We start from the raw sequence: 922,746 nt of genomic DNA, 5'->3' as shown, positions 1-922,746 counted from the left end.
TGTCTGCCATTGCTATCCGCCTCTTTAAAACGTTTTGCATTGTACGCTGTGTAAGGCCTGCGATCTACCTGTGGATAATATGGGTATTACATTTAGCTATCAGGGCTTGATCGTCCGCATAATCGGGTTCTGCAGGGAGATCAGAGTTTCGGTGGACTGAATTTCATCGATTGTTTGGATCTTGTTGATAAGTACCTGCTGCAGGGCGTCGATGGATCGGCACATCACTTTAATAAAGATGCTGTAGTGGCCGGTGGTGTAGTAGGCCTCGGTCACCTCTTCCAGGCTTTCGAGTCTTGCCAGCGCGGAAGGGTAATCTTTAGCGCTCTTCAGGATAATGCCGATAAAGCAGCAGACGTCGTAGCCGAGCTGTTTCGGGCTGATGTCGATACGTGCACCGGTGATAATCCCGGCCTGCTTCATCTTCTCTACGCGGACGTGAATGGTGCCGGGACTTACCCCGAACTGCTTGGCCAGTTCGGCATACGCGGTACGCGCATTTGCCATTAACGCCTCGAGGATGCCGCGATCCAGATTATCGATCTGATAATTATCCATCAGTTTTTCCTATGATTAATGTCGATTGTTTATTTTTAACCCCCTTATTTTAATCAATTAAAATGGCTAACGCCTTTTTTATTGTTGATTATTGAATGTTGGGTGCTTTCTGTTGCTTAATCGCTGTTACTGAAACAACACAACAAAGAGAAAAACCATGAAAACGGCCTACATCGCTAAGCAACGCCAGATCAGTTTTGTGAAATCTCATTTCTCTCGTCAGCTGGAAGAAAAGCTTGGTCTGATTGAAGTCCAGGCTCCGATTCTTAGCCGCGTGGGTGATGGCACACAGGACAATCTCTCTGGCTGCGAAAAAGCGGTACAGGTGAAGGTGAAGACCTTGCCTGAGGCGCAGTTTGAAGTGGTGCATTCGCTGGCCAAATGGAAAAGAAAAACGCTCGGCCAGCACGACTTCAGCGCGGGCGAAGGGCTTTACACGCACATGAAAGCCCTTCGCCCCGATGAAGACCGCCTCACGCCAATCCACTCGGTCTATGTCGATCAGTGGGACTGGGAGCGCGTGATGGGCGACGGTGAACGTCATCTGGGTACGCTTAAGCAGACCGTAGAAAGCATCTGGGCCGCCATGAAGGCCACGGAAGCCGCGGTTAGCGAGCAATACGGCCTGACGGCGTTCCTGCCGGAACAAATTCACTTCGTCCACAGTGAAGAGCTCCAGCTGCGCTTCCCGGAGCTGGATGCCAAAGGCCGTGAGCGCGCCATCGCAAAAGAGAAAGGCGCGGTGTTCCTGATTGGTATCGGCGGCAAGCTGGGAGACGGCAAACGTCACGACGTACGCGCCCCGGATTATGATGACTGGTCAACCCGCAGCGATGCCGGTTTTGCTGGTCTGAACGGTGACATTCTGGTGTGGAACCCGGTGCTGGAAGACGCCTTCGAGCTCTCTTCAATGGGGATCCGTGTGGATGCTGAAACGCTGAAGCGCCAGCTGGCGGTAACCGGAGATGAAGATCGCTTAGCGCTGGAGTGGCACCAGTCGCTGCTGAAAGGTGAAATGCCGCAGACCATCGGCGGCGGTATCGGGCTGTCCCGCCTGACCATGCTTTTATTACAGCAGCCGCATATCGGTCAGGTGCAGTGCGGCGTGTGGCCTGTCGAAGTGCAGAGCAAAGTAGACGCTCTGCTGTAAGCCTTAGCGCTGCCAGCGTCTCAGCAGGCGGCTTCGCATCCCGGTATCAAAGCGCCAGATATGATCGAATATGCGCATGATGCCGGGCTTGCCGTGTCCTGACATCGCCACCGCGTGAAACCTGTGCTGGTGGGCCTGCTGTAACCCCTTCACCTTAGTGACCAGCTCGTCCGGCAGCCGCTGGGCGATAAAGTCAGAGATCACTACCGCGTCGGCGTCAAACCATTCGCTGCCCTGCATTTTCTCAACAATCGAACGAAAACAGCTGGCCAGATCCGTGCCGCCACGGAAGCGCTGGCTGAGGAAGCGGATTGCCTGCTCGATGCCGTCCGGGCCGCAGACTTCATAGCGCACTACTTCGCTTGAAAACAGCATGATAAAACAGCGGCGGTTGTCAGCCAGCGCAACGCGCATCAGCGCCAGACAGAACGCCTTCGCACACTGCTCATTAAAGCCGCCCATCGAGCCGGAAGTATCTACGCAGACAATAAACGGCCCGCGCGGCTGTTCGTCAAAATCCTGATGCACGACAGGACGTTCCACCAGTTTCTCACGCCAGGCATCGCCGTGCAGGCGATAGGTGAGCAGCTGCTTCTCCACCAGCCGCCGGTAAAATTCGAACTCCAGTTCGGTAATGCCGAGCGTGGCGAGCTCCGGGGGTAACAGACGAAGAATGTCGTCACTGCGATGTAGCCCGTCGACCTGCTCCGGCACCGTTGCGGGTTCCCGGACCATCATGCGCCACTTTTCTGAAGGGGCGTCTTTTCTCGGAACTGATTTCGCCTCTTTCGAACGCCCAAGCTGTTCTGCAAGCTTAAGCAGTTCGGGCTGGCCTGCCAGAAACTCCCCGTACTGCACGATGAGCTGATAGTCACCGTGCGTCAGCGTTCCGGCGCTCATATCCCACAGCCGTCCGGCGGCGTTGTCGTTCTCCGATAGCACCGGGGCCAGCTGCCCGCTCATCGCCAGCCGCGCCTGAACTTCTGCCACCAACGCGTCACGCTCTTCCTCCAGCAACTGCTGGTTTAACGAAGTCGCCTGCACAACCAGGCTAAGCCTCCAGCGTTGCAGAAAGAGAGTGTGCTGGGCTGGAGTAAAATGAGGATGTTCCGCCACCAGTGCCTGCGCCTGGCCATAAAAAGGCGACTCAAGGCTCTTCAGCTGCGCCAGAAACTCCATTAGCCTGGCATTGAGCTGGCTGGTGGTCAGCACCTGCGCTTGCTGAAAGCTGGCTACTTCATCGGCAAGCTCTGGCGGGACGTTAGCGTCATGTATTCTGGCCCTGAGCAGCTCCCGCCAGCGAGGAATATCCTTCGTCATGGCGTTTTTCAGCCGGGGGAATTTCTCAAAGAAGACGGCCAGCTGCGGCGCAGCCAGCAGGCCCAGAATGATCTCCTCAATAAGTTCGGCTTCGCTTATCGCCAGAATAATATCGAGGGTTTCTAGGCTGAGCATTACTGGCGAGCCTGTTTAATCTGCGCGGCGACGTCCTGCAGGCTTGCTTCGATCTTCGCCAGCCAGTCGCTGTGGATAAACAGGCATTTTTGCTGATCGTTAAAGCGTTCGTGCTGCTGGTGGAGGGTGGCCTCCAGATCGTCAAACTGCTTTTTGATTTCGTCCGGCACGCCCTGCTGTTGTTTGCCCGGCATCACCAGGCGAGTGCCCTGCAGGCTGACATCCCGGATAATCAGATGCTGCGTACTGTCCACTTCCATATTCAGCGACTGAGCGAAACCGATGCCGTTAAGTTTGCCGCGTATCTCTCCGCCTTTATCCAGCCAGTGCTCAAGCGCCTCGCGGGTAATGGCGACGTGGATAACTTCGATATCGTGCAGTCTCAGCGGCTGCTGCAGCAGCAGCGTCAGCGTTTCACCGGCCAGTGATTCCGGCAGCTCGTAGTGCGGACGACGGCTGAACATCCCGCCCTGTTTATTGACGGTTATCGCCTCGCGGTCGCTGTGCTGCTGCTGAAGCTGAATGCGGCGCTGCACGATTGCGCCCAGCTTGCCGATCATTGCATGCTGCTGCCAGGCCTGCCCGGTCATCAATATTTCGAGCTGCTGCTGCATCAGGTTCATGGCGGCGGTATCGTGCCACAGGCAGTCTTTTAACAGGATAAGGTCGATAGGGGCGACGGCGGAACGCCCGCTGAAAAAGGCGCTGGCCTGCAACAAACGGATAGCTTTTTTCCAGCGGCGGTCGGAAACGTAAGGCGCGCCGGAAATCTCATCGAGCTGCTGGCGCAGGCTGAAGATCAGTTCGAAGACATGATCGGGCAGCTGAACGCCGCCAATCTCTTTCTGCCAGCTGAAATATTCTTCGTCGGTAACCTGCAGGCTCTCGGCCACCGGATTATCGTTTTCATCATGCTGGCTGGTGAGCATCGAGCGGAAATTGCCTTTTTCCTGTACTTTATCGAGCCACAGGCGGATCAGCATACGGTCGTACAGGGCTTCCAGGCTGCTGTCCGCTTCCGGAAGCTCGTTGGAGGCCGCTACCAGCAGACGCATGGGGATTTTCTCTTCGCTGGCACCGTTGCGGAACCGCCGTTCGTTTATCGCGGTAAGCAGGGTATTCAGAATCGCCGGGCCAGCCTTCCAGATTTCATCCAGAAACACGATTTCAGCTTCCGGCAAATAGCCTGCAGTGAGGCGTTCATAACGTCCCTCATCTTTCAGCGCCTGAATGGACAGCGGCCCGAAGACTTCCTCCGGCGTAGAGAAACGCGTCATCAGATACTCAAACGCGCGGGCATGCTTAAAAGCAAACTTCATACGGCGGGCAATCAGGCTTTTGGCGATACCAGGCGGCCCCAGCAGAAAAACGCTTTCGCCGCTCAGCGCCGCGAGCAGGCAAAGGCGGATGGCATGCTGGCGCTCAAACAACCCTTTCTCCAGCGCCTGGCTAAGCCTGGAAATTCTTTCAGCCAATAAATGTGATTGAGCCATAATTACGTTTGGATCCTTACGCGGTCATCGCTATGCGGGTAGGCGAGTATATCGTTTCTGGATAATCTCGTTAATGGGTTGATGAGCGGCTCTTTTTTCGCTGACCTGAGATAAGCCAATTGCATTTAGGGGTACGATTTCCTTGATTATCGTGCATACTGTGCGCCTTTTTGTGGGCCAAGGGACTAAGCACACGTTTTCGGGATTCCAACAAAAGATTAGTCTATGAGCGCTGATAATAAACAATCATTGCCCGCGATTACGCTGGCGGCAATTGGGGTAGTGTACGGCGATATCGGTACCAGCCCGCTTTATACCCTTCGTGAATGTCTCTCCGGACAGTTTGGTTTTGGCGTGGAACGCGACGCCGTGTTCGGTTTTTTGTCCTTAATTTTTTGGCTTTTAGTCTTAGTCGTCTCCGTGAAATATCTGACCTTCGTCATGCGTGCGGATAACGCGGGCGAGGGGGGGATCCTGACGTTGATGTCGCTGGCGGGGCGAAACACCTCAGCAAAAATGACCTCGGTACTGGTGATCATGGGATTGATCGGCGGTAGCTTCTTCTATGGCGAGGTGGTGATAACCCCGGCGATATCCGTGATGTCAGCAATAGAGGGGCTAGAGATAGCCGCGCCGTCGCTTGATGCCTATATCGTCCCGCTGTCGATAGTCGTCCTGACACTGCTGTTTATGATCCAGAAGCACGGGACCGGCATGGTGGGCAAACTCTTTGCTCCGGTCATGCTGCTGTGGTTCCTGGTGCTGGCGGTGCTTGGCGCGCGCAGTATTATCGCCAACCCGGAAGTGCTGCAGGCGCTGAACCCGGCCTGGGCCATCCACTTCTTCCTGGAATATAAAACCGTTTCCTTCTTCGCGCTCGGTGCCGTCGTGCTCTCTATTACCGGAGTGGAAGCGCTGTATGCGGACATGGGGCACTTTGGTAAATTCCCGATTCGTATCGCGTGGTTCATCGTAGTGCTGCCGTCGCTGGTGTTGAATTACTTCGGCCAGGGAGCGCTGCTGCTGACAACCCCGGAAGCGATCAAAAACCCGTTCTTCCTGCTGGCCCCGGACTGGGCGCTAATCCCACTGATGATTCTGGCGACGCTCGCCACGGTTATTGCCTCCCAGGCGGTGATCTCCGGTGTTTTCTCGCTGACTCGTCAGGCGGTGCGTCTGGGCTACCTGTCGCCGATGCGCATTATTCATACTTCAGAAATGGAATCCGGGCAGATTTACGTTCCGGCGATTAACTGGATCCTCTATATCTCCGTGGTCATCGTGATTGTCAGCTTTGAGCACTCCAGCAACCTGGCCGCGGCTTACGGGATTGCGGTCACCGGCACGATGGTGCTGACCTCGATTCTTTTGTGTACCGTGGCGCGAAAAAACTGGGACTGGAGCCGAATTGGCGTACTGCTGATGGGCGTTGGATTCCTGTGCATCGACATCCCGCTCTTTTCTGCCAACGCGGTGAAAATATTCTCCGGCGGCTGGCTGCCGCTAACCCTGGCGCTGGTGATGTTTGTCATCATGACGACATGGAAAAGCGAACGCTTCCGCCTGCTGCGTCGCATGCATGAACACGGTAATTCTCTGGAAGCGATGATTGCCTCGCTGGAAAAATCTCCGCCGGTACGCGTGCCGGGGACCGCGGTCTATATGTCCCGCGCACTGAACGTGATTCCGTTTGCGATGCTACATAACCTCAAGCACAACAAAGTGCTGCACGAGCGGGTTGTGCTGCTGACGCTACGCACGGAAGATGCGCCTTACGTGCATAACGTGAAGCGAGTCTCCATCGAACAGCTGTCACCAACGTTCTGGCGAGTGGTGGCGAGCTACGGCTGGCGTGAAACGCCAAACGTGGAAGAGGTGTTCCGCCGCTGTGGTCTGGAAGGCCTGAGCTGCCGGATGATGGAAACCTCGTTCTTCATGTCTCACGAGTCGCTGATCATTGGCAAACGCCCATGGTATCTGCGTCTGCGCGGCAAGCTGTTCCTGGCCCTGCAACGAAATGCGCTGCGGGCGCCGGACCAGTTTGAAATCCCGCCGAACAGGGTTATCGAACTGGGTACCCAAGTAGAAATTTAAACCTTTCTCACTTTTTGTAGGGCGGATAAGCGCCTGCGCCCTCCACCACGCAGGCTTTCCGGTGGGTGGCGCTGATGCTTACCCGCCTTACAGCTTCCTCCTCAAATGTCCGTGCGCGAAACGTTTCGATAGCGATCACATTTTCATAACCTCGCGGTTGTTTTCTCATCAGCTTCTTTCTTACACTCTTGTTAGCGAAACGTTTCGCTAGTGGAGTATAAAAATGAAGAAAGGCACTGTTCTTAACGCTGATATCTCGTCCGTGATCTCCCGCCTTGGCCACACCGACGCGCTGGTGGTCGCCGATGCCGGGTTGCCGATTCCGCGCAGCACAACGCGCATTGATTTGGCACTGACGCAGGGCGTACCGGGCTTTATGCAGGTGGTCGACGTCGTCACGCAGGAGATGCAGGTTGAAGCAGCGATCCTTGCTCAGGAAATTCAACAGCATAATCCGCAGCTCCACGAAACGTTGCTCAGACACATCGAGCAACTGCAGCAACACCAGGGAAATACCATTTCAATTCGCTATATCAGTCATGAGCAGTTCAAGCAGCACACCGCCGACGCACAGGCGGTCATTCGCAGCGGGGAGTGTTCCCCGTATGCGAATATCATTCTCTGTGCTGGCGTAACTTTCTGAGGCCGGTATGGAAACGTTACTGCAGTTAAAAGGGATTGATAAATCATTCCCCGGCGTAAAAGCCCTTTCTGGCGCCGCGCTGAACGTTTACCCGGGACGCGTGATGGCGCTGGTGGGGGAAAACGGCGCGGGCAAATCGACCATGATGAAAGTCCTGACCGGGATTTATCAGCGCGACGCTGGTTCACTGGTCTGGCTGGGGCAGGAAACCACCTTCAGCGGGCCGAAAGCCTCCCAGGAAGCGGGTATCGGCATCATCCACCAGGAACTGAACCTGATCCCGCAGCTCAGCATCGCGGAGAACATCTTCCTCGGGCGCGAGTTTGTTGGCCGCTTCGGCAAAATCGACTGGAAAAAAATGTACGCCGAGGCGGATAAGTTGCTGGCGAAGCTCAACCTGCGCTTTAACAGCCAGAAGCTGGTAGGTGACCTCTCCATTGGCGATCAGCAAATGGTGGAAATTGCCAAAGTGCTGAGCTTCGAATCAAAAGTCATCGTCATGGATGAGCCAACGGATGCTTTAACCGATACCGAAACCGACTCGCTGTTTCGCGTTATCCGCGAACTCAAATCCCAGGGACGCGGCATCGTTTACATCTCCCACCGTATGAAAGAAATCTTTGAGATCTGCGACGACGTTACCGTCTTCCGCGACGGGCAGTTTATAGCCGAACGCGAAGTGGCGACGCTCACCGAAGACTCGCTTATCGAAATGATGGTTGGCCGCAAACTGGAAGATCAGTATCCGCGCCTGAAAAAAGAGCCTGGCGAGGTTCGTCTGCGTGTCGATAACCTTTCCGGGCCGGGCGTGCATGACGTCAGCTTCACGCTCCGCAAAGGGGAAATCCTCGGCGTGGCGGGGTTGATGGGGGCCGGGCGCACAGAATTAATGAAGGTACTCTACGGCGCGCTGCCGCGTACCGGCGGCTATGTGGCGCTGGATGGTCGTGAAGTGGTGGCTCGTTCACCGCAGGACGGCCTGGCAAACGGCATCGTTTATATCTCGGAAGACCGCAAGCGCGACGGGCTGGTGCTCGGTATGTCGGTCAAAGAGAACATGTCGCTGACCGCGCTGCGCTACTTCAGCCATAACGTCGGTAGCCTGAAGCATAAAGATGAGGTGCAGGCGGTGCAGGACTTTGTGCGCCTGTTCAACGTCAAAACGCCTTCAATCGAACAGCCGATTGGCCTGCTCTCCGGCGGTAATCAGCAAAAGGTTGCGATTGCCCGCGGGCTGATGACGCGTCCGAAAGTCTTAATCCTCGATGAGCCAACGCGCGGCGTTGACGTTGGGGCAAAAAAAGAGATCTACCAGTTAATCAACCAGTTCAAGGCCGATGGGCTAAGCATCATCCTCGTGTCGTCGGAAATGCCGGAAGTGCTGGGCATGAGCGACCGCATTATGGTGATGCATGAAGGACATCTGGGCGGGGAGTTCACCCGTGAAGAGGCCACCCAGGAGGCGCTGATGGCCGCGGCCGTCGGTAAGCTAAATCGTGTGAATCAGGAGTCTGCTAAATGAGTACCCAGTCTGTAACGTCCCGTCGCTGGTTCACAAAAGAGTGGCTGCTGGATCAAAAGTCGCTGATCGCCCTGCTGGTGCTGATCGCCATCGTGTCGAGCCTCAGCCCGAATTTCTTTACCGTCAATAACCTGTTTAACATCCTGCAGCAAACCTCCGTGAACGCCATTATGGCGGTGGGGATGACGCTGGTCATTCTCACCTCCGGGATCGATCTGTCCGTCGGTTCATTGCTGGCGCTGACCGGGGCGGTGGCCGCCTCGATTGTTGGCCTGGAAGTGAACGCGCTGGTGGCGGTTGCCGCGGCGCTGGCGCTCGGGGCCGCAATCGGGGCCGTGACCGGTGTGATTGTCGCAAAAGGCCGCGTGCAGGCGTTTATCGCCACCCTGGTGATGATGCTGCTGCTGCGCGGGGTGACCATGGTGTACACCAACGGCAGCCCGGTGAACACGGGCTTCTCGGATAACGCCGACGTCTTCGGCTGGTTCGGTATCGGCCGCCCGCTGGGTATCCCGACGCCGGTATGGATCATGGGTATCGTCTTCCTCGCGGCCTGGTACATGCTGCACCACACGCGCCTGGGCCGTTATATCTATGCGCTTGGCGGTAACGAAGCGGCGACGCGCCTGTCCGGCATCAGCGTCAACAAAGTTAAAATCATCGTTTATTCACTCTGCGGCCTGCTGGCTTCACTGGCGGGAATCATCGAGGTGGCACGTCTCTCCTCCGCACAGCCAACGGCGGGTACGGGTTACGAGCTGGATGCTATTGCGGCGGTCGTGCTGGGTGGTACCAGCCTGGCCGGCGGCAAAGGACGTATTGTCGGGACGCTGATCGGTGCGCTGATCCTCGGCTTCCTCAACAACGGTTTGAATTTATTAGGTGTTTCTTCCTATTACCAGATGATCGTCAAAGCAGTGGTGATACTACTGGCGGTGCTGGTGGACAACAAAAAGCAGTAACAATCATAACCCTACAGGACATCTGACTATGAATATGAAAAAACTGGCTACCCTGGTTTCCGCTGTTGCGCTGAGCGCCACCGTGAGCGCCAACGCGATGGCGAAAGACACCATCGCGCTGGTTGTTTCAACGCTTAACAACCCGTTCTTCGTTTCCCTGAAAGACGGCGCGCAGAAAGAAGCCGATAAGCTGGGCTACAACCTGGTGGTGCTGGATTCACAGAACAACCCGGCTAAAGAGCTGGCGAACGTGCAGGATCTGACCGTCCGCGGAACCAAACTGATGCTGATCAACCCAACCGACTCTGATGCGGTGGGTAACGCGGTTAAAATGGCTAACCAGGCTAAAATTCCGGTCATTACCCTGGACCGTATGGCGAACCAGGGCACCGTGGTCAGCCACATCGCTTCTGACAACGTCGCCGGTGGCAAAATGGCGGGTGACTTCATCGCTAAGAAAGTGGGTGACGGCGCGAAAGTTATTGAGCTGCAGGGGATCGCCGGGGCATCAGCCGCCCGTGAACGTGGCGAAGGCTTTAAACAGGCTACCGCTGCGCACAAATTCACCGTGCTGGCGAGCCAGCCCGCAGATTTCGACCGTACTAAGGGTCTGAACGTTATGCAGAACCTGCTGACCGCGCATCCAGATGTGCAGGCGGTGTTTGCGCAAAACGATGAAATGGCGCTGGGCGCACTGCGTGCGCTGCAAACCGCAGGTAAAACCGACGTGTTGGTTGTCGGCTTTGACGGCACCGCTGACGGCGTTAAGGCCGTTGAAGGGGGCAAACTCGGCGCTACCGTGGCACAAATGGCTGACCAGATTGGCGTGATCGGCGTGCAAACCGCTGATAAAGTGCTGAAGGGCGAAAAAGTTGAGTCTAAAATCCCGGTCGACCTGAAGCTGGTCACCAAATAAGAAAAAAAGATAAGCAGGGCATCGCGTCACCCCATAGCAGCGTTGGGGTGGCGCCTTAAACCGGACATCAGAATATGAAAAGCAAAGGCAGTCTCGTCGTGCTGGGCAGCATCAACGCCGACCATATCCTCAACCTTGAACATTTCCCGACGCCGGGTGAAACCGTTACCGGGCAGGAGTATCAGGTCGCGTTTGGAGGCAAAGGGGCGAATCAGGCCGTCGCCGCCGGGCGCAGCGGTGCCAATATTGCCTTTATTGCCTGCGTTGGCGATGACGATACCGGCAGCCGGGTTTGCAGGCAGCTGGCAAGCGACAAAATCGATATCTCCCCAATCAGCACGATTAAAGAAGCCTCAACCGGCGTTGCGCTAATCTTCGTGAACGGTGCCGGGGAAAACGTCATCGGCATCCACGCGGGGGCGAACGGGGCGTTGACGCCTGAGCTGGTTGCCAAAGAGCAGCAGAAAATTGCCGATGCTTGCGCATTGCTGATGCAGCTGGAGTCACCGCTGGAAAGCGTGCTGGCAGCGGCTAAAATTGCTAAACAGCATCAGACCAAAGTGATTCTTAACCCGGCGCCCGCCTGCACATTATCAGACGAGCTGCTGGGGCTGGTGGATATGATCACCCCGAACGAAACCGAGGCCGAAAAGCTTACCGGGATTCGGGTCGAAAACGATGAAGATGCCGTCAGGGCGGCTCAGGCGCTGCACGATAAAGGTATCGAAACCGTCATTATTACGTTAGGCAGCCGGGGCGTCTGGCTCAGTGAAAACGGTAAGGGGCAGCGCGTGCCGGGTTTCAGAGTGAAAGCCGTGGACACCATCGCTGCCGGGGATACTTTTAACGGTGCGCTGGTTACCGCGCTGCTGGAAGAAACACCTATGGCGCAGGCGATCCGCTTTGCCCATGCCGCCGCCGCTATTGCCGTGACCCGTAAAGGTGCTCAGCCTTCCGTGCCGTGGCGGCACGAAATCGATGAGTTCTTACAGCAGCAGGGATCATTGTGGCCACAATGAAAGATGTCGCCCGCGTCGCGGGCGTTTCAACCTCTACTGTTTCGCACGTCATCAATAACGACAGGTTCGTGAGCGAGGCGATTCGCGAAAAGGTTAATGCCGCTATTAAAACGCTTAACTACGCGCCCTCCGCTATTGCCCGTAGCCTGAAGCTCAACCAGACTCACACCATCGGCATGTTAATCACCGCCAGCAGCAACCCGTTCTACTCTGAGCTCGTGCGTGGCGTTGAGCGCAGCTGCTTCGAGCGGGGATACAGTCTGGTGCTGTGTAATACCGAAGGCGACGAGCAGCGCATGAACCGCAATCTGGAAACGCTGCTGCAAAAGCGTGTCGATGGCCTGCTGCTGCTGTGCACCGAAACGCATCTTCCTTCCGCCGAGATAATCAATCGCTATCCTTCTATACCGACGGTGATGATGGACTGGGCGCCCTTTGACGGCAAAAGCGACGTTATTCAGGACAATTCGCTGCTGGGCGGTGACATGGCTACCCGACATCTGATCGACAACGGCTATACCCGCATCGCCTGTATAGCCGGGCCACAGGATAAGACTCCGGCGCGGCTGCGTCTCGAAGGCTACCGCAACGCGATGAGCCGTGCAGGGCTTGCGATCCATGTGGGCTATGAAATCATCGGCGACTTTGAGTTTCAGGGCGGTTTCACGGCGATGAACTCGCTGCTGGCGTTGGACAACCCGCCTCACGCGGTCTTCACTGGCAACGATGCAATGGCCGTCGGGGCCTATCATGCGCTGTATCAGGCGGGGTTGAGCGTACCGAAAGATATGGCAGTCGTGGGCTACGATGACATCGAACTGGCGCGCTACATGACCCCGCCGCTGACCACCATTCACCAGCCGAAAGATGAGCTGGGCGAGCTGGCGGTCGATGTATTAATCCATCGCATGGCGCAGCCCACCCTGGAGCAGCAGCGTCTGCTGCTGACGCCGGAGCTGGTGGAGCGCGGTTCCGTCTAACTCTTGTGGCGTTCTTTTATCATGTTGCGGCCATCTTTCGGGCGCAGCAGCAGGAAGACCAGCGCTGAAACCAGCGTGACGGCCCCCATGGTCAGGAACGTAGAGTGGAACTGCTCGACAGTATTAAAGTTATCAATCCCTTCATACATACGCAGCACCGCCGCACTAACCGCAACGCCAAGGCTGATTGAAAGCTGCTGAGTGACCGCCAGCACGCTGTTACCACTGCTGGCGTTCTCATCGGAAAGATCGGCGAGGGATATAGTGTTCATTGCGGTGAACTGCGTGGACATCGCCATGCCCAGGATAAACAGCGGCAGGATTAGCATCCAGACTTCCATTCCCGGCGACTGTAACGAGAACTGCGCAATCAGCAGACCGATAACCATGGTCACGCCGACCAGCGTTTTTCTGTAGCCAAACCAGCGCAGCACCTGAGTCACGGTCGATTTCGCCAGCAGGGAGCCAATCGCGGTCGGGGCCATCATGCAGCCCGCGATTAATGCCGTGTAGCCGAAGCCGACCTGAAGCATTAATGGCATAAGGAAGGGAACGCAGCCAGTGCCCAGCCGCGAAGCAAGGTTGCCAATGATGCCGACCGAGAAGGTTCGCGTCTTAAACATGGGCAGGGCGATTAGCGGCATTGGGTGGCGACGGGCGTGCCATATATATGTCATCAGCAGGAGCAGCCCGCCGAGGATAATCAGAATACCTATATAGCTTGCGACAATGCGCTCGCCAAACAGCTCCATGCCACTGGAAATGAGTACCAGGCTCAGACCAAACAGGAGAAAGCCGGTCATATCGAAACTGCGGCGCGGCGTGGTGAAGTTCGGCATGTACTTGCGGGCGTAGAGCAAACCGAGCAGGCCGATGGGGATATTTATAAGGAAGATCCAGTGCCAGCTTGCCCAGGTTACCAGTACGCCGCCGAGCAGCGGGCCTAAAATCGGCCCCACCAGGCCGGGCATTGTGACGAAGTTCAGCACCGGTAGCAGTTCGCTACGCGGGTAGGCGCGTATTAATGCAAGGCGCGCAACGGGCATCATCATCGCCCCGCCAATCCCCTGAACCACGCGGAAAACAACCAGCTGGGATAGCGACCCCGACATCGCGCAGGCAAACGAGCCGAGCGTAAACAGGCTTACCGCAATCATAAATACCCGGCGGGTCCCGAAGCGATCGGCAAGCCAGCCGCTCACGGGTATAAGCATAGCGACGGTCAGGGTGTAACTGATGATGGTCGACTGCATAGCCAGCGGCGACCGGTCCAGGCTGTGGGCGATGGCGGGCAGGGCGGTGTTGAGGATGGTGGCATCCAGTGCCTGCATAAAAAAGGCCATCGCCGCAATCCACGGCAGCCCGGCCATACTGCGAGCAGATTTGGTCATTAGTATCCTGATCTGTAGTGGGTCAGGCGTTAACCACGAGCGAAGGGTTCTTTTAACAACGTCTGGCCGGCAACGAGCGCGGCCAGGCTGTCTCCCTGACAAATGGCATCAACTATCGCCTGATGTAAATCGAGCTTCACGACCTGATTATCGGTTATAGCCGTGAAGTAATTGTAATAAATAGAACGGAACAAGTTAGCGAAAGAGCAAAGGAAAGGGTTAGCACTCATTTCGTAGATCTTTTCGTGGTAGGCCATATCCACTTCTATCCATCGTTCGCGGTTAAAGGCCGCTTTAAGGCTCACCATTTCTGCCATCATTATCTTCAGCTGTGCTTTCTGCTCGCTGGTGCCGTGGAGAGCTGCAAGTGAACAAGCCTGTGGTTCGAGGCTATTACGCATAACAAGGAAGTATTCCACCACCTCGTTAAAGTTTTCCTCTGTCATCCACCAGGTGAGGAGTTCCTTATCCAGAAAATTCCAGTGGCTGCGGGGCATGATGCGGGTACCAATGCGCGGGCGAGGCAAAACCATGCCTTTAGCAGTTAATGTCTTTACGGCTTCCCTCACGGCGGTGCGGCTCACGCCGAACAGGTCTCCCAGCTCCATCTCGCCCGGCAGGATACTGCCTGCCGGGTATTCACCTTTCAGGATCCTTCGGGCCAGCTTCTCGGCAAGAACATAAGAAAGGTTCTTTTGTGCCGCGAGTTGTTGTGCGGATAAAGACATGGGTGCAATTCCTTAGGCTATGTTTCTCTTTGTAGTATGCCACCAGGCATCTTTTTCTGATGCTAAAAACAGCAAATATGCCGAGCCATGTGCCTTTTGTAACCTGATTGTAGAAAAAAGAGGCGCTTGGTAATAATTTTGCAATTAACCCTTGTCAGCCTCCGAAAAATCCCTATACTGCGCCTCCACTGACACGGCACAACGGCTTACAAACCGGCCCGTCAGTCAGACGAAAGCGAAAATAAACGCTTGACTCTGAAAGAGGAAAGCGTAATATACGCCACCTCGAGTTAGCAAGCGAAAGCGCGTAACTCACTGCTCTTTAACAATTTATCAGACAATCTGTGTGGGCACTCGCAGGATTGATATCTCAGCATCTTCGGATGCAAAAAAAATATCAAGTCTTGAAGAGTGACCAAGCAGTAATTCATTTAGTTGAATTATTACGAAAGTTAATTTTTGAGCACCGCTTCACGAGTTGAAGCAAATCAAGCTTTTAATTGAAGAGTTTGATCATGGCTCAGATTGAACGCTGGCGGCAGGCCTAACACATGCAAGTCGAGCGGTAGCACAGGGAGCTTGCTCCTGGGTGACGAGCGGCGGACGGGTGAGTAATGTCTGGGAAACTGCCTGATGGAGGGGGATAACTACTGGAAACGGTAGCTAATACCGCATAACGTCGCAAGACCAAAGAGGGGGACCTTCGGGCCTCTTGCCATCAGATGTGCCCAGATGGGATTAGCTAGTAGGTGGGGTAATGGCTCACCTAGGCGACGATCCCTAGCTGGTCTGAGAGGATGACCAGCCACACTGGAACTGAGACACGGTCCAGACTCCTACGGGAGGCAGCAGTGGGGAATATTGCACAATGGGCGCAAGCCTGATGCAGCCATGCCGCGTGTATGAAGAAGGCCTTCGGGTTGTAAAGTACTTTCAGCGAGGAGGAAGGCATAAAGCTTAATACGCTTTGTGATTGACGTTACTCGCAGAAGAAGCACCGGCTAACTCCGTGCCAGCAGCCGCGGTAATACGGAGGGTGCAAGCGTTAATCGGAATTACTGGGCGTAAAGCGCACGCAGGCGGTTTGTTAAGTCAGATGTGAAATCCCCGGGCTCAACCTGGGAACTGCATTTGAAACTGGCAAGCTTGAGTCTTGTAGAGGGGGGTAGAATTCCAGGTGTAGCGGTGAAATGCGTAGAGATCTGGAGGAATACCGGTGGCGAAGGCGGCCCCCTGGACAAAGACTGACGCTCAGGTGCGAAAGCGTGGGGAGCAAACAGGATTAGATACCCTGGTAGTCCACGCCGTAAACGATGTCGACTTGGAGGTTGTTCCCTTGAGGAGTGGCTTCCGGAGCTAACGCGTTAAGTCGACCGCCTGGGGAGTACGGCCGCAAGGTTAAAACTCAAATGAATTGACGGGGGCCCGCACAAGCGGTGGAGCATGTGGTTTAATTCGATGCAACGCGAAGAACCTTACCTACTCTTGACATCCAGAGAACTTTCCAGAGATGGATTGGTGCCTTCGGGAACTCTGAGACAGGTGCTGCATGGCTGTCGTCAGCTCGTGTTGTGAAATGTTGGGTTAAGTCCCGCAACGAGCGCAACCCTTATCCTTTGTTGCCAGCGGTTCGGCCGGGAACTCAAAGGAGACTGCCAGTGATAAACTGGAGGAAGGTGGGGATGACGTCAAGTCATCATGGCCCTTACGAGTAGGGCTACACACGTGCTACAATGGCGCATACAAAGAGAAGCGACCTCGCGAGAGCAAGCGGACCTCATAAAGTGCGTCGTAGTCCGGATCGGAGTCTGCAACTCGACTCCGTGAAGTCGGAATCGCTAGTAATCGTAGATCAGAATGCTACGGTGAATACGTTCCCGGGCCTTGTACACACCGCCCGTCACACCATGGGAGTGGGTTGCAAAAGAAGTAGGTAGCTTAACCTTCGGGAGGGCGCTTACCACTTTGTGATTCATGACTGGGGTGAAGTCGTAACAAGGTAACCGTAGGGGAACCTGCGGTTGGATCACCTCCTTACCTGAAAGATACGAACTTGCGTAGTGCTCACACAGATTGTCTGATGAAAGTAAAGAAGCAAGGCGTCTTGCGATTGAGACTTCAGTGTCCCCTTCGTCTAGAGGCCCAGGACACCGCCCTTTCACGGCGGTAACAGGGGTTCGAATCCCCTAGGGGACGCCACTTGCTGGTTTGTGAGTGAAAGTCGCCGACCTCAATATCTCAAAACTGACTCTCTGAGTTATGTTTGAGATATTTGCTCTTTAAAAATCCGGAACAAGCTGAAAATTGAAACGACATGTCGTCTCATTCCTCCGTAATAAGGAATGGGAATACGATATGTTCGAGTCTCTCAAATTTTCACAACATACGATTGTGTCTTACGAGACACCTTCGGGTTGTGAGGTTAAGCGACTAAGCGTACACGGTGGATGCCCTGGCAGTCAGAGGCGATGAAGGACGTGCTAATCTGCGATAAGCGTCGGTAAGGTGATATGAACCGTTATAACCGGCGATTTCCGAATGGGGAAACCCAGTGTGTTTCGACACACTATCGTTAAGTGAATACATAGCTTAACGAAGCGAACCGGGGGAACTGAAACATCTAAGTACCCCGAGGAAAAGAAATCAACCGAGATTCCCCCAGTAGCGGCGAGCGAACGGGGAACAGCCCAGAACCTGAATCAGTTTGTGTGTTAGTGGAAGCGTCTGGAAAGTCGCAGGGTACAGGGTGATACTCCCGTACACTAAAATGCACATACTGTGAGTTCGAAGAGTAGGGCGGGACACGTGGTATCCTGTCTGAATATGGGGGGACCATCCTCCAAGGCTAAATACTCCTGACTGACCGATAGTGAACCAGTACCGTGAGGGAAAGGCGAAAAGAACCCCGGCGAGGGGAGTGAAACAGAACCTGAAACCGTGTACGTACAAGCAGTGGGAGCCCCATCACCAAAGCGTTTCGCTTTGTGTGATGCACAAAAGCTTCACATCAGCACTGATGGACGGTTAACGGAGCGAAAGCGACGTTCAACTCAAAAATCAAGCAGTGAAGCGTTTTGGGATGGGGTGACTGCGTACCTTTTGTATAATGGGTCAGCGACTTATATTCTGTAGCAAGGTTAACCGTATAGGGGAGCCGCAGGGAAACCGAGTCTTAACTGGGCGTTAAGTTGCAGGGTATAGACCCGAAACCCGGTGATCTAGCCATGGGCAGGTTGAAGGTTGGGTAACACTAACTGGAGGACCGAACCGACTAATGTTGAAAAATTAGCGGATGACTTGTGGCTGGGGGTGAAAGGCCAATCAAACCGGGAGATAGCTGGTTCTCCCCGAAAGCTATTTAGGTAGCGCCTCGTGAACTCATCTTCGGGGGTAGAGCACTGTTTCGGCTAGGGGGCCATCCCGGCTTACCAACCCGATGCAAACTACGAATACCGAAGAATGTTATCACGGGAGACACACGGCGGGTGCTAACGTCCGTCGTGAAGAGGGAAACAACCCAGACCGCCAGCTAAGGTCCCAAAGTCATGGTTAAGTGGGAAACGATGTGGGAAGGCACAGACAGCCAGGATGTTGGCTTAGAAGCAGCCATCATTTAAAGAAAGCGTAATAGCTCACTGGTCGAGTCGGCCTGCGCGGAAGATGTAACGGGGCTAAACCATGCACCGAAGCTGCGGCAGCGACGCTTATGCGTTGTTGGGTAGGGGAGCGTTCTGTAAGCCGTCGAAGGTGGACTGTGAGGTCTGCTGGAGGTATCAGAAGTGCGAATGCTGACATAAGTAACGATAAAGCGGGTGAAAAACCCGCTCGCCGGAAGACCAAGGGTTCCTGTCCAACGTTAATCGGGGCAGGGTGAGTCGACCCCTAAGGCGAGGCCGAAAGGCGTAGTCGATGGGAAACAGGTTAATATTCCTGTACTCGGTGTTACTGCGAAGGGGGGACGGAGAGGGCTATGTTAGCCGGGCGACGGTTGTCCCGGTTTAAGCATGTAGGCGGGAGTTTTAGGTAAATCCGGAACTCTATCTAACGCTGAGGTGTGATGACGAGGCACTACGGTGCTGAAGTAACAAATGCCGCACTTCCAGGAAAAGCCTCTAAGCATCAGGTAACATCAAATCGTACCCCAAACCGACACAGGTGGTCAGGTAGAGAATACCAAGGCGCTTGAGAGAACTCGGGTGAAGGAACTAGGCAAAATGGTGCCGTAACTTCGGGAGAAGGCACGCTGCTGGTAGGTGAAGGGACTTGCTCCTGGAGCTGAAGGCAGTCGAAGATACCAGCTGGCTGCAACTGTTTATTAAAAACACAGCACTGTGCAAACACGAAAGTGGACGTATACGGTGTGACGCCTGCCCGGTGCCGGAAGGTTAATTGATGGGGTTAAGCGCAAGCTGAAGCTCTTGATCGAAGCCCCGGTAAACGGCGGCCGTAACTATAACGGTCCTAAGGTAGCGAAATTCCTTGTCGGGTAAGTTCCGACCTGCACGAATGGCGTAATGATGGCCAGGCTGTCTCCACCCGAGACTCAGTGAAATTGAACTCGCTGTGAAGATGCAGTGTACCCGCGGCAAGACGGAAAGACCCCGTGAACCTTTACTATAGCTTGACACTGAACACTGGTCCTTGATGTGTAGGATAGGTGGGAGGCTTTGAAGCGAGGACGCCAGTTCTTGTGGAGCCAACCTTGAAATACCACCCTTTAATGGCTGGTGTTCTAACGTAGACCCGTAATCCGGGTTGCGGACAGTGTCTGGTGGGTAGTTTGACTGGGGCGGTCTCCTCCTAAAGCGTAACGGAGGAGCACGAAGGTTAGCTAATCACGGTCGGACATCGTGAGGTTAGTGCAAAGGCATAAGCTAGCTTGACTGCGAGAGTGACGGCTCGAGCAGGTGCGAAAGCAGGTCTTAGTGATCCGGTGGTTCTGAATGGAAGGGCCATCGCTCAACGGATAAAAGGTACTCCGGGGATAACAGGCTGATACCGCCCAAGAGTTCATATCGACGGCGGTGTTTGGCACCTCGATGTCGGCTCATCACATCCTGGGGCTGAAGTAGGTCCCAAGGGTATGGCTGTTCGCCATTTAAAGTGGTACGCGAGCTGGGTTTAGAACGTCGTGAGACAGTTCGGTCCCTATCTGCCGTGGGCGCTGGAGAATTGAGGGGGGCTGCTCCTAGTACGAGAGGACCGGAGTGGACGCATCACTGGTGTTCGGGTTGTCATGCCAATGGCATTGCCCGGTAGCTAAATGCGGAAAAGATAAGCGCTGAAAGCATCTAAGCGCGAAACTTGCCCCGAGATGAATTCTCCCTGACTCCTTGAGAGTCCTGAAGGAACGTTGAAGACTACGACGTTGATAGGCTGGGTGTGTAAGCGTAGCGATACGTTGAGCTAACCAGTACTAATGATCCGTGAGGCTTAACCTTACAACACCGAAGGTGTTTTGGTGAGAGATTTGATTTTCAGCTGAATGTTCCAGATTTAAGTTGATGGTTATACGGAAGTATAACGGTCAATACACAGAATATGCCTGGCGGCACTAGCGCGGTGGTCCCACCTGACCCCATGCCGAACTCAGAAGTGAAACGCCGTAGCGCCGATGGTAGTGTGGGGTCTCCCCATGCGAGAGTAGGGAACTGCCAGGCTCCAAACAAGTAAAAAGCCCTGTACTCTGTACAGGGCTTTTTGCCGTCTGCAATTTATAAAAATGCCCGCTAAAGAGCAGGCGATACTCATTTATTAAGCCATTCGGCAACAAAATCAGCAATTTCTTCCGGTGAATTAATATTCAGAACCGGTAGCTCTGTTTCAGGGATCGCTATATCACTGGCAATGGCAATCACGTTGCTGTCGATCAACAGCTCATCCAGACCGCGCCCAACCTGGGCTCTGTACAGTAAAATCTTCGGTATAGCTTCATGCTTAAAGCCTTCCACCAGTATCACATCCAGTGATGTAGAATCCATACGGCTGGCTAACCTGCATAAATCCAATTCTTCCTGTTCTGGTGTTTCCGTCATTAAGGCCCAACGATTTTGATTGGCGACAATCGTCTGCGCAGCGCCTGCCTTACGCAGCTCATAGCTGTCTTTTCCTGGTCTATCGACATCGACATCATGATGGGTATGTTTGATAAGTCCCGGACGTATCCCTTTCTTATTAAGTAATGAGATCAATAGCTTAAGCAGCGTTGTTTTTCCCGTACCGCTCCATGCGGCAAAGGCCAACAGAGGCACCATCTATTTGTTCTCCCATTGGGCTAAATCTACTGGCGAATTTACATTGGCGAAGCTTAATTGTTGTCCAGAAAAGAGTACCGGATGGCCGTCAGCCTCTCTCAGGAAGACCATTACACGGCGTTCGCCTGAAGCAAGGTAGTTTTCAAGCGCTGGAGTAAGCTTGCGATGAACAAGTGCGAGTGTTGGATGATCCCGATCCCCGTCGTTTACCCATACCGCAGGAAACTGTCCGCGTGCCCCCCAAAGCCGGGCTGCGAGATCGTCTGGAATATTAGGCGTATCGCAGGGGCAAAACAGAAACCATTCGGCATCCAGCTGCTGCATTACGGACAGCATACCCGCCAGTGGTCCTGGATAATCAGGTAAAGTATCGCTTAGCACAGGATAACCAAGGGACTGATATTTTTCTCTATTCCTGTTAGCACTGATCGCCAGTTTGCCAACCTGTGGAGCGAGCTTATTGACGATATGTTCATACAGCGGCTTACCTTTCAGGCTGATAAGCCCTTTATCCTGACCACCCATTCTTGTGGCCCGCCCACCAGCCAGAATAACCCCGGTTACTTCCGTTAAACGTGTCACTAATATCGCCTCTTTTAATGTGGGATTGAGCCTGCTAACGTGTGATATCTCGCAAGTGAAAGGAGCACCATCATGAAATGTAAGCGTCTTAACGAACTGCTTGAGCTGTTACAACCCGCGTGGCAGAAAGAGCCCGACCTGAACCTGATCCAATTTTTGCAGAAACTTACTCAAGAGTCAGGCTATACCGGTGAAATGAGCGATCTCACTGACGATGTGCTGATCTACCATCTTAAAATGCGCGATTCTTCAAAAGATGCTGTTATTCCGGGTATTAAAAAAGACTATGAAGAAGATTTCAAAACGGCGCTGTTGCGCGCGCGCGGGGTAATTAAAGAGTAAAAGCTTGTAAGCCGGGCCACCTAAGCCGCTGCGAAATGGTATCCTGAACTATTCGTATTAACTGCCGGTTGCCTGGATGACGGACAGCGCTTTCAATTTTCAGACTCTACATCCGGATACCATCATGGATGCCCTTTTTGAGCAGGGCATACGGGTGGATTCCGGGCTGACCCCATTAAATAGCTTTGAGAACCGCGTTTACCAGTTTCAGGATGAGGATCGCAAACGCTACGTGGTGAAGTTTTATCGCCCTAAGCGCTGGTCTGCTGAACAAATTCAGGAAGAGCATCAGTTTGCTGCTGAACTGTTGGCAGATGAAGTGCCGGTTGCAGCACCGCTCTCCTATGCGGGCAATACTTTACTGCGCCATCAGGGTTTTATGTATACGGTCTTCCCGAGCCTCGGTGGACGACAATATGAAACCGATAACATCGATCAGATGGAGTGGGTTGGACGCTATTTAGGGCGGATCCACCAGACTGGACGGCGTAATCTGTTTGCGAAGCGGCCCACTATTGGCCTCGAGGAGTATCTCCTGGAGCCAAGGGCTCTATTTGAACAAACAAAGCTGGTGCCCGTCGCGTTAAAGGCTGCTTTTCTGAAGGCCACCGATGCCCTCATTAATGAAGTTAAGCTCCGCTGGCATGATGAATTCGACGCTTTGCGTTTACACGGTGACTGCCATCCGGGGAACATACTCTGGCGTGACGGACCGTTCTTTGTCGATCTTGATGATGCCCGTAACGGCCCCGCCGTTCAGGATATCTGGATGTTGCTGAATGGTGATAAAGCCGAGCAGCGTATGCAGCTCGAAACCATCATTGAAGCCTATGAAGAGTTTACCCCCTTCAATTCAGACGAAATCGCCCTTATCGAACCTTTACGCGCCATGCGTATGGTTTATTATCTCGCGTGGATAATTCGTCGCTGGGATGACCCTGCTTTTCCCAGGAATTTCCCTTGGCTCAAGGAGGAGGATTACTGGCGCAGTCAGACTGCAACGTTCACCGAGCAAGTCCGGGTTCTGCGTGAACCTCCACTACAATTAACACCAATGTATTAGTCAGTACTATTCAGGAGAGAAAGGAATATGAAAAAAATTTGGCTGGCACTCGCGGGTATGATTCTGGCATTCAGTGCCTCTGCTGCCCAGTTCACCGATGGTAAAGAGTACGTCACCATCGACAAACCCGTTGCAGGTGAACCGCAGGTATTAGAGTTCTTCTCTTTCTACTGCCCGCACTGCTACGAGTTTGAAGAAGTGCTACACGTTTCCGATAACGTGAGAAAAAAACTGCCGGAAGGCACCAAAATGACCAAGTATCACGTTGAGTTCTTGGGCCCATTGGGTAAAGACCTGACTCAGGCGTGGGCTGTGGCGATGGCGCTGGGTGTGGAAGATAAAATTACTGCCCCAATGTTTGAAGCCGTGCAGAAAACTCAGACCATACATAACGTTGCGGATATCCGTAAAGTCTTCCTTGATGCTGGCGTAAAACCGGAGGAGTATGATGCAGCGTGGAACAGCTTCGTCGTGAAGTCTCTGGTGGCACAGCAGGAAAAAGCAGCCTCTGACCTGCAGCTGCAGGGCGTACCGGCGATTTTCGTTAACGGCAAATACCAGCTGAATCCTCAGGGTATGGATACCAGCAATATGGATGCGTTTGTTAAGCAATACGCTGAGGTAACGAAATTCCTGGTCGAGAAAAAGTAAGTAAAAAGCCGGTCATTGACCGGCTTTCTTCTTTTGCATTATGCTGTTAAGCAGCGCGTCTTTCTCATGCCATAACTCATTGAGCCATCCCTGAAAGTGGCGTTTAAACACCTTATCATTCACATAATCTCCGTGCAGCTCTTCCTCAATGGGAATCAGTGAAACCCGCACCACTATTCTTGTCATTTTCCCTGTCAGCATGTCGTAAAACGGCGAGCGTCTGTTTTCCGGATAGCAAAGCGTTACGTTGAGGATCTTATCGAACTGTGGCCCTAATACGCTCAGAGCCATCGCAATACCTGCAGCTTTTGGCGGCAACAAATTCTGGAATACGGAGCGTGTTTCCAGGCGTTTATCCAGCGTAAAGCGCGAGCCTTCAACAAAATTGACGATACTCGTCGGATGGATGCGGAATTTTTCACAGGATTTGCGAGTTGTCTCAATGTCTTTGCCACGACGTTCCGGGTGGCGTAACAAGTAACCGCGCGTGTAGCGCTTCATGAACGGCATATCCAGGGCCCAGCATGCAAATCCAATAAAGGGTACCCAGGCCAGTTGCTGTTTAAGAAAGTACTTATTCATTGGGATGCGTTTGCGAAACAGCACGCATAAAATCACGATGTCCGCCCAGCTGCGGTGATTACAGATAAGCAAATACCAGTTTTTCTTATTCAGCCCTTCAAGCCCTTCAACGTCCCATTTCAAATGCGGGTTCAGGCGAAGCAGAAAAGCCAGCCCCTCGCACCAGCAGTACATCATAAAATCGGCAAATTTCGAGATGGAGCGCCAGATCGCAGGCACGGGCAGCAGTAGCTTAGTGATGCCAGCAATGATGATCGGCACGGAGCATAAGACCGTAACCAGAATGGTAAGGGCGACACTGATTACTAAAGTGATCGCAGCCAACAATCTCGACATAATTATTTATTTCAGAAGGTTAGGATGATAGGGATGATAAAATCAGGGATCGTAAGCCGCGAATTTTATCAGATTTCTACCCCCTGCGATTATTCAAAAAGCCGCATCTGGCGGCGGTCTTCTTACGTTCGCAAGCGATTCAGCTGCGTTTTCGTAAAAAAATAGTTTTATATCCACATTCATCCATTATGTGAAAAATGAAGAGCAAGGATTTCATATTATTATAACTATTTGATTTTAATCATAATATAGAGTTGTGGGACTTTGTATTCCTTCAGGATATTAGATAGTTATAAAACTATGCACAAAGTTATCCACAATTTCGATCCTGCGTAAGATCCCGCAGATCGACAAAACTTTTTCGCTAATCGCCGCCAAAAGTTCATGTTTTTGGCCAGGCTATGGCATCCTTTAGCAATATTCTAAAAACCAGGCATGGAACGGAACATTATGGTTCAGATCGCGCAAAACCCGCTTATCCTCGTTGATGGCTCTTCCTATCTTTATCGGGCTTACCACGCCTTTCCTCCTCTGACCAACAGTGCAGGCGAGCCAACCGGCGCGATGTATGGCGTACTGAATATGCTGCGCAGCCTCATCATGCAGTATCAGCCGACACATGCCGCCGTGGTGTTTGACGCAAAAGGAAAAACCTTCCGCGACGAGCTATTTGAGCATTACAAATCGCATCGCCCGCCGATGCCGGACGACCTGCGCGCTCAGATTGAACCTTTACATGCCATGGTTAAAGCGATGGGGCTGCCACTGCTGGCCGTTTCCGGCGTAGAAGCGGACGATGTGATCGGTACGCTGGCGCTGGAGGCTGAAAAAATGGGCCGCCCGGTGCTTATCAGCACCGGCGATAAAGACATGGCCCAGCTGGTGACGCCGGGCGTGACGCTAATCAATACCATGACCAACACCATCCTCGGGCCGGAAGAGGTGCAGACCAAATATGGCGTGCCGCCAGAGCTGATTATTGATTTCCTCGCCCTGATGGGCGACTCGTCGGATAACATTCCAGGCGTGCCGGGCGTAGGGGAGAAAACCGCACAGGCACTTCTGCAGGGGCTGGGTGGCCTTGATGCGCTTTACGCCAACCCAGAAAAGATCGCCGAGCTGAGTTTCCGCGGCGCGAAAACGATGGCGGCCAAACTTGAGCAGAACAAGGAGGTAGCTTATCTCTCTTACCAGCTGGCAACCATCAAAACTGATGTGGAGCTGGAGCTGAGCTGCGAACAGCTGGAAGTACAGCAGCCAGCCGCGGAAGAACTGCTTGGCATGTTTAAGCAGTACGAGTTCAAACGCTGGATCACGGACGTCGAAGCCGGCAAGTGGCTACAGACTAAAAGTACGAAGCCTGCCGCGAAACCTCAAAAAACCATCGAAATCGATGCTGAGCCAGAAGAGCCAGCCAGCACGCTTTCTTATGACAACTACGTCACCATCCTTGACGAAAAAGTCCTCGTTGAGTGGATTGAGCACCTGAAGAAAGCCCCGTTCTTTGCCTTTGATACGGAAACCGACAGCCTTGATAACGTCAGTGCCCGCCTGGTTGGCCTCTCGTTTGCCACCGAACCGGGCGTGGCCTGCTATATCCCGGTCGGGCATGATTACATCGATGCGCCGGACCAGCTTCCACTTGAGCGTGTTCTGGAACTCCTCAAACCAATCCTTGAAGATGAAAATGCGCTGAAGGTTGGCCAGAACCTCAAGTACGACCGCGGTATCGTGGGTAACTATGGTATTGAACTGCGCGGTATCGCTTTTGATACCATGCTCGAATCCTACATTCTGGATAGCGTGGCCGGGCGTCACGATATGGACAGCCTGGCCGACCGCTGGCTTGGCCACAAAACTATCACCTTCGAAGAGATTGCCGGTAAGGGTAAAAAGCAGCTTACCTTCAACCAAATCGATCTTGAACAGGCCGGGCGCTACGCCGCCGAAGATGCGGATGTCACCCTGCAGCTGCATCTGAAAATGTGGCCGAAGCTTGAGAAGTGCGAAGGTCCGCTGAACATTTTTAATCATGTCGAGATGCCGCTGGTCCCCGTGCTGTCCCGCATCGAACGTAACGGCGTGAAGATCGACCCGGCACTGCTGCACATCCACTCAGAGCAGCTGACCAAGCGCCTGGGCGAGCTGGAAATCAAAGCGCATGACATTGCCGGCGAAGCTTTTAACCTCTCCTCCACTAAGCAGCTGCAAACTATCCTGTTCGAAAAGCAGGGTATCAAGCCGCTGAAGAAAACGCCTGGCGGCGCGCCGTCCACGTCGGAGGAGGTGCTTGAAGAGCTGGCGCTGGATTATCCGCTGCCAAAAGTGATTCTGGAGTATCGCGGTCTGGCGAAGCTGAAATCTACCTACACGGACAAGCTGCCGCTGATGATCAATGAGAAAACGGGCCGCGTGCATACTTCTTATCACCAGGCCGTGGCGGCGACGGGGCGTTTATCCTCCACCGATCCTAACCTGCAAAATATTCCGGTTCGTAACGAAGAAGGGCGACGTATTCGTCAGGCGTTTATCGCCCCTGACGATTATGTCATTGTTTCTGCGGACTATTCACAGATTGAGTTACGCATCATGGCGCATCTGTCGCGCGATAAAGGCCTGCTTACCGCGTTTGCGGAAGGTAAGGATATTCACCGGGCCACGGCGGCGGAGGTCTTTGGCCAGCCGCTGGACAGCGTTACCGGCGAACAGCGCCGCAGCGCGAAAGCGATTAACTTCGGCCTGATCTACGGCATGAGCGCGTTTGGCCTCTCCCGGCAGCTCAACATCCCGCGTAAAGAGTCCCAGAAGTACATGGATCTCTATTTTGAGCGCTACCCGGGCGTGCTGGAATACATGGAGCGCACCCGCCAGCAGGCGAAAGACAAAGGCTATGTCGAAACGCTGGACGGACGCCGCCTGTACCTTCCGGACATCAATTCAAGCAACGGTGCGCGCCGTGCGGGCGCTGAACGTGCCGCAATCAACGCCCCAATGCAGGGAACTGCTGCGGACATCATCAAGCGCGCAATGATTGCCGTGGACGCCTGGCTGGAAAAAGATAAGCCGCGCGTGAAGATGATCATGCAGGTGCACGATGAGCTGGTGTTTGAAGTGCATAAGGACGATGTAAAAGCCGTTTCTGTAAAAATCCACGAGCTGATGGAAGGCAGTATGAAGCTGGATGTACCGCTTCTGGTGGAGGTGGGCAGCGGCGCGAACTGGGATGAAGCGCATTAATGCAGCAGATTTAGTGGCGGCTTTTTGTAACTAAGCAACATAAGTCATAGCTTTTTGTGATGACCGTTGAAGAATGGTGTGCAAATAGTGAAAAAAAACTACAAAAAATGCTTTTTCGCGCGAATAAAAAGGAGTAGAGTTACTCGCGTAGGGTACAGAGGTAAGATGTTCTATCTTTCAGACCTTTTACTTCACGTAATCGGATTTGGCTGAATATTTTAGCCGCCCCAGTCAGTAATGACTGGGGCGTTTTTTATTGCGCGAAGCCCAAAAAAAGACGGGATAACCCGTCTGATTTTTACTCTTCCGGCGCTTCTTCTTCCACCGCTGGTGGGATGTCGTTATACCAGCTGTCCAGCTTCTGACGCAGCTTATCAACACCGATCTTCTTCAGCGAAGAAAACGCTTCGATTTCAATATTACCACCGAACGCCGCGGCCGCTTCACGAACCATGTTCAGCTGTGCTTTACGAGCTCCCGAGGCGAGTTTGTCCGCCTTGGTCAGCAAAATCATCACTTCAATATTGCTTGCTACCGCCCAGTTCACCATCTGCTGATCGAGATCTTTAAGCGGATGGCGAATATCCATCAGCACGACCAGGCCCTTGAGGCTGTTACGCTTTTGCAGGTATTCGCCCAGTGCGCGCTGCCACTTCAGTTTTACTTCTTCCGGTACTTCGGCATAACCGTAGCCCGGTAAATCCACCAGACGTTTGCCGTCCGCAACTTCAAACAGGTTGATGAGCTGGGTGCGCCCAGGGGTTTTACTGGTACGCGCCAGGCCTTTCTGGTTGGTCAGCGTATTTAACGCGCTCGATTTACCCGCGTTAGAGCGCCCCGCGAAAGCAACCTCAATCCCGGTATCAGATGGCAGATGGCGAATGTCCGGTGCGCTAAGCACGAAATAGGTCTGGTGATAGTTCCAGTTTGTCAAAAGGTTGTCTCCCTCAGGATGAGCATTGCGGGGGATTATACCTGAACGGGCAGAAAAGACCGTTTTTCTCGCGCTTTGGCTGAGGCTTACAGGCTTATCCCTGGATTTTGTAAGACATCGGCTATCTAACGTGGCAGAAAATACGGAAAGCTTCACGGGGGAAAACGAATAAAAATCATATTTAACAGCATGTTATTCTTTTTTCGCTTTTGCGCGAACAACCTATATCCTGAATTATACCCTTGTCGTATTTAGGGTTAAGCGTAAAGTACATCTCAAGGGCAGGAAGCCTTAAAGGAAAATAACTCAGGACGAGGGTTCAGGAGCGTCAGGATGACGGCGAACGAGCAATAGCAGGAGGCGAACGTCCGGAGACGTAGAAAAAGGACAGGGAACCCAACAGGAAATGTTGTTGGCAACGGAATGACAGGGTGTTGAACGCTAACAGGGAATGTGTGGCCCAAAAGGGCCGAGAGACAAGAAAAAAGGCGACGGGTTAATCTGTCGCCTTTTTTCTTTGCTTGCTTTCTGCTAGATTCCGCCGCAATTCTATACTGAATAAAACGGCTTAAGATAACTCACCATGAAGCAACAAAACTCAGCAGCACCAGGCAGCAAACCGGCGAAAGCTCGTCGCAAATCGCGTGAAGAAGTCGATCAGGAAGCACGCGACCGTAAGCGCCAGAAAAAACACCGTGGCCATTCTTCGGGTAGCCGTGCAAACGGTAGCAGCCAGCCGCAGGGCGGTAAAGGCTCTTCCCAGCCTAAAGATCCGCGTATTGGCAGCAAAAAACCAATTGCTCTGGGTGTGACCGAAGCCCCGGCGGCGAAACCTAAACAGCACAAACCAAAAAGCGAGAAACCTATGCTAACACCACAGGCCGAGCTGGATTTGCTGGAGAATGATGAGCGCCTGGACGCGCTGCTGGAACGCCTTGAAGAGGGTGAAACACTGAGCGCCGAGGAGCAATCCTGGGTTAACGCCAAACTCGATCGCATTGACGCGCTGATGGAAGAGCTTGGCATTGCTTACGAAGACGATGAAGAAGAAGAGGAAAAAGGCGACGATTTAATGCGTCTGCTGAAGGGCGGTAACTAGCGCTTACTCCTATGGGATTACCTGTTTTTCTCATGGTTATTCCGCTGGTGTGTTATCTGCTGTGGTTATTCGTTAAACTACGGCGGCTGTCGCGATTGCAGAATTCGTTGCGCCGCAGGCTCAATGCCCGAGGAGTGGGCGGGTCGCGAGCGCTGCGAAAACGCGGGCGGCATCATCGGAAGGAGTGAGTATGTCTGAGCAGTTAATCGACTGGGATCTGGCCCTGATCCAGAAATACAATTATTCAGGGCCGCGTTACACCTCTTACCCAACCGCGCTGGAGTTCTCAGAGGACTTTGGCGAGGGGGCATTTTTGCAGGCGGTTGCTCGCTATCCTGAGCGTCCGCTTTCGCTGTATATTCATATCCCGTTCTGCCATAAGCTTTGCTACTTCTGCGGCTGCAACAAGATTGTCACCCGCCAGACCCACAAAGCGGATCAGTATCTCGACGCGCTGGAACAAGAGATAGCCCATCGCGCACCGCTGTTTAAGGGCCGTCACGTCAGCCAGATGCACTGGGGCGGCGGTACCCCTACCTACCTTAGCAAAGCGCAGATAAGTCGCCTGATGGGGCTGCTACGTGCCCATTTCGCCTTTAATGACGATGCTGAGTTGTCCATTGAAGTGGATCCCCGCGAAATCGAGCTGGATGTGCTCGATCACCTGCGCAAAGAAGGCTTTACTCGCCTGAGCATGGGCGTGCAGGATTTCAATAAAGAAGTGCAGAAGCTGGTGAACCGCGAGCAGGACGAAGAGTTTATCTTTGCCCTGATTAACCGCGCCCGCGAGCTGGGCTTCACTTCCACCAATATCGATCTGATTTACGGTCTGCCAAAGCAGACGCCGGAGAGCTTCGCCTTCACCCTGAAGCGCGTGGCTGAACTGAGCCCGCATCGTCTGAGCGTCTTCAACTACGCGCACCTGCCAACCCTGTTTGCCGCGCAGCGCAAAATTAAAGATGCGGATTTGCCGAGCGCCCAGCAGAAGCTGGATATTCTGCAAGAAACCATCGACTCGCTGACCTCGTCGGGCTACCAGTTTATCGGCATGGACCACTTTGCCCGCCCGGACAACGAGCTGGCAGTGGCCCAGCGTGAAGGTAAGCTCCATCGCAACTTCCAGGGCTACACCACGCAGGGCGATACAGACCTGCTCGGCATGGGGGTCTCAGCGATTAGTATGATCGGGGATTGTTACGCGCAGAACCAGAAAGAGCTTAAGACTTATTATCAGCAGGTCGATGAGCGTGGTGATGCGCTGTGGCGCGGCCTGGCCCTGACCCGTGATGACTGCATCCGCCGTGACGTGATTAAATTGCTTATCTGTAACTTCCAGCTTAGCTTTGCCGACGTAGAAAAACTGTGGGATGTGGATTTTGCGGAGTACTTCGCAGAAGATCTGAAGCTGTTAGCCCCGCTGGCCAAAGACCAGCTGGTGGAGGTTGACGAGCGCCACATTCAGGTCACGCCGAAAGGCCGCCTGCTGATCCGTAACATCTGCATGTGCTTCGATGTTTACCTGCGGCAGAAAGCGCGGTTGCAGCAGTTCTCACGGGTTATCTGATTCATGAAATTTTAGGATGGATAAGCGGCAGCGGCATCCACCAACAAAAAAGGCGAATAGCTAAAGCTATCCGCCTTTTTGTTACTCCATTCCCAGCTCTTTCAGCTTACGCGTCAGGGTATTACGGCCCCAGCCCAGCAAACGAGCTGCTTCCTGCTTGTGACCCTGGGTATGGCGCAGCGCCGTAGTGAGCAAAGTACGCTCCATTTCTGGCTGTGCTTCTGAAAGCAGGTTTTGATGACCGGAACGCAGAGCCCGGTCTGCCCACTGTGCGAGGAGCGTAGCCCAGTTATCCGGCAGGCCCTGCGTGGTGCTGCTTTCGGCTACCGTCGTTTCAAACAGCTCGCTCGGAAGATCCTGGATCAGCACTTCCTGGCCTGCGGCCATCACGGTCAGCCAGCGGCAGGTATTTTCCAGCTGGCGGACGTTACCCGGCCAGGCGAGGCGCGTTAAAGCATTTTCCGTTTCCGGATGCAGCAGCTTAGCCTCAACGCCAAGCTCACGAGCTGCTACCTGCAGGAAGTGACGGGCCAGGCGAGGAATATCCTCACGGCGCTCGCGCAGCGGCGGCAGGTGGACACGAATAACGTTCAGGCGGTGGAACAAGTCCTCCCGGAACTTACCCTCCTGCACACGTAGCTCAAGGTTCTGGTGGGTTGCGGCGATAATGCGCACATCCACTTTCACCGGCGCATAGCCGCCAACGCGGTAGAACTGCCCGTCTGCCAGCACGCGCAGAAGACGCGTTTGCACATCCAGCGGCATATCTCCGATTTCGTCGAGGAACAGCGTGCCGCCGTCGGCCTGCTCAAAACGCCCCTGACGGATCTGATTAGCGCCGGTAAAGGCGCCTTTTTCGTGGCCGAACAGTTCTGATTCAATCAGATCTTTCGGGATGGCCGCCATGTTAAGCGCGATGAAAGGAGACTTAACGCGTGGACTGTGGCGATGCAGCGCATGCGCGACGAGCTCTTTCCCCGTACCTGATTCTCCGTTAATCAGCACGCTGATAGAAGAGCGGGACAAGCGGCCGATTATGCGGAACACATCCTGCATTGCGGGCGCTTCTCCGATAATATCTGTCGTCGGGCCGAACACCTGCACGTTGCGTGGCTGCTGCTGTTCCTGATAGTGGCTGATGGCGCGCTCAACGAGAGCGACCGCTTCGTCGATATCAAAAGGCTTCGGCAGATAATCAAACGCGCCCTGCTGGTAAGCGCTGACGGCAGCATCCAGATCCGAATGCGCTGTCATTATGATGACCGGAAGCATCGGGTGCCGCTGTTTGATCTGTTTTAGCAGCGCCAGCCCGTCCATGCCCGGCATGCGAATATCCGACAGCAGCACGTCCGGTGTTTTCGACGCCAGCGCGTCCAGAACTTCATTGCCATTCTCAAACGTTGTGCAGATTAAACCTGCTCCAGTCAGCGCGCGTTCCAGCACCCAACGGATGGAGCTATCGTCATCAACGATCCAGACTATCCCTTGTTGCATAAAAACCTCACTGGCGAATAGGCAGATAAACGGAAAATTCGGTATGACCTGGCCAACTGTTAAATTCTATTTTCCCGGAGTGCTGATCGATAAGGCTGCGCGCGATGGACAGGCCAAGACCTGTGCCACCCTCACGTCCGCTGACCATCGGGTAAAACAGCGTGTCCTGGAGCGCGGCCGGAATGCCCGGACCGTTATCTTCGATATCAATTCGGGCCGCCAGGCGGTAGCGCGTCCCGTGCAGCGTCAGCTGGAAAGCTGTGCGGGTACGCAGGACAATTTGGCCGCCATCGCGGCCCAGTGCCTGTAACGCGTTACGTACTATATTCAACAAAACCTGCTCAATCTGATCCGGGTCATGCGGGAACTCAGGCAGGCTTGGGTCGTAATCGCGTACCAGGATGACGTTTTCCGGCAGCTCCATCGACACGAGTTTCATCACGCGCTCGGTCACTTTATGAATGCTTTCGGTGACATGCATGCCGGGCTGCTGGGGGCCTAATAACCTGTCCACCAGGTTACGCAGGCGGTCTGCCTGCTCAATAATAACGTTGGTGTATTCCTTCAGCGACGGGTCCGGCAATGCTTTTGCCAGCAGCTGTGCTGCCCCGCGCAGTCCGCCCAGCGGATTTTTGATTTCGTGTGCAAGCCCACGCACTAAGTCACGTGCGGCTATCTGCTGGGCGTGCTGTAACTGCTCCTGACTTAAGCGACGCTGGTTATCCATCGGCGCCATTTCCATCAGGATCAGCCCTTCTGGCAGACGCTGTGCCGTCAGAGAAAGAATATGGGAGCGCCCGTCAATCACCAGGGTCACTTCGTTATCGGTAAACCCTTGGCCGGCGATCAGGCTCTCCTGCATCAGGCCAATATTTAATGAGAAGTAGCTCAGCAGGTCCGGTAGCGGCGTGCCGTAAAGTTTACGTGAACTTTGGGCCAGCAACTGTTGTGCGGCAGGGTTCGCGTAATGAACCGCCAGCTCGTCATCGACCAGCAGGATGCTGTTAATCAGGGAGTTCAGGATCTGCCCAGCATCGGGCAGCGTGCCAGTTGCCATACAGCCGTCTCCGGGTTATGCACCATGTTGGTGCATTATAGTTGTCCGCTGGTAAAAATCCCTGTTTAACCAGTTATTTTGTGGAGAAAAAAGCCCATCCGAAGATGGGCTGAAAGTTTCCACGGCAACAAAAAACGTTTAATCCGACGATGTACTTTTTCTTAAGCGCTGCTTTTCTTAAACGCTATAGTACAACTCGAACTCTACCGGGTGCGGCGTCATGCGCACGCGGTCATTTTCCTCGATACGCAGGGCGATGTAGGCATCGATAGCGTCGTCAGTGAACACGCCGCCCGCGGTCAGGAACTCGCGGTCTTCGTTCAGGCAGTTCAGTGCTTCTTCCAGAGAGCCTGCAACCTGTGGGATCTCTTTCGCTTCTTCCGGCGGCAGGTCATACAGGTTTTTGTCCATCGCTTCGCCCGGATGGATTTTGTTTTTGATACCGTCAAGGCCAGCCATCAGCAGCGCGGCGAAGCACAGGTATGGGTTAGCCGCCGGGTCCGGGAAGCGCACTTCGATACGACGTGCTTTAGGGGACGCAACCACTGGGATACGGATAGAAGCTGAACGGTTACGGGCAGAGTAAGCCAGCATAACAGGAGCTTCGTAACCCGGGACCAGACGCTTGTAGGAGTTAGTTGTCGGGTTAGACAGGGCGTTGATCGCTTTAGCGTGCTTGATAACGCCGCCGATGTAGTACAGCGCTTGCTCAGACAGGCCCGCATATTTGTCGCCAGCGAACAGGTTTACGCCGTTCTTGGACAGGGACATGTGGCAGTGCATACCGGAACCGTTGTCGCCAAACATTGGTTTTGGCATGAAGGTCGCAGTTTTGCCGTAAGCGTGAGCAACGTTGTGCACGACGTATTTGTAGATCTGAATTTCATCAGCTTTTTTGGTCATGGTGTTGAAGCGGGTTGCCACTTCGTTCTGACCAGCCGTTGCCACTTCGTGGTGGTGAGCTTCAACAACCAGGCCCATCTGCTCCATGGTCAGACACATTGCAGAACGCAGGTCCTGTGCGGAGTCGACTGGTGGAACCGGGAAGTAACCGCCTTTCACTGCAGGACGGTGGCCTTTGTTGCCGCCTTCGTATTTGGTGCCGGTGTTCCATGCGCCTTCGATATCATCGATAGCAACGTGGGAGCCGGAGATGGAGCTGCCGAAACGGATGTCGTCGAACAGGAAGAACTCTGGTTCTGGCCCGAACAGGACGGTATCAGCCAGACCGGTAGAACGCAGGTAGTCTTCCGCGCGTTTCGCGATGGAGCGCGGGTCGCGGTCATAACCCTGCAGGGTACCTGGCTCAAGAATGTCACAACGAATGATCAGGGTAGAATCGGCGAAGAACGGGTCGATGACTGCGGTAGACGCGTCTGGCATCAGCACCATGTCGGATTCATTGATGCCTTTCCAGCCGCCAATCGAGGAGCCGTCAAACATTTTGCCTTCTTCGAAGAATTCAGCATTCACCTGGTGAGCAGGGATTGTAACGTGCTGTTCTTTACCCTTGGTGTCAGTGAAGCGCAAATCAACAAATTTCACTTCATGCTCATTCAGCATCGTCAAAACGTGTTCAGCGGACATACTTAACTCTCCCGGATTGGTCATTGTCGTCGTGGTAACGAGGTCTGATAATTTTATTAAAAGTGGCTTTTCGCCCTGAAACTTATAAAGCGAAATCTGTGCCAACTTTTAAATTACCCCAAAAAGGCGTTATCATGCGCACTATAGTGCAAAAGGGCTGCACCATGATGGATAACTTGCACCAATATAGTGCTCCAGTGTGAAAAATGGGCACCATATTGGTGCAATTTACGTTTTAGCTCCCTTTTTAGCTCCGTGAAAGCGATCACAATCCCTTACTTTCAACATTGTTTGTAAAGGTTCTTTGTGATCCTGTTCTGTCCTTCGATTAATACGTGTACAATAACGCGCTATTTCTAATGCCTGAGGCAAAGTTGTGATCGAAAATCTGCGTAACATCGCCATCATCGCGCACGTTGACCATGGTAAAACTACCCTGGTTGATAAGCTGCTGCAGCAATCTGGTACTTTCAGTAACGAACGTGCTGAAGCTACCGAACGCGTGATGGACTCCAACGATTTGGAGAAAGAGCGTGGGATTACCATCCTCGCTAAAAACACCGCTATCAAATGGAATGACTACCGTATCAACATCGTTGATACCCCTGGGCACGCCGACTTCGGTGGTGAAGTTGAACGTGTAATGTCCATGGTAGACTCCGTTCTGCTGGTCGTTGACGCAATGGATGGCCCAATGCCGCAGACGCGCTTTGTGACCAAAAAGGCCTTTGCACATGGTCTGAAGCCAATCGTGGTTATCAACAAAGTTGACCGTCCTGGCGCGCGTCCTGACTGGGTTGTGGATCAGGTCTTCGACCTGTTCGTTAACCTCGACGCAAGCGACGAGCAGCTCGACTTCCCAATCATCTATGCATCTGCACTGATGGGTATCGCGGGTAACGATCACACTGATATGGCGGAAGACATGACTCCGCTGTACCAGGCGATTGTTGACCACGTTAAAGCGCCAAGCGTTGACCTTGATGGTCCGTTCCAGATGCAAATCTCCCAGCTCGACTACAACAACTACGTTGGTGTTATCGGCATCGGTCGCATCAAGCGCGGTAAAGTGAAGCCTAACCAGCAGATCACCATCATCGACAGCGAAGGCAAAACTCGTAACGGTAAAGTCGGTAAAGTCCTGACTCACCTCGGTCTGGAGCGTATTGAATCCACCGAAGCCGAAGCGGGCGATATCATCGCTATCACCGGTCTGGGCGAACTGAACATCTCCGACACCCTTTGCGACACGCAAAACGTTGAAGCGCTGCCAGCGCTGTCCGTAGATGAACCAACGGTGACCATGTTCTTCAACGTCAACACCTCTCCGTTCTGTGGTAAAGAAGGTAAGTACGTTACCTCCCGTCAGATCCTTGACCGCCTGAACAAAGAGCTGGTGCACAACGTTGCGCTGCGCGTTGAAGAAACCGAAGACGCGGACGCGTTCCGTGTATCCGGCCGTGGTGAACTGCACCTGTCTGTACTGATCGAAAACATGCGTCGTGAAGGCTTCGAACTGGCCGTGTCCCGTCCGAAAGTTATCAACCGTATGATCGATGGCCGCATGCAGGAGCCGTTCGAAAACGTGACGCTGGATATCGAAGAACAGCACCAGGGTTCTGTGATGCAGGCGATGGGTGAGCGTAAGGGCGATGTTAAAGACATGATCCCTGACGGCAAAGGTCGTATCCGTCTGGATTACCTGATCCCGGCACGTGGCCTGATCGGCTTCCGTACCGAGTTCATGACCATGACTTCCGGTACCGGTCTGCTGTACTCCACCTTCAGCCACTACGACGACGTGAAGCCTGGCGAAATCGGCCAGCGTCAGAACGGCGTACTGATCTCTAACGGTCAGGGTAAAGCCGTTGCGTTTGCGCTGTTCAGCCTGCAGGACCGCGGTAAGCTGTTCCTGGGCCACGGTGCGGAAGTTTATGAAGGTCAGATCATCGGTATTCACAGTCGTTCTAACGACCTGACCGTAAACTGCCTGACCGGTAAGAAACTGACCAACATGCGTGCGTCCGGTACTGACGAAGCGACTACCCTGGTTCCGGCACAGAAAATGTCCCTGGAGCAGGCGCTGGAGTTCATCGATGACGACGAACTGGTAGAAGTTACCCCTACCTCCGTCCGTATTCGTAAGCGTCACCTGACTGAAAACGACCGCAAACGCGCGGGTCGTGGCGGCAAAGAAGCGTAAGTTTCTTTTCTGCACAGTATCAGAGCCCTGTCTGCAAAGACGGGGCTTTTTTTTGCGTGTACCTCCCAGATCCCTAAACAGGTCATACGCACCCATAGTCAAAGCCTTCCTTTACCGCTACAGTTATTTGTCCATGCGCAAAGGAGAGGCTTATGCTGTATATCTTTGATTTAGGTAACGTCATTGTTGATATCGACTTCAACCGCGTCATGGGGGTGTGGAGCGATCTCAGCCGGGTCCCGCTGGCGAACTTAAAAAACAGCTTTGTGATGGGGGAAGCTTTCCATCGCCACGAGCGGGGGGAGATAACGGATGAAGAGTTTGCTGCCGCCGTTTGCGATGAGATGGGAATGGCGCTGAGCTTTGATCAGTTTGCGGCAGGCTGGCAGGCGGTGTTTGTCGCCCTGCGCCCGGAAGTCATTGCCGTGATGAAGCAGCTTCGCGAGAAAGGGCATCGCGTGGTAGTCCTGTCCAATACCAACCGTTTACACACGAACTTCTGGCCGGGGGAATACCCGGAAATTGCCGAGGCAGCGGATAAAATCTATCTCTCACAGGAGATGGGGACGCGCAAACCGGAGCCTGACATCTACCTTAAACTCCTTCAGGAAGAGGGAATGCCTGCGGATCGGGCAATCTTTTTTGACGATAACGCCGATAATATAAAAGGGGCTCAACAGGTGGGTATCACCAGCGTTCTTGTGACCGGTAAAGAGACCGTGCCTGATTATTTCGCGAAGAATCCATGCTAAAAGACGTTCGTCGCACCACCGTTACATGCCTCAGGCCATGCGTTGCCTGGGGCAAACTGCTCTGGCAGCGTATAGACCAGGACAACATGACGACCCTCGCGGGTAACCTGGCCTACGTGTCGCTACTGTCGCTGGTGCCGTTTATCGCCGTCGTTTTTGCGCTGTTTGCCGCATTTCCAATGTTCTCAGACGTCAGCGTTCAGCTGCGGCACTTTATATTTTCGAACTTTATCCCTTCCACCGGCGACATTATCCAGCGCTATATCGAGCAGTTCGTCGCTAACTCCAGCAAAATGACGGCAGTAGGCGCCTGCGGGCTTATCGTCACGGCTTTGCTGCTGATGTATGCCGTGGACAGCGCGCTGAATACCATCTGGCGCAGCAAAAAGACCCGGCCAAAAATTTACTCCTTTGCCGTGTACTGGATGATCCTCACGCTTGGGCCGCTGCTGGCCGGGGCAAGCCTGGCCCTGAGTTCCTACTTGCTTTCCATGTACTGGATAACGGGCTTTAACAGCATGATTGACCAGGTGTTGCGCATCTTCCCGCTGCTGCTCTCCTGGCTGTCGTTCTGGATGCTTTACAGCATCGTGCCTATTGCCCGCGTGCCGGTGAAAGACGCCATGATTGGCTCATTAGTTGCTGCTCTGCTCTTCGAATTAGGTAAGAAAGGCTTCGCGCTCTACATCACTATGTTCCCTTCTTATCAGCTGATTTACGGCGTGCTGGCGGTGATCCCGATTTTGTTTGTTTGGGTCTACTGGACGTGGTGTATCGTGTTGCTCGGGGCGGAAATTACTGTCACTCTCGGGGAGTATCGTAAGCTTCGCATTGAAGCACAGCAGGAAATTCAGGAAGAACCATGATTGCATTAATTCAGCGCGTCACCCACGCCAGCGTTACCGTAGAGGGTGAAACCACCGGTGAAATTGGTCCGGGACTTTTAGTGTTATTGGGTGTCGAAAAAGAAGACAACGAACAGAAAGCTAACCGCCTGTGCGAACGTGTTTTAGGCTACCGAATTTTCAGCGACGAAAACGGCAAGATGAACCTCAACGTGCAGCAGGCCGGCGGCAGCGTGCTGGTGGTTTCCCAGTTTACGCTTGCGGCAGATACCGAGCGTGGCAGGCGCCCGAGCTTTTCGGGAGGTGCTGCGCCAGAGCAGGCAGAAGCGTTGTACGAGTATTTCGTCACCCGCTGTCGAAGCCAGGGAGTCGTAGCTGAAACAGGACGCTTTGCTGCGGATATGCACGTATCGCTGACTAACGACGGCCCGGTGACGTTCTGGCTGCAGGTCTGATTACGCCGCTATTTTTGACGGTTCCGCGCAACAAGAGAGAGTGCATGTATGTATCACCTTCGCGTACCAGAAACCGAAGAAGAACTTGAGCGCTACTACCAGTTCCGCTGGGAAATGCTGCGCAAGCCCCTGCACCAGCCGAAGGGCTCAGAGCGCGATGCCTGGGATGCCATGGCCCATCACCAGATGGTGGTGGACGAAGAAGGCAATACGGTTGCTATTGGCCGTCTGTATATCAATGCCGATAACGAAGCGGCCATTCGCTTTATGGCTGTCCATCCATCCGTGCAGGACAAAGGGCTGGGGACGCTGATGGCGATGACCCTCGAGTCCGTCGCGCGGCAGGAAGGGGTGAAGCGCGTCGTGTGCAGCGCCCGCGAAGACGCGGTGGAGTTCTTTGCCAAGCTGGGCTTTGAGAACCAGGGGGAGATCACTACCCCGCAAACGACGCCCGTACGCCACTTCCTGATGATAAAACCGGTGGCCTCTCTGGACGATATCCTGCATCGCGCCGACTGGTGTGGACAGCTGCAGCAGGCCTGGTACGAACATATCCCACTCAGCGAAAAGATGGGCGTACGCATCCAGCAGTACACCGGCCAGAAATTCATTACTACCATGCCGGAAGCGGGCAATCAAAATCCACATCAGACGCTGTTTGCTGGCAGTCTGTTCTCGCTGGCCACGCTAACTGGCTGGGGGCTTATCTGGTTGATGCTGCGCGAACGCCATCTGGGCGGCACGATAATACTCGCGGATGCGCATATCCGTTACAGCAGCCCGATTACCGGAAGGCCGGGCGCGATAGCGGATCTGGGGTCACTGAGCGGCGATCTGGACCGCCTGGCACGGGGCCGTAAAGCTCGCGTTGCCCTGCAGGTTGAGCTTTACGGCGACGACACCATGGGTGCCGTTTTTGAAGGCGTTTATCTGGTGCTTCCTGCTAAGCCGTTCGGGCCGCTGGAAGAGGGCGGCAACGAAGAGGAGTAGCTGTCCAGAGCCGCTGTCGGCTCCGTTGGCACGTCCCCGTTCTGCATTCTCTGCTCAATCAGCTTACCGTCTGCCCCTGTGGCGCGTAATGTGCCATTAACCGTTGGTTTCAAGGGCATTTTCGCGGCTAGATTACCCGTCACCGAAAGCTGCAGGTTGCCGTCGCCGGAGAGCGGCACCTCAGGCCATCCCCACTGCTGCAAAGTGTTTACCGGCACGGAGCGCCCGCGCAGATTGATGGCGGCGTTCCGCTGCGGTGATTGTGAAATCGCCCCCGTCGCCTCCAGCATCCCTTTACCTGCAAATGCGCTCAGCTCGGAAATCGTAATCTGATTTGTGTTTGCCACGAGCGATATAGATGGACGGCGTACGTCTACCCGGTTGAACGTGGCTGACGCTGCGTTCAGCATTAGATTTCCATCCCACATCCCCCATTGCCTGTCGCGCACCACCGTTAAGTTATTACCCATGCCATCCAGCGAGGTGAGCTGGAACGGGAAGTCCGGATTGATGTCGATGATCAGGTTGCGGTTTGCGGAAAATTTTTTAACCGTCACGCTGTTAAGCCATTCCGGCAGCGGCTCCAGCCACAGCGCCTGCCAGTTCGCAGGCAGCGTATACTCCAGTCCCGACAGCGCCACCTCATCCAGTTCCAGCCTCCTGTCCCCACGAAGCCACTGGCCTGAGGCACGCACGATGCCTCTTTCCCATCGGGAGGTGAACTGGCGCAGCACGGCGGCCTGCGGCGTGAAATCTATGTTCACAATGGGATCGTTAAGCTGCATTGAGCCATTGATAAAGCTGCTGGCATTCAGCGACAGCCTGCCGTCCTCTGTCTGCCAGCCGCCGTTGGCCAGCGTCAGGTTGCGCAGGCTCAGATCTAAATCGGTCACCGCCCAGTCTTTGCCTTCCAGGCGCGCATCCGTTATCTCCAGGCTGCCTATTTTCAGCGAGGGAACGGTGGTAACCGGCGCAATGAAATCGGTAATCGATTTGTCCGTTTGCAGGCGGATATCGTTCATACGCAGGCTGCCGACCTGCCACGAGCCGTCCGGGCTGCGGCTGGCATTGCCGGTAAGTGAACCACGAGCCATATCCGCGCCGATGTTAGAGAGAGTCACCCGGTCGTTATTGATTGCCCCCTGCAGCAGGACATTGCTCGCCGGAACGCCGTTAAGCGTCATGGAGCCCGCGCTGAACTGAATATCGGCGGTCTTGCCCAGCACTTTCCCTGCTTCGGGGTGCCACGGCGAAATACCGCCGTTCACGCGCTGGGCGCGTAAATCCCACTCGGAGCCCGGGCTGTTCAGCGCCATATCGCTCAGCTGTAGCTGGTCGGCTTTGAAAGGTAAAGGGGCCGCCGTTGGGGTCAGGTTCAGGGTGCCATCTTTCAGCAAAATGGTATCAACGTGGAGCGGCTCCGAGAACTGACGCGTGCTCAGGCCGATATCAACGACCTGCGCAACCAGCGTTGCGGGCTGACCTTTTCGCCCGAACGTGACTTTATTAAGCGTAACGTGGGTGGGGGAAGCCCAGCGGTTATCCATGTTTTCAAACGAGAACTGGTAACCGGTATTTTCATTTACCCAGCCGCTGAGCTGGCTCGCTCCCCAGCGAGTCTGCAGTAAAAGCCAGGCGGCAACGAGCAGTACCAGTAAGGCAACAAGGATAACTACGATTAGCTTTCCGAGAAATTTCATTGTCTTCCATCCCATGAAGTTTCGGTAATGGGTGTTATGCCCCATTTACCGTTATAGCTCAAGGATGAGATTGTCAGGGCAGGTTTCACGCGCCGGTTTAAATAATTCCCAGGCGCGTGAGGGGCATCAATCTTTCTCTGGCGGGAAAATCAGGTTCAGCACGATAGCGGTTATGCCACCGGCGGCAATGCCGGAAGAAAGAAGCGTCTTTAGCCAGTCAGGCGCGAACTGCAGAATCAGCGGCTGCTGGGATACACCCATGCCGACGGCGAGCGACAGCGCTATAATCATTATGGCGCGGCGGTTAAGCGGTTCGCGGGAGACGATGCGCACGCCGGACGCGGCAATAGTACCGAACATCACGATAGTTGCGCCGCCCAACACCGGCTCGGGAATATGCTGAACAAAACCGCTCACTGCGGGGAACAGGCCGAGCACGATCAGCATCAGTGCCACAACGAAACCAACGTAGCGGCTGGCGACGCCGGTCAGCTGGATAACACCGTTATTCTGACCGAAGCAGGAGTTCGGGAAGGTGTTGAAGACTGCGGAGACACAGGAGTTGAGGCCGTTCGCCAGCACGCCGCCCTTCAGGCGCTTCATGTATACCGGGCCTGAAACGGGCTGCTCGGACACGTCAGAGGTGGCGGTAATATCACCGATAGTTTCCAGCGAGGTTACCATAAACACCAGCATCAGCGGGATCAGCAGGTTCCAGTCAATCCCCAGCCCGTAATAGAGCGGCGTTGGCACCATAATCAAATCGGTGTTCGTCGGCGCGGTGACCTGCGGCAGCATATCCATCGCCCAGGCAAGCGCGTAGCCAACGGCCATAGCGATAACCAGCGAGGCCACGCGCAGATAAGGGTTGCGTTGGCGGTTAAGAAGAATGATGACCAGTAACACGGCACCGGCCAGCATCAGGTTTTTTGGCGCGCCGAAGGTGTGGTCGCTCATGGCGGCATAGCCACCGCCGATGGAGTTCAGGCCAACCTGAATCAGCGACAGGCCGATAATCATTACTACGACCCCGGAAACCAGCGGCGTGATAATGCGCCGGGCAAGGTGCAGCACGCGGGACAGCGCCATCTCGGTACAGCTTGCCAGCATCAGCGTGCCGAACAGCGCCGCCATCATGGTGGGCACGTCGGCACCGCCATTCTTCAGCGCCATGCCGCCCATAATCAGCGGAGAGACAAAGTTAAAACTGGTCCCCTGAATCGACAGCAGGCCGGAGCCAACCGGCCCCCAGGCTTTGATCTGAATAATAGAGGCCACACCGGATGCGAACAGCGACATGCTGATAATATGCTGGGTGTCCGTTGCCGGTAATCCCAACGCCTGACAGATCAGCAGCGCCGGTGTGATAACCGCAACGAACATCGCCAGCAGGTGCTGGCAGGCGGCGAAAAGGGTTTGCGGCAGGGGAGGTCTGTCTTCAAGGCGGTAGATGAGCTCACTGGGAGGAGTCGATGCAATCGGTTGCGCATTTTCTGACTCAACGGCGTTTACGGACATCAGAGGAATCTCTTGCTGGAAAAGCGAAGATTTTAGCGGACTGAAGTGTAAAAGCAAACGATTGCATAGTGATGGTCTTAATATTTAAAACTCATATAACGACGTTTTTATATAACGAATGACTGTTTTTTGGGTAAAATCCAGCTGCTGATTTTTCCAGACCCTGCGTATAAGTGAAGGAATGACTAAGCGCTGATCTATAAACGCGCAAAAAGGAGTACTCTTATGATTCATCTCGACACCCTCTCGACCCTGGTTGCGGCAACGCTTGTGCTGCTGCTGGGCAGGAAAATGGTCCACTCCGTACCGCTTCTTAAAAAGTATACGATCCCCGAGCCGGTAGCAGGTGGACTATTGGTTGCCTTCGCCCTGCTGGTGCTGAAAAAAAGTATGGATTGGGAAATCGATTTTGATATGACCCTGAAAGATCCGCTGATGCTCGCCTTCTTCGCCACCATTGGCCTGAATGCCAATCTCGCCAGTCTGCGTGCCGGCGGTAAAATCGTCGGCATCTTCCTGATCGTGGTGGTTGGCCTACTGGTGATGCAGAATGCCATCGGCATTGGTATGGCGAGCCTGTTAGGGCTGGATCCATTAATGGGTTTACTGGCGGGTTCGATTACTCTTTCGGGCGGTCACGGTACCGGTGCGGCATGGAGCAAGCTCTTCACCGAGCGCTACGGCTTCCAGAACGCAACTGAAGTCGCCTTGGCGTGCGCCACCTTCGGGCTGGTACTCGGCGGGCTGATTGGTGGGCCGGTTGCGCGCTATTTGGTTAAACACTCCTCCAATCCGGAAGGGACACCGGAAGACAGCGAAATCCCAACGGCGTTTGAAAAGCCAGAGGTAGGGCGTGTGATCACTTCACTGGTGCTGGTGGAAACCATCGCCATGATCGCCATCTGTTTGACTGTAGGAAAGCTGGCTGCACAGGCGATTCAGGGCACTGCGTTTGAACTGCCAACCTTCGTCTGCGTGCTGTTTGTTGGGGTAATCCTCAGCAATACCATGTCACTGCTGGGTTTCTACCGCGTATTTGAGCGGGCGGTGTCGGTGCTGGGCAACCTCTGCCTGTCGCTGTTCCTGGCGATGGCGCTGATGAGCCTTAAGCTGTGGGAACTGGCTTCCCTTGCGCTGCCGATGCTGGCCATTTTAACCGTGCAGGCCGTCTTTATGGCGCTGTATGCCATCTTCGTGACCTATCGTCTGATGGGGAAAAATTACGATGCAGCGGTACTGGCGGCTGGCCACTGTGGATTCGGGCTTGGGGCTACACCGACGGCCATTGCCAATATGCAGGCGATTACAGAGCGCTTCGGGCCTTCGCATATGGCCTTCCTGGTCGTGCCGATGGTAGGGGCGTTCTTTATCGACATTGTTAACGCGCTGGTAATTAAGCTCTACCTGCTTCTGCCGCTGTTTGGCTAATCAGGCGTTTGAATAGCGTTCCGTTTCGGGCATCCAGCGTTCAATTAATGCGGCTGCCTGATGCGGATAGCGCTCATGGATATGGCGGGCAAGCCGCTGCACTTCCGGGATCATCGCCTGATCGCGCAGTAAATCAGCCACTTTAAACTCGGCGCTCCCCGTCTGGCGAGTGCCGAGCAGCTCACCTGGCCCACGAATCTCCAGATCTTTTTGCGCTATCACAAAGCCATCGTTGCTGTCCCGCAGCACCTGCAGGCGTAACTGCGCCGTTTTGGACAATGGTGATTTATAAAGCAGCACGCAGTGTGATGCCACGGCGCCTCGCCCTACGCGGCCACGCAGCTGGTGGAGTTGCGCAAGGCCCAGACGCTCGGGGTTTTCAATAATCATCAGGCTGGCGTTTGGCACATCCACACCGACTTCAATGACCGTTGTGGCGATAAGCAGATGAATGCTGCCCTCTTTAAACGCCTTCATCACCGCCTGCTTTTCCACCGGCTTCATGCGCCCGTGAACCAGCCCTACGTTAAGATCGGGCAGAGCAGCTTTCAGCTCTTCCCAGGTGACTTCCGCCGCCTGGGCTTCCAGAAGTTCCGATTCCTCGATTAACGTACAAACCCAGTAGACCTGGCGCTTTTCTGTTGTGCAGGCGCCGCGCACGCGTTCGATAATCTCACTGCGACGCGTATCCGCGATGGCGACGGTGGTGACCGGCGTACGGCCCGGAGGCAGTTCGTCTATTACTGAAGTATCCAGATCGGCATAGGCAGTCATCGCCAGCGTGCGTGGGATTGGCGTGGCGGTCATGATCAGCTGATGCGGGTGGAAGCCCTGGACCTGACCTTTCTCCCACAGGGCGAGCCGCTGGTGGACGCCAAAGCGGTGCTGCTCATCGATGATCACCAGTGCCAGCCCGGCAAACTGCACCTGCTCCTGGAAAATAGCGTGGGTGCCGACAACCATCGATACCTGACCGCTGGCAATGGCCTCCTGCTGGGCGATACGCGCTTTGCCTTTTTGCTTCCCGGCAAGCCAGCCAACCTCAATGCCCAGCGGCTCAAACCACTGGCGGAAATTATTGGCGTGCTGTTCGGCGAGTAGCTCCGTCGGGGCCATCAGGCCAACCTGTTTGCCGTGGGCAATAGCACGAAGCGCGGTGAGCGCGGCAACCAGCGTTTTACCCGAACCAACGTCGCCCTGCACCAGGCGCATCATCGGTACGTCTAATGCCATATCCCGTTCGATTTCGCCAACCACTCTTTCCTGCGCTCCGGTAGGCTTAAACGGTAGCGCGGCCAGCAGGCGGTTTTTCAGCTCATCGTGGTTTACCAACGGCAGTGCATGATAGCGCTGGGCACCGGCACGCAGTGCCAGCATGCTCAGGTTATGGGCGAGCAGCTCTTCAAGGATTAAACGCTGCTGGGCCGGATGTTTGCCGGTTTCCAGATCGCTAAGCTTCATGTCCGGCGGCGGGCGGTGCAGCGTGCGCAGCGCCTGGGGCAGGCTCATCATCCCCTGGCTTAGCTCCGGCGGCAGCAGCTCCGTAATGGCGCAGGTATCAAGCAGCTCCAGCGCCTGGTCCGTCAGTTTGCGCAGCGTGGCCTGGCGGATGCCTTCGGTTGTGGGATAAACGGGCGTCAGCGTCTCCTGCAGCTCAGGCGTGCTGAGATCGCCCTGAATGCGGTATTCGGGGTGAATCATCTCTGCGCCGTGCGTCCCGCGCTTTGCCTCGCCGTACGCAAGCACACGCTTCCCTGCCGAAAGGCTGTTTTTCATTGCCGCATTGAAATTAAAGAAGCGCATCGTCAGGATGCCGGTGCCGTCGCTGATTTGGCAGGTCATCATACGGCGGCGACCAAAGCTAATGTTTGAGTTCAGCACTTCGCCTTCTACCGTGGCGTGAACGCCAGGCACAAGGTCATTGATAGGGTAGAGATGCGTGCGGTCTTCGTAGCGCAGCGGGAGATGCAACAGGAGATCCTGAATGGTGTGCAGGCCAATTTTGGCCAGCTTGCCGCTCTGACTGGCGCCGACCCCGGCAAGCGTGCTTAACGGTATGGCATCCAGCAAACGGCCTTTCATGGGATCACTCCGCGGATTGCATTGTGGCCCACCATGCGGCATCAGCTTCGATCTCACCTTGCTGATTGACATGGGGGTAGGGCAGACCTTTACGACGAGAGACGCGTGCCAGCACAGGGTAACCGCCCTCAAACAGCAGGCGCTGCTGTTCAGGTTCCGGCAGAGTGCTGTTTTCGCGCTGGTACATGCCAGCGTTCTGACGCTGGCGCTGCGCTTCGTAGAGAATAAGCGCGGAGGCCACGGAGACGTTAAGCGACTGCACCATGCCGATCATCGGAATAATGATATCCTGGTCAGCCAGTGCTAAGGCTTCAGCCGTAATGCCAGTTTTCTCCTGGCCCATCAGGATGCAGGTCGGGCGCGTGTAATCTATCTCGCGGAAGTCGACGGCCTTATCGGACAGGTTGGTGGCGAGGATCTGCATGCCGCAGCTTTTGAGCTGAGCGACCGCATCGCCAATCGTACGGTGGGTTTTCACTTCGACCCAGGCGTTGCTGCCCGCCGCAGAAGAGGCCATGGTCCGCATGCGGTTCCCCGGCCAGACGGCGTGGACTTCATGCACGCCCACCGCGTCCGCCGTACGGATAATCGCCGAGACGTTATGGGGCTTATGAACCTGCTCCATGCAGACGGTCAGGTCAGGCTGGCGCCTGGCGAGCATTTCGCAGATACGCGCATAACGTTGAGGATTCATAGCTAGTTTCTGTTGCGGGTGACTTTAATCACGTCCGGCATCACGCGGATTTTACGCATGAGGTTTGCCAGATGGATACGATCGCGGGCGGTCAGGCGAATGAACGCGCTATAGACGCGGCCATCTTTCTCTTCGGTATTCAGGCTTTGAATATTGGAGCCCGCGTTGTTTAGCGCCGCCGTCAGGTTTGCCAGCGCACCCTGGTGGTTGAACATATCCACCTTGATTTCGGTGACGAACTCCTGCTCTGCCTCTTTATCCCACTCCACCGCCATAAACTTCTCCGGCTCTTTCTGGTAGCCACGGATGTTGCGGCAGGACTCATGGTGGATAACCAGCCCTTTGCCCGGGCTGACATGCGCGACAATCGGGTCGCCGGGAATCGGGCGGCAGCATTTCGCAAAGGTGATTAGCACGCCGTCCGCGCCTTTGATAGGCAGATGGCTGTGCGGCATTGTGCCGGGTTGCAACGCGGTTGGGGAATCACCCTGCAGGTTCTTCGCTACCACAACGCTCATGGCGTTGCCCAGGCCAATCTCCGCCAGTAAGTCATCAAGCGAGGCGAGCTTCATGCGCTCAAGCTCACGCTGGATGCTTTCCGGTGGGATCTCGGCAAGCTTGCGGCTGCCGCCTAAAGCATGATTCAGCAAACGGCGGCCCAGGCTCACCGAGTCGTCGCGCTTGAGGTTTTTTAGCATCTGGCGGATTTTGGCGCGCGCTTTAGAGCTGACGACAAAGTTAAGCCAGGCCGCGTTCGGACGTGCGCCCGGTGCGGTAATAATTTCGATAGTCTGACCACTGGTCAGCGGCTGGGACAGCGGATAGGGCTGGCGGTCTACGCGGGCACCCACGCAGGCGTGGCCGATATCGGTATGCACCGCGTAGGCGAAGTCGACCGGGGTTGCGCCCGCCGGCAGTTCGACAATGCGTCCTTCCGGGGTGAAAACGTAAATCTCATCCGGGAAAAGATCGGATTTAACGCTCTCGATAAATTCAAATGAGCTACCGGCGCTCTGCTGGAGTTCCAGCAGGCTTTGCATCCAGCGCTGGGCACGGATTTGCGCAGTAGTGCTGCTCTCACCCTGCTCTTTATAAGCCCAGTGTGCCGCAACTCCCATCTCTGCCATCTGGTCCATATCTTCGGTACGGATCTGCACTTCAACCGGCACGCCGTGCGGGCCAATCATGGAGGTGTGTAACGACTGATAGCCGTTCGCCTTTGGAATGGCGATATAGTCTTTCACCCGGCCAGGACGCGGCTTATAGAGGCTGTGCATCTGGCCAAGGACGCGGTAGCAGGTGTCCATGTCATGAACGATAACGCGGAAGGCGTAGATGTCCATGATCGAGTGGAAACGCTGCTCTTTAAGCGTCATTTTGCAGTAGATGGAGTAGAGGTGTTTTTCCCGACCGCTGACGCGGCAAGGGATGCCGGCTTCCTGCAAACGCCCATCGATTTCCGAGAGGATTTTCTGAATCATCTCTTTACGGTTGCCGCGCGCCGCTTTGACCACTTCTTTAATAACGCGGTAACGGTTCGGGTAGAGCGCTTCAAAGCCCAGTTCTTCCAGCTCGGTTTTCAGGTGATGAATACCAAGACGGTGAGCCAGCGGGCTGTAGATTTCGAGGGTTTCGCGGGCGATGCGGCGGCGCTTGTCCGGACGCAAAGAGCCCAAGGTGCGCATATTGTGCGTGCGATCAGCGAGTTTGATCAGAATGACGCGGATATCCTGCACCATCGCCATGATCATTTTGCGGAAGTTTTCGGCCTGCGCCTCTTTCTTATCGCGGAATTTCAGTTTGTCGAGCTTAGAAACCCCTTCCACCAGTTCGGCAACGCTTTTGCCAAACAGCTGTTCCATATCCTGATAGGTGGCGGGGGTGTCTTCGATCACATCATGCAGCAGGGCCGCCATCAGCGTTTCATAGTCGAGTTTCATCTCGGCCAGAATGCAGGCAACCGCTACGGGATGGGTGATATAGGGTTCACCGCTTGAACGTGCTTGTCCCTCGTGAGCATCACGTGCGACAAGATAAGCTTGCCGAAGGCGCTTAATCTGCTCCTCGGGCAAGTATTGTTGAATCAGCTGATTCAGGCTTTCAAACAGATACAAGGGCTACCCGCAGGGCTAGTTAACGACGACCTTCAGCAATAGCGGTAACGGCCTGCAGTTCTGCGGCTTCCTGCTCTTGCTGCTCCTGACGATCACGCACATCGAGAATCTGGTTGGTGATCAACCCTTCTTCGATTTCGCGCAGTGCGATAACGGTCGTTTTATCGTTTTCTTCAGGTACCAGTGGATCTTTACCACCCGTCTGCATCTGACGAGCGCGACGTGCGGCGACCAGTACCAGGTCAAAACGGTTACCAATTTTCTCTACTGCGTCCTGAACGGTTACGCGTGCCATATTTTAAAGCTCCAACAGATGAAGAAATGACTGGGCATGATACTGAAACTGGGCTCAGTCTGCCAATAGTTTGCTGATTAAAGCGTCATGTCGTGCTTTTTGGCGGCCCATTCGCAGACGCTCGGCACGGATAATAATCTTTAAATCTGACAGCGCGGTGTCGAAATCATCGTTGACGATAAGATAATCATATTCAGCGTAGTGGCTCATTTCGGCAACGGCCTGTTCCATACGCTTTGCGATGACCTCTTCGCTGTCCTGCCCGCGGCCACGCAGGCGGCGGTCTAACTCATCTTTCGACGGCGGCAATACAAAGATGCTACGCGCCTGCGGCATTTTCTGGCGAATTTGCTGCGCGCCCTGCCAGTCGATATCCAGAAACACATCAACACCCGTTGCCAGAACCTGCTCAATAGCATGGCGCGAAGTGCCGTAATAATTACCGAATACTTCCGCGTGTTCGAGGAAGGCATCTTCGGCAATCATCTGCCTGAACTCTTCCTTGCTAACGAAGAAATAGTGTTCACCATGGTTCTCACCAGGGCGTACGCCACGAGTGGTATGGGAAATGGAAACCTGCGTGTCATACAGCGGTTGCGTTTTTAACAAAGCCTGAATGAGGCTGGATTTCCCCGCGCCACTTGGAGCGGAAACTATATAAAGCGTGCCTTGAGCCATGAGTTCTAACTTATTCGGTAAGGATAAAAGAAGAGCATTTACCGGCCTATTATACACGGCGACGCCGCAGCAAGGAGAATTTGTCATGCTCCCCGGGCGGTTTGGCAGAAAAATGCGCAGTATTTTCCAGTTTTTTTGTTCAGTTTATGCAACGCGAACACTTTCTCTGAAAACGCTCCGCATTGTTTATACCTCGCTCTCGCTGTGAAAATAACAACGCGCTATATCTCTCTTCGTCTTGATACGGAGGTCGCTATGGTGTGGTTAAAAGCTCTGCTCTTAATAACTTGTTTCAGCTCGGGCGGTGTATGGGCTTCATGCCCGGCCTGGTCACCGGGTCAGGCCAGTCAGGAAATGGAGAGATTAAAAACCCAGCTGACCCAGTGGGATACCGCCTACTACCGTGATGGTTCCAGCACGACGAGCGATGCTGTCTACGATCAGTTGCGGGCCAGGCTCAACGGCTGGCAGCATTGTTATCAGCCAGGCGCGGCGCAAGCGCTCCCCGAACTCACCACATACGGAAAAGCCCGGCATCCTGTTGCGCATACCGGCGTGAAAAAGCTTTCTGACAGCGCAGCGGTGGCTAAATGGATCGGGAATAAGGCAGATTTGTGGGTACAGCCGAAGGTGGATGGCGTAGCTATCACCCTTGTTTATCAACACGGAAAGCTCATCAGGATGCTCAGCCGTGGGGATGGCGTGAAAGGAGAGGACTGGACAGCGAAAGCCGAAAAAATCAATGCGATACCCCTAAAAGTCACCGGGCCGCTGGCAAATAGCATTTTGCAGGGCGAGTTGTTCTGGAAGCGCGCTGGGCATATGCAAAAAGTTATGGGCGGTCTCAACGCCAGGGGGAAAGTCGCGGGCGCTATGATGCGTAATGCCGCGCCGGGTTTCCTGAATCAGTTCGACGTGTTTGTCTGGGCATGGCCGGACGGCCCGGCCGATTTTGGGATGAAGCTTGATGCATTAGCCGAAGCCGGTTTTGTGCTCGCCAAAACCTGGTCAAAACCTGTTTCTACGCTTGAGGAGATATCAGCCTTACGAAAACGCTGGTATAGCTCGCCGCTGCCGTTTGTGACCGACGGTATCGTTATCCATCAGGGAAAAGAACCTGGCGGTAAATTCTGGCAGCCCGGTCAGTCAACCTGGCTTGCGGCATGGAAGTATCCGCCCGCACAGCAGCTCGCCGATGTGAAGGGTATAAGCTTCGCTGTAGGCCGTACGGGCAAGATCTCAGTGGTGCTGGACCTGGAGCCGCTTCAGCTTGACGATAAACAGATTAAGCGCGTGAACGTCGGTTCGGTAAAACGCTGGCAGGCGCTGGATATCGCGCCGGGGGACCAGGTGATGATAAGCCTTGCGGGGCAGGGTATTCCCCGTATAGACGAGGTGGTCTGGCGGGTCACTCAGCGTGATAAGCCAGAGCCGCCCAATCCTCTCAGACTGACCCCACTGAGCTGTCTTTACAGCGCATCGGCGTGTCGGGAGCAGTTTCTTTCACGCCTGGTCTGGCTTAGCACACCCGCAGTATTGAATATCAGCGGCGTTAAAGCGAGCACGTGGCAGCAGCTGCATCTTGCCGTCGGCCTTGAGCATCTCTTTTCATGGCTGCAGTTAAGCGTGGACGATATCAGCCAGGTCAGCGGTATCTCACCTGCCAGGGCGGCACAAATCTGGCATCAGTTCTCCCTGGCGCGCCAGCAACCGTTTCGTCGCTGGCTGCTGGCGTTTGGATTACCCATCCCAAAAGCTGCGCTAAATGTGATGACCGATTCGCACTGGCGTGAGCTGCTGGCCCGCGATGAAGTCAGCTGGCAATTACTCCCGGGCATAGGGGCAACGCGCGCTAAAAAGCTGGTTGAATTTGTGAACTATCCAACCGTCAGCACGCTGGCAGCTTACCTGGCCCGGCAGGGGATTAAGGGTTTTGTGGATCAGTGATCGGCATGCTTGTAATGAAAGACTGGCAGGCCAAGGCGCAGGCGCAGTGCCAGCAGCCGTGCGGTAAAACCGAAGATTAATGTCGCGATTATCACAACATCCTGGCTGGAGACGTAGTGTTGCAGAACGACATACAAAACGGCGGAGGCAAAGGCGATACCGGCGTAAAGCTCTTTCTGAAAGACCAGCGGAATGCGTTTGCAGAACATGTCCCGCAGCACGCCACCGAACACCCCGGTAACGACGGCGGCAATGATGGCGATGACTGGGCCTTCGCCCATATCCAGGGCTATCTGTGCGCCAATGATGGAAAAGACCACCAGACCCAAAGCATCAAGCACCAGAAACAGGCGGCGCAGATGCGGCATTACGGGGGCAAAAATAGTCGTCAGAATGGCGGCTATAGCCACGATAACCACGTACTCGGGGTGTTTAACCCAGCCGAGCGGGTAATGTCCCAGCAGGATATCGCGCACCGAGCCGCCGCCTAACGCGGTGGCCGTAGCAATAATAATGACGCCAAAAGTGTCCATACGACGGCGGCCAGCCGCCAGCGCGCCGGTCATCGCCTCGGCGGTAATTCCAATCAGATAAAGAATATGTAGCAGCATGAACCCCTCCAGGACTATCAGCAGAGGGTACCGTTTTGTGCAGTGTGTCGCGATTGAGATTTTCTAAGCTGATATAAAATAGATTAGATTTACTTATGCAATATTATTGATTTATCCAGTATCTATGGCATTTGCTGATGACTATTTATGATTTTTGGATTAGTAATTTTATAGAAGGATGACGGAGCGTATGGATATGAATATTTGTGCGATGCGAAGGACATTAGCTAATGGGATCAACCCTGAAACAGGAGAAATGATGGCCCCTGGGTCATTGGCAAATAAACCAGAAGCGATAAGGATGCTGTTTGCGCTGGCTGATGAGCTAAGTGCAGAGCCTGAAAAACAAAAAAAAGCGAAGCTTACGCCAGAGGAGAGACAGCAGAGGAATATTGCAGAGGGAAGGCCAGCAAAATCACACTTTCCGTGGACAGAAGAGGAAAAATCCACGCTGGAGCAAGAGCACTTATCGGGGAGCAACATAGAAGAGCTGAGTATGAAATTTGAGCGTTCTTCGCGGGCTGTTGCTATACAACTGGAAAAAATGGGTCTGATAACGGCAGAGCAGCTACTGTCTTATGGCTTATAGCCGAAAAAAAGCCCGCTTGCGGCGGGCCTCATTCAGACGATGACAATTACTCGATATTCTGGATCTGCTCACGCATCTGCTCGATTAGTACTTTCAGCTCGATGGCTGAATTCGTGATATCGGCATTGATGGATTTTGACGCCAGGGTGTTCGATTCGCGGTTGAACTCCTGCATCATAAAGTCGAGGCGTCGGCCAACGGCCTCTTTCTTCTTCAGGATGTTATAGGTTTCCTTGACGTGCGCTTCCAGGCGGTCCAGCTCTTCGGCAACGTCAATGCGCTGCGCCATGAGCACCAGCTCCTGCTCAAGACGGGTGTTCTCAAGCTGAACCTGTGCCTCTTCCAGCTTGCCCACCAGGCGGTCGCGCTGCCACTTCATCACTTCCGGCATTTGCGCGCGGACTTTGGTGACTTCGGTGCTGACGCCTTCAAGACGCAGCTCGATAAGCGCCTTCAGGGCCTGACCTTCTGTTTCGCGGGCGACGATAAAGTCATCCAGCGCGCCGTCTAGCGCCGCCAGAATTTCGGCGGTGATAGCATCCAGATCCTGCTCCTGAGCGGACATCACGCCCGGCCAGCGCAGAATATCAACCGGGTTTATTTCACCTTCGTCGCTTTGCATTTTCACCCAGTTTGCTGCTTCAACGAGCTGTTTTGCCAGCTTTTCGTTCAGAAGGAGCGAGCTTTGCGCGCTGGCGTCGGGTTCAAAACGCAGATTGCATTCAATCTTGCCGCGCGTCAGGCGGGTACGAATGCGTTCGCGCGCCACGGGCTCCAGACTGCGGAACTGCTCCGGCATGCGAATATAAGTTTCGAGATAACGCTGGTTGACTGAACGTAACTCCCAAGAGGCGCTGCCCCATTCGCCTTTTACTTCACGCCGGGCATAGGCGGTCATACTGCGGATCATAATTCGTAACCGTGTTGTGCAATCGATGGGAGGATTATAGCCATGCCTGACCGGGCATGATAGGAATAAGCGCGCGAAGCCCGTATAATGCGCAGCCACATTCGTTTTAGCCGGAGAATACCCATGCGTCCATCAGGTCGTAGCGCCGAACAAGTGCGCCCAGTCACCCTGACCCGTAATTACACCAAACACGCTGAAGGTTCCGTGCTGGTCGAGTTTGGCGATACCAAAGTACTGTGCACCGCCACCGTCGAAGAAGGCGTACCGCGCTTCCTGAAAGGTCAGGGCCAGGGCTGGATCACCGCAGAATACGGTATGCTGCCGCGTTCTACTCATACCCGTAACGCCCGTGAAGCGGCGAAAGGCAAGCAGGGCGGCCGTACTCTGGAAATCCAGCGCCTGATCGCCCGTTCGCTGCGCGCGGCCGTCGACCTTAAAGTGCTTGGTGAATATACCATTACCCTGGACTGCGATGTGCTCCAGGCCGACGGGGGCACCCGCACCGCCTCCATCACTGGCGCATGCGTAGCGCTGGCAGATGCGCTGAACAAGCTGGTGGCGATCGGTAAGCTTAAGACCAACCCGATGAAGGGCATGGTTGCCGCAGTTTCTGTCGGAATTGTGAAAGGCGAAGCGGTTTGCGATCTGGAATACGTTGAAGATTCCGCGGCTGAAACCGATATGAACGTTGTGATGATGGAAGACGGTCGTATGATTGAGATCCAGGGCACCGCCGAAGGTGAGCCGTTCTCCCATGAAGAGCTGTTGGCGCTGCTGGCGCTGGCGCGAGGGGGAATTGAATCGATTGTCGCGTCGCAGAAGGCGGCGCTGGTAAACTGATTTATAAGGCGACTTAAGCAGTCGCCTTTTTTATGTCCGTACATTACAGGAGCGAATCCATGAAACCGTATCAGCGCCAGTTTATTGAGTTTGCGCTTAGCAGGCAGGTACTTAAGTTTGGCGAGTTTACGCTTAAATCCGGACGTACCAGTCCCTATTTCTTCAATGCCGGGCTGTTCAATACCGGGCGCGATCTGGCACTGCTTGGCCGCTTTTATGCCGCCGCGCTGATGGATTCCGGCATTGAGTTTGATTTGCTGTTTGGGCCTGCTTACAAAGGGATCCCTATCGCCACCACCACGGCGGTTGCGCTGGCGGAGCATCATGAACGTGATGTGCCTTACTGCTTTAACCGCAAAGAAGCCAAAGATCATGGCGAAGGTGGCAATCTGGTAGGAAGCGCATTAGAAGGCCGCGTTATGCTGGTGGATGACGTTATTACGGCAGGCACGGCAATTCGTGAGTCGATGGAAATTATCGCGGCAAACGATGCGACACTGGCCGGTGTGCTGATTTCCCTGGACCGCCAGGAGCGGGGACGCGGAGAAATATCTGCGATTCAGGAAGTGGAAAACGATTATCAGTGTCAGGTGATCTCGATCATCACGCTTAAAGATCTGATTGCCTATCTGGAAGAGAAGCCGGAGATGGCAGAAAGCCTGCAGGCCGTGAAGGAATACCGTACGCAATACGGCGTGTAGTCAGTAGTAAACAGGGCCTGTAAACAGGCCCTTTTTTCAGCGAAGCTGTGCGGCGATAAGCGGCCAGCGGGTATCAAAATCATCCGTTGGTGAGTAACGGAACTCGCTTCGCACGAAGCGAGAAAGCATGCCTTCGCAGAAAGCCAGCAGTTGGCTGGCAAGCAGCGCCTCATCGGTGCTGAAACCTTCACCATCGCGCATTTTCTTCTCACGCATGACCTGACGCAGCTGGACCTCAATGCGCTCAAACAGCTGATTGATACGCCCCTGCAGCTTATCCTGTTCAAACATCAGCGCGTGTCCTGTCAGAATGCGGGTCAGCCCCGGGTTCTTTTCCCCAAAACCCAGAATCAGCAGCACCATCAGCCGCAGACGGGCAAAAGTGTCTTTCTCGTCTTTGAGAATGAGATTGATGCGGGTGATCAGGCTGTCTTCTATAAATTCGATCAGGCTATCGAACATTTTCGTTTTGCTGGGAAAATGACGATAGAGTGCCGCTTCAGAAACGCCCACGGTGGCTGCAAGCTTTGCGGTGGTAATGCGCTGGCTTCCATCGCTGGATTCAAGCATCTGGGCCAGCGACTGAAGTATTTCTTCGCGACGATTCCGTTTCGCTGTCTGTTTTTCTGCCATGTTCTAAAATACCCCTGAAATAAAGCACTTGTCAGGCAAGCAGCCACACGGCGCCCGCAGGCATACCGCTTGCGGTCTGTTTTAACGTTATAACGCTATGTGGTTACGTTTATAAAGTGAGCTTACTGACGACCGGAGTGACCAAAACCGCCTTCACCGCGTACGCTTACATCAAAATCTTCGACCAGATTAAATTCGGCCTGCACAACCGGCACAAACACCATTTGGGCGATGCGCTCGCCTGGTTGGATCGTGAAGCTATCTTGCCCGCGATTCCAGACGGATACCATAAGCTGGCCCTGATAATCAGAATCTATCAGCCCGACCAGGTTACCCAGCACTACACCATGTTTATGGCCAAGGCCGGAGCGCGGGAGAATAACGGCAGCAAGACCAGGATCGCCGATATGAATCGCCAGACCCGTTGGCACCAGGGTGGTGGCTCCAGGCGCAAGTTCAACGGCATCGTCCAGGCAAGCACGCAGGTCGAGGCCGGCGGAGCCAGAGGTGGCATAGGTCGGCAGCGGGAATTGCTGGCCTACACGCGGGTCCAGAATCTTAACGTCGATTTTTTTCATCATAACGGGTAACGATCTCGTCTAATAAGAGATGGCCAAGGAGTGACTTACGCTCGAGCGGTAAGACTTTGTCTCCTTCCTGCCAGAAAAGGTGCAATGCGTTGTTATCACTGTTAAATCCCTGCTCTGCATGTGAAACATCGTTTGCACAAATCAGGTCGAGGTTCTTCTTGATACGCTTTTGCCGGGCGTATTCTTCCACATTAGTTGTTTCGGCGGCAAACCCAACGACGTAGGGTCTGTTGACCGAAAGTGCGGCGACCCCGGCGACAATATCCGGGTTTTTCACCATTTTTAGAGTGATTTCATCACCTTGCTTTTTGATTTTTTCATCAGCAACGCTTGCTGCCCGGTAATCTGCCACGGCCGCACAGCCGATAAAAATATGCTGGCCTGCCACATTTTGCCCAACGGCAGCTTCCATCTCGAGCGCGGAGGTCACATCAATTCGTTTTACCCACGGTGGGGTAGGTAAAGAGACCGGGCCGGAAACCAGAGTGACGCTCGCACCGCGAGCCGCAGCAGCTTCGGCAATGGCATAACCCATTTTCCCGGAGCTGTCGTTGGTAATGTAGCGTACCGGGTCAAGGCGTTCGCGTGTCGGCCCGGCGGTGATCATGACGTTAAGATGTTGCAGATCTTTGACTACGCTAAAATGCTGCAAGGCCATTTCGACGATGGTTAATGGGTCAAGCATACGGCCAGGCCCAACGTCGCCACAGGCCTGACTGCCGCTGTCTGGACCCCATATCAGCAGGCCACGAGAAGACAGGACATCAAGATTATGCTGGGTTGCTGCTGCGCGATACATCTGCTGATTCATGGCCGGAACAACCGCAATCGGGGAAGGGGTGGCAAGGCAAATCGTACTGACCAGATCGTTGGCCATACCCGTCGCCACCCGCGCGATGAGATCGGCAGTGGCTGGGGCTAACATCACTAAATCGGCCCATTTACCCAGTTCAATATGGCCCATTGCGGCTTCTGCTGCGGGGTCGAGCAGGCTGTCCGACACCGGGTAACCAGACACGGCCTGCAGGCTCAATGGCGTAATGAAGGCTTTTGCCGCCTCGGTCATCGCCACGCGTACGTCTGCTCCGCGATCGCGCAGGCGACGTACCAGTTCAGGCGTTTTATAAGCTGCGATGCCGCCGCTCACACACAGAACAATTTTTTTGCCGGAAAGCCCCATCATGATTTTCCCATTCGAAGTCTTAATCTTGCGTCTATTTTATCACACTCCTCAGAGAAGGACTTTTTGCAGTTTGCGAGGCGCGCCGCAGCGTGAGTATCTCTCTGTCGCAGGTGGCGAAAGACTGGGGCAGAATGGGCAGCGCAAGGGAGTGGAGGGTATGATGGAAGCAATGATTAGCCTTAATAACAAAAGCTTACCAAGAGAAAAGTTGCTTGAGTTCGGCGTGGGTTCTCTCACCGATGTTGAACTGCTGGCGCTCTTCTTAAGGACAGGAACAAGAGAAATGAACGTGCTGACGCTGGCGAAACTGTTGATAGACAAGTTCGGCTCGCTAAGTCGTTTGTTGTCCGCCGACTATTCACAATTTAAAGAGATTAAAGGTATCGGCAAGGCAAAATATACGCAGCTGAATGCTGTGGCTGAGCTCGCCAGACGTTATTACATCTCTCGCGGTGTAGAAGAGTTGACGCTCAAAAATCCGGATGCCGTGCGTGAGTTTATTCAAAGCCAGCTGACGACCGAAGAGCGTGAGATCTTCATGGTTATCTTTCTTGATAACCAGCATCGCATTATCAAATGCATCCCCATGTTTTCCGGAACCCTTAACCATGTTGAGGTGCATCCGAGAGAAATTGTTCGTGAAGCAATGAAATCTAATGCAGCGGCGGTCATTCTTGCGCATAATCACCCGTCGGGCAGGGCCGAACCCAGTAAAGCTGACCGGGCGATTACCGAGCGTATCGTGAGTGCCTGCCTTTTTATGGAAATTCGCGTGCTTGACCATCTGGTTATCGGTCGCGGAGAGTACGTTTCTTTTGCAGAGCGTGGGTGGATTTAGGCCGAATTGCGCGATCCTTGGGGATCTTTGTCTGTTCGGGACTTGAGCACATGCGTTATGCAGCGTATACTACGCCACCTTTGAGAATCTCGGGTTTGGCATTATGCGCCTGGCACTGTGGTTCACATTGAACCGCCAGGGACCAGGCTTGCAGCCTGACGAGGCGCCATAACCCTATACGAAGCTCGAGCTAATTTGATTTTTGGAGAATAGACATGTCCCGAGTCTGCCAAGTTACTGGCAAGCGTCCGGTGACCGGTAACAACCGTTCCCACGCAATGAACGCGACCAAACGCCGTTTCCTGCCGAACCTGCACTCTCACCGTTTCTGGGTTGAGAGCGAGAAGCGTTTTGTCACACTGCGTGTATCTGCTAAAGGTATGCGTGTAATTGATAAGAAGGGTATCGAAACGGTTCTTGCCGATCTTCGTACCCGTGGCGAGAAGTACTAAGAGGAACTAAGTCATGGCTAAAGGTGTTCGCGAGAAGATCAAGCTGGTTTCTTCTGCTGGTACTGGTCACTTCTATACCACCACGAAGAACAAGCGTACTAAGCCGGAAAAACTGGAACTGAAAAAGTTCGATCCAGTTGTCCGTCAACACGTACTGTACAAAGAAGCTAAAATTAAATAATTTTAGTGACTTTGATGAAAAACCTCGCTTCGGCGGGGTTTTTTTGTTTTAAGTCTGCCTGGAGGAGAAATGCCAGAGTTACCTGAAGTAGAAACCAGCCGCCGCGGCATTGAACCGCATCTGGTTGGTGAAACTATTCTGCACGCTATTGTTCGTAACGGTCGTTTGCGCTGGCCGGTTTCTGACGAAATCCATGCCCTGAGCGACAAGCCGGTGATCAGCGTGCAGCGCCGCGCCAAATACCTGCTGCTGGAACTTCCTGACGGCTGGATAATTATCCATCTGGGGATGTCGGGCAGTTTACGGATACTCAGCGAAGAAACCCCGCCTCAGAAGCATGATCACGTCGATCTGGTAATGAGCAACGGCAAAGTGCTGCGCTATACGGACCCGCGCCGCTTTGGTGCCTGGCTATGGGCTAAAGAGCTTGAGGGCAGCAACGTGCTTGCGCATCTGGGACCGGAGCCGCTTAGCGAAGAATTTAACGCCGTCTACCTGCGTGAAAAGTCCGCGAAAAAGAAGATCGCGATTAAGCCATGGCTGATGGATAACAAGCTGGTGGTGGGCGTGGGAAATATCTATGCGAGTGAATCTTTGTTCGCCGCTGGGATCCATCCCGATCGCGCAGCGAATTCGCTTTCCAGTGCGGAATACGCGCTGCTGGTAAAGGCGATCAAAGCGGTACTGATTCGATCGATTGAGCAGGGTGGCACAACGTTGAAAGACTTTTTGCAGTCGGACGGGAAGCCGGGCTACTTCGCTCAGGAGCTACAGGTTTATGGCCGCGAAGGAGAACCGTGTCGGGTGTGCGGTGCGCCGATCGTTGCCGGTAAGCATGCCCAGCGCAGCACGTTTTATTGCCGGAAGTGCCAGCATTAAGCGTTGAGCTTTTCGAGCAGGGCCTTACAAACTTTTTGCGGCAGAAAATGCTCGACGTCGCCGTGGTGGCGCGCGACTTCTTTCACTAACGAGGAGGAGACGAAAGACCACTCTTTTGACGGCATCAGAAACACGCTTTCCAGCTCCGGCATCAGGTGGCGGTTCATATGCGCAAGCTGCATTTCATATTCGAAATCTGCCGCCGTACGCAGGCCGCGCACCAGCACATTAGCCTGCTGCGCCTTTGCAAAGTTAGCCATCAGATCGCTAAATCCTACCACTTCAATGTTCGGCAGATGTGCCGTTACCTCTTCTGCCAGCGCCACTCGCTCGTCCAGAGAGAACATGGTTTTCTTATGCGGGCTGTTGGCAATGGCCAGAATGACGGTATCGAACATCAAGGCGCCGCGCGTCACGATATCCAGATGGCCGTTGGTGATCGGATCAAAAGTACCAGGGTAAATCGCTCGGGTGCTCATAGCTGCTCTTTTTCCGTGTAACCGTGGTTTAAGGCCCAGAGTTCAGTGTACTTGTTGAATGTATACTGTGCGTTAACGACTGCCAGCAGCCAGCCTTGTTTACCGTCCAGAAAGCCTGCGCGTAGCAGCAGCGTTTTGCAGAAGGCTCCAAAAGTGTGGCCGAAAACACCCGCCAGCGAGACTTTTTTGCCGCGAAGATGCCGCTCCTGCGCCCAGGCCGTCGCGTAGCTCAGCTGCTTGCGCTGGAAGCCTGAGAAGTCCCGGCAGGTTAAGTGCAGCAGGTCTCCGTTGAGTTGGATCACTTTCGCCCCTGGGGCATCAAGTGACTCATGCACAAGGTTGTCATTATAGCGATAGCTGGTGCGTGCATAGAGACGCGTTACGCGATCCGGGTACCAGCCGCTGTGTCGCATAAAGCGGCCAAGGAACAGGTTGCGGCGGGCAATGCTGTAGACGGTATCTGGCAGTGGATTAGCGAGTATTGCTTTAACCGATGCGGCCAGCTCCGAGGAAACGCGCTCATCGGTATCGATCATCAAAACGTAATCACCGGTAGCGTAGCTCTGCGCACGCTGACGCTGCTTGCCAAACCCCGGCCAGTTTTCATCAGTGAAGACCTTCACGCCGGCCTGCTGTGCAATGGCAACGGTAGCATCGGTACTGCCCGAGTCGAGCAGCACCACTTCATCCGCCCAGGCAACCGATGCCAGACAATCCGGCAGGATGTCAGCCGCATTTTTGGCAATCATCACCACGGATAAACGATTGGGCATTAGTGGCTCCGCTGGGGCAGATAGGGTTGCAGTAACTGTAGCAAACGCTGGAGTGCACCCTGATTCTGGTGCAGAACTTCCACGGCGTGACGACCATAATAAAGACGATAGTCTTCATCCGTCAGCAAGGTGGTGATTTCGCTGACCAGTGATTCAGCGTCGGTGACAGTGATTAGCCCGTCCGCCTGCTGAAGCCTGGCGCAGATATCTTTGAAGTTGAAGATGTGCGGGCCCATCAGCACCGGAATGGCGTGAGCCGCTGGCTCAAGCGGATTATGGCCGCCGCGTTCAACAAGGCTGCCGCCAACGAAGGCCAGATCGGCAATGCCGTAGAGCAGCATCAGTTCGCCCATCGAATCACCAATGACGACCTGAGTGCTGTTAGAGGGGATCTCGCCGCTGCTGCGCAGGGTGAAGCTAAAGCCACCTTTCTGCACCAGAACTTTGGCATCTTTAAAGCGTTCCGGATGGCGCGGCACCAGGATCAACAGTAAATCCGGGAACTTCGCCAGCAGCTGGCGATGTGCGTCGAGAATAATGCTTTCTTCACCGTCATGAGTGCTGGTTGCAATCCAGACCTTACGACGAGGAGCCCACTGGCGGCGCAGGGTAATCGCACGGGCGGCAAGCTCTGGTGTCACGGAGATATCAAACTTCAGGCTACCGGTGACAGTAAGCTGCGAGCGTTTAAGTCCCAGCTCCAGGAATCGCCCCGCATCTTCTTCGTTCTGTGCGGCAATCAGCGTGATACGGCTCATCAGGCGGCGCGTGAAATCACCGAGCTTCTTGTAGCCTTTTGCCGAGCGTTCGGACAGGCGAGCGTTGGCGATGACCAGCGGGATTTTTCGTTCGTGCAGTGCGGCGATCATGTTTGGCCACAGCTCTGTTTCCATGACGATCACAAGCTTAGGCCGCACGGTGTCCAGGAAACGGTTCATTGAGCCGGGTAGATCGTAAGGCAGATAGACGTGATGGACGTTTTTACCAAAGGCTGACTGAACTCGCTCGGAGCCGGTTGGCGTCATCGTAGTAACGATAATTGGGATCGTCGGATAACGATGGCGCAGGGCCCGAACCAGCGGAATAGCCGCAAGCGTTTCCCCGACGGATACGGAGTGCAGCATGATACCGTCCGGCGCTACTTTCCCACGACAAAAGCCATAACGTTCCGCCCAGCGTTTACGATACGCAGGAGCTTTGCGGCTACGGAGCAAAAGTCGCAGCCACACAAAGGGCTGAATGAGATAGAGCAGGGCGGTATACAACGATTCCAAGCGAATTTTCCGTATTTTTTTATCGGCGGGCAAATTCTAAGCATTCGCAGGGCGTAAAGCTATTGTTTTGGTGAGTTTAGACGGTCTTTAACGCGGGTTCGGGTAAGCAGACAACGAATTCAGCTGATTGCGGGCAGACCGGATGTCGCCCGCATGAGATCTGCTTAACCAGGCACACGCGTCGCTTTTTTAAGCTTAAAGTACCTTCTGCCTAATCGCCAGCGCAGACGGAAGCCGCGTGCGTTTTTCCAGATCAGCCGCCAGATGCCGTGGTCGAAGAACTCCTGAATAATCATCTTTTTTTTCTTAGGGTCTTTCATGGTATTGAAAGTGTGCAGAATACCCAGCCCTTCTTTAGCTATCTGCCACTGGCAGGCCGGAATATTTTTTACCTGTTCCGGATAGCGCTGGTTTATCTCTTCAAGCATTTCGAGGATGCGGATGTAGTGGCGCGCTGAGCGAATAAGCGTGTCGTCGGTATCCGGCTTGTGTGAAACCGAAGCCGAATGGATATAGTAATCGTAAAATTTTTCGCTGGTGTACTGGACGCGTCTGGCCGCCAGCAGCACTTCTGTGGTCCAGGGGATATCCTGATGACGCAGGCCGGGTTCGAAGGAGAAGCCGTGCTCGCGAATGAAATCGTGGCGGTACAGGTTCAGCCAGGTGACATGCAAAAATTTGCGGGAATCGAGCGCCATTTTCAGCCATACCGGGCCGCTCAGCACGCCGGTTGAGCGCAGTTTATCTTCCGGGAAGATGGAGCGAGTGGGCTTTTTGTTATTCTCGTAGACGTAGTTACCATTGCAGGTCACTACATCCAGATCGCCAGCCAGCGCCAGATCGAGCAGCCGACGGTACATGCCGGGTTTGAAATCGTCGTCAATGTCCGGGAAAGAGAGGTATTTGCCGGTCGCTACGGCTAGCCCTGTGTTGCGGGCAACGGATACACCCTGGTTTTCCTGCTCAATCACGCACATCTCTGGAAACGTCGCGCGCCAGTTTTCAATGATTGCCATCGAACCGTCGGTTGAACCGTCGTTCACCATGATGATTTCCATTTCATCAATGGCCTGGGCCTGCAGGCAGGCGAAGAATTTCTCCAGGAAGAGTTCGCCGTTATAAACGGCAACGACGACGCTAAGCAAAGGTGTCTGGGTCTGGGGCATAAAGTTACCTAAAATCGCTGTTATTTTTTTTCTGTTGCCAGGGACAAGTACTGCTGACAAATGGCGCTGATACTGTAGGACTCAATTGTGCCGGCATCAATATGCGGAGGATTTTGATAAATCTCCTTCATCTTGTCCGCCAGATCTTTATCGCTCATGCCGGAAAGACCACGGGCCAGGGGGCCGGTGAGGATCTCTTCCGGGCCGCCTGGGCAGTGCGTGCTAACGGCAGGAGTCTGACAAATTAAGGCCTCAACCAGTACGTTACCAAATCCTTCGCAATCGGAGCTCAACAGAAGCATGCGTGCGTTAGCAATCCAGGGATAAGGATTTGGTACGAAGGATTTCAGAATCACCCGCTCCGCAACTCCGGCGGCAAGAGCCATCGCTTTTATCTCAGCGATTCGCTCTTCAGAACCATTACCCATAAGCACCAGCGGTGCCTGTATACCGCTTAGCGCGTAGGCCTTTATCAAACGGTCATGGCGTTTGTGCTCGTGGAAGCGACCCACATGGATCAGATAATCCTGGCCTGCCATTTCGCACGGCTCTTTAGCGCGAAGCTGGATGCCCGCAATATCGAAAGGATTATGAATGACCGCGCTTTTGGCCAGGGAGATATCAAAGCGGCCGGTAATATCGCGCAGCACGGCCTTAGAGACGGCCACAACGTTGCTGCCCTGATACAGGTGTTTGATTTTCTGCCTTTTTATCCAGCGTGAGACGCCGTGGCGGTGCAGCAGATAAGAAAATGAGAACATACCATGAACGCAATACCAGAGCTTTTCGCGCGGTATGGTGCGGGTATGGGCGACGATGCGGTCAGTTTTGTGCAGGTGGGAGAAGATGAGATCGTAGTGCCCATTTTTCTGCGCCTGTTCGATGGCCTTATCGAGCAATGCGGCACGACGCGAAAGCTCGGTGAGCTTGCGCCAGGGTTTTTTACAGCGATCCTGAATGATTTGATAATCGACCCCCTCGGGGATCTCATAGTCGCAAACGCGCCTCAGCGAGAATACGGATACCTGATGGCCCATACCGACTAACCCTTTAGAAAGGGTCAGTACGGTTTTTTCAGCCCCGCCACCGGGGAGTCCATCAATAATCATCAGGATGCGCATTATCTAATCCAGTATGTTTTGATACAGCGAAATAAGTTGCTGCGAAAGTTTTTCCGGTGTGGCATCCCTGACTCGTTCACGTGCATTCACTCCCATGGCGTCGTTCAGGTGAAGGGCGGGGACAGCCATCACCGCCTCCGCCAACGCCTTGATATCCAGCGCATCGCAAACATATCCGTTTTGTCCGGTTGTTATAAATTCTGACCCGCCGCAGGTCGGTGACGTAATAACCGGTAAACCACAGGCCATGGCTTCAAGGATCACATTCGGAAAGGGATCATAGAGCGTTGGCAGCAATAGTCCATCAGCGGCCTGATAAAATGGCAGCGTATTTTTCTGCATTCCCGTGAAAACCACCCGGTCCTGACACCCCAGAGTTTGCGCCAGCGCCCGGTAGTTCTTTTCTGCTTTATCCTGGCCAACTACAATCAGGTAGCGATCTGTGCTGGCTATGGCGCGAATAGCGCTGGCCAGACCCTTACGCTCAAAACCTGACCCCACATAGACCATCGCTACGGCCTGTTGGGGGATATTAATCTCGTTGCGCCATTTCGCACGTTGCTCCGGCGTCGCCGGAACGAAGCGGGAAGAATCAATTGCATTATAGATGACATGTATCTTATTAGCAGGTATAGCAAAATCTTCGATTATTTCACGCTTCACCATTTCGGCGTTGCAGATAACGGCTTTCAGCTCGGGCGCCTGGTACATGGCCCGCTCGGCTTCCATAACATAGCGGTGATAGCGATCGCGAAGCAACCACTGTTGACGCCATGCCGGAAGAATGCGGGCACGCTGCAACAGCCAGCGGCGATGGACGCCGTCCCCGGCTCGATAGATATCGCAGCCTGCGATACGCTCGTGACTTTGAACCAGATCGAACTGCTCGCGTTGCCACAGCGAGCGGGCCGCGTCGGCAAACCCTTTTTCACGGCTAATGCGGCCCCACTTCATGGGATCGCAGAGATGAATGTGCCAGTTTTCCTGCTTTTCACCCTGCCACTGGCGGGTAATGACATTTAGCTCCAGATCGTGGGCGCTAAGCGCCTCCAGCGCACGGGAGACAAAACGTTCAGCCCCGCCATCGGGGCGGTATTTTTGGCGAACGATAGCCAGACGGCAACGTTTCATAATAATTGTCTCCGGGCTGCGGCAACCACATCATCCACAGGTATCGCGTTGAGGTAGCGTTCACTGGTATTGGTGTCAATTTGGTCGGGGTCCGGAAGCGGGCCGTAGTTGCCAGCCCAGATAACTTCGCCCTTGACCTGCCACGGACTCCAAAATGTCAGCTTAGACGGGCCAAACAGAGCAATGCATGGGGTTTGCAGCGCGGCTGCCATATGCATGGGGACGGAATCAACGCCGATAAAAAGTTTCGCATGATCGATTAGCGCGGCAAGCTGCCGCAGGCTGAGTTCGCCGGCCAGGGAATGAATGTGTTCAGACGGGCATAAGGCACGGATTTTGTCGATCATCGCTTTTTCATTTTTATCCGGCCCGGAGGTTAATATCAGGGTATGCCCGTCCTGCTGAAGTGCGGTTAATGTCGCAGCCATTTTACTCTCATCCCAGCATTTGAAGAACCAGCGAGAGGTTGGCTGAACGACGATAAACGCTGCATCAACATTTTTACTTTGCAATTTCTCCTGCACCTTCTGCCAGTCTTCCGAACGATAGCTCATGGTAACTTCGTTCATCGGGGCAACAGCCAGGGGGGAGAGAACGGAAAGATTTTGCTCAACGGTATGCAGTTTTTGATGATCGGCAACCGAGGCAAGCTGGGTGTGGCAGTGATTCCAGAACCATCCCCGGCGTTTATTGAAATCAAAACCGATGCGCACTGGCGCGCCCGTAAAACGGGTGACTATAGCGCTGCGCCACTGATCGGCAAGGTTGACCACCAGGGTATAATTCTGCTGGCGTAACGCTTTAAGCAACTGCCACTCTTTGCATAGATGCTGTCGGGTGCCCAGTTTGCGCCATTTTCGGTCAATACCATAAATGTGATGAATGAAAGGGTGTGCGGACAGCATGTCGCGGGTTTCTTCATAAAGCAGGACGTCGATCTGCGCGTCTGGCCAGGCCTGATGCAGGGCATTGATGACCGGCGTGGTAAGCAACATGTCGCCGTGATGGCGCAACTTGATGACCAGTATGCGGGTTTTCTGCCCGGCTGCGGGCGTGTTCAAGGCGTTATTCATTATCATCTTTAGGTGATTAGCCAATGTCTGATTCTAATAGACCTTGAGTATGGTTGCTACCGTTCGCCAGCGGAGTCGGCGTTTTCCTGGAATCACGTTTGCCCTTCAGTAACGGGCTGCGTAACATGGCGTAAACATTATGAACGCAGAGACGGTAATGACTACTCCCGCATTTATCATCACCATTGATACCGAAGGCGATAATCTGTGGCAAAACCACAAGCAGATCAAGACGGAAAATGCACGCTTTCTGCCCCGTTTTCAGACCTTATGTGAGAAGTATGCTTTCAAACCCGTCTGGTTGGCCAACTATGAGATGGCGACAGACCCCACGTTTATTGCTTTCGCTCAAGATGTTATTGCGCGGGGGAAGGGTGAGGTGGGGATGCATCTTCATGCGTGGAACAGCCCACCTGATTATGATTTAACCGGGGATGACTGGCGCTGGCAGCCTTATCTTATCGAATACCCTGATGAGATCCTTCGTGAGAAGGTTGTCTTTATGACAAAGTTGCTTGAGGAGACCTTCCACACCAAAATGCTGAGCCACCGGGCAGGGCGCTGGGCTTTCGACAGTCGCTACGCGCGTTTGCTGGTGGAACTGGGCTATAAAGTTGATTGTTCGGTGACGCCGCGGGTGAACTGGCGCAATGCGAAAGGATCGCCAACGGGAACCGGCGGAACGAATTATCAGCATTTTCCGTCGCAGTCTTATTTTATGGATCTGGACAATATTAGTCAGCCCGGTATTTCTCCGCTGCTGGAGGTGCCTATGAGCATCCAGTACAAACACGGCGCGCTAATGAATGGCTTCAAGCAAGGCTACGACAGGTTGCGGGGTAAATACCGTAGCCCTTCAGTCAACTGGTTACGCCCATCCGGGGGCAATGCTGCACAAATGATTGCCGTCGCAGAAAAAACGCTGGCGCAGGGCAATGATTACGTCGAATTTATGCTTCACTCTTCGGAGTTTATGCCCGGCGGCAGCCCAACGTTTAAGAACGAGGGCGATATTGAGCTTCTTTATGAAGATCTGGAGAAGCTGTTTACATGGCTTGCGGGTCGAACGGTGGGTATGACGCTGGCGGAATATTGCGAACGTAAAAGTAATCAGCCGGGTTTTTAAGCCCGGCTTTACCAATTAGTCTGCAAGTTTTTTTACTGGCGTGCTAAGGATTACCGCCAGAGGGAACCAGAATAAGAACCAAAATTCCTGTGGGTTCCCAATAATAAACATCCCCTGAGACATATAATAAATCAGAGAGAATATAAATATGGAGACTTCAGTTTTTTGGCCAGCGAGGAGATGTTTACGAATCTGGAAAAGCCCTAATACAACGACAGACAGCATTAGTAATAAACCAACAATGCCGCCTTTTAAGAATGATGCCAGATAAATAGTGTGCGTAGTGGTTATATTCTGCCCAATGCTATTTACAAAAACTAAACCTTTATCATAACCCCAACCAAAGAAAGGTTTATCTTTGGCGATTTCAATCGCATTTTGCCAAATGCCAAATCGGATAAAGCTTTGTTTATATAAATTTTCGATGCGAAAAATTAATATATCTGAGAATTTAGTAAGATATATTAACAACGCGACGATAAAAATTATAAGAAACGCGTAGAGAATATTTTTTAAAGAATATCTTGGGTTAACAATAAATAATAAAGAAAAAGCGGCAATAAAGGCAATAAGTGGCCCTCTGCTTTGTGTTAAAAGTAGAGATATAAAAAGTATAGGTAATAATGCATATAGCCAATTCTTCCCTGATTCGCGAATGAATATCATCCCACAGAAAATGCCTATCACCATATATCCTCCCAGATCTATAACGTTATCTGGTGCCCATGGGAAAGCATCCTCTAGCCTGTGGGTTGTAAGAGTTGTTTTATCAACCATAGTCAATGTTAAGATAGCTAGTACCGTCATGCCAAGAAAAGCAGCGCAGATTACATACTTTTTTAATCCCATAAGCTCGACTTGTCGATAAATACAAATAAAGGCTATTAAGTAGATGGAGTGTTTAACCGTGGAGCTAATGTTGCCTGGGTGACCGGACCATATATTAGAAAGTGTAAAATAAGCAAGAAACACCATGGGTATCGCAAGCCGTTTTAAAAAATCTTTATCTGCGAGAACGGCATCTCTTATTTTAGAAGAGAAAACAGCTCCTCCAATGAGCAGTATTAACGAACTATGAAATAGTAAATTAACCTTGGATACATTACAAAATATTGAACTCATAAAAATGAAAGCCACGAAAAGAATGGCGTAAGCATTTTCAATGCGTGAACGATTATTTGAATACATCACGATAATCCATTTTAGGAAAAATATGCGCAGGAATTGCACTCTTGGTTGATAAGTTGATGACTTCTGTATTAACTTGTTTAAGTGAATCACTTGCAAGTTTAAAGGCTGGGATGATGATATCTTGCAATTTATTTTCCAAAAACGATGGCAACATACTATTTGGGTTTTCGTAAAAACGAGGGCTCGAAAAATTATTCATATCGAGACCAGCAACATATATTTTTTTAAATCCAAGAAATGCTAGTATCTGGAGTGTCCAGTAAACCACGGTACCCGCATCAAATATTCCGGTGCGAATATCATGACTGAAAGCGATATTTTTATTTTCACTTGAGAAGTCAATATTTTTGTGTGCATGTAGCTTATTATATACTTCATCTCTGTTAATGGTTGGCTGATAAATGGGGAAGCATTTATCTTCAATTACGGCTACGCAGCAGCAAATATTTTCTGGTGAGAATTTATTTGCTAATCTCACTATGCCATGCATAGTCGTAAATAGAATTATATTTTGGTTAGCGATAATTTCTTCAAGTAATTCATGTTGATTATCAATAAAAATCATGTCAACTATGACATAAAGTTTAAAATCCAGCCATTTAGACAGGTGCCATGCACCATTAACACCAGCCGCAGGCAAATCTGGAATCAAAGAAAAATCAATATTATTTATTGATGGCCCTGTAGCAATCAGCAATGCTTCACCGGAAAAGGAGTTTTTCAGCTCACTCAGATTTACCAAAGGGAAACGTTGACCTTTATAGAAAAGATCAGTTATTGCACCTGTTCCATCACGCTTTATTTTGACATAGGGCCAAAGATTTTCATTATGCCGCATGTTTCGGGGGTGTGTATACCTATAGATCTGTTTTGTAAGCGTTCCCATTGGTTTCTCGCTATCACTAATTACTTATATGTAGATTATTAATGATGAAGTCATGGATTTTAATAATACTGTTTTCATCCAGCTCAAATAACTCTTCCTTAGGTTTATCAAAGTAGTACCTTGTCTCAAAGACAAAAGAGTTAATATTTGCATCGTCCCCAATTAGCAAAACGTTTCCTAATGGACGCTGCTCTTTCACACAGCATGGGCCGTAAATCAGGATGATTGGCACGCCCATGGCATCGGCTATATAAATATTTCCTGAATCGGATGCGATATAAAAATCCATTTTACTGATGGCGTGGGGCAAATCTTCAAGGGAAAGCTTACCGATCATATCTACCAAGTCATCACGTTGTCCCGTGATCTTAAGTAAATCATCCAGCCAGACCTGTTCGTTCTTTGAGCCGAAGATATAATACAGGCAGGGCAAATCCTGCAGTGAGTCGAAAAGCCGCTGCCATATTACCGGTGGGATGGTTTTTGCTTTATTTCCAGCAGAGATGCTTAAGCCAATTTTGATAACATCTTTTTTATCAAGTGCCTGGGGATAGTTAACTGGTACTTTTAATGGTCTGGTGGCGTGTTTAGGATGGTCTCGCCATGTCAGGTTCCGATCCGCCAGCTTAAGGTAATTATCGACACTTAACGTGTCCTTCCCATGTTCTACCACGCCCGTCGCTGTCTGATAAAACAGATATTGATACCAGCGACGATTATAGGTCGACAGGAACTGTTTATTGGCTGCGTTGCAGGCGGCGGCAAAGAAGAGATTGGTACTGTTTGGCTGCAGGAGGTAGACATTTTCGTAGCGGTTCATCAGCATGAACGCAAAACGCATCTTGCTCCAGAGGTTCTTCTTGTGCTCTTCAACAAGATAAATCTTTTCGATGGTTTCATCGTGGCGGGCCAAGGGCAGCACAGACTTGCTGATTAAAACATCGCTTTTCTTGAGGTGGGCCAGCAGCGGCGTGACGTTAACAAAATCGCCAATCTTTGCCGTCTGGATCAGCAGGTTACGACCATTTTTCTTATAGAACAGTTTCCCCACAAGCTTGCAGGGTAAAAATAGTATAAAAAGAAGTAGATAGCTCATTAATCGTTATTCTGTGGCCAGGTGATTAATTTTCTGAAGCGCGGAAAACACGTCCGCTGCGCTGATGTTTGCCATATTGTTTCCTGCACCAGTGATTTCATGCTGATTTTGTCCATAGCCACCAATCAGGCCCGGGTCGGTTGGGCCATACAGCGTGATATTTGGCCGATCCAGTGCGGCGGTGAGATGACTTAATCCGGTATCGACTGAGATAACAGCCCGAGCGCCAGCAAGCTGCTCTGCCACTTCTTCCAGAGATAAACGTGGCAACACGTCAACAAAGTCAAATCCTGCAGCCAGGCGAACGGCACGATCCTGCTCGTGCTGGGCACCCCATGGGAGTTTAATACGTAAGCCAGAATTATGCATCAGGTGAATAAGGTCTCGCCAGTGCGCTTCCGGCCAGTGCTTCTCGTCCCGCGTGGTGGCGTGAAGAAAAACGATATACTGATTTGCATCGGCAGGCGCAAGCGCGAGAAAATGCCGGGCGATAGCATAATCGCCCTGCTGATTTGGCTTTAGGTATCCAATGCTTTTCGCGAAAAGTTCTCGGGTTCGTTCAACGGCGTGTTGCCGCTTTGCGATGGCATGGTGCTTGTTATAAAACAGGCTGGCCAGCGGCTCGCGCGCGCTGCCCCAGTTCATGCCATGCTTAATGCCCCGGGCCTTTCGCGTCACCAGCGCTGCGCTTTTTATCAGCCCCTGGGCGTCAATAACAAGGTCATACTGCTGGGACCGTAGCGCCTGATAAAAGGATTTACGTTCGGCTTTTATCGGTGCAGAAAACCAGTTTTTACGCCAGCGGCGTATCGCCACGGGCAGGACTTTGCCGACTGCCGGATGCCACGTGGGGACCTGGGCAAAACCCTCTTCAACCACCCAGTCAAAGCGGATGCCTGGGATCGCCTGCATCGCATCTGTTAACGCAGGCAAAGTATGAAGCACATCGCCCATTGAGGAGGTTTTGACGATCAGCACCCGCATTATGCTTCCGTCCCGGCTTGCAGAAGTTCATTCAATTCAGCCATAACCCGCTCCGGTGCAATATCAATCAAACTCTGGTGATATCCCTCCGCAGCGTCGCCCTTACGGACTTTGTGATAGCCACTAATCAGGCGAATGACTTTGGCTTTGTGTGACAGAGGAGGCGTGAAGTCAGGGCTGCTAGGGCCGTAGAGGGCGACCAGCGGCCTGTCCAGCGCGGCAGCAACGTGCATCAGGCCAGAATCATTGCTCACTACCGCTTTACATGCGGCGATAAGAATTACGGCCTGTTCCAGTGCGGTGTCGCCCGCCAGATTCCGGCAATACGCCTGCTGTACGGCAGTTAACGCGGCGAGAATATCACTCCCGGCCTCTTTATCCTTTGCGGAGCCAAACAGGACGACCTGGTAACCTTTGTCGATAAGTTTTCCGGCAAGCGTAGCGTAGTGATAGTGCGGCCAGCGTTTAGCCGGGCCGAATTCAGCGCCGGGACAGAAACCGATAATCGGCCGTTCGGTATCCAGGTTAAACGCCATGCAGGCCTGTGCTTTTTCGCTCTCGTTGACCTGCAGCTTTGGCCACATCAGCGGCTGGGGTAGATCTTTCGCTGATGCTATGACGCCTTTGTCATACGCCAGGGCGACATAGCGCTCGACCATCAGTGGCCAGGCCTGTTTATCAAGTAGGCGGGCATCGTTAAGCAGGCCGTAGCGCATCTCGCCGCGCCAGCCGGTTCGCTGGGGCACATTGGCAAAGAAAGGCACTAAAGCGGATTTAAAAGAGTTGGGCAAAACATAGGCCCTGTCGTAGCGCCTTTCCCGCAGGCTGTGGCCAAGGCGGCGGCGTTCGCCGATTTGCAGAGCGCCATGGCCCAGCGGCATAGAGAGCGCTTCGTTGACTTCGGGCATGCGCGACAATAATGGACGACACCAGGCCGGTGCCATCACATCAATACTCGCCTGGGGATAGCGCGCCTTGAGCGTGCGGTAGAGACTTTGCGACATCATCATGTCGCCCACCCATGACGGGCCAATCACCAGTATTTTCATGCGTCAGTCTACCTGCTTATGCGTCACGGTTAAGCCAGGCCATATATTCCGTTACGCCTTCGGCAACGGTTTTAAATGGCTTGTCGTAGCCGGCAGCACGCAGGTTGGTCATATCGGCCTGGGTGAATGCCTGATAGCGGCCTTTGAGTTTTTCCGGGAAGGGAATGTACTCAATGCTGCCTTTTTTGTGGAACGCCAGCGTTGCATCGGCAACGGCCTGGAAAGACTCCGCGCGACCCGTACCGCAGTTGTAGATGCCGGAAACGCCGTTTTGCCAGAACCACAGGTTTACCGCCGCCACGTCGCCTACGTAGATAAAGTCGCGCTTAAAGCCGTCGCTGCCTTCAAACAGTTTTGGGCTCTCGCCGTTGTTCAATTGGGTATTCAGATGGAAGGCCACGCTCGCCATGCTGCCCTTGTGGCCTTCACGAGGCCCATAAACGTTGAAATAGCGGAACCCGGTAATCTGAGAGTTTGCTTCAGGCAGGATCTGACGCACGTATTCGTCAAACAGGAATTTGGAGTAGCCATAAACATTCAGCGGCTGCTCGTATTCGCGGGATTCGATAAAGTTATTATTACGGCCGCCGTAGGTGGCGGCGGAAGAGGCATACAGGAACGGAATTTCACGCTCCAGACAGTAGTGAAGCACCTCTTTGGAGTACTGATAGTTGTTATCCATCATGTACTTGCCGTCCCACTCGGTGGTGGAAGAACACGCACCCTCGTGGAAGATGGCTTCGACTTCGCCGAATTCTTCGCCTGCCATCAGCTGGATTAAGAAATCTTCTTTATCCATATAATCGGCGATATTCAGGTCAACCAGGTTTACGAACTTGGTACCGTCTTTCAGATTGTCTACCACTAAGATATCTGTATAGCCGTTATCATTCAGTGACTTGATAATATTGCTGCCGATAAAACCGGCACCACCGGTGACAATAATCATAAGCGTAACCTTCATAATTTAGGGGGCTGCGGGGCAGACTACCCCGCGCGCTAATGGCTCTTATCATACCATTACAATCAAAGACCCGCCTAATCAGACGAAGTTTCTGCCTTCGTGATTTATCCTGCAAAAATCATAATCCCTGAAGCGTAATCTCGTCTCAACGTATAGGTTTGGGTAATATGTGCCGAAATTTGCCCTGCCTGGAGAATCGCGATGCGCGAAGATTTTTACCAACAGTTAACTTCACAGCTTGAAACCGCTCGCTCTGAAGGCCTCTTCAAAGAAGAACGGATTATCACATCTGCCCAGCAGGCGGACATCACCGTCGCTGACGGCAGCCGTGTGATTAACTTCTGCGCCAATAATTATCTGGGGCTGGCTAACCACCCGCAGCTGATCGAAGCGGCGAAGCAGGGGATGGATAAACATGGCTTCGGTATGGCCTCCGTACGCTTCATCTGTGGCACGCAGGACAGTCATAAAGAGCTTGAAGGCAAGCTTGCCCGTTTCCTGGGAATGGACGACGCTATCCTGTATTCCTCCTGCTTTGACGCCAACGGCGGGCTGTTTGAAACCCTACTTGGCCCTGAAGACGCGATTATCTCCGACGCGCTGAACCACGCTTCTATCATCGACGGCGTTCGTCTGTGTAAAGCGCAACGCTACCGTTATGCCAACAACGATATGCAGGAGCTGGAAGCTCGTCTGAAAGAGGCGCGTGCGGCGGGCGCTCGCCATGTGATGATCGCTACCGACGGCGTATTTTCTATGGATGGCGTTATTGCCAACCTGCAGGGCGTTTGCGATCTGGCGGATAAATACGATGCTCTGGTGATGGTGGATGATTCCCACGCTGTCGGTTTTGTCGGCGAAAACGGCCGTGGCACGCACGAATACTGCGAAGTAATGGATCGCGTGGACATTATCACCGGCACGCTGGGCAAAGCGCTTGGTGGGGCTTCCGGTGGCTATACCGCCGGGCGTAAAGAGGTGATTGAGTGGCTGCGCCAGCGCTCCCGCCCTTATCTTTTCTCTAACTCTCTGGCTCCAGCCATCGTTTCTGCATCAATTAAAGTGCTGGAGATGCTTGAAACGGGTGCTGAACTGCGCGAGCGCCTGTGGGCTAACGCCAGCCTGTTCCGTGAAAAAATGTCGGCGGCTGGCTTTACGCTTGCCGGTGCCGATCACGCCATCATCCCTGTGATGCTTGGCGAAGCGACCGTGGCACAGAACTTTGCCCGCGAGCTGCAAAAAGAAGGAATTTACGTTACCGGGTTCTTCTATCCGGTCGTACCAAAAGGTCAGGCGCGCATTCGTACGCAAATGTCAGCGGCGCATACCCCTGAGCAAATCGAGCGTGCGGTTGATGCGTTTACGCGTATCGGTAAACAGTTGGGCGTTATCGCCTGAGGGAGCGGTCATGAAAGCATTAGCAAAACTGAAGGCGGAAGAAGGCATCTGGATGACGGATACCCCGAAACCGGAAATGGGTCATAACGATCTGCTGATCAAAATCCGTAAGACCGCTATCTGCGGTACCGATGTCCATATCTATAACTGGGATGAATGGTCTCAGAAGACGATTCCTGTGCCGATGGTAGTGGGACATGAATACGTTGGCGAAGTGGTGGGTATTGGCCAGGAAGTGAAAGGCTTCAAAATCGGCGACCGCGTCTCTGGCGAAGGCCATATCACCTGCGGCCACTGCCGCAACTGCCGTGCAGGGCGCACTCACCTGTGCCGCAATACCACCGGTGTGGGCGTAAACCGTCCCGGCTGCTTTGCGGAATACCTTGTGCTGCCAGCTTTTAACGCCTTCAAAATTCCGGATAATATTTCCGACGATCTGGCGTCCATCTTCGACCCGTTTGGTAACGCGGTGCACACAGCGCTCTCTTTCGATCTGGTCGGTGAAGATGTGCTGGTGTCTGGCGCAGGCCCAATTGGCATTATGGCGGCAGCTGTCGCTAAACACGTTGGTGCCCGCAATGTCGTCATTACGGACGTTAACGATTATCGTCTTGAGCTGGCCCGTGAAATGGGCGTGACCCGCGCGGTAAACGTCAGCAAAGAGAGCCTGACCGACGTCATGCATGAGCTGGGTATGACCGAAGGTTTCGACGTAGGGCTGGAAATGTCCGGCGCGCCACCAGCGTTCCGCACTATGCTCGACACCATGAACCACGGTGGCCGCATCGCTATGCTTGGGATCCCTCCTTCAGATATGTCCATCGACTGGACAAAAGTCATCTTCAAGGGCTTGTTCATCAAGGGGATTTACGGGCGTGAAATGTTCGAAACCTGGTACAAAATGGCCGCGCTGATCCAGTCAGGCCTGGATCTGTCGCCGATTATCACCCACCGTTTCGGCATCGATGATTTCCAGAAAGGCTTTGATGCTATGCGCTCCGGGCAGTCCGGCAAGGTTATTCTTAGCTGGGATTAACGGCGTCTGAATGAACAAAAGGCCGGGAAACCGGCCTTTTTGCTATCTGCACAAGAAAAATTACTCGCTGGCTTCTTTCTTCTCGGCGTCAGTCAGATAACGCACCTTGCGCGTGTAATCCTGCCCCTTGAACAGCAGCTCGCTGTCCGGCGACGCGAGATATTTCTGCCATTCCGACAATGGGAAGCCGCCGTGGGCGCCGATCACTTCTTTAGGGATAACGGACGGTGTGCCGCCGATGCGTTTGGATACGGGCCAGTTCACCCAGTCACCTAAATTGACCGTTCTGAAGTCCAGCATATCAAGCAGCGCGGCTAAAGGAAGCTGATCCGTTGGCGGCTGGTCATCGGGCATCAGTTCCCATGTGTCCTGGAAAAGGGCCAGCCAAAGCGGGCACAGACGGTGCCAGGTGCTGCGTGTAGCCGCAAGAAAGGCGCTATTTACATGATCTTCAAGGGTGGGGCGAATCGTATCCTGATACCAGGCTGGCGCTTTTCCCTGCGGGGCGTTTGCCAGTTTGGCGATCATTTTTCCCTGACGGAAGCTTGAATAGAGCGTATTTTCCTCCACCTCAAGCCGCGGCATTTGCAGCAGGTTGAGATCGGAATCAATGATCAGGGCAGCCTCGGTTCTGGCGTGCAGCGGTGCCTGAATTTTAATCAGGCGGCTGCGATAAATTTGCTTAAAGCGGTAGCTGTCGTCTCTTTCAGGTACGTTAAGCGTCACGACGCGGGTTTTGGCCGGTATGCCGATAAAGGCTTCAGCAGGCTGATCGGAGACAATAACAATCTCTTCTAACTGCGGAGCGAAACGGTTGGCAAAAATAGCTGATAACGTTCCTTCTTCGACGAAGTCTTTTCCCACGCAAGGAATGACAGCGGAGGTCACAGGAACCGATTTTGCGCCAGTTGCAGCCTGCGCCAATGGAATATTATGTCGCGCCGTAATATGGCGATACTTTGCATTGAGGAATTTAAACATGATGGGTCCGTGTAGTATTTACGGCATAAAGAACGGCTTCGACGCCGGCGACATAATGTTCGATAGCGTACCGATCGACGACTTGCTGCCATGCCCGTTGGGTCATGGCCTCGCGCAGCGTGCTGTCCTGCCAGACGGTTTGCAGGTGGGCAGCCAGAGTAACCGTATCACCATAAGGGTAGAGCAAGCCGGTACGGCCGGAATCAATCAGCTCACCCGTTCCGGTCACATCTGAACCTATCACCACTGTTTTTAGCAGCATGGATTCCAGCACCACGCGCGGCAGCCCTTCGCTTTTAGAAGCGAGTATAAACGCGTCAAAAGCGGCCAGGTAATCCAGTGGATTGTTACGAAAGCCAGTAAAAACTACCCGATCCGCAAATCCGTAGGCGTTTGCCTGCTGCTGCAGCTTCTGGTGCTCCGGCCCCTCACCGACGAGGATCAGTTTCCATTTAGCATCAGGATTTTGCTGTGAAAATTGTTGTAAAGCTTCAAGCGTATGGTGACTGGATTTTCGCGGGATAAGCGAACCAATGCTGCCGAAAACAAATGTATCTTCAGCAATACCCATTTCTTGTCTTATGGTTTTGTCGTCGGGTAAAGGCTGGTGGATATCAATCGCGTTAGAAACCGTTGTACAAAGTGATTTCTCTACGCCGTTGCGAAGCAGAACCCTTTCAACGGCGTGGGAAACGGCGATGACTTTGCTGGCGATGCGGTTAACCATCCCGGTAATCTGCGACGTCATGACCGGCTCAATGCGGCAATGCTGCACCACGGCAACGTTCAGGGGCTCGGCTGCCAGGTACCCTTCCTGATTTGAACCAGGCTGATTGTTCATATAGAGGATTTCGTAGCCGTCACGCTGGAGGAGTTCTCGAATACGTTTAGCGTTGGGCTGGATGCGCCATTTATTATCAATCAGTTCCGCTACTTTCTTGCGTCCGGGGCGGCTAAAGAATACCAGTGAGCGCCCCAGCTCTTTAGCGATTTTGGCCCACAGCGGCTGAGCGGACTGCGGCAGAAAGATAACCGGGATCCCGATGCTGTTGAGCACCTGCCCGATAGTTTCACCTTCGCCGCGCGCATAGTTGTAATAGAAGCAGCAGGTGATATCAAACCGCTGGCGGTCGATGCGTTTAAGCAGCTCCAGCATACTGTTGGTGCCGCCTCCCCACTCTTTACCGTTATCTAACAGCAGAATTTTACGCCGTTGTTGCGTCATCGATGCGTGAGTCCCTGAGGCCAAATTTGCCCGGCAGTATAATATGATTGCCGGGCCGATCCATATGAATTATCAGGATTGCGGCGAGCCAGAATCCCAGCCCTGCCATTGATTCTTCATGTATTTCACCAGCGTACTTTCACCAATGCTATCGCTAAGCACTGCGAAGTAGGTCGTGGCATACACAGGTTCCAGCGGTTTCTTTGGCTTGCAAAGTTTCGCGCCTTTGAAAGGGTTACGCAACTGCTCTGCAGGTTTAACCGGGACGGCATTATTTGGCCTGGAGGTATCCATCTGCGGCTCGTTCAGCAGGCTGCTGGGGCGCACAAGCGTGATGTCCGCCGGCAGGTTATAAATCATCTGCTGCAGTACGCGCACAGTAGAGGGATGCGGGTGGCCGATAGCAATAGCCGAGCCGTTACGGCGGGCCAGCGCGACAGCGCGATTGAACTGAACGCGAATATCCGCTTCGTTCTGCGTGTCGTCGAGGAACACTTTGCGCTTAATCACTTTAACCTTGGTTCCCGCAGCGGCGCGCATCGCCTGGCTATTGCCGATGGTCATGCTGTCGAGAAAATAGAGGTTGTACTGATCGAGCGACTGCATCACCTTCTGCATGCCAAACAGGCTTGAGGTCATGGCGCTGCCCATGTGGTTGTTGAGGCCCACGGCATACGGCACCTTGTTCACCGCATCCCGAATAATCCGCTCTATTTCAGCGCTGCTCATATCCGGGCGCAGGGTATCTATTTCCAGCGGCTGCTTGCTCAGCGGCGCCATCGGCAGGTGGATCAACACTTCATGCCCGGCATTGTGCGCTTTGGTCGCCATTTCATGGGAGTGTGGGGCGTTGGGCAAAACGGCGACGGAGATTTCGGGAGGCAGGGCGATGACCTGATTTTCCTGATGGGGGCGGTAACCGAAATCATCTATCACAATCGCCAGCTTGCCGGCATAAGCGGGTGCCGCCAGCGCAAGCGCGCAGGCGAGAGAGGAAACAACGTGACGAAACTGAGGCAAAACTTATCTTCCCAACCACGGTTGTGGATTGACTGCCTGGCCCTGGCGACGAATTTCGAAATAGAGTGACGGGCGGCCCTGACCACCACTGTTGCCCACCAGCGCGATGGGCTGGCCGGCGCGAACCTGAGTCCCCACGCTGACAAGCGCGCTCTGGTTGTAGCCGTACAAACTCATATCGCCTTTACCGTGTTCAACCACCACAACCAGCCCGTAACCCTGCAGCCAGTCGGCAAGAATCACACGTCCATCAGCGATGGCCTTCACTTCCTTGCCTTCACTCGCTGCGATAACGATACCTTTCCAACGTAGTTCACCTTGCAGCTGTTCGCCATAGCGATGCAGCAGAGAGCCACGAACCGGCCAGTACGCCTGGCCGCGTGGTGCACCAAGACCGCCGGTACGAGAAATTAGCGAGCGTTCTGATTCGGTTGGTTTATAGGTGCTGCCTTTGCTGGTGGCGGCTTTTTGACGTGATTTAACCGCTTCTGCTTCGCGCGCTTCTTTTTCCGCATGCGCTTTGGCTGCGGCGGCGGCACGGGCAATCTGGTTTTGCAGACGGGATTCGTTCTGACGCATTTCGCCAAGCTTCTGCTGATCCTGTTGAATGGATGATTCAAGCGTGGCGAGGGTTTTCTTACGCTGATTGCGGGCGTCTTCCAGCTTTGCCTGCTGAGCCTGCCGATCGTAAAGCAGCGTTTGCTGCTCGGTTTGTTTTGTTTCAAGCGTCGCTTTTTGCTCGTCGACTTCCGCTTTGGTCTGCTTTAACTCGGCGATAGTTTCCTGACGCGCTGCGTTCAGATAACCAAAATAGGCCTGTAGACGCTGGCCACGCTGGCTCTCTTCACCACTCAGGATGAGCTGGATCCCGGTGTGCTGACCCTGACGAAATGCCGCATCAAGCTGGGCGGCCAGGTTACGCTCCTGAACAGCCTGTTGTTTTTGCAGCTTCATCAGCGAAGCGTTCATGGTGTCAATCTGTCGATTCAGCGTGGTGAGGGTATTTTGCGTATCGCGTAACTTGCGGCTGGCTTGGGCTATCGCCTGTTCCTGCGTTTTTAACTGGGTAAGAAGCGTTGCACGCTGTTGCTGCTGCTGGCGAACCGCGCGCTCTTTTGCGGCGATATCCTGTCGAATGGATTTCAGCTGTGCGCTGTCGTCAGCGTGGCTGGATAAAGGGCATAACAATACGCCAGCGCTAAGCACGCTGGCGTAGAAAATGGGCCTGACGGAAAACCGCTTCGGTTTCGTGGCCCATGTCATTGAAAAAATCGCCTTTCCCCTCATGGGGAGGGATTATTCCACGATGAACAGCGGCTTGCCAGTCATCTCTTGCGGGATTTCCATGCCCATCAGGCTCAGCATGGTCGGCGCGATATCAGAAAGTTTGCCGCCCTCTACTGCTTTGACGCTGCGCTCGCCAATGTAAATCAGCGGAACCGGCAGGCTGGTGTGTGCGGTGTGCGCCTGTCCTGTTGCCGGGTCACGCATTTGCTCCGCATTGCCGTGGTCCGCGGTGATCAGCAGCTGGCCGCCAATATTTTCCACTGCGGAAACGACCTGCGCGATGCAATTATCCAACGCTTCAACCGCCGAAATTGCTGCTTCATAAACGCCGGTATGACCAACCATATCGCCATTCGGATAGTTACAAATGATGGTGTCGTACTTGCCGCTGTTGATGGCAGACAGTAATTTTTCAGTCAATTCTGCCGAACTCATTTCCGGCTGTAGGTCATAAGTCGCTACTTTTGGCGAATTGATCAGCACGCGGTCTTCGCCAGCAAATGGCTCTTCAACGCCGCCGTTATAAAAGAAGGTCACGTGGGCGTATTTTTCAGTTTCGGAAATACGCAGCTGGGTTTTGTCATGCTTCGCCATCCACTCACCGAAGGTGTTAGTCAGAGAAGCAGGTGGGTATGCGCAGGCAGTTTTGATATCCGCTGCGTATTCGGTCAGCATGATGAAGTCGCCGAAGTTAACCACTTTCTTACGTGCAAAGCCGTCGAAATCTGCATTAACGAACGCGCGGGTAATTTGACGGGCACGGTCGGCACGGAAGTTCATGAAGATCAGCGCGTCGCCGTCATTCATTACCGCTTCAGCTTCGCCTTCTGCACGGATGACGGTAGGCTTCACGAATTCGTCGTTTTCATCGCGAGCGTAAGCCGCTTCCAGACCCGCAGCTGCCGTTGCCGCCTGATATTCGCCTTTAGCCTGAGTCATCAGGTCATACGCCAGCTCCACGCGGTCCCAGCGGTTATCGCGGTCCATCGCGAAATAACGGCCAATTATGGATGCCACGCGGCCTTTGCCAAGCGCCGCAAACTTGTCGGCGAATTTCTTCAGGGAGGACTCTGCGCTACGCGGTGGTGTATCGCGACCGTCGAGGAAAGCGTGCAGGTAGATAGCTTCTGCGCCGCGTTCAGCCGCCAGTTCAATCATCGCGAGGATATGTTCTTCGTGGCTGTGAACGCCACCAGCAGAAGCCAGACCCATGATATGAACCGCTTTGCCGGCCGCAACGGCTTTATCTACCGCCGCAGTCAGCACCGGGTTAGCAAAGAAAGTACGTTCTTTAATTTCAACATCCAGACGAGTCAGATCCTGATAAACAATACGGCCTGCGCCGAGATTGACGTGACCGACTTCTGAGTTACCCATCTGTCCGTCTGGCAGACCCACTTCCAGGCCGGATGCGTTGATCAGGGTGTGTGGGCGCTGGTTCCACAGGTTATCCATAACCGGGGTTTTAGCATTCAGAATGGCGTTATCCTGCTGCTCTTCACGATGGCCATAGCCATCCAGAATCACCAGAACCATAGGTTTTTTAGTAGCCGACATTGCGAGAACCTCTAAGTCAAAGACAAAAAATTTGCGTAATTTTACTACAGCCGTCACAGAAAAATAGCCGCAGAAGATCAAAGAAACAGACGGGATCGTGACAGGTTTTTTACCGGGGAGGGCATTTTTTTCGTAACAGCACGCAGAATCCACAATACATCATGCTGACTGGCTGTAATTGCCGCAATGCGAAGGTATACTCCTTGCTTGGTTTTTTTCATCTTTACTCAGCCGGGAGTTATTACCCCCCATGCAAGAAATTATGCAATTCGTTGGTCGTCATCCCATACTTAGTCTGGCGTGGGTTGGTTTGCTGGCCGCTGTGCTTGTCATGACCTTCAAAGGCTTAACCTCAAAGGTGAAAGTGATCACCCGGGGTGAAGCAACGCGCTTAATCAATAAAGAAGATGCCGTTGTGGTCGATGTGCGTCAGCGCGACGACTATCGTAAAGGCCATATCGCGAGTTCCCTGAACGTACCGCAAAGCGATATCAAAAGCGGTAACTTCGGCGAGCTGGAAAAGCACAAGGCTAAACCCGTTATCGTGGTCTGTGGCAACGGCGTTTCTTCTCAGGAATCCGCGCAGCTGCTGATAAAAGCTGGTTTTGAGCAGGTGACCTTGCTCAAAGAAGGCATTGCAGGCTGGAGCGGTGAAAACCTGCCGCTGGTTCGCGGTAAATAATCTGTATAATTCTGAGGTAAGCCATGGCGAACATTGAGATCTATACCAAAGCAACCTGCCCGTTTTGCCACCGTGCAAAAGACCTGCTTAACAGCAAAGGGGTGGCTTTCCAGGAGTTGCCGATTGATGGTGATGCCATCAAGCGTGAAGAGATGATCAAGCGCAGTGGACGTACCACGGTGCCGCAGATTTTTATTGACGCACAGCACATTGGTGGCTGTGATGACTTGTACGCGCTTGATGCACGTGGTGGACTCGATTCCCTGCTGCGATAGCGAGATTTGTCTGCCGTTAGAAACGGATTAAGGACGCATTAATTTTTAAGGGTTTATAAACATGTCAGAACAAAACAACACAGAAATGGCTTTCCAGATTCAGCGCGTTTACACCAAGGATATCTCTTTCGAAGCGCCAAATGCGCCTCACGTCTTCCAGAAAGACTGGCAGCCAGAAGTTAAACTGGATCTGGACACCGCTTCCAGCCAGCTGGCAGACGACGTGTATGAAGTAGTGCTGCGTGTCACCGTGACCGCAACCCTGGGCGAAGACACTGCATTCCTGTGTGAAGTTCAGCAGGCAGGTATCTTCTCTATCGGCGGTATCGAAGGCACGCAAATGGCACACTGCCTGGGTGCGTACTGCCCGAACATTCTGTTCCCGTATGCACGCGAAGCAATCACTAGCCTGGTTTCACGTGGTACCTTCCCGCAGCTTAACCTTGCACCGGTTAACTTCGATGCGCTGTTCATGAGCTATCTGCAGCAGCAATCTGGCGAAGGTACTGAAAACCATCAGGATGCCTGATGAACAGCGTTAATGCTTCAATGACTGTCATCGGTGCCGGTTCTTACGGCACCGCTCTTGCCATCACACTGGCGAGAAATGGCCACCACGTCGTGCTGTGGGGTCATGACCCAAAACATATCGCGACCTTGCAGGCCGACCGCTGTAATGCTGCGTTCCTTCCCGACGTTCCCTTTCCGGACACGCTCCATCTTGAAACCGATTTGGCCACCGCGCTCTCTGCCAGCCGTAATATTCTGGTGGTGGTGCCAAGCCATGTCTTCGGTCAGGTGCTGCGCCAGATAAAACCTCTGATGCGTGCGGATGCACGTGTGGTCTGGGCAACCAAAGGTCTGGAAGCAGAAACCGGGCGATTACTGCAGGACGTGGCTCGTGAAGCGCTGGGCGACAGCGTGCCGCTGGCCGTTATCTCCGGCCCGACTTTTGCTAAAGAGCTGGCGGCCGGGTTACCGACGGCGATTTCCCTGGCGGCTACAGACGACACTTTTGCTGACGACCTTCAGCACTTGCTGCACTGCGGCAAAAGCTTCCGCGTTTACAGCAATCCGGATTTTATCGGCGTGCAGCTCGGTGGCGCGGTGAAAAACGTCATTGCGATTGGCGCGGGGATGTCTGACGGTATCGGCTTCGGGGCTAACGCCCGTACTGCGCTGATCACGCGTGGTCTGGCGGAGATGACCCGTCTTGGCAGTGCGCTGGGTGCCTCACCGGAAACCTTCATGGGTATGGCTGGTCTGGGCGATCTGGTGCTCACCTGTACCGATAACCAGTCACGTAACCGTCGTTTCGGCATGATGCTGGGGCAGGGGGCGGACGTGGACTCGGCGCAGGAAAAAATCGGCCAGGTGGTTGAAGGCTATCGCAACACTAAAGAAGTGCGCGAGCTTGCTGCGCGGGTGGGTGTCGAAATGCCAATAACCGAGGAAATTTATCAGGTATTATATTGCGGAAAAAACGCTCGCGAGGCAGCATTAACGCTGCTTGGTAGAACACGCAAGGATGAACGAAGCGGCAACTGACTCAGTTGCGCCTGAGGGAACATGCAACCGCAAAACTGAAGCGTCCCGGCCAGCCTGTGCCGGGCGCTGTTTTCTGTCTGGAGAGAGCAATGTCGTCTGAAGAACTGGATCTGGTGTGGAACAACATTAAAGCCGAAGCGCGAGCGCTTGCCGATTGTGAACCAATGTTGGCCAGTTTTTATCACGCGACTCTCCTCAAGCACGAAAATCTGGGCAGCGCCCTGAGCTATATGCTCGCAAATAAGCTGGCCTCCTCAATCATGCCCGCGATCGCCATTCGTGAAGTGGTGGAAGAAGCCTATGCGGCAGAGCCGCAGTTAGTTGCTTCTGCCGCCTGCGATATTCAGGCCGTCCGCACCCGTGACCCGGCGGTGGACAAATATTCCACCCCCTTGCTTTACCTGAAGGGTTTTCATGCGCTTCAGGCTTATCGTATCGGCCATTGGCTTTGGAACGAGGGGCGTCGGGCGCTGGCTATTTTCCTGCAAAATCAGGTGTCCGTCTCCTTTCAGGTCGATATCCACCCGGCAGCAAAAATCGGCTGCGGGATTATGCTCGACCACGCCACGGGCATCGTGATTGGTGAAACGGCTATCGTCGAAAACGACGTATCGATTCTGCAGTCGGTCACCCTGGGCGGTACCGGCAAAACCAGCGGCGACCGCCATCCGAAGATCCGTGAAGGGGTGATGATTGGCGCCGGGGCGAAAATTCTCGGCAACATCGAGGTCGGGCGGGGGGCGAAGATTGGCGCAGGCTCCGTGGTGCTACAGCCGGTACCGCCGCATACTACCGCTGCTGGCGTGCCTGCTCGCATCGTCGGTAAACCTGAGAGCGACAAGCCCGCCATCGACATGAATCAGCACTTCAACGGTGCCAACGGCGGCTTTGAGTACGGCGACGGAATTTAGCTTCTCAACACAGCGCCTGGATAACCAAGCTGGCGCCACGCTTCATACACCACCACCGACACCGCATTTGACAGGTTCATGCTGCGGCTGTCCGGCATCATCGGAATTCGAATTTTTTGTCCCGGCGGCAGCACGTCCAAAATGGCTGCGGGCAGCCCGCGAGTTTCTGGTCCAAAGACCAGATAGTCCCCGTCCTGATAGCTCACCGCGCTATGGGCCGGCGTGCCTTTGGTGGTTAGAGCAAACAGACGCTGAGGGTTTTCAGCTTCCAGGAAACGGGTGTAGTTCGCATGCCGGTTAACGGCTGCAAACTCGTGGTAATCCAGGCCCGCACGACGCAGCCGCTTATCGTCCCAGCCAAACCCCGTTGGCTCGATGATATGCAGCCGGAAGCCGGTATTGGCACAAAGACGGATGATGTTGCCGGTGTTCGGCGGGATTTCAGGTTCAAACAAGACGATATTCAGCATACAACCCCCACAGGATGAGGCGCGCAGAATAGCAATTTGTGGCGGATGAAAACAGGCCCGAACGGGCCTGTTCGACACGTTACTTACTGCGGTGGTACAGCGGCAGCCAGATGACCAGCCTAAGACCGCCCAGCGGGCTGTCTTCGGCCTTCACCCAGCCACGATGCTGCTGAACAGCGGTTTCCACGATGGCGAGCCCTAAACCGGTACCACCGGACTCACGGTCCCTTGCCTCATCCGTACGGTAGAACGGGCGGAAAATCTGCTCGCGGTCTTCCGGACTCACGCCTGGGCCATCATCATCCACGGTTGCGGTAATCCCTTGATTATCGACTGAGAAATTCACGGCAATTTTCGTATGCGAGTAGCGCAGCGCATTGCGAACGATGTTTTCCAGCGCGCTTTCCAGCGAGTTAGGGTTGCCGTACAGCAGCCACGGTCCTGGCGGATAGGTGACCTCAAGCGATTTGCCCATCTGTTCGGCCTCGAAGGCTGCGTTATCCAGCACTTCTGACCAGATTTGATTCGCTTTCATCGTCTCGCTTGCCAGCGCGTTTTTCTGCTGGTTGCGGGACATGACCAGCAGATCGTTAATCATGCCGTCCAGTCGCTGCGCTTCAGTTTCGATACGCTCAAGCTCTTTGCTTTCCCCGGCTTTACGACGCAGCAGGGCGGTGCCCAGCTGCAGGCGGGTCAGCGGCGTACGCAGCTCGTGAGAGATATCCGACAACAGCCGCTGCTGGGTGGTCATCATTCTTTCGAGGGCCATCACCATCTGGTTAAAGCTCGCCCCCGCGGCAAGAAATTCCTGCGGCCCGGATTCCAGTTCCGGATGCTGGCGTAAATTCCCCTGAGCAACTTCGTCAGCGGCGTTTTTCAGCTTACGAGCGGGTTTTGCCAGGCTCCAGGCGAGCCAGAGCAGCAGCGGAGAGCTGACCAACATGGTGACAATCAGCAGCAGGAGCGGTCTGTCAAACAGCAGGTTGATAAAGTCAGACTGGGAGCTGCTTGCCGGGCGAATCAGATACAACTGGTAGTTGTCCTCCCCGTCACGCACGGAAAACGGCCCCACAAGCTCAACGCGACCATACTTTTTCTTTTGCGGATGATCGGAATTATCAGACTGGCCAATAAAGTTACGGATAATCTGCATTTCGTTGCGCTGGGCGCCAATGACTCGCCCTTCGCTGGTGACCAGCAGCAGACGCTGGCCAGGAGGTGCCCACTTGTCGATGGCCCGGAACAGACGGCGCCACCACATCAGGTCATTCGGCGGGTCGTTTTCGAGTTCCGCCTCGACGTGCTGTTCGATCATCGTGCCTTGACGTTGCTCATTTTCCATCAGCTCGGTCATCTGACGCGAATCCAGCTTCGGCAGCATCAGTACCAGCATCAGCACTAACGCCAGCGTCAACCAGAAGATGGCAAAAATACGCGCGGTAAGGCTACTTATCATGAAGCGGAGACCATCAGATAGCCACGGCCACGCAGGGTTTTGAACCACGGATGCCCGTCTTTACGGTCAGGCAATTTGCGGCGCAGGTTGGAAATATGCATATCGATGGCACGGTCAAACGGCGTCAGACGTTTCCCTAAAACTTCCTGACTCAGATGTTCGCGGGAAACAACCTGTCCTAAATGTTGGGCCAGTAGATACAACAGGGTGAATTCGGTACCGGTTAAATCCAGCGCCATGCCGTCAAAGCTGGCTTCCTGGCGGCCAGGGTTCAGGCTCAGTCCGTCAACTTCAACCGTTGGCGAGCCGTTGTCGCTATTTTGTTGCTGCTCGCTCCAGTGGGAACGGCGCAAAATAGCGCGTATACGAGCCACCAGCTCACGATCGTTAAAAGGTTTAGGAAGATAGTCATCTGCGCCCAGTTCAAGGCCCAGAACGCGGTCCAGCTCGCTTCCGCGGGCGGTCAGCATAATGACTGGTGTCTGGTGTGTCTGGCGAAGCTCTTTCAAAGTATCGATGCCATTCTTCTTCGGCATCATCACGTCGAGCAATAACAGGTCGATGCTGTCGTCCAAAAGCTCCAACGCTTGTTCGCCGTCGTGGGCGACCGTTACGTTAAAACCTTCCATGTCGAGCAATTCCTTCAATAGGGAAGTAAGCTCTCGGTCATCATCAACTAGCAGAATTTTATTCATTGTTAAATTACCTCCGAGGCAGAAATTACGTCATCAAGGCGCGCTAATCCATGACTTTACGTTGTTTTACACCCCCTGACGCTTGTTTGCAGCGGGAATCGTAGACTGGCTCTCGTTGAATCGCAGCACACAAGATTTCGGGAGCAAGTGATGCGTAATGTTACCGCTGCTGTCATGGCCTCGACACTGGCATTCGTTACCCTGTCCAGCCAGGCCGCAGGATTAACGACCAGCGATAACTGGCATAACGGCGAAGAGCTAGTAAAGCGTAATGGTATTCAAAGTAGCAATATGTTTGACGGCATTAATCTGACCGAGCAGCAACGTCAGCAAATGCGCGACCTTATGCAACGGGCAAGGCATGATAGCCCACCAGTGAACGTTAACGAAATGGAGACCATGCATAATCTGGTCACCGCTGAAAATTTTGACGAAACGGCCGTACGTGCTCAGGCAGAAAAAATGGCACAAGAACAGGTTACTCGCCAGGTAGAAATGGCGAAAGTGCGCAACCAAATGTACCGCCTGTTAACGCCTGAACAGCAGGCAGTTTTGAACGACAAACACCAGCAGCGCATGAATCAGTTTCGTGAGCTTGCGGATCTGCAGCGGAGTTCCTCGTTGCAGACACTGAGTAGTAGCAGTACCCGTAGTAACCAGTAACAACCCTGTTTTCCTTGCCATAGACACCATCCCTGTCTTCCCCGCCCACAAAGCGGGGTTTTTTTTGCCTTAACGTTCAGATGAATCCGCTATACTAGCCAGCATTAATTTGTTGGAGCCCCTATGAATCAACAGTATGGGCAGCTGGTCAGCCGTGCGGCGATCGCTGCAACGGTAATGGCATCGCTGTTACTTTTGATCAAAATTTTCGCGTGGTGGTATACCGGCTCGGTCAGTATTCTGGCGGCTCTGGTGGACTCGCTGGTTGATATTGCTGCCTCGCTGACCAACCTTCTGGTTGTCCGTTATTCTCTGCAGCCCGCAGACGATGAGCACACGTTCGGCCATGGTAAAGCGGAATCTCTGGCGGCGCTGGCACAAAGCATGTTTGTTTCGGGGTCTGCGCTGTTTCTGTTTCTGACGGGGATTCAACATCTGGCCGAACCGTCGCCGATGAAACAACCTGTAGTGGGCATCGTAGTGACGGTTATTGCGCTGGTAAGCACGCTGATTCTGGTCACCTTTCAGCGCTGGGTGGTAAGAAAAACCCAAAGCCAGGCGGTACGGGCCGACATGCTTCATTATCAGTCTGATGTTATGATGAACGGTGCGATTCTGGTGGCGCTGGCGTTATCCTGGTATGGCTGGCATCGGGCTGATTCATTGTTTGCATTAGGGATCGGCGTCTATATTTTGTATAACGCGATCCGCATGGGCCACGAGGCTGTTCAGTCACTGTTAGATCGCGCTCTGCCCGAGTCGGAGCACCAGGCCATTATCGATATTGTCACGTCGTGGCCGGGGGTACGTGGGGCGCACGATTTACGAACGCGGCAGTCAGGGCCGACCCGCTTTATTCAGATTCATATCGAAATGGAAGACAATTTACCGCTTGTTCAGGCACACGTGATTGCCGAACAGGTGGAACAGGCGATCCTGCATCGCTTCCCTGGTTCGGATGTGATTATTCACCAGGATCCCTGCTCGGTCGTCCCGACAGGGCAGCAAGGGCAGTTTGAGCGGTAATTAACGTTGTAGAAAAGCAGACATCAGCGGCATTTTTTGGATACATTTACCGCTAATTGGCCTGACCTGAATCAATTCAGCTGGAAGCGGTTGTTATACTATTTGCAGCAGAGTCGATGCCTCGGTTTGCCCGTAGGCTGTTTCCGGCAACAGGATTAATTTTGCATTCAAAGTTTAGAGGTAGTCATGATCAAAAAAATTGGTGTGTTGACGAGTGGCGGTGATGCGCCGGGCATGAACGCGGCGATTCGCGGTGTGGTTCGTGCAGCATTGTCAGAAGGTCTGGAAGTTGCGGGTGTTTATGATGGCTACCTGGGCCTGTACGAAGACCGTATGGTTAACCTGGACCGCTACAGCGTCTCCGACATGATTAACCGTGGCGGTACGTTCCTGGGCTCTGCTCGTTTCCCAGAGTTCCGCGATGAGAAAATCCGCGCGGTTGCTATCGAAAACCTCAAAAAACGCGGGATTGATGCGCTGGTTGTTATCGGCGGCGACGGCTCTTACATGGGTGCCAAGCGCCTGACCGAGATGGGCTTCCCGTGCATCGGCCTGCCGGGCACCATTGATAACGACATCAAAGGCACCGACTACACCATTGGTTTCTTCACCGCGCTGGAGACAGTGGTCGAAGCCATCGACCGCCTGCGTGACACCTCTTCATCCCACCAGCGTATCTCTATCGTAGAAGTCATGGGCCGCTACTGTGGCGATCTGACTCTGGCTGCATCCATTGCAGGTGGCTGTGAATTTGTTGTCCTGCCGGAAGTGGAGTTCAACCGCGAAGACCTGGTTGCTGAAATCAAAGCGGGTATCGCGAAGGGTAAAAAACACGCCATCGTGGCGATTACCGAACACATCTGCGACATCGATGAACTGGCTCAGTACATCGAGACAGAAACCAAGCGCGAAACCCGCGCAACCGTCCTGGGCCATATCCAGCGCGGTGGTTCCCCGGTTGCTTACGACCGCATCCTGGCTTCCCGCATGGGCGCCTATTCCATTGAGCTTCTGCTGGAAGGTCACGGCGGTCGCTGTGTCGGCATCCAGAACGAGAAGCTGGTTCACCACGACATTATCGACGCTATCGAAAGTATGAAGCGTCCGTTCAAAGGCGACTGGCTGGACTGCGCCAAGAAGCTGTACTAATTCAGCTTTCCGGTCGGGCCGGGGAAACCCGGCCTTTTTTATGCGTCTCTATATTCCCCGTGGTTATAGCCAATCTTTTTTTATTCTTTAATGAATGGATAACTTTCTGGCAGGCTGAGTTCATTAAAGTTGATAAGAGAGCGTGCGATGAACAAGTGGGGAGTGGGACTTACATTACTTTTGGCGTCTGGCAGCGTATTAGCGAAAGACATTCAGCTACTTAACGTTTCCTACGACCCAACGCGCGAGTTGTATGAAGAGTATAACAAGGCCTTCAGCGCACACTGGAAGCAGCAAACCGGCGACGACGTGGTGATTCGCCAGTCCCATGGTGGCTCAGGCAAACAGGCAACGTCGGTTATTAACGGCATTGAAGCGGACGTGGTAACCCTCGCGCTGGCCTATGACGTTGACGCCATTGCCGAACGCGGGCGCATCGATAAAAACTGGATCAAGCGTCTGCCGGATAACTCCGCGCCGTACACGTCCACTATTGTTTTCCTGGTGCGTAAAGGTAACCCGAAACAGATTCATGACTGGAACGATTTGATTAAGCCGGGCGTATCCGTCATCACGCCGAACCCGAAAAGCTCCGGTGGCGCACGCTGGAACTATCTTGCCGCGTGGGGTTATGCTCTGCATCACAATAATAATGACCAGGCGAAAGCTCAGGACTTTGTGAAGGCGCTCTATAAGAACGTAGAGGTGCTTGATTCCGGTGCGCGTGGTTCAACGAACACCTTTGTGGAACGCGGGATTGGCGACGTGCTGATTGCGTGGGAAAACGAAGCGCTGCTGGCAACCAACGAGCTGGGTAAAGACAAATTTGAAATCGTCACGCCGAGCGAGTCGATTCTGGCGGAGCCAACCGTCTCTGTCGTCGACAAAGTTGTCGATAAGAAAGGGACCCAGAAAGTTGCCGAAGAGTACCTGAAATACCTGTATTCGCCGCAGGGCCAGGAGATCGCCGCGAAGAACTTCTATCGTCCGCGTGATGCAGAAGTCGCGAAGAAATACGACAATGCCTTCCCGAAACTGAAGTTGTTTACCATCGACCAGGAATTCGGCGGCTGGACCAAAGCCCAGAAAAAGCACTTCTCTAACGGCGGAACGTTCGACCAGATCAGTAAACGCTAACTTCCTGTATCACAAACAAAAAAGGCTCCGTAAGGGAGCCTTTTTTCATTCCAGCGAAACTTATGCTTTTTTCGCTTCTGCTGCTGCTTTAACGATGACCGCGAAAGCGTCAGCCTTCAGGGATGCACCGCCAACCAGCGCGCCGTCAATGTCCGGCTGGGCAAACAGTTCCGCCGCGTTCTTATCGTTAACGGAACCGCCATACTGGATGATGACCTGTTCAGCCACTTTCGCGTCGGCTTTAGCGATGTGATCGCGGATGAATTTGTGCACGGCCTGAGCCTGAGCTGGGGTAGCTGATTTGCCAGTGCCGATTGCCCATACTGGTTCGTAAGCGATGACAGCGCCTTCGAATGCTGCTGCGCCCTGAGTTTTCAGAACCGCGTCAATCTGGCGTGCGCAAACTTCTTCAGTTTTACCCGCTTCGTTTTCCGCGTCGGTTTCGCCGATGCACAGAACAGGGGTCAGGCCGACCTGTTTCAGAATTGCGAACTGCTTCGCAATCAGCTCGTCAGATTCAGCGTGATAGGTACGGCGCTCGGAGTGACCGATGATGATATATTTAGCACCAATATCTTTCAGCATGTCAGCGGAGATTTCACCGGTGAATGCGCCAGACAGGTTCACGTCAACGTTCTGAGCACCAAGAATGATGTGGCTACCGGAAGCGGCGTGTTTTGCCAGGTCCAGATAGACGGTAGGAGGAGCGATCGCTACGCCACAACCATCAACGCCAGCCAGCTCTTTGCGCAGGCCCGCGATCAGCTCGTGAACCATGTGCTTGCTGCCGTTGAGTTTCCAGTTACCCATCACTAAAGGATGTCGCATTTTAATTCTCCACAAGGTCATGCAAATTAAAAAATGGCTGCCCTCAGGGCAGCATGGTCTGTGAAACAGTATAGAGACTCAAAGGGCGAAAGGCTTTGCTTTTTGTCATTTATTCGCCGTTGTTCAGGCTTTCTGAAAGCGCCAGCTTAATCGGTTCAACAGCTACGGTTAGCCCTTTTTCGCCGTTATCTGACACCACATAGCGCAAAGCCCCTTCGTTCTGGGCCAGATAGCGTTTGTTTTTCCCCGCGCTCAGCAGTTTGCTCAATCTTTCCTGGCTTTGCTGCTTTGAGTAGGTTGGCGCAAAGCTTCTGAGTAGGGCGGCCATATACTCCATTGCTTTCGCGCGCGCGGCTTTTTGCTCCGGTCCCTGAATCGGCAGCCAGGTCATCTGCATGGATTTGATTTTAAGCGTGCCGCGCTCCAGGGCAGTTGAGGCATAGAGGTTTTCGTTAATCTTACTCGCCGCGCGGGTCAGGTTAGCTTTGTCGCGGCTGGAGTCGATGGAGCGAAACTCGCTAATCTGCAGCGTCGGGTTATCGATATTAAACTTCTCCCGAAACTGGGCGATAGTCAGGTCGAACGTGGGGGACCCGGGCAGTAAATAAGGGGCCGCTGGCAGCTCGGGTGGCGTATCGGAGGGGGGATCTGCACGACTCACAGCAACGGGTAGCGTAAAGAGCGCGAGGGCACAGAGCAGATATTTCATCAACAGCTTCTCCTGTTATTTGTCACCCGATTAAATCGGCATTCCGTTGGCTTGTCAAAAACCTGCGCCTCCAGGGTACACTACGCGGCATAAATGTATAAAGGACCTCACCATGACCATACAGCAGTGGTTGTTCAACTTTAATGGCCGCATCGGGCGTCGCGACTTCTGGATCTGGATAGGCGTGTGGATTGTCGCGCTGGCGATAATTTTTACCTTCGCCGGTGCCGAGCTTATCTCATATTCCATTGCCGGGCTGGCGCTGTCTGGCTCATTAATTCCAACGGCGGCGGTTATTGTTAAGCGGCTGCACGATCGCAACAAGAAAGGTTGGTGGGCGCTGATGTTTATCCCGGCCTGGCTGCTGCTGGCGGGGAACTGGGAAGTATTCGGTTCGCTGGCGCAGTGGGGGTTAGGTCGTTTCATCCCCACGCTGATTTTTGTCATGATGCTTATCGACCTGGGCGCGTTTGTCGGTACCCAGGGCGAGAACCGCTTTGGTAAAGATACCAGCGACGTGAACTACCGGTAATTTACCAGTAGTGCTCGGCGGTCATATGGCCCGGACGGCGACGCAAATGTTTGGTCATCTGCCGGGTCTCTTTCAGCAGCTGCTGGGTATCACGCACCATCTGCGGGTTACCGCACAGCATCACATGGCTGGTTTCCGTGTCCATCGGCAGGCCTACCGCCGCTTCCAGCTCGCCGCTTTCAATCAGCGCAGGTACGCGCCCGGTGAGTGAACCCGCAATCGTTTCGCGACTGACCACGGTCTGAATGCGTAATTTCCCTTCATAGCGCTGTTGCAACTCCTGCATCAAAGGCAAGTAGCTCAGATCGTTGGCATAGCGCACGGCATGAAGCAGAACGATATTTTCGAAGCGCTCAAGTCCTTTGCCTTCCTGAAGGATGGAAAGATAAGGGCCTAGCGCGGTGCCGGTTGCCAGCATCCACAGCGTTTTGCAGTCGGGGACCTCATCCAGCACGAAGAACCCGGCGGCCTCGCTAACCAGCATAATCTCGTCACCCGACTGCATCACGTGCAGGCGAGGGCTGAGCTTTCCTTCCGGCACGTTAACCAGGTAGAACTCTAAATCAGGATTTCCGGGTGCGTTGACGTACGAATAGGCGCGCTGCACGCGCTCGCCGTCAATTTCCATCCCCAGCTTGGTGAACTGCCCGGCGGTAAACGGCGCAACGGGGGCCTGTACCGTCAGGCTGAAAAGAGAATCGGTCCAGTGCTGAACCTGAGTGACTTTACCTTTAACCCAATCCGCCATGCTGCGCTCCTGTGCTTGCTGTTACCTTATCTTTACCAGAAAAGTGAGCAATATCAAGCCCTGGCGGGCCGGAAAGCTCAATCAGACAAACGGCAGATTTACAGAATATGGCTCTGCACGTCCGGGTCTTTACGGTCGAGGAAGTGGATGGATTTGATGCGGCGGATGGTTCGTGACTTACCGCGAATCAGCAGCGTTTCCGTCGTCGCCATATTGCCTTTGCGGGTGATCCCCTCAAGCAGGTCGCCCTTGGTGATGCCGGTGGCAGAGAAAATGACATTATCGTTGTGCGCCATGTCATCCAGCTTTAACACCTTGCCCGCCTCAATGCCCATCGCCTTGCAGCGCTCCAGCTCCTGTTCGCCGAGAAAGCGGTTCTCTTCGCTGTCGCCTTTAACGTGATGGCGGGCCAGCAGTCGGCCCTGCATATCGCCGTCCAGCGCACGAATCACCGCTGCTGAAATGACGCCCTCCGGTGCGCCGCCGATGCCGTACATGACGTCCACTTCGCTGTCTGGCATACAGGTCAGAATAGATGCGGCGACGTCGCCGTCAGGGATAGCAAACACGCGCACGCCGAGCTTTTGCATTTCGGCGATGGTGGCGTCGTGGCGTGGTTTGGCAAGAATAGTCACGGTCAGCTCGCTCAGCGGTTTGTTTAGCGCGACGGCGATATTGTGAAGATTCTGCGCCAGCGGCAGGTTCAGGTCGATGATGCCCTTTGCTCCGGGACCGACAATCAGCTTTTCCATGTACATATCCGGTGCGTTCAGGAACGTGCCTTTATCACCAACGGCCAGCACGGCCAGCGCGTTGGCCTGGCCCATTGCTGTCATGCGGGTGCCTTCGATAGGATCGACGGCGATGTCTACCGCATCGCCTTTCCCGGTCCCGACTTTTTCGCCGATATAGAGCATGGGCGCTTCATCGATTTCCCCTTCGCCAATCACAATCTGGCCGTCGATATTCACCTGGTTAAGGACGATACGCATGGCGTGTACGGCAGCGCCGTCGGCGATATTTTTGTCGCCGCGGCCCAGCCATTTGTAGCCGGCAAGGGCGGCCGCTTCGGTCACGCGGGAGAATTCAATCGCAAGTTCACGTTTCATAGAAGGCTCTTTTAACAAAACAGAATTGCGGCGAAGTGTAGCATAGAAAGCCCCCTCTCCCTTGAGGGAGAGGGGGAGGTTGAGGGGGAAAAGTTGTGCTTAAGACTCGTCGTGCTCTTCCCAGGCCAGAGCGCGTTTAACGGCTTTTTTCCAGCCGGCGTAGCGGAAGTTACGCTCGGTGGTTTCAATGCCCGGACGGAACTCTTTTTCGATAACTGCTTTTTCGCTGACCTCGTTCAGATCCTGCCAGAAGCCAACGGCGAGGCCTGCCAGATAGGCTGCGCCTAACGCGGTGACTTCGCGCACTTCAGGACGCTCTACGCGGGTGCCAAGAATATCGGCCTGGAACTGCATCAGGAAGTTGTTGGCAACTGCACCACCGTCCACACGCAGCGCGTGAAGACGAATACCCGAATCAGCCTGCATTGCTTCCAGCACATCGCGAGTCTGGTAGGCGATAGATTCCAGCGTGGCACGAATGATGTGGTTAGAATTCACCCCACGGGTCAGGCCGAAGATAGCGCCACGGGCATACGGGTCCCAATAGGGCGCGCCAAGGCCGGTAAACGCGGGTACGACGTACACCCCGTTGGTGTCCTTCACCTTGGTAGCGAAATACTCTGAGTCGAACGCATCGCTGATGAGCTTCATCTCGTCGCGCAGCCACTGGATGGAAGCCCCAGCCATAAACACCGCGCCTTCCAGAGCGTAGTTCACTTCGCCGCGTGGCCCGCAGGCTATCGTAGTCAGCAGCCCGTGGCTGGACGTGACCGCTTTCTCGCCGGTGTTCATCAGCATAAAGCAGCCGGTGCCGTAGGTATTTTTCGCCATGCCCTCTTTCACGCACAGCTGGCCGAACAGCGCCGCCTGCTGGTCACCTGCGATACCCGCGATAGGGATACGCGTGCCGCCTTTACCGCCGATGTTAGTCTGGCCGTAAACTTCAGAAGATTTGCGAACTTCCGGCAGCATGGCGCGCGGTATATCCAGCGCTTCCAGCATGCGGTCATCCCAGTCCAGCTCGTGAATGTTGAACAGCATAGTACGCGACGCGTTGGTGTAGTCCGTGACGTGTACGCGTCCCTGAGTCATTTTCCAGATAAGCCAGGTGTCGATGGTCCCGAACAGCAGTTCACCGCGGCGGGCGCGCTCACGGGAGCCCTCAACGTGGTCGAGGATCCACTTCACTTTGGTGCCGGAGAAATACGGGTCGATGACCAGACCGGTGTTGTGGCGGATATACTCTTCCATGCCGTCACGCTTGAGCTTCTCGCAGATTTCAGCGGTACGACGGCACTGCCAGACGATAGCGTTATAAATCGGCTTGCCGGTTTCGCGTTCCCATACCACGGTGGTTTCACGCTGGTTGGTAATACCGATGGCGGCAATCTGGTCGGAATTGATATCTGCCTTAGCCAGCACTTCTACCAGCGTAGAGCTTTGCGTAGCCCAGATTTCCATCGGGTCGTGCTCAACCCAGCCGGGCTTAGGATAGATCTGCTCAAATTCACGCTGCGAGACGCTGATAATATTGGCGTCATGATCCAGGACGACGGCGCGGGAGCTGGTGGTGCCCTGGTCGAGCGCGACAATATACTTTTTTTCTGTGGTCATAATTTTGTCCTGAAGTCAGTGGAGCTTAAGAAGCATTTTGCTGCGTCGAGGAGGCCTGCGTTTTCTCTTCAGCATCCTCGCAGACGTCGCACGGCAAATGGCGACCAATCAGTTTACGATACCCGAATGCGCCTAATATCGCGCCCGCCAGCGGGCCAAAAACAGGTACCAGGAAGTAAGGAATATCTTTGCCGCCGGTAAAGGCGACTTCACCCCAGCCCGCAAGCCAGGCGAACAGTTTTGGTCCAAAGTCACGGGCCGGGTTCATGGCGAAGCCGGTTAATGGGCCCATAGATGCGCCAATAACCGCAATCAGCAGGCCAATCAGCAGCGGTGCCAGCGGCCCGCGTGGAATGCCATTACCGTCGTCGGTCAGCGCCAGAATCAAGCCCATCAGAATCGCGGTAATCACCATCTCGACGGCAAACGCCTGCACCAGGTTGATATGCGGGTTTGGATAGGTTGAGAAGATCCCGGCTAATTCCAGGCTCTCTACGCTGCCGCGCACCATGTGATGGGTTTGTTCATAATCGAGGAAAAGATTGTAATACAGGCCGTAGACCAGCGCCGCTGAGCAGAACGCCCCTGCGACCTGGGACACAATAAACGGCAAAACTTTGCGGCGGTCAAAGCAGGCGAACAGCCACAGTGCAACGGTAACGGCAGGGTTGAGGTGCGCACCAGATACCCCGGCGGTTAAGTAGATAGCCATCGCTACCCCTAAACCCCAGATGATGCTGATCTCCCATTGCCCGAAGCTTGCACCTGCCACTTTTAATGCTGCCACGCACCCGACACCGAAGAAAATCAATAACGCGGTGCCCATGAATTCTGCGATGCACTGGCCTTTTAAGGTTGGAGAAGCTGTCTGACTCATAGTAGGGTCCTGAAGGCAAAATTAGTGATTATTGTAAGTTGAGCGTCCATGCCACTATTATGCCGTGTAGGCATAGTGTTAATTTATCGTTAACGAACATAAACGAGAAATATCGAACTTAAATTTTGCGTGTCACGTCAAGAAAATGCGCGTTTACGCGCTAAAAGATGCGCATATCACTCAGGATTGGCAGGGAGACGTCGGCGAATTGTTAATCATGCTGTTAACAACCAGAGGTTAACAAGGCGGCTGTCTTTCAGCATATGCTTAAAAACGTCCTGTAACGCATTGAGCACGGGAAGCCGCTGGACACGCCGTGCTGCGCTACTTACAATCGGGTAACGCTGCGTGGTGCGCATATGTTCATTAAGGCGTCGCCGGTCAGGCCGGGACGAGGATAGTCATCCATCAACGCCTTGCAATTCAGGAGAGATTGGCATGTCATTTGAAGTGTTTGAAAAACTAGAATCGAAAGTACAGCAGGCAATTGACACTATCACATTGTTGCAGATGGAAATCGAAGAGCTGAAAGAGAAAAACAACAGCCTGGCTCAGGAAGTACAGCAGGCGCAGGGTAATCACGAAGAGCTGATCCGTGAGAACAGTTCTCTGAAAGAACAACAGCATGTCTGGCAGGAGCGCTTACACGCTCTGCTGGGCAAAATGGAAGAAGTTTAAGCTCAGGCTTAAAATAAAACGGGCGCCCTGGGGCGCCCGTTTTGCTATGCGAAATCGATTTATTCGATATCTAGCGGATCTTCTGAAAGAATAATGCCGGTATTATCGGCATACAGATGATCGCCAGAGAAGAAGGTGACGCCGCCAAAGTTAACGCGCACATCGCTCTCGCCGATGCCTTCACCCGCAGAACCTACTGGAATGGCCGCAATGGCCTGAATGCCAATGTCGAGCTCTTCCAGGTCGTCTACCTGACGCACGGCACCGTAGATCACAATGCCTTCCCACTCGTTCTGCGCCGCAAGGCGAGCCAGCTCTGCATCAACCAGCGCGCGGCGTACAGAGCCACCGCCGTCGACCAGCAAAATGCGGCCACGGCCATTCTGTTCGAGCAGATCGTAAAGCAACCCGTTGTCCTCGAAACATTTCACCGTAATGATTTGCCCGCCAAAGGACGACCGCCCACCAAAGTTGGAAAACAGCGGTTCAACGACGTTGACATCTTCCTGGTAGATGTCGCAAAGCTCGGAAGTATCATATTTCATAGGATTAAGGTCCATCTGCTGCCGGAGTTGTCAGTATATCGCTTAATGTTAACTGTTGGCAAAACCATCAATTGTTAATTGATATTTATCAGCTAAAAATGGACCGTACTGAGTACAACGCCCAGCGCAAACAGCAGATTAATTAACAGCGCCGCTTTTACCGTCCGCTCGAGCATCGGGCGCATGGCTGCAGGGGTTGTTTCACGTGCGACATAGCGCGCCTGCTTGATAAGCAACGGTGCCGCCAGCACGAACAGCCAACCCCAAATGCTTTGTAAACAGACAAGATTAAAGAGTGCGAGGCTCAGCAGCGCCCCCATTAGCAGGCAGGCGTGATAACGACGTGCCAAAAGGGGGCCCAGACGTACTGCAAGGGTATTTTTGCCGTTTTCACGATCGCTGTCGATATCGCGTAAGTTATTAATGTTCAGCACGGCCGTAGCCAGCAGGCCACATGCTGTTGCAGGCAGGAACACAAGAGGTGCCAGCGTATGCGCCTGCAAATACCAGCTTCCCGCCACGCTCAGCCAGCCAAAGAAGACCAGCACGGAGATATCTCCCAGCCCCATATAGCCGTATGGGCGGGTGCCCACGGTATAGGTAATTGCCGCGATAATGGCCAGTAGCCCCAGGACAAGGAAGCCGACAAAATCAGCCCAGGTCCGGCAGGCCAGCGCCACCAGCGCCAGGCCTGAGATGCAAATCAGCACGACGGTGATGATTAACGCGCGCTTCATCTGCGCCTGGGTAATCACACCTTTTTGCATGCCGCGCAGCGGCCCAATACGGTCCTCTTTATCGCTGCCTTTGACCGCATCACCGTAGTCGTTAGCGAGGTTAGAAAGAATCTGCAGCAGACCTGCGGTCAGAAGAGCAAGCAGAGCCACGGCGAAATCAAAGACGCCTTGCCAGTAAGCCAGTGCAGAGCCACAAACGATAGAGGCAAAGGCCAGAGGAAGGGTTTTAGGGCGTAAGCTTTCCAGCCAGGCCTGGGTGGTGCTTACTGAGTGTGAATCGTTCATTGTTATGGATGCCAGTAATAAAAATGGAGGGCATAAGCCCTCCATTTTCGCATGGATTAGAGATGTTGTGCGCAATTATAGAATAAAACGGCTCAAATCTTCATCCGCTACCAGTTCATCCAGATGTTTACTGACGTATTCGGCGTCAATAATGATGGATTGTCCGCTCAGGTCGCTGGCTTCATAAGAGATATCCTCCACCAGTCGCTCAAGTACGGTGTGCAGACGACGGGCACCGATGTTTTCAGTAGATTCGTTCACCTGCCATGCCGCCTGGGCGATACGACGAATACCATCATCGGTAAAGTCGATGTTCACGCCTTCGGTACCCATCAGCGCTTTGTACTGCACGGTGATGGAGGCGTTTGGCTCGGTCAGGATGCGTTCGAAATCTTCAACGGTCAGCGCCTGAAGCTCCACGCGAATCGGCAGACGACCCTGCAATTCCGGGATGAGATCGGACGGGCTTGCCACCTGGAACGCACCGGATGCGATAAACAGGATATGGTCAGTTTTGACCATGCCGTGTTTTGTTGAAACGGTGCAGCCTTCCACCAGCGGCAGCAGGTCACGCTGTACGCCTTCACGGGATACGTCTGGGCCGGAGCTGTTGCCGCCGCGCTTACAGATTTTATCGATCTCGTCGATAAATACGATGCCGTGCTGCTCTACCGCGTCGATGGCGTCCTGCTTCAGCTCTTCCGGATTCACCAGCTTCGCCGCTTCTTCTTCAATCAGCAGTTTCATCGCGTCTTTGATTTTCAGCTTACGGGGCTTCTGCTTCTGGCCTCCCAGGTTCTGGAACATGGACTGCAGCTGGCTGGTCATCTCTTCCATGCCGGGAGGTGCCATGATTTCAACGCCCATTGGGGCTGCGGCCAGATCGATTTCGATCTCTTTATCGTCCAGCTCCCCTTCACGCAGCTTCTTGCGGAATGCCTGGCGCGCCGCAGAAGGCTCGGGTGCCGTTTCGTTCTGGCCCCAGTTGTTTTTGGCCGGTGGCAGTAAAGCATCAAGAATACGTTCTTCCGCCATCTCTTCCGCGCGATAGCGGTTTTTCTCGATGGACTGCAAGCGCACCATTTTCATCGCTGAATCGGTCAGATCGCGGATGATAGAATCCACTTCTTTACCGACATAGCCTACTTCGGTGAACTTGGTAGCTTCAACCTTGATAAACGGTGCGTTAGCAAGCTTCGCCAGACGGCGCGCGATTTCGGTTTTACCGACGCCGGTCGGGCCGATCATCAGAATATTTTTCGGCGTCACTTCATGGCGCAGCTCTTCATCCAGCTGCATGCGGCGCCAGCGGTTACGCAGCGCAATGGCCACGGAGCGCTTGGCGTTATCCTGGCCAATGATGTGTTTGTTCAGTTCGCTGACAATTTCGCGTGGAGTCATTTCAGACATGGGGGATCCTTACGCCTTAGACGCTAATTCTTCGATAGTATGGAAATGGTTGGTGTAGATGCAGATATCACCGGCGATCCCCAGCGATTTCTCAACGATGTCGCGTGCACCCAGTTCGCTGTTCTCCAGCAGGGCGCGCGCCGCAGCCTGGGCATACGGGCCACCAGAGCCGATGGCGATCAGGTCGTCCTCCGGCTGAATCACGTCACCGTTACCGGTGATAATCAGCGAGGCGTTTTCATCGGCTACCGCCAGCAGCGCTTCAAGCTTGCGCAGCATGCGGTCGGTACGCCAGTCTTTTGCCAGCTCAACGGCGGCTTTCACCAGGTGGCCCTGATGCATTTCAAGTTTGCGTTCGAAGAGTTCGAAGAGGGTAAAGGCATCGGCCGTGCCGCCCGCAAAGCCTGCGATGACTTTGTCGTTATACAGGCGGCGAACTTTCTTCACGTTGCCTTTCATTACGGTGTTGCCGAGCGTGGCCTGGCCATCACCACCGATTACGACATGGCCGTTACGGCGCACACTAACTATTGTTGTCACGAGCAGACCCCTTATTGCATCAGCTGAATATGTGCCCTGAAGGGAATTCAGGGCTGAATGCAATTATAGATGGGGGGGAATTTGGGGGTTTCAACCCCCGCCCAGGCGAATGCAGTTTCCGTGACCAGCAATCTTCAGACGGTTCAGAGTACCGTCTGCATTTTCTTTGCCTTTGATTGGGCCAATCACCACGCGGTTCCAGCCGTTGTTGGTGGTAATACGCGAATCAAACCCTTCAAAGGCCAGCTGTGCACGGACAGTTTCGGCCTGCTCGCTGCCTTTGAATGAGCCGCACTGAACCATCCAGCGTTTCTCATCCTTCGGTTTTTCCTGTGGAGCTGCCGCAGTCTGTTTTGGTACTTCTGGCTCACGGGTTACCGGGGCCGGTTTAGGCTGTGACTGCGTCGCACGCTGCTGGGTGTTATGCGGCGGCGTCTGCAGTAAATCCTGATACGGCTGCTGAGCCGTGGACGTTGTACGCGGCTGTTGCTGAACAGGACGAGGCTGCTGAGTTTGCTGCACGGTACGCGGTTGCTGGTAAGGCTGTTCCGTTACATGAGGCTGTGCACGCTGCTGATGAGCTTGCTGCTGTACCTGCTGGATCTGCTTCTGGCGCTGCAACGTTTGCTGGCGCTGCGCCGGCGTCTGCTCGTTCCAGGGTACCTCATTCAGCTGGGTAGGCTGCTGGCGCATATCCGCCTGCATCTGCTCTAAAAGCTGACGCTGCTCGCTGGTGAGCTGGTCCGTGTTGCGGACTTCCCCACCGGCGGTAGGTTCGGTTGGGCTGAGCACGCCCGGCTGACGGTTTTCCAGCTCTTTAATATAGCGCCAGCGCTCTTCGGGCTTAGGCGGCAGGCCGTTGCCGGTGACTTTATGGCCCGGAAGGACCTCACTTTCATCTTTTTTATGATGGGTAATGAAGTACAGAGCACCAATAAAGGCCACCAACACGGCGGCGGCGATGGCTACCATAGTCGGTGAGACGGATGGCAGGTTACGTTGCTTTTTGCGGGAAGTACTCTTTTTGCGCCGTGTCCCTGTCGATTGCCCGCGGCGTACATAATCTTTTTGTGCCACTATTGATTCGCTGTAATTATTCGTTTATCAGCCCGCCATGTTACTGAAGGGATGCCCCTTTGACCAGACGAGGGCGTCCTAAAGCGGTTCATTTTCTCATGCCTGGTGCGCTGGTGGTGCCTCGTTCGATAAGGTCACAGTCCAGCAGTCGCGATCCGCTGCTCACTATTTCACCGTTTAACTGATCCAGTAACAGCAGCATACCCTCCCGCCCGATATCGAAGCGCGGCTGTTGTACGGTGGTTAGCGGTGGGTCACAGAATTGCGACAGGGCAATATCATCGAAGCCCATGATCGATAAATCTTCGGGAATACGCAAGCCGCTGCGTTTAGCCTGCGACAGCGCCCCTAGCGCCATCACGTCACTGTGACAGAAGACAGCCGTGGGTGGGACGGGGAGCGACAGGAGTTGCGCAAGCGCCTGGGCACCAGCCTCAAAAGTAAAATCGCCCCGTGCGATGTAATGAGGATCGACCGTCATGCCCGTCCGGCGCAGCGCCTGAACATACCCTTGCAGGCGGTAATGGCAAAGCGGCATCTCCTCCGGCCCGGCAATACACGCGATTCGCTCGTGACCTAACTGCTGCAAATAGTAAACGGCATTAAAAGCTGCGGTAAGATTGTCGATATGCACCGTCGGCAGCTCAAGCTCGGGGGCGAACTCGTTTGCCATGACCATCGGCGGCAGGTTGCGTTGTTCTTCCAGGCTGGCATCAAAAGGCAGTCTGGAGCCGAGCAGCAGCATGCCATCGATTTGCTTGGTGATAATCAGATCAATAAACGTCTTTTCCTGCTGATTCTGATGGGCGCAGTCGCCAATCAGCACCAGGTAGCCCTGGTCCGCCGCGGTGACTTCGATGCCGCGGATAATCTCGCTGAAAAAGGGATCGCAGATGTCCGGCACAATCACCAGAATCGTGCGCGACTCGTTGCGTTTAGCGTTGCGGCCTAACGAATGCGGTAGGTAACCAACTTCTATTGCTGCCTGTTCTACCCGGTTGCGTGTGCTTTGCGACACCTTATCGGGATTCATTAATGCACGGGATACCGTTGCGGTAGAGACTTTCGCCTGGACGGCAACATCTTTCATGGTTGCATTGGCAACCTGCTTCTTCGGCTTCAACTTCTTCTCCTCGCATGCCTTCCGCAGACTTCGACTCTTCCCTGATGTCTGATCGTGTTCACATTCTTAGCAGAATATTGATGTCGCCGGTTACAGAAATTTCATTAAAAGTGTGACGGGTAATAAATTTTTCGATCCGCTTCGCATTACGGGCCCGCCTTGTGCTAGCCCTCAATCGGATCGACATCCAACATCCACTTCACTTTGCGGGATTCTGGCAGCGTGTTGACCAGGGCCAGCGAGTGGCTTATCAGGTGCTGCAAACGAGCGCGAGAAGGGTGCTGGAGGAGGATTTGCCAGCGGAAGCGACCACCGCGTTTGGGCTGTAAAGACGGTACCGGCCCCATGATCCACAGCTGTTCATCGCGCAGAGGGCTGGACTCGAGGAGATTGCGCAGCTGTTGAAGGAAAAGCGGCGCCTGCTGATTATTATGGTCTTCCGCACGGAAGATCACGTGGCTGGTGAACGGCGGTAGGAATACCGTCTGGCGTTCGACCTGTGCCTGAGCGGCAAACGCATCGTAGCCCTGAGTCAGCAGGGTTTGCAGTAGTGGATGTTCAGGATGGTGTGTTTGCAACACCACTTCGCCCGGCTTGCCAGCGCGTCCGGCGCGGCCTGAAACCTGCACGTAGAGCTGCGCAAAGCGTTCGGCGGCTCGGAAGTCAGCAGAGAACAGCGCGCCGTCTACATCCAGGAGGGCAACGAGCGTAACGTCAGGGAAATGGTGACCTTTCGCCAGCATCTGCGTGCCGATGAGAATACGCGCGCCGCCGCGATGCACTTCCGCTAGCTGTTGCTCCAGAGCACCTTTCCGGCTGGTAGTATCACGATCGATTCGCGAAAGCGGCACGTTGGGGAACATCGGCGCCAGGCTTTGCTCAAGCTGTTCAGTGCCCATCCCCACCGGCACCAGGTTGGTAGATCCGCAGCCCGGGCACTGGTGGGGAATGGGACGCTGGCTGTCGCAGTGGTGGCAGCGCAGCTGGCGGCTGCCCTGATGCAGCGTAAAATAGCGATCGCAGCGCGGGCATTCTGCTATCCATCCGCATTCGTGGCAGAGCAGGGCCGGGGCGAATCCCCGGCGGTTTAGAAACAGAATCACCTGGTTGTCGGCCTGTAAATGCTGGCCAATTTTCTTGATGAGCGCCGGGGCAAGGCCCGACTTCAGCGGCTGCCCCTTCAGGTCCACTACCTGCTGGGTGGCCGGACGCGCATTCCCGGCGCGTTTTGTCAGGCGCAGCTGGCGATACTTGCCAAGCTGCACGTTATGCAGCGTCTCCAGCGCGGGAGTCGCCGAGCCCAGAATAATCGGGATGTTTTCCGCGTGCGCCCGGTACACCGCCAGGTCTCGGGCGTGGTAGCGCCAGCCCTCCTGCTGCTTGTAAGAACTGTCGTGCTCTTCATCTATGACGATGACGCCAAGACGACAGAAAGGCGTGAAGAGAGAGGAGCGTGTACCGATGACGATTGCCGCCTCGCCGCTGCGAGCTTTTAACCATACGGCAAGACGTTCACTGTCGTTCAGACCGGAGTGCAGCACTTCGACTGGTGCATTAAATCGTTCACGGAAGCGGGCGATGGTCTGCGGCGTCAGGCCGATTTCCGGTACCAGCACCAGCGCCTGCTTGCCCTGCGCGAGCACGTTTTCCAGCACGCTGAGATAGACTTCGGTTTTGCCCGACCCGGTGATCCCCGCCAGCAGCCAGGCGGAAAATTCTTTATCCGCACTGTGGATTGCCCCTACCGCCGTGGCCTGTTCGGTATTCAGGCGTAAGCGCTCACCCGCCACGGAATAATTCTCGCGCCAGTCGGTGGTAGCCGGGGCTGCGCTTTTGAGGTCGCACAGGCCTTTGGTGCGCAGCGCCTGTAAACCCTGCTCGCTGATGTCCATTTCGCCGACCTGATGACGCCAGATGTTTTTCTGCCGCACCGCCGCCAGCGCCTGCTGCTGTTTAGGCGCACGTTTCAGGCTATTAATATCAACCGCCTTGCCCTCTTCGGTGGCGAACCAGTACCACAGCGGCGCGTGATGAGCGGGTTTGCCCTGGCGCAGCAGGATGGGCAGCGCGTGAAACAGTACGTCGCCAATTGGGTGATGGTAATAATCTTTTGCCCATAACAAAACGCGCCACAGCGAGGCCGGAAATAGCGACTCGCCGTCCAGCACATCTGCGACAGGTTTCAGGTCGCTTAAGGGCAGTTCGCTCTTTTCACTCACGGAAACTACAATGCCTACCGCTTTGCGTTTACCGAACGGCACCATAACGCGACAGCCAGCCGCCACCTGCATTCTCAGGGGGATCAGATAATCAAAAGTTCGGGCAAGTGGAACCGGCAGGGCAACGTGAGCAACAGGCATGAAAGCATCCGGGGTGATAAAAAAGACGAGATAGTGTACACTGTGTGTTCGCGAAATTGCGGATCAGTTTGCAAGCACCTGCGGGATTCTGTATGATTCGCCGCCTTTGATGCGCAGTTTTGGCTTCGAATAAACCTACTTTATTAACATCGCGTGGTGTCTGGCGTTAGGGCTGGAAGAGCGACGCGGCCTTAGACCTGAGGTTTTCCATGAAAAAAGATATCCACCCTAAATATGACGTAATTACTGCCAACTGTTCTTGCGGTAATTCTATCAAAATCCGCTCTACTGCGGGTCACGATCTGAACCTGGACGTTTGTGGCGAATGCCACCCGTTCTACACTGGTAAACAGCGTGACGTTGCTACCGGTGGCCGTGTTGACCGCTTCAACAAGCGTTTCAGCATCCCAGGCGCGAAATAATTTTTCGCCGTCCGGAAATGAGAAAGGCGCCTTACGGCGCCTTTTTTGTATCTGAAATCCGGGATGGTATTTAGTATTCCCAGGTGTCCGGATCTATCCCCAGCTCGCGCATAATCACCTTTGCAGCTTCCGGGATTTCATCGCTGCGTTCTTTACGCAGGTCTTCATCGTTCGGCAGAGGCTGGCCTGTGAAGGCGTGAAGGAATGCTTCACACAGCAATTCACTGTTCGTTGCGTGTCGCAGGTTGTTCACCTGGCGACGGGTGCGCTCATCGGTGAGGATTTTTAACACCTTCAGAGGAATGGACACCGTAATTTTCTTTACTTGTTCACTCTTCTTACCGTGCTCAGCGTAAGGGCTGATATATTCGCCGCTCCATTCAGCCATGAGATACCTTTAATCCTCTTATCAATTAAACATGCTCAAAACGGGCGTGGCACGATTTGGGCGATTATCTGTCTAGTGTACCGCGTTGAACAGGGCGCAGTCTGCGACGCTGTCGCGCTAAAGCATATAATTTTAACGGCTATTTCGCGTTTGCTCAATCTATACGCAAAGAAGTTTAGATGTCCAGATGTATTGACGTCTATCTTTTCAATGTTTACTCTGATGCCTGACCTTTATTCCACCAGCAAGGATCGGGCAGACAATGACGCGCAAACAGGCAACCATCGCAGTACGCAGCGGTTTAAATGATGACGAGCAATACGGCTGTGTTGTTCCACCCATCCACCTCTCCAGCACCTATAACTTCACCGGCTTTAATGAACCTCGTGCCCATGACTATTCGCGACGCGGCAACCCGACGCGTGACGTAGTCCAGCGCGCGCTGGCTGAACTGGAAGGCGGGGCAGGTGCCGTGATGACCAACACCGGCATGTCTGCCATTCACCTGGTGACTACGGTCTTCCTGAAGCCTGGCGATCTGCTGGTGGCACCGCACGACTGCTACGGTGGCAGCTATCGCCTGTTTGACAGCCTGGCAAAACGCGGCGCATACCGCGTTTTATTTGTCGATCAGGGCGATGAAGCAGCCCTGAAGGCGGCACTTGCCGAAAAACCGAAGCTGGTACTGGTAGAAAGCCCGAGCAACCCATTGTTACGCGTGGTAGATATTGCGAAAATATGTGCCGCGGCGCGCGAAGCCGGGGCGATCAGCGTAGTGGATAACACCTTCCTGAGCCCGGCCCTGCAAAATCCGCTGGCGCTGGGGGCGGATCTGGTTCTGCACTCCTGTACCAAATATCTGAACGGCCACTCTGATGTGGTGGCTGGTGTAGTGATAGCGAAAGACCCTGAGCTGGTCACCGAGCTTGCCTGGTGGGCAAATAACATCGGCGTGACCGGCAGCGCGTTTGACAGCTATCTGCTGCTGCGCGGTCTGCGCACGCTGTCGCCGCGTATGGACGTTGCCCAGCGCAACGCGCAGGCCATCGTTGAGTATCTGAAAACGCAGCCGCTGGTGAAAAAGCTGTATCATCCGTCGCTGCCGGAAAACCAGGGACACGAGATCGCGGCCCGTCAGCAGAAAGGGTTTGGCGCGATGCTGAGTTTTGAATTTGACGGAGACGAGCAGACCCTGCGCCGTTTCCTGAGCGGGCTGTCGCTCTTCACCCTTGCGGAATCGCTGGGTGGCGTTGAAAGCCTGATTTCCCACGCGGCAACCATGACCCACGCGGGCATGGCGCCGGAAGCGCGAGCCGCGGCTGGCATTTCCGAAACGCTGCTGCGTATCTCTACCGGTATTGAAGATGGCGATGATTTAATTGCCGACCTGGAAAATGCCTTCCGGGTGGCAAGAGAGGGGTAAGCATGAGTGTTTCAGCACCAGCAGGGACGCCGGTTCGTCAACTGCACAAGTTTGGCGGCAGTAGTCTTGCAGATGTGAAGTGTTACCTGCGTGTGGCGGGTATCATGACCGAATATTCCAGGCCTGGCGACCTGATGGTGGTCTCTGCCGCTGGCAGCACCACCAACCAGCTAATCAGCTGGCTTAAGCTGAGCCAGAGCGACCGGCTATCTGCACACCAGGTTCAGCAGGCGCTGCGCCGCTATCAGAGCGAGCTAATCAGCGGCCTGCTGCCGCCCGAGGTGGCAGACGGTCTGATCGGTGAGTTTATTCACGATCTGGAACGTCTGGCCGGTCTGCTGGACGGCAAAATCACCGATGCGGTGTATGCCGAAGTGGTTGGTCACGGCGAAATCTGGTCTGCACGCCTGATGTCTGCGGTGCTGAATCTTCAGGGGATTGAGGCCGCCTGGCTTGATGCGCGCGAATTCATGCGCGCCGAGCGTGCGGCCCAGCCTCAGGTTAACGAAGGGCTCTCCTGGCCGCTGCTGCAGGAGCTGATGGCACAGCATCCTCATAAGCGTTTGGTCGTGACCGGCTTTATCTGCCGCAACGACGCGGGCGAAACCGTGCTGTTAGGCCGTAACGGCTCAGACTACTCGGCAACCCAAATCGGTGCGCTGGCGGGCGTTTCCCGAGTGACCATCTGGAGCGACGTGGCCGGGGTATACAGCGCCGACCCTCGTAAAGTTAAAGATGCATGCTTGCTGCCGCTGCTGCGTCTGGACGAAGCCAGCGAGCTGGCCCGTCTTGCGGCTCCGGTACTGCATGCTCGTACATTACAGCCCGTGTCCGGTAGCGATATCGACTTACAGCTGCGCTGCAGCTACTCTCCGGAACAAGGTTCTACACGCATTGAACGCGTGCTGGCATCCGGTACGAGCGCGCGCATCGTCACCAGCCATGATGACGTCTGCCTGATCGAGTTCCAGATCTCTGCGGGCCAGGACTTTAAGCTGGCACAAAAAGAGCTGGATACCCTTCTCAAGCGTATTCAGATCCGCCCACTCTCCGTTGGCGTACATCCCGACCGTAATTTGCTGCAACTTTGCTACACCTCCGAAGTGGTTAATAGCGCGCTGGAGCAGCTTCAGGCTGCTGGTCTGCCGGGCGAGTTACGCCTGCGTGAAGGGCTGGCGCTGGTGGCGATGGTCGGCGCGGGCGTTTGTCGTAACCCGCTGCACAGCCACCGCTTCTGGCAGCAGCTGAAAGACCAGCCTGTGGAATACATCTGGCAGTCCGAAGATGGCATCAGCATTGTGGCCGTGCTGCGCGGTGGCCCAACGGAGAACCTGATTCAGGGCCTGCACAAGTCGCTGTTCCGCGCCGAAAAACGCATCGGGCTGATGCTGTTCGGCAAGGGGAACATTGGCTCCCGCTGGCTGGAACTGTTTGCCCGCGAGCAGGAAACGCTCTCTGCCCGTACCGGGTTTGAATTTGTACTGGCAGGCGTGGTAGACAGCCGTCGCAGCCTGCTGAACTACGAAGGGCTGGATGCGAGCCGTGCGCTGGCGTTCTTCAACGACGAAGCGGTAGAGCAGGATGAGGAGTCCCTCTTCCTGTGGATGCGCGCCCACCCGTACGACGATTTGGTGGTGCTGGACGTCACCGCCAGTGAACAGCTGGCCGATCAGTATCTCGACTTCGCAAGCCACGGTTTCCACGTTATCAGCGCCAATAAACTGGCCGGTGCTGGTAACGGACAAAAGTACCGCCAGATCCGCGACGCGTTTGAAAAGACAGGTCGTCACTGGCTGTACAACGCCACCGTCGGCGCTGGCTTGCCGGTAAACCACACGGTGCGCGACCTGCGTGACAGCGGCGATGCGATTCTGGCTATCAGCGGTATCTTCTCCGGCACGCTCTCCTGGCTCTTCCTGCAATTTGACGGCACCGTGCCGTTTACCGAGCTGGTAGATCAGGCCTGGCAGCAGGGGCTGACGGAGCCGGATCCGCGTGTTGATTTGTCCGGTAAAGACGTGATGCGCAAGCTGGTGATCCTTGCCCGTGAAGCGGGCTATGACATCGAACCTGATCAGGTGCGAGTAGAATCTCTCGTGCCAAACGGCTGTGAAGAAGGGTCGGTCGATCACTTCTTCGAGAATGGCGAGGCGCTGAACGACCAAATGGTTCAACGCCTGGAGGCAGCCCAGGAGATGGGGCTGGTGCTGCGCTATGTGGCGCGCTTTGACGCCAACGGTAAAGCACGTGTTGGCGTGGAGGCCGTTCGCCCTGAACATCCTCTGGCCGCGCTGCTGCCGTGCGATAACGTCTTTGCCATCGAAAGCCGCTGGTACCGCGATAACCCGCTGGTGATCCGTGGGCCGGGTGCAGGCCGCGATGTCACCGCTGGTGCTATCCAGTCCGATCTTAACCGCCTGGCGCAGCTGCTGTAGCCCCTGGCGGATGACGCAGGCTTATCCGCCCTACAAAGACTTCTCTGTCGTAGGGTGGATATGCGCCAGCGTCATCCACCACTCAACATCCTCCTTTCTCGCATCATGAACAAAATTCACCTTCCGTGAGAATTCCTCAGATCCTGTAGTGATTTTTCAGTTGACGGCCTTCGCCTTTTCCTTCATCTTGCTATCTGGACGTCTAAACGTCTGGACAGCAGTAAAACACAACATTACATAATAAAATGCGATTGATGAGGTAAGGGTATGAGCTTTTTTCACGCCAACCAGCGGGAAGCACTGAATCAGAGTCTGGCCGAAGTTGCCGGGCAAATTAACGTTTCCTTCGAGTTTTTCCCGCCGCGCACCAGTGAAATGGAACAGACCCTGTGGAGCTCCATCGACAGGCTCAGCAGCCTGAAGCCGAAGTTTGTCTCCGTGACCTACGGTGCCAACTCCGGCGAGCGCGACCGTACGCACAGCATTATCAAAGGCATTAAAGATCGCACCGGTCTGGAAGCCGCGCCCCACCTGACCTGTATCGATGCATCACGCGACGAATTGCGCACCATTGCCCAGGATTACTGGAACAACGGTATCCGCCACATCGTTGCCCTGCGTGGCGATTTACCACCGGGCGGCGGCAAGCCGGATATGTATGCCTCAGATCTGGTCACCCTGCTCAAGGACGTAGGCGATTTTGATATCTCCGTCGCCGCTTACCCAGAAGTTCATCCGGAAGCGAAGAGCGCGCAGGCCGACCTTATCAACCTGAAGCGTAAAATTGACGCGGGTGCGAATCGCGCGATCACCCAATTCTTCTTCGACGTTGAAAGCTATCTTCGCTTCCGCGACCGCTGCGTGGCGACGGGCATTGACGTTGAAATCGTGCCGGGGATCCTGCCGGTCAGTAACTACAAGCAGGCCCACAAGTTTGCCACCATGACCAACGTGCGAGTGCCGCACTGGATGGCGAAAATGTTCGAAGGGCTGGATGACGACGCGGAAACTCGCAAAATGGTCGGCGCAAATATCGCCATGGACATGGTGAAGATTTTAAGCCGCGAAGGTGTGAAGGATTTCCACTTCTATACGCTGAACCGCGCCGAAATGAGCTACGCGATTTGCCATACGTTAGGCGTTCGTCCCGGTTTGTAATATTATTTTCCGGTCAGAATAAACCCCGCCACGCAGCGGGGTTTTTCATTTAACGTCACAGCAAAAACACTAAACCCCGCATGCGCGGGGTTTAGGAACGAAGGTTTTCAGGTTAGCCTGTGTTACGCATCCCGGCAGCAACGCCTGCGATGGTGACCATCAGCGCCTGCTCAACCTGCGCGTTTGGCTCTTCACCTTTCTCTTCAAGCTGGCGTGAACGGTGCAGCAGCTCTGCCTGCAGGACGTTCAGCGGGTCAGTGTAGATGTTACGCAGCATGATGGACTCGGCGATCCATGGCAGGTCTTCCATCAGATGTGAGTCGTTGGCGATATCCAGCACCACTTTGATATCCGCTTCCAGCTGATCGCGCAGCTGTTTGCCCAGCTTCCACAGCTCCGGCTTCACCAGGCGCTGATCGTAGTATTCCGCCAGCCACAGGTCGGCTTTGGCGAACACCATCTCCAGCATGCCCAGACGTGTAGAGAAGAACGGCCAGTCGCGGCACATGGTTTCCAGTTCGTCCTGCTTGCCGTCCTCGACAACTTTTTGCAGCGCGGCACCGGCGCCCAGCCAGGCGGGCAGCATCAGACGGTTCTGCGTCCACGCGAAAATCCACGGAATGGCGCGCAGGGACTCAACGCCGCCATTTGGCTTGCGTTTTGCCGGACGTGAGCCGAGCGGTAATTTACCCAGCTCCAGTTCAGGCGTTGCGGATCGGAAATACGGCACGAAATCTTTGTTTTCGCGAATATAGCCACGGTACATATCGCAGGAGGTAACGGACAACTCCTCCATGATAGTTTTCCACTCTTTCTTCGGCTCCGGCGGCGGCAGCAGGTTCGCTTCCAGAATCGCGCTGGTATAGAGCGACAGGCTGCTGATGGTGATTTCCGGCAGGCCGTACTTGAAGCGGATCATTTCGCCCTGTTCGGTCACGCGCAGGCCACCCTTCAGGCTGCCCGGAGGCTGAGACAGCAGCGCCGCGTGGGCAGGTGCGCCGCCGCGGCCAATGGAGCCGCCGCGTCCGTGGAACAGCGTCAGGATGATGCCTGCTTTTTCGCAAGTTTTGATCAGCGCATCCTGTGCCTGATACTGCGCCCAGGAGGCCGCCATCACGCCTGCATCTTTTGCGGAGTCAGAGTAGCCAATCATGACCATCTGTTTGCCCTGGATAAAGCCACGGTACCAGTCGATGTTCAGCAGCTGGGTCATCACGTCATCGGCGTTGTTCAGGTCATCCAGCGTTTCAAACAGCGGTGCGACCGGCAGCGCGAAGGTGCAACCAGCTTCTTTCAGGAGCAGGTGTACGGCCAGCACGTCAGAAGGCGTTTTGGCCATGGAGATAACGTAAGCGGCGATCGAACCGCGCGGCGCTTCGGCAACCACTTTGCAGGTTTCCAGCACTTCACGCGTATCTTCGCTCGGCTCCCACTGGCGTGGAAGAAGAGGGCGCTTGGAGTTCAGTTCACGAATCAGGAAGGCCTGTTTATCTGCCTCAGACCAGCTTTCATAGTCGCCAATGCCAAGATAGCGGGTCATTTCGCCCAGCGCTTCGGTGTGGCGAGTACTTTCCTGGCGAACGTCGATACGCACCAGCGGCACGCCAAAGCTTTTCACGCGGCGCAGGGTATCAAGCAGCTGGCCGTTGGCGATGATGCCCATGCCACAGGCTTGCAGAGACTGATAACAAGCATAAAGCGGATCCCACAGCTGTTCGTTCTGGGTCAGCAGGCCTTCCGGCTTCGGCAGACGCTGGCCCTTCAGGCGGGCTTCAAGCCAGGCCTGGGTTGCCAGCAGCTGCTGGCGAACGCCTTTCATGATGCAGCGGTATGGTTCCTGAGCAGCATCCGGACCTGCCAGCTCGCTCAGCTCCGGGGTGCATTCCACCATCGACAACTCGGAAATCAGAACCTGGATATCGCGCAGGAAAAGGTCGGTAGCTTTCCAGCGGCTCAGCAGCAGCACGTGGCGGGTGATGTCAGCGGTGACGTTCGGGTTACCGTCACGGTCGCCGCCCATCCATGAGGTAAAGCGCACCGGTACGAAATCGACTGGCAGCTTATAGTGCAGATGCTCTTCGAGCTGTTCATTCAGCTCGCGCAGGTAATTTGGCACGCCTTCCCAGAGGCTGTTTTCAACGACCGCAAAGCCCCATTTGGCTTCGTCTACCGGGGAAGGGCGATGCTTACGTATTTCATCGGTATGCCATGCCTGAGCAACCAGCTGGCGCAGACGGCGCATAATCTGGTTACGCTCGTAATCGGCGATGTCGGAGTGGTCCAGCTGTTTCAGGCAGCCATTCACTTCCACCAGCTTATGGATCAGGGTGCGACGGGTAATTTCTGTTGGGTGTGCGGTCAGCACTAATTCCAGGGAGAGGGACTCCACAGCTTCACGAATGGACGCCTCGCTGATATCCGGCTGTTCTTTTAATTTTTGGATAGTTTTTGCGATGACTTCAGGATTGCTTGCGGCTTCGCCGTTGGCGGAAATGCTGTGGAACTGCTCGGCGGTGTTGGCCAGATTCAGGAACTGGCTGAACGCTCGGGCTACGGGGAGCAGCTCGTCGTTAGACAGGTTCTGTAACGTGGTGAGCAACTCCTGACGGTTGGCTTCGTTGCCCGCCCGTGAGGATTTTGACAACTTACGGATTGTTTCAACGCGATCAAGGATGTTTTCACCTAATGCATCTTTGATGGTATCGCCGAGCAACTTGCCGAGCATACTGACATTACTTCGCAAAGCGGAATACTGTTCGTTCATTATGACCCCAGACACCCAATCTTTATGTAATTAAATTTCACCCGTGAAGGTTCAACACCGTCTTTATAAAGCCACGTCTGAAAGTGTTCGTCAATTGCTACGAAATCGTTTCAGCAAACGAGTAAATGCCGCGAATTCATGAAATTTAATTACCAGGTTTGCTCATAAGCAATTCTTATAGGAATCGCAAAAAAACCAGCGGAAAAAGAGGCGAAACGCTCTTTCTCCGCTATTTTTTAATGCCAGCAAAAATGATGCACGACCTGCGTAATGAGTTTGCGCGTCGGCTCGATAAATTTCGTTTCGAGGTACTCATCCGGCTGGTGAGCCTGGTTTATTGAGCCAGGACCAAGCACCAGCGTCGGGCAAATCGTCTGGATAAACGGTGCTTCGGTGCAGTAGTTCACGACCTCGGTTTGTGCGCCAAGAAGGTCTTCTACAACCTTGACCAGCTGGTGGTCTTTGGCGCATTCGTAGCCCGGAATCGGTGGATGAAGTTCAGATACGGTCAGACGACCGGGCCAGCGCTGGCTCACCGGCTCCAGCGCTTCATTTAGCAGGCCGTTGAGATCGCTTAACGTCAGCCCAGGCAGCGGGCGGATATCCATATGCAACTCGCAGCAGGCGCAGATACGGTTAGCCGCATCACCGCCGCTGATATGGCCCAGGTTAAGGGTCGGGTAAGGCACGGTGAAGGCATCGTGGTGATAGCGATCTTTCAGCGTGTTTTTTAGCGACATGATATGGCCGATGGCATCGTGCATCAGCTCGATGGCATTAACGCCGCGGGCCGGATCGCTTGAATGGCCGGACTGACCAAGAATGCGGATGGCGTTAGAAATGTGCCCTTTGTGCGCACGAACCGGCTGCAAAGACGTCGGTTCGCCGATGATCGCGCAATCCGGACGCAGGCTGGTGGTTTCAGAGAAATACCGCGCGCCCGCCATTGTGGTTTCTTCGTCGGCGGTCGCCAGAATATAAAGTGGTTTTTTAAGCACTGACACATCGACATCGCGTAACGCGTCAAGAATGAAAGCGAAGAAGCCTTTCATGTCGGCGGTACCGAGGCCGTAGAGTTTATTTTCATGTTCGGTCAGGGCGAAAGGATCGCGGGTCCAGCGGCCATCGTCGAACGGCACGGTATCCGTATGACCTGCCAGCAGCAAACCGCCAGCACCCGTACCTGTGCTGGCCAACATATTGAATTTATTGCGTGTTCCTGGGACCGGCTGCACTTCGACGTTAAAGCCTAAATCGCGGAACCAGCCCGCCAGTAAATTGATTAAAGACTCATTGCTCTGATCCAGCGCGCTGTCGGTGGCGCTGATGGAGGGGGTCGCGATCAATGCGCGGTAAATCTCGATAAAAGGAGGTAATTTCATCTTCACTGTTGACAGGCCTTAGCTTGGAATAGTATACATAATCATGCATTAATATTGAATAAAAATACAATAATGCGCGCCGTAATGAAACCACGAATTCTCGTCATTTATAGTAATCACGACCAAGAAGGTGAACAGCCCAGATGTTGAATACGCTGATTGTTGGTGCTAGCGGTTATGCAGGCGCAGAGCTTGTAACCTATTTGAATCGTCATCCTCATATGAACATAACCGCTTTGACGGTTTCAGCGCAAAGTAATGACGCAGGAAAATTGCTTTCCGATCTGCATCCGCAGCTCAAAGGCATAGTCGACATGCCGTTACAGGCTATGTCGGATATCAGCGAATTTACCGATGGCGTCGATGTGGTGTTCCTGGCAACAGCCCATGAGGTCAGCCACGATTTGGTTCCCCAGTGTTTAGCTGCGGGCTGCGTGGTCATCGATTTATCTGGCGCGTTTCGGGTGAATGATGCGGAGTTTTATCAGCGCTATTACGGCTTCACCCATCAGCATCCCGGTCTCCTTGAACAGGCGGTTTATGGCCTCGCCGAATGGCAGAGCGATAAGCTCAAAAAGAGTAATTTAATTTCCGTGCCGGGCTGCTATCCGACTGCCTCCCAGCTGGCGCTCAAGCCGCTGATTGACGCGGGCCTGCTGGATCTGAACCAGTGGCCGGTGATCAACGCCACCAGCGGCGTCAGCGGAGCAGGGCGCAAAGCGGCTATTTCCAATAGCTTCTGTGAAGTTAGCCTGCAACCCTACGGCATCTTCAACCATCGCCATCAGCCGGAGATAGCCACTCATCTCGGCACGCAGGTCATTTTCACTCCACATCTGGGTAATTTCCCACGCGGTATTCTGGCGACGATAACCTGCCGCCTTAATAAAGGCGTGACCGCGCAGCAGGTGAGCGAGGTCTTCCAGCAGGCTTATAAAGATAAGCCGATGGTGCGCCTGTATGACAAAGGCGTCCCGGCGCTGAAAAACGTGGTGGGGCAGCCGTTCTGCGATATTGGCTTTGCGGTGCAGGATGAACATCTGATCGTCGTGGCGACGGAAGATAATCTTCTTAAAGGTGCTTCGGCCCAGGCCGTACAGTGCCTGAATATTCGTTTTGGCTTCGCCGAAACGCAGTCTCTTATTTAACCGACAGCCGGGTGACACGATGAATCCGTTAATTATCAAATTAGGTGGCGTACTGCTGGATAGCGAAGAGGCGCTGGAGCGTCTGTTTACCGCGCTGGTCAACTATCGTCAGTCCCACGAGCGCCCGCTGGTTATTGTTCACGGCGGCGGCTGCCTGGTGGATGATCTAATGAAAAAGCTCTCCCTGCCGGTGACCAAGAAAAACGGCCTGCGCGTGACGCCTGCTGACCAGATCGACATCATTACCGGTGCGCTGGCGGGAACAGCTAATAAAACTTTACTGGCGTGGGCGAAGAAACACGCTATTAACGCCGTAGGCCTCTGCCTGGGTGATGGAGACAGCGTGACCGTCACTAAGCTGGATGAAGATCTGGGCCACGTCGGTCTGGCGAAGCCCGGCTCAGCTAAGCTGATTAACGCCCTGCTGGACGGCGGTTTCCTGCCGATTGTCAGTTCAATTGGCGTGACTGCCGAAGGTGAACTGATGAATGTAAACGCCGATCAGGCGGCGACCGCGCTGGCGGCAACGTTGGGGGCGGATCTGATACTGCTCTCTGACGTCAGCGGCATTCTGGACGGTAAAGGGCAGCGCATCGCCGAAATGACGGCGGCGAAGGCGGAGCAGCTGATCGCTCAGGGCATCATTACCGACGGCATGATTGTAAAAGTTAACGCGGCGCTGGATGCAGCCCGCACGCTGGGTCGTCCGGTGGATATCGCCTCATGGCGCCATGCGGATCAGCTCCCCTCTTTGTTTAACGGCGTCGCCATTGGCACCCGGATTCTGGCCTAGTTTAAAATATGTTTTTGAAGGATAAGACAATGCAAAATCACGGCATCAAAAAAATTGTTCTCGCCTACTCCGGCGGCCTCGACACCTCAGCGATCATTCCTTGGCTGAAAGAAAACTACGGTGGCTGCGAAGTGGTCGCCTGCGTGGTGGATATCGGCCAGGATCGTGACGATCTGAAAGGCGTTGAGCAAAAAGCACTGCGCTCAGGCGCAACGGAATGCTACGTAGTGGATGCACGTGAAGAGTTCATCAGCGACTATGTTTACCCGGTGCTGCAAACTGGCGCGCTGTATGAAGGCAGCTACCTGCTGGGCACCTCTATGGCTCGTCCTCTGATTGCTAAGGCGCTGGTGGATGTGGCTAATAAAGTTGGCGCAGATGCGCTGTGCCACGGCGCGACCGGTAAAGGTAACGACCAGGTGCGCTTCGAATCGACCTGGGCTGCCCTGGCTCCGCACCTGAAAGTCGTTGCGCCATGGCGTGAGTGGAACCTGCGTTCCCGTGAAGCGCTGCTGGATTACCTGAAAGAGCGTGATATTCCGACTACCGCATCGCTGGAAAAAATTTACAGCCGCGACGAGAACGCCTGGCACATTTCTACCGAAGGCGGCGTGCTGGAAAGCCCGTGGAACGCACCGAACAAAGATTGCTGGGTGTGGACCGTCGATCCTAAAGAAGCACCGGACCAGGCGGAGCAGGTGACTGTTACCGTTAAGCAGGGCAAAGTGGTTGCCGTGAACGGCGAAACGATGAGCCCGTTCAAATGTCTGGAAACCCTGAACGCCATTGGTTCTAAGCACGGCATCGGTCGTATCGATATCGTTGAAAACCGTCTGGTGGGTATCAAGTCCCGTGGCTGCTACGAAACCCCAGGAGGCACCATCATGATGGCGGCCCTGCGTGGCGTTGAGCAGCTGGTGCTGGATCGCGATAGCTTCAAATGGCGTGAGCAGTTGGGTCTGGAAATGTCCTATGTCGTTTACGACGGTCGCTGGTTCGCGCCGCTGCGTAAATCTCTGCAGGCGTCTGCTGAATCCCTGGCTGAAGAAGTGAACGGCGAAGTGGTGCTTGAGCTGTACAAAGGGCAGGTTACCGCGCTGCAGAAGAAATCCCCGAACAGCCTGTACAGCGAAGAGTTCGCAACGTTTGGCGAAGACGAAGTGTATGACCACAGCCACGCGGGCGGCTTTATCCGTCTGTTCTCGCTGTCATCCCGTATTCGTGCGCTGAACGAGCTGAAGAAGTAATAAAATCGTAGGGTGGATAAGCCTGCGTCATCCACCGCTTGATGGCGGATGGCGCAGGCTTATCCGCCCTACAAAGTAATGAAGAATATTTAATGGAGCATGACTATGGCACTTTGGGGTGGACGTTTTACACAGGCAGCTGACCAGCGGTTCAAACAGTTCAATGACTCATTGCGCTTTGATTACCGCCTGGCTGAACAGGACATCGTTGGCTCTGTCGCCTGGTCCAAAGCGCTGGTCACCGTTGGCGTGCTGACTCAGGCCGAGCAGGTTGAGCTTGAGCAGGCGCTGAACGTACTGCTTGAAGAAGTGCAGGCTAATCCGCAGGCCATTCTGGCAAGCGATGCGGAAGATATTCACAGCTGGGTGGAAGGTAAACTCATCGACAAGGCGGGCGCGCTGGGTAAGAAGCTTCACACTGGCCGTAGCCGTAACGATCAGGTCGCCACCGACCTGAAGCTGTGGTGCAAAATGCAGATCGGCGAACTGCTGATGGCAACCCGCCAGCTGCAGCAGGCGCTGGTGGAAACCGCAGAAAATAACCAGGATGCCGTCATGCCTGGCTATACCCACCTGCAGCGCGCACAGCCGGTCACTTTTGCCCACTGGTGCCTGGCGTACGTTGAGATGCTGGCGCGTGATGAAAGCCGCCTGCAAAGCACACTGGAGCGTCTGGACGTCAGCCCGCTGGGCTGCGGCGCGCTGGCGGGTACCGCTTATGAAATTGACCGTGAACAGCTGGCCGGCTGGTTGGGCTTTGCCTCGGCAACCCGCAACAGCCTGGACAGCGTCTCCGACCGTGACCATGTCCTCGAGCTGCTCTCCGATGCCTCTATCGGCATGGTTCATCTCTCCCGCTTTGCAGAAGACCTGATCTTCTTTAATACCGGTGAAGCTGGTTTTGTTGAGCTGTCCGACCGCGTGACTTCCGGCTCTTCCCTGATGCCGCAGAAGAAAAACCCGGACGCGCTGGAGCTGATTCGCGGCAAGTGCGGCCGCGTACAGGGCGCGCTGACCGGCATGATGATGACGCTGAAAGGTTTACCGCTGGCCTACAACAAAGACATGCAGGAAGATAAAGAAGGGCTGTTCGACGCGTTGGATACCTGGCTCGACTGTCTGCACATGTCCGTGCTGGTGCTGGATGGAATTCAGGTGAAGCGTCCGCGCTGTAAAGAAGCGGCAGAGCAGGGCTATGCGAATGCTACCGAACTGGCGGACTATCTGGTCGCCAAAGGCGTGCCATTCCGCGAAGCGCACCACATCGTAGGTGAAGCGGTCGTTGAGGCGATTCGTCAGGGTAAAGCGCTTGAGGCGCTCTTCCTTAAGGATCTGCAAAAGTTCAGCGCGACCATCGGCGATGACGTCTACTCAATCCTCTCGCTGCAGTCCTGCCTGGATAAACGTGCTGCCAAAGGCGGCGTGTCGCCAGCCCAGGTTGCCCAGGCTATTGCGGATGCGAAACAGCGTCTGGTTTAAGCTTGTTATGGTGAAAGAATCCACCCTGCATATCTCTCTTTCAGCCAGATCCAGGGCAAAAAAAAGCGGACATCACGTCCGCTAAAAATTCACGTTGGCTTTCAAGGTCAGAGAACAGAGAGTTTCTCCTCAGCCGAACGTTCGCTTAATGGGTAAGTGAAGCCGTTCGTGCTGTTGATTTGTATTATTCACATTCACTCTTGATAGGGATAATCGTTCGTTGCTATGCTATCTATCGCCATGGGCTATCATGGCGCCGGAGGATGGACAATGAATATTCGCGATCTTGAATACCTGGTGGCGTTAGCAGAACATCGCCATTTTCGTCGGGCAGCGGATGCCTGCCATGTCAGCCAGCCAACCCTTAGCGGCCAAATCCGTAAGCTGGAAGATGAGCTGGGCGTCATGCTGCTGGAGCGTACCAGCCGCAAAGTTTTATTCACACAGGCGGGCCTGCTGCTGGTCGATCAGGCTCGTACCGTGCTGCGTGAAGTCAAAGTACTCAAAGAGATGGCCAGCCAGCAGGGCGAGGCGATGTCCGGGCCGTTGCATATCGGTCTGATCCCAACCGTTGGGCCCTATCTGCTGCCGCAAATCATCCCGATGCTGCACAAAACCTTCCCAAAACTGGAAATGTATCTCCACGAAGCGCAGACCCATCAGCTGTTAGCGCAGCTGGACAGCGGGAAACTCGACTGTGCCATTCTGGCACTGGTTAAAGAGAGTGAGGCCTTTATTGAGGTGCCGCTGTTCGACGAGCCGATGGTGCTGGCGATTTATCAGGACCACCCGTGGGCGAACCGCGACCGCGTGCCGCTGTCAGACCTGGCGGGCGAAAAGCTGCTGATGCTGGAAGACGGGCACTGCCTGCGCGATCAGGCGCTGGGCTTCTGCTTTGAGGCGGGCGCTGAAGAAGACACGCATTTCCGCGCAACCAGCCTGGAGACGTTACGTAACATGGTCGCTGCGGGCAGCGGTATTACTCTGCTTCCGGCTCTGGCCGTTCCGAACGAGCGTGAACGCGATGGCGTGGTTTATCTGCCATGTTATAAACCAGAGCCGCGCCGTACGGTGGGCCTGGTATATCGTCCGGGTTCGCCGCTGCGCAGCCGCTATGAGCAGCTGGCAGAGGCCGTCCGTACGCAGATGGACGGCCATTTCGACTCGGCGTTAAAAGAGGCGGTTTAAGCCATTAAGCGCCGCTACCCGATAGGCTTCCGCCATCGTCGGGTAGTTAAAGGTGGTGTTAACGAAGTACTCGATGGTGTTACCGCCACCTTTCTGCTCCATTATCGCCTGGCCGATATGGATAATTTCCGCAGCGCGTTCACCGAAACAGTGGATCCCCAGAATCTCTTTCGTCTCGCGATGGAAGAGAATCTTCAGCGTACCCACGTTCATACCTACGATTTGCGCGCGCGCCAGGTGTTTAAACTGGGCACGACCCACTTCATAAGGCACTTTCATCGCGGTCAGCTGCTGCTCGGTTTTACCGACGGAGCTGATTTCAGGAATGGTGTAAATCCCTGTCGGGATATCCTCAATCAGATGCGCCGTCGCTTCGCCCTTAACGAGCGCTTGTGCTGCAATACGGCCCTGATCGTAGGCTGCCGAAGCCAGGCTCGGGTAACCAATCACATCGCCTACCGCGTAGATATGCGGCAGGGCAGTCTGATACATGCTGTTGACCTTTAGCAGGCCGCGGCTGTCTGCCTCCAGACCAACATTTTCAAGCGAGAGCGAGTCCGTATTGCCCGTACGGCCATTGGCGTACAGCAGGCAATCGGCTTTCACTTTCTTGCCGGATTTCAGCGAAACAATGACGCCATCTTCCACGCCTTCGATACTTTCAAACTCTTCGTTATGGCGGATAACAACGCCGCTGTTCCAGAAGTGGTAAGAAAGTGAGTCCGACATTTCCTGATCCAGGAAAGCCAGCAGACGATCGCGCGTGTTAATTAAATCTACTTTCACGTTCATGCCGCGGAAGATCGACGCGTATTCGCAGCCGATGACGCCTGCGCCATAAATAATGACGTGGCGCGGCTCGTGGTGCAGATTAAGAATAGAGTCGCTGTCGTAAACGCGTGGATGGGAGAAATCCACCTCCGGCGGGCGATAAGGCCTGGAGCCGCAGGCAATCACGAACTTCTCTGCGGTAATCATTTCTACCGAGCCGTCGTGGCATTCCAGCGCAATGGTGTGCTCATCCACAAATCTTGCGTCACCCTGCAGCATCTCGCAGCGGTTGCGCTCATAGAAGCTCTGGCGCATGCGGGTTTGCTGGTTAATCACGCTGTCTGCATGGTTAAGAATGTCGGCGAAAGAGGAGCGGAGGAGATGGGTGTGGTCGCTGTATAACGGGTTTTGGTTGAATTCGATAATACGGCTAACTGCGTGGCGAAGAGCTTTTGATGGGATGGTGCCCCAGTGGGTGCAACCGCCGCCGACGTTATGGTAGCGCTCGATAACGGCTACCCTGGCGCCAAGCTTCACCAGCCCCATAGCAGCGCCTTCGCCGCCCGGGCCGGAACCAATTACTACTGCATCATAATCGTAGGTGTGTGGCATGGTAAGGCTTACCTGTTCTTATACATAAAAGCAACATGATGGTAACATCATCAGCGGTATAACCCAATTATCCCTGTGCTTTTTCATTTGTAACGCGAAGTCGCTCGCGTAAACAATCATTCACAATCCTGTTTAAAAGCGGTAGCGTTAGTATCTGGTATAGTGCCATTTCGGTTTGAAGGAATCAGGCAACGTGATGGGTGTAAGAGCACAACAAAAAGAACGAACCAGACGTTCTCTGATTGAAGCCGCATTTAGTCAGTTAAGCGCTGAGCGAAGCTTTGCAAGCCTCAGCCTGCGTGAAGTTGCCCGCGAGGCAGGGATCGCACCCACGTCGTTTTATCGCCATTTTCGCGACGTGGATGAACTTGGCCTGACCATGGTAGATGAAAGCGGCCTGATGCTGCGCCAGCTGATGCGTCAGGCCCGACAACGAATTGCTAAAGGCGGGAGTGTGATCCGCACTTCCGTTTCCACATTCATGGAGTTTATCGGCAATAACCCTAACGCATTCCGTCTGCTGCTGCGTGAGCGTTCCGGGACTTCCGCAGCTTTTCGTGCCGCCGTAGCGCGCGAAATACAGCACTTTATTGCGGAACTTGCCGACTATTTAGAACTCGAAAATCGCATGCCGCGCAGCTTTACTGAAGCGCAGGCGGAAGCGATGGTGACGATTGTATTTAGTGCCGGTGCCGAGGCGCTGGACGTTGATATCGACCAGCGGCGCCAGCTCGAAGAACGCCTGGTGTTACAGCTGCGCATGATCTCCAAAGGCGCGTATTACTGGTATCGTCGGGAACAAGAGAAAATGTCGCTGATGCAAACAGCCGAAGAATGAAGGACGAGTAATGAAACAGTTACAAGAGAAAGGTACCCTGGTGCTGGCATTTATTGCTGGCCTGTCAATCAACGGAACCTGTGCCGCGCTGTTTAGCTCGGTCGTGCCGTTTACTATATTCCCGCTTATTGCTCTGGTGCTGACGGTGTACTGTCTGCACCAACGCTACCAGAATCGCACCATGCCCGTGGGCCTGCCAGGCTTAGCCGCGGCTTGTTTTATCCTCGGCGTCCTGCTGTATAGCGCAGTAGTGCGGGCAGAATATCCGGCGATTGGCTCTAACTTCGTGCCGGCCGTGCTCTCTGTAGCGCTACTGTTCTGGATCGGTCTGAAGATCCGTGCCCGTAAAGCGCAGATGACCGAGTAAGGTCAGCCACAAACAAAAACGGACGCCGAGGCGTCCGTTTTGCTATTTGCGCGTCAGCCACACGCCACATTCCATATGGTGGGTATAGGGGAACTGGTCAAACAGGGCGAGGCGTGAAACAACATGCGTTTCGCTCAGCGTTTCCAGATTTTCACACAGGGTCTGCGGGTTGCAGGATATATAAAGAATTTGTGGGTAAGCCTGCACCATCTTCACCGTATCGGCATCCAGCCCGCTGCGCGGTGGATCAACGAAAATCGTCTCGCACTGATAGCTCTTCAGATCTATGCCCTTCAAACGATTGAACTCACGCACGCCGTTCATCGCCTGAGTAAACTCTTCCGCAGCCATGCGGATAATCTGTACGTTTTCAATTTCGTTGGCTGCAATATTGTATTGCGCGGCGGCAACGGAAGGCTTCGCAATTTCAGTAGCCAGCACACGGTTGAAGTTGCGCGCCAGCGCCAGAGAAAAGTTACCGTTACCGCAGTACAGCTCCAGCAGGTCGCCGCTGGCATTTTTCGTCGCGTCCAGCGCCCACTCCAGCATTTGAATATTCATCGCCGCATTCGGCTGGGTGAAGCTGTTTTCCACCTGGCGGTAGATCATCTCTTTTCCCGCTACCGGCAGACATTCGTCGATGTAATCCTGATCCAGTTCGATCTTCGTTTTCGTCGCCCGGCCAATCAGGTGAACGTTCAATCCTCGGGCACGCAGTGAATCGCGCAGCGCTTCGGCATGTTCGCGCCATTCGTCGTCCAGCTTGCGGTGATAAAGTAAAGAAACAACGGCCTGGTTGCTGAGCGTGGTCAGGTAATCGATCTGGAAAAGCTTGTGGCGCAGAGAGGGAATGTCCCGCACACCGTCTAACATGGCCGGCATCAATTCATTTATCAGCGAGCTTGCCGCCGGGAAGCTGTTGACCCGGATGCGCTGTTTGGTCTGCTGGTCGAACATAATATGGTAGAGATCGTCTTCATCATGCCAGATGCGGAACTCAGCGCGCATACGGTAGTGGCTGACAGGCGAACGGAACACCTCCGGCGCGGGTGCGGCAAACGGCACCATCATGCTTTGCAGACGGGCAACTTTTTCTGCCAGCTGCGCGTCGTATTGGTCTGTCGGGAGTTGTTCGGGTGTCATGGCGGCTACCTGTTAATGAAGTCAAACTACGCGGCGATTTTAGGGAATACCCTCGGGATGTCCAGTCTCTTTGTCAGCATTGGGATAACTGGAAGTCTGGACATCTATACGGTGGTGCAGGTAGCATGCGCTCTCCGGCCTCCTGAGAGTTAAAAGGGAACCCAGTGCAATTCTGGGGCTGACGCGCAGCGGTAAGGAAGAGTGGGATGAACGCAAATGCAGACACTGCTTATTAATAAGTGGGAAGTCCTCATCTATAAAACACCTCCAAGCCCGAAGACCTGCCGGTTAACGTCGCAATCTGCATAACTATCGCGTGCTATCTGTTATGCCTGCGGCATCCTTATTAGAAGTGGATGCTTAAATAAATGATGATACAAAAAGTTTCGCTGCTTACGGCGTTATCCGTAACGGCGTTTTCTGGCTGGGCGCAAGACAGCAATTCTGACGATACTCTGATGGTTACCGCCAGTCGATTCCAGCAGCCGGTGAATACCGTGCTTGCGCCGACGGATATTATTACCCGTCAGGACATCGACAAGTGGCAGGCAAAATCTCTTAACGACGTAATGCGTCGTTTGCCGGGCGTGGATATCGCGCAGTACGGTGGCATGGGGCAGGCGTCCTCCATGTTCATTCGCGGTACTAATCCAAGCCACGTTCTGGTGCTGATTGACGGTGTTCCCGTTGCGCGCACCGGTATTTCCAATACTGCCGACTTCAACCAAATCCCAATTTCGCTGGTCCAGCGCGTTGAGTATATCCGTGGGCCTCGCTCTGCTGTTTATGGCTCCGGTGCGATTGGCGGCGTCATCAACGTGATCACCCACTCCGACGAAGAGAAATCGCAAATCACCGCGGGCATGGGGTCGAAGGGCTACCAGCAGTATGATGGAACGCTGCGTCATCGTTTTGGTGATACCATGGCGACTATTGCCGGCTCGTACGACACCACGAAAGGCTTTAACGCCCAGCCGAATTCTACTTACAGCGGCGACAACGACCGCGACGGCTCCCGTAATAAAACGTTCTGGGGCAGCGTAGAGCATAAATTCAACGAAGAGTTTGACGGTTTCTTCCGTGGCCACAGCTATACCAATAACAATGACTACGATTTAGGTAGCCCGCCATTCTCTCCTTCTTATAGCGCGAATGAAGAACAGCTCTATAACCAGGGCTACGACGCTGGCCTGCGCTTTAACTCCGGGATCTACTCTTCCCAACTGATTGCCAGCTACCAGAAAGTGAAGGATTACAATTACAGCAGCGAGTACGGGCGCTATAACGACGGTACTACGCTCGACAATATGTCTCAGCGTAATCTTCAGTGGGGCAATAACTTTGTCGTTGCCAACGGCTCGATCAGTGCTGGGGTGGACTGGCAGCAGCAGCGCCTGACCTCTTCTGACACCGTGCTTTCCGACACTTATAAGCGTGACAACACCGGGATTTACCTGAGTGGGCAGCAGCAATATGGCGATGTGACATTAGAAGCATCCGGCCGTGAAGATCATGACGAGCAGTTTGGCTGGCACGGCACCTGGCAAACCGCTGCGGGCTGGGAATTTGTTGAGGGGTATCGTGCGACCGTTTCTTACGGCACCGGCTTCCTTGCACCATCCCTTGGTCAGCAGTTTGGCTCAACGCGATTTGGCATTGACGCCAACCCGAACCTGAAGCCTGAAGAGTCTAAACAGTGGGAGGCCGGGCTTGAGGGTCTGACCGGCCCTTTGGACTGGCGTCTGTCGGCGTACCGTTACAAAATCCAGAATCTGATCACCTACTATTCCGATCCTGTGTCCTATGCCGGCTCTTATGACAACATCGACTCAGCAACAATTAAAGGTGTGGAATGGACGGGCAGCATTGATACCGGCATCTTCAGTCATAAAGTCACGCTGCAGTATATGGATCCGCGTAATGACCAGAATGACGAAGTGTTAGCGCGACGTGCGAAGCGTCAGGCGAAGTACCAGCTCGACTGGACAATGTTTAATGTCGATATGGACGTGGCCTGGCAGTACTACGGCAAGCGCTATGACAACAACACTTCTGCTTACAGCTCTACGCAGACTATATTGCCAAGCTACACCACAGTTGACGTATCTGCTTCATATCCAGTCACCTCTCAGCTAACCGTTCGTGGTAGAATCGCCAACCTGTTCGATAAAGATTACGAGACGGTTTATGGCTATCAAACCCCAGGACGGGAATACTACCTCACTGGCAGCTATACCTTCTGATGCACGCCCCACGGTACTGGTCTTTGATTCCGGTGTCGGGGGGCTTTCAGTGTATAACGAGGTTCGGCAGCTCCTGCCGGACCTGCATTACATCTATGCCTTCGATAACGTAGCGTTTCCCTACGGCGAAAAAAGCGAAGAGTTCATTGTTGAACGAGTGGTCGACATTGTCACTGCCGTTCAGGAACGTTATCCGCTCGCGCTTGCTATTATTGCGTGCAACACCGCAAGTACGGTTTCCCTTCCTGCTCTTCGTGAAAAATTTGCTTTCCCAGTCGTAGGCGTCGTCCCAGCCATCAAACCTGCCGCCCGCATGACGGCTAATGGCATTGTTGGTCTGCTTGCCACGCGAGGCACGGTTCGCCGTCCTTATACCCATGAGCTGGTGGCTCGCTTCGCTACTGAGTGCAAAATTGAAATGCTGGGATCGGCTGAGCTGGTGGAACTGGCCGAAGCGAAACTGCACGGTGAACCGGTATCCCTTGAGGAGCTACGCAAAATCCTCCGTCCGTGGTTACGCATGAAGGAGCCGCCGGATACGGTTGTGCTGGGCTGTACTCACTTCCCTCTATTACAGGAAGAACTGCTTGAGGTGCTTCCGGAAGGCACGCGCCTGATTGATTCCGGTGCAGCTATCGCGCGGCGTGCGGCATGGTTGTTAGAACACGAAGCCCCGGAAGCTTTATCAAAGGATCTGAACATGGCCTTTTGCATGGCGTTTACGCCAGAAACCGCACAGTTAATGCCTGTGCTGCATCGCTATGGCTTCACAACGCTCGAAAAACTGGCGGTTTGCAGCGGTTTAGCGCAAAAAAACGACGCTTGGTAAAAAATTGCAAATTAGGGGTTGTCAGCTTCCGAAAAATCCCTATACTGCGCCTCCACTGACACGGCACAACGGCTTACAAACCGGCCCGTCAGTCAGACGAAAGCGAAAATAAACGCTTGACTCTGAAAGAGGAAAGCGTAATATACGCCACCTCGAGTTAGCAAGCGAAAGCGCGTAACTCACTGCTCTTTAACAATTTATCAGACAATCTGTGTGGGCACTCGCAGGATTGATATCTCAGCATCTTCGGATGCAAAAAAAATATCAAGTCTTGAAGAGTGACCAAGCAGTAATTCATTTAGTTGAATTATTACGAAAGTTAATTTTTGAGCACCGCTTCACGAGTTGAAGCAAATCAAGCTTTTAATTGAAGAGTTTGATCATGGCTCAGATTGAACGCTGGCGGCAGGCCTAACACATGCAAGTCGAGCGGTAGCACAGGGAGCTTGCTCCTGGGTGACGAGCGGCGGACGGGTGAGTAATGTCTGGGAAACTGCCTGATGGAGGGGGATAACTACTGGAAACGGTAGCTAATACCGCATAACGTCGCAAGACCAAAGAGGGGGACCTTCGGGCCTCTTGCCATCAGATGTGCCCAGATGGGATTAGCTAGTAGGTGGGGTAATGGCTCACCTAGGCGACGATCCCTAGCTGGTCTGAGAGGATGACCAGCCACACTGGAACTGAGACACGGTCCAGACTCCTACGGGAGGCAGCAGTGGGGAATATTGCACAATGGGCGCAAGCCTGATGCAGCCATGCCGCGTGTATGAAGAAGGCCTTCGGGTTGTAAAGTACTTTCAGCGAGGAGGAAGGCATAAAGCTTAATACGCTTTGTGATTGACGTTACTCGCAGAAGAAGCACCGGCTAACTCCGTGCCAGCAGCCGCGGTAATACGGAGGGTGCAAGCGTTAATCGGAATTACTGGGCGTAAAGCGCACGCAGGCGGTTTGTTAAGTCAGATGTGAAATCCCCGGGCTCAACCTGGGAACTGCATTTGAAACTGGCAAGCTTGAGTCTTGTAGAGGGGGGTAGAATTCCAGGTGTAGCGGTGAAATGCGTAGAGATCTGGAGGAATACCGGTGGCGAAGGCGGCCCCCTGGACAAAGACTGACGCTCAGGTGCGAAAGCGTGGGGAGCAAACAGGATTAGATACCCTGGTAGTCCACGCCGTAAACGATGTCGACTTGGAGGTTGTTCCCTTGAGGAGTGGCTTCCGGAGCTAACGCGTTAAGTCGACCGCCTGGGGAGTACGGCCGCAAGGTTAAAACTCAAATGAATTGACGGGGGCCCGCACAAGCGGTGGAGCATGTGGTTTAATTCGATGCAACGCGAAGAACCTTACCTACTCTTGACATCCAGAGAACTTTCCAGAGATGGATTGGTGCCTTCGGGAACTCTGAGACAGGTGCTGCATGGCTGTCGTCAGCTCGTGTTGTGAAATGTTGGGTTAAGTCCCGCAACGAGCGCAACCCTTATCCTTTGTTGCCAGCGGTTCGGCCGGGAACTCAAAGGAGACTGCCAGTGATAAACTGGAGGAAGGTGGGGATGACGTCAAGTCATCATGGCCCTTACGAGTAGGGCTACACACGTGCTACAATGGCGCATACAAAGAGAAGCGACCTCGCGAGAGCAAGCGGACCTCATAAAGTGCGTCGTAGTCCGGATCGGAGTCTGCAACTCGACTCCGTGAAGTCGGAATCGCTAGTAATCGTAGATCAGAATGCTACGGTGAATACGTTCCCGGGCCTTGTACACACCGCCCGTCACACCATGGGAGTGGGTTGCAAAAGAAGTAGGTAGCTTAACCTTCGGGAGGGCGCTTACCACTTTGTGATTCATGACTGGGGTGAAGTCGTAACAAGGTAACCGTAGGGGAACCTGCGGTTGGATCACCTCCTTACCTGAAAGATACGAACTTGCGTAGTGCTCACACAGATTGTCTGATGAAAGTAAAGAAGCAAGGCGTCTTGCGATTGAGACTTCAGTGTCCCCTTCGTCTAGAGGCCCAGGACACCGCCCTTTCACGGCGGTAACAGGGGTTCGAATCCCCTAGGGGACGCCACTTGCTGGTTTGTGAGTGAAAGTCGCCGACCTCAATATCTCAAAACTGACTCTCTGAGTTATGTTTGAGATATTTGCTCTTTAAAAATCCGGAACAAGCTGAAAATTGAAACGACATGTCGTCTCATTCCTCCGTAATAAGGAATGGGAATACGATATGTTCGAGTCTCTCAAATTTTCACAACATACGATTGTGTCTTACGAGACACCTTCGGGTTGTGAGGTTAAGCGACTAAGCGTACACGGTGGATGCCCTGGCAGTCAGAGGCGATGAAGGACGTGCTAATCTGCGATAAGCGTCGGTAAGGTGATATGAACCGTTATAACCGGCGATTTCCGAATGGGGAAACCCAGTGTGTTTCGACACACTATCGTTAAGTGAATACATAGCTTAACGAAGCGAACCGGGGGAACTGAAACATCTAAGTACCCCGAGGAAAAGAAATCAACCGAGATTCCCCCAGTAGCGGCGAGCGAACGGGGAACAGCCCAGAACCTGAATCAGTTTGTGTGTTAGTGGAAGCGTCTGGAAAGTCGCAGGGTACAGGGTGATACTCCCGTACACTAAAATGCACATACTGTGAGTTCGAAGAGTAGGGCGGGACACGTGGTATCCTGTCTGAATATGGGGGGACCATCCTCCAAGGCTAAATACTCCTGACTGACCGATAGTGAACCAGTACCGTGAGGGAAAGGCGAAAAGAACCCCGGCGAGGGGAGTGAAACAGAACCTGAAACCGTGTACGTACAAGCAGTGGGAGCCTCTTTTATGGGGTGACTGCGTACCTTTTGTATAATGGGTCAGCGACTTATATTCTGTAGCAAGGTTAACCGTATAGGGGAGCCGCAGGGAAACCGAGTCTTAACTGGGCGTTAAGTTGCAGGGTATAGACCCGAAACCCGGTGATCTAGCCATGGGCAGGTTGAAGGTTGGGTAACACTAACTGGAGGACCGAACCGACTAATGTTGAAAAATTAGCGGATGACTTGTGGCTGGGGGTGAAAGGCCAATCAAACCGGGAGATAGCTGGTTCTCCCCGAAAGCTATTTAGGTAGCGCCTCGTGAACTCATCTTCGGGGGTAGAGCACTGTTTCGGCTAGGGGGCCATCCCGGCTTACCAACCCGATGCAAACTACGAATACCGAAGAATGTTATCACGGGAGACACACGGCGGGTGCTAACGTCCGTCGTGAAGAGGGAAACAACCCAGACCGCCAGCTAAGGTCCCAAAGTCATGGTTAAGTGGGAAACGATGTGGGAAGGCACAGACAGCCAGGATGTTGGCTTAGAAGCAGCCATCATTTAAAGAAAGCGTAATAGCTCACTGGTCGAGTCGGCCTGCGCGGAAGATGTAACGGGGCTAAACCATGCACCGAAGCTGCGGCAGCGACGCTTATGCGTTGTTGGGTAGGGGAGCGTTCTGTAAGCCGTCGAAGGTGGACTGTGAGGTCTGCTGGAGGTATCAGAAGTGCGAATGCTGACATAAGTAACGATAAAGCGGGTGAAAAACCCGCTCGCCGGAAGACCAAGGGTTCCTGTCCAACGTTAATCGGGGCAGGGTGAGTCGACCCCTAAGGCGAGGCCGAAAGGCGTAGTCGATGGGAAACAGGTTAATATTCCTGTACTCGGTGTTACTGCGAAGGGGGGACGGAGAGGGCTATGTTAGCCGGGCGACGGTTGTCCCGGTTTAAGCATGTAGGCGGGAGTTTTAGGTAAATCCGGAACTCTATCTAACGCTGAGGTGTGATGACGAGGCACTACGGTGCTGAAGTAACAAATGCCGCACTTCCAGGAAAAGCCTCTAAGCATCAGGTAACATCAAATCGTACCCCAAACCGACACAGGTGGTCAGGTAGAGAATACCAAGGCGCTTGAGAGAACTCGGGTGAAGGAACTAGGCAAAATGGTGCCGTAACTTCGGGAGAAGGCACGCTGCTGGTAGGTGAAGGGACTTGCTCCTGGAGCTGAAGGCAGTCGAAGATACCAGCTGGCTGCAACTGTTTATTAAAAACACAGCACTGTGCAAACACGAAAGTGGACGTATACGGTGTGACGCCTGCCCGGTGCCGGAAGGTTAATTGATGGGGTTAAGCGCAAGCTGAAGCTCTTGATCGAAGCCCCGGTAAACGGCGGCCGTAACTATAACGGTCCTAAGGTAGCGAAATTCCTTGTCGGGTAAGTTCCGACCTGCACGAATGGCGTAATGATGGCCAGGCTGTCTCCACCCGAGACTCAGTGAAATTGAACTCGCTGTGAAGATGCAGTGTACCCGCGGCAAGACGGAAAGACCCCGTGAACCTTTACTATAGCTTGACACTGAACACTGGTCCTTGATGTGTAGGATAGGTGGGAGGCTTTGAAGCGAGGACGCCAGTTCTTGTGGAGCCAACCTTGAAATACCACCCTTTAATGGCTGGTGTTCTAACGTAGACCCGTAATCCGGGTTGCGGACAGTGTCTGGTGGGTAGTTTGACTGGGGCGGTCTCCTCCTAAAGCGTAACGGAGGAGCACGAAGGTTAGCTAATCACGGTCGGACATCGTGAGGTTAGTGCAAAGGCATAAGCTAGCTTGACTGCGAGAGTGACGGCTCGAGCAGGTGCGAAAGCAGGTCTTAGTGATCCGGTGGTTCTGAATGGAAGGGCCATCGCTCAACGGATAAAAGGTACTCCGGGGATAACAGGCTGATACCGCCCAAGAGTTCATATCGACGGCGGTGTTTGGCACCTCGATGTCGGCTCATCACATCCTGGGGCTGAAGTAGGTCCCAAGGGTATGGCTGTTCGCCATTTAAAGTGGTACGCGAGCTGGGTTTAGAACGTCGTGAGACAGTTCGGTCCCTATCTGCCGTGGGCGCTGGAGAATTGAGGGGGGCTGCTCCTAGTACGAGAGGACCGGAGTGGACGCATCACTGGTGTTCGGGTTGTCATGCCAATGGCATTGCCCGGTAGCTAAATGCGGAAAAGATAAGCGCTGAAAGCATCTAAGCGCGAAACTTGCCCCGAGATGAATTCTCCCTGACTCCTTGAGAGTCCTGAAGGAACGTTGAAGACTACGACGTTGATAGGCTGGGTGTGTAAGCGTAGCGATACGTTGAGCTAACCAGTACTAATGATCCGTGAGGCTTAACCTTACAACACCGAAGGTGTTTTGGTGAGAGATTTGATTTTCAGCTGAATGTTCCAGATTTAAGTTGATGGTTATACGGAAGTATAACGGTCAATACACAGAATATGCCTGGCGGCACTAGCGCGGTGGTCCCACCTGACCCCATGCCGAACTCAGAAGTGAAACGCCGTAGCGCCGATGGTAGTGTGGGGTCTCCCCATGCGAGAGTAGGGAACTGCCAGGCTCCAAATTCAAAGCAGTAAAAGCCAGAGTGACACCTGGTGGTTGTAAGAAATTCGGTGGAGCGGTAGTTCAGTCGGTTAGAATACCTGCCTGTCACGCAGGGGGTCGCGGGTTCGAGTCCCGTCCGTTCCGCCACTTAATAAAAAAATTATGCCTGCTTAATCAGCGGGCTTAATAATAAGCGTCATTTAGGGGCGTAGCTCAGTTGGTAGAGCACCGGTCTCCAAAACCGGGTGTCGCGAGTTCGAGTCTCTCCGCCCCTGCCATATAATGATCCTTTGCTTAGGCAAAGGATTTTTTTTGCCTGAAATTCAGTAAATTCCTTCCTTTAAAAACAAAAGCGCATTACTGCGCTACAAGTTGTGTTTTGAGTAACTCTTTGATTATGCTCTGTTTATCACTGTTCTGTAACCAAATGGCATACAGCGGTCGGGATAGCAGTTTCGTTTCTTCCATCTGATAAATTCCATCCTGTCCTCTAGCCCATTCGACGGGTAAAAACGCATATCCATTAAGCGATTTGAGCATGTTACTGACTATCTTCGCTGAACTTGTCGTCAGGATTGGAATGTCATCATTGCTGATCAGCCCTGCCTCATGCTGTTGGAAATCTGGACCCCACTCCAGTCGTACGTAAGTGAGATCTTCTTTTTTCTGCTGCTGCGATGCAGCGAAAAGGGCCAGGTCGAAGTGACCTAATAACTGGCTGGCGAACTCGTCCATTTTTGGCGCTTCGGTGGTGACGAGCAAATCCAGCTGGCGTTCATGGAGCTGTTTAACCAGCGACTGACGCTGTGCAATTCGTGCTTCGAACTGAAACCCACTATGTTGCTGATAAAGTGAAGTTAACCACTCAGAAAGCAGGCATTCCCATAACGAGGCGCTGGCACCAATGGTAATCTGATTGTGCTGGGAGGTATGAGAAACCTCTTTCTTGGCCGCAAGCCAGATGCTCATCAGGTTTTCAGCGTAGGGCAACAGACGCTCGCCAGCGGTGGTTAGCCGTATGTTGTTGCGATGTCTGGTAAAAAGATTCACACCCAGTTGATTTTCGAGCTGGCGAATACGAAAACTCACGGCGGACTGCGTTAGATAGAGTGCTTCAGCAGCACGCCCAAAATGACGGGTGCGGCTCACTTCCAGGAAGGTTTTCAGTAATTCGGTATCCACAACTCGCTCCCAAAAATAATTTGTCGTTATGATTTAAATGTTTTGTTTGACGCTCTGTCAAGCGTAACTAATACTCCGCGCCATAAATAGCTCGGCCAAGAGAATTAGGAGCGTGTAGGATGGCGGAAAGCTTTACGACGACTAATCGGTTTTTCGACAATAAACATTATCCACGCGGGTTCGCTCGCCATGGTGATTTCACCATTAAAGAGGCACAGTTGCTTGAACGTCATGGTTTTGCGTTCAATGAGCTGGATCTCGGCAAGCGTGAACCAGATACAGAAGAAGAAGTGTTATTCGTTGCAGTATGCCGTGGGCAGCGTGAGCCGGTCACGGAAGCAGAGCGCGTGTGGAGCAAGTATATGTCACGCATCAAGCGCCCTAAGCGTTTCCATACCCTGTCTGGCGGCAAGCCGCAGATGGATACGGTGGAAGATTTCACCGACAGCGACGATTAACAAAAATGGGGCTTCGGCCCCATTTTTTTATCCCACCAGCTGTTGCAGATGAATTAGCATGCGGTCTATTGCCCGGTAGCTAAGCGCCTCAAGAAGATGTTCCCGCCTGATTTTTTCTACCTCCTGCAGATCCGCAATGGTCCTTGCAACTTTTAGTAGCCGTTGCCACGCCCGTATTGATAACCCTAACTTCACCAACGTCTCTTCCAACCATACCGCATCATCCTGAGCTATATCACAATGCTTCCGTATTTCACGGTTACTTAACCGTGCATTCAGCTTGTTCTGCCGCAGGTATTGCCGCTGCTGTGTCCTTACTACTCTGGTTTTGACCTCACTGCTGCTTTCACTTTTATTTCCCGGGTTACTCAGCATTCCGGATGGTGGCAGGGGAATTTCTACGGAAAGATCGAAGCGGTCAAGAAAAGGCCCGGACAGACGGCTCAGGTAACGCAATGTCTGGTCTGGTGAGGAACGGTTGTGTCTTCCTTGATAGTGGCCGGTAGGGCTGGGATTCATCGCCGCCAGAAGCTGGAAACGCGCGGGATAGGTGATTTTCGCTCGGGTTCGCGAAATATGAATCTCCCCGGACTCTATGGGTTCACGTAACGCATCCAGTACGCGTCTTTCAAACTCGGGCAGCTCATCAAGGAACAGGATGCCATTATGAGCGAGAGATATCTCCCCCGGCGCAGGGATCCCGCCTCCGCCGACCATAGCTGTCAACGAAGCGCTGTGGTGGGGCGCTCTGAAAGGGCGCTGACGCCATTTCTTTTGCAGGTCATGGGGATGGACCAGGCTCAGGATCGCCGCACTGTCGAGGGCTTCCACATCGTTGAGGGAAGGCATGATTGTCGTCAGGCGGCTGGCAAGCATGGTTTTTCCCGTACCCGGCGGCCCGATTAGCAGTAAGTTATGCCCACCGGCGGCCGTAATCTCTAAGGCTCGCTTTCCCTGTGACTGGCCATAAATTTCGTTTATATCCTCCGTATTATCTGACTGCCATTCTCGCTGCGGCTCTGGGCGGTTCAGTTCCCCTTTTTTTTCAAGAAAGGCGCATACCTGCGTAAGATGATTTGCTGTAAGGCAGCCAGGTTGTTTAATTAAGCCAAGCTCGCCAGCATTTTCTTCTGCGACAATGATGCTCCTCCCGGCTTTCAGGGCTTCCATTGCAGCGGAAATAGTACCAGGAACGCCCCGTAAAGCGCCTGTAAGCGCTAACTCCCCTACGAACTCATATCGATCCAGATTGTCCATGGAAAGCTGCTCAGAGGCTGCGAGCAGCGCGAGAGCAATTGGAAGGTCATATCTTCCCCCCTCTTTTGGCAGGTCGGCTGGCGCCAGATTGATGGTTATTTTTCTTGCCGGAAATGTGTAGCCACTGTTAATCAAAGCGCTACGTACGCGGTCACGAGCTTCCCTTACGGTTGTTTCCGGTAAGCCAACCAGCGTTAAGCCCGGCAACCCCTGGCTCAGGTGAACCTCAACGGTGACCAGTGGAGCGGTAATGCCGAGTGCGGCTCGTGTGTTGATGACTGCCAGTGACATACTCCCTCCTTAGAAGATGTCTTACCCTGCCAGTTCATCTGTATATCGCCAAACCGGGAAGATTTTTCTCTGGAAGCCTGTTCCAGCATTTTTGGGGCCGTTTCAGCATTGCAGGAATTTTTGTGAAAGGATTCGCAGTATAATTTTATTATTAGTATGCGAAGTAAAATGGCTTCAAATCGGAGAAGAGTGAATTTTTTTCACTATCGCCTTATGCCATGAAAAATAATGATTTTTAGTTTTCATTATTTTAAACATGTCGATGGTGTCATAAAAAAATCTTGTGCTTACCTTTGTCTCTGTGATAACTCTGTAGGCATTACTTCGAACTAGATGTCAGAACATACAGAATATGAAAGCCCTTCTACGAGTGATTAGCCTGGTCGTGATTAGCGTGGTGGTGATTATTATCCCACCGTGCGGGGCTGCACTTGGAGAAGGAAAGGCTTAAAAATCAAGCCTGAATCGAAAAGAACCCCCGCACCGAAAGGTCCGGGGGTTTTTTATTGGGCATAGAATTCCTAAAGAAAACAGAAGAAGTGTTTCAGCATAATATGCTGTTTATGCGGAATTGAGGCGGGGAACAAACTATGAATGGTGCACAGTGGGTGGTACATGCTTTGCGAGCGCAGGGTGTTGAGACTGTTTTCGGTTATCCTGGCGGCGCGATCATGCCTGTCTACGATGCGTTGTACGACGGCGGGGTAGAGCATTTACTCTGTCGTCATGAGCAGGGCGCGGCGATGGCGGCAATAGGCTACGCGCGTTCTACAGGGAAAACTGGCGTTTGCATTGCAACTTCCGGGCCTGGAGCAACGAACCTGATCACCGGCCTTGCTGATGCGCTATTAGACTCCGTTCCCGTTGTTGCTATCACCGGCCAGGTTGCTGCTCCTTACATCGGTACCGATGCCTTTCAGGAAGTTGACGTTTTAGGTCTGTCGCTGGCCTGTACCAAACACAGTTTCCTCGTCGAGTCGCTGGATGATTTACCTCGCGTTCTCGCTGAAGCCTTCGAAATCGCTAACTCCGGCCGCCCTGGCCCTGTACTGGTTGATATCCCTAAAGATATTCAGTTAGCACAAGGAGAACTGGAACCCTGGCTGTCCACCATCGAAGAAGAGTTTACCCTGCCTTATAGTGAACTGAATCAGGCTCGCGAATTATTAGCCAGCGCCAGCAAACCGATGCTGTATGTAGGCGGCGGCGTTGGGATGGCACAGGCAGTACCTGCCCTGCGCGAATTTATCGCGGTAACGAATATGCCTTCTGCCGTGACCCTGAAAGGACTGGGTGCTGTACCTGCCGGGCATCCATTTTATACAGGCATGCTGGGGATGCACGGTACGAAAGCAGCTAATCTGGCCGTACAGGAATGCGACTTGTTGATTGCGGTAGGCGCCAGATTTGACGACCGCGTGACCGGCAAGCTGAACACCTTCGCACCGCATGCCAAAGTCATCCATATGGATATCGACCCCGCCGAACTGGGAAAATTACGCCAGGCACACGTTGGCCTGCAGGGAGATTTAACTCAGTTATTGCAGGCGCTGCAGCAGCCGCTGGATATCAGCGAATGGCAGCAGGAAGTCGTGGCATTACGGGAAACTAACCCATGGCGGTACGATCATCCGGGCGAGGCCATTTTTGCTCCGCTGTTGCTCAAGCAGATCTCCGACCGTAAACAGCAGGATTGCGTGGTTACCACGGATGTAGGCCAGCACCAGATGTGGACGGCTCAGCACATGACCTTCACCCGTCCGGAAAACTTTATTACCTCCAGCGGCCTGGGCACGATGGGCTTTGGTTTGCCCGCAGCCGTTGGCGCACAAGTTGCACGACCGAACGATACGGTTATCTGTATCTCAGGTGACGGCTCGTTCATGATGAATGTTCAGGAGTTGGGCACCGTCAAACGAAAACAGCTGCCGCTGAAGATCGTTTTGCTGGATAACCAGCGGTTAGGCATGGTTCGCCAGTGGCAGCAGATGTTTTTCTCAGAACGTTATAGCGAAACTAACCTCTCCGATAATCCCGATTTCCTCATGCTGGCCCGCGCCTTCGGCATCCCAGGCCAGCACATCACCCGTAAAGACCAGGTAGAAGATGCCATCGATGCGCTGTTGAACAGCGAAGGTCCCTACATGCTGCATGTTTCAATCGATGAGTACGAAAACGTCTGGCCGTTGGTACCACCCGGTGCCAGTAACTCGCAAATGCTGGAGAAATTATCATGATGCAACATCAGCTCGCCGTGCAGGCCCGTTTTCGCCCTGAAACCCTTGAGCGCGTATTGCGTGTGGTTCGCCACCGTGGTTTTCAGCTCTGCTCGATGAACATGGTGACTCTGGGGAGTTCGGACAACATTAATATCGAATTGACCGTTGCAAGCCTGCGCCCGGTCGAATTACTGTTTAGTCAATTAAGCAAGCTGGTCGACGTCGCCTGCGTAGAAATCCAGCAACCAACAACACAACAAATCCGCGCCTGAGCGCAAAGGAAGCAACATGACAACGAAGAAAGCTGATTACATCTGGTTCAATGGTGAAATGACCCCGTGGGGCGAGGCGAAAGTCCACGTTATGTCCCACGCGTTGCACTACGGCACCTCCGTATTTGAAGGCATCCGTTGCTACGAATCACACCTTGGCCCAGTGGTGTTCCGCCATCGCGAACACATGCAGCGTCTGCGTGACTCCGCCAAAATCTACCGTTTCCCGGTTTCGCAAAGTGTTGATGAGTTAATGGAAGCCTGTCGTGCCGTTATCCGTAAAAACAACCTGAGCAGCGCGTACATCCGGCCTCTGGTCTTTGTGGGTGATGTGGGTATGGGCGTTAACCCGCCGGACGGTTATACCACTGATGTGATCATCGCAGCCTTCCCATGGGGTGCTTATCTCGGCGCAGAAGCGCTGGATCAAGGGATCGACGCAATGGTTTCCTCCTGGAACCGTGCCGCACCAAATACTATTCCAACCGCGGCGAAAGCCGGTGGTAACTATCTCTCTTCTTTGCTGGTTGGCAGTGAAGCTCGTCGCCATGGTTATCAGGAAGGGATCGCGCTGGACGTGCAGGGCTTCCTGTCAGAAGGCGCTGGTGAAAACCTCTTTGAAGTGAAGGATGGCGTGCTGTTTACTCCACCGTTTACCTCTTCCGCGCTGCCTGGCATTACCCGCGACGCCATTATCAAGCTGGCAAAAGATCTGGGTATCGAGGTGCGCGAGCAGGTGCTTTCCCGCGAATCGCTCTATCTGTCGGATGAAGTCTTCATGTCCGGTACCGCCGCGGAAATTACGCCGGTACGCAGCGTTGATGGTATTCAGGTGGGCGAAGGCCGCTGTGGGCCAGTAACCAAGCGTATTCAGCAGGCGTTCTTTGGCCTGTTCACGGGTGAAACCGAAGATAAATGGGGCTGGTTAGATCCGGTAAACCCACAGTAAAAATAATAATCAGGCGGAGGGTAACAAACCGTCCGCACCCTGACAGACTGGAGTAAATCAGCATGCCAAAGTACCGTTCAGCTACCACCACCCATGGCCGTAATATGGCGGGTGCCCGCGCACTGTGGCGCGCAACCGGAATGACCGATGACGATTTCGGCAAGCCAATTATTGCGGTAGTTAACTCCTTTACCCAATTCGTACCGGGCCACGTTCACCTGCGCGATCTGGGCAAATTAGTCGCCGAACAAATCGAAGCCTCCGGCGGTGTGGCGAAAGAGTTTAACACCATTGCCGTGGATGACGGCATCGCGATGGGCCATGGCGGTATGCTTTATTCCCTGCCGTCCCGCGAGCTGATTGCCGATTCCGTGGAGTACATGGTTAATGCACACTGTGCCGATGCCATGGTGTGTATCTCTAACTGTGACAAAATCACCCCGGGAATGTTAATGGCGTCACTTCGCCTGAACATCCCGGTCATCTTCGTTTCCGGCGGCCCGATGGAGGCCGGGAAAACCAAACTGTCAGACCAAATCATTAAGCTGGATTTGGTGGACGCGATGATTCAGGGCGCGGACCCGAAAGTGAGCGACGAGCAAAGCGAGCAGGTCGAACGTTCCGCTTGCCCAACCTGCGGCTCCTGTTCCGGTATGTTCACGGCTAACTCGATGAACTGCCTGACTGAAGCTCTGGGCCTTTCTCAGCCGGGTAACGGTTCTCTGCTGGCCACGCACTCCGATCGTAAAGAGTTGTTCCTGAATGCCGGTAAACGCATCGTCGCTCTGACCAAACGTTATTACGAGCAGGATGATGAAAGTGCGTTGCCACGTAGCATCGCCAGCAAAGAAGCGTTTGAGAACGCTATGACGCTGGATGTCGCGATGGGCGGTTCAACGAATACAGTTCTGCATTTACTGGCGGCAGCCCAGGAAGCAGAACTCGATTTCACCATGACGGATATCGACCAGCTTTCCCGCAAAGTGCCTCAGCTGTGTAAAGTTGCGCCGAGCACCCAGAAATACCATATGGAAGACGTTCACCGTGCGGGTGGCGTAATCGGTATTTTGGGCGAACTGGATCGCGGTGGCTTACTGCATCGCAATGTGAAAAACGTTCTTGGTCTGACCCTGACGCAAACGCTGGAACAGTACGATGTCATGCTGACCAAAGACGAAAGCGTGAAAAGCATGTTCTCCGCAGGTCCGGCGGGCATTCGTACCACAAAAGCTTTCTCGCAGTCCTGCCGTTGGGATTCTCTGGATGTTGATCGCCAAAACGGCTGTATCCGTTCCAAAGAAAATGCCTATAGCCAGGAAGGTGGACTGGCGGTGCTTTACGGCAACTTTGCTGAAAATGGCTGCATTGTGAAAACAGCGGGTGTGGACGACGAAAGCCTGGTATTCCGTGGCCCTGCAAAAGTCTACGAAAGCCAGGATGATGCGGTTGAGGCAATCCTGGGTGGCAAAGTCGTCGCGGGCGACGTGGTCGTTATTCGCTACGAAGGGCCAAAAGGTGGGCCGGGCATGCAGGAAATGCTCTACCCAACGACCTTCCTGAAATCTATGGGGCTGGGCAAGGCCTGCGCGCTGGTCACTGATGGACGTTTCTCTGGTGGTACCTCTGGACTTTCTATCGGTCACGTTTCGCCTGAAGCGGCAAGCGGCGGCAATATTGCGCTGATTGAAGATGGCGACATGATTGCGATTGATATCCCGAACCGCGGGATCCAACTGCAATTGAGCGATCAGGAAATGGCTGCTCGTCGTGAAGCGCAGGAAGCTCGCGGTGCACAAGCCTGGACTCCTCGTAACCGTGAACGCCAGGTTTCCTTCGCTCTGCGCGCTTATGCCATGCTTGCCACCAGCGCCGATAAAGGCGCGGTGCGCGATAAAAGTAAGCTTGGAGGCTAAACATGGCTGAGTCACAACCGTTACCGGACGCCCCCTGTGGGGCGGAATACCTGCGTGCCGTGCTGCGCTCACCCGTATACGAGGTAGCTCAGGTTACCCCGCTGCAGAAGATGGAAAAGCTTTCATCCCGTCTGGATAACGTCATTCTGGTGAAGCGTGAAGATCGTCAGCCGGTGCACAGCTTTAAGCTGCGCGGCGCGTACGCCATGATTGCCGGGCTCAGCAGCGAGCAAAAAGCCAGCGGCGTGATTACGGCTTCGGCTGGAAACCATGCTCAGGGCGTGGCGCTCTCTTCCACTCGTCTGGGTATCAAGTCGCTGATCGTGATGCCAGTTGCTACCGCGGATATCAAAGTGGATGCGGTAAGAGCATTTGGTGGCGAAGTGCTGCTGCACGGTGCCAACTTTGATGAAGCTAAAGCGCGGGCAATCGAGCTTTCGCAGCAGCAGGGCTTCACCTATGTGCCACCGTTCGACCACCCGGCAGTGATTGCCGGGCAGGGCACGTTGGCGCTGGAGCTGCTGCAGCAGGACGCCCACATCGACCGGGTGTTCGTCCCGGTCGGCGGTGGCGGTCTGGCGGCGGGCGTAGCGGTTCTGATTAAGCAGCTCATGCCGCAAATCAAAGTGATTGCGGTTGAGGCCGAAGATTCGGCCTGTCTTAAAGCCGCGCTGGATGCGGGCAAGCCCGTCGATTTGGCGCGAGTTGGTTTATTTGCTGAAGGCGTGGCGGTTAAGCGCATCGGCGATGAGACTTTCCGTGTCTGTCAGGAATATCTCGACGACATCATTACCGTCGACAGTGATGCAATCTGCGCGGCAATGAAAGATCTCTTCGAGGATGTGCGTGCCGTGGCAGAACCTTCCGGCGCACTGGCCCTGGCGGGTATGAAGAAGTATATCCAGCAGCATCAGATTAGCGGCGAGCGCCTGGCGCACGTTCTGTCTGGCGCGAACGTTAACTTCCACGGGCTGCGCTATGTTTCTGAAAGGTGTGAACTGGGGGAGCAACGCGAAGCCTTGCTTGCGGTCACTATTCCGGAAGAAAAAGGCAGCTTCCTGAAGTTCTGCCAGCTGCTGGGCGGCCGCTCCGTCACCGAATTTAACTATCGGTATTCAAGCTCGGCGGAGGCCTGCATTTTCGTTGGCGTGCGTTTGACTCGCGGTCTGGAAGAGCGGCAAGAGATCCTTGCCCTGCTGAAAGGAGGGGGCTACGGCGTAGTCGATTTGTCTGACGATGAAATGGCGAAGCTTCACGTGCGGTATATGGTGGGTGGACGACCTTCCAAGCCCCTGCGCGAGCGCCTCTACAGCTTCGAATTCCCGGAGTCGCCGGGAGCGCTGCTGAAGTTCCTGCAAACGCTGGGCACGCACTGGAACATTTCCCTGTTCCACTACCGCAGCCACGGTACTGACTATGGCCGCGTGCTGGCGGCGTTCGAGCTTGGTGATAACGAGCCAGATTTCGAAACGCGCCTGAACGAGCTTGGCTACGACTGCCACGATGAAACCAATAATCCGGCGTTCCGCTTTTTCCTTGCGGGCTAGTAGCTGCCGGGCAGTAATTTCCAGAACGCATTCACAAGCGGCTCATTGAGCCGCTTTTTTTGTGCGCAAACGCCAAGTTCGAACGGCGCATCTTCTTCGCTCCGCTCGAGGATTTGTACGCGGTTGCGGACAGGTTCCGGGCTGTTTTCCAGCACGATTTCCGGCAGCAGCGCCACGCCACAGCCCAGCGCGACCATCGACACCATTGCTTCATGCCCGGCCACGGTTGCGTAGATAAACGGGTTGCTGATTTTCTGCCTGCGGAACCACAGTTCGATGCGGCGGCGCACCGGCCCCTGGTCCGCCATGATAAAGGGCACTTTGTTCCAGTCTGGCTCGGGCGTGCTGACCAGGCTGCGAACCGGGCAGGGCAGAGCGGGGGCAATAAGCACCACGGCCAGGTTTTCCAGCATTGAGAAAGCAATGCCCGGCGGCAGTGATTCCGGCTTGCCGGCAATCGCAAGATCGGCCTCGTCTGAATCTACTTTTTCCACCGCATCCGCCGCGTCGCCGGTTGTCAGTTTGATTTCCACATTTGGGTGTTCGGCGCGGAACCGATCCAGAATCGGCGGCAAATGGCTGTAGGCCGCGGTAACCGAGCAGAAGAGATGGAGCTCCCCGGAAAGCGAAGGGCCTTCCTGGCCGATGGTATGGCGCATCTGCTGATACTGCAAAAGCGTGTGCTGCGCGAATTGCCTGAGCTGCTCGCCTGCTTCGGTTAGGGTGACGGTGCGGTTATCGCGTAAAAAGAGCGGCTGGCCAAGATCGTCTTCAAGGCGCTGGATCTGGCGTGAAAGCGTTGACGGGCTGACATGCATCGCCCTTGCGCTACGGCCAAAGTGGCGGCTTTCTGCAAGGTGGAGAAACGTTTTGAGATCGCGTAAATCCATGGTCATCAACCCTTCTTTTTATGTTGCAGTTTTTGCAACGTCACGTTGTTAATATATCAATTTCAGCAACGCATTTCCTGTCATATAGTGGTTTCATTCTCGCAAACATGACACGGCTTGCGACCCTTACAAGAAACACAACACGACAATCACGGAGTCCTACGATGGCTAATTATTTCAACACCTTGAACCTGCGTCAGCAGCTGGCGCAACTGGGTAAATGTCGTTTCATGGCGCGTAACGAATTTGCCGATGAAGCAAGCTACCTCAAAGGTAAAAAAGTCGTCATCGTCGGCTGCGGCGCGCAGGGTCTGAACCAGGGCCTGAACATGCGTGACTCCGGTCTGGATGTTGCTTACGCTCTGCGCTCAGAAGCGATTGCAGAGAAGCGCGCTTCCTGGCGTAAAGCGACCGAAAACGGCTTTAAAGTTGGTACATACGAAGAGCTGATCCCACAGGCTGACCTGGTTGTTAACCTGACGCCAGACAAACAGCACTCTGCGGTAGTTAAAGCCGTTCAGCCAATGATGAAAGACGGCGCGGCGCTGGGTTACTCCCACGGCTTTAACGTGGTTGAAGTTGGCGAGCAAATCCGTAAGGACATCACCGTAGTGATGGTGGCACCTAAGTGCCCGGGTACCGAAGTTCGTGAAGAGTACAAACGTGGCTTTGGTGTTCCAACGCTGATTGCGGTTCACCCGGAAAACGATCCGAAGGGCGAAGGCATGGCTATCGCTAAGGCATGGGCTGCTGCAACTGGTGGTCACCGTGCGGGCGTACTGGAATCTTCTTTCGTTGCAGAAGTGAAATCTGACCTGATGGGCGAGCAAACTATTCTGTGCGGCATGCTGCAGGCGGGTTCTCTGCTGTGCTTCGATAAGCTGGTGGAAGAAGGCACCGACCCGGCATACGCAGAAAAACTGATCCAGTTCGGCTGGGAAACCATCACCGAAGCCCTGAAGCAGGGCGGCATTACGCTGATGATGGACCGTCTGTCCAACCCGGCTAAAATCCGTGCTTACGCGCTGTCCGAGCAGCTGAAAACCATTATGGCACCGCTGTTCCAGAAGCATATGGACGACATCATCTCCGGTGAATTCTCCTCCGGCATGATGGCTGACTGGGCGAACGACGATAAAAACCTGCTCACCTGGCGTGAAGAGACCGGCAAAACCGCGTTCGAAACCGCACCGCAGTTTGAAGGTAAAATTTCTGAGCAGGAGTACTTCGATAAAGGCGTTCTGATGATTGCCATGGTGAAAGCGGGCGTTGAGCTGGCCTTCGAAACCATGGTTGATGCGGGCATCATCGAAGAGTCTGCTTACTACGAGTCACTGCACGAGCTGCCGCTGATTGCGAACACTATCGCTCGTAAGCGCCTTTATGAAATGAACGTGGTTATCTCGGATACCGCGGAGTACGGTAACTACCTGTTCTCTTACGCTGCGGTACCGCTGCTGAAAGAGTTCATGACAACGATTCAGGCAGGCGATTTGGGTAAAGAAATCCCGGCCGCGGCGGTAGATAACGCACAGCTGCGTGACGTGAACGAAGCCATCCGCAATCACGAAATCGAAAAAGTGGGCCAGAAACTGCGTGGCTACATGACCGATATGAAACGCATTGCTGTCGCGGGTTAACCTTCAGTAAGATGCAAAAAAGGCCGGGAAATTTCCCGGCCTTTCTTTTAGTTACGGTACAACACCTTGATGATGTGGTAACCGAACTGGGTATGCAGCGGGCCATAAGGCTCCAGCAGCGGGCAGGAGAACACAACTTTATCAAACGCCGGAACCATTTGGCCCTGGCGGAACTCGCCCAAATGACCGCCTTTTTTGCCTGACGGGCAGGTGGAGTGCTTCTTAGCCAGCTTTTCGAAGTCGCCACCGTTTTTCAGCTGTTCGAGAATTTCCTGGGCCTGTTTTTCTTCCTTAACAAGGATATGCAGTGCTGCCGCGGTTTTTGCCATGATAGTGCCTTGAGTCGTATGGATTACGCTCGCTATACTACCACGCTGTTTTTCTTCCCTCCTGACTTTCATTGAGTGACCTTATGCGTTTGAACCCTGGCCAACAACAAGCCGTCGAATTTGTCACCGGACCCTGCCTGGTCCTGGCGGGCGCGGGCTCCGGCAAAACGCGAGTGATCACCAATAAAATAGCGCATTTGATCCGTGAATGTGGCTATCAGGCGCGTCATATTGCCGCAGTCACCTTTACTAACAAGGCGGCCCGCGAGATGAAAGAGCGTGTGGCGCAAACGCTGGGTCGCAAAGAAGCCCGGGGTCTACTGATCTCAACGTTCCATACGCTGGGACTAGAAATTATCAAGCGTGAATACGCGGCGCTCGGCATGAAGTCTAACTTCTCGCTGTTTGACGATACCGATCAGGTTGCGCTGCTCAAAGAGCTGACGGAAGGGCTGCTCGAGGACGATAAAACGCTGCTCCAGCAGCTGATCTCAACGATCTCCAACTGGAAAAACGATCTACTGACGCCTTCCCAGGCGGCGGCGCAGGCGAAAGGCGAGCGGGACCGCATCTTTGCCCACTGCTACGGGCTGTACGATACGCATCTGAAATCCTGCAACGTGCTGGATTTTGACGATTTGATTGCGTTGCCAACAATGCTTTTGCAGCGCAACGAGGAAGTTCGAGAGCGCTGGCAAAACCGCATTCGCTATCTGCTGGTGGATGAATATCAGGATACCAACACCAGCCAGTACGAGCTGGTGAAACTGCTGGTTGGCGCGCGCGCGCGCTTTACCGTGGTGGGGGATGACGACCAGTCAATCTATTCCTGGCGCGGTGCCCGCCCGCAAAACCTCGTACTGCTGAGTCAGGATTTTCCGGCTTTGCAGGTCATCAAGCTTGAGCAGAACTATCGTTCTTCCGGGCGCATCCTTAAAGCTGCGAACATTCTCATCGCCAACAACCCGCACGTTTTCGAAAAACGTCTTTTTTCTGAGTTGGGTTACGGCGCTGAACTAAAAGTGGTCACCGCCAACAGCGAAGACCACGAGGCGGAGCGCGTTATCGGCGAGCTTATCGCACACCACTTTGTTAATAAAACCGGCTATAAAGATTACGCGATCCTCTATCGTGGCAATTTCCAGTCGCGGGTGTTCGAGAAGATGCTGATGCAGAACCGTATTCCGTATCGTATCTCCGGCGGTACGTCGTTCTTCTCCCGCCCTGAAATCAAGGATCTGCTTGCCTATCTGCGCGTGCTTACTAACCCGGACGACGACAGCGCTTTCCTGCGCATCGTCAACACGCCTAAACGTGAAATCGGGCCTGCTACGCTGCAAAAGCTGGGCGAGTGGGCAATGCAGCGTAATAAAAGCCTGTTTACCGCCAGCTTCGATTTCGGACTGAGCCAGACGCTTAGCGGACGCGGCCTGGAGTCGCTTCAGCGGTTTACCCACTGGCTGCGCGATGTGGCAACCCTCGCCGAGCGTGAACCGGTTGCGGCAGTGCGCGATCTTATTCATGGCGTGGACTACGAGAGCTGGCTTTACGAAACGTCCCCAAGCCCGAAAGCGGCGGAAATGCGCATGAAAAACGTCAATCAGCTCTTCAGCTGGATGACGGAAATGCTGGAAGGTTCGGATATCGACGAGGCAATGACGCTGACCCAGGTCGTCACAAGATTCACGCTGCGCGACATGATGGAACGGGGTGAAAGCGACGAAGAGGCGGACCAGGTTCAACTGATGACGCTCCATGCTTCTAAAGGGCTGGAGTTTCCCTATGTCTTTTTAGTCGGCATGGAGGAGGGGCTGTTACCGCATCAGAGCAGTATCGATGAAGATAATATCGATGAAGAGCGCCGTCTGGCCTATGTTGGCATTACCCGCGCTCAGAAAGAGCTGACCTTTACGCTGTGCAAAGAACGCAGACAATATGGTGAGCTTGTGCGCCCGGAACCAAGCAGATTTCTGCTGGAGCTGCCGCAGGATGACCTAAAGTGGGAGCAGGAGCGTAAAGTAGTTTCTGCTGAAGAGCGGATGCATAAAGGCCAAAGTAATGTTGCCAACATCCGGGAGATGCTGGCAAAAGCACGGAAAAACTGAGTTATTTAACGGTAAGCGCCCAGTGAACGTAGCTTTGCCACAGGCTTTCCTGCTCCAGCAGCTCGGCTCCCAGCGGGTGGCAGGCAAGCCAGTTTGGCGGTAGCTTAAGATGCAGCGCTTCACCTTCAGCCTGCAGTTCAATAGCTGGCAGGATGTCATCGCGGCGGCGGCTGGCGAAGATAATTGCTAAACGCAGAAGCCGGCAAAGACGCTCTGCAATACGAGGCGGCACGGCGTTCTGCTGGTGGAGTGACGAGAGGTCGACCGGGTTGGTCTGGTTCAGTAGCAACGTTGCCAGAAGCTTCTTTTGTGCAGGCGTGTAGCCCGGTAAATCCAGATTTCTTACCAGATAAGCCGCATGCACCGGTGCCTGTCTGAAATCCACGCTTAGCCCAATCTCATGAAGCAACGCCGCGCTGCGCAGCATATCTTTGCTCAGCGTATCCAGATCCCACTCATCCGCGACGCCGTCGGCAAATGCCTGCGCCAGCTGCTGTACGCGCTCGGCCTGGGGAATATCCACCATAAACCGTCGCTGCACGTTGCGAATGGTGCGGCTGCGAATTTCCTGATCGACGGTCAGATGCAGCATGCCATAGACCAGACCTTCACGCAGCGCCCCGCCCGCAAGTGTCATGCAGTCGATGTTGAGCTGTTCGAAGATAGCGATAAGAATGGCCAGCCCGCTTGGGAAAACCAACGCCCGCTCAAGGGTAAGTCCTTCAATTTCTAACTCTTCAAGCCGACCGCACTGGATGGCGCGCTGTTTGAGCTGCTGCAGTTTGGCAAGCGTGATGCGTTCGTCCATGCCCTGCGCCATCATGATTTCCTGCAGAGCCTGAACCGTGCCCGAGGCGCCGACGCAAACTTTCCAGCCATGATGCTTTAACTCATCAAGTACCGGCTTAAGTACTTCGCTGGCGGCCGCTTCGGCGGCGGTAAAATTCTCTTTCGCCAGATTACGATCGCTGAAAAAACGCTCAAGCCAGGTGACGCAGCCCATCGACAGGCTAAACAACGCCGTAGTTTGCGCGCCGGTGCCGGTCACTAACTCGGTGCTGGCACCGCCAATGTCGACAACGAGGCGCTGGTCGGCTCCGCCGGTGGTATGGGCGACGCCTTGATAAATGAGGCGGGCTTCTTCCTCGCCACGAATAATTTGTACAGGACAGCCCAGAATCTTCTCGGCTTTCTCAATGAATTCGTTGGCGTTGGTTGCAAGACGCAGCGTTGCTGTAGCAACAACGCGGATTTGCGTTTGAGGGATATCCTGGAGACGTTCAGCAAACAAACGCAGGCACTGCCAGCCGCGCTCCATCGCTTCAGGCGAAAGGGTATTGTCTCCGCTTAAGCCCGCGGCAAGGCGAACTTTTCGCTTGATGCGGGCCAGGGTCTGTATCGTCCCAGCCACCTCACGCACAACTAACATATGGAAACTGTTAGAACCTAAATCAATAGCGGCATACAGTGAGGAGGAGCTGAGCATAGATTCTTAACCTGCGCGACGACGGTTACCACGGGGCGCACCGCCACCACGGCGAGGACCGTTACCGGAACGGGTACGGGTCAGGCGTTTCGGTGGTGGAAGCTCGCTTAACAGTGCTTCTGGTTTGTATTTGCTGACTGGGATCGAGTGGCCGATATAGGTTTCGATAGCAGAAAGATTCAGCGCGTAATCTTCACAGGCCAGGCTGATAGAGTGACCGCTTGCGCCAGCACGGCCAGTACGGCCAATGCGGTGAACGTAATCTTCACAGTCATCCGGCAGGTCGTAGTTAAAGACGTGCGTTACGGCCGGGATATGCAGACCACGAGCGGCAACGTCGGTTGCTACCAGAATATCCAGATCGCCACGGGTGAACTCATCCAAAATACGCAGACGTTTTTTCTGCGCCACGTCACCGGTCAGCAAACCAACGCGGTGTCCGTCTGCGGCCAGGTGACCCCAGATATCTTCACAGCGGTGCTTAGTGTTTGCAAAGATGATGGCACGGTCTGGCCACTCTTCTTCGATCAGCGTCTGCAGCAGGCGCATTTTTTCGTCGTTAGAAGGGTAGAATAGCTCTTCTTTAATACGGTGGCCGGTTTTCTGCTCCGGTTCAACTTCCACGTATTCGGCGTTGTTCATCTGCTCAAACGCCAGTTCGCGAACGCGATACGAAAGCGTGGCGGAAAACAGCATATTGAGACGCTGAGTGACCGGCGGCATGCGGCGGAACAGCCAGCGAATATCTTTAATGAAGCCCAGATCGTACATGCGGTCCGCTTCGTCCAGCACAACAACCTGAATAGAACCTAAATTAATGTGATTTTGCTTGGCGTAGTCGATTAAACGACCGGTTGTGCCAACCAAAATATCGACGCCACTTTCCAGCACCTTAAGCTGTTTATCGTAGCCATCGCCACCGTATGCCAGGCCAATCTTCAGGCCCGTGGCCTGCGCCAACGGCTCTGCATCGGAGTGGATCTGCACTGCCAGTTCACGAGTCGGTGCCATAATTAAGGCACGCGGCTGGTTCACCTGACGGTTCTCCGGAACAGGGTGAGAGAGTAAATAATGGAACGTTGACGTTAAGAACGCCATCGTTTTGCCAGTACCGGTTTGCGCCTGACCTGCAACGTCACGATTCGCCAGCGTCAGCGGTAGTGCCAGTGCCTGAATGGGGGTGCAGTAATGAAATCCTTTAGTTTCAAGGGCTTCAATCACCTTCGGGTGCAGGGCGAAGTCGGAAAACTTCTGTTCGGTCAAATGTGTTTTGCTCATAGTGTGGTAGAATATCAGTTTACTATTGCTTTACGAAAGCACATCCGTTGAAATAAACGGGGTGAAATAAAGTCACCCTGTGTTGGTTAATGCTACACCAACAAGGTAGACATAATCCTGTGGAGTAGAACATGAGCGATAAAATTATTCACCTGACTGACGACAGTTTCGACACGGACGTACTAAAAGCTGACGGGTTGATCCTCGTTGATTTCTGGGCAGAGTGGTGTGGTCCTTGCAAAATGATCGCCCCGATTCTTGATGAGATCGCTGATGAATTTCAGGGCAAACTGACCGTTGCTAAACTGAACATCGATGAGAACCCGGGGACTGCGCCGCGCTACGGCATTCGCGGTATCCCAACGCTGCTGCTGTTTAAGAACGGTGAAGTGGCCGCCACCAAAGTTGGTGCGCTGTCAAAAGGCCAGTTAAAAGAGTTCCTGGAAAGCAATCTGGCTTAATGGAAACTCAGCCGGCGCGGTACCGGGTTTGCAATTTTTTGCGAGCCGCTGGACGCCCGGCTTCAGTCATGCTAAGTTACTTTTACTGCACCTTAGAACTTGTCTTAAAGTTTGAACCTAAGTAATACCTAATGCTTCCCATTCGTTATCGCTAAGACACCAATTTCACAGTGAGCACAGGGTTGCATAATCGATTTCGGGCGATCACCCATTCCGTCGTATCGTTTCAGTTCTGCGTTTATCCTATGACCAGGCAGCGATAAGACATGTGGTGCTGGCCATTAAACAGGCATGGATTTCCTGCCATACCATTCACGAAACATGTTCGAGATTTACCCCGAGTTTAAGAACCCACCATTATGAATCTTACCGAATTAAAGAATACGCCGGTTTCTGAGCTGATTACTCTCGGCGAAAATATGGGGCTTGAGAACCAGGCCCGCATGCGCAAACAGGACATCATCTTCTCCATCCTGAAGCAACATGCGAAGAGTGGCGAAGATATCTTTGGCGACGGTGTGCTGGAGATACTGCAGGACGGATTTGGCTTCCTCCGCTCCGCAGACAGCTCCTACCTCGCCGGTCCCGACGATATCTACGTTTCTCCCAGCCAAATCCGCCGTTTCAACCTCCGCACAGGAGATACCATCTCCGGTAAGATTCGTCCGCCGAAAGAAGGCGAGCGTTACTTTGCCCTGCTGAAAGTAAACGAAGTTAACTACGACAAACCGGAAAACGCGCGTAACAAAATCCTGTTTGAAAACCTGACTCCATTACATGCTAACTCTCGTTTACGCATGGAACGTGGCAATGGTTCTACCGAAGATTTAACGGCTCGCGTACTGGATCTGGCATCGCCAATCGGTCGTGGCCAGCGTGGCCTGATTGTGGCACCGCCAAAAGCCGGTAAAACCATGCTGCTGCAAAACATCGCGCAGAGCATCGCTTATAACCACCCGGATTGCGTACTGATGGTTCTGCTCATCGACGAACGTCCGGAAGAAGTGACCGAGATGCAGCGTCTGGTTAAAGGTGAAGTTGTTGCTTCTACCTTTGATGAGCCGGCATCCCGCCACGTTCAGGTAGCCGAAATGGTTATCGAAAAAGCGAAGCGCCTGGTTGAGCACAAGAAAGACGTTATTATCCTGCTCGATTCCATCACCCGTCTGGCCCGTGCCTACAACACCGTTGTACCTGCATCCGGTAAAGTTCTGACAGGTGGTGTGGATGCGAATGCCCTGCATCGTCCAAAACGCTTCTTCGGCGCTGCGCGTAACGTAGAAGAGGGCGGCAGCCTGACCATCATCGCGACCGCGCTGGTTGATACCGGTTCTAAAATGGATGAAGTTATCTACGAAGAATTTAAGGGTACCGGCAACATGGAACTGCATCTGGCGCGTAAAATCGCCGAGAAGCGCGTGTTCCCTGCTATCGATTACAACCGTTCAGGTACGCGTAAAGAAGAGCTGCTTACCACTCAGGAAGAGCTGCAGAAAATGTGGATCCTGCGTAAAATCATCCATCCTATGGGTGAAATCGACGCGATGGAATTCCTCATCAACAAGTTGGCAATGACGAAAACCAACGACGAATTCTTCGACATGATGAAGCGCTCGTAAGCAAGAAAAACTCGGGGAACGCCACGCTTAGACGTGGCGTTTTTCTTTTGTGCTATATACGCTATATCTGGCCTAAAGAACGTATAACGTCATACTGATGCGAGTGAAAAAGTCATGAAAAAAACAGCGATCATTCTTAAAATAAGGTCTAACTAACCCAATATTTTTGTTTTGGTATGTTTTTTGCTTTAATAACTGCATGATTTAGCAGAGAGCCGTATATTGTGAACTTACTCAGTCTGAGTACAGACCTCATTCTTGTCTTTATTTTCACCCTGGTCTTTTTATTTTTTGCACGCAAGTCTGCAAAAAAATTAGGCCTTGTTGATAGACCTAATTATCGCAAGCGGCACCAGGGATTGATCCCGCTGGTCGGGGGGATCTCTGTCTACGCTGGTGTATGCTTCGCATTTTTCTTTTCCTGGCTCTCCTCTAGCTACTACATCCCTCATGCACGCTTATATCTAATCTGTGCGGGAGCACTGGTTCTGGTGGGTGCGCTGGACGATCGGTTTGATATCAGCGTTAAATTCCGCGCGATTACTCAGGCGGTCGTTGCCGTGGTAATGATGGCCTATGGCGGCCTGTATCTCAGTAATCTGGGGTATATCCTCGGTAACTGGGAGTTCCTGTTAGGCCCATTCGGTTATATTGTCACCCTTTTCGCCGTTTGGGCCGCAATAAACGCCTTTAATATGGTGGACGGCATCGATGGGTTGCTTGGTGGATTGTCCAGCGTTTCGTTTGCCGCGCTCGGGATAATTCTCTTTTTCGATGGCCAGACTAGTCTTGCGATGTGGTGTTTCGCCATGATCGCCGCCATTCTCCCCTATATATTGCTCAACCTCGGCGCGCTTGGCCGTCGATATAAAGTTTTTATGGGGGATGCGGGAAGTACTTTTATCGGCTTTACGTTGATATGGATACTGTTACAGACGACCCAAGGTCCGGCAAATCCTATAAGTCCAGTGACAGCGCTGTGGATCATCGCTATCCCCTTGATGGATATGATAGCCATCATGTATCGTCGTCTGAGGAAAGGGCAAAGCCCGTTCTCAGCAGATCGTCAGCACATTCATCATCTTATCATGCGGGCAGGTTTTACCTCCCGTCAGGCGTTTGCACTGATTACGCTTGCTGCCGCCCTGCTGGCAACAGTCGGCGTAATAGGTGAATATTTTGTTATTGTTCCAGAATGGGCGATGTTGGCATTGTTCTTGCTAGCTTTTATGCTCTATGGGTATTGTATAAAACGAGCATGGAAAGTGGCCCGCTTTATCAAACGCGTTAAAAGGCGTATGCGCCGAAGCCATAATAAAAAACCAACCCTTACAAAATAGATCTTGGGGAAGTGATGAGACAAAACGTGCCAGGAAGTAACCCGGGAATGGTAGACAACGAGCTGGACATTCGTGGTTTGTTCCGGACACTGTGGAAAGGAAAGTTCTGGATAATCGGTATCGCGGTTGCGTTCGCCCTTATCGCGCTGATCTACACCTTTTTTGCACGTCAGGAATGGAGCGCCAATGCGATAACCGATCGTCCTACGGTCAACATGCTGGGGGGGTTTTACTCTCAGCAGCAATTCCTTCGCAATCTGGATATCCGCGCTAATTCGGCACCGGTGGATCAGCCTTCAGTGATGGACGAAGCCTACAAAGAGTTCGTTATGCAGCTCTCCGCTTACGATACCCGCCGCGACTTCTGGCTGCAGACTGATTATTACAAGCAACGCCAGGTTGGGAACAGTAAAGCAGACGCTGCCCTGCTTGACGAGATGGTGGATAACATACAGTTCACCGCTGGTGATATCACCCGCAACCTCAACGACAGCGTCAAGCTCATCGCTGAAACTGCCCCGGATGCGAATAACCTGCTTCGTCAGTATGTTGCTTTCGCCAGCCAGCGTGCCGCAAGCCACCTGAATGAAGAGCTGACCGGAGCGTGGAACGCACGTACCGGTCAGATGAAAGCGCAGGTAAAGCGCCAGGAAATGGTGGCGAAATCCATTTACGACCGCAAAGTGAAAAGCATCGAGCAAGCACTGAAAATCGCCGAGCAGCAGAATATTGTGAAAAGCGAAACGGAAGTGCCGGCAGACGAACTGCCGGATTCGGAAATGTTCATGCTGGGCCGACCAATGCTGCAGGCAAGGCTTGAAAATCTTCAGGCGGTAGGGCCTGACTATGACATCGACTACGATCAAAATCGTGCCATGCTTTCCACGCTGAACGTTGGCCCGACCCTCGATCCTCGTTTCCAGACATACCGTTATTTACGTACCCCGGAAGAGCCTGTAAAACGCGACAGCCCGCGCCGTGCGTTCTTGCTGGTGATGTGGGGTGCGGTAGGGGCCCTGATAGGTGCAGGTGTGGCATTAGCCCGTCGCCCTAAAGCGTTATAACCCCCTCAGGTACAGGTCCTACGGATGGGCCTTTACCTTTCAAACAAAAGAGAATCGCTGTGAAAGTGTTAACAGTTTTTGGCACGCGACCAGAAGCCATTAAAATGGCCCCGCTGGTCCACGCGTTGGCAAAAGACGCGTTTTTTGACGCAAAGGTTTGTGTGACGGCCCAGCATCGCGAGATGCTGGATCAGGTTTTAAATTTATTCTCCATCAAGCCTGATTACGATCTCAACATTATGAGTCCGGGGCAGGGGTTAACGGAAATAACCTGTCGCATTCTGGAAGGGCTGAAACCGATCCTTGAGTCGTTCAAACCGGATGTTGTGCTGGTGCATGGCGATACCACTACCACGATGGCAACCAGCCTGGCCGCATTTTACCAGCGCATCCCCGTTGGCCACGTTGAAGCTGGCCTGCGCACGGGCGATCTCTACTCCCCGTGGCCGGAAGAGGCAAACCGGACGTTAACCGGGCATCTTGCCATGTACCATTTCGCCCCAACCGAAAATTCACGCCAGAACCTGCTGCGCGAGAACATCGACGATAACAAAATCTTTGTCACCGGCAACACGGTGATCGATGCGCTGATATCCGTGCGTGACCGCGTAATGGCGGACGACGAACTGCGCAGCAGCCTCGCCCAGTGCCATCCGTTCCTGGATGCCTCAAAGAAGCTGATTCTGGTTACCGGCCATCGCCGGGAAAGCTTCGGTGATGGTTTTGAGCGTATCTGTCTTGCGCTTGCGGAGATTGCGAAAGAAAACAGCGACGTTCAGATTGTCTATCCGGTTCACCTCAATCCAAATGTGAGCGAGCCGGTTGAGCGCATCCTTGGCGAGGTCGACAACATTGTGCTGATCAAACCGCAGGAGTATCTGCCGTTCGTCTACCTGATGAACCATGCGTATCTGATTCTGACGGACTCAGGCGGCATTCAGGAAGAGGCCCCATCCCTCGGCAAACCTGTGCTGGTCATGCGCGACACCACAGAACGTCCGGAAGCCGTAAAAGCGGGCACCGTTCGTCTGGTCGGCACCGACACTTCGGTTATTGTCCGCGAAGTTACGCGTCTGCTGCGTGATGAAAATGAATATCAAGTGATGAGTCGTGCGCACAACCCTTACGGGAACGGCAGCGCATGCGAGTATATTTTGGCTGCACTGAAGAAAAATCAGGTGAAACAATGAGTTTTTCAACCATCTCCGTTATTGGCCTCGGCTATATAGGTTTACCTACGGCGGCGGCATTTGCCTCACGTCAGAAAACCGTAGTCGGAATCGATATTAACCAGCATGCGGTAGATACCATCAACGGTGGCGCTATCCATATCGTTGAACCGGACTTGGATAAGGTTGTGAAAACAGCCGTTGAAGCCGGTTTTTTGCGTGCTAGCACGCAGCCCGTTGAAGCGGACGCCTACCTGATCGCCGTACCTACACCGTTTCAGGGCGATCACGAACCAGATATGGCTTTCGTGAAGTCCGCTGCTGAATCTATCGCGCCCGTGCTTAAGAAAGGCGCGCTGGTGATTCTCGAGTCCACGTCTCCAGTTGGTTCAACAGAACAAATGGCCGAATGGCTGGCGACGCTGCGTCCGGATCTGACCTTCCCGCAGCACGCAGGTGAGGCGGCAGATATCAACGTTGCTTATTGCCCTGAGCGTGTCCTGCCGGGCCAGGTGATGATCGAGCTTATCAAGAACGACCGCGTGATTGGCGGCATGACCCCAGTTTGTTCGGCGCGCGCCAGCGAACTGTACAAAATCTTCCTGGAAGGCGAGTGCGTTGTTACTAACTCTCGCACGGCGGAAATGTGTAAACTGACCGAAAATAGCTTCCGCGACGTCAATATTGCTTTTGCCAACGAACTGTCGCTGATTTGTGCCGATCAGGGTATTAACGTGTGGGAACTGATTCGCCTGGCGAACCGCCACCCTCGCGTCAACATTCTCCAGCCTGGCCCAGGGGTAGGCGGGCATTGTATCGCGGTCGATCCCTGGTTCATCGTGGCTCAGAACCCGGCGCAGGCACGCCTGATTCGCACCGCCCGTGATGTTAACGACGGCAAGCCGCACTGGGTCATTAATCAGGTTAAAGCCGCCGTGGCCGACAGCCTTGCTGAAAGCGGCGGTCGTGCAAGCGAGCTTAACATCGCCTGCTTCGGTCTCGCCTTTAAACCTAATATCGACGATCTGCGTGAAAGCCCGGCGATGGAAATCACCCGCATGATTGCCGACTGGCACAGCGGTGAAACACTGGTCGTCGAGCCAAATATCCATCAGCTGCCGAAAAAGCTGGAAGAAAATTGCCAGCTGGTAACCCTGGACGCCGCGCTGCAACAGGCAGATGTGCTGGTCATGCTTGTTGACCATAACGAGTTTAAAGCCATTGCGGCGGATAAAGTCCAGCAGCGCTGGGTTGTCGATACTAAAGGCGTCTGGCGCTAGCTCGCCGCGCTGAGGCCAAATCATGATTGCTCAGCTACGCGCCCGGCTTGAAAACCTGAACTGGGAAAATCAATTCTTTAGCATTAACAGCGGCATCGTTCGCTTTGCGGATGATGCCCCGGCGCTTACGCTGGAACAGTTGGCTGAGTACGGAAGGGTGCAGGCTAAAATCCCTGCCCATCGCACCGACTGGCTCGACGGCCTTCAGCAGCTCGGCTTTCAGCTGGTAGAGGGGGAAGTCGATTTGGTGATGGATGTTGGCATGAATCATGCTCATTCTTCAGTAATAAAGGCGCAATCCGCTGACATTCCCTGGCTGCGCGCTATGGCCGCTCAAATCTTTACCCAGAGCCGCTTTCGCGCCCCATGGTATCAGCCCGACGACAGCGGACGCTTTTATGCGCAGTGGATTGAAAACGCCGTGCTCGGCACGTTTGACCATGAGTGTCTGCTGCTTAAAACGGGCGATGAGATAAACGGTTTTGTCAGCCTGCGCCAGCTAAACGATAAAGAAGCTCGCGTAGGGCTACTGGCAGGGCGTGGCGCAGGAGAGAAACTGATGAATGCCGCTGAGCAGTGGTGCCAGCATCGTAATATCTCCACTTTGCATATCGCCACTCAGATTAGCAATACCGCCGCGCTGCGACGCTACATTCAAAGCGGTGCCACAGTAGAAAGCACCGCCTTCTGGTTATACAGGTGAAAAAATGATCCCATTTAATGCTCCGCCGGTTGTAGGTACGGAAATCGAATACATGCAGGCCGCGATGGGTAGCGGTAAGCTCTGCGGCGACGGCGGCTTTACGCGCCGCTGCCAGCAGTGGATGGAACAGCGTTTTGGCAGCAAGAAAGTGCTGCTCACTCCGTCCTGTACCGCCTCCCTGGAGATGGCCGCCATTCTGCTGAACATCAAGCCCGGCGATGAGGTCATCATGCCGAGCTACACCTTCGTTTCGACCGCGAACGCCTTCGTGCTGCGCGGCGCGACCATCGTCTTTGTCGATATCCGCCCGGATACCATGAACATCGACGAAACGCTAATTGAAGCGGCCATTACCGAAAAAACCCGCGTTATCGTTCCGGTCCACTATGCGGGCGTTGCCTGTGAGATGGATACCATTATGGCGCTGGCGAAGAAGCACAACCTGTTTGTTGTGGAAGATGCCGCGCAGGGCGTGATGTCTACCTATAAAGGCCGTGCGCTGGGTTCAATTGGCCATATCGGTTGCTTCAGCTTCCACGAAACCAAAAACTATACTGCCGGCGGTGAAGGTGGCGCGACGCTGATTAACGACCCTTCGTTGATTGAACGTGCTGAGATCGTCCGCGAAAAAGGCACCAACCGTAGCCAGTTCTTCCGTGGCCAGGTCGATAAGTACACCTGGCGCGATATCGGCTCCAGCTATCTGATGGCGGATCTCCAGGCTGCCTATCTCTGGGCGCAGTTAGAAGTCGCGGAGAAGATTAACCAGCAGCGCCTGAAGCTCTGGCAAACCTACCACGACGCGTTGGCCCCGCTTGCACGTGCCGGTCGTATCGAACTGCCTTCGGTGCCGGAAAACTGCGTACAGAACGCCCACATGTTCTACATCAAGCTGCGCGACGTGGAAGACCGTACGGCCTTGATCTCATATCTGAAAGAAGCTGAAATTCTTGCGGTGTTCCACTACATCCCGCTGCACTCCTGCCCTGCAGGTGAGAAGTTCGGTTACTTCCACGGTGAAGATCGTTTCACCACTAAAGAGAGCGAACGCCTGGTGCGCCTGCCGCTGTTCTACAACCTCGCCCCGGCTAACCAGCGTACCGTTATCAATACGCTGTTAAGCTACCTCTCCTGAGATGTCTTTAGCGAAAGCTTCGGTGTGGACCGCAGGGTCCACGCTGGTAAAAATTGCCGTTGGTTTGCTAGTGGTGAAGCTGCTGGCGGTGGCCTATGGGCCAGGTGGCGTAGGCCAGGCGGGTAACTTCCGGCAGCTGGTTACGGTACTGGGCGTGCTGGCCGGTGCCGGTATTTTCAACGGCGTAACCAAATACGTTGCCCAACATCATGACGACCCGCAGGAACTGCGCAAAGTCCTCGGCACCTCGTCTGCCATGGTGCTCGGTTTTTCGACCCTGCTGGCGATTATTTTCGTGGTGGCGGCTAAGCCCATCAGCATCGGTCTGTTCGGTCACGAGCAGTATCAGAACTTAGTTCGTCTGGTGGCGCTTGTACAGATGGGCATCGCGTGGGCGAACCTGTCGCTGGCCATCATGAAAGGCTTCCGGGATGCAGCGGGTAACGCGCTGGCGCTGATTGGCGGGAGCCTTATCGGTGTGGTTGCCTACTATCTTTGTTACCGCCTGGGCGGCTACCAGGGGGCGCTGCTTGGCCTGGCCCTGGTGCCTGCGCTGGTGCTTATTCCGGCGGGATTCATGCTGGTGCGCCGCGAGCATATCCCGTTAAGCTACCTGAAGCCGCAGTGGAATAAAGTCTACGCCAGCAGCCTGGGCAAATTCACGATTATGGCGGTCATCACCTCCATCACGCTGCCCGTCGCATACGTGATGATGCGAAACCTGCTTGCGGAACATTACAGCTGGAACGATGTGGGTATCTGGCAGGGCGTAAGCAGCATTTCAGATGCTTACCTGCAGTTCATCACCGCATCTTTCAGCGTTTATTTGCTGCCAACGCTCTCAAGACTGACGGCAAAACAAGACATCTCGCGCGAGATTGTGCGTTCGCTGAAGTTTGTGCTGCCAGCGGTGGCCGCCGCGAGCTTCACCGTGTGGCTGCTGCGTGATTTTGCTATCTGGCTGCTCTTCTCCCATAAGTTTATTGCCATGCGCGATCTCTTTGCCTGGCAGCTCGTGGGCGATGTGCTGAAGGTTGGCGCCTATGTTTTCGGTTATTTAGTCATCGCAAAGGCGTCGCTGCGCTTTTATATTTTGACTGAAATCAGCCAGTTTGCTTTATTAACCGGCTTTTCACGCTGGTTGATCCCGGCCCACGGCGCTCTTGGCGCCGCGCAGGCCTATATGGCGACGTACATTGTGTACTTCACCCTGTGCTGCGGCGTGTTTCTTATTTATCGTAGACGACCATGACGACACTGATTCACGTTCTGGGATCGGATATCCCTCATCATAACCAGACGGTTCTGCGCTTCTTTAATGACGCTTTAGCCGCCTCCACGCCGCACGCCCGCCAGTTTATGGTGGTCGCGACGGACAGTACCCTGGCTTCGGCATTTCCGGAGCTTGCGATTGAGCTGTTTCCGACGAAGAAAGCGCTGTCGCAGGCGGTAGTGGCTAAAGCTCGTGCGGACCGCCAGCAGCGCTTCTTCTTTCACGGCCAGTTCAACAGCCCGCTGTGGATTGCGCTGCTGACCGGCGGTTTAAAACCCGCGCAGGTTAGCTGGCACATCTGGGGGGCGGATTTGTATGAAGCCTCCCCCAGCCTCAAGTTCCGCCTGTTTTATATCCTGCGCCGTATTGCGCAGGGGCGCGTCGGGCGTGTCTTTGCGACGCGGGGTGACCTCACGCATTTCCACCAGAGCCATCCGCGCGTGCCGGGCGAACTGCTCTACTTCCCGACCCGCATGGATCCTTCGCTCAATACCCTGAGCGTTGAGGGAAAAACGGATGGCAAGCTAACGCTGTTGGTGGGTAACTCGGGCGACCGCAGCAACCAGCACATAGCCGCGCTTCAGGCGATTCATAGCCAGTTCGGTGATACCGTGCGGGTTGTCGTCCCGATGGGCTATCCGGCCAATAACAGTGCCTATATCGGGGAAGTGCAGCAGGCGGGAAGCGCCTTGTTCAGCAACGACAATTTGCAGTTGCTGACCGAGAAAATCGAATTTGACGCCTATCTGGCGCTGCTTCGCCAGTGTGATTTAGGCTATTTTATCTTTGACCGACAGCAGGGGATCGGCACGCTTTGCCTGCTGATTCAGGCGGGAATCCCGTGCGTGCTGAGCCGCAAAAATCCATTCTGGCAGGATATGGTCGAACAGCATGTTCCCGTGCTGTTTACCGGCGACCCGCTCAATGAAACGGTAGTCCGTGAGGCGCAGCGTCAGCTACGGCTGGTTGATAAGCAGCAGATCGCCTTCTTCAGCCCCAACTATCTTGACGGCTGGCATCAGGCGTTAGCGATTGCATCAGGAGAGACCGCATGAGTTTGCCCGAATTTGGCGGTCTGTTTGTCGTGTGGTTTGTCTCGGTGATGTTCATCGGGCTGCTGACGTACCAGGAGTTTCGCCGGGTGCGTTTTAACTTCAACGTCTTCTTCTCGCTGCTGTATTTACTGACATTCTTCTTCGGCTTCCCGTTTACCTGCACGTTGGTATTCAGGTTCGGGGTAAGCGTGGTGCCGGCAGATGTTTTGTTGCAGGCCCAGCTGGCGGCGACGTGTTTTTACGCCATTTATTACGTTGCCTATAAAACCCGGCTGCGTGCGAAGCGAGAAGCCGCCGTTCCGCGCCGCCCGGTCTTCACCATGAACCGGGTCGAAACCCACCTTTTGTGGGTGATGCTGGCGACGGTTGCGCTGGTGAGCGTTGCCATCTTCTTCATGCACAACGGCTTCCTGCTGTTTAAGCTGCATTCGTACAGTCAAATATTCTCAAGCGAAGTCTCCGGCGTGGCGCTGAAGCGCTTCTTCTACTTCTTCATTCCGGCAATGCTGGTGATTTACTTCATTAAGCAGGATGGGCGGGCGTGGATGTTCTTCCTCATCAGCACCGTGGCGTTTGGCCTGCTGACCTACATGATTGTTGGCGGCACCCGCGCCAATATCATCATCGCCTTCGCCATCTTCCTCTTTATCGGCATTATCCGCGGCTGGATTTCACTGTGGATGCTGGCGGCTGCGGGGGTGTTTGGTATTGTGGGCATGTTCTGGCTGGCGCTGAAACGCTACGGCCTTAACGTCAGCGGCGATGAAGCGTTCTACACCTTCCTGTACCTGACGCGAGATACCTTCTCGCCGTGGGAAAACCTGGCGCTGCTACTGCAAAATTACGACAAAATTGATTTTCAGGGGCTCGCGCCGATTGTGCGTGATTTCTACGTCTTTATCCCGACCTGGCTGTGGCCGGACCGTCCGGGCATCGTGCTGAATAGCGCAAACTACTTTACCTGGGAAATCCTCAACAACCATTCAGGACTGGCGATATCGCCAACGCTGATTGGCTCGCTGGTGGTGATGGGCGGCGTCTGGTTTATCCCGCTGGGTGCGGTAGTCGTGGGCCTTATCATCAAGTGGTTCGACTGGCTGTACGAGCTGGGCAATAAAGAATCTAACCGCTACAAGGCAGCGGTTCTGCACAGCTTCTGCTTCGGAGCGATTTTCAACATGATAGTGCTGGCCCGTGAAGGCGTGGACTCGTTTGTGTCCCGCGTTGTTTTCTTCCTGATGGTGTTCGGCATCTGTCTTCTGTTGGCTAAGCTTCTGTATTGGTTATTTGAAAGCGCGGGGCTAATCCACCAAAGAATGCGGCGCGCACCGCGAGTGGAGGCGGAAACGCAAAACGCATGACAAGGGAAATAATGAACGAATCGGTTACCGCGCCTGAATACAGCATCCGCGGCCTGAAGCTGCTGGGCTGGCGTGATATGCAACACGCGCTGGATTATCTTTATGACGGCGGAGCGCTAAGAACAGGCACGCTGGTGGCGATCAACGCTGAAAAAGTGCTGACGGCAGAACGCGAGCCGGAAGTGCGCAAGCTCATTGAGGCTGCTGAATTTAAATATGCCGACGGCATCAGCGTCGTACGCTCTATCCGTAAAAAATTCCCGCAGGCTAAAGTCTCCCGCGTACCGGGCGCCGATCTGTGGGAAGCCTTAATGGAGAGGGCTGGCCGCGAAGGTACGCCGGTCTTCCTCGTTGGCGGCAAGCCTGAAATCCTGGCCCAGACGGAGGCAAAGCTCCGCAAACAGTGGAACGTCAACATCGTTGGTAGCCAGGACGGCTATTTTAATGACGGGCAGCGGCAGGCGATGTTTGAACGTATTCGCGACAGCGGTGCGGCGATAGTTACCGTGGCGATGGGCTCCCCTCGTCAGGAAATCCTGATGCGTGACTGTCGCGTGGTTTATCCGCAGGCGTTATACATGGGCGTAGGCGGTACCTACGATGTGTTTACAGGCCACGTTAAACGGGCGCCAAAGATCTGGCAGAAACTTGGCCTGGAGTGGCTTTACCGGCTGCTTTCCCAGCCAAGCCGCCTTGGACGACAGCTCAAACTCTTGCGGTATCTGGCCTGGCACTATACTGGCCAACTCTGAACTTCCGAACGCGCTCAAATGAGCGCGTTTTTATTTTCCTCCCCCGTGAATCTGACTAACACTGTAATAGCGGATTTGTAATTTCCTGGAAAATGCGAAACCATTGCGCCCCTTTGAGGCTATGCATACGAATATCCTCGGCAATCAAATGGTTAATGTCATGGCATGAGCCGGTTTAAACCGGACAGTTTGCGAAGACACTCAGAGGAACTATGGCAGAGAAAGAAGCAGAGCTGCAGCGTGGGCTGGAGGCTCGACATATCGAACTGATCGCACTGGGTGGCACTATCGGTGTGGGATTATTTATGGGGGCGGCCAGCACGCTCAAATGGGCAGGCCCTTCAGTTTTACTGGCCTACATCATCGCCGGCGTGTTCGTCTTCTTTATCATGCGCTCCATGGGCGAGATGCTCTTCCTCGAACCTGTAGCCGGTTCGTTCGCCGTTTATGCGCATCGTTACATGAGCCCCTTCTTTGGCTACTTCACCGCCTGGTCCTACTGGTTTATGTGGATGGCGGTGGGCATATCAGAAATCACCGCCATCGGCGTCTACGTTCAGTACTGGTTCCCGGACTTACCCCAATGGTTGCCCGCTTTACTTGCCGTAGGGCTGGTGGCGCTGGCGAATCTGGCCGCGGTGCGTCTGTACGGCGAGATTGAGTTCTGGTTTGCGATGATCAAGGTCACCACCATTATCGTGATGATTGTGGTTGGTCTGGGCGTTATCTTCTTCGGCTTTGGCAATCAGGGACAGGCGATTGGGTTTGGCAACCTGACCGACCACGGCGGATTTTTTGCCGGGGGCTGGAAAGGATTTTTAACCGCGTTATGTATTGTGGTGGCATCTTACCAGGGCGTAGAGCTGATCGGTATCACTGCGGGTGAAGCGAAGAATCCGCAGGTCACGTTGCGCAGTGCGGTAGGAAAAGTGCTCTGGCGAATTCTGATTTTCTATGTCGGAGCCATCTTCGTGATTGTGACGATCTTCCCGTGGAACCAGATTGGCAGCAGCGGCAGCCCGTTCGTCATGACCTTTGCGAAGGTGGGTATTACGGCTGCGGCGGGGATCATTAACTTTGTGGTGCTGACGGCTGCGCTGTCGGGCTGCAACAGCGGGATGTATAGCTGCGGGCGGATGCTTTATGCCCTGGCGAAGAACCGACAGCTTCCGGCCAGGATGGCTAAAGTGTCCCGGGGTGGCGTGCCGGTGGCGGGTGTTGCGGTCTCCATTGTTATTCTGCTGGTAGGTTCATGCCTGAACTACATCATTCCAGACCCACAGCGGGTGTTTGTCTACGTCTATAGCGCCAGCGTGCTGCCGGGAATGGTGCCCTGGTTTGTGATTCTGATTAGCCAGCTGCGCTTCCGTAAAGCCCACCGTGAAGCCATCGCCAGCCATCCTTTTAAATCTATTATGTTCCCCTGGGCGAACTATCTGACGATAGCCTTCTTAATTTGTGTTCTCGTCGGTATGGGCTTTAACGAAGACACGCGACTATCGCTGCTGGTAGGGATGGGCTTTATGCTGATGGTGACCTTGGTTTACAAGGTTTTTGGCCTGAATAAACAGTATTCTCGGGAAAATCCGGACGGATAAACGGCATTATGCGCAAAGCGTAACCAAACGCGCATTTTATTTAAATAACCACTAGACAGCTGAGCATGAAGGCCGTAATATCCGACCCCGCAACGGCGCTACGCGCCCGTAGCTCAGCTGGATAGAGCGCTGCCCTCCGGAGGCAGAGGTCTCAGGTTCGAATCCTGTCGGGCGCACCATTTCAAGAATGGCGCTAGAGCTGCGGTGGTAATTAACATACCGCGTGAAAGATTTTACAGTGGTGGCTATAGCTCAGTTGGTAGAGCCCTGGATTGTGATTCCAGTTGTCGTGGGTTCGAGTCCCATTAGCCACCCCATTAATTTAGTGGTTATGATGCGAAGGTGGCGGAATTGGTAGACGCGCTAGCTTCAGGTGTTAGTGTTCTTACGGACGTGAGGGTTCAAGTCCCTCTCTTCGCACCAATCATCTAAATTAAGTAAAATGGGTAGTAAGCAGTAAAGCAGTATTTCGGCGAGTAGCGCAGCTTGGTAGCGCAACTGGTTTGGGACCAGTGGGTCGGAGGTTCGAATCCTCTCTCGCCGACCACATTTAGAAAAAGCCAACCTTCGGGTTGGCTTTTTTGCGTCTGTATCCCCGGGTAAAGCGGCGGATGGCACTTCGTTTATCCATCCTACCTTAATCGTGATGTTGGGTGAATAACTGCTGGATATAGCCTTCTTCCCTGTCTTACGCCCCCGGCGTCGCTAATCGACAACAATCCTGTAAACCCTGTCTCTGTTTGGCGACGCATAATATACTGATAATTAGTGATAAATAATTTAACGGTATTTACTGTCTCCAGCTGGAGACAGACGAGGCGGGGCAGGGCAGATAGCATGTACGAAACACCGAAATGCTGGGATTGAAGGCGTGATAACTGCCTGAATTAGCAGGTAACGGATGAATAAGCCAATTCTTGTTTAAAAACTGGCATGCATCGTGCAATAATAATCGTGTAGATGCTCATTCCACTTCTTATGTTTGCTTCGGCTTCATAAACCCAGGAATGACGCAGAGCCAATTACGGTGCTTATCGTCCACCGACAGATGTCGCCTCAGGCCTCATCCGACACCATGGACATAACGTTGAGTGAAGCACCACTTAGTTGTCAAAAGGCCTGTTTTAACACCTGCCAATCGGCAGGTGTTTTTTTTTGTTTCGGCGTAGAGCATAAGGGCGAAAGGACTTCGCCCTGAAGGTTTAAGCGTTGGGATTGTTTTGCAGGGTTAGCAGCAGGCCGTCGCGGCGCATCAGAGCAGCCTCTTCCGGCTGGTGAAGCCTGTCCAACGAATCTGCAAGCCATGCGTAATCGAAGGCGTCCGGGCGTTGTTTGATCGCTTCACGGAATGCTTCGCTCGCCTGCTGCCATTCACCGTGCTTCATCAATAGCTGACCAAGCGTGCTGTACAGCAGAGGACGATCGCCCTGAGTTTTAATCTGCTGGCGCAGCGCTTTCTCAAGCTGTTCCGGATTGCCCGACTTCAGGCGAGGCATCAATAGCACCAGACGTTCATCATACTGGCGCTTCAAACCATCCAGCACGATTTCCTGCGCCGCTTCATGATCGTCACACTCAATTAAATGCTCCGCCATCGCTACCTGTAGCGTGGTTTCCTGACGCGTTTTACGGCTCTGGTTACGCCACCAGTTTTTCAGCCCATCATTACCCTGATCGGCCATCGCGCCATTCATCAGGCCAATCCATGCCTGCTCCTGAAGCGCCGCGCGGTGTGCAGGGTCAGCAACCTGTACTTTTTCCATTGCCGGCAGGATATCCAGCACTGAACTCCAGGCGCCGGTCCGGACGTAGGCTTGCTCTGCCAGACGCAGCACTTCCGGATGACGAGGAGCGATCTCAAGCAGCTTATCCACGCCATGACGTGCGGCGTGGTTTTCGTTGCGGGCGAGCTGCAAACGAACGCGCGTGATCTCAACGGGTAGCTGGTCACCATCCGCCAGCTCCGCAGCGCGTTCAAGATGCTGGTTGGCACGAATTTCATCGCCACGCTGCTGCGCCGCTTCGGCTGCCAGCAGATAGTTCACCACCGGCTGTTCCGCATGATCGGCATTCTTCGCCATTAGCTTCTCAACCTGCTGGTAATCCCCCTCTGCCAGCTTCAGTAGCGCGGCTTTCGTTTGCTTGCGGGCACGGCTACTTTTGCGGCCGACAAACCAGCCACGAGTGCGGGCACCGGTATGAAAGACGCGGCGCAGGAGCCACTCAATGGCAAACAGCACGAACATGGCGAGGATCAAAACGATCGCAAGGCCCGTCACGCTGGTTTCCACGTTATAGTTGTCGGTCTGGATCAGGACGTAGCCCTGATGACCTGCCAGCATTGGCCCGAGAACGATCCCGGCGATCAGCAGCAGGAAAAGCAATAAGACTTTAACCATGCCTATTCTCCCTGGCTTTCGGCTGGAGCCGGTGCGGGCGCCGCTTCAGCTGGTGCAGCGTCTGCGGTAGCAGGCTGAGCGAGTAAATTGCGAACGCGCGTCTGCATCAGTTTCTCCAGCAGCGGCTGGCTCTGCAGGCTGTCCGGGACATCCATATTGATGCTCTGCTGGCTCAGCGAGTCCAGCTGATCCAGGAAGACTTTGGAAGTTGCATCATCGGTATCGTAATAAGCGCGAACCCATGTAGAAACGCTCTCCAGAGACTGTTTGTAAATCTCTTCCTGATGACGCGGTACGGCCTGAGCGGCAATCAGCAGGCGCGAACGTATATTTTCACGCAGATAGATGTCCTGGTTCGGTGCCAGCAGCGGCACCGCGGTTTCATCACGGCGGCGGATAGTAATAAAGCTGTCCATAAAGCTGTGCCAGCTCTTCACCAGGTTCTGGCGCCATTCGGCCACGGTGCTTGAGAGCTCGCTGCCGTCGGAGTCCATCGGCGTATCGTCATTGTCGTTATCGGCCAGGCGCAGGTTATCTACCTGATTCGCCAGCTGATTTACCTTCAGAATAATGCCGTCGTAATCGACCTGTGAAACACCGGACAGCGCGCTGATATCGTCGGTGATGGCACGACGAGCGGCAATCAGGCTTGAATCATTCATATCAGCCAGGCTGGCGTCGGCACTTTTCAGCAGCGCGGCGGCCGTAGTGACATCCCGATCGCTCCATAGCTTGCGTCCGGCTAATTTGACGAGGAAGTCCGCCTGGGCCAGCAGCCAGGTTTTGGCATCGCTGCCGGAAATGGTTGCGACTTTTTGCTGTACTTCATCAAGCTGGCGAGTCAGGTTTGCCTGCTGGCGACTGGCTTCATCCAGGGCGGTAGCCTGCTGTTTGATGGTCTTTTCGAGCTCGGCTTTCTGCTCATCTTGCTGCTTTTGCAGGGCGGTGAGCTGGGTTGCCAGCGCATCGTTAGTCGCCGTTTGTGCGGAAGCCTGGTGTTTACCATAGCTGTAGAGGCCACCACCTAACGCCAGCGCGATAGCTATGGCGATTGCACCCAGCGCAATACCTGCCACGCCACTGCGATTCTTCTGTGGAGGCTGCTCTGGAAGCGGTGTGCTTTCCACCGCGGGTTTGGTCTCTTCAACCATGGCGGAGGAAGTATTTTGTTCCGTCATTGTGGCGTCCCATATTGTTAGGTTTATTGTAACGCGCGGAGCAGCGCGTCATTGTCTGCGTTATCGGCGACCCGAATATCCTGCCAGCCTAAATCACGGGCAACGATCGCCAAACGCTCACTGACTACCACCAGCCGGCAGTGCAGTAACCAGTCAGTGCGATACCACTCTGGTATCAATGTATAAAGCTGATGAAGCATTTCGCCGCTGGTGACAACGAGGGTGTTAATGCCGCGATCGCGCCAGCGAAAGGCCTCTTCAGTGCCGTCATAAATTTTTGCGCAGCGTTGATAGCATTCACAAAATTCTACTTTAACACCACGGGAAGCAAGATTGTTCCCGATAAGCTCCCGGCCGCCGTTACCACGCAGAATGAGCGCGCGCTTCCCGGCAACATTCTGTAATTGAGGTAATTGTAGCAAGACTTCGCTGGTTTCCCGATCTAACGGGTAGCGAACCGGCAAATGGCTGACGGTGTGCAACGCCAGCGCCGTTGTGCGTCCGATGGCGAACCAGGACAGGTTTTCACGCCATTTAATACGGTTGCGTTGCATAACCGGCTGCGCGTAATGTACCACGTGCTGTGAGAGCACAAAGACAAGGTCGCCCGGCGACAGGGCCGCAAGGCGCTCCGACAGCTGCTCCAGCTGCCGGCCTGGGGAGAATTCGATGAGGGGAAAACTGTACGCCACCTGCCCGAGTGCGCGCAGACGGCTCACTAACTCTTCCCCGGCGGGAGAGGGGCGGGTGACAAGAATCGTCATGCGGGCGCGTCCCCGTCATAAATGTCGGCCAGTACTTCACGTGCGCCGTTATTGAGAAGCTCTTCCGCCAGATTGATCCCCATTGGGACCGCATCTTCTGCTTTACCGCGACGCTCACCGCGCACCATAAAGGAGCCGTCCGGCGCGCCAACCAGCGCACGGAGCCAGAGTTCGCCGTCTTTCAGTTCAGCGTAGCTACCGATAGGGACCTGGCAGCCCCCTTCCAGACGCATGTTCATCGCGCGTTCAGCGCTAACGCGAATGGCGGTTTCTTCATGGTTCAGGGGGGCGAGCAGGGCGCGGGTGCAGTCATCGGCCAGGCGACATTCAATGCCGACTGCACCCTGGCCAACGGCCGGTAAGGAGATTTCAGCTGGCATCGCGGAGCGAATTCGAGACTGCAGGCCCAGACGATTGAGCCCGGCGACGGCAAGAATAATCGCGTCGTATTCGCCACTATCGAGCTTGCTTAGGCGAGTGCCAACGTTGCCACGCAGGGAACGGATAATCAGGTCCGGGCGACGTTCGGCGAGCTGGCACTGACGGCGCAGGCTTGAAGTACCCACCACGCTGCCCTGAGGCAGGTCGTCGAGGCTGGCATACTGGTTTGAAACGAAGGCGTCACGCGGATCGTCGCGCTCGCAAATCGTCACCAGACCCAGACCTTCCGGAAACTCGACCGGCACGTCCTTCATGGAGTGGACGGCAATGTCAGCACGGCCTTCCAGCAACGCAAGCTCCAGCTCTTTGACGAACAGACCCTTACCGCCGACTTTGGCCAGCGGCGTATCCAGGATCACATCGCCACGGGTGACCATCGGCACCAGCTCTACGGTGAGCTGCGGATGATTCGCTTCCAGGCGCTGTTTAACATATTGTGCTTGCCAGAGGGCTAGCGGACTCTGGCGAGTGGCAATTCTTAATACATTGTCTAACATGCTTGTTACCGTAATTGTCGTCCTGCTGCCATCCTACCACTCTTCGCGGAAGGCTGTCAGTTTCAACGGTTTTTGCGGAAAAGAGGGACGTGACTCGTATTATGGAATATAAAACGGCTTCCTGGCGTGGAAGGTTGTGCGTAGTGCAACTTTCTTTACGGTCAACCAGCAAGGTGTTAAATTGATCACGTTTCCAGCAGTCGCTTGCCCGTTCGTTTATAATCATAAGGGCAACGACCGGGAAACGGGTTTTTTCGAAATACTGAAACCATCAGGCGATATGTCTTGTACCTCTATATTGAGACGCTTAAACAGAGACTGGATGCCATCAACCAACTGCGTGTAGATCGCGCGCTTGCTGCAATGGGCCCTGCTTTCCAGCAGGTCTACAGTCTTCTGCCAACATTGTTACATTATCATCACCCGCTGATGCCGGGTTACCTCGACGGTAACGTTCCCCATGGCATCTGCATTTACACGCCTGATGAAACCCAACGCCACTATTTGAACGAGCTGGAACTGATGCGCGGCATGCCGCCGCAGGCGACCGTCAAGGGCGAGTTGCCCATCACCGGCCTCTATACCATGGGCAGTACCTCCTCCGTCGGCCAGAGCTGTTCTTCAGACCTGGATATCTGGGTGTGCCACCAGGCATGGCTCGATAATGACGAACGCCAGCTGTTACAGCGCAAATGCAGCCTGCTGGAAAGCTGGGCGGCGTCGCTGGGCGTAGAGGTTAGCTTCTTCCTGATCGACGAAAACCGTTTCCGTCATAACGAAAGCGGCAGCCTCGGCGGCGAAGACTGCGGCTCAACCCAGCACATCCTGCTGTTAGACGAATTTTATCGCACTGCCGTGCGCCTGGCGGGCAAACGTATTCTGTGGAGTATGGTGCCGGGCGATGAAGAAGAGCATTACGACGATTATGTCATGTCTCTTTATTCACAGGGCGTGCTGACACCAAACGAATGGCTGGATCTCGGTGGATTGAGCACGCTCTCCGCCGAAGAGTACTTCGGTGCCAGCCTGTGGCAGCTCTATAAAAGCATCGACTCCCCCTATAAGGCAGTGCTGAAAACCCTGCTGCTGGAAGCCTATTCCTGGGAGTACCCGAACGCCCGCCTGCTGGCGAAAGACATTAAACAGCGCCTGCATGACGGCGAGATCGTTTCATTTGGTCTCGATCCGTACTGCATGATGCTGGAACGCGTTACCCATTATCTGACGCAAATCGAAGATACTGCCCGCCTGGACCTGGTGCGCCGCTGCTTCTACCTGAAAGTGTGCGAAAAGCTCTCGCGTGAACGCGCCTGCGTAGGCTGGCGGCGTGAAGTGCTGAGCCAACTGGTCAAGGAGTGGGGCTGGGACGAAGAGCGTCTGGCGATGCTGGATAACCGTGCGAACTGGAAAATTGACCAGGTCCGCGACGCCCATAACGAACTGCTTGATGCCATGATGCAGAGCTATCGCAACCTGATTCGCTTTGCTCGCCGTAACAACCTCAGCGTCTCCGCAAGCCCACAGGATATCGGTGTGCTGACCCGTAAACTATACGCGGCCTTTGAAGCGCTGCCGGGTAAAGTGACGCTGGTTAACCCGCAGATCTCCCCGGACCTGTCCGAATCGCACCTGACGTTCATTCATGTGCCGCCGGGCCGCGCCAACCGTTCAGGCTGGTATTTGTATAACCGCGCGCCAAACATGAATTCCATCATCAGCCATCAGCCGCTGGAATATAACCGTTATCTTAATAAGCTGGTGGCATGGGCCTACTTCAACGGCCTGCTGACCTCTCGCACCCGCCTGTTTATTAAGGGCAACGGCATTTGCGATCTGCCTAAGCTACAGGAAATGGTTGCCGATGTTTCGCACCACTTCCCGCTTCGCCTGCCCGCGCCAACACCGAAGGCGCTTTACAGCCCGTGCGAAATTCGCCATCTGGCGATTATAATCAATCTTGAATATGACCCGACGGCAGCCTTCCGCAATCAGGTCGTGCATTTCGATTTCCGCAAGCTTGACGTCTTCAGCTTCGGGCAGCAGCAGCAGTGTCTGATAGGCAGCGTCGACCTGCTGTATCGCAACTCGTGGAACGAAGTGCGAACCCTGCATTTCAACGGCGAGCAGGCGATGATCGAGGCGCTGAAGACCATTCTGGGCAAAATGCACCAGGACGCCGCGCCGCCGGACAGCGTGGAAGTGTTCTGCTACAGCCAGCATCTGCGCGGGCTGATCCGCACCCGCGTGCAGCAGCTGGTTTCCGAATGTATCGATTTCCGCCTTTCCAGCACGCGCCAGGAGCCGGGCCGCTTCAAAGCGCTGCGCGTCTCCGGGCAAACCTGGGGGCTGTTCTTCGAGCGCCTGAGCGTGTCGGTACAAAAACTGGAAAATGCGGTGGAGTTCTATGGGGCAATTTCCCATAACAAACTGCATGGCTTATCGGTACAGGTCGAAACGAATCACGTCGAGCTGCCGCCGGTGGTGGACGGGTTTGCCAGCGAAGGGATAATTCAGTTCTTCTTCGAGCAGTCCAGCGAAGATCAGGGCTTTAATATCTACATTCTGGATGAGAGCAACCGGGCGGAAGTTTACCACCACTGCGAGGGCAGCAAAGAGGAACTGGTGCGTGACGTCAGCCGCTTCTACTCGTCATCCCACGACCGCTTTACCTACGGCTCAAGCTTCATCAACTTCAACCTGCCGCAGTTCTACCAGATTGTGAAGGTTGATGGCCGCATGCAGGTCATTCCGTTCCGCACCCAGACCATCGTACCAGCGGCACCCGCCAATCAGGACGATAGCGATACGCCGCTGCTGCAGCAGTATTAATCCTGGCGGAAGCTGACCGGCTCGCCAGCCTGCGCCGTGCAGGCCTCTTCCAGCAGCTGCCAGAACTCCGCGCCGCTACGGTCGCAAATCCACTGCTCGCCTTTTAAATTAAAGTGATAGCCACCGCTTTTGGTTGCCAGCCACACCTGATGCAGCGGCTCCTGGCGGTTAATAATGATCTTGCTGCCGTTCTCAAAGCTCAGCGTCAGCACGCCGCCGTTAATCTCACAGTCGATATCGCTTTCGCCATCCCAGTCGTCCAGGCTTTCTTCAATCGTCATCCACAGGCCGTCGCATATGCGATGAAATTCGCTGTCGTTCATCTCTTCTTCTCGGTTGTTCGGGTTCAGGGCAGTATAAAAGCAACCCTGCGGAATAGAAAAGAGTATTGCTTTTCGGGGTTCACCTGCGATGATAGACGACAGCATAATGAATCACAGGCAACTCAATAATGAAGAAAATTTTCTGCCCGCTGGCTGTCGCTCTTGCGCTGTTTAGCCTGACCGGCTGTGGCCTGAAAGGCCCTCTCTATTTCCCACCGGCTGACGGTAAAACCAAACCGGCGACGCAAAACACCGCGCCTGCTCCACAGACGCAGTCACCTACCCCGGTCCGCAACGATCGCGGAATGGACGACGCGCCGACCCAGACTGTTTACTAGTCGCCAAGAGATAAGTAACCGCGGAAATGGAGCAGAAGATGCAGTTCTCAAAAATGCATGGCCTCGGTAATGACTTTATGGTCGTCGACGCGGTGACACAAAACGTTTACTTCTCGCCAGAGCTGATCCGTCGCTTGTCGGATCGCCATCTCGGCGTCGGGTTCGATCAGCTGCTGGTGGTTGAACCGCCGTACGATCCGGATCTCGATTTTCACTATCGCATCTTCAACGCCGACGGCAGCGAAGTCTCGCAGTGCGGCAACGGCGCGCGCTGCTTTGCCCGCTTTGTGCGCCTGAAAGGGCTGACCAACAAGCGTGATATTCGCGTCAGTACCGCCAATGGCCGTATGGTGCTTAGCGTGACGGATGATGAGCTGGTACGCGTGAATATGGGCGAGCCCAACTTCGAACCTTCCGAAGTGCCGTTCCGCGCAAACAAAGCGGAAAAGACCTATATTATGCGTGCCGCGGAACAGACCATCATGTGCGGCGTGGTGTCGATGGGTAACCCACACTGCGTGATTCAGGTTGATGATGTCACCACCGCAGCCGTTGAAACCTTAGGTCCGGTAATGGAAAGCCACGAACGTTTTCCTGAGCGGGCAAACATCGGATTCATGCAGGTCGTTACTCGTGAACACATCCGCCTGCGCGTCTTTGAACGCGGAGCCGGGGAAACGCAAGCTTGCGGCAGCGGTGCCTGTGGTGCCGTTGCCGTGGGTATACAGCAAGGCCTACTGGCCGAACAGGTACGCGTTGAGCTGCCCGGCGGTCGCCTTGATATCGCCTGGAAAGGGCCGGGTTCTCCGCTGTATATGACCGGCCCGGCGGCCCATGTCTATGATGGATTCATACATCTATGAAGAACGCCGAGGAACAGCAAGAAGCCGTACTGGAGCTCACCGATAACGCCGTGGCGGAATACCTGCAGCGCAATCCGGACTTCTTTATTCGCAATGCCCACCGGGTAGAACAGATGCAGGTGCCGCACCCTGTTCGTGGCACGGTGTCGCTGGTGGAGTGGCATATGGCGCGCAGCCGTAACCACATCAACCGCCTCGAAGAGAACATGAACCTGCTGATGGAAGAGGCCAGTACTAACGAGGGCCTGTTCTATCGCCTGCTCAAACTCCAGGGCCGTCTGGCTTCGGCCACAAGCCTGCAGGATATGCTCAACCGCCTGCACCGCTGGGCGCGCGAGATGGGGCTGGCGGGGGCGAATGTCCGTCTTTTTGCTGACCGCTGGCGTATCGGCGCACCTTCTGACTTCGTGCAGCTCTCCCTGAGCCGCCAGGCGTTTGAGCCCCTGCGCATTCAGCGCCTGGGCGACAGCCAGCACTATCTTGGGACGCTCAACGGACCGGAGCTGCTGGTGATCCTGCCGCAGGCGAAAGCCATCGGTTCGGTGGCCATGTCGCTGATGGGCAGCGATGCCGATCTCGGCGTGCTGCTGTTCAGCAGCCGCGACCCGCAGCATTATCATGAGGGCCAGGGGACGCAGCTGCTGCATGAACTGGCGCTGATGCTGCCCGATTTGCTGGAGCGCTGGATTGAGCGCGTATGACCATCTCACCGCTTCAGGCAGCCGTTGATGGTTTCCTGCGTTATCTGAAGGTTGAGCGCCAGCTCAGCCCGCTTACCCTGCTAAACTATGGCCGCCAGCTCGAAACCATTGTCCACCTGCTGGGTGAGATGGGGGTGAAAAACTGGCAGCAGTGCGATGCCGCAGGCGTGCGATCTCTTGCCGTCCGCAGCCGTAGAGCAGGCCTCGGGCCTTCCAGCCTCGCGCTTCGTCTCTCCGCGCTGCGCAGCTTCTTCGACTGGCAGGTCAGCCAGGGTGAACTCAAAGCCAACCCCGCAAAAGGGATCTCCGCGCCAAAATCAGGCCGCCATCTGCCGAAAAATATTGAAGTAGATGACGTTAACCGCCTGCTGGATATCGATCTGAACGATCCGCTGGCGGTACGCGATCGTGCCATGCTGGAAGTCATGTACGGCGCGGGCCTGCGTCTCTCCGAGCTGGTCAACATGGATTACGGGCACATCGACCTCAGCACGGGCGAGATCTGGGTGATGGGCAAAGGCAGCAAAGAGCGTCGTGTACCGGTGGGGAAATCCGCCGTGACCTGGGTTGAGCACTGGCTCGATCTGCGTGAGCTGTTTGGCCCGGACGACGACGCGCTGTTTCTGTCGAAGCAGGGGAAACGTATCTCTGCCCGCAACGTCCAGAAGCGCTTTAGCGAGTGGGGGATCAAGCAGGGGCTGAACAGCCATGTTCATCCCCACAAGCTTCGCCACTCTTTTGCCACGCATATGCTGGAGTCGAGCGGCGATCTGCGCGGCGTGCAGGAGCTGCTGGGCCACGCGAATCTCTCCACCACGCAAATCTATACCCATTTAGATTTTCAACATTTAGCCACGGTGTACGATGCCGCGCATCCACGCGCCAAACGGGGGAAATCGTAATGCATTTTTACCGCCCACTTGGGCCAGTTGCCGCGCTCACTTTTGATCTGGACGACACCCTGTATGACAATCGTCCGGTGATCGAACGTACCGAGCTTGAGTCCTTAAGTTTTGTGCAGAACTACCATCCGAGCCTGAGCGCGTTAAAAAAGCCTGATTTCATGCGCCTGCGCCATGCGATTCGCCTTGCCGAGCCTGATATCTATCACGACGTGACCGAATGGCGTCGTCGTGCCGTTGAGCAAGCAATGCTCGACGCGGGCTTGAGCGCAGAAGAAGCTTCGGCGGGTGCTACGGCTTCCATGGCGAATTTTGCAGCGTGGCGCAGCCGTATTGACGTGCCGGAAGAAACTCACGACACGCTCGCGAAGCTCGCCGAAAAATGGCCGCTGGTGGCGATCACCAACGGCAACGCGGAGCCGCATCTTTTCGGGCTTGATAAATACTTTAAGTTCGTTCTGCGGGCTGGCCCGCACGGACGTTCAAAACCGTTTAATGATATGTACCATCTGGCGGCGCAAAAGCTCGACGTGCCGCTTGCGCAAATCCTTCACGTGGGTGACGACCTGACCACGGACGTTGCCGGAGCCGTCCGCTGCGGCATGCAGGCCTGCTGGATAAACCTGCACGACGGCGACCTGATGCAGATCGACGACAGCCGCCTGTTACCTCATCTCGAAATTTCGCGGTTGGCATCCCTCACCGCGCTGATATAATCACCACAACTCTGTATAAAATTCCAGGTGTTGATACTCGTCATACTTCAAGCTACAGGTGCGTTGGCTGCACTCGCTCACCCCAGTTACTTACTTTATGTAAGCTCCTGGGGATTCCCGAGCTTGCCGCCTTCCTGTAACTCGAATTATTTAGAGTATCCCATACTCCTTTAACGGCGGTGCCAATGGACGTTTCTTACCTGCTAGACAGCCTGAATGATAAACAACGTGAAGCCGTCGCGGCCTCGCGCAGCAATATGCTGGTGCTGGCAGGGGCGGGCAGCGGTAAAACACGCGTACTGGTACACCGTATCGCCTGGCTGATGATGGTCGAGAACTGCTCTCCGTACTCTATTATGGCGGTGACCTTCACCAACAAAGCGGCGGCTGAAATGCGTCACCGTATCGGCCAGCTGATGGGCACCAGCCAGGGCGGCATGTGGGTCGGTACGTTCCACGGCCTGGCGCACCGCCTGCTGCGCGCGCACCACATGGACGCCAGCCTGCCGCAGGACTTCCAGATTCTGGACAGCGAAGACCAGCTGCGTCTGCTAAAGCGCCTGATCAAAGCGCTGAACCTCGACGACAAGCAGTGGCCCGCACGTCAGGCAATGTGGTACATCAACGGCAAAAAAGACGAAGGGCTGCGCCCGCACCACATAGAAAGCTACGGCAATCCGGTGGAGCAGACCTGGCAGAAGGTTTATCAGGCCTATCAGGAAGCCTGCGACCGCGCAGGCCTGGTGGATTTCGCCGAACTGCTGCTGCGCGCGCACGAGCTTTGGCTCAACAAGCCGCACATTCTTAACCACTACCGTGAACGCTTCACCAACATTCTGGTGGACGAATTCCAGGACACCAACAGCATCCAGTACGCGTGGATCCGCATGCTGGCGGGCGACACCGGCAAGGTGATGATCGTCGGCGATGATGACCAGTCAATCTACGGCTGGCGTGGGGCGCAGGTGGAAAACATCCAGCGCTTCCTGAAGGATTTTCCCGGCGCGGAAACCATTCGTCTGGAGCAAAACTACCGCTCGACCAACAACATTCTGAATGCCGCCAACGCCCTGATCGCTAACAACTCTGGCCGCTTAGGCAAAGAGCTGTGGACCGACGGCAGCGACGGCGAGCCGATTTCCCTCTACTGCGCTTTCAATGAACTGGACGAAGCCCGCTTCGTGGTTAACCGTATCAAAACCTGGCAGGAGAACGGCGGAGCGCTGGAGCAGTGCGCCATTCTCTATCGCAGCAACGCCCAGTCGCGCGTGCTGGAAGAGGCATTACTGCAGGTCAGTATGCCGTACCGCATCTACGGCGGCATGCGCTTCTTCGAACGTCAGGAAATCAAAGATGCGCTGTCGTACCTGCGCCTGATTGCTAACCGTAACGACGACGCGGCGTTTGAGCGCGTGGTGAACACCCCAACGCGGGGGATTGGCGATCGTACGCTGGACGTGGTGCGCCAGACCTCCCGCGACAAACAGCTTACGCTCTGGCAGTCCTGCCGCCTGTTGTTGCAGGAAAAGGCGCTTGCTGGCCGTGCGGCCTCCGCCCTGCAACGCTTTATGGAGCTTATCGACGCGCTGGCTCATGAGACCATCGACATGCCGCTGCACGTCCAGACTGACCGCGTGATTAAAGACTCTGGCCTGATGATGATGTACGAGCAGGAGAAGGGTGAAAAAGGCCAGACGCGTATCGAAAACTTAGAGGAGCTGGTGACGGCAACGCGCCAGTTCAGCTATCAGGACGAAGACGAGGATTTGATGCCGCTGCAGGCATTCCTCTCCCACGCCGCGCTGGAAGCGGGTGAAGGGCAGGCGGACACCTGGCAGGATGCGGTTCAGCTGATGACGCTGCACTCCGCCAAAGGCCTGGAGTTCCCACAGGTCTTTATTGTTGGTATGGAAGAGGGCATGTTCCCGAGCCAGATGTCGCTGGATGAAGGCGGTCGTCTGGAAGAAGAGCGCCGACTGGCCTACGTCGGTGTGACGCGGGCCATGCAAAAGCTGACGCTGACCTACGCGGAAACCCGTCGTCTGTACGGCAAGGAGGTTTATCACCGCCCGTCGCGCTTCGTCGGTGAGCTGCCGGAAAATACCGTTGAAGAGGTGCGTTTACGCGCCAGCATCAGCCGTCCGGTCAGCCATCAGCGTATGGGTACGCCGATTTCCGAAAATGACACCGGCTACAAGCTCGGGCAGCGCGTGCGCCATGCAAAATTTGGCGAAGGCACCATTGTTAACCTGGAAGGCAGCGGCGATCACAGCCGCGTGCAGGTCGCTTTTCCGGGGCAGGGAATTAAGTGGCTGGTGGCCGCTTATGCGAAGCTGGAAACGGTGTAACATCCAGATTTATCGCGCAATTTTCTGAAACGCTGCTACCCTTAAAACATCGCGGGTATTTATTCGCAAGCGGTGCCCCGTTGCGTGTTGACGCCATATTTATGGTGGCGTAACATGCGCGCACGAATACGACTTAAGAGGACACTCGCCTTGGACACACCCAGTAGATACTGGCTCAATTACCTGTTATCCAGGTACAACTTCTAAGGCTATCCTCGAATGCTGATAGCCTTAGTGGTTGTCGGCGACTGCTCGTCTACCGTTCCCGTCGCAATGAGTCAGGCTGTTTAATGGTCTGAAACCTCAAGAGTTTCTGTCTGTGTGCCAACCGAACTGTCCCTGATATTTTTTGCATTGGGAGTCCCGGTCATGCTGAGCGCATTTCAACTGGAAAACAATCGCCTGTCCCGCCTTGAAGGGGATGAAACCGACGACCTGACGAACTCCGTCTGGGTCGATCTGGTGGAGCCCGAAGAGAGCGAGCGGCAGCGTGTGCAAACGGAACTTGGTCAGAGCCTGGCAACCCGACCAGAGCTGGAAGACATCGAAGCCTCGGCGCGTTTCTTTGAGGACGAAGACGGGCTGCACATCCACTCATTCTTCTTCTTTGAAGATGCTGACGATCACGCCGGTAACAGCACCGTTGCCTTCACCATTCGTGAAGGCCGCCTGTACACCCTGCGCGAACGTGAACTGCCTGCGTTTCGTCTGTACCGCATGCGCGCCCGCAGCCAGGCGATGGTGGACGGCAACGCCTACGAGCTGCTGCTGGACCTGTTCGAAACCAAAATCGAACAGCTGGCGGACGAAATCGAAAATATCTACAGCGACCTGGAAAAGCTCAGTCGTGTGATTATGGAAGGGCACCAGGGCGACGAATACGACGCCGCGTTGTCAACGCTTGCGGAGCTGGAAGATATCGGCTGGAAGGTTCGCCTGTGTCTGATGGATACCCAGCGAGCGCTGAACTTCCTGGTGCGCAAGGCGCGCTTGCCGGGCGGCCAGCTGGAGCAGGCCCGTGAGATCCTGCGGGATATCGAATCCCTGCTGCCGCACAACGAATCCCTGTTCCAGAAGGTGAACTTCCTGATGCAGGCGGCAATGGGCTTTATCAACATCGAGCAGAACCGCATCATCAAGATCTTCTCGGTTGTGTCAGTCGTCTTCCTGCCGCCTACGCTTGTAGCATCCAGCTACGGGATGAACTTCGAATTTATGCCCGAGCTGAAGCTGAGCTTCGGCTATCCGGCGGCGATTATCGTGATGATCCTCGCCGGGCTTGCGCCTTACCTTTACTTCAAGCGTAAGAACTGGCTGTAACGCTTTTTCTCCCTCCCCCTTTGGGGAGAGGGAGAAATTCAGCTGCCGTTAAGCGATTTTACGCAGCCGACGTTGCGTATACACCGCATCCAGAATAAACAGCGCAAGCGCCGCCCAGATAAAGCCGAAGGTCACCATCTTGTCTTTGCCCACGACCTCACCGTAGAAGGTGACGGCCAGCAGGAACATCAGCGTCGGGCCAAGATACTGGAAGAACCCCAGCGTGGAGAGGCGCAGGCGCGTTGCGGCGGCGGTAAAGCACAGCAGTGGGATCGTGGTCACTACGCCTGCGGCAATCAGCAGGAGATTCAGTGACCAGGGATTCTGCCCCATATGGCTGGTTGCGCTGTCGGCGATGCCGAACAGATAAATTGCCGCAATCGGCAGCAGCCAGAGCGTCTCGACTAACATCCCGGTTTGCGCATCCACGGCGATCTTCTTACGGACCAGCCCGTAGAAAGCAAAGCTGAATGCCAGACCGAGCGCAATGACCGGCAGCGAGCCAAACGTCCACAGCTGCACCAGCACCCCACAACAGGCCAGCGCCACGGCCAGCCACTGCATGCGGCGGAAGCGTTCCCCCAGGAAAACCATCCCCAGCACGACGTTGACCAGCGGATTAATAAAGTAGCCGAGGCTGGCTTCAAGCATATGGTTATTATTCACCGCCCAGATAAACAGCAGCCAGTTCCCGCCGATAAGCACCGCAGACCCGGCCATCGCCAGCACTTTGCTGCGGTTCCGGCAGGCTTTTTTCACCTGCGGCCACTGACGGCTCAGGCTAATCAGCGCGATCATAAAGAAGAAAGACCAGATAACGCGGTGGGTCAGGATTTCATCTGCCGGAACGTAGTTGATCAGTTTGAAATAAGCAGGCGCGATGCCCCACATTAAATACGCCGCGAGGGCAAACAACACGCCCTGGCGGGTCTGTTTCGCATCCATGAAGAAAACTCGTCGAAGAATAGTGCGCAAATAGTAACAGGATTTACAGATCGGTGACAAAATTCACACGTTTGAATGTTGGAAAAATATTAAAGAAAATCAATTTATTGATTTTCACCAACTCAACCAAAGATAAGGAAAAACCACGTTATTTCCTTATCTTTTAGCAGTCTCAGTATTTATCTTCTTACCCCACCATATAGGTGGCCGTGGCGCTGGCGATGTGCAACTGATCTTCGTTATGTAATTCCACGCGGGCCACCGCCACTTTGTTACCTGCGCGCAATAAGCTGCTGCTGGCGGTGAAGCGCTGCCCACGGCCAGGACGCAGGTAATCGACGCGCAGATCGATAGTGCCCATCTTCGACAGGCGCTGGCGCAGCTCCTCTTCGCTGATGGTATCGTGGCGCGTCAGCGTACTCCCCACGCATACCAGGCCCGCCGCCACGTCCAGCGCCGAGGCAATCACGCCGCCGTGCAGAATGCTTTGTGCCCAGTTGCCGACCATCATCGGCTGGTTGTTAAACCCAAGCTGGGCAAAGGCTTTTTCATAGCGCTCAAGCTCAAGGCCGAGGGCGCGGTTAAAGGGCATGTGATAAACGAAAATTTCACCAACCAGCTGGAGCGCAGCTTCAGTTGTCAGAACATTGCCGGACATAGATCGTTCCTCGATCGCAAAGCGTGAATAAGTAACCTGGATGTGTATTTTATGCTTCTGATTTGTTGCTTTCCACTTTAGGACAGTCAGACGAGCGGGACGAATAATAACTCTGTAGAATGTCCGCCAGCTAACAATTCGAAACTAATTATTACGTTCAGGAGAACCTCGTCGATGCGCAAGTTTTTGGGATGCTTGATGGCTGTATGCTTGCTGCCTCTTACGGCATACGCTCAGGAAGCAACAGTTAAAGAAGTGCATGATAAGCCTGCCGTACGCGGCAGCATCATTGCTAACATGCTGCAGGAGCATGACAACCCGTTCACGCTCTATCCCTATGAATCTAACTATGTGGTTTACTCGGTAACGGACGACCTGAACAAAGAAGCCATCAGCTCATACAACTGGTCTGATAATGCCCGCAAAGACGAAGTGAAGTTTCAGCTAAGCCTCGCCTTCCCGCTCTGGCGCGGTATCCTGGGCCAGAACTCGGTGCTGGGCGCGTCTTATACGCAGAAATCCTGGTGGCAGCTGTCCAACAGCGGCGAATCCTCACCGTTCCGCGAAACGAACTACGAACCGCAGGTATTCCTCGGCTTTGCGACGGATGACTCGTTTGCCGGATGGACGCTGCGCGACGTCGAGTTTGGTTACAACCACCAGTCTAACGGTCGCTCCGACCCAACCTCCCGCAGCTGGAACCGCATGTATGCGCGCCTGATGGCGGAGCACGGAAACTGGCTGGTGGAAGTGAAGCCGTGGTACGTGATTGGCTCAACTGACGATAATCCGGATATCACCAAATATATGGGTTACTACCAGCTGAAGGTGGGTTACGCCCTCGGCGACGCGATCCTGAGCATGAAGGGCCAGTACAACTGGAACACCGGCTACGGCGGCGCGGAGCTTGGCTTCAGCTACCCGGTCGGCAAGCACGTTCGCCTGTACACCCAGCTGTACAGCGGCTACGGCGAGTCATTAATTGATTACAACTTTAACCAGACGCGCTTCGGTGTTGGCGTTATGCTTAACGACCTGTTCTAAAAAGTTGCAGTTTTTAACGCAGGCGCTGAAAATAGCGCCTGTTTTTTTTGGTGGTGGAGAGAGCGTGACAGAGGCGGAAGTAATTAATCAGACAGCGCTGGCAAGACAGGTCCTGCAAGAGACCTTCGGCTATCAGCAGTTCCGTCCCGGTCAGGAAACCATCATTGAAACGGTGCTTGCCGGTCGCGACAGCCTGGTCGTGATGCCAACAGGCGGCGGCAAATCCCTCTGCTATCAAATTCCCGCGCTGGTGTTTGGCGGCCTGACGGTGGTGGTTTCGCCGCTGATCTCGCTGATGAAAGATCAGGTGGATCAGCTGCTCGCCAACGGGGTTTCTGCGGCCTGCCTGAACTCCACCCAGAGCCGGGATCAGCAGCAGGAAGTGATGGCTGGCTGCCGGACCGGGCAAATTCGCCTGCTCTATATCGCCCCTGAGCGGCTGATGATGGACAACTTCATCGATCAGATCTCCCAGTGGCACCTGTCGATGGTGGCGGTGGATGAAGCGCACTGTATTTCACAGTGGGGGCACGACTTCCGCCCTGAATACGCAGCACTTGGCCAGCTGCGCCAGCGTCTGCCGGACGTTCCGTTTATCGCCCTTACGGCGACGGCCGACGACACCACGCGACTGGATATCGTGCGCCTGCTCGGCCTGCAGGATCCGTTTATCCAGATCAGCAGCTTCGACCGCCCGAACATTCGCTACATGCTAATGGAGAAGTTCAAACCCCTCGATCAGCTGATGCGCTATGTGCAGGAGCAGAAGGGTAAATCCGGCATTATTTACTGTGGCAGCCGCGCGAAGGTTGAAGACACCGCCGCGCGCCTGCAAAGCAAAGGTATCTCAGCCGGGGCCTATCACGCCGGGCTTGAGCATGATGTCCGGGCGGACGTGCAGGAAAAATTCCAGCGCGACGACCTGCAGATTGTCGTCGCCACCGTCGCCTTCGGCATGGGTATCAACAAGCCTAACGTCCGCTTCGTGGCGCACTTTGATATTCCGCGCAATATTGAATCCTATTACCAGGAAACGGGCCGCGCCGGGCGCGATGGCCTGCCTGCGGAAGCCATGCTGTTTTACGATCCGGCGGACATGGCCTGGCTGCGAAAATGCCTCGAAGAGAAGCCCATGGGGGCGTTGCAGGACATCGAACGCCATAAGCTCAATGCGATGGGTGCCTTTGCAGAGGCGCAAACCTGCCGCCGTCTGGTGCTGCTGAACTACTTCGGGGAAGGCCGACAGCAGCCATGCGGCAACTGCGACGTTTGTCTGGATCCGCCGCGCAGGTATGACGGGCTGATGGACGCGCAAAAAGCGCTGTCCTGTATTTATCGCGTCGGCCAGCGTTTCGGTATGGGCTACGTTGTGGAAGTGCTGCGTGGCTCAAACAACCAGCGTATTCGCGAGTTCGGCCACGACAAGCTGAAGGTTTATGGGGAAGGGCGCGAGCACACCACCGAACATTGGGTGAGCGTGATCCGCCAACTCATTCACCTTGGCGTGGTGACGCAAAATATCGCCCAGCATTCAGCTTTGCAGCTTACTGAAGCAGCCCGCCCTTATCTGCGCGCGGAAGTTCCGCTGATGCTCGCCGTTCCCCGGGTTGTGGCGATTAAATCTAAAGCGAGCCAGAAGTTTGCCTCCGGCAACTACGACCGCAAGCTGTTCGCCAAGCTCCGTAAACTTCGCAAAGCCATCGCTGACGAAGAGAACATCCCGCCTTACGTGGTGTTCAACGACGCGACGCTTATCGAAATGGCGGAGCAGATGCCGTTATCCCCAGGCGAAATGCTGGGCGTGAACGGCGTAGGAACCCGCAAGCTGGAGCGTTTTGGCCGTGAATTCATGTCACTCATTCGCAGCCACGTTGACGGCGAAGATGAGTAGTAGCCAGTCCTGCCCGAACGTGGCAGGATGGTTGTTCATCGACTGATTGTCCCGCGAGTAACTTCCTATGCTGATGCTCTTTCTGACCGTAGCGGTATTGCATATCGTTGCCCTGGTCACCCCAGGCCCTGACTTTTTCTTCGTTTCCCAGACAGCCGTTAGCCGCTCCCGCAAAGAGGCGATGATGGGCGTGCTGGGGATTACCGGCGGCGTTATGGTGTGGTCCGGCGTGGCGTTACTGGGCCTGAACCTGATCCTGGAAAAAATGGCGTGGCTGCACAGCATTATTATGGTTGGTGGTGGCCTGTACCTGTGCTGGATGGGTTACCAGATGCTGCGCGGCGCGTTTAAGAAAGAAGTGGCAACCGAAGAGGTGCCAGCGGTTGAGCTTGCTCACGGCGGACGCAGCTTCCTGAAAGGGCTGCTCACCAACCTTTCGAACCCGAAAGCGATTATTTACTTCGGCAGCGTCTTCTCTCTGTTCGTTGGCGATAGCGTGGGCGGGGCCGAGCGCTGGGGCTTATTTGTGATGATCGCCCTGGAGACCTTTGCCTGGTTTACCCTCGTGGCGAGCCTGTTCGCCCTGCCGAAAATGCGTCGCGGCTATCAGCGCCTCGCCAGATGGATCGACGGCATGGCGGGCGCTCTCTTTACCGGCTTCGGCATCCACCTGATTATTTCCCGCTAATTCTCAGGCCTGGCGTGCTCCGGCAAGGAGCGCGCCTACCAGCATAAACAGCGAACCAAACACCCGGTTCAGCGCTTTCATCTGACGCGGCCCTTTTATCCAGCCCGCAATGCGCGTGGCTAACGTCGCGTAGCCAATCATTACGATGATATCCACCACTACGGTAGTCACGCCCAGAATCACGTACTGCATCGCCTGCGGCTGATGCGGAGCGATAAACTGTGGGAACAGGGCCGCCAGAAACACAATACTTTTGGGGTTGGTGAGATTCACAAACACCGCGCGTTTAAACAGGCGGCTGCGCGGCTGGCTAGCCGCCAGGGTATTGAGATCGATAGAGCCTGCCGCCCGCCACTGCTGGATGCCTAGCCAAATGAGATAAGCAACACCTGCCCATTTCAATACTTCAAATGCCATTAGCGAACGTGAAAACAACGCACCCAGCCCCACGCCAACCAGCATAATATGAATCGCCAGCCCGGTTTGTAATCCTGCAATAGATGCTGCGGCTCCACGGTAGCCGTGGCTCATCGCGGTGGACATCGTATTAATCGCGCCGGAGCCTGGGGAAAGGCTTAAAATGATTGTCGTTAGAAGATAGGTAAACCACCATTCGAAAGTCATAGGAAATTCCCGATTGAACACTTTTGTGCCACAATACGCTATTGTTTATGGGCGTGCTATGGGTCACAAATATTCAGACAGACGGTGCAAAAACAGCTTATGTGTCAGCATAAAAATGGATGGTTAACACGTGAGAGCGCATTTGCTGCTTTCACACAGGGTCCATTGACGGACTTCTGGCGCGAGCGCGAAGAGCGTGAATTTCTGGGCGTAGACGATGTGCCGGTTCGGTATGTTCGCTTTTGTGCCGAGGAGCACGACCGCGTCATTGTCGTTTGTCCGGGCCGTATCGAAAGCTACGTGAAGTATGCGGAGCTTGCCTACGATCTGTTCCACTGTGGCTACGATGTGCTAATCCTCGACCATCGCGGACAGGGGCGCTCGGGCCGCATGCTTTCCGATACGCACCGTGGCCACGTCGTGAAATTCAGCGACTACGTCGAAGATTTTGACCGCTTTTATCAGCAGGAAGTTGCTACCGGCCCGTGGCGTAAGCGTTACGTGCTGGCCCACTCGATGGGCGGGGCTATCACCACGCTCTGGCTGGAAAAAAATTCTCAGGCCTTTGATGCCGTGGCGCTTACCGCGCCGATGTTCGGTATTACGTTGCGCTGGCCGGACTGGATGGTGCGCCACCTGCTCGACTGGGCGGAGGGCCACCAGCGCATTCGTGAAGGTTACGCAATAGGAACAGGCCGCTGGCGCGCCTTGCCGTTTAGCGTTAATGTCCTGACTCATAGCCGTGAACGCTACCGTCGCAACCTGCGTTTTTATGCTGACGAGCCAGCATTGCGGGTAGGCGGGCCGACATGGCACTGGGTACGCGAAGGGATACTCGCAGGAGAAGAAGTGATAGCGGGAGCCACCGCTATCACTACGCCGATGTTATTACTCCAGGCAGAAGAGGAGCGGGTGGTGGATAACCGCGCGCACCAGCGATTCTGCGAACTTCGTGCCGCGGCGGGCCATCCCTGTGAGGGGGAAACACCTTACGTCATCAACGGCGCGTATCATGAGATCCTGTTTGAAAAGGACGATATGCGGGCCAGCGCGTTGAATGCCATCCTCGATTTTTTCGACCGGCATCATTAATTTTCTTCACCAGAGGTTTACTAATCTTATGTACCAGGTCGTTGCGTCTGACTTAGATGGCACGTTGCTGTCCCCCGATCACCTGCTTTCCCCTTACGCGAAAGAAACGCTGAAGCTGCTTACCGCGCACGGCGTGCATTTCGTGTTTGCGACAGGGCGTCACCACATCGACGTTGCGCAGATCCGCGACAACCTCGAAATCAAAGCCTACATGATCACCTCCAACGGTGCCCGCGTGCACGACACCGACGGTAACCTGGTGTTCACTCACGATCTGGATCGTGATATTGCAGCCGATCTGTACGGCGTGATGCATGCCAACACGGATATCGTGACCAACGTCTATCGCGGCGACGAGTGGTTTATGAACCGCCACCGCCCGGAAGAGATGAAATACTTTAAAGAAGCGGTGTTTAACTACTCGCTCTTCGAGCCGGGCCTGCTGGAAACGGACGGCGTGAGCAAAGTGTTCTTCACCTGCGACGACCACGAAAAGCTGCTGCCGCTTGAGCAGGCAATCAACGCCCGCTGGGGCGACCGCGTTAACGTCAGCTTCTCCACGCTGACCTGTCTTGAAGTGATGGCGGGTGGCGTATCTAAAGGGCACGCGCTGGAAGCCGTCGCCAAAGCGATGGGCTACAGCTTGAAAGAGTGCATCTCCTTTGGCGACGGCATGAACGACGCCGAAATGCTCTCCATGGCGGGGAAAGGCTGCATTATGGGCAACGCCCACCAGCGCCTGAAGGACCTGCTACCGGAACTGGAAGTGATCGGCACCAACGCTGACAACGCCGTCCCGCACTATCTGCGCAGGATGTTCCTCGGCGCGGAGTAATCTCTATCAGGGCGGGTTACCGTTCACCCGCCAGCCGCGTCTGGCCATTCAGGTAGCGCTCATGACGAATGCGGGCGTAAAACGCGCCCGACTTCGGTGCCGGATTACGGTCTCAGGTACTGCCCGGTGTCAGATAGCTAACCAGGGGATTTGTGCTCATAGCGTCTTTCCTTCAACGGCCATTAACATGCACTGTTCCCACTGTTAATACCTGCTTCTGGCTTCCATTTCCCGGATTTCAGCCATCTCTTCCGGGCTAATCCCGCCGGCGCTCTCGGCACAGACCTCTGCTGGCCGCGTGTATTTCGGATGAACACCGGTCCGGAAATAACTGTCGCTGAGCTGCCAGTCGGCCATCCACCGTAGCTTCTCAAGAAAACTCTTATCGTCTGAACTCTCGCAGATCCACGGCGACCAGGTTGGTGCCCGCTCTTTTTCAGGCACATCCGGCAGAGACCATCCCATCAGCTAACCTCCATATCCTGCAGGCTTGCAATGACACGCGCGCTGCACTGCGTTTTACAACCATGCAATACGATTCCACGACCGTTTTCTTCATATGCAGAAACATCGCACTCAATGATTTTGTTTGTGCCGTGCTTCGGGCATGAAACAGTATCGTTTAAAAGCGCAGCATTCGTCCCTGAGATATCGAAGCTGGACGAGGCTGAAGTGACTTTGCCACCATGCGTAGTGACATCCCCTAAAACAATGGCAAATTTTCCCATATTTCATTCCTTAAAAATAAAATACACGCGTTATCACACCGTTGGTGCTATTTTTTGAGATGAAGTCGCTCTATTTCATGAGTTCTTTTTTCTACAGCATCGCTTGCCACGTCCATTCTTATAATTGCAGGCATGGCAGGGAGTGTCTGCTTACCTGTCCAGTAATAGTCATCACTTTCCAGCCAGTCAGCCTGGTAGCGTAATTCAGCAAGGCTTTCTCTGTCCCATGAATGCCAGCAATAACCTATCGGCAAATCGTAGGCAACAACCCTGCTCATAAAGCGTTCATCCATTGGCAATGTGCTGTGGTCTGTTGGTCGCTGAACATAGGTACGAACATCTTCCAGCATTTCTGCTCTGGACTGCTTTTCATACCTGTTGCGCTCTTCTTTGGATCCCGGCCCCGGCAAATTAATCCCGGGACGATCTTTGAGCTTCATTTTCTGATCAAAATAGCCGTAAAGAGAGATATAATATCGGTAATCAGAATCTACAGGTTTACCAGAAGAAATATCTCCGTTCTGCACGGTATCTTTATCTATCTGTCCATAGCCATATCCTATTCTATCGGTTTGTTTTTCTTTACTCCGGTAGTCTTTATCAAAATCTTTTAACTCTTCTGCTGACAGAGGTTCAGGAACCATTGGTCCATTGATAGTCAGTTTTTGCCCCTTTGCGGGATCTGGCCAGGTCATTTTCTGCATTATTGATATCGTACTGTCCCAGAATGGATGACCATCGCCCAGCTCGCTAAAGTTCGTTTGTGAGGCAGGTTTACCCCCACAGGGAGTATTTCGCCCAAGCATACGAACATAGAGTGTCTCACTCGCAGCTTTAAATAAGGGATGAGGTTCACTAAAACGACTGGCTTCCGTATTGGGTAATCCCTGCCAGCCAATGCTGCGCAAAGGTGCAGATCCCATTACTCGATCATGAGGATTGCAGTAGATCCAGGTTGTTCCATGGTTATCGCGCTCTGGCACATCTCGATAGGTTTTACCTTCCGGTGTCCAGCTTTCACCCCCACTGCTGACCCCTGCCAGTAATCTTTCACACCCCTGTTGCTTCAGACGCGTTTTGTTTTCAGCAATTTTGTTAACAATATCGGCGAAAGTCGCCTCCCTGGCCTCCTTACTGATAATTTCATCCATGGGATATGAAATATAGGTTGTCATTTCATTATCCAGTGCATAGGGCGAGTTCATCACGAACAGCGCGTCCGGGGCTTCAATTGCAGCAGCGGCCAGGGCAATCATGGTTCCCTGGCTGTGTGACAGTACCGTCACCGTATCTTCAGGATGTTTGTCACGAATCGTTTTGATTAACTTAGCCAGACGGCCTGCCGCATGAGCATAATAGTGCCGTGGCGGAGCGGCTGTAAGAAGCCTGTCGCGCTCCCCATTCAGTAACTGCGTGCTAAATGGTACAGGAATACCCAGCGCTGAAGGCCAGTTATTAAACCCTTTATCACTCCATAAGCTGACCAGTTGGTTACAGCCATTCTGGAACGGACCACCTCCCCAGTAAAAGGGTCCTTTGCTTTTTCGTTGTTCAGGCGTCAGGTCATAATAATTATCGCCCTGTTTATTTTTTAGTGGAATAGCGTATTTATCAGTTTCATTCTCGGCGGCGCGATAGCCCCAGTAAAAACGGATGACAGGGGAGCGGCCTTCTACTTTTATCCTTCTGGGAGGAACAATCCATTTTTGTTTATTATCGCTTTTATCGCCATAACACCCTTGCCATTCAGTTTTATTTTCATCACATGGTTCAAAATGACCTTTTTCATATTCATGCTCAATCAATTCAAACTCACGCTCAAGACCTAAACGCTTGTTCAATCCTTTGCATAACGCTACTTCAGCAGAATCATACCATTCACCCTCTGAGTTTACCCCATGTACAAATATAATTAATCCAGGTAACTGTAGTGGTGGCTGAACTTCCGCATTGACTTTTATATTACTATGTGAGGTCATTGAATATGAAAAAGGAGAACCATTATCAGTAATATGCATTTCAACTTTACGTGTAGGTGAATTCATCATTTTAGCTCCCCGGTCCGCACTGGTTCTAAGGAACGATCACACTGCATTTTCTGCATCCCATCTTTTGGGTAAAATTTTGAGAGCGACATTTTATAAAAGCCACCAACAGGAACCTGCTCACCTGGCCTGAACAATTCATATTCATTCCCAGCAACATCCACTCGACTTGCATTTCTTGGATTAAAAGTCCATCTATCTACTACTGGATAACCTCTGTTACTCCCTCTGTAATAGATTAAATAAAATCCGTCATTCATCACCAGTATATCGTACTTTTCTGTATCTCCATTGGGATCTTGAGTATAGCTCCCGTATGGTAAGGAGCTGAGGGTCTTCCCCCCATCCGTAGTTACCGCGATTATATTAATACATCCTTTATCAGATCCCTTACATGCTGCCTTATTATCATTTGCTGTTGTTGGAAAAGCTAAATAGTCATCCCGGCTTGATAACCAGAACAGTCGTCCTTTAAATAAATAACCTGAAGAGGGGGATATCTGGGTATGAATTCCTTTCGCTTTGTTGTTATAGAATGTTTTTCCATTTTCACAATGCGTGTACTCTTCCAGCGTAAAGTAACGCTCTTTATCAATGCGGTAAATCACCTGCGGCGGGCCATACACCTTCGGTTGCTGTTTTTCCATTTCCACCTCTGTCTGCCTGTCATTTATTGCAGAAACAGGATTCACAAAGGCAACACCTCCCCCGTAGGGACCAGCTACACAACCACTCAGAACAAACACACCGTATATAAAGCAGATCCGCATAATCAGATTCATCATAACTCTATTCATTTCTATTTTTTCAGGACGATTTTCAGCCCATCAACGGCTTTTGAAGATATTAGGGATGAATGCCCAAGGCTGTCCGTTATTCCGGACATCACACTCCCATCCGGCATATGAATGTCATAGTTCTGATTTGCCAGTGGTTTACCTGAAACGGGATGAGTGATGACAAATTTCTCATCAAACGTTGATGGCTCAAACGATTTCATCACACTTTGCATACTGCCGGAGCCAGCCTTTTTAATACCCGTATTCTTAATCAGCAGTTTGCCCGGCCCGCCAATCTCAACGTTCCCGCCTTTGATTTTGATATACCCCCCGCCGCAGACCAGCGTAAGTTCATCCTGGGCCGTGACAACAAGCTTCCTGCCACTCGAAATGTGCGTGTCCTGCGTCGACCAGGTGGTGATATTCCCCCCCTGCGCCTGAATATCAATATCGTTATGCGAGCTGAACAGCTTTGCCCCTTCACGGCTGTACAGGCTGAGCTGTTTTCCTGCCGCAAGGGTGAAGTCCTTCTGCACGCCAATATCCAGCTGCCTGCCCGCCGTCAGCGTCAGATTTTCGCTGGCTGACAGCTGCATATCTTCACCGCTCACCAGCGCCATGCCTTTCGGTGCGCTCGCCAGAATCACTTCCTCATGCAGCTGCGCTATTTTTTGCTTCAGGAGTTTTTGCTGACGGCCAACATCGGCAGCCAGCGACTGCGCCTGTTGCGCGCTGGCGGCAAGGGATTCCATTTCCGCTAATGCTGCTGAAAGCTGTGCGAGCGCCGGCTGCATCTCCAGCACCTGGCCCTGTGCTTTCGTCTGGCCATCAGCGCTGATGAACAGCCCCTTCTGCGCCCGTATCGCGCCCCAGCCGTCGGTTCTGAGCTCAAAACCTTCACCGCGCTTCTGCTTTTCAGCATCCACTAAATGGCCGAGGTTCAGCTGGCTCTTGCCGCCGTACTCCGTGCTGACCTTGATATGCTCCTGGCCGCGGCTGTCATCGAGGCGGATTTTGTTGTTCGCAGGCGTCCGCAGGACGTTACGTTTGTAGTTGCGGATGGTGACGTGGTCGCCGTGCGCCGAGTCGTGCAGCACGCCTGCGATGTACGGCCTGTCCGGGTTACCGTCCTCAAAGCCAATCGCCACTTCGGTGCCTGCCAGCAGCGGCAGGTGCAGGCCGAAGGTATCGCCGGCATACGGGCGGGACTGACGGACCCACAGGCTCTCGAACCCGCTCTCCCAGTTATCACGGTCAAACAGCATGTTGACGCGATAGCGGCCGTCTTTATCGATGTGGCCGTAGGTGTCGTTTTCCGTGGTGCTGGTCACGCGGGCCGGTAAGGTGCCTGCCATCACCGGACGTGAGCCCGGCTGCGGGCGGAAACTAAAATCAGGGCTGTCCGGGATACCGTCAAACCTGACGCCAAAATCTTCATCACGCCGCGCATGGCTGTGCATCGCCGTAATGACCACACCACGGGCAAATACGTCGGCCACTTCGTACCCGCCGGTGACTTTCAGCACCTGCCCCGGAAAGAGCGTCGGGCAGCTGGTGATGGCACGGGTCTGCGTCTGGCCGTTCAGGTAGCGCTCATGGCGAATGCGGGCGTAAAACGCCCCGGACTCCGGGGCCGGATGGCGGTCATACGCACTTCCCGGTGTCAGATAATTATCGCCGTAGTGATAGGCCTCCCCACAGGTGGTGGCGTCTCCGCGCGTCACATCCACCTGCGTATTCATATCTTCGGTGGCCTGCCGGTAGTTGTAATCCCGGGTGCTGACCTGCTTCTGCACCACGTTATGATGGCTCTCCATCCCCCACACCGAGTCCACACCGTCCGAATGCTGGCCCGACGGCGGCACCGACGGCAGCGTCAGGCCTTTTTCATACCCCTGCTGACCGTCGTAAAACTCCACCACGTCGATGTTCAGGCGCGTGTCGGTGGTAAAGCGGAACCAGATGCCGACCTCACCCAGCAGGTGGGTAATAAAGTGCAGGTCGTCCTCACCGTACTGCATCACCTGCTCACGGCGCGGGTACTCTTTTGAGAGCGAGAACAGAAAATCCTGACCGCGCATGTTGTGGCGCTCGCGCAGGATTTTTTCCACAATCTGCGGGACCGACATATCCTGATAAATGGCGTTCTGGTGCGAACGGTCAAGCAGCGCCAGGCGCGGCTGGAGTGTCAGGGCATAGTGGGTTTCATCCTTTGAGGTGCTGAGGCGTTCAAAGCCGCTCACCACCCCCTGGAGGGTACGCACGGCCTGCTGCATTTTGATGCCGTAGCCCTGGTCCACCGGGGCCTGCAGCGTCAGAGAGGCTGCTTTCATCAGCATCATTTCTTTACTGATGGCATGGTCAGCGCTGGTGAATTCAATCCGGTAGCTGAACGGCGCGCTGAGGGCCTCATCGCCTTCAAACGCCAGCACGTCCAGATCCGAGCCGCACCCTTTTACCGCCAGCAGGTGGTGGCTGTGGCTAAAGTATGGTTGAACAGCCTTGTTCATATATTCACTTCCGTTATGTGATTTATTTAATTTATTGATATTTAATATGTTATTCGGTTTACTTGCCCCTATCTTATCTTTATGACCCATCTGGTCAATAGTTGAACCATTAATGCACGGATCCAACTCAGGTATGTATTCATAACCGGTGGCGTACAGATGACTTGCAGTGCGGTCATAATTTAGTCACTCGTCAACCAAATAATTTCCCTCCCGGCAACAAGCTTCGCTACAATGCGGTAAATTTCCTGCTGCGAAGATGCCACCGTGCCGTTACTGATCATCACTACTATCCTGTGGGCCTTCTCCTTTAGCCTGATTGGCGAATACCTTGCCGGCCACGTCGACAGCTACTTTTCAGTGCTGATGCGCGTGGGCCTGGCGGCAGTCGTGTTCCTGCCATTCCTGCGATTTAAGGGCTACAGCGCGAAAACGCTGCTGTTGTACATGCTGGTGGGCGCGCTACAGCTCGGCGTGATGTACCTGTTCAGCTTCCAGGCCTATCTCTATCTCACCGTGTCGGAATTCCTGCTGTTCACGGTGCTGACGCCGCTCTATATCACGCTAATTTATGATTTGCTCAGCCGCAGGCCGCTGCGCTGGGGCTATGCGCTAAGCGCCGGGCTGGCCGTTGTCGGCGCGGCCATCATCCGCTACGACAAAGTGAGCGAACACTTCTGGACTGGTTTACTGCTGGTGCAGGCGGCGAACATCTGCTTTGCCATCGGGATGGTGGGGTACAAGCGGCTGATGGAAACGCGGCCTATGCCGCAAAAATGTGCTTTTTCATGGTTCTATCTCGGGGCGGCCATGGTGGCGGTAAGCGCCTGGTTTGTGATGGGCAATCCACAGAAGCTGCCAACCACTAACCTGCAATGGGGCATTCTGGTGTGGCTGGGCGTGGTCGCTTCCGGACTGGGCTATTTCATGTGGAACTACGGTGCAACTCAGGTCGATGCGGGGACGCTCGGCATCATGAACAATGTGCATGTGCCCGCGGGGCTGCTGGTTAACCTTGCCATCTGGCAGGAACAGCCCCACTGGCCGAGCTTTATTATTGGGGGGACGGTGATAATGGCTTCGCTATGGGTGCATCGCCATTGGGTCGCTCCGCGTTCCGCACAAACGGAAGATGCTCACAGGCGTGCGAGCGCGTCGAGCGAATAAATGCTTCCGTTACCGGCTGGCGCTGCTCTCCGTCGCGTACGGCGGCGTACAGTCGGCTCCACAATCCTTCGCCCAGGGTCCTGGTCACCACCAGCCCCTGGCGCTCAAAACTCTCCACCACCCAGTGCGGCAGCGCGGCAATCCCCATGCGGGCCGACACCATCTGAATCAGCAGCAGCGTGTTATCCACGCTCTTCAGCGATGGGCTAACGCCTGCCGGCTGCAGGAAGTGACGCCAGACATCCAGCCGCTGGCGCTGCACCGGGTAAATCATCAGCGTTTCGCTGCTTAAATCTTCCGGCTCGATGCGCGCCTTGCCCGCCAGCGGGTGATCCGTCGCCAGCACCAGGCGCACTTCATAATCAAACATGGGCGAATAGTGCAGGCCGCTGCGCGGCAGGATGTCGGACGTCAGAACGATATCCAGCTCGCTTTGCTGCAGCGCGGGCTGCGGGTCGAACGTCACGCCTGATTTGAAATCCAGATCCACCTGCGGCCACTGTTTGTGGAAATTCTCCAGCGCCGGGGTCAGCCACTGGATGCAGCTATGGCATTCAATAGCAATGCGCAGTGTGGTCTGATGCGGCTCATTGCAGGCCTGAAGCGCGCGGCCGATCTGCGGCAGCACCTGTTCGGCAAGCTGAAGCAAAATTTCACCCTGCGGCGTAAAGCGCAGCGGCTGACTTTTACGAACAAACAGGCGGAACCCGAGCCGCTGCTCCAGATCGCTGAACTGATGGGAGAGGGCTGACTGGGTCTGATGCAGCGAGGCGCTCGCGGCGGCCAGCGAGCCGCAGTTTCGTAACGCCTGGAGCGTCCGCAGATGTTTAATTTCGATCATGAAAGTCCTTCACTTCGCGATGAAGATTTTGCGCTTGAGGAAGATACAGTACCTGCGGATTATAGATGTGTAAACATCTGGACGTCTAAATCCAGCGTCTTTCGAATTTATGGTGCGTTGGTTTCACTCACTTACTCCGGTCACTTACTTAAGTAAGCTCACGGAGATAAGCGAGCTTACCGCCTTCCCTAAATCCGAAATCCATCTGGATTAATCATATAAAGAGGCGATAACATGACAATCCATAATCACACCCTCGGTTTTCCTCGTGTCGGCCTGCGTCGCGAATTGAAAAAAGCCCAGGAAAGCTACTGGGCAGGCAACTCCACCCAGCAAGAGTTACTGGCAGTGGGCCGCGAGCTGCGCGCCCGTCACTGGGATCAGCAGAAACAGGCGGGCGTAGAACTGCTGCCAGTGGGCGACTTCGCATGGTACGACCACGTTCTGACCACCAGCCTGCTGCTCGGTAACGTGCCGGCTCGTCATCAGAATGCGGACGGCAGCGTCGACCTGGATACCTTGTTCCGCATTGGCCGTGGCCGTGCGCCAACCGGCGAGCCAGCCGCCGCTGCTGAAATGACCAAATGGTTTAACACCAACTACCACTACATGGTGCCAGAATTCACAAAAGGCCAGCAGTTCAGACTGAAATGGACGCAGCTGCTGGACGAAGTAGACGAAGCGCTGGCTCTGGGCCATAGCGTGAAACCGGTCTTGCTCGGGCCGGTCACTTACCTGTGGCTGGGCAAGGTGAAGGGCGAGCAGTTCGACCGCCTGAGCCTGCTGAAAGACATTCTGCAGGTTTACCAGCAGGTGCTCGCCGAGCTGGCGAAACGCGGGATTGAATGGGTGCAAATCGATGAGCCTGCGCTGGTGCTGGAGCTGCCGCAGGCATGGCTGGACGCCTTCAAACCAGCTTACGACGCGCTGGCTGGTAAGCCTAAACTCCTGCTGACCACTTACTTTGAAGGCGTCACACCAAATCTGGACACCATTACCGCGCTGCCGGTACAGGGTCTGCACGTTGATTTCGTTCACGGTAAAGACGATATCAACGAGATCCATCAGCAGCTGCCTGCCGACTGGCTGCTGTCTGCGGGCGTCATCAACGGTCGTAACGTCTGGCGTGCAGACCTGACTGAGAAATATGCTCAGCTGAAAGCGCTGGTCGGCAAGCGCGACCTGTGGGTGGCTTCTTCCTGCTCCCTGCTGCACAGCCCAATCGATCTGAGCGTGGAAACCCGTCTGGATGAAGAGGTGAAAAGCTGGTTTGCTTTTGCCCTGCAAAAATGCGCCGAGCTGTCACTGCTGACCGAAGCCCTGAACAGCGGCAACACGGACAAAATCGCCGAGTGGAGCGCGCCGATTCAGGCCCGCCGTAACTCCAGCCGAGTGCATAACGCGGCGGTAGAAAAACGCCTGGCGGCCATTACCGCTCAGGACAGCCAGCGCCAGAGCGACTATGTTTCCCGTGCTAAGGCGCAGCGTCAGCGCTTTAATCTGCCGGCATGGCCGACGACGACTATCGGCTCGTTCCCGCAAACCACAGAAATTCGCGGGCTGCGTCTGGATTTCAAAAAAGGCAATCTGGACGCGGGCAACTACCGCACCGGTATCGCTGAACATATCAAGCAGGCGATTGTTGAGCAGGAGCGCCTGGGGCTGGACGTGCTGGTACACGGCGAAGCTGAGCGTAACGATATGGTGGAATACTTTGGCGAAAACCTCGACGGCTTCGTATTTACTCAGAATGGCTGGGTGCAGAGCTACGGCTCCCGCTGCGTGAAGCCTCCGGTGGTCATTGGTGACATCAGCCGTCCGAAAGCCATCACCGTTGAGTGGGCGAAGTACGCGCAGTCTCTGACCGATAAGCCGGTAAAAGGTATGCTGACCGGGCCTGTAACCATCCTCTGCTGGTCATTCCCACGCGAGGACGTGAGCCGCGAAACCATCGCGAAACAAATCGCCCTGGCGCTGCGTGACGAAGTGGCGGATCTGGAAGACGCGGGCATTGGTATTATCCAGATTGATGAGCCAGCGCTGCGCGAAGGCTTACCGCTGCGCCAGTCTGACTGGCAGGCGTATTTAGAGTGGGGCGTGGAAGCCTTCCGCCTGAACGCCGCCGTCGTGCGCGACGACACGCAGATCCACACTCACATGTGTTACTGCGAGTTTAACGACATCATGGATTCCATCGCGGCTCTGGATGCGGACGTGATCACCATCGAAACGTCCCGTTCCGACATGGATCTGCTGGAGTCGTTCAAAGAGTTCGAATACCCGAATGAAATCGGGCCGGGCGTCTACGACATCCACTCCCCGAACGTGCCAAGCGTGGAATGGATTGAAGCCCTGCTGAAGAAAGCCGCAGAGTCCGTGCCGGCAGAACGCCTGTGGGTGAACCCGGACTGCGGCCTGAAAACCCGCGGCTGGCCTGAAACCCGCCAGGCGCTGGCAAATATGGTGAAGGCTGCTCAGAACCTGCGTAGCGCTTAAGGCCTGACCCTCACGCCATGCCTTCTCCCTCGTCCCTTTGGGGAGGGGGCTGGGTGAGGGGGACGTATTACTCAGATTCTTTTATTTCTTGCCGTCAAAACGAGCAAACCACGCCAGCATCCTTTCCCAGCCGTCTTTCGCCGACTCTTCATGGTAGCTCGGGCGATAGTCCGCGTTGAACGCGTGGCCCGCATCGGGATAAACGATAATCTCCGAGTTTGCATTAGCGGCACGTAGCGCCTGACGCATGGTTTCCACCGTATCCTGCGGGATCCCCGTATCCTGCCCGCCATACAGGCCCAGCACCGGAGCGTTAAGGTTGATGGCTATATCCACCGGATGATTCGGTGAATTCAGCGTCTTTTCTCCTGTCAGCTTGCCATACCAGGCCACTGCTGCTTTAAGCTGTGGGTTGTGCGCGGCGTAAAGCCAGGCAATACGCCCGCCCCAGCAAAATCCGGTGATCGTCAGGCGATGAGCATCACCGCCGTTACGGGCCGCCCAGCTGGCAACGTGATCGAGATCTGCAAGCACCTGCGCATCCGGCACCTTTGATACCAGACCGCTAAACAGGGTTGGAATATCTGCATAATCGTTTGGATCGCCCTGGCGGAAATAGAGTTCCGGCGCCACGGCCAGATAGCCTTCAAGCGCCAGGCGGCGGCAGACGTCGCGAATATGTTCATGCACGCCGAAAATTTCCTGGACCACAATCACCACGGGTAAAGGACCTTCGGCGTTTTTAGGCCGTGCATGGTAAGCAGGCATGTTCTCGCCCTGAGAGGGGACCGACGTTTCGCCGGCCAGAATGGCATCCTCCGGGGTGGTTACAACGGTTGTCGCGAGGGGTTCTGCCGCAGGTGCGAAATTACCGCCCGGCGTGTTCTTTGTTGTGTGCTCTTCTTTCATTGGCATTCTCCGTACCAGCATTAGCGCAGTGAGGTAACTATAGCTAACATCTCTGGTTTAAAAAAAACGCTCTCGCGGAGCGATAAGCGCACAATTCGCTTCTCATGCGTGATCTTCATCACCAAACGAATTGTAAATGATGTAATTTGTTTCATTCATAGTGAAACGCGTCACGAAATTATTCGCGCGGGTTCTGTAAAGTACCGCTTTATGGCACAAGCCAACCCTACTCAACAGAGGAGTCTGTTATGTCCAAGTCTGATGTTTTTCACCTCGGCCTCACGAAGAGCGACCTGCAGGGGGCAACGCTTGCTATCGTCCCGGGCGATCCGGAGCGAGTTGAAAAAATCGCCGCGCTGATGGACAAGCCGGTCAAACTGGCGGCCCATCGTGAATTCACTACCTGGCGCGCTGAACTCGACGGCAAGGCCGTAATCGTCTGCTCAACCGGTATTGGCGGTCCGTCTACTTCTATTGCCGTGGAAGAGCTGGCACAGCTGGGCATTCGTACCTTCCTGCGTATCGGCACCACCGGTGCTATCCAGCCGCATATCAGCGTTGGAGACGTGCTGGTCACCACCGCGTCCGTGCGTCTTGACGGTGCCAGCCTGCACTTTGCGCCTATGGAGTTCCCGGCGGTTGCTGACTTCGCCTGTACGACGGCGCTGGTTGAAGCAGCCAAATCCATTGGTGCGACGACTCACGTTGGCGTGACAGCATCCTCCGACACCTTCTACCCGGGTCAGGAGCGTTACGACACCTTCTCCGGTCGCGTCGTCAGCCGCTTCAAAGGCTCCATGGAAGAGTGGCAGCAGATGGGCGTGATGAACTACGAAATGGAATCGGCCACGTTGCTGACCATGTGTGCAAGCCAGGGCCTGCGCGCCGGGATGGTAGCCGGTGTTATCGTGAACCGCACCCAGCAAGAAATTCCTAATGCCGAAACCATGAAGAAGACGGAAAGCCACGCGGTGAAAATCGTCGTTGAAGCGGCTCGCCGCCTGATCTAGTTCAGTTAAACGTCCGGTGGAAAATCGGTAGCGGAATCCACGCTAACCAGACAGGCGGGTGAAAACGTTTCATCCGCCTTTTTTATAGCCAGACGTTCTTTAAATTTACGCTTTGCGTAACGCCTCGCAGTAAACTCCTTTTCATCTGGACATTTATACAGCACAATTTTAGCTTGCTGGTGTTTGGCTTGGATTGCGGGAGGCGCAATGGATATTTCAGTTCTCTTCGGGGTGGGTATTGCCCTGGTAGGAGTATTAACAGGATGGCTGATCGCGAGCCTGCGGGCAGCGCAAAAGCAGACGCTCCTGCTTGAAGAACAGCGGGAAGTTTATGGCGAGCTTAAGGCGACCCGGCAGGAGCTTGTCCAGAATCAGCACTGGAAAGAAGAGTGCGAACAGCTTAACCGCGAACTGCGCACCCAGCTTGAAATCAACAGCACGCAGGAAGCTGACCTGCGCGAGCTCACCACGCTTCTTGAGCAAACCCGGCTGAACGCCGAAGACAAACACCGCCAGATGATCAACAGCGAACAGCGCCTGAGCGAGCAGTTTGAAAACCTCGCCAACCGGATTTTTGAGCAAAGCGGACGCAAAGTTGAAGAACAAAACCGCCAGAGCCTGAACGGCCTGCTTACGCCGCTGCGTGAGCAGCTCGATGGCTTCCGCCGTCAGGTGCAGGACAGCTTCGGGCAGGAAGCTCGCGAGCGTCATACGCTCACCCACGAAATTCGCAGCCTTCAACAGCTCAATGCGCAAATGGCGCAGGAAGCCCTCAATCTCACCAAAGCGCTGAAAGGCGACAATAAAACTCAGGGTAACTGGGGTGAAGTGGTGCTGACTCGCGTGCTGGAAGCCTCTGGCCTGCGGGAAGGCCATGAATACCAGACTCAGGTAAATATCCAGTTGGAAAACAACAGCCGCATGCAGCCGGATGTTATCGTCCGTCTGCCGCAGGGCAAAGATGTGGTCATCGATGCGAAAATGACGCTGGTGGCCTACGAGCGCTACTTTAACGGCGACGATGAATTTACGCGGGAAGGGGCTTTGAACGAGCATATTGCCGCCGTCCGCAATCATATCCGGCTGCTCAGCCGCAAAGACTACCAGCAGCTACCCGGCCTGCGCTCACTCGATTACGTGCTGATGTTTATCCCGGTCGAACCTGCCTTTCTGCTCGCCATCGATCGCCAGCCGGAGCTGATAAGCGAAGCGCTGAAGAACAATATTATGCTGGTCAGCCCGACAACGTTGCTGGTGGCGCTGCGCACCATTACCAATTTGTGGCGTTATGAGCATCAGAGCCGCAATGCGCAGCAAATTGCAGAACGTGCGGGTCGACTGTATGACAAAATGCGCCTGTTCGTTGATGACATGTCCGCCATCGGGCAGAGCCTGGACAAGGCGCAGGACAACTACCGGCAGGCGATGAAAAAGCTCGCCTCCGGACGCGGAAATATTCTTGCTCAGGCCGATGCGTTCCGCGGGCTGGGCGTTGAGGTTAAGCGCGAGATTAATCCGGATTTAGTCGACCAGGCGCGGCAGGAAGATGAAGACAATACGGCGAGAGTCGGACATGCACACAGCGAAGAGATACGCCAGGACAGTGGCTTAGAGGACCGGCAAAGCGTCGGGTAAAGCTAAGCAAAGGTTGCGTCAGCAGGCTTGAAGCATAGGGCTTTAGCGGCCATTCTGTTACACTTCACGAACCTTTTTTTGATAAGCAGGCATTGAGATGGTCGACGAATCCCAGGAAACAACACACTTTGGCTTCCGCACCGTAGCGAAAGAGCAGAAGGCCGATATGGTGGCGCATGTATTCCACTCTGTGGCCGCCAAATACGACGTGATGAATGACCTGATGTCGTTCGGCGTCCATCGTATCTGGAAGCGCTTCACCATTGACTGCAGCGGCGTGCGTCGCGGGCAGCGGGTGCTGGATCTTGCTGGCGGAACGGGCGATTTGACCGCGAAGTTTTCTCGTCTGGTGGGTGAAACGGGCGAAGTGGTTCTGGCAGATATCAACGACTCGATGCTGAAAATGGGCCGTGAAAAGCTGCGCAACATCGGCATTGTCGGCAACGTGAACTACGTGCAGGCAAATGCGGAAGCGCTGCCGTTCCCGGACAATTTCTTCGACTGCATCACCATCTCTTTCGGCCTGCGTAACGTTACCGATAAAGAAAAAGCGCTGCGCTCCATGTATCGCGTGCTCAAGCCGGGCGGTCGCCTGCTGGTGCTGGAATTCTCCAAGCCGATCATTGAACCGCTGAGCAAAGCCTACGACGCGTATTCTTTCCACATTCTGCCGCGCATTGGTGAAGTCGTTGCGCAGGACGCAGAGAGCTACCGCTATCTGGCCGAGTCTATCCGCATGCATCCCGACCAGGAGACCCTGAAGGCGATGATGGAAGGCGCAGGTTTTGAAAATACCACCTATTACAACCTGACCGCCGGGATCGTTGCCCTGCATCGTGGCTACAAATTCTGATCGGGGGTTGCTGATGCCATTTACACCGCTTGTCACCGCCGGGCTGGAAACCGTCCTCAACACCTTTCTGTGGCGCGACCGTGGCCTGAAGGCCGCTCGTCAGCGTTTGCTGGGAAAAGTGCTGCGCGTTGAGCTCAAGGAATTTACCGCGCCGCTGGTTCTCTCATTCAGTGAACAGCAGATTGACGTGCTGGGCGAGTGGGAAGGTGAGGCTGACTGCGTTGTTATCACACGCATGGCGGTACTGCCGAAACTGCGCGACAGGCAGCAGCTGACGGCGCTAATCCGCAGCGGTGACCTTGAAGTGCAGGGCGATCTCCAGGTCGTCCAGAACTGGGTGGCGTTAATGGACCTGGCGGAGTTCGATCCCGCAGAGCTGTTCGCACCTTATATCGGCGACGTGGCGGCAGAGGGCATCAGCAAATTTTTCCGCGGCGGCAGCAAGCTGCTGAAAAAAGGCTTCTCCCGCAATCAGCAGTATCTGGCTGAGGCAATTACCGAAGAGTGGCGCATGGCGCCTGGCCCGCTGGAAGTGGCATGGTTTGCCGAGGAAACGGCTGCCGTTGAACGCGCGGTCGACGCATTAAGCGCGCGGCTGGACAGGCTGGAGGGCAAATGACGCCAGGAGAAATTCATCGTCTCTATTTCATCATTCGTACTTTCCTTAGCTATGGTCTGGATGAGCTAATCCCTAAGCTTCGTATCACGCTGCCGCTGCGCATCTGGCGGCGATCGCTGTTCTGGATGCCAAACCGTCATAAAGAGAAAGAGCTGGGAGAACGCCTACGCCTGGCGTTGCAGGAGCTGGGGCCGGTGTGGATTAAATTTGGGCAGATGCTCTCCACGCGCCGGGATCTTTTCCCGCCAATGATTGCCGATCAGTTGGCTATGCTGCAGGACAGGGTCGCCCCCTTTGATGGCGAGCTGGCTAAAAAGCAGATTGAGCAGGCTATGGGCGGCATCCCGGTAGAAACCTGGTTCGATGAATTTGAAATTAAGCCTCTGGCTTCGGCCTCTATCGCTCAGGTCCATACTGCGCGGCTGAAAGAGAATGGCCGCGAGGTGGTGATAAAAGTTATTCGCCCGGACATTCTTCCTGTCATCAAGGCCGACATGAAGCTTATCTATCGTTTGGCGCGATGGGTGCCGCGCCTGCTGCCAGATGGCCGCCGCCTGCGTCCGCTTGAAGTCGTGCGGGAATACGAGAAAACGCTGATCGATGAGCTGAACCTGCTGCGCGAATCCGCAAATGCTATCCAGCTGCGCCGCAATTTCGAAGGCAGCCCGATGCTCTACATTCCTGAAGTGTTTCCTGACTATTGCAGCGAAGACATGATGGTCATGGAGCGTATCTACGGGATCCCGGTTTCGGATATTCCCACGCTCGAAAGCCAGGGCACCAACATGAAATTGCTGGCCGAACGCGGCGTGCAGGTGTTCTTCACGCAGGTCTTCCGCGACAGCTTCTTCCATGCCGACATGCACCCGGGCAATATTTTTGTCAGCTTTGAGCACCCGGAAGATCCTCAGTATATCGGCATCGACTGCGGTATTGTCGGGTCGCTGAACAAAGAAGATAAACGTTACCTGGCAGAGAACTTCATCGCCTTCTTCAACCGTGACTATCGTAAGGTTGCTGAACTGCATGTAGATTCCGGCTGGGTTCCGCCCGACACCAACGTAGAAGAGTTCGAGTTTGCCATCCGTACAGTTTGCGAACCGATTTTTGAAAAGCCGCTGGCGGAGATCTCTTTCGGTCACGTACTGCTTAACCTCTTCAATACGGCACGCCGTTTTAATATGGAAGTTCAGCCGCAGCTGGTGTTACTGCAAAAAACGCTTTTGTACGTTGAAGGAGTCGGAAGGCAGCTTTATCCGCAGCTGGATTTGTGGAAAACCGCCAAGCCGTTCCTTGAAAGCTGGATCAAGGATCAGGTTGGTATTCCTGCTCTGGTGCGTGCTTTTAAAGAAAAAGCGCCTTTCTGGATTGAAAAAATGCCGGAACTCCCTGAACTGGTGTACGACAGTTTGCGCCAGGGCAAGCATTTACAGCACAGCATTGATAAAATCCAACGCGAGCTGCATCAACATCATGTGCGGCAGGGACAGTCGCGCTATCTGTTCGGCATCGGAGCCACGTTGATTCTGAGTGGGACTTTGCTGCTGATAAACAAACCGGAGTGGGAGCTCATGCCCGCCTGGTTGATGGCTGGCGGCATCGTGGCCTGGCTAATAGGCTGGCGTCGCTCTGCCTGAATTTTAATCGTCATTAACAGGCAACGTGCCGTATAATATCGGCCGTTACACAAACATCTTAGTGATTTGAGGCAATATTATGGGTGGTATCAGTATCTGGCAATTAGTGATCATTGCCGTCATCGTCGTTCTGCTGTTCGGTACTAAGAAGCTGGGTTCCATTGGTTCCGACCTGGGCGCTTCTATTAAAGGCTTCAAAAAAGCCATGAACGATGACGAACCTAAAGAGAAAGACACCTCTGTTCAGGACGCGGACTTTACCGCGAAGAACCTGGCAGAAAAACCTGCTGGCGACGTGAAAAAAGACGAAGCAAAGAGCAACGATAAAGAGCAGGTGTAAACCGTGTTCGATATTGGTTTCAGCGAACTGTTATTAGTCTTCGTGATCGGCCTCGTAGTTCTGGGGCCGCAACGTCTGCCGGTAGCGGTAAAAACGGTTGTGGGTTGGATCAGGGCGTTGCGTTCTCTGGCCTCAACGGTGCAGAACGAGCTTGCTCAAGAGCTGAAAATCCAGGAGCTGCAGGACAGTCTGAAAAAGGTTGAAAAAGCGAGCCTGGACCACCTGACGCCGGAGCTAAAGGCCTCAATGGATGAATTGCGTCAGGCAGCAGAATCCATGAAGCGTTCCTATACCCAGGATCCTGAACAAAGCAGCGATGAGGCGCACACCATCCATAATCCGCTGGTGAAAGATGCGCAGGACAGCCACGAAGGCGTTACGCCCGCTGCGGCCGCTCATCAGGCCAGCGCACCAGACCAGGCGCCTGAGGTTGAAGCAACCCCAGTCACCGAGCCCTCTGTTGTACCGTCAGAAGAACACGTCCAGCCCCAGGTAAAACCTGTACCGGAGCCTGTTGCCGCCCCAGTTTCACCTCAACCTTCGAGTGATAAAAAGTAAACATGGCCGTTGAAGATACCCAACCGCTCATCACCCACCTGATTGAGCTGCGCAAGCGACTGTTAAACAGCATTATCGCTGTGCTGGTGATTTTTCTGGCGCTGGTTTATTTCGCTAATGACATTTATCAGATTGTCTCCGCTCCGCTGATAAGCCAGATGCCCGTCGGCTCCACGATGATCGCAACAGACGTAGCGTCACCGTTCTTTACGCCGATTAAACTTACGATCTACGTTTCGTTGATTCTCTCCGCGCCGGTCATTCTCTATCAGCTGTGGGCGTTTATTGCCCCAGCGCTGTACAAACACGAGCGCAAGCTGGTGATGCCGCTGCTGTTCTCCAGCTCGCTGCTGTTCTATATCGGTATCGCTTTTGCTTACTTCGTGGTGTTCCCGCTGGCGTTTGGTTTTTTGACCAAAACTGCCCCGGTCGGCGTAGTCGTCTCGACGGACATCAGTAAATACCTCGATTTCGTCATGACGCTGTTTATGGCCTTCGGTGCGGCCTTTGAAGTGCCGGTTGCCATCGTACTGCTGTGCTGGATGGGCGTAACAACTCCGGAAGCACTGAAGAAAAAGCGCCCTTATATCTTCGTGGGTGCCTTTATTGTCGGCATGCTGCTGACGCCGCCGGATATCTTCTCCCAGACGCTGCTGGCGATACCGATGTACTGCCTGTTTGAAGTGGGCGTATTCTTCTCTCGTTACTATGTCGGCAAAGGTCGCCGGGATGGGGTCGAGGATGAAGAGGCGGAAGCGGAAGCCGAAGCAGAAGACAAGCACTCAGAAAAAGAGTCCTGATTGCAAAACAGACCGCCCGTCAGGGCGGTCGTCGTTTGGAACGCTATATGTTTGATATCGGTGTAAACCTTACCAGCTCACAATTTGCCAAAGATCACGCGGAAGTCGTACAGCGTGCGCATCAGGCGGGCGTCAGCGGCATGCTGCTGACCGGGACCAGCCTGCATGAAAGCCAGCAGGCATTAGCGATGGCGCAGCAGTATGAAAGCTGCTGGTCCACCGCGGGCGTCCATCCCCATGATGCCAGCCAGTGGCAGAATGCAACGGCAGAGGCAATCTATCGGCTCGCCGTTGCGCCGGAAGTGGTTGCAATAGGCGAGTGCGGCCTGGATTTCAACCGCAACTTCTCTACGCCTGCCGAACAGGAGCGGGCCTTTACCGCCCAGCTGGCGCTTGCCGCCGACCTGGTAATGCCGGTGTTTCTGCACTGCCGTGAAGCGCACGAACGTTTCATAACCCTGCTGGATCCGTGGCTGGATAAGCTTCCGGGCGTGGTGCTGCACTGTTTTACCGGCACGCAGGACGAAGCGCGTGAATGCCTGGCTCGCGGCCTGTTTATCGGCATCACCGGCTGGGTCTGCGACGAGCGCCGTGGGCTTGAACTGCGTGAGCTGCTGCCCGTCATACCAGCCCAGCAGCTTCTGCTGGAGACAGACGCCCCCTATTTGTTGCCCCGGGATCTAAAACCAAAACCTGCTTCCCGCCGCAACGAACCCTGCTACTTGCCCCATATCCTTAATCAGGTTGCCCTGTGGCGAGGAGAAGATCCCGCCTGGCTTGCGCAAGTAACAGATGACAATGCCCGCCGCTTATTCCGGCTGGCTTAAATCAGGAGAAAGTAAATGAGCTATGCATTTCCCGGTACGTTTCCCGGCCGCCGTATGCGCCGCGTACGCCGCCACGACTTCAGCCGTCGCCTGGTTGCTGAAAACCAGCTTACGGTAAACGATCTCATCTATCCGGTCTTCGTGATGGAAGGGCAGAATCGTCAGGAAGAAGTGGCGTCGATGCCGGGCGTTTACCGCATGACTATCGACCTGCTGCTTAAAGAGGCTGAAGTCGTCGCGAAATTGGGTGTCCCGGTGCTGTCTCTCTTTCCGGTTATCGAAAGCGCGGGTAAATCTTTGCATGCCGATGAAGCCTATAACCCGGATGGTCTGGTGCAGCGTGCAGTTCGCGCGCTGAAGGATGCGGTGCCGGAGCTGGGTCTGCTGACGGATGTGGCGCTTGACCCCTATACCACCCACGGCCAGGATGGGATTATCGATGAAGACGGCTACGTTATAAACGATATCACCCGCGAGATTCTGGTGCGTCAGGCGTTATCCCATGCGGAAGCCGGTGCGGAAATCATCGCCCCAAGCGACATGATGGACGGCCGTATTGGCGCTATTCGCGACCAGCTGGAAGCCGACGGTCTGGTGAACACGCAGATCATGTCCTATGCGGCGAAATACGCCTCCTGCTATTACGGCCCATTCCGTGATGCAATTGGCTCTTCCGGTAACCTGAAGGGCGGCAACAAAAAAACCTATCAGATGGATCCGGCGAACAGCGACGAGGCCCTGCAGGAAGTGGCGCAGGATCTCCAGGAAGGCGCGGACATGGTCATGGTCAAACCGGGTATGCCGTATCTGGATGTGGTCAGCCGCGTAAAGCAAACCTTTGGTGTGCCAACCTTCGCTTATCAGGTGTCTGGTGAATATGCGATGCATATGGCCGCGATTCAGAACGGGTGGCTGGCAGAGAAGCCTGCGATCATGGAATCACTGCTGTGCTTTAAACGTGCGGGTGCCGACGGCGTGCTCACGTACTTCTCTAAGCGTGTCGCACAGTGGCTGCACGACGAGCAGATGCAGCGCTAGGTTTTATTTTGTAGCGGCGGATGACGCTTACGCTTATCCGCCCTACGACTGGCCTTTCGTTTTAAACTTTCCTGAAATCCGTGTTCTTAACGCTCTGCCTGACCTGCTTGTTCAGCAGATTGAGCAGCAGCATAGATCGCGCTTCCCCGTCCGGCTCGCTGAATATCGCTTCCAGCCCTTCGAACGCCCCTTCGGTAATGACCACGCTGTCGCCGGGATAGGGGGTATCCGGGTCGGTAACATTTTCAGGATGGTAGTTAATTAGCTGGTCAATAACGTCTTCCGGGACGCTGGCAGGCTGCGCGCCAAAACGAACGAAATGGCTGACGCCACGGGTAGAATTCACCGTGGTGGTATGGATACTTTCAGGATCGAATTTGACGAACATATAGTTCGGGAACAAAGGCTCGCTGACTGCAGTTCTTTTGCCACGCACCATTTTTTCCAGCGTGATCATCGGAGTAAGGCAGTTCACCGCCTGACGCTCAAGATGCTCTTGCGCCCGCAGCAGCTGTCCTCGTTTACAGTACAGAAGATACCAGGATTCCATAATTTCTCATCTCACCTCATTGAGGGCGGAAGAATAGCAAAAGCCCGTACTGAGAGATACCGACACAAGTATAACCAATCGCCATGCGGTTATTGTCCAGGCTGTTACTCGTTTTTAACAAAAATACAGCATGCTCCGGATGAAGTCCGTATAATGGCGGGCATTCTCAGGGCCAGGATGAATTGCATGAAATACCACGACCTGCGCGACTTTATGACGCTGCTTGAGCAGCGCGGTGAGCTGAAACGTATCTCGATGCCAGTCGATCCGCATCTGGAAATGACTGAAATTGCCGATCGTACGCTTCGCGCAAACGGTCCGGCGCTGCTGTTCGAGAACCCGAAGGGGTACAGCATGCCGGTGCTGTGTAACCTGTTCGGCACGCCGAAGCGAGTGGCAATGGGCATGGGGCAGGAAGATGTCACCGCCCTGCGCGAAGTGGGTAAACTGCTGGCCTTTCTGAAAGAGCCGGAGCCGCCAAAAGGCTTCCGCGACCTTTTCGATAAACTCCCCCAGTTCAAACAAGTGCTGAATATGCCGACCAAAAGGCTGCGCGGCGCGCCCTGTCAGGAACGCATCTGGGAAGGCGATGAAGTGGACCTTTCCCGCATCCCAATCATGCAGTGCTGGCCAGAAGATGCCGCGCCGCTGATTACCTGGGGGCTGACCGTAACGCGCGGTCCGCATAAAGAGCGACAGAACCTGGGGATTTATCGCCAGCAGCTCATCGGTAAAAATAAGCTGATTATGCGCTGGCTGTCCCATCGCGGCGGCGCGCTGGATTTTCAAGAATGGTGCGCGGCGCATCCAGGTGAACGCTTCCCGGTTTCCGTGGCGCTAGGCGCAGATCCGGCTACAATTCTTGGCGCAGTAACGCCGGTGCCGGATACGCTATCTGAATATGCTTTTGCCGGGCTTTTGCGCGGCACAAAAACCGAAGTGGTGAAGTGTCTTTCCAACGATCTCGAAGTCCCGGCCAGCGCTGAAATCGTGCTGGAAGGCTACATCGAACAGGGCGAAATGGCGCCGGAAGGGCCGTATGGTGACCACACGGGCTATTACAATGAAATAGACAGCTTCCCGGTGTTTACCGTCACGCACATTACCCAGCGTGAGGATGCGATTTATCACTCCACCTACACTGGTCGCCCACCGGATGAACCGGCGGTGCTTGGCGTGGCGCTAAACGAAGTCTTCGTGCCAATTCTGCAAAAGCAGTTCCCGGAAATTGTCGATTTCTACCTGCCGCCGGAAGGGTGCTCCTATCGCCTTGCGGTTGTGACCATTAAAAAGCAGTACGCCGGCCACGCGAAGCGCGTGATGATGGGCGTCTGGTCCTTCCTGCGGCAGTTTATGTACACCAAGTTTGTCATTGTATGCGATGACGATGTGAACGCGCGTGACTGGAACGATGTTATCTGGGCCATCACTACGCGTATGGATCCGGCGCGTGATACCGTTCTGGTTGAGAACACTCCGATCGATTATCTGGATTTTGCCTCGCCGGTTTCCGGCCTTGGTTCAAAAATGGGACTGGATGCCACCAATAAATGGCCAGGAGAGACCCAGCGTGAGTGGGGGCGTCCTATCAAAAAAGATGCGGAAGTCTGCGCGCGGATAGATGCAATCTGGGATGAACTGGCTATTTTCGATAACGATAAAGACGCCTGAGGGCGGGTTTACCGTTTAGCATTATTGACCCGACAGAGGGGACGCATGACAACCTTAAGCTGTAAAGTGACCTCGGTAGAAGCGATAACGGACACGGTTTACCGCGTTCGATTACTGCCGGAAGCGGATTTCTCCTTTCAGGCAGGTCAGTATCTGATGGTGGTGATGGACGAGCGTGATAAGCGCCCGTTTTCTATGGCCTCCACGCCGGGCGAGCAGGAGTTTATCGAGCTGCACATCGGAGCCTCGGAGCTGAACCTGTACGCGATGGCCGTCATGGACCGCATCCTGAAAGACAAAGAGATCGTGGTGGATATTCCCCACGGCGACGCCTGGCTGCGTGACGACGAAGAACGCCCTCTGATTTTGATTGCGGGCGGCACTGGTTTCTCCTACGTTCGTTCGATTCTGCTGACGGCGCTGGAGCGCAATCCACAACGTGAAATCGCAATTTACTGGGGCGGGCGTGAAGAGAAGCATCTTTACGATCTGGCCGAGCTGGAGGCGCTTTCGGTTCAGCATGAAAATCTGCGTGTTGAAGCGGTGGTTGAGCAACCTGAAGGCGAGTGGCGCGGACGAAATGGCACCGTATTAACGGCGGTCATGCAGGATTACGGTACGCTGAGCGGGCACGATATCTATATCGCAGGGCGCTTTGAGATGGCGAAAATTGCCCGTGAACTGTTCTGCAACGAGCGTGGTGCCAATCCCGAGCGTATGTTTGGCGATGCCTTCGCGTTTATCTGACGCCATAAAAAACCCGCCCCTGACAGGCGGGAAGAACGGCAACTAAACTCTGCGAAGCTGTTTCTTTAAGGCGGATAAGCGTAAGCGCCATCCGCCGCTATCACCCTTTAAACCCTTTCTATAACAGTAGCGATCCCCTGACCTAATCCAATACACATCGTGGCAAGTCCGAACTGCGCATCGCGACGCTCCATCAGGTTAAGCAGCGTGGTGCTGATACGCGCGCCGGAGCAGCCGAGCGGGTGGCCCAGCGAAATGGCACCGCCGTTCAGGTTGATCTTCTGGTCGATCTGCTCCATCAGCCCCAGATCCTTGATGCACGGCAGGACCTGCGCCGCAAAGGCTTCATTCATTTCGAACAGGTCGATATCTGAAGCTGTCAGGCCTGCCTTCTTCAGCGCCATTTTCGACGCCGGCACCGGGCCGTAGCCCATGATCGACGGATCGCAGCCGACGACCGCCATTGAGCGGATACGGGCGCGAATAGTCAGGCCTAAATCTCTGGCGCGTGATTCGCTCATCAGCAGCATGGCTGCGGCACCGTCAGACAGGGCAGAAGATGTCCCCGCCGTGACCGTCCCGTTGACCGGATCGAACGCTGGTCTAAGCTGCGACAGCCCTTCTACGGTAGTTTCCGGGCGAATAACTTCGTCGTAATCAAAGCGCTTTAGCACGCCGTCAGCATCGTGGCCGCTGGTGGCAACAATCTCATTTTTGAAATGGCCAGCCTCGGTTGCAGCCCAGGCGCGCTGGTGGGAGCGGGCGGCAAACTGATCCTGCATCTCGCGGCTGATGCCGTGCATGCGGGCCAGCATTTCTGCGGTTAACCCCATCATGCCCGCCGCCTTCGCGACGTTGCGGCTAAGGCCAGGATGGAAATCAACGCCGTGGCTCATCGGCACGTGGCCCATGTGTTCCACGCCGCCAATCAGGCAGGCATGGGCATCACCGGTCTGAATCATACGGGCTGCATCGTGCAGCGCCTGCATGGAAGAGCCGCACAGGCGGTTCACGGTGACTGCCGGAACCGAATGCGGAATCTCTGCCAGCAGGGCGGCGTTACGCCCGATGTTAAAACCCTGCTCCAGAGTCTGCTGCACGCAGCCCCAGTAAATATCATCCAGCGCGGCGGCTTCCAGAGCCGGGTTACGGGACAGAATGCTGCGCATCAGATGGGCAGAAAGATCTTCCGCACGGACGTTACGGAACGCCCCGCCCTTAGAACGGCCCATCGGGGTGCGGATGGCATCAATAATTACAACCTTTTCCATGATCACTCCTCAGGCGCTTTTCAGGTCGGTGGCCGGGCGTGCTGGCTCAACCGGTGGATAATAAGGCTCGTTACGGGACGCTTTTGCACGCAGACCGTCCGGCACCAGGTAGAGCGGGCCAAGATGCTCATACTGCTGCGCCATGTCGAGATACTTCGTGCTGCCAATCGTGTCCAGCCAGCGGAACGCGCCGCCGTGGAACGGAGGGAAGCCCAGGCCGTAAACCAGCGCCATGTCCGCTTCTGCGGGGCTGGCAATAATGCCTTCTTCCAGACAGCGCACGACTTCGTTGACCATCGGGATCATCATACGGGCGATAATCTCTTCATCGCTGAAACCTTGGCGCGGCTTGCTGACGTCCGCCAGCAGCGCGTCCGTGGATTCATCCTGCTCTTTGCGCGGCTTGCCTTTGCTGTCTTCTTTATAACGATAGAAACCCTGTTGCGTTTTCTGGCCGTAGCGGCCTGCGTCGAACATGGTATCAATCGCATCGCGATAATCTTTCTGCATCCGCTGTGGGAAGCCAACGGCCATCACGGCCTGCGCGTGGTGCGCGGTATCGATGCCCACAACGTCCAGCAGATAAGCCGGGCCCATCGGCCAGCCAAACTGTTTTTCCATCACCTTGTCGATCTGGCGGAAGTCCGCGCCGTCGCGCATCAGCTGGCTGAAGCCTGCAAAGTACGGGAACAGCACGCGGTTAACAAAGAAGCCAGCGCAGTCGTTAACCACGATTGGCGTTTTGCCCATCTTGCTGGCCCATGCCACGACGGTCGCCACGGTTTGCTCAGACGTTTTCTCGCCGCGAATCACTTCAACCAGCGGCATACGGTGCACCGGGTTAAAGAAGTGCATGCCGCAGAAGTTTTCCGGGCGCTTCAGGCTGTTAGCCAGCTCGCTGATTGGGATGGTAGAGGTGTTAGAAGCCAGCACGGTATCCGGGCGAACTTTATCTTCCACTTCCGCCAGCACGGCTTTCTTCACTTTCGGGTTTTCGACAACGGCTTCCACGACCACATCAACTCGCTCGAAACCTGCGTAATCAAGCGTTGGATGGATGGTGGCAATCACGCCCGCCAGCTTCATGCCGTCGATTTTGCCGCGTTCCAGCTGTTTATTAAGAAGCTTGCTGGCTTCGTTCATACCCAGCGTCAGCGACCTGTCGTTAATATCCTTCATTAATACCGGCACGCCCTTCCAGGCGGACTGATAAGCAATGCCGCCACCCATGATCCCGGCGCCGAGTACGGCAGCCTGTTTCGGGGTTTCGGTATTTTTGGTCAGTTTCTTAGCCTGACTTTTAACGTACTGGTCATTAAGGAAAATCCCAACCAGCGCACGGGCTTCATCAGAGCGGGCCAGAGGCACAAAGCTTTGCGTCTCCAGCTGTAGTGCTTCGTCGCGGCCCAGCTTTGCGGCAGCTTCGATAGTTTTCACGGCGGTCATCGGGGCAGGGTAGTGCTTGCCCGCAATCTGCATCACCATGCTTTTGGCGATGGTGAAGCTCATGGTCGCTTCGATTTTGCTGAGCTTCAGCGGCTGAAGCTTGGGCGCGCGTTTTGCTTTCCAGTCCAGATCGCCGTTAATTGCCTGGCGCAGGACGGCAATCGCGCCGTCACGCAGTTTCTCCGCTTTTACTACGCCGTCGACCAGGCCGATTTTCAGTGCTTCATCAGCGCTGACGTCTTTGCCTGCGGTGATAATTTCCAGCGCGCTGTCTGCGCCCAATAAACGCGGCAGGCGAACGGAGCCGCCAAAGCCCGGCATAATGCCCAGCTTGGTTTCCGGCAGGCCAATGCGCGCGTCCGGCGTTGCCAGGCGATAATCGGTTGCAAGCACACACTCACATCCACCGCCCAGCGCGTAGCCGTTAACGGCGGCGATTGTCGGGACCGGCAGATCTTCCAGGCGGTTGAAAACGCCGTTGGCAAACTGCAGCCAGTGGGTCAGCTGTTCGGCAGGAACCTGGAACAGCGACAGGAATTCGGTAATGTCTGCGCCAACGATAAACGCGGCTTTGCTGGAACTTAGCAGCAGGCCTTTAAGCCCGCTCTGCTTTTCCAGCACGTCGAGCGCGTGGCCGAGGCTGGCGACGGTCGCGGTGTCGAGTTTGTTAACCGAGCCGGGCGCATCAAACACCAGTTCTGCGATGCTATCTTCCAGCCAGTCGAGATGTAGGGTTTCACCTTGGTAGAGCATGTCAGTCTCCTGAATCCTGCAATGGGATCTGGTCGTACCAGATGAAGGGGAGTGTGGAATTGATGTTAATGAAATGCAAATAAGTCTTTAAATATTTGCAGCGGTGATCACAGGCCCCGGAAATAAGTCGGCTGAGTTCTGGTGTGCTAAGATGCGTGGCGAACACATCATAAAAACAGAAGGGTAAATCATGGATTCACTGGCCTCGCTTTATAAAGATCATGTGGCAACCTTGCAGGAGCGCACCCGCAATGTCCTGGCGCGTTTTAACCTTGATGCGCTGTTAATTCACTCCGGAGAGCTGTTCAACGTCTTCCTTGACGACCATGCATATCCGTTCAAAGTGAACCCGCAGTTCAAGGCCTGGGTACCGGTGACTCAGGTGCCAAACTGCTGGCTGCTGGTGGATGGCGTTAACAAACCGAAATTATGGTTCTACCTGCCGGTGGACTACTGGCATAACGTAGAGCCGCTGCCTGAGTCCTTCTGGACAGAAGATATTGACGTGGTCGCGCTGCCGAAGGCGGACGGCATTGGTAGCCAGCTTCCCGCCGCCCGCGGCAATATCGGCTATATTGGCCCGGTGCCGGAGCGCGCTTTGCAGCTTGATATTCAGGCGGCGAACATCAACCCGAAAGGGGTTATCGACTACCTGCACTACCATCGCGCTTATAAGACTGACTACGAGCTGGCGTGTATGCGTGAAGCCCAGAAGACTGCCGTAGTGGGTCATCAGGCTGCCCATGAAGCGTTCCTGTCAGGCATGAGCGAGTTCGACATTAACCAGGCCTACCTGACCGCAACCGGACACCGTGATACCGATGTGCCTTACGGCAACATCGTGGCGCTGAACGAACACGCTTCGGTACTGCATTACACTAAGCTGGATCATCGCGCACCGGCTGAAATGCGCAGCTTCCTGCTGGACGCTGGTGCGGAATACAACGGTTATGCCGCTGACCTCACCCGTACCTGGGCAGCCAACGGTGACAGCGACTACGCTCAGCTTATCAAGGATATGAACGCCGAAGAGCTGGCGTTGATCGATACGCTGAAAGCAGGCGTGCGCTATACCGACTATCACGTCCAGTTCCATCAGCGCCTTGCTAAGCTGCTGCGCCGCCATCAGCTGGTTAACGACATCAGCGAAGAGGCGATGGTCGAAACCGGGATCACCGGACCATTTATGCCGCACGGTATTGGCCATCCGCTCGGGTTACAGGTGCATGATGTTGCAGGCTTTATGCAGGATGACACCGGCACGCATCTTGCGGCTCCGTCCCAGTATCCGTACCTGCGGTGCACCCGCATGCTTGAACCGCGCATGGTGTTAACCATCGAGCCGGGGATCTACTTTATCGAATCCCTGCTTGCGCCGTGGCGTGAAGGGCAGTACAGCAAGCATTTCAACTGGCAGAAAATCGAAGCGATGAAGCCGTTCGGCGGCATTCGTATCGAAGACAACGTGGTTATCCACGAAAACAGCCTCGAAAACATGACCCGCGACCAGAAACTGGCGTAATGGACAGCTGGCCGATCCCCGCAGAACCTGTTTCTGTCAGCGAGGAAATCAAGAAAAGCCGCTTTATCACCCTGATAGCTCATACTGATGGGGTTGAGGCGGCGAAAGGTTTTGTGGAAAACGTCAGGTCTCAGCATCCCGACGCCCGGCATCACTGCTGGGCCTGGGTTGCTGGCGCGCCGGATGATTCGCAAAAGCTTGGGTTTTCAGATGATGGAGAACCTGCCGGGACGGCCGGTAAACCGATGCTCGCGCAGCTAATGGGCAGCGGTATTGGCGAGCTGACCGCCGTTGTGGTGCGCTACTCCGGCGGCATTAAGCTTGGCACGGGTGGCCTGGTCAAAGCCTATGGCGGCGGTGTGCAGCAGGCGCTAAATCAGCTGCCGACCCTCCTTAAAGTGCCGCTGACCGAATATACTTTGCAATGTGATTACGCCCAGCTGGCGGGAATAGATGCTTTACTCAAGCAATATGAAGGGCTTATCGTCGACAGTGACTTTCAGGCATCGGTATTGTTAAAAGTGGCGTTGCCGAGTAGCCAGCAGCCCGGGTTTTCAGCAAGGCTTGCGGATTTTAGCCGTGGCGCATTGCATTTATTGCCGATTGAAGAATAATCCCCACCTCGCAATTATTTGATATTTAAGGAAGCGGCTGAAATGCATTTTCGTGCCATAACCCGAATCGTTGGTCTGCTGGTCATCCTGTTCTCCGGGACCATGATAATCCCGGGGCTGGTCGCCTTGATTTACCGCGATGGTGCTGGCCGCGCCTTTACACAGACTTTCTTCGTCGCGTTGGTGATTGGCTCGCTGCTGTGGTGGCCAAACCGTCGCGAGAAAAACGAGCTCAAGCCGCGTGAAGGGTTCCTGATCGTCGTACTGTTCTGGACCGTGCTGGGTAGCGTGGGGGCCTTGCCGTTTATCTTCTCAGAAAGGCCAAACCTGACGGTCACCGACGCCTTCTTTGAATCGTTCTCCGGTTTAACGACCACGGGCGCAACCACACTGGTGGGTCTGGACACGCTTCCTCACGCCATTCTCTTTTACCGGCAGATGCTGCAATGGTTTGGCGGCATGGGGATCATCGTGCTGGCCGTCGCTATCCTGCCTATTCTCGGCGTGGGGGGAATGCAGCTTTATCGCGCTGAAATGCCCGGGCCGCTGAAAGATAATAAAATGCGCCCACGCATTGCGGATACAGCGAAAACGCTTTGGCTTATCTATGTCCTGCTGACGGTCGCCTGCGCGGCAGCGCTGTGGTTTGCGGGTATGCCGATGTTCGATGCGATAGGGCATAGCTTCTCGACTATCTCCATCGGCGGCTTTTCAACGCATGATGCCAGCGTGGGCTATTTTAATAACCCAACAATCAACTCCATTATTGCCGTCTTTCTGCTGATCTCGGGCTGTAACTATGGCCTGCACTTCTCGCTGCTGAGCGGGCGTAGCCTCAAAGTTTACTGGCGCGATCCTGAGTTTCGTATGTTTATCGGCGTGCAGCTCACGCTGGTCATCATCTGCACCCTGGTTCTGTTCCTGCATAATACCTACGGATCTGTACTGCAAACGCTGAACCAGGCGTTCTTCCAGGTTGTCTCAATGGCTACCACGGCGGGCTTCACGACAGACAGTATTGCCCGCTGGCCGCTGTTCCTGCCGGTGCTGCTGCTTTGCTCTGCTTTTATCGGCGGCTGTGCGGGTTCAACCGGCGGTGGCCTGAAGGTGATTCGTATCCTCCTGCTGTTCAAACAGGGGAATCGTGAATTAAAAAGGCTGGTGCACCCGAACGCGGTATACAGCATCAAGCTGGGTAACCGGGCGCTGCCGGAACGTATCCTCGAAGCGGTGTGGGGCTTCTTCTCTGCGTATGCATTAGTGTTCATCCTCAGCATGCTGGCGATTATCGCCACGGGCGTTGATGACTTCTCTGCGTTTGCCTCGGTTGCGGCAACGCTCAATAACCTTGGGCCTGGGCTGGGCGTGGTGGCGGACAACTTCGCCAGCATGAACCCGGTGGCCAAATGGATCCTGATCGGCAACATGCTGTTTGGTCGTCTGGAAGTGTTTACTTTATTAGTACTGTTCACGCCAACCTTTTGGCGAGAGTAACCGGAGCCTGTAGTGAAAACTTTAATTCTGTTTTCGACCCGTGATGGTCAAACCCGTGAAATCGCTTCTTATATAAGTTCCGAGCTTAAAGAGCTGGGCGTGGAGAGTGATGTGGTGAATCTGCATCGCTGCGAAGAGATTACCTGGAGCAATTACGATCGCGTGATTATTGGTGCTTCCATACGTTATGGTCACTTCCACTCTTCAGTAGATGCTTTTGTGAAAAAGCATCTACTGGCATTGCAGGCAATCCCAAGTGCTTTCTTCTCCGTCAACCTTGTAGCACGAAAGCCTGAGAAGCGTTCTCCACAAACTAACTCCTATACGCGCAAGTTTCTTCTTAGCTCTCCGTGGCAGCCAGATCACTGCGCCGTGTTCGCCGGAGCCCTGCGCTACCCGCGTTATGGCTGGTTAGATCGCTTCATGATTCGCTTAATTATGAAAATGACCGGCGGCGAAACGGATACCAGAAAAGAAGTTGTTTATACCGACTGGCAGCAGGTAGCGCGTTTTGCCCACGAAATAGCACATTTAACCACCAAATAGCGTTCAAAATGCGCGGGTTGATGAAAAAAAATGCGGTCAGTAATAATTTTGAAATAAACCCTTGTCACGCTCCGAAAAATCCCTATACTGCGCCTCCACTGACACGGCACAACGGCTTACAAACCGGCCCGTCAGGCGAAGTGAAGCAAGAAATAAATGCTTGACTACGTAGCGGGGAAGCGTAATATGCACAGCCCGCGCCACCGAAGATTGTGGCACTGCTCTTTAACAATTTATCAGACAATCTGTGTGGGCACTCGCAGGATTGATATCTCAGCATCTCCGGATGCAAAAAAATATCAAGTCTTGAAGAGTGACCAAGCAGTAATTCATTTAGTTGAATTATTACGAAAGTTAATTTTTGAGCACCGCTTCACGAGTTGAAGCAAATCAAGCTTTTAATTGAAGAGTTTGATCATGGCTCAGATTGAACGCTGGCGGCAGGCCTAACACATGCAAGTCGAGCGGTAGCACAGGGAGCTTGCTCCTGGGTGACGAGCGGCGGACGGGTGAGTAATGTCTGGGAAACTGCCTGATGGAGGGGGATAACTACTGGAAACGGTAGCTAATACCGCATAACGTCGCAAGACCAAAGAGGGGGACCTTCGGGCCTCTTGCCATCAGATGTGCCCAGATGGGATTAGCTAGTAGGTGGGGTAATGGCTCACCTAGGCGACGATCCCTAGCTGGTCTGAGAGGATGACCAGCCACACTGGAACTGAGACACGGTCCAGACTCCTACGGGAGGCAGCAGTGGGGAATATTGCACAATGGGCGCAAGCCTGATGCAGCCATGCCGCGTGTATGAAGAAGGCCTTCGGGTTGTAAAGTACTTTCAGCGAGGAGGAAGGCATAAAGCTTAATACGCTTTGTGATTGACGTTACTCGCAGAAGAAGCACCGGCTAACTCCGTGCCAGCAGCCGCGGTAATACGGAGGGTGCAAGCGTTAATCGGAATTACTGGGCGTAAAGCGCACGCAGGCGGTTTGTTAAGTCAGATGTGAAATCCCCGGGCTCAACCTGGGAACTGCATTTGAAACTGGCAAGCTTGAGTCTTGTAGAGGGGGGTAGAATTCCAGGTGTAGCGGTGAAATGCGTAGAGATCTGGAGGAATACCGGTGGCGAAGGCGGCCCCCTGGACAAAGACTGACGCTCAGGTGCGAAAGCGTGGGGAGCAAACAGGATTAGATACCCTGGTAGTCCACGCCGTAAACGATGTCGACTTGGAGGTTGTTCCCTTGAGGAGTGGCTTCCGGAGCTAACGCGTTAAGTCGACCGCCTGGGGAGTACGGCCGCAAGGTTAAAACTCAAATGAATTGACGGGGGCCCGCACAAGCGGTGGAGCATGTGGTTTAATTCGATGCAACGCGAAGAACCTTACCTACTCTTGACATCCAGAGAACTTTCCAGAGATGGATTGGTGCCTTCGGGAACTCTGAGACAGGTGCTGCATGGCTGTCGTCAGCTCGTGTTGTGAAATGTTGGGTTAAGTCCCGCAACGAGCGCAACCCTTATCCTTTGTTGCCAGCGGTTCGGCCGGGAACTCAAAGGAGACTGCCAGTGATAAACTGGAGGAAGGTGGGGATGACGTCAAGTCATCATGGCCCTTACGAGTAGGGCTACACACGTGCTACAATGGCGCATACAAAGAGAAGCGACCTCGCGAGAGCAAGCGGACCTCATAAAGTGCGTCGTAGTCCGGATCGGAGTCTGCAACTCGACTCCGTGAAGTCGGAATCGCTAGTAATCGTAGATCAGAATGCTACGGTGAATACGTTCCCGGGCCTTGTACACACCGCCCGTCACACCATGGGAGTGGGTTGCAAAAGAAGTAGGTAGCTTAACCTTCGGGAGGGCGCTTACCACTTTGTGATTCATGACTGGGGTGAAGTCGTAACAAGGTAACCGTAGGGGAACCTGCGGTTGGATCACCTCCTTACCTGAAAGATACGAACTTGCGTAGTGCTCACACAGATTGTCTGATGAAAGTAAAGAAGCAAGGCGTCTTGCGATTGAGACTTCAGTGTCCCCTTCGTCTAGAGGCCCAGGACACCGCCCTTTCACGGCGGTAACAGGGGTTCGAATCCCCTAGGGGACGCCACTTGCTGGTTTGTGAGTGAAAGTCGCCGACCTCAATATCTCAAAACTGACTCTCTGAGTTATGTTTGAGATATTTGCTCTTTAAAAATCCGGAACAAGCTGAAAATTGAAACGACATGTCGTCTCATTCCTCCGTAATAAGGAATGGGAATACGATATGTTCGAGTCTCTCAAATTTTCACAACATACGATTGTGTCTTACGAGACACCTTCGGGTTGTGAGGTTAAGCGACTAAGCGTACACGGTGGATGCCCTGGCAGTCAGAGGCGATGAAGGACGTGCTAATCTGCGATAAGCGTCGGTAAGGTGATATGAACCGTTATAACCGGCGATTTCCGAATGGGGAAACCCAGTGTGTTTCGACACACTATCGTTAAGTGAATACATAGCTTAACGAAGCGAACCGGGGGAACTGAAACATCTAAGTACCCCGAGGAAAAGAAATCAACCGAGATTCCCCCAGTAGCGGCGAGCGAACGGGGAACAGCCCAGAACCTGAATCAGTTTGTGTGTTAGTGGAAGCGTCTGGAAAGTCGCAGGGTACAGGGTGATACTCCCGTACACTAAAATGCACATACTGTGAGTTCGAAGAGTAGGGCGGGACACGTGGTATCCTGTCTGAATATGGGGGGACCATCCTCCAAGGCTAAATACTCCTGACTGACCGATAGTGAACCAGTACCGTGAGGGAAAGGCGAAAAGAACCCCGGCGAGGGGAGTGAAACAGAACCTGAAACCGTGTACGTACAAGCAGTGGGAGCCTCTTTTATGGGGTGACTGCGTACCTTTTGTATAATGGGTCAGCGACTTATATTCTGTAGCAAGGTTAACCGTATAGGGGAGCCGCAGGGAAACCGAGTCTTAACTGGGCGTTAAGTTGCAGGGTATAGACCCGAAACCCGGTGATCTAGCCATGGGCAGGTTGAAGGTTGGGTAACACTAACTGGAGGACCGAACCGACTAATGTTGAAAAATTAGCGGATGACTTGTGGCTGGGGGTGAAAGGCCAATCAAACCGGGAGATAGCTGGTTCTCCCCGAAAGCTATTTAGGTAGCGCCTCGTGAACTCATCTTCGGGGGTAGAGCACTGTTTCGGCTAGGGGGCCATCCCGGCTTACCAACCCGATGCAAACTACGAATACCGAAGAATGTTATCACGGGAGACACACGGCGGGTGCTAACGTCCGTCGTGAAGAGGGAAACAACCCAGACCGCCAGCTAAGGTCCCAAAGTCATGGTTAAGTGGGAAACGATGTGGGAAGGCACAGACAGCCAGGATGTTGGCTTAGAAGCAGCCATCATTTAAAGAAAGCGTAATAGCTCACTGGTCGAGTCGGCCTGCGCGGAAGATGTAACGGGGCTAAACCATGCACCGAAGCTGCGGCAGCGACGCTTATGCGTTGTTGGGTAGGGGAGCGTTCTGTAAGCCGTCGAAGGTGGACTGTGAGGTCTGCTGGAGGTATCAGAAGTGCGAATGCTGACATAAGTAACGATAAAGCGGGTGAAAAACCCGCTCGCCGGAAGACCAAGGGTTCCTGTCCAACGTTAATCGGGGCAGGGTGAGTCGACCCCTAAGGCGAGGCCGAAAGGCGTAGTCGATGGGAAACAGGTTAATATTCCTGTACTCGGTGTTACTGCGAAGGGGGGACGGAGAGGGCTATGTTAGCCGGGCGACGGTTGTCCCGGTTTAAGCATGTAGGCGGGAGTTTTAGGTAAATCCGGAACTCTATCTAACGCTGAGGTGTGATGACGAGGCACTACGGTGCTGAAGTAACAAATGCCGCACTTCCAGGAAAAGCCTCTAAGCATCAGGTAACATCAAATCGTACCCCAAACCGACACAGGTGGTCAGGTAGAGAATACCAAGGCGCTTGAGAGAACTCGGGTGAAGGAACTAGGCAAAATGGTGCCGTAACTTCGGGAGAAGGCACGCTGCTGGTAGGTGAAGGGACTTGCTCCTGGAGCTGAAGGCAGTCGAAGATACCAGCTGGCTGCAACTGTTTATTAAAAACACAGCACTGTGCAAACACGAAAGTGGACGTATACGGTGTGACGCCTGCCCGGTGCCGGAAGGTTAATTGATGGGGTTAAGCGCAAGCTGAAGCTCTTGATCGAAGCCCCGGTAAACGGCGGCCGTAACTATAACGGTCCTAAGGTAGCGAAATTCCTTGTCGGGTAAGTTCCGACCTGCACGAATGGCGTAATGATGGCCAGGCTGTCTCCACCCGAGACTCAGTGAAATTGAACTCGCTGTGAAGATGCAGTGTACCCGCGGCAAGACGGAAAGACCCCGTGAACCTTTACTATAGCTTGACACTGAACACTGGTCCTTGATGTGTAGGATAGGTGGGAGGCTTTGAAGCGAGGACGCCAGTTCTTGTGGAGCCAACCTTGAAATACCACCCTTTAATGGCTGGTGTTCTAACGTAGACCCGTAATCCGGGTTGCGGACAGTGTCTGGTGGGTAGTTTGACTGGGGCGGTCTCCTCCTAAAGCGTAACGGAGGAGCACGAAGGTTAGCTAATCACGGTCGGACATCGTGAGGTTAGTGCAAAGGCATAAGCTAGCTTGACTGCGAGAGTGACGGCTCGAGCAGGTGCGAAAGCAGGTCTTAGTGATCCGGTGGTTCTGAATGGAAGGGCCATCGCTCAACGGATAAAAGGTACTCCGGGGATAACAGGCTGATACCGCCCAAGAGTTCATATCGACGGCGGTGTTTGGCACCTCGATGTCGGCTCATCACATCCTGGGGCTGAAGTAGGTCCCAAGGGTATGGCTGTTCGCCATTTAAAGTGGTACGCGAGCTGGGTTTAGAACGTCGTGAGACAGTTCGGTCCCTATCTGCCGTGGGCGCTGGAGAATTGAGGGGGGCTGCTCCTAGTACGAGAGGACCGGAGTGGACGCATCACTGGTGTTCGGGTTGTCATGCCAATGGCATTGCCCGGTAGCTAAATGCGGAAAAGATAAGCGCTGAAAGCATCTAAGCGCGAAACTTGCCCCGAGATGAATTCTCCCTGACTCCTTGAGAGTCCTGAAGGAACGTTGAAGACTACGACGTTGATAGGCTGGGTGTGTAAGCGTAGCGATACGTTGAGCTAACCAGTACTAATGATCCGTGAGGCTTAACCTTACAACACCGAAGGTGTTTTGGTGAGAGAGATTTGATTTTCAGCTGAATGTTCCAGATTTAAGTTGATGGTTATACGGAAGTATAACGGTCAATACACAGAATATGCCTGGCGGCACTAGCGCGGTGGTCCCACCTGACCCCATGCCGAACTCAGAAGTGAAACGCCGTAGCGCCGATGGTAGTGTGGGGTCTCCCCATGCGAGAGTAGGGAACTGCCAGGCTCCAAACAAGTAAAAAGCCCTGTACTCTGTACAGGGCTTTTTGCCGTCTGCAATTTAATCATCATTCCGCCATACAAGCCAAGCTCAGCCAGATAAGGTAAACTAACCGCGTTTAAACTCGGGAAAGATACCACTATGAGCTCCTCACTTAAGTCCTTCAATACTTTCGGCATTCAGGCCAGCGCTTCACGGATTGTCATTGCACAGACCGTGCAACAGCTTACAGAAGCATGGAATGATGCGCTTCTGGCTCAGCAGCCTGTTTTGATCCTGGGTGAGGGAAGCAATGTTCTCTTCCTGGAGGATTTCAGCGGTACCGTCATAGTGAATCGCATTGCCGGTATCGAGGTGGCTGAAAAGGACGATGCGTGGTATCTACATGTTGGTGCAGGTGAAAACTGGCATCACCTCGTTGAGTACACGTTGACAAATGGGATGCCGGGGCTGGAGAATCTTGCGCTCATTCCCGGCTGTGTAGGCTCTTCCCCGATACAGAATATTGGCGCCTATGGTGTTGAGCTCAAACAGGTGTGTGATTACGTGGATTGTGTAGATCTGCGCAGCGGTGAAATGCAGCGGTTGAACAATGCAGAGTGTCAGTTTGGCTACCGTGACAGTATCTTCAAACACGATTTGCAGGATAATTTTGCAATCACAGCCGTAGGACTACGGCTGCCTAAAACATGGCAGCCTGTGCTCACATATGGTGATTTAGCCAAACTGGATCCCGCGAAGGTTACCCCGAAGACAGTTTTTGATGCTGTTTGCCATATGCGAACAACTAAGCTTCCGGATCCGCGCATTAATGGAAATGCTGGTAGCTTCTTTAAAAACCCCGTTATTCCCGCAGAAATTGCAACAGAGCTGCTAAGCGCTTACTCCACTGCGCCCAACTATCCACAGGCGGATGGCTCCACGAAGCTGGCCGCCGGATGGCTTATCGACCAATGCCAGCTTAAGGGCTATCAAATTGGCGGCGCAGCCGTTCACCGCCAGCAGGCGCTGGTCCTCATCAACGTAGAGAATGCAGTTAGCCAGGATGTTGTTAACCTGGCGCATTACATTCGTCAGCGAGTAGGGGAAAAATTTAACGTATGGCTGGAACCTGAAGTCCGATTCATTGGTTCAAAAGGTGAAGTCAGTGCCGTGGAGACGATAGCGTGAAAGACAATAAAATACCTTTAACCCTGATTAGTATCCTTGCGGATGGCGAGTTTCATTCAGGTGAGCAGCTTGGTGAAAAGCTTGGCATGAGCCGCGCGGCAATCAATAAGCATATCCAAACGTTAAGGGACTGGGGGGTGGATGTATTCACCGTACCGGGTAAAGGGTACAGCCTGCCTGACCCAATCCAGCTGCTCGATGAGTCTCTGATCAAATCGCAGGTAGCAAAGGGCTCCGTGGCGGTACTGCCGGTCATTGACTCTACGAACCAATATTTACTGGAGCGGCTTGATAGCCTCCAGTCAGGTGATGCCTGCATCGCTGAATATCAACAGGCAGGACGTGGCCGAAGAGGCAGACAGTGGTTTTCCCCGTTTGGCGCTAATCTCTATCTTTCCATGTACTGGCGCCTGGAACAGGGCCCGGCTGCGGCAGTTGGTTTGAGCCTGGTTATTGGCATCGTGATGGCTGAAGTGCTCCGCGAACTTGGTGCTGAAGATGTCAGGGTGAAATGGCCAAACGATCTCTATCTTAACGACAGAAAACTGGCCGGCATACTTGTCGAGTTGACGGGTAAAACCGGCGATGCTGCCCAGATTGTTATCGGTGCAGGGATTAATCTTGCCATGCGTAATGTGGCCACTGATGTAATCAATCAGGGGTGGATTAACCTCCAGGAAGCAGGAATTGAAATCGACCGGAATGCGCTGGCGGTTACCTTGCTTCAGAAACTACGTGCGGCGTTAATACTCTTCGAACAGGAAGGTCTCGTGCCATTCTTATCCCGCTGGGAGGCACTCGATAATTACTTAAATCGCCAGGTTAAATTAATAATCGGCGATCGTGAGATTTACGGTATTTCCCGCGGAATAAACGAGCAGGGTGCCCTGTTATTAGAGCAGGATGGAATTATTAAGCCTTGGGTAGGTGGAGAGATTTCATTACGCGGTGTGAAATAATTAAATGGGGGATAGCCCCCCATTTGGTTATTTTCTGAGCCTGACGTTTTCTACCGCATGGTTTGCGCATTTTGTCATGATTAGACTTGCACGTTCACGCGTTGGGAGAATATTTTCTTTTAAATTCAGTCCGTTGATCTCTTTCCATAATTGAGTGGCAATGCTTACCGCTTCATCCTCGGATAATTTTGCATAATTATGGAAATAGGAGTCCGGGTCGGTGAATGCACCTTCACGGAACTTCAGGAAACGCTTTATATACCAGTCTTGCAGCAGATCCTCAGGCGCATCGACATAAATCGAAAAATCGACAAAGTCCGACACGAATACATGATGCGGATCGTGTGGATAGTCCATGCCACTCTGTAAAACGTTTAATCCTTCAAGAATTAATATATCAGGCTGGGTGAGCGTTTTGTCTCCGTCCGGGATCACATCATATATCAGATGCGAATATACAGGAGCGGTGACATTGGTGGCACCTGACTTCAGGTCTGAGACAAAGTTAACCAGCCGATGCATATCATAGGACTGCGGGAAGCCTTTTTTCTTCATCAGATTACGTTCTTTGAGAACCTTATTCGGATGAAGAAAACCATCTGTGGTAATCAGCTCAACGCGGCGATGTTCAGGCCAGCGGCTTAACAAAGCCTGCAATACACGAGCCGTGGTGCTTTTACCGACGGCTACGCTACCTGCGATGCTAATGATATAGGGAATTCTCTCCCCATTGGTGCCGAGAAATTGCTCAAGCACGGCCTGGCGGCGTAGGTTAGAACTGATATAGAAATTAAGCAGACGCGAAAGCGGCAGATAGATTTCAGCCACCTCTTCAAGCGAGAGATCTTCATTAATGCCTTTCAACCGCGCGACTTCGCCTTCGGTCAGCGTCATTGGCACCGAGTTACGCAGCGCCGCCCACTGGCTACGATTGAACTGCAGGTATGGGGTCGTCAACATTTGCTCTTTATTACTCATAAGCATGTTTCTGCCTGTAATTCAGGACAAAATGAACGTTAAACGCGGACTGAGGAAATGAAACAAAGCTCAGATAATCAACGGCGCGCAACGTATTTTACTATTCAACAGTGGGCAGGAGGGTAACACCAGATGGGGCAGAATAATAAGAAAAAAACAATGACGTGATGCTTTCATAAAGCAGCATCAAGTTTTTAGCTGTGCTTAACTGGCAATCGTTCTCATGACCTGGTTCACAGCAAAAAGGCGTTTATAGTAGATAACTGCGGGGTGGTAGTAGCCGTCTTGTGAGCAGATATAATCTGGCAGTTCACCCAAGCAGCGGTACCCCTGAGTACGATAAAAAGCTTCTGCGGGAGTGCCGGCCTGTATATTCAGGGAGATTATTCCACGGTGATTTGCCAGAGCCGCTTCTTCCAGGGCAGCAATAAGCTGCTTCGCGATCCCTCTACGTCGGGCCCGGCGATGCACTAACAGCGATTTGATTACCGCACGGTTTAAACCATCCGGTTCATGGCAAAGCTCAAGGCGGACAAATCCTTCCAGGCCTTGTTCATCTCTCGCAATCCACATCAGCAGCTCACCCTTATCCAGAGCATTCCTTAAACGATAGAAAGTGTTTTCAGCTTCCTCCCGCGACAGGGATTGCTGATAGCCCACGGCGGCACCGCTGGCAATTGAATCGAGGAGCAGCATAGCAAGCTCACGATAGTAGATGGGTAGTGTGGCAGCATTCAAAGGAACAATTTTCATGGTCAGTCCTCCTGCGGGTATCCTTCCGTCAAGCAAGAAGTGATCCAATTCACAAATGCTTATACCGGCGGGTGTGAATTGATAAAATGGGTCTCGGTGCATCTGGAGAGTGCAATATCGTAGTGAAGTGCACTTAGCGGGTGCAGCGTGAAGCGAATTATGGCGTGAACCAGGGACTAAAAATTGAAAGCGAGTGATAAAAACCTTCCCAACATGATGGATAAATCATCAAATATTGGATGTGTCGCGCAAAATGTGAGCGGTAGTGCATTTTATTCGATTTTTTTGTTGCATAGCGGCCTCTGTGTTCCTAGAATGCGCGCTACTTGATGCCGACTTAGCTCAGTAGGTAGAGCAACTGACTTGTAATCAGTAGGTCACCAGTTCGATTCCGGTAGTCGGCACCATCAAGTGCCTGGTGGGGTTCCCGAGCGGCCAAAGGGAGCAGACTGTAAATCTGCCGTCATCGACTTCGAAGGTTCGAATCCTTCCCCCACCACCATTTTTAACCTTGAGTTTGAGGTTAAACCACACGGTAGAGTCAATATGAGCACCGTGTGGGGAAGGTGAAAACCTTCGACAAGGTTCGAGTTGAGCGCAGCGAAACAACGTGCGCAGCACGGCCCGAAGGGTGAGGAACGAAGTGACGAATAATCCTTCCCCCACCACCATTTAAAGGCGTCGCTTCGCGAAGCCAGAGACGACTAACTCCACGTGAGTCGGCTCGAATTTTGAGAAGGTTCTTCTCAGATTCAAAACAGAAATAAGCAGGTAGCCGAGTTCTAAGATGCGGGCATCGTATAATGGCTATTACCTCAGCCTTCCAAGCTGATGATGTGGGTTCGATTCCCACTGCCCGCTCCAGATGTGCTGATATAGCTCAGTTGGTAGAGCGCACCCTTGGTAAGGGTGAGGTCGGCAGTTCGAATCTGCCTATCAGCACCACTTCTATTCTCCTTCCTGTTTTTCTTCTGTTAGTGAATTCAGCAAATTCAGGCATAAGCCTGGTTGATGTGGTGATACCACCGATTTATCCGTGTCTTAGAGGGACAATCGATGTCTAAAGAAAAGTTTGAACGTACAAAACCGCACGTTAACGTCGGTACTATCGGCCACGTTGACCATGGTAAAACAACGCTGACCGCTGCAATCACTACCGTTCTGGCTAAAACCTTCGGTGGTTCTGCTCGTGCATTCGACCAGATCGATAACGCACCAGAAGAAAAAGCTCGTGGTATCACCATCAACACTTCCCACGTTGAATATGACACCCCGACTCGCCACTACGCGCACGTTGACTGCCCAGGGCACGCCGACTACGTTAAGAACATGATCACCGGTGCTGCTCAGATGGACGGCGCTATCTTGGTTGTTGCTGCGACTGACGGCCCAATGCCTCAGACCCGTGAGCACATCCTGCTGGGTCGTCAGGTTGGCGTTCCATTCATCATCGTGTTCCTGAACAAGTGCGACATGGTTGATGATGAAGAGCTGCTGGAACTGGTAGAAATGGAAGTTCGTGAACTTCTGTCCCAGTACGACTTCCCGGGTGACGATACGCCTATCGTACGTGGTTCTGCTCTGAAAGCGCTGGAAGGCGAAGCAGAGTGGGAAGCGAAGATTGTTGAACTGGCAGGCTACCTGGATTCTTACATCCCAGAGCCAGAGCGTGCTATCGACAAGCCATTCCTGCTGCCTATCGAAGACGTATTCTCCATCTCCGGCCGTGGTACTGTTGTTACCGGTCGTGTAGAGCGCGGTATCGTTAAAGTTGGCGAAGAAGTTGAAATCGTTGGTATCAAAGAGACTGCTAAGTCTACCTGTACCGGCGTTGAAATGTTCCGCAAATTGCTGGACGAAGGCCGTGCTGGTGAGAACGTTGGTGTTCTGCTGCGTGGTATCAAACGTGAAGAAATCGAACGTGGTCAGGTACTGGCTAAGCCAGGCTCTATCAAGCCGCACACTCAGTTCGAATCTGAAGTTTATATCCTGTCCAAAGACGAAGGCGGCCGTCATACTCCGTTCTTCAAAGGCTACCGTCCACAGTTCTATTTCCGTACAACTGACGTGACGGGTACCATCGAACTGCCAGAAGGCGTAGAGATGGTTATGCCGGGCGACAACATCAAAATGGTTGTTACCCTGATCCACCCAATCGCGATGGACGACGGTCTGCGTTTCGCAATCCGTGAAGGCGGCCGTACTGTTGGTGCTGGCGTTGTTGCTAAAGTTATCGCTTAATCGCTGATAACATTTGACGCAATGCGCAAGAAAAGGGCATCATTTGATGCCCTTTTTGTACGCTCTCGACCCAGAACCTGGCTCATCAGTGATTTTTTACTCATAATCATTGCTGAGACAGGCTCTGAAGATGGCGCTGATACCGAGTAGCGCCTGTAAAGAGCAATTCGGTTTGGTTTGCCTCGCGCCTGCGGGGCAAAAATGTTTGTCTGATTTATTGTGACAGGTTGGTTTATGAGTGCGAATACCGAAGCTCACGGAAGCGGGCGCGGCCTGGAAACGATGAAATGGCTGGTTGTTGCCGTTCTGCTGATTTTAGCAATCGTGGGCAACTACATTTATCGTGATGTGACCTTGCCTCTGCGTGCCCTGGCAGTGGTTATTATGATTGCTGCAGCGGGCGGTGTTGCGCTGTTGACGACGAAAGGCAAAGCAACTGTAGCCTTCGCTCGTGAAGCGAGAACCGAAGTACGTAAAGTGATTTGGCCGACTCGCCAGGAAACATTGCATACCACCTTAATCGTGGCGGCAGTAACTGCTGTAATGTCACTGATTTTGTGGGGCCTGGACGGTATTTTAGTCCGTCTGGTTTCTTTTATTACTGGCCTGAGGTTCTGAGATGTCTGAAGCCCCTAAAAAGCGTTGGTACGTCGTTCAGGCGTTTTCCGGTTTTGAAGGCCGTGTAGCGACTTCGCTGCGCGAGCACATCAAATTGCATAACATGGAAGAGCTGTTTGGCGAAGTCATGGTTCCGACCGAAGAAGTGGTCGAAATTCGTGGCGGCCAGCGTCGCAAAAGCGAACGTAAATTCTTCCCGGGCTACGTGCTGGTCCAGATGGTTATGAACGACGCGAGCTGGCACTTAGTGCGCAGCGTTCCACGCGTTATGGGTTTCATTGGCGGCACGTCTGACCGTCCGGCACCGATAAGCGATAAAGAAGTTGATGCGATTATGAACCGCCTGCAGCAGGTTGGTGATAAGCCGCGTCCTAAAACGCTATTCGAACCGGGTGAGATGGTCCGTGTTAGCGATGGTCCATTTGCTGACTTTAACGGTGTAGTGGAAGAAGTAGATTACGAAAAGAGCCGCCTGAAGGTTTCTGTATCTATCTTCGGTCGTGCTACTCCGGTCGAACTGGATTTTGCCCAGGTCGAAAAGGCGTAATAACCAGGTTGTAAAAGCAGCGATTAATCGTTGCACAGGGCGCGAGATTGGCTTACAATTTCGCGCCTTTTGTTTTTATGTGTCCTGTACACATAGAACGATTTATTCACGGGGAGCCTCATCGAGGCGTTATAACCCACTAGAGGAAATTTAGATGGCTAAGAAAGTACAAGCCTACGTCAAGCTGCAGGTTGCAGCTGGTATGGCGAACCCAAGTCCACCGGTTGGTCCAGCACTGGGTCAGCAGGGTGTTAACATCATGGAATTCTGTAAAGCGTTCAACGCAAAAACTGATTCCATCGAGAAAGGCCTGCCAATTCCGGTTGTTATTACCGTTTACGCTGACCGTTCTTTCACTTTCGTTACTAAAACCCCACCGGCTGCTGTTCTGCTGAAGAAAGCTGCTGGCATCAAGTCTGGTTCCGGTAAGCCGAACAAAGACAAAGTGGGTAAAGTGACCCGTGCTCAGGTGCGTGAAATCGCAGAAACCAAAGCTGCGGACATGACTGGTTCTGACGTTGAAGCGATGACTCGCTCCATCGAAGGTACTGCTCGTTCCATGGGCCTGGTAGTGGAGGATTAAGAAATGGCTAAACTGACCAAGCGCATGCGCGTGATCCGTGACAAAGTTGATGCGACCAAACAGTACGACATCAACGAAGCCGTTGCTCTGCTCAAAGAGCTGGCCACTGCTAAATTCGTAGAAAGCGTTGACGTTGCTGTGAACCTCGGCATCGACGCTCGTAAATCTGACCAGAACGTACGTGGTGCAACTGTACTGCCGCACGGTACTGGGCGTTCCGTTCGCGTAGCCGTATTTGCCCAGGGCCCTAACGCTGAAGCTGCTAAAGCTGCAGGCGCAGAGCTGGTAGGTATGGAAGATCTGGCTGACCAGATCAAAAAAGGCGAAATGAACTTCGACGTTGTTATCGCATCTCCTGATGCAATGCGCGTTGTTGGCCAGCTGGGCCAGGTTCTGGGTCCACGTGGCCTGATGCCTAACCCGAAAGTTGGTACTGTAACCCCTAACGTTGCTGAAGCTGTTAAGAACGCTAAAGCTGGTCAGGTTCGTTACCGTAACGACAAAAACGGCATCATTCACACTACCATCGGTAAAGTGGACTTTGACGCTGACAAACTGAAAGAAAACCTGGAATCCCTGCTGGTTGCGCTGAAAAAAGCGAAACCTTCTCAGGCGAAAGGCGTTTTCATTAAGAAAGTTAGCCTGTCCACCACTATGGGTGCAGGTGTTGCGATCGACCAGTCTGGTCTGAACGCGGTAGCGAACTAAAAATCGCTGCTTTACGCGGGTGTGAGATTAGTCTAAAATCTTACGCCCGTTGCCTTGCTTGCAGGGCACACAGAATTTTCGGTTGGAGCCTGGCCTTATCCAGGCCTCCGTCCAAGACCGCAGGCGTCTCGCAAGAGGCTTAATTTCCTGCGTAGACGGTGACAGAACCTGAAGAATATTTTTGGATAGTCTTTGGCTTGTTTCTGCTCACCGTATGTCGACGCTCATTATCGTTTTGGTGATGAGTGAAGTGAGTTCCGGGGGTTACCCCGGCTAATATCCAGGAGCAAAGCTAATGGCTTTAAATCTTCAAGACAAACAAGCGATTGTTGCTGAAGTCAGCGAAGTAGCCAAAGGCGCGCTGTCTGCGGTTGTTGCGGATTCCCGTGGCGTTACCGTAGATAAAATGACTGAACTGCGTAAAGCAGGTCGTGAAGCTGGCGTTTACATGCGTGTTGTTCGTAACACCCTGCTGCGCCGCGTCGTTGAAGGTACTCAGTTTGAATGCCTGAAAGACACGTTTGTTGGTCCAACTTTGATTGCATACTCTATGGAACACCCGGGCGCTGCTGCTCGTCTGTTCAAAGATTTCGCGAAAGCGAATGCAAAATTCGAAGTTAAAGCTGCAGCCTTTGAAGGTGAGCTGATCCCGGCGGCCCAGATCGATCGCCTGGCAACTCTGCCAACTTACGAAGAAGCAATCGCACGCCTGATGGCAACCATGAAAGAAGCCTCTGCAGGCAAACTGGTTCGCACTCTGGCTGCTGTACGCGATCAGAAAGAAGCTGCTTAATTGCACTTTCTTTTCTAACGCATTTGCTTACGTATAAACTAATTCTGATTTTCAGGAACAATTGTTATGTCTATCACTAAAGATCAAATCATTGAAGCAGTATCCGCTATGTCCGTAATGGACGTTGTTGAACTGATTTCTGCAATGGAAGAAAAATTCGGTGTTTCCGCTGCTGCTGCTGTAGCTGTTGCTGCAGGCCCAGCTGAAGCTGCTGAAGAAAAAACTGAGTTCGACGTTATTCTGAAAGGCGCTGGTGCTAACAAAGTTGCTGTTATCAAAGCAGTACGTGGCGCAACTGGCTTGGGTCTGAAAGAAGCTAAAGACCTGGTAGAAGCTACTGGTGCAATCAAAGAAGGCATCAGCAAAGATGACGCTGAAGCTCTGAAGAAAGCTCTGGAAGAAGCTGGCGCAGAAGTTGAAGTTAAATAAGCCAACCTTTCCGGTTGCAGCCTAAGCAATTAGGCTGATGGCTGGTGACTTTTTAGTCACCAGCCTTTTTGCGCTGTAGGGTACCAGTCGCGTTTCACACTGTTTGGCTGCTGGTTACCTTTCAATGCTTGTCTCTATCGACGACTTAATATACTGCGACTTTCTACGCCGGGAGTTCCGGAGTAAAGCGTAGCGAAATGGTTTAAGAGTGATAGAAACAGGTATTGCGGAATGTGTTCCACTTTCCGGTCCACAAAATAGTGTTGCACAAACTGTCCCTCCGTCGGGCAGATGGGTCGACTTGTCAGCGAGCTGAGGAACCCTATGGTTTACTCCTATACCGAGAAAAAACGTATTCGTAAGGATTTTGGAAAGCGTCCACAAGTTCTGGACATTCCTTATCTCCTTTCTATCCAGCTTGACTCGTTCCAGAAGTTTATCGAGCAAGATCCTGAAGGGCAGTACGGTCTGGAAGCAGCTTTCCGTTCCGTGTTCCCAATCCAGAGCTACAGCGGCAATTCGGAACTGCAGTACGTCAGCTATCGTCTTGGCGAACCAGTTTTCGATGTCAAAGAGTGTCAGATCCGTGGCGTGACGTATTCTGCTCCGCTGCGTGTAAAACTGCGTCTGGTGATCTACGAGCGTGAAGCGCCAGAAGGCACCGTAAAAGACATCAAAGAACAAGAAGTCTACATGGGTGAAATTCCACTCATGACTGACAACGGTACGTTCGTTATCAACGGTACTGAGCGCGTCATCGTTTCTCAGCTGCACCGTAGCCCGGGCGTATTCTTTGATAGTGACAAGGGTAAAACCCACTCTTCAGGGAAGGTGCTGTATAACGCACGTATCATCCCTTACCGTGGTTCCTGGCTGGATTTCGAATTCGACCCGAAAGACAACCTGTTCGTGCGTATTGACCGTCGCCGCAAACTGCCTGCGACCATCATTCTGCGCGCGCTGAACTTTACCACTGAGCAGATCCTTGACCTGTTCTTTGAGAAAGTTAATTTCGAAATCCGCGACAACAAGCTGCAGATGGAACTGATTCCGGAGCGCCTGCGTGGCGAGACCGCATCATTTGATATCGAAGCTGACGGCAAGATCTATGTCGAAAAAGGCCGCCGCATCACCGCGCGCCATATTCGTCAGCTGGAAAAAGACGATATCAAGCTTATCGAAGTTCCGGTTGAGTACATTGCTGGCAAAGTCGCGGCTAAAGACTACGTTGATACTTCTACCGGCGAGCTGATTTGCGCGGCGAACATGGAGCTGTCATTGGATCTGCTGGCCAAGCTGAGCCAGTCTGGTCACAAGCGTATCGAAACGCTGTTCACCAACGACCTGGATCACGGCCCGTACATCTCTGAGACCGTACGCGTCGACCCAACCAACGATCGCTTAAGCGCGCTGGTTGAGATCTACCGCATGATGCGTCCGGGTGAGCCACCAACTCGCGAAGCGGCTGAAAGCCTGTTCGAGAACCTGTTCTTCTCCGAAGACCGCTACGATCTGTCCGCAGTTGGTCGTATGAAGTTCAACCGTTCTCTGCTGCGTGATGAAATCGAAGGTTCAGGCATCCTGAGCAAAGACGACATCATCGAAGTGATGCGTAAGCTTATCGGTATCCGTAACGGCCAGGGCGAAGTCGATGATATCGACCACCTCGGCAACCGTCGTATCCGTTCCGTAGGCGAAATGGCGGAAAACCAATTCCGCGTTGGCCTGGTGCGTGTTGAGCGTGCGGTGAAAGAGCGTCTGTCCCTGGGCGATCTGGATACCCTGATGCCTCAGGATATGATCAACGCCAAGCCAATCTCTGCGGCAGTGAAAGAGTTCTTCGGTTCCAGCCAGCTGTCTCAGTTTATGGACCAGAACAACCCGCTGTCTGAGATCACGCACAAGCGTCGTATCTCTGCACTCGGCCCGGGCGGTTTGACCCGTGAGCGTGCAGGCTTCGAAGTACGTGACGTACACCCAACCCACTACGGTCGTGTATGTCCAATCGAAACGCCAGAAGGCCCGAACATCGGTCTGATCAACTCCCTGTCTGTTTATGCACAGACCAACGAATACGGCTTCTTAGAAACCCCGTATCGTCGCGTAGTTGATGGCGTGGTAACAGACGAAATTCATTATCTGTCTGCTATCGAAGAAGGTAACTATGTTATCGCTCAGGCGAACACCAACCTGGACGAAGAAGGCCGTTTCGTAGACGACCTGGTTACCTGCCGTAGCAAAGGCGAATCAAGCTTGTTCAGCAACGACCAGGTTGACTACATGGACGTTTCCACCCAGCAGGTGGTTTCCGTCGGTGCATCCCTGATCCCGTTCCTGGAACACGATGACGCCAACCGTGCATTGATGGGTGCAAACATGCAACGTCAGGCGGTTCCTACTCTGCGTGCTGATAAGCCGCTGGTTGGTACCGGTATGGAACGTGCTGTAGCCGTTGACTCCGGTGTTACCGCCGTAGCCAAACGTGGCGGTACCGTTCAGTACGTAGATGCTTCCCGTATCGTTATCAAAGTTAACGAAGACGAGATGCATGCCGGCGAAGCGGGTATCGACATCTACAACCTGACTAAGTACACCCGTTCTAACCAGAACACCTGCATCAACCAGATGCCGTGTGTGTCTCTGGGCGAACCCATTGAACGCGGCGACGTGTTGGCAGACGGTCCGTCTACTGACCTCGGTGAACTGGCGCTTGGCCAGAACATGCGCGTAGCGTTCATGCCGTGGAACGGTTACAACTTCGAAGACTCCATCCTCGTCTCAGAGCGTGTTGTTCAGGAAGATCGTTTCACTACTATTCACATCCAGGAACTGGCATGTGTGTCTCGTGACACCAAGCTGGGGCCAGAAGAGATCACCGCCGATATCCCTAACGTGGGTGAAGCAGCGCTCTCCAAGCTGGATGAATCCGGTATCGTTTATATCGGTGCTGAAGTGACCGGTGGCGACATTCTGGTTGGTAAGGTAACGCCGAAAGGTGAAACCCAACTGACCCCAGAAGAGAAGCTGCTGCGTGCCATCTTCGGTGAGAAAGCGTCTGACGTTAAAGACTCTTCTCTGCGCGTACCAAACGGCGTTTCCGGTACCGTAATCGATGTGCAGGTCTTTACCCGCGATGGCGTGGAAAAAGACAAGCGCGCGCTGGAAATCGAAGAGATGCAGCTGAAGCAGGCGAAGAAAGACCTGACTGAAGAACTGCAGATCTTTGAAGCTGGCTTGTTTGCCCGTATCCATGCGGTACTGGTTGCTGGCGGCGTTGAAGCTGAGAAGCTCGACAAGCTGCCACGTGATCGCTGGCTGGAACTGGGTCTGACTGACGAAGAGAAGCAAAACCAGCTGGAACAGCTGGCGGAGCAGTACGACGAGCTGAAGCACGAGTTTGAGAAGAAACTTGAAGCTAAGCGCCGCAAAATCACTCAGGGCGATGACCTGGCACCTGGCGTGCTGAAAATCGTGAAAGTGTATCTGGCCGTTAAACGTCAGATTCAGCCTGGTGACAAGATGGCAGGTCGTCACGGGAACAAAGGTGTTATCTCCAAGATCAACCCGATCGAAGATATGCCTTACGATGAACACGGCACGCCGGTTGACATCGTACTGAACCCGCTGGGCGTACCATCTCGTATGAACATCGGTCAGATTCTGGAGACCCACCTGGGCATGGCTGCGAAGGGCATCGGCGAGAAAATCAACGCCATGCTTAAGAAGCAGGAAGAAGTTGCCAAGCTGCGCGAATTCATCCAGAAAGCGTATGACCTGGGTACAGACGTTCGTCAGAAGGTTGATCTGAATACCTTCACCGACGATGAAGTTCTGCGCCTGGCTGAAAACCTGAAAAAAGGCATGCCGATCGCGACCCCGGTCTTCGACGGTGCTAAAGAGTCAGAAATCAAAGAGCTGCTGCAACTTGGCGGTCTGCCATCTTCTGGTCAGATTACCCTGTTCGACGGCCGTACAGGTGAGCAGTTTGAGCGTCAGGTAACCGTAGGTTACATGTACATGCTGAAACTGAACCACCTGGTTGATGACAAAATGCACGCGCGTTCTACCGGTTCTTACAGCCTGGTTACTCAGCAGCCGCTGGGTGGTAAGGCTCAGTTCGGTGGTCAGCGCTTCGGTGAGATGGAAGTGTGGGCACTGGAAGCATACGGTGCTGCATATACCCTGCAGGAAATGCTGACTGTTAAGTCTGATGACGTGAACGGCCGTACTAAGATGTATAAGAACATCGTAGACGGTAATCATCAGATGGAACCAGGCATGCCGGAATCCTTCAACGTACTGTTGAAAGAGATCCGTTCGCTGGGTATCAACATCGAGCTGGAAGACGAGTAATTACTCGCATCTGCTGTACTGGTTACAGGATGTCCGGGTCACACCGGACGTCTCTGAGAAGTCTCACTCCGACGGGAGCTAATCCGTGAAAGACTTACTTAAGTTTCTGAAAGCGCAAACTAAGACCGAAGAGTTTGATGCGATCAAAATTGCTCTGGCATCGCCAGACATGATCCGTTCATGGTCGTTCGGCGAAGTTAAAAAGCCGGAAACCATTAACTACCGTACGTTCAAACCAGAACGTGACGGTCTGTTCTGTGCCCGTATTTTCGGGCCAGTAAAAGACTATGAGTGCCTGTGTGGTAAGTACAAGCGCCTGAAACACCGTGGCGTGATTTGTGAGAAGTGCGGCGTTGAAGTGACCCAGACTAAAGTACGCCGTGAGCGTATGGGCCACATCGAACTGGCTTCCCCAACTGCGCACATTTGGTTCCTGAAATCTCTGCCATCTCGTATCGGCCTGCTGTTAGATATGCCGCTGCGTGATATCGAGCGCGTACTGTACTTCGAATCTTATGTTGTGATCGAAGGCGGGATGACCAACCTCGAGCGTCGTCAGATCCTGACTGAAGAGCAGTACCTGGATGCGCTGGAAGAGTTCGGTGACGAATTCGACGCGAAGATGGGTGCGGAGGCTATTCAGGCCCTGCTGAAGAGTATGGATCTGGAGCAAGAGTGCGAAACACTGCGCGAAGAGCTGAACGAAACCAACTCCGAAACCAAGCGTAAAAAGCTGACCAAGCGTATCAAGCTGCTGGAAGCGTTCGTTCAGTCTGGCAACAAGCCAGAGTGGATGATCCTGACGGTTCTGCCGGTTCTGCCGCCAGACCTGCGCCCGCTGGTACCGCTGGATGGTGGTCGTTTCGCAACTTCTGACCTGAACGATCTGTATCGTCGCGTCATTAACCGTAACAACCGTCTAAAACGCCTGCTGGATCTGGCTGCGCCTGACATCATCGTACGTAACGAAAAACGTATGCTGCAGGAAGCGGTAGATGCGCTGCTGGATAACGGCCGTCGCGGTCGTGCGATCACCGGTTCTAACAAACGTCCTCTGAAATCTTTGGCCGATATGATCAAAGGTAAGCAGGGTCGTTTCCGTCAGAACCTGCTGGGTAAACGTGTTGACTACTCCGGTCGTTCTGTTATCACCGTAGGTCCATACCTGCGTCTGCATCAGTGCGGTCTGCCGAAGAAAATGGCCCTGGAGCTGTTCAAACCGTTCATCTACGGCAAGCTGGAACTGCGTGGTCTTGCTACCACCATTAAAGCTGCGAAGAAAATGGTTGAGCGCGAAGAAGCGGTAGTCTGGGATATCCTGGACGAAGTTATCCGCGAACACCCGGTACTGCTGAACCGTGCACCAACCCTGCACCGTTTGGGTATCCAGGCATTTGAGCCAGTACTGATCGAAGGTAAAGCTATTCAGCTGCACCCGCTGGTCTGTGCGGCCTATAACGCCGACTTCGATGGTGACCAGATGGCAGTACACGTTCCGCTGACGCTTGAAGCTCAGCTGGAAGCGCGTGCGCTGATGATGTCTACCAACAACATCCTGTCACCTGCGAACGGCGAGCCAATCATCGTTCCTTCTCAGGACGTTGTATTGGGTCTCTACTACATGACCCGTGACTGTGTTAACGCCAAAGGCGAAGGCATGGTGCTGACTGGCCCTAAAGAAGCTGAGCGTATTTACCGCGCTGGCCTGGCCTCTCTGCATGCGCGTGTAAAAGTGCGTATCACCGAGTATGAAAAAGATGCAAGCGGCGAGTTCGTTGCGAAAACCAGCATTATCGACACCACCGTTGGTCGTGCGATTCTGTGGATGATTGTACCGAAAGGTCTGCCTTTCTCCATCGTCAACCAGGCGCTGGGCAAGAAAGCGATCTCCAAGATGCTGAACACCTGTTACCGCATCCTGGGTCTGAAGCCGACCGTTATCTTCGCTGACCAGACAATGTATACCGGCTTTGCTTACGCAGCGCGTTCAGGTGCATCTGTTGGTATTGATGACATGGTCATCCCAGAGAAGAAAACTGAGATCATTTCTGAAGCCGAAGCAGAAGTTGCTGAGATTCAGGAACAGTTCCAGTCTGGTCTGGTTACCGCGGGCGAGCGTTACAACAAAGTTATCGATATCTGGGCTGCGGCGAACGATCGTGTATCCAAAGCGATGATGGACAACCTGCAAACTGAAACCGTTATTAACCGTGACGGCGTAGAAGAGCAGCAGGTTTCCTTCAACAGCATCTACATGATGGCCGACTCCGGTGCGCGTGGTTCTGCAGCACAGATTCGTCAGCTGGCAGGTATGCGTGGTCTGATGGCGAAACCAGATGGTTCCATCATCGAGACGCCAATCACCGCGAACTTCCGTGAAGGTCTGAACGTACTCCAGTACTTCATCTCCACGCACGGTGCTCGTAAAGGTCTGGCGGATACCGCACTGAAAACGGCAAACTCCGGTTATCTGACTCGTCGTCTGGTTGACGTCGCGCAGGATCTGGTTGTGACCGAAGATGACTGTGGTACTCACGAAGGCATCCTGATGACTCCGGTTATCGAAGGTGGCGACGTTAAAGAACCGCTGCGCGATCGCGTTCTGGGTCGTGTAACGGCTGAAGACGTGCTCAAGCCTGGCACCGCAGACATCCTGGTAACGCGTAACACCCTGCTCAACGAGCAATGGTGTGACCTGTTAGAAGCTAACTCTGTTGACAGCGTAAAAGTACGTTCCGTAGTAGGTTGCGAAACTGACTTTGGCGTTTGTGCACACTGCTATGGTCGCGACCTGGCACGTGGTCACATCATCAACAAAGGTGAAGCTATCGGGGTTATCGCGGCACAGTCCATCGGTGAACCTGGTACACAGCTGACGATGCGTACGTTCCACATCGGCGGTGCGGCATCTCGTTCTGCGGCTGAATCCAGCATTCAGGTTAAGAACAAGGGTAGCATCAAGCTCAGCAACGCTAAGTCCGTTGTGAACTCTACCGGTAAACTGGTAGTGACTTCACGTAACACCGAACTGAAGCTGATTGACGAATTCGGTCGTACCAAAGAGAGCTATAAAGTTCCTTACGGTGCGGTAATGGCGAAAGGTGATGGCGAGCAGATTGCAGCGGGCGAAACCGTAGCAAACTGGGATCCACACACCATGCCAGTCGTTTCTGAAGTAAGTGGTTTCATCCGCTTTACTGACATGATCGACGGCCAGACCATTACACGTCAGACCGACGAACTGACAGGTCTGTCATCTCTGGTTGTTCTGGATTCTGCAGAACGTACCGCGGGTGGTAAAGATCTGCGTCCGGCACTGAAAATTGTTGATGCTCAGGGCAACGACGTTCTGATCCCTGGTACAGATATGCCAGCTCAGTACTTCCTGCCGGGTAAAGCGATTGTTCAGCTGGAAGATGGCACTCAGATTCACTCTGGTGACGCCCTGGCGCGTATTCCTCAGGAATCCAGCGGTACCAAGGACATCACCGGTGGTCTGCCACGCGTTGCTGACCTGTTCGAAGCACGTCGTCCGAAAGAGCCTGCTATCCTTGCTGAAATCAGCGGGATCATCTCGTTCGGTAAAGAAACCAAGGGCAAACGCCGTCTGGTTATCTCTCCGTTAGACGGCAGCGATGCTTACGAAGAGATGATTCCGAAGTGGCGCCAGCTGAACGTGTTCGAAGGTGAACGCGTAGAGCGCGGTGACGTGGTCTCCGATGGTCCAGAATCTCCGCATGACATTCTGCGTCTGCGTGGCGTCTATGCTGTGACGCGTTACATCACTAACGAAGTGCAGGACGTTTACCGTCTGCAGGGCGTTAAGATTAACGATAAACACATCGAAGTCATCGTGCGTCAGATGCTGCGTAAAGCAACCATCGTTAACGCAGGCAGCTCCGACTTCCTGGAAGGTGAGCAGGCTGAATACTCTCGCGTCAAGATCGCTAACCGCGAACTGGAAGCGAACGGCAAAATCAACGTGTCCTTCGCACGTGACCTGCTGGGTATCACCAAAGCCTCTCTGGCAACCGAGTCCTTCATCTCCGCGGCATCGTTCCAGGAGACCACTCGTGTGCTTACCGAAGCAGCCGTTGCGGGTAAACGTGACGAACTGCGCGGCCTGAAAGAGAACGTTATCGTGGGTCGTTTGATCCCGGCAGGTACAGGCTATGCGTACCACCAGGATCGTATGCGCCGTCGTGCTGCGGGCGAAGTGCCTGTTGTACCTCAGGTGACTGCTGAAGATGCTTCTGCAAGCCTTGCAGAACTGCTGAATGCAGGTAACCTCGGTGGCAACGACGAGTAATCGTCAGCGACGCTAAAAAACAAAAACCGCTCGAAAGAGCGGTTTTTTTATGTCTGAAATTCAGGAAGCTGAATTATTTAACCAGCGGGATACGACGATAAAGTTCGATCATGTCTCCGGCTAAGTCCTGGATTACCATGGCGTTCATCAGGTGGTCCTGGGAATGCACGGTGATCAGGTTAACGGGCAGTTTACCGGTGCCTTCATCCATACCGATTAGCTGGGTCTGGATTTTATGGGCGTGTTTTACATACTCTCGTGATTCTTCCATTGCCTGCTCGGCGGCTTCGAAATCGCCTTTGCGAGCCTGTTGTAAAGCGGTCAGCGCCTGGCTACGCGCGCTACCGGCATGGACCAGCAGCTCCATAATAATCGATTCTAAATCTTCCACGTCTTTATCACTCCATCATCTTCAAAGCTTTATCCAGCACCACGTCGCCTTTCATCATGCCGTAGTCCATCATGTCGATGACGGCAACCGTTTTACCCATCGGTTCAGCAATGGCCTGCAGTTTGGCGTGCTCGTATTTAACCTGTGGACCGAGAAGCACAATATCTGCGGTATCAATATTGTCTTTGAATTCTGCGACAGGCACAGCCTTGATGTTGACTTCGATACCCTTCTTCGCCGCTGCGTCTTTCATTCGCTGGACCAGAATGCTGGTAGACATACCTGCAGCACAACACAAAACGATATTCTTCATAATCTGCTCTCAATGTCCGTTGGATAGACAGATAATTATCCGTGGAAGCCTCGCCAACAACCGCTTTAACATGATTGTGTGTCAGGTATCACAAAAGAATCGACGAAAGACTGAAACCGGTTACATTTTCGTTTCACCTTCATGACGCTGCTGCCTTTGAAGCGGGAAGGCGGGGCGGCAAGGAGAAGGGGGTATTGCCGCCCCGGTCGGGCATAGCGTCCGACGGGGAGACCATATTTTAAGGAAAGCAGAGCGGCAACGCGGGGTTTCCCGTGCTTCGGCGCCGCTCTGGAACTTTTTTATCTCATCTGCAACGTTGCACTTTTACTGCGAGGCTCTTCCCAGATACTTGTCCCAGTCCTTCCATACGGGTTGCAAACCTGAACGGGTTAACGCCGCGGCGACTTCCTGTGGGGTTCTTCCATCGTGCGGGGCGAACTGCTCCAGTTCAGGGTGATTGTCTGCATAACCTCCGGGCTGGGTTTTAGAAAACGCGCTGACGTTATTAATCGCCAGCGGGATCATATGGTCCCGGAACCACGGGGACTCCCGCGTGGACAGCGACAGCTCTACATCGGGGGCCAGCAGTCGGAAAGCGCAAATCACCTGTACCAGCTGGCTTTCGTTCATCACCGAAGCCGGTTCAACGCCACCCTCGCAGGGCCGCAACCTCGGGAACGAGACGGAATAGCGGCTCTGCCAGTAATACTGTTGAAGCCATAAGAGATGCTCCGCCACCATAAAACAGTCGGTTCGCCAGCTGTCAGACAGCCCCGTCAGCGCCCCAAGACCGATTTTGTCTATCCCGGCCCGGCCAAGACGATCCGGCGTTTCCAGTCGCCAGAAAAAATCCTGCTTGTTCCCGCGCAGATGATGCTGAGCATAAACTGCCTGATGATAGGTTTCCTGATAGACCATCACCCCATCCAGACCGAGCGTTTTCAGCTCCGCGTACTCATGCTCATCCAGCGGCTGTACTTCCATTTGCAGCGAGCTGAAGCGGCTGCGAATAGCCGGAATATGTCGACGAAAATAGTCCATTCCCACTTTCGTCTCTTGTTCCCCCGTCACCAGCAGCAAATGCTCAAACCCCAGCTTACGGATGGCGGCACACTCTCTTTCAATCTCGGTCGCGTCCAGCGTTTTTCGCCTGATCCTGTTGCTCATCGAAAACCCGCAGTAGGTGCAGTCGTTAGCGCACAGGTTTGACAAATACAGCGGGACGTAAAAGCTCACCGTATTGCCAAAGCGCTGGCGGGTAAGTCTTTGCGCCTGCTGAGCAAGCGGTTCGAGATACGGGCTGGCCGCTGGGGAGAGCAGGGCCATAAGATCGTCCCGAGTTATCCTGTCCGCACCCAGCGCCCGCTCCACGTCCGCCGCCGTTTTACCGTTGATACGCAGAGTAATGTCATCCCAGTCCAGCTCCCGCCAGCGGTCGGTGAAGGTCGCCATCACTATGCCCCTTCCTGGCTGAACTGCAGAAACTGCGTCAGCGGGCTGGATGCCTGGGCCTGCTGGTGGCGGGGGCCCATACCAGAACGGGCTGCCAGAACGCCTGCTTCAACCGCCAGCCTAAAAGCCTGCGCCATTCGGACGGGATCGCTTGCTACGGCAATCGCCGTATTCACCAGCACCGCATCAGCGCCCAGTTCCAGCGCTTCGGCGGCATGGCTTGGCGCGCCAATCCCCGCGTCGACCACCACCGGCACGGTTGCCTGTTCGATGATGATTTTCAGCAGCGCGCGGGTTTGCAGCCCCTGATTCGAGCCGATTGGCGCGCCCAGCGGCATCACGGCAGCACAACCTGCTTCTTCCAGCCTTTTGCACAAAACCGGATCTGCGCCGCAGTACGGCAGCACGACAAAACCCTGCTTCACCAGGGCCTCGGCGGCTTTCAGGGTTTCGATCGGGTCGGGCAGCAGGTAGCGGGCATCAGGATGGATTTCCAGCTTCACCCAGTTCGTGCCGAGTGCTTCGCGTGCAAGCCGCGCGGCAAATATCGCCTCGTCGGCCGTTTTCGCACCGGAGGTATTGGGCAGCAGCTGAACGCCAGCCGCAAGCAGCGGGGCAAGAATAGCGTCGTTGGGGTTTCGTAAATCGACCCGCTTCATCGCCATGGTCACCAGCTGCGAGCCAGAGGCGCGGATCGCCTCAATCATCACGTCGGCAGAAGAGAACTTCCCGGTGCCGGTAAAAAGATGTGAGGAAAAGGATTTATCAGCAATCTGTAGCATTTCAACCTCCGGCAATCGCCTGAAAAAGCAGGATCTGGTCGCCATCTTGCAGCAAATGTTGTTCCCATTGCTCTCGAGGGACGATCGTTTGATTGACAGCCGCTGCGGTTCCCGGCTTCAGCATGCGGAGCTGTTCCAGCAGGGCCGTCAGCGTCAGGTTATTGACGCACGGCACGCTTTCGTCATTGAGGAAGATGCGCATTCGTCCCTCCGCATACCGGGCACAGAGCCGACTTTTGCATCGCCAGCGTTCGCCAGCTGTGCTGCCGAGCATCAAACAGACGTAAAGATCCGCAGGCTGGGACCATGCCGGCGAGCAGTTTGATAGCCTCCAGCGCCTGCAAAGTTCCCATGACCCCGACAACCGGGCCGATGATGCCTGCGGTGCGGCAGTTGCGCTCAGGCTCGCTTTCATCAGGCCAGACGCAGCGATAGCAGCCGTTATCCCACGGCGGCGTCAGCACTATCAGCTGGCCGCCGAAACCAACGGCGCTGGCGGAGATAAGCGGTGTGCTTTGTGCGACGCAGGCCGCGTTAATTGCCTGGCGTGTTGCCATGTTGTCGCTGCAGTCCAGTACCAGATCGGCGTCCTCAACGGCATGCATCAGCGATTCCCCAGCCAGGCGCTCGCCGATAGCCTTTAGCTCGATGTCCGGGTTAAGACGCTGGAGATGACGACGGGCAACCTGTGATTTCGGCTGGCCGAGATCCTGTGAGGTGAACAAAATCTGCCGCTGAAGATTGCTGATATGCACCTTATCATCGTCAGCAAGAATCAGTGTGCCTACACCGGCAGCGGCCAGATAAAGAGCCGCCGGGGAGCCCAGCCCGCCTAAGCCAACAATCAGAACCCGGCTGGCGAGCAGCTTCTGCTGCCCCTTGAGCGCAATATCTTCCAGCAGCAGCTGGCGGCCGTAGCGCATGAAATCCGCGTCATTCATCGCCAGCCCCCACCAGTTCAAGCAGATGAGCCGTCGCCGCGCGCCAGTCCTGCGCCTGGGTTATCGCGCTGACCACGGCAACGCTTCCTACGCCCGTGGCGAGTACCGCAGGCACCCGGTCGATGCTGATGCCGCCGATTGCCACCGTCGGGTATTCCCCCAGCGTTTTAACGTGAGCCGCCAGCTGCGCCAGCCCTTGTGGCGCTGAGGGCATTTGCTTGGTACTGGTAGGAAACACATGGCCCAGCGCAATGTAAGAGGGGCGGGCGGCCAGCGCGCGATCCATTTCCATATTGTCATGGGTGGACAGCCCCAGCCGCAGGCCCGCGTCGCGAATGGCATCCAGGTTCGCCACGTCCAGATCTTCCTGACCCAGATGCACACCGTACGCATGGTGCTTAATGGCAAGCGGCCAGTAATCGTTGATAAACAGCCGTGCTTCATAACGCCGCCCAAGGATGATGGCCGCTTTTACGTCGGCCTCAACTTCTTCGTCGCTTTTGTCTTTGATTCGCAGTTGGATCGTGCGGACGCCCGCCTCCAGCAGGCGAGCAATCCACTCCACGCTGTCTACTACCGGATAAAGGCCCAGACGCTGCGGAACGGCAGGAAAAGCAGTTTTTACCGTCATGCTTCCTCCTGACGCAGATAGATTTCGCCGCCCTTAGCCCGGAAGGATTGCGACATTTCTTCCATACCGGACTCAACGGCCTGCTTAGCGGCAAAATCACGCACTTCCTGGGAGATTTTCATGGAGCAGAACTTTGGCCCGCACATCGAGCAGAAATGGGCGACCTTGCCGGACTCATGCGGCAGCGTTTCGTCGTGCCAGGCGCGGGCGGTAAACGGATCCAGCGCCAGGTTGAACTGGTCTTCCCAGCGGAATTCAAAGCGGGCTTTGGACATGGCGTTATCGCGGATTTGCGCGCCGGGATGCCCTTTTGCCAGGTCTGCGGCGTGGGCCGCAATTTTATACGTGATAAGCCCCTGCTTAACGTCCTCTTTATTTGGCAGTCCGAGATGCTCTTTCGGCGTCACGTAGCAGAGCATCGCGCAGCCAAACCAGCCGATCATCGCAGCACCAATGCCGGAGGTGAAATGGTCATATCCCGGTGCGATGTCGGTAGTTAGCGGCCCGAGAGTATAAAAGGGCGCTTCGTGGCAGTGCTCCAGCTCCTCCGTCATGTTGCGGCGGATCATCTGCATCGGCACGTGCCCCGGCCCTTCAATCATCACCTGAATGTCATACTCCCAGGCGATTTTGGTCAGCTCGCCCAGGGTGTGCAGCTCGGCAAACTGCGCTTCGTCGTTGGCATCCTGAATGGAGCCGGGACGCAGGCCGTCGCCCAGCGACAGGGAAACGTCGTAGGCGGCGCAGATTTCGCAGATCTCGCGGAAATGCTCATAGAGGAAATTTTCTTGATGATGCGACAGGCACCATTTCGCCATAATCGACCCGCCGCGTGAAACGATGCCGGTCAGGCGTTTAGCGGTCATCGGCACATAGCGCAGCAGTACGCCCGCATGAATGGTGAAGTAGTCCACGCCTTGCTCCGCCTGCTCCAGCAGCGTGTCGCGGAACATCTCCCAGGTGAGGTCTTCCGCGATACCGTTTACTTTCTCAAGTGCCTGATAAACAGGCACCGTGCCAATCGGCACCGGGCTGTTTCGCAGGATCCATTCACGCGTTTCGTGGATATAACGTCCGGTGGACAGGTCCATTACCGTGTCCGCTCCCCAGCGGGTTGACCAGACTAGTTTCTCCACTTCTTCTTCGATGGAAGAGGTTACCGCCGAGTTGCCGATATTGGCGTTGACCTTCACGAGGAAGTTGCGCCCAATAATCATCGGTTCGGATTCAGGATGGTTGATATTGGCGGGAATAATCGCGCGGCCAGCGGCAACTTCGTCACGTACAAATTCAGGGGTGATGTTTTCCGGCAGGCTTGCGCCAAAACCTTCGCCCGGATGCTGGTGGCGCAGAACGGCATCGCGAATACGCTCGCGGCCCATGTTCTCGCGCACGGCGATAAACTCCATTTCCGGTGTCACCCTACCCTGGCGGGCGTAATGCAGCTGGGTCACGCATTTGCCGCTTTTGGCGCGGCGGGGAGTCAGACGAGTTTCGAAGCGCAGGTCATCCAGTCCGTCGTCCGCCAGGCGCTCTTTAGTCCAGGCGGAACTGCGAACGGTCAGGGCTTCGCTGTCGCCACGCTCTGCAATCCAGCCGCTGCGCAGGGGCGAAAGGCCCCGTAACACGTCGATGGTAATGTCCGGATCGCCGTAGGGGCCGGAAGTGTCGTAAACCGGTACCGCGTCATTCGGCTCGTACTGCGGATTATCTTTGCTGGCGCCCGTCATCGTCGGGCTGAGCTGAATTTCACGCATCGGCACGCGAATATCATCCCTTGAGCCGGTCAGATAAATACGTTTTGACGCGGGGAAAGCAGTTCCCTCCAGCGTATGGATAAAATGCTGGGCGGCAGCGCGCTGTTCGCGACGGGTTGGTTTTTTTTCAGATGCAGACATAGCTCATTCCAGTTTTTTCAGGAGTGGCTTGTCAGAACGACGGATGGAGTAATGGATATGGGTTAGCCGCGTGGGACAGCCCAAAAGCAGAATTACTCTTGTTCCCTTCGCAGGTATTAACCTGATCAGGTTCCGCGGATCCCGAATTAACGGTCTCAGCCGGTGCTCACGCACTCGGCACTCCGACAAGAAGAAACCCGTATTGCTACGGATCGGGTTGTAAATTACTCGTTAACAGCGCAAATCTCAAGCCGGGCGTGCAAGGCCATCGACATCGTTAGCACTGCTATGCAGATTATTATCAAAGGCCAGCTCAATCAGCTTATCTTCCAGAGAGAAGCGGGCTTCCAGCGCCTCACCAATGCCGGACAGCGCCTGCTGGAACTCAATGCAGTTGTCATCGTCAATGGCGTTTTCCAGATTGGTATCGTAGAACGCCATGATCTGCTGGGTGTTGGCCTCCAACTGCGGGTAGATCTGCGTGGCTGCTAAAAGTGGGCTGGTGCCTTCCATTTCATCGATAATGCGCTCATAAATATTGAAATGCCCGGCGGACAGGTAATCCACAAGATTGTGGCAAAATGCATCCAGTGCCTTTTCATTAAGCGCAGAATGAGATTCCTTGTTAGGCTTGATACCGACCATGTTGTAATACGCCACTAACAGATGTTTGCGGGCATACAGCCATTGGTCGACTAACTCATTACTACCACCAACGCGCTCAGTCAGACTTTCTAACTGGTTAAGCATGATTGACTCCGTGAGTTATTTACTCGTCATATTACAAGCTGTAGGGGTGTTGGCTGCACTCACTTACCCGAATCACTTACTCAAGTAAGCTCATCGGGATAAGCTCCCTTGCCGCCTACCTACAACTTGAATTATTTAGAGTAAAGAATTGAACGCAAACGTACCCAAAAAGTGTAACGACTATTGTTTATACCAGTGTCCAGGGGGATGTGCACCAGGTTATGGAACGTGTAATTGAAAAGTTAGATCATGGCTGGTTTATTGTCAGCCATGAACAAAAACTGTGGCTGCCAAAAGGCGAGCTTCCTCACGGGACCGCAACGGATTATCAGTTGGATGGCACAGAAGGCCGTCAGATTGGCGAGTGGGAAGGTGAACCCGTCTGGCTGGTTTTGCAAAATCGTCGTCAGGACATGGGCTCGGTGCGGCAGATAATCGACCAGGATGCTGGCCTGTTTCAGCTGGCCGGGCGAGGGGTGCAGCTCGCTGAATTCTATCGTTCCCACAAGTTCTGCGGCTACTGCGGGCATGAGATGCACACCAGCAGAAGCGAATGGGCGATGCTCTGCAGCAACTGCCGCGAGCGTTATTACCCGCAGATTGCCCCCTGCATTATTGTCGCGATTCGGCGTGACGATCATATTCTGCTGGCCCAACACACCCGCCATCGCGGCGGCGTATATACCGTGCTGGCCGGGTTTGTCGAAGTCGGTGAAACCCTTGAGCAGACCGTGGCGCGTGAAGTGATGGAAGAGAGCGGCATTCGCGTGAAGAATCTGCGCTATGTCACCTCTCAGCCCTGGCCTTTCCCGCAGTCGCTAATGACCGCTTTTATGGCGGACTATCACAGCGGCGACATTCAAATCGATCCTAAAGAGCTGATCGATGCCCAGTGGTATCGCTACGATCGGCTGCCGCTGATCCCGGCGGCGGGCACCGTGGCGCGCCGCCTGATTGAAGACACCGTTGCCCTGTGTCGCGCCGAGTATGAATGATAAACTGCCGGGATACAGCCAAAGGAAATGCAAAAATGACTGAACTGAAGAACGATCGTTACCTTCGCGCCCTGCAGCGTCAACCCGTGGATATCACGCCGGTATGGATGATGAGACAGGCGGGGCGTTACCTGCCGGAGTACAAGGCTACTCGCGCGCAGGCCGGCGATTTCATGTCGCTGTGCAAAAACGCCGAGCTGGCCTGTGAAGTCACTCTGCAGCCTCTGCGCCGCTATGCGCTTGATGCGGCGATCCTCTTCTCTGACATCCTCACCATCCCTGACGCGATGGGCTTAGGCCTCTATTTCGAAGCAGGGGAAGGGCCACGCTTTCGCTCGCCGGTTACCAGCCGTGCCGACGTTGAAAAACTGCCGGTTCCCGATCCGGAAGACGAGCTGGGCTACGTGATGAACGCGGTGCGGACCATCCGCCGTGAGCTGAAAGGCGAAGTGCCGCTGATTGGCTTCTCCGGCAGCCCGTGGACGCTGGCGACCTATATGGTCGAAGGCGGCAGCAGCAAAGCCTTTACCGTCATTAAAAAGATGATGTATGCGGATCCGCAGTCGCTACACCTGCTGCTCGATAAGCTCGCGCAGAGCGTCACCCTCTATCTTAATGCGCAGATCAAAGCGGGCGCGCAGTCGGTGATGATTTTCGATACTTGGGGCGGCGTGCTCACAGGCCGCGACTATCAGCAGTTCTCCCTCTACTACATGCATAAAATCGTTGATGGCCTGCTGCGTGAAAACGAAGGTCATCGCGTGCCGGTTACCCTGTTTACCAAAGGCGGCGGGCAGTGGCTGGAAGCAATGGCGGAGACGGGCTGTGACGCGCTGGGCCTGGACTGGACGATGGATATTGCCGAAGCGCGCCGTCGCGTAGGCCATAAGGTTGCGCTGCAGGGCAACATGGACCCGTCCATGCTTTATGCGCCACCGGCACGTATCGAAGAAGAAGTCGCGACTATACTGGCAGGTTTCGGCCAGGGTGAAGGCCACGTCTTTAACCTCGGCCACGGCATCCATCAGGATGTGCCGCCTGAACACGCAGGAGCTTTCGTCGAAGCGGTACACCGTCTGTCGGCGCCGTATCATAAGTAAATATTGGGAGGGAGAATGGATCTCGCAGCATTACGTAAACAACAGATCGAACTGGCTTCTCAGGTGATCCGCGAAGATCGCCTTGAGGTGGATCCTCCGCAGTACATCGCCGGAGCGGACGTTGGATTTGAGCAGGGCGGGGAGGTGACCCGCGCGGCTATCGTATTGCTGAAATATCCTTCTCTCGAGCTGGTTGAGCATCAGGTGGCGCGTATCGCCACTACCATGCCCTACATCCCAGGCTTCCTGTCATTCCGCGAATACCCTGCGCTGCTGGCGGCCTGGGAAATGCTTTCCCGCAGGCCCGACCTGCTCTTTGTCGACGGGCACGGCATTTCGCATCCTCGTCGTCTTGGCGTAGCCAGCCATTTTGGCCTGCTGGTGGACGTGCCAACCATTGGCGTCGCGAAAAAGCGCCTGTGTGGCCGGTTCGAACCGCTGGGCGAGGACGTCGGTGAACAGCAGCCGCTTATCGACAAAGGTGAACAGCTCGGCTGGGTGTGGCGAAGTAAAAAGCGCTGTAACCCGCTATTCGTTGCCACCGGGCATCGGGTAAGCACGGATACTGCTTTATTATGGGTTCAGCGCTGTATGGCAGGCTACCGTTTACCGGAGCCTACACGCTGGGCAGATGCCGTTGCGTCCGGACGTCCTGCGTTCGCGCGGTGGCAAGCAATTCAGGGGTGATTAGGGTAAACTGCCGCTAATTTCCCGTCTTTGAGACTTCGTAATGTTACAAAACCCAATTCATCTGCGCATGGAGAAGCTCGAAAGCTGGCAGCACGTCACTTTTATGGCTTCTTTGTGCGAGCGTATGTACCCGAACTACGCCATGTTTTGCCAGCAGACCGGCTTTGGCGACGCGCAGCTTTACCGTCGTATTCTCGATCTCATCTGGGAAACGCTGACCGTAAAAGATGCCAAAGTGAACTTTGACAGCCAGCTCGAGAAACTCGAGGAAGCGATTCCCTCTGCTGATGACTATGATATCTACGGTATCTATCCGGCAATCGATGCCTGCGTGGCGCTGAGCGAGCTTCTTCACTCTCGTCTTTCCGGGGAAACCCTGGAGCACGCAATTGAAGTCAGCAAGTCCTCAATTACCACCGTGGCGATGCTGGAAATGACCCATGCTGGTCGGGAAATGACCGACGAAGAGCTGCGAGCTAACCCGCAGGTAGAAGAGGAATGGGACATCCAGTGGGAGATTTTCCGCCTGCTGGCAGACTGCGAAGAACGCGATATCGAGCTTATCAAAGGCCTGCGTGCTGACCTCCGTGAGGCCAACGTCAGCAATATCGGTATAAATTTGCAGCAGTAAGACAACAAAACGTGATGTACAGTCCGAATTGTGGCCCCTGAAGGCTTCCAATTAGCCCCCCGTCTGGTCTACATTTGTGGGGCGAAAAAAAGTGGCTATCGGTGCGTGTATGCAGGAGAGTGCTTTTCTGGCATTTTCGTCGCACTCGATGCTTAGCAAGCGATAAACACATTGTAAGGATAACTTATGAACAAGACTCAACTGATTGATGTAATTGCTGACAAGGCTGACCTGTCTAAAGTACAGGCTAAAGCTGCTCTGGAATCCACTCTGGCTGCAATTACTGAGTCTCTGAAAGAAGGCGACGCTGTACAACTGGTTGGTTTCGGTACTTTCAAAGTAAACCACCGTGCTGAGCGCACTGGCCGCAACCCACAGACCGGTAAAGAAATCAAAATCGCCGCAGCTAACGTGCCGGCATTTGTTTCTGGCAAAGCACTGAAAGACGCGGTTAAGTCATAAGCGCGTGTCAGTGAACAGTTTTAGCAGAGGGGCGTTTACGCCCCTTTTGTCTGTCTGGCGCCCTCTGGCCGCGCTGACGGGCGCGCTGCTGCTCACGGCATGTAGCAGTAATAAACTCCCGCCGTTCACCGCCAGCGGCTATGTAGCCGATCAGGGCGTGATGCGTATCTGGCGACAAGACAATAACGATGGCTCCGTGCACATGCTTACGGCCCTGAGTCCTCATCGCAGCCGTGCAACCACGACCAGCGAATACCGCTGGCAGGACGACGAGCTGGTCTTTATCGAACAGAACGTCCAGGGTGAAAAACCCGAACATATCAAAGTGCGTTTTGACGATCATGGCGAGCTGAGCTTTATGCAGCGCGAGGTGAACGGGCATAAGCAGCAACTCTCTAACGAACAGATAGCGCTATACCAGTATCGCGCCACCCGCATGAAAGCGACCAGCGAGGCGCTGCGTATCGGGAAGGTGGTATTGCGGCAGGGGCGCTGGCACCGCGACGGCACGGTGACCACCTGCGAAGGGGAAACCTTCAGGCCAAGGCTGGATGCCCCCTCACTCAGCCACATAGCGCGCCGACAGAGCCATTCATCGCTGGAAGTCAGCATTGCCTGGCTGGAGGCACCGGAAGGCTCTCAGCTGCTGCTGGTGGCCAACCAGGACTTCTGCTCATGGCAGCCTAAGCCCGGTGATTTCTGACCATTAAAAAAACCGCCTCTCGGGCGGTCTTTGTTTTGGGGACTTTGTAGGTCAGATAAGCGCAACTATCATCTGGCACAGTCTTTGTAGGTCGGATAAGCGTAAGCGTCATCCGACACAACAGGCAGACATCGCCACATCAGACTCTATTTCGCGTTCTCACGTTCAATGGCACGATAGCCAATATCCGAGCGGCTGAAGCTGCCGTCCCAGTGGATATCCTTCATCAGTTCGTAAGCGCGCTTCTGCGCCAGAGCTACGGTATCGCCCAGCGCCGTTACGCAAAGCACGCGACCGCCGCTGGTGGTCACCATATCGTCTTCACGCAGCTTAGTTCCCGCATGGAAGACTTTACCATCCGCCACTTCCTCCAGCGGCAAGCCGTGGATCACATCCCCCGTACGGTAATCCGCCGGATAACCACCTGCTGCCATCACCACGCCCAGAGACGGACGCTCATCCCACTTTGAGGTCGTTTCATTAAGCTTGCCGTCGCAGGCCGCGAGGCACAGCTCAACCAGATCGGACTGCAGGCGCAGCATGATTGGCTGGGTTTCCGGATCGCCAAAACGGCAGTTGAATTCGATGACCTTTGGATTGCCCTGCTTATCAATCATCAGGCCCGCATACAGGAAGCCGGTATAAGTATTACCTTCGGATGCCATGCCGCGCACGGTTGGCCAGATGACCAGGTCCATGGCGCGCTGGTGAACTTCATCCGTCACAACCGGAGCCGGGGAGTAAGCGCCCATTCCGCCAGTGTTTGGCCCCGTATCACCCTTACCCACGCGTTTATGGTCCTGGCTGGTGGCCATAGGCAGCACGTTCTCACCGTCTACCATCACGATGAAGCTGGCTTCTTCGCCGTCGAGGAACTCTTCCACCACGATGCGGTGACCGGCATCCCCGAAAGCATTGCCCGCCAGCATATTGTTAACGGCAGCTTCAGCTTCTTCGAGGGTCATGGCGACAATCACGCCTTTGCCTGCGGCCAGCCCGTCGGCCTTAATGACAATCGGCGCGCCTTTTTCACGGACGTAGGCCAGCGCGGGTTCCACTTCGGTGAAGTTCTGGTATTCGGCGGTTGGGATCTTGTGGCGAGCCAGGAAATCCTTGGTAAAGGCTTTAGAGCCCTCGAGCTGTGCGGCGCCCTGGGTTGGACCAAAGATCTTCAGGCCAGCCGCGCGGAACGCGTCAACAATGCCGATGACCAGCGGCGCTTCCGGGCCAACAATTGTCAGATCGATTTTTTCGCTCTGGGCAAAGCTCAGCAGGGCAGGAATGTCCGTTGCGCTGATAGCGACGTTCTGTAAAGCCGGTTCCAGAGCGGTGCCTGCGTTACCCGGTGCCACAAAGACTGTGCGAACCAGCGGCGACTGCGAGGCTTTCCAGGCCAGCGCGTGTTCGCGCCCGCCGTTACCAATCACTAATACTTTCATTTATTAACGCTCCGGATTAATGGCGGAAGTGGCGCATGTCGGTGAAGATCATGGCGATCCCGTGCTCGTCGGCGGCGGCGATCACTTCATCATCGCGGATCGAACCACCTGGCTGGATCACGCAGCTCACGCCAACGGCGGCTGCGGCATCAATACCGTCGCGGAACGGGAAGAACGCATCTGAAGCCATGGCTGAACCTTTTACTTCCAGGCCTTCGTCAGCGGCTTTGATACCGGCGATTTTCGCGGAGTACACGCGGCTCATCTGGCCTGCGCCTATACCGATAGTCATGTTCTCGCGGGCATAGACAATAGCGTTGGATTTAACGAACTTCGCCACCTTCCAGCAGAACAGTGCATCACGCAGTTCCTGCTCGGAAGGCTTACGCTTGCTGACAACGCGCAGATCGGCGGCGGTTACCATGCTCAGATCGCGATCCTGTACTAACAGACCGCCGTTGACGCGTTTGAAATCCAGACCTGGAACACGCTGTTGCCACTGGCCGCAGGTCAGTACGCGAACGTTCTGTTTTGCTGCGGTGATCTTCAGCGCTTCCTCACTTGCAGAAGGAGCGATAATCACTTCAACAAACTGACGGGAGATAATGGCCTGCGCGGTTTGGGCATCCAGTTCGCGGTTGAAAGCGATGATGCCGCCGAATGCGGAAGTCGGGTCGGTTTTATAAGCGTGGTCGTAAGCGTCCAGCAGAGAATCACTCACCGCTACGCCGCACGGGTTGGCATGCTTAACGATAACGCAGGCCGGCTCGCTGAACTCTTTCACGCATTCCAGCGCCGCATCGGTGTCGGCGATGTTGTTATAGGAAAGCGCCTTGCCCTGAACCTGCGTTGCCGTGGCGACGGAAGCCTCTTTGATTTCTTCTTCTATATAGAAGGCTGCCTGCTGGTGGCTGTTCTCACCGTAACGCATATCCTGCTTCTTAATGAAGTTCAGGTTTAGCGTGCGTGGGAAGCGGCCGGACGCTTCTTTACTCTCGCCGTGATAAGCAGGCACCAGGCTACCGAAGTAGTTGGCGATCATGCTGTCATACGCGGCGGTGTGCTCGAAGGCCTTAATCGCCAGGTCGAAACGGGTTTCTAACGTGAGGGAACCTTCGTTGGCGTCCAGCTCGGCGACAATCATCTGGTAGTCGCTGCTCTTTACTACTATTGCGACATCTTTGTGGTTCTTCGCTGCGGAGCGAACCATGGTCGGGCCGCCAATATCAATATTCTCAACCGCGTCTTCCAGCGAGCAGCCTTCGCGCGCGACGGTCTGAGCAAACGGGTAGAGGTTGACGACAACCATATCGATTGGGGAGATAGCGTGTTCTGCCATTATGGCATCATCCTGACCGCGACGGCCCAGAATCCCGCCGTGCACTTTTGGATGCAGCGTTTTGACGCGTCCGTCCATCATCTCCGGGAAACCGGTGTAATCAGAGACTTCCGTCACCGGTAAACCAGCGTCGGCCAGCAGACGGGCGGTTCCGCCTGTGGAGAGCAGCTCTACGCCACGTTGGGAGAGCGCCTGAGCGAATTCGACGATACCGGCTTTGTCAGACACACTGAGCAGAGCGCGGCGTACAGGACGACGTTGTTGCATGGTTTGATCCCTTAGCTTTGGTTCGCATATAGAAGAGCGTTAGCTGAATTCTCGATTTTTTCCCGAAAAACTCAGCTAACGCCCCAAAACGGGGCGTCCTTTTATCGCGGCGTATTGTAGCGAAAACGTTTGCGTCACGCTCGCAAAATTTCGACCTTCAATCCGATTGTGGATAAGTTTGTGCACAACTGGGTATAAGGCGGGGTTTTGCTGGGGATTGCAGCAGTCAGTCAAATCAGGGCGAATTTAGTGTTGCAGCCTCGGGAGAACTCCCTATAATGCGCCTCCATCGACACGGAACATGTGAACAACATCACAGAGTAACGGCGGCGATGAGAGTTAAAAATCCTGAAATTAAGGGTTGACTCTGAAAGAGGAAAGCGTAATATACGTCACCTCGAGTTAGCAAGCGAAAGCGCGTAACTCACTGCTCTTTAACAATTTATCAGACAATCTGTGTGGGCACTCGCAGGATTGATATCTCAGTATCTCCGGATGCAAAAAAAAATATCAAGTCTTGAAGAGTGACCAAGCAGTAATTCATTTAGTTGAATTATTACGAAAGTTAATTTTTGAGCACCGCTTCACGAGTTGAAGCAAATCAAGCTTTTAATTGAAGAGTTTGATCATGGCTCAGATTGAACGCTGGCGGCAGGCCTAACACATGCAAGTCGAGCGGTAGCACAGGGAGCTTGCTCCTGGGTGACGAGCGGCGGACGGGTGAGTAATGTCTGGGAAACTGCCTGATGGAGGGGGATAACTACTGGAAACGGTAGCTAATACCGCATAACGTCGCAAGACCAAAGAGGGGGACCTTCGGGCCTCTTGCCATCAGATGTGCCCAGATGGGATTAGCTAGTAGGTGGGGTAATGGCTCACCTAGGCGACGATCCCTAGCTGGTCTGAGAGGATGACCAGCCACACTGGAACTGAGACACGGTCCAGACTCCTACGGGAGGCAGCAGTGGGGAATATTGCACAATGGGCGCAAGCCTGATGCAGCCATGCCGCGTGTATGAAGAAGGCCTTCGGGTTGTAAAGTACTTTCAGCGAGGAGGAAGGCATAAAGCTTAATACGCTTTGTGATTGACGTTACTCGCAGAAGAAGCACCGGCTAACTCCGTGCCAGCAGCCGCGGTAATACGGAGGGTGCAAGCGTTAATCGGAATTACTGGGCGTAAAGCGCACGCAGGCGGTTTGTTAAGTCAGATGTGAAATCCCCGGGCTCAACCTGGGAACTGCATTTGAAACTGGCAAGCTTGAGTCTTGTAGAGGGGGGTAGAATTCCAGGTGTAGCGGTGAAATGCGTAGAGATCTGGAGGAATACCGGTGGCGAAGGCGGCCCCCTGGACAAAGACTGACGCTCAGGTGCGAAAGCGTGGGGAGCAAACAGGATTAGATACCCTGGTAGTCCACGCCGTAAACGATGTCGACTTGGAGGTTGTTCCCTTGAGGAGTGGCTTCCGGAGCTAACGCGTTAAGTCGACCGCCTGGGGAGTACGGCCGCAAGGTTAAAACTCAAATGAATTGACGGGGGCCCGCACAAGCGGTGGAGCATGTGGTTTAATTCGATGCAACGCGAAGAACCTTACCTACTCTTGACATCCAGAGAACTTTCCAGAGATGGATTGGTGCCTTCGGGAACTCTGAGACAGGTGCTGCATGGCTGTCGTCAGCTCGTGTTGTGAAATGTTGGGTTAAGTCCCGCAACGAGCGCAACCCTTATCCTTTGTTGCCAGCGGTTCGGCCGGGAACTCAAAGGAGACTGCCAGTGATAAACTGGAGGAAGGTGGGGATGACGTCAAGTCATCATGGCCCTTACGAGTAGGGCTACACACGTGCTACAATGGCGCATACAAAGAGAAGCGACCTCGCGAGAGCAAGCGGACCTCATAAAGTGCGTCGTAGTCCGGATCGGAGTCTGCAACTCGACTCCGTGAAGTCGGAATCGCTAGTAATCGTAGATCAGAATGCTACGGTGAATACGTTCCCGGGCCTTGTACACACCGCCCGTCACACCATGGGAGTGGGTTGCAAAAGAAGTAGGTAGCTTAACCTTCGGGAGGGCGCTTACCACTTTGTGATTCATGACTGGGGTGAAGTCGTAACAAGGTAACCGTAGGGGAACCTGCGGTTGGATCACCTCCTTACCTGAAAGATACGAACTTGCGTAGTGCTCACACAGATTGTCTGATGAAAGTAAAGAAGCAAGGCGTCTTGCGATTGAGACTTCAGTGTCCCCTTCGTCTAGAGGCCCAGGACACCGCCCTTTCACGGCGGTAACAGGGGTTCGAATCCCCTAGGGGACGCCACTTGCTGGTTTGTGAGTGAAAGTCGCCGACCTCAATATCTCAAAACTGACTCTCTGAGTTATGTTTGAGATATTTGCTCTTTAAAAATCCGGAACAAGCTGAAAATTGAAACGACATGTCGTCTCATTCCTCCGTAATAAGGAATGGGAATACGATATGTTCGAGTCTCTCAAATTTTCACAACATACGATTGTGTCTTACGAGACACCTTCGGGTTGTGAGGTTAAGCGACTAAGCGTACACGGTGGATGCCCTGGCAGTCAGAGGCGATGAAGGACGTGCTAATCTGCGATAAGCGTCGGTAAGGTGATATGAACCGTTATAACCGGCGATTTCCGAATGGGGAAACCCAGTGTGTTTCGACACACTATCGTTAAGTGAATACATAGCTTAACGAAGCGAACCGGGGGAACTGAAACATCTAAGTACCCCGAGGAAAAGAAATCAACCGAGATTCCCCCAGTAGCGGCGAGCGAACGGGGAACAGCCCAGAACCTGAATCAGTTTGTGTGTTAGTGGAAGCGTCTGGAAAGTCGCAGGGTACAGGGTGATACTCCCGTACACTAAAATGCACATACTGTGAGTTCGAAGAGTAGGGCGGGACACGTGGTATCCTGTCTGAATATGGGGGGACCATCCTCCAAGGCTAAATACTCCTGACTGACCGATAGTGAACCAGTACCGTGAGGGAAAGGCGAAAAGAACCCCGGCGAGGGGAGTGAAACAGAACCTGAAACCGTGTACGTACAAGCAGTGGGAGCCTCTTTTATGGGGTGACTGCGTACCTTTTGTATAATGGGTCAGCGACTTATATTCTGTAGCAAGGTTAACCGTATAGGGGAGCCGCAGGGAAACCGAGTCTTAACTGGGCGTTAAGTTGCAGGGTATAGACCCGAAACCCGGTGATCTAGCCATGGGCAGGTTGAAGGTTGGGTAACACTAACTGGAGGACCGAACCGACTAATGTTGAAAAATTAGCGGATGACTTGTGGCTGGGGGTGAAAGGCCAATCAAACCGGGAGATAGCTGGTTCTCCCCGAAAGCTATTTAGGTAGCGCCTCGTGAACTCATCTTCGGGGGTAGAGCACTGTTTCGGCTAGGGGGCCATCCCGGCTTACCAACCCGATGCAAACTACGAATACCGAAGAATGTTATCACGGGAGACACACGGCGGGTGCTAACGTCCGTCGTGAAGAGGGAAACAACCCAGACCGCCAGCTAAGGTCCCAAAGTCATGGTTAAGTGGGAAACGATGTGGGAAGGCACAGACAGCCAGGATGTTGGCTTAGAAGCAGCCATCATTTAAAGAAAGCGTAATAGCTCACTGGTCGAGTCGGCCTGCGCGGAAGATGTAACGGGGCTAAACCATGCACCGAAGCTGCGGCAGCGACGCTTATGCGTTGTTGGGTAGGGGAGCGTTCTGTAAGCCGTCGAAGGTGGACTGTGAGGTCTGCTGGAGGTATCAGAAGTGCGAATGCTGACATAAGTAACGATAAAGCGGGTGAAAAACCCGCTCGCCGGAAGACCAAGGGTTCCTGTCCAACGTTAATCGGGGCAGGGTGAGTCGACCCCTAAGGCGAGGCCGAAAGGCGTAGTCGATGGGAAACAGGTTAATATTCCTGTACTCGGTGTTACTGCGAAGGGGGGACGGAGAGGGCTATGTTAGCCGGGCGACGGTTGTCCCGGTTTAAGCATGTAGGCGGGAGTTTTAGGTAAATCCGGAACTCTATCTAACGCTGAGGTGTGATGACGAGGCACTACGGTGCTGAAGTAACAAATGCCGCACTTCCAGGAAAAGCCTCTAAGCATCAGGTAACATCAAATCGTACCCCAAACCGACACAGGTGGTCAGGTAGAGAATACCAAGGCGCTTGAGAGAACTCGGGTGAAGGAACTAGGCAAAATGGTGCCGTAACTTCGGGAGAAGGCACGCTGCTGGTAGGTGAAGGGACTTGCTCCTGGAGCTGAAGGCAGTCGAAGATACCAGCTGGCTGCAACTGTTTATTAAAAACACAGCACTGTGCAAACACGAAAGTGGACGTATACGGTGTGACGCCTGCCCGGTGCCGGAAGGTTAATTGATGGGGTTAAGCGCAAGCTGAAGCTCTTGATCGAAGCCCCGGTAAACGGCGGCCGTAACTATAACGGTCCTAAGGTAGCGAAATTCCTTGTCGGGTAAGTTCCGACCTGCACGAATGGCGTAATGATGGCCAGGCTGTCTCCACCCGAGACTCAGTGAAATTGAACTCGCTGTGAAGATGCAGTGTACCCGCGGCAAGACGGAAAGACCCCGTGAACCTTTACTATAGCTTGACACTGAACACTGGTCCTTGATGTGTAGGATAGGTGGGAGGCTTTGAAGCGAGGACGCCAGTTCTTGTGGAGCCAACCTTGAAATACCACCCTTTAATGGCTGGTGTTCTAACGTAGACCCGTAATCCGGGTTGCGGACAGTGTCTGGTGGGTAGTTTGACTGGGGCGGTCTCCTCCTAAAGCGTAACGGAGGAGCACGAAGGTTAGCTAATCACGGTCGGACATCGTGAGGTTAGTGCAAAGGCATAAGCTAGCTTGACTGCGAGAGTGACGGCTCGAGCAGGTGCGAAAGCAGGTCTTAGTGATCCGGTGGTTCTGAATGGAAGGGCCATCGCTCAACGGATAAAAGGTACTCCGGGGATAACAGGCTGATACCGCCCAAGAGTTCATATCGACGGCGGTGTTTGGCACCTCGATGTCGGCTCATCACATCCTGGGGCTGAAGTAGGTCCCAAGGGTATGGCTGTTCGCCATTTAAAGTGGTACGCGAGCTGGGTTTAGAACGTCGTGAGACAGTTCGGTCCCTATCTGCCGTGGGCGCTGGAGAATTGAGGGGGGCTGCTCCTAGTACGAGAGGACCGGAGTGGACGCATCACTGGTGTTCGGGTTGTCATGCCAATGGCATTGCCCGGTAGCTAAATGCGGAAAAGATAAGCGCTGAAAGCATCTAAGCGCGAAACTTGCCCCGAGATGAATTCTCCCTGACTCCTTGAGAGTCCTGAAGGAACGTTGAAGACTACGACGTTGATAGGCTGGGTGTGTAAGCGTAGCGATACGTTGAGCTAACCAGTACTAATGATCCGTGAGGCTTAACCTTACAACACCGAAGGTGTTTTGGTGAGAGATTTGATTTTCAGCTGAATGTTCCAGATTTAAGTTGATGGTTATACGGAAGTATAACGGTCAATACACAGAATATGCCTGGCGGCACTAGCGCGGTGGTCCCACCTGACCCCATGCCGAACTCAGAAGTGAAACGCCGTAGCGCCGATGGTAGTGTGGGGTCTCCCCATGCGAGAGTAGGGAACTGCCAGGCTCCAAACAAGTAAAAAGCCCTGTACTCTGTACAGGGCTTTTTGCCGTCTGCGGTTTAGGAAAAACCTCTGACACTCCTGGTATAAAACACCATAATCACCGCCATTAAGCCCTATATTCCACTGTCATCAACCCCCCCGGTTAAGTGAAACATTTTCAACTATCTTATGAAGACTCGACATTTGACAAGGGTCGCGTTATCTTCAGCTATCTGGATGTCTACACGTTTAAACGTATGCTGTGAGGATAGGGGTTATGCCAATTCGGGTACTGGATGAGTTACCGGCCGTCAATTTCCTGCGTGAAGAGAACGTCTTTGTCATGACGACATCACGCGCAAGTAATCAGGAGATTCGCCCGCTTAAAGTGCTTATCCTTAATCTGATGCCGAAAAAGATCGAGACGGAGAACCAGTTTTTACGTCTGCTTTCTAACTCTCCTCTTCAGGTTGATGTTCAGCTGCTGCGTATCGATTCTCGTGAGTCCCGCAATACCCCGGCGGAACACCTCAACAATTTCTACTGTAATTTCGAAGATATTCAGGATGAAAATTTTGATGGCCTGATCGTCACCGGCGCGCCGCTGGGCCTGGTGGAATTTAACGATGTTGCCTACTGGCCGCAGATAGAACAGGTGCTGCATTGGGCAAAAGATCACGTTACCTCCACGCTTTTTGTCTGCTGGGCAGTGCAGGCTGCACTGAATATCCTTTACGGCATCCCTAAACAAACCCGTAAAGAGAAGCTGTCCGGCGTGTATGAACACCATCTCACTTACCCACATGCGCTGCTCACCCGCGGCTTTGACGATTCATTCCTTGCTCCACATTCTCGCTATGCTGATTTCCCGGCGTCTTTGATTCGTGACTATACCGATCTGGAGATCCTTGCCGAGTCGGAGGAAGGGGATGCTTACCTCTTCGGCAGCAAAGATAAGCGTATTGCCTTTGTGACCGGCCACCCGGAGTATGACGCGCATACGCTATCCGGTGAGTATTTCCGCGACGTGGAAGCTGGCCTGAACCCGGACGTGCCATATAACTATTTCCCGGATAACGATCCGCAGAAAAAACCACGCGCGACATGGCGTAGCCACGGCAATCTACTGTTCACCAACTGGCTCAACTACTACGTTTACCAGATCACTCCGTTCGATCTTCGCCACATGAATCCTACGCTCGATTAAGCGTTTCAGCGCCCCACCGTCAGCGGCATGAAGGCACCTCAGGGTGCTTTTTTGATGTCTAAAAATCAATTCCCCATCTGAATAAATTTTAATCATTTATTTTTCAAAGTGATAAGTGATTTTAAAACCAAAAATGGAAATTGTTTTTGATTTTAATAAATCCTCAAGTAGTCTTAATTTTGTTGAGCGAAAAACACACGCTGGCCTTACCAGATAGATCTGGCTTTTCGACGGGATGATATGAGGGGAAGAACGTATGACACAACAGACAGTTAGCGCGGAGCTGGCCTTTAGCCAGCCTTTCGGAGAACAAGAGCAGCAGATCCTCACGCCGGATGCGGTCGAGTTCCTCAGCGAGCTGGTTACCCGCTTTACGCCGCAGCGCAATAAGCTGCTGGCAGCGCGCGTCGCGCAGCAGGCGGCAATTGATGCAGGTGAGCTTCCTGATTTTATTTCGGAAACGAGTTCCATTCGTAAATCTGACTGGATGATTCGCGGTATTCCGGCGGACCTGCAGGATCGCCGCGTGGAGATAACCGGCCCGGTTGAACGCAAGATGGTGATCAACGCGCTGAATGCCAACGTGAAAGTCTTTATGGCCGACTTTGAGGATTCGCTGGCGCCGAGCTGGAGCAAAGTGATCGACGGGCAGATCAACCTGCGCGACGCCATCAACGGGACTATCAGCTGGACCAACGAAGCCGGCAAGATCTATCAGCTCAAACCGGACCCTGCCGTTCTGATCTGCCGCGTGCGTGGCCTGCACCTGCCTGAAAAGCATGTCACCTGGCGCGATGAGCCAGTTCCCGGCAGCCTGTTTGATTTTGCCCTCTATTTCTTCCATAACGTGGACGCTCTGCTGGCGAAAGGCAGCGGCCCGTACTTTTACCTGCCGAAAACTCAGTCATGGCAGGAAGCGGCCTGGTGGAGTGAGGTATTCACCTTCACCGAAGATCATTTCTCCCTGCCGCGCGGCACAATCAAGGCGACGCTATTGATAGAAACGCTGCCAGCCGTGTTCCAGATGGACGAGATCCTTCACGCGCTGCGCGATCACATCGTTGGCCTGAACTGCGGCCGCTGGGACTATATCTTCAGCTACATCAAGACCCTGAAGGATCACCCGGATCGCGTGCTGCCGGATCGCCAGTCGGTCACCATGGATAAACCTTTTCTGAACGCCTACTCGCGCCTGCTGATTAAAACCTGTCATCGCCGAGGCGCGCTTGCGATGGGCGGCATGGCGGCGTTCATCCCCAGCAAAGACAGCGAGCGTAACAAATGGGTGCTCAATAAAGTCAAAGCAGACAAGCAGATGGAAGCCTCCAACGGGCATGATGGCACCTGGATTGCGCATCCAGGCCTGGCTGATGCGGTCATGGACGTGTTCAGTAACGCCCTGGGTGACAAGCAAAACCAGCTCGACGTGACGCGTAATGAAGATGCCCCTGTTACCGCCGCTCAGCTTCTGGAGGCGTGCCCGGGCGAGCGCACAGAAGAAGGTATGCGGGCCAACATTCGCGTAGCCGTGCAGTACATCGAGGCATGGATTTCCGGCAATGGCTGCGTGCCAATTTACGGGCTGATGGAAGACGCGGCAACCGCTGAAATTTCACGTACTTCTATCTGGCAGTGGATCAACCACGAGAAAACCCTCAGCAGCGGTCAGAGGGTGACCAAAGCGCTGTTCCGCCAAATGCTCGCGGAAGAGATGCTCGTTATCCAGGAGGAGCTGGGCGACCGTCGTTTCAGCCAGGGACGCTTTGACGAAGCGGCGCGTCTGATGGAGCAGATCACCACCTCTGACACGCTAATCGACTTCCTGACCTTGCCGGGCTACCGCCTGCTTGCCTGACCCAAATTAAAAACGGAGCATCTGCCATGACTAAAACTTCTCGTACCCAACAAATCGAACAGCTTCAGCAGGACTGGACTCAGCCGCGCTGGGATGGCATCAAGCGTCCGTACACTGCGGAAGAGGTTGTGAAGCTACGCGGTTCGGTGAACCCGGAATGTACGCTGACGCAGAACGGCGCGGCAAAAATGTGGCGTCTGCTGCACGGTGAGTCCAGAAAGGGCTATATCAACAGCCTCGGAGCGCTGACCGGCGGGCAGGCATTGCAGCAGGCGAAAGCGGGTATTGAGGCCATCTATCTTTCCGGCTGGCAGGTTGCGGCAGACGCGAACCTGGCGTCGAGCATGTATCCGGATCAGTCTCTCTACCCGGCAAACTCCGTCCCTGCCGTAGTGGATCGGATCAACAATACTTTTCGTCGCGCGGATCAGATCCAGTGGGCATCGAATATTGAGCCGGGCGATCCGCGTTACGTGGATTACTTCCTGCCGATCGTTGCCGATGCGGAAGCGGGTTTTGGCGGGGTACTGAATGCTTTTGAGCTAATGAAATCCATGATTCAGGCGGGGGCAGCGGCGGTTCACTTTGAAGACCAGCTCGCTTCCGTGAAGAAATGCGGGCACATGGGCGGGAAGGTGCTGGTACCGACACAGGAAGCGATTCAGAAGCTGGTTGCTGCCCGCCTGGCAGCGGACGTGATGGGCGTGCCAACGCTGCTCATTGCCCGCACCGACGCCGATGCGGCTGACCTCATCACGTCGGACTGCGACGAATACGACCGTGAATTTGTCACCGGCGAGCGCACGCAGGAAGGCTTCTATCGCACACGCGCTGGTATTGAACAGGCGATCAGCCGCGGGCTGGCTTATGCGCCGTATGCGGATCTGGTGTGGTGTGAAACGTCGAAGCCGGACCTCGACCAGGCCCGCCGCTTCGCGGAGGCGATTCACGCCCGCTTCCCGGGCAAGCTGCTGGCCTATAACTGCTCGCCGTCCTTTAACTGGAAGAAAAATCTTGATGACAAAACCATCGCTTCCTTCCAGGAGGAGCTGTCGGCCATGGGCTACAAATACCAGTTCATCACGCTGGCGGGCATCCACAGCATGTGGTTCAACATGTTTGACCTTGCGCATTCCTACGCGCAGGGCGAAGGCATGAAGCACTACGTGGAAAAAGTGCAGCAGCCGGAATTTGCCGCCGCGCCGGAAGGCTATACGTTCGTCTCCCATCAGCAGGAAGTGGGAACCGGCTACTTTGACCGCGTGACGACGATTATTCAGGGCGGCGCTTCCTCCGTGACCGCGCTGACCGGCTCGACGGAAGAAGAGCAGTTCTAAGCAACTCCCAGGAAAGCGTAGGGCGGATAAGCAGCGCGTCATCCGCCACTTTTAAGAAGGTGGAAGACGCTGCGCTTTTCTGCCTTACAACTGAAAGGGGCTAAGAATGGTACGCCGGAGAGAGCTGTTAATTGCCCATACCATCTTGCAGGGCTTTGACGCGCAGTATGGCCGTTTTCTGGAGATCACCGCCGGTGCCCAGCAGCGCTTCGAACAGGCTGACTGGCACGCCGTGCAGCTGGCGATGAAAAGCCGTATCCATCTTTACGACCACCACGTCGGGCTGGTTGTTGAACAGCTGCGGTGTATCACCGGGAGTGAAAGCGCGGATGCGGATTTCCTGCTGCGCGTGAAGGAGCAGTACACCAGTTTATTACCGGATTACCCTCGCTTCGAGATTGCAGAGAGTTTCTTTAACTCCGTCTATTGCCGGTTATTTGACCACCGTTCGCTGACGCCCGAGCGGCTTTTTATTTTCAGCTCCCAGGCCGAAGGGCGCTTTCGTACTCTTCCACGTCCGCTCTCTAAATCCTTTACTCCCGGCCTGGGCTGGCAGCCGATGCTAAGGAACATGCTCAACGATTTACCGCTGCGGCTGCCCTGGCAGGATCTGACGCGTGACGCGGGCTATATCGTTGCGAACCTCAATGAAACATTTGGTGCCGATGCTTTGCGCCATGCGCAGCTGGAAGTGGCCAACGAGCTTTTCTATCGTAACAAAGCGGCCTGGCTGGTAGGCAAACTGGTGCTGCCCGAGGGAAAAATGCCGTTTCTGTTGCCGATCCATCGCACCGACGACGGGCGGCTGGCTGTGGATACCTGCCTGACCAGCGCCAGCGAGGCGAGCATCGTGTTTGGCTTTGCCCGCTCCTATTTCATGGTATACGCCCCGCTGCCGGCAGCGCTTGTTGAATGGCTGCGCGAGCTTCTGCCGGGTAAAACCACCGCCGAGCTGTATATGGCGATTGGCTGTCAGAAACACGGCAAAACGGAAAGCTACCGCGAATACCTCAGCTATATCTCCGCCACCGATGAACAGTTTATCGAGGCTCCAGGCATACGCGGCATGGTGATGCTGGTCTTTACGCTGCCGGGATATGACCGGGTGTTTAAGGTGATTAAAGACAGGTTTGCCCCGCAAAAAGAGGTCACCGCCGAGCGCGTCCGGGCCTGCTATCAGCTGGTCAAAGAACATGACCGCGTCGGGCGTATGGCGGACACCCAGGAGTTTGAAAACTTCGTGCTGGATAAACGCCAGATAAGCGCCCCGCTGCTGGCGCTGCTACAGGAAGAAGCGCCCGAAAAACTCACCGATCTGGGCGACCGTATTGCCATCAGCCATCTCTACATTGAACGCCGGATGGTGCCGCTGAACCTGTGGCTGGAGAGGGTGGAAGGGCAGCAGCTGCGGGATGCAGTTGAAGAGTACGGCAATGCCATCCGCCAGCTTGCCGCCGCGAACATTTTCCCGGGCGATATGCTGTTTAAAAACTTTGGCGTGACGCGCCATGGCCGGGTGGTTTTCTATGATTACGACGAGATTTGCTACATGACGGAAGTCAACTTCCGCGATATACCGCCGCCGCGCTACCCGGAGGATGAGCTGTCCGCCGAGCCCTGGTACAGCGTCTCGCCGGGGGATGTGTTTCCCGAGGAGTTTCGCCACTATCTCTGTGCCGACCCGCGCATCCGTCCGCTGTTTGATGAAATGCACGGTGACCTTTTCCAGGCCAGCTACTGGCGTGCATTACAGGAGCGTATCCGCAATGGGCACGTAGAAGATGTCTACGCTTATCGGCGCCGCCAGCGTTTCTGCCAGCGCTTCGCAGATTTAAAAGCGGCGGGCTAGCGCCCGCCACCGTACGCCTGAGTGATCTCTTTCGCCGCTTTAATGACCAGCGCGCCCAGCTCCGTCACGCGGTCGTCGGTGACGCGTGAAATCGGCCCCGAAATGGAAATGGCGGCAAACGCCTCATGGTGCTCGTCAAAAATACACGCCGCCACGCAGCGCAGACCCAGCGCGTGCTCTTCGTCATCGAACGAATAGCCGCGTTTACGCGTCTGGGCCAGATCTTCTTTAAGATGCAAAGGTGACGTCAGCGTCGCCGGAGTGTAGCTGTGCAGCCCCTTGCGGTGCAGCAGAGTGCCCACCTCATCGTCACTTAAGTTCGCCAGAAATACCTTCCCCGCGCCTGAGGCATGCATCGGTAACTTCCCGCCGATAGGGGCCGACATGCGCATCAGCTGGGTGCACTGCACCTGGTCGATAATAATGGCCTGGTGGTCGCTGTGGTCGAGCACGGCCAGGTTTACCGTTTCGCCTGAATCTTCCATCAGTTTACGCAGCATCGGGTGGACGATTGCCAGCAGGTTGCGGCTTTGCAGGAAGCTGCTGCCGACGACAAACGCATGGGCGCCAATCGTCCAGTGGCCGAGGTCGCCGGTCTGGCGCACGAAGCCGAGCTGCTGCATGGTAGTCAGCAGGCGATGCGTAGTGGAGTTAGGGAGTCCGGCCTGCTGGGCAAGCTCGGTGAGCGCCACGCTGCCGTGGGATTCGGCAATCCACTCCAGCAGCTTCAGGCCGCGGGTTAAGGACTGGACCTGCCCGGTTGGCTGCGGGGCAGCGGCGGTGGCAGCGCGAGGCTTTTTACCACGTTTGGCGGGAACGGCAGCGACCATAGCAGACTCCTTTTTTCATATCGTGGAAATCATTTTCGTTTTATTTGGCGATAATGCAACCAGCGCGCCACTCATCGGAGCAGTCAGTTGAACATGTCTCATGTTTGATATCTTTTACCCTCCGGTAACTTATGCCAGTATGGGCCGCTGGCCTTTTCGCCGGTTATGAACTATTTCGCACCGCAACGATCCGTTAAGTCCCCGGGAGCCTGAGTTGAGCAACAAAGTAGAAAAACTGCACAAGCAGTTGCAAGAACGCATTCTGGTACTGGATGGTGGCATGGGCACGATGATCCAGAGCTACCGTCTTGAAGAGAGCGATTTCCGTGGTGAACGCTTTGCGGACTGGCCGTCCGATCTGAAGGGTAACAACGACCTTCTGGTGCTGAGCAAACCGGAAATTATCGCCGCGATCCACTATGCCTACTTTGAAGCGGGTGCCGACATCGTCGAAACCAACACCTTCAACTCCACGACCATCGCGATGGCGGATTACCAGATGGAGTCCCTGTCGGCGGAAATCAACTACGAAGCCGCAAAGCTGGCCCGCGCCTGTGCCGATGAGTGGACGGCCCGTCAGCCTGAAAAACCGCGCTATGTTGCGGGGGTACTGGGCCCAACTAACCGCACGGCCTCTATCTCACCGGACGTTAACGATCCCGCATTTCGCAACGTCACCTTTGACCAGCTGGTGGACGCCTATCGCGAATCCACCCGCGCGCTGGTGGAAGGCGGCGTTGACCTGATTATGATCGAAACGGTGTTCGATACCCTGAACGCCAAAGCGGCAATCTTTGCCGTAAAAGCTGAATTTGAAGCGCTGGGCGTCGATTTGCCAATCATGATTTCCGGCACGATAACCGATGCGTCTGGCCGCACCCTTTCCGGACAGACGACAGAAGCGTTCTATAACTCCCTGCGCCACGCGGACGCGCTGACCTTTGGTCTGAACTGCGCGTTGGGGCCGGACGAACTGCGTCAGTACGTCGCCGAGCTGTCGCGCATTGCGGAATGTTACGTCACCGCCCACCCGAATGCGGGTCTGCCTAACGCCTTTGGCGAGTACGATCTGGATGCCAACACTATGGCCGAGCAGATTGGCGAGTGGGCGCAGGCGGGCTTCCTGAATATCGTCGGCGGCTGCTGCGGCACCACGCCCGAACACATCGCGGCGATGAGCAGGGCGGTTGAAGGCGTTGCGCCCCGCAGGCTGCCTGAGCTGCCGGTTGCCTGCCGTCTGGCGGGGCTTGAACCGCTAAATATCGGCGCGGACAGCCTGTTTGTGAACGTCGGCGAGCGGACCAACGTCACCGGCTCCGCTAAATTTAAGCGGCTGATCAAAGAAGAGAAATACAACGAAGCGCTGGAAGTTGCTCTCCAGCAGGTCGAAAGCGGCGCGCAGATCATCGATATCAACATGGACGAAGGGATGCTCGACGCCGAGGCGGCGATGGTGCGCTTCCTGAACCTGATTGCCGGCGAGCCGGACATCGCCCGTGTGCCGATCATGATCGACTCCTCTAAATGGGACGTCATCGAAAAGGGCCTTAAGTGCATCCAGGGCAAGGGCATCGTTAACTCCATCTCCATGAAAGAGGGGGTCGAGCAGTTTATCCACCATGCGAAACTGGTGCGTCGCTACGGCGCCGCGATGGTGGTGATGGCCTTTGACGAAGAGGGGCAGGCGGATACCCGCGCGCGTAAAATCGAAATTTGCCGCCGCGCCTACAAGATTTTGACCGAAGAGGTCGGCTTCCCGCCGGAAGATATTATCTTTGACCCGAACATTTTCGCGGTGGCGACGGGCATCGAAGAACACAATAACTATGCTCAGGACTTCATCGGCGCCTGTGAAGACATTAAGCGCGAGCTGCCGCATGCGATGATTTCAGGCGGCGTGTCGAACGTGTCGTTCTCCTTCCGGGGCAACGACCCGGTGCGCGAGGCGATTCACGCCGTGTTCCTTTACTACGCCATCCGTAACGGCATGGACATGGGGATCGTTAACGCCGGGCAGCTGGCGATTTATGACGACCTCTCGCAGGAGCTGCGCGACGCGGTAGAAGATGTGATTCTTAACCGCCGCGACGACAGCACCGAGCGCCTGCTGGATCTGGCAGAGAAATATCGCGGGACCAAAAGCGACGACACCGCCAACGCTCAGCAGGCGGAATGGCGCAGCTGGGACGTCGAAAAACGCCTCTCCTACTCGCTGGTCAAAGGCATCACCGAATTTATCGAACTGGATACCGAAGAGGCCCGCCAGCAGGCCGCGCGCCCGATTGAGGTTATTGAAGGGCCGCTGATGGCCGGCATGAACGTGGTAGGCGATCTGTTCGGAGAAGGGAAAATGTTCCTTCCGCAGGTGGTGAAGTCTGCCCGAGTCATGAAGCAGGCAGTGGCCTATCTCGAACCGTACATTGAAGCCAGCAAAGAGAAAGGCTCGACCAACGGCAAAATCGTCCTCGCTACCGTAAAAGGCGACGTTCACGACATCGGTAAAAACATTGTTGGCGTCGTGCTGCAGTGTAACAACTACGAAATCATCGACCTTGGCGTAATGGTGCCGGGGGAGAAAATCCTCAAAACTGCCCGCGAAGTGGGGGCGGATATCATCGGCCTGTCCGGGCTTATCACCCCGTCGCTGGACGAAATGGTCAACGTTGCCAAAGAGATGGAGCGCCAGGGCTTCACGCTGCCGCTGCTGATTGGCGGGGCGACAACGTCCAAAGCGCACACGGCGGTGAAAATCGAGCAGAACTACAGCGGCCCAACGGTCTACGTGCAGAACGCCTCGCGTACCGTAGGCGTGGTCTCCGCCCTGCTTTCCTCGACGCAGTACGATGATTTTGTTGCCCGCACGCGTAAAGAGTACGAAACCGTGCGTACCCAGCACGCCCGCAAGAAACCGCGTACTCCGCCGGTCACGCTTGCCGCAGCCCGTGAAAACGATCTGGCCTTCGACTGGTCAAGCTATACGCCGCCGGTCGCCCATCGTCTGGGCGTGCAGGAAGTGACGGCCAGTATCGAAACGCTGCGCAACTACATCGACTGGACGCCGTTCTTCATGACCTGGTCGCTGGCTGGCAAATACCCGCGCATCCTTGAAGATGAGGTGGTAGGCGAAGAGGCGCAGCGCCTGTTCAAAGACGCTAACGAAATGCTCGACAAGCTTCACGCGGAAAAAGCCCTCAACCCGCGCGGCGTAGTGGGGCTGTTCCCGGCTAACCGCGTTGTGGATGACATAGAAATTTATCGCGATGAGACGCGAACGCGCGTGCTGACCGTCGCGCATCACCTTCGCCAGCAAACGGAGAAGGTGGGTTTCGCCAACTACTGCCTGGCCGATTTCGTTGCGCCAAAAAGCAGTGGGAAAGCGGATTACATTGGTGCCTTTGCCGTCACGGGCGGTATGGAAGAAGACGCGCTCGCGGATGCCTATGAGGCGCAGCACGATGATTACAACAAAATCATGCTAAAGGCGCTGGCGGACCGTCTGGCGGAAGCCTTTGCGGAATATCTGCATGAGCGGGTGCGTAAGGTTTACTGGGGCTATGCGCCGACGGAAAACCTCAGCAACGAAGAGCTGATCCGCGAGAACTACCAGGGGATCCGTCCTGCTCCCGGCTATCCGGCCTGTCCGGAACACACCGAAAAGGCCACCATCTGGGAACTGCTGGACGTCGAAAACGTCATTGGCATGAAGCTGACCGAATCCTACGCCATGTGGCCGGGCGCGTCGGTTTCCGGCTGGTACTTCAGCCACCCGGACAGCAAGTACTACGCCGTAGCACAAATTCAGCGCGATCAGGTTGAGGACTACGCCCGTCGTAAAGGCATGTCCGTGACGGACGTCGAACGCTGGCTGGCCCCGAACCTGGGGTACGACGCAGACTGATATTTTGCAGGTCGGGTAAGCGCCAGCTCTCCCGACAACATTTCAACGGTGGATGACGCTTGCGCTTATCCACCCCACAAATGCCTCCCGCCCCCTTATTGTCGCCAATCCGTATATACTCGAAAGAGAAGGAATTTCCGATCTAACTAACCAGGAGAAAGTGTGCTTACTTTACTGCATCTGCTTTCTGCGGTGGCGCTATTGGTCTGGGGGACGCACATTGTGCGCACCGGGATCATGCGCGTTTACGGCGCCAATCTCCGTAGTGTGCTTAGCCGCAGCGTTGAAAAAAAACCGCTCGCTTTCTGTGCGGGCATTGGCGTTACCGCGCTTGTCCAGAGCAGTAATGCCACCACTATGCTGGTCACCTCTTTTGTGGCTCAGGATCTCGTCGCGCTAACGCCTGCTCTGGTGATTGTGCTTGGGGCCGACGTGGGTACAGCGCTGATGGCGCGCGTGCTGACGTTCGATCTCTCGTGGCTTTCGCCGCTGCTGATTTTCGTCGGGGTGATATTTTTTCTCAGCCGTAAGCAGTCCCGCGCGGGGCAGCTGGGGCGGGTAGCGATTGGACTGGGTTTAATTTTGCAGGCGCTGGAGCTGATCGTGGCCGCCGTGACGCCTATCACTCAGGCCTCCGGCGTGCAGGTGATCTTCGCTTCCCTAACCGGCGATATCATGCTTGATGCGCTGATTGGCGCAATGTTTGCCATCATCAGCTACTCCAGCCTTGCAGCCGTGCTGCTGACCGCGACATTAACCTCGACGGGCGTGATTTCCTTTGACGTTGCGCTTTGTCTGGTCATCGGCGCGAATCTCGGTTCCGGGCTGTTGGCGATGATTAACAATAGCGCCGCCAATGCCGCCGCCCGCCGCGTTGCGCTTGGCAGCCTGCTGTTCAAGCTGGTGGGCAGTTTAATCGTCCTGCCGTTCGTGCATATCCTGGCCCGTTGGATGCATCATTTGCCGCTCCCTGAATCTGAGCTGGTGATCTACTTCCATGTTTTCTACAACCTCATTCGCTGTCTTGCGATGGTGCCGTTCGCCGAGCCAATGGCGCGCTTCTGCCGCCGCGTAATCAGCGAAGCGCCGGAAATCGATGGGCGCATGAAGCCGAAACACCTCGATCCGACGGCGCTGGATACGCCTGCGCTTGGCCTGTCGAATGCCGCCCGTGAAACGTTACGCATGGGGGACGTGCTTGAGCAGATGCTGGAGACGTGGAGCAAAGTGATGCACGGCGAACCGCGTCAGGAGAAGGAGCTGCGCAAGTTGGCCGATGACGTAGACGTGCTTTATACCGCCATCAAACTGTACATGGCACAGATGCAAAAAGAGGATCTGGCTGAAATAGAATCCCGCCGCTGGGCGGAGATTATCGAGATGTCGCTGAATCTCGAACAGGCCGCGGATATCATCGAGCGTATGGGTAGCGAGGTTGCCGACAAATCTCTCTCCGCACGCCGGGCGTTTTCCCCGGATGGCCTGACGGAGCTGGATACCCTGCTTCAACAGCTGACCAGCAACCTGAAGCTGAGCCTGTCGGTGTTCTTCTCTGGGGACGTTAACAGCGCCCGTCGTTTGCGTCGTAACAAACACCGCTTCAGGATTCTGAACCGCCGCTACTCCCATGCGCACGTCGATCGCCTCCATCAGCAAAACGTGCAGAGCATCGAAACCAGTTCGCTGCACCTGGGGCTGCTGGGGGACATGAAACGTCTGAATTCGCTGTTCTGTGCTGTCGCTTACAGCGTGCTGGAACAGCCGGACGACGATGACGAGCGGGACGAATATTAGTGTTTATCAATTAGCCGCGATCGCGGCCAAACCACAGTAACGCTTCGGTGGGCGGCAAACTAAATGTTTGTCGCCCGTAAGCTGTAGTTAATCATTCACTTCGGCATTTTAGCCGTCAGCTCGATACCCAAAGCCTTCATTACGGCCAGCGTAGTTTTCAGGGTGGGGTTGCCTTCCTCGCTGAAGGAACGATAAAGCTGCTCGCGGGATAAGCCCGTATCGGCGGCAATAGAAGCCATTCCTTTCGTTCTCGCAACAATACCTAATGCGTTCGCAATATGTGCGGCATCGCCCGTTTCAAGAGCATCGGCTATAAAAATGGCGATGGCTTCGTCATCGACCAGTGCCGCAGTAAAATCGTAATCCGTTATCTTAAGTTTCATCCTCTTGCTCCTCATCAATCCAAATCCTGGCCAGATATTTTTCCATTAAGATATCCTGCTGCTGCGAGCGTTTAGTTCCGCCGCATAAAAGCAAAACTATAGTTCTGTTACGCTGCTGAAAATAGATTCGATAGCCGGGGCCATAATGAATGCGAAGTTCACTAATACCGCTGCCAACAGGTTTGACATCCCCCGTCAGGCCATCGACGAGGCGATGCAGCCGCGCAGCGATGTATGCTTTTGCTGCTTTATCTTTAAGGCTTGCCTCCCAGCGGCGGTAGGCGTCCGTTTGTTTGAGTCCGTTCATAGATGATTGTAGTTTTTAAATTACACGTTGACTACAGGAAACGGGAAAGTAGCCGTAGGGGCCGGGGCATTCAACCGGGTAAAAACTAAATTGGAAGGTGGGCCGCAAAGCCTTTTACTCATTTGCGAGAAATCTCCAGATAATCAAGCAAAGTGTGGCTGGGCTGTTCGCAACGTCCGAAGGGTAAGGTATAGTCCGTTTTTTTACGGAGGAACCATGCTGACCAACTCATCCATTCGCCTGAACAAATACATCAGCGAGAGCGGCATCTGCTCGCGCCGCGACGCCGACCGCTACATCGAACAGGGAAACGTTTTTATTAACGGCAAGCGCGCCGCGATTGGCGATCAGGTTTTTGCCGGCGATGTGGTGAAGGTCAACGGTCAGCTTATCGAACCCCGTAACGAAGACGATTTGGTGCTGATAGCGCTGAATAAACCGGTGGGCATCGTCAGCACCACGGAAGACGCCGAACGCGACAACATCGTTGATTTCGTGAACCACAGCAAACGCGTGTTCCCGATTGGCCGTCTGGATAAAGACTCGCAGGGGCTGATCTTCCTCACTAACCACGGCGATCTGGTGAACAAGATCCTTCGCGCCGGGAACGACCACGAGAAAGAGTACATCGTCACGGTAAACAAGCCGGTCACAGACGACTTCATTCGTGGCATGGGCGCGGGCGTGCCGATGCTGGGTACCGTCACTAAGAAATGTAAGGTGAAGAAAGAAGCGCCGTTTGTTTTCCGCATTACGCTGGTGCAGGGGCTTAACCGCCAGATTCGCCGCATGTGCGAACACTTCGGCTATGAAGTCACGAAGCTTGAGCGTACCCGGATTATGAACGTCAGCATGAAAGGGCTGCCGCTGGGCGAATGGCGCGATCTGACGGATGACGAGCTGGTGGAGCTCTTTAAGCTGATTGAAGATTCTTCTTCGGAGGCTAAGCCTGCGAAGAAACCGAAGGCGAAACCGGCTGCGGCGATCAAAAAACCTGTCGTCAGCGGGCCGAAAAGCAGTGCAAAAACCCCGGCAGAGCTGGCATCACGTAAACGCTTTGCCCAGCCAGGGCGCAAGAAGAAAGGGCGTTAAGGCTGCTGACAAAGAAGGATAAAACGTAGTTTTTCCTTTTTTGTGGTTAGCAGAGGAAAATCAATGGATTGATTTTCCGGGTTATTTTTCTAATGACGTCATTGCGGCCAGCAACCACAGCAACTTTATCCTCTCTGAGTCGCTAGATTAGCGCTTCCCACGAATATGTGTATTAGCAGACCAGGAGTAGGTCGCTGAGGTATCAGGTTTTAATGCTTTTTGCTTTTTCAGGGCGCGGGCTTTTTTAGCAGCAAGTTCGCGCTCGGCCATCAGCTTATCGCTGTACTCTTTTTTGATGTGGTTGATTTCTGAGTTGGTCAGCGTGCGGCCTTCTGCAATGCGCGCGCGGTCGAGCAGCGTTTTCAGTTCGCGCTGCTCACTTTCCGTCATGTCTTGCTGTGTCAGTTTTGCTGTGGACATCGTTGCGACCTCTTAAGGAAAGGATTTCCAGTGTAAAGCAAAGCGCCCGCCAGCTCAGTAAAAATCACGTTCTTCGCCGCACAGAAACAAAAAAGCCCGGTCGCCCGGGCTATTGCCACCTTAAGCGCGGTGTTTTTTCATCTTCCGCTGCTTATCCGACCTGATAGATTTACCGGACCAGTAGCCCGCCAGCAGCGAGCCGGAAAGGTTATGCCAGACGGAGAACAGCGCGCCGGGCAGGGCAGCCAGAGGCGAGAAGTAGATTTTGCCGAGCGTTGCCGCCAGGCCTGAGTTCTGCATGCCCACCTCAATGGCCAGCGTGCGGCAGGTGGATTCGTCGAAGCCGAACAGGCGTCCACCCCAGTAGCCGCTCAGCAGGCCGATGCCGTTGTGCAGAATGACCGCGATAATCACCATCAGCCCGACGGAGGCGATGTGCGAGGCGGAGCCTGCCACCACGGCGCTGATAATCGCCAGGATGCACAGCATGGAAAACGCGGGCAGATAAGTCTCCACGCGCTTCACCAGGCGCGGGAAGAGGTGGTGAACGATTAACCCCAGCCCAATCGGGATCACCACGATTTGCAGAATGCTCAGCAGCATCCCCATGACGTCCACTTTGATGTCGGCATCCACGTACAGCCGGGTCAGCAAAGGTGTGGCAAAAACGCCGACCAGCGTAGACACGGACGAGATGGTTACCGACAGCGCCACATCCCCCTTCGCCAGATAAATCATCACGTTTGATGCCGTACCGCTCGCCACGCTGCCCACCAGCACCATGCCTGCGGAGAGGTCGGGTGGCATATGAAACAGCTTCGCCAACACCCACGCCGCCAGCGGCATAATCAGGTAATGCAGGAAAGTACCGGCAGCCACGGGGGCCGGGCGCGACAGAACACGCTTGAAGTCATCAATGCGCAGATGTACGCCCATGCCGAACATGATGAGCATCAGCAGCGTGCTGACCCATGGACCGATTGGGGTGAACGTGCCGGGAGAGGAGTAGGCGAGTACGGACAGCAGTACCGCCCAGAGCGGAAACAGCCGGGTTAAAATCGCGAGCATGTTGTGATCCTTGCAAGGGGTTGTTGTGTTATTTCTGGTTATGAAAATGCCGGGAGCGAGCCCGGCATTTTGTATTCATCGCATGAGATTACATTTTATTCAAACAGATTATGGTGCAACTTTTGCACGACCTGCTCCGCATCGCCACCCGGCACCAGGAAACAGAGGTTGTAGCTGGATGCGCCGTAGCAGATCATGCGGATATTAAACGGCTCCAGCACGCCAAACACCTCTTTGCCCACGCCGCAGGCCTGGGAAAGTTTGTTGCCGATCAGCGCGACCAGCGCCAGGTTCTCCTCCACTTCTACACGGCATAAAGACGAGAGTTCGGTGAGCAGCGAGGTAGTCAGCAGGCTGTCGCCCGTTGAGGTGGAGCCGGTGGTATCCAGCGTCAGCGCGACGCTCACTTCAGAGGTGGTAATCAGGTCGACGGAGATATTATGGCGTGCCAGGATGCTGAACACCTCGGCCAGGAAGCCCCGGGAGTGCAGCATGTTCAGGCTGTGGAGGGTCAGCAGCGTTTGCTTGCGACGCAGCGCCAGCGCGCGGAAAAGCGGTGGGTTATCCGTTTCGTTACAGACCAGCGTGCCGCCCGCCTTCGGATCTTTGCTGGAGCCGACGAAAACCGGAATATCGCAGCGAACGGCTGGCAGCAGCGTCGCAGGATGCAGAACTTTCGCCCCAAAGGTAGCCATCTCAGCCGCTTCTTCGAAGCCAATTTTATCGATGCGTTTTGCCGCTGGCACCACGCGAGGGTCGGTGGTGTAGATGCCCGGCACGTCCGTCCAGATATCCACGCGGCTGGCATGGAGCGCTTCGCCCAGCAGCGCTGCTGTGTAATCGCTACCGCCGCGGCCAAGCGTCGTGGTGCGGCCTTTCGCTTCGCTACCGATAAAGCCCTGCGTGATGATCAGAGATTCTGCGATACGCGGCTGTAGCTGCTGCTCCGCGAGTTCCGCTAAGGCTGCAACGTCCGGCTCGGCGCGGCCAAAGCGGTCGTTGGTGCGCATGATTTTGCGGATATCAAACCACTGGGCGTCAACCTGACGCTCACGCAGGATCTCGACAAACAGCAGTGTGGACATCAGTTCTCCGTGGCTGACTAGTTCGTCGGTCAGCGCGGTAGAGGTCGCCAGCGAAGCGGCTTCGGCCAGGGTAGTGATGTTTTCTAACAGGCGTTCGACTTCTTCGCGGATAATCTGCGGGTTGCTCAGGCGTTCAACGATGTCGTACTGAATTTTGCGAATGGCGTCGAGTTTGACGAAGCGTTCCGTCGCTTCCAGGCCTTCAGCCAGGGCGACAAGCAGGTTGGTGACGCCCGCAGAAGCGGAAAGCACCACCAGGCGAACGTTTGCATCGCCCAGCACAACGTCGGCGCTGCGGTTCATTGCCTCGAAATCCGCGACGCTGGTGCCGCCAAATTTGGCTACTACTGTTTGTGGATAAGACATAACTACCTCGTGTCAGGGGGCCATTCGTATGGCGGTAAATTTTCAGCCTTGGCACAAGGGAAGAGCGGGATACGGGGCAGACGTAGAAGAGATAAACTACGGATACACCCAGAAGCGCCCCACCTTGTCTACCCGATTTCTTGACGCTGCAGCGGCGTTGTCTGCGCTAACTCACCCGAATCACTTACCTATGTAAGCTCATCGGGATTCATTAGCTTGCTGCCTTGCTGCAACGCCAATTAATTCGGGTATAAACGTCCGACTGCCGAACGCTTCTGGTGACAACCCAGGGGATTCAGCCCCTGCGGCCGATAACGAACATTGCCTTCTGCGCGTTACCTCGGCGTCGTTCCCCCTCATGTGCTGTCTGCGGACTGGCTCCTCAAACACACTACCTGGACGACGCGCCTCTTCTGGCTTGCTCAAACTGAACAAGTTAGGCGTATAGAAATAAAATGTTACGGCGATGATGTCAACGTTTAGACGTTGCGGATTTTTCATTCTGTACTAGCGCAATCATCGTACAGGGCAGCGCCGGGGTGGTTTTGCCGCTCATAGAGATGAGTCGCCCGTCCTCCGGCAGCGCAAATAACGGCACCACGCCGCTGTTTTTCTCCATGTATTCCAGCCAGCCGAAGTTCTCGTTCAGGCGAGTAGCTTTGACGACGGCACCTTTGGCTATCTGGCTGCTCAGGCTGTTCCACGTCACGTCCTCTGGGAACAATCTTTCAAGGCGGCGGAAGCGTGCGCTTTCGTTGCTGATGCGCCCTTTGAGCGGCGAGCCGGAGCGAATGGCGAAGACTTTTTCGCTGCCCAGCAGGTGGCTGAAGTGATAGACGGCCAGCGCGTTCTGATGGCGGTTAGGGGAGAGCGCAAGCACCTGTGCCGTATTGCTCAGGTCGAGATAGTTCTCAGCATGCTCGGACCAGGCGTTGCCATAGTACGCAGGCAATCCTTCCATGCGCGCAAGCCGGTAGTATTCCCAGCTGTTATCGGTCAGCAGGACCGGTATATTTTGCTTCACCAGCGCGTGGGCCAGGGTGCGGGCCACGGTATTGGCACCGATGATCAGCACCCCCCGGGGCTTACGCTGCTGTACCTTAAGGAATTTCGCCAGCGGGGCGCTGGTCAGGCTCTGCACCACTACGGTACCGATGATAATTGCGAACACCACGCTCACCAGTTTGTCCGCGCCCTCGTAGCCGTTGCGCTCAAGCGTAAGCGCAAACAGGGAGCTGACCGCCGCGGCGACAATCCCGCGCGGCGCAATCCAGCACAGCAGCAGCCTGTCTCGCCCGGTGAGCGTGGAGCCAACGGTTGAGGCGGCGATGCAGAGCGGACGGGCGATAAACTGGATAACCAGCAGCAGGGCAACCAGCGGCCAGCCCATCGCCAGCACGCCGTGAACGTCCAGGCGTGCGGCAAGAATAATAAATAAAGCGGAGATCAGGATCGCGGACAGCTCTTCTTTAAACTCGACGATATCGCTGACGTCGACGTCCCGCATGTTCGCCAGCCAGATGCCGAGGATCGTGACCGCCAGCAGGCCCGACTCGTCGGATAGCGCGTTAGATATGCCAAACGTCAGCAGCACAATCGCCAGCACCGCAAAGTTTTGCAGGTAGCCCGGCAGCCAGACGCGCTTCAGTGCCGTACCCAACAGCCAGCCAAAGATGGCCCCGGTAATCAACCCCACCGCGACGGTCTGCCCGAAAATCACCAGCAGATGAAGTGAGGAACCGGCCTCCTGGCGCAGGGTAATGAATTCAAAGACCAGCAGGGTGAAAATCGCCCCCACCGGGTCGATAACTATCCCTTCCCAGCGCAGCACCTGGTTGATCGCGGCATTCGGGCGTACAACGCGCATCAGCGGCGCGATAACCGTTGGCCCGGTGACCACGGTCACGGCTCCTACGAGCGCAGCCAGCTCCGGGGTAAGCCCCAGCAGCCACCAGCAGGCCAGGCTGATGACGCTAAACGTAATCAGCATGCCGACGCTGACCAGATTTCGGACTACGCCGCCCAGCCCGCGTATCTCGTCAAAGCGCAGGGTCAGCGCCCCTTCAAACAAAATAATGGCAACGGAAAGCGAGACGATAGGGAAGAGCAGATCTCCAAAAAGCGCATCCGGATTGAGGATGCCGGTAAAGGGGCCAAGAACTAAGCCAAAGACGAGCAGCGGCAGGATGGCGGGTAAGCGCACAAGCCACGCCAGCCATTGCGCCGCCAGCGAGGCGATAGTAATAATCACCAACAAAAGGGGTACAGACAATTCCATAAAATTTTTACCTTACCTGGTTTACGAGGCCATACTGTTTTTCTCAGTGTAGACGCGGTCATAGCCGGTGCCGATGCACCCTAACACTTTTTCTCGACCACATAATCCGAAACGCTATTCGCCGTCCAATGGCAGAAAGATCATCCCAAATCCCGTTTTGTGGATATACAATTGACCGCAGTCACAGTTCTCAAATCAAAAGGGTAACGCTATGAAGAATATCAACCCAACGCAGACCGCTGCATGGCAGGCTTTACAGGCGCATTATGACGATATGAAAAATGTCACCATCGCCGAGCTTTTCGCCCAGGATGCCGACCGTTTTGGTAAGTTTTCCGCCACGTTCGATGATTTAATGCTGGTGGATTTTTCTAAAAACCGCATTACCGCCGAGACGCTGACTAAGCTGCAGGCGCTGGCAAAAGAGACGGATCTGCAGGGTGCGATCAAGTCGATGTTCTCCGGCGAGAAGATCAACCGCACTGAAGACCGCGCCGTGCTGCATGTGGCGCTGCGTAACCGTAGCAATACTCCGATCGTGGTTGACGGGAAAGATGTGATGCCGGAAGTGAACGCGGTGCTTGAGAAGATGAAAACCTTCTCCGAAAGCATCATCAGCGGCAGCTGGAAAGGCTACACCGGTAAAGCGATCACCGACGTGGTAAACATCGGTATCGGCGGCTCTGACCTCGGCCCGTTCATGGTGACCGAAGCGCTGCGTCCGTACAAAAACCACCTGAACATGCACTTTGTTTCCAACGTTGACGGCACGCACATTGCGGAAGTGCTGAAAAACGTCGATCCGGAAACCACCCTCTTCCTGGTTGCTTCCAAAACCTTCACCACGCAAGAAACCATGACCAACGCCCACAGCGCGCGCGACTGGTTCCTGGAAACGGCTGGCGATAACAAGCACGTTGCTAAGCACTTCGCTGCGCTCTCCACCAATGCGAAAGCAGTGGGCGAGTTCGGTATCGATACGGCGAACATGTTCGAGTTCTGGGACTGGGTCGGCGGGCGATACTCCCTGTGGTCCGCGATTGGCCTGTCCATCATTCTGTCCGTTGGCTACGACAACTTTGTTGAGCTGCTGAGCGGCGCACACGCGATGGATAAACACTTCGCGAACACGCCTGCGGAGCAGAACCTGCCGGTGCTGCTGGCGCTGATCGGTATCTGGTACAACAACTTCTTCGGCGCGGAAACAGAAGCCATTCTACCGTACGACCAGTACATGCACCGTTTCGCCGCCTACTTCCAGCAGGGCAATATGGAATCCAACGGCAAATACGTTGACCGTAACGGTAACGCGGTGGATTACCAGACGGGCCCAATCATCTGGGGCGAGCCGGGCACCAACGGCCAGCACGCGTTCTACCAGCTGATTCACCAGGGTACCAAAATGGTTCCTTGCGACTTCATCGCGCCTGCTACCACCCACAACCCGCTTTCCGATCACCATCCTAAGCTGCTGTCCAACTTCTTCGCGCAGACCGAAGCGCTGGCGTTTGGTAAAGCGCGCGACGTGGTTGAGCAGGAATACGCGGACCAGGGCAAAGATCCAAAAACGCTGGAACACGTTGTGCCGTTCAAGGTCTTCGAAGGCAACCGTCCGACCAACTCCATCCTGCTGCGTGAGATCACCCCGTTCAGCCTCGGCGCGCTAATCGCCCTGTACGAACACAAGATCTTCACCCAGGGCGCTATCCTGAACATCTTCACCTTTGACCAGTGGGGCGTTGAGCTTGGCAAACAGCTGGCTAACCGCATCCTGCCGGAGCTGGGTGACGACAAACAAATCAGCAGCCACGACAGCTCCACCAACGGCTTAATTAACCGTTATAAGTCCTGGCGTGCTTAAGTAATAAGCTAAGCCATAAATAAAATAAGCCGGCCACCTGCGCCGGCTTATTTATAAGATAATTCTCCTTGCCTCGTTATATCGCTAATTTTTCCCGCTGAGGTTAATCCTAAAAAATCTTATGGCCCTGTATTAACTCGGGGTTATTTTAGGGGTAATTAGATCATGGGTAATATTTATATTTCTATTAAGATGATGATTTTAATGGTTTTATATTATCAATAATAACTGTTAAAAGGTTATTATTTCCACTTGTCTTAAAACGCCTTCCCTATTTCCCCATCGCCCTGATTGTCATCTTTAGTTGTGTATACTCGATCCCGCCTGAAACTCTTTCGGGCAAATCTCCATTCATTCAATGAAGGGAAATTGTTATGAAAAAAGTCATTTATGGCGCTCTCGCCATATTCACGCTGGCAGCGGCTGGCGCGGCAAGTGCTGACCCGGTAGCAGTGGGTGAAGCAGCTGGCGCGCAGGCTACTTCTGTGTCCGCAGGGAGTTCTTCTGCGACCAGCGCCAGTACAGTCGGGTCAGCAATGGGGGTAGCGCTTGCTGCCACCGGTGGTGGCGACGGTTCAAATACCGGGACTACCACGACCACGACGACCAGCACCCAGTAATTTCACGGGTGTTTTAACCCTAACCACACTTCGGTGTGGTTATTTTGAATCCGGGGATACGTCGTGCAGCGACTTTCAATTCTTGTTGTTTGCCTGTTACTTCAGGCCTGTTCTGCCACCACTAAGGGTCTCGGTACTTCGCTCTGGCACAGCATCGTGGGCACGGACGGCGTGCAGCTCACCGATGACGATATTCAGAATATGCGTTACGCCAGCCAGTACATGAGCATCAACGGCGGCCCGCAATTATTCGTGGTGCTGGCCTATGACGAGAACGGCCAGCAGAAATGGGTGACTCAGGATCGGGCGACCCTCGTTACCCAGAACGGCCGGGTGGTGAAGACGGTCGGCCTTGGCGACAACCTGACGCAGGTCAGCAACCTGACGGACGATCCGCTGGCAAAGGTGAACCAGATTATCGACGGTGCGGCCTGGACACGGCAAATGGCATGGACCGAACATCAGCAGGTGCGCATGGCGACGGCGCGCTCTACCTTCCGCTGGGATGGCAGCGACACCCTGAAAGTGGGCAGCAGCGTTACGCCGGTGCGCGTTCTGGATGAAGAGGTGACGGCCTCCGGTAAAACCTGGCACAACCGTTTTTGGGTAGATAGCGACGGTCATATCCGCCAGTCAAAACAATACCTTGGCCCGGACTACTGGCCGATTACCACGGTTCTGCTGAAGGCGGCGAAATAATGAAAATAACAGCCTTTAAAACACGGTGGATGGCACACGGCTTATCGATTTTAAGCACCGGTCCACGCAGGGCGGATAAGCGCAGCGTCATCCGCCGACAGACGACACTATGTTTAGCCGCTCTGCTGACGTTCAGCAGCTCTTATCTCTACGCCGCCGGTAACGTCACCGTTTACCCGGGGAACCAACAGGCAGCGGAAACGCTTACCAGCGTCGAGCGGCTGGGGGATTTAGTCACTCAGCCTTCTCTGAGCCGCGCCTGGTGGCCGGGTGCCGTTATTAGCGAGCGGCAGGCTTCTGCGGCTGCTGAACAGCAGCATCAAAAACTGCTCGCCGCGCTGGGCGGGTTTGCCGCCCAGGAAGAAGGTGATGACGCTGCCGCAATCAACAGCGTGCGTCAGCAGCTACAGGCTATCAAGGTAACAGGGCGCCAGTTCGTCAATCTCGACCCGGACTGGGTTCGCCTGCGTCCACGCTCCAACGTCACCCTGCAAGGGGAATACAGCCTGTGGGCAGGGCCGCAGCCGACGACTATCACGCTGATGGGGCTGGTGAGCTCACCAGGCGTCAAACCGTTCATCGCCGGTCGCACTGCGGCTGAGTATCTGGAAGATGTGAATCTGCTCAGCGGCGCCGACCGCAGCTACGCCTGGGTGGTTTATCCCGATGGCAAAACCGAAAAAGCGCCCGTCGCCTACTGGAACAAGCGCCACGTTGAGCTGCTGCCGGGCAGCATTCTGTTTGTCGGCTTCTCCGATCGCCTGTTCGACTCCGCGTTCAACGCCCTGAACCAGCAAATCCTTACTTCCCTGACCCATCGGATTCCGGATTGATGAAAAATAAATATATCTACAGCCTGCTGGCGCTGGCCGTCTCCACCGCCTGCCACGCCGAAACTTTCCCGGCCCCCATTGGCCCTTCGCAATCCGACTTCGGCGGCGTGGGCCTGCTGCAAACCCCAACCGCACGCATGGCCCGCACCGGCGAGTTCAGCGCTAACTACCGCGATAATGACCAGTACCGCTTTTACTCCGCTTCTATCCAGCTCTTCCCGTGGCTGGAAACCACGCTGCGCTACACCGACGTGCGCACCAGACAGTACAGCTCCGTAGACGCCTTCTCCGGTGACCAGACCTACAAAGATAAGGCTTTCGATATGAAAGTGCGCCTGTGGGAAGAGGGCTATTACCTGCCGGAAGTCTCCGCAGGGGTGAGGGATTTAGGCGGTACGGGCCTGTTTGACGGCGAATACGTGGTGGCGAGCAAAGCCTGGGGGCCGTTCGATTTCTCGCTGGGCATGGGCTGGGGCTATATGGGCACCAGCGGCAACGTGAAAAATCCGTTCTGCGAAGTCAGCAACAGCTTCTGCAATCGCGATAACAGCTACAACCAGGCAGGTTCCTTCAACTTCAGCGGTATGTTCCACGGCCCGGCTTCCCTGTTCGGCGGTATCGAATACCAGACGCCGTGGCAGCCGCTGCGTCTGAAGCTGGAATACGAAGGGAACAACTACAGCCAGGACTTTGCGGGCAAGCTCGAGCAGCGCAGCAACTTTAACGTCGGCGCGATCTATCGGGTGACCGATTGGGCCGACGTTAACGTCAGCTATGAGCGCGGCAATACCGTGATGTTCGGCTTCACGCTGCGCACTAACTTTAACGATCTCCGTCCCGGCTATAACGACAACCGTCGCCCGCAGTACCAGCCTAATCCACAGGATGAGATCCTCCAGCATAACGTTGTGGCGAACCAGCTGACGATGCTGAAATACAACGCCGGTCTTGCGAATCCGAATATTCAGGTGAAGGGCGACACGCTGTACGTCACTGGCGAGCAGGTGAAATATCGTGACTCCCGCGAAGGCATTGAGCGCGCAAATCGCATCGTAATGAACGATCTGCCGGAGAATATCCAGACCATCCGCATTACCGAGACGCGTCTGAATATGCCGCAGGTGACCACCGAAACCGACGTTTCCAGCCTGCGCCACCATCTGGAAGGCGAGCCGCTGGGGCATGAGACGCAGCTGGTGCAGAAGCGTGAGGAGCCGATTGTTCCGGAAACTACCGAGCAGGGTTACTACATCGACAAGTCGAAGGTGAACTTCTCGCTCAACCCGGTGCTGAATCAGTCAATCGGCGGCCCGGAGAGCTTCTACATGTATCAGGTCGGGGTGATGGGCACCGCCGACTGGTGGGTGACAGACCACCTGCTGACCACCGGCAGCATTTTTGCCAACATCGCCAATAACTACGATAAATTTAACTACACCAACCCGCCGAACGATTCGACGCTGCCGCGCGTGCGTACCCACGTTCGTGACTACGTGGAAAACGATATCTATGTCAACAACCTGCAGGCTAACTACTTCCAGTATCTGGGCAATAGCTGGTACGGACAGGTTTACGGCGGCTATCTGGAAACCATGTACGGCGGTGCGGGTGCTGAGGTGCTTTACCGTCCTGTAGACAGCAACTGGGCAATTGGCGCTAACGCCAACTACGTCAAACAGCGTGACTGGCGCAGCGCGCAGGACATGATGAAGTTTACCGATTACAGCGCGCCGACCGGCCACCTGACGGGCTACTGGACGCCTTCGTTTGCCGATGATGTGCTGGTGAAACTGAGCGTCGGACAGTATCTGGCGAAGGATAAGGGCGGCACGCTGGAGATATCCAAACGCTTCGACAGCGGGATTGTGGTGGGCACTTACGCCACCATCACCAACGTTTCGAAGGAAGAGTACGGGGAAGGGGACTTCACCAAGGGCTTCTACGTAAACGTACCGCTGGATATCTTCACCTCGTCACCGACCCGATCCCGCGCGCAGATTGGCTGGACGCCACTGACGCGAGACGGCGGGCAGATGCTGGGCCGCAAATTTGATCTGTACAGCATGACCAGCGACCGGAGCCTGAACTTCCGTTAACGGAATGCCGGATGACGCTGCGCTTATCCGGCCTACAAAATCCCAGGGTGCAGGAGCGCAGCGTCAGCTTTCATGACGGGAAGATAAGCAAAAAATCTCGATCCAGATCACACTTTTAACGTATAACACTCCTTCTGGACTACCATAAAGAGGGACTGTTATGCCTGCCACACCCCGCGTTGAATGGATCTCTACCGTCATGCAGACGGTGCTCAACCTTGGCCTGCTGGCCCTGGGCGTGATCCTGATTATCTTCCTCGGCAAAGAGACCTACCATCTGGCGAAGGTGCTGTTCGCCCCAACGGAGCAGGCGAGCAAATACCTGCTGATTGAAGGGCTGGTGGTCTATTTCCTCTACTTCGAATTCATCGCCCTGATTATTAAATACTTCCAGACTGGCTATCATTTTCCGCTGCGCTACTTTGTCTACATTGGCATCACCGCCATCGTGCGGCTGATCATCATCGACCATAAATCCCCCATCGACGTGCTGATTTACTCAGGGGCTATTCTGCTGCTGGTGATTACGCTGTGGCTGTGTAACAGCAGCCGTTTAAAGCGGGAATAAAAAAAGGGCGGCCTGAAGGCCGCCAGAAATGATACGAGGACTAATGAGAGTTACAGTGGCTTTAAAGCAATGTACAGCATTGACTTACAGGAAATATTAACCTTTCACACCGCCCGCCGTCAGGCCGCTCACCAGCCAGCGCTGCGCCAGTAAGAACACCACGGTAATCGGGATTGCGGACAGCACGGCCGCCGCGGCAAAGTCGCCCCACAGGTAGTTTTGCGGGTTGAGATACTGCTGCATGCCCACTGCCAGGGTGTAGCTGTTCACGTCGCGCAGCAGCAGCGACGCGACCGGCACTTCGGTAATCGCCGCGATAAACGACAGGATGAACACCACCGCCAGAATCGGCACGGAGAGCGGCAGCAGCACCAGGCGGAAGGCCTGCCACGGCGTTGCGCCATCCAGCGAGGCCGCTTCTTCAAGCGAGCCGTCAATTGTTTCGAAGTAGCCTTTAATCGTCCACACGTGCAGCGCGATACCGCCAAGATAGGCGAAGATCACCCCACCGTGCGTATTCAGCCCGATAAACGGAATGTACTGGCCCAGGCGGTCAAACAACGCGTACAGCGCCACCAGTGACAGCACCGCCGGGAACATCTGGAAAATCAGCATCCCTTTCAGCAGCGTGGCTTTGCCCGGGAAGCGCATGCGGGCAAAAGCGTAGGCGCAGGTAGTGGAGAGGGCGACGATACCCATCGCCGTGATCGCCGCGATTTTAATGGAGTTCCACAGCCACAGCAGCACAGGGAACGGCGGCGGTGTGACGCGTCCGTCAGCGTGCTCGACGCTGAAGCCCAGCGCCAGCTTCCAGTGCTCCCAGGAGATCTGATCCGGGATCAGGCTGCCGGTGGCAAAGTTGCCGGGGCGCAGGGAAATCGCAATTACCATCAGCAGCGGGAACATAATCGCCGCGATAAACAGCAGTAAAAACAGGTGCGTGGTGATCATACGCAGCTTTTGAGATTTGGGTTGAACCATGGCCATGAGTGTCGCTCCTTAATCAAACTTCATGCGGGTGGCTTTCAGGTTAACAATCGCAAGCGCGCCAACCAGCAGGAAGATAAGCGTGGCGATAGCCGCCGCTAAGCCGAAGTCCTGACCGCCGCCGCCTTCGAAGGCGATGCGATAGGTGTAGCTTACCAGCAGGTCCGTGTAGCCCGCGGGGGTCGTGGTGCCGAGGCGGTCCGGGCCGCCGTTGGTCAACAGCTGGATCAGCACGAAGTTGTTAAAGTTAAAGGCGAAGCTGGCAATCATCAGCGGCGTCAGCGGCTTCATCAGCAGCGGCAGCGTGATTTTGAAGAAGTTCTGGAACGGCCCTGCGCCGTCCATCGCCGAGGCTTCATACAGGTCGTCCGGAATCGCTTTCAGCAGGCCCATGCACAGGATCATCATGTACGGATAGCCCAGCCAGGTATTCACGATAATCAGCATGGCGCGTGAGGTAGTCGGGTCGCTGAACCAGGCCGGTTTGATGCCGAACAGCGAGCTGAGCATCATGTTGATCTCACCGAAGCTCTGGTTAAACAGCCCCTTGAAGATCAGAATTGAGATAAACGAGGGTACCGCGTAAGGCAGGATCAGCAGCACGCGATAAATCGCTTTCCCCTTCAGGGATTCCCACTGTACCAGGCAGGCCAGCACCATGCCCACCGCAACGGTGAGCAGCACGGTCAACAGCGAGAAGACAACGGTCCACACGAAGATGGCGAGGAACGGCTTCTGAATACCTTCGTCGTGGAAGACGCGCAGGAAGTTTTTCCAGCCGATGGTGACGGTATAGCCCGGACTCAACTGGTCGTTGCCCCAGCTGCCGTCGGCGTTAACGGACTGGTAGTAACCGATATCGTTATTCGGACGGTACTTCACGCCGCTCTGGTTATTGGTCAGCTCGCCGTTATCGGCCTGCGTGTAGAGCGCGCGCGTGCCGGAGAACTGGCGCAGGGAGCTCATGGTCAGCGTGCTGGCATCCGGCATTTCGGCGGTGATCTGCGTGAGCGCCGCGCGGTTTTGGGTAATCACGCGAAGGTTGGCTTTATCGCCTGCGGGCAGGGCATCCGCCTCTGTGAGCTTCAGGTGCTGCTCGCCGCCGAACTTAAAGTTTTCAGAGATAAAATTCCTGCCGCTTTCCCCGTCGGTGAGGGCAAGCTGCCACTCGTCGCCCGCCGGATAGAGGCCAAAGTTAAACGTTTTGCCCGCCTGGTACTGGCGATCCATCAGCACTTCCTGCGCGCGCTCCTGGGTGAGCTGGTTGGTGCTGCTGTAGTTGGTAAAGGCAATGGCGATGGTACAGACCAGCGGGAAGAGGACGAACAGCCCCATGCCGGCAAGGCCAGGGTAGACGTACCGCCAGGCGTAGGCCTTGCGGTTAGCGTAAATATACAGGCCAACCGAGCTTAAAATCAGCGTCATGATGGCAAACAGGTACTCCCCCTGGGCGTACATTAAGACAACAAGATAGCCAACCAGCAGGCCCAACAAGCCGACCGCTGACCACTTCAGCGCATCGTTTTGCCACCAGCGGCTCTTCCTTTTAACAGCATCCATGGGGTCTTCCTCTACAACGACTTAACGCGGTGGATGACGCTGCGCTTATCCACCCTACAGGTTTCGTAGGGCGGGTAAGCCTTGCGCCACCCGCCATTTTTTTACTTAGTAATACGTCCCTGAGCGTCTTTCATTGCAGCATCAACGGTCTGGCGACCGCTCACTGCGTTGATTACCGCGGTACGAACGGCATACCAGAAGGAGGCCATCTGCGGAACGTTAGGCATGATTTCGCCTTTCTGGGCGTTATCCATGGTGGCGGCGATACGCGGATCTTTCGCCAGCTGTTCCTGGTAGGATTTCAGCGCCACGGCGCCAAGCGGCTTGTCTTTGTTCACTTCGGCCAGGCCCTGATCGGTCATCAGGTAGTTTTCGAGGAACTCTTTCGCCAGCTCTTTGTTCGGGCTGGCGGCGTTGATACCCGCGCTCAGCACGCCAACGAACGGTTTAGACGGCTTGCCTTTGAAGGTTGGCAGCAGCGTTACGCCGTAGTTGATTTTGCTCTTGTCGATGTTTGACCACGCCCACGGACCGTTAATGGTCATCGCGGTTTCGCCTTTGTTGAAGGCGGCCTCAGCGATGGAGTAGTCGGTATCGGCATTCATGTGTTTGTTTTTGATGAGACTGACCAGGAAGCTCAGGCCTTCTTTCGCGCCTTTGCTGTCCACGCCCACATCTTTAACGTCGTATTTGCCGTTTTCGAGTTTGAACGCATAGCCACCGTCGGCGGCGATAAGCGGCCAGGTGAAGTACGGCTCCTGCAGGTTAAACATCAGTGCGCTCTTGCCCTTCGCCTTCAGCGTTTTATCCAGCGCAGGGATCTCTTCCCAGGTCTTCGGCGGGTTTGGCACCAGGTCTTTGTTATAAATCAGCGATAACGCTTCTACAGAAACCGGGTAGGCGATGATTTTGCCGTTATAGCGAACCGCGTCCCAGGTGAACGGATAGAGTTTGTCCTGGAAGGCTTTGTCCGGGCTGATTTCGGCCAGCAGGCCAGACTGCGCGTAACCACCAAAACGGTCATGGGCCCAGAAAATAATGTCCGGACCGTCGCCCGTCGCCGCAACCTGCGGGAACTTCTCTTCCAGCTTGTCCGGGTGCTCAATGGTCACTTTGATGCCGGTATCCTTTTCAAATTTCTTACCGACTTCAGCCAGGCCGTTGTAGCCCTTGTCGCCGTTAATCCAGATGACCAGTTTGCCTTCTTCAATTTTTGCCAGTGCAGAGGCGGAAAACATCATCGTCGTCAGAGCTGACAAAGCGAGAATGCGGGCGCCGGTTTTAATTTTCATGTGTCCCATCCTGTTAATTGGTAGAGGTAGAACGAATTGACATCGTCAGTCTGCGGAGATGGCAAGCGCTTCTCATCCTCCCTCCCTCTACGCCCCACCCCAGTTATCTGTGATCTGCTTTGCATAACTGGCAGTTATGTGTTCTGGCGCACATAAAAATACGCGGAATTTTGAAACGACGATCACGAAAATCTCTTTGTGCGGCTGTAACCGGTTGCAGAAACCCCTCTCTCATCCTCCCGCCTCCTCCCCCACAGAAAACCGGAGGGGTGGAGGATTCACACAATGTATGAATCGTTCATAGTCCGACACATCTTGATTTATCTGTCTGTTGGCAGGCGTAGTAATAAAGGGAGAAGGGCATGGCAAGCGTACAGCTGCGGAACGTTACGAAAGCCTGGGGCGACGTGGTGGTCTCGAAAGACATCAACCTGGATATCCAGGAAGGCGAGTTCGTGGTCTTCGTTGGGCCATCGGGCTGCGGGAAATCGACCCTGCTGCGCATGATTGCCGGCCTTGAAACCGTGATCAGCGGTGATTTGTTCATCGGCGAGAAGCGCGTGAACGACGTGCCTCCGGCCGAGCGCGGTATCGGCATGGTCTTCCAGTCTTACGCGCTCTACCCGCACCTGTCGGTGGCGGAAAACATGTCATTCGGCCTGAAGCTGGCCGGTGCCAAAAAAGACGAAATTAATCAGCGGGTCAACCAGGTCTCCGAAACCTTACAGCTAGCTCATCTGCTGGACCGTCGCCCAAAGGCGCTTTCCGGCGGGCAGCGTCAGCGTGTCGCCATTGGCCGTACGCTGGTGGCGGAACCACGGGTGTTCCTGCTCGATGAACCCCTTTCCAACCTCGATGCGGCGCTGCGCGTGCAGATGCGTATCGAGATCTCCCGTCTGCACAAGCGCCTGGGGCGCACCATGATTTACGTCACCCACGATCAGGTAGAAGCCATGACGCTCGCCGACAAGATTGTGGTGCTTGACGCCGGTCGTGTGGCGCAGGTGGGGAAACCGCTCGAACTTTATCACTACCCGGCGGACCGGTTCGTCGCGGGCTTTATCGGCTCGCCAAAGATGAACTTCCTGCCGGTAAAAGTGACTGCCACAGCAATCGATCAGGTACAGGTTGAATTACCGAACCGCCAGCAGGTCTGGCTGCCGGTAGAAAGCAGCCATGTTCAGGTAGGGACCAACATGTCCCTGGGTATTCGTCCTGAACACCTGCTGCCAAGCGACATCGCCGACGTCACCCTCGAAGGTGAAGTCCAGGTGGTCGAGCAGTTAGGACATGAGACTCAGATTCACATCCAAATCCCCGCCATTCGTCAGAACCTGGTGTACCGCCAGAATGACGTGGTGTTGGTAAAAGAAGGTGCCACATTCGCAATTGGCCTGCCGCCAGAGCGTTGCCATCTGTTCCGTGAGGACGGCACTGCTTGTCGTAGGCTGCATCAAGAGCCAGGCGTTTAAGCATTCCCATAAAAAAGAAAAGCAATGATCTCAGGAGATAGAACGATGATTACTCTGCGCAAACTCCCACTGGCGGTAGCCGTAGCAGCAGGCGTTATGTCTGTTCAGGCAATGGCGGTGGACTTCCACGGTTATGCCCGTTCTGGTATCGGCTGGACCGGTAGCGGCGGCGAACAGCAGTGCTTCCAGGCGACTGGTGCACAGTCTAAATACCGTCTTGGTAACGAATGTGAGACCTATGCGGAATTAAAACTGGGTCAGGAAGTGTGGAAAGAAGGCGATAAGAGCTTCTACTTCGATACCAACGTGGCCTACTCCGTAGCACAGCAGAATGACTGGGAAGCAACAGACCCGGCATTCCGTGAAGCCAACGTGCAGGGTAAAAATCTGATTGATGCACTGCCTGGCGCAAACATGTGGGCTGGTAAGCGCTTTTACCAGCGTCATGACGTTCACATGATCGACTTCTACTACTGGGATATTTCTGGTCCTGGTGCAGGTCTGGAAAACATCGATGTCGGCGTGGGTAAACTGTCCATCGCGGCAACCCGTTCTTCTGAGGCCGGTGGTTCTGCAGCATTTAATGATTTCAACGCTGATGGTTCTCGTAACTACAGCAACGAAGTACCAAACGATGTGTTCGACGTGCGTTGGGCGGGTATTGAAACCAACCCAGGCGGTACGTTAGAGCTGGGTGTTGACTACGGCCACACCAATATTCCTGATGATTATTACTTGCAGCCTGGCGCGTCTAAAGACGGCTGGATGGGGACCATCGAACATACCCAGAGCATGCTGAAAGGCTACAACAAGTTTGTTGTTCAGTACGCGACGGACTCCATGACTTCGCAGGGCAAAGGCCTGGCGCAGGGGGGCAGCATCAATAACGATGGTCACATGATCCGCGTTCTTGACCACGGTGCTATCACGCTTGCTGACCGTTGGGACCTGATGTACGTCGGTATGTACCAGAACCTGGATATGGATGACAACCAGGGGACTGAATGGTACACCGTTGGCGTGCGTCCAATGTTCAAATGGACACCAATCATGAGCACCCTTCTGGAAGTTGGCTACGACAACGTCAAGTCTCAAGAAACTGGTGACCGCAACGGCCAGTACAAAATTACCCTGGCGCAGCAATGGCAGGCAGGCGACAGCATCTGGTCCCGACCGGCACTGCGCGTCTTCGCAACCTACGCCAAGTGGGATGAGAAATGGGGTTACGCGAAAGACGGTAATGGCAACGCGACCCGCTTCGCCATCAACGACTCTACCGGTAACGGCACCTTCTCAACCAGCCGCGGCGACAGCGATGAGTTCTCCTTCGGTGCGCAGATGGAAATCTGGTGGTAATTCAGCTTTAACCTGATGTTATGAAACGATGGGGGAGGAGCCACTGCCTCCTTCATCGCATTACCCTTGTATGCCAAAACCGTTTCAGATGGACGCGCTATTGCCTGGCTAACGTCCATCGTTTCTAGTTCGAGGTTATAACAATGAAAATGAAAAAAAGTCTCGTCGCGCTCTGCTTATCCGCAGGGCTGCTCGCAAGCCTGCCCGGCGTCAGCCTGGCCGACGTTAACTTCGTACCGCAGAACACAACCACGGCACCTGCTATTCCGGCCACTGCGCTACAGCAGCTGACCTGGACCCCCGTCGACCAGTCTAAAACCCAAACCACCATGCTTGCTACCGGCGGGCAGAGTCTGAACGTTGCCGGTATTTCCGGCCCGGTTGCGGCCTACAGCGTGCCGGCCAACATCGGTGAGCTGTACATTACGCTAACCAGCGAAGTGAACAAGCAAACCAGCGTCTTTGCACCTAACGTGCTGATTCTTGACCAGAACATGACGCCTTCTGCCTACTTCCCGAGCGAATATTTCACCTATCAGGAGCCGGGCGTAATGAGTGCGGACCGTCTGGAAGGACTGATGCGCCTGACCCCGGCGCTGGGGCAGCAAAAAATTTACGTTCTGGTCTTCACGACGGATAAAGATCTGCAACAAACCACTAAGCTGCTGGATCCCGCCAAGGCTTACGCCAAGGGAACCGGTAACGCTGTGCCAGATATTCCAGACCCGGTTGCGCGTCATACCACTGACGGTACGCTGAAGCTGAAAGTGAAAACGTCCTCCAGCTCAAGCGTGCTGGTCGGCCCGCTGTTTGGGTCATCAGGCCCAGGTCCGGTCACCGTGGGTAACACCGCCGCACCTGTTTACGCTGCACCTGTTGCCGCTTCCAGCACCGCCGTAGCTTCTGCTCCGGCAGCAACAGCAACAGCGGCACCAGCTGCGAAGAGCGAGCCAATCCTCACCGATACGGAAAGCTACTACAACCAGGCCATCAGGCAAGCCGTGGACAAAGGGGAGATCGATAAGGCCCTGAAACTGCTGAATGAAGCCGAGCGTCTGGGTTCTACCTCCGCCCGTAAAACTTTTATCAGCAGTGTAAAAGGCAAGGGGTAGTCGTCTCCCCACAGTGCTGATGCTTGTAAGATTGGTGCGTCCTTGTGGCGCACCCTTTTTTTATCTCCCCTCCCAGCATGTTGCGCCGTTGTAAAGCGATTGCCTGCCACGCATCCTCCGTTCTGCGTTACAATGCCCGCAGGTTATGTATCGGAGAATCCCCCATGTCTGAGGCGCTTTCGCGATTGCGCGCCCTAAGCTTCTTCACTGAGATCCCGGACGGGCTAAGCGCCAGCTTTCTCGACTGGCTGCTGCTAGAAGACTCAATGACTAAACGCTTTGAGCAGCACTGCGCAAAAGTGACGGTAGAGATTATCCGCGAAGCCTTTGTTATCGCGGATGAACAGCTGCCCGAAGCCGGGCTGCTACCCCCTGCGCAGCGCTACTGGCTGCGTGAAATAGTGCTGTGCGGTGACGGTGTTCCCTGGCTGGTCGGGCGTACTGTCGTACCAGAGTCTACGCTGGCTGGTCCTGAGCTGGCGTTGCAGAGGCTGGGCAACACGCCGCTTGGGCGCTATCTTTTTAGTGCTTCAACCCTGACACGCGACTTTATTCAGATTGGTCGCAGCGCGGAGCTGTGGGGACGTCGTTCCCGCCTGAGGCTGTCCGATAAGCCGCTGCTGCTGACGGAGCTGTTTCTGCCCGCATCTCCGCTGTATGAAGAGGAAAAATAATGGAGTGGAGTCTGACCGAAGGGAAATTCCAGGCGTATATGCGCCTGATGCGGCTGGATAAGCCGATTGGTTCTTTATTGCTGCTCTGGCCGACGCTGTGGGCGCTATGGCTGGCGACGCCGGGCGTGCCGCCGTTGACCATCCTGGCGGTGTTTATCGCTGGCGTCTGGATGATGCGCGCCGCCGGCTGTGTGGTCAATGACTATGCGGACCGTAAATTTGACGGACACGTGAAACGTACGGCCCATCGCCCGCTGCCCAGCGGCGCGGTGAGTGAGAAAGAAGCCCGCAATCTGTTCATCATTTTGGTGCTGCTGTCGTTCGTGCTGGTGCTGACCCTCAACGTCATGACAATTCTGCTGTCCATTGCCGCTCTTGCGCTGGCGTGGATCTATCCATTTATGAAGCGCTACACGCATCTGCCGCAGGTGGTGCTGGGTGCGGCGTTTGGCTGGTCAATCCCTATGGCGTTTGCGGCGGTGAGCGAAAGTGTGCCGTTAAGCTGTTGGCTGATGTTTGCGGCGAATATTTGCTGGGCGGTAGCTTACGACACGCAGTATGCAATGGTTGACCGGGATGACGATGTGAAGATTGGCATCAAGTCGACGGCCATTTTGTTCGGGCGTAACGACAAGCTGATTATCGGCATTTTGCAGGTGGTGGTGCTGGTGCTGATGGCGCTGATCGGCTGGCTGAACGAGCTGGGCGGGGCGTACTACTGGGCTATTGGCCTTGCGGGCGCGCTGTTTATCCATCAGCAAAGGATGATTGCCAACCGCGACCGGGATGCCTGTTTTAAAGCATTTCTAAATAACAACTATGTTGGGCTGGTGCTGTTTATCGGCATGGCCCTGAGCATGATGCACTTCTAAAAACATGGCGGAGGGTGCCACTGCTTAACTGCCCTACAACGTGATTCGTAGGGCGGATAAGCACAGCGCCATCCGCCAGATTATTTACTCCGCCACGGCTACCTGCGACGTTGCGCTTTCAACGGTCAGACGCACATCTGAAGTAATCAGGTCGGCCAGCATCTGGTAAACCTTCATCGTTTCCGTTGGCTCCGCGTCGCCGGTATCGCTGATATAGCCTTCATCGCGCAGCGTCAGCACCAGCGAGGTGAAGACCGCCTTGTCGAAGAACTCCGGCGCGTTGATACCGTGCAGCATAGAAAGACGCTGCGCCACCGTGCGGCTTTCACGCTCAAGCGTCCCACGGTTGATGGACGGGTTAGCGCTCAGCAGCCAGAATGTGATGGCGTAGCGCTGTAGCGTTTCGCGCACGCCCGCCGCCAACAGCTGCAGGGTACGTGAACGGGCAGGGTTAATCTGCACCCGATCGGCGCTGATAGTGACCAGCTCCTGACGTTGCATCTCGCCCAGTAGCGCATCGATTTCCATCGCCAGCTCGCTCTTCTCCCAGCGCAGGAACAGCTCGGCTTTCAGCATCGGGTAGACAACTTCTATCTGTCGCTGAAGCTCGGCACGATCGATCGTGCGGTGCTGCGTGACGATAGAAGCCATCAGCGACGGCAGCACCAGCATGTGCATGATGTTGTTGCGGTAGTAGGTCATCAGCACGGCCTGCTCGCGCGGCAAAATGATGATATCGCCGATGGTGTCTTTCTCGACTTCAAACTTGTTCATCTGCAGCGCGTGGTCGATTAGCGCCGGTGCCGTTTGCTCCGGAGCGGTGGCATCCGCTGAGTACGGCACGTTGCGCAGCAGGCTGAGATAACAGTCGAGTTGTTCGGTCAGCTGCTCACGGGTCAGTGAACGCTGGCGCGATGCCAGCAGCGCGGTACAGCACAGGTTCATGGCGTTGGCCGCGCCTGCGTTGTTAATGCGCACCATTAGCTCGGCGGCGATTTCATTTACCGTTGGCGTTAACCATGCCGGACGAACCGCTTCGATTGGGTCGATAGACTCGCGCCATTCCGGCACGCGCTGGTTCAGGAATGCGTTCAGCGGCATGGGTTCACCGAAGTTCACGTAGCCCTGGCCCAGATTACGCAGCTTGCTTAAGCCCCGCAGCATCGACATGAAGCCTTCTTTCTCTTTGGTCGCGCCGCGCAGTTCTTTCGCATAAGTCCCCACTTCCATCACGTGCTCGTAACCGATATAAATCGGCACCAGCGTAATCGGACGGGTACCGCCGCGCAGCATGGCCTGCAGGGTCATCGACAGCGTACCGGTTTTCGGGTCCAGCAGGCGGCCCGTACGGGAGCGGCCACCTTCCACAAAGTATTCAACGGAGTAGCCACGGCTGAACAGTTCGCCGAGGTATTCGCGGAACACGGTGGAGTAGAGTTTACTGCCCTTAAAGGTACGGCGGATAAAGAAAGCACCCAGGCGGCGGAAGATCGGGCCGGCTGGCCAGAAGTTCAGGTTAATCCCTGCCGCGATGTGCGGAGGAACAAGCCCCTGGTGATAAAGCACGTAGGACAACAGCATGTAGTCCATGTGGCTGCGGTGGCAGGGCACATAGACAATTTCATGCCCGTCGTGGGCGAGCTGGCGCACGCGTTCAGCGTTATTCACGTTGATGCCCTGGTACAGGCGGTTCCACGTTAAGCCCAGCACGCGGTCAGTCAGACGGATGGCTTCATAGGAAAAGTTAGCCGCAATCTCTTCCATCAGCGCCACGGCGTTTTGCTGGGCCTTCTCATGGGAGATTTTCTTGCTGCGCGCTTCATCTTCCACGGCACGCGCAATGGCCTTGGAGGCCAGCAGCTTATTAAAGAGATCCTGGCGTACCGGCAGGCGTGGCCCGACGGTGGCTAAACGCTGACGGGCAAAGTGCGTGCGCGCCACGCGAGCCAGTTTCTGGGCGATAGTTTTGTCCGTACCGTGCTCGGTCGCCATGCGGCGCAGTGAAACAGGAGCGGAGAAACGCACGAAGCTGTCTCGGCCCAGCCACAATACGGCAAAGAACTTCTGAATGCCGTTTAAGGTGCGCAAAGGGGGATTCACTTCGCCTTTCTCGCGGCCCGGAGAACGGCCAAACATCACCGAAACAGGCACCATCTGCACATCCAGATTTGGATTGCTGCGGTGCAGATCGAGATAGTCGTGGAAGAGCTTAATCGACTCTTCCTTTGGTGTGTAATAAGTAAAGACACGCGGTCCGCCGTGGATAAAGACGTAGCGCGGCAGTACCGCCCCGTCGATTTCCAGAGGTTCAAGCGGGTCGGGCAAATCATGCGCCAGGCACTGCGCACGCAGCGTCAGCAGGTCCGCCTTTGAGTTATAAGGCAGCACGTACATGATAGGGCGCGTGGTATCGAGACCCAGTTCGGCTTGGGGATCAGCCGGTATGGACTTGCTCTTTACCAGAACGCTTAATGGAAAATTAAGCAATTTATAGTAAATTCTTGGCCAGCCTGACATAAACGATGTAAAGCCTCAGGTTAATAGTGCAATTTCGCCGCAAGAATATCAGAAACTGTATAAGATTTCTGTGGCGTTGCGATTTTACCCCACTTCCTTAAGGTCGCCAGCTATCGGTGAACATTGAAAGAGGTGGGTTTCAGATAAGCATTGACGCTTTAATTTCAAAAAGGTTTCCCTCAATGGCGAATAACTCCGCTGGTTTTACACGCATTATCAAAGCAGCTGGCTACTCCTGGAAGGGGCTACGTGCCGCCTGGGTTAACGAAGCCGCCTTCCGTCAGGAGGGCGTTGCGGCGGTTATCGCCATCGCCATCGCCTGCTGGCTGGACGTTGACCCTATCACCCGCGTCCTGCTGATTGGCTCCGTTGTGCTGGTAATGATCGTTGAGATCCTCAACAGCGCTATCGAAGCTTTAGTGGACCGCGTTGGCACGGAATATCACGAGCTGTCAGGCCGTGCGAAAGATATGGGCTCGGCGGCAGTGTTAATCTCAATTATCCTCGCGCTGTTCGCCTGGATCACTCTGCTTTGGCAGCATTTGCGATAAGCTTTCCAGATCTGGTTAAGTGCCTGGTTTTTTGCTTAATTTGTAGTTTCAAATTCGCCTTTAACTGTATATACTCACAGCATAACTGTATAAACACCCAGGGGGCGGAATGAAAGCATTAACTACCAGGCAGCAAGAGGTGTTTGATCTCATTCGGGATCATATCAGCCAGACCGGCATGCCACCAACGCGTGCCGAGATTGCTCAACGTCTGGGGTTCCGTTCTCCAAACGCCGCTGAAGAGCATCTCAAAGCGCTGGCGCGTAAAGGCGCCATCGAAATTGTTTCCGGTGCGTCTCGCGGTATCCGTCTTCTGGTTGAAGAAGAAACCGGTCTTCCGCTGGTGGGCCGTGTCGCCGCAGGCGAACCGCTGCTGGCGCAGGAGCACATCGAAGGCCATTACCAGGTTGACCCGTCCCTGTTTAAACCCAATGCCGACTTCCTGCTGCGCGTCAGCGGCATGTCCATGAAGGACATTGGTATTCTGGATGGCGATCTGCTGGCGGTGCATAAAACCCAGGACGTCCATAACGGCCAGGTGGTTGTCGCGCGCATTGACGACGAAGTCACCGTTAAGCGCCTTAAGCAGCAGGGCAACACCGTGCAGCTACTGCCAGAAAACAGCGAGTTTGAGCCTATCGTCGTCGATCTCCGCGAGCAGAACTTCTCAATTGAAGGGCTGGCCGTTGGGGTGATCCGCAACGGTGAATGGCTGTAATCCCCACATCTGGTGATGCGCGTCCCGCGCGCATCACGCTCTGACGCTTCTCTCCAGACTTGCAGCGGACGCCCACATGCATTTCTTCTCGACGACAGACAAAGCGCTCTGGCGCCTCGCGTTACCCATGATTTTCTCCAACATCACCGTCCCGCTGTTAGGCCTGGTGGACACGGCGGTCATCGGCCATCTTGATAGCCCGGTCTATCTGGGCGGCGTGGCCATTGGCGCGACCGCAACCAGCTTCCTGTTCATGCTTTTGCTTTTTCTGCGCATGAGCACCACCGGTTTAACCGCGCAGGCCTTCGGGGCCAATAATCCGGCGGCGCTGGCGCGCGCCCTGGTCCAGCCTCTCGGGCTTGCGCTGCTTGCCGGCTTCGCTATTGTCGCGCTTCGCTATCCGCTGATTAATCTGGCGCTGAGTATCGTTGGCGGCAACGATCAGGTGCTGGAGCAGGCGCGTCGCTTTCTGGAGATCCGCTGGCTAAGCGCCCCGGCCTCGCTGGCAAACCTTGTGCTGCTTGGCTGGCTGCTGGGCGTGCAGTATGCCCGGGCGCCGGTTATTCTGCTGGTGGTCGGCAACGTCCTGAATATCGTGCTGGATGTATGGCTGGTGATGGGGCTGCACATGAACGTGCAGGGGGCGGCAACGGCAACCGCCGTGGCGGAGTACGCCACCTTCTTCATCGGCCTGCTGATGGTCAAAAAGGTGCTGGTGATACGCGGCATTACGCTTGCGATGCTTAAAGAAGCCTGGCGGGGCAACTTTCGTCGTCTGCTGGCACTGAACCGGGACATCATGCTGCGCTCGCTGCTGCTGCAAATCTGCTTTGCCTCGGTAACCATTCTGGGTGCGCGTCTGGGCAGTGAAATCGTGGCGGTTAACGCCGTGCTGATGACGCTGCTGACCTTTACCGCCTATGCGCTGGATGGCTTTGCCTATGCGGTGGAAGCGCACTCCGGGCAGGCATACGGAGCCAGAAACGGCTCGCAGCTGCTGAGCGTCTGGCAGGCCGCCTGCCGCCAGGCGGGGCTGGTGGCGCTAAGCTTTGCCGTGATTTATGCCTTCTTTGGGGAAAACATCGTTGCGCTGTTAACGTCGTTACCGGCGCTACAGCAGCAGGCGGATCGCTATCTTCACTGGCAAATTGTCCTGCCGGTTGTGGGCGTCTGGTGTTATCTGCTGGACGGTATGTTTATCGGCGCAACGCGCGGAGCAGAAATGCGCAACAGTATGGCCGTTGCCGCAGCCGGTTTTGGCCTGGCACTGCTCACCGTCCCTTGGCTGGGCAATCACGGTCTGTGGCTGGCGCTGGCGGTATTCCTGGCGCTGCGCGGTCTTTCGTTGGGCTGGATATGGCGTCGCCACTGGCGGAACGACACCTGGTTTGCACCTGGGGGTCATAGTTAGTTACAACTGCTGACGAGACCTTTAATCATTTTCCAGCACGTTGATACATCACGGATTTTCGTGGCGCTTCGGCTTTTATCATTCCGCCGCTATGGTTCAATATTCTTAATTGCCGCCTCGGTGCCAGATCCTTGACTACAATTATTATCACGTCCAGCAGATAGTGGGTCGCCGCAGTCGGCATGACCCGGACGATGTTAACCCTACACTTTTTCACCGAACGCTAAGGATACCATTATGAATAAAGATGAAATCGGCGGTAACTGGAAACAGTTTAAAGGTACTGTGAAAGAAAAATGGGGCAAGCTTACGGACGATGACATGACGGTCATCGAAGGTAAACGCGATCAGCTGGTTGGTAAAATTCAGGAACGATACGGCTCGTCGAAAGACGAGGCGGAAAAAGAAGTCGTTGACTGGGAAACCCGCAACAAATATCGCTGGTAGGCAGTTAGCACAACCCTCAGATGTGCTGACCCTCTAAGGCTACCTGCCCAGGTACAAGGATGTACCGAATCCTCTCTTAACGAACCTTCTTCTTAATCTGCACCGTATGGTCATGGCTGCTGCATTCTTCTTTATGGCAGCAGGCTTCGACTTCGGCACACGCAGAACATAATCCATGCGCTTCAATGACGTTATGACGCAGAGCGAAGCCCATTTTTGCGGCCAGCTTGTGCATAATATCTTCCACGCCCTGCGCAGCCTCTTCTTTGACGGCACCGCAACGTTCGCAGATAAACATGGCTGACGAATGGGTTGGCTGATCGATGAGGTTGCACAGCACATAGCTGTTAGCGGATTCCACACGGTGAACAAAACCCTGCTCCAGTAGAAAATCCAGCGCACGATAAACGGTCGGCGGTTTGGCCTGCGGCTCGCTGACGCGGAGCAGATCCAGCAGATCGTAAGCGCTGATGGCGCCCGTTTGCAGCGTCATCAGGCGCAACACTTCCAGACGTTGCGGCGTCAGGCGCACATTGCGCAGGGCACAGAGCTTTTCAGCCTGCGCTAACACGGTTTGTGAAGTCGTCGTATCCATCAGCTATCCTCGGTTAATAGTCTCTGACTTTACCATAAAAGCCGTAAAAACGCCGAATGTTGGTACATACTGGCGGTGAACCCTCATAAAAATTTAGCTTCGGAGATGTCATGCAAAAACCAGATTGTATTCGCCACTGGCGCGAGCTTGAAGGCGCGGATGATTCCACCTATCCCGACAGCAACGAACTGTTTTCCATTGGTGCGCCGCTTGCTCGTAGCCTGGGTTTAAACCGGCTTGGCATTCACCACGAACGGCTCTTGCCGGGACGCCGCACGTCCTACCCCCACGCCGAAAGCAGCGAAGAAGAGTTCGCTTATGTGCTGGAAGGCCATCCACAGGTGTGGATCAACGGAAATTTGTATCAGCTTGAGCCTGGCGACAGCGTCGGTTTCCCGGCGGGGACGGGCGTATGCCATACGTTTATCAATAATACGGAACATGAAGTTCGCCTGCTGGTTGTCGGCGAGGCAAACAAAGACGAAAACCAGATCTATTACCCGCTAAATCCCGGCTATGCCGCCCAGCGTAAAGACCGCTGGATAGACCATCCGCCACAGTTTTTCGGCCCGCATGACGGGCGGCCTACCCGAAAACCAACGGGTAAACTATAAATAACTCTGCATGGAAATTTTGAAACCCTAACCCGAATGGATAGAAACGGGATTCCTATAGGCTAAATAGCCTACTTTTTAACACTTTATTCACAGCAACAGTCCGCCTCCGTTAGCGCTTTACTGACGGGGGCTAGTTACTCCAACTGACTAAACAGACGGGCAGCGGTGAATGAAAAAAATAAAATCTCTGGTGGCGCTTGGCGCCGCATCTTTGTTTGTGGCAAATCCAACCTGGGCGGCGGGTACGTGGGCGGAAGCCCGAAGTGATGCAATGGGCGGTACGGGCGTGGCCTCCGGCAGCTACGGCAGCGGGGCGTTAATCAACCCGGCGCTGCTGGCAAAGGCGCAGGAGGAGGATTCGTTCACGGTAATTCTTCCTTCCGTTGGCGCGCAAATTACGGACAAAGACAATCTGCAGGATCAGATCGACGATATCAGCGACAAGGTTGATAATTATGAAGATGTGATCGACAGCCTTACCCTGCAACAGATCATCCTCAATCCCACAGGCTCTTTGAACCTGCTTCAGGGTGCGGCTGGTGACCTGGCGGGTGAGCTGGAAGATTTACGGGGAAAAACGGCGCAGGCGAAAGCGGGGGCGGGGATTTCCGTCAGCATACCCAACAACGTGCTGTCGCTGGCGTTTGTCACCAAAGCTTATGCCCACGGTCGAGTCAGTTCTTCAATCGATCAGCAGGATATCGACTACCTGCGCGGCATTGAGAATTCCAATACTGTGGCGGCAGGCGTTGCTATCGACGCCGCGACCAACGGTTCAGACGCTATTACGCGCAACCTGAACTCCACCGCTTCCGGCCGTGCGGCAATCGTTTCTGACTACGGCGTGGCAATGGCGAAGCAGTTCGACCTGGGGGGCGTGCCGGTATCCGTTGGCGTCACGCCTAAACTGCAAAAAACCTGGCTCTATAACTACACCACCTCCATCTACACCTATGACAGCAGCGACTGGAACAGCAGCCGCTACCGTAACGACGACACCGGCTTCAACGTTGATGCCGGTCTTGCGGCAGACTTCGGTGAAAACTGGACCGTGGGCCTCAGCGGTCAGAACCTGATCTCACGGGATATCGACACCAAAGACATTCGTATCACTAATGGCCGTACCGGTGAGACGAAAAGCTATAAAGATACCTATCAGATTAGCCCGTTGGTGACGGCGGGGGCTGCGTGGCACAACGATCTGATCACGTTGAGCGCCGACGGTGACCTGACTGAAACCAAAGGCTTCAAAAGCGAAGAGGATTCGCAGTTCGTGGGCGTGGGTGCCGAAATTCGTCCGCTGTCCTGGTTCGCCGTTCGCGCGGGCTATCGTGCTGATGTGAAGGGTGACGACAGCAACGTCTTCACTGGCGGCGTCGGGTTTGCACCGTTTAATCGCGTACACATCGACCTGATGGGCCTGTACGGCGAAGACGAAACCTGGGGGGCAGGGGCGCAGCTCAGCATGACCTTCTGATAAAAACAGGCGTCGGGACGATCAGGCGTCCCGACGCTGACTGTGCTATAGTGGCGACCCTTTTTTCACCGTAACCTGCGTAAACGCTCATTGCCTATGTCCTCACAAAGCAGCCAGACTCCGTTCCAGCCCTACCGTTTTTCCATCGCGCCAATGCTCGACTGGACCGACCGCCACTGCCGCTATTTCCTGCGTCAGCTGTCGAAGAACACCCTGCTGTACACCGAAATGGTCACCACCGGGGCAATCATTCACGGTAAAGGAGACTATCTGGCTTACAGTGAGGAAGAGCATCCGGTCGCCCTGCAGTTGGGCGGCAGCGATCCTGCGGCGCTGGCCCAGTGTGCGAAGCTGGCGGAAGCGCGCGGCTACGACGAAATAAATCTTAACGTTGGCTGCCCGTCCGATCGCGTGCAGAACGGCATGTTCGGCGCATGCCTGATGGCCGACGCCCAGCGAGTAGCAGATTGCATCAAGGCAATGCGCGACGTGGTATCCATCCCGGTAACGGTGAAAACCCGTATCGGCATCGACGAGCAGGACAGCTACGAATTCCTGTGTGATTTTATCGGCACCGTAGCCGGGAAGGGCGAATGCGAGATGTTTATCATCCACGCCCGCAAAGCCTGGCTCTCTGGGCTTAGCCCGAAAGAGAACCGCGAAATTCCACCGCTGGACTACCCGCGCGTCTATCAGCTCAAGCGTGACTTCCCGCAGCTGACCATGGCAATAAACGGCGGCGTGAAGACGCTGGAAGAGGCGAAAACGCATCTTGAGCACCTGGACGGCGTGATGGTCGGGCGCGAGGCGTATCAAAATCCTGGCTTGCTGACAGCTGTGGACCGCGAGATCTTTGGTTGTGACACACCGGAAGTGGATACGGTTGCAGCGGTACGCGCCATGTATCCTTATATTGAGCGCGAACTGGCAAACGGCACGTACCTTGGTCATGTCACCCGCCATATGCTCGGCCTGTTCCAGGGTATCCCCGGCGCGCGCCAGTGGCGTCGCTATCTGAGCGAGAACGCCCATAAAGCAGGAGCGGGCATTGACGTGGTGGAGCATGCTTTATCGCTGGTTGCGGATAAGCGTTAACTTCTGCGGTGAATACCCGCAATCGTTGCTCAGGTATTGCGGAGTCGATCACAACCTCGCATCTTTGTGATTAACTTTCCACGGCTGGCGGTATCAATTCCTGACGAAACCTGACAATATTGCCGGGCTGTAACACAAGAATTCATCGCAGCTGTACCCTACAGGCAGCGCGAACAAAAAAAGAATGGGCTTCCCTCGGGAAGCCCAAATTCTTTTATGGAATCAATAAGCTGGAACCTTGCGTCGCCCGGCTCTCCAGCACCTCATGGGCACGTGCCGCATCCTTCAGGGCAAATTTCTGGGTCTCGGCCACATCCACTTTGATCACGCCGCTGGCGATGAGCGAGAACAGCTCGTTGCAGGCTTCCTCCAGCTCCTCACGCGTGGTGACGTAACCGTTCAGTGACGGACGCGTAACATACAGCGAGCCTTTCTGGTTGAGAATGCCCAGGTTCACGCCGGTCACCGGGCCGGATGAGTTACCGAAGCTCACCATCAAACCCTGACGCTGCAGACAGTCGAGCGAAGCTTCCCAGGTGTCTTTCCCCACCGAGTCATAAACCACCGCGACCTTCTTGCCGCCGGTGATCTCTTTTATACGTTCGACGACGTTCTCATCCCGGTAGTTAATGGTCTGCCAGGCGCCTGCCTGTTTCGCCCGCTCGGCTTTTTCCGCCGACCCAACCGTACCGATGAGTTTTGCCCCCAGCGCTTTTGCCCACTGGCAGGCGATGAGCCCCACGCCACCGGCGGCGGCATGGAACAGAAAGACCTCGTCCGGTTTCACTTCATAGGTTTTACGCAGCAGGTAATAGACCGTCAGGCCTTTCAGGAAGGAGGCGGCGGCCTGTTCAAAAGAGATGGCGTCCGGGAGTTTTGCCGCTTTGTCAGCGGGCACGTTGTGGACGCTGCTGTAGGCGCCCAGGCCTGACTGGGCGTAGACCACGCGGTCGCCCACTTTCAGGTGCGTTACGTCTTGCCCGACCTTGCTCACCACGCCTGCGGCTTCTGTTCCCAGCCCGCTCGGCATCTTCGGCGGCGGATAAAGCCCGCTGCGAATATAGGTGTCTATGTAATTGATACCAATTGCTTTGTTCTCAACCTGAATCTCACCGGCGGCGGGGGCCTGAGGGGTGAATTCCACCGCTTTGAGCACGTCCGGACCACCGTGCTGGCTAAACTCAATACGCGTTGCCATGGAAACTCCTTGTGTCGAAGTGAACAGACCAGGTGTTATACTCCTCGGTCTCTGTGAACATGAAATCTGGTAACTCCCTCACTATGGCAGGAAATAAACCCTTCAACAAACCGAACGAAACCCGCGATCGTCAGATGGAAGGGCTGAAAATGCCGCCGCATTCTCTGGAAGCGGAGCAGTCGGTACTGGGCGGGTTAATGCTGGACAACGAACGCTGGGACAACGTTTCCGAGCGCGTCGTCGCCAACGATTTCTTCAGCCGCCCGCACCGCTTAATCTTCACCGAGATGCAGCGCCTGCTGGAGATGAGCAAGCCAATCGACCTGATTACGCTATCGGAATCCCTGGAGTTACAGGGCAACCTGGACAGCGTCGGCGGGTTTGCCTATCTGGCAGAGTTATCAAAAAATACGCCAAGTGCGGCGAACATCAACGCTTACGCGGATATCGTCCGTGAACGTGCTGTAGTTCGTGAAATGATCGCCGTGGCGAACGAAATTGCCGACGCCGGTTATGATCCGCAGGGGCGAACCAGCGAAGATTTATTAGATTTGGCCGAATCTCGCGTTTTCCAGATTGCAGAAAACCGCTCCAATAAAGATGAAGGCCCGAAATCCATCGACCAGATCCTCGAGGCGACGGTCTCTCGTATCGAGTCGCTCTATCAGACCCCGCACGATGGCGTGACGGGCGTGGATACGGGTTATCAGGATCTGAACAAGAAAACCGCCGGGCTGCAGAAGTCGGATTTGATTATCGTCGCGGCGCGTCCATCGATGGGTAAAACCACTTTTGCGATGAACCTCTGCGAAAACGCCGCCATGCTGCAGGATAAGCCGGTACTTATCTTCAGCCTCGAGATGCCAGGCGAGCAGATCATGATGCGTATGCTGGCGTCGCTCTCCCGCGTGGACCAGACAAAAATCCGTACCGGGCAGCTGGACGACGAGGACTGGGCGCGTATTTCGAGCACCATGGGCATCCTGCTCGAGAAGCGCAATATGTATATTGATGACTCCTCCGGCCTGACGCCAACCGAAGTTCGCTCCCGCGCACGCCGTATCTATCGCGAAGCGGGCGGCCTGAGCCTGATCATGATCGACTACCTCCAGCTGATGCGCGTGCCGTCGCTTTCCGACAACCGTACGCTGGAAATCGCCGAAATCTCGCGCTCGCTTAAGGCGCTGGCCAAAGAGCTGCAGGTGCCGGTGGTGGCGCTCTCCCAGCTTAACCGCTCCCTGGAACAACGTGCCGACAAACGCCCGGTCAACTCGGACTTGCGTGAGTCCGGCTCCATCGAGCAGGATGCCGACTTAATCATGTTCATCTATCGCGATGAGGTCTACAACGACAACAGCGACGAGAAGGGCATCGCGCAGATTATCCTCGGCAAGCAGCGTAACGGCCCAATCGGCACCGTGCGCCTGACCTTTAACGGCCAGTGGTCGCGCTTCGATAATTATGCAGGGCCGCAGTACGACGAAGACTAAAATCCTTGTCATCCTTTAAGCCACAGCTGCGTTGGCTGCACTCCCTCTCCCCAGTCACTTAGTTAGATAAGCTCCTGGGGATGAGCTCTCTTGCCGCCTTACTGTGACTTAAATGATTTAGAGGATTTGCATTAGTTAATTTTAAAAATTGAGCAAGGAAGAAACATGCAAGCGGCAACCGTAAAAATTAACCGCCGCGCTCTGCGACACAACCTCCAGCGTCTGCGCGAACTGGCTCCGGCCAGCCGCATGGTGGCGGTGGTGAAAGCAAACGCCTATGGGCACGGTCTGCTTGAGACCGCCCGCACCCTCCCTGATGCCGATGCCTTCGGCGTGGCCCGCCTCGAAGAGGCCGTACGGCTGCGCGCAGGGGGGATCGCTCAGCCCATTTTGCTGCTGGAAGGCTTCTTCAACGCCAGCGACCTGGCAACCATCGCTGAACAGAATCTCCAGACTGCCATTCACAGTATCGAACAGCTCGAGGCGCTGGAGCAGGCGGAGCTTAGCCATCCGGTGACGGTCTGGATGAAGCTGGATACCGGCATGCACCGTCTGGGCGTTCTGCCGCACGAGGCGGAAGCCTTTTATCAGCGGCTGGTGAACTGTAAAAACGTCAGCCAGCCGGTGAATATCGTCAGCCACTTTGCCCGCGCGGACGAGCCGGATTCGGATGCCACCCCCCGCCAGCTTGATACCTTTACCTCCTTTATTAACGGCAAGCCGGGCCAGAAATCTATCGCTGCCTCCGGCGGCATTCTGCTGTGGCCGCAGTCGCATCTCGACTGGGTACGTCCGGGCATCATTCTTTATGGCGTCTCTCCCCTGGAGCAGAAGCCGTGGGCCGGGGAGTTTGGTTTCCAGCCGGTGATGTCGCTGACTTCCAGCCTGATCGCGGTTCGCAGCCATAAAGCGGGTGAGCCAGTAGGCTACGGCGGCACGTGGATTGCGGAACGTGACACTCGCCTGGGCGTGGTGGCAATGGGCTATGGCGACGGCTACCCTCGCTGCGCGCCATCAGGTACGCCGGTGCTGGTTAACGGTCGTGAAGTGCCGATTGTTGGACGCGTGGCAATGGACATGATTTGCGTCGATCTTGGCCCGGAAGCAACGGAAAAAGTGGGCGACGGCGTGGTGCTCTGGGGGGAAGGTCTACCCGTTGAGCGCATCGCTGCAATCACAAAAGTAAGTGCTTACGAACTTATCACGCGCCTGACTTCAAGGGTGGCAATGGAATATCTGGACTAAGAACAGAAACGGCGGATGGCGCTTGCGCTTATCCGCCCTACAAAACTGCTAAAACAAACCCCTCGATTTCCCCCCGGCTTCCGGTTTACATTGGTCATCCGCGACACCGTAAACCAGGAGAACCCCACCGTGTTTCAAAAAGTTGACGCCTATGCTGGCGACCCGATTCTGTCCCTGATGGAACGCTTCAAAGTTGATCCCCGCGCCGACAAGGTCAACCTCAGCATTGGCCTGTACTACAACGAAGATGGGGTGATCCCGCAGCTGCAGGCGGTGGCGGAAGCCGAAGCTCGCCTTAACGCGAAGCCGCACGGTGCCTCCCTTTATCTGCCGATGGAAGGCCTGAACACCTACCGCAACGCCATTGCTCCGCTGCTCTTTGGTGCTAAGCACGAAGCGCTGCGCGACGGGCGTATCGCTTCAATCCAGACGCTTGGCGGCTCTGGTGCGCTGAAGGTTGGTGCGGACTTCCTGAAAACTTACTTCCCTGATTCGCAGGTCTGGGTCAGCGATCCGACGTGGGAAAACCACGTCGCTATCTTTGCCGGCGCGGGCTTTACGGTGAATACCTACCCGTGGTTCGACAGCGAAACCAACGGTGTGCGTTTCGAAGCCCTGCTTGAAACATTGAATAAATTACCGGCCCGGAGCGTTGTGCTGCTGCACCCTTGCTGCCACAACCCGACGGGTGCGGACCTGACGAACGCCCAGTGGGATGCGGTTATTCAAATCCTCAAAGCGCGTGAGCTGATCCCGTTCCTCGATATAGCTTACCAGGGCTTTGGCGCGGGCATGGAGCAGGATGCCTACGCCATTCGCGCTATTGCCGGCACGGGTATGCCTGCGCTGGTCAGCAACTCCTTCTCGAAGATTTTCTCGCTCTACGGCGAGCGCGTCGGCGGGCTGTCTGTCGTCTGCGAAGATGCAGAAACTGCGGGCCGCGTGCTCGGCCAGCTTAAAGCTACCGTGCGCCGCAACTACTCCAGCCCGCCGAACTTTGGCGCGCAGGTTGTGGCCGCCGTGCTGAACGATGAACAGCTGAAGGCCAGCTGGTTAGCCGAAGTGGAAAGCATGCGCTGCCGCATTCTCGACATGCGTCAGGCGCTGGTTTCCGTGCTGAAAACAGAGGTGCCGAGAGGCAACTTTGACTATCTGCTGACCCAGCGCGGCATGTTCAGCTACACGGGCCTGAGCGCGGAGCAGGTCGACCGCCTGCGCGATGAATTCGGCGTTTACCTGATAGCCAGCGGGCGCATGTGCGTCGCGGGCCTGAACAGCAACAACGTGCGCCGCGTGGCTAAGGCTTTTGCTGCTGTAATGTAAGTACTTACTCATGTTATTTATTGCAGGGCGGATGGCGCTTCGCTTATCCGCCCTGCAATTACGCCCCGTATATTCTGTGATCGTCACCCTTTTCTCAGACATATCCCGCAAAAAACCTTTATCTGTCAGCGTCCCACAGGTATGGTCAGATAAAATTTTGACCAGCCGCTCTGGTTTATAACGATAAAAAAACTGACGAAATAGGGATGACGATGCGTAAAATTACCCTGGCCTTTAGCGCCGCCTGTTTACTGCTTGGCTTAAACCACTCCGTTGTTGCGAAAGAATCTGCCCCGGCTCCTCTCAACCCGGGCGTTACCGTTGCCCAGCTTGCTCAGCAGGCACCCGTGCACTGGGTTTCCGTGGCGCAAATTGAAAATAGCCTGCTGGGCCGCCCGCCGATTGCGGTTGGGTTCGATATCGATGACACGGTGCTGTTCTCAAGCCCGGGCTTTTATCGCGGCCAGAAGGAGTATTCGCCGGGCAAGCAGGACTACCTGAAAAACCCGGAGTTCTGGGAAAAGATGAACAACGGCTGGGACGAGTTCAGCATGCCGAAAGAAGTGGCGAAGCAGCTGATCGCCCTGCACCTGAAGCGCGGCGACAGCATCTATTTCGTGACCGGGCGCAGCCAGACGAAAACCGAAACCGTCACTAAAACGTTGCAGAATGATTTCCTCATCCCGCAGAGCGCGGTGAATCCGGTCATTTTTGCCGGCGACAAAGAAGGCCAGAACACCAAAACCCAGTGGCTGAAGGACAAGCAGATTAAAATCTTCTACGGCGACTCGGATAATGACATTACGGCCGCGCAGGACATGGGCGCGCGCGGCATCCGTGTGCTGCGGGCTTCCAACTCCAGCTACCAGCCGCTGCCGAAAGCGGGCGCGTTTGGCGAAGAAGTGATAGTGAACTCAGAATACTAGGCCTTAACGGTAAGAATGACGGCGATGCGCGAAGGCCCATCGCCGTTTTTTTCATCTAATTTGCCCCGCCGGGTTGTACCTTTTGGCGTCCGGGTCGCACACTTAGGGAGGCCCATCACATCATGACCACGCTATCAGGGGAATAAGATGACCAATTCGGAGCTGTTGCAGTACTGCATGAATAAGCCTGGCGCGGAACAAACCGTTCACAGCGACTGGAAGGCCACGCAGATTAAAGTGGCGGACGTGCTTTATGCCATGGTGCACGACGTGGAAGAGCGTCCGGCGGTTTCGCTGAAGGCGAGCCCGGAGCTTGCTGATTTACTGAGGGAAAGCCATAAGGACGTGTTTCCCAGCGCGCATCTGAACAAGGCGCACTGGAGCACGGTTTACCTGGACGGCACGCTGCCGGATTCGCAGATTTACTATCTGGTGGATGCGTCTTACCAGCAGGCGCTGTCGCTGCTGCCCGATCAAACCAGGCAGCAGCTCGGCAGGTAATTTACCTGAGCAATGGCTTAAGGAAGCGCGCGGTATGGGACGCCTCGCAGGTGGCGACAGTTTCCGGGGTGCCGGAAACGAGGATCTCGCCGCCGCCACTGCCGCCTTCCGGGCCAAGGTCGACAATCCAGTCCGCGGTTTTAATCACGTCCAGATTATGTTCGATGACCACGATGGTGTTGCCCTGGTCCCTGAGCTGATGCAGCACTTCCAGCAGCTGCTGAATATCCGCGAAGTGCAGGCCGGTGGTCGGCTCATCGAGAATATAGAGCGTCTGCCCCGTGCCGCGTTTTGACAGCTCCCTCGCCAGCTTCACGCGCTGGGCTTCACCGCCGGAGAGCGTCGTTGCTGACTGCCCAAGGCGAATATAAGACAGGCCCACATCGATAAGCGTTTGCAGCTTACGCGCCAGCGCAGGCACGGCATCGAAGAACTCGCGGGCGTCTTCAATGGTCATATCCAGCACTTCGTGAATGCTCTTGCCCTTGTATTTAATTTCCAGCGTTTCGCGGTTATAGCGTTTGCCTTTGCACTGGTCGCACGGCACGTAGATATCCGGCAGGAAGTGCATTTCAACTTTGATCACGCCGTCGCCCTGACAGGCCTCACAGCGCCCGCCGCGCACGTTAAAGCTGAAGCGCCCTGGCGTATAGCCGCGCGCGCGGGATTCCGGCACGCCCGCAAACAGCTCACGTACCGGGGTGAACACGCCGGTATACGTTGCCGGGTTTGAACGCGGCGTACGGCCAATCGGGCTCTGGTCGATATCGATAACTTTATCGAAATGTTCCAGCCCCTGAATGTCGCGATAGGCCGCCGGCTCCGCGATGGTCGCGCCGTTGAGCTGGCGCTGGGCGAGCGGGAACAGCGTATCGTTAATCAGCGTTGATTTACCTGAACCCGAAACGCCGGTGACGCAGGTAAACAGGCCTACCGGCAGCGTCAGCGTGACGTCTTTCAGGTTGTTGCCTTTCGCGCCAATCAGCTTGAGGACTTTTTCCGGATCGGCCGGCACGCGGTTTTTCGGCACAGAAATCTCGCGTTTGCCGCTCAGGAACTGCCCGGTCAGGGATTCCGGCGCATCGATGATGTCCTGCATGCTGCCTTCCGCCACCACCTGGCCGCCGTGTACGCCCGCGCCAGGGCCGATATCAATGATATGGTCAGCGGCGCGAATGGCGTCTTCGTCATGCTCTACCACGATCACGGTATTGCCGAGATTGCGCAAGTGGATAAGCGTCTCCAGCAGGCGCTCGTTGTCGCGCTGGTGCAGGCCAATGGACGGCTCATCCAGCACGTACATCACGCCGACCAGCCCGGCACCAATCTGGCTCGCCAGACGGATTCGCTGGGCTTCGCCGCCGGAGAGGGTTTCTGCGGAGCGGGAAAGGGACAGGTAGTTCAGGCCGACGTTCACCAGAAACTTCAGGCGATCGCCAATCTCTTTCAGCACTTTTTCGGCGATTTGCGCGCGCTGGCCGCTGAGCTTCATGTTCTGGAAGAATTCCATCGCATGGCCGATGCTCATATCTGAAATGGTGGGCAGCGGGGTGTTCTCAACGAACACGTGGCGCGCTTCACGGCGCAGGCGCGTGCCTTCGCAGCTAGCACAAGGGCGGCTGCTGATGAACTTCGCCAGCTCTTCACGCACGGCGGAAGATTCAGTTTCTTTATAGCGGCGCTCCATATTGTGCAGAACGCCTTCGAACGGATGGCGGCGTACGGAGGTGTCACCGCGATCGTTCATGTATTTGAATTCGATAGTTTCTTTGCCGGACCCGTGCAGCACGACGTTTTTCACCGATGCGCTCAGATCGTTCCACGGCGTTTCTACGTCGAACTTATAATGCTCCGCCAGAGACCGCAGCATGGTGAAATAGTAGAAGTTGCGGCGATCCCAGCCGCGGATTGCGCCACCGGCCAGCGACAGCTCGCCGTTTTGCACCACGCGATCCGGATCGAAATACTGCTGTACGCCCAGGCCGTCGCAGGTTGGGCATGCGCCAGCCGGGTTGTTGAACGAGAACAGGCGCGGTTCCAGTTCGCGCATGCTGTAGCCGCAAATCGGGCAGGCGAAGTTGGCAGAGAACAGCATCTCTTCTGCTTTTTCGTCGTCCATATCCGCCACGACGGCGGAGCCGCCGGAGAGCTCCAGCGCGGTCTCGAAGGATTCTGCCAGGCGCTGGCCGATATCTTCACGAACCTTGAAACGGTCAACAACCACTTCAATGGTATGTTTTTTTTGTAATTCCAGCTTCGGCGGATCGGAGAGGTCGCAGACCTCGCCGTCGATACGGGCGCGGATATACCCCTGGCTTGCCAGGTTTTCCAGCGTTTTGGTGTGCTCGCCCTTACGGTCTTTAATGATCGGCGCAAGCAGCATCAGGCGGCGGCCTTCCGGCTCGGCCAGCACGTTGTCCACCATCTGGCTGACGGTTTGCGCCGCCAGCGGGACGTCGTGGTCCGGGCAACGTGGTTCGCCGACGCGGGCATAAAGCAGACGCAGGTAGTCGTGGATTTCCGTAATGGTGCCGACGGTGGATCGCGGGTTGTGCGAAGTGGATTTCTGCTCGATAGAAATCGCCGGCGACAGCCCTTCAATGTGGTCGACATCCGGCTTTTCCATCAGCGACAGGAACTGACGTGCATAGGCAGAAAGGGACTCAACGTAGCGACGTTGCCCTTCGGCGTACAGCGTGTCAAAAGCCAGTGAGGATTTGCCAGAACCCGACAGCCCGGTCACGACAATGAGTTTGTCGCGAGGGATGACGAGGTTGATATTCTTGAGATTGTGGGTGCGGGCGCCCCGAACTTCGATCTTATCCATTCACCTTTCCCGGATTAAACGCTTTATGCCCGGCGCACGGATTGCCACCGGAGATCGCAAACGACTAATTATGACACAATAAAACCTGAATGGATATCCAGTGCTTTAATGCAATAATGTATAGCGATGAGAGATTCTGGAATCCATCCCGCAGCTATAAACATTGGGGGTGGCATGGTAGAATCGAGGGTTTACACTATTCATAAAACGTTTCAGGAGACACGATCATGGCCAGCAGAGGCGTAAACAAGGTGATTCTCGTCGGGAATCTGGGTCAGGACCCGGAAGTACGCTACATGCCAAATGGGGGCGCTGTCGCCAACATTACCCTGGCCACGTCAGAGTCCTGGCGCGATAAGCAAACCGGCGAAACTAAAGAGAAGACTGAATGGCACCGCGTTGTGCTGTTTGGCAAACTGGCGGAAGTGGCCGGTGAATATCTGCGTAAAGGCTCCCAGGTGTATATTGAGGGTGCGCTGCAGACGCGCAAATGGACCGACCAGGCTGGCGTTGAAAAATACACCACTGAAGTCGTCGTCAACGTGGGCGGCACCATGCAGATGCTGGGTGGCCGTGCTGGTGGTGGCGCAGGCGCGCCGGCTGGTGGCAACGGTGGTCAGCAGCAGGGTGGTTGGGGTCAGCCTCAGCAGCCGCAGGGCGGCAACCAGTTCAGCGGCGGCGCGCAGTCTCGTCCGCAGCAGAGCGCACCAGCGGCTCCGGCTAACAATGAGCCACCAATGGATTTTGACGACGATATCCCGTTCTGATAATCCCTAAAAAATATCTCACAAGGCCCCGTTTTACGGGGCTTTAGATGGCTGACAAAGAAGGAAAAAGCGTGGTTTTTCCTTCTTTGTGGTAAGCAGGCGAAAATCAATGAATTGATTTTCCTTGTTATTAATTCAATGAGATCTTTGCGAAATTAGTTCGCTGTAGGTTTGTCATCAGTTTGAAGCCCCGTTTTACGGGGCTTTTTTATTGTTCATTCTGCCACCTTCGCCTTTTCCGGCACCGGCTGGGCCATCGATTGTTCCCGCGCCTTCTGCTGGAGCGCCCGCTCCTTCATGATGAGCTGGTACGCGATGTAATACTTATAAATGTTGCTGACATAGGTCACCGTTTCGGTGCCGATCTTCTCGGCGGCCAGATATTCCACGTTGCCAAACCAGACGTTGGGATCGAAGCCGCGCTTTTGCGTTTCGACACGCAGTCGGGCGATGCGTGCCGGGCCTGCGTTGTAAGAGGCGAATGTGAAGAGAGCCTTGTCGAGAGGCGTCATGGGTTCTTCGCGGTAATAATGATCGATCATCCAGCGCATATATTTCACCCCGGCATTGATGTTGGGAGACAGTTTGCGGATATCCCCGACGTTCAGCTCCCTGCCGGTGCTCGGTAAGACCTGCATCACGCCAATCGCCCCGGCCTTACTACGGGCGTTCTGATCGAGACGAGATTCCTGATAGCCCTGCGCCACCATCAGCAGCCAGTCCACGTCATACTGGTCACCATACTTTCTGAACAGCTCCACCATCGCCAGCAGCTTGCGTCGCTCTTCATCAGCCGCGGCATTCTTGACGTATTTGACGCTCTTCAGGTAGCGGGTAAGCAGGATATTGCCCAGCAGGCTGCCCTTGCCGTTCTCCTCAACGAAGCTATTAAGCAGCGCGAGAAGCTGAGGACTGTTTTTGCGCACCGCCCAGGCGATGTCCGCCTCGTCGCGCAGCACCACATCTTCATGCACCTGAATTTTCGGAAATACCTGTTTCCAAAAAACAGCCTTGTGACGATCGACGACGATCGGCGGTATGAGCCCCGAGTTGAGCATCTCGATCAGATCCTCATCTTCGAGCGCCTCGGGGGCTGGCTCCAGCGTTATTGGGGGAAGAGATTCGCGCGCAAAACGCGCATTGAGTGCCCGCAGGCTTTCGTAATAGCTTGATGAAAAACGCACAAAGACGGTTTTGCCGGAGAGCTGTTCCAGCGTCGCCACGTTGGGGGACGAAGGCCCGGAGACGAGAAGTTCTTTAACGTTGGAATACAGAGGGGTTGTAAAGGACACTAGCTTCTCACGCGAGGGCGTCACGCTGAGGTTAGCCGCCGCGATATCTCCCCTGCCTTCGTTGAGGGCTGCAAACAGCCTGTCCCGGGCTACCGGCACGAAGATGATTTGTATCCGGAGATGGCGATGCTGAAGCTTTTTGTCCTTGATGAGCCTGCGGTTCAGATCGCTTTCTAACGCGATAAACGCGTCGTGGGTAAGTCCGCGCTGGGTGCCTTTATCGAGGAAGTAAAACGTTTTGCTGTAGGTCGTGAGAACCCGGATGACGCGTCGGTCGAGCATGCCGGGTAAATCACCTTTCCATGGCTGCAGTATCGCGTCCGCGCTGAGTGCCAGATCCGTTTGTTCCGCCTGTGCCGGTAAAGCCTCTACGGGGGCAGCGGCAGAGACTCTGTTAATCATTAAAAAAGCGAAAAGGCAGGCGAAGCAGGTGACGGCGAGTCGCGAAAGAGAGATGACGTTCATGGAGCTGACTCCATAGATTTCATCTATTCATTCTAGTCAAACTGGAGCACTTCGCCTTAGATCAGCACACAATGACGGCGGCTACCGGAGAGGCTTATCAGGTCATCACCATCGGCCATTCAGGCGGTGCGTGGCTGGAAATCTCTACCATCACATCTTTAAACGACGACCACATGACGGCGAAGTCTGCCGATGTCAGGCCCAGCAGGCCGGTGGCAAACCAGAGAGCGGCGGCGATGCCCAGCAGGCTGCTGATGACGGCTAAAAACGCATAGTCGGACTTTCGAAATTGAATATTCAGCGTGCTGGCGAGAAACATCAGCACGGCACTTACTAACGGCCAGCGCATAAGTAAAACGCCGGTAGTGATTGCAGTCATGGAGCCGATCCTCAGAGGCAAACTCATTACCTGTAACGGTGTCGCATCGTGAGGTGCGCCAGAGAGCAGAACAGAACCGTCAGTATGAGTGGTTGCAGAAAATGTAAACAAAATTACGCTTGCAGCGAAGTTGTGAACTATATCACATTTGCTTTTTTAATCGCCAGAAGCGCTGTGCGTTTTTCACACGTTTTGCTCAAACGGTGACTTTCCCGAAGGAGGGGCTGCCGCCGTCATTTTGCCGCTGGGATCAAATTCCCGGAATACTGACTAATTTCAGTTAATGGGGTATTCACTGCTGGTTTAATAAAAATAATGCCCATTTTTAGTCCGTAAGCTAAAACTTATCGCCAGTTATTCCTGGCCATCGCTACGTAATGACTTATTTTGCTCTAAGCTTTGTCGGTAAGGAAAAAACGCCTGTTGCTTATGCATGAATATTCATGCAATTTAATCGAGACATTGCGGGAGTGTTCCGGTTAAAGGGTAAAAGGCGGTAATAGCAGGGACATGAGGCCACCATGACAAGACGGAAGAGCCTGCTTATATTTCGGACGGCGGGGCTGATACTAACGGTGTTTTTGCCCGTTATGCTGGCAGTATATTTTGCGCACGTTCGAGCTGCGTCTGAGATAAGGCAGCATCTACGCTCTTTTGCGCAATTAGCGATCGAAAAAACAGAGCTTGTTATCCAGCAGGTCACTTCTGCACAGGCGGAGGCAGGGCAGTTTTCCGGGCAGGTTTGCAGCCCAAAGCATATGCAGAAAATGCTGGATGTCGCGCGCAGCAAACTTTATGTCGAAGATGTGATTTACAGCAGGAGCAATGAATTTTTATGCTCTACCACTTATAAGCCTCCGGTGCCGTTCACTGCGCCAAAACCGAATTATACCCGTAAGCCAAACGTGTCAATTTACTATTATCTGGACACGCCCTTTTTTGCTGACCATAAAATGACTTACATGCAGCGTGGGAATTATATTGTGCTGGTTAATCCCCGGGCATACACCGACGTCATGTCAGATGACCGCACACTGGATTATGGCGTCTATGATACTGTCACAAAAGAGTTTTTCTCGTTAAGCGAACAGGTCAACAAACAGCATTTGCACCAGTTTATTCTCGGTAACCAAAAGTACTTTACGGATAATGACCGGGTTTACGCCGTTGAAAAGTCCCCGCAGCGGCCCATCGCGGTGATCGTCTCCACGTCCGGTGAGCGCTTTAATAAAGAGTGGTTTCACCAGCTGACGCTGACCGTACCGCTGGGGGTGATCTGCAGCATTATTCTTCTGCTGATGTGGTCGCGTACTCGCCAGCAGCTTAATTCTCCCCGACGCCTGCTGCTGCGAGCTATCGAGAAAAATCTTCTCAAGCTGCATTACCAGCCGATCGTTGATATCCATACAGGGAGATGCGTCGGCGCAGAGGCCCTGCTGCGCTGGGTAAATTACAGTGGCCAGTCTGTTAGTCCCGGCAGCTTTATTCCACTGGCCGAGGCGGAGGGGCTGATTCAGCGAATTTCGGATTACGTGGTGGATGCTTTGTTCAACGATCTGGGGGATTTTATGGCGATGCATCCGGAGCTTTATGTGTCCGTAAATTTGTCCGCCACGGATTTCCACTGCCCGCGCCTGGTGTCGGTGCTGGAGGAGAAAATTGAGCAGTACGGCATGAAAGCCCACCAGATAAAGGTTGAGGTAACCGAGCGGGGCTTTATTGACGTGCCGAAAACCAGGCCAGTGATTCAGGCCTTCCGGCAGGCGGGGTTTGAAATTGCCATCGACGATTTCGGAACGGGCTATTCCAACCTGCATAATCTGCAGTTTTTAAACGTGGATATCCTGAAGATTGATAAGTCCTTTATTGATAATCTCACCACGGATAAAGCCTGCTATCTCATTGCGGAACACATTATTGATATGGCCCGCAGTCTGGATTTGAAAACCATTGCGGAAGGCGTCGAAACGCAGGAGCAGGTTGACTGGCTGCAGGCGCGTGGCGTGCAATATTGCCAGGGCTGGCACTTTGCAAAGGCGATGCCTCCGCATGACTTTATAAACTGGCTTGCTCTGGCAGGCCAGCACCCTCCGCTGTAAACCAGCCCCGCCCGATAGTTCAGGCGTGGTGGCGGTAGTCCGTCGGCGTACGGTCAAACTCCCGGCGGAAAACGCGTGAGAAGGTTTGCTGGGAGACGTAGCCGTAATCCATCGCGATATCAAAAATAGGTCGCTGAGTGGAGCGCAGCTCTCTTGCGGCCAGCAGCAGGCGGCGCTGACGAATGTACTCGCCCAGCGTCTGGCGCATTACGGCGCGGAACATTCTTTGCAGGTACCACTTGGAGTAGCCCGATTTCTTCGCCACCACATCAATGTTCAGCGGCTGGTCGATATGCTCATCAATCCATTCAGTCAGGGTATAAATGATGTCCTGGTGTGCCATGGGCCTTCCTTAATCAACGTTATCGATTAGCAGGGTTTACTGGCAGCGAGTATAATTCCTCAAGTTAACTTGAGGTAAAGCGCATTTTGGAAAAGAGAGCCCCCCGTTTTAAATCCCTGCTGTCGCCGGGTGAAGTGGCGAAGCGCACCGGCGTGGCCGTTTCGGCGCTGCACTTTTACGAAAGTAAAGGACTGATAAAAAGTTCGCGCAATAGCGGAAACCAGCGGCGCTACGCCCGCGACGTGCTGCGGACGGTCGCGATCATTAAAATTGCCCAGCGCATCGGCATTCCGCTGGCGACGATTGGCGAAGCGTTCGGCGTGTTGCCGGACGGGCATTCAATCAATAAGAATGACTGGAAGAAGCTCTCGTCCCTGTGGCGCGAGGAGCTGGATCGTCGTATTAATACGCTAACCGCATTAAGGGATGAGCTGGACGGCTGTATCGGCTGCGGCTGTTTGTCCGGCGCGGACTGTCCTTTGCGTAACCCGGGGGACAGGCTCGGCGAGCAGGGAACGGGCGCACGCCTGCTGGAGGATTAGAATAAACGTTGGAGATAAATTGCCGGATGACGCTTCGCATATCCAGCCTACGCCACATTGATCGGGATTTCCGGCGTTCCACCCAAAACTAAAGCGCCCGACTTCGGCGCTTTAGTTTGTTCCCGGTCTTTGTCTTTCGATCTATCCCGCTTTTCGCAAGGAGGGTTTCCCCCGACGTCAGCGCCCCTCAATTACACGTTCTCAGGAGGTTCCGGATTGCGCTGATAACTTAAGTGTAGAACCCGCTGGCGAGTAAGCAAGAAAAATTGTGTGTTTTTTGAGCGATTTTTATTCCCCATTTTACGCAGCGTTTCCTATAGTTATCCCATCCCAGAAAACAAAAGGTTAGCCCATGATCGTCGTCCATCACCTTAACAACTCCCGCTCGCAGCGCGTGCTGTGGATGCTTGAAGAACTTGAACAGCCCTACGAGATCGTGCGTTACCAGCGTGAACCCACGATGCTGGCGCCCGAGTCGCTCAAAAAAGTACACCCGTTGGGCAAATCCCCGGTGGTGGAGGACAACGGCAATGTGCTGGTGGAGTCCGGCGCTATCATTGAATATCTCCAGGAGACCTACGATCCCGAAAGTCGCCTGAAGCCTATCGCCGCCCAGGACAGGCTGCAATACCGCTTCTGGCTGCACTATGCCGAAGGATCGCTGATGCCGCTTTTAATGATGAAGCTGGTTTTCAACAGCCTTGGTAAGGCTCCCGTGCCTTGGCTGCTGCGCCCGGTAGGGAACGTTCTGGGCCAGGGCGTACAGAAAGCGTATCTTAATAAGCAGATCCTCACGCATGCCCGGTTCATTGAAAACTATCTCGGCACTTCTCCCTGGTTTGCCGGGCACGCTTTCAGCGCGGCGGATATTCAGATGATTTTCCCGGTTATCGCTCTGCTGGAGAGAGGGGGACTTAACAACCTGCCAAATCTTCAGGCGTGGCTGAAAAACGCGCAGCAGCGTCCGGCCTGGCAACGTGCCATTACCCAGGGCGGACCCTTCGGCATCCCGGGCGGCTAACCTATTCCAAAATCCTATGAGTCAGTGAAAAATATTATCGGTATCTTGCAGTATTGTTGCGAAATTGCGCATCAACGATATCGTTTGCGCACGACGTGGCGATAATTTGTTCGTCCAGCGCAATTTTCAGCAAAAACCGAGAAAGTTCGGTTGAAACTCCACTCCAGAAGACCGGATAATCGTTTGCCTTCAATTTGACGCACAGTTTTTACACGTGGAGTTAAACGTTTGCTATTTTGCGATGCCCCATTTTGTCGCAATCAAGGCCAGGGATTAGACGTTTAATCGGCAGCGGGAAGTCCGTCACGTGTATCAACGTAATCATAAAAATCTCAGGGGATTTTTCACTATGTCTACTCCTTCACCGCGTGCGACCGGCGGTCTTGACGCCTGGTTCAAAATATCTGCACGTGGCAGCACCGTTCGTCAGGAAGTCGTGGCCGGGCTGACCACCTTCCTCGCGATGGTCTATTCCGTCATTGTTGTACCGGGCATGCTGGGCAAAGCGGGTTTCCCGCCGGCAGCGGTCTTTGTGGCAACTTGTCTGGTCGCGGGCGTTGGCTCGCTGGTTATGGGCCTGTGGGCGAACCTGCCGCTGGCTATCGGCTGTGCCATCTCGCTGACCGCCTTCACCGCGTTTAGCCTGGTGCTGGGCCAGCACATCAGCGTTCCCGTTGCCTTAGGTGCGGTATTCCTGATGGGCGTGCTGTTTACCATTATCTCCGCCACCGGCATTCGCAGCTGGATTTTGCGCAACCTGCCGATGGGCGTGGCGCACGGTACGGGTATCGGTATCGGCCTGTTCCTGCTGCTGATTGCCGCCAACGGCGTGGGTCTGGTGGTCAAGAATCCGCTGGAAGGCCTGCCGGTTGCCCTGGGCAACTTCGCCAGCTTCCCGGTGATCATGTCGCTGATTGGCCTGGCCGTCATTATTGGCCTTGAGAAATTAAAAGTCCCCGGCGGCATTCTGCTGACCATTATCGGCGTTTCCGTCGTTGGTCTGATCTTCGATCCAACCGTACATTTCTCCGGCATTTTCGCCATGCCGTCGCTGAAAGATGAATCCGGCCATTCGCTTATCGGCAGCCTGGATATTATGGGCGCGCTGAATCCCGTTGTATTGCCGAGCGTGCTTGCGCTGGTCATGACGGCGGTGTTCGATGCCACCGGGACTATCCGCGCGGTAGCCGGTCAGGCGAACCTGCTGGATAAAGACGGGCAGATTATTGACGGCGGTAAAGCGCTGACCACGGACTCCCTCAGCAGCGTGTTCTCCGGCCTTGTGGGTGCAGCCCCTGCGGCGGTTTACATCGAGTCAGCGGCGGGTACGGCAGCGGGCGGCAAAACGGGCCTGACGGCCATCACCGTTGGCGTCCTGTTCCTGCTGATCCTGTTCCTCTCCCCGCTGTCTTACCTGGTGCCTGCCTACGCAACCGCGCCTGCGCTGATGTACGTCGGCCTGCTGATGCTGAGCAACGTGGCGAAAATCGATTTTGCTGACTTTGTGGATGCGATGGCTGGCCTGATCACTGCGGTATTCATCGTGCTGACCTGTAACATCGTTACCGGCATCATGATCGGCTTCGCCACGCTGGTGATTGGTCGTCTGGTATCCGGTGAATGGCGCAAGCTGAACATCGGCACGGTAGTTATCGCGATTGCGCTGGTCGCGTTCTACGCGGGCGGCTGGGCAATCTAACTTTACTCGTCATACTTCACGCTGCAGGGGTGTTGGCTGCACTCCCTTGCCGCCTGGCTGCAGCGTGAATTATTTAGAGTCAAAGCACTCTTTGACTCTCTACGTTAATTTCCTTCAAGGCATTTCCTGTTTCCTTCCGGTGTAGAAAGTTGTTCTATTATGGGAGCAACCTCCTGAAAAAAGGGCTTCACAACACACCGAACTGAAGGAAAGCATGGAAATTTTCTTTACCATTCTCATCATGACCCTTGTGGTTTCACTCTCCGGGGTCGCGACGCGTATGTTGCCGTTCCAGATCCCGCTGCCGTTAATGCAAATCGCTATTGGTGCGGTGCTGGCCTGGCCTCACTTCGGTCTGCACGTCGATTTCAATCCCGAGCTGTTCCTCGTGCTGTTCATTCCGCCGCTGCTATTTGCGGACGGCTGGAAGACGCCAACCCATGAGTTTCTGAACCACGGGCGGGAGATAATCGGGCTGGCACTGGTGCTGGTGCTGGTCACCGTAGTCGGCATCGGCTTCCTGATTTACTACCTGGTACCGGGCATTCCGCTTATTCCGGCCTTTGCACTGGCGGCGGTGCTGTCGCCAACGGATGCCGTGGCGCTGTCGGGTATTGTCGGCGAAGGACGTATCCCGAAGAAAATCATGGGGATATTGCAGGGTGAGGCGTTAATGAACGACGCCTCGGGCCTGGTCTCGCTGAAGATGGCCGTCGCCGTTGCGGTAGGAACGATGGTGTTCACCGTAGGCGGCGCGACAGTTGAGTTCTTTAAAGTTGCGATTGGCGGCCTGCTGGCGGGGATTGCGGTGAGCTGGCTGTACGGTAAATCACTGCGCCTGATGAGCCGCTGGAGCGGCGATGAGCCTGCCACGCAAATCCTGCTGCTGCTTCTGCTGCCGTTCGCCTCCTATCTGATTGCGGAACACATCGGCGTGTCGGGCATTCTGGCTGCCGTGGCGGCGGGGATGACCATTACCCGTTCCGGCGTGCTGCGCAGCGCGCCGCTGGCGATGCGCCTGCGCGCTAACAGCGTCTGGGCGATGCTGGAGTTTGTCTTCAACGGCATGGTCTTCCTGATGCTGGGACTACAGCTGCCGGGCATTCTCGAAACCTCCGTCGCTGCGGCAAACGCCGATCCAAATGTCGAACTGTGGATGCTGTTCCTAGATATCGGGTTGATTTACATCGCGCTGATTGGCGTGCGCTTCCTGTGGCTGTGGTCAATGAAGCGACTTAGCCTGCGGTTCCTGAAAAAGCGGCCGCTGGAGTTTGGCAACTACACGACGCGCGAGCTGGCTATTGCCTCTTTCGCAGGGGTGCGCGGGGCGATAACCCTTGCGGGCGTACTCTCTATTCCGCTGCTGTTAGGGGATGGATCACCTTTCCCGGCGCGCTATGAGCTAATCTTCCTTTCTGCAGGGGTCATTCTCTTCTCGCTGCTGGTGGGCGTGGTGATGCTGCCGATCCTGCTGCGTAACGTAGATGTGCCGGATTCAGCAGTTGCCCGCACGGAGGAGAGGCTAGCCCGCTCGACAACGGCGGAGGTGGCGATTGTGGCGATTCAGAAGATGGAAGAGCGGCTGGCGGCGGATACTAAAGAGAATATCGACGATCAGCTGCTCAAAGAGGTCAGCTCGCGGGTTATCGGGAATCTTCGCCGCCGGGCCGCCGGGCGCAACGACATGGAGAGCAGTGTGCTGGAAGAGAACCTCGAGCGCCGCTTCCGACTGGCGGCTTTACGGTCCGAACGTGCCGAGCTTTATCATCTGCGCGCGACGCAAAAAATCAGCAATGACACGCTGATGAAGCTGCTGTACGACCTCGATTTACTGGAGGCGCTGTTAGTAGAGCGGCATTAATCAGCAAGCTACCGGCATCCACATCAGCGTGGGGTCATCCAGATTCTCACAGATAGGCGCCGGCACAATGCCTGCCTGCACTATCGACGCGAGAAAATCCCACGGCCCGCTGCGCACGGCAATTTGCGGCGTAAATCTTTAATTGGCTGGCTGATGTTTTAAAGAACCCGGCGCAGAGCGCGCCGGGGGAAATTGCTTAATGCGCGCGACCCTGCTCAATGCCGATCCCGGTCTGGGAACGGATGAACTGGGCGCGGAACTTCTCGCGTTCCAGGTTGCCTTCAGGGCTGTTATCGGTCGCCGAAAAGACCCAGATCCCAACGAACGCTACCAGAATCGAGAACAGCGCCGGGTATTCGTACGGGAAGATAGCCGTCGCATGACCCAGAACCTGCACCCATACCGTCGGGCCAAGGATCATCAGAATCACCGCCGTCAGCAGGCCGAGCCAGCCACCAATCATCGCGCCGCGCGTGGTCAGCTTCGACCAGTACATGGACAGCAGGATAATCGGGAAGTTACAGCTCGCGGCAATGGAGAAGGCCAGTCCCACCATGAACGCGATGTTTTGTTTCTCGAACAGAATGCCCAGCGCAATGGCGACCACGCCGAGGATCAGCACCGTTATTTTCGAGACGCGAATTTCATCCCGCTCGGAAGCCCCTTTGCGGAACACGTTGGCGTACAGGTCGTGGGATACCGCCGAAGCGCCCGCCAGCGTCAGCCCTGCCACCACCGCCAGAATCGTGGCGAAGGCGACCGCAGAGATAAAGCCGAGGAACAGGTTGCCACCCACCGCATCTGCCAGATGAACCGCCGCCATATTGTTACCGCCGATAAGCGCGCCTGCCGCGTCTTTAAACGCCGGGTTCGCACCGACCAGCATGATCGCACCGAAGCCGATGATAAAGGTCAGGATGTAGAAGTAACCCATAAAGCCGGTGGCGTAGAGCACGCTTTTACGCGCCTCGCGGGCATCGCTGACCGTGAAGAAGCGCATAAGAATGTGCGGCAAACCGGCCGTACCAAACATCAGGCCAAGCCCCAGGGACAGGGCAGAAATCGGATCTTTCACCAGCCCGCCGGGGCTCATAATGGCCGCACCTTTCGGATGCACCGCCATCGCCTCGGCGAAGAGATTGTTAAAGCTGAAGCCGACGTGCTTCATCACCATAAAGGCCATGAAGCTCGCGCCGAACAGCAGCAGAACGGCTTTGATAATCTGCACCCACGTGGTGGCGAGCATGCCGCCAAACAGCACGTACATCACCATCAGCACGCCCACCAGCACTACCGCAACGTGGTAGTTCAGGCCGAACAGCAGCTCAATGAGCTTACCGGCACCGACCATCTGCGCGATGAGATAGAGCGCGACAACAACCAGTGAACCACATGCAGATAGCGTACGAATCGGCCCTTGCTTCAGGCGGTATGATGCGACATCGGCAAAAGTATAGCGCCCGAGATTCCGCAGGCGTTCGGCAATCAGGAACAGAATAATCGGCCAGCCGACCAGGAAGCCCAGCGAGTAGATCAGGCCGTCGTAGCCGGAGGTGTAAACCAGCGCGGAAATGCCGAGGAACGACGCCGCCGACATAAAGTCGCCCGCGATCGCCAGCCCGTTCTGGAAGCCGGTAATATTGCCGCCCGCAGTGTAATAATCGCTGCGTGAACGGGTCTTTTTCGAGGCCCAGTAGGTGATGTATAGCGTCAGGGCGACGAAAATAACGAACATCATAATCGCCTGCCAGTTGGTCGGCTGGCGCTGCACGTCGCCGGTAATGGCGTCGGCGGCCAGCACGGTAACGGGCAAGGTAAGAAGGGGAGCCGCAAGGGCGGTAAGAAGACGCTTCATGATGCTTTTACCTCGCGCAGGACATCCACCTCGCGTATGACGTCATGGGTCAGACGGTCAAATTCGCCGTTGGCACGCCAGACGTAAATCGCCGTCAGCACAAATGAAATAACAATCACCCCAATACCGATCGGAATGCCTCTGGTGACGGTTGTCCCGGCGTGCAAAGGCGTGCCCAGCCAGCCGGGGGCAAAAGCAATCAGCAGGATAAATCCAACGTAAATCACCAGCATAATCAGTGACAGAATGGTGGCAAACCGTTGCCTTTTAGCGACCAGCTCCCTGAAATGCGCACTTTCTTCTATCCGTTGATAAATGAGTTCATTCATCACAGAGTCTCCAGAGGTAGGGTTATTTTTATATCCCTCTTCACCTGAAGAAAGCCGTAGGGTGGATAAGCGAAGCGCCATCCACGAAAAAAGGCGGTGGATGACGCTTCGCTTATCCGCCCTACAACGTCAGATGAGAGGGCGGATCAACTACAGAGTGGTTATGAAGGCATGGTTAAGGCTTGTTTCTCTTCCAGCAGCTTTTCGACGACGCCCGGATCGGCAAGCGTCGAGGTATCGCCAAGGTTGCTGGTATCCCCGGCGGCGATTTTGCGCAGAATGCGGCGCATAATCTTGCCGGAGCGGGTTTTCGGCAGCGAGTCGGTCCAGTGCAGAATATCCGGCGTGGCAAGCGGGCCGATTTCCTTACGTACCCAGTTGCGTACTTCGGTATACAGCTCCGGTGTCGGCTCTTCGCCGTGGTTTAACGTGACGTAGGCATAAATCGCCTGGCCTTTGATAGTGTGCGGGATGCCAACGACAGCGGCTTCGGCAACCTTCGGATGCGATACCAGTGCGGATTCGATTTCTGCCGTTCCCAGACGGTGCCCGGAGACGTTTAACACATCGTCCACGCGGCCAGTTATCCAGAAATAGCCGTCTTCGTCACGGCGGGCGCCATCACCGCTAAAATACATATTTTTAAAGGTGGAGAAGTAGGTCTGCTCGAAGCGTTCATGATCCCCGAACAGCGTACGCGCCTGGCCGGGCCAGGAGTCCGTAATCACAAGATTGCCCTCGGTTGCGCCCTGCTGCGGATGACCTTCGTTGTCCACCAGCGCTGGCTGCACGCCGAAGAATGGCCGTGAAGCGGACCCGGCTTTAAGCTCTGTAGCGCCCGGCAGCGGGGTGATCATAAAGCCGCCGGTTTCGGTCTGCCACCAGGTGTCCATCACCGGGCATTTTTCGTTGCCGATTTTCTTCCAGTACCACTCCCACGCTTCGGGGTTGATCGGCTCACCGACGGAGCCGAGGATCCGCAGTGTAGAACGGTCGGTCCCTTCGATAGCTTTATCTCCTTCGGCCATCAGCGCGCGGATGGCGGTTGGTGCGGTATAGAGGATATTCACCTTATGCTTGTCGACCACCTGCGCCATGCGGTTCGGGGCAGGCCAGTTCGGTACGCCCTCAAACATCAGCGTGACGGCACCGCAGGCGAGCGGGCCATACAGCAGATAGCTGTGCCCTGTGACCCAGCCTACGTCGGCGGTACACCAGTAAACGTCGCCCGGATGGTAATCGAAGACGTATTTGAAGGTGGTGGCCGCATAGACCAGATAGCCGCCGGTGGTGTGCAGCACGCCCTTCGGCTTGCCGGTCGAACCAGAGGTGTAGAGGATAAACAGCGGATCTTCCGCGTTCATTTCAACCGGCTGGTGGTGAGCACTTGCTTTCTCTACCAGCTCGTTCCACCACAGGTCGCGGCCCTCATGCCATTCGACACTGCCGCCGGTACGCTTGAGCACCACGACGTGCTCGACGGTTTTCACATTGGGATTTTTCAGCGCGTCATCAACGTTCTTTTTAAGCGGGATAGAACGACCGGCACGGATGCCCTCATCGGCCGTGATCACCAGGCGTGAGCTGGAGTCGATAATACGTCCCGCCACGGCCTCCGGAGAGAACCCGCCGAAGATAACGGAATGCACGGCGCCAATTCGCGCGCAGGCGAGCATAGCCACGGCGGCTTCCGGCACCATCGGCATATAAATCGCCACCACGTCGCCTTTCCTGATGCCCAGTTCTACCAGGGTATTGGCAAAACGGCAGACATCACGATGCAGCTCACGGTAGGTAATGTGTTTGCTCTGGGTGGCATCATCGCCTTCCCAGATAATCGCCGTCTGGTCGCCGCGTTCTTTAAGGTGGCGATCCAGGCAGTTGGCGGCCAGGTTCAGCGTGCCGTCTTCATACCAGCGAATAGAGATGTTTCCCGGCGCGAAGGAGGTGTTTTGCACCTTCTGATAGGGTTTGATCCAGTCGAGGATTTTCCCCTGTTCGCCCCAGAATGCGTCCGGGTCGTGGACAGACTGCTGGTACATGGACTGGTATTGCTCGGAATTTATCAGGCAGTGTTCCGCAATATTTGCGGGAATGGCGTGTTTGTGTAGTTGTGTCATGGCTTTTTTTCTCCTTGAGGTTGTTAATAATATGTCACGTAAACGTTAATTGTAGGGGGTTGAACAGCTTTGTTTACTTTTTGGGCGACAGATCACGCATTAATTCATTTGTCGAAATATCCAACAAACAGATGATTCTGGAGAAATAATTCACAACATGAATAAATTGAAAATGAAACAGATAAATACATTTTATAACAACATGTTACTGCAGAAGATTTATCTAAAGTCCTGTTATTGATGCCATTTGAAGCGTATATCCCTGAAATTGCAGGGTTGCGCAGCACGCCGTACAAATGATACTCATAACGCCGCTTGAAAAAGCCCCTCGTAATACCTGACGTATGTCTTACCCCTTCCAGTTTGTGACGTTCTCACAGGACTACAGCGTGGGAACGGCGTTTTATTGAGGAATAAAATCGTTATGAAACAACCTAAGGTCAGCCTCGCCTGGCAAATTTTGCTCGCGTTAGTACTGGGTATCGCGCTGGGAAGCGTCCTGCATTATCAAAGTGACAGCCGTGAATGGCTTATCACCAACCTGCTCTCTCCGGCAGGGGATATCTTTATTCACCTGATCAAAATGATTGTTGTGCCGATTGTTATCTCGACCCTGATAGTCGGGATTGCAGGCGTGGGCGACGCCAAACAGCTTGGGCGAATCGGTGCGAAAACCATTCTTTATTTCGAAGTGATCACGACAGTTGCCATCATCCTAGGGATTACCCTTGCCAACGTGTTCCAGCCGGGACACGGCATTGATATGGCGCAGCTTGCCAGCGTGGATATTTCGAAATACGAACACACCGCTCAGGATGTTCAGAGCCATGCCCACGGTTTAATGGGGACGATTCTCTCCCTGGTGCCGACTAACATCATTGCCTCCATGGCGAAGGGTGACATGCTGCCGATTATCTTCTTCTCGGTGCTGTTTGGTTTGGGCCTTTCGTCGCTGCCGTCGGCGCATCGGGAGCCGCTGGTGACGGTATTCCGCTCTATCTCAGAAACCATGTTTAAAGTGACGCACATGGTGATGCGATACGCCCCGATCGGCGTCTTTGCGCTGATCTCGGTGACCGTTGCAAACTTTGGTTTTGCTTCACTGTGGCCGCTGCTTAAGCTGGTGCTGCTGGTGTACTTCGCGATTCTCTTTTTCGCGCTGATGGTGCTGGGCGCGGTGGCGCGTCTGTGCGGCCTACGAATTCTCATTTTGATACGGATTCTCAAAGACGAACTCATTCTGGCATACTCCACCGCCAGCTCAGAAAGCGTGCTGCCACGCATCATTGAAAAGATGGAAGCCTACGGCGCGCCTGCCTCCATCACCAGCTTCGTGGTGCCGACCGGCTACTCCTTTAACCTCGATGGCTCAACGCTTTACCAGAGCATTGCGGCAATCTTCATCGCCCAGCTTTACGGCATCGAGCTGTCCCTGGGACAGGAAATTCTGCTGGTGCTGACGCTGATGGTGACGTCAAAAGGCATTGCGGGCGTGCCGGGCGTCTCGTTCGTCGTACTGCTGGCTACGCTGGGGAGTGTGGGTATTCCGCTGGAAGGTCTGGCCTTTATCGCGGGCGTGGACCGCATCCTCGATATGGCGCGTACCGCGCTTAACGTAGTGGGCAACGCGCTGGCGGTGCTGGTTATCGCCAAGTGGGAGCATAAGTTCGACGCGAAAAAAGCAGCCGCTTATGAGCGGGAGATGCTGGGGAAATTCTCAGATAAAGCAAATACTTAAAGGCTATAAACAGTGAAGCAGGGCGGGCAAGCATGCGCTTCTCCCGCCCTGATTTTTTTGGTGGATGCTATCTCGCTTATCCACTCTTCGAAAATAATCGATCTGACTTATTGCGTCACAACCTGCCAGCTATTATCAGGGGCAAAGGAGGTGATAGCTTCTACTTTCTTCGCCGTCTCTTCGCCTAAGTCAGCCTGATAAACCTGGTCCTGGCTATCGACAATAAAGGTGGCGATGCCCGTCTCTCCGTAGGTCACCGGCCAGGCAATCATCGCGAAACCGTCGGTCATCCTGCCCTCTTTCAGGTACTGTTTTTCCCCTCCCTCGGCTTTGGCTCCCTGTGCTGTCAGGATGCGGAAATGGTAACCGTGGTAACCCATGCCCGGTTGTTCAGGGCTGAAGGCCGGGCCTAACGGGCTTGGTGCTTCCCCGGCAGAAACAGGCCAGTAGAGCCCGTCTTTTTTGCCCTCGCTACTCATGAATTTCTGCGCGTAGGACTGATTAAGCTGATAATAATCCTGCTGCGCGGCGACGTAGGCATGTGCGGCTTCGATGGCTGATAGTTCATTGCGGCCAATCGTGCGGGTGAGGATTTCATCCGCCGCACCCGGCGTGTTGAAATGCCAGCCTTTGTCAGTTTTGACTATCGGCAGAGGCAGCTGCCAGTCTTGTTTACCGACGTTGAGATGCGCGACGTGGCCCTGCAGCTCGGTACGATGGCCCAGATCCCAGTCGCGCAGGAAGCGAGCTACCGCCGCCGGGTCTACTCCTTCAGGTGGCAGGATCTGCTGCCAGTTGTCACCCAGCAATGAGGTGAGCGCGGCCCGATCCTGTTTTTTTATCGCCTCGTGAAGCGCGACAGAAGCCTGGTCAGGCGTGGTAAACGTCTGTTGTGCCTGGGCAAGAAGCGGAAGCATCAACAGGGAAAGCGCGCTTAAAGACAGAAACTTATTCATTATCCTTTCCCTTATTAACGGCGATGAAATTCGCGATGTTCTGGTGCACGCTCGCGCACTGCGGCCCGATTCTGACCGCTAAAGCTGGCGTGCTTTAGGCTTTGTGTCCCGCGCTGGTGCTGGGCCTGCCAGGACGGCGATCGGCTGTCATTGCCGCTTAGCGCATTGCTACGCAAGGCGTTGACATGCTGCTGACGCTGCGCCGGCGTGGCGCTGGCGACATTTTTCTTCACTGACTCACGATGCTGCTGCTGTTGCTGCGTCGGGTGTTTCACCTGGTTTTTCACCGCCTCCCGATGCTGCTGCTGCGCTACGGTTGGGTTTTTAACCTGATTCTTCACCGCCTCACGATGCTGCTGTTGCGTCGCGGTTGGGTTTTTCAGCTGATTGCGCGCCGCTTCACGACGAGCATCCTGGTTACTGGAATCATAACCCCGGTAGTTATTACGCTGGGCAATCTGGCTGAGCTGTTTTGAAGCATTATCGCGCTGCACGTTGCGGGAAACGTTGGAAAGATTTTTTCCCTGTGGGTTCAGGCCAGTGCTTTGCTGAAGCTGCTGCATTGCGGCCTGACGCTGGCTGTCCCGTGTTCGTAGCCCATGCTGCGTGGCGCTCAGGCCGCCCGCCACGTTAGTCTGATGATAGCGCTGGGCTACGGCACCGCTCTTGTAAGGCACGCCGTCCCGGAAAGCAGGATTGTGCTGCCAGTGTACAGGCCCGCCGTTCTCCGCCAGATGACCGCCGGTTATCCGGTTATAATTATTGACGTTAACGTTGATGTTATTGCCGCTGTTGTAGTTGCCGTCATGATGATGGTAATCATCGTCATCATGCCAGTCGATGCTGCTGAAGAGGGCGTAGGTGGTGGCTATGCCAAGGCTATATCCAAAACCGCGGACCAGGCTGTCGGTGAACTGTTCCCCCGGAGGCGGTGGCAGGTATACCGGCGGATAGCTGGTATTTGGCCATGCACCGTAAACCGTCGATGGATTGTAATTGGGGACGTAAACCACCTGCGGATTAGCCGGCTCGATAGTAATGACCTGCGGTGCCGGAGCGCTGCTGACCGTGGCTGCCGGGGCTGGCACGCTGCTTTTCTGCCCGGTGGTGTTTACATTATTCGTCTGATTCACCACCACCGGAGTACTGGTAACCTTTTGTTCAGGCGTGGATTTCAGCGAGCCGGTCTGCTGGGCCAGTGCACGTAATTTCTGCACCGAATCCATCACATCTTGTGGCTGCGCTAAAAACGCATCGCCAAGATTCTGCACCCACTGAGGGTTTTCACCGAGTAGCGCCATCAGCTGCGGGAAGGCCACCAGTGATTTAACGCTGGGATCCCAGGGCTGATTCGACACCGCCTGAATAGCCGCATCCCCTTGCAGGGTGGGATTATCCTGAGACCACTGCACGGCCTGAACAACGTTTGCCGGGTAGGTCGACGCCATGAGCACCTGGGAAAGAAGGGCGTCAGGGTAAAGGGCGACAGGAGCAACCAACTGGTCGAGCTGTGCAGTAGTATAAGCGGGCGTTGCTGGCGCTGGCATCGTCGTCGGAGTTGGTGTCGCCACGGACTGAACCGCTATAGCTGGTGCCGGTGTCACCGTCTCAGGCGCACGGCTTTTGACATAAAGCACACCTGAAGCCGCGAGAATACCGGCGCTGCAAAGCAGGGTGAGAATGTGAGGCTTGAAAGGCAACTTCATTTTATTTCTCCCGGAGCGGCAGAGATCCAGTGTAGGTAAGCAAACATTTGCCATATGGCATAAGTATGGAAGGACGTGAGTATATTGCTCACGGTTATTTATTGTTTGACGATAACAGGGATCGCCTGACTGTGTCGGGGGAGGCGTTCTGGAGGGGGTAACGGCCCTGATGATGGTTCACCAGGACCGTTTGGTGCTATCAGCCGGCAGCGCTTTCGCGCAGGCTGGCCTTCAGCTTGCTGTACTCATCAATCACGTACTGCTCGGCTGCCCGCTGATCGGCAATCTTTTCTACACGCACGGCGCAGTACTTATACTCCGGCGTTTTGGTAATCGGGCTGAGGTTTTCCGTCACCAGCTCGTTACAGGCACCGATCCACCACTGGTAGGTCATGTACACCGCGCCTTTATTAGGACGTTCACTCACGTTTGCACGTGTAATGACTTTCCCTTTACGCGAATGCACCCAGATCAGCGCTTCATCCTCAATGCCCAGACGAGCGGCATCGTCGAAATGAATCTGCGCATAGCCAGGTTCATCCGCCAGCGCTGCCAGCGCGGCACAGTTACCGGTCATTGAACGGCAGGAGTAATGGCCCACTTCTCGCACCGTCGACAGCACCATTGGGTACTCTTCGGTGATGCGATCGACCGGCGGCGCCCAGTCGCACGTGAAGAATTGTCCCAGGCCGTTTTCGCGGTCGAACTTGCCGTCATAGAGGAAGGAAGTCCCTTGGTCCGACTCATCGGTATCGCGGCATGGCCACTGGATATACCCCAGCTCGCCCATCTTCTCGTAGGTCGCACCAAAGAAGTCCGGGCAAAGGTCACGTAATTCGTCCCAGATTTCCTGGGTGTTGTTGTAATGCATGTCGTAACCCATGCGGGTGGCGATTTCGCTGATGATCTGCCAGTCCGTTTTCAGATCCCACTTGGGTTCTACCGCTTTAAAGAAGCGCTGGAAACCGCGGTCGGCGGCGGTATAAACACCTTCATGTTCACCCCAGGAGGTGGACGGCAAAAGCACATCGGCGGCCGCTGCGGTTTTGGTCATGAAGATATCCTGCACGATGACCAGCTCCATATCGGCAAACGCCTGACGAACCGCTGAAAGTTCCGCATCCGTTTGTAGCGGATCCTCACCCATAATATAGGCCGCATGCACTTCGCCGTGCGCAACGCGGTGAGGGATCTCACTGATACGGTAACCCGTGTGCGCCGGTAATGACGGCACGCCCCAGGCTTTGGCGAACTTCTCGCGGCTCTTTTCGTCCTTCACGTACTGGTAGCCCGGATAGGTATCCGGCAGCGCGCCCATATCGCAGGCACCCTGAACGTTGTTCTGGCCGCGCACCGGGTTAACGCCGACGTTGGCCTTGCCAAGGTTACCGGTCATCAGCGCAAGGCTGGTCAGCGAGCGCACGGTTTCCACGCCCTGATAGAACTGGGTAACACCCATGCCCCACAGGATGGTCGCCGTTTTTGCATTCGCGTACATACGTGCCGCCGTGCGGATATCAGCAGCCTTCAGGCCGGTTATCTCCTCCACGGATTCAGGCGTGTAGCCCTCCACAATTTTACGGTACTCATCGAAGCCTTCAGTACGCTCCGCCACGAAGGCTTTGTCGTAAAGATTCTCTTCGATGATCACATGCCCAATCGCGTTAAGCAGGGCGATGTTAGATCCATTTTTCAGCTGCAAATGGAGGTCGGCAATACGCGCGGTTTCAATTTTACGCGGATCGATAACCACGATTTGCGCCCCTTTCTGCTTCGCACGAATAACGCGATTTGCCACGATCGGGTGTGAATCAGCCGGGTTATACCCGAAGACAAAGACTAAATCGGTATCCTCAATCTCGACGATTGAGTTGCTCATAGCGCCGTTACCGACCGACTGGTGCAGACCTGCAACCGATGGGCCGTGTCAGACGCGTGCGCAGCAGTCAACGTTATTGGTACCAATAACGGCGCGCGCAAATTTTTGCATGATGTAGTTAGTCTCGTTGCCCGTACCACGGGATGAACCCGTGGTCATGATGGCATCCGGGCCATGCTTCGCTTTGATTTCGCTAAGGCGAGTGCTCACATAGTTCAGCGCCTCATCCCAGCTTACGGATTCAAGCTTTCCGCCTTTCTGGCGGCGGATCATTGGCGATTTCAGGCGCGGGGTGAGGATTTTAGTATCATTAATGAAATCCCAGCCGTAATAGCCTTTCAGGCACAGATCGCCCTGATTGGTCTTACCCTGCGCGCCTTCCGCCTTGACGATTTTGCCGTTATCGACCACCAGGTTGATTTTGCAACCCGAGGCGCAATAGGGGCAAACCGTGACGACTTTTTTCATCCTGTTGCTCCAGTCAATGCTAAAGGGTGTGACGCCTGTAGGTTCGTCACATCTACCCGAGTAATGCATTATCTATGCCACATCATTGTTAGGGGTATTTGCCCGACCGGAGGCCATGCAAGCCTGACGAAAACCATCACATCGTCAAAAATGACGTGACGAGCTGCCCGCCCTTTGTGACGCTGGTTGAATATTCAGCATCCGTAGTTGCCATTTATGCGGCACTCCTTCAACAATCACCCACACTCTTACCATTCCCCTGGCCTCCTCCCCGGAGAAAATAATGAAACCTGTGATACTGGTGGTGGATGACGATCTGGCGATTTGCGAGGTGCTGCGCGATACGCTTAATGAGCACGTTTTTACAGTGACGGTTTGTCATACGGGCAACGAGGCGCTGAAGGCGATTGCCGGGCGGCCAGACATCGCGCTGGTTCTGCTGGATATGATGCTGCCGGATATTAACGGTCTACAGGTTTTACAGCAGATCCAGCGGCAGCGGCCCGAATTACCGGTGGTAATGCTGACCGGGCTGGGAAGTGAATCAGACGTTGTGGTCGGGCTGGAAATGGGCGCGGATGACTACATTGCTAAACCTTTTAATCCGCGGATTGTCGTTGCCCGCCTGAAAGCCGCTTTGCGGCGCACGGGCGTGCTGGCGACAGAAGCTTTGCCACAGGGAGGCAGGGGGCTACAGTTTAACGGCTGGTGCCTGGACAGGGATCGTTGCCAGCTTTTCGATCCTCATGCGGGTCAGGTGGATCTGACGCAGGGAGAGTACGGGTTGCTGCTGGCACTTATCCAAAATGCCCGCAAGGTTTTATCCCGCGAAAAGTTACTTGAGTTAACGCACAGTGAAACTATGGATATCTTCGACAGAACGATTGATGTTCTCATTATGAGACTGCGCCGAAAAATAGAGGTGAATCCGCATCAGCCCACTTTAATAAGAACCGTTCGCGGAGTGGGTTATGTATTCGCCGCAGATATTATTCATTCTGAAAATAACGCCGCGTAAAATATTTATGTCAAGAATGGGTGCTTAAGACTTCTCCCTTAACCTTCACAAGTTGGGCGGGGCGAACCCCGCCCGTTGAGCGCTAGCCCGCGAATGAGCAGGCCAGCTTAGCCACCACCTCCTGATTGTCGGTCCTTATTTTCACTTCACATAAATCGCGGCGCGTTAATAAGGTTATGACTATTATTGTTACGCAAACAATTAACAGACACAGGACAATAGATTTTGTTGGCTTCATGCCTCTTCTCCTTGCCTTGCGGCGAATAAGAGGCTAATCTCAACTTGTGTGGAGTTGAGGGATAGCCTCGGGTTAACGTTAAAGTTGCCCGGGGCTTTCTTTTTCCTGACGTTCAGGAATATCCCTCACTGTGCTCAGGACAGAAAGCCCTAAGCACCCGCGATGTAGTTTACTGAGAATTTAAATATTTGGAATGGGAAACCTGATGTAATTTAGTTCGAGCAATTACATATTTCTGTAATCTGTTTCGCATCTTAGCTATTACTTAAAAAAATAATAATGATTGTTTTTAATCTATAAAGCTCCCAAATTCTGCAGTGATGCCTGGATAATTAAAAGTACTGGCGATACTCATTGCACAACAGGAGCCGCGTCGGTTCGTCTTCGGTGATGCCATTAAAGCGTGCCAGCGGCTTCAGGAAACGGTTATCACGATCGTCGTCATTGATTGTCGACACCTCACCGACCAGCACGTCGCCGTAGCCAGATTCTCCCCAGAAACTGTGATAAACACCGGGTACAAGACAGATGCTTTCCCCTGGTGAAAGGCGCATCTGGCTTCCCGCCGCTACGGTCTGGCGGCAGCCGTCGATAACCACCGTAACGTCACTCTCTTCCGGTTGCTCAAACTGGTCTGCATTCCACAGTTCGACAACCAGATTGCCGCCGCCGCGATTGATAATGTCCTCGCGTTTACGCCAGTGGAAATGCATCGGGGTAAGCTGCCCTTCACGGACGTGCATAATCTTCTCGGCGTAACATTTAGGGTAGGGCACACCCTCCGGCGAGCCGTTACGCAAGGTGAATAGCGTCAACCCCTGAGCCAGGAAATCGTCGCCGCCAAAGGCCGTCACATCCCAGCCGAGTTTAAGATCGAACACTTCTTGCCAGAGTTCTTTATCCAGCTGTTGCCACTTCGTCAGATCGTATGCGGCGAAGGGAGGCAAATGCACGTCGTGCTGCATAAAGAAATCACGAGTTTGAGAAAGGATCTGGTTCACTTCTGAACGTTTCATCGCGCCTCCAGGTTTTCCCCCTCGCCCCTTTGGGGAGAGGGCAGGGGTGAGGGGAAAATCTTACTTCACCGTCCAGCCCTTATAGGTGCCGATATTGTTCTTATCAATCATTGTTACCGGGATCAGCACGGGTTCTTTAGGGGCTGGTTTGCCCTGAAGGATGTCATAACCGATCTCCACGGCTTTAGCCGCCATGACCTGTGGATCCTGGGCTGGCGTCGCCACGAACAGCGTATTGCCGCCGCGCTTCAGCGCTTCTTCTGCGTCCGGACTCCCGTCCACGCCAACGATGAAGAACTCGTTACGCTGTGCCTGTTTCGCCGCGAGATCGGCGCCGATCGCCGTCGGATCGTTGATCGCAAACACGCCGTCGATCTTCGGATTCGCCGCCAGCAGGGAGGTCATGACTTCAAGGCCACCTTCACGGCTGCCTTTAGCGTTCTGATTAGAGGAGAGGATCTTGATATCCGGGTGCTTTTTAAATTCGGTCACGCAGCCTTCGACACGGTTCTGCACGGCGGATACCGGCGGCCCGTTGATGATCACCACGTTGCCTTTCTCTTTTAAGCGCTCCGCAATGTACTTACAGGCCATTTCGCCCGCCTGGGTGTTGTTCGAGGTGATCGTCGCATCCGCACCTTCCGCTGCGACGTCAACGGCGACAACGACGATCCCCGCATCTTTCGCACGTTTTACCGCCGGCCCGATCCCTTTCGAATCCGCCGCGTTCAGGATGATCATGTCTACCTTCGCGGCAATAAAGTTATCGATCTGCGAAACCTGCTGACCCAGATCGTAACCGCTGGAGACCAGCGTAACCTTCACGTTATCCCCCGCCAGCTTGCGTGCCTCAAGCTCGGCACCCTTGGTAATCTGTACGAAGAACGGGTTGGCGAGATCGCCCACCGTCACCCCGATGGATTTCAGCTCTTTTGCCTGAACAAAAGGCGCTGCGGCAATCATGAGAGCCGTGGCAATTAGCTTTAAACGCATGGTCTTTTCCTCATTTGTAGGGTGGATAAGCGATAGCGTCATCCACCGTTTGCGCCCGTTTTGTCGGCTGAACCCGACCTGTGAAAGAGCGATGTTGTTATGAACTTTGATGGTGCCGGGTACGGTATTTATCGATCAGCACCGCTATGATGATCACCGCCCCTTTGATCACCAGCTGCCAGAAATAGGAGACCCCCATCAACGTCATGCCGTTGTTGAGCGTGGCGATAATCAGCGCTCCCACCAGGGTGCCGGTAATGGTGCCAATCCCGCCCACAAAGCTGGTGCCGCCAAGGATCACCGCCGCGATGGCGTCAAGCTCGTAGCCCATGCCAAGGTTGCCGTTGGCGCTGTACAGTCGGGAAGCGCTCATCACGCCCCCAAGCCCGGAAAGCAGCCCGCTCATGCCGTAGACAAACAGCAGCACCAGCCAGACCTTAATGCCCGTCAGGCGTGCGGCCTGCATGTTGCCGCCCACAGCGTAGATATGTACGCCGAGCGTGGTACGACGCAGGATGAACCAACACACCACAATCACCGCCAGGGCAATAACCACCAGCCAGGGAATGGGGCCAAGATACGAGTTGCCTATCCATTCAAAGTTAATATTGGAGTTGATGACCGTGGTGCCGTCCGCCAGCAGGTAAGCCGCGCCGCGCAGGGCGGTATAGGTGCCGAGCGTGACGATAAAGGGCGGCAGTCCCGCCCAGGCAACCAACATGCCGTTAAACAGCCCAAGCCCGGTGCCCATCATCAGCGCGGCGGGAATCGACAGCGACTCCCAGCCCGGCATCAGCGACACCACCATCGCCGTCACCGCCGTGGTGCCCAGAATCGAGCCCACGGACAGGTCAATCCCTCCGGTCAGAATGATGAAGGTCATCCCAGCGGCGAGAACGATATTGATCGAAGACTGCCTGGCGATGTTAAGCAGGTTAGATTCGGTAAAGAAGTTCGGGGTGATAAAGCCAAAAACGGCGACGATCAGGATCAGAATGGGCAATATCCCCACCGTTTGCATCAAATCGCCAAAAAGCGCTTTTTTCAGCGAGGCCGATTTAGCGACCTCACGTGGAGGCACTGGTGCCTGCCGCGTGTCTTTAGGTTGATCAATTGCCATGCTGCACCACCTTTTTCTGGGCATCTTCCACGCCGGTTGCCAGCGTCATAATGTTCTCTTGCGTGATATCTCTACCGTGAAGTTCACCCGCAATGCTGCCTTCCCGCATCACGTAAACGCGATCGCTCATGCCGACGACTTCCGGCAGCTCGCTTGAGATCATCAGGATCGCCACGCCCTGACGGGCCATCTGGCTCATGATCCGGTAGATCTCACTTTTCGCCCCAACGTCTACCCCACGGGTTGGCTCGTCGAGGATCAAAATACGCGGGCCGATCGCCACCCAGCGGGAGATCAGTAGCTTCTGCTGGTTGCCGCCGGACAGGCCCCCGGCGCGCACCTGCGCATGCGGCACGCGGATATTCAGCAGGCTGATGGCATCGTCAGAAATCGTCTGGGCCTTCTTGCGATCCAGCCAGCCGTAGCGGGCATCGCGTTCGAGCGTGGCCATGGTGATGTTGTCCTGCGCCGCCAGCTCCAGGAACAGACCCTGTTCTTTACGGTTCTCGGTCAGAAAGCCGATGCCGTGTTGAATAGCTTCTCGCGGGGAGCGGATAGTGACGGGATTCCCGTCGATTTCTACCGTACCGCCGGAGGATTTACGGACGCCAAAAATTAGCTGTGCCAGCTCAGAACGTCCGGCTCCGACCAGCCCAGCAAGGCCGACGATTTCCCCGGAGCGTACCTGCAAGCTCACCGGCTGGACTTTACCGCCGTCCGTCAGGTGGTGGACGTTGAGGCGCGGGTTACCTAACGGGATATCTCGTTCTTTATTGAACAGATCGCTCAGCGGACGCCCAACCATCATACGAACCAGCTCGCTGGCGTTGAGATTTTCGCGCGTCAGGCTGCCAACGTACTGCCCGTCGCGCAGCACGCTAACCCGATCCGATAATTCATAAACCTCCGCCATCCGGTGGCTTATATAGATAATCGCCATTCCCTCATCGCGCAGTCGCATAATCAGCTCGAAAAGACGGTGGGTTTCACGCGACGAAAGCGCAGCGGTTGGCTCATCCATGACTAAAATTCGGCTGTTGCGGTGCAGCGCACGGGCAATCTCTACCTGCTGCTGTTCGGCAATGGTCAGCTTCATCACTAAATCGCTGGCCTTAAACTGGGCGCCGAGGCGGTCAATCACCGTCTGGGCCTGTATCACCATCGCTTTGCGCTGCACCAGCCCGCCGCGTGAAAGTTCGCTGCCGAGGAAGATGTTCTCCGCAACGGTGAGGTTAGGGGCCAGCTGCATTTCCTGATAGATAAGCGTGATGCCTGCGCTGAGCGCGTCTTTTGGCCCCTTAATGCTGTAGGGCTGCCCTTCAATAAGGATTTCGCCGCTGGTGGCGGTGTAGGCCCCGGCGAGAATTTTCATTAGCGTGCTTTTACCCGCGCCGTTTTCGCCCATCAACGAGTGAATTTCGCCGGGGAACACCGTCAGGTCGACGCCTTTCAGCGCATAGAACTTGCCAAAAGATTTGGCAATATTGCGCATCTCCAGAATGGGAACGCTACTCATGGCGCGGCTCCTGCGGATAAGGTTTCGATTGCTGCCAGTCAACCACACGCGGGTAAATGCAAAATGTCAGAAGCCGTTCATATTTGTCATAGTAGTGAATAGTTAACCGCGATCACATTACCGGCTGGGAATGATTCGATAACAGATGTCATAGGCTAAACCTGTAGGGTGGATAAGCGATGCGCATCCACCGTTAATGCAGACCGGAGCCAGCATGCCGCAACCCAAAACACCGTTTTTTTCCAGCGCTCGTGGCCGCCTGCTGTCCTTCAATTTGTTGGTGATGGCGGTAACGTTGATGGTCTGCGGCGTGGCGGTGCTGGGCTTCCAGCACGCCAGCCGTTTACAGGAGCAGGTGCAGGGACAAACGCTAAGCGACATGTCCGGCAGCATGGAGCTGGCGAGGGATACGGCAAACGTGGCGACGGCGGCGGTGCGGCTGACGCAGGTTGTGGGGGCGTTGGAATACCAGAGCGAAGCCGCGCAGCTTAAGCAAACGCAGCTGGCTTTGCAGAACTCCCTGAGCCATCTGGCGAACGCGCCGCTCGCCCGCCATGAGCCGCAGCTGGTGGCGCGCATTACCGAAAGAAGCAACGAGCTGGAAAGCAGCGTGACGCGCATGCTGGAGCTGGGCCATCACCGTCACCTGGAGCGTAACGACCTGCTCAGCGCGCTCTACCAGAATCAGAGTTATTTACACCACATTCAGGATATCAACGCCCGTGACGGGCTGAACGTGCCGGATGCGGCCCTGCTCGCAGAGCTGGATCGGCTGATTCTGATTGCCATCCAGACGCCGTCCCCCAAAGCCACGGTAGCGCAGTTAACCGAAGTCATGGCTACGCTACCCGCTGCTGCTCAGTCGCCGCCGGTAAATGATATTTTGCAGGAGATGCGCGCTCATTTGCGCCTTTTGCTGCCGCTTTCTCAGCAGCTTGATAACAGCGATCTCGCCATCGCCTGGTTTATGTATCACATCAAGGCGCTGGTGGCGTTCCTGAATCAGGACATCAATCTTTATGTGCAAAAGGTCGGGCGGGAGTCGCTGAACCGCACGGAGCAAAGCCATATAGATCTCCAGTCCATCATCTCCTTTATCGGGCTTTTCGCCCTGCTGGCGCTGGTTATCACCGGATTTGCCGGCTGGTATATCTACCGCAATCTGGGTTCAAACCTGACGGCTATTTCGCAAGCTATGACTCGGCTGGCCCGTGGGGAGCGGGATGTCAGCGTCCCGGCATTACATCGGCGGGATGAACTTGGCGAGCTGGCACGCGCGTTTAACGTTTTTGCGCGCAATACCGCCTCTCTGGAACATACCTCGAAGCTGCTGAAGGAAAAAAGCACGCAGCTGGAAACGACCTTCCACGCCATGCGGGACGGTTTTGCCCTGTTTGATAACGACGGTTGTCTGGTGGTGTGGAATCCGCATTATCCGCTGCTGCTGGGACTAAAGCCGGAGCAGCTACAGCGCGGCCAGCACTATCTGGCTCTGTTAAAGCAGGTCACCTCTTTGCAGCAGCATATTCTGGAAAATCTCTCCCGACCGCGGCCAAAGCCGCAGGAGCTGCGGCTGGAAGATAACAGAACCATCGAACTGCGCTTCAGCCCGGTGCCGGGGCGCGGCATGGTCAACCTGGTGCTGGAGAGAAGCGAGCGTAAGGCGCTGGAGGAAGCGCTGGTACACGGCCAGAAAATGAAGGCGGTGGGGCAGCTTACCGGCGGTCTGGCGCATGATTTCAATAACCTGCTGGCGGTGATCGTAGGCAGCCTCGAGCTTATTCCCACGGATTCGCCGGATGCCGCACGCGTTACCCGTTCCCTTAGAGCTGCGGAACGCGGCGCGCAGCTGACCCAGCGTCTGCTGGCGTTTTCGCGCAAGCAATCGCTGCATCCGCACGCCGTCGCCATGAAAAGCCTGCTGGAGAACCTCGACCCGCTGATACGCCATTCGCTTCCTGCCGGACTGTCGCTGGACATTGAAGCGCAGCAGCCGGCATGGCCCGCATGGATTGACGTGAATCAGCTGGAGAATGCTATTATCAACCTGGTCATGAACGCCCGGGACGCCATGGACGGGCAGGCGGGGAGCATAAAAATCCGCACCTGGAATCAGCGGGTAGTGCGCGCCAGTGGGCGTAAGCAGGATATGGTCGCCCTTGAAGTGATTGATGCCGGGCACGGGATGTCGGCTGAGATAAAAGCGCAGGTTTTTGAGCCGTTCTTTACCACCAAACAGACCGGCAGCGGCAGCGGTCTTGGCCTGTCGATGGTCTACGGCTTTGTGCGCCAGTCCGGAGGCTGTGTGCAGATTGAAAGCGCGCCAGGACAGGGGACACTGGTACGGTTACAGTTGCCGCGAGCGCCCGCACAGGCGGTGGAGCGTCCTTCGCCATTGATGCCCCCCGCTAATGAGATTCAGGACCAGCTGGTGCTGGTGCTGGAGGATGAACATGATGTCCGTCAGACATTGTGCGAACAGCTCCATCAGTTGGGATATCTGACGCTGGAAACGGCAGACAGCGAACAGGCTATCAGCATGCTGGCTGAGGTACCGGATATCAGCATTCTCATCAGTGATTTAATGCTGCCCGGAAGCAAGAGCGGAGCGGAGGTTTTACAGCACGCGCGGGAGTATTATCCGCAGCTCACATTATTGTTAATCAGCGGTCAGGACCTGCGCGCCAGCGGGCGGCGACTGCCGGACGTAGAGCTGCTGCGGAAACCATTTAGTCAGCTTCAGCTTGCCCAGGCCTTGCGCCGCGCGTGGCATGCTTCATCGGCATGACAAAAAGAAAAAAGGTCAACGGCAAACAATTGACTCGGCGGACGGAAGCGGACATTAATAGATTGCCCCTTCAGGGCCTCCAGGAGGAAGCGGGCGGAACCGGAAAGTCACCTGAGCGCTTCATTAAACTATGCACCTCATCAAATATCCTGTAGCAAGGACTCAGCCCCTCTGCAAAGAGGGGCTGACTTTCAGACACCTCGCCGAATATGGGAATTCTCTGCTGTCGCGCTCCGTGCGCCTTTCATACGCTAGCCGCAGACCTTTTCTGAGACTGACTTATGAACCGATATGCCACCACCGTGCTGTTATCCGCCTTGAGCATGACTTCGCTTGTCCACGCAGACGAGCTGGACGGCCTGTTCGATAACTCCATCGTCAGCTCAATTTCGCAGGCTATTAACGACGCCTATAACCCCAACGGCAGCCAGAACGGTGACGACGAAGATCGCCGCCCGTACGAGGACGACAGGCAGCGAAATTCTGACGACCAGCGCCGCTACGAAGACCGTCACCGGCAGCTGGAAGACCGCCGCCGTCAGTTGGACGACCAACAGCGTCAGCTGGATGAACAGCGCCGCCAGCTTGAAGACGACGAGCGCCGGCTTGATGATGATTTTCGGTAGCGAATGCGAACTGGGTTCTGAAATTTTCTTTCGCTAATAAGCTGCTGATTTTAATGTGATAGGGTACAGAACTAACGGTGGATGACGCTGCGCTTATCCACCCTACAACTTCAACGGAACGTAGGCTGGATTAGCGTAGCGCCATCCGGCAATACAGGGACATTTCATGCAAGGAAGCTGAACCATGTCGAACTATCGTCGTGCTTTTCATAACGGTGGCACCTTCTTTTTTACCGTTAATCTTCATGACCGACACAGCGATTTGCTTACCAGGCACATCCATGCGCTACGAGCTGCCATTCGGCAAGTAAAGACACGCCATCCTTTCGATATCAACGCATGGGTTGTTTTACCCGAGCATATGCATTGCATCTGGACGCTCCCTGCGGGAGAAAATGATTTTCCCGGTCGCTGGCGGGCTATCAAAAAATCATTCACGAAGTCACTAGCCTGCAACGGTCAGGTCTGGCAGAAAAGGTACTGGGAGCACTGCATCCGGGATGAAAAAGATTACAGGGCGCACATGGATTACATTTATATCAACCCGGTTAAGCATGGCCTGGTGACAAGAGTGAGAGACTGGCCGTTTTCAACGTTTCACCGTGATGTGCAAAGAGGTTTGTACCCGGGGGATTGGGCGGGAACGGATGAGATTGTTAATGCCGGTGAACGTAAATATTTCGGTGGATGACGCTGCGCTTATCCACCCTACAACTTCAACGGAACGTAGGCTGGATTAGCGAGGGGTACATACCGACCACATGGGTAACACCTTCGTAGGCCGGATAAGCGAAGCGTCATCCGGCAAAAGACGTTAATCCACCTCAATCACAAGCCCGTCAAATCCGGCTTCGAATCCCGGCGGTAAATCGTTTTCCATCAGCCAGCAGTCGAACTGGTGGCTGATATGCGTGAGGATCACGCGCGGGCAGCCGATGTGTTCATTCAGAGCTATCACGGTATTCAAATCGCAATGGTTTTTTGGCGTTTCTGCTCTCGGCTCGTGGCTGCAATCAATCACCACCACTTCGGGCCTGTTGTTCACCAGAAACTTCAGCGTTTTGTCCGGCAGCCCTGCCGTATCGCACAGCCAGGCGACGCGGCTATGGGGCGTTTCAAACAGGTAGCCGTAGGTCAGCTTTGAGTGGTTAAGGGGCAGGGGAGTCACGCGCAGCGCCTGCAGGGTGAACCAGACGAACGGCTCCAGCGTAGGGCTGAAATCCAGCAAGCCGGGGTGCTTAAAGAGATCGTCGCAGCCCCGTTCGTCCGGCGGGCCGTAGACACGGATTTTCTCGCCAACGCCCCAGCGCAGCGGGAACAGGCCCTGCACATGATCCATATGGTAATGGGTGAGCAGAAACTGGTGGATCTCTTCGGGCTGCCAGCAATCCATCAGGTCGGGAATCCCCGCGTCCAGCAGCGTTATCGCCTTGTTGAACTTCACCACCGCGCTGCAGGGCTTGCGGCGATACTGTGGGTTGTTGCGGGCGCGTTCGCATGCAGCACAGCGGCAGCCAAAAGCGGGAATCAGCTGCGCACCACCGGTGCCGCTAAGGGTGATTTTCAGGCTCATTGTTGATCTCCACCGCTTTGGTAAAGCGAAAATGGGTCTGTTTATAGCCCTCCCGCTGGTAAAAACGGTGCGCGTCCAGTCGTCCGGTACTGGTCGAGAGCTCCGTTAGCTCTGCCCCCGCGATACGCGCCTGCTCTTCCGCCCACGCCATCAGCTTGCTGCCAACGCCGTGGCCTCGCGCCTGGGGCATCACCACCAGCTCCTGGATCTCCGCAATCCAGTTCACATGATGCAGGTGAAACTGCATATGTAGCCCAATCATGCCGACAACGTCGCCGTTAAGCAGGGCAAGCTGATAGCATAGGTTGTGATCTTCAAGATTCGCTGCAAAGCCAGCATTAAAAGCCTGCCGGTCAAACTCCGCCTGCTTCAGCTCGCAGATCAGGGCGTAAACAATATCGCCGTCGGCAATTGTGGCGCGGCGAAATTCAACTTCAGACATGGCGTGGCTCCTTACGGCGAAAGTGGACGACGTTGGCGTTGCGCTGGCCGTTTACCATGCGCATAAACGACTCGACTGACTGTAGCAGACTGCCGTCATTATGAAGTACCAGACAGTCGTCCAGATCCGGCGCATAAAAAGCCGCCCGCTGCAGGCGCTGCTCTATCTGCTGCGGCGTTTCCCGTCCGCGCAGTTCGAGCCGCTGGCGCAGCACTTCCGTTGAAACGTGCAGGCAAATGGGCACCAGCGCGTCGCCGTAGCGCCGTCGTGCCTGCTTCAGGTGCTGGCGCGAGCCGTTCACTACCACGTCAAAGCCCGCCTCAAGCCAGATATCCAGCTCCACGCCGACGCCGTAGCTCTGATGATGCGCCTGCCAGCTCAGGGCAAACAGCCCCTGCTCCTGCCGCAGAGCGAACTCCTTTTCGCTGAGCGCGACGTGATTTTCGCAGCCAGCATCGGCTGCGCGGGTTATATAGCGGTGCGCCACCAGCAGCCGATTGTTCTCCTGCTGGCGGAGCGCCGTCAGCAGGCTGTCTTTCCCGGAGCCGGACGGCCCCATCAACCAGACCATTTTGCTCATCAGAACACCCGCATTCCCTGACGCCAGACGTGCCCGACGTAAACGTGGTCGCCGTGCTGATGGGCCAGTACCATATCCGCCCGTTTTCCTTCCGCCAGCACGCCGCGATCTTCCAGACTGAGCGCCCGCGCCGGGTTACGCGTCACCAGCGCCACAGACTGCGGGAGCGTGAAGCTGTTTGACTCGTCGTGCGCCACGCGGAAGGCCGCATCCAGCATGCTCGCCGGGTAGTAGTCGGAAGAAAGGATGTCCAGCAGCCCCGCCTGGGCCAGCTGATGCGCGGCCACGTTGCCAGAATGCGAGCCGCCCCGAACAATATTCGGTGCGCCCATCAGCACGCTCAGACCGTGCCGGCGAGAGGCCTGTGCGGCTTCAAGGGTCGTCGGGAACTCTGCGATAACGCTGCCCAGCTCATGAGATTCCGCTACGTGCGCGGCAGTTGCGTCATCATGGCTGGCAAGGGCGATGTTTCGTGCACGACACTCGGCGGCAATCGCCAGGCGGTTCGGCTGTGACCAGCGTTCCGCCAGCGCCAGCTGATCCGCTTCGTAGCGGTTCATCTCCGTGTCGTTCAGGGAATATTTTCCCTGATAGTATTCGCGATACTTAACCAGATTAGAGAACTGGCGCTGGCCCGGTGAGTGGTCCATCAGTGACACCAGCGAGACGCCGCCCCGGTCGATAAGCTGCTGGAAGAGCGGCAGGGTCGTGTGGTGCGGCAGTTCGCAGCGCAGGTGCAGACGGTGCTCGGCGCGGTTGATGCCCTGTGCCTGGGTCTGCATTACCGCGTTGATCATCTTCTCTAAGTTTTCCAGCCGGTCGCCACCGTCCCGCACGTCGCCCAGCGCGACCGCATCCAGCACGGTGGTGATGCCGCTTGCCACCATCAGCGCGTCGTGGCTGCTCATGGCAGAGTGGGCAGGCCAGTCTACCTTCGGACGCGGGGTGAAGAACTTATCCAGGTTATCGGTATGCAGCTCGATAAGCCCCGGCAGCAGCCAGCCGCCTTCGCCGTCGTGTGCTTGTGGCAGGCTGCTTGGGCTGTCGGCAAAGTTTCGGATCACTCCGTCGGCCACTTCCAGCGAGCCGCTAACCACTTCGTTTTCCAGCACCAGCCTGACGTTATTGATAATCATGTTGCGCCTCTACCGTAGTCATGGAATGCAGGCGGTCCGCCACCAGATTGCGTACCGCTTCGTCGTGGAATATCCCGACAACCGCCGCGCCCCGCGCTTTTGCCTCCTGAATCAGCGATACCACGGCGGCGCTGTTTTTGGCATCCAGCGAGGCGGTCGGCTCATCGAGCAGCAAAATCGGGTAGTCGACGATAAACCCGCGGGCGATGTTCACGCGCTGCTGTTCGCCCCCGGAAAACGTCGAGGGCGCAAGGCTCCACAAACGTTCCGGCACGTTCAGGCGAATTAACAGGCGAGAGGCTTTCGCCACGCACTCTTCACGGGGAACGCCCAAATCCAGCAGCGGCTGCATCACCACCTCCAAAGCTGAAATACGCGGGATGACGCGCAAAAACTGGCTCACCCAGCCGATGGTTTTGCGGCGTACCGCCAGCACGTCCCGCGCCGGAGCCCGCACGATATCCAGCCAGGCGTCGTCATGCTTCACCCAGATATGGCCTTCATCCGGCAGATAGTTGGCGTACAGCGAACGCAGCAGTGTGGATTTGCCGCTGCCGGAATGGCCGTGCAGCACCACGCATTCCCCACCTTTAACTTCTAAAGAGGCGTTAGCCAGCACCGGCAGGCGGATACCGTGCTGGTGGTGCAGCACAAAGGTTTTGCTGAGGTTTTCTACCCGTAAGCGGGACATAGTGATTCCTTGAAAGGGTTGCCATAACGTCGGATGGCGGCTGGCGCCTTATCCGACCTACGGGGTACAGGTGCGTAAGTCGGATAAGACGCGCAGGCGTCGCCATCCGGCAAAATCAGTTCTGCAGCACCGATGACACCAGCAGCTGGGTGTAAGGGTGGTGCGGGTCGTCCAGCACGCGGTCGGTCAGCCCGCTCTCCACCACCTGGCCCTGCTTCATGACCAGCAGACGATCGGCCAGCAGGCGTGCCACGCCTAAATCATGGGTGACAATGACCACCGCCAGGTTCAGCTCCCGCACCAGGCCTCGTAGCAGGTCGAGCAGGCGCGCCTGAACCGACACGTCCAGCCCGCCGGTTGGCTCATCCATAAATACCAGCTTCGGATGCGTCACCAGGTTGCGGGCGATTTGCAGGCGCTGCTGCATGCCGCCGGAAAACGTCGTTGGCAGGTCATCGATACGTGACGCAGGGATTTCCACCTCTTCCAGCCAGCGCTGGGCCGTGGCGCGGATCTCACCGTAATGGCGTGCGCCGGTCGCCATCAGCCGCTCGCCGATGTTGCCACCGGCGGAGACGTGGCGGCGCAGGCCGTCCATGGCATGCTGATGAACCACACCCCACTCGGTACGCAGCAGACGGCGGCGGTCGCCTTCACTCATGCCGTACAGCGACTCATCCAGGTAAATCACTTCGCCGTTCTGCGGCGCGAGGCGGGCAGAAATCGACTTTAACAGCGTGGTCTTGCCGGAGCCGGACTCGCCGACAATCCCCAGCACTTCGCCGGGGTACAGCTCAAACGACACGTCGCTGAAGCCTTTGCCGGGGGCGTACAGGTGGGTCAGGTTGTTGACCGAAAGGAGTGGCTGGATCATTGGGCGGCGGCCTCGCTGTTCTGGCGGCAGTAATCGGTATCGGAGCAGACGAACATGCGGCTGCCCGCGTCGTCCAGCACCACTTCATCCAGGTAGCTGTGGCGCGAACCGCAAATGGCGCACGGTTCTTCCCATTGCTGAACGGTGAACGGATGGTCGTCGAAATCGAGGCTCTCCACGCGGGTAAACGGCGGCACGGCGTAAATGCGCTTCTCGCGTCCGGCCCCGAACAGCTGCAGCGCGGGCATCCTGTCCATCTTCGGGTTGTCGAATTTCGGGATCGGCGACGGGTCCATCACGTATCGCTCATTGACCTTCACCGGATAGGCGTAGGTGGTGGCGATGTGGCCGAAGCGGGCGATATCTTCGTAAAGCTTCACCTGCATCACGCCGTACTCTTCCAGCGCGTGCATGGTGCGGGTCTCCGTTTCGCGCGGTTCGATAAAGCGCAGCGGCTCGGGGATCGGCACCTGGTAAATCAGGATCTGGTCTTCAGCGAGCGGCGTTTCCGGGATTCGGTGGCGGGTCTGGATCAGCGTCGCGTCTTCCGTGCGCTCGGTGGTGTTCACGCCAGTCACGCGCCTGAAGAAGTTGCGGATCGACACGGCGTTAGTAGTGTCGTCCGCGCCCTGGTCGATGACCTTCAGCACGTCTGCTTCACCAATTACGCTGGCGGTAATCTGAATGCCGCCCGTGCCCCAGCCGTAGGGCATCGGCATCTCGCGTCCGCCAAACGGCACCTGATAGCCGGGAATAGCCACGGCCTTGAGGATGGCGCGGCGGATCATGCGTTTGGTTTGCTCGTCCAGATAGGCGAAATTGTAGCCGCTTAGGTTAGCCATGGTCGCGCTCCTTAATCAGGCGGTTCAGCAGTTCCAGCTCGGCCTGGAAATCGACGTAGTGCGGCAGCTTGAGGTGCGAGACGAAGCCCGCAGCCTCCACGTTATCCGCGTGCGAGAGCACAAACTCTTCGTCCTGAGCCGGGCCGGCAACGGTTTCGTCGTAGTCCGGGGCCTGCAGCGCGCGGTCGACCAGCGCCATCGCCATCGCCTTGCGTTCACTCATGCCGAACACCAACCCGTAGCCGCGCGTAAAGTGTGGGGCTTCTTCTTCGGGGGCGATAAAACCGTTGACCATTTCACACTCGGTCAGCAGCAGTTCGCCGACGTTCACCGCAAATCCCAGCTCTTCCGGCACGATTTCGATATCAACGTAGCCGCTGCGGATCTCCCCGGCGAACGGGTGGTTGCGCCCGTAGCCGCGCTGGGTGGAGTAGGCCAGCGCCAGCAGATAACCTTCGTCGCCGCGCACCAGCTGCTGTAAGCGGGAGGAGCGGGAGCACGGATAAGCCGGCGGCTGGCGAGTGATATCGTCCGGCTGTTCGCCGTCATCTTCTTCGGCTTTCGCCAGGCCCTGCTTCACCAGCATGCTGAACACGTGGGGGGCCGGGTCGGTGTGTATATCGCCCGCTTTTAGCTCCGGGGTTTCGCCGTTGGCCAGCAGCGTGAAGTCCAGCAGGCGGTGGGTGTAGTCGTAGGTCGGGCCGAGCAGCTGGCCGCCGGGAATGTCTTTGTAAGTGGCCGAAATGCGTCGCTCCAGCCGCATCTCTGCGGTATTCAGCGGTTCGCTCACGGCTAAACGCGGCAGCGTGGTGCGGTAAGCGCGCAGCAGGAAGATGGCTTCGACCATATCGCCGCTCGCCTGCTTGATGGCAAGGGCCGCGAGTTCGCGGTCGGCAATACCACCTTCGGTCATCACGCGGTCTACCGCCAGGCCCAGCTGCTGTTCGATTTGCGCCACGCTCAGCTCGGCGAGGCTCTGTTCACCCCGGCGGTTCAGCTCCTGCAGCGTGTGGGCGGCGGCAATCGCCTTCTCGCCCCCTTTCACGGCGACGTACATCAGCACACCTCCACGTGGGTGGTTCGAGGGATAGCCAGCAGGCGCTCGCCGCAGGTGAGGATCAGGTCGATGCCCAGCGGGAACGGGTGCGGGCGCTCGGTTAACTCGTGGATCACGCAGTCCGGCAGCTGCGGGGCAATCATGCGCTCTTCCTGAATGCCCGCGCCGGTCAGGCGCAGCATGCGGCCACCGCTCAGGCTGCTGACCTGCAAAATCAGCGTGGCGCTGGTATCGGGGGCGACGTCCGTTCCCTGGGCGAGGGCGTTGAGTTGTTCGCCCGAGATGTTGGCATCGGCTATGGCAAACTGGGCCGTTTCCGGCGTCCGGGCGAGCGGAGCATTTGTATGAAAACGCGTATTTTGCGAGGTGGCTTCACTATTCAGCGCATCGCTGATCCATACCGGGGTGTCGTTGTCGGCCAGCGTCAGCAGCACGCTGGTGGAGGCAACGTTCAGCGGCGTCCAGCCCTGATGAAGCGAATGCAGCGCGACGATAACGCCCGGCTCGCTCATGGCTTTTAGCAGGCGGCGGAAGCTCTGCTGGGCGTCCTGCACGGGCAGGGTGAATGCGGTCATTAAGGTCATGCGTTATCTCCGCGAACCAGGGTAAAGAAGTCGACGCGGCTGCTGTTCACCTGGGCACGCCTTTTGGCAAGGCGCTGCTCCCGGTTAGCCGCCAGCGGCGCAATTAAGGTTTCCTGTAACGTTATGCGCAGGCTTTCTTCCTGCATCAGCGCGTCGATCGCCGCGCAGCGCTCGGCGTGGGCTTTATCTCGCCCTAATAAATAGCTGTAGCCGTAGGTGCCGTTATCCAGCTGCACAACGGCGCGGGTTAGGGTGGCGTCCCCTGCGAAGAAACGTTGCCCCGTTGCGCCCATGCGCGCCTGGATCTGCACCAGTCCTACTTCCGGCTGGCGAATGACCTGATAAACAGGGTTTAACTTCAGTGCGGCCCAGCGTTCCGCCAGCTCCTGCGGCAGGCTGTGGGCGAGCACGGCCATCCACTTCTGGCGCTGTGCGGTATCGTTCTGCGTGGCGTCCATTTAGTGCTCCATAGTGAATTCGATCATGTCGGCGCGGGTCAGGCTGACGGAGTATTCCGCCGGGTTTGCCTCGCCTTCACGGTGGTTAAGGGTGCGCACGCACAGCAGCGGAGCCATGTTGGGGATCTCCAGCAGGCGGCTCTCTTTGGCCTGTGCGCGCCGGGCGCTAATGCGGGTCTGCGTTCGTTTAAGATGAATGCCGAGCTGGCTGCTTATAACGTCGTGCAGCGATCCGCTGTGGAACTGCTGCAGCGCGGGCCACCAGCTCAGATCGGCAAAATAGTGGTCGATAAGGCAAACGGCGATGCCGTTAACGCGCCTTAGGGTGCGCAGGTGAATAACTTCTTCGCCTTCGGCTACCCCTAGTGCATCGGCAACGTGGCTGGAGGCCGGGCGCAAAACGGCAAGTAAGCGCTCGCTGGTGGGGTGGCTGCCCTGGTCGAGCAGGTTCTGGCTGAAGCGCGCCTGGGCGTTCAGCGGGTAGTCGAACGGGCGCATTAAAACCAGCACGCCAACGCCCTGACGGCGCTGCACCCAGCCTTTTTCCACCAGTTGGTCGATGGCGCGGCGCAGGGTGTGGCGGTTGACTTCGTAGCGCGCCGCCAGCTGACCTTCTGCGGGCAGGTAGTCGCCGCAGCGGTAATGGTTACGCAGCTCCAGCTCAAGCAGGGCGGCGATCTCCTGGTAGCGGGTGGGGTAACTGGTCGGATGTCTGGATAAGTGCATGTCAGTCAATCCTCTGCTTGTTTTTGATTTGTCGGGTGACGCTGCGCTTACCCGACCTACAGCTATCCGTTTTCGTCATCCACGGCATCCTTCGTCCCTTCAAATGAAATGCTTACGCAGACGCTGGGACATGAAATCCAGCAGGCTGACGGTGATGATGATGACAATCATCAGCGCGCAGGTTTGCTGGAACTGGAAGCCGCGAATCGCCTCCCACAGCGTCACGCCGATGCCGCCTGCGCCCACCATGCCGACCACGGTTGCCGAACGGACGTTCGACTCGAAGCGGTAAAGGGAGTAGGAGATCAGCAGCGGCATCACCTGGGGCAGCACGCCGTAAAGGATCTCTTCCAGCTTGTTCGCCCCGGTGGCGCGAATGCCTTCAACCGGGCCGGGCTCGATAGCTTCAACGGCTTCAGAAAGTAATTTCGAGAGCACGCCGGTGGTATGGATGAACAGGGCCAGTACGCCAGCGAAAGGCCCCAGGCCAACGGCGACCACGAACAGCATCGCAAAGACCATTTCGTTGATGGCGCGGCAGGCGTCCATCAGGCGGCGCATCGGCTGGTAAACCCACCACGGGACGAGGTTGTCGGCGCACATCAGGCCGCAGGGAATGGACAGTACGATGGACAGGGCGGTGCCCCAGACGGCGATTTGCAGGGTGATACCCATTTCGCCCAGGTAGACGCGCCAGTCGCTGAAGTCAGGCGGGAAAAAGTCGGCGGCGAAGGTCGCCATATTGCCCGCGTCGCGGAACAGGTTGAGCGGCGCCATTTCTGCGCCCTGCCAGGAGACGGCGAGCACCGCCAGCAAAATCCCCCAGCTTAACAGCGAAAACCAGCTGCGCTTCGGGGCGGCGATGTGGATTGTTTGTTGCATGGTGACTCCGTAAAAATGTCGCTTTTGTCGGATGACGCTAACGCTTATCCGACCAACATCGGATGGATAAGCGCAGCGTCATCTACCAAAAATCACTGCACCGCTTTATTCACGCCGGTCATCGCCGTCAGGGCCGCGGTCAGGCGGTCCAGATCGTTAAGCTGGTTTTGCAGTTCGCTGACCTTGCTGACCTTCTCTTTGTCATCCAACCCCTTGTTGTCCTTCACGCCCTGCATCTGTTTGAACAGCGCCAGCTGGCGAATCGGCACCAGCTGCAGGTCGCTTGAGGCGCGGAACGGCGCCCAGCCCAGGCGGGTCAGCACGTCTTTCTCTTCCGGGGTTTTGCCGTAGCTCATAAAGAAGTCGTAGATTTTGTCCTTCGTGGCTTCGGAGAGGTTTTTACGCCACACGATAGGGTCGCCCGGGATCAGCGGCGACTTCCAGATCACCTTCAGCGCTTTGAGCTTGTCCGGCGCGGAGGTCTTCAGCTTGTCGAGGTTTTCGGTGTTGTTGGTCGCCACGTCCACCTGCCCGTTGGCGACGGCCAGCGCGTTGGTCTCATGGCTGGCGTTTACGGAGCGCTTAAACTCGTTCACGGTGACGTTATTTTTTGCGAAGACGTAGTAGCCGGGGACGAGGTAACCAGAAGTAGAGTTGGGGTCGCCGTTGCCGAAGGTCAGATCTTTGCGTTTGGCCAGCAGATCATGAAGGTTGTTGATCGGGCTGTCTTTATTAACGATCAATACGCTCCAGTAACCGGGCGATCCGTCTGCTGCAACGGTCTGGGCGAAGACCTGGCCGTTTGCCCTGTCCACCGCTTCCATCGCGGAAAGGTTGCCGTACCAGGCGATATCCACTTTGTTAAAGCGCATGCCCTGGATGATCCCCGCGTAGTCCGGGGCGAAGAAAGCGTTCACCTTCATGCCCAGCTTCTTTTCCATATCCTTGAGGAACGGGTCCCACTGCGGCCTGAGGTTTTGCTGGGATTCGGTGGAGATAATGCCGAAGTTAATCGATTTTTCCTGTTCATCCGCATGGGCCGGGGCAAACAGGGTGCTGACGCTCAGCAGGCTGGTAAAAGCGAGGGCGGCAACTTTTTTGTAGCTCATGACCATTCCTTAAGGTAGATGAAAATATCAGGCAGCCACCGCGTCAACGCGGGCGATGCTGCGGTAGAGATTCCCCAGCCGTTCGCTGTCGAACGCCGAGCTGCTTCCGTCGTAAAACACGTGCCCCTGACGCAGCGCGACTATGCGTTCGCAATAGCGCAGGGCGTAATCCACCTGATGCAGCGTCACCACAACGGTAATGCCGTCCAGGCGGTTAATGTCGTGCAGGGTTTCCATGACGATGCGGGCGGATTCCGGGTCAAGAGAGGCGATGGGCTCATCGGCGAGAATGACTTTTGCCTGCTGCATCAGCGCGCGGGCTATCGCCACGCGCTGCTGCTGCCCACCGGACAGGGTGGAGACTCGCTGATAAGCAAACTGCGCCATGCCCACGCGTGTCAGCGCCCGTAGCGCGCGCTGCTTTTGTTCCCAAGTGAATAATTTCAGGCAGGTGCGCCAGAAGGGAGTAGAGCCCAGCGCGCCGATCAGCACGTTTTCGAGCACCGTTAGCCGGTTAACCAGATTGAACTGCTGAAAAATGCAGCCGGTATGGGCGCGGCTTTTGCGGATGTCGCTCGCCAGGCGGCCTGCCTTTTGCACGGTGCGACCCAGCAGTTCGACCCGGCACTCTGCAGTTCTGTCAGACGTTATCAGCCCGCTCAGGTGGCGTAACAGCGTCGATTTACCGGAGCCTGAAGGCCCCAGCAGTGCCACCATCTCACCTTCGCAGACCTGCAAATCCACCGCGCTTAGCGCCTGGTGGTGGTTGAAGGTTTTGCTCAGCTTGTTGACGCGAATAATTGTTTGCATTGGCGGCCTCCATAAAAGTTGCCCCATGGTGCCGATGAAATGTGACGCTTTTGTTAAGTATTGGTTTCTAAAAGATGAAGAGTGAGGAGGGCGCCGACGGCCAGCGAGAAGTCATCAGCCTAATCAGCTATTTGTCGTATTGCGGGACGGGGCGTTTTTGCCTTTTCTTAAAGGATTCCTTCTGGGCGAGGAACACACATGGGGAAAAATATAATTTTTTGTGCCGACGGCACATGGAACCCACCCGGCGTCGATGAACTTCCGGACGATGATCTGGTTGTCAGCAATGTCTATCAGCTGTTCGTTGATATGAAAGGGGTAGGGGATAAGCAGAGTCTGCTGCTGGCTAACGAACAAGAGAAATTCTGGCTGGACAGCAGCGGGCAGGTGGCACAGGTTGCAAAGTACATTCACGGCGTGGGGGATCCGCACAACAGCTTGGTAAAGCTGCTCGGCGGCACTTTTGGCGCCAGTATGATCACGCCGATTATTCGGGGATATACCTTTCTTAGCCGCTACTGGGAGCCGGGGGATCGCATCTATCTGATCGGCTTCAGCCGCGGCGCTTACACGGCCCGTGCGCTGGCGAATATGATCATTGACCGGGGGCTGCTCAATCGGGACAGACTTCACCTTGATGAGCGTCATAAAGATGAGGCCTGGCGGATGGCGGCGTCCGTCTGGGCGCTGCATCGCGCGCATACGCCGGGGATAAGCAGTAATCTGCTTGGTGCTGTCCTTCGGGATTTCCCTGCTTTCTTCTGCGACAGCGTCGATCCGCTCTGCATGACGTCCAGCGTGCCGGTGGAAGCCGTGGCTGTCTGGGAAACGGTGGGGCATCTGGGGATCCCTAAGTACTTTAATGATAAGCGGATGGACGTTTTCCGCTTGACGGACAACGAGTTGCACGCCCGCGTTAAATACGGATTGCAGGCGATTGCCATCGACGAACAGCGCGTCGATTTAACTCCTGCCGTCTGGGACAACAGGGACCGTATCGTACAGGTGCTTTTTCCTGGCATTCACCAGGACGTGGGAGGAGGCTACAACTGCAGTGAAGCAGATTGCGGTCTGTCAAACGGGGCGTATCTGTGGATGCATGACGCGCTGGACGATTTGGGGATGCACCTTGCGCCCAGCGAGATGAAAGCCGATCCCCTGGGGCGTTTACACTGCGAATGGTACCCGCCAACGACCTGGCAGCGCATTTCCCCAAGAAGACTGCCCGCGCCGCTGTCTTCGTCAATGATGATCCACCATTCGGCGGTAGACCGCTATAAATCCGGGGTACCTGTGCCCTGGCAGTCGGCACTGGGGGGAGAATGGCTTTACGGAAGATATCTGCCCACCTCACTGCAAAATGATTTGCCACAGCCTGGTGAGGTGCCGCGGGAATGGGCGGTATCGCGCTAGAGTTCGGTGACGGCAGTGCTGGTAATAACTTAAATTAATTCAAAGCATTACTAATTCTTCAGATAGATATTACATTTAAGATTACGCCCAACTGATGGCCGGATCCTTGCGGTCCGGCTGTTTGATTGATCTGAGGAGAGGTTATGGGACATAAATATGCATCTAAGCTTTTAGAACAAGCCCATACAGATTACCTGTATGGGGTCAGTGCGCAGGTGCAGTTTCGGCAGGTTTTTCCGAATGTGCTGATATAAGGTCAGACATGCCTGTTACTCTTTTACGCAGTAAAAAGCCGGCATATAGCCCGTGGAAAACACCAGCCCGTCTCCTTGTTTATGGATGACGAAATCTCTGCTTGCGTTTTTTGTGAAATAAAAATCAGGCAGGTAGCGTTGTAGATCCTGGACCGCGGCTTCGTCTGAAGGAGCCGTAAGGGTTTGGGTTGTCACCAGATGCAGATAGCCTTTATCATTCTTATTGATTCGAAAGTGGTTTTTCCTGCTAATCGTGGTTACTTTCTCTCCTTTGATAATCGCGCCTTTGAGCAAGGAAACCCCTTTTTTGCCCTGGAAATAATAGGTCACTGAGGCTTCAATTCTGGCATCCTGCGCATGTATAATGAGATCGGATTCACAAGTATAATAATCACGATGATAACTATTATAACCTATTACTAAAATAATAATGAGTAATGCCAGTAAAACCAGAATGATATTCATGTAAGTAAGGGCTTTTTTCATTTTAATTTCTCATCCCTTGAAAGGTAGTAATCAGAAACACACTGCGTTGTAGGCTCATTTAATAATGGCTTCTTACATCGGATCGCCGACACTCGCTGCAGAAAAGGTACAACCGTAAGATAAATGTAATTCTGAGAATCACAGTTCAATGGGTTGTTTTTTGTAAAAAGCTGGTATTCTTCAATGTTATCATGTTTGTTATTAATGAAAATTATGCAGCCATTGGTCTTCCCGAAAAGCTTATAGTCCGCAAAAAAATTATTTTCATCTGTAGTGTTAATTACGCAGTATACTCCCGAAATCGTTAAAAAAAGAATGGCAAGGAAAAAACAAAATTTAAACCAGGTCTGAACTGCGCTACCTATCTTATTAGGCTTTCGTGTAATACCCTCTTTTAAAAGAGATTTCTTTTCAAGAGACTGCGGGGGATCATCCTCCTTTGGACTGGCGCTAGCATTTTCTTCCGTCAGCTTCTTTGCGTTGACATCATTTGGAATCATCAGGCCTTTACGGGTAACCGTAATAATAATATTCCTTTCAATACCCAGCGAGCTCAACGAGCGTCTTAATGTTAAAACATTTTGATAAAAAGTATTGTCTGTAACATGCAACCCATCCTTTTCCCAGCCTGCTTCGAATAGCGCCTTCTTTGTGACCAGCGTTCCTTGATGCTGTAACAATAAATGTAGGCAGCTTGACGCAGCTGCCAGTAGCGTTTTCTTTTCCCCTGTCGTCAAAGAAATCAGGCAATTATCATGCGGCTTAAATTCTACAATCCCTTCAATAAGATACAAAACTTCATCTTCAGAATTCATTTTCTCCCTCCTGCTATTTCTCAAAGCGCATTAATTCCGTGCTTAATATAACTTTAAAAGCCGTCACGTTCCATCTAAGAATATTCGCAGTGGTCAAAAAACAAGCTATTTATTTTTGACATTATGTTTACATTCTGAATTTGGGCTGGGTGGCTGATGGTTTTAAATTTCATATTTATCAATGAGTTAATATTGTATCGTGGGCTATTTAAGAGTTCATGTTGGTTATTTTTTTGTTAAATGCCCATATTCGAAATTTAAGAAAGTTACATTTTGTTTGTTATTTTGTTAATTAATGGGATTTGATTTTTGGGTTTTAGCTTTGTCATGGATAATTAGCAACCAGAAACGAGTGAGGTTTTATTCTTGTTATATGCAGATTGCGTATCTCTACTATGTAACACCGAATATGGATATTTTGAGTGGGTCAATGGCGATGGCAACTACAAAGAATGATGTATACATCTATATCGTGACAGATAATATTTTTTTTGTGAATGGATTTCGTTCTTTGCTTGAGCGTACGAATAAAAGTGATGCGCTGAACTTCACTTGTGAGAGCGCAGATTACTCCATCAGTAGCGTACACTATATCTCAAAAGAAATTAATGAGAGAGGCAGCAGCAGTCATGCCGTCATCATTGCTGATAATGACATGTTAGGCGCTATTGGTTTATCGATAGTTAAAAAAGATAATGTGATTTTCATGGACCTGGCTTCATGTAAGCATGACTTCATTGAAGTGATAGCAGATAAAAAGCTGCATGGTTTGTATACCAGAAGTTTACAGCTCATTAACGGTAAACAAATGCAAATCCAATCCTTAACCAGGAAAGAAAAGCGTGTCTGTTATTACATAGCTAAAGGTTATCCATCCAAATTTATTGGGCTTAACCTGGGTATAAATGTAAAGTCGGTAAGCGCCTACATCAGAAATATTATGCGCAAGATTGGCTGTGATAACAAAATAGAGTTCTATAAGTTTTTGATGATTTATTACAAGCAAGCTGCACCAGCAACGCTTTGTAATGAAAAGATGTGAAGCCGCTGCAAGTGTCAGCGAATTTGCAATGCCGTACGCCATGTATTTACATGGAATTTTATATTATTTGAATTAAGGAAAATTTAATGAAACTGAATAAACTGGCCTCTGTATTTGTTATTGCTATGGGTATGTCTGCTGCGGGTGCTCAGGCAGCAGCTGACGCAGGCAGCGGCAAGGTTACCTTTACCGGTTCTATTATTGATGCGCCATGCTCTATTGACCCTGAGTCTTCCGATCAGGAAGTAAACCTGGGTCAGGTTGCTAAATCTCAGCTGGAAAATAACGGCACTTCTACGCCTCAGAGCTTCCAGATCCTGCTGAAAAACTGCAGCCTCACCGAAACGACTGTAACCGATCCAGAAAATCCGGGCGCGGAAACTCCGGTTACTACCGCACCTTCCGTAAAAGTTACCTTCGGTGGTTCTCCGGCCGTGGCTGACGATAACACCTGGTTTGGTATCACTGGTACCGCCTCCGGCGCAGGTGTGGTTATCACTGATGGCGCAAGCAACAAGATCCCGGTAGGCGGCACTTCTGCAGCCCGTGAACTGATTGAAGGTGATAACACCCTCGGTTTCTCCGCGTACCTGCAGGGTCTGGGTCAAACCATTCAGACCGGTGACTTCCAGTCTATCGCTGACTTCACCCTGGCCTACGAATAATTACGGGACAGACCTGAAGACCACCCCGGGCGTCAGCCCGGGGTTCAGGACGGAGAGATGCGATGCGGTTACGCTGTATTTACCCTGCGGTACTCCTGCTTGGCTTCAGCGCCGGCGCTTTGGGCCAGTGGAGTGACAGGGGACACGGGCGGGTACAGATGAACGGTCAGGTGCAGGAGTCGGCATGCAGTCTGCATACCGACGATGTCTGGCAGGAGATTGTGTTTGCGCCACAGGCGACGCGGGATATGTATTCTGACGCGTCCGCGCCGGAAAAAGACTTCTCGCTGCGTCTGGTGAACTGTGAGCTGGAGAAGCAAAACGGTTCGCGCTGGCAGGGCGTGGTTGTTACCTTCGACGGAAAGCAGGATGAAACGAATGATGCGTTATTTGCGCTGGAGGGCGAAGCGGAAGGGCTGGCGTTACAGCTAACGGATGCCAGCGGCCAGCGTGCTGTGTCCGGAAATGCCCTGAATGCCATCAGCCTCAGGGAAGGGGATAACCAACTCAATTACCACCTGCGGCTGGTGCGCAACGGTCAGCCTTTAAAGGAAGGGGGATGGTCCGCGGCGCTGCGTTTTATGGTGGCCTATGAATAAAAGAAATAGATACTCTGTAATATTTATTTCTCTTTAAGTGACTCTCCGGGTCGTCTGCCTTAATTAGCGCTGTGGATCATAAGCCGTAACCCTGTTTTTTATTACTGGTGTTATTTAGCGTGGTTAGCTCCACCCGACACTGGTTTCAGACGTGAATGCTGGATGCGACGATATATAAAATGGATAAATCACTGTTATTTAAGCGCACCGTGCTTGGAGTCTGTATTTCCGTACTCCTGCAGGGCTATTCCCTTCGCGCATTTGCCGTAGAGTTTAATACCGATATTCTCAGTGCGGAAGATCGAAATAATATTGATTTGTCCCGTTTTTCACAGGCCGGCTACATTATGCCCGGCACCTATATTCTGGGAATCAAGCTTAACGGGCAGAAGATTTCTGAGCAGGAAATCCACTTCATAGAAACGCCGCCGGCGAATGAAGGAGGAAGCCCCCTCAGCCGCGCCTGTCTGACCCGTGACCAGGTGGCGATGCTGGGGCTGCGTCCGGACGCGCTGGCCCGGGTGTTATTCAGCGAGGACGGACGCTGCGCGGACTTTTCAGCCCTCGACGGGGTGCTGCTGCAGGGCAACCTGCCGGACTCCACGCTGGCTGTCTCTGTTCCCCAGGCCTGGCTGGAATACCAGGATGCGACCTGGCTGCCGCCGTCCCGCTGGGAAGAGGGCATTCCCGGACTGCTGCTGGATTACAACGTAAACGCGACGGCAACCCGTTCTGAACAGAGTAAGTCTTCGCAGAGCGCCAGTGCCAGCGGCACGGCCGGGGCCAACCTGGGGCCGTGGCGTCTGCGCGGCGACTGGCAGGGCAGCTACAGCCACACCACCGGTTATCAGGGCTCCAGACGTAATTTTGACTGGAGCCGGATCTACGCCTACCGCGCGCTGCCGGGTCTGATGGCCAAAATGACGGTCGGGGAAGATTACCTGCAGTCGGATCTGTTTGACGCCTGGCGGTTTACCGGCGCGTCGCTGGTCAGTGATGAAAGCCAGCTTCCGCCTAAGCTGCGCGGCTATGCGCCGGAAGTCAGCGGCATAGCCCGGACCAACGCGAAGGTGACGGTCAGCCAGCAGGGGCGCGTGATCCATGAAACCACGGTGGCGGCCGGTCCGTTCCGCATTCAGGAGCTGAGCAGCGCGGTCAGCGGGGAGCTTGACGTGCGGGTGGAGGAGCAGGACGGCAGCGTACAGGCCTTCACAGTCACCACCGCCACCATTCCTTATCTGACCCGCCCGGGACAGGTGCGTTATCGCCTGGCGGCCGGGCGACCTTCCGATTACGGCCACCGCGTTGAGGGGCCGGTCTTCGGCACCGGCGAGGTGTCCTGGGGGATCAGCAACAGCTGGTCGCTGTACGGCGGGGGCATTCTGGCGCAGGACTACAGCAGCATGGCGCTGGGGGTCGGACGGGATCTGTATCAGTTTGGCGCCCTGTCGGCGGACGTCACCCAGTCGGTGGCGCGCCTGCCCGGCGAAGGTTCGCTGCAGGGACGTTCGTACCGGGTGAGCTACTCCAAACGTTTCGACGAAATCAACAGCGACCTGACGTTTGCGGGCTACCGCTTTTCGGACCGAAACTATCTGACCATGTCCGAATATCTGGACAACCGCTATCGCGACGGCAGCCTCGGTAACAGCAAGGAGCTGTACACGATCACGGCCAGCAAGAGCTTCACGGACCTGCGGCTGTCGGCCTACCTGAGCTGGTCGCACCAGACCTACTGGAACCGCCCGGAATCAAACCGGCACAGCCTGTCCATCAGCCGTTATTTCGATTTGGGCGACTGGCGCAATGCCTCCTTCTCGCTGTCGGCAAGCCGCAGCGAGTATAACGGCCGGCGGGATGATACGGCCTGGCTGAGCCTGAGCCTGCCGCTGGGCCGCGGTACCGCCAGCTACAACGGTAACTGGAGCAGGGACAGCTTCAGCCAGACGGCCGGCTGGTACCAGCGCCTGGACAACGGCGACAACTACCGCTTAAGCGGCGGCACCCGCAACGATAAAGGTGAACGCATGACCACGCAGGCCAGCGGCCTGTACAGCCACAGCGGCAACCTTGCGGACGTGACGGGCAATTTTGGCTGGCAGGAAAAAGGCTACACCTCCCTCGGCTTGTCGCTGAGCGGCGGGGCCACCGCGACCCTGAAAGGGGCCGCGCTGCACGGCGGCGGCACCCCGGGCGGGACCCGGATGCTGGTCAGCGCCGACGGCGTGTCCGGGGTACCGGTCGGGCGAAACGGCAGCACCAACCTGTTCGGCATTGCCGTGGAGCCGTCCGTACCCAGCTATTACCGTTCAACAACCAGCGTGGATGTCAACCGACTCCCGGAAGACATTGAGGTCAGCGGCTCGCCGGTGGCCGAAGCCGCCCTCACGGAGGGGGCTATCGGTTTCCGCCACTTTGACGTCCTGAAGGGGAGCAAGGTCGTGGGCATTCTGGCGATGGCGGACGGTACGCACCCGCCTTTTGGCGCCAGCGTGCGTAATGCGAAGGCGCGTGAAGTGGGCATGCTCAGCGACGCCGGCCTGGCGTGGATATCCGGGGTCAACCCCGGCGAGCGCCTGGACGTGTACTGGGACGGCAGGGTGCAGTGCATGACCACGCTGCCGGATACCCTGACCGCCGGTCAGCTTCTGCTGCCGTGCCGCAGGGTGACCGCGCAGGCCGACAGGGCGAGTGAATAAACATAACGCGAAAGAGAGTGGACTTTGACCATGATGCAACAAGAAAAAATGAGACAACGGCGTGCGGACGTAACGCACCGTGACACGGTGTTAAAAGGCGTAGCGTTACGACTGGCCGCATGCGTGCTGTGCGTCGGGCTGAGTCCGGCGGCGCAGAGCGCCATCGCTCTGGATCGCACCCGGGCAATTTATCCCGGTGCAGACAAGGGGCTGGTGATGAACATCAGCAACGACAGCAGCCAGAAACCCTACCTGGCCCAGGCGTGGCTGGAGGATGCCCAGGGCAACCCCCTGAAGGATTACCTGATGGTGTCGCCTCCCATGCAGCGGCTGGAGCCGGGGCAGAAGAGCGTTGTCAGGGTCAGGGCCCTGCCGTCGGCGGCCAGCCTGCCGCAGGATCGGGAGAGCCTGTTCTATTTCAGCGTGCGTGAAGTGCCGCCCAAGAGCGACCGTCCCAACGTTCTGCAGCTGGCGCTGCAGACCAAAATAAAGCTGTTTTACCGCCCGGCCGCCATCACGCCCGCGCGCTTCAGCCGTCAGGACGACAGGCTCATCCTGCATAAGGTGAGCGACGGTTTCCGGGTAGAGAACCCCACGCCCTATTACATGACGGTTCTGGGCATCACCGGCGGGCTGAAGCAGTCGGTCGCGAAGGACTTTAAGACGGTGATGATTGCGCCAAAATCCAGCGCAACGGTACGCAGCCAGGTGTTCGCGCAGCCGCACCTTATCACCATCAATGATTTTGGCGGAAAGCCGGTACTGCCGTTCGTCTGTCAGGGGACGGTATGTCGGGCGGATCCTGCCGCCACACGGGACCGCTGAAATGATGAAAAAGGAAGACGTCAGGGCAACGCGGGGCGAGCGGCACGTGACGGTGATGCTGTGGCTGGCCTTTCTGGCCGCCGCCCTGCCGCTGCTGATGGCTTCCCTCAGCGTCAGCGCGCGCACCGATAACTGGCATGTGGACGGCCTCAACGGTGAGCTTCACGTCTCCGGCAGCCTGGTCAGCGCGCCGTGCGTGCTGACGCCGGAGTCGCAGGAGCAGGAGATTAGCCTGGGGCGCACGGCCCTCCCGTCACTGATGCATACCGGCGATATGACGGTGCCGGTCACGGTGCACGTGGTGCTGGACGGCTGTCCGGGGGGCAACCATGCCCTGGACGATCTGCAGACGCTGCGTGGCGGGCTGTGGCTTTCAGGGCAGGACGCGGTGCGCATGACGGTAACGGGTAAGGCCGATCCGCATGACAGCCGCTTTTTCCAGGTGCACGGCAGCGCTTTGGGGGTGTCGTTGCGCCTGGAAGCGCCGGACGGGGAGCTGATGTCGCCGGGCGTCTCTGCCCGCCCGCTGCCGCTGTACCCGGGGCGTAACGTTCTGCCGCTGAAGGCCCAGCTGTTGCGCAATGCCGCGCCGCTGCGGGCCGGGGAGTGGACCTCGGTGGTGCAGATTGGCCTGGAGTACGAATAATGAAACGCACGTTTTTACGCCGTCAGGCGGCGGTGCTGCTGCCGGGTATCGCGCTCTTCGCTGCCTGGGCCATGGCGGACACGAACGTTGAATTCAGCGGTGCGCTGGTCGCCGACCCGTGCCGGGTGGAAACCGACTCGGAAGCGCAGACGGTGGAGTTTGGCGCGATCCCGTCGAAGACGTTTATTGACGCGGTGCAGACGGTGCCGAAGACCTTCCATGTGCACCTGAAGGAGTGCGACCTCTCGCTGGGATCGCAGGTTTCGTTTACGTTCAGCGGCGAGAAAGACGCGTCTGAGCCGACGCTGTTCAGGGTGAGCGGCAGCGCCAGGGGAATAGCCCTTGCGATTGCGGACAGCGAAGGTCGCGCGGTGACGCCGGACGGCGAGCAGCAGGCGGTGACGCTGACGGAAGGAGACAACACGCTGACCTGGCAGACGCGGGTGCAGTCGACGGCCGGGCGGCACGTCGGGGAGGGAGAGTTCAGTTCGGTGGTGATCTTTGCGCTGCGGTATGACTAAAAGCAGTACATGGAAAAGTGACATAACGTGCGGCAGGCGCCCCCCGAAGGCGATCCCATAACAGTGAATTTGCAGAGTGAGCAGCATGAACATACGCACGACAGCACTATTCAGCATTCTGCTGCCCGTCCTGAGCGGACTGGCAGCGATGAGTTCGCAGGCCGCCCTGACGGTGGACCGTTCGCGGCTGATATTTAATGAAGGGGATAAGTCGATCAGCGTCAACGTGACCAACCGCAACGAACGGGACCCCTACCTCGCCCAGGCGTGGCTGGATGACGAGCAGGAAAAGAAACTGACGGGGCCTCTTATGGTCCTGCCGCCGGTCCAGCGGGTAGAGGCGGGAGGGAAAACGCGGGTCAGGCTCCAGGCGGTACCGGGTACGCCTGCCCTGCCGCAGGATCGGGAGAGCGTCTTCTGGTTTAACCTGCGGGAAATCCCGCCGAAGTCGGACAGGCCGAACGTCCTGATGCTGGCCATGCAGTCCCGGCTGAAGGTTTTCTACCGGCCAAAGGCGCTGAAGGTTGACCCGATGGCGGACACGGTGCCGGGCACGGAAACGCTGACGCTGCGCCGCGAAGGGGGCAGATTTATCGTCCACAACCCTACGCCGTATCACTTCACCTTTGTGGAAGGGCGCAGCAGCCTGAAGGCGGCAGGGCTGGAGGGGTTTGAGCCGGTGATGGTGGCCCCGAAGGGAACGCTGTCCCTGCCGGTGGCGGCCGCGAAATACGGCACTTCGCCGGTGCTGGTCTTCGTCAATGACTACGGCAGCCAGCGCCTGCTGCCGTTCAGCTGTACCGGCAACGTCTGTCAGGCCGGGAAGGTGGCGGTGCAGGAGGGAAACCCTTAATGCCGGATATAAAGGAGAAGCCCGTGAAGAGCCCTTCCGTTCAGGCGTTCCGCCTGCTGCTGGCGTTACCCCTGCTGGCTGCCTTTCAGTCGACGCCCGCGCGGGCGGCGGCCGAAGGCGACACCACCACGGTCACCGTATCGGGTGTTCTGGTGGAGGCGCCGGAGTGTACCGTGAACGGCAATAACCGCATTGACGTGGATTTTGGTGAAGAGGTATTTATCCGCGAAATTGACGGCAGCAGCTATAAGAAAACGCAGCTGGCCTACGCCCTGAGCTGTACGTCCCTGAAGGATACAAAGCTCAAGCTCGCCATTACCGGCAGGCCGGCAGCCTTCGGCAGCGGGCTGCTCGGCACCGACAAAGCCGGGCTGGGGATCCGGATTTATAACGACAATACGGTCATTCCGGCAGGAGATGGCGTAGCCAGATACGTGAATTTTACCTGGAACGGCCCGGGCAGCGGGCCTGCGCTGTACGCGGTGCCGGTTGCCGAGAATATCGCAACCTTAAAACCGGGGGCGTTTAACGGCAGCGGCACGCTGGTGATTACCTATCAGTAGGCGGTTTGTAAGGAGCATCATGAAGACCATCCTGAGTTTTACCCTGCCAGCAGCGTTTGCGCTGGCCTGGGGCATCAGCCATCAGGCCTGTGCTGATACGGATATTACTTTTCACGGCACGCTGCTTGCCTCTCCGCCGTGCGTGGTGAACGGGGGCGACAACGTCATCGTTGATTTCGGCGACGACATGATGACCACCCGCATCGATGGCACGAAGTACCGGCAAAAAATTGCGTTTACCCTCGACTGCTCAGAGGCCATTGCCCTGGAGCAAAAGATCCGCATCAGCGGCGCGAGCGTCGGTACCCCGGGCGGAGAGGTGTTAAGCACGCCGCTTGGCGGGCTGGGGCTGGCGCTGTATCAGGGAGAAGCGCGCTACACGCCGGGGAAATGGATAGCCTTTACGGCTCCGGACGTGCCGGAGCTGTATGTCGTGCCGGTCCGGCTGAGCGGTGCGGAGCCGGCGGGGGGAGCGTTCAGCGTGCTGGCTTCCCTGGTGGTGGATTATCAGTAGGGGACAGAAATGAACGTAATGACATACCGGATGTGCTGTGTGGCCCTGCTGCTGGCGGCGGGTACGGTTCAGGCAGAGGACCCGCAGAACCTGGAGTTTAAGGGCACCCTGAATACGCCGCCGCCGTGCACGCTGGATGAGAGCGGGACGGTGAAGGTGGAGTTCGGTGACCAGGTGGGTATCCGCAAGGTGCCGAGCGGGATTTACCGCGAGCAGGTGCCGCTGACGCTGAAGTGTCAAGAAAGCAGCCTGGCGTGGCAGCTGGTGCTGACGGTGCGGGGGAACGCGGCGGGGTTTGATGTTGACAAGGCGACGGTGGTCAGCGCAGAGCAGGCCGACCTTGGGGTGAAGCTGTACGTCGGGGGGGAGCCGTTTGAACTGGACACGCCGCTGAAGGTAAACGGCAATACGCTGCCGGAAATTGAGGCGGTGCTGGTCCAGCGTGATGAGGCGGTGCTTGTGGAAGGCAGCTTTACGGCGCAGGCCACCGTGCGGGCGGAATATCAGTAACTGCGCTGATAAGCAAGGAAGGACTTCTGGATAATGAAAAAAATCACGGCACCTTTATTCTTAACTCTTACTCTGGCGATCAGTAATCCTGTCGCTGCGCTTGTTTACCAGTGGCCATATATTCAGACACTTAATGTAAGAATCATGGATAGCACCACCGCCCACTTCAGTATAGCTACAGGCACGATTACCGTTGATGATCCAGAGATTAATAGTGATGCAACAGTCAACGAAGTCCTTAATAAAAAAATGGGCAAGAATATTGATCAGGTGGAATTCATGATGTTCCATCGCCACAATAACCCACGAACACATTTACCAGCATTACTCTCCTATAACACTTTAACAAAAGGATTTCGCGGCACCGATACATTTGCCAGTTATGCGGCATACATAACCGGCAGATTTGGAAAAGGTGTGTGGTTATCGATACATCAAGGATCGCCAAACGGTGGCGAATGTGTGGGAATCACATTGGGCCCTTCACCTACCACGGAACCAACCTTTTATGAATCTTGGATAACCCAGACCTGGAACGGTGGGGCGACCAGCGTGGCCGATAGCTGCTACGGTACCCCACCTCCCAATCAGTGGTGTGCGCTAATCACACCCCAACTGACGCTTAACTACGAGAAAATGAACCTGGCAAACGCCCCCGGTGCTCGCGTAAGCGGGCAGGTTGCCGTGGAATGCACGACGGGAATGAAATATACGCTTCGCGTGCGTAATCCGCAGGGCATTCCACTGTCCAACGGCATGACGGCTAATCTACTGGCGAACAATCTTCCGCTTAATTCCGCGCTATCGGGGAAGACCGGGCGAAACAACGTCGAAATTACTTCTGTCCTGAGCGGTACGCCGAGATCCACGGGGCCGTTTGAAGGATCGGGTGTCCTGTTTGTATCGTACCCGTAAAAAAATGAGAGTAGTAACAATCAAATTGGTCGCGAAGGCTTAATTGAGAATGAGAAAAATGATTCAAAATATAAATTATTTATGTTTAAGCAGCTTGTTATGGACACCATTTTCATTTGGTCTTACATACCAGTGGCCCTATACAGCACAGGTGGACGTAGAAGTAACGGGCCCAACCTCGGCTACTTACACCCAGCATATCTTTATAGCCAATGTCACAGATCCAAGTATTGAAGATCATACAACGCTTCAAAGTGTTGTCTCACAGAAATTAGGCGCTTACGGCAGTAAAGTGTCTTTCTACTCTTACCATCGTCACAATAACCCGTCTCCCAATGACTCACGTCCATTAGTCACCGCAGTTCCTTTGATGGCAGAAAGCGCGAAAATGACATTCAAGGATTTCGCACAATTAATCACAACCCGGTTTGGTCGAGGCACTCGTAAAGTGACGCATTTTGGCTCAAAGAACGGAAACGAATGTGTAGGAACCACACTTGGATTCGAAGCCGCTCCACAAACTTATTTTGACATCTGGCAGATGCGTACCTGGAACGGTGGAGTGACCTCGGCAATTGACAGTTGTATCGGTACGCCTCCCGTCAATGAGTGGTGTGCGCTAATTACTCCGCAATTGACTCTGGACTACGATAAAATGAATATCGCAAACGCTGAAGGGGCCAGAGTGCGTGGCGTAGTTGCTGTTGAATGCACGACGGGAATGAAATACACGCTGCGCCTGCGTTCCCCGCAGGGTATAGCGTTGTCTAATGGCATGACGGCCAATTTGCTGGCAAATAATCTCCCACTTAACTCCGCGCTATCGGGCAATCCCGGGCGAAATACTGTCAGCATCACCTCTATCCTGAGCGGTACGCCGAGATCCACGGGTTCGTTTGAAGGATCGGGTGTCCTGTTTGTATCGTACCCATAAATAAAACAGGGCTATATTTGAAATGTCTATAGCGGAATAAAATTAAGCAGAAATTTATAGATAAGAGAAAGAGGTATAACTTTTTTGGGAAAAAGAACGCATGGCTATACCAAAAGTATACCCGCAAGACATATTGAGAGAGTGATTTACATGTAGTCTGGTTTATTGCCTGTTTATATCTATCAAATCAGTGATATTTATTTTGCAGATTTAATTAAGGCCTCTTTTGGATATTTATACGCCTGAAAAGAGAACATTTACAATGAAAAGAAGTATATAATGAAATTAAAATTAGGTTTAGCCGCAGCGTTAATAATGACTGCCATATCGTCATCGGTCACGTTAGCCGCAACGGATAATGGTACTACGCTCGACCACTCGGCGTATGTAAACAGAGCGGTGTTAAATGATTTTACCGTTGCAGACTGTCCTGAAAGCCCGCGCGATCTGACGCAGATTAAAGGTAATCTTTACCGTCATACAACGGGAGCAGGCCTTGCTGTTCACAGCGGTCTGGTGTTAATTACCAAAGAAGGTGCTCTGGTAATCGACCCGGCAATGTCCTGCACCTCTGATTGGCTTAAAGACGAAATCATGAAACGCTTCAAGGTACCGGTGAAGTATGTCGTTTACACCCATGCCCACGCCGATCATATTAGCGGGGGACAAATCTTTCAAAAGGCGGGGGCAATCGTGGTAGCCCACGAACGGGCGGTAGAACCCATTATCGGTGAGAAAATTCCAACCGCGCTTCCGGATAAAGTCTTCAAGGATAAAATGACGATCTTACTGGGAGGAGAAACGGTTGATCTTTATCGGGTCGCAGCAAGCCACTCTAACAGTATGGTGATGGTCCATTTTCCGGGCTATAAAGCGCTTCAGTGCACGGACGTCTGTGAAAGCAAGTCCATGCCCTATAACGATTTTCTCGACTTTTATTATGACGGCTGGGTGGAAACCCTTGATTGGGTAATTAATCAGGATGTTGATGTCATCGATGTGGGTCATTATACACCAGCCACCAAAGACGACATTATTGCTGAACGTGCCTATCTGGTTGACCTCCATCAGCAGGTGCTGAACCTTGTCCGCGAAGGGCAATCCTGGGATCAGCTCTATCGCAACGTCAAATTCAGCCCTGAAGTACAAAGCTGGATTGGTTTCAGTACGATGAAAACGCTTAATGTTCTTGGCATGTATCGTTGGGTGACCAACCATCGCCGCGGAGAGTGGTAATCGTCGAGAGGGATTAAGCCTATAAAAGATGCCCGGCATAGCCGGGCATCATGTAAACAGCCACCGATCTCCTGTGGAATTAAGAGCGCTGCTTTACATTATTTTATCATTTTAAATATAACTGCGATTAATAAACCGACCACAAGGTTACTAATAACTAACTATATAATGCAGACTAAGATTAAGTATTATTTTTCATCGTATTCATTAGAAAATCAGAAGAAAGATTTTTTGTCGATGCACATCCGGCTAATAACATTGCAATTCTTAATTCATCTCTAAGATGTTCAAAAACGTTTTGTACGCCTTTTGCACCGCCGACACTCAGGCCATATAACATCGGTCTGCCAATTGCGACTGCATCAGCACCCAGGCACAGGGCTCTGAAAACATCAATGCCGCGGCGTATGCCGCTGTCAAAGATAATGGGTACGCGCTTTTTTACATGGTTGGCCACCTCGGGCAGGACTGATATTGCCGCAGGTAATCCATCCAACTGGCGTCCGCCATGATTAGAAACCTGGATAGCTGCTGCGCCCGCGCTAATTGCATTATCCGCATCTTTTCCGCGCATAATACCTTTTACAATCACCGGGAGACCGCTAACGGAAGCGACAAATTCAATATCTTTAGGTGTTAGGTTAGCTTTTTGGTTTCTAAAATCCCCTCGGCCGCCAAAGCGGGGATCATGATTTCCGAATGTAAACCCAGACGGAAAAGGGCGTCCAAGACTGCTGAATCCCTCGCTGCTACCGGGCCCCAGCGCATCTGTTGTTAAGATAATTGCGTTATACCCAGAATGTTTAGCCCGAAGTAAGAGATCTTTTGTCACGCCGAGGTCGGCATTAAAGTATAGCTGAAACCATTTTGGACCTGTACTGGCTTCAGCAATGGCTTCAAGTGGTTTAGCTGACGCGCCAGAGCACTGAAAAATAGTGCCAGCATCACTAACACCTTTTGCGCTGACAAGTTCCCCTTCTGGGTGAACAAAAGTATGCACACCGGCGGGGGCACAAATAACAGGATAAGGAATTTGATGGCCGAGAAGCTCAGTTGATAGATCAATATCCTCTTCCAGAATATCCGCTAAACGATGAGTCAAAATGGGATAATCGTTAAATGCACGACGATTTTCATGCAAAGTCCATTCAGCGCCAGATGCCCCCGAAATAAAGGCATAGGCTCCGGGTGACATCACTTCTTTGGCCTGCTGCTCCAGACGGTCTAAGCTTATAATTTTTGAATCATCCGCATCTTTATTTACAGCTTTTATATTTCCTGTGGCTACCGGAGGTTTCATTCCCGCTTCGGCGGACGGTTTAACTACAGCAAGTGTGAGACCAGCTCCTGCAAATTGAATTAAATTGCGTCTTGTATAATTCATTGATATTGCTCCATAATATTAAAATATTTTTATGCTTGCCTGGCACTGAATATATCAATGATGTTTCATGAGAGATATGAGTAAAAATAGGACGTATTGTCCTGAAAAACACTACGATAAAAGATGAGATAATGAAAAGATTAGATGATTTGATACTATTAGTTGAGGTAGTAAAACGAGGGGGTTTTTCAGAAGCAGCTCGTCACTTAGGGATGCAGCGATCGAAGCTAAGCCGCCGTATAGGGGAGCTTGAACAGCGAATGGGCGTTCGTCTTTTACAACGTAATTCGCGACATATTTCTCTGATCACCGTAGGGGAGATGATTTATAATCAAGGAGTTACGGTAGAGAAGGCCGCGTCTGAAGCCTTCTTAGTTGCTGAAAGCTACGCATCTGTCCCGGCGGGTATTTTACGTATCGGTTGTTCACCTACATTTGCAACACATGTATTGCCAGAAATAATTACCGATTTTAATACCAGATTCGGTGAAATAAAATTTGAACTCTGCGTAAAAGATCAGTTTTCTGATTTGATTAATGATCGGTTAGATCTGTCATTTCGTATTTCCGCGCAGCTCCCCGATGATTCATCCTTAATTTGTCGTCATATTTGCCGTTTACCGTTGGCTCTGGTTTCTCATCCACAATTAAGTATGACTAAAGACCTATTTAATCCGGCTCAACTAACGGAAATCCCCATGCTGGCATTAGCCAACCGTAGTGGAGAACAGCAAGTTATTTTCTGCGGTCCTAATGAAGCGGTGTTTAATTTCACTTTTTCGCCTCATGTTGTCAGTGGTAATATGCAGACATTGCTTGCATTAGTACATTCTGGCATTGGCGCTGCTGTGGTACCTCGTTACCTGTGTAACACCGACCTGAATAACAGATCGCTGATTGAACCCCTTCCTTTCCAGACGGGATGGCTGCCAGAGTCTTCGTGGGCCTATGCCCTGATGCCGAGCCGCAAGAATATGTCTTCCAGCGTGCGAACCTTCCTGGATTTTGCTTTACCCCTCATTAAGAAAAAAATATGCATAGCTGCCAATATGTAAGCGGTAAATGAAGATCGTTGGGAATAAAATCCTCTTATAAGAAAAGGGGCGGTGGAATTCGGCAGGGAATGTTCGGGCGGTTGTCGAAGCCACGTTGGTTTATCAATCTAAAACGTAAGGCTTGCCGCAGCAAGCCTTAATTATTCGACGGATAAAGGCGTTACATGGGTTTCTCGACATTCACCATCCAGGGGATGCCGTATTTATCCGTTAGCATACCAAATCCTTTTGCCCAGAAGGTTTCTCCCCACGGCATGGTGACGTCGCCGCCCGCCGCAAGATTATTAAACCAACGCTCTCCCTCCGCGAGATCTTTTGACGAAAGGCTTAGGCAATATCCCGTATGTTTGACTTTATCAGCACACATATTCCCGTCGCTCAGCATCACTTCACCGTCGCCAATGCGCAAGCTGGCGTGCATGATTTTATCATCCGGCCAGTTAAATCCGCTGCCGCAGCCTTCAGCTTCTGCGGTTTCGCCGTCTTTCGGCATTTCGCCGAAGGTCATTTTAAAAAGCAGTTCGGCACCAATCGCCTGCTGATAAAAAGCAATGGCCTCTTCACAGGTACCGTCGAAAAAGATGTAGGGACTGACAGACATAAGCCTTTCCTCAGTGGGGAACAGGAGCCTATGAAGTGTAGCTGTCGGATTTGGGGCAAGCCAGGCGGGGCGGTGATTTACGCAGGGTGGGTAAGCGAAGCGCTATCCACCCTACAAACTGAAAACCTTTAGTTTTTCTTCACAAACTCAGATTTCAGCTTCATCGGGCCAAAACCATCAATTTTGCAGTCGATGTTGTGGTCACCTTCTACCAGGCGAATGCCCTTCACTTTGGTGCCAATTTTCAGCATGGAAGAGCTGCCTTTCACCTTCAGGTCTTTGACCACGGTGACGTTATCGCCGTCGGCCAGCAGGTTGCCGTTAGCATCTTTCACGATAAGTTCGTCCGCATCCTGCGCAGGCGCTGCGTCGTTCCATTCATGCGCACATTCCGGGCAAACATACATACCGTTATCTTCATAGGTGTATTCGGAATTGCATTGTGGGCAATGAGGGAGTTGCATATCAGTAACCTCGAACATGAGTAATTTGGGAAAATGACTGAAAATCAGGGGTTTCATTAACAATTGAGACGAACCGCTGAAAAGTATCAGGATTATACATCAAATCCCTACGGTTGTAGGGATTATTCAGCAGCTCGCCACAGTATGGTAAAGCGCTGTGGCAGGACGAAAACTACGCAGGAGCGGCTGGGAATTATTCCGCTGACGCTATAATACCCTGAACAGCTTTTAAACATTGGCGATCAACGCCTGTTTAATATTGGCAAAAATGAATAAATAAATTGCGCCCATTGACGCGGCTGTTTTTATTAATTAAATAATCTGTTAAATTCACGGCATTATTGCCAATGGATCAAAAAAAATGCGCTACGCTATGCGGCACTACGCTCTCTGAGCCTTGCTCTGGGGCGGGTTTTTATGGCGCACAATATATCCTCACACCGATACATAAAAGTTTAAAAAAAGCAATTCCCTGGAATTAAGCGTCATGCTTTTAAACCCAGCTTTGCGAACGGGTGTGGGCAGAACAATAAAATATTTTCCTCACGTAATTATAAAAGCCGGTGGCTGTTCGTTGATAAAAATAATGGCCTTTTAAAAACCGGATAATTTGAGTTAAGGAAACATTTTTTATGCACACGCAAACAATTTTTGAATTAAGTCAGGAGGCGGAGCGGCTATTGCAGCTCGCCCTGATGAATCTTAACGCGTTAAAAAGCATTCCGCTGGCTACGCAGAATGAACAGCATGACCCCTCTTCGCCGCAGGCAGCAAGCGTCGTTCCGCTGCGTTTCAGCGCACGGGGTATTCAGGCTCAGCAGGCGATGCTGCAAAACGAGCTGCGCAAGGTGACGCAAAATGAGATGGTGCTGGCGATTGTTGGCACCATGAAGGCGGGAAAATCAACGACCATTAATGCGATTATCGGCACCGAAGTCCTGCCCAACCGCAACAGGCCGATGACCGCTCTACCCACCCTGATACGCCACACGCCGGGCCAGCGCGAGCCGGTGCTGCATTTCCCGTACGTCCAGCCCATTGAAGCCCTTATGGGGGAGCTTGAAGCGAAGCTGAAAACTACGCCGCGTGATTTTCTGGCGCAGCAGTTGGAGATCGACCGTGACATGGAGGACCTGCTGACGCGCATTGCCAGCGGCGGCAGGTTCGAAAAGCATTATCTTGGGGCGCAGCCTATTTTCCACTGCCTGAAAAGCCTTAACGACCTGGTGCGCTTATCCAAAGTGCTGGATGTCGCTTTCCCGTTTAAAGCCTATGCCGCTATCGAGCACGTGCCGGTGATAGAAGTGGAGTTTATCCACCTGGCTGGGCTGGGCAAGGGGCACGGGCAACTGACCCTGCTTGACACGCCGGGGCCTAACGAGGCCGGTCAGCCGCACCTGAAAAAGATGCTCCAGGAGCAGCTGGCGCAGGCGTCCGCTGTGCTTGCCGTTATGGATTATACCCAGCTGAAATCCATCTCGGACGAAGAGGTCCGCCGGGCTATTCTTGGCGTCGGGAAGTCGGTACCGCTGTACGCGCTGGTCAATAAGTTCGATCAAAAAGATCGCAATAGCGATGATGAAACCCAGGTTAAAGCGCTGATTTCCGGCACGCTGATGAAAGGCACCATCGAGCCTGGCCACGTTTTCCCCGTCTCGTCGATGTGGGGCTATCTGGCTAACCGTGCGCGATATGAAATTGCCGTGCACGGTAAATTGCCCAACCCCGAAGAACAGCGCTGGGTGCAGGATTTTGCCGAAGCCGCTCTTGGCCGCCGCTGGCGCAGTGCGGACCTCGCTGACGTCGAACATATCCGCCACGCCGCCGACCTGCTGTGGGAGGACTCAATGTTCGCCTCGCCCGTGAGCACCATCCTGCATGCGGCTCATGCCAATGCCTCTTTGTATGCGCTCCGGGCCGCCAGCCAGAAAATCCTCGACTACGCCCAGGGCGCGGAAAGCTATCTGAATTTCCGCTGTCAGGGATTGCTGGTCGCCAACGAGCAGCTGGAAGAGAACATTAGCCGGCTGGAAGAGGATATGCAGCTGCTGGAGTCAAGCCTGCAGGCCGCCAGCCGCATTATCCGCGAGGACGTCGATAGCACGCTGGCGGCCATTGTCGGGCTGATTAGCCGCTATGAAAAACGCATCGCTGCCGACATTAACAACTACTTTGAGCAGGGCAGAGTGCAGGAGGACGGAGTGCACCACGCCTTCAGAATGGCTGCCATACGCAGCCGCGATTTTGAGCCGGGCTGCGAAGCGATAACCGTTGCCGATGAGCAAGCCGCATTGGTGCTGCTGAATAAAATCCGCGCTTCCAGCGACGCTATTATCCTGGTAGCCCGCCAGGCGATGAGCGATGAGCTGACGCAGCTGCTGGCCAGGCTCGAACGCTCATTAGTGGAAACATTACGAACGATGCTTAAGCCTGTCGAAACGCGGGTAGCGGACGGTCTGGCTCAGGCAGGATTTCGCGCGCGGATAAGTCTGCCAACGTTGCAGAGCAGCCAGCTAAGTTTCGATGCGCAGCATGCCTTTAGCGACGTGATTGCCCATCAGGAAATCCCCGTGTCCCAGCTTCGCCGCCAGAGCGGGATGCGCGGCACCGTGGCACGCTGGCTGAACAGCGACGGCTGGGGCTGGGAAGGGTATACCGCGAAGCAAAGCCGGTACGTGATCGTTCTGGCGGAGATCCAGCATAAGCTGCATCAGCAGGTAGCAGTTTTTATGGGGCAGCTAAATAAATCGCTTGTCGCACAAATAGATGTGTCCGTGATGGCGGGCATGGCGACATTTTTCGCTGATTTTAGCCGGGCGCTGGAGGCCATTAAAACCAGTCTGCAGCAGAGCCTGACGGCGCGTCAGCAGAATGAAGAGGCGCAGCTGGCGCTGCAGATGCAGCTCACCCCGTGCATAAGAACAACCCGATATATCTACGAGGATACCCGTTTACTGCGGGACGATATCCAGACGCTATACGCGGCGGAGCAGCAATGAGCACGTTTTTAACCGAAGGTCCGGCCCGTACGCTTGAATGCATCACGGAGAAATTTGTCGTCGATTTTGCTCAGGGAATTGATATGGCTCGCGACCCGTGGCGCAGCCCGCAGGGGAAGGCCTACTACCAGCGGCTGAAAGAGACGTTCATTGGGCAAAATCGACTGCGGCAGTGGGCCATGGACGACGCGTTGCTGGATAACCTGGAAGTGTCCCTCGCCTGGCTTGGGCAACTGGTGGGCAAGGTGGCGAAAAGCCATCTGGCTACAACGCTTATCCACGAGCGAATCAGCCAGGTAAACGGTGCATCTCTGCGGGTGGCCTCTTACTCTGCCGAAGCACGCGGCCAGTTAGCCCTGCTGAAACAGCAGCTCGAACAGCGCCTTCTGAAGGCAGGGAAACAGTTTGAGAAAAATAACCTTTACCTTATGGCAACCCTACACTGCGAACAGGTCTTCGCTCGCTGGGGGACAGGACACTTCCAGGTGTTTTCCCCCGCAGGCCGTTGCTATGTTGCTTTACAGGAGCTGCGCTGGGGCGCGTTTGGTGATGCTCTGCGTCACTGTCGGGCAGAACAGGCAGAGCAGCTTCTGGAGCAGGTTCGCAGCCTTGCCATAAATCGTCTGGCCGTGGATATCGATGCCTCAACCCGGACGCGTCACTTTTATCATCAGTGGCTGAGCATGCCTTCCGCAGCGGGTCTGATGGAGCACAAAGACGCCCTAATCTGGCTGGGTAACGGCAGCGACAGCGAACGCCAGCCGGTGAGCTATTCCGTCACGCAAACCTGGCAGGGAATTGCCCTTGGCATGCCGCGTATTTGTTCGGCCATGCGTTTAGGCAGCGCGATGGTGGATGAGATATTTATTTAAGTTGAGCGTTCATTTTTATAAAGCTAACGCTTTTTATAAATATTGGCGCGTCTTGTGGATAAAAAGAGATGAGGTTTATTTTATGCATGCTGGGCGGATGAACGTCTCTCATCCGCCCAGGCTTAATCAGAATGCAGTCTCTAAGGTTTCCAGCACGTTGTACTCCTCATCCACCAGCAGCAGCGCCTTCCACTTATCAAAGGTCAGGCACGGGTGTGAAGTGCTGAACACCATAATATCCCCCACCTGCACGTCAGCACCAGGCTTCAGCTTCAGCATTGCGTGCTGGTCCATAATACCGGTGGTTTCGATGGATTCAGCAGGCTGGCCCAGCGTTTTCCCCTGGCGGTAGTGGGCGACGGGCTGCGGCAGACCGGCGTCAAAGGCACTGTCTCGCTTGCCGAAGTTGACGATTGCACGGTCGCTCTCCGGTACGGACTGCACCATAGCAATCAACTCCAGCGCGGAAACCAGATCCCCGCCTAAATCACAGGCAACCTTGTCACGCGCCATCAGCTCGTCCTGCGCTTCCTGATAGATACCGCCGTCGTGTGTGATGTAGCAGCCGGGGCGGATCACCACGCGGCAGCTGGCCGGTTTTTTCGCCTCCAGCCAGACGTTGCACACCACGTCATACCAGACCGATCCCGCCCCAGTGAGTACAAACTCACCTTCCACATAGCGTTCCAGCTGGCATGCCAGCGCGGCGGCATCGCGCAGCAAAGCCTCCACTTTCGGCTGTGGGTTCTCTCCGTGCAGCACGCCTTCGTACAGCTCCAGCCCGCGCAGGCGCAGGCCCGGCAAGGCAGCAATGGTTTCAGCCAGGGCCAGCGCCTGTTCCGCAGTGCGGCAGCCGCAGCGTCCGCCCGGCACGCCCAGCTCAATGAGAATATCAAGCCGTTGGTTCTGCGCGCTGAAGAAGGCGGAGAGGGCTTTGGCGTTGGCGACGCTGTCCACGCAGCAAAGATAATCGACGTCCTGATACTCCGCTTTAAGGTTTGAAACCAGCTGCATATTCGCCTTGCCGACGAGCTGGTTCACCATCAGCACCCGCCTGACGCCCGCGACCATCGCAATGCTGGCCTGCCACGCGCTGCCCACTCCTACGGCCCAGGCTCCTGCCTCCTGCTGCTGCTGGAAGATCCACGGCGTCATGGTGGTTTTGCCGTGTGGGGCAAGGGAAACGCCGCGCGTGTCGGCATAGCGCTGCATCCAGCGGATATTGTTCTCCAGCGCAGCCTTTTTAATGACCGCTGCGGGCAGGCAAACGTCTTCCCGCAGGATGTTGGCAGGGGTAAACATAGGGGCAGATTTGTGCGGAACGAGGTTACTGTCTTGGTATTTCATAACATAATTCCTTTGCGATTATCTTTTCTTTTAGAGTGGGTATCTTTTTTAACTTATTGAAAATAGATGATATATCTTTAATGTTACAATAATGATGAATAAAAGTATCAGAAAATCGTATGCGTTTTGCGTAGTCTTCCACTGTTTTTCCGGCTTGTAAATGGTTAACTTTAGCCCAGAACATAACGGGGGTATGGAACACATGAAGTTCGACTATCTGTTCAGGAACGTCACGGTAATCGACGGCAGCGGCGGCCCGGAATACCGCGCCGACGTCGCGATTAAAGACGACACCATCACCGAAATTGCTCCGGCTATCGGCGGCCAGGCGCTGCATGAAATTGACGGCACGGGCCGCGTGCTGGCGCCCGGTTTTATTGATGTCCACACCCACGACGACATCAACGTGATCCGTATACCGGAGTACCTGCCGAAGATCAGCCAGGGCATCACCACGGTGATTGTCGGCAACTGCGGCATCAGCGCCGCGACGGCGACCATGAAAGGCAGTGTGCCGGATCCGATGAATCTTCTCGGTGACGTGGACCAGTTTATTTACCCGACGGTTGCCGACTATGCGCATGCCGTTGAGCAGGCTCGCCCGGCGATTAACGTAGGTACGCTGGTCGGCCACACTGCATTACGCAATAACCATATGGACGATCTGTTCCGCACCGCCACAGAAGACGAAATCAGCGGCATGCGTAAGCAGCTTCGCCTGGCGCTGGAGCAGGGCGCGCTGGGATTGAGTACCGGCCTTGCCTACGCCTCTGCGTTCCGGTCCTCCACCGAAGAGGTGATGGCGCTGGCGGAAGAGTTAGCGGCGCAGAAGGGGATTTACACCACGCACCTGCGCTCCGAATTTGAACCGATTCTGGACGCGCTGGATGAAGCCTTCCGCATTGGCCGCCACGGCAGGGTGCCGGTGGTGGTTTCGCACCATAAGTGCGCCGGGGCGAAGAACTGGGGCCGCACCGTGGAAACGCTCAAGCTGTTCGACAAGGTGCGCGAGCAGCAGGACGTCTCCTGTGACTGCTACCCCTACTCCGCCAGTTCGTCGACGCTGGACATGAAGCAGATCACCGACGAGTTCGACATCATTATCACCTGGTCGGAGCCGCATCCGGAGATTGCCGGGCAGTCGCTGAAGCAGATTGCTGAGGGCTGGTCGATGTCGCTGGTTGAGGCTGGCAAACTGCTGATGCCCGCCGGGGCGATTTACTACAACATGGACGAGCAGGACGTGCGTCGGGTGCTGAGCTACCCGGTGACGATGGTCGGTTCAGACGGTCTGCCGAACGACCCGATGCCGCATCCACGCCTGTGGGGGGCTTTCCCGCGCGTGCTGGGCCACTACAGCCGCGACGAGAAGCTGTTCCCGCTCACCGTGGCGGTGCATAAGATGACGGGCATGTCCGCAGCGCGGTTCCAGCTCCCAAAACGCGGACTGGTGAAATGCGGCTACTATGCCGATCTGGTAATGTTCGACCCGGAAACGGTACGCGACGTGGCAAGCTTCAGCGACCCGCAGCAGCCAGCGGCGGGCATCGATGCGGTGATGGTCAACGGCGTGATGAGCTATGGCCAGAACAAGCAGGTTACCGGGCGTGCCGGAAGGTTTTTACGCCGTTAAACCTTTACCCACGAATTTGACATCTAGGGTGGATAAGCGCAGCGCCATCCACCATCAGGAAAGGAGCAACAATGAGCATTAAACGTTACGGAGTAGGCGGCAGCACCGGCACAGGCGGGCAGAAGCTGCCCTTTGCGAAAGCGGTAGAAGCGGGCGGCTGGCTGTACGTCTCGGGGCAAACGCCGATGAAAGACGGTGAAGTCGTGGAAGGCGGCATTATCGAGCAGTCCCGCCTGGCGATTCAGAACTGCGTGGACATCATGGAAAGCGCCGGTTATACCCTGGCCGACGTGGTGCACGTCAAAGTATTCCTGACCGACTCCCGCTATTTTCAGTCGTTTAACAAAGTGTTCAGCGAGTTCTTTGCCGACCATCCGCCAGCCCGCGTCTGCTGCGTGGCTGACCTGGTGGTGGACTGCAAAGTAGAAGTGGACCTGACCTGTTACAACGCCGACCGGGCAAAATAAAATTAACCACGGCGGATAACATTACGCTTATCCGCCCAACAACTAAAAAATTAATTTAAGGCACCACTTATTAAAAGTGCCAACGGGTTTCCTGTAGGTTTTTTTCAGGCGGCTAATTTCACCTTTATTATTACTCTGGAAGCGAGCCATGAATAATTACTCCTTTTTGATCTGGTTTGGAATATATGCCTGCGCAATGATTACGCTGGGCTGGTATGTTTCGCGCAACCAGAAAAATGGCGACGACTTTTTGCTGGGCGGTCGTTCATTACCGATGATTTTAACGCTGGGATCGACCGTTGGCACCATGGTGGGAACGGGGTCGAGCGTAGGTGCGGTAGGCTTTGGCTATACCAACGGCTGGGCAGGAATGTTATATGGCCTTGGCGGCGCAGTGGGTATTCTGCTGGTCGCCTGGCTTTTCGCCCCGGTGCGTAAAATGCGCTTTATGACCATGAGCGAAGAGATATCCTATTACACCGGTGGCAGTAAACTGGTGAAAAACGTCGTTGCTATTCTGATATTTATCGCCTCTATCGGCTGGCTGGGTGCCCATATTTTGGGTGGGGGGTTATATCTGGCGTGGGCGAGCGGCATTAATATTAATACGGCGAAAATTATTATTGCGGCGGCCTTTGTGGTTTACGTCGGGATTGGCGGTTATTCTGCGGTGGTTTGGATTGACACCATTCAGTCTTTAATTCTGTTTATTGGCTTTATTCTGATGGCGGGGCTGGCGGTTCACCACGTGGGCGGCTGGAGCCACATTCAGCAGGCCGTTGATCCGGCGGCGCAAAGCCTGTTTGCGGTGGATAAGCTCGGCATTCTGCCCGCGTTCTCCCTTGCGATGGTGATTGGCGTCGGCGTGCTGGCAACGCCTTCTTACCGCCAGCGCATTTACTCCGCCAGGTCCGTCGGCACGGTGCGCAAATCTTTCGTCATTACCGGCCTGCTGTATCTCGGCTTCTCCTTCCTGCCTGCGATCATCGGCATGGCGGCCTACACCATGAACCCGGCGCTGGAGAACAGCGGCTTTGCCTTCCTGTTTGCCACCCAGGTGCTGCCGCCGATGCTGGCGATGGCGGTGCTGATTGCCGGGATGTCGGCGAACATGTCCTCGGGCAGCTCCGATGCCATTGCGGCGGTCTCTATCATGCTGCGTGACCTGTATACGCTGATTACCGGCCACATGCCCGCGCCGGAAAAAGCGATTCGTATGTCGCGCATCTTCCTGGTACTGGTGATTGGCCTGGCGCTGCTGTTTGCCCTGACCTCCAACGACATCATCAGCTACATCACCAAAATGATCTCGATGATCATGTCCGGGATGTTCATCTGTTCGATGCTGGGCCGCTTCTGGACGCGCTTTAACTGGCAGGGCGCGCTGGCGGCGCTTATCGGCGGGGCGGGGACCTCAATGATTATGCTGGCGGACGCGAGCTGGATGAAGTTCTGGGGCAACCCGTGCGTGCCTTCCGTGCTGGCAAGCCTGGGCTGCGCGGTGGTCGTCACGCTGGTGACCCCTGCCAGCAAAGTGAGCCGTGAAGAGGCGCTGGAGATGATCACCCGCGAACGTGAAAGCCAGCCGGAGCCGGTACCTGTGCCGCTGGGCAAGCGCGCGACGGGGAGCGCACGATGAGTGAGGGCTATATTGCCATCGACTGGGGTTCTACCCACCTGCGCGCGTGGCTGTACCGCAGCGGAGAATGCGTGGACAGCCTGCAACTGCCCTACGGCGTAAGCCGTCTGGTGGAGCACTCCCCCCGCGAAATATTCGATAAGTACGTTGCGCCCTGGCGTCGGCAGGAAGAGGTGCCGGTGGTCATGGCCGGGATGATCGGCAGCGACGCGGGCTGGCAGCCCGTGCCGTATCTGGCCTGTCCGGTTTTGCTCCATGAGCTAAGCTCGCAGCTTTATGCCGTAGCGCAAAACGTGTGGATTGTGCCGGGGCTGAAAACCGCGCGAAACGTAATGCGCGGTGAAGAGACCCAGCTGCTGGGGGCAATGCAGTTGTCGCCCGCGGCCTGCTATGTTATGCCCGGTACCCACAGCAAGTGGGTGCAGGTGAACGGCGGCGCGGTAAAAGGGTTTGAGACCGCCGTGACCGGCGAGCTGCATGACATCCTCATGAACCACTCGCTGATTGGCAAAGGGCTGCCGGAACAGCGGGACGACAGCGCAGCCTTTGCAGCGGGTCTGCAAAGCGGGCTGGAGTCGCCTGCGCTTCTCAACAAAATTTTTGAAGCCCGCGCTACGCGAGTGCTGGGCGACCTGCCGGCGGGATCCGTCAGCGAATGGTTATCTGGCCTGCTGATTGGGGCCGAAGTCTCCACGCTGCGCGGCGACACCACTCAGGTGACGCTGGTGGGCGGGGAATCGCTGTGCCACCGTTACCGCCAGGCGTGTACCGCCGCCGGTATTCAGGCCAGCGAAATCGCGGGTGACACCGCCTTCCAGCAGGGCATAAGGAGCATTCTTGATGCAAGACGCTAACGCACTGATCGCCATACTGCGCGGCATTCATCCTCACGAGGCCAGCGGCCACGTCGGGGCGCTGATCCAAGAGGGGTTTCGCTATATCGAGATCCCGCTTAACTCCCCGGACTGGCAGCAAAGCATACCGCAGATGGTAATGAAATACGGCGAACAAGCACTTATTGGTGCAGGCACCGTCCTGAAAGTTGAACAAGTTGATTTTCTGGCGGAGGCCGGGGCAAAGCTCGTGGTTACGCCGAATACTGATCCTGCGGTGATCCGCCGTGCTGTGGCTGCCGGGATGCTGGTTTGCGCTGGCTGTGCGACCGCAACCGAAGCCTTTACCGCGCTGGAAGCGGGGGCGCAGTGGCTGAAAATTTTCCCCTCTGCGGCGTTTGGCCTGGCTTATATTTCAGCTCTGAAAGCGGTGCTGCCGCCGGAGATACCGGTGCTGGCGGTTGGCGGAGTCACGCCTGAAAATCTGGGTGAGTACCTTAAAGCGGGCTGCGCCGGGGCTGGGCTTGGCAGCGATTTATATCGTGCCGGGCAGGGCGTTGATGTGACGCGGGCGCAGGCTCGACGGTTTATGGCGGCGTTTTTAGCATGATTTTGCCGGATGACGCTGCGCTTATCCGGCTGGTGGCCCCTTAACGGGGTGAGGGTAAATTAATCCCCCAGCGGCTGTCGGTCCACGCCGCCGCGGTGGCTGTCCAGCGCCAGCTTGATGCGGCGCAGCCGGTCTTTCGCCTGGCTTTTATTGGCCATTGCCAGTTCCGTTGCCAGCACGTCCACCATCGCCAGCATCGCGTAGCGTGAAGTGCTCGGCTTAAAGATATAGTCGTTTTCCCGCACGATCAGCGGCAGCACTACGTCGGCATTGGCGGCAAGGGGCGTCTCTTCCGGCGTGATGGCGATAACCTTTGCGCCGTACTGCCGCGCCATGGCAGCACTCTCAATGATTTCCGGCGTGTAGCCGCCCAGCGATAGCGCCAGCACCACGTCATTCGGCGCAACGGAGGAACACATCATGCGCACCAGCAGGCCGTCGCTCTGGCTGACGACCGGGAGGCCCAGGCGGAACAGACGGAACTGCACCTCCTGCGCGCAAATCGTCGAGCCGCCGCCCATGCCAATCGCCAGAATTTGCCGCGCGTTGCTCAGCCAGTCGACGGCTTTATTGAGCGATTCCGGGTTCAGCGCGCGGCGGTTAATATCCAGCACGTTAATGATAGTTTCATAAATTCCCTGCACGCCTTCCAGATCCGGCACGTCCAGAATAAAGCGCTGCCCAACGGCCAGCGACTGGGCGAGTTTCACCTTCAGCTCACGTACGTCCTTGCAGCCAATCGCGCGTGCAAAACGGGTGATGGATGCCTGGCTAGTTTCGGTAAGACGCGCCATTTCTGCAATTGGCAATGTCGTGGCGGATTGGACGTCATCGAGAATGAACTGCGCGATGCGCTTTTCCGTGGCGGTCAGCTCCACAAAGCGGTCGGTGATGCAGGAGATAATGTCAATGGAGAAGGCCATGGCGCGTCCCTGAAAGTAAGGATAATAATGTGGTACTTTGTACCACAGATCAGGTTAGCTGTCCGGCCTCCAGCTTCGCCTGTTTGCGGGACGACCAGATTAACGCCGCGATGAACACGAGGGCCGAAAGCACGACGATGGTCGGGGCTGGAGCGCTGTCGATAAAGAACGAGGCATAAACGCCGATAAACGAGACGCACAGGGCGGTAGCCAACGCGGTCAGCATCATCGACAGGAAGGTGCGGGTCAGCAGCGAGGCTATGGCGCCAGGTGCGATGAGCAGCGAGATTGCCAGAATAATCCCCACGGCTTTCAGCGCCGCCACGATAGTCAGCGCCACCATGCACAGCATCCCGTAGTGCAGCAGCCTGACGTTAAGACCTGACGCCTGCGCCTGGGTGGGGTCGAAGGCATGCAGCAGAAAATCTTTCCACTTCACAAAGACAATCGCGGCGGTGAGCAGCGCGATAATCCCCGTCTGAACGATGTCCGCAAAGCCGACCCCTAGCATATCGCCAAACAGGATATGGTCGAGGTGGATCTCCGGCTTCAGGTAGACGTAGAGCACCAGCCCGGCGCCAAACATGCCGGAGAAGACAATCCCCATCACCGTATCGCGCTTGATGCGGCTGTTGTCCTGCACGTAGCCGGTCGCCAAAGCGCAGAATAAGCCCGCGATAAAAGCGCCGATGCCCAGCGGCAGGCCGACCATCCAGGCCAGCACCACGCCAGGGAACACCGCGTGGCTCATGGCATCGCCCATCAGCGCCCAGCCTTTCAGCACCAGGAAACAGGAGAGCAGGGCGCAGGGTACGGCTATCAGCGCGGTTATCGCCAGCGCGTTAACCATAAAATCGAACTGAAACGGCGAAAGCAGCGTGTCGATTAGGCTCACTGGATGGCTCCCTGCGCGAGACGCGCGCGTTTGCGGTTTGCCAGCAGGCCGTGCTTCGGTGCAAAGATAAAGGCCAGCAGGAACAGAATGGTTTGCAGCACGACGATGATGCCGCCCGTTGCGCCGTCCAGATAGTAGCTGACGTAGGTGCCGACCGCGCTGGTTACCGTCCCCAGCGCTACGGAAATCATTAGTAATTTCGGGAAGCGGTCGGTTAGCAAATAAGCCGTCGCGCCCGGCGTCACCACCATGCAAATCACCAGAAACGCGCCAACGGTTTGCAGCGCCGCAACCGTGGTCACTGAAAGCAGTGTAAAAAACAGCCCCTTAAGTAAGGTGGGGTTCAGGCCAATGGAGCGGGCGTGGTTTTCATCGAAGAAGGTGACCATCAGGTCTTTCCACTTCACCAGCAGGATCGCCAGCGACACGAAACCGAGGACCGCAAGCTGGACGATATCCGCCGGGGCGATAGCCAGAATATTGCCGAGTACGATGGTCTGAATATTTACCGACGTCGGGTTCAGCGACACCATAAACAGCCCGAGGCCGAAGAACGACGAGAAGATCAGCCCGATGATGGTGTCCTCCCGCAGGCGCGTGCGCTGGTTAAGAAACAGCATGGTGGCTGCCGCCAGTCCGCCGGAGAAGAAGGCGCCGATGGAGAAGGGCAGGCCAAGCATATAAGCGCCCGCCACGCCCGGCACGATGGCGTGCGAGAGCGCGTCGCCAATCAATGACCAGCCTTTCAGCATCAGGTAACACGACAGAAAAGCGCAGACGCCGCCGACCAGCGCGGATACCCAGATGGCGTTGAACATGTAGCCATAGGAGAACGGCTCAAACAGGATGCTCATCGGCTACTCCCCTTTTACGGCGCGAATAAACGGGCGTTCATCGTCCGTTACCACGCTGGTTTCCAGGCCCGTCAGGGTGACGTGACGCAGCACGCCACTGAAGGCGATTTCGAGGTTTTCCTGGGTGAAGGTTTCGCGGGTGGGGCCGTAGGCGAGAACGGTGCCTTTCACCAGCACGGTCTGGTCGCAGTAGTCGGTGACCGCGCCGAGGTTATGAGTGGCGACCAGCATAGTGCGGCCTTCGTCGCGCAGTTCACGCAGCAGGCCGATGATCTGCTCCTCGGTTTTGACATCCACCCCGGTGAACGGCTCGTCCAGCAGTATGACCTGGCCGTCCTGGGCGATGGCGCGGGCGAGAAACACGCGCTTTTTCTGCCCGCCGGACAGCTCGCCAATCTGCCGGTGGCGGAAATCGCTCATCCCCACGCGGGCCAGCGCTTGGTCCACGGCCTGTTTATCAGCCTTGCCCGGAATGCGCAGCATCCCCATGTGGCCATAACGCCCCATCATTACCACGTCTTCCACAAGAACGGGGAATGACCAGTCCACGTCCTCTGACTGGGGCACATAGGAGACGATATTCTGGCGCAGCGCTTTTTTGGTCGGCATGCCAAGAATCGAAATTGAACCTTTCGCCAGGTGTACGAAGCCCATGATCGCTTTGAAAAGGGTAGATTTGCCGGAGCCGTTAACGCCAACCAGCGCGGCGATGGTACCGGTCGGGATGGTGAACGTTGCGTCCCGCAGCGCGGTGTGGCCGTTGCGGTAGGTGACGCTGGCGTCCTGAACGGAGATACCGAATTTGTCCGTCATTTTTGCGCTCCTTCGTTAATGCCTTTAACGATGGTCGCGGTTGTGACGCGCAAAAGGTCGAGATAGCCAGGAACCGGGCCATCTGCCGCGCTCAGGGAATCCACATACAGCACACCGCCGTAGTGCGCACCGGCTTCGCGGGCAACCTGGCGGGCGGGCTTATCGGAGATGGTGCTTTCGCTGAAAATTACCGGAATAGCGTTTTTGCGAATGGTGTCGATCACCTTGCGCACCTGCTGCGGCGTGCCCTGCTGGTCGGCGTTTATCGGCCACAGGTACAGCTCTTTCAGCTTAAAGTCGTTGGCGAGATAAGAGAACGCCCCTTCGCTGGTCACCAGCCAGCGCTTATCCTCCGGGATCTTTGCCAGTTCGTTTTGCAACGGTTGCAGGGTTTCTTTAATCTTTTGCTTATAGGTTTCGGCGTTTTTTGCGTAGATGGCCGCATTATCAGGATCATATTTGCTGAACGCATCACGAATGTTATCGACATAAATTAATGCGTTATTCGGTGACATCCAGGCGTGCGGGTTCGGTTTGCCGTCGTACGGCCCTTCGGTAATGCTGGTGGGGGTAATGCCGGTGGAGACAACCACCTCCGGCACACCGTTGAGATGCTGGTAAAACTTCTGGAACCAGAGTTCAAGGTTCAGCCCGTTGGCTAAAATGAGCTTCGCGCCCTGCGCCCGGCGGATATCCCCTGGCGTGGGCTGGTATTCGTGGATCTCCGCACCCGCTTTGGTGATGGACTCCACGTCAGCTGCGTCACCCGCCACGTTTTTTGCCATATCCGCGATAACGGTAAAGGTGGTAACGACTTTAAATTTATCCTTCGCCCACGCCTGCGCCGAAGAGAACATCAGCGCCGCCATGACGCCAGCTACCACCAGTTTGTTTGCCGCTGCCTTTCCGAACATGACATCCCCTTATCGCCTGATAAACGCACAAATATAGCTATTGCTATAAAACATAGCCGTAGCTATGTTTAAACGCAAATAATTATCATTTGATTAGGGGGTAGGGTTTAAGCAGATTTATCTGCCAGCGGCTTGAGCGCAGTTGTAATCATCCCCAGGCCCGATGTGTTCTTATCTTTGAGATATAAATCGTTGAGTTGGTTCATCTCTTCAAGCTGGGTTAGCGCTTTGAAGGTAGCGTGGATCTCGCTGTGGGGGTTGAGGATATCGTCGGTGCGGGCCTCATAGACGTTCTGATCTTCTTTAATCTCTGCGGTCAGACGCCCGATGATTGTCTGGTTCGAAGCATGCATACTCTGGAGTTCTGCCGGGTTCGCCTGGCTGTCGGTGGTCGCGGTGACCGCAGGAAGCGTGATTTGGTTGACGGCATTGACCGTCTTGTCGACATGGTTTGCGCAGCCGGTCAGCAGCAGCGCCAGCAGTAAGATGGATTTTTTGAACATGATGATTTCCTCAATGACCAACAGCGATGAAGTACCTCTGCTCCCAGTTTGGGAGGGGAAAATACCCGCAACGGCGCTCAGAAAACCACCGGAAAAATGTTTAAATTTAAATTATTAAAGAGGGGCTGTGCCGGTCAACAGGTCACTACTCATCGAACAGCAAACCGTCTTTGCCAGCAATCAGGCTGAACTGGAGATGTTCGCGCTTAGACTGCCGTCCGCTGGGGATACTCGATACCGCTTTTTACAGGTGGATCAGGTAATACGGCTAAACTTTCTTTTCGGCCTTGAAGTACACACAGCTGGACCGTCCCCGGGTATAGGCCACTCGAGGCACAAAGCAACACTCGCCAGCAAGATAAAGTTTATATTTGTACAAATTAACAAAATCATGAATAACCCTGTAGATATCAGGCGTATAGGGTCGCTGAGTTCTTTACATACCTATACAAATCCATTAATGGACGATGGCGTTTTTATTCTCACAGGTATAGTAACCCCACGTCACTACGGTAGGTAACTAAAGTGGCCTTTTGATAACACCTATAAAGGAATAAAAGAAAGTTCAAGTTTGGCCGATGTAATGTCGGGCAACGTTTATTCTTTTGCTCCTTATATAGGGTGTTTTTAAGGAAAGTTTTCAACTCAGGATCAGTATGAGAGCACAAAAGCATCTTATTTATTTTGTAAGGCTATGAACCTGCCATGCAAAGTGAGTGGTTTGTTATATAGGGTGCTCATGCTTATTTTGAGATGAAAAATGCAAAAGACTATGTCTCGCAACAATGTGTGATGAAACCGTACAGACACCATTGTCGCGACCCAATACTGATTTATAAAGGATGTAAAATGAAAAACATTGCGCGTATTGCCGTACTCACCGCTCTTGCTCTGTCCACCGTATCCGCTTTTGCTGCGGAAACCGTAGCTAACGATTCAGCGTCATGGAATGTTACTGCGACCAAAGACAGCTCGGCTAAACTGGTTGTTACTCCACGTGGCTCAATTGATTTCCAGTATGCGAAAAGCACTGACGGTACCACCGGTAACTTCAACCAGGCGCAGGCGCTGTTTGATGTGACCGTTGATAACACCGGTATGAATGCAACAGCATTCAAACTGGAAACCCGTGCTAACGCGCAGAAATCCGTACAGGATGCGAGCGGTGCTTCTATGGACGTTATCTTAAGTGCTAACGGTACTGCGCTGGAGCAGGACACCTGGACGACTCTGAACGATGAGACTAACACCTTCCACGGTCTGGAAACACTGACCGGCCTGTCTGACGGCATTGAAAAAGGCAGCTCTTACTTTGAAGCGCGCCTGGGTAACTTCGCCGATGCTACCGGTGCATCGGTTACTGATGCAAGCCTGATGCCAGACGGCATTTACTCAGGTGTTGTAACTGCTGAGTTCAAGGCAACCTGGACTGCTGACGACGCTGCATAAGCTATATGCTTGAGCTGCCATAGAAGGCGCGCTCAATATCCATTAAAAAGGAACCCTTCAGGTTCCTTTTTTTCCGTAAAGTTACAGAGGTTACCCTTGTGCTCTTAAGTCAATCTAATAAGTTTTTACGTACCTCATTCACGATGGGAACATTGTTGACCACACTGTTCGCTTCAGGTCAAGTTATGGCTCTGGGAATCGGTGCGCCAACAGCTGAAATTAATCCGGCCACTAATAAAGTATCGATAGCCATTGATAACCCGGATACTAAATCAGCGCACCTGATCACCATCAATGTAGATAAAATAGATTCCCCCTATACGGCAAAATCGCTCAAGCGCGCCAATGACGAAGTGCTTTACACGCCTTCTAAGCTGTTATTATCGCCAGGGCAGAAAGCACGTATTCAATTTGATTACAAAGGCCCGAAGGATGGGACCGAACGCTATTATGCAATTAAGTGGCAGGATGAGGCCCTTTCCTCAAGCAATCACCCTGATGCGCAAAAAGTAACGCAGGTTATGGCTGTGGCGAAAATCTCCACGATTCTTGTCGCCCCACCTGTAAATGCAAATTACCTGGCAAAATATGATGCAGGTAAAAATGGGATCATCAATTCCGGGAATGTCTCCTTTAAAGCGGTGGCTTACGGAGACTGTATTAAGCCAAGTCCAGAGACAAATAATATTTGCCAGGAAAATAGCTATGTGGGTCCAGGCAAGGAATATAAGTTTAAGATAGTTAAACTTAATAGCAAACACTCTTCGCTCGGATACTGGCAGGGTAACGATTTTAAAACGGTTAATAAATAATATTTCTTGCTCGTAGCATGCAGCGACGTCAAGACTACTCTCTGGTTAAAGGAATTAAATTATGCTAAGGATAAAATATTCTTTATTTTTCTTGGGGATATTGTCATCCTTCGCTATCCCGCACCCAGCGGCTGCAGCGGAAAAAACCGCGGGCATATTGCTGTCACCATCCTTAAAGGCGGTATTAAGCAGTGGCCTCCCGGTGTCATTATTAATTAAAAACACAGATAAAAATGCCAATGATAATGATTCCAATAAAGAGAATGCTGCGCCTCGATCGATAGGCACCCTGACGCTTGTTACAAAAAGTGATGACCTGTTCATCGATCATGTCGACCTGGATGAAAACCTGAATTATGACCTGAGCGACGACTTAAAAAAGTCGTTAACCGCGATTAAAGATCTGCCTGTAACCAATAGCATCATGACTTTGCCTGGGGGATCTCAGCTGACATTCGACCCTGTCACGATGCAGGCTGTTCTGGAGGTCAATCAGAATTCTTTTGAGGTACAAAAAAAAGACCCCTATCTACCCGCTGTCAATACGGGTCTGAGTGGCGTGGCCAATTACAGCATTAATGCTTATGACGGGAACGACAGTGACCTAGAAGCGAATATTACGCTGGATACCGTAACCTCTTACAATGAAAATCATCTCTACCTTGACGGTGAGTTTGATTCCAATGATAACGATCTCGATCTCGACAGGGCCCTGTTCGAACGCGATTTCAAGGGCCGAAACCTTGAGGTGGGATACGTTGACGGCTGGGGGATGCAGTCTTTTGCCCAGGTGTCGACGCTTGAGGATCAGGTCTTTTACGGTGCAAGCTATGGCAACTACAGTAATGCCCTGGCTGATACCTCTGCTGTTTCTCTTATTCCGATCAACATCTACCTCCCCTCTGCGGGCGAGGCGCGTGTCTTTCGCAGCGGTAGGCTGGTAGATATCCAGCGTTTTAGCATGGGGAGCCACCAGCTTGACACTACACGCCTGCCGGGTGGGACCTACAACGTTACGGTAAAAATAATCGTCGGTAACGATGAGGTTTCTTCGCGCCAGTATCGGGTCAGTAAGCCGAAATCCACAGAAAATCATAACGGCGATGGCGGATTAAACTGGCAGGTTTGGGGCGGGGTTGCCACCTACGACGACGATTACAGTGACTACTATACCGACCATCACGAGCTGGATAGCAACGATCAGAAACACCATGACAGCCATTACAGCAAAGAGCGTGAGAACGATGATGTCGATGCCATGGCGGGGGTGTCGCTGGCGGGCAATCTTGGCGACCTGCAGTGGCTGACTTCTCTGTACCAGAAAGGGCCTACCTCCGTGAATGAAACCAGTCTGTCCTATTCACCTTTTGAACAGCTGAGTCTCGCAGTATCAACCGCTATTGCCACCGATCATACCAGCTCATTTGCTCCTTCCATTAGCTACGCCTTCCCGGTCGTGACGCTTTGGGGCAACTATGAAAACACCCGCGAAGGAAAAGAGCTGGATATTGACGAGAATAAATTCTGGACGGTTGGTGCGGATGCCAACCTGGAAGAGCTGGTCGATCATGCCGGCTCTCTGAGCTACAGCTACGAAAAGGATCTTCCGTACAGAAATAGCGAAAAAACAACACGTTATACCCAGATTGACTACACCAACAACATGTACACCAATTCATGGGGCTCCATTCAGCTCCATGCGGGGCTCAATATTCGTGACGATGGGGAAGATACCTCGCGAGATAAATATGTCAGCCTGAACTTCTCTCTGCCGTTAGGCAACAACGTTTCGGTGGGGGTCTCTGCCGATGAGAATGGCAGCAGCCTGGATCTCGGTTACGACAAAGAACTCGATGGTTTTGTGAATGGCGTAGGGGCTTCTACAAGCATTGCCCTAAATAACAATCAGGATAATCAGTCTACCTACAACGGCTATGCCAACTACGAAGGAAAATATGCCCAGGGTACGGTCTCCGTTCAGGGCACCGGTAGCGACAGCGTGAGCGCGAGCCTGACCAACCAGGGCAGCGTGGGCTGGGGAAATAAATTTGCGGCCAGCGGCACTCAGGGTACCAGCGGGGTGGTTATTACCCTACCTGAAGATGTCACTAACAAAGACCTCAACGCAGTTATCAATGACATGCCGTACCCGCTGCACAGCGGCAACAACCTGATTTCGCTCCCGGCGTATAAAAAATACAACGTGCAGGTCGTCAATAGTGAAAATGCGGAAAATAGCTACCAGGTCAATACCGGTAAGAAGAATTTCACGCTTTATCCGGGCAACGTGGTGGATATGAGCGCCAACGTGAAAAAAACCGTAACGGTATTTGGCCGCCTTGTAGATGAACACGGACAGGTTATTGCCCGTACAAAGCTACATAACCATATCGGTAGTACCGTTACCGATGACGAGGGCTATTTTGCTATCGACATCAATAAACACTATCCAGAGTTTACCGTTCAGCAGGAAAATAAGCAGGATACCCGGCTTGATATGAGTAAAACGATGAGCGCCAGCAAAGATGGAGCTATGTGGATTGGTGATGTTTCCTGCTTCGGCAATCAATGCAAAATAATTGGTTAATCACTCCTTTTTACAGCATGAACAAGACGCCTGTCTTGTTCATGCTGATATTCAACAAATGAAGATATAACTAATGAAAAATATATCAAAGTATGCGTTGCTTATGGCTCTGGGCACGGTATGTATTCCTGGCCTGGCCACTGCCGATCGGCAGCAGGTTAAAAATTTCATTCAGCAGCATGGCGATCTGATACAACAGCTTAAACCCGGGGCACGTGGGCGCGTGCTCAATACTCAGTTTGATCTGCTGGTGATTGACGACCAGGTAAGCCATAACCAATACCTCACCACCTTGAATACCCAAGCCCCGATACTTTCTGGCGATCATCCCCCGATGATGTTCGGGAGCATGCATATGGGGCAAGGCAATAAGCGCCTGGCGACCTGGTATCCCCACGCTGCGGATAATGCCATTGAATCAATGACGGCGGTACAGCCTGAACATGCATTCCGTGGTTTGAGCGATCGGCACGGCCACATGATTGGCGGCTCCCGTAAGATGACGCTCCCGAACGGGGACTACGTCAACCCGGTGCTGAGTAAAACAGCCTTTGATTTTCTGAATAACGGTGCAATGGGCGTCGAAAAGCGCATTACCGTTGCCGAAAAGATGAAAAGCGGCAGCCGTCGTTTAGTGACCGCTAAAGTTAAAAAGCGCGCGGCGCTGCGTATTACCCTGCCGGCAGCTAAGGGCTGCATCGACGATACCGTAAAAGGGCAAAGCGGCAAGGTGTGCTTAATTCGCCATACAGAAGGCACGGCGATGGGAATGCGTGCCCCGGACCTGCGTTTTAGCGTGCAGGGCAGTCTGAAAAGCGGCCAGGGTTTTTTCCGGGTGGGTAACCACGACTGGCATAAGCTGAACGACTCGGCCATGCTGACGGAGTTTAACGGCAAACAGGATATAGCGGTGTTTATTCCGCAGGCCTCGAAGCCGGTACTGGCGATGGCGACACTGAAGCTGAATTTCTTCGCGCCGGGCCGTTTGAATTACGGTGACAGCTACGTGTCTCCTGCAGTGCTGGGGGCAACGCTGTCCGGTGAAAATCAGAATGTACTTAGCCAGACGCAATTTGCCTGGATTCAGGACAAGGTCAAAGGCGATGAGTATATCCTGAGCCAAAGCGATCGTATTCTTAATCATGCCTCTCTTCTTCCTCCGAGCGTAAGCGGGCATAAAGGCCCAGCATCTTCTGAACCTGCTCGCTGGGAGTTAAGCGATACCGTGGCGACGGTGGATAAGGGGAAGGTAGCGCCGAAAGCATTGTTTACCGGCAGCGGTGCCTCCACTCTGTTTTCGCCTCAGGCATGGCAATGGTTTAAACAGGCAGTGCCCGGCGAGTCTAAGCTGCTTCGCTACAGCGACAGCGAAACAAAGGTTAATACCGAGCTGAAAAACGCTTCAAAGCTGACGCTGAGCAAAACGTTGCCACGCTGTCACCCTCAAATGGTTAATGGGCAGGGCGGGACGGTCTGTTCCCTTCGCCGTATTGAGAGCGCGTTAAAAGGGGACACCAGCGGGATTTATTTTGGTTTCATACGCCCAATACGTAAAATGTATTACCAGGTGGGCGATGAGTGGACCGCAATTAATAAAAGCATATCTTTAAGTGCATTTGATGCTGCTAAAAAGCTCGACGTTTTTTATCCTGGAAATACCAAGGCTGAAGATGCAATTGCAAAAATGAAATTTGCTTTTTCAAAGAATAAAGATGTCAATGGCGAAAAGTCGACTGGTAACGTTTCTTCGGCACCCATCCTTACCTTTACTGGTGACGATAATTATCACTATAGTTACCCAACCTACTACGTGGTATCCGGGTTGTGTCCGGTAAAAGGTAGCGAGTTGAGCGCCTTTAGGAGTGCGGGACAGTCTGCCACGAATGAGTCAGGTCACTATTCTGGTTATGATAAAGATCCAATCGTCTACTGGGAGCATGATATCCAAAGTGGATCTGTTATATGTCCAGCATCAGTTGTGCTGCCAGCTACTCAAGGAAATCTTCATGAACCGCCGGCAAATGGGTCGAAATATCTGTGTGCCGCGCAGTACCAAACTGGTTGGACTAAAAACTCTGCTTCAACCATACTGGATGAGGATGTTACTTGTATACTGCTGACTCATTCAGATCCCAACCTGGATATCGTGAGCGTGAGCGCGCCGACGGCGGCAGAAGGCGGTAATCTGGTGTATACGATAACCCTGAGCCGCGCGGCGACAGCTGAGGATGCACAGAAGATTGGGCTTAAACTGCCGATGACCACGGGTACGGGTTATGCCGTGGCGGCAGATATCGACAGTACGAAGGTGGTGTTATCGGGTGCGACCTCAGGCAGCGGGGCAACCACTGTCGACCTGTCGTCTGCTTCGTCTGTCTATAAAGTCAATGTAGCGGCAGGCAAGAGCAGCTTTACGGTGTCTGTGCCGACCAAAACAGACAGTCTGGTAGAAGGCGATGAGAAGCTGGATTTACAGTCCAGCAGCGATGCCACCTCAAACACCAAAACCGGCACCGGCACCATCACGGATGTCGCGGTCCCGCTGGATCCGCTGGATATTAAAAGCGTGAGCGCGCCGAACGCAACAGAAGGCAGCAACCTGGTGTACACGGTGACCCTGAACCGCGCGGCGACGGCGGCAGATGCACAGCAGGTTGGCGTTAAACTGCCGATGAAATCAGGCACGGGTTATGCCGTGGCGGCAGATATCGACAGTACGAAGGTGGTGTTAACGGATGCTACCGATAACAGTGGCCATACAACAGTCAGTCTTGCTTCATCTTCATCTTACCTTAGTGTGAATGTGGCGGCAGGCAAGAGCAGCTTTAAGGTGTCCGTGCCGACCAAAACGGACAGTCTTAATGAAGGCAGTGAGAAACTGCTTCTGGATGCCTACAGCTTTTCCACGTTAAACATCAAAACCGGCACTGGCATCATCACGGATCCCTCGATCCCGCTGGATATTGTCAGTGTGAGCGCGCCGACGGCGACAGAAGGCAGCAACCTGGAGTACACGGTGACCCTCAGTCATACGGTGACCGCCTCGGATCCGACACCTTATGTGCAACTTAATCTACCGATAACAGAAGGAAATGGTCATGCTTCCAGCGCCGACATGGATGTCACGAAAGTTACATTGACAAATGCGGCTGACCTCTCGGGAAAAACGACTATCGATCTTTCAAGCTTTACTTATGTGGGTGTTGCCGCTGGGCAAAGCAGCTTTAAGGTCTCTGTACCTACCATAAAAGATTCCGATGCGGAGGGTAACGAGACGCAAGAGCTGCAGGCTTCCAGCGCTGATTATGTCTATCAAAACACCAAAACCGGCACCGGTACCATCGCGGACTTCGTGGTTCCGCTGGATATTGTGAGCGTGAGCGCGCCGACGGCGGCAGAAGGCAGCAACCTGGTGTACACGGTAACCCTTAACCGTGCAGCGACGGCGGCAGATGCACAGCAGGTTGGCCTTAAACTGCCGATGACTGCAGGCACGGGTTATGCCGTGGCGGCAGATATCGACAGTACGAAGGTGGTGTTAGCGGATGCGACCTCAGACAGCGGGGCAACCACTGTCGACCTGTCGTCAGCTTCGACCGTCTATAAAGTCAATGTAGCGGCAGGCAAGAGCAGCTTTACGGTGTCCGTGCCGACCAAAACGGACAGTCTGGTGGAAGGCAGCGAGAAGCTGGATTTGCAGTCCAGCAGCGACGCCACGTCAAACGTCAAAACCGGCACCGGCACCATCACGGACGTCGTGGTTCCGCTGGATGTCGTGAGCGTGAGCGCGCCGACGGCGGCAGAAGGCAGCAACCTGGTGTACACGGTAACCCTGAACCGCGCGGTGACGGCGGCAGATGCAGATACAAACGAGGTTGGTGTTGAACTGCCGATGCCCACGGGTACGGGTTATGCCGTGGCGGAAGATATTGATCGTACGAAAGTGGTGTTAACGGATGCCGCCTCAACCAGCGGGGCAACCACTATCGACCTGACTTCTCATAAATATTTCTATGAGCTGGTTGTGACGCCGGGCAAGAGCAGCTTTACGGTGTCCGTGCCGACCAAGACGGACAGTCTGGTGGAAGGCAGCGAGAAGCTGGAGTTGCATTCCAACAGTTATGCCACGGCAACCGTCAAAATCGGCACCGGCACCATCACGGACGTCGTGGCTCCGCTGGATATTGCGAGCGTGAGCGCGCCGACGGCGGCAGAAGGCAGTAACCTGGTGTACACGGTAACCCTGAACCGCGCGGTGACAGCGGCAGATGCAAATACAAGGGAGGTTGGTGTTGAACTGCCGATGCCCACGGGTACGGGTTATGCCGTGGCGGAAGATATTGATCGTACGAAAGTAGTGTTAACGGATGCCGCCTCAACCAGCGGGGCAACTACTATCGACCTGACTTCTCATCAGTATTTCTATGAGCTGGTTGTGACGCCGGGCAAGAGCAGCTTTACGGTGTCCGTGCCGACCAAAACGGACAGTCTGGTGGAAGGCAGCGAGAAGCTGGAGTTGCATTCCAACAGTTATGCCACGGCAAACGTCAAAATCGGCACCGGCACCATCACGGACGTCGTGGCTCCGCTGGATATTGCGAGCGTGAGCGCGCCGACGGCGGCAGAAGGCAGTAATCTGGTGTACACGGTAACCCTGAACCGTGCAGCGACGGCGGCAGATGCACAGCAGGTTGGCCTTAAACTGCCGATGACATCCGGCACGGGTTATGCCGTGGCGGCAGATATCGACAGTACGAAGGTAGTGTTAGCGGATGCGACCTCAGACAGCGGGGCAACCACTGTCGATCTGTCGTCAGCTTCGACCGTCTATAAAGTCAATGTAGCGGCAGGCAAGAGCAGCTTTACGGTGTCCGTGCCGACCAAAACGGACAGTCTGGTGGAAGGCAGCGAGAAGCTGGATTTGCAGTCCAGCAGCGACGCCACGTCAAACACCAAAACCGGCACCGGCACCATCACGGACGTCGTGGTTCCGCTGGATATCGTAAGCGTGAGCGCGCCAACGGCAGTGGAAGGCAGCAACCTGGTGTACACGGTAACCCTGAACCGCGCGGCGGCAGCTTTGGATGCACAGCAGGTTGGCCTTAAACTGCCGATGACCGCAGGCACGGGTTATGCCGTGGCGGCAGATATCGACAGTACGAAGGTGGTGTTAGCGGATGCGACCTCAGACAGCGGAGCAACCACTGTCGACCTGTCGTCAGCTTCGACCGTCTATAAAGTCAATGTAGCGGCAGGCAAGAGCAGCTTTACGGTGTCCGTGCCGACCAAAACGGACAGTCTGGTGGAAGGCAGCGAGAAGCTGGACTTGCAGTCCAGCAGCGACGCCACGTCAAACACCAAAACCGGCACCGGCACCATCACGGACGTCGAGGCCCCGCTGGATGTCGTGAGCGTGAGCGCGCCGACGGCGGCAGAAGGCAGTAACCTGGTGTATACGGTAACCCTGAACCGCGCGGCGACGGCGACAGATACAAGGCAGGTTGGTGTTGAACTGCCGATGCCCGAGGGTGCGGGTTATGCCGTGGCGGCAGATATTGATCGTACGAAAGTGGTGTTAACGGATGCCGCCTCAACCAGCGGGGCAACCACTATCGACCTGACTTCTCATAAGTATTTCTATGAGCTGGTTGTGACGCCGGGCAAGAGCAGCTTTACGGTGTCCGTGCCGACCAAAACGGACAGTCTGGTGGAAGGCAGCGAGAAGCTGGAGTTGCATTCCAACAGTTATGCCACGGCAACCGTCAAAATCGGCACCGGCACCATCACGGACGTCGTGGTTCCGCTGGATATTGCGAGCGTGAGTGCGCCGACGGCAGCGGAAGGCAGCAATCTGGTGTACACGGTAACCCTGAACCGCGCGGCGACGGCGGCAGATGCACAGCAGGTTGGCCTTAAACTGCCGATGACCGCAGGCACGGGTTATGCCGTGGCGGCAGATATCGACAGTACGAAGGTGGTGTTAGCGGATGCGACCTCAGGCAGCGGGGCAACCACTGTCGACCTGTCGTCAGCTTCGACCGTCTATAAAGTCAATGTCGCGGCAGGCAAGAGCAGCTTTACGGTGTCCGTGCCGACCAAAACGGACAATCTGGCGGAAAGCAGCGAGAAGCTGGATTTGCAGTCCAGCAGCGACGCCACGTCAAACACCAAAACCGGCACCGGCACCATCACGGACGTCGTGGTTCCGCTGGATATCGTAAGCGTGAGCGCGCCGACCGCAGTGGAAGGCAGCAACTTAGTGTACAAGGTGCAGCTGAATCGTGAGGCGACGGCGGCAGATGCACAGCAGGTTGGCCTTAAACTGCCGATGACTGCAGGCACGGGTTATGCCGTGGCGGCAGATATCGACAGTACGAAGGTAGTGTTAGCGGATGCGACCTCAGACAGCGGCGCAACCACTGTCGACCTGTCGTCAGCTTCGACCGTCTATAAAGTCAATGTCGCGGCAGGCAAGAGCAGCTTTACGGTGTCCGTGCCGACCAAAACGGACAGTCTGGAGGAAGGCAGCGAGAAGCTGGATTTGCAGTCCAGCAGCGACGCCACGTCAAACACCAAAACCGGCACCGGCACCATCACGGACGTAGATGGCCCGCTGGATATCGTGAGCGTGAGCGCGCCGACGGCGGCAGAAGGCAGTAATCTGGTGTACACGGTGCAGCTGAACCGTGCAGCGACAGCTGAAGATACGCAGGTGGTGACCCTCAATCTGCCGATGCCAGCAGGTGAAGGTAATGCCTCTAGTGCAGACGTTGATGCTACTGTTGTGCAGTTAACGGATGCGATTGATGGAACTGGCTCAACAAACTCATCCGTCATTAATCTACAATTTACTACTTTGGACTATCCCGTGAATGTGACGCCGGGCAAGAGCAGCTTTACGGTGTCCGTGCCGACTAAAACGGACAGTCTGGTGGAAGGCGACGAGAAGCTGGCGTTGAAAGTGGGCAGCAATAAAACCCAAAATATTATCATCGGCACCGGCACCATCACGGATAGCGAGGCCCCGCTTGATATCGTGGGCGTGAGCGCGCCGACGGCGGCAGAAGGCAGCAATCTGGTGTACACGGTGACCCTGAACCGCGCGGCGACAGAAGCAGATAAGCAGGCGGTGACCGTCAGTCTGCCGATGCCTGGGGGGGCTGGTAATGCTTCAAGTGCAGACGTTGACAGTAAAGTCGTGCAGTTAACGGACGCGGTTGATGGGTATGGCGGAAGTGCAACTGTCATTGACCTTGAAATTCCTGATTTGGACTACTTAGTGAATGTGACGCCGGGCAAGAGCAGCTTTACGGTGTCCGTGCCGACCGAAACGGACAGTCTGGTGGAAGGCAACGAGAATCTGGCGTTGAAAGTGACCAGCACGGTAACCAAAAATATTATCACCGGTACCGGCACCATTACGGATGTTGCTCCGCTGGTATTCTCAGTAACGCCTACAAACAGCATCCAATTTGACTACACCGATGCGGGCGGTTTTGCCGACCAGGTAGCTGCTTTCGAACTCAATATTTCCGGTTTAGCCAGCAACCCTGGTTATAAATTGCAGGCTAAACGCGGAACGGACTACCAGTTGAAGCCTACTACAGGCGCTCAGGATGGCCGATCAATTGACGTTGAACTATTGGCGACAAACAAGACGGCGTTAACGCCGGATACCTGGATTGATTTGTCGTCGGACTCCTACCCTGGTCTGTTCACTTTGGACCCCAACACGGATGAAGTACAAACAGTAAACTCTGGGTTTATTGCCCATCTTACGAATTTCTTTGATGGCACAGCCCAGGTATCCGCTGCAAACATGCCGGATGGACAATACAAAGGAACGGTAAGTGCTGATGTCCGGGTGCTATGGCAAGGCAGCAGCGTTGAAAAGTAACTGCGCCACTGCGGTCATCAAGCCCTGGCTGATTAAATCTTAGAAGGAAGACCCGAAGCAACGGCGACGAAAGTCGCCGTTGCTTTATGTTATTACCGGACCATAAGAGGGTGAGTGGGTCAGGAGGTTTCGCCACGAACTGACGGTGCGTTGCAGAGATTTTGCGACTGACGGGGGGCGGGGGGCTAAACTGCTTATAGCGAATGGTTGAAGGCGTTGGACGTAGAGTCGGTTGCACATAATGCAAAAACCCAGCCATAGGCTGGGTTCTTTAATAAGTGGTGCCGGACTCGGAATCGAACCAAGGACACGGGGATTTTCAAAACTCGTGTCAAATTTGGTTGTTAATTATACATCTTGCTAGTGTGCCCCGTTTAGCTTCGATCCTATCGTGAAAGAACCTCTTTCTGAAGATGTTCGTGCTATATAGCTATCTAAATTTACTGCGCGTTCTTACATTCCGACGTTATCCAGTATGTAGTGATGTGATGGACGCCCCTTCCTAATGTAGTCAGTGCCATACTTTTACTGACTACATTGATCCGGGAGTAACATCACATGAATACGATCAGAGTTGTTGGTATCGATATTGCCAAATCTGTTTTTCAGGTATGTGTCTGGATGATTGATGGTTCCGTTGCCTGGAACAGAAAAATATCGCGTCAGAAATTGCTGAATACGCTTCGCCAGTTTGAACCGGGTACGTTAATTGCGATGGAAGCCTGTTCAACCTCTCATTACTGGGGGCGAACCCTCAGCGCTATGGGATTCAGCGTAAGGCTTATCCCTGCCCAGCACGTGAAAGCATTTGCCAAAAGTCAGAAAAACGATGCAAACGATGCGCTGGCGATTTGTGAAACAGCATGCCGTCCGGGCATCCACTTTGTTCCGGTCAAAACCACGGAGCAGCAGGATATCAAAGCGCTGCGCAATACCCGTCAACTTATGGTTGAGCAGAGAACCGCGCTGGCTAACCAGATTCGTTCTCTGCTCGCTGAATATGGGCTTATTATTCCTGTCGGGATCCAGTGTCTTCAGCAACAGCTGCCTGAACTTATTGAAGACGCATCCAATGACTTAACTTTCACACTTCGCCGTTTACTTTCTTCATTGCGGGATGATATGCAGGTCCTGAATGAACGAGTCACCTGTCTGGATAAAGAAATTGCGGCATTGTCTTCACAACAGACAGCCTATCGCCATTTATTAACGATCCCGGGTGTTGGCCCGCTTATCGCTGCAGCTTTTATCAGTGAAGTGGATGCAGTGCAGTTCTCCAGCGGCAGAGAATTATCCGCCTGGTGCGGTCTGGTCCCCCTGGACTGACCCCACGACAGTAGACAAATTCTGTCCTCACGATGAGGCCTGTTCAAAGGCCTCCGGACTGACGCCGCCGAGATGACTGTGGCGCCGGGACCGGTTATAGAATACTTCAATGTAATCGAAGATATCCGCCCGGGCCAGATCCCGGGTTTTGTATATTCTCTTCCTGATGCGCTCTTTTTTCAGTGAACTGAAGAACGATTCGGCCACCGCATTATCCCAGCAGTTGCCACGCCGGCTCATGCTCGGAGCCAGGTTATTGGCCCGGCAGAAGCGCTGCCAGTCGTCACTGCCGTACTGGCTGCCCTGGTCTGAGTGCACGATAACCTCGCCGTCGGGTTTACGTCGCCAGACCGCCATCATCAGCGCATCCAGCGCCAGTTCGCGTGAGAGAGTGGGTTTCATCGACCAGCCGACCACGTTACGGGCGAAGAGATCGATAACCACCGCCAGATACAACCAGCCCTGCCAGGTGCGGATGTAAGTGATGTCGGTGACCCAGACCTGATTGGCCCGGACAACAGTAAACTGCCGCTGCACGCGATTCGGGGCAACCACTGAAGGTCGACCAGCGATACGACGCGGCGCTTTATAGCCGCGTACGGCTTTGATCCGGTTCAGTTGCATAATACGACCCACCCGGTTTTTGCCGCAGGTTTCCCCGATTTCGTTCAGGTCGCCATGAACCCGCCGGTAACCGTATACGCCTCCGCTCAGTGAATATGAGTCACGGATAAGCGTCAGCAGGCGCTGGTTATCTTTATCACGTGCCGAGACCGGGTTGTGCAGCCACGCATAGAACCCGGCCCGGGCGACATTGAGTACCCGACACATCGTCATCACACCCCATACAGTGCGGTGCTCATTGATAAAGCGGTACTTCAGTCGGGCTCCCTTGCAAAGTACCGCGCGGCCTTTTTCAAAATATCCCGTTCCTCTTCGGTACGTTTTAGCTGCGCCCGTAGTTTCAGGATCTCGCTTTTGGCCTCCAGTAAATCCCGGGCATGCTGCTCGCTGTTATCGGGTTTAATCGCCCGTAGCCACTTGTAGAGGCTGTGTGCAGAAACGCCCAGACGGTCAGATACTTCGGCGACGGAATAACCGCGTTCCGTTATCTGACGGACAGCCTCTTCCTTAAATTCAGGTGTAAATCGTGGTGTGCCCATACGCTCCTCCTATGCTCAAACTATAGGGCAGGATCGTCTACCGGGGCGGGGTCAGTCCATATGAGGCAAAAAAGTGTCTACGAAACCCGGGTCTATTCACCCGGCAGCACAGTTCGGGAGGAAAACAGAGACTTTCCTCTTTGACAAAAAATGGCAATCGCAGCCTGAGAACACTGGTCATCCATGGTGCACGATCAGTGATGCGATGCGTGAAAAAACGTGACGACAGCCTGGGCCATTGGCTGAAAAGGTTGGAGACCCGGCGAGGTTTTTTGAAAACCACCGTAGCTTTAGCGAATAAACTGACCCGGATCATCTGGCGCATACTGACTGATAACGTTGATTTTAATATAAACAAGGCTTTTGCAGTGAATTAACCCAAAGCTTAGATTGAAGAAACTCGCTTTACTGAGTTTGCAAGCACTGATGAGAAAACGGCTACCGTCCCTGTAACAGCCTGAAGTTGACCTGGGTAATCAAATACCGGTGTAGTGATTAGGAAACAGGGCTCGGATAACATCATGGCGCGGGTTATTAAACCTACGAACGACGCCGGATATATGGTCGCAAACCGTATCGAACCAGTACTTGCATCACCCGGGGCGTCCATATATGGTCAACAAAAACTGGCCACAGCTTTAGAGTTTTTCCAGAACAATCGTTCTGATTCATTCGGCGTCAAACCACCATTATATTGATGAGGTCTGAGCTGGCTGTAATATCCTGTGATGTAATTCTTTATTGCCGTGCTGGCTTGGCTAAAATTCGCGTAGCCATTATCCGGTACCCACTCTGTTTTCAGGCTTCTGAAGAACCGTTCCATTGGGCTGTTATCCCAGCAATTTCCCCGGCGACTCAGGCTTTGCTTTATCTGATATCTCCACAGTAACTGTCTGAAATTCCTGCTGGTATAGTGACTGCCTTGATCCGAGTGATACAGTAAATTAGCCGGTTTTCCCCGTGCTTCCCAGGCCATCGACAGGGCTTTACCTGTCAGTGCGGAATCAGGGAAAAATGACATCGCCCAGCCAACCGGTTTACGGGAAAACAAATCGAGTACAACAGCCAGATAAGCCCAGCGTTTTCCCGTCCAGATATAAGTCACATCACCGCACCAGGCCTGATTAGGCTCGGTAACAGCAAACTGGCGATCCAGATAATTAGGGATCTCAATGTGTTCCTTAGACGCCTTCTTATAACGATGGCCAGGTTGCTGACAGCTGATAATATTGAGCGCTTTCATCAGCTTTGTTGCCCGCCAGCGGCTCAGTTTTATACCTTTGGTGGTGACCATTGCGGCAATGCTTCGCGCTCCTGCTGAACCGTTACTTTCGCGATAAACTTCACGCACAAGGCTCAGTAATGCCACTCTCGTTGCGTCAGACTTCCTGGGCTGCCGCCAGTATTTATAACTGCTGCGATGAACCCCAAACACGTTGCACAAAACGGCAACAGGAAACCGCGCCCTGAGTTTCTCAACTAATGAGAACTGTTCAGGGAGTCTGACATCAAGAGCGCGGTACCCTTTTTTTATATATCCCTTTCTATTTCAACGCGTTGAAGTTTTTTCTTCAACTCACGTATCTCAATCTGCTCAGGTGTCATGGGTGAAGCTATGGGTGATTTTCCCGCTCGCTCTTCTTTCAGTTGTCGAACCCATTTATCCATCGTGGATTTGCCGACATTCATCGCAGTGGCAGCGGCGGCAACGGTGTAATGCTGATCGAGTACAGGCTGGGCAGCCTCGAGGCGAAACTCAGGGCTAAAATTGCGTCTGTTACGTCCGGTCATAATGTCACCTGTTTTGACTATGAGGTGATGATATCACCTCTATTCAGGTGGCCAAATTCACTATGCCACTACAGTAAGAGCTTGCTATAGAAGGTTTTTCTGCTGTGAGGCAAGTCTATTAAAGATTCATGTCAGTCAGCCGTGTCATCTCGATACCGTTGAGGGATCAGGGCATGATTAATGATTCTGTCATGCATGATTCAGCTTTCTGTGATGACCTTAACGTTTCTTGTTCTGGATGAGGCTAGGCACGCTGGAAATGGCACCCCGAAAGGTGCCACTATGACAATTACCAGCGGAGTTCTGATGTTGGGAGAAAGGTTATCTTTCTAGCGTAATCGTTCAGCTCATAGTCAACCTGTAAAGTGAGCGGAATATGAAAGTCGAGCAACGTAAATCTTTCTGTCCAGCCAATCTCACGCCTTCCCCTTTTTCTAGGAGGAAGAGCTTTATCTGGTTCACCTAGCTGATTATGAACCCAAGGACGAGCCATCACAGGCTCCAGTGGCGTCGGTAGCGTATTCGGGAACACCCAATTCTTCTTTTCTTGGTCCAGCAATGTTAATGTGATTTCTTTCAATGTGTTGGAGTCGCGATGGAAGGCTAAAAAGACACCCTCTTTTGCCATATCAAGAGTAACAACATCAGAACCAGAGAAGCCTGTAGGCTTAGATTTGTATGGAATCAACCCAGCATCAAAGAGTTGCTCGTAAGTTTTCCCGAGGTTACGGATCAGACTTTCTACATTGACTGTCATTTTTTATATAGCTCCACGCTCTCATTCAACTCGTGTATTTTGGCCCTTGCTGCTTCCAGTTTTTCCTCGGTGATACCAGATTCTTTCAAGGCGGGCTTTATCACGTCAAAGTTTCGATCAGCAGCCGCTCGAAGGTCTCGGGAATCACGCTCCACTCTTCCCGGCCCCCTATTACGGCCCCCATAGGTTTCACTTATTTTCCTATGCACACCCTTTGGAATCACTATTGCAGCAACTTCTTTCGCTAACATTTCTAATTCCTTTTCGTCAGCATCGGGGTAAAGACGCTGATAATACAATCTAACGGCTGCTGCGGATGGCATGTGGTCAGCTTCGTATTCGCCCTGCCGCGAGCGGCCATTGAAGTTGATATAAAGCTCAACTTCCAGCAGTTCTACTGGAGGCTTGCTGAGATAGATGTAAATTGGCGGATGGACGTTGCCCGGAAACACCAGAATGTAATCCCGGAAGTCCTTTTCCTCGGGCAGTGGCGTGGTGGTGATGGCCACATTCTGAATATCCGGGTGCTCAAGCCCCGGTATCGTGACTGTTCCTGCCTGTGGGTTGTTATTCCCTGTATTCCAGCCGTTCTGTGACCCCGGCGCGTTCGCTGGTGTCCATGTGATTAATGGTTTATCACTTCGCTCGTCGCCCCAGAATTCATAGCTGCCATCGGTCTGCTTCTCCAGCATTCTGACTCGCACCTGATCACGACCACTGGCGGCAGTTGTGTGATAGCCAACCGCTTTCAGCCTCCCGCTATCGTCGTCAGTTATCCAGTTATAACGGACGCGGGTAGGGACGGTACCCTTGCTGTGAGCCACTTCCAGCAGGTTCTGAGGCGTCAGCAGGTCGCTCTGCTCGCCTTTGAGATTCGACTGAATGATGGCACCCATGACCACGAACGGCAGATTCATCGCCAGCCGTCCGTTCCAGACTTCGGGGCCGGAGAGGCGTTTCATGGAGTGGGTTAATGCTGTAGCGGCGTCCTGACTGGCTTTAGCTGTTGCTCCTCCGGCAGAGGCTGCCATCCCGGCTTCGACGGTCCCAGTAATGACTGGCGGCGGGGGGAGGGGCATCGCTCCAGCTTCACCAAAGAAAAAGCCTGTGACTTTATCGAAGAGTGATTTCTTCGGTGGCTCTGGTGGCGGTGCATTTTTCTTCTTCTTTGAGGCCTGTGCGTGTTGTTCTGGCTCAGGGTCTGGCTGAGTGGGTTGTGACTGATAGAAACTCATTTCGCCGATGTTGCTTTGTGGCTCTTCTGACTCCCCGGCATCGGTATTACCAGTACCACGCAGGACAGACTTTGCGAACACCGGGATAGCGGTTATAGCGGCGGCAGCTACTTTGTTAATGGGCCATTCCGCTGCCCGCTTGCGATGCTCCTTAAAAGGATCGCTCGGACTATCTTCCACCCAAATTGTCGTACTGCCCAGCACCTGATTGTTTTTACAGTTACAAAGTACCCGATCGCCTGTGGCTACGCAGGGTTTGTCTTCAGCGAAGTAATACGCAGTGCCATTGATCTGAAATGGCCCGTTGCAGGTTTCTTTTGGGCACCATGCCATATCGCCATTCAGGGCAATATTCCGTTCTTCAATAATCGTCGAGGAAGCTGAAATCACTTCACCGCCGCTCGTGGTTTTGTCTCCAAGCCTTACCAGTGCTCTGGTCATAATCCCTCATGAATCATATTGATATCGTAGGCATAATACCCAAAAGATGACTAAAGCTAAATCAATCAGAGTGAAAAATGTTCGGTTTGATATAGGGGTTGTTGTTGATAGCTGGGAGGTAGAGTTAGTGCTGGTGGTTTGCGTTTGGCTTCCGACCGGACAAAGACCGGATGTGGCCTTGCAGAAATGAATCCGTCAGCCGGGTACTCATGTGAAATATAGTGTCTAATGGGGATTTGAAGTCTGACAGACAAGGCTACTGCGACCAGAGGGGGGTTGCCACTTAGAAGAAATGTTTAGGCTAGATGGAAGAGGTAAAGCAGCGACATCAGCGGTCATCGCGACCAGATATCTACCGGAACCCAAGAAAGCAAAAACCCAGCCATAGGCTGGGTTCTTTAAAGAGTGGTGCCCGGACTCGGAATCGAACCAAGGACACGGGGATTTTCAATCCCCTGCTCTACCGACTGAGCTATCCGGGCAACGGGCCGCATTAAACCGTAAAGCCCGTTGGGCGTCAACGGCTTTGTCATAAAAAAGTGCTTAAACGACGCTAACTGCCTGCTTTTCAAACAGAGTGCTGAAAAGCTAGCCTCAGGTCAACGCGCCGCCTTTGCGGCACTGAGCAAAGCGCAGAATATCTTCCGCAAGACGTTGAGCGGTATCGATGTCCGCCTGGCTACGGTTGACCAGCAGCTTGCTCAGGCAGCCCTCCAGCACCAGGTCCATCTGATGTGCGACCATCACCGGATCGTCCACCTCAAGCTGGGTCAGCAGCTCGTGAGTGTACTCCCATGCCCTTTTTTTCTGCTGGTCGGCCAGCTGATGTATAGGATGGGAAGGATCGGGATAAAGCGTGCAGGCGGCAATTAGCAGGCAGCCGGGATAGCGCTGATGGTTCACGCATTCGGTCAGAGCCTCATAGCGCTTCATCAGCTTTTGCTCAATCGTCAGGGCATCATCCAGCATAAACTGGCGACGCCAGGCTTCAGCCTGCTGGCTCAGGTAGCGCAGCGCGTCATACAGCAGCGCTTCGCTGTCGGGCCAGTATTTTTCGATGACTTGCAGCGGCTGGTCTGCCTCACCTGCGACCATCTCCAGGGTGGTGCTGGCAATTCCTTCACGTTCAAGGACATGCAGGGCGTGCTCAAGTACGTCTTCGCGTTGCACGGTATTCTCCTCCGTCGTTCAACGGGTTATCCCACATTAGTGTTGTTTACTGCGCCTGATTGCGCAAATGCGTATCGAACGCGCTGGCGTCCATAAAGCCCGTGACGCGGGCGGCAGGACGCTCCTGGCCTTTGGCATCAAAGAACAGAATCGTCGGTAAGCCTAATACGTTCAGATGCTGTAACAGTGCCACATCCTGTGCGTTATTGGCAGTGACATCTGCCTGGAGCAGCACGGTATTGGCGAGCTGCTTCTGAACCTGCAGATCGCTAAAGGTATATTTCTCGAACTCCTTACAGGCCACGCACCAGTCTGCATAAAGATCCAGCATGACCGGTTGACCTTTGGCCTGCGCCAGCGCCTGGTCAAGCTGTTCGACGTTAGCGATACGCGTGAAGTTCAGATGGGGCTGGCTGGCGGTTACCGCCGTGCCAAATGCCCAGTCCTGCAGCGGCTTAGCACTGACCAGCGCTGCGCCCAGCAGGATGATTTGCACCAGGCGCATCCACGATTTGCTGGCCTGCAGGCTGGTGATAAACGCCCAGCTGAAGAATGCCACGCCCAGCAACCCCCACAGACGTACGCCCCAGACATCGCCCAGCACGCGTTCGAGCAGGAATACCGGCAGCGCCAGGATCACAAAGCCGAAGGCAATTTTGACCGTTTCCATCCACGGGCCGCTTTTCGGCAGCAGGCGGTTGCCAAAGACGGTAATCAGGATCAGCGGCAGGCCCATGCCCAGTGCGTACAGATAGAGCGTGCCGCCGCCGAGCCACATGTTCCCGCTTTGCGCGATATACAGCAGGATGGCGCTAAGCGGTGCAGTGGTGCACGGCGAGCAAATCAGGCCTGCTAATGCGCCCATCGCAAAAACGCCGCCCGCCGAACCGCCCTGCTGGCGGTTGCTCATCAGCGTAAGGCGCGTTTGCAGGGAGGAAGGGAGTTGCAGGGTGAACATCCCGAACATGGACGCCGCCAGCAGTACAAACAGCGCCGACAGGCCGATTAGCACGTACGGATGCTGCAGCGCGGCCTGAAACTGCAGCCCCGCGGCGGCAACCACCAGACCCAGAGCGGTATAGGTTAGCGCCATCCCCTGTACGTAGACAAAGGCCAGTAGCAATGCGCGCCCGGTGGACAGGCGTTGTTTACCGCCCAGCACGATACTGGAGATCAGCGGGTACATCGGCAGCACGCACGGCGTAAAGGCGATGCCGATGCCGATCAGGAATGCCCAGAGAGCGGAGAACGGAAGTGCGGTGCTGTCTGTGCTTCTCACCCCGGCCCTCTCCCCAGAGGCAGAAAGGGAGGAGGATTGCTCTGCGCGGGTTTGCCCCTTCTCCTGGGGGAGAGGGTTAGGGCGAGGGCGACTTTCTTCAGAAGCCACGACTTCACTCAGCGGAACAGTTTTTGTTTCCGGAGGGTAGCAGAATCCGGCTTCGGCGCAGCCCTGGTAGGTTACGCTTAGCGTCGCGCCCTTAGTGGCGGCGTTCACCGTCACCGGCAGGTTCAGCTTATGGGTGTAAATCTCGGTTTTGCCGTAGAACTCATCTTCGTGCCAGGCCGCCTTCGGCAGGACGGGTGGAGCAATCTCTGCCTGGGCCGGGTTGAGCTTGATCTGCTGGCGATACAGATAGTAGCCGGGCCTGATCTGCCAGTTCAGGTTGAGCTGGCTGCCGGACTGCTGGAAATCAAAGGCAAAAGCCTGGTCCACCGGGACGAACTGCGTTTTGCCCTGGTTATCGAACAGTCCTGCAAAAGTTTGCGTGCTGAAGAGCAGGAAGATCAGCGTAAAGATGCGTAGAGCCATGAGAGGTATTCACTATCTCCGTGGGTAACCGGCAGAACCAGTAATTCAGGTGTTTTGTAAGGATGGTGCGATTTCAGACAGGCCAGCAGCGCTTGCTGATGGTCGACGTCGCTTTTGAGCACCATCTGCACTTCATACTCCTGTTCCATTTTCCCTTCCCAGTAGTAGAGCGAGGTAGCGCCGGGTAGCAGGGTCACGCATGCGGCGAGCTTTTCAGCCAGTACGAGAGCGGCAAGCTCCTGTGCGGAGGCCTCATCCGGGGCAGTACACAATATGACAACGGCCTGGGTAGTCGACATCGCAAACCTCCTGTGAAGGGGAACTGCGGGTGACTATAGCACGGCGGGACGAGCGAGAAGAGAAAGGGCCGCAATGCGACCCTTGTTTTGGGACATTTACAGAATGAAGCTGCCCAGCAGGAAGCCGAAGCAGACCGAAAGCACAACGCCTATCGTGCCCGGAATAAAGAACGGATGGTTAAAGACGAACTTGCCAATGCGCGTGGTGCCGGTGTCGTCCATCTGCACTGCCGCGACCAGCGTCGGGTAGGTTGGCAGAATAAACAGGCCGGAGACAGCGGCAAAAGAAGCGACCGCGGTCAATGGCGAAACGTTCAGGGCCAGGGCCATCGGCATCAGCGCCTTAGCGGTAGCCGCCTGGGAGTAGAGCAGGGCAGAGGCGAAGAAGAAAATCACCGCCAGCAGCCACGGGTGACTCTGAATCACGCTACCGGCCGTCTCTTTGATCCACTCGATGTTGGCGGAAACAAACGTATCACCAAGCCAGGCCACGCCCAGGATACAGATACAGGCGCTCATACCCGCTTTGAAAGTGCTTGAGCTAAGGATGCTCTCAGTTTCAACGCCGCAGAAGACGGTTGTCAGCGTGGCGACGGACAGCATGATAATCAGGATCGCATTGGTGGTGTTCATCAGCGGCGTAGCGACCAGTCCAAGGCTCGGGCTGTTGATAATGGCGTAGATAACAACGCACACCACCCCAAGCAGGAACATCAGCACGGATGCTTTTGCCCCGGGTTTGATCTCCATTTGCTTGTCGCCACGCAGTTCGATAAGCCCCTCTTCCAGGCGCTTGCGGTAAAGCGGATCGTCAGAGAGCTTTGAGTTGAACAGCTTTGAGACCAGGAAGGACATGATCAGCACGGCCAGCAACGTGGAGGGGAGAACCACCGCCAGCAGGTGAATGTAGCTGACGCCGTGTCCCTCAAGCACGGAGGACATATACACCACCGCCGCCGAAATTGGCGACGCGGTGATGGCAATCTGAGCTGAAACAACGGCGGTGGACAGAGGACGACAAGGCTTAATGCCCTGTTCTTTTGCAACTTCTGCAATCACCGGCAGCGTGGCTAAAGAGATATTGCCGGTTCCCGCAAAAATCGTCAGAAAGTAAGTCACGATGGGGGCAAGAATAGTGATGTATTTCGGGTTCTTACGCAGCAGCTTTTCAGTCTGATTAACCAGGTAGTCAAGACCGCCCGCAATTTGCATCGCAGAGATCGCCGCGATCACCGCCATAATGATGGAAATAACATCAAAAGGGATATGGCCGGGTTTTACGCCTATCAGCGCCAGCACCAGCACCCCCAGTCCCCCGGCATAGCCGATACCGATACCGCCTAACCTTGCGCCAAGAAATATGGCTGCCAACACGATGATGAGCTCGATGACTATCATGGATGCTTCCTTGAAGATTAATGAGTTGAAAATGAGTTGTTGTATTATTGTGCTTATGAAACGAAAAAGGCACGTCGCGATGGACGTGCCTTTTGGCTTAGCTAGCTACTCGTGAATATCATTGTTCACTTTCATCCGTGTAGCGTTTGGCTTTGTAGACCGGGTGCATCAGGTTATGGACCGAAAAGATATCGTCCAGCTCTGCTTCCGTAAGCAGGCCGCGTTCCAGCACAACTTCGCGCACGCTTTTCCCCGTCTCCGCGCAAATCTTCCCGACGATGTCACCGTTGTGGTGGCCAATGAACGGGTTCAGATAAGTCACAATACCAATCGAGTTGTAGACGTAGCTCTCACACACTTCTTTATTCGCGGTGATGCCGTTGATGCATTTTTCCAGCAGGTTGTAGCAGGCGTTGGTCAGGATGTGGATAGACTCAAACATCGCCTGGCCAATCACCGGCTCCATGACGTTAAGCTGCAGCTGACCCGCTTCGGAGGCCATGGTTACGGTAATGTCATTACCGATGACTTTAAAGCACACCTGGTTTACCACTTCCGGCACTACCGGGTTCACCTTAGCCGGCATGATTGAAGAGCCAGCCTGCAACTCTGGCAGGTTGATTTCGTTCAGGCCGGAGCGCGGGCCGGAGGAGAGCAGGCGAAGGTCGTTACAGATCTTCGACATTTTTACCGCCAGGCGTTTGAGCGAACTGTGCACCATGACGTAGGCGCCGCAGTCGGAGGTTGCCTCAATCAGGTCTTCTGCCGGCACACACGGCAGGTTGCTGACTTCCGCCAGTTTCTGCACGGCCAGCTGCTGGTAGCCCTCAGGCGTGTTCAGACGCGTACCGATTGCCGTCGCGCCGAGGTTAACTTCCAGCAGCAGCTCTGCGGTGCGCAGCAGGTTTTTCGTCTCTTCGGTCAACAGGACGTTAAAGGCGTGGAACTCCTGACCCAGCGTCATCGGTACCGCATCCTGCAGCTGGGTACGGCCCATTTTCAGGATGTTTTCAAATTCGACAGCCTTACGCTGGAAACCGTCGCCCAGCTGGTTAATGGCATCGATGAGCTTAATGATGGAGGCATAAACCGCGATGCGGAAACCGGTTGGGTAAGCATCGTTGGTGGACTGGCATTTATTGACGTGGTCGTTCGGGTTGAGGTACTGATACTCACCTTTCTGGTGGCCCATCAGCTCAAGCCCGATATTGGCGAGTACTTCGTTGGTGTTCATGTTAACGGAGGTACCGGCCCCGCCCTGGTAAACGTCTACCGGGAACTGATCCATGCATTTGCCGTTGTTCAACACTTCGTCACAGGCCTGAATAATCGTGTTGGCAATACTTTTCGGGATGGTCTGCAACTCCTTGTTCGCCATCGCTGCCGCTTTCTTCACCATGACCATGCCGCGCACAAACTCAGGGATGTCGCTGATTTTGTTGTTACTGATGTAGAAGTTTTCAATCGCTCTCAGAGTATGAACGCCGTAGTAGGCGTCCGCTGGCACTTCCCTGGTACCCAACAAATCTTCTTCGATACGAATGTTATTTAACATGTGAACCTTCTTTTTCAAGCCGCCAATAAATGTACCGTTTTCACGCACAGGATGTGTGGTCGTGAGATGAATAGACCGAAGAATATGTCCATAATCGGTCTCCATGCCGTGATGATATGCTGATCATAGCGAAAAGCAGCTATCTGGATCACTTATTAAAAGCGACATCATATAACAATTATTAATATGTGATTTCGATCAACAGATGAAGATTTCTTGAAAAATAAGCTGGTGGTTAGATTGATTTTTGGCTAAAGCGTCACCATCTGTTAACAATGCGTTGGTGCTGACCCTTTCGCAGGTGCACTGGTGCGCCTGCTTTATTACAGGAGAATACGGTGCGCTGGATACCGTTAATTGCTATTTTTCTCTATGTTTATATAGAGATATCCATATTTATTCAGGTCGCTCATGTGTTTGGCGTCCTGCTGACCCTGCTGCTGGTCATCTTTACCTCCATCATTGGTATGTCGCTGGTGCGCAACCAGGGCTTTAAAACCTTCCTGCAGATGCAGCAAAAGATGGCGGCTGGCGAAAGCCCAGCGGCTGAGATGATTAAGAGCGTCTCGCTGGTGCTGTCCGGCTTCCTGCTGCTGCTGCCTGGCTTCTTCACGGACTTCCTGGGCCTGCTGCTGCTATTACCGCCGGTCCAGAAGCATCTGACCATGAAGCTGATGCCTCATCTGCGCTTCTCCCGTATGCCCGGCGGTGGTTTCAGCACGGGTGCGGATGGCGGTCAGACCTTCGACGGTGAGTACCAGCGTAAGGACGATGGCCCAAAGCGTCTCGAAGAGCTTGATGATTCCCGTGATAACGACGATCGTCACAATCGTTAAAAATTATAATTTTTTTGTTTTCCCCCCTTGAAGGGGGGGAGGCGCATCCCCATCTCTCACCTCACCAGCCGATAACCCATCTGGGCCGGCGTTACCCAAACAATTGATACTGACTTTCTCAAAGGAGAGCTATCACATGAGTATTCGTCCACTACACGACCGCGTCATCGTCAAGCGTAAAGAAGTTGAGTCCAAGTCTGCAGGCGGCATCGTGCTGACCGGTAGCGCAGCAGGTAAATCAACTCGTGGCGAAATCATCGCTGTCGGTAAAGGCCGCATCCTGGAAAACGGTAACGTGCAACCGCTGGACGTAAAAGTCGGCGACATCGTGATTTTCAGCGACGGTTACGGTGTGAAGTCCGAGAAGATCGACAATGAAGAAGTGTTGATCATGTCCGAAAGCGACATCCTGGCAATTGTTGAAGCGTAATCCGCAGGCAAATTAAACGAATTTAAAGGAAAAGAAGAATGGCAGCTAAAGACGTAAAATTCGGTAACGACGCTCGTGTGAAAATGCTGCGCGGCGTAAACGTACTGGCAGATGCAGTGAAAGTGACCCTCGGTCCTAAAGGCCGTAACGTGGTGCTGGATAAATCTTTCGGTGCACCGACCATCACTAAAGATGGTGTTTCCGTAGCACGTGAAATCGAACTGGAAGACAAGTTCGAAAACATGGGCGCGCAGATGGTGAAAGAAGTGGCCTCTAAAGCGAACGACGCTGCGGGCGACGGCACCACCACCGCTACCGTACTCGCTCAGTCAATCATCACCGAAGGCCTGAAAGCTGTGGCTGCGGGCATGAACCCAATGGACCTGAAGCGCGGCATCGACAAAGCGGTTATCGCTGCGGTTGAAGAGCTGAAAGCGCTGTCCGTACCTTGCTCCGACTCTAAAGCTATCGCTCAGGTTGGTACTATCTCTGCTAACTCCGACGAAACCGTGGGTACTCTGATCGCTGAAGCGATGGAGAAAGTGGGCAAAGAAGGCGTAATCACCGTTGAAGAAGGCACCGGCCTGCAGGACGAGCTGGACGTGGTTGAAGGTATGCAGTTCGACCGTGGCTACCTGTCTCCGTACTTCATCAACAAGCCAGAAACCGGTTCTATCGAACTGGACAGCCCGTTCATTCTGCTGGCTGACAAAAAAATCTCCAACATCCGTGAAATGCTGCCAGTTCTGGAAGCCGTTGCGAAAGCGGGTAAACCATTGCTGATCATCGCCGAAGATGTTGAAGGCGAAGCGCTGGCTACTCTGGTTGTTAACACCATGCGCGGCATCGTGAAAGTGGCTGCTGTTAAAGCACCAGGCTTCGGCGACCGTCGTAAAGCAATGCTGCAGGATATCGCTATCCTGACCGGCGGTACCGTTATCTCTGAAGAGATCGGTATGGAGCTGGAGAAAGCGACCCTGGAAGATCTGGGTACCGCTAAGCGTATCGTTATCAACAAAGACACCACCACCATCATCGATGGCAGCGGTGAAGAACCTGCGATTGCTGGCCGCGTCTCCCAGATCCGTCAGCAGATCGAAGAAGCAACTTCTGATTATGACCGCGAAAAACTGCAGGAGCGCGTAGCGAAACTGGCTGGCGGCGTTGCGGTAATCAAAGTCGGTGCGGCTACCGAAGTTGAAATGAAAGAGAAGAAAGCTCGCGTTGAAGATGCTCTGCACGCAACTCGTGCTGCGGTAGAAGAAGGCGTTGTGGCTGGCGGTGGCGTTGCGCTGATCCGTGTAGCTTCTAAGCTGGGCGAACTGCGTGGCGTGAACGAAGACCAGAACGTGGGTATCAAAGTTGCATTGCGTGCAATGGAAGCTCCGCTGCGTCAAATCGTGCTGAACTGCGGCGAAGAGCCATCCGTTGTTGCTAACACCGTGAAAGCGGGCGACGGTAACTACGGCTACAACGCAGCAACCGAAGAATACGGCAACATGATCGACATGGGTATCCTGGACCCAACCAAAGTGACCCGTTCTGCTCTGCAGTACGCGGCATCCGTGGCTGGTCTGATGATCACCACCGAGTGCATGGTTACCGACCTGCCTAAAAGCGATGCGCCTGATTTAGGCGGCGCTGGTGGTATGGGCGGCATGGGTGGCATGGGCGGCATGATGTAACCCAAAGCACCTTGTGTTAAAGAACCCTCAGTCAGAAATGGCTGAGGGTTTTTTCTTTTGGGCCTCAGTCTGGTATAAGGTCATACCGGGTGATAATGGCCCACGACTACATTGAACACAGCATTGATTACGGGGAACAACATGCGCATAAAAGTTTCAGCAGGAATGGCTGTGGCAGCGTTGCTGCTGGCGGGATGCAGTACCAGCAATAACGAGCTGAGTGCCGCGGGTCAAAGCGTTCGCTTTGTTGAAGAGAAGCCGGCCAGCAATTGCCAGCTGTTAGGCAGCGCCAGCGGTGAGCAGAGCAACTGGTTATCTGGTCAGCACGGCGAAGAAGGCGGCTCGATGCGCGGCGCGGCAAATGCCCTGCGTAACAATGCGGCCGCAATGGGCGGTAACGTGATTTATGGCGTCAGCAGCCCAAGCCAGAATCTGCTGTCGAGCTTCGCGCCGACCGCAAGCGTCATAAACGGGCAGGTGTATAAGTGCCCGAACTGATGTGATTTTGCCCTTATCCCGGTTGTTTTCTCCCTCGACCCTTTGGGGAGAGGGCTGGGGTGAGGGGAAATCAGCTCTGCCGCAGCTGCAAATCCAGCGGCGTCTTACTCGGTTCTCCGCCAATCTCACGGGCCAGTTTCGGCACCATATAGCCCGAAACCAGCGTCAGCAGTTCACGCATAATCTTTCTTGCCTGGTCGTCACTGACCATGAAATGTGCCGCGCCCTGGACCTTATCCAGCACGTGCAGGTAATAAGGCATTACGTCCGCATCAAACAGCGCATTGCTCAGCTCTGCCAGCGTCACGGCGCTGTCGTTCACGCCCCGCAGCAGCACGCTCTGATTAAGCAGCGTGACGCCCACCTTACGCAGGCTTGTCATCGCTTCACGAAACTCCTCGCCAATCTCCTGAGCGTGGTTAATGTGGTTCACCAGCAGCACCTGAAGGTGTGAGCGGGCAATACGAGCCACCAGCGTTTCGGTAATACGAGCCGGGATAACGATGGGCAGCCGGCTGTGAATGCGCAGGCGCTTAATATGCGGGATGGCTTCCAGTTCGCTCAGCAGCCAGTCCAGCTCGTGATCTTTGGCCATCAGCGGATCGCCGCCGGAGAAAATAATTTCGTCCAGCTCCGGGTGTTCGCTGATATACGCCAGTGCGGTCTGCCAGTTGCGCTTATTGCCCTGATTGTCGGCATACGGGAAGTGGCGACGGAAGCAATAACGGCAGTTAACGGCGCAGCCGCCTTTTACCAGAAGCAGAGCGCGGTTGCGGTATTTATGCAGCAGGCCGGGCACCACGCTGTGCTGCTCTTCGAGCGGGTCGGTGCTGAATCCAGGGGCGGCAACGAACTCTTCCTGAGCGGTTAATACCTGGCGCAGCAGCGGATCGTGCGGATTTCCTTTTTCCATGCGGGCCACGAAGGCGCGCGGGACGCGAAGGGCGAAAAGTCGACGTGCGTCACGGCCTGCCAATAGCGCTTCGTCGGCATCTACATTTAAAATGTGCAGCAGTTCATCAGGATCGGTTATAACATCGGCAAGTTGCGTTAACCAATCTTCTCTGCGAGGGGGATTTAGGGTTACAATGTGTGCCATTTTTTGGCTAAGCTACCAATTAACAATTTCAGAGGGCCTTATGGCGACTTATTCTAGCAACGATTTCCGTGCCGGTCTTAAAATCATGTTCGAAGGCGAACCTTACGCTGTTGAATCCAGCGAGTTCGTGAAACCAGGTAAAGGCCAGGCATTTGCCCGCGTGAAAATGCGCCGCCTGCTGACCGGTACCCGCGTTGAGAAAACCTTCAAATCTACCGACTCCGCCGAAGGCGCAGACGTTATCGATATGAACCTGACTTACCTGTACAACGACGGTGAGTTCTACCACTTCATGAACAACGAAACCTTCGAGCAGCTGGCTGCGGACGAGAAGGCTATCGGCGATAACGCGAAATGGATGCTGGACCAGGCGGAATGTATCGTTACCCTGTGGAACGGCCGTCCAATCGCCGTTCAGCCACCAAACTTCGTTGAGCTGGAAATCGTTGAAACCGATCCAGGCCTGAAAGGCGACACCGCAGGTACCGGCGGTAAACCAGCTAAGCTGACTACCGGCGCCGTGGTTAAAGTGCCATTGTTCGTACAGATCGGCGAAGTCATCAAAGTTGATACTCGTACTGGCGAATACGTCTCTCGCGTTAAGTAATTCACGCGTGATCGCGGCGTGGCTTTGTAGGCTGCGCCGCAGCTAGCTGAAGGCAGGGAAGATGAATTCTAAGCTTAAGTGTTTCCTTTTTATCGCATTCCTGGCGTCGTTTCTGAGCGGTTGTAATACCACGCGCGGCTTCGGCGAAGATCTGCAGCACCTCGGTGGCTCCATCGAGCGCGCGGCGAACAAATAACTTCCAAAACTCCTAAAAAACCTCAGGATTGACCTCAGCTTTCCATTTTTTGGCTATGATTAAGTGGCTATACACAATCACATCGGCAAAAAAGGAAAAAGGTCATGCTTAAGAAAACTATTGCAGCGTTCTTTTCACTTGTGGTGCTGTCGTCATTACTGACCGCTTGTAATACCACGCGCGGCGTTGGTGAAGATATTCAGGATGGCGGTAACGCGATTTCTGGCGCGGCAACGAAAGCGCAGGACTAACTTGTGTCGTTACGGTACGGCAGTCTTTGCCGTACCGCTATTCTACTGCTGTTAACGGCGGCGATATAAATAAAGAAAATCGGTTATCCGCCCCAAGCTTCATCCTTATATTCCGTTTGTAGGAATAAACTGTTTTTGTGCTTATGCCCATAACACGGGCAATCATCTCATTACTCACCGCCTCCGACCATAATTTTAAAATTCTTTCCTCTCGTAACGTCAGCAGTGGCGCAATGCTATTCTGGCGAAATCTGAAGGGTGGGCGCGAATGAATAATTCGCCCTGTTAACTCCCGTAGCTCACTCAGTGGGATGGATTTACTGACGACTTCCGCCGTACCCCATTGTCGACAATAGTGCTCAATCTGCTGATGCTCGCCGCTTTGCATGACCATCAGGCGCGTTGACTTCCCGCAGGCGGAATAGATAGCGGAGAGCTGCTGAATGCTGTGCAGCATCCCTGAAAAGCCAGAGAAGTCGGCTATCACCATATTCGGCTGCCACTCTATTATTTTCTCCCGTGCCTGCAGTAAATTATCGGTTTCGGCAATGCAGAATATATTATCTCTATTCATTAATTCTTTTATTCCCTGGCGGCTATAAATACAGCGATCGATCAATAATATTTTAAGCATAGTTAAGCTTCACGACGTTCATTATTGCAGCCTTTACAGGGACGGAGAGGAACGCTTAATCATAGGAGTACTCTCCGTCCGTTGAAGTGCGGAACTGCGTGACGATCGTGAGCTAATTCCAGGCTTAGCAAGGGCTGAGGGGGCATCGCTTCTTTCAAAAGAGAGAAGCTCTGCGGGATTTTCCTTGTCCGAGCCGGGTGCTAAACTGTTCTCTTCGCATCGGCCTTGCGGGACGACCCGCCTGCGCTTCTTCTTATTTCGGGGACGACCCCTTCACAAGGAGCGGTTATGTCCTGGTTTGTTCTGTTTATTGCTGGTCTTCTGGAAGTGGTCTGGGCCGTCGGCCTGAAATATACCCATGGCTTTAGCCGCCTGTGGCCAAGTGTGATCACCATTGTGGCGATGGTCCTGAGCATGGCGCTGCTGTCATGGGCGATGAAAACGCTGCCGACGGGAACGGCCTACGCGGTGTGGACGGGTATCGGTGCCGTTGGGGCGGCCACCACGGGGATTCTGCTGTTAGGTGAATCGGCAAGCCCGGCCCGCATCGCGAGCCTGGCTATGATCGTCATCGGCATCATCGGCCTGAAGCTCAGCACCCACTAGCCTTTTTGCTGGATCCACAGGAGCTTCTCGACCGGGAAGCCCTGACGGGTCGCGGTATCCAGCATCTGCTGTTTTACTTCCGGAGTGATGGTCGGCGTGCGGGAGAGTATCCACAAATAGTCGCGGTTCGGCCCGCAGACCAGCGCGTGGCGATAATCTTTATCCAGCGCAATAATGTTATAGCCGCCATAGAACGGGCCAAAGAACGATACCTTCAGCGCCGCCCGATCGGGGCTGCCCGTAAAGTACGCTTTACCAATGCTCTGCTGCCATTTCTGCCGATCAGGATTAAAGCCCCGGTTCACCACGCGTATTCCATCGTCGTCCATCAGGCTGTAAGTCGCCGTGACCTGCTGTAGGCCGCGCTCAAAGCTATGGTCGAAACGGGCAATTTCATACCACTGCCCGAGATAGCGTTTAGCATCGAAATTATTGACCACCGTGACGTTTGGCGGCGGGGTGGGGGTGCTACAAGATACAACCAATAGGGCCACTGAGATGGCAGAAACGATCGGCCAGATGCGCATAGCTTAATCCTTGTCAGCTTTTTGCTAAGTGTAGATGCTGGTTGGGAATAAAAAAGGTTTGTCGCTGCCAGTTTTGTCGGGTGGATAAGCGCAGGCATTATCCACCCTATATTTCAGTACGCTAACGTGCACCTGACTGCTGTAGCGCCTGTAAAATACTATATGCCGCTTTAACACGCTCAGGATTGGGATAGTTTTTGTTTGCCAGCATCACTATACCGAGCTGCTTTTCTGGAATAAATGCGGCATAAGCGCCAAACCCGTTGGTTGAACCGGTTTTATGCACCCATGATGCCGGGTTAACGGGAGCGGGAGGATTAATGGCCACGACAGGAGTGGCGGCTAATGCGACCTTATTATCGCTACCTTTAATAACCGTGTCGGCATTGACTGGCCAGTTCAGCATTTCCCAGCCAAGCCCCTGATACATGCTCCCCGCCTGCCAGTAGCGTGCTTGTGCAAGCCCGATACCTTGTTGCAAAGTCTTATCCTTTACCTGCTGCGGTTTCATATTCACCTGAACCCAGCTTGCCATATCTTCGATGTTGGTTTTTACGCCATAGGCTTGCGCATCCAGCATGCCGGGCGAGACGCGTACTGCCTTACCGTCACGGTAACCCCAGGCATAATGCTTATTTTCAGCATCGGGGACTTTCAGCCAGGTATGCATGAGATTCAGCGGCTGGAAAACTCGCTTCACCATCGCCTGTTCAAAGCTCATTCCTGAAGGCTTCGCCGCGAGCGCGCCGAACAGGCCGATACTTGCGTTGGAATACAGGCGTTTGGTGCCGGGTACCCAGTCTGGCTGCCAGTTTTGACAGAACTTGAGCAGCGATGCCGGGTCGTTAGCCTCATCCGGTACCTGGAGCGGCAGGCCCCCCGCCGTATAGGTTGCAAGATGAAGCATGCTGATGTCTTGCCATTGTTTACCGGTTAATTCTGTCCAGTATTTCGTTGCCGGGTCGCTCATTTTAATTTCGCCCCGAGCGACAGCATCACCGCCGAGCACGCCGGTAAAGGTTTTACTCAGTGAGCCAAGTTCAAAAATCGTCTGCCTGGTCACGGCCCTGTCACCGGCCACATCCGCTTTGCCGTAGGTGAAATAGTACGACTCACCCTGATAAATCACCGCCACTGCCATCCCGGGGATATGCTGTTCTTTCAGCAAAGGCATGACGGTATTATTTACGATATCAGCAAGCGGCTCCGTCGATGACGTCGCGGCAAACGAAGAGGTTGAAGTGGCGAGCAGCAGCGCGCAGCAAAGTGGAGCCTTCATCATGAGAATATCCCTGAAGTAGTAAGCAAGGGCCAATCATACGCGTTGCCTCCAACAAAATAAAAAAGGCCTGCGCGAAGGCAGGCCCTGATGCCGTAGGTGACTTAAAGCGTAATCACGCCGATCAGCGTCACAACTGTCAGAATCGCAGCAAGGCCATAGAAGACCCATTTGCCGGACGGCACATGGATTTTCAGGTCGTGCATGGCATGGTGAATACGGTGTAGCCCGCACCACAGCGGCAGCACTATCATCAGGAAGATGAACAGGCGGCCGATGATGCTCTGGGAGAACGCCAGCACGCGTTCATAGCCCAGCGCATCGCCGGGGTACAGACCCAGCGGCAGCATAATACCGACCAGCAGCACTATCACGGGCGCGATTATCGCCCCCCACATGCCGCCTGCGCCAAATAGCCCCCAGAATACCGGCTCGTCGGAGCGTTTCGGATTGGGATTGATCATAACGTCCTCCTTACCAGAACAGGGCAACAAAAAGAATAACAACCGTGGCAACCGCAGTTACCGCCCATAGCCCTTTAATGACCGGCTCCGGCCCCATTTTTTCATCTTTAACAATGATGTTGGCGGCCTTCGGCGCCAGCTCATACCAGGTTTTGGTGTGCAGCAGCGCTGCCGCCAGGGTGATGACGTTGAGGATCACGACGATGGGGTTTTGCAGGAAGCTGACAAATCCCATCCAGCTGTCCGGGCCGCTTTTCAGGGCAAACAGCCCGTAAATCAACACGAGACTGAACCAGACCGTCGGCACCGCCGTGCCTTCACGCAGCATGTAAAAACGGTAGAAGCCCAGTTTTTGCCACCACGTTGGTGTCATGGGGCGAACATACGGCTTACGTTTCGTGGTCATTGTGCACTCCTTAGCGTGGTTTCAGGGTGGCAATCAAAAAGTCTTTCGAGCTTTCGACTTTGCCCTGCTGAATGGCGGCTGCCGGGTCGACGTGCTTCGGACAGACTTCCGAGCAGAAGCCCACGAAGGTGCAGCTCCAGACGCCGTTCTGGCCGTTTAACTGCGCCATACGCTCTTTCTTGCCGTGGTCGCGGTTGTCCAGGTTGTAGCGGTGGGCGAGGGTGATCGCCGCCGGGCCGATGAACTCCGGATTGAGGCCAAACTGCGGGCAGGCGGCATAGCACAGGCCGCAGTTGATACAGCCGGAGAACTGATGGTACTTCGCCATCTGCGCCGGAGTCTGGACGTTTGGCCCCCGATCCGGCGTGCGCGGATTGCCGATGATGTACGGCTTAATCGCCTCCAGGCTTTCGATAAAGTGGGTCATGTCGACCACCAGATCGCGCTCGATTGGGAAGTTCGCCAGCGCTTCGACCTTCATGCCTTTTGTGTACTCTCGCAGGAAGGTCTTACAGGCCAGCTTCGGCACGCGGTTAACCATCATGCCGCAGGAGCCGCAGATCGCCATACGGCAGGACCAGCGGTAGCTGAGGTCCGGCGCCAGGTTGTCCTTGATGTAACCCAGCGCATCCAGCAGCGAGGTTTGTTCATCGTAAGGAACGTCGTAGACTGCGCTGTGCGGCTCGCTATCCGTTTCCGGGTTGTAGCGCACAATCTCAATCTTCAGGGTATTCATCACTTCAGCCATTCGTCGCCTCCTTCTTGTCGGCTGCTTCTGCTTCCGCACCGTAGACGCGTTTTGCCGGTGGCAGGGTGGTGATTTTCACGTCGCTGTAATCCAGACGCGTGGTGCCATCCGCATCGCGGAAGGCGAGGGTGTGTTTCAGGAAATTAACGTCGTCACGCTCGGTGCAGCCTTCGTCCAGACGCTGGTGCGCCCCGCGAGACTCTTTACGTGCCATTGCCGAGTGCGCCATACACTCCGCGACGCTCAGACCGTGTCCCAGCTCGATGGTGTAGAGCAGATCGGTATTAAACACGCTGGAGCTGTCGGTAATGCGCACGCGCTTGAAGCGTTCCTGGAGTTCCGCCAGCTTGTCGATAGTTTTTTGCATCAGCTCTGGCGTGCGGTAGATACCGCAGCCTTCTTCCATCGACAGGCCCATTTCGTCGCGAATCTTCGACCAGTTTTCACTGCCTTCCTGGTTCACCAGCTTCTTCAGCCGGCTTTCGACATCCGCTGCCTGGGCGGTAAGCGCCGCATCGTTGGCAGGCTGTGCTTCGCCTGCACGCTGCATCGCCTGTTCACCCGCCATGCGGCCAAAGACCACCAGTTCGGCAAGGGAGTTGGAGCCTAAGCGGTTCGCGCCGTGCAGACCCACGGATGAGCATTCGCCTACTGCGAACAGCCCTTTGATGCGGGTTTCGCATTTTGTGTCGGTTTCGATACCGCCCATCGTGTAGTGCGCGGTTGGGCGCACTGGAATCGGCTCTTTCACCGGATCCACGCCTACATAGGCTTTCGCCAGCTCGCAGATAAACGGCAGGCGCTCGAGGAGTTTTTTCTCGCCCAGATGGCGCAGGTCGAGATAAACCACATCGCCACGCGGCGTCGGGACGGTGCGGCCAGCGCGCCATTCGTGCCAGAAGGCCTGGGAGACCTTGTCACGTGGACCCAGCTCCATATATTTGTTCTTCGGCTCGCCGAGAGGGGTTTCTGGCCCCATACCGTAATCTTGCAAATAGCGGTAGCCGTCTTTGTTGACCAGAATGCCGCCTTCACCGCGGCAGCCTTCCGTCATCAGAATGCCGGAGCCCGGCAGGCCGGTTGGGTGGTACTGAACGAACTCCATATCGCGAAGGGGGACACCGTGGCTCAGCGCCATACCCATGCCGTCACCGGTAACGATGCCGCCGTTGGTGTTATAGCGATAAACGCGGCCCGCGCCGCCCGTTGCCATCACCACGGCATTGGCACGGATTTGCACCAGCGAACCTTCCATCATATTCATTGCGACCAGGCCGCGCGCCTGGCCATCGTCAACCAGAATATCGAGGACGAAGTGCTCGTCGAAGCGCTGAATCTGCGGGAACTGCAAAGAGGTCTGGAACAGGGTGTGCAGCATGTGGAAGCCGGTTTTATCTGCGGCAAACCAGGTGCGCTCAATCTTCATGCCGCCAAAACGGCGCACGTTCACCGACCCGTCCGGGCGACGGCTCCACGGGCAGCCCCACTGTTCAAGCTGGGTCATCTCCGTCGGGCAGTGGTGTACGAAGTAATCCACGACGTCCTGCTCGCACAGCCAGTCGCCGCCCGCCACGGTGTCATGGAAATGGTACTCGAAGCTGTCGTGATCCTGCGCGACGGCAGCGGAACCACCTTCTGCGGCCACGGTATGGCTACGCATCGGATAGACTTTGGAAATCAGAGCGATTTTAGCCTGTGGATTGGCCTGAGCTGCGGCAATGGCCGCTCGTAATCCCGCTCCGCCAGCGCCAATAATGGCGAGATCGGCTTGAAAGGTTTGCACGACATTCCTCCAGTTTTTTGTTATTTCGCAATGCTAATTCACCAAAGGTAGACCACCGAAACGGTAGGGGCTATTGCGAAAGGGTGTTTCCCTGCTCCTTTGTAGGTAGCGAAGTATAACCGGAGGGATTTTAAGGAAATTTGACGTGTTCGATTTTTTTGCTGTTCTGTGGCGCAATTAATTCTCAGGAGTGATGAGTTAGGTCACGAAATTATGACTATTAATAAGTATGGGTTCCCGGCCGCGCTCCCCGTTTTGCTGAGCAAAATTTGTCTCCCATACGGGATGCGAGTAGACTTCCTGGCCTTGTTTGACTACGGAGACTAAACCATGAGCGAAACGGCCACCTGGCAGCCGAGCGCGTCCATCCCCAACCTGTTGAAACGCGCCGCTATTATGGCGGAAATTCGGCGCTTTTTTGCCGACCGCGGCGTACTGGAGGTGGAAACACCCTGCATGAGTCAGGCAACGGTCACGGATATTCATCTGGTACCGTTCGAAACCCGTTTTGTTGGCCCAGGCCACTCTCATGGCATGAATCTGTTCCTGATGACCAGCCCGGAATACCACATGAAGCGCCTGCTGGCGGCGGGCATTGGCCCTGTGTTCCAGCTGTGCCGCAGTTTCCGTAACGAAGAGATGGGACGCCACCACAATCCAGAGTTCACCATGCTGGAGTGGTATCGCCCCCATTACGACATGTACCGCCTGATGAACGAAGTGGACGACCTGCTCCAGCAGGTTCTGGAATGCGAGGCTGCGGAGTCTCTTTCCTATCAGCAGGCTTTCCAGCGCCACCTGGAAATCGATCCCCTGTCGGCGGACAAACCCGCGCTGCGTGAAGCAGCGGCAAAGCTGGATTTAAGCAATATCGCGGATACGGAAGAAGATCGCGATACCCTGCTGCAGCTGCTGTTCACCATGGGCGTTGAACCGCACATTGGTAAAGACAAACCGGCGTTTATTTACCACTTCCCGGCGAGCCAGGCTTCGCTTGCGCAGATCAGCACGGAAGATCATCGCGTGGCAGAGCGCTTCGAGGTCTATTTCAAAGGTATTGAGTTGGCGAATGGTTTCCACGAGCTGACCGATGCCCGCGAGCAGCAGCAGCGTTTCGAGCAGGATAACCGCAAGCGCGCCGCCCGCGGCCTGCCGCAGCAGCCTGTCGACACAAACCTGCTGGAAGCGCTGAAGGCGGGGCTGCCGGACTGCTCCGGCGTGGCGCTGGGCGTGGATCGTCTGATTATGCTGGCGCTGGGCGCCGAGAGCCTGGCGGACGTGCTGGCTTTCCCGGTGGACCGCGCCTAAAAGGCAACGTCTGCCTCGTAGGCCGGAAAAGCGAAGCGTCATCCGGCAAATACCGGTGGATGACGCTGCCGCTTATCCACCCTACAAAACCCGTCTCCCCCTGACCTTTACAGACTTCCCGCCGTCCTGCCGCCTTTACCCGCTGAATTAATCGCCCTGGTTTTCGCGCTGCCCATGCTCTCCAGACGCATCTGGAACGGTGGGAACGGCAGGTCGATGTCGTGCTCGCGGAAGCCCTGCAGGATCAGCTGGTGGATCTCATGACGCAGTGGCATGCGGTGCACCATCTCGGCGGCGTAAATGCGTAATTCGAAGATTTGCAGGCCTGCCTGTAAATCCACCAGGAAAGCTTCCGGCGGCGGGTTGTCAATCACCAATGAACAGCGCTCGGCAGCTCTCAACAGGATATTGGTCACCTCTTCGCTGTTTGCATCTGACGGGGCTGGCACGGTCAGCACTACACGCGTGACGGAGTCGGATAGCGACCAGTTGATAAACTGCTCGGTAATAAACGCCTTGTTGGGCACGATGATTTCCTTGCGATCCCAGTCGCTGATCGTCGTCGCTCGGGTATTGATCCTGGTGACGCTGCCTGTCAGATCGCGGATCGTCACCGTGTCGCCAATGCGGATCGGCTTCTCGAAGAGGATAATCAGGCCTGAAATAAAGTTGGCGAAAATCTCCTGTAAACCAAAGCCCAGCCCGACACCCAGTGCGGCGACCAGCCACTGCAGTTTGGACCACTCAATGCCAATCATCGAGAAGCCAACCAGCCCGCCAATCAGCAGCAGCAGGTATTTAGTGATGGTCGTGATGGCGTAGCCCGTACCCGGCGTTAAATCCAAGTGCTGCAGTATCGCCAGCTCAAGCAGGGCCGGTAAATTGCGCACCAGCTGCATGGTGATGATGATGACCAGGATAGCGATTAACACCGCGCCGAGCGTGATGGGCTCAATGCTTTCCACCCCTTGTACCGTCGAGGTGGCATCCCACAGCGTGATGTTCTCCAGGAAGCCAAACGCGGAGTGGATTTCCGACCACAGCACAATGACCGACAGCAGGGCTATCAGCATCAGAATCGACCTGACCAGACGCAGTGACTGGGCGCTGATGGTGTCGAGATCGATTTCCGCCTCTTCAACTATCTCTGCCGAACCTTCGGTACTGTGGCTGTGGGCTGCCTCTTCTTCGCCACGGGCGCGCTGCGCCAGTATTTCTGCACGACGATGCTTGGCGCGGTCAAAGGCCAGACGGCGGCGCTGAATCAGCATCCAGCGGCGGATTACATGATAAATAATCAGTAGCAGGAACCAGATAGCAACCGAGGTTTCCAGACGCGCAAGCAGCGCCTGAGACGTTGCCAGATAGCCCACGGCGGCCGCCAGAATGGCGGACAGCGGCGCACACAGCATCAGGTTCCATAGCATCCTGTTCACGACGTTATCATTGTTGCCCTGCTTGTCCACATACAGCGGGATACCCGCGCGTTTCAGGCTGAGCGTGACGAGCGCCAGCGCACCGCAAATCAGCATGAAGCACAGCCGACCCAGGGAGGCAGAAAATTCACGGTCGTTGAGGTTATCGAACATGATGAGCGCCATAATCAGCGGCACAATCAACCCGATGCTCATAAGGTAGTAGCGCATTGCCCGGGCGACGCGTTCACGCGGCCAGCTGAAGTGGACGACAAACAGGCCTGTAGGACGGGCGAAGGTGGCACAAATCATTACCGCCCACAGCAGCGGCACGGTTGCTGTAACCCCATCCCCTACGGCGACGGCAATCGGATAGGGCCATGCCTCTTGCAGGCCATAGCCCAGCGTTGCCCACAGTACCGGCAGCGGGGAAGCGACCAGAATTGACCAGAACAGCGTGCGTAGCGTCAGGGTGAAGTGATCCTGGGTGACCTTGCCGACCTTTGCGCTTGAACGCTCGAGGAACGCCGTGAAATGGCGGCGGGAGCTGATGCTGAAGCCGACCAGAATCAGGGCGGCAAACAGCGGCAGCAGCGTTACTTTGCTGGTCAGCATCATGACGCTGGCGCTGCCGAGCTGGCTGACGGTATCCAGCGAGATCAGCCGACGCAAATCCTGGACGATTTCGATGGGCCACGCAAAACCAATGGCGCTGACGTCTGATGTCCAGAACAGGTAGCGGTGGGTGGCTTCATTGACCTCTTTAAGGGCATCCTCCAGCTGGCCGTTGGCGACTTTGAGCTTCGTCAGCTCTAAGATCAGTGTATCGCCACCCTGGAGCAGGGAATTCAGTAATTCGCGCTGGGTGCGAAGCTGCGCTTCAAGAATGCGATTTTGCTCGGCGGTCAGATCCTTGCCATCTACCTGACGCGTCTGGCGCAGCTGTTGCTGCTTGTTGAGCAGATCTTCGTAATGCAGGCGCTGGACGCGCAGCTGGCCGAGCTCCGTGTCCAGCTGCTGCGGCTTGGGCATTTCCGGCAGGCGTGAAACTTGAGCCCGCAGCGTTTCGCCCAGTACGTTAGAGACGCCCAGCCACTGAGACTGTTCGCGCAGAGTATTTAGCGCCTGGCGTACCTGCAGCGTCTGGCTGCTGGCCTGGCGCTGCTGAGAGGCGACTAAGTCCATACGCTGGGCCTGCTGATTCAGCGCCTGGGAAAGTTCACGGTTGCTTTTGAACTGCTTGACGATAACCGGTGGCAGGTCAGCGCTGTTTTCCGCAAGCAGTTCGGTACTTTCCAGCGCGCGTTCGGCTTCCTGCTGACGCTGATTGTTGAGCTGGTTGCGCAGCCCCTGGAGCCAGGCATCCAGCTGAGCGCTTTGCTTCTGCGCCAGCTCCGCGCGCTGGCGGGCAAGCTCCTGACGGTTACTGGCGGAAAGCTGCGCCAGTTCCAGTTCGTCGACCAGCGCTTTCAGGCGGGCGGATTCAGCCTGCAGGGAGAGGTGTTGTGCCTGTAGTAACGGCGTGCCTGACGTTGCCTGGCTTCCGGCCCGGCGCTCAACTTCGTTAAGCTGGCGACGCGCGTCCGTTTGCTGCTGGGGAAGCTGGGTCAGGGAGTCGGCGATTTCCCGCGTGCGCTCCTGCTCCTGCTGTGCCAGGCGGCTTTTCTCCAGCAGCTGGCTGCTGACTTGCAGGATCTCCTGGTTCAGCGCGTCGGTGGACATGCCTTCCGGCACTTTTTGCGGCTCATCACGCAAATTAGCTAACTGCTGGCGCAGGTTTTCCGACAGCTTAGGAAAGTTATCTATGACTTTCTGGTACTGGTCAGCGCGCTCTAACGATGCCTTTCGTTCATCGAGGGCGTTAAGGGCGGCCGTAAGCGCATCGACGATATCTGCCTGGTTCGGCTGATCCTTCGCGGCTTTGGCCTGTTCAAGTTCCTGGGAGATTTGTTTTGCATCGGGGAGCGTTGCGGCAACCGCACCCAGGCTGATGCACCAGGCCATCAGAAAAGTGATTATCAGGCGCACGTCAGTACCTATAGGTGAGTCCGCCCCGGCTGTGAGCCAGCGGGGCGGGGAAGAGCAGATTAACTTTCGGGTTTGTTTTCCACCAGCGGGCTGGCTTCCAGTTCAGCTTCAACTTCTGCCTGTGGGATCTCGCTCACCGGCACTTCCGGCTCCACAATGGCTTCGGTGGAGACGGCCAGCGGCTCACCGATTTTTGTCACCGACAGGCTTTGCAGCTGTTCTGCCAAATCCACTTTTCCTGGGGCAAACAGGTTGATGACGGTTGAGCCCAGTTTGAAACGGCCCATTTCCTGCCCTTTAAGCAGCGCAACCGCGCCGTCGCTTTCGCCCGCAGGCCATGTCCAGCGCTTGATCACGCCTTCACGCGGTGGGGTGATGGTACCAGCCCAGACGGTTTCGATGCTGCCAACGATGGTTGCACCCACCAGAATCTGCGCCATTGGGCCAAACTCGGTATCAAACAGGCAGATAACACGTTCGTTACGTGCAAACAGGTTCGGCACGTTTTGGGCTGTCAGATGGTTTACGGAGAACAGATCGCCCGGCACGTAAATCATTTCGCGCAGAATACCGTTACATGGCATATGCACACGGTGGTAATCGCGTGGCGACAGATAGGTGGTGACGAAGCTGCCGTTACGGAACAGGTCGGCCATCAGATAATTACCGGCCAGCAGCGCTTCGAGGCTGTAGTTGTGGCCCTTCGCCTGCAGAATTTTATCTTCTTCGATGCGGCCTAACTGGCTGATAACGCCATCGGCTGGCATGACCAGAATGTTAGGATCGGTGTTAACCGGACGCACGTCGTCACGCAGCGGGCGTACGAAAAACTCGTTGAAGGTGCGATAGCTTGCGGTGTCCGGCTTCTGCGCCTCTTGCATGTCGACCTTGTAGTATTTCACAAACAGGTCAATGACCAGCTTAGTCAGCCAGCCAGCACGTTTACTTGCGCCCCAGCCCGCAAGGCGGGTCAGCCAGAGTTTTGGCAGAATGTATTGCAGCGAAAGTTTAATGTTGTCTAACAAGATAGCCTCCTGGCTAAGCACCCGGATTAGCGGGATCAAACAGAAAAAGGGGGCGATTTTAACGGCGCCCAGCTTAATTGTCAGTTGTCGATATCGGAAAAGTTTTTACGCGTTTTTACCTGTGCCATGCTTTCCAGAATGCGATGGTAGCTATCGAAGCGTAATTCAGCGATTTCGCCGCGTTCCACCGCTTCGCGCAGCGCACAGCCTGGATCGTTCTCGTGGCGGCAGTCGCGGTATTTACAGTGGCCAAGGTAGTCATGAAATTCGACAAATCCTTGGGTGATTTGTTCCGGCTCAAGGTGCCACAGGCCAAATTCACGCACACCTGGGGAGTCGATAACATCGCCGCCACCTGGGAAATGATACAACCGGGAGGCGGTCGTGGTGTGCTGGCCCAGACCTGAGTTGTCTGAAACGTTGTTGACCAGGATCTGTTCGTCTTTGAAACCGAGCAGGTTATTCAGCAGGCTGGATTTGCCCACGCCGGACTGACCGGCAAAGATGCTGATACGCCCGATTAACGCCTCTTCCAGCTCTTTTAACCCTTCGGCCCTGTGGCTGGAGACCATCAGCACGCGATAGCCGATATGGCGATAGATATCCATCTGCTCATTCACAAACGCCAGGCCCGCTTCGTCCAGCAGGTCAGTTTTGTTCAGTACCAGCAGCGGTTCTACGTCCAGCGTTTCGCAGGCCACCAGATAACGGTCAATAATATTTAATGACAGCTCCGGCAGGATAGCGGAAACGATAATAATCTGGTCAATGTTGGCGGCGATGGGCTTCACGCCGTCGTAGAAGTCCGGGCGGGTCAGAACCGAGGTGCGTTCATGAACCGCATCTACGATGCCTTTAATCGTTACGCCAGCGGCGGCCTCTTTCGCCGGGCGCCAGACGACGCGGTCGCCGGTGACCAGCGAACGAATGGTGCGGCGAATGTTGCAGCGGTGGACTTCGCCTTCCGGTGATTCGACATCCGCGTGCTGGCCGAAGCGACTGATTACCCGGCCATCGCGGGGGTCGCCAAACTGAGAGTCGTCGGGATCGGCTTTCTCCACGGTTTGTTTAAGCCGACGCTGGTGGTTTGCTTTTACCCGGCGCTGCTGTCCTTTGGAGAGTTTATTTTTGCTCAATCGTTCTGGCTCCTGGTCGCCCCTGCGGGGCAAAACCTCTATGATACACACTATTTTATACGAATTAACCCACCGTCACGGCTGGGTAACGAGCGAGAAGGGTGGAAAATAGCATGAGTGGAAACGAAAACAATCTGATTTGGATTGATTTAGAAATGACCGGTCTGGATCCCGAGCGGGATCGCATAATTGAAATTGCCACCCTGGTGACCGACGCCAATCTGAACATTCTTGCGGAAGGGCCAACCATTGCGGTGCATCAGTCCGACGAGCAGCTCGCGCTGATGGATGACTGGAACGTCCGTACCCATACCGGCAGCGGTCTGGTTGAGCGAGTAAAAGCCAGTACCCAGGATGACCGGGCGGCGGAACTGGCAACGCTTGAATTCCTGAAGCAGTGGGTGCCGCAGGGCGCTTCTCCTATCTGCGGCAACAGCATCGGCCAGGATCGCCGCTTCCTGTTTAAGTACATGCCTGAGCTGGAGGCTTACTTCCATTATCGCTATCTGGATGTGAGTACCCTCAAAGAGCTGGCGCGCCGCTGGAAACCAGCAATCCTCGCCGACTTCAAAAAGCAGGGCACTCACCAGGCGATGGACGATATTCGCGAGTCGGTGGCGGAGCTGGCGTTTTACCGCGAAAACTTTATTAAACTGTAATCTACGGCTTAAGTCTGCGTAGGGAGGATAAACCTGCGTGTCATTCACCGTTTGTACTGGATGACACTGCGTTTATCCATGCTACATTTCATGCCGCCTGGGGCAAGCGGACGCAAAATAATCAGATTGTCGTTTAAATCACCATTCAGACTCAATTCATGAAAAAAATGGTTTGAGGGGGTTGCGGCTAAAACGTTTTCTCGTATAATGCGCCTCCCGTACCGATGCAGAATTTGCAGCGTTACACAGAGCGGGAATAGCTCAGTTGGTAGAGCACGACCTTGCCAAGGTCGGGGTCGCGAGTTCGAGTCTCGTTTCCCGCTCCAAAATTTGATTTGGCTTTCACAGCCATGCACCACCCAAGCGGGAATAGCTCAGTTGGTAGAGCACGACCTTGCCAAGGTCGGGGTCGCGAGTTCGAGTCTCGTTTCCCGCTCCAAATTTGATTGGCTTTCACAGCCACGCACCACCCAAGCGGGAATAGCTCAGTTGGTAGAGCACGACCTTGCCAAGGTCGGGGTCGCGAGTTCGAGTCTCGTTTCCCGCTCCAAATTTTATCTCTCAAGTATAAATTATCCACAACGCCAGACGGCGGCCTGGTGGTTTTTTTACGTCTCCTGCAAACTCTTGTGAACAGAGTTATCCACAGGCGGCGCGCTTTTCCTTTTCCTGCTAAGAATCTTACAAATATTACAGGATCTGTTTAATCCATTGATTAATAGCAGATTAATTTCAATGCGCAATGTTAGCCATACCGCTTGACTGATTTTTTCCCCTTGTCTGGCAAAGCATTTTTATTTTTATTCACATCCTGTGGACATATCATGCATCGCGTTTTAACCCCTTTTCAATGACCCTGACCAGCCTCTGTTTCTGTGGCAGCTGCACCTCTATCGCCTGCTCGCTTCGCCTGATTAATTGTTGCGCAATCGCCCAGTCAATGTGCTCATCAAGAAGTGGGTGCTCACCTTTACGCCGTTGAAGCGCGGCAAGATTGCTTTCATCCCATGGCGCGTTACCGAGGGCGACGGCGATATTTCGCAGCCACCTCAAATGCCCGATGCGGCGAATTGCCGAGCCTTCCGTAATTTTAAGAAACTGAGCCTCACTCCAGCGGAACAGTTCTACAAGCTGCGGCGCGTGAAGCGCACGCCTCGGGCTGAAGTCGTCTTCTTCGGTAAGATGCGAGAAGCGGTTCCAAGGGCAAATCAGCTGGCAGTCATCGCAGCCGTAAATTCGGTTGCCAATTAGCGGACGAAACTCCTCGGGGATCGCGCCTTCCAGCTCAATCGTGAGATAGGAGATACAGCGGCGGGCATCTACGGTATATGGTTCAACAATCGCGCCGGTCGGGCAAATTGTCATGCAGGCTACGCAGCGCCCGCAGTTTTCTTCCACCGGTTGGTCAACGGGCAGAGGGATATCAACCAGCAGTTCACCAAGGAAGAAGAACGAACCGGCGCCACGGCTGAGGATTAGTGAGTGCTTACCTGTCCAGCCAAGGCCCGCCTTTTCCGCCAGCGGGCGTTCAAGAATGGGCGCGGAATCAACAAAGGGTCTAAAATTCAGCGTGGAACAGTGGGACTGAATCATCTCGCCCAGCTTTTTCAGACGGTTACGCAGCAGCTTGTGGTAGTCGCGGCCCAGGGCATAGCGGCTGACATAGCCCAGGCCCGGATTTTTAAGCGTGGACGCGAATGCCGCGTTCGCGGGCAAATAGTTCATTCTGACGCTGATAACGCGCAGCGTACCGGGGAGCAGCTCATGAGGGCGTGCGCGCATCATGCCGTGACGCGCCATCCATTCCATCTCGCCATGGTATTGTTTATCCAGCCAGACCTGTAGCTTTGGCTCCTGGGCGCTGAGATCGGTATCAGCAATACCCACCTGCTGGAAGCCGAGTTCATTGCCCCACTGTTTAATATTTTGCGCTAACTGATTGAGATCGAGGGGCTGTGACATGACGGACCATAACGAGAAATTAACCGCCAAAAGTATACCACACTCCGTCTGGTCGGCAGACTGGCTGCGTAACGCCGAAAAACAGGCGGCTGATAGCCTGGGCCTGACCCTCTACGAGCTGATGCTCAGAGCAGGAGAGGCTGCGTTTACCCTTGCCAGACGTCATTATCCTGATACCCGCCGCTGGCTCGTTTTATGCGGCCATGGCAACAATGGCGGCGATGGCTATGTTGTGGCCCGTCTCGCGCAATCAGCGGGTATTGTTGTGACCTTGCTTGCGCAGGAGAGCGATAAACCGTTGCCGGAAGAGGCGGCGCAGGCGAGAGAAGCCTGGCTGAACGCCGGTGGGGTCATCCATTCTTCGGACATTCCATTGCCGGAGGATAGCGATTTGATTATTGACGGTCTGTTGGGCACGGGCCTGAACGCCGCCCCCCGCGAACATCTCACGCGGCTCATCGAAAAAGCTAATCTGCATTCTGCTTCCGTTGTTGCCCTCGATATTCCATCAGGCTTGTTAGCCGAGACGGGGGCCACGCCCGGTGCGGTTATCAATGCTGACCATACGCTGACGTTTATCGCCCTCAAGCCAGGGTTACTCACCGGCAAGGCGAGGGATGTTGTTGGCAAGCTTCATTATCACGCGCTGGGGCTGGATTCGTGGCTGGAAGAGCAGGCTGCACCGATATTGCGCTTTGACAGTGAAGATTTGCCACGCTGGCTGAAGCCGCGTCAGCCTACGTCCCACAAAGGCACTAACGGGCGGCTGGTGATCATCGGTGGGGATCATGGCACGGCTGGTGCTATCCGCATGGCCAGTGAAGCGGCACTTCGTGCCGGTGCTGGACTTGTGCGTGTGTTAACTCGACAGGAAAATATCGCCCCGCTGATTACTGCCCGACCGGAATTAATGGTCCACGAGCTGACGCCTGCTTCCCTCGAAGAGAGTCTGGACTGGGCAGATGTCATCGTGATTGGGCCAGGTCTGGGCCAGCAGGAGTGGGGCAAAAAGGCCCTGCAAAAAGTGGAAAACAGCCGCAAGCCGATGCTTTGGGATGCGGATGCGCTTAACCTTCTGGCAATCAATCCCGATAAACGTCAGAATCGCGTCATTACTCCCCATCCAGGGGAAGCGGCGCGCCTGTTAAATTGCGCGGTGTCACAAATTGAGAGTGACCGCTTACTTGCTACTGACCGCCTCGTAAAACGTTATGGCGGATGCGTGGTCTTAAAAGGTGCGGGCACGATAGTCGCCAGTCAGGATCGTGAATGCGGGCTGATTGACGCAGGCAACGCCGGGATGGGCAGCGGCGGCATGGGCGATGTACTTTCGGGTATCATTGGGGCATTGCTGGCACAGAGGCTTAGCCCGTATGATGCAGCCTGTGCGGGTTGTGTTGCTCACGGCGCCGCAGCCGATGAGCTGGCGAGCCGTTACGGCATGCGCGGCATGCTGGCAACGGACCTGCTTTCAACGTTGTACCGTTTTGTTAACCCGGATTTGAAAACCCTAAATCATGATTAATCGTGTTATTGCATTACCTGATGAAGCAGCCACTCTTGACCTGGGCGCACGCGTAGCGGCCGCCTGCGAAGGAGCAACCGTTATTTATCTTTATGGGGACCTGGGCGCGGGCAAAACAACGTTCAGCCGTGGCTTTATGCAGGCGTTGGGCCATAAAGGGAGTGTGAAAAGCCCGACTTACACCTTAGTCGAGCCGTACACGCTCGATGATTTGATGGTTTACCATTTCGACCTGTATCGTCTGGCAGACCCGGAAGAGCTCGAGTTCATGGGCATCCGCGACTATTTTGCCAATGATGCAATCTGCCTGGTAGAGTGGCCGCAGCAGGGGAAAGGCGTGCTGCCTGAACCCGATATTGAGCTGCACCTGGACTACGAGGCGCAAGGGCGTGAGGCGCGCATAACAGCAGTTTCCTCATCTGGTGAGTCGTTACTGGCGCGGTTGGCCAAATAACAAGGATGGCGGGATGATCTATCGCGTTAAGAGTTGGTTGATAGCGGCCTGGCTGCTGGTGCTTTGTGCCCAGGCCGGGGCGGCGAGTCTCGCCGATATTCAGGTGTCCAACGGTGATAACCAGGCGCGTATCACCTTCAGCTTTATGGGCGATCCGGAGTATTCATTCTCTCAGGACGGCAAAAGAAGCGTCGCGCTGGATATCAAACAGACCGGCGTGATTCAGGGGCTACCGCTGCAGTTCAGCGGTAATAACCTCGTGAAAAGCATCCGTTCCGGGCAGTCGAAAGATGTCGGCACTATCCGTCTGGTAGTCGATTTAACTCAGGCCGGTAAAACGCGTGCGGTGAAACAGAAAAACGGTGCAAACTATACGGTAGTCTTCACGATTAACGCCGACGCGCCACCACCACCACCACCACCACCACCACCACCGCCACCGCCTCCGCCTGTTATTGCGAAGCGCGTAGAGCCTGCGCCTGTTATTCGTTCGTCCGAACCGGCCAAAAATCCGTTCAAACCGCAGCAGGTGACCGGGGCAATCAGTTCGAATACGGTCACGCGTCCGGCGCGGTCGCCGAAAAAAACCAATGTCAGTTCAGACACTATTATCGTCGCCATTGATGCCGGGCACGGTGGGCAGGATCCTGGCGCTATCGGCTCTGGCGGCACGAAAGAGAAAAACGTCACTATTTCTATCGCCCGCAAGCTGCGTTCTCTGCTCAACGACGACCCGATGTTTAAGGGGGTGCTGACGCGCGACGGGGACTATTTCATTTCGGTGATGGGTCGTTCAGACGTTGCGCGTAAGCAGAATGCCAATATTCTGGTGTCGATTCACGCCGATGCCGCACCAAACCGTGATGCGACCGGAGCTTCCGTGTGGGTGCTCTCTAACCGCCGCGCCAACAGCGAAATGGCGGGCTGGCTTGAGCAGCACGAGAAGCAGTCCGAGCTGCTGGGCGGGGCGGGCGACGTGCTGGCAAACAGCCAGGCTGACCCGTACCTAAGCCAGGCGGTGCTGGATTTGCAGTTCGGCCATTCTCAGCGCGTCGGGTATGATGTGGCGACAAAAATGCTGACGCAGTTAGGCCAAATTGGCTCGCTGCACAAACGTCGGCCTGAGCATGCAAGCCTGGGCGTGCTGCGCTCGCCGGATATCCCGTCCGTCCTGGTTGAAACAGGGTTTATCAGCAACGGCGGTGAAGAGCGCCTGCTGGGCAGCGATGCTTACCAGCAGCAGCTTGCGAAAGCGATCTACGAGGGGCTGCGCGTCTACTTCCTGGCGCACCCGATGCAGTCGGCACCGGCGGCTGAACAAACCGCCAGGACGCAAAACGCCGACCCCGACACCGTCGCCATCACTCAATAAGGAATTCTATGCCGATCCAGGTTCTGCCTCCCCAGCTTGCGAACCAGATTGCCGCAGGCGAAGTGGTTGAGCGCCCAGCGTCGGTGGTGAAGGAGCTTATCGAAAACAGCCTGGATGCCGGTGCCACTCGCATCGACATCGACATTGAACGCGGCGGCGCGAAGATGATTCGCATCCGCGACAATGGCTGCGGGATCAAAAAAGACGAGCTGGCGCTGGCGCTGGCCCGTCATGCCACCAGCAAGATTGCCTGCCTCGACGACCTTGAGGCGATTATCAGCCTCGGTTTTCGCGGCGAAGCGCTGGCAAGTATCAGTTCAGTGGCCCGCCTCACGCTGACTTCCCGCACGGAAGAACAGAACGAAGCTTGGCAGGCATACGCCGAAGGGCGCGACCAGGCGGTAACGGTAAAACCTGCCGCGCACCCGGTCGGGACTACGCTGGAAGTCCTGGATCTCTTCTACAACACGCCTGCTCGCCGCAAGTTCATGCGCACCGAGAAAACAGAATTTAACCATATCGATGAAATTGTCCGGCGCATCGCGCTGGCGCGGTTCGACGTCTCTATTAACCTCAGCCACAACGGCAAAATGGTGCGCCAGTACCGTGCCGTGCAGGAGGGTGCGCCGCGCACTAAGCGTCTTGGGGCTATCTGCGGTACGCAGTTTCTTGAGCAGGCGCTGGAAATCGAATGGCAGCATGGCGATCTGGCCCTGCGCGGCTGGGTAGCGGAACCGTCCGGCACAACGTCTGCACTGGCCGAAATCCAGTACTGCTATGTGAACGGGCGCATGATGCGCGACCGTCTGATCACCCATGCAATTCGACAGGCCTGCGAAGATAAGCTTGGCTCCGAGCAGCCCGCGTTTGTGCTCTATCTCGAAATCGATCCGCATCAGGTGGACGTCAACGTTCATCCGGCGAAGCATGAAGTGCGCTTTCATCAGTCGCGGCTGGTGCATGATTTTATCTATCAGGGCGTGCTGACCGTTCTTCAGCAGCAAAGTGAAAATAGCCTGTTGCAGGAAGAGACGCCTGTGGAGGTAAAGCAGGAGCGCTGGCAGCCAGAAAATCGCGTGGCATCCGGGCGCAATCAGTTTTCTACGCCAGCCCCTTCTGCTGCCCGAGAATCGGCTCCTCGCTCGTCTGGTGGTGCTGGTGGAACGCAAAGGCAGCCTTTATGGCCGAACGCGGCACAGGGCTACCAGAAGCAGCAGGGAGCGTTATATCGCGAGCTGCTGGATACGCCAACGGTTCCCCCTGTCGCTATCCGCGCAGAGGAGCCGGACGCGCTGGAAGGGCACAGCCAAAGCTTTGGACGCGTTTTAACCGTCGTTCAGCCTGAATACGCGCTGCTGGAGAGAGAAGGCAAGCTTATGCTGCTCTCTTTGAGCGTGGCGGATCGCTGGCTTAAACAGGCGCAGCTGATTCCCGGCAGCGAAGGCGTTCGCGCGCAGCCGCTGCTGATCCCGGTGCGTATGAAAGTCAGCAAAGAAGAACTGGATGTGTTGGTGAGTTATCAACCGTTATTGCTCAGTATGGGCATCGAATTTACAGCAGAGGCGAAACAAATCGTTATTCGCACCGTACCTTTACCTTTGCGTAAACAAAATTTACAAATCTTGATTCATGAACTGCCAGGATACCTGGCGCAACAGGCAGAGATAACCGCAACACAAATTGCCCACTGGTTTGCCCGTCATTTGACCGCCGAACACGAACAGTGGAATCAGGCACAGGCCATTGCTTTGCTTGCAGATGTTGAGCGTCTTTGCCCGCAGCTGGTGCGAAATCCACCCGGCGGTTTGTTACAACCTGTTGATTTAACTCTGGCGATGAACGCTCTGAAACATGACTGAAGCGACGAAAAGCCTGCCGAAGGCGATATTTTTGATGGGGCCAACGGCCTCCGGTAAGACGGCATTAGCCATAAACTTGCGTAAAACGCTGCCGGTAGAGTTGATAAGTGTCGATTCGGCCCTTATCTATCAGGGAATGGACATCGGAACGGCGAAGCCGACGGCGGAAGAACTCGCCCTGGCACCGCACCGTCTGCTCGATATCCTCGACCCGGCACAGGCGTATTCCGCCGCGGACTTCCGTCGCGACGCGCTGGCCGAGATGGCCGAGATTACCGCTTCAGGCCGTATCCCCCTGTTAGTGGGGGGAACAATGCTTTATTTCAAAGCATTACTCGAGGGGCTTTCGCCGCTGCCTGCGGCGGATCCCGAGGTTCGGGCAAGGATAGAACAACAGGCAGCAGAGCTAGGATGGGACGCGTTGCATCGTCACCTGGTCGACATCGACCCCGTTGCCGGAGCACGGATTCATCCAAATGATCCGCAAAGGCTTTCCCGGGCACTGGAAGTTTTTTTCATTTCGGGTAAAACTTTAACGGAACTGACGCAAACGTCAGGAGAGGCTCTGCCGTATCAGGTGCATCAGTTCGCCATCGCCCCGGCGAGCCGTGAACTGCTCCATCAGCGAATTGAGCAGCGTTTTCATCAGATGTTAGCTTCAGATTTTGAAGCAGAAGTGCGGGCTCTTTTCGCCCGCGGAGATTTGCATACGGAGATGCCATCCATTCGTTGTGTGGGCTACCGGCAGATGTGGTCATATCTGGCGGGAGACATTTCACACGAGGAGATGGTTTATCGAGGTATTTGCGCGACGAGACAATTGGCTAAGCGCCAGATGACCTGGTTGCGAGGATGGGATGGCGTTCACTGGTTAGACAGGGCAAATCCAGACCAGGCGCGCAATGAAGTATTACAGGTTGTTAGTGCGAAGCATCAATGAATGTGTACAATTGAATCGACATCGTGCGCAAATTTTTACGCAGTTTTTCAGAGCCGCAGGGTTCTTGAGTTACAAACAACAAACATATAAGGAAAAGATAGAATGGCTAAGGGGCAATCTTTACAAGATCCGTTTCTGAACGCATTGCGTCGGGAACGTGTTCCGGTTTCTATTTATTTGGTGAATGGTATTAAGCTGCAAGGGCAGATCGAGTCTTTTGATCAGTTTGTGATCCTGTTGAAAAACACGGTCAGCCAGATGGTCTATAAGCACGCGATTTCAACTGTTGTTCCGTCTCGTCCGGTATCTCATCATAGTAATAACACCGGTACTGGCGGTTCTGGCAGCAACTACCATCAAGGTGGCAGCGCGCAGGGTGCTGCGCCGCAACAAGACAGCGAAGACGCTGAATAAGGCTTCCTGCTGTTTTCCAAGTCGGGGGACCAGAGAATCTGCGTTCCCCGCTGATTTTTTTGAGAGGTTATACGCTTGTTTGACCGTTATGACGCTGGTGAGCAGGCGGTGCTGGTACACATCTACTTTTCGCAAGACAAAGATATGGAAGACCTGGCGGAGTTTGAATCCCTGGTCTCTTCAGCCGGAGTCGAAGCGCTGCAGGTGGTTACCGGTAGTCGCAAATCGCCGCATCCCAAGTATTTTGTTGGTGAAGGCAAAGCGGTAGAAATTGCCGAAGCAGTTAAGTCATCTGGGGCCTCGGTCGTGCTATTTGATCATGCGTTGTCCCCGGCACAAGAACGTAACCTTGAAGCCCTGTGCGAGTGTCGGGTTATCGACAGAACAGGCCTGATTTTAGATATCTTTGCCCAACGTGCGCGTACCCACGAAGGTAAGCTGCAGGTTGAGCTGGCACAGTTGCGCCATCTGGCAACCCGACTGGTTCGCGGCTGGACCCACCTTGAACGTCAGAAAGGCGGGATTGGTTTACGCGGCCCTGGCGAAACTCAGCTTGAAACGGACCGTCGGCTGCTGCGTAACCGCATCATGCAGATCCTCTCACGCTTACAACGAGTCGAAAAACAACGTGAGCAGGGCAGGCGGTCGCGAGCAAAGGCTGATGTGCCAACGGTCTCACTGGTGGGCTACACCAACGCCGGTAAATCCACTCTTTTTAACCAGATTACCGCGGCTGACGTTTATGCCGCAGATCAGCTGTTCGCCACGCTGGATCCGACCCTGCGCAGAATTGACATCGCAGACGTTGGGGAAACCGTGCTGGCGGATACGGTCGGCTTTATTCGTCATTTGCCACACGATCTGGTGGCGGCGTTTAAAGCTACTTTGCAGGAGACGCGACAGGCCACGCTGCTGTTACACGTGATTGACGCATCGGATCTTCGGATCCAGGAAAACATCGCCGCCGTAGATACCGTTTTAGAAGAGATCGAGGCCGATGAGATCCCAACCCTGCTGGTAATGAACAAAATCGATGCGCTGGATGAATTTGAGCCACGTATCGACAGAAACGATGAGAACGTCCCGATACGCGTCTGGCTTTCTGCTCAGACGGGTGCCGGTGTTCCCCTGCTTTTCCAGGCTTTGACAGAACGTTTATCTGGTGAAATTGCGCAGCATACGTTGTGCTTACCCCCCCAGGCTGGGCGACTTCGGAGCCGGTTTTATCAGCTTCAGGCAATAGAAAAAGAGTGGACCGAGGATGACGGTAGCGTGGGCTTGCAGGTACGTATGCCTATCGTTGACTGGCGTCGCCTTTGTAAACAAGAGCCGGCTCTAATGGATTACATTGTTTGACCGGAGTGTGTTTGTCCTGAAGACTTTTTCCCCCTCGGGGGATATCACCGCACAATACATATGGAGCATAAACATGGCGTGGAATCAGCCCGGTAATAACGGACAGGACCGCGACCCGTGGGGAAGCAGCAAACCTGGCGGCGACTCTGGGGGTAATAAGGGAGGGCGCGATAAGGGGCCACCCGATCTGGATGATATCTTCCGAAAATTAAGTAAAAAACTGGGTGGGCTGGGCGGCGGCAAAAGCGGCGGCACCGGCGGCGGTTCTGCACAGACCCCACGTCCGCAGATTGGCGGGCGTGTGATTGGCATCGTGGCCGTTGCTGCGGTGATCATCTGGGCAGCTACCGGGTTCTACACCATTAAAGAAGCCGAGCGCGGCGTTGTAACGCGTTTTGGTAAATTCAGCCATCTGGTTGAGCCAGGTCTGAACTGGAAACCGACCTTCATTGACAGCGTTCGCGCCGTTAACGTCGAGTCCGTACGTGAATTAGCCGCATCGGGCGTCATGCTGACTTCCGATGAAAACGTCGTGCGCGTTGAGATGAACGTGCAGTACCGCGTAACCGATCCAGAACGCTATCTGTACAGCGTGACCAGCGCTGATGACAGCCTGCGTCAGGCAACGGACAGTGCGCTGCGTGGCGTTATCGGTAAGTACACCATGGATAAGATCCTTACCGAGGGTCGTACCATTATTCGTACCGATACCCAGCGCGAGCTGGAGGAGACCATTCGTCCGTACAACATGGGGATCACCCTGCTGGACGTTAACTTCCAGACGGCACGTCCGCCGGAAGAAGTGAAGGCCTCCTTCGATGATGCTATTGCCGCACGTGAAAACGAGCAGCAGTACATCCGTGAAGCGGAAGCTTACACCAACGAAGTTCAGCCGCGTGCCAACGGTCAGGCACAGCGTATCCTCGAAGAAGCTCGCGCCTACAAAACACAGACCGTGTTAGAAGCGCAGGGTGAAGTTGCCCGCTTCGCGAAGATGCTGCCGGAGTATAAGGCCGCACCGGAAATCACCCGTGAGCGTCTGTATATCGAAACCATGGAAAAAGTGCTGAGCCATACCCGCAAAGTGCTGGTTAACGATAAGGGTGGCAACCTGATGGTTCTGCCACTCGACCAGATGCTGAAAGGGAGCTCGCAGCCTGCCCAGAAGAGCGATAACAGTGGCGCCAGCAACCTGTTGCGTCTGCCACCGGCATCAAGCTCTTCCAGCAGCACTGGCACCCCGTCCTCGACTAGCCGAGGCGATATCATGGATCAGCGCCGTGCCGACGCACAGCGCACTGATAACCAGCGCGTAGGGAGTGAATAACGATGCGTAAGTCAGTCATTGCTTTAATCATCATCGTGCTGGTGGTGCTCTTCACCTCGGTCTTCGTGGTTCACGAAGGCGAGCGTGGGATAACGTTACGTTTTGGCAAAGTTCTGCGTGATGATGAGAACAAGCCGGTGGTTTACGAGCCGGGCCTGCACTTTAAGGTGCCGTTTATCGAGTCGGTGAAAACCCTTGATGCTCGCATTCAGACCATGGACAACCAGGCAGACCGCTTCGTCACCAAAGAGAAGAAAGACCTGATCGTTGATTCCTATATCAAATGGCGCATCAGCGACTTCAGCCGCTACTACCTGGCAACGGGCGGCGGCGATACTTCTCAGGCCGAAGTGCTGTTAAAGCGTAAGTTCAGTGACCGTCTGCGTTCTGAAATCGGTCGACTGGATGTGAAAGACATCGTGACCGACTCCCGTGGTCGTCTGACTCTGGACGTGCGCGATGCGCTGAACTCTGGTTCTGCGGGCACTGAAGATGAAGTCGCTACTCCTGCAGCGGATGATGCAATCGCTTCTGCGGCTGCGCGTATTACGAAGGAAACGAACGGTAAAGTCCCGGTTGTTAACCCGAACAGTATGGCCGCGCTGGGTATCGAAGTTGTTGACGTGCGTATCAAGCAGATCAACCTGCCTGCGGAAGTGTCTGACGCAATCTACAACCGTATGCGCGCCGAGCGTGAAGCGGTAGCGCGTCGTCACCGTTCACAGGGTCAGGAAGAAGCTGAGAAGCTGCGTGCAACTGCGGACTACGAGGTGACTCGTACGCTGGCAGAAGCCGAACGTCAGGGCCGTATCAGCCGTGGTGAAGGGGATGCCGAAGCCGCTAAGCTGTTTGCCGATGCGTTCAGCCAGGATCCAGACTTCTACGCCTTTATCCGTAGCCTGCGTGCTTACGAGGCGAGCTTCAAGTCCGGTCAGGACGTGATGGTGCTCAGCCCGGACAGCGATTTCTTCCGCTACATGAAGACGCCGGCTAACAGCACACGTTAATATCGACAGCTTTGACTTTAGAAGAGCCGGTCTTACCGGCTCTTTTTTTATCCGTTTCAGGGACAACTATGAACTCAACAATCTGGATTGCGCTGGCGCTGGTTTTGGTTCTCGAAGGGCTGGGCCCCATGCTCTATCCGCGCACGTGGCGCAAAATGATCGCCGCACTTATTCAGCTTCCTGATAATACGCTGCGTCGTTTTGGCGGCGGTCTTGTGGTTGCGGGCGTCGTTATCTACTACATGTTGAGTCATGTGGGCGGCTAAACCCCCTCAAACTTACTGATTGCTATTTTGTGGACTAAAAGGGCTGATCATCGTCGAAACCGGTGGTAGAATCCTTTTTTAAGCAAACGGTGATTTTGAAAAATGGGTAACAACGTCGTCGTACTGGGCACCCAATGGGGTGACGAAGGTAAAGGAAAGATCGTCGATCTTCTGACTGAACGGGCTAAATATGTTGTACGCTACCAGGGCGGTCACAACGCAGGCCATACTCTCGTAATCAACGGTGAAAAAACCGTCCTCCATCTTATTCCATCAGGTATTCTTCGCGAAAACGTCACCAGCATCATCGGTAACGGCGTTGTGCTGTCTCCAGCTGCGCTGATGAAAGAGATGAAAGGCCTGGAAGACCGCGGTATTCCAGTACGTGAGCGTCTGCTGCTGTCCGAAGCGTGTCCGCTGATCCTCGACTACCATGTGGCTCTGGATGTTGCTCGCGAAAAAGCGCGCGGTGCCAAGGCTATCGGTACTACCGGTCGTGGTATTGGTCCTGCGTATGAAGACAAAGTGGCCCGTCGTGGCCTGCGCGTTGGCGACCTGTTCGACAAAGCCACCTTTGCCGAAAAGCTGAAAGAAGTGATGGAATACCATAACTTCCAGCTGGTTAACTTCTACAAAGTTGAAGCAGTTGACTACCAGAAAGTGCTGGACGATGTCATGGCTATCGCCGACATCCTGACCGGTATGGTAGTGGATGTATCCAACCTGCTGGACGAAGCGCGCAAGCGCGGCGACTTCATCATGTTCGAAGGTGCTCAAGGCACGCTGCTGGACATCGACCATGGTACTTATCCGTACGTGACCTCCTCCAACACCACCGCGGGTGGCGTTGCAACAGGTTCTGGCCTCGGCCCGCGCTACGTGGATTACGTGCTGGGTATCATCAAAGCTTACTCTACTCGTGTAGGTGCAGGTCCGTTCCCGACAGAGCTGTTTGATGACGTGGGCGAGTTCCTGTGCAAGCAAGGTAACGAGTTCGGCGCAACTACAGGCCGTCGTCGTCGTACTGGCTGGCTGGACATAGTTGCCGTGCGCCGTGCCGTGCAGATCAACTCCCTCTCAGGCTTCTGCCTGACCAAGCTGGACGTGCTGGACGGTCTGAAAGAGGTGAAACTGTGCGTCGGTTACCGCATGCCGGATGGCCGTGAAGTTACCACCACCCCAATGGCGGCGGATGACTGGGAAGGTATTGAGCCAATCTATGAAACCATGCCGGGCTGGTCTGAGACCACATTCGGTGTGAAAGAGCGTAGCGGCCTGCCGCAGGCAGCACTGAACTACATCAAACGTATTGAAGAACTGACCGAAGTACCTGTAGATATCATCTCTACCGGTCCTGACCGTTCTGAAACCATGATTCTGCGCGATCCGTTCGACGCGTAATCTGGATACGGGGTGTGGCCTTCACACCCCGTTTAGCTCCTTCTCTCGCCGCTTTTTTTACCTTCCCCGAACAAATAAATTAGCCGCCAAAGATATGGCTGGTTTATCATCAATATATCGCCAGACGGGCGATGAGCGTTTCCCCTCCCACCCCAGAGGTTGATGTGCAGTTAACGAGTTTTACTGATTACGGTTTACGTGCTTTGATTTACATGGCGTCTTTGCCCGAAGGCAAGATGACCAGCATTTCGGAAGTGACTGACGTATATGGCGTCTCCCGTAATCATATGGTGAAAATCATCAATCAACTCAGTCGTGCTGGCTACGTAACAGCGGTACGCGGCAAAAACGGCGGCATTCGCCTCGGCAAGCCTGCGAATACCATTCGCGTGGGCGATGTAGTGCGTGAGCTGGAACCGCTTTCTTTGGTGAACTGTAGCAGTGAGTTTTGTCATATCACCCCCGCATGTCGCCTGAAACAGGCGCTGGCCCAGGCGGTGCAGAGCTTTCTGACAGAGCTGGATAAACACACGCTGGCCGAACTGGTGGACCAAAACCAACCGCTCTACAAATTACTGCTGGTGGAGTGATCGCTACTCTGTCTGCGGATGACAACGGAGGAACCGCAATGTCAAAAGATCCTTTTCAGGAACGAGAAGCCGAAAAATACGAAAACCCGATCCCAAGCCGGGAGTTTATTCTCGCTCACCTGACCAACCGTGAAAAACCAGCCAACCGTGAAGAACTGGCTGTAGAACTGAACATTAGTGGCGAAGAGCAGATTGAAGCCTTACGCCGCCGTCTGCGCGCCATGGAGCGTGATGGGCAGCTGGTCTTCACCCGCCGCCAGTGCTATGCGCTGCCGGAGCGCCTTGATTTACTGAAGGGCAAGGTCATCGGCCACCGTGATGGCTTCGGCTTCCTGCGCGTAGAGGGCCGTAAAGACGACCTCTACCTTTCATCCGAACAGATGAAAATGTGCATGCACGGCGATATCGTGCTGGCGCAGCCGCTGGGTGCCGACCGCAAAGGCCGCCGTGAAGCGCGTATTGTTCGCGTGCTGGAGCCAAGAACCGCGCAAATCGTAGGACGTTACTTCACCGATGCCGGCATCAGTTTCGTGGTGCCGGACGACAGCCGCCTGAGCTTCGACATCCTTATCCCGCCGGAAGGTGTGATGGGCGCGCGTATGGGCTTTGTCGTGGTCGTTGAACTTACCCAGCGTCCTACTCGTCGTACTAAAGCCGTCGGCAAAATCGTGGAGATCCTGGGCGATAATATGGGCACCGGCATGGCCGTCGATATGGCCCTGCGCACCCACGAAATCCCTTATGTCTGGCCGCCGGAAGTAGAAGCCCAGGTGGCTTCCCTCAAGGAACAGGTGCCGGAAGAGGCTAAAGTTGGCCGCGTGGACTTACGCGACCTGCCGCTGGTCACCATCGATGGTGAAGACGCCCGCGACTTCGATGACGCCGTATTCTGCGAGAAAAAACGCGGCGGCGGCTGGCGCCTGTGGGTTGCCATTGCCGACGTAAGCTACTACGTTCGACCGCCAACCGCACTGGACAACGAGGCTCGCAACCGTGGCACGTCCGTTTATTTCCCGTCGCAGGTTGTGCCGATGCTGCCGGAAGTGCTGTCCAACGGCCTTTGCTCGCTTAACCCGCAGGTAGACCGTCTGTGCATGGTCTGCGAGATGACCATCTCTTCTACGGGCCGCCTTACCGGGTCTAAGTTCTACGAAGCGGTGATGAGTTCCCATGCGCGTCTGACCTACACCAAAGTGTGGCATATGCTGCAGGGCGACCAGGAGCTGCGTGAACAGTACGCGCCGCTGGTTAAGCACATCGAAGAGCTGCATAACCTCTACAAAGTGCTGGACGTCTCCCGTGCCCAGCGTGGAGGTATCTCGTTTGAAAGCGAAGAGGCGAAGTTTATCTTCAACGCTGAACGCCGTATCGAACGCGTGGAACAGACCGTGCGTAACGACGCGCACAAGCTGATTGAAGAGTGCATGATCCTCGCGAATATCTCTGCGGCCCGCTTTGTTGAAAAGGCCAACGAACCGTCGCTGTTCCGCGATCACGACAGGCCGAGCAACGACGCGATCACCGCGTTCCGTTCGGTGCTGGCTGAGCTTGGGCTTGAGCTGCCGGGCGGGCAGAAGCCTGAACCGCGCGACTACGCCGATTTGCTTCAGTCCATCGCGGATCGCCCGGATCATGAAATGCTGCAAACTATGCTGCTGCGCTCCATGAAGCAGGCGGTTTACGATCCGGAAAACCGTGGCCACTTCGGTCTGGCGCTGCAGTCCTATGCGCACTTCACCTCGCCGATTCGCCGTTACCCGGACCTGTTGCTCCACCGCGCCATTAAATATCTGCTGGCGAAAGAGCAGGGCCATAAGGGCAACAGCACGGATTCCGGCGGCTGGCATTACAGCATGGAAGAGATGCTGCAGCTTGGTCAGCACTGTTCCATGGCCGAACGGCGTGCGGATGAAGCCACCCGTGACGTAGCGGACTGGCTGAAGTGTGACTTTATGCAGGATCAGGTTGGGCAGACGTTTAACGGTATCATCGCCAGCGTGACCGGCTTCGGCTTCTTTGTCCGTCTTGACGATCTGTTCATCGACGGCCTGGTCCACGTTTCGACGCTGGACAACGACTACTACCGCTTCGACCAGATCGGGCAGCGCCTGATTGGTGAATCCGGCGGTCAGACTTACCGTCTGGGCGATCGCGTAGAAGTGCGTGTTGAAGCTGTTCATATGGACGAGCGTAAAATAGACTTCGCGCTGATTTCCAGCACCCGCGCCCCGCGTGGCGAAGGCAAAACCGCCAAAGACCGCGCCAAAAAGGGCGGTAACGGCGGCGGGCCAAAACGTCGTCAGGGCGGCAAACGCGTAAACTTCGAGCCGGACAGCGCATTCCGTAAAGAGAAAGGGCCAGCCAAAGCGAAGAAAGCGAAGGCTGACAAGCCGGCCGAGCCGAAGGCGAAGAAAGCCAAAACGCCTTCCGACAAAACCCGTAAGATAGCCGCCGCCACGAAAGCCAAGCGCGCTGCTAAAAAGCAGCCGGGTCAGACGAGCTAGCCCACGTAGGGTGGATAAGCGAAGCGTCATCCACCGTTTTACCGGATGACGCAGGCATATCCGCCCTGCGATTACAGAACAATACAGACGCTATCGCGTCTGAAACGAGTAACAGCAATGAGTGAAATGATTTACGGTATTCACGCCGTTCAGGCGCTTCTGGATAACGCCCCGCAGCGTTTTCAGGAAGTTTTTATCCTTAAAGGCCGTGAAGACAAACGTCTGATGCCGCTGATCCACGCGCTGGAAGCCCAGGGCGTACCGGTACAGGTGGCAAACCGCCAGTGGCTCGACGAGAAATCCGAAGGCGCGGTACACCAGGGGATCATCGCCCGCGTGAAGCCGGGGCGTCAGTATCAGGAAAACGATCTGCCGGAGCTTATCGGCAGCCTCGAGAAGCCTTTCCTGCTGATCCTGGATGGCGTTACCGATCCCCATAATCTCGGTGCCTGCCTGCGTAGCGCAGATGCCGCTGGCGTGCATGCGGTAATCGTCCCGAAAGATCGTTCCGCCATGCTGAACGCAACGGCGAAAAAAGTAGCCTGTGGCGCAGCAGAAAATGTTCCGCTGATCCGCGTGACAAACCTGGCTCGTACCATGCGTATGCTGCAGGAAGAGAACGTCTGGATTGTCGGTACCGCTGGCGAAGCAGACCACACCCTGTACCAGAGCAAAATGACCGGTCCGATGGCGCTGGTGATGGGTGCGGAAGGCGAGGGCATGCGCCGTCTGACTCGCGAGCACTGCGACGAGCTGATCAGCATTCCAATGGCAGGTTCCGTCTCTTCACTGAATGTCTCCGTCGCAACGGGCATCTGCTTGTTCGAAGCGGTGCGTCAGCGCAGCTAAAAAATGGGCGGGGTGGTGACGCCCCCGCTTTGTGATCCCCCTCCGGGCATAAGCATCATATGCGTCCATAATTAATGGCAAAGCCATTACAGGAGGGAACGCGATGCGCTGGCAAACTCATACCGTTTTTAACCAACCCACCCCTCTCAACAACAGTAACCTCTTTCTTTCCGATATCTCGCTGTGCGAGGCCGTTGCCCGTGAAGGGGCTGGCTGGGACGCCGAGCTGCTTGCCAGCATTGGCCAACAGCTGGGCTCCGCTGAGTCGTTAGAGCTCGGCAGGCTGGCCAACGCCAATCCTCCGGAGCTGCTGCGCTACGACCCCAGCGGCGAACGCCTTGACGACGTACGTTTCCATCCGGCCTGGCACCTGCTGATGCAGGGGCTGTGCGCAAACCGGGTACATAATTTTCCGTGGCAGGAAGACGCCCGTCACGGCTCTTTCGTGGCGCGTGCGGCCCGGTTTGTCCAGCATGCTCAGGTGGAAGCGGGAACGCTATGCCCGGTAACGATGACGTTTGGCGCCATTCCGCTGCTGCAAAAGTATCTTCCGAAAGAGTTTCATTCATGGACAAAACCTCTGCTAAGCGACCGTTACGATGCTCATCTTCTGCCGGGTAATCAGAAACGCGGCCTGCTGGTCGGCATGGGAATGACAGAAAAGCAGGGCGGTTCGGACGTCCTCAGCAATACGACGAAGGCAGAGGCAGTAGACAAATCAGGGCCGGGCGAGATATATCGGCTGGTAGGCCACAAGTGGTTCTTCTCCGTGCCGCAAAGCGATGCCCATCTGGTGCTGGCGCAGGCCAAAGGCGGACTATCATGCTTCTTCGTGCCTCGATTCCTGCCGGACGGACAGCGTAATTTTGTCAGGCTTGAGCGCCTGAAGGACAAACTCGGCAACCGCTCCAACGCCAGCAGCGAAGTGGAGTTTTGCGATGCTGTCGGCTGGCTAATCGGGGAGGAAGGTGAGGGCGTACGCTGCATCCTGAAAATGGGGGGCTATACCCGCTTCGACTGCGCGCTGGGCAGCCATGGCCTGATGCGACGTGCTCTTTCAGTTGCTCTCTATCATGCCCATCAGCGGCAGGCGTTTGGCAAGAATCTCATCGACCAGCCGATCATGCGTCAGGTGCTTGGCCGTATGGCTCTTCAGCTGGAGGGGCAAACGGCATTTCTCTTCAGGCTGGCTCGTGCCTGGGAATCACCGAACGACCCTCAGGCGCTGGCCTACAGCCGCCTGTTTACCCCTGCGGCGAAATTCAGCGTCTGTAAGGCGGGAATACCGTTTGTCGCAGAGGCGATGGAAGCGCTGGGTGGTATCGGCTATTGCGAAGAGAGCGAGCTGCCCCGCATCTATCGCGAGATGCCGGTTAACAGCATCTGGGAGGGCTCAGGGAACATTATGGGGCTGGACGTGCTGCGGGTCATTACGCGCCAGCCTGGCGTACTGGAAATGCTCCACGCCGATTTTGATGAGGTGAAGGGCCAGAACCGCCATTTCGATCGCAGCTGGCGGCAGCTGCAGCAGCGCCTGCGTAAGCCGCAGGAGGAGTGGGGGCGTAACATTGCCAAGCAGCTGGCAAATCTGGCAACCGGTGCCCAGCTGCTGCCCCATTTATCGCCGCCGCTGGCCGAAGCCTGGTGCCGTATGGCGCTCGATGAGCGAGGGGAATCGGTGCTGCCGGAGGCTGTGCTGACAGACGTGCTGCTGCGGGCTACGGGGCGGACCGCGTAAAACAAAAAAGCCACCGATGCGGTGGCTTTTAGCGAGTGTCAGCATTATTTTCAGGCATAGAGAATGGCCTGTGCGCGCCAGCTGTCAGCATGATGATTCTCCTGCATTGTCACAATGCGATAGTAAGATGCGCCCTGCTCGTCGGCCTTCAGCGCAATCACCTTTTCCACATCCTGCGCGCTGCCCGCGATGCTGTTCAGGGAAATAAGGCCAATCTCATTCAGACCGGTTACGCGGTCTGCCGCGACATCTTCTGCCGACTGGGCTGCGGTGGTGATCATCCCCACCGATAACAGTAGTGAGGTTAAGGCAAACGATCGTTTCATTGTCAGTTCCTTATTAACAAACCCCGGTCATCAGCAGGGCATTCCTTCGCGTAAACTGGACCCCGTGCGAGCCGGTATGGCGTGGGGTTCATTGTGCATGTGAAACAATAAATCGCCGAAAATCTGTGTAAATATCAATAAACAAGCAGCATCAGGATCTCATTTTCGATATAAAATCGCCTGCGCGTACCATTGCCCCGGTACGACCGTCTCGTCGTTCAGGACGATGACATAAAAATCCGCTTTGGCCGCCGCAGCCTTCGCTTTAATCACCGCTTCGGAATCCATCGGCGAACCGCGCTCCATGGCGGTGACAGTGCCAATCTTTGTCAGCCCCTGGGTTTGATAGCGCTGTATCTCCTGGGGATGGTCCGCAACCGGTGGCGCTGGCTGAGGCGTTCCCTGCAGGACAGAACAGGCGCTAAGCGTCGTTGCCAGTAACAGAACAGTTAGCAGTCGCATGGTATTTTCTCGTTTCCTGATAGCCATAGTGTAGTTCCGGGTAAGCGCTGTGAAGAGGGAATGTTCCCTTTCTGTTACCTCTCCCGCGCTTTTGGATCGCTTTCGAATGAAAATCGTCGGTGAGATCTCATCGTTACAATAATCCGTAAGAGTGATTTTCTTGCCACCCGCTACGCCGTGGCTTACAACAGACATTCACAGCGCAATGACGGGGAGAGAATGATGATAGAAATGTATACGGAACGGCTCGCAGGGATCGAGGTTTTACATGCTGTTCCTGGCGGGAAAAGGCAAGAAACGTTGCCCACCGTACTGTTTTATCACGGCTTTACCTCCTCGAAGCTGGTTTACAGTTATTTTGCCGTAGCGCTGGCGCAGGCGGGAGTACGCGTGATAATGCCGGATGCGAAAGCCCACGGCGCTCGTTTTAACGGGGATGTTGAAGCGCGTCTGAGCCAGTTCTGGCCGATTCTGAAAACGAATATTGACGAGTACCCCCTTTTACGAGATGCGCTTGAGGAGCAGGGCCTGATTGCGGAGGGGCGTCTCGCCGTTGGCGGGGCATCGATGGGGGGCATGACCGCGCTGGGGATAATGGCCCGCCATGAGGAAGTGCGCAGCGTGGCCTGCCTGATGGGCTCTGGCTATTTCGCCCAGCTCGCGAAAACCTTATTCCCGCCGAAAGCAGACCAACTGGAAACAACCCTCGCCCAGCTTGCGGATTACGATATCAGCAGCCAGCTGGTGCGCATCGGCAACCGCCCGCTGCTGCTGTGGCATGGTGAAGAGGATGACGTGGTGCCAGCGGCAGAGACTTTCCGTTTACAACAGGCGTTAATTCAGCAGGGGTTGGACCAGCAGCTGACCTGCCTGTGGGAAGCGGGTGTAAAGCACCGGATTACCCCCACCGCGCTGGAAGCGACCAGCCGCTTTTTCATCAGCAATCTTTAGCTAAACCAGAATGACCCGTACGCCTTGATCCTGAAGCTTTTTAACCACTTCAGGCGAGGCCTGCCTGCCGGTGATGACCAGGTCAATCTGCTCTGCGCGGCTGAACAGCATACCTGCCCGCTGCCCCACTTTGCTGCTGTCGACCAGTACCGCCAGTTTGCCCACCACCCCCAGCATCTTCTGTTCCGCCATTGCGGTAAGCATATCCGTTTTATACAGCCCTTCCGCCGTCAGCCCTTTGCCGCTGGTAAACATCCAGTGGCCGGCGTACAGCGAGGTTTCGCTGTCCTGCGGGCCGAGGGTAATAGAGTGGCTCTTGTTATATTGCCCCCCCATGATAACCACGCTGTCATGCTCCTGGTCGATAAGGTAATTCGCCAGCGGCAGGTAATTAGTGATGATTTGTACCGGCTTGCCGCAAATTTCCTGCCCGAGTAAAAACGCGGTAGATCCACAGTTGATGACGACGCTTTCCCCCGGACTCACCAGCTGCGAAGCGGCGCTGGCAATACGGCTTTTCTCGTCGTGATTCTGTGCCAGGTGGATATTCATTGGCGTCCAGCGAGGCCGCTGCTGGCTTACCGCCTCCGCGCCGTTACGCACCTTTTTCAATCTGCCGCTCTCATCCAGCTTGTTGATGTCGCGGCGCGCGGTGGCGGGTGAAATGGCCAGGCGTTCCATAACCTGTTCAACCGTGACGAACCCAGTTTGCTGCAGCAGTTCAAGCAGAATCTGATGACGCTGTGCTTCGGTCATGCTTATTCCCGATAAGTTGTGATTTTTAAAGATGATATTTGAAAAAGGGTGAAAAACCTAAGTTTTACGCTGAAAAAAGCCGGGCAGCTGCCCGGCTTAAGTTTAAAGGAAGGACCTGAAAGGAAGATCCGGTTCGATGGTAAAGCAATCGTCGAATCCGCGCGGGTAGTGGTACTCAAACAGGTCTTTATCAAGCGGCCAGGTAAATTTGCCCCCCACCTGCCAGATAAAGGGTTTAAAACCATATTTCAGCCGATCTTTTTTCATCTCCCACAGCACGCGAATCTCCTGCGGGTCAGCCTGGAAATTTGACCAGATATCATGGTGGAACGGGATCACGACTTTGGTGTTAAGCGACTCGGCCATGCGCAGAATGTCAGCGCTGGTCATTTTATCCGTGATGCCGCGCGGGTTCTCGCCGTAAGAGCCAAGCGCCACGTCAATCTGGTGGTCGTTACCGTGCTTCGCATAGTAGTTGGAATAATGGGAGTCACCGCTGTGATAGAGATTGCCGCCCGGTGTTTTGAACAGGTAGTTCACCGCGCGTTCATCCATTCCATCCGGCAAAACGCCAGCGGCTTTCTCTTCCGCCGCCAGGGTAATCAGCGCCGTACGGTCAAAGGCGTCCAGCGCATGGATTTCAATATCTTTCACCTTCACCACGTCGCCCGGCTTTACCACGATGCAGCGTTCACGCGGCACTCCCCAGTTTACCCAGATATCAACGCAGGTTTGCGGCCCGATAAAAGGCACGTCTGAAGGACAGTTCTGCATGACTGCTGCCGCAACGTTCACGTCGATATGATCGTTGTGATCGTGCGTCGCCAGTACCGCATCAACAGAGCGAATGGCAAAAGGATCGAGCACGAACGGTGTGGTGCGCAGGTTTGGCTGAAGTTTTTTCACGCCCGCCATACGCTGCATCTGGTGTCCGGCTTTCATCAGCGGATTGCCGTGGCTCTGTTTGCCCGTGCCGCACCAGAAATCGACGCAGATATTGGCCTGTCCCTGGGACTTCAGCCAGACCCCGGTGCAGCCCAGCCACCACATCGCAAATGTTCCCGGCGCGACCGCTTCCTGCTCAATTTCTTCGTTCAGCCAGCTCCCCCACTCAGGGAAAGTGCTCAGTATCCAGGACTCGCGGGTGATCGTTGCTACTTTGCTCATGAACCTTCTCCTGACCTGTTTTAAAATCAAATGTAATCATTGTCTGATTTGATATGATTTATATTGGCATCAAAAATCAGCCTTGAGAAGCATTATTTCTATGCTGCGTATCAGGTTATTGGGAGGTTACCGGGGGCGATCTGAAAGGTTAAATAACGGCTATATTATTTATATTATTGATTTTAAGGTAGTTAAGTGGGGTTTGTGGTCAGGGGTAATTACCTTCGTAAGCGTAAGGTAAATAATTTGCGAAACATCTCACAAATAATCAAATTTGATCTTGTTGTGATTGCTTTTGATTCATAAAGTGTGGGCACACCGCTTCCACCTGTCGGTCACTTTCGGGTACATGACAGGGAGCACTACCCTACGGAGAGCTTTATGGAAACCCTCTACAACGCCTTTACCATCTTTTTTAACCAGGTCATGACGAACGCGCCGCTGCTGCTGGGGATAGTCACCTGTCTGGGTTATCTCCTGCTGCGTAAAAGCGCCAGCGTCATCATCAAAGGCACCATCAAAACCATTATCGGCTTTATGTTATTACAGGCGGGGTCAGGCATTCTGACCGGCACCTTTAAACCGGTAGTCGCGAAGATGTCGGAGGTGTACGGGATTAACGGTGCTATTTCAGACACCTATGCTTCGATGATGGCCACTGTCGAAAGAATGGGGGATGCCTACAGCTGGGTGGGCTATGCCGTCCTTCTGGCGCTTGCGCTGAATATCTTCTACGTCCTGCTGCGGCGGGTGACGGGCATTCGTACCATCATGCTCACCGGGCATATCATGTTCCAGCAGGCGGGGCTGATTGCCGTCTTCTTCTTTATTCTCGGCTACCCAATGTGGACCACCATCATCTGTACCGCGGTGCTGGTTTCGCTCTACTGGGGCATCACGTCCAACATGATGTTTAAACCCACTCAGGCGGTAACGGAAAACAGCGGTTTTTCTATCGGTCACCAGCAGCAGTTTGCTTCCTGGATTGCCTACAAAATCGCGCCGTATCTGGGCAAAAAGGAGGAGAGCGTTGAGGATCTCAACCTGCCGGGCTGGCTGAATATCTTCCATGACAACATTGTTTCTACCGCCATCGTGATGACGCTGTTCTTTGGCGCTATTCTCTGCTCGTTTGGTCTCGACACCCTGCAGGCAATGGCCGGCAAAACCCACTGGACTATCTACATCCTGCAAACCGGCTTCCAGTTTGCCGTCGCTATTTTCATTATCGTTCAGGGCGTAAGGATGTTCGTGGCTGAGCTTTCGGAAGCCTTCAACGGTATCTCTCAGCGCTTAATTCCCGGGGCCGTGCTGGCCATCGACTGTGCGGCAATCTACAGCTTCGCGCCGAACGCGGTGGTCTGGGGCTTTATCTGGGGCACCATCGGTCAGCTAATTGCGGTAGGCATTCTGATCGCCATCGGCTCTTCCATCATGATCATCCCCGGCTTCATTCCCATGTTCTTCTCTAACGCCACTATCGGCGTATTTGCTAATCACTTCGGCGGTTGGCGCGCGGCGCTAAAAATCTGCCTGGTGATGGGCATGATTGAAATTTTCGGCTGCGTTTGGGCGGTGAAGCTTACGGGGCTAAGCGCCTGGATGGGGATGGCCGACTGGTCGATTCTGGCACCGCCCATTATGCAGGGGCTGACCCTTGGCCTGTGGTTCATGGGCGTCATTGTGGTTATCGCACTGGTTTACATGTTCTTTGCCGGGCGCACGCTGCGCCAGGAAGAGGACGCTGAAAAACACCTGACAGAAACTTCCGTCAACGAAAGGAATTGAATTATGACCGTACGCATTCTTGCTGTTTGTGGCTGTGGGCAGGGCAGTTCCATGATTATGAAAATGAAAGTCGATCAGTTTCTGACCGAACAGGGCGTGCAGCACAGCGTCAACAGCTGCGCCGTCGGGGAGTATAAAAGCGAGCTGAGCGGCGCAGACATCATTATCGCTTCCACCCATGTCGCCAGCGAAATCACGGTGTCGGGCAACAAGCACGTGGTCGGGGTTCGCAACATGCTGAGCGCCGCGGACTTCGGGCCAAAGCTAATGGAAGTGATTCAGGCGCATTTTCCGAAGGATATGCAGTAAGGAGCCATGATGAAATTACGTGATTCGCTGGCGCAGAACCACGCTATCCGCCTGCAGGCGGAAGCTGAAACCTGGCAGGAGGCGGTAAAAATTGGCGTCGATCTGCTGGTGGATGCCGGAGTTGTGGAGCCACGTTACTACCAGGCCATTCTGGAGGGGGTGGCGCAGTTCGGACCTTACTTCGTTATCGCACCGGGTCTTGCCATGCCCCACGGAAGGCCGGAGGAAGGCGTGAAGCGCACCGGCTTTGCGCTGGTGACGCTGAAAACACCGCTGGTCTTCAACCATGACGATAACGATCCGGTAGACATCCTGATTACCCTGGCTGCGGAAGATGCCCATACCCATCAGGAGGTGGGCATCATGCAGATCGTCAACCTGTTTGAAGATGAAGCCAATTTTGATCGTTTACGCGCCTGCCGAACCGAGCAGGAAGTGCTGGATTTAATCGACCGCGCCACGGCTGCGGCTGCCTGAGGAGTTTTTTATGTCTCATTCATTACCCATGTTGCAGGTCGCGCTGGATAACCAGACCCTTTCTGAAGCCTACCGCACCACGCGACTAATCGCCGAAGAGGTGGATATTATCGAAGTCGGCACCATTCTTTGCGTGGGCGAGGGCGTGCGTGCGGTACGTGACCTAAAGGCGCTTTACCCGCACAAGATTGTGCTGGCGGATGCCAAGATTGCCGACGCGGGGAAAATCCTTTCTCGTATGTGTTTTGAAGCCAGTGCGGACTGGGTCACCGTCATCTGCTGTGCGGACATCAACACCGCAAAAGGCGCGCTGGAAGTCGCCCGCGAATTTAACGGCGATGCGCAAATCGAGCTGACCGGCTTCTGGACGTGGGACCAGGCGCAGGAGTGGCGCAAAGCGGGGATTGAGCAGGTGGTCTACCATCGTAGCCGGGATGCTCAGGCTGCGGGCGTAGCCTGGAGCGAAGCGGATATCACGGCGATAAAACGCCTTGCGGATATGGGCTTTAAAGTCACGGTTACCGGCGGTCTGGCACTGGAGGATTTGCCGCTCTTTCAGGGCATCCCGATTCACGTATTTATAGCCGGGCGCAGCATTCGTGACGCCGCAGATCCCGTTGCGGCGGCGCGACAGTTTAAACGTTCCATTGCCCAGCTTTGGGGATAAGGAGCGGTTATGTTGCACAAACAGGTTCCGCTGGGTATCTATGAAAAGGCGCTCCCCGTCGGGGAGTGCTGGCAGGAAAAGCTGGCTCTTGCGGCAACGCTTGAGTTTGATTTCGTGGAAATGTCGGTGGATGAAACGGATAACCGGCTATCGCGCCTGGACTGGAGCCGTGAACAGCGGCTGGCGCTGGTGCAGGCCGTGGCCGAAACCGGGGTTCGCGTTCCGTCGATGTGCCTTAGCGCCCACCGCCGCTATCCGCTGGGGAGTGAAGACGATGCGGTGCGTAACCAGGGGCTGGAGATCATGCGTAAAGCCATTGAGCTGGCGCAGGACGTGGGAATTCGCGTTATCCAGCTGGCGGGCTATGACGTCTATTACCAGCAGGCTAACGGCGAAACCCGCCGTCGCTTCCGGGAAGGGCTAACCCTGGCGGTTGAAATGGCGAGCCGCGCGCAGGTGACGCTAGCGATGGAAATCATGGACTACCCGCTGATGAACTCCATCAGCAAGGCAATGGGCTACGCTCACTATCTCAATAATCCGTGGTTCCAACTTTACCCGGATATCGGCAATCTCTCCGCGTGGGATAACGACGTGCAGATGGAGTTGCAGGCAGGAAGCGGGCATATCGTCGCCGTTCACGTTAAAGACACGCGCCCCGGCGTTTTTAAAAATGTGCCTTTTGGCTCGGGCGTCGTGGAGTTTGAACGCTGCTTTGAGACGTTAAAACTCAGCGGCTATCGCGGTCCGTATCTTATCGAGATGTGGAGCGAAACGGCGGAAGATCCGGTAGTCGAGGTCATTAAAGCCCGGGACTGGGTGCTTGAACGCATGGCGCGGGCAGGATTGCTGGAGGAAGGTTATGCGGCAGCTTAAACAGCAGGTTTTCGAGGCGAACATGGCGCTGCCGCGCCATGGGCTGGTGACCTTTACCTGGGGAAACGTCAGCGGTATCGACCGCCAGCGCCAGCGCGTGGTGATTAAGCCAAGCGGCGTGGCGTATGAGCAAATGTCGGCAGATGACATGGTGGTGGTTGATATGAACGGCGTGGTCATTGAAGGGCGTTATCGTCCCTCCTCGGATACGGCAACGCACCTTGCGCTTTATAACAAATACCCGGAACTGGGCGGAGTGGTGCATACCCATTCCACGCACGCCACGGCCTGGGCGCAGGCAGGGTTGTCCATCCCCGCGCTTGGAACCACGCATGCGGATTACTTCTTCGGGGATATTCCCTGTACCCGTGCACTGTCCGAAGAGGAGGTACAGTGCGAGTACGAGCTCAATACCGGAAAAGTGATCATCGAAACGCTGGGTTATCGGAATCTTCTTCACACGCCGGGAATAGTTGTGTACCAGCATGGCCCCTTTGCCTGGGGGAAAGATGCACATGATGCGGTACATAACGCCGTAGTAATGGAAGAAGTAGCGAAAATGGCTTGGATCGCACGCGAGATTAACCCACGATTAAAACCAATTGAAAGCTATTTGATGGAAAAGCATTTCCAGCGTAAGCATGGCCCCTGTGCATATTACGGGCAAAGATAAGTTTAAACATAAATTAAGGTTAATAAATTTTAATTGTTGTCATGTTAATAAACTATCTGACCTCAATATAATAATGGATCCTCTAATAAGAGATTGAGTTCGTTATATGATATTTACAGTAAGGATTTATTATGGTCAAAAATGGAATATTTGTAAAGACTGACCCTCGTCGCCGTCGCTACGGTGTGGCTGCTGTTGTAGGAGTAGCCGCAGGTATCATATCTGCTTTTGTAAAATGGGGAGCAGAAGTTCCTCTTCCACCCCGCACGTTTTCGGGCGGACGTGATGAGTTTAACCCTCCTTATTTATTTTTGAGGGACTACTTAGGCATCGATCCAACACAAACTGTTTATACCTTCTCTGAACATGTTATCAATCCTGTAATGGTGACGCATGTCATTTTCTCGTTGTTGTTTGCGGTAGGTTACTGTATCACTGCCGAGATTTTCCCGAAAATAAAATTATGGCAAGGGATATTATCGGGATTAATTATTACGGTTGCAGTTCACGGTATCTCATTTCCTTTGTTGGGTTTAACACCACCGCTCAATAGACTTCCTTTCGATGAGTATATTGCGGAAATTCTGGGGCATATCTTCTGGTTTTGGACCATCGAGTTGATGAGACGGGATCTCCGTAACCGTATTACCGGTGAAGCTGATGCCGAGATAACGCTTGCTGGAGACTATTAACTAAAAAAGCCCCTGCAAGCAGGGGCAAATCGAACGTTGGCTTTCTATGTCGTTGTGGTATTCCTGGTGTTAACGCTGGGACTGACGGTGCTGCTTACTCGTACCTGCTGTTACCTGTAAATATCTGCGCTGACCCGCATATTGCCGTTACTACCCGGTTCTCTCATTAAAATGGTGTGGTAGTAAGCCGCACCGTGCTGGTCTGCATCCTGATGTATCGCCTCTTCAGCTTCCTGCTCGGTGGCAAAATTATGGTTGATGTAAATCACGCCGAGGCTCTGCACATCATCCATATTTCGGGCGATGCGGCTGTCTATTTTGATCGCTGCCGTCGCATTTGCGCTTAGCAAGAATGCCGCGGCAAGAAAATAAGCGAGGGTTTTCATATTTGCGCTCCACTTACAGCTGGTGTGTTAGCAGTGGTCGTCGCTCCTGTGAATGATTAGTGGCGGCCTGTGATACTCAGTGTAAACCGATGTGGTTGAATAAAAAGCGACCATTTCTGATGGTGTTGGTCAAAAATTTTTAGTGATCCAGCTCAACTTTATAAAATTCACGGTGTTAGCCCGCCATGGGTTTTTTGTCCGTCAGCCAAAAGAATTAATTTCCGTTCGGCCTTGAGTTTGTCAGGCCCCGCAAGTATGATTACGCGTCAATTTTTCAGCCGCCTTTATAAACACGTTCCTTGCTTCCATGGGCCGCGGCTGACCCTGACAGGAGGCTGAATAATCCGTAAGGAGCAATTCGATGCGTCATTACGAAATCGTTTTTATGGTCCATCCTGACCAGAGCGAACAGGTTCCGGGTATGATCGAACGTTACACTGGTGCAATCACTGCAGCAGAAGGTACGATCCACCGTCTGGAAGACTGGGGCCGCCGTCAGCTGGCTTACCCGATCAACAAACTGCACAAAGCTCACTACGTTCTGCTGAACGTTGAAGCTCCGCAGGAAGCGATCGATGAGCTGGAAACTAACTTCCGCTTCAACGACGCCGTTATCCGCAGCATGGTTATGCGCGTTAAGCACGCGGTTACCGAAGCTTCTCCAATGGTTAAAGCGAAAGACGAGCGCCGTGAGCGTCGTGACGATTTCGCGTCTGAAACCACTGAAGATGCAGATGCTGGGGACTCTGAAGAGTAATTTCTGATGACGGCAAACCGCCTGGTTCTGTCTGGCACTGTGTGCAAGACACCCCTGCGCAAGGTCAGCCCGTCAGGAATTCCTCACTGCCAGTTCGTGCTTGAGCATCGTTCTGTGCAAGAGGAGGCCGGTTTCAACCGGCAGGCATGGTGCAGAATGCCCGTTATTATTAGCGGACACGCACACCAGGCCATTACTCACAGTATAACGGTCGGCACGGTACTTACGGTTCAGGGCTTCATTACTTGCCATCAGGCAAAAAATGGGCTGAACAAAGTGGTATTGCATGCCGAGCAGATTGAATTGATAGATTCTGGAGACTAGCCATATGGCACGTTATTTCCGTCGTCGCAAGTTCTGCCGTTTCACCGCGGAAGGCGTTCAAGAGATTGACTATAAAGACATCGCTACGCTGAAAAACTACATCACCGAAAGCGGTAAGATTGTCCCAAGCCGTATCACCGGTACCCGTGCAAAATATCAGCGTCAGCTGGCTCGCGCTATCAAACGCGCTCGCTACCTGTCTCTGCTGCCGTACACTGATCGTCATCAGTAATCGGTCACGGTCCATTAATACGACTTTGAGAGGATAAGGTAATGCAAGTTATTCTGCTTGATAAAGTAGCAAACCTGGGTAGCCTGGGTGATCAGGTTAACGTTAAAGCGGGTTATGCTCGTAACTTCCTGGTACCACAGGGTAAAGCTGTTCCTGCTACCAAGAAAAATGTTGAATTCTTTGAAGCACGCCGTGCAGAACTGGAAGCTAAACTGGCTGACGTTCTGGCTGCTGCTGAAGCTCGCGCTGCGAAGATCAACGCACTGGAAACCGTTACTATCGCGTCTAAATCAGGCGACGAAGGTAAACTGTTCGGTTCCATCGGTACTCGCGACATCGCTGACGCTGTAACTGCAGCTGGCGTTGAAGTGGCTAAGAGCGAAGTTCGTTTACCGAACGGCGTTCTGCGTACCACTGGCGCACACGAAGTGGACTTCCAGGTTCACAGCGAAGTGTTCGCTAAACTGACTGTAAACGTTGTTGCTGAAGCTTAATTTAAGCTAAATCAAACGTTAAAACGCCGGCCAAGTGCCGGCGTTTTGCATTTTAACATCGCCATAAATTTATTGTGCGCGCAGGAAGCTGCCGTCAGGCTGACGCGTAAACAGAATCTCTCCGCCGCTGCCAGAATCAATCGTTAACCCCGTCACTATTCCATTCGCGTTCTGGCGAATCTTCACCATTTGCCCGGTCTGTAGCGTACTCAGCGGTTTATTGTCACCTTCAACCTGCGCCATGGCATAGACATCTGCTGGCGGCAGGTTGTGGTCACGGAACAGCTGCGCCATCGTCTGGCCGGACTCCACGCGGTAGGAGCGCCACTGCTGCTCGATATCGTTGTTGGCGTGGGGAACGGGCGCCTGGTCCTGAACCTGTGGTTCCAACGGCGCTGGTACGGGCTCTGCTGGCGCGACAGGCGAAGCGTTAGCTGGAGGGTTGACCAGTTCGGCATGCATCGGGGTCTGGGATTCAACCGAGAGCTGCGCATCGCGCGTGACCGGGTGGTCAGGCTCATCCGCCGCGGGTAACAAGAAGCCCACCACGACGACGGCGGCGGCAATAATAATACCCCAGCGGTGCAGGGGAGGAAGCGGATCCATCAGCCGGAAATGCTCAGGGGCGTGCCAAATCCGTACGAGCATTGGTTTAATAGCGAATCGCATCGGCAACCCTCCTCAAGTCCACATAATGTGCTTTGACCATTTCCCAACTCCATTATAGAACGCTAACTGTTTGATGCAGTGAACGATCCCGGTTTCCGTGACGCTTCACCGTAATTTAGCACTCATCAGGCCATTGTTCCCGTTTCGTTCGCATTTGTCACTCACCGGCCTTTTACATTTTACCCGACCAGATGACGCTGCTATGCTGCACGCTTGCTTTTAAAACCTTAAAGGAAAATTCATGACAACCCCTTCTTTTGACAGCGTCGAAGCGCAAGCAAGTTACGGTATTGGTTTACAGGTCGGTCAGCAGCTGAGCGAATCTGGTCTGCAGGGCCTGCTGCCCGAAGCGCTGGTGGCGGGTCTGCGTGATGCGCTGGAAGGCAACGCGCCGGTGGTTCCTGTTGACGTTGTTCACCGTGCCCTGCGTGAAGTGCACGAACGTGCCGATGCGGTGCGTCAGGAGCGTCAGAAAGAGATGGCGGTAGAAGGTCAGAAATACCTGGAAGAAAACGTCAAGAAAGAAGGCGTGAGCAGCACCGAATCCGGCCTGCAATTCCGCGTTCTGACTCAGGGCACCGGCGCAATTCCTGCGCGTAAAGATCACGTTCGCGTGCACTATACCGGTAAGCTCATCGACGGCACCGTATTCGACAGCTCCGTCCAGCGTGGCGAACCGGCTGAATTCCCGGTCAGCGGCGTGATCGCAGGCTGGATTGAAGCCCTGACCCTGATGCCGGTTGGCTCGAAGTGGGAACTGACTATCCCTCACAACCTGGCCTACGGCGAGCGCGGCGCTGGCGCGTCCATCCCGCCATTCAGCACCCTGGTCTTCGAAGTAGAACTGCTGGAAATTCTGTAAGCAGTAGCCGAGCCCCGCTTCCGGCGGGGTTTTCGTTTGGTTCTTAACAAATAACCGTGATTTAATCTTGTATATGCCCACGTTACGGGTATTTTTGTGAGGCACTTCGCAATGCGACAGTGATTTCGCACTCAAATAAAACAAAAAATTAACAAGAACGTTTTTTGCAGGTATTCATCCCGCCGAATCTCTCCTACTATCCAAGTGCTTTCTACAAGCAACATTACACACTTTGACGTAAAGGCCAGAAGAGCCTGAACACAACAGACAGGTACAGGAAAAACACAACATGGTAGATCAGGTAAAAGTCGCTGAAGCCGCACAGGCTCCGGCCGAACAGTCGCTACGGCGAAATCTAACGAACCGCCATATACAGCTTATCGCCATCGGCGGCGCTATCGGTACCGGCCTGTTTATGGGCTCCGGTAAAACCATCAGCCTCGCGGGGCCATCCATCATCTTCGTCTACATGATCATCGGCTTCATGCTGTTCTTCGTGATGCGGGCGATGGGGGAGCTGCTGCTTTCCAACCTCGAATATAAATCCTTCAGCGATTTTGCCGCCGACCTGTTAGGCCCGTGGGCCGGGTATTTCACCGGCTGGACCTACTGGTTCTGCTGGGTAGTAACCGGCATGGCCGATGTAGTGGCGATAACCTCCTATGCACAGTTCTGGTTCCCGGGACTGTCCGACTGGGTAGCCTCACTGGCCGTAGTCATCCTGCTGCTGAGCCTGAATCTGGCTACGGTGAAGATGTTCGGGGAGATGGAGTTCTGGTTTGCAATGATCAAAATCGTCGCCATCGTAGGGCTGATTGTGATTGGCCTGGTGATGATCCTGACGCACTTCCACTCGCCGTCGGGCGTTGAGGCCTCCTTCAATAACCTGTGGAATGACGGCGGCTGGTTCCCGAAAGGCCTCAGCGGCTTCTTTGCCGGCTTCCAGATAGCGGTCTTCGCCTTCGTGGGAATTGAGCTGGTGGGTACCACCGCGGCGGAAACCAAAGATCCGGAGAAATCCCTGCCGCGCGCCATTAACTCGATTCCAGTGCGCATCATCATGTTCTACGTGTTTGCGCTGATCGTCATTATGTCGGTGACGCCGTGGCACTCCGTGGTGGCGGATAAGAGCCCGTTCGTTGAGCTGTTTGTGTTGGTGGGGCTGCCCGCCGCCGCGAGCATCATCAACTTCGTTGTGCTGACGTCGGCGGCATCCTCGGCCAACAGCGGCGTCTTCTCTACCAGCCGCATGCTGTTTGGTCTGGCGCAGGACAAGATGGCGCCGCAGGCGTTCGCTAAGCTGTCTAAACGTGCCGTTCCGGCTAAGGGGTTAACTTTCTCCTGCATCTGCCTGCTGGGCGGCGTGGTAATGCTGTACGTGAATCCGAACGTCATTGCAGCCTTCACGATGATCACCACCGTGTCGGCGATTCTGTTTATGTTCGTCTGGACGATTATTCTTTGTTCGTACCTGGTGTACCGCAAGCAGCGTCCGGAGATGCACAAAAAATCCATCTACAAAATGCCGCTTGGCAAACTGATGTGCTGGGTTTGCATGGCGTTCTTTGTGTTTGTGATTGTGCTGCTGACGTTGGAAACGGATACCCGTCAGGCGCTGATGGTGACGCCGATTTGGTTTGTGGTGCTCGGCGTGTGCTGGCTGTTTATGGGTAAAAAGCGTCTGGCTAATTCAGGCAAATAACCTCTTGTGACCCTCTCCCCGCCTGGGGAGAGGGGTTAAAAATCACTCCCCGGCCAAAGCCCGGGGGAACAGCACGTTGTTCTCAAGGCTGATGTGATTCATCAGATCGTCAATCAGCTCGTTAATCCCGTTATACATCGCTTTCCAGGTGGTGCACGCTTCCGGCGGCGGGGTAACGTTATTGGTGGTGTGCTTGATGACCTCCAGCAGCTCTCCCGCCTCATCATGCTCGCTTTCCATGACGCTAATCGGGCCGATGGCCTGAGCGCCCATGCCCTGTTTAATCATCGGGAACAGAATCTGCTCTTCCTTCATCATATGACTGCTCAATTCCTGATGCAGCATGGTGAGATATTTCGCCAGCCCCTTCGGCACGTCAGGTTTATCAGCATGCACCCGCTCAACCTTGTTCGCCTGTAAAATCAGCTCCGGTAGCTGTTCGCGGTGCCTGTCGTGGTAGCGAACCACAATATGGGCGATGATTTCCGGCAGCGGCGCGGTTCGCCACTCCTTCTCGAGGGGTTCTTCAGCCAACGCCGCAAGCTCGGCCTCTATAGCTGCCAGATCCAGCTCTTTACGGGCAGCGGCACGCTCAAGCGTCTGCCTGCCACCGCAGCAAAAATCCAGATCCAGCTTACGGAACAGCGCGGAGGCGCGGGGAATGGTTAATGCCAGTTCACCTAAGGGTTGGTCGCGGAAGGCCATGGTCAGATACCTCATCTTGTAAAATATAAGATGCATATTAAATGCATCTTTAGGCTGAGGCTATGCCTATTTTTGGGTAGCGCCGTTATTCCCCTACGGCTGCTACCTCTTCTATCTGTCGTTTCTGCGGCTTCGTGAGGACCGCCAGCACCACGCCGAAAACCAAACAAAGAATGCCCAGCAGCGTGAGAAGGGGTGGCCAGCTGTGGCGCAGTATAAAGGTATAGGCCAGTCCGGCAAGCGTTTCAAAAACGATAAGCGGTCCGACGATCACCGTCGGCAGGCGCTGACAGGCGATGTTCCAGCACAGGTTGCCCAGCCAGGAGCAGAGCAGGGCGATAGCCAGCATCAGCGTGACGAACACTTCCGGACGCGGGCCAAACGGCAGGGCAAAATCGGCGCTGCTGCGAGCTATAAACAGGCAGATGACAACGTACCCCAGCAGCGAGAAAGGCAGCGTGGACAGCCCCTGCGCGGTGGCCCACATCATCGGATTTTTATCAGGATTCTCCCGCAGCCAGCGGGCGTTGCGCAGCGCATACCATGCCCAGCAGACAACGGAAACAAAGGCCAGGCCGATACCGCTGGCATATCGCCACCAGCTGAAATCACCCCCTCCACCGCGCAGTTCGGCGGTATTGACCATCACCAGCCCAATTGCGATGACTGCCAGAGCAGGGGCGAGCCGTCGCAACGGCAGTTTTCCGTCGCGCTTGCTATAGAGCAGATTGGCAAATACGGGGATCACTACCGGCAGGGTACCAATAATCATCGTAGAAATGGGCGCACCGGTGCGTTGAATCGCGCTTGCCAGGCAGACGTAATAGATCAGGTTCCCGACGGTAGAGAGCTTAAGCGCGGTAAACCAGTCCCTGCCGCTAAGCTGGCGTAGACGCTGCCGCCCGAGCCACGCTAGCGGAATGGCAATCAGCCCCAGCGCAAGGTAGCGCCCGGTAGACTGCAGTGCGGCCGGGTAGTCCGGCACGATAATCGGGCCGACAAAAATCAGCCCCCACATCAGCCCGGCCATCAGGGCATACAGTACGCCAGTTAACATTTTACTCTTCCGGTTAGTTCTTTGCGGTCAGTGTAGGGATGGGACGGTTGCGAGTATTGTATGAGATTGCGGTTTAGCTAGCGGGAAACCTGTTTCTGGTAGCGTACGGGCGTGATGCCATAACGCTGGGCGAAAGCGCGGGTCAGGTGAGCCTGGTCCGTCAGGCCGCTCATGGCCGCAACCTGCGCTGCGGGAACGCCGTTGGTCAGAAACTGTTTGGCGTACCACAGGCGAATCGCCATCAGCATCTGGTGCGGAGTGGCGTGGAAATGGGCCTTGAACTGGCGCTGGAAGTGCCAGGGGCTGAGTGATACCAGGGCGGCCAGCTCGTCGAGCGTAACCGGACGCATATAGTTGTCGTGCAGGTATTCGCGGATGCGGTCGAAGCGATGCGCGGCTTCCCGCGGCCCGGCGGACTGATGATGCGCGTAAGGCCGAAAAGCCTCGATGAGGTTGAGCAGCAGACCTTGCTGGGTCATTGTGTCGCCTGCGCTCCAGAGACCGTTAATCAGTTGCCCAACCTGGCGCGAACGCTGCGGGTCATGGGTGACCGCATCGCTGAACCACCAGCAGCGCTCGCCGGTGACGGATTCCAGCAGTTCAGGCTCAAGATAAATCATACGGTACTGCCAGCCGTCTTCGGTCTCCGCTTCGCCCGTGTGTAGCTCGTCCGGGTTCATCAGCACCAGAGAGCCCTGGGCGGCAACGTGCTGCACGCCGCGATAGCGGAAGCGCTCGGCTCCCCAGGTGACGGTGCCGATGCCAAAAGCTTCGTGGGTGTGGGGTTCAAAGGCGTAGCGTGAGATGTGGGCGTGGTAAAGCTCGACGCCCGGCAGCTGCGGCAGCTGCCGGAACTGGGCGTTGTCTTTCTCATCAATGAACTGCTCGGGAACGCCTTGCACTGAAAACCTCCGCGGGGACACCCCATAAGTATAGGGATGTCCGCCGTTAACGGATAGTTAACAATTACAGCGTGCTGCGAACGCTTTCCGCAAGGGAAGGTGTGGGGCGACCAGTCAGCTGGCTGAGCTGGTGGCTATCGTCGAACAGGCCGTCTTTGGATGCGCCGATGTCTGAGTTTGCGAGCATTGCCGCAAAACCTTCCGGTAAACCCGCGCCCAGCAGCGCCGCTTTGAATTCCGCTTCGCTGAGGTTCTGATAAACCACGGTTTTACCGCTCTGCCTGCTGACTTCTTCCGCCAGTTCCGCCAGTGTCCAGCCGCGATCGCCCGCCAGCTCATAGGTTTTCCCTGCCTGGTTATCCAGCGTCAGAACTTTTGCCGCCGCGGCCGCATAGTCAGCGCGCGTGGCAGAGGCAATTTTTCCTGCCCCTGCGCTACCAATAAACACGCCGTGCTGCAGGGCAGCCGGAAGGCTGGCGAGATAGTTTTCGGTATACCAACCGTTGCGCAGCAGCACGAAAGGAACGCCAGACTCTTTAAGCATTTTTTCCGTTGCCACATGCTCTTCGGCCAGGCCAAGCGGGGAGGTATCCGCGTGCAGCAGGCTGGTGTAGGCGATGAGTTTTACGCCTGCGGCTTTCGCGGCGTCAATCACGTTGCGGTGTTGAATGGCGCGCTGTCCTACTTCGCTGGAAGAAACCAGCAGGAGCTTTTCGACTCCCGCCAGCGCCTGCTGCATAGCCGATTTATCGTTATAGTCAGCGGCGCGAACCTGCACGCCGCGCCCGGCCAGGTCACTCACTTTGGCCGGCGTGCGGACAATCGCCACCACGCTGTTTGCTTCCACGCTTTTCAACAGCTCTTCTACAACCTGACGGCCAAGCTGGCCGGAAACGCCGGTAATCGCAATCATGGTAAACACCTTACTGTTTTTGGTTAGTTGTGCCACACTAGCACCCTAACTAACTTTTAGTAAGTACGTACAAAAAGGTAAGTATGAGATGAGCGAAATCGTTGAAAGCGCACCAACGCTTAGCGAGCAGATGCGTAGCGGCAACCTGTTTGCCGAGAAATGCCCGTCGCGGGACGTGCTGAAACACGTCACCAGCCGCTGGGGCGTGCTGATTCTGGTCGCGCTTCAGGGCGGTACGCACCGTTTCAGCGACCTGCGCCGTAAAATGGGCGGCGTGAGCGAAAAAATGCTGGCGCAAACGCTGCAGTGGCTGGAAGCAGACGGCTTTGTGAACCGTAAGTCGTACCCGGTAGTTCCGCCGCATGTAGAGTACAGCCTGACGCCGCTCGGTGAAGAAGTGGCTGAGAAAGTCGCCGCGCTGGCGGACTGGATTGAGGGGAATCTGCCCCAGGTGATGGCGTCCCGCGAACGGGACGCCTGAAGCCTCACCTGGTTAAATCAACCTGATGCAGCCGTAGGTCGGATAAGCGCAGCGTCATCCGACAGGTTATTTAGTTAAATCAACTTGATAAACAGAGAAGCCAATCTCGTCCGTGCCGACATTTTTCATCGGATACTGAGCCTTCTCCTTAATAAACGCGGCGGCTTTCTCGCCCGGCGAAGTTTCGAAGCGGATATCCAGCGGCTGCGCGCTGTGAATCGGCGCCAGGCGCCAGTTGTTGTCCGCCGCCGGGTGGATCTCAATCTGTGCGCTAATCCAGTTTGCCAGCACCGAGCGGTTTTCATCCGGGGACGCAAAGGCAATATGCTTTTCGCCCGTTCCGGCGAAGGTGCCGCCATAGGCACGATAGTTGTTAGTCGCGACCAGGAAGGTGGCGTTCGGATCGACTGGCTTGCCCTTAAACGTCAGGTTTTTGATGCGTTCAGATTGCAGGTTCGCAGGCTGACAGTCACCGTCGTAGCGCGCAGGCTGTGAGACATCAATCTGGTAGTCCACCCCGTCGATAACGTCGAAGTTATAGGTGCGGAAACCGTCCCAGTTGATGAGCGGCTGCGGCCTGCTGCTGTTGACGTCAATCTGGTTGAATTGCCCGGCAGAGCATTCCAGCCACTCTTTCACCTCTTTCCCGCTCGCCTTCACCACGACCAACGTGTTCGGATAGAGGTATAAATCGGCGGCGTTGCGGAAGGTCAGCTGGCCTTTTTCAACCTCGACGAAGCTCGCCGGATCGTTTTTACGTCCGCCCACTTTGAACGGCGCGGCGGCGGAAAGAACTGGCAGATTCGCGAGGTCGGGGTCGCCCTGAATATATTTCTCGACGTAGGCGCGCTGAGCGTTGTTGACCACCTGAACGGTAGGATCATCCTGGACAAGCGCCAGATAGCTGTACATATTGTCGGCGGACTTGCCGATGGATTTGCCGACAAACTCGCGGGTAGCATCGTGGTCGTGGGCCAGCACTTTCACCAGATCCTTATCTTCCGCCGCCAGCGATTTTTTCGCCACGCTGTCGTAGATTGGGCGCGCCTCTGCTTTGCTGCCGGTGACTTTCCAGGAGCCGCTGTCGTTGTTGAGCACCAGATCCACCACGCCCAGATGGTCGCCCCACATCCCCGGCATTACTGCTGGTACGCCGTTGAGTGTGCCTTGTTTAATATCCGCGCCTTTGATGTTCGCAAAGTCTTTACCCGGGAACACGGCGTGGGCATGGCCGAACAGAATGGTATCCACGCCGGGCACCTGGCTTAAGTAGTACACGGAGTTTTCGGCCATCGCGTGATACGGGTCGCTGGAAAGCCCCGAGTGGGCGACCACCACCACCAAATCCGCCCCTGCTTTACGCATCTGCGGGACGTAATGCTTTGCGGTTTCGGTGATGTCCTGCACTGTGACTTTGCCTTCCAGGTTTGCCTTATCCCACGTCATGATCTGCGGCGGCACGAAGCCGATATAGCCGATGCGTAGCGTCTGCGGCCTGCCGTCTTTATCCGTCACGCTGGTCTCTTTGATGAGGTAAGGGGTAAACAACGGTTTGCCGGTCTTTGCATCGATGATATTGGCATTTACGTACGGGAATTTCGCACCGGACAGCGCCCTGTGGAGGTAATCCAGCCCGTAGTTAAATTCATGGTTTCCAAGGTTGCCGACGGCATAATCCAGCATGTTCAGCGCCTTATAAACCGGGTGGATTTCTCCGGCTTTTAGACCCTTTGCCGCCATGTAGTCGCTAAGTGGGCTACCCTGAATCAAATCACCGTTATCCACCAGCACGCTGTTTTTTGCTTCACTGCGGGCCGCGTTGATTAGGCTTGCCGTGCGCACCAGACCGAATTTTTCGGTGGACGTTTCTTTGTAGTAGTCGAAGTCCATCATATTGCTGTGCAGGTCGGTGGTTTCGAGAATACGCAGATCGACCGTTGCCGCGCTGACGCTGGTCGCAATCAGCGTGGCAAGGATCGTTACGCTAAACTTGATCATGATTAAGGTCCTTTTTCGAGGTACGCCACAAAAGGCAATGAATTTACAGGCCGTTGCTTACAAAAGTGTGAAGTCTGCCAGAGATCGGGCCGGGGAAACCGGAATCGCTTCACAGATAGCGCATCATGACGCAATGAGATATAAGTAAAACAACAGGTTAATCGCGCGGTGAAGCGTGCGTCGCAACGACATGAGGTGAAGAATGTTAGAACAAATTTGCCAGCTGGCACGAGAGGCGGGAGCCGCCATCATGCAGGTTTACGAAGGGGAGAAGCCGCTGGAGGCTACCCAGAAGTCCGACGACTCGCCGGTCACCGCGGCCGATCTCGCTGCCCACAGAATAATTATGCAGGGATTACAGGCCCTGACGCCGGACGTGCCGGTGTTATCCGAAGAGGACCCGCAAAGCTGGGAGGTTCGCCAGAAATGGGATCGCTACTGGCTGGTTGACCCACTGGACGGCACCAAAGAGTTTCTTAAGCGCAACGGAGAGTTCACGGTAAACATCGCGCTGATTGAAAAGGGTAAGGCGGTGATGGGAGTGGTCTACGCCCCGGTTCTGAAGATTATGTACGGCGCGGCGGAAGGCAAAGCGTGGAAAGAAGAGTGCGGAACACGTAATCAAATTCAGGTGCGCGATGCGCGCCCGCCGCTGGTAGTGGTAAGCCGCTCCCACTCGGATACCGACAGCGAGCTGAAAGAGTATCTCCAGCAGATTGGCGAGCACCAGACCACCGCCATCGGTTCTTCGCTGAAGTTCTGCCTGGTGGCGGATGGCCAGGCGCAGCTTTACCCGCGCTTTGGGCCAACCAACATCTGGGATACTGCCGCAGGCCACGCCGTGGCGGTTGCCGCCGGGGCGCATGTCCATGACTGGCAGGGTAAGCCTCTCGACTATACCCCGCGCGAATCCTTCTTAAACCCAGGCTTCCGGGTTTCTATTTACTGAGCAGCTTCTGCAGCAGGGTCATCACCTGCTGCACTTCTTCCTGCGTCAGCGCGCCGTCTTTGGCGAACTGAATGTGGCCGTTTTTATCCAGCACCACAATCGCCGAACCGGCATCTTCCAGCTGCCAGGCTTTTTTCGCCACGCCGTTGCTGTCCACGATGAACTGCGACCACGGATACTGTTTCTTATTGCTCTCAATGCTGCTGCGCACAAACATTCCCGTTCCCACAATCGCGTCATCGGTGTTAACAACCGTTGTGGTCTGGTAGCGATCGTGCGGGAATTTGGCGGCCTTAATAGCTTCAATCAGCCCGGCGTTCTTCTCTTTTGCGCTTGAGCGTCCGGCAATATGCTGCAGCACCCGCACTTTTCCAGGCAGCTGCGCGCTATTCCAGGTTTTATAGCTAAACTTATCTTTATCGTTATCCAGCACCAGTTCGCCTTTATCGGCTATGCCCACCGGGGGCACGCGCTGGTTCTTTTCGAAATTATGGGCTGAGGCCATCAGAGGCAGCAGCAGGGCGGTAAGCGCAAGCGCCGTGCGCAGGGTCATAAGTGACTCCTTATTATGGGCAGTGAGTTGCAGGTGATCCGACCACTTGGCCGTGATGTTTTAAGCATAAGTGTTGAATCGCTATCTGTCTCGCAACAACAATGCCAGTTTGCGGGCCGCCGCACATATCCCTGCTTTTTGAATGCTTAAGCTGGGATTTATTTACATTTGAATAGATTATTCTGAGAAATTGTAATCAAACGGTAAAAAAGGTTATGCAAACTAGGTGTCGATTTGTATATGAACTATAGTTTCCAGGCACCAAATTTTTCGCCTCGTTTTGTCGGACCAAATGTGGAACCGCAGGGGCGTAAACACTGCAGGAGAGTAAAAACAATGAAAATTTTCCAACGTTACAACCCGCTTCAGGTGGCGAAGTACGTGAAAATCCTGTTCCGTGGACGGTTGTACATCAAGGACGTTGGCGCTTTTGAGTTCGATAAGGGCAAGATCCTCATCCCAAAAGTGAAAGATAAGCAGCACTTATCCGTTATGTCTGAAGTAAACCGCCAGGTTCTGCGCATGCAGGCGGAGATGGCGTAAAGCCATCAGGTAGTAAAAACAAAACGGCACCCGAGGGTGCCGTTAGTGTTTTTATCGAGTGGGCCTGCGGTCTATCTGGTTTAAAAATCCCCTGATCGTCGGCTCATTGCGCTGAAACTGCGTCACAACTTCCCTTATCGCTTTACCCACTCCCGTTGATTTCCACGCCAGAGAAAGCTGCGACGGCTGCCGTGCGCGCTCGACTTTCCTCGTCACCAGCTCGCCGCTTTCCAGCCACGGCTGGCAGAGGTTATAGGGTAAAAAACCAATCCCCAGCCCTTTGAGATGGCACTCCAGCTTGGTGCTGATATCCGGCACTTTGATCTCTTTCTGGCCCGGCAGCAGCCAGGCGACGCGGCGCGTTAGCGTCCGTGAGGTGTCGTCGATATTAATGGCGGGATAGCGCCGGAGATGCTCTTCCGCGATGGTTTCGCCGCTGATTTTGGCTAACGGATGGTGCGGCGCGACGACGAACAGCCACGAAATCTCGCCCAGCGGGTGAAGCGCAATATTGTTCGAAAGGGACTCCGAACCGGTCACGCCGATGGCGATGTGAAAATCGTCATACAGCAGCGCGTCCCAGACGCCCATATAGACCTGGCGGGAGATCTGAAACTGGGTAAACGGGAAGCGCCTGTGCAGCCAGGCAAGAAACTCCGCCACGGCCTGGGACTGGTAGAGCAGGTTGTTGACCACGATGTTAACCTGGCGCTCCACCCCGGCGTTAATCTGCTTAAGCTCGTCCGGCATGCCGTCGACCCAGCTTAGCCACTGTCGGCAATGTTCCAGCAGGCATTCGCCCGCCAGCGTCAGGTTCACCGTGCGCGTGGTGCGGGTAAACAGCAGGGTGCCGACGTGCTCTTCCAGCGTCTTGATGCGGTAGCTCATCGCCGCCGGGGTTTTATGCAGCGCGGCGGCGGCCTGTGAAAAGCTGCCGGTTTCCGCGACCTTAATAAAAGTGCGAATCGTTTCATGGTCAAGCATGATTGGCTCCTGGAAACGCTTTCCTGAGCCAGCGCAGCCCGGTAACCAGCCCGAGAAGGGTATCTGCGCCGGAAGTATGGCCGTGACCGAGCAGATCACGGATGGCGGTTTTGCTATCGCGAGAATGGGCCAGACGGCCCATGAGTCTTACCAGCGGCGTTGAGAACTGCCCTCTGGCAGCGCTGTCGAGATAGCTACAGCTCACGGATGTGGTCAGTGTTAAAAGCGACTGAAAGTCCGGCAGAATTAAAGGGTAACGGTTAAGGGCAAGGAGTTGTTGGTTGGAATAGAGCGCCGCCAGCGCGCCGGTCAGCATATCATCGCCGCTCGGCGTCAGCCCCGGCCCCAGGCCAATCAGGCCGCGCCAGTCCGGCCTATGACCTGCCAGCCAGCGGTCCAGCTGGTGGGTCAGTAATTTCAGCAGGGGATGATCCTGCTGGTTAACCGCCTCGTTGAGCGGGCCGAGCAGGCCCGTCGGGTTAGTGAATTTGTGCAGGTCGGGCGGCGCAATCTCGCCTTCTGGGACGTTAAAATTCAGTCGACGCCGGTTTCGCAGCGAGTACCCACGACCAGTAAAGCCTCGATTTTTGACGTTTAAGGTGCTATCAGCGGCAATAAAGCGGTTAATTTTATCGAAATCGTCATTATGAAAAATCCAGCCGGTTGGGCTACAGCCTTTGCCATAGCGATGAAAAGTAAAAAGCCTGCCGCTGGGGTGCTTCACGTTAATGGCGTGGGTAAAGCGGCTGTGCAGGCGAAGTTCGCTGCCGTCAGGAAAGGGCAGCCCGCTGCCGCCCGGCGCCAGAAAGAGATCCATTCATATCGCTCCATTTGAGGGGCAGCAGCGCCGCCCCCTCGTAGGTTTAAGCCGTAATATGATGAACTTGCGCAAGGGCTTCAAGTGCCAGTTCGAAGCAGGGCAGCGGTGCGCGCACTGTCCCGGCCCCTACCTGCCCCACGCCCGCTTCGCGGTGGGCAATCCCGGTGTTAATCAGCGGCGTGATCCCCGTTTCCACCACGCGACGGATATCAAGGCCCAGACATGCCCCTTTAAAGTTCCACGACGGGATTTGCAGCATCGGGTTGCTGTCGAGATAGATTTCGGTCATCTCTTCGCTGGTTTCCAGCGCGGCGTCCATCCCGCCCGCGCCCACGAAGCGCGTCACGCCCGGCGCCGCAATCATCGCCGCGCCGCCGATGCCCAGCGTTTCGGTGATGGCGCTGTCGCCGATATCCGGGTTGGCGTCCGCCTGGCTGAAGCCGGTGAAGAACAGCCCCTGCGGCGTATTGACCGGCGCGGTAAACCAGCGGTCGCCCAGCCCGCTGACGCGGATGCCGAAATCGCGCCCGTTGCGGGTCATGGCGGTGACAATCGACCCTGTTTTTATCTGTGCGGCGGCGTCCATTACCGCTTTGCTGTAGGCCATCGCCAGGTTCAGGAAGAACTGATCGGTGACGCTCAGGAACTGCATCACCTCCGCAAGCTCTGCCTTCGGGCGGTCCAGCTGCACGATATAAGGCGACAGGGTGCGCATCAGCAGGGCGGAGGCGGCAATGTTACGCTGGTGGAACTCGTCGCCCATGGTGATTGCCTGCGCCATTAATGCGGTCAGGTCGATGCCGTTATCAATGCGCCCAAGCGCTTCCTGAAGCACCGGGGCCAGGGTGTCGCGCATCCAGCGCAGGCGCTGCTGCACGTCCGGGCCATAGGCACCGAAACGCATTACCTTGCCGATCCCTTCGTTCAGGTTGCAGCAGGCCTGGTTGCCGTGCACGCTGTTTTTCACCACCAGCACCGGCATATGGGCGGAAGTAATGCCCCCCATCGGGCCAACCGCGCTGACGTGGTGGCACGGGATGAACGTCACGCCGCCGTTGTCCAGCAGGGTCTTTGCCTCTTCTTCGCTAGCCGCCCAGCCTTCAAACAGGCAGGCCCCCAGGCATGCGCCGCGCATCGGGCCAGTCATCTCCTGCCAGGCGATCGGCGGGCCCGCATGGAGCAGCTTTTTGCCCTGCGCCAGCTCAGGAATGGCCTCATGGGCCAGACGTACGTCGGTCCAGTAGGGACGCGCCGCTTTGATTTGCTCGATGATTGCCGCATTAGCTTCGGAAATTGATGAATACATTGCCACTTCCTTCTTAATTCAGTTGTTTTAACAGACTGGCGAGCCGTGCGTTGCCACCGGCAACGGGTGCCCACTGATAGTGCACAACCGGCGTGCCCGTGCTTTGCAGATCGCTGGCAAAGCTGCGCAGGCCGGCGTTGATGACTTTTACGCCGTCCAGAATGGCGGGACGCGCCGTGGTGACAGGCGGCTGGTGGCGGCTGATGAGGTACGCTGCCAGCAGGATGGCTTCCTGAAGATTGTTCATCACCACGATGTCGGCGTTCAGCAGCGTGTCGGCCTGCGTGGTGCGGCACTGCGGATCGTTTTCCGTACCGGTTAAGGTGGCGATAACGACCAGCGGATTGCCAGGCCCGCGCGCCTCGCGGACTTTCTGAACGGCTTCCACTACCGCGCCAGCAGGATCGGCACAGGCGCCAAAGCCCAGCACGACGTCCAGCAGCAGCACGCCCACCTCTTTTTGCTGGATGAGCTTCTCGATTTCGATGGAGCGGGTGGTGGGGTCAATCATCGGGTGCGGGCGTCCCACGGTGTAGACGTCGTCGCCCAGGTCGACGATGCGGTGGCCTTTCGCCTCCAGCATGATGCCGTTGTGGTGATGGGCGTCCGGCTCAACGTCCAGCCGCGCGGCAAGCAGCATCGCGGCTTCGGCGGCAAGCGTTCCCCCGGCGTACAGCCCGGAGATGGTTTTACCGGCTACCGCAGGCTGGGTTTCGGTGACTTCCGCCACGCAGACGAGCATGACGGCAAGCTGTGCGGCCTGTGCGAGGGTAGAAGCCAGCCAGACGTTGCCCTCGTTGCATTTCTCTGACTTCGCGCCGAGGAACAGGGCGACAACGGGCTTAGGGATGCGCTGCATAGCGGCGATCACCTTCTGGCGCACCGCTTCCGCCGGGGGCTTAGAGACGAAGGCCAGCACTTTGCTTTGCTCGTCGGCGGCCAGCCACTCCAGCGCCGTCAGCGCGCTGATGCCGCCCACTTCCGCGCTGAGGTCGCGTCCGCCAAGACCAATGGCGTGGCTGACGCCGTGGTTGTGAAGGGCAATTTGCGAAGCGAGTTCCTGAATGCCGGTACCGGACGCGCCGATAATCCCGATGCTGCCCTTCGGCAGCACGTTAGCAAACGCCAGCGGCGCCCCGGCGACCATTGCGGTGCCGCAGTCCGGCCCCATAACGATCAACCCGCGATCCCGCGCCTGCTGCTTAAGAGCAACCTCCTGCTCAAGCGGTACGTTATCGGAAAACATCATCACGTTTTTACCGCTCAGCAATCCCTGCTCGGCGACGCCCGCGGCGTACTCCCCGGCCACGGAGATCAGCAGCAGGTTGGCGTCCGGCAGTTTTTCGCAGGCGCTCTGCCAGCGGCGCGCTTTCGCCAGATGCTGCCCCTGGCCCGCCGCCTGGGTGATGGCGGTCAGTTCAGCTTCCAGCTGTTCGCGGATCAAATCGACGATCCCCTGATTTTCTGCGCCAGCCCGCACGGCGGTACAGATATCGTTCGGCGTGGCGTCGGCAAAATCCTCATGCCAGAACCCGGTGGTTTCGAGCAGGGATTTGTTCGCGGGCGTGCCCATCATCACCGAGACTTCTTCTACCTCGGGCGACGCGCTGAGCTTGCGCGAAATGAGCATCAGGCTGACGGAATCCTGAAAGCTGCCCTTTTTGATAAACGCATAAATCATGGTTATTACCTCTGATTATTTCTTCTCTTTCAAAAACAGCATGCCGACCAGGCCGATGGCCAGCAGGACGGCGGAAACATAGAAGCTGGAGGCCAGGCTGCCGGTCATATCCCGGGCGGCGCCCGCGATGATCGGCGCAAGGATGGAGGAGCTCATGCCGATGAAGTTGAACAGGCCAAACGCGGTGCTGTAGTTGTTCTCATCTACGCTGTCGGCGACCAGCGCCACCAGCACCGGGTCGAGCGCCAGCTTGCCAACCAGGCCGTAGACGCACAGGGCGACCACCACGCCGGTCATGCTCGGCATCCAGATAATCGACAGCATGCTGAGTATGGCGACCGGGACGAGGATTAAGATCAGCGGCTTACGTTTGCCGAGGCGGTCAGAAACGGAGGAGAAAATCAGCGCGCCGGGAATAGAAATCCACGCCACCAGTGAAGAGATAAAGCCGGTTTCGCTGCCCGCAATACCGCGCTCGCTTTGCAGGTAGTACGGCAGCCAGGTGAGGATCACGAAGAAGCCAAACAGGCTGCAGAACACCATCAGATAGGTCAGCAGCAAGTTGCGGTTTTTCAGCAGGTCGCTGAACTTGCCTTTCTTCACGACCACGCCGTCGGCGGTCACCGCCGCACGTTTTTTCTCTTTAACGAAGAACCAGATCCCCAGCCCCACCAGAATTGACGGCACGGCCATGGCGTAGAACGGCATCCGCCAGCTGTAGCCCTGGTCGTAAACCAGCCAGCTGGAGCTCATCAGGCCCAGCGCGATACCAAAGGCCATGCCGCTGTTGATGATGGCGCTGCCCAGCGAGCGGTACTTTTTCGGGATCTGTTCGGAGGAGAGGCCGTACTGCGGGCCGTAATAGGTCCCTTCGCCAGCGCCGGTAACCATGCGGGCAAACAGCAGGGTAGTCCAGGTTTTTGCCCAGCCGGTGACGGCGGTAAATACGCCAAATAATAAGAAGCCGGGCACCAGAACTTTTTTCTTCCCTATTTTATCGCCTAATATTCCAGCCGGAACCTGTAACAGAGCATAGGAAAAATAAAATACGGAATTAAGAATGCCGAGCTGGGTGCCGCTTAATGAAAACTCTTTTTCTAACTCCCCCATTACCGGGTTTAATATTGTGCGGTCGGCGTACATAAATATCCAGCCGAGCCAGAAGAGAAAGATGGTCACCCACCAGGCGGGAATGCCTCTTTTTTGCGTTGCCGCAGCGTTGTTAATTGAATCAGACATGTTAATTTCCTTAGTAACTTAAATACCCGATTTTCAACAAAAAGTAAGAGCTGATGGCGCTACCATAGCGGGGCGGGCCTGAGAATCTTTTGAGCAATATCACACTTGCCCGATTGTGATAATTTCCTTTTGAGTAGTGCCTCCGCCGTCGATTTATTATTAAAAAATTTTAAACAATGACGCGGCGGGGAGGTTTTTTATAATTATCCTTATGGCTTGCTGAATTGTGAAAATAAATTTGGTAATCACCTTCATGCCGTGCAGATCACATTTTAACTTCATCAGTTATTTATTTTGTTGCTCATTAACTAACAGCCTGATGAGGAAATATATGAAGAAGACGCTGGTTATTGCCCTGGGGGGAAATGCGTTATTGCAGCGCGGGGAAGTTTTGTCCGCAGAGAATCAATATAAAAATATTGCGCTGGTGGCGGATGTGGTGGAGACGCTGAGCCGCGATTACCGCGTGGTGATAGTCCACGGCAATGGTCCGCAGGTTGGGCTGCTCGCCCTGCAAAACCTGGCCTACCCGGCGGCACCGCCTTATCCGCTGGATATTCTGGTGGCGGAAACCCAGGGGATGCTGGGCTACATGATTACCCAGAAGCTGGGACAAGCGGCAGGGATGCCGCTGGTCAGCACGCTGCTGACGCGGGTGGAGGTGCACGGTGACGATCCTGCTTTTCAGACGCCGGGGAAATACATCGGCCCTGTTTACTCACCGGAGCAGGAGGCGGAGCTGCGCGCGCAGTATGGCTGGCAGATGAAGCAGGATGGTCAGTACATCCGCCGCGTGGTGGCCTCCCCGCGCCCTCAGCGAGTGCTGGACGTTGAGGGCATCAAAGGGCTGCTGGCGCTGGATCACGTGGTGGTCTGCGCGGGCGGCGGCGGCATGCCGGTCGTGCCGGTTACTCAAGGGTACTGCGGCGTGGAGGCTGTAATCGATAAAGATCTCACCGCGTCGCGGCTGGCGGTGGAGCTAGAAGCTGAGCACCTGATGATACTCACCGACGCGGATGCGGTTTACCAGGACTGGGGAACGCCGCAGGCGAGAGCGCTGGAAGACGTAACGACGGCGCAGCTAAAACCGTTTGCCGCACCGGACGGGGCGATGGGGCCGAAAGCGGAGGCCGTCATCGAGTTTGTGGAACGGACGGGGAACGTGGCGTGGATTGGCGCGTTAAAAGACGCCCCGGCTATTCTGGCGGGACAGAAGGGAACTCGGGTACATCTGTAAAAAAAATGCCGCCCGGTTGGGCGGCATATTCTCATTTAACCTGCATTCTGCTCTTCGGCATCCGGCAGCTTAGGCGACAGCCCCGACGGTTTATTATCGATGCGGGTCACCAGCAGCTGGTCGATGCGGTAGTTATCAATATCCACCACCTCGAACTTGTAGCCGGAGAACTTCACCGAGTCGGTGCGCTTCGGAATTTTACGCAGCATAAACATCATGAAGCCGCCGATGGTCTCGTAGTTCCCGTTCTGCGGGAACTCGTCGATATCCAGCACGCGCATCACGTCGTCGATCGGCGTGCCGCCCTCAACCAGCCACGAGTTCTCGTCGCGGGCAACAATCTGCTCTTCCATGCCCTGGCCGACCAGATCGCCCATCAGCGTGGTCATTACGTCGTTCAGGGTGATGATACCGACGACCAGCGCGTATTCATTCATGATCACCGCGAAGTCTTCCCCGGCGGTCTTGAAGCTTTCCAGCGCTTCGGAGAGCGTCAGGGTGTCAGGCACAATCAGCGTATTGCGCAGGTGCACGCCGCTATTAAGCGCCATGCTCTGGTTGCCCAGCACGCGGTTCAGCAGCTCCTTAGAGTCCACATAGCCGACGATATGATCGATATCCCCGTTGCACACCAGGAACTTGGAGTGAGGATGCTCGGCAATTTTGTTCTTCAGGCTCTGCTCGTCTTCATGCAGATCGAACCAGATGATGTTTTCGCGCGAGGTCATCGACGACGGCACGGTACGTGACTCCAGTTCAAACACGTTCTCAATCAGCTCGTGCTCCTGCTTGCGCAGCACGCCCGCCAGCGCACCGGCTTCAAACACGGCGTAAACGTCGTCGGAGGTGATGTCGTCGTTGCGCACCATCGGCAGCTTGAAGATGCGGAAAATCATATTGGCCAGGCCGTTGAAGAACCAGACCAGCGGGCGGAAGATATACAGACAGAAGCGCATCGGGTTGATGATTCGCAGTGCTACAGCTTCAGGCGAAATCATACCGATGCGTTTCGGGGTGAGGTCTGCAAAAAGGATGAACAGGCTGGTGACAAGGGTAAAGGAGATAATAAAGCTGAGCTGATCCGACATCTCCGGTGAGAAGAAGCGTTCCAGCAGCGACTTAAAGGCCGGGGAAAACGCCGCGTCACCGACGATACCGCCAAGTATTGCCACCGCGTTCAGGCCAATCTGCACCACGGTAAAGAACATGCCGGGCATTTCCTGCATCTTCAGCACGCGCTGTGCGTTAACGTTGCCCTCATCAGCCAGCAGCTTGAGCTTAATTTTACGGGAGGCGGCCAGCGAGATTTCGGATATCGAAAAAAACGCGCTGACGGAGATTAAGAGAAGTATCACTAAAATACTGTTTAACATAATTTTTCTGGCTGTTGTGGCCAGATCCTCGGAAGGGGAAGTTGAAAATCCATTGGGGTCATACATAAAAAATGCTGGCCGCTCTCGTGAAGCATGTCAGCAAATTCAACGGGTAGTATAGCGTAAGGCGGGGAGGGGCTGCCACTGGCGCTAATACCAGGCTAAATGCCTGAGCGCATCCTGAGCATGGCTTAATATACGAATCACTGTGATGCGGGAGCAATGGCTGACAAAAAAGATCACGTGTTGTTCAGCTGGTAGAGAGAAGATGTTTTTACCTAATTCAGGTCTGGAAGTCCCTATCTCATGGCTTATCAGCATCTTCAGGACCATCGAAATCCTGTCGATGTATTCATCGGCCTTCGTTTCGCCGTAACGGTCGTAGCTGTATAACCAGATAGACTCCAGGTCCTCTGTGGCTTTAGGCGTTAGCTCAACTGTTTTCATTCCTTGATTTCACCTTTTCTTTCATCCGTTGTAGAAAAGTATCTTTTTCCCAGGCTTCAGGCGTTCCGCTGTTGATGCCTTCCGCTAATAATTCTTTCAAAGCCTGAAGCTTAGAGGCGGCCTGCTTTTCTTTTAGCAGACGTAAAGCATCTCGTAAAACTTCGCTCTGGGTTCTGTAATCACCAGCCTCTACTAATAAATCAATGAACTCACGTAGCTCGTCACCGAGATCTACAGTCATCGTGCGCGCCATAATCCTCCTCCTTTGTAAGATTTGATCTTACAAAGGAGTATAGCGATTGTGGATATTAATTCTACAACAAACTAAAACAGTTTGGCTGCCCTAACAGTCATCACCCCTGAGGCGGCAGACAAACACCAATCCCGCCGATACCACAGTAGCCGTACGGGTTCTTGTGCAGATACTGCTGGTGGTCGTCTTCGGCGTAGTAGAACGGACCGGCGTTGACGATTTCCGTGGTTACCTGGCGCTTATCGCCTGCCGCGACCATGGCGGCCTGGAAGCGCTCAAGGCTTGCTCGTGCCGCTGTATCCTGTTCTGGCGTTAGCGGATAAATGCCTGAGCGGTACTGGGTGCCGACGTCGCCGCCCTGGCGCATCCCCTGGGCTGGATCGTGATTTTCCCAGAAAATATGCAGCAGTTCTCCGTAGCTCACAACCGCTGGGTCATACACCACGCGGACCGCCTCGGTGTGTCCAGTCTGGCCGCTGCAAACTTCTCGGTAGGTTGGGTTTGGCGTATAGCCCGCCGCATAACCAGCCGCTGTGCTATAAACTCCCGGCACCTGCCAGAAAAGTCGTTCAACGCCCCAGAAGCAGCCCATCGCAAAATAAGCGATTTCCATGCCTTCTGGTACATTGGTCATAGAGTGTTCATTCACCGCGTGCAGTGAGGCCACCGGCATGGGCGTGTTGCGGCCTGGCAGGGCCTCTGACTGCGCAACGGGATGGGTTTTCTCGAAGAGTGACATGAATTTTTTCTCCCGATAAGGCGAATAGTGAGCTCAACCGTTACGCGGTTGTAACCCGGCGTGGAATTGCGGACAATAACTGCGATTTATAAGACTACAGTACATATAAGAATTATTTGGGTGTTTGAGCAGATTTCAACCCCCTTTGTTGGGGTTTTGTTAAACCGCGGAGCGGTATCAGCGTTTCTGAGCAGGGACGTGAAGGATCTTCAGGAGAAAACGTGCCAAGAATCCGATTTTTATGTCTGGCAAGTTTATGCCTGGCCAGCACCTGGGCAAGTGCTGCCAACGTACGATTACAGGTTGAAGGGCTAAGCGGGGAGCTGGAAAAAAACGTCCGCGCCCAGCTTTCGACCATTCAGGGTGACGAAGTGACGCCGGACAGGCGTTTCCGCGCCCGCGTGGATGATGCTATCCGTAAAGGGCTAAAAGCGCTCGGCTACTATGAGCCGACTATAGAATTTGATCTGCGTCCGCCACCGGCAAAAGGCCGTCAGGTGCTGCTCGCAAAAGTCGAAGCGGGCCCGCCGGTGCTGATTGGCGGTACCGATGTTATTCTGCGAGGCGGCGCCCGGGAAGATAAAGACTTCCTGGATCTGCTGAACGACAGGCCGAAAAACGGCACCGTGCTCAATCACGGCGACTATGAAAGTTTTAAAAAAAGCCTGACCAGTATCTCGCTGCGTAAAGGCTATTTCGACAGCCAGTTCGACAAGAGCCAGCTGGGCGTTTCGCTTGCCCGCCATCAGGCCTTCTGGGATATCGATTACAACAGCGGGAAGCGCTATCGCTTTGGGGACGTGACGTTCGAAGGATCGCAGATCCGAGAAGAATACCTGCAAAACCTGGTGCCGTTTAAAAAAGGCGATTACTACCAGTCGAAAGACCTCGCTGAATTGAATCGGCGCCTGTCGGCCACCGGCTGGTTTAACTCCGTGGTGGTTGCGCCGGAGTTCGATAAATCCCGCGAAACGAAAATTTTACCCTTGCACGGCGTGATGTCGCCGCGCACGGAAAACACTATTGAAACCGGCGTGGGCTATTCCACCGACGTCGGGCCTCGCGTAAAGGCATCGTGGAAAAAACCGTGGATGAACTCCTACGGACACAGCCTGACGACAAGCGTCAGCATTTCCGCGCCCGAGCAGATTTTCGACTTCAGCTATAAAGTCCCGCTGCTGAAAAACCCGCTCGAACAGTATTATCTGATGCAGGGCGGCTTTAAAAATACCGACCTCAACGATACAAAATCCGATTCAAGCACGCTCGCTATTTCACGCTACTGGGATCTGTCCAGCGGCTGGCAGCACGCGATCAACCTGCGCTGGAGCCTCGATCACTTTACCCAGGCGGATGTTACCAACACCACCATGCTGCTTTACCCGGGGGTAAGCCTCAATCGTACCCGTTCCCGGGGTGGTTTAATGCCGACCTGGGGCGACTCGCAGCGCTACTCGATTGATGTTTCCAATACGGCCTGGGGGTCTGACGTGGACTTCGCCGTCGTGCAGGCTCAACAGGTATGGATCCGCACGCTGTATGACAAACACCGTTTTGTGGTGCGCGGTAACGTGGGCTGGATTGAAACCAGCGACTTTGAGAAAGTCCCGCCCGACCTGCGTTTCTTCGCCGGTGGCGACCGCAGTATTCGTGGTTATAAATACAAATCTATCTCCCCTGAAAACGACAAGGGCGAGCTGACCGGTGCGTCGAAGCTCGCTACAGGCTCGCTGGAGTATCAGTACAACGTCAGCGGTAAGTGGTGGGGCGCGGCCTTCGTCGATTCCGGCGAGGCGGTTAACGATATCAAACAGAGCAACTTTAAAACCGGCGCCGGTGTCGGCGTGCGCTGGCAGTCGCCGGTCGGGCCGATTAAGCTCGACCTCGCCGTGCCGGTAGGTGATAAAGACGAACACGGATTGCAGTTTTACATCGGTCTGGGGCCTGAACTATGAGTCGTTGGAAAAAAATAAGCCTCGCGGTGCTGGTTGTTATTTTATTGCTGATTGGCGCGGTAGGTTTTCTGGTGGGGACCACCACCGGCCTGCACGTGCTGTTTAACGCGGCAAACCGCTGGGTGCCGGGGTTGGACATCGGCAGCGTAACCGGCGGCTGGCGCAATCTGAGTATCAAAGGACTGCGCTACGAGCAGCCCGGAGTGGATGTGAGAGCGGGAGAGATAAATCTCGCCGTGAAGCTCGGCTGCCTGCGCGACAGCAGCCTCTGCGTGAATAACTTCTCGCTGAAAGATGTCGACGTGGTTGTGGACACTAAAAAGATGCCGCCATCAGCACCTGCCCCCGAAGAGGACAGCGGACCGCTCGATCTGACCACGCCTTATCCCCTTACGCTTGAGCGCGTAGCGCTCAATAACGTCAATATTAAGATTGATAACACCACCGTCTCGGTGATGGAGTTTACCTCCGGTCTGAACTGGCAGGAGCGTAACGTCACGCTGACGCCGACCAACCTTGAGGGGCTGTTGATCGCCCTGCCGAAGGTGGCAGACGTTGCCCAGGAAGAGGTGGTGGAGCCAAAAATCAACAATCCGCAGCCGGAAGAGATGCCGCTGGGCGAGACGCTCAGGCAGCTGTTCGAAAAGCCCGTTCTGCCGGAGATGACCGACGTTCATCTGCCGCTCAACCTGAATATTGAAGAATTCCGCGGTAGCAACCTGCGCCTGACGGGCGACACGGATCTGCTGGTCAGCAGCCTGCTTTTAAAGGTCAGCAGCATCGACGGCAATCTTAAGCTCGACACGTTGGACGTGGACTCGTCTCAGGGGCTGGTCAACGCCACGGGCAGCGCCCAGCTGCGCGACAAATGGCCGGTCGATTTGACGCTTAACACCACGCTTAATATCGACCCTGTAAAAGGCGAGAAGGTGAAGATGAAGATCGGCGGCGAGCTGCGGGACGTGCTGAAGGTCGGCATGAGCCTCTCCGGCCCGGTCAACCTGGATCTCACTGCGCATACGCAGCTTGCAGAAGCTGGCCTGCCGCTCAACCTGGAGGTGGTCAGCAAACAGCTCTACTGGCCGTTTACCGACAAAAAAGAGTACCAGGCGGACGACGTGAAGCTGAAGTTCAGCGGCAAGATGACGGACTATGCACTGTCGTTCCGCGCCGCAGTGAAGGGCGAGCAGATCCCCCCCGCCGTCATTACGCTGGATGGCAAAGGTAATGAGCAACAGCTTAACCTGGACAAACTGCGCGTTGCAGCACTGCAGGGCAACACCGATCTGAAAGCCGTGCTCGACTGGAGCAAGGCGATTAGCTGGCGCGGGGAGCTGAAGCTCGACGGCATCAATACCGCTAAGCAGTTCCCGGACTGGCCCGCGAAGCTTGACGGGCTGGTAAAAACCAGCGGCAGCCTCTATGGCGGGACCTGGCAGGTAGACGTACCGGAGCTGAAGCTCGCCGGGAACGTGAAGCAGAATAAAGTCAGCGTCTCCGGGAAGCTTAAGGGCAACAGCTACATGCAGTGGAATATTCCGGGGCTGCATCTGGAGCTGGGCCGCAACAGCGCGGAGGTGAAGGGTGAGCTGGGTCCGAAAGATCTGAAGCTGGATGCCAGTATCGACGCGCCGGGTCTGGACAACGCGCTGCCGGGTCTGGGCGGTACGGCGAAGGGCACGATCAAAGTGCGCGGCGACGTTAAAGCGCCACAGCTGCTGGCCGATCTGACCGCCAATAACTTGCGCTGGCAGGAGCTTTCCATCGCGCGCGTATTGCTTAAAGGCGATGTGAAATCTACCGACCAAATTGGCGGCAATCTTAACCTGCGCATCGAGCGTATCGCGCAGCCCGGCGTGAATCTAAGCCTCGTCACGCTGGAAGCGAAAGGCAACGAGAAGCAGCACCAGCTGCAGCTGCGTCTGCAGGGCGAGCCGGTTTCCGGGCAGCTAAGCCTTAGCGGCAGCTTTGACCGGGCAGAGGAGCGCTGGAAGGGTAATCTCACCAACACCCGCTTTGAAACGCCGGTGGGGCCGTGGAGTCTGAACCGGACCATCGCGCTGGATTATCGTAACAAAGAGCAGAAAATCAGCATCGGGCCGCACTGCTGGAACAACCCGAACGCCGAACTGTGCGTACCGCAGACCATTGATGCCGGTGCGAAGGGGCGGGCGATAGTTAATCTTAACCGCTTTGACCTGGCGATGCTCAAGCCCTTTATGCCGGATACCACCCAGGCGAGCGGCACCTTCAGCGGCAAGGCTGATGTGAGCTGGGACAGCGAGTCCGGCGGCCTGCCGCAGGGGACCGTCACGCTTAACGGACGCGGCGTGAAGGTGACGCAGGACGTGAATAACAGCCCGCTGCCGGTATCGTTCGACACGCTTAACCTGAGTGCGGAGCTGAAAAACAATCGCGCCCAGCTGGGCTGGCTGATTCGCGTGGCTAAAAACGGGCAGTTCGACGGCCAGGTGCAGGTAACCGATCCGCAGGGGCGCCGAAATCTTGGCGGCAACGTTAATCTGCGCGGCTTCGATCTGGCTATCGCCAACGCGATATTCGCTCGTGGCGAGAAAGCAGCAGGCAAACTGAATGCTAATCTGCGGCTCGGTGGCAATGTCGAAAGACCGCAGGTCTTCGGGCAGCTACAGCTTAACGGCATAGACATCGACGGAAACTTTATGCCGTTTGATATGCAGCCAAGCCAGATAGCCATGAACTTCAACGGCATGAACTCTACTCTCGCGGGTACCGTGCGTACCAAACAGGGGGACATCGCCCTGAGCGGGGACGCGGACTGGACTCAGCTAGATAACTGGCGCGCGCGCGTGGCGGCGAAAGGTAACAAAGTGCGCATCACCGTGCCGCCAATGGTGCGGCTGGACGTTTCGCCGGACGTTGAATTTGTCGCCACGCCTAGTCTGTTCACACTTGATGGGCGTGTCGATATTCCGTGGGCGCGTATTGTGGTGCATGAGGTTCCGGAAAGCTCGGTTGGCGTTTCCAGCGATGAGGTGATGCTTGATAAGGACCTGAAGCCGGAGAAACCGCAAACCGCAGGCATTCCGATTAACAGCAACCTGATTATCCACGTCGGCAACAACGTGCGGCTTGACGCCTTCGGTCTGAAAGCGAAGCTGAATGGCGATCTGAAAATGGTGCAGGACCGCCAGGGGCTGGGGCTGAATGGCCAGATCAATATCCCGGAAGGGCGCTTCCACGCCTACGGCCAGGATCTGATTGTGCGTAAAGGGGAGCTGCTGTTCTCCGGGCCGCCGGATCAGCCGCTGCTGAACATCGAGGCGATCCGTAATCCGGAGGCGACCGAAGATGACGTTATTGCCGGCGTCCGCGTCACGGGAACGGCGGATGAGCCGAAAGCCGAAATATTTTCCGATCCGGCCATGTCCCAGCAGCAAGCGTTGTCCTACCTGCTTCGCGGCCAGGGTTTAAACAATTCTGGTGACGACGGCAACGCATTAGCATCTGCACTTGTTGGTCTGGGGGTTGCACAAAGTGGGCAGGTTGTGGGTAAAATCGGCGAGACGTTTGGCGTAAGCAATCTGGCACTGGATACCGCAGGGGTAGGAGATTCCTCCCAGGTGGTGGTCAGCGGCTATGTACTGCCGGGTCTCCAGGTGAAATATGGTGTGGGTATCTTTGACTCGTTGGCGACGCTGACGCTCCGTTATCGCCTGATGCCTAAGCTGTATCTGGAAGCGGTGTCTGGCATAGATCAGGCACTTGATGTGCTCTATCAGTTTGAGTTTTAGCAATGCGAATATTTGTTTACGGCAGTTTAAGACGCAAGCAGGGCAACAGCCACTGGATGACCAATGCCCAGTGGCTGGGCGATCACACACAGGAAAACTATGTGCTGTATAGCCTTGGCCACTATCCGGGCGCGGTGCCCGGTGTCGGCCAGGTCATTGGCGAGGTTTACCGTATTGATGCCTCAACCCTTGCCGAACTGGATGCCCTGAGAACCAAGGGTGGCGAGTACAAACGCCAGCTAATTCAGACCGCGCAGGGCAGCGCATGGATGTATGTCTACCAGCGCCCGGTGGAGGGATTAATCCGCATCGACAGCGGTAACTGGCTGGATAAAGATAAGTACTAATGAACAGGATGTGAATGACGGAGCGCTGCGCTTATCCGCCCTGCAAATCATGCCAGTCTTGAGCCAGGCCGGATAAGCGAGGCATTATCCACCAGCATCTCGCCCATAAAAAAACACCGCCATCTGGCGGTGTTTTTACGTCGGCATCGCGGGAAAAATTACTTCTTCGCTGCGCGCTCGAAGGAAGCAACGATTTCGGCTTTCGCCGCTTCTGCGTTGTCCCAGCCGTCAACTTTAACCCACTTGCCTTTTTCGAGGTCTTTGTAGTGCTCGAAGAAGTGGGTGATCTGCGCTTTCAGCAGCTCTGGCAGGTCGTTCACGTCTTTGATGTGATCGTATTCTTTGCTCAGCTTGGTGTGCGGAACCGCAACCAGCTTGGCATCTTCGCCCGCTTCGTCGGTCATTTTCAACACGCCAACCGGACGGCAGCGAACCACGGAGCCTGGTGCCAGCGGGTATGGCGTTGGGACCAGCACGTCAACCGGGTCGCCGTCCAGGGACAGGGTGTGGTTGATGTAGCCGTAGTTGCACGGATAGAACATCGCGGTAGACATGAAGCGGTCTACGAACAGCGCGCCGGTGTCCTTATCGATTTCGTATTTGATTGGATCGGCGTTGGCCGGGATTTCGATAACAACATAGATGTCTTCTGGCAGATCTTTACCCGCCGGGACGTTGAGTAAGCTCATGTCGGTTTCCTTTAAACTGGGGACATTCAAGTGCCCGGTATTATAGCCAAACCTCTCTAAATGTCTCCGCCTCTTTTATCCCTCCATCCTGACCTGACGGCTTTTCAGAGCACTCCGGCAACGAATATATCCATAAACTCAGCCGTTTTTTTCATGCTTTTGTGTAAGCGTTTACAAGGTGGGACGGATCTTTTTGGAATTGTGATGTAACTCATTCTGTTAACCATGGCGTCGACTATGCTTTTCCGCACAGGCCATTTTTTACCCAACAATAAACCCTACGAGGATGCCCCTATGTGGAAGCGCTTACTTTTGGTCTCTGCAGTAACCGCAGCAATGTCGTCTATGGCAGTTGCTGCTCCCTTAACGGTTGGATTTTCGCAGGTAGGCTCTGAATCCGGCTGGCGCGCGGCAGAAACCTCCGTGGCGAAGAGCGAAGCCCAGAAACGTGGTATTACGCTGAAAATCGCCGACGGCCAGCAAAAACAGGAAAACCAGCTTAAAGCCGTACGGTCGTTTATCGCTCAGGGCGTGGACGCTATCTTCATTGCGCCAATTGTCGCCACGGGTTGGGAGCCGGTATTACAGGAAGCCAAAGAGGCCAAAATCCCGGTCTTTCTGCTGGACCGTAACATCGACGTAAAAGACAAATCACTGTACATGACTGTGGTCACCGCCAACAACGTGCTGGAGGGCCAATTGATTGGCGAATGGCTCCTCAAAGAGCTGAACGGCAAGCAGTGTAACGTGGTTGAGCTGCAGGGCACCGTGGGTGCGAGCGTCGCCATCGACCGTAAAAAAGGCTTCGCGGACGCCATCTCTAAAGCCTCCAACGTGAAAATTATCCGCTCCCAGTCCGGCGACTTCACCCGCAGCAAGGGCAAAGAAGTGATGGAGAGCTTCATCAAGGCTGAGAACAACGGCAAAAACATCTGCATGGTCTACGCGCATAACGATGACATGGTCATCGGTGCTATCCAGGCCATTAAAGAAGCGGGCCTGAAGCCGGGCAAAGACATCCTGACCGGCTCCATCGACGGCGTGCCGGATATCTACAAAGCGATGATCGACGGCGAAGCGAACGCCAGCGTAGAGCTGACGCCGAACATGGCTGGCCCGGCGTTTGACGCGTTAGAGAAATTCAAGAAAGACGGCACCATGCCGGAAAAAGTCACCGTGACCAAATCCACGCTCTACCTGCCGGATACCGCGAAAGAAGAGCTTGAGAAGAAAAAAACGATGGGCTACTAACGGGCAGCATTTTCTTTTGTAGGGCGGATAAGCGTAGCGTCATTCGCCATTCAGCGGATGGCAGCGTGGATGGCGCTGGGCTTATCTACCCTACAAAGTGAACGGCTTTCGCCAGGAGTGCGGTGATGAACACAAACAATCAGGAAATTCTGCGCACGGAAGGGCTAAGCAAACATTTCCCGGGGGTGAAGGCCCTCGACAAAGTCGATTTCAGCCTGCGACGCGGGGAAATCATGGCGCTGCTGGGGGAAAACGGCGCCGGGAAATCGACGCTGATCAAAGCGCTGACCGGGGTATACCAGCGCGACAGCGGAAATATTTACCTTGAAGGCGAGCTCATCTCGCCGAGAAATACCGCCCATGCCCAGCAGCTTGGCATTGGCACCGTCTACCAGGAGGTTAACCTCCTGCCCAATATGTCCGTTGCGGATAACCTGTTTATTGGCCGTGAGCCGCGCCGTTTCGGGCTGCTGCGTCGCAAAGAGATGGAGCAGCGCGCCACCCGGCTTATGGAGTCTTACGGCTTCTCGCTGGACGTCGCCGAGCCGCTCAACCGCTACTCCGTGGCGATGCAGCAGATCGTCGCCATCTGCCGCGCTATCGACCTATCCGCCAAAGTGCTGATCCTCGATGAACCCACCGCCAGCCTCGACACCAAAGAAGTGGAGATGCTGTTTACCCTGATGCGCCAGCTGCGGGATCAGGGCGTCAGCCTGATCTTCGTCACCCACTTTCTCGATCAGGTTTACGAAGTGACCGACAGGATCACCGTGCTGCGCAACGGCGCGTTTGTCGGCACCCGCGATACGAAAGATTTGCCGCAGATCGATCTGGTGAAAATGATGCTGGGTCGCGAGCTGGAAACCACTGCGCTTCAGCGTGCCGGGCGGACGCTGCTCAGCGAAAAACCCGTTGCCGCATTCAAAGAGTTCGGCAAGAAAGGGGTGATCAACCCGTTCGATCTTGAAGTACGTCCAGGAGAGATCGTGGGGCTTGCCGGCCTGCTGGGATCGGGCCGTACGGAAACTGCAGAAGTGATCTTCGGCATCAAACCGGCCGACAGCGGCAAGGCGTGGATCAAAGGCAAGCCGCAGACGCTGCGTTCGCCGCATAAGGCCTCCAGCCTCGGCATCGGCTTCTGTCCGGAAGATCGCAAAACCGACGGGATTATTGCCGCCGCCTCGGTGCGGGAAAATATTATTCTGGCGCTTCAGGCCCAGCGCGGCTGGCTGCGTCCTATCCCCCGCCGGGAACAGAATCAGATAGCGGAGCGTTTTATCCGCCAGCTTGGCATCCGCACCCCGAGCGCCGAGCAGCCTGTTGAATTTCTCTCCGGCGGCAACCAGCAAAAAGTTCTGCTTTCGCGCTGGCTGCTGACCAAACCGCAGTTCCTGATCCTCGATGAACCAACGCGTGGCATCGACGTGGGCGCGCACGCTGAAATCATCCGCCTGATCGAAACGCTGTGCGCCGACGGGCTGGCGCTGCTGGTCATCTCTTCGGAGCTTGAGGAGCTGGTGGGCTACGCGGATCGCGTGGTGATCATGCGTGACAGGCAGCAGGTGGCAGAGATCCCACTCGAAGCGCTGTCCGTCTCGGCCATTATGAATGCCATTGCGGCATGAGGAGTAAATCGTGATGTCTCGTTCACTGCCGCAAACGGAAACGACAAAAACCAGGCGCAGCTTTCGCTGGCCGCCCGGTATTCCGCAGATTGTCGCGCTGGTGCTGGTACTGCTGGTCGACAGCATGGTCGCCAACCATTTCTTTAATATCGTCGTGCAGGACGGGCGGCTGTTCGGCAGCCCGATAGACATTCTAAACCGCGCGGCGCCCGTGGCGCTGCTGGCGATTGGCATGACGCTGGTTATCGCTACCGGCGGCATTGATTTGTCCGTCGGCGCGGTGATGGCCATTGCCGGGGCGACCGCCGCCACGCTCACCGTTGCGGGACATAGCCTGACCGTTGTGCTGCTGGCCTCGCTGGGCGTTGGGGTACTGGCGGGGTTGTGGAACGGTATTCTGGTCGCGATTCTTAAGATCCAGCCGTTTGTTGCCACGCTAATCCTGATGGTTGCCGGGCGCGGCGTCGCCCAGCTGATCACCACCGGGCAAATCGTCACTTTTGATTCGCCCAGCCTGTCGTTCCTCGGCAGCGGCTCGATCTTTTACTTCCCGACGCCGGTGATTATCGCCATCGCTACGCTTATCGTCTTCTGGCTTTTTACCCGCAAAACGGCGCTGGGGCTGTTCATTGAGTCGGTGGGAATCAACATCCGCGCCGCGAAAAATGCCGGGGTGAATACTCGCCTGGTTGTGATGCTCACCTACATGCTGAGCGGCCTGTGCGCGGCGATTGCCGGGATTATCGTGACGGCGGACATTCGCGGTGCCGATGCCAACAACGCCGGGCTGTGGCTGGAGCTCGACGCCATTCTGGCGGTGGTGATCGGCGGCGGGTCGCTGATGGGCGGGCGCTTTAACATCGCGCTCTCCGTCGTGGGCGCGCTGATTATCCAGGGCATGAACACCGGCATCCTGCTTTCCGGCTTCCAGCCTGAGCTTAACCAGGTCGTGAAAGCCGTGGTGGTGATGTGCGTGCTGATCGTGCAGTCGCCGCGTTTTATTGCTCTGCTCAAAGGACTTCGCCGCCATGATCAAACGTAACTTGCCGCTGATGATAACCCTGGCGGTTTTTGTGCTGGGCTACCTGTACTGCCTGACGCAGTTTCCCGGCTTCGCCTCCACCAGGGTGATTTGCAACATTCTGACCGACAATGCTTTTCTGGGGATTATCGCCGTAGGCATGACTTTTGTGATTCTATCCGGCGGCATCGACCTGTCGGTCGGCTCGGTGATTGCCTTTACCGGCGTGTTTCTCGCTAAAGCGATTGGCTTCTGGGGGCTGTCGCCGCTGATGGCCTTCCCGCTGGTGCTGTTAATGGGCTGTGCCTTTGGGGCGTTTATGGGGCTGCTCATCGACGCGCTGAAAATCCCGGCGTTTATTATCACCCTTGCCGGGATGTTCTTCCTGCGCGGAGTCAGCTATCTGGTCTCCGAAGAGTCGATTCCCATCAACCACCCCATCTACGACACGCTTTCAAGCCTTGCGTGGCGCATTCCCGGCGGTGGGCGCTTAAGCGCAATGGGGCTGCTGATGCTGGCAGTGGTGGTGATAGGTATTTTCCTTGCCCACCGTACCCGCTTCGGGAATCAGGTTTATGCGATTGGCGGCAGCGCGACCTCTGCAAATCTGATGGGCATCTCAACGCGCAGTACTACCGTGCGCATCTACATGCTTTCAACCGGGCTGGCTACGCTCGCGGGTATCGTCTTTTCCGTTTATACCTCCGCTGGCTATGCGCTGGCGGGCATGGGCGTGGAGCTGGACGCCATTGCCTCCGTGGTGATCGGCGGTACGCTGCTGAGCGGCGGGGTAGGCACCGTGCTGGGCACGCTGTTCGGCGTGGCGATTCAGGGGCTGATCCAGACCTATATTAACTTCGACGGCACGCTCAGCTCCTGGTGGACGAAGATCGCCATCGGCATTTTACTGTTTATTTTTATCGCCCTGCAGCGGGGCCTGACGGTACTGTGGGAGAACAGGCAAAGCTCCCCTGTTAAACGCGTTAGCGTTGCGGTAACTAAGCCGTAACATCTTGAATTAGCGTAAATCGTCTAAACTTTCCCCGGTGGCTGCCGATAACGTCTCCACGAGTTTTCACCTCTAAGTCACCGGGAAAGAAGCATGCTGAGAAATCTGTCGATACGTACGGGGCTGCTAACGCTGTTGGCGGTCATGACATTTCTGCTGCTGGTCGTCAGCGGCATAGGTATTTTTGCTCTGCAACAAAGCTCCAGCTCACTCGAAAAAATCAACCGCCTGCAGGGCGAGCAGATGGTGCGCCTGACCGACGGCTACACCGCCCTGCTGCGCGCCCGCAACGAAGCCGGGCAGGCCGTGCGCCAGATGGAAATCGGCATGCTGGAGGAGGCGGCGAAATCCGCCAGTACCGTGACCGGCGAAGTGGCCCAGGCGCGGCAGGACATTCAGAGCTTTATCGACGGCGGCGTGGACAGCGAAGAGGGTAATCAGCTGATCAAAAACCTGTCGCAAACCTACGCCGATTATCAGGCGAAGGGCATCACCCCGATGATGGCCGCGCTCGGCAAACAGAGCCCGGATGACTATTATGACCTTCTGGAAAACGGCCTGATCCCGCTGGCGCAGAAGTTTGATACCGACCTGCAGATTTTCCGCCAGTGGGGGGAGCAGCGCGGTAACGACGAGGTTGCCGCCGTTCAGCTGCAAAAGAAAATCGTGCTGACGCTGATTATCATCGCGGCGCTGCTAACCGCCGGGATCATCGTGCTGGTGTGGCTGGCGCTGCGCCACCTGCTGCTTAAGCCGCTGAACCTGTCTATTGAACAGCTGGAACACGTCGCCGAAGGGGATTTGACTCGCGAGCTGCCGCCCGCCGGGAAAAATGAGTTTGGTCGTCTGGCCAGCGCCATTGCCGCCATGCGCAACTCGCTGACGGAGTCCGTTGGACGCGTGCGCGACGCCAGTTTGCAGATTGATACCGGCAGCCGTGAGCTGACGGCAGGCAACCTGCATCTCGCCCAGCGCACCGAGTCTACCGCCACGTCGCTGGAGCAGACCGCCGCCAGCATGGAACAGATCACCGCGACGGTGAAACAGAACGCCGATAACGCCGAACAGGCCCATAAGCTGGCGAAAGATGTCTCCGATACCGCCGACCGGGGCAGCGAAATGGTTTGCTACGTGATTGAAAAAATGCGGGATATCGCCTCAAGCTCCGATCGTATCGCCGACATTCTCAGCGTAATTGACGGGATTGCCTTCCAGACCAACATCCTGGCGCTGAACGCCTCGGTGGAGGCCGCGAGGGCGGGGGAGCAGGGCCGTGGATTTGCGGTTGTCGCAGGCGAAGTTCGCACGCTGGCAAGCCGCAGCGCGGAGGCCGCCAAAGAGATCCGCACGCTGATTTCCGATTCGCAGAACCACGTCGGTGAAGGCCGCGATTTGGCCCAGCAGGCAGGTGAAACGATGGATGAGATTGCCGAAGAGGTGACGCGGATGACGAAGCTGATGCGCCAGATTGCCAGCGCTTCAAACGAACAGAGCCACGGCATCGAGCAGGTGAACATTGCGGTAAGCCAGATGGATGAGGCAGCGCAGCAGAACGCCGCGCTGGTACAGCAGTCGTCCGCCGCAACCCGCTCGCTGGAGGAGCAGTCGCAGCAGCTGGTGGCCGCGATGGCCAGCTTCCGCTGTTAAACGGCGGATGACGCTGCGCTTATCCGCCCTACAAATCGCTATCCGTAGCGGGATAAGCAATAGCGTCATCCACCGAAAATTCCCTGAAGCTTAAGCGTCCGGGAACTCGCGGATAAACCGCTCTACGTCATCGACCATATGCTCGTTGCCGACGAAGAACGGACGGCGCTGGTGCAGGGTTTCCGGAATGATATCCAGAATGCGCTCTTTGCCATCGCTCGCCTTGCCGCCCGCCTGCTCGGCCAGGAACGCCATCGGGTTACCTTCATAGAGCAAACGCAGCTTCCCATCCGGGTGGCTGGCGGTGCTTGGGTAAAGGTAGATGCCGCCCTTGAGCAGGTTACGGTGGAAATCTGCTACCAGGGAACCAATGTAGCGCGAGGTGTACGGGCGCTGCGTGGAGCTGTCTTCTTCCTGGCAGAACTTGATGTACTTCTTCACGCCGGTCGGGAAGCGGATGTAATTGCCTTCGTTAATGGAGTAGGTGTTGCCTTTCTGCGGGAAACGCATGCGCTCCTGGGAGAGGCAGAACACGCCCAGAGACGGGTCGTAGGTGAAGGCGTGAACGCCGCAGCCGGTGGTATAAACCAGCATGGTGGAGGAGCCGTAAACGACATAGCCTGCCGCCACTTGTTTATTACCCGGCTGGAGGAAATCTTCCTCGGTAACGGGAGAGCCAACCGGCGTGACGCGGCGATAGATGGAGAAGATGGTGCCAACGGAGACGTTGACATCAATGTTAGATGAGCCGTCAAGCGGGTCCATCAGCACTACATATTTTGCATGCTCCGCGCCGTCGAACACGACAATGTCGTCTTCTTCTTCAGAAGCGATCCCCGCGACGATCCCTCGGGCCTTCAGCGCGGCTTTAAGCTTTTCATTCGCGAACAAATCGAGTTTTTGCTGAACCTCGCCCTGCACGTTTTCAGCGCCGCTGGCACCCAGGATATCGACCAGGCCGGCCTTGTTGATATCGCGGTGGATGATCTTGGCGCCCAGCTTTATCGCCGACAGTAAAGCAGTAAGCTCGCCGGTTGCGTGGGAGAACTCGTGCTGCTTCTCGACAATAAATTCACCTAACGTTTTCATAACACTTTCCCTGCATTTGCGGTTGAGTAAATGACGTAAAGCTATGGCAACAATCTTAACAAACTATCAAAGAGTCGCGCTCAGGTGAATCGCGCCAGCAATTTAAGGAATATCCTGAATTACAGTTCTCCCCCCGTTAACATGCGGGTAGAATGTGCGCCAAACAGAGAAAGGATAGTTTTGTATGCGCATTCATATTCTAGGGATTTGTGGCACCTTTATGGGCGGACTGGCTATGCTGGCTCGTACGTTGGGCCATGAAGTCACCGGTTCAGACGCCAACGTTTACCCGCCAATGAGCACGTTACTTGAAGAGCAGGGCATCTCCCTGATTCAGGGCTACGATGCGAGCCAGCTCGAGCCGCAGCCTGATTTAGTGATCATCGGCAACGCCATGACGCGCGGCAACCCGTGCGTGGAAGCCGTGCTGGAAAAGAACATCCCGTTCATGTCCGGGCCGCAGTGGCTGCATGATTTCGTTCTGCGCGACCGCTGGGTTATCGCGGTAGCGGGCACCCACGGTAAAACCACCACCGCCGGTATGGCCACGTGGATTCTGGAAGCCTGCGGCTATAAGCCAGGCTTTGTGATCGGCGGCGTACCGGGGAACTTCGACGTTTCCGCGCGCCTGGGCGACAGCCCGTTCTTCGTGATTGAAGCCGACGAATACGACTGCGCATTCTTCGACAAGCGTTCCAAATTCGTGCATTACTGCCCGCGCACGCTGATCCTCAACAACCTCGAGTTCGACCACGCGGATATCTTCGACGACCTGAAGGCGATTCAGAAACAGTTCCACCATCTGGTGCGCATCGTGCCGGGGCAGGGGAAAATCATCTGGCCAGAAAACGACGTGAATATCAGGCAGACCATGGCGATGGGCTGCTGGAGCGAGCAGGAGCTGGTAGGCGAGCAGGGCCACTGGCTGGCGAAAAAGCTCAATGCGGATGCCTCCCACTGGGAAGTGCTGCTCGACGGCGAACGCGTAGGGGAAGTGAACTGGCAGCTGGTGGGTGAACACAACATGCACAACGGCCTGATGGCCATTGCTGCCGCCCGTCATGTCGGCGTGGCTCCGGCAGATGCCGCTAAGGCGCTGGACACCTTCGTGAACGCGCGTCGCCGTCTGGAACTGCGCGGTGAAGAAAATGGCGTAACCGTCTATGACGATTTCGCCCACCACCCAACGGCTATTCTGGCGACCCTTGCGGCGCTGCGCAGCAAAGTAGGCGGCACCGCGCGCATCCTCGCCGTGCTGGAACCTCGCTCCAACACCATGAAAATGGGCCACAGCAAAGATGACCTGGCGCCCTCTCTGGGCCGCGCTGACGAAGTGTTCCTGCTGCAGCCACCGCATATTCCGTGGCAGGTGGTGGAAGTAGCAGAAGCCTGCATCCAGCCCGCGCACTGTAGCGCCGACGTGGATTCGCTGGTGGAGATGATCCTGAAAACCGCCCAGCCGGGGGATAACATCCTGGTGATGAGCAACGGCGGCTTCGGCGGTATCCATCAAAAATTACTCGACGGCCTGGCAAAAAAAGCCGCGCGGTAATTAAGCAACTATTATGTATTCATGCCAGCCTGCCCGGCTGGCATTTTTTTTACCCACGCTGAAAGAGCGCAGAAAAATGACTGTAAACACCCAAACTGTGGATGTCGTTTACCACAACGGCACTATTTATACCGCTGATGAGCATGACACCTTTTGTCAGGCTATCGCGATTGGTGAAGGTTATATCGTTGCCGTGGGCAGCGATGAAGAGGTTATGCTGCTGGCCGGGCCGGAAACCGAGGTTATCGACCTGCAGGGCAAGGTGATGTTGCCCGGCATCATCGACAGCCACATGCACCCGTTCTGGGGCGGCAAGCAACTTCGCGGCTGCAACCTGAACTATGCCGCGCTCTCGGTAGAAGAGACGCTGGCGATCATCCAGAAGCACATCGATAACGACCCGTTCACCGGTGAAAACGACTGGCTGACCGTGCGCGCGTGGCAGCGTCAGGCGATGACGCCGGTCGGCGCGGATATGAGCCGCGAAGCGCTGGACACGCTTAATACGAAACGTCCGGTGGCGCTATTCTCTAACGACTGCCACACCCTGGCGGCCAATAGCCGCGCGCTGGAAATGCTGGGCATCGATGAAAACACGCCGATCCCTGCGGACGGTAAAATTGCCCGCGACGATGCAGGCCGCCTGACCGGTATTCTGGAAGATGCGCCAGCCATGCGCGCCTTTGACAGCATCCCCTCCGGCACGCCGGAGCAAAACGTACAGATTGCGACCCACGTCCAGCAGGTGCTTAACCAGCAGGGCGTGACGACGGTAATGGATACGCGCGTGTTTGCGGAGCAGCTGGAAGCCTTTGCCGTGCTGCGTGACCGTGGCGAACTGACGGTGCGTATGCTGGGGGCCAAAGAAGTGACGCCGGACAGCGTTGACGGTCCGCAGGATGCCGCGCGCGCCATCGAAGAAATCGCCGAGTTTAACCGTGCCTGGAACGATGCCGAATGGACGCCAGCGCCGGGCTTCGGCACCACGCACGTAAAATTCTTTGTGGACGGTGTGCTTCAGCCGCCTACCATGACCGCCTCGCTGCTGGAACCTTACCGCGAGAACCGTGGCACGCACGATGCGCCTGACTGGCAGCCGAGCGAGCGTTACGGCGATCTCTATTTTACCGCGCCCGTTCTCGAAGCCCTGATGGTGGAATGTGGCCGCGCTGGCATTCACCCGCACACCCACACCGTTGCCGACGGCGCAATCGAGATGGTGCTGAACGCAGTGGAGAAGATGCGAGCCGCTTATCCGGGCAAAGACGTTCGTCCTGGCCTTGCGCACAACGAGCTGGTTGCGCCGCATCAGTACGATCGTTTCGCGAAGCTGGGCGCGACGGCGGTGCTCTCCTACCAGTGGGGCGGACTGCCGGGCGTACTGATTGATGAAGAGCGCGAAATGCTGGGCGACGCGCGTTTTGAGCATATGGAGCCAGCGGCCCGTTTCCTGGACGCAGGTGCGCGCCTGGCGTACGGCAGCGACTGGCCGATTGACCGTCTGGACGAATGGTACAACCTGCAGGTGGGCATGACCCGTCGCGCCTGGGACAGCGAAGGCAACCCGGCTGGCCCACGTCTGGATACCGACCGTGACCTGACGCTGATTGAAACATTGCGTTCAGCGACCATCGATGCGGCATACATGATTGCCCGCGAGCAGTACATCGGCTCGCTGGAAGTCGGCAAGCTGGCGGACGCCATCGTGCTGGAAAACAATTTGTTCGAACAGCCGGTGGAGAAGGTGTACCAGACGAAGGTTATGCGCACGCTGGTTGGTGGGAAAATCGTGTACCAGTCCTAAGCAATCTGGCGGATGATGCTGGCTGCTTATCCGCCCTACAAATCGCAGGCGTAGGGTGGATAAGCGAAGCGTCATCCACCGTTTCTGCGTGGATTTTCTGATTTGTGACAAACTTCATTGACTATAATGGCTAATTAATAATAACCGCCTTTCCAACCCCCACCCCTTGTGCCAAAATCCGCCGTTTTCTAAATTCCCCTGCCTCGGCAGGAAAACCAGTCGGTGCTTTGTTTCACCAGGAGATGATACGGTAATGCCACAAAATATTCAGTTGCGAAGAGTCCTCAAAACGCCTGCGCTCGTCGCATTTGGCCTCGCTTATATGGTCCCGCTGGGTGTGTTTACCACCTACGGCCAGGTAACGGTGCTGAGCCATGGCCATCTGCCCATCGCCTATCTCCTGACGATTATCACCATCCTGTTTACTGCCCTGAGCTACTGCCGCATGACCAGCGCGTTACCGCTGGCCGGATCGGCGTTCTCATATGTGCAGCGCAGCTTCGGCGGTAAGGTGGGCTTTCTGGTCGGCTGGGCGCAGATTCTGGACTACCTCTTCCTGCCAATTCTTAACTACTTAGTGTTGGGGATCTTCCTGCATGAGGCCTTTCCGGCTATTCCCGCCTCCGTGTTTGTGGTGGCCTGTATAGCCTCGGTGAGCCTGCTGAATATTTTGGGCGTACGCCTGATGACATCGGTGAACTTCTCACTGATTGCGGCGCAGATGGTGTTCATCGTGCTGTTTATCGCGCTGTCGTTCAGCGAAGCTGATTTGAGTCCAGCGGCCTTAATGAAGCCGCTGTTGGTGGGGGCAGGCGACTTTGCCGGTCTGCTCTCCGGCGCGGCTGTTCTGTGTCTCGCGTTTCTTGGTTTTGACGCGATTGCGACAATGGCTGAAGAAGCCCACGACGCGAAACGGACCCTGCCGCGCGCAATTCTGATCACCGTGGTTGTGGCGGGCGCGATTTTTATGGCCGTCTCTTATGCCGCGCATCTGGCCTACCCGGACTGGCAGTCGCTGATCCCGGTGCAGGACACCGCAAGCCTGGTGGTGTCTGAGAAAGTCGGCGGCAAGTGGATGTACAATTTCTTTATGGCCGCCTACCTGACCGGCGTTTACGCCTCGGCGATGACCGCGCAGACCGGGGTTTCCCGCATCTTCTACGCCATGGGGCGTGAAGGCGTGCTGCCGCGTAAAATCTTCTTCCATCTGCACAAGAAGTTCCACACGCCGTACCGCGCGATTCTGTTCGTGGCGGCTATTTCCCTGTCCGCGCTGTTCCTGGATCTTGGGCTGGTCGTTTCCATGATCAGCTTCGGTGCGCTGGGCGCGTTCATCTTCGTTAACCTCAGCGTGGTGAAACACTTCCTGATTAACGAAAAGCGCCGCGGGACGAGTGCGATGATCAAGTATGGCCTGCTGCCGATTATCGGTTTCGTGATGTCCGTCTGGCTGTGGGTTAACCTTGAGCGCGACGCGATGATTGTCGGCCTGGTCTGGCTGGGGATTGGCTTCTGCTATCTGCTGTTCCTCACCGACTTCCTGCGTAAATCGCCGCCGTCGGTGGATTACGACGATATTGCCCATCTGATCGATTAATATGCTGACGATTAAAAGAATAGCGGGGATGACTTCCCCGTGGTTTGCCGAGGTTGACGCGCTGTATGAAAGCGCGTTTCCCCTGCATGAAAAGCGAGAGCCGCAGGCCAAAGCCAGCGCGCTGGAAAACGAGCGCTACGAGCTGCTGGCATGGTTCGACGGCGAGCAGTTTATCGGCATGATTGGCGCATGGCGCTATAGCGGCTACACCTATATTGAGCACCTGGCGGTAAACGGCAGGCTGCGTGCGCAGGGTTACGGCAAGCGAATGCTGAGCCAGTTCCTGCAAATGCACCCATTAATTATTCTGGAAATCGACCCGCTGACCACGGATATCGCCCAGAAGCGCCTGCGCTTCTATCAAAGCCTGGGCTTCCATGAAAATGGCTATGAGCATGTCCACCCGAGCTACCACGAGGGGCTCGCCGATCACGCTCTGATTGTGCTGAGCTACCCGCAAAAGATTAGCGAAGAGCAGTACCAGCGGTTTAACAAGGATTTGTGTGACGTGGTGATGGCTTAGAACGGACGAGTCCGTAGGGTGGATAAGCGGCAGCGTCACCCACCAGTTTTGTCGAATGGCGCTGGCGCTTATCCGACCTACGAATAGCATTTACCAATAATTAAGGCCCGCTTGCGGGCCTTAATATTAATCCTGGCTTTCGGCCAGCTCGCGCAGATAGGTGAAGATCTGGCGATAGGACTTCGGCGGCTTATTGGCCGCTTTTTCTTTCTGGGCGTTGCGGATCAGTACGCGCAGCTGCTGGCGGTCGGCATCCGGGTACAGGCGCAGCACTTCGGTCATTGCGTCGTCGCCTTCTTCTACCAGACGGTCACGCAGGGCTTCCAGCTTGTGGAACAGCGCAACCTGCTGGTTGTGGCGGTTCTTCAGCTTATCCAGCGCCTGGCGGATCGGATCCATGTCGCGGGAGCGCATCATTTTACCAATCAGCTGTACCTGACGGCGGCGGCCTTCCTTTTTGATCTTCTGCGCCAGCTCAATGGCGGCGCGCAGGTCATCGTCCAGAGGGATTTTGTCGAGCGCGTTTTTGCCCAACTCCATCAGCTCCATGCCTAAGCGCTTAAGCTCTTCGGCATCGCGTTTAATTTCGCTTTTACTGACCCAGATAATCTCATCGTCGTCGTCTTCGTTTTCATTATCGGGGACGTCATCGAGCCAGTCGTCGGGCTGCTTAGTCATATTAGGCTCCTAAAAAAAAGTGGCTAATTCTAACAGTAAAGCCTGTTCACTGCGAAATTGTTCTGTTCCTGTTAGACTTAATTAACTCACCTTAGATTATGGCAGTCGCGATGAAAGTAAACACGCAGGTAGCAGAACAACGCAAGACGCTTGAACAGGCGGTTTCACAGGCACTCGAACTGGCTTCCGCGCAGTCCGATGGCGCAGAAGTTGCCGTCAGCAAAACCACGGGCATTGGCGTAAGCACTCGCTACGGTGAGGTTGAAAACGTTGAATTTAACAGCGATGGTGCCCTCGGCATCACCGTTTATCATCAGAATCGTAAAGGCAGCGCCTCCACCACGGATTTAAGCCCTGACGCCGTAGCGCGCACCGTGCAGGCCGCTCTGGATATCGCTCGCTACACCTCGCCAGACCCGTACGCGGGCGTGGCGGACAAAGAGCTGCTGGCCTTCGACGCGCCGGATCTGGACCTTTTCCACCCGGTAGAGATGGACGCCGACCGCGCCATTGAGCTGGCCGCGCGTGCCGAAAACGCTTCCCTGAACGTGGATAAACGCATTACCAATACCGAAGGCGGCAGCTTCAACAGCCACTACGGCATTAAAGTTTTCGGCAACAGCCACGGCATGCTGCAAAGCTACTGTTCGACGCGCCACTCGCTTTCCAGCTGCGTTATCGCCGAAGTTAACGGCGAAATGGAGCGCGATTACGCTTACACCATCGGGCGCGCAATCGAAGATCTGGAAAGCCCGGAGTGGGTCGGTGCCGAATGCGCCCGACGCACGCTGTCCCGCCTTTCTCCGCTTAAACTCTCTACCATGAAAGCGCCCGTTATTTTTGCAGCGGAAGTCGCTACCGGCCTGTTCGGGCATTTGGTTGGTGCTATCGCCGGCGGCGCGGTTTACCGTAAATCAACGTTCCTGCTCGATCACCTCGGTAAGCAAATCCTGCCGGAATGGCTGACCATTGAAGAACATCCGCACCTGCTGAAAGGCCTGGCCTCCACGCCGTTCGACAGTGAAGGCGTGCGCACGGAGCGCCGCGACATCATTAAAGAAGGCATCCTGCAACAGTGGCTGCTGACCAACTATTCCGCTCGCAAGCTGGGCCTGAAAAGTACGGGTCATGCGGGCGGCATCCATAACTGGCGTATCGAAGGCCGTGGCCTCGACTTTGACGGCATGCTCAAAGAGATGGGCACCGGGCTGGTGGTGACGGAACTGATGGGGCAGGGCGTAAGCGGCATTACCGGCGACTACTCACGCGGAGCGTCCGGCTTCTGGGTAGAAAACGGCGAGATTCAGTACCCGGTGAGCGAAATCACCATCGCCGGCAACTTAAAAGACATGTGGCGCGAGATGGTCACAGTGGGCAGTGATATCGAGAAACGCAGTAACATCCAGTGTGGTTCAGTGCTGTTACCGGAGATGAAGATCGCCGGGCAGTAGAACGGTAAAGGGCGCATCCTGCTGCGCCCTTCTTCAACATATTAATAAGGTACATAAATGATCCGTAAGAACTTGTTTGCAATGTTGGCAGTCTCATCCTTCCTCTTCACCACAGCCGCCCAGGCGGCAGACGTGGGCGATGACATGGACACCATCGCGGAGAACTACAAAACCGTGATGAGCACCGACAGCGCCGCCGAGCTGAAAACCTCGCTCACCAACATGCGTACCGCCGCGCTGGATGCGCAAAAAGGCACCCCACCTAAGCTTGAAAATGAAGCGCCGGATAGTGCAAAAATGAAAGATTTCCGGCACGGGCTGGACCTTTTAGTCGGCCAGATTGACGGTGCCATTAAACTCGCTGATGCGGGAAAAGTGAAAGAGGCCCAGGCTGCCGCCGAAGCCTTTAAAGGTACCCGCAACACCTACCATAAAAAGTATCGTTAAGCCCCGCCTTTGTCTTCTGAAAGCGGGTGATATTGTGGATACCACGGTGACTCATTCCGCCGCCGTAGCGTTAGACACCAAGGTGGATAAATCCGCGCCCACGGCTTCTTCCACCAACGGTGCCGCGCCAGCAACCAAAGGCGACCCGCAGCATGAAGCGTTCCGCCAGGTTAACGTTGAGCTGTAAATCAAACACATCGATCTGAAGAAGAACGAAGTGACCTTCGAAGGGCCGAAAGGCGGGCAGAAAACCGTGAGGGTGGACAACCCCGATTTCCAGGCCCATCTGAAAGATTTGAAAGTAAACCAGAGCGTGCGCGTGGCCTACACCGATACGCTGAAGATCGAGGTTCGTAAGTCTTAATCGTTTTTTCTTAATATCCACCCTTTCCCTCCTTCCGTCCCTTTAACAGGGCGAGAGGGTTAGGGCCTACTTCTCAAGTATAAACAACCGCCTGTACCGCTAGCCCATAATCCCCTCACCCGTCTTCGAACCCGATCGCAAATCGTTGCCATGATTATTACTCTCAGGCTAATAATTCGCCCGTGGCCTTAATTGATACCCTAAAGAGGTAAGCGCACAATTTAATCAGACTAAAGCAAATCAAAATGATTCGCTGAATCAGGAGGTTAATAATGAAGGCTTCCCAAAAGCCAGCACGAGTGTGGAATTCACGTCGCTTAGAGAAGCTGCGGCGCATGGCTTCCACCAACGTGCAGGGCAAGGTTCTTCCTACTGAAGGCCTTGTTGATATGCTGGAACGACTGATTGCCCCAGGCGATCGCGTGGTACTTGAAGGGAACAACCAGAAGCAGGCGGATTTCCTTTCCCGCATGCTCGCGGAAGTCAGCCCATCTAAAGTTCACGACCTGCATATGATTATGCCGAGCGTAGGGCGCAGCGAGCACCTCGATATCTTTGAAAAAGGTATCGCACGCAAGCTTGATTTCGCTTTCTCTGGCACCCAGAGTCTGCGCATTTCGCAGCTGCTTGAAGACGGTCAGCTCGAGATTGGCGCCATCCATACCTATATCGAACTCTATTCCCGTCTGTATGTGGACCTGTCGCCAAACGTGGCGCTGATTGCCGGCTTCAAGGCTGACCGCAAAGGTAACCTCTATACGGGCGCCAGCACCGAAGATACCCCGGCGCTGGTTGAAGCCGCCGCCTTCCATGACGGCATCGTTATCGCCCAGGTTAATGAACTGGTTGACGATGAATGCGACCTGCCGCGTGTGGATATTCCGGGATCCTGGATTGACTATGTTGTTGTTGCCGACAAGCCGTTCTTTATCGAACCGCTGTTTACCCGCGACCCGCGCCTGATCAAGCAGGAACACATCCTGATGGCGATGATGGCGATTAAAGGCATCTACGCGGAGCATCAGGTGCAGTCGCTGAACCACGGTATCGGCTTCAACACCGCCGCCATTGAGCTGCTGCTGCCAACCTACGGCGAACAGCTGGGCCTGAAGGGCAAAATCTGTAAACACTGGACGCTGAATCCGCATCCGACGTTGATCCCAGCAATTGAAAGCGGCTGGGTCGAAAGCGTGCACTGCTTTGGCGGCGAGCTGGGCATGGAAGAGTATATCCGCGCTCGTCCGGACATCTTCTTTACCGGTGCAGACGGCTCCATGCGTTCCAACCGTGCAATGTGCCAGCTGGCAGGTCAGTACGCGGTCGACATGTTCATCGGCTCTACCCTGCAGGTTGACGGCTTTGCCAACTCCTCCACGGTAACCCGGGGTCGCCTGTCCGGTTTCGGCGGCGCGCCTAACATGGGCCACGACCCGCACGGTCGTCGTCACGCAACGCCAGCCTGGCTCGCGATGCAGAACAAACCAGACATGATGGAGCGCGGTCGTAAGCTCGTTGTGCAGATGGTGGAAACTTTCCAGGCGGGCGTGAAGCCAACATTCGTTGAAAAACTCGATGCGCTGGACGTGGCGAAATCCTCCGGTATGCCGTTAGCGCCGGTGATGATTTACGGCGATGACGTCACCCACGTGCTGACCGAAGAAGGCATCGCGTATCTCTATCGTGCTGAAAGCATGGAAGAACGCCGCGCGATGGTGGCTTCTGTTGCCGGGATCACCGATATCGGCCTGGGCGTTGATGCTAAACGTGTCGCCCAATTGCGCCATAGCGGCAAAGTGGTCTTCCCGGAAGATATGGGCATTCGCCGCAGCGACGCGACCCGTTCCCTGCTGGCAGCCAGCAGCGTAGCGGATCTCGTTGAGTGGTCCGACGGCCTGTACAACCCACCTGCGAAATTCCGGAGCTGGTGATGAAACTACAGCCACAGACTGGGGTTGAGGGCAGCGCGCAATGGCTTGCAAGGGTTGCCACCCAAAGCATGATTGAAGAAGCTCGTTTAAGCCCGAAGCCCGGTCTTGTGGACAGTCGGGGAAACGGCGCCCATCACGACTTAACGTTAAGCCTGATGGAGCGCTCGGCGCGCAGCCTCTCCCCGACGTTTCATGCGCTGGCGCTGCAAAGCTGGAAGCGCCCGGCGGATATCGCCCTGCGTCAGCTGGTTGGCCGCCTGGGCCGCGAAGGCGAAGCGCAGATGATGGAAGCCACCGGCGGAGTGAACACTCACCGGGGGGCTATCTGGGCGCTGGGTTTACTGGTGTCTGCCGCCGCCATGCACGGCATGGAAGGCAGCAGCGAAGAGATAGCCGCGAGTGCGGCGAAGCTCGCCGGTTTACCCGACAGCTCGGCACCAAAAATTTTCAGTAAGGGGTTACGCGCCACAAGGCGTTATCAGGTTCCCGGCGCACGCGAAGAAGCGCAGCAGGGCTTCCCGCACGTTATGCGTCTGGCCCTGCCGCAGCTACGCCGCAGTCGCGAAGCTGGTGCCACCGAGCAGCAGGCTCGTCTTGATGCGCTGATGGCCATCATGACGTCGCTTAGCGATACCTGCGTGCTGTCACGCGCGGGCCTCGTAGGGCTTGAGACGATGCAGAACGGCGCGCGAAGCGTGCTGGCTGCTGGTGGAACCGCACAGGCCGCAGGCCACGAGGCGCTCGCAAAACTGGATAAGCAGATGCTCGCGCTTAACGCCTCACCGGGCGGCGCGGCTGACCTGCTTGCCGCCACGCTGCTGATGGACCGCATCGCCTGCGATGAGGCTCGCGTCACCCCATTACCGCAACATTCACACTTATAGAGGGTGTTATGGAACACATTACATTGTCATTTCCGGCAACCCGTACCGTCAGCGGCAAAGCGCTGTCCGGCGTGGTTGGCTCCGGCGATATGGAAGTTTTGTTCACCGCCGCCGAAGGCGATGCGCTGACCGTCGATATCACCACCTCCGTGGATAACAGCGAGCAGCGCTGGCAGGCCCTGTTTGGCCGCCTGGCCGCGCTCGGCAGTCTGCCTGCGGGGCAGATGCTGATCCACGATTTTGGCGCGACGCCGGGCGTGGCCCGCATTCGTATCGAACAAGTATTTGAAGAGGTGATCCATGCGTGACGACCGCAGTTTTATCGAACTCAAAGCGCGTGAGCGTGCCCGCCTGCTGCTCGACGACGGCAGCTACCACGAACTGCTCGACCCGTTCGACGGCATTGTTTCCCCTTGGTTAGGCGCTCAGGGCATCGTGCCGCAGTCTGACGATGGCATGGTTGTCGCAAAAGGCACCATTAACGGTGGACCCGCGGTAGTGATTGCTATCGAAGGCTCCTTCCAGGGCGGCAGCATGGGCGAGGTGTCCGGTGCGAAAATGGCGGCGGCCCTCGAGCTGGCGGCAGAAGACAACCGCAACGGCATTCCGACCCAGGCTGTTCTTTGCCTTGAAACCGGCGGTGTGCGCCTTCAGGAAGCCAACCTTGGCCTGGCGGCAATTGCTGATATCCACGCCGCGATTGTTGATCTGCGCCGCTACACCCCCGTTGTTGGCGTGATTGCTGGGACCGTCGGCTGCTTCGGTGGGATGTCCATCGCCGCAGCTCTGTGTAGCTATCTGATTGTGACCCGCGAAGCTCGTCTTGGCTTGAATGGCCCGCAGGTTATCGAACAGGAAGCCGGTATCGACGAATACGATTCCCGCGACCGTCCGTTCATCTGGAGCATGACCGGTGGTGAAGTCCGCTACCAGAGTGGCCTGGTAGATGCACTGGTCGGCGACGGGGTGAACGCGGTTAAGCAGGCGGTTAACGACGCTATTGCAAAAGGCGTTCCCGCTAAGCACCGCACCGATAACTACGCCTGGTATCTGGATCGCCTGGCTAACTTCGACACCAGCAAGCAGGCCGATGCCGAACAGATCAAACAGCTTTTTGGGGAGAAACAGTAATGAGCCAGAAACTGAATCGCGCCGCCGTCTGGTTGGACAAGCTGACCGCGGGTGCTGCGCGCATGCCCGGTCTGTGCCCGTCCGTACAGGTCGCTGATGGCGAAGTTGAAGGTAAGGCCGCGCGTTTTATCGCGGTAGTCCCTGACGAAAATAACCATTACCCACGTGCCGCTGGCGGTGAAGTAGGCCTGCTTGAAGGCTGGACGCTGGCGAAAGTTGTCAGCGAAACCATCGCGGAAGACGCGGACAAAGCCGAGAAGCGCGCCATTGTCGCAGTCATCGACGTGCCGAGCCAGGCCTACGGTCGCCGTGAAGAAGGCTTCGGTATTCACCAGGCGCTGGCCGGTGCCGCAGGGGCTTACGCCAATGCTCGCCTGGCAGGGCACCCGGTTGTGGGGTTGATTGTTGGTAAGGCAATGTCCGGGGCGTTTCTGGCCCACGGCTACCAGGCAAACCGCCTAATCGCCTTTAATGACTCCGGCGTGATGATCCACGCGATGGGTAAAGAGTCTGCGGCCCGTATCACGCTGCGTACCGTTGATGCGCTGGAAAAGCTGGCGGCGACTATTCCGCCAATGGCCTACGACATCAGCAACTACGAAACCCTCGGCCTGCTTTCAAACCTGCTGGATATTGCTAATCCGCAGGCGCCAGAAGCAGACGATCTCAACAAAGTGAACGCCGCGCTGGTGATGGCCGTTCGCGAAGCTCGCACAGATAACACCCTGAAAAACAGGCTGCATGCTAAGAATCGCCATAGCTCAGCCCTTGTTCGTGAACGTATGCGTGCAAGCTGGTAAGCACTGAAGACAGACCTGCCAGACGGAAGATGGGCACGCCCGACGTGCCCGATAAAAAAACATCGTCTGAAAAAATAATCATCGCACCAGTGCTGGAACTCTTTTTCAACTACAGGTGAAGTTATGACTTACGTAATTGTTCATGCTCTTGCTCCGATTTTCGTCATTATGCTGCTGGGCTTTTTCGCGGGTAAAGCGAAAATGGTCGACAACAAAAATGTGTCTCTGCTCAATATCTTCGTAATGGATTTTGCCCTGCCTGCAGCTCTGTTCAGCGCAACGGTGCAGACACCGTGGGAAGGGATTGTTAAACAGTCACCGCTGATTGTGGTGCTGGTGTTGGCCATGTGGGTGACCTACGCGGCAATCTATTTCACAGCAACCAAAGTCTTTAAAAAATCTCCTCAGGATGCGGCAGTACTGACGCTGACCGTGGCGCTGCCTAACTACGCGGCCCTTGGCCTGCCGATTCTGGGTAGCGTGCTGGGTGAAGGTTCTGCAACATCACTGTCCGTTGCGGTTTCTATTGCGTGTGGTTCCGTACTGATGACGCCGTTTTGCCTCATGATCCTCGAGCGTGAAAAAGCGCTTGCCGCTGGCGAAGCTACGGGTTCAACCCTTTCGATGCTGCCGGTGCTGATGTGGCGTTCACTGAAAAAACCTATCGTTTGGGGTCCGCTGCTGGGCGTGGTGCTGTCGGCAATTGGTATCCGCATGCCGGACCTGCTGCTGTCGTCTATCAAACCGCTTGGCCTGTCCGCAACGGCTGCGGCGCTGTTCCTGACCGGTGTGATCCTTTCCGCTCGTAAGCTGAAAATTAACACCATGGTTTGTTTCGCCACCATCACCAAGCTGCTGATTCAGCCGTTCATCGCCTGGGGCATCGTGCTGGCGCTCGGCCTGACCGGTCCGGTTGCCGTCACCGCTATCCTGATGATTGCGCTGTCCGCTGGCTTCTTCGGTGTGGTCTTCGGTAACCGCTTCGGCGTGCAGTCCCCGGATGCAGAAGCAGTGTTGCTGCTAAGCTCCGTGCTCTCTATCCTGTCGCTACCGCTGTTTATCTCGCTGACTTCAGGAATGTAATTCATGACCATACCACGCCCACACGATTTACTCTGGCTTGCCGATCGCGATGCGCTCGAAGGTATCAGCGAAGCATGGGTAGCTGGCCAGTGGCGCCCGGCGCTGCCGGTGGTGGTGAGGCGTGATGTGAACCGTGAAGGGCGCATTCCGGTAGGCGTTCGAGGAATGCGCCGCGATCAGCGCGCAGGTGGCTGGGTCAATGCAGCAAAGGTGAAACGCATTGTTTCACCAGAAGCGCTCGCCTCCCACGACGTGTTGGTCAACTCCCCATTTGTCTCAATGCCTCCGGTACAGGGTGCCATCCAGCTCGTACTGCGTGAGTGGCCCTGGACCTGGGGGGTAACCGGTAGCGTTGGCTACGCGCTGGCAACGGAAGTACCGGTGCTACATGCGGACAGCGATCTCGACCTGCTGATTCGCTGTCCGCATCGCGTTGACCGCGTTGCGCTGGCGGAATGGCAGCAGTTTATCGGCAGGCTTTTGTGCCGCGCCGATACGCAAATTGAAACCCCACGGGGCGCTTTTGCGCTGGCCGAGTGGCTGCGGGAAGGGCGAGTTTTGCTGAAAACCAGCAGCGGCCCGCAGTTAGTCAGCGATCCGTGGGCGTTTGAGGGAGAAGCATGAAAATCCTCTTTACCTTTCCCGGACAGGGAACGCAGCGTGCAGGCATGTTGCAGCAGTTACCGCATGACAGCGACATTCTGTCGCGAGTTCGCGCCGTTCTTGGCGACGAAACAGATTCTTTAGATTCCCCCGATGCCCTGAAACATACCCGCGCCGTGCAGCTCTGTCTGCTGATTGCGGGCGTGGCCTGGGCGGAGGAGCTTGAGCGCAACGACGTGGTACCGGATATGGTCGCCGGATTATCCATTGGCGCTTTCCCCGCGGCGGTGGTGGCCGGAGCGTTAGGGTTCGAGGACGCGCTGCGTCTGGTGGCCCTGCGCGGTGACCTGATGGAGCAGGCTTACCCGCACGGCTATGGGCTGACCGCTATCACAGGTTTACAGCTCAGCCAGGTCGAAAAGCTTGTGGAAGGCAGCAGCACCTATATTGCCAATATCAATGCCGAGCAGCAGATTGTGATTGCTGGTCGTGATGAAGATATGGCGAGCGTGGCGCAGAAAGCCCTGGCTAAAGGTGCGCAGAAGGCGAAACGGCTGGCGGTCAGCGTTCCTTCGCATTGTGAATTGTTGAGTGAACCTGCTCTGAAACTTCAGCAGGCGTTTGCGGACGTGACGCTAAACCGCCCGCGCAGTGCTTACCTCAGCGGCAGCACAGGGCGCGTGCTCTGGCAGCCGGAACGTATTGCCGATGATTTAGCACTGAACATGTCGCGAACCGTGCGCTGGCGCGATGCGATGGTCGCCGCCAACGAGCGCGACGTGCGCCTGGCAATCGAAATGCCGCCGGGCAGCGTGCTCACGGGCTTAACCCGTCAGGCGTTCCGTGAAGGCGATACGTTGTGCCGTGAAAACAACAGTGTGAGCACCATCGCCCGCCTGGCGCAACGGGTTAAAGCGGCGCGTTAGGGGAAGAGGCTAAGGCTGCTGATATCCGGCTTCTTTCTGATGCTTTATCTTCAGGATCACAATGTTGTCGGTTAGCTCGTCGTAGCGATAGAGCATGACATATCCGCTGCTGCCGAATTCGATAATCAGTTCTTGATATTCCAGCGGGAGATTGGCTACGGGCCGCCCAATTTTGGGCATCGATTGTAACTGTCGAATGCCACGGATCAGTATCTCAGCGGCTTTCTTCGCTGCCAGCACGTTTTTAGCTTTCAGGAATTCCTGCAAACGTTGTAAATCCTGGCGGGCGCTTTCGGAAACAATTACTTGTGGCATGCCGGAGCATCCTGCTCAGCGTTTGTTCCCCACGACTCCAGCCAGGTTATCGTCTCCTCGGCCGTAATATGTTGGCCCGTTTCCTGATAGGCCAGCCAGGCAGCCTCGGCTTCTTTGCGGTACCGGCTACGCTTCTCTTCTCGTTCGACATATTCAACGATGGCTTCCAGCATCAGAGCATGCGCAGAGCTGTGGCGGTCGTCTGCCAGGGTTTTCAACCGGTCTTTCATTTCCTGGTCGATCCGCAGAGTCGTGGTCTGGCGCAGTGTCGTCGTCATAATGATCTCCCGATGATATCTCTGGTGTCACCAATGATATTAAACTTGTTAAGCCATGATGTCACTTTGGCCTGCCATCGGGCAAGCGCTGGCAATCTGTCGCACACCAGACTTTAAAGCGGCGCGTTAGGGGTATCGGCAAACGTTCGGGCGTACATGCGCCCTTCGGCGGCCAGCGCCAGCAGGTTCGGGTCCAGCTCGCGGTTGCGGGCGAAGACTATCGCGATCTGCTGCTTCATCTGGTACGGCTCGGCAAGCTCACACAGCTGGATCGAATTCTCGTATACCTTCTTCATGCGCCCCGGCACCAAAGACAGGCCCACGCCCGCCTGCACCAGGCTCAGCATCGAGAAAATATCGTTCACCTGCGTGACGATCTGCGGCTCAAAACCAGCAATATGAAACGCTTCCTGGAAGCCGTTATAGGTGGCGAACCCTTCCGCCAGCGAAACAAATTTCTGGTCGTGGAAGTCGTGAAGATCGGCAAGCTTGCTGGTATCTAACGGGTAGGAGGCCGGAGCGGCAAGAAAAATGTTATCCTGGAATAGCGGCAGCGTTTCGAGTCCCGGATCGAGCTCGATTTCTGATACCGAGATGAGGATCGCATCCAGCACGCCGTCTTCCAGCATATTCACTAGCAGATCGTTCGACCCCATCGTCAGATCAAGCTCCAGCTCGGGGCGGCGGATCTTCATGCCCATGATCAGACGCGGCACGGTTTCCAGAGTCAGTGAATAAAGTGTGCCGATGCGCAACCGCCCCTGGCCTATGCCCGCCGCCTGGCGAGTTTCCTGAATACCACGCTCCATAAGTGCAACGGCTTCTTTGCTGTATTCCAGAAGCGTAACGGCTTCTTTGCTGTATTCCAGAAGCGTAACGGCGGAAGGCAAGGGCACAAGGTTGCGCCCCTTGTGGATAAACAGCGGGCAGCGCACGCCTTCTTCAAGCGTATGCAGCGCGCGGTGAACGCTCACGCCGCTGATCCCCAGCGCATCCGCCGTGCGGGCAATATTTCCCTTCTCCATAAACGCCATAAAAATCTCAAGCTTACGGAAGGTGATTTCTGCGTCGATTTTCATGGAGAGAGCTCATTGGGTTAGGGAGAGTGCCAGGGTAGATGATAGTAAACATCTGCTGTCGTGATGTCATTCTCTCCGGGCTTTATGCGTCAGGCAGTGAAGCGAAGCTCGCTGATTTCGGTGGATGGCGCTGGCGCTTATCCACCCTTGTATCTTGAACCGGTAGCTGGTTAGCTACCGGTTACACGAAACGGAGGAAGCTTGTATCCACCCTGAAGACGCCGATCTTTCTTTGTAGCTTAAGCCCTCCGTTTCACCTTTCACGTCACTCAAAATCCGAACGGTAACCAGAAGCTCTGACTTCGTATGTACAAGGCTGGAATGACGTGTTGGCTCAGGTGAAAGGAGACAAAATATGTTCACTCTCGGTGTTGATGTCAGTAAAAATAAAATCGATATCTGTCTGCTTGCTGCTGGTGTTAAAGGCAAGAAAAAGCACAAGGTTTTCACCAATGAACCCGGCGTGGCCCGTAGGGTCACGGACTGGCTCGACGCTCAGAAGTGCCCGTCTGATAGCGTCACCGTGGTACTGGAAGCGACCGGTATCTATCACGAGAACCTGGCATACGGTCTTCATGATGCCGGTGTTAAGGTCTGTATGGCCAATCCCCACCGCGTGCGCGAATTTGCCTGTGGGATGAATATCCTCACCAAAAACGACAGGGTTGATGCCTTCGTTCTGGCCTGTTACGGCGAGCTGAAACACCCGGAACCCTGGGTGCCTCCATCGCCTGAAGTTCGCAAGCTCAGGGCACTCCTGCGTCAGCGCGATGCGCTGAAAGAAGACGTTCAGCGGACGGCAAACCGGCTGGAAAAAGCCCACTCCACGGCCACGCCGCGGGAAGTTATCACCTCGCTCCAGCGGACTCACAGCTGGTTGAGCGACGAGCTGGAGCGGATAGAAAGGCTCATTACAGACCACACGGACAACGATCCGGGGCTGAAAGCAGATCTTGATCTGCTGAAATCGATTAAGGGTGTAAAGGATCAGGTAGGCCGGGAAATGCTGGCTATCCTGAAAGACGGCGCGTTCAGAAGTGCCTCGCAGGTGGCGGCGTATCTGGGCATCACACCGGTGGAAAAAACGTCGGGAAGCTCGGTGCGTGGGCGTCCTCACATGTCGAAAACAGGGCCGTCGGGGATAAGAGCGAAGCTGTATGTGGCGGCAATGAGCGCCAGCCGGTGGAATAAACCGGCGAAAGAGATATACGAAAGGCTGATAGCGAGAGGGAAGGCAAAGAAGGCGGCGCTGGGTGCAGTAATGCGCAAGCTGGTGCACATGTGCTTCGGGGTGCTGAAAACACGCCTGCCATGGGATGAAAATTATGCAGCTACCGCTTGACGTTCAAGACGGTAGCTACGACAACGACCCTACGGCAACGACCTTACGGCACGGACGGTTTTGTAGGCCGGATAAGCGCAGCGTCATCCGGCGGGTGTTCACCATAAGCCTTTCCAATCACCGACTCAAAAATCCACCCACGTCACACTTTCACGCAAAAAACATCACTGCCATTGATCTATTTCACCTGTTAATCACGTGACCTGAATCACACAAAACCAGCGGATTATCGTGATCCCTGCATTTTATGTGGAATAGATCACTGTCGAGGGTGGGATTTCCACTTCGAAGTGGAAAACAACTCGCTACAAACCAATAACCCCCGTCGATACCTTAGAGCCATAGCAGCGAATGAGGTACCTGGTGTGAATAACGGAGCGGTAAAGGTTGGTGAAGCTGAAAGTCGTGATGCCACGCAGATGACGGAAAACGTGCTGGCGTTTATCAGCGCGCTATATCAGACAAGAAATATCACGCCGAACGAGGTGCAGGAGCAGATGCTCGAGTCCCACGTTCGTGCCATGGTCCATCGGTCTTTAACCGGTGAGCCGCTGCCGGAGGTGGAAGAGGAGCTGTTCGATGAGATCTCCCCCGACTCGCTGGCAATGGCCAGAGAGGTGGTGGATCTGTTTGGCAATTTACCGGCGGAAGAGGCGTGGCTGCTGTCGGTGCATTTTGAAGTCGCTAAAGACAATCTTTGAATAATCAGGAGACACACATGGAACAAATTACCGTAGTGATTGGCGATCGTCTGGGCAAAGGCCAGAAAGTTGCGGCAGGGATCGAAAAAGCGGGTGGCCGTGCAGTGGTGATCCCTGGTATGGCCGCCGACATGAAGCTGGGCGACGTGATGAAAGCCGAGAACGCCAGCTTCGGCATCTCCTTCTGCGGCAGCGGCGGTGCGGGCGCAATTACCGCGCAGACCAAACACGGCTACAAAGCAAAATACGGCATGCGCTCCGTTGAGGAAGGCGTGACGGCAATTAACGAAGGCAACAACGTGCTGGGCTTTGGCTTTATGGATAAAGAAGAGCTGGGCGAGCGCCTGGTCCAGGCCTGGAACAAGAAGCACGGCAGCTGAGTATGAAAGAACACTTCTCCGAAAAAGTGAGAGTGAGCGGGCGCGGCGACAGTAAAGCTAAAGCCTTTGCCGACGCCCTGAACCACGTGCAGGGTACGGTGCTCAAGTCGTCACCCCGTATTTTACTGCGTATTGAGCCACAGGATGTGCAGGTTGTTCAGGCGCGGGTACAGGTTAAGAAAGAGGCCTTTTTATTCTTCTTTCTGAAGCGTGAACGACGCACGTTCAGCGTGGAGCTGGACGTCACCGTCAACGTGACGGCCATTAATCTCGACAAAGTGGATTTCGTCGCACAATAACAACACACAGAAAGGACAGACTGATGTTCTTAATAATATTAATAAAATCGCTCATCATCGGCGGCCTGGTCGGCGTGGGTGTTGGCGCCGGGGCTGCCCGAATGTTTCATGCGCCAACATCCCAGGGCATGGGGGCATTTCGTACGCTCGGCGAACTGAACTCCTGTGAAGGTGACCCGGCTTCGCATTTCTCCTTTGGTTTAGGTTTCTTCTTCAACGCCTGGGCCTCCTCTGTTGCAGCGGGTGCCTTCACGCAGGACGTTGACCACCGCATTATCCCGAACTGGGGTGCCGCCGCGCTGATGATCAAAAATCGCAACGTCGCCGAAACCCTGCACGACCCGAAAAAGATGGCCATCGCCTGCGGCTTGATTGGCATGTTCGTGGTCGCTTTCCTTAACTCTACCGCCTCCGCCGTGCCAGAAGCACTTCAGGTTACCGCCGTTAAGGTGCTGGTGCCTGCCGCAAACCTGCTGGTGAACACCGTGATGCCGGTTATTTTCTGGCTGGCGGCGATTGATGCCGGTAAAAAATCTGGCTTCTGGGCGACCATCTTCGGCGGCTGCGCGCAGCTGATCATGGGCAACGCCGTACCGGGCCTGGTGCTGGGGATCCTGATTGGTAAAGGCGTGGAAGAGAGCGGCTGGAACCGCGTCACCAAAGTGATGATGAGCGCGATTGTCGCCCTGTTCGTCCTGAGCGCATTCTTCCGCGGCTTCGACATGAAGATGATCGAATCCTTCCATCTGACCGTGCCGAACTGGCTGGATCTGATCCATAACTCAATGAGCGGAAAATAAGGAGCCTGCAATGGAAGAGAATAAAGGGTTCTGGTATGCCGACTGGTCGTTCCCGATTTTTGTTGGCCTGCTTTCTTCCGGCGTGTTCGCCGGGACACACATGTACTACCTGTACGGCATTGGTGCCTTTAACGAAGTAGCCTTCGTTTCCATGCTGCGTGCGGGGATTGATACCGGGGCTTACGGTGCGGTCGCTGCATTTGGTGCAAGCTTCCTGTTTGCCCGCATCATCGAAGGTTCGCTGGTGGGGATTCTGGATATCGGTGGGGCCATTCAGACCGGTATTGGCCTTGGCGTTCCGGCGCTGCTGCTGGGTGCAGGCTTTGTCTTCCCGGTGGCTAACTTCGGGGCATCGCTGGTCACAGGACTGGTGCTTGGCCTGGCCGTTGGCTACATCATTATTCTGGCGCGTAAGTTCACCATCAATCAGAGCGACTCCACCTACGGGGCGGACGTGATGATGGGGGCGGGTAACGCTTCTGGCCGCTTCCTTGGGCCGTTGATTATCCTCAGCGCAATGACCGCTTCTATTCCTATCGGCATCGGTTCGCTGGTGGGCTCCCTGCTGTTCTACCTCTGGGGCAAGCCTATTACCGGCGGCGCAATTCTGGGCGCGATGATCCTGGGTGCGATCTTCCCGGTCGCGCTGTAACACAGCGGCGGATGGCGGCCTGTGCCATCCGCCCATAAAGGAGAAAACCATGTTCGACTTAATCCTGCGTCAGGCCCGCCTGGTGGACGATACGGTTATCGACATTGCGCTGAAGGACGGCAAGATTGCGGCCCTGGGCGAGGTGACTGGCGAGGCACGCGAGGAGCGCCAGCTTAGCGGCGAGTATTACGTCAGCGCAGGCTGGATTGATTCCCACGTCCACTGCTACTCCAAATCCCCGATTTATCATGACGATCCTGACAGCGTTGGCGTCGCGACCGGCGTCACTACCGTGGTCGATGCGGGCAGTACCGGCGCGGATGACATTGATGAGTTTTACGAGCTGACCCGCAAAGCACAGACTGACGTTTACGCCTTGCTGAACATCTCTCGCGTTGGTCTGATTGCCCAGAACGAGCTGTCTGACATGGCGAACATCGACAAAGTTGCCGTGCGTGACGCGGTGAAGCGCCACCCAGGTTTTATCGTCGGTATTAAAGCGCGCATGAGCAGCAGCGTGGTCGGCGCTAACGGCATCAAACCTCTTGAGCGTGCCAAAGAAATCCAGCGTGAAAACGGCGACCTGCCGATGATGGTGCACATCGGCAACAACCCGCCGGACCTGGACGAAATTACCGAGCTGCTCTCCAGCGGCGATATTATTACCCACTGCTACAACGGCAAGCCGAACCGCATCCTGAACCCTGCGGGTGAACTGCGCGCTTCCGTTGCCAAAGCCATTGCTTGCGGCGTACGTCTGGACGTGGGTCACGGCACGGCCAGCTTCAGCTTTGAAGTGGCGAAAATCGCCATCGGCCAGGGCATTCTGCCGCACACCATCAGCTCCGATATCTACTGTCGCAACCGCATAAACGGCCCGGTACACAGCCTGGGCGCGGTGATGTCCAAATTCCTCTCCATCGGCCTTTCCCTGCCGCAGGTGATTGACTGCGTTACCGCTCATGCGGCGGACGGCCTGCGGCTGCAGCATAAAGGCCGGTTAGTGGTTGGCCTGGACGGCGATCTGACTATTTTTGAACTTAAGCGCCAGCCGACGCTGTTCACCGATTCTGAACAGCAGACGCTCACCGGCGATCGGCTGCTCGTGGCCCTTGCCGCCGTCCGCGGCGGTAAGTGGTTTGATTGCGAATAAGGAAAAGAACATGCCTTCAGTCTATGAGAAATATAATTTAAAACAGGTGATTAATGCATCCGGGCGTATGACCGCACTGGGCGTTTCGACCCCGCGTCCGGAGGTGGTGGAAGCCGTCACCAACGGCATGAATCACTATTTTGAAATGAAAGATCTGGTCAACAAAACCGGCGAGTACATCGCGAAGCTGCTGGATGTGGAAGCGGCGACCGTTGTCTCCTGCGCCTCTGCCGGGATCGCCCAGTCCGTTGCGGCGGTGCTGGTGAAAGATAATCAGTGGCAGATCGAAAATCTGCATGGCAGTAAGCTGGAAAATAACGAAATCGTGCTGCCAAAAGGCCACAACGTGAACTTTGGCGCACCGGTCGGCACCATGGTTAACCTGGGCGGCGGCAAAATTGTCGAAGCGGGTTACGCCAACGAATGTTCGGCGGACCAGCTGGCGGCGGCGATTTCCCCGCACACGGCGGCCATCCTGTATATCAAATCACACCACTCAGTGCAGAAAAGCATGCTCAGCGTGGAGCAGGCCGTTGTGGTTGCCCGCAAGCATAATCTGCCGCTGATTGTCGACGCGGCGGCGGAAGAGGATTTGCAGTGCTATTACCGCGCGGGCGCAGATCTGGTGATCTACAGCGGTGCGAAAGCAATTGAAGGGCCAACCAGCGGTCTGGTTATCGGCAGGCAGCAGTACGTCGAGTGGGTGAAGCTGCAAACTGGTGGGATAGGTCGCGCCATGAAGGTGGGCAAAGAAGGTATTCTTGGCCTGACCTGCGCTATTGAGCACTACCTCACCGCGCCCAAAGAGAGCGGCGAAGAGATGGTGCAGAAAATGACGCCGTTTATCGGCAGCCTTAATACACTGAACGGCGTGAGCGCCCGCGTGGTGTGGGATGCCGCAGGCCGCGATATCGCCCGCACGGAAATTAAGTTCGACGAAGCCGCGATTGGTATTTCAACGGGCGAGCTGGTCAGCGTCCTTAAACAGGGTGAGTACGCCATTTTCTTCCGCGGCTACAAGGCGAACGAAGGCATTATTGAAGCCGACGTACGCAGCGTCAGCCCGCAGCAGTTAGACATTATTTATCAGTGCATTAAAGCGAATACCAGCCAGGAGAATCAGGCATGAAACTAACCCCTAACTTTTACCGCGATCGCGTTTGCCTGAATGTACTGGCTGGCTCTAAAGAGAATGCCAAAGAGATTTATGATGCGGCCGAAGGGCATGTGCTGGTGGGTGTGCTATCCAAAAATTATCCGGACGTTGATAGTGCGGTGGCGGATATGCGCGATTATGCGGCGCTTATCGATAACGCGCTTTCCGTGGGCCTTGGCGCTGGCGATCCGAATCAGTCGGCGATGGTTAGCGAAATCTCCCGTCAGGTTCAGCCGCAGCACGTTAACCAGGTCTTTACTGGCGTGGGGATGTCACGCGCGCTGCTTGGGCAAAATGAATCCGTAGTAAACGGACTTGTCTCCCCGACCGGCACCGTTGGCAGGGTAAAAATCTCCACCGGGCCGCTTAGTTCGAAAGCGCCGGACGGCATTGTACCGGTTGAAACCGCCATCAAGTTGCTGAAAGATATGGGCGGCAGCTCCATTAAGTACTTCCCGATGGGCGGTCTGGAATGCCGTGATGAGTTCCGGGCGGTAGCGGAGGCCTGTGCAAAACACGATTTCTGGCTCGAGCCAACGGGCGGGATCGATCTGGAAAACTACGAAGAAATCCTCAAGATCGCGCTGGATGCGGGCGTCAGCAAAGTTATCCCGCACATCTACAGCTCTATCATTGATAAGGCGAGCGGTAACACCCGTCCGCACGATGTTGCTACTCTGCTGGAAATGACTAAGAAGCTGGTTGGTTAAAACGCAACGGCGGATGATGATGCTCTTATCTGCCTGGCGGGCGATCGTGGGGTGGGTAAGCGCAGTGCCATCTACCATTAAACCAACATCGAGGATCTCCAATGCCTGCAACACGTAATCTGCTTATCGCATCATTTGCTATGGTGGCCGGGACGGCAGCGGCCCAGCCGCAGTTCGCATGGGTAGGGACTTACAACCCGAACGGAGAGGGCGTTTATCGCTTTCAGGTGGATACGAAAACCGGCGCGCTCAGCAATAAAACGTTGGTGAATCAGCTGCCGAATGCCGCTCAGCTCACCGCCTCTGAAGAGGGCAAAACGCTGTACGTGGCGAGCGAGGCGGAGAATGGCGTGGTTGCTGCTCTGCGCATTGGCGAAGATGGAGATTTGACTGAATTAAACCAGGTTGCTTCTGGCGGTGACGGGCCGGTTTATTTGTCTCTGACACCGAGCGGACGCCATCTGCTGGTCGCCAATTATGTCAGCGGCACCATTGCCGTGCTGCCGATTAAACAGGACGGTAGCCTGGGTGAAGCCACGGACACGAAACAGGATGAAGGCCAGCCGGGCGCGGCGAAGCCGGAAGCCGCCGTTGAAGGCAGTTTTGCGGCCAGCGATCATAACGGGCCGCATGCGCATATGATCTCCGCCGATCCGAGCGGTAAGTTTGTCTTTTCTACCGATCTGGGACTCGATCGGATCTATCAGTATCGTTTCGATGATGCAACCGGCAGGCTGACGCCAAACGATCCGCCGTTTATTGCCGCTTCTTCCAAAGGTGCCGGGCCACGCCATTTTGTGTTTACGCCAGATGGCGACGGTCTGTGGCTGATCAACGAAGAGTCCTCGACGCTTACCCATTATCAGCTCGATACGGCTAAGGGCACCTTAACCGAAGGCAAAACGATCTCTGCGCTGCCAAAGGGTTATAAGGGCACCAGTTTCGCGGCGGGCCTTGTCCTGAGTCACGATGGAAAGCAGCTGTACGTGGCGAATCGCCTGCATAACAGCATCGCACACTTTACCGTGTCGGCTAACGGTACCCTGACCCATCAGGGCGATATCTGGACGCGTGGCGACTACCCCCGCACGCTTACACTCGATAGCAGCGGCAATTATCTCTACGCTATGAATCAGAGAAGCGACAATATCACGCGTTTCAGCGTGGCGAAGCCGGACGGCAAGCTGTCGTTTATTGACGATTACGTGGCGGTCGGAAGCCCTTCACAGCTGGTGTTCTCCCCCGTGAAATAGCTTTGCCGGGCCGCCCGTGCACCCGTTTAAGAAAAGGAAACTGCATTGCGATTCCCCAACCTTCGCCTGTCCCAGCTGTTTGAGATGCTACAAACCGAGACGCTGCCCCAGGACGAACTGGCGCGGCGTCTGTCAGTTTCCACCCGCACGGTACGGACTGATATCACGGCGCTGAATACGCTGCTCGCCGGGCATGGTGCGCAGTTTACCCTTGCCCGCGGCGAAGGCTATCAGCTGATTATCGAAGATGCCGAACGTTATGAGGCGCTGGTACAACAACCATCACGGCAGCTACGTATTCCCCGAACCTCGCCTGAGCGGGTTCACTACCTCATCGTCCGCTTTCTGACCTCGGCCTTTTCTTTGAAGCTGGAAGATCTGGCGGACGAGTGGTTTGTCAGCCGGGCGACCCTGCAAAGCGATATGGCCGAAGTGCGCGAGTGGCTGGCCCGCTATAATCTGACCATTGAAACGCGTCCGCGCCACGGCATGAAGCTGTTTGGCAGCGAAACGGCAATGCGCGCCTGCCTGACGGACCTGCTCTGGGAGCTGCAGCAGGAAGACGGCGATAACCCATTACTCACCGAAGAGGCGCTCAATGCTGGCGTCCCGGCACTGCTTGCGACGGAGCTGCATGACTGCTTCACCCGTTGTCGCATTCGCCTGACGGACGAAGGGGAGCGGTTTATCCGCCTGTACTGCGCGGTGGCGGTGCGCCGCATCAGCGAAGGCTACCCGCTTGCAGAGTTTACCGCCGATAACGTGGAGGATGACGTCCGGGCGGCCGCGCGGCAGATAGCTGACCTGCTGCGGCAGCTGGCGGGTAAAGCGCTGTCCGAAGCGGAAGAGCAGTGGCTTCAGGTACATATTGCGGCGCGGCAGGTGCAGGATGTGGCGCCGAGCGCCATCAGCGCCGACGATGACGAAGCGCTGGTAAATTATATCCTGCGCTACATCAACACCCACTATAACTACAACATGCTGGCTGATACCCAGCTGCATGCCGACCTGCTCACGCACATCAAAACGATGATTACCCGCGTGCGCTATCAGATCAATATTCCTAATCCGCTGCTGTCCAACATCAAGCAGCACTACCCGATGGCCTATGACATGACGCTGGCCGCGGTGTCGAGCTGGGGCAAATACACGCCCTATGCCATCAGCGAAAACGAAATTGGTTTTCTGGTGCTGCATATCGGCGTGGGGCTGGAGAGGCACTACAACATCGGCTACCAGCGACATCCGCGTGCGCTGCTGGTGTGCGATACGGGCAACTCTACGGTACGCATGATTCAGGCGATGCTGCTGCGGAAGTACCCGCAAATCGAGGTGACGCGCATTATTTCCCTGCGTGAATACGAGCTGCTGGGCAGCGTTGAAGAGGATTTTGTGATTACCACCGCGCGCATCCACGAAAAGGATAAGCCGATCGTGGCGATGTCGCCGTTCCCGACGGAGTATCAGCTTGAACAGCTGGGCAAGCTGGTGCTGGTGGACAGAACACGCCCCTACATGCTGGAAAAGTTCTTCGATGCCCGCCACTTCCTGGTCATTGACGAGCCGGTTACCCAGCAGCAACTCTTTAGCCAGCTGTGCGGGCAGCTGGAGCAGGAAGGCTACGTCAGTGATGACTTTTATCCATCGGTTGTAGAGCGGGAAGCGATAGTCAGCACCATGCTCGGCGAAGGCATAGCGCTACCGCACTCCCTTGGCCTGATGGCCAACAAAACCGTGGTCTATACCGTGCTTGCCCCGCACGGCATCAGCTGGGGTGACGAAACCGCGCACGTTATCTTCCTGCTGGCGATCAGCAAAAGCGAATACGAAGAGGCGATGGCGATTTACGATATTTTCGTGACGTTTCTTCGCGAAAGGGCGATGACAAAGCTGCGGGAGTGCAGGGACTTTACGAGTTTCAGCGCGGTGGCGGTGGCGTGTCTGAGCCGTTTTTGATTTGAGCTTTTCGGTGGATGACGCTGCGCTTATCCACCCTACGTGTCGGTAGGGCGGATCAGCAATGCTTACTTCAGAATGGTAAACGCGGTGGTCACGTGCTTCACGCCGCTGACGCGGCTGGCGATATCCGCCGCTGCTTTGCCTTCTCTTTCGGTCAGCAGACCCAGCAGGAACACTTCGCCGTTTTCAGTCGTCACCTTGATGTTGGAGGACTTCACCTGATCGCTGGACAGCAGATGCGAGCGAACTTTAGTGGTGATCCAGGTATCTGACGATGCCGTGCCCAAGCCCACTGGCGCGATGTTACGTATTTCGTTATACACCTCGGTCGTGCCTTCTACGCCCAGCGCGATCTGTTTGGCACGGGAGGCCAGCTCGGTGTTTTTCGTTTGCCCGGTCAGCAGCACTTTACCCTGATAAGCCGTCACGTTGAAGCGCGCATCTTTCTTGATCTGAGCATCTTTGTTCAGCGCGCTGTTCACGCGAACTTCCAGCGTACCATCATCAACCTGGGTGCCGACGGAGCGTGGGTCCGTTGCGGTTTTCGTCGCGACGGCGGCAGTGCCGACAACTGCGGCAGCAACACAACCTTGTAGCAATATCGCGGTAATAAGGACTGCAAGTGGCTTAAAGGCCTTCATCTGTACTCCTTAATCATCCTGGTGAGGGAATAACGTGTTATCAATCAAATCACATAGACAGTTCACCGTCAGCATATGCATTTCCTGAATGCGTGCGCTGCGGTGAGAAGGGATGCGGATTTCCACGTCCTGCGGTCCTAGTAAACCGGCCAGCTCCCCGCCATCATAGCCGGTAAGCGCCACGATGGTCATATCGCGGGTCACGGCAGCTTCAACCGCTTTGACGATATCACGACTATTGCCGCGGGTAGAAATCGCCAGCAGCACATCGCCCGTCTGCCCTAACGCCCGCACCTGTTTGGCATACACTTCATCATGCAAACGGTCGTTGGCGATAGCGGTTAAGACCACGTTATCCGCATTCAGTGCAATGGCAGGTAAACTCGGCCGCTCGGTTTCGAAGCGGTTGATCATGCTCGCTGCGAAGTGCTGGGCGTTGGCTGCAGACGTGCCGTTACCGCAGCAGAGAATTTTATTGCCGTTAAGCAGCGACTGAACCAGCGTCATGGCTGCACGGGAGATAGCATCTGGCAGAGCTTCCGCGGCGGCAATCTGGGTTTGGATACTTTCCGTGAAGCAGACTTTGATTCTTTCGAGCACGTTGTTCTACCTGGTTGCTTTAAAAATCTGCGGTAAACGCGTTGGTCAACCACTCTATTTCATTACCGGTGAAGGCTACCACATCGAAACGGCAATCCACAGTATCAAAGCTGCCGGACGTGCGGGCAAGCCAATTCCTTGCGGCAAGCAGCAGCTTTTGTTGTTTACTGCGGGTGATGCTGGCAGCCGCGCCACCAAAGTGGTTGCTGCGGCGATAGCGCACTTCGACAAACACAATCACCTTGTGCTGTTTCATGATGAGGTCGATTTCGCCGCCGTGCAGATGGACGTTTGCAGCAATGAAGCGCAGTCCTTTGCGCTCAAGAAAGCGGCGCGCCTGAAGCTCAAAGTGCGCGCCTGCCTGTTGACGACTCAGTTTGCCGGGACGATCTGGCCCTGAGAGAATTTCAGCCAATTTAACTTCCTGTTAATGACGCAGTCCTGGCTTGCGGACAGCGTGCCGGTATTGCCGCTGACCTGGTAGCCCGGCACCTGACGGATCTGGGAGAAGTGGTTGGCCAGCGACCAGGCATCCACGCCCATGGCGTACAGGCGAGCCAGGGAATAGTCGTTACGCACGGCACTTAATGCCTGCTGCTGCAGCGACGGGTTGCCGCCGGAGAGCATTGGAATTTCGCTAAACTGCAGGCCGTCCATCTCCAGACGGAAGTCCGGGCCGTTAACGCCGCCGGAGCTGCGGGAGCTGGCGTAAAGCTGCGCGCTGCTGCGGCTGCCGGTGCGCATGGCGATCATTGGCTTGATAAGCGCAATTTCTTCTGGCGTAGCGATGATATAGGCGGCATCAACGTGGCCGCCGGAGCCTGCGGTGATTTGCGCATCCGTTGGTGGAGCCGGAATTGTCAGGCCGCCAATCGTTACCGCTTCCTGCTGCGGCGCAGAAGCCGCCACCGGCGTGCCGGTTAACGCAATACCGGAGCCACTGTTAATCCCCCGCTTCAGTTCGCCCACGCCGCCAAACTTCTGCTGCAGAACGATACCGCCGCCCAGTTTCTGCCACTCGGTGCTGAACGCTTTGGCAACGCGGTCACCCAGCGTCGAGCCTGGCAGCAGCAGCAGCGGTGCGCGATGTCCCTGCTGCCAGATATGATCAGCGGCATCGCGAGCTTCATCTTCCGGTGAAAGCGCGAAATAGCAGATGTTGGGACGATTTTGCACGCCCTCTGGCTGGTTCAGTGCCAGCACGTTCAACGATGTCGTGCTGGTGGCAAGTTTCTCCACGTTGTTTTTAAGCAGCGGGCCGACTACCAGCGTCGCGCCGTCCTGCTGGGCCTGAGCCAGAATCTGCTCCAGCGGCTGTGAGCTGGTGTCATAGACCTTCACTTCAGCCGATGGGTTGGCCGGAGCCGCGGTGGCGCTCTGCACCGACGGTTGTGATGGCTGTGCAGCAGGCTGCTGTTCGGCAGGCTGTTCGTTGGTTAAATCGCTGACCGATGCGGCAGACGGGCTGGCGACGGCGTTAGCATCATCCGTCGGCTGGGTGGTGGCAGGATCGGTAGCCGCTGGGGTGGCGGTATCAGGCGCCTGCGCGGGTGCGCTCAGCGCGGAAACAGGCGCGGTGCCACTATTCTTCGCAGCCTCAAACCCCTGCTGGATAGTGCGGGAGAAGACGGCCGCCTGGCCGTTTAGCGGCAGCAGCAGGGCAATTTTACCTACTGACGCCTGCTGATAATTTTGCATATTACTCAGCTGAGTCGGCAGCGTTTTCGCGCCGGGGTTTAGCGGATAACGCGTTTGCCAGTCTTTGATGCCTGCTTTAAGCATATTGGGATCGTTACGGTTGTCGTTCCAGACGCGCTGCAGATCCAGCCAGCCCTGCAGCACGTTTTCGTCTGCATTAATTACCATGCTGTTCATCTGGGCAGCGGTCAGCGCCGACAGAGCCTGCCAGGTGCCGTCGATATTCTGCTGGTGTGCCTTACCCGTCAGCATGGGTTCCTGTGCGATATAGGCACGCAGAAGCTCAAGAGAAGGGCGATTCTGGCTGGCATCAATAATGGCCTGATAGTAGCGGGCCTGCTGATTTTTGTTAAACCCGGCAGGATCCAGCTTCGCCAGCAGGGCGCTGGCCCCGGCATAATCCTTCAGCGCGATTTTGATCTCTGGAGCCAGCAGGCTCTGCTCATGGCGCTGGGTATCATCCATCTCTTTCGGCAGCTGGTTATACAGCTGTACCGCCTGCTGGGTCTTGCCTTCGGTCAGCAGCGCATGAATGGCGAGTAATTGCCATGTGGTCTTGCTATCATCTGCGCTTTGCTGCATCTGCTGCAGGTAATACGCAGAATCCGCAGTGGCTTCGCCCTGCATGTGAGCGGCGGACGGGTCTGGCGTTTTCGTGGTACAGCCGGCGAAAAATAGTGCGGCAAGTACCACAGGCAGACAGCGCCCGGCTTTAGAACGAATTAATTTAGACGGTAGCATTCTGTATCCAGTGAATTTTTCTTCTCAGTGTTCAATATTAAATCGGCAATACGGATGAAACAATGAAACAACTCGAATCGGCGGCGATTTCTGCCAGCACGCTCTACATCGTTCCGACCCCCATCGGCAACCTTGGCGACATTACACAGCGGGCGTTAGCCGTATTGCAAGGCGTTGATCTGATTGCCGCTGAGGATACCCGTCATACCGGTTTGCTGCTGCAGCATTTTGCCATTAATGCGCGGCTGTTCGCACTGCATGATCATAATGAGCAACAAAAATCAGAAACCCTACTGGCAAAATTACAGGAAGGGCAGAGTATTGCGCTGGTTTCCGATGCCGGAACGCCGCTGATTAACGATCCGGGCTACCATCTTGTCCGTACCTGCCGTGAAGCCGGTATTCGCATCGTGCCGTTGCCTGGCCCCTGTGCCGCCATTGCGGCGCTGAGCGCGGCGGGACTGCCATCGGATCGCTTCTGCTATGAAGGTTTCCTGCCTGCCAAATCGAAAGGACGCCGCGATGCGCTTAAGGCCATTGAGCAAGAGCCCCGTACGCTGATCTTTTACGAGTCAACGCATCGCCTGATCGACAGTTTAGACGATATCTGCGCGGTGCTCGGTGAATCCCGCTACGTCGTTCTGGCCCGCGAGCTGACTAAAACATGGGAATCGATTCATGGCGCGCCAATCGGCGAGCTGGCAGCGTGGGTAAAAGAAGACGAAAACCGCCGAAAAGGTGAGATGGTATTAATTGTTGAGGGCTTCAAAGCGCCGACCGACGACGCCTTGCCTGCTGACGCGCTGCGCACGCTGGCGCTGCTGCAAACGGAGCTGCCGCTTAAAAAAGCCGCCGCTCTCGCTGCTGAGATTCACGGCGTGAAGAAAAATGCGCTTTATAAATATGCGTTAGAAAACAGCGAGAAATAACCCTCACGGCGGCGTTCGCACCAGGCCATAAGGGCATGTGGTGAAATGGCAAACGCCGTCATATTCGCACCGGTCAGGCTTCACCTCTGCGTTTCCGGGGCACCGGGACTGGCGAAACAGGGTACCCCAGAGCGTGACGTTAAAGGGGCTGATATTACACAGCTCGAGCCGTGCTGTTTTCCCATTAATAAAAAAGCCTAAATTACTGGTAGCTAATTGATCGCCTGGCAACAACGCTTTTGTGCTTTTATGCCAGATGATGAATTTCAACTCCCGGGCGGTAAGAATACATGCGAAGATCATCCCGGTTTCTGGGTTTACGATTGAATCAACCACCTCCCACTTCATTTACTTCCCCCGTTTATTTTTTTTCTCACCTAAAAAGCCGAGAAATAAAAAAGCATGGATAATAGCCACTTCTCCCTGTTGTCGAGGCGTGAAGATATTATGATTTAATCTCCTTAATCCATAGAGTTATAAATACCAAAGGGGGGGCGTGAGTCATCATGCAACTTCTCATCTTAATCAATTCCGTGTTTATCAGTGTAGGCTATTTTTCCCATAACGCATTGAAAACGATCATTTTTATGTTTTCTTTTTACATCACACACATAACATTCAAAAGGATATTAATAAATCTGTAAACCGCGATCGTCCTATTTCCAATAATCCAAATAATTAAGATTTATCTGATTTGATTAAACGGCTTTTGAGATGATTAAAAATTGATCTATCCACCATCAGGATAGGTTTCCATAAAATGCTAAAAATAAATTTAAAATTTCATAAAAACAAGATTTATTATTGTGCGAAAGTTAAAAATATCCGGCACATATAAACACAAATGAGTCATCCTGTTTTAAATATCAATTTTACCCTTGAATTCTCACGGATCTAATCTAGATTTTCCTTGATGAAATTGTGGTTATAAGACTTATCGCATTTTACGCTTATATCTGAATCCGGAGAAAAAGATGTCTTTAAGAGGGAATAATATGAAAATGCCCGCTGACAGCACGCTGTCCATCGCTGAGCTTTACGCCAGCGACGCGCCGCAGCGGATGGGAAGCGTCGTGCTGGAGCTGCTCATGTCGGGCAGGAATTTATCGAATAAGGATGTGATCGCGACGCTGATTGCGCGCATTGAGAACGAGAAAGATATTCTGACGCTGGACACCTATCGGCAGCTGCTAGAGTTTGTGATTTTCCGCACCGGCGCGTCGGGGAGGCTGCCTTAATGCCTTGAGACGGGTAACGAGGTGTTACCCGCTTTTGTTTTGGGCATCAGGTGACCGGTGCCGGGTTAAATACTGCCAGCGCGTTGTGCAAGCCCCACTGGTCCGAGAAGGTTTGCTTGCGGCCGCTTGCGACATCCAGAATAAATCTGAACAGCTCCCAGCCAACGTCCTCAATGGTTGCCTCGCCGGTGGCGATGGTGCCCGCGTTGATATCCATCAGGTCGTGCCAGCGGTTGGCCAGCGCGGTGCGAGTGGCCATTTTAATCACCGGCACTGCCAGCAGGCCGTATGGCGTACCGCGTCCGGTCGTAAAGACCTGTACCGTAATGCCTGATGCGACCTGCTGCGTACCGCAGACGAAATCGCTGGCTGGCGTAGCCGCGTAAATCAGCCCGCGCTTGGTTGGACGCTGGCCCGGAGATAACACTTCGACAATTGCGCTCTGGCCGGATTTGGCAATGGAGCCCAGCGCCTTTTCCACCACGTTTGCCAGGCCGCCTTTTTTGTTGCCCGGAGAAGGGTTAGCGCTGCGGTCGGTTTGCCCCATATCCAGATAGTTGTCGTACCACGCCATCTCTTCCAACAGGCGTTTGCCCACCTCTTCGTTGATGGCGCGCGGCGTTAACAGATGTATGGCGTCACGCACTTCGGTGACTTCCGAGAACATAACCGTTGCGCCGCAGCGCACCAGCAGATCTGACGCGAAGCCCACCGCAGGGTTGGCCGTTACGCCGGAAAAGGCGTCGCTGCCTCCGCACTGCATCCCGACAACCAGTTCAGATGCGGGGCAAGTTTCACGCTGGCGCTGGTTGAGCTTGTGCAGGTGGCGTTCGGCAACCTGAAGAATATCGTCCACCATCGATTTAAAGCCAACGTGATGCTCGTCCTGCAACCGTACGATGCTCGCATCTTCTACGGCAATCGCCTGCACGTCGTCGGTGCCTTCCAGCAGGCGCTCCGGCTGGAGCTTTTCGCAGCCCAGGCCAATGACCATCACTTCGCCGCCAAAGTTCGGGTTCAGCGCAATGTTATGAATAGTGCGGATAGGAATAACCGCTGCCGGGGCGTTGATCGCCACGCCGCAGCCGTACAGATGATTGAGGCCAACTACGCCGTCAACGTTCGGGTAGTGCGGCAGCAGATCGCGCTCGATGATTTTGATTACGTAATCCACGACGCCCGCCACGCAGTGCACGCTGGTAGTGATGCCGAGCAGGTTTTTAGTACCCACGCTGCCGTCTGCGTTACGATAACCCTCAAAGGTGTAGCCTTCCAGCGGCGGCAGCGGAGCCGGTACTTTCGTTGCCAGCGGCAGCGTATTCAGCGGCGGAGCTTTCGGGAGTTCTACTAAGGATTCGTCGATCCAGCTTCCCTGCGGGATATCACGCACCGCATAGCCGATGACTTCCCCATAACGGATGATTTCGCCGTGGGCCGGGATATCGACCAGCGCGGCTTTATGCCCCTGCGGGATATGTTCAATTAGGGTCAGGCCGTCCGGGAATTGAGTGCCCGCTTTCAAACCATTGTCGTTAACAATAATAGCGACATTGTCGGTTTCATGAACCTTAATATAAAACGCCGCGGGCGCGTGTTCTTTAATTTCTATCTTTGACATTGTCACTACTCTCCAGATATTACCTGAAAGTTAATTAGATAATTTAAAATGTGATTTGCTCACTTGTTGAATAAAGAATGTCAGGTCGCGAGAAATAAGAATGTGACGGAGATCACTTAATCTGTTCAGCCCCTGCGCCGTAAGGAGGGCAATCTGAAAATCTGTGCAATGCGCCCCATAAAGATGTGCCTGTGCTCAAACTTATAACCAATTATAAATTGTTTATTGTGCAGATGCCTAATGCCCGGCTATTTCATGCTGACTATACTGTATTGCGTATTATCAACACCAGGCTAATTACCATCCGCGATATAAATCCAAAATATATTGGTTTCGTCGCAGCTTATAAATAACAGATCCTTGCAAGCTGTATTCGACTCAGAGGATGTATAAATGATTTTGGACACTGTCGTTGAATCAAAAAAAGGGCATCACACCCGATATTTAATATTATTAATTATCTTTATTGTGACGACCATTAACTATGCGGACCGTGCCACGCTTTCCATTGCCGGTTCTGAAGTTGCCAAAGAGCTGCATCTGAGCGCCATTTCCGTCGGCTATATCTTCTCCGCCTTCGGCTGGGCCTATCTGCTGATGCAGATCCCCGGCGGCTGGCTGCTTGACCGCTTCGGCTCGAAAAAGGTCTACACCTGGAGCCTGTTTTTCTGGTCGCTGTTTACCTTTACGCAGGGATTCGTGGGCATGATACCGCTGGCTTATGCCGGTATCTCCATGTTCTTCATGCGCTTTATGCTTGGCTTCTCCGAAGCGCCTTCTTTCCCGGCCAACGCCCGTATAGTAGCGGCCTGGTTCCCGACGAAGGAGCGCGGCACCGCTTCCGCGATTTTTAACTCGGCGCAGTATTTCTCGCTGGCGCTTTTCTCTCCGCTACTTGGCTGGCTGACTTTTGCCTGGGGCTGGGAGCACGTCTTTACCGTGATGGGCGTAATAGGCTTCGTGCTGACCTTCGTGTGGGCTAAGTTAATCCATAACCCGACCGACCACCCGCGTATGTCCAGCGAAGAACTGGATTTCATCTCCAGAGGCGGCGCGGTGGTGGATATGGACCACAAAAAAGAGAAGAGCGCGGACAGCGGCCCGAAACTGCACTACATCAAGCAATTACTGAGCAGCCGCATGATGCTCGGCGTGTTCTTCGGGCAGTATTTCATTAATACGATTACCTGGTTTTTCCTAACCTGGTTCCCGATTTACCTGGTGCAGGAAAAGGGCATGTCGATTCTGAAGGTGGGCCTGGTGGCCTCCATCCCGGCGCTTTGCGGTTTTGCAGGTGGCGTGTTGGGCGGCGTGTTCTCTGACCATCTGATTAAACGCGGCCGTACTTTGACCTTTGCCCGTAAGCTGCCGATTGTGCTGGGTATGCTGCTGGCATCAACAATCATTCTTTGTAATTACACCAATAACACCACGCTGGTTGTTTTCCTGATGGCGCTGGCGTTCTTCGGCAAGGGTTTTGGCGCGCTGGGCTGGCCGGTGATTTCCGATACGGCACCAAAAGAGATTGTTGGGCTGTGCGGCGGGATGTTCAATGTGTTTGGTAACGTGGCCTCCATCGTGACGCCGCTGGTGATTGGCTATCTGGTCAGCGAGCTGCACTCCTTTAACGCAGCCCTGGTGTTTGTCGGCTGTTCCGCCCTGATGGCGATGATTTGCTACCTGTTCGTGGTGGGTGACATCAAGCGTCTGGAATTGCAGAAGTAAGCAACGAAAACTTTAAGGTAAAGCAGATGAATAACAACGTATTCCCGAATAAATTCAAGGCCGCCCTGAAGGCGCAGCAGACGCAAATCGGCTGCTGGTCCGCGCTGGCAAACCCGATCAGCACCGAAGTGCTGGGTCTGGCAGGGTTCGACTGGATTGTGCTGGACGGCGAACATGCGCCGAACGATGTCACCACGTTCATCCCCCAGCTGATGGCACTGAAAGGCAGCGAAAGCGCCGCCGTGGTCCGCGCGCCGACTAACGACCCGGTGATCATTAAGCGCCTGCTGGATATCGGGTTTTATAACTTCTTGATCCCGTTTGTGGAAACGCAGCCGGAAGCGGCGCTGGCCATCTCTTCTACTCGTTACCCACCGGAAGGGATCCGCGGCGTGTCGGTTTCCCACCGCGCCAATATGTTTGGCACCGTGCCGGATTATTTCAACCAGTCGAATCAGAACATCACCATCCTGGTGCAGATCGAGAGCCAGCAGGGCGTGGATAACGTGGATGCCATTGCGGCCACCGACGGCGTGGACGGTATTTTTGTTGGCCCAAGCGATTTGGCTGCCACATTAGGCCACCTGGGTAACGCTTCACATCCGGAAGTACAGCAATGTATTAAGCACATTTTTGCGCGTGCCAAAGCGCACGGCAAACCAGCGGGGATCCTGGCGCCGGTTGAAGCAGATGCCCGCCGCTATCTGGAATGGGGCGCCACTTTTGTTGCCGTAGGCAGCGATTTGGGTTGCTTCCGCTCTGCTACCCAGAAACTTGCAGATTCTTTTAAAAAATAACCACCATCTAAAGAGAGAGACTGAATTATGACACTGAAAGTTGGTTTTATTGGCCTTGGCATCATGGGTAAACCAATGAGTAAAAACCTCATTAAAGCCGGTTATTCCCTGGTGGTTGCCGACCGTAACGCAGAGGTTATTGCTGAGGTTATCGCTGCGGGTGCAGAAACGGCGGCAACGCCGAAGGATATCGCCGAGCAGTGTGATGTGATCATCACCATGCTGCCAAACTCTCCGCACGTGAAAGAAGTTGCGCTGGGTGAAAACGGCATTATTGAAGGGGCAAAGCCTGGCACTGTGGTCATTGATATGAGTTCTATCGCACCGCTGGCGAGCCGTGAAATCAGCGAAGCGCTGAAGGCAAAAGGCATCGATATGCTGGATGCACCGGTCAGCGGCGGAGAGCCAAAAGCTGTCGATGGCACGTTGTCCGTGATGGTCGGTGGTGATAAAGCGATTTTCGATAAGTACTACGATCTGCTGAAGGCGATGGCGAGTTCCGTGGTGCATACCGGCGACATTGGTGCGGGTAACGTGACCAAGCTGGCAAATCAGGTGATTGTGGCGCTGAACATTGCGGCAATGTCTGAAGCCCTGGTACTGGCGACCAAAGCAGGCGTGAACCCTGAGCTGGTATTCCAGGCGATCCGTGGTGGCCTTGCGGGCAGCACCGTGCTGGATGCGAAAGCGCCGATGGTGCTGGATCGCAACTTCAAGCCAGGTTTCCGCATCGATCTGCACATCAAAGATCTGGCGAACGCGCTGGATACTTCCCACGGCGTTGGCGCGCAGCTGCCGCTGACCGCAGCAGTTATGGAGATGATGCAGGCCCTGCGTGCAGACGGCCACGGCAACGACGATCACAGTGCGATTGCCTGCTATTACGAAAAACTGGCGAAGGTTGAAGTCGCTAAGTAATGAGACGGGCACCTCCGGGTGCCCGGTTTTTCTCAGACCCGACCAGGCATGGACAGACTATGAAAATCGTTATCGCACCCGACTCTTATAAAGAAAGCCTCTCGGCGGTGGATGTGGCCCAGGCTATTGAAAAAGGATTTCGCGAGATATTTCCTGATGCGCAGTATATTTCGGTCCCGGTAGCCGACGGCGGGGAAGGAACGGTCGATGCCATGATCGGCGCAACGCAGGGCACTAAAATGGTCGCTACCGTGACCGGCCCGCTGGGGGCGCCAGTCTCTGCAGGTTGGGGAATGTCCGGCGACGGCATAACGGCATTTATCGAGATGGCAGAGGCCAGCGGTCTTGCTCTGGTTCCCCTTGAACAGCGTAATCCATTAATGACCACTTCCTACGGCACCGGCGAGCTGATTCTTCGTGCGCTGGATAAAGGGGCGCGTAATATCATTATTGGTATCGGCGGGAGTGCCACCAACGACGGTGGGGCGGGAATGGTTCAGGCGCTGGGTGCGAATCTTACTGATGCTGAAGGCAAAGAGATCGGTCCGGGCGGTGGTCATCTTCTTAGTCTGAATAACATTGACGTGACGGGGCTGGACGAGCGCCTGCAGGACTGCACGATCAGGGTAGCGTGCGACGTAACTAACCCGCTGGTGGGTGAAAACGGAGCCTCCAGAATTTTCGGCCCGCAAAAAGGGGCCAGCGAAGCGATGATCCTTGAACTGGATCGCAATCTGGATCATTTTGCCAACGTGATCAAAAAGCATCTGCGTGTAGACGTGAAGCACGCTTGCGGAGCGGGTGCCGCAGGTGGCATGGGAGCCGCGTTAATGGCGTTTTTGGGCGCGGAGCTGCGCAGCGGGATTGAGATTGTCACCGAGGCGCTGAATCTTGAAGAGCATATCCATGACTGTTCGCTTGTGGTTACCGGGGAAGGGCGCATGGACAGCCAGAGCATCCGGGGCAAAGTGCCGGTGGGCGTCGCCGCCGTCGCCATGAAGTATCACAAACCTGTTATTGGTATAGCAGGGTCACTAACCAGCGATGTGGCCGTCGTGCATCAGTACGGTATCGATGCCGTCTTTAGCGTGCTGAACAGCATTGGCACGTTAGAAGACGCGCTGAAGAACGCGTTTGAGAACATTTATCGTGCCTCCAGGGACATTGCCGCCACCGTGGCGGTGGGGATGCGAATAACGGGCTGACCGGGCGTGACACGGGCAGGCAAACCCATTATACTTCGCGCCGAAGCTGACCAGACAGTCGCCGCTTTGTCGTCGTCCTCTTTCGGGGGGAGACGGGCGAAGGGGAGGAAAGTCCGGGCTCCATAGGGCAGGGTGCCAGGTAACGCCTGGGGGGGTAACCCACGACCAGTGCAACAGAGAGCAAACCGCCGATGGCCCGCGCAAGCGGGATCAGGTAAGGGTGAAAGGGTGCGGTAAGAGCGCACCGCGCGTCTGGTAACAGTTCGCGGCACGGTAAACTCCACCCGGAGCAAGGCCAAATAGGGGTTCATAAGGTACGGCCCGTACTGAACCCGGGTAGGCTGCTTGAGCCAGTGAGCGATTGCTGGCCTAGATGAATGACTGTCCACGACAGAACCCGGCTTATCGGTCAGCTTCAACCATTCAACGAAACGCCCGCGCGATGAAAATTGTGCGGGCGTTTTGCTTTGTGCAAGGGACGAATGAATGACTGTCCACGACACTCTTCATGATAAAAAGCGGCTTATCGGTCAGCTTAACCGAATGTCACGAAACTCAGTTTTACTTAAGTTTAATACCTGTTGCGCATGTGGTTATTGCTTGTAAAATGACCTAATGGATTGTTTGTATAACATGTAGAGGGACTTATGAAACAGTACACCAATAAACTTGCTGCCGAAATGCTGGCAGCCTTTGACCAGTCACCATTCACAGCAGAACAGCTTGCGGAAATGAACGAAGAAGCCCGTGGTCTGATCGCTGAAAGAAACGCCTACAACCTTGCCCATCCGGTTACAGCCGCTTATCTGGTTGCTACGGAAGGCAGCTTAACCCGCGACGGAGGAACGGTTTTTAGTGAATACAACGGGCAGCAGATCGAAATTGAGGAGGGTGTGCGATTAAATATTTCACTTGTGGGGGATGAGGTTCGTTATCCAGATGGTACTACCGCGAAGATTAGCACCGGGGTAGGAAATATTTCAGGTGACTCAGCCGCTCTTGTCGGTAGCTCACTCGACAACGGCGATGAAATCATCAGTAGTCCGCAAGGAAACGTCAGAAGAGCAGTCCATGCCGGGGAAACGTTGCCAGTTAACTTTCTGAAATAAGGCGGTCACTATGGCATCAGTTAACAGGGGCTGCACTGTTCACGGTAAAAATGTTGGGCTACATGGAGATAAAACCTCTACAGGTGCACAATGTATTGCCGCTCGTCCTGGTATGTCGGTTATGGGCAAGTGGAAACTTTACATTGGCGATAAGACCACACCTTGCCCGAAATGCGGAAAAGTTGGCGTAATCGTTACAGGGGATCACCGACAAACGAACAGTGAAGCTGTCGCCGTAGATGGTTCGACTATTCACTGTGATTGCCCAATGGGCTCAAACTTCCTTATTGCCCTCGGAACGGTGCAGGTCAATGACTCCTTAGATGTTTCAGAACCAACAGTAAACAAAGCCACCGCCGCTGAGGCTGCCCTTACTGCTCTACCCGTTTTTGCAAAATCCTGTTTGCGCGGTGAAGGCTGCACTGACGCAGGAACTGATCAGGAATCCGTTGATAATTTCGGTCATGCTGGCTATTACCGTGTAACTCCTCAAGGAGAACAACCGATAGAAGAACCTGTTCAACACGCTCAGGCGGCAAAGAAACATAAGACAGCCGAACCATCACCACCACCAGAAGACAATCGCCCGTGGTATAAGCGTCTTTTCAGCTCTCCGGACACAACTAACGCCGCTGCAACAGCAGGAATGGCAACAGCAAGAGCCGCGACAACTACCGGGATTACGACAGGCGCAGCAACCGAAGCTGGATATGCTGCATTGCAGAAAATAGGCGGGAATTTTGCAACCGCTGGTCGCTGGATAGCCCCCAATCCCACAACTGTTTTTCTGTTTGGTATGTTCTACTCGCCGAAACTCAACAGTGGCGAGCAGGACTATATCGACAGGATGCGCCTTGAGCAGGCCGCCCGAAATAAAGAAGATGTTCCAACCCGCGTTCGCTTTCGCTGGGAGGCTGACCAGTACGGCACCATGAGACCGAAAGGCTTCCACGTCAGCGCCAGAGGCGGACAAGACAAAGTGCCTGTGCGTATGCTCCAGAAGAACACAACCACCGGAAATTACGAGTTTTGGGAAGATGGTGCAAACAAGCCGACAATCGTCTGGACACCTGACGATCCGGGATATGCTTCACCTTTCAAGACCGGCAATCAGGATAACGTATACATCCCTCCGAATGTGCTGGTTTACCCTGAAAGCGAAATTAACAGCCCGTGGTCAACGGAAACACCTGCACCGGGAGAACGTTCATTCCGGGATTATATTCTGGTACATCCAGCCGGGACATTTGACCCGATTTACATCTATCTACGTAATCTGCCTGGGCAAGTCACAGGCAAGGGGCAGAAGGTTACAGACACATGGTTAGCCGATGCGGGTCAGGGGAATGGCTCTCCGATTCCGTCTCAGATTGCTGATAAACTGCGTGGGCGCACCTTCTCCAATTTTGATGGTTTCAGAGAAGCATTCTGGCAAGAAGTGAGCAAAGACCCTGAACTATCAAGACAATTTGATCCGGGTAGTTTAGCTACCATGAAGAATGGTCGGGCGCCTTACGTTAGGAAAACGGAAAGAATGGGGTTAAGGGTCAAGCATGAACTTCATCATATTGAAGAAATACAAAATGGTGGCGCTGTTTATGATGTCGATAATTTAGGAGTTGCAACACCTAAGCGTCATATTGAAATTCACCGAGGAACACAAAATGGCAATGGGTAAAAAAATTACTGATTTCAGCGAGGCTGATTTCCTCTCATTTGTTGAGGGCATCTACCACGATACCTATCCCTCAGAAAGTGCTCATATGGCTGCTGTAGCTGAGTTTGAAAGGCTTTGCGAGCATCCTTCTGGCTCAGATTTGTTGTACTACCCGGAGGAAGGGAAAAGCGGGCCGCTCGCGATTGTTCAAGAAATCAAAGAATGGCGTAAAGCCAATGGCAAACCCGGCTTTCGTGATGAATAAATCGCAAATTTTTGAGGCCAAGATGTTATGCCTTTGCTGTGAACAATTCGAGATTAGCGGAGAGGGGAGTTTCGAAATATGCCCTGTCTGTGGCTGGGAAAATGATTCAGTACAGAGCGGCGATCATGATTATGCTGGTGGAGCTAATATCATGAGCTTGAATGAAGCGCGTGAAGAATTCCGGTATGGCCGAAAGGAAAGTTAACCCTGCTTTGACAGGTTTAATCTGTTGGTGAATGGCTGGGCGCTTAGTCCCGGCCTTTCTTTTGCTTGTTAATCGCTATATCTGTCACACAAAGTAAGTTACAGTCTGCGACACAACACAACCCCAGCGCTGTAGATGCCTGACGTATGGTTGAACGAACCCGACTTATCGGTCAGCTTCAACCATTCAACAAAACGCCCGCGCGATGAAAATTGTGCGGGCGTTTTGTTTGCATTCGTAGGTCGGATAAGCGCAACGTCATCCGACATCCTGATGGTGAAAAAATTACTTTTAGTGCTCGGGGAGCAGCGAATCAATAATCTTCCGGCAAAGTTTTATTGATTGAGGTTAGTTTGCCCTTCTTCATGGTGATATAGCCTCCTTCCTTCAGGTCTGCGAGCACGCGGAATACGTGGGTACGTGATAATTTGGTGCGGCGGATAATAAAACTCGCCAGGCCTTCCGTTTCCCCCGGGAAGGTTTTCATTCTGTAGAGATACCTGAATAACATCGGTCTTATAGTCTGATAGCTGGTGAGCTGTTTTCTTTCAGCATGCAACTCGAGCGAAAAGATGGTCATATAAGTCTGGATTTTTGATAACACATGCATATGTTCGGGGCTTTGATAAAAAATATCGTCAAAAATCTGATAAGAAATTTTAATAAGTTTTACTGGTGTCATACATGTATATGCGAACTGCAAATGTGGACAATATCTCTCCATCAAGCCAATTGGCATAAGTTCTATAGCGTTGCCAATTGTAAGGTCATTGTGCTTATGTGAGATAGCCACTGAACCTTGAAGTGTGAAATAAATAAAGCCTTCTTCCACCCGCAGGTTATCGGCGGCTGAAAATATCAGAGGCTCGCCTTTATCAGAGATACCATCAATCTCAAGTTCCAGATTAAGGGACTGATAATAAGAATGAATGTTTTCGAAGCTAGCTTCCATAAGACACCTGATATCATTTCTAATCTCCCTCAGTATAGCGATGTAAAGGAAGGATGTCTTTGTATGCAACCCTATCAATCCTCTGATGTTTTCAGGTAGTGATAGTCCCATTTGGTACTATCCCTGCCCGTAGTAATCGACTAAAGTTGGCTGGGTAGTAAATAAGCATATTTTGAAATGCCACAGTTTACAGCTGCGCTGGTATTGGATGTTTATGATGACGATATTTGTGTAGGGCAGTGACACCAAATCCATAAATAAACGTAACAGGCCTTCATTTGTTGCGCGATTCTTAGTATTTTTAATTTTTGCATTTTGGGTAAGTTGAACTATTTTCAATAACCTGACGATTTGCGAATGTCTCCCAGAATTTGCTTGCGGGCTGCAACTGCAGCCTGCATCACCGAAAACACAGACTAAAATCCAGAGGTTGAATTAATGAAATTGAATCTGATAGCCAAAAGCCTGGCCGTTGCGGGGCTGCTGACGACGCTGTCCGTGACTGCTGCCACGCCAGCCCCGGCTAAAGAAGCGACGCCTGCCACTAAGCAAGCAAACGAAGCCCTATATGGCCAGCTGCCGTTTTCTGACAAAACTGATTTTGCTAATGCTCATAAAGGCTTTGTAGCCGCGCTTCCTCAGGACGCGATTAAAGGCGAAGCCGGGAATGTCATCTGGAATCCTCAGCAGTACGCTTTTATTAAAGAGGGTGATAAAGCTCCTGATACCGTCAACCCAAGCCTGTGGCGTCAGTCCCAGCTGATCAACATCGGCGGTCTGTTTGAAGTGACCGACGGCGTTTACCAGATCCGTAACCTCGATCTCTCCAACATGACGATCATCGAAGGTAAATCCGGGGTTACCGTTGTCGACCCGCTGGTTTCTGCGGAAACCGCTAAAGCCGGTATGGATTTGTATTATAAAAATCGCGGGAAAAAGCCGGTCGTTGCTGTTATCTACACCCACAGCCACATTGACCACTATGGCGGCGTACGCGGCATTGTAGATGAAGCTGATGTTAAAGCGGGTAAAGTCAAAATTTATGCCCCGCAGGGCTTTATGGGCGCAGCCGTTGACGAAAATATCATGGCAGGTAACGCCATGAGCCGCCGCGCAAGCTATATGTACGGCAACGTGCTGCCTGCAGATGCGAAAGGTCAGGTTGGTGCGGGTCTGGGTACTACCACGTCTGCCGGCACCGTGACTTTGCTGGCGCCAACCAACTACATCACCCATACCGGTCAGGAAGAAGTGATCGATGGTTTGACTTATGACTTCATGATGGCGCCGGGCTCCGAAGCACCGTCTGAAATGCTGTGGTACGTCAAAGAGAAGAAAATGATCGAGGCTGCGGAGGATGTGACGCACACCCTGCACAACACCTACTCCCTGCGCGGCGCGAAAATCCGCGATCCGCTGGCCTGGTCGAAGTATATCAATGCCGCTATCGATCGCTGGGGCAACGATGCCGAAATCATTATCGCCCAGCACCACTGGCCAACTTGGGGTAAAGATAATGTCCTCAACCTGATGAAAGGTCAGCGCGACATGTATCGTTACATCAATGACCAGACGCTGCGTATGGCAAACGAAGGCTTGACCCGCGACGAAATCGCGGCCAACTTTAAGCTGCCGCCGAAGCTTGCTAAAACCTGGGCGAGCCGTGGTTATTACGGTTCCGTCAGCCATGACGTGAAGGCAACCTACGTCTTCTATCTCGGCTGGTTCAACGGTAACCCAGCAACCCTGGATGAGCTGCCACCGGAAGAGTCAGCGAAGAAATTCGTGGAATACATGGGCGGTGCCGACAATATTCTGAACAAAGCGAAAGCCGATTTCGACAAGGGTAACTACCGCTGGGTTGCACAGGTTGTGAACAACGTGGTCTTCGCGGATCCAGATAACAAGGCTGCTCGTGAACTGGAAGCGGATGCGCTGGAGCAGATGGGCTATCAGGCTGAATCTGGCCCATGGCGTAACTTCTACCTGTCAGGCGCGCAGGAACTGCGTAACGGCGTAGTGAAAGCGGCAACGCCAAACACCGCAAGTCCGGACACCGTACGTGCGATGACGCCAGAAATGTTCTTTGACTACATGGCTGTCCACATCAACGGTGAAAAAGCGGCGAATGCTCACGTTGTGCTGAACTTCGACTTCGGCGACCAGGGCGGGAAGTACAAGCTGGAGCTGGAAAACGGTGTTCTTAACCACACGCCAGCTTCTGAAGCTGCCAACGCTGACGCAACGATCAACCTTTCCCGCGATACGCTTAACCGCATCGTGCTGAAGGAAGAGACGCTGCAGCAGGCCAAAGACAAAGGTGACGTGAAAATCACCGGCGACGCCAGTAAGCTTGATGAAGTGATGAGCTATATGGACAAGTTTGAATTCTGGTTCAACATGGTCACGCCATAGGACTACGCCCTGTGACTTCGGTTGCAGCGGCTGGCTGAACTATAAGGTTTAGTCACTTATTCGCCCACACAGCTTAGGTTGCGTGGGCGTTTTTCGTTTTGCCGGTCTGAAACCGCGTCACTCCTGCTCATCTGCGGTGGTTTTTTGCCGCTTTTCACGAATCAGTAACGAACGGTCAATAAAGGCGTTAGTCACTGGATGGTAATAACGTGAGGGCCAGATTAACCACGGCTTGGTTCCCAACGCTTCAGCGATAAGCTGCTCGCCTTTTGGCCAGGGGCGGCTCAGCGCGTTGGCTAGCGTAGCCGAGTTTAAACCCGCTTTGCGGGACTCTGCGGCAAGAGATGTCCCGTTTTTCCGTAGCGCGGCGATAATATCTGCCGGGTGCCAGTCATGCTTTTTTCTGTCCATTTCACCTCCCTGTTGCTGATACAGTCCTGTCGTGCCATTGATTTTGTTCTGGAGTTTATAGCACGAATTCACTTTAAAAATTCCAATAAAAAAAGGCAATGGTTAGATCTGTGTTTTGTTACACAAAATTAGGTGAAACGGGATGAAACTGAAGAGGATCAGGATGAGGTGTGATGTGCGGAAATATATTATCTGGAAATTTTAAGCGCGCTTTTTAGGGCGCGCTTAAAATTTAACGATCGCGTTGAACGGCCATGTGAGCCAGAGCGATAAGTGCTTCCCGATACTCGCTTTCCGGGAGGATAGCCAGGGCGGCAATAGCTTTGTCTGCTTCCTCTTCGGCACGCTGGCGCGTCCACTCCAGGGAGCCACAGGCTGCCATGGTGTCGAGCACCGGCTGCAATAAGTGACGGCCGTTGCCTTGCTCGATGGCCTCACGGATCATCTTAGCCTGTTCCGGGGTGCCGTTACGCATAGCGTGAAGCAGCGGAAGCGTTGGCTTGCCTTCGTTGAGATCGTCGCCAACATTTTTGCCCAGCGTCTGGCCGTCAGCACTGTAGTCCAGCAAATCGTCAATCAGCTGGAAAGCAGTGCCGATATAGCGGCCATAGTCCTGAAGCGCCCGTTCCTGCTCTTCAGTGGCGCCCGCGAGAATGCTGGAGCACTGCGAAGCGGCCTCAAACAGACGGGCTGTTTTGCTGTAAATGACACGCATGTAGCTTTCTTCAGTAATATCCGGGTCGTTACAGTTCATCAACTGCAAAACTTCGCCTTCTGCAATCACGTTGACCGCTTCAGACATGACCTCCAGTACCCGTAGCGAGCCCAGTTTGGTCATCATCTGGAAGGAGCGGGTGTAGATAAAATCGCCCACCAGAACGCTGGCAGCATTGCCAAACGCCGCGTTGGCCGTTGCTTTACCACGACGCATGTCAGATTCGTCCACCACATCGTCATGCAGCAGCGTGGCGGTGTGAATGAACTCGATCAATGCAGCAATACTGACGTGTGCGCTTCCCTGATAGCCCAGCGCGCGTGCGGACAGAACAGCTATCATCGGGCGTATCCGCTTTCCACCACCGCTAACGATGTAATAGCCTAACTGATTGATCAATTGGACATCCGAGTTGAGCTGCTCAAGGATGACCGCGTTGACACCCGCCATATCTTGCGCGGTTAACTCATTAATTTTTTCTAAATTCATCGCAAAAGTCTGGCTTACAGTCCTGTTTACCACATGTCTATATGAAAAACGTGGCGGTAGAGAGGTGATAATGTAGTACAGATTGTACTGAAAAAACGAGTCAGATAAACGTTGTGTGTGACGTTGCGTTTTTTTTCTACGTGTATGCACAATCGGGCTTGTCAAATGCTCCGTGTTTGCGTAATATTCGCGCCCTATTGTGAATATTTATAGCGCCACCTGAAACCAATGTAAGGTGTGTGCGGAAAGCGGAGTTTTATATGTACGCGGTTTTCCAAAGTGGTGGTAAACAACACCGAGTAAGCGAAGGTCAGACCGTTCGCCTGGAAAAGCTGGACATCGCAACTGGCGAAGCTGTTGAGTTCGCTGAAGTTCTGATGATTGCTAACGGTGAAGATGTCAAAATCGGCGTTCCTTTCGTTGATGGCGGCGTAATCAAGGCTGAAGTTGTTGCACACGGTCGTGGCGAGAAAATTAAGATTGTTAAGTTTCGTCGTCGTAAGCACTACCGTAAGCAGCAAGGCCATCGTCAGTGGTTCACTGATGTGAAAATCACTGGTATCAGCGCTTAAGAGGAGCAGATTAAATGGCACATAAAAAGGCTGGCGGCTCAACTCGTAACGGTCGCGATTCCGAAGCTAAACGTCTGGGCGTAAAACGTTTCGGCGGTGAAGCAGTTCTGGCAGGCAGCATTATCGTTCGTCAACGTGGTACTAAATTCCACGCTGGCAGCAACGTAGGTTGCGGCAAAGATCACACTCTGTTCGCTTTGACTGACGGTAAAGTTAAGTTCGAAGTTAAAGGCCCGAAAAACCGTAAGTTCATCAGCATCGTTGCTGAGTAAGTTTTTCGCGTCCCGGTAACGGATTGAAGCCCCGCAACACGTTGCGGGGCTTTTTACATTCTGCGCCCGGTAAATTTGAGCAGTGCAGGGAGCTGACGTGAAACAGCAGGCAGGTATTGGCATTATTCTGGCATTGACCACTGCTGTTTGCTGGGGGGCGCTGCCGATAGCTATGAAGCAGGTGTTGGTGGTAATGGAGCCCCCAACGGTGGTGTTTTATCGTTTCCTGATGGCCAGTATTGGCCTCGGAACCATTCTCACTTTGCGCGGAAAGCTGCCCTCGTTAGCCCTGTTCCGCAAGCCACGCTGGCTGGTTCTGTTAGCCATCGCGACGGGTGGGTTGTTCGGTAATTTCTTACTGTTTAGCTCCTCCCTGCAGTACCTGAGTCCAACTGCGTCTCAGGTGATTGGCCAGCTCTCCCCGGTGGGGATGATGGTGGCAAGCGTCGTCGTGTTGAAGGAGAAAATGCGCGGCACGCAGATTATCGGGGCTTTAATGCTGCTGTGCGGTCTGGTGATGTTTTTTAACACCAGCCTGATAGAAATTTTTACCCGCCTGACGGACTACACCCTGGGGGTGATATTCGGCGTTGGGGCGGCGACGGTTTGGGTCAGCTACGGTGTGGCGCAGAAGGTGTTATTACGCCGTCTGGCCTCGCAACAGATCCTCTTTTTGCTGTACACTTTATGTACTATTGCTCTGTTGCCTTTGGCAAAGCTGGACGTGCTTTTTCAGCTTAGCGGCTGGCAGCTGGCATGTTTAGTTTTCTGCGGTCTGAATACCCTGGTGGGGTATGGAGCGCTCGCAGAGGCAATGGCCCGCTGGCAGGCGGCGCAGGTAAGCGCGCTGATTACGCTAACGCCCCTGTTTACACTGCTGTTTTCAGATTTATTAGCGTTAGCCTGGCCAGACTTTTTCGCCATGCCGCTGCTTAACCTTGTGGGCTATTGCGGCGCGTTTGTCGTGGTGGCCGGCGCGATGTATTCCGCCATTGGTCACCGTCTCTGGGGACGCTGGCACAAAACCGACGCTGTCATACCAGTACAACGTTCGGGCGAATGATTTACGGAGAAGTGAAATGAAGTTTGTTGATGAAGCAACGATCCTGGTCGTAGCAGGTGATGGCGGTAACGGCTGCGTTAGCTTCCGTCGTGAAAAATATATCCCAAGGGGTGGCCCGGACGGCGGTGACGGTGGTGATGGTGGTGACGTATGGCTGGAAGCCGATGAAAACCTCAACACGCTGATCGACTACCGTTTTGAAAAATCTTTCCGTGCAGAGCGTGGCCAGAACGGCCAGAGCCGTGACTGCACCGGTAAGCGTGGTAAAGACGTCACGGTTAAAGTGCCGGTGGGTACACGCGTGATTGATCAGGGTACTGGCGAAACCATGGGCGACATGACGCAGCATGGTCAGCGGTTAATGGTCGGTAAAGGCGGCTGGCACGGCCTGGGCAACACCCGATTCAAATCTTCCGTGAACCGTACTCCGCGTCAAAAAACAATGGGTACGCCGGGCGACAAACGAGATTTGCAGCTGGAGCTGATGCTGTTAGCCGACGTGGGTATGCTGGGTCTGCCGAATGCGGGCAAATCTACCTTTATTCGTTCCGTCTCTGCGGCGAAGCCTAAAGTGGCTGATTATCCGTTTACTACCCTGGTGCCAAGCCTCGGCGTAGTCCGCATGGATAATGAGAAGAGCTTTGTGGTAGCCGACATTCCAGGCCTAATCGAAGGCGCTGCGGAAGGTGCCGGTCTGGGTATTCGCTTCCTGAAGCATCTGGAACGTTGCCGTGTCCTGCTGCACCTCATTGACATTGCACCAATCGACGAATCCGATCCGGTCGAAAATGCCCGCATCATCATCGGCGAACTTGAGAAATACAGCGATAAGCTGGCGCAAAAGCCACGCTGGCTGGTCTTCAATAAAGTGGACCTGATGAGCCAGGAAGAAGCCGAAGCGCGCGCGAAAGAAATCGCCACCGCGATGGGTTGGGAAGATAAGTATTACCTGATCTCTGCGGTTAACCGCGAAGGCGTGAATGCGCTGTGCTGGGACGTGATGGACTTCATCATCGCCAATCCTAAGGTCAGCGAAGTTGAGCCTGTGGCTCCTGAGAAGATCGAGTTTATGTGGGATGACTATCATCAGCAGCAGCTCGACGCAGCAGAAGCCGCGGAAGCGGAAGACGACGACTGGGATGACGACTGGGATGAGGATGACGACGAAGGCGTCGAAATCATTTATCAGAAATAAACAGCCAGAAATATTCAGTGTTGTGAAGAGGGGCCGGAGATTCCGGCCCTTTTTTATTGGATGGTCTCAGGTAACCAGCAGCAGGCGTCCAGGCCATTCCGCTGCTGGCGGTTATTCAACAAAAGCCTACCGTGATGCAGCTGGACTATTCGCTGCACGATGTTTAGCCCCAGACCACTTCCGCCGTAGCGCTGGTCCATGCGACGAAACGGTTCGGTAAGCAGCTGTCGCTGCTGCTCGTCAATGCCGGGTCCCTGATCGGATACGCTGACCGCTGTGCCGTTATCCTGCTGCGCGAAAGAGACCGTAATAACGCTTTGCTCCGGGCTGTATCGGGAGGCATTTTCCAGTAGGTTACGTAGCATCAGGCGCAGCAGGACGGCATCGCCCTGGACCGTCGCCGTACTTGCCTCAGGCCAGTCGATGGTCTGACTGCGAAGCGCCATCATCTCTTCCATCTCCATTTTCAACGGTGCAATGATATCGCTTGACCATGTCAGGGTGCTGTAATGTCCGCTTGCCAGCGCCTGACCTGCCCTTGAAAGCATCAACAGCTGTTCAATGGTGTGCATCAGCAGGTCGATACGCTCGAGCAGCATGGGTGCCTGAGTATTTCCGGCGTTAGCCATTAATTCCAGATGCAGGCGCAGGCCCGCAAGCGGCGTACGCAGTTCGTGAGCCGCATCCGCCGTAAAGAGGCGCTCTTGCTGAATGGTACTGTCAAGACGGCTCAGAAGCTGATTGAGGGACGTTGTGACGGCAACCATCTCTTCCATGTCGGAGAACATAGGCAGCGGGGATAAATTATCTGCCGAGCGGTTGGCAAGGCTGGTACGCAGGCGATTGAGCGGGCGTGTGATCCAGGTGATAGCCCAGAAAGAGAAGAGCAGGGTAAAGCCGATCATCACCAGCGAAGGAACCAGCAATGAGGCAATGGCCTCGCGGATCTCTTTCTCAACGTGCTGGTTACGCGATTTGGCGGACAGGGTTTCGTTGACCAGAAAACCAATCTGCTCGCGGCTTTCATGCCAGAGCCACAGCACGCTGATGAGCTGGAAAAAAAGCAAAATCAGCGCCAGCAAAACCATTAATCGCCGACGCATGCTGTTCATGAACGGCTCTCCAGACGGTAGCCAACGCCCCGCACGGTTTTGATCCGATCCTTGCCTAGCTTGCGGCGAAGATTATGAATATGGACTTCAAGGGTGTTCGAGCCAGGATCGTCCTGCCAGCTATAAATATCCTGCTGTAAGGTTTCTCGATGCACGGTCTGCCCGATGCGCATCATTAATCGGGTAAGCAGGGCAAACTCTTTCGGCGTGATTTCAAGCGGCTGATCCTGCAGCAGAACCTGCTGCGTCTGAAGGTTTAGCGTCAGGTCGTCATGCTGGATCAGGTTATCACTTTGGCCCTGATAGCGGCGAATCAACGCTCTTGCGCGTGCCTGTAGTTCTGCCAGCGCAAAAGGCTTAACCAGATAGTCATCGGCCCCCGAATCCAGGCCTTTAACCCGGTCTTCCAGCGCATCGCGAGCGGTAAGAATCAGTACCGGATTGCTTACGCCACGGCGACGCCACTGGCTTAGCAGCGTGGCCCCGTCTTTGTCGGGCAGGCCGAGATCAAGAATAATCAGGCTGTATTCCCCGCTTTTTATCAACGCGTCGGCCTGGGCGGCGGTTGCTGCGCAATCCAGCGCATAACCTTCATTGCCCAACGCTTGTGCCAGACCTTCCTGGAGCAGTAAATCGTCTTCAACAATCAGCAGTTTCATCGCTTAGTTATTCTGGTAAATATCCTTATAGAGGCGGCTTTCAAAGCGCACTAGCGGGATACGTCGGTTACGTTGATCGGCGGGCTCTACGGCGTAGCCGGATAAATACTGCACGAAGGCCATGCGCTGTCCGCTGGCGGTGGTAATAAAGCCTGCAAGGTTATATACCCCCTGCAGCGAGCCTGTTTTCGCGGAAACTTTACCGTCGACGCCCGCCTGATGAAGGCCAGCGCGATACTGTAAAGAGCCGTCATAGCCCGCAAGCGGCAGCATAGAAATAAAGTTTAGCTGGCTGTCATTTTGCGCAATGTATTGCAGCACTTGCATCATGGTAGCCGGTGAAATCAAGTTATGGCGGGATAAGCCTGAGCCGTCCACCACAATAGTGTTACCTAAATTGACCCCCGCCTTTTGGCTGAGAATTTGACGCACAGCGTCTGAGCCTGCGCGCCAGGTTCCAGGTACGCCAAACCGGTTATGACCAATCGTCCGGAAGACGGTGTCGGCGATCATGTTGTCCGATTTTTTGAGCATGATTTTTAGCAAATCATGCAGAGGGGCTGAATGTTTACTGGCGATAACGGTGCCCGGCGTGTTGACCAGAGTCTGGCGAAGCAGGGTACCCGTGTAGGTGATGCCCGCTTCTTTTAGCTCGGCCTTCAGAATTGCCCCCGCATAGCTCGCACCGTCCTGAATGGCGAATGCCAGCGGCAGCGGGTCTGCGCGTTGCGTCATACAACCGGTAAGCGTGAAGCGGTTAAGGTCGCCCGGCACGACATCCAGCTCGCAATACTGAGCATCCGGTGAGCCCTTCGCGAGGGTTCGGACCTGGCTTGCCATCAGCACGGGATAATATGAAGCGACGCGGATGAAGGCCAAATCGTCTGGTTTCGGTGCGCTGTAGAGCGAAACGGAGAAACAGTTGCGGTCGACAATGGCCGCTGCAGGAGGTGCGCTGAAGCACTGGGTCATGTCGTTCCAGGGCCAGCCGGGGGCTTTGTCGTGGCTGGCAAACACCGAGGTGTCGATTAGCACGTTCCCCTGAATCTGCTGGACGCCGGATTTTTTAAGCACCGCCACCATATTACGGATGTCCTGACGCTTTAACGTCGGGTCGCCGCCAAACCTCGCGATGAGATCGCCGTTAAGCACTCCGTTCGCGATCTGCCCGTGGCTTTCCAGGGTGGTGGTAAAGCGAAAATCAGCCCCCAGCTGCAGCAGGGCAGCCAGTGCGGTAATCACCTTCTGGGTACTGGCGGGCAGCGCCATCTGCTGACTGTGATAGTCAATCGACGGGGTATGTGCACCGACCTTTTGCACCATAAGCGCCAGATTTGCCCCCGCAGGTAACTGGGAGGTGTACTCTTCAACGTTAGCGGCCTGAACGTTCAATACCACTGCACTGGTCAATCCAATGACAAATCTAAAAAATCGCATAATCTCGCGGTAACAACCTGGAAACGTGCAGCCATACTACGGTGCATCGCGGTGCAAAGTAAACGATGACCCTCAGGGAACTCCAGGGTAAAATACGTATCAAATTGAAAACCGTTCCTGGCCTGGGGCATTGCTCCGGGTCAGTTTTCTTTTATTTGTTGCCAGGCAAATGCGCTGGCTATGCTCTTAAGTCAGTGCCGCTTGCGGCGGTACTGAACAGGACAGTTTTTAAGAGGTATAACAAATGCAACCTATTCCGATGACGCTACGTGGCGCTGAAAGATTACGTGAAGAGCTGGACTTTCTGAAGTCCGTTCGCCGCCCGGAAATTATTGCCGCGATTGCTGATGCACGCGAGCATGGTGACCTGAAAGAGAACGCAGAGTATCACGCAGCGCGTGAACAGCAGGGTTTCTGCGAAGGTCGTATCCAGGATATCGAAGCCAAATTATCGAACGCTCAGGTTATTGACGTTACCAAAATGCCGAACAATGGCCGCGTCATTTTTGGCGCAACGGTAACCGTTTTGAATCTTGAGAGTGATGAAGAGCTAACTTATCGCATCGTTGGCGATGATGAAGCTGATTTTAAACAGAATTTAATTTCTGTTAACTCGCCTATCGCCCGCGGTCTGGTGGGTAAGGAACAGGACGATGTGGTGGTCATTCGTACGCCTGGCGGCGATGTCGAATTCGAAGTCCTGAAAGTCGAGTATTTATAATCACAACGCCCACTGAGCGTGGGGATCGTGTATTGTAAAGAAAGGAAAAAGGCCGCATAGCGGCCTTTTATCAACTCACAGAGCGTGGCATTTTGCACAATCTGCTTATTTTGGCAGAGAAATCTTACGCTCTTTGGATGGGCGATAAAGCACCAGCGTTTTACCGATGACCTGTACATTACAGGCGCCGGTTTCCCGCACAATAGCATCCACAATCAGTGTCTTTGTCTCACGGTCTTCTGTTGCGACTTTGACCTTGATTAACTCATGGTGCTCAAGTGCTTGTTCAATCTCGGCCAGTACCCCTTCGGTCAAACCATTGTTGCCCAGCATGACTACTGGCTTGAGTGGATGAGCAAGACCTTTCAGGTGCTGTTTTTGTTTAGTACTCAGATTCATCGTATTATTTGCTTACGTTGGGATTGAAAACGGTTCATTCTACCGCCATCTCCAGTGTATCGCCAAATCGGCTGTGCTGATTTTTAACAGTCTGCCACTCACGATGAACAAAGTTGGAAATTGAGATGACAGGTAAAAAGCGTTCTGCCAGCTCCAGTCGCTGGCTGCAGGAACACTTTAGCGATAAATATGTACTTCAGGCACAGAAAAAGGGGTTGCGTTCCCGTGCCTGGTTTAAACTTGATGAAATACAGCAAAGTGACAAACTTTTTAAGCCAGGAATGACGGTTGTCGATCTTGGCGCTGCTCCCGGAGGGTGGTCGCAGTACGTTGTGACAGAAATCGGGAATCAAGGGCGAATCATTGCTTGCGATCTTTTACCAATGGATCCTATCGTTGGTGTGGATTTCCTTCAGGGCGATTTTCGTGATGAATTAGTCGTTAAGGCCCTGTTGGAACGTGTTGGTGACAGTAAAGTTCAGGTTGTCATGTCAGATATGGCACCAAACATGAGCGGGACACCGGCAGTCGATATCCCACGCGCTATGTATTTAGTAGAACTGGCACTCGAAATGTGTCGTGATGTTCTGGCGCCGGGCGGAAGTTTTGTAGTGAAAGTGTTTCAGGGCGAAGGTTTCGATGAATACCTGCGGGAAATTCGCTCCCTGTTTACGAAGGTTAAAGTTCGTAAGCCGGACTCTTCTCGTGCCCGCTCACGTGAAGTGTACATTGTAGCGACCGGGCGCAAAGTATAGTACCCTGACGCTGTTTGTTAACACAGTTGTAATATGAGGTTAATCCCTTGAGTGACATGGCGAAAAACCTAATACTCTGGCTGGTCATCGCGGTTGTGCTGATGTCTGTGTTCCAGAGCTTTGGGCCCAGCGAGTCAAACGGCCGTAGGGTGGATTACTCCACTTTCCTGTCTGAAGTGAACCAGGACCAGGTTCGTGAAGCGAGTATCAATGGACGTGAAATCAAAGTTACCAAGAAAGATAGTAACCGATACACGACTTACATCCCCGTTAACGATCCCAAGCTGCTTGATAATCTGCTGACCAAGAATGTGAAAGTAGTAGGCGAACCGCCTGAAGAGCCGAGCTTACTGGCTTCTATCTTTATTTCCTGGTTCCCAATGCTGTTGTTGATTGGGGTCTGGATCTTCTTTATGCGCCAAATGCAGGGCGGGGGTGGCAAAGGTGCCATGTCGTTCGGCAAGAGCAAGGCGCGTATGCTCACTGAAGACCAAATCAAAACCACTTTCGCTGACGTTGCAGGCTGTGACGAAGCAAAAGAAGAGGTTGCTGAGCTGGTTGAGTACCTTCGTGAGCCGAGCCGCTTCCAGAAACTGGGCGGTAAAATCCCGAAAGGCGTGCTGATGGTTGGCCCTCCGGGTACCGGTAAAACCCTGCTGGCGAAAGCCATCGCGGGTGAAGCGAAAGTGCCGTTCTTTACCATTTCTGGTTCTGACTTCGTTGAAATGTTCGTGGGTGTGGGCGCATCTCGTGTGCGTGACATGTTCGAACAGGCCAAGAAAGCCGCACCGTGCATCATCTTTATCGATGAAATCGACGCCGTAGGCCGCCAGCGTGGCGCAGGTCTGGGCGGCGGTCACGATGAACGTGAGCAGACGCTGAACCAGATGCTGGTTGAGATGGACGGCTTTGAAGGCAACGAAGGCATTATCGTTATCGCCGCGACTAACCGTCCGGACGTACTCGACCCAGCGCTGCTGCGTCCAGGCCGTTTCGACCGTCAGGTTGTGGTTGGTCTGCCAGACGTTCGTGGCCGTGAGCAAATCCTGAAGGTGCATATGCGCCGTGTGCCGTTGGCACCAGATATCGATGCAGCAATCATTGCTCGCGGTACGCCAGGCTTCTCCGGTGCTGACCTCGCAAACCTTGTGAACGAAGCTGCGCTGTTTGCCGCACGTGGCAATAAGCGTGTGGTATCGATGGTTGAATTCGAAAAAGCGAAAGACAAAATCATGATGGGTGCGGAACGTCGCTCCATGGTGATGACGGAAGCGCAGAAAGAATCCACCGCCTACCACGAAGCGGGACACGCGATTATTGGCCGCCTCGTACCTGAGCACGATCCGGTACACAAAGTGACCATTATTCCTCGTGGCCGTGCGCTTGGCGTAACGTTCTTCCTGCCTGAAGGTGACGCGATTAGCGCCAGCCGTCAGAAGCTGGAAAGCCAGATTTCTACGCTGTACGGCGGTCGTCTTGCAGAAGAGATCATCTATGGTGCGGAACATGTTTCTACCGGTGCGTCTAACGACATTAAAGTCGCGACTTCCATCGCTCGTAACATGGTTACCCAGTGGGGCTTCTCTGAAAAACTCGGTCCGCTGCTCTACGCGGAAGAAGAGGGTGAAGTCTTCCTGGGTCGTTCAGTCGCGAAAGCGAAGCATATGTCCGATGAAACAGCTCGTATCATCGATCAGGAAGTTAAGCTGCTTATCGAGCGTAACTATGCTCGTGCACGTCAGCTGCTGAACGAGAACATGGACATCCTGCACACTATGAAAGACGCGCTGATGAAGTACGAAACCATCGATGCGCCGCAGATCGACGATCTGATGGCACGCCGTGATGTTCGTCCGCCAGCGGGTTGGGAAGACTCCAGCAACGGCAGTAATAACTCTGATAACAACGGTACACCTCGTGCGCCGCGTCCGGTCGATGAACCGCGTACGCCAAACCCAGGTAATACCATGTCAGAACAGCTGGGCGACAAGTAAGCCGAGTCTGACCAATGTTTTTGCGGTAAGTAATTCAAACCCCGGGCCTGCCCCGGGGTTTTTTGTTTTTGTCTTAAAATGTCTACCCAAGGGATATTTGATGAAACTCAACGCTCAGGGCACTACGCTCGACCTCTCTCATCCTCATGTCATGGGGATTTTAAACGTCACCCCCGATTCGTTTTCCGACGGCGGGAAGCATAACTCGCTGATTGAGGCGGTTAAGCATGCCAACGGGATGATTAACGCAGGGGCGACAATAATTGATATTGGCGGAGAGTCGACGCGGCCCGGCGCCCTTGAAGTGAGCGTTGAGGATGAATTAGCCCGTGTTATCCCGGTGGTCGAGGCCATTGCCCAGCGCTTTGAGGTCTGGATCTCAGTGGATACTTCTAAAGCAGAAGTGATTCGTGAGTCTGCGCGAGTGGGCGCTCACATCATCAATGATATCCGTTCCCTGCAGGAGCCCGGCGCGCTTGAAGCAGCCGCAGAAACAGGGTTGCCGGTTTGCCTGATGCATATGCAGGGCGAGCCAAAGAGCATGCAGCACTCTCCGCAGTACAAAGATGTCTTTGCCGATGTCGATCGCTTCTTTGTTGAGCAAATAGCACGCTGCGAAGCGGCAGGTATCCCAAAAGAAAAATTGTTGCTCGACCCGGGCTTCGGTTTCGGTAAAAATCTCAGCCATAATTACCAGCTTCTTGCCCGACTTTCAGCATTCCATCACTTCGGCCTACCGCTGTTGGTTGGAATGTCGCGGAAATCAATGGTTGGCCAGCTGCTTAACGTCGGGCCCGATCAGCGCCTGAGCGGCAGTTTATCCTGCGCGGTCATTGCCGCAATGCAGGGGGCGCACATCATTCGAGTACACGATGTGAAAGAGACCGTAGAAGCCATGCGCGTGGTCGAGGCCACACTTTCAGCGAAGGAAAACAAACGCTATGAGTAACCGTAAATATTTTGGCACCGATGGCATTCGTGGCCGCGTGGGCGACAGCCCAATCACGCCTGATTTCGTTTTGAAGCTTGGCTGGGCCGCCGGTAAAGTGCTGGCTCGCCACGGCTCTCGTAAAATTATTATCGGTAAAGACACGCGTATTTCTGGCTATATGCTTGAGTCGGCCCTTGAGGCTGGCCTGGCGGCTGCGGGTCTGTCTGCCTCTTTCACCGGCCCGATGCCAACGCCAGCAGTGGCTTATCTGACTCGCGCTTTCCGTGCCGAAGCCGGTATCGTCATTTCTGCTTCCCATAACCCGTTCTACGATAACGGGATCAAATTCTTCTCTATCGACGGGACTAAGCTGCCGGACGACGTGGAAGAAGCTATCGAAGCGGAAATGGAAAAAGAGATTACCTGTGTGGATTCCGCTGAACTGGGTAAGGCAAGCCGTATCGTTGATGCTGCGGGTCGCTATATCGAGTTCTGCAAAGGGACTTTCCCGAATGAACTTAGCCTGAACGGGCTGAAAATCGTTGTGGACTGCGCCAACGGAGCGACCTACCACATTGCACCGAACGTGCTGCGTGAACTGGGTGCGAAGGTTATTGCCGTTGGCTGCGAGCCGGACGGTCTGAACATCAACGAAAAATGCGGCGCAACGGACGTTCGTATGTTGCAGGAGAGGGTGCTGGCTGAGAAAGCCGACATCGGTATCGCGTTTGACGGCGACGGTGACCGAGTGATCATGGTTGACCATCAGGGCCTGAAAGTAGATGGCGATCAGATCCTTTACATCATTGCTCGTGAAGGACTGCGCCAGGGCCAGCTGCGCGGCGGTGCCGTCGGCACGCTGATGAGCAACATGGGGTTGGAATTAGCACTCAAACAGCTCGGCATTCCGTTCACTCGGGCAAAAGTGGGCGACCGCTATGTGCTGGAAAAACTTCAGGAGAAAGGCTGGAGAATCGGTGCGGAAAATTCCGGTCATATTATCCTGCTGGACAAAACTACCACCGGTGACGGTATTGTCGCTGCGCTGCAAGTGCTCACTGCGATGGTGCGCAACCATATGAGCCTGCACGATCTGTGCAGCGGCATGAAATTATTCCCGCAGATTCTGGTCAACGTCCGCTTTACGGCGGGCAGCGGCGATCCGCTCGAGCACGACAGCGTCAAAAAAGTGACGGCTGAAGTGGAAGAGGCACTGGGAGGTCGTGGACGCGTACTGCTGCGTAAATCTGGTACAGAACCTTTAATTCGTGTGATGGTTGAAGGCGAGGATCACGATCAGGTCACGGATTATGCCAACCGTATTGCTGATGCGGTGAAAGCGGTTTAATAAACCCGAGCAGTAAACGAACAAAAAGGCGGCGCTTGCCGCCTGTTATATAAGCAAAAAAGCGCGGGCTGCTGTTTTTTTCTGCAATCAGCGCAAGGATAATAAATTGCCCTTGCGCACCCGTGCTGCTTTGGTTAGTATTCTCACCCGCTTCAGTGGGTAAACGTAATTTTGCCCGCTACACTGGTTTGAAGCAATTGGTATGCGGTAATCCCGCAAGGAACAGGTTGATTATGTACGAAGCTCTTTTAGTAGTTTTCCTTATTGTAGCTCTGGGCCTTGTAGGTCTCATTATGCTGCAGCAAGGTAAAGGCGCTGATATGGGAGCCTCCTTCGGAGCAGGCGCTTCCGGAACACTGTTCGGTTCAAGTGGTTCTGGTAACTTCATGACCCGTATGACTGGCGTGCTGGCAACGTTGTTCTTCATCATCAGCCTGGTGCTGGGAAATATCAACAGCAACAAAACCAGTAAAGGAAGTGAGTGGGAGAATTTGAGTCAGCCAGCGAAATCTGAGCAGACCACGCCAGCGGCACCTACCAGGCCAACCAGCGATATCCCACAGTAATAAGCAGTAAGCTTCTGTACGGCTGAATTGAGCGCCGTACGCAAAGTGCCGAGGTGGTGGAATTGGTAGACACGCTACCTTGAGGTGGTAGTGCCCGATTGGGCTTACGGGTTCAAGTCCCGTCCTCGGTACCAAATCCCAGCAATTCTTGCATTTATTGCAATTCTGGCGTAGTATTTTCCACGTTTTCGGACGCGGGGTGGAGCAGCCTGGTAGCTCGTCGGGCTCATAACCCGAAGGTCGTCGGTTCAAATCCGGCCCCCGCAACCACTTTCCCTGAGAGTTCTTTTTCAAATATACTGTGAGCCATTTGGTGCCTCGCGAAGAATTTAGAAAAAAATTCTCCTGGACGGTGTCCGGGCCGCAATTGCGGCATACAGGGTTCAGTTATATAAAGCCCCGATTTATCGGGGTTTTTTGTTATCTGACTTCAGAATAACTGGGCTATATGCCCTTTTTTTACGTCTTGGGGGTGGGCTTGTCCACATTAGAGCAAAAATTAACAGAGATGATTACAGCACCCGTCGAAGCACTGGGCTATGAACTGGTGGGTATCGAATTCGTTCGAGGTCGCCAATCTACGCTGCGCATCTATATTGATAGTGAAGACGGCATCAATGTTGATGATTGCGCTGATGTCAGTCACCAGGTCAGTGCAGTGCTGGATGTCGAAGATCCGGTCACTGTGGCCTATAACCTGGAAGTTTCCTCACCTGGTCTCGATCGCCCAATGTTCATTGCAGAACATTACGTTCGCTATACTGGCGAAGAAGTGAGCATTGTGTTGCGTATGGCCGTGCAGAACCGTCGCAAATGGCAGGGTATTATTAAAGCCGTCGAGGGTGAGATGATCACGGTCACGGTCGAAGGTAAAGACGAAGTGTTCGCGCTGAGCAACATCCAGAAAGCGAACCTGGTACCCCACTTTTAATAGTTTGGATTGAGGTGAAAACCCAGGATGAACAAAGAAATTTTGGCTGTTGTAGAAGCAGTTTCCAACGAAAAGTCTCTTCCGCGCGAAAAGATTTTTGAAGCACTGGAAAGTGCGCTGGCAACAGCGACGAAGAAAAAATACGAGCAAGAGATCGACGTGCGTGTAAGCATCGATCGTAAAAGTGGTGACTTTGATACTTTCCGCCGCTGGGTCATTGTCGAAGAAGTGACACAGCCGACGCGTGAAATCACCCTTGATGCCGCTCAATTCGAAGATCCGGCGCTGAACGTGGGCGAGTACGTAGAAGACCAGATTGAATCTGTAACCTTTGACCGTATCACCACGCAAACCGCAAAACAGGTTATCGTACAAAAAGTTCGTGAAGCTGAACGTGCGATGGTTGTCGATCAGTTCCGTGAGCATGAAGGTGAGATCATCACCGGCGTGGTTAAGAAAGTTAACCGTGACAATATTTCTCTGGATTTGGGCAATAACGCGGAAGCCGTCATCATTCGTGAAGACATGCTGCCACGTGAAAACTTCCGTCCAGGCGACCGTATTCGCGGTGTGCTGTATGCCGTACGCCCTGAAGCGCGCGGCGCGCAGCTGTTCGTTAGCCGTTCCAAACCGGAAATGCTGATCGAACTGTTCCGCATCGAAGTGCCAGAAATCGGCGAAGAAGTCATTGAAATCAAGGCCGCAGCCCGCGATCCGGGTTCTCGTGCGAAAATTGCCGTGAAGACCAATGACAAACGTATCGATCCGGTTGGTGCTTGCGTTGGTATGCGTGGTGCACGCGTACAGGCAGTATCCACTGAACTGGGTGGCGAGCGTATTGATATCGTGCTGTGGGATGACAACCCGGCGCAGTTTGTTATCAATGCCATGGCCCCGGCAGATGTGGCTTCCATTGTGGTTGACGAAGACAAACACACGATGGATATCGCGGTAGAGGCAGGAAATCTGGCGCAGGCGATTGGCCGTAACGGTCAAAACGTGCGTCTGGCAGCGCAGCTGAGCGGCTGGGAACTCAACGTCATGACCGTTGATGACCTGCAGGCTAAGCACCAGGCTGAAGCGCATGCCGCCATTGATACCTTTACCAAGTACCTCGACATTGACGAGGATTTTGCCACCGTGTTGGTTGAAGAAGGCTTCTCAAGCCTTGAAGAGCTGGCTTATGTGCCGGTGAAAGAGCTGTTAGAAGTTGACGGCCTTGATGAAGACACAGTGGAAGCATTACGCGAACGCGCTAAAAACGCCCTCACTACGCTGGCCCTTGCTCAGGAAGAAAGCCTTGGCGATAGCAAACCTCAAGAGGATCTTCTGAACCTCGAAGGTATGGATCGCACGCTGGCATTCAAACTGGCTGCACGTGGTGTGAGCTCGCTGGAAGACCTGGCTGAGCAAGGTGTTGATGACCTGTCAGATATTGAAGGATTGAGCAACGAGAAGGCCGGTGAATTGATTATGGCTGCTCGAAATATCTGCTGGTTCGGCGACGAAGCGTAATAAACTGTAGCAGGAAGGAACAGCATGACAGATGTAACCGTAAAAGCGCTGGCCGAAGAGATTCAGACCTCCGTGGACCGCCTGGTACAGCAATTTGCTGATGCAGGGATCCCGAAGTCGGCTGATGACTCTGTTTCCGCGCAAGAGAAGCAAACCTTGCTGACCCACCTGAACCGTGAACACGGCTCAGCGCCAGACAAGTTGACTTTACAGCGCAAAACGCGCAGTACTTTAAATATTCCAGGTACCGGTGGGAAAAGTAAATCGGTACAAATCGAAGTCCGCAAGAAACGCACCTTTGTGAAACGTGATCCGCAAGAGGCTGAACGCCTTGCAGCGGAAGAACAAGCGCAGCGTGAAGCGGAAGAGCAAGCCCAACGTGAGGCGCAGGAAGCTGCCAATCGTCAGGCGCAAGAAAAAGCTAAACGTGAAGCTGAAGAACAAGCTAAGCGTGAAGCCGCTGATAAAGCGAAACGTGAAGCTGCGGAAAAAGACAAAGTGAGCAATCAACAAACTGACGATATGACGAAAACCGCCCAGGCTGAGAAAGCCCGCCGCGAAGCAGAATCTGCTGAGATCAAGCGCAAAGCGGAAGAAGAAGCCCGTCGCAAACTAGAAGAAGATGCCCGTCGTGTAGCTGAAGAGGCCCGTAAAATGGCTGAAGCGAATGCTGGCGTCTGGACGGAAGAAGAGAAAGTGGAAGACGACAAAACTGATTATCATGTAACCACTTCTCAGCACGCCCGCCAGGCTGAAGACGAAAACGATCGTCAGGTAGAAGCTGGACGGACTCGCGCTCGTACTACGGCAACTAAAGCACCACGCCAGAAGAAAGGCGGCAAGCACGGCGAGTCGAAAGCTGACCGTGAAGAAGCGCGTGCAGCGGTTCGTGGTGGTAAAGGCAAGCGTAAGCCAAGCTCCCTGCAGCAGGGCTTCAACAAGCCTGCACAGGCAGTTAACCGTGACGTTGTGATCGGCGAGACCGTCACTGTTGCTGAGCTGGCTAACAAAATGGCTGTTAAAGGCTCTCAGGTCATCAAAGCAATGATGAAACTGGGTGCAATGGCGACCATCAACCAGGTCATCGACCAGGAAACCGCACAGCTGGTTGCCGAAGAGATGGGCCACAAGGTTATCCTGCGTCGTGAAAACGAGCTGGAAGAAGCGCTGATGAGCGACCGTGATACAGATGCCGTTGCTGAATCACGCGCGCCGGTTGTTACCATCATGGGTCACGTTGACCACGGTAAAACCTCTCTGCTTGACTACATTCGTTCTACTAAAGTTGCGTCCGGCGAAGCGGGTGGTATTACCCAGCATATCGGTGCTTACCACGTAGAAACTGACAACGGTATGGTCACCTTCCTGGATACCCCGGGCCACGCAGCGTTTACCTCTATGCGTGCTCGTGGTGCTCAGGCGACCGATATCGTTGTTCTGGTTGTTGCCGCAGACGATGGCGTAATGCCACAGACAATCGAAGCAATCCAGCACGCGAAAGCGGCGCAGGTGCCGGTTGTTGTTGCGGTGAACAAAATTGACAAGCTGGAAGCCGATCCAGACCGCGTTAAGCAGGAACTGTCTCAGTACGGCATCATGCCAGAAGAGTGGGGCGGTGAAAGCCAGTTCATCCATGTCTCTGCTAAAGCAGGTACGGGCATTGACGAACTGCTGGACGCAATCCTGCTGCAGGCTGAAGTTCTTGAACTGAAAGCAATGCGTGAAGGCATGGCGAGCGGTGTGGTTATCGAATCCTTCCTGGATAAAGGTCGTGGTCCGGTAGCAACCGTTCTGGTGCGTGAAGGCTCCCTGAACAAGGGCGACATTGTACTGTGTGGCTTCGAATATGGCCGCGTTCGTGCAATGCGTGACGAAATGGGTCGTGAAGTGACTGAAGCAGGTCCTTCTATCCCGGTTGAAATCCTCGGTCTGTCCGGTGTGCCGGCAGCGGGTGATGAAGTTACCGTTGTTCGTGACGAGAAAAAAGCACGTGAAGTTGCTCTGTATCGTCAGGGTAAATTCCGCGAAGTGAAACTGGCTCGCCAGCAGAAATCCAAACTGGAAAACATGTTCGCCAACATGACCGAAGGCGAAGTGTCCGAAGTGAACGTTGTGCTGAAAGCAGACGTTCAGGGTTCTGTGGAAGCGATCAGCGACTCCCTGCTGAAGCTGTCTACTGATGAAGTGAAAGTGAAAATCATCGGTTCCGGCGTGGGCGGTATCACTGAAACTGACGCAACGCTTGCTGCGGCTTCCAACGCAATTCTGGTTGGCTTTAACGTTCGTGCCGATGCCTCTGCTCGCCGCGTGATTGAAGCTGAAAGCCTGGATCTGCGTTACTACTCCGTCATCTACCATCTGATTGACGAAGTGAAAGCTGCGATGAGCGGCATGCTCTCTCCGGAACTGAAACAGCAGATCCTCGGCCTGGCCGAAGTTCGCGATGTGTTCAAATCACCGAAGTTTGGTGCCATCGCAGGCTGTATGGTCACCGAGGGTGTGGTCAAACGTCACAACCCAATCCGTGTTCTGCGCGACAACGTGGTTATCTATGAAGGCGAGCTGGAATCCCTGCGCCGCTTCAAAGATGACGCGAACGAAGTGCGTAACGGCATGGAATGTGGTATCGGCGTCAAGAACTACAACGACGTCCGCGTGGGTGATGTAATCGAAGTCTTCGAAATCATCGAAATCCAGCGTACGATCGCCTGATAGAGTCCGAGTCATCGGCAATATCTTAAGGGGGGCCGAGTGCCCCCCGATTTGTATGGAGAATTTATTATGGCGAAAGAATTTGGTCGCCCACAGCGCGTCTCTCAGGAACTGCAAAAAGAAATCGCAATTATCCTGCAGCGCGAAATTAAAGATCCGCGTCTGGGCATGATGACCACCGTTTCAGGTGTCGAAGTCTCCCGCGATCTGGCTTATGCGAAAGTATTCGTTACCTTCCTGAATGACAAAGACGACAATGCCATCAAAGAGGGCATTAAAGTTCTGCAGGACGCTTCCGGCTATATCCGTACTCTGGTGGGTAAAGCAATGCGCCTGCGCATCGTGCCTGAACTGACTTTCTTCTACGATAACTCGTTGGTCGAAGGGATGCGCATGTCTAACCTGGTTTCCAACGTCATTCGTAACGATGACGAGCGTCGCGTGAATACGGACGACAGCAAGGAGGATTAATGAGTCGTCCTCGTCGTCGTGGTCGTGATATCCACGGTGTGCTGCTTCTTGATAAGCCACAGGGCATGTCGTCCAACGATGCTCTGCAAAAAGTAAAACGTATCTATAACGCTAACCGCGCCGGGCATACTGGCGCGCTGGATCCGCTGGCAACCGGCATGCTGCCCATTTGCCTGGGGGAAGCGACAAAATTTTCTCGTTACCTGCTGGATTCAGACAAGCGTTATCGTGTGATTGCCCGTCTCGGCCAGCGCACCGATACGTCGGATGCAGATGGTACCGTGGTGCAGGAGCGTCCGGTAACGTTTAGCGAGCAAGAGCTTGCGGCGGCGCTGGAAAGCTTCCGTGGCGATACCATGCAGGTGCCGTCCATGTATTCGGCGCTGAAGCATCAGGGTAAACCGCTGTACGAATATGCCCGTCAGGGTATTGAAGTGGAGCGTGAAGCACGTCCGATTACAGTCTACGAACTGCTGTTTATTCGCCACGAAGGCAATGAGCTGGAGCTGGAAATACACTGTTCTAAAGGTACCTATATTCGTACCATCACCGACGATCTGGGTGAAAAGCTTGGCTGTGGCGCGCATGTGACCTTCCTGCGTCGCCTGGCAGTCAGCAAATATCCTGTTGATCGTATGGTGACCCTTGAGCAGTTGCATGAGCTTGTTGAACAGGCTCATCGGCAGGACGTTGAACCAGGTACGCTGTTAGATCCACTTTTAATGCCAATGGACAGCCCGGCTTCGGACTTTCCACTCGTTAATTTGCTTCCTGCGGTTGCGGGCTATTTCAAAAATGGTCAGCCGGTACAGGTCGCGAATGTTCCAGCCGACGGGCTGGTTCGGGTGACAGAAGGCGATGACGCTAAATTCATTGGCATGGGCGAGATAGACGAAGACGGTCGCGTTGCGCCTCGTCGTCTGGTCGTCGAGTATCCCGTGTGACATCTGTAGTTACCTTGCGATAAGAGGTGGCTACAGGTAAAATAGCGCGGCTTAGCATCGGGGCGTTTGTTTAACAATCTACCCGATGTGCACTGGGGTTGCTGAATTAGAGATCGGCACCCTGTCTATTTATCTATTATTCTGGAGTTGAAAATGTCTCTAAGCGTTGAAGCTAAAGCTAAAATCGTTTCTGAGTTTGGTCGTGGTACTAACGACAGCGGTTCTACCGAAGTTCAGGTTGCACTGCTGACCGCACAGATTAACCACCTGCAGGGTCACTTTGCAGAGCACAAAAAAGATCACCACAGCCGTCGTGGTCTGCTGCGTATGGTTTCTCAGCGTCGTAAACTGCTCGACTACCTGAAGCGTAAAGATGTAGCACGTTACACCAGCCTGATCGAGCGTCTGGGTCTGCGTCGCTAAGTCTTGCGAGTTTCAGAAAAAGGGGCCTTTTAAGGCCCCTTTTTTCAACCAGACGGCAGCAATTCTATGGAAACTAATGTATTGTTGCTGTGTGTGATCTTTGTTGCAGAGGTTCGCGCGGCTAATGAGAAGCTTGACCGCAGGGGCGGTTCAGGATTGTCATTAGTCGCGAGGATGTGATGAAGATCGGGTCATAACGACACCGCGTGAAGTCACCGGTAGTCTAAGAATCTTAAGGATATTATTTTGCTAAATCCGATCGTTCGTAAATTCCAGTATGGTCAGCATACGGTCACTATTGAGACCGGTATGATGGCGCGCCAGGCTACCGCAGCAGTAATGGTAAGCATGGACGACACCGCAGTATTCGTGACCGTTGTTGGTCAGAAAAAAGCGAAGGCAGGCCAGGACTTCTTCCCACTGACTGTTAACTATCAGGAGCGTACCTACGCTGCTGGTCGTATCCCTGGAAGCTTCTTCCGTCGTGAAGGCCGTCCAAGCGAAGGCGAAACCCTGATTGCGCGTCTGATTGACCGCCCGGTTCGTCCGCTATTCCCGGAAGGCTTCGTCAACGAAGTTCAGGTTATTGCCACCGTGGTTTCCGTAAACCCACAGGTTCACCCTGACATCGTTGCAATGATCGGTGCCTCTGCGGCGCTGAGCCTGTCTGGTATTCCATTCAATGGTCCGATTGGTTCTGCTCGCGTGGGCTACATCAATGACCAGTACGTACTGAACCCAACCGCAGACGAGTTGAAAACGAGCAAGCTGGACCTGGTTGTTGCCGGTACCGAAAACGCAGTATTGATGGTTGAATCCGAAGCAGAACTGCTGAGCGAAGACCAGATGCTGGGTGCAGTTGTGTTCGGTCACGAACAGCAGCAGGTTGTTATCCAGAACATCAACTCTCTGGTTGCCGAAGCGGGCAAACCACGTTGGGACTGGCAGCCAGAAGCTGTGAACGAAGCGCTGAACGCGCGCGTTGCAGCCCTTGCTGAAGCTCGCCTGAGCGACGCATACCGTATCACCGACAAGCAAGAGCGCTACGCGCAGATTGGCGTGATCAAAACTGAAGTTATCGCAGCGCTGCTGGCGGAAGACGAATCTCTGGATGACGCAGAGCTGAGCGACCTGCTGCACGCTATCGAGAAAAACGTAGTCCGTAGCCGCGTTCTGCGTGGCGAGCCGCGTATCGATGGCCGCGAAAAAGACATGATCCGTGGTCTGGATGTGCGTACCGGCGTTCTGCCACGTACTCACGGTTCCGCACTGTTCACCCGTGGTGAAACTCAGGCGTTGGTTACTGCGACCCTGGGCACCGCGCGTGACGCGCAGAACCTGGACGAGTTGATGGGCGAACGTACCGACAACTTCCTGTTCCACTACAACTTCCCTCCGTACTCCGTAGGCGAAACCGGCATGGTCGGTTCACCGAAGCGTCGTGAGATCGGTCACGGTCGTCTGGCTAAGCGTGGCGTTCTGGCTGTCATGCCTGAAGCTGACCGCTTCCCGTACACCGTGCGTGTAGTGTCTGAAATCACTGAGTCTAACGGTTCTTCTTCCATGGCTTCCGTTTGTGGTGCTTCCCTCGCCCTGATGGACGCAGGTGTGCCAATCAAAGCCGCGGTAGCGGGCATTGCGATGGGCCTCGTGAAAGAAGGCGAGAACTTCGTGGTTCTGTCTGACATTCTGGGTGACGAAGATCATCTGGGCGATATGGACTTCAAAGTTGCCGGTAGCCGTGAAGGTATCTCTGCGCTGCAGATGGATATCAAAATCGAAGGCATCACCCGCGAAATCATGCAGGCTGCTCTGAGCCAGGCTAAAGGTGCGCGTCTGCACATCCTGGGCGTGATGGAACAGGCTATCAACGCACCGCGTGGCGATATCTCTCAGTTTGCACCGCGTATTCACACCATCAAGATCAACCCAGACAAGATCAAAGACGTGATCGGTAAGGGCGGTTCTGTGATTCGTGCGCTGACCGAAGAAACCGGCACCACCATTGAAATCGAAGATGACGGTACTGTGAAAATCGCAGCAACCGACGGCGAAAAAGCGAAACACGCTATTCGTCGTATCGAAGAGATTACCGCAGAAATCGAAGTGGGCCGTATCTACGCAGGTAAAGTTACCCGTATCGTAGACTTCGGGGCGTTCGTTGCTATCGGCGGCGGCAAAGAAGGTCTGGTACACATCTCTCAGATCGCTGACAAGCGCGTTGAGAAAGTGACCGACTATCTGCAGATGGGTCAGGAAGTGCCTGTGAAGGTACTGGAAGTTGACCGTCAGGGCCGTGTTCGTCTGAGCATCAAAGAAGCAACAGAACAGTCCCCGGCAGAAGGCGCAGCACCTGCTGCTCCAGAAGCTGAGTAAGGTTTGACCCTTTAGCTCCTCATGGTGACGTGAGGAGCTGTTTATTACGGAGCAGGATGCTCCGTTTTAGCAGCCGGCGGACAGGATGTTCATTCAATTGTTGTCTTCGGGAGTAGGAAATGAAGCCTTTCTTGCGCTGGTGTTTCGTTGCGACAGCTCTTACGCTGGCAGGATGCAGCAACTCTGCCTGGCGTAAAAGTGAAGTCCTGGCGGTGCCATTGCAGCCGACTTTGCAGCAGGAAGTCATTCTGGCACGCATGGAACAGATACTTGCCAGTCGGGCTTTAACCGATGATGAACGCGCACAGCTTTTATATGAGCGCGGAGTGTTGTATGATAGCCTCGGCTTGCGGGCTCTGGCGCGAAATGATTTTTCACAAGCGCTGGCAATCCGCCCCGATATGCCTGAAGTATTCAATTACTTAGGCATTTATTTAACGCAGGCAGGCAATTTTGATGCTGCCTATGAAGCGTTTGATTCTGTACTTGAGCTTGATCCAACTTACAACTACGCGCATTTAAATCGCGGTATCGCCCTCTACTACGGTGGTCGTTATCGTTTAGCGCAAGATGATCTGCTGGCGTTTTATCAAGACGATCCCAATGATCCTTTCCGCAGTCTGTGGCTCTATATCGCTGAAAGCAATATTGACGCAAAACAGGCCAAGGAGTCGCTACAACAGCGGCTCGATAAATCGGACAGAGAGCAATGGGGATGGAACATTGTCGAGTTCTACCTGGGGAACATTAACGAAAGCACGTTAATGGAACGCCTCAAGGCGGACGCAACGGATAACACCTCGCTCGCTGAGCATCTCAGTGAAACCAACTTCTATTTAGGTAAGTTCTACCTAAGTCTGGGGGAAAAGGACAGCGCCACGGCACTGTTCAAGTTAGCGGTCGCTAACAACGTACACAACTACGTTGAGCATCGTTATGCATTGTTGGAATTAGCGCTCTTGGGCCAGGAGCAAGATGACCTGGCAGAATCGGACCAGCAATAGCTGACGAACAACGATCAGCCCATAAACTTTATCCATTAAAGTCATCACCTTAACGGGTGAGGGCGTTTTTGTTCGTTAATCAACCAAATTTGAGCCGGTTCACACTTTTCAATGAAAATTGCAGGTCAATTTCACGATGAGTTATGTAGACTGGCCGCCATCTACGAGGCACGTGTACTACATGACTGATATCATCGAGACTACTACTATCGAAACTACTTTTACCGATCTGGGCCTTAACGGCTCCATTCTCAAAGCGCTGAACGATCTGGGTTACGAAAAGCCCTCTCCAATTCAGGCTGAGTGTATTCCACAACTGCTGGCTGGCCGCGATGTGCTGGGCATGGCTCAGACAGGCAGCGGCAAAACCGCAGCGTTCTCTTTACCGCTGCTGCACAACCTTGATCCAGAGCTGAAAGCACCGCAAATCCTGGTGCTGGCACCAACCCGCGAACTGGCGGTTCAGGTTGCTGAAGCCATGACGGATTTCTCTAAACATATGCACGGCGTAAACGTAGTGGCCCTTTACGGTGGCCAGCGTTATGACGTACAGCTGCGCGCTCTGCGCCAGGGTCCACAAATTGTTGTGGGCACCCCGGGCCGCCTGCTTGACCATTTAAAACGCGGTACGCTGAACCTGTCCAGCCTGAAAGGTCTGGTACTGGATGAAGCTGATGAAATGCTGCGCATGGGCTTCATCGAAGATGTTGAAACCATCATGGCGCAGATCCCGGAAGGTCATCAGACCGCTCTGTTCTCTGCAACGATGCCAGAAGCGATTCGTCGTATTACCCGTCGCTTCATGAAAGATCCGCAGGAAGTTCGCATTCAGTCAAGCGTGACTACTCGTCCGGACATCAGCCAGAGCTACTGGACCGTGCACGGTATGCGTAAGAACGAAGCGCTGGTTCGTTTCCTTGAGTCCGAAGATTTTGATGCGGCGATTATCTTCGTGCGTACCAAAAATGCGACCCTGGAAGTGGCTGAAGCGCTGGAGCGTAGCGGCTATAACAGCGCTGCGCTGAACGGTGACATGAACCAGGCCCTGCGTGAGCAGACTCTGGAGCGTCTGAAAGATGGTCGTCTGGACATCCTGATTGCAACCGACGTTGCGGCCCGTGGCCTGGACGTTGAGCGCATCAGCCTGGTTGTTAACTATGATATCCCGATGGACTCAGAATCTTACGTTCACCGTATTGGCCGTACCGGTCGTGCGGGCCGTGCTGGCCGTGCGCTGCTGTTCGTTGAGAACCGCGAGCGTCGTCTGCTGCGCAACATTGAACGCACCATGAAGCTGACCATTCCAGAAGTTGAGCTGCCAAACCGTGAACTGCTGAGCGAGCGTCGCCTGGCTAAATTCGCGGCCAAAGTTCAGCAGCAGCTGGAAAGCAGCGATCTGGATCTGTACCGCGGTCTGCTGGCAAAAATTCAGCCTTCTGCGGAAGCTGAAGAAGCGCTGGATATCGAAACGCTGGCCGCAGCACTGCTGAAAATGGCTCAGGGCGAACGTCCACTGATCCTGCCACCAGATGCACCAATGCGCCCACGTCGTGAATTCCGTGAGCGTGACGAACGTTTTGAACGCAGTGACCGTGCTCCACGCGGTGACCGTGGCGACCGCGCTCCACGTGGCGATCGTCCTCAGCGTGATGGTGATGCACCACGTCGTGAACGTCGTGACGTTGGCGATATGGAACTGTACCGCATCGAAGTTGGCCGTGATGACGGCGTTGAAGTTCGTCACATCGTTGGCGCTATCGCTAACGAAGGCGACATCAGCAGCCGTTACATCGGTAACATCAAGCTGTTTGGTACGCACTCCACCATCGAACTGCCGAAAGGCATGCCGGGTGAGATCCTGCAGCACTTTACCCGCACTCGTATTCTGAACAAGCCGATGAATATGCAGCTGATGGGTGATGCGCAGCCACGTACTGACCGCGGTGGCGAACGCCGTGGCGGCGGTGCTCCTGCAGGCCGTGGTTTCGGTAGCGGTGAGCGTCGTGAAGGCGGTCGCGGTCCACGTCGTGACGGTCCGGCAGGCGCTGGCGCAGGCCGTAGCTTCAGCGGCGAACGTCGCGAAGGCGGTCGTGGCCCACGTCGTGAAGATGGCGCAGCACCTGCTCGTCGTCGCACGACTGAAGCTTAATTAGCCGAAGTTTATGCCTGCATTTAGCGTGCAGGCAGCCATAAAAAGTCCCGGTTAGCGATACCGGGATTTTTTTTATCCAAAGTGTACTCATGTACTGGTACAATACTCCGCATTCGGGCCGTCACTCTGGCGGCTCTCATGTTTCAGGAATGTGTATGACGACCTTATCGACCACCAAAGCCACGCCTTCTATCCTCGGCGGCGTGATGATCATTGGTGGCACCATTATCGGCGCCGGTATGTTTTCTCTTCCCGTTGTGATGTCCGGAGCCTGGTTCTTCTGGTCGCTGGCGGCGCTGATAGTCACCTGGTTCTGCATGCTGCACTCCGGCCTGATGATCCTTGAGGCCAACCTTAATTACCGCGTGGGGTCCAGCTTTGATACGGTCACTAAAGATCTGCTTGGTAAGGGCTGGAATCTGATCAACGGTCTGTCCATTGCGTTTGTACTTTATATCCTGACCTATGCCTATATTTCGGCGAGTGGCTCGGTGATCCACCACACGCTAAAAGAGATGTCCATCGACTTTCCGGCCAGGTTTGCAGGACTGATATTCGCCCTTGTGGTTGCGTTTATCGTCTGGCTCAGCACGCGGGCGGTCAGCAGGATGACGACGATTGTCCTCGGGGCAAAGATTCTCACCTTCTTTATGACGTTCGGCGGCCTGATGTGGCACGTGGAGCCAGCAACGCTGCTGGACAGCAAATCGCTGAACCCGAGCTATCTGCCTTATCTGTTTATGACGCTGCCGTTCTGCCTCGCCTCCTTTGGCTATCATGGCAACGTGCCGAGCCTGATGAAGTACTACGGCAAAGATCCGCAGACTATCAAACGCTGCCTGCTTTGGGGCACGGTGATGGCGCTGGTGCTGTATTCCATCTGGCTTGTCGGCAGCATGGGAAATATCCCCCGCGGCGATTTTATTGCGATTGCGGAAAAGGGCGGGAATATTGATGTGCTGGTCGGGGCGCTAAGCGGCGTTCTCAACAGCCGGGCGCTGGATCTGCTGCTGATTATCTTCTCCAACTTCGCCGTTGCCAGCTCGTTCCTGGGCGTGACGCTGGGCCTGTTTGATTACCTGGCCGACCTGTTCAAGTTTGACGATACCCCTGTGGGCCGCCTGAAAACCGCGCTGGTCACCTTTATTCCACCCGTTGTGGGCGGAGTGATTTGGCCGGATGGATTTATCTATGCGATTGGCTACGCGGGCCTGGCGGCAACAATCTGGGCGGCCATCGTGCCTGCGCTGCTGGCAAAAGCCTCACGCAAGAAGTTCGGCAGCCCAACTTATCGGGTCTGGGGCGGGAATAAAATGATTGCGCTGATCCTGGTCTTCGGGGTGGGCAATGCAGTTATCCATATTCTTTCGAGCCTGAATTTACTTCCTGTGTATCAATAACTTGTAGCTGTAGGTCGGGTAAGCGGCAGCGTCACCTGACAAAAAAAGGTGGATGGCGCTTGCGCTTATCCACCCTACAGGACCTGCGAACTACAAACTTTCGTGCACGTCCATCGCCAGATCGAAGGAATGCAGCCGTGCCTGGCTGTCAAAAATCTGCCCGTTGACCATGATTTCATCCGCCTGGGTTTCCCGCAGCAGCGAAATCAGCCCGTGACGTACTTTCGCTTTATCGCCTACCAGAGACATGCCCAGCGCCTGCTGCACTCCGTACTGCTCCGCCGGGCTCCAGACGTTTTCCATACTTTCGACAGGGGCCGGAAGCTGCCCTGACTCACCGCGACGTAATTTCACAAACGCCTGCTGCATAGAGGTAAACAGGAATTCAGCTTCGCGGTTGCTGTCTGCGGCAACGATGTTGATGCACACCATCGCGTACGGTTTTTCGAGACGTTCGGACGGTTTGAACTGGGCGCGATAGAGCTGCAGCGCCTGGAAAAGCATGTCCGGTGCAAAGTGCGAAGCAAAGGCGAACGGCAGGCCCATTTGCGCCGACAGCTGCGCGCTGTACAGGCTGGAGCCTAAAAGCCAGACGGGTATTTTACTGTTGTAGCCGGGAACCGGACGTACGGCCGGGTTCGGATCTTTGGCATCAAACCACGAAACCAGCTCGCTGACGTCGCGCGGGAAATTGTCGATATCGCCGCTCATATGGCGGCGTAGCGCCATCATCGTGCGCTGATCGCTTCCCGGCGCGCGCCCCAGCCCCAAATCAATACGGCCAGGATAGAGGGTTTCCAGCGTGCCGAATTGTTCGGCAATGACTAACGGAGAGTGGTTTGGCAGCATCACGCCGCCCGAGCCAAGACGCAGTGTCGTTGTGTTCGCGGCAAGATAGCCAATCAGGACCGATGTCGCCGCGCTGGCGATGCCGGTCATATTATGGTGCTCGGCAAGCCAGTAGCGGTGGTAGCCACGCTTTTCGGCCAGGCGAGCGAGATCGAGTGAACGATGGAACGCATCTGCTGCCTGCGATCCCTGTGGGATCGGGGACAGGTCCAGCAGCGAGAAGGGCACTTGAGTAGATTCAGACATAACGGCTCACTTTGTTTGGGTACTTCGTTTGCTGAGAATGCCTTCAGTATTGCCGAAATTCACCAACAGTTAAGTAACAAAGTGAGCCTTTTACCTAACCCCGGTCGACCAGCTCAAGCCCGGCGACCCGTCGCCAGTAGCCGTTGCAGTCGCTATTGGACTTCAGCTGCAGCGGATTATCGCCGTTTTCATTGGCGCGGTAGGTCTCCAGCACACGCAACGTATCCAGCCCCATCGGCGACAGGCGGACCATATCCACCAGCCCTTTCATGGAGGCCAGCTCGTTGCCGAGGTTATAAACGTAGCCGCTCATCGTCTGAATACCGTTGAGCACGAAGACCTGCTGGTTCTCCTGCGACAGCATATCGCGCCCGGTAGGATATTTGATGCAGCAGGTTTCACATTCGTCTTTCGCGCGGTCTTCCGAGCGGGCGGTGAAGCAGCGGGCGGAATAAGCAAGCGGCAGATGACCGTAGCTCAGGACCTCCACTTCAAACTGATTGCGGATACCCAGTTCGTCGCATTGCTTAAGCAGATTTTCCAGCCAGTTACGGGACAGCTCTACCGGCATACACCAGCGCGTCATCCCCTGTTTGAGCAGCAGCCGAAGCGTGACGGCGTTATAGCAGTTGAGCGCATGGCCTGCGACAAACGGCAGCCTGCGTTCGGCTGCCACGTTCACCGCGCCGATATCATTCGCTTCAATCAGAAAGTCGCCGTTATCCACGTAGCGCTTCAGCTCGTTAAGCTCGGACGGCGCCTGCACCAGCGCGAGGGTGGAGAGCACCACCTGCTTGCCCTGGCCCGCCAGCATTTTTGCCATCTCCAGCCAGTCGCCCACTTTGGTTGCGCGACGCTTGCTGCAAACGGCCTCGCCGAGATAAATCACGTCGGCGCTGCTTTTGGCTGCGGCCTGGTAAAAGCTTTCCAGCGTCTCTTTCGGCCAGTAGTACAGTACCGGTCCTAATGAATATTTCATCTGATTTCCTACTGCCATTTACGGTGATATGCGCCGAGCGTGGTTTGCGTGCCTTCGGCCATTGCACCCAGTGTGTCCATCCAGGCCTGCTGCGCGCGATAGTTTTCAGGATCGGCCATGCAGCGGTCGATGGCCTGACGCCAAACTTTGGCAACCTGGCTGACATAGGCCGGGCTGCGCTGGCGGCCTTCGATTTTCACCGAGGCGATATTAGCGGCGAGCAGCTCCGGCAGCAGTTCGAGGGTATTGAGACTGGTCGGCTCTTCCAGCGCGTGATACTTCTGATCGTCCACCAGGTAACGGCCTTTGCAGAGCGTCGGGTAACCCGCGTTTTCGACGTCTTCGTAACGATCGATAAGCACGTCGTTCAGGCGCGATTCCAGCCCCTGCGGCGTCTGTTGCCAGCGAACAAAGCGCGCCGGGGAGCAGGCGCCCACGGTGTTCGGGGATTCGCCGGTCAGATAGGAAGAGAGATAGCAGCGGCCTTCGGCCATGATGCAAAGGCTGCCGAAGGCGAAGACCTCCAGCGGCACCGGCTTGACGCGTGCCAGCTGCTTCACCTGATGAATGGATAACACGCGCGGCAGCACGACGCGGGCCACGTCGAAATTACGATGATAGAAGCGCACGGCCTCTTCGTTCGTTGCTGAGGCCTGAACCGAGACGTGGCGCTCAATATGCGGATAGCGATTTGCGGCATACTCAAGCATGGCCAGGTCCGCCAGAATCAGGGCGTCGGCCCCCAGCTCTGCCGCCATATCCACCGCACGCTGCCAGCGAACGTAGCCGTCCGGGTGCGCGAAGGTATTAATGGCAATGTGCAGCTTGCGGCCGCGCTGGTGCACGTAGCTCACGGCTTCCTGTAGTTTCTTTTCCGTGAAATTCAGACCAGCGAAATGGCGGGCGTTAGTGTCATCTTTCAGACCGATGTAAACCGCGTCGGCACCATTATCAATGGCCGCTTTCAGCGCCGGGAGATTTCCGGCAGGGCAAAGCAACTCCATAATTCATCCTGATTCATCGGGTACCCTTTAAAGGCGCCCGCGCCGCCTGCAAGGGCCGCAAAATTGTTAACGAACTGGGATTCTAGTTAACCTGTCGGCGACAAATTTTGATTTAAGGCAGCTAATGACGTATTGATGACATCCATTGGTGGTACGGATAAACCCATGGGTTTATTGATTTGCCCCGCTATCGCGAACGGCGGGTGTGGCAAAATAGCCAAAAATCTTTCTCAAGGAGTAAGCTCGTGTTGGATAAACTGCGTTCTCGTCTGGTACAGGTCGGCCCCTCTTTATTACGTACGCCGGTCAAACTGACGCCTTTTGCCCTGAAGCGTCAGGTGCTGGAGCAGGTGCTGGGCTGGCAGTTTCGTCAGGCGCTGGAGGACGGCGAGCTTGAGTTTCTGGACGGGCGCTGGCTGAGCATTGAAGTGCGCGATCTTGGTCTAAAATGGTTTACCTCCGTCCAGGACAAGAAGCTGGTTGTCCGCGAGGAAGCCCCGGTGGATGTTAGCTTTAGCGCGACGGCTAACGATCTGCTTTTGGTTGCCGCACGCAAACAGGACCCGGATACGTTATTCTTCCAGCGTCGTCTGGTTATTGAAGGCGATACGGAACTCGGTCTGTACGTAAAGAACCTGATGGATGCCATTGAGCTGGACGCGATGCCAAAACCTTTACGCGTTCTGCTGCTGCAACTGGCAGATTTCGTCGAAGCGGGCCTGCAGCACAAGCCCGTTCCAGACAGTAACTCGGTAGGTGAGCCATGCTAATTCGTGTAGAAATACCCATTGATGCGCCAGGCATCGACGCACTGCTGCGCCGCACGTTCAACGGTAACGGTGAGGCGGATCTGGTGAAAGATTTACGGGAAGATGGCCAGCTGACGCTGGGGCTGGTCGCCACCGACGATGAAGGTCAGGTGGTGGGCTATGTGGCCTTCAGCCCGGTTGCCGTAGAGGGTGAAGAGCTGCAGTGGGTGGGGCTTGCGCCGCTTGCCGTGGATGAAGCCTATCGCGGCCAGGGGCTGGCTAAGCAGCTGGTCTATGAGGGGCTGGATTCGCTCAACGAGTTTGGCTACGCCGCCGTTGTCACCCTGGGCGAGCCCGCGCTGTACGGGCGACTGGGCTTTGTACCAGCCACACAGCACGGCTTGCGCTGTGCCTGGCCGGAAACAGAAGCGTATTTCCAGATCCGCCCGCTGGCAGACGATGCGCTTAACGGCGTCAGCGGTCTGGTGGAGTATCACGACCATTTCAATCGCGAATTCTAATCCCCTTCATATTTCGCGCCACAGCGGTGTTGGCTGCACTCCCTCCCCCCAGTCACTTATTTATATAAGCTCCTGGGGATGAGCTCCCTTGCCGCCTGGCTGTGACACGAAATCTATAGGGGAGGGTGAGGATCCGCCAGGCCTGCCAGCAGGTCTTCAAAAGCCAGGCCGCCGCTCACCAGCCTCTCTTTTTGCGCTTTGGTCAGCTGCTTGATGCGGTATTCCAGACGCAGCGCCGCAGAACGGTCGCCCACCAGGTGACTAAACGCCAGCTTCAGCTCGCCTTTTCCCCGCAGGGCCTTGGCGCCTTTTCCGGATTGATGCTGCAAGAAACGGCGATCTACATCGGTGGTTATCCCGGTGTAGAGGCGGTTATCGGGGGTGCGGACTAAATAGAGATACCAGGTGGACATAGGACGGGCGCATAATTGAAATTCACTGCAGGGTAACATCGTTCAGGTTGGACATGGAAACACTTGATGCCATCAGCCGCTGGCTGAACAAACAGCACGTGCTTAGCTACTGCGTTGGCGGTAACGACGATTTATGGTGTGCTAACGCTTTTTATTACTATGATGCACAGCGCGTGGCCTTCTATCTGCTCAGCGAAACCTCTACGCGCCATGGCGGGCTAATTGGAGCGGGATCAAATGTTGCGGGCACCATCAACGGGCAGCCCAGAAGCGTCGCGCTGATTCGTGGCGTTCAGTTTCGTGGCCGAATCAAAATGATGGAAGAAAGCGAAGGCGCGACCGTGCGGACGCTCTACTGTAAAAAATTCCCGGTCGCGAGAGTGATGACCGCTCCCGTCTGGGAGATCCGGCTCGACGAGCTGAAAATGACGGACAACACTCTCGGCTTTGGTAAAAAGCTGCACTGGCTGCGGGAAAACTAGCGGCCTAACAGACGCAGCGCTTCGCGGTTAAAGGCCGGTAAATCTTCCGGCGTACGGCTGGTGACAAGCTGGTCTTTATCAACCACGACTTCTTTGTCATAGAAGTCCGCGCCTGCGTTTTTCACGTCAATCACTATAGGCTTCACCGCGGTTAGTTTGCGCCCGCGCACCACATCGGCGCTGATCAGCAGCTGCGGGCCGTGGCAAATAGCAAAGACCGGCTTGCCGCTGTTCATGAAGTCACGGGTGAAGGTCACGAAGCGTTCGTCGCCCCGCAGGCTGTCCGGGGAATGCCCGCCAGGAAGTAAAAGCGCGTCGAAATCTGCCGGGCGGACCTCATCAATGGCCTTGTCGATTTTAACTTTCGCTTCTCCCTGCTTGCCGGTAACTGTTTTTCCGGCCTGCTTCTCAATAGTGATAACCTCATGGCCCGCTTTGCGAAACTCTTCTGCGGGTGAAGTAAATTCTGAATCCTCAAATTCGTCGGTGATCAGGACCGCAATCTTCTTGCTCATAGTGCCTCCGTATTTATGGTTTCAGTCATTAAGCCTGGTTCACGAGGCAGACTTTGCAAGCGAAAAGGCTAGACTTAGAATCATCTGAATAAGGAGCTTCCATGAGCCGAGTACTGATTACCGGGGCCACTGGCCTGGTGGGTGGGCACCTGCTACGCCTGCTGAACGACGACCCGAAAATCACCCATATCACCGCCGCGACGCGCCGACCGCTGGCCGCCGAAATGGCAAAAGTCTCGAATCCCCACGACCCGCAGCTGAGCGACGCGCTGGTGCAGATTACCGAGCCGGTGGATATCGTTTTCTGCTGCCTGGGGACGACGATGCGTGAGGCGGGTAGCAAAGAGGCATTTGTGCTGGCGGACTATACGCTGGTGGTGGACACCGGCATTACGGGGCAGCGGCTGGGGGCGAGGCATATGCTGGTGGTCAGTTCGATAGGCGCTAACAGCAGCTCACCGTTTTTCTACAATCGGGTAAAAGGGAAGATGGAGGAGGCGCTGATTGACCAGCAGTGGCCGCGGCTGACCATTGCGCGCCCGTCCATGCTGCTTGGGCATCGGGAATCACAGCGGTTTAACGAGTCGCTGTTTGCTCCGCTGTTTAAAATCATGCCCGGTAAATGGAAATCCATCCAGGCCAGAGACGTGGCGCGGGCGATGCTGCAGGAAGCCGTTGCTCCCACCCATGAAGGTACTGCGGTTCTGGATTCCAGGGCGTTAAGGAAAATTGCCGGGGATGCTGGCGACAGGTAAGCGCGGCTTTCCAATAGCGGGGCGGCAGGCGTAGTATTAGCGGCAAATAATTATCACTACGTTAATACTCTCAGGGCACACCGTTATGCAAACTCAAACTTCACCCCGGGTGAGCGAGCCTTCGTTCGCCTGGTGGAAACCAGCGCTGTTCTTCCTCGTTGTGATTGTCGGGCTGTGGATAGTTAAATGGCAGCCGTACTACGGCAAAGCCTTTACCGCCGCCGACACGCACAGTATTGGTAAATCGATTATCGCCCAGCCGGAGGCGAACCCGCTGAAAGCGGCCTGGGACTACGCGATGGTTTATTTCCTCGCGGTCTGGAAGGCGGCGGTGCTCGGCGTGCTTTTAGGTTCGCTGATTCAGGTTTTAATCCCCCGGGACTGGCTCCTGCGCACGCTCGGCAAGCCGCGTTTTAGCGGCACGCTGTTCGGCACGCTTTTTTCATTGCCTGGCATGATGTGTACCTGCTGTGCGGCGCCCGTTGCCGCTGGCATGCGTCGTCAGTCGGTGTCGATGGGCGGCGCGCTGGCGTTCTGGCTGGGGAACCCGCTGCTTAATCCCGCCACGCTGGTGTTTATGGGATTTGTACTGGGCTGGCATTTCGCGCTGATTCGGCTGGCGGCGGGTATTGTCACGGTTCTGGGGGTAGCGACCATCGTGCAGTATTGGGTTAAGGATAAGCCGCAGGCCGTGGAGATCCCCCAACCGACTGTTTCGCGACTGCCAGAGGGGAACTTTATCCAGCGCTGGATGAAAGCGCTGTGGAGCCTGTTCTGGAGTACGATCCCGGTTTACATCATCGCGGTTCTGGTGCTGGGTGCGGCGCGAGTCTGGCTCTTCCCGCACGCGGATGGCGCGGTGAGCAATACGCTGTTCTGGGTGATTGCGATGGCGATTGCGGGCTGCCTGTTCGTTATCCCGACCGCCGCCGAAATTCCGATTATTCAGACCATGATGCTGGCCGGCATGGGCACTGCTCCGGCGCTGGCCCTGCTGATAACCTTGCCAGCCGTCAGCCTGCCGTCGCTGGTGATGCTGCATAAGGCGTTTCCGGCAAAAGCCTTATGGCTTACCGGTGGGCTGGTGGCGCTGAGTGGGGTGATAGTAGGAACGCTGGCGCTGCTGTAGTTGTAAGGTGGATAAGCGCAGCGTCATCCACCGTTTATCATTCCGGCGGGTGACGCTGTGCTTACCCCGCCTTAAGACATTGCGGCTTTATCGTAAATGATGAACGACCTGGTTACTGCTGCCCCGCCAGATTAGCGCCGGGTCTTTCAAATCCTGTACAAACTTGCCGTCGACCAGCACGTTGATGAGTTCGACCACGTCCCGCTGGCTCTCCGTCAGCTCATCCAGCTTATAGCCCGTCCACATCCAGATATCCTTGCCCGGGCATTCTGCCCGCACGCGCTGGACCAGCTTCAGAATATCCGGCACGTTTTGCGGATGCAGCGGGTCGCCGCCCGAAAGCGACAGGCCCTGGCGGCGCACACGGGTATCGTTCAGATCGCTTATGATCTGATCTTCCATCGCCGGGGTGAACGGCATGCCAGAATTCACCCGCCAGGTGCTTTTGTTATAGCAGCCGGCGCATTCATGCACGCAGCCGGAGACGAAGAGCGTGCAGCGGGTACCCGGCCCGTTAACGATATCGACCGGGTAATACTGATGCATGTTCACTTAGCCGATCTGCCCGTTGCCAAGGTGCTTGACGCGGCGCTTCACTTCTTCCTGCTTGCCGGCGTTGAACGGACGGGCGTCCGGGCTGCCCAGATAGCCGCAAACGCGACGGGTAACGGAGACGCGAGCCGCATCGTGGTTACCGCATTTCGGACAGGTGAAGCCCTTGCTGGTGCATTCGAACTCGCCGGTGAAGCCGCACTCGTAGCACTCGTCGATTGGCGTGTTGGTGCCGTAATACGGAACGTGTTTGTAGCTGTAATCCCAGACGTCTTCCAGCGCTTGCAGGTTGTGCTGGATGTTCGGGTATTCGCCGTAACAGATGAAGCCACCGTTCGCCAGCGGCGGGTACGGAGCCTCAAAGTCAATTTTGTCGTACGGGTTAACTTTCTTCTCAACGTCGAGGTGGAAACTGTTGGTGTAATAGCCTTTATCGGTGACGCCAGGCACTACGCCAAACTCGGCGGTATCCAGACGGCAGAAGCGGTCGCACAGGTTTTCACTTGGCGTGCTGTAGAGGCTGAAGCCATAGCCGGATTCCTCTTTCCAGGTGTCCGTTGCCTGACGCAGGCGGGCAACAATCGCCACGGCTTTCTCGCGCAGAGCTTCGCTGTCGTAAACGTGCTGGTTGCCAAACAGCGCGTTGACCGTTTCGTGAATGCCGATATAACCCAGGGAAATAGAGGCACGACCGTTTTTGAAGATTTCAGCCACGTTATCTTCCGCTTTCAGACGCACACCGCAGGCACCTTCCATATACAAAATTGGCGCCACGCGGGCCTTCACCCCTTCCAGGCGGGCGATGCGGGTCATCAGCGCTTTGTGGGCCAGCTCCAGACGGCTGTCGAGCAATTTCCAGAACGCGGCTTCGTCGCCTTTGGCTTCCAGCGCGATGCGCGGCAGGTTCAGGCTGATCACGCCGATGTTGTTACGGCCATCGTGGATCTGCTCGCCGTTCTCTTCATACACGCCCAGGAAGCTGCGGCAGCCCATCGGGGTTTTGAACGAGCCGGTTACTTTGACTACCTGATCGTAATTCAGGATGTCCGGATACATGCGCTTGCTGGCGCACTCTAGTGCCAGCTGTTTAATGTCGTAGTTCGCGTCGCCGGCCTTATGGTTCAGGCCGTCTTTAATGGCAAACACCAGCTTCGGGAAGACGGCTGTCTTACGATTTTTACCCAGCCCCGCAATGCGGTTGCGCAGAATAGAAGTCTGAATCAAACGGGATTCCCAGCTCGTTCCCAGGCCAAAACCGAAGGTGACGAACGGCGTCTGACCGTTGGCAGTGTGCAGCGTATTGACTTCATATTCCAGCGACTGGAAGGCGTCGTAGCACTCTTTCTCGGTACGGGAGAGGGCGTAGCCTTCGGCGTCCGGGATCTGCCACTCTTCGGCAGTTTTGCGATGTTTTTTGAAGCTTTCGGTCACAAACGGAGCCAGGACTTCATCAATGCGGTTAATCGTGGTGCCGCCGTAAATATGGCTGGCAACCTGGGCGATGATCTGTGCGGTGACCGCCGTGGCGGTAGAAATGGACTTTGGCGGTTCAATTTCCGCGTTGCCCATCTTAAAGCCGTGGGTCAGCATGCCTTTCAGGTCTATAAGCATGCAGTTAAACATCGGGAAGAACGGAGAGTAGTCCAGATCGTGATAGTGGATGTCACCACGCTCGTGCGCCAGCACCACGTCGCGCGGCAGCAGGTGCTGCTTGGCATAATGCTTGGCAACAATGCCCGCCAGCAGATCGCGCTGGGTTGGGATCACCTTGCTGTCTTTATTCGCGTTTTCGTTGAGCAGGGCGGAGTTGGTTTGTTCGACCAGGCCGCGGATCTCCTGGTTTAACCGGCCACGTTTTTCACGTTCAAGATCGCGGTCATGGCGATACTCGATATAGGCACGGGCCAGCTGCTTGTAGCTACCCGCCATCAGCTGGTTTTCTACGGCTGTCTGAATCTCGCCGATATCCACCTGGCTGCGGCCTTCCATCTGTGCGCTTACGATATCTGCGACGGTGGCACAATAGTCTGCGTCATCGACTCCCGCTGCTTTAGCTGCACGAAGAATGGCTTCTTTAATGCGCTCTGAAGTGAAAGGTACTTTGCACCCGTCTCTTTTCATCACATGCGGTGTCATGATCTCTCCATTTTTAAAATTGGTTATCCACAAAGGGACGGCAGGAACCGTTGCCTGATAGGGATATGTTTTGCCAAAGACTTCCGAATTTCTGCCCCTGTTATCCACAGGTAATGCCCAGAGTTATCCTATGGGTGTTGTTGCGATAATAGTCGATGGGTACAACATATGGGGTTGGAGTGCATTTTAAGGTCTATATATAGTGCTTGCACCAAAGATGTTTGAACTTTTATTGATGCAGGACAAAGTATTGCGGGCGTTGCAGGAAGGGTGCGGCGTCGGTTCGGAAAACAAATTTAAGCGCTGAATTTTTCGCGTAAATAGTCGACAAACACGCGGGTTCGCGGAGTCAGGCGGCCGCCCGGATATTTGACCCACAGCGTCTGCGGTGCGGGGTGAAAATCAGCCAGCAGGGGAATTAATTTCCCTTCCTGCACGGGGCGGGTGAGATACCAGTCGGCAAGATAGACGATGCCCATGCCGCTCAGGGCCGCATCAAGCAGGGCATCTGGCATGGTAGTGATAAACCACGCCGACTGCTCGTCGATCAGGTTCTCGTCGTTGAACCATTGCTGCAGGCGGCCATTGCCGGGATTACGGTGAACGAGACAGCGATGCTGCGCTAAATCATCAGGTTTTTTCGGCATTTCTTGCCTGGCGAGATAATCCGGCGATGCCGCCATAATCATGCGCATTGGGCGAAGTTCACGTGCAACTACCCGATTCTCTCTCAGATTTTTTTGCCCTATTGCGACATCGATACGCTCACCAATAAGGTTTACGCTCCGGGCATCCATAGAAAGTTCAAAGCGTACTTTCGGGTAGCGCCGCTGAAATTCAGCCAGTTCCGGCAGCAAAGCGTGACGGCCAAATCCTGGGATGACGCTAACGCGTAAAAGCCCCGCAGGTTCCGCTTCCGGATTGATCAGCGCCTGGTTCAGGGCATGCCACAGCGGGGCGATCTGTTCGCGCAAAGCCGCGCCTTCTTCGGTCAGTACGACGAAATGCGTGTTCCGTCCGAACAGGCTCATGCCGAGGCGCTGCTCCAGCTGACGCACGCTTTTACTTACCGCCGCAGGCGTGACGCCTAACTGACGCGCGGCGGCGGAAAAGCTCTGGCAGTCGGCGGCGGCCAGAAAGGCGGGAAGCAGGCGATGAACATCTTGCGGGAGCGACATGGCTTTAACCTTTGGTTGAAACTGATATGCACAGCTTGAGACTACAGGTAAGCGTGATGATTTGGAATGATAGCCGCATCTACCTTATGAGGCTGTGAAATATGAATAAGATCCTGGTCCTGGCGGCGCATCGCTATCCTGATAAATCCCGCATCAGCAAGGCGGCTATCGAGGCATTTACAGGCCTTGCGGACATTACCGTACATCAACTTACCCACGCCTATCCTGATTTCCAGATTGACGTTGAGCGCGAGCAGAACCTGCTGCGCAACCATGACACCGTCATTCTGCTGTTCCCCTTCTGGTGGTACAGCTCTCCGGCCATTCTCAAAGAGTGGCAGGATCAGGTACTGACATACGGGTTTGCCTACGGCAGTGACGGCAAGGTATTGCACGGTAAGAAGATGATGGTGATGACTTCGACGGGCGGCTCCGCGCAGGCCTACACGCCGGAAGGTTATAACCAGTATGCCGTGGACGCGCTGCTGCTGCCTTTCCATGCCATGGCAAATAAGACAGGCATGCTGTGGCAGCCGCCCGCGCTGGTGCAGGGCATGAACGACGCCACCGATGCGCTGATTGATAACGGCGTGAACTACTGGCTGGAAAGGCTACAGGAACTGCGTGGGATGTGAAAAGAGCAGGGCGGACAGGCGCAGGCGCCATCCGCCGCTTGTGTTTTACTTCTGCAGCCAGTAAACCGCCTCATAAGGCCGCAGGCTGATCTCTCCAGGCTTGCCTGAGGCTTCAGCATAGTTGCTCATCAGTATCTCCCAGCTGCCCTCAAAGGCATCCGGCTGCCACCACTGGTTATGGCGGCTGAGGTTTGCCGCGACCACCAGCGTCTGGCCCTGCCATTCCCGGCGGTAGCACCACAGATAAGGGTGTTCCGGCAGCAGATCCTGGTAGTTACCCCAGGTAAAAATCGGCTGGGCCTTGCGCAGTTTTATAAGCCGTTGGTAGGCATAAAACACCGAGTCCGGATCGTCCACCGCTCTCCTGGCATTGATCGTTTCGTAATTATCGCACAGGTTGATCCACGGCGTGCCGGTAGTGAAGCCTGCGTTCTCACCGCTGTCCCACTGCATTGGCGTGCGGCTGTTATCCCTGGATTTACTCGCGAGGATTGCCAGCAGGTTGTCGCTGTCGCGGCCCTGAGCGCGCAGCTCCGCGTACATGTTATGGCTTTCAACGTCACGGTAATCAATGATGCGGCTGAAGTGGGGGTTGGTCATCCCCAGCTCTTCTCCCTGATAGATATACGGCGTGCCCTGCATGCCGTGCAGCACCATGGCCAGCATCTTCGCCGCCGGAACCCGCAGCTCCCCTTCGTCCCCAAAGCGGGAAACGATACGCGGCTGGTCGTGGTTACACCAGAACAGCGCGTTCCACGCCACGTTGTGCATGCCCTGCTGCCAGTGGCTGAAAATGGCCTTTAGCGCCACAAAATCTGGCTCCGCCAGCGTCCATTTCTGCCCGCCGGGATAATCCACTTTCAGGTGGTGGAAGTTGAACGTCATCGACAGCTCATTGGCGTTCAGCGCCGCGTACTGCTGGCAGTTATCGAGCGTGGTGGAGGACATTTCGCCCACGGTCATCAGCTCGCGAGGTACAAACACGTCGCGGCTTAGCTCCTGCAAATACTCGTGGATGCGCGGCCCGTCGGTATAAAAACGGCGGCCGTCGCCCCCTTCGATATCGTTCGGGAAATCCTGGTCTTTCGAGACGAGGTTGATGACGTCGAGGCGCAGGCCGTCAACGCCACGGTCCGCCCAGAACTCGCAAACCTTTTTCAGCTCGGCGCGAACCTGCGGGTTTTCCCAGTTCAGATCCGCCTGCTCCGGGGCGAAGAGATGCAGATAGTACTGGCCGCTTTCTGCATGCCAGCGCCAGGCGTTACCGCCAAATTTCGAGCGCCAGTTATTCGGCAGCACGTCCGGCGTGCCGTCGCGCCAGATGTAAAATTCGCGGTATGGACTGTCCTTGTTAAGTGACTCGTGGAACCAGGCGTGCTGCGTGGAAGTATGGTTAAACACCATATCCAGAATGACGCGGATGCCGCGCTCGTGCGCACCGGCCACCAGCAGGTCGAAATCATCCAGCGTGCCGTAGGTATGGTCGATGGCGCAGTAGTTCGCCACATCATAGCCGTTGTCCACCTGCGGTGAGACATAAAACGGCGTCAGCCAGATGGCGTCCACGCCCAGCAGCTTGAGGTAGTCGAGACGCTTAATCACGCCAATTAAGTCACCGGTTCCGTTGCCGGTCGTGTCCTGAAAACTCTTCGGGTAGATCTGGTAGATGACACCATGCTGCCACCATGGAGGCGTTGTATTCATAGCGCTTTCCTAAAGCTAAGGGGCCAGCAGCTGGCCCCGGTTACATCAAATTAAACCTATACCACTAACAGCGTGCCCTGACGGTATTTGCGCTTGTACACCGCCGTCGTCAGGACAATCGGAATCACCACGGCAATCAGAATCGCGATGGAGTAAACCTCCCAGTAGCGCGGTTGAATGGACAGAATGCCCGGCAGGCCGCCGACGCCAATGCCGTTCGCCATCACGCCGTTCAGGCCGCAGAGCAGGCCCGCGATACCCGAGCCAACCATTGCGCAGAGCATCGGGAAACGGTACTTCAGGTTAATCCCGTACATTGCCGGTTCGGTGACGCCCAGATAAGCGGATATCGCCGCCGGAACCGAAATTTCACGTTCGTTGTGCTTGCGGCTGCAAATGATCACCCCAACCACCGCCGAGGCCTGAGCGATGTTAGACAGCGCGATCAGCGGCCAGACCGGCGTACCGCCCATGTTCTGAATCATCTGCATGTCGATAGCCAGCGTCGTCTGGTGCACGCCGGTAATCACCAGCGGCGCATACAGGAAGCCAAACAGCGCGGCCCCTATCGGCGCAAAGCTGCCGGTCATCAGGTGGCGCACGGCGAAGGCAACGCCGTCGCCAATCCAGCGGCCGAACGGGCCAATAAACGCGTGGGCCAGGAACACGGCCAGAATCAAAGAACACACGGGCACTATTACAAGATAGAGGTAATCCGGGACTATGCGTTTAAGACGCGTCTCAATAAAGCCCAGCGCCAGGCCAGCCAGCAGGGCAGGAATAACCTGTGCCTGGTAGCCCACCTTCTCAATGGTGAACCAGCCGAAGTTCCAGACCTCCGGGATTTTGGTCCCTAAATCGTAGGCGTTCATCAGCTGCGGCGACACAAGCGTTACGCCCAGCACGATACCAAGGATAGGCGTCCCGCCCATTTTGCGCACGGCGGACCAGCAAATCCCTACCGGCAGATAGAAGAAAATCGCTTCGCCAATCAGCCACAGGACGTCATAGATGCTCTGCAGCGACGGGTGCATCTGCGCCAGCGTCTGGCCGTTGCTCATCGGCAGATCGCCTATCACGTTACGGAAACCGAGGATCAAACCGCCGCTGATGAGCGCAGGCAGTAAGGGGAAGAAAATCTCCGCGAAGTGGGAGATAAGCTGCTCGTGCCATTTCATGTTCTGACGGGCGGCCAGCTTCGCCTGCTCTTTGTCCGCCGTGTTGTGGCCGCTGGTGGCGATCAGCGCCTTATAGTAATCGCCCACTTCCGGACCGATAACGACCTGGAACTGCCCGGCGTTGGTAAAGCAGCCTTTCACCATCGGCAGGGTTTCGATCTCTTTTGGACGGGCGATAGCCGTGTTGTTCAGTACAAAGCGGAGTCGGGTAATGCAGTGGCTCACGGTGGCGATGTTTTCGCGTCCGCCGACCAGCTCAATCAGCCTGTCTATGTCCTGTTGTTTTACTTTGCTCATAGTGGAATCCCGAGGTAAGGAGGAATGACCTGGCCGCAAGATTACCGATTAACGATTTTCGTGGAAATGGGAACGTTCCCGAAATCGGGTGACGATCACAATAAACTTGCGGTCGGGGAGGATTACTGGAGCGTGCTGGGGATAACGATCTGGCGCAGATCGCGGGCCTGGGTCACCTGGCCGATAAGCTGCAGTACCGCCTGACGCCCGGCTTCCGCATAGCCTGGGTCGACGGTGATGATTTCCGGATGGAGGAACTTCATCAGCGGCGTGTTGCCCACGCTCGCCAGCTGAAGGGAGGCCTGATGCTCCTGCAAATATTTACTGGCGCCTAACGCGAGGGTATCGGTGGCACAGAGCAGAGCGGTGGTCTCAGGCAGCAATACCTCGGCGACGTGTTCATAGCCCTGTTTCATCGCAAGACCTGGCAGAGCCACCTTCGGCGTCAGCCTGTGCTTTTTGCAAAAGGCGAGATAGGCCTCATGGCGACGTCGGCCCGTCGTTACGTCGGTATGCGGCACGCCGAGGAAGCTGATATGGCGATGCCCCTGGAAATAAAGTTTGGCCATCAGGCTGGTGATGGCACCTTCATCGTCGTAGCAAACGGAGGCAAAGCCTTTGGCTTCCCGGGCCATCAGCACCATCGTGGCCTGCCACGACTGGAGTATTTTTTCGCTTATGCCGGTAAAGCCGAAGAGGATCACGCCGTCGATATTGCGGCGCTTGAGCATGCCAAGATGCTCCTCGACCAGCTCAGGATCGAACTGGCTTTCCATCATGATCGGATCGTATCCCTGTTCATACAGGCCCGGCAGCATAGTCTGCACCGCCAGGTTTTCCGACAGCGAATCCAGGCGGGTGACAATGATCGCCACGACCTTATCGCTTTGTCCCCGCATGGCGCGAGCCGATCGGGAGGGTGAGAACCCTTCCTGCTGCATCACCGCCTCCACTCTTTCGCGCGTGCGGGTACTGACGCCGCTTTCGTTGTTCAGCACGCGGGAGACGGTGGACTTACCCACGCCGCTTAATCGGGCAATGTCTTTGATGGTGAGGCGGTTTTGCATGTCTCTGGTCATTCCCTGAAATAATTAGCTTAGGTTTTATACATTAAAGTCGCCCATGCCAACAAACGGCAATGGGTAAAATCCGGTTTACGTTGGGTTTAGTTTCGCGGGCGTATTATATCCGCACTTTCACTGTGCCTGAGGGCACAACGAAGCAAACCCGAAATCTTTCACCGGAGGCGACATGGAACCCGATCCCAGTCCAGACCCTGTAATGACAGGAAACATCCGGTAAGACACCCTTCTTTGAAGTGATTGCCTTACCGGAAACCGTAAGGCAGTGACCCTCTTGATGTCGATCCCTGCTGAATAAATTTTACCTGCAAGGTTGGCTTTGCCGTGCCCGCAGGACAGCCGAGTGCCGCTTCGGGCGGCGCTAAGGGACTATTATGCTGTTTAAAAACCTGACCCGGCAGTTGTTTTCACAACTGAGCCGCCATCTGCCACGCCGTCTGATCCAGCGCGACCCCATGCCGGACGGCAAAACTGTTTCTCAGGCAACGGATATCCCCGCCACGCTCACCGAAGCGTGCCTGAAATATGCCTACGCCAGCGAAGAACAACTCTATCGTGAATTCTCCAGCCATCCCGAAGGGTTGAACGCCCGTGAAGTGGCAGATGTGTTGGAAGCCCACGGCCCGAACGAAATCCCCACCCAGGCGGCAGCGCCGTGGTGGAAGCATCTGTGGAGCTGCTACCGTAACCCCTTCAACCTGCTGCTGACGCTGCTGGGCATCTTCTCTTACGCGACGGAAGACGATCTTTTTGGTGCCAGCGTGATTGCGCTGATGGTGGCGATCTCCACGCTGCTTAACTTCATTCAGGAAGCCCGCTCAACCAGGGCTGCGGACGCGCTTAAAGCGATGGTCAGCAACACCGCTACGGTGCTGCGGGTGGTGAATGAGAAGGGCACCAGCGACTACGTTGAAGTCCCCATTGACCAGCTGGTGCCGGGGGATATCGTTAAACTTTCTGCGGGAGATATGATCCCCGCGGATTTACGCGTCATTCAGGCACGGGATCTGTTCGTCGCCCAGGCTTCCTTAACCGGAGAGTCTCTGCCGGTAGAAAAGGCCGCCATCAGCCGCGAAGCGCTGCACAGCAATCCGCTCGAATGTGACACGCTGTGCTTCATGGGCACCAACGTGGTCAGCGGCACCGCGCTGGCAATGGTGGTGGCAACCGGGGGCAACACCTGGTTTGGCCAGCTTGCCGGGCGCGTAACCCAGCAGGAAAACGAGCCGAATGCTTTCCAGAAGGGCATCAGCCGCGTCAGCTGGCTGCTGATCCGCTTTATGCTGGTGATGGTGCCGGTGGTCCTGCTGATCAACGGTTTCACCAAAGGCGACTGGTGGGAAGCCGCGCTGTTTTCGCTCTCCGTTGCGGTCGGGTTGACGCCGGAAATGCTGCCGATGATTGTCACCTCGACGCTTGCTCGCGGGGCGGTGAAACTCTCTAAACAGAAGGTCATCGTCAAGCACCTGGACGCCATTCAGAATTTTGGCGCGATGGATATTCTCTGCACCGATAAAACCGGCACGCTGACCCAGGACCGTATCATCCTCGAAACCCATACCGATATTCTGGGTGGCGTGAGCGACCGCGTGCTGCATACCGCGTGGCTTAACAGCCACTATCAGACCGGGCTGAAAAACCTGCTGGACGTGGCGGTGCTGGAAGCGCTGGACATAGACCATGTTCGTAAGGCGGTTGCCCGCTGGCAGAAAGTGGATGAAATCCCGTTTGATTTTGAGCGTCGCCGCATGTCGGTGGTGGTGTCCGAATCGCCGGACGTGCACCAGCTAATCTGCAAAGGTGCGCTTCAGGAGATCCTCAACGTCTGCACCCAGGTGCGCCATGGCGATGAGATCGTGCCGCTCAACGATGGCATGCTCAAACGTATTCGCCGGGTGACGGACGATCTGAATCGGCAGGGGCTGCGCGTTGTTGCCGTTGCTACAAAGTTCCTCCCGGCGCGTGAGGGAGATTACAGCCGCGTTGACGAGTCCGATTTGATTCTGGAAGGTTATATTGCGTTCCTCGATCCGCCGAAAGAGACGACGGCTCCGGCGCTGAAAGCCCTGAAAGCTAGCGGCATCACGGTCAAGATCCTTACCGGCGACAGCGAGCTGGTGGCAGCAAAAGTTTGCCGTGAGGTGGGGCTTGACGTGGGCGAGCTGGTGGTAGGAAGCGAAATCGAAAATCTTAGCGATGAAAATCTGGCAAAGCTTGCTCTGCGCACCACGCTGTTTGCCCGTCTGACGCCGATGCACAAAGAGCGTATCGTCCGGCTGCTGCGCGGTGAGGGCCACGTAGTCGGCTTTATGGGGGACGGCATCAACGATGCGCCCGCGCTGCGGGCGGCGGATATTGGCATCTCCGTGGACGGCGCGGTGGATATCGCCCGCGAGGCGGCGGACATCATTCTGCTTGAGAAAAGCCTGATGGTGCTCGAAGAAGGGGTTATCGAAGGGCGACGGACCTTTGCCAACATGCTGAAATACATCAAAATGACCGCCAGCTCTAACTTCGGTAACGTCTTCAGCGTGCTGGTGGCGAGCGCCTTCCTGCCGTTCCTGCCGATGCTGCCGATTCACCTGCTGATCCAGAACCTGCTGTACGATGTCTCCCAGGTGGCGATCCCGTTCGATAACGTGGACGACGAGCAAATTCAGAAGCCGCAGCGCTGGAACCCGGCGGACCTGGGGCGGTTTATGGTGTTCTTCGGGCCGATAAGCTCCATCTTCGACATCATGACGTTCTGCGTCATGTGGTGGGTCTTCCAGGCTAACACCCCGGAACACCAGACCCTGTTCCAGTCCGGCTGGTTTGTGGTGGGGCTGCTGTCGCAAACATTGATTGTGCATATGATTCGCACCCGCCGTATTCCGTTTATTCAGAGCCGGGCCGCCTGGCCGCTGATGGTGATGACGCTGGTGGTGATGGCCGCTGGCATTGCGCTGCCGTTCTCGCCGCTGGCGGGCTATCTGCACCTTCAGGCTCTGCCGCTGGCTTATTTCCCGTGGCTGGTACTGATTCTGGGTGGCTACATGACGCTGACTCAAGCCGTAAAAGGCATTTACAGCCGCCGCTACGGCTGGCAGTAATCCTAAAAAATACAAAACCCTGGCGAGATGTGATCCCCGTCTCGCCATAACCTTGATGAATATTTTCCCACGTGTTACCAGAGAGGTTTGTCTTTTCTGGCCCGTCACGTGAAAGGAATATTCATGTTTAAATCCATACGTTTGAGCCTGCTTGCTGGCTGCATTGCTACCGCCTGTCAGGCTCACGCCGCGCCTGCGGGCGATCTCCCGTTAATGCCCTGGCCGCAGCAGGTGACCCGCCCGGCGGCGGAGGGAAATCTCGTACTGGATAACTCGGTATCGATTAAAATCAGCGGCGATAAGCTGGACGGGGCCACGGAGCGCTGGCGTAAGCGAATCGCCCAGCAAACCGGCTGGCAGCTACAGCCTGCTCAGGCTAATCCTGCAAAGCCCACGATAAATATTCATATCAAAAACGCCGTCGATCCCCAGCCGAAGCTCGGCAGCGATGAAAGCTATGCCCTGAGCGTGACGGCAGATGGCGTTCAGCTAACGGCGAATACCCGCTTCGGTGCGATGCACGGCATGGAAACGCTGCTCCAGCTTATTCAGAACGGCCCGCAAAATACCTCGATTCCGTTTGTGGCAATCAAAGATGTGCCGCGCTTCCCATGGCGCGGGGTCCTGCTGGATTCCGCCCGCCACTTCATCCCTGTGAAAGATATTCTGCGCCAGCTGGACGGCATGGCGGCCGCCAAGTTTAACGTGCTTCACTGGCACCTGACGGATGACCAGGGTTGGCGCTTTGCTTCCACTAAATATCCTAAGCTCCAGCAGCTGGCGAGTGACGGTGACTTTTATACCCAGGCACAGATGAAAGAAGTTGTGCGCTACGCAACGAAGCTGGGGATCCGCGTCGTGCCGGAAATGGACATGCCGGGACATGCCTCGGCCATTGCTGTTGCTTACCCGGAACTGATGAGCGCGCCGGGACCGTACGAGATGGAGCGCCACTGGGGCGTGCTTAAACCGCTGCTTAATCCGGCCAACGAAGCGGTCTATAAGTTTGCCGATACGATGGTGGGCGAGCTGACGGCGATTTTCCCGGATGCCTGGCTGCACATCGGCGGGGATGAGGTTGATGACACGCAGTGGCAGGAATCGAAACCTGTTCAGGCGTTCATGAAGGAGCAGAATATCGCCGACACCCACGCGTTGCAGACCTATTTTAACCAGCGGCTGGAGATGATCCTTGAGAAGCACCACCGCCATATGATGGGCTGGGATGAGATCTACCACCCGGATCTGCCGAAGAGCATTCTGATCCAGTCCTGGCAAGGGCAGGACGCGCTGGGGGCGGTTGCCGTCAACGGCTACAGGGGGATCCTGTCGACGGGGTTCTATCTCGACCAGCCGCAGTCCACCGCCTACCACTATCGCAACGAGATCCTGCCGCAGGGCCTAAACGAGGTCGATCGCATCACCAAAGCCGACAGCGCGCAAAGCTGGTTCTTCTCTATGCCACGCCTGAAAGGTAAACCGGTAGAGGGCAGCTTCACACTAGTGAATAACGAAATGGCCTGGCGAGGATTTATCGATTTCAGAGGCAAGTCACGCCGCGCGGTGCGGGATATCGAATGGCTAAGCCCAACCCAGGTGACTTTTACCGTGGATACCTGGATGGGGGAAACTCGTCCGGTGGTCACGGTGGATAAGGACAGGTTGAGCGGTTACTTCCTGGTGGGCAACGTACGCTACCCGGCGACCGGACAGAAGCTGGACAGCGTGCCGGATGGCGTGCAGCCGGTCGTGCCTGCCGCTGAGCAGATGAATAATATTCTCGGCGGCGAAGCGGCGCTGTGGGCGGAGAATATTTCCGCGCCGCTGCTGGACATCAAGCTTTGGCCACGGGCGTTTGCGGTGGCGGAGCGATTGTGGTCTACGGAAGAGGTGAAAGATATCGACAACATGTACCAGCGCTTGCAGGCGATAGACGCCTGGACTACCGTTTCCGTAGGGCTACAGCAGCATACCGCAGCGGTACAGCAGTTCACTCGCCTGGCGGGGACCACGGAAATCATGCCTTTGCAGATCCTCGCTCAGGCCGTTGAACCGGCGCAGTATTACACCCGTCAGCATCTGAAGTTCCAGGCGGGCAATTATCACCACTTCGAGCCGCTTAACCGCTTTGCGGATGCGCTGGTGGCGGAAAGCAGCCAGGTGCGAGCGATGGACGGCTGGGTCGATAAGCTGATTGCCGACCCGGAAGACGGCAACAGCGCCGAGTCCCTGCGCCATACCTTTACCCGCTGGCAAAGCAATACGCCGGACGTGCTGGCGCTTATCGACGGCAGCTACCAGCTGAAGGCGCTTAAACCGGTGGCGGAAGACGTGGACAAGCTGGCGGGCATCGGCCTGCGGCTGACCGACCTGGTGGCGAAACAGGGATCGTTAAGCGGCGGCGAGCGGGATGATATTCAGAAGCAGCTGGATAAAGCTGCACAAACTCAGGATGAGGTTATTGTTGCCGCCGTTTACCCGCTGCAAAAGCTCCTGCGTGCCAGCGCCAGATGATCTCTCAAAAAAAAGGCCGCATGTGCGGCCTTTTAGATTGCTGACAAAGAAGGAAAAAGCGTGGTTTTTCCTTCTTTGTCATTAGCAGCCGAAAATCAATCAATTGATTTTCCTTGTTATTTATTCGGTGAGATCTGTTCGAATCCCATTCTGTTTAGGTTTGTCATCAGTCTGAAAGGCCGCATGTGCGGCCTTTACTTCATTAAGTGATTAACGACGAACGGCGATCGCTTCAATTTCAATTTTTACATCTTTCGGCAGACGGGCCACTTCCACGCAGGAGCGCGCCGGGAAGGTTGCCTTGTGCTCGTTGAAGAACGCTTCGTAGGTCGCGTTCACGGTGGCGAAATCATTCAGGTCTTTAACGAAAACGGTGGTCTTCACGATATCGCCTACCTTCAGGCCTGCGGCTTCCACGATGGCCTGCACGTTTTCCAGAGACTGGCGCGCCTGAGCGGCAACGTCTTCCGGCACCGCGCCGGTTTTTGGGTCAACCGGGATCTGCCCGGAGGTGATAATCATGCTGCCAAGATCAACGGCCTGTACATATGGGCCGATAGCGGCGGGCGCATTTTCAGTGCTGATAGTACGAGACATGTGCATTCCTTTATGAGAGTTCGTAGGGCGGGCAGGCAACGCGTCACCCGCCGGAATTTAAACGGTGGAAGGCGCCAGCGCTTATCCACTCTGCGTTTTCATGAATCCTCGCCCATTATAGGTAAGCAGGCCTGGGCGGCAACGATTAATCCGCCAGCACCACATGATGCGCGAACTCTTTCTCGCAGTATTTGCATTTAAGGCTGATGTCCTCACCGCGCTTTCTTACCGCAAACGAGGAGTGGACGGGTTCGCTACGGCTGATGCAGTTGGTGTTCGGACATACCAGCACCTTTTCGATACGTTCAGGCAGTTTAGGCTTGCTCTTGCCAACCACTTCGTATTCCTCGATGCGGTTGACGGTGGCGTGCGGGGCGTACATCGCCAGCTGGTCCACCTGTTCATCGGTAAGAAAAGTATTCTCGATTTTAATCAGGTCCTTGCGGCCCTGCTCGCGGGACGGCAGATTCAGGCCGATGGTAATGCGCTGGTCGGTTTCGGTCAGCTGGAACAGGGTCAGCAGCTTAAAGCCCACCTGCGCCGGGATATGGTCGATAACCGTGCCGCGTTTAATGGCTTCTACCTGTAATTTGTTATCGTGCGTCATCTCTTTATCCTCTTACTTAAACCAGCTCGCGATTCAAAACCAACGCCAGCAGCGCCTGGCGAGCAAAAATGCCGTTGCCTGCCTGCTGGAAATACCAGGCGTGCGGCGTCTTATCCACGTCGGTGGTGATCTCATCCACGCGCGGCAGCGGGTGCAGCACCTTCATATTTTCGCGAGCGCCTGCCAGGTCCGCCGCGCGCAGCACGAACTGGGCCTTCACGTTGGCGTATTCGGACGGATCCAGGCGCTCTTTCTGCACGCGGGTCATATACAGAATGTCCAGCTCGGTGACCACGTCGTCGATGGCCTCGTGGCAGCTCCACTCAATGCCTTTCTCATCCAGCATATCGAGAATGTACTTCGGCATCGCCAGGGCGTTAGGGGCGATAAAGTAGAAACGGTTACCGCTAAATTTCGCCAGCGCCTGGGCCAGAGAGTGCACGGTGCGGCCATATTTCAGGTCGCCGACCATGGCGATATGCAGGTTTTCCAGACGCCCCTGGGTTTCCTGGATGGTAAACAGGTCGAGCAGAGTTTGGGTTGGATGCTGATTTGCTCCATCGCCCGCGTTCAGAATAGGTACGCTGCCGGAAAACTCCGTCGCGAGGCGGGCCGCGCCTTCCTGCGGATGACGCATCACGATGGCGTCAACGTAGGTGCTGATAACCGAGATGGTGTCGGCCAGCGTTTCGCCTTTCTTGCCCAGCGACGTATTGCTACTGTCGGAGAAGCCGACAACCGAGGCGCCAAGACGGTGAATGGAGGTTTCGAAAGAGAGGCGTGTGCGGGTGGAAGCCTCGAAGAAGCAGCTGGCGATAACCTTGTGCTTGAGCAGCTCCGGCTGTGGGTTTGCCTTAAGCTTAGCCGCGGTAGACAGCACCAGCTCAAGCTCTTCACGACTGAGATCGTTGATGGAAATGATATGTTTTTGATAGAGCGGGTTAGTCATGCTTATCTCCTGTTCTCGGCGTCGGGCAAAAAAAAGGCCCCTCAACGAGGGGCCTTTGGAATTGATTGAAGCAGCGGAAAGAAAAACGGGGCCGCATCGTCTTTCAGACGACGGGGTGTGACGCTGTTATGAACACACTGGACCATGCTTCCTCCCGGCAAATTGTGGCGCATTATACGCGCGTAGTTGAGCTTGGCAAGCGGGCACTTCACACTTTTTTATACACGGGCAACCGGTTGCTGTGAATATTCATGCGATCTCATGCAGGCCCAGCGTCTGGATAATCCGGCGGTGAACCAGCGGCGTTTTCTTCACTTCGCGCGGGGCTATCCACACGACGCTGCTGCCTGCGACGATGCCTAAAATTTCTGGTAGAGCGCGGTAATCAAGAATTTTTGCCACGGCCCGACCATAGCCTGCTACGGCGTGAATCATAATAAATTCGGCGTTATGCTCGACGCTTATCACCATCTCCGCCACCGAGCGGGCGGCGTCCGGCTCTGGCTGCTCCTGAGGATTCAGCGCATAAATTTTTTGTCCTTTGGCGTTGCGCATTTTAATGACGCCCAGCACCTTCAGCAGCCGGGAGACGGTGGACTGGCTGATGGCGGCAAAGCCGTGGCGCTGCATATCCCGGCGCAGCTCTTCCTGAGAGCGATAGCTTTTATGGACGATAAGCCGCTGGCAGAGTGTCAGCTGGCTCAGCTCTTTTTCGGAGGTTGTGCGGGAAATCCTCATCGTATTCACCATTCCATGATTTTTATGGGTGATTAATTTACGCCGATTATGAAATTATTCTGTCTGATGGATCTGACTTTACTGTTTTAACTCATTAAAAATGTTGTAAAAGTTGTAATTGACAGAATTTATCGCCCCTTTCGGGGCGATAAATGGATTAAGCGATCTGTATGGCACCGCGAATGACGAGGTTTAAAGTCCAGGCCGCGACGACCAGCAGTGCCACCACAATGGCCCACTCGTAGCCTTTGAGCAGCGGCTGTCCCTGTTTCTTTTTCTGCCACAGGAAGACCGCAAGCCCCGGCGTGAACAGCAGAGAGCTGAGCAACATGGAGTCTCCGGCGGCGTAGCACAGCCAGAAGCCGTACACGGTGGCGATAACTCCCAGCACGATGCCACCGGTGCGGGACTCCCCGTTTTTATAACGTTCTCCAGTCCATGCCAGCTTCAGGCCATAGGCGGCGCTGAACAGGTAAGGAGGCAGGATTGCCGCAGTGGCGATGGAGAACAGCGCCTGGTAACCGGCCTGGTAGAACAGCGTCAGGATGAGAAACAGCTGGATTAAACCGTTGGTGATCCACAGGGAAAACGAAGGGGAGTGGCGCGCATTTTCTTTGGCAAAGATTTTCGGGAAAATACCGTCGTTAGCGGCCACGCGCGGCAGCTCGGCGGCAAATAGCGTCCAGGCAAGCAGCGCTCCGGCAACCGATAGAATCACGCCACCGGCAACGAATTTCGCCCCCCATGCGCCCACCACGTTTTCAAGCACGCCTGCCATCGAAGGGTTTTTCAGCCCGGCAAGCGCTGCCTGATCCAGGATCCCCATCGACAGCACGCTGACCAGCACGTAAATCGCCAGTGCGCCCAGCAGCCCAATCACCGTGGCTTTACCGATATCGTTGCGGTTTGCCGCACGGGCGGAAACCACCGTTGCGCCTTCAATGCCGATAAAGACCCAGGTGGTGACCAGCATGGTATTTTTCACCTGATCGAACAGCGCCGGTTCTTTACCGTCGACGATCATCATCCGCCCCCAGAAGTCAGCGGTGAAAACGCCGATCTTAAAGGCGATCAGCACGGCGACGATAAACACCAGCAGGATCGCTACTTTCACGACTGTCAGGATCGTATTGATATAGGCCGCCTCCCGAACGCCACGCAGCACCAGCGCGTGAACCAGCCACAGTACCACCGACGCACCGATAATCGACGGCAGGTTGTTCCCGTCGCCAAACACAGGAATGAAAAAGCTCATCGCGCTGAACAGCAGGACGGCGTAGGAGACGTTGCCGAGCCAGGCAGAGAACCAGTAGCCCCAGGCGGACTGGAAGCCAATAAAATCACCAAAACCGGCGCGGGCATAGCTGTAAACTCCCCCCTCAAGTTCCGGGCAGCGTGAGCTCAGGTTTTGATAGATAAACGCCAGGCAAAGCATCCCGACGCCGGTAATCACCCAGCCGATGAGCAACGCACCGGGTGACGCAACGGAGCCAAAGTTTTGCGGCAGGCTGAACACTCCGCCGCCAATCATTGAACCAATGACCAGCGCAACCAGCGCGCTGAGCCCTAATTTTTTTTCTGTGGTCGCGGACGTCGCTGCGACATCCCCGTGGGTAACATCGGCCATTTTCCTTTCCTCCTGCGGGCTTTGCCGCACGAATACACATCCGGCGGCGAGGGATCCCCGCCGCCGGTGGGGATTACTCTCCGAGCGTGGCAACCATAACGGCTTTAATGGTGTGCATGCGGTTTTCCGCTTCGTCAAAGACGATGGAGTTCGGCGACTCGAAGACCTCTTCGGTGACCTCCAGCCCCTTCAGGCCGTACTCGGCTTCGATCTCTTTGCCCACTTTGGTCTGCTCGTTGTGGAAGGCGGGGAGGCAGTGCATAAACTTGACGTTCGGGTTTCCGGTGGCTTTCAGCACGCTGCCGTTCACCTGGTAAGGGGTCATGATGCTCACGCGCTCTGCCCAGGCTTCTTTTGGCTCACCCATCGACACCCAGACGTCGGTGTAAAGGAAATCGACGCCCGCCACGCCTTCTTCCACGCTGTCGGTCAGCATGATGCGGCCGCCGGTTTCTTTGGCGATGGCGCGGCACTGTTCCACTAGCTCAGCCTCCGGCCAGAAGGCTTTTGGCGCGACCAGGCGGATATCCATGCCCATTTTTGCCGCGCCGACCATCAGGGAGTTACCCATGTTGTTGCGGGCATCGCCAAGATAGGCAAAGGCGATTTCCGGCAGCGTTTTCTGCGGCGCGTGTTCCAGCATGGTCATCAAATCGGCAAGGATTTGCGTCGGGTGAAATTCGTTGGTCAGTCCGTTCCATACCGGCACGCCGGCAAACTCACCCAGCTCCTCGACAATGTCCTGGCCGAAGCCGCGATACACGATGCCGTCATACATCCGGCCAAGCACGCGGGCGGTGTCCTTCATGGACTCTTTATGGCCAATTTGCGAACCGCTTGGGCCGAGATAGGTCACCTGCGCGCCCTGGTCGAACGCGCCTACTTCAAAGGCGCAGCGGGTGCGGGTAGACGTTTTCTCGAAGATCAGCGCGATGTTTTTTCCGGCCAGCGTTTTCTTTTCGGTACCGGCTTTTTTCGCGGCCTTCAGGTCGCGTGCCAGGTCAATCAGGTACTGGATCTCGGCAGGTTTGAAGTCCAGCAGTTTCAGGAAGTTGCGGTTTTTCAGGTTGATGGTCATTGTCTCATCCTTAATTTCTTGGTGGATGGCGCTATCGCTTATCCACCCTACGAATCGGTAAATTTTCCAGGTCGGGAAAGCGCAGCGTCTCCCGAGATGATTTCGAAGATTACTCGCGGATCAGCGAGCCTTTCTCACCGGCCAGAATTGCTGGGCCATCCTCCAGCGCACCAATTCCGGCGATGCCGTGGCACCGGGCGACGAATCGGCTGCAGGCGGCGACCTTCGGCCCCATAGAGCCCGCATCGAACTTCATGCCGTCCAGCTCCTGCGGAGTGATGTGGCTAATTGGGCGCTGGGCTGGCGTACCCCAGTCGAAGTAAACCGCGTCGGCGTCGGTGAGGATCAGCAGGGCGTCGGCTTCTATCTGGCGGGCGAGCAGGGCGGCAGAGAGATCTTTATCGATCACCGCTTCAATGCCGTGGTAGCCGTCGGCTTTCTCCACCACAGGCACGCCGCCGCCGCCGTTGCAAATCACCAGGTGATCCCGCTGGATAAGCGCGGTAATTGCATCGCTTTCTACAATCCGTTTTGGCTGCGGCGACGGCACCACGCGGCGGTAATACTGGCCGTCTGCCTTCACTGACCAGCCTTTCTCCGTGACCAGCGAATCGGCCTGCGCTTTGTCATACACCGGGCCGATATATTTGGTCGGGTTCTGGAACGCCGGATCTTTGGCATCCACTTCCACCTGGGTCAGCAGCACGCTGACTTCCCTGTCAGGCAGGTGATTTTTAAGCGACTGCTGAAGCATGTAGCCAATCATCCCCTGGCTCTCAGCACCGAGAATATCGAGCGGGTAAGGCGAAACTTTCTCATAGGCGCTGTTCTGCAGCGCCAGCAGGCCCACCTGCGGGCCGTTGCCGTGAACCAGCACCACGCGCCACGAAGAGGTGAGGCGGGCGATAGTCTTAGCGGCAAGATCGATATTTTTACGCTGCGTTTCGGCTTCCAGCGGCTCGCCGCGTTTCAGCAATGCGTTGCCGCCAAGCGCCACGACCAGAGTTGGTTTGTGTTCCATTTCGTCTTCTCCTTGCCTCAGATACCGTCACGTTCAAGCGGGCAGCTCATGCAGCGTGCGCCGCCGCGGCCACGGCCCAGCTCGTCGCCCGGAATAGGCAGCACGGTGATCCCGGCCTTGTCGTATTTTTCGTTGGTCCAGATATTTCGCTCGTAGCCGATAACCACGCCCGGACGCACGGTCAGTACGTTGTTGGCGTCATTCCACTGTTCGCGCTCGGCTTCAAAGGCGTCACCGCCGGTGGTAATGAGGCGGACCTGGTCAATCCCCAGCGCCTGCTCAATGGCGTGCAGCAGGTTTGGCTCCTGATGCCGCTTGATGCCGCCTTTGCCGTCCGGCGTTAGCGTCCAGCACTGGGCATCCTTGCGAACCACTTCCGGGTAGACGGAGAACGTGTCGATGTCGATGTGAGTCATGACGGTATCGAGGTGCATACAGGAACGGTGCTTCGGCAGCTCAACGACGATTACGCGCGTCGCCTGCTGGTGTTTGAATAAGGATTCTGCCAGGAACTCTACGCCCTGTGGCGTGGTGCGTTCGGAAAGGCCGATTAATACCGCGCCGCGCCCGATGACTAATACATCACCGCCTTCTAATGTGGCATGATCGTAATTAATGTTATCGTCACCATAATATTTAATGAAATTGCCGTCGGTAAACGCCGGATGCCAGCGATAAATCGCACGAAGGTTATTTGTTTCGCGCTGGCGCGCGGCTTTTGCCATTGGGTTAATAGAAACGCCGTTATATATCCAGCATGACGTATCACGGGTAAATAAATGGTTAGGCAATGGCTTCATAATAAAGTCCGTTGCCTCGTGGGTATCGACGACCATATTCTGAATATAAGTCGGGATTTCGCCGTAGGTCAGCCCACCGCTCAGGTGACGAGCAAGTTCACGGTGCGGCATATCCGCCAGCCAGCCGCGAATATCAGAGGCGAAGGCTGGTCCCAGGCGATAGTCGGAGATCTGCGTCTCCAGCAGCCAGGCTTTGGCATCAATCACATCAAGCGTCTGGGTTAATAAATCAGTCAGGAGTAAAACTTCCACCCCTTCGCCGCGCAGGGTATTAGCGAAGACGTCGTGCTCTTCCCCGGCACGCTCGACCGATAAAACATCATCAAATAAAAGCTCCTGGCAGTTGGAAGGCGTCAGTCTTTTCAGGCTGAGATTGGGGCGGTGCAGCATGACGCTGCGTAATTGGCCAATTTCGGAACCGACATAATGTTTGTCCATGACTTTACCTTTTCATTAATCCGCAGATGAAAATACCTGTGATGCAAATTTATTTGCACCGGAATTGAAATATGTTTGTCGCCTTGCTTGAGGACGTATCTTAATTCCCTGAAAACTATTTAATGTGAGGATTATCACGTGAGCAAGGTGGTTTTTCATTCTCTGATAATTAATTGATGAGGGTCAGGTAATAATAAATAAGCGATGGGCGATGAATGAATGAATAAGCATCGTGGTGCCAGTTTTATCTGATCCTGTTAAAAGAAGGTTATTTTATGCAAAACACTGAATTTCATAAGTAGTTGAATATTAATATTATTTTTAACCTTCATGCATAAATATGCGGTCAGCTAATACTTTCATCCCCGCCGAGAAATTAAACCGTAAATAGTTATGGTTTAATTTGCACTTATTGACGTGATTTAAAACGTGATTGCGGGTTTGTTTTTTATAAAAGTATTTAATTATCAATATGATAGATTCATTCTCAAACCTATAAATTTTCAGGTTATGCTCAATTCCTGCATAAAACCCTCGGCGCCGCCGCCGGGCCGCGGCAACTTTTGCGATAACTATGCGCCAGCGCCAATTTTGTTAAAAAAGCCGTAGCCAGAGAAGGGGAACTTTCGTATAAATACGATATTAAAACATCGTTTCAAAATGGAGATGAGCAACATGATTATCGGTAACATCCACTCTCTGCAAAGCTGGCTGCCTGAAGAACTGCGCCAGGCCATCGAACACGTTAAGCAGCACGTCACGCCGCAAACGCCTCCCGGCAAGCATGATATCGACGGCAACCGCCTGTTCATGCTGGTCTCCGAAGACAGCACCGAGCCGTTTGCAGATCGCAGGGCGGAGTTTCACCAGCGCTATCTCGACATTCAGATTGTCATGCGCGGCCAGGAAGGCATGACCTTCAGCTGTCTGCCCGCGGGTACGCCGGACACTGACTGGCTCGCCGATAAAGACATCGCGTTCCTGCCGGAAGGCGAACAGGAAAAAACCGTCGTGCTAAGCGAGGGGGATTTTGTGGTGTTTTATCCAGGAGAGGTACACAAGCCGCTGTGCGCGGTAGGGAAGCCGGAGACCGTGCGTAAGGTAGTTGTTAAGCTTCTGGTCGCATAACAGGGTGTCGGATGGCGCTGACGCTTATCCGACCTGATGGATTTTAACCCTCTCCCCTTCGGGGAGAGGGGCAGGGTAAGGGGCTAATGAACCAACGTCGCGACCATGACTGCTTTAATGGTATGCATACGGTTCTCCGCCTGATCGAACACGATGCTATGCGATGATTCAAATACTTCGTTCGTGACTTCCATGCCGCCTTTCAGATCGTACTGCTCAGCCATCTGCTTACCAAGTACGGTCTGGTCGTCGTGGAACGCCGGGAGGCAGTGCAGGAACTTCACCTGCGGATTGCCCGTCAGCGCCAGCATCTCGCTGTTAACCTGATAGGCGCGCAGCAGGGCGATACGCTCGGCCCACTTCTCTTTCGCTTCGCCCATCGACACCCACACATCCGTATAAATGAAGTCTGCGCCTTTTACGCCAGCGGCCACGTCTTCCGTCAGGGTAATTTTACCGCCGGTTTGTTCTGCCAGCGCCCTGCATTCCGCAACCAGATTTTCGTCCGGCCAGCAGGCCTCTGGGGCCACAAGGCGTAAATCCAGCCCGGTCAGCGCGGCGGCCTCGAGCATTGAATTACCCATGTTGTTACGGGCGTCACCGACATAAACCAGCGTCATCTCCTGGAAGGATTTGCCCGGCAGATGCTCCTGCATGGTCAGCAGGTCCGCCAGCAGCTGGGTGGGATGGAATTCGTTTGTCAGGCCGTTCCATACGGGCACCCCGGCAAACCCGGCCAGCGCTTCGACGATCTCCTGACCGTAACCGCGGTACTGAATGCCGTCGTACATTCTGCCCAGCACGCGGGCCGTGTCCTTAATTGATTCTTTATGCCCAATCTGGCTGCCGCTTGGGCCGAGATAAGTGACGCAAGCGCCCTGGTCATAAGCGGCAACTTCGAAAGAGCATCGTGTGCGGGTTGAGTCTTTTTCGAAGATGAGCGCGATATTTTTTCCGGTAAGCTGCTGAGTTTCTATGCCTTTTATTTTATCGGATTTAAGCTTCGCGGCGAGGGTCAGTAATTCGTTGAGCTGGGCCGGGGTAAAATCCAGTAATTTAAGAAAGTGCTTTTGGTAAAAGTGACTCATCTTTTCCTCACATGGCTCGTGCCACTTATTGAATTAAAATTCAATTTATATGTATGAATATTCATTTGCAACCCCCGCGTCGCAAATCTTTCGCGGGAAAGGTGGAGGCAAACCCATGCGTGTGTGAAAATAGAAGTATCTGCCGACAAATTGAGGAAAGGGCCATGGCAAATCCAGAACTGCTGGAAGAGCAGCGCGAAGAGACGCGTTTGATTATTGAAGAATTACTGGAAGATGGCAGCGATCCGGACGCGCTGTACACCATCGAACATCACCTTTCTGCAGACGATTTCGAAACCCTTGAAAAAGCAGCGGTTGAAGCGTTCAAAATGGGTTATGAAGTCACCGACCCGGAAGAGCTGGAAGTGGAAGAGGGCGAAACCGTCATCTGCTGCGACGTGCTGAGCGAAAGCGCGTTGAAAGCCGAACTGCTGGACGAGCAGGTTGAACAGCTGCTGGATCTTGCTGGGAAATTTGGCGTGGAATACGACGGCTGGGGCACTTACTTTGAGGACCCGAACGGCGAAGAAGGTGAAGAGGGCGACGAAGAAGACCTCGTGGACGACGATGACGACGGCGTTCGCCACTAACTCCCTCGTGCAGCGGCTCCCCCGCCGCTGCACTGCTTTGACTGACTTATAACGTTTTTAACATTCTTACTTCGCAGTCTACGTGCCCGGTACAGCCCAGCGGTTCGGAGATGTGCTCAAAGCCAAGACGTTCGTACAAAGCGATGGCTTCCGTCAGGAATGCCGTGGTTTCCAGATAGCAGCGCTTAAAGCCTTTTTCCTGCGCGAAGTCCATGGCCTGCAGAGCCAGCCGTTTCGCCAGCCCTTTGCCGCGTACCACCGGCAGGAAGTACATTTTCTGTAATTCACAGATATCCGGTTCGCTACAGCTCAGTGGCGCAACGCCGCCGCCGCCGACGACCTTCCCTTCCATCTCCACAACCCAATAAGCGTGCCCGGGCCTGCTGTAAACCTGGAACAGCTCGTCGAGATTGGGGTCCGCGACGGTGTAGCCTTTGTCGGCGGTTAGCCCATATTCAGCTGAGACCTGGCGGATCACGCGGGCGATGGCGACATTGTCATGTGGGGTGATCCTGCGCAGGGCAAGACCAACCGGAGCTGCGATAGTCATAATTTGGCTCGTGTTTCTTTTCGACAGATGCTGCGAGTTAATAACACTCTCTTTTGCAGGGTGCAAGTAGGCTAACCGTACTTTTAAAAAACAAAAAGGCCGGGAAATTTCCCGGCCTTCGCTTTTCAACTTAGCGGTTACAGCGCGGCAATAACAGCCTGCTGCTCGATTAGCTTAGCTTTGGCATCGGCAAAGCCTGCCAGACGCTCGCGCTCTTTCGCGACCACATCCGCTGGCGCACGCGCCACAAAGCCTTCGTTTGAGAGCTTGCCTTCGATTTTGCCAATCTCAATTTCGATCTTAGCGACCTCTTTGGCCAGACGCTCGATCTCTGCCGCTTTGTCCACCAGGCCTGCCATTGGGATCAGCAGCTCTGCGCCGTCGATGATTTTGGTCACGGAAACCGGACCTTTGTCATCCACCGGCAGAATGGTGATGCTTTCCAGGCGGGCCAGGTTCTGCAGGAAGGTGCGGTTGTCGGTTACGCGACGGATCGCCTGTTCGTTGCAGCCGCGCAGCAGCACGTCCAGACGCTTGCTCGGCGCGATGTTCATTTCGGCACGGATGTTACGCACCGCGGTGATGACGTCTTTCAGCCATTCGGTATCAGAGAACGCAGCTTCATCGTCCTGCGCGCTGTTATACGCCGGGAACGGCTGCAGCATGATGGTATCGTCAGTGATGCCTTTGAACGTTTTCACGCGCTGCCAGATGGTTTCGGTGATGAAAGGAATAATCGGATGCGCAAGACGCAGCAGACCTTCCAGCACGTTAATCAGCGTATTACGCGTGCCGCGCAGCTCGGCCTCTGTTCCGCTGTTCATCACCGGCTTGGTCAGCTCCAGATACCAGTCGCAGAACTGGTTCCAGGTGAATTCGTACAGGATGTTAGCCGCGATATCAAAGCGATAGGTATCCAGCGCTTCACGATATGCTTTCACCGTGCGGTTGAACTCGGCCAGGATCCAGCGATCCGCCAGCGACAGAACCATTTCGCCGCCGTTAAAGCCGCAGTCCTGATCTTCAGTGTTCATCATGACGAAGCGGCTGGCGTTCCACAGCTTATTACAGAAGTTACGGTAGCCTTCCAGACGCTTCATGTCCCAGTTGATGTCGCGACCGGTCGAGGCGAGCGCCGCCAGGGTAAAGCGCAGGGCATCGGTGCCGTGCGGCTCGATGCCGTTCGGGAACTGCTTCTCGGTGCGCTTGCGGATTTTCTCCGCCAGCTGCGGCTGCATCATGTTGCCGGTGCGCTTCTCAAGGAGATCTTCCAGAGAGATACCGTCAACCATATCCAGCGGATCGATAACGTTACCCTTGGACTTGGACATCTTCTGCCCTTCGTCGTCGCGGATAAGGCCGGTCATGTAGACAGTTTTAAACGGCACCTGCGGCTTGCCGTTTTCATCTTTGATGAAGTGCATGGTCAGCATGATCATGCGGGCAATCCAGAAGAAGATAATGTCGAAGCCGCTGACCATCACGCTGGTCGGGTGGAAGGTGCGCAGCGCTTCGGTGTTTTCTGGCCAGCCGAGAGTGGAGAACGTCCACAGACCGGAAGAGAACCAGGTATCCAGCACGTCTTCGTCCTGGTTCAGCGCAACGTCTGCACCCAGATTGTTTTCAGCACGCACTTCCGCTTCGTTGCGGCCAACGTAGACGTTGCCTTCGGCATCGTACCAGGCCGGGATGCGGTGACCCCACCACAGCTGGCGGGAGATACACCAGTCCTGAATATCGCGCATCCAGGAGAAGTACATGTTTTCGTACTGCTTCGGCACGAACTGAATGTCGCCTTGCTCTACCGCTTCAACGGCAACTTTTGCCAGCGGGGCAGTACGTACGTACCACTGGTCGGTGAGCATTGGTTCGATAACCACGCCGCCACGGTCGCCGTACGGTACGGTCAGGTCGTGCGGTTTGATTTCGTCGAGCAGGCCCATTTCGTCAAATTTGGCGACGACGGCCTTACGCGCGGCAAAGCGCTCCAGCTTCTGGAACTCAGCCGGGATATCGCTGCTGTAAACGGTAGATTCTTCGCCGTTGGTGTCGAACACTTCCGCCGCTTCGCGGATATCACCGTCGAAGGTCAGAATGTTGATCATTGGCAGGGCGTGGCGGCGGCCAACTTCGTAGTCGTTAAAGTCGTGCGCAGGCGTGATTTTCACACAGCCGGTGCCTTTTTCCATGTCGGCGTGTTCGTCGCCAACGATCGGAATGCGGCGGTTAACCAGCGGCAGCACCAGGAACTTACCAATCAGATCTTTATAACGCGGATCTTCCGGGTTTACGGCCACGCCGGTATCGCCCAGCACGGTTTCCGGACGGGTCGTTGCTACAACCAGGTAATCTTTACCTTCGGCGGTTTTCGCGCCGTCGGCCAGCGGATAACGCAGGTGCCACATGGACCCTTTAGATTCGCGGTTTTCAACTTCCAGGTCGGAAATGGCGGTGCGCAGTTTCGGGTCCCAGTTTACCAGTCGCTTGCCGCGATAAATCAGGTCTTCTTTGTACAGGCGGACGAACACTTCTTTCACCGCGTTGGACAGGCCATCGTCCATGGTGAAGCGCTCGCGCTCCCAGTCTACGGAGTTGCCAAGACGACGCATCTGACGGGTGATGGTGCCGCCAGACTCGGCCTTCCACTGCCAGATTTTGTCGATGAAGGCGTCGCGGCCATAATCATGGCGGGTTTTGCCCTCTTCGGCGGCGATTTTGCGCTCGACGACCATCTGGGTTGCGATGCCGGCGTGGTCAGTCCCCGCCTGCCACAGGGTGTTTTTCCCCTGCATGCGCTGGTAGCGGATCATGGTGTCCATGATCGTCTGCTGGAAGGCGTGACCCATATGCAAGCTGCCGGTAACGTTCGGCGGTGGGATCATGATGCAGAAGCTTTCCTGGCTGGTGTCGCCATTAGGCTTGAAGTAGCCCTGCTCTTCCCAGTGCTCGTAAAGCGGCTGTTCGATGTCTTGCGGGTTATATGTCTTTTCCATTGTCTGCTATGTCGTTCCCGGCGGGGTATGAGTCGCCGTAGTCAAGTGGAAACCAGCAACGCGGTACGCCTTATAGCGCTCACGGGCCAGTTGTTTTTGAGTGTCTTCGTAAGGAACGAAGTCTATCACTTCATGGAAAGCGGTGGCAAAATCTGCGAACTGTGGCAGCAGGCTTATCAGGATATCGCGAGAAGAGCTGCCGCGTCGCGCGGGCCAGGCTAACTCTACCGGGGCGCCGTAACGTGGGCCTTCACCGGCAAGATTGTGGGGAACAAAGGCGCTGGCATCGCGCTGCCAGAGCGCTTCGTCCAGGCGGATAGCCTGCTGCTCATCCACACAGGCAATCAGCACGCGCTTACCTGCCCGAAAACATTCTGCCGCAAGTTCACACACCCTTTGCTCAACAGCGCTCAGCCCATCAATATGGGTGTCGTTGTCCAGCAGGTAGAACGTCGCGTTTTTCATTTTACTCGCATCTTCGATTTAGCTGTTTCGTAGGGTGGATAAGCAAAGCGTCATCCACCCTTTTCGCTACAAAATTATCGCTTACTCTTCGCCGTTAAATCCGGAGCGATTCAACAGGAATTGTGACAGCAGCGCTACCGGACGGCCCGTTGCCCCTTTGGCTTTACCTGAACGCCAGGCGGTACCGGCGATATCCAGGTGCGCCCAGTTGTACTTACGGGTAAAGCGGGACAGGAAGCAGGCCGCGGTAATCGCGCCGCCCGGTCGGCCACCGATGTTTGCCATATCGGCAAAGTTGGACTCCAGCTGATCCTGGAACTCATCGGCAATCGGCAGACGCCATGCGCGATCGCCCGCCTGCTCGGATGCGCTGATAAGTTCGTGGGCCAGCGGATTGTGGTTGGACATTAAACCGGTGATATGATGGCCCAGGGCAATCACACACGCGCCGGTCAGGGTCGCCACGTCGATAACCACTTCCGGTTCGAAGCGCTCAACATAGGTCAACACGTCGCACAGTACCAGACGGCCTTCTGCGTCGGTGTTCAGCACTTCCACGGTCTGGCCGGACATGGTTGTCAGCACGTCACCCGGACGATAAGCGCGACCGCCCGGCATGTTCTCACAGCCCGCCAGCACGCCGATGACGTTAATCGGCAGGTTCAGCTCTGCAACCATACGCATCACGCCGTACACGGATGCCGCACCGCACATATCGTACTTCATCTCGTCCATGCCTTCGGCAGGCTTGATGGAGATACCGCCGGAGTCGAACGTCAGCCCCTTGCCAACCAGCACAATCGGGCGGGCATCCGGTGAATTATTCCCTTTGTATTCGATAACCGACATCAGGGATTCGTTCTGAGAGCCGTCGCCCACCGCGAGGTAGGAATGCATCCCGAGCTCTTTCATCTGCTGTTCGCCAATCACGCGTGTGACAACGTTCTTGCTGAAAGAGTCCGCCAGCTGGCGTGCCTGAGAGGCGAGATAAGCCGCGTTACAGATGTTTGGCGGCATATTGCCAAGATCTTTTGCTGCTTTGATGCCTGAAGCGATAGCCAGACCGTGCTGGATTGCGCGCTCGCCGCTGGTCAGCTCACGGCGCGTTGGTACGTTAAAGACCATTTTACGCAGCGGACGGCGCGGCTCACTTTTATTGGTTTTCAGCTGATCGAAGCAGTAAAGTGACTCTTTCGCCGTTTCTACCGCCTGGCGCACTTTCCAGTAAGTGTTACGGCCCTTAACGTGCAGCTCGGTCAGGAAACACACTGCTTCCATGGAGCCGGTATCGTTGAGCGTATTGATAGTTTTCTGGATAACCTGCTTATACTGACGTTCATCCAGTTCGCGCTCTTTGCCACATCCGATGAGCAGAATACGCTCGGACAGCACGTTCGGAACGTGGTGAAGCAATAAAGTCTGGCCTGCTTTTCCCTCAAGCTCACCGCGGCGCAACAGGGCGCTGATGTAGCCATCGCTGATTTTATCGAGTTGTTCGGCGACCGGGGACAGGCGACGCGGTTCAAAGACACCCACAACGATGCAGGCACTGCGCTGTTTCTCTGGGCTACCGCTTTTTACACTGAACTCCATGCACTACGCTCCTGAATCTTAAAGACAACGGCGGTGGCTACGGCTAGAATTGCAAGCTCTAGTAACACAGATCCGCTATTGCGATGACTTCGTGTTAATCTTAACGAATGTTTTTGTACGGTTTCGGCAACGTCAGTTAAAACATCCTGTGGCATCATAGCGCCGGGCTGTTTAATCTTAGCGATGTTTTCGACGACTCAAGAGAATAAATGACGTATAAGCGATGAAACAAGCGATTTTCCTGCAAAAAGACTCGTTTTCACAGGCGTACTTAATGTGATTATCATAAGATATCTGGTTCGGGAGACGCTCAAGAGCCAACTTGCGATCCTCTTTATCCTGCTGCTGATCTTCTTTTGTCAGAAGCTGGTCAGGATCCTCGGTGCGGCCGTTGACGGCGATATCCCGACAAACCTCGTTCTTTCCTTATTAGGCTTGGGTGTGCCCGAAATGGCGCAGCTAATTCTGCCTCTGAGCCTGTTTTTAGGGCTGCTGATGACGCTGGGTCGGCTTTATACCGAAAGCGAAATCACGGTAATGCATGCCTGTGGTCTGAGTAAAGCCGTGCTGGTCAAAGCCGCGATGATCCTCGCACTCTTTACTGGCGTGGTGGCGGCGGTCAACGTCATGTGGCTGGGACCCTGGTCTTCTCTGCACCAGGATGAAGTGCTGGCGGAAGCCAAAGCGAACCCCGGCATGGCGGCACTGGCCCAGGGCCAATTCCAGCAGGCTACGGACGGCAACTCCGTGCTGTTTATCGAAAGCGTTGAGGGCTCCAGTTTTAAAGAGGTATTCCTCGCTCAGCTACGTCCTAAGGGCAACGCACGTCCTTCCGTCGTGGTGGCTGATTCCGGCCATCTCTCCCAGCGCCCGGACGGCTCTCAGGTTGTGACGCTCAATACCGGTACCCGCTTTGAAGGGACCGCTCTGCTCCGTGATTTCCGCATTACCGACTTTAAAGACTACCAGGCGATCGTGGGCCATCAGGCCGTTGCGCTGAACCCGGACGATGCCAGCCAGATGGACATGAAAACGCTGTGGCAGTCTGACAAACCGAATGCCCGCGCCGAGCTGCACTGGCGCCTTACTCTGGTGCTGACCGTGTTTATTATGGCGCTGATGGTCGTTCCGCTCAGCGTAGTTAACCCGCGTCAGGGCCGCGTGCTGTCGATGCTGCCCGCCATGCTGCTTTATCTGGTGTTCTTCCTGCTGCAGACGTCGCTGAAGTCCAACGGCGCGAAAGGTAAAATTGACCCGTTCATCTGGATCTGGCTGGTGAACCTTCTCTACTTAGTCATCGCTGTGGTGCTGAACATCTGGGATACGCTCCCGATGCGCAAGCTGCGTGCGGGCTTCGGTAAAAAGGGGTCGGCATAATGTTTGGCGTACTTGACCGCTATATCGGTAAAACAATTTTTACCACCATCATGATGACGCTCTTCATGCTGGTGTCGCTATCCGGCATTATCAAATTTGTCGATCAGCTTAAAAAGGCGGGGCAGGGTGCTTACTCTGCTTTAGGGGCCGGTGTGTATACCGTTCTCAGCGTGCCGAAAGATATTCAGATCTTCTTCCCGATGGCGGCGCTGTTAGGCGCGCTGCTGGGGCTGGGGATGCTGGCACAGCGCAGCGAGCTGGTGGTCATGCAGGCTTCCGGCTTCACGCGTTTACAGATTGCACTCTCGGTGATGAAAACCGCTATTCCCCTGGTGCTGCTGACCATGGCGATTGGCGAGTGGGTCGCACCGCAGGGGGAGCAGATGGCCCGTAACTATCGCGCACAGCAGATGTACGGCGGTTCATTGCTGACAACCCAGCAGGGGCTGTGGGCGAAAGACGGTAAAAACTTTGTCTACATCGAACGCGTAAAGGGCGACAACGAGCTGGCGGGTATCAGCATTTACGGCTTTAACGACCAGCGCCGCCTGCAAAACGTTCGTTACGCCGCCGCTGCGAAGTACGATACGGAGCACAAGGTCTGGCATCTTTCTCAGGTGAATGAATCCAACCTGACGAATCCAAAGCAGATAACAGGCTCCCAGACGCTGAGCGGCGAATGGAAAACCAACCTCACGCCGGACAAACTGGGCGTAGTGGCGCTGGATCCCGACGCGCTGTCGATAAGCGGCCTGCACAATTACGTAAAATACCTCAAGTCGAGCGGGCAGGATGCCGGGCGTTACCAGCTGAACATGTGGAGCAAAATTTTTGCCCCGCTGTCGGTAGCGGTGATGATGCTGATGGCGCTGTCGTTTATCTTCGGGCCGCTGCGAAGCGTGCCTATGGGCGTACGAGTGGTGACCGGTATCAGCTTCGGCTTCGTGTTCTACGTCCTCGATCAGATCTTCGGGCCGCTGAGCCTGGTGTACAACATTCCGCCAATCCTTGGTGCGCTGTTGCCGAGCGCCAGCTTCTTCCTGCTCAGCCTCTGGCTGATGATGAAGCGCTCGGGCTGATTGCGTCGGATGACGCTGCGCTTATCCGACCTACGGGTCGGTATAAGCCGGTAGGTAAGCGCAACGCCATCCACCAATAAAGTCCGATGCCGCATGTGATGTAGGGTGGATAAGCGTAGCGCCATCCACCTAAAAACCACCCAACTTTATTTTTGCCTGTCTAATCCCGGTGCCTGCCACATCGACGTAGTCAATCCGCTATCTACCAGCGTTAACTGGTCCGCGTAGACCTTAATCCACTTCCTTTTCATCTCTCCATACATCTCACGGTGCGCCACGTTCGGCGTGAATTCCCGCTGCCATTTCACCAGCCGCTCGCCGGTATCGGCCATATCATTAAACAGCCCGGCGCCAACGCCCGCGGCAATTGCGCAGCCTAATGCCGTCGCTTCTTTTACTACCGGAACGCGCACGGGCAGGCCGGTAACATCGCTTAAAATCTGGCTCCACAATGCGCCTTTCGAGCCGCCGCCCGCAAAGACCAGCGATTCAAACGTCACGCCAGAGAAACTGGAAATCTGCTCAAGATTACAGGCCGACACAATCGCGGCGTTCTCCTCCAGCGCGCGGAACAGGGTTGCCTTGTTGCATTTTTCGGGGTCGATGGAGAGGTTAATAAACGACGGCGCGGCGTGATACCACTGTTTAAAGTGCATCGCGTCAGAGAAAATCGGCATCACGCCGTGGGATCCAGCAGGCACGCGGGCCGCCATATCTTCCAGCAGCGCGTAGGTATCCACGCCCAGCCTTTCAGCCAGCAGTTTTTCCTCGGCGCAGAAGGCGTCCCGAAACCAGCGCATTGTCAGGCCGGTAAAGAAGCTGATCGATTCCGCCTGCACCATATTGCTGATGACGTGGGGATTCACGCGAATGTTCATTTCCGGGTCGGTCTTAATTGCCGGAAGATTGACGACCTGCTGCCAGAACGTTCCTCCCAGCACCGCCGTTTGCCCTGCGCGCACTATGCCAAGCCCCAGGCAGCCAAGCTGCACGTCGCCGCCGCCCATCACTACCGGTGTACCGGGCAGGAGACCGCTAAGCTGCGCTGCCTCCTGCGTTACGCCGCCCAGCACGCTGCCCGTTTCCTTCACCGGCGAGAGGATATCTGCCCGCAGCCCGGCCATATCCAGCAGCGCGGGCCGCCAGTCGCGGGTCGCCAGATCCAGCATGCCGGTGGTGCCCGCGTTGGAAGGGTCGACCGCCAGCTCGCCGGAAAGCTTCGCCGCCAGCCAGTCGCTGATCATGGTGATGGTTGCTGCTTTGCGGTAGATATCCGGCCTGTGGTGTGCAAGCCATAGCAGGCGCGGCATGGCGCTCAGCGCCAGCGTCTGGCCGGAGACGTGATACACCTCGGATTCAAATTGGTCGTCGTGAATTTCTTTGAGTTCGGCGACTTCACGGCTGGCGCGGGCGTCGACGTTGGCGCAGGCCCAGATAGGGTCGCCGTTGCGGTCATAAAGTACGATGCCTTCGCGCATCGAACAGCAGGCAAGGGCACTGATGGCCCCCGGCGGCAAATGCGCTTTTTGCAGCGCTTCCCGGATGCAGCGGCAGGCGAGCAGCCAGTTCGTTTCAAGGTCGAACTCCATCGAGCCGGGCACGTCGGCTACGCTCAGGTGTTTCCATTCGGCCTGGCCGACGGCAATCTGGTGGCCGGACGTATCAAAAATAACGGCCCGGATGCTCCCCGTTCCGGCATCTAACGCAAGTAGGTAACTCATCGCCAATCCTCATGTGAGCGCGGCTGGCGACGAGCCGGTGTTAACCCGCCAGTGCCAGTACCGCCCGCGCGGTCTCTTCTTCCGTCACCAGGCCGTTGATACGCTGGCCTTTCAGGGCGGCATAAATGGCCTCCGCCTTATGGAGCCCGCCCGCCACGCCAACGATAGTCGGCAGATGCGAGAGGTCATCCAGCGTCACGCCGAGTAACTCACGGTGGATTTCCAGCCCTTCCACCAGTTCGCCGTCCGCTTGCAGGAAATAGCCCAGGATATCGCCCACCGCCCCTTTGCGGGCGTACATCAGCTGTTCACCTTCGCTTATATAGCCAGAGCGCAGGATCGTAGCATCGCGTTTCTGATTGATAGCGCCGATGCCGACTACCGCCACTTCAGCCGCCGTTGCGGCGAGGATCACATCCCGCACGCTCGACTCCATTCTTAAAATTTCTGCCACCTGCGGCGACGATACGCGCAGCGGGGCAGGGATCATGCTAACGCTACAGGCCGCATCGAGCTGGCCGATGCCGGTCATATACGGCCCGACGCCGCCGGAAAGCGTAACCAGGCGGATCTGCTGCGAGCCGATAAACCCGCTCAGGTGCTGCAGGCAGCTCATGGTGGCCTCGCCGAAACCGACCGCCAGCATCTGCGCCGGCTCCAGTACGCCCATCAGCGACTGCGCCGCGCCAATCCCCAGACGCGTATTCATCGCCGGGGTATTCAGCGCGGGCAGCACTCGGGCGATCTTCAGGCCGAATCGCTGCTGTAACTCGGTTTCCAGCGCCAGGCAACCCTCGAAGCGCGAGTTGATCTGCACGCGGATCACTCCGGACTGGCGACCTTTCTCCAGCAGCCGGGAAATCTTCAGGCGCGGCAGACCAAGCCGCTCGCCGATATCGTTTTGCGTCAGTCCGTCGTGGTAATAAGACCAGGCCACCCTGGCGAGGAGCTCCTCTTCTGCCATCGGCAGGCCGGCAAGCCGTCCTTCTTCTGCTCGTTTATCGCTCATAGATGAACTCTTATTCAAATTTAGATCATATGTTCGAAGATGCCGGGATAGAAAATGTGAAGCGTACGGCAAAAAGATCATTTAGTGATGCAGATGTTTTAACCAATCTATTTAAAAAATTTGTGATCGCTGCCCGGTTGTAAACATATATCGGCGTCTACGCTTTTGAACATTATTAACGCAATTTCTCTTTTGTTCAATTCTGGAGTGAAGATGCCTGATATCTCCCCCGTGCTGGAAGCCTGCCGTATCAGCAAGCAGTTTTACGGCGTTAGCGTCCTGAAAGACATTGATTTTACTCTGTATGCCGGGCAGGTCCACGCTTTGCTTGGCGGCAACGGGGCGGGGAAATCGACGTTAATGAAGATAATCGCAGGGGTTGAAACACCGGATCGCGGTGAACTGAAAATTAACGGCAGGCATTTTGCGCGTTTAACGCCCGGGCAGGCCCACGAGCTGGGCGTCTATCTGGTGCCGCAGGAGCCAATGCTCTTCCCAAACCTTAGCGTGCGCGAAAATATCCTCTTTCGTCTGCCTCGTAGTACCGATCATGAAAACCGGCTGCGGGAGAAAATGCGGCAGCTTGAATGCCAGATCCCATTACACGCCACGGCCAGCACGCTGGAAGTTGCGGATCAACAGATGGTGGAGATCCTGCGCGGGCTGATGCGTGAGGCGAAGATCCTGATTCTCGATGAGCCAACGGCTTCCCTGACGCCGGGCGAAACCGAGCGGTTGTTCCGCCAGATCCGCGCGTTGCAGGATCTGGGCGTCGGCATCGTTTTTATCTCCCACAAGCTGCCGGAGATCCGCAGGCTTGCCAGCCACATTTCGGTAATGCGCGACGGAGCGGTGGTGCTGCACGGCGAAACTTCGCAGCTGCTGGACGAGCAACTGATCAACGCGATGACGCCGGTTAACCGGCAGCACACGCTCAGCGAAACGCAAAAGCTTTGGCTGGCGCTGCCGGGCAATCGCCGCACCGAACCACAGGACTTTCCCGTCATGCGGGTAGAAGAGCTGACCGGGGAAGGCTTTATCGATCTGAATTTTGAATTGTATGCCGGTGAGATTGTGGGCCTTGCCGGATTAGTCGGATCGGGGCGTACCGAACTGGCCGAGACGCTTTACGGATTAAGACCGGTGCGCGGCGGAAAGATCTATTTAGAAAATCGGGAAATCAGTGCCGATCGTACAAAATCGCGCCTCGATCGAGGGCTGATCTATCTGCCTGAAGATCGCCAGGTTTCCGGCCTTTTCCTCGATGCGCCGATCCGCTGGAACACCGTAGCGCTGAACGAACCCAGCCTGTGGCAGCAGAATAAACGTGAGGCGGCGGTGGTGGAGCGGTATCACCGCGCGCTGGGCATCAAGCTGAACAATGCCGAACAGACCGTACGTACGCTTTCCGGCGGCAACCAGCAAAAAGTCCTGCTGGCGCGCTGTCTGGAGGCAAACCCTTTACTGCTGATCGTCGATGAACCAACCCGCGGCGTGGACGTGGCGGCGCGGGCTGATATCTACCAGCTGATTAAAAGCGTGGCGGCGCAGAACGTGGCGGTGCTGATGATCTCAAGCGATCTGGACGAGTTTATCGGGCTGGCGGACCGCGTGCTGGTCATGCATCAGGGGGCGATGAACGGCGAGCTGCACAAATCCCTCATCAGTGTCGATCGCATGATGAGCATGGCGTTTGGCGGAGGTCATGCATGAGAAAGCTGCTAAAAAACAGGGAGCTGAGTGCGCTGCTCGCCATTCTGGTGCTGTTCACCGTACTGGTGGGGCTGAACCATAGCTATTTCAGCCTGCAAACCCTAAGCATGATTTTCACCAGCTCGCAGATCCTGATCCTGCTGGCCGTAGGCGCTTCGATGGTCATGCTGACCCGCAATATCGATGTTTCCGTTGGCTCGACGGTGGGCCTGTGCGCCATCGCGGTCGGTATGGCGTTAAACGGCGGCTATAGCCTTCCCGTGGCGATGCTGTTTGCCCTGGCGGTTGGCGCTGCGGCGGGCTTCTTCAACGGCGTGCTGGTGGTCTGGCTGCGTATTCCCGCCATCGTCGCCACGCTTGGCACCCTCGGGCTTTATCGCGGCGGTATGCTGCTGTGGACGGGCGGTAAGTGGATTGAAGGATTGCCCGCGAGCCTGAAATCCCTCTCAGAACCGCTGGCGTTTGGGGTATCGCCGCTCGGGCTTGTCGTGCTGGGACTGGTGACGGTGGCGGCGTGGATGCTGGCGAGAACGGCATTCGGACGCGATTTCTACGCCGTCGGCGATAACCTTGCCGCCGCCCGCCAGCTTGGCGTGGCGGTTAACCGGACCCGCCTACTGGCCTTTACCTTCAACGGCGTGCTCGCCGCTGTCGCGGGGATTATCTTCGCTTCACAGATTGGCTTTGTGCCCAACCAGACGGGCAGCGGGCTGGAGATGAAGGCCATCGCCGCCTGCGTGCTGGGCGGCATCTCCCTGCTCGGCGGAACGGGCACGGTAATAGGCGCGTTTCTGGGAGCCTTTTTCCTCACGCAGATCGACACCGTGCTGGTGCTGTTTAAGCTCCCGGCCTGGTGGAATGATTTTATCGCCGGCCTGGTCCTGCTCGGCGTGCTAGTGCTTGACGGGCGGCTGCGTCAGGCGCTGGCTCGCCATCAGCGGGCGCAGAAATACAGCCGTTTTGTTCCCCCTTTGCCGGGGGCGAAAAACGTCAAACCCTTCCCCCGTAAAAAGAAGGACGTGGCCTGAATGAGCAAGCTGAAACTCAACTGGGAAGTCGCGCTGCTGCTGATTCTGGTGGCGGAGATCCTGCTGTTTGGCGCGATAAACCCGCGCATGCTGGATATCAACATGCTGCTGTTCAGCACCAGCGATTTTATCTGCATTGGCATAGTCGCGCTGCCGCTGACCTTAGTGATTATCAGCGGCGGTATTGATATCTCGCTGGGGTCGACGATTGGCCTGTGCGCTATTGCTCTGGGCGTCATGTTACAGGCTGGCCTGCCCATCTCCCTGGCGGTGATCCTCACCCTCGCCGTTGGCCTGCTGTGCGGCCTGCTTAACGCCGCGCTTATTCACTATACCGGCATCAGCCCGCTGGTTATCACGCTTGGCACGCTCTATCTGTACGGCGGCGGGGCGCTGCTGCTCTCCGGCATGGCCGGGGCGACGGGCTATGAGGGGATTGGCGGCTTCCCGGATGTCTTTACTAACTTCGCCAATTTCACGCTGTTCGGCCTGCCAGTCCCGCTGGTGATGTTTGCCGTCATCACGCTGCTGTTCTGGCTGATAACGCATCGTGCCCGCTTTGGCCGCCACATCTTCCTGATTGGTCAGAATCCGCGAGCGGCGAGATATGCGGCGCTGCCGGTGAACGGTTCGCTGTATGGCGTATACGGCATGGTGGGCCTCGCGTCGGCGATTGCGGCGGTTGTGCTGGTCTCCTATTTCGGTTCGGCGCGTTCGGATCTGGGGCGCGACTTACTGATGCCCGCGCTGACCGCCGCGGTGCTGGGCGGCGCGAATATCTACGGCGGCTCCGGTTCTATTCTGGGCACCGCACTGGCAGCGCTGCTGGTGGGGTACCTGCAACAGGGTTTACAGATGGCTGGCGTCCCTAATCAGGTATCGAGCGCGCTGTCCGGTGCGCTGTTGATTGTGGTCGTCATTGGTCGTTCGGTGAGTCTACACCGCGAATACCTGCAGGCGGCCTGGCGTCGTCTGCGCGGCAGCAGAAAACTAACGGGAGTTTGATATGAAGCAGACAGCAAAGCGCGTACTTCAGCTCAGCGCACTGGTTTTGGCCTTTGGCGCCGCTACCGCCCAGGCCGCGGATCGTATTGCCTTTATCCCTAAGCTTGTGGGCGTAGGTTTCTTCACCAGCGGCGGCAACGGCGCGATGCAGGCCGGGAAAGCGCTGGGCGTACCGGTAACCTATGACGGGCCGACTGAACCCAGCGTCTCAGGCCAGGTGCAGCTCATTAACAACTTCGTCAACCAGGGGTATAACGCGATTATCGTTTCGGCGGTATCGCCTGACGGCCTGTGCCCCGCGCTTAAACGCGCCATGCAGCGCGGCGTAAAAGTGCTGACGTGGGATTCAGACACCAAACCGGAATGCCGCAGTATCTACATCAACCAGGGCACGCCGCAGCAGCTCGGCGGCATGCTGGTGGAGATGGCGGAAAAACAGGTGACTAAGCCTGCCGCAAAAGTCGCATTTTTCTACTCCAGCCCGACGGTGACCGACCAAAATCAGTGGGTGAAAGAGGCGAAGGCGAAGATCGCCAAAGAGCATCCGCAGTGGGAAATCGTCACTACCCAGTTTGGCTATAACGATGCCACTAAATCCCTGCAAACCGCCGAGGGGATCCTAAAAGCGTATCCAGATTTGGATGCGATTATCGCGCCGGATGCCAATGCCCTGCCGGCGGCCGCTCAGGCTGCCGAAAACCTGAAGCGTAGCAACGTAGCGATAGTTGGCTTCAGCACGCCAAACGTCATGCGTCCTTACGTGGAGCGCGGCACGGTGAAAGCCTTCGGCCTGTGGGATGTCGTTCAGCAGGGTGAAATTGCGGTCAACGTCGCAAATACCATGATCAAAAAGGGCGATCTTAACGTCGGCGACAGCGTGGACGTGGCGAAAATCGGCAGGCTGAAAGTCGAGCCAAACAGCGTGCAGGGCTACCAGTATGAAGCGAAGGGCAACGGCATCGTGCTGCTGCCGGAGCGCGTGGTATTCACCAAAGAGAACATCGGCAAATACGATTTCTGAGGGAGGAACTAATGGCAGATTTAGACGATATCAGAGAAGGTAAGGACTATGGCATTGGCCGCCCGCAGGAGAATAAAGCCTTCTATCTGAAGGGGAGCGGCGCGCTGGACTGGGGAATGCAGTCGCGGCTGGCCCGCATCTTCAACCCCGATACGGGGCGCGCCGTGATGCTGGCCTTCGACCACGGCTATTTCCAGGGGCCGACCACCGGTCTTGAACGCATCGACCTATCCATCGCGCCTCTGTTCGAAGAAACTGACGTGCTGATGTGTACCCGAGGTATTTTGCGCAGCGTTGTGCCGCCCGCCACCAATAAGCCAGTTGTGCTGCGCGCCTCCGGGGGAAATTCAATTCTGAGCGAACTGTCCCGTGAAAGCGTAGCGGTGACGATGGAGGACGCGCTGCGCCTGAACGCCTGTGCGGTAGCGGCACAGATTTATATCGGCAGCGAGTATGAGCACCAGTCCATCAACAACATAATCAGGCTGGTGGACGAGGGGACGCGCTACGGTATTCCGACCCTCGCGGTAACGGGCGTCGGCAAAGAGATGGCGAGAGATGCCCGCTACTTCTCTCTTGCCAGCCGCATAGCCGCTGAGATAGGCGCGCAGTTCGTGAAAACCTATTTTGTTGAGGAAGGCTTTGAGAAAGTGGCGGCGAGCTGCACGGTGCCGATCGTTATCGCCGGGGGCAAAAAGCTACCCGAACAGGAGGCGCTGGATATGTGCTTCCGTGCGATAGACCAGGGGGCATCCGGCGTGGATATGGGGCGGAATATCTTCCAGTCCGAAGCGCCGTTAGCCATGCTCAAAGCGGTGAAGAAAGTCGTGCACGAGAATATGTCATCCCGCGAGGCTTACCAGTTCTGGCAGGATGAAAAACATCAGGGAGACAAGGCATGAACGTGACGCTGGTGGAAATCAATATCAAACCCGAACGCGTGGATGAGTTTCTGGAAGTGTTCCGCGTCAACCACGAAGGCTCGATCAAAGAGCCGGGAAACCTGCGCTTCGACGTGCTTCAGGACCCGGAGGTGGCAACGCGGTTCTTTATCTACGAGGCCTACCAGAACGACGAGGCGGTACTGGCGCACAAGAAAACCCCGCACTACCTCGACTGCGTGGACAAGCTGGACGGCATGATGTCTGAACCGCGTAAGAAGCGGAGTTTTGTGGGGTTGTTGCCGGGGTAATCAATTGCTTTCCTGCCTGAATAACCAGGGAGGAAAGCATCATATTACGGAACATGCCTTTTAAGCGTGTCGAGCATACCATTTGCACTATATGACCAGAGTAAATCCTGCGATAACGGCGGGGGCTGTTGCTGCAGAAACTCCGCTAATTCCTGCTCGTTTTTTCCATCAAAGATGAAGAAATGGGAAGGATTATAAAAAACATGATCTTTGACGGCGATGTTATTTGTAATTAAGCGTTTATTAAAGGCATAGGCCTCAACTGCACGGAGCGTGAGCCCACGCTGATCCGGTTTATTGATTTCCAGGACGAAGGTAGCAGCATTCAGTTTGAGAATGTTTTCATTATAGTTGAGCCTCTGATTTTTACAGTTGGCAGGGTAATTATCTTGAAAACCATACTTATCTAGAAGATAGAAATCGGTTTCACATCCATTTTTCTCTAATATTGGTGTTAGCGAATTAATATAATCAACTCGCTCGATTTCATATCCTCCAACGTAAAAACAACTGTTGCTTATGCTATGAGGATTGTCTTTGAAAGCCTGTATTTGCTTACAGGTGAAAGGTAAAAACTGATTGATATAGGTTAAGTTATATTTATCGCTATCATGCGAGTCGAAGCTGAAAATAATGTCAAATACAGGTCTGACTGTCTCGATGTAATCTTCGTTATGAGCAAGTTGCCCTAATTTTCTCCGTTTAATGGTTAAGGCTTCTACCGTGTCGCGAAGGATTAGAATCTTTCTACAGCGCATTGTCTTAACGTAATCCAGAAAGGGGAAAACGCTATAACCATTACATACGATAACGTCATCTTTAGTTATTTTAGATAAGCGATGAGCACAATGAATTCGCTTGTGGAGCTGTTTCAGATAAGCCCCCGGAAGCAATTTATTTATAGATTTGAAACGGCGCATGATGCGGTTGATCTGAAAAACCTGGTCTTCCTTGGCCAGTGAATCCAGCATCATTTTTTCAAAATCGTTAACCCACTCAAGAAAAAAAAAACGCATAAAAAAAACCATCTAAGCAAAACATCGCTTTAGTTTACAGAAATTACGTAAAATTAAAAGAAAGAGGCATAAACAGGATGTCTATGCCTCTTAAATTACTGCTTTCACTATTGTTTTATTTCAAGTGGCTCTGACTGAACCTGCTGTAGGCATTTCAGCGCTTTCCTCGCACAGCGCAACACGTGTTCACACTGTTCAGGGGTGATGGTCAGCGGTGGCTCGACCCGAATCGTCTTCGAATTATTGAGCGTCCCGGCGACCAGTACCTGCTGGCGGAACATTTCGCTGGCAAAGTTATAGCCCGTTTCGTTGTCGCAGAACTCAATGGCTATCAGCAGCCCCTGTCCACGGCCTTCTACAACCCTATCCGGGAACTCGCGGGCGAGGGCCTGGAAGCCATCGACCAGCATCTGGCCTTTCTGCTGGGCCTGAGCGGGAAGGTTCTGCTCGAGCAAAACATGGATGGTGGCGAGGGCTGCCGCGCAGGCCAGCGGATTGCCGCCAAAAGTAGTGGTGTGCAGGAAAGGATTCTCAAACAGCACGGAGAAAACCTCTTCTGTCGCAACGGTTGCGCCGATGGGCATGACCCCGCCGCCGAGCGCTTTCGCCAGGCATAAGATATCAGGCTGTACGTTTTCATGCTCGCAGGCGAACATCTTCCCGGTGCGGCCCATGCCGGTCTGCACTTCGTCAAAGATCAGCAGCGCGCCGAACTCATCACAAAGTTTACGAACCGCAGGCAGATAGCCCGCCGGTGGCAGAATGACGCCGCCTTCGCCCTGGATGGGTTCCAGCATGACGGCCGCGACATCATCACCGGTTTTGTGGCATTCGCTTAGCATGGTGCGCATCGCGTCGATATTGCCGAACGGCACGTGGCGGAAGCCCGGTAGCAAAGGCATAAACGGTTTACGGAAGGTAGACTTTGCTGTCGCCGACAAAGCGCCGAGAGATTTACCGTGAAACGCACCGCTGGCCGCGATAAAAGTAAATTTCCCTCGTGGCGACTGGTATGCCTTAGCAAGTTTAATCGCCGCTTCCACAGATTCCGTGCCGCTGTTGCTAAAGAAGCTGTATTTCAGTTTACCCGGGGTGAGGGTCGCAAGGGTTTTGGCTAGCATTGCTCGTAAGGGGTCGAGCAGCTCCTGACTGTGCAGGGGTTGTTTTTCAAGCTGATGCTGTACGGCGGATACCACTGTTGGATTACGGTGCCCCACGTTAAAAATACCGAATCCACCCAGGCAATCGAGATACTCCTTACCCTGGGTGTCGACAAGCGTATTCAGACTGCTCGCCTGCCACTCTACGGCTCCGTAATCCCCGCCGGCGGTCACTGACTTGCGGTACTCAAGAAAACCCGGATTGACATGCTGCTGGAAACTATCAATCACCTCTCGGTTTAGCGCCTTCATCTCCTCGTGACTGAGTGACTTCTTTTCGATGATGTTCAGTGCGTGCGCCGTGCAGGCAAGAGCCGAGGCGCTGGAAGGTAACCTGTTCAAAATGTGCTCCTGGGAGTGGCGTATCACGCGATACACATATTGAGTATTGCAGGGAATGCGCCACTTCGCCGTCCCTAAACGAAATCAGGATAAACCACTTAGCGAAACTGGAGTTGCGCAACAATTCATCACATGAGATTACATTTTGTACGTTTTCCTGCTGGAAGGCGGGGAGGGTTAACAGCCCGAAAACAGGGGCTGGCACCATTCGGGTGCAAAGTGTGCCAAAACGGAGCTTAAGCCGCGTCCATTCTATGCTCGCCGCGAACAAGTGCCGCACGATCGTACTCGTGCTGGATAGCGCCACCGGCCACAAAGGCTGCGCGGTCGGACATATGCGCAATGACGTCGGCATCATGGCTCACCAGCAGATAAGTCATGCCGAATTGCTGTTTCAGGCGGTTAAGCAGGTTGAGGATTTCCGCCTGAACGGACATATCCAGTGCCGAAGTCGGTTCATCAAGCAGCAAAATTTTTGGCCGCAGGAGCAGCGCGCGGGCAATCGCCACGCGCTGACGCTGACCGCCGGAAAGCTGATGCGGATAGCGCTTCGCCGCGTCTGCCGGTAAGCCAACCTGCATCAGCGCCTCTGCAACCCGCTTGGGGATATGCGATTCCCGATGAATAGCCAGCGGCTCCGCAAGCGTACGGTAAATTGTGTGGTTGGGATGGAGGGAGGCGTAGGGATCCTGAAAAACCATCTGCACGTTGCGGCGCAGATCGCCCTGAAAACGCTCGCCGGGCCTGACGTTTTGTTCCAGAAGCCGAACCTCACCGGACCACTGCCGCTGTAATCCTGCCAGCACGCGCAGGATTGTTGATTTCCCGCAGCCGGATGCGCCAATCAGGCTGAACGTCTCGCCTTCGTTAATGGCGAAGCTTGCCGCGCTGACGGCAGTTTTACTTTCAAACTGCACGTTCAGATTACTGACTTCAACGATTGCCATGGGCCTCTTCCTGTAAATTCTGATTACGATCCAGCGTGGGCAATACGGTGCCATAGGTGGTGGCGTCCGGACGGCAGGTCCACAGCGTGCGGGTATAAGGATGCGTGGCGGTGGCCAGCGAGTTAGCCGCCATCTCATCAACCTTCTGGCCCTGATACATCACCAGTACGCGCTGGCAGTGCTGGGCCACCAGCGGCAGATCGTGGCTTATTAGCAGCATCGCCATTTGCCTTTGCTCGCACTGCTCCACCAGCAGCTCAAGGATCTGGTTGCGCAGGCGTGCATCCAGCGCCGACGTTGGCTCATCGGCAATCAGTACCTTCGGGTTATTCACCAATGCGATGGCAATCATCACGCGCTGGCCCATGCCGCCGGAAAGCTCAGCCGGGTAGCGGGGCAGCACGTTATCCTGCAAACCTACGGCGTGAATAGCTCCGCGAACGCGCTCACGCCGCTGGGCTGAAGAGAGCTTCTGGTGAAGGCTCAGCGCTTCGTCAATCTGCTGCGCAACGTTTTTAACCGGATTCAGCGCATAGCGTGGATCCTGAAGAACCATGGCGATGTCGTTACCGCGCAGTTGCTGCCAGCCGCGGTTTTTCATCTTCAGCAGGTCATTGTCGAGCACGCTCAGGCGGTCAGCGCTGACCTTGCCCGGCTTGCGCACCAGGCCCATCAGCGCTCTGGCCGTCATGGATTTGCCCGAGCCGGATTCCCCCACCAGCGCCAGGCGTTCGTTGCCCAGCGTAAACGACAGATTGCTGACCACCCGCGCCCCAGGATAGTCGATATTCAGGCCGCTTACTTCAATACGATTTTCAGTCATGGCCCGGCTCCAGCACGTCACGTAATCCGTCACCCAGCAGGTTAAACGCCAGGCTGCTAATCAGAATGGCGGTGCCAGGGATTGCCGCAATCCACCACTGGTCGAAAATTACCTGCATGCCGTCGGCGATCATCGCCCCCCATTCCGCCATCGGGGGCCTTGCGCCCAGGCCCAGAAAGCCCAGACCGGCAGCGGCGAGAATAATACCCGCCAGATCCAGCGCCAGACGTACGATGGCGGAAGGCAGGCACAGCGGCAGGATATGGCCCGCCAGCAGGCGCAGGCCGCGAATGCCCATCATCTCGGCGGCGGCCAGATAGTCGCTGTGGCGCAGGCGCTGAATTTCACTGCGCGCCTGACGCGCATAGGCCGGCCAGGTGGTGAGCGCCAGCGCCAGCGCACCGTTCACCAGGCCCGGCCCTAGCATGGCAACAAAAGCAAAGGCCAGAATGAGGCGCGGCATCGACATTACGACGTCGGTAAAGCGCATCAGCACCCGCTCCAGCCAGCCGCCGTAATAGCCCGATAAAATACCGATCAGCAGGCCGACGGGCAGGGTGATCGCCGTCACCAGCAGCACCAGGCCCAGAGCAGGGCGGGAACCGTAGAGCAGGCGCGACAGCAGGTCACGCCCGTAGCTGTCGGTGCCCAGCCAGTGCTGAGCGTCCGGAGCCTGCAGGCGCGCGGCGGCATCCTGCCAGTTAGGATCGAACGGGGCGAGCAGCGGAGCGAAGATCGCGATCAGCAGCAGAAGAGAAATAATAATCAGGCCACACAGAGCGGCGGGCGAGCGCAGCATGCGGCGCAAAAAGAGGTAAGACGGCATCAGCGCACCCTCGGATCGGTGACACGCACCAGCACATCAGTCAGATTGTTGATAATGACGAATGACACGCCAATCAGCAGCGTGCCGCCCATAATGGCAGTAGTGTCGCCCGCGAACAGCGCGGTGGTCAGATACCGCCCGATCCCCGGCCAGGAGAAGACCGTTTCGGTGAGCACTGCCCCTTCCAGCATGGAGGTGTAGGCCAGCGCAATTACCGTAAACAGCGTGCCCCTGATGTTGGGCAGTACGTGACGCATCAGTATTGCCATCTCCCCGGCACCTTTGGCGCGAGCAAGGGTGATGTACTCTTTGTTCATTTCGCTCAGGCAGGCGGTGCGCGTCAGGCGGGTGATGCTGGCAAGGGAGTAATAGGCGAGCAACAGAACCGGCAGAAAAAGGTGGTTAACGGCGTTAAAGAAGGCGTCGCGGTCGCCGGAAAGCCAGGTATCAATCAGTACGAAGCCGGTTTTCGCTTCCACGCTGTACTGGTAGATATCGTCCAGCCTGCCCGGGCCTGCGCTCCACTGCAGGCGGGCATAAAACAGCGCCAGCATCAGCAGGCCGAGCCAGAAAATAGGCAGCGAGTTGCCCAGCAGCGTAAACGTGCGCACTGCCAGATCCCACGGTGAACCTACAAACCGGGCGCAAAGTACGCCAAAAATCACCCCCAGCACGCTGCCAATTATCAGCGCCAGGGTGGCAAGCTCCAGCGTGGCGGGGAAGACGGAAAGTAAATCCTGTAATACCGGCTGCCCGGTCGCGCTGGCTGTCCCTAAATCACCGTGAAGAAGCTGGGTGACGTAGTACCAGAACTGCACGGGAAGGGGCTGGTCCAGACCTAGCTGGTGGCGCACCTGGTCATAAGTCGCCTGGCTTGCGTGATCGCCAACAATCTGCAAAACGCGGTCAACGGGCGACAGGGCAGAGAGTGCAAAAGTGATCAGCAGCAAGCCGACCAGCGTCAGCACCAGAGTAAACAGGCCTTGCAGCAGGGTCAGCAACGGGCCGCGGAAGCGGGGTGAGGCAAGAAGCATGAGTGACTCTTAGCTTGATAAAGAAGCAGGGTGGAAAAACAACAGCGTCTTCCACCACAGGGTCAGAGGCGGGTGAGGTTAACCCGCCCTACGTTTATCCGGGGTGCTATTTGCTCACACGGTCGTAGTAAACCATGTCCGCATTCAGCCCCTGCTGGTAGCCCTTCACGTTATCCCGCACCACAATCTGCGTTTTGCCCTGATCGACAAACACGTACGGCGAGCTGTGCTGCAGCTCTTCCTGCATTTTTTTATACAGGTCCAGGCGCTTAGCCGGGTCGGCTTCGGCGACCGCCGCCAGAGTTTGCTTGTTCAGCTCTGGGGTCTGCCAACCGTTCAGGCCAGCTACGGTACTTGCTTTGCCGTCGTTAAACGCGAAGGCGCTGGCGTTCGAGTGCGCGTCGAAGTAGTCGGGGATCCACAGGCGTATGGCGGCCTGGTGCTGCTTAGCCCGCACGCGGGCATAGACCTGGCTTCCCGCCGCAGGCAGCAGATCCACCTTCACGCCGCCCTGGGCGAAGCTCGCCTGCATGGACTGGGCGATGGTGATGAACGGCGCTTTGTTCTCCACGTCCAGCGTAAATTGGGCGTCTTTAATGCCCGCTTTGGCGAGGATTTCTTTCGCTTTCGCCGGATCGAATTTAAACGGGTTGTTGTCCAGCGCGCCGGCAAAGCCAACCGGCAGGAAGCTCTGGTGGATGAAGTATTGCCCTTTGAGCAGATCTTTAGTGATGCCCTGGTAGTCCACCAGGTAGCGAGCCGCTTCCCACAACGCTGGGTTTTTCAGCAGCGGATTCGCGCTATTCCCCACGTTGAACACCATGTAGTTCTGTTCGGCAGAGGGGATGCTCAGCACTTTAACGCCTGGTTTACCTTCCAGCGCGCTGGTCTGATCCGCCCCCAGATCGCGAGCGATATCCGCATCACCCTGCTGAATCAGCAGGCGGCGTGCCGCCGGGTCAGGCACGTTTTTTATAATGATATTTTTAACTTTTGGCGCATTGCCCGGGGACGACGGGTTGGCGTCCAGCACGATGGCCTGATGCGGCTGGTAGACGCGCATCTTAAACGGGCCGCTGCCCGCGGAGTGCATCTTCAGCCACTCGTTGCCAAAATCACCGGCTTTGACGTTGGCCGCCACGGCCTTTTCATCGACGATGGAGGCGATTGGCGTGGAGAGAATATTCAGCGCCACCGCCGGGCTGACGTCCGCCGTCCAGTGCAGCTCAAGGGTGTGCTCATCCACTTTTTTCAGCTGACCTGCGATGTTGTCCGGCTGCCAGCCAAGCACGTTGAGGATAAACGCTGGAGATTTGTTCAGGGTTACCGCGCGGGTATAAGAGAAAATAACATCTTCCGGGCGCAGCGGGTTGCCGGAGGAGAATTTCGCATCCGGACGAAGCTTAATAGTGAGTTTTTTGTTCGCCGCGTCGCCCTGCCAGCTTTCGGCCAGTACAGGATTTACCTTTGCCGGTTCATCACGGTCGGCCTGCACCAGGCGCTGGTAAAGGCTCGGCACGGTCTGAATGCTGGACAGCTCGTTGGCTTCGGCGGGGTCGAGGCTGACGATATCATCCAGGCCCTGGGCAACGATTAAGGTATTCGGTGGCGTAGCGGCGAAGGCGCTGGCGGACAAGGCTGCCAGCAGCAGTAACGGAAGCGCTTTTTTTTGCATGATGCACCCTGCGTAACGGAAGAATTATTATGGTTTTTTAGACTTGAGCAGGGTTACGTTAGGGGAGTTGAGGCTATTCACAAAGTCCAAATACGACTTTGCTTATAAGTATACGATATATCCAATGCGCTTCTGGAATGAAAAACGCCGGGCTATGACCCGGCGCTGATAGCGTTGCGTTTAGCGAGATTACTCGTTAATACGTGGGTGTTGATGCACCAAATTAGTACGTTTTGCCTGAAGCTCTTCAATTTCACGATCGATATCTTCGATTTTCTGCTCGATATTATCGTGATGCTCCTGAACGATTTCGCGCGCTTCTGCAATGTCAGAAGCAGCAGGCGTTGCCCCTTTCAGCGGCTGGTTGGCGGTCTCTTTCATGGTCAGACCGGTAATCAGACCGATAACGGCAATCACCATCAGGTAGTACGCCGGCATCATCAGATTCTCGGTGTACTCCACAAGCCACGCGGCAAGCGTTGGCGTCAGACCGGCAACCAGCACGGAGATGTTAAAGGCGCTGGCCAGCGCGCTGTAGCGAATGTGCGTCGGGAACATGGCCGGTAAGGTTGAGGCCATGACGCCGATAAAGCAGTTGAGGATCACCGCCAGCAGCAGCAGACCCGCGAAAATCAGCCCCAGCACGTTGCTGTTGATCATGATGAACGCCGGAATAGCGCACAGCAGCAGCAGCACACTACCAATCACGATAAACGGACGGCGGCCATATCGGTCGCTCAGCAGGCCAATCATTGGCTGCACGAACAGCATGCCGATCATAATCGCGATAATAATCAGTACGCCGTGCTCTTCCGAATAGTGCAGGTTGTGGGAGAGGTAGCTCGGCATATAGGTGAGCAGCATGTAGTAGGTCACGTTAGTGGAGATAACGATCCCGATACAGGTGAGCAGGGCGCGCCAGTGTTTGGTCGCAATCTCTTTGAACGAGACTTTCGGGCCGTCGGCGAGGCCTTCTTTATCGCCCTGTTCAAGCTTCTCGATGTGTTGCTGGAACGCAGGGGTTTCTTCAAGCGCATGACGTAGATAGAGGCCGATGATCCCAAGCGGCAGCGCCAGGAAGAACGGCAGACGCCAGCCCCATTCCAGGAAGTTCGCCTCACCCACAATGGCGGTAATCAGTACCACCACGCCCGCGCCGCAGACGAATCCGGCAATGGAACCGAAGTCCAGCCAGCTGCCCATAAAGCCACGTTTACGGTCAGGGGAGTACTCTGCAACGAAGATTGATGCGCCGGTGTACTCACCGCCGACCGAGAAGCCCTGGGCCATTTTCGCAAGCAGCAACAGGATTGGCGCCCAGATACCGATCGTGGCATACGACGGAATAAGACCAATACAGAAGGTGCTCAGCGACATAATGATAATGGTGATCGACAGGATTTTCTGACGACCGTACTTATCGCCGAGCATACCGAAGAACAGGCCACCTAATGGGCGGATCAGGAACGGTACGGAAAACGTACCGAGTGCGGCAATCATCTGTACGCTTGGGCTGGCGTCCGGGAAAAACACCTTACCGAGCGCGTAGGCCACAAAGCCATACACACCGAAATCAAACCACTCCATCGCGTTACCCAGCGAGGCGGCGGTGATGGCTTTTTTAAGTCGCGCGTCATCGATGATGGTAACGTCGCTGACCTTGATAGGTCTGACTTTCTTTTTCCTTTTTAACATTATTATCCTCTTTATTTTCCTTGCGGGAGCAACAGGGTCTCCCTCACTAAGTAGTGTAGTGGGCCAGCCGTAAAACGATGGCGAAAACAGCATCACTTAGTTACTCAATGAAAAAGTATTTAATAACCTAATGAAATTATTAAAAATACGGGATGCACCTCCCGCATTATAAGGATTATGGCTAAGTTTAAAAGTGTGACGCTGATCATGTTTAATCGCCTGCGAAGTTAAATTCAGCGTCGCTCAGGAACCTCAGAACGTAATCCCGCACGTTTTTCCTGCCCCTTATCCCTGTTTTTGACTAGTCTGGACAGACAGAACAAACGCAGACCATGGAGATTATAATGGCCCAGACTTCCCAGATTAACCGCCGCTTCGTGCTGGCAAAACGCCCGCAGGGCATGCCGACCACTGAAGATATCGTCCTGCAGGAAGATAAAATTCCGCAGCCTACGCAGGGGCAGCTGCTGTTACGCACCCTCTATTTATCTCTCGACCCGTATATGCGCGGCCGCATGGATGACGCTGAGTCCTACTCTGCGCCGCTGCAAATAGGCGACGTAATGTGCGGCGGCACCGTCTGCCGCGTTGAGCAATCCCAGCATGCCGATTACCAGCAGGGCGACCTGGTGCTGGCCTATACCGGCTGGCAGGACTATGCGCTTTCTGATGGAGAGGGCCTGCAGAAGCTCGATGCCGACATGGATCACCTGTCCTATGCGCTTGGCCTGTTAGGCATGCCGGGCTTCACGGGCTATATGGGGCTGACCGACATCGGCAACCCGCAGCCGGGCGAAACGGTAGTTGTCGCCGCCGCCAGCGGCGCGGTGGGCTCGGTCGTCGGCCAGGTTGCTAAACTGCGCGGTGCACGAATCGTGGGGATAGCGGGCGGGGCGGACAAGTGCCGTTACGTCACCGAAACGCTGAAGTTCGACGCCTGCATTGACCACAAGGCGCCGGACTTTGCCGAACAGCTGAAAAAGGCCTGCCCGCAGGGCGTTGACGTCTATTTCGAAAACGTCGGCGGGGCGGTCTTTGACGCGGTGCTACCTTTGTTTAATACCTCCGCCCGCGTGCCGGTCTGCGGCGTAATCAGCCAGTACAACGGGCAGAACAGCGCCTTCACCGATGACCGCCTGCCGCTACTAATGGGGACCATCCTCAAAAAGCGCATGCGCGTGCAGGGATTTATTATTTCGATGGATTACGGCGATCGTTACCCGGAGTTCTTCAAGCAGATGAGCCAGTGGCTGGGTGAAGGTAAAATTCAGTTCCGCGAAGATATCGTCGACGGCCTGGAAAACGCCGTTGAGGCGTTCCGCGGCCTGCTGGTGGGTAAAAACTTCGGCAAGCTGATCGTTAAGGTTGCTGAATAATCAGGTTAAAGTTCGGTGGATGGCGCTACGCTTATCCACCCTACAACCCCAAACCGTAGGTCGGATAAGCGCAGCGTCATCCGACAAATTAACTATCGGATATGCGGCCCGTCCCCGACGGAATCCCGCATTAGCAGCTCCGAAGTAAAGACGTTGTCCCGCGATAAATAACCGCCGTCCAGCATGGAGATCAGGCGGTTAATCACTTCCCCCATCATGTCGCTGACCGGATCTTTCACGCTGGCCAGCGACGGACTGAGGAACGGTGCGGTGGGGATGTCATCGAAGCCAATCACCGAGACGTCTCCCGGTACCGACACTCCGCGCTCATTAAGCTTCTTCATGGCGCCAACGGCCATATCGTCATTGCTGGCGACTATCGCGCTGAAGGCTAACCCGCTGCCCAGCAGCAGTTCCGCTGCGGCAAAGCCGCTGGTTGGCGTCCATTTTCCTGGCGCGACCAGTCTTTCATTAAGCGCGATCCCCGCCGTAGATAACGCCTCTTTATAGCCGGAAAAACGTTCGATGGCGGTTGGCGAGTCCATCGACCCGGTGATAAACGCAATATCCCGGTGCCCACGTGCAATCAGCTGTGTCGTCGCCTTAAAGCTTGCGCCTTGGTGGTCGCAGCAGATGCAGTGACTCTGGTGTTTTCTGAGCTTGCGGTTAACCACCATTATCGGCTGCTTATGCTGTTCGATGATCTCGTCCATGGCGTCGGTGCTCAGGAAGCGTGGATAGATAATTATCGCATCGCACTGTAAATCCAGCAGAAATTCTATAGCCTCGCGCTCTTCATCGGCGCTATGTTTGCCGTCCATCAGGATAAGCTGGCGGCCATTGTCTTCTAACTTTTTTGCCGCCTGGGAGAGGATTTCGCTGAAGTAGCTGCCGTTATACAGCGTGTTGGTGACCACCAGGCCGATGCACTGCGAAGTGTTGGTGGCCAGGTTTCTTGCCAGCAGGTTAGGGCGATAGCCTGTTTCTTTAATTGCCTGATATACAAGCTCTTTTGTGGCTTCGCCCACGTAGCCCTTTCCAGACAGCACCCGTGAGACGGTGGCTTTTGAAACGCCCGCTTTTTTCGCCACTTCCAGCATTGTCGACATAGTTTTTCCCGCCCCTGATGAGTGCCCTCATTCTACACATTTCGGGGGGAAGAATAAGCGCAAACCTGGCGTTACCACGGCGTAAAAAGACGTTTTTTACCGATCCTCATCACAAAAAAAGAAGCGTAAAAAACTTTTAGTTGATCTGATTTGAAGATGTAAACACTCTTGTGTGGAACCGGTTACCTACCCCTGAGAACTGTTAAACATGTCTAAGAATTATGCGGCAGTATCCCAATCGATAGTCAGTGCCCTTGGCGGAGCGGGCAATATCGCCGCCGTCACGCACTGCATGACGCGCCTGCGCTTTGTCCTCAACGATGATGCCGCGGTAGACGCGGGTAAGCTAAAATCCATCAGCGGCGTGCTGGGCGTGGTTAGAAGCGAGAACCAGTGCCAGGTGATTATCGGTAACACGGTTTCACAGGCCTATGCCGAAGTGCAGAAGCTGCTGTCGGGCGGCGCGGGCGGGACATCAGACGTTGCTCCCGTAAAACAGAAGATCACCCTGAAGCGCATTGGCGCGGGCATTCTGGATGCGCTGATCGGCACCATGTCACCGCTGATCCCGGCGATCATCGGTGGGTCGATGGTCAAGCTGCTGGCGATGATCCTCGATATGACGGGGGTCTTTGAGAAAGGCTCTTCGACGCTGGTTATCCTCAACGTTATCGGCGACGGGGCGTTCTTTTTCCTGCCGGTGATGGTGGCGGCCTCCGCCGCGGTGAAATTCAAAACCAACATGTCGCTGGCGATTGCTATTGCCGGGGTGCTGGTGCACCCGAACTTCGTTGACCTGATGGCGAAGGCGGCACAGGGCCAGCCGGTTGAATTTATGGGGCTTTCCGTCACCGCGGTGAAATACACCTACACGGTAATTCCCGCGCTGTGCATGACCTGGCTGCTCTCTTACATTGAACGCTGGGTGGATAAAATCACGCCTGCGGTGACAAAAAACTTCCTTAAACCGATGCTGATCGTGCTGATTGCTGCACCCATTGCCATCATGCTTATTGGCCCGCTGGGTATCTGGATCGGCACCGGGATCTCTTCGCTGGTCTACACCGTGCATAGTTATCTGGGCTGGCTGTCCGTGGCCATTATGGGCGGGCTGTGGCCGCTGCTGGTGATGACCGGCATGCACCGCGTGTTTACCCCGACCATCATCCAGACCATTGCGGAAACGGGCAAAGAGGGCATGGTAATGCCGTCGGAAATTGGCGCGAACCTGTCGCTTGGCGGCTCTTCTCTCGCGGTGGCATGGAAAACGAAAAACCCGGAGCTGCGCCAGACCGCGCTTGCGGCGGCGGCCTCCGCCATTGTGGCAGGCATTTCAGAGCCCGCGCTGTACGGCGTGGCCGTGCGTCTGAAGCGCCCGCTCATCGCGGCGCTAATCAGCGGCTTTGTCTGTGGTGGCGTGGCCGGTGTGGCGGGGCTTGCCAGCCACTCGATGGCCTCCCCGGGGCTGTTTACCAGCGTGCAGTTCTTTGATCCGGCTAACCCAATGACTATCGTCTGGGTGTTTGGTGTCATGGCCCTTGCGGTGGTGCTGTCGTTCATACTGACGCTGGTGCTCGGCTTTGAAGATATCCCGGTTGAAGAGCCAAAAGAACAGGCGCCCGTTGCCAGCTCGCAGCGGGCCGTACAGGTTAATTAAAGAAACAGGAGCTATTTCATGGCTGAGTCCATTTTCCCGGCAGACTTTTTATGGGGCGGCGCTATCGCTGCCAACCAGGCCGAAGGCGCATATCTGGAAGGCGGTAAGGGTATTACGACGGTTGATATGATCCCGCACGGTAAGGACCGTCTGCCCGTTAAGCTGGGCGTGGAGAAACGCTTTACGCTGCGCGATGACGAATTTTACCCAAGCCACGGGGCGATAGATTTTTATCATCGCTACAAAGAAGACATCGCGCTGATGGCGGAGATGGGCTTCACCGTGTTTCGCACCTCCATCGCCTGGAGCCGTATTTTCCCGAACGGCGACGAACAGCAGCCGAACGCAGAGGGCATCGCCTTCTACCGCGCTCTGTTCAGCGAGTGCAAAAAGCACGGCATTGAGCCGCTGGTGACGCTGTGCCATTTCGACGTGCCGATGCATCTGGTACGCGAATACGGTTCATGGCGCAGCCGTAAAATGGTCGATTTCTTCACGCATTATGCCCAAACCTGTTTCGAAGCCTTCGACGGGCTGGTGAAATACTGGCTGACCTTCAACGAGATCAACATCATGCTGCACAGCCCGTTCTCCGGCGCGGGGCTGGTGTTTGAAAAAGACGATAACAAAGAGCAGGTGAAGTACCAGGCCGCGCACCACGAGCTGGTGGCGAGCGCGCTGGCCACCAAAATTGCCCATGAGGTGAACCCGGAAAACCAGGTTGGCTGTATGCTGGCGGGTGGGAATTTTTATCCGTACTCCTGCAAGCCGGAAGACGTCTGGGCGGCACTGGAAAAAGATCGCGAGAACCTGTTCTTTATCGATGTGCAGGCGCGCGGGGCTTATCCATCCTACGCCAGACGCCTGTTCAAAGAGAAGGGGATCGTGGTTGAGATGGAGCCGGGCGACAGCGAAATCCTCAAGGATACCGTCGATTTCGTCTCCTTCAGCTACTATGCCTCCCGCTGCGCGTCTGCCGACATGAACGACAACAACAGTAACGCGGCGAACATCGTTAAATCCCTGAAAAACCCGTACATAGAAGCAAGCGAGTGGGGCTGGGGGATTGACCCGCTGGGCCTGCGCATCACCATGAACATGATGTACGACCGCTACCAGAAGCCGCTGTTCCTGGTGGAAAATGGCCTGGGCGCGAAAGATGTCGTCAACGAGCAGGGTGAAATCAACGACGACTACCGCATCAACTACCTGCGTGAACACATCAAAGCGATGGGTGAAGCGATAGAAGATGGCATCCCGGTGATGGGCTACACCTCCTGGGGCTGCATCGATCTGGTGTCGGCATCAACAGGCGAGATGAGCAAGCGCTACGGCTTCGTCTACGTTGACCGCGACGACCAGGGCAGCGGCACGCTCGCCCGCACCCGCAAGAAATCGTTCCACTGGTATAAGAAGGTGATCGCCAGCAACGGGATGGATCTGGAATAGTCGCACGCTATTTGCCTAAGGCGCGATATCTTCATTACTATCCAGAAAGCTGTAACAGCAAATTTCTGCTTCCTGTCCACGGTTCTCACCGTTCCAGCACCACCGGTCGCCCGAGTGTGGCCGCTAACAGAGGGAAAGACTATGTCCGGATTTAAAGAAGGTTTCCTGTGGGGCGGCGCGGTTGCTGCGCATCAGCTGGAAGGCGGCTGGCAGGAGGGGGGTAAGGGCATAAGCGTAGCGGATGTGATGACGGCGGGGGCGCATGGCATACCGCGTGAAATTACCAACGGCGTACTGCCAGGTAAAAATTATCCGAACCATGACGCTATCGACTTTTATCACCGCTATAAAGAAGACATTCAGCTGTTTGCGGAAATGGGCTTCAAATGCTTCCGCACCTCCATCGCCTGGACCCGCATCTTCCCGCTGGGGGACGAACAGGAGCCGAACGAAGCCGGCCTGCAGTTCTATGACGATCTGTTTGATGAGTGCTTAAAGCACGGTATCGAGCCGGTGATCACTCTGTCGCATTTCGAAATGCCTTACCACCTGGTGACGGAGTACGGCGGCTGGCGCAACCGCAGGCTGATCGACTTCTTCGTGCGTTTCGCAAAAGTTGTTTTCACCCGCTATCAGCACAAAGTGAAGTACTGGATGACCTTTAACGAGATCAACAACCAGGCTAACTTCCACGAGGATTTCGCGCCGTTTACCAACTCCGGCCTGAAGTATGAGCCGGGTGAAGATCGTGAGCCGGTGATGTTCCAGGCCGCGCACTATGAGCTGGTTGCCAGCGCTCTGGCGGTGAAAGCGGCGCGTGAAATTAATCCTGAACTGCTGGTGGGCTGCATGATTGCCATGTGCCCAATCTATCCGCTCAGCTGTGCGCCACGCGATATGATGATGGCGATGAACGCCATGCACCGCCGCTACTGGTTCACCGATGTGCACGTGCGCGGCAAGTATCCTCAGCACCTGCTCAACTACTTTACCCGCCGTGGCTTTGAGCTGGATATTACCGCTGAAGACCATAAAGCGCTGGCCCAGGGCTGCGTGGATTACATCGGCTTCAGCTATTACATGTCGTTCGCCACCAAAGCAACGGATGACAACCCGCAGCTGGATTACGACGAATCGAAGAGCCTGGTCTCCAATCCGCATGTCCAGAAATCCGACTGGGGCTGGCAGATTGACCCAGTGGGGCTGCGCTACTCCCTTAACTGGTTCTGGGATCACTATCAGCTGCCGCTGTTCATCGTCGAAAACGGCTTTGGCGCGATTGACGTGAAGCAGAGCGACGGCACGGTGGACGACCAGTACCGCATTGACTACATGGCAACCCACATCGCGGAGATGAAAAAAGCGGTCGTTGAGGATGGCGTAGACCTGATGGGCTACACCCCGTGGGGCTGCATCGACCTGGTGTCCGCCGGGACGGGCGAGATGAAAAAGCGCTACGGCTTTATCTACGTGGATAAAGACAACGAGGGCAGCGGCACGCTGAACCGCAGCCGTAAGAAGTCCTTCGGCTGGTATAAGAAAGTGATTACCAGCAACGGCGAGGATTTAGCGTAGGGCGGACTGAAGGCGGCCCGGCGGGATGCCGGGCCGCAGCATCAAGGTAAACCGGTCGCGTAAATATTCTGGAAGATCCCTCGAATTTCAATACTGAAGAAGATTATTATCCGTCAGAAATAGCGTACTCATAGCCCTTTTGAGCTGCTGATCAAAGGAGGATCGGCTATGACAGAAGCCGTATGGATATCGCTGATGTGCGGGCTGGGTTTGCTTGCTGGCTGTGTACTGAACCGCCAGATAGGGCGCTACCCTCAATGCCGAGTGCGCGCTCGCTGGCGTTACTCGCTGGTGATAGCGGCGGCGCTGGGCAGCGGGTCAGTCGCGCTGTATTGTCCGCCCGGGCTGCTTGCAATGGCGCTGGCGCTCTGCGTCTGGCTGCTGATTGCCCTTACTGCCATAGATATAGAACTGATGCTGCTGCCGGACGTTCTCACGCTCCCCCTGTTATGGCTGGGATTGCTGACGAATCTGCACGGCGCGCTGGTGCCGCTGAGCGATGCCGTACTGGGCGCCGTCATCGGTTATTTATCTCTGTGGCTGCTCTACTGGGGATTCCGGCTGGCAACCGGTAAGGAGGGGCTGGGCTATGGCGATTTTAAGCTTCTGGCCGCGCTGGGCGCCTGGTGCGGCTGGCAGCGGCTGCCGATGCTCCTGCTGGTAGCCGCGCTGGCGGGGATACTGTCTTTCCTGGTTTTGCGCCTAAGCGGACGAGCAGGGCGAGGCGAACCTCTGCCCTTTGGACCCTGTCTGGCGCTTGCAGGCTGGTGGGCGCTCGTTATGCCTTTAGCCGCGACAGCGACGTAATAAAAACTTAAAGCGCATTTTCCCAGACGGCCTGCGGCAGCAGGTAAACTGCCTTTTCAGCGTCCTGGCCTGCGGTCACAATGTGTTTAATCCCGCTCGCCATGACGGCCAGCGTAACGTCAAAGGCGTTCAGGCTGTCGCCGAAGCCGGCGGTCAGGTTCAGCATTGAGCCATTTGCCATCAGGTAGATGGTTTTGCCGTTCAGCCGGTAGGCGTTGACGTAAGGCATCACCTCCTCATTAGGGAAAGGGTGCAGGTAGCCACAGTCGATCTCTTCGGCGACGTGCCCTACGTTGAGGATAAACACGCCGTCTTTCGTCTTATCCAGCACTGCGGCACTCACGACTTTTTTCGCGCCGGTTGCGGTCGCGATGACATCTGCCGCCTCGATGACCTCATGAATATCAACAACGTGCCAGCCATCGTAGGCCGCCTGTAAGCGACGAGCCGGGTCGAGCTCGGTCACCATGACCTGCCCGCCGTAGGCTTTTGCCGCCGCCGCCACGCCCTGGCCTACCAGGCCATAGCCAATCACCAGCACTCGCTTTTCATGCAGCGTCAGGTGGGTCGTCTGGAAGAAGGTCTGCCAGGCAGTCAGCCCGACCATGTGACGGTTGTGAAGCCCCTCTTTCACCGGCAGATCGTCCCAGTTAAAAATAGGGTAGCCAGGGCGCAGATCCGCCAGGCGATTCACGCCGGAGCCGGTTGCTTCGAGACAGGCAACGACGTCGCCAAAGTCGCCGCGCTGGTGCAGCAGGGTGGTGATGTCCGCCCCCATTTCACAAAGGTGGGTCGGACGCCAGGCGATGGCTTTTTCCCATGAATCCCGCCAGTCGGCATCGCTCATGTTGCGCCACGCGCAGGCTTCGGCTCCGGCCTCGACCAGGTAAGCGACAACTTCATCCTGCACGGTAGTCGGGTTGCAGGTAGTCAGGAATATCTTCGCATTCTTTCTTAATAGCCCTTCCACCAGCGGGATCATCTTCAGATCGAGATGCATGTTGCAGGTAAGGCGCACATGACTCAGGTCGGGAAGCAACTCAACCTGCTTCAGCGTGCGAACCATATGACGGCACGACCATTCAATCTCTTTTTTAAACATCTCGCTTTTGGGGTTCACTGGCATTCCTTATTATTTATTTTTGAGCGTTTCAGATGGCTGAGAATAACAAAGTAAAGACCCGTATTAACATCTGCGGGTCTTTTTCTTATCCGCCAATCGGCTGCAAATTATTCAATCGCATCCAGAATAGTCGTTGTGTACTCATAGTCTTTCGTTTGGAATGGGTTCAGGCTGCTGGTCGCCAGATCCCCCATGTCTGGGAAATCACGGGCAGCGACCACATGGCTATCAGGTTTTGCATACTGTGCGGCTTTTGTTGCGTCCGAGAAGGTGAACATTTCGCCGTCCACGTCGTTCTGACCAATCATTGGAATAACACCGATCAGCTTGTACAGGTCGGCCGCAGATTTATCCGGATAGACTTTTGCGAGATTGGTTTTTGTGCCTTCGATAGTGATGATGGCCGCATCGCCCATCTCAATTCTCGCCTGGCCCTAATCCATTACCATAATCTGCACATTCAGCGGCGGGCCAATCTTGCTGGCGTAATTCACCATCGCAATGCCTTCAGAGATTAAGCCCGTAGGCATAACCGGCAGCGTCAGGCTAAACCACAGTTCTGGATACTGCTTTATCGCTTCCGGCGCGACCGGGAAGGCGACCTGGTGGTTGTAATAACCCGCGGTTTCGAAATCGAAATCAATCTGCCTGATACCCTAATCCTTATTCAGGTCGAGATAGATTTAGGTCATTTTGTAGTGGCACACTGAATTTGGTCACCTGAACAGAGGTGATATGCTCACCTCACAACAACACAGGTGCACCAATGAAAAGAAAAAATTTTAGTCCTGAATTCAGACGTGAGTCAGCCCAGTTGGTTGTCGATCAAAATTACACTGCCGCTCAGGCAGCGAAGGCCATGGACGTTGGCCTTTCTACGATGACGAAATGGGTAAAACAGCTGCGTGATGAACGGCAGGGCAAAACGTCAAACGCCTCTCCAATAACCCCGGAATAAATCGAAATACGTGAGTTAAAGAAAAACCTGCAACGTATTGAAATGGAAACGAAATATTAAAAATCACCCTGTAAATAATTCTGTGTAACTGCCATCGTATTAAAGGTGATCGCTCAGGCGGTCACCGAACTCGATAATAAAGCGACTCATCGCCAACCGCCAGTTTTGGATCGGCATACTCCATTTCTTTGAAGCATCCTTGATCGCCAGATAAATCACTTTCGCACCGAGTCGTCTGTCGGGAACACCTTTCGTTTTTTGATAGCTGCACGGATAACGCTGTTCAGCGACTCGATGGCATTCGTGGTGTAGATGGCCTTGCGAATATCAGGCGGATAGCCGAAGAACGTATTGAGATTTTCCCAGTGCGCCCGCCAGCTTTTGCTGATTTGCGGATATTTATCGCCCCATTCGCCCGCGAACGCATCCAGCGCCATCAGCGCCACCTCTTCGGTCGGAGCCTGATAAACTTTCTTCAGGCCGCTGGTGACGGCTTTGTAATCCTTCCACGACACGTATTTCAGGCTGTTACGCACCATATGGATGATGCACAACTGGATGTGAGCCTGTGGGTAGACGCTGTTTATCGCATCCGGGAAACCCTTCAGGCCGTCCACGCAGGCAATCAGGATGTCCTGAAGTCCGCGTTTTTTCAGCTCCGTCAGCACATTCAGCCAGAACTTTGCGCCTTCATTTTCGGCCAGCTACATATCCAGTAATTCTTTCTGACCTTCGGTATTGATACCCAGCGCCAGGAAGACGGCTTTGTTTATTACACTGTTATTCTGACGAACTTTTACGACAATACAGTCCATATAAACAATGGGATACAGCACATCCAGTTGTCGGTTTTGCCACTCAGCGACCTGCTCTTTTACGGCGTTGGTGACTTTATATATCAGCGTGGGCGACACATCGGCGTCGTACATCTCTTTGAAGGTGGCGACGATTTCGCGCGTGGTCATCCCTTTGGCATACAGGGATAAGATCTGGCTGTCCATCTGCGTGATACGCGTCTGGTTTTTCTTAATTAACTGAGGTTCAAAGGTATTTTCGCGGTCACGCGGTGTGTTCAGCTCAATTTCGCCGTCATCGCACAGCAGCGTTTTTGACGAGTAGCCATTGCGGGTATTTGAGCCTTTTTTGGGGGCATTTTTCTCGTGCCCGAGGTGATCAGTCAGTTCTGCATTGAGCGCCGTTTCGACGGTAAGCTTCGTCAGCATCCGGGAAAACTGGTTGAGATCTGCTTCGGTTTTAAGGCCTTTAGCCAGTTCAGCAGCCAGTGCTTTGAGTTTCTTTTCGTCCATAATTTGCCTGTCTCCGGTGTTGGAGTGAACATATCAAAAACAGGCAGATACACAATTTAAATTACAGTCTCGTAATAAATTAAGTTACTTACTACGCGTCAGGCATCCTGGCGCATTCGCCGTCAATAAAATAACCTTCCCCATCGTCTGGCAATCCGTAGCGTGACACCCTGCAGCGAACGCCCGGAGCGTCTCCGCTGTATTGCATCCGGTTCTGGCGACGCTCGTACACCGTCACTTTTTCCAGCAGACCATCTTTAGCCATGCTTTCCAGTGTGCGGCGGGTTGATTCTACCTGGTGCTTTTTATCGAAGCTGCTCATCTGGTGAAGCAGTTAGGCAACGCCGGACACATCGAGCGGCGGCGCACCTATTTCACTTTTGACCCATTCCCGGTTATCAGGCTCGAAAAAGCTGAGGCTCTCTTTTTTTCTGGCGGTAAGTCGCATATTGAGGGATTCCTTATTGTGGGATACATTTATCCTACAGTAAGAAATGAGGTTAAAATTAAATATTTAAGTATATATTTAACGATTAGGTGTCGATTATTTGAGCTAACTTGCTTTGCAAGCAACCAAACGATCTTTACCCGGCGTTAACTGCTAATGGCACCCCCACGGCACCCCCAAAGAACAAAAGGACTCACGATTTCTCGTAAGTCCTTGATATTTGGTGGCCCCTGCTGGACTTGAACCAGCGACCAAGCGATTATGAGAACCCTTCAAATCAATCTAAAAACAATAACTTAGTTAAAAATCAGCTGGTTATAAAATCAATATATGGCAGTAAAAGGCAATATGTCTAAGTTCATGCGACACTTTTGCGACATACTCAGCGTGTGAACTTTTAGAGACCATTCAACTTTTCAGATATGAGCCTTTCAATACGATATTTATCAAGGCCACTTTCTAGATTGGCTCTTTCTTGGATTTCGGCAAGGACAGAATGAATCCAATCATTTTCTCTTACTAGGCTTCTTTTTATCTCTCCATGTTCATATCTAAATTCAAGCGCGTTCTTTACCTTATGCCAAGTTGATCTTGGAGAAGACAGCCATATATCTACGAATTCAGAACTTTCAATATCAGCTAAGACATCAATTTTCGCGTATTTCCCGGCGTGTTGGTATGTGTATGAAATTAAAGAAATGAAAGTTTCAATGTCGCTTTTAAATAATCCCTTCAATTCTTCAGCTATAGCAGGGTATCTATTTATCAAAGCTTCATCTTGCTTCTCACCAATAAATTTTCTTAGTCTTTTTATGTTATCATTGTATTCAGGTAAGCACCAAAAAGCGTGGCCAAGATAATTGTCACTCAAATGTGTATAAAAGAATCTATCTTCGGTTATATCTTTTAGATTATTATTGGTAATTAAGTCAATTATGTAATCTTGGCATTCTACTTCAACATCATCAAATGAGTTTTCTGTCACTCCTTTATGTGATAATAAAAATTTTATATGAAAGGCATGAAGAATTTCACCAATGTCTCGGAAGTGTTTCGCATCAAACTCTTTGAGAAACATCTCGATAGCAGTATTAACGGTATCACTATCAAGTTTATCAAAGCTATAAATGATCAACCAATTTGGAGATACTTCACCTTCAATGAAATAAACTGAGTTGTCTAATGATAAATTAAATTCGTCTGAATCATAGTAACCATTAAATAGAGCGTTGATTAAACTTGAGTCAGAAGCAACAGAACTTGAAAAATTTATTGTTTTATACTTGCTTTGTATTAAGGAGATTTTTGGTTCTATTACTTCCTCTTTCTCTTCTTCAAGATTCCCAAGTTGTGAAAGTTCAAAATCATGTATTAATTTCTTTCTGTTTTCAATGTCATTACGCTTCAAGTAACCTGTTCGACATTCAATATTCAGCGATACAAATATTGCTAATAGATCTTTCATTGCCGCAGTGTTATCTGTATGCTTTTTCTTTAAGCAGTCTATTAATCTAACTGTGTCATTAATAATATGTTTTAGTATCCGCAGAGACTTACTTTCAGAATTGTTAAATATTTCGACAATTAAGTTCTTGAAATTATTTCTAATATATTCAAATCTGAAATCATTGGTAATTACATCGAATACTTTATCTATTTGTGGGGTTACTCTAAGCGTTACCCCGAAAACTTTTTCTTTAGTATCTGTGAGTCCTTTCTTTATTTTTTCATCATGGGCGATAGCAATAACTCTACATTTATGATGCTCAACGTATTTATTGATAGCACCCAGTATTTCGTCTGGTTCTAAACTGCTTCTTTCTAAATCATCAAAAATAATTATTTTATCTTTTAATACATTTTCTCTCATTAGTGTGTTAGCTAATCCTGCAGATAAATTTCCAATGCTTAGTGATATGCCAGCAGCACCAACATCAACGTCTTTATGATTATTTATTGTGGACTTTATCTTTGCTTTTCTGGGGTGCATTGCAGCATATACAGAGGTGTAAATATCTTCTAGACTGCTAAGTCCGAAGAGACTTATATAATACATGTCATATGCTTTAAATGTTTCTTCTATCAGAAATGTTTTACCTGACCCCACTCCCCCGTCAATAATATAGCATACCCAGGTGCAGTTAGTTTTGAATAGTACTGTAATGATTCCTTAACATGGTCATTATTCACCTTGATATATCCTTTTTTATGCTATTAGAAAGTGGGTTATAAATAAGTGCTTCTTCTAAATGATCTGGAGAAAAATGAGAGTATCTCATGGTCATTTTTATATCGGTATGTCCTAGAACTCTTTGCAATACGAGGATGTTTCCACCATTCATCATAAAATGGCTGGCAAAGGTATGCCTTAAAACATGGGTAAGTTGTCCGGCGGGTAGTTCAATGCCAGCGCGTTGTAGTGCGTTTCGGAACGCATAATAACAAGGAGTGAAGAGAGAACCGTTCTTTTTCGGCATTTCATCGAACAGTTCTGCCGCAAGGGGAATGGTACGGTTGCGCTTGCCTTTAGTTTTGATAAATGTAACTTTTCCAGCAGCAACCTGCGACCGCTTTAATGTTTCTGCTTCACTCCAGCGTGCGCCAGTAGTCAGACATATTTTCACAATCATTTCGAGATCTTTGGCTGAACTATTACGACATTCTTGCAAAAGAACTTCAATTTGCTCCCCTGTAAGATATGCCATTTCACTTTCATCAGTTCTGAACTGCCGGACGTTTTCCAGAGGATTGGGAGCTTTCCATTCGCCGAGTCTTTTCAGCTCATTGAACACAGCGAGAAAATAGGCGTGTTCCAGATTAAGGGTGCGAGGAGATACTTTCGATACGCGTTTAGTCCTGGCAAATTCACCTTCAAGTCTTTTGGCTCGATAAGCAGTGAATAGCTGGGCGTTAAACTCTGTTGCCAGCGGTGACCCCATACACTCCGCAGCCCAAAGCATAGAACTTTTGCGCTTCTCACCATCATTCAAAGTGATGCCATGACGATCAAACCAGAGATGAATTAAATCAGACAAGCGACGAATGTCTTTGCCTTCTCCGAGCCAAGGGGAATCATCAATTTTTTGCAGCGTATAGTTTTCGAAAGCAAGCGCTTCCCCTTTGGTGGAGAACTTCTTGCGGATGCGCTTGCCATCTTTGCCGTTGCTACGGTCTACAGCGTAAAAATCTGCGACCCATTGACCATCAGCTAGTTTTCTTACAGGCATAACTTAACCGTTTAGAATGCGTTGTTTTTGCTGTTGGAATTCTTCGTCACTGAGAATACCTTTTTCTTTGAGAGCAGCTAAGCGTTCCATTTGAGAGATTAAATCGTCGGCCTGTGGATTAGGTTGTTCAACCAGTTGCGAGGTTTCATTCTGAGCGTTGCGGGTAGAGTTGATCAGGTTTGTGAAAGGAATAACCGATGCCTTCATGACATTTTTGATGGTATATGTTTGGCCGCTGGTCGAAATCATAATCTCACCCAGAAGCAAACCTGTTTTTCCACCAACACTTACAATGTTTTTGAGATTTACATCTACCTGCTTAACGCCAAAAACCATGCCCTTATCCAGGAAAATGACTCGTTGGTTTGTAAGAGTAATTAGCCAGGTATTACCACCCATCGCTCCGCTTGCCACTGCCAGCGGTTGCTCACCAGAGTTGAGAATGCTTGGTAAATGGAAAAACTCTTTCTTCGTGCCAAACGAGGAGTCAGAAACCACTTTTGCCAGACGAGAAAATTCTTTTTTAGCTGATCTTTGGAAGCTGTTTTGTAGTCAATCATTATGAAATCCTTATCTTATTTTAAAGTTAATACAACCCTGCCTATAATTTTTATGTCATCAATAGCACAATCAAATGCCATGCCTACGCCGCTAACGCGCACTTTACCAACCGGGATACGTGTAAGCGTTCGGATACTCGTCTTGCCCTCAACTTCAACCAACCAGTTATCGTCATATACCTCAGTAAATGACTCGTCAACGATGTACTGGGTTAGCCCATCAATAATGCACATTGGTTGCTGTGGTAGTGGCTTACCAGGTAGGAAAGTGACTTTATCTAGCCTTAAAACTCCAGAGTCATAAAGGTGACCATCGACGATCTTATGACGTGGTGCTTTGATAATATCTAATTCTTCATTCTCAAACTTCGGTCCCCGACCAGTTGCCAACCATTCAAGACTTACACCTGTTTCGGCCATGCACTTGATCATGATGTCGGCAGGAAGCCCCCCACGTTTGTAGCGCGAAGACAATGAACTGGCTGCAATATCAAGAATTTCAGCCAGTTGCATTTTCTGTGTGAAGCCATATGCCTCTATAACTCTATCCAGCACTGGTGCGCTGTCTGTATCAGGGTCAATTCGGAATCGTGCCATTTTATACTCAAGCTTCTTAGATTTTATCTAAATCAGATTGACGCTTAGATATTATCTAACTAACCTTGCTCCGTAGTTTGAATGTAGCCTTATATAACCCTGTATTGCCGTACAGGTTAACTGACGGAGTTTGCACTATGCGCCCCAACATTACAATCATCATCCCAGAGCCGTACTTGCCGCTAGATGAGTATTGCCGCCGCACTGGCACCAACAAAGAAACCGCTAGGAACCTGATTGAATACGGGAAATTACCAATTAAGCCGAAAGGAAAGCAGAAGAAAGGGTTAGTTGAAATCAACATGGCCGCGCTTACCATTCAGGCACTAAGCGAATGTGACATTTCGCTTAACGCGTAAATCATCCTATCGATTAGCTAGAGGCGAATCATGTTTGATTTTCAGGTTTCCAAACATCCACATTATGACGAAGCGTGCCGGACTTTTGCTTTGCGTCACAACATGGCAAAGCTGGCAGAGCGAGCGGGCATGAATGTGCAGACGTTACGTAACAAGCTCAATCCGGATCAACCCCACCAATTCACCCCGCCTGAATTATGGCTGCTTACCGACCTGACAGAAGACTCAATTCTTGTTGATGGGTTCTTGGCTCAAATTCAATGCTTGCCATGTGTACCAATTAACGAGTTAGCGAAAGATAAATTGCAGTTCTACGTCATGCGAGCCATGAGCGAATTAGGAGAACTAGCGAGCGGTGCGGTATCTGATGAGCGTCTGACCTCTGCCCGTAAGCACAACATGATTGAAAGCGTTAACGCTGGCATTCGCATGTTGTCACTTTCTGCGCTGGCAATACAGGCACGACTCCAGGCCAACCCAGCAATGTCGAGCGTGGTCGATACCATGAGCGGTATTGGCGCATCGTTCGGCCTGATTTAAGAGGATGAAAATGGAACCGTCATTCGCGTCACTGCTAAAGCGCCAAAGCCCTTCGATGAGCTACGGTCACGGATGGATTATGGGTGATGATAATACTCGCTGGCATCCATGCCGCGACCAGTCTGCATTGCTAAATGGCCTGCGTACCCAAAAGCCGACACTCTTCACCAGACTCATAAAGCGCTGGAGGGCTCAATGAATAATGTTGCTCTGGTTAAGTCCGTTAAAACAACGCAGACAACGTTTAACAATGTGTACTTCATGCATGCGCGAATTGATGGCCCGTTAAAGATGACCGGTGACGAATGTCTCGCTCGTTTCCGTCAGCAGCTGAAAGCCACCAATAATGCAGCGCAGCGCAATTTTAATAAGCTCGACAATAACTTTAAATTCGTTGTCCTGACGCTGGCTAACCGCCTGGAGCCGTCATCATTTAAACCAGATGAAATCGGTAAGCCGTTCGAGTTTTTCGAACAGGCACGCCGCGCACTGATTATCCGGTCGATGAATGAGATCACCCGCTGGGGAAGTTTGCTCCCTTCACGCTTTTCAAAGTACGACTGTTATTTAACTGAGTAATTAATCCATCCAAAAGCAATGGCGTAAACCCGCCGGGCATTCCTTTGCCCAAATTCAGGAGAAGCTTTATGCGAAACACCGAAAACCACAAAATTGAAGCTGAAAATACCGCCTTGGTTTCTTTGCTGAATAAAGCAAAAAACGAAGAGCGCAAAGACCGCGCGCTGGCCGTTTCATTGCGTCTTGAGGCTCTGGCGATTCATATCACCCGCGAGGGTATGAACGGCACTGAGGCCGCGGAGCTGCTGCGCCGCGAAGCACTCCGTTATGAAAATGAATCGCAGGAGCTGCACTAATGGCCGATGCAATGGATTTAGCGCAGCAGCGCGAGCACGAAGAGCGTGAGCGTCATATTAATAATGCGCGTAGCCGTATCGCTGCACCTTCCCGTTTTCTCTGTGAAGAATGCGACGCACCAATCCCGGAAGCTCGCCGTGCAGCTGTGCCAGGTGTCGGATATTGCGTGACCTGTCAGGAAATCGCAGAGCTGAAAAATCAGCATTACAGGGGAGGTGTCTGATGGGAACCCATGTTCTAAAAATACTCCCTAATCATTACATGGCAGTCATCAGCGGACGAAAAAAGGCCGAATTACGAAAAAACGACAGGGATTACAACGAGGGGGATCGCCTTCATTTTCGTGAGTGGGCTCGCGGGAAATATACAGGGCGCGAACTGGTAGTTCGTGTAACTCATGTTCTGGATTGCTCCTGCGTTATTGAAGGTGCTGACCAATGGGTTGTTTTATCCATTCGAATGCCAAATCGCAGCTTTTATGAAATTCCTGACTGCCTTATGAACGGCTTCCGGGGTTGAGGAAGTGACAAAAGCTATTATTCAGTTTGCCTGGCCGTGGAATGCGCCACGGCAGGCAATTGCCAGTCCATATCTTACCCATAAAGAAAAGCACCGCCGCGATCGAGAGATTGCGGCGTTGCTGCGGGCGCGTACCGAGCTGGCAAAGCAGCCTGATTGCGTAAGTTATGAGATCAATCGCCGCGTCGATTATTTAGAGCGTACCTATGGTGCTCAACGAGCCAATGCTCACCTCGTCACATTTGTAAGGCGAGCATTGCCACGTCTTGAGCTGGTTGCCGGTAAATATTCCCTTAGCGGTATCGCTCCAGATTTATCCCGGCTTCTTTTTGGTGGGCGTTTTGACTCACCCGAAATCAGCTTTCTTGCTTCCCGCCTGATAAACATGACCGCCCGTTATAACCGCCTGCAGGATATGTCCAAATCCGATATCGAGCTGCTGGCCGGTGACATTGCTAATTACATTACAGGCGAAATTGGGGTAATTGAAGGCGATGTTGGAAGTCTAAAAGTACTGCATCAGATCTACATGCGCGCAGCGATTATCGCGCAGCATTTCAGATGCATGCCGCCGCTGTGGGAACGCGTGACAGCCAGACTGGTATCGCTGGATGACATTGCCCCTGCAGTGCTGAGGATGACCAATGAAAAATGGTGGCGTGGTCGCCTGCGCCGCGTTGCCGCCGAATGGCGTGAACATCTGCAAATCGCTTTAGGCAATGTCAGTAAAAAATGCACCTTACGCCAGTAAGGCCTGCATAGCGGACTGGCGCGAGCAAAAGCGTCGCACACGTGAGTTTCTCAAAGGGATGGATCTGATAGACGACGAAGGGAACCGTATCAGCCTCATCGATAAATACGACGGCAGCGTCGCGAACCCGCCTATCCGTCGTGGGGAATTGATGACTCGCATTAGCGGCTTTGAAAAATCTCAAACGAGCTGGGCTATATGGGCGAGTTCTACACCATCACTGCACCTTCGAAATACCACGCCACAACGAAAGCAGGCTACCGCAACAACAAATGGAATGGTGCAAGCCCAGCCGATACTCAGTCTTACCTGAGCGGCGTCTGGTCGCGTATTCGGGCCAAACTTCACCGTCAGGATGTGCGTATTTTCGGGATCCGCGTAGCTGAACCTCATCACGATGGAACTCCCCACTGGCATATGCTGATTTTCATGCTGCCGCAGGATGTTGATCGTGTTCGCGCCGTCATGCAGGAGCATGCGCACAAAGAAGATGACGCAGAGCTGCTGAGTGCCAAAGCTCGCAAGGCGCGTTTTCATGCCGAAGCCATCGACCCGGAAAAAGGCAGCGCCACCGGCTACGTGGCTAAATACATCAGTAAAAATATCGATGGGTTTGCGCTTGATGACGAGCGCGATGACGAAAGCGGTGAGCTGCTGAAAGAAACTGCGCCTGCGGTCGCTGCCTGGGCGGCGCGCTGGCGTATCCGTCAGTTTCAGTTTATCGGCGGTGCGCCGGTGACTGTCTACCGCGAACTGCGAAAAATGGCTGACTCGGAAACGGCCCATGGTCTGAGCGTGGAATTTGCCGCCGTGCATGATGCGGCCGACGGCGGTCGATGGGCTGATTATGTGAATGCCCAGGGCGGCCCCTTTGTGCGACGTGACGATCTCCAGGTGCGCACATGGTATGAGCCGACCGATACGTGCAACGAATACGGAGAGGAATGTGTGCGTATCAAAGGTGTGTTCGATACCACCGTTGGCAAAGACACGCCGATTATTACCCGTCTCATCCAGTGGAAGATTGTCCCCAAACTCGCCCTTGATTTGGAAGTTGACCTTAAGGGCGATCCTTCGCCCTCTCGGAGTTCTGTCAATAACTGTACGGGAAGCGAAAGCGACCCACCGATGCTGGATTTAACCAAACCTCTGAGTCGGCGTGAAAGGCGAGAGCTGACAAAGCGACTCAGGAAACCGAAGCCACCTAAAAGGCCGAGATTTATCCACGGAACGGATGAGCAAAACGCAGCTATTGCTAAAACTATCGACGAGATACATCTGACCACCGGCATCACTATCAGCCGGGGTGAAGCACTGCACCTGATAGCAGGTGGTAAAAGTTGTTTGGACGGCAAATGGCTTAAAGGGACGGCCACTGGAGAGATCTTTTCCGCTGCCCCATCACAGCATGCTAAAGCCAGGAAATATCATGCTAAAGCTCAGGAAATCGTAAGCCGTGTAGCGGATTTAGCAGAATCAGTAATGAGAAAATTCCATTAATGTTTATCCTTATCATGCACATACATTGTGTTTCTAGATGATTTCATTTCGCAAATTCAGTTAATTTATGTTACTGTGTTTATATACAGTATCTCGCAATGGAGGATGTGTGGATAGAGAGTTGAATGAGCACGTTATGATTGAGCGGGTCGAAATGATTGCGCGTCTAACGGCTGAGGGCGCTTGTCAGGAAAGAGACCGTGAAATTGCTTTGAATTTAATTGCAGATATCACTGGCAGAAATCTGTCAGAAGGTCATTCATATTCAGTAATCCTTTCGCTAGACCCTATGCAGGTGGAGCGTTGAGCGAAGACAATGCAGCCTCTAATTGTTCGTAGCTTTATCGATAGAGGGTTTGCTCAGTGAGCGATGTTTAGCTAGAATAATCAAGCTCTTTAGCTTAGGACCAAATCAACGGTCTAGCCGGGTGTTTAGCCAGGCTCTAATTTATTGAACGACATAAGGTTGCGAAAGGTGCAGAGCCCGGCCTTCGTACCTTGTCCGGGAGCTGCACCTTTCGCTTCCTTTAGTAAAGAGTCACACGCCCAAGGCTTGCCTTGGGCGCTTCAATTAGAGGCAACGATGCTTTTTTCAGATAGAATTTGCGATGAGTTAGGATATTCAAAGCGGCAACTCAATTCTTTCCTCAAAAATGCACCTAGGAAGTATCGGGTCTACTCTATTCCAAAGCGCACAGTCGGCTATCGAACAATCGCCCATCCTTCTAAAAAGCTGAAGGAAATTCAGCGTATCTGTGATGCTCTTTTGCAAGATATGTTGCCAGTTCATAATTGCGCTTATGCTTATAAGAAAGGCAGTAGCATTAAAAAAAATGCAATGCTTCATGTTTCCCAGTCGTATTTGCTAAAAATGGATTTTAGTAATTTCTTCAACTCAATTACACCAGATATGTTTTGGTCTAAAGTGGATGAGTTAGGGATCGATATAAATAAAAAGAAAGGGGAGGTTAACAAAGGTACTTTTTTGGCAACCGAACAGGCATGATTCTGATAAACTAAAATTAAGCATAGGCGCGCCTACTTCGCCACTAATAAGTAATTTTGTGGCGTACGAATTTGATTTTTTTCTTTCTGAATGGTGTCTTTCTCAAGGGATTATTTATAGCCGCTACGCTGATGATTTGACATTTTCAACATTCAAGGTTGGTATTTTATTTTCAGTGCCCAGAGTAGTTAAAGCATTTTTGAATAAATATTTTGATGGAATTACTGTTAATGAAGCAAAAACGAAATTTTCTTCGAAGAAGCATAATCGTCATGTTACAGGAATAACACTAACAGATGATGGTAGGATTTCACTGGGTAGAGATGAGAAGAGGCGTATTTTTCATTTTGTACATGCATTCTCTCTTGGAGAACTTGACCCGGATTTATTATCTAAACTTCGAGGCAAGATCATTTTTTATGAGCATATTCAACCGGGAATTATTAAGCGCTTATCAGATAAGTACACAGAAGAGTTAATTTTATCTTTGTTAAAGGGTGATTAAATGATTATTCGGCACGTTCTCGATTCAAAAATAATTGAGTCGGCAAGGAAAAATAGTTTAAAATCAAATTTTCAACTTGTCAAGGATATCACTGAAGGTAAGGTCGAGACTAAAGGTGATGGCGTTGCTGATGAGATTGTCACTTTGGTTAAAGAAAAGATTTCTAGTAAAAGGCTAAGGGTAAATCAAATTGGTGTCTACGGCGTTCGTGGAATTGAAGACATTACGCTGAAAATTGAAGATGACATTACGGTTATAATCGGTATTAACGGGTCGGGAAAGTCAACTATACTTGATAGCTTAAGTTTGACATTATCATGGCTTAAAGCAAATTTTATCAAAGAAGAGGGCGTGGGAACTTATTTAAGAGATTTAGATATAAATAACTCTAAGGAAGTCTCTTATGGAAGTGTCGCGTGTCGGCTTTCTCTAGAGGGGGAGGATTTTAATTTTCTTTCAACTAAATCAAAACCTGGTAAGGCTTTGAGTAGACGCAGTTCTTTGCAAGAGATCAAAGCTTTAGGTGGGCTCTATCGATATGTTAACTCTAAATTTTCTGATTCCAACCTTCCCTTGGTTGCCCATTATTCTGTAGCGAGATCAAATGAAGGTACAAAAGATGATTTTGCTAAGGTGGCGTCTCAGATTGGTATCAAGGACAAGTGGAGTAAATTTGATGCCTACGAAGACGTGCTTAAAGACCGACATGATTTTAATGAGTTTATTGTTTGGTTAGGGAGAATAGACAGCATAGCTCGGCAAGGTGGTGGAATAAATGAAGAGATTAGTAAGTTACAGTCTGAAATAGAAAGTACGAATAATTTGCTAAAAATGTTTAAGGATAAGGGTAATGACCTTTCCTTTATTCTACCACTGGAAGAGATAATAAGAAAAAAGAATCAAGAAATATCCGAAATATACAATGAAAATTTTAACCGGGATGAGGTGCTGGCTTCTAAAGTTTTTAAGCATATTAAGCAAGCAATAACAATTTTTATACCTGATATTAATGATGTCAGGTTGGTTTATGAACAAGAAGGTGTTAAGTTAGTTTTATATAAAAACAATAAAGAAATTAGTGCCCAGCAACTCTCTCAGGGGGAAAAGTCACTTTTGTCTTTAATTGGTGATTTGACTCGTAGGTTAGTGCTTCTAAATCCAAGTCTGGAAAATCCTCTTGATGGCGAAGGAATAGTTCTTATCGATGAGATAGACTTGCACTTACACCCTTCTTGGCAGCAAACGGTTATCATTAACCTTCAAAATACATTCCCTAACCTGCAATTAATCGTAACAACACATAGTCCACAAGTGCTGAGTACTGTCTACTCTAGATCTATTCGATCACTTCATGAAGTGAATGACGTTCTAAATACAATACCAAATCTTGATGTTAATAATAAAATAATGGCGTCTGAAACCCTGGATTTCAAACTAGAGGGGTTATGAGTACTGATATTTTATCTGAAATTATGGGTATTGATCCGGTTCCTCTAGTTAAGGAAGCAAAATGGGTTCAGGAATATCATGCAGCAATTGAACATGATAAACATACTGAAGGGGACTCCATTAGCTTGTGGGCGGATATTGTCGAGCACTTTGGTGAGAATCACCCAGTAGTAATAGCCTGCAAAAATGCTATTAGATTAAAAGGTATGAGAGGTAAGATCAGGGAGATGAAAAAAAATAAAAAAGAAAATATTCAAAAGGAAAAGGAGTGACACATGCATAAACTTTCAAGGTGTGCTCCCCAGTCACTTTGTCAAATTATGATTACAAAGTTCATAAATGGGATGAGTATATTCTCGATGTGAATAATAAAAGCGATGTGTGGGATGGGCTATTTTTGATGCAGGGGTATAGGTGTGCTTATTGCGAATGCGAGCTTTTGACATATTATAAAGGACATGTTGAGCATTTTGTTCAAAAAGGTAGATTTCCTCAGCTCACATTTGAGTGGGGAAACCTCTTTGGCTCATGCCGTAGAAGTGATGGTTGCGGCTTTTATAAGGACAATCAACCTTATAAGCAAGGTGATATTTTGAAGGTTGATGAAGATGATCCAGATGATTTTTTCGACTTTCTTGATGATGGCAGTATTGTCATCAAACCAAACTTAACACCCCAATGTGAGCATAGAGCGCGTGAAACTTTGCGGGTTTTTAATCTTGATGCTGAGCATGGGGCGCTGAGGCAGCAGAGAGCCACAGCAAGAAAGCTCTATTGTAACCTTATTGATGAGCTTAACGAGTACTATGAGGAATATGGTGCTGATGAGAATTTTGAAGAGCTGCTTGATGAGAATTTAGCTGCAATCGAAGGAGTTCCATTTCAAACTGCTATTCGGCATGGTTTTTATTGACTTTAATTAGGCCTACACAAGGCCTTTTTTGTATTTTGTTTTAACATCAAACCTTTTTCCTTTATGGTTTTTTAAGGTTAACAAAGGAAACGCAAAGGTGCATTGTTAGCTGCGTGAATTTGCATGCATCTTTAAAAGATATTTGTATGGCGTTAGCCATATCAGGCCTGTACAAAGTGATTGGATGCAGTTGCATCAAAACCGACCCCTAAAGCGGGCAGGCGTGGCGGGGATAGCATTGCGCGCTGGCGTGGTATTTATTTAATTTAATTACCGTCTGAGCGCGTCGTGATGGCGCTATCGGGTGCGCCGTTGCGCTCGGGTGAGGTTGTCGGGGGGCTCGTCGTATGGTGTGTCTGAGGGCGTGAGGCGAGGGCGTAAAAAAGCCGCAACGTGTGCGGCTAATGTTGGGGCTTATTCTGTCGGGGTAAGCTCGTATGGCTTAAAGCGGATCACCTCCTCGCCTATCCAGTCGTTAACCTCTTTGATGCGTTCCTGCAATGGCGTCAGCTCGTTACGTACAAACACCTGCGCCGCCTTTACAACGTCACCGAAACCGCCGGTATTGTTGGGGATAACCCCCATCATCTGCGGCGGCACGCGGTGCGCGCTCATTAAGTCCTCGGCGCTCGCTTTTTTAATGTTAAAGAAATCATCTTTGGTCGCCACCTCGCTGAGCGGCACGATTTTAATGCCGTCCGGTTTGCCGTTCGGGGCGTAGAAAAACAGGTTCTTAAAATTCCCCAGCCCCTTTGAGCTGCGCATCGCTTCACGCAGTGCTTCCACGTCAGTGCTGCTCTGGGCGGCATCAGTCACATACATGATGTAACCGGCGTGCGCACCGTTCTGGTAATACTTACGGCGGAACAGCGTGGCCGACTCATTCAGCCATGCAGAGTTAAGCGCGCTGAGGTATTCCGGCAGGCCGTACAGCTCCTGATTAATATCCGGCTCCAGCAGGTGAAACACCGAGCCCGGCGCGAACGCATGCGGGGTGACAAACGACTGTACGAACCAGTAGGCGTCCTCATCCGTCCCCCTGCGGGTGTATTTGGCCGGTGAGGTTTCAAGCCTGAGCAGCTTGCCGGTAACGCTCATACGCTTCTCTAAAAACGCGTTGCCGAACACCAGAAAATCCAGCGCGAAGCGGCTGAAATCCTGCTGTGAAAGCAGCGGGTGCGGGATAAACGTGGAGGCGAGGATATTGCGCTTCACGTAAATCGGCGAGCTGTGGTGCACGGCGGCGCGCAGCGTTTTCGCCAGCCCCGTAAAGCTCACCGGCGGCTCGTACCATCTGCCGTTACCGACGCACTCGGTGTAGTCCAGGATGTCGCGGCGGTCGAGCACCGGCGAAGGCTCACCAAAGGTAAAAGCTTCCATTTTTTGCGGCGCAGCTGCGGTGGCAACGGCTTTTTTAGCCGCGTGGTTTTTCGATTTCTTACCCATCAGTTGAACTCCAGAATTGAGGTGGATGCGTTGCCGCTGCCGGCGGTGAGTGGCTCGTTTAACAGGGCGTGCATGGTGGCCCAGGCGACGTCCGCGTGGCTGGCCTCGTCGCTGCGGCTGGCCTCATAGGTGCTGCTGCGTCCGCTGCCGGTCATGGTCTTGCGGATAGCCATGAACGAGGCGGTGATATCGGTGTAGCTGACGTCGTACTCCAGACAGCCACGGGCGATGGTGTCTTTCGCCTTCAGCACCATGGCGGTTTTCACCTCCGGGCTGTAGCGGATTTCCCGCGCTGCCGGGTAGAACGCGCGGACAAGCTGATAAACGCCCTGGCCGATGCCGGTCGCATCGATGCCGATGTATTCGACGTGGTATTTTTCGGTCAGCGTTTTGATGGACTCCGCCTGGGTGGCAAAGTCCATGCCTTTCCACTGGTGGCGCTCCAGAATCCTGAACTTGCCTCCGGCCACCACCGGCGGGGCCAGCACCACGCACCCGGCGCTGTCGCCGGTGTGTGACGGGTCGTAGCCAATCCATACCGGGCGATAGCCAAACGGGCGCGTCGCAAACGGCTGCCAGTCGTCCGCCCAGGCCTCCATACTGTCGACCATGCAGCGCTGCAGCTCCTCGAACGGGAAAACGGATGCCTTGTCGTCGACGAACTCGCACATGAATAAATTGCGGAAATCGTCCGCGCTGTTTTCCCGCTTAAGGGTGTCCAGGTCGAACAGGTCGCAGCCCCCGGCGAGCGCGTCCTCAATGGTGACAATCTGCCGCCACTGGCCGTCCCCGCAGGCCATGCCGTTTTTTAACGCCGCGTGGCTGATATCCAGGTCGACACACTCGCTTTTGTCCGCGCGCCCCTTGTTAAACAGCTCGCCGGACCAGAACGGGTAAGCGCCGTGCGCCAGCGTCGACGGGGTGGAGAAATACGTCGAGCGCAGGTGCTGCTGCGAGGCCATGCCCGATGCCACCTTGCGCAGCTTCTGGAAGTTGGGGATCCAGAAAATCTCATCGACCAGCAGGTCGCCGTTATGGCTCTGCGCGGTGTTGGAGTTGGTGCCGAGGAAAATCAGCTTTGCGCCGTTGTTGCCGATGACAATCGGGTCGCCGGTCAGGTCAACATCCACCAGGCGGGCGAACTGGATGATGTACTCGCGGAAGACGTACGCCTGCGTCTTACTGGCCGAGAGAAATATCTGGTTGTGGCCGGTTTTCAGGGCACGCAGCAGCGACTCGCGGGAGAAATAAAACGTCGCGCCAATCTGGCGGGATTTAAGGATGTTGCGGATGCGGTGCTCAAGGCCTGCCTTATGCCAGCCGAGCTGGTATTCGAACGACTCCGCAAAGAAAATCTCCTCCAGTTTTTCGATAGCCTCCTCGCTGAAAGTGTTCTTTTTCGGCTTCTTACGCTCCCCCTTATTGCGGTTGGCAACGTTCGGATTTAAGTCCGCCTCGTTGCCGGTCTGGCCGTAGCGGTTCACCCGCGCCAGCCGCTCAATCTGTCGGCCTAACAGGTCAATCTCCTTGAAGTCTCCCCCGTCCTTTTTGGTTTTGGTAATGAGCTGGATTAACCGCGCTTCCAGGCTGTTCTCAACGCGGGTGATGGGGGCTACAGCGTCCCATCCGTCGCGCTGCTTCCAGCTCTGCACGGTGGGGCGTTTGTGGCCGAGCATGTCGGCAATCTGCGGCACGGAAAAGCCCTGCCAGTAAAGCAGTGCGGCCTTCCGGCGCGGATCGTGCAGCAGTGAGGTGTCTGTGGTGATGGTCATGGTTGCCTCGCGTTAATCGATACGGGCAAGGCTACTTAAGCGGCGTGGGATGCGCGCTAAGGTGCTGTTGTGTCAGGGATAAGCCACCCGGGACAGATGGCAGGATGCGGAGCGAGTCGGGAAACTAGCCCTGACCTAACCACCCACACTCAGGACTGCTGACCATGGCAAAAAAAGTATCGAAGTTATTTCGCATCGGCGTCGAGGGCGACACCTGTGACGGGCGACTTATCAGCGGCACGGATATTCAGGAAATGGCCGCCTCATTTGACCCGCGCGTTTACGGCTGCCGCATCAACCTTGAGCACCTGCGCGGCATTGTTCCCGACAGCATTTTCCAGCGCTACGGCGACGTGGTGGAGCTGAAGGCGGCGCAGATTGAAGACGATTCCGTGCTTAACGGCAAGTGGGCGCTGTTCGCGAAAATTGCCCCGCTGGAGAACCTGGTCGACATGGTCGGCAAGGGCCAGAAGGTTTACACCTCAATGGAAATTCAGCCGAACTTTGCCAACACCGGCAAATGCTATCTGGTTGGCCTTGCGGTTACCGACGACCCGGCAAGCCTCGGCACCGAATATCTGGAATTCTGCCGCACCGCAAAATCCAACCCGCTTAACCGCTTTAAAACCAGCCCGGACAATCTGATTTCCGCCGCCACACTCGCCGAGCTGGAATTCGAAGAGCAGCCCGACACCATGCTCACGGCGCTTGCCGACAAGGTGAAAGGCATTTTCAGCCGCAAACAGGCCGACGATGACGCGCGCTTTAACGACGTGCATGAGGCGGTGACCGTCGTCACCGAGCAGGTGCAGGCCAACCACGAAAGCGCGGAGCAGCGCCTGGCCGCCATGGAGCTGTCCATCAAAACCCTGAAAGACGACCTCACCGGCGAGCTGGCGCAAAGCCAGCAGAAGCTTACCGAGCTTGAAGCCTCGCTGGATAAAACCGAGAGCTTTAGCCAGCGCCGCCGGGAGCCGTCGAGCGGCGGCAACGGCGACTCGATGCTCACCAACTGCTGAGCCCGGAAACGCCCGGAAACAAAACTAAAACCCAATCAGGAATCACTATGAAGCCGCAGACCCGATTTAAATTTAACGCCTACCTCACCCAGGTGGCGAAGCTCAACAACGTTGACGCCGGTGATATGACCAAAAAATTCAGCGTCGACCCGTCTGTCACCCAGACGCTGATGAACACCATGCAGGAGTCGTCCGACTTTCTGACCCGTATCAACATGGTGCCGGTCGCCGAAATGAAGGGCGAGAAAATCGGCGTCGGCGTGTCCGGCTCGATTGCCAGCACCGCCGACACCGCCGCCGGTAAAGAGCGTCAGACCGAAGATTTCACCGCGCTGGAGTCCAACAGGTACGAGTGCGATCAGATTAACTTTGATTTCCATATCCGCTTCCGCACCCTGGATTTATGGGCGCGTTTCCAGGACTTCCAGCTGCGTATCCGCAACGCCATCATCAAGCGCCAGTCGCTCGATTTAATGATGGCCGGTTTCAACGGCATCAAACGCGCGCCAACGTCTGACCGCAGCAAGAATCCGCTGTTGCAGGACGTGGCCGTCGGCTGGCTGCAGAAGTACCGCACCGAAGCGCCCGCGCGCGTGATGGACAAAATCACCGCCGAAGATGGCAGCGTGATTTCGGAGGTGATCCGCATCGGTAAAAACGGTGATTTCGCGAACCTCGACGCCCTGGTGATGGACGCCACCAATAACCTGATTGCGCCCTGGTATCAGGAAGACCCGGATTTAGTCGTCATCTGTGGCCGCCAGCTGCTGGCCGACAAGTATTTCCCGATTGTGAACCAAGAGCAGGCGAACACCGAGGCGATGGCCGCCGACGTCATTGTCAGCCAGAAGCGTATCGGCAACCTGCCCGCCGTGCGCGTGCCGTACTTCCCGGCTAACGGCCTGATGGTCACCACCCTAGAGAACCTGTCGATTTACTACATGGACGACAGCCACCGCCGCATCATCGATGAGAACGGCAAGCTCGACCGTATCGAAAACTATGAGTCGATGAACATCGATTACGTTATCGAGGACTACGCCGCCGGCTGCCTGATTGAGAACATCAAACTCGGTGAGTTCCCGGCGCCACCGAAAGATGAACCGGCGCAGGAGGCGTAAGCCATGACGAGTCCCGCAGCGCGTCACATGATGCGGGTCTCGGCCATTGTGACCGCGCGGCGGGAAGATAACCCGCTGCGTCACGCCTCTGCCTATGAGCAGATGCTGGTCAAGCTGGCCGCAGACCAACGCACGTTAAAAACCATTCATTCCATTGAGCGCAAGGCCGACAAAAAGCGCGATCTGCTGCCGTCGTACGCTCCGTGGGTGGCCGGTGTACTGGCCGAGGGCAAAGGCGCGCAGGATGACATCGTGATGACCGTCATGCTGTGGAAGCTCGATGCCGGTGACATTGCCGGGGCGCTGGAGATTGCCCGCTACGCGTTGCGCTACGGCCTCACCATGCCTGCCGCGTTTCGCCGCACCACGCCCTATACGCTGGCCGAAGATGTTGCCCTGGCCGCCATGCGCGCCCGCGATGCCGGTGAGCCTGTCGACATCGGCCTGCTGCTGACCACGCAGTCGCTCACCGCCGGGGCGGATATGCCGGACAAGGTGCGCGCCAGACTGCACAAAGTAACCGGGCTGGTACAGCGAGACCTCGGTCAACTGGTCGAAGCGATCACCCAGCTCCGCAGGGCTATGCAGCTCGACGCGCAGGCGGGCGTCAAAAAGGACATTGAGCGCCTCGAAAGCGCCCTAAAGCCGAAGCCCGCACCGGTTAAAAAACCAAAGACAAAACCCAGAGCGCGTAAACCTGCGACGACGCCAGGCAAACGCGGTCGCCCCCGCAAAGTGGATAAAACCACCGGTTAAGAATGCGCCCCGCGCCGGACGGCACGCCGGTTGAGACTGGATTTATTCCTCATCAAAACCGGCGTCCACCGTCCACCTATTTTGAGGTTGTCATGACGACAGTGATTATCAGTAAGCCCGATATTTCGCCGGGCGTGGTTATTCCCCCGCAGCCGGTGCGCGAGCCGCTTATCGGCAACACCTTCTTTTTCCCCGACGTGGATCCGGTGCGCGTCCGGGAGCTGATGCGCCTGGAGCATACCGTCACGCCGGAGCGGCTGCGCGTGGCGATTAAGGACGGTATCGCCGAGACCAATGCGGAGCTTTACGCCTGGCGAAAGGAGCAGATGGGCGCCGGTTTTGTCCGCCTGGCGGACGTGCCTGCCGAGGTGCTCGATGGCGAAAGCGTGCGCTGTTTTTACTACCTGCGCGCCGTCGTCGCGATGACCACCGCCACGCTGTACGAGCGTTATCGCGGCGTGGATGCAAGCAGCAAGGGCGACAAGAAAGCCCAGGACATCGAAAGCACCATCGATGAGCTGTGGCGGGATATGCGCTGGGCGGTCTCCCGCCTGCAGGGAAAATCCCGCTGCATCATCGGGCAAATCTGATGAAGGTTATCGCCCTGCAGGGCGACACGCTGGACGCGCTGTGCGCGCGCGTTTACGGGCGCACCGAGTGCGTGGTCGAGGCGGTGCTGCTGGCAAATCCGGGGCTGGCGGAGCTGGGCGAAATCCTCCCGCACGGCACCGCCGTTGAGCTGCCGGATATTGATTCCTCACCTGTTGCGGAGACGCTGAACTTATGGGACTGACGATGGAGAAAGTACTCACCTTTCTGGCCTACTGGCTCGCGGTCGGGCTGGCCTATTTCGGGGCGATGACGCCCCAGCAGGCGGCGCTGTATATCGGCAGCGGTGCCGCCATTTTTACCGCGCTGGTGAACTGGTGGTATCGCCGCAAAACCTTCCTGTGGCTGAAAGCTGCGGGGCTGAATAAGGAGGTGGCCCGTGGCCTCAATCGTTAAACGTTGCAGCGTGGCCGTGGTGCTGGCGCTGGCCGTGCTTGTGCCTGATTTAAGGCTCCTTAAAACCTCCCCCGACGGGCTGGCGCTGATTGCCGACCTTGAGGGTTGCCGCCTGAAACCGTACCAGTGCAGCGCGGGCGTGTGGACGTCGGGCATCGGTCACACGGCAGGCGTCACGCCGAAGGGGGATATCACCGAGCGGCAGGCGGCGGTCAACCTGGTCAGCGACGTGCTGAACATGGAGCGCCGTCTTGCGGTCTGCGCCCCGGTCGCCATGCCGCAGCCGGTCTATGACGCCGTGGTGAGCTTTGCGTTTAACGTCGGCACCGGTGCCGCCTGCCGCTCGACGCTGGTCAGCTACATCAGGCGCCAGCAGTGGGCGCAGGCCTGCGACCAGCTCACGCGCTGGGTATACGTCAGCGGGGCCAGAAATACCGGGCTGGAAAACCGCCGCGCGCGGGAGCGTGCTTACTGCCTTAAGGGGGCCAAATGAAAACGCTGATTATCTTACTGCTGCTCGCCGCTGCCGCTCTGGTGTGGATGAAGCGCGAGAACGCCACGCTCACCCGCTCGTTTGAAAAGGCCAACCGCGTCGCCGGTGAGCAGAAAACCCAGATCACCATGCTGCGTAACCAGCTCGACGTTGCTGCCGGTGTCCGGCTGCGTAACGAGATGGCGCAGGTGCAGCTCATCAACAAACTTACCGCCGCCAGCACCCTTGCGGCGAACCGTGGCAAAACCGTAACGAGGCTACTCAATGAAAATAAAGCGCTGCGCGACTGGTATGAGTCTGATTTGCCTGATGACATTATCGGGCTGCACGCCCGCCCCGCCTTCACCACCACCGCCGGTTATTTACAGTGGCTGTCCGAAAGTGGCGCTGTGCCAGCTCCCGGCCAGCAGTCCACGCACTAACGGTGATTTGAGCGAAGATATTCGCCAGCTGGAAGGGGCCTGGGCGCGCTGTGCGCTCCAGGTGGAAACCATTAAACACTGTCAGGATAAACTTGATGCTGAAGCCAGTAAGCCTGCGCAACGCGCTCTGTGATGCCGTCCCGGCCCTGCGTAATAACCCGGACATGATGCGCATCTTTATCGACGGCGGGAAAATCGCCTCCACGCTGGCGACCTCGCTGTCGTTTGAAAACCAGTACACGCTCAACGTCGTGGTCACGGATTATCATGGCGATCTGGATTATCTCATCGTGCCGGTGAATGCCTGGCTGCGGGAGAACCAGCCCGACATCATGACCACCGACGAGGGGAAAAAACGCGGATTCACCTACGTTGCGGACATCAACGACGACGAAAGCGTCGACGTCAGCATCAGCCTGCTGCTGACCGAGCGCACGCTGGTCAGGCAGGAGGGGGAAGCCCTGCACGTGCAGCACGTCGGCGAGCCGCCGCTGCCCGCGCCGGTAACCCGTCCGATGGAGCTGTACGTCAACGGCGAGCTGGTGAGTAAATGGGATGAATGAATTTAAACCCTTTGAGGACAGGCTCGCCGGGCTTATCGCCAGCCTGTCACCGGCGGCACGGCGCAGAATGGCCGCGGATATTGCAAAGCGCCTGAGAACTTCCCAGCAGCAGCGCATCAAACGCCAGCAGGCACCGGACGGCGCGCCGTATGCCGCGCGAAAGCGCCAGCCGATCAAGGCCAAAAAAGGCCGGGTGAAACGGGCGATGTTCACGAAGCTGCGCACCAACCGGTACATGAAGGCGAAAGGTACAAACGACGCCGCCGTCGTGGAGTTTACCGGACGGGTGCACCGCATGGCGCGTGTGCATCAGGAGGGATTAAGGGACAGGCCGAACCGCTACGCCGCCCCCGTAGAATATGAATCGCGCCCGCTGCTTGGATTCAGCCAGGCCGATGCAAGTATCGTTAAGGCGGTTATTCTTTCTCACCTGTCTTAATCTGCTGTTGTGCTACCCGCTATAAAACGCGCATGCGTTGCCGCCCGGATCGTGGGGCGGCATCCTTTCCCCATGAACAATATTTCCTCTCTCAGTGAACTTGCGCGCCAGCTGCGCAATCTCATCCGCACCGGCATCGTGACCGACGTCGACACCGCGCGGGCGTTATGTCGTGTTGAAACCGGCGGGATAACGACCGACTGGCTCAACTGGCTGACGCCCCGCGCCGGTCGCGCCCGTACGTGGTGGGCACCGTCCGCCGGTGAGCAGGTTTTATTGCTGGCCGTAGGCGGCGAGCTGGACACCGCCTTTGTGCTGTCCGGCATCTATTCCGACGACAACCCCGCGCCGTCAGCGTCTGCCGATGCGCTGCACGTTTCCTTTCCTGATGGTGCCGTTATCGAATACGAGCCGCAGACCGGCGCGCTCACCGTGTCGGGTATTAAAACCGCCTCGGTGACAGCCGCCGAATCCGTTGTCGTGACGGTGCCGGTTGTGACCGTTAAGGCCAGCCAGAAAATCATCCTCGATACGCCGGAAGTTGTCTGCACGAACAAGCTGACCACCGGCACGCTGGAGGTGCAGAAAGGCGGGAAGATGAGCGGCAACATCGAGCACGGCGGCGGCACGTTGAAATCCAACGGCGTGCAGGTGGATGACCATGACCACGGCGGCGTCGAGCGCGGCGGAAGCCGCACGGAGGGGACAAAATGACGGCCCGTTATCTCGGCATGAACCGCGCCACCGGCCTGAGCCTGTCTGACGCGGAGCACATCAGCCAGAGCGTGCGCGATATCCTCATTACCCCCGTCGGCTCGCGCCTCATGCGCCGTGAATACGGCTCGCTGCTGTCGGCGCTGATTGACCAGCCCGACAACGCGGCGCTGCGTCTGCAAATTATGTCAGCGTGCTACATGGCGATCCTCAAGTGGGAGCCGCGTATCCGGCTGACGGCCATCACCTTTGAAAGCACCACGGCGGGCGAGCTGTTCGTCGACATCATCGGCGTGCGCACCGTTCCCGGCGGCGCGCCATTATCCCTGACTATTCCCCTGAGCTGAGACTATGGCAACCATTGACCTGAGCCAGCTACCCGCCCCGGACGTGGTCGAGGTGCTGGACTATGAAACCCTGCTGGCGGAGCGCAAGGCGACGCTGATTTCCCTTTATCCGGAGGACGAGCAGGAGGCCGCCGCGCGCACCCTTGCGCTGGAGTCCGAACCCATCGTGAAGCTGCTGGAGGAAAACGCCTACCGTGAGCTGATGCTGCGCCAGCGCGTTAACGAGTCGGCGCTGGCCGTGATGCTTGCCCATGCCAGGGGGAATGACCTCGACGTGCTGGGCGCGAATAACAACGTCGGGCGCCTGGTGATTTCGCCTGCCGACGATACCGCCATTCCGCCGGTGGCCGCCGTGATGGAATCCGACAGCGATTTCCGCCTGCGCATTCAGCAGTCCTTTGAAGGGCTGAGCGTGGCCGGGCCGGTCGGGGCGTATCAGTTTCACGGGCGCAGCGCCGACGGACGGGTCGCTGACGTCTCGGTTATCAGCCCGTCGCCCGCCTGCGTCACCGTTTCCGTGCTGTCGCGGGAGGGGAACGGCACCGCCAGCGACGAACTGGTCAGCATCGTGAGTCTTGCCCTGAATGACGAGAACGTGCGCCCGGTGGCCGACCGGGTGACGGTGCGGTCGGCGGCCATCGTGGACTATGAAATCGACGCCACGCTTTATCTCTACCCCGGCCCGGAGCTTGAGCCGGTGAAGCAGGCCGCTGAGGCAAAGCTTAAGGCCTACATCAGCGCCCAGCACCGTCTCGGACGGGATATCCGCAAATCGGCTATTTATGCCGCCCTGCACGTTGAAGGCGTGCAGCGCGTCGAGCTGGCGAAGCCGCTGGCCGATATCGTGCTCGATGACACCCAGGCTTCTTTCTGCACCGCTTACAGCATCGTGGTCGGGGGTGCCGATGAATAACGTCCGGCTGCTGCCGGTCGGCTCCTCGCCGCTGGAGCTTGCCGCCGCCACCGCCTGCGCCGAGCTGAACCGCGTTCCGGTGCCGCTGCGTCAGCTGTGGAACCCGCAGGAATGCCCATTAAACCTGCTGCCCTATCTGGCGTGGGCCTTTTCGGTCGACCGCTGGGATGAGAACTGGCCGGAGGAAACAAAGCGCGAGGTCATACGGGCCGCAAAATATCTGCACAAGCACAAGGGCACCATCGGGGCGATCCGTCGCGTGGTCGAGCCGCTGGGTTATCTGATTAACGTGACCGAGTGGTGGCAGACGAACGACGAGCCGGGAACATTTCGGCTCGATATTGGCGTGCTGGAAAGCGGCATAACCGAAGAGATGTACTTCGAAATGGAGCGGCTAATCGCGGATGCCAAAGCCGCCAGTCGTCACCTGACCGGCCTGAACATCATTCAGGACATTCCCGGCCACCTGTACACCGGCGGCGTCAGCTATGACGGCGACATCATCACCGTTTACCCCGGATAAGAGGCAAAAATGGCAGTTAAATATAAAACACTCATCACCACCGCCGGGGCGGCAAAATTTGCAGCCGCCACCGCAGGCGGGACAAAAATCACCCTCACGCAGATGGCCGTCGGCGACGGTGGCGGCTCGCTGCCGGTGCCGGACGTCGGGCAGACAAAGCTCATCAGCGAGCAATGGCGCGCCCCGCTCAACAAAATCAGCGTGGACGCAAAGCATAAAAATTACGTGGTGGCCGAGCTGCTGATCCCCCCGGAGGTGGGCGGCTTCTGGATGCGTGAAATGGGACTGTACGATGCCGACGGCACGCTGGTTGCCGTTGCCAACATGGCCGAGAGCTACAAGCCGGAGCTTGCGGAGGGGTCAGGCCGCGCGCAGACGCTGCGCATGGTTATTATCATCAGTGAAATTGAGTCGGTCGGGCTGACCATCGACACCACCACCGTGATGGCCACGCAGGATTACGTCGACGACAGGCTCGCGGAGCATGAAAAATCCCGCAGGCACCCGGACGCCACGCTTAAGGAAAAGGGCTTTACGCAGCTCAGCAGCGCGACCAACAGCGACAGCGAGACGCTGGCCGCCACGCCAAAAGCGGTTAAAGCGGCTTACGATCTGGCGAACGGGAAATATTCTGCTCAGGATGCGACGACCGCGCGCAAGGGTATTGTCCAGCTCAGCAGCGCCACGAACAGCACCAGTGAGGCGCTGGCCGCCACGCCAAAAGCGGTGAAGGCGGCTTACGATCTGGCGAACGGAAAATATTCTGCTCAGGATGCGACGACCGCGCGCAAAGGTATCGTCCAGCTCAGCAGCGCCACGGACAGCACCAGCGAGGCACTGGCGGCCACGCCGAAAGCCGTCAAGGCGGCGAATGATAATGCCAACGGGCGCGTTCCGTCGGGGCGCAAGATTAACGGTAAGGCGCTCAGTGTTGATGTGAATATTACGTCGCAGGATATTTTCGGGACTCAGGCGACAGGTATCGGTAGCGGTGCTGATTTGAATACCTTCACCACGCCGGGGCTTTATTATCAGCCCGCGAATGCGCAGGCTATTACCGGTAAAAACTATCCCGAGGCGGTGGCGGGTTCGCTGGAAGTCTATAAGCATGCGGGCTTCACTCAGGTTTATCGTATTTACAGCAATGCACGATGCTACATCCGCACATTTTATGCTGAGGTGTGGTCAGCCTGGGCAAAAGTCTACGACACGTCCAACAGACCCACTGCGGCTGACGTGGGGGCATTATCCGTGAATGGCGGAACCGTTAACGGTGAAGTAAAAATTAAGGCAACAAACGGCCTGAGAATTTACAACGATGATTACGGCATTATTTTTCGTCGTTCGGAAAATAATCTTCACATCATACCTACCGCGAAAGGCGCAGGCGCTAACGGCGATATCGGCCCGCTGCGCCCGTTATCCATTTCGTTAGATACGGGTAAGGTTAATTTTAGCCACGGGATTTCTGCATCCAGCGTCGGGGTGGGTGACTGGACTAACTTTGATGCGCGATATCAGGCCAAAGGGAACTATACGCCAGCAGGTCAGGCGTATACCAAAACGGAGTCCGACGGGCGTTTCATAATTGCAGATGCCGTGAGCTACGCCGGATTCGTCTCGAATAATGCCGCAGCCCCTTATATGCGCCATAAAGCCTCTAATACGGTTGTGAGTCTTGCCACAAAAACATATGCCTACAGCCAGTCTGAAAGTAATGCCAGATTTGTAACCGGCGTGCGTTTTGGCGCGTCGGCTGAATACAACGAGCGCGGCAACAAGGAACGCATGGCTGGCGGCGTAATGACGGCTTTTGCTGACCGGGGCAGCTCAAACTACTGGATCCGCCTGCGTCCCCTGCAATATTTGCTCAATGGTGCCTGGGTGACCGCGGCGTACGCGTAAGGAATAAAAACTATGATGCTGATGAAGAACTTCACCGCCGCAGTTGAAGAGCTGGACGGCATTTCAATCATGTTGTTTACCGATGAAAACGGCAGCGACTGGTACGAGGCACAAAAGGACTTTTCAAAAACCAGCCTGAAATTCATGTTTGATGACCGGGGAAATATTGTTGCCGCGTCCTTTGATGCCTCGATGCTGGCTCCGGAAGGTTTATCCGTCAGTGAAGTCAGCAAGTCCAGCGTACCGAAGACCTTCTTTGATAGCGGTACGCGCTGGGTCTTTGATGGTAAAAAAATCATTCCATTCAGCTATTCGCAGGAAGAGTTACTGCAGCAGGCGGGAGAACAGCGGGCCGCACTAATCAGTGAGGCAAAAGAAAATATTATTGTCGGCCAGACCCGGCTGACGCTGGGCCGCGCTTTAACTGACGAGCAGACCCGTAAACTGCATGCCTGGCTTGATTATATCGATGCGCTGGAAGCGCTCGACCTGACAGAATCCCCCGTTTACTGGCCGCCAGCCCCGACGGAAAAATAGCAGGCAAAAAAAGGCCCGCATCAGCGGGCTAGTCAGACATTTTCTCTCTTATTTCTCTGTTCGTCACATCCACGCATTCTTCACAGATATCGCCCTCCGGGGACATCAGTCTGGAAATCAGGCTCCGGCGCTTCCCGCAATACACGCACGCAAAACCCACCGGCAGCAACGCCAGGACAGGCAGAAACACAATCAACACGCCAGCGATCGTCAGCACCGCACATACTCCCTTATTTACAATGTGGAAAACGATAGCGGCAATAACCCTCTATAGATAATGGATATAAACGATCAATTACGCCTGATTGATCGCTCGCGCCGATCAATCAACGTTTGCCCGAACCTGCTGATTACCCTCATTTCCTCGTGTTGTTGTGCTGCCCGTCAGACTTCCCGGACTGCTCGCCCGTCGATTACACAACACACGAAAATAGACACTCCTGAAAATCTATGGAGTACCCCGGATGAGTGACTATCATCACGGCGTGCAGGTTGTTGAAGTCAACGACGGCACGCGCGTTATTTCCACGGTCTCGACGGCGGTCATCGGCATGGTGTGTACCGCCAGCGATGCCGACGCCGCGACCTTTCCGCTTAACGAGCCGGTATTAATTACCAACGTGCAGAGCGCCATCGGTAAGGCCGGTAAAAAAGGCACCCTTGCCGCCTCCCTGCAGGCGATTGCCGACCAGTGCAAACCGGTCACCATTGTCGTGCGCGTGGAGGAAGGCGACGACGAGGACGACGAAGCCGCGCAGGCGCAGACGATTTCCAACATCATCGGCGGCACGGATGAGAACGGCAAATACACCGGCATTAAGGCGCTGCTGACCGCCGAAGCGGTGACCGGCGTTAAGCCACGCATCCTCGGCGTGCCGGGTCTGGATACGCAGGCGGTGGCGGTCGCGCTGGCGTCTGTCTGCGTCAGCCTGCGCGCGTTCGGCTACGTCAGCGCCTGGGGCTGCAAAACCCTGTCCGATGCCATCAAATACCGCGACAATTTCAGCCAGCGCGAGCTGATGGTCATCTGGCCGGACTTTATCGCCTGGAACACCGTGAGCAACGCCAGCGCCACGGCTTACGCCACCGCCCGCGCGCTCGGCCTGCGCGCGTACATCGACCAGACCGTCGGCTGGCACAAAACCCTGTCTAACGTCGGCGTGCAGGGCGTGACCGGCATCAGCGCGTCGGTATTCTGGGATTTACAGACACCCGGCACCGATGCCGACCTGCTCAACGAGGCGGGCGTCACCACGCTTATCCGCAAGGACGGTTTTCGCTTCTGGGGCAACCGCACCTGCTCAGACGATCCGCTTTTCCTGTTTGAGAACTACACCCGCACCGCGCAGGTTATCGCCGACACGATGGCCGAGGGGCATATGTGGGCGGTGGATAAGCCGGTTACCCCGGTGCTCATCCGGGACATTATCGACGGTATTAAGGCGAAGTTCCGCGAGCTGAAAACCGGCGGCTACATCGTCGACGCCGACTGCTGGTTTGATGAGGAAGCCAACGACGCCGAATCCCTGAAGGCCGGAAAGCTGATTATCGATTACGACTACACGCCGGTGCCGCCGCTGGAAAATCTCACCCTGCGCCAGCGTATCACCGATAAATATCTGGCAAATCTGGCCGCCTCGGTCAACGGATAAGGAGCACTGAAAAATGGCAATGCCCCGCAAGCTGAAAGGCTTAAACCTCTTTAATGACGGTCTTGATTATATGGGCGTCGTATCTTCCGTCACGCTGCCGAAGCTCACCCGCAAGCTGGAAAACTATCGCGGCGGCGGCATGAACGGCGCAGCGCCGGTGGATTTCGGCCTCGACGATGAAGCGCTTACCCTGGAATGGACGCTCGGCGGCTTCCCGGACGAGGCGCTGTGGGCGCAGTACGCGCTGCCGGGTGCCTCCAGTGTGCCGCTGCGCTTTGCAGGCTCGTACCAACGCGACGACTCGGCGGAGGAAACCGCCGTCGAGGTGGTGGTGCGCGGTCGCCATAAAGAGTTTGACGGCGGCGACAGCAAGCAGGGAGAGGACACCGAGACCAAAATCACCACCGTCTGTACCTACTACAAGCTGACGATGAACGGCAAAGAGCTGATCGAAATCGACACCATCAACATGATTGAGAAGGTGAACGGCGTTGACCGGCTGGAGCAGCGCCGCCGCAATCTCGGCCTCGCTTAACTTTCTGATCGGTCAGGCCGCTGGCCGGTTTTCCCCTGAATAAACCCACGGAGTTAACACCATGAGCAGCGTTAAAAGCAAAACCACCAAAACCGCAGAAAACCCGAATGTCGTCACCCTGGTCAACCCGATTAAACGCGGTGACGAGGTGATTAAAAGCATTACCCTGATTAAGCCAACCGCAGGCACCCTGCGCGGCGTCAGCCTGGCCGACGTTGCCAGCTCGGACGTCAACGCGCTGATTAAAGTTCTCCCACGCATGACCTATCCGGCGCTGATTGAGTCGGAGCTTAACAGCATGGAGCTGCCGGACATGATGACGCTTGCCGCTAAGGTGATCGGTTTTTTGGCTCCGGCTTCGGCGGCGTAACCTTTCCGCCGGATTTGTCGGTCGATGACCTGATGGCGGATATCGCGGTGATATTCCACTGGCCGCCGTCAGAGCTGTATGCCCTGAGCCTCTCCGACCTTCTTACATGGCGCGAACTGGCGCTTAAACGCAGCGGGAACGCTTATGAGTAATAACGTCAGAATTGAGGTGCTGCTTAAGGCCGTTGACCAGGCGACGCGCCCGTTTAAGCACATCCAGACGGCGAGCAAATCGCTTGCCGGTGATATCAGCACCACGCAAAAAGCCCTGCGGGATTTGAACGGCCAGGCGTCGCGCATCGATGGCTTTCGCAAAACCAGCGGGCAGCTGGCCGTCACCGGTCACGCGCTGGAAAAAGCGAAGCGGGAGGCCGAACAGCTCGCCGCGCAGTTTAAAAACACCGAGCGACCGACCCGCGAGCAGTCGCAGGCGCTGAAAGCGGCAAAGGCCGCCGCCGACGGGCTGCAGTCGAAATATGACAGCCTTACTCAATCCGTAAAACGCCAGCAGGCTGAGCTCGGCAAGGCGGGCATTAACACCCGCAACCTCACCCGCGATGAGCAGAGCCTTAAGGGCCGCATCAGCGAGACCACCCGCCAGCTCAACCGGCAGAAGCTCGCCCTTGAGCAGGTCAGCGCGAAGCAGGCAAAGCTCAACGCGGTCAAAAACCGCTACCGGGCCGGAAAAGAGATGGCCGGGACGGCGGGCGCGGTCGGTGCGGCCGGAACAGGTATGGCAACCGCAGGCGTGGCGGCGGGCGTCGGTATTCTTAAACCGGGCTATGACTTTGCGCAGAAAAATTCCGAGCTGCAGGCCGTGCTCGGCGTGGAAAAAACCTCGCCCGAAATGCAGCTGCTGCGCAAACAGGCCCGCCAGCTCGGTGACAACACCGCCGCCTCCGCAGACGACGCCGCCGGGGCGCAGATTATTATCGCCAAGGCCGGTGGAGATTCTGCTGCAATTCAGGCCGCCACGCCGGTCACGCTGAATATGGCGCTCGCCAACCAACGCACCATGGAAGAGAACGCCGCCCTGCTGATGGGTATGCGCTCGGCCTTCCAGTTATCGAACGACAGGGTCGCGCACATCGGCGACGTGCTGTCGACCACGATGAACAAGACCGCCGCCGACTTTAACGGCCTGAGCGACGCGCTGACCTACGTTGCGCCGGTGGCGAAGAACGCCGGGATCGGGATTGAGGAAACCGCCGCCATGGCGGGTGCGCTGCACGATGCCAAAATCACCGGCTCGATGGCCGGGACGGGCAGCCGTGCGGTTATCAGCCGGTTGCAGGCACCGGTCGGCAAGGCGAATGAGGCGCTCAGCGAACTGGGCGTTAAAAACGCTGACCGACGCGGCAACATGCGCCCGCTGTTCACCATCCTGAAGGAAATGCAGGCGAGCTTTGAGAAAAACAAACTCGGCACGGCGCAGCGTGCGGAGTACATGAAAGCCATCTTTGGCGAGGAAGCCAGCTCGGCGGCGGCGGTGCTGATGACCGATGCGGCCAGCGGCAAGCTCGACAAGCTGACGGCCATGTTTAAAACCTCGGACGGTAAAACGGAAGAGCTGGTCAAAGTCATGCAGGACAACCTCGGCGGCGACTTTAAAGAATTTCAGTCGGCGTATGAGGCGGTCGGCACCGACCTGTTTGACCAGCAGGAATCCTCCCTGCGCAGGCTGACGCAGACGGTCACGAAATACGTGCTTAAGCTCGACCACTGGATCGTACAGAACAAAGGGCTGGCGCAGACGCTGCTCAAGGTGGGCGGCGTGGCGCTGGCGGTGGTCGGCATGGTTGGCGCAATTGGCCTGGTGGCGTGGCCGGTAATTGCCGGGATAAATGCGATTATCGCCGCCGCCGGTCTTCTCGGGACGGCATTCACTGTGGCGGGCGGTGCCATCATGACGGTACTCGGCGCGCTCACCTTGCCGGTAGTGGCCGTGGGCGCGGCTATCGTCGGCGGCGCGCTGCTTATCCGTCATTACTGGGAGCCGCTGGGCGCATTCTTCTCGGGCGTCATCGAGGGGATGAAAACCGCCTTTGCGCCGGTCGCGGATATGTTCGCCCCGCTCGGCCCGGTGTTTGAGGCTATCGGCCAGAAAGTGCAGGCCGTGTGGCAGTGGTTCAAAGAGCTGATTGCCCCGGTGAAGGCCAGCAAGGAGACGCTCGACAGCTGCAGGGATTCCGGCGTGGCGTTTGGTCAGGCGCTGGCGGGCGCTTTCCGGCTTGCCATGACGCCTTTCACCGCGCTGCGTGACGGCATCGAGTGGGTGCTCGACAAGCTCGGCATTATCAACCAGCAATCCGGGCAACTCGGTGAAAAGGCGCAAAAGGTCAATGCGTATGCGAACGGTGCCGGTGGTGGCTATTCCCCAACAGGTGGGGTGCTGACCGGCGGTTTTGGCAGTTATCAGCCGGTGACGGCAGCCGCGGGTAAAAGCTACACCGACCAGAGCCGCAACGAGTATCACATTAATCTCGGCGGCGGCGTGCACAACGGCGGCGAGCTTGAACGCCAGCTGCGCGACGGGCTCGAAAAATACGAGCGTGAGAAGCGGGCGAAGCAGCGCGCCAGCATGCTGCACGACTAAGGAGAAATTACCATGATGCTTGTCCTCGGCATGTTTGTTTTTCAGCTGCAGACGCTGCCTTACCAGACCCTGCAGCGGGACGTCGATTACCGCTGGCCGTCAAACAGCCGCGTCGGCCAGCGCCCGGCGATGCAGTTTCTCGGCGTGAACGAGGAAAAAATCGTTATCAGCGGCAGCCTGATGCCGGAAATCACCGGCGGCAGAATGTCACTGCTCGCCTTAAATCTGATGGCCGAAGAGGGGCGCGCCTGGCCCCTGCTCGACGGCAGCGGGACAATTTACGGCATGTTTGTGATTAATTCCGTGAGTGAAACCTACAGCGAGTTTTTTGCCGACGGCTCGGCGCGCAAAATCGACTTTACCCTCAGCCTTACCCGCGTGGATGAGTCGCTGGCGGCCATGTTCGGCGATATCCAGAAGCAGGCCGAAAGCCTGGCCGGAAATGCGGGAGGGTTATTTTAATGCTGACGGGACTGGCGCAGGATGCGGGGGCGAGCATGGCCCCGGCGTTTATGCTGACGCTGAATAATCAGGATATTACTGCAAACATCAGCGACCGGCTGATTAGCCTGAGCATGACCGATAACCGGGGATTTGAGGCCGACCAGCTCGACATCGAGCTCGACGACAGCGACGGAAAAGTCGAACTGCCGACGCGCGGCGCGGTGCTGTCGCTGTTCCTCGGCTGGCAGGGGGCGGCGCTGCTGGGAAAAGGACTGTTTACCGTGGATGAAATCGAGCACCGGGGCGCGCCGGATACGCTGACCATCCGGGCGCGAAGTGCTGATTTTCGCGGTACGCTTAATTCCAGGCGGGAGGCGTCCTATCACGACACCACCCTCGGTGAGGTGCTCAGCACCATCGCCAGCCGTAACAAACTGGCGGCAAGCGTGGCACCGCAGTTTGCCGGAATTGCCATCCCGCATATCGACCAGTCGCAGGAGTCTGACGCGAAGTTTCTCACCCGCCTGGCCGAGCGCAACGGGGCGGAGGTGTCGGTCAAGGCCGGTAAGCTGCTGTTTCTGAAAGCCGGTGCCGGTGTGACGGCCAGCGGCAGGCCCATTCCGCAGCTGACGCTCGAACGCCGCGACGGCGACCGGCACCAGTTTGCGATTGCCGACCGGGGCGCTTACACCGGCGTGACCGCAAAGTGGCTGCATACCCGCGAGCCGAAAGAGCAAAAGCAACAGGTTAAGCTCAAACGCAGGGCGAAGCCGCAGCACCTGCGCGCGCTCCAGCACCCGAAGGCGAAGCCGGTGAAAGCCAAAGCCGCACCGAAGGAAAAAGAGGCCCGCGAAGGCGAGTATATGGTCGGCGAGGAGGATAACGTTTTTGCACTGACGACCATCTACGCCAGCAGGGCGCAGGCGATGCGCGCCGCCCAGGCCAAATGGGACAAGCTGCAGCGCGGGGTCGCGGAGTTTTCCATCAGTCTGGCAATGGGCCGCGCGGATCTCTACCCGGAAACGCCTGTCACCGTATCGGGCTTTAAGCGCGTCATAGACGAGCAGCCGTGGATAATTACTAAGGTGACCCACTCGCTCAGTAACAGCGGCTATACGACTTCGCTAGAACTTGAGGTAAGACTAATAGATGTTAACTATGACGCAAAAGGCGAATAGCTATAAAATAATTCTCTAAAAGCGAAGTTGATAGTATCATTTACTCACTTAATGAGAATAACGAGGCGAGCCATGTTCCATTGTCCTAAATGCCAGCATGCGGCGCATGCCCGCACAAGTCGCTATCTTAGTGAAAACACCAAAGAGCGTTACCACCAATGCACAAATATAAATTGCAGCTGTACCTTTGTGACAATGGAGTCCGTTGAGCGCTTTATCGTTACTCCAGGTAAGATCATTCCCGCACCACCTCACCCGATTAGAGGTGGACAACAAACCATATGGTTATAGAAATTGCCCGCTTCGAGCGGGTTTTTTTATTCTTGAAAAAAACAGCGTGGAACCGATCTACGCATTGTCGCAAAAAAAATGCTGCGACACTTTTGCGACACCGTGCACCAGAAACAAAAAAGCCACTTCGTTAGAAGTGGCTTAATCATATGATTTTAAAGCTAAAATTTGGTGGCCCCTGCTGGACTTGAACCAGCGACCAAGCGATTATGAGTCGCCTGCTCTAACCACTGAGCTAAGGGGCCGTGGCGCTGGATTATAATGGAACTGCGGGCGGCAATCCAGTCATTGCGTAACGTGTGCTGATTTTATAAACAATGTCTAATCAATCCCTTATACTTGTTCCACATTTATAACCAAAGGATACGTGATGACTAATGACATTCTCCAACCAGGGCTGCGGGTGGTGTTCTGCGGCATCAATCCAGGCAAGACTTCTGCGCACACTGGATTTCACTTTGCACATCCGGGGAATCGTTTCTGGAAGGTGATACACCTTGCAGGTTTTACCGACAGGCAGTTGAAACCGGAAGAGGAGCTTCATTTACTGGATACGCGCTGTGGCATTACTAAGCTTGTGGAGCGACCTACGGTTCAGGCGAGTGAGGTTGGGCTGCACGAGCTGCGTGCAGGCGGACGTGAGCTGATGACTAAGATGCTGGATTACCAGCCTATGACGCTTGCCGTGCTGGGCAAGCGGGCGTTCGAGCAGGCGTTCAGCCAGCGCGGCGCAAAGTGGGGCAGGCAGGAAATTACCATTGGCGATACCGAGGTATGGATATTGCCGAATCCTAGTGGGCTGAACCGGGCGACGCTGGATAAGCTTGTGGAATCGTACAGCGAGCTGGAACAGTCGTTGATGTCGCGGGGCAGGTAGGGGCCATCTTACATGCATAAAAAAGCCCTCACAGGGAGGGCTTTTAAGAGAACGAAGAGATTAATCGTCCAGGAAGCTACGCAGCACTTCAGAGCGGCTAGGGTGGCGCAGTTTGCGCAGGGCCTTCGCTTCGATCTGACGGATACGTTCGCGGGTCACGTCGAACTGTTTACCCACTTCTTCCAGCGTGTGGTCGGTATTCATGTCGATACCGAAGCGCATACGCAGAACCTTCGCTTCACGCGCGGTCAGGCCAGCCAGAACGTCATGGGTGGCAGAGCGCAGGCTTTCTGAGGTTGCGGAATCCAGCGGCAGCTCGAGGGTGGTATCCTCGATGAAATCACCCAGATGCGAATCTTCATCGTCGCCGATTGGCGTTTCCATGGAGATAGGCTCTTTGGCAATTTTCAGCACCTTGCGGATTTTGTCTTCCGGCATCAGCATACGTTCAGCCAGCTCTTCCGGCGTTGGCTCACGACCCATCTCCTGCAGCATCTGGCGCGAGATACGGTTGAGCTTGTTGATGGTCTCAATCATATGCACCGGAATACGGATGGTACGCGCCTGGTCGGCGATGGAGCGGGTGATAGCCTGACGGATCCACCAGGTCGCATAAGTTGAGAACTTATAGCCCCGGCGATATTCAAACTTATCAACGGCTTTCATCAGGCCGATGTTGCCTTCCTGAATCAGATCAAGGAACTGCAGGCCACGGTTGGTGTATTTCTTGGCGATAGAAATAACCAGACGTAAGTTTGCTTCAACCATCTCTTTCTTCGCACGGCGGGCTTTCGCTTCGCCGATGGACATACGACGGTTGATATCTTTAACCTGTTCGATGGTCAGGCCGGTCTCTTCTTCAATCTGCTGCAGCTTCTGCAGGCTGCGGTGCACGTCGTCAGACACGTCACGCAGTTTTTCAGACCACGGCTTATTCATTGCGATCGCTGCATTGAACCAGGTTTCGCTGGTTTCGTTGCCGGTGAACAGCGTGATGAAGTTTTTCTTCGGCATTTTGCATTGTTCAACGCACAGCTTCATGATCAAACGTTCTTGCGTACGAACGCGGTCCATCATGACGCGCATGCTGTTTACCAGGTAGTCGAACTGCTTCGGCACCAGGCGGAACTGTTTGAAGACTTCGGACAGCTGCAGGATCTCAGCAGCGGAGTCGGCGTGAGCACGGCCTTTCGCTTTGATCGTGTCGCGAGTTTTTTCATATTGCGTACGCAAATCGCCGAATTTTTCACGTGCTAATTCTGGATCGATGCTGTTGTCATCATCCGCGTCGTCGTCATCGTCTTCTTCGTCATCATCACTGTTTTCTTCGCTGGTCAGCTCAGAACCAATGTGGGTGGCGGTTGGGGCGAGCTCTTCTTCTGCGTTTGGATCAACGAAGCCGGTGATTAGATCGGTCAGGCGTACCTGCTCGGCTTCAACACGATCGTACTGCTCAAGCAGATAGGTGATCGCTTCCGGGTACTCGGCAACGGAGCACTGCACCTGGTTGATGCCATCTTCGATACGCTTAGCGATATCGATTTCACCCTCACGGGTTAACAGCTCAACGGTACCCATTTCGCGCATATACATACGCACCGGGTCAGTGGTACGCCCGATTTCTGATTCCACGCTGGACAGCACCTGAGCGGCAGCTTCTTCCGCGTCTTCGTCTGTGTTGTTTGAGTTTTCAGCAAGCAACAGGTCATCGGCGTCAGGTGCTTCTTCCATCACCTGAATGCCCATGTCATTGATCATTTGGATGATGTCTTCGATCTGATCGGAGTCGACGATATCTTCCGGCAGATGGTCATTGACCTCAGCATAGGTCAGATAGCCTTGCTCCTTACCACGTTGGACAAGAAGTTTCAGCTGTGACTGCGGGTTTTGCTCCATAAGACGGTATCCACACTTAAGTCGTTTGGGGAGGTGTCGGTAGGCGTTGCCGCCAACAATAACGTAACGAGGGCTAATTTATTTTATTGCCGCAGCCCATCCTTGCGGCGTTCGGGTTTGACCCGATCAATGTTCGGCAGTTAAGCCGCGAGTATTTACTTTTTCGCGCGTGACTCATTGATCACGCGGACTTCCTCACGTTCCGCCGGGGTTAGCCCCTCGGTCCGGGAACGTGCAATCAATTCCGTTAGCCTTAGCTCCAGCACTGAGTCAAACATATGGTCCAGCGCGTCGGTGAAGGTTTTTTCTGCAATGTCCTTATCTGCTATATCGTCCCACGCCGACAGTTTTTCAAGGGTCGCCGCATCTTCTGTGCCACGATAGAGTTCTAAAAGCTGCCCTGTTGTCAGCCCAGGTTGGGCCAGACAGGTTTCGACCAGCCTGCTGAATAAGTTCAGCCCCGGTAGTTTCGCCTGCTCCAGACCGTTTAACGGTGGAACCGTATGCGCCAGCTCTGGGTTTTGCACCAGAAGTCCTATCAGTATACGCATGGTTGTGCGTTTTAGCTGTGGCGCCGGGCGCGGCGTACCGCTTTCGGCGGCTTTAGGCATCAGCTTTTCAAGCTGGCTGTCGTCCAGAATGCCGAGTTTATTGCCCAGCTCCTGGCGCAGATAAATGCGCAATGTTTCGCCAGGTACCTGACTAATCAGCGGTAATGCCAGGGTGCTCAGTCGCGCCCGGCCATCCGGTGAGGTCAAATCAACCTGCGGCATCAGGCTGTTAAAAAGAAACGTCGACAGCGGCAGGGCTTTCTCCATGCGCGCTTCAAAGGCTTCTTTTCCTTCTTTACGCACCAGCGTATCCGGGTCTTCACCGTCCGGCAGGAACATAAAGCGCAGCTGACGGCCATCCGTCATATAAGGTAGTGCAGTTTCCAGCGCGCGCCATGCGGCGTCTCGACCCGCGCGATCGCCGTCATAACAGCAGACGACGTTATCCGTTGCGCGGAACAGCAGCTGGATATGGTCGGCGGTGGTGGAGGTACCCAGTGAAGCAACGGCGTAAGAAATACCGTACTGCGCCAGGGCAACCACATCCATATAACCTTCGACCACCAGCAGGCGTGCCGGTTCAGGCTGGCTCTGCTGGGCTTCATAAAGGCCATACAGCTGGCGACCCTTATGGAAAATATCGGTTTCCGGGGAGTTCAGGTACTTCGGCAGGGCATCGCCGAGTACGCGGCCACCAAAACCTATTACCCGGCCTCGCTTGTCGCGGATGGGAAACATCACCCGTTCGCGGAAGCGGTCGTAACTGCGTCCCTGGTCGTTGGTCACCAGCATGCCAGCATCCGTCAGCGCCTGACGATTCTCGGCATTGCCACCAAAGCGTTTCAGCGCGTTATCCCAGCCGGGAGGCGCGTAACCGATGGCAAAGTGCTTGATGACTTCAGCGCTTAAACCACGCTGTGCCAGATACTGACGAGCGGGTTCTGCATTGTGTTGCGCCAGGGATTGTTGATAAAAGGCGTTCAGGCCGTCCATCAACTGATAAAGACTTTGCCGCTGATGGCGCTCAATCTGGCTTGGCCCGCTACCCGCTTCGTACGGCACCTCAAGGTTATGCATGGCGGCCAGTTCTTCAACGCTTTCGACAAACTCGAGCTTGTCGTAGTTCATTAAAAAATCCAGCACGTTGCCGTGCGCCCCGCAACCGAAGCAGTGGTAAAACTGTTTTTCACCGTTTACGGTGAAAGAGGGGGTTTTTTCGTTATGGAACGGACAGCACGCATGGTAGTTCTTGCCCTGCTTTTTAAGCTTCACACGCGCATCGATCAGATCGATGATGTCGGTGCGAGCCAGCAAGTCATTGATGAAAACACGTGGAATTCGTCCAGCCATAGGCCCCGTATGACCCCGTTAGTTTGTCTGTTGCCGCCTTGAAAGCGACGTCAGAAACCTGAAGGGCAGGTCAGTTCATAAACGAAAATAAGCCGCGCATTCCTTTCGGAAGCACGGCCTTTACAACTACTACTGGTCTGTTCCGGAGGCGTTAACCCCCAGGGAATTAGTACAGACGAGTGCGGCGTGCGTTTTCGCGAGCCAGTTTCTTAGCGTGACGTTTCACAGCAGAAGCTTTAGCGCGTTTACGTTCGGTAGTCGGTTTTTCATAGAACTCACGACGACGAACTTCCGCCAGAACACCTGCTTTCTCACAAGAACGCTTGAAGCGACGCAGTGCTACGTCGAATGGCTCGTTTTCACGTACTTTAATTACCGGCATTAACTCTCACCTTTGTAAATTCGGTTTGCCGCTGACTGATGCGTCAGCTATTTCAAAATGGTGCGGAATTTTACTGCAACTACTGCTGCTTTGTAAAGCACCGGACAACCAGAAACCTGGCTTTTATGGCCGGAATCTTCCAGGGGGGCAGATTATACACCACCTCAGCATGAAAGGTGAGCAAAGTTTTACAACAGAGGCCGGGAAGCTTAAACTTCGCCGCAAGATACAGAGGCAGAGAAAACCATGCGCGTACTGGGTATAGAGACATCCTGTGATGAAACCGGCATCGCTATATATGACGATGAGAAAGGGCTGTTAGCTAATCAATTGTATAGTCAGGTGAAGTTGCACGCTGACTACGGTGGCGTGGTGCCGGAGCTGGCCTCCCGCGACCACGTGCGTAAAACCGTGCCGTTGATTCAGGCCGCCCTGAAGGAAGCAGGACTTAGCGCCAAGGATATTGATGGCGTGGCTTATACCGCAGGCCCGGGCCTGGTTGGCGCGCTGCTTGTTGGCGCAACCATCGGCCGCTCTCTGGCGTTTGCCTGGGATGTTCCGGCGGTGCCCGTACACCACATGGAAGGGCATTTACTGGCCCCGATGCTGGAAGATAATCCTCCGGCGTTCCCGTTTGTCGCGCTACTGGTTTCAGGCGGCCACACCCAGCTGATTAGCGTTACCGGTATTGGCCAATACGAGCTGCTGGGTGAGTCCATCGACGATGCTGCTGGTGAAGCCTTTGATAAAACGGCCAAACTTCTAGGGCTGGATTATCCGGGCGGCCCGATGCTGTCAAAAATGGCGGCGCAGGGCACTGAAGGGCGTTTTGTCTTTCCGCGACCAATGACCGATCGCCCAGGCCTGGACTTCAGCTTCTCCGGCCTGAAAACATTTGCGGCTAATACTATTCGTGGAAACGAAGCAGACGATCAGACGCGTGCCGATATCGCCCGTGCATTTGAAGATGCCGTGGTGGATACATTGATGATCAAGTGCAAACGCGCTCTGGATCAGACTGGGTTTAAGCGTCTGGTGATGGCCGGGGGCGTCAGCGCTAACCGCACATTGCGTACCCGCATGGAAGAGCTGATGACCAAACGCCGCGGTGAAGTGTTCTATGCGCGTCCGGAGTTTTGTACCGATAACGGCGCGATGATTGCCTACGCCGGAATGATTCGCCTGAAGGCAGGTACAGCGGGAGAGTTGAGCGTAACGGTTCGTCCGCGCTGGCCGCTGGCAGAGCTGCCCGCAGCGTAAAAAATAGCGCATCAATCAGGAGTGAGAAATCACTCCTTTTTTTCGCCTTTATTCCGGCGCAGCTTCTTCCAGATTTTGGTTTCCTGGCCGCGCCATAAGCGCTGAATATTATCGTGGTGGCGCATCAGGATCAGGCAGGAGAGCATGGCGACCGGGAAGGTAAATTCCGGCCGGAACCACCAGACGTAAAACGGGGCGATAAGCGCACTGACAATTGCGCCCAGCGAGGAATAGCCGCTAAGCAGCACGGTAAGCAGCCAGGTGCCCGCCATCACCCCGGTTAAATCGAAGCCGATAGGGGCGATAGCACCAAACGCGGTTGCCACACCTTTTCCGCCGTGAAATTTGAAAAATACCGGCCAGATGTGTCCCAGGCATGCGGCGATAGCAATCAGCCCCAGCCAGAAGGGCGTCACGCCCAGTTCATAAGCCGCCCAGACCGGCAGCATGCCTTTTAAAACATCAAAAATCAGTACCGCTACGGCTGCGCCTTTGCCGCCAATACGTAAGACATTGGTAGCACCTGGATTGCCGGATCCGTTCTCACGCGGGTCGGGAAGTCCCGCAAGTCTGCAAACCAGAATGGCGCTTGAAATGGAGCCGCAAAGATACGCGAGGATAATCATGCCTGGCGCGATTGCACTCATAACGCTGTTCCATTTTGAAAGTGTCGTTGTATTCTTCGCATTTGTGGATAATACGCATATTTCGCCGGAAGTGGTATCTGGCGTCACTAAAAACCGGGTGGGGCGTGATGGACATAGTATTTATAGAGCAACTGACTGTAATCACCACGATTGGTGTTTACGACTGGGAACAGACCATCGATCAGAAGCTGGTCTTCGATATCGAAATGGCGTGGGACAACCGCACGGCTGCCAGCAGCGACGACGTTAATGACTGTCTGAGCTACGCTGACGTCAGCGAGGCGGTTATCAGCCATGTCGCAGGCGGACGATTTGCGCTGGTGGAGCGCGTCGCAGAGGAGGTCGCACAGCTGTTGTTAGCCCGATTTAACTCTCCGTGGGTGCGTCTGAAGGTCAGCAAGCCGGGTGCTGTAGCCCAGGCGGCAAACGTCGGCGTGGTCATCGAGCGTGGCGTTAATCTTAAAGAAAACAAATAATTTCATCAGCGTTAAACAAAACGTGCCTAAGCTGGTCTTAGCCAGTAGTTTTTAGCGGCTGTCGCTTTGCGAACGCCGTATTTTTGTCTCTTTTTTTAGGGGTTAGAGGGTTTAGTAATGAGCGATGTTCACTCGCTGGCGATAGCCGCGATTCTCGGTGTGGTTGAGGGGTTAACGGAGTTTTTACCTGTCTCGTCCACCGGACACATGATTATTGTTGGTCATCTTCTGGGATTCGAAGGTGATACCGCAAAAACATTTGAAGTCGTGATTCAGCTCGGCTCTATCCTTGCCGTGGTGGTGATGTTCTGGCGTCGTCTGTTTGGCCTGATAGGTATTCACTTCGGACGCAAACCTGTCCAGCATGAAGGAATGGGCAAAGGTCGCCTGACCTTAATCCACATTCTGTTGGGCATGGTACCTGCAGTGGTGCTGGGGCTTATCTTCCACGACACAATAAAATCGCTCTTCAATCCGATAAACGTGATGTATGCGCTGGTGGTTGGCGGCGTGCTGCTGATTGCGGCTGAACTGCTTAAACCTAAAGAGCCGCGCGCGGTTGGCGTTGACGATATGACTTATCGTCAGGCTTTCATCATCGGTTGTTTCCAGTGCCTTGCACTCTGGCCGGGCTTCTCCCGCTCCGGGGCGACAATCTCAGGCGGCATGCTGATGGGCGTGAGCCGCTATGCCGCCTCCGAGTTCTCTTTCCTGCTCGCGGTGCCGATGATGATGGGCGCAACGGTGCTGGATGTTTATAAGAGTATTGGCTTCCTGACGATGGCGGACTTGCCGATGTTTGCCGTTGGCTTCTTCACCGCCTTCGTGGTGGCGCTGATTGCGATTAAAACCTTCCTGCAGCTCATCAAGCGCATATCGTTTATCCCGTTCGCCATCTACCGTTTCTTCGTAGCGGCGGCGGTTTACTTCGTCTTTATGTGATTTGCATGCCCTCAGCCCTGCGGCTGGGGGCAGTTCTCCGCTTTCCACTTCGCAACGGCCTCAATACGGCGTTTCGTCAGCTCATCGCGAATAGCCGGGCCGCTGAAACCTGCCTCGATAACTTCTTTGTTCGTCACGCCCTGCGCGGCCTGCCATGCGGCTCGCAGCATTCTGCCCTGCGGATAATCACTTCCTTCAAATCCCGTGCGCCCACGCGCGTCCGCTTCGCTGGTTAAAGCGATTTGCTCCACGCGATGGGGCTTGCGCCAGGCGTCGATGGTATCAAACAGCTTTACGATGGTTTTTGGCTGGAGGATGGGCAGGGTATGGATCAGATCGTGATATTCCGCGACCAGCTTTGCCAGGTCGCGGATCTCGTTCGGCACCCGCATGCGCTGGCAGAGATTCTCCACCAGCTTCACGCCGGCAGGCCCGTGTCCGTGGTGGCGAGGCCAGAATTCTTTAGGCGTCAGGCCTTTACCCAGATCGTGGCAGAGGGTGGCAAAACGCACGTCTACTTCCGGGCTGAGCTGTGCGGCAATGGCCAGCGTCATCAGCACGTGAATGCCGGTGTCGATTTCCGGGTGCCACTTCGCCGGGGCCGGAACGCCAAACAGAGCATCTATTTCCGGGAACAGGACGGCAAGGGCGCCGCATTTGCGCAGTACATCGAAATAAATCTGGGGATTACGTGAGGTGAGTGCATTTTCCGTTTCCTTCCAGACGCGTTCAGGCGTGAGATGCGCCAGCTCTCCGCCTTCGGCCATGCTTGTCATCAGGGCCAAGGTTTCGGGGGCAATCTGAAAGTTTAGGTGGGCGTAACGTGCAGCAAAACGCGCCACGCGCAGCACGCGAAGCGGATCTTCATTGAAAGCCGGGGACACATGGCGCAGCAGGCGCTTTTCGACATCTGCCCGCCCGTTGTAGGGATCGACCAGCTCGCCGTGTTCGTCCTGGGCGATGGCATTGATGGTGAGATCGCGGCGCAGCAGATCCTGCTCAAGCGTGACGTCAGGCGCGGCATAGCAGGTGAAACCTGTATAACCCTGGCCTGACTTGCGCTCGGTGCGAGCCAGCGCGTACTCTTCGCGGGACTGTGGGTGCAGGAATACCGGGAAATCTTTCCCGACCTGCTGATAGCCCGCATCCAGCATTTCCTGAGGGGTTGCACCAACCACGACCCAATCTTTATCTTTGACCGGTAGTTTTAACAACCCATCACGAACGGCACCACCGACCAGATAAATCTCCACCCTTAACTCCCCTGCATCGACTAAACATTACGGATAATACGTAAGTGTAGGATACAGGGTTGGGGATTAATTCATCCAGCGGTCTTTCTTCTTGCGGCTTGGGATCATGTGCGGCAGCAGTAAACCGAACAGCAGACCGACGCCCAGCACGCCGCCGCCATACATGAACCACTGCATGATGATGGCGCGCTGTTTATCATCGAGCTGGACGTTGGCCGCGTTAACTTTCTTTTGCGCCACGATCAGCTGATTTTTAAGCTGTTGATTTTCTTCTTTAAGGCCAGTGATGACACCGTCACTCTGTGCGACTTTCTGCTGCATTTCCGCAGTGCGCTGATTCCAGGTGGTGTCGATATTGGTGAGCTTGTCGGTCAGGTCTTTAACCTGTTTTTCCAGGTCCGGCACGCGGGTGCGCAGGCTTGGGGTTGCGCTCAGCTGTGCAGAAGGGATCCAAGAGGAACGGCCTTTGCTGTCACGGATCTGGGAGTATTTGCTCTCTTCGTTGCTTTGTAGCAGGGTCACTTCTTCGCCCGCGTTCACGGTACCTTGCAGGCGATAGTTATCACCGGGGCCACTACGAACCCAGGTGTTCAATTCGTCGGAGACATAACGTTTTTCATCGGCATGGGCCACTACGGTAACGCTAAGTGAAAGCAAAGTAAGGCAAATCAGGCGTAATTTCTGCATTAGTTCATCATTATTGTCATAAAGTGTGGAACGATAGTAGTGGCATCAGTCTGACGGTGCAATCCGTAAACCTGAATGGGAATCATCCTGGTGTGAATTTAGCCACTACCGCAATGTCTGTCCCCTGTCTACGGGGTCGGCAGCCATCAAATTGCGCGCGATGCGTGGCAATTTACGGCAAAATATTATCTACTGACCAACAATAAGTTATTAAGTTCGCCAGGACATCGCTCCTGCGTGACGCAACTATAAGTAAAAAGACGATGCCACAAGAAATCGAACTCAAGTTTATCGTAAATCCCGCTGCGCTGGACGCCGTGCGCGCCACGTTGAATTCCCTTGAAAGTGAACACAGCGAACCTCGCCAACTCCTAAATATTTATTATGAAACGGCAGAGAACACGCTGCGTCGTCACGATATGGGCCTGCGCATTCGTGGGGTTGACGGCAAGTATGAAATGACGATGAAAACTGCCGGCCACACTATCGGCGGGCTTCATCAGCGACCGGAATACAACGTCGAACTCGGCAAGGCCGAGCTGGACCTCTCTTTGTTACCTGCAGAAGTCTGGCCGGAAGGTACGAATATCGACCTGTTACAGGCTGAACTGACGCCGTTATTCAGTACAGACTTCACCCGTGAAAAGTGGGTGGTTACTCACCGTGGAAACAAGATCGAACTTGCTCTCGACTTGGGCGCAGTGAAAGCCGGTGAGCTAAGCGAAGCGCTTTGCGAGCTGGAGCTTGAGCTCCTGGAAGGGGAAACATCTGCCATCCTCGAACTGGCACAACTGCTGATTGCGCAGCCGGGGTTGCGCCAGGGCAGCCTGAGCAAAGCCGCGCGCGGCTACCATCTGGCGCAGGGCGATGCCGCTCGCGAAATCAAACCGCTAACCGTGCTGCGCGCTGCGCCAAAAGCTACGGTAGAACAGGGGCTTGAAGGCTCCCTGGAAATGGCGCTTGAGCACTGGCAGTATCACGAAGAGCTCTGGGTGCGGGGCAGCAAGCAGGCGAAAGCCGCCGTGCAGAATGCAGTGGGCCTGGTGCGTCACGCGCTGGCGCTGTTTGGCGGTATTATCCCACGCAAAGCGAGTACTCGCTTACGTGAGGCGCTAATGACTTACGAAGCGATGCTGGCACAGAACGGTAAAACAGACGATCTGGTTTACAGCGCGGAGAGCAGCCAGGCAAAACTGGCTCTGATCGAATGGCTGGTTAACCGTGAGTGGCAAAAGTTTGTTGATGAAAAGGGCAGCGTCAAGCTTGCCGGCTCCTTCAAGCGCTTTGCGGATACTCATCTTTCCCGCCATGCCGCAGAGCTGCGTACTACCTTCCAGCGCCCTCTGGGTGACAGCTACGGCGATCAGCTACCGCGCCTGGCGCGTGAAACCGACTCAATCCGCATTTTAGCCGGGGTTTATGACGATGCCGTCACCCATCCGTGGCTGGAAAACTGGCAGGGTCTGCGTCACGCCATCACCACTAAGCAGCAGGTAGAAATCGAACACTATCGTAATGAGGCCATCTCGCAGGCGCCGTTCTGGCTGCACAGCGGGAAATAATCGTATGTAGGGACAACACCATGATGCCGCACCCGCTTCTATTACAGCAGCACTTGCAGGCGGTATTACCGCGCCTGCCACAAGAGATCGTAAGCCAGCAGCTGAGCGCACAGGCGCATGCCGTACTGGCATTCAGTGATTTTGTTTGCGACAGCATGGTGGCCTTTCCCGCCTGGCTGGCAGAGCTTGAACGACAGGCACCGCAGCCGGATGAGTGGCAGCATTACGCTGTCTGGCTGCAAAACGAGCTGCAGGAAGTGCATGACGAAGCGGCGCTGATGAAAGCGCTGCGCCTGTTTCGCCGCCGCATTATGGTACGCATCGCCTGGGCGCAGACTTTACGGCAGGTGCCGACGGAAACGTCGCTGCAGCAGCTGAGCGTTCTTGCCGAAACGTTGATTATTGCCGCGCGCAACTGGCTGTACGATGCGTGCTGTCGCGAATGGGGCACGCCGTGCAATCAGGCGGGAGTTCCGCAGCCGCTGATGATCCTCGGCATGGGCAAGCTGGGCGGCGGCGAACTGAACTTTTCCTCCGACATTGACCTTATTTTCTCCTGGCCGGAAAACGGCTCTACGCAGGGAGGGCGTCGCGAGTTAGACAACGCGCAGTTCTTCACGCGCCTGGGGCAGAAGCTCATAAAAGTGCTCGACCAGCCCACGCAGGACGGCTTCGTCTACCGCGTGGATATGCGGCTGCGCCCGTTTGGCGACAGCGGCCCGCTGGTGCTGAGCTTTGCGGCGCTGGAGGATTATTACCAGGAACAAGGAAGAGACTGGGAACGCTACGCAATGGTTAAGGCGCGCATTATGGGCGACACGGACGACGCGTGGAGCCAGGAGCTGCGCAATATGCTGCGTCCGTTCATCTTCCGCCGCTATATCGACTTCAGCGTCATCCAGTCGCTGCGCAACATGAAGGGGATGATTGCCCGTGAAGTGCGCCGCCGGGGGCTGACGGATAACATCAAGCTCGGCGCAGGCGGCATCCGTGAAACCGAATTTATCGTGCAGGTGTTCCAGCTGATCCGCGGTGGGCGGGAGCCGTCACTTCAGTCCCGCGCGCTGCTGCCGACGCTGGAGGCAATTCAGCAGCTTAATTTGTTGCCGGAAGACGATGCGCAAAAGCTTCGTACTTCCTATCTCTACCTGCGCCGCCTTGAGAACCTGCTGCAAAGCATCAACGATGAACAAACGCAGACGCTTTCCGCTGACGAACTCAGCCGCGCCCGCCTGGCGTGGGGCATGAATGAAACGGACTGGGAGGCGTTACAGCTCACCCTGCAGGGGCACATGAATGACGTGCGTCAGGTATTTAACGACCTGATTGGCGACGACGAGCCTGAAGTGGGCGAAGATAAAATTGCCGAGGCCTGGCGAGAACTCTGGCAGGATGCGCTGGATGCCGATGACGACACTGCCGTGCTCGGTCATCTTACCCCTGAAGCGCGGGCAGAGGTGCTGAAGCTGGTGGCAGAATTCCGCCAGGATACGGACAAGCGCACGATTGGCCCGCGCGGCAGACAGGTGCTGGATCAGCTTATGCCGCGCCTGCTGTGCGAAGCCTGCTCGCGCAATGATGCGCCGCTACCACTGTCACGGCTTATCCCTCTGCTGCTGGGCATTGTGACACGCACAACCTACCTTGAGCTGCTGACGGAATATCCCGGTGCGCTGAAACATCTCATCACCCTTTGCGCCGCCTCGCCGATGATTGCCGGTCAGCTGGCGCGTTACCCGCTGCTGCTGGATGAGCTGCTCGACCCGAACACGCTCTACCAGCCGACGGCCACGGACGCTTATAAAGACGAGCTGCGCCAGTATCTGCTGCGCGTGCCGGACGACGATGAAGAGCAGCAGCTGGAGGCCCTGCGCCAGTTTAAACAGGCGCAGCTGCTGCGCGTAGCCGCAGCGGACATCGCGGGCACGCTGCCGGTGATGAAAGTCAGCGACCATCTAACCTGGCTTGCGGAGGCGATTATCGACGCCGTGGTTCAGCAAGCCTGGACACAAATGGTGGCGCGCTTCGGGCAGCCCAAACACCTGCGGGAGCGCGAAGGCCGAGGATTTGCCGTGATCGGCTACGGTAAGCTGGGTGGTTGGGAGCTGGGCTACAGCTCCGATCTGGACCTTGTTTTCCTGCATGACTGCCCGGCAGATGTCATGACCGACGGCGAACGTGAAATCGACGGGCGTCAGTTCTATCTGCGCCTCGCTCAGCGCATTATTCATCTGTTCAGCACCCGTACATCCTCCGGCATTTTGTACGAGGTGGACGCGCGTCTGCGTCCGTCTGGTGCGGCGGGCATGCTGGTGACCACCGCCGAGTCCTTTGCGGATTATCAACAGAATGAGGCATGGACCTGGGAACATCAGGCGCTGGTTCGCGCCCGCGTCGTCTACGGTGATCCGCAGCTCAACCGCGAGTTCGATGAAATTCGTAAGCAGATTCTATGTCGCCCGCGCGATGGCGAAAAGCTGCAGATCGAGGTCCGTGAAATGCGCGAAAAAATGCGCGCACATTTAGGCGGTAAAAACCGCGATCGCTTTGATATAAAAGCGGATCAAGGCGGGATCACGGATATAGAGTTCATTACCCAGTACCTGGTTTTACGTTATGCTGCGCAGGCCCCAAAACTGACGCGCTGGTCCGACAATGTGCGCATTCTGGAATTAATGGCGCAAAACGACATCATGGGTGATGACGAAGCGAAGGCGCTGACGCATGCTTATGTCACTTTGCGGGATGAGCTACACCATCTCGCGTTGCAGGAGCTGCCGGGTAATGTGGCGCTGGATGCGTTCGTGAGCGAGCGTGAACAGGTCGAGCGCAGCTGGAAAGCATGGCTGGGCGAGGCGCAAACGCGCGCGGAAGCTTAATTGTGATATTATCACGCGCAAAAATTTTACCCTTTCTGGAGAGTCAGGAATGAAAGTAACGCTGCCCGAATACAGCCGCGCAGGCGTCATGGTCGTTGGTGATGTGATGCTGGATCGCTATTGGTACGGCCCAACCAGCCGTATCTCACCGGAAGCGCCGGTGCCGGTTGTGAAGGTCGATACCATTGAAGAACGGCCTGGCGGTGCGGCGAACGTAGCGATGAACATTGCGTCGCTCGGTGCAAACTCCCGCTTAGTAGGCCTGACCGGCATTGACGATGCCGCCCGTGCTCTGAGCCAGACGCTGGCTGGTGTGAACGTGAAGTGCGACTTTGTCTCCGTTCCGACCCATCCAACCATTACCAAACTGCGCGTCCTTTCCCGCAACCAGCAGCTGATTCGTCTGGATTTCGAAGAAGGTTTTGAAGGGGTTGATCCTGAGCCCCTGCACGAGCGCATCAGCCAGGCGCTGCCCCATATCGGTGCGCTGGTGCTGTCTGATTATGCCAAAGGCGCGCTGGCAAGCGTTCGCGACATGATTAACCTGGCTCGCGCGGCCAACGTCCCCGTTCTGATCGACCCGAAAGGCACCGATTTTGAACGCTATCGCGGCGCGACGTTGCTGACGCCAAATCTGTCAGAATTTGAGGCCGTTGTTGGTAAATGTAAAACCGATGCCGAGCTGGTTGAGCGTGGCATGAAGCTGATTGCCGACTACGATCTTTCCGCGCTGTTGGTTACCCGCTCAGAACAGGGTATGACCCTGCTACAACCGGGCCAGAAGCCGTTCCATCTGCCGACCCTCGCTCAGGAAGTGTATGACGTGACGGGGGCAGGTGACACGGTGATTGGCGTGCTGGCGGCTACGCTTGCGGCGGGCAACTCGCTGGAAGAAGCGTGCTATTTCGCTAACGCGGCGGCAGGCGTCGTGGTGGGCAAACTTGGTACCTCTACCGTCTCCCCAATCGAGCTGGAAAACGCCGTTCGTGGCCGTGCCGATACCGGTTTCGGGGTCATGGCCGAAGCGGAGCTGAAGGTTGCCGTGGCGGCGGCTCGCAAACGTGGTGAGAAGGTCGTGATGACCAACGGCGTGTTCGATATCCTTCACGCGGGTCATGTCTCTTATCTCTCAAACGCGCGTAAGCTGGGCGATCGGCTGATTGTGGCGGTAAACAGCGATGCTTCTACCAGACGCCTGAAAGGGGAAACCCGTCCGGTGAACCCGCAGGATCAGCGAATGATCGTGCTCTCCGCGTTGGAAGCGGTGGACTGGGTAGTGCTGTTTGAGGAAGATACGCCGCAGCGCCTGATTGGCGAGATCCTGCCGGACCTGCTGGTCAAAGGCGGCGACTACAAGCCTGACGATATCGCCGGTAGCAAAGAAGTGTGGGCAAACGGCGGCGAAGTGATGGTGCTGAACTTTGAGGATGGCTGTTCAACGACGAACATCATCAAAAAGATCCAAAGCCACGACGCTTAAGCATTGCAATAAGAAACGCCCTTTCAGGGGCGTTTATGACTGATGACAAAGCCAGGTTTTGTAGGGTGGATAAGCGTAAGCGTCATCCACCATTGACGGCTGTAGTGTCGGATGACGCTATTGCTTATCCGACCTACGAAAAAGGTTTGTCAGCAATTCCAAACGCTCCTGACGGGGCGTTTTACATATGAGGTTCTGTCGGCGGGAGCACTTCTGGTGCTGCTGGCGTGGCCGGGCGGTTTTCGAGCTCACTTAAACGCTGTTCCAGCAGGGCCAGCTTCTCACGGGTGCGCAGCAAGACCTGAGTCTGCACATCGAACTCTTCGCGGCTCACCAGATCCAGACGGGTTAACTGGGACTGCAGAACCTGACGGATTTTCTTTTCGACATCATCCCCGAACTCACGAATCCCTTTCGGCATTGACTCATGAACCTGACGGGCGATTTGCTCAATTTTTTTCGGGTCAATCATAGTGGTTTCCATTTAGCCTGCGTGAATCATTCAATTGTAATGCCTGATTGCCAGGGGATAAACCTGAAATGGCGTTGCCAGCGAAAATCATCGGCGTTATAGTAAGTCTGCTTATTCTCAGGGCGGGGCGAAACTCCCCACCGGCGGTAAATCAGCGTACGCTGAAAGCCCGCGAGCGCTCCGGTTCACGCCGGAGGTCAGCAGATCCGGTGTAATTCCGGGGCCGACGGTTAAAGTCCGGATGGGAGAGAGTAACGACAATGTACAGGCTGCGGCCTGCTCACGTTATTTTTTTAGCTCCTAAGACTGCCCTGATTCTGGTAACCACAATTTTAATGAGGTTTTACTTACCATGAATCAGACGCTCCTTTCTGCATTTGGCACCCCGACTCAGCGTATTGAACTGGCGCTTAACGCTCTGCGCGAAGGCCGCGGTGTGATGGTTCTTGACGATGAAAATCGTGAGAACGAAGGCGATATGATCTTCCCTGCCGAAACCATGACCGTTGAGCAAATGGCATTGACCATTCGCCACGGCAGCGGCATTGTCTGCCTGTGCCTGACCGACGAACGCCGTAAACAGCTCGAGCTACCAATGATGGTAGATAACAACACCAGCGCCTTCGGCACAGGTTTTACCGTCACCATCGAAGCCGCACACGGCGTGACTACCGGCGTTTCTGCCGCTGACCGTCTTACTACCGTTCGTGCGGCCATTGCCGATGACGCGAAGCCAGGCGACCTGAACCGCCCGGGGCACGTGTTCCCACTGCGCGCTCAGCCCGGCGGCGTGCTAACCCGCGGCGGCCACACTGAAGCGACTATCGATCTGGTTTCCCTGGCGGGCTTCAAGCCAGCAGGTGTACTCTGTGAGCTGACAAACGATGACGGCACCATGGCCCGCGCGCCGGAATGCATCACCTTTGCCCGCCTGCATAACATGGCTGTGGTCACCATCGAAGATCTGATTGAATACCGTCAGACTCACGAACGTAAAGCCAGCTGATAAATATAAAAAACCCGGTTTTAACCGGGTTTTTTATTAGCCGATGCCGCTCGTTTGCAGCAGCGTCAGGCTCAGTCCCATCACCGCCATGCCACAAAGTACGCCATAGCTCGGATTATTGTGCGGGTCGATCTCTTTAGCCAGCGGCATCAGTTCATCCACCGACAGCGCTACCATAATTCCCGCCACGGCTGCCATAATCGAAGCCATGACGACGGGTGAGATCATCGAGCCAAGAATCAGCCACGCCAGTACGCCACCAAGGATCTCCGCAAGTCCGGATACGCCTGCCCAGAGAATGGCTTTGCGTTTAGAGCCCGTCGCGGCATAGACCGGACCAGCTACCGCCAGGCCTTCAGGAATATTGTGCAAGGCCACGGCAAGGGCAATCCCCAGGCCCAGCTCAAGGTTAGCGCTGGCGGTTACAAAGGTGGCAATACCCTCCGGGAAATTATGCAGGCTGATCCCGAGCGTGAGCAGCAGGGCGGTGCGCCGGAGGTTTGGCACGTTGAGCGTGTTGTCCATCAGATCCTGAGGATGCGCGTGGGGCAGCGTTCTGTCGAGGGCAAAATAGCCGACCAGCCCGAGTACAAACATGCCGTAGCCCAGCACCGGGGACATACCCGCGGTGTGCAGCGCTGCGGGCAGCATTTCCATCAGCGAAATCAGCAGCATTATCCCGGCGGCAAAACCGAGAGAAAACGCCAGCACGCGGTTTGATGGCTTCTGGCCGAGCACGCCAAGAAATGCGCCGATAAAAGTGGCGCCGCCAGCTAACAGGGTCAGGATTAACGGGACTGACATTCAGGCTCCTTGTTCACATTCAAATTTACTGACGATCTTCATCATGCTTATCTGAGTTCTTCCGGCATCAATTGGGGATAGAGTTGTGTCATTCAAGTGAATTAATGAAGGACACCACCATGACAACCCAACGTATGCCCGCGCTTTTCCTTGGTCACGGAAGCCCGGTGAACGTGCTGGAAGATAATCACTATACCCAGGCCTGGCGTCATTTGGGAGAGACTCTGCCGCGCCCGAAAGCGATTGTCGTGGTGTCCGCACACTGGTTCACCCGCGGCACCGGCGTCACCGCCATGGAAGCGCCGAAAACCATTCATGACTTCGGTGGTTTTCCGCAGGCGCTCTACGATACGCACTATCCTGCACCGGGTTCCCCCGAACTGGCGCAGCAGCTTGTCGATTTGCTGGCACCTGAGCACGTCACGCTGGATAAAGAAGCCTGGGGCTTTGACCACGGCTCCTGGGGCGTTCTAATCAAGATGTACCCGGACGCGGACATACCGATGGTGCAACTGAGTATAGACAGCACGAAACCTAACGCCTGGCACTACGAAATGGGCCGTAAGCTGGCAACGCTGCGTGACCAGGGCATTATGCTGATAGCCAGCGGTAACGTGGTGCATAACCTGCGCACCGCACGCTGGCACGGTGAAAACATCCCATACCCCTGGGCAGAGTCGTTTAACCAGTTCGTGAAGGATAATCTCACCTGGCAGGGGCCGGTCGAAGCGCACCCGCTGGTGAACTATCTGCAGCACGAAGGCGGTTCGCTGTCGAACCCGACACCGGATCACTATCTGCCGTTACTGTATGTACTGGGCGCGTGGGACGGCAAGGAAGCGGTTACGATCCCGGTAGACGGCATTGAGATGGGGTCTTTGAGTATGCTGTCGGTGCAGATTGGCTAAAGTAAGAAGGGCGCGAAGTTCGCGCCCTTTTTTTACTCTACAAACACGTGTGGATAGAAGCGTGAAAGATCCTGAGTGATTAACGCCCGGTCCTCACGAATACCGATCCCGGCGGGTTGATCGTTGATCAGCCAGCTGCCGATCAGCGTGTAGCTGTCGCCAAATTTTGGCAGCGGATAAAACTCCTGGACGATCATCCCTTCTTCGCCATACGGACCTTCTGCACTGGCAATCTCCTCACCGTTGGCGATGATCTTCACGTTGGCGCCTTCGCGGGAGAAGATCGGCTTCACGACGTATTTATCCATTGCCGGATAATCGTCTTCTGCAAAATACGCGGGCAGCAGGTTAGGGTGGTTCGGGAACATCTCCCACAGCATCGGCAGCAGCGCTTTGTTGGAGATAATGCTTTTCCAGGCCGGTTCCAGCCAGCGCACACCAGCATCCTCAAGCTTGGTAGAGAACATCTCGCGCAGCATGAATTCCCACGGGTACAGTTTGAAGAGGTTGCTGATAACCTGATCCTGCAGATCGGTGAACTGGCCTTTCTCGCCCAGGCCAATCTCTTCCATATAAACGAATTCGCTCGCCACTTCCGCTTCTGCGGCACAGTCCTGGAGGTACTGGATCGTTCCGCGATCTTCTACCGTGTCCTGACAGCAGGCGAAGTGCACCATGTTAAAACCGTGCTGCTGTTTCAGCTCGGCAAAACGCTCAATGATTTTCTCCTGCAGGCTGTTGAACTGGTCGCTTCCCGGCGGCAGATTGCCCGCCTGCAGCTGATCTTCCAGCCAGATCCACTGGAAGAAGGCGGCTTCATATAAAGAGGTTGGCGTGTCCGCGTTATTTTCCAGCAGCTTAGGTTCACCCACGCCGTCCCATGCCAGGTCCAGGCGGGAATAAAGCGAAGGCTGCTGGCTGCGCCAGGACTGACGGACAAACTCCCAGGTGTGATTTGGAATGCGGAACTTAGCCATTAGCTCATCGCTGGCAACAACCTTTTCAACGACCTTCAGGCACATCTGATGAAGCTCGGCGGTAACCTCTTCCAGGTGTTCGACCTGCGCCAGCGTCAGCTTGTAATAAGCATCCTCACACCAGTACGGCTCGCCATACATGGTGTGGAAGTTAAAACCGTATTCGGTGGCTTTTTCGCGCCAGTCCGGGCGCTCGCTGATTGCGACTCTTTCCATGACGCTTATCCGCCCATAGAACGAGAAGAGCCGGTCGCGCTGCTGCGCTGCATGCTGGTCTGTTTGGCAACCGACTCACCAAATCCGCCACGAGTGACGGTGCTGGTGGTTGCTGGCTTCGGAGCCATAGCCGTTTTAGGAACCGTTGTGGTGCGGCCCGGCGTGGCTGCGCCGTAGCTCTTGCCGCTGGCATCGGCGTATTTACCGTAAGCCGGGCTGGCCGGATTTTTAGAGCTGAACAGCGGCTGCTGGGCAAAGCCCGCGCCACCGCCCATCAGGCGGCCCATCATGTAGCCCGCCATTAGCGGCATCCAGAAGCTGCCGCTTTGCTGAGTCTGTGCCTGATTCTGGTTTTCACCGGCCATGCTGGCCTGGGCCGGAGCCGGCTGGCACTGACCTTCGCCAAATTCAGCAATACACTCTTCACGAGAGGCATATTTAGGCGCGGTGCGCTCGGCTTCTTTCAAAGCATTGTTGTAGGACGTGGTGCATTCCGCGCTTTTACCCGGGTTGGCCTGGGCGCAGTCGTCCGCGTTCTGGTACATGGAGACGGTTTCGTCATTCTGCTCGCAGCCCGCCAGCATAAATACGGCGGTAACGGCCAGCGCAACCGGCGTTAAATGTCTGGCGTTCCAGCTTTTGCGGAACGAGGCGTGATTTATCGTTTTTGTCCGTTTCATTTTTCTGTCCTGGGCCCAAAGGAATAAAGCTATTGTTGTGCTTAGGATAGGGGATGAATGGTTGAAATTAAAGCGATGAGGGCGGTTTGCAGGGGGATCTTTACGTTGCCTTACGTTGAGCCGCGTAAGTTGTGACAGGGGCATGAAACCATGCCCCTTTTAGCGCAATTAATTACTGAACGGATTGCCGGAAGTATTGCTTCTTGCGGCTGCTGGCTGCGCTGCCGGAACGGCCTGGGCAGGCGAAACGGCACGGGTGGTTGCAGCGGTGTCCGCCGTGTAACCATCCGCGCGCGCATCCTGATCTGGCGTTTCAGGCGCTACGCTTTCTGCTGTAGTCGGCACTGGTTTACCCAGCGTGGCGTTCAGCGCAACCAGATCCTGCTCGTTAAGCGTACCCAGCGCTGATTTGATGTTCAGCTGGTTGATCAGGTAGTTATAACGGGCGCTGGAAAGTTGTTGTTTCGCGTTATACAGCGTGGTGGTCGCATCCAGCACGTCAACGATGGTACGAGTACCCACCGAGTAACCGGCTTCCATGGCATCCAGTGAGCTTTGCGCAGACACAACGGCCTGTTTGTAAGCGTTGATGGTGCTGATGGAGGCGTTCACGTTGTTGAAGGATGAACGAACAGTCTGCACAACGCTGCGGTGCGCGCCTTCGAGCTGCTCGCTGGCACCCACGAAGTTGTACTGTGCTTGTTTAACCTGGGAGTTAACAGACCCACCCTGATAGAGCGGCAGCGAGAAGTTAATCCCGACTTTATTCTGACCCATGTTGCTGTCGTCGTACTGCTGACTATTACTGGTTTTTGAACCGTTATAGCTGGTATCAGAGATGCCGGTAGAAGCAGTCAAACCAACAGTTGGCATATGACCAGTTTCGGCATAGCGAATTTGTTCGCGAGCCAGATCCTGAGACAGGCGTGCCTGTAACAACGCCAGGTTACGCTTTTCAGCTTCCTGCAGCAGATTGTTCACCGCTTCTGGCTTGTTGGTTTTGAAACCATCGACGTTCAGAGAAGCCAGGGACGGGTAGTAGTTGCCGGTCACCTGGCGCAGTGATTCAACCGCGTTATCGAGGTTGTTACGGGCGGTCACTTCGTTAGCCAGCACGTTATCGTACTGTGAACGGGCGTTCTGCACGTCGGTGATGGCAACCAGGCCTACGTTAAAGCGCTGGGTTGTCTGATCTAACTGACGGTAAATGGCCTGTTTCTGCGCTTCGGTGTAGGAAAGTGCATCAATGGCGCTCAGCACGTTAAAATAGGCCGTCGCAGTGTTCAGGATCAGGGTTTGCTGATCGGTCTGGTAAGTCACGTCCTGAATACCAGCAGATTTTTCCTGCAGGGTCAGCTGACGCCATTTTGACATGTCAAAAATGGTCTGGGTTAATTCTAAAGACGCGCTGGTTGCATTTGAGTTTACGCCGTTCGCATCGCGATAACCGTTGCTGTAGGTGTAATCTGCACCGAGGCCGAGCTGTGGTAATAACGGGCTACGAGCTTCGTTAATTTTCTCGAATGCGGCGTCACGGTCCGCAGCGGATTTTCGTAAATCCGGGTTGCTAAGACGCGCCTGCTGATAAACCTGCATCAGGTTTTCTGCCTGGCTCATGGCGCTGAAACCCGTTAGGCTCAGACCGATAAGGATTGGGAGCAGTTTCTTCATTTGCATTCCTTGTTGTGAAGCAAAATTGTTTTTTTGATAGTGCTGATTGAGTCGAAATTGTTGCCGATTCTAACAGAGTACGCCTGCGGGGCGAGTTGGCGTAATGTGCCATCCACCCTGAATTTGAACAATCTACCATATAGCAGAAGAAAGGGCATTCAGGCAGGGTTGAATTCGCTTAATTCATTACCATAAGACATCAGGGGTACATTCATGAGTAAGTCAGACGATAAACTTGTCACGTTAGCCAAAAACGATGTTGAAATTATTGCACGGGAAACGCTTTATCGCGGTTTTTTTTCACTCGAATCCTATCGTTTCCGTCACCGTCTTTTTAACGGCGGCATGAGCGGTGAGGTCCGAAGGGAAATATTTGAACGCGGCCATGCTGCGGTGCTGCTACCCTATGACCCTGTGCGTGACGAAGTTGTGCTGATTGAGCAAATTCGGATTGCCGCCTACGACACCAGCGCAACCCCCTGGCTGCTCGAGCTGGTCGCCGGGATGATTGAAGAAGGCGAAAGCGTTGAAGACGTGGCTCGCCGCGAATCTGTAGAAGAGGCGGGGCTGATTGTGGGCCGCAGCAAACCGGTATTGAGCTATCTGGCAAGCCCTGGGGGCACCAGTGAACGCTCCTCCATACTGGTAGGGGAAGTGGACGCCACGACCGCGAAAGGTATTCACGGTCTGGAAAGTGAAAACGAAGATATTCGTGTTCATGTGGTAAGCAGGGAACAGGCTTACCGGTTAGTCGAAGAGGGGACTATCGACAACGCTGCCTCAGTCATAGCACTGCAATGGCTACAGCTGCATTATGAAAAACTACGAGAAGAGTGGAACCACTAAATATGAAGCGCTATACGCCTGACTTCCCTGAAATGATGCGCCTGTGCGAAACCAATTTTGCCCAGCTGCGCCGCCTGCTGCCGCGTGAAGACGCGCCGGGCGAATCAATAACCTATCAGGTTAATAGCGCCCGCTATCGGCTGACCGTATTAGAATCCACTCGCTATACGACCCTTGTGCAGATAGAGCAAACCGCGCCAAGCGTGAGCTACTGGAGCCTTCCGTCTATGTCCGTCAGGCTTTACCATGACGCGATGGTCGCGGAAGTGTGTTCAAGCCAGCAGATCTTCCGCTTCAAAGCGCGTTATGATTATCCTAATAAAAAGTTGCATCAACGCGACGAAAAGCATCAAATTAACCAGTTTCTTGCTGATTGGCTGCGCTACTGTTTAGCGCATGGAGCGATGGCGGTTCCGGTTTGTTAGAGAGAATGAAACCTAAGGACACCATTTGGAAAGCCTGTTAAATCTTCCTGTGGCCGGTGGGGGCCGTATCAGGATACTGCAAATAACAGATACCCACCTATTCTCTGGGAAGAATGAAACGTTGCTCGGCATCAACACCTGGGAGAGTTACCAGGCGGTGCTGGGGGCTATTCTTGCAGATGGGCGTCAGTGTGATTTGATTGTCGCCACCGGAGATTTAGCCCAGGATCATAGTGCAGAGGCTTATCAGCATTTTGCGGAAGGGATTGCGCGTATCGCTGCGCCCTGCGTCTGGCTGCCAGGCAATCACGATTTCCAGCCTGCAATGTACAGCTCGCTTCAGGATGCGGGTATTTCTCCTTCTAAACTCGTTTACGTCGGTGACAGCTGGCAAATCCTGCTGCTCGACAGCCAGGTCTTCGGCGTCCCGCACGGTGAGCTCAGCGAGTATCAGCTGGAGTGGCTTGAGCGTAAGCTCGCCGCAGCGCCTGAGCGTCATACCCTACTGCTATTACATCACCATCCAGTGCCTGCGGGCTGCAGCTGGCTCGATCAGCATAGCCTGCGCAATGCCCAGGAGCTGGATAACGTGCTGGTAAAATTCCCGCAGGTGAAAACCCTGCTGTGCGGGCATATTCATCAGGAGCTGGATCTCGCCTGGAACGGGCGGCGCATGCTGGCCACGCCGTCTACCTGCGTACAGTTCAAACCCCATTGTTCTAACTTCACGCTGGACACCATCGAACCCGGATGGCGCTGGCTGGAGCTTCATGCCGATGGTGAAGTCACCACCGAGGTCTGCCGCCTGCAGGGCGCAGTGTTCAACCCGGATACGGCTTCAGAAGGTTACTGATGTCTACGCTACTTTACCTGCACGGCTTCAACAGCTCCCCGCGTTCTGCGAAGGCGACGAGCCTGCAGGCCTGGCTTGCAGAACGCTATCCCCATATAGAAATGGTTGTCCCCCAGCTTCCCCCTTACCCGGCGGATGCCGCTGAGCTACTCGAATCATTGGTACTGGAGCACGGTGGCGAGCCGCTTGGCGTTGTGGGCTCTTCTCTGGGCGGATATTACGCCACCTGGCTGTCACAATGCTTCATGCTGCCTGCCGTCGTCGTCAACCCCGCGGTGCGCCCGTTTGAATTGTTAGCGGAATATCTTGGTAACAATGAGAACCCCTACACCGGGCAGCAATATGTGATAGAGTCACGCCATATTTACGATCTTAAAGTCATGCAAGTTGACCCGCTTGAAGCGCCGGATCTCATCTGGCTGCTGCAACAAACGGGTGACGAAGTGCTCGATTATCGCCAGGCGGTGGCTTACTACACTTCCTGTCGCCAGACGGTCGAATCCGGTGGTAATCACGCCTTTGTAGGCTTCGAAGATTATTTCACACAGATTGTCGACTTCCTCGGTCTTCATTGAGGCCGGGTCGCCCGATTCCTGTTTCGCTATCTGAACGAATAAACCATGACGCAATCCAGTTATAACGCCGATGCCATTGAGGTACTCACCGGGCTTGAGCCGGTTCGCCGCCGCCCGGGAATGTACACCGACACAACACGCCCGAACCATCTGGGCCAGGAAGTCATTGATAACAGCGTGGATGAAGCGCTGGCAGGCCATGCTAAACGTGTTGATGTCATTCTTCACGCCGACCAGTCACTGGAAGTTATTGATGACGGACGCGGTATGCCGGTGGATATCCACCCCGAAGAGGGCGTCCCTGCGGTCGAGCTGATCCTTTGCCGCCTGCACGCGGGGGGGAAGTTCTCCAACAAAAACTACCAGTTCTCCGGCGGTCTGCACGGGGTAGGGATTTCTGTTGTTAACGCCCTGTCCAGGCGAGTAGAGGTCACCGTCCGCCGTGACGCGCAGGTCTACAGCATCGCCTTTGAAAACGGCGATAAAGTCCAGGAGCTTGAAGTTGTCGGCACCTGTGGCAAGCGCAATACCGGCACCAGCGTTCACTTCTGGCCGGACGAAAAATTCTTCGACAGTCCACGCTTCTCTGTGTCACGCCTGAGCCATCTGCTTAAGGCTAAAGCGGTTCTCTGCCCGGGCGTTGAGATCACCTTCACCGATAAAGTGAACAATACCGAGCAGCGCTGGTGCTATCAGGACGGACTGAAAGATTACCTGAGCGAAGCGGTGAACGGCCTGATTACCCTGCCGGAGGCGCCGTTTGTCGGTAACTTTGCGGGCGATACCGAACAGGTGGACTGGGCGCTGCTGTGGCTGCCGGAAGGCGGCGAGCTGCTGACCGAAAGCTACGTTAACCTGATCCCAACTATGCAGGGCGGCACGCACGTTAACGGTCTTCGCCAGGGCCTGCTGGACGCAATGCGTGAGTTTTGCGAATACCGCAACATTTTGCCGCGTGGGGTAAAACTTTCTGCGGACGATATCTGGGAGCGCTGTGCTTACGTGCTGTCGGTCAAAATGCAGGATCCGCAGTTTGCCGGTCAGACCAAAGAACGCCTCTCTTCCCGCCAGTGCGCCGCGTTTGTGTCGGGCGTAGTGAAAGACGCGTTCAGCCTGTGGCTGAACCAGAACGTGCAGGCTGCGGAACAGCTGGCGGAGCTGGCAATCTCCAGCGCCCAACGTCGTATGCGCGCGGCGAAGAAGGTCGTGCGTAAGAAGCTAACCAGCGGCCCGGCATTGCCTGGCAAACTGGCGGACTGCACGGCGCAGGACCTTAGCCGCACCGAACTCTTCCTGGTGGAAGGAGACTCGGCGGGCGGTTCTGCCAAACAGGCGCGCGATCGCGAGTATCAGGCGATCATGCCGCTGAAGGGCAAGATCCTCAACACCTGGGAAGTCTCTTCCGATGAGGTTCTGGCTTCGCAGGAAGTGCATGACATCTCCGTGGCGATCGGCATCGATCCTGACAGCGAAGATCTGAGCCAGCTGCGCTACGGTAAAGTTTGTATCCTCGCGGATGCGGACTCGGATGGTCTGCACATCGCTACGCTGCTGTGCGCGCTGTTTGTACGCCACTTCCGCTCGCTTGTTAAAGGCGGACATGTCTACGTGGCAATGCCGCCGCTGTATCGTATCGATTTGGGCAAAGAGGTTTTCTACGCGCTCGATGAAGAAGAAAAGGCCGGCGTGCTCGAACAGCTCAAGCGCAAGAAGGGTAAGCCGAACGTACAGCGCTTTAAAGGACTGGGTGAAATGAACCCGCTTCAGCTGCGCGAAACCACGCTCGACCCCAATACCCGTCGTCTGGTACAGCTGACCATCAGCGATGAAGACAGCGACAAAACGCTGGCGATGATGGATATGCTGCTTGCCAAGAAACGTTCCGAAGATCGCCGTAACTGGCTGCAGGAAAAAGGCGATATGGCCGATCTGGACGTGTAGGGCAATGCCTGCCGTCGTTTGATGGACATACCGTTCTAGGCTACAAACAGGCCGCTTTTGATGATCAACGCGCAAAGCGGCCTGCTCTTCGACTTCCCCGTATTCACAATCTCTGGCGACATCATGGACTAACGAGCTGACACCTTGTTTTGAACTGGTTGCGCCCGCCAGAATGATAAATAATATCCGCGTCATTCACCTGTGAAGCGGTCAGCCGTGTGAAAAAAACGATATTTGCGTTAGCGCTTGGTACTTTTGGTCTGGGCATGGCCGAGTTTGGCATCATGGGCGTGCTTCCGGAGCTTGCCTACGATACCGGCATAACAATTCCCGCAGCCGGCAATATGATCTCGTTTTATGCATTCGGCGTGGTTATTGGCGCGCCGATCGTTGCTCTGTTCTCACAAAGGTTTTCCCTCAAAAGCATTCTTTTATTTCTGGCGGCACTATGCGTGGTCGGGAACGCTATTTTTACTTTTTCAACCTCCTATACCATGCTGGCGATTGGGCGATTGATTTCCGGCTTTCCGCACGGCGCATTTTTCGGCGTCGGCACCATTATCCTCTCTAAAGTGGCGCCGCCGGGAAAGGTGACGGTGGCGGTAACGGGAATGGTCGCCGGGATGACGGTCGCGAACCTTGCGGGGGTTCCGCTTGGTACATGGATTGGCCATACGTTTAACTGGCGCTACGCGTTCATGTTAATTGCTGCCTTTGATGTGCTGGTGATTGCGTCGATTTTTTTCTGGGTGCCCGCGCTGTTTGACCGATCGGAAGTCCGTTTTGCAGAGCAGTTCCGCTTTCTGAAACGGCCAGAGCCATGGCTGATTTTTTCAGCCACGATGTTCGGTAATGCAGGCGTGTTCGCCTGGTTCAGCTTTGTAAAACCCTTTATGGTCAGCGTTTCCGGCTTTTCAGAAGCCGCCATGACGGCCATCATGGTGCTGATGGGGCTCGGCATGGTGCTCGGCAACATCCTGAGCGGCAGGTTATCAGGACGGTACAGCCCGTTGCGCATCGCGGCAGCAACCGATTTGGCGATCGTGCTCTCGCTGGTGATGCTGTTTGCTGCCGGGGAGAATAAAACCGCGTCGCTTGCTATGGGGTTCATCTGCTGCGCCGGGTTGTTTGCCCTGTCGGCTCCGCTACAGATTTTACTGCTGCGTAACGCGCAGGGGGGCGAGCTGTTGGGTGCGGCCGGGGGACAGGTGGCGTTTAATCTCGGCAGCGCTGTCGGCGCGTACCTGGGTGGGATGATGATTACGCTTGGCTTCAGCTGGAGCTACGTCACTTTGCCAGCCGCGCTGCTTTCATTCGCCGCGATGTCTTCGCTGCTTATGTATGGCTATCTCCAGGCAAAGCGCTCGCAGGCAACGCTTCATCCATCAATATAAAGAGCCGGTATAAACCAGCTCTTTTAGGCCTGATGGAAACCGCGATTACTTAATCGCGTCTTCCAGAATGTGGATATGGATATCCAGCACGTCGTCTTTTACCGCAGCGCTGTGGCTTTTCATATGGGCCGTAGCAAGGTGAGCTTCCAGATGAGCAACGCTCTCCCACTTCTCAACCATAAAGATCGAATCCGGTGCTGCTGTCTGGAAAGCGACCTGAGCGTTATGATCCACTAGCGGGGCGTAACCAAAACAGCCTTCTTCTTCCAGCACGGTAGGAATAATTTTCGCAAAGGCGTCTACAACGGCCTGGCGGTGGTGCTGGCCAGGACGGGTACGAATTTCAGCTATTACTGTAAGCATGACTAACTCCGTTTGTTTAAGCTTGAACTCAGTTAAGCAAAAATTTTGCCGAGATGCTTGCGATATTCTGCAACAAAGCGTGGAACGTCAGGGACTTTCATCACGTCGTTGGCGATAAAGGTCGGCAAACCTTCCATTCCCAGGAACTGGTTGGCTTTGTGGAACGGCAGATATACGCCGTCTACGCCCACGCCGTGGAAGAACTGCTCTTTGTCTTCAAAGGCCTGCAGCGGCGCGTTCCAGGTCAGAGATAGCATATAGGTCTTGCCCTGGATCAGGCCACCGGAGCCATATTTTTTCTCGGCGTCCGAGCGTGTACGGCCATCGCTGGCGTACAGAGAGCCGTGGCCTTCGGTAAACACGTCATCAATGTATTTTTTCATGGTCCACGGTGCGCCCATCCACCAGCCCGGCATCTGATAGATTACCGTGTCGGCCCAAAGATACTTTTCAACCTCGGCTTTTACGTCGTAGTCGCTGTCGGTACGGGTAACCTGAACATCATGTCCGAGGTCGCGCAAAAAGCCTTCCGCGACTTCGGTCAGGGTGTCGTTAAGCTGGCCGTTTGAGTGGGCGAATTTCTTTGCGCCGTTGATAATCAGGATGTTGCTCATCAGAAGTCCTCGAATCATTACGTTTGGCACGAATTCTAACGTGATCGCGGTCACGGTAAAATGGCCAGAATGTGCAAAGACTTTTGCCGGATTCGCAACAATCGGCTGGCTACCAGCTTATCCGCACCTGAAAACCTCCCTCCGCATTATTGGAAAAATGTGTCCGCATGGTATGCAAAGCCGCAATACGTTGCACGATGGACAGGCCCAGCCCGCTGCCGGTTTTCTCCTGGCCCGGTGGGCGGAAGAAACGTTTCCCCAGGCCTGTTAAGAATTCCGGACTGACGCCTCCGCCGTTATCGGTAATGCAGATTTCGTGCGGGAGCAGTGCAACATTAACAATGCTACCGCTCGGGCTGTAGCGCACTGCGTTATCCAGCACGTTACGTATCATCAGTCCCAGCAGCAGAGGTTGACCACGTAGAGAGGTCTGATTTTGTATATCAAGGCGTATCTCCACGCCTTCACGCTGCGCCTGGTGCCATGCGTCCATCACTGCGCTTTGTAACAGTTCGGCAAGCGAAAGCTCTTTGACGTCGTCCAGCTTGTCCAGCGAGTCCAGCCGCGAAAGCGTGAGAAGCTGATCGACCAGCCTGGCTGCGCGATCTATTCCAGAACTAAGATTGCTCAGGGCGTGGTCGCGCAGCGGGGCATCGTTGCCGGCCAGTTGAGCTACCTCGGTCTGTACCTTTAGCGCGGCCAGCGGACTACGTAGCTCGTGAGCGGCATCGGAAGTGAAGCGGCGCTCACGAAGCATAAACTCCCCGGTACGGGTAAAAAGCTGATTCAGCGCTTTCACCAGCGGTTTAACTTCCTGAGGCATATTTTGCGATTCTAACTGACTGGCATCATCAGGCGCCCGGCGAGTGAGTTGGGCAGCAAGCTTGTGAAGCGGCGCGAGCGCACGGCTGACCAGCCAGACCAGAAGCAGCAGCATCAGCGGCAGCGCAATAAGCCAGGGCAGAAGCTGAGAAGCCACGATGTCCCGCGCCATCTCTTGCCTATAGTCCCACTCCTGGCCCACCACGATACGATACTCGCCGTCGGCCGTGGTCAGCCACAGAAGCCGCCATGCGTCGTCATCGCCTTTCAGTCTGCCATCTGTAAAACCGTCGCGAGAATAGCCATACTCAAGATCTTTCCCGTTATCACCATCGTTGAGCAGCAGACGCCCGTCCTTCGAAAAAATGGCGAAGGCGAGGGTATCATCGTCCTGCTTGCCGCGATGATGGGGCACCATCTTTTTACTGTGCGGCAGCTGCGGTTCGCCGTGTAATTCGCTCAGGTCCAGGGCGCTAAGGCGTTTTGCAAACAGTAGCTGCTGCGTATCGAAGAGTTTGTTCAGAGATTTACTGGTCTGGTACCAGGCGGCGAGGCTGGCGCCTGCCCAGGCGGCGAGCAGCAGCAGAATGAACCCGGCAAGCAGCCGGGCGCGAAGGCTTTGCGTCAGTATCTTAATCATTCCTCACCCAGCGTGTAGCCAATGCCGTGAACGGTACGGATAAAGCTGCTGCCCAGTTTGCGCCTGAGATGATGGATATGCACTTCCAGGGCGTTGCGGGAGACTTCATCGTCCCAGCTATAGATTTTCTCTTCGATAAGCGTGCGGGGCAGGACGCGGCCCGCATTGCGCATCAGCAGTTCCAGCAGGGCAAATTCTTTCGGCTTAAGCTGTAGCGCTTCACCGTTTTGCGTGACGGTAAGTTTTAACGGATCGAGCGCCACCCCTGCATGGGTAAGGGCAGGCAACGTCTGGCCGTGAGTGCGGCGAATCAGGACCTGCAGCCGGGTCGCCACTTCGATAAGGGCAAAAGGCTTACAGAGATAGTCATCCGCACCAAGCTGTAAGCCTTCCACACGCTGCTCCAGCGCATCCCGCGCGGTGAGGATCAGTACCGGCTCGCTTTGGCCACTGCGCCGCCAGCCCTTTAATATTTCCAGACCGTCGAGACCCGGCAGGCTTAGATCCAGCACTACTGCGTCGTAAGGGGCTTGTCCCAGCGCCGACTGGCCAAGTTTGCCGTCGGTGAACCAGTCGACAGTAAAGCCCATTTTCGTTAAGCCTGCCTTCAGGCCGTCGCCGATCAGTTTGTCATCTTCGATTATTAATATGCGCATAGCGCTGTCCCTTATTGTCCATGACGGGAAGTGCAGGAAGTTAATAACGATTATGCCGGGCTGTACAGGAGAAAAGTCGCTTGCTTCGGCGGACGCCGCATTTTCATAATAAAAGCGATTTGTCGTGGCGAAATTAAGATCGCGTTAAGATCTCTGCGTTTTAATAGGTACCAGTTACGACATACATGAAGGGAGAAAAAACAATGAAAAAACTAGCCGCAATGATGACCGTCCTGGCGATGACCGCCGCACCTGCCTTTGCCGCAAATCAGGGGGGCTTTGTTGACCCGAATGCCGCGCCTGCTGCGCAGCAAACCCAGACTCAGGCTCAGGGGGGCTTTGTTGGGCCAAGCGGGAGCAAAACCACCGTTGAAAAGGCCAAAACATTATCTGACGACACCTGGGTTACCCTGACGGGGAAAATCGAACAGCGCATCGGGGGCGATGACTACACCTTCCGAGACAGCACCGGCACCATTAACGTGGATATTGACCACAAGCGCTGGAATGGGCAAACCATCACCCCACAGGATACCGTGCAGCTGGAAGGGAAAGTGGATAAGGACTGGAACTCCGTTGAAATTGACGTAAAAAACGTGACTAAAGTTAAATAATTTACCCCGAGCGTGACGTCCGGACAACCGAGGCGGGCAGGTAAAGTTAAACCTTGTCTGCCCACCTCGGGTAATGGCTCAAACTTTGCGCAAATCATTCCTCCCCTGTGACTACACCTGCCAGATAAGGTACTATCGGCGGCAATTACGCCGTTTGTGGCCACACTCGGCTCGTCAGTTTGAGGATGAATGATTAATGAGTGATCTGACTCATGATGGTGCAGAGCGTCTTGCGCTGCACGAATTCACGGAAAATGCCTATCTCAACTACTCCATGTACGTCATCATGGACCGCGCGCTACCGTTTATCGGCGATGGGCTTAAGCCCGTTCAGCGTCGCATTGTCTATGCCATGTCGGAGTTGGGACTAAGCGCCAGCGCGAAGTTTAAGAAGTCCGCTCGTACCGTCGGTGACGTGCTGGGTAAGTACCATCCGCACGGCGACAGCGCCTGTTATGAAGCGATGGTGCTAATGGCGCAGCCGTTCTCTTACCGCTACCCGCTGGTAGACGGGCAGGGGAACTGGGGCGCGCCGGACGATCCGAAGTCCTTCGCGGCGATGCGTTATACCGAATCTCGCCTGTCGAAATACGCTGAAGTCCTGCTGGGCGAACTTGGCCAGGGCACCGTGGATTACACCCCAAACTTTGACGGTACGCTTCAGGAGCCAAAAACGCTGCCAGCGCGCCTGCCAAATATCCTGCTGAACGGGACCACCGGTATCGCCGTAGGGATGGCGACGGATATTCCTCCGCATAACCTGCGAGAAGTGGCGAAGGCTGCAATGACGCTTATCGACCAGCCGAAAACCTCACTGGACGAGCTGCTGGATATCGTACACGGCCCGGATTATCCAACTGAAGCCGAAATCATTACCCCGCGTAATGAAATCCGCAAGATTTACCAGACCGGGCGCGGTTCCGTCCGTATGCGCGCGGTGTGGAAGAAAGAAGAGGGCGACGTGGTGATCACCGCGCTGCCGCACCAGGTCTCCGGCGCTCGCGTGCTGGAACAAATCGCCAACCAGATGCGTGCGAAAAAGCTGCCGATGGTTGAAGATCTGCGTGACGAATCCGACCATGAAAACCCGACCCGTCTGGTGATTGTGCCGCGCTCTAACCGCGTGGACATGGAACAGGTGATGAACCATCTGTTCGCCACCACCGATCTTGAGAAAAGCTATCGCGTTAACCTCAATATGATCGGCCTGGACAACCGTCCATCGGTGAAGAACCTGCTTGAAATCCTGAGCGAGTGGCTGGTTTACCGTCGTGACACGGTGCGTCGTCGCCTTAACTATCGTCTCGAAAAAGTCCTTAAACGCCTGCATATCCTCGAAGGTTTGCTGGTGGCGTTCCTCAACATTGATGAGGTTATTCATATCATCCGTACCGAGGATGAGCCGAAGCCAGTGCTGATGGAGCGTTTCGCACTCAGCGAAACCCAGGCTGAATCCATCCTCGAGCTGAAATTACGCCACCTCGCTAAACTCGAAGAGATGAAAATTCGCGGCGAGCAGGGCGAGCTGGAAAAAGAGCGTGACCAGCTGCAAAGCATCCTCGCCTCCGAACGCAAAATGAATACCCTGCTGAAGAAAGAGCTGCAGGCAGATTCAGACGCCTACGGTGACGATCGCCGTTCGCCGCTGCGCGAACGCGAAGAAGCCAAAGCCATGAGCGAACACGATATGACCCCTTCCGAGCCGGTCACCATCGTGCTGTCGCAGATGGGTTGGGTGCGCAGCGCCAAAGGTCACGATATCGACGCGCAGGGTCTGAATTATAAAGCAGGTGACAGCTACCTGGCTTCGGCGAAGGGCAAGAGCAACCAGCCGGTTGCCTTTATCGACTCTACCGGGCGCAGCTACGCGCTGGATCCGATCACGCTGCCGTCCGCCCGTGGCCAGGGCGAGCCGCTGACCGGCAAGCTGACGCCGCCGCCGGGCGCGGTTGTTGAGCATGTGTTGATGGCACCGGACGACCAGAAACTGCTAATGGCTTCGGATGCAGGCTACGGCTTCGTCTGTACATTCAATGATTTAGTGGCGCGCAATCGTGCCGGTAAAACGCTGATTTCTCTGCCGGAGAACGCCCGTGTGCTGCCGCCAATGGAGGTTACCAGCGCCGACGATATGCTGATGGCGATTACCGCCGCAGGGCGCATGCTGATGTTCCCGGTCAGCGATCTGCCGCAGCTGTCGAAAGGCAAGGGCAACAAGATTATCTCTATCCCTTCCGCTGAAGCGGCGAAGGGAGATGATAAACTGGCGCATCTCTTTATTCTGCCACCACAAAGCACCGTTACGCTGCACGTTGGAAAGCGTAAAATCAAACTGCGTCCGGAAGAGCTTCAGAAGATCACCGGAGAGCGTGGCCGTCGCGGTACGTTAATGCGTGGCTTACAGCGCATTGATCGGGTGGAAGTTGACTCCCCGGCCCGCGCAAGCGCTGGCGATAGCGAAGAGTAATCCGAAGGCGGCACCTGTCGCCCTATCGGTGTGGTTTACACTAAATAAGTCATTCTTGTTTAGCGGTTCAGGTTTCAGAGGTTGTTATGCTAGCCATCATCCGTTTTATCATCGTTGTGATTTATTGCATTCTGGTCTGTATTTTCGGCTGTATTTACTGCCTTTTCAGCCCGCGCAACCCGCGTCACGTGGCGACCTTTGGCCATTTATTTGGCCGTCTTGCGCCCGTTTTTGGGCTGAAGGTGGAGGTCCGTTTGCCGGCGGGCGTTGAAAATCATCCCACCGCCATTTATATCGGTAATCACCAGAACAACTTCGATATGGTTACCGCCGCGAGTAGCGTCCAGCCGCCAACGGTCACCGTGGGCAAGAAAAGCCTGCTCTGGGTACCGTTTTTTGGGCTGCTATACTGGCTGACCGGTAATATCCTGATTGACCGTGATAACCGTGCAAAGGCGCACAGCACCATTTCCCAGGTTGTGGCGCAGATGCAGAGACGTAAAATCTCCGTCTGGATGTTCCCGGAAGGTACGCGCAGCCGCGGCCGCGGCCTGCTGCCGTTTAAAACCGGTGCGTTTCATGCTGCAATTGCCGCAGGCGTCCCAATTATTCCCGTGTGCGTTTCCAATACCAGTAATAAAATTAAGCTGAATCGCTGGAATAACGGTTTGGTCATTGTTGAAATGCTGCCGCCGATTGATACCAGCGAGTTTGGTAAAGATCAGGTGCGCAAACTCGCGACCCACTGTCGCGAAATTATGATGGCCAGAATTGACGAGCTAAATAAAGAAGTAGCGGTGCGAGAAGCAGCCAAAACGATCGAAAAGAAACAGGCGAATTGATTCGTCTCATGCCGGGGTTCGCCCCTCTGGCGGTACGGTTTGTACCGCCCCACGTTTTACGTTTTACATGGAGCAATTATGTCACTCAGTCGGCGTCAGTTTATTCAGGCATCGGGAATAGCACTTTGTGCAGGTAGCGTGCCACTGAGGGCAAACGCAGCTGGGCAGCAGTTACCTTTACCTGTTCCGCCATTGCTGGAATCCCGCCGCGGGCAGCCTCTTTTTTTGACTTTACAGCGGGCGCACTGGTCGTTTACCGGCGGCGCTAAAGCGCAGGTCTGGGGGCTGAACGGGCGCTATCTTGGGCCAACCATCCGCGTATGGAACGGCGATGACGTGAAGATGATCTACAGCAACCGCCTGCAGGAAAATATCGGTATGACGGTTGCCGGGCTCCAGGTGCCGGGGCCGCTGATGGGCGGTGCGCCGCGCATGATGTCCCCGAACGTTGACTGGGCTCCGGTGCTGCCGATTCGCCAGCAGGCCGCCGCGCTCTGGTACCGCGCCAGCACGCCGAACCGTTCTGCCGAGCAGGTTTACAGCGGCCTTGCGGGTATGTGGCTGATTGAGGATGAGGTCAGCAAATCCCTGCCCATCCCCAATCACTACGGGGTAGATGACTTCCCGGTGATTATTCAGGACAAGCGACTGGATAACTTCGGCACGCCCGAATACGTTGAGCCGGGCAGCGGTGGTTTTGTGGGTGATACGCTGCTGGTTAACGGCGTGCAGGGGCCGTTTGTTGAGGTTTCTCGCGGCTGGGTACGCCTGCGTTTGCTGAACGCGTCGAATGCTCGTCGTTATCTGTTGCAGATGAGCGATGGCCGTCCGATGCACGTGATTTCCAGCGATCAGGGTTTCCTGCCCGCGCCCGTGTCAGTGAAACAGCTTTCTCTGGCGCCGGGCGAACGTCGTGAAATTCTGGTCGATATGACCGAAGGAAAAGAAGTGTCGATTACCTGCGGCGAAGCGGCGGGGATCATGGACCGTATTCGCGGCTTCTTCGAGCCGTCCAGCATTCTGATTTCGACCCTGGTGCTCACGCTGCGCCCGACGGGCCTGCTGCCGCTGGTCACTGACAGCCTGCCGATGCGCCTGTTGCCTGATGAGATTATTAACGGCAGCCCGGCCCGCAGCCGTGATATTACCCTGGGCGAAGATCCGGGTATTAACGGCCAGCTGTGGGATATCAAACGGATTGATATTAAGACCCAGCAGGGGACATGGGAGCGCTGGACCGTGCGTTCCGACATGCCGCAGTCCTTCCATATTGAAGGCGTGACCTTCCTGATCCGCAACGTTAACGGCGCTGCGCCGTTTGGCGAAGACCGCGGCTGGAAAGATACCGTGTGGGTAGACGGGCAGGTTGAACTGCTGGTCTACTTCGGACAGCCATCCTGGGAGCATTTCCCGTTCCTGTACTCCAGCCAGACGTTAGAGATGGCGGACCGAGGTTCCATAGGACAGCTGTTGGTGCAGCCTGCGCCATAATCGCAGGCGAATCAGCAGGGTGGATGCCCTTTGCGGCATCCACCGAAAAGAGAAGAAAGTGGCGGATGGCGTGGTGATTATCCGCCCGATTAAGAAAACCACCTGCACTGACGTTTAAACGTACAAATCTCATCGCAAAACGGCGTATAATCGCCGGCTTTGGTTACTTTTACATCATTTTTTTCGGAAGCATTATGAGCGCTATCAGCTTGATCCAGCCGGACCGCGAACTCTTTTCGTGGCCGCAGTACTGGGCGGCCTGTTTCGGTCCGGCCCCGTTTTTACCTATGTCACGCAAAGAAATGGACGATTTAGGCTGGGACAGCTGCGACATTATCCTGGTTACCGGGGATGCCTACGTTGACCACCCGAGCTTTGGCATGGCAATCTGCGGCCGTATGCTGGAGGCTCAGGGCTTCCGCGTTGGCATCATTTCCCAGCCGGACTGGAACAGCAAAGAAGATTTCATGACGCTGGGCAAGCCAAACCTGTTCTTCGGCGTGACCGCGGGCAACATGGATTCGATGATTAACCGCTACACAGCGGACCGCAAGCTGCGCCACGACGATGCGTACACGCCGGATAATGTGGCGGGCAAACGCCCGGATCGCGCCTCCCTGGTGTATACCCAGCGCTGTAAAGAAGCCTGGCGCGACGTGCCGGTTATTCTGGGTGGCATTGAAGCCAGCCTGCGCCGTACCGCACATTATGACTACTGGTCTGATACCGTACGTCGTTCAATCCTGGTGGATGCGAAAGCCGATATGCTTATTTTCGGCAACGGTGAGCGTCCGCTGGTGGAAGTGGCGCACCGCCTGGCGATGGGTGAGAAGATCGACGAAATCAGCGACGTGCGTAACACCGCGATGATGCGTAAAGAAGCGATGCCGGGCTGGGCGGGCGTGGATTCCACCCGTCTGGATACGCCTGGGCGCATCGACCCCATTCCGCATCCGTACGGCGAAGATTTGCCGTGTGCGGACACCGGCAAGCCGACGGTAGCTCCGGCAGAACAAGAATCTAAAGCCGTTGTTGTGCAGCCCGCGCGTCCGAAGCCGTGGGAGAAAACCTACGTTCTGCTGCCGTCGTTCGAGAAAGTGAAAAACGACAAAGTGCTGTACGCCCACGCATCCCGCATTCTGCACCATGAAACTAACCCGGGCTGCGCGCGTGCGCTGATGCAAAAGCACGGTGACCGCTACATCTGGATCAACCCGCCTGCTATTCCACTCTCCACCGAAGAGATGGATAGCGTGTTTGCCCTGCCGTACAAACGCGTACCGCACCCGGCCTACGGCAAGGCGCGTATTCCAGCGTATGAGATGATCCGCTTCTCGGTCAACATCATGCGCGGCTGCTTCGGCGGCTGCTCGTTCTGTTCTATTACCGAACACGAAGGGCGCATTATTCAGAGCCGTTCCGAAGACTCGATCATCAGCGAAATTGAAGCGATGCGTGATACCGTACCGGGCTTCACCGGCGTGGTCTCAGACCTGGGCGGCCCAACCGCAAACATGTACATGCTGCGCTGTAAGTCGCCGCGTGCAGAGCAAACCTGCCGCCGCCTGTCCTGTGTTTACCCGGACATCTGTCCGCACATGGACACCAACCACCAGCCGACGATCAACCTGTATCGCCGCGCCCGTGAGATCAAGGGCGTGAAAAAGATCCTGATCGCATCTGGTGTCCGCTACGATATTGCAGTGGAAGATCCGCGTTACATCAAAGAGCTGGCGACCCACCACGTGGGCGGCTACCTGAAGATCGCCCCGGAGCATACCGAAGAAGGGCCGCTGTCGAAGATGATGAAGCCGGGAATGGGCAGCTATCAGCGCTTTAAAGAGCTGTTTGACACCTATTCTAAGCAGGCGGGGAAAGAGCAGTACCTGATCCCATACTTTATCTCCGCGCACCCGGGCACGCGTGATGAAGATATGGTGAATCTGGCGCTGTGGCTGAAGAAGAACCGCTTCCGTCTGGATCAGGTGCAGAACTTCTATCCGTCGCCGCTCGCGAACTCGACCACCATGTATTACACAGGCAAGAACCCGCTCGGGAAGATTAGCTACAAGAGTGAAGAGGTCGTGGTGCCGAAAGGCGATCGTCAGCGCCGCCTGCATAAAGCGCTGCTGCGCTATCACGATCCGGCTAACTGGCCGCTGATCCGCGAAGCGCTGGAAGCAATGGGTAAAAAGCATCTGATCGGCGGTCGCCGCGAGTGCCTGGTGCCGTCGCCGACTCTGGAAGAGATGCGCGAAGCCCGTCGCTATAACCGCGGCGCACGTCCGGCACTGACGAAGCACACGCCGATTGCGCATCAGCGTCGTCCTGCGGCAGCCGCCGCTGGCGCGAAGACTGCGGGAGCAAAAATGGCGGGAGCTAAGGCTGCGGGTACGAAGAGACGCGCGCCTAAGCCTTAAAATAAAAAGGGCGGATAGCGCTTGCGCCTATCCGCCCTGTATCTGCATTCGTAGGTCGGATAAGCGTAAGCGCCATCCAACACAACCAACCAATTTAACCGCCAAACACGTCCGGGTCCGGACCAAGCCGCTTACCGCTGTCCAGCTTCGTAATCTCACCCAGCTCGTCCTTATCAAGACGGAAATCAAAGACGTCAAAGTTCTCGGCTATGCGCGATGGCGTAACCGACTTCGGTATAACCACCAGGCCGCTGTCCAAGTGCCAGCGAATAACAATTTGTGCCGGGGTTTTGCCGTATTTATCCGCCAGATCGCGAACGATCTTCTGATCGAATACGCCCTTGCCGCCCTGGGCCAGCGGGCTCCATGATTCGGTCTGGATTTTGTGCGTGGCGTTCCAGGCATGCAGCTGACGCTGCTGCATTAACGGATGTAGTTCTATCTGGTTGATAACCGGCGTAACGCCCGTTTCATCAATTAGCCTCTGCAAATGGTTGACCTGGAAATTACAGACGCCGATGCTCTTCACCAGCCCCTGCTTTTGCAGCTCAATCATCCCCTTCCAGGCTTCAACGTAATGGTCCTGGCTCGGTACCGGCCAGTGCATCAGGTAAAGATCGACGAAATCAAGCTGTAGCTTTTCGAGGCTCTCTTCCAGCCCCTGACGGGGGCGCTGCTGGTTGTCATTCCAGAGTTTGGTGGTGATAAACAGCTCGTCACGCGGCAGGCCTGCATTTTTTAGCGCGCTGCCCACGCCGTCTTCGTTTTTATACGCCGCGGCGGTATCGATTGAGCGATAGCCGACTTCCAGCGCCTTCTCAATGGCCAGCCCGACCTGTTCGTTAGTCGCCTGCCATACGCCGAGGCCCAACTGAGGCATCACGTTCCCGTCCTGGAGCTTGATTACTGTTGGATTTGCCATGCGTTCCTCCTTAATGAGCGATAGCACCGGGGCGAACCCCGGTGAAACAATTGCATTTAAGTCTGGACCATATACCCGAAAACGAAAACCAAATGGGCAAATTACTTAGCGGGCGGCTTCGTAAATGCGGCGGCTGACGTCGAGGGTAATGTCCTGATGCTCACCCAGCTGGGTCATGCCTTTTTCCTGCAGTTTGTTCAGCAGGGCCGGGATGGTGCTGCCGTCCAGACCGTAAGCTGTGAGGCGGGTTGGGGTGCCCATTTTCTCGAAGAAGTTGCGGGTCGCTTCGATTGCCGCATCGATACGCTCTTTTTCGCTGCCCTCGGTGATACTCCACACGCGCTCCGCGTACTGCAGCAGCTTGTCGTGTTTCTCGGCACGTTTTTCATTGAGCAGAGAAGGCAGAACAACCGCCAGAGTCTGAGCGTGATCCAGACCGTGCATTGCGGTCAGCTCGTGGCCCAGCATATGCGTTGCCCAGTCCTGCGGAACACCGGCGCCAATCAGACCGTTCAGGGCCATAGTCGCAGCCCACATTACGTTGGCACGCACGTCATAATTCTCTGGATCTTTCAGCGCTGTCGGGCCGTCTTCCACCAGCGTCAGCAGGATACCTTCTGCGAAGCGATCCTGAACCTTCGCGTTAACCGGATAAGTGATGTACTGCTCAACGGTATGTACGAACGCATCAACCACGCCGTTAGCTACCTGGCGTGGCGGCAGGGTGTAGGTGTAAACGGGATCCAGTACGGCGAAGACCGGCTGTACGTGCTCGGACATAAACGCGCGTTTGTCGCCGGTTTCGCGACGGGATACCACTGCACCTTTATTTGATTCTGAACCTGTTGCAGGTAGCGTCAGCACGGAACCCATAGGAATGGCGCTCTGTACGTCGTTGCCGTGGGTCAGCAGGATATTCCAAGGATCAACGTCAGCCGGATAGTTGGCCGCGGCCGCGATGAATTTCGTGCCGTCCAGGACGGAGCCGCCGCCGACAGCCAGCAGGAACGTCACGTTCTCTTTACGGACGATTTCTACGGCTTTCATCAGCGTTTCGTATGCCGGATTTGGTTCGATGCCGCTAAATTCCAGCACGTCCAGACCTTCCAGCGCGGCGTAAACCTGGTCCAGCACGCCGTTTTTCTTCACGCTGCCGCCGCCGTAGGTAATCAGAACGCGGGCGTTGGCCGGGATCTGGTCACGCAGTTCAGCGATAGCGCCTTTACCAAACAGGACTCGGGTTGGGGTGTGTAAATTAAAATTGTTCATTCTGTGTTTCCCGTAATGTGGGTGAAATAAGGAAAGCATCGCGCTTTTCGATGGTGCCCATTGTCGGCCTGTGGAGGCTATCTCTCAATGCATATTCCTGCCTTTGTCTTGCCCATTTCTCCTGATTGCTGGAGAATTATCGAAAATGGACGCACACTGATAGCGCTAAAAAAGCCTTGTGGAGCCGATGAAAATGAACCGTAAAGCGATTTGCCAGCAGCTGACGGAAAAGATTAATCAATTGATACAAAATGAAAATATTGGTAGGCCAACGCTGCCGCAGGTGCGTCTGCTGTATGGGACTAATCCTAACGGCAGAACGCCGGTTATGTATGAGCCGGGGATTGTAATTCTCTTTTCCGGGCATAAAACGGGCTATATCAACGACCGGGTGTTTCGCTACGACGCCAACGAATATCTGCTGCTGACGGTTCCCTTACCTTTCGAGTGTGAAACTTTCGCGACGCCGGAAGTGCCGCTGGCGGGAGTGCGTATCAACGTGGATATTTTGCAGCTTCAGGATCTGCTGATGGACATCGGTGAGGATGATTTATTTCACCCGCAGGCGTGCTCCACGGGCATAAACTCCGCCGAGCTTTCCGAGGAGATCCTCTGCGCGGTGGAGCGCCTGCTGGATGTCATGGAGCGCCCACTGGACGCTCGGATCCTGGGCAAGCAGATCATCCGCGAAATTCTCTACCACATTCTGACCGGGCCACGGGGCGGGGCGCTGCTGGCGCTGGTGAGTCGCCAGACGCACTTTAGCCTGATCAGCCGCGTGCTCCGGCGCATCGAAACGCAGTACACGGAGAACCTCTCCGTTGATCAGCTGGCGGCGGAAGCCAACATGAGCGTGTCTGCGTTTCACCATAATTTTAAATCTGTCACCAGCACCTCGCCGCTGCAGTACCTGAAAAGCTATCGGCTGCACAAAGCAAGAATGCTGATCCTACATGATGGCCTGAAGGCCAGCACCGCTGCGGTAAAGGTGGGTTATGAGAGCGCCTCGCAGTTCAGCCGCGAGTTTAAGCGTTATTTCGGCGTGACGCCTGGGGAAGATGTGGCGAGAATGCGCACCCTGTAAAGCAAAAAAATGTCCGGTTATCAGTACGGAAATGATAACCGGCATGTTGAGCTGTGGCATGAATAAGGCATCAATGACTTACGCTATTTTGACTTTTTTTTTGAACACCACGAATAACGTGCCTACCAGCCCGGCGACCAGCAGACCAACAGGCAGGATCACCAGGAACGTCATCACCTGATCTTCATGGCGTTTAACAAAGGGGATCATGCTTAACGCGTAGCCGAAGCTGGTCACCACACCTACCCAAAGCAGGGCGCTGAGCCAGTTGAAGAACTGGAAACGGCGGTTGCTGAGGCCAGATATACCCGCCATGGTTGGCAGCAGGGTGCGCACAAAAGCTAAGAAGCGACCGGCGAGCAGAGCCAGCAGGCCGTGCTTATCGAACATATGCGTGGCGCGCTGATGATACTGGTCCGGCAGATGCGCCAGCCAGCTCTTCACCGTTTCGGTGTTGCCAAGCCAGCGGCCTTGCAGGTAGCTCAGCCAGCAGCCCAGGCTTGCCGCCGTGGTTAAGATAACCATCGTCGGGACAAAGTCCATTACCCCTTTCGCGACCAGCGCTCCAGCCAGTAACAGCAGGCTGTCGCCCGGTAAAAAAGAGGCGGGAAGCAAACCGTTTTCAAGAAACAGCGTCGCGAACATGACGCAGTAGACAACACCAATCACATGCGGGTCCGCTAATGCGGCAAAATCGTGATGCCAGAGCGCTTCAGCAATATTTTGTATTACAGCCATTGAAAATCCTGTGAAACCGCTTAAATCAGCCGCCCCGGACAGGACGAACCTTTATTAAGACATAGTGTAACGCGAAAAAGCCCACAGCACCTTGATCGTGGGCTCAACTAATCACAGCGGCGGCAAGATCCCCGTCTCCTCAGGTGTCCATGCTGGCAACTTCAGGCTATGCGCTGGAAACCTGCTTCAAGATCGCTTATCAGGTCATCGACATTTTCGAGGCCAATGTGCACGCGCACCAGCGTTCCGGAGAAATCTACACCGCCTGCCGGGCGGATTTCCGCAAGCTCCTCCGGCTGATTGGCAAGGATAAGCGATTCATAGCCTCCCCAGGAATAGGCCATACTAAAATAGTGGAAATGGTCGAGATAATTTTGTAACCGTTCATCATCTAAGCGCTGTTTCAGCACGAACGAGAACAGCCCGCTGCTGCCTGTAAAGTCACGTTTCCAGAACTCATGGCCCTTGCTGCCCGGCAGCGCAGGGTGGTTAACGCGTTCGACAAGCGGGTGCTGTGAGAGCCACTCGGCAATTTTAATGCTGCTTTCTTCATGCTGGCGCAGCCGCACTCCCAGGGTGCGCAGGCCGCGGCTGGTCATATACGCGGTATCCGCATCCAGCATCTGGCCCATCAGGTAGGAGTTTTCACGCAGCCGATCCCAGCAGCGGGCGTTGGCAACGGCGGTGCCTACCATGGCATCTGAATGGCCAATCAGGTATTTGGTGCCCGCCTGGATAGAGATATCAATGCCAAAATCCAGCGCCTTAAACAGAATGCCTGCAGCCCAGGTGTTATCCATCATGATGATAGCGTCCGGCGCGACGCGGCGTACCGCCTTCACGATAGCCGGCACGTCGTGGACTTCCATCGTGATGGAGCCGGGCGATTCAAGAAACACGACTTTAGTGTTCGGCTGAACCAGCCCGGCAATGCCTTCGCCGATAAGGGGATCGAACCAGGTTGTCGTGACGCCGAGCTTCGAAAGGATTTTAGTGCAGAAGTCCTGGGTAGGTTCATAGACGCTGCCGGTCACCAGCACGTTGTCGCCCTGTGCCACAAACGCCAGAATCGCGTTCGAAACGGCAGCGGCGCCGCAAGGGTAGAGCGCGCAGCCCGCGCCGCCCTCTAATTCGCACATGGCTTCCTGCAAAGAGAAGTGGGTGAGGGTGCCGCGGCGTCCATAAAACAGTTCGCCATTCGCGCGGTTTGCGGTGGCCTGCCGTTTGGCGGCGACGGTTTCAAAGACCAGCGATGAGGCGCGCTGAATGACGCTGTTAACCGATCCCTGGGTGAATTTTTTATCGCGCCCGGCATTTACCAGCGCCGTTTCAATGTGCTTCGCTGCCATCTGTTACTACCCCGTTTAACCATCTGGATGTCTAAACTTAACTTATCATGCTTTCATAAGCATTCCTCGTGCCGTTTCCTCAGGTTGCCAAAAAAAGCGGAAAATTCGGCGGTCGGCTGCTTTTCCTGTGTAAACGCAAGGAATGCATAGACAAATTCAGGCACTCTGGAAATACTAATGAGAACTACTATCAATTCGATGTCGTTTTGATATTATTACGTTCAGATTTTGTATTGTTTTCGCGGTGGAGATTAGTGTGACGAATAATTTGATGCAGACGGACCTTTCCGTCTGGGGCATGTATCAACATGCCGACATCGTGGTAAAGATTGTGATGATTGGCCTGATTCTGGCATCCATCGTCACCTGGGCCATCTTCTTCAGCAAGAGCGTGGAGATGTTCTCTCAGAAGCGCCGTCTCAAGCGTGAGCAGATGCAGCTGGCTGATGCGCGTTCACTGGACGAAGCCAGTGAAATGGCCACCGCCTTCGGTAACCGTAGCCTCAGCACGCTTCTTATCAATGAAGCCCAGAACGAACTGGAGCTTTCAGAGGGCAGCGAAGACAACGAAGGCATTAAAGAGCGTACCGGCTTCCGCCTCGAGCGCCGTGTCGCCGCCGTGGGCCGCCATATGGGCCGGGGCAATGGTTTCCTCGCTACCATCGGTGCTATCTCTCCGTTCGTGGGCCTGTTTGGTACCGTCTGGGGCATCATGAACAGCTTTATCGGTATTGCCCAGTCGCAGACCACTAACCTCGCCGTCGTGGCCCCGGGTATCGCAGAAGCGCTGCTCGCTACGGCTATCGGTCTGGTTGCGGCAATCCCTGCCGTGGTTATCTATAACGTGTTTGCACGCGTCATTGGTGGCTATAAAGCGTCTTTAGGCGACGTGGCGGCACAGGTACTGCTGCTGCAAAGCCGTGACCTGGATTTAGCAGCCAGCTCCCAGGCTCGCCCGGTTCGTACGGCTCAGAAACTGCGTGTAGGTTGATCCCATGGCTTTACGTCTTAACGAAAATCTCGACGATAACGGTGAAATGCATGAAATCAACGTGACGCCGTTTATCGACGTCATGCTGGTGCTGCTGATCATCTTTATGGTTGCCGCGCCGCTGGCGACGGTGGACGTGAAGGTCAACCTTCCCGCCTCCTCAAGCCAGCCGCAGCCGCGTCCTGAAAAACCGGTTTATCTGTCGGTGAAAGCCGATAAGACGATGTTTGTCGGCAACGATGAAGTGACGAAAGAAAATATGGTTAACGCTATCACCGCCGTCACCGAAGGGAAGAAAGACACCACCATCTTCTTCCGCGCGGATAAAACGGTTGATTACGAAACCATGATGAACGTCATGGATACGCTGCACCAGGCAGGCTATCTGAAAATTGGGCTTGTGGGTCAGGAAGTGACAAAAACGCAGTAAGTTTTATCCCCTCTCCCGCCCGGGAGAGGGGTTAGCATTATCCCAGATGTTCCCCACCGCAAACACCGTGTACTTCCGCCGTAACGTAGCTTGAATCCTGACTTGCCAGATAGACATAAACCGGCGCCAGCTCCGCAGGCTGTCCTGCGCGCTTCATCGGCGTCTGCTGGCCAAATTTCGGGATTTTATCCTGAGTCTGGCCGCCGGAGATTTGCAGCGCGGTCCAGATAGGGCCTGGAGCAACCACGTTAACGCGAATGCCTTTCTCAGCCACCTGTTTGGCAAGGCCACGGCTGTAGTTAAGAATTGCGGCTTTAGTGGAGGCATAATCCAGCAGGTGCGGGCTTGGCTGGTAGGCCTGAATGGAAGAGGTGGTGATGATGCTGGCGCCTGGTTTCAGGTGCGGCAGGGCTTCCTGAGTTATCCAGAACAGCGCAAAAACGTTGACCGCATAGGTCTTCTGAAACTGTTCGCTGGTGAGATCGGCAATCTCAGGGATGGCAACCTGCTTGCCAGCGACCAGCGCCAGAATATCAAGCCCGCCTAATTCTTTAATAGCCTGATTGACCAGCGAACGGGCAAACGTTTCGTCGCTGAGATCGCCGGGTATCAGCACTGCTTTGCGGCCGGATTCCTCAATCAGCACTTTCACCTGCTCGGCATCTTCCTGTTCGGCGGGCAGATAGTTGATAACCACGTCGGCCCCCTCTCTGGCATAGGCAATTGCCGCTGCGCGACCAATACCGGAATCGCCGCCCGTAACCAGCGCCTTACGCCCTTGTAGACGACCACTGCCGACGTAGCTGCTTTCACCGCAGTCAGGAACGGGATCCATTTTCGACTGGACACCCGGTGCGGGCTGTTTCTGCCTGGGGTATTCTCCGGTGAAATACTGGTTGCGCGGGTCCTGGATCTTCGACTGGTGATCTGCCATTAATCATTCTCCATTGTCAGTTAACCTCCCTAAAGGGTAGTTATCCCTGCTGGGTTGTCGAACCTTTACAGGTTATTCCTAAGGCTCGCGCTTACCGCTGGATGCCCCTGTCGCTGCGTTTCGTCTCGCTTGAGACACCCTTATGCCTTAATGTAAAGATGCACGCGGGCCAATAACGGAGAAGAAATGAAAACCGCACGCCATCACGAATTGCTACAGTTGCTGGAACAGTACGGCAGCCTGACCACCCAGCAGCTGGCACGCCTGCTGGACGTCAGTCTTGAAACCGTGCGTCGCGATTTAACCGATCTGCAAAAGCAGGGGAAGATCCTGCGTCAACACGGTCGGGCTAAACGCCTGGGCCAGGGCGCAGCCGAAACCGGCTATCCCTTTGCCGAGCGGCAAAAAAGCCATCTGAACAGCAAAGCAGTTATTGCCCGGCGGGCCCTATCATGGGTGAGCGAAGGTATGGTGATTGCCATGGACGCCAGCTCCACCTGCTGGTATATGGCCCGCTTGTTGCCTGATATTCCCGTTACCGTGTTTACCAACAGCGAGCGCATTTGCCAGGCGTTATCAAAGCGTCGACACATCAGGGTCATTTGCAGCGGTGGGCTTCTGCTGCGTGAATACGCCTGCTATATCAATGCACCCCTGGTGGCCCAGCTCAAAAATATCGCCATCGATCTGTTTCTGTTTTCCTGCAAGGGCGTTGATGGCAACGGAGCGCTGTGGGATGCGCGAAGCTGGAACGCGGAGTACAAAACTGTTTTGCTCCGGCGAGCCGCACAGTCACTGTTGCTGATCGACAAAAGCAAGTTTGCACGGGCCGGAGATGTCAAAGTAGGGGAGATGTCGCAGGTGACACAAATTATCAGCGATTCCGCCGTGCCGGAAATATGGACGGCTAAAGATTAGGTTCATCGCGCTTTACCGGGGAACGCTGGCCCGGAATTGTTCAATGCCCAGCAGCGCTGTAGCGATCTGAATTCTGCTGTCTATAAATACTACGATAATATTAAAAAACGCTGCGCCGAGGGCGAACGCGTTTCGCTGTGCGATATAGAAGTCCTGAACCTGCGCCAGTGTTTCGACGAACTAAGCCTGGAAGCCTACCCGCACCTTGTGGCGGTTGTCTGGCCGCACTACCAGCGACCGGAAGTGGAACTTGATAACGTCTAACTGGCTATTTGGAAGCATGAACGTTGCGCGTCCAATATTGGACCGATGAATTACTGTATAAAAAATACACATCGGTTATTATTTGCACACTCAAGAAGAGTCACCCACCACACTGCTGGTAAATTAGTAAGGATTTGTTACACCTCTGCTATAGAAAACGAATATGTCCATGATTAAAAAAATTATTCCCGTCCTACTTTTAGCCGTACCTGCCCTGTTTAGCACAAATTCCTTTGCCTTTAATATGCCAAAGGAATTTGCGTCTGTGGGCACGCGGTCGCTCTCTCATTCCGAATTACTGCACGATAAGAGCGTTCATAAAGGTTCCAGCTCTGCGGAGATAAAAAGCGCTTTGCTCTCGCAGTACAGCCAGTGGAAAGGCACCCGCTATCGCTGGGGCGGCTCATCGCACAAGGGGGTCGACTGTTCGGCGCTGATGCAGCACATCTTTAGCGCTTCGCTGCATAAATATTTACCGCGCACGACTTTTGAGCAGATAAAAAACGGCATGCGTGTGGGTAAGGGTGAGCTGAAAGCAGGCGATCTGGTCTTTTTCCATACCAAACCCGGCGTGCGTCACGTAGGGGTTTACCTTGGTAACAGCGAGTTCATGCACGCCTCAAGCTCGAAAGGTGTAACCATCTCTTCCCTGAGCAACCGGTTCTGGGAAACCCATTACGAAACTGCCCGCCGTTTGGATCTGCTGAGCTAACCAGTATAAGCCAGGGCAGCCCGCGTTCGGATTCGCTTGCTGCCCGTCCTTGTGTGATGGAAAGGGCACTTTGGAACGCTTCTAACTATGTTATCTGATACAGAGATGTTGCTGGGAACGGAAATTCTGATATCAGAACAGACCCAGACGCCAGGACAGGAAACAGCAGCAGGTGACGACTGTGTTATGTACCGAATGCACGAAAATCGCACAATGATAAAGGAACGCCCATGATAGAAGTTCCTTTACTCATTACTTTAGCGTTAAAAAACACTTTAAATCAGTTTATTAGCTTCATTAATTCTGAGTCCTGAGCCCGTGAGCCAAGCGCAGCGCTATCCAACTGCGTTGCAAAATCTACGGGTTGAATAATGATATGTGCTGAAGCACCGTTTAGATTGACTTTATTGTCGGCTTTCTCTGTCGCTATCTCACGAATTTGTCCCGCGCTGAAGTCAACTTCGAGTAACAAGCTGGTTGAGTGACCATTTTTCGACACAATAGTCATGCGTAATCGAAGCGTTTCGCTACCTGCTGGAGGCGTTATCTCTAACGCTCCGCTGCTGGTGTTGAGCTGCACCCATTCAGGTACGGCCTTGCCGTTACTGAGTGTCGCGCGGACCTCACGTATCGTATTGTCCTTGCTGAATGCAGCAATCTGAAGATGTCGTGTATCCCCCATCAATTCAATAGTCAGTCCATCGCTTGTTTGGAAGGAGGACGCAACTTTCTGCGCACTGTTTAGCCCGCGACTGTCCACAGAATCCACCGTCCGCAGTAAAGCGCCACCTTGTTCCGCTGTATCTATGCCATGCAATGAATTAACGTCATTGACAGCCTGCAGTACGGCGCCCTGGGCCGACAGGGTTGAAATGCCAGCGAGTGAGTTAACGCTGTTTACCGCATGATGCACGGGTCCTTCGGCGTTGAGTAAAGGCGTCCCGTGCAGCCATTCAACGCTATTGACTGTTTTGATCAGAGGCGATTCCACCCGCATCAGCCGATCCGAGGAACCTCCTTCGCTGCGGAGTGATTCAAAATCTGGCGTGGCAACAAATGGATAATCATCGTGAGCGGTTGGGGCCGGCTCCTGCGCTGAAGTGACATTCACCGTCACCGTTGCGGTTTCATCCGTACTGCCAGAACTGACCGTGTAGGTAAAGCTAACGAAACCATTAAAATCATCATGTGGAGTAAAGTTCAGCGTGCCGTCAGCATTCAGTATCACTGTGCCATTGGAGATGGATAGTGGAATACCGATTGCAATGGCGCTACCGTTGATCGCCGTGATTTTGTGGTCATCGTTTTCAAACGTATCGTTGTCACTAACGGCTATGACGACAGATGTACCTGCTTTTGTGGTCACTGTATCAGGCTCAATATCCGCCACAGGATTGATTGTCAACGTCACCGTGGACAGCACCGTTCCACCTTTCCCGTCGCTGATTTCGACGACAAAGCTATCGGTGCCGCTGAAGTCGGCAGTTGGTGTATAAGTGTACTCACCCGTCACGGTATTTATCGTCACGGTACCGTGGGCTGGCTGAGTTGCCAGGGTATAAGCCAGCTTGTCCCCGTCTTTATCCGTTGCCGTGACTTTGCCCGTGTAGGAAGAATCCTCAGACGTTGTAACCGTGTAATTACCTGTACCCGGATCGAATGTCTGCCCGGGACTCATAAAGTCCGCTGGCACAGGAATATCATTGTCAGCCAGCACGTTCACGATAACCGTGGCCGTTTCGGTGACGCCCCCGGAAGAGACGGTATAGCTGAAACTGGTTGTGCCATTGAATTCCGCTGTCGGGAAAAAGTTCAGCGTGCCGTCCGCATTGAGTGTGACCGACCCATTTGAAACCGCCAGAGGAACACCGGCAGTAATGGCCTTTCCATTGATCGCTGTGACGTTATGCGCACTGTTCTCAAACGTGTCGTTTGCGTTTATTGCAATAGTGACGCTGCTGTCTTCTTTGATGGTCACCGTATCGGCAACAATATCGGCTACCGGCGTGACGGTGAAATTAACGGTCGACTGCACAGCGCCGCCGCGACCATCACTGATTTCAACAATGAAACTGTCAGTACCATTGAAGTCAGCCTCAGGTGTGTAGCTGTACAACCCTGTTGTCGCATCGAAGGAGACAATACCGTGAGCCGGTTTCGTCGCAAGGCTAAAGGTGAGCGTATCACCATCAGCATCGACAGCGGCGACTCTTCCGCTAAAGGCAACATCTTCAGCTGTACTAAAGGAGTAATTGCCCGTCAATGGATTGAACAGCAGGCCAGGCATTCCCGGATCGCTCGGAACAGGCACATCATTTGCTTCCGTAACATTAATGGTAGTCGTGGCAGTTTCCGTGACGCCGCCGGAGGTCACGGTGTAGCTGAAACTGGTGCTACCTTTGAAGTCGCTTTGTGGCGTGAAGCCCAGGGTGCCGTTGGCATTGAGCGTCACCGAGCCGTTTGCCACCGCCAGCGGTACGCCGACGGTGACGGCGGTGCCGTTGATGGCGGTAATCACATGACCGCTGTTTTCAAAACTGTCGTTGGCGTTCACCGTGATGGTGATCGGGGTGTCCTCACTGATGATTACCGTGTCGGCGACAATATCCGTCACTGGCGTAACGGTAAAGGTCACCGTCGACTGGACCACGCCGCCGTTGCCGTCGCTTACCTGCACCACGAAGCTGTCGGTGCCGTTGTAGTCTGCGGTCGGAGTGTAAGTGTATGCGCCGGTGGTGCCGTTAAGCGTCACCGTACCGTGCGCGGGCTGGGTTGTCACCGTATAGCCGAGCGCGTCACCGTCTCTATCCGTCGCCGTAACCTGTCCGCTGAACGGCACGTCCTCGGCGGTGGTGGCCGCATAATTTCCTGTCGCAGGATTGAAGGTCTGTCCCGGGAGGCCCGGGTCGGTGGAGACGGGGGCGTCGTTAACCGGCGTCACATTGACCGTCACATTCGCGGTTTCCGATACGCCGCCGGAGGTGACCGTGTAGCTGAAGCTGGCCGGGCCGTTAAAGTTGGCGGCAGGAGTAAAGCCCAGCGTGCCGTTGGCATTGAGCGTCACCGAGCCGTTTGCTACCGCCAGCGGCACACCGACGGTGACGGCGGTGCCGTTGATGGCGGTAATCACATGACCGCTGTTTTCAAAGGTGTCGTTGGCGTTCACCGTGATGGTGACCGGGGTGTCCTCACTGGTGGTTACCGTATCGGCGGCAATATCGGCGACAGGGGTGACGGTGAACATGACGGTGGTTTGTGCCGTGCCGCCGTTGCCGTCGCTTACCTGCATCACGAAACTGTCGGTGCCGTTGTAGTCTGCGGTCGGAGTGTAAGTGTATGCGCCGGTGGTGGCGTTAAGCGTCACCGTACCGTGCGCGGGCTGGGTTGTCACCGTATAGCCGAGCGCGTCACCGTCTCTATCCGTCGCCGTAACCTGTCCGCTGAACGGCACGTCCTCGGCGGTGGTGGCCGCATAATTTCCTGTCGCAGGATTGAAGGTCTGTCCCGGGAGGCCCGGGTCGGTGGAGACGGGGGCGTCGTTAACCGGCGTCACATTGACCGTCACATTCGCGGTTTCCGATACGCCGCCGGAGGTGACCGTGTAGCTGAAGCTGGCCGGGCCGTTAAAGTTGGCGGCAGGAGTAAAGCCCAGCGTGCCGTTGGCATTGAGCGTCACCGAGCCGTTTGCCACCGCCAGCGGTACGCCGACGGTGACGGCGGTGCCGTTGATGGCGGTAATCACATGACCGCTGTTTTCAAAGGTGTCGTTGGCGTTCACCGTGATGGTGACCGGGGTGTCCTCACTGGTGGTTACCGTGTCGGCGACAATATCCGTCACTGGCGTAACGGTAAAGGTCACCGTCGACTGGACCACGCCGCCGTTGCCGTCGCTTACCTGCACCACGAAGCTGTCGGTGCCGTTGTAGTCTGCGGTCGGAGTGTAAGTGTATGCGCCGGTGGTGCCGTTAAGCGTCACCGTACCGTGCGCGGGCTGGGTTGTCACCGTATAGCCGAGCGCGTCACCGTCTCTATCCGTCGCCGTAACCTGTCCGCTGAACGGCACGTCCTCGGCGGTGGTGGCCGCATAATTTCCTGTCGCAGGATTAAAGGTCTGGCCTGGCAGGCCCGGATCGACAGGGACAGGGACGTCATTGACCTCCGCGACGTTAACGGTAACCGTTGCGGTTTCCGATACGCCGCCGGAGGTGACCGTGTAGCTGAAATTGGTTGTGCCGTTGAAGTTGACGGCAGGGGTAAAGCGCAGCGTACCGTCGGCATTGAGCGTCACAAGTCCATTAGATACAGCGACAGAAGCACCTGCTGTGATAGCCGAGCCGTTGATCCTGGTAATGACATGGCCGGGGTTTTCAAAGGTGTCGTTGGCGTTCACCGTAATGGTGACCGGGGTGTCCTCACTGGTGGTTACCGTATCGGCGGCAATATCGGCGACAGGGGTGACGGTGAACATGACGATGGTTTGTGCCGTGCCGCCATTGCCGTCGCTGAGCTCAACAACAAAGCTGTCGGCCCCGTTGTAATCCGCCGCCGGGGTGTAGGTGTAGACGCCAGTGGTGGCATTGAGCGTCACCGTGCCGTGCGTTGGCTGGCTACTGACGATATAGGTCAGCGGGTTGCCGTCTGCATCAGTAGCCGCTACCTGTCCGCTGAAAGCACTGTCTTCCGCTGTGGTGGCCATATAGTTCCCGGAAACCGGATCGAACGACTGACCGGGGGTTGGCGGGATCGGCTCCGAAGGCACAGGTACATCGTTGACCGGCGTCACATTGACGGTCACTCTTGCCGTTTCGGTCACGCCGCCAGAAGTCACCGTGTAGCTGAAACTGGTGGCACCGTTGAAGTTAGCCGCAGGGGTAAAGCTCAGCGTGCCGTCTGCATTGAGAATGACCGAACCGTTGGAAACGGCCACCGACGCACCGATGCCGATCGCGGTGCCGTTGATTGCCGTCACCGTATGGCCGCTGTTTTCAAACGAGTCGTTGGTATTAACCGCAATAACAACCGATGTGTCTTCGTTCGTGGTCACGGTGTCGGCGGCGATATCGCTCACCGGTGTGACGCTGAAGGTCACCGTCGACTGCACTACGCCGCCGTTGCCGTCACTGATTTGTACCACGAAGCTGTCGGTGCCGTTGTAGTCCGCCGTCGGGGTGTAGGTGTAGACGCCGGTGGTGGCGTTAAGCGTTACCGTGCCGTGGGTTGGCTGGGTGCTGACGGTGTAGATCAGCGGGTTGCCGTCAGCGTCGGTCGCGGCGACCTGGCCGCTGAAGGCCACATCCTCCTGGGTTTCAGCGGTGTAGTTACCGGTAGCAGGATCGAAAGACTGCCCCGGCGTTGGCGGGATCGGCTCCGAAGGGACCGGCGCATCATTCACCGGCGTCACATTGACGGTGACGTTCGCCGTTTCGGTCACGCCGCCAGAAGTGACCGTGTAGCTGAAACTGGTGGCACCGTTGAAGTTGGCCGCCGGGGTAAAGCGCAGCGTACCGTCGGTATTTAACGTCACCGAGCCGTTGGAAACCGCCACCGACGCACCGACGCCGATCGCGGTGCCGTTGATTGCCGTCACCGTATGACCGCTGTTTTCAAACGAGTCGTTGCTGTTCACCGTAATAACAACCGATGTGTCTTCGTTAGTGGTCACGGTGTCGGCGACGATATCAACCACCGGCGTGACGCTGAAGGTCACCGTCGACTGCACAACGCCGCCGTTGCCGTCACTGATTTGTACCACGAAGCTGTCGGTGCCGTTGTAGTCCGCCGTCGGGCTGTAGGTGTAGACGCCGGTGGTCGCGTTAAGCGTTACCGTGCCGTGGGTTGGCTGGGTACTGACGGTGTAGGTCAGCGGGCTGCCGTCAGCGTCGGTCGCGGCGACCTGGCCGCTGAAGGCCACATCCTCCTGGGTTTCAGCGGAGTAGTTACCGGTAGCAGGATCGAAAGACTGCCCCGGCGTTGGCGGTATCGGCTCCGAAGGGACTGGCGCATCATTCACCGGCGTTACATTGACGGTGACGTTCGCCGTTTCCGTCACGCCGCCGGAGGTGACCGTGTAGCTGAAACTGGTGGCGCCGTTGAAGTTGGCCGCAGGGGTAAAGCGCAGCGTGCCGTCGGCATTCAGCATCACCGATCCATTTGTTACCGCAACGGATTCACCCTGTGCAATTGTCGCCCCATTTATTGCTGTTATCGCAAAGTCAGCATTTTCAAACGAGTCATTATCAGTAACGTTGATCGTAACTGGAGTATCTTCGTTTGTGGTTGCCGTATCGGCTGCAATATCAGCTACCGGCGAAACGGTGAGCGTCACGGTTGACTGTACGGTGCCGTCCAGACCATCGCTGATCTCGACCATAAAGCTGTCAGTACCATTAAAGTCGGCGTTTGGCGTGTAGGTATAACTGCCGTCTGGATTAAAGACGAGCGTGCCATTTGCAGGCTGGGCAATCACAACATAGGTCAGATCATCCCCGTCAGGGTCACTGGCTGCAACGCGGCCGTTAACCGGAGTATCCTCCTGAACTCCGACTGCGTAATCGCCGGTAGCAGGGTCGAAGGTCTGCCCAGGGACGCCAGGATCGACAGGGATCGGCGCATCATTAGAGGCATTGACATGAATGAACACCGTAGCTGTTTCAAAGACATCCCCTGAACTAACGGTGTAGGTGAAGCTATCCGGGCCGTTGTACTGAGGATTGGGCGTATAGACGATAGTGCCATCGGCAGAGAACGTCACACTGCCATTAGCGCCCTGAGTGACTGAGGTCACGACGGCAGCGCTGCTGTCAAAATTATCTGCGCTCGCGCCGTTTGTTCCCGTCAGGACATTGAAGGAAATAGCCGTATCTTCAAGCGTCTCGACGGCATCATTCACTCCGTCCACAACTGGTGTAATGGTCAAGGCGATCGTTGATTGTACCGTACCGCCTTTACCGTCGCTGATTTGCACGATAAAACTATCGGCCCCGTTGTAATCTGCCGCCGGGGTGTAGGTGTAGATGCCGGTGGTGGCATTGAGCGTCACCGCACCGTGAGTGGGTTGGCTGACAACGTTATAAGCAAGCGCATCGCCATCAGCATCAGTTGCTGCAACCTGACCATTGAAGGCGGTATCTTCTGGGGTAGTGGCCGCGTAGTTACCGGTGGTCGGATTAAAGGTCTGCCCTTGAGTACCTGGATTAACAGGGACAGGGGGATCGTTGACCGGCGTCACATTGACGGTCACTCTTGCAGTTTCGGTCACGCCGCCAGAAGTCACCGTGTAGCTGAAACTGGTGGCACCGTTGAAGTTAGCCGCAGGTGTAAAGCGCAGCGTGCCGTCTGCATTGAGAATGACCGAACCGTTGGAAACGGCCACCGATGCACCGACGCCGATCGCGGTGCCGTTGATTGCCGTCACCGTATGGCCGCTGTTTTCAAACGAGTCGTTGGTATTAACCGCAATAACAACCGATGTGTCTTCGTTCGTGGTCACGGTGTCGGCGGCGATATCGCTCACCGGTGTGACGCTGAAGGTCACCGTCGACTGCACTACGCCGCCGTTGCCGTCACTGATTTGTACCACGAAGCTGTCGGTGCCGTTGTAGTCCGCCGTCGGGGTGTAGGTGTAGACGCCGGTGGTGGCGTTAAGCGTTACCGTGCCGTGGGTTGGCTGGGTGCTGACGGTGTAGGTCAGCGGGTTGCCGTCAGCGTCGGTCGCGGCGACCTGGCCGATAAAGGCCACATCCTCCTGGGTTTCAGCGGTGTAGTTACCGGTAGCAGGATCGAAAGACTGCCCCGGCGTCGGTGGGATCGGCTCCGAAGGAACCGGCGCATCATTCACCGGCGTTACATTGACGGTGACGTTCGCCGTTTCGGTCACGCCGCCAGAAGTGACCGTGTAGCTGAAACTGGTGGCACCGTTGAAGTTAGCCGCAGGGGTAAAGCTCAGCGTGCCGTCTGCATTGAGAATGACCGAACCGTTGGAAACGGCCACCGACGCACCGACGCCGATCGCGGTGCCGTTGATTGCCGTCACCGTATGGCCGCTGTTTTCAAACGAGTCGTTGGTATTAACCGCAATAACAACCGATGTGTCTTCGTTCGTGGTCACGGTGTCGGCGGCGATATCGCTCACCGGTGTGACGCTGAAGGTCACCGTCGACTGCACTACGCCGCCGTTGCCGTCACTGATTTGTACCACGAAGCTGTCGGTGCCGTTGTAGTCCGCCGTCGGGGTGTAGGTGTAGACGCCGGTGGTGGCGTTAAGCGTTACCGTGCCGTGGGTTGGCTGGGTGCTGACGGTGTAGATCAGCGGGTTGCCGTCAGCGTCGGTCGCGGCGACCTGGCCGCTGAAGGCCACATCCTCCTGGGTTTCAGCGGTGTAGTTACCGGTAGCAGGATCGAAAGACTGCCCCGGCGTTGGCGGGATCGGCTCCGAAGGAACCGGCGCATCATTCACCGGCGTCACATTGACGGTGACGGTGGTTGATTCCGTCACGCCGCCAGAAGTCACCGTGTAGTTGAAGTTGGTGGCGCCGTTGAAGTTAGTGCCCGGCGTGAAGCTCAGCGTGCCGTCGGCATTTAACGTCACATTACCGTTAGCGACCATAAGAGGTACGCCAGCGGTGATGGCCGTGCCGTTAATCGACGTAATCACACGATCAGGATTTTCAAACGTATCATTCGCGTTGACCTGAATGATGACCGAAGTATCTTCGTTGGTCGTTACCGTGTCGGCGACGATATCGGCTACCGGCGTGACGGTGAAGTTCACCGTTGACTGCACGGTTCCACCGTTCCCGTCACTTATCTTGACGACAAAACTGTCGCTGCCATTGTAATCCGCCGCCGGGGTATAGGTGTACGCGCCGGTTGATGCGTTGATCGTTACCGTACCGTGAGCAGGCTGTGTTGTTATCGCAAAGGAGAGCGTATCGCCATCGCTATCGGTGGCGGCAACCTTGCCGTTAAAGGCGATGTCCTCTTGCGTTTCTGCCTCGTAGTTGCCGGTGGCGGGATCAAAGGTCTGCCCGGGCGTTGCCGGGACGGATTCCGACGGAACAGGGGCATCGTTGACCGATAAAATATTAACCGTGACAGTGGTGGTTTCTGTCACCCCACCGGAGGTGACGGTGTAGGTGAAACTATCCGTACCGCTGAAGTTTGCCGTCGGGGTATAGACTACGCTGCCGTTGGCACTGTAGGTGACGCTGCCGTGCAGCCCCTGGGTTACCCCGGTAATGGCGGCATTGGCATTCTCAAAACTGTCGGCGCTGGCACCATTGGTCCCGGTGAGTACGTTAAAGGTAAGGGCTGTATCTTCATTAGTGCTGACCGTGTCGGCGACAATATCCGCCACCGGCGTGACGGTAAAGTTAACGGTCGACTGCACAACGCCGCCGTTGCCGTCACTGATTTGTACCACGAAGCTGTCGGTGCCGTTGTAATCCGCCGTCGGGGTGTAGGTGTAAACGCCGGTGGTGGCGTTGAGCGTCACCGTACCGTGCGCTGGCTGAGTTGTGATCGTATAGCCGAGCGCATCACCGTCGGCGTCGGTAGCCGTGACCTGGCCGGTAAACGGCACGTCCTCGGCGGTGGTGGCCGCATAGTTGCCTGTCGCAGGATTAAAGGTCTGTCCCGGGAGGCCCCGATCGGTGGGGACGGGGGCGTCGTTAACCGGCGTCACATTGACCGTCACATTCGCGGTTTCCGATACGCCGCCGGAGGTGACCGTGTAGCTGAAGCTGGCCGGGCCGTTGAAGTTGGCGGCGGGGGTGAAGCCCAGCGTGCCGTCGGCATTGAGCGTCACCGAGCCGTTTGCCACCGCCAGCGGTACACCGACGGTGACGGCGGTGCCGTTGATGGCGGAAATCACATGGCCGCTGTTTTCAAAGCTGTCGTTGGCGTTCACCGTGATGGTGACCGGGGTGTCCTCACTGGTGATTGCCGTATCAGCGACAATATCCGCCACCGGCGTGACGGTAAAGTTGACGGTCGACAGCACGACGCCGCCGTTGCCGTCGCTTACCTGCACCACGAAGCTGTCGGTGCCGTTGTAGTCTGCGGTCGGGGTATAGGTATACGCGCCGGTGGTGGCGTTGAGCGTCACCGTGCCGTGTGCAGGCTGGGTTGTCACCGTATAAGTGAGGGGATCGCCATCAACATCAGTGGCCTTGACCTGGCCGTTAAAGGAAGTGTCTTCTCCAGTGGTGGCCGTATAGTTGCCGGTGGTTGCGTTGAAGTTTTGGCCAGGAATACCTGGGTCGGTAATGACGGGCGGAATAGGGGAAACGCTGTCACGATAATCAAGATCGCGGGCCGGTGGTTGTGCGTTTGAGCCGTCAGACGCCGTATCATTATCACTGTCTGCGAGATTAAAAATACCGCTGGCATTAATGTTGTCATCGTTCGGGTCGAACCCGTCATTGATGGCAGAACCCTCGAAAATATCAAGCAGGCCATCACCGTCTGTGTCAGCCGTTGAGGTGACGCTGGTCGGCTGCCCATCGCCACGTTCGGTAATATCGGCTTTTCCGTCGTTGTCGGAGTCCAGGTCAGTATAATCAGCGTTACCATCGCCTTCAGTATCCACCGGTGTTAAGCCCGGCGTGCGCCGTACAGAGAAGTTATCGGCATAGACGTCACCACTTGTCGTGACGGTGGTGATGTCATCCAGGAAAATCGTTGTCTGGGTACCTGTGGCAACAAAAGTGATTGAGTAACCGGTGTTGGTATTCGTCGATTTAGTGATGCTCTGCGATCCCAGCACGGTTGTGCCATCAAGAACCTGCACATTTAGGCCCACGGTGTTTGTGCCCGCGCCACTCCGGCCTACGTTAAATGTCAACGTATAGGTTTCACCAGGGATCGTTGTTATCGTCTGACGAGCTTCCCCGTTGGGCGTCGTATTGCTGCTATTGAAGACGATCACATCGGATGCACCAATGACCGAACCCGAAGTCGTCCATCCGGCAATTGACCCCGTAAACGTACCGTTAGTGACCAGCTCGGCACCGGAAAGGTCATAGGCGTCATCAAGGCCATCGCCGTTCGCATCAATGCCGCTCGGCGCGATGTAGCCTGCCGTTGTCTGGGCCTCAACGTTGTCGGTGATGCCATCATTATCGGAATCGAGATCAAGGCGGTTGATCATTCCATCACTGTCGCCATCACTTCCGGCTATGACATTGAATTCATTAAGAACGATGTTGGCATTACCGCGTCCAGTTACATTAAGCAACTCTATCCTTGCAACGTCATTCAGACCATCTAACGGGATCTGGAATGGGTTACCACCTGCATCGCCATTACCGACGGCGTTAGTGGCAGATAACGCCGTCGTAGAGAAGATGACTTCTCCTTTCGAGTTGTAAATCCGGACTTCCCCAATTTCGCCAATCGCCTCATCATCGCTCAACAGCGAGCCGCCGTTATTGAAGATCTGGATGTACCGGGCATCTACTATAGGTTTCTGGAACGTATACTCGATTTTCGCGATGGGGCCCGCAGCAATGTAGTAAGGGGCGCCGATGCCAGAACTACCATCAATGGTGGTATTGATAGAGTTGGCCGCAGGGTTTGCACCTGTGGTGGTTGCCGTCGTAGGTATGACAGTCTGGGTTTCTGGTCCCTCAGCAGTATCAACGATACCATCATTATCATCATCAATATCCCTGGCGTTGGCGATGCCATCGCCATCAGTGTCGATCATGGTTATCGTAGCAGTGGCGACGTTAGATGCAGTTGGTGCTGTACCGGAAACTGCGGAAACGGTAATAGTTCGAGTGCCGGGAATGCCGTCTGTTGTTGTGAAGCGCACATTATTTAGCGCATTCTGATAAACCGCTAACGTGGTGTTGCCTGTGAGCGTAAGCACACCTGTCGCAGTATTGTAACTGGAAGTTATTCCTGCAATAGAACTCACCAACGCCAGGCTATCTGCTGCCGTTGCGCCGGCCAGCGTAATCGTCATCGATGTGAGATTATTTCCTTCTGGATCGGTGACTGTAGCAAGGTTACCTATTGGCACAGAAATCTGATCGTAGGATCCGACATAACCCGTTCCATTCGTTCCGCTGTTCAAATCGATACGCGGCGCATCCGCCACCGCCGTGATGGTCACGGTGACGTTAGCCGTCTCCGTCGCCCCGCCGGAGGTGGCCGTGTAGTTGAATACAGCGCTGCCGCTATAGTCCGCCGCAGGGGTGAAGCTCAGCTTCTGCTGACCTGCATCGTTGATTAACGTCACCGTACCATTGGTCACGGCCACGCTGCCGTTGAGCGCAATGGCGGTACCGTTGACCGCAGTAATGGTGCGGCCCGTATTCTCAAACGTATCATTGGCGAATATATCGACAATAACCGTCGTGTCTTCCGGAGTCGTTATGGTGTCGGCGGTAATATCAACAACCGCGGTGATCGTCTGGGCGACCACGTCAGTTGCCGCTGAAAACGCCGTTGTGCCCCCTGTGCCGTTGGCGGCGATGTTAAAGCGACCGCCGTTAGTGCCCTGAGTCTGATCCCAGGCGCGGAGGGTCAACGCATCCGGCAAGGTGCCATTATAATCGGCAGTCGACTGGAAATAGAGACGCGAGGTTGTGGCGTTAGACAGCAGAAGGGCGTTGGTTTCGGAAACGGTGCCGAACTGCGTCCAGGTTGTACCGTTGTCGGTGGAGTACCACCAGGTGCCGTTGGCTGTATTAGCTCCGACGATGGCGATCCCTTTAACCGCACCCGTATCGACGTCAGCGACGTTGCCGTTATTAATGTTAAGCGTAGCCAGCGTGACATCAATGCCAACGGCTCCCCGGCCCACAGGGGAAAGAATATTGGCATCTTCGTTGAAGGTGGTCAGCGTGCGGGCGACATCCGTCAGTACTGGCGCATCGTTCACCGGAGCAACCGTGACGGCAATAGTCTCTGTTGCGGTAGAGAACGCCGTGATCCCGCCGTTCGTTGCGGTTGTGACTTTGCTTCCTGCGGTCCCGGAGGTCTGGTCCCAGCCACGGAAGGTCAACGCTGTAGCCCCCCCGGTGCCGTTATAGTTGAGGGTTGTAGCCTGAAAATACAGACGGGTATTCGCATTATCCGCAAGGAGCAGGGCACTGGTATTGGATACCGTGCCAACGGCCTGCCATGTCGAACCGCCATCAAGGGTGTACCACCAGACGCCATTGGTCGGTGCCGTAGCCGTGATAGCTATCCCTTTCAGCGCACCGGCATCAACGTCGCTATTCCCTGCGGTGAAATCTGAAATCGGTACGCCGACCGCATTGCCATTGACCGGAGGAGGGGCATCTTCTTGCGCGGTGTAGATCAGAACAGGCGTCGCATCAACGACAGGGGCATCGTTAACAGGCGTGACGGTGATGGTGACATTATCGGTATCGGAAAGTGATCCGCTGCCACCACCGCCATCTTTGGTCACGATTTGTAGATTCACCGGTCCGTTGTAGTTGACGACAGGCGTGTAGGCCGGGGCTGACGCGCCGCCCAGAAATGCATTAATCGCTGCCAGAGAGCCTGACAGGGTAAGGGTTCCTGTACCGGAGCCCGTCACGGTAACGCTGCTGTCCGCGATAGCCGATAACATCCCTGAGGCAACGGTGAGCTGGACAATGTAGGTGCCGTTAGCCCCGTTATCCGAGACTGAAATGCCGGTCAGCTGCCCGCCCGTATCTTCAGGTAGCGACCAGCCGACGGGCAGATTATTGACAGGGGCCTGTGGGTCGTCACGATAATCGAAATCCGCTACCCGCGGGATGGCTCCGGCACCGTTAGCCGCTACGTCGTTGTCGGTATCCGCGAGGTTGAAATTGCCATTTGGAATAATGTTCTCGTCATTAGCATCGAAACCGTCATTTACGTTCGTCCCTTCAAAAATATCGAGCAGGCCGTCACCATCGGTATCGGTGGTCGAAGTGAGACTTGTCGGCTGCCCGTCGCCGCGCTCAATGATATCGGTCAGGCCGTCCCCATCAGAATCGCCGTCAAGATAATCACTGGTTCCATCACTGTCAGTATCAACAGGTGTCAGGCCGATGCTGGCCGCGCTGCTTTGGTTGCCAATGGCCGCATCGTAGGCATCGTCCAGGCCGTCTAGATCGGCATCGATACCACTCGGCGCGATATAGCCCGCGGTTGACTGGGCTTCAACGTTGTCGGTGATGCCATCGTTATCTGAATCAAGGTCGAGTCGATTCACTACACCGTCATTGTCGACGTCAGGATTAACGCCAAAGGCAACACGATCAATCAAATAATCGCCATTACCGACTCCATTTGGATTGATCTGGAAGAGTAAAACGTAATTACCTGGCGTCGTGATATTGACCGAGCCTGAAAAGTTCTGATAGTTATCGCCTGCGGCATTCATATCCGGTAGCGTGCTGATTGAACCGTTCGCAAGCACTTGTACAATCGTTTGTGTATCACGGTTGTAAAGCGAAACTTTATAAAAATCAGCGGGCGTGCTTAAACGAGCTGATAGGTCGAATGAATAAAGGTAGGTTCCTGCTGTCAGCGGCTGTTGGAAGTGGTAATAAATTGCCGGCGTCGCCCCTTCAGACTCCTGGACAATACTTTTCAGGCCAAGGTCTGGATTCCCTCCTGGATTTAACTGATCAAACAGTCCGCCGACCAGGTGCGAGTTAGGTAAATTATAGCTGTAGGCTGGGCTTGCGGTACTGGTAAACGGATCTGCACCATAATACCAGCCGGGAGGCGCGGTACTTCCTGAGAAAGCCCCTCCATTGACCAGAGAACTTTCGTTTCCTTCAATAGTGTCGAGAATGCCATCGTTATCATCATCGATATCTCTCAGGTTAGCTACGCCATCGCCATCACTATCAAGGATGGTAATGAACGCCATTGCCACGTTAGAAACCAGGGGGGCTGTGCCAGAAATGGCGCTGACGGTTATGGTGCGCAGCTGGTTCGGTGTACCTGAGGTCGTGGTAAACAGCACGCTGTTCAACAATGTCTGGTAGTTTGCAAGCGTAGTACTGCCGCTCAATGTTAATACACCCGTTGCCGCATTATAGCTATTGGTAATGCCGTAAGCTGTCATATCGCCAGCTGTCAGCGTGTCTGCGGCTGTGGCTCCGGCCAGGGTGATAGTGACCGACGTAATGTTGTTGTTTTCAGGGTCAGTCAGGGTTATCAGTTTACCGATAAGCATCGGGCCCTGATCGTAATAAGCGCTGTAATTGGAACCCGCTGCTGTGGAGTCAAGATCGATACGCGGCGCATCCGCCACCGCCGTGATGGTCACGGTGACGTTAGCCGTCTCCGTCGCCCCGCCGGAGGTGGCCGTGTAGTTGAATACAGCGCTGCCGCTATAGTCCGCCGCAGGGGTGAAGCTCAGCTTCTGCTGACCTGCATCGTTGATTAACGTCACCGTACCATTGGTCACGGCCACGCTGCCGTTGAGCGCAATGGCGGTACCGTTGACCGCAGTAATGGTGCGGCCCGTATTCTCAAACGTATCATTGGCGAATATATCGACAATAACCGTCGTGTCTTCCGGAGTCGTTATGGTGTCGGCGGTAATATCAACAACCGCGGTGATCGTCTGGGCGACCACGTCAGTTGCCGCTGAAAACGCCGTTGTGCCCCCTGTGCCGTTGGCGGCGATGTTAAAGCGACCGCCGTTAGTGCCCTGAGTCTGATCCCAGGCGCGGAGGGTCAACGCATCCGGCAAGGTGCCATTATAATCGGCAGTCGACTGGAAATAGAGACGCGAGGTTGTGGCGTTAGACAGCAGAAGGGCGTTGGTTTCGGAAACGGTGCCGAACTGCGTCCAGGTTGTACCGTTGTCGGTGGAGTACCACCAGGTGCCGTTGGCTGTATTAGCTCCGACGATGGCGATCCCTTTAACCGCACCCGTATCGACGTCAGCGACGTTGCCGTTATTAATGTTAAGCGTAGCCAGCGTGACATCAATGCCAACGGCTCCCCGGCCCACAGGGGAAAGAATATTGGCATCTTCGTTGAAGGTGGTCAGCGTGCGGGCGACATCCGTCAGTACTGGCGCATCGTTCACCGCGGCAACGTTGACCGCCACAGTATCGGTGATGAGCGAAACGGCTGTTGCCACGTTGCCCGTTCCTGTCGTGGTCGATGCTTTGGCCCCAGCCGTCCCGATGGATTGATCCCATGCTTTAAAGGTAAGGGCAGTGCCGGTGACCGCGCCGTTAAAGTTGGCGGTTGTTGCCTGGAAATAAAGCCGCGTGTTGGCATTATCGGCCAACAATAGCGCGCTTGTCGTTGAGACAGTGCCAACCGTTTGCCAGTTAGTGCCGCCATCCAGTGTGTACCACCAGACTCCCTGTGTCGGAGCATTAGCCGTAATCGCTATGCCTTTTAGCGCCCCGGGGTCAACGTCAGTAATGCCACCGGTGTAATCAGAAACAAGCACGCCAACGTTGCTACCATTGACGGGGGCTGGCGCATCTTCTATCGCGGCGTAAGTCAGAGCAGGGGTTGCGTCGAGCACCGGGGCGACCAGCAGCCCGTTCCAGTCACGCGCATCAAGGCTACGGGTTTCAATCGTCCCCGTGCTTCTCTCAAGAACCCAGTCCCCGCCAAGTTTAGCTGCGCCGGTGTCGTCGGATGATGCAGCAACATCTGCACCTGTTAGCTGACTCAGCGTCTCAATGGCAGCTGCACCCTGAACGCCTGCACCAAAGTCGCAGCCATAAACCAGGATATCAGCGTCAGCATTGAGTGAATATCCTATGTTCGCAAGCTGCGTCTTATAGGTATTTTGCATGCTTTCTCGTGACAGGCTGGCATTGCCCACCTGCAGTACGCCTTCTTCTCCGTGGCTGATAATATGCACGGACTCGACATTGCTTCGGCCTTGCAGCGTCTGGGCAATAAACTGCACACCATTCACGTTCTGATCGATGAAATGAATCTCGGCGCCCTTAGGGATACTCGTAGAGAGCTTGTCTGCATTCTCAACGCTGCGGTCGATGAAGTAGATAGCCTTAGGCGTAACGTCCGGAGCCTGGTAAACAGGTGCCTCAGCAGCCGTTTTGTGGTTGCCTTGAATAGAGGTCAGGGCGGCAACCAGATTGGCATGGTCCGCAGCCTCTGCCGGCGGAGGCGCAGGATGCGGAGCCTGGTGTGCTACCTCTTGTGCCGTTTGTGCAGCGGCGGCGTCCAGCAGCACTCGTGGTTCCAGCGCCTGCAGGAAGAGAGGAGAGGACATCATAGCGGCAGGTTTTTTAGCGTGTTTACCTGTCTGTCGCGATTTATTGTTCATAGTGGACCTCTCTTACAAACGACATGAATAAATGTGGAGCATCGCTATGCTCCTGACTCTCTTATCAATACATAAGCAATACGGCGCATCATGCGCTCACCCAGACTTTGTGCTTCTCCGCGGACCTGCATTTCGCCGCGGATCTCCGTTAATGGTAGCTGGGCTGACGGGTCGACAATTTTCCCCGCAACTTCAAAGACCGCATCCTCAGAGAGGGTTTTGCCCTCATGCTGCCGGGCCGGCACGACGCCACCATGGGTGGAGGCGAGCATCCAGTTATAAAGCTGATCGGTGCTTGCCGGGGCAATGCGTAAAACCTCTAAATCAATGGCCTTGTGCAACCGCAGGTCATCGACGAAATTACCCGGGCTACCGGTTTTGATGCGTTTTACATCCTCTGCTTCTACATAACCCCGCACCTCAAGCTCGCCGGGTTTTGCCACTACGGCAAGGCGCGTTTTGTCATCAATCCAACGTCCTGCAATAAGCTCCGGTGCCAGCTCTACCACGACGCCGTCGAGAGGAGCCTGAACGGCCAGGCGAGAGCGTTCACGTGCAAGCCCCGTAATACGGTCCCGCTCCATGTTCAGTTCGTGTGTCAGTATCAAGGTTTCTGACAGATCTCGTTTGTCCGCGCTACGGCGGTTCAGACGCTCAAGAAGCAGCTGTTCTCTGTCTCGCGCACCAGCCAGCTGTTGATCAATTTCAGGGGCGGCAAGTGTCATCAGAATTTGTCCCGCGTGGACAGTTTCACCCTGTTTAATCAGCACGCTTTCAATGCGTGCCGGGCGAGGCGCAAAAGCAGGGACCTGATGGGTCGCTGCCAGGACCGCAGGTATACGGATGGTATAGGGAAAGGGAACCAGCAGAATGGCCAGTAGAATCAGTAACACTGACAGGGTCATGAACACCTGTTTGCTCGCTTCACGGCGGCGGTTCAGCCACACTTTGATTTCCCGCCAGACGGGCATTGCGATAAACCACATAATTTCGACCGTAAACAAAAATACGCCGAGCAGCTTGAAAAAATAGTGATAAACCAGCAGCGCGATCCCCAGAAACAGAAAGAAGCGGTATATCCAGGTAGCAAAGGCGAAGCCGATCAGTAGCGAACGGGTGCGACCATAAATCGGTTCTGGTTGATCATCTCCGTAGCCGAAAAGCGTTTCACGCATCCACCATCGCGCCATGGCAAAGGAGCGGTCCTGTAAACCCGGGAAGCCAATCAGATCGCTGAATAGATAATAGCCATCAAAGCGCATAAGCGGGTTAAGGTTAATGGCCAGGCTGAGTACCCAGCCGGTCGTCGCAAGAGCAAACATGGCATGACGCAGAGCGCCATCCGGTAAAAAGACCCAGGCAAGCGTAGCCAGAACGGCGACCAGAAGTTCGACCACCATCCCTGCGGAATCGATCAGTACGCGCTGGCGTCGCTGCGGCAATCGCCATGCATCTGTCGTGTCGGTGTAGAGAATAGGAGTCATCACAACAAATGCGACGCCCATGCTGCTAACCCGCGACCCCATATGTACAGCAGTGTAGCCGTGCCCCAGCTCGTGTAGCGTTTTGACCAACGCCAGACTCAGGCTGAAAACCACGACGCCTGCGACAGAAAACATGTCCGGAAAAGTATGCAAAAAAGTATCCCACTGGCGAGACACCAGATACAGGCTAACCAGCCCAAGCAGCGCGATACCTCCCCAGAACAGCGGCTGAAAGAAGATTGATAGCCAGGGTAAAGTACGGCGCAGGAAGGCATCTGGCCTGACCAGCGGTACTTTAATAAATAAATATCCATGCAGCAGACGGCTGGCAGGCGAACGATGGCTTGAGGCGGCGTGTTGACGGATACGGGCGTAAGTTTGCTGTGCTACGGGGCGCACAAGTTCATTACGCTGTACGAATTCAATAAGCGACATGATTTGTTGGTCATCAGGCGCTCGCCCTGTATCCCGCAAGACAGCCGTACGCATTGCTCTTACCGTGCCGGCTCGCCAGTGCGAGAGCATCTGCATGGCGTCACGATCGACGGTAAAAAAACGATTGGCTATTGGGTCATGCACTCGCCACAGGTTGTCGTGCTGTTCGTGGCTGCCGCCAGCACCGCCTTTTATCAGCCGCAAATCCTGGCGAAGTTCGGGCAGCGGCAGATCGTCAAACTGCCTGGCGTCTGGTGACAGGGCGCTTTGCTGGGCTAAGGTTTGCATAGATTATATCCCCGACCATTGACGCACGGCGGTGACAGGGCGACGCAGCAGGTAGTACATCAACGAAACAGAATCACCATATATACGTGCCGTGCCGCGTAGCCCCAGACGTTCGGGCGCGGCATTGGGATCCACCGCGCGTGCGGTTACCGTGAAGCTTGCCACGCCAGCTGCATCTGTTTCAGCTTTATAGGCAGCACGAACGATTTTTGCTTCAAGCGGATCCAACGGCGCAGCGTCAAGAAAGATTTTTACCCTGGCCCCGTTGTGAAGGTTGACGGCATCAGAAACGGGAACTTTTATCTGAAATTCAATACGCTCAGGGTCGGCCACGCGCATAATTGCTTCGCCTGCATTTACCGGGCGGCCTACCCAATCACGCGGATCGCCGTACAGCGCAACGCCGGACTGCGTGGCCCGCAAAACTGTTTTATCCAGCATCGCACTTGCGTAGTCACGTTCTGCGATAGCGACACTCTCTTCGCTGCTGGCAATCGCCAGCTCTCGCTTAGCCGTAACATCTTCAACAGAAGCCTGTTGCAGACGCAGCATTTTGGCGCGTGCAACCTCCAGTTTTTGCGTGGCCACTTCGAATTCGCTGCTTAGCTGCGTATCAATAAGTTGAACCAGGGGCGTGCCTTTGTTGACCTGTGCGCCAGGCGCCACCAGAAGTCGTTCAACGACACCGGGCATCGGTGCCGCCATCACCAGAGGGTCCTGAGGCGTAACCTCAACCGGTGCCAGTGTAGTCAATGGGATATGAATAAAGAGCGACGCCACTACTGCCCCAAGGGCGAGGGCATAAACCTTATTCAGATGCCGACGCCACGCCGAAATAGGCTTTTGGCGACCTTCAATGGCACTAAGGCCATGTGCATACGCGCCAGCCAGCCGGGCTGCTAGTGTCTTATGGGCGTCTTCCCAGGGGACGTTGCGGGCCAGCATCCAGCCAACACGGACTTCCTGATTTGCGTCGACCAGCGGTACCCACAGCAAATAGCGCAATGCGGCTTCATGGGTGCAGGGATCTTCAGGATCGGCATAGCTGGGCAGTTCGAAAGCAAAGCACGGGCTACTGGTACCGTGCTGCTGCCAGAGGGTGCTGGCAATATGTTCATACCAGCGCGTCATGGGTGAATCACGATTGACATTAGCCAGCCCGGATATTGCCGTCGCCTTCCAGCGTCTGAACGTCGCGATTTGCCGCATTTTAAACGGCCAGATGGAGGCCGCGGGAGCGGCGGCAGTGAACACTAACGCCTGTTCAAAAGGCAGAAGGGCAATAGGCTCATTGGCTAAATGTTGCCACAGCGCTTTCTCCGAGGAACAGCGACGAAGATCACCTTCAATGCGTATCAGGCTGGCACCCGTAGTATTAGGGGGTGGGGATGCGTTGGACGCTCGTGGTTTTCCGCCAGAGGTTTCATCGCGTAGAGACGCGAGGTTAGGTGGCAAAGGCCGCTGGAAATTCTCCGTTCCTTCGTCGGCTTTAAAGGGTTCCGATTTCACTGAAGATGAAGGTATACGAGACGCCATCCTCTACCTACCTTTCGGTGTTATGGTCATTTTCAACGCCAGCCGAGCGCATGCAGCCAACAGAAATATCACAGCCGTCAGCTTTTTCTTTGCTGGCTATCGGCGAGCTACCGGCCTGTGCAGCAGGCTCTGGGGCTTTAGTTGAGCTGGGTGCGCCACCCATTTTATGATCGTTAAACAGTGCCTTACCGCTCATACCTGGCAGCACGCCCTGCGGGACTTTATCGACGGTGGCGATAATTTTAATTGTCTGGCTCACCGCATCGACGGCCCCGGAAATACGGCTCACGGTCGCCTGTAGTTCATCACCGGTTTCATCGACGACGAAGTTGATCGTTGAGCTTCGTTTGAGCCATGAGAGCCATTTTGACGGCACAATCATGTTCAGTTCCAGCGGGCCGTCTTTCACAATCTTGAGCAGTTTTTCATTAGGGGGAGGGGTCTCATCCGTGCGAAACATTGTCTCGACTACGGCCCCAGAGAAAGGGGCATTGACCTTACAGCCGGTCATGCGTTCGCTGATTACGTCGGCCTGTGCTTTTCGTTCCAGGTGCTTCAGGCGCGCAACATCAGCATCTGCACGGCCAGTTGCATCCATCTTTAACAGCTCCGTCTGAACCTGAGCGTTACGTCCCTCCATTGCAGCATCAGCTCGCGCTGCGCGAAGCTCTGCCGCCAGGCGACCGCAGTCAAAGGTCACCAGCGCCTGGCCCGCTTTAAAATGATCGCCTTCCCGAAATGGCATTTTCACGATACGTTCAGATACCGAAGAAGAAAGGACCACCTCACGCTCTGCACGCAGTACGCCACGCGCTTCGTTAGTTGTAGACGGCAGGGCTACGCCCCACGCAGATGAACTGATTGCCATGACCAGAGCGATCATTATTGGGCCTGGCCGGGTTCCAGATCTGTACATAGTGAGGATGCTATTCATAATGCTTACTCACGAGCTTATTGCTGTTATCACTTGGGGGAGCTGTCTCAATCAGGGCTACAGCATCGCGACGATCGGCCCACATTACGCGCAATTTACTTGCCAGTACGTTAACCGGTTCAGTGGTGTCCATGTTGGGTTCAACGGGATCTATCCCCAACGAGGCGTAGACATTGGCATAAGCATTTTGCAGATCGGCCAGCGCCATGTCATAGCGCATACGTGAGACCAATGTGTTCATCTCTTCGCGAATAAGAGTCTGTCGGCTCAGTTTTTCTGCTTTAAAGCCAGCATCGACCTGGTGCTCAATTTTTTCCTGGACCTCGTAATAACGCTTAGAAGTCGTCAGTTCCTGGAGCCGCATAGCATATCGAACCCGGCTGACTTCAACCTGTAGTCCAACGGCAGTGGTCAGTGCGAGCTGGCGTTGATCAAGCAGTTGCCCCTGTGCTTTGATCTTTTCTTTTTCCGCAGGCAGGCGGAAAATATTCATCAGATTCCAGCTGGTTTGTGCGCCCCAGCCAATCCAGTTTTGGTTGAAGAGGTAATCGTTAGTGCTGGAATTTACACCGGCAAAAAGTCGAAAGTTAGGTAACATGCGCAGGTAAGCGGCGGTGCTTTCCTGATCGTTGCTACGTAGCTGATAGGCCACTTCACGAAGCTCAGGTCGGTTTTCTATAGCTACACGTAACCATGCCAAATCGTCACCTGAGTTAATGCCGGGTAAATCCAGCGGTTTCCAGGATAACGTCGAGGGTGGAAGTGCGACCGTGTACTGGGTATTCGGAGGTAAATTCATCAAGGCAGCTAGCTGCCGCTTGGCAACACTCAATTCACGGCCCAGCGCCTGTACATCACGTCGTATACTCAGCAGTTCACGCTCATAACTCAGTGGAACCATTGGCGCCGTGAGCCCTTGTTCTTCCTGACGCTGTGCCTGCTCAAGTGCGGTTTGTGTTGAGTGTTCAAGGTCGTTAACACGGTCGAGAAGGCGTTCAGCGCTCGCGGCTCGCCAGTAGGCTGTGCGTACATCCTCTATCAGCCTGTTGATCACTTTTCGCCTGCGTTCGTCAGCAATACTGACTTCATCAGCGGCTTGTTTAGCGCGTACGTAGGAGAGGCCAAAATCCAGCACATCCCAGCTCAGCGTCAAATCATCTGAAAGGACATTTTTCTCTGTCGAGGTTGAGGGTTCCAGCGAGGTTCTGCCTGTCAGCAATGACTGGCTGCTGCCGCCGGAATCATTGTTACGGCCCGCATAATCCACGGTAGCGACAAATTTTGGCAGCATATTGTAATTAGCCAGATCCAGCTCTCGCTGGCTAAGGGCAAGGCTCATCATTTCAACCCGTGCATCAAGGTTGTATTTAATTGCCCTGGCCATCGCCTCATACAAGTCGATGGGCTTACTGACTGCCTCCTGTGCAGAAGTTGCACGAGCGATAAGATCGTTTGCTCGGTCTTTGTTTTCCTGCACTTCAAAAGGTTTTGGCTGAACGGTACAGGCAGTTAATGTCAGCATAATCACCATACCGGCAATGGAAGGAGTAAATTTTTGCCTGAATAATTCGATCTGCCGTAACTCTGTTCGATTAATAGGATTTATCATTACGGCTCTCCCCATCATCCAGGTTTATACACATCATGAGCAGCTTAAATTCGCCACAAACAGTAGTAACTATATAATAATAAAGGTTTTTTATGCACATATCGCAATGCAGCGTATTCAGGCGCAGGAGACGCTTACTCTTCCCAGCGTGAAGGAGATAGTCGATATAGACGGATTGTAGCTAATGTTTACAAAAGGTGTGAATTGCGTTACAAATATGTTTCTTTCATCCCATTTTTGTTAGCGTTCAGGTTCCTACTGGCCTGAGAAAAGGATTGACTAATGCTTTGGTAGTAGAAAAAATGTACCAGAGGTAATTGGTATGATTGCTATTAAAGTTTATTTATGAAAATCAGTATTCGTGGAAAAAATGAGAACATAGTCAATAAACACAACTCAACCATTAATTTTTTTGGTGATGCTTCTAATGAGTAGAACACGTATTTTTCAATGAAAGCCCAGATGCCTCTTTCATGTAGTTCAACAGAGCGTGTGAAGCAAAGGGGCCTGCAGGTCAAAGGCTTAATTCGGGTTTTCAGCGTCAGGTTGTTGCGCTCAATGGGTTGAGTGAGGATTTTGCCGGTCAGATGTTAATCACCCGGCACTTCTCTGCGGTAAGGCCCCCCGGTCATCGCAGGTTATCATGCCAATATTAAGCGATGCAGGCATAGCCAGCCGTTCGCGGCAGGTGTTATCCGTGCGCGGTTCGAACGTATACGTCACAACACCCTCTGTTTTGGTGTTGTATGCATACCAGGTCAGTGCTGCCGAGCCTTACTGCCGACAAAGCCCCATTGCTCATCGAGTTCACAGATAAGCGCCACATCTGCATGGGCAACCGGAGATGATGTTATTCGCTTTGGCGCGAGTGTAGTGAGTAACTGGCTCTTGTAAGCATCCACACGAGTAAGAAGCTCAGGGTTTCGATCAAGCGAAAAGGCAGAGTGGTGCTGACGTTTGACAGTCGTGAGTGTGCTTAGAGTAGCGATAACCCAAGAGTCGATGTAAGCAAATACATGACCTTCAAGGCTCTTAAAGACCTTCTCGCTGTGAATTTCGGACCTCTTCTTGTTGCTTGCCACTGATGCGCAACCAGCTCAAATGTATTGGTGGCTTCAAGAGCCGCTTTCTTAGCTCTTTTCTGCCGCAGTCCCTCCTATCAGATATCCGTTTCTGGCGTTATCGCGTTTCTCATTGCCGCTGTCTGCAATTTATAGGGATTTTTGTCCTGTTTAGCCGCCCGGATCTTTGCGTCAGTGAGTGCCATAACACAGTGCTTCTGAGTGATTTGAGGGTACAGAGTTCTGTCGAATCAGACTATACCCTCAGTTGTACACTCGCAAAGGTGCTGATGTGGATAGAATTTGGTTGAGCTGGGAGTTGGGAAGTGATGATTCTGAAGGGGCATAGAACGCAAAAACGGACCTCCGTGGAGGTCCGTTGATATGAATTTGGTGCCCGGACTCGGAATGAAACTCAGCGTCTAATCGCTTGAATGTATGTCTGTTTTCCTGTTTGAAGAATTGAGAGGCCCCCATTGAGGCCCCCAAATGAAAATGCTTCAAATCAGCTTTCGAACAGGAACACCAGATATCCGCTTAATGCTCACCGTGCCCTTGATGTGGTTGCGGTGAGCGGAATCGAAGTAAGCGCATCTGAAAACTATTGTATCAGCCTGGTGGGCGTTGTTGAACGTCCCGCATCAGTCTGTTGAAAGCTTGTCGTCACTTCCGGCAAATACATTGACGACATCTCTTGCCCCATGAACCACGCGTTCAATACGCACTTCCGAATCCAGCACCCTGAACAGAAGAAGATAGCGACCGTAAGTGGAGCATCTGACACCCGCACCCAGCTCTGGTCTTTCTCTGTAAAGCGTGGGAGATTCGGCTATCAACAGGCATTGCTGATACAACTCTTCGGTGAAACTGACAGCCCGTACCGGATTGTCCTGAGCGATCCAGTCGCCGATTGTTTCAAGATCGTGCTCTGCCAGTGGTGATATGCCCAGCTTCATTTCGCAGGTCGCTGTTCAGCCATCTGTTTATACTTACGCCCTAGGCGGCCGAACACCTCTTCAGCGTTCTTACTGTCTCCACTGTTGATCCCTTCGGTGACGGCCTGCTGGAGAGAGTCGAGCCTGACCTGTTGCTCACGCTCTTCAAGCGCCCGAAGCCCTGCGCGGATGACTTCGCTTGTGTTGTTGTAACGCCCACTTTCGATTTGCTCACGAATGAAAGCCTCGAAGTAAGGGGTAAGGGCTACGCTGGTTGGCATAATTGAGCCTCCTGATGAATTGCTATCAGTTAATAATAGATAGTATTCCTCTACTACTCAACAGTAGGGATGAGTGTGTTCGGATCCAGACGGCTACGATCTTGCAGGCAGTAAGTCGGGATAGTGTCTGGCAACAATGTCGTTCATCTTCTCCACCAAATCCGGACGTTTAAAGATGATGTGTCCGGTGCCTTTCTGGAAGTAGCGGATCTCGACGTACTCATCGTTGAAAACGGATGAGAGCTGTTGGCTGATATGCGTATCCAGCCTCACGGAAAGATCGTTGCGATTCTCAGGAACCGGCTTGCCATCCAGCAGATTCAGCATGCGATCCAAATCCGATAGCTGATCGCGTCTGCGGCCATGCCGAAAATGAAATCCCCAACGATCGTACTGAACAAGCCCTTCGACGATGACCTTCTTGCCAAACTTGCAGGGCGAATTCGATTTGTAATCCCAGCTCAGCCCCTTAAACACGTTGATAACGCCACGCTCAAACACCTCTGCTTTGCTCTGATGCAGTTGCTCAAAAGTGCTGAGGATGTTCGCTTCACTGATGGCGGGGATGTCGTCTTTTTCCAGGCTGCCGTACCATTCGTCACGCGCCTGAGCATCCATCAGAGAAATCATTCCGGATTTGCCCATCAGATCGCGCCAGATACTGCGATCGATATTGCGGATGATGGCCCTCATTGCGGCTTCCGGTGGTTCTATTAACCAGCTGCCGTAGCGGTGGCTGGTGTGCATGGCCCAGTCATTTGCCGTGCCGCCACCGATGCCGCTGGTGAGTTGAGAGATCCCGTCAAGTTGCAGGATCAGCGTTTCGATTTGCTCCAGCGCAGCATTACGTCCGCTGACGATACGCTCAATGCTGGTGGAGCAGATGATCTCCATGTTGCCGGTTAAGACTTCAGGATCGTGGTGAGGTTGTATACCTGACATTCGTTCTTCCTTTATACAGGTCGCATAAAAGCAAAACGCCAGCCGGTGAGGGCTGGCGCTTATGCGGTTGAGTTGTTATGGGTGGGAAAGATCACTGCGTGCCAGATGCATGCAGCAGCTGAAGGTGGCGCAGAGTCTGTACATCGCTGAGAGCCTGCTCAAGGCAGGGGAGCAAATCAGCGGATTGAGTCTGGTCTTCGTCGTTATCGAAAATCAGGTTGGTTCCGCAATCGATATTGTCCTGCAGCCAGTCGATAAGGATCTGTAGGCCCTGTTCGGTGGTGAGTTTCATGGCAGTTACCAGTTGAAGGTGGCGAAGCCGGACAGGATCTCCGCGAAGGCATCCAGATGAATGCAGGTGATCCCGTAACGGCGTAGCAGCGTGGTAACGAGCTTTCGACAAGGTTTGGATAGCCCACGGCGCTTCAGTTGCAGTACCGGGAAAACCCACGCATCAAGACGGATCAGATAGCCAGAGCCGGTGTAATGGAGCCATTCAGCGCCGTCATACGGCTGGTGTGGCTGTGAGAGCGTGTGTAGCAGCGTATTGTCTTCTTCGGTGATGTGGGCGGTGCTGCACTGGATGCCAGTGAAGTGGGCTATTGCCGGGAGTGGATCTTCCACAACCAGCTTTCCCGGCTCGTCAGCGATGCGAAGGGTATAACCGTTGTCGTTCACCACATCAATCAGCTGCGCCAGTTCGATACCATCAACTTCTACGGCAATTCTCCCCATGTTGAGCGCCAGAACGTTCACGCTGTCAGCATCGACGTTAAGTGAGATTTTCATTGCAGTGCCTCCATCAGTGTTTGCGTTGTGGGCTACGATGACCGTTGGTTGCGCGGGTAACGGTTTGATAGCTGCTGCGCTTCATAAGCCCGGTAGCCCGGCGGGCTCGGAGAATGTCGATACTGCTGATAAACGGTGACTGCTCCATGACGGTGAAGCCGCTGCGGTCGGTGCGCACCAGGTCGTATTCTTCGACCAGGGCATTGACGGCATCGCATAGCGAGATACCGGCTTCAATCTGATCCAGAATCACGCTTTCATCACTTAACGGCGTGTCGTTGAGCGTCAGGCCATAGTGCTGCTCCAGGAGATGGGTCAGGAGTAACTGCCAGATTTCGACGGGCGACGGGCAGGGGTAGTCCGCCCGTGAGGGTGATAACAGTGAAGGCATAGTGAGATTCTCTTAGTTAATGGTTGCTGCTTTCTGGCGCGGTTGTTACTGGTTGCCCTGGATAAATGGCGAAGTAAACGTAGCCACAGGAGCCGAGTGTGTCCGCTTCGCAGGTCAGGCCGTTGTGGTACAGCGTGACGCAATGCGCATGGCGGGGGTTAAGCTCGCCACTGGTCAGCATCAGCTCAAGTTGTTTCATTATTACCGGAAACGCCTGGTCGAGCTGTCGGGCCTGCGCATCCGTGAACTGACCGGCGATATCAGCGCGGTCGGCAAGATAGTGAAGCCGGTTGCCTTCCTGTACCAGGCGTGCGCCAAACTGCGGCGTGATATTGCGCTTAAGTCCCCATTGTGGGCAGGGGCTGGCCTCCGGTGATGTACCGGATGAGGTGGTCGATTTCATTTAAGTTTTCCTTAATTACTGTGCGTGATTGTTAAGTGAGACCGACGCTGCGTAGTACTACATACGGGCCATTGCGGTCCTGACGGCGTTCTGCGAAGACGGCGAGCACTCCGTTGATATCCTGTATCTCGCGACCGGCGTAATGGCAGATGCTGCCGCTCCATTTGTATTTACCGGTGCAGTAGCGAAAGAGGCGGGATCCCGGATGCTGGCGGTAAATCGCCATCGCCTGGCGCTTGCTGATGATTTTCACGATGGTAGTACCTCCGGGTAGCCACCCCTGATGAGGACATCAATGATATCGTTCCAGCACCATTCTTCATCATCAGGGACGGGAAGCGTGAGTTGCCAGAGCGGTACGTTCAGAATTCCTGCCAGTCTTTTGCCAGTTTCCGCAACGGATTTATCCCCGCTGGCATAATCCGAGCAAAGCAGGCATTCACCAAAGACATAAACAGCATCATCGCCGTTATCCAGCAGAAGGAGGGCTATACTGCGCTCAAATGTTTTCTGATGATCCTGATCCACTGTCATAGCCAGCCTCTCTCAGCAAAGGACACGATGTCATGGCTGCCGACAACCAGATGGTCGAGGGTGGCGATATTTATCAGCGCCAGTGCGACTTTCAGCTTGTCGGTGAGCTGTCGGTCTTTCTTGCTGGGCTCTGCCCGCCCTGACGGATGGTTGTGTGCGAAAACTACTGCGGTAGCGTTGTGACGGAGTGCGGATTTCAGGACTTCGCGAGGATGGACGGAAACATGGTCGACCGTCCCGGCAAAGAGGGTTTCACATTCCAGAAGGCGATTCTGGCTGTCGAGATACAGCACCATAAACACTTCCCGCTCCAGTCCGCAGAGTTTAAGCCGTAGCCAGTCCCGCACCTGCTCAGGTGAGGTCAGCACCACGCCAGGCTGACGAAGGTATTTCTCCAGCAGACTGATGGCGCGTTTAATGGTGCGCTGGGCTGTGAGGGAAATGGCGGGGAGCGGGCTGACGGACGAGGGCACAGGAAACATATCAAGCTGCACGGGTTCGGTAAAAGTACGCATCCGGCCTCCGTTCAGTCGATGATGTGCATGATGGCGCTACATTCAGCATGCTCCAGCGCGTAATCCCGCAAACGATAATAGTGTTCCGTCATCGCATCACATTCGGTGCGCATGGCGTGGTGGCTGTATTCCATCAGACAGGCCGCGATACCCGCAGCCTCGGCGCTTAACTCGGTCCCGTTGCCGTTCATGCAGTTAAACAGCGTCCACTTCTCATCGTTGTCAGGCTCTGGGGCCATAAACGCGCTACCGTTGCTCAGCGTGTAAAAGAGCCAGACGCCACCGCTGTAGTCAGCACATAAACGGTCCATCCAGGCGAAGATGCGCGGCTCCAGCATCATCCATTGTGGGATGTCGCCAAAGTGTTGCGGCCAGAACGCCACGCGGTTTTCATCGGCGACCGGTGTCGTTGTAATACGATTAGGGTCTGCAACCGGAACAGAAGCGTCAGGGGTAAACAGTGGCAGGGTAGAATGGGTCATAAGAGAATTCCTTTGCTTAATAGTATGTCGCCAGCATGCGGCGTGAAGTTGATAGTATGAAAATCCCACTTTCCCCGTCGGCGTGATGGCTGTCGGGGCTTTTTATGCGCCCGGTTCAGGGCCAGAGGAAAATCAGATGGGTAGGGTGGGAAGCGAAGCGGCAGAAAGCGTCTATGCTGAAACTGGTACGTGATTACGTGCTGGTTAACCCTTGTGTCGATTCAGCCCCGCGGAGTGCGGGGTGCTTTTTCAGGCCGCTCTGGCACCCCGGAAAAGTTCCAGCATGTTTTCGGTCATCACCCACAGCGCACGATTAAGCTTCACATCGCCATCAATACCGGTGACGGCGCGGGTACGGCTGCTGCGTCCTTTTGCGTTACGTCCCGACAGACCGCCTTTCATCAGGTTTTCCTGAACTCGCTGGTAAACCGTCCACAGGTCATCGCTGTAATCTTCCCGACGACGCGGGGTCAGCAGCTGTGACACGCTTACCGGTTGATGGTCCTGACCGAAGCGGTATTCCAGCGCCGCATTCGCCAGCGCATACTGTGCCGGTGGCGGTAAAGCCAGTGACTGCATTGCATCACGCTTCTCTTCCACCCGGTCAAACACGCCCAGCACCTCATAAGCGCCTTCAATGACGTTTTCCACCACGTTGCCTCTGTGAGGGACGCGCACTTCACCAAACGACTGCCCACAGACAAGTCCGTTGGTACATACACCCCGGAAGAGCCCAGGCAGCATCTGGTAGCTGCTTGAGCCGTCATGGGAATTGAGGAGGATGATTTCCGGGACCTGCTGACCGGTAAGTTGCCCGGCACGGCGCAGACGCAGCATGTGTTTGGTGTGCTCACGTTTGCCCAGGTCACGCACGCGGGTCTGACAGGCAAAGAACGGCTGAAAGCCTTCGCGTTGCAGGTTCTCCAGCACGGTTATTGTCGGGATGTGGGTGTAGCGTTCTGAGCGTGATTCATGTTTGTCGCTGCCGAAGACGCTGGGGACGACGTTCATCAGTTCATCGCGGGTCAGAGGACGGTCACGGCGGATTTGGTTGATACGGCCAAAACGGCTGGCTAGTCTCATGGTTAACTCCTTGTTTAAACAGACGGTATAAAGGTCAGCGTGCCGCGTCCCCTGAAGGAGAAACGGCCTGCTGCTGGTTCTGGTATGTGTGCTGACGGAATGTCAGCGGTGATGTGGAACAGTTTGGTGGGTTGGTGCTGATGAAGGGGCGTATATGAATACGGGGTTATCTGCGGATCCCATCGCTGACGATGAATTTATTCAGCCAGTAACCCGCATCGGATTCAAAGTTCCAGGCCCGCCAGACCATGCGACCATCGACACGCACAACCAGGCGAAAATGCGTATCCAGGTCATCTTCGATTGCCACATTGCGGTATCTGGCCGCAACAGCTTCAGCCTGCTCACGGGTAAAAGGGCCTGCGGGGAGCTGCACGTTATCCGGCATTCTGCATATCACCGTCGTTCAATTGGGGAAGGGCGCTGAGAAAGGTGTTACAGGCTATGCGACCGATAGTACGGGTGGTTGTCACATCCACCGCGCCGCTCACCACCCCGCCTGCCAGCGGCACCAGACGGATAAACTGCCCTCCGGCACTCATGCCTGCACGGGCTGCCAGCATCATCAGCGTCTTCCTGACCACCTGCTCGGTGAAGGTTCGGGTCCAGCGCTCAACAGCTTTCATGGCGACTTCATGTAACAGCGCCCGGGCAGCATTGCCACACAGGCACAGCCCGGCCAGCGCCCGGATACGTTCGTCGGTCAGGCGATGTCCACCCAGGCAGGCCAGAGCGGCGACCAGACGCGTCTGCAGAAACAACACACTGGTGACGTTCAGCGGCAGGGTGAACGGCAAGGCCACAACGCCACCGATACCGGAGAGAAAGCCGCTGCTGCCAGCCTTGATGCTTTCCCAGTGCACCATGTTGCGTGCAGCCAGTTGCACATCCCCCTTCGCGTCAGCAAGGTAGCGCTCTGCCAGCGTCTCCGCCGACTCAATCCCTGCAATCCCGCTCACGGCTTTGTCATAGAGCCAGCCCATCACTGACCCGAGCCCACCTGCTGGTGGGGTATCGCCAATCACTTCCTCCTGTTCGTCGTTCATGCCGTCATGCTCAAATTCCATGCCTTCTTCAAACTCGTCGTCGAAATTCATTGATTCTCCTGATAAGTAACCGTCAGATATAAGAAAGCCGGGCCCACCACAGTGATGGCATCCAGCTGGTGTCGCCCGTTACTGAGGGCATAAAGACAAAAAGGCCACGCGTCCCGAAGGAGGCATGGCCTGTTAATGCACTGGAGAGTGAATTACTCCGGCGTTGGTTCCGTCACCTGCTCAGGTTGAGGTTTGCCGTGGATTATCTGGTGTTTTGCCATCGCTTCCGGCATCGCGTTGATGCAGTAGTTGATATAGAAGACGTGGAAGAGGACGGTCCAGGCTGCGTTCATTTTCAGGTCGAAGCGAAACTGCGTCAGCGCATGCTGTTGCAGCGCAGCGCGGGCTTTAAAGGCCCAGACAATCAGTAAGACGATGTAGGCCAGCGTCAGCAGCAGCGCAATCCCCTGCATGGTGGCAGCGCCATCATTCACGCTGTACCCGTAGTCATCGACCTGCAGAGGGAACATCGTTTTGAGTGAGGTTGCCAGCCCTGTGCAGACTGCCATCCAGATAACCAGCATACGGGAAGAGAAGCGCTGCCCGACTTCTGCCATGAGGGCTTCCTGATGTTTGTAGAGCCACATCAGCAGATAGATGCCGCCTGTCGGTATACACAGCAGGACCAGATGCCAGGTGGATGTATTGAGCTTGTTTTTCAGTGAATTAATTGCCGTTGCAGTCATTTTCATTTCCTTTGCCATTGTAGTGAAATTATCCGATCGTGAATCGCCGGTGTCAGTTGGTGACGAAATCACCCATTTTGTCGCTGTCAGCATGTGCTGCGTCGGTTAGTGGGCTCACGTCGAGATTCAGCCGTGTTTTGCATGCGTGCGATGAAATCAGGCTGCCATCTTTGTAAACCCGGATGCCGTAGAATTCGCGCTTACCGGTGTCGAGGCTCAGCAGCACGTAGTCGTACTGTTTCTTGTTGAAGCGGATGTATTGCGCTTTGCCCATTCCCAGCTGCGTTTCGTAGTGGAAGGCTTTGACCCCGAACAACCCTTCGGTCAGCTCCAGCTCTGACTGATTGTTTTTGTCCAGATAGGAATAGCGATAGTCCTGGCCGTTGGCGGCATAGACATTTACGTTCTTGCCGTTGTCCAGCGTGCAATACGCGTTCACAGGGTCTACGGAGGCGCTGGTTGCTACAGGTGTCGGGCGGTCATTGCTGGTGGCGTAACCGGCTGAACCATCAGGATTGATTTCCACATCCACATCGGTCGTGACGTTCGTTTGTGAGTTGGTGGTGGTGAAGCGCAGTACATGGACGGTAGCGCCGTTGACGGATTTGTCGGGAAGGGGACTTTTCTGCCAGGTGAACGCCGAAATATCCGTGCCAGGGTGATAGACGAGATAGGTGGACTGCGCATTCTTCAGGGCAGTGGCTTCAGCTTCCGGTGTTAACGGGGCTACGTTGCTGCTCTGTACCTGTTGCGGCTTACCCACTGCAGTGGAACTGCCAGACAGGTCGCTCGCCGGTAAACCACCACCCGACGAAGCTGGGCCCAGGTCTACATGAACAGGCTCCACCTTCGGGTTGTAACCATCCGTTTTGAATACCTTATGCCATTTGCCGTCCTTGTCCTGTTTATACCCTTGTTTTCTCATATTATCTTCTTGAAGCTTCTGCTGCTGGTCGGCTTCGTCTGCACGTGCAAATGCTGCGTTGGAGTCTGCAACAAACTTGTCCCGCATAGCGCTGTCAACGTCGTGTTCAGGCGCTTTCTTCCCTCCAAACAGGGAGCTCAGGAAACCTTTGCTGTGTGGCGCTGTTTTCTCCCCGCCAGGATGTGGAACATACGCAGAACATACTTTTGCAAAGTTACCCTTACCGAAGTGCGCGGTTTCGCCATCGAGCGTGACTTTTGCACCAAAGAAACCGGTGATTGCCTTGACTGCTCTGGCCCCAAGCTCTGGTCCTGACGTTGTATCGTTACGTACCAGTTTTCCGAGGATAAACATTGAATGGTCATTTGACCGGGCTCCGCACGTCAGTATTGCGGGGTAGCTGTCCCCACCAACGCTTACGCTTGCCTGCCGTATGCCCAGCAGCCCCATGTCGTCGGGACAGCCGGATTCGACCGCGATAAACGCAACAACTTCAGGGGTCACCATAGCGGTGAAATTGCCTTCACTGCTGAGGGATAGGCATTTACCGGACTGAGCTTCCCAGTCGGCACTGGAGTTATCACAGGCGGTCAGGGATAGCGTGATGGCTGCGGCGGCAGCCAGGTGTCGTATCTTCATTGAGGGTAATTTCCTTATTCAGAGTTGAGCCAGCGAACTCACTGGTTAAAGGTGTTGATGACGTCGCTAATGAAGCGGAAGTGGGGCAGTGCGGCGATAAAGCCTTCTTCGGCGATCAGATCGCTGACCTCACTGCGGCGTCGAAAGTGGCGCTCCAGCAAAGTGACGGAGATGATCTCGTCCAGCCTGAACACCCGGATGCGCCGCAGGTGGCTGGTGACCAGATACCAGCAGTGTTTTTGGTAAATCAGTCGGTAGGGTTCCAGCGCATCGTGGCGAATGCCGTTGACCAGCAAACTGATGGTGCAGTGCCGATGAATGGCTTCGGCCAGACGCTGGAAGTTGCCTGAATGGGTTGCCAGCGGGACGGTGGGCGCGTGCCAGATGAGGCAGGGTGCGGTCCCGCTTTCGTTCATGAGTAAATCCATCAGCGCTTTATCCTGGCCGGGCATAATGCGGGCGAGCCCTGTGTTGCGGATAAACGAGAATGCGGCCGGAGAATGGTCACGCAGCTGGGTTTCACTGAGCCGGTAACATCCGTTGTCATGCTTTAGATCGAGATGAACCAGCCGCTGGTGGAAATCGCGCTGCAGGGTGCGCTCTGAGACGCCAAACTCGTCGGCAAGTGGTTTCAGGTACAGCGCTTCCCCGGCCATCAGGCGGCTGATAATGACGGACAGCCTGACGGCGAGCCTGTCATAACGGGAGTCCTGTTCGTCGGACACGGAATGACCTCCAGAAGTAAATTGGGTGATAATTCATGTGGTTATTATGCAGTAGGGGCTTGACAGGTTGTGACGCTCAGGAGAAGGCTGATTGAGAAAAGGAGATGATTTTTTGCCGTGGTAACTCACTGAAAACAGGAGCATGTTCCTGTATCGCGAGATGATGCTTTGTGGTTTGCGACAAGGAGTGTCTCCAGTCAGTGAGTTATCAGAATGAAAGCCAGAAATGGGTGCGGATGTTCTGCGCTGAAGATGTGCCCCTGCACGGGAGCCAGTTGATCATCAACCGGCTGTTCACAGGGGTAATATGGTCGTGAAAATATCTGGAATGTATTGGGGCATCGGCTGGCGTTGAGTTAGCTTTTGCTCCAGGTGTCGTACTCCATGCCACTTCGCCCGTAGGTGCTGTATTTGAACTTCGCCTGCGGAACGCCAAATTTGCCGATCTTTGGTGGTTCAGGATGCAGCGCAAGGTACTTTTCGATGGCGGGGTCGGTGTAGAACTCACTGCCAGCCTTGTTTACCTGATGTGCATCTTTGCGTTTCGGACATTTTGAACGAACATGTTTGTCGAACTTCTTCGGGGAAACTGAGGCATTACAGTGGGGGCAAATCCTCATATCCGGTGCCTGGCCCGGAGGGCTTGCTTTGCTGGCTGGAACGGTCTGCTGACATATTTTTCGATGCCGCCTGTATGCCGCTTTGGACTCAAACAACACGTTACAACCGGAGCAGCATGTTTGCTTTGGCTGTGGTTTGTTCAGCGGTGCCGGTTTGGATGATACTGGCGTGACGACTTCCTTCCAGCGGTGGTTGCTCACCAGATGCTGGAACAACACGCTTTGTTCAACTGGCTTCCCGCATATGCCGCACTGTATCGACTTCATTCTGTTGCCCCGCATTCATTAATCTGGGATCGCAAAGTAATAGCATTGAGCTGCTGAGGAAATGTACAGTCGCTGAGTTTAAGGCAGCTGCTGAGAAGGGTTTTGACCAGGAATGTTATCTGCAGCGTGCTTTGCGCCATCGGATATATCTGATATCGCTATGAAAATTTACATTCTGTTGCATCTGGTTAATTGCTCTCCAGGTTAAGTACAATTTACCATCACTCCAAAATATCCCCCACTCAAATCATGGACATAGTCACGTGGCTGCAGCAGATCCCGGGACGGATGAGCAAGCAAAACCCATCACGCCTTCATTCATCGACACTCTTCTCCAGGATACCTGGCTACTTGCGCTGGCGGTTCGTAACACCGACGGTGTCACCGTTGACAGTACTCTCTACCAGCACTGCCTGAATATGATTGAGGACACCCAGATTAAGCTCCGGGCTGCTGGTGCCTCTGACTACATTGCCGAGGAAATCAGGTTCGCGCAGTGTGTCTTTCTGGATGAGACCGTTATGACTCAGAAGGATGTGGATGTTTCTTTCTGGTGGCGGGAGTCACCGTTGCAATCACGGTTGCTGATGCATCTTCGTGGCGGGGAGATGTTCTATGAACACATTAAAACGCTGCTTCGCGAGGCATCACCATCCCAGGCCGTTATGGCCTGTTATCACCGCATGCTTAAACTGGGCTACCAGGGCATTTATCACCTTGGCGAAGGCGAGGAAAGTGAAGAGCGCACTGCCTTGTTGAAACAGCTGCAGGAGCGTCTTCCTGCTTCCGGAAGCAAACTCAACAATCCGATAATTGTCCGTAATCACCGCCCGGATATTCGTTTCTGGCGACGATCACCGTGGATAATGCGACTGGCCGGAGCACTACTCATTGTCGCTGCATCATGCGCGATGAGTACCCATCTGCACTATTTGCTCGGACAGTGGTTCACGCTGAGCTGATTCACAACTGACCAGGGAGATAGCAGGTCATGAGCGAGAATACATTAACCCTTCAGGGCGGGAAAATCCCGGTCTACAATCACTACCAACTGAAAGTACCGGAACTTCATAAGCAGCACCCTGAGATCCAGTTGTCGGTACTGCGCTTCAGTGGTGAAGAAGCCCTGAATACACCCTGGTGCTATTCAATCGAGCTGACCAGCGCAACTCCCGATATTCCCGCAGATGTGCTAATCAACACCACCGCGCAGCTTCTGTTTTACCCTGATGGTAAACCCTGGCAGGCTGTCACCCCCCGAGTGATGCGGGGTGTTATCACGTCTTTTCAGCAATGCGAACGTTCCGCTGATACCACGCGTTATGTGGTGGTGCTTGAAGCCAGCCTGGCTCTGCTTCGCAACAGTCTTACCTACGCGGTTTATCAGCATAAAAGCGTTATCGGCGCGGTTGAGGACATCCTGAAACGCTGGGCGTTCTCAAGCCTTGACTACCGGTATCAGCTGAGCACTCAGTATCCGGTGCGGGAGTTCTTTATCTCTTATGCTGAAAGTGATCTCGCCTTTATTCAGCGTCATCTGGCGCGTGTGGGGGTGTTCTATTACTTTGCCTGGGATGAGGAAAACCACCGCGATATTCTGGTGTTAGGTGATTCTGGTTACGCCTTTAGCGATGGCCCTCAGATTGCGTTTCGTCACCCTTCCGGCCTGTTTGATGGCGGCCTGGAGTCATTGTGGGATGTAACTGTAAACCGCCATACCGTTGCGGGGCAGACGCGTGTTAATGATGAGTATTACCGTGAAGCTCAGAGCGATATGCAGGTACATCTGGAAACCGATCTGGATATGCCCGCGCTCACCGGTGAAGAATACCGTTACGGCGAACATTACAAAGAACAGGGCAGACAGGCCGCAGAACAGCCGGAACAAGGGCGTTGGTTCGTAAAACGCCGCCGCGAACGCCTGGTGACTGAGCAGGTTGTGTTTGATGGTAAGTCGAACGGAATGGATATTCGTCCTGGTATGATTATTCATCCACAGGGCAAATCCTGGGAAGATGCCCCGAATGGCTTGTTAGTGGTCTCCACCTCATCAGAACGCATCTCCCGTGATACCGCCTATGTCATCAGCTTTACGGCTGTGCCGAATCGCCAGCATCTTTCCTACCGGCCCCCGTTGCTGTCCCGGCCACATATTGGCGGTACACTGCTCGCGAGGGTGACTAGTCCGGTTGAAAACGCGCAATATGCTGAACTCGATGAAACGGGGCGCTACCGTGTCCGCTTTCAGTTTGACCTTAACACGACCTGGCAGGCGGGCTTTGAAAGCCTTCCAGTGCGCCTTGCCAAGCCTTATGCCGGGAATGTTTACGGCTGGCACTTCCCGCTGATTGCCGGAACGGAGGTGATGATTGCCTTCACCAACGGTGATCCTGACCGGCCTTATATCCTCTGCGCAATGCATGACTCCCGCCATGAGGATCATGTCAATCTCTACAACTATCAGCGTAATGTGCTCAGAACTCCGGCGAATAACAAACTGAGATTTGAGGATCGGCGTGGGGCTGAACACGTCAAAATATCGACGGAGTACGGTGGCAAGAGTCAGTTGTCGCTGGGGCACATTGTAGACAGTTCGCGTAATAAGCGTGGCGAAGGTTTTGAGCTGCGTACAGACAGCACGGGCACACTCAGGGCCGGTAAAGGGCTGTTCCTCACTGCAGATGCTCAGGCCACGGCCACCGGTCAGGTGCTGGATATGTCTCCGGCAATAAGTCTGGTCAAAGGGGCCGTCAGTCAGATGAATGACTGGCGTACTATAACACAGTCACACCACAATCTTCAGCCTGATGCTTCGCATTTGAAAGCCTACCTGACTGCTGTTGATCAGCTGAAATCACCGGCGATGCTGTTGAGCGCCCCGAAGGGTATCGGCATCGTCAGCCCGGAATCTGTTCTGGTCAATAGCGGCCAGACATTGCATCTGCAGAGCAAGGGTGAAACCAGTCTTGTCAGCGATGACCGTCTTTCTGTCAACACCCGACGCGCGTTCTCATTACTGGCGCAGCAGGAAGGTGTACGTATCGTTTCGGGTAACGGGCCTGTGACCATCGAATCGCATGGTGACCTGATGGGCCTTACTGCGCTGAAAGATATTTCCGTTACGTCCACCCAGGGCGAGATTCATCTGGCGGCAAAAAACGCCATCGTATTCCACTGTGGTAACTCATCCTTCCGACTTTCGCCCGGCGATATCGACATGCATACGCCAGGGAAAATCAATTACCGTGGCACGCACAACTGGAATACGCCTCTCAGTGATGAAACCACGCTGCCCGAGCTGCCGAAGTCTGTGTGTAAAGACTGCCTGAAGAAAGCCCAGGAAGAAGCGGCTGCGTTTGCAGCACGCGGATAAGGAACCTCCGATGACAACAACGACGCCGTTAGCACAACCAAAGCACATTCTCTGGCAACAACAAACCGAAGCCCTTTGCGCCAAAGCCGGGCTGGATTACATCGATGTGCTGGTGGACCAGGCCGGGACTGACCAACCACTGCAGGCTGCATTACGAAAGCTCTCGCCTGGGGTGAAGTGGTTTGAACTATTTGAAGGCACGCCTGAAGGGGGGACGCCGGAGTATTCACCGGTTGTGATGCGCCTGCATTTTGCCGTGGCGAATCAGCGTATGTGGCTGGAGCAGCTGCTGGAGTATTTCTCGGGTTCACCGCGCCTGACGCTGTTGGTTTCACCGCTGGCCTTTGATTTGCTGTGTCGTCATTTGCAGGCGTTGTCACAGGTTCAGTGGGAAGAACAAACCGGCCTGTTGCGCTATTACGACAACCGCGTATTTCCATCGTTGCTGAGCCATGTGCTCACTGCAGAGCAGCAGGCTGCCTTTACGGATATCGCGCTGTTCTGGAGCTGGCGGGACAGAGACGGGGAGATTGTCTGGAAGTTTGGAACCTTCATACCCGACAGAGAGTTAGCTGATGAACCGGAAATGAGTTGTGTCGATGATGCGCAGGTTGATCGCATGGGGTGCATCGGTGACGCAGAGAAGTTGATGCAAAGGCACTACGATCCGCAACTTTCGAATGAAGAGAATTTCACCCGTAATCTGGAGGCTTCACTCAGGGCCAGCGAGCAGAATTACTTTGGTGATTTGGTTGCGTTCATGGAGCAGGCGCGATGATTAACATGATGAAAGTGTTTCGAATTGTTGCGGTAACTATTGTCTTCGCCCTTGCCGGTTGTGATCAGTCAAATGCCGATACGTCCAGCGCCGGGAATATTCGCGGTTACAACCACGTATCAGGGCAGGACGTCAATTGGTTCTCCGTGAATGGTTACGGCAGTACGCTAACCGGAAATGCATGTTGCGTGATGATCCCCGATAAGTGGCGCCCGGGTCTGACTGCACATATCGAATGGGAAATAGATCCAAACCCTGATGAGAAAATTCCGATGAAGAAGGAAGGATTCGAATATGAGCCTGAAGCCATCGCCAGGCACGTAGCTAAGTACCGTCGGTACAGCGCCGATGTTCCCATCCCCAAATATGATCAAAGCGCGGGGATCAGTGTTCATTTCCTCCCTTGCCAACAGGTAAAAGTCTATGCGGGAGAAGCCAGCTATGGAGCTGAAACCTACCCGATCAAAGAACCGATGAACATGAAGGAGCCAGCGACATGTCCAAAATGAGTGCAAAATCCAACGTTTGGGCACCACCTGAGTTCCCTCTGAATGGCCGACTGCCATCAACGGCAGAAGACGTGCTGGATAATTATCGGAAGCAGCGTAAAGAGGAGGATGATTATCTTTACGCGTTCAATGAAGAAACCGGGCGTCGAAATGGGTTTGTTTGTTCACAGAGTCTGCATATCAGCTTCTTCTTTGATGGCACCGGGAATAATGAAGACCACGATACCCGGCATACCAGCCCTGCCCACCCGACCAATATCGCCAAAATGTTCCATGCGACATATACGCCTGAAGCTGAAGGGGATGGGTATTATGCTTACTACATGCCAGGGGTCGGCACAGCGTTCCCTGAAATTGGTGAAATGGATTACTCTGATGCGGGTTTGCAGTATGCGACAGGAGGGGAAAACCGTATTAACTGGGCACTGTTGATGCTGGCTGATGCCCTTACGCATACAGCGACTCAGGGGGCTAAGCGTATCCCGGCAACAGAAGCCCGGCAAAAGCTGAGTGGTATGGCTTCAAACTGGCCCATTGATGGCGTGTATAACCGCATTAATGCCATGAATGGCTACCTGAATGCTGATACCCAGGCCAGACTCGAAAAGCTTCAGAGAAAAGTCCTCAAAATCAAGCTCTTTGTCTATGGCTTTTCGCGTGGCGCAGCGGAAGCCCGAACGTTTGTTAACTGGCTTACTCAGTTGTTCAGAATTCCTAAAGGCGGCGATAAGCCTGAACAGGCTCTCCTGGGGATTCCGCTGAGTATTGAGTTCCTGGGGCTATTGGATACCGTACCCTCTGTCGGTGTGGCGCACATTATGCCAATGAGCGATGGGCATATGGGGTGGGCAAATGGTACACAGCAGCTACCGAACGAAAAGCGTTATCCCGGTCTTATAAAGAGCTGCAAGCACTTCGTCTCAGCACATGAACAACGCCTTTGTTTCCCGCTTGATTCCATTCGTCGTCCTGGTGGTCGCTACCCTTCTTATGCGGAAGAAGTGGTTTATCCGGGCATGCACTCTGATATCGGAGGAGGATATCCGCCGGGAGATCAGGGGAAAGGGCTAGTTGGTGGAGACAATGGCGATCTCAATTTCCCTGGCAATGTACTGTCGCAAATCATCCTTCACGATCTCTACGCTGCTGCTTTTGCGGCAGGAGCCCCACTGAGTGTACTAAAAGACAGCATTCCTGATAGGTTGCTTCAGAAGAAGCCTTCCCGAATCATGTCTGGCGACACAATTCGTCAATTTTTAGTGAGCAAATCACTCATCCAGCGTTTCAATGCCTGGCGTCAGACTATCCTCCCGACAGCCGAAGAATCGGCTCAAACCGAAGCTCAGACAAGCTATGGCTATGATGCGCATTCGCTGTCTCAGACACTGGAAGATGCGGTGTCTGACCAGATAGGCCTGATAACGGCGTGGCGAATCGGGCGCTATGCCAACGGCAGCTTTGCAAACCAGTCGTTCTATCAACATGCAACACAGCACTCCGCTGAGGAACAGGCTGCAAGTAAGCATGCGCATGATAAGAAACAAGAAGAGATCGATTATAAGCGCCGTGCTGCAACACTGAATCCACGAGTGCCGGGGGCTGCGGCTATGATGAATCAACCGGGTATTCCGGCCTACGAACCCGCTATTGATAAGCAGGAACTTCGCGAGGCTGCCGAGGAGTTTCGTAGCGACTACCTCAGTGAAACAAGGCCGCAAAGCTGGGGCGAGTTTGTGATTAATGAAATCCCCAAAGGCATTGTCTGGATGCACAATACCGACGACGAAGCGGAAGAGTTTAAGCAGATCAAAGCTGATGGCGACGCGATCTACCCTCGTCTGTTTTCATCAAAGGTCGGCGCAGTGGTCAGCGATCCTGTTCTGTCTCAGGTTGTCGCGCTGTTCGATGATCAGGTTCACGATTCCCGCGCCTGGTTTATGTATTCCTCGTTGGGGACGCGAGAGCCATGGGGAAGCTATTTCTTTTACCGTTCAATCTATTTTGGGTCTGACAGTAATAAGGATATGTACCTGCTCTCCACTGCCGGTCAATTGATCGGCGCACCCGTTCCGCCACCTGATACGTCTTTCCGGGTTAAGAATCCGGCACTTTACAATTCTGCTAATGTTGGTGGATTTGGTACAAAGGGACCGCGAACAATCCTCGATAATGCGACGGGCAAAGCCATACCGTTGTCCGACAATGCAACTGAACTGCTTAAGCCAACCCGCTCTCCAGGCCTACTGGTTGAGCAAGCCAACAGCCAGATCATTAATGATCAGCATCAGGCAATGATGGCTTCGTCCATCGATATGCTGAAAGCCTCGGGAGTAAAAGTCCTGTGAGTCTGAAGCTTATCCGCGTGGGGGATACCCTCAGGGAATATGGTGGCGAGGTGCTGACCGGTAGCTACGATGCTTTTGGTCGGCCGGTGGCGAGTGTGGGTGACAAGGTTCGCTGTAATAAGCACGGCATGACGACGATTGCGCAGGGAGCTCCGGGCTACATGGTGAACGATAAGGCTGTTTCACTTGACGGTCATAAGTGCGCCTGTACCTGCACGCTGGTCAGCTCGCTGCCTGATATGGACGTTGGGTGAATGATCTTTCCTCCCCGTTATCCCGATTATACGGAGCTGCAGCCTGCCCACTGGCGACGCTGGTGGATTGCATTGCCGGTGATTTTGTTTCTGGCCGCGCTTGCGACAATGCTGTTGTGGCCGGAAGGTAAGCCGACCCGGACAGTGTCATTCTGGTTCTGGAGCGTGATCTGCCCGTTGATTATCTGGACGGTTGCTGTCGCTCTGCGCTGGCTGGTCTGGTTACAGTCTGTATCGAATCGCGATACGCACCGGGAGGCCATTTCGGCCTCCGTTCGCGCATGGTGGCGACAGCGGTCCCGGTTGTTACCTGTAGAAGCTGTCATGCTGGTCACGCCGATGGGGGATGAGAGTAGCGAGCATGAAGCGCTATTGTCTCTGCCGCTTCCCGTTGCCCCGGAGCAGAGTGACGATGCGTCAGGGAATGCGTTGCTGCGTTGCCCGATGGTGTTGGGACTGGGCGGCCAGGAAAATCGGGCGGTCATGCTGTCACGTCACCTGGCTCGCCAGGTACTGACCCGGTTACGTAGTACCAATGAAGCGCGTCCTGTTCAGGTGTTTTGCTGGCTGGGTGATGAGCAGAGCCTGAGTGCATTCAGCCTGGTGCTGGAGTCTGACGGTATTCGTCTACCCGAAGATGTGCTGCGTTTGCACACTGTCGCTGATTTTGACCTGGTTATCGATACGATGCCAGAAGATGAACAGGCGCTGCTGTTGTGCGCCGGGTTTGGTGATGCCGACAGCGCCGCTGAGTATACCGCTTCAGAAGCCGGGTTTGCCTGGTTGTGCGGGCACAGGGCTGAGGCACTGATGACCCGCAGTGAAATTCTCCAGCCTGCTGAGTCAGAAACACCGCAACAGTTGACTGAACAGCTTGGTCGCTATGCCCGTCTGCGCAGTGCGCCTGAAAGGGTGCTGGCAGCAGACAGTGCCGCGATGGATACCCTTTTACCGTCTGGCTGGTCTGCCCTCGATAATGTCCTGATGCCGTACCTGGGTAACGCCGGGGCGGTAACCCCCTTTGTCATGCAGTCTCTGGCCGCATTGTCCGCTCTGAAGGGGCTGTCATGTGGCTGGACGGCGACATTTATGGAATCTCAATTTATTACAGGAGTTTGCGTTCCTCGTGGAAACCTCCCGCACTGAACCCCGTCATTCGCTATTCTGGCTGGTCACCGGCTATGTCATCACGATTACCCTGCTGGTCCTGCTGGGGGCATTGCTCTACTACTTTGCCGGAAGCAGTCTCGACCTGCCGGAGTTGTTGCCGGGCCAGATAGCATTCCGGGCGGCGATAACCTGGCTCGTGCTGGTCTGGTTCTGTGCGCCGTTCATTCTGTGCTGGAAAGCGCTGGTCAGACTTAAGGCAAAAGAGCTGACGGGCGACGCCGGTAGCAAAAGACAGCGCCCATCAGAGAATCAGCAGGTGAAAGACATCATCACACAGCTGCGTTTTCAGTATGGCAGACGCTGGCGCAGCAGGGTGCGTATCCTGCTGGTGGTGGGGGAGGAAAATGAGGTCGAGCAGGCGATTCCGGGGCTGACCACTCAGCACTGGCTGGAAGGTCAGGGGACTCTGTTGCTGTGGCACGGTAGCCCGGTCGCTGAGCCGGATGCCGCGCAATTGAAAGCGTTGCGTAAAATCCGCCGTCGCCTGGCTGATGCGTTGATCTGGGTGGTCAGTGCGCAGACCACACTTTCACATGACACCCTGGATACCGTCGCCCGCCAGCTGCAGAAGCAGTATCACCAGTTGGGATGGGAAATCCCGCTCTGGTTGTGGGAAACGCACGCGCTGGAATGGGAACAACCTGGTCTGCCGGTACAGGCAACGGGCTTTTTATCTGCACCTGGGGATGAAGCGGACGATTTTCGCCATTCTCTCAAACAGCTGGAGTCCTCACTGGTGCATCAGGGTATGCAGCAAATCCTGAACGACCGTAATCATGCCTTTTTGTTACAGCTGGCCCACAGCCTGCGTGACGGCGGCACGGAGCGGGTGACACATACGCTGTCACAACTGTCGGAGGGAGCCCGTTCTCTGCCGCTTGGCGGGATGGTCTTCAGCCCGGCGGTCACCTCGGGGGCGGCTTCACTGCGCCATGCGTGGCAGCCGGGCAAAGCGTGGCTGGATTTACTCGCCCAGCGCTGGCGCAAGCCGGTAGCGACCGGTGTGTCATGGCGTAAATCACTACTGCTGACCTGTACCTGTCTGCTGACGTTCTGGCTGGCGACTGCCGTTATCTCCTGGATAACAAACCTGCGGCTGATGCAGGCTGATCATGCTCTGGCCCTGAGTGCCACCGATACGCGGCAGCCTATGCCAAAACGATTGCTGGCACTTTACCAGCTGCAGCATGAAATTGAACGTCTGCAGCACCGACAGCAGTACGGAGCGCCGTGGTATATGCGCATGGGGCTGAGTCGCAATGATGACGTGCTGGATGCGCTCTGGCCGTACTGGCAACAGGCGGCGATGCCGATGTTGCGGGATGCCTCTGCGCAACATCTTTCATCCGTCATGAATCACTGGCTCAACCTGCCGCCGGATAATCCACAGCGTGCCGCTCAGTCGAAAGCCATGTATGACCAGCTTCGGGCCTATCTGATGCTCTCACGCCCCGATAAAGCTGATCCGACCTTCTTCAGCAACACAGTGATGCAGTCCTGGCAACAGCGTGATGACGTGGCGGATGGCACCTGGCGCATGGCTGGCAACAGTATGCTGGCCTTTATGATGCAGAACCTTCCGGCACACATGGAGTGGCGAATCATGCCCGATATGCGACTGGTCAGTGGCATGCGTTCCGCGCTGCTTCGCCAGATTGGGGCCAGTAATGCGGAGTCCACGCGTTACCAGAAGCTGCTGGAACAGGTCTCCCACGATTATGCAGACATGACGCTCAGCGAAATGGTAAACGGCACAGACAGTAGCCAGCTGTTCAGTACCGATGTGGCTGTACCGGGCGTATTCACGCGTAAGGCCTGGGAAGAAGAGGTTCAGCCTGCAATTGAGAAGCTGGCTAAATCACGCCGGGATGAAATTGACTGGGTGCTGAGCGATGCACAGCATTCCAGCGATACAGCGGGGACCGTTTCTCCTGACACGATGAAGGCCCGACTGACTGAGCGGTATTTCTCTGATTACTCAGGCGCCTGGCTTAAGTTCCTTAACAGTCTGCAATGGCATCAGGCCGGAAGCCTGTCGGAGTCGATTGAACAGCTGACTCTGCTGGCAGATGTCCGGCAGTCACCGCTGATTGCATTGATGAACACCCTGAATGTTCAGGGGCGCACCGGTCAGGTCGGTGGTGACCTGACCGATTCGTTGGTGAGTTCGGCTAAGCATTTAATCCACAACGACAAAGCTAATGCGGCTGTACAGCAGGCCGGTAACGTGGCGCATGGCCCTCTGGATGCGACCTTCGGACCGCTGCTGGCGCTGACGGACAGCAGTGCGTCACAGAACGCGTTGAGTCTGCAAACGTTCCTGACCCGTATCACCCGCGTTCGCCTGCGCCTGCAGCAGGTGACGAACGCACCTGATCCCCAGGCCATGATGCAGTCGCTGGCGCTGACCGTGTTTCAGGGGAAAGCGGTCGATCTCACTGATACCCGCGACTATGGCAGCCTGATTGCCGCCAGCCTCGGGCAGGAGTGGAGTGGCTTCGGGCAGAGCGTGTTTGTGCAGCCGATGGTTCAGGCGTGGGAACAGGTGCTTTCTCCAACGTCAGAGAGTATCAACAGCCAGTGGCAAAGCGATATCGTGACCCCGTGGAATGCAGCCTTTGCTGACCGCTATCCGTTTACTGAACGCCAGAGCGAGGCTTCATTGCCTGAGCTGGCGCAGTTTATGCGGGCAGATACCGGGCGTATCACACAGTTTATTCAGACCCGCCTGGGAGGCCTGTTGCGGCTGGAAGGGGATAAGTGGGTGCCGGATGCGATGAACAGCCAGGGGCTGACCTTTAACCCGGCATTCCTGGATGCACTTAATCGCCTGACCCGCATTGCGAATGTTGCCTTTGCGCACGGCGATGTGGAACTGCATTTCCAGATGATGGCAAAACCTTCCCGTGATGTGGTGGAATCCGATTTGCTGGTAGACCGTCAGAAGCTCCAGTATTTCAACCAGGAGGAGAGCTGGCAGACCCTGACCTGGCCGGATAACCGCTGGCAGCCTCAAAGCACGCTGACCTGGCGAACAGTCAACACCGGAACGCGGTTGTATGCCGATGAGCCGGGTAGCTGGGGATTCATTCGCCTGCTGGATAAGGCGCTGGTGACAAGCCTGGGAGATAATCTCTATCGCGTGGCGTGGGTGACGCCTGACGGGGTGACGCTGAACTACCAGCTGCGAACCGAGCTTGGGAAAGGACCATTGTCACTGCTTGATTTGCGTGGGTTTGTCCTGCCGTCACAGATTTTTGCATCGGGTGGCATGGCGGCGAGCCATCCGGGAGGTAAGTCATGATAGTTCGAATTTCACGAAACGCACTGCTTTGCCTGCCTTTGTTCCTGCTGAGTGGCTGTGGCCTGTTCCATGCGACGGCTCAGGGCACCGCAAGCGTGGCAAAAGCCATCTTCTATCGGCAGGTGGAAACGCTGCACCTGACCTTTGCTGCCCGGAGCGCCATTAACGCGGATGATGCGCAGGAGGCCATGCCGCTGCGGGTACGTGTGCTGCAACTGAACGATCGCAAGACCTTTGATAATACCGGGTATACCGACCTGCTGATGCAGCCTGATATCGTGCTGAAGGATTCGCTGGTGACGCAGCGCGTCCTGAGCGTCTATCCCGGCCAGACGATCAAGCTCGATATCCCGATGGATAAGAAGGCGCAGTTTGTGGCCGTGGTCGGACTGTTTCGTAAACCTGATCGCATCAGAAGTAGCTGGAAGCAGGTGCTGAGTCGCGATGATCTTGACCCGGATAAGCCACGGATCATCGAAATCCGTAACAACACTCTCCTGCTGAAACCGGTGAAAGAATGAATGACCATGAGTTTCTGAAGTATTTTGACAGCGAGATGCGCTGGCTGAAAGCGGCTGCGCGTGAGTTTGCACAACAGCATCCGGAGGCGGGGCGCCGGTTGGGCGTAGACGGTATGTCGCATAAAGCCGATGATGCCGTTGAACAGTTGTTCCAGGGTTTTTCATTGATGATGGCACAGCTGCGCCGTAAGCTGGATGATGATATCCCCGAGCTGACGGAGCCGCTGTTGGGGCATCTGCTGCCGATAGCTAACCGTACACTGCCCTCAATGGCAGTCGTAGAGCTGACGCCTGAAATGGCTGCACAGGTGAGGGATGTGGTAATCCCTGCCGGTACTACGCTTCTGACGCGACCGATGGATGAATCGGGTTTGCGTTGCCCTTATCGCACAACGGATGAACTGGTCCTGCATCCGCTGACGCTGCATAACACCAGACGGCAGTTTCACCCGGATGGTCACCAGGTGCTGACCCTGCGTTTTACCTTCAGTCAGTATGCGGACCCGTCGCAGGTAAATTTACGCCATATCCCGGTTTACATCCACGGTGACCGCCCTCTGCAGTCGATGCTGTACCAGGCTCTTACACATCATGTCTCACAGATTACGGTTCGGCTGCCACAGACCGGCAACCTCGATCCGCAACCTTTCCACGGCAAACTGTCGTCACGCTGGCAACAGCACTGGTCATCAGTCTGGCCGGAGAGTGACAGTCCGGCGCTGTGCGGTGAAGTGCGCCCGATGCTCGAGTATTTCAGCTTTCCGGCGCGATTTGCATTCTTTACCCTGAGCGGCCTTGAGACGCTGCCGTTGGGAGAGGACTGTCAGACATTCGAGCTGGACATCCATCTCAGTACCCCGCTGAACCGTGATATTCCTGTTCCGGAAGATATTCTGCGTATCCATTGCGTGCCGCTCATTAACTTGTTTTCGCTGAATGCCGAGCCGCTGAAAGTACAGCCTGCCGTGCTGGATTACCGGTTACGGCCACATCGTTTGCGTGACCATCATACCGAGATTTACAGCGTGGATAAGGTGGCTGCCAGTGAGACGCTGGACAAGCGCCAGTATGTGCCTTACCGCCAGTTCCGGCATAAGGGGGGGATGTTACAGCGCAAGGACGCCTGGCCCGAGCGCTATTTCCATACCCGCATCTGGCGTGGTGTGAGCGGGCTGCATGAAACGCTGCTGATGCTGGGTGGCTCTTCTGGTGAAGGCGATCTTCAGGAGGAAAATGCCACGTTGTTTATGAATATCACCTGCACCAACGGGAATTACGCCCGTATGGCCCTTGATGCTGCGGTGTTTGACGGACTGACGTCAACCGGTAACCAGACGCTGCGCTGCCAGACCCGACATGCACCCTCAATGCCGTGTTATCCACCTTTATCACAGCTGTATCAGTGGCATGTGATGGCGCAGCTGCATCCTCGTGCACTGAGCCAGATGATTAGCGATGCTGAAAATCTTCGGGCTGTTCTGACGCTGTTTGACTGGACCGATGATGAGAATAATCGTCGCCGTATTGGCGGGATCCGACATGTCAGCTACGAACAGGCCTATAACTCGTCGCGTCAGTGGCATGGGGTAAAGATCCGTGTAGCGCTGGATGAAACGCAGTTTAGCGGTACAGGTGATGCCCGGTTGTTCTGTGAGCTCCTTGAGCAATTTTTCACGCAGTACGCCAGCATCATTCGCTTTACTCAACTTACGGTTACGCTGACTGAGTCCGGTACGGAATGGGCGTGGCCGGAACGCAGGATTGACAGGGTGTTGATGTGACAGGCGAAGACGATAAGAAAGATCTGCCGCCGTTCTGGCTGGATGGTGAAGGCCGCGATCAGACAGCCCGCTTCAACTTTTACCGTTTCTGCCAGTTGGTTGAAAAGCTTGGCGGGAATGACCTGGGTACAGGGTTATACCCTAATAGCGACCCGGTGCGTTTCCGGCCGGATCCACATCTGGGGTTTCCATCGGGTGAGCTGAAACGAACCGAAACCGACCCGGATAACCCCGATGCGCCACCCGCGGTCCGAACAAAGTTTCTGGGGTTGTATGGCGTGGATTCTCCGCTGCCGACAGCTTACATTGACGACATTAATCAGGGGCGGGAAGGGGCTGATGCAATGGCCGCATTCCTCGATATCTTCAACCACCGGTTAATGACGCAATTCTATCGCATCTGGAAGAAATACAGCTATCCGGCAACCTTCGAAGAGGGGGGCGCAGATAAATTCTCCCGTAGCCTGATGGCGCTGACTGGCATCACACACAGTCGGACGCTTCCTCCCTCGCGGCTACTGGCGATTTTACAGCCGATGCTCCACCCGACGCATACCACTGAAGGCGTTGCCGCCGTGATTCGCAGCCAGGCACCCAATACGCGGGTAGAGGTTATCCCTCATCATCCGGTCTGGATGCCTGTCGCAGAGCCTGCACGGCTGTCGGTCAATGGGGGCATGAAGCTGGGTGACCGCCCTATACTGGGGGATGAGGTGGAAGATGCTAACTACTGTATGCGTATCGAAATGTACACCGAGGATGCTGGGGAAGCAAAAGGATGGATGCCTCGTGGTCAGCTGCGCAGGGACGTGTTTGAACTGCTTAAAACCTATCTCGGTTGTGATTATGATGCCAGCCTGCACCTGACCATTCCGGTCCGCCTTCTCCCCCGCCCGAGGCTTGGCGACCCTGATTTGTTCATGGGATATAACGTGATGATGGGGCTCAGGGATGATAATGAAGATCAGATGCCGCAGACGATGCGGATGAAGGTGGGGAAATTACGGGGAAGGGATTTTGACGAAGAATAGTCTCTCGGGCCGGTTCGACTATTATCGTTTTCTGCCAGTGGAGTTGCACCAGGATGCGGATGCGCTGATTGACTGGCTTGCGACGGCACCTTATCAGAAGCCTGATCATTGCCCGCACTGCGGAAGCCCGGCATTTCACTCCAATGGCAGTTCATCCAAAAATCGGGTCATTAACTATCGCTGTAGCCGTTGCAAGAAAGGATTTACCCCGCTGACCGGAACGCTACTTGCCCGGAGCCGACATGTTCCGTTGTGGCCGTTGTTTGCGGCGGCCCGCTTATCGGGACTCACCACTGCAGAGATGATGGCAGAACTGAAGATCGCCGATCCAACCTGCGTTCATAAAGACCGTGTAATCGCGCGTGTGATGCAGGAGTACTGGCCTGCGCTTTACGCCTGGTGGGTGCCGCATTATGAGCGACGCGACCCGACATTCACACCGGATGTTGCTGCTGAAGCGGAACGGTTGAAGGGCTGGTACCAGACACTCAGAACGCAGTCGACAGCGGTTTGTCCGCACTGCGGAGGGAAGAGAACCTACAGAACGAAAGAACGCCCGAGCTTCCGTTGTGTGCCCTGTGACCGTAATTTCAGTCTGCTTACTGGGCTACCTGTTGTCAGCCTGCAGTATTTTGAGCTCTGGGGTGAGGGAATTGATGCACTGGTAGCCGGTGACAGCACGGTGGATATCAAACGGCGGATGAAATTGTGTCTGTCAGCTGTGGGGAACTGGGAAAAGCGCATGATGCACCTGATTGAGCTCATGAACCTGCACGCACTGAAAGCCTGGATACTCTGGCAGCGCGGACGCGACAGGCATCGCAGAGCCATGCTGATACACCATCATGGCGTGCGTTTTCCGCAGGAAGGTTTGGTTCGATCACAGCGTAAGAAAGGCTGAGCATTCGACAGACGGGAATGATCTTAAGGTTCCCGCCTGCTGGTTGACGGCTTAATCGAGTGTGATGGCCGGATACGCTTCCACGTAGCTTTCGCCATTGCAGCCAAAATACGCGACCTGGCGACCAGGAAAATCCACGACATAGCGTACAACACCCGCCAGCCAGATTGCCGCCAGAAACTCGGGGAATGTGGTTCTCCCGGCCTGATCTTCCCGAAGCGCGTGAATCACGGCCTCTTCATCAAACATCGGCACGTTCGCAATGTTCGAGATGAGTGGCTGACTCTGCATCACGACTGGACCCGCATCAGTTAAGTACAGGCTCTGGCAGGATGGCAGTGTCCATTCGTTAACTTTCACGCCAGCTGCACGTAACGTCTCAGCCAGATACGGAAATCCTCCGACAGTGGGACGTTCGGTCATCGCCTTTAACATCGCAGCCTGTAGGTTATCAATCGCCTTGCTCATGTTGCCTCTTTCCTTTAGATCGTTTCTCACATGGTGGGCTGCGTAGTAATGCCGTGCAACAACAACTCTGTATCTATCGCGATGATTTTGTATCGGAGTTTGAGAGCAGGGCAGAGTAAGGATGCCTGCCAACAGCATGGAGGGAAGGGCGTTACTCCTCCCCTCTAAGCCTGGATGATCAGAGTTGGCCGCCAACACCTTTGAACTTCTCGATAAAGGCGACGATTTTCTGGAAAACGGTCTGCTTTTTCGTTTTGTACTGCGGGTTAAGAGGGCTGAGTTTGGGTAGGGTCTCATTAAGCTCCGTGCCGTTCTCTGTCGCATACTCACGCTTCAGCGAGGTGCGGATATAACGTCTTGCCGCCTCTTCGTTCAGGTTCTCTTCCTTTATCAATGCGTCCGCTTCGCGCTGCTGCTCACGCTGCGCAAAAGTGAAGAACGCATCGATAATCCCGGCCTTGTCAGGCAGCTCATCGAGATTAGTTTGCTGAATGAAGTCAACAACCAGACCTTCTTTGGCGCGGTTGCCGAGACTTGAACGTATCAGACGTCTGACTTCTTCGGTGAGTCCCGCTTTGTTTCTGTTCTGCTTGTTATGCTCGAAAATCAGCCCGAGAATGTAGTCCAGATTGATTTCCTGTGACTTCAGCAGGTCAATCTCAAACACCACATCGTCCCAGTCGGTGGTCGATTTATCCCTGTCACCTGCAGCTTTCTCTTTGCGTTGCCAGTCGCGGATGTCGTTATACACCGAGCGATAATCCTGCACCTTGCGCTCTGGCGGCAGTCGGATGGTCTGGAGCTCAGCCAGCTTTTCGTCATCCAGATAATGCTCAGCCTTGAAGGCTTCAATTGCTGCCGGGTCACTGGTGTCAACGCTCTGCAGGGCTTTCAGTGTGGCGAATTCATCGTAGTTTTGCAGGATGTTCTCTGCCCGCAGATACTCACCAAATAGCTTCACAAAGGCCTTTTTCTCTGTCTCGCTCTCAATCTCGGTTGGGTCAGGGAAGCGGTGCTCCAGTGCGGTGACGATCTCCATAAAGCCCCGTTTAGCTTCACCGGTGACGATGTCGTTAAAGCCCTCCATGTACTCTTTGTAGCTCTTTTCCAGCACTACATTTTTGGTGTTCTTGTCGCCAAACAGCGTGATGGCATCCACCGTCGCCCGTTCCAGATTGCGGAAGGTAACGATGTTGCCGAACGTTTTGGTGGCATCGTAAATTCGGTTGGTGCGGGAGAATGCCTGCATCAGGCCGTGGTAGCGCAGGTTTTTGTCCACGAACAGGGTGTTCAGTGTCGGGGCATCAAAGCCGGTTAAGAACATCCCCACGACAATTAACAGATCGATATCCTGGTTCTTCACGCGCTGGGCTAAATCACGGTAATAGTTCTGGAAACCATTACTGTCGGTGCTGAAGTTGGTTTTGAAGTGGCTGTTGTAGTCATCAATAGCCGCATCCAGAAACTCTTTGGCGCTGCTGTTCATCGCACTGACGTCGAAACTTTCATCAATGATGTCGCCAACGGCACTTTGTTCTTCATTGGCAGCAAAGGAGTAGATGGTCGCCACCCTCAGCGGCTTATACGTCGTTGATGCCGCTGACGCTTCCTGCTGTAGCAGTTTGAAAGTTTCATAATAGGCTTTGGCAGCATCGACGCTGCTCACGGCGAACATGGCGTTAAAGCCCCTTGCGCCAGGGAAGGAACGGTGTGTTTTCTGGCGGAAATGCGCGAGGATATAGCGGCTGATTTCTTCGGTGCGACGCGGGTGCAGAAAGGCCTGTTGGTTCTCTGCCGCGCTGAGCTTTCTCTCGTCGGTTTCCTCTTCCAGTGCTTTGAACTGCGGGCGGACATCGTTGTAGTCCACCTTGAATTTCAGCACCTTCTCGTCCCGAATCGCATCGGTTATCACATAGGAGTGCAGCTCGCGGCCAAACACGCTGGCGGTAGTCTCAGCCCCCAGGGCGTTCTGCGGAAATATAGGCGTACCTGTGAAGCCAAACTGATAGAAGCGGGTGAATTTCTTTTTCAGGTTCTTCTGAGCCTCACCAAACTGGCTGCGGTGGCACTCATCAAAGATAAACACGACCTGCTGACGATAGACCGGAAGGTCGGCCTCTCCCTTCATCAGGTTGTTAAGCTTCTGGATGGTGGTAACGATGATTTTGTTATCATCCTTTTCCAGGTTACGCTTCAGCCCGGCGGTGTTATCTGAGCCATTGACGCTCTCGGGCGAAAAGCGCTGGTATTCTTTCATGGTCTGATAATCGAGGTCTTTGCGGTCAACCACGAAGAAGACTTTGTCGATGAAGTCCAGTTCAGTAGCAAGCCGGGCGGCTTTAAAGCTGGTAAGCGTCTTGCCCGAGCCAGTGGTGTGCCAGATATAGCCGCCACCCTCAGGCTTCGACCAGCTCTTCGCCTTAAAGGAACTGTTGATTTTCCACATAATGCGCTCGGTAGCGGCAATCTGATACGGACGCATCACCAGCAGCGTCTGGCTGCTGTCAAACACGCTGTAACTGAACAGCACGTTAAGCAGGGTATGCTTCTGGAAAAAGGTGGCGGTGAAGTCCTTCAGGTCTTTAATCAGGGTGTTATCGGATTTCGCCCAGTTCATGGTGAAGTCGAAGCTGTTCTTGTCGCGCTTCGTGGTGTTAGCAAAGTAGCGAGTGTCGGTACCGTTCGATATCACAAACAGCTGCAGGTATTTGAACAGCGAGTTGTCGCTGTTAAAGCTCTCTTTGCTGTAGCGGTGAATCTGGTTGAACGCTTCCCGAATCGCCACGCCGCGCTTTTTCAGCTCAACCTGAACCAGTGGCAGACCATTCACCAGCAGGGTGACATCATAGCGGTTAGCATGCGACCCGGCCTGCTCAAACTGCTGGATGACCTGCACCTTGTTACGCACCAGGTTCTTCTTGTCAATCAGGTAGATGTTTTCAAGCTGGCCGTTATCGAAGGTAAAGTCGCAGATGTAGTCGATATGGATTTTGCGGGTCTTGTCGAGGCTGCTGTCGCTCGGGCTGTCCAGATAGCTTTCACAGAATCGCCGCCATTCGCTGTCGTTAAACACCACGCCATTGAGCGCCTGGAGTTGTGTCCTGACATTTGCCAGCATCGCCTGCTGCGAGGCCATTGAGACAAAGTCATACCCCTGATTACGCAGGTCCTGAATCAGTTCTCGCTCCAGGTCTGATTCGCTCTGGTAGCTTTCGCCGAGATCCTGGGTTTTGGTGAACTTATCGAGAACGATAAAGTTGTTGGATTCAGCAATGGTGTGGGTCTGTTGAGTCATAGCGCATCCTGTGTGCCGGTAGGGCAATAACCGGCAGAGGAAAATACAAAGCTACCGGTAAGTAAACATGGCTGTGTATACCCCGACCAGCAGATGCCGGTCGGAGGCCGTCTCATTTTCGTCAGTGAGCTGCTGTATCAGGCTTCGGGAAGCTGAACAGCAAATCCCGGTAGTACTCGTACTGCTTGTGGCGCAGCTCGATTTCGCGGGGCAGGCCCTCGGTGATGGAACTTGTCAGGGTGTCGAATTTGTCCAGGATGGCAACGACACGATCTTGTTCCGCAAGTGATCTGTTAGGATCACTCGCGAAAGGAATCGGGACGCTAATTTTCTTCACCATAGGAACGGTAAGTTGTGGGATTCCCCCATCTGTACCCCCAATAGGCGTCATGTCCAAAACATAATTAAGATATCGTGTTCTGACCAAATTCTTGTTGGCGACTAACACTATCAGGCGAATTATTGGGGTGAACTTTGCTTCTCTGACTGTGTGGTATCCAACTTTTGCACCTCGCGCAGAAATTGTTACCGCATTGCTATCAATCTTGTACGAATCGGTGTAGCCATATAATCCCTTTACATCCGTTGCGTTTGCGTAGATTGGGTAAGGGTATTCGCTAGTTGGTTGTGTCTGTCCTTTAACACAATTTTCAGGTACATCACCGCCAGCAGAAATCAAAGTACAAATATGATCCAGCATCTTCCAGTCAGCTTCTCCTTCTTCGAAGCTCAGCAATTGGTCCCGATAATAGCTGTACTGCTTCTTGCGCATGGTGAGCTCTGCGGTAAGCTCTGCGGTAAGCTCTGCGGTAAGGGCGGTAAATGTATCCAGAATCCGGACGATTTCAGCCTGGATAGCAAGGGACTTCTCAGGGTTGCCTGGGCAGGGAATGGGAATTTCAAACCCTTCCAACATAGGCTTTCTGATTGAGGTAGCTGTCGCTCCCACGCTTTTCATTAAAATATACTGCTTAAACCGTGATGACATGAAGTGGTACAAGAATTTCGTGTTCACACAGTCTGATTTGATATGAATTCGATAGGCCCTCTGGTGTAATGCATACTTTCCTTCAACATAGTGGAAAATATCTCCAATCCCACCCTCGCCAGGAATGACTATGGCCGCCTCATCAAATTCAAAAGTATCAGACTTAAGGATATTCTTTGAGCGAACATAGAATGGGTGAGCGCCGTCTTCGCTTTCATCCTGGCGATTCGAGCTTCCAGTACCAATATCAGCAACAGAACCCAATGCTTTCCACTCAACCTCGGCTCCATCCAGCAGCTTTTCCAGGTAGCTCAGCTCGCTCATGCCTGCGCCTCGCTACCTTCAATTTCGGCTACAATCGCATCAATGTCCTGACGTAACTGATCAATCTTGCTGACGGTAGTTTTCAGTTCGGCATTCAGTTCGGTGATATCGACAATTTCACGCGTGTCTTTCGCTTCGACATAGCTGCTGACCGACAGGTTATAGCCATTGGCGGCAACAGCTTCAAGCTCCACAGATTTCGCCAGATGGTCGGTATCGGCCTTGCTCTCGAACACCTGCATAATCTGCTTGATGTGGGCATCGGTCAGGACGTTGTTATTCGTTTCTTTCTTGAACAGACCGCTGGCATCGATGAACTGCACGCGGGTATCAGCTTTGTGCTTTGATAGCACCAGGATGTTAACGGCGATGGTGGTGCCGAAGAACAGGTTTGGCGCAAGTGAAATCACTGTCTCAACGTAGTTGTTATCAACCAGATACTGACGGATCTTCTGCTCAGCGCCGCCACGGTAGAAAATCCCAGGGAAGCAGACTATCGCCGCACGGCCCTTGGCTGACAGATAGTTCAGGGCATGCAGCACAAATGCAAAGTCAGCTTTGGATTTCGGTGCGAGTACGCCTGCGGGGGCAAAGCGCTCATCGTTAATCAGCGTCGGGTCATCACTCCCAATCCACTTTACCGAGTAAGGCGGGTTAGAAACGATCGCATCGAACGGTTTCTCATCGCCGAAGTGCGGGTCAGTCAGGGTGTTGCCCAACCTGATATCAAACTTGTCGTAGTTGATGTTGTGCAGGAACATGTTCATACGCGCCAGGTTGAACGTCGTATGGTTTATCTCCTGACCAAAGAAGCCTTCTTCGATGATGTGATTATCGAAATGCTTTTTCGCCTGAAGCAGCAGAGAGCCTGAACCAGCTGCCGGGTCGTAGATTTTGTTAACGTGGGTCTGACCGTGCATCGCCAGTTGGGCAATCAGCTTAGAGACGTGCTGTGGCGTGAAGAATTCGCCACCTGACTTCCCGGCATTCGCTGCGTAGTTGGAGATCAGGAATTCATACGCATCGCCGAACAGGTCAATCTGGTGTGCATCGAAATCACCCAGCTTTAAGCCTTCGACACCTTTCAGTACTGCGGCCAGGCGAGTGTTCTTATCTTTAACAGTGTTACCCAGGCGGTTGCTGGTGGTGTCGAAGTCGGCAAACAGGCCCTTGATATCGGCTTCAGAAGGATAACCGAAGGCCGAGCTTTCTATCGCCACAAAGATGCTGTTCAAATCAGCGTTGAGACGGTCATTGGTATTCGCTTTCGCGGCCACATTACGGAACAACTGGCTCGGGTAGATGAAGTAGCCTTTGGTTTTGATGGCATCGTCTTTGATATCGTCAGTAATGATACTGTCATCAAGTGCTGCGTAGTTGACGCTGTCATCACCGGCTTCGATGTAGCTGGAGAAATTTTCGCTGATGAAACGATAGAAGAGTGCGCCAAGGACATATTGCTTAAAGTCCCAGCCATCGACTGAGCCCCGGACATCGTTGGCAATGGCCCAGATTTGACGGTGTAACTCAGCGCGCTGTTGAAGGCTTGTCATGGTTGAATCCCTTACGGTGTCTATTCACTGTTATTCCGGCGATTTTACCTCACTTTGTGTGTGTTGGGGGGATTTGGGCGAGGGCTGTGGTGGTTTTCGAGTAAGTCGCGACAAAGATCAACAAATTCATGGCGTAAGTAAGCCAGATGTCCCGATTCAGGGCGGAAGTAATGGCATTTGGCCTGAAATTTAGTCCAGAAGGTCGAACAGGCTCGCTATATCGGCTTCTCTGGCCGTTCTGGCGACAAACAGCCCCAGGACATTGGCTTGAGGGAAATATCGCAACAGGAAGCGTTTCATGGCCCTGAAATGGCATCCAGCGGTAAGAACATCATCAAATACAATGATGTTCTGCTTAACACCCGGTATCAGCGCCTCATCCAGACGGTAGTTCTCCATGATCGCGTCAACGGTCGGGCGGTTATTCGCCGCTTCATGTGAGGCGACCGTCGATGACTCCTGCCAGACCAGTTCACGGAAATCCAGCGCCGGGTTCAGCTCGTGGACTTTGCGTAAAACGGCGGCCATTCGATCGTCATAGGCGGCATCCGTTCTACATTTTGAGGGCGGAACGGGAACGAAAGTGTAGTTGGCGATCGCTCCACCAAAGCTGTTGTTGACCATCCGCGCAACGTCATCGATAGCCTGACCCTTATAGCGATACTCTGGCCTGCCTCGTCTGTCGTTACCTTTCTTGAGGTTCATTATCAGCTGGTTTGTGGCACTGTGCGTCGCCCCACGTCTTGCTGTGTATTCACCGAAGAAGTAGCACAGATCGTCTTCTTCCAGGTGGTAGTGCTGCCCACGAACCAGGTCATCGATTTGGGTAAGGCGAAAAGTCACAGAAGATTTCTCCTTACATCCTCGTAATCTTTGACTCTGATAGCGCCCTGCGCTTCGAAGCGAGCGGGCCAGGTCAGTGCCGGATTCTGGAAGCAGGACTCAAGAATGAACAGCTTACGGCCCTGTGCGAGTGCTGCACGCGCCTGGGTGAGCGTACCCGATGTTTCTGAGGCCTCAATGATGATCGTCGCTTCCGTCAGCGCAGACATGGTGACGTTACGTTCCGGGAAGAAGATGCGATTGCTACGGAAATCCTGGTCCAGATAGCGCTGGAATGGCACCTGGCTTATGAGCAGGTGGTTATCGCGGATCGTGTGCTGCAGTTCGCTGTTCTGCTTAGGGTAGTTGTGTGACAGTGGCGTACCGATGACGGCAATGGTATCACCGCCAAGCGCCAGGGCGGTCTGATGGGCCTGGGTATCAACGCCTTCAGCAAGCCCGGAAACGATAGTGAAGCCATCTTCGACCAGACATTTGACCAGCTTACGTGTGCGACGAATGCCTTCTTCAGACACCTTCCGTGAGCCTACAACAGCGACAGAGCGCGTGTTCACTAAATCCCACCAACCCTGATAGTAGAGCACTTCAATCGGGTGTCGGGCATCACGCAGCTTCTGAGGATATTCACCAGCGCCATGGACACGCACGCCAATATCGCTGACAGCAAAGCGGGACATGATCTCTTTGAGCTTGATCTTGAAGGAGTCTATTGTGCTCCCCGAGACCAGATCTGATGGCGTAGCTCCGGCAGGTGCCTGTCGAAACTTATCTGCAATGGTCTTAAACGTGGCCCCTTTTTCGGTCCACAGAGCTTCATACGCCGCCATTTCCTCGAAAGGTGATATAGCGCGTTCAAAGGGATTCTGACTACCGAAATCAAGTTGTGACATGGTTTCTCTGGTGATGTTGATAAGCGTGAATAATAGACAGCTTCAAGTTTACCTCCTTAACGCTGCGTGTAAACCAGCATGCGGCACAAAACACACATTATGCTGGTGGAGTAGGGCTATCGTGGCTATACGCGGGAACAGACGCTGCTTCAGCCTCGCTGGGTTGGCGCTGAACAGTTGATGTGGAAAAGGCCACTCCGAAAGATGCGGCCTTGATGACGCAGGGGTTTGTCTGAACGGGTGATCAATCTTAAAGCGTTGTAAGCTGTTGCTTAGCATGACGAATTCCCTTGAACTCAAAGCTACCGTGGAATACGTAAGGCCTCTCAAGCTTGCTCAGCGCTTCTGTAACATCATCCACAGCTTAAAGGCGGTAACATGGGCTGAGAACGTCAGAACCCGCTTAGCGGGCGATACAGTACGTCTGAAGGCATGTTCCTTACAGGGGTAACGGGATTGTTATTACGATTCATTAGGTTAGAGGAGATGGCGAAGCGGGGGTATAAGCTGGGAAGTGATTTACGATGGCTGAGTTATTCGGCAAAGCAACATAGCGAAAAAGGCCACCTTGCATGGAAGTGGCCCTGGTGATGCTACCCACAGTACAGCAGGGCAATCAGTCGGTTAGCTCGAATAACGAGATCGTCGTTTCGTCAGGCGTGAAAAAGCCGGTTGGTTCCGGACGCTTAACCCCGTCACGGTATACATAACTGACAAACTCACCGCTGCTTATATGACTGTCAACGACCGGTAGTGAGAAGAAACGATTGTAGAAGGCTACCACGGAATCCTGACGTTCGAGTTCAACGCCGAAATAACGGTCCAGGTGCTCGCGAATGAAAAGATACATCACCGCCTTATAGCCCTCGATCCCGCCTGGTAGCCGACTTAATTTACCGTTAGCTGGATCACCAAAGAATGCCCGCAGGATACGACGCATACGGATCAGCAACCGATCCCGTTCACCCGTCAACACATCATAGAAACCGAGTATCGCCAGCAACTCAAGGTAGATGGGGAAATTTAACGAAAGCTCCTTCAGCATCCTGATGTCAGACAGCATTGATGCCAGCTCACGTTGATTTAAGCGCCATAACTCATTGTGTAACACGGTGAACAGTGAGAGCTCACGTTGAATCCCCTTGAACTCAGGATCCCGCCGAGTGCTACCGTGGAAGCGTGTGGGCCTACTAAGCTCGCTCACAGCTTCTGTAACATCCTCTACGCCATAAAGGTCAACCAGACCGGTAACAAGGTCATCGCCCACCGGAATCAGCTCACCGTCCGATACAACGCCTCTGAAGGTACTATCCTGACAGGGAATAGCGGAATTGTTCTTACGATTTATGAGCTTAGGAGCGATGATGATGTTATCAGCGGTATTAGCCCCGCCTGCACTGACCGGATACAGATGACAAAGCTCAAGCTCCAACAGAGGCTTAGGCTTGTACTTACCGGAGGCCAGGGGAACAACGGCATAGCTACGCTGATACGACGCTTTAACTACGTACAGTCTGAGCAACGCTATGAAATCACCGATGCAGGTAATAGAGCCTAGCTTCAACGGGCTACGATTGATCATACGTTCGATATGCTGGACGTATGACCAGGCCATGAGCTTGCTGAGTTCAGACGGATCCCACCGACTCTCAGATTCACGACGACATGCATCGCAGCAGTATAGGAGATTCCTGGTACCCTCTAGCGTGTTATTACAGCCTTTATTTGCACAGACTTGCTGATCGTGTTCTTCACGCTGATTCTTGCGTGACAGATATTCCGCGTAGTGATCGTCACAACGGTGAGCGTAATAGGCTTCTCGGTGAGTGTTACTGAGATTGATCTCTTTGCGACACGACTTAATCCTACAATATGCCATGATGATTGATCCAGTGTGAATATCCCTCCGGGAATACTCTCGATGATATTTGATGAGGTGGAGTGTAAGGTTGCTATAATAAGATAGTGTTAAGTGTACATAATGACTTAAGAACACCTAGACACTCGTCAGCCTTATTTACGCGCTGAGCAAACCGATATTCCGATGCGTATTCCACTCTGTGCTCCCTGCTGTTGAAATATCTAACGCAACACTTGGTTAACCTGCCTGAGGCACTAAGACGATACAGCTATCAAATCGGAGCGGTTCACTTAATGACCACAATTTGAGAGGCTATGCGGCATAACGCCACGGATCTGACGGAAATCCGCCAAATCCGCAGTGTTTCGTCATGGTGTCACGCAAATGCGCTCGAAAAGTAGTCAGCGGCAGGGTTGTGCTGATTGTAGCCCGCCCATGCCGTTGTTGAGTGAATGTTACGAACCGGCCTGATGAAACTATTCATAGGAGGGTAGATCCAGCTCATAGTAATCGCCCTGAGAGTCGTTATAGGTAATTTCATCACACCCAGCAGGAAACGGTTCATTTCTTGGGAAAACCTCCCAGCTGTCCAGGTAGCTGTGTTTGTGATGAGGCGCGACTATATATACTGACTTCGTGCGGCGGCATCTGAGCAGAGTAATTCGTTCCTGGATAACTAATTGTCTCAGTACTGGCTTTATCGCGTCTGCTGATTGAGAATCCTTAGGGCCACGATTCAGCTGATCTTTGGACCTTATCGGTAACCAATCTGCCTTGATCAGCTCATGATGGATATGAGTGAACCTGTCTGCGCAGCGCTTTTGAAAGATGTACAGGTTGGATTGCTTGAAGAAAATCATACTGGCCTGCTCAAGGTACCAGTCCATGATTGTGCACGCAGCTTTGATGCTTTCGCTGGAGATTTCTGTGCCCGCTTTCTTTTCAAAGAAGTGGAGAAGTGCGGCGATTCGTATGGCATTGGAACAGGCCTTTAAGCAGAACTCTTTGATGTGTTCCCACTTTCCACCTGGTTCGGCATGGCGCATGATCTCAACCTCTTTCTGACCCAGGTAGTGGGCTGCAAAGAAGTTAAGAGTAAATTGCGTCTTCTGTTGGTCCCCGTTGTCGAAGCGTTCTTTCGCTTCATCCAGTATTTCGCGGATTCTGCGATGAAACTGGTCCAATGAGGTACACCCGGAGGTAAGCCGTTTCACTAAGTCATCCAGCTTGTGCCTTTCACCCATAACCGGCAGGAAGCGACCCATATAGCCGCTATCTTTCATAGCAGTTTGATTTTTCTCAATGAACTCATAGAAAACCCCAGGCTGGGCCATCAGAAGGCACATCATCACAGGGAACAGATCAAGGGGTTCTCTGCCAGCGCGACGATGCTCATACGGACCTCCATCCCACACCGTGTTAAGGAAACCAAAATGTTTTTTCAGAATGCTGCTGAAGAAGGTTTCCGCTTCATCAACCATCAGTCCGCCGTACTGGAATTCTGCCAATCCTTCCATTAAGGCGGCATGCGTTACATCCTTATACACGAGGTTGAATCTACGAGGCTTCCTGGGTTCTTTCTTTAGGTGGTTCTTATATTCAAGATCTTGAATTTCACTGCCGAAGCCGCGATCAATCGCCTGGGCCAGATTTTTCTCCAGCCTTGCTTCTTTGAGTTTCCAGACTTTCAACTCAATCCTGGATTCAGCCTTTCGCTCTTGGTAGTCCGCCTTCATCTCAGCGATGAATGAATGGATTTCAGCTGTTAGCTGGTTGTATATCGTCGATTTCCCGGCACCTGAGCTTGCGATCACAAGTAGATTTAAAGCCACTGGTTCGGAGATCCCGCTTGAAGGGTTGAGGACTTCAATCAAGCTGAGGCAGACCAGGGAAATAACAGCCAGAATGTTACTGGCGATTAATCCGTAGGAGATATCTTTCCCGCCTCGGAGGTGGCTTAACAGCGCCTCGAATTCAGGAAAGAGTGCAGGTACGACACTTGGGTCGTATTTCACAGGCGCCTTACTGTAAGGCTTCGGATGTTTATTCACGTCATCGTTCTCTTATTGAAGAAATACCGTGCCAGCCAGACGGCGGGCACAGATATCCCGTAGCGGGTCGCTACAATTAGTTCAAACCGCGTTGAATTCAGGAACAGAATGGTGGTTAACGAGTGTTCTATTCCTGTGGCTCACAGTTTAGTTACGAGCGTTGGCACACGCGTTGATATAGGCGTAAACCTCACGGAGAATGAATTTCGATGAGCGTCCGAGCTTGATCGGCTTAGGGAACAGCCCGTTAGCTATCTTATCAAAAATGAACTTGTCACTGGTACCGGTCAAATTAGTGACTTGTTTCATCGTCAGCAGCGTATCCCCTTCGCGAAAACGCGGGCCATCATCAGATTCGTTGGCCGCTGGTTGGGCCTTTGCAACTAATCCCTCTTCGCCCTCACAGATCTCAAAAGGCTCAAGAATCTTCTGCACATCTACCACTGGTGCTGTAGAAGCAGCCTCTGTGTTTTGCTGTTCACCAACCTGCGGGCTGTTCTGACCCGGCTGCAGTTCGTGATTAGCCGATGCGGCTGGCTGAGCGATAGCGAGGTCGATTGAATCGGTCAGCGCACTAAGGCGCGATTGACGACGTTTACGGTAGTACATACTTGGTTCTCCTTGGTGTATGAGAGTCACAACGGCTCCCGACCACACAGAGTTTGACAATAGTATCCTTCAGACACACGCTGTTAACTGGTGCCCTCTAAGTCATTTGAGTTAGTTGGTTGACATGAGTTGGCAAATGTGTATTGGATTGCATTTCTCATGTAATGGTCTTAAATACAATGAGTTAATGTGCGTCTCGATGATTTGCTGACGTACCATCCTACTTACTCGATAACCTAATGATTGATGGGCTACTACTGGAACTTATGCGATCAGGCGTATTTGATATGCTGTTGGATGAGTACACCATAGATGCATATACCTTGTTGAAATCATGACGGAATTTGTGAGAAGGTAGGGCCAAGGAAGGAACGTTTGGGGATGCGATGATGGCTTATTACTACGAATCAAAAAAAAACTCTGATCAGGGATGTTTCAATGCGGCAGATTATTTCAGCGGATTGTTTGAATCGATAAAGCCCATTGAACACCCGTCTGACATGGGACTGCAAACGGCCATAGATTTTCGCAGTTGCGAGCCAATAGCCCAGGCATACATGATCGATGTCATACCCGCCTTTGATATCTGGATCAAATGGGCCATTTCAGACGAGACGAAACCGCAGCTTACCTATTTACTCAAGGCTTTTCGTGAGGATATGGTGCATGTCAGCGTGATGTATTCCATCAATCGAGAGAATGTGTACGATGCGTTGTTTCAGCCACTTCTTAAGCCACGCGATCATCACAACGGGCTAAGCTATGAGGGCCTGCTTAAAACACTGGACACACTCTTCAAGCTTGCGGAAGAATCGCACTACTACCTCTTTGAGATCTCGTGCTGTATGTTCCAGATAGCAAATTTCCAGTTTGCTGATGAGGTTGAAGTACGAGAGCCATTCTTTACTCAGACCGTGTATCAGGCCGCTCGCTATTTGAACAAGTTCGTGTTGTGTGATGAAAACTATCATGTGCGGAAGAAGGAAGAACGTATTAGAGCAGCCCGAAGCAAAGGGGGGCAAAAGGGCACAGGGAAATACGATAAACAGTACGATGACGCGGTGGAGCTATTGGTCAAACAAGTCCAGTCAGAGTCGCATGAGACGACCTTTGCTGACAGAAATTGTGTGACTGTATGGCTGGCCGAAAAACTACTCCCGTTTAAGCATGAAATGAAACCAGCTGAAAAGGAGGAGGAGAGCAAATTAGACTCTCGACTTGACAAATGGTCAAACGAGAAAAGGTCTGCGATGAAAATCCTTTATGACCTACTAATCAGTCCGAAGAAATCCAAATAGGCACCATTCACCTGGCATGTATCGTCGAACTCTTCTGGTTAAGCTCCGTACCGGCTGGTTACCTCATTTGAACAACCAGCCGGGGTACAAACTTCTATGATGGAATCAACAGCCTAGCTCCTGTGGCGCTGGCCGCCCTGGGTGAGCATCTGATCCAACCTGGAAATCTCTTTGTGTTCCTGTGGACCGGAGCAAGCGAGGCCATCGATGTAATCGGCGTACCACTGCATCATTTCGGTGCGGCCTTCAAGGTAGAGCGCGTGGTTGTAAGTTCCACGGATGCTGTTCTTATCGACATGTGCCAGCTGAAGCTCGATCCAGGCGGAGTTAAACCCTTTCTCATGCAAAATGGTACTCATCGTGTGGCGAAAGCCGTGGCCGGTAGCTTTCTTGTCATAGCCGATGCGCTTGAGCACCATGTTAATAGCTGCCTCGCTCATTGGCTTGTTGATGTTGCAGCGACCGGGAAATACCAGGGCATTCTGGCCCGATATCACTTTCAGCTCATGCAGGATCGCGAGTACCTGTTGCGATAGGGGAACCAGATGTGCGCGCCCCCCTTTCATTCTCCCTTCAGGCACGGTCCAGAGCGCCTTTTCGAAATCAAACTCTTGCCACTCTGCAGCCCGCAGTTCAATCGTTCGAACGCCGGTCAACATTAGTAACTTTGTCGCCATACGGGTTACAGGGCTGCCGTGGTAATTAGCCAGAGCTGACAGCAGGGCGGGGAGTTCATTTTCCAGGAGGTGAGGGAAGTGCTTAGCCTTCGGTGCGGTCAGGGTGCCATTCAGGCTTGCAGTAGGGTTGATCGTCGCACGGCCTGTTGAAATGGCGTAATCGAAGATTTGGTTGCAGTACTGGCGAACTTTGCGCAGCTTTTCCAGAGAACCTCGTTTTTCGATCAGACGGAGTACTTCAAGCATTTCCAGCGGCTGGATCTCTGCGACAGGACGATTGCCGATGTGAGGGAATATGTCTTTATCCAGAGCGATCAGGACGCTCTCTGCGTGGCTTTCCTTCCAGCTGGCTGACTTATGCTTATGCCATTCCATTGTCAACATCTTGAAGGTGTTAACCGCTGATATTTTGCGAGCGAGCTTCTTGCGCTGTTTTTCAGCACTAGGATCGATACCTTCAGCGATGAGCTTTCGGGCTTCATCGCGCTTTGCCCGCGCTTCTGAAAGTGAGACTTCCGGATACACACCGATGGCGAGTTTCTTTTCTTCGCCTGCGATACGATATTTGAGTCGCCAGTAACGTGCGCCGCTGGTCTTAACCAACAGGAACAAACCACGCTCATCACCGAGTTTGTAGTCTTTCTCTTTTGGCTTGGCAGTGTCTACCTGCCTAGCTGTGAGTGCCATAAGGGGGCCCCTAAAACTGATTGAACACGATGAGCCCCCATAAATGCCCCCAACTGACACTTGATTTAGAAAGACGTCTGTTGAGTTTGAGGGAGTTCAGGGTGTTCGTAAACTTGGTATAGGTATGATTATACTTGAGTTTCGGGGAGTTTGGGAGGCAACCACAGAAGTGAAAGTGGTGCCCGGACTCGGAATCGAACCAAGGACACGGGGATTTTCAATCCCCTGCTCTACCGACTGAGCTATCCGGGCAACGGGGCGCATTAAACCGTAAAGCCCATTCTTCGTCAATGATTTTGTCAGCTTACGGCGTCCGTTTGCATGAATAATGTGCGCCATGTTGGACTCTGCGGCTTGAACCCCGCGTGAGAAGGTGCCATGATTGCGCGAAATTTCGCATATCTGCAACGGGGCGCTTATTGATGTTCACAGTCAATGTTCACCGACATCACCCGATGGCGTGCCGCCCCCTTTCTGCCGTATCCCTAAGACCCTCGCTCACCATGCGGTGAGGGCAACGCAAGCCGACTTCCGGACAACAGTAAAATCAGGTGATGCCTGGTTTTACTGATGTCTCGCGGTCGGAGTGGCTTCTCTCCTTTAGACTCGCAGACACATTCGCCGGGGAATGCTCCCTTTGCCGTGCCTTATGGCACCCACTCATCCTTGAGCTTTGGGATTTGTGCATATGAACTCATTGAAAATTGCCGCCAGCCGCGACGTGGCCGCCACGCTTTCCACCCATCGTGAAGTGGTCACGCTCGATAATACGGACTTTACCGATGTTGCAGCGGTCGTGCTGTCTGCCGCCGATAGCCGCAGCGGCATTCTGACGCTGCTGAAACGCACGGGCTTTAACCTTCCTGTTTTCCTGGCCTCGGAAACCCAGCCTGACGAGCAGGCGGCGTTTACCGGCGTTATCACGGGTAAAGCGCAGGATTATCTGGAGCTGGAAACGGCTGCTTCCGACTATGAAGAAGATCTGCTGCCGCCTTTTTTCGACACGCTGACAAAATACGTGGCGATGGAAAACAGCACCTTCGCCTGTCCTGGCCATCAGCACGGTGAGTTCTTTAAAAAGCACCCGGCCGGGCGACAGTTTTTCGATTTCTTCGGCGAGAACGTTTTTCGTGCCGATATGTGCAACGCGGACGTTAAGCTCGGCGATTTGCTGATCCACGAAGGCTCGGCGAAGGATGCGCAGAAGTTTGCAGCCAAAGTCTTTCATGCGGATAAAACCTACTTCGTGCTGAACGGCACCTCGGCGGCAAACAAAGTCGTGACCAACGCGCTGTTAACGCGTGGCGACCTGGTACTGTTCGATCGTAACAACCACAAATCCAACCATCATGGTGCTTTGATTCAGGCGGGCGTGACGCCGGTTTACCTGGAAGCGGCGCGGAATCCGTTTGGCTTTATCGGCGGCATCGACGCGCACTGTTTCGAAGACGCCTACCTGCGCGGTTTAATCAGCGAAGTGGCACCCGATCGCGCGCAGGAGAAACGCCCGTTCCGGCTGGCCGTCATCCAGCTCGGCACCTACGACGGCACTATCTACAACGCGCGTCAGGTCGTGGATAAGATCGGCCACCTGTGCGACTACATCCTCTTTGACTCCGCGTGGGTTGGCTATGAGCAGTTTATCCCAATGATGGCGGACTGCTCGCCGCTACTGCTGGATCTCAACGAGAACGATCCGGGGATCTTCGTCACCCAGTCGGTGCACAAGCAGCAGGCCGGGTTCTCGCAGACTTCGCAGATCCACAAGAAAGATAATCACATTCGCGGCCAGTCCCGCTTCTGCCCACACAAGCGGCTGAATAATGCTTTCATGCTGCACGCTTCGACCAGCCCGTTTTATCCGCTGTTTGCGGCGCTTGATGTGAACGCAAAAATCCACGAAGGGGAGAGTGGTCGCCGCCTGTGGGCGGAATGCGTGGCGCTGGGCATAGAAGCCCGCAAGGCGATAATCGCCAACTGTAAGATGATCAAACCGTTTATTCCGCCGACGGTAGCGGGGCGTCCGTGGCAGGATCATGCGACGGATAAAATTGCTCAGGAACGATGCTTCTTCAGCTTCGAGCCTGGCGAGAAATGGCACGGTTTTGAAGGGTATGAAAAGGACGAATATTTTGTCGATCCCTGCAAGCTGCTGCTGACCACGCCGGGTATCGATCCGCAGACCGGTGATTACACCGATTTCGGCATTCCTGCGGCGATCCTCGCAAACTATCTGCGTGAAAACGGCATCGTGCCGGAGAAGGCGGATCTCAACTCGATCCTCTTCCTGCTGACGCCTGCGGAAAGTGCAGAGAAGATGGCGCAGCTGGTAGCGATGCTCGCCCAGTTCGAACAGCATATTGAAGATGATACGCCGCTTGCCGATGTGCTGCCGACTATCTACCAGAAGTACTCCGTGCGCTACAAAGGCTACACGCTGCGCCAGCTCTGCCAGGAGATGCACGATCTCTACGTCAGCTTTGACGTGAAGGCGCTGCAAAAGTCGATGTTCCGCAGGGCGAGCCTGTCCGCGGTGGCGATGAACCCGCAGGATGCCAACAGCGAGTTCATTCGTGGCAACGTCGAGCTGGTACGTCTAAGCCAGGCGGAAGCGCGCATTGCTGCTGAAGGCGCGCTGCCGTATCCGCCGGGCGTGCTCTGCGTGGTGCCGGGCGAAGTGTGGGGAAGCGCTGCGCTGCGTTACTTCCTGGCGCTGGAAGAGGGCGTGAACATGCTGCCGGGCTTCTCGCCGGAGCTACAGGGCGTGTACAGCGAAACGGACGCGGACGGGATTAAGCGGCTTTACGGGTATATGGTGAAGTAAGTTTCCCCTCACCCTAACCCTCTCCCTTTCAGGGAGAGGGCCGGGGCGAGGGCCAATAATTACCGCCTGCGGTAACTCTTCTGGGCAGTATTCACCTTATAAAGATAACGCCGGGACTCTGCGGAAGGGTGGCGCGTGGTCAGCGTCTGGTAAACATCGTCCGCAGCCATGCTGTTGATGATGCTGAACGCCCGCTGCTTATCGCTGTTAAACACGCGCAGCACGCTGCCCGCTCCGCCGTTGTACGCTGTGATGACCGCATAGCGACGTGATGTCGGGTTATCAATGCCGCCCAGGTAGGTATCCTGCAATATGGCCAGGTAGGCCGTACCGGTATCGATGTTGCTTTCCGGGTCGAACAGGAAGCTGCGGCTTGGTTTGCCCCATTTCCCCTGTGATTTAAACACGTCCACGCCCGCGCTGTGCTGCACAACCTGCATCAGGCCCAGCGCATCCGCGTGGCTTACCGCATACGGGTTAAAGCTCGATTCGGTTTGCATAATCGCCAGGATCAGCGACTCGTCCACGCCATATTTCTTAGAGGCTTTTCGCACCATGCCAATGTATTTATGGGCACGCTTATCGAGGTGGTTCGGCACGAGGTTGATCGTAACGCTATAAACGATTTTCAGCCCGGTGCTGCGGCTCTTCAGGCGGTTTTGCAGCAGGTAATCAGCAAATTTAGACGCGCGACCCTGCCAGCGAATCGCCTGGCCGTTCTGGTCAACAACCTGGCCGTACAGGAACGGCATTTTCGAAATCTGCACGTCGTTGGCGTCGGAATAGAGGTCGACCGAGGCCGGATCGTCGCCCATCAGCAGGGTGTTGATGATTGCCTGACGCAGGTGGCCCGCGGGGTCGGTACCGGCGATGGTTTCAATAGTGATCGTACCGTCATCGAAGTTGATGTGGCTACGGGTCAGATACTGATCGGTATATTTGACGTAATCCTTCGGACCGGCGATCAGAACCTCTTTTATCCCCCAGATGTTTTCGATGTTGTTGGCAAACTGGCCCATCAAAATATCAAAGCCGTTCGTGTCCTTCACAAAGGCTTCGTTGTAGGTATCTTCTTTTTTGCTCGAACACGAGACGAGCAGTGGGGCAATAAGGGCTAGCGCTAGAATTTTTTTCATCGTTCCGTGTATGCGTTTTGCGTGTCGTGGATTGCAAAAGGGCCGCATTCGGCCCTTTGGTTTTATTTTTCCGGCGGCGTGAAGCCTTCAATATGGACTTCTTTGCCCTCGAACAGGAAGTTGACCATCTCAGCTTCCAGCTCTTTGCGGTGCTCCGGGTTCATCATGCTCATCTTGCGCTCGTTGATCAGCATGGTTTGCTTGGCCTGCCACAGCGCCCAGGCTTCTTTGGAGATTTCGTTATAGATGCGCTTGCCCAGCTCGCCCGGATAAAGCTGGAAATCCTGGCCTTCGGCCTCGCGTTGCAGGTAGGTACAAAAAATTGTGCGGCTCATTATTCTTCCTCTTCAAACGCGCGGGCGGTTTTGATCACCACCGGCTCGGCGTGTAATTGCTTTAACAGTCTTTCCACGGGGGCGGCAAGGCCCACTGAGGGTGGCTGCGCTAAGTTATACCAGAGAGCGATGCCTTCATCCATGCACCCGGTGAATGAGGACACAGGCAGCCACATTGGCACAATATCCAGGTGGAAATGGCTGAAAGTATGGCGGAAAGAGGTTAACTGCGTGAGATTATCTGCGGCCATCCCCTTTTGCGCCAGCCAGTCGCGGAGTTCTTGTTCGGTGGCGAACTGCGGGAAGCAGTACAGTCCACCCCATAAACCAACGGCCGGGCGCTGGACCAGAAGGATGCTCTGCTCGTGCTGCATCATCAGCATATAGCCGGTGCGCTCGGGCAGGGTCACCTTAGGTTTTTTACCGGGATAGCTTGCCCAGCTGTTATTGGCATAGGCCACGCAGCCGTTGCTGAGCGGGCAAAGTTCGCATTTTGGTTTTGAACGGGTGCAGACCATGGCGCCCAGGTCCATCATCGCCTGGTTAAACTGGCTCACGCCTTCCGCCGGGGTGACGTTTCCGCTTATTTCCCACAGCTGTTTCTCGACGTCCTTCTTACCCGGCCAGCCAGCTACCGCATAGCAGCGGGCCAGCACGCGCTTAACGTTGCCGTCAAGAATCGGGAAGTGCTTGCCAAGGGAAAGGGAGAGGATCGCTCCCGCAGTTGAACGCCCGACGCCAGGTAAATCGGCAACCTCTTCAAAGGTTTCCGGGAAAACGCCGCCGTGCTCGTTTGCCACTCTTTGCGCTGCCTTATGCAGGTTGCGGGCGCGGGCGTAGTAGCCCAGGCCAGTCCACAGATGCAGAACTTCATCCAGCGGGGCGTTAGCCAGATCGGTCACGGTCGGGAACTTCGCCATAAAACGCTCAAAGTAAGGAATGACGGTCGCAACCTGAGTTTGTTGCAGCATCACCTCTGAGAGCCATACTTTATAAGGCGTTTTCTCCTGCTGCCACGGCAGGGTCTTGCGCCCGAACTGGTGATACCAGTCCAGAACCTGGTGGGCAAACTGCGGTGCTTGTATCGTCAACGCGGATCTTCCGGCAATGGATGAAATCAGGGTGCCGATTCCAGCACAGAGAGCGGAGGGCTGTAAACCGGAACTTTCCCGTACATCTGCTTGCTTCTGGGCATTAACTTTGGATAATGCCCGTTTCCCGAACACTAACTAAAGTCAGAGCATCATGAAAAACGACGTCATCTCACCGGAATTTAATGAAGAAGGCCGCGCGCTGCGCCGGATCCGCAGCTTTGTACGCCGCCAGGGCCGTCTGACTAAAGGCCAGGAGTACGCGCTGGAGAATTACTGGCCGGTGATGGGCGTTGAATATGAATCTGCACCAGCCGACTTTGCCGCGCTGTTTGGCCGCGAAGCGCCGGTCACGCTGGAGATTGGTTTCGGGATGGGCACGTCGCTTGTGGCAATGGCCCAGGCGAAGCCGGAACAGAATTTCCTCGGCATTGAGGTTCACTCACCTGGCGTGGGTGCCTGCCTGAGCACGGCGCATGAAGAAGGGGTCGAGAACCTGCGCGTTATGTGCCACGATGCGGTAGAAGTGCTGGAAAACATGATTCCTGACAATTCTTTAACCATGGTTCAGCTCTTTTTCCCGGATCCGTGGCACAAAGCACGTCATAATAAACGCCGTATCGTTCAGGTGCCTTTTGCCGAGCTGGTGAAACGTAAGCTGAAGCTGGGCGGCGTGTTCCATATGGCGACCGACTGGGAACCTTATGCTGAACATATGCTCGAAGTGATGTCCTCCCTCGACGGGTACAAGAACCAGTCGGAGAGTAACGACTACGTACCGCGCCCGGATTCACGGCCGGTGACCAAATTTGAACAGCGTGGCCATCGTCTTGGCCACGGCGTATGGGACTTAATGTTCGAGAGGGTAAAATAATGGCAAAAAATCGTAGCCGTCGTCTGCGTAAGAAAATGCACATCGACGAATTCCAGGAGCTGGGGTTCTCCGTTGCATGGCGCTTCCCGGAAGGGACCTCAGAAGAACAAATCGATAAAACCGTCGATGCGTTTATTAATGATGTGATCGATAAAAATGGCCTGGCCTTTGACGGCGGCGGTCACCTGGCGTGGGATGGGCTCATCTGCATGCAGGAAATCGGTAAATGCACCGAAGAGCACCAGGCGCTGGTGCGTAAATGGCTGGAAGAGCAGAAGCTGGAAGATGTTCGCACCAGCGACCTGTTCGACGTCTGGTGGGATTGATTCAGAGTACAGGGGCTGGTGCAAACCGGCCCTTTTTTTCAGGAGTAACTATGATTCGTAAGGCTCTGATGGGCGTGCTGCTGCTGACCGCGATGCAGGCGCAGGCCGACTATAAATGCAGCGTCACGCCGAAGGACGATGTGGTGATTAATCCGCAGACCGTGCAGGTCGTGGGCGAGAACGGCAACATGGTGATTGCGCCGGACGGCAGCCTGCAGTTTAACGGTAAGCAACAAACCCTGAATGCGACCCAGCGCCAGCTGGCCGTTAAGTATCAACAGGCACTGCGTACCGATCTACCGTGGATCAACAACGGCGCGCTGACCCGCGTAGAAAAAGGACGCGTGGCACTGGACAAAATCATCACCAAAGAAATGGGCGAAAGCAGCAACATGCGCGGTCGTCTGACCAAGCTGGATGCCCAGCTCAAAGAGCAGATGAACCGTATAATCGAGCAGCGTCAGGACGGATTGACCTTCCACTATAAAGCGATTGATCAGGTGCGCGCCGATGGCCAGCAGCTGGTGAATCAGGCGATGGGCGGCATCCTGCAGGACAGCATCAACGAGATGGGCGCGAAAGCCGTACTCAAAGGCGGCGGCAACCCGCTACAGGGGGTGCTGGGTAGCCTGGGCGGCCTGCAAACCGCGATCCAGAACGAGTGGAACAATCAGCAGAAAGATTTCGAACAGTTTGGCCGCGACGTGTGCAGCAAAGTGGTCACGCTGGAAGGCCAGCGTAAAGGGCTGGTTGAGACGCTGAAGTAGGAGCTGGAAGACGCGACGCTTTTCCACGCTAGCCGATGATGGCATAGGGTGGAAAAGCGCCAGCGTCATTTGCCGCTGGCTTTACTCGGCCAGGAAGATCTCCAGCAGGGAATTAAGAAACAGCTTCCCATGCTCGGTTATCTGCCAGGTTTCCGCCGTCTCCACCAGATAATCCTTCGCCATCGCCTCGTCGAGCTGCGGGCGAATCACGGACTCATCCAGACCTGTATAAAGCGTGAACTCTTTGCGCGGCGCGGCTTCCAGCAGGCGGAAGCGGTTCATGAAGAACTCGAACGGCTTGTCGGCCTGTTTCACGTCGTGCTGGCGGTCCATGTACTTCCCTTCCATGTAGCCACGCGGATGCCGTGTTTTTGCGGTCCGCAGAATGCGCCCGTCCGGGAAAGTCACTTTACCGTGCGCGCCGCAGCCGATGCCCAGATAATCCCCAAAGCGCCAGTAGTTCAGGTTGTGCTGGCACTGGTAGCCCGGCTTCGCATAGGCAGAGGTTTCGTACTGCTGATAGCCCGCAGCGGTCAGCAGCCTGTCGCCCTGCTCGAAGATATCCCACAGCGCGTCGTCGTCCGGCAGCTTGGGCGGACGCGAGCTGAACAGCGTATTCGGCTCTATGGTCAGCTGATACCAGGAAAGATGCGGTGGATTGAGCTCAATGGCCTGGCGAAGATCGTCCAGCGCCTCTTCCAGCGTCTGGTCCGGCAGGCCGTGCATCAAATCCAGGTTAAAACTACGCAGGCCAAGGCCACTCGCCAGATTCGCCGCGCGTTTCGCCTCGCCAGAGTCATGGATACGGCCCAGGCGCTTGAGCTTCGGTTCGCTAAAGCTCTGCACGCCGATTGAAATACGGTTTACGCCCGCGCGCTGGTAGCCCACAAAGCGGTCTGCTTCGACGGTGCCGGGGTTCGCTTCCATGGTAATTTCCGCATCCGCTGCCAGCGGCAGGCAGGCACGAACGCCGTCGAGCAGGTTTTGCATTGCTTCGCTGGAGAGCAGGCTCGGCGTACCGCCGCCGATAAAGATGGTCTTTATTTCACGACCCTGCGCCAGAGGCGCGTCGACTGCAAGGTCGCGCAGTAGGTGGCTGACGTACTCATCGTGCGGCACGTCGCCCTTCAGCGCGTGGGAGTTGAAGTCACAGTAGGGGCACTTCTGCACGCACCACGGGATGTGAATATAGAGGCTCAGCGGCGGCAAATCAGCCATTTTTCATTGCTTCCAGTAACAGTTTCAGCGCCTGCCCACGGTGGGATATTGCGCGTTTCTCGTCGCGGGTTAGCTCCGCGGCGGTTTTGCCCTCGGTGGGGACAAAGAAGATCGGATCATAACCAAAGCCGCCTGCGCCTGCGGCCTCGCGGGTGATGACGCCCGCCCAGCTGCCGTGGAACACCAGCGGCGTCGGGTCTTCCGCGTGGCGCATATAGACCAGCACGCAGTGGAACTTCGCCTTACGCTGCTCGTCCGGGACATCTTTTAGTGTAGCAAGCAGCTTCTCAAGGTTTTGCTGGTCAGTGGCATCTTCACCGGCATAGCGGGCGGAGTAAATACCCGGCGCGCCGCCCAGCACGTCCACGGCCAGACCAGAGTCATCGGCAAGGGCTGGCAGTCCGGTGACCTGCGCGGCATGGCGCGCTTTCAGAATGGCATTTTCGATGAACGTCAGGCCCGTCTCTTCGGCAGATTCTACGCCCAGTTCAGTTTGTGCGACGACGTCCAGACCAAAATCCTGAAGCAGATCGGCGAGTTCACGCACTTTACCGGCGTTACCGGTAGCGAGGACAACTTTTTGCATAGTGGGATCCTGTTATTCGAGCAATGCCGCGACTTCAGTCGGGATTTGTTGCGGGTCGATAATCTTGATTTGCTTATGGCGGCCAAGCTCGCCCTTTTCTACCAGCACCTGGCCTTTGGCAACGCGAAACAGCTTTGCCAGATACTTCACCAGGTGGGCATTGGCTTTGCCGTCTACCGGTGGGGCGGTGATGGCGACTTTTAGCTCGTCGCCATGCAGCCCGACAATGCTGTCCCGGCTGGCTTTCGGCTGAATATACAGCCGCAAAACCAGCCCGTCGGTGGTCTGGCTTACTGCACTCACAGCAGGAACCAGAGCCCCGGGAACAGATCCATGCCGAGATAGTTCAGGGCATAAAGGATCAAAATGACGACCATCGCGGAGAAATCAATGCCGCCCATCGCGGGGAGCACTCGGCGGATCGGCGCCATCATCGGCTCGGTCAGCTGCATCAGCACGTATTCAATCGGGCTGCGGCCCTGGCTTATCCAGCTCATCAGCGAGCGGATGATGATTACCCAGAACACCAGCGTCCCGGCAGATTTCAGCAGCGAAAGCAGGCCGACCAGCAGGTTCATCGGGTCAAGAGACAGCGCCCCAACCTGAATCAGCAGCAGAATCGGGTATTTCAGCGTGGTGAGAATAAACGCGACCAGCAGCGAAGAGGTATCTATCGGCCCAATGGACGGAATGACGCGGCGCAGCGGGCCGACAATCGGCTGGGTAATTTTAACGATAAACTGCGCGAACGGGTTGTAAAAGTCACAGCGCGACCACTGCATCCAGATGCGGATCAGCAGCACCATCACGTACAGTTCAATCAGCGTTTTGACCAGGAAAGTCAACGTCAGCATGGCGTTCCTCAATAATTATGATGATTAACGAGCAGGGTAATCCCGCGCGCCGAAAATAGCGGTTCCAATGCGCACCATGGTGCTACCAGCGGCGATCGCGGCATCCATGTCATCGGTCATGCCAAGAGATAAAGTGTCTACCGTTGCAAAACGGCTTTTTAACGATTCGAACGCCGCCGCCATCTGCTTACAGACGGCGAACTGACGCTCGTAATCAGGTTCAGGTGCCGGGATCGCCATTAAACCGCGTAATGTCAGATTCGGCAGCGCGGCTATCGCTTCCGCCAGCGCATCAAGCTCGCTCAGGGCGATGCCGGATTTGCTGTTCTCGTCGCTGATATTAATCTGAATCAGGACGTTAAGCGGCGGCATTCCCTCCGGGCGCTGTTCGTTCAGGCGCGCGGCGATTTTCAGCCTGTCCACCGTGTGGCACCAGTCAAAATGCTCTGCCACCAGACGGCTTTTGTTCGACTGCAGCGGGCCGATAAAGTGCCACGTCAGCGGCTCTTTGCCCAGCTCTGCAAAGTAACGGATTTTATCCACGCCTTCCTGCACGTAGTTTTCGCCAAAAGCACGCTGCCCGGCTTCAACTGCTTCTGCGAGGGCGCTCGCAGGTTTTGTTTTGCTTACTGCAAGCAAAGTAACTTCTTCTGGAGAACGGCCGCAGCGCACGGCTGCCGCCGAGATTTTGTCTTTAACCTGTGTCAGGTTGTTCGCTATCTCGTTCATAAGCTGGGAATGATATGGATATCGAAGAAATTTTGGCCCTTAGTGTAAAGCATAACGTCTCCGATCTACACCTGTGTACGGGGCAATCTGCACGCTGGCGAAAACAGGGGCGGCTTGAACCCTGTCCCGCCACCGCCCCGCAGCCTGAAGCGCTGCTGGCGCAGTGGCTGACGCCGCCGCAGCAAAAGGAGCTGGAAGAGAGCGGGCAGCTTGATTTTGCCGTCACGTCTGCTTGTGGGCTCCGCCTGCGCGCGAATGCTTTTCGCCAGCGTTACGGTTGTTCACTCGCCTTGCGTCTGCTCGCTACGCAATGTCCTGAACTGGCGGCTTCAGGCGTTCCGCCGATCGTCCCTTCACTGCTACAGATGCCGGACGGCCTTATCCTGGTCACCGGCGCGACCGGCAGCGGCAAGTCCACTACGCTTGCCGCTATGGTCGGGTATCTCAACCAGCATTTTGACGGGCATATCCTGACGCTGGAAGACCCCATCGAGTTTGTCCACCGCCCGGCAAAATGCCTGATTCAGCAGCGGGAGGTGGGGGAACATTGCTGCTCATTTGCCGCAGGTTTGCGGGGTGCACTACGCGAAGATCCAGATGTGATTATGCTGGGCGAGTTGAGGGACAGCGAAACTATTCGCCTGGCGTTAACGGCGGCGGAAACGGGCCATCTGGTGCTGGCGACGCTTCACACGCGGGGGGCGGCCCAGGCCGTCGAAAGGCTGGTGGATGTCTTCCCAGCAGAAGAGAAAAATCATATTCGCAGCCAGCTGGCTGGCAGCCTCAAAGCCGTACTCGCCCAGAAGCTTGTATCCTCTTCGGAAGGGGGCCGCGTGGCACTGTTTGAGCTAATGGTGAATACCCCGGCGGTGGCGAACCTTATCCGTGAAGGTAAAACCCATCAGCTACCGGGCCTGCTTCAGACCGGGCAACAGCATGGCATGCAGTGCTTTGCGCAGCATGAAGCATTGCTGCGGGCGGAAGGGAGAATTCAGGATGAGTAAAAATTTTTCTCTGGTGTGTTTGCGGAGAGCAAACCACAGTGCATCAATATCTCTTTGCCAGATGTTTTTATTGAACGCATTGATAACCACGTGAAGCAGCCTGCATCAGGCTACCGCGATCGTAGCCATTTTCAGGCCGTTGCCGCCAGGCATGGGCTAACCAGCAAAGGTTAACGGCACGTCCGGCAGCGCGACAAATCAGGGATGATAGTCAAACCAGCTTTCAAGAATGATGACCGCGGAAGCTGAGTCGATGCTGCCTTTGTTCAGCGCGCGGAATCCACCCTGTTCAAACAGGCCCGCGCGGGCTTCTACCGTGCTCAGGCGTTCATCCTGTAGCGATACCTTCACGCCGAAACGGCCATGCAGGCGGTTGGCGAATTTCCGGGCGCGGGCGGTAAGCGGCTGCTCGGTACCGTCCATGTTAAGGGGCAGGCCGACTATCACCTCGTCCGGCTGCCACTCTTTCAGGATTTTTTCTATCGCGTTCCAGTCCGGCGTGCCGTCCTGCGCCTTCAGCGCGCTGAGCGGGCGGGCGGTGCCCGTAATGCGCTGGCCAACGGCAACGCCGATACTTTTGGTGCCGAAGTCAAAACCTAACAGCGTTCCACTGCTCATTACGCGTGCCCCGCATCGCCTGGCATTGTCAGAATATCCACGCCGATAAGCTTTGCGGCTTCTCGCCAGCGATCAGCAATGGGGGTATGGAATAAGATTGCGGCATCTGCTGGGGCCGTGAGCCAGGCGTTATCAAGGATTTCCTGCTCGAGCTGGCCTTTCTCCCAGGAGGAGTAGCCCAGCGCCACGATGACGTCCTGAGGCTGATTCGGCGTACCGATGGTTTCCAGCACGTCGCGGGAGGTGGTGATCACCGTATCGTCGGAGATACGAATGCTGGAAGCAAAAGCATCCGGGGGGGTGTGCAGGATAAATCCACGGTCTTCCGCCAGCGGGCCGCCGATAAACACGGGTTTATCCAGACGGATAGCCGGGTCACGTGGATCGGGGTCGATCTTTAGTTTCTGCAGCACACCTTCGACCTTAAGGTTCTCAAGGGGCTTATTGATAATGATCCCCATCGCACCCTCTTCGTTGTATTCACAGATATAGACGACGGCACGCTTAAAAAGCGGGTCCTGTAGAGCCGGCATGGCAATGAGAAAGTGATGCTGTAAATTCATTATCAGAGAGTCTGTTCCCGGTTGAAAAGCGGCAAGGGGCGCGCAAAGAATGCACAGTTTACCATTATTGAGCGGGCCAGGCCCGCCCGGAGGACTATTTTGCGAGGCGTGCTTCAATTGCGTCGAACAGCATACCGGTGATGGATACCGGAAACGCCGCTTCGATTTCACGAATGCAGGTTGGGCTGGTGACGTTAATCTCGGTCAGGCGGTCACCGATGATGTCGAGACCAACAAAAATCAGCCCCTTAGCCTTCAGCGTCGGCCCAACGCGGCGGGCTATTTCCCAGTCGCTGTCGGTTAACGGACGAGGTTCACCACGGCCACCGGCGGCCAGGTTGCCGCGCGTTTCGCCGCCCTGCGGGACACGGGCCAGGCAGTACGGTACGGGTTCGCCGTCAACAACCAGAACGCGCTTGTCGCCGTCAACAATAGCCGGTAGGTAGTTCTGCGCCATGCAGTAGCGGTTGCCCAGCTCGGTGAGCGTTTCGGCAATTACGCCCAGGTTCGGGTCGCCTTCCTTCACGCGGAAGATGGAGGTGCCGCCCATGCCGTCCAGCGGCTTCATAATGATATCGCCGTGCTTTTGCCAGAAGGCCTTCAGCTGCGCCTTATTGCGGGTGACCAGCGTTTCCGGGGTCAGGTCCGCAAACCAGGCGGTGAAAAGCTTTTCGTTACAGTCGCGCAGGCTCTGCGGTTTATTGACGATCAGCGTGCCCTGTTCTTCGGCGCGCTCAAGAATGTAGGTGGCGTAGATAAATTCGGTGTCGAACGGCGGATCTTTACGCATCAGCACAACGTTCAGGTCGGCCAGGGCTATGTCCTGCTCGCTGCTGAAATCGTACCATTTTTCATAGTTCTGCTCGACGGAGACCAGACGGGTCCGCGCGCGCGCTTCGCCGTTGATCAGATACAGATCGGCCATTTCCATGTAGTGCAGCTCATAGCCGCGACGCTGCGCTTCCAGCAGCATGGCAAAGCTTGAGTCTTTTTTGATGTTGATACTTGCGATGGGGTCCATCACGATGCCGAGCTTGATCATTCTTCTTCTCCTTTAGCCCAGATCGCCAAAGCGCACCTGCAGTGCGGTAATGGCGGTGAGCGCGGTAGTCTCAGTACGCAGAACGCGAGGTCCCAACAGAATATCAGTAAATTGATGTTCTGCGGTCATGGCAATTTCTTCTGCCGTTAAACCGCCCTCCGGGCCAATCAGCAGGCGAACTCGCTCCACCGGTTGGGGTAGGGTATTGATGCTGGCGCTGGCACGGGGATGAAGATTGAGCTTCAGGCTGTTGTCTTCTTCGGCGCACCACGCTTTAAGATCCATCGCCGGGCGGATTTCCGGCACCACGTTGCGTCCACATTGTTCGCAGGCAGCTACGGCAATTTTTCGCCATTGCTGAAGCTTTTTGTTCAGGCGTTCGGCATCCAGTTTTACGCCACAGCGTTCGGAAAACAAAGGGGTAATCACGTTTACGCCAAGCTCAACGGCCTTCTGAATGGTGAACTCCATTTTTTCGCCGCGGGACATGACCTGGCCAAGATGAAGATGCAAAGGGGATTCCCGGTCGTCGGTGGCGGCGGCAAGCACCTTCACACGCACGCTTTTCTTATCGGCCTGCACAATTTCGGCGTCAAAGACCTGGTTGCTGCCGTCAAATAGCTGAATGGCCTGGCCTGCACCCATGCGCAGCACGCGGCCCACATGGTTGGCGGCATCTTCGCTGAGTGCCACTTCGTGGCCTGCGGTGATTAACTCCGGGTGGTGAATGCGGGGAATACGCATGGTTTATATAATCCGAATGCAAAGGCGAGCTCTGATTTATCCCCTCTCCAGGGGGAGAGGGTGAGGGCGTTGCAGTCTATACAACCCTCACCCCGGCCCTCTCCCTGAGGGAGAGGGAGAAGTCGGCGCGCAGTTAAACAATTGCCGCTAGTGTAGGTTAGCTGTTTTGTGCCTGGCAAGCCCGCAGCACATAAGGGTTATGATTGCCCTGGATTTTCGCAATGCGTTTGTCGCGTTCGCACTCCCATGCGCTGACGGGGTAAGATTTATCCCATGCTTCAAATAGCTGGGTCTGCTGGCGGGAAAGTTTGAGCTGATACTGGTCGCGCATATAGAAATAAGTACGGGCGATAGCTCCCCTGGCGCGAGCGGGCGGCTCGGCGGCTTTTCCCTTAAAGTCGATTTTCATTGTGCACTGACCATACTGGCCTTCGCCACCGTTCCACTGGCTGTACATAAAGTTATTGCGGTCGCCGTTCACTTCCCCGATGGCGGGCTGCAGGTTGTGCATATCGCTTTCCATCCTGCGGTAGACCGGGTCTTTGATGCAGTTCTTCCTGCCGCCGTCCTGCCAGCACTGGCGCTGGTGGCCAAACTGCCAGGCCGGAACAACGTGTTCCCATTCGATACGCGACGCGCGGTTTTCATTTTTACGCACTTTATAGCCGCACGATTCGAGATCCGGCAGGCCTTTTTTACCCTGCCAGTTAATTTTGCAGCCGCAGTAGAACGTACCTGGCGCGTCAGCGTTGAGTTTTGCTCCGGCGGCTTTGGCCTGCGAGAAGCTGTTGATACCGGAACTCAGCGCGGGATAAGGGAAGAGGGCTGCAACAACTGCAACAGCCAGAAGATATTTGCGGGACATTTTCAGGATCCTGACTAAAACAGGCCCGCACACTACCTGAGGATTTATCCAGTTTCAATCGGAACTATTCGGAAGTTTTAAGGCGATCATTTTTAAATACAGGGCGTTGTAACGTCTGCCTTGAGCAGGTCGCCGCAGTGCACACAGCGGTATTCGGATTCGCCGCGCAGCACTCTGTTATGACGGCGAACGGTCAGCTGATGCAGCTGACAGCGGCAACGGTAGGGGAAGGTGTTGTGGCGCACGGACTGCACCTCAAACTGGTGCGTGCGGCGAGCGGGAACGCCCATCACGCTTTCCATCATCCATTTCCACTCTTTGCCGTGGGGAGCGACGCGGCCAAAATGCTTCCAGACCAGCAGGTGCGCCAGTTCATGCGGCACGACCTCTTCAATAAAAGCCTGCTGGTTTTCCATCAGCAGCACGGGGTTAAGACGTATTTCGTAGCTTTCCATCCACGCTGTTCCGGCGGCGGTGCCGCGCTGCTGGTAGACGAGCTTTGGTTCAGGGTAGCTGCGGCCCAGGTGCAGATTGGCCTGCTGGAGCTTGTCGCGCAGGCTGCGCATAACGGCCTGCTGAATGGCGATGGGGAGTCGAGGGGATTTCATAACGGCAGAGAATAGAATGGGACAGGGCAGGGTGCAAGCCCCTCTCCAGCGGAGAGAGGCCTTTTGCAATTTAGTCGTGGGCGCCAATTTGACGTAACGGACGACCTTTCATCAGGTTACGTTCGATGTGCTCCAGGGAAACGTGTTTGGTTTCCGGAACCAGCCAGATAGTCAGCAGGATGAAGAAGACGTTCAGACCCGCGTAAACCCAGAAGGTATTCGCGTTGCCCAGCGTGTTGAGCATGGTCAGGAACGTTGCGCCGACGATCATGTTGGCAATCCAGTTGGTCGTGGTAGAGCAGGTGATACCAAAATCACGGCCTTTAAGGGGCTGGATTTCGGAACACAGCACCCAAATCAGCGGACCGGCGCTCATCGCAAAACCAACGATAAACATCAGCAGCATCGCCACGGCGAAATACTGCGCGCCCTGGGAGTGGATGCCGATGTGCAGCATTGTGCCGAGGATACCCATACCGGCGGCCATCACCAGGAAGCCCAGCACCAGCGTAGGCTTGCGGCCCCAGCGGTCAACCAGCCCAATGGCAATAAAGGTTGCCAGCACGTTGATTAAGCCGACGATAACCGTCCCCCACATCTGCTGGGTGGTGTTGGTAAAGCCTGCAATCTCAAAGATTTTTGGCGCGTAATACATGATGACGTTCATGCCGGTGAACTGCTGCATCACCTGTAAAAGCACGCCCAGGAAAACGGCACGGCGGAAGTTGCTGTTGCTGCGGAACAGTGACCAGCCGCTCTGCTTAATCTGCAGGCTTTCGCGGATCTCTTCCAGCTCACGCTTCGCTTCGGCGCTGCTGTCACGCAGGCGCAGCAGCACGCGTTCGGCGTCGTGGAAGCGGCGTTTGGCGGCGAACCAGCGCGGGCTGTCCGGCAGGAAGAAGACGCCAACCAGCAAAATCAGGGCTGGAATAGTGATCACGCCCAGCATCCAGCGCCACGAGCCGCTGTAGCTGAAAGCGGTATCCGAAAGGTAGGCACCGAGAATACCGATGGTGATCATCAGCTGGTACATGGAGATCATGCTGCCACGGATTTTCTCCGGGGCAATCTCAGAGAGATAAAGCGGAGCGGTGTAGGAGGCGACGCCTACGGCCAGGCCCAGCAGCACACGGGAGATAATCAATACTTCCGGGTTAGGCGAGAAGGCGGAGCACAGTGAGCCTGCGACAAACAGCACGGCGCCAATCATCAGGCTGTATTTGCGCCCGAGACGGAAAGAGAGCCAGCCGCTGCCGACGGCGCCGACGGCGGCACCGAACATCATCGAGCTGACCACCCACTCCTGCTGATGTGCGGTAATCTGAAAATCTTTAGCAATGAACGGCAGGGCACCGGCGATGACGCCAATGTCCAGGCCAAACAGTAAGCCTGCCAGCGCTGCGAGGAAGCAAACAAAAAAGGTCATACTTTTGTTCGATGTCCGGTGTTTCTTATTAGTGTCAGGCATAACGCCCTCCGGTTGGGTTATCTGATTTATCGCTGTTAAGGGTAGGTTAGCGTTACGTAAATTTGTGTGATAGTAATCACATTAGTGTAATCGGTTACACTAATGTCAAAATCTGTCAGAAGTACAAATTTAGGTAAAACATAGCATTAAGAGCAAAGACGGCAAGCTAATTGCCGCTTTTTCAGTCGAATCTGAAATGGGCTGTAACAAACGAAGCAAATGGCGCAAAAAGGCAGAAAGCTCTGAATGACAAGGCGACGAATGTGTCATGTAATCGCTTTCATGGGCCGTTTTTTGAGCGTTTAACGCAAAGTATAGCCCAGCGGCAGGAATGAGGGGGGTTGAACAGGCGGAAAGACAAAAGGCCAGCTTAACTGGCCTTCAGAGGAGTAAACCGTAGCGGATTATTTCAGGCCAGCGGCTTCACGCAACAGGGCGGCCTTGTCGGTTTTTTCCCATGGGAAATGCTCGCGACCAAAGTGGCCGTATGCCGCGGTTTCTTTGTAGATTGGGTGCAGCAGATCCAGCATCTGGATCAGGCCGTATGGACGCAGGTCGAAAAACTCGCGCACCAGCAGGGTCAGCTGTTCGGTAGAGATTTTCTCGGTGCCGAAGGTTTCAACCATGATCGAAGTTGGCTCAGCCACGCCGATGGCGTAAGAAACCTGGATTTCGCAGCGGTCTGCCAGGCCTGCGGCAACGATGTTTTTCGCAACGTAACGCGCGGCGTACGCCGCAGAGCGGTCCACTTTTGATGGATCTTTACCGGAGAAAGCGCCACCGCCGTGACGAGCCATGCCGCCGTAGGTATCAACGATGATTTTACGTCCGGTCAGACCGCAGTCGCCCATTGGACCACCGATAACAAAACGGCCTGTCGGGTTAATATGGTATTTCGTGGAGGCATTCAGCCACTCTGCTGGCAGAACCGGCTTGATGATCTCTTCCATCACCGCTTCCTGGAGGGTTTTCAGCTCAACGTCTTCAGAATGCTGGGTGGACAGCACAACCGCATCGATACCCACGATTTTGCCGTCGTCATACTGGAAGGTGATCTGGCTTTTTGCGTCCGGGCGCAGCCAGGGCAGCGAGCCGTTCTTTCGCACTTCTGCCTGGCGCTGAACCAGACGGTGGGCGTAAGTGATTGGCGCCGGCATCAGCACGTCGGTTTCGTTGGTAGCATAGCCAAACATCAGGCCCTGGTCGCCTGCGCCTTGCTCCAGCGGATCGATGCGATCAACGCCCTGGTTGATGTCCGGAGACTGCTTGCCAATCGCGCTCAGAACGGCGCAAGAGTTGGCGTCAAAGCCCATATCAGAATGCACATAGCCGATTTCGCGCACCGTTTTACGGGTGATCTCTTCGATATCAACCCAGGCACTGGTGGTGATTTCGCCGCCAACCAGCACCATGCCGGTTTTGACGTAGGTTTCACACGCTACGCGAGCTTTTGGATCCTGCTCGAGGATTGCATCAAGCACCGCATCGGAGATTTGGTCAGCGATTTTATCGGGATGCCCTTCTGATACGGACTCGGACGTAAAGAGGTGTTTAGCCATGTTTTCTTCACCCTAAAGAGAATTCGGTTAGTATAGACCGCTGCCGAATGGCTCCCGTATCAGAACGTTGTGCTGATAGTGTGGGGTTTCGCCGTAGATTGAATGACAGGCAGTCTAACAGTTAATCAGTATAGATGGATTAACATCTGGACGTCCATTTTAGGTTAACCCTTAAACAGATTGCCAGTGATTTTTCGAATTGATCACACTAATGGTGAAAGCGAACTGGCAATTTTTCATGACGGCCTGCATAACCTACATTTATATTTTGCTTTTTCGGCCAGTTGTGGGTATAAAGCGGCGCGCGCGGCTCATTCACTAAGCACACATTTTGTGTTGCCCACTTCCAGCCGGGTTGAGCACTAATTTTTAGCTTTGGCTTGTCGCATACCTAACGGGGTGCGTGGAGGTGATACGATTGAAAAACCGCTTTAATTCCCAAAATCTGGCGCGCCTGTCTGGTGTGGCCATGCCCCTCGCTGCTTGCATCTCTTTGCTATACCCCAGCCGATGTTATACCCATCTCGGCGCATCGACGGATTGCCGGGCCGGTTAGTCACGCCTGTTATTCCCGAACAAGGGCGCTCTTGTCGTTGATGAGAGTTTTCTCGTGGTTTCGCCGACCCGCCCTGCGGAGCTCGGTAACGTGTTTTACAATAATATGAAAATGAAACCGGTCGCACAGCCAGTCTGTCAGCGTCTTCTGCTGCCGCTACGCGCTGTTAATGGGTTGTTATTGCGGGATACCCCTGCGATAGTAGTCAACTATTTTGCACATTCGTTTAAATTTGAGGTTCGCCATGTCTGACAAAATCTCTTCTGTTTCGGGTTCGTCAGTGGGCGAGCAGGATGGACACCGCTCCATGCAGGAGGTTGCTATGAGCTCCCAGGAAGCCAGCAAAATGCTGCGCACTTACAATATTGCCTGGTGGGGTAATAACTACTACGACGTCAACGAGCTGGGCCATATTACCGTCTGCCCGGATCCTGATGTTCCCGACGCGCGCGTTGATCTTGCCGAGCTGGTGAAAGCCCGGGAAGCCCAGGGGCAACGTCTGCCGGCGCTCTTCTGCTTCCCGCAGATCCTCCAGCACCGCCTGCGTTCTATTAACGCCGCGTTCAAACGTGCTCGTGAATCCTACGGCTACAAAGGTGATTACTTCCTTGTCTATCCGATAAAGGTGAACCAGCACCGTCGTGTGATTGAAACCCTGATTCATTCCGGCGAGCCGTTGGGCCTGGAAGCAGGCTCTAAAGCAGAACTGATGGCCGTTCTGGCCCATGCGGGCATGACCCGTTCGGTTATTGTCTGTAACGGTTATAAAGACCGCGAGTACATCCGCCTGGCGCTGATCGGCGAGAAGATGGGCCACAAGGTCTATCTGGTCATCGAAAAGATGTCCGAAATTCGCATCGTGCTGGAAGAGGCCGAGCGTCTGAACGTGGTGCCTCGTCTGGGCGTACGTGCGCGTCTGGCCTCGCAGGGTTCCGGCAAATGGCAGTCCTCCGGCGGTGAAAAGTCTAAGTTTGGCCTGGCGGCTACGCAGGTTCTGCAGTTGGTAGAAATGCTGCGTGAAGCGGGGCGTATCGACAGCCTGCAGCTGCTGCACTTCCACCTTGGTTCGCAGATGGCTAATATTCGCGACATCGCCACCGGCGTGCGTGAATCTGCTCGTTTCTACGTTGAGCTACACAAGATGGGCGTCAACATAGAGTGCTTCGATGTGGGCGGTGGTCTGGGCGTGGACTACGAAGGGACTCGTTCCCAGTCCGATTGTTCGGTCAACTACGGCCTGAACGAATATGCGAATAACATCATCTGGGCGATTGGCGACGCGTGTGAAGAACACGGTTTGCCGCACCCTACGGTTATCACCGAGTCCGGTCGTGCGGTTACCGCTCACCACACCGTGCTGGTATCCAACATCATCGGCGTTGAGCGCAACGAATACACGGTTCCTGAAGCACCTGCTGAAGATGCTCCGCGCGCGCTACAGAGCATGTGGGAAACCTGGGGCGAAATGCACGAGCCGAACAACCGCCGCTCGCTGCGCGAATGGCTGCATGACAGCCAGATCGACCTGCACGATATCCACACCGGCTACGCATCAGGCGGCTATTCTCTGCAGGAGCGTGCCTGGGCGGAGCAGCTTTACCTGAGCATGTGCAACGAAATTCAGCGTCTGCTTGACCCAAGCAACCGCGCGCACCGTCCGATCATCGACGAGCTGCAGGAACGTATGGCGGATAAGATTTACGTCAACTTCTCGCTGTTCCAGTCCATGCCGGATGCCTGGGGCATCGACCAGCTGTTCCCTGTGCTGCCGCTGGAAGGTCTGGACCAGGTTCCCGAGCGCCGCGCTGTGCTGTTGGATATCACCTGTGACTCCGACGGCGCTATCGATCACTACATCGACGGTGACGGCATCGCGACCACCATGCCAATGCCGGAATACGATGCGGATAACCCGCCGTTGCTGGGCTTCTTCATGGTCGGGGCATACCAGGAAATTCTCGGCAACATGCACAACCTGTTCGGTGATACCGAAGCGGTTGACGTGTTCGTCTTCCCTGACGGCAGCGTTGAAGTGGAGCTGTCCGACGAAGGCGATACCGTGGCGGATATGCTGCGCTACGTGCAGCTCGACCCGGATACGCTGCTGACGCACTTCCGCGATCAGGTGAAGCACACCGATCTGGATGCCGCGCTCCAGCAGCAGTTCCTCGAAGAGTTCGAAGCTGGTCTGTATGGCTATACGTATTTAGAAGACGAGTAAGATCCTGTTCTATACTTTGCGTATGAATTACGCACTATTGAACCCGGATGAAATTGCGGTGATAATCCGCACCAATAAGCATTCTCGGTACTAATCCAGTCCCTTTCTCGTCGGGTTTAACGACGCGAAAGGGATTTTTTTTGCAAATTACACCATCACCGCGAGGACAGACAATGAGCACCTTAGGCCATCAGTACGATAACTCCCTGGTCTCCAACGCCTTTGGTTTTTTACGTTTTCCGCTGAACTTCCAGCCGTACGACAGCGATGCAGACTGGGTTATCACCGGCGTTCCTTTTGACGCGGCCACCTCCGGCCGTGCGGGCGGGCGCCACGGCCCGGCGGCTATTCGTCAGGTTTCGACTAACCTTGCCTGGGAAGGCAACCGCTTCCCGTGGAACTTCGATATGCGCGAACGTCTGAACGTCGTGGACTGCGGCGATCTGGTTTACGCTTTCGGCGACGCGCGTGACATGAGCGAACGTCTGCAGGCCCACGCTGAAAAGCTGCTGGCAGCCGGTAAGCGTATGCTCTCCTTCGGTGGCGACCACTTCGTCACCCTGCCACTGCTGCGTGCGCACGCAAAGCACTTCGGTAAAATGGCGCTGGTGCATTTTGATGCCCACACCGACACCTATGCGAACGGCTGCGAGTTCGACCACGGCACCATGTTCTATACCGCACCAAACGAAGGTTTGATCGACCCGAACCACTCCGTGCAGATCGGTATCCGTACAGAGTTCGATAAAGACAACGGTTTCACCGTGCTGGACGCGGGTCAGGTTAACGACCGCAGCGTGGATGACATTCTGGCGCAGGTTAAGCAGATCGTAGGTGACATGCCGGTCTATCTGACTTTTGATATCGACTGTCTGGATCCGGCGTTTGCACCAGGCACCGGCACGCCGGTTATCGGTGGCCTGACATCTGACCGCGCTCTGAAGCTGGTTCGCGGCCTGAAGGACCTGAACATTGTCGGGATGGACGTTGTGGAAGTGGCTCCGGCCTACGATCAGTCCGAAATCACCGCTCTGGCAGGTGCGACGCTGGCGCTGGAAATGCTTTACATCCAGGCCGCTAAGAAAGGCGAGTAAAGTGGTAGTGTCGGATGGCGCTTGCGCTTATCCGACCTACGCAGGTCAAGAGTAGGGTGGATAAGCGCAAGCGCCATCCACCGTTTTTTATTACTTCAAACCATCCGCAGTCATGCGGTCGCGAATATGCTGGGCGCGTTCGGCGGAAGCAGGGTGGTCATCCAGCATTGAGCTTTGACGGCCTTCCTCCTGTTTTGCCAGCTTCTCGAAGCTGGTTGCCAGGCCAATCGGATTGATGCCTCGTTTTCTTAGCAGATCGTAAGAGTAGTCATCCGCTTCGGATTCCTGACGCTGGGAGAACTGCGCGTTCACCAGTTTTTCGCCAAGATCGCCAAGCTGCGATTGCGACAGGCTGCCGATCATCCCGCCAGCGGAAGCTGCTGCCACTCGTGCGGCGTTGGTGCCCAATGCAACCTGCATCCCTTTCTTCACGTGGCCCAGCGCAACGTGACCCATTTCGTGGCCGATCACCGCTTCCACTTCGTTATCGTCCATCATGTCCATCAGGCCGCTGTACACCCGGATACAGCCGTTTGCCATGGCGAAGGCGTTGACGTCTTTGGTGACGTACACCTTGTAGTTCACCGGCATGCCGTTGATGTTGTCCCCCAGCGCGCTGGAGATTTTTGTCAGGCGTTTGGCGTAGTCGCTGCCCGCAGGAGCGATGGTGGCTTTGCTGTCCAGCTCGACACAGGATTTATCGCTCAGCTCCTTTACTTGCGCATCGCTCAGCGTGTAGGCCTGGAAGGCTTCCGCGCCGGAGCTCAGCAGACCGTTGGAGTCCATACCCTGACAGCCGCTCAGCAGCGTGGCGAGCGTCAGGCTTAACATAACAGGGCGCATCTTCATGGCCAGTTTTCCTTTATTCATTTCAACAGCCCAGGGGCAAAACGCGCCGGAATTGGCGACGGATAAAGCACAGTATAAAGAAGATAACCGGACACGCGCAGCGTCTTGCGCAACATGCGAGCAGGATCCAGAGATTTCTTACCTGGACAAAAGGATGCTCCATGTACATGACCTTCGGCTTACGGTACATTGTTGGCACTTTTCGGGCGTAGCCCATAACGCTTAGTAGTCAAGTCGTAAAACAAGGCGTGACCTTCAACCATCCGATCTGGAGTGAAAATGTCCTCTCGTAAAGAGCTTGCCAATGCTATTCGTGCGCTCAGCATGGACGCAGTACAGAAAGCCAAATCCGGTCACCCGGGTGCCCCTATGGGCATGGCTGACATTGCCGAAGTCCTGTGGCGTGATTTCCTGAACCATAACCCGCAGAACCCGGCCTGGGCGGACCGCGACCGCTTCGTACTGTCCAACGGCCACGGCTCTATGCTGATATACAGCCTGCTGCACCTCACCGGTTATGACCTGCCGATTGAAGAACTGAAAAACTTCCGTCAGCTGCATTCCAAAACTCCAGGTCACCCGGAAGTGGGCTACACAGCCGGTGTTGAAACCACGACTGGCCCGCTGGGGCAGGGTGTGGCGAACGCGGTAGGTATGGCGATTGCTGAACGTACCATGGCGGCGCAGTTCAACCGTCCAGGTCACGACATTGTGGACCACTTCACCTATACCTTTATGGGCGACGGCTGCATGATGGAAGGCATCTCCCACGAAGTCTGCTCGCTGGCGGGCACCCTGGGTCTGGGTAAACTGGTTGCGTTCTACGATGACAACGGCATCTCCATCGACGGCCACGTTGAAGGCTGGTTCACCGACGATACCGCTAAACGTTTTGAAGCCTACGGCTGGCACGTAGTGCGCGGCGTAGACGGTCACGACGCAGACGCCATTAAGCGCGCTGTTGAAGAAGCGAAAGCGGTTACCAACAAACCTTCACTGCTGATGTGCAAAACCATCATCGGTTTCGGTTCACCGAACAAAGCGGGCACGCATGACTCCCACGGTGCACCTTTGGGTGACGCAGAAATCGCACTGACCCGTGAGCAGCTTGGCTGGAAACACGCTCCGTTTGAAATCCCGTCTGAGATTTACGCTCAGTGGGATGCAAAAGAAGCAGGCCAGGCGAAAGAAGCCGCGTGGAACGAGAAGTTTGCCGCTTACGCGAAGGCCTTCCCGCAGGAAGCCGCTGAATTCACGCGTCGTATGAAAGGCGATATGCCCGCTGAGTTTGCTGCGAAAGCGCAGGATTTCATCAAGAACCTGCAGGCTAACCCGGCTAAAATTGCCAGCCGTAAAGCGTCCCAGAACACTATCGAAGCGTTCGGCCATCTGCTGCCAGAATTCCTGGGCGGCTCTGCTGACCTGGCACCGTCAAACCTGACTATCTGGTCCGGTTCTAAAGCAATCAACGAAGACAAAGCCGGTAACTACATCCATTACGGCGTACGTGAATTCGGTATGACTGCGATTGCCAACGGTATCGCGCTGCACGGTGGTTTCCTGCCGTACACCTCTACCTTCCTGATGTTCGTGGAATATGCCCGTAACGCGGTGCGTATGGCGGCCCTGATGAAACAGCGTCAGGTGATGGTTTACACCCACGACTCCATTGGTCTGGGCGAAGACGGCCCGACTCACCAGCCGGTTGAGCAGCTTGCTGCCCTGCGCGTGACGCCAAACATGAGCACATGGCGTCCGTGTGACCAGGTTGAATCTGCGGTGGCGTGGAAATACGCCGTTGAACGTCAAGACGGCCCGACTGCCCTGATCTTCTCCCGTCAGAACCTGGCGCAGCAGGATCGTACCGAGCAGCAGCTGGCGGATATTGCTCGCGGTGCTTACGTGCTGAAAGACTGTGCAGGCCAGCCAGAACTGATTCTGATTGCCACCGGTTCAGAAGTTGAACTGGCGGTTGCAGCGTGGGATCAGCTGTCTGCGGAAGGCATCAAAGCGCGCGTGGTTTCCATGCCGTCCACCGATGCGTTCGACAAGCAGGATGCGGCCTACCGTGAAGCCGTTCTGCCGAAAGCCGTTGCGGCCCGTGTTGCTATCGAAGCCAGCATCGCTGACTACTGGTACAAATACGTTGGCCTGAACGGCGCGGTAGTGGGCATGACCACCTTCGGTGAGTCTGCTCCGGCCGAGCAGCTGTTTGAAGAGTTTGGTTTCACCGTTGAGAACGTGGTGAAACAGGCTAAAGCAGTTCTGTAATTTCTGAGCTGAACTGAAGCGGGCCGCAATAGCGGCCCGTTTTTTTTACGCCGTTTTCGGCTGCGGCTTAGAAAAGAGCAGGATCAGCGGCAGCAAAATAAAGCATAAAAACATCATCAGGCGGAAGTCCTGGTAGTAGGCCATGGTTGTCGCCTGGCGGGTGACTTCCCCATCGATCGCCAGCAGTCCGCCGAGGCTGTGAATGTTCCACATGCCGTGCTGCATAGCGTTCTGGAGCGCCTTGTTAAACGGATTGATAAAGGACGAGAACACGGCGTGATTGCGCTGGCTCTGCTGGGCAAGATAGGTCGTCATCAACGAAATACCGATGCTGCTGCCAATGTTACGAATGAGGCTATACAGCGAAGTGCCTTCTGTCCGATAACCCGGAGCCAGAGTCGAGAACGTCAACGTGGAGAGCGGCACAAAAGTTAAGCCCATCCCTACACCCTGTACGATGCCGGTACTGATAATATCCCATTTGCTTATCGACATATCGAAGTGGGTCATCTGCCACAATGACAGCGCCATGATGAGCACGCCCACCGCAATCAGGTAGCGCATATCCACCTTGCCAGCAACGCGCCCGACCAGCATCATGCTGAACATAGTGCCGAAACCGCGCGGCGTCATCAGTAGCCCGACATCAATGACCGGATAGTTCATCAGTCCCTGAAGCAGCGGTGGCAGCAGCGCCATTGTAGCCATCAGGATCGTCCCCATCATAAAGCTGAACAGCAAGCCGACGATAAAGTTCTTATCTTTAAAAATATGCGGGTCGATGAAAGGGCGTTTGCCCGTCATGATATGGGCGATAAACAGATAAAATGCGGCCCCGGCAAGTATTGCTTCAATGATGATTTCGCCGCTGGCAAACCACTCTTTTGACTGCCCGCGGTCAAGGAACAGCTGCAGACTACCGATAGCAATGCTCAGCAGGAAGAAGCCAGCCAGATCAAATTTTCGCTTTGCGTCTAACTTCGTTTCAGCAACGAAGGTAACGATACCCAGCCATGCCAGCAGGCCGAAAGGGATGTTGATATAGAACACCCAGCGCCAGCTGTAGTATTCGGTCAGCCAGCCGCCGAGAGAGGGCCCCAGAATCGGCCCGACCATGACGCCCAGCCCCCACATTGCCATTGCCGAACCATGTTTGGCTGGCGGCCAGGTATCCAGCAGAACGGACTGGGAGAGCGGCACCAGGCTTGCGCCAAAAATCCCCTGCAACAAACGAAAAGCGACAATTTGATCGAGCGACTGCGCGGCGCCGCAAAGCATCGACGCGACGGTAAAACCCACCACCGAATAGCTGAACAGGCGTTTACGGCCAATTTTTGCCGCGACGAAGCCGGTAAGCGGCATGGCAATCGCCGCCGCAACGATATAGGAAGTCAGCACCCAGGAAGTCTGGTCCTGTGTCGCGCCCATCGCCCCCTGCATATGGGGCAGGGCAACGTTGGCTATTGTAGTGTCCAGCGCCTGCATGATGGTTGCCAGCATCACCGACAGGGTGATCAGGATCCGGCGATTGCTGGTTGTGCTGTCGGCAGGCAGTGTCATGGTATCTGACATAATCAGCCTCCTTTAGAGGGCGAGATGGCGTGTGTGATGCGTATCAATACTGATATCGGCGCTAAGCCCGGCGCGCAGCTGCGGCATATTACTTGCGGTTTCTACGCTAATGCGGACTGGCACGCGCTGGGTCACTTTTACCCAGTTGCCGGTGGCATTTTCTGCCGGAATGACCGAGTACTCCGCGCCTGTTGCCGGGCTGATGCTCATCACTTTGCCGTGCCAGGTCACGCCGGGCGCATAATCCACCTCAATGTCAGCGGTCTGATTCACGCGGATGTTGGTCAGGTCTTTCTCGGTAAAGTTCGCTTCGACATAGAGGTTATGGTCGGAGACCAGCAGCATCGCCGTGGTGCCATTCTGAACATATTCGCCGCGATGGATGACTTTGGTGATGGTCCCCGACGTTGGCGCGTATTCCTTCACATGAGCGAGATTGTTCTGCGCAGTTTTTAACGTAGCCAGCGCCTTCTTGTAGCGCGGGTGCTGCTCAACGGGGGCTGAAATATCGCCGCCAAAACTGTCGACCACTTCATTTAGCTGCTTTTTCAGCATGTTCACTTCCAGCGCCATAAACAGCGTTTTCTGATGCGCGCTATCAAGATCGGTTGCGGAAACATATCCTTTGCCGCCCAGGCGGCGCTCGCGTCCTTCCTGGCGGGCTGCAAAAGCATACTGACTTTGCGATACCTGGATGTTGGCAAGCTTGCTCTGGTACTGCGACTTAATGGTCTTCAGATCGATAACGGTATTTTTCAGGTCGGACTGTGCCTGTTCAACGGCCAGCTGGAAGGGCTTTGGATCGATGCTGAAGAGCAGATCACCTTTGTTCACGTGCTGGTTTTCTATGACCGGCACGCTAATTACGCGGCCGTCGACTTCTGCGCTGATGCTGGTTTTATCGGCCTTCACGTAGGCATTATCCGTTTCGATGTAGCGGCCTCCGTGCAAATAGACGGCGCTACCGGCGACGACAAAAATGGCAGGAATAGCCAACAGTAAAATCAAACGAAGTTTTGTTCTGTTCATGGTGGGTACTCACGGTTGCGCGCGCCCCGTAGCCGGGCGCGACAGTGTTAGTTCTGGCGATGCTTGATGGCGGACAGGTTTTCACGAACCTCTTCAAGTGCCTGCACAAAGACTTCGATTTTCTCCGGCTCAAGGGTGTTGAGCACTTCCCGCCATAGCGCTTCACTCTCTTTTTTAATCTGCGCCAGCTGCTGGTGGGCGGCGGGGCGCAGGTAAAGTAAAAATGCCCGGCGGTCTTTGCAGTCCTGACGGCGCTCAATCAGATCGCGTTCGACCAGCTGATCGACAACCCGCATCACGCTCATTGGCGTCAGGTCCATCAGCTCGGCCAGTTCAACCTGGCGAATGCCTTCGTTCAGGGAGAGCAGCCCAATAGCCCGGCCCTGGGACTGGGTAAGCTGGTTGTCGGTGCGGCGCTGGAAGAAGATTTGGCGTGCCAGCCGCGAAACGTCGGTTATCAGATAACCCGCAGGAAGAAAGGTCATAACATCACCTGTATGCGTTATTGTTGATGGGGTTATAGTAACCTACGAATACTATTATCGTGATTATTATATAGTTTATAATTAAATTGCCGAGAGCCATTGCCGCGCAGGAATTATTCCTGATACCAGAGCCCGCTCGGGATAAAGTGTGACGTGGATCAGATAAATGTGCTTCCTGGCCGGGCGTAGATTCCTTTTATTCCTGCTTTCGCCTACCATAGCTGAAGCGTTTCAGTCGAATAAGTGTTCGACAAATAAGCAGTCAATTGCAGTTTCGTGAGTGCGAGGATTCCCCTGGAAGGGCGGCTGGATTACTCTGTCAGCCACTTCTATTCAGGGATATCTGGCAGGAGAGATATGACCGTACGCATCGCAATAAATGGCTTCGGTCGCATTGGGCGCAACGTGGTACGTGCTTTGTACGAATCCGGTCGCCGTGCGGAAATCACCGTGGTAGCAATCAATGAGCTGGCTGATGCTGCGGGTATGGCGCATCTGTTGAAATATGACACCAGCCATGGTCGCTTTGCCTGGGACGTGCGCGAGGAGCGTGACCAGCTCTGGGTCGGCGACGATGCCATCCGGTTGTTGCATGAACCGACAATTGCGGCGCTGCCGTGGCGTGAACTGGGCGTAGACGTAGTGCTGGACTGTACCGGTGTCTTTGGTTCCCGCGCGGATGGCGTAGCCCATCTTGAAGCCGGGGCCAAAAAAGTTCTCTTCTCCCATCCTGGCGGCAACGATCTCGATGCAACCGTGGTCTACGGCGTTAACCACCACGAAGTGCAGGCCAGCCACCGAATTGTTTCAAATGCCTCCTGTACCACGAATTGTATAATCCCGATTATCAAGTTGCTTGATGATGCCTTTGGCATTGAATGGGGGACGGTGACCACCATCCACTCCGCGATGCACGATCAGCAGGTAATAGATGCATACCATCCGGATCTGCGGCGTACCCGCGCTGCCAGCCAATCGATCATTCCGGTAGACACGCGCCTTGCCGCTGGCATCGCCCGCATCTTCCCGAAATTTAACGATCGTTTTGAGGCGATTGCGGTCCGTGTCCCGACAATTAACGTCACCGCCATCGATTTAAGCGTAACGGTGAGGGATGCAGTGAATGCAAATGAAATCAACCAGTTGCTGCAAAAAGCGGCACAGGATTCATTTCATGGTATAGTTGACTATACGGAATTACCGTTGGTCTCGACTGATTTTAACCACGACCCGCACAGTGCCATTGTTGACGGCACGCAAACCCGGGTCAGTGGGCAACACCTGATTAAAACTCTGGTCTGGTGTGATAACGAATGGGGCTTTGCTAACCGAATGCTCGACACGACGTTAGTCATGGCTGCAAGTGGTTTCAGGTAGGGCGTGGAATGCGCCCGCAAAACTTTAAGAATCAACGAGAGGATTCACCATGTCTGTAATTAAGATGACCGATCTGGATCTGGCTGGTAAGCGTGTTCTGATCCGTGCCGATCTGAACGTACCGGTTAAAGAAGGGAAAGTGACATCTGACGCACGTATTCGTGCATCTCTGCCAACCATCGAACTGGCTCTGAAGCAGGGTGCGAAAGTGATGGTTACCTCTCACCTGGGTCGTCCAACCGAAGGCGAGTACAACGAAGAATTCTCTCTGCTGCCGGTTGTTAACTACCTGAAAGACAAACTGTCTTCCCCAGTTCGCCTGGCGAAAGATTACCTGGACGGCGTTGAAGTTGCCGCCGGCGAGCTGGTCGTTCTGGAAAACGTTCGCTTCAACAAAGGCGAAAAGAAAGACGACGAAACCCTGTCTAAGAAATACGCTGCCCTGTGTGACGTATTTGTGATGGATGCTTTCGGCACCGCGCACCGCGCACAGGCTTCTACTCACGGCGTAGGCAAATTTGCTGATATCGCTTGTGCAGGCCCTCTGCTGGCTGAAGAGCTGAGCGCGCTGGGTAAAGCACTGAAAGAACCCGCTCGTCCAATGGTAGCTATTGTTGGCGGTTCTAAAGTTTCTACCAAGCTGACCGTGCTGGACTCCCTGTCCAAAATCGCTGACCAGCTGATCGTTGGTGGTGGTATCGCGAACACCTTCGTTGCCGCTCAAGGCCACAACGTAGGTAAATCCCTGTATGAAGCAGATCTGGTTGATGAAGCCAAGCGCCTGTTGACCACCTGTGATATCCCGGTTCCAACTGACGTTCGCGTTGCGACCGAGTTCTCTGAAACCGCTACCGCTACCCTGAAATCTGTAAACGACATCAAAGATGAAGAGCAGATTCTGGACCTGGGCGACGTCTCAGCCCAGAAGCTGGCCGATATCCTGAAAAACGCGAAAACCATTCTGTGGAACGGCCCGGTTGGCGTATTCGAGTTCCCTAACTTCCGTAAAGGAACCGAAATCGTTGCTAACGCAATCGCAGACAGCGAAGCGTTCTCTATCGCAGGCGGCGGTGACACCCTGGCGGCTATCGACCTGTTCGGTATCTCCGACAAGATCTCCTACATTTCTACCGGCGGCGGCGCATTCCTCGAATTCGTGGAAGGCAAAGTCCTGCCAGCAGTAGCGATGCTTGAAGAGCGCGCTAAGAAGTAATAATTACGGGCAGGGTTATCCTGCCCGTTGATTTCTTGCCGCCCGTAGACGACCTTAGGCGGCACAAACGATACGACGATACAGGACAAACAACCATGTCTAAGATTTTTGATTTCGTAAAACCAGGCGTAATCACTGGTGATGACGTACAGAAAGTTTTCCAGGTAGCGAAAGAGAATAACTTCGCTCTGCCAGCCGTTAACTGCGTGGGCACCGACTCTATCAACGCCGTTCTGGAAACAGCTGCAAAAGTTAAAGCTCCAGTTATCGTTCAATTCTCTAACGGCGGTGCCGCTTTCATTGCCGGTAAAGGCGTGAAGACCGACATTCCTCAGGGTGCAGCAATTCTGGGTGCTATCTCTGGCGCGCACCACGTTCATCAGATGGCCGAACATTACGGCGTGCCGGTCATCCTGCACACCGACCACTGCGCTAAAAAACTGCTGCCGTGGATCGACGGCCTGCTGGACGCGGGTGAGAAACACTTCGCTGCTACCGGTAAGCCACTGTTCTCTTCCCACATGATTGACCTGTCCGAAGAGTCTCTGGAAGAAAACATCGAGATCTGCTCCAAATACCTGGCTCGTATGGCCAAAATGGACATGACTCTGGAAATCGAACTGGGCTGCACCGGCGGTGAAGAAGATGGCGTAGATAACAGCCATATGGATGCATCAGCTCTGTACACTCAGCCAGAAGACGTTGACTACGCGTACACCAAGCTGAACGCGATCAGCCCACGTTTCACCATCGCTGCTTCCTTTGGTAACGTGCACGGTGTGTATAAGCCAGGCAACGTGGTTCTCACCCCAACCATCCTGCGTGATTCCCAGGATTATGTTTCTAAGAAACATAACCTGCCGCACAATTCCCTGAACTTCGTCTTCCACGGCGGTTCCGGTTCTTCTGCACAGGAAATCAAAGACTCCGTAAGCTACGGCGTTATCAAAATGAACATCGATACCGACACCCAGTGGGCAACATGGGAAGGTATCCTGAACTACTACAAAGAAAACGAAGCTTACTTGCAGGGTCAGCTGGGTAACCCGAAAGGCGAAGACCAGCCGAACAAGAAATACTACGATCCACGCGTATGGCTGCGTGCTGCACAGACCTCTATGATCACCCGTCTGGAGCAGGCCTTCAACGAGCTGAACGCGAAAGACGTTCTGTAAGTTAAAGCGCAACTAGTTCGATAAACCCGCCTTGTGCGGGTTTTTTTTGTTCATTTATTCGCGATCGCGAGTCATGATTTGTGACCGACTTGGCACATTCGCTTGTTTTTGTTTACCCTTTAGAGTCTGACTTATGGTTCAGGCAACCATTTCGCTACAAAACAAGGAGCTGTGAATGGAAGATCTTAACGTAGTAAACAGTATCAACAGTGCCGGAGGCTGGCTGGCGCGCAACCAGGCGTTACTGCTGAGTTATGCGGTCAACATCGTGGCGGCCATTGCCATTATTATCGTCGGGATGATTGTTGCCCGCATGGTATCAGGTGCGATTAACCGGGTCATGCGCGCAAGGCACATCGATGCCACGGTAGCGGATTTTCTCTCCGCCCTGGTCCGCTACGGGATTATAGCCTTCACGCTGATTGCCGCCCTTGGGCGAGTTGGTGTGCAGACGGCCTCGGTAATTGCGGTGCTTGGTGCCGCAGGTCTGGCCATCGGTTTAGCCCTACAGGGGTCGCTTTCAAACCTCGCGGCGGGTGTGCTGCTGGTGACCTTCCGTCCGTTCCGGGCGGGTGAGTACGTCGACCTGGGCGGTATCGCGGGCACCGTGCTTAATGTGCAAATATTCTCAACCACCCTGCGTACCGTAGACGGCAAAATCGTTGTGGTGCCAAACGGTAAAATCATCGCCGGCAATATCATTAACTTCTCCCGCGAGCCTGTGCGCCGCAATGAATTTATCATCGGCGTGGCCTATGACGCGGACATCGACCAGGTGAAGCAGATCCTGACCGATATCATCAGCAGCGATGACCGCATCCTGAAGGACCGTGAGCAGACCGTGCGTCTTAACGAACTGGGTCCATCCTCGGTGAACTTTGTGGTGCGCTGCTGGAGCAACAGTGGTGATCTGCAAAACGTCTACTGGGACGTGCTGGAGCGCGTTAAGAAAGCGCTGGATGCCAACGGCATCGGCATTCCTTATCCGCAGATGGACGTCAACTTTAAACGCGTGAAAGAACCCGCGCCGCAGTAAGCCTGGCGGGTCAGCTTCGCTGACCCGTTCATCATTAGAAATTCTGATAAACCATTAAAATTATCCATTTCCTCTAATGATTCTTCCGACTTAAACTCTTCGCTAATTGCTAAATAATGAAGAGAAAATCCTCGTGATATCTTACTACTTTCAAGGGCTTGTTTTAGGTGCCGCCATGATTCTCCCTCTTGGGCCCCAGAATGCCTTTGTGATGAACCAGGGCATCCGCCGCCAGTACCACCTGATGATTGCCACGCTCTGCGCGCTAAGCGACCTGGTGCTTATCTGCGGTGGGATCTTCGGCGGCAGTGCCATCCTGATGAAGTCGCCGTGGCTGCTCGCGCTGGTCACCTGGGGCGGCGTTGCTTTCCTGCTCTGGTACGGCTGGGGGGCGCTGCGCACGGCGATGAGCAGCAGCGTGGAGCTGGCAACGGCGGAGGTGATGAAGCAAGGGCGCTGGAAAATCATTGCCACTATGCTCGCCGTTACCTGGCTTAATCCGCATGTCTACCTCGATACCTTCGTCGTACTGGGTAGCCTCGGTGGGCAGCTGGCCGCCGAACCAAAACGCTGGTTTGCGCTGGGAACGATTAGCGCGTCGATTCTGTGGTTCTACGGTCTGGCTATACTCGCCGCGTGGCTGGCGCCTCGTCTGCGGACGGCAAAAGCTCAGCGAATAATCAACGGTGCCGTGGGGCTGGTGATGTGGTTTATCGCTTCTCAGTTGGCGTGGGATGGGGTCAAGCACATTTCGGCGCTGGTGGGTTAATTGGCCTTTATCCGATAGACAAGTTACCATTCCAGGCTAAGCTTGCTGCCATACGCCCGCGAGCCTGTCGGGCGCAATGACAGTGGAACGTAGCATGGAGGAATTACAGTGAAGTTTAAGACCCTGGCATTAGCCGCTTTAGTAGGATTTGGTACGCTGCCGGCGCTGGCCGACGAGCTGCCAAACGGCCCGCATATCGTCACGTCCGGCACCGCCAGCGTCGATGCCGTTCCTGATATTGCCACGCTCGCTATCGAAGTAAACGTCTCCGCCAAAGATGCGGCCTCAGCAAAAAAACAGGCTGATGACCGCGTTGCGCAATACCTGACTTTCCTGCAGCAGAGCGGCGTTGAGAAGAAAGATATCAATGCGGCTAACCTGCGCACCCAGCCAGAATATGAATACCTGAAAGACGGCAAAACGCAGCTGAAAGGCTACCGTGCCGTACGCCAGGTGGAAGTGACCCTGCGCAAGCTCGACAAAATGAATGAGCTGCTGGACGGCGCCCTGAAGGCCGGCCTGAACGAAATCCGCTCCGTCTCGCTGGGCGTTGCAGATCCGGAGCAGTACAAGGACAAGGCGCGTAAAGAAGCGATTAGCGACGCGACCCGTCAGGCAAAATTGTTGGCCGAGGGCTTTAACAGCAAGCTGGGTCAGGTCTACAGCGTGCGCTATCACGTTTCTAACTATCAGCCTGCGCCAATGGTACGGATGATGAAGGCCGATGCCGCAGCGCCTGTTTCCGCGCAGGATACCTACGATCAGCAGACCATTCAGTTTGACGATCAGGTAGACGTGGTGTTTGAGCTGGACCGCGCTCAGGGCGAAGCCGCAAAGTAATTTTTATAAAAAAATAGGTTGGATAAGCGTAAGCGCCATCCGACAAAAAAGGCCGCTAACATAAGCGGCCTTTTCCTATTCTGCGTCCTGGCGCAGTACCCGGTGTCCGTACTCCAGCAGCGCGTCCGTGACGTTACGCATCATTCTGCTTTCCGGCGCAAACCGGTGCCAGTACAGCATACGCCGCTGCATCAGACCCGGCGTCAGGTCAATCAGCTCGCCGCTGTTCAGCTCCCTTTCGATTTGCAGATGCGGGATCATACAGCAGGTGGTGCCCTGGCGAGCCAGCTGCACAAAGGCTTCCGACGAGTTCACGATATGGCAAGGCACGCTGCCCGGCGACAGATCGAAGTTCTGCTGTAAAAAGGCCTGGTGCATATCGTCAAGATGGTCAAAGGCGACGGCTGGCGCTTTGAGCAATGCAGAACGCGTGACGCCGTTCGGGAAGTAGCGAGCAGCAAAATCTTTCGAGCCAACGAACAGATAATCAAGCGCGCCTAATTTATCAACCAGGCAGCTCGGTAACGGCTGGGGTTGAATGGAAACGGCCCCGACCACTTCGCCGCGACGCAGGCGTTCCTGAGTACGGGTTTCATCTTCGACCTGTAGATTCAGGCGGATGGGGGAGTCGGCCAGCACCGGTGCAAGAGCGGGAAGCAGCCAGGTTGCCAGGCTGTCGGCGTTGACCGCCAGCGACAGCAGCAGAGGCGTGGAACCGGTTTGCTCATCGCCAAGCCACTCTTCTTCCAGCAGCTCCACCTGACGCAGTAACGCCAGCAGTTTCTGTCCCTGCTCGGTCGGGCGTGGCGGAACGGTGCGCACTAACAATGGCTGGCCGAACATATTTTCCAGTTGCTTGATGCGCTGTGACACCGCTGATTGTGTGATGCACAGCTTCTGCGCCGCGCGCTCAAACCCTCGTTCACGAATAACCGCATCCAGCGCCTGTAGCGTTCTGTAGTCCGGGCGTTTCATTGTTGTTGCTGACCTCTGTTTTTGCTTTGCCAGCACTATGACATAAATTTGCACTCAATCCAGACCAAATCCACAAAGATCGGATGAGTTCTCCCAATGGCGGGGACAATCTCACGGCGGTTGCACTATAATGCGCGTCAGTTTTCACAGCACAGGCAAATAACCATGACGCAGGATGAACTGAAAAAAGCAGTGGGTTGGGCAGCGCTCCAGTACGTGCAGCCGGGCACCATTGTTGGCGTGGGCACCGGCTCAACCGCCGCACACTTTATTGACGCTCTGGGGACCATCAAACACCAGATTGATGGCGCGGTATCCAGTTCCGATGCCTCCACCGCTAAGCTGAAGAGCCTGGGCATTCCCGTCTTCGACCTTAACGAAGTTGATTCTCTGGGCATCTATGTGGACGGCGCGGACGAAATCAACGGCCAGATGCAGATGATTAAAGGCGGTGGTGCAGCGCTGACCCGTGAAAAGATCATCGCCTCCGTTGCCGAGAAGTTTATCTGTATCGCCGACGCCTCCAAGCAGGTTGATGTGCTCGGCAGCTTTCCGCTACCTGTTGAAGTGATTCCCATGGCCCGCAGCTGCGTCGCTCGCGAGCTGGTTAAACTGGGCGGTCGCCCGGAGTACCGTCAGGGCGTGGTGACCGACAACGGCAACATCATTCTTGACGTCTATGGCCTGAGCATTATCGACCCGATCGCGCTGGAAAATGCGATTAACGGGCTGCCGGGCGTGGTGACCGTCGGTCTGTTTGCTAACCGAGGCGCGGACGTTGCGCTGATCGGCACGGCGGACGGCGTGAAAACTATCATAAAATGATCTGACCGGGGCGCACTCAGCGCCCCAAAAACCGTTTAAATTCTGACAATTTATTTTAACGGCAAATTTGGTGACATATGTCACATTCCTGTAAACCACCTGTGATTCATTCCTGGTTCTCTCACCCCGCCAGCATTTTGTGCTAACTCCTGCCGTTTATTTCTCTCCCGCCAGTCCATCGACGCAATCGTTCATATTGCCCATAGCGTAGATTTTGATATTTTGACAGAAGGATAACTTACAGGCAGTACAACACAGCTAGCTAAATAGGGTCGGGAAATGGCAAAAGTATCACTCGAAAAAGACAGAATTAAATTCCTGCTGGTGGAAGGCGTACACCAGAAGGCGGTCGATAATCTTCGCGCGGCAGGGTACACCAACATCGAGTATCACAAAGGCGCGCTGGACAGCGATGCGCTCAAAGAAGCCATCCGTGATGCCCATTTCATCGGCTTACGTTCCCGTACCAACCTGACTGAAGACATTCTTTCGGCGGCTGAAAAGCTGGTTGCGGTCGGCTGCTTCTGCATCGGCACCAACCAGGTTGACCTGGATGCGGCGGCTAAACGCGGCGTGCCGGTCTTTAATGCGCCATTCTCCAACACGCGTTCCGTTGCTGAGCTGGTGCTTGGCCAACTGCTGCTGTTACTGCGCGGCGTACCGGAAGCCAATGCCAAAGCACACCGTGGGGTCTGGAACAAACTTGCGGTTGGCTCTTACGAAGCTCGCGGCAAAAAACTCGGTATTATCGGCTACGGTCATATTGGTACTCAGTTAGGTATTCTGGCTGAATCGCTGGGGATGAACGTCTTCTTCTACGATATTGAAAACAAGCTGCCGCTGGGTAACGCCACGCAGGTACAGCATCTGTCCGACCTGCTCAACATGAGCGATGTGGTCAGCCTGCACGTGCCGGAGAACGCATCCACTAAGAATATGATTGGGGCAGACGAACTGGCGCTTATGAAGCCGGGCGGGCTGCTGATCAACTGCGCTCGCGGTACGGTTGTCGATATCCCGGCGCTTTGCGATGCGCTGGCGCGTAAGCATCTGGCCGGTGCGGCAATCGACGTTTTCCCGACGGAACCTGCCACCAACAGCGATCCGTTTGTGTCGCCGCTGTGCGAGTTTGATAACGTGATCCTGACGCCGCACATTGGTGGCTCAACTCAGGAAGCTCAGGAGAATATCGGTCTGGAAGTGGCGGGTAAACTTGCGAAGTATTCTGACAACGGCTCAACGCTGTCCGCTGTGAATTTCCCGGAGGTTTCCCTGCCGCTGCATAGCGGCACAACAAGCCGCCTGCTGCATATCCACGAGAACCGCCCGGGGATTCTGACCGCGCTCAACCAGATCTTTGCCGAGCAGGGCATCAACATCGCCGCTCAGTTCCTGCAAACCACACCGCACATGGGGTACGTGGTGATTGATATTGATGCGTCTGAAGACGTTGCCGAAGCGGCGCTGAAGTCTATGAAGGCGATTCCGGGGACTATTCGCGCCCGTCTGCTTTACTGATTTAACTCTGCCGCGGCTGACGCTGACGCTGACGCTTATCCGCCCTACATTCGAATATGTTCGTAGGGCGGATAAGCGAATGGGTCATCCCCTTTTTACCACTCCCACAGCCGGGACGGCGTGACAACCGCCGGTAACGGGATATCCCAATCCTCCGCTGGTAAAGCCGGAACCTGCTGGCAATCATGCGCCAGACCAACTGGCCACAGGCCATGCCGCTGCCAGTTTTGTAGCGTCCTGTCATAAAATCCTCCGCCCATGCCTAACCGTTGCCCCTGTTCGTCAAACGCGACGAGCGGCGTTATCAGCACGTCCAGCCTGTCCAGCGGCAGAACGTTGCGCACGTCCAGCTTCGGCTCGAGGATCCTCAGGCGGTTCATGACCAGATTGCTGTCTTTGTCATAGCGTAAAAACAGCAGGCTTCCCTTACTGAAAGGATGCAGAACCGGCAGGTAAACGTCTTTATCAGCTTGCCAGAGAGCACGAATCAAGGGATCTGTATCCAGCTCGCCGTCGAACGACAAAAATAGCGCAACGCTTTTTGCCTTTATTACCGGTGGGTAAGCCAGCATGCGTGAAGCGGCCCGTTGTGCAAAGATATGCTGTTCGGAATCCGTAATGGAGCGGCGTCGTTGCCGTATGGTCTGACGAATTTCAGCGCGAAGCTGTGAGGCAAAATGAGGTGTGGAGCTCAGGGAACGTTGTGTCATATGAAATGACCAGGTAGAAAGAGGGAATCTCCGAGATGCCGCCGCAGGCTGTAACCCTTGAACCCTTGGTTCAAGGTGAATGCAGCGTCACTGTCATCAGGCTTCTCGGACGGACCGAGCATGCTCACCGACGGTGGAGCACCACATTCTTGTGGTATGAAATATCGGCTCAGGGGACTGGCCCGCTTGCAAACATCTCAGAGAATTTTGTACTTCACAGTTACTCTACCATAGACAACTGCGAAGCGTTATTCAAAATTAGGACCCTGTCTTTCTGTTATGCGACCCTGTTCAAGCAAGGCTTGTTCAATGGTCTGCTGTAACATTTTGATGCGCTGCTCCATGTTGGCAGCGTAATCACGGGTTTTCGATTTTTCCTGAGTCAGCTCGTAGCAAATGTTCAGTGCCGCGATGAAAACTAACTGCTCAGTATTTGTGACTCTAGTGCGAACTTTTAAATCTTGCAACCGCTGATTCAGCTCATCTGCGGCCTGATTCAACGCATCCTGTTGTTCAGGCGGACAATTCACGCGCAATGAACGACCGAAAATTTGGATATCGACTGGTTGTGCAGACATGCCACCTTCCTGCTGTTAACTCGCCTGCCTTTCGCCAACCTGTGTCAGGCCACGAAAGGGGCGTCACTATAGCTACCCCGTTATGAAGATACAAGCCCTTTTCTGGTGCCTCGAGGTCCCTGGTGGTAGCATAACATGAACTCTCTCTGCCAACGATGACGAATGCGCATGTCTATACAGAACGCAATGCCTGGCTACGACGCCGTAAGCCAACTTTTGAACCAACAGGGTGTGGGCCTGACGCCTGCAGAAATACACGGCCTGATCAGCGGAATGCTGTGTGGCGGCAACAAAGACACCAGTTGGCAAACGCTGCTCCACGACCTGACCAACGAAGGCCTGGCCTTCAGCCAGAACCTCGCTGACAGCCTGCGCCAGATGCACGGCGCGACGGGCGATGCGCTGGAAGACGACGGTTTTATGTTTCAGCTTTACCTGCCGGACGGCGATGAAACCACGGTATTTGACCGTGCTGACGCGCTGGCCGGCTGGGTTAACCATTTCCTGCTCGGCCTGGGCGTCACCCAGCCTAAGCTTGATAAGGTGACTGGCGAAACAGGTGAAGCCATCGACGATCTGCGCAACATAGCCCAGCTGGGCTATGACGAAGACGAAGATCAGGAAGAGCTGGAGATGTCCTTAGAAGAGATTGTTGAGTACGTGCGCGTTGCGGCGCTGTTGTGCCACGACACTTTTACCCGTCCGATGCCAACGGCACCAGAAGTGCGTAAGCCGACGCTACACTAAAATTTTGCCTCAGGAGGTGTGATGAATCAGCAGGAATTTCTCCGTCGCCGCCAGGCGTTATTGGCGAAAATGGCCCCCGCCAGCGCCGCGCTAATTTTTGCGGCTCCCGAGGCGACACGCAGTGCGGACAGTGAATATCCGTACCGCCAGAACAGCGATTTCTGGTACTTCACCGGGTTTAACGAACCTGCAGCGGTTCTGGTGCTTATCAAAAGCGATGACACCCACAACCACAGCGTGCTGTTCAACCGCCTGCGCGATAAGACCGCTGAAATCTGGTTTGGTCGTCGTCTTGGTCAGGAAGCCGCACCGGAAAAACTGGCAGTAGATCGCGCGCTGGCATTTTCTGAAATTGACGAGCAGCTGCATCAGTTGCTCAACGGGCTGGACGTGGTTTATCACGCTCAGGGCGAACATATGTATGCGGATGCCATCGTCTTTACCGCGCTCGACAAACTGCGCCGTGGTTCTCGGCAAAACCTGAGCGCCCCCGCCACGCTGACCGACTGGCGTCCGTGGGTCCACGAGCAGCGCTTGTTTAAATCCGATGAAGAAATTGCCGTGATGCGCCGGGCCGGTGAGATCACCGCGCTGGCCCATACCCGTGCGATGGAAAAGTGCCGCCCGGGCATGTTCGAATACCAGCTGGAAGGGGAAATTCTTCATGAATTTAACCGCCACGGCGCACGTTTTCCGTCCTATAACACTATCGTTGGCAGCGGTGAAAATGGCTGCATTTTGCATTACACCGAAAACGAAAGTGAAATGCGCGATGGCGAGCTGGTGCTGATTGACGCTGGATGCGAATACAAAGGGTACGCGGGGGATATCACCCGCACCTTCCCGGTGAACGGCAAATTCAGCGCGGCGCAGCGTGCCATCTACGACATCGTTCTTGAATCCCTTGAGACGGCGCTTAAGCTCTACCGCCCGGGGACTTCCATGCAGGAAGTGACCGGCGAAGTTATCCGCATTATGGTCCAGGGACTGGTGAAGCTTGGCATTCTGAAAGGTGATGTCGAACAGCTGATTGCTGATAACGCTCACCGCCAGTTCTTCATGCACGGCCTCAGCCACTGGCTTGGCCTGGACGTTCACGACGTGGGTGCTTACGGCCCGGATCGTTCCCGCGTGCTGGAAGCTGGCATGGTGATCACCGTTGAGCCGGGGCTGTATATCGCACCGGATGCGGATGTGCCAGCGGAGTATCGCGGCATCGGCATTCGTATTGAAGATGACATTCTCATCACAGAAGACGGCAACGAAAACCTGACGGCGAGCGTGGTGAAATCTGCGGATGATATTGAAGCGCTGATGGCGGCGGCACGTCAGCTATGAGCGTGATTATCGTCGGTGGGGGGATGACCGGCGCAACCCTCGCGCTGGCTATCTCAAATATGACCGGGGGAAAGCTTCCGGTGCACCTTGTCGAAGCCACTGAACCAGACTCTGTAGCCCATCCGGGTTTTGACGCCCGGGCAATTGCTCTCGCTCAGGGTACCTGCCAGCAGTTGACCCGTATAGGCGTCTGGCCTGCTATTTCTGATTGCGCCACGGCAATTACCACCGTGCACGTGAGCGATCGCGGGCACGCCGGATTTGTGACGCTCGAAGCGAAAGATTATCAGATTGGCGCTTTAGGCCAGGTGGTTGAGCTGCACAATGTCGGCCAGCGTCTTTTTGCCCTGCTGCGTAAAGCGCCGGGCGTAACATTACACTGCCCGGAGCGAGTATCCTCCTTTACGCGTGATGAACGCGGGGTAAGCGTAGTGCTGGACAGCGGAACGGTGCTGGAAGGCAAACTGCTCGTCGCAGCAGACGGCTCTCGTTCCGCGCTTGCGGCGCAGTGCGGCATCGTCTGGCAGCAGCAGGATTATCAGCAGATTGCGGCTATCGCCAACGTCACTACCGCTCTGCCGCACAATGGCCGGGCCTTTGAACGCTTTACCGAGCATGGTCCGTTGGCCATGTTGCCAATGTCCGACGGGCGCTGCTCGCTGGTCTGGTGCCATCCTCAGGATGCGCTGGAAGCAGTAAAAAACTGGAGTGACGATCGTTTTTGCAACGAGCTACAGCGCGCCTTCGGCTGGCGTTTAGGGCGAATTACCCATGCGGGCGCGCGCAATATTTACCCGCTGGCGCTGACCACCGCCACGCAATCTGTTTCGCATCGCGTAGCGCTGGTCGGTAACGCCGCGCAAACTCTGCATCCCATTGCCGGGCAGGGCTTTAACCTCGGCCTGCGCGATGTCATGTCGCTAGCAGAGACCCTGAGCGCCGCGCATCAGGCGCAGCTCGATCCCGGCAGCTATCCCGTGCTGGCTGATTATCAGCAGCGCCGAAGCGCAGATAAAGCGGCAACCATCGGCGTCACCGATGGCCTGGTGCAGCTGTTTGCTAACCGCTGGGGGCCGCTGGTCGTTGGCCGCAATCTGGGCCTGATAGCGATGGAACATTTTACTCCGGCACGAGACGTGCTGGCACAGCGAACCCTTGGTTGGGTTGCGCGTTAAAGGAGAATCAATTTGCAAAGCGTTGATGTGGCGATTATTGGTGGCGGCATGGTGGGTCTGGCGGTTGCCTGTGGTTTGCAGGGCAGCGGCCTGCGAGTGGCCGTGCTGGAGAATCATCTCCCGCAGCCTCTTGCACTGGATGCACCTTCCGCCCTGCGCGTGTCGGCCATAAACGCTGCCAGCGAAAAGCTGCTGGCCCACCTTGGTGCGTGGCCGCAGATTGCGCGCCGCGCAGCGCCGTATCACGGCATGGCAGTCTGGGATCAGGACAGCTTCGGAAAAATCGATTTCGACGATAAAACCTACGGCTTCAGCCACCTGGGCCACATTATTGAAAACGCGGTCATTCATCACGCTCTGTGGCAGCGCGCCGAGCAGTGCGCGGACGTTACGCTGATGGCTCCCGTTGAGCTACAGCAGGTTGCCTGGGGTGAAAACGAAGCGTTCATCACCCTGAAAGATGGGGCGATGCTGACCGCACGCCTGGTTATCGGGGCCGATGGTGCCAACTCATGGCTGCGCAAGCAGGCGGATATTCCGCTTACGTTCTGGGATTATCGTCACCACGGGCTGGTGGCCACTATCCGTACCGCCGAGCCGCATCAGGCCGTAGCGCGCCAGGTCTTCCACGGCGAGGGCATTCTGGCCTTCCTGCCGCTGTCCGATCCGCATCTGTGCTCGATTGTCTGGTCGCTGCCGCCGCAGGAAGCGGAGCGTATGCAGCAGGCAGCGGATGAGGAGTTTAATCAGGCGCTGAGCGTAGCCTTTGATATGCAACTTGGGTTGTGCCGCGCTGAGAGCGAACGGCAGGTCTTCCCGCTGACGGGGCGCTACGCCCGCAGCTTCGCGGCGCACCGCCTTGCGCTGGTGGGCGACGCTGCCCATACCATCCATCCGCTGGCCGGGCAGGGGGTGAACCTTGGTTTTATGGATGCCGCTGAGCTGATTGATGAAGTGCGTCGCCTGCACCGTGAAGGCAAAGACATCGGCCAGTATCTGTATCTGCGCCGCTACGAACGCAGCCGCAAGCACAGCGCCGCGGTGATGCTGGCAAGCATGCAGGGCTTCCGCGATCTGTTCGCGGGCAGCAATCCGGCCAAAAAGCTGCTGCGTGATATCGGCCTGAAGCTTGCCGATACCTTGCCCGGCGTTAAGCCGCAGCTCGTTCGTCAGGCAATGGGGCTGCAGGATCTGCCCGCCTGGCTTCGTTAAATCCTCGTCATACTACAAGTTGCAGCGGTGTTGGCTGCGCTCTTATTCGGCCCATCCGTGGGCCACACCCCTGTCGGGCCGCTTGGCTGCAACGTGAAATATTTTGAGCATTAGGATGATAACTCCGTCACATTTCCCTTTCTGACACCCAGAAAGGGTAGCCCGCCTCTCGTTTGAGAAATTCTAATCTCAGGCCAAATTTCGGATTACTTTTTTTAATGACATGTTTTTATTCATGTAGTGAATTTGTTTCTGTAATGGTCGTAAATGTTAGCTAACTCTAAATTCCTTCGAAAACACTTCCGGTTTATGCGTACTGCCTCGCATTTTTCCAGTTGAATACTCTGCATGCTGCTTCGCCTGTTTTGGTCATAAGCTAATGCAATGACCGGTTTCCCCTTATGGTTTACGGGGCATATCAGTGGTAAGTTCAGGCGATAAGGTAACGTTTGCGTCGCGCCGTTAACGACGGTGATGGCGGGTTACGTCTGACGGACGGCAGGGCGCAAAAGCGCCGTGCAAACCAGATGGTTAAAGAGGAAAAGATGGCTCAACAGACCCCTTTGTTTGAACAGCACAATCTCTGCGGCGCGCGCATGGTGGACTTCCATGGCTGGATGATGCCGCTGCACTACGGCTCGCAGATTGACGAGCACCACGCGGTACGTACCGATGCGGGCATGTTCGATGTCTCCCATATGACCATCGTCGATTTACACGGCAGCCGCACCCGCGAATTCCTGCGCTATTTAGTCGCCAACGACGTCGCCAAACTGACCCAGCCGGGCAAAGCTCTCTACACCGGGATGCTGACCGCCTCCGGTGGCGTTATCGACGACCTGATTATCTATTTTCTCACCGAAGACTATTTCCGCCTGGTGGTGAACTCTGCGACCCGCGAAAAAGACCTTGAGTGGATCACCCAGCATGCCGAGCCGTACGCCGTTGAAGTCAGCGTACGAGACGACCTTTCCCTGATTGCCGTGCAGGGGCCAAATGCCCAGGCTAAAGCGGCAACGCTCTTCAGCGAAGAGCAGCGCAAAGCGGTGGAGGGAATGAAGCCGTTCTTTGGCGTGCAGGCGGGCGATTTGTTTATCGCCACCACCGGCTATACCGGTGAAGCGGGCTATGAAATTGCGATGCCAAACGAGAAGGCCGCAGAGTTCTGGGCACATCTGGTGGAAGCGGGCGTCAAGCCATGTGGCCTGGGCGCGCGCGATACGCTGCGTCTGGAAGCGGGTATGAACCTGTACGGCCAGGAGATGGACGAGGGGATCTCCCCGCTTGAAGCAAACATGGGCTGGACCATTGCCTGGGAGCCAGCCGACCGCGATTTCATTGGCCGTGAAGCCCTTGAAGCACAGCGCGAAAAAGGCACCCACAAACTCGTTGGCCTGATCATGACTGAAAAGGGCGTGCTGCGTAATGAGTTGCCGGTTCATTTTACCGATGAATCCGGCAACGTTTGCGAAGGGATCATCACCAGCGGGACATTCTCGCCGACGCTTGGCTACAGCATTGCGCTGGCGCGCGTTCCGGCGAGCATTGGCGATACGGCCATCGTCCAGATCCGCAACCGTGAAATGCCGGTAAAAGTCACTAAACCTGTTTTTGTTCGCGCCGGAAAGCCCGTCGCGCAGTAAATCTTGATAGAGGGTAAGAATAATGAGCAATGTGCCTAATGAACTGAAATACAGCAAAGAACACGAATGGCTGCGTAAAGAAGCCGATGGCTCTTACACAGTCGGCATTACCGAACACGCGCAGGAACTGCTGGGCGACATGGTTTTCGTGGACCTGCCGGAAGTGGGCTCTACGGTCAGCACCGGCGACGACTGCGCCGTGGCTGAATCCGTAAAAGCTGCATCCGACATCTACGCGCCAATCAGCGGTGAAATCATCGCCGTGAACAGCGAGCTGGAAGGGACCCCGGAGCTGGTGAACAGCGAGCCGTACGCAGGCGGCTGGATCTTCAAAATCAAAGCCAGCGACGAGTCAGAGCTGAACGGTCTGCTGGACGCAGCCGCGTACGAAGTGCTGTTAGACGAGTAAAAAATTCGGCGGGTGACGCAAAGCTTACCCGCCCTACGATTTATCACCCAATTTGGTTTTGTAGGGTGGATAAGCGCAGCACCGTCCACCGTAAAAGTTCCGCATGTTTCAGGAATCACCGCTGATGACCCAGTCCTTACGTAGCCTAGAGAATCACGAAGCGTTTATCGATCGCCACATTGGCCCCTCCGCGCAGCAACAGCATGAAATGCTGGAAACCGTGGGCGCGAGCTCGTTAAACGATCTTATCTCCACCATTGTTCCGGCCGATATTCAGCTCGCTCAGCCGCCGCAGGTTGGCGAAGCCGCCACTGAATACGCCGCGCTGGCGGAGCTGAAAGCCATTGCCAGCCGCAATAAGCGCTTCAAAACGTATATCGGAATGGGTTATACCGCGGTGCAAACGCCGCCGGTGATCCTGCGTAACATGCTTGAAAACCCAGGCTGGTACACCGCCTACACGCCGTACCAGCCGGAAGTGTCTCAGGGCCGCCTGGAAGCGCTGCTGAACTACCAGCAGGTGACGCTGGATCTGACCGGGCTGGATATCGCCTCCGCCTCCCTGCTCGACGAAGCTACCGCCGCCGCAGAAGCCATGGCGATGGCAAAGCGCGTCAGCAAGCTAAAGAATGCCAATCGTTTCTTTGTCGCGGCCGATATCCACCCGCAGACGCTGGACGTTGTTCGCACCCGGGCGGAAACGTTCGGCTTTGAAGTCATTGTCGATGACGCGGCGAAAGTGCTGGATCATCAGGATGTCTTCGGCGTGCTGTTGCAGCAGGTTGGCACCACGGGCGAAGTCCATGACTACAGCACGCTGATTCAGGAACTGAAACAGCGTAAGGTTGTGGTGAGCGTAGCCGCAGACTTTATGTCGCTGGTGCTGCTAACCGCACCGGGCAAGCAGGGCGCGGACATCGTGTTTGGCTCCGCACAGCGCTTCGGCGTACCGATGGGCTACGGCGGTCCACACGCCGCCTTCTTCGCCGCCCGCGATGAATTCAAACGTTCTATGCCGGGCCGTATTATCGGCGTATCCCGCGATGCCGCGGGCCGCACCGCGCTGCGCATGGCGATGCAAACTCGCGAGCAGCACATCCGCCGTGAGAAAGCGAATTCCAACATCTGTACCTCCCAGGTCCTGCTGGCGAATATCGCCAGCCTGTATGCGGTCTTCCACGGCCCGGCTGGCCTGAAACGCATTGCTGGCCGCATTCATCGTCTGACCGATATTCTGGCCGCAGGCCTGCAAAAAGGCGGGCTCACGCTGCGCCATAAGCACTGGTTCGATACGCTGTGCGTGGAAGTGGCTGACAAAGCTGCGGTGCTGGCACGTGCTGAAGCGCACGAGATTAACCTGCGCAGCGATATCCTGAACGCGGTAGGCATTACGCTTGATGAATCGACCACCCGCGAAGACGTACAGGCGCTGTTCACCGTGCTGCTGGGCGATAACCACGGTCTTGATATCGACAAGCTGGACCAGGATGTTGCGGGCGACAGCCTGTCGATCCCGGCAGCGATGCTGCGCGAAGACGAAATCCTGACCCATCCGGTGTTTAACCGCTACCACAGCGAAACCGAGATGATGCGCTATATGCACTCTCTGGAGCGCAAAGATCTGGCGCTGAACCAGGCGATGATCCCGCTCGGCTCCTGCACCATGAAGCTTAACGCCGCGGCGGAAATGATCCCTATCACCTGGCCTGAATTCGCCGAACTGCACCCGTTCTGCCCGGCAAACCAGGCGGAAGGCTACCACCAGATGATCGCCCAGCTGTCTGACTGGCTGGTGAAGCTGACCGGCTATGACGCGCTGTGCATGCAGCCAAACTCCGGCGCGCAGGGCGAGTACGCGGGCCTGCTGGCAATCCGCCGCTATCATGAAAGCCGCAACGAAGCGGGCCGTAACCTCTGCCTGATCCCAAGTTCTGCGCACGGCACGAACCCGGCGTCAGCGCAAATGGCTGGCATGGACGTGATCGTTGTGGCCTGCGACAGGCAGGGCAATATCGATCTGCAGGATCTGCGCGCGAAGGCAGAGCAGGCGGGCGATGCGCTCTCCTGTATCATGGTGACCTACCCGTCCACTCACGGTGTATACGAAGAGACGATCCGTGAAGTCTGCCAGATCGTTCACCAGTACGGCGGCCAGGTTTATCTGGATGGCGCGAACATGAACGCGCAGGTGGGCATCACCTCGCCGGGCTTTATCGGCGCGGACGTTTCACACCTCAACCTGCACAAAACCTTCTGTATCCCACACGGCGGCGGCGGCCCGGGCATGGGGCCAATCGGCGTGAAAGCACACCTGGCACCCTTTGTACCGGGCCACAGCGTGGTGCAAATTGAAGAGATGCTTACCCAGCAGGGTGCGGTCTCTGCGGCACCGTTCGGCAGCGCCTCGATTCTGCCGATCAGCTGGATGTATATCCGCATGATGGGCGCGGAAGGCCTGAAGAAGGCGAGCCAGGTGGCTATCCTTAACGCCAACTACATTGCCAGCCGCCTGCAGTCTGCCTTCCCGGTGCTTTATACCGGGGCGAACGGCCGCGTGGCGCACGAATGTATTCTGGATATCCGTCCGCTGAAAGAAGAGACCGGCATCAGCGAGCTGGATATCGCCAAGCGTCTGATCGACTTTGGCTTCCACGCGCCGACCATGTCCTTCCCGGTCGCGGGTACGCTGATGGTTGAACCAACGGAATCAGAGAGCAAGCTGGAGCTGGACCGCTTCATCGACGCGATGCTGACCATCCGCACCGAAATCGACCGCGTAGCGCGTGGGGAATGGCCGCTGGAAGATAACCCACTGGTTAACGCACCGCACACGCAGGACGAAATCGTCGCTGACTGGGCGCATCCTTACACCCGCGAGCTGGCCGTCTTCCCGGCAGGCCACAGCAACAAGTACTGGCCGACCGTGAAGCGTCTTGATGACGTGTACGGCGACCGTAACCTGTTCTGCTCCTGCGTGCCGATGAGCGAATACCAGTAGCCTTATGGGATGACGCGAGGTTTTGTAGGTTGGATAAGTAGAGCGTCATCCAACAAAATTGTTTAGCGGGGAGGGGAGATGGCAGTAGCATTAGTCACCGGAGGCAGCCGGGGGATTGGCAGAGCCACCGCCATCCTGCTGGCAGAAACAGGCTATAAGGTTGTCGTTAATTACCAGCGCAATAAGCAGGCCGCAGACGAGGTGGTGAATACCATTCGCGAGGCGGGCGGCGTTGCGCTGGCTATCAAAGCGGACATTGGCGACGAGCTACAGGTCCTGGCGATGTTTGCCGAAATCGACAATGCCTTTGGGCCTGTTACCGCACTGGTCAATAACGCGGGCATTCTCTTCCAGCAGTCCGCCATCGAAAACCTGACGGCAGAGCGCATTAATCGCGTATTAACCACCAATGTTACAGGCTATTTCCTTTGCTGCCGCGAGGCGGTGAAACGCATGGCTTATTGCCACGGCGGAGAAGGCGGATCTATAGTTAACGTATCGTCAGCCGCTTCTCGCCTGGGCGCGCCCGGCGAATACGTTGATTACGCTGCTTCAAAAGGCGCGGTTGATACGCTGACTACGGGGCTTTCGGTAGAGGTTGCGGCTCAGGGGATCCGCGTTAACTGCGTGCGTCCAGGTTTCATCTTTACGGAAATGCATGCATCAGGTGGTGAGGCGGGGCGAGTGGATCGGGTGAAAGAGAATTTGCCGATGAAGCGTGGCGGTCAACCGGAAGAGGTAGCAGAAGCAATAGTCTGGCTGTTAAGCAGCAGGGCATCCTACGTTACGGGCAGCTTTATTGATTTAGCAGGCGGGAAATAAAAACGCAGTCAGGATAACTGCGCCAGAGCCTTAAGCGAGTTACCCAGACTGCAAAACGGTTAGTGCTTTTTCATCTCGTCTTTCGACATATTGTCTTTAGACATTGAGTATTTACTCATGCCGTCTTTGCGCATACCGTCTTTCGACATTGAATCTTTCGACATACAGTCTTTATTCATGCCGTTTTTACTACAGTCATGGGACATACCCATCTTGTCTTTCGACATATTGTCTTTGCTCATATTATCCGCAGCATTTGCGCCAGTCATACTTAATGCCAGAGCAGAGCACATCATCATCGCATATAATTTTTTCATTGGTTTCTTCCTTAATGTATTACGTAGGGTCGAGTGAGTATATTAACTACCGCCAAACCAGTTATAACCCTGGTCTTCCCAGTAACCACCGGGATAGCGATTGGTGACTTCAATAACCTGAATATGTTTCGGGTTCTTGTAGCCTAACTTTGTGGGCATCCTTAATTTCATTGGATAGCCATATTTACGCGGAAGAATCTTGCCGTCGTAGGTTAAAGCGATAATTGTTTGCGGATGCAGCGCCGTAGCCATATCAATGCTGGTGTAATAATCATCCGCACACTTGAAACTGACATATTTTGCATTCATATCAGTGCCAATTCCTTTCAGGAATAAAGAAAACGGCACGCCACCCCATTTGCCAATGACGCTCCAGCCTTCTACGCAAATATGCCGCGTTACCTGGCTCACCTGGGCCATCTGATAAAGCTGGGATAGGGTCCATGGGCGTTTGTCCGCCACCAGGCCTGCAATCTCAAGACGGTAATCATCCCCGTTGATATCCGGCGCCTCGTCTTCGCTATAAAACGCGTTAAACGGGAAAGGCTTGGTCATCATCGATTCCGGATAAACGGGCGCCAGGTCGTTGCTGTTAAACAGCCAGGCCTGCACGCGGTCATTAAAACGAGAAATTGAACCCAGCGTTGCTTCGACCTGCTGGTTGTCGCTAATGTCACAGCCTGTGAGCATCACCAGTCCACCCAACGTCAGCCCCTGCTTTAAAAAACGACGTCGGCCTTCCGTCGAGAGCTGCTTATTAATCTGCTGCTGTGCCTCTCTCAGGATCTCTTTTTCATCACTCATGATCGTTTCCTTAACGTCCGCGAATCATGGCAAGCAATGTGCGCGGGACCAACGCAACCATCACGATGTGGATGACAATAAAGCTGACCATGGCGCTCATTGCATAGAAGTGAATAAAGCGCGCAGCGTCATAGCCACCTAATAATTCTCTTAAAAGGGGAAACTGAACGGATTTCCAGATAACCATCCCCGAGAAAACTAAGATGACACCATCAATCATCACAAATAAATAAGCGGCTTTTTGCACCATGTTGTAATGGCTAAGATCCGCATGGTCTAATTTTCCACGCAGAGCCACCAGTAAGTCTTTAATAAATTCTTTTGGTGACAGAGGCCAGTATTTACGTTTGAAACGGCCGCTGAACCCATTCATTAAAAGATAAAATAAGCCGTTAATCCCAAACAGCCACATACCAGCGAAATGCCATTGCAGCGCGCCACCCAACCAACCTCCTAATGTTAATTCATTAATAAAACTGAAATTAAAAAGAGGAGAGGCGTTATATATTCGCCAACCGCTGGTGACCATAATCAGTACGGCCAGGGCATTCAGCCAATGGCACAGCCGCAGCCATAGGGGATGAACAACTTTTGGCGTGTGGTGAGATATTTTCCTGTTCATCGTGCTACTTCCTGTTGACCCAGTGAAGTCAGTATTTGCTAAATTTATTCCCCAATGCCTCACGCAAAGTTAAATAAAATGTGACAACTTCCATCCTGCAAGTTGTGTAAACTTTCACTATGTGCGCCTGTGGGGGTAAAAAAAGTGAGTCAGGAAAAAAAGCTGCTTATCGTGGAAGACGATGAAAATATCGCCGAGCTTTTACAGTTACACTTGCGGGAGGAGGGGTTTGCGATAACCCACGCTGCAGATGGGAATATTGGCATGGTAAAACTCAAGCAGGGCGGGTGGGATGCGCTAATTCTCGACCTGATGCTGCCGGGCGTAGATGGCCTGGAAATTTGTCGTTTCGCCAGGACCATGACCCGCTATACGCCAATCATCATGATCAGCGCACGTTCCAGTGAAACGCACCGGGTACTGGGGCTGGAGCTGGGTGCGGATGACTATCTCGCCAAGCCATTTTCTATGCTTGAGCTGGTGGCGCGCGTTAAGGCACTCTTTCGCCGTCAGGAGGCGATGAGCCAGAACCTACGGCTGGATGCCGGAACCCTAGCTTTTGGCCCATTAACTATTGACCCGCTGGCCCGCGATGTGCAGCTAAACCACCAGGCGCTGGAGCTGACACCACGGGAGTTTGACCTTCTCTATTTCTTTGCCAGACACCCGGACCAGGTATTCTCGCGCCTCAACCTGCTCAACCAGGTCTGGGGCTACGAACATGAAGGCTACGAGCACACCGTTAACACGCACATTAACCGCCTGCGCGTCAAGATTGAAGAGAACCCGGCGGAACCGAATTTTATCCGCACCGTCTGGGGTAAAGGCTACAAATTCAATGCTCAGCCACGCGAGTAAACCATGCGAAAACTTTCCCTTTCCCGGCGTCTGACGCTGGTTTTTGCCCTGCTGCTCCTTAGCTCCTGCGCGCTGCTGGGCTGGATGCAGGTGCGAACCAGCACGCAATATAGCCAGGCCGTTATCCAGCAGCTCTCCAGCAACCTGGCGCAGCACATCAATGACAGCTACCCGCTGCTCAATGACGACGGGCTGAACAACGACTCGGTGCGTACGCTGTTCGAACATCTGATGGCTGTAAACCCAAGCGTAGAGGTATACGTTCTTGATAAAGAAGGTCATATTATTGGCGATGCCGCTCCGGAAGGTCATATAAAGCGTCAGCGAGTTGATCTGGCTCCTATTGAGGCCGCGTTGTCCGGACATAAGTTTCCCGTTTTCGGAGACGATCCGCGGAGCGCTGATGGCCGTAAAGTGTTCAGCGTGGCCCCGATGCGCCAGGACGGGCACCTTAAAGGCTACCTTTATGTGGTGCTGCTGGGTGAAAATTACAGCGCTCTGATTGATGACGCCCGCTATAACACGCTGCTCAAAATCGTATTGATTTCCATAAGCCTGGTTGCGCTTCTGGGGCTGATTGTTGGTGGGCTGGCGTTCCGTTGGATAACCCGTCCGCTACGCGATCTATCCCGTCAGGTGCATGCCCTGGAGATGGGCGGCATGAAAGAGATGCAGGCGATGGCGGCTCTTTCTTTGCATAAAGAAAAAGAGGGCGACGAAATTAACCTGCTGCGTCAGGGGGTCATTGGCATGGCAAGGCGTATAGCCGAACAGTGGCACCGCCTGTCCCACCAGGATCAGCTGCGCCGGGAGTTTATCGCCAACATTTCCCACGACCTTCGCACCCCGCTGACCTCGCTGCACGGCTATCTGGAAAGCCTCTCCGTCATGTCCGCCACGCTCTCCGAAGCGGATAAAAAGCGCTATCTGGAAATTGCCCTCGCGCAGAGCCAGAAGGTGGGAACCCTGGCGCAGTCGCTGTTTGAACTGGCGCGTCTGGAGTATGGGGTGGTGAAACCGCAGAAAGAGCACTTCTCTTTGTGCGAGCTTTTGCAGGATGTCTTCCAGAAATTTGAGCTGGCGGCGCAGACGCGCCATCAGCAGCTGCTGGCGGATATACAGCCGGGATTGCCGCTGATCGACGCCGATCTGGGGATGATCGAGCGGGTGCTGACTAACCTTCTTGATAACGCCATCCGCCATGCGCCGGAGCACGGCACGGTTGCTGTCCGGCTGTGGAAAGAAGGTAAGAAGGTGATGGTTCAGGTCAGCGATAACGGCCCCGGGGTGCCGCAGGAGTTGAAAGAAGGGCTGTTTGTCCGGCCTTCCATTGCCAGCCAGTCGCGGCTGCGGGTTGGGGGATTAGGGTTGATGATCGTCCGTCAGATGCTACAGCTTCACGGCACGGATATCACGCTGGTGGAAAAAGCAGAGAAGGGTGCCTGCTTCCGCTTCGCTTTACCAGTAAACTAAAGGGCGCCGAAGCGCCCTCAGGATCAGAGATTTTCGCCGTTGCTGGCTATGACTTCTTTGTACCAGTTAAAGCTCTTCTTACGCGAACGGGCCATGTCACCGGTACCGTCGTCATGCTTGTTAACGTAGATAAAACCGTAGCGCTTGCTGTACTGTCCTGTGGTGAAAGAGACGCAGTCAATGCAGCCCCACGGGGTGTAGCCCATAAGATCCACACCGTCATAGGTGACTGCTTTCATCAGCTCGGCCACGTGCGCCTTCAGGTAATCAATGCGGTAATCGTCATTGATTGAACCGTCTTCTTCCACTTTGTCGTACGCACCGAAGCCATTTTCAACGATAAACAGCGGCTTCTGATACCGTTCGTACAGCTCGCAAAGGGCGTAGCGCAGGCCAACCGGGTCAATCTGCCAGCCCCAGTCAGAGGCTTTGACGTGTGGGTTAGGGACGCTGCCCTGGAAGCCGGAGAGCGCATCGCCCGTGCCGCCTTCCGCCTTCACGGCGTTGGTCATGTAGTAGCTGAAGCCGAGGTAATCACACACGCCTTCACGCAGAATCTCTTCGTCGCCCGGTTCCATCCGGATATTGAACTCGCGGCGTTCCCACTCGTTCAGCACATAGGACGGGTAGTAGCCGCGCAGCTGCACGTCGGTAAAGACATAGCGCTCGCGCATTGATTCCTGGGCAAACATCTGGTCTTCCGGCTTACAGGAGAACGGATAGAGCGGCACCATCGCCAGCATGCAGCCGATTTGCATCTGCGGGTTGATGCGGTGACCAATTTTTACCGCCATCGCGCTGGCAACAAACTGATGGTGCAGCACCTGGTACATGACCTCTTCCGGGTTGTCGTGTTCGGTATAAACCACACCGGAGCAGCAGTAGCCGAATAGCGGCGCGCGCCAGTTACGCTGGTTGTTGATTTCGTTAAAGGTCATCCAGTACTTCACTTTGCTCTTGTAGCGTTCAAAGACTACTTCAGCGAAGCGCACGAAGAAATCCACGACTTTGCGGCTGGTCCATCCGCCGTATTCGGTGACCAGATGGTGAGGCATTTCGAAGTGGGACAGGGTAATAACCGGCTCGATATTGTACTTCAGCAGTTCGTCGAACATATCGTCGTAGAACTTCAGCCCCTCTTCGTTTGGCTGCTGTTCGTCACCGTTCGGGAAAATGCGCGTCCAGGCAATGGAAGTCCGGAAGCATTTAAAGCCCATCTCGGCAAACAGGGCGATATCTTCTTTGTAGCGGCCGTGGAAATCGATAGCCTCGTGATTTGGATAATACTTGCCCGGCACCACTTCCTGCGTGATTTCACGCGGAACGCCATGCGCGCCACCGGTGAGTACGTCACAGATGCTTGGCCCTTTGCCGCCTTTGTTCCAGCCGCCTTCAACCTGGTGAGCCGCGACCGCGCCGCCCCATAAAAAGTCTTTTGGTAAGGTTAGTTTTTTCATGTTTTTTTAATCTCGCTGTCAGTGCCGAAAATATTGTGCGATACATCACAAAACGGCAGGGCGTTAATAAGTTCTGTCCTGGAGTCTAGCAAACGAGATTTAATTGTCACGATATAACAAATCACAGCTTTTGTGATTTGTTATATCGAAAAAACAGGCTGTTTTTTTACGCCATTTTTTTCGCCAGCTTGCGGCCAATGGTTTCTAAAATATAAATGACGGGGATTTGTGTGGTAATATCGTAAACGCCGCTCACGCGGGTCAGCGGGATATGCCATGAGAGATTAAAATCCGCAAGCTTAGCCAGGGATGAGTTCTCGTGGCTGGTGATGGAGAGCACCTTGCAGTTGTGCAGGCTGAACTGGCTGGCAAAACGCAGGATCTCCTCCGTTTCACCGGAAACGGACAGCACAATTGCCAGGGCATTTTTCGCCATGTCGTTGGTGACCGGGAAATAAGGGTCGTCAATGTGGTTACTGAATTTACCGACATTAGAAAAAAATCGTGCGCCATATTTTGCTAATGCACCGGATGTTCCTGCGCCAACAAATATAATTCGTTCGGATGAACAGATAATATCAACGGCGCTGTCGATTAACTTATCAAACTCTTCATTGTTGGTACTTTTAAAAAAGCTGATAATTTCGCTGGGGCCGAAATTAACCAGCAGCTCGTCATTTTGCTCAAGATATAATTTAAAGCGCACGCGAAACTCGGAATAACCTTCGCAGTTGAGCTTACGGCAAAAACGCAGCACGGTGGTCGTGGAAACGCCCGCGCTATCGGCCAGTTCGCGGATGGTCATGTACATCACTTTGTCACGGTTTTTAATGACATAGTTGTAGACTATTATTTCCAGGCCGTTTAGCGCGGCGATTGCTGCATGAGTAAACATCGTACATCTTCCTGAGATTAGGATCGTTAACCAACCGAAGGCGTTTAGCGCAGCCAGCCTTTTTCGTGTGCGCAATACAAATGGCTTTGCACATGTTGCCATAGTTCCGGCCAGCTTTCGCTCACCAGCGAATTACGGGTCAGCACCTGCTCAAGAGAGATATTATTTTCACGCCAGCTTTGCCCTTCATTATGCAGGTTTTGCAGAATCGGCAGAATACGATCCAGGGCGCCAGCAAAACGCGCATCCGCAGTTATTCCCGCTTCGTACTCCAGCCACAGGCTGAGAAACTCACCGCGCTGCGGTTCTGGCAACAGGCCAAACAGGCGCGCTGCGGCCACGGCTTCTTTTTCGGCAATCGCCTCCCGCGCCGTCAGATCGTAAACCAGGACATCACCGACATCGATCTCCACGATGTCGTGCAACAATGCCATTTGCACTACACGTGAAATATCAACATCCGCCGGTGCGAAAGGAGCGAGGCTCATCGCCGCAACGGCAAAATGCCAGCTATGTTCAGCGGAGTTCTCCTGGCGACCATGGCCGATAATCTTCGTCCGGCGCTCAACCAGCTTGAGCTTATCGATCTCCATCAGAAAGGCAACGACTTCGCTCATCGCGCCGAAAGCATGTGGGGACATGGTTGTTTTCCTTTGGTTTCAGGCAGTTCTGTCAAGTGTACAATTTCGCATCCCGACCCTGATAAATTTATTTTAGCGTACATGTGTTCGCTGGAATCATTCTCAGCTATGCTGGCCTTGCTCAATTTTTATCATAAGTTTCACCGGGGGTAGCCGTATGGCTGACAAACCAATTAAAACCGCGGGATATTCACTGGCGGAGGAAGTTGCCAACAGCATAAGCCACGGCATCGGCTTGGTATTCGGCATTGTCGGGCTGGTTCTGCTTCTTGTGCAGGCGGTGGATGCCAACGCCAGCGCAACTGCAATTACCAGCTACAGCCTGTACGGCAGCAGCATGATTTTGCTATTCCTGGCCTCCACGCTGTACCACGCCATTCCTCACGCCCGGGCAAAACGCTGGCTTAAGAAATTCGACCATTGCGCCATCTATTTGCTGATTGCCGGGACCTACACACCCTTCCTGCTGGTTGGGCTGGATTCACCGCTCTCGCGCGGGCTGATGATTGTTATCTGGGGCCTGGCACTGGCGGGGATCCTCTTTAAGCTCACCATCGCGCACCGCTTCAAAATGCTGTCGCTTGTGACCTACCTGATGATGGGCTGGCTGTCGCTGGTGGTTATTTATCAGATGGTGTTGAAACTGGCACCGGAAAGCGTGACGCTGCTGGCGATAGGGGGCGTTATCTATTCGCTCGGGGTGATTTTCTACGTCAGTAAACGCATCCCTTACAACCATGCAATCTGGCACGGATTTGTGCTCGGCGGCAGCGTTTGTCACTTTCTCTCGATTTATCTCTACATCCGCTAATCCAGTATGCCCCGTGTTACCAGGGCACCGCAGCCGGTCAGATTTCTTCAAGTGAATAAGGCAGCGGCTCAATTTTCAGCTCGCTGCCGTTATCTTCCCTGACGCGGAAAACGCTGTCCGCTTCAAGATCGTTATTTATTACCGCCTGCACCAGCAGACGGCCATCCTCCAGCAGGCTTGCCGCCAGAACGGTGCCGGTACGACGCCAGTTATCACCCATTTTCATCTCAAGATCTTCTCCGGCTTCTGGCTGGCGGCTTGCCGCGCCTGCCAGATACCACAGGGCACGCTTGTTGGCCCCGCGGAACTTGGCGCGAGCCACCATCTCCTGACCGGTATAGCAGCCTTTTTTAAAGCTGATGCCGCCCAACGCCTGCAGGTTTGTGGCCTGAGGAATGAACTGTGCGCTATTGACGCTATCAATGACCGGCAGGCCGCCTTCGATATCCAGCGCCAGCCATTGCTGGCTGTCGTTGCGCTGGGCTTCACCTTGCAGCTTATCCGCAAGATTCAGCGCGGTAGCGGCATTCGTTAACACCATGAAGCGTTCAGCGGGTAAGCCGAACCAGAGCAGCGTAGTTTCGCCATCCTGAACGACGGGGTTTTCTGCGTCCGGCAGCGTTGCGAAAATATTCGCCAGCGCTCCGCGAGCCTGGAAACCGGCGAGGCCCAGCAGCACCTTTTTTTCATCTGGAGTAAAGGTCACTTTCGAAAACACGGCATACTTTTTCAGTTCGGTCAGCTGGGCTTCAGCCAGGCTGCGCCGCTCAATAAACGCGAAGCCTTCGCCACGATGAAACAGGCGCAGGTTGCTCCACATCTTTCCTTTCGCATCACAATGGGCGCAGAGCAGATGCTGATTGCTGCCCATCTGTGCCACGTCTGCGGTGACCTGGCCCTGCAGGTATTTCTCTGCGTCCGCGCCCGTAACGTTGACCAGCACCCAGTCGTTTAGCGTCATTAGGGTAAGCGGCAGGCGAGCGGAAGAGGTTGGCAGGCGAGGAGGAAACGGAGTGAAAGCCATAATAGTGTCCTGGATAATCCAACGGATGAATGAAGGTAATGGTAAAAGAGCTACCCGGCAATGCAAGCAGTTTGATATCGCGAATCGTGCCGTTTCGAGCAGTCTCGCAATTTCTATGCAGCGATGTCGCTTTGCACAAATATATCCAGAAAAAGTACGCAAACAGCAACATTGAGATAATACGGGCGATGAAAACACGTTACACTAGCCGCGTATCTGACACATTCACAAAGCAGGAAAGAGCAGATGGATATCAATAATAAAGCTCGAATTCACTGGGCATGTCGCCGTGGAATGCGCGAGCTCGATATTTCGATTATGCCGTTCTTTGAATATGAATATGACACGTTAAGCGACGAGGATAAGCAGCTGTTTATCCGTCTGCTGGAATGTGACGACCCAGACCTTTTTAACTGGCTGATGAATCACGGTGAACCGGAAGACAAGGCGTTGCAGCGTATGGTTAAGCTGATCCAAACACGGAATAGAGAACGTGGTCCTGTGGCAATCTGATCTTCGCGTCTCCTGGCGAGCGCAGTGGCTTTCCCTGTTGGCGCACGGCCTGCTGGCGCTGTTCGTATTGCTTTTACCCTGGCCGATGAGCTACACACTTATCTGGATGGGTTTACTTTCTCTGGTTGTCTTCGACAGCGTGCGCAGCCAGCGCCGTATTCATGCAAGTCAGGGCGAGATTAAGCTGCTGATGGACTACCGTCTGAAATGGCAGGGCAAAGAGTGGGAAATTGTTGGTGCCCCCTGGATGCTGCGCAGCGGCCTGATGTTACGCATTCGCCAGCCGCACAAAACGCGTAGCCAGCATTTATGGCTGCTTTCGGACAGCATGGACAGCGGTGAGTGGCGTGATTTACGCCGCCTGATGTTGCAACAACAGGCGAGCGGTAGCGGCCAGGCTTAAGTACCTCAGGCGAACTTCTCAGCCATTTCACCCAGAATCTGTTCACACCAGTTCTGAATGCGTTCATTGCTCAGATCGTATTGGTTGGTTTCATCCAGCGCCAGGCCAACAAACAGCTCTCCGTCTGCAATAACCGGTTTTGGGCTGGTAAACTCGTAGCCTTCTGTTGGCCAGTAACCGATAAACTGCGCGCCGCTGGGTGCTAGCTTGTCGTGCAGCATGCCGAGTGCGTCGAGGAACCATTCACCGTAGCCGAGTTGGTCGCCCATACCGTACAGCGCCACCAGCTTGCCTTCCAGATTCAGGTTATCCAGCTGCTCCCAGACGGCCTCCCAGTCTTCCTGCAGCTCACCGAAGTCCCAGGTGGGGATACCGAGGATCAGCACGTCGTACTGTTCCATCAGCGCGGGAGCGTCATCCTTCAGGTTATGGAGCGTCACCAGCTCCGGACCGATGATGTCACGAATCTTTTCGGCTGCCATTTCGGTGTAACAGGTGCTGGAGCCATAAAAAAGGCCAATGTTCATAGCGATAACAACTCATTTAATAACGTGCAGGCTGGCAAGTGTACCAGATCCCATTACGCATCATGCATAATGGCGGTAAATCAAGCTTTAGTGAGGCTCCAGTGGAACAGGATCTGGCCCGAATAGAACAATTTCTTGATGCCCTCTGGCTGGAGAAAAACCTGGCAGAAAACACCCTGACTTCTTATCGCCGGGACCTGAAAACCGTGGTGGAGTGGTTACATCGCAAGGATTTGACTCTGCTGGACGCGCAGCCCAGTGATTTGCAGTCGCTGTTTGCCGAACGGCTGGAGGGCGGTTATAAAGCGACCAGCTCAGCAAGAATGCTCAGCGCAATTCGCCGCTTGTTCCAGTATTTGTACCGCGAAAAAGCACGTGACGACGATCCGAGCGCACTGCTTTCATCGCCCAAACTGCCGCAGCGTTTGCCTAAAGATCTTAGTGAGGCACAGGTCGAACGGCTCCTGCAGGCCCCCAGTCTCGATCAGCCAATTGAGTTACGTGACAAAGCAATGCTTGAATTGCTGTATGCTACGGGGTTACGAGTTTCAGAGCTGGTTGGCCTGGTGATGAGTGATATCAGCCTGCGTCAGGGCGTGGTGCGCGTTATCGGTAAAGGTAATAAAGAGCGTCTGGTGCCGCTGGGTGAAGAGGCGGTTTACTGGCTGGAGAATTATCTCGAACATGGCCGTCCGTGGCTGCTTAACGGGCAGTCGCTGGACGTTGTATTTCCGAGCCAACGGGCGCAGCAGATGACCAGACAAACTTTCTGGCATCGCATAAAGCACTATGCCGTGATAGCGGGTATCGACAGTGAAAAATTGTCCCCCCACGTTCTGCGACACGCTTTCGCCACGCATCTGCTGAACCACGGTGCAGATTTACGTGTCGTACAGATGTTGTTAGGGCACAGCGATTTATCCACCACACAAATTTATACTCATGTAGCGACCGAACGTTTGCGTCAGCTACATCAACAGCACCACCCACGGGCGTGAGTGCCAGAAAACAAAGGAATTATGATGAAAAAAGGTATTGTGCTGCTCTCGTTAATAACAGCGTCCGTAACAGGTTTTGCCCACGCTGACGACGCGATCATTAAACAATCTCTGGCGAAGCTGGGCGTGCAAAATGCGGACATCCAGTCTGCGCCTGTGGCCGGTATGAAAACCGTGCTGACCGACAGTGGCGTGCTGTACGTCACCGAAGACGGCAAGCACATCATCCAGGGGCCGCTCTATGATGTAAGCGGCGCGCAGCCGGTGAACGTCACTAACAAGCTGCTGGTGGGGAAACTCAACGCGCTTGAGAAAGAGATGATCGTCTATAAAGCGCCGCAGGAAAAACATGTGATTACCGTATTTACCGATATCACCTGTGGCTACTGCCATAAGCTGCACGAAGAGATGAAAGACTATAACGCGCTGGGCATCACCGTGCGTTATCTGGCTTTCCCACGTCAGGGTCTGCAAAGCCAGACTGAAAGCGATATGAAATCCGTCTGGTGTGCAAAAGACCGAAATAAAGCCTTTGATGCTGCTATGAAGGGCGGTGCCGTTACGCCTGCAAGCTGTGATACCAACATCGCGAACCATTATAACCTGGGCGTGCAGTTTGGCGTGCAGGGGACGCCAGCCATCGTCCTGAGCAACGGGACCGTGATCCCAGGCTATCAGGGGCCGAAAGAGATGAAGGAAATGCTGGACGCTCATCAGCAGCTCAGCAAAGTTGGTGGGTAGTTAGCGGGTGAAAAAACAAACGCAACTTCGTCGTCGGGTCGTGGATGATTCGGTGGTGCTGCCGGCGGGGCTATCTCCGCTGTTAAAGCGCCTTTACGCCAGCCGTGGCGTGCGCGGTGAGCAAGATCTCGAGCGTAGCGTTAAGGGTATGTTGCCATGGCAGCAGCTCAACGGCATGAAAGAGGCCGTGATTATCCTGCATAACGCGCTCCGCGAAGGTCTGCGCATCATTGTGGTTGGTGATTTCGATGCCGATGGCGCGACCAGCACCGCTCTAAGCGTGCTTGCGCTGCGTAGCCTGGGTGGCTCGAACATCGGCTATCTGGTGCCGAACCGCTTTGAAGATGGCTATGGCTTAAGCCCGGAAGTGGTGGATCAGGCGCATGCGCGCGGCGCGCAGCTGATCCTCACCGTCGATAATGGCATTTCCTCCCATAGCGGCGTTGAACGTGCTCATGAGCTGGGCATTCCGGTGGTTGTCACCGATCACCACCTTCCAGGACCGGAGCTGCCAGCGGCAGAGGCCATTATCAACCCTAACCTGGTGGACTGCGAATTCCCTTCCAAGGCACTTGCTGGCGTGGGCGTAGCCTTCTATCTGATGCTGGCACTGCGCGCGCACCTGCGCGACGTTGGCTGGTTTGAACAGCAGGGGCTGGCAATCCCTAACCTGGCGGAGCTGCTGGATCTGGTGGCTTTAGGCACGGTGGCGGACGTTGTACCGCTGGATGCCAACAATCGCATTCTTACCTGGCAGGGATTAAGCCGCATACGCGCGCGTAAATGCCGTCCGGGTATTCTGGCCCTGCTTGAAGTTGCCAATCGTGAGCCGCAAAAGCTTGCGGCCAGTGACCTTGGCTTCGCCCTGGGGCCACGCCTGAACGCCGCAGGCCGTCTTGACGATATGTCCGTCGGCGTGGCGCTTCTGCTGAGTGAAAACATTGGCGAAGCCCGCATGCTCGCCAACGAGCTTGATGCGCTGAACCAGACGCGAAAAGAGATCGAGCAGGGGATGCAGGTTGAGGCGTTGTCGCTGTGCGATGCGCTGGAGCGCAGCAACGACGTGCTGCCGTACGGCCTGGCGATGTACCACCCGGAGTGGCACCAGGGCGTGGTCGGCATCCTTGCTTCGCGCATTAAAGAACGTTTTAACCGCCCGGTTATCGCTTTTGCTCCCGCGGGTGACGGCACGCTTAAAGGCTCAGGCCGGTCGATACAGGGGCTGCATATGCGCGATGCGCTTGAGCGGTTAGACACCCTGCACCCTGGCCTGATGCTGAAGTTTGGCGGGCACGCCATGGCGGCAGGCCTGTCGCTGGAAGAGCCTCGTTTTGAAGAGTTTCGCCAGCGCTTTGGCGATTTGGTTGGCGAATGGCTCGATCCTGCCCTGCTTCAGGGGGAAATCTGGTCCGACGGCGCGTTATCTCCCCAGGAGCTGACGCTGGAAGTTGCCGAGATGCTGCGCGATGCCGGGCCGTGGGGGCAAATGTTCCCGGAACCGCTGTTTGACGGCAAGTTTCGCCTTCTGCAACAAAGGCTGGTGGGCGAGCGTCACCTCAAGGTGATGGTTGAACCGCTGGGCGGTGGCCCGCTGATTGACGGCATTGCGTTTAACGTTGATACCACCTGTTGGCCTGATAACGGCGTGCGTGAAGTGGAGCTGGCCTTCAAGCTGGACGTCAACGAGTTTCGCGGCAACCGCAGCGTGCAGCTTTTAATCGATCATATCTGGCCGCTATAGCGGTTAAGCCCGGCTTAAAAGCAGTAACCAACGCTATAAAATGCGGCGTAATTCCGGTAAACTTTCCGGTTTACGACCGCATTTTCGTCTTCTGACATCAACATAAGAAATTAAGCATGTTTGAAATTAACCCGGTAAAAAACCGTATCCAGGATCTGACAGAGCGCAGCGACGTTCTTAGGGGGTATCTTTGACTACGATGCCAAGAAAGAGCGCCTGGAAGAAGTAAACGCAGAGCTGGAACAGCCTGACGTATGGAACGAACCTGAACGCGCGCAGGCGCTGGGTAAAGAACGTTCCACGCTGGAAGCGATTGTCGAGACGCTGGATCAGATGACCCAGGGTCTGGAAGATGTTTCCGGTCTGCTGGAGCTGGCCGTAGAAGCGGACGACGAAGAGACCTTCAACGAAGCCGTTGCTGAGTTAGACGTGCTGGAAACCAAGCTGGAGCAGCTCGAATTCCGCCGTATGTTCTCCGGTGATTACGACAGCGCCGACTGCTATATCGACATTCAGGCAGGCTCCGGCGGCACCGAGGCGCAGGACTGGGCAAGCATGCTGATGCGTATGTATCTGCGCTGGGCAGAATCTCGCGGGTTTAAGACCGAAATTATCGAAGAGTCTGAAGGCGAAGTTGCGGGCATCAAATCCGTCACCATCCGTATTCAGGGGGAATATGCCTTCGGCTGGCTGCGTACCGAAACGGGCGTCCATCGCCTGGTGCGTAAAAGCCCGTTTGACTCCGGCGGTCGTCGCCATACCTCCTTCAGCTCGGCGTTTGTTTACCCGGAAGTGGATGACGACATTGATATCGAAATTAACCCGGCGGACCTGCGTATCGACGTGTACCGCGCCTCGGGCGCGGGCGGTCAGCACGTTAACCGTACGGAATCCGCGGTGCGTATTACCCACATTCCGACCAATACCGTCACCCAGTGCCAGAACGACCGTTCGCAGCATAAGAACAAAGATCAGGCCATGAAGCAGATGAAGGCGAAGCTGTACGAGCTGGAAATGCAGAAGAAGAATGCTGAGAAGCAGGCGCTGGAAGATAACAAATCGGATATCGGCTGGGGCAGCCAGATTCGCTCTTACGTGCTGGACGACTCCCGTATCAAAGACCTGCGCACCGGGGTTGAAACCCGTAATACGCAGGCGGTACTGGATGGCGATCTGGACAAATTTATCGAAGCAAGTTTGAAAGCAGGGTTATGAGGAACCAACATGTCTGAACAACAAGCACCGGGCACCGAAGCGGTCGATTTAAATAATGAACTGAAAGCTCGCCGCGAGAAGCTGGCTGGCCTGCGCGAGCAGGGCATTCCCTTCCCGAACGACTTCCGCCGTGAACATACCTCAGACCAGCTGCACGCAGACTTTGACGGTAAAGAGAACGAAGAGCTCGAAGACCTGAACATCGAAGTGACCGTTGCAGGCCGCATGATGACCCGCCGTATCATGGGTAAAGCCTCCTTTGTAACCTTACAGGACGTTGGCGGTCGCATTCAGCTGTACGTTGCCCGTGACGACCTCGCAGAAGGCATCTATAACGAGCAGTTCAAAAAGTGGGATCTGGGCGATATTCTCGGCGCGCGCGGCAAGCTGTTTAAGACCAAAACCGGCGAGCTGTCCATCCACTGTACCGAACTGCGCCTGCTGACCAAAGCGCTGCGACCGCTGCCGGACAAGTTCCACGGCCTGCAGGATCAGGAAGCGCGTTACCGTCAGCGCTATCTGGATCTGATCTCCAACGACGAATCCCGCAACACGTTCAAAGTGCGTTCGCAGATCATGTCCGGCATTCGTAACTTCATGGTTGGCCGAGGCTTCATGGAAGTTGAAACGCCAATGATGCAGGTTATCCCAGGCGGCGCGTCTGCTCGTCCGTTCATTACGCACCACAATGCGTTGGACATCGATATGTACCTGCGTATCGCGCCAGAGCTGTATCTGAAGCGTCTGGTAGTGGGTGGCTTCGAGCGCGTCTTCGAAATTAACCGCAACTTCCGTAACGAAGGCATTTCTCCGCGTCATAACCCAGAGTTCACCATGATGGAACTCTATATGGCGTACGCGGATTACAAAGACCTGATCGAACTGACTGAATCCCTGTTCCGTACTCTGGCACACGAAGTGCTGGGCACCGCGCAGGTCACCTACGGAGAGCAGGTGTTCGACTTCGACCAGCCGTTCGCTAAGCTGACCATGCGTGAAGCGATCAAGAAATACCGTCCGGAAACCAATATTGCGGATCTTGACGATATGGCTAAAGCGCTGGAAATCGCCGCAGCTATCGGTATCAAAGTTGAGAAGAGCTGGGGTCTGGGCCGCGTTGTGACTGAGATCTTCGAAGAAGTGGCGGAAAGCCATCTGATTCAGCCGACCTTCATTACTGAGTACCCGGCAGAGGTTTCCCCGCTGGCGCGTCGTAACGACGAGAACCCAGAAATCACTGACCGCTTCGAGTTCTTCATCGGCGGCCGAGAAATCGGTAACGGCTTCTCTGAGCTTAACGATGCGGAAGATCAGGCGCAGCGCTTCGCAGACCAGGTTGCCGCGAAAGATGCGGGCGATGACGAAGCGATGTTCTTCGACGAAGACTACGTTACCGCACTGGAGCACGGCCTGCCGCCAACGGCGGGTCTGGGCATTGGTATCGACCGTATGGTTATGCTGTTCACCAACAGCCACACCATCCGTGACGTGATCCTGTTCCCGGCTCTGCGTCCGGTTAAGTAAGTCGTATCATTCCTCCCTTCGGGGAGGAATGATATTGCTGAAAAAGAAGGAAAAAACGTGATTTTTCCTTCTTTGTGCTTAGCTGCCGAAAATCAACGAATTGATTTTCCTTATAATTGTTAGATGAAATCTGCTCGTTTATTAAACGGTTTAGATTTGTCATCAGTTTGATTTTTCCTGCAGGAAAAAATTTCTTTTTCTTAGATAATTTTCAGAGGGTTAGTTTGCGCAAGGAAAGCATCATCCGCATAGGGTTACTTAATGCCATCGTCGCGCTACTCAGCCTGTCTTTAATCGCCTGCTCATCTGATAAAGCAGGCAGCTCTAAAGCCTCCGCAGGCAGCTACAGCGGCTCGGTGTATACCGTCAAACGTGGTGACACACTCTATCGCATCTCACGCATGACCGGCTCAAGCGTCGGCACGCTTGCCCGCATGAACGGCATTTCCGCACCTTATACCCTCGAAGTCGGGCAGAAGATCCGCGTGAAAAGCAGTTCCGGATCCTCCTCATCGAAAAAAACAGCCGTCGCAAAAAGCTCCAAAACTCGCTCATCAGCGGGCACCAGCGTGGCGAAAGTTGCACCGCCACCGGTGGGATCAAAATGCTGGCGCTGGCCAACCACCGGCAAAATTATCGAACCGTTCTCCAACAGCGAAGGCGGGAACAAAGGGATTGATATTGCAGGCTCTCGCGGGCAGCCAATTTACGCGTCAGCGGCGGGAACAGTGGTTTACGTGGGCGATCAGCTGCGGGGCTACGGCAACCTTGTGATGATCAAACACAGTGAAGATTACATCACGGCGTATGCGCATAACGACACTACGCTTGTGAATAATGGGCAGAAGGTGAGTGCAGGGCAAAAAATTGCCACCATGGGCAGCACCGGTTCGAATACTGTGAACCTGCACTTCCAGATCCGCTATCGCGCCACGGCCATCGATCCGCAGCGCTATTTGCCACCACAGGGCAGCAAACCGTCCTGCTAGGGCCGCGGCAACCGTATAAAATACCACCACTTAGCAGGCTGGCCCCTTGCTACCAGGCCCCGGAGGGTTATAATGCCGGGGCTTCCCAAAAAGCGGGTGTAGTTCAATGGTAGAACGGCAGCTTCCCAAGCTGCATACGAGGGTTCGATTCCCTTCACCCGCTCCAGATCTCCCCTTGTGGAGCAAGCATTCAAAAATGCTGCTCTGCCAGCAACTTAAATAGTCACCTATTTCAGTTACCTTTGGGTTCTACCTTATTGAACTACACAAGTGATTGTCACGCTTTGGTTAGTGGTGAGATGAGAGCTTATCAAAGCGTTGGCGGTGGTTTCAAGGTTCTTACCGCGATAGCCCAACAATGAACACAAAGCCCGCACCTGGCATTAATTCTCATAAACTTTTAACCGTTCCACACTTAGCGCGGTGTCTTGATCCTGCTTGTCGTGATGACATTGCAGCAGATAAACGAGCAAATGTTGGGAAGCCTAACCAGATCGGGAAAGGATCTGGCTCTGCCGTGGTGTTCACCGTGCCATAAACGAACGGTACTCGATAAGAGAGCGGTTAATCGGGATCACTGATGCATTCCCCTGATGCTACGCCTACGGCGCTTTCTGTTGGATACCCAACACGGCGCTAAATGGCTTCTATTGCCTGAAATCAGGGAAGGGATAACGCCTAGTTTGAGAAAGCAAGAGTGAACGCCCTTGTTCAGGAACAATCTGCCCGCTAAGATAGCTTGAAAAGCAAACTATTGGCGATGGGTTATGCGTATTAAGGGATTATCTCTTTTCTTTTGTGCCGTTTGCGCTGGTTGTAGTGGGTATTCTCAGCAACAAGAGCACTCAGATGTGCCGACTTACTCAGAGAACTATGATCAGGCGCTTGGATGGCTCGTAACTGCTAAATACAGAGATGTTGCTAACTCAGAGATCGTAATGTCACTGGTTGGAGACTTTTGCAGAAGCAAAGGGAAGGAAGCAACTCTGTACAAGACCACCGCTGGCAGTACATCCACTATTCAAGAAGTTTGGGCTTGTCAGACTCCCCCAATGTTGAATGATACGGACATACTGAGCGGGGTTTATTGCCATTTCATTGTTAACGCGCCTCGCTACTCTGTAGATTTTTCAAACCGCCAGAAAGAAGTAGCAGAGCAAAAATTTGTTAAGGCCTTTTTAGCAAAAGGGATCGAATATCCAGTTGGCGGTTTTTATGAGAAGTACCAAAGTAACTTTGCTTCGTGGGCAGTTGCCAAACACGAGGAGAGCACCAGCACCGATAAAGTGCGGCAATGGTTTGATCAGAACTGCCAGTAAGTCAAAAGGGGGCATTGCGCCTTGTAGTGTTTTTAGAAAGTAGTTTTCTCTTCAAAAAGATAAGGTTATTATCTATATCATAATATTTTCGAAGGGACTATCTTATGGTTGATCCGACTTCTATTGCTGCTTTTTCTGGCACTCTTGAGCTTGTTAACAAATCGGTAGACTTAGTTCGCAACCTTCGTAAGAAAGGAGATGATGAACTTACCACCGCCGAAATGCGTAACACGCTGATTGATTTACTCGACGATCTGGTGGAGGTAAAAAGCGAATTCGTCAGCCTAAAGGCTGTTTTGCTGAACAAGGAAGAAGAGATCCAATCCCTCAAAGCACAGCTTGAAGGAAAGAATAAACTTCTTTTTGATGGCAAGCTTTATTGGCTGGAAGGGGATAAAACGCCATATTGCACTAAGTGCTATGAAAAAGATTCATTGGCGCTTCATTTAAACTTTATCAGGGCGAACCCACATTATGCGACCAGTGACCAGTGGTATTGCCGAAACTGTAAAGTAAGCTATTACCTAAAATAGCGATTCGAGCATAAATGGCTTTTTCTATTTGTTTCCTCTCTTGATCCCCGTTGAATACTTCATTCGTAGTGCGTCCACTTTGGCTTGGGTTATGCCCAGGTAGGCGCGTGTATGCTCTGTAGATCTATGGCCCAACATCTTACTAATGACTTCTAAATCCTCATTATTATTATGGGCAATCGTTGCCACAGTCTTACGTGCGCTGTGCATACTGATCACTGCATCCTGTGGTAACAATTTACGCATTTTGAGCTTGTCCACTGCATACTGAATTTCAGAGTGAATTTTAGAGCGGCTGATCGGCTTACCTCTGCTCCGGTTGCTGTCGTTTTGGAACACATACACATTTTCTCCGCGCTCTTTATAACGAGCCTTGAGCACGTCCCTGGCTGTTTCTGTCAATTCCACTTCTACCGCTTCTTTGGTTTTGTCCTGCGTGATGCGTAGCACTTTGCTACCAATATTCAATTCATCCCAACGCCACGAACGCATATCCACGCCGCGAAGTTGTGTTTCAACACCGATAAGGAACAGATCCGCCACTGTCTGACTCTTCTTTGCGATTTCTTCTACTACCAGAGCCACCTTATCGGCGCTTTCTAGTCCGTCTGTACGTTTTGCACCTTTACTGATTGCCATTCTCTTACCTCCTTAATCTGTCTCGATGAAAATTAATATTGATCAAAAACAGATAGATAGCAAGATCATTTTGTATGTATTTGCATAAATGTCTTATTAAGGATGCATTAACGGCGATTAAACTCGATTAAAGGCTATTTAATAACACGGCGTAATAGTTACACCGCTTAACGGTAAAAACAGGCCCACCCGATCTAAAAATTCCTTCCACTGCAAATATCTTATTGATAAATAACGATATTCTATTTATTTGGCAAGTCTAAACACACGTTTGCATATTGCCATGAGTCTGCATAAACCTTGCATAGATGGTGAATAATGATGTGAAAATGAGTCAATAAATCGAGGGTATTTATAACCTATTGTTTTTGATGGTGAAACGATAGGACAAAAGGATGAAATGTCTTATTGAGGTGATGGTGTAAGGGCAAATGATAACCATTCGCATTAAATGAAAAGCTGTTTCAGTTTTGGCACGTTCAAACTTTCGAAAACAAGTAAACTCGTTCAGCATTCATTCAAAGATACAAAGTGTTCATTGTGGGCAATAATCGCTGTAACCATTGCTATATAACGATTTGTTGAAAGTGAGGTAAAGAGATTGGCATACTTTGAAAGTTAACATTTGCACGAAGAAGCACAATTAGCACGACGAATTACCCGTTATTTATGTATGTTTAAATGGTTATTAAGTGGTGCTTTATCTATCGATGATGTTATGAGCGTTATTTGGAGTAACGTTTCATAATAATGGGGGGTAGGTCAGAGTGACATAACGAATTATGACGACACACCCCCCACAGAATTTTGTTACCCCCCCTACAGAGTTTTGTTATACCCCCCCCACAGAATTTTGGGGGAGGGGGTAACAGAAAACTGTTAACTATTAGATCATCTATTAGACTATTATTAAATTACTTATTAGATCATCTTTTAAAGATATTATTATTTGCTGTTGTCCTTGCGGTACTCTACGGGAAATCTCACCTACGCCACCCTTGACGGGCTGACGGTTCGACCCCGTACCGCATAACACAGCACAGCGTTCTCTCTCTTACTTTACTGTGCCAGGCTTTGGCCTTGACGTGAGTCAGGCACAAGCAATATTACGCCTACGGCGTATATTATCTTGGCGCTGTGCGCAATATGACTAACCATCTATCCGATCTCACTAACGTTCATTCGTTTATATGCTAAGTCTGACTAACTTCAACCTTCATTCATCAACCTACGGTTATTCATTCAGTTTCAGTAAGTCAGGGCTAAGGCTTCACTGTTCACCGTGCAAGGGTTCCAGCTCATCCAGCAACCTAGCCAATCAAACATTACTCTCGAACAACTTACAGTTATTCTCGTGCAATATTTTCTTGGGGTTGGGAGTAAATGCCAGAGGGCGAGATTATAGCGCACTGGACGTGCTGTAAGCTGTTGTAAGAGTGTAGGGAATGCAGATGCATCCCTTATATATTTGAAGCTGTTAGAACGCGTCTCAGGCGTTTGTATTAATAGTGCAGGAGGTTGACTTGAAGTGTTGGGTTGTGATAAACTCCGATAAGGGATAAATTATTTAAAATACCACTTGACATTTGAGGCGATATCCTGTAAGATGAATCTTATAGGAGAATTAAAACATTTAAATCTCTCCTAATAAGGCATCCAGCCTAACCACAAAATCCAAATTACACCGCACTATCAGGCAACGTTAATAACGTTCTCCCTGGATGGTGTTTCCGTGTATCTAACGTAAGGAGAACCAAAATTAAGTATTTCAATTCAGAGATCGTCTTCGAGGCCTTGAAAGCCGGGAGCGTGACACGCAATGCAATTAACAGCCAACGAGCAGCAGCACAGCGACAAGGATATTTAGAACACACTGAACGATTACGTAAAGGGATCGAGCTTTACGATAATTGGAAAGCTGAACAGGCTGAAACCAGCACCAACGAATAAACCACAGAAGGAGAAAACCATATGAGCGAAACCAAACAATCTATTCCACGAACTTACCTACACGTTGATCCTGCAATTTTCAAGGTGCTTTTTGTTGAGTCTAAGAAGCGACAAATACCCGTCAACGAATTGATGTTAGAAATTCTGGCAGCCGGAGCGGAGACAATCAAATCAAATAAAGGTAAGTGACCTGGAATAGCTTCCAATCACTTTAGTAGCGCTTTGAGCGTGATTTAATAAATAAGGAAAATTAATGACAAATGAAAATGATCAATTTGTCAGAGTCCCTATGTGGATTCTGAAAATAAGCCACGTTAACGGGCATAAGTTTAACGATGGACTAAAAAATCTATATTGCTATTTAAAGGGATGGGAACGCGCTTTTCCTTCTTATGCAAAAATAGGTAGTGTATTTGGTATAACTCCCAGAGCAGCGGAAGAGAGAATTAAGAAATTGGTAGAGATGGGTTTGATTGAAAAGATAAACCGCTTTGCAACTTCTAACGAATATACTGTATTAGATGTGCCTGGTGTAAATATCTCAACAGAAGAGCCTGTAGCAGCTTCTGACGATGTGCAGGAAATAGTAATACCTAAGCAAGCCCCAGAGCCTGAAAAGGCCACAGAACCTTATACAGCTTCACCTATGCCGATTATTTATGATAATCGTGAGTTGCGTAAAATTTCTGATTGGATAGCGTCATCTTTTGATCTTACCGGTAATAAGGGTATGGAGAACTTTATAGAATATGCCTCAACAGTTGCTATAGAGTTAAATTTCAAACTACCGCCAGGGATTGAAGGTTATTTCGAAGAGCATTACCCAGAATACTATAAAGTATTCGACCCAATACCATTTTAACAGGAGGAACATTGATCCAATATATTCAACTGAACAACACTAACAGAATACAAATCAACGATGCAGGAAAGGCAGTATATAGAGCTTTAGAGTGGTTCTGGACTTCCAATCAAACCAACATTAGTTACGGCGATATTTCTGATAAATCCGGCGTATCTCTTCACGGAATTAAATTCTGGCTTCGAGCATTGAGTAATATTAATATTATCACGATTGATGATGAAAGCAGCTATTTATCATTTAATCTATTAAGCATAGAACGTGAGAATGTCGAGTTTTTCTATTCTAATTTCTAAATCTAAATAGAAATCTACAGCAATTTATAAATATACAATCAAGGGAACATCATATGAGTTTTATCGAAACATTGAATCTTTACGCAGTAATGGCAATCACAGTGGCGAGTTGGAATGATGTGTCCCTTTATGTAAAGGGGCTAAATGAAAAAAGCAAAAAGTTTAAAAAGTGGTAGAGAGTTTAGAAAAATACGAGCTAGGCAGAAAGAAAAGCAATCCACGCCGTCAGGCTACCACGCTGAAATAATAATCCTCCCTCCTGAATCTCCCACAGATGAAATGATCGAGATAATAGAAAGCACTCCAGGGCTTTACTATAAACCTCGTGGCAAGCGGGAAACGCGGTTTATCGGAGAGCCTCGTAAATGGGAGGCTTTAGGGTGTGAATGTTATTTGCAATATCTGGGTATTCTCCAGGTGAACGGAATAAGCAACCTTACGGGTGATGATACCCCGTTTATTATAGAAGAACTTCTTAACAATAATAAGGAATAACAATAAATGACAAATTTTCAACACCAACATAAGAGCCAGCAACGCCGTATAGCCTGGATAAGCAGCCTATTAGCAGAGCTGGCAGCGCTTGAGCAGGGGGCAGCGATTAATAATGAAAAAGCTATCGAACGTATTAACGAAATCCTAAGCACCCTTGAGGAGAACGCAGCGCCATATAACGCAGCCGTGGCAGCAGCCAAACGTACACTAATTAAATTACAAGGATAAAAAATGATGAATGGCAGTAATACATATAACGGTATTTTAGAACTATGTGATGCATACGAAGAGTATCATCTTCTACCAACGACAAGGGCAATAAACGCTGCAATCGGCGACTGTTGCGGCGCTACCGTAATGGAAGTGGTGCGGCAGCTTGAACGCTCCCACGACGCGCTAACAGCCATCTACAGCGCTACAGAGAAAGTTATGAATAGCCCATTGAGTACATTATCCGAGGAAGAAGCACGGCGCATTCTGGCGAGGCTTGAGGACTACGCTTTAGACCTGAAATTTCAATCTGATGATTTGAAAGGCTTTCTTGAAGACTTGTTAGAATTTGAAAAGGGAGAAATCATACTAAAATAAAAAAGTCAATGACAAATGTCTATTTTGCTTGACAAATCGTGCTTTTAATGTTATTCTAATATTATATGGTATAGAAACCTTCTTCCTACAACTCTCTTCCCTGGTGTTGTTATTAATTTTCATATTGGTGTATTTCCAAAGCGGTGGGGCTTACGTTATTGCTTGGCGTTTGCCCCTCTCCTTTGTATTTAAATAGAGAATTGTAGAAAGAGGGTTTTTATTATACGTGGCTAACCAGTGTTAGCAGTACATTCATCAGCCCGCCGAGGGATGAGCCAATTTAGAATGAACCATTAGTACCAGATAATAGCTGGTATGTATAAATGTATAAATCCTATTGTACAGATGGTTATTCCAGTAACCGCCATAATAATAGTACCCCATCGGGCAGGTGGGGCTATTTCTTTTTATAGAGTATTTATCGAAAACTTCCTCCTCCATAAATGTTGTTTTCGCTCAATCCTTTATTATTGAGTTCCTCGAAGAGCGGCAGCAATGCCGCTTCTTTTTGCCTGTCGTGTCCATTTTAAACTACAGGAACACACAATGTTTTTAACAAATGATAAAAGTAAAATCCTGAAATACAAATCCGATGTGATCGAAGCGTCACCAGAACTTATTAAAGCCGTTGCACATTATGCAGGGGTGAGTATTGAACACATCGAAGAGCTTACAAAGAAATATTTCAAGGACGAACAGCCTGTAATTACTGTACAGGATTTAATTAATAACAAAGCTAAGGAAATAAAAAACCTATGATTTTAGAAATTACCGAATTATTCCCAGTGCGTAAGAGTTTCACTGACGTAGTGAGCTACGCCACTGACACTTTTGCCGCTGTAGAAGCGAAAGTTTTCGCCTCTCTCCCTGCTGATGTTGAATGCGGCGATGTGCTTGATAGCACGGGCGCTCTCTACGCCTCCGGCGCTGATGCCTTTGTAGTGGTGAGTGACTTCGTAACAGCAGGAACAAACAAGCCTGTGAACGTTCTACGAAGCCCTGCGCGTGGTTCTCTCGTGTGCATCAAATCCGACAACCTCAACGCCGCTGATCACGATGCCGCTGTAGCTGCCCTGGCTGCTCAAGGCTTCCAGATGCGCGAATTCCTCACTTCTTAATACAAGGACAGTAATAATGATTATTGGTCAAAACTATGTGGATCTGAGTCCACTATTTAACGTCACTCCTACACGTAACTTCCTGCTTGCCTCCCTGGGTTTGTTCGATGAGGACGGAGTTACTTCTCATAAGGTGAGCGTTAGCCGCCTGATTGAAGACAACACCAGCTTATTCAACCAGCCTACCGCACGTTTCAGCAGTGAACATAACGTAACTGCACGGCAGAACGGGAAAGAATGGCTTATCGAGCTTCCGTATTTCCTACGTGAAGATCTGATCACTCCTGCGGATATTCAAGGTAAGCGTAAACCAGGATCGGACGTACAAGAGACGCTCACCGACATTTACAGCGACTATATGAGCAAACACGCTGTAGCGTTTATGCGCACTCGTGAGAGTTATCTTGCACGTAGCCTATTCAGTGGAACGGTGAACACTCCGAAAACTGATGATGTGCTGATCGACTTTGGCGACCTGTTCGGCGTAGCGCCAATGAACACCACGCTTGATCTGTCTGCTACAGACAGCAGCGCTCTACGTGCCATTGACGATATGGTGAGCCAGATCACCGAAGCGGCACAAAGCCAGGCGGCGGCAGTGGAAAGAATCATTGTATTTGCGAAAGGTGGCTTCTATAGCGATCTGCGTTTCAGCCCTGCAATGGAAGCGGCTTTCCGCTATGTCAGCCCACTGGACGAAGGGAACGTAGTGTTCCAGCGTCGTGACCTCCTGCCAGGCGTGAGCACGTTCTCAATCCCCGGCTCTAACGTCGATGTAGTGAAAGTGACGGATGCACTGCTCTTAGCACAAATGGGTGATGCTGATGCTATCGCTATCGCGAAATTCCAAGCTGGATCAGGTATTTACCAGAACATTTACGGGGCTGCTTCTTCAACGTTTGAGTTATTAAACGCTGCTCCGCAAGAGGTTTATTCTTGGTCATACGAAGAGACGCGCGGAAATGTTGTTAATGTGATCTCTGAAAACTCTGCACTAAGCGTGAATCACGGGTTGGGCTTCTCAGTGCACATTAAATCAGCTTAATGCGCAAGCGGGATTCTGAACCGCTATAAAATAATCAGACAGTTTAAACAGGGCGTAGGGAACTGGATCACGCAAAGCAAATGCGCCAGCCCTTGCCCTTTTTTTATTTTCAAAGGAGTAAGTATGCAAATTATACTGCAAAGTAACGACAGAGACTTTCATTTTAATCTAACAGGCGATAGTGCAACAGATATAATCAACCTTAAACAATGTTGCAGAATGCTTGAAATTAGCTATCAAGGTGTGAGTAAACGTATTCAGAGAGGCGAGAGTGTCGAAAAAGCGCTATTTCATTTTATTAAGAAGGGGGCGTAATGAGCGGTGGATTAGTTATTAATACATCTGAAATCCGTAATACGGTGACATTCGTCGTTGATCAAAATAGTGTTAAAGAAGCTAAGGATAGTGTGACGAATTTACAAAAAGCGTTCTCTTCTCTTCAAACGCCAAAGCTAAATTTCAAACGATTTAAGGATCAAATGCGACAGGCGCAGCAGCAAACGCAGAAAGCCACCAAAGCGGCTTCTAAGCCTCGTAGCAACGATGAACGAGAAAAGGAAAGGGCAGCTAAGGCCGCGCTTCGTGTAGAGCGTCAGGCAGCGAAAGAGGCGCAAAAAGCAGCGGTGCGCCGTGAACGGGCAGAGCTAAAACTTTTGGATGTCGCTTCAAGCTTCAAAAGTATGCAGCACCTTACCAATGTTGAGCTAACACAAGCGGCTCTTGCTGCAAGCAAAATCACTAAGGCCTATGCAGCAGGTACGATCAGCCTACAGCGTCAAAACAGCGAGATTAAACGCTTACAGCAAAGCTACAGACGTATGAACGCGCAGCGTAAAGCGGCTTCTGGACATAGCAGCCCTAAAGCGGCTTCTGGCGGCAATGGGCTGATCGGGGGTGGCTTCGCTGGGATGGGTGGCACTGTATTAGCTGGGGCTGGGGTAGGGCTTGCCGCTGGCGCTGCCTACAATTGGGGAAAAGGGACTATCTCTGACCAGGAAGAACGCTCGGAAATCGTCGCAAGGGCAAAGCTGGGCGGGGTGGATTATAACGTTTTGTCATCGTTAGGTCAGTTTGCACAGGCTAACGGTATTGATTCCGGTATCGGTACGCAGGGAGCCAGAAAAAACCTCGATGTAGCAAAAGATGTGGCCGAAAAGCTCGCAGACGGTACGTTGAATGCGAAACGTAATAAACAAGGTGAATGGACAGGAGCACCAACAGGCATTAACACCGCTTTGAATATGGGGTACACGCCTGAACAGCTTAAAGAATGGGCTAAAAATCCGTTTGGTTTTGTCTCTTCATATACCAACACAATGCAATCTAAAGGATTGAGCGAACAAGAAATTTTGCACAATCTTGAAGACCTCGGGGACGATCTCGGGCTTTACGCTAAAGCCTTTATGAATGGCGGGAAAGCGATCACAGATCAGGCAGAGGTGCTTAAACGTAACGGTCAGTGGCTGGACGAAGAACAGCAGCAGCAACTTATCAACTACCGCAAATTCAATCAGGAGATGGACGTTCTCACAGACAGCCAGAAGTTGAAATTTTTCGAGGGGTTTATGGAATCTCTCGACCCTGCGACGGTTAAAGAGTTTAAGGAAGCGATGCAGGAGGCGTTACCCTTCTTCGAGGGAATGGGGAAAGCCGCTGGTGATGTGGTTGAAGGGCTGATGAAACTGACCAATTGGATCACTAAAAAGCTGAACTTCTTGAATGGTGACAACACCACTAAAGAGGCTGTTAGCCAGCACTACGGCACGACCTCCGCACCTGCACAACTTGGCGATAATGCTACAGCGAATAGCTACGGGGCCAGCCAACCGCGCCAGGATGGCACACACGAGCATAATATGTTTGATGATATCCGTGAATGGTGGAACGGCACAGGCGATGCTAAAGACGTAAGCAGCTTCTCCCAGCCGCTAGGCGACACGTACAGCCCTGTGAGTATGCTCAAGCAATCGTACGCCCCACAACAGCCAGCAGCGCCGCTACAGCCTGTTATTTTGCAGAACAATCTACCGGAAGGAATGATCACTCTGAATATTCAGCCCGATCCGTCCTTTGGCAATATGTTAAACGCCACTGTAGATCAGCGTATCAGTGAAAATAATCAGCGTGTTGTATTAGCTGTCACCTCTGGTCAGAGTTCAACAGGCGGTTAATCCCGCCTTATTTATAAGGAGCTATGTTGGAAAATATAAATACCACTACAAACACGAATACAACCACATCAAAAACTAAATCAGAAAATGGATTTACTATCCTTGCATCTGTTTATAATAGTTCGAGTGATTCGTATATTCAAAACTATCAAGCAATCGTATTTGATGCTGTTACAGATACGAATGTTAGACGGCAGGCAGAAGTAACAAGCTACCCTGTAGAAAGCGGCGGTGATGTATCGGATCACGTTCAAATAAAGAACAATTCATTCAAACTCTCAGGCATAATTACAGAAACACCTGTTAGAATGAAGAAGGATCTATTATTCAGTGCAGGTGTAAATGGCACTCGTATTTCACAGGCGATTGAGTACTTAGATCAGATATTTGACAAACGTCAGCCGATAACGTTAATAACAGAACATCGAGTTTTTGAGAATGTTATTTTAACAGGTATCAGCTACGACTATAAAACAGAATTTGCAATGCAATTCGATCTAGATTTCGAACAAATACGGCTTGTTAAAAGTGGCACGGTGAACGTTATCGCTACTAAAACGCAGTCTAACAAAAGCACAGGCGGCACGGTGAAAACTAAAGTAGAAACGTCGAATAGGCCGCAAGCCGACACTGTAACTACAGCGTTTGATAAATGAGGGGCTTAACGCCCCTTTTTCGTTTTGGGGGTCAGTTACAGCGGGTAGTTCCATATGCGTCTGTGCGGCAAGTTTCACGCACATCTCTACCGCCAGCGGAGCCAGTCGTGCGAGTTGTTCCATAAGAATCTGTTTGACTGGTCGTGTTTACACGTTGACCACCTGAATCAGTTCCCGAACAACGTTCTGTGCCGTAGTTATCGGTTCTGCACGTAACTTGCGCATTAGCAGTCGAGATGCAAAAACCTAAGAGCATTGCAGTATATAATATTTTCATTATTATTCGCCTGTTTTGATTGTCCAATTCTATCTTAGACATATTTTGTAACTTCGCCAGGAGGCTACTTTCTCGTTTAAGGCAAGATGATTTCTGGATAGTCCACCATTTCTACATATCCAGACAGTTCTTTCATCCCTGCACCTTGCGAGTACGTTTTAAGGCTTTCTGTCTTCGCCTGGGCTGAGTGGCCCACAATTTCTGCAATTCTTTGCTCACGTACGCCAGCGCGATCCAGGCACGTTATAAAGTGGCCTCGTAAGCTGTGGAAGCATTGACGGTCTGTAGCGGCTGGCAGCGCTTGATTACGTAGTCTCGTGAACGCTTGAGAGTAGAACGGCCCTTTCTTGCCGTCTTTACGGTTAATCTTGTTAGCGTGTGGGAATAGGTATTCGCCGTAACTGTGGCTTAGATGCTTATCAACAATCCCCATTAACAGGCTGTGGATCGGCACATAACGCACCCCTGCCTTAGTTTTACTTTTGCTGATATAAAAACAGCGGATACCTTCGACCATTACGATCTCTTCTTTCTTCAAGCTGGCGATTTCGTCGAGCCTTGCACCAGAAAACAACCCTATCAAGATCACATCGCGTAATTCGTCGTCTGCTGCTTTGAGCAAAGCGGTTAGCTGATCCCATTCAAACGGCTGATAATTTTGAATAGTGCGCCGTGCTTCGAGCTGATGACCGTGAAACGGGTTATCTGACGCTATACCGTCATAACGACGCTTTGCAAACTCGTACAAACTCCCCAAGCAGGTGAGCCAATTTTGCAAGGTTTGCCCTGCTACGTTGCGTTTCTGTTGGTCTTCAATGAAATCAGCAGCAAGCCGTTTCCCGATCTTATCAATCGTAATGTCTACCTTCCCGATACTCTTCAAGAACACTTCTACAGCCCTGGCTGATTTACTGAGGGTGGAGAGTGAACGCCGATCCTTGTATGCCGTGGCGTACTCATCCCGTAATAGGCACAAATGGGGAATAGAACGGGATTGTTCATCTAGTTTCGGGCGGTTTTTGTTCTTCTTGATTTCAGAGTGCAGCGAGTTGATCGCATTTTGTATGCGTCTGTCTTCCGTATCCGGCTTGTACTGGTCTTTCAGGTTGTTGAACTCTACCAGAAGGTGATTCCTGAAATGTCGTGCGGTGGTGATATCGCGTGTTCCCGTACTACGGTTGTAGAGGCGTTTATCGTTGAACAGATGCCGCATATACCTTGGAACGAAGATCTGAAACATCCAGATCCCATCTTTTCTTAAATAAAGATACTCCTGGCCCTTGATCGCCATCTTTTTTACCTATTACAATCACGCTATCAATTACCTATGTTAAGTACGATATCGGTATCTGATCTGCTGTCCCGCGCTTTTGGGTTCGATTTGTTCGATTCCCTTCACCCGCTCCAAACTCAACTCCTCTGAAGTCTACCAAACTCAATTTCCCTTGATAAATCAGCAGTTATAGCATTCTATTAGTCAATTGAACTCAATTGTATTGCCTCAGGGTCAAGCTTAATGTGGGAGTATGGATGGGGGTATAATTGTACCTCTCAGAGAGGTACTCCCAATGAAGCTGACTGCTCGTCAGGTTGAAACTGCTAAACCTAAAGAGAAGCCCTAAAAACTAGCCGATGGTGGTGGCCTTTATCTGCTGGTTAATCCCAACGGTAAAAGATACTGGCGTCTCAAATACCGTTCGCCAGGTTAAAAGAAACTGCTCGCTATTGGCATTTACCCCGATGTTTCTTTAGTTGAAGCCAGAAGTAGTGTGAGGATACAAAAAGTACATTCGCGGCTGGCAACGATCCTTATCTTGAGCAGAAAATTGAGAAACTTAGTTGTCTACAGGACGCTGAAAATTCGTTTGAGGCTATCACTCGGGAGTGGTATCAACGATCGCTATGATCGTTGGCCTGTCTCCTATCGTGAAGAGATGATGAGAACCTTTGAGACGGATATGTTTCCATATATCGGTCACCGGCCAATCAAAAATATCGCTACGGGCTTCTTCCCATGTTCCGTAGATCTTTTTCTTTATCCGCTCACGTTTCAGCAACTAGAATAACCTTTCTGCAACCGCATTATCGTGACAGTTACCGCGACCACTCATACTATCCTCCAGACCGTGTGATTTCAGGAACGACTAACGCTCATAGCTTGTGACCTGCTCCCTGATAATTCACACAGAAGGCTGTTAGCAATGTCCGCTTCTAGCTCGCAGCGGACCTTATGATCATGCTTTCAGTCCACGCCGTACTCAAAACTGACATTTAAGTCACACTCCTGTTACTTGTTGCATTCATCACATTTCATTAACTTGCCGCTTACAAAAAACTTGACGGTCGGGTTGTTTGTCGCAAGACTCGATAAAAAGTAAAACGTTTTACTTTTTAAGGCACATCGCGGTATTAATGTATTTTCCGTGATATTTCCGGTAGTTACAACACGGCTGGGATTCATCATGAAACATGTAGAAGAGTACAACCATACACTTGCCGGCACTGATGCTGGCGTAATGCCGATACCTCAGCATGCTGATATCTCGCCTCTGGAAAGCAGGGCAATATCTAAAGCGCGCTGGCGTTTAATGCCTTTGATATTGATGATGTATCTGCTGGCGTTCATTGATCGTTCGAATATCGGCATGGCGGCGTTAACCATGAACCAGTTCCTGGGTTTAACGCCGCAACAATTCGGGTTTGCCGTCGGCATCTTCTCATTTGGTTATATTTTGTTTGAGGTGCCCAGCAACGTCTTACTGGCTCGTTATGGCGCACGGTTTTGGTTAGCCCGCATAATGATTACCTGGGGCGTGATTTCCATGGCCATGGCGTTCGCACAGGGGGCTGTTAGTCTCAGTATCTTGCGGTTTTTATTAGGCGTGGCGGAAGCGGGTCTTGCTCCGGGCATCGTTTTCTATCTGACCACTTGGTTCCCCAGGAAAGAACTGGCTCGGGTTTTCTCCATTTACTATTTAGGTGTTCCTCTGGCGGCCATCATCGCCAATCCGATTTCAGGCTACATTCTTGATAATTTTCATCAGGTGGGCGGCCTGGAAAGCTGGCAATGGCTCTTTTTGATTGAAGGCTTTCCGCCGATTATCCTGTCGGTCGCGGTATTTCTTTACCTCACTGATACACCAGCCAGTGCCTCATGGCTGAGTCCTGAGGAGCGCGATGCTTATCAGAAACTGATGGAAAAAGAACAGCGGGATACGCTGACGGTGGGTCACTCAGGCCTGAAAGCGATGTTTAAAGATCGCCGCGTCTGGACCCTGGGGCTTGCTTACTTCTTCACGGTCATTGGACTGACCGGCCTTGGCTTCTGGATGCCGCAGTTTATTAAACGCTTTGACTATTCAGATACTGTGGTTGGTCTGCTGGGTACCATTCCCTACATCGTTGGCGCTGTCGCTATGTGCTGGTGGTCAAACCATTCCGATAAAATGAATGAACGGACCTGGCACTTTATCCTCCCTTCAATACTGTTTTCCGTCGGGTTTGTGGTCGCGGCCATCAGCGACTCGCCAGTAATATCTATGCTGGGGCTGACGCTTTCTACCGTCGGCATGCTTGCCTGTGTGCCGACATTCTATACCTTACCCGCCTCTTTCCTCACGAACCAGGGGTCAGCCGGTGGCCTGGCACTAATCAACTCTATCGGCAATATTGGCGGCTTTTTTGGCCCCTTCCTGGTCGGACTCACCATTTCCCTTACCGGTAAATCACAGAACGGTCTCTACCTGTTATCGATACTTGTGCTTTTTTCACCGTTACTGATTTATCTCCTGAGTAAAAGTCGCCGTCAGGTTGCTGGCTGGCGTTAATGTCGACACCTTAAACATCCTATCAAGGAGTAAAAAATGAATTTAGCAGCATTGTTAAATGAGCGCGCTTGTGCCGTGAAATCAGGTTCTGCGCAGCCGATTCGGGTCGGCATCATCGGCGCCGGAAAATTTGGATCTATGGTACTTGCCCAGTTGCGTCATCTGGAAGGATTGCAGGTGGTGGCCGTTGCCGATCTCGATGTGAATAAAGCCCGCCACGCGTTGGCTCGCGTCGGCTGGCATGAAACGCAATACCGCGCTGAAAATATCGACATTGCCTTACGGGATGGATCGACCTGTGTGGTGGAGGATGCGGAGCTGTTATTCCGCTGTGAGCAGATTGATTGCATAGTTGAGGCAACGGGGCATCCACTGGCTGGAACTCGCCATGCGCTGCACGCTGTTGAACATGGCAAACATGTGATCATGGTGAATGTAGAGGCTGATGTTTTGTGCGGGCCGCTAATCGCTGAACGGGCACGGCAACAAGGTGTGATCTACAGTATGGCATACGGCGATCAGCCCGCAATTATTTGTGAACTGGTGGACTGGGCTCGTGCCTGCGGGTTTGAAATTGTTGCCGCTGGTAAAGGGATGAATTTTGAGCCTCGTTACCGTTACTCGACGCCAGATACCGTTTGGGGATTTTTTGGCTGGTCAGAAGAAGAGGTCGCTGCAGGCGACTTTAATCCTAAAATGTACAACTCTTTCACCGATGGTACCAAAGCGGCGATTGAAATGGCCGCTGTGGCCAACGCAACAGGGCTGGATTGTCCTGATAATGGGCTGGCTTTTCCTCCCGCAGGGGTGCATGACCTGGCCCGCGTATTCTCCCCCGAGGCGGATGGCGGGCGACTGAGCCGGAGTGGCCTGGTGGATATTGCAGCAAGCCAAGAGCCAGATGGCCGTGAAGTGCTCAATAATATTCGTTACGGTGTTTTTGTCACCTTTAAGGCCCGCGATGAGTATAGCCGAGCCTGCTTCAAGCAATATGGGCTGCTCACCGATCCCAGCGGCTGGTACGCCTCAATGTGGCGTCCTTTCCATTTGATTGGACTGGAAACCAGCATCAGCATTCTCTCTGCCGTGCTGCGTAATGAAGCCACAGGTTCAGCATTGAGCTTCAGGGGAGATGCGGTGGCAACGGCAAAACGCGATCTCAAGGCAGGGGAAATGCTGGATGGTGAAGGTGGCTTTACCGTCTGGGCGAATGCGCTACCAGCCACTATCAGCGTGGATCAGGACCTGTTGCCAATGGGGCTGGCGCATCACGTCAAGCTGGTCAAAGATGTCGCCAAAGACAAAGCGATACGCTTCTCCGATGTCAAATTTGAAAATAATCTGGATATCGTCGAATTGCGTAAACAAATGGTAAGCCTCTCGGGTTTATAGACGTTAACTTTGCCGCGGCGGCAAGCGTCGTCGCGGGTTATTCAGGAAATATTTATGGATACCACTACACGAGTAGGTTTGATCGGGACGGGGTTACTGGGGCAAGCGGTAGCGCGTCGTCTGGCTGCAGTTGGTTGTCGGGTTGAGGCGTGGAACCGGACAAAGGATAAAGCGCTCGGTCTGGAAGCCTTTGGTGTCAAATGTGTCGATTCAGTCGAAAAGTTATTGTCCGGGAACAACGTTATCATTTGTCTTCTGAGTGATGCCGATGCCTGCGACGAGGTGATTTTCACCGAGACAAGATTGTCACTCATTGCTCACCATTCGATCATTATCATGATGAGCACGCTCACCCCGGAGAAGGTGGTTGAACAGCAACTTCAGGCTCGACGCGCAAAACTTGATTATGTGGACATGCCCGTGTCTGGCGGTACGAAAGGCGCGGAGAAGGGTACGTTGTCATTGATGGCAGGAGGGGCGAAGCAAAGTATCGATCGGCTTCGTCCTCTGCTTGCTCACCTTGGTAAGGTTACCCGGGTGGGGGAGGTTGGTTCAGGACAGCTCACCAAACTTGCAAACCAGATTATTGTCGCCGGGACGTTATGTTTATTGTCAGAGGCCTTTACATTTGCCCAGCGGGGCGGGGCCGATCCGATTAAGGTCCGGGAGGCGCTGTTGGGCGGGTTTGCTGATTCCACCTTGCTACAACAACACGGTGAACGCATGGTAGAAAGTGACTTTTCTACGCGCGGTTCAGCGGCATGGCAGCTCAAAGATACAAAAAATATCATGGCGTTGGCGGAACAGCTTGATTTGATATTGCCGTTAACTGATAAGGTCAATATTTTGTTCAGCCAGATGGTTGCCGCGGGTGATGGCGATTTAGATCATTGCGGTATTATCCGGCAAATACAGCGCCTGAATGGACTCTCTATTTAATCGTTGAGACGCTCTCGCGTTTTATTAGTACGCTTGTTAATTCGAATACGTTCTGTTGTTCGCCAGACAAGCTCTGAATTGCTTTTTCTGCCAGCGTTTCGAGAGGGTGCTTGATGACGCTGATGGAAGGCGACAGTAGGCGGGTCCAGTGGCTGTCATGATAAACAATCAGCGATAAATCGTCAGGAACAGAAATCTTCAGTTCGCGGATCCGTGACATGATGACCGGTGCAATTGAGGTATTACCAATAATGATTGCCGTGGGGGGGACCTCAAGCTCAAGCAGCTCATCCAGTGCCTGGCTGGCGAGGGGGTCGCGAAAATTCTTCACCACCGTATATTGCTTATCCCACGCTAAACCGCTCTCTTTAAGACCTTGTTGATAGCCATTCAGCCGCTGTAGAGATGTTGAGGTATTGAGTGGGCCGCTGATCCAGGCTATACGCTTGTGTCCCTGCCGGGCAAGATAAAGGGTGGCTTCACATGCAGAGTCGTGGTTATTAAAACCAATGACGCTGGCATGCTTAACGTCTTCAAGAAAGCGGTCAATAAAGACAACAGAAATACCCATGTCACCGATGGATTGCCAGATATCACTGTTCGCACTGGTTGGCGTGGCTATGATGGCTTTGACCCGCTTTTGCATCAGCATCCGCAGACTCTCACGCTCAAGCAGCGGATCTTCCTGAGTCGTCACAAGAATGACATTCATATCCAGTTCTCTGGCCCGCCGTACGATAAGATCTGATATCTCAGAAAAAAAGTCATTGGCAATGTCTGCCACTACTAAGCCAATAGTATTATTCAGATTTGTTTTTAATTCTCTGGCGGAACTCTGAGGGGTGTAATTAAGCGTTTGCATTGCTTCGCAAACGCGAAGGCGTGTGCGTTCAGATACTGAACCAGTACCGGGATTCAATACCCGTGACACTACACCGATGGATACTCCGGCCAGCCCTGCGACGTCTCTGATGGTAATTTTCTTCTTATTTGTCAACGCACAACCACTCTATGTTGTTCTTCTGACATCAGGATGAGGGGCCTGAACACAGGATCAATCTTAATACGCACTGCTTTCAACGCTTTACTGATTTCAGCTCTCGACGCTGCTGCGTTGCGCATATCAGCTCATCTTTACCTTTTGTGGTGGGACTGTAAAGCCTGGAGATTACATCCGCTGATGCTGACATCGCATTTCTGACAGGCCGGTCAGTCCGGTTTGCCTTGAAGCGCTGTATGAATCGGTGAGAGTTCAAAAACATTTACGAGCCATATGGACTCACTCCGATCAACCGATCTGAATTTTCATGAGTGTATCAGTTTCCCTGAGCTTACATTGGTTGATGCTGAGGTTCCGACGAAAAGTTAGATTAACTTTTACTCTTGGCTAAAGGTTGCCCTGACTTATTAAGGCAAGCTGCTTCGTGCCAAAAGCGGCCGTTGCTAGGCGAGCACTACATTAATTTGGGGGAACTGGTCTCGCCGTGCATGCCATTACTGTCGGTGCAGTCCGGGTGACGAATAACGTTCGGGAATTTGAGTGGGGAGCGAGGCTGAAACGGGGAGACAAGGTGAAGTAGATGAGTAAGTCCGTCATTCAGACGGGCTTACTCAGAAAGCAGCATATGTTCTCAGGACTCATTGGAGCGGAGCGTATCGGACTGATTTAATGGTCTGCTCCAACGGAACGATTTTGTAACATGAATATCACTGAGAGTGAAATAATCAGAGCAATGATCAGCATTACCTGCAGGGTATGAGTGAAAGCCAGGGTATAGATGCTTTCAAACCAGTCCCCCCGTACTGCCGCAGGCGTACTGCCTGATACCACATCGGCAAGATACTGCTTAGCGTTCATACCCTCTGGTGTCGGTTGCGATGAAAGGAAGCGGGAAATACTGCCTGACATCAGCGAGCCGTAGACTGCTACGGCGATAGCCTCACTGCCCAGTCTGAACGTATTAAGGATCCCTGCCGCTCGTCCGACTTCCTGAGGCTCAACGGCGCTAAGGGCAATCCCGTCAACAAGGCCAGCAGAAAGCCCCATTCCGGCTCCGACCAGCAACAGACAGAGCAGGATCCGTGGCAGTGGCATCACATCATGACTGAAGATCCAAAGGAGACCCAGCCCGCCGACAAACAGGAACAGGCTGACGATCAGCAGGAAACTGGCTGGAATGCCGCGGGTTACGAGTTTGCCGGCGATTATTGGTAAAACAAGCACCGGCGCAGTCAGGGCTAACATAACCAGCCCCGACTCCACAGGTGAGAGGTTTTTAACCGCAATCAGCCAGGTCGGGAACCAGGTCAACAGCGTAACAAAACAGAAACTTGCCACTACCGGGATCAGAATTAAAGACAGGAAAAATTGATTTCCCAACAGAGCAAAATTGATAACCGGGCTGGCGGCTTTTTTCTCTGCGACCACGAATGCAAGGAAAACACTACATCCCAGACCCAACTGGATAATTGTGGTGTTGCTGGTCCAGCCGAGTTCAGCTCCTTGGGTAATACCACTCATTATCAGGAATAAAGCAATAATAAACAGTACGATACCGTAGAAATCGAAAGTGAGCTTATCTATTTTCTTTGATGCACCAGAAACTGAAGTACTCAGGATCAGCACGACAAACAGGGAAAGAGCATGGATGAGGAAAATTTCCCGCCAGCCAGCGATACCCAGCAACCAGCCAGAGAGCGTCGGACCAAAAGTAATTCCCAGCCCGGCCGTCGTACCGAACAGTGCAAAGGCGCGTGTGCGTTTTACACCACTGAAGGTCTGGATCAGGATAGCGCTGCCACAGGAAAATATTGCAGCGCCGCCAATACCTGCCAGAGCACGGGCCGCATCAAGAACATAGATATTTCCGGCACACCACGATAACACGGAGGCGAGGAAATAGAGTATGCATCCGGTAACAAATGTGCGCTTACTGCCAAAGACATCTGCCAGTCCTCCCCAGGCCAGAGTAAAACTGGCAAAAGTCAGGTTAAATGCATTAACGACCCATTGCAGGGATGCCGTTTGTGGATGCAGACTGGCGCTGATGGCGGGCAGTGCTATGGCAGTGCCTGAAATGGATGTCGGAACCACAAACACCGCGATCAGAATGCAAAGCAGGGTGAGGGTTGAAGAAGATTTTGCTTCAAGAGCTTGGGTTTGCATTAGTTAACCTTTTCTGTAATACCGGTAAGACACACCGGAAGTTGGGCTGGTCTCCGGAGGATGATCCCCTCATCCCACTGATAATTTTCTGGCGGGATTTCAGCTGACAATTTTAAATCAGGGGCAAGCTGTGCAATCGTCCGGATGGCAGCACAAATTTCCAGTTTTGCCAGTTCCTGGCCCATGCAATGGTGCATGCCATACCCAAACTGCAAATGTCGTGGTCCATCGCGGAAAGGATCGATAACCCGTGGTTCGGCATAAACTGAAGGATCACGGTTAGCAAGATAGACGTCCGGATAAATTGTCGCGCCGGCCGGGATGCAGACGCTGGCCAGTTCTACCGGCTCTGAGCAAATACGCGGGAAGGCTGATGCAGTTCCGAGGTTGGTCAGGCGGATCAGTTCATTCACCACCTGCTCTGTCGTATCTGGATACGCAACAACCTGTTTCCATAAGCTGCCAGTGAACAGCATGGCATAGAATATTTTGGTCATTACCGTGAGCGTATTCTGGTCACCACCCAATAATGATCCGAGCAGAAGTGCAGTAAGTTCTTCGTCACTCAATGGGGGCGATGAACTGTCCCGCATAGACATAAATCGTGCGATCATCCCCTCTTCACTGTGCGGGCGAAGACCTCTGACATGTTCGAAAAGATATTCGTACAATTCCGTAAACCGGGTGATAAGTTCATCCACCTTATGTGCACTGGCTTTTTGGACCGTTACGCTCAACACACGGAAATAATCTTTTTCTTCAACAGGGATCCCCAGTAACAGACAGTTGATTTGCACTGCCAGTGGATCAAGCACCTCCTGATATAAATCGAATTCCCGGTAGTCTTTGACATGATGCCAAAGTGTTTCTATCGCATCTTTTGTATGAGGAATAAGCCATGCCAGACTACTGGCACTGTAATCCTTTGCCACAAAACGCTTCATGCGTGAATGATGGGGAAAATCAAGATTCAGCAGTAAATCTTTTGGGGTCAGGGTCGGTAAAATACTGGGGGCATCAGGCAGGTTGGAGGGTGCCCGGAGGCAGGCATTGCTGGTCAGTATTTTTTTGACCTCATGATAATTGATGACATGCCAGGCTTCATGTCCGCTGAGAAGTCGTATTTTACCCGGCTGTTGATAAGTTGCCGGAACCAGCACTTCGTACCCTGGGGTACAGTCGTAATGCGGGATATCCGTCACTGATGGCCATATTGTCAAGAGAGTCATATCATCGCGCCCTCCCTTGTCAGCAATAAGTCACTGACTTGCGCCACTACACTGGCGCTTTCGCGGAAGTGGACACTCTTCCAGCCCATCTGATTTGCAGCTGAACAGTTATCCTCAACATCATCAATCAGCAGGCACTCTTCAGGCCGGACGCCGGCCTCACGGGCTGCAATAACGAAAATTTCAGACTGAGGCTTACGGAAACCAATCTTGCAGGAATCAATGATAATATCTGCCTGATCGGTGATACCCACAACGCGCTTCCAGTGACTTTCCCATTCCACCACATTATTGGTGAGAATACCGGCTTTCAGGCCGGAAGATCTGACCTGATGGAATAACGCGATCATGTGAGGATTAGGCTTAATACCATCAAACCATTGTTCACCAAAGTGCTCGAGTCTGGCTTTTGATAAATCAATCTCTGGTGCAATTGTCTGCAGATGTTTTCGAAGTTTTGTTCCCCATTCCTGCTCAGTAATCGCTGCTATTTCGATAGGGGCCAGAACATCCATATTCATTTCATCTGCAACTGATTTCATTGCCTTATGTAACAACTGCGCAGGGATGCCGGTTTTTTCATAATAAGAATCGAACAGTTCAGGGATAGACGGAGATAGCACACCGCCAAAATCAAACCAGATTATTTTCATATGATATGCTTACGTCTTATTTTTTGTTTGTAACAGTTAGCTCAGCCTGCGAGATGACATTATCGCCCTGAGAAATGATCATTGGAATAATGATGTGCTCTTCATTTTTTGTATTTAATATATTACCAACATCAATATGACAGTACACAGGGAGGTTGAATTCACAAAAGCGTTGAAAGTTAATTCTGTAGCGACTAATAACCAGATGGTCATTCAATGTATCAAAATAGTGCTGCATGGTGACTATTGCTGTCTGCCTGAAGGCTTCTATTAATAACATTCCAGGCACATGATCCAGATGGTGATCGAATATGGAGGGATGATTCTGATCAATGACCAGCGTCGTAGTACCTGTATCTTTGTTCAACTGGATATTGCTTATCACGACGTTCAGCGGCAACTGGCGGCCCACAGAGAGAGCTGATGCCCGTTGGTGAATCATAGTATTGTAACATTCTTGGGGCCTATTACTACGCAGGCGATTCCATTTAAGGACTTCCATCCATGAAATATTCATCTCTTTCCGTGCACAAAGATTGCCGTCCACATAAATGTCCATTTGGAATATAAGGCCGGTCAATGTCATTTTTCTGTGTTTACGTTCAATGACGTTGACTTCGATGATGACATTTGAACAGCTTTCTTTATACTCTATTTCGCTTTCCAGTAATGTGAAATCGGCATCATCAAATACAAACTTAGCACTATAAGGTACATCAAAGAAATTGTGTGTGACGTAAATAGAGGACTGGCGACATATCTCCAGGAGGAGAATTGCATCATAAACTTTTTTGCCAGTGACGTTAGAGTTCAGGTCATTAAAGTAAATATGAGATTTGGGAAGGTATCCAGCAGTAATATATTTATTATCGTTAATCTTCCTGATGTCCGTTAAAAAAACCTCCCCTATCGCTGCACGATGAACACACGACTTAGGTATCGTACTTTGATAGTTATACGAACCGGTCTCGATGATCAACTCATCGACTGCACTTTCAGTAAAAGACATGGAAATCCCGTAACCTCAATCAATTTTCTTGGATGAATACAGCTCCACCAGACGCAGTCAGATATGGCTAAACTCGCCGACTGATGATGGGCATCGTGATACGTTAGATGTCCATCTAACGTTCGTTAAGATTGATGATATGTAGGAGTTTTGTCAATAAAATGTTGTAATGAACTTACAAATTAGGATTTGCCATGAAAAAAGAGAGCACTATGGAGCAAAATACTCTTGATATTATTAAGGTTTTCAAAGCGCTGGCTGACCCGGTGAGACTGTTGATCGTGCGTGAATTGCTGGCCGACCAGCCGGGAGCTGAGCGCCATTGTTCCACTTTTGGGTTGACGGTAACGCGTGCCACACGCTCACATCACTTTAAGGTACTACGTGAAACAGGATTGATTAGTGTAGTTGATAAGGGGAATATGGCAGTAGCTGTACTGCGCAGGGAGGACATAGAAAGAGAGCTTCCGGGGCTTATCACCCTCATTCAACATACCAACAAATGACCTATTGCTCATAACTCTCCTCTTTGCTGTTGATCCGAAAGGCGTAAATCTCTCTACCCTTCTGCATTAAAGAAAAGCCGCATACGCGGTTTTTCAATCTTGCTTTGACTTTTTTTGATCTTCAGTGACATAGAGAGAAATTCGGATAGGTGACACATTTCCATATGCCAGGCATCTGATGACGATTTTAGTCTTTATGGATGTCTTTTCATTCTCACCGACGACGTCGGTGTAAATATACCCCTTAAACGAACCATTCTCTTTTAGCGATCCTCTGGTATGCGGGTTAGGTTACCTGAAAGCAAACTTCCGCTTTTCGCTCAAAGTAGACCGTCACGTTCTCATTTTATTTTTTGATAAAACTGATGTTTATATTGAGCCTTCACTAGTGAAGGCTCAATACTGGCTCTTCCTATTGCAGATCTTTCTCTTTCAGGAATTTACTCACTAAATCAGCAATCTGCACATTATTGAGGTCAGAAAACGGGAAGTGGGTATTCCCTTTGATTCCCACTTCTGGCAGATGCGTTACCGTCACATCCCCGCCATGCTTATTCACCACGTCACGTCACGCCACTCGCGAGCCATCGCCAGACGTACGCGCCAGCTGTCCTGCGCGGGCATGGCGACAGGCTTATCCGGTATGTTATCGCCATAAATAATCAGAATCTGGATTTTGGTCAGTGCCATAAACTGCTCCATTGGCACAGGCTCACCTTTCAGCGTGTCGAATGCACTTCGCATAGGGGCAGGGAGTTCTTTTTCCGGGAAGACAAAGCTGCTTCCAGGCTCAAAGGCGACAATGGCTTTGACCTTGTCGTTTTTCATCGCCGTATACCAGCCTGGTCCGCCCCCCTGAGAGTGGGTGAAGAGGATCGCCGGGCCGGATTTATCCACTACTGCGGACATCGCATCAGAGATACCATTGATATCAAACGGCCCGGTATTTGGGGTCATCTGACGGAAATACTGATTCAGTGCTTTTTTGTCGTGAGAGAATTGAACGCCCTTAAAATACTCTGGCCACACGCCAACGCGGAACTGGTTGAACCACATCTGCTCATCTGGTTTTGGCGTAACCGTACCTTCTACCGTCGTGCGCCCGGCGCTGCCCCGGCGTGGCTGATCGACAAGATAGGTTGAGAATCCACGACGCAGGAATATGTTCTGGAAACCTTCACGACCATCCGGAGTACTTTCCCAGGTACGGGAGAACTGACCTGCGCCGTGCAGCATGACGATAGGGTATTTATGCGGATTTTCCGGAATTTGGTAGAACACTGAGGCATGATCGCCATGATAGGTTTGGCCAGCTGAATCCAGCGGCTTTTTCGCGTCAAATGTTCCTGGTGCGGTGATGACGGTGCCACCAGCAGAAAAACTTCCCTGTTCCTGAATGACCAGCGGCTCGGCGTATACCGACTGAGCCACCAAACCACCCGCCATTACGCAGATGGCCAGCGTTTTTAAGATTGTCTTCAAGATTACACCCTCTGTTACGTTTGCCGTTCAATCATATCTGAGTTGTCAGCGTTAATTATTTAGCACCCCTGATTGCCCTTATTTGGCAGACTCATGAATGCGGATGATGGACTGACTCCACTCAGCTAAAGATGGGGAATTACCTCCGCAACCGACTGAGCTACGGCATCGTGCGTGAATGTTATCAACCAGAGGATCCAAGGATGTATAAGGCGACTTATCGACAAATTGCCGATGATGTTGAATTCCGAACGGGAAAAACAGTCAGGTCATGTTGAATAGCGCATGTTAAATCATTGCATCGGTTAATCCGCCGCGTATCTCCGAACCGGATCAGTACCGAAAGCCGGGTTTACCCTTGTCCTGAAAAATGGGTAGCGAAGATCGAGCAATCACTTAGAAATCGGGGTGAGATTAAACTTTACTGTACCGCTTAACTTTGGAGGGTTTACGGTTTTATAAGGAGAGGCCTGCCACCGCCGACGCAGGATCTTTTGGGACATGATGCGATCCTCCTGCATAATGTCAAAGTCTATCCCCGCGCAGCCGACAGAAAATCTATAAAAAGAGACGATTGTCGACTTTTCAACTTAAAGTGTTCGGGTTGGCACTAGACAAAACCACCGTTCAGTTATCAAATGGTTAAATAATACGTGAGCGACTGTTAGAGAGCGGCATCTTCCCCCAGCCGCCGGATATTTCATTGCTTACAGACACAACGACCTACCTCGCTGGAGATTTTATGCATTCCTCTGTTAATAAAAACGAAGGTCGAACTTTCTTCGGCCATCCTTATCCTCTGGGCTCGCTGTTCTTTACCGAAATGTGGGAGCGTTTCTCGTTCTACGGCATTCGCCCGCTGCTGATCCTGTTTATGGCGGCGACCGTTTACGACGGCGGTATGGGGCTGGCGCGCGAAAACGCCTCGGCCATCGTCGGGATCTTCGCTGGCAGCATGTATCTGGCAGCGCTTCCCGGCGGCTGGCTGGCGGATAACTGGCTCGGCCAGCAGCGTGCGGTGTGGTACGGTTCGATACTGATCGCCCTCGGCCATCTGTCGATAGCGCTGTCCGCCATGCTGGGCGACAGCCTGTTCTTCATCGGCCTGATGTTTATCGTTCTCGGCTCCGGCCTCTTCAAAACCTGTATTTCGGTGATGGTAGGGACGCTGTACAAAAAAGGCGATGCGCGCCGCGACGGTGGTTTCTCACTGTTTTATATGGGCATTAACATGGGTTCGTTTATCGCGCCGCTGATTTCCGGCTGGCTGATAAAAACTCACGGCTGGCACTGGGGCTTTGGCATCGGCGGTATTGGGATGCTGGTGGCGCTGGTCATCTTCCGCCTCTTTGCCGTCCCGGCGATGAAACGCTACGACGCTGAGGTCGGCCTGGATTCAACCTGGAACAACCCGGTGGCGAAGAAGAACGGGGTCGGGGCCTGGCTGCTGGCGCTGGCGGTTGGCGTGGCGGTAATCGTGACGCTTATTGCACAGGGCGTGATTGTGGTTAACCCCGTGGCGGTTGCCAGCGTGCTGGTCTATGTGATTGCCGCCTCGGTGGCCCTGTATTTTATCTATCTGTTTGTGTTTGCCGGGCTGAACCGCAAAGAGCGCGCCAGGCTGCTGGTGTGCTTTATCCTGCTGGTCTCAGCCGCATTCTTCTGGTCAGCATTTGAACAGAAGCCAACCTCGTTTAACCTGTTCGCCAACGACTACACCAACCGTATGATTGGCGACTTTGAAATTCCAGCCGTGTGGTTCCAGTCGATTAACGCCCTGTTTATTATCCTGCTGGCGCCGGTGTTTAGCTGGGCATGGCCGGCAATGGCGCGGAAAAACGTGCGTCTGAGCAGCATCACCAAGTTCGTGATCGGCATTTTGTGTGCCGCCGCAGGCTTTGGGATCATGATGCTGGCCGCGCAGAACGTGCTGAACAGCGGCGGGGCAGGCGTATCGCCGTTCTGGCTGGTGGGAAGCATCCTGATGCTGACGCTCGGCGAACTTTGCCTGAGCCCGATTGGGCTTGCGACCATGACGCTGCTGGCCCCGGAAAGAATGCGCGGCCAGATGATGGGGCTGTGGTTCTGCGCCAGCGCGCTGGGTAACCTGGCGGCGGGCCTGATTGGCGGGCACGTTAAGGCCGACCAGCTGGACATGCTGCCGGATCTCTTCGCCCGCTGTTCCGTTGCGCTGCTGATCTGCGCGGCGGTGCTGTTAGTTCTGATTGTGCCGGTGCGTCGTATGCTGGAAAACGCGCAGGTGAAGACGGAGCAAAAGCCGGTGGCCAGCGCTTAATTTTTTGATAGCTAACCTGCTAAGAGGCCGATCGTCAGATCGGCCTTTTTATTTATCTGCCCCCTAAATTGGGCATTAGTGCAAATATCCTCCAGCGCAGTGTTTCAACGTAGAACAACGTTCAGAAGCGCCAAAGGAGGAAGGGCGTCATGCTCCACCCCATCCATGTTCCGGATTAACGCCATAGCTGGGGGGCAGAATTCAGGCTAAATATATGTTAAAAGCGTAGCTCTGAGGCTTGTTGCCTGCCTGTGCTACCGGATGAAGGTGTTCCCGTTTAATGTCTGACAATCTTATTGAGCGCATTTCAAGCGCGTTAGAATCTGAATACACGCTTGAGGGGCTTGTCCGCCAGCTGCTGGAAATGCTTGAGCTGGTGACCAACATGGAGTCCACCTACCTGACCCGCGTGGAGCCGGACGGCAGCCAGCAGCATATCCTTTTTTCCCGTAACAGCAGGCACATGCAGATCCCGGAGGGGCTGTCCGTACCTTGGGGCGACACGTTGTGCAAGCGTGCGCTGGATGAAGGGCGGCGATATACCTGCGACGTGGCGGGTATCTGGGGCGATTCCGAGGCGGCGAAGGTGCTGGGGATAACCACCTATGTCAGCACACCCGTGAGGCTGGCCGATGGCTCGCTTTACGGTACGCTTTGTGCCGCCAGCTCCGAGCAGCGCGAGCTGTCCGAGCGCAGCGAGCAGGTGCTCCAGCTATTTGCCCAGCTTATCGCCCAGCAGATCCAGAATGAGCAGCTGATGAAAAAACTACAGCAGGCCAACGCTGCGCTGACCACTTCCAGCTATACCGACGATCTGACGGGCCTGCCGAATCGTCGCGCGGTGTTTGACCAGCTTCCGCAGCTCTTTACCCGAGCGAAACTCGACGCCCGCTATGTGCTGGTAGCCTTTGCCGACCTGGATGATTTTAAGCAAATCAATGATGTTTACGGTCACGACGCGGGGGATGAGTTCCTGTGCGCGGTTGGCGAGCGGCTAAAAGCAGGCGTGCGCTACGATGAAATACTGGGGCGGGTTGGCGGGGACGAGTTTATCGTTGCCGGAGCCGGGCCGACAAACTACGCTGACGCCCAGGATGCGGCCAGAGCTTTTAAAACGCGGCTGGCCGCCCTGCTGACCGGCGACTATAGCCTGCACTCATTGACGATCAAATACGGCGGCCCGAGTATCGGCGCAGTGGCGATAAATCCCGGCGACGTTAGTCCGGATATGGCGCTGCGCGCCGCCGACGAGGCGATGTATCAGGAGAAGAAAACTCGCCGGAAGTAGAGAAGCTCCCTTCGCGAGGAGGGGATCGAACCCGGTTAAGCCGCCGTCTCGTGCAGCCGGAGCCAGAGTAGCCCTGAGGTAAAGACTGCCGTTGAATGACGCAGCGTAGGCTCAGATCCCGGCAGGCTTTGCTGTTCGCTGTAGCTTATGATCGCACCGGTAGACCACTCCGCCACGACTTTTATCTCTTCCAGCTCGATTTTTAGCCCGGGCCTGGCTCCTTGCTGCCCTTCAAAGAAGGCACAAAGCGCTGAATAATCCAGCCTTGCCCCGCCCGGCGTCACCATAGAAAATGCTGGAGAGAAGCGGTTAAGCAGCGCTTTTAAATCCCCTTTACCCGCGCCCAGCCAGTTTTCAATGGCAATATGGGCGTCGATCGTTTCCTGAACGTACTGGTTCATCCGGCTTTCCTTGTTATTTATTTGTGATGCCCTTCACTGGTTGTGAAGAAATATTCCCCAGCGAAACGGCAGATAAATAATTTAATAAGTTGAATATAATGACTATTTGCATCTTACACCCGGCTTTGCATCTAACCATTCCCAAAAACCGGCATTAACAATCTATTAATGTTGCCGCATGATATGCGCTCTTGAAACCCTATTAGCATTTTGCGGAGCGGACAATGAAAGATGTGGTGATTGTTGGGGCGGCGCGCACCCCCATTGGCTGCTTCCAGGGGGCGCTTTCTCCGCGTAGCGCCGCAGAGTTGGGGAGCGCTGTAGTAAAGGCCCTGCTTGAACGTAGCGGCGTAAGCGAGCAGGAAGTTGACGAGGTGATTCTGGGACAGGTATTAACCGCCGGCGCCGGACAAAACCCTGCACGACAAACAGCTCTTAATAGCGGCCTGCCGTGGTCCGTGTCGGCGATTACCATTAATGACGTCTGCGGATCCGGCCTGAAAGCGCTGCATCTTGCTACCCAGGCGATCCAGTGTGGCGAAGCGGACGTGGTGATAGCGGGCGGTCAGGAAAACATGAGCCGCGCTCCGCATGTTCTTGCCAACAGCCGTACCGGCGCGGGGCTGGGCAACAGCCAGCTTATCGACAGCCTGGTGCACGACGGACTGTGGGATGCGTTTAACGATTACCACATGGGCGTCACCGCAGAAAATCTCGCCCGCGAATACGATATCAGCCGTGAACGGCAGGATGCGTTCGCGCTGGCCTCGCAGCAGAAGGCTCGCGCTGCCATTGATGCGGGCCGCTTCAAAGACGAAATCGTACCGGTGCCTGTAGAGCTGCGCCCGGGAGCGACGGTGCTGGTGGATACCGATGAGCAGCCCCGGACGGACGCCAGTGCGGAGGCCCTGGCCCGGCTGAGCCCGGCGTTTGATAGTGCCGGCAGCGTTACGGCAGGCAACGCCTCTTCTATAAACGATGGCGCAGCGGCCGTCTTAATGATGAGCGCCGCAAAAGCCGAAGAGCTGGGACTGCCCGTTCTGGCGCGCATCCGGGCCTTTGCCAGCGTCGGCGTCGATCCGGCGCTGATGGGGATCGCCCCCGTCACGGCCACGCGCCGCTGCCTGGAAAGGGCAGGCTGGGCGCTGGAAGAGCTGGATTTAATCGAAGCGAATGAAGCGTTTGCCGCGCAGGCGCTTTCGGTAGGGAAGATGCTGGAGTGGGATGAGCGCAAGGTCAATGTGAACGGCGGAGCCATTGCGCTTGGCCACCCGATCGGCGCGTCCGGCTGTCGGATCCTCGTCTCGTTGGTGCATGAAATGGTCAAACGGGATGCGAAAAAAGGGCTGGCAACGCTGTGTATCGGCGGCGGGCAGGGGGTTGCTCTCGCCATCGAGCGCGATTAGCTGAAGAAACTAATACGCTCAGAAAAGCCCACCTTCGGTTTGCCGGGGTGGGCTTTTTGCTGGCTTAAATCCGGTCTGACGTGATCCCGGTATCAAATTTGATCTCTTCTGCCAATAAAAATGAAACAACGTTTTATTTATAATTGAAATGGCGTTTCAAGAGGATTAGTATGGCGGCACTGAACATCTGTGCCTGCCTGATGCGGGCGCGAATAAAAAGGAAATCGACATGATTCTGGATACATTCTCCCTTGAGGGTAAAGTTGCTGTTGTCACAGGTTGTGATACGGGTCTGGGTCAGGGCATGGCGCTGGGTCTTGCGCAGGCGGGTTGCGATATTGTGGGTATTAATATTGTTGAACCGACCGACACCATCGAGCAGGTGACGGCGCTGGGCCGCCGTTTTCTCAGCCTGACCACTGACCTGCGTAAAATTGACGGTATTCCGGGGCTGCTGGACCGTGCCGTTGCCGAGTTTGGCCATATCGACATCCTGGTCAACAATGCGGGTCTGATTCGCCGTGAAGACGCCATTGAGTTCAGCGAGCAAAACTGGGACGACGTCATGAACCTGAACATCAAAAGCGTCTTCTTTATGGCTCAGGCGGCGGCGAAGCACTTTATTGCCCAGGGCAACGGCGGAAAAATCATCAATATTGCGTCGATGCTCTCCTTCCAGGGTGGTATCCGGGTGCCCTCCTACACCGCTTCTAAGAGTGCGGTCATGGGCGTCACCCGTCTGCTGGCAAACGAGTGGGCGAAGCACGGCATAAATGTTAATGCTATTGCACCGGGCTACATGGCCACTAATAACACCCAGCAGCTGCGTGCCGATGAACAGCGCAGCAGCGAAATCCTCGACCGCATCCCGGCGGGCCGTTGGGGGTTGCCGAGCGACCTGATGGGGCCAATTGTCTTCCTGGCTTCACCTGCTTCTGATTACGTCAACGGCTACACCATCGCGGTGGACGGCGGCTGGCTGGCTCGATAAAGACCTTGAAGGCTCTATGCCTCCCTTCATCGGGAGGCTTTTTTACGCAACGTTCTCCCCTTTAAACATTCACTCCCCCTAACTCCCGATGTGATTTCAGCCTCTTCCTGCCGCCGTCATGAAAAAAAGAAAAAGTCATCCATTGGATTCTTAAAAATTTAATAGTGCGAGAACTGGTAGTTGTGTTTGAGAATTATCTTGGGAATAATGGATTTCCCCGAAAAAATACTTTTAGTTTTACTGATCTTTCATCACCCGGCAGGTAGTTGAGGTGGTGCTCAGACGCGTATTTTTCGACCATTGTTCAGCAGTCAAAGTGATCGTCACAAGGAACAGACATGCGGCATTTCTCCATTATAAAACATCTGATACTTTGCCTGTTACGTCAGCCATACGCGTAAGGGTTTTCCGCGTCTGGCGAAATAGGCCTGTTCTCACCACACCACACCATTAAGCGGCTTGTTATGTCATCTATAGAAGTGAAATCACAACAATTAGAGAGCGCTCTCATTTATCCAGTCCAGCCCGCCAGCCACGAGGAGATCGACCTCCTGGCGCTGCTGTCTACGCTGTTTGCAGCCCGCAAACAGATCGTTGGAATTACGCTCATTTTTGCACTTTGTGGCGTCATCGCTAGTTTCCTTCTGCCCCAGAAGTGGACTAGCCAGGCCGTCATCACTGCACCTGAGAATGAGCAGATGGTCGAACTGCGCCGGGCGATGGTGAACATGAGCGTACTGGGCGTAGAGACTAAAGTTAACAGCGCCAGCGTATTTAACATGTTCCTGAAAAAATTCGATTCTCAGGCGCTGCGCGAACGCTTTCTTTCAACGTCGCCATACGTGCAGGTGCTGCTAAGAAATAAAGAAGTGGATACGTCGGAGCTGCACAAGGCCATTATTAACGTCTCTGAAAAATTCAAATCCCAGAACAATGCGGATCCAAAACAGACGGCTGAAACCCCTTACTCTTCTTGGACGCTAAGTTTTAACGCGCCGGACGCTGAAAATGCTCAGAGGGTGCTGAGAAACTACATTGAATTCATTGTGGGTGAAGTGAACAAAAGCATTCTCCAGGAAGTAAAGGATGCGGTGGAGCTCAAAATTGTTTTTGAGAAAGACAAGCTTAAGCTGGACCGCTCCATGCTGGAAAATGAGCATAGCGTTAACCTGCAGCGTCTGGGCTATTCGCTCCAGGTCGCCAACGCCGCCGGGCTTAAAAAACCGGTCTACAGCAACGGCCAGGCCATCAAAGACGATCCGGACTATTCGGTCGCCCTGGGCTCTGACGGGCTGGCAGAGAAGCTTAAAATTGAAGAGTCGATTAAGGACGTTTCTCAGCTTAACGTTGCCGTGCAGAATCGCGAGCATCTGGTCAGCCAGCTGGAAGCAATAAACGTCGGTGAGGTGGACTTTAAGCCGTTTAAATACCAGATGCAGCCTTCGCTGCCGGTGAAGAAAGACGGCCCGGGTAAATCTTTAGTGGTGGTGCTGGCCACGCTGGTTGGCCTGATTGTGGCGGCTGGCATGGTGCTGACCCGTCATGCTTTAAACAGCCGTCGAATGGATATGAATTCTATTATTTAATCCCGATTTTGCAGGGTGGATAAGCGTAAGCGCTATCCACCGCTAAGTTTTTGTGTCGGATGGCGCTTACGTTTATCCGACCTGCGAGAAAGGTTGGTTATCAGCCTTTCCGGATTATTCAGCTAAAGAAATCTTCCCGAATCGGCGTAAAGGTATCCAGCAGCGTACCGGCGGCCAGACACACGCAGCCGTGCATCACGTGCGGCTCTTTATAAAGCGTATCCCCGGCTTTAACCTTATGCACCTCTTCACCAATGGTGAATTCGAACTCGCCGGAAAGCACGTATGTTAGCTGTTCGTGAGGGTGGTTATGCATTGGCCCCACGGCTCCGGTTTCGAAATTCACCTGCACCGCCATCATTTTTCCGCCGTTCGCGAGTACGCGGCGGGTAACGCCAGCCCCCAGGTCTTCCAGCTTTGTGTCGTTAATGAAGGTAAACATCGTCGCTCCTGAATAATGTGAAATGGCATTTCATTTTTATAATCATGACATGAGATCGCACTTTGAGATAGCCGATTGCCTGGAACTGCCACGGATATCACGCTTTCCCGTCGGGAGCTTCCTCTGATATAACCAGAGACATGAATAAGAAGAGGGGGCGAGGAATGAAAACGATAGGCCTGTTAGGCGGCATGAGCTGGGAGTCCACCATTCCCTATTACCGCCTGATTAACGAAGGGATAAAGACCCGCCTTGGCGGACTGCATTCGGCGAAGATCGTCCTGCACAGCGTCGATTTCCACGAAATTGAGGCCTGCCAGTCAAGCGGGGAATGGGATAAAGCCGGCGAGATGCTGGCGGATGCGGCTCTGGGTTTACAGAAGGCCGGGGCCGAAGGCATCGTGCTGTGTACTAACACTATGCATAAAGTTGCCGGGCATATCGAATCCCGCTGCGGCCTGCCTTTTTTGCACATTGCCGATGCTACGGGGCGTGCGATAGCCGCGCAGGGCATGAGCCAGGTGGCGCTGTTCGGTACGCGCTACACCATGGAGCAGGATTTTTATCGCGGTCGCCTGGAAGCTGAATTTGGCATCACCTCGCTCATCCCTGACGAGCCGCAGCGCCTGCGCATTAACCAGATTATTTTCGACGAACTATGCCTGGGCAAAATCACGGCGGAATCGAAACGCTACTACCAGCAGGCTATTGCCGACCTTCAGGATCAGGGCGCCCAGGGCGTAATCTTTGGCTGCACGGAGATTGGCCTGCTGTTGCAACAGAATGATTGCCCGCTGCCGGTATTTGATACCGCCGCCATTCATGCGGAGGACGCGGTTAAATTTATGCTTGCAGAATAATTTTTCTCAATATTTCATAATGTTAAGCGGTAAATTACGGTATCCTCACGTCACGTCGGGTCATCCCCGGCGTTTTTTGTGTTATTTATTTGTTAAGCAGCGCACAAAATTTCAATAAGCTGCACCTCTACATCCTCGCTACCCGGCGGTCAGAGTTCTCACTCGCCCGCCTTTTGTCCTTTCTGCAACCGGGAGTTATTCCATGCCTGTTTCCTTACTCGCGCTGGCGATGAGTGCGTTTGCCATCGGCACGACGGAGTTTGTTATTATGGGCCTCCTGCCCGACGTGGCCGGGGATCTTCATATTTCGATCCCCACTGCGGGCTGGCTGATCAGCGGCTACGCCCTGGGCGTGGCAATCGGGGCGCCGATTATGGCCCTGCTGACGGCTCGTCTGCCGCGAAAACTCTCTCTTGTCCTGCTGATGGTGATTTTTATTATTGGCAACCTGCTGTGCGCCGTGGCGATCTCTTATAACTTCCTGATGCTCGCCCGCATCGTTACCGCGCTTTGCCACGGGGCCTTCTTCGGGATTGGTGCCGTCGTGGCCGCAGGCCTCGTTGCGCCAAACCGCAAGGCTTCCGCCGTGGCGCTGATGTTTACCGGCCTGACGCTTGCCAACGTGCTGGGCGTGCCGATTGGCACCTGGTTTGGGCAGATGTACGGCTGGCGGTCAACGTTCTGGGGCGTAGCGGTGATTGGCGTCGTGGCGTTTATCGCGCTTATCGTCAGCCTGCCTTCGCAGAAGGATGAGGCGCCCGCAGACTTAAAGCGTGAGGTCAGCGCGCTGGCTAACGGTAAGCTGTGGCTCTCCCTGTCGATGACAATTTTCTTTGCGGCGGCGATGTTCGCGCTGTTCAGCTATATCGCCCCGATGCTGCTCCAGGTCACCGGCATCACCCATAAAGGCGTGAGCTGGACGCTGTTCCTGATAGGGGCGGGCCTGACGGTGGGCAATATTCTGGGCGGGCGTCTGGCGGACTGGCGCGTCTCCGTAAGCCTGATCCTGAGCTTTACGTTTATCGCCATTTTCTCGCTGCTGTTCCGCTGGACGAGCCACGGCGCGTGGCTTGCTGAAATCACGCTCTTCCTGTGGGCGATGGCGGCGTTTGCTACCGTTCCCGCTTTGCAAATCAACGTGGTGCTGCATGGCAAAGATGCGCCAAACCTGGTCTCTACGCTGAATATCGCCGCGTTTAACGTCGGCAATGCGCTGGGGGCATGGGTTGGCGGTACGGTTATCGATCGCGGTTATGGGCTAACCGCCGTACCGGTTGCCGCTGCGGGGCTGGCGGTTATCGGGCTGATTATCTGTCTGATCAACTTCAGCAGCGGCACCGGCCATCATCATCCGGCTACCGAGCAATAAGTCAGGCGTCGAGCAGCGCTTTTAGCGGGTCATTGAAGATATGCATGAAATCATGCATATGCTCGCTGAAAGCGCTGACCAGCGCCGAGGCAGGGCGGTGTAGTGGGCGGATCAGGCTCACGGTAAAAGGCACCGCCACGCTGAAGCGCCGGGCGACCACGCCGCCTGAGGCATAGTCCAGAGCGGTAAGCGGGTTAACGACGGAGATGCCCGCTCCAGCCCGCACCATCGCACAAACCGAAGCGGCGCTGTGCGTCTCCACCACCATTCTGCGTTTTACCTCGTGCTCCTGAAATAACGAATCCAGCAGCTGCCGGTAGCTGTCCGTTCGCGACAGGCTGATGTAGTTTTCCCCGGCAAAATCCTGCGGCGTGAGTTCCGCTTTGCGTACCAGCCGGTGCCCGGCGGGCAGGACGCATACCTCGTTCAAGGTCAGCAGCGTCTGGCGCTCCGTTCCGGCAGGCGTGGAAATATTCTCCGTCAGCCCCAGATCGTGGCGCTGGGCCGACAGCCACTCTTCCAGCAGCGGTGATTCCTGCGGAACAATATTCAGGCTCAGTTCCGGATAGCGCGCCAGGAAAGGCTGCACCAGCTGCGGCAGAAAAGACTGTGAGAAAACCGGCAGGCAGGCGATTGACAGTTCGCCCTGGCGAAACTCGCGCAGGCTTTCTGCCGCGCTGACGATGCGATCCAGGCCGTACCACGAACGCTGAACCTCTTCAAACAGACGCAGCCCCTGAACGGTGGGATGCAGGCGGCCGCGGCTGCGCTCGAACAGCTGTAGCCCTGTCAGCTTCTCAAAACGCGCCAGCTCGCGGCTGACCGTTGGCTGCGAGGTGTGCAGCAGTCCCGCAGCCTCCGTGAGGTTCCCGGCGGTCATCACCGCGTGGAAGATTTCGATATGGCGAAGCGTGACTGCTGGCATCTGTTTATTCGGCCCGTGCGTAGGGTGGATAAGCGTAGCGTCATCCACCGAAAGAAAAAACCATATCATATATGAATAGACTAGTGAGAAATCGATATTTTTTCTTCACTTCGCGCTGTGGCGTAATAAACAAAATGAATCATGACCGGAGCTGACCATGCCACGCCCTCTCGACAATACCGATACCGCGCTTAACGCGCAGAACTTGCTGACCCTGCCCGCGGAGTTTGGCTGTCCCGTGTGGGTTTACGATGCGGAAATTATCCGCCAGCAGGTGGCACGTCTGCGCCAGTTTGACGTGATCCGCTTCGCGCAGAAGGCATGTTCTAACATCCATATTCTGCGTCTGATGCGCGAGCAGGGCGTGAAGGTAGACTCGGTGTCACAGGGTGAAATCCTGCGCGCGCTGGCGGCGGGCTATAACCCGTCAGAGAACCCGGACGATATCGTCTTTACCGCCGATATGATCGACGAAGCCACGCTTGCGCTGGTTGCGGAGCACAAAATCCCGGTGAACGCTGGTTCGGTGGATATGCTTGGCCAGCTTGGTGAGGTTTCCCCGGGCCATCGCGTCTGGCTGCGCGTGAATCCTGGTTTCGGCCACGGGCACAGCCAGAAAACCAACACCGGCGGGGAGAACAGCAAGCACGGCATCTGGCACGCCGACATGCCCCAGGCGCTGGAAATAGTTAAGCGCTATAACCTGCATCTCGTCGGTATTCATATGCACATTGGCTCAGGAGTAGATTACGCCCATCTGGAGCGCGTTTGCGGGGCGATGGTGCAGCAGGTTGTCGACTTCGGTCAGGATCTGGAAGCGATCTCCGCGGGCGGCGGGCTGTCTATCCCATACCGCGAAGGCGAAGAGAAGATCGATACCAGCCATTATTTTGGCCTGTGGAGCGCCGCTCGCGACAACATAGCCCAGCGTTTGGGCCACCCGGTAAAGCTGGAAATCGAACCGGGGCGCTTCCTGGTCGCCGAATCCGGCGTGCTGGTGGCGCAGGTGCGTTCCGTAAAAGATATGGGATCGCGCCACTTCGTGCTAATCGACGCGGGCTTTAACGATCTGATGCGGCCTTCCATGTACGGCAGCTACCACCATATCTCGGCCATGGCGGGGGACGGACGTGATTTAACGGCTCAGCCTGCGGTTGAAACTGTGGTCGCCGGGCCGCTGTGTGAATCCGGGGATGTCTTTACCCAGCAGGAGGGCGGCAAGGTGGAAACCCGCAGCCTGCCTCCGGTAAAAGTGGGCGACTATCTGGTGCTGCATGATACCGGCGCGTACGGGGCTTCTATGTCTTCAAACTACAATAGCCGCCCGCTACTGCCGGAAGTGCTGTTTGATAACGGTAGCGCACGTTTGATTCGCCGCCGCCAGACCGTGCAGGAGCTTATCGATCTGGAACTACTTTGAGGTTTTGCGCCCGCGCTGAAAGAAAGGGCCGGGCGCCACAGATTCACGCAGCACCAGCGTACCCACAAACGGTGGGATCGGCTCAAGATCTTCGCCGTTTGCCAGTTTTATCGCCTGGTCGATAGCGGTGGTAATCATATTGTCTATAGGCAGATAAACGGTGGAGAGGGCGGGCTGCAGCCACTGCGCGCTTGGCGCATCGTCAAAGCCAAACAGCGACATCTCTTCGGGAATGCGAATGCCCGCCTGGTGCAGCGCTTTCGATGCCCCCAGGGCCATATCATCGTTACAGGCAAACAGCGCCGTGAAGGTGACACCGCTTTCCAGCAGCGCCTGACAAAGCTGGTGCCCGACCGTCATCGTGGAGTCGCCGTTTTTCACCCGTTCTTCACTGAAGCGGATCCCGTGCTTTTGAAGCGCCTTGCGATAGCCCATCAGACGGGCCTGGCCGGTTGGGGTGGAGATTGGCACGGTGATGCAGGCGATATCGCGATGGCCCTGCTGAATCAGATATTCGGTTGCCTGGAACGCCGCGTCCTGCTGTTCGAAGAACACGCAGCGTTCGCGGGCCTGGGTAACATCACGGTTTACCACCACCAGCGGTACTCGAATAGTGCTCATCAGCGACATCAGCGCGCGCTCGGACATAAATCGGGTATAGAGCACGATGGCGTCGCAGTGACGGTCCACCAGCATTTGCACCGCATCCAACTCTTTTTGCGGCGTGTCGTGTCCGTCGGTGACAATCAGCTGTTTACCATGGAGCTCCGTCTGGCGGGAAGCCTGCTGCAGCAGACGACCGAAGTAAAAGCCGTCAAAAGTTGAGACCACCAGGCCAACGCTGTTGCTGCTGCGGTTAGCCAGCGAGCGCGCAAGAAAATTTGGGCGATAGCCCAGCTCTTCCATGGCCTTAAACACCTGTTTGCGGGTGCTCTCCTTGACCTGTCCGGTGCCGTTCAACACCCGCGATACCGTTGCTTTTGAAACGCCTGCGCGTAGCGAGACATCCAGCATTGTTACCATCTGTTCTTTCCTGATTAAGACTTCCGTCGCGATGCCGCAGTTCTGAGCGCAGTCTACCACATGAGTCAGACGGTACAGATCCGGCAGGGCATCAGAGGTGCTTAAAATGTCCTACCGGGATCACGCTTTTGCATTTACGGCGGGATCCCGACGCAGGCCCGAAAGAGTAAAACTGTTTGGTATACCAAAAATATTAATTTTGAATTATTGGAATTCCAGATGGAGGTTATGCGAGTACTGTCACGGAAATTTGTCGCAACCACCCCTATTTTTGGTATACCAAAAATAACGAAGTCATAACAATTACCTTACCGAGGTACACCCTATGGCAGTGCAGGAAAAGTTAATCGATTCTCTGGGTAGTTTCGCGACTAAATTCAATAGCTATCGTTACATCATGGCGATCAAGGCCTCTTTTATCACCCTGATGCCGGTGATCATCGTCGGCGCGTTTTCGGTATTGATATCCAATATGGTACTCGACCCGAAAAACGGTCTGGCTAGCTTCTCCGCGCTGGCATTCCTCGCGGACCTGAAGCCGATTACCAGCGCAATTAACTACGCCACGCTGAACTTCCTCAACATTGGCGCGGTGTTCCTTATCGGTATTGAGCTTGGACGAATTAACGGCATCAAATCTCTCTTCCCCGGCCTGCTTGCGGTGATCTGTTTTATTTGCGTCACGCCAACCACTATCACCATGATGGTGGATGGGGAGATGCGTATGGTGAAAGACGTTCTCGCGCGCCAGTTCTCCGATACCCGTAGTCTGTTCCTCGGGATGTTTATCGCTATCTTATCCGTTGAGGTTTACTGCTGGCTGGAGAAACGGGAAGCGCTGAAAATAAAGATGCCGGACACTGTGCCGCCGAACGTTTCGGCGTCGTTCTCGGCGCTCATCCCCTCAATTATCACCGTCACGCTGATTGCAACCTTTGGCTTCATCTTCCATCAGGTCACCGGGATGTATCTGTACGACGCGGTATACCAGGTCGTGCAGCAGCCTCTCGAAAAAGTGGTGCAGAGTTTGCCGGGCATACTGCTGCTGATGTTTGTCGCCCAGTTGTTCTGGGTCATCGGCATTCACGGTAACCAGATGATTAAACCGATACGTGAGCCACTGCTGCTGGGGGCGATTACCGTCAACATGAGCGCGTTTGAGCAGGGGAAAGAGGTGCCGAATATCATCACCATGCCGTTCTGGGATGTCTATATGAGCATCGGCGGTTCCGGGTTGACCATTGGCCTGCTGATAGCAGTGATGATCGCCACTAAACGCAAGGAGATGAAAGAGATCGCCAAGCTCTCCATCGGTCCGGGCATCTTTAATATCAACGAGCCGGTGATCTTTGGTATGCCGATCATGCTCAACCCGATTCTGGCTATCCCGTTCATCATCACGCCGCTGGTTACCGGCACTATTGGCTACTTCGCAACGCTAACCGGTTTTGCCGGCAAAGCCGTGGTGATGGTGCCCTGGACCACTCCTCCGCTGATTAACGCCTGGCTATCCACGGCGGGTTCCATGGGGGCGGTGATCACTCAGCTCGGCTGCATCGTGGTTGCCGTGCTGATTTATCTGCCGTTTGTAAAAGTCGCCTCGCGTCGTGCCGAACAGGCGCAGCTGGCCGCACAGCAGCAGCTTACCGACAACGCCTGAGGTAAAAATGAGTAAAATTAAGATGGCGATTCCAGCGGATTTTATTCTCGGTGCGGCGGCTTCGGCCTGGCAGACCGAAGGCTGGAGCGGAAAAAAAGAGGGGCAGGACTCCTGGCCTGACGCATGGTACAAGGCCGATCGCCACGTCTGGCATAACGGCTATGGCCCGGCGGTGGCGACAGATTTTTATCACCGCTACCGCGAAGATGTCGCGCTGATGAAGCAGGCAGGGCTGACGCACTATCGCACCTCCATCAACTGGTCGCGTTTCTTCACGGACTATGAAACGGGCGCGGTGGATGAGGACTATGCGGCGTATTACGACAATCTGATTGATGAAATGCGCCGTGCGAACATTACGCCGATGCTCTGCCTTGAGCATTACGAGCTTCCCATCATCCTGCTGGAAAAGTACGGTGGCTGGGGGTCAAAGCATGTGGTTGAACTGTTCGTGATGTACGCGCAAAAAGTCTTTGAGCGCTACGCCCATAAAGTGGATCGCTGGTTTACTTTTAACGAGCCGATTGTCGTGCAGACGCGTGTGTATCTGGATGCTTTGCGTTGGCCCTACGAGCAGAATACCGGCAAATGGATGCAGTGGAATCACCATAAAAATCTCGCCACAGCAATGGTCGTCAGGCTTTTCCGGGAGAAGGGCTATCAGGGGACGGTGGGGTGCATCCTCAACCCAGAGGTCACTTATCCCCGTTCGAGCGCCGAGCACGATTGCAAAGCAGCGCAGATATACGATCTTTTCTACAACCGCGTGTTCCTCGATCCTCTGGTCAAAGGGGAGTATCCGCAGCAGCTGGTGGATCTGCTCGTGAAGCATGATGTGCGCTGGGACTACACGCCCGAAGAGCTGAAAATCATCAGGGAAAATACCGTTGATGAGCTGGGTATCAACCTCTACTACCCGCATCGTGTCAAAGCGCCGAGCCGCGCCTGGCACCCTGATACGCCGTTTCATCCCGCCTATTATTACGAGCCGTTCGAGCTACCGGGCCGCCGCATGAATAAATCCCGGGGCTGGGAAATCTATCCACAGATCGTCTATGACATGGCGATGCGCATCAAACGGGAATACAAAAATATTCCATGGTTCGTTGCGGAGAGCGGCATGGGCATAGAAAACGAAGGACAGTTTCGCAGCGCCGAAGGGATTATCGAGGATGATTACCGCATCGCTTTTATCAGTGAACATCTTCACCAGACGCTGCGCGCGCGGGAAGATGGCGCAAATTGTCAGGGCTACATGCTGTGGGCTTTCACCGATAATGTCTCGCCGATGAATGCTTTCAAAAACCGCTACGGGCTGATTGAAATCGATCTGGAGAACAACCGGGCCAGGCGGATGAAAAAATCTGCCTGGTGGTATCGGGAGTTAAGCGATGGCCGCACGCTGACGTTAACCCTGGACGATGAATGGAAATAGCCATTTCCGTGGCTTAATTTGGTAAGCTAACCCTTCTGACCGGCGGCGAGAAAACCCGTGCCGCCGTTGCCTTAAAGCTGTTTAAAAGACGCAGGTGATATTGTGGACAAGGTAGTACTTTCGCCAGAAAAGAAGCAGTACCAGGAAATCGGTGAGGATCTGCGGTCGCAAATAATTCAGGGCATGTACCCGGTGGGATCGCGCCTGCCACCGGAGCGCAACATCGCCGAAAAATATGGCGTGAGTCGCACCATCGTTCGTGAAGCCCTGCTGATGCTGGAACTTCAGGGCACCGTAGATATCCGTCAGGGGTCGGGAGTATACGTTATGCGTGTTCCTGCGGAAAACGAAGCGGAAGAAGAAGCTTTTTTTAACAGCGACATTGGCCCGTTTGAAATGCTCCAGGCGCGCCAGCTGCTGGAAAGTAATATCGCGGCTTTTGCGGCTAAAATGGCTACCAAGGCGGATATCGACAATCTTAAGCGCATTCTTGAGCAGGAACAGCGTGCCATTGCGGCCAACGATCTGAGCCAGGACAACAATAAACTGTTCCACCTGGTGCTGGCCGGTGCGTCCCAGAATCAGATGCTGCTGTCGACGGTGGAGAGTATCTGGCAGCATCATGACAGCAGCCCGCTCTGGCAGCAGCTGCGGGCGAATATCGAAACGCGCCCCTATCGCCTGAAATGGCAGGGGGATCACCAGACTATTCTGGCTGCCCTGCGCCGCCGTGACGTCATGGGATCCTGGCAGGCGATGTGGCAGCATCTGGAGAACGTCAAAAACAGCCTGCTGGAGCTTTCAGATGCCGACGCCCCCGATTTTGACGGCTATCTTTTTGAGTCCGTGCCTATTTTCCAGGGAAAGCTGGTGTAATGCCTGGCCGCGTCGCCTGATTACTCCCCGGCGGGGGCAATCACCGAATGGCGGCGCACGAGCGTCGGGCTGAACATATGCGTGGTTTCTGGGATGGGCTGATTGTCTGCCAGCGCCATAGCCAGTTCCGCCGCCTGAGTTGCCATAGTGACAATCGGGTAGCGGACGGTGGTCAGCCGCGGGCGCACGTAGCGTGAAATCAGCACGTCATCAAAGCCTATCAGTGAAATCTCTTTCGGCACGTCGATGCCGTTATCATTCAGCACGCCCATAGCGCCTGCAGCCATCGAGTCGTTATAGCAGGCGACGGCGGTAAAATTTTTGCCCCGGCCCAGCAGCTCGGTCATCGCCTGCTCGCCGCCGCTTTCATCCGGTTCGCCAAAGGTTACCAGTCGGTCATTCACCGGCAAACCATGCTCTTTCAGCGCGTCGTAATAGCCCTGCAGGCGATCTTCAGCATCGGAAATCGTGTGGTTGGAGCACAGATAGCCGATTTTGGTGTGGCCCTG

826 protein-coding genes, 23 tRNA genes, 12 rRNA genes, 3 other RNA genes, 14 pseudogenes and 4 riboswitches (2 of these 882 only partly in view) are annotated in these 922,746 nt (G+C 54.6%); of the genes and pseudogenes, 509 read left to right on the top strand and 369 right to left on the bottom strand.

What is annotated here, in order from left to right; translation table 11 throughout:
* Both mioC and asnC read right to left on the bottom strand, forming a co-directional pair.
* Nucleotides 1-10, bottom strand: the 5' end (the start) of a protein-coding gene (gene mioC, locus ACA108_22050) for an FMN-binding protein MioC (protein ID XEX95947.1). Its footprint begins 440 nt before the window's first position; only the first 10 of its 450 coding nucleotides appear in the window; it begins with the start codon at nucleotides 8-10; the stop codon falls past the left edge of the window.
* An 89-nt stretch (nucleotides 11-99) separates the two neighbouring features.
* Complete coding sequence (gene asnC / locus ACA108_22045; GenBank protein XEX95946.1) at nucleotides 100-558, bottom strand: transcriptional regulator AsnC; 459 nt, start codon at nucleotides 556-558, stop codon at nucleotides 100-102.
* 157 nt (nucleotides 559-715) lie between these two features.
* On the opposite strand from asnC, the gene asnA reads away from it, so the two are divergent.
* Complete coding sequence (gene asnA / locus ACA108_22040; GenBank protein XEX95945.1) at nucleotides 716-1,708, top strand: aspartate--ammonia ligase; 993 nt, start codon at nucleotides 716-718, stop codon at nucleotides 1,706-1,708.
* Nucleotides 1,709-1,711: 3 nt separating this feature from the next.
* Here the strand turns inward: asnA and viaA are convergent, their stop codons facing one another.
* Both viaA and ravA read right to left on the bottom strand, forming a co-directional pair.
* Nucleotides 1,712-3,163: an ATPase RavA stimulator ViaA gene (gene viaA / locus ACA108_22035; GenBank protein ID XEX95944.1), complete on the bottom strand. Its 1,452-nt coding sequence runs from the start codon at nucleotides 3,161-3,163 to the stop codon at nucleotides 1,712-1,714.
* Nucleotides 3,163-4,656 carry an ATPase RavA gene (ravA, locus tag ACA108_22030; GenBank protein ID XEX95943.1) on the bottom strand — a complete coding sequence of 498 codons (1,494 nt, stop codon included), beginning with the start codon at nucleotides 4,654-4,656 and terminating at the stop codon, nucleotides 3,163-3,165. The genes viaA and ravA overlap by 1 nt, the downstream gene beginning before the upstream one ends.
* Nucleotides 4,657-4,881: 225 nt before the next feature.
* Between ravA and kup the strand changes: the two genes are divergently transcribed.
* The 7 genes from kup (at nucleotide 4,882) to rbsR (ending at nucleotide 12,792) form a co-directional block, all read left to right on the top strand.
* Nucleotides 4,882-6,750 (top strand): low affinity potassium transporter Kup, encoded by a 1,869-nt coding sequence (gene kup / locus ACA108_22025; GenBank protein ID XEX95942.1) that lies wholly within the window; start codon nucleotides 4,882-4,884, stop codon nucleotides 6,748-6,750.
* A gap of 223 nt (nucleotides 6,751-6,973) precedes the next feature.
* Nucleotides 6,974-7,393, top strand: a complete 420-nt coding sequence (gene rbsD, locus ACA108_22020) for a D-ribose pyranase (GenBank protein ID XEX95941.1) — start codon at nucleotides 6,974-6,976, stop codon at nucleotides 7,391-7,393.
* A gap of 7 nt (nucleotides 7,394-7,400) precedes the next feature.
* Nucleotides 7,401-8,915, top strand: coding sequence for a ribose ABC transporter ATP-binding protein RbsA (gene rbsA / locus ACA108_22015; GenBank protein XEX95940.1), 1,515 nt, complete (start codon nucleotides 7,401-7,403; stop codon nucleotides 8,913-8,915).
* Nucleotides 8,912-9,877, top strand: a complete 966-nt coding sequence (rbsC, locus tag ACA108_22010; protein XEX95939.1) for a ribose ABC transporter permease — start codon at nucleotides 8,912-8,914, stop codon at nucleotides 9,875-9,877. Before rbsA ends, rbsC begins: the two co-directional genes overlap by 4 nt.
* A gap of 28 nt (nucleotides 9,878-9,905) precedes the next feature.
* Nucleotides 9,906-10,793 carry a ribose ABC transporter substrate-binding protein RbsB gene (rbsB, locus tag ACA108_22005; protein XEX95938.1) on the top strand — a complete coding sequence of 296 codons (888 nt, stop codon included), beginning with the start codon at nucleotides 9,906-9,908 and terminating at the stop codon, nucleotides 10,791-10,793.
* Between the two features lie 74 nt (nucleotides 10,794-10,867).
* Nucleotides 10,868-11,812 carry a ribokinase gene (gene rbsK, locus ACA108_22000; GenBank protein ID XEX95937.1) on the top strand — a complete coding sequence of 315 codons (945 nt, stop codon included), beginning with the start codon at nucleotides 10,868-10,870 and terminating at the stop codon, nucleotides 11,810-11,812.
* Complete coding sequence (rbsR, locus tag ACA108_21995) at nucleotides 11,800-12,792, top strand: ribose operon transcriptional repressor RbsR (protein XEX95936.1); 993 nt, start codon at nucleotides 11,800-11,802, stop codon at nucleotides 12,790-12,792. The genes rbsK and rbsR overlap by 13 nt, the downstream gene beginning before the upstream one ends.
* Here rbsR and mdtD read toward each other — a convergent pair.
* A complete protein-coding gene (mdtD, locus tag ACA108_21990; protein XEX95935.1) occupies nucleotides 12,789-14,183 on the bottom strand; it encodes a multidrug transporter subunit MdtD in 1,395 nt (464 codons plus the stop codon). The two genes, rbsR and mdtD, sit on opposite strands and share 4 nt — an antisense overlap.
* A 29-nt stretch (nucleotides 14,184-14,212) precedes the next feature.
* Complete coding sequence (locus tag ACA108_21985; protein XEX95934.1) at nucleotides 14,213-14,911, bottom strand: FadR/GntR family transcriptional regulator; 699 nt, start codon at nucleotides 14,909-14,911, stop codon at nucleotides 14,213-14,215.
* A 497-nt stretch (nucleotides 14,912-15,408) separates the two neighbouring features.
* On the opposite strand from ACA108_21985, the gene ACA108_21980 reads away from it, so the two are divergent.
* From ACA108_21980 to rrf (ACA108_21965), 4 genes are all read left to right on the top strand, one after another.
* Nucleotides 15,409-16,948 (top strand): 16S ribosomal RNA (locus ACA108_21980).
* An 86-nt stretch (nucleotides 16,949-17,034) separates the two neighbouring features.
* Nucleotides 17,035-17,110, top strand: a tRNA-Glu gene (locus tag ACA108_21975).
* Between the two features lie 221 nt (nucleotides 17,111-17,331).
* A 23S ribosomal RNA gene (locus ACA108_21970) occupies nucleotides 17,332-20,352 on the top strand.
* 103 nt (nucleotides 20,353-20,455) lie between these two features.
* Nucleotides 20,456-20,571: ribosomal RNA gene (rrf, locus tag ACA108_21965) — 5S ribosomal RNA — on the top strand.
* The 16S, 23S and 5S rRNA genes sit together here with 1 tRNA gene alongside, the layout of an rRNA operon.
* Nucleotides 20,572-20,658: 87 nt before the next feature.
* On the opposite strand, the gene mobB is transcribed toward rrf (ACA108_21965), so the two are convergent.
* Together mobB and mobA are read right to left on the bottom strand one after the other, a co-directional pair.
* Nucleotides 20,659-21,165 carry a molybdopterin-guanine dinucleotide biosynthesis protein MobB gene (gene mobB / locus ACA108_21960; GenBank protein XEX95933.1) on the bottom strand — a complete coding sequence of 169 codons (507 nt, stop codon included), beginning with the start codon at nucleotides 21,163-21,165 and terminating at the stop codon, nucleotides 20,659-20,661.
* The gene (mobA, locus tag ACA108_21955) at nucleotides 21,166-21,747 is read right to left on the bottom strand and encodes a molybdenum cofactor guanylyltransferase MobA (protein XEX95932.1); all 582 of its coding nucleotides are present in this window, start codon (nucleotides 21,745-21,747) and stop codon (nucleotides 21,166-21,168) included.
* Nucleotides 21,748-21,819: 72 nt separating this feature from the next.
* On the opposite strand from mobA, the gene ACA108_21950 reads away from it, so the two are divergent.
* The 3 genes from ACA108_21950 to dsbA all read left to right on the top strand — a co-directional run bounded on the left by ACA108_21950 (nucleotide 21,820) and on the right by dsbA (nucleotide 23,803).
* The gene (locus tag ACA108_21950) at nucleotides 21,820-22,089 is read left to right on the top strand and encodes a YihD family protein (GenBank protein ID XEX95931.1); all 270 of its coding nucleotides are present in this window, start codon (nucleotides 21,820-21,822) and stop codon (nucleotides 22,087-22,089) included.
* A 76-nt stretch (nucleotides 22,090-22,165) separates the two neighbouring features.
* Nucleotides 22,166-23,152, top strand: coding sequence for a serine/threonine protein kinase (locus ACA108_21945; protein ID XEX95930.1), 987 nt, complete (start codon nucleotides 22,166-22,168; stop codon nucleotides 23,150-23,152).
* A gap of 27 nt (nucleotides 23,153-23,179) precedes the next feature.
* The gene (gene dsbA, locus ACA108_21940) at nucleotides 23,180-23,803 is read left to right on the top strand and encodes a thiol:disulfide interchange protein DsbA (GenBank protein ID XEX95929.1); all 624 of its coding nucleotides are present in this window, start codon (nucleotides 23,180-23,182) and stop codon (nucleotides 23,801-23,803) included.
* Between the two features lie 12 nt (nucleotides 23,804-23,815).
* On the opposite strand, the gene ACA108_21935 is transcribed toward dsbA, so the two are convergent.
* On the bottom strand, nucleotides 23,816-24,721 hold the full coding sequence (locus tag ACA108_21935) for an acyltransferase (protein ID XEX95928.1): 906 nt from the start codon (nucleotides 24,719-24,721) through the stop codon (nucleotides 23,816-23,818).
* 450 nt (nucleotides 24,722-25,171) lie between these two features.
* On the opposite strand from ACA108_21935, the gene polA reads away from it, so the two are divergent.
* The gene (gene polA, locus ACA108_21930) at nucleotides 25,172-27,958 is read left to right on the top strand and encodes a DNA polymerase I (GenBank protein XEX95927.1); all 2,787 of its coding nucleotides are present in this window, start codon (nucleotides 25,172-25,174) and stop codon (nucleotides 27,956-27,958) included.
* Between the two features lie 298 nt (nucleotides 27,959-28,256).
* On the opposite strand, the gene yihA is transcribed toward polA, so the two are convergent.
* Nucleotides 28,257-28,892, bottom strand: a complete 636-nt coding sequence (gene yihA / locus ACA108_21925; GenBank protein ID XEX95926.1) for a ribosome biogenesis GTP-binding protein YihA/YsxC — start codon at nucleotides 28,890-28,892, stop codon at nucleotides 28,257-28,259.
* 583 nt (nucleotides 28,893-29,475) lie between these two features.
* Between yihA and yihI the strand changes: the two genes are divergently transcribed.
* The gene (gene yihI, locus ACA108_21920) at nucleotides 29,476-29,991 is read left to right on the top strand and encodes a Der GTPase-activating protein YihI (GenBank protein ID XEX95925.1); all 516 of its coding nucleotides are present in this window, start codon (nucleotides 29,476-29,478) and stop codon (nucleotides 29,989-29,991) included.
* A gap of 190 nt (nucleotides 29,992-30,181) precedes the next feature.
* Nucleotides 30,182-31,555 carry an oxygen-independent coproporphyrinogen III oxidase gene (gene hemN, locus ACA108_21915; GenBank protein ID XEX95924.1) on the top strand — a complete coding sequence of 458 codons (1,374 nt, stop codon included), beginning with the start codon at nucleotides 30,182-30,184 and terminating at the stop codon, nucleotides 31,553-31,555.
* 81 nt (nucleotides 31,556-31,636) lie between these two features.
* On the opposite strand, the gene glnG is transcribed toward hemN, so the two are convergent.
* The 3 genes from glnG to glnA form a co-directional block, all read right to left on the bottom strand.
* Complete coding sequence (gene glnG / locus ACA108_21910; protein ID XEX95923.1) at nucleotides 31,637-33,049, bottom strand: nitrogen regulation protein NR(I); 1,413 nt, start codon at nucleotides 33,047-33,049, stop codon at nucleotides 31,637-31,639.
* Between the two features lie 7 nt (nucleotides 33,050-33,056).
* Entirely contained in the window at nucleotides 33,057-34,106 is a 1,050-nt protein-coding gene (gene glnL, locus ACA108_21905) for a nitrogen regulation protein NR(II) (protein ID XEX95922.1), read from the bottom strand.
* Between the two features lie 177 nt (nucleotides 34,107-34,283).
* Nucleotides 34,284-35,693, bottom strand: a complete 1,410-nt coding sequence (gene glnA / locus ACA108_21900) for a glutamate--ammonia ligase (protein XEX95921.1) — start codon at nucleotides 35,691-35,693, stop codon at nucleotides 34,284-34,286.
* Between the two features lie 376 nt (nucleotides 35,694-36,069).
* Here glnA and typA point away from each other — a divergent pair, with 376 nt between their 5' ends.
* From typA to fabY, 5 genes are all read left to right on the top strand, one after another.
* Entirely contained in the window at nucleotides 36,070-37,896 is a 1,827-nt protein-coding gene (typA, locus tag ACA108_21895) for a ribosome-dependent GTPase TypA (protein ID XEX95920.1), read from the top strand.
* 152 nt (nucleotides 37,897-38,048) lie between these two features.
* Nucleotides 38,049-38,648 (top strand): glucose-1-phosphatase, encoded by a 600-nt coding sequence (gene yihX / locus ACA108_21890; GenBank protein XEX95919.1) that lies wholly within the window; start codon nucleotides 38,049-38,051, stop codon nucleotides 38,646-38,648.
* Nucleotides 38,642-39,514: a virulence factor BrkB family protein gene (locus ACA108_21885; GenBank protein ID XEX95918.1), complete on the top strand. Its 873-nt coding sequence runs from the start codon at nucleotides 38,642-38,644 to the stop codon at nucleotides 39,512-39,514. The genes yihX and ACA108_21885 overlap by 7 nt, the downstream gene beginning before the upstream one ends.
* The gene (gene dtd, locus ACA108_21880; protein ID XEX95917.1) at nucleotides 39,511-39,948 is read left to right on the top strand and encodes a D-aminoacyl-tRNA deacylase; all 438 of its coding nucleotides are present in this window, start codon (nucleotides 39,511-39,513) and stop codon (nucleotides 39,946-39,948) included. The genes ACA108_21885 and dtd overlap by 4 nt, the downstream gene beginning before the upstream one ends.
* Before the next feature lie 48 nt (nucleotides 39,949-39,996).
* On the top strand, nucleotides 39,997-40,938 hold the full coding sequence (gene fabY, locus ACA108_21875) for a fatty acid biosynthesis protein FabY (GenBank protein ID XEX95916.1): 942 nt from the start codon (nucleotides 39,997-39,999) through the stop codon (nucleotides 40,936-40,938).
* Here the strand turns inward: fabY and ACA108_21870 are convergent.
* Both ACA108_21870 and ACA108_21865 read right to left on the bottom strand, forming a co-directional pair.
* Nucleotides 40,875-42,638, bottom strand: coding sequence for an AsmA family protein (locus ACA108_21870; GenBank protein ID XEX95915.1), 1,764 nt, complete (start codon nucleotides 42,636-42,638; stop codon nucleotides 40,875-40,877). The two genes, fabY and ACA108_21870, sit on opposite strands and share 64 nt — an antisense overlap.
* Nucleotides 42,639-42,764: 126 nt before the next feature.
* Complete coding sequence (locus ACA108_21865; GenBank protein XEX95914.1) at nucleotides 42,765-44,156, bottom strand: NCS2 family protein; 1,392 nt, start codon at nucleotides 44,154-44,156, stop codon at nucleotides 42,765-42,767.
* Between the two features lie 225 nt (nucleotides 44,157-44,381).
* Here ACA108_21865 and gltS point away from each other — a divergent pair, with 225 nt between their 5' ends.
* Nucleotides 44,382-45,584 carry a sodium/glutamate symporter gene (gene gltS / locus ACA108_21860; GenBank protein ID XEX95913.1) on the top strand — a complete coding sequence of 401 codons (1,203 nt, stop codon included), beginning with the start codon at nucleotides 44,382-44,384 and terminating at the stop codon, nucleotides 45,582-45,584.
* On the opposite strand, the gene recG is transcribed toward gltS, so the two are convergent.
* From recG to gmk, 5 genes are read right to left on the bottom strand one after another with little or no spacing between them, the layout of a single operon-like run.
* Nucleotides 45,585-47,666, bottom strand: coding sequence for an ATP-dependent DNA helicase RecG (gene recG, locus ACA108_21855; GenBank protein ID XEX95912.1), 2,082 nt, complete (start codon nucleotides 47,664-47,666; stop codon nucleotides 45,585-45,587).
* Between the two features lie 4 nt (nucleotides 47,667-47,670).
* A complete protein-coding gene (gene trmH, locus ACA108_21850; protein ID XEX95911.1) occupies nucleotides 47,671-48,360 on the bottom strand; it encodes a tRNA (guanosine(18)-2'-O)-methyltransferase TrmH in 690 nt (229 codons plus the stop codon).
* Between the two features lie 2 nt (nucleotides 48,361-48,362).
* The gene (gene spoT, locus ACA108_21845; GenBank protein XEX95910.1) at nucleotides 48,363-50,474 is read right to left on the bottom strand and encodes a bifunctional GTP diphosphokinase/guanosine-3',5'-bis pyrophosphate 3'-pyrophosphohydrolase; all 2,112 of its coding nucleotides are present in this window, start codon (nucleotides 50,472-50,474) and stop codon (nucleotides 48,363-48,365) included.
* Nucleotides 50,475-50,493: 19 nt separating this feature from the next.
* Entirely contained in the window at nucleotides 50,494-50,769 is a 276-nt protein-coding gene (rpoZ, locus tag ACA108_21840) for a DNA-directed RNA polymerase subunit omega (GenBank protein ID XEX95909.1), read from the bottom strand.
* 54 nt (nucleotides 50,770-50,823) lie between these two features.
* The gene (gmk, locus tag ACA108_21835) at nucleotides 50,824-51,447 is read right to left on the bottom strand and encodes a guanylate kinase (GenBank protein ID XEX95908.1); all 624 of its coding nucleotides are present in this window, start codon (nucleotides 51,445-51,447) and stop codon (nucleotides 50,824-50,826) included.
* A gap of 255 nt (nucleotides 51,448-51,702) precedes the next feature.
* Between gmk and ligB the strand changes: the two genes are divergently transcribed.
* A complete protein-coding gene (ligB, locus tag ACA108_21830) occupies nucleotides 51,703-53,394 on the top strand; it encodes an NAD-dependent DNA ligase LigB (GenBank protein ID XEX95907.1) in 1,692 nt (563 codons plus the stop codon).
* Here ligB and ACA108_21825 read toward each other — a convergent pair.
* Nucleotides 53,388-54,005 (bottom strand): trimeric intracellular cation channel family protein, encoded by a 618-nt coding sequence (locus tag ACA108_21825; GenBank protein ID XEX95906.1) that lies wholly within the window; start codon nucleotides 54,003-54,005, stop codon nucleotides 53,388-53,390. The genes ligB and ACA108_21825 overlap by 7 nt on opposite strands.
* A 196-nt stretch (nucleotides 54,006-54,201) precedes the next feature.
* Between ACA108_21825 and ACA108_21820 the strand changes: the two genes are divergently transcribed.
* Complete coding sequence (locus ACA108_21820) at nucleotides 54,202-54,594, top strand: hypothetical protein (protein ID XEX98184.1); 393 nt, start codon at nucleotides 54,202-54,204, stop codon at nucleotides 54,592-54,594.
* Nucleotides 54,595-54,640: 46 nt separating this feature from the next.
* Here the strand turns inward: ACA108_21820 and ACA108_21815 are convergent, their stop codons facing one another.
* Entirely contained in the window at nucleotides 54,641-55,504 is an 864-nt protein-coding gene (locus tag ACA108_21815) for a YicC/YloC family endoribonuclease (GenBank protein ID XEX95905.1), read from the bottom strand.
* A gap of 123 nt (nucleotides 55,505-55,627) precedes the next feature.
* Here ACA108_21815 and rph point away from each other — a divergent pair, with 123 nt between their 5' ends.
* Together rph and pyrE are read left to right on the top strand one after the other, a co-directional pair.
* On the top strand, nucleotides 55,628-56,344 hold the full coding sequence (gene rph / locus ACA108_21810) for a ribonuclease PH (GenBank protein XEX95904.1): 717 nt from the start codon (nucleotides 55,628-55,630) through the stop codon (nucleotides 56,342-56,344).
* Between the two features lie 59 nt (nucleotides 56,345-56,403).
* Nucleotides 56,404-57,045 (top strand): orotate phosphoribosyltransferase, encoded by a 642-nt coding sequence (gene pyrE / locus ACA108_21805; protein XEX95903.1) that lies wholly within the window; start codon nucleotides 56,404-56,406, stop codon nucleotides 57,043-57,045.
* A gap of 36 nt (nucleotides 57,046-57,081) precedes the next feature.
* Here pyrE and slmA read toward each other — a convergent pair whose 3' ends face one another.
* The 3 genes from slmA to coaBC form a co-directional block, all read right to left on the bottom strand.
* Nucleotides 57,082-57,678: a nucleoid occlusion factor SlmA gene (gene slmA, locus ACA108_21800; protein ID XEX95902.1), complete on the bottom strand. Its 597-nt coding sequence runs from the start codon at nucleotides 57,676-57,678 to the stop codon at nucleotides 57,082-57,084.
* A gap of 122 nt (nucleotides 57,679-57,800) precedes the next feature.
* The gene (dut, locus tag ACA108_21795) at nucleotides 57,801-58,259 is read right to left on the bottom strand and encodes a dUTP diphosphatase (protein ID XEX95901.1); all 459 of its coding nucleotides are present in this window, start codon (nucleotides 58,257-58,259) and stop codon (nucleotides 57,801-57,803) included.
* Nucleotides 58,237-59,448, bottom strand: coding sequence for a bifunctional phosphopantothenoylcysteine decarboxylase/phosphopantothenate--cysteine ligase CoaBC (coaBC, locus tag ACA108_21790; protein XEX98183.1), 1,212 nt, complete (start codon nucleotides 59,446-59,448; stop codon nucleotides 58,237-58,239). The genes dut and coaBC overlap by 23 nt, the downstream gene beginning before the upstream one ends.
* A 172-nt stretch (nucleotides 59,449-59,620) precedes the next feature.
* Between coaBC and radC (ACA108_21785) the strand changes: the two genes are divergently transcribed.
* The 4 genes from radC (ACA108_21785) to mutM all read left to right on the top strand — a co-directional run bounded on the left by radC (ACA108_21785) (nucleotide 59,621) and on the right by mutM (nucleotide 61,801).
* Nucleotides 59,621-60,289 carry a DNA repair protein RadC gene (gene radC / locus ACA108_21785; protein XEX98182.1) on the top strand — a complete coding sequence of 223 codons (669 nt, stop codon included), beginning with the start codon at nucleotides 59,621-59,623 and terminating at the stop codon, nucleotides 60,287-60,289.
* 215 nt (nucleotides 60,290-60,504) lie between these two features.
* Complete coding sequence (gene rpmB, locus ACA108_21780; protein ID XEX95900.1) at nucleotides 60,505-60,741, top strand: 50S ribosomal protein L28; 237 nt, start codon at nucleotides 60,505-60,507, stop codon at nucleotides 60,739-60,741.
* Nucleotides 60,742-60,754: 13 nt separating this feature from the next.
* Nucleotides 60,755-60,922 (top strand): 50S ribosomal protein L33, encoded by a 168-nt coding sequence (gene rpmG / locus ACA108_21775; protein XEX95899.1) that lies wholly within the window; start codon nucleotides 60,755-60,757, stop codon nucleotides 60,920-60,922.
* Between the two features lie 69 nt (nucleotides 60,923-60,991).
* Nucleotides 60,992-61,801, top strand: a complete 810-nt coding sequence (gene mutM, locus ACA108_21770) for a bifunctional DNA-formamidopyrimidine glycosylase/DNA-(apurinic or apyrimidinic site) lyase (GenBank protein XEX95898.1) — start codon at nucleotides 60,992-60,994, stop codon at nucleotides 61,799-61,801.
* Here the strand turns inward: mutM and coaD are convergent.
* From coaD to rfaQ, 7 genes are all read right to left on the bottom strand, one after another.
* The gene (gene coaD, locus ACA108_21765; GenBank protein XEX95897.1) at nucleotides 61,798-62,280 is read right to left on the bottom strand and encodes a pantetheine-phosphate adenylyltransferase; all 483 of its coding nucleotides are present in this window, start codon (nucleotides 62,278-62,280) and stop codon (nucleotides 61,798-61,800) included. The genes mutM and coaD overlap by 4 nt on opposite strands.
* Nucleotides 62,277-63,053: a glycosyltransferase family 2 protein gene (locus tag ACA108_21760; protein ID XEX95896.1), complete on the bottom strand. Its 777-nt coding sequence runs from the start codon at nucleotides 63,051-63,053 to the stop codon at nucleotides 62,277-62,279. Before ACA108_21760 ends, coaD begins: the two co-directional genes overlap by 4 nt.
* Entirely contained in the window at nucleotides 63,053-64,327 is a 1,275-nt protein-coding gene (gene waaA / locus ACA108_21755) for a lipid IV(A) 3-deoxy-D-manno-octulosonic acid transferase (GenBank protein ID XEX95895.1), read from the bottom strand. Before waaA ends, ACA108_21760 begins: the two co-directional genes overlap by 1 nt.
* A gap of 164 nt (nucleotides 64,328-64,491) precedes the next feature.
* Nucleotides 64,492-65,493: a glycosyltransferase gene (locus ACA108_21750; protein ID XEX95894.1), complete on the bottom strand. Its 1,002-nt coding sequence runs from the start codon at nucleotides 65,491-65,493 to the stop codon at nucleotides 64,492-64,494.
* 20 nt (nucleotides 65,494-65,513) lie between these two features.
* Entirely contained in the window at nucleotides 65,514-66,614 is a 1,101-nt protein-coding gene (locus ACA108_21745) for a glycosyltransferase (GenBank protein ID XEX95893.1), read from the bottom strand.
* 3 nt (nucleotides 66,615-66,617) lie between these two features.
* Nucleotides 66,618-67,745, bottom strand: a complete 1,128-nt coding sequence (locus ACA108_21740) for a glycosyltransferase family 4 protein (GenBank protein XEX95892.1) — start codon at nucleotides 67,743-67,745, stop codon at nucleotides 66,618-66,620.
* Entirely contained in the window at nucleotides 67,742-68,824 is a 1,083-nt protein-coding gene (rfaQ, locus tag ACA108_21735; protein XEX95891.1) for a putative lipopolysaccharide heptosyltransferase III, read from the bottom strand. The genes ACA108_21740 and rfaQ overlap by 4 nt, the downstream gene beginning before the upstream one ends.
* A 151-nt stretch (nucleotides 68,825-68,975) precedes the next feature.
* Here rfaQ and ACA108_21730 point away from each other — a divergent pair, with 151 nt between their 5' ends.
* Nucleotides 68,976-69,944 (top strand): polysaccharide deacetylase family protein, encoded by a 969-nt coding sequence (locus tag ACA108_21730; GenBank protein XEX95890.1) that lies wholly within the window; start codon nucleotides 68,976-68,978, stop codon nucleotides 69,942-69,944.
* A gap of 15 nt (nucleotides 69,945-69,959) precedes the next feature.
* Here ACA108_21730 and ACA108_21725 read toward each other — a convergent pair whose 3' ends face one another.
* The 6 genes from ACA108_21725 to rfaD all read right to left on the bottom strand — a co-directional run bounded on the left by ACA108_21725 (nucleotide 69,960) and on the right by rfaD (nucleotide 76,099).
* Entirely contained in the window at nucleotides 69,960-71,132 is a 1,173-nt protein-coding gene (locus ACA108_21725; GenBank protein ID XEX95889.1) for an O-antigen ligase family protein, read from the bottom strand.
* Complete coding sequence (locus ACA108_21720; protein ID XEX95888.1) at nucleotides 71,119-71,973, bottom strand: sugar glycosyltransferase; 855 nt, start codon at nucleotides 71,971-71,973, stop codon at nucleotides 71,119-71,121. Before ACA108_21720 ends, ACA108_21725 begins: the two co-directional genes overlap by 14 nt.
* A gap of 64 nt (nucleotides 71,974-72,037) precedes the next feature.
* Entirely contained in the window at nucleotides 72,038-73,117 is a 1,080-nt protein-coding gene (locus ACA108_21715; GenBank protein XEX95887.1) for a glycosyltransferase family 9 protein, read from the bottom strand.
* 6 nt (nucleotides 73,118-73,123) lie between these two features.
* Complete coding sequence (gene rfaC, locus ACA108_21710; protein XEX95886.1) at nucleotides 73,124-74,101, bottom strand: lipopolysaccharide heptosyltransferase RfaC; 978 nt, start codon at nucleotides 74,099-74,101, stop codon at nucleotides 73,124-73,126.
* Complete coding sequence (rfaF, locus tag ACA108_21705; protein ID XEX95885.1) at nucleotides 74,101-75,150, bottom strand: ADP-heptose--LPS heptosyltransferase RfaF; 1,050 nt, start codon at nucleotides 75,148-75,150, stop codon at nucleotides 74,101-74,103. Before rfaF ends, rfaC begins: the two co-directional genes overlap by 1 nt.
* A 16-nt stretch (nucleotides 75,151-75,166) precedes the next feature.
* Nucleotides 75,167-76,099, bottom strand: a complete 933-nt coding sequence (gene rfaD, locus ACA108_21700; protein XEX95884.1) for an ADP-glyceromanno-heptose 6-epimerase — start codon at nucleotides 76,097-76,099, stop codon at nucleotides 75,167-75,169.
* Nucleotides 76,100-76,315: 216 nt separating this feature from the next.
* On the opposite strand from rfaD, the gene kbl reads away from it, so the two are divergent.
* Both kbl and tdh read left to right on the top strand, forming a co-directional pair.
* Entirely contained in the window at nucleotides 76,316-77,512 is a 1,197-nt protein-coding gene (gene kbl, locus ACA108_21695) for a glycine C-acetyltransferase (GenBank protein XEX95883.1), read from the top strand.
* Nucleotides 77,513-77,522: 10 nt separating this feature from the next.
* Nucleotides 77,523-78,548 carry an L-threonine 3-dehydrogenase gene (tdh, locus tag ACA108_21690; protein XEX95882.1) on the top strand — a complete coding sequence of 342 codons (1,026 nt, stop codon included), beginning with the start codon at nucleotides 77,523-77,525 and terminating at the stop codon, nucleotides 78,546-78,548.
* Between the two features lie 60 nt (nucleotides 78,549-78,608).
* Here the strand turns inward: tdh and ACA108_21685 are convergent, their stop codons facing one another.
* The 5 genes from ACA108_21685 to gpmM all read right to left on the bottom strand — a co-directional run bounded on the left by ACA108_21685 (nucleotide 78,609) and on the right by gpmM (nucleotide 84,618).
* Nucleotides 78,609-79,529, bottom strand: a complete 921-nt coding sequence (locus ACA108_21685) for a hypothetical protein (protein XEX95881.1) — start codon at nucleotides 79,527-79,529, stop codon at nucleotides 78,609-78,611.
* Entirely contained in the window at nucleotides 79,522-80,754 is a 1,233-nt protein-coding gene (locus ACA108_21680) for a glycosyltransferase (GenBank protein ID XEX95880.1), read from the bottom strand. The genes ACA108_21685 and ACA108_21680 overlap by 8 nt, the downstream gene beginning before the upstream one ends.
* Before the next feature lie 72 nt (nucleotides 80,755-80,826).
* Complete coding sequence (locus ACA108_21675; protein XEX95879.1) at nucleotides 80,827-81,774, bottom strand: divergent polysaccharide deacetylase family protein; 948 nt, start codon at nucleotides 81,772-81,774, stop codon at nucleotides 80,827-80,829.
* Nucleotides 81,775-81,777: 3 nt separating this feature from the next.
* Nucleotides 81,778-83,037, bottom strand: a complete 1,260-nt coding sequence (envC, locus tag ACA108_21670) for a murein hydrolase activator EnvC (GenBank protein ID XEX95878.1) — start codon at nucleotides 83,035-83,037, stop codon at nucleotides 81,778-81,780.
* A 33-nt stretch (nucleotides 83,038-83,070) separates the two neighbouring features.
* On the bottom strand, nucleotides 83,071-84,618 hold the full coding sequence (gene gpmM / locus ACA108_21665) for a 2,3-bisphosphoglycerate-independent phosphoglycerate mutase (protein XEX95877.1): 1,548 nt from the start codon (nucleotides 84,616-84,618) through the stop codon (nucleotides 83,071-83,073).
* 250 nt (nucleotides 84,619-84,868) lie between these two features.
* On the opposite strand from gpmM, the gene ACA108_21660 reads away from it, so the two are divergent.
* The 5 genes from ACA108_21660 to cysE all read left to right on the top strand — a co-directional run bounded on the left by ACA108_21660 (nucleotide 84,869) and on the right by cysE (nucleotide 88,034).
* Nucleotides 84,869-85,300 carry a rhodanese-like domain-containing protein gene (locus ACA108_21660; protein ID XEX95876.1) on the top strand — a complete coding sequence of 144 codons (432 nt, stop codon included), beginning with the start codon at nucleotides 84,869-84,871 and terminating at the stop codon, nucleotides 85,298-85,300.
* Between the two features lie 23 nt (nucleotides 85,301-85,323).
* A complete protein-coding gene (gene grxC / locus ACA108_21655) occupies nucleotides 85,324-85,575 on the top strand; it encodes a glutaredoxin 3 (protein XEX95875.1) in 252 nt (83 codons plus the stop codon).
* Nucleotides 85,576-85,636: 61 nt separating this feature from the next.
* Nucleotides 85,637-86,104, top strand: a complete 468-nt coding sequence (secB, locus tag ACA108_21650) for a protein-export chaperone SecB (GenBank protein XEX95874.1) — start codon at nucleotides 85,637-85,639, stop codon at nucleotides 86,102-86,104.
* Nucleotides 86,104-87,123 carry an NAD(P)H-dependent glycerol-3-phosphate dehydrogenase gene (gene gpsA, locus ACA108_21645; protein ID XEX95873.1) on the top strand — a complete coding sequence of 340 codons (1,020 nt, stop codon included), beginning with the start codon at nucleotides 86,104-86,106 and terminating at the stop codon, nucleotides 87,121-87,123. The genes secB and gpsA overlap by 1 nt, the downstream gene beginning before the upstream one ends.
* 89 nt (nucleotides 87,124-87,212) lie before the next feature.
* On the top strand, nucleotides 87,213-88,034 hold the full coding sequence (gene cysE, locus ACA108_21640) for a serine O-acetyltransferase (GenBank protein XEX95872.1): 822 nt from the start codon (nucleotides 87,213-87,215) through the stop codon (nucleotides 88,032-88,034).
* On the opposite strand, the gene trmL is transcribed toward cysE, so the two are convergent.
* From trmL to cpxR, 3 genes are all read right to left on the bottom strand, one after another.
* Complete coding sequence (gene trmL, locus ACA108_21635; protein XEX95871.1) at nucleotides 88,031-88,504, bottom strand: tRNA (uridine(34)/cytosine(34)/5-carboxymethylaminomethyluridine(34)-2'-O)-methyltransferase TrmL; 474 nt, start codon at nucleotides 88,502-88,504, stop codon at nucleotides 88,031-88,033. The genes cysE and trmL overlap by 4 nt on opposite strands.
* A gap of 79 nt (nucleotides 88,505-88,583) precedes the next feature.
* The gene (cpxA, locus tag ACA108_21630) at nucleotides 88,584-89,960 is read right to left on the bottom strand and encodes an envelope stress sensor histidine kinase CpxA (protein ID XEX95870.1); all 1,377 of its coding nucleotides are present in this window, start codon (nucleotides 89,958-89,960) and stop codon (nucleotides 88,584-88,586) included.
* On the bottom strand, nucleotides 89,957-90,655 hold the full coding sequence (gene cpxR / locus ACA108_21625) for an envelope stress response regulator transcription factor CpxR (protein XEX95869.1): 699 nt from the start codon (nucleotides 90,653-90,655) through the stop codon (nucleotides 89,957-89,959). The genes cpxA and cpxR overlap by 4 nt, the downstream gene beginning before the upstream one ends.
* 150 nt (nucleotides 90,656-90,805) lie before the next feature.
* On the opposite strand from cpxR, the gene cpxP reads away from it, so the two are divergent.
* The 4 genes from cpxP to sbp all read left to right on the top strand — a co-directional run bounded on the left by cpxP (nucleotide 90,806) and on the right by sbp (nucleotide 94,630).
* A complete protein-coding gene (cpxP, locus tag ACA108_21620) occupies nucleotides 90,806-91,318 on the top strand; it encodes a cell-envelope stress modulator CpxP (protein XEX95868.1) in 513 nt (170 codons plus the stop codon).
* Between the two features lie 123 nt (nucleotides 91,319-91,441).
* Nucleotides 91,442-92,344: a CDF family cation-efflux transporter FieF gene (fieF, locus tag ACA108_21615; protein ID XEX95867.1), complete on the top strand. Its 903-nt coding sequence runs from the start codon at nucleotides 91,442-91,444 to the stop codon at nucleotides 92,342-92,344.
* 186 nt (nucleotides 92,345-92,530) lie between these two features.
* Nucleotides 92,531-93,493, top strand: a complete 963-nt coding sequence (gene pfkA / locus ACA108_21610; protein XEX95866.1) for a 6-phosphofructokinase — start codon at nucleotides 92,531-92,533, stop codon at nucleotides 93,491-93,493.
* 147 nt (nucleotides 93,494-93,640) lie between these two features.
* Nucleotides 93,641-94,630 (top strand): sulfate/thiosulfate ABC transporter substrate-binding protein Sbp, encoded by a 990-nt coding sequence (sbp, locus tag ACA108_21605; protein XEX95865.1) that lies wholly within the window; start codon nucleotides 93,641-93,643, stop codon nucleotides 94,628-94,630.
* A gap of 60 nt (nucleotides 94,631-94,690) precedes the next feature.
* Here the strand turns inward: sbp and tpiA are convergent, their stop codons facing one another.
* Both tpiA and ACA108_21595 read right to left on the bottom strand, forming a co-directional pair.
* Nucleotides 94,691-95,458 (bottom strand): triose-phosphate isomerase, encoded by a 768-nt coding sequence (gene tpiA / locus ACA108_21600; GenBank protein ID XEX95864.1) that lies wholly within the window; start codon nucleotides 95,456-95,458, stop codon nucleotides 94,691-94,693.
* 109 nt (nucleotides 95,459-95,567) lie between these two features.
* Complete coding sequence (locus ACA108_21595; protein XEX95863.1) at nucleotides 95,568-96,167, bottom strand: YiiQ family protein; 600 nt, start codon at nucleotides 96,165-96,167, stop codon at nucleotides 95,568-95,570.
* A gap of 112 nt (nucleotides 96,168-96,279) precedes the next feature.
* Here ACA108_21595 and ACA108_21590 point away from each other — a divergent pair, with 112 nt between their 5' ends.
* Nucleotides 96,280-96,699 carry a DUF805 domain-containing protein gene (locus ACA108_21590; protein ID XEX95862.1) on the top strand — a complete coding sequence of 140 codons (420 nt, stop codon included), beginning with the start codon at nucleotides 96,280-96,282 and terminating at the stop codon, nucleotides 96,697-96,699.
* A gap of 1 nt (nucleotide 96,700) precedes the next feature.
* Here the strand turns inward: ACA108_21590 and fpr are convergent, their stop codons facing one another.
* The 4 genes from fpr to ACA108_21570 form a co-directional block, all read right to left on the bottom strand.
* On the bottom strand, nucleotides 96,701-97,447 hold the full coding sequence (gene fpr / locus ACA108_21585) for a ferredoxin--NADP(+) reductase (GenBank protein ID XEX95861.1): 747 nt from the start codon (nucleotides 97,445-97,447) through the stop codon (nucleotides 96,701-96,703).
* 98 nt (nucleotides 97,448-97,545) lie between these two features.
* Nucleotides 97,546-98,556: a class II fructose-bisphosphatase gene (gene glpX, locus ACA108_21580; GenBank protein XEX95860.1), complete on the bottom strand. Its 1,011-nt coding sequence runs from the start codon at nucleotides 98,554-98,556 to the stop codon at nucleotides 97,546-97,548.
* A gap of 99 nt (nucleotides 98,557-98,655) precedes the next feature.
* Nucleotides 98,656-100,170, bottom strand: a complete 1,515-nt coding sequence (glpK, locus tag ACA108_21575; GenBank protein XEX95859.1) for a glycerol kinase GlpK — start codon at nucleotides 100,168-100,170, stop codon at nucleotides 98,656-98,658.
* A gap of 25 nt (nucleotides 100,171-100,195) precedes the next feature.
* Complete coding sequence (locus ACA108_21570) at nucleotides 100,196-101,047, bottom strand: MIP/aquaporin family protein (protein XEX95858.1); 852 nt, start codon at nucleotides 101,045-101,047, stop codon at nucleotides 100,196-100,198.
* 438 nt (nucleotides 101,048-101,485) lie between these two features.
* On the opposite strand from ACA108_21570, the gene zapB reads away from it, so the two are divergent.
* The gene (zapB, locus tag ACA108_21565; GenBank protein ID XEX95857.1) at nucleotides 101,486-101,725 is read left to right on the top strand and encodes a septal ring assembly protein ZapB; all 240 of its coding nucleotides are present in this window, start codon (nucleotides 101,486-101,488) and stop codon (nucleotides 101,723-101,725) included.
* A 59-nt stretch (nucleotides 101,726-101,784) separates the two neighbouring features.
* Here zapB and rraA read toward each other — a convergent pair whose 3' ends face one another.
* The 7 genes from rraA to priA all read right to left on the bottom strand — a co-directional run bounded on the left by rraA (nucleotide 101,785) and on the right by priA (nucleotide 109,802).
* Nucleotides 101,785-102,270 (bottom strand): ribonuclease E activity regulator RraA, encoded by a 486-nt coding sequence (rraA, locus tag ACA108_21560; protein XEX95856.1) that lies wholly within the window; start codon nucleotides 102,268-102,270, stop codon nucleotides 101,785-101,787.
* A gap of 92 nt (nucleotides 102,271-102,362) precedes the next feature.
* Nucleotides 102,363-103,292, bottom strand: coding sequence for a 1,4-dihydroxy-2-naphthoate polyprenyltransferase (gene menA, locus ACA108_21555; GenBank protein XEX95855.1), 930 nt, complete (start codon nucleotides 103,290-103,292; stop codon nucleotides 102,363-102,365).
* 75 nt (nucleotides 103,293-103,367) lie between these two features.
* Nucleotides 103,368-104,702 (bottom strand): HslU--HslV peptidase ATPase subunit, encoded by a 1,335-nt coding sequence (gene hslU, locus ACA108_21550; protein XEX95854.1) that lies wholly within the window; start codon nucleotides 104,700-104,702, stop codon nucleotides 103,368-103,370.
* 9 nt (nucleotides 104,703-104,711) lie between these two features.
* A complete protein-coding gene (hslV, locus tag ACA108_21545) occupies nucleotides 104,712-105,242 on the bottom strand; it encodes an ATP-dependent protease subunit HslV (protein ID XEX95853.1) in 531 nt (176 codons plus the stop codon).
* A gap of 90 nt (nucleotides 105,243-105,332) precedes the next feature.
* Nucleotides 105,333-106,319 (bottom strand): cell division protein FtsN, encoded by a 987-nt coding sequence (gene ftsN, locus ACA108_21540; protein ID XEX95852.1) that lies wholly within the window; start codon nucleotides 106,317-106,319, stop codon nucleotides 105,333-105,335.
* A gap of 88 nt (nucleotides 106,320-106,407) precedes the next feature.
* On the bottom strand, nucleotides 106,408-107,442 hold the full coding sequence (gene cytR, locus ACA108_21535; GenBank protein ID XEX95851.1) for a DNA-binding transcriptional regulator CytR: 1,035 nt from the start codon (nucleotides 107,440-107,442) through the stop codon (nucleotides 106,408-106,410).
* Nucleotides 107,443-107,606: 164 nt separating this feature from the next.
* On the bottom strand, nucleotides 107,607-109,802 hold the full coding sequence (gene priA, locus ACA108_21530; protein ID XEX95850.1) for a primosomal protein N': 2,196 nt from the start codon (nucleotides 109,800-109,802) through the stop codon (nucleotides 107,607-107,609).
* A 209-nt stretch (nucleotides 109,803-110,011) separates the two neighbouring features.
* Here priA and rpmE point away from each other — a divergent pair, with 209 nt between their 5' ends.
* Nucleotides 110,012-110,224, top strand: coding sequence for a 50S ribosomal protein L31 (gene rpmE / locus ACA108_21525; GenBank protein ID XEX95849.1), 213 nt, complete (start codon nucleotides 110,012-110,014; stop codon nucleotides 110,222-110,224).
* Nucleotides 110,225-110,294: 70 nt separating this feature from the next.
* Here the strand turns inward: rpmE and metJ are convergent, their stop codons facing one another.
* Nucleotides 110,295-110,612, bottom strand: a complete 318-nt coding sequence (gene metJ / locus ACA108_21520) for a met regulon transcriptional regulator MetJ (GenBank protein XEX95848.1) — start codon at nucleotides 110,610-110,612, stop codon at nucleotides 110,295-110,297.
* 262 nt (nucleotides 110,613-110,874) lie between these two features.
* Here metJ and metB point away from each other — a divergent pair, with 262 nt between their 5' ends.
* The 3 genes from metB (at nucleotide 110,875) to metF (ending at nucleotide 115,628) form a co-directional block, all read left to right on the top strand.
* The gene (gene metB / locus ACA108_21515) at nucleotides 110,875-112,035 is read left to right on the top strand and encodes a cystathionine gamma-synthase (protein XEX95847.1); all 1,161 of its coding nucleotides are present in this window, start codon (nucleotides 110,875-110,877) and stop codon (nucleotides 112,033-112,035) included.
* 2 nt (nucleotides 112,036-112,037) lie between these two features.
* Nucleotides 112,038-114,470, top strand: coding sequence for a bifunctional aspartate kinase/homoserine dehydrogenase II (locus tag ACA108_21510; protein XEX95846.1), 2,433 nt, complete (start codon nucleotides 112,038-112,040; stop codon nucleotides 114,468-114,470).
* A 267-nt stretch (nucleotides 114,471-114,737) separates the two neighbouring features.
* On the top strand, nucleotides 114,738-115,628 hold the full coding sequence (gene metF, locus ACA108_21505; protein XEX95845.1) for a methylenetetrahydrofolate reductase: 891 nt from the start codon (nucleotides 114,738-114,740) through the stop codon (nucleotides 115,626-115,628).
* Nucleotides 115,629-115,740: 112 nt separating this feature from the next.
* On the opposite strand, the gene ppc is transcribed toward metF, so the two are convergent.
* Nucleotides 115,741-118,392: a phosphoenolpyruvate carboxylase gene (gene ppc / locus ACA108_21500; protein ID XEX95844.1), complete on the bottom strand. Its 2,652-nt coding sequence runs from the start codon at nucleotides 118,390-118,392 to the stop codon at nucleotides 115,741-115,743.
* A 236-nt stretch (nucleotides 118,393-118,628) separates the two neighbouring features.
* Nucleotides 118,629-119,780, bottom strand: a complete 1,152-nt coding sequence (gene argE / locus ACA108_21495) for an acetylornithine deacetylase (protein XEX95843.1) — start codon at nucleotides 119,778-119,780, stop codon at nucleotides 118,629-118,631.
* A gap of 137 nt (nucleotides 119,781-119,917) precedes the next feature.
* Between argE and argC the strand changes: the two genes are divergently transcribed.
* The 5 genes from argC to oxyR all read left to right on the top strand — a co-directional run bounded on the left by argC (nucleotide 119,918) and on the right by oxyR (nucleotide 125,629).
* On the top strand, nucleotides 119,918-120,922 hold the full coding sequence (gene argC / locus ACA108_21490) for an N-acetyl-gamma-glutamyl-phosphate reductase (protein ID XEX95842.1): 1,005 nt from the start codon (nucleotides 119,918-119,920) through the stop codon (nucleotides 120,920-120,922).
* A gap of 19 nt (nucleotides 120,923-120,941) precedes the next feature.
* On the top strand, nucleotides 120,942-121,715 hold the full coding sequence (argB, locus tag ACA108_21485; GenBank protein XEX95841.1) for an acetylglutamate kinase: 774 nt from the start codon (nucleotides 120,942-120,944) through the stop codon (nucleotides 121,713-121,715).
* Between the two features lie 29 nt (nucleotides 121,716-121,744).
* Nucleotides 121,745-122,962: an argininosuccinate synthase gene (locus tag ACA108_21480; protein XEX95840.1), complete on the top strand. Its 1,218-nt coding sequence runs from the start codon at nucleotides 121,745-121,747 to the stop codon at nucleotides 122,960-122,962.
* Nucleotides 122,963-123,067: 105 nt separating this feature from the next.
* Complete coding sequence (argH, locus tag ACA108_21475; GenBank protein ID XEX95839.1) at nucleotides 123,068-124,441, top strand: argininosuccinate lyase; 1,374 nt, start codon at nucleotides 123,068-123,070, stop codon at nucleotides 124,439-124,441.
* 270 nt (nucleotides 124,442-124,711) lie between these two features.
* A complete protein-coding gene (gene oxyR / locus ACA108_21470; protein ID XEX95838.1) occupies nucleotides 124,712-125,629 on the top strand; it encodes a DNA-binding transcriptional regulator OxyR in 918 nt (305 codons plus the stop codon).
* On the opposite strand, the gene sthA is transcribed toward oxyR, so the two are convergent.
* On the bottom strand, nucleotides 125,612-127,012 hold the full coding sequence (gene sthA, locus ACA108_21465) for a Si-specific NAD(P)(+) transhydrogenase (GenBank protein XEX95837.1): 1,401 nt from the start codon (nucleotides 127,010-127,012) through the stop codon (nucleotides 125,612-125,614). The two genes, oxyR and sthA, sit on opposite strands and share 18 nt — an antisense overlap.
* Nucleotides 127,013-127,208: 196 nt before the next feature.
* Between sthA and fabR the strand changes: the two genes are divergently transcribed.
* Nucleotides 127,209-127,850, top strand: coding sequence for an HTH-type transcriptional repressor FabR (gene fabR, locus ACA108_21460; GenBank protein ID XEX98181.1), 642 nt, complete (start codon nucleotides 127,209-127,211; stop codon nucleotides 127,848-127,850).
* 10 nt (nucleotides 127,851-127,860) lie between these two features.
* Nucleotides 127,861-128,217, top strand: a complete 357-nt coding sequence (locus tag ACA108_21455; protein XEX95836.1) for a YijD family membrane protein — start codon at nucleotides 127,861-127,863, stop codon at nucleotides 128,215-128,217.
* A 42-nt stretch (nucleotides 128,218-128,259) separates the two neighbouring features.
* On the opposite strand, the gene trmA is transcribed toward ACA108_21455, so the two are convergent.
* Nucleotides 128,260-129,360, bottom strand: a complete 1,101-nt coding sequence (trmA, locus tag ACA108_21450; protein ID XEX95835.1) for a tRNA (uridine(54)-C5)-methyltransferase TrmA — start codon at nucleotides 129,358-129,360, stop codon at nucleotides 128,260-128,262.
* Between the two features lie 118 nt (nucleotides 129,361-129,478).
* A riboswitch (cobalamin riboswitch) is annotated at nucleotides 129,479-129,664 on the top strand.
* Nucleotides 129,665-129,731: 67 nt separating this feature from the next.
* Between trmA and btuB the strand changes: the two genes are divergently transcribed.
* The 8 genes from btuB (at nucleotide 129,732) to ACA108_21410 (ending at nucleotide 138,112) form a co-directional block, all read left to right on the top strand.
* Nucleotides 129,732-131,603: a TonB-dependent vitamin B12 receptor BtuB gene (gene btuB, locus ACA108_21445; GenBank protein XEX98180.1), complete on the top strand. Its 1,872-nt coding sequence runs from the start codon at nucleotides 129,732-129,734 to the stop codon at nucleotides 131,601-131,603.
* Nucleotides 131,548-132,432: a glutamate racemase gene (gene murI / locus ACA108_21440; GenBank protein ID XEX95834.1), complete on the top strand. Its 885-nt coding sequence runs from the start codon at nucleotides 131,548-131,550 to the stop codon at nucleotides 132,430-132,432. Before btuB ends, murI begins: the two co-directional genes overlap by 56 nt.
* 364 nt (nucleotides 132,433-132,796) lie before the next feature.
* A 16S ribosomal RNA gene (locus ACA108_21435) occupies nucleotides 132,797-134,336 on the top strand.
* An 86-nt stretch (nucleotides 134,337-134,422) separates the two neighbouring features.
* Nucleotides 134,423-134,498, top strand: a tRNA-Glu gene (locus tag ACA108_21430).
* Between the two features lie 221 nt (nucleotides 134,499-134,719).
* Nucleotides 134,720-137,628: ribosomal RNA gene (locus tag ACA108_21425) — 23S ribosomal RNA — on the top strand.
* A 103-nt stretch (nucleotides 137,629-137,731) separates the two neighbouring features.
* Nucleotides 137,732-137,847 (top strand): 5S ribosomal RNA (gene rrf, locus ACA108_21420).
* Between the two features lie 57 nt (nucleotides 137,848-137,904).
* Nucleotides 137,905-137,981: transfer RNA gene (locus ACA108_21415), tRNA-Asp, on the top strand.
* A 55-nt stretch (nucleotides 137,982-138,036) separates the two neighbouring features.
* A tRNA-Trp gene (locus ACA108_21410) sits at nucleotides 138,037-138,112 on the top strand.
* A 79-nt stretch (nucleotides 138,113-138,191) separates the two neighbouring features.
* Here the strand turns inward: ACA108_21410 and hdfR are convergent.
* Nucleotides 138,192-139,016 carry an HTH-type transcriptional regulator HdfR gene (gene hdfR / locus ACA108_21405; protein XEX95833.1) on the bottom strand — a complete coding sequence of 275 codons (825 nt, stop codon included), beginning with the start codon at nucleotides 139,014-139,016 and terminating at the stop codon, nucleotides 138,192-138,194.
* Between the two features lie 119 nt (nucleotides 139,017-139,135).
* Here hdfR and ACA108_21400 point away from each other — a divergent pair, with 119 nt between their 5' ends.
* Nucleotides 139,136-139,474: a DUF413 domain-containing protein gene (locus ACA108_21400; protein XEX95832.1), complete on the top strand. Its 339-nt coding sequence runs from the start codon at nucleotides 139,136-139,138 to the stop codon at nucleotides 139,472-139,474.
* Nucleotides 139,475-139,501: 27 nt separating this feature from the next.
* Here the strand turns inward: ACA108_21400 and ACA108_21395 are convergent, their stop codons facing one another.
* Nucleotides 139,502-141,022 carry a YifB family Mg chelatase-like AAA ATPase gene (locus tag ACA108_21395; GenBank protein XEX95831.1) on the bottom strand — a complete coding sequence of 507 codons (1,521 nt, stop codon included), beginning with the start codon at nucleotides 141,020-141,022 and terminating at the stop codon, nucleotides 139,502-139,504.
* A gap of 352 nt (nucleotides 141,023-141,374) precedes the next feature.
* On the opposite strand from ACA108_21395, the gene ilvL reads away from it, so the two are divergent.
* The 7 genes from ilvL (at nucleotide 141,375) to ilvA (ending at nucleotide 147,922) form a co-directional block, all read left to right on the top strand.
* Complete coding sequence (gene ilvL / locus ACA108_21390) at nucleotides 141,375-141,473, top strand: ilv operon leader peptide (GenBank protein ID XEX95830.1); 99 nt, start codon at nucleotides 141,375-141,377, stop codon at nucleotides 141,471-141,473.
* 9 nt (nucleotides 141,474-141,482) lie between these two features.
* Nucleotides 141,483-141,575, top strand: coding sequence for a tRNA lysidine(34) synthetase TilS (tilS, locus tag ACA108_21385; protein XEX98179.1), 93 nt, complete (start codon nucleotides 141,483-141,485; stop codon nucleotides 141,573-141,575).
* Nucleotides 141,576-141,612: 37 nt separating this feature from the next.
* Nucleotides 141,613-143,259, top strand: a complete 1,647-nt coding sequence (gene ilvG, locus ACA108_21380) for an acetolactate synthase 2 catalytic subunit (protein XEX95829.1) — start codon at nucleotides 141,613-141,615, stop codon at nucleotides 143,257-143,259.
* Nucleotides 143,256-143,513, top strand: a complete 258-nt coding sequence (gene ilvM / locus ACA108_21375; protein ID XEX95828.1) for an acetolactate synthase 2 small subunit — start codon at nucleotides 143,256-143,258, stop codon at nucleotides 143,511-143,513. Before ilvG ends, ilvM begins: the two co-directional genes overlap by 4 nt.
* A gap of 16 nt (nucleotides 143,514-143,529) precedes the next feature.
* Nucleotides 143,530-144,462, top strand: coding sequence for a branched-chain amino acid transaminase (locus ACA108_21370; GenBank protein ID XEX95827.1), 933 nt, complete (start codon nucleotides 143,530-143,532; stop codon nucleotides 144,460-144,462).
* Nucleotides 144,463-144,524: 62 nt separating this feature from the next.
* Entirely contained in the window at nucleotides 144,525-146,375 is a 1,851-nt protein-coding gene (ilvD, locus tag ACA108_21365) for a dihydroxy-acid dehydratase (protein XEX95826.1), read from the top strand.
* A 2-nt stretch (nucleotides 146,376-146,377) separates the two neighbouring features.
* Nucleotides 146,378-147,922: a threonine ammonia-lyase, biosynthetic gene (gene ilvA / locus ACA108_21360; GenBank protein ID XEX95825.1), complete on the top strand. Its 1,545-nt coding sequence runs from the start codon at nucleotides 146,378-146,380 to the stop codon at nucleotides 147,920-147,922.
* Here the strand turns inward: ilvA and ilvY are convergent.
* A complete protein-coding gene (gene ilvY, locus ACA108_21355; GenBank protein XEX98178.1) occupies nucleotides 147,919-148,812 on the bottom strand; it encodes an HTH-type transcriptional activator IlvY in 894 nt (297 codons plus the stop codon). The two genes, ilvA and ilvY, sit on opposite strands and share 4 nt — an antisense overlap.
* Before the next feature lie 164 nt (nucleotides 148,813-148,976).
* Here ilvY and ilvC point away from each other — a divergent pair, with 164 nt between their 5' ends.
* Nucleotides 148,977-150,452: a ketol-acid reductoisomerase gene (gene ilvC / locus ACA108_21350; protein ID XEX95824.1), complete on the top strand. Its 1,476-nt coding sequence runs from the start codon at nucleotides 148,977-148,979 to the stop codon at nucleotides 150,450-150,452.
* Nucleotides 150,453-150,499: 47 nt separating this feature from the next.
* Here the strand turns inward: ilvC and ppiC are convergent, their stop codons facing one another.
* On the bottom strand, nucleotides 150,500-150,781 hold the full coding sequence (ppiC, locus tag ACA108_21345) for a peptidylprolyl isomerase PpiC (GenBank protein XEX95823.1): 282 nt from the start codon (nucleotides 150,779-150,781) through the stop codon (nucleotides 150,500-150,502).
* A gap of 83 nt (nucleotides 150,782-150,864) precedes the next feature.
* On the opposite strand from ppiC, the gene rep reads away from it, so the two are divergent.
* A complete protein-coding gene (rep, locus tag ACA108_21340) occupies nucleotides 150,865-152,886 on the top strand; it encodes a DNA helicase Rep (protein XEX95822.1) in 2,022 nt (673 codons plus the stop codon).
* Nucleotide 152,887: 1 nt separating this feature from the next.
* Here rep and gppA read toward each other — a convergent pair whose 3' ends face one another.
* A complete protein-coding gene (gppA, locus tag ACA108_21335; protein ID XEX95821.1) occupies nucleotides 152,888-154,372 on the bottom strand; it encodes a guanosine-5'-triphosphate,3'-diphosphate diphosphatase in 1,485 nt (494 codons plus the stop codon).
* 6 nt (nucleotides 154,373-154,378) lie between these two features.
* Nucleotides 154,379-155,650: an ATP-dependent RNA helicase RhlB gene (rhlB, locus tag ACA108_21330; GenBank protein XEX95820.1), complete on the bottom strand. Its 1,272-nt coding sequence runs from the start codon at nucleotides 155,648-155,650 to the stop codon at nucleotides 154,379-154,381.
* A gap of 131 nt (nucleotides 155,651-155,781) precedes the next feature.
* On the opposite strand from rhlB, the gene trxA reads away from it, so the two are divergent.
* From trxA to ACA108_21245, 17 genes are all read left to right on the top strand, one after another.
* The gene (trxA, locus tag ACA108_21325; GenBank protein XEX95819.1) at nucleotides 155,782-156,111 is read left to right on the top strand and encodes a thioredoxin TrxA; all 330 of its coding nucleotides are present in this window, start codon (nucleotides 155,782-155,784) and stop codon (nucleotides 156,109-156,111) included.
* Nucleotides 156,112-156,470: 359 nt separating this feature from the next.
* Nucleotides 156,471-157,730, top strand: a complete 1,260-nt coding sequence (rho, locus tag ACA108_21320; protein XEX95818.1) for a transcription termination factor Rho — start codon at nucleotides 156,471-156,473, stop codon at nucleotides 157,728-157,730.
* A 224-nt stretch (nucleotides 157,731-157,954) separates the two neighbouring features.
* On the top strand, nucleotides 157,955-159,070 hold the full coding sequence (gene wecA, locus ACA108_21315; protein XEX95817.1) for a UDP-N-acetylglucosamine--undecaprenyl-phosphate N-acetylglucosaminephosphotransferase: 1,116 nt from the start codon (nucleotides 157,955-157,957) through the stop codon (nucleotides 159,068-159,070).
* 14 nt (nucleotides 159,071-159,084) lie between these two features.
* On the top strand, nucleotides 159,085-160,134 hold the full coding sequence (wzzE, locus tag ACA108_21310) for an ECA polysaccharide chain length modulation protein (GenBank protein ID XEX95816.1): 1,050 nt from the start codon (nucleotides 159,085-159,087) through the stop codon (nucleotides 160,132-160,134).
* A gap of 59 nt (nucleotides 160,135-160,193) precedes the next feature.
* Entirely contained in the window at nucleotides 160,194-161,324 is a 1,131-nt protein-coding gene (wecB, locus tag ACA108_21305; protein XEX95815.1) for a non-hydrolyzing UDP-N-acetylglucosamine 2-epimerase, read from the top strand.
* Entirely contained in the window at nucleotides 161,321-162,583 is a 1,263-nt protein-coding gene (gene wecC / locus ACA108_21300) for a UDP-N-acetyl-D-mannosamine dehydrogenase (GenBank protein ID XEX95814.1), read from the top strand. Before wecB ends, wecC begins: the two co-directional genes overlap by 4 nt.
* A gap of 22 nt (nucleotides 162,584-162,605) precedes the next feature.
* Nucleotides 162,606-163,286: a dTDP-4-amino-4,6-dideoxy-D-galactose acyltransferase gene (gene rffC, locus ACA108_21295; GenBank protein XEX95813.1), complete on the top strand. Its 681-nt coding sequence runs from the start codon at nucleotides 162,606-162,608 to the stop codon at nucleotides 163,284-163,286.
* A gap of 4 nt (nucleotides 163,287-163,290) precedes the next feature.
* Nucleotides 163,291-164,421, top strand: coding sequence for a dTDP-4-amino-4,6-dideoxygalactose transaminase (gene rffA, locus ACA108_21290; GenBank protein ID XEX95812.1), 1,131 nt, complete (start codon nucleotides 163,291-163,293; stop codon nucleotides 164,419-164,421).
* A gap of 1 nt (nucleotide 164,422) precedes the next feature.
* The gene (gene wzxE, locus ACA108_21285) at nucleotides 164,423-165,673 is read left to right on the top strand and encodes a lipid III flippase WzxE (protein XEX95811.1); all 1,251 of its coding nucleotides are present in this window, start codon (nucleotides 164,423-164,425) and stop codon (nucleotides 165,671-165,673) included.
* Nucleotides 165,670-166,749: a TDP-N-acetylfucosamine:lipid II N-acetylfucosaminyltransferase gene (locus ACA108_21280; protein ID XEX95810.1), complete on the top strand. Its 1,080-nt coding sequence runs from the start codon at nucleotides 165,670-165,672 to the stop codon at nucleotides 166,747-166,749. Before wzxE ends, ACA108_21280 begins: the two co-directional genes overlap by 4 nt.
* Nucleotides 166,746-168,110 carry an ECA oligosaccharide polymerase gene (wzyE, locus tag ACA108_21275; GenBank protein XEX95809.1) on the top strand — a complete coding sequence of 455 codons (1,365 nt, stop codon included), beginning with the start codon at nucleotides 166,746-166,748 and terminating at the stop codon, nucleotides 168,108-168,110. Before ACA108_21280 ends, wzyE begins: the two co-directional genes overlap by 4 nt.
* An 11-nt stretch (nucleotides 168,111-168,121) precedes the next feature.
* Nucleotides 168,122-168,862, top strand: coding sequence for a lipopolysaccharide N-acetylmannosaminouronosyltransferase (gene wecG / locus ACA108_21270; GenBank protein ID XEX95808.1), 741 nt, complete (start codon nucleotides 168,122-168,124; stop codon nucleotides 168,860-168,862).
* A 212-nt stretch (nucleotides 168,863-169,074) separates the two neighbouring features.
* Nucleotides 169,075-170,460: an amino acid permease gene (locus ACA108_21265; GenBank protein XEX95807.1), complete on the top strand. Its 1,386-nt coding sequence runs from the start codon at nucleotides 169,075-169,077 to the stop codon at nucleotides 170,458-170,460.
* A 102-nt stretch (nucleotides 170,461-170,562) separates the two neighbouring features.
* A tRNA-Arg gene (locus ACA108_21260) sits at nucleotides 170,563-170,639 on the top strand.
* A gap of 62 nt (nucleotides 170,640-170,701) precedes the next feature.
* Nucleotides 170,702-170,777 (top strand) — tRNA-His (locus ACA108_21255).
* Between the two features lie 19 nt (nucleotides 170,778-170,796).
* A tRNA-Leu gene (locus ACA108_21250) sits at nucleotides 170,797-170,883 on the top strand.
* Nucleotides 170,884-170,930: 47 nt separating this feature from the next.
* Nucleotides 170,931-171,007, top strand: a tRNA-Pro gene (locus ACA108_21245).
* A gap of 655 nt (nucleotides 171,008-171,662) precedes the next feature.
* On the opposite strand, the gene hemY is transcribed toward ACA108_21245, so the two are convergent.
* Genes hemY through hemC form a run of 4 tightly spaced genes read right to left on the bottom strand, consistent with a single transcriptional unit; the run spans nucleotide 171,663 to nucleotide 175,739 of the window.
* A complete protein-coding gene (gene hemY / locus ACA108_21240) occupies nucleotides 171,663-172,859 on the bottom strand; it encodes a protoheme IX biogenesis protein HemY (protein ID XEX95806.1) in 1,197 nt (398 codons plus the stop codon).
* Between the two features lie 2 nt (nucleotides 172,860-172,861).
* A complete protein-coding gene (hemX, locus tag ACA108_21235) occupies nucleotides 172,862-174,037 on the bottom strand; it encodes a uroporphyrinogen-III C-methyltransferase (protein XEX95805.1) in 1,176 nt (391 codons plus the stop codon).
* A gap of 23 nt (nucleotides 174,038-174,060) precedes the next feature.
* On the bottom strand, nucleotides 174,061-174,801 hold the full coding sequence (gene hemD, locus ACA108_21230; GenBank protein ID XEX95804.1) for a uroporphyrinogen-III synthase: 741 nt from the start codon (nucleotides 174,799-174,801) through the stop codon (nucleotides 174,061-174,063).
* The gene (gene hemC, locus ACA108_21225; protein XEX95803.1) at nucleotides 174,798-175,739 is read right to left on the bottom strand and encodes a hydroxymethylbilane synthase; all 942 of its coding nucleotides are present in this window, start codon (nucleotides 175,737-175,739) and stop codon (nucleotides 174,798-174,800) included. Before hemC ends, hemD begins: the two co-directional genes overlap by 4 nt.
* A gap of 285 nt (nucleotides 175,740-176,024) precedes the next feature.
* Here hemC and cyaA point away from each other — a divergent pair, with 285 nt between their 5' ends.
* Nucleotides 176,025-178,568, top strand: coding sequence for a class I adenylate cyclase (gene cyaA / locus ACA108_21220; protein XEX95802.1), 2,544 nt, complete (start codon nucleotides 176,025-176,027; stop codon nucleotides 178,566-178,568).
* Here cyaA and cyaY read toward each other — a convergent pair.
* A complete protein-coding gene (cyaY, locus tag ACA108_21215) occupies nucleotides 178,565-178,891 on the bottom strand; it encodes an iron donor protein CyaY (GenBank protein ID XEX95801.1) in 327 nt (108 codons plus the stop codon). The two genes, cyaA and cyaY, sit on opposite strands and share 4 nt — an antisense overlap.
* Before the next feature lie 128 nt (nucleotides 178,892-179,019).
* Here cyaY and ACA108_21210 point away from each other — a divergent pair, with 128 nt between their 5' ends.
* From ACA108_21210 to corA, 8 genes are all read left to right on the top strand, one after another.
* Nucleotides 179,020-179,229: a lipoprotein gene (locus ACA108_21210; protein XEX95800.1), complete on the top strand. Its 210-nt coding sequence runs from the start codon at nucleotides 179,020-179,022 to the stop codon at nucleotides 179,227-179,229.
* A 38-nt stretch (nucleotides 179,230-179,267) separates the two neighbouring features.
* A complete protein-coding gene (dapF, locus tag ACA108_21205; protein XEX95799.1) occupies nucleotides 179,268-180,092 on the top strand; it encodes a diaminopimelate epimerase in 825 nt (274 codons plus the stop codon).
* Nucleotides 180,089-180,793 (top strand): DUF484 domain-containing protein, encoded by a 705-nt coding sequence (locus ACA108_21200; GenBank protein XEX95798.1) that lies wholly within the window; start codon nucleotides 180,089-180,091, stop codon nucleotides 180,791-180,793. The genes dapF and ACA108_21200 overlap by 4 nt, the downstream gene beginning before the upstream one ends.
* The gene (gene xerC, locus ACA108_21195; protein ID XEX95797.1) at nucleotides 180,790-181,695 is read left to right on the top strand and encodes a tyrosine recombinase XerC; all 906 of its coding nucleotides are present in this window, start codon (nucleotides 180,790-180,792) and stop codon (nucleotides 181,693-181,695) included. Before ACA108_21200 ends, xerC begins: the two co-directional genes overlap by 4 nt.
* Nucleotides 181,695-182,411, top strand: a complete 717-nt coding sequence (yigB, locus tag ACA108_21190; protein XEX95796.1) for a 5-amino-6-(5-phospho-D-ribitylamino)uracil phosphatase YigB — start codon at nucleotides 181,695-181,697, stop codon at nucleotides 182,409-182,411. Before xerC ends, yigB begins: the two co-directional genes overlap by 1 nt.
* A 185-nt stretch (nucleotides 182,412-182,596) precedes the next feature.
* Entirely contained in the window at nucleotides 182,597-184,759 is a 2,163-nt protein-coding gene (gene uvrD, locus ACA108_21185; protein ID XEX95795.1) for a DNA helicase II, read from the top strand.
* A gap of 114 nt (nucleotides 184,760-184,873) precedes the next feature.
* Nucleotides 184,874-184,966 carry a YsgD/CorL family protein gene (ysgD, locus tag ACA108_21180; protein XEX95794.1) on the top strand — a complete coding sequence of 31 codons (93 nt, stop codon included), beginning with the start codon at nucleotides 184,874-184,876 and terminating at the stop codon, nucleotides 184,964-184,966.
* A gap of 162 nt (nucleotides 184,967-185,128) precedes the next feature.
* Nucleotides 185,129-186,079 carry a magnesium/cobalt transporter CorA gene (gene corA / locus ACA108_21175; protein XEX95793.1) on the top strand — a complete coding sequence of 317 codons (951 nt, stop codon included), beginning with the start codon at nucleotides 185,129-185,131 and terminating at the stop codon, nucleotides 186,077-186,079.
* Nucleotides 186,080-186,127: 48 nt separating this feature from the next.
* On the opposite strand, the gene rarD is transcribed toward corA, so the two are convergent.
* Nucleotides 186,128-187,024, bottom strand: coding sequence for an EamA family transporter RarD (gene rarD, locus ACA108_21170; GenBank protein XEX95792.1), 897 nt, complete (start codon nucleotides 187,022-187,024; stop codon nucleotides 186,128-186,130).
* A 187-nt stretch (nucleotides 187,025-187,211) separates the two neighbouring features.
* Complete coding sequence (yigI, locus tag ACA108_21165) at nucleotides 187,212-187,682, bottom strand: acyl-CoA thioesterase YigI (protein XEX95791.1); 471 nt, start codon at nucleotides 187,680-187,682, stop codon at nucleotides 187,212-187,214.
* Between the two features lie 174 nt (nucleotides 187,683-187,856).
* Between yigI and pldA the strand changes: the two genes are divergently transcribed.
* The 3 genes from pldA to rhtC all read left to right on the top strand — a co-directional run bounded on the left by pldA (nucleotide 187,857) and on the right by rhtC (nucleotide 191,305).
* The gene (pldA, locus tag ACA108_21160; GenBank protein ID XEX95790.1) at nucleotides 187,857-188,726 is read left to right on the top strand and encodes a phospholipase A; all 870 of its coding nucleotides are present in this window, start codon (nucleotides 187,857-187,859) and stop codon (nucleotides 188,724-188,726) included.
* Nucleotides 188,727-188,790: 64 nt separating this feature from the next.
* Nucleotides 188,791-190,617: an ATP-dependent DNA helicase RecQ gene (gene recQ / locus ACA108_21155; protein XEX95789.1), complete on the top strand. Its 1,827-nt coding sequence runs from the start codon at nucleotides 188,791-188,793 to the stop codon at nucleotides 190,615-190,617.
* Between the two features lie 67 nt (nucleotides 190,618-190,684).
* Nucleotides 190,685-191,305, top strand: coding sequence for a threonine export protein RhtC (gene rhtC / locus ACA108_21150; protein XEX95788.1), 621 nt, complete (start codon nucleotides 190,685-190,687; stop codon nucleotides 191,303-191,305).
* Between the two features lie 3 nt (nucleotides 191,306-191,308).
* On the opposite strand, the gene rhtB is transcribed toward rhtC, so the two are convergent.
* The gene (gene rhtB, locus ACA108_21145; protein ID XEX95787.1) at nucleotides 191,309-191,929 is read right to left on the bottom strand and encodes a homoserine/homoserine lactone efflux protein; all 621 of its coding nucleotides are present in this window, start codon (nucleotides 191,927-191,929) and stop codon (nucleotides 191,309-191,311) included.
* Between the two features lie 99 nt (nucleotides 191,930-192,028).
* Between rhtB and pldB the strand changes: the two genes are divergently transcribed.
* On the top strand, nucleotides 192,029-193,021 hold the full coding sequence (pldB, locus tag ACA108_21140; protein ID XEX95786.1) for a lysophospholipase L2: 993 nt from the start codon (nucleotides 192,029-192,031) through the stop codon (nucleotides 193,019-193,021).
* Between the two features lie 28 nt (nucleotides 193,022-193,049).
* Nucleotides 193,050-193,856, top strand: coding sequence for a sugar/pyridoxal phosphate phosphatase YigL (yigL, locus tag ACA108_21135; GenBank protein XEX95785.1), 807 nt, complete (start codon nucleotides 193,050-193,052; stop codon nucleotides 193,854-193,856).
* Nucleotides 193,857-193,887: 31 nt separating this feature from the next.
* On the opposite strand, the pseudogene ACA108_21130 reads toward yigL, so the two are convergent.
* The 6 genes and pseudogenes from ACA108_21130 to ACA108_21105 form a co-directional block, all read right to left on the bottom strand.
* Nucleotides 193,888-193,968: pseudogene (locus tag ACA108_21130) on the bottom strand (hypothetical protein).
* A 92-nt stretch (nucleotides 193,969-194,060) separates the two neighbouring features.
* Nucleotides 194,061-194,321: a hypothetical protein gene (locus ACA108_21125; GenBank protein XEX95784.1), complete on the bottom strand. Its 261-nt coding sequence runs from the start codon at nucleotides 194,319-194,321 to the stop codon at nucleotides 194,061-194,063.
* Nucleotides 194,321-194,584 carry a PAAR domain-containing protein gene (locus ACA108_21120; protein XEX95783.1) on the bottom strand — a complete coding sequence of 88 codons (264 nt, stop codon included), beginning with the start codon at nucleotides 194,582-194,584 and terminating at the stop codon, nucleotides 194,321-194,323. The genes ACA108_21125 and ACA108_21120 overlap by 1 nt, the downstream gene beginning before the upstream one ends.
* Before the next feature lie 47 nt (nucleotides 194,585-194,631).
* On the bottom strand, nucleotides 194,632-196,632 hold the full coding sequence (locus ACA108_21115) for a hypothetical protein (protein ID XEX95782.1): 2,001 nt from the start codon (nucleotides 196,630-196,632) through the stop codon (nucleotides 194,632-194,634).
* The gene (locus ACA108_21110; protein ID XEX95781.1) at nucleotides 196,629-197,414 is read right to left on the bottom strand and encodes a hypothetical protein; all 786 of its coding nucleotides are present in this window, start codon (nucleotides 197,412-197,414) and stop codon (nucleotides 196,629-196,631) included. Before ACA108_21110 ends, ACA108_21115 begins: the two co-directional genes overlap by 4 nt.
* Before the next feature lie 14 nt (nucleotides 197,415-197,428).
* Nucleotides 197,429-199,918, bottom strand: coding sequence for a type VI secretion system Vgr family protein (locus tag ACA108_21105; GenBank protein ID XEX95780.1), 2,490 nt, complete (start codon nucleotides 199,916-199,918; stop codon nucleotides 197,429-197,431).
* Between the two features lie 267 nt (nucleotides 199,919-200,185).
* On the opposite strand from ACA108_21105, the gene ACA108_21100 reads away from it, so the two are divergent.
* Nucleotides 200,186-201,085 carry a carboxylate/amino acid/amine transporter gene (locus ACA108_21100; GenBank protein XEX95779.1) on the top strand — a complete coding sequence of 300 codons (900 nt, stop codon included), beginning with the start codon at nucleotides 200,186-200,188 and terminating at the stop codon, nucleotides 201,083-201,085.
* Here the strand turns inward: ACA108_21100 and metR are convergent.
* On the bottom strand, nucleotides 200,973-201,926 hold the full coding sequence (metR, locus tag ACA108_21095) for an HTH-type transcriptional regulator MetR (protein XEX95778.1): 954 nt from the start codon (nucleotides 201,924-201,926) through the stop codon (nucleotides 200,973-200,975). The two genes, ACA108_21100 and metR, sit on opposite strands and share 113 nt — an antisense overlap.
* Before the next feature lie 234 nt (nucleotides 201,927-202,160).
* Between metR and metE the strand changes: the two genes are divergently transcribed.
* Nucleotides 202,161-204,422 (top strand): 5-methyltetrahydropteroyltriglutamate--homocysteine S-methyltransferase, encoded by a 2,262-nt coding sequence (metE, locus tag ACA108_21090; GenBank protein ID XEX95777.1) that lies wholly within the window; start codon nucleotides 202,161-202,163, stop codon nucleotides 204,420-204,422.
* 81 nt (nucleotides 204,423-204,503) lie between these two features.
* On the opposite strand, the gene ACA108_21085 is transcribed toward metE, so the two are convergent.
* Nucleotides 204,504-205,331, bottom strand: a complete 828-nt coding sequence (locus ACA108_21085; GenBank protein XEX95776.1) for a dienelactone hydrolase family protein — start codon at nucleotides 205,329-205,331, stop codon at nucleotides 204,504-204,506.
* A gap of 248 nt (nucleotides 205,332-205,579) precedes the next feature.
* On the opposite strand from ACA108_21085, the gene udp reads away from it, so the two are divergent.
* The 10 genes from udp to hemB all read left to right on the top strand — a co-directional run bounded on the left by udp (nucleotide 205,580) and on the right by hemB (nucleotide 214,648).
* Entirely contained in the window at nucleotides 205,580-206,341 is a 762-nt protein-coding gene (gene udp, locus ACA108_21080) for a uridine phosphorylase (protein XEX95775.1), read from the top strand.
* A gap of 207 nt (nucleotides 206,342-206,548) precedes the next feature.
* Complete coding sequence (rmuC, locus tag ACA108_21075) at nucleotides 206,549-207,976, top strand: DNA recombination protein RmuC (GenBank protein ID XEX95774.1); 1,428 nt, start codon at nucleotides 206,549-206,551, stop codon at nucleotides 207,974-207,976.
* A gap of 97 nt (nucleotides 207,977-208,073) precedes the next feature.
* Nucleotides 208,074-208,829, top strand: a complete 756-nt coding sequence (gene ubiE, locus ACA108_21070; protein ID XEX95773.1) for a bifunctional demethylmenaquinone methyltransferase/2-methoxy-6-polyprenyl-1,4-benzoquinol methylase UbiE — start codon at nucleotides 208,074-208,076, stop codon at nucleotides 208,827-208,829.
* Nucleotides 208,830-208,842: 13 nt separating this feature from the next.
* Nucleotides 208,843-209,448, top strand: coding sequence for an SCP2 domain-containing protein (locus tag ACA108_21065; protein XEX95772.1), 606 nt, complete (start codon nucleotides 208,843-208,845; stop codon nucleotides 209,446-209,448).
* Nucleotides 209,445-211,085: a ubiquinone biosynthesis regulatory protein kinase UbiB gene (gene ubiB, locus ACA108_21060; GenBank protein XEX95771.1), complete on the top strand. Its 1,641-nt coding sequence runs from the start codon at nucleotides 209,445-209,447 to the stop codon at nucleotides 211,083-211,085. Before ACA108_21065 ends, ubiB begins: the two co-directional genes overlap by 4 nt.
* Before the next feature lie 79 nt (nucleotides 211,086-211,164).
* Complete coding sequence (gene tatA / locus ACA108_21055) at nucleotides 211,165-211,425, top strand: Sec-independent protein translocase subunit TatA (GenBank protein ID XEX95770.1); 261 nt, start codon at nucleotides 211,165-211,167, stop codon at nucleotides 211,423-211,425.
* Nucleotides 211,426-211,428: 3 nt separating this feature from the next.
* Nucleotides 211,429-211,983: a Sec-independent protein translocase protein TatB gene (gene tatB / locus ACA108_21050; protein ID XEX95769.1), complete on the top strand. Its 555-nt coding sequence runs from the start codon at nucleotides 211,429-211,431 to the stop codon at nucleotides 211,981-211,983.
* A gap of 2 nt (nucleotides 211,984-211,985) precedes the next feature.
* Nucleotides 211,986-212,783 carry a Sec-independent protein translocase subunit TatC gene (tatC, locus tag ACA108_21045; protein XEX95768.1) on the top strand — a complete coding sequence of 266 codons (798 nt, stop codon included), beginning with the start codon at nucleotides 211,986-211,988 and terminating at the stop codon, nucleotides 212,781-212,783.
* Between the two features lie 47 nt (nucleotides 212,784-212,830).
* Nucleotides 212,831-213,610: a 3'-5' ssDNA/RNA exonuclease TatD gene (gene tatD / locus ACA108_21040; GenBank protein ID XEX95767.1), complete on the top strand. Its 780-nt coding sequence runs from the start codon at nucleotides 212,831-212,833 to the stop codon at nucleotides 213,608-213,610.
* A gap of 15 nt (nucleotides 213,611-213,625) precedes the next feature.
* Nucleotides 213,626-214,648, top strand: coding sequence for a porphobilinogen synthase (gene hemB / locus ACA108_21035; GenBank protein XEX95766.1), 1,023 nt, complete (start codon nucleotides 213,626-213,628; stop codon nucleotides 214,646-214,648).
* Nucleotides 214,649-214,709: 61 nt separating this feature from the next.
* Here hemB and rfaH read toward each other — a convergent pair whose 3' ends face one another.
* The gene (gene rfaH, locus ACA108_21030; protein ID XEX95765.1) at nucleotides 214,710-215,198 is read right to left on the bottom strand and encodes a transcription/translation regulatory transformer protein RfaH; all 489 of its coding nucleotides are present in this window, start codon (nucleotides 215,196-215,198) and stop codon (nucleotides 214,710-214,712) included.
* Nucleotides 215,199-215,375: 177 nt separating this feature from the next.
* Here rfaH and ubiD point away from each other — a divergent pair, with 177 nt between their 5' ends.
* Nucleotides 215,376-216,869, top strand: a complete 1,494-nt coding sequence (gene ubiD / locus ACA108_21025) for a 4-hydroxy-3-polyprenylbenzoate decarboxylase (GenBank protein ID XEX95764.1) — start codon at nucleotides 215,376-215,378, stop codon at nucleotides 216,867-216,869.
* A 45-nt stretch (nucleotides 216,870-216,914) separates the two neighbouring features.
* A complete protein-coding gene (fre, locus tag ACA108_21020) occupies nucleotides 216,915-217,616 on the top strand; it encodes an NAD(P)H-flavin reductase (GenBank protein XEX95763.1) in 702 nt (233 codons plus the stop codon).
* A gap of 107 nt (nucleotides 217,617-217,723) precedes the next feature.
* Here the strand turns inward: fre and fadA are convergent, their stop codons facing one another.
* Nucleotides 217,724-218,887, bottom strand: a complete 1,164-nt coding sequence (gene fadA / locus ACA108_21015) for an acetyl-CoA C-acyltransferase FadA (GenBank protein ID XEX95762.1) — start codon at nucleotides 218,885-218,887, stop codon at nucleotides 217,724-217,726.
* 9 nt (nucleotides 218,888-218,896) lie between these two features.
* Nucleotides 218,897-221,086 carry a fatty acid oxidation complex subunit alpha FadB gene (gene fadB, locus ACA108_21010; protein ID XEX95761.1) on the bottom strand — a complete coding sequence of 730 codons (2,190 nt, stop codon included), beginning with the start codon at nucleotides 221,084-221,086 and terminating at the stop codon, nucleotides 218,897-218,899.
* Between the two features lie 190 nt (nucleotides 221,087-221,276).
* Between fadB and pepQ the strand changes: the two genes are divergently transcribed.
* The 10 genes from pepQ (at nucleotide 221,277) to birA (ending at nucleotide 232,837) form a co-directional block, all read left to right on the top strand.
* Entirely contained in the window at nucleotides 221,277-222,608 is a 1,332-nt protein-coding gene (gene pepQ / locus ACA108_21005) for a Xaa-Pro dipeptidase (protein ID XEX95760.1), read from the top strand.
* Nucleotides 222,608-223,222: an IMPACT family protein gene (locus ACA108_21000; GenBank protein ID XEX95759.1), complete on the top strand. Its 615-nt coding sequence runs from the start codon at nucleotides 222,608-222,610 to the stop codon at nucleotides 223,220-223,222. Before pepQ ends, ACA108_21000 begins: the two co-directional genes overlap by 1 nt.
* A 42-nt stretch (nucleotides 223,223-223,264) precedes the next feature.
* The gene (gene trkH / locus ACA108_20995; GenBank protein ID XEX95758.1) at nucleotides 223,265-224,716 is read left to right on the top strand and encodes a Trk system potassium transporter TrkH; all 1,452 of its coding nucleotides are present in this window, start codon (nucleotides 223,265-223,267) and stop codon (nucleotides 224,714-224,716) included.
* 12 nt (nucleotides 224,717-224,728) lie between these two features.
* A complete protein-coding gene (gene hemG / locus ACA108_20990; GenBank protein XEX95757.1) occupies nucleotides 224,729-225,262 on the top strand; it encodes a menaquinone-dependent protoporphyrinogen IX dehydrogenase in 534 nt (177 codons plus the stop codon).
* Between the two features lie 399 nt (nucleotides 225,263-225,661).
* A 16S ribosomal RNA gene (locus ACA108_20985) occupies nucleotides 225,662-227,201 on the top strand.
* Between the two features lie 86 nt (nucleotides 227,202-227,287).
* A tRNA-Glu gene (locus tag ACA108_20980) sits at nucleotides 227,288-227,363 on the top strand.
* A gap of 221 nt (nucleotides 227,364-227,584) precedes the next feature.
* Nucleotides 227,585-230,493, top strand: a 23S ribosomal RNA gene (locus ACA108_20975).
* A 105-nt stretch (nucleotides 230,494-230,598) separates the two neighbouring features.
* Nucleotides 230,599-230,714: ribosomal RNA gene (gene rrf, locus ACA108_20970) — 5S ribosomal RNA — on the top strand.
* A 135-nt stretch (nucleotides 230,715-230,849) separates the two neighbouring features.
* Complete coding sequence (murB, locus tag ACA108_20965; protein XEX95756.1) at nucleotides 230,850-231,878, top strand: UDP-N-acetylmuramate dehydrogenase; 1,029 nt, start codon at nucleotides 230,850-230,852, stop codon at nucleotides 231,876-231,878.
* Nucleotides 231,875-232,837, top strand: a complete 963-nt coding sequence (gene birA / locus ACA108_20960; protein ID XEX95755.1) for a bifunctional biotin--[acetyl-CoA-carboxylase] ligase/biotin operon repressor BirA — start codon at nucleotides 231,875-231,877, stop codon at nucleotides 232,835-232,837. Before murB ends, birA begins: the two co-directional genes overlap by 4 nt.
* A gap of 27 nt (nucleotides 232,838-232,864) precedes the next feature.
* Here birA and coaA read toward each other — a convergent pair whose 3' ends face one another.
* Entirely contained in the window at nucleotides 232,865-233,815 is a 951-nt protein-coding gene (gene coaA / locus ACA108_20955; GenBank protein XEX95754.1) for a type I pantothenate kinase, read from the bottom strand.
* A gap of 204 nt (nucleotides 233,816-234,019) precedes the next feature.
* The gene (locus tag ACA108_20950; GenBank protein ID XEX95753.1) at nucleotides 234,020-234,568 is read right to left on the bottom strand and encodes a GNAT family N-acetyltransferase; all 549 of its coding nucleotides are present in this window, start codon (nucleotides 234,566-234,568) and stop codon (nucleotides 234,020-234,022) included.
* 331 nt (nucleotides 234,569-234,899) lie between these two features.
* On the opposite strand from ACA108_20950, the gene ACA108_20945 reads away from it, so the two are divergent.
* From ACA108_20945 to rpoC, 14 genes are all read left to right on the top strand, one after another.
* A tRNA-Thr gene (locus ACA108_20945) sits at nucleotides 234,900-234,975 on the top strand.
* 10 nt (nucleotides 234,976-234,985) lie between these two features.
* Nucleotides 234,986-235,070: transfer RNA gene (locus tag ACA108_20940), tRNA-Tyr, on the top strand.
* Nucleotides 235,071-235,114: 44 nt separating this feature from the next.
* Nucleotides 235,115-235,239, top strand: a non-coding RNA gene (locus tag ACA108_20935) — RtT sRNA.
* A 118-nt stretch (nucleotides 235,240-235,357) separates the two neighbouring features.
* A tRNA-Gly gene (locus ACA108_20930) sits at nucleotides 235,358-235,432 on the top strand.
* 5 nt (nucleotides 235,433-235,437) lie between these two features.
* Nucleotides 235,438-235,513 (top strand) — tRNA-Thr (locus ACA108_20925).
* A gap of 111 nt (nucleotides 235,514-235,624) precedes the next feature.
* Entirely contained in the window at nucleotides 235,625-236,809 is a 1,185-nt protein-coding gene (tuf, locus tag ACA108_20920) for an elongation factor Tu (protein XEX95752.1), read from the top strand.
* 234 nt (nucleotides 236,810-237,043) lie between these two features.
* Entirely contained in the window at nucleotides 237,044-237,427 is a 384-nt protein-coding gene (gene secE, locus ACA108_20915) for a preprotein translocase subunit SecE (protein ID XEX95751.1), read from the top strand.
* Nucleotide 237,428: 1 nt separating this feature from the next.
* The gene (gene nusG, locus ACA108_20910) at nucleotides 237,429-237,974 is read left to right on the top strand and encodes a transcription termination/antitermination protein NusG (GenBank protein ID XEX95750.1); all 546 of its coding nucleotides are present in this window, start codon (nucleotides 237,429-237,431) and stop codon (nucleotides 237,972-237,974) included.
* Between the two features lie 154 nt (nucleotides 237,975-238,128).
* Nucleotides 238,129-238,557: a 50S ribosomal protein L11 gene (gene rplK / locus ACA108_20905; protein ID XEX95749.1), complete on the top strand. Its 429-nt coding sequence runs from the start codon at nucleotides 238,129-238,131 to the stop codon at nucleotides 238,555-238,557.
* A gap of 3 nt (nucleotides 238,558-238,560) precedes the next feature.
* The gene (gene rplA / locus ACA108_20900) at nucleotides 238,561-239,265 is read left to right on the top strand and encodes a 50S ribosomal protein L1 (protein XEX95748.1); all 705 of its coding nucleotides are present in this window, start codon (nucleotides 238,561-238,563) and stop codon (nucleotides 239,263-239,265) included.
* A 295-nt stretch (nucleotides 239,266-239,560) separates the two neighbouring features.
* Complete coding sequence (rplJ, locus tag ACA108_20895; GenBank protein XEX95747.1) at nucleotides 239,561-240,058, top strand: 50S ribosomal protein L10; 498 nt, start codon at nucleotides 239,561-239,563, stop codon at nucleotides 240,056-240,058.
* Nucleotides 240,059-240,124: 66 nt separating this feature from the next.
* Nucleotides 240,125-240,487 carry a 50S ribosomal protein L7/L12 gene (gene rplL, locus ACA108_20890; protein XEX95746.1) on the top strand — a complete coding sequence of 121 codons (363 nt, stop codon included), beginning with the start codon at nucleotides 240,125-240,127 and terminating at the stop codon, nucleotides 240,485-240,487.
* A gap of 324 nt (nucleotides 240,488-240,811) precedes the next feature.
* Nucleotides 240,812-244,840, top strand: coding sequence for a DNA-directed RNA polymerase subunit beta (gene rpoB, locus ACA108_20885; protein XEX95745.1), 4,029 nt, complete (start codon nucleotides 240,812-240,814; stop codon nucleotides 244,838-244,840).
* Between the two features lie 85 nt (nucleotides 244,841-244,925).
* Nucleotides 244,926-249,149: a DNA-directed RNA polymerase subunit beta' gene (gene rpoC, locus ACA108_20880; protein XEX95744.1), complete on the top strand. Its 4,224-nt coding sequence runs from the start codon at nucleotides 244,926-244,928 to the stop codon at nucleotides 249,147-249,149.
* 73 nt (nucleotides 249,150-249,222) lie between these two features.
* On the opposite strand, the gene ACA108_20875 is transcribed toward rpoC, so the two are convergent.
* The 9 genes from ACA108_20875 to rsd all read right to left on the bottom strand — a co-directional run bounded on the left by ACA108_20875 (nucleotide 249,223) and on the right by rsd (nucleotide 256,307).
* Complete coding sequence (locus tag ACA108_20875; GenBank protein XEX95743.1) at nucleotides 249,223-249,540, bottom strand: PTS lactose/cellobiose transporter subunit IIA; 318 nt, start codon at nucleotides 249,538-249,540, stop codon at nucleotides 249,223-249,225.
* Nucleotides 249,541-249,547: 7 nt separating this feature from the next.
* Nucleotides 249,548-249,853 (bottom strand): PTS sugar transporter subunit IIB, encoded by a 306-nt coding sequence (locus tag ACA108_20870; protein XEX95742.1) that lies wholly within the window; start codon nucleotides 249,851-249,853, stop codon nucleotides 249,548-249,550.
* A 324-nt stretch (nucleotides 249,854-250,177) separates the two neighbouring features.
* Complete coding sequence (thiH, locus tag ACA108_20865) at nucleotides 250,178-251,305, bottom strand: 2-iminoacetate synthase ThiH (protein ID XEX95741.1); 1,128 nt, start codon at nucleotides 251,303-251,305, stop codon at nucleotides 250,178-250,180.
* A gap of 2 nt (nucleotides 251,306-251,307) precedes the next feature.
* Nucleotides 251,308-252,087 carry a thiazole synthase gene (gene thiG, locus ACA108_20860; GenBank protein XEX95740.1) on the bottom strand — a complete coding sequence of 260 codons (780 nt, stop codon included), beginning with the start codon at nucleotides 252,085-252,087 and terminating at the stop codon, nucleotides 251,308-251,310.
* Between the two features lies 1 nt (nucleotide 252,088).
* A complete protein-coding gene (gene thiS / locus ACA108_20855; protein ID XEX95739.1) occupies nucleotides 252,089-252,289 on the bottom strand; it encodes a sulfur carrier protein ThiS in 201 nt (66 codons plus the stop codon).
* A complete protein-coding gene (locus tag ACA108_20850; GenBank protein ID XEX95738.1) occupies nucleotides 252,270-253,028 on the bottom strand; it encodes a ThiF family adenylyltransferase in 759 nt (252 codons plus the stop codon). Before ACA108_20850 ends, thiS begins: the two co-directional genes overlap by 20 nt.
* On the bottom strand, nucleotides 253,021-253,659 hold the full coding sequence (thiE, locus tag ACA108_20845) for a thiamine phosphate synthase (GenBank protein XEX95737.1): 639 nt from the start codon (nucleotides 253,657-253,659) through the stop codon (nucleotides 253,021-253,023). Before thiE ends, ACA108_20850 begins: the two co-directional genes overlap by 8 nt.
* On the bottom strand, nucleotides 253,656-255,557 hold the full coding sequence (gene thiC, locus ACA108_20840) for a phosphomethylpyrimidine synthase ThiC (GenBank protein XEX95736.1): 1,902 nt from the start codon (nucleotides 255,555-255,557) through the stop codon (nucleotides 253,656-253,658). The genes thiE and thiC overlap by 4 nt, the downstream gene beginning before the upstream one ends.
* Nucleotides 255,558-255,642: 85 nt before the next feature.
* Nucleotides 255,643-255,752: riboswitch (TPP riboswitch) on the bottom strand.
* A 51-nt stretch (nucleotides 255,753-255,803) separates the two neighbouring features.
* Nucleotides 255,804-256,307 (bottom strand): sigma D regulator, encoded by a 504-nt coding sequence (gene rsd / locus ACA108_20835; GenBank protein ID XEX95735.1) that lies wholly within the window; start codon nucleotides 256,305-256,307, stop codon nucleotides 255,804-255,806.
* Between the two features lie 221 nt (nucleotides 256,308-256,528).
* On the opposite strand from rsd, the gene nudC reads away from it, so the two are divergent.
* From nudC to ACA108_20805, 6 genes are all read left to right on the top strand, one after another.
* Complete coding sequence (nudC, locus tag ACA108_20830) at nucleotides 256,529-257,302, top strand: NAD(+) diphosphatase (protein ID XEX95734.1); 774 nt, start codon at nucleotides 256,529-256,531, stop codon at nucleotides 257,300-257,302.
* Nucleotides 257,303-257,337: 35 nt separating this feature from the next.
* Nucleotides 257,338-258,402: a uroporphyrinogen decarboxylase gene (gene hemE, locus ACA108_20825; GenBank protein XEX95733.1), complete on the top strand. Its 1,065-nt coding sequence runs from the start codon at nucleotides 257,338-257,340 to the stop codon at nucleotides 258,400-258,402.
* 15 nt (nucleotides 258,403-258,417) lie between these two features.
* Nucleotides 258,418-259,089 carry a deoxyribonuclease V gene (gene nfi, locus ACA108_20820; GenBank protein ID XEX95732.1) on the top strand — a complete coding sequence of 224 codons (672 nt, stop codon included), beginning with the start codon at nucleotides 258,418-258,420 and terminating at the stop codon, nucleotides 259,087-259,089.
* A 43-nt stretch (nucleotides 259,090-259,132) separates the two neighbouring features.
* On the top strand, nucleotides 259,133-259,723 hold the full coding sequence (locus tag ACA108_20815; GenBank protein ID XEX95731.1) for a YjaG family protein: 591 nt from the start codon (nucleotides 259,133-259,135) through the stop codon (nucleotides 259,721-259,723).
* Between the two features lie 186 nt (nucleotides 259,724-259,909).
* Nucleotides 259,910-260,185: a nucleoid-associated protein HU-alpha gene (hupA, locus tag ACA108_20810; GenBank protein ID XEX95730.1), complete on the top strand. Its 276-nt coding sequence runs from the start codon at nucleotides 259,910-259,912 to the stop codon at nucleotides 260,183-260,185.
* 10 nt (nucleotides 260,186-260,195) lie between these two features.
* Nucleotides 260,196-260,888 (top strand): DUF1481 domain-containing protein, encoded by a 693-nt coding sequence (locus tag ACA108_20805; protein ID XEX95729.1) that lies wholly within the window; start codon nucleotides 260,196-260,198, stop codon nucleotides 260,886-260,888.
* 146 nt (nucleotides 260,889-261,034) lie between these two features.
* Here ACA108_20805 and purD read toward each other — a convergent pair whose 3' ends face one another.
* Both purD and purH read right to left on the bottom strand, forming a co-directional pair.
* The gene (purD, locus tag ACA108_20800; GenBank protein ID XEX95728.1) at nucleotides 261,035-262,327 is read right to left on the bottom strand and encodes a phosphoribosylamine--glycine ligase; all 1,293 of its coding nucleotides are present in this window, start codon (nucleotides 262,325-262,327) and stop codon (nucleotides 261,035-261,037) included.
* 16 nt (nucleotides 262,328-262,343) lie between these two features.
* Entirely contained in the window at nucleotides 262,344-263,933 is a 1,590-nt protein-coding gene (gene purH, locus ACA108_20795) for a bifunctional phosphoribosylaminoimidazolecarboxamide formyltransferase/IMP cyclohydrolase (GenBank protein XEX95727.1), read from the bottom strand.
* Between the two features lie 610 nt (nucleotides 263,934-264,543).
* Between purH and ACA108_20790 the strand changes: the two genes are divergently transcribed.
* From ACA108_20790 to aceK, 8 genes are all read left to right on the top strand, one after another.
* Nucleotides 264,544-266,083, top strand: a 16S ribosomal RNA gene (locus ACA108_20790).
* 86 nt (nucleotides 266,084-266,169) lie between these two features.
* Nucleotides 266,170-266,245 (top strand) — tRNA-Glu (locus ACA108_20785).
* Nucleotides 266,246-266,466: 221 nt separating this feature from the next.
* Nucleotides 266,467-269,375: ribosomal RNA gene (locus ACA108_20780) — 23S ribosomal RNA — on the top strand.
* 103 nt (nucleotides 269,376-269,478) lie between these two features.
* A 5S ribosomal RNA gene (rrf, locus tag ACA108_20775) occupies nucleotides 269,479-269,594 on the top strand.
* 254 nt (nucleotides 269,595-269,848) lie between these two features.
* Nucleotides 269,849-270,778 carry a homoserine O-succinyltransferase gene (metA, locus tag ACA108_20770; protein XEX95726.1) on the top strand — a complete coding sequence of 310 codons (930 nt, stop codon included), beginning with the start codon at nucleotides 269,849-269,851 and terminating at the stop codon, nucleotides 270,776-270,778.
* Nucleotides 270,779-271,034: 256 nt separating this feature from the next.
* The gene (gene aceB / locus ACA108_20765; protein ID XEX95725.1) at nucleotides 271,035-272,633 is read left to right on the top strand and encodes a malate synthase A; all 1,599 of its coding nucleotides are present in this window, start codon (nucleotides 271,035-271,037) and stop codon (nucleotides 272,631-272,633) included.
* 26 nt (nucleotides 272,634-272,659) lie between these two features.
* Complete coding sequence (aceA, locus tag ACA108_20760) at nucleotides 272,660-273,970, top strand: isocitrate lyase (GenBank protein ID XEX95724.1); 1,311 nt, start codon at nucleotides 272,660-272,662, stop codon at nucleotides 273,968-273,970.
* 106 nt (nucleotides 273,971-274,076) lie between these two features.
* Complete coding sequence (aceK, locus tag ACA108_20755) at nucleotides 274,077-275,819, top strand: bifunctional isocitrate dehydrogenase kinase/phosphatase (protein ID XEX95723.1); 1,743 nt, start codon at nucleotides 274,077-274,079, stop codon at nucleotides 275,817-275,819.
* On the opposite strand, the gene iclR is transcribed toward aceK, so the two are convergent.
* Nucleotides 275,816-276,649: a glyoxylate bypass operon transcriptional repressor IclR gene (gene iclR, locus ACA108_20750; GenBank protein XEX95722.1), complete on the bottom strand. Its 834-nt coding sequence runs from the start codon at nucleotides 276,647-276,649 to the stop codon at nucleotides 275,816-275,818. The genes aceK and iclR overlap by 4 nt on opposite strands.
* 214 nt (nucleotides 276,650-276,863) lie before the next feature.
* Between iclR and metH the strand changes: the two genes are divergently transcribed.
* On the top strand, nucleotides 276,864-280,547 hold the full coding sequence (gene metH, locus ACA108_20745; GenBank protein ID XEX95721.1) for a methionine synthase: 3,684 nt from the start codon (nucleotides 276,864-276,866) through the stop codon (nucleotides 280,545-280,547).
* A 162-nt stretch (nucleotides 280,548-280,709) separates the two neighbouring features.
* Nucleotides 280,710-282,341: a Na/Pi cotransporter family protein gene (locus tag ACA108_20740; protein ID XEX95720.1), complete on the top strand. Its 1,632-nt coding sequence runs from the start codon at nucleotides 280,710-280,712 to the stop codon at nucleotides 282,339-282,341.
* A 95-nt stretch (nucleotides 282,342-282,436) separates the two neighbouring features.
* Here the strand turns inward: ACA108_20740 and ACA108_20735 are convergent, their stop codons facing one another.
* Both ACA108_20735 and ACA108_20730 read right to left on the bottom strand, forming a co-directional pair.
* A complete protein-coding gene (locus ACA108_20735; GenBank protein XEX95719.1) occupies nucleotides 282,437-282,724 on the bottom strand; it encodes an addiction module antidote protein in 288 nt (95 codons plus the stop codon).
* Nucleotides 282,714-283,031 carry a type II toxin-antitoxin system RelE/ParE family toxin gene (locus tag ACA108_20730; GenBank protein ID XEX95718.1) on the bottom strand — a complete coding sequence of 106 codons (318 nt, stop codon included), beginning with the start codon at nucleotides 283,029-283,031 and terminating at the stop codon, nucleotides 282,714-282,716. The genes ACA108_20735 and ACA108_20730 overlap by 11 nt, the downstream gene beginning before the upstream one ends.
* Before the next feature lie 216 nt (nucleotides 283,032-283,247).
* Between ACA108_20730 and rluF the strand changes: the two genes are divergently transcribed.
* Complete coding sequence (gene rluF, locus ACA108_20725) at nucleotides 283,248-284,123, top strand: 23S rRNA pseudouridine(2604) synthase RluF (protein XEX95717.1); 876 nt, start codon at nucleotides 283,248-283,250, stop codon at nucleotides 284,121-284,123.
* Between the two features lie 147 nt (nucleotides 284,124-284,270).
* On the opposite strand, the gene ACA108_20720 is transcribed toward rluF, so the two are convergent.
* The 4 genes from ACA108_20720 to ACA108_20705 form a co-directional block, all read right to left on the bottom strand.
* On the bottom strand, nucleotides 284,271-284,543 hold the full coding sequence (locus ACA108_20720) for a DUF3811 domain-containing protein (GenBank protein ID XEX95716.1): 273 nt from the start codon (nucleotides 284,541-284,543) through the stop codon (nucleotides 284,271-284,273).
* 120 nt (nucleotides 284,544-284,663) lie between these two features.
* The gene (panS, locus tag ACA108_20715) at nucleotides 284,664-285,611 is read right to left on the bottom strand and encodes a ketopantoate/pantoate/pantothenate transporter PanS (protein XEX95715.1); all 948 of its coding nucleotides are present in this window, start codon (nucleotides 285,609-285,611) and stop codon (nucleotides 284,664-284,666) included.
* 95 nt (nucleotides 285,612-285,706) lie between these two features.
* Nucleotides 285,707-287,062 (bottom strand): lysine-sensitive aspartokinase 3, encoded by a 1,356-nt coding sequence (gene lysC / locus ACA108_20710; GenBank protein ID XEX95714.1) that lies wholly within the window; start codon nucleotides 287,060-287,062, stop codon nucleotides 285,707-285,709.
* Between the two features lie 104 nt (nucleotides 287,063-287,166).
* A riboswitch (Lysine riboswitch) is annotated at nucleotides 287,167-287,483 on the bottom strand.
* Nucleotides 287,484-287,534: 51 nt separating this feature from the next.
* Nucleotides 287,535-289,340: a cation:proton antiporter gene (locus ACA108_20705; GenBank protein XEX95713.1), complete on the bottom strand. Its 1,806-nt coding sequence runs from the start codon at nucleotides 289,338-289,340 to the stop codon at nucleotides 287,535-287,537.
* A gap of 211 nt (nucleotides 289,341-289,551) precedes the next feature.
* Between ACA108_20705 and pgi the strand changes: the two genes are divergently transcribed.
* From pgi to psiE, 6 genes are all read left to right on the top strand, one after another.
* Nucleotides 289,552-291,201: a glucose-6-phosphate isomerase gene (gene pgi, locus ACA108_20700; protein ID XEX95712.1), complete on the top strand. Its 1,650-nt coding sequence runs from the start codon at nucleotides 289,552-289,554 to the stop codon at nucleotides 291,199-291,201.
* Between the two features lie 374 nt (nucleotides 291,202-291,575).
* A complete protein-coding gene (gene yjbE / locus ACA108_20695) occupies nucleotides 291,576-291,821 on the top strand; it encodes an exopolysaccharide production protein YjbE (protein ID XEX95711.1) in 246 nt (81 codons plus the stop codon).
* 63 nt (nucleotides 291,822-291,884) lie between these two features.
* Nucleotides 291,885-292,520: a YjbF family lipoprotein gene (locus ACA108_20690; protein XEX95710.1), complete on the top strand. Its 636-nt coding sequence runs from the start codon at nucleotides 291,885-291,887 to the stop codon at nucleotides 292,518-292,520.
* 89 nt (nucleotides 292,521-292,609) lie between these two features.
* The gene (locus ACA108_20685) at nucleotides 292,610-293,353 is read left to right on the top strand and encodes a capsule biosynthesis GfcC D2 domain-containing protein (GenBank protein XEX98177.1); all 744 of its coding nucleotides are present in this window, start codon (nucleotides 292,610-292,612) and stop codon (nucleotides 293,351-293,353) included.
* A complete protein-coding gene (locus ACA108_20680; GenBank protein ID XEX95709.1) occupies nucleotides 293,353-295,449 on the top strand; it encodes a YjbH domain-containing protein in 2,097 nt (698 codons plus the stop codon). Before ACA108_20685 ends, ACA108_20680 begins: the two co-directional genes overlap by 1 nt.
* 160 nt (nucleotides 295,450-295,609) lie before the next feature.
* On the top strand, nucleotides 295,610-296,017 hold the full coding sequence (gene psiE, locus ACA108_20675) for a phosphate-starvation-inducible protein PsiE (GenBank protein ID XEX95708.1): 408 nt from the start codon (nucleotides 295,610-295,612) through the stop codon (nucleotides 296,015-296,017).
* A gap of 96 nt (nucleotides 296,018-296,113) precedes the next feature.
* Here the strand turns inward: psiE and malG are convergent, their stop codons facing one another.
* The 3 genes from malG to malE form a co-directional block, all read right to left on the bottom strand.
* Nucleotides 296,114-297,004 carry a maltose ABC transporter permease MalG gene (gene malG / locus ACA108_20670; protein XEX95707.1) on the bottom strand — a complete coding sequence of 297 codons (891 nt, stop codon included), beginning with the start codon at nucleotides 297,002-297,004 and terminating at the stop codon, nucleotides 296,114-296,116.
* A 12-nt stretch (nucleotides 297,005-297,016) separates the two neighbouring features.
* Complete coding sequence (gene malF, locus ACA108_20665) at nucleotides 297,017-298,564, bottom strand: maltose ABC transporter permease MalF (protein XEX95706.1); 1,548 nt, start codon at nucleotides 298,562-298,564, stop codon at nucleotides 297,017-297,019.
* Between the two features lie 101 nt (nucleotides 298,565-298,665).
* Entirely contained in the window at nucleotides 298,666-299,856 is a 1,191-nt protein-coding gene (gene malE, locus ACA108_20660; GenBank protein ID XEX95705.1) for a maltose/maltodextrin ABC transporter substrate-binding protein MalE, read from the bottom strand.
* A 362-nt stretch (nucleotides 299,857-300,218) separates the two neighbouring features.
* Here malE and malK point away from each other — a divergent pair, with 362 nt between their 5' ends.
* The 5 genes from malK (at nucleotide 300,219) to ubiA (ending at nucleotide 305,342) form a co-directional block, all read left to right on the top strand.
* A complete protein-coding gene (malK, locus tag ACA108_20655) occupies nucleotides 300,219-301,328 on the top strand; it encodes a maltose/maltodextrin ABC transporter ATP-binding protein MalK (GenBank protein XEX95704.1) in 1,110 nt (369 codons plus the stop codon).
* A gap of 24 nt (nucleotides 301,329-301,352) precedes the next feature.
* On the top strand, nucleotides 301,353-302,684 hold the full coding sequence (locus ACA108_20650; GenBank protein ID XEX95703.1) for a maltoporin: 1,332 nt from the start codon (nucleotides 301,353-301,355) through the stop codon (nucleotides 302,682-302,684).
* 143 nt (nucleotides 302,685-302,827) lie between these two features.
* Complete coding sequence (gene malM / locus ACA108_20645; protein XEX95702.1) at nucleotides 302,828-303,796, top strand: maltose operon protein MalM; 969 nt, start codon at nucleotides 302,828-302,830, stop codon at nucleotides 303,794-303,796.
* A gap of 164 nt (nucleotides 303,797-303,960) precedes the next feature.
* Complete coding sequence (gene ubiC, locus ACA108_20640) at nucleotides 303,961-304,470, top strand: chorismate lyase (protein ID XEX95701.1); 510 nt, start codon at nucleotides 303,961-303,963, stop codon at nucleotides 304,468-304,470.
* Entirely contained in the window at nucleotides 304,470-305,342 is an 873-nt protein-coding gene (gene ubiA / locus ACA108_20635) for a 4-hydroxybenzoate octaprenyltransferase (GenBank protein XEX95700.1), read from the top strand. The genes ubiC and ubiA overlap by 1 nt, the downstream gene beginning before the upstream one ends.
* An 84-nt stretch (nucleotides 305,343-305,426) precedes the next feature.
* Here ubiA and plsB read toward each other — a convergent pair whose 3' ends face one another.
* A complete protein-coding gene (gene plsB / locus ACA108_20630; protein XEX95699.1) occupies nucleotides 305,427-307,859 on the bottom strand; it encodes a glycerol-3-phosphate 1-O-acyltransferase PlsB in 2,433 nt (810 codons plus the stop codon).
* Nucleotides 307,860-308,041: 182 nt separating this feature from the next.
* On the opposite strand from plsB, the gene ACA108_20625 reads away from it, so the two are divergent.
* From ACA108_20625 to ACA108_20610, 4 genes are all read left to right on the top strand, one after another.
* Nucleotides 308,042-308,410: a diacylglycerol kinase gene (locus ACA108_20625; GenBank protein ID XEX95698.1), complete on the top strand. Its 369-nt coding sequence runs from the start codon at nucleotides 308,042-308,044 to the stop codon at nucleotides 308,408-308,410.
* Nucleotides 308,411-308,519: 109 nt separating this feature from the next.
* Nucleotides 308,520-309,128 carry a transcriptional repressor LexA gene (gene lexA / locus ACA108_20620; GenBank protein ID XEX95697.1) on the top strand — a complete coding sequence of 203 codons (609 nt, stop codon included), beginning with the start codon at nucleotides 308,520-308,522 and terminating at the stop codon, nucleotides 309,126-309,128.
* A 76-nt stretch (nucleotides 309,129-309,204) separates the two neighbouring features.
* Complete coding sequence (gene dinF / locus ACA108_20615) at nucleotides 309,205-310,539, top strand: MATE family efflux transporter DinF (GenBank protein XEX95696.1); 1,335 nt, start codon at nucleotides 309,205-309,207, stop codon at nucleotides 310,537-310,539.
* Nucleotides 310,540-310,776: 237 nt separating this feature from the next.
* The gene (locus ACA108_20610) at nucleotides 310,777-310,986 is read left to right on the top strand and encodes a CsbD family protein (GenBank protein XEX95695.1); all 210 of its coding nucleotides are present in this window, start codon (nucleotides 310,777-310,779) and stop codon (nucleotides 310,984-310,986) included.
* A gap of 76 nt (nucleotides 310,987-311,062) precedes the next feature.
* Here the strand turns inward: ACA108_20610 and zur are convergent, their stop codons facing one another.
* Complete coding sequence (gene zur / locus ACA108_20605) at nucleotides 311,063-311,581, bottom strand: zinc uptake transcriptional repressor Zur (protein XEX95694.1); 519 nt, start codon at nucleotides 311,579-311,581, stop codon at nucleotides 311,063-311,065.
* A 110-nt stretch (nucleotides 311,582-311,691) separates the two neighbouring features.
* Here zur and ACA108_20600 point away from each other — a divergent pair, with 110 nt between their 5' ends.
* The 3 genes from ACA108_20600 to dusA all read left to right on the top strand — a co-directional run bounded on the left by ACA108_20600 (nucleotide 311,692) and on the right by dusA (nucleotide 314,770).
* Nucleotides 311,692-312,195: a cupin domain-containing protein gene (locus ACA108_20600; GenBank protein XEX95693.1), complete on the top strand. Its 504-nt coding sequence runs from the start codon at nucleotides 311,692-311,694 to the stop codon at nucleotides 312,193-312,195.
* Between the two features lie 172 nt (nucleotides 312,196-312,367).
* On the top strand, nucleotides 312,368-313,675 hold the full coding sequence (gene traF, locus ACA108_20595) for a conjugal transfer protein TraF (protein ID XEX95692.1): 1,308 nt from the start codon (nucleotides 312,368-312,370) through the stop codon (nucleotides 313,673-313,675).
* A gap of 96 nt (nucleotides 313,676-313,771) precedes the next feature.
* Nucleotides 313,772-314,770, top strand: a complete 999-nt coding sequence (dusA, locus tag ACA108_20590) for a tRNA dihydrouridine(20/20a) synthase DusA (GenBank protein ID XEX95691.1) — start codon at nucleotides 313,772-313,774, stop codon at nucleotides 314,768-314,770.
* 214 nt (nucleotides 314,771-314,984) lie between these two features.
* Here the strand turns inward: dusA and ACA108_20585 are convergent, their stop codons facing one another.
* Nucleotides 314,985-315,968, bottom strand: a complete 984-nt coding sequence (locus ACA108_20585; protein XEX95690.1) for a quinone oxidoreductase — start codon at nucleotides 315,966-315,968, stop codon at nucleotides 314,985-314,987.
* 83 nt (nucleotides 315,969-316,051) lie between these two features.
* Here ACA108_20585 and dnaB point away from each other — a divergent pair, with 83 nt between their 5' ends.
* The 5 genes from dnaB to ACA108_20560 all read left to right on the top strand — a co-directional run bounded on the left by dnaB (nucleotide 316,052) and on the right by ACA108_20560 (nucleotide 321,453).
* Nucleotides 316,052-317,458 (top strand): replicative DNA helicase, encoded by a 1,407-nt coding sequence (dnaB, locus tag ACA108_20580; protein ID XEX95689.1) that lies wholly within the window; start codon nucleotides 316,052-316,054, stop codon nucleotides 317,456-317,458.
* A 165-nt stretch (nucleotides 317,459-317,623) separates the two neighbouring features.
* The gene (alr, locus tag ACA108_20575; GenBank protein ID XEX95688.1) at nucleotides 317,624-318,703 is read left to right on the top strand and encodes an alanine racemase; all 1,080 of its coding nucleotides are present in this window, start codon (nucleotides 317,624-317,626) and stop codon (nucleotides 318,701-318,703) included.
* Nucleotides 318,704-318,832: 129 nt separating this feature from the next.
* On the top strand, nucleotides 318,833-320,026 hold the full coding sequence (tyrB, locus tag ACA108_20570; GenBank protein XEX95687.1) for an aromatic amino acid transaminase: 1,194 nt from the start codon (nucleotides 318,833-318,835) through the stop codon (nucleotides 320,024-320,026).
* 212 nt (nucleotides 320,027-320,238) lie between these two features.
* Nucleotides 320,239-320,952, top strand: a complete 714-nt coding sequence (gene aphA / locus ACA108_20565; GenBank protein XEX95686.1) for an acid phosphatase AphA — start codon at nucleotides 320,239-320,241, stop codon at nucleotides 320,950-320,952.
* 147 nt (nucleotides 320,953-321,099) lie between these two features.
* The gene (locus ACA108_20560; protein ID XEX95685.1) at nucleotides 321,100-321,453 is read left to right on the top strand and encodes an MmcQ/YjbR family DNA-binding protein; all 354 of its coding nucleotides are present in this window, start codon (nucleotides 321,100-321,102) and stop codon (nucleotides 321,451-321,453) included.
* A gap of 1 nt (nucleotide 321,454) precedes the next feature.
* Here the strand turns inward: ACA108_20560 and uvrA are convergent, their stop codons facing one another.
* Nucleotides 321,455-324,280: an excinuclease ABC subunit UvrA gene (gene uvrA, locus ACA108_20555; protein ID XEX95684.1), complete on the bottom strand. Its 2,826-nt coding sequence runs from the start codon at nucleotides 324,278-324,280 to the stop codon at nucleotides 321,455-321,457.
* 227 nt (nucleotides 324,281-324,507) lie between these two features.
* Here uvrA and ssb1 point away from each other — a divergent pair, with 227 nt between their 5' ends.
* A complete protein-coding gene (gene ssb1, locus ACA108_20550; protein XEX95683.1) occupies nucleotides 324,508-325,047 on the top strand; it encodes a single-stranded DNA-binding protein SSB1 in 540 nt (179 codons plus the stop codon).
* A gap of 215 nt (nucleotides 325,048-325,262) precedes the next feature.
* Here the strand turns inward: ssb1 and ACA108_20545 are convergent, their stop codons facing one another.
* Nucleotides 325,263-326,804 (bottom strand): transglycosylase SLT domain-containing protein, encoded by a 1,542-nt coding sequence (locus tag ACA108_20545; GenBank protein ID XEX95682.1) that lies wholly within the window; start codon nucleotides 326,802-326,804, stop codon nucleotides 325,263-325,265.
* Between the two features lie 97 nt (nucleotides 326,805-326,901).
* Nucleotides 326,902-327,183 (bottom strand): YjcB family protein, encoded by a 282-nt coding sequence (locus ACA108_20540; protein XEX95681.1) that lies wholly within the window; start codon nucleotides 327,181-327,183, stop codon nucleotides 326,902-326,904.
* Nucleotides 327,184-327,704: 521 nt separating this feature from the next.
* Between ACA108_20540 and ACA108_20535 the strand changes: the two genes are divergently transcribed.
* A complete protein-coding gene (locus tag ACA108_20535) occupies nucleotides 327,705-329,282 on the top strand; it encodes an EAL domain-containing protein (GenBank protein ID XEX95680.1) in 1,578 nt (525 codons plus the stop codon).
* 19 nt (nucleotides 329,283-329,301) lie between these two features.
* Here ACA108_20535 and soxS read toward each other — a convergent pair whose 3' ends face one another.
* Nucleotides 329,302-329,625 (bottom strand): superoxide response transcriptional regulator SoxS, encoded by a 324-nt coding sequence (soxS, locus tag ACA108_20530; GenBank protein ID XEX95679.1) that lies wholly within the window; start codon nucleotides 329,623-329,625, stop codon nucleotides 329,302-329,304.
* 86 nt (nucleotides 329,626-329,711) lie between these two features.
* On the opposite strand from soxS, the gene soxR reads away from it, so the two are divergent.
* The 4 genes from soxR (at nucleotide 329,712) to ACA108_20510 (ending at nucleotide 334,748) form a co-directional block, all read left to right on the top strand.
* Nucleotides 329,712-330,167 (top strand): redox-sensitive transcriptional activator SoxR, encoded by a 456-nt coding sequence (gene soxR, locus ACA108_20525; GenBank protein XEX95678.1) that lies wholly within the window; start codon nucleotides 329,712-329,714, stop codon nucleotides 330,165-330,167.
* A 352-nt stretch (nucleotides 330,168-330,519) separates the two neighbouring features.
* Nucleotides 330,520-331,188 (top strand): glutathione S-transferase family protein, encoded by a 669-nt coding sequence (locus ACA108_20520; GenBank protein ID XEX95677.1) that lies wholly within the window; start codon nucleotides 330,520-330,522, stop codon nucleotides 331,186-331,188.
* A gap of 349 nt (nucleotides 331,189-331,537) precedes the next feature.
* Nucleotides 331,538-332,887 carry a guanine/hypoxanthine transporter GhxP gene (gene ghxP, locus ACA108_20515; GenBank protein ID XEX95676.1) on the top strand — a complete coding sequence of 450 codons (1,350 nt, stop codon included), beginning with the start codon at nucleotides 331,538-331,540 and terminating at the stop codon, nucleotides 332,885-332,887.
* Between the two features lie 214 nt (nucleotides 332,888-333,101).
* Entirely contained in the window at nucleotides 333,102-334,748 is a 1,647-nt protein-coding gene (locus ACA108_20510; GenBank protein XEX95675.1) for a Na+/H+ antiporter, read from the top strand.
* 9 nt (nucleotides 334,749-334,757) lie between these two features.
* Here the strand turns inward: ACA108_20510 and ACA108_20505 are convergent.
* From ACA108_20505 to acs, 4 genes and pseudogenes are all read right to left on the bottom strand, one after another.
* Nucleotides 334,758-334,883 (bottom strand): annotated as a pseudogene (locus ACA108_20505) (LysR family transcriptional regulator).
* Between the two features lie 61 nt (nucleotides 334,884-334,944).
* Entirely contained in the window at nucleotides 334,945-336,606 is a 1,662-nt protein-coding gene (gene actP / locus ACA108_20500) for a cation/acetate symporter ActP (protein XEX98176.1), read from the bottom strand.
* Nucleotides 336,600-336,932 (bottom strand): DUF485 domain-containing protein, encoded by a 333-nt coding sequence (locus tag ACA108_20495; GenBank protein ID XEX95674.1) that lies wholly within the window; start codon nucleotides 336,930-336,932, stop codon nucleotides 336,600-336,602. Before ACA108_20495 ends, actP begins: the two co-directional genes overlap by 7 nt.
* A gap of 161 nt (nucleotides 336,933-337,093) precedes the next feature.
* The gene (acs, locus tag ACA108_20490) at nucleotides 337,094-339,052 is read right to left on the bottom strand and encodes an acetate--CoA ligase (protein ID XEX95673.1); all 1,959 of its coding nucleotides are present in this window, start codon (nucleotides 339,050-339,052) and stop codon (nucleotides 337,094-337,096) included.
* Nucleotides 339,053-339,476: 424 nt separating this feature from the next.
* Between acs and gltP the strand changes: the two genes are divergently transcribed.
* Nucleotides 339,477-340,790 (top strand): glutamate/aspartate:proton symporter GltP, encoded by a 1,314-nt coding sequence (gene gltP, locus ACA108_20485; GenBank protein ID XEX95672.1) that lies wholly within the window; start codon nucleotides 339,477-339,479, stop codon nucleotides 340,788-340,790.
* Between the two features lie 107 nt (nucleotides 340,791-340,897).
* Here the strand turns inward: gltP and ACA108_20480 are convergent, their stop codons facing one another.
* The 3 genes from ACA108_20480 to fdhF form a co-directional block, all read right to left on the bottom strand.
* A complete protein-coding gene (locus ACA108_20480; GenBank protein ID XEX95671.1) occupies nucleotides 340,898-341,746 on the bottom strand; it encodes a DUF2950 domain-containing protein in 849 nt (282 codons plus the stop codon).
* A 14-nt stretch (nucleotides 341,747-341,760) separates the two neighbouring features.
* Nucleotides 341,761-343,452 (bottom strand): DUF3300 domain-containing protein, encoded by a 1,692-nt coding sequence (locus tag ACA108_20475; GenBank protein XEX95670.1) that lies wholly within the window; start codon nucleotides 343,450-343,452, stop codon nucleotides 341,761-341,763.
* A 199-nt stretch (nucleotides 343,453-343,651) separates the two neighbouring features.
* Nucleotides 343,652-345,799, bottom strand: a complete 2,148-nt coding sequence (fdhF, locus tag ACA108_20470) for a formate dehydrogenase subunit alpha (GenBank protein ID XEX95669.1) — start codon at nucleotides 345,797-345,799, stop codon at nucleotides 343,652-343,654.
* A gap of 283 nt (nucleotides 345,800-346,082) precedes the next feature.
* Between fdhF and ACA108_20465 the strand changes: the two genes are divergently transcribed.
* Nucleotides 346,083-346,817, top strand: coding sequence for a response regulator transcription factor (locus tag ACA108_20465; protein XEX95668.1), 735 nt, complete (start codon nucleotides 346,083-346,085; stop codon nucleotides 346,815-346,817).
* A gap of 82 nt (nucleotides 346,818-346,899) precedes the next feature.
* Here the strand turns inward: ACA108_20465 and ACA108_20460 are convergent, their stop codons facing one another.
* From ACA108_20460 to ACA108_20440, 5 genes are all read right to left on the bottom strand, one after another.
* Entirely contained in the window at nucleotides 346,900-347,055 is a 156-nt protein-coding gene (locus ACA108_20460; GenBank protein XEX95667.1) for a Hok/Gef family protein, read from the bottom strand.
* A 332-nt stretch (nucleotides 347,056-347,387) separates the two neighbouring features.
* Nucleotides 347,388-348,071, bottom strand: coding sequence for a D-lyxose/D-mannose family sugar isomerase (locus tag ACA108_20455; GenBank protein ID XEX95666.1), 684 nt, complete (start codon nucleotides 348,069-348,071; stop codon nucleotides 347,388-347,390).
* Between the two features lie 60 nt (nucleotides 348,072-348,131).
* A complete protein-coding gene (locus ACA108_20450) occupies nucleotides 348,132-349,064 on the bottom strand; it encodes an ABC transporter substrate-binding protein (GenBank protein ID XEX95665.1) in 933 nt (310 codons plus the stop codon).
* Between the two features lie 97 nt (nucleotides 349,065-349,161).
* Entirely contained in the window at nucleotides 349,162-350,184 is a 1,023-nt protein-coding gene (locus ACA108_20445; protein XEX95664.1) for a ribose ABC transporter permease, read from the bottom strand.
* Nucleotides 350,174-351,700 carry a sugar ABC transporter ATP-binding protein gene (locus ACA108_20440; GenBank protein XEX95663.1) on the bottom strand — a complete coding sequence of 509 codons (1,527 nt, stop codon included), beginning with the start codon at nucleotides 351,698-351,700 and terminating at the stop codon, nucleotides 350,174-350,176. Before ACA108_20440 ends, ACA108_20445 begins: the two co-directional genes overlap by 11 nt.
* Nucleotides 351,701-351,914: 214 nt before the next feature.
* Between ACA108_20440 and ACA108_20435 the strand changes: the two genes are divergently transcribed.
* The 3 genes from ACA108_20435 to ACA108_20425 all read left to right on the top strand — a co-directional run bounded on the left by ACA108_20435 (nucleotide 351,915) and on the right by ACA108_20425 (nucleotide 355,805).
* Complete coding sequence (locus ACA108_20435; GenBank protein XEX95662.1) at nucleotides 351,915-354,488, top strand: ATP-binding protein; 2,574 nt, start codon at nucleotides 351,915-351,917, stop codon at nucleotides 354,486-354,488.
* A 281-nt stretch (nucleotides 354,489-354,769) separates the two neighbouring features.
* Nucleotides 354,770-355,114, top strand: a complete 345-nt coding sequence (gene yjdP / locus ACA108_20430; GenBank protein XEX95661.1) for a DDRRRQL repeat protein YjdP — start codon at nucleotides 354,770-354,772, stop codon at nucleotides 355,112-355,114.
* A gap of 184 nt (nucleotides 355,115-355,298) precedes the next feature.
* Complete coding sequence (locus tag ACA108_20425) at nucleotides 355,299-355,805, top strand: transposase (protein XEX95660.1); 507 nt, start codon at nucleotides 355,299-355,301, stop codon at nucleotides 355,803-355,805.
* 123 nt (nucleotides 355,806-355,928) lie between these two features.
* Here ACA108_20425 and phnP read toward each other — a convergent pair whose 3' ends face one another.
* The 14 genes from phnP to phnC all read right to left on the bottom strand — a co-directional run bounded on the left by phnP (nucleotide 355,929) and on the right by phnC (nucleotide 366,878).
* Nucleotides 355,929-356,687, bottom strand: coding sequence for a phosphonate metabolism protein PhnP (gene phnP / locus ACA108_20420; GenBank protein ID XEX95659.1), 759 nt, complete (start codon nucleotides 356,685-356,687; stop codon nucleotides 355,929-355,931).
* Complete coding sequence (phnO, locus tag ACA108_20415; protein ID XEX95658.1) at nucleotides 356,665-357,129, bottom strand: aminoalkylphosphonate N-acetyltransferase; 465 nt, start codon at nucleotides 357,127-357,129, stop codon at nucleotides 356,665-356,667. The genes phnP and phnO overlap by 23 nt, the downstream gene beginning before the upstream one ends.
* Complete coding sequence (phnN, locus tag ACA108_20410) at nucleotides 357,122-357,709, bottom strand: ribose 1,5-bisphosphokinase (protein ID XEX95657.1); 588 nt, start codon at nucleotides 357,707-357,709, stop codon at nucleotides 357,122-357,124. The genes phnO and phnN overlap by 8 nt, the downstream gene beginning before the upstream one ends.
* Complete coding sequence (gene phnM / locus ACA108_20405; protein XEX95656.1) at nucleotides 357,709-358,845, bottom strand: alpha-D-ribose 1-methylphosphonate 5-triphosphate diphosphatase; 1,137 nt, start codon at nucleotides 358,843-358,845, stop codon at nucleotides 357,709-357,711. The genes phnN and phnM overlap by 1 nt, the downstream gene beginning before the upstream one ends.
* Nucleotides 358,832-359,536: a phosphonate C-P lyase system protein PhnL gene (gene phnL, locus ACA108_20400; protein ID XEX95655.1), complete on the bottom strand. Its 705-nt coding sequence runs from the start codon at nucleotides 359,534-359,536 to the stop codon at nucleotides 358,832-358,834. The genes phnM and phnL overlap by 14 nt, the downstream gene beginning before the upstream one ends.
* A gap of 115 nt (nucleotides 359,537-359,651) precedes the next feature.
* Nucleotides 359,652-360,410, bottom strand: coding sequence for a phosphonate C-P lyase system protein PhnK (gene phnK, locus ACA108_20395; protein ID XEX95654.1), 759 nt, complete (start codon nucleotides 360,408-360,410; stop codon nucleotides 359,652-359,654).
* A complete protein-coding gene (gene phnJ, locus ACA108_20390; protein XEX95653.1) occupies nucleotides 360,407-361,252 on the bottom strand; it encodes an alpha-D-ribose 1-methylphosphonate 5-phosphate C-P-lyase PhnJ in 846 nt (281 codons plus the stop codon). The genes phnK and phnJ overlap by 4 nt, the downstream gene beginning before the upstream one ends.
* A complete protein-coding gene (locus ACA108_20385; GenBank protein ID XEX95652.1) occupies nucleotides 361,245-362,309 on the bottom strand; it encodes a carbon-phosphorus lyase complex subunit PhnI in 1,065 nt (354 codons plus the stop codon). The genes phnJ and ACA108_20385 overlap by 8 nt, the downstream gene beginning before the upstream one ends.
* Entirely contained in the window at nucleotides 362,309-362,893 is a 585-nt protein-coding gene (phnH, locus tag ACA108_20380) for a phosphonate C-P lyase system protein PhnH (GenBank protein ID XEX95651.1), read from the bottom strand. The genes ACA108_20385 and phnH overlap by 1 nt, the downstream gene beginning before the upstream one ends.
* Nucleotides 362,890-363,351, bottom strand: a complete 462-nt coding sequence (gene phnG / locus ACA108_20375; GenBank protein XEX95650.1) for a phosphonate C-P lyase system protein PhnG — start codon at nucleotides 363,349-363,351, stop codon at nucleotides 362,890-362,892. The genes phnH and phnG overlap by 4 nt, the downstream gene beginning before the upstream one ends.
* Entirely contained in the window at nucleotides 363,352-364,077 is a 726-nt protein-coding gene (gene phnF / locus ACA108_20370) for a phosphonate metabolism transcriptional regulator PhnF (GenBank protein XEX95649.1), read from the bottom strand. It lies immediately after the preceding gene.
* A 99-nt stretch (nucleotides 364,078-364,176) separates the two neighbouring features.
* Entirely contained in the window at nucleotides 364,177-364,959 is a 783-nt protein-coding gene (gene phnE, locus ACA108_20365; GenBank protein XEX95648.1) for a phosphonate ABC transporter, permease protein PhnE, read from the bottom strand.
* A 92-nt stretch (nucleotides 364,960-365,051) separates the two neighbouring features.
* Nucleotides 365,052-366,068 carry a phosphonate ABC transporter substrate-binding protein gene (gene phnD / locus ACA108_20360; GenBank protein ID XEX95647.1) on the bottom strand — a complete coding sequence of 339 codons (1,017 nt, stop codon included), beginning with the start codon at nucleotides 366,066-366,068 and terminating at the stop codon, nucleotides 365,052-365,054.
* A gap of 27 nt (nucleotides 366,069-366,095) precedes the next feature.
* On the bottom strand, nucleotides 366,096-366,878 hold the full coding sequence (phnC, locus tag ACA108_20355) for a phosphonate ABC transporter ATP-binding protein (protein ID XEX95646.1): 783 nt from the start codon (nucleotides 366,876-366,878) through the stop codon (nucleotides 366,096-366,098).
* 198 nt (nucleotides 366,879-367,076) lie between these two features.
* Here phnC and ACA108_20350 point away from each other — a divergent pair, with 198 nt between their 5' ends.
* The gene (locus ACA108_20350; protein ID XEX95645.1) at nucleotides 367,077-368,291 is read left to right on the top strand and encodes a phospholipase effector Tle1 domain-containing protein; all 1,215 of its coding nucleotides are present in this window, start codon (nucleotides 367,077-367,079) and stop codon (nucleotides 368,289-368,291) included.
* A 269-nt stretch (nucleotides 368,292-368,560) separates the two neighbouring features.
* Here the strand turns inward: ACA108_20350 and ACA108_20345 are convergent, their stop codons facing one another.
* Entirely contained in the window at nucleotides 368,561-369,031 is a 471-nt protein-coding gene (locus ACA108_20345; GenBank protein XEX95644.1) for a hypothetical protein, read from the bottom strand.
* On the bottom strand, nucleotides 369,028-369,846 hold the full coding sequence (locus ACA108_20340; protein ID XEX95643.1) for a transcriptional regulator: 819 nt from the start codon (nucleotides 369,844-369,846) through the stop codon (nucleotides 369,028-369,030). The genes ACA108_20345 and ACA108_20340 overlap by 4 nt, the downstream gene beginning before the upstream one ends.
* A gap of 436 nt (nucleotides 369,847-370,282) precedes the next feature.
* Between ACA108_20340 and ACA108_20335 the strand changes: the two genes are divergently transcribed.
* From ACA108_20335 to ACA108_20270, 14 genes are all read left to right on the top strand, one after another.
* Nucleotides 370,283-370,888, top strand: a complete 606-nt coding sequence (locus tag ACA108_20335) for a helix-turn-helix transcriptional regulator (GenBank protein ID XEX95642.1) — start codon at nucleotides 370,283-370,285, stop codon at nucleotides 370,886-370,888.
* An 86-nt stretch (nucleotides 370,889-370,974) separates the two neighbouring features.
* On the top strand, nucleotides 370,975-371,553 hold the full coding sequence (locus tag ACA108_20330) for a fimbrial protein (protein ID XEX95641.1): 579 nt from the start codon (nucleotides 370,975-370,977) through the stop codon (nucleotides 371,551-371,553).
* Between the two features lie 62 nt (nucleotides 371,554-371,615).
* Nucleotides 371,616-372,152: a fimbrial protein gene (locus ACA108_20325; protein ID XEX95640.1), complete on the top strand. Its 537-nt coding sequence runs from the start codon at nucleotides 371,616-371,618 to the stop codon at nucleotides 372,150-372,152.
* A gap of 179 nt (nucleotides 372,153-372,331) precedes the next feature.
* Nucleotides 372,332-374,851 carry a fimbria/pilus outer membrane usher protein gene (locus ACA108_20320; protein XEX95639.1) on the top strand — a complete coding sequence of 840 codons (2,520 nt, stop codon included), beginning with the start codon at nucleotides 372,332-372,334 and terminating at the stop codon, nucleotides 374,849-374,851.
* A 48-nt stretch (nucleotides 374,852-374,899) separates the two neighbouring features.
* Nucleotides 374,900-375,676 carry a molecular chaperone gene (locus ACA108_20315; GenBank protein ID XEX98175.1) on the top strand — a complete coding sequence of 259 codons (777 nt, stop codon included), beginning with the start codon at nucleotides 374,900-374,902 and terminating at the stop codon, nucleotides 375,674-375,676.
* A 1-nt stretch (nucleotide 375,677) separates the two neighbouring features.
* Nucleotides 375,678-376,322, top strand: a complete 645-nt coding sequence (locus tag ACA108_20310) for a fimbrial protein (GenBank protein XEX95638.1) — start codon at nucleotides 375,678-375,680, stop codon at nucleotides 376,320-376,322.
* A complete protein-coding gene (locus ACA108_20305) occupies nucleotides 376,322-376,843 on the top strand; it encodes a fimbrial protein (GenBank protein XEX95637.1) in 522 nt (173 codons plus the stop codon). Before ACA108_20310 ends, ACA108_20305 begins: the two co-directional genes overlap by 1 nt.
* A 91-nt stretch (nucleotides 376,844-376,934) precedes the next feature.
* Complete coding sequence (locus ACA108_20300; protein XEX98174.1) at nucleotides 376,935-377,696, top strand: fimbria/pilus periplasmic chaperone; 762 nt, start codon at nucleotides 376,935-376,937, stop codon at nucleotides 377,694-377,696.
* A gap of 23 nt (nucleotides 377,697-377,719) precedes the next feature.
* Complete coding sequence (locus ACA108_20295; protein ID XEX95636.1) at nucleotides 377,720-378,259, top strand: fimbrial protein; 540 nt, start codon at nucleotides 377,720-377,722, stop codon at nucleotides 378,257-378,259.
* A 19-nt stretch (nucleotides 378,260-378,278) separates the two neighbouring features.
* Complete coding sequence (locus ACA108_20290; protein XEX95635.1) at nucleotides 378,279-378,773, top strand: fimbrial protein; 495 nt, start codon at nucleotides 378,279-378,281, stop codon at nucleotides 378,771-378,773.
* A gap of 9 nt (nucleotides 378,774-378,782) precedes the next feature.
* Entirely contained in the window at nucleotides 378,783-379,283 is a 501-nt protein-coding gene (locus ACA108_20285) for a fimbrial protein (protein XEX95634.1), read from the top strand.
* A gap of 33 nt (nucleotides 379,284-379,316) precedes the next feature.
* Nucleotides 379,317-380,198 carry a hypothetical protein gene (locus ACA108_20280; GenBank protein ID XEX95633.1) on the top strand — a complete coding sequence of 294 codons (882 nt, stop codon included), beginning with the start codon at nucleotides 379,317-379,319 and terminating at the stop codon, nucleotides 380,196-380,198.
* A 49-nt stretch (nucleotides 380,199-380,247) separates the two neighbouring features.
* Entirely contained in the window at nucleotides 380,248-381,132 is an 885-nt protein-coding gene (locus ACA108_20275; protein XEX95632.1) for a hypothetical protein, read from the top strand.
* A gap of 279 nt (nucleotides 381,133-381,411) precedes the next feature.
* Complete coding sequence (locus ACA108_20270) at nucleotides 381,412-382,368, top strand: MBL fold metallo-hydrolase (protein ID XEX95631.1); 957 nt, start codon at nucleotides 381,412-381,414, stop codon at nucleotides 382,366-382,368.
* Between the two features lie 181 nt (nucleotides 382,369-382,549).
* Here the strand turns inward: ACA108_20270 and ACA108_20265 are convergent, their stop codons facing one another.
* Entirely contained in the window at nucleotides 382,550-383,752 is a 1,203-nt protein-coding gene (locus tag ACA108_20265; protein XEX95630.1) for an alpha-hydroxy-acid oxidizing protein, read from the bottom strand.
* 131 nt (nucleotides 383,753-383,883) lie between these two features.
* Between ACA108_20265 and ACA108_20260 the strand changes: the two genes are divergently transcribed.
* Nucleotides 383,884-384,807: a LysR family transcriptional regulator gene (locus ACA108_20260; GenBank protein XEX95629.1), complete on the top strand. Its 924-nt coding sequence runs from the start codon at nucleotides 383,884-383,886 to the stop codon at nucleotides 384,805-384,807.
* Between the two features lie 160 nt (nucleotides 384,808-384,967).
* On the opposite strand, the gene yjdN is transcribed toward ACA108_20260, so the two are convergent.
* Nucleotides 384,968-385,408, bottom strand: a complete 441-nt coding sequence (gene yjdN / locus ACA108_20255; GenBank protein ID XEX95628.1) for a VOC family metalloprotein YjdN — start codon at nucleotides 385,406-385,408, stop codon at nucleotides 384,968-384,970.
* Nucleotides 385,409-385,536: 128 nt separating this feature from the next.
* On the bottom strand, nucleotides 385,537-385,872 hold the full coding sequence (locus tag ACA108_20250) for a zinc ribbon domain-containing protein YjdM (protein XEX95627.1): 336 nt from the start codon (nucleotides 385,870-385,872) through the stop codon (nucleotides 385,537-385,539).
* 632 nt (nucleotides 385,873-386,504) lie between these two features.
* Here ACA108_20250 and crfC point away from each other — a divergent pair.
* Together crfC and ACA108_20240 are read left to right on the top strand one after the other, a co-directional pair.
* Entirely contained in the window at nucleotides 386,505-388,871 is a 2,367-nt protein-coding gene (crfC, locus tag ACA108_20245) for a clamp-binding protein CrfC (protein ID XEX95626.1), read from the top strand.
* On the top strand, nucleotides 388,868-389,743 hold the full coding sequence (locus tag ACA108_20240; protein ID XEX95625.1) for a diguanylate cyclase regulator RdcB family protein: 876 nt from the start codon (nucleotides 388,868-388,870) through the stop codon (nucleotides 389,741-389,743). The genes crfC and ACA108_20240 overlap by 4 nt, the downstream gene beginning before the upstream one ends.
* Nucleotides 389,744-389,869: 126 nt before the next feature.
* On the opposite strand, the gene ACA108_20235 is transcribed toward ACA108_20240, so the two are convergent.
* A complete protein-coding gene (locus ACA108_20235) occupies nucleotides 389,870-391,090 on the bottom strand; it encodes an amino acid deaminase (GenBank protein ID XEX95624.1) in 1,221 nt (406 codons plus the stop codon).
* A gap of 202 nt (nucleotides 391,091-391,292) precedes the next feature.
* Here ACA108_20235 and ACA108_20230 point away from each other — a divergent pair, with 202 nt between their 5' ends.
* The 5 genes from ACA108_20230 (at nucleotide 391,293) to ACA108_20210 (ending at nucleotide 396,272) form a co-directional block, all read left to right on the top strand.
* Nucleotides 391,293-392,723, top strand: a complete 1,431-nt coding sequence (locus ACA108_20230; protein ID XEX95623.1) for an amidohydrolase family protein — start codon at nucleotides 391,293-391,295, stop codon at nucleotides 392,721-392,723.
* Between the two features lie 71 nt (nucleotides 392,724-392,794).
* On the top strand, nucleotides 392,795-393,190 hold the full coding sequence (locus tag ACA108_20225; protein XEX95622.1) for a RidA family protein: 396 nt from the start codon (nucleotides 392,795-392,797) through the stop codon (nucleotides 393,188-393,190).
* 148 nt (nucleotides 393,191-393,338) lie between these two features.
* The gene (locus tag ACA108_20220) at nucleotides 393,339-394,829 is read left to right on the top strand and encodes a sodium:solute symporter family protein (protein XEX95621.1); all 1,491 of its coding nucleotides are present in this window, start codon (nucleotides 393,339-393,341) and stop codon (nucleotides 394,827-394,829) included.
* Nucleotides 394,826-395,683: a 2-dehydro-3-deoxygalactonokinase gene (locus ACA108_20215; protein XEX95620.1), complete on the top strand. Its 858-nt coding sequence runs from the start codon at nucleotides 394,826-394,828 to the stop codon at nucleotides 395,681-395,683. Before ACA108_20220 ends, ACA108_20215 begins: the two co-directional genes overlap by 4 nt.
* Entirely contained in the window at nucleotides 395,670-396,272 is a 603-nt protein-coding gene (locus ACA108_20210) for a 2-dehydro-3-deoxy-6-phosphogalactonate aldolase (GenBank protein ID XEX95619.1), read from the top strand. Before ACA108_20215 ends, ACA108_20210 begins: the two co-directional genes overlap by 14 nt.
* Nucleotides 396,273-396,331: 59 nt before the next feature.
* On the opposite strand, the gene ACA108_20205 is transcribed toward ACA108_20210, so the two are convergent.
* From ACA108_20205 to ACA108_20180, 6 genes are all read right to left on the bottom strand, one after another.
* Complete coding sequence (locus ACA108_20205) at nucleotides 396,332-397,195, bottom strand: MurR/RpiR family transcriptional regulator (protein ID XEX95618.1); 864 nt, start codon at nucleotides 397,193-397,195, stop codon at nucleotides 396,332-396,334.
* 49 nt (nucleotides 397,196-397,244) lie between these two features.
* Complete coding sequence (locus ACA108_20200; GenBank protein ID XEX98173.1) at nucleotides 397,245-398,045, bottom strand: metal ABC transporter permease; 801 nt, start codon at nucleotides 398,043-398,045, stop codon at nucleotides 397,245-397,247.
* A gap of 41 nt (nucleotides 398,046-398,086) precedes the next feature.
* Nucleotides 398,087-398,944, bottom strand: coding sequence for a metal ABC transporter permease (locus ACA108_20195; protein XEX95617.1), 858 nt, complete (start codon nucleotides 398,942-398,944; stop codon nucleotides 398,087-398,089).
* Between the two features lie 3 nt (nucleotides 398,945-398,947).
* Complete coding sequence (locus tag ACA108_20190; protein XEX95616.1) at nucleotides 398,948-399,757, bottom strand: manganese/iron ABC transporter ATP-binding protein; 810 nt, start codon at nucleotides 399,755-399,757, stop codon at nucleotides 398,948-398,950.
* Complete coding sequence (locus ACA108_20185) at nucleotides 399,754-400,671, bottom strand: metal ABC transporter substrate-binding protein (protein ID XEX95615.1); 918 nt, start codon at nucleotides 400,669-400,671, stop codon at nucleotides 399,754-399,756. Before ACA108_20185 ends, ACA108_20190 begins: the two co-directional genes overlap by 4 nt.
* Before the next feature lie 107 nt (nucleotides 400,672-400,778).
* Nucleotides 400,779-401,174, bottom strand: a complete 396-nt coding sequence (locus tag ACA108_20180) for a hypothetical protein (protein ID XEX95614.1) — start codon at nucleotides 401,172-401,174, stop codon at nucleotides 400,779-400,781.
* Between the two features lie 849 nt (nucleotides 401,175-402,023).
* On the opposite strand from ACA108_20180, the gene ACA108_20175 reads away from it, so the two are divergent.
* The 5 genes from ACA108_20175 (at nucleotide 402,024) to ACA108_20155 (ending at nucleotide 415,245) form a co-directional block, all read left to right on the top strand.
* Nucleotides 402,024-402,623, top strand: a complete 600-nt coding sequence (locus ACA108_20175; protein XEX95613.1) for a common pilus major fimbrillin subunit EcpA — start codon at nucleotides 402,024-402,026, stop codon at nucleotides 402,621-402,623.
* Nucleotides 402,624-402,808: 185 nt separating this feature from the next.
* On the top strand, nucleotides 402,809-403,435 hold the full coding sequence (locus ACA108_20170) for a hypothetical protein (protein ID XEX95612.1): 627 nt from the start codon (nucleotides 402,809-402,811) through the stop codon (nucleotides 403,433-403,435).
* Nucleotides 403,436-403,637: 202 nt separating this feature from the next.
* Nucleotides 403,638-406,022, top strand: a complete 2,385-nt coding sequence (locus ACA108_20165; protein XEX95611.1) for a CS1-pili formation C-terminal domain-containing protein — start codon at nucleotides 403,638-403,640, stop codon at nucleotides 406,020-406,022.
* 73 nt (nucleotides 406,023-406,095) lie between these two features.
* The gene (locus ACA108_20160; GenBank protein ID XEX95610.1) at nucleotides 406,096-413,919 is read left to right on the top strand and encodes a beta strand repeat-containing protein; all 7,824 of its coding nucleotides are present in this window, start codon (nucleotides 406,096-406,098) and stop codon (nucleotides 413,917-413,919) included.
* A gap of 558 nt (nucleotides 413,920-414,477) precedes the next feature.
* Nucleotides 414,478-415,245, top strand: a complete 768-nt coding sequence (locus tag ACA108_20155; GenBank protein XEX95609.1) for an IS110 family transposase — start codon at nucleotides 414,478-414,480, stop codon at nucleotides 415,243-415,245.
* A 27-nt stretch (nucleotides 415,246-415,272) separates the two neighbouring features.
* Here the strand turns inward: ACA108_20155 and ACA108_20150 are convergent.
* Nucleotides 415,273-416,408 (bottom strand): IS3 family transposase gene (locus ACA108_20150; protein XEX95608.1). Its coding sequence is split into 2 segments (ribosomal slippage): nucleotides 415,273-416,162 and nucleotides 416,162-416,408, totalling 1,137 coding nucleotides; the frame shifts between segments, so codons are not numbered across the junction.
* An 89-nt stretch (nucleotides 416,409-416,497) separates the two neighbouring features.
* Here ACA108_20150 and ACA108_20145 point away from each other — a divergent pair.
* Nucleotides 416,498-416,785, top strand: a pseudogene (locus tag ACA108_20145) (transposase).
* A gap of 239 nt (nucleotides 416,786-417,024) precedes the next feature.
* On the opposite strand, the gene ACA108_20140 reads toward ACA108_20145, so the two are convergent.
* The 9 genes from ACA108_20140 to aspA all read right to left on the bottom strand — a co-directional run bounded on the left by ACA108_20140 (nucleotide 417,025) and on the right by aspA (nucleotide 426,864).
* A protein-coding gene (locus ACA108_20140; protein XEX95607.1) for an IS3 family transposase occupies nucleotides 417,025-418,199 on the bottom strand; the annotation gives its coding sequence in 2 pieces (ribosomal slippage) (nucleotides 417,025-417,956 and nucleotides 417,956-418,199; 1,176 coding nt in all).
* Between the two features lie 289 nt (nucleotides 418,200-418,488).
* Entirely contained in the window at nucleotides 418,489-418,956 is a 468-nt protein-coding gene (locus ACA108_20135) for a DUF6392 family protein (GenBank protein XEX95606.1), read from the bottom strand.
* A complete protein-coding gene (locus ACA108_20130) occupies nucleotides 418,953-420,632 on the bottom strand; it encodes an S-type pyocin domain-containing protein (protein ID XEX95605.1) in 1,680 nt (559 codons plus the stop codon). Before ACA108_20130 ends, ACA108_20135 begins: the two co-directional genes overlap by 4 nt.
* Before the next feature lie 406 nt (nucleotides 420,633-421,038).
* Nucleotides 421,039-421,114, bottom strand: a tRNA-Phe gene (locus tag ACA108_20125).
* A gap of 112 nt (nucleotides 421,115-421,226) precedes the next feature.
* Entirely contained in the window at nucleotides 421,227-421,802 is a 576-nt protein-coding gene (locus ACA108_20120) for a transcriptional regulator (protein XEX95604.1), read from the bottom strand.
* A gap of 46 nt (nucleotides 421,803-421,848) precedes the next feature.
* Nucleotides 421,849-423,612 carry a protein-disulfide reductase DsbD gene (locus ACA108_20115; GenBank protein ID XEX95603.1) on the bottom strand — a complete coding sequence of 588 codons (1,764 nt, stop codon included), beginning with the start codon at nucleotides 423,610-423,612 and terminating at the stop codon, nucleotides 421,849-421,851.
* On the bottom strand, nucleotides 423,588-423,911 hold the full coding sequence (gene cutA / locus ACA108_20110; protein XEX95602.1) for a divalent cation tolerance protein CutA: 324 nt from the start codon (nucleotides 423,909-423,911) through the stop codon (nucleotides 423,588-423,590). The genes ACA108_20115 and cutA overlap by 25 nt, the downstream gene beginning before the upstream one ends.
* Before the next feature lie 96 nt (nucleotides 423,912-424,007).
* The gene (locus ACA108_20105) at nucleotides 424,008-425,309 is read right to left on the bottom strand and encodes an anaerobic C4-dicarboxylate transporter (protein XEX95601.1); all 1,302 of its coding nucleotides are present in this window, start codon (nucleotides 425,307-425,309) and stop codon (nucleotides 424,008-424,010) included.
* 118 nt (nucleotides 425,310-425,427) lie between these two features.
* Nucleotides 425,428-426,864: an aspartate ammonia-lyase gene (gene aspA, locus ACA108_20100; protein ID XEX95600.1), complete on the bottom strand. Its 1,437-nt coding sequence runs from the start codon at nucleotides 426,862-426,864 to the stop codon at nucleotides 425,428-425,430.
* A gap of 338 nt (nucleotides 426,865-427,202) precedes the next feature.
* Between aspA and ACA108_20095 the strand changes: the two genes are divergently transcribed.
* The 4 genes from ACA108_20095 (at nucleotide 427,203) to ACA108_20080 (ending at nucleotide 430,313) form a co-directional block, all read left to right on the top strand.
* Complete coding sequence (locus tag ACA108_20095) at nucleotides 427,203-427,700, top strand: FxsA family protein (GenBank protein ID XEX95599.1); 498 nt, start codon at nucleotides 427,203-427,205, stop codon at nucleotides 427,698-427,700.
* Nucleotides 427,701-427,836: 136 nt separating this feature from the next.
* On the top strand, nucleotides 427,837-428,130 hold the full coding sequence (locus tag ACA108_20090) for a co-chaperone GroES (protein ID XEX95598.1): 294 nt from the start codon (nucleotides 427,837-427,839) through the stop codon (nucleotides 428,128-428,130).
* Between the two features lie 38 nt (nucleotides 428,131-428,168).
* Entirely contained in the window at nucleotides 428,169-429,815 is a 1,647-nt protein-coding gene (gene groL, locus ACA108_20085) for a chaperonin GroEL (protein XEX95597.1), read from the top strand.
* A 141-nt stretch (nucleotides 429,816-429,956) separates the two neighbouring features.
* On the top strand, nucleotides 429,957-430,313 hold the full coding sequence (locus ACA108_20080; GenBank protein ID XEX95596.1) for a DUF4156 domain-containing protein: 357 nt from the start codon (nucleotides 429,957-429,959) through the stop codon (nucleotides 430,311-430,313).
* Between the two features lie 70 nt (nucleotides 430,314-430,383).
* On the opposite strand, the gene epmB is transcribed toward ACA108_20080, so the two are convergent.
* Nucleotides 430,384-431,412 carry an EF-P beta-lysylation protein EpmB gene (epmB, locus tag ACA108_20075; GenBank protein XEX95595.1) on the bottom strand — a complete coding sequence of 343 codons (1,029 nt, stop codon included), beginning with the start codon at nucleotides 431,410-431,412 and terminating at the stop codon, nucleotides 430,384-430,386.
* 40 nt (nucleotides 431,413-431,452) lie between these two features.
* Here epmB and efp point away from each other — a divergent pair, with 40 nt between their 5' ends.
* The 3 genes from efp (at nucleotide 431,453) to ecnB (ending at nucleotide 432,466) form a co-directional block, all read left to right on the top strand.
* Nucleotides 431,453-432,019 carry an elongation factor P gene (efp, locus tag ACA108_20070; protein XEX95594.1) on the top strand — a complete coding sequence of 189 codons (567 nt, stop codon included), beginning with the start codon at nucleotides 431,453-431,455 and terminating at the stop codon, nucleotides 432,017-432,019.
* Nucleotides 432,020-432,080: 61 nt separating this feature from the next.
* Nucleotides 432,081-432,215 (top strand): entericidin A/B family lipoprotein, encoded by a 135-nt coding sequence (locus tag ACA108_20065; protein ID XEX95593.1) that lies wholly within the window; start codon nucleotides 432,081-432,083, stop codon nucleotides 432,213-432,215.
* Between the two features lie 104 nt (nucleotides 432,216-432,319).
* On the top strand, nucleotides 432,320-432,466 hold the full coding sequence (ecnB, locus tag ACA108_20060; GenBank protein XEX95592.1) for a lipoprotein toxin entericidin B: 147 nt from the start codon (nucleotides 432,320-432,322) through the stop codon (nucleotides 432,464-432,466).
* A gap of 37 nt (nucleotides 432,467-432,503) precedes the next feature.
* Here ecnB and ACA108_20055 read toward each other — a convergent pair whose 3' ends face one another.
* On the bottom strand, nucleotides 432,504-433,100 hold the full coding sequence (locus ACA108_20055) for a response regulator transcription factor (protein XEX95591.1): 597 nt from the start codon (nucleotides 433,098-433,100) through the stop codon (nucleotides 432,504-432,506).
* Between the two features lie 288 nt (nucleotides 433,101-433,388).
* On the opposite strand from ACA108_20055, the gene sugE reads away from it, so the two are divergent.
* Entirely contained in the window at nucleotides 433,389-433,706 is a 318-nt protein-coding gene (sugE, locus tag ACA108_20050; GenBank protein ID XEX95590.1) for a quaternary ammonium compound efflux SMR transporter SugE, read from the top strand.
* Here the strand turns inward: sugE and ACA108_20045 are convergent.
* The 6 genes from ACA108_20045 to frdA all read right to left on the bottom strand — a co-directional run bounded on the left by ACA108_20045 (nucleotide 433,703) and on the right by frdA (nucleotide 438,913).
* Nucleotides 433,703-434,233 (bottom strand): lipocalin family protein, encoded by a 531-nt coding sequence (locus tag ACA108_20045; protein XEX95589.1) that lies wholly within the window; start codon nucleotides 434,231-434,233, stop codon nucleotides 433,703-433,705. The two genes, sugE and ACA108_20045, sit on opposite strands and share 4 nt — an antisense overlap.
* A 121-nt stretch (nucleotides 434,234-434,354) precedes the next feature.
* Nucleotides 434,355-435,515 carry a CMY2/MIR/ACT/EC family class C beta-lactamase gene (gene ampC, locus ACA108_20040; GenBank protein ID XEX95588.1) on the bottom strand — a complete coding sequence of 387 codons (1,161 nt, stop codon included), beginning with the start codon at nucleotides 435,513-435,515 and terminating at the stop codon, nucleotides 434,355-434,357.
* Between the two features lie 101 nt (nucleotides 435,516-435,616).
* On the bottom strand, nucleotides 435,617-435,976 hold the full coding sequence (frdD, locus tag ACA108_20035; protein ID XEX95587.1) for a fumarate reductase subunit FrdD: 360 nt from the start codon (nucleotides 435,974-435,976) through the stop codon (nucleotides 435,617-435,619).
* A 10-nt stretch (nucleotides 435,977-435,986) separates the two neighbouring features.
* Nucleotides 435,987-436,382 (bottom strand): fumarate reductase subunit FrdC, encoded by a 396-nt coding sequence (gene frdC, locus ACA108_20030; protein ID XEX95586.1) that lies wholly within the window; start codon nucleotides 436,380-436,382, stop codon nucleotides 435,987-435,989.
* A 10-nt stretch (nucleotides 436,383-436,392) separates the two neighbouring features.
* Nucleotides 436,393-437,130, bottom strand: coding sequence for a succinate dehydrogenase/fumarate reductase iron-sulfur subunit (locus ACA108_20025; GenBank protein XEX95585.1), 738 nt, complete (start codon nucleotides 437,128-437,130; stop codon nucleotides 436,393-436,395).
* Nucleotides 437,123-438,913 (bottom strand): fumarate reductase (quinol) flavoprotein subunit, encoded by a 1,791-nt coding sequence (gene frdA, locus ACA108_20020; GenBank protein XEX95584.1) that lies wholly within the window; start codon nucleotides 438,911-438,913, stop codon nucleotides 437,123-437,125. The genes ACA108_20025 and frdA overlap by 8 nt, the downstream gene beginning before the upstream one ends.
* 330 nt (nucleotides 438,914-439,243) lie before the next feature.
* Between frdA and epmA the strand changes: the two genes are divergently transcribed.
* Nucleotides 439,244-440,221 carry an elongation factor P--(R)-beta-lysine ligase gene (gene epmA, locus ACA108_20015; protein XEX95583.1) on the top strand — a complete coding sequence of 326 codons (978 nt, stop codon included), beginning with the start codon at nucleotides 439,244-439,246 and terminating at the stop codon, nucleotides 440,219-440,221.
* Nucleotides 440,222-440,328: 107 nt separating this feature from the next.
* Here epmA and mscM read toward each other — a convergent pair whose 3' ends face one another.
* From mscM to rsgA, 3 genes are all read right to left on the bottom strand, one after another.
* Complete coding sequence (gene mscM / locus ACA108_20010; GenBank protein XEX95582.1) at nucleotides 440,329-443,664, bottom strand: miniconductance mechanosensitive channel MscM; 3,336 nt, start codon at nucleotides 443,662-443,664, stop codon at nucleotides 440,329-440,331.
* Between the two features lie 59 nt (nucleotides 443,665-443,723).
* Nucleotides 443,724-444,689 carry an archaetidylserine decarboxylase gene (asd, locus tag ACA108_20005; protein ID XEX95581.1) on the bottom strand — a complete coding sequence of 322 codons (966 nt, stop codon included), beginning with the start codon at nucleotides 444,687-444,689 and terminating at the stop codon, nucleotides 443,724-443,726.
* An 80-nt stretch (nucleotides 444,690-444,769) separates the two neighbouring features.
* Nucleotides 444,770-445,825 carry a small ribosomal subunit biogenesis GTPase RsgA gene (gene rsgA / locus ACA108_20000; protein XEX95580.1) on the bottom strand — a complete coding sequence of 352 codons (1,056 nt, stop codon included), beginning with the start codon at nucleotides 445,823-445,825 and terminating at the stop codon, nucleotides 444,770-444,772.
* Nucleotides 445,826-445,938: 113 nt separating this feature from the next.
* Between rsgA and orn the strand changes: the two genes are divergently transcribed.
* The 4 genes from orn (at nucleotide 445,939) to ACA108_19980 (ending at nucleotide 447,034) form a co-directional block, all read left to right on the top strand.
* Nucleotides 445,939-446,484 (top strand): oligoribonuclease, encoded by a 546-nt coding sequence (gene orn, locus ACA108_19995; protein XEX95579.1) that lies wholly within the window; start codon nucleotides 445,939-445,941, stop codon nucleotides 446,482-446,484.
* Between the two features lie 250 nt (nucleotides 446,485-446,734).
* Nucleotides 446,735-446,810, top strand: a tRNA-Gly gene (locus tag ACA108_19990).
* A gap of 37 nt (nucleotides 446,811-446,847) precedes the next feature.
* A tRNA-Gly gene (locus tag ACA108_19985) sits at nucleotides 446,848-446,923 on the top strand.
* Between the two features lie 35 nt (nucleotides 446,924-446,958).
* Nucleotides 446,959-447,034: transfer RNA gene (locus ACA108_19980), tRNA-Gly, on the top strand.
* 272 nt (nucleotides 447,035-447,306) lie between these two features.
* On the opposite strand, the gene queG is transcribed toward ACA108_19980, so the two are convergent.
* Complete coding sequence (gene queG / locus ACA108_19975; GenBank protein ID XEX95578.1) at nucleotides 447,307-448,446, bottom strand: tRNA epoxyqueuosine(34) reductase QueG; 1,140 nt, start codon at nucleotides 448,444-448,446, stop codon at nucleotides 447,307-447,309.
* Between queG and nnr the strand changes: the two genes are divergently transcribed.
* The 15 genes from nnr to ACA108_19900 all read left to right on the top strand — a co-directional run bounded on the left by nnr (nucleotide 448,445) and on the right by ACA108_19900 (nucleotide 466,048).
* On the top strand, nucleotides 448,445-449,971 hold the full coding sequence (gene nnr / locus ACA108_19970; GenBank protein XEX95577.1) for a bifunctional ADP-dependent NAD(P)H-hydrate dehydratase/NAD(P)H-hydrate epimerase: 1,527 nt from the start codon (nucleotides 448,445-448,447) through the stop codon (nucleotides 449,969-449,971). The two genes, queG and nnr, sit on opposite strands and share 2 nt — an antisense overlap.
* A complete protein-coding gene (gene tsaE / locus ACA108_19965; GenBank protein ID XEX95576.1) occupies nucleotides 449,964-450,425 on the top strand; it encodes a tRNA (adenosine(37)-N6)-threonylcarbamoyltransferase complex ATPase subunit type 1 TsaE in 462 nt (153 codons plus the stop codon). The genes nnr and tsaE overlap by 8 nt, the downstream gene beginning before the upstream one ends.
* A 13-nt stretch (nucleotides 450,426-450,438) precedes the next feature.
* Nucleotides 450,439-451,797, top strand: coding sequence for an N-acetylmuramoyl-L-alanine amidase AmiB (gene amiB, locus ACA108_19960; protein ID XEX95575.1), 1,359 nt, complete (start codon nucleotides 450,439-450,441; stop codon nucleotides 451,795-451,797).
* Nucleotides 451,798-451,805: 8 nt separating this feature from the next.
* Nucleotides 451,806-453,656: a DNA mismatch repair endonuclease MutL gene (mutL, locus tag ACA108_19955; GenBank protein XEX95574.1), complete on the top strand. Its 1,851-nt coding sequence runs from the start codon at nucleotides 451,806-451,808 to the stop codon at nucleotides 453,654-453,656.
* Nucleotides 453,649-454,596 carry a tRNA (adenosine(37)-N6)-dimethylallyltransferase MiaA gene (miaA, locus tag ACA108_19950; protein XEX95573.1) on the top strand — a complete coding sequence of 316 codons (948 nt, stop codon included), beginning with the start codon at nucleotides 453,649-453,651 and terminating at the stop codon, nucleotides 454,594-454,596. Before mutL ends, miaA begins: the two co-directional genes overlap by 8 nt.
* Nucleotides 454,597-454,698: 102 nt before the next feature.
* The gene (gene hfq, locus ACA108_19945) at nucleotides 454,699-455,010 is read left to right on the top strand and encodes an RNA chaperone Hfq (GenBank protein XEX95572.1); all 312 of its coding nucleotides are present in this window, start codon (nucleotides 454,699-454,701) and stop codon (nucleotides 455,008-455,010) included.
* A gap of 75 nt (nucleotides 455,011-455,085) precedes the next feature.
* On the top strand, nucleotides 455,086-456,366 hold the full coding sequence (gene hflX / locus ACA108_19940) for a ribosome rescue GTPase HflX (GenBank protein ID XEX95571.1): 1,281 nt from the start codon (nucleotides 455,086-455,088) through the stop codon (nucleotides 456,364-456,366).
* Nucleotides 456,367-456,439: 73 nt separating this feature from the next.
* Nucleotides 456,440-457,693 carry an FtsH protease activity modulator HflK gene (gene hflK / locus ACA108_19935; protein XEX95570.1) on the top strand — a complete coding sequence of 418 codons (1,254 nt, stop codon included), beginning with the start codon at nucleotides 456,440-456,442 and terminating at the stop codon, nucleotides 457,691-457,693.
* A 2-nt stretch (nucleotides 457,694-457,695) separates the two neighbouring features.
* On the top strand, nucleotides 457,696-458,700 hold the full coding sequence (gene hflC, locus ACA108_19930) for a protease modulator HflC (protein ID XEX95569.1): 1,005 nt from the start codon (nucleotides 457,696-457,698) through the stop codon (nucleotides 458,698-458,700).
* A gap of 68 nt (nucleotides 458,701-458,768) precedes the next feature.
* Entirely contained in the window at nucleotides 458,769-458,966 is a 198-nt protein-coding gene (locus tag ACA108_19925) for a DUF2065 domain-containing protein (protein ID XEX95568.1), read from the top strand.
* Nucleotides 458,967-459,068: 102 nt separating this feature from the next.
* The gene (locus ACA108_19920; protein XEX95567.1) at nucleotides 459,069-460,367 is read left to right on the top strand and encodes an adenylosuccinate synthase; all 1,299 of its coding nucleotides are present in this window, start codon (nucleotides 459,069-459,071) and stop codon (nucleotides 460,365-460,367) included.
* Between the two features lie 164 nt (nucleotides 460,368-460,531).
* Nucleotides 460,532-460,957 (top strand): nitric oxide-sensing transcriptional repressor NsrR, encoded by a 426-nt coding sequence (gene nsrR / locus ACA108_19915; GenBank protein ID XEX95566.1) that lies wholly within the window; start codon nucleotides 460,532-460,534, stop codon nucleotides 460,955-460,957.
* A gap of 38 nt (nucleotides 460,958-460,995) precedes the next feature.
* A complete protein-coding gene (gene rnr, locus ACA108_19910) occupies nucleotides 460,996-463,461 on the top strand; it encodes a ribonuclease R (protein ID XEX95565.1) in 2,466 nt (821 codons plus the stop codon).
* A gap of 117 nt (nucleotides 463,462-463,578) precedes the next feature.
* A complete protein-coding gene (gene rlmB, locus ACA108_19905; protein XEX95564.1) occupies nucleotides 463,579-464,310 on the top strand; it encodes a 23S rRNA (guanosine(2251)-2'-O)-methyltransferase RlmB in 732 nt (243 codons plus the stop codon).
* 103 nt (nucleotides 464,311-464,413) lie between these two features.
* Nucleotides 464,414-466,048, top strand: coding sequence for an isovaleryl-CoA dehydrogenase (locus ACA108_19900; GenBank protein XEX95563.1), 1,635 nt, complete (start codon nucleotides 464,414-464,416; stop codon nucleotides 466,046-466,048).
* A gap of 50 nt (nucleotides 466,049-466,098) precedes the next feature.
* Here the strand turns inward: ACA108_19900 and ACA108_19895 are convergent, their stop codons facing one another.
* Nucleotides 466,099-466,374: a DUF1471 domain-containing protein gene (locus ACA108_19895; protein XEX95562.1), complete on the bottom strand. Its 276-nt coding sequence runs from the start codon at nucleotides 466,372-466,374 to the stop codon at nucleotides 466,099-466,101.
* Nucleotides 466,375-466,533: 159 nt separating this feature from the next.
* Nucleotides 466,534-466,863: a biofilm peroxide resistance protein BsmA gene (bsmA, locus tag ACA108_19890; GenBank protein XEX95561.1), complete on the bottom strand. Its 330-nt coding sequence runs from the start codon at nucleotides 466,861-466,863 to the stop codon at nucleotides 466,534-466,536.
* Between the two features lie 195 nt (nucleotides 466,864-467,058).
* Between bsmA and yjfP the strand changes: the two genes are divergently transcribed.
* Nucleotides 467,059-467,787, top strand: a complete 729-nt coding sequence (gene yjfP / locus ACA108_19885) for an esterase (GenBank protein ID XEX98172.1) — start codon at nucleotides 467,059-467,061, stop codon at nucleotides 467,785-467,787.
* Here yjfP and ulaR read toward each other — a convergent pair whose 3' ends face one another.
* Together ulaR and ulaG are read right to left on the bottom strand one after the other, a co-directional pair.
* Entirely contained in the window at nucleotides 467,788-468,543 is a 756-nt protein-coding gene (gene ulaR / locus ACA108_19880; protein ID XEX95560.1) for an HTH-type transcriptional regulator UlaR, read from the bottom strand. It abuts the gene before it with no gap.
* Between the two features lie 102 nt (nucleotides 468,544-468,645).
* Entirely contained in the window at nucleotides 468,646-469,710 is a 1,065-nt protein-coding gene (gene ulaG / locus ACA108_19875; GenBank protein XEX95559.1) for an L-ascorbate 6-phosphate lactonase, read from the bottom strand.
* Nucleotides 469,711-470,091: 381 nt separating this feature from the next.
* On the opposite strand from ulaG, the gene ulaA reads away from it, so the two are divergent.
* The 7 genes from ulaA (at nucleotide 470,092) to ACA108_19840 (ending at nucleotide 475,192) form a co-directional block, all read left to right on the top strand.
* Nucleotides 470,092-471,498: a PTS ascorbate transporter subunit IIC gene (gene ulaA, locus ACA108_19870; protein XEX95558.1), complete on the top strand. Its 1,407-nt coding sequence runs from the start codon at nucleotides 470,092-470,094 to the stop codon at nucleotides 471,496-471,498.
* A gap of 3 nt (nucleotides 471,499-471,501) precedes the next feature.
* The gene (gene ulaB / locus ACA108_19865) at nucleotides 471,502-471,807 is read left to right on the top strand and encodes a PTS ascorbate transporter subunit IIB (protein ID XEX95557.1); all 306 of its coding nucleotides are present in this window, start codon (nucleotides 471,502-471,504) and stop codon (nucleotides 471,805-471,807) included.
* A 9-nt stretch (nucleotides 471,808-471,816) separates the two neighbouring features.
* A complete protein-coding gene (gene ulaC / locus ACA108_19860; protein XEX98171.1) occupies nucleotides 471,817-472,284 on the top strand; it encodes a PTS ascorbate transporter subunit IIA in 468 nt (155 codons plus the stop codon).
* Nucleotides 472,285-472,294: 10 nt separating this feature from the next.
* A complete protein-coding gene (locus ACA108_19855) occupies nucleotides 472,295-472,951 on the top strand; it encodes a 3-keto-L-gulonate-6-phosphate decarboxylase UlaD (protein XEX95556.1) in 657 nt (218 codons plus the stop codon).
* 9 nt (nucleotides 472,952-472,960) lie between these two features.
* The gene (locus ACA108_19850; GenBank protein ID XEX95555.1) at nucleotides 472,961-473,827 is read left to right on the top strand and encodes an L-ribulose-5-phosphate 3-epimerase; all 867 of its coding nucleotides are present in this window, start codon (nucleotides 472,961-472,963) and stop codon (nucleotides 473,825-473,827) included.
* A complete protein-coding gene (locus ACA108_19845) occupies nucleotides 473,814-474,500 on the top strand; it encodes an L-ribulose-5-phosphate 4-epimerase (GenBank protein ID XEX95554.1) in 687 nt (228 codons plus the stop codon). The genes ACA108_19850 and ACA108_19845 overlap by 14 nt, the downstream gene beginning before the upstream one ends.
* A 131-nt stretch (nucleotides 474,501-474,631) precedes the next feature.
* Nucleotides 474,632-475,192 carry a YagU family protein gene (locus ACA108_19840; GenBank protein ID XEX95553.1) on the top strand — a complete coding sequence of 187 codons (561 nt, stop codon included), beginning with the start codon at nucleotides 474,632-474,634 and terminating at the stop codon, nucleotides 475,190-475,192.
* 110 nt (nucleotides 475,193-475,302) lie between these two features.
* Here the strand turns inward: ACA108_19840 and yjfY are convergent, their stop codons facing one another.
* Nucleotides 475,303-475,578: a DUF1471 family protein YjfY gene (gene yjfY / locus ACA108_19835; GenBank protein XEX95552.1), complete on the bottom strand. Its 276-nt coding sequence runs from the start codon at nucleotides 475,576-475,578 to the stop codon at nucleotides 475,303-475,305.
* A gap of 361 nt (nucleotides 475,579-475,939) precedes the next feature.
* On the opposite strand from yjfY, the gene rpsF reads away from it, so the two are divergent.
* From rpsF to rplI, 4 genes are read left to right on the top strand one after another with little or no spacing between them, the layout of a single operon-like run.
* Nucleotides 475,940-476,335 carry a 30S ribosomal protein S6 gene (rpsF, locus tag ACA108_19830; protein ID XEX95551.1) on the top strand — a complete coding sequence of 132 codons (396 nt, stop codon included), beginning with the start codon at nucleotides 475,940-475,942 and terminating at the stop codon, nucleotides 476,333-476,335.
* A 6-nt stretch (nucleotides 476,336-476,341) separates the two neighbouring features.
* On the top strand, nucleotides 476,342-476,659 hold the full coding sequence (gene priB / locus ACA108_19825; GenBank protein ID XEX95550.1) for a primosomal replication protein N: 318 nt from the start codon (nucleotides 476,342-476,344) through the stop codon (nucleotides 476,657-476,659).
* A 4-nt stretch (nucleotides 476,660-476,663) separates the two neighbouring features.
* Nucleotides 476,664-476,891, top strand: a complete 228-nt coding sequence (gene rpsR / locus ACA108_19820) for a 30S ribosomal protein S18 (protein ID XEX95549.1) — start codon at nucleotides 476,664-476,666, stop codon at nucleotides 476,889-476,891.
* A 41-nt stretch (nucleotides 476,892-476,932) separates the two neighbouring features.
* Complete coding sequence (gene rplI, locus ACA108_19815) at nucleotides 476,933-477,385, top strand: 50S ribosomal protein L9 (protein ID XEX95548.1); 453 nt, start codon at nucleotides 476,933-476,935, stop codon at nucleotides 477,383-477,385.
* Between the two features lie 69 nt (nucleotides 477,386-477,454).
* Here the strand turns inward: rplI and ACA108_19810 are convergent, their stop codons facing one another.
* The gene (locus tag ACA108_19810; protein ID XEX95547.1) at nucleotides 477,455-478,060 is read right to left on the bottom strand and encodes a LysM-like peptidoglycan-binding domain-containing protein; all 606 of its coding nucleotides are present in this window, start codon (nucleotides 478,058-478,060) and stop codon (nucleotides 477,455-477,457) included.
* Between the two features lie 235 nt (nucleotides 478,061-478,295).
* Here ACA108_19810 and fklB point away from each other — a divergent pair, with 235 nt between their 5' ends.
* Complete coding sequence (gene fklB / locus ACA108_19805) at nucleotides 478,296-478,916, top strand: FKBP-type peptidyl-prolyl cis-trans isomerase (GenBank protein XEX95546.1); 621 nt, start codon at nucleotides 478,296-478,298, stop codon at nucleotides 478,914-478,916.
* 289 nt (nucleotides 478,917-479,205) lie between these two features.
* Entirely contained in the window at nucleotides 479,206-480,618 is a 1,413-nt protein-coding gene (cycA, locus tag ACA108_19800) for a D-serine/D-alanine/glycine transporter (GenBank protein ID XEX95545.1), read from the top strand.
* A 42-nt stretch (nucleotides 480,619-480,660) separates the two neighbouring features.
* Here cycA and ytfE read toward each other — a convergent pair whose 3' ends face one another.
* The 4 genes from ytfE to ACA108_19780 all read right to left on the bottom strand — a co-directional run bounded on the left by ytfE (nucleotide 480,661) and on the right by ACA108_19780 (nucleotide 484,195).
* Nucleotides 480,661-481,323, bottom strand: a complete 663-nt coding sequence (gene ytfE / locus ACA108_19795) for an iron-sulfur cluster repair protein YtfE (protein ID XEX98170.1) — start codon at nucleotides 481,321-481,323, stop codon at nucleotides 480,661-480,663.
* An 85-nt stretch (nucleotides 481,324-481,408) separates the two neighbouring features.
* Entirely contained in the window at nucleotides 481,409-482,380 is a 972-nt protein-coding gene (locus ACA108_19790; protein ID XEX95544.1) for a DMT family transporter, read from the bottom strand.
* A 77-nt stretch (nucleotides 482,381-482,457) separates the two neighbouring features.
* Nucleotides 482,458-483,282: an AraC family ligand binding domain-containing protein gene (locus ACA108_19785; protein ID XEX95543.1), complete on the bottom strand. Its 825-nt coding sequence runs from the start codon at nucleotides 483,280-483,282 to the stop codon at nucleotides 482,458-482,460.
* A gap of 64 nt (nucleotides 483,283-483,346) precedes the next feature.
* Nucleotides 483,347-484,195: an SDR family oxidoreductase gene (locus ACA108_19780; protein XEX95542.1), complete on the bottom strand. Its 849-nt coding sequence runs from the start codon at nucleotides 484,193-484,195 to the stop codon at nucleotides 483,347-483,349.
* Nucleotides 484,196-484,283: 88 nt separating this feature from the next.
* On the opposite strand from ACA108_19780, the gene ACA108_19775 reads away from it, so the two are divergent.
* On the top strand, nucleotides 484,284-484,676 hold the full coding sequence (locus ACA108_19775) for a winged helix-turn-helix transcriptional regulator (protein XEX95541.1): 393 nt from the start codon (nucleotides 484,284-484,286) through the stop codon (nucleotides 484,674-484,676).
* A 66-nt stretch (nucleotides 484,677-484,742) separates the two neighbouring features.
* On the opposite strand, the gene ACA108_19770 is transcribed toward ACA108_19775, so the two are convergent.
* A complete protein-coding gene (locus ACA108_19770) occupies nucleotides 484,743-486,674 on the bottom strand; it encodes a bifunctional 2',3'-cyclic-nucleotide 2'-phosphodiesterase/3'-nucleotidase (protein XEX95540.1) in 1,932 nt (643 codons plus the stop codon).
* A gap of 202 nt (nucleotides 486,675-486,876) precedes the next feature.
* On the opposite strand from ACA108_19770, the gene cysQ reads away from it, so the two are divergent.
* Nucleotides 486,877-487,623, top strand: coding sequence for a 3'(2'),5'-bisphosphate nucleotidase CysQ (gene cysQ / locus ACA108_19765; protein XEX95539.1), 747 nt, complete (start codon nucleotides 486,877-486,879; stop codon nucleotides 487,621-487,623).
* Here the strand turns inward: cysQ and ACA108_19760 are convergent.
* The gene (locus ACA108_19760) at nucleotides 487,613-488,176 is read right to left on the bottom strand and encodes a YtfJ family protein (protein XEX95538.1); all 564 of its coding nucleotides are present in this window, start codon (nucleotides 488,174-488,176) and stop codon (nucleotides 487,613-487,615) included. The two genes, cysQ and ACA108_19760, sit on opposite strands and share 11 nt — an antisense overlap.
* A gap of 336 nt (nucleotides 488,177-488,512) precedes the next feature.
* Here ACA108_19760 and ACA108_19755 point away from each other — a divergent pair, with 336 nt between their 5' ends.
* A complete protein-coding gene (locus tag ACA108_19755) occupies nucleotides 488,513-488,719 on the top strand; it encodes a DUF1107 domain-containing protein (GenBank protein XEX95537.1) in 207 nt (68 codons plus the stop codon).
* Between the two features lie 51 nt (nucleotides 488,720-488,770).
* On the opposite strand, the gene allS is transcribed toward ACA108_19755, so the two are convergent.
* Genes allS through ACA108_19730 form a run of 5 tightly spaced genes read right to left on the bottom strand, consistent with a single transcriptional unit; the run spans nucleotide 488,771 to nucleotide 494,749 of the window.
* On the bottom strand, nucleotides 488,771-489,703 hold the full coding sequence (gene allS, locus ACA108_19750; GenBank protein XEX95536.1) for an HTH-type transcriptional activator AllS: 933 nt from the start codon (nucleotides 489,701-489,703) through the stop codon (nucleotides 488,771-488,773).
* The gene (locus tag ACA108_19745; protein XEX95535.1) at nucleotides 489,696-490,520 is read right to left on the bottom strand and encodes a DUF2877 domain-containing protein; all 825 of its coding nucleotides are present in this window, start codon (nucleotides 490,518-490,520) and stop codon (nucleotides 489,696-489,698) included. Before ACA108_19745 ends, allS begins: the two co-directional genes overlap by 8 nt.
* 46 nt (nucleotides 490,521-490,566) lie before the next feature.
* On the bottom strand, nucleotides 490,567-491,829 hold the full coding sequence (locus ACA108_19740) for a DUF1116 domain-containing protein (protein ID XEX95534.1): 1,263 nt from the start codon (nucleotides 491,827-491,829) through the stop codon (nucleotides 490,567-490,569).
* Nucleotides 491,830-491,842: 13 nt separating this feature from the next.
* Nucleotides 491,843-493,510: an acyl-CoA synthetase FdrA gene (gene fdrA / locus ACA108_19735; GenBank protein ID XEX95533.1), complete on the bottom strand. Its 1,668-nt coding sequence runs from the start codon at nucleotides 493,508-493,510 to the stop codon at nucleotides 491,843-491,845.
* Between the two features lie 15 nt (nucleotides 493,511-493,525).
* Entirely contained in the window at nucleotides 493,526-494,749 is a 1,224-nt protein-coding gene (locus ACA108_19730; GenBank protein ID XEX95532.1) for an MFS transporter, read from the bottom strand.
* Between the two features lie 331 nt (nucleotides 494,750-495,080).
* Here ACA108_19730 and ACA108_19725 point away from each other — a divergent pair, with 331 nt between their 5' ends.
* Complete coding sequence (locus ACA108_19725; GenBank protein ID XEX95531.1) at nucleotides 495,081-495,986, top strand: carbamate kinase; 906 nt, start codon at nucleotides 495,081-495,083, stop codon at nucleotides 495,984-495,986.
* 35 nt (nucleotides 495,987-496,021) lie between these two features.
* Here ACA108_19725 and ACA108_19720 read toward each other — a convergent pair whose 3' ends face one another.
* The 4 genes from ACA108_19720 to msrA form a co-directional block, all read right to left on the bottom strand.
* A complete protein-coding gene (locus ACA108_19720) occupies nucleotides 496,022-497,359 on the bottom strand; it encodes a hemolysin family protein (GenBank protein ID XEX95530.1) in 1,338 nt (445 codons plus the stop codon).
* 150 nt (nucleotides 497,360-497,509) lie between these two features.
* On the bottom strand, nucleotides 497,510-497,806 hold the full coding sequence (locus ACA108_19715; protein XEX95529.1) for a type II toxin-antitoxin system RelE/ParE family toxin: 297 nt from the start codon (nucleotides 497,804-497,806) through the stop codon (nucleotides 497,510-497,512).
* Complete coding sequence (locus ACA108_19710) at nucleotides 497,793-498,059, bottom strand: type II toxin-antitoxin system ParD family antitoxin (GenBank protein XEX95528.1); 267 nt, start codon at nucleotides 498,057-498,059, stop codon at nucleotides 497,793-497,795. Before ACA108_19710 ends, ACA108_19715 begins: the two co-directional genes overlap by 14 nt.
* Nucleotides 498,060-498,159: 100 nt before the next feature.
* Nucleotides 498,160-498,798 carry a peptide-methionine (S)-S-oxide reductase MsrA gene (gene msrA / locus ACA108_19705; GenBank protein XEX95527.1) on the bottom strand — a complete coding sequence of 213 codons (639 nt, stop codon included), beginning with the start codon at nucleotides 498,796-498,798 and terminating at the stop codon, nucleotides 498,160-498,162.
* A gap of 221 nt (nucleotides 498,799-499,019) precedes the next feature.
* Between msrA and tamA the strand changes: the two genes are divergently transcribed.
* The 3 genes from tamA to ACA108_19690 are packed head-to-tail and all read left to right on the top strand — an operon-like array spanning nucleotide 499,020 to nucleotide 504,873.
* The gene (tamA, locus tag ACA108_19700; GenBank protein ID XEX95526.1) at nucleotides 499,020-500,753 is read left to right on the top strand and encodes an autotransporter assembly complex protein TamA; all 1,734 of its coding nucleotides are present in this window, start codon (nucleotides 499,020-499,022) and stop codon (nucleotides 500,751-500,753) included.
* Nucleotides 500,750-504,526: a translocation/assembly module TamB domain-containing protein gene (locus ACA108_19695; GenBank protein XEX95525.1), complete on the top strand. Its 3,777-nt coding sequence runs from the start codon at nucleotides 500,750-500,752 to the stop codon at nucleotides 504,524-504,526. The genes tamA and ACA108_19695 overlap by 4 nt, the downstream gene beginning before the upstream one ends.
* 2 nt (nucleotides 504,527-504,528) lie before the next feature.
* On the top strand, nucleotides 504,529-504,873 hold the full coding sequence (locus ACA108_19690) for a gamma-glutamylcyclotransferase (GenBank protein ID XEX95524.1): 345 nt from the start codon (nucleotides 504,529-504,531) through the stop codon (nucleotides 504,871-504,873).
* Nucleotides 504,874-505,031: 158 nt separating this feature from the next.
* Here the strand turns inward: ACA108_19690 and ppa are convergent, their stop codons facing one another.
* Nucleotides 505,032-505,562 (bottom strand): inorganic diphosphatase, encoded by a 531-nt coding sequence (gene ppa / locus ACA108_19685; GenBank protein XEX95523.1) that lies wholly within the window; start codon nucleotides 505,560-505,562, stop codon nucleotides 505,032-505,034.
* Between the two features lie 294 nt (nucleotides 505,563-505,856).
* Between ppa and ytfQ the strand changes: the two genes are divergently transcribed.
* From ytfQ to ACA108_19660, 5 genes are all read left to right on the top strand, one after another.
* Nucleotides 505,857-506,813 (top strand): galactofuranose ABC transporter, galactofuranose-binding protein YtfQ, encoded by a 957-nt coding sequence (gene ytfQ, locus ACA108_19680; protein ID XEX95522.1) that lies wholly within the window; start codon nucleotides 505,857-505,859, stop codon nucleotides 506,811-506,813.
* A 125-nt stretch (nucleotides 506,814-506,938) separates the two neighbouring features.
* The gene (ytfR, locus tag ACA108_19675; protein ID XEX95521.1) at nucleotides 506,939-508,438 is read left to right on the top strand and encodes a galactofuranose ABC transporter, ATP-binding protein YtfR; all 1,500 of its coding nucleotides are present in this window, start codon (nucleotides 506,939-506,941) and stop codon (nucleotides 508,436-508,438) included.
* A gap of 10 nt (nucleotides 508,439-508,448) precedes the next feature.
* Entirely contained in the window at nucleotides 508,449-509,480 is a 1,032-nt protein-coding gene (gene ytfT, locus ACA108_19670) for a galactofuranose ABC transporter, ATP-binding protein YtfT (protein ID XEX95520.1), read from the top strand.
* Nucleotides 509,467-510,468, top strand: coding sequence for a galactofuranose ABC transporter, permease protein YjfF (gene yjfF, locus ACA108_19665; GenBank protein XEX95519.1), 1,002 nt, complete (start codon nucleotides 509,467-509,469; stop codon nucleotides 510,466-510,468). The genes ytfT and yjfF overlap by 14 nt, the downstream gene beginning before the upstream one ends.
* Before the next feature lie 93 nt (nucleotides 510,469-510,561).
* Nucleotides 510,562-512,115 (top strand): methyl-accepting chemotaxis protein, encoded by a 1,554-nt coding sequence (locus ACA108_19660; protein ID XEX95518.1) that lies wholly within the window; start codon nucleotides 510,562-510,564, stop codon nucleotides 512,113-512,115.
* Nucleotides 512,116-512,205: 90 nt separating this feature from the next.
* Here the strand turns inward: ACA108_19660 and fbp are convergent, their stop codons facing one another.
* The gene (gene fbp / locus ACA108_19655; GenBank protein XEX95517.1) at nucleotides 512,206-513,204 is read right to left on the bottom strand and encodes a class 1 fructose-bisphosphatase; all 999 of its coding nucleotides are present in this window, start codon (nucleotides 513,202-513,204) and stop codon (nucleotides 512,206-512,208) included.
* A gap of 184 nt (nucleotides 513,205-513,388) precedes the next feature.
* On the opposite strand from fbp, the gene mpl reads away from it, so the two are divergent.
* The 4 genes from mpl to ACA108_19635 all read left to right on the top strand — a co-directional run bounded on the left by mpl (nucleotide 513,389) and on the right by ACA108_19635 (nucleotide 518,680).
* Complete coding sequence (gene mpl / locus ACA108_19650) at nucleotides 513,389-514,756, top strand: UDP-N-acetylmuramate:L-alanyl-gamma-D-glutamyl-meso-diaminopimelate ligase (GenBank protein XEX95516.1); 1,368 nt, start codon at nucleotides 513,389-513,391, stop codon at nucleotides 514,754-514,756.
* A 76-nt stretch (nucleotides 514,757-514,832) separates the two neighbouring features.
* Entirely contained in the window at nucleotides 514,833-516,560 is a 1,728-nt protein-coding gene (locus tag ACA108_19645) for an amidohydrolase (GenBank protein XEX95515.1), read from the top strand.
* A gap of 253 nt (nucleotides 516,561-516,813) precedes the next feature.
* Nucleotides 516,814-518,157, top strand: coding sequence for an APC family permease (locus tag ACA108_19640; protein XEX95514.1), 1,344 nt, complete (start codon nucleotides 516,814-516,816; stop codon nucleotides 518,155-518,157).
* Between the two features lies 1 nt (nucleotide 518,158).
* Nucleotides 518,159-518,680, top strand: a complete 522-nt coding sequence (locus tag ACA108_19635; GenBank protein ID XEX95513.1) for a GNAT family N-acetyltransferase — start codon at nucleotides 518,159-518,161, stop codon at nucleotides 518,678-518,680.
* Nucleotides 518,681-518,806: 126 nt separating this feature from the next.
* On the opposite strand, the gene yjgA is transcribed toward ACA108_19635, so the two are convergent.
* Nucleotides 518,807-519,358: a ribosome biogenesis factor YjgA gene (yjgA, locus tag ACA108_19630; protein XEX95512.1), complete on the bottom strand. Its 552-nt coding sequence runs from the start codon at nucleotides 519,356-519,358 to the stop codon at nucleotides 518,807-518,809.
* 98 nt (nucleotides 519,359-519,456) lie between these two features.
* Here yjgA and pmbA point away from each other — a divergent pair, with 98 nt between their 5' ends.
* The 12 genes from pmbA to mdcH all read left to right on the top strand — a co-directional run bounded on the left by pmbA (nucleotide 519,457) and on the right by mdcH (nucleotide 528,975).
* Entirely contained in the window at nucleotides 519,457-520,809 is a 1,353-nt protein-coding gene (gene pmbA / locus ACA108_19625; GenBank protein ID XEX95511.1) for a metalloprotease PmbA, read from the top strand.
* Between the two features lie 60 nt (nucleotides 520,810-520,869).
* Complete coding sequence (gene cybC, locus ACA108_19620; protein XEX98169.1) at nucleotides 520,870-521,256, top strand: cytochrome b562; 387 nt, start codon at nucleotides 520,870-520,872, stop codon at nucleotides 521,254-521,256.
* Between the two features lie 34 nt (nucleotides 521,257-521,290).
* Nucleotides 521,291-521,443 carry a hypothetical protein gene (locus tag ACA108_19615; GenBank protein XEX95510.1) on the top strand — a complete coding sequence of 51 codons (153 nt, stop codon included), beginning with the start codon at nucleotides 521,291-521,293 and terminating at the stop codon, nucleotides 521,441-521,443.
* Nucleotides 521,444-521,473: 30 nt separating this feature from the next.
* Nucleotides 521,474-521,620, top strand: a complete 147-nt coding sequence (locus ACA108_19610; protein ID XEX95509.1) for a hypothetical protein — start codon at nucleotides 521,474-521,476, stop codon at nucleotides 521,618-521,620.
* Nucleotides 521,621-521,892: 272 nt separating this feature from the next.
* Nucleotides 521,893-523,548: a malonate decarboxylase subunit alpha gene (mdcA, locus tag ACA108_19605; protein ID XEX95508.1), complete on the top strand. Its 1,656-nt coding sequence runs from the start codon at nucleotides 521,893-521,895 to the stop codon at nucleotides 523,546-523,548.
* On the top strand, nucleotides 523,548-524,432 hold the full coding sequence (locus tag ACA108_19600; GenBank protein XEX95507.1) for a triphosphoribosyl-dephospho-CoA synthase: 885 nt from the start codon (nucleotides 523,548-523,550) through the stop codon (nucleotides 524,430-524,432). The genes mdcA and ACA108_19600 overlap by 1 nt, the downstream gene beginning before the upstream one ends.
* Nucleotides 524,433-524,440: 8 nt before the next feature.
* The gene (gene mdcC, locus ACA108_19595) at nucleotides 524,441-524,740 is read left to right on the top strand and encodes a malonate decarboxylase acyl carrier protein (GenBank protein XEX95506.1); all 300 of its coding nucleotides are present in this window, start codon (nucleotides 524,441-524,443) and stop codon (nucleotides 524,738-524,740) included.
* Nucleotides 524,733-525,563 (top strand): biotin-independent malonate decarboxylase subunit beta, encoded by an 831-nt coding sequence (locus ACA108_19590; protein ID XEX95505.1) that lies wholly within the window; start codon nucleotides 524,733-524,735, stop codon nucleotides 525,561-525,563. The genes mdcC and ACA108_19590 overlap by 8 nt, the downstream gene beginning before the upstream one ends.
* Nucleotides 525,563-526,363, top strand: a complete 801-nt coding sequence (gene mdcE / locus ACA108_19585) for a biotin-independent malonate decarboxylase subunit gamma (protein ID XEX95504.1) — start codon at nucleotides 525,563-525,565, stop codon at nucleotides 526,361-526,363. Before ACA108_19590 ends, mdcE begins: the two co-directional genes overlap by 1 nt.
* A 123-nt stretch (nucleotides 526,364-526,486) precedes the next feature.
* Nucleotides 526,487-527,446 carry an AEC family transporter gene (locus tag ACA108_19580; GenBank protein ID XEX95503.1) on the top strand — a complete coding sequence of 320 codons (960 nt, stop codon included), beginning with the start codon at nucleotides 526,487-526,489 and terminating at the stop codon, nucleotides 527,444-527,446.
* Nucleotides 527,447-527,449: 3 nt separating this feature from the next.
* Complete coding sequence (locus ACA108_19575) at nucleotides 527,450-528,070, top strand: malonate decarboxylase holo-ACP synthase (GenBank protein XEX95502.1); 621 nt, start codon at nucleotides 527,450-527,452, stop codon at nucleotides 528,068-528,070.
* Nucleotides 528,067-528,975, top strand: a complete 909-nt coding sequence (gene mdcH, locus ACA108_19570; GenBank protein XEX95501.1) for a malonate decarboxylase subunit epsilon — start codon at nucleotides 528,067-528,069, stop codon at nucleotides 528,973-528,975. Before ACA108_19575 ends, mdcH begins: the two co-directional genes overlap by 4 nt.
* 9 nt (nucleotides 528,976-528,984) lie before the next feature.
* On the opposite strand, the gene ACA108_19565 is transcribed toward mdcH, so the two are convergent.
* From ACA108_19565 to ACA108_19555, 3 genes are all read right to left on the bottom strand, one after another.
* Nucleotides 528,985-529,290: a type II toxin-antitoxin system RelE/ParE family toxin gene (locus ACA108_19565; protein ID XEX95500.1), complete on the bottom strand. Its 306-nt coding sequence runs from the start codon at nucleotides 529,288-529,290 to the stop codon at nucleotides 528,985-528,987.
* Nucleotides 529,278-529,568: a CopG family ribbon-helix-helix protein gene (locus ACA108_19560; GenBank protein ID XEX95499.1), complete on the bottom strand. Its 291-nt coding sequence runs from the start codon at nucleotides 529,566-529,568 to the stop codon at nucleotides 529,278-529,280. The genes ACA108_19565 and ACA108_19560 overlap by 13 nt, the downstream gene beginning before the upstream one ends.
* Before the next feature lie 113 nt (nucleotides 529,569-529,681).
* Entirely contained in the window at nucleotides 529,682-530,647 is a 966-nt protein-coding gene (locus tag ACA108_19555; GenBank protein XEX95498.1) for a LysR family transcriptional regulator, read from the bottom strand.
* Nucleotides 530,648-531,002: 355 nt separating this feature from the next.
* On the opposite strand from ACA108_19555, the gene ACA108_19550 reads away from it, so the two are divergent.
* The 11 genes from ACA108_19550 to ACA108_19500 all read left to right on the top strand — a co-directional run bounded on the left by ACA108_19550 (nucleotide 531,003) and on the right by ACA108_19500 (nucleotide 541,049).
* Complete coding sequence (locus ACA108_19550; GenBank protein XEX95497.1) at nucleotides 531,003-531,989, top strand: IS110 family transposase; 987 nt, start codon at nucleotides 531,003-531,005, stop codon at nucleotides 531,987-531,989.
* A gap of 419 nt (nucleotides 531,990-532,408) precedes the next feature.
* A complete protein-coding gene (locus ACA108_19545; protein ID XEX98168.1) occupies nucleotides 532,409-532,690 on the top strand; it encodes a glycine dehydrogenase in 282 nt (93 codons plus the stop codon).
* Nucleotides 532,691-532,707: 17 nt separating this feature from the next.
* A complete protein-coding gene (locus ACA108_19540; protein XEX95496.1) occupies nucleotides 532,708-533,070 on the top strand; it encodes an SFCGS family glycine-rich protein in 363 nt (120 codons plus the stop codon).
* Between the two features lie 2 nt (nucleotides 533,071-533,072).
* Nucleotides 533,073-533,369, top strand: a complete 297-nt coding sequence (locus ACA108_19535) for a DUF4312 family protein (protein XEX95495.1) — start codon at nucleotides 533,073-533,075, stop codon at nucleotides 533,367-533,369.
* 23 nt (nucleotides 533,370-533,392) lie between these two features.
* Nucleotides 533,393-534,169, top strand: coding sequence for a DUF4311 domain-containing protein (locus ACA108_19530; GenBank protein XEX95494.1), 777 nt, complete (start codon nucleotides 533,393-533,395; stop codon nucleotides 534,167-534,169).
* Between the two features lie 10 nt (nucleotides 534,170-534,179).
* Nucleotides 534,180-534,821 (top strand): DUF4310 family protein, encoded by a 642-nt coding sequence (locus ACA108_19525; protein XEX95493.1) that lies wholly within the window; start codon nucleotides 534,180-534,182, stop codon nucleotides 534,819-534,821.
* A gap of 49 nt (nucleotides 534,822-534,870) precedes the next feature.
* Nucleotides 534,871-535,974, top strand: a complete 1,104-nt coding sequence (locus tag ACA108_19520) for an amidohydrolase/deacetylase family metallohydrolase (protein ID XEX95492.1) — start codon at nucleotides 534,871-534,873, stop codon at nucleotides 535,972-535,974.
* A gap of 10 nt (nucleotides 535,975-535,984) precedes the next feature.
* A complete protein-coding gene (locus ACA108_19515) occupies nucleotides 535,985-537,103 on the top strand; it encodes a DgaE family pyridoxal phosphate-dependent ammonia lyase (GenBank protein XEX95491.1) in 1,119 nt (372 codons plus the stop codon).
* Nucleotides 537,100-537,840, top strand: coding sequence for a KDGP aldolase family protein (locus tag ACA108_19510; protein ID XEX95490.1), 741 nt, complete (start codon nucleotides 537,100-537,102; stop codon nucleotides 537,838-537,840). Before ACA108_19515 ends, ACA108_19510 begins: the two co-directional genes overlap by 4 nt.
* Before the next feature lie 101 nt (nucleotides 537,841-537,941).
* Nucleotides 537,942-539,093 (top strand): lactonase family protein, encoded by a 1,152-nt coding sequence (locus ACA108_19505; GenBank protein ID XEX95489.1) that lies wholly within the window; start codon nucleotides 537,942-537,944, stop codon nucleotides 539,091-539,093.
* 45 nt (nucleotides 539,094-539,138) lie between these two features.
* Complete coding sequence (locus tag ACA108_19500) at nucleotides 539,139-541,049, top strand: transcription antiterminator (protein XEX95488.1); 1,911 nt, start codon at nucleotides 539,139-539,141, stop codon at nucleotides 541,047-541,049.
* Between the two features lie 68 nt (nucleotides 541,050-541,117).
* Here ACA108_19500 and dolP read toward each other — a convergent pair whose 3' ends face one another.
* The 4 genes from dolP to ACA108_19480 are packed head-to-tail and all read right to left on the bottom strand — an operon-like array spanning nucleotide 541,118 to nucleotide 544,732.
* The gene (dolP, locus tag ACA108_19495; GenBank protein ID XEX95487.1) at nucleotides 541,118-541,693 is read right to left on the bottom strand and encodes a division/outer membrane stress-associated lipid-binding lipoprotein; all 576 of its coding nucleotides are present in this window, start codon (nucleotides 541,691-541,693) and stop codon (nucleotides 541,118-541,120) included.
* Between the two features lie 9 nt (nucleotides 541,694-541,702).
* Nucleotides 541,703-542,293 carry a DnaA initiator-associating protein DiaA gene (diaA, locus tag ACA108_19490; protein ID XEX95486.1) on the bottom strand — a complete coding sequence of 197 codons (591 nt, stop codon included), beginning with the start codon at nucleotides 542,291-542,293 and terminating at the stop codon, nucleotides 541,703-541,705.
* Between the two features lie 19 nt (nucleotides 542,294-542,312).
* Nucleotides 542,313-542,708: a YraN family protein gene (locus tag ACA108_19485; protein XEX95485.1), complete on the bottom strand. Its 396-nt coding sequence runs from the start codon at nucleotides 542,706-542,708 to the stop codon at nucleotides 542,313-542,315.
* Complete coding sequence (locus ACA108_19480; protein ID XEX95484.1) at nucleotides 542,666-544,732, bottom strand: penicillin-binding protein activator; 2,067 nt, start codon at nucleotides 544,730-544,732, stop codon at nucleotides 542,666-542,668. Before ACA108_19480 ends, ACA108_19485 begins: the two co-directional genes overlap by 43 nt.
* 62 nt (nucleotides 544,733-544,794) lie before the next feature.
* Here ACA108_19480 and rsmI point away from each other — a divergent pair, with 62 nt between their 5' ends.
* The gene (rsmI, locus tag ACA108_19475) at nucleotides 544,795-545,661 is read left to right on the top strand and encodes a 16S rRNA (cytidine(1402)-2'-O)-methyltransferase (GenBank protein ID XEX95483.1); all 867 of its coding nucleotides are present in this window, start codon (nucleotides 544,795-544,797) and stop codon (nucleotides 545,659-545,661) included.
* A 3-nt stretch (nucleotides 545,662-545,664) separates the two neighbouring features.
* On the opposite strand, the gene ACA108_19470 is transcribed toward rsmI, so the two are convergent.
* Nucleotides 545,665-546,009 (bottom strand): hypothetical protein, encoded by a 345-nt coding sequence (locus ACA108_19470; protein XEX95482.1) that lies wholly within the window; start codon nucleotides 546,007-546,009, stop codon nucleotides 545,665-545,667.
* 647 nt (nucleotides 546,010-546,656) lie between these two features.
* On the opposite strand from ACA108_19470, the gene ACA108_19465 reads away from it, so the two are divergent.
* Nucleotides 546,657-546,899 carry a biofilm development regulator YmgB/AriR family protein gene (locus tag ACA108_19465; protein XEX95481.1) on the top strand — a complete coding sequence of 81 codons (243 nt, stop codon included), beginning with the start codon at nucleotides 546,657-546,659 and terminating at the stop codon, nucleotides 546,897-546,899.
* A 46-nt stretch (nucleotides 546,900-546,945) separates the two neighbouring features.
* Here ACA108_19465 and garD read toward each other — a convergent pair whose 3' ends face one another.
* A complete protein-coding gene (garD, locus tag ACA108_19460; protein XEX95480.1) occupies nucleotides 546,946-548,517 on the bottom strand; it encodes a galactarate dehydratase in 1,572 nt (523 codons plus the stop codon).
* Nucleotides 548,518-548,910: 393 nt separating this feature from the next.
* Between garD and ACA108_19455 the strand changes: the two genes are divergently transcribed.
* The 9 genes from ACA108_19455 (at nucleotide 548,911) to ACA108_19415 (ending at nucleotide 556,398) form a co-directional block, all read left to right on the top strand.
* Nucleotides 548,911-550,242 carry an MFS transporter gene (locus ACA108_19455; protein ID XEX95479.1) on the top strand — a complete coding sequence of 444 codons (1,332 nt, stop codon included), beginning with the start codon at nucleotides 548,911-548,913 and terminating at the stop codon, nucleotides 550,240-550,242.
* A 26-nt stretch (nucleotides 550,243-550,268) separates the two neighbouring features.
* Nucleotides 550,269-551,039 carry a 2-dehydro-3-deoxyglucarate aldolase gene (gene garL / locus ACA108_19450; protein ID XEX95478.1) on the top strand — a complete coding sequence of 257 codons (771 nt, stop codon included), beginning with the start codon at nucleotides 550,269-550,271 and terminating at the stop codon, nucleotides 551,037-551,039.
* Nucleotides 551,040-551,066: 27 nt separating this feature from the next.
* Complete coding sequence (gene garR / locus ACA108_19445; protein ID XEX95477.1) at nucleotides 551,067-551,957, top strand: 2-hydroxy-3-oxopropionate reductase; 891 nt, start codon at nucleotides 551,067-551,069, stop codon at nucleotides 551,955-551,957.
* A gap of 59 nt (nucleotides 551,958-552,016) precedes the next feature.
* Nucleotides 552,017-553,162: a glycerate 2-kinase gene (gene garK, locus ACA108_19440; protein ID XEX95476.1), complete on the top strand. Its 1,146-nt coding sequence runs from the start codon at nucleotides 552,017-552,019 to the stop codon at nucleotides 553,160-553,162.
* Nucleotides 553,163-553,204: 42 nt separating this feature from the next.
* Nucleotides 553,205-553,583, top strand: an RNA gene (gene rnpB / locus ACA108_19435) — RNase P RNA component class A.
* 226 nt (nucleotides 553,584-553,809) lie between these two features.
* On the top strand, nucleotides 553,810-554,271 hold the full coding sequence (locus tag ACA108_19430) for a hypothetical protein (protein ID XEX95475.1): 462 nt from the start codon (nucleotides 553,810-553,812) through the stop codon (nucleotides 554,269-554,271).
* Between the two features lie 10 nt (nucleotides 554,272-554,281).
* Nucleotides 554,282-555,949: an S-type pyocin domain-containing protein gene (locus ACA108_19425; GenBank protein ID XEX95474.1), complete on the top strand. Its 1,668-nt coding sequence runs from the start codon at nucleotides 554,282-554,284 to the stop codon at nucleotides 555,947-555,949.
* On the top strand, nucleotides 555,936-556,193 hold the full coding sequence (locus ACA108_19420) for a bacteriocin immunity protein (GenBank protein XEX95473.1): 258 nt from the start codon (nucleotides 555,936-555,938) through the stop codon (nucleotides 556,191-556,193). The genes ACA108_19425 and ACA108_19420 overlap by 14 nt, the downstream gene beginning before the upstream one ends.
* Nucleotides 556,186-556,398: a CPCC family cysteine-rich protein gene (locus tag ACA108_19415; protein ID XEX95472.1), complete on the top strand. Its 213-nt coding sequence runs from the start codon at nucleotides 556,186-556,188 to the stop codon at nucleotides 556,396-556,398. The genes ACA108_19420 and ACA108_19415 overlap by 8 nt, the downstream gene beginning before the upstream one ends.
* 313 nt (nucleotides 556,399-556,711) lie before the next feature.
* On the opposite strand, the gene ACA108_19410 is transcribed toward ACA108_19415, so the two are convergent.
* The gene (locus ACA108_19410) at nucleotides 556,712-557,350 is read right to left on the bottom strand and encodes a helix-turn-helix domain-containing protein (GenBank protein ID XEX95471.1); all 639 of its coding nucleotides are present in this window, start codon (nucleotides 557,348-557,350) and stop codon (nucleotides 556,712-556,714) included.
* 438 nt (nucleotides 557,351-557,788) lie between these two features.
* On the opposite strand from ACA108_19410, the gene ACA108_19405 reads away from it, so the two are divergent.
* Nucleotides 557,789-559,765 (top strand): alkyl/aryl-sulfatase, encoded by a 1,977-nt coding sequence (locus tag ACA108_19405; GenBank protein XEX95470.1) that lies wholly within the window; start codon nucleotides 557,789-557,791, stop codon nucleotides 559,763-559,765.
* 117 nt (nucleotides 559,766-559,882) lie between these two features.
* Here ACA108_19405 and sfsB read toward each other — a convergent pair whose 3' ends face one another.
* Nucleotides 559,883-560,176, bottom strand: a complete 294-nt coding sequence (sfsB, locus tag ACA108_19400; GenBank protein XEX95469.1) for a DNA-binding transcriptional regulator SfsB — start codon at nucleotides 560,174-560,176, stop codon at nucleotides 559,883-559,885.
* A 232-nt stretch (nucleotides 560,177-560,408) separates the two neighbouring features.
* Nucleotides 560,409-561,380 carry an octaprenyl diphosphate synthase gene (gene ispB, locus ACA108_19395; protein ID XEX95468.1) on the bottom strand — a complete coding sequence of 324 codons (972 nt, stop codon included), beginning with the start codon at nucleotides 561,378-561,380 and terminating at the stop codon, nucleotides 560,409-560,411.
* A gap of 260 nt (nucleotides 561,381-561,640) precedes the next feature.
* Here ispB and rplU point away from each other — a divergent pair, with 260 nt between their 5' ends.
* The 4 genes from rplU to cgtA all read left to right on the top strand — a co-directional run bounded on the left by rplU (nucleotide 561,641) and on the right by cgtA (nucleotide 564,482).
* A complete protein-coding gene (gene rplU, locus ACA108_19390) occupies nucleotides 561,641-561,952 on the top strand; it encodes a 50S ribosomal protein L21 (protein ID XEX95467.1) in 312 nt (103 codons plus the stop codon).
* Between the two features lie 14 nt (nucleotides 561,953-561,966).
* The gene (gene rpmA / locus ACA108_19385) at nucleotides 561,967-562,224 is read left to right on the top strand and encodes a 50S ribosomal protein L27 (protein ID XEX95466.1); all 258 of its coding nucleotides are present in this window, start codon (nucleotides 561,967-561,969) and stop codon (nucleotides 562,222-562,224) included.
* A 97-nt stretch (nucleotides 562,225-562,321) separates the two neighbouring features.
* Nucleotides 562,322-563,287, top strand: coding sequence for a DMT family transporter (locus ACA108_19380; protein XEX95465.1), 966 nt, complete (start codon nucleotides 562,322-562,324; stop codon nucleotides 563,285-563,287).
* A gap of 16 nt (nucleotides 563,288-563,303) precedes the next feature.
* Nucleotides 563,304-564,482, top strand: coding sequence for an Obg family GTPase CgtA (gene cgtA, locus ACA108_19375; protein XEX95464.1), 1,179 nt, complete (start codon nucleotides 563,304-563,306; stop codon nucleotides 564,480-564,482).
* A gap of 53 nt (nucleotides 564,483-564,535) precedes the next feature.
* Here cgtA and pmrB read toward each other — a convergent pair whose 3' ends face one another.
* Genes pmrB through dacB form a run of 3 tightly spaced genes read right to left on the bottom strand, consistent with a single transcriptional unit; the run spans nucleotide 564,536 to nucleotide 567,690 of the window.
* Entirely contained in the window at nucleotides 564,536-565,594 is a 1,059-nt protein-coding gene (pmrB, locus tag ACA108_19370; protein ID XEX95463.1) for a two-component system sensor histidine kinase PmrB, read from the bottom strand.
* Complete coding sequence (pmrA, locus tag ACA108_19365; GenBank protein XEX95462.1) at nucleotides 565,591-566,253, bottom strand: two-component system response regulator PmrA; 663 nt, start codon at nucleotides 566,251-566,253, stop codon at nucleotides 565,591-565,593. The genes pmrB and pmrA overlap by 4 nt, the downstream gene beginning before the upstream one ends.
* Nucleotides 566,254-566,256: 3 nt before the next feature.
* Nucleotides 566,257-567,690: a serine-type D-Ala-D-Ala carboxypeptidase gene (gene dacB / locus ACA108_19360; protein ID XEX95461.1), complete on the bottom strand. Its 1,434-nt coding sequence runs from the start codon at nucleotides 567,688-567,690 to the stop codon at nucleotides 566,257-566,259.
* A 244-nt stretch (nucleotides 567,691-567,934) separates the two neighbouring features.
* On the opposite strand from dacB, the gene greA reads away from it, so the two are divergent.
* Complete coding sequence (greA, locus tag ACA108_19355; GenBank protein XEX95460.1) at nucleotides 567,935-568,411, top strand: transcription elongation factor GreA; 477 nt, start codon at nucleotides 567,935-567,937, stop codon at nucleotides 568,409-568,411.
* A 105-nt stretch (nucleotides 568,412-568,516) separates the two neighbouring features.
* Here the strand turns inward: greA and yhbY are convergent, their stop codons facing one another.
* Nucleotides 568,517-568,810, bottom strand: a complete 294-nt coding sequence (yhbY, locus tag ACA108_19350) for a ribosome assembly RNA-binding protein YhbY (GenBank protein ID XEX95459.1) — start codon at nucleotides 568,808-568,810, stop codon at nucleotides 568,517-568,519.
* Between the two features lie 125 nt (nucleotides 568,811-568,935).
* Here yhbY and rlmE point away from each other — a divergent pair, with 125 nt between their 5' ends.
* The 18 genes from rlmE (at nucleotide 568,936) to mtr (ending at nucleotide 588,332) form a co-directional block, all read left to right on the top strand.
* Nucleotides 568,936-569,565: a 23S rRNA (uridine(2552)-2'-O)-methyltransferase RlmE gene (rlmE, locus tag ACA108_19345; GenBank protein ID XEX95458.1), complete on the top strand. Its 630-nt coding sequence runs from the start codon at nucleotides 568,936-568,938 to the stop codon at nucleotides 569,563-569,565.
* 56 nt (nucleotides 569,566-569,621) lie between these two features.
* Nucleotides 569,622-571,559: an ATP-dependent zinc metalloprotease FtsH gene (gene ftsH, locus ACA108_19340; protein ID XEX95457.1), complete on the top strand. Its 1,938-nt coding sequence runs from the start codon at nucleotides 569,622-569,624 to the stop codon at nucleotides 571,557-571,559.
* A gap of 100 nt (nucleotides 571,560-571,659) precedes the next feature.
* Entirely contained in the window at nucleotides 571,660-572,508 is an 849-nt protein-coding gene (gene folP / locus ACA108_19335; GenBank protein XEX95456.1) for a dihydropteroate synthase, read from the top strand.
* Nucleotides 572,501-573,838: a phosphoglucosamine mutase gene (gene glmM / locus ACA108_19330; GenBank protein XEX95455.1), complete on the top strand. Its 1,338-nt coding sequence runs from the start codon at nucleotides 572,501-572,503 to the stop codon at nucleotides 573,836-573,838. The genes folP and glmM overlap by 8 nt, the downstream gene beginning before the upstream one ends.
* Nucleotides 573,839-574,071: 233 nt before the next feature.
* Nucleotides 574,072-574,404 carry a preprotein translocase subunit SecG gene (gene secG / locus ACA108_19325; GenBank protein XEX95454.1) on the top strand — a complete coding sequence of 111 codons (333 nt, stop codon included), beginning with the start codon at nucleotides 574,072-574,074 and terminating at the stop codon, nucleotides 574,402-574,404.
* Between the two features lie 47 nt (nucleotides 574,405-574,451).
* Nucleotides 574,452-574,538 (top strand) — tRNA-Leu (locus tag ACA108_19320).
* Nucleotides 574,539-574,597: 59 nt separating this feature from the next.
* Nucleotides 574,598-574,674 (top strand) — tRNA-Met (locus ACA108_19315).
* A 208-nt stretch (nucleotides 574,675-574,882) separates the two neighbouring features.
* A complete protein-coding gene (rimP, locus tag ACA108_19310) occupies nucleotides 574,883-575,335 on the top strand; it encodes a ribosome maturation factor RimP (protein ID XEX95453.1) in 453 nt (150 codons plus the stop codon).
* A 27-nt stretch (nucleotides 575,336-575,362) separates the two neighbouring features.
* Nucleotides 575,363-576,850, top strand: a complete 1,488-nt coding sequence (nusA, locus tag ACA108_19305; GenBank protein ID XEX95452.1) for a transcription termination factor NusA — start codon at nucleotides 575,363-575,365, stop codon at nucleotides 576,848-576,850.
* A gap of 24 nt (nucleotides 576,851-576,874) precedes the next feature.
* The gene (infB, locus tag ACA108_19300; GenBank protein ID XEX95451.1) at nucleotides 576,875-579,562 is read left to right on the top strand and encodes a translation initiation factor IF-2; all 2,688 of its coding nucleotides are present in this window, start codon (nucleotides 576,875-576,877) and stop codon (nucleotides 579,560-579,562) included.
* Between the two features lie 69 nt (nucleotides 579,563-579,631).
* Nucleotides 579,632-580,033 carry a 30S ribosome-binding factor RbfA gene (gene rbfA, locus ACA108_19295; protein XEX95450.1) on the top strand — a complete coding sequence of 134 codons (402 nt, stop codon included), beginning with the start codon at nucleotides 579,632-579,634 and terminating at the stop codon, nucleotides 580,031-580,033.
* Entirely contained in the window at nucleotides 580,033-580,977 is a 945-nt protein-coding gene (gene truB, locus ACA108_19290) for a tRNA pseudouridine(55) synthase TruB (GenBank protein XEX95449.1), read from the top strand. Before rbfA ends, truB begins: the two co-directional genes overlap by 1 nt.
* A 153-nt stretch (nucleotides 580,978-581,130) precedes the next feature.
* Nucleotides 581,131-581,400 (top strand): 30S ribosomal protein S15, encoded by a 270-nt coding sequence (gene rpsO, locus ACA108_19285; GenBank protein XEX95448.1) that lies wholly within the window; start codon nucleotides 581,131-581,133, stop codon nucleotides 581,398-581,400.
* A gap of 246 nt (nucleotides 581,401-581,646) precedes the next feature.
* On the top strand, nucleotides 581,647-583,776 hold the full coding sequence (pnp, locus tag ACA108_19280) for a polyribonucleotide nucleotidyltransferase (GenBank protein XEX95447.1): 2,130 nt from the start codon (nucleotides 581,647-581,649) through the stop codon (nucleotides 583,774-583,776).
* A gap of 119 nt (nucleotides 583,777-583,895) precedes the next feature.
* Nucleotides 583,896-584,780: a lipoprotein NlpI gene (nlpI, locus tag ACA108_19275; protein ID XEX95446.1), complete on the top strand. Its 885-nt coding sequence runs from the start codon at nucleotides 583,896-583,898 to the stop codon at nucleotides 584,778-584,780.
* Nucleotides 584,781-584,891: 111 nt separating this feature from the next.
* A complete protein-coding gene (gene yrbN / locus ACA108_19270; protein XEX98167.1) occupies nucleotides 584,892-584,969 on the top strand; it encodes a protein YrbN in 78 nt (25 codons plus the stop codon).
* Nucleotides 584,962-586,929 carry a DEAD/DEAH family ATP-dependent RNA helicase gene (locus ACA108_19265; GenBank protein XEX95445.1) on the top strand — a complete coding sequence of 656 codons (1,968 nt, stop codon included), beginning with the start codon at nucleotides 584,962-584,964 and terminating at the stop codon, nucleotides 586,927-586,929. The genes yrbN and ACA108_19265 overlap by 8 nt, the downstream gene beginning before the upstream one ends.
* 158 nt (nucleotides 586,930-587,087) lie before the next feature.
* Complete coding sequence (mtr, locus tag ACA108_19260; GenBank protein XEX95444.1) at nucleotides 587,088-588,332, top strand: tryptophan permease; 1,245 nt, start codon at nucleotides 587,088-587,090, stop codon at nucleotides 588,330-588,332.
* A gap of 90 nt (nucleotides 588,333-588,422) precedes the next feature.
* Here the strand turns inward: mtr and ACA108_19255 are convergent, their stop codons facing one another.
* From ACA108_19255 to ACA108_19245, 3 genes are all read right to left on the bottom strand, one after another.
* On the bottom strand, nucleotides 588,423-589,427 hold the full coding sequence (locus ACA108_19255; protein XEX95443.1) for a luciferase-like monooxygenase: 1,005 nt from the start codon (nucleotides 589,425-589,427) through the stop codon (nucleotides 588,423-588,425).
* 94 nt (nucleotides 589,428-589,521) lie between these two features.
* Nucleotides 589,522-590,406 carry a U32 family peptidase gene (locus tag ACA108_19250; protein XEX95442.1) on the bottom strand — a complete coding sequence of 295 codons (885 nt, stop codon included), beginning with the start codon at nucleotides 590,404-590,406 and terminating at the stop codon, nucleotides 589,522-589,524.
* An 8-nt stretch (nucleotides 590,407-590,414) separates the two neighbouring features.
* Complete coding sequence (locus ACA108_19245) at nucleotides 590,415-591,410, bottom strand: peptidase U32 family protein (GenBank protein ID XEX95441.1); 996 nt, start codon at nucleotides 591,408-591,410, stop codon at nucleotides 590,415-590,417.
* A 245-nt stretch (nucleotides 591,411-591,655) separates the two neighbouring features.
* On the opposite strand from ACA108_19245, the gene ACA108_19240 reads away from it, so the two are divergent.
* Nucleotides 591,656-592,180 (top strand): SCP2 domain-containing protein, encoded by a 525-nt coding sequence (locus ACA108_19240; protein ID XEX95440.1) that lies wholly within the window; start codon nucleotides 591,656-591,658, stop codon nucleotides 592,178-592,180.
* The gene (locus tag ACA108_19235; GenBank protein ID XEX95439.1) at nucleotides 592,174-592,680 is read left to right on the top strand and encodes a GNAT family N-acetyltransferase; all 507 of its coding nucleotides are present in this window, start codon (nucleotides 592,174-592,176) and stop codon (nucleotides 592,678-592,680) included. The genes ACA108_19240 and ACA108_19235 overlap by 7 nt, the downstream gene beginning before the upstream one ends.
* A gap of 113 nt (nucleotides 592,681-592,793) precedes the next feature.
* On the opposite strand, the gene ACA108_19230 is transcribed toward ACA108_19235, so the two are convergent.
* Nucleotides 592,794-593,093, bottom strand: a complete 300-nt coding sequence (locus ACA108_19230; protein XEX95438.1) for a GIY-YIG nuclease family protein — start codon at nucleotides 593,091-593,093, stop codon at nucleotides 592,794-592,796.
* 53 nt (nucleotides 593,094-593,146) lie between these two features.
* Between ACA108_19230 and ACA108_19225 the strand changes: the two genes are divergently transcribed.
* Nucleotides 593,147-593,575: a YhbP family protein gene (locus tag ACA108_19225; protein ID XEX95437.1), complete on the top strand. Its 429-nt coding sequence runs from the start codon at nucleotides 593,147-593,149 to the stop codon at nucleotides 593,573-593,575.
* Here the strand turns inward: ACA108_19225 and ACA108_19220 are convergent.
* Complete coding sequence (locus ACA108_19220) at nucleotides 593,572-594,090, bottom strand: type 1 glutamine amidotransferase domain-containing protein (protein ID XEX95436.1); 519 nt, start codon at nucleotides 594,088-594,090, stop codon at nucleotides 593,572-593,574. The two genes, ACA108_19225 and ACA108_19220, sit on opposite strands and share 4 nt — an antisense overlap.
* Before the next feature lie 101 nt (nucleotides 594,091-594,191).
* On the opposite strand from ACA108_19220, the gene ACA108_19215 reads away from it, so the two are divergent.
* A complete protein-coding gene (locus ACA108_19215; GenBank protein XEX95435.1) occupies nucleotides 594,192-594,845 on the top strand; it encodes an NAD(P)H-binding protein in 654 nt (217 codons plus the stop codon).
* Nucleotides 594,846-594,930: 85 nt separating this feature from the next.
* Nucleotides 594,931-595,974 (top strand): permease, encoded by a 1,044-nt coding sequence (locus tag ACA108_19210; protein XEX95434.1) that lies wholly within the window; start codon nucleotides 594,931-594,933, stop codon nucleotides 595,972-595,974.
* 87 nt (nucleotides 595,975-596,061) lie between these two features.
* Here the strand turns inward: ACA108_19210 and nrdG are convergent, their stop codons facing one another.
* The 3 genes from nrdG to ACA108_19195 form a co-directional block, all read right to left on the bottom strand.
* A complete protein-coding gene (gene nrdG / locus ACA108_19205) occupies nucleotides 596,062-596,526 on the bottom strand; it encodes an anaerobic ribonucleoside-triphosphate reductase-activating protein (GenBank protein XEX95433.1) in 465 nt (154 codons plus the stop codon).
* On the bottom strand, nucleotides 596,527-598,662 hold the full coding sequence (nrdD, locus tag ACA108_19200; GenBank protein XEX95432.1) for an anaerobic ribonucleoside-triphosphate reductase: 2,136 nt from the start codon (nucleotides 598,660-598,662) through the stop codon (nucleotides 596,527-596,529).
* Nucleotides 598,663-598,958: 296 nt separating this feature from the next.
* On the bottom strand, nucleotides 598,959-599,840 hold the full coding sequence (locus ACA108_19195; protein ID XEX95431.1) for a LysR family transcriptional regulator: 882 nt from the start codon (nucleotides 599,838-599,840) through the stop codon (nucleotides 598,959-598,961).
* Nucleotides 599,841-599,941: 101 nt separating this feature from the next.
* Between ACA108_19195 and ACA108_19190 the strand changes: the two genes are divergently transcribed.
* On the top strand, nucleotides 599,942-600,475 hold the full coding sequence (locus tag ACA108_19190; GenBank protein ID XEX95430.1) for an NAD(P)H-dependent oxidoreductase: 534 nt from the start codon (nucleotides 599,942-599,944) through the stop codon (nucleotides 600,473-600,475).
* 45 nt (nucleotides 600,476-600,520) lie between these two features.
* On the opposite strand, the gene treC is transcribed toward ACA108_19190, so the two are convergent.
* The 3 genes from treC to treR all read right to left on the bottom strand — a co-directional run bounded on the left by treC (nucleotide 600,521) and on the right by treR (nucleotide 604,721).
* Nucleotides 600,521-602,179, bottom strand: a complete 1,659-nt coding sequence (gene treC, locus ACA108_19185; protein ID XEX95429.1) for an alpha,alpha-phosphotrehalase — start codon at nucleotides 602,177-602,179, stop codon at nucleotides 600,521-600,523.
* 56 nt (nucleotides 602,180-602,235) lie between these two features.
* The gene (gene treB / locus ACA108_19180; GenBank protein ID XEX95428.1) at nucleotides 602,236-603,654 is read right to left on the bottom strand and encodes a PTS trehalose transporter subunit IIBC; all 1,419 of its coding nucleotides are present in this window, start codon (nucleotides 603,652-603,654) and stop codon (nucleotides 602,236-602,238) included.
* Nucleotides 603,655-603,776: 122 nt separating this feature from the next.
* The gene (gene treR, locus ACA108_19175) at nucleotides 603,777-604,721 is read right to left on the bottom strand and encodes a trehalose operon repressor TreR (protein ID XEX95427.1); all 945 of its coding nucleotides are present in this window, start codon (nucleotides 604,719-604,721) and stop codon (nucleotides 603,777-603,779) included.
* Between the two features lie 389 nt (nucleotides 604,722-605,110).
* On the opposite strand from treR, the gene mgtA reads away from it, so the two are divergent.
* Both mgtA and ACA108_19165 read left to right on the top strand, forming a co-directional pair.
* Entirely contained in the window at nucleotides 605,111-607,828 is a 2,718-nt protein-coding gene (mgtA, locus tag ACA108_19170; GenBank protein ID XEX95426.1) for a magnesium-translocating P-type ATPase, read from the top strand.
* Between the two features lie 123 nt (nucleotides 607,829-607,951).
* Entirely contained in the window at nucleotides 607,952-610,342 is a 2,391-nt protein-coding gene (locus tag ACA108_19165) for a beta-N-acetylhexosaminidase (protein ID XEX95425.1), read from the top strand.
* A 210-nt stretch (nucleotides 610,343-610,552) separates the two neighbouring features.
* Here ACA108_19165 and ridA read toward each other — a convergent pair whose 3' ends face one another.
* From ridA to arcA, 9 genes are all read right to left on the bottom strand, one after another.
* Entirely contained in the window at nucleotides 610,553-610,939 is a 387-nt protein-coding gene (gene ridA, locus ACA108_19160) for a 2-iminobutanoate/2-iminopropanoate deaminase (GenBank protein XEX95424.1), read from the bottom strand.
* 145 nt (nucleotides 610,940-611,084) lie between these two features.
* Nucleotides 611,085-611,546 (bottom strand): aspartate carbamoyltransferase regulatory subunit, encoded by a 462-nt coding sequence (pyrI, locus tag ACA108_19155; protein ID XEX95423.1) that lies wholly within the window; start codon nucleotides 611,544-611,546, stop codon nucleotides 611,085-611,087.
* Between the two features lie 16 nt (nucleotides 611,547-611,562).
* Nucleotides 611,563-612,495 (bottom strand): aspartate carbamoyltransferase, encoded by a 933-nt coding sequence (gene pyrB / locus ACA108_19150; protein XEX95422.1) that lies wholly within the window; start codon nucleotides 612,493-612,495, stop codon nucleotides 611,563-611,565.
* A gap of 41 nt (nucleotides 612,496-612,536) precedes the next feature.
* The gene (locus ACA108_19145) at nucleotides 612,537-612,641 is read right to left on the bottom strand and encodes a pyrBI operon leader peptide (GenBank protein XEX95421.1); all 105 of its coding nucleotides are present in this window, start codon (nucleotides 612,639-612,641) and stop codon (nucleotides 612,537-612,539) included.
* 103 nt (nucleotides 612,642-612,744) lie between these two features.
* Complete coding sequence (locus tag ACA108_19140; GenBank protein ID XEX95420.1) at nucleotides 612,745-613,233, bottom strand: arginine repressor; 489 nt, start codon at nucleotides 613,231-613,233, stop codon at nucleotides 612,745-612,747.
* Between the two features lie 157 nt (nucleotides 613,234-613,390).
* Nucleotides 613,391-614,860 carry an arginine-ornithine antiporter gene (gene arcD, locus ACA108_19135; GenBank protein XEX95419.1) on the bottom strand — a complete coding sequence of 490 codons (1,470 nt, stop codon included), beginning with the start codon at nucleotides 614,858-614,860 and terminating at the stop codon, nucleotides 613,391-613,393.
* Nucleotides 614,861-614,933: 73 nt separating this feature from the next.
* A complete protein-coding gene (gene argF / locus ACA108_19130; GenBank protein XEX95418.1) occupies nucleotides 614,934-615,938 on the bottom strand; it encodes an ornithine carbamoyltransferase in 1,005 nt (334 codons plus the stop codon).
* A gap of 109 nt (nucleotides 615,939-616,047) precedes the next feature.
* Complete coding sequence (locus ACA108_19125; protein ID XEX95417.1) at nucleotides 616,048-616,959, bottom strand: carbamate kinase; 912 nt, start codon at nucleotides 616,957-616,959, stop codon at nucleotides 616,048-616,050.
* 17 nt (nucleotides 616,960-616,976) lie between these two features.
* Nucleotides 616,977-618,197: an arginine deiminase gene (gene arcA, locus ACA108_19120; GenBank protein ID XEX95416.1), complete on the bottom strand. Its 1,221-nt coding sequence runs from the start codon at nucleotides 618,195-618,197 to the stop codon at nucleotides 616,977-616,979.
* 675 nt (nucleotides 618,198-618,872) lie between these two features.
* On the opposite strand from arcA, the gene ACA108_19115 reads away from it, so the two are divergent.
* The gene (locus ACA108_19115) at nucleotides 618,873-619,325 is read left to right on the top strand and encodes a YhcH/YjgK/YiaL family protein (GenBank protein ID XEX98166.1); all 453 of its coding nucleotides are present in this window, start codon (nucleotides 618,873-618,875) and stop codon (nucleotides 619,323-619,325) included.
* An 83-nt stretch (nucleotides 619,326-619,408) separates the two neighbouring features.
* Here the strand turns inward: ACA108_19115 and argF (ACA108_19110) are convergent, their stop codons facing one another.
* Entirely contained in the window at nucleotides 619,409-620,413 is a 1,005-nt protein-coding gene (gene argF, locus ACA108_19110; GenBank protein ID XEX95415.1) for an ornithine carbamoyltransferase, read from the bottom strand.
* Complete coding sequence (locus ACA108_19105; protein XEX98165.1) at nucleotides 620,410-620,478, bottom strand: hypothetical protein; 69 nt, start codon at nucleotides 620,476-620,478, stop codon at nucleotides 620,410-620,412. The genes argF (ACA108_19110) and ACA108_19105 overlap by 4 nt, the downstream gene beginning before the upstream one ends.
* A 99-nt stretch (nucleotides 620,479-620,577) precedes the next feature.
* Here ACA108_19105 and rraB point away from each other — a divergent pair, with 99 nt between their 5' ends.
* Nucleotides 620,578-621,003, top strand: a complete 426-nt coding sequence (gene rraB / locus ACA108_19100; GenBank protein XEX95414.1) for a ribonuclease E inhibitor RraB — start codon at nucleotides 620,578-620,580, stop codon at nucleotides 621,001-621,003.
* A gap of 46 nt (nucleotides 621,004-621,049) precedes the next feature.
* On the opposite strand, the gene ACA108_19095 is transcribed toward rraB, so the two are convergent.
* The 4 genes from ACA108_19095 to pepA all read right to left on the bottom strand — a co-directional run bounded on the left by ACA108_19095 (nucleotide 621,050) and on the right by pepA (nucleotide 626,604).
* On the bottom strand, nucleotides 621,050-621,553 hold the full coding sequence (locus ACA108_19095; protein ID XEX95413.1) for a GNAT family N-acetyltransferase: 504 nt from the start codon (nucleotides 621,551-621,553) through the stop codon (nucleotides 621,050-621,052).
* 137 nt (nucleotides 621,554-621,690) lie between these two features.
* Nucleotides 621,691-624,546: a valine--tRNA ligase gene (locus tag ACA108_19090; protein XEX95412.1), complete on the bottom strand. Its 2,856-nt coding sequence runs from the start codon at nucleotides 624,544-624,546 to the stop codon at nucleotides 621,691-621,693.
* A 6-nt stretch (nucleotides 624,547-624,552) separates the two neighbouring features.
* Complete coding sequence (locus tag ACA108_19085; GenBank protein ID XEX95411.1) at nucleotides 624,553-625,011, bottom strand: DNA polymerase III subunit chi; 459 nt, start codon at nucleotides 625,009-625,011, stop codon at nucleotides 624,553-624,555.
* Nucleotides 625,012-625,092: 81 nt separating this feature from the next.
* Entirely contained in the window at nucleotides 625,093-626,604 is a 1,512-nt protein-coding gene (gene pepA, locus ACA108_19080; GenBank protein XEX95410.1) for a leucyl aminopeptidase, read from the bottom strand.
* Between the two features lie 276 nt (nucleotides 626,605-626,880).
* Here pepA and lptF point away from each other — a divergent pair, with 276 nt between their 5' ends.
* Together lptF and lptG are read left to right on the top strand one after the other, a co-directional pair.
* Nucleotides 626,881-627,981, top strand: a complete 1,101-nt coding sequence (lptF, locus tag ACA108_19075; GenBank protein ID XEX95409.1) for an LPS export ABC transporter permease LptF — start codon at nucleotides 626,881-626,883, stop codon at nucleotides 627,979-627,981.
* A complete protein-coding gene (lptG, locus tag ACA108_19070) occupies nucleotides 627,981-629,060 on the top strand; it encodes an LPS export ABC transporter permease LptG (protein XEX95408.1) in 1,080 nt (359 codons plus the stop codon). The genes lptF and lptG overlap by 1 nt, the downstream gene beginning before the upstream one ends.
* Nucleotides 629,061-629,206: 146 nt before the next feature.
* On the opposite strand, the gene lsrK is transcribed toward lptG, so the two are convergent.
* Nucleotides 629,207-630,781 carry an autoinducer-2 kinase gene (gene lsrK / locus ACA108_19065; protein XEX95407.1) on the bottom strand — a complete coding sequence of 525 codons (1,575 nt, stop codon included), beginning with the start codon at nucleotides 630,779-630,781 and terminating at the stop codon, nucleotides 629,207-629,209.
* A gap of 40 nt (nucleotides 630,782-630,821) precedes the next feature.
* Nucleotides 630,822-631,790, bottom strand: a complete 969-nt coding sequence (gene lsrR, locus ACA108_19060; GenBank protein ID XEX95406.1) for a transcriptional regulator LsrR — start codon at nucleotides 631,788-631,790, stop codon at nucleotides 630,822-630,824.
* 222 nt (nucleotides 631,791-632,012) lie between these two features.
* Between lsrR and lsrA the strand changes: the two genes are divergently transcribed.
* From lsrA to lsrG, 6 genes are read left to right on the top strand one after another with little or no spacing between them, the layout of a single operon-like run.
* On the top strand, nucleotides 632,013-633,503 hold the full coding sequence (gene lsrA / locus ACA108_19055; protein XEX98164.1) for an autoinducer 2 ABC transporter ATP-binding protein LsrA: 1,491 nt from the start codon (nucleotides 632,013-632,015) through the stop codon (nucleotides 633,501-633,503).
* A complete protein-coding gene (gene lsrC, locus ACA108_19050) occupies nucleotides 633,500-634,531 on the top strand; it encodes an autoinducer 2 ABC transporter permease LsrC (GenBank protein ID XEX95405.1) in 1,032 nt (343 codons plus the stop codon). Before lsrA ends, lsrC begins: the two co-directional genes overlap by 4 nt.
* On the top strand, nucleotides 634,532-635,536 hold the full coding sequence (lsrD, locus tag ACA108_19045) for an autoinducer 2 ABC transporter permease LsrD (GenBank protein XEX95404.1): 1,005 nt from the start codon (nucleotides 634,532-634,534) through the stop codon (nucleotides 635,534-635,536).
* Between the two features lies 1 nt (nucleotide 635,537).
* Nucleotides 635,538-636,557 (top strand): autoinducer 2 ABC transporter substrate-binding protein LsrB, encoded by a 1,020-nt coding sequence (gene lsrB / locus ACA108_19040; protein ID XEX95403.1) that lies wholly within the window; start codon nucleotides 635,538-635,540, stop codon nucleotides 636,555-636,557.
* 11 nt (nucleotides 636,558-636,568) lie between these two features.
* Nucleotides 636,569-637,459: a 3-hydroxy-5-phosphonooxypentane-2,4-dione thiolase gene (gene lsrF, locus ACA108_19035; protein XEX95402.1), complete on the top strand. Its 891-nt coding sequence runs from the start codon at nucleotides 636,569-636,571 to the stop codon at nucleotides 637,457-637,459.
* Complete coding sequence (lsrG, locus tag ACA108_19030) at nucleotides 637,456-637,749, top strand: (4S)-4-hydroxy-5-phosphonooxypentane-2,3-dione isomerase (GenBank protein ID XEX95401.1); 294 nt, start codon at nucleotides 637,456-637,458, stop codon at nucleotides 637,747-637,749. Before lsrF ends, lsrG begins: the two co-directional genes overlap by 4 nt.
* 44 nt (nucleotides 637,750-637,793) lie before the next feature.
* Here lsrG and ACA108_19025 read toward each other — a convergent pair whose 3' ends face one another.
* From ACA108_19025 to proP, 8 genes are all read right to left on the bottom strand, one after another.
* On the bottom strand, nucleotides 637,794-638,765 hold the full coding sequence (locus ACA108_19025) for a hypothetical protein (GenBank protein XEX95400.1): 972 nt from the start codon (nucleotides 638,763-638,765) through the stop codon (nucleotides 637,794-637,796).
* Nucleotides 638,766-638,872: 107 nt separating this feature from the next.
* On the bottom strand, nucleotides 638,873-640,267 hold the full coding sequence (ygjG, locus tag ACA108_19020) for a putrescine aminotransferase (GenBank protein ID XEX95399.1): 1,395 nt from the start codon (nucleotides 640,265-640,267) through the stop codon (nucleotides 638,873-638,875).
* A 236-nt stretch (nucleotides 640,268-640,503) separates the two neighbouring features.
* The gene (locus ACA108_19015) at nucleotides 640,504-641,214 is read right to left on the bottom strand and encodes an ABC transporter ATP-binding protein (protein ID XEX95398.1); all 711 of its coding nucleotides are present in this window, start codon (nucleotides 641,212-641,214) and stop codon (nucleotides 640,504-640,506) included.
* Nucleotides 641,201-642,037 (bottom strand): ABC transporter ATP-binding protein, encoded by an 837-nt coding sequence (locus ACA108_19010; GenBank protein ID XEX95397.1) that lies wholly within the window; start codon nucleotides 642,035-642,037, stop codon nucleotides 641,201-641,203. Before ACA108_19010 ends, ACA108_19015 begins: the two co-directional genes overlap by 14 nt.
* Nucleotides 642,030-642,863, bottom strand: a complete 834-nt coding sequence (locus ACA108_19005; GenBank protein XEX95396.1) for an ABC transporter permease — start codon at nucleotides 642,861-642,863, stop codon at nucleotides 642,030-642,032. Before ACA108_19005 ends, ACA108_19010 begins: the two co-directional genes overlap by 8 nt.
* Nucleotides 642,863-643,897, bottom strand: a complete 1,035-nt coding sequence (locus tag ACA108_19000) for an ABC transporter permease (GenBank protein ID XEX95395.1) — start codon at nucleotides 643,895-643,897, stop codon at nucleotides 642,863-642,865. The genes ACA108_19005 and ACA108_19000 overlap by 1 nt, the downstream gene beginning before the upstream one ends.
* 106 nt (nucleotides 643,898-644,003) lie before the next feature.
* A complete protein-coding gene (locus ACA108_18995) occupies nucleotides 644,004-645,572 on the bottom strand; it encodes an ABC transporter substrate-binding protein (protein XEX95394.1) in 1,569 nt (522 codons plus the stop codon).
* A gap of 189 nt (nucleotides 645,573-645,761) precedes the next feature.
* Entirely contained in the window at nucleotides 645,762-647,267 is a 1,506-nt protein-coding gene (gene proP / locus ACA108_18990; GenBank protein XEX95393.1) for a glycine betaine/L-proline transporter ProP, read from the bottom strand.
* 344 nt (nucleotides 647,268-647,611) lie between these two features.
* On the opposite strand from proP, the gene ACA108_18985 reads away from it, so the two are divergent.
* On the top strand, nucleotides 647,612-648,643 hold the full coding sequence (locus ACA108_18985) for an NADP-dependent oxidoreductase (GenBank protein XEX95392.1): 1,032 nt from the start codon (nucleotides 647,612-647,614) through the stop codon (nucleotides 648,641-648,643).
* Between the two features lie 92 nt (nucleotides 648,644-648,735).
* On the opposite strand, the gene ACA108_18980 is transcribed toward ACA108_18985, so the two are convergent.
* Complete coding sequence (locus tag ACA108_18980; GenBank protein ID XEX95391.1) at nucleotides 648,736-649,752, bottom strand: LacI family DNA-binding transcriptional regulator; 1,017 nt, start codon at nucleotides 649,750-649,752, stop codon at nucleotides 648,736-648,738.
* Between the two features lie 208 nt (nucleotides 649,753-649,960).
* On the opposite strand from ACA108_18980, the gene ascF reads away from it, so the two are divergent.
* From ascF to ACA108_18960, 4 genes are all read left to right on the top strand, one after another.
* Nucleotides 649,961-651,409: a PTS cellobiose/arbutin/salicin transporter subunit IIBC gene (gene ascF / locus ACA108_18975; protein ID XEX95390.1), complete on the top strand. Its 1,449-nt coding sequence runs from the start codon at nucleotides 649,961-649,963 to the stop codon at nucleotides 651,407-651,409.
* 18 nt (nucleotides 651,410-651,427) lie between these two features.
* Entirely contained in the window at nucleotides 651,428-652,858 is a 1,431-nt protein-coding gene (locus ACA108_18970) for a 6-phospho-beta-glucosidase (GenBank protein ID XEX95389.1), read from the top strand.
* Nucleotides 652,859-652,999: 141 nt separating this feature from the next.
* The gene (locus ACA108_18965) at nucleotides 653,000-654,433 is read left to right on the top strand and encodes a 6-phospho-beta-glucosidase (GenBank protein ID XEX95388.1); all 1,434 of its coding nucleotides are present in this window, start codon (nucleotides 653,000-653,002) and stop codon (nucleotides 654,431-654,433) included.
* A 168-nt stretch (nucleotides 654,434-654,601) separates the two neighbouring features.
* Nucleotides 654,602-655,240, top strand: coding sequence for an A24 family peptidase (locus ACA108_18960; protein XEX95387.1), 639 nt, complete (start codon nucleotides 654,602-654,604; stop codon nucleotides 655,238-655,240).
* Between the two features lie 7 nt (nucleotides 655,241-655,247).
* On the opposite strand, the gene ACA108_18955 is transcribed toward ACA108_18960, so the two are convergent.
* Both ACA108_18955 and ACA108_18950 read right to left on the bottom strand, forming a co-directional pair.
* Nucleotides 655,248-656,342, bottom strand: coding sequence for an adenosylhomocysteinase (locus ACA108_18955; protein XEX98163.1), 1,095 nt, complete (start codon nucleotides 656,340-656,342; stop codon nucleotides 655,248-655,250).
* 128 nt (nucleotides 656,343-656,470) lie between these two features.
* Nucleotides 656,471-656,779: a hypothetical protein gene (locus ACA108_18950; protein XEX95386.1), complete on the bottom strand. Its 309-nt coding sequence runs from the start codon at nucleotides 656,777-656,779 to the stop codon at nucleotides 656,471-656,473.
* A gap of 350 nt (nucleotides 656,780-657,129) precedes the next feature.
* Between ACA108_18950 and ACA108_18945 the strand changes: the two are divergent.
* Nucleotides 657,130-657,318 (top strand): annotated as a pseudogene (locus tag ACA108_18945) (transposase).
* 102 nt (nucleotides 657,319-657,420) lie between these two features.
* Here the strand turns inward: ACA108_18945 and ACA108_18940 are convergent.
* The 6 genes and pseudogenes from ACA108_18940 to ACA108_18915 form a co-directional block, all read right to left on the bottom strand.
* Nucleotides 657,421-658,628: pseudogene (locus ACA108_18940) on the bottom strand (IS256 family transposase).
* 91 nt (nucleotides 658,629-658,719) lie between these two features.
* A pseudogene (locus ACA108_18935) lies at nucleotides 658,720-659,076 on the bottom strand (hypothetical protein).
* 397 nt (nucleotides 659,077-659,473) lie between these two features.
* On the bottom strand, nucleotides 659,474-661,132 hold the full coding sequence (locus ACA108_18930) for a hypothetical protein (GenBank protein XEX95385.1): 1,659 nt from the start codon (nucleotides 661,130-661,132) through the stop codon (nucleotides 659,474-659,476).
* A 130-nt stretch (nucleotides 661,133-661,262) separates the two neighbouring features.
* Entirely contained in the window at nucleotides 661,263-662,303 is a 1,041-nt protein-coding gene (locus ACA108_18925) for a tyrosine-type recombinase/integrase (protein XEX95384.1), read from the bottom strand.
* Between the two features lie 3 nt (nucleotides 662,304-662,306).
* On the bottom strand, nucleotides 662,307-662,801 hold the full coding sequence (locus ACA108_18920) for a PH domain-containing protein (GenBank protein XEX95383.1): 495 nt from the start codon (nucleotides 662,799-662,801) through the stop codon (nucleotides 662,307-662,309).
* 77 nt (nucleotides 662,802-662,878) lie between these two features.
* On the bottom strand, nucleotides 662,879-663,460 hold the full coding sequence (locus ACA108_18915; protein XEX95382.1) for a phage repressor protein CI: 582 nt from the start codon (nucleotides 663,458-663,460) through the stop codon (nucleotides 662,879-662,881).
* A 137-nt stretch (nucleotides 663,461-663,597) separates the two neighbouring features.
* Between ACA108_18915 and ACA108_18910 the strand changes: the two genes are divergently transcribed.
* The 14 genes and pseudogenes from ACA108_18910 (at nucleotide 663,598) to ptuB (ending at nucleotide 671,878) form a co-directional block, all read left to right on the top strand.
* Nucleotides 663,598-663,819: a regulator gene (locus ACA108_18910; GenBank protein XEX95381.1), complete on the top strand. Its 222-nt coding sequence runs from the start codon at nucleotides 663,598-663,600 to the stop codon at nucleotides 663,817-663,819.
* 30 nt (nucleotides 663,820-663,849) lie between these two features.
* A complete protein-coding gene (locus tag ACA108_18905) occupies nucleotides 663,850-664,359 on the top strand; it encodes a phage regulatory CII family protein (protein ID XEX95380.1) in 510 nt (169 codons plus the stop codon).
* A gap of 10 nt (nucleotides 664,360-664,369) precedes the next feature.
* Nucleotides 664,370-664,558, top strand: coding sequence for a phage filamentation protein Fil family protein (locus tag ACA108_18900; GenBank protein XEX95379.1), 189 nt, complete (start codon nucleotides 664,370-664,372; stop codon nucleotides 664,556-664,558).
* Complete coding sequence (locus ACA108_18895; protein ID XEX95378.1) at nucleotides 664,555-664,938, top strand: hypothetical protein; 384 nt, start codon at nucleotides 664,555-664,557, stop codon at nucleotides 664,936-664,938. The genes ACA108_18900 and ACA108_18895 overlap by 4 nt, the downstream gene beginning before the upstream one ends.
* Before the next feature lie 68 nt (nucleotides 664,939-665,006).
* On the top strand, nucleotides 665,007-665,234 hold the full coding sequence (locus ACA108_18890) for a DUF2732 family protein (GenBank protein ID XEX95377.1): 228 nt from the start codon (nucleotides 665,007-665,009) through the stop codon (nucleotides 665,232-665,234).
* Nucleotides 665,234-665,458, top strand: coding sequence for a TraR/DksA family transcriptional regulator (locus tag ACA108_18885; protein XEX95376.1), 225 nt, complete (start codon nucleotides 665,234-665,236; stop codon nucleotides 665,456-665,458). Before ACA108_18890 ends, ACA108_18885 begins: the two co-directional genes overlap by 1 nt.
* Complete coding sequence (locus tag ACA108_18880) at nucleotides 665,458-665,754, top strand: DUF3850 domain-containing protein (GenBank protein ID XEX95375.1); 297 nt, start codon at nucleotides 665,458-665,460, stop codon at nucleotides 665,752-665,754. The genes ACA108_18885 and ACA108_18880 overlap by 1 nt, the downstream gene beginning before the upstream one ends.
* A 415-nt stretch (nucleotides 665,755-666,169) precedes the next feature.
* A pseudogene (locus tag ACA108_18875) lies at nucleotides 666,170-668,005 on the top strand (replication endonuclease).
* Nucleotides 668,006-668,114: 109 nt separating this feature from the next.
* Nucleotides 668,115-668,297 (top strand): annotated as a pseudogene (locus tag ACA108_18870) (DinI family protein).
* 183 nt (nucleotides 668,298-668,480) lie between these two features.
* Nucleotides 668,481-669,011: a reverse transcriptase domain-containing protein gene (locus ACA108_18865; GenBank protein ID XEX95374.1), complete on the top strand. Its 531-nt coding sequence runs from the start codon at nucleotides 668,481-668,483 to the stop codon at nucleotides 669,009-669,011.
* Nucleotides 668,956-669,516, top strand: a complete 561-nt coding sequence (locus ACA108_18860) for a reverse transcriptase domain-containing protein (protein XEX98162.1) — start codon at nucleotides 668,956-668,958, stop codon at nucleotides 669,514-669,516. The genes ACA108_18865 and ACA108_18860 overlap by 56 nt, the downstream gene beginning before the upstream one ends.
* Complete coding sequence (locus ACA108_18855; protein ID XEX95373.1) at nucleotides 669,517-670,965, top strand: AAA family ATPase; 1,449 nt, start codon at nucleotides 669,517-669,519, stop codon at nucleotides 670,963-670,965.
* Complete coding sequence (locus ACA108_18850) at nucleotides 670,962-671,237, top strand: hypothetical protein (GenBank protein ID XEX95372.1); 276 nt, start codon at nucleotides 670,962-670,964, stop codon at nucleotides 671,235-671,237. The genes ACA108_18855 and ACA108_18850 overlap by 4 nt, the downstream gene beginning before the upstream one ends.
* Before the next feature lie 20 nt (nucleotides 671,238-671,257).
* Nucleotides 671,258-671,878 (top strand): retron Ec78 anti-phage system effector HNH endonuclease PtuB, encoded by a 621-nt coding sequence (gene ptuB, locus ACA108_18845; protein ID XEX95371.1) that lies wholly within the window; start codon nucleotides 671,258-671,260, stop codon nucleotides 671,876-671,878.
* A gap of 414 nt (nucleotides 671,879-672,292) precedes the next feature.
* On the opposite strand, the gene ACA108_18840 is transcribed toward ptuB, so the two are convergent.
* Entirely contained in the window at nucleotides 672,293-673,324 is a 1,032-nt protein-coding gene (locus tag ACA108_18840) for a phage portal protein (protein XEX95370.1), read from the bottom strand.
* Nucleotides 673,324-675,096 (bottom strand): terminase ATPase subunit family protein, encoded by a 1,773-nt coding sequence (locus tag ACA108_18835; GenBank protein XEX95369.1) that lies wholly within the window; start codon nucleotides 675,094-675,096, stop codon nucleotides 673,324-673,326. The genes ACA108_18840 and ACA108_18835 overlap by 1 nt, the downstream gene beginning before the upstream one ends.
* Nucleotides 675,097-675,260: 164 nt before the next feature.
* Between ACA108_18835 and ACA108_18830 the strand changes: the two genes are divergently transcribed.
* The 25 genes from ACA108_18830 to ACA108_18710 all read left to right on the top strand — a co-directional run bounded on the left by ACA108_18830 (nucleotide 675,261) and on the right by ACA108_18710 (nucleotide 692,918).
* Nucleotides 675,261-676,115, top strand: a complete 855-nt coding sequence (locus ACA108_18830; protein ID XEX95368.1) for a GPO family capsid scaffolding protein — start codon at nucleotides 675,261-675,263, stop codon at nucleotides 676,113-676,115.
* Nucleotides 676,116-676,162: 47 nt separating this feature from the next.
* Nucleotides 676,163-677,236 carry a phage major capsid protein, P2 family gene (locus ACA108_18825; protein ID XEX95367.1) on the top strand — a complete coding sequence of 358 codons (1,074 nt, stop codon included), beginning with the start codon at nucleotides 676,163-676,165 and terminating at the stop codon, nucleotides 677,234-677,236.
* Between the two features lie 3 nt (nucleotides 677,237-677,239).
* On the top strand, nucleotides 677,240-677,992 hold the full coding sequence (locus tag ACA108_18820) for a terminase endonuclease subunit (protein XEX95366.1): 753 nt from the start codon (nucleotides 677,240-677,242) through the stop codon (nucleotides 677,990-677,992).
* 92 nt (nucleotides 677,993-678,084) lie between these two features.
* Nucleotides 678,085-678,582, top strand: coding sequence for a head completion/stabilization protein (locus ACA108_18815; GenBank protein XEX98161.1), 498 nt, complete (start codon nucleotides 678,085-678,087; stop codon nucleotides 678,580-678,582).
* Nucleotides 678,582-678,785, top strand: coding sequence for a tail protein X (locus tag ACA108_18810; GenBank protein ID XEX95365.1), 204 nt, complete (start codon nucleotides 678,582-678,584; stop codon nucleotides 678,783-678,785). The genes ACA108_18815 and ACA108_18810 overlap by 1 nt, the downstream gene beginning before the upstream one ends.
* On the top strand, nucleotides 678,776-678,997 hold the full coding sequence (locus ACA108_18805) for a primosomal protein (protein ID XEX95364.1): 222 nt from the start codon (nucleotides 678,776-678,778) through the stop codon (nucleotides 678,995-678,997). Before ACA108_18810 ends, ACA108_18805 begins: the two co-directional genes overlap by 10 nt.
* Nucleotides 678,981-679,490, top strand: a complete 510-nt coding sequence (locus ACA108_18800) for a lysozyme (GenBank protein XEX95363.1) — start codon at nucleotides 678,981-678,983, stop codon at nucleotides 679,488-679,490. Before ACA108_18805 ends, ACA108_18800 begins: the two co-directional genes overlap by 17 nt.
* The gene (gene lysB, locus ACA108_18795; GenBank protein ID XEX95362.1) at nucleotides 679,487-679,912 is read left to right on the top strand and encodes an Rz-like lysis system protein LysB; all 426 of its coding nucleotides are present in this window, start codon (nucleotides 679,487-679,489) and stop codon (nucleotides 679,910-679,912) included. The genes ACA108_18800 and lysB overlap by 4 nt, the downstream gene beginning before the upstream one ends.
* Nucleotides 679,800-680,045: an Rz1-like lysis system protein LysC gene (gene lysC / locus ACA108_18790; protein ID XEX95361.1), complete on the top strand. Its 246-nt coding sequence runs from the start codon at nucleotides 679,800-679,802 to the stop codon at nucleotides 680,043-680,045. Before lysB ends, lysC (ACA108_18790) begins: the two co-directional genes overlap by 113 nt.
* The gene (locus ACA108_18785) at nucleotides 680,008-680,475 is read left to right on the top strand and encodes a phage tail protein (protein ID XEX95360.1); all 468 of its coding nucleotides are present in this window, start codon (nucleotides 680,008-680,010) and stop codon (nucleotides 680,473-680,475) included. Before lysC (ACA108_18790) ends, ACA108_18785 begins: the two co-directional genes overlap by 38 nt.
* Nucleotides 680,468-680,914, top strand: a complete 447-nt coding sequence (locus ACA108_18780) for a phage virion morphogenesis protein (protein ID XEX95359.1) — start codon at nucleotides 680,468-680,470, stop codon at nucleotides 680,912-680,914. The genes ACA108_18785 and ACA108_18780 overlap by 8 nt, the downstream gene beginning before the upstream one ends.
* Nucleotides 680,915-680,986: 72 nt before the next feature.
* Entirely contained in the window at nucleotides 680,987-681,628 is a 642-nt protein-coding gene (locus ACA108_18775; protein ID XEX95358.1) for a phage baseplate assembly protein V, read from the top strand.
* A complete protein-coding gene (locus ACA108_18770) occupies nucleotides 681,625-681,975 on the top strand; it encodes a GPW/gp25 family protein (protein ID XEX95357.1) in 351 nt (116 codons plus the stop codon). Before ACA108_18775 ends, ACA108_18770 begins: the two co-directional genes overlap by 4 nt.
* A gap of 4 nt (nucleotides 681,976-681,979) precedes the next feature.
* Nucleotides 681,980-682,888, top strand: a complete 909-nt coding sequence (locus tag ACA108_18765; GenBank protein ID XEX95356.1) for a baseplate assembly protein — start codon at nucleotides 681,980-681,982, stop codon at nucleotides 682,886-682,888.
* Nucleotides 682,881-683,411, top strand: a complete 531-nt coding sequence (locus ACA108_18760) for a phage tail protein I (protein ID XEX95355.1) — start codon at nucleotides 682,881-682,883, stop codon at nucleotides 683,409-683,411. Before ACA108_18765 ends, ACA108_18760 begins: the two co-directional genes overlap by 8 nt.
* Before the next feature lie 9 nt (nucleotides 683,412-683,420).
* Nucleotides 683,421-685,316: a tail fiber protein gene (locus ACA108_18755; GenBank protein XEX95354.1), complete on the top strand. Its 1,896-nt coding sequence runs from the start codon at nucleotides 683,421-683,423 to the stop codon at nucleotides 685,314-685,316.
* Nucleotides 685,317-685,328: 12 nt separating this feature from the next.
* Nucleotides 685,329-685,853, top strand: coding sequence for a tail fiber assembly protein (locus ACA108_18750; GenBank protein XEX95353.1), 525 nt, complete (start codon nucleotides 685,329-685,331; stop codon nucleotides 685,851-685,853).
* 464 nt (nucleotides 685,854-686,317) lie between these two features.
* Nucleotides 686,318-687,505, top strand: a complete 1,188-nt coding sequence (locus ACA108_18745) for a phage tail sheath protein (GenBank protein ID XEX95352.1) — start codon at nucleotides 686,318-686,320, stop codon at nucleotides 687,503-687,505.
* A 13-nt stretch (nucleotides 687,506-687,518) separates the two neighbouring features.
* Nucleotides 687,519-688,040, top strand: coding sequence for a phage major tail tube protein (locus ACA108_18740; GenBank protein ID XEX95351.1), 522 nt, complete (start codon nucleotides 687,519-687,521; stop codon nucleotides 688,038-688,040).
* A 61-nt stretch (nucleotides 688,041-688,101) separates the two neighbouring features.
* Complete coding sequence (locus ACA108_18735) at nucleotides 688,102-688,410, top strand: phage tail assembly protein (protein XEX95350.1); 309 nt, start codon at nucleotides 688,102-688,104, stop codon at nucleotides 688,408-688,410.
* Between the two features lie 14 nt (nucleotides 688,411-688,424).
* A complete protein-coding gene (locus ACA108_18730; protein XEX95349.1) occupies nucleotides 688,425-688,562 on the top strand; it encodes a GpE family phage tail protein in 138 nt (45 codons plus the stop codon).
* On the top strand, nucleotides 688,555-691,005 hold the full coding sequence (locus ACA108_18725) for a phage tail tape measure protein (GenBank protein XEX95348.1): 2,451 nt from the start codon (nucleotides 688,555-688,557) through the stop codon (nucleotides 691,003-691,005). Before ACA108_18730 ends, ACA108_18725 begins: the two co-directional genes overlap by 8 nt.
* Nucleotides 691,006-691,017: 12 nt before the next feature.
* A complete protein-coding gene (locus ACA108_18720) occupies nucleotides 691,018-691,467 on the top strand; it encodes a phage tail protein (GenBank protein ID XEX95347.1) in 450 nt (149 codons plus the stop codon).
* Nucleotides 691,467-692,627, top strand: coding sequence for a phage late control D family protein (locus ACA108_18715; protein ID XEX95346.1), 1,161 nt, complete (start codon nucleotides 691,467-691,469; stop codon nucleotides 692,625-692,627). Before ACA108_18720 ends, ACA108_18715 begins: the two co-directional genes overlap by 1 nt.
* Nucleotides 692,628-692,699: 72 nt before the next feature.
* Nucleotides 692,700-692,918, top strand: coding sequence for a DNA-binding transcriptional regulator (locus tag ACA108_18710; GenBank protein XEX95345.1), 219 nt, complete (start codon nucleotides 692,700-692,702; stop codon nucleotides 692,916-692,918).
* A 169-nt stretch (nucleotides 692,919-693,087) separates the two neighbouring features.
* Here ACA108_18710 and ACA108_18705 read toward each other — a convergent pair.
* Nucleotides 693,088-693,163: transfer RNA gene (locus ACA108_18705), tRNA-Ile, on the bottom strand.
* Nucleotides 693,164-693,288: 125 nt separating this feature from the next.
* On the opposite strand from ACA108_18705, the gene mug reads away from it, so the two are divergent.
* A complete protein-coding gene (gene mug / locus ACA108_18700) occupies nucleotides 693,289-693,795 on the top strand; it encodes a G/U mismatch-specific DNA glycosylase (protein ID XEX95344.1) in 507 nt (168 codons plus the stop codon).
* Nucleotides 693,796-693,855: 60 nt separating this feature from the next.
* On the opposite strand, the gene rpoD is transcribed toward mug, so the two are convergent.
* From rpoD to rpsU, 3 genes are all read right to left on the bottom strand, one after another.
* Nucleotides 693,856-695,691: an RNA polymerase sigma factor RpoD gene (gene rpoD, locus ACA108_18695; GenBank protein XEX95343.1), complete on the bottom strand. Its 1,836-nt coding sequence runs from the start codon at nucleotides 695,689-695,691 to the stop codon at nucleotides 693,856-693,858.
* Between the two features lie 155 nt (nucleotides 695,692-695,846).
* Nucleotides 695,847-697,592 carry a DNA primase gene (dnaG, locus tag ACA108_18690; protein ID XEX95342.1) on the bottom strand — a complete coding sequence of 582 codons (1,746 nt, stop codon included), beginning with the start codon at nucleotides 697,590-697,592 and terminating at the stop codon, nucleotides 695,847-695,849.
* 166 nt (nucleotides 697,593-697,758) lie between these two features.
* Complete coding sequence (gene rpsU, locus ACA108_18685; GenBank protein ID XEX95341.1) at nucleotides 697,759-697,974, bottom strand: 30S ribosomal protein S21; 216 nt, start codon at nucleotides 697,972-697,974, stop codon at nucleotides 697,759-697,761.
* Between the two features lie 246 nt (nucleotides 697,975-698,220).
* Here rpsU and tsaD point away from each other — a divergent pair, with 246 nt between their 5' ends.
* Nucleotides 698,221-699,234, top strand: a complete 1,014-nt coding sequence (gene tsaD / locus ACA108_18680; GenBank protein XEX95340.1) for a tRNA (adenosine(37)-N6)-threonylcarbamoyltransferase complex transferase subunit TsaD — start codon at nucleotides 698,221-698,223, stop codon at nucleotides 699,232-699,234.
* A gap of 29 nt (nucleotides 699,235-699,263) precedes the next feature.
* Here the strand turns inward: tsaD and plsY are convergent, their stop codons facing one another.
* Complete coding sequence (gene plsY / locus ACA108_18675; GenBank protein ID XEX95339.1) at nucleotides 699,264-699,881, bottom strand: glycerol-3-phosphate 1-O-acyltransferase PlsY; 618 nt, start codon at nucleotides 699,879-699,881, stop codon at nucleotides 699,264-699,266.
* 107 nt (nucleotides 699,882-699,988) lie between these two features.
* Between plsY and folB the strand changes: the two genes are divergently transcribed.
* Nucleotides 699,989-700,357: a bifunctional dihydroneopterin aldolase/7,8-dihydroneopterin epimerase gene (gene folB / locus ACA108_18670; GenBank protein ID XEX95338.1), complete on the top strand. Its 369-nt coding sequence runs from the start codon at nucleotides 699,989-699,991 to the stop codon at nucleotides 700,355-700,357.
* A gap of 117 nt (nucleotides 700,358-700,474) precedes the next feature.
* On the top strand, nucleotides 700,475-701,299 hold the full coding sequence (gene bacA / locus ACA108_18665) for an undecaprenyl-diphosphate phosphatase (GenBank protein XEX95337.1): 825 nt from the start codon (nucleotides 700,475-700,477) through the stop codon (nucleotides 701,297-701,299).
* An 11-nt stretch (nucleotides 701,300-701,310) separates the two neighbouring features.
* Here bacA and ACA108_18660 read toward each other — a convergent pair whose 3' ends face one another.
* Entirely contained in the window at nucleotides 701,311-702,552 is a 1,242-nt protein-coding gene (locus tag ACA108_18660) for a multifunctional CCA addition/repair protein (protein ID XEX95336.1), read from the bottom strand.
* Nucleotides 702,553-702,618: 66 nt separating this feature from the next.
* Nucleotides 702,619-703,239, bottom strand: a complete 621-nt coding sequence (locus ACA108_18655) for a TIGR04211 family SH3 domain-containing protein (protein XEX95335.1) — start codon at nucleotides 703,237-703,239, stop codon at nucleotides 702,619-702,621.
* 263 nt (nucleotides 703,240-703,502) lie between these two features.
* Here ACA108_18655 and ACA108_18650 point away from each other — a divergent pair, with 263 nt between their 5' ends.
* Genes ACA108_18650 through hldE form a run of 3 tightly spaced genes read left to right on the top strand, consistent with a single transcriptional unit; the run spans nucleotide 703,503 to nucleotide 709,160 of the window.
* Nucleotides 703,503-704,801, top strand: coding sequence for an inorganic triphosphatase (locus tag ACA108_18650; GenBank protein ID XEX95334.1), 1,299 nt, complete (start codon nucleotides 703,503-703,505; stop codon nucleotides 704,799-704,801).
* Nucleotides 704,802-704,824: 23 nt separating this feature from the next.
* A complete protein-coding gene (glnE, locus tag ACA108_18645; GenBank protein ID XEX98160.1) occupies nucleotides 704,825-707,680 on the top strand; it encodes a bifunctional [glutamate--ammonia ligase]-adenylyl-L-tyrosine phosphorylase/[glutamate--ammonia-ligase] adenylyltransferase in 2,856 nt (951 codons plus the stop codon).
* A gap of 49 nt (nucleotides 707,681-707,729) precedes the next feature.
* The gene (hldE, locus tag ACA108_18640) at nucleotides 707,730-709,160 is read left to right on the top strand and encodes a bifunctional D-glycero-beta-D-manno-heptose-7-phosphate kinase/D-glycero-beta-D-manno-heptose 1-phosphate adenylyltransferase HldE (GenBank protein XEX95333.1); all 1,431 of its coding nucleotides are present in this window, start codon (nucleotides 707,730-707,732) and stop codon (nucleotides 709,158-709,160) included.
* A 181-nt stretch (nucleotides 709,161-709,341) separates the two neighbouring features.
* On the opposite strand, the gene ubiK is transcribed toward hldE, so the two are convergent.
* A complete protein-coding gene (gene ubiK / locus ACA108_18635; protein XEX95332.1) occupies nucleotides 709,342-709,632 on the bottom strand; it encodes a ubiquinone biosynthesis accessory factor UbiK in 291 nt (96 codons plus the stop codon).
* A 109-nt stretch (nucleotides 709,633-709,741) separates the two neighbouring features.
* A riboswitch (FMN riboswitch) is annotated at nucleotides 709,742-709,889 on the top strand.
* 95 nt (nucleotides 709,890-709,984) lie between these two features.
* Between ubiK and ribB the strand changes: the two genes are divergently transcribed.
* Nucleotides 709,985-710,638 carry a 3,4-dihydroxy-2-butanone-4-phosphate synthase gene (gene ribB, locus ACA108_18630; protein ID XEX95331.1) on the top strand — a complete coding sequence of 218 codons (654 nt, stop codon included), beginning with the start codon at nucleotides 709,985-709,987 and terminating at the stop codon, nucleotides 710,636-710,638.
* Nucleotides 710,639-710,674: 36 nt separating this feature from the next.
* Here ribB and zupT read toward each other — a convergent pair whose 3' ends face one another.
* Nucleotides 710,675-711,442: a zinc transporter ZupT gene (zupT, locus tag ACA108_18625; GenBank protein XEX95330.1), complete on the bottom strand. Its 768-nt coding sequence runs from the start codon at nucleotides 711,440-711,442 to the stop codon at nucleotides 710,675-710,677.
* A 119-nt stretch (nucleotides 711,443-711,561) separates the two neighbouring features.
* Between zupT and ygiD the strand changes: the two genes are divergently transcribed.
* Entirely contained in the window at nucleotides 711,562-712,350 is a 789-nt protein-coding gene (gene ygiD / locus ACA108_18620) for a 4,5-DOPA dioxygenase extradiol (GenBank protein XEX95329.1), read from the top strand.
* A 32-nt stretch (nucleotides 712,351-712,382) separates the two neighbouring features.
* On the opposite strand, the gene ACA108_18615 is transcribed toward ygiD, so the two are convergent.
* From ACA108_18615 to tolC, 3 genes are all read right to left on the bottom strand, one after another.
* Complete coding sequence (locus ACA108_18615; GenBank protein XEX95328.1) at nucleotides 712,383-713,543, bottom strand: glutathionylspermidine synthase family protein; 1,161 nt, start codon at nucleotides 713,541-713,543, stop codon at nucleotides 712,383-712,385.
* 5 nt (nucleotides 713,544-713,548) lie between these two features.
* A complete protein-coding gene (locus ACA108_18610) occupies nucleotides 713,549-714,223 on the bottom strand; it encodes a DUF1190 family protein (protein XEX95327.1) in 675 nt (224 codons plus the stop codon).
* A gap of 168 nt (nucleotides 714,224-714,391) precedes the next feature.
* Nucleotides 714,392-715,900, bottom strand: coding sequence for an outer membrane channel protein TolC (gene tolC, locus ACA108_18605; GenBank protein XEX95326.1), 1,509 nt, complete (start codon nucleotides 715,898-715,900; stop codon nucleotides 714,392-714,394).
* Between the two features lie 207 nt (nucleotides 715,901-716,107).
* Between tolC and nudF the strand changes: the two genes are divergently transcribed.
* The 6 genes from nudF to araJ all read left to right on the top strand — a co-directional run bounded on the left by nudF (nucleotide 716,108) and on the right by araJ (nucleotide 721,928).
* Nucleotides 716,108-716,740, top strand: coding sequence for an ADP-ribose diphosphatase (nudF, locus tag ACA108_18600; GenBank protein XEX95325.1), 633 nt, complete (start codon nucleotides 716,108-716,110; stop codon nucleotides 716,738-716,740).
* A 2-nt stretch (nucleotides 716,741-716,742) separates the two neighbouring features.
* The gene (locus tag ACA108_18595) at nucleotides 716,743-717,165 is read left to right on the top strand and encodes a DUF1249 family protein (protein ID XEX95324.1); all 423 of its coding nucleotides are present in this window, start codon (nucleotides 716,743-716,745) and stop codon (nucleotides 717,163-717,165) included.
* Between the two features lie 25 nt (nucleotides 717,166-717,190).
* The gene (cpdA, locus tag ACA108_18590) at nucleotides 717,191-718,018 is read left to right on the top strand and encodes a 3',5'-cyclic-AMP phosphodiesterase (GenBank protein ID XEX95323.1); all 828 of its coding nucleotides are present in this window, start codon (nucleotides 717,191-717,193) and stop codon (nucleotides 718,016-718,018) included.
* Nucleotides 718,018-718,593 carry an esterase YqiA gene (yqiA, locus tag ACA108_18585; protein XEX95322.1) on the top strand — a complete coding sequence of 192 codons (576 nt, stop codon included), beginning with the start codon at nucleotides 718,018-718,020 and terminating at the stop codon, nucleotides 718,591-718,593. The genes cpdA and yqiA overlap by 1 nt, the downstream gene beginning before the upstream one ends.
* Nucleotides 718,594-718,638: 45 nt before the next feature.
* Nucleotides 718,639-720,534, top strand: a complete 1,896-nt coding sequence (gene parE / locus ACA108_18580; GenBank protein XEX95321.1) for a DNA topoisomerase IV subunit B — start codon at nucleotides 718,639-718,641, stop codon at nucleotides 720,532-720,534.
* A gap of 218 nt (nucleotides 720,535-720,752) precedes the next feature.
* A complete protein-coding gene (gene araJ / locus ACA108_18575) occupies nucleotides 720,753-721,928 on the top strand; it encodes an MFS transporter AraJ (protein XEX95320.1) in 1,176 nt (391 codons plus the stop codon).
* A gap of 45 nt (nucleotides 721,929-721,973) precedes the next feature.
* Here the strand turns inward: araJ and ACA108_18570 are convergent, their stop codons facing one another.
* The 4 genes from ACA108_18570 to qseB form a co-directional block, all read right to left on the bottom strand.
* Nucleotides 721,974-722,291: a putative quinol monooxygenase gene (locus tag ACA108_18570; protein XEX95319.1), complete on the bottom strand. Its 318-nt coding sequence runs from the start codon at nucleotides 722,289-722,291 to the stop codon at nucleotides 721,974-721,976.
* Between the two features lie 32 nt (nucleotides 722,292-722,323).
* Nucleotides 722,324-722,905 carry an NAD(P)H-dependent oxidoreductase gene (locus ACA108_18565; protein ID XEX95318.1) on the bottom strand — a complete coding sequence of 194 codons (582 nt, stop codon included), beginning with the start codon at nucleotides 722,903-722,905 and terminating at the stop codon, nucleotides 722,324-722,326.
* 109 nt (nucleotides 722,906-723,014) lie between these two features.
* The gene (gene qseC / locus ACA108_18560; GenBank protein ID XEX95317.1) at nucleotides 723,015-724,367 is read right to left on the bottom strand and encodes a quorum sensing histidine kinase QseC; all 1,353 of its coding nucleotides are present in this window, start codon (nucleotides 724,365-724,367) and stop codon (nucleotides 723,015-723,017) included.
* Nucleotides 724,364-725,023 (bottom strand): quorum sensing response regulator transcription factor QseB, encoded by a 660-nt coding sequence (qseB, locus tag ACA108_18555; protein ID XEX95316.1) that lies wholly within the window; start codon nucleotides 725,021-725,023, stop codon nucleotides 724,364-724,366. The genes qseC and qseB overlap by 4 nt, the downstream gene beginning before the upstream one ends.
* Before the next feature lie 203 nt (nucleotides 725,024-725,226).
* On the opposite strand from qseB, the gene ACA108_18550 reads away from it, so the two are divergent.
* The 5 genes from ACA108_18550 (at nucleotide 725,227) to ACA108_18530 (ending at nucleotide 732,857) form a co-directional block, all read left to right on the top strand.
* Nucleotides 725,227-725,637 carry a YgiW/YdeI family stress tolerance OB fold protein gene (locus ACA108_18550; GenBank protein XEX95315.1) on the top strand — a complete coding sequence of 137 codons (411 nt, stop codon included), beginning with the start codon at nucleotides 725,227-725,229 and terminating at the stop codon, nucleotides 725,635-725,637.
* 196 nt (nucleotides 725,638-725,833) lie between these two features.
* Nucleotides 725,834-728,104: a DNA topoisomerase IV subunit A gene (gene parC, locus ACA108_18545; protein XEX95314.1), complete on the top strand. Its 2,271-nt coding sequence runs from the start codon at nucleotides 725,834-725,836 to the stop codon at nucleotides 728,102-728,104.
* Between the two features lie 86 nt (nucleotides 728,105-728,190).
* Nucleotides 728,191-728,946 (top strand): 1-acylglycerol-3-phosphate O-acyltransferase, encoded by a 756-nt coding sequence (locus tag ACA108_18540; protein XEX95313.1) that lies wholly within the window; start codon nucleotides 728,191-728,193, stop codon nucleotides 728,944-728,946.
* A gap of 78 nt (nucleotides 728,947-729,024) precedes the next feature.
* Complete coding sequence (ftsP, locus tag ACA108_18535) at nucleotides 729,025-730,437, top strand: cell division protein FtsP (protein XEX95312.1); 1,413 nt, start codon at nucleotides 729,025-729,027, stop codon at nucleotides 730,435-730,437.
* A gap of 194 nt (nucleotides 730,438-730,631) precedes the next feature.
* Complete coding sequence (locus ACA108_18530) at nucleotides 730,632-732,857, top strand: YgiQ family radical SAM protein (protein ID XEX95311.1); 2,226 nt, start codon at nucleotides 730,632-730,634, stop codon at nucleotides 732,855-732,857.
* Between the two features lie 94 nt (nucleotides 732,858-732,951).
* Here ACA108_18530 and dkgA read toward each other — a convergent pair whose 3' ends face one another.
* Nucleotides 732,952-733,779, bottom strand: a complete 828-nt coding sequence (dkgA, locus tag ACA108_18525) for a 2,5-didehydrogluconate reductase DkgA (protein ID XEX95310.1) — start codon at nucleotides 733,777-733,779, stop codon at nucleotides 732,952-732,954.
* Nucleotides 733,780-733,884: 105 nt separating this feature from the next.
* On the bottom strand, nucleotides 733,885-735,048 hold the full coding sequence (gene yqhD / locus ACA108_18520; GenBank protein ID XEX95309.1) for an alcohol dehydrogenase: 1,164 nt from the start codon (nucleotides 735,046-735,048) through the stop codon (nucleotides 733,885-733,887).
* Nucleotides 735,049-735,241: 193 nt separating this feature from the next.
* On the opposite strand from yqhD, the gene ACA108_18515 reads away from it, so the two are divergent.
* Nucleotides 735,242-736,132: an AraC family transcriptional regulator N-terminal domain-containing protein gene (locus ACA108_18515; GenBank protein ID XEX98159.1), complete on the top strand. Its 891-nt coding sequence runs from the start codon at nucleotides 735,242-735,244 to the stop codon at nucleotides 736,130-736,132.
* Between the two features lie 78 nt (nucleotides 736,133-736,210).
* Here the strand turns inward: ACA108_18515 and yghB are convergent, their stop codons facing one another.
* Together yghB and metC are read right to left on the bottom strand one after the other, a co-directional pair.
* Nucleotides 736,211-736,870, bottom strand: a complete 660-nt coding sequence (gene yghB / locus ACA108_18510) for a DedA family general envelope maintenance protein YghB (GenBank protein XEX95308.1) — start codon at nucleotides 736,868-736,870, stop codon at nucleotides 736,211-736,213.
* Nucleotides 736,871-737,031: 161 nt separating this feature from the next.
* Nucleotides 737,032-738,219, bottom strand: a complete 1,188-nt coding sequence (metC, locus tag ACA108_18505) for a cystathionine beta-lyase (GenBank protein XEX95307.1) — start codon at nucleotides 738,217-738,219, stop codon at nucleotides 737,032-737,034.
* 256 nt (nucleotides 738,220-738,475) lie between these two features.
* Between metC and exbB the strand changes: the two genes are divergently transcribed.
* Both exbB and exbD read left to right on the top strand, forming a co-directional pair.
* Nucleotides 738,476-739,210: a tol-pal system-associated acyl-CoA thioesterase gene (exbB, locus tag ACA108_18500; protein XEX95306.1), complete on the top strand. Its 735-nt coding sequence runs from the start codon at nucleotides 738,476-738,478 to the stop codon at nucleotides 739,208-739,210.
* A 4-nt stretch (nucleotides 739,211-739,214) separates the two neighbouring features.
* On the top strand, nucleotides 739,215-739,640 hold the full coding sequence (gene exbD / locus ACA108_18495) for a TonB system transport protein ExbD (GenBank protein XEX95305.1): 426 nt from the start codon (nucleotides 739,215-739,217) through the stop codon (nucleotides 739,638-739,640).
* A 37-nt stretch (nucleotides 739,641-739,677) separates the two neighbouring features.
* Here the strand turns inward: exbD and ACA108_18490 are convergent, their stop codons facing one another.
* Entirely contained in the window at nucleotides 739,678-740,574 is an 897-nt protein-coding gene (locus tag ACA108_18490) for an SDR family oxidoreductase (GenBank protein ID XEX95304.1), read from the bottom strand.
* 186 nt (nucleotides 740,575-740,760) lie between these two features.
* Here ACA108_18490 and fucR point away from each other — a divergent pair, with 186 nt between their 5' ends.
* From fucR to ACA108_18475, 3 genes and pseudogenes are all read left to right on the top strand, one after another.
* Entirely contained in the window at nucleotides 740,761-741,492 is a 732-nt protein-coding gene (gene fucR, locus ACA108_18485; GenBank protein ID XEX95303.1) for an L-fucose operon activator, read from the top strand.
* 21 nt (nucleotides 741,493-741,513) lie between these two features.
* Nucleotides 741,514-741,756, top strand: a pseudogene (locus ACA108_18480) (ESA_00282 family adhesion-associated protein).
* A 265-nt stretch (nucleotides 741,757-742,021) separates the two neighbouring features.
* Entirely contained in the window at nucleotides 742,022-742,468 is a 447-nt protein-coding gene (locus ACA108_18475; protein ID XEX95302.1) for an NlpC/P60 family protein, read from the top strand.
* Nucleotides 742,469-742,748: 280 nt separating this feature from the next.
* On the opposite strand, the gene ACA108_18470 is transcribed toward ACA108_18475, so the two are convergent.
* The 25 genes and pseudogenes from ACA108_18470 to ACA108_18350 form a co-directional block, all read right to left on the bottom strand.
* Nucleotides 742,749-759,734: a tandem-95 repeat protein gene (locus ACA108_18470; GenBank protein XEX95301.1), complete on the bottom strand. Its 16,986-nt coding sequence runs from the start codon at nucleotides 759,732-759,734 to the stop codon at nucleotides 742,749-742,751.
* A 44-nt stretch (nucleotides 759,735-759,778) separates the two neighbouring features.
* Nucleotides 759,779-761,941 carry an HlyD family efflux transporter periplasmic adaptor subunit gene (locus ACA108_18465; GenBank protein XEX95300.1) on the bottom strand — a complete coding sequence of 721 codons (2,163 nt, stop codon included), beginning with the start codon at nucleotides 761,939-761,941 and terminating at the stop codon, nucleotides 759,779-759,781.
* A 3-nt stretch (nucleotides 761,942-761,944) separates the two neighbouring features.
* Complete coding sequence (locus ACA108_18460; GenBank protein ID XEX95299.1) at nucleotides 761,945-763,477, bottom strand: efflux RND transporter periplasmic adaptor subunit; 1,533 nt, start codon at nucleotides 763,475-763,477, stop codon at nucleotides 761,945-761,947.
* Nucleotides 763,478-763,484: 7 nt separating this feature from the next.
* On the bottom strand, nucleotides 763,485-764,360 hold the full coding sequence (locus ACA108_18455; GenBank protein XEX95298.1) for an efflux RND transporter periplasmic adaptor subunit: 876 nt from the start codon (nucleotides 764,358-764,360) through the stop codon (nucleotides 763,485-763,487).
* 43 nt (nucleotides 764,361-764,403) lie between these two features.
* Nucleotides 764,404-766,020 carry a TolC family protein gene (locus ACA108_18450; GenBank protein ID XEX95297.1) on the bottom strand — a complete coding sequence of 539 codons (1,617 nt, stop codon included), beginning with the start codon at nucleotides 766,018-766,020 and terminating at the stop codon, nucleotides 764,404-764,406.
* A gap of 431 nt (nucleotides 766,021-766,451) precedes the next feature.
* Nucleotides 766,452-766,898: pseudogene (locus tag ACA108_18445) on the bottom strand (IS1 family transposase).
* A pseudogene (locus tag ACA108_18440) lies at nucleotides 766,878-767,287 on the bottom strand (hypothetical protein). Before ACA108_18440 ends, ACA108_18445 begins: the two co-directional pseudogenes overlap by 21 nt.
* 435 nt (nucleotides 767,288-767,722) lie before the next feature.
* Nucleotides 767,723-768,037, bottom strand: coding sequence for a type II toxin-antitoxin system RelE/ParE family toxin (locus ACA108_18435; GenBank protein ID XEX95296.1), 315 nt, complete (start codon nucleotides 768,035-768,037; stop codon nucleotides 767,723-767,725).
* On the bottom strand, nucleotides 768,034-768,297 hold the full coding sequence (locus ACA108_18430) for a type II toxin-antitoxin system ParD family antitoxin (GenBank protein XEX95295.1): 264 nt from the start codon (nucleotides 768,295-768,297) through the stop codon (nucleotides 768,034-768,036). The genes ACA108_18435 and ACA108_18430 overlap by 4 nt, the downstream gene beginning before the upstream one ends.
* Nucleotides 768,298-768,390: 93 nt before the next feature.
* Nucleotides 768,391-769,239 carry a DUF4942 domain-containing protein gene (locus tag ACA108_18425; protein XEX95294.1) on the bottom strand — a complete coding sequence of 283 codons (849 nt, stop codon included), beginning with the start codon at nucleotides 769,237-769,239 and terminating at the stop codon, nucleotides 768,391-768,393.
* Nucleotides 769,240-769,330: 91 nt separating this feature from the next.
* A complete protein-coding gene (locus ACA108_18420) occupies nucleotides 769,331-769,531 on the bottom strand; it encodes a hypothetical protein (GenBank protein XEX95293.1) in 201 nt (66 codons plus the stop codon).
* Nucleotides 769,532-769,536: 5 nt separating this feature from the next.
* Nucleotides 769,537-770,028 (bottom strand): DUF5983 family protein, encoded by a 492-nt coding sequence (locus ACA108_18415; GenBank protein ID XEX95292.1) that lies wholly within the window; start codon nucleotides 770,026-770,028, stop codon nucleotides 769,537-769,539.
* A gap of 13 nt (nucleotides 770,029-770,041) precedes the next feature.
* Nucleotides 770,042-770,419, bottom strand: coding sequence for a TA system toxin CbtA family protein (locus ACA108_18410; GenBank protein ID XEX95291.1), 378 nt, complete (start codon nucleotides 770,417-770,419; stop codon nucleotides 770,042-770,044).
* 16 nt (nucleotides 770,420-770,435) lie between these two features.
* Nucleotides 770,436-770,822 (bottom strand): type IV toxin-antitoxin system YeeU family antitoxin, encoded by a 387-nt coding sequence (locus ACA108_18405; protein ID XEX95290.1) that lies wholly within the window; start codon nucleotides 770,820-770,822, stop codon nucleotides 770,436-770,438.
* A gap of 31 nt (nucleotides 770,823-770,853) precedes the next feature.
* Complete coding sequence (locus ACA108_18400) at nucleotides 770,854-771,075, bottom strand: DUF987 domain-containing protein (GenBank protein XEX95289.1); 222 nt, start codon at nucleotides 771,073-771,075, stop codon at nucleotides 770,854-770,856.
* Nucleotides 771,072-771,356, bottom strand: coding sequence for a hypothetical protein (locus ACA108_18395; GenBank protein ID XEX95288.1), 285 nt, complete (start codon nucleotides 771,354-771,356; stop codon nucleotides 771,072-771,074). Before ACA108_18395 ends, ACA108_18400 begins: the two co-directional genes overlap by 4 nt.
* The gene (radC, locus tag ACA108_18390) at nucleotides 771,353-771,838 is read right to left on the bottom strand and encodes a DNA repair protein RadC (GenBank protein XEX98158.1); all 486 of its coding nucleotides are present in this window, start codon (nucleotides 771,836-771,838) and stop codon (nucleotides 771,353-771,355) included. Before radC (ACA108_18390) ends, ACA108_18395 begins: the two co-directional genes overlap by 4 nt.
* Nucleotides 771,839-771,882: 44 nt before the next feature.
* On the bottom strand, nucleotides 771,883-772,353 hold the full coding sequence (locus ACA108_18385) for an antirestriction protein (GenBank protein XEX95287.1): 471 nt from the start codon (nucleotides 772,351-772,353) through the stop codon (nucleotides 771,883-771,885).
* Between the two features lie 249 nt (nucleotides 772,354-772,602).
* Nucleotides 772,603-773,436 (bottom strand): DUF932 domain-containing protein, encoded by an 834-nt coding sequence (locus ACA108_18380; GenBank protein ID XEX95286.1) that lies wholly within the window; start codon nucleotides 773,434-773,436, stop codon nucleotides 772,603-772,605.
* 166 nt (nucleotides 773,437-773,602) lie between these two features.
* Nucleotides 773,603-773,824 carry a DUF905 domain-containing protein gene (locus ACA108_18375; protein ID XEX95285.1) on the bottom strand — a complete coding sequence of 74 codons (222 nt, stop codon included), beginning with the start codon at nucleotides 773,822-773,824 and terminating at the stop codon, nucleotides 773,603-773,605.
* A complete protein-coding gene (locus ACA108_18370) occupies nucleotides 773,814-774,533 on the bottom strand; it encodes a hypothetical protein (protein XEX95284.1) in 720 nt (239 codons plus the stop codon). Before ACA108_18370 ends, ACA108_18375 begins: the two co-directional genes overlap by 11 nt.
* Before the next feature lie 152 nt (nucleotides 774,534-774,685).
* A complete protein-coding gene (locus ACA108_18365; GenBank protein XEX95283.1) occupies nucleotides 774,686-775,219 on the bottom strand; it encodes a hypothetical protein in 534 nt (177 codons plus the stop codon).
* A 52-nt stretch (nucleotides 775,220-775,271) separates the two neighbouring features.
* Nucleotides 775,272-776,783 (bottom strand): hypothetical protein, encoded by a 1,512-nt coding sequence (locus ACA108_18360; protein XEX95282.1) that lies wholly within the window; start codon nucleotides 776,781-776,783, stop codon nucleotides 775,272-775,274.
* A gap of 38 nt (nucleotides 776,784-776,821) precedes the next feature.
* On the bottom strand, nucleotides 776,822-777,508 hold the full coding sequence (locus ACA108_18355; protein ID XEX95281.1) for a helix-turn-helix transcriptional regulator: 687 nt from the start codon (nucleotides 777,506-777,508) through the stop codon (nucleotides 776,822-776,824).
* A gap of 356 nt (nucleotides 777,509-777,864) precedes the next feature.
* Entirely contained in the window at nucleotides 777,865-778,395 is a 531-nt protein-coding gene (locus ACA108_18350) for a hypothetical protein (protein ID XEX95280.1), read from the bottom strand.
* 263 nt (nucleotides 778,396-778,658) lie between these two features.
* Here ACA108_18350 and tssL point away from each other — a divergent pair, with 263 nt between their 5' ends.
* From tssL to ACA108_18290, 12 genes are read left to right on the top strand one after another with little or no spacing between them, the layout of a single operon-like run.
* On the top strand, nucleotides 778,659-779,357 hold the full coding sequence (gene tssL / locus ACA108_18345) for a type VI secretion system protein TssL, short form (GenBank protein ID XEX95279.1): 699 nt from the start codon (nucleotides 778,659-778,661) through the stop codon (nucleotides 779,355-779,357).
* 29 nt (nucleotides 779,358-779,386) lie between these two features.
* Nucleotides 779,387-781,768 (top strand): type VI secretion system Vgr family protein, encoded by a 2,382-nt coding sequence (locus ACA108_18340; protein XEX95278.1) that lies wholly within the window; start codon nucleotides 779,387-779,389, stop codon nucleotides 781,766-781,768.
* A 10-nt stretch (nucleotides 781,769-781,778) separates the two neighbouring features.
* Nucleotides 781,779-782,546 (top strand): DUF4123 domain-containing protein, encoded by a 768-nt coding sequence (locus tag ACA108_18335; protein ID XEX95277.1) that lies wholly within the window; start codon nucleotides 781,779-781,781, stop codon nucleotides 782,544-782,546.
* Nucleotides 782,543-783,055: a DUF3304 domain-containing protein gene (locus tag ACA108_18330; protein ID XEX95276.1), complete on the top strand. Its 513-nt coding sequence runs from the start codon at nucleotides 782,543-782,545 to the stop codon at nucleotides 783,053-783,055. The genes ACA108_18335 and ACA108_18330 overlap by 4 nt, the downstream gene beginning before the upstream one ends.
* Nucleotides 783,043-785,400 carry a DUF2235 domain-containing protein gene (locus tag ACA108_18325; protein XEX95275.1) on the top strand — a complete coding sequence of 786 codons (2,358 nt, stop codon included), beginning with the start codon at nucleotides 783,043-783,045 and terminating at the stop codon, nucleotides 785,398-785,400. The genes ACA108_18330 and ACA108_18325 overlap by 13 nt, the downstream gene beginning before the upstream one ends.
* Nucleotides 785,397-785,654, top strand: coding sequence for a PAAR domain-containing protein (locus tag ACA108_18320; protein ID XEX95274.1), 258 nt, complete (start codon nucleotides 785,397-785,399; stop codon nucleotides 785,652-785,654). Before ACA108_18325 ends, ACA108_18320 begins: the two co-directional genes overlap by 4 nt.
* Nucleotides 785,655-786,800 carry a hypothetical protein gene (locus ACA108_18315; GenBank protein ID XEX95273.1) on the top strand — a complete coding sequence of 382 codons (1,146 nt, stop codon included), beginning with the start codon at nucleotides 785,655-785,657 and terminating at the stop codon, nucleotides 786,798-786,800.
* Nucleotides 786,781-790,128, top strand: a complete 3,348-nt coding sequence (locus ACA108_18310) for an ImcF-related family protein (GenBank protein ID XEX95272.1) — start codon at nucleotides 786,781-786,783, stop codon at nucleotides 790,126-790,128. Before ACA108_18315 ends, ACA108_18310 begins: the two co-directional genes overlap by 20 nt.
* Nucleotides 790,125-790,649, top strand: a complete 525-nt coding sequence (tssJ, locus tag ACA108_18305; protein ID XEX95271.1) for a type VI secretion system lipoprotein TssJ — start codon at nucleotides 790,125-790,127, stop codon at nucleotides 790,647-790,649. Before ACA108_18310 ends, tssJ begins: the two co-directional genes overlap by 4 nt.
* Nucleotides 790,646-792,430: a type VI secretion system baseplate subunit TssF gene (tssF, locus tag ACA108_18300; GenBank protein ID XEX95270.1), complete on the top strand. Its 1,785-nt coding sequence runs from the start codon at nucleotides 790,646-790,648 to the stop codon at nucleotides 792,428-792,430. The genes tssJ and tssF overlap by 4 nt, the downstream gene beginning before the upstream one ends.
* The gene (gene tssG, locus ACA108_18295; GenBank protein XEX95269.1) at nucleotides 792,427-793,461 is read left to right on the top strand and encodes a type VI secretion system baseplate subunit TssG; all 1,035 of its coding nucleotides are present in this window, start codon (nucleotides 792,427-792,429) and stop codon (nucleotides 793,459-793,461) included. Before tssF ends, tssG begins: the two co-directional genes overlap by 4 nt.
* Complete coding sequence (locus ACA108_18290; protein ID XEX95268.1) at nucleotides 793,448-794,362, top strand: hypothetical protein; 915 nt, start codon at nucleotides 793,448-793,450, stop codon at nucleotides 794,360-794,362. Before tssG ends, ACA108_18290 begins: the two co-directional genes overlap by 14 nt.
* 51 nt (nucleotides 794,363-794,413) lie before the next feature.
* Here the strand turns inward: ACA108_18290 and ACA108_18285 are convergent, their stop codons facing one another.
* The 9 genes from ACA108_18285 to ACA108_18245 form a co-directional block, all read right to left on the bottom strand.
* Nucleotides 794,414-794,830: a DUF1398 domain-containing protein gene (locus ACA108_18285; GenBank protein XEX95267.1), complete on the bottom strand. Its 417-nt coding sequence runs from the start codon at nucleotides 794,828-794,830 to the stop codon at nucleotides 794,414-794,416.
* Nucleotides 794,831-795,008: 178 nt separating this feature from the next.
* The gene (locus ACA108_18280; GenBank protein ID XEX95266.1) at nucleotides 795,009-798,125 is read right to left on the bottom strand and encodes an HsdR family type I site-specific deoxyribonuclease; all 3,117 of its coding nucleotides are present in this window, start codon (nucleotides 798,123-798,125) and stop codon (nucleotides 795,009-795,011) included.
* Nucleotides 798,126-798,246: 121 nt separating this feature from the next.
* On the bottom strand, nucleotides 798,247-799,437 hold the full coding sequence (locus tag ACA108_18275; protein ID XEX95265.1) for a restriction endonuclease subunit S: 1,191 nt from the start codon (nucleotides 799,435-799,437) through the stop codon (nucleotides 798,247-798,249).
* On the bottom strand, nucleotides 799,434-800,990 hold the full coding sequence (locus ACA108_18270) for a type I restriction-modification system subunit M (GenBank protein ID XEX95264.1): 1,557 nt from the start codon (nucleotides 800,988-800,990) through the stop codon (nucleotides 799,434-799,436). The genes ACA108_18275 and ACA108_18270 overlap by 4 nt, the downstream gene beginning before the upstream one ends.
* Nucleotides 800,991-801,179: 189 nt before the next feature.
* Complete coding sequence (locus tag ACA108_18265; protein XEX95263.1) at nucleotides 801,180-801,833, bottom strand: hypothetical protein; 654 nt, start codon at nucleotides 801,831-801,833, stop codon at nucleotides 801,180-801,182.
* Nucleotides 801,830-802,723 carry a DNA-processing protein DprA gene (locus ACA108_18260; protein XEX95262.1) on the bottom strand — a complete coding sequence of 298 codons (894 nt, stop codon included), beginning with the start codon at nucleotides 802,721-802,723 and terminating at the stop codon, nucleotides 801,830-801,832. The genes ACA108_18265 and ACA108_18260 overlap by 4 nt, the downstream gene beginning before the upstream one ends.
* 616 nt (nucleotides 802,724-803,339) lie before the next feature.
* Complete coding sequence (locus ACA108_18255) at nucleotides 803,340-804,305, bottom strand: hypothetical protein (GenBank protein XEX95261.1); 966 nt, start codon at nucleotides 804,303-804,305, stop codon at nucleotides 803,340-803,342.
* Nucleotides 804,306-805,060: 755 nt separating this feature from the next.
* On the bottom strand, nucleotides 805,061-806,635 hold the full coding sequence (locus ACA108_18250) for a YfjI family protein (protein XEX95260.1): 1,575 nt from the start codon (nucleotides 806,633-806,635) through the stop codon (nucleotides 805,061-805,063).
* Between the two features lie 147 nt (nucleotides 806,636-806,782).
* The gene (locus ACA108_18245; protein XEX95259.1) at nucleotides 806,783-807,244 is read right to left on the bottom strand and encodes a helix-turn-helix transcriptional regulator; all 462 of its coding nucleotides are present in this window, start codon (nucleotides 807,242-807,244) and stop codon (nucleotides 806,783-806,785) included.
* Between the two features lie 386 nt (nucleotides 807,245-807,630).
* Between ACA108_18245 and ACA108_18240 the strand changes: the two genes are divergently transcribed.
* Nucleotides 807,631-808,542 carry a hypothetical protein gene (locus tag ACA108_18240; GenBank protein ID XEX95258.1) on the top strand — a complete coding sequence of 304 codons (912 nt, stop codon included), beginning with the start codon at nucleotides 807,631-807,633 and terminating at the stop codon, nucleotides 808,540-808,542.
* 113 nt (nucleotides 808,543-808,655) lie between these two features.
* Here the strand turns inward: ACA108_18240 and ACA108_18235 are convergent, their stop codons facing one another.
* Nucleotides 808,656-809,906: a tyrosine-type recombinase/integrase gene (locus ACA108_18235; GenBank protein XEX95257.1), complete on the bottom strand. Its 1,251-nt coding sequence runs from the start codon at nucleotides 809,904-809,906 to the stop codon at nucleotides 808,656-808,658.
* Nucleotides 809,907-810,082: 176 nt separating this feature from the next.
* Nucleotides 810,083-810,158: transfer RNA gene (locus tag ACA108_18230), tRNA-Phe, on the bottom strand.
* Nucleotides 810,159-810,594: 436 nt separating this feature from the next.
* Here ACA108_18230 and ACA108_18225 point away from each other — a divergent pair.
* The gene (locus tag ACA108_18225; protein XEX95256.1) at nucleotides 810,595-812,730 is read left to right on the top strand and encodes an ornithine decarboxylase; all 2,136 of its coding nucleotides are present in this window, start codon (nucleotides 810,595-810,597) and stop codon (nucleotides 812,728-812,730) included.
* A 59-nt stretch (nucleotides 812,731-812,789) separates the two neighbouring features.
* On the opposite strand, the gene mltC is transcribed toward ACA108_18225, so the two are convergent.
* The 3 genes from mltC to mutY all read right to left on the bottom strand — a co-directional run bounded on the left by mltC (nucleotide 812,790) and on the right by mutY (nucleotide 815,286).
* Complete coding sequence (gene mltC / locus ACA108_18220) at nucleotides 812,790-813,866, bottom strand: membrane-bound lytic murein transglycosylase MltC (GenBank protein ID XEX95255.1); 1,077 nt, start codon at nucleotides 813,864-813,866, stop codon at nucleotides 812,790-812,792.
* Nucleotides 813,867-813,928: 62 nt separating this feature from the next.
* Nucleotides 813,929-814,201, bottom strand: coding sequence for an oxidative damage protection protein (locus ACA108_18215; GenBank protein XEX95254.1), 273 nt, complete (start codon nucleotides 814,199-814,201; stop codon nucleotides 813,929-813,931).
* Nucleotides 814,201-815,286, bottom strand: coding sequence for an A/G-specific adenine glycosylase (gene mutY / locus ACA108_18210; GenBank protein XEX98157.1), 1,086 nt, complete (start codon nucleotides 815,284-815,286; stop codon nucleotides 814,201-814,203). The genes ACA108_18215 and mutY overlap by 1 nt, the downstream gene beginning before the upstream one ends.
* Before the next feature lie 160 nt (nucleotides 815,287-815,446).
* Here mutY and trmB point away from each other — a divergent pair, with 160 nt between their 5' ends.
* From trmB to ACA108_18195, 3 genes are read left to right on the top strand one after another with little or no spacing between them, the layout of a single operon-like run.
* Nucleotides 815,447-816,166, top strand: coding sequence for a tRNA (guanosine(46)-N7)-methyltransferase TrmB (gene trmB, locus ACA108_18205; GenBank protein ID XEX95253.1), 720 nt, complete (start codon nucleotides 815,447-815,449; stop codon nucleotides 816,164-816,166).
* Nucleotides 816,166-816,492 (top strand): YggL family protein, encoded by a 327-nt coding sequence (locus ACA108_18200; GenBank protein ID XEX95252.1) that lies wholly within the window; start codon nucleotides 816,166-816,168, stop codon nucleotides 816,490-816,492. Before trmB ends, ACA108_18200 begins: the two co-directional genes overlap by 1 nt.
* 50 nt (nucleotides 816,493-816,542) lie before the next feature.
* On the top strand, nucleotides 816,543-817,259 hold the full coding sequence (locus ACA108_18195) for a DUF2884 domain-containing protein (GenBank protein ID XEX95251.1): 717 nt from the start codon (nucleotides 816,543-816,545) through the stop codon (nucleotides 817,257-817,259).
* A gap of 81 nt (nucleotides 817,260-817,340) precedes the next feature.
* Here the strand turns inward: ACA108_18195 and hemW are convergent, their stop codons facing one another.
* From hemW to ACA108_18170, 5 genes are read right to left on the bottom strand one after another with little or no spacing between them, the layout of a single operon-like run.
* Nucleotides 817,341-818,477, bottom strand: coding sequence for a radical SAM family heme chaperone HemW (gene hemW / locus ACA108_18190; protein XEX95250.1), 1,137 nt, complete (start codon nucleotides 818,475-818,477; stop codon nucleotides 817,341-817,343).
* Nucleotides 818,470-819,063, bottom strand: coding sequence for an XTP/dITP diphosphatase (locus tag ACA108_18185; protein XEX95249.1), 594 nt, complete (start codon nucleotides 819,061-819,063; stop codon nucleotides 818,470-818,472). The genes hemW and ACA108_18185 overlap by 8 nt, the downstream gene beginning before the upstream one ends.
* A 12-nt stretch (nucleotides 819,064-819,075) precedes the next feature.
* Nucleotides 819,076-819,366, bottom strand: a complete 291-nt coding sequence (yggU, locus tag ACA108_18180) for a DUF167 family protein YggU (GenBank protein XEX95248.1) — start codon at nucleotides 819,364-819,366, stop codon at nucleotides 819,076-819,078.
* Nucleotides 819,363-819,917 carry a YggT family protein gene (locus ACA108_18175; protein XEX95247.1) on the bottom strand — a complete coding sequence of 185 codons (555 nt, stop codon included), beginning with the start codon at nucleotides 819,915-819,917 and terminating at the stop codon, nucleotides 819,363-819,365. The genes yggU and ACA108_18175 overlap by 4 nt, the downstream gene beginning before the upstream one ends.
* Nucleotides 819,918-819,941: 24 nt before the next feature.
* Entirely contained in the window at nucleotides 819,942-820,646 is a 705-nt protein-coding gene (locus ACA108_18170; protein ID XEX95246.1) for a YggS family pyridoxal phosphate-dependent enzyme, read from the bottom strand.
* Between the two features lie 14 nt (nucleotides 820,647-820,660).
* Here ACA108_18170 and ACA108_18165 point away from each other — a divergent pair, with 14 nt between their 5' ends.
* Nucleotides 820,661-821,650 carry a type IV pilus twitching motility protein PilT gene (locus ACA108_18165; protein XEX95245.1) on the top strand — a complete coding sequence of 330 codons (990 nt, stop codon included), beginning with the start codon at nucleotides 820,661-820,663 and terminating at the stop codon, nucleotides 821,648-821,650.
* Nucleotides 821,651-821,848: 198 nt separating this feature from the next.
* Here ACA108_18165 and ruvX read toward each other — a convergent pair whose 3' ends face one another.
* The 8 genes from ruvX to metK form a co-directional block, all read right to left on the bottom strand.
* Nucleotides 821,849-822,268 carry a Holliday junction resolvase RuvX gene (gene ruvX, locus ACA108_18160; GenBank protein XEX95244.1) on the bottom strand — a complete coding sequence of 140 codons (420 nt, stop codon included), beginning with the start codon at nucleotides 822,266-822,268 and terminating at the stop codon, nucleotides 821,849-821,851.
* Nucleotides 822,268-822,831 (bottom strand): YqgE/AlgH family protein, encoded by a 564-nt coding sequence (locus tag ACA108_18155; protein ID XEX95243.1) that lies wholly within the window; start codon nucleotides 822,829-822,831, stop codon nucleotides 822,268-822,270. The genes ruvX and ACA108_18155 overlap by 1 nt, the downstream gene beginning before the upstream one ends.
* A gap of 94 nt (nucleotides 822,832-822,925) precedes the next feature.
* The gene (gene gshB, locus ACA108_18150) at nucleotides 822,926-823,873 is read right to left on the bottom strand and encodes a glutathione synthase (GenBank protein XEX95242.1); all 948 of its coding nucleotides are present in this window, start codon (nucleotides 823,871-823,873) and stop codon (nucleotides 822,926-822,928) included.
* 12 nt (nucleotides 823,874-823,885) lie between these two features.
* Nucleotides 823,886-824,617 (bottom strand): 16S rRNA (uracil(1498)-N(3))-methyltransferase, encoded by a 732-nt coding sequence (rsmE, locus tag ACA108_18145; GenBank protein XEX95241.1) that lies wholly within the window; start codon nucleotides 824,615-824,617, stop codon nucleotides 823,886-823,888.
* Nucleotides 824,618-824,774: 157 nt separating this feature from the next.
* Entirely contained in the window at nucleotides 824,775-825,482 is a 708-nt protein-coding gene (gene endA, locus ACA108_18140; protein ID XEX95240.1) for a deoxyribonuclease I, read from the bottom strand.
* Nucleotides 825,483-825,574: 92 nt separating this feature from the next.
* Nucleotides 825,575-826,090, bottom strand: coding sequence for a SprT family zinc-dependent metalloprotease (locus ACA108_18135; protein ID XEX95239.1), 516 nt, complete (start codon nucleotides 826,088-826,090; stop codon nucleotides 825,575-825,577).
* Nucleotides 826,091-826,160: 70 nt separating this feature from the next.
* A complete protein-coding gene (locus ACA108_18130) occupies nucleotides 826,161-827,558 on the bottom strand; it encodes a sugar porter family MFS transporter (protein XEX95238.1) in 1,398 nt (465 codons plus the stop codon).
* 404 nt (nucleotides 827,559-827,962) lie between these two features.
* Nucleotides 827,963-829,117 (bottom strand): methionine adenosyltransferase, encoded by a 1,155-nt coding sequence (gene metK, locus ACA108_18125; protein XEX95237.1) that lies wholly within the window; start codon nucleotides 829,115-829,117, stop codon nucleotides 827,963-827,965.
* Between the two features lie 661 nt (nucleotides 829,118-829,778).
* Here metK and yqgB point away from each other — a divergent pair.
* From yqgB to speB, 3 genes are all read left to right on the top strand, one after another.
* On the top strand, nucleotides 829,779-829,925 hold the full coding sequence (yqgB, locus tag ACA108_18120) for an acid stress response protein YqgB (GenBank protein ID XEX98156.1): 147 nt from the start codon (nucleotides 829,779-829,781) through the stop codon (nucleotides 829,923-829,925).
* Nucleotides 829,918-831,894, top strand: coding sequence for a biosynthetic arginine decarboxylase (gene speA / locus ACA108_18115; protein ID XEX95236.1), 1,977 nt, complete (start codon nucleotides 829,918-829,920; stop codon nucleotides 831,892-831,894). Before yqgB ends, speA begins: the two co-directional genes overlap by 8 nt.
* Before the next feature lie 173 nt (nucleotides 831,895-832,067).
* Nucleotides 832,068-832,988, top strand: coding sequence for an agmatinase (speB, locus tag ACA108_18110; protein ID XEX95235.1), 921 nt, complete (start codon nucleotides 832,068-832,070; stop codon nucleotides 832,986-832,988).
* Nucleotides 832,989-833,078: 90 nt separating this feature from the next.
* Here the strand turns inward: speB and ACA108_18105 are convergent, their stop codons facing one another.
* Entirely contained in the window at nucleotides 833,079-833,837 is a 759-nt protein-coding gene (locus ACA108_18105; protein ID XEX98155.1) for a M48 family metallopeptidase, read from the bottom strand.
* A gap of 279 nt (nucleotides 833,838-834,116) precedes the next feature.
* On the opposite strand from ACA108_18105, the gene tkt reads away from it, so the two are divergent.
* Nucleotides 834,117-836,108, top strand: coding sequence for a transketolase (gene tkt / locus ACA108_18100; protein XEX95234.1), 1,992 nt, complete (start codon nucleotides 834,117-834,119; stop codon nucleotides 836,106-836,108).
* Nucleotides 836,109-836,153: 45 nt separating this feature from the next.
* Here tkt and ACA108_18095 read toward each other — a convergent pair whose 3' ends face one another.
* The 3 genes from ACA108_18095 to ACA108_18085 are packed head-to-tail and all read right to left on the bottom strand — an operon-like array spanning nucleotide 836,154 to nucleotide 839,194.
* Nucleotides 836,154-837,680, bottom strand: a complete 1,527-nt coding sequence (locus ACA108_18095) for a DHA2 family efflux MFS transporter permease subunit (protein XEX95233.1) — start codon at nucleotides 837,678-837,680, stop codon at nucleotides 836,154-836,156.
* A gap of 12 nt (nucleotides 837,681-837,692) precedes the next feature.
* Nucleotides 837,693-838,709, bottom strand: a complete 1,017-nt coding sequence (locus tag ACA108_18090) for an HlyD family secretion protein (GenBank protein ID XEX95232.1) — start codon at nucleotides 838,707-838,709, stop codon at nucleotides 837,693-837,695.
* A gap of 47 nt (nucleotides 838,710-838,756) precedes the next feature.
* Nucleotides 838,757-839,194 (bottom strand): MarR family winged helix-turn-helix transcriptional regulator, encoded by a 438-nt coding sequence (locus tag ACA108_18085; protein ID XEX95231.1) that lies wholly within the window; start codon nucleotides 839,192-839,194, stop codon nucleotides 838,757-838,759.
* A gap of 357 nt (nucleotides 839,195-839,551) precedes the next feature.
* On the opposite strand from ACA108_18085, the gene epd reads away from it, so the two are divergent.
* From epd to ACA108_18055, 6 genes are all read left to right on the top strand, one after another.
* Nucleotides 839,552-840,571: an erythrose-4-phosphate dehydrogenase gene (gene epd / locus ACA108_18080; protein XEX95230.1), complete on the top strand. Its 1,020-nt coding sequence runs from the start codon at nucleotides 839,552-839,554 to the stop codon at nucleotides 840,569-840,571.
* 49 nt (nucleotides 840,572-840,620) lie between these two features.
* Nucleotides 840,621-841,784, top strand: coding sequence for a phosphoglycerate kinase (gene pgk, locus ACA108_18075; GenBank protein XEX95229.1), 1,164 nt, complete (start codon nucleotides 840,621-840,623; stop codon nucleotides 841,782-841,784).
* Between the two features lie 95 nt (nucleotides 841,785-841,879).
* Nucleotides 841,880-842,959 (top strand): class II fructose-bisphosphate aldolase, encoded by a 1,080-nt coding sequence (fbaA, locus tag ACA108_18070; GenBank protein XEX95228.1) that lies wholly within the window; start codon nucleotides 841,880-841,882, stop codon nucleotides 842,957-842,959.
* A 175-nt stretch (nucleotides 842,960-843,134) separates the two neighbouring features.
* Nucleotides 843,135-843,995, top strand: a complete 861-nt coding sequence (gene mscS, locus ACA108_18065; protein ID XEX95227.1) for a small-conductance mechanosensitive channel MscS — start codon at nucleotides 843,135-843,137, stop codon at nucleotides 843,993-843,995.
* A 133-nt stretch (nucleotides 843,996-844,128) separates the two neighbouring features.
* Nucleotides 844,129-844,764 carry an arginine exporter ArgO gene (argO, locus tag ACA108_18060; GenBank protein XEX95226.1) on the top strand — a complete coding sequence of 212 codons (636 nt, stop codon included), beginning with the start codon at nucleotides 844,129-844,131 and terminating at the stop codon, nucleotides 844,762-844,764.
* Between the two features lie 108 nt (nucleotides 844,765-844,872).
* Nucleotides 844,873-845,604: an oxidative stress defense protein gene (locus tag ACA108_18055; protein ID XEX95225.1), complete on the top strand. Its 732-nt coding sequence runs from the start codon at nucleotides 844,873-844,875 to the stop codon at nucleotides 845,602-845,604.
* A gap of 75 nt (nucleotides 845,605-845,679) precedes the next feature.
* Here ACA108_18055 and argP read toward each other — a convergent pair whose 3' ends face one another.
* The gene (argP, locus tag ACA108_18050) at nucleotides 845,680-846,579 is read right to left on the bottom strand and encodes a DNA-binding transcriptional regulator ArgP (protein ID XEX95224.1); all 900 of its coding nucleotides are present in this window, start codon (nucleotides 846,577-846,579) and stop codon (nucleotides 845,680-845,682) included.
* 165 nt (nucleotides 846,580-846,744) lie between these two features.
* On the opposite strand from argP, the gene rpiA reads away from it, so the two are divergent.
* Both rpiA and serA read left to right on the top strand, forming a co-directional pair.
* A complete protein-coding gene (rpiA, locus tag ACA108_18045; GenBank protein ID XEX95223.1) occupies nucleotides 846,745-847,404 on the top strand; it encodes a ribose-5-phosphate isomerase RpiA in 660 nt (219 codons plus the stop codon).
* 279 nt (nucleotides 847,405-847,683) lie between these two features.
* Complete coding sequence (gene serA, locus ACA108_18040) at nucleotides 847,684-848,922, top strand: phosphoglycerate dehydrogenase (GenBank protein ID XEX95222.1); 1,239 nt, start codon at nucleotides 847,684-847,686, stop codon at nucleotides 848,920-848,922.
* Between the two features lie 95 nt (nucleotides 848,923-849,017).
* Here the strand turns inward: serA and ACA108_18035 are convergent, their stop codons facing one another.
* The 3 genes from ACA108_18035 to zapA all read right to left on the bottom strand — a co-directional run bounded on the left by ACA108_18035 (nucleotide 849,018) and on the right by zapA (nucleotide 850,210).
* Nucleotides 849,018-849,632 (bottom strand): 5-formyltetrahydrofolate cyclo-ligase, encoded by a 615-nt coding sequence (locus ACA108_18035; GenBank protein ID XEX95221.1) that lies wholly within the window; start codon nucleotides 849,630-849,632, stop codon nucleotides 849,018-849,020.
* Nucleotides 849,633-849,655: 23 nt separating this feature from the next.
* Nucleotides 849,656-849,839: non-coding RNA, 6S RNA (gene ssrS, locus ACA108_18030), on the bottom strand.
* Nucleotides 849,840-849,880: 41 nt separating this feature from the next.
* Nucleotides 849,881-850,210 carry a cell division protein ZapA gene (gene zapA / locus ACA108_18025; GenBank protein ID XEX95220.1) on the bottom strand — a complete coding sequence of 110 codons (330 nt, stop codon included), beginning with the start codon at nucleotides 850,208-850,210 and terminating at the stop codon, nucleotides 849,881-849,883.
* Nucleotides 850,211-850,378: 168 nt separating this feature from the next.
* Between zapA and ACA108_18020 the strand changes: the two genes are divergently transcribed.
* The 8 genes from ACA108_18020 to ACA108_17985 all read left to right on the top strand — a co-directional run bounded on the left by ACA108_18020 (nucleotide 850,379) and on the right by ACA108_17985 (nucleotide 860,554).
* On the top strand, nucleotides 850,379-850,957 hold the full coding sequence (locus ACA108_18020) for a YecA family protein (GenBank protein XEX95219.1): 579 nt from the start codon (nucleotides 850,379-850,381) through the stop codon (nucleotides 850,955-850,957).
* Between the two features lie 21 nt (nucleotides 850,958-850,978).
* A complete protein-coding gene (pepP, locus tag ACA108_18015) occupies nucleotides 850,979-852,295 on the top strand; it encodes a Xaa-Pro aminopeptidase (protein XEX95218.1) in 1,317 nt (438 codons plus the stop codon).
* Nucleotides 852,292-853,470 carry a 2-octaprenyl-6-methoxyphenyl hydroxylase gene (gene ubiH / locus ACA108_18010; GenBank protein XEX95217.1) on the top strand — a complete coding sequence of 393 codons (1,179 nt, stop codon included), beginning with the start codon at nucleotides 852,292-852,294 and terminating at the stop codon, nucleotides 853,468-853,470. The genes pepP and ubiH overlap by 4 nt, the downstream gene beginning before the upstream one ends.
* Nucleotides 853,471-853,482: 12 nt before the next feature.
* Nucleotides 853,483-854,682 (top strand): FAD-dependent 2-octaprenylphenol hydroxylase, encoded by a 1,200-nt coding sequence (gene ubiI, locus ACA108_18005; protein ID XEX95216.1) that lies wholly within the window; start codon nucleotides 853,483-853,485, stop codon nucleotides 854,680-854,682.
* Nucleotides 854,683-855,227: 545 nt separating this feature from the next.
* On the top strand, nucleotides 855,228-856,325 hold the full coding sequence (gene gcvT, locus ACA108_18000) for a glycine cleavage system aminomethyltransferase GcvT (protein XEX98154.1): 1,098 nt from the start codon (nucleotides 855,228-855,230) through the stop codon (nucleotides 856,323-856,325).
* A 22-nt stretch (nucleotides 856,326-856,347) separates the two neighbouring features.
* Nucleotides 856,348-856,734, top strand: a complete 387-nt coding sequence (gene gcvH, locus ACA108_17995; protein XEX95215.1) for a glycine cleavage system protein GcvH — start codon at nucleotides 856,348-856,350, stop codon at nucleotides 856,732-856,734.
* A gap of 124 nt (nucleotides 856,735-856,858) precedes the next feature.
* Entirely contained in the window at nucleotides 856,859-859,732 is a 2,874-nt protein-coding gene (gene gcvP, locus ACA108_17990; GenBank protein ID XEX95214.1) for an aminomethyl-transferring glycine dehydrogenase, read from the top strand.
* 78 nt (nucleotides 859,733-859,810) lie between these two features.
* Nucleotides 859,811-860,554, top strand: a complete 744-nt coding sequence (locus ACA108_17985) for an SDR family oxidoreductase (protein ID XEX95213.1) — start codon at nucleotides 859,811-859,813, stop codon at nucleotides 860,552-860,554.
* 59 nt (nucleotides 860,555-860,613) lie between these two features.
* On the opposite strand, the gene ACA108_17980 is transcribed toward ACA108_17985, so the two are convergent.
* The 3 genes from ACA108_17980 to ACA108_17970 are packed head-to-tail and all read right to left on the bottom strand — an operon-like array spanning nucleotide 860,614 to nucleotide 862,297.
* Complete coding sequence (locus tag ACA108_17980; protein XEX95212.1) at nucleotides 860,614-860,871, bottom strand: pentapeptide MXKDX repeat protein; 258 nt, start codon at nucleotides 860,869-860,871, stop codon at nucleotides 860,614-860,616.
* A 42-nt stretch (nucleotides 860,872-860,913) separates the two neighbouring features.
* Nucleotides 860,914-861,675, bottom strand: a complete 762-nt coding sequence (locus tag ACA108_17975) for a molybdopterin-dependent oxidoreductase (protein ID XEX95211.1) — start codon at nucleotides 861,673-861,675, stop codon at nucleotides 860,914-860,916.
* Between the two features lie 10 nt (nucleotides 861,676-861,685).
* Entirely contained in the window at nucleotides 861,686-862,297 is a 612-nt protein-coding gene (locus ACA108_17970; protein XEX95210.1) for a cytochrome b/b6 domain-containing protein, read from the bottom strand.
* Between the two features lie 144 nt (nucleotides 862,298-862,441).
* Here ACA108_17970 and ACA108_17965 point away from each other — a divergent pair, with 144 nt between their 5' ends.
* On the top strand, nucleotides 862,442-863,155 hold the full coding sequence (locus ACA108_17965; GenBank protein ID XEX95209.1) for a response regulator transcription factor: 714 nt from the start codon (nucleotides 862,442-862,444) through the stop codon (nucleotides 863,153-863,155).
* A 3-nt stretch (nucleotides 863,156-863,158) separates the two neighbouring features.
* Nucleotides 863,159-864,628, top strand: coding sequence for a sensor histidine kinase (locus ACA108_17960; protein XEX95208.1), 1,470 nt, complete (start codon nucleotides 863,159-863,161; stop codon nucleotides 864,626-864,628).
* Between the two features lie 23 nt (nucleotides 864,629-864,651).
* Here the strand turns inward: ACA108_17960 and ACA108_17955 are convergent, their stop codons facing one another.
* The 3 genes from ACA108_17955 to ACA108_17945 form a co-directional block, all read right to left on the bottom strand.
* Entirely contained in the window at nucleotides 864,652-866,085 is a 1,434-nt protein-coding gene (locus ACA108_17955) for a 6-phospho-beta-glucosidase (protein XEX95207.1), read from the bottom strand.
* A gap of 166 nt (nucleotides 866,086-866,251) precedes the next feature.
* Nucleotides 866,252-866,980 carry a MurR/RpiR family transcriptional regulator gene (locus ACA108_17950; protein XEX95206.1) on the bottom strand — a complete coding sequence of 243 codons (729 nt, stop codon included), beginning with the start codon at nucleotides 866,978-866,980 and terminating at the stop codon, nucleotides 866,252-866,254.
* A gap of 44 nt (nucleotides 866,981-867,024) precedes the next feature.
* Nucleotides 867,025-867,621 (bottom strand): HD family hydrolase, encoded by a 597-nt coding sequence (locus ACA108_17945; protein ID XEX95205.1) that lies wholly within the window; start codon nucleotides 867,619-867,621, stop codon nucleotides 867,025-867,027.
* A gap of 157 nt (nucleotides 867,622-867,778) precedes the next feature.
* On the opposite strand from ACA108_17945, the gene ACA108_17940 reads away from it, so the two are divergent.
* Nucleotides 867,779-868,432 (top strand): hemolysin III family protein, encoded by a 654-nt coding sequence (locus ACA108_17940; GenBank protein ID XEX95204.1) that lies wholly within the window; start codon nucleotides 867,779-867,781, stop codon nucleotides 868,430-868,432.
* A 37-nt stretch (nucleotides 868,433-868,469) separates the two neighbouring features.
* Here the strand turns inward: ACA108_17940 and ygfZ are convergent, their stop codons facing one another.
* Nucleotides 868,470-869,456, bottom strand: coding sequence for a tRNA-modifying protein YgfZ (gene ygfZ, locus ACA108_17935; GenBank protein XEX95203.1), 987 nt, complete (start codon nucleotides 869,454-869,456; stop codon nucleotides 868,470-868,472).
* Nucleotides 869,457-869,702: 246 nt separating this feature from the next.
* On the opposite strand from ygfZ, the gene sdhE reads away from it, so the two are divergent.
* Together sdhE and ACA108_17925 are read left to right on the top strand one after the other, a co-directional pair.
* Complete coding sequence (gene sdhE / locus ACA108_17930; GenBank protein XEX95202.1) at nucleotides 869,703-869,969, top strand: FAD assembly factor SdhE; 267 nt, start codon at nucleotides 869,703-869,705, stop codon at nucleotides 869,967-869,969.
* Nucleotides 869,950-870,372 carry a protein YgfX gene (locus tag ACA108_17925; GenBank protein ID XEX95201.1) on the top strand — a complete coding sequence of 141 codons (423 nt, stop codon included), beginning with the start codon at nucleotides 869,950-869,952 and terminating at the stop codon, nucleotides 870,370-870,372. The genes sdhE and ACA108_17925 overlap by 20 nt, the downstream gene beginning before the upstream one ends.
* A gap of 5 nt (nucleotides 870,373-870,377) precedes the next feature.
* On the opposite strand, the gene fldB is transcribed toward ACA108_17925, so the two are convergent.
* On the bottom strand, nucleotides 870,378-870,899 hold the full coding sequence (gene fldB, locus ACA108_17920) for a flavodoxin FldB (protein XEX95200.1): 522 nt from the start codon (nucleotides 870,897-870,899) through the stop codon (nucleotides 870,378-870,380).
* Between the two features lie 101 nt (nucleotides 870,900-871,000).
* On the opposite strand from fldB, the gene xerD reads away from it, so the two are divergent.
* From xerD to ACA108_17875, 9 genes are all read left to right on the top strand, one after another.
* A complete protein-coding gene (gene xerD, locus ACA108_17915; GenBank protein XEX98153.1) occupies nucleotides 871,001-871,897 on the top strand; it encodes a site-specific tyrosine recombinase XerD in 897 nt (298 codons plus the stop codon).
* Nucleotides 871,898-871,921: 24 nt separating this feature from the next.
* Nucleotides 871,922-872,638 carry a bifunctional protein-disulfide isomerase/oxidoreductase DsbC gene (dsbC, locus tag ACA108_17910; GenBank protein XEX98152.1) on the top strand — a complete coding sequence of 239 codons (717 nt, stop codon included), beginning with the start codon at nucleotides 871,922-871,924 and terminating at the stop codon, nucleotides 872,636-872,638.
* Between the two features lie 7 nt (nucleotides 872,639-872,645).
* The gene (recJ, locus tag ACA108_17905) at nucleotides 872,646-874,379 is read left to right on the top strand and encodes a single-stranded-DNA-specific exonuclease RecJ (GenBank protein ID XEX95199.1); all 1,734 of its coding nucleotides are present in this window, start codon (nucleotides 872,646-872,648) and stop codon (nucleotides 874,377-874,379) included.
* Between the two features lie 116 nt (nucleotides 874,380-874,495).
* Nucleotides 874,496-875,594, top strand: a protein-coding gene (prfB, locus tag ACA108_17900; GenBank protein XEX95198.1) for a peptide chain release factor 2 whose coding sequence is annotated in 2 segments (ribosomal slippage) — nucleotides 874,496-874,570 and nucleotides 874,572-875,594 — 1,098 coding nt in all. Because the reading frame shifts where the segments join, the coding sequence is not laid out codon by codon here.
* A gap of 9 nt (nucleotides 875,595-875,603) precedes the next feature.
* Nucleotides 875,604-877,118, top strand: coding sequence for a lysine--tRNA ligase (gene lysS, locus ACA108_17895; protein ID XEX95197.1), 1,515 nt, complete (start codon nucleotides 875,604-875,606; stop codon nucleotides 877,116-877,118).
* Nucleotides 877,119-877,342: 224 nt separating this feature from the next.
* On the top strand, nucleotides 877,343-878,107 hold the full coding sequence (gene actS / locus ACA108_17890; protein ID XEX95196.1) for an amidase activator ActS: 765 nt from the start codon (nucleotides 877,343-877,345) through the stop codon (nucleotides 878,105-878,107).
* A 92-nt stretch (nucleotides 878,108-878,199) separates the two neighbouring features.
* Nucleotides 878,200-878,273 (top strand) — tRNA-Gly (locus ACA108_17885).
* 601 nt (nucleotides 878,274-878,874) lie between these two features.
* A complete protein-coding gene (locus ACA108_17880) occupies nucleotides 878,875-879,426 on the top strand; it encodes a hypothetical protein (GenBank protein XEX95195.1) in 552 nt (183 codons plus the stop codon).
* A 104-nt stretch (nucleotides 879,427-879,530) separates the two neighbouring features.
* Nucleotides 879,531-879,959: a hypothetical protein gene (locus ACA108_17875; protein ID XEX95194.1), complete on the top strand. Its 429-nt coding sequence runs from the start codon at nucleotides 879,531-879,533 to the stop codon at nucleotides 879,957-879,959.
* 24 nt (nucleotides 879,960-879,983) lie between these two features.
* On the opposite strand, the gene ACA108_17870 is transcribed toward ACA108_17875, so the two are convergent.
* Nucleotides 879,984-880,598, bottom strand: coding sequence for a tyrosine-type recombinase/integrase (locus ACA108_17870; GenBank protein ID XEX95193.1), 615 nt, complete (start codon nucleotides 880,596-880,598; stop codon nucleotides 879,984-879,986).
* Nucleotides 880,599-882,569: 1,971 nt separating this feature from the next.
* Here ACA108_17870 and ACA108_17865 point away from each other — a divergent pair.
* The 12 genes from ACA108_17865 to ACA108_17810 all read left to right on the top strand — a co-directional run bounded on the left by ACA108_17865 (nucleotide 882,570) and on the right by ACA108_17810 (nucleotide 889,779).
* Nucleotides 882,570-882,737: a hypothetical protein gene (locus tag ACA108_17865; protein ID XEX95192.1), complete on the top strand. Its 168-nt coding sequence runs from the start codon at nucleotides 882,570-882,572 to the stop codon at nucleotides 882,735-882,737.
* Nucleotides 882,738-882,801: 64 nt separating this feature from the next.
* Nucleotides 882,802-883,410 carry a transcriptional regulator gene (locus tag ACA108_17860; protein XEX95191.1) on the top strand — a complete coding sequence of 203 codons (609 nt, stop codon included), beginning with the start codon at nucleotides 882,802-882,804 and terminating at the stop codon, nucleotides 883,408-883,410.
* An 11-nt stretch (nucleotides 883,411-883,421) separates the two neighbouring features.
* Nucleotides 883,422-883,706 (top strand): hypothetical protein, encoded by a 285-nt coding sequence (locus ACA108_17855; GenBank protein XEX95190.1) that lies wholly within the window; start codon nucleotides 883,422-883,424, stop codon nucleotides 883,704-883,706.
* 144 nt (nucleotides 883,707-883,850) lie between these two features.
* Nucleotides 883,851-884,201: a hypothetical protein gene (locus tag ACA108_17850; protein XEX95189.1), complete on the top strand. Its 351-nt coding sequence runs from the start codon at nucleotides 883,851-883,853 to the stop codon at nucleotides 884,199-884,201.
* A 6-nt stretch (nucleotides 884,202-884,207) separates the two neighbouring features.
* A complete protein-coding gene (locus tag ACA108_17845) occupies nucleotides 884,208-884,429 on the top strand; it encodes a hypothetical protein (protein ID XEX95188.1) in 222 nt (73 codons plus the stop codon).
* Between the two features lie 3 nt (nucleotides 884,430-884,432).
* Nucleotides 884,433-884,789, top strand: a complete 357-nt coding sequence (locus ACA108_17840; GenBank protein ID XEX95187.1) for a hypothetical protein — start codon at nucleotides 884,433-884,435, stop codon at nucleotides 884,787-884,789.
* A 546-nt stretch (nucleotides 884,790-885,335) separates the two neighbouring features.
* On the top strand, nucleotides 885,336-885,548 hold the full coding sequence (locus tag ACA108_17835) for a hypothetical protein (protein XEX95186.1): 213 nt from the start codon (nucleotides 885,336-885,338) through the stop codon (nucleotides 885,546-885,548).
* Complete coding sequence (locus ACA108_17830) at nucleotides 885,545-885,907, top strand: hypothetical protein (protein XEX95185.1); 363 nt, start codon at nucleotides 885,545-885,547, stop codon at nucleotides 885,905-885,907. The genes ACA108_17835 and ACA108_17830 overlap by 4 nt, the downstream gene beginning before the upstream one ends.
* 16 nt (nucleotides 885,908-885,923) lie before the next feature.
* Nucleotides 885,924-886,952: a major capsid protein gene (locus ACA108_17825; protein ID XEX95184.1), complete on the top strand. Its 1,029-nt coding sequence runs from the start codon at nucleotides 885,924-885,926 to the stop codon at nucleotides 886,950-886,952.
* A gap of 123 nt (nucleotides 886,953-887,075) precedes the next feature.
* The gene (locus ACA108_17820; GenBank protein ID XEX95183.1) at nucleotides 887,076-887,267 is read left to right on the top strand and encodes a hypothetical protein; all 192 of its coding nucleotides are present in this window, start codon (nucleotides 887,076-887,078) and stop codon (nucleotides 887,265-887,267) included.
* Nucleotides 887,267-889,123 carry a hypothetical protein gene (locus tag ACA108_17815; GenBank protein ID XEX95182.1) on the top strand — a complete coding sequence of 619 codons (1,857 nt, stop codon included), beginning with the start codon at nucleotides 887,267-887,269 and terminating at the stop codon, nucleotides 889,121-889,123. The genes ACA108_17820 and ACA108_17815 overlap by 1 nt, the downstream gene beginning before the upstream one ends.
* Nucleotides 889,124-889,146: 23 nt before the next feature.
* Complete coding sequence (locus tag ACA108_17810) at nucleotides 889,147-889,779, top strand: phage baseplate protein (GenBank protein ID XEX95181.1); 633 nt, start codon at nucleotides 889,147-889,149, stop codon at nucleotides 889,777-889,779.
* 353 nt (nucleotides 889,780-890,132) lie between these two features.
* Here ACA108_17810 and ACA108_17805 read toward each other — a convergent pair whose 3' ends face one another.
* Nucleotides 890,133-891,347 carry a tyrosine-type recombinase/integrase gene (locus tag ACA108_17805; GenBank protein XEX95180.1) on the bottom strand — a complete coding sequence of 405 codons (1,215 nt, stop codon included), beginning with the start codon at nucleotides 891,345-891,347 and terminating at the stop codon, nucleotides 890,133-890,135.
* Nucleotides 891,348-891,624: 277 nt separating this feature from the next.
* Here ACA108_17805 and ACA108_17800 point away from each other — a divergent pair.
* A pseudogene (locus ACA108_17800) lies at nucleotides 891,625-892,053 on the top strand (tyrosine-type recombinase/integrase).
* On the opposite strand, the pseudogene ACA108_17795 reads toward ACA108_17800, so the two are convergent.
* Nucleotides 892,039-892,200, bottom strand: a pseudogene (locus ACA108_17795) (IS3 family transposase). The pseudogenes ACA108_17800 and ACA108_17795 sit on opposite strands and share 15 nt — an antisense overlap.
* Before the next feature lie 318 nt (nucleotides 892,201-892,518).
* Here ACA108_17795 and ACA108_17790 point away from each other — a divergent pair.
* The 3 genes from ACA108_17790 to ACA108_17780 are packed head-to-tail and all read left to right on the top strand — an operon-like array spanning nucleotide 892,519 to nucleotide 896,214.
* Entirely contained in the window at nucleotides 892,519-893,883 is a 1,365-nt protein-coding gene (locus ACA108_17790) for an MFS transporter (protein ID XEX95179.1), read from the top strand.
* Nucleotides 893,884-893,919: 36 nt separating this feature from the next.
* Nucleotides 893,920-895,275, top strand: coding sequence for an NAD(P)H-dependent oxidoreductase (locus tag ACA108_17785; protein ID XEX95178.1), 1,356 nt, complete (start codon nucleotides 893,920-893,922; stop codon nucleotides 895,273-895,275).
* 54 nt (nucleotides 895,276-895,329) lie between these two features.
* Entirely contained in the window at nucleotides 895,330-896,214 is an 885-nt protein-coding gene (locus ACA108_17780) for an NAD(P)-dependent oxidoreductase (protein XEX95177.1), read from the top strand.
* On the opposite strand, the gene ACA108_17775 is transcribed toward ACA108_17780, so the two are convergent.
* The 5 genes from ACA108_17775 to ACA108_17755 form a co-directional block, all read right to left on the bottom strand.
* Entirely contained in the window at nucleotides 896,207-897,211 is a 1,005-nt protein-coding gene (locus tag ACA108_17775) for a LacI family DNA-binding transcriptional regulator (GenBank protein XEX95176.1), read from the bottom strand. The two genes, ACA108_17780 and ACA108_17775, sit on opposite strands and share 8 nt — an antisense overlap.
* A gap of 669 nt (nucleotides 897,212-897,880) precedes the next feature.
* Complete coding sequence (locus ACA108_17770) at nucleotides 897,881-899,380, bottom strand: MFS transporter (GenBank protein ID XEX95175.1); 1,500 nt, start codon at nucleotides 899,378-899,380, stop codon at nucleotides 897,881-897,883.
* A complete protein-coding gene (locus ACA108_17765) occupies nucleotides 899,380-900,540 on the bottom strand; it encodes a cytochrome P450 (protein XEX95174.1) in 1,161 nt (386 codons plus the stop codon). Before ACA108_17765 ends, ACA108_17770 begins: the two co-directional genes overlap by 1 nt.
* A gap of 65 nt (nucleotides 900,541-900,605) precedes the next feature.
* The gene (locus ACA108_17760; GenBank protein XEX95173.1) at nucleotides 900,606-901,262 is read right to left on the bottom strand and encodes an HAD family hydrolase; all 657 of its coding nucleotides are present in this window, start codon (nucleotides 901,260-901,262) and stop codon (nucleotides 900,606-900,608) included.
* Between the two features lie 16 nt (nucleotides 901,263-901,278).
* Nucleotides 901,279-902,271, bottom strand: coding sequence for an AfsA-related hotdog domain-containing protein (locus tag ACA108_17755; protein ID XEX95172.1), 993 nt, complete (start codon nucleotides 902,269-902,271; stop codon nucleotides 901,279-901,281).
* A 194-nt stretch (nucleotides 902,272-902,465) separates the two neighbouring features.
* On the opposite strand from ACA108_17755, the gene ACA108_17750 reads away from it, so the two are divergent.
* Nucleotides 902,466-902,777 (top strand): ArsR/SmtB family transcription factor, encoded by a 312-nt coding sequence (locus ACA108_17750; GenBank protein XEX95171.1) that lies wholly within the window; start codon nucleotides 902,466-902,468, stop codon nucleotides 902,775-902,777.
* Nucleotides 902,778-903,189: 412 nt separating this feature from the next.
* Here the strand turns inward: ACA108_17750 and ACA108_17745 are convergent.
* A pseudogene (locus ACA108_17745) lies at nucleotides 903,190-904,259 on the bottom strand (alpha/beta fold hydrolase).
* Nucleotides 904,260-905,001: 742 nt separating this feature from the next.
* Between ACA108_17745 and ACA108_17740 the strand changes: the two are divergent.
* Both ACA108_17740 and ACA108_17735 read left to right on the top strand, forming a co-directional pair.
* Nucleotides 905,002-906,555, top strand: a complete 1,554-nt coding sequence (locus ACA108_17740; GenBank protein ID XEX95170.1) for a peptide MFS transporter — start codon at nucleotides 905,002-905,004, stop codon at nucleotides 906,553-906,555.
* Nucleotides 906,556-906,835: 280 nt separating this feature from the next.
* Nucleotides 906,836-907,843 (top strand): sensor domain-containing diguanylate cyclase, encoded by a 1,008-nt coding sequence (locus ACA108_17735; GenBank protein XEX95169.1) that lies wholly within the window; start codon nucleotides 906,836-906,838, stop codon nucleotides 907,841-907,843.
* A gap of 35 nt (nucleotides 907,844-907,878) precedes the next feature.
* Here ACA108_17735 and ACA108_17730 read toward each other — a convergent pair whose 3' ends face one another.
* Nucleotides 907,879-908,244, bottom strand: coding sequence for a DUF4440 domain-containing protein (locus ACA108_17730; GenBank protein ID XEX95168.1), 366 nt, complete (start codon nucleotides 908,242-908,244; stop codon nucleotides 907,879-907,881).
* 224 nt (nucleotides 908,245-908,468) lie between these two features.
* Between ACA108_17730 and ACA108_17725 the strand changes: the two genes are divergently transcribed.
* The 3 genes from ACA108_17725 to wzz(fepE) all read left to right on the top strand — a co-directional run bounded on the left by ACA108_17725 (nucleotide 908,469) and on the right by wzz(fepE) (nucleotide 912,227).
* Nucleotides 908,469-909,650: an acetyl-CoA C-acetyltransferase gene (locus tag ACA108_17725; protein XEX95167.1), complete on the top strand. Its 1,182-nt coding sequence runs from the start codon at nucleotides 908,469-908,471 to the stop codon at nucleotides 909,648-909,650.
* Between the two features lie 229 nt (nucleotides 909,651-909,879).
* The gene (kduD, locus tag ACA108_17720) at nucleotides 909,880-910,641 is read left to right on the top strand and encodes a 2-dehydro-3-deoxy-D-gluconate 5-dehydrogenase KduD (protein ID XEX95166.1); all 762 of its coding nucleotides are present in this window, start codon (nucleotides 909,880-909,882) and stop codon (nucleotides 910,639-910,641) included.
* Between the two features lie 464 nt (nucleotides 910,642-911,105).
* Entirely contained in the window at nucleotides 911,106-912,227 is a 1,122-nt protein-coding gene (gene wzz(fepE) / locus ACA108_17715; GenBank protein ID XEX95165.1) for an LPS O-antigen length regulator Wzz(fepE), read from the top strand.
* A 118-nt stretch (nucleotides 912,228-912,345) separates the two neighbouring features.
* Here wzz(fepE) and ACA108_17710 read toward each other — a convergent pair whose 3' ends face one another.
* Nucleotides 912,346-912,669, bottom strand: coding sequence for a cupin domain-containing protein (locus ACA108_17710; protein ID XEX95164.1), 324 nt, complete (start codon nucleotides 912,667-912,669; stop codon nucleotides 912,346-912,348).
* Between the two features lie 164 nt (nucleotides 912,670-912,833).
* On the opposite strand from ACA108_17710, the gene ACA108_17705 reads away from it, so the two are divergent.
* Both ACA108_17705 and ACA108_17700 read left to right on the top strand, forming a co-directional pair.
* On the top strand, nucleotides 912,834-913,529 hold the full coding sequence (locus ACA108_17705; GenBank protein ID XEX95163.1) for an aspartate/glutamate racemase: 696 nt from the start codon (nucleotides 912,834-912,836) through the stop codon (nucleotides 913,527-913,529).
* 202 nt (nucleotides 913,530-913,731) lie between these two features.
* Nucleotides 913,732-914,898, top strand: coding sequence for an MFS transporter (locus ACA108_17700; GenBank protein XEX95162.1), 1,167 nt, complete (start codon nucleotides 913,732-913,734; stop codon nucleotides 914,896-914,898).
* Between the two features lies 1 nt (nucleotide 914,899).
* Here the strand turns inward: ACA108_17700 and ACA108_17695 are convergent, their stop codons facing one another.
* Nucleotides 914,900-915,823 carry a LysR family transcriptional regulator gene (locus ACA108_17695; GenBank protein XEX95161.1) on the bottom strand — a complete coding sequence of 308 codons (924 nt, stop codon included), beginning with the start codon at nucleotides 915,821-915,823 and terminating at the stop codon, nucleotides 914,900-914,902.
* 157 nt (nucleotides 915,824-915,980) lie between these two features.
* Here ACA108_17695 and lysA point away from each other — a divergent pair, with 157 nt between their 5' ends.
* Nucleotides 915,981-917,243, top strand: a complete 1,263-nt coding sequence (gene lysA, locus ACA108_17690; GenBank protein XEX95160.1) for a diaminopimelate decarboxylase — start codon at nucleotides 915,981-915,983, stop codon at nucleotides 917,241-917,243.
* On the opposite strand, the gene ACA108_17685 is transcribed toward lysA, so the two are convergent.
* Nucleotides 917,235-918,257 (bottom strand): LacI family DNA-binding transcriptional regulator, encoded by a 1,023-nt coding sequence (locus ACA108_17685; protein ID XEX98151.1) that lies wholly within the window; start codon nucleotides 918,255-918,257, stop codon nucleotides 917,235-917,237. The two genes, lysA and ACA108_17685, sit on opposite strands and share 9 nt — an antisense overlap.
* 334 nt (nucleotides 918,258-918,591) lie before the next feature.
* On the opposite strand from ACA108_17685, the gene ACA108_17680 reads away from it, so the two are divergent.
* From ACA108_17680 to ACA108_17670, 3 genes are all read left to right on the top strand, one after another.
* Complete coding sequence (locus tag ACA108_17680) at nucleotides 918,592-919,926, top strand: PTS sugar transporter subunit IIC (GenBank protein XEX95159.1); 1,335 nt, start codon at nucleotides 918,592-918,594, stop codon at nucleotides 919,924-919,926.
* A 7-nt stretch (nucleotides 919,927-919,933) separates the two neighbouring features.
* On the top strand, nucleotides 919,934-921,361 hold the full coding sequence (locus tag ACA108_17675) for a glycoside hydrolase family 1 protein (GenBank protein ID XEX95158.1): 1,428 nt from the start codon (nucleotides 919,934-919,936) through the stop codon (nucleotides 921,359-921,361).
* A gap of 102 nt (nucleotides 921,362-921,463) precedes the next feature.
* Complete coding sequence (locus ACA108_17670) at nucleotides 921,464-922,237, top strand: FCD domain-containing protein (GenBank protein XEX95157.1); 774 nt, start codon at nucleotides 921,464-921,466, stop codon at nucleotides 922,235-922,237.
* Nucleotides 922,238-922,257: 20 nt separating this feature from the next.
* On the opposite strand, the gene galR is transcribed toward ACA108_17670, so the two are convergent.
* Nucleotides 922,258-922,746: the 3' end of an HTH-type transcriptional regulator GalR gene (gene galR, locus ACA108_17665; GenBank protein ID XEX95156.1), read on the bottom strand. It continues 519 nt past the right edge of the window; 489 of the gene's 1,008 nt are visible here — the last part of the coding sequence; its start codon lies off the right edge, out of view; its stop codon occupies nucleotides 922,258-922,260.

This window comes from Dryocola sp. LX212 (genome assembly GCA_041504365.1).
GTDB lineage: Bacteria > Pseudomonadota > Gammaproteobacteria > Enterobacterales > Enterobacteriaceae > Dryocola.
This window is presented reverse-complemented; position numbering and strand designations above follow the sequence as displayed.

Excerpts from the sequence above, each read along its gene's own strand:
- ACA108_20225 (XEX95622.1), top strand. The coding sequence starts at position 392,795 with ATGAGCATTAAACGTTACGGAGTAGGCGGCAGCACCGGCACAGGCGGG.
- ACA108_21685 (XEX95881.1), bottom strand. The coding sequence starts at position 79,529 with ATGTTTAAATTCCTCAATGCAAAGTATCGCCATATTACGGCGCGACAT.
- ACA108_20290 (XEX95635.1), top strand. The coding sequence starts at position 378,279 with ATGAAGACCATCCTGAGTTTTACCCTGCCAGCAGCGTTTGCGCTGGCC.
- ulaB (XEX95557.1), top strand. The coding sequence starts at position 471,502 with ATGACCGTACGCATTCTTGCTGTTTGTGGCTGTGGGCAGGGCAGTTCC.
- rbsB (XEX95938.1), top strand. The coding sequence starts at position 9,906 with ATGAATATGAAAAAACTGGCTACCCTGGTTTCCGCTGTTGCGCTGAGC.
- glnL (XEX95922.1), bottom strand. The coding sequence starts at position 34,106 with ATGGCAACTGGCACGCTGCCCGATGCTGGGCAGATCCTGAACTCCCTG.
- slmA (XEX95902.1), bottom strand. The coding sequence starts at position 57,678 with ATGGCAGAAAAACAGACAGCGAAACGGAATCGTCGCGAAGAAATACTT.
- ftsH (XEX95457.1), top strand. The coding sequence starts at position 569,622 with ATGGCGAAAAACCTAATACTCTGGCTGGTCATCGCGGTTGTGCTGATG.
- rpmA (XEX95466.1), top strand. The coding sequence starts at position 561,967 with ATGGCACATAAAAAGGCTGGCGGCTCAACTCGTAACGGTCGCGATTCC.
- ACA108_17675 (XEX95158.1), top strand. The coding sequence starts at position 919,934 with ATGAGTAAAATTAAGATGGCGATTCCAGCGGATTTTATTCTCGGTGCG.
- ACA108_19900 (XEX95563.1), top strand. The coding sequence starts at position 464,414 with ATGCGCTGGCAAACTCATACCGTTTTTAACCAACCCACCCCTCTCAAC.
- ACA108_21740 (XEX95892.1), bottom strand. The coding sequence starts at position 67,745 with ATGAAACGTTGCCGTCTGGCTATCGTTCGCCAAAAATACCGCCCCGAT.
- ACA108_18455 (XEX95298.1), bottom strand. The coding sequence starts at position 764,360 with ATGATCGCTCTGGTCATGGCAATCAGTTCATCTGCGTGGGGCGTAGCC.
- yigB (XEX95796.1), top strand. The coding sequence starts at position 181,695 with ATGCATTTTTACCGCCCACTTGGGCCAGTTGCCGCGCTCACTTTTGAT.
- gmk (XEX95908.1), bottom strand. The coding sequence starts at position 51,447 with ATGGCTCAAGGCACGCTTTATATAGTTTCCGCTCCAAGTGGCGCGGGG.
- pgk (XEX95229.1), top strand. The coding sequence starts at position 840,621 with ATGTCTGTAATTAAGATGACCGATCTGGATCTGGCTGGTAAGCGTGTT.
- fadA (XEX95762.1), bottom strand. The coding sequence starts at position 218,887 with ATGGAAAAGGTTGTAATTATTGATGCCATCCGCACCCCGATGGGCCGT.
- ACA108_19195 (XEX95431.1), bottom strand. The coding sequence starts at position 599,840 with ATGTCGCTCCCGCAAGATGTTCATCGCCTGCTTCCCGCCTTTCTGGCC.
- yqhD (XEX95309.1), bottom strand. The coding sequence starts at position 735,048 with ATGAACAATTTTAATTTACACACCCCAACCCGAGTCCTGTTTGGTAAA.
- ACA108_20345 (XEX95644.1), bottom strand. The coding sequence starts at position 369,031 with ATGAAAAAAGCCCTTACTTACATGAATATCATTCTGGTTTTACTGGCA.
- lexA (XEX95697.1), top strand. The coding sequence starts at position 308,520 with ATGAAAGCATTAACTACCAGGCAGCAAGAGGTGTTTGATCTCATTCGG.
- ACA108_18275 (XEX95265.1), bottom strand. The coding sequence starts at position 799,437 with ATGAGCGAGCTGAGCTACCTGGAAAAGCTGCTGGATGGAGCCGAGGTT.
- ACA108_18035 (XEX95221.1), bottom strand. The coding sequence starts at position 849,632 with ATGACACAACGTTCCCTGAGCTCCACACCTCATTTTGCCTCACAGCTT.
- ACA108_19540 (XEX95496.1), top strand. The coding sequence starts at position 532,708 with ATGGAACAAATTACCGTAGTGATTGGCGATCGTCTGGGCAAAGGCCAG.
- ruvX (XEX95244.1), bottom strand. The coding sequence starts at position 822,268 with ATGAGCAGTGGAACGCTGTTAGGTTTTGACTTCGGCACCAAAAGTATC.
- dapF (XEX95799.1), top strand. The coding sequence starts at position 179,268 with ATGCAGTTCTCAAAAATGCATGGCCTCGGTAATGACTTTATGGTCGTC.
- ACA108_20520 (XEX95677.1), top strand. The coding sequence starts at position 330,520 with ATGATCGTCGTCCATCACCTTAACAACTCCCGCTCGCAGCGCGTGCTG.
- ACA108_17710 (XEX95164.1), bottom strand. The coding sequence starts at position 912,669 with ATGTTTACCTTCATTAACGACACAAAGCTGGAAGACCTGGGGGCTGGC.
- ACA108_18155 (XEX95243.1), bottom strand. The coding sequence starts at position 822,831 with ATGAATTTACAGCATCACTTTCTCATTGCCATGCCGGCTCTACAGGAC.
- ACA108_20215 (XEX95620.1), top strand. The coding sequence starts at position 394,826 with ATGAGTGAGGGCTATATTGCCATCGACTGGGGTTCTACCCACCTGCGC.
- dinF (XEX95696.1), top strand. The coding sequence starts at position 309,205 with ATGCATTTCTTCTCGACGACAGACAAAGCGCTCTGGCGCCTCGCGTTA.
- ACA108_19000 (XEX95395.1), bottom strand. The coding sequence starts at position 643,897 with ATGCTTCTTGCCTCACCCCGCTTCCGCGGCCCGTTGCTGACCCTGCTG.
- ACA108_18570 (XEX95319.1), bottom strand. The coding sequence starts at position 722,291 with ATGCTTACAGTAATAGCTGAAATTCGTACCCGTCCTGGCCAGCACCAC.
- fbp (XEX95517.1), bottom strand. The coding sequence starts at position 513,204 with ATGAAAACGTTAGGTGAATTTATTGTCGAGAAGCAGCACGAGTTCTCC.
- proP (XEX95393.1), bottom strand. The coding sequence starts at position 647,267 with ATGTTAAAAAGGAAAAAGAAAGTCAGACCTATCAAGGTCAGCGACGTT.
- ACA108_18185 (XEX95249.1), bottom strand. The coding sequence starts at position 819,063 with ATGCAAAAAGTTGTCCTCGCTACCGGTAACGCCGGTAAAGTGCGTGAA.
- fbaA (XEX95228.1), top strand. The coding sequence starts at position 841,880 with ATGTCTAAGATTTTTGATTTCGTAAAACCAGGCGTAATCACTGGTGAT.
- metB (XEX95847.1), top strand. The coding sequence starts at position 110,875 with ATGACGCGCAAACAGGCAACCATCGCAGTACGCAGCGGTTTAAATGAT.
- ACA108_20175 (XEX95613.1), top strand. The coding sequence starts at position 402,024 with ATGAAAAACATTGCGCGTATTGCCGTACTCACCGCTCTTGCTCTGTCC.
- ACA108_17870 (XEX95193.1), bottom strand. The coding sequence starts at position 880,598 with ATGGCAATCAGTAAAGGTGCAAAACGTACAGACGGACTAGAAAGCGCC.
- ACA108_17835 (XEX95186.1), top strand. The coding sequence starts at position 885,336 with ATGTTTTTAACAAATGATAAAAGTAAAATCCTGAAATACAAATCCGAT.
- ACA108_18915 (XEX95382.1), bottom strand. The coding sequence starts at position 663,460 with ATGGCACGATTCCGAATTGACCCTGATACAGACAGCGCACCAGTGCTG.
- ribB (XEX95331.1), top strand. The coding sequence starts at position 709,985 with ATGAATCAGACGCTCCTTTCTGCATTTGGCACCCCGACTCAGCGTATT.
- ubiE (XEX95773.1), top strand. The coding sequence starts at position 208,074 with ATGGTCGACGAATCCCAGGAAACAACACACTTTGGCTTCCGCACCGTA.
- lsrK (XEX95407.1), bottom strand. The coding sequence starts at position 630,781 with ATGAGTTACCTACTTGCGTTAGATGCCGGAACGGGGAGCATCCGGGCC.
- ACA108_17955 (XEX95207.1), bottom strand. The coding sequence starts at position 866,085 with ATGAAAAAACTAACCTTACCAAAAGACTTTTTATGGGGCGGCGCGGTC.
- lysS (XEX95197.1), top strand. The coding sequence starts at position 875,604 with ATGTCTGAACAACAAGCACCGGGCACCGAAGCGGTCGATTTAAATAAT.
- aceB (XEX95725.1), top strand. The coding sequence starts at position 271,035 with ATGACACAACAGACAGTTAGCGCGGAGCTGGCCTTTAGCCAGCCTTTC.
- ACA108_19745 (XEX95535.1), bottom strand. The coding sequence starts at position 490,520 with ATGGATCTCTTTCTGGCGCCGGGCGGCAGCGGGCTGCCCTTTCCTGAC.
- ACA108_18785 (XEX95360.1), top strand. The coding sequence starts at position 680,008 with ATGCTGAAGCCAGTAAGCCTGCGCAACGCGCTCTGTGATGCCGTCCCG.
- rsmI (XEX95483.1), top strand. The coding sequence starts at position 544,795 with ATGAAACAACTCGAATCGGCGGCGATTTCTGCCAGCACGCTCTACATC.
- thiC (XEX95736.1), bottom strand. The coding sequence starts at position 255,557 with ATGTCTGCATCTGAAAAAAAACCAACCCGTCGCGAACAGCGCGCTGCC.
- ACA108_18395 (XEX95288.1), bottom strand. The coding sequence starts at position 771,356 with ATGACAGTGGATCAGGATCATCAGAAAACATTTGAGCGCAGTATAGCC.
- ACA108_19575 (XEX95502.1), top strand. The coding sequence starts at position 527,450 with ATGACCATACCACGCCCACACGATTTACTCTGGCTTGCCGATCGCGAT.
- yjfF (XEX95519.1), top strand. The coding sequence starts at position 509,467 with ATGATCAAACGTAACTTGCCGCTGATGATAACCCTGGCGGTTTTTGTG.
- qseC (XEX95317.1), bottom strand. The coding sequence starts at position 724,367 with ATGATTAAGATACTGACGCAAAGCCTTCGCGCCCGGCTGCTTGCCGGG.
- pmrA (XEX95462.1), bottom strand. The coding sequence starts at position 566,253 with ATGAAACTGCTGATTGTTGAAGACGATTTACTGCTCCAGGAAGGTCTG.
- udp (XEX95775.1), top strand. The coding sequence starts at position 205,580 with ATGTCCAAGTCTGATGTTTTTCACCTCGGCCTCACGAAGAGCGACCTG.
- phnG (XEX95650.1), bottom strand. The coding sequence starts at position 363,351 with ATGGACGCCACGCAGAACGATACCGCACAGCGCCAGAAGTGGATGGCC.
- ACA108_17810 (XEX95181.1), top strand. The coding sequence starts at position 889,147 with ATGTTGGAAAATATAAATACCACTACAAACACGAATACAACCACATCA.
- ligB (XEX95907.1), top strand. The coding sequence starts at position 51,703 with ATGGTGTGGTTAAAAGCTCTGCTCTTAATAACTTGTTTCAGCTCGGGC.
- ygiD (XEX95329.1), top strand. The coding sequence starts at position 711,562 with ATGACAACCCAACGTATGCCCGCGCTTTTCCTTGGTCACGGAAGCCCG.
- ACA108_19535 (XEX95495.1), top strand. The coding sequence starts at position 533,073 with ATGAAAGAACACTTCTCCGAAAAAGTGAGAGTGAGCGGGCGCGGCGAC.
- cycA (XEX95545.1), top strand. The coding sequence starts at position 479,206 with ATGGTAGATCAGGTAAAAGTCGCTGAAGCCGCACAGGCTCCGGCCGAA.
- ACA108_17735 (XEX95169.1), top strand. The coding sequence starts at position 906,836 with ATGTCTGACAATCTTATTGAGCGCATTTCAAGCGCGTTAGAATCTGAA.
- ACA108_18340 (XEX95278.1), top strand. The coding sequence starts at position 779,387 with ATGAGCGAGAATACATTAACCCTTCAGGGCGGGAAAATCCCGGTCTAC.
- ACA108_18755 (XEX95354.1), top strand. The coding sequence starts at position 683,421 with ATGGCAGTTAAATATAAAACACTCATCACCACCGCCGGGGCGGCAAAA.
- ACA108_18170 (XEX95246.1), bottom strand. The coding sequence starts at position 820,646 with ATGAACGAGATAGCGAACAACCTGACACAGGTTAAAGACAAAATCTCG.
- corA (XEX95793.1), top strand. The coding sequence starts at position 185,129 with ATGCTGAGCGCATTTCAACTGGAAAACAATCGCCTGTCCCGCCTTGAA.
- rplI (XEX95548.1), top strand. The coding sequence starts at position 476,933 with ATGCAAGTTATTCTGCTTGATAAAGTAGCAAACCTGGGTAGCCTGGGT.
- lsrF (XEX95402.1), top strand. The coding sequence starts at position 636,569 with ATGGCAGATTTAGACGATATCAGAGAAGGTAAGGACTATGGCATTGGC.
- ACA108_21115 (XEX95782.1), bottom strand. The coding sequence starts at position 196,632 with ATGATGAATTCACCTACACGTAAAGTTGAAATGCATATTACTGATAAT.
- ACA108_21725 (XEX95889.1), bottom strand. The coding sequence starts at position 71,132 with ATGTATTCAAATAATCGTTCACGCATTGAAAATGCTTACGCCATTCTT.
- ACA108_18750 (XEX95353.1), top strand. The coding sequence starts at position 685,329 with ATGATGCTGATGAAGAACTTCACCGCCGCAGTTGAAGAGCTGGACGGC.
- radC (XEX98182.1), top strand. The coding sequence starts at position 59,621 with ATGATTAGCCTTAATAACAAAAGCTTACCAAGAGAAAAGTTGCTTGAG.
- ACA108_18650 (XEX95334.1), top strand. The coding sequence starts at position 703,503 with ATGCCACAAGAAATCGAACTCAAGTTTATCGTAAATCCCGCTGCGCTG.
- tatC (XEX95768.1), top strand. The coding sequence starts at position 211,986 with ATGGCCGTTGAAGATACCCAACCGCTCATCACCCACCTGATTGAGCTG.
- ACA108_20160 (XEX95610.1), top strand. The coding sequence starts at position 406,096 with ATGAAAAATATATCAAAGTATGCGTTGCTTATGGCTCTGGGCACGGTA.
- plsY (XEX95339.1), bottom strand. The coding sequence starts at position 699,881 with ATGAGTGCAATCGCGCCAGGCATGATTATCCTCGCGTATCTTTGCGGC.
- ACA108_20155 (XEX95609.1), top strand. The coding sequence starts at position 414,478 with ATGAATACGATCAGAGTTGTTGGTATCGATATTGCCAAATCTGTTTTT.
- kup (XEX95942.1), top strand. The coding sequence starts at position 4,882 with ATGAGCGCTGATAATAAACAATCATTGCCCGCGATTACGCTGGCGGCA.
- lptG (XEX95408.1), top strand. The coding sequence starts at position 627,981 with ATGTTTGGCGTACTTGACCGCTATATCGGTAAAACAATTTTTACCACC.
- ACA108_21885 (XEX95918.1), top strand. The coding sequence starts at position 38,642 with ATGCTAAAAGACGTTCGTCGCACCACCGTTACATGCCTCAGGCCATGC.
- ACA108_17865 (XEX95192.1), top strand. The coding sequence starts at position 882,570 with ATGAGCGAAACCAAACAATCTATTCCACGAACTTACCTACACGTTGAT.
- ACA108_20025 (XEX95585.1), bottom strand. The coding sequence starts at position 437,130 with ATGGCTGAAGTGATGAATACCCTGAAGATTGAGATTGTGCGCTACAAC.
- ACA108_20445 (XEX95664.1), bottom strand. The coding sequence starts at position 350,184 with ATGGCAATTGATCAACCTAAAGACACGCGGCAGGCACCAGTGCCTCCA.
- lsrC (XEX95405.1), top strand. The coding sequence starts at position 633,500 with ATGAGAAAGCTGCTAAAAAACAGGGAGCTGAGTGCGCTGCTCGCCATT.
- garK (XEX95476.1), top strand. The coding sequence starts at position 552,017 with ATGAAAATCGTTATCGCACCCGACTCTTATAAAGAAAGCCTCTCGGCG.
- infB (XEX95451.1), top strand. The coding sequence starts at position 576,875 with ATGACAGATGTAACCGTAAAAGCGCTGGCCGAAGAGATTCAGACCTCC.
- ACA108_21760 (XEX95896.1), bottom strand. The coding sequence starts at position 63,053 with ATGCCCAATCGTTTATCCGTGGTGATGATTGCCAAAAATGCGGCTGAC.
- ACA108_19420 (XEX95473.1), top strand. The coding sequence starts at position 555,936 with ATGGCAATGGGTAAAAAAATTACTGATTTCAGCGAGGCTGATTTCCTC.
- ACA108_19085 (XEX95411.1), bottom strand. The coding sequence starts at position 625,011 with ATGAAAAACGCGACGTTCTACCTGCTGGACAACGACACCCATATTGAT.
- ACA108_18195 (XEX95251.1), top strand. The coding sequence starts at position 816,543 with ATGATTCGTAAGGCTCTGATGGGCGTGCTGCTGCTGACCGCGATGCAG.
- ACA108_19695 (XEX95525.1), top strand. The coding sequence starts at position 500,750 with ATGAGTCGTTGGAAAAAAATAAGCCTCGCGGTGCTGGTTGTTATTTTA.
- ACA108_18370 (XEX95284.1), bottom strand. The coding sequence starts at position 774,533 with ATGAATTTCGACGACGAGTTTGAAGAAGGCATGGAATTTGAGCATGAC.
- ACA108_20310 (XEX95638.1), top strand. The coding sequence starts at position 375,678 with ATGATGAAAAAGGAAGACGTCAGGGCAACGCGGGGCGAGCGGCACGTG.
- ACA108_20105 (XEX95601.1), bottom strand. The coding sequence starts at position 425,309 with ATGATAGTCATCGAGCTCATCATCGTGTTGGCAGCCATATTTCTTGGC.
- acs (XEX95673.1), bottom strand. The coding sequence starts at position 339,052 with ATGACACAACTACACAAACACGCCATTCCCGCAAATATTGCGGAACAC.
- rhlB (XEX95820.1), bottom strand. The coding sequence starts at position 155,650 with ATGAGCAAAACACATTTGACCGAACAGAAGTTTTCCGACTTCGCCCTG.
- tsaE (XEX95576.1), top strand. The coding sequence starts at position 449,964 with ATGATTAATCGTGTTATTGCATTACCTGATGAAGCAGCCACTCTTGAC.
- lsrG (XEX95401.1), top strand. The coding sequence starts at position 637,456 with ATGAACGTGACGCTGGTGGAAATCAATATCAAACCCGAACGCGTGGAT.
- malE (XEX95705.1), bottom strand. The coding sequence starts at position 299,856 with ATGAAAATTAAAACCGGCGCCCGCATTCTCGCTTTGTCAGCTCTGACG.
- tolC (XEX95326.1), bottom strand. The coding sequence starts at position 715,900 with ATGCAAATGAAGAAACTGCTCCCAATCCTTATCGGTCTGAGCCTAACG.
- folP (XEX95456.1), top strand. The coding sequence starts at position 571,660 with ATGAAACTCAACGCTCAGGGCACTACGCTCGACCTCTCTCATCCTCAT.
- ACA108_18950 (XEX95386.1), bottom strand. The coding sequence starts at position 656,779 with ATGGGCGATGCGGCCATCATCACTATCGAAGGCACAAAAACCAATCTC.
- fpr (XEX95861.1), bottom strand. The coding sequence starts at position 97,447 with ATGGCGGATTGGGTTAAAGGTAAAGTCACTCAGGTTCAGCACTGGACC.
- ACA108_19850 (XEX95555.1), top strand. The coding sequence starts at position 472,961 with ATGTTGCACAAACAGGTTCCGCTGGGTATCTATGAAAAGGCGCTCCCC.
- rfaC (XEX95886.1), bottom strand. The coding sequence starts at position 74,101 with ATGCGGGTGCTGATCGTCAAAACCTCCTCAATGGGCGATGTGCTTCAT.
- tatA (XEX95770.1), top strand. The coding sequence starts at position 211,165 with ATGGGTGGTATCAGTATCTGGCAATTAGTGATCATTGCCGTCATCGTC.
- ilvA (XEX95825.1), top strand. The coding sequence starts at position 146,378 with ATGGCTGAGTCACAACCGTTACCGGACGCCCCCTGTGGGGCGGAATAC.
- ACA108_18825 (XEX95367.1), top strand. The coding sequence starts at position 676,163 with ATGAAGCCGCAGACCCGATTTAAATTTAACGCCTACCTCACCCAGGTG.
- ACA108_18880 (XEX95375.1), top strand. The coding sequence starts at position 665,458 with ATGGGAACCCATGTTCTAAAAATACTCCCTAATCATTACATGGCAGTC.
- ecnB (XEX95592.1), top strand. The coding sequence starts at position 432,320 with ATGCTTAAGAAAACTATTGCAGCGTTCTTTTCACTTGTGGTGCTGTCG.
- mutL (XEX95574.1), top strand. The coding sequence starts at position 451,806 with ATGCCGATCCAGGTTCTGCCTCCCCAGCTTGCGAACCAGATTGCCGCA.
- metJ (XEX95848.1), bottom strand. The coding sequence starts at position 110,612 with ATGGCTGAATGGAGCGGCGAATATATCAGCCCTTACGCTGAGCACGGT.
- btuB (XEX98180.1), top strand. The coding sequence starts at position 129,732 with ATGATACAAAAAGTTTCGCTGCTTACGGCGTTATCCGTAACGGCGTTT.
- yigL (XEX95785.1), top strand. The coding sequence starts at position 193,050 with ATGTACCAGGTCGTTGCGTCTGACTTAGATGGCACGTTGCTGTCCCCC.
- ACA108_17830 (XEX95185.1), top strand. The coding sequence starts at position 885,545 with ATGATTTTAGAAATTACCGAATTATTCCCAGTGCGTAAGAGTTTCACT.
- ACA108_20240 (XEX95625.1), top strand. The coding sequence starts at position 388,868 with ATGAGCACGTTTTTAACCGAAGGTCCGGCCCGTACGCTTGAATGCATC.
- kduD (XEX95166.1), top strand. The coding sequence starts at position 909,880 with ATGATTCTGGATACATTCTCCCTTGAGGGTAAAGTTGCTGTTGTCACA.
- ACA108_19895 (XEX95562.1), bottom strand. The coding sequence starts at position 466,374 with ATGAAACGATCGTTTGCCTTAACCTCACTACTGTTATCGGTGGGGATG.
- mltC (XEX95255.1), bottom strand. The coding sequence starts at position 813,866 with ATGAAAAAAATTCTAGCGCTAGCCCTTATTGCCCCACTGCTCGTCTCG.
- pyrE (XEX95903.1), top strand. The coding sequence starts at position 56,404 with ATGAAACCGTATCAGCGCCAGTTTATTGAGTTTGCGCTTAGCAGGCAG.
- queG (XEX95578.1), bottom strand. The coding sequence starts at position 448,446 with ATGTCACAGCCCCTCGATCTCAATCAGTTAGCGCAAAATATTAAACAG.
- ACA108_17790 (XEX95179.1), top strand. The coding sequence starts at position 892,519 with ATGAAACATGTAGAAGAGTACAACCATACACTTGCCGGCACTGATGCT.
- alr (XEX95688.1), top strand. The coding sequence starts at position 317,624 with ATGCAAGCGGCAACCGTAAAAATTAACCGCCGCGCTCTGCGACACAAC.
- ACA108_19715 (XEX95529.1), bottom strand. The coding sequence starts at position 497,806 with ATGAAAACAGTTGAGCTAACGCCTAAAGCCACAGAGGACCTGGAGTCT.
- ulaG (XEX95559.1), bottom strand. The coding sequence starts at position 469,710 with ATGAGCAAAGTAGCAACGATCACCCGCGAGTCCTGGATACTGAGCACT.
- ampC (XEX95588.1), bottom strand. The coding sequence starts at position 435,515 with ATGATGAAGGCTCCACTTTGCTGCGCGCTGCTGCTCGCCACTTCAACC.
- folB (XEX95338.1), top strand. The coding sequence starts at position 699,989 with ATGGACATAGTATTTATAGAGCAACTGACTGTAATCACCACGATTGGT.
- uvrA (XEX95684.1), bottom strand. The coding sequence starts at position 324,280 with ATGGATAAGATCGAAGTTCGGGGCGCCCGCACCCACAATCTCAAGAAT.
- ACA108_21680 (XEX95880.1), bottom strand. The coding sequence starts at position 80,754 with ATGACGCAACAACGGCGTAAAATTCTGCTGTTAGATAACGGTAAAGAG.
- ACA108_18465 (XEX95300.1), bottom strand. The coding sequence starts at position 761,941 with ATGCAAACCTTAGCCCAGCAAAGCGCCCTGTCACCAGACGCCAGGCAG.
- hemB (XEX95766.1), top strand. The coding sequence starts at position 213,626 with ATGAGCTATGCATTTCCCGGTACGTTTCCCGGCCGCCGTATGCGCCGC.
- ACA108_20260 (XEX95629.1), top strand. The coding sequence starts at position 383,884 with ATGAAAAGATTAGATGATTTGATACTATTAGTTGAGGTAGTAAAACGA.
- uvrD (XEX95795.1), top strand. The coding sequence starts at position 182,597 with ATGGACGTTTCTTACCTGCTAGACAGCCTGAATGATAAACAACGTGAA.
- wzxE (XEX95811.1), top strand. The coding sequence starts at position 164,423 with ATGTCTTTAGCGAAAGCTTCGGTGTGGACCGCAGGGTCCACGCTGGTA.
- dkgA (XEX95310.1), bottom strand. The coding sequence starts at position 733,779 with ATGGCAAATCCAACAGTAATCAAGCTCCAGGACGGGAACGTGATGCCT.
- gltP (XEX95672.1), top strand. The coding sequence starts at position 339,477 with ATGAAACAACCTAAGGTCAGCCTCGCCTGGCAAATTTTGCTCGCGTTA.
- thiE (XEX95737.1), bottom strand. The coding sequence starts at position 253,659 with ATGACGGTAAAAACTGCTTTTCCTGCCGTTCCGCAGCGTCTGGGCCTT.
- mobB (XEX95933.1), bottom strand. The coding sequence starts at position 21,165 with ATGGTGCCTCTGTTGGCCTTTGCCGCATGGAGCGGTACGGGAAAAACA.
- secE (XEX95751.1), top strand. The coding sequence starts at position 237,044 with ATGAGTGCGAATACCGAAGCTCACGGAAGCGGGCGCGGCCTGGAAACG.
- aceA (XEX95724.1), top strand. The coding sequence starts at position 272,660 with ATGACTAAAACTTCTCGTACCCAACAAATCGAACAGCTTCAGCAGGAC.
- ACA108_19855 (XEX95556.1), top strand. The coding sequence starts at position 472,295 with ATGTCTCATTCATTACCCATGTTGCAGGTCGCGCTGGATAACCAGACC.
- ACA108_21400 (XEX95832.1), top strand. The coding sequence starts at position 139,136 with ATGGCGGAAAGCTTTACGACGACTAATCGGTTTTTCGACAATAAACAT.
- ACA108_19790 (XEX95544.1), bottom strand. The coding sequence starts at position 482,380 with ATGTTAACTGGCGTACTGTATGCCCTGATGGCCGGGCTGATGTGGGGG.
- argC (XEX95842.1), top strand. The coding sequence starts at position 119,918 with ATGTTGAATACGCTGATTGTTGGTGCTAGCGGTTATGCAGGCGCAGAG.
- ACA108_19515 (XEX95491.1), top strand. The coding sequence starts at position 535,985 with ATGCCTTCAGTCTATGAGAAATATAATTTAAAACAGGTGATTAATGCA.
- pmrB (XEX95463.1), bottom strand. The coding sequence starts at position 565,594 with ATGAACAGCATGCGTCGGCGATTAATGGTTTTGCTGGCGCTGATTTTG.
- ACA108_20195 (XEX95617.1), bottom strand. The coding sequence starts at position 398,944 with ATGAGCATCCTGTTTGAGCCGTTCTCCTATGGCTACATGTTCAACGCC.
- ACA108_18885 (XEX95376.1), top strand. The coding sequence starts at position 665,234 with ATGGCCGATGCAATGGATTTAGCGCAGCAGCGCGAGCACGAAGAGCGT.
- truB (XEX95449.1), top strand. The coding sequence starts at position 580,033 with ATGAGTCGTCCTCGTCGTCGTGGTCGTGATATCCACGGTGTGCTGCTT.
- ACA108_20650 (XEX95703.1), top strand. The coding sequence starts at position 301,353 with ATGATCTCAGGAGATAGAACGATGATTACTCTGCGCAAACTCCCACTG.
- ACA108_18460 (XEX95299.1), bottom strand. The coding sequence starts at position 763,477 with ATGGCGTCTCGTATACCTTCATCTTCAGTGAAATCGGAACCCTTTAAA.
- ACA108_18740 (XEX95351.1), top strand. The coding sequence starts at position 687,519 with ATGGCAATGCCCCGCAAGCTGAAAGGCTTAAACCTCTTTAATGACGGT.
- ACA108_18365 (XEX95283.1), bottom strand. The coding sequence starts at position 775,219 with ATGACTGCAACGGCAATTAATTCACTGAAAAACAAGCTCAATACATCC.
- ACA108_18095 (XEX95233.1), bottom strand. The coding sequence starts at position 837,680 with ATGTCAGATACCATGACACTGCCTGCCGACAGCACAACCAGCAATCGC.
- glpK (XEX95859.1), bottom strand. The coding sequence starts at position 100,170 with ATGACCACAGAAAAAAAGTATATTGTCGCGCTCGACCAGGGCACCACC.
- groL (XEX95597.1), top strand. The coding sequence starts at position 428,169 with ATGGCAGCTAAAGACGTAAAATTCGGTAACGACGCTCGTGTGAAAATG.
- ACA108_19550 (XEX95497.1), top strand. The coding sequence starts at position 531,003 with ATGTTCACTCTCGGTGTTGATGTCAGTAAAAATAAAATCGATATCTGT.
- ACA108_18470 (XEX95301.1), bottom strand. The coding sequence starts at position 759,734 with ATGAACAATAAATCGCGACAGACAGGTAAACACGCTAAAAAACCTGCC.
- wecC (XEX95814.1), top strand. The coding sequence starts at position 161,321 with ATGAGTTTTTCAACCATCTCCGTTATTGGCCTCGGCTATATAGGTTTA.
- mpl (XEX95516.1), top strand. The coding sequence starts at position 513,389 with ATGCGCATTCATATTCTAGGGATTTGTGGCACCTTTATGGGCGGACTG.
- fklB (XEX95546.1), top strand. The coding sequence starts at position 478,296 with ATGACAACCCCTTCTTTTGACAGCGTCGAAGCGCAAGCAAGTTACGGT.
- treR (XEX95427.1), bottom strand. The coding sequence starts at position 604,721 with ATGCAAAACCGCCTCACCATCAAAGACATTGCCCGATTAAGCGGCGTG.
- rfaH (XEX95765.1), bottom strand. The coding sequence starts at position 215,198 with ATGGAATCCTGGTATCTTCTGTACTGTAAACGAGGACAGCTGCTGCGG.
- glmM (XEX95455.1), top strand. The coding sequence starts at position 572,501 with ATGAGTAACCGTAAATATTTTGGCACCGATGGCATTCGTGGCCGCGTG.
- ACA108_18020 (XEX95219.1), top strand. The coding sequence starts at position 850,379 with ATGTCTATACAGAACGCAATGCCTGGCTACGACGCCGTAAGCCAACTT.
- ACA108_21825 (XEX95906.1), bottom strand. The coding sequence starts at position 54,005 with ATGCTGCTACATATTCTTTATCTGATTGGAATTACCGCCGAGGCGATG.
- aphA (XEX95686.1), top strand. The coding sequence starts at position 320,239 with ATGCGTAAAATTACCCTGGCCTTTAGCGCCGCCTGTTTACTGCTTGGC.
- ACA108_18335 (XEX95277.1), top strand. The coding sequence starts at position 781,779 with ATGACAACAACGACGCCGTTAGCACAACCAAAGCACATTCTCTGGCAA.
- phnP (XEX95659.1), bottom strand. The coding sequence starts at position 356,687 with ATGAGCCTGAAAATCACCCTTAGCGGCACCGGTGGTGCGCAGCTGATT.
- garD (XEX95480.1), bottom strand. The coding sequence starts at position 548,517 with ATGTCAAAGATAGAAATTAAAGAACACGCGCCCGCGGCGTTTTATATT.
- priB (XEX95550.1), top strand. The coding sequence starts at position 476,342 with ATGACGGCAAACCGCCTGGTTCTGTCTGGCACTGTGTGCAAGACACCC.
- ulaA (XEX95558.1), top strand. The coding sequence starts at position 470,092 with ATGGAAACCCTCTACAACGCCTTTACCATCTTTTTTAACCAGGTCATG.
- mdcE (XEX95504.1), top strand. The coding sequence starts at position 525,563 with ATGAGCCAGAAACTGAATCGCGCCGCCGTCTGGTTGGACAAGCTGACC.
- ACA108_18430 (XEX95295.1), bottom strand. The coding sequence starts at position 768,297 with ATGCCAACCAGCGTAGCCCTTACCCCTTACTTCGAGGCTTTCATTCGT.
- ACA108_20185 (XEX95615.1), bottom strand. The coding sequence starts at position 400,671 with ATGTTCGGAAAGGCAGCGGCAAACAAACTGGTGGTAGCTGGCGTCATG.
- rplJ (XEX95747.1), top strand. The coding sequence starts at position 239,561 with ATGGCTTTAAATCTTCAAGACAAACAAGCGATTGTTGCTGAAGTCAGC.
- ACA108_18285 (XEX95267.1), bottom strand. The coding sequence starts at position 794,830 with ATGAGCAAGGCGATTGATAACCTACAGGCTGCGATGTTAAAGGCGATG.
- ACA108_17725 (XEX95167.1), top strand. The coding sequence starts at position 908,469 with ATGAAAGATGTGGTGATTGTTGGGGCGGCGCGCACCCCCATTGGCTGC.
- gppA (XEX95821.1), bottom strand. The coding sequence starts at position 154,372 with ATGCTCAGCTCCTCCTCACTGTATGCCGCTATTGATTTAGGTTCTAAC.
- ACA108_20730 (XEX95718.1), bottom strand. The coding sequence starts at position 283,031 with ATGAACGGACTCAAACAAACGGACGCCTACCGCCGCTGGGAGGCAAGC.
- hfq (XEX95572.1), top strand. The coding sequence starts at position 454,699 with ATGGCTAAGGGGCAATCTTTACAAGATCCGTTTCTGAACGCATTGCGT.
- rffA (XEX95812.1), top strand. The coding sequence starts at position 163,291 with ATGATCCCATTTAATGCTCCGCCGGTTGTAGGTACGGAAATCGAATAC.
- ACA108_19090 (XEX95412.1), bottom strand. The coding sequence starts at position 624,546 with ATGGAAAAGACATATAACCCGCAAGACATCGAACAGCCGCTTTACGAG.
- ACA108_20735 (XEX95719.1), bottom strand. The coding sequence starts at position 282,724 with ATGAAACTTAAGATAACGGATTACGATTTTACTGCGGCACTGGTCGAT.
- ACA108_20130 (XEX95605.1), bottom strand. The coding sequence starts at position 420,632 with ATGACCAGAGCACTGGTAAGGCTTGGAGACAAAACCACGAGCGGCGGT.
- rfaD (XEX95884.1), bottom strand. The coding sequence starts at position 76,099 with ATGATTATTGTCACCGGTGGTGCCGGTTTTATCGGCAGCAATATTATC.
- dacB (XEX95461.1), bottom strand. The coding sequence starts at position 567,690 with ATGCGATTTTTTAGATTTGTCATTGGATTGACCAGTGCAGTGGTATTG.
- ACA108_19920 (XEX95567.1), top strand. The coding sequence starts at position 459,069 with ATGGGTAACAACGTCGTCGTACTGGGCACCCAATGGGGTGACGAAGGT.
- rbfA (XEX95450.1), top strand. The coding sequence starts at position 579,632 with ATGGCGAAAGAATTTGGTCGCCCACAGCGCGTCTCTCAGGAACTGCAA.
- hldE (XEX95333.1), top strand. The coding sequence starts at position 707,730 with ATGAAAGTAACGCTGCCCGAATACAGCCGCGCAGGCGTCATGGTCGTT.
- ACA108_20275 (XEX95632.1), top strand. The coding sequence starts at position 380,248 with ATGAGAAAAATGATTCAAAATATAAATTATTTATGTTTAAGCAGCTTG.
- ACA108_17730 (XEX95168.1), bottom strand. The coding sequence starts at position 908,244 with ATGAACCAGTACGTTCAGGAAACGATCGACGCCCATATTGCCATTGAA.
- ACA108_19770 (XEX95540.1), bottom strand. The coding sequence starts at position 486,674 with ATGATCAAGTTTAGCGTAACGATCCTTGCCACGCTGATTGCGACCAGC.
- metC (XEX95307.1), bottom strand. The coding sequence starts at position 738,219 with ATGGCAGCGAAGCACATTGAAACGGCGCTGGTAAATGCCGGGCGCGAT.
- rplA (XEX95748.1), top strand. The coding sequence starts at position 238,561 with ATGGCTAAACTGACCAAGCGCATGCGCGTGATCCGTGACAAAGTTGAT.
- ACA108_18415 (XEX95292.1), bottom strand. The coding sequence starts at position 770,028 with ATGAAAATCTCACTTAACGTCGATGCTGACAGCGTGAACGTTCTGGCG.
- tkt (XEX95234.1), top strand. The coding sequence starts at position 834,117 with ATGTCCTCTCGTAAAGAGCTTGCCAATGCTATTCGTGCGCTCAGCATG.
- rfaQ (XEX95891.1), bottom strand. The coding sequence starts at position 68,824 with ATGATAATGAATAACGCCTTGAACACGCCCGCAGCCGGGCAGAAAACC.
- ACA108_20435 (XEX95662.1), top strand. The coding sequence starts at position 351,915 with ATGCCGCAACCCAAAACACCGTTTTTTTCCAGCGCTCGTGGCCGCCTG.
- ACA108_20540 (XEX95681.1), bottom strand. The coding sequence starts at position 327,183 with ATGACTGCAATCACTACCGGCGTTTTACTTATGCGCTGGCCGTTAGTA.
- ACA108_18615 (XEX95328.1), bottom strand. The coding sequence starts at position 713,543 with ATGGAAAGAGTCGCAATCAGCGAGCGCCCGGACTGGCGCGAAAAAGCC.
- trmL (XEX95871.1), bottom strand. The coding sequence starts at position 88,504 with ATGCTGAATATCGTCTTGTTTGAACCTGAAATCCCGCCGAACACCGGC.
- ACA108_18240 (XEX95258.1), top strand. The coding sequence starts at position 807,631 with ATGATGGCTTATTACTACGAATCAAAAAAAAACTCTGATCAGGGATGT.
- exbD (XEX95305.1), top strand. The coding sequence starts at position 739,215 with ATGGCTTTACGTCTTAACGAAAATCTCGACGATAACGGTGAAATGCAT.
- ACA108_18725 (XEX95348.1), top strand. The coding sequence starts at position 688,555 with ATGAGTAATAACGTCAGAATTGAGGTGCTGCTTAAGGCCGTTGACCAG.
- argB (XEX95841.1), top strand. The coding sequence starts at position 120,942 with ATGAATCCGTTAATTATCAAATTAGGTGGCGTACTGCTGGATAGCGAA.
- ACA108_17820 (XEX95183.1), top strand. The coding sequence starts at position 887,076 with ATGCAAATTATACTGCAAAGTAACGACAGAGACTTTCATTTTAATCTA.
- speB (XEX95235.1), top strand. The coding sequence starts at position 832,068 with ATGAGCACCTTAGGCCATCAGTACGATAACTCCCTGGTCTCCAACGCC.
- ACA108_21950 (XEX95931.1), top strand. The coding sequence starts at position 21,820 with ATGAAATGTAAGCGTCTTAACGAACTGCTTGAGCTGTTACAACCCGCG.
- fadB (XEX95761.1), bottom strand. The coding sequence starts at position 221,086 with ATGCTCTACCAAGGTGAAACCCTACATCTCGACTGGCTGGAAGATAGC.
- ACA108_18540 (XEX95313.1), top strand. The coding sequence starts at position 728,191 with ATGCTAGCCATCATCCGTTTTATCATCGTTGTGATTTATTGCATTCTG.
- ACA108_20425 (XEX95660.1), top strand. The coding sequence starts at position 355,299 with ATGTCGAACTATCGTCGTGCTTTTCATAACGGTGGCACCTTCTTTTTT.
- ssb1 (XEX95683.1), top strand. The coding sequence starts at position 324,508 with ATGGCCAGCAGAGGCGTAAACAAGGTGATTCTCGTCGGGAATCTGGGT.
- coaD (XEX95897.1), bottom strand. The coding sequence starts at position 62,280 with ATGAGCACCCGAGCGATTTACCCTGGTACTTTTGATCCGATCACCAAC.
- phnO (XEX95658.1), bottom strand. The coding sequence starts at position 357,129 with ATGTCTGAAGTTGAATTTCGCCGCGCCACAATTGCCGACGGCGATATT.
- mutM (XEX95898.1), top strand. The coding sequence starts at position 60,992 with ATGCCAGAGTTACCTGAAGTAGAAACCAGCCGCCGCGGCATTGAACCG.
- panS (XEX95715.1), bottom strand. The coding sequence starts at position 285,611 with ATGCTCGCGATTTTAACCCGGCTGTTTCCGCTCTGGGCGGTACTGCTG.
- ACA108_17880 (XEX95195.1), top strand. The coding sequence starts at position 878,875 with ATGCGTATTAAGGGATTATCTCTTTTCTTTTGTGCCGTTTGCGCTGGT.
- malG (XEX95707.1), bottom strand. The coding sequence starts at position 297,004 with ATGGCCATGGTTCAACCCAAATCTCAAAAGCTGCGTATGATCACCACG.
- ACA108_18715 (XEX95346.1), top strand. The coding sequence starts at position 691,467 with ATGCTGACGGGACTGGCGCAGGATGCGGGGGCGAGCATGGCCCCGGCG.
- hslU (XEX95854.1), bottom strand. The coding sequence starts at position 104,702 with ATGTCTGAAATGACTCCACGCGAAATTGTCAGCGAACTGAACAAACAC.
- ACA108_20340 (XEX95643.1), bottom strand. The coding sequence starts at position 369,846 with ATGAATTCTGAAGATGAAGTTTTGTATCTTATTGAAGGGATTGTAGAA.
- ACA108_18850 (XEX95372.1), top strand. The coding sequence starts at position 670,962 with ATGAGTACTGATATTTTATCTGAAATTATGGGTATTGATCCGGTTCCT.
- ACA108_20495 (XEX95674.1), bottom strand. The coding sequence starts at position 336,932 with ATGAATGAACTCATTTATCAACGGATAGAAGAAAGTGCGCATTTCAGG.
- ACA108_18835 (XEX95369.1), bottom strand. The coding sequence starts at position 675,096 with ATGACCATCACCACAGACACCTCACTGCTGCACGATCCGCGCCGGAAG.
- gshB (XEX95242.1), bottom strand. The coding sequence starts at position 823,873 with ATGATCAAGCTCGGCATCGTGATGGACCCCATCGCAAGTATCAACATC.
- argP (XEX95224.1), bottom strand. The coding sequence starts at position 846,579 with ATGAAACGCCCGGACTACAGAACGCTACAGGCGCTGGATGCGGTTATT.
- rsmE (XEX95241.1), bottom strand. The coding sequence starts at position 824,617 with ATGCGTATTCCCCGCATTCACCACCCGGAGTTAATCACCGCAGGCCAC.
- ACA108_17975 (XEX95211.1), bottom strand. The coding sequence starts at position 861,675 with ATGAGTGATGAAAAAGAGATCCTGAGAGAGGCACAGCAGCAGATTAAT.
- ubiA (XEX95700.1), top strand. The coding sequence starts at position 304,470 with ATGGAGTGGAGTCTGACCGAAGGGAAATTCCAGGCGTATATGCGCCTG.
- ACA108_21945 (XEX95930.1), top strand. The coding sequence starts at position 22,166 with ATGACGGACAGCGCTTTCAATTTTCAGACTCTACATCCGGATACCATC.
- lysC (XEX95714.1), bottom strand. The coding sequence starts at position 287,062 with ATGTCTTATCCACAAACAGTAGTAGCCAAATTTGGCGGCACCAGCGTC.
- rnr (XEX95565.1), top strand. The coding sequence starts at position 460,996 with ATGTCAAAAGATCCTTTTCAGGAACGAGAAGCCGAAAAATACGAAAAC.
- pldA (XEX95790.1), top strand. The coding sequence starts at position 187,857 with ATGCGCAAGTTTTTGGGATGCTTGATGGCTGTATGCTTGCTGCCTCTT.
- trkH (XEX95758.1), top strand. The coding sequence starts at position 223,265 with ATGCATTTTCGTGCCATAACCCGAATCGTTGGTCTGCTGGTCATCCTG.
- ACA108_18175 (XEX95247.1), bottom strand. The coding sequence starts at position 819,917 with ATGCTGACGTTGACTTTCCTGGTCAAAACGCTGATTGAACTGTACGTG.
- efp (XEX95594.1), top strand. The coding sequence starts at position 431,453 with ATGGCGACTTATTCTAGCAACGATTTCCGTGCCGGTCTTAAAATCATG.
- dtd (XEX95917.1), top strand. The coding sequence starts at position 39,511 with ATGATTGCATTAATTCAGCGCGTCACCCACGCCAGCGTTACCGTAGAG.
- ACA108_18910 (XEX95381.1), top strand. The coding sequence starts at position 663,598 with ATGCGCCCCAACATTACAATCATCATCCCAGAGCCGTACTTGCCGCTA.
- ACA108_20680 (XEX95709.1), top strand. The coding sequence starts at position 293,353 with ATGAAAAATAAATATATCTACAGCCTGCTGGCGCTGGCCGTCTCCACC.
- tsaD (XEX95340.1), top strand. The coding sequence starts at position 698,221 with ATGCGCGTACTGGGTATAGAGACATCCTGTGATGAAACCGGCATCGCT.
- wzzE (XEX95816.1), top strand. The coding sequence starts at position 159,085 with ATGAGACAAAACGTGCCAGGAAGTAACCCGGGAATGGTAGACAACGAG.
- ACA108_20170 (XEX95612.1), top strand. The coding sequence starts at position 402,809 with ATGGCTCTGGGAATCGGTGCGCCAACAGCTGAAATTAATCCGGCCACT.
- ACA108_19025 (XEX95400.1), bottom strand. The coding sequence starts at position 638,765 with ATGCGTTTTTTTTTTCTTGAGTGGGTTAACGATTTTGAAAAAATGATG.
- ACA108_20315 (XEX98175.1), top strand. The coding sequence starts at position 374,900 with ATGAGACAACGGCGTGCGGACGTAACGCACCGTGACACGGTGTTAAAA.
- ACA108_20205 (XEX95618.1), bottom strand. The coding sequence starts at position 397,195 with ATGGCCTTCTCCATTGACATTATCTCCTGCATCACCGACCGCTTTGTG.
- ubiK (XEX95332.1), bottom strand. The coding sequence starts at position 709,632 with ATGATTGACCCGAAAAAAATTGAGCAAATCGCCCGTCAGGTTCATGAG.
- secB (XEX95874.1), top strand. The coding sequence starts at position 85,637 with ATGTCAGAACAAAACAACACAGAAATGGCTTTCCAGATTCAGCGCGTT.
- phnD (XEX95647.1), bottom strand. The coding sequence starts at position 366,068 with ATGAGCTACAAAAAAGTTGCCGCCCTCGCTTTTACCAGCCTGCTGAGC.
- ACA108_18710 (XEX95345.1), top strand. The coding sequence starts at position 692,700 with ATGTTCCATTGTCCTAAATGCCAGCATGCGGCGCATGCCCGCACAAGT.
- ACA108_17770 (XEX95175.1), bottom strand. The coding sequence starts at position 899,380 with ATGCAAACCCAAGCTCTTGAAGCAAAATCTTCTTCAACCCTCACCCTG.
- pyrI (XEX95423.1), bottom strand. The coding sequence starts at position 611,546 with ATGACGCACGATAACAAATTACAGGTAGAAGCCATTAAACGCGGCACG.
- yjdN (XEX95628.1), bottom strand. The coding sequence starts at position 385,408 with ATGTCTGTCAGTCCCTACATCTTTTTCGACGGTACCTGTGAAGAGGCC.
- ACA108_20385 (XEX95652.1), bottom strand. The coding sequence starts at position 362,309 with ATGTACGTCGCCGTGAAAGGGGGCGAGAAGGCGATTGCCGCCGCCCAC.
- glnE (XEX98160.1), top strand. The coding sequence starts at position 704,825 with ATGCCGCACCCGCTTCTATTACAGCAGCACTTGCAGGCGGTATTACCG.
- ACA108_17740 (XEX95170.1), top strand. The coding sequence starts at position 905,002 with ATGCATTCCTCTGTTAATAAAAACGAAGGTCGAACTTTCTTCGGCCAT.
- lsrD (XEX95404.1), top strand. The coding sequence starts at position 634,532 with ATGAGCAAGCTGAAACTCAACTGGGAAGTCGCGCTGCTGCTGATTCTG.
- ACA108_18130 (XEX95238.1), bottom strand. The coding sequence starts at position 827,558 with ATGCCTGACACTAATAAGAAACACCGGACATCGAACAAAAGTATGACC.
- ppa (XEX95523.1), bottom strand. The coding sequence starts at position 505,562 with ATGAGCTTACTCAACGTCCCGGCGGGTAAAGATCTGCCAGAAGACATC.
- dut (XEX95901.1), bottom strand. The coding sequence starts at position 58,259 with ATGATGAAAAAAATCGACGTTAAGATTCTGGACCCGCGTGTAGGCCAG.
- metA (XEX95726.1), top strand. The coding sequence starts at position 269,849 with ATGCCAATTCGGGTACTGGATGAGTTACCGGCCGTCAATTTCCTGCGT.
- ACA108_20600 (XEX95693.1), top strand. The coding sequence starts at position 311,692 with ATGCAAAAACCAGATTGTATTCGCCACTGGCGCGAGCTTGAAGGCGCG.
- tssJ (XEX95271.1), top strand. The coding sequence starts at position 790,125 with ATGATAGTTCGAATTTCACGAAACGCACTGCTTTGCCTGCCTTTGTTC.
- ACA108_18780 (XEX95359.1), top strand. The coding sequence starts at position 680,468 with ATGAATGAATTTAAACCCTTTGAGGACAGGCTCGCCGGGCTTATCGCC.
- ACA108_18830 (XEX95368.1), top strand. The coding sequence starts at position 675,261 with ATGGCAAAAAAAGTATCGAAGTTATTTCGCATCGGCGTCGAGGGCGAC.
- rpmE (XEX95849.1), top strand. The coding sequence starts at position 110,012 with ATGAAAAAAGATATCCACCCTAAATATGACGTAATTACTGCCAACTGT.
- coaA (XEX95754.1), bottom strand. The coding sequence starts at position 233,815 with ATGAGTAATAAAGAGCAAATGTTGACGACCCCATACCTGCAGTTCAAT.
- rsd (XEX95735.1), bottom strand. The coding sequence starts at position 256,307 with ATGCTTAACCAGTTAGAAAGTCTGACTGAGCGCGTTGGTGGTAGTAAT.
- purH (XEX95727.1), bottom strand. The coding sequence starts at position 263,933 with ATGCAACAACGTCGTCCTGTACGCCGCGCTCTGCTCAGTGTGTCTGAC.
- pepP (XEX95218.1), top strand. The coding sequence starts at position 850,979 with ATGAATCAGCAGGAATTTCTCCGTCGCCGCCAGGCGTTATTGGCGAAA.
- cgtA (XEX95464.1), top strand. The coding sequence starts at position 563,304 with ATGAAGTTTGTTGATGAAGCAACGATCCTGGTCGTAGCAGGTGATGGC.
- ACA108_17845 (XEX95188.1), top strand. The coding sequence starts at position 884,208 with ATGACAAATTTTCAACACCAACATAAGAGCCAGCAACGCCGTATAGCC.
- sdhE (XEX95202.1), top strand. The coding sequence starts at position 869,703 with ATGGATATCAATAATAAAGCTCGAATTCACTGGGCATGTCGCCGTGGA.
- rplK (XEX95749.1), top strand. The coding sequence starts at position 238,129 with ATGGCTAAGAAAGTACAAGCCTACGTCAAGCTGCAGGTTGCAGCTGGT.
- argF (XEX95415.1), bottom strand. The coding sequence starts at position 620,413 with ATGAGTCACTTTTACCAAAAGCACTTTCTTAAATTACTGGATTTTACC.
- ACA108_17680 (XEX95159.1), top strand. The coding sequence starts at position 918,592 with ATGGCAGTGCAGGAAAAGTTAATCGATTCTCTGGGTAGTTTCGCGACT.
- kbl (XEX95883.1), top strand. The coding sequence starts at position 76,316 with ATGCGCGAAGATTTTTACCAACAGTTAACTTCACAGCTTGAAACCGCT.
- ACA108_19455 (XEX95479.1), top strand. The coding sequence starts at position 548,911 with ATGATTTTGGACACTGTCGTTGAATCAAAAAAAGGGCATCACACCCGA.
- mdcC (XEX95506.1), top strand. The coding sequence starts at position 524,441 with ATGGAACACATTACATTGTCATTTCCGGCAACCCGTACCGTCAGCGGC.
- ACA108_19660 (XEX95518.1), top strand. The coding sequence starts at position 510,562 with ATGCTGAGAAATCTGTCGATACGTACGGGGCTGCTAACGCTGTTGGCG.
- rlmB (XEX95564.1), top strand. The coding sequence starts at position 463,579 with ATGAGTGAAATGATTTACGGTATTCACGCCGTTCAGGCGCTTCTGGAT.
- ACA108_18550 (XEX95315.1), top strand. The coding sequence starts at position 725,227 with ATGAAAAAACTAGCCGCAATGATGACCGTCCTGGCGATGACCGCCGCA.
- epmA (XEX95583.1), top strand. The coding sequence starts at position 439,244 with ATGAGCGAAACGGCCACCTGGCAGCCGAGCGCGTCCATCCCCAACCTG.
- ACA108_20545 (XEX95682.1), bottom strand. The coding sequence starts at position 326,804 with ATGAACGTCATCTCTCTTTCGCGACTCGCCGTCACCTGCTTCGCCTGC.
- ACA108_21455 (XEX95836.1), top strand. The coding sequence starts at position 127,861 with ATGAAACAGTTACAAGAGAAAGGTACCCTGGTGCTGGCATTTATTGCT.
- ACA108_19425 (XEX95474.1), top strand. The coding sequence starts at position 554,282 with ATGGCATCAGTTAACAGGGGCTGCACTGTTCACGGTAAAAATGTTGGG.
- ACA108_19215 (XEX95435.1), top strand. The coding sequence starts at position 594,192 with ATGAGCCGAGTACTGATTACCGGGGCCACTGGCCTGGTGGGTGGGCAC.
- ACA108_18350 (XEX95280.1), bottom strand. The coding sequence starts at position 778,395 with ATGAAGTCGATACAGTGCGGCATATGCGGGAAGCCAGTTGAACAAAGC.
- ACA108_21200 (XEX95798.1), top strand. The coding sequence starts at position 180,089 with ATGAAGAACGCCGAGGAACAGCAAGAAGCCGTACTGGAGCTCACCGAT.
- ACA108_18330 (XEX95276.1), top strand. The coding sequence starts at position 782,543 with ATGATTAACATGATGAAAGTGTTTCGAATTGTTGCGGTAACTATTGTC.
- ACA108_19635 (XEX95513.1), top strand. The coding sequence starts at position 518,159 with ATGCTGACGATTAAAAGAATAGCGGGGATGACTTCCCCGTGGTTTGCC.
- ACA108_21660 (XEX95876.1), top strand. The coding sequence starts at position 84,869 with ATGCAAGAAATTATGCAATTCGTTGGTCGTCATCCCATACTTAGTCTG.
- ACA108_20190 (XEX95616.1), bottom strand. The coding sequence starts at position 399,757 with ATGACGGACAAATTCGGTATCTCCGTTCAGGACGCCAGCGTCACCTAC.
- yrbN (XEX98167.1), top strand. The coding sequence starts at position 584,892 with ATGAAAATTGCAGGTCAATTTCACGATGAGTTATGTAGACTGGCCGCC.
- tdh (XEX95882.1), top strand. The coding sequence starts at position 77,523 with ATGAAAGCATTAGCAAAACTGAAGGCGGAAGAAGGCATCTGGATGACG.
- ACA108_18450 (XEX95297.1), bottom strand. The coding sequence starts at position 766,020 with ATGATAAATCCTATTAATCGAACAGAGTTACGGCAGATCGAATTATTC.
- dolP (XEX95487.1), bottom strand. The coding sequence starts at position 541,693 with ATGAAGGCCTTTAAGCCACTTGCAGTCCTTATTACCGCGATATTGCTA.
- arcA (XEX95416.1), bottom strand. The coding sequence starts at position 618,197 with ATGGACAAACATTATGTCGGTTCCGAAATTGGCCAATTACGCAGCGTC.
- fabR (XEX98181.1), top strand. The coding sequence starts at position 127,209 with ATGGGTGTAAGAGCACAACAAAAAGAACGAACCAGACGTTCTCTGATT.
- ACA108_20510 (XEX95675.1), top strand. The coding sequence starts at position 333,102 with ATGGAAATTTTCTTTACCATTCTCATCATGACCCTTGTGGTTTCACTC.
- speA (XEX95236.1), top strand. The coding sequence starts at position 829,918 with ATGTCTGACAAAATCTCTTCTGTTTCGGGTTCGTCAGTGGGCGAGCAG.
- ACA108_20045 (XEX95589.1), bottom strand. The coding sequence starts at position 434,233 with ATGCGCATCTGGCCGATCGTTTCTGCCATCTCAGTGGCCCTATTGGTT.
- rpsF (XEX95551.1), top strand. The coding sequence starts at position 475,940 with ATGCGTCATTACGAAATCGTTTTTATGGTCCATCCTGACCAGAGCGAA.
- ACA108_21125 (XEX95784.1), bottom strand. The coding sequence starts at position 194,321 with ATGGGATGGTCTCTGCCGGATGTGCCTGAAAAAGAGCGGGCACCAACC.
- murB (XEX95756.1), top strand. The coding sequence starts at position 230,850 with ATGAGCTCCTCACTTAAGTCCTTCAATACTTTCGGCATTCAGGCCAGC.
- hemX (XEX95805.1), bottom strand. The coding sequence starts at position 174,037 with ATGACGGAACAAAATACTTCCTCCGCCATGGTTGAAGAGACCAAACCC.
- ACA108_19250 (XEX95442.1), bottom strand. The coding sequence starts at position 590,406 with ATGAAATATTCATTAGGACCGGTACTGTACTACTGGCCGAAAGAGACG.
- rpoB (XEX95745.1), top strand. The coding sequence starts at position 240,812 with ATGGTTTACTCCTATACCGAGAAAAAACGTATTCGTAAGGATTTTGGA.
- ACA108_20265 (XEX95630.1), bottom strand. The coding sequence starts at position 383,752 with ATGAATTATACAAGACGCAATTTAATTCAATTTGCAGGAGCTGGTCTC.
- frdC (XEX95586.1), bottom strand. The coding sequence starts at position 436,382 with ATGACCACGAAACGTAAGCCGTATGTTCGCCCCATGACACCAACGTGG.
- rbsC (XEX95939.1), top strand. The coding sequence starts at position 8,912 with ATGAGTACCCAGTCTGTAACGTCCCGTCGCTGGTTCACAAAAGAGTGG.
- ACA108_19015 (XEX95398.1), bottom strand. The coding sequence starts at position 641,214 with ATGGCAATCGTTGAAGTCAGTAATCTGAACGTGCAGTTTGAAAGTAAA.
- rluF (XEX95717.1), top strand. The coding sequence starts at position 283,248 with ATGCTGACCAACTCATCCATTCGCCTGAACAAATACATCAGCGAGAGC.
- recG (XEX95912.1), bottom strand. The coding sequence starts at position 47,666 with ATGAAAGGCCGTTTGCTGGATGCCATACCGTTAAGCACGCTTGCCGGG.
- lsrB (XEX95403.1), top strand. The coding sequence starts at position 635,538 with ATGAAGCAGACAGCAAAGCGCGTACTTCAGCTCAGCGCACTGGTTTTG.
- mscS (XEX95227.1), top strand. The coding sequence starts at position 843,135 with ATGGAAGATCTTAACGTAGTAAACAGTATCAACAGTGCCGGAGGCTGG.
- ACA108_20235 (XEX95624.1), bottom strand. The coding sequence starts at position 391,090 with ATGAAATACCAAGACAGTAACCTCGTTCCGCACAAATCTGCCCCTATG.
- ascF (XEX95390.1), top strand. The coding sequence starts at position 649,961 with ATGTCTAAGAATTATGCGGCAGTATCCCAATCGATAGTCAGTGCCCTT.
- hemC (XEX95803.1), bottom strand. The coding sequence starts at position 175,739 with ATGTTAGACAATGTATTAAGAATTGCCACTCGCCAGAGTCCGCTAGCC.
- ACA108_20180 (XEX95614.1), bottom strand. The coding sequence starts at position 401,174 with ATGTTCAAAAAATCCATCTTACTGCTGGCGCTGCTGCTGACCGGCTGC.
- ACA108_19095 (XEX95413.1), bottom strand. The coding sequence starts at position 621,553 with ATGACTATCGCAGCTCCGGTTGGTCTTGCCCTGCGCAGGATCACCCCA.
- ACA108_19165 (XEX95425.1), top strand. The coding sequence starts at position 607,952 with ATGTTTAAATCCATACGTTTGAGCCTGCTTGCTGGCTGCATTGCTACC.
- ACA108_18840 (XEX95370.1), bottom strand. The coding sequence starts at position 673,324 with ATGGGTAAGAAATCGAAAAACCACGCGGCTAAAAAAGCCGTTGCCACC.
- rph (XEX95904.1), top strand. The coding sequence starts at position 55,628 with ATGCGTCCATCAGGTCGTAGCGCCGAACAAGTGCGCCCAGTCACCCTG.
- ACA108_20850 (XEX95738.1), bottom strand. The coding sequence starts at position 253,028 with ATGAATGACGCGGATTTCATGCGCTACGGCCGCCAGCTGCTGCTGGAA.
- ACA108_20080 (XEX95596.1), top strand. The coding sequence starts at position 429,957 with ATGCGCATAAAAGTTTCAGCAGGAATGGCTGTGGCAGCGTTGCTGCTG.
- ACA108_20705 (XEX95713.1), bottom strand. The coding sequence starts at position 289,340 with ATGGAATTGTCTGTACCCCTTTTGTTGGTGATTATTACTATCGCCTCG.
- menA (XEX95855.1), bottom strand. The coding sequence starts at position 103,292 with ATGAACGATTCACACTCAGTAAGCACCACCCAGGCCTGGCTGGAAAGC.
- treB (XEX95428.1), bottom strand. The coding sequence starts at position 603,654 with ATGAGCAAAGTAAAACAACAGGACATAGACAGGCTGATTGAGCTGGTC.
- tatD (XEX95767.1), top strand. The coding sequence starts at position 212,831 with ATGTTTGATATCGGTGTAAACCTTACCAGCTCACAATTTGCCAAAGAT.
- ravA (XEX95943.1), bottom strand. The coding sequence starts at position 4,656 with ATGGCTCAATCACATTTATTGGCTGAAAGAATTTCCAGGCTTAGCCAG.
- rpiA (XEX95223.1), top strand. The coding sequence starts at position 846,745 with ATGACGCAGGATGAACTGAAAAAAGCAGTGGGTTGGGCAGCGCTCCAG.
- sfsB (XEX95469.1), bottom strand. The coding sequence starts at position 560,176 with ATGGACAGAAAAAAGCATGACTGGCACCCGGCAGATATTATCGCCGCG.
- ACA108_21750 (XEX95894.1), bottom strand. The coding sequence starts at position 65,493 with ATGCCCCAGACCCAGACACCTTTGCTTAGCGTCGTCGTTGCCGTTTAT.
- ACA108_18235 (XEX95257.1), bottom strand. The coding sequence starts at position 809,906 with ATGGCACTCACAGCTAGGCAGGTAGACACTGCCAAGCCAAAAGAGAAA.
- ACA108_18765 (XEX95356.1), top strand. The coding sequence starts at position 681,980 with ATGGCAACCATTGACCTGAGCCAGCTACCCGCCCCGGACGTGGTCGAG.
- ACA108_17685 (XEX98151.1), bottom strand. The coding sequence starts at position 918,257 with ATGCTGGATGTCTCGCTACGCGCAGGCGTTTCAAAAGCAACGGTATCG.
- frdD (XEX95587.1), bottom strand. The coding sequence starts at position 435,976 with ATGATCAATCCCAATCCGAAACGCTCCGACGAGCCGGTATTCTGGGGG.
- rpmB (XEX95900.1), top strand. The coding sequence starts at position 60,505 with ATGTCCCGAGTCTGCCAAGTTACTGGCAAGCGTCCGGTGACCGGTAAC.
- ACA108_18735 (XEX95350.1), top strand. The coding sequence starts at position 688,102 with ATGAGCAGCGTTAAAAGCAAAACCACCAAAACCGCAGAAAACCCGAAT.
- ACA108_18405 (XEX95290.1), bottom strand. The coding sequence starts at position 770,822 with ATGAAATCGACCACCTCATCCGGTACATCACCGGAGGCCAGCCCCTGC.
- rarD (XEX95792.1), bottom strand. The coding sequence starts at position 187,024 with ATGGATGCGAAACAGACCCGCCAGGGCGTGTTGTTTGCCCTCGCGGCG.
- ACA108_20320 (XEX95639.1), top strand. The coding sequence starts at position 372,332 with ATGGATAAATCACTGTTATTTAAGCGCACCGTGCTTGGAGTCTGTATT.
- ACA108_19755 (XEX95537.1), top strand. The coding sequence starts at position 488,513 with ATGAAAATTTTCCAACGTTACAACCCGCTTCAGGTGGCGAAGTACGTG.
- ACA108_18810 (XEX95365.1), top strand. The coding sequence starts at position 678,582 with ATGAAGGTTATCGCCCTGCAGGGCGACACGCTGGACGCGCTGTGCGCG.
- nudC (XEX95734.1), top strand. The coding sequence starts at position 256,529 with ATGGAACGTGTAATTGAAAAGTTAGATCATGGCTGGTTTATTGTCAGC.
- greA (XEX95460.1), top strand. The coding sequence starts at position 567,935 with ATGCAACCTATTCCGATGACGCTACGTGGCGCTGAAAGATTACGTGAA.
- ACA108_20305 (XEX95637.1), top strand. The coding sequence starts at position 376,322 with ATGAAACGCACGTTTTTACGCCGTCAGGCGGCGGTGCTGCTGCCGGGT.
- ACA108_20270 (XEX95631.1), top strand. The coding sequence starts at position 381,412 with ATGAAATTAAAATTAGGTTTAGCCGCAGCGTTAATAATGACTGCCATA.
- cysE (XEX95872.1), top strand. The coding sequence starts at position 87,213 with ATGTCGTCTGAAGAACTGGATCTGGTGTGGAACAACATTAAAGCCGAA.
- ACA108_18890 (XEX95377.1), top strand. The coding sequence starts at position 665,007 with ATGCGAAACACCGAAAACCACAAAATTGAAGCTGAAAATACCGCCTTG.
- cyaY (XEX95801.1), bottom strand. The coding sequence starts at position 178,891 with ATGAACGACAGCGAATTTCATCGCATATGCGACGGCCTGTGGATGACG.
- gcvP (XEX95214.1), top strand. The coding sequence starts at position 856,859 with ATGACCCAGTCCTTACGTAGCCTAGAGAATCACGAAGCGTTTATCGAT.
- ACA108_20055 (XEX95591.1), bottom strand. The coding sequence starts at position 433,100 with ATGCTTAAAATATTATTGATCGATCGCTGTATTTATAGCCGCCAGGGA.
- ACA108_17840 (XEX95187.1), top strand. The coding sequence starts at position 884,433 with ATGATGAATGGCAGTAATACATATAACGGTATTTTAGAACTATGTGAT.
- ACA108_21110 (XEX95781.1), bottom strand. The coding sequence starts at position 197,414 with ATGATGAATCTGATTATGCGGATCTGCTTTATATACGGTGTGTTTGTT.
- yigI (XEX95791.1), bottom strand. The coding sequence starts at position 187,682 with ATGTCCGGCAATGTTCTGACAACTGAAGCTGCGCTCCAGCTGGTTGGT.
- phnL (XEX95655.1), bottom strand. The coding sequence starts at position 359,536 with ATGTCCCGCTTACGGGTAGAAAACCTCAGCAAAACCTTTGTGCTGCAC.
- wecG (XEX95808.1), top strand. The coding sequence starts at position 168,122 with ATGAACGAATCGGTTACCGCGCCTGAATACAGCATCCGCGGCCTGAAG.
- cutA (XEX95602.1), bottom strand. The coding sequence starts at position 423,911 with ATGTCGACTACCCAGGCCGTTGTCATATTGTGTACTGCCCCGGATGAG.
- ACA108_21105 (XEX95780.1), bottom strand. The coding sequence starts at position 199,918 with ATGAACAAGGCTGTTCAACCATACTTTAGCCACAGCCACCACCTGCTG.
- malK (XEX95704.1), top strand. The coding sequence starts at position 300,219 with ATGGCAAGCGTACAGCTGCGGAACGTTACGAAAGCCTGGGGCGACGTG.
- ilvD (XEX95826.1), top strand. The coding sequence starts at position 144,525 with ATGCCAAAGTACCGTTCAGCTACCACCACCCATGGCCGTAATATGGCG.
- ACA108_18985 (XEX95392.1), top strand. The coding sequence starts at position 647,612 with ATGGCCCAGACTTCCCAGATTAACCGCCGCTTCGTGCTGGCAAAACGC.
- hemY (XEX95806.1), bottom strand. The coding sequence starts at position 172,859 with ATGGTTAAAGTCTTATTGCTTTTCCTGCTGCTGATCGCCGGGATCGTT.
- ACA108_18435 (XEX95296.1), bottom strand. The coding sequence starts at position 768,037 with ATGAAGCTGGGCATATCACCACTGGCAGAGCACGATCTTGAAACAATC.
- grxC (XEX95875.1), top strand. The coding sequence starts at position 85,324 with ATGGCGAACATTGAGATCTATACCAAAGCAACCTGCCCGTTTTGCCAC.
- ACA108_18085 (XEX95231.1), bottom strand. The coding sequence starts at position 839,194 with ATGACCTTTCTTCCTGCGGGTTATCTGATAACCGACGTTTCGCGGCTG.
- wzyE (XEX95809.1), top strand. The coding sequence starts at position 166,746 with ATGAGTTTGCCCGAATTTGGCGGTCTGTTTGTCGTGTGGTTTGTCTCG.
- trmA (XEX95835.1), bottom strand. The coding sequence starts at position 129,360 with ATGACACCCGAACAACTCCCGACAGACCAATACGACGCGCAGCTGGCA.
- ACA108_21065 (XEX95772.1), top strand. The coding sequence starts at position 208,843 with ATGCCATTTACACCGCTTGTCACCGCCGGGCTGGAAACCGTCCTCAAC.
- ACA108_18900 (XEX95379.1), top strand. The coding sequence starts at position 664,370 with ATGGAACCGTCATTCGCGTCACTGCTAAAGCGCCAAAGCCCTTCGATG.
- ACA108_17960 (XEX95208.1), top strand. The coding sequence starts at position 863,159 with ATGCGAAAACTTTCCCTTTCCCGGCGTCTGACGCTGGTTTTTGCCCTG.
- envC (XEX95878.1), bottom strand. The coding sequence starts at position 83,037 with ATGACATGGGCCACGAAACCGAAGCGGTTTTCCGTCAGGCCCATTTTC.
- rpoD (XEX95343.1), bottom strand. The coding sequence starts at position 695,691 with ATGGAGCAAAACCCGCAGTCACAGCTGAAACTTCTTGTCCAACGTGGT.
- bsmA (XEX95561.1), bottom strand. The coding sequence starts at position 466,863 with ATGGCTATCAGGAAACGAGAAAATACCATGCGACTGCTAACTGTTCTG.
- purD (XEX95728.1), bottom strand. The coding sequence starts at position 262,327 with ATGAAAGTATTAGTGATTGGTAACGGCGGGCGCGAACACGCGCTGGCC.
- ubiD (XEX95764.1), top strand. The coding sequence starts at position 215,376 with ATGAATTGCATGAAATACCACGACCTGCGCGACTTTATGACGCTGCTT.
- ACA108_18375 (XEX95285.1), bottom strand. The coding sequence starts at position 773,824 with ATGCCGGATAACGTGCAGCTCCCCGCAGGCCCTTTTACCCGTGAGCAG.
- yjfY (XEX95552.1), bottom strand. The coding sequence starts at position 475,578 with ATGAAAACCCTCGCTTATTTTCTTGCCGCGGCATTCTTGCTAAGCGCA.
- fabY (XEX95916.1), top strand. The coding sequence starts at position 39,997 with ATGTATCACCTTCGCGTACCAGAAACCGAAGAAGAACTTGAGCGCTAC.
- ACA108_19245 (XEX95441.1), bottom strand. The coding sequence starts at position 591,410 with ATGGAGTTGCTTTGCCCTGCCGGAAATCTCCCGGCGCTGAAAGCGGCC.
- amiB (XEX95575.1), top strand. The coding sequence starts at position 450,439 with ATGATCTATCGCGTTAAGAGTTGGTTGATAGCGGCCTGGCTGCTGGTG.
- ACA108_17760 (XEX95173.1), bottom strand. The coding sequence starts at position 901,262 with ATGAAAATAATCTGGTTTGATTTTGGCGGTGTGCTATCTCCGTCTATC.
- ACA108_17985 (XEX95213.1), top strand. The coding sequence starts at position 859,811 with ATGGCAGTAGCATTAGTCACCGGAGGCAGCCGGGGGATTGGCAGAGCC.
- ACA108_20220 (XEX95621.1), top strand. The coding sequence starts at position 393,339 with ATGAATAATTACTCCTTTTTGATCTGGTTTGGAATATATGCCTGCGCA.
- pfkA (XEX95866.1), top strand. The coding sequence starts at position 92,531 with ATGATCAAAAAAATTGGTGTGTTGACGAGTGGCGGTGATGCGCCGGGC.
- ubiB (XEX95771.1), top strand. The coding sequence starts at position 209,445 with ATGACGCCAGGAGAAATTCATCGTCTCTATTTCATCATTCGTACTTTC.
- ACA108_17780 (XEX95177.1), top strand. The coding sequence starts at position 895,330 with ATGGATACCACTACACGAGTAGGTTTGATCGGGACGGGGTTACTGGGG.
- ACA108_21745 (XEX95893.1), bottom strand. The coding sequence starts at position 66,614 with ATGCGCATCCTGATGATTATTGATGGACTCCCCGGTGGCGGGGCTGAA.
- bacA (XEX95337.1), top strand. The coding sequence starts at position 700,475 with ATGAGCGATGTTCACTCGCTGGCGATAGCCGCGATTCTCGGTGTGGTT.
- ACA108_18610 (XEX95327.1), bottom strand. The coding sequence starts at position 714,223 with ATGAAACGGACAAAAACGATAAATCACGCCTCGTTCCGCAAAAGCTGG.
- ACA108_20325 (XEX95640.1), top strand. The coding sequence starts at position 371,616 with ATGCGGTTACGCTGTATTTACCCTGCGGTACTCCTGCTTGGCTTCAGC.
- ACA108_18090 (XEX95232.1), bottom strand. The coding sequence starts at position 838,709 with ATGAACAGAACAAAACTTCGTTTGATTTTACTGTTGGCTATTCCTGCC.
- ilvG (XEX95829.1), top strand. The coding sequence starts at position 141,613 with ATGAATGGTGCACAGTGGGTGGTACATGCTTTGCGAGCGCAGGGTGTT.
- ilvM (XEX95828.1), top strand. The coding sequence starts at position 143,256 with ATGATGCAACATCAGCTCGCCGTGCAGGCCCGTTTTCGCCCTGAAACC.
- gpsA (XEX95873.1), top strand. The coding sequence starts at position 86,104 with ATGAACAGCGTTAATGCTTCAATGACTGTCATCGGTGCCGGTTCTTAC.
- pepQ (XEX95760.1), top strand. The coding sequence starts at position 221,277 with ATGGATTCACTGGCCTCGCTTTATAAAGATCATGTGGCAACCTTGCAG.
- nusG (XEX95750.1), top strand. The coding sequence starts at position 237,429 with ATGTCTGAAGCCCCTAAAAAGCGTTGGTACGTCGTTCAGGCGTTTTCC.
- ACA108_21985 (XEX95934.1), bottom strand. The coding sequence starts at position 14,911 with ATGTCTTTATCCGCACAACAACTCGCGGCACAAAAGAACCTTTCTTAT.
- ACA108_19430 (XEX95475.1), top strand. The coding sequence starts at position 553,810 with ATGAAACAGTACACCAATAAACTTGCTGCCGAAATGCTGGCAGCCTTT.
- glpX (XEX95860.1), bottom strand. The coding sequence starts at position 98,556 with ATGAAACGTGAACTTGCGATTGAATTCTCCCGCGTGACCGAAGCGGCC.
- ACA108_19600 (XEX95507.1), top strand. The coding sequence starts at position 523,548 with ATGAAACTACAGCCACAGACTGGGGTTGAGGGCAGCGCGCAATGGCTT.
- hemW (XEX95250.1), bottom strand. The coding sequence starts at position 818,477 with ATGGCTGATTTGCCGCCGCTGAGCCTCTATATTCACATCCCGTGGTGC.
- ACA108_18955 (XEX98163.1), bottom strand. The coding sequence starts at position 656,342 with ATGTTTAAAAAAGAGATTGAATGGTCGTGCCGTCATATGGTTCGCACG.
- ACA108_20610 (XEX95695.1), top strand. The coding sequence starts at position 310,777 with ATGAATAAAGATGAAATCGGCGGTAACTGGAAACAGTTTAAAGGTACT.
- nlpI (XEX95446.1), top strand. The coding sequence starts at position 583,896 with ATGAAGCCTTTCTTGCGCTGGTGTTTCGTTGCGACAGCTCTTACGCTG.
- mtr (XEX95444.1), top strand. The coding sequence starts at position 587,088 with ATGACGACCTTATCGACCACCAAAGCCACGCCTTCTATCCTCGGCGGC.
- ACA108_17750 (XEX95171.1), top strand. The coding sequence starts at position 902,466 with ATGAAAAAAGAGAGCACTATGGAGCAAAATACTCTTGATATTATTAAG.
- nudF (XEX95325.1), top strand. The coding sequence starts at position 716,108 with ATGAGTAAGTCAGACGATAAACTTGTCACGTTAGCCAAAAACGATGTT.
- garR (XEX95477.1), top strand. The coding sequence starts at position 551,067 with ATGACACTGAAAGTTGGTTTTATTGGCCTTGGCATCATGGGTAAACCA.
- ACA108_18760 (XEX95355.1), top strand. The coding sequence starts at position 682,881 with ATGAATAACGTCCGGCTGCTGCCGGTCGGCTCCTCGCCGCTGGAGCTT.
- ytfR (XEX95521.1), top strand. The coding sequence starts at position 506,939 with ATGAACACAAACAATCAGGAAATTCTGCGCACGGAAGGGCTAAGCAAA.
- ACA108_19225 (XEX95437.1), top strand. The coding sequence starts at position 593,147 with ATGGAAACACTTGATGCCATCAGCCGCTGGCTGAACAAACAGCACGTG.
- ACA108_21935 (XEX95928.1), bottom strand. The coding sequence starts at position 24,721 with ATGTCGAGATTGTTGGCTGCGATCACTTTAGTAATCAGTGTCGCCCTT.
- ACA108_19740 (XEX95534.1), bottom strand. The coding sequence starts at position 491,829 with ATGTATTCATCAATTTCCGAAGCTAATGCGGCAATCATCGAGCAAATC.
- ACA108_19555 (XEX95498.1), bottom strand. The coding sequence starts at position 530,647 with ATGAAAATCGACGCAGAAATCACCTTCCGTAAGCTTGAGATTTTTATG.
- ACA108_17815 (XEX95182.1), top strand. The coding sequence starts at position 887,267 with ATGAGCGGTGGATTAGTTATTAATACATCTGAAATCCGTAATACGGTG.
- ACA108_18995 (XEX95394.1), bottom strand. The coding sequence starts at position 645,572 with ATGCAAAAAAAAGCGCTTCCGTTACTGCTGCTGGCAGCCTTGTCCGCC.
- ytfE (XEX98170.1), bottom strand. The coding sequence starts at position 481,323 with ATGGCCTTCCGCGACCAACCCTTAGGTGAACTGGCATTAACCATTCCC.
- epd (XEX95230.1), top strand. The coding sequence starts at position 839,552 with ATGACCGTACGCATCGCAATAAATGGCTTCGGTCGCATTGGGCGCAAC.
- ACA108_19005 (XEX95396.1), bottom strand. The coding sequence starts at position 642,863 with ATGCCGTCTTACCTCTTTTTGCGCCGCATGCTGCGCTCGCCCGCCGCT.
- fre (XEX95763.1), top strand. The coding sequence starts at position 216,915 with ATGACAACCTTAAGCTGTAAAGTGACCTCGGTAGAAGCGATAACGGAC.
- ACA108_18135 (XEX95239.1), bottom strand. The coding sequence starts at position 826,090 with ATGAAATCCCCTCGACTCCCCATCGCCATTCAGCAGGCCGTTATGCGC.
- ACA108_21570 (XEX95858.1), bottom strand. The coding sequence starts at position 101,047 with ATGAGTCAGACAGCTTCTCCAACCTTAAAAGGCCAGTGCATCGCAGAA.
- ACA108_21510 (XEX95846.1), top strand. The coding sequence starts at position 112,038 with ATGAGTGTTTCAGCACCAGCAGGGACGCCGGTTCGTCAACTGCACAAG.
- pepA (XEX95410.1), bottom strand. The coding sequence starts at position 626,604 with ATGGAGTTCAGTGTAAAAAGCGGTAGCCCAGAGAAACAGCGCAGTGCC.
- pgi (XEX95712.1), top strand. The coding sequence starts at position 289,552 with ATGAAGAATATCAACCCAACGCAGACCGCTGCATGGCAGGCTTTACAG.
- ACA108_20230 (XEX95623.1), top strand. The coding sequence starts at position 391,293 with ATGAAGTTCGACTATCTGTTCAGGAACGTCACGGTAATCGACGGCAGC.
- ACA108_20465 (XEX95668.1), top strand. The coding sequence starts at position 346,083 with ATGAAACCTGTGATACTGGTGGTGGATGACGATCTGGCGATTTGCGAG.
- ACA108_19720 (XEX95530.1), bottom strand. The coding sequence starts at position 497,359 with ATGTTAAACAGTATTTTAGTGATACTTCTCTTAATCTCCGTCAGCGCG.
- ACA108_17805 (XEX95180.1), bottom strand. The coding sequence starts at position 891,347 with ATGGCGATCAAGGGCCAGGAGTATCTTTATTTAAGAAAAGATGGGATC.
- soxS (XEX95679.1), bottom strand. The coding sequence starts at position 329,625 with ATGGCACACCAGGACATCATTTATACCCTGACTGAATGGATTGATGAG.
- rmuC (XEX95774.1), top strand. The coding sequence starts at position 206,549 with ATGGATATTTCAGTTCTCTTCGGGGTGGGTATTGCCCTGGTAGGAGTA.
- yhbY (XEX95459.1), bottom strand. The coding sequence starts at position 568,810 with ATGAATCTGAGTACTAAACAAAAACAGCACCTGAAAGGTCTTGCTCAT.
- ACA108_19690 (XEX95524.1), top strand. The coding sequence starts at position 504,529 with ATGCGAATATTTGTTTACGGCAGTTTAAGACGCAAGCAGGGCAACAGC.
- ACA108_19710 (XEX95528.1), bottom strand. The coding sequence starts at position 498,059 with ATGGCGCGCACGATGACTGTAGATCTCGGTGACGAGCTACGTGAGTTC.
- ACA108_20335 (XEX95642.1), top strand. The coding sequence starts at position 370,283 with ATGGCAACTACAAAGAATGATGTATACATCTATATCGTGACAGATAAT.
- ACA108_17785 (XEX95178.1), top strand. The coding sequence starts at position 893,920 with ATGAATTTAGCAGCATTGTTAAATGAGCGCGCTTGTGCCGTGAAATCA.
- ACA108_20090 (XEX95598.1), top strand. The coding sequence starts at position 427,837 with ATGAGTATTCGTCCACTACACGACCGCGTCATCGTCAAGCGTAAAGAA.
- ACA108_19590 (XEX95505.1), top strand. The coding sequence starts at position 524,733 with ATGCGTGACGACCGCAGTTTTATCGAACTCAAAGCGCGTGAGCGTGCC.
- sbp (XEX95865.1), top strand. The coding sequence starts at position 93,641 with ATGAACAAGTGGGGAGTGGGACTTACATTACTTTTGGCGTCTGGCAGC.
- ACA108_17705 (XEX95163.1), top strand. The coding sequence starts at position 912,834 with ATGAAAACGATAGGCCTGTTAGGCGGCATGAGCTGGGAGTCCACCATT.
- yjgA (XEX95512.1), bottom strand. The coding sequence starts at position 519,358 with ATGACTAAGCAGCCCGACGACTGGCTCGATGACGTCCCCGATAATGAA.
- glnA (XEX95921.1), bottom strand. The coding sequence starts at position 35,693 with ATGTCCGCTGAACACGTTTTGACGATGCTGAATGAGCATGAAGTGAAA.
- ACA108_19760 (XEX95538.1), bottom strand. The coding sequence starts at position 488,176 with ATGACCCTGCGCACGGCGCTTGCGCTTACCGCCCTGCTGCTGCCTCTG.
- ACA108_18385 (XEX95287.1), bottom strand. The coding sequence starts at position 772,353 with ATGACCCATTCTACCCTGCCACTGTTTACCCCTGACGCTTCTGTTCCG.
- ppc (XEX95844.1), bottom strand. The coding sequence starts at position 118,392 with ATGAACGAACAGTATTCCGCTTTGCGAAGTAATGTCAGTATGCTCGGC.
- ACA108_21280 (XEX95810.1), top strand. The coding sequence starts at position 165,670 with ATGACGACACTGATTCACGTTCTGGGATCGGATATCCCTCATCATAAC.
- aspA (XEX95600.1), bottom strand. The coding sequence starts at position 426,864 with ATGTTAAATAACATTCGTATCGAAGAAGATTTGTTGGGTACCAGGGAA.
- ACA108_18410 (XEX95291.1), bottom strand. The coding sequence starts at position 770,419 with ATGCCTTCACTGTTATCACCCTCACGGGCGGACTACCCCTGCCCGTCG.
- epmB (XEX95595.1), bottom strand. The coding sequence starts at position 431,412 with ATGGCACACATTGTAACCCTAAATCCCCCTCGCAGAGAAGATTGGTTA.
- ACA108_21480 (XEX95840.1), top strand. The coding sequence starts at position 121,745 with ATGCAAAATCACGGCATCAAAAAAATTGTTCTCGCCTACTCCGGCGGC.
- ACA108_19510 (XEX95490.1), top strand. The coding sequence starts at position 537,100 with ATGAAACTAACCCCTAACTTTTACCGCGATCGCGTTTGCCTGAATGTA.
- ACA108_20475 (XEX95670.1), bottom strand. The coding sequence starts at position 343,452 with ATGAAGTTGCCTTTCAAGCCTCACATTCTCACCCTGCTTTGCAGCGCC.
- ACA108_18490 (XEX95304.1), bottom strand. The coding sequence starts at position 740,574 with ATGGCAGATCACCAGTCGAAGATCCAGGACCCGCGCAACCAGTATTTC.
- rhtB (XEX95787.1), bottom strand. The coding sequence starts at position 191,929 with ATGACTTTCGAATGGTGGTTTACCTATCTTCTAACGACAATCATTTTA.
- ACA108_21000 (XEX95759.1), top strand. The coding sequence starts at position 222,608 with ATGGACAGCTGGCCGATCCCCGCAGAACCTGTTTCTGTCAGCGAGGAA.
- hemN (XEX95924.1), top strand. The coding sequence starts at position 30,182 with ATGTCTGAGCAGTTAATCGACTGGGATCTGGCCCTGATCCAGAAATAC.
- plsB (XEX95699.1), bottom strand. The coding sequence starts at position 307,859 with ATGTCAGGCTGGCCAAGAATTTACTATAAATTGCTTAATTTTCCATTA.
- ACA108_17860 (XEX95191.1), top strand. The coding sequence starts at position 882,802 with ATGACAAATGAAAATGATCAATTTGTCAGAGTCCCTATGTGGATTCTG.
- metE (XEX95777.1), top strand. The coding sequence starts at position 202,161 with ATGACAATCCATAATCACACCCTCGGTTTTCCTCGTGTCGGCCTGCGT.
- zur (XEX95694.1), bottom strand. The coding sequence starts at position 311,581 with ATGGATACGACGACTTCACAAACCGTGTTAGCGCAGGCTGAAAAGCTC.
- ACA108_19580 (XEX95503.1), top strand. The coding sequence starts at position 526,487 with ATGACTTACGTAATTGTTCATGCTCTTGCTCCGATTTTCGTCATTATG.
- ACA108_17940 (XEX95204.1), top strand. The coding sequence starts at position 867,779 with ATGGCTGACAAACCAATTAAAACCGCGGGATATTCACTGGCGGAGGAA.
- rraA (XEX95856.1), bottom strand. The coding sequence starts at position 102,270 with ATGAAATATGATACTTCCGAGCTTTGCGACATCTACCAGGAAGATGTC.
- ACA108_19255 (XEX95443.1), bottom strand. The coding sequence starts at position 589,427 with ATGTCTGAATCTACTCAAGTGCCCTTCTCGCTGCTGGACCTGTCCCCG.
- ACA108_19235 (XEX95439.1), top strand. The coding sequence starts at position 592,174 with ATGCTAATTCGTGTAGAAATACCCATTGATGCGCCAGGCATCGACGCA.
- ysgD (XEX95794.1), top strand. The coding sequence starts at position 184,874 with ATGCGCGCACGAATACGACTTAAGAGGACACTCGCCTTGGACACACCC.
- ACA108_17850 (XEX95189.1), top strand. The coding sequence starts at position 883,851 with ATGAAAAAAGCAAAAAGTTTAAAAAGTGGTAGAGAGTTTAGAAAAATA.
- rplL (XEX95746.1), top strand. The coding sequence starts at position 240,125 with ATGTCTATCACTAAAGATCAAATCATTGAAGCAGTATCCGCTATGTCC.
- ACA108_20450 (XEX95665.1), bottom strand. The coding sequence starts at position 349,064 with ATGCGTTTAAAGCTAATTGCCACGGCTCTCATGATTGCCGCAGCGCCT.
- mdtD (XEX95935.1), bottom strand. The coding sequence starts at position 14,183 with ATGACCAAATCTGCTCGCAGTATGGCCGGGCTGCCGTGGATTGCGGCG.
- secG (XEX95454.1), top strand. The coding sequence starts at position 574,072 with ATGTACGAAGCTCTTTTAGTAGTTTTCCTTATTGTAGCTCTGGGCCTT.
- ACA108_20625 (XEX95698.1), top strand. The coding sequence starts at position 308,042 with ATGGCGAATAACTCCGCTGGTTTTACACGCATTATCAAAGCAGCTGGC.
- ACA108_19230 (XEX95438.1), bottom strand. The coding sequence starts at position 593,093 with ATGTCCACCTGGTATCTCTATTTAGTCCGCACCCCCGATAACCGCCTC.
- zupT (XEX95330.1), bottom strand. The coding sequence starts at position 711,442 with ATGTCAGTCCCGTTAATCCTGACCCTGTTAGCTGGCGGCGCCACTTTT.
- ACA108_21590 (XEX95862.1), top strand. The coding sequence starts at position 96,280 with ATGACCATACAGCAGTGGTTGTTCAACTTTAATGGCCGCATCGGGCGT.
- ACA108_21730 (XEX95890.1), top strand. The coding sequence starts at position 68,976 with ATGACTACTCCCGCATTTATCATCACCATTGATACCGAAGGCGATAAT.
- ACA108_20135 (XEX95606.1), bottom strand. The coding sequence starts at position 418,956 with ATGACAGTCAATGTAGAAAGTCTGATCCGTAACCTCGGGAAAACTTAC.
- cpxA (XEX95870.1), bottom strand. The coding sequence starts at position 89,960 with ATGATAAGTAGCCTTACCGCGCGTATTTTTGCCATCTTCTGGTTGACG.
- ACA108_18565 (XEX95318.1), bottom strand. The coding sequence starts at position 722,905 with ATGAGCAACATCCTGATTATCAACGGCGCAAAGAAATTCGCCCACTCA.
- yqgB (XEX98156.1), top strand. The coding sequence starts at position 829,779 with ATGAAAATGAAACCGGTCGCACAGCCAGTCTGTCAGCGTCTTCTGCTG.
- ACA108_19565 (XEX95500.1), bottom strand. The coding sequence starts at position 529,290 with ATGCCACAAGTAATTGTTTCCGAAAGCGCCCGCCAGGATTTACAACGT.
- thiS (XEX95739.1), bottom strand. The coding sequence starts at position 252,289 with ATGCGCATCTTCCTCAATGACGAAAGCGTGCCGTGCGTCAATAACCTG.
- ACA108_19125 (XEX95417.1), bottom strand. The coding sequence starts at position 616,959 with ATGGAACACAAACCAACTCTGGTCGTGGCGCTTGGCGGCAACGCATTG.
- rfaF (XEX95885.1), bottom strand. The coding sequence starts at position 75,150 with ATGAAAATACTGGTGATTGGCCCGTCATGGGTGGGCGACATGATGATG.
- ulaR (XEX95560.1), bottom strand. The coding sequence starts at position 468,543 with ATGACCGAAGCACAGCGTCATCAGATTCTGCTTGAACTGCTGCAGCAA.
- cysQ (XEX95539.1), top strand. The coding sequence starts at position 486,877 with ATGTTAGAACAAATTTGCCAGCTGGCACGAGAGGCGGGAGCCGCCATC.
- tuf (XEX95752.1), top strand. The coding sequence starts at position 235,625 with ATGTCTAAAGAAAAGTTTGAACGTACAAAACCGCACGTTAACGTCGGT.
- iclR (XEX95722.1), bottom strand. The coding sequence starts at position 276,649 with ATGGTCGCTGCCGTTCCCGCCAAACGTGGTAAAAAGCCTCGCGCTGCC.
- ACA108_18815 (XEX98161.1), top strand. The coding sequence starts at position 678,085 with ATGACGACAGTGATTATCAGTAAGCCCGATATTTCGCCGGGCGTGGTT.
- dusA (XEX95691.1), top strand. The coding sequence starts at position 313,772 with ATGTCCTCACAAAGCAGCCAGACTCCGTTCCAGCCCTACCGTTTTTCC.
- hupA (XEX95730.1), top strand. The coding sequence starts at position 259,910 with ATGAACAAGACTCAACTGATTGATGTAATTGCTGACAAGGCTGACCTG.
- ACA108_19145 (XEX95421.1), bottom strand. The coding sequence starts at position 612,641 with ATGGTCCAGTGTGTTCATAACAGCGTCACACCCCGTCGTCTGAAAGAC.
- ACA108_19415 (XEX95472.1), top strand. The coding sequence starts at position 556,186 with ATGAATAAATCGCAAATTTTTGAGGCCAAGATGTTATGCCTTTGCTGT.
- ACA108_18225 (XEX95256.1), top strand. The coding sequence starts at position 810,595 with ATGAACTCATTGAAAATTGCCGCCAGCCGCGACGTGGCCGCCACGCTT.
- phnJ (XEX95653.1), bottom strand. The coding sequence starts at position 361,252 with ATGGCTAACCTAAGCGGCTACAATTTCGCCTATCTGGACGAGCAAACC.
- thiH (XEX95741.1), bottom strand. The coding sequence starts at position 251,305 with ATGGCGACCTTCACCGACCGCTGGCGGGAGCTGGACTGGGATGACATT.
- ACA108_20065 (XEX95593.1), top strand. The coding sequence starts at position 432,081 with ATGAATTCTAAGCTTAAGTGTTTCCTTTTTATCGCATTCCTGGCGTCG.
- aceK (XEX95723.1), top strand. The coding sequence starts at position 274,077 with ATGGTACGCCGGAGAGAGCTGTTAATTGCCCATACCATCTTGCAGGGC.
- ACA108_20950 (XEX95753.1), bottom strand. The coding sequence starts at position 234,568 with ATGAAAATTGTTCCTTTGAATGCTGCCACACTACCCATCTACTATCGT.
- ACA108_18775 (XEX95358.1), top strand. The coding sequence starts at position 680,987 with ATGAACAATATTTCCTCTCTCAGTGAACTTGCGCGCCAGCTGCGCAAT.
- ghxP (XEX95676.1), top strand. The coding sequence starts at position 331,538 with ATGTCTACTCCTTCACCGCGTGCGACCGGCGGTCTTGACGCCTGGTTC.
- ACA108_21720 (XEX95888.1), bottom strand. The coding sequence starts at position 71,973 with ATGCGGCATAATGAAAATCTTTGGCCCTATGTCAAAATAAAGCGTGAT.
- rpoZ (XEX95909.1), bottom strand. The coding sequence starts at position 50,769 with ATGGCACGCGTAACCGTTCAGGACGCAGTAGAGAAAATTGGTAACCGT.
- ACA108_20250 (XEX95627.1), bottom strand. The coding sequence starts at position 385,872 with ATGCAACTCCCTCATTGCCCACAATGCAATTCCGAATACACCTATGAA.
- hflK (XEX95570.1), top strand. The coding sequence starts at position 456,440 with ATGGCGTGGAATCAGCCCGGTAATAACGGACAGGACCGCGACCCGTGG.
- ACA108_18165 (XEX95245.1), top strand. The coding sequence starts at position 820,661 with ATGGATATCGAAGAAATTTTGGCCCTTAGTGTAAAGCATAACGTCTCC.
- ACA108_20720 (XEX95716.1), bottom strand. The coding sequence starts at position 284,543 with ATGTCCACAGCAAAACTGACACAGCAAGACATGACGGAAAGTGAGCAG.
- ACA108_20460 (XEX95667.1), bottom strand. The coding sequence starts at position 347,055 with ATGAAGCCAACAAAATCTATTGTCCTGTGTCTGTTAATTGTTTGCGTA.
- rraB (XEX95414.1), top strand. The coding sequence starts at position 620,578 with ATGGCAAATCCAGAACTGCTGGAAGAGCAGCGCGAAGAGACGCGTTTG.
- ACA108_19775 (XEX95541.1), top strand. The coding sequence starts at position 484,284 with ATGAGCGAAATCGTTGAAAGCGCACCAACGCTTAGCGAGCAGATGCGT.
- gpmM (XEX95877.1), bottom strand. The coding sequence starts at position 84,618 with ATGTCGGCTACTAAAAAACCTATGGTTCTGGTGATTCTGGATGGCTAT.
- ACA108_19480 (XEX95484.1), bottom strand. The coding sequence starts at position 544,732 with ATGCTACCGTCTAAATTAATTCGTTCTAAAGCCGGGCGCTGTCTGCCT.
- argH (XEX95839.1), top strand. The coding sequence starts at position 123,068 with ATGGCACTTTGGGGTGGACGTTTTACACAGGCAGCTGACCAGCGGTTC.
- hemE (XEX95733.1), top strand. The coding sequence starts at position 257,338 with ATGACTGAACTGAAGAACGATCGTTACCTTCGCGCCCTGCAGCGTCAA.
- ACA108_21815 (XEX95905.1), bottom strand. The coding sequence starts at position 55,504 with ATGATCCGCAGTATGACCGCCTATGCCCGGCGTGAAGTAAAAGGCGAA.
- ACA108_18270 (XEX95264.1), bottom strand. The coding sequence starts at position 800,990 with ATGACAAGCCTTCAACAGCGCGCTGAGTTACACCGTCAAATCTGGGCC.
- ilvY (XEX98178.1), bottom strand. The coding sequence starts at position 148,812 with ATGGATTTACGCGATCTCAAAACGTTTCTCCACCTTGCAGAAAGCCGC.
- ACA108_20585 (XEX95690.1), bottom strand. The coding sequence starts at position 315,968 with ATGGCAACGCGTATTGAGTTTAGCCAGCACGGTGGTCCGGACGTGCTC.
- ACA108_18515 (XEX98159.1), top strand. The coding sequence starts at position 735,242 with ATGAACCGTAAAGCGATTTGCCAGCAGCTGACGGAAAAGATTAATCAA.
- fdrA (XEX95533.1), bottom strand. The coding sequence starts at position 493,510 with ATGATTTATGCGTTTATCAAAAAGGGCAGCTTTCAGGATTCCGTCAGC.
- argF (XEX95418.1), bottom strand. The coding sequence starts at position 615,938 with ATGACCATCAACCTGAAAAACCGCAACTTCCTGAAACTGCTGGACTTC.
- rffC (XEX95813.1), top strand. The coding sequence starts at position 162,606 with ATGATTGCTCAGCTACGCGCCCGGCTTGAAAACCTGAACTGGGAAAAT.
- allS (XEX95536.1), bottom strand. The coding sequence starts at position 489,703 with ATGCTTGACCATGAAACGATTCGCACTTTTATTAAGGTCGCGGAAACC.
- ACA108_18420 (XEX95293.1), bottom strand. The coding sequence starts at position 769,531 with ATGAAACTCACCACCGAACAGGGCCTACAGATCCTTATCGACTGGCTG.
- rlmE (XEX95458.1), top strand. The coding sequence starts at position 568,936 with ATGACAGGTAAAAAGCGTTCTGCCAGCTCCAGTCGCTGGCTGCAGGAA.
- ACA108_19410 (XEX95471.1), bottom strand. The coding sequence starts at position 557,350 with ATGGAAGCTAGCTTCGAAAACATTCATTCTTATTATCAGTCCCTTAAT.
- ACA108_20350 (XEX95645.1), top strand. The coding sequence starts at position 367,077 with ATGGGGAAAAATATAATTTTTTGTGCCGACGGCACATGGAACCCACCC.
- nusA (XEX95452.1), top strand. The coding sequence starts at position 575,363 with ATGAACAAAGAAATTTTGGCTGTTGTAGAAGCAGTTTCCAACGAAAAG.
- dnaB (XEX95689.1), top strand. The coding sequence starts at position 316,052 with ATGGCAGGAAATAAACCCTTCAACAAACCGAACGAAACCCGCGATCGT.
- ACA108_21210 (XEX95800.1), top strand. The coding sequence starts at position 179,020 with ATGAAGAAAATTTTCTGCCCGCTGGCTGTCGCTCTTGCGCTGTTTAGC.
- orn (XEX95579.1), top strand. The coding sequence starts at position 445,939 with ATGAGTGGAAACGAAAACAATCTGATTTGGATTGATTTAGAAATGACC.
- ACA108_19505 (XEX95489.1), top strand. The coding sequence starts at position 537,942 with ATGCCTGCAACACGTAATCTGCTTATCGCATCATTTGCTATGGTGGCC.
- metF (XEX95845.1), top strand. The coding sequence starts at position 114,738 with ATGAGCTTTTTTCACGCCAACCAGCGGGAAGCACTGAATCAGAGTCTG.
- ACA108_19545 (XEX98168.1), top strand. The coding sequence starts at position 532,409 with ATGACGGAAAACGTGCTGGCGTTTATCAGCGCGCTATATCAGACAAGA.
- phnE (XEX95648.1), bottom strand. The coding sequence starts at position 364,959 with ATGCAACAAACAATCCACATCGCCGCCCCGAAGCGCAGCTGGTTTTCG.
- phnF (XEX95649.1), bottom strand. The coding sequence starts at position 364,077 with ATGCACTTATCCAGACATCCGACCAGTTACCCCACCCGCTACCAGGAG.
- ACA108_19780 (XEX95542.1), bottom strand. The coding sequence starts at position 484,195 with ATGATTGCGATTACCGGCGTTTCCGGCCAGCTTGGCCGTCAGGTTGTA.
- xerC (XEX95797.1), top strand. The coding sequence starts at position 180,790 with ATGACCATCTCACCGCTTCAGGCAGCCGTTGATGGTTTCCTGCGTTAT.
- asnA (XEX95945.1), top strand. The coding sequence starts at position 716 with ATGAAAACGGCCTACATCGCTAAGCAACGCCAGATCAGTTTTGTGAAA.
- nnr (XEX95577.1), top strand. The coding sequence starts at position 448,445 with ATGACGGACCATAACGAGAAATTAACCGCCAAAAGTATACCACACTCC.
- ACA108_17695 (XEX95161.1), bottom strand. The coding sequence starts at position 915,823 with ATGCCAGCAGTCACGCTTCGCCATATCGAAATCTTCCACGCGGTGATG.
- ACA108_18720 (XEX95347.1), top strand. The coding sequence starts at position 691,018 with ATGATGCTTGTCCTCGGCATGTTTGTTTTTCAGCTGCAGACGCTGCCT.
- zapA (XEX95220.1), bottom strand. The coding sequence starts at position 850,210 with ATGTCTGCACAACCAGTCGATATCCAAATTTTCGGTCGTTCATTGCGC.
- ACA108_20455 (XEX95666.1), bottom strand. The coding sequence starts at position 348,071 with ATGAAACGTTCAGAAGTGAACCAGATCCTTTCTCAAACTCGTGATTTC.
- radC (XEX98158.1), bottom strand. The coding sequence starts at position 771,838 with ATGTTTCCTGTGCCCTCGTCCGTCAGCCCGCTCCCCGCCATTTCCCTC.
- ACA108_21595 (XEX95863.1), bottom strand. The coding sequence starts at position 96,167 with ATGAAATATCTGCTCTGTGCCCTCGCGCTCTTTACGCTACCCGTTGCT.
- ACA108_19405 (XEX95470.1), top strand. The coding sequence starts at position 557,789 with ATGAAATTGAATCTGATAGCCAAAAGCCTGGCCGTTGCGGGGCTGCTG.
- ACA108_18895 (XEX95378.1), top strand. The coding sequence starts at position 664,555 with ATGAATAATGTTGCTCTGGTTAAGTCCGTTAAAACAACGCAGACAACG.
- yjfP (XEX98172.1), top strand. The coding sequence starts at position 467,059 with ATGATAGAAATGTATACGGAACGGCTCGCAGGGATCGAGGTTTTACAT.
- ACA108_18655 (XEX95335.1), bottom strand. The coding sequence starts at position 703,239 with ATGCAGAAATTACGCCTGATTTGCCTTACTTTGCTTTCACTTAGCGTT.
- ACA108_18805 (XEX95364.1), top strand. The coding sequence starts at position 678,776 with ATGGGACTGACGATGGAGAAAGTACTCACCTTTCTGGCCTACTGGCTC.
- arcD (XEX95419.1), bottom strand. The coding sequence starts at position 614,860 with ATGGCCGATGTTACCCACGGGGATGTCGCAGCGACGTCCGCGACCACA.
- rplU (XEX95467.1), top strand. The coding sequence starts at position 561,641 with ATGTACGCGGTTTTCCAAAGTGGTGGTAAACAACACCGAGTAAGCGAA.
- tpiA (XEX95864.1), bottom strand. The coding sequence starts at position 95,458 with ATGCGACATCCTTTAGTGATGGGTAACTGGAAACTCAACGGCAGCAAG.
- ACA108_19640 (XEX95514.1), top strand. The coding sequence starts at position 516,814 with ATGCCACAAAATATTCAGTTGCGAAGAGTCCTCAAAACGCCTGCGCTC.
- ACA108_17755 (XEX95172.1), bottom strand. The coding sequence starts at position 902,271 with ATGTCTTTTACTGAAAGTGCAGTCGATGAGTTGATCATCGAGACCGGT.
- dnaG (XEX95342.1), bottom strand. The coding sequence starts at position 697,592 with ATGGCTGGACGAATTCCACGTGTTTTCATCAATGACTTGCTGGCTCGC.
- ACA108_21865 (XEX95914.1), bottom strand. The coding sequence starts at position 44,156 with ATGTCCGTAAACGCCGTTGAGTCAGAAAATGCGCAACCGATTGCATCG.
- ACA108_20815 (XEX95731.1), top strand. The coding sequence starts at position 259,133 with ATGTTACAAAACCCAATTCATCTGCGCATGGAGAAGCTCGAAAGCTGG.
- priA (XEX95850.1), bottom strand. The coding sequence starts at position 109,802 with ATGCCTGTTGCTCACGTTGCCCTGCCGGTTCCACTTGCCCGAACTTTT.
- ACA108_18360 (XEX95282.1), bottom strand. The coding sequence starts at position 776,783 with ATGAAGATACGACACCTGGCTGCCGCCGCAGCCATCACGCTATCCCTG.
- asnC (XEX95946.1), bottom strand. The coding sequence starts at position 558 with ATGGATAATTATCAGATCGATAATCTGGATCGCGGCATCCTCGAGGCG.
- ilvC (XEX95824.1), top strand. The coding sequence starts at position 148,977 with ATGGCTAATTATTTCAACACCTTGAACCTGCGTCAGCAGCTGGCGCAA.
- gcvT (XEX98154.1), top strand. The coding sequence starts at position 855,228 with ATGGCTCAACAGACCCCTTTGTTTGAACAGCACAATCTCTGCGGCGCG.
- ACA108_19840 (XEX95553.1), top strand. The coding sequence starts at position 474,632 with ATGGTCAAAAATGGAATATTTGTAAAGACTGACCCTCGTCGCCGTCGC.
- ACA108_17950 (XEX95206.1), bottom strand. The coding sequence starts at position 866,980 with ATGTTTACTCATGCAGCAATCGCCGCGCTAAACGGCCTGGAAATAATA.
- msrA (XEX95527.1), bottom strand. The coding sequence starts at position 498,798 with ATGTCACTCTTCGAGAAAACCCATCCCGTTGCGCAGTCAGAGGCCCTG.
- polA (XEX95927.1), top strand. The coding sequence starts at position 25,172 with ATGGTTCAGATCGCGCAAAACCCGCTTATCCTCGTTGATGGCTCTTCC.
- parE (XEX95321.1), top strand. The coding sequence starts at position 718,639 with ATGACGCAATCCAGTTATAACGCCGATGCCATTGAGGTACTCACCGGG.
- metK (XEX95237.1), bottom strand. The coding sequence starts at position 829,117 with ATGGCTAAACACCTCTTTACGTCCGAGTCCGTATCAGAAGGGCATCCC.
- ACA108_19845 (XEX95554.1), top strand. The coding sequence starts at position 473,814 with ATGCGGCAGCTTAAACAGCAGGTTTTCGAGGCGAACATGGCGCTGCCG.
- ACA108_18855 (XEX95373.1), top strand. The coding sequence starts at position 669,517 with ATGATTATTCGGCACGTTCTCGATTCAAAAATAATTGAGTCGGCAAGG.
- ACA108_18770 (XEX95357.1), top strand. The coding sequence starts at position 681,625 with ATGACGGCCCGTTATCTCGGCATGAACCGCGCCACCGGCCTGAGCCTG.
- ACA108_19115 (XEX98166.1), top strand. The coding sequence starts at position 618,873 with ATGATTATCGGTAACATCCACTCTCTGCAAAGCTGGCTGCCTGAAGAA.
- sthA (XEX95837.1), bottom strand. The coding sequence starts at position 127,012 with ATGCCACACACCTACGATTATGATGCAGTAGTAATTGGTTCCGGCCCG.
- ACA108_20115 (XEX95603.1), bottom strand. The coding sequence starts at position 423,612 with ATGGCTCTACGCATCTTTACGCTGATCTTCCTGCTCTTCAGCACGCAA.
- ubiC (XEX95701.1), top strand. The coding sequence starts at position 303,961 with ATGTCTGAGGCGCTTTCGCGATTGCGCGCCCTAAGCTTCTTCACTGAG.
- ACA108_19530 (XEX95494.1), top strand. The coding sequence starts at position 533,393 with ATGTTCTTAATAATATTAATAAAATCGCTCATCATCGGCGGCCTGGTC.
- dsbA (XEX95929.1), top strand. The coding sequence starts at position 23,180 with ATGAAAAAAATTTGGCTGGCACTCGCGGGTATGATTCTGGCATTCAGT.
- phnH (XEX95651.1), bottom strand. The coding sequence starts at position 362,893 with ATGACCTTAATGACCGCATTCACCCTGCCCGTGCAGGACGCCCAGCAG.
- ACA108_20330 (XEX95641.1), top strand. The coding sequence starts at position 370,975 with ATGAAACTGAATAAACTGGCCTCTGTATTTGTTATTGCTATGGGTATG.
- phnC (XEX95646.1), bottom strand. The coding sequence starts at position 366,878 with ATGCAAACAATTATTCGCGTCAACAAGCTGAGCAAAACCTTCAACCAC.
- ACA108_18595 (XEX95324.1), top strand. The coding sequence starts at position 716,743 with ATGAAGCGCTATACGCCTGACTTCCCTGAAATGATGCGCCTGTGCGAA.
- ACA108_18960 (XEX95387.1), top strand. The coding sequence starts at position 654,602 with ATGACAGAAGCCGTATGGATATCGCTGATGTGCGGGCTGGGTTTGCTT.
- ACA108_20280 (XEX95633.1), top strand. The coding sequence starts at position 379,317 with ATGAAAAAAATCACGGCACCTTTATTCTTAACTCTTACTCTGGCGATC.
- ACA108_20440 (XEX95663.1), bottom strand. The coding sequence starts at position 351,700 with ATGAGTAGCGTTCCCATTCTGGAGATGCGCAATATTGCCAAATCTTTT.
- nfi (XEX95732.1), top strand. The coding sequence starts at position 258,418 with ATGGATCTCGCAGCATTACGTAAACAACAGATCGAACTGGCTTCTCAG.
- rpsU (XEX95341.1), bottom strand. The coding sequence starts at position 697,974 with ATGCCGGTAATTAAAGTACGTGAAAACGAGCCATTCGACGTAGCACTG.
- rhtC (XEX95788.1), top strand. The coding sequence starts at position 190,685 with ATGCTGATGCTCTTTCTGACCGTAGCGGTATTGCATATCGTTGCCCTG.
- thiG (XEX95740.1), bottom strand. The coding sequence starts at position 252,087 with ATGCTACAGATTGCTGATAAATCCTTTTCCTCACATCTTTTTACCGGC.
- fldB (XEX95200.1), bottom strand. The coding sequence starts at position 870,899 with ATGAACATTGGCCTTTTTTATGGCTCCAGCACCTGTTACACCGAAATG.
- ACA108_18315 (XEX95273.1), top strand. The coding sequence starts at position 785,655 with ATGATCTTTCCTCCCCGTTATCCCGATTATACGGAGCTGCAGCCTGCC.
- ACA108_18380 (XEX95286.1), bottom strand. The coding sequence starts at position 773,436 with ATGAGACTAGCCAGCCGTTTTGGCCGTATCAACCAAATCCGCCGTGAC.
- rbsA (XEX95940.1), top strand. The coding sequence starts at position 7,401 with ATGGAAACGTTACTGCAGTTAAAAGGGATTGATAAATCATTCCCCGGC.
- ytfQ (XEX95522.1), top strand. The coding sequence starts at position 505,857 with ATGTGGAAGCGCTTACTTTTGGTCTCTGCAGTAACCGCAGCAATGTCG.
- ACA108_17825 (XEX95184.1), top strand. The coding sequence starts at position 885,924 with ATGATTATTGGTCAAAACTATGTGGATCTGAGTCCACTATTTAACGTC.
- ACA108_18980 (XEX95391.1), bottom strand. The coding sequence starts at position 649,752 with ATGTCGACAATGCTGGAAGTGGCGAAAAAAGCGGGCGTTTCAAAAGCC.
- ACA108_20285 (XEX95634.1), top strand. The coding sequence starts at position 378,783 with ATGAACGTAATGACATACCGGATGTGCTGTGTGGCCCTGCTGCTGGCG.
- cpxR (XEX95869.1), bottom strand. The coding sequence starts at position 90,655 with ATGAATAAAATTCTGCTAGTTGATGATGACCGAGAGCTTACTTCCCTA.
- yqiA (XEX95322.1), top strand. The coding sequence starts at position 718,018 with ATGTCTACGCTACTTTACCTGCACGGCTTCAACAGCTCCCCGCGTTCT.
- ACA108_18200 (XEX95252.1), top strand. The coding sequence starts at position 816,166 with ATGGCAAAAAATCGTAGCCGTCGTCTGCGTAAGAAAATGCACATCGAC.
- ACA108_18745 (XEX95352.1), top strand. The coding sequence starts at position 686,318 with ATGAGTGACTATCATCACGGCGTGCAGGTTGTTGAAGTCAACGACGGC.
- metR (XEX95778.1), bottom strand. The coding sequence starts at position 201,926 with ATGATCGAAATTAAACATCTGCGGACGCTCCAGGCGTTACGAAACTGC.
- ispB (XEX95468.1), bottom strand. The coding sequence starts at position 561,380 with ATGAATTTAGAAAAAATTAATGAGTTAACCGCGCAAGATATGGCGGGT.
- viaA (XEX95944.1), bottom strand. The coding sequence starts at position 3,163 with ATGCTCAGCCTAGAAACCCTCGATATTATTCTGGCGATAAGCGAAGCC.
- lysA (XEX95160.1), top strand. The coding sequence starts at position 915,981 with ATGCCACGCCCTCTCGACAATACCGATACCGCGCTTAACGCGCAGAAC.
- ACA108_19560 (XEX95499.1), bottom strand. The coding sequence starts at position 529,568 with ATGACGACGACACTGCGCCAGACCACGACTCTGCGGATCGACCAGGAA.
- crfC (XEX95626.1), top strand. The coding sequence starts at position 386,505 with ATGCACACGCAAACAATTTTTGAATTAAGTCAGGAGGCGGAGCGGCTA.
- mdcA (XEX95508.1), top strand. The coding sequence starts at position 521,893 with ATGAAGGCTTCCCAAAAGCCAGCACGAGTGTGGAATTCACGTCGCTTA.
- ACA108_17980 (XEX95212.1), bottom strand. The coding sequence starts at position 860,871 with ATGAAAAAATTATATGCGATGATGATGTGCTCTGCTCTGGCATTAAGT.
- ACA108_19470 (XEX95482.1), bottom strand. The coding sequence starts at position 546,009 with ATGAAGTGGGAGGTGGTTGATTCAATCGTAAACCCAGAAACCGGGATG.
- ACA108_19725 (XEX95531.1), top strand. The coding sequence starts at position 495,081 with ATGAAGAAGACGCTGGTTATTGCCCTGGGGGGAAATGCGTTATTGCAG.
- fieF (XEX95867.1), top strand. The coding sequence starts at position 91,442 with ATGAATCAACAGTATGGGCAGCTGGTCAGCCGTGCGGCGATCGCTGCA.
- ACA108_19210 (XEX95434.1), top strand. The coding sequence starts at position 594,931 with ATGCAAACTCAAACTTCACCCCGGGTGAGCGAGCCTTCGTTCGCCTGG.
- ACA108_20535 (XEX95680.1), top strand. The coding sequence starts at position 327,705 with ATGACAAGACGGAAGAGCCTGCTTATATTTCGGACGGCGGGGCTGATA.
- ACA108_21370 (XEX95827.1), top strand. The coding sequence starts at position 143,530 with ATGACAACGAAGAAAGCTGATTACATCTGGTTCAATGGTGAAATGACC.
- phnM (XEX95656.1), bottom strand. The coding sequence starts at position 358,845 with ATGATTATCAATAACGTCAGGCTGGTGCTGGAAAACGAAGTGGTTAGC.
- zapB (XEX95857.1), top strand. The coding sequence starts at position 101,486 with ATGTCATTTGAAGTGTTTGAAAAACTAGAATCGAAAGTACAGCAGGCA.
- lysB (XEX95362.1), top strand. The coding sequence starts at position 679,487 with ATGAAAACGCTGATTATCTTACTGCTGCTCGCCGCTGCCGCTCTGGTG.
- ACA108_20480 (XEX95671.1), bottom strand. The coding sequence starts at position 341,746 with ATGAATAAGTTTCTGTCTTTAAGCGCGCTTTCCCTGTTGATGCTTCCG.
- malF (XEX95706.1), bottom strand. The coding sequence starts at position 298,564 with ATGGATGCTGTTAAAAGGAAGAGCCGCTGGTGGCAAAACGATGCGCTG.
- ubiH (XEX95217.1), top strand. The coding sequence starts at position 852,292 with ATGAGCGTGATTATCGTCGGTGGGGGGATGACCGGCGCAACCCTCGCG.
- gltS (XEX95913.1), top strand. The coding sequence starts at position 44,382 with ATGATTCATCTCGACACCCTCTCGACCCTGGTTGCGGCAACGCTTGTG.
- mgtA (XEX95426.1), top strand. The coding sequence starts at position 605,111 with ATGCTGTTTAAAAACCTGACCCGGCAGTTGTTTTCACAACTGAGCCGC.
- rpsO (XEX95448.1), top strand. The coding sequence starts at position 581,131 with ATGTCTCTAAGCGTTGAAGCTAAAGCTAAAATCGTTTCTGAGTTTGGT.
- traF (XEX95692.1), top strand. The coding sequence starts at position 312,368 with ATGAAAAAAATAAAATCTCTGGTGGCGCTTGGCGCCGCATCTTTGTTT.
- ACA108_18255 (XEX95261.1), bottom strand. The coding sequence starts at position 804,305 with ATGATCAATCGTAGCCCGTTGAAGCTAGGCTCTATTACCTGCATCGGT.
- yghB (XEX95308.1), bottom strand. The coding sequence starts at position 736,870 with ATGGCTGTAATACAAAATATTGCTGAAGCGCTCTGGCATCACGATTTT.
- ACA108_17875 (XEX95194.1), top strand. The coding sequence starts at position 879,531 with ATGGTTGATCCGACTTCTATTGCTGCTTTTTCTGGCACTCTTGAGCTT.
- miaA (XEX95573.1), top strand. The coding sequence starts at position 453,649 with ATGACTGAAGCGACGAAAAGCCTGCCGAAGGCGATATTTTTGATGGGG.
- mdcH (XEX95501.1), top strand. The coding sequence starts at position 528,067 with ATGAAAATCCTCTTTACCTTTCCCGGACAGGGAACGCAGCGTGCAGGC.
- ACA108_18530 (XEX95311.1), top strand. The coding sequence starts at position 730,632 with ATGAGCGCTATCAGCTTGATCCAGCCGGACCGCGAACTCTTTTCGTGG.
- pldB (XEX95786.1), top strand. The coding sequence starts at position 192,029 with ATGTGTCAGCATAAAAATGGATGGTTAACACGTGAGAGCGCATTTGCT.
- ACA108_21820 (XEX98184.1), top strand. The coding sequence starts at position 54,202 with ATGAATATTTGTGCGATGCGAAGGACATTAGCTAATGGGATCAACCCT.
- coaBC (XEX98183.1), bottom strand. The coding sequence starts at position 59,448 with ATGGGGCTTTCCGGCAAAAAAATTGTTCTGTGTGTGAGCGGCGGCATC.
- ACA108_18280 (XEX95266.1), bottom strand. The coding sequence starts at position 798,125 with ATGACTCAACAGACCCACACCATTGCTGAATCCAACAACTTTATCGTT.
- ACA108_20210 (XEX95619.1), top strand. The coding sequence starts at position 395,670 with ATGCAAGACGCTAACGCACTGATCGCCATACTGCGCGGCATTCATCCT.
- ACA108_18325 (XEX95275.1), top strand. The coding sequence starts at position 783,043 with ATGTCCAAAATGAGTGCAAAATCCAACGTTTGGGCACCACCTGAGTTC.
- qseB (XEX95316.1), bottom strand. The coding sequence starts at position 725,023 with ATGCGCATATTAATAATCGAAGATGACAAACTGATCGGCGACGGCCTG.
- rpmG (XEX95899.1), top strand. The coding sequence starts at position 60,755 with ATGGCTAAAGGTGTTCGCGAGAAGATCAAGCTGGTTTCTTCTGCTGGT.
- rpsR (XEX95549.1), top strand. The coding sequence starts at position 476,664 with ATGGCACGTTATTTCCGTCGTCGCAAGTTCTGCCGTTTCACCGCGGAA.
- ppiC (XEX95823.1), bottom strand. The coding sequence starts at position 150,781 with ATGGCAAAAACCGCGGCAGCACTGCATATCCTTGTTAAGGAAGAAAAA.
- ACA108_19220 (XEX95436.1), bottom strand. The coding sequence starts at position 594,090 with ATGAGCAAGAAGATTGCGGTCCTGATCACCGACGAATTTGAGGATTCA.
- ACA108_19925 (XEX95568.1), top strand. The coding sequence starts at position 458,769 with ATGAACTCAACAATCTGGATTGCGCTGGCGCTGGTTTTGGTTCTCGAA.
- nrdD (XEX95432.1), bottom strand. The coding sequence starts at position 598,662 with ATGACACCGCATGTGATGAAAAGAGACGGGTGCAAAGTACCTTTCACT.
- ACA108_21120 (XEX95783.1), bottom strand. The coding sequence starts at position 194,584 with ATGGGAAAATTTGCCATTGTTTTAGGGGATGTCACTACGCATGGTGGC.
- ACA108_19010 (XEX95397.1), bottom strand. The coding sequence starts at position 642,037 with ATGACTGAAAATCGTATTGAAGTAAGCGGCCTGAATATCGACTATCCT.
- psiE (XEX95708.1), top strand. The coding sequence starts at position 295,610 with ATGCCTGCCACACCCCGCGTTGAATGGATCTCTACCGTCATGCAGACG.
- mug (XEX95344.1), top strand. The coding sequence starts at position 693,289 with ATGACTAATGACATTCTCCAACCAGGGCTGCGGGTGGTGTTCTGCGGC.
- yjbE (XEX95711.1), top strand. The coding sequence starts at position 291,576 with ATGAAAAAAGTCATTTATGGCGCTCTCGCCATATTCACGCTGGCAGCG.
- ACA108_19645 (XEX95515.1), top strand. The coding sequence starts at position 514,833 with ATGACTGTAAACACCCAAACTGTGGATGTCGTTTACCACAACGGCACT.
- hflC (XEX95569.1), top strand. The coding sequence starts at position 457,696 with ATGCGTAAGTCAGTCATTGCTTTAATCATCATCGTGCTGGTGGTGCTC.
- lysC (XEX95361.1), top strand. The coding sequence starts at position 679,800 with ATGACATTATCGGGCTGCACGCCCGCCCCGCCTTCACCACCACCGCCG.
- malM (XEX95702.1), top strand. The coding sequence starts at position 302,828 with ATGAAAATGAAAAAAAGTCTCGTCGCGCTCTGCTTATCCGCAGGGCTG.
- ulaC (XEX98171.1), top strand. The coding sequence starts at position 471,817 with ATGAAATTACGTGATTCGCTGGCGCAGAACCACGCTATCCGCCTGCAG.
- rbsK (XEX95937.1), top strand. The coding sequence starts at position 10,868 with ATGAAAAGCAAAGGCAGTCTCGTCGTGCTGGGCAGCATCAACGCCGAC.
- ACA108_20560 (XEX95685.1), top strand. The coding sequence starts at position 321,100 with ATGACCAATTCGGAGCTGTTGCAGTACTGCATGAATAAGCCTGGCGCG.
- glnG (XEX95923.1), bottom strand. The coding sequence starts at position 33,049 with ATGCAACAAGGGATAGTCTGGATCGTTGATGACGATAGCTCCATCCGT.
- trmH (XEX95911.1), bottom strand. The coding sequence starts at position 48,360 with ATGAATCCTCAACGTTATGCGCGTATCTGCGAAATGCTCGCCAGGCGC.
- oxyR (XEX95838.1), top strand. The coding sequence starts at position 124,712 with ATGAATATTCGCGATCTTGAATACCTGGTGGCGTTAGCAGAACATCGC.
- ACA108_21395 (XEX95831.1), bottom strand. The coding sequence starts at position 141,022 with ATGTCACTGGCAGTCATCAACACACGAGCCGCACTCGGCATTACCGCT.
- parC (XEX95314.1), top strand. The coding sequence starts at position 725,834 with ATGAGTGATCTGACTCATGATGGTGCAGAGCGTCTTGCGCTGCACGAA.
- lsrR (XEX95406.1), bottom strand. The coding sequence starts at position 631,790 with ATGAGCGATAAACGAGCAGAAGAAGGACGGCTTGCCGGCCTGCCGATG.
- endA (XEX95240.1), bottom strand. The coding sequence starts at position 825,482 with ATGTCCCGCAAATATCTTCTGGCTGTTGCAGTTGTTGCAGCCCTCTTC.
- garL (XEX95478.1), top strand. The coding sequence starts at position 550,269 with ATGAATAACAACGTATTCCCGAATAAATTCAAGGCCGCCCTGAAGGCG.
- ACA108_18905 (XEX95380.1), top strand. The coding sequence starts at position 663,850 with ATGTTTGATTTTCAGGTTTCCAAACATCCACATTATGACGAAGCGTGC.
- trmB (XEX95253.1), top strand. The coding sequence starts at position 815,447 with ATGAAAAACGACGTCATCTCACCGGAATTTAATGAAGAAGGCCGCGCG.
- ACA108_18215 (XEX95254.1), bottom strand. The coding sequence starts at position 814,201 with ATGAGCCGCACAATTTTTTGTACCTACCTGCAACGCGAGGCCGAAGGC.
- ACA108_19190 (XEX95430.1), top strand. The coding sequence starts at position 599,942 with ATGAATAAGATCCTGGTCCTGGCGGCGCATCGCTATCCTGATAAATCC.
- ACA108_17970 (XEX95210.1), bottom strand. The coding sequence starts at position 862,297 with ATGAACAGGAAAATATCTCACCACACGCCAAAAGTTGTTCATCCCCTA.
- rho (XEX95818.1), top strand. The coding sequence starts at position 156,471 with ATGAATCTTACCGAATTAAAGAATACGCCGGTTTCTGAGCTGATTACT.
- ACA108_19525 (XEX95493.1), top strand. The coding sequence starts at position 534,180 with ATGGAAGAGAATAAAGGGTTCTGGTATGCCGACTGGTCGTTCCCGATT.
- phnK (XEX95654.1), bottom strand. The coding sequence starts at position 360,410 with ATGATCCAGCCACTCCTTTCGGTCAACAACCTGACCCACCTGTACGCC.
- murI (XEX95834.1), top strand. The coding sequence starts at position 131,548 with ATGGCTATCAAACCCCAGGACGGGAATACTACCTCACTGGCAGCTATA.
- ACA108_18245 (XEX95259.1), bottom strand. The coding sequence starts at position 807,244 with ATGTACTACCGTAAACGTCGTCAATCGCGCCTTAGTGCGCTGACCGAT.
- sugE (XEX95590.1), top strand. The coding sequence starts at position 433,389 with ATGTCCTGGTTTGTTCTGTTTATTGCTGGTCTTCTGGAAGTGGTCTGG.
- ACA108_18105 (XEX98155.1), bottom strand. The coding sequence starts at position 833,837 with ATGAAGATGCGCCCTGTTATGTTAAGCCTGACGCTCGCCACGCTGCTG.
- ACA108_18930 (XEX95385.1), bottom strand. The coding sequence starts at position 661,132 with ATGTATTATATAAGTCTCTTCGGACTTAGCAGTCTAGAAGATATTTAC.
- dsbC (XEX98152.1), top strand. The coding sequence starts at position 871,922 with ATGAAAAAAGGTATTGTGCTGCTCTCGTTAATAACAGCGTCCGTAACA.
- ftsP (XEX95312.1), top strand. The coding sequence starts at position 729,025 with ATGTCACTCAGTCGGCGTCAGTTTATTCAGGCATCGGGAATAGCACTT.
- ACA108_21265 (XEX95807.1), top strand. The coding sequence starts at position 169,075 with ATGGCAGAGAAAGAAGCAGAGCTGCAGCGTGGGCTGGAGGCTCGACAT.
- yihI (XEX95925.1), top strand. The coding sequence starts at position 29,476 with ATGAAGCAACAAAACTCAGCAGCACCAGGCAGCAAACCGGCGAAAGCT.
- ilvL (XEX95830.1), top strand. The coding sequence starts at position 141,375 with ATGAAAGCCCTTCTACGAGTGATTAGCCTGGTCGTGATTAGCGTGGTG.
- pmbA (XEX95511.1), top strand. The coding sequence starts at position 519,457 with ATGGCAGTCGCGATGAAAGTAAACACGCAGGTAGCAGAACAACGCAAG.
- ACA108_19140 (XEX95420.1), bottom strand. The coding sequence starts at position 613,233 with ATGAGGATTTCCCGCACAACCTCCGAAAAAGAGCTGAGCCAGCTGACA.
- ACA108_18425 (XEX95294.1), bottom strand. The coding sequence starts at position 769,239 with ATGTCAGGTATACAACCTCACCACGATCCTGAAGTCTTAACCGGCAAC.
- yjdP (XEX95661.1), top strand. The coding sequence starts at position 354,770 with ATGAACCGATATGCCACCACCGTGCTGTTATCCGCCTTGAGCATGACT.
- ACA108_18820 (XEX95366.1), top strand. The coding sequence starts at position 677,240 with ATGACGAGTCCCGCAGCGCGTCACATGATGCGGGTCTCGGCCATTGTG.
- ACA108_18970 (XEX95389.1), top strand. The coding sequence starts at position 651,428 with ATGGCTGAGTCCATTTTCCCGGCAGACTTTTTATGGGGCGGCGCTATC.
- rbsD (XEX95941.1), top strand. The coding sequence starts at position 6,974 with ATGAAGAAAGGCACTGTTCTTAACGCTGATATCTCGTCCGTGATCTCC.
- ACA108_17700 (XEX95162.1), top strand. The coding sequence starts at position 913,732 with ATGCCTGTTTCCTTACTCGCGCTGGCGATGAGTGCGTTTGCCATCGGC.
- hemD (XEX95804.1), bottom strand. The coding sequence starts at position 174,801 with ATGACGATTCTTGTCACCCGCCCCTCTCCCGCCGGGGAAGAGTTAGTG.
- ACA108_20870 (XEX95742.1), bottom strand. The coding sequence starts at position 249,853 with ATGAAGAATATCGTTTTGTGTTGTGCTGCAGGTATGTCTACCAGCATT.
- treC (XEX95429.1), bottom strand. The coding sequence starts at position 602,179 with ATGAATACAACGCCTCCATGGTGGCAGCATGGTGTCATCTACCAGATC.
- ACA108_18965 (XEX95388.1), top strand. The coding sequence starts at position 653,000 with ATGTCCGGATTTAAAGAAGGTTTCCTGTGGGGCGGCGCGGTTGCTGCG.
- serA (XEX95222.1), top strand. The coding sequence starts at position 847,684 with ATGGCAAAAGTATCACTCGAAAAAGACAGAATTAAATTCCTGCTGGTG.
- ACA108_19465 (XEX95481.1), top strand. The coding sequence starts at position 546,657 with ATGAAAATGCCCGCTGACAGCACGCTGTCCATCGCTGAGCTTTACGCC.
- trxA (XEX95819.1), top strand. The coding sequence starts at position 155,782 with ATGAGCGATAAAATTATTCACCTGACTGACGACAGTTTCGACACGGAC.
- tssF (XEX95270.1), top strand. The coding sequence starts at position 790,646 with ATGAATGACCATGAGTTTCTGAAGTATTTTGACAGCGAGATGCGCTGG.
- ACA108_21870 (XEX95915.1), bottom strand. The coding sequence starts at position 42,638 with ATGAAATTTCTCGGAAAGCTAATCGTAGTTATCCTTGTTGCCTTACTG.
- ACA108_18260 (XEX95262.1), bottom strand. The coding sequence starts at position 802,723 with ATGTCACAACTTGATTTCGGTAGTCAGAATCCCTTTGAACGCGCTATA.
- ACA108_21715 (XEX95887.1), bottom strand. The coding sequence starts at position 73,117 with ATGAGCTATCTACTTCTTTTTATACTATTTTTACCCTGCAAGCTTGTG.
- ACA108_18925 (XEX95384.1), bottom strand. The coding sequence starts at position 662,303 with ATGCCTGTAAGAAAACTAGCTGATGGTCAATGGGTCGCAGATTTTTAC.
- gcvH (XEX95215.1), top strand. The coding sequence starts at position 856,348 with ATGAGCAATGTGCCTAATGAACTGAAATACAGCAAAGAACACGAATGG.
- ACA108_19520 (XEX95492.1), top strand. The coding sequence starts at position 534,871 with ATGTTCGACTTAATCCTGCGTCAGGCCCGCCTGGTGGACGATACGGTT.
- rep (XEX95822.1), top strand. The coding sequence starts at position 150,865 with ATGCGTTTGAACCCTGGCCAACAACAAGCCGTCGAATTTGTCACCGGA.
- cpxP (XEX95868.1), top strand. The coding sequence starts at position 90,806 with ATGCGTAATGTTACCGCTGCTGTCATGGCCTCGACACTGGCATTCGTT.
- pyrB (XEX95422.1), bottom strand. The coding sequence starts at position 612,495 with ATGACTAACCCGCTCTATCAAAAACATATCATTTCCATCAACGATCTC.
- ACA108_19265 (XEX95445.1), top strand. The coding sequence starts at position 584,962 with ATGACTGATATCATCGAGACTACTACTATCGAAACTACTTTTACCGAT.
- fucR (XEX95303.1), top strand. The coding sequence starts at position 740,761 with ATGAAAACCGCACGCCATCACGAATTGCTACAGTTGCTGGAACAGTAC.
- yihX (XEX95919.1), top strand. The coding sequence starts at position 38,049 with ATGCTGTATATCTTTGATTTAGGTAACGTCATTGTTGATATCGACTTC.
- ACA108_20200 (XEX98173.1), bottom strand. The coding sequence starts at position 398,045 with ATGGTTAACGCGCTGGCGATAACCGCGCTGATAGCCGTACCCTGCGCC.
- ACA108_19730 (XEX95532.1), bottom strand. The coding sequence starts at position 494,749 with ATGTCTGATTCAATTAACAACGCTGCGGCAACGCAAAAAAGAGGCATT.
- phnN (XEX95657.1), bottom strand. The coding sequence starts at position 357,709 with ATGAGCAAAATGGTCTGGTTGATGGGGCCGTCCGGCTCCGGGAAAGAC.
- ACA108_21085 (XEX95776.1), bottom strand. The coding sequence starts at position 205,331 with ATGAAAGAAGAGCACACAACAAAGAACACGCCGGGCGGTAATTTCGCA.
- ACA108_17945 (XEX95205.1), bottom strand. The coding sequence starts at position 867,621 with ATGTCCCCACATGCTTTCGGCGCGATGAGCGAAGTCGTTGCCTTTCTG.
- ygfZ (XEX95203.1), bottom strand. The coding sequence starts at position 869,456 with ATGGCTTTCACTCCGTTTCCTCCTCGCCTGCCAACCTCTTCCGCTCGC.
- ridA (XEX95424.1), bottom strand. The coding sequence starts at position 610,939 with ATGTCTCGTACTATCAGCACTGAAAATGCGCCCGCCGCTATCGGCCCA.